Here is a 922,746-nt window from a genome sequence, read left to right on the forward strand (position 1 = left end):
GTACGGGTGGCGGGTGCGCTCTGCTCGGGTAAGGGTTCCAGGGTCAGCGTGTAGTCTTGTTTTAGTCCGCTCGCGGGAAGTTTCAAGGAACCGGCCTCGACCGGCAGCATCCCTTTGAGCTGTGGGTGCCAAAGGGTCACCCGGTATTCACCGGCTGCCAGATTGTCCAGTGCCACATGGCCTTGGGCGTCGGTGACGGCAAACTGCGGATCGTCGGTCACGAACACGTAACCGAGCATACGGTCGTGGATGTTGCAGCCCAGGACCACCACACCCGGCTTGTCGAACAGGACCGGCTCAGAGGGGGTGCCCTCATATAGGCGCAGTTCGAAGCGTTTGGCGGGGGAAAACGAGTAGACCTGATGGCGGATATTGTCGCTATTGGGGAACTTGATCAGGCTGCCGGTGTGCACTGCCAGCACGTGGGGCGCAAACTGCTGGTTGCGCTGGTCCATGTTCGCTGACAGGGCGGCTGAAGGCCCACCAATGGGGCCTTGCAGGGTAATGACCGCGTCGGCAAGCGGCTTGCCTGAGACCTCATGAATCTCGACATCGAGTTTCGTGACAACCGCCCACGCGACAGGGGAAGCGAACAGCAACAGCAGCATGAACAGGTAGCTTTTTGGGGGCATGCCAATTCCACAGGAAACGATGGGGCGATTGTCTGGGTGACAAGCCCCTGACGGTGGCACTGGGTGTCACGCACTGAGTACCTGTCAGGGTATCGACCGATTGGCACAAACCTGAAGCGTTGTATCTGGCGCTTCCCTGATGCCGTGGCCGGAACGAATCAACCACACAGGCCTCTAGGCCTGCGCAGGCGCCCCCAAGGTCTCGCTATCCCTTGCCCGGCCTGGAAGCATCCTGCGATCCGTTGCACGTCTATCCGTTCGCACACTGGCTGGTGATCGGTCATGGGGTCGGCGACGGTGCTGCGCGCTGGCACTTCATTCACCGCAGCAGCCATCGGCTATGCGCCGCCCTCGACTGGCCGTTGCATCATGCGCAACTGCGCCTGGTGGGTGACGAATGCGTGCTGTTCGATCATCAGGGGCGGCTTTGGCATATCGACCTGGCTCGCTCCGTGACGGCTGCGCTGTCGATGCAGTAGGTCAGCCCGCCTGTCCTGTGCATTTTCAACCGGCGCGACTGAACCGGGTCATCGCCAACCTACCGCTGCCAACGCTTGCAGCAAGCAGTGCCCATCCAGGCCCTTCAAACCCCGCCCAACTCATCCTCGCGCAACGTCAGTACCGATACCCCCGAAGACGTCACCGCAACGGTGTGCTCGAATTGCGCGGAGAGCATCCCGTCCTGGGTCACGACCGTCCAGCCATCAGCCTGGGTCCTCACATGGCGCGTACCTTGATTGAGCATCGGCTCGATGGTGAACACCATCCCCTCGCGCAACACCAGGCCGGTGCCGGGCTTGCCGAAATGCAAGACTTGAGGCTCCTCATGCATCTGCTGGCCGATTCCATGACCGCAATATTCACGCACCACGGAATAACCATTGTGCCTGGCATGACGCTCAATGGCCGCTCCAACGTCCCCCAGTCGCGCGCCTGGCCGTACGGTACGGATGCCTTGCCACATCGCCTCGTACGTGACCTGGACCAGGCGCCGGGCGGTGGCGCTGACATTCCCGATCAGGTAGGTCTTGCTGGAGTCAGCGATATAGCCATTCTTTTCCAGGGTGATGTCGAAATTGACGATATCGCCCTCACGCAGAATCCTGGAAGGCGACGGCACTCCGTGACAAACCTCCTCGTTCACTGAGCAATTGAGGACGAACCCAAAGCCGTACTGGCCCTTGCTCGCCGGTCGGGCCTTGAGATCGTCCACGATGAACCGCTCCACCCTGGCATCGACCTGGAGGGTCGACATCCCCGCCAGCGGGGTCTTATCCAACAGTTCGAACACAGACGCCAGGAGCCGGCCAGACTCCGCCAGCAGGGCAACCTGCTGCGGATTCTTGACCATGCTCAACTTACCACCAGCGGCTGGGCACGCACGCCCGCGCTGCCGAGTTCACGACGCATGACCTCATTGAAGGTCAGCTCGGGGTTCATTTCGCACAACAGGCCGACCTTGATCCAGAAAGCCGCCTGCGCATTGATGGAGCGACAAGACACCTTGGTGGCCCGGCGTAGTTGGTCATGCAGTTCGTCGTCTATGTTTACGATGCCCATTGGCTATACCTATACGTTTCGTATATGAAAAGCATATGCTTCGTAGCTTGGAAAGCCAAGGGCCCTGTTCGGATTTTTGTCGGTTATCACTGCCCTTGATTAGCTGGACGAAGTCGGACATTGGGGTCGTCGTCCGCTCGGTATATCCGTAACACGACGATGCGTTAGAGAACAGACAGGGCAGCGTTACGATGACATGCCCGATGCATCCAGATCGACATGGCCGTCAGCATTCGACCACCCTTCTCGCTCCCGAGTGATCTGCGTTGGACGACCCAGCCATTCATTCGGTACGAGCGCGCTCCTCTGCCGGGCCTCAGGGCGACTCGTCCTGCAGCAGCTGCAAGGCGCCGTCGAAATCAAACAATTCGAGCCGCCGAGCCACCTGATCCAAGCGTTTGGCCAGGACTGGATCGAGAGAAAGCCCTCGCAGTTCTTCAAGGACGGTCAGTGCGGCGGTGTCACTCTCGACCAGGAGCTGCTCAAGCCGAATCAATTGCCGGTCAAGGGCGGGATCGTTATGCGGGGTCTCGGCTATCGCCGGCGGCTCGACCTCTGCCAGTCTATCCAGTGCCACCAGAACCGGCCCCAGGCATCGTTGCACGTCCATCACCAAACCTTGTATCACCGCATCGGACTCGCCGGCCTGGCAGGCTCGCTCCAGCTCAGCAGCAGCGTGCGCCACCGCCTCGGCGCCGATGGTCCCGGCCGTGCCGCGCAGGCTATGACTCAGGCGCGCGGCAGCACCGGGATCGGGGTCAACCAGTGCAGCCCGGAATTGCTCCTCGAAGCCTGCCTGCACGTCACGAAACCTGCCTAACAGGCGCAGGTAAAGCTCTTTGCGCCCCATGCAGGTGGCGAGGCCTGCAGCCATATCAATTCCTTCCAGATAGTCCGGCAGGCCAGCGTTCAGCCGTTCTGCTTGTGGCAGCAGAGTCGCCTGTCGAGCGATCTTTGGTTTGATCCACTTGGCTATCGTGACAAACATGGCTTCTACACGGAGCGGTTTGGCAATGTGGTCATTCATGCCACTTGCCAACGCCCGTTCTCGGTCACCCTCCATTGCGTTGGCAGTCATGGCAATCACTGGCAGATCGGCGAATGCCGTAAGTTCACGAATGCGTTTGGTGGCTGTGTATCCATCCATAACAGGCATCTGACAATCCATCAGCACGCCGTCGAAGTCAGTGTCTTCGGCCAGAATGTCCAACGCTTCCTGACCATGCCAGGCCAGGCGCAGTTGTGCGCCGGCGCTTTCCAGCAGTTCCCGCGCCAGCTCCTGGTTCAGTTCGTTATCCTCCACCAACAACAGGCGTGCTCCGTGCAGGCTGGCCATGGCGCCGGCATGCTGCTCCGAGCGTTCGCTGGCGCGGGTATCGCTTTGCACACCCTTGCCCAACACCACCCCGATGGCTTCCAGCAGCGCGGACGGCGTCACCGGTTTGGTCAGCACCACTGGCGACTCTATGCCCTGTCTCAGCGCCTTCTCACGGGCGTCCTCGCGACCAAACGCAGTCACCATGATTACCGACGGTGTATGTCTCAAGCTGCCGGAGTGCATGCGGCTCACGGTCTCCATGCCATCCATGCCGGGCATTCTCCAGTCCATCAGTACCAGATCGTAGGGCAGCGTCTTTATTTCGGCGTCGGCCAGCATGCGCAGGGCCATGCCGCCACTTTGCGCGACGTCCACCTCCAATCCAAAACTGCGTGCCATACCGGAAAGAATCTCGCGGGCGCTGGCGTTGTCATCCACCACCAATACGCGCAGGCCGAGCAATTCATCGGACTTGAACATACGACGAGGCTGGCAACCCTGCTGCATGTCCAGACGCACTTGAAAATGAAAGGTAGAGCCTAGCCCTGGCTGGCTTTGCACCCAGATTCGCCCGTTCATCATTTCCACCAGCTTCTTGGAGATGGAAAGGCCCAGTCCGGTACCGCCGTATTTACGCGTGGTCGAGCTGTCGGCCTGACTGAATGACTGAAACATGCGCTCGCATTGGTCAGAGGACATGCCGATCCCGGTGTCGCGTACCCAGAAATGAAGCTCGAGTTGCTCGCTCTGCGTACTCATGGCTTCCACACCCACGACTATCTCGCCGCGCTCGGTGAACTTGGCGGCGTTGTTGCCCAGATTGATCAACACTTGCCCTAGACGCAGAGGATCCCCAATCAGCGCAGTTGGCAGCTCTGGGGGGCTCTGGAACAGCAGCTCCAGGCCCTTGTCCTCCGCCTTCAAGCCAATCATGCCGGCGACGTTGTCGAGTACGTCTTCCAGCCGAAAGGGAACCTGCTCCAGGTTCATCTTGCCAGCCTCGATTTTGGAGAAATCAAGGATGTCGTTGATGATTCCCAACAGGCTTTCCGCCGAGCGATGTACCTTTTCAATGTAATTGCGCTGTCTTTTGTCCAGTTCAGTACGCAGCGCTAAATCGCTCATCCCTATGATGACGTTCATGGGGGTTCGGATCTCGTGGCTCATGTTGGCGAGAAACTCGCTCTTGGCCTGGGTAGCCTCCTCGGCGGAGGCACGGGCCTCGACCAACGCCGTGACGTCGATGTTCACGCCGGTTGCACGTAACGGCGTGCCGTCAGGCGCGCGGGAAAAACGGCTCAGCGATCTGAAGGTGCGCACGGCTCCATCGTTCTGTCGCACTATGCGGAAGTCGAACTCATAGCGATCAGCGCCGCTGGCTACCGCCTGCGTATAGGATTGATCGGCCGCTTGCGCATCCTCGGGATGCAGCAGTGAAACCCAATGCGCCATTGTTCCATCAAATCCGCCGGGTTCGAGCCCGAACATTTTTTCCAGCTGCGGCGTCCAGTAATCATGGCCGGTGACGAAGTCAACATCGAACAAGCCAATGTCGCCCGCTTCCTGCGCCAGGCTCAGACGATCACTTGCCGTACGCAGCTTGGTCTCCATCGCCCGGCGTTCACTCACGTCACGCACGGAGGCGCAGACACAGTTTGCACGTCCTTCCAATTGAGGCAGATGGGACAGGCCAATCTCTACGGAAAACAAACTGCCGTCCTTGCGTACGCCGCGAAGGTCATCCAGGTTGGCACCCATTTGCCGCGTGGTTCCATTGGCAATGAACTCATTGCGTACCCCCACATGCCGTCCACGAGCGGCTTCTGGCACCAACTGCTCGACGCTCGCGCCGATCAGCTCACCTTGCTCGTAGCCGAAAAGCACATCCAGTTTCGGGTTGCTCATCAGTATGTGGCCGTCCGCTCCCAACACCAGCATGCCGTCTGGAGAGGCCTCGATAATGCCTCGATACCACGCCTCGGTCGCGCGCAGCGCTGCTTGCTGGACCTCCAGCGCTTGTGCTTGACGGCGGGTCTCCTGCAGCAACGTCTGGGCGGTCTCGCTGCGCTCCATGATGGCCATGGCGCCGGCCAGCCTGGGCAGTACTTCCTGTAGAAGCAGTGCCTCTCGCTCGCCCAACGGGCAAAAACCGGCGAGTTCCAAAACACCGAACACTCGTTCGCCACGCATCACCGGCTGCACCAACAGGTGGCTTGCCGTTGCCTCACCGAGCTGCGAGCGGATCTTCCAGAAAGCGTCCGGCATATTCGTCAGCTCGCGCGCCTGGCGATCGAGCGCGCACTGACCCAACACCCCCTCCCCGAGCGGGACTTTCTGCACCGGCGGTGAATCGCCATCCACCGCGTAACCCCCCAGTAGTTGCAGATGGCTGGCGCCCTCGAAAACTACATAGAGGACTCCCTGCCATGCACCTAGCATCGGCACTACGCGGCGCAGGAATAATTGTCCGAGTTGCTCCGGGGTCTCCGCAGCCTGTATATCGAGTTGAACCAGCGACACATGAGCCTTGATCCAACGCTGCCCTTCGAGCTGGCGGGACTCGATCTGCAACTTGGCGATAGCCCGGGCAAGATCACCAGTCTCGTTTTGCAGGTCGGTATGCGGGATGGGTTGGTCAAGATGGCCGGCCGTGAGTTGGTCGACTGCATTGCGCACACGTTCTAGCGGCTTGCGAATCGATTGACTGACCAACCAGGCCAGCATCAGCGCCAGTGCCAAGCCGCCGAGCAGCAAGACGTAGGTCAACTGGCTACTGTGCTGGGCGTTGCGGGTGATGTCGGTGACCAGATCGCGCAGTACCGCCTGCTTGTCCCTGACAATGACACTGAGTACCGAATCGGCACGACTGTCCAGTTGCTGGAGTTCATCGCTGTTGATCAGTAAAAGCGCCTGGCCCTGGCGCCCTTGTCCTACCAATTCCATCGCATCTCTACCGGTCTGCTGGATGCGCTCGAGCAGCAGCTCGAACTCGGCGAGCCGCGCCAGGTTATCGGAGCGGAACACCGTCGGCCGGGCAAGAGCCAAAGACTCGTGCAACTGCTGCTGAGCAAGCTCCAACTGGTGCAGCGCGGCGATGCGCGTATCCGCGCTATTGGTGGCCACGGCACGCTGCAACGCCTGGATGATGTGCGGCAGTTGCACCCGCACCTCATGCAGATGATTGGCGCCTCTGACATCTTGGTTGTAGAGCTGGTCCAGATCGTTCTTCAGCTCGGACTGGATGCGCAGACTCTGCATGCCGAGAATCAAGGAAAGCGCCAACAGCACGGCAAAACCCAGGACTAGCTTGTACCGCAACGGCAGGCGCTCAAGCACTGCGTACATACCCCACTCCTTCGCTAACGTCGTGTCAACGCCTGAGGCTCAGGGCGCCTGTACAATCTGCTCCAGGGCGGCCAGTTGTTTGGCCATCTCTTTGTCGGTGTCGGCAAAACGCACGGCAATTTCACGAAAGTGCTCGGCGTTGGCCAGGAAAACATCACAGATGTCAGGGTCAAAATGGGAACCGCGTCCGTCGCGAATGATCTCCACCGCTTGTTCGTGCGGCATACCTGGCTTGTAAACGCGGCGGCTGATTAGCGCGTCATAGACATCCGCCACCGCCATCAAACGGGCGCTAATGGGTATATTGTCCGCAGCCAGTCCCTGCGGGTAGCCACTACCGTCCCATTTCTCCTGGTGGCTATAAGCGATCTCCTTCGCCAGGCGCAGGAAGTCGACTGATACACCTAACTGGTCCTCGGCATGCTGAATAGCATCGCGGCCAAGGGTGGTATGCGTTTTCATAATCTCAAACTCTTCCGGGGTGAAGCGTCCCGGCTTGAGCAGGATATGATCGGGAATGCCTATCTTGCCAATGTCGTGCAGCGGCGCTGACTTGAACAATAGCTTGATCGTGGCTTCGTCAAGGAAGTGCCGAAAGCGTGGGTGCTCGCGCAGCAACTCGGCCAGCAGCTTGACGTAGTTCTGAGTACGGCGGATGTGATTGCCAGTCTCGTTGTCGCGGGTCTCGGCTAACGATGCCATGGCGTGAATGGTGACATCCTGAATGGCCATGACCTCTCGCGTGCGGCGTTGCACCTCCTGCTCCAGATAGTCGTTCTGGTCGAGTAGAAAGTCCGCCGCCGCCTTGACCTTGAGTTGGGTCTCGACTCGGGCCAGGAGTATCGGCGGGTTGATAGGCTTGGTGATGTAGTCAGCAGCCCCCAGCTCCAGGCCATGGATCTCGTCCTGGGTCGCCGCCATGGCCGTGAGAAATACAATCGGGATACGCTGGGTACGCTCATCGCCTTGCAACCGTTCGGCCACCTCGTAGCCGGACAGGCCCGGCATCATGATGTCCAGCAGGATCAGGTCAGGAAGCGGGTCGCTCTGCAGGATGCGTAAAGCCTTCTCGCCACTGTTTGCGGCCTTGACCCTATATCGGTCTTTGAGCAGGTCGGCCATCAGCATCAGGTTATCCGGCGTATCGTCGACCACCAGAACAGTGGACGCATTGAGGTGGCTCTGCTTGGGACTCATAACTGCCCTCCCTGACTTGAAACGTAACCCTGGTTAACAGCTTAGCTCTACTTTTCCCGGCGGCTAATCTGCAAGCAAACTCACCCTTGCGGTCAAGTCCAGGCGTTTACGAAGGCAATAGGCATTGACTGATCGACGCTTCGCATAAGCGCTTGGCCTCCGGGCGGCACATTGTCGGTGATAGCGCATTCCTGACAGGAATGCCCCCATGAAAAACATACATTTTACTTAAAGCACCGCCTCTCATAGCGTGTCCATTCCGCATATGGAGATGACGCCATGAACAACCCAAGCCTGCGCCTTTACGTCGACACTCAATTCACCAGCCCCTACGCGCTGTCATGCTTCGTGGCACTTCGAGAAAAGGGTATTGAGTTCGAGATGGATACCGTGAACCTGGACAAACAGGAGAACCAGTCGGGCGACTATGCCCGTCTTTCGCTGACCCAGAGAGTCCCCACCCTCGTGCATGGCGACTTTGCGTTGTCGGAATCATCGGCAATCACTGAATATTTGGAAGAGGTATTCCCCCAGACGCCGGTTTACCCACGACACCCACAGATGCGTGCCAAGGCGAGGCAAGTTCAAGCGTGGCTACGCAGTGATTTGCTCCCTATACGACAGGAGCGCTCCACGCTTGTCGTATTCTATGGCCTTAAATATGGTCCTTTGTCAGCATCGGCGGAGGCTGCCAGGCAAAAGTTGGTGGAAGTTGCTCAACGGCTACTTACCGACAGTCCGGACTACCTCTTTGGTGAATGGTCTATCGCCGATGTCGATCTCGCGTTGATGCTTAACCGGTTGATACTCAATGGGGACACTCTACCGGCTCGATTGGAGGATTACGCCCAGCGCCAATGGCAGCGTCCGACCGTGCAAGAGTGGATCAAGCTGCAACGACCTCCTTTGTAGCGGCGCGATGGCTGACAATGGCCGATTTCAGCCCGTCTCGAAGGGCTGCAGCCGGCCAAAAGCGGACAATAGACGATACGATAGCCGCGAGGTTGTTTATCCGCAAAGAGCGCCTTAGGGTGGTGCTACACCCTGAACTGTTCCATCAATTTCATCTGCAGAGTGGTCAGGCTATGTAGCTGGCTGGCAATCAGCGCCGATTCGGTGGCTTGCTCGGTCAAGGATTCGGTCACACTGCGGATTGCCGAAATATTGCGATTGACCTCTTCGGCGACTGCACTCTGCTCTTCTGCCGCGCTGGCGATCTGCAGGTTCATGTCGCTGATGACCGTGACCGCGTCACTGATCTTGCCCAGCGCCCGAAGTGCCTGATGGATTTGTCCTACATTATTGTGAGCCTTGGTTTGGCTCACGTGCATCGCCACCACTACACCACGAGTACCGTTCTGGATGCGCTCGATGACCTGGCGGATTTCCTCCACGGAATCCTGGGTTCGTCTGGCCAGGTTGCGCACTTCGTCGGCGACCACCGCGAAACCTCGCCCGCTTTCGCCCGCACGGGCGGCTTCGATAGCCGCGTTGAGGGCAAGCAGATTGGTCTGTTCAGCAATGCTGCGGATGACTTCCAGGACCGTGCCGATCTGTTCGCTATCGACCGCTAGCGCTTCGACTTCAGTCACCGCCTTGCTGACGTCGCCGGCTAGGATGCCAATGTCATGGGTACTGCGCTCAATTATGCCGACCCCATCCCTGGCCGATTGGTCGGCCGCGCGGGCAGCCTGAGCAGCATTTGACGCGCTGTTGGCAACATTATGGGCGGTCGCGCTCATTTCGTTTGAAGCTGTGGCCACCTGATCAATCTCACGAAATTGAACCTGCATGCTTTCGCTGGTCTGCCTAGCAATTAACGAAGACTGATCGGCGGTGCCCCGGGTATCGAGGGTGTTTTGCTTTATCCGAGTGATGGTCGGTTGCAACTTGTCGAGAAAGCGGTTGAACCAGTTGACCAGTTCCCCCAACTCGTCTTTCTTGCTGTATTGCAAACGTTGGGTCAGGTCACCATCGCCGCTGGCAATTGCCTTGAGCATACCTGCTACGCGAGTGATCGGCTGGGTCACGCTTGAGGCGGACATCCAGATCAGTAAGCACCCCAGCAGGCAAGCTCCAGTGGCCATCAACAGGGCTTGGAGGGTGCCGCTGGATTGGGCTTTATCGAACACCCTTTGAAGTTTATCCGCATCGGCCAGCAATATTTGGTGCGGTACGTCGATGGCCACGCCCCAGGCTTTTGCATCAGCAATAGGTTTGACCGGATAGACCGCCCGGATCAGCCCCTCTTGGTGAAAGATCTTCGGCGTATCACCGTCCAGTGACGCAATGATTTTTGCCCCCTCCTCGCCAAGCACATCCCCCACGTTTTCGCCAACCTGGGTGGCATCGAAGCTGAAGGCGGCGAGTATGCCCGTGTCGGAGACAATCAGCATACGACCCGAACCATTAAACAAACTGCTCTGGGCGACGTTGGCAGCTGTCTGCAGTGAGTCCAGCGCGATGTCCAGGCCCACTACACCTATGACCTTGTCGCCGACGATCAAAGGTAAGGAAATGGTCGTCATCAATATTCGCTTGCCGTCGACGGTGTCTGCGAAAGGCGCCATAAGACAAGGTCGCTTGCTGTCCCGAGGGCACGTGTACCAGCTGTTATAGGGAGCACCACTGATGCTGAGCGCCGTGCTGCCAAGGTCGCTCTCGTTGATCTGCAGGCTCATCACCTGACCTGTGCCACGGTTCCAGGCACTGGCGAAGCGCCCTGACTCGTTCGACGCACGACCCGTATCATGGGCGAACTCGGCGTCCTTTCCATCCAAGGCATTACGTTCATAGACCAGCCATACGCCCAGCACTCCGGGATTGCGCTCGAAAGTGGTCTTGATGCTTTGGTTGAGTTCTTCACGCAGTGCTGCGGCTGTCAGTCCACGATGGTTTGCCATATTACGCAAATAGTTCGCCTGGTCAGCCAGAGCCGTGATGACGGTCAGGCCGGTACCGAAGGTCTTCTGTAAATTCACAGCCTGCTCAGCAGCTTTTGCCAGTAACAAGTTCTCGCCACTGCCGGTCAGCATCTGGCTGCTGGATTGACTGATCATCTGCTTGTTCAGATTGCTTTGATAAAGATTCGTGCCGACGATCAGGCCCATCACCCCGAGCAGGCAGAGCCCGGATAAAAGCACGATCTTCAAGCGAATAGACATGGGACTGCCTCATGGATGAGCAATGTGTTTTGTCAGTCAGATAAGTGCTTACACCTACTCGGCGTTGGCACTACGCGCAGCCTGTATAAGCAAGACTGCGCGCTTGTGCGTTTCAGCATTCGTGTGGGCCACCACAGAGACGGCGCCACAGTTCGGTCAGTGTTTGACCATCACGTGGCGAATCACGGTGTAATCCTCCAAGCCGTACATCGACATGTCTTTGCCGTAACCGGATTGCTTTACACCACCGTGTGGCATCTCGCTCATCAGCATGAAATGGGTATTGACCCAAGTGCAGCCGTACTGCAGGCGCGCCGCAAGACGGTGAGCTCGCCCTATGTCAGAGGTCCACACCGATGATGCCAGGCCATAATCAGAGTCGTTTGCCCAAGACAGTGCCTGCGTCTCGTCTTCAAATTCGGTCACGGAAACCACCGGGCCGAAAATCTCCCGGCGCACCACTTCGTCGTCTTGACGCGCGCCGGCAAGTACCGTGGGCTCGAAGAAGTAACCGGGACCTTCCACACGTTTCCCGCCCGTCACGACTTCTATGTGTGGCAGTAACCGTGCTCGATCCACGAAGCCGACAACACGATCTAAGTGCTGTTGGGTGATCAGAGGCCCCAGCTCAGTCTCAGGATCGTCCTGAAGACCAAACTTGATACTGGATACGGCGATGCCGAGCTTTTCAACGAGGCGAGCGTAAATGCCTTTTTGCGCATAGATCCGGCAGGCTGCGGTGCAATCCTGGCCGGCGTTATAGAAACCGAAATTACGTATGCCCTCGACAGCCGCATCGATGTCTGCGTCGTCGAAAATGATGACGGGGGCTTTGCCTCCCAGTTCCATATGCATACGCTTAACGGTGTCAGCGGTGCTGGCGATGATATGACTGCCGGTGGCCACTGACCCCGTCAGTGAGACCATCCGCACTTTCTCGTGGGTAGTGAGCGGCTTGCCGACATTGGGCCCTCGGCCGAACACAACATTGACCACGCCTGCTGGGAAAATCGTGACCATTAACGAGGCTAACCTAAGCGCCGTCAACGGTGTCTGTTCGGAAGGCTTGAGGACAACGGTATTGCCGGCCGCCAAGGCGGGAGCCAGCTTCCACGCGGCCATCATCAGTGGATAGTTCCAAGGCGCGATCGAGGCGACGACACCCACGGGATCGCGCCGGATCATCGAAGTATGACCTGGCAAATACTCGCCCGCCGCCGAGCCCTGCAAACACCGACTCGCACCCGCGAAAAAACGAAACACATCGGACACGCCAGGCAGTTCGTCGCCCAAGACGGCCGCGTAAGGCTTGCCACAATTATTCGACTCCAGCCGGGCCAGTTCTACGGCATGGCTATCGATGAGGTCAGCCAGTTTGAGCAACAACAGCGAGCGATCCTTTGGCGTGGTCTGGGACCAGCTTTCGAAGGCGGCGTCAGCGGCTTGCACTGCGCAATCAACCTGCGCAGGCGTAGCCTCAGCAATGTCCACTAGCGCGGTCCCTAGAGAAGGGTTCATTACCGCGAGTCGCTCGCCTTCGCCTGCGACCAATTCGCCGTTGATGAGCATTTTAATGTGCATAGGCATCTCCAATGAGTGCAGGCGCTAAATGCCTGCATTCAGAAAGCATTTAAATTTAACGGACAATAAGTTGCTGACTAAGTCAGCCGTCTAGTTAAGGATTCACGACAGGTTTGCGCATCGGCCACATAGTTTTTCATGCAGCCTTAAAGTCACAGAGAGGTTCTATACGGGTATGTCCAACGAGTGTTTGCCTTTTAGAATCCACGCGACGATGCCACCGAGTACGAGCCATGCGACGCCGACGAGTTGGGCGTTCGAGTTCGCGCTGAACAGTGCGTAGCAGAGGACGGCCGCACCCAGTACAGGGGAAACGAGATGTCTGAAGAATGAGCGATCAGTCTTACCCCTGAAGAAAGCAATGACAGAAGCATGCAACATCACATAGGCACACAATGCGCCGAACGTGACCATCGTTACGATGGTTTCAATCTGGTCTTTGCCGACAATGGCAATCCCCAGCGAGAGCGCAGCGACCAGGTATAACGCGGTCGTTGGTGCTTCATTTTTATTAAGTTTGGCGAGCATACGAGGCAGCTTTTTATCGCGTGCCATGCAGTAGATGACTTTTGTCGTGGTGGCCTGGGAGATCAGTGCATTCGCCAGCAAAGCTATCAGTGCATTAGTCAACGTGATGACCGGCAGGAACCACGTCCCCACCACTTGGGTGCTGACTGTGTAAAAGGCAACGTCAACGGCGCCGTCCTGATATTTCGACCCCAGGGGAACAAACACAGACGCCAGGTAGACTTGCGCAACGAACAGCACGGTCACGATCACAAGCAACAACATCGTTGCCCGCGATACGGTTTTACCGCCCCCCTCGGCCTCCTCGTTCAGCGTCGAAACAGCATCGAAACCGATAAAGCTCAGAGCGGCGATTGGTACGGCGCCAAACACGGCGGACATACTGAATTGCGACGGGTTATAGAAAGGCGCTAACAGTTGCTCCTTGGAAACCGTTCCTCCGGCGATAAGGCCAACCGCAAACACAACGAAAATCGAGAGGACAACCAGCTGGATGACCAGCAGCACCTTTCCCACATTCACATTAACGGTGATTCCGAACAGATTGACGATCATGGGCACAGCGACGAAAATCCCTAACCAAACCACCTTGTCGATGCCGGGAAATAAAGGTTGCAAGGCCGCTGCACCTAGAATCGCCAGCAACGCAGGAAGCAACAGATAGTCCAGCAAGATGGCCCATCCGGCCATAAAGCCGAATGTGGCATTGGTGCCCTTTGTCACATATGAATAGACCGATCCCGAGAGAGGGATTCGTTTCGCCATTTCGCTGTAGCTGATTGCACTGAACACCATCGCGATGGCGGCCAGCGTATAGGTCAGCGCGGTCAGTCCATTGGACGTGTTATGAATCGCTCCAAAGACAGAGACCGGAGCAATCGGAACGAAGTAAAGCAACCCGTAGACAAGGACGTCCGTCAGCGACAGTTTCTTGCTGAGTTGACGATTATCGTTGGGTACGACCAAGGTATCGCTCATTTTTGTTGCCCCTTGACGACTGGCCCGGATCTTCACCCGGACATTATTTAGGTACGGTTGCCGTAGATCACCAGCACTTGCTGTGGAACCGCGCACCGCTTTTGTTATTTGCACATCGGGACTTGAAAGGACCTATTCACTCAAACACCGGGATGGGTCTTTTGACGTTCTATGAATTCAGTTTAGGAGCCCCTCTTACTGTCGACTATCGAACCAGCGAACCGCTCTTTTCGTGTGAGTGCACGGCGCCTTTACTGCCATGAACTTGTAGCGCCCAAAGAGCAGCCGGGTGTGGCTGCCCCTTGGGTCCGATCATGTATGCACCGCTGCCTGGTCCGCGTCCCGAGGCCAAGCATCGGCCGGGCTCCGCACTCATGCATCTGGATGGACGATCAATTGCAATCGATGATGACGTCCAGCGCTTCAGGGTGCAGGAAACGCTTGAGCACATTGCCGGTGAGTCGCGCGACATTGTTCTCGTAACGGTTGTGGGAAAGTGAAGCGGTGTAGGCAATTGATCCCACTGAGAACACGCCGCCCCCTCCTGGAAACGGACACAGAACGATGTCCGCGCGAACGCGGGACTGCTCGGTCCCACCAATACCAGGGATTGATTCGTAGACGTCCTCGGCGGCGAGAAGATAGGCATCCGACAATGGCCCGGAAGTCGCCAGGACAAGCGCACCCGGTGGGGTCCCTAATGACGGATCGTACCGGTCGATCTCCGCGCCGGCGGCACCACCGCCCATGATTCCAAAGTCGCCAATGCGTTCGTCGCTGCCAATCCCTTCAAACGCAAATGCGGCGAGTGGATCGTAGCTGTCGGTGAGGCGTTCGTAATATGTGCAGCGGTCGAAGCCTTGCGCGGCGAACCCCACGCCTAGCAGTCGCTGCGGCGCCTTACCCTTGTTGCGCCATAGACCAGCCATTTCACCGGAGGTCTGGTGGCGGCGATCGCCAAACGGCGACTCGTGGGGGCGTGTACCCGCATCTGACCTGCGCAACTCCATGACATGCCGCTCTTGCGGATCAAATGAAACGGTTGCGAAAAAACCGTTTCCGCCCAGGTACATCAAGCGTCCGCCGTTCCCGGTGAAAGCCTCGATCGCGTTGAGTTCGTTGCGTGTCACATATTCTGGATGACTGCCTGTGATCAGAACCTTGTAGTCCTTGAGCAGGTCGGCGCCTTCGCGATCCAGGTCTTCATCCGTCAGCGCGTCGAAGTCACAACCGATTGTGTCGAGCCAATGAACGATGCAGAGATCAGCAGGAAGCCCCCATACGCCCTCTGCCTGGAACCAGGCGCGGTGTTTTGGGTTGAGCGTCAGTATGGGGCGCCGAGTGCTGCCGAAGACGACTCCAGAGCCATCGTTATGGATTTCATAACAGGAACGACCGAATTCAGGATGGTCTTGAAACGTCAGATCTTGACGATCAATGATCGGTGTCCGACTGACGATGATTTCCGCGCCATTGGCTTCAAAGGCTATGCGGTCGTTGGCATACGCCAGATAAGTCGCCGTAGAGAAAAGCACCGCCACTTCGCGCTTCTGACGTCCCGGCCTGACGAAAAACGGGATGTATTGTTCAACGCCTGCACTGCTCAGTTTCGCGGCGTATACACCACTCGCGAGATCGTCTGGAACCTGAATCTCGAACGCCGTTGGCCACTGGGCATCGGTGATGTCATCGTCATGAAAATGGATCGCATCAAACTCGTCAGGTGCCCGCCGAAAGTCGTCGCTCAACCCCTTAAACCTATGGCCCGCCACTCCCCGTGTCGGCGCGTTGAAGCAGCGTCCATGCAAACCGTTTCCGGACACGTCTACTACATCGCTGAGCAACAGGCCATCGTCACGAAGGCTCTTGCCAAAGTGCCAGGCAGCCAGCTCGGCAACAACCGCATCGCCGGGAGAGGAACACAGAATGCGGACTCCACCGATTTTTCCGTTGTAGGCAGCATTCGCCAGCCATCGACCGTCTTGCTGGCAGGCCAGCGCCCCGATCCTGAAGGGGGCCTGGCTTTCAGTCAGTCTCGCGCCGAACGGGACGGTACGTGATTCTGCGCGCAAGGCACAGGCGCTCGCTGAGAGACGGTTCATGATGTTGTCGATGGGTGTCTGCTCCAAACAGACCGTCCCGGCATCCGGTTTAACACTGACTATGACGCGATACCACTGATGTGCGTCAAGTGGCGTTACCAATGAAACTTTCTTTGCCTCACCATCTGCCCCCCATATAAACGTTAGCCGCCCTTCCTCCAGAATAAGGGCGTAGCCAGAACAACTGTCCACGGACCAGTTTCCCAAAATGGCCTGCCGGCCCGAATCACTTTCAAATGAGTTCTGCGTTACATGGTAGGCCCCGAAGTTGCCCGAGCGCGTGCCTTGCGGCAGTGTCGGGTAGACATAGGCTTCAATAACCAAACCGTTAGGGGATTGTAGAAGTCCTTTCGTGTCAGTGATTTCCACATAAGAGCCCGGCTGGCATACATGCTGGATACCCTCGTAGCTTCCTTCGAACGACGACTCAACAGGCGTCTCAAGGAAACCGGGACCCGACTCCCCCGTAAACCCGTGTCGAAGCTTCACAAGCGTGGCGTCATATCGCGCGACCCCTTCGCAACTTACCTTGAAAGAAAGACTTTCACCCGGCGCCACAGAGAATCCGTCGCTATAGCCGAAAATTTGCTGACTGACCTGGTTCATTCTCATTTCATCCGTTATGCGACTGAGAATCCGTTTCGCGCGACTCGGCAGCGAAAAGGGCTCGGCATCGAAGCGAAAAAACGTGGCGCAATGCGTCGTCGTAAGTCAGGAAAATGCCTCGACTTCGAACGAAGTTGCCTGGCTCTCCAATCACAATGTTCCCGACGCCCCATGGCCCGTCGACACCCAGCGAAATGACAATCGCCTTGCCGGCTATAGACGCCCCGCCCAGCCCACGCACGACCCTTCGAGTCTTGTCATCGTGTGGCCCGAGGGGAGACCGTTCGTAGGCTCCGATCACGCCAGAGTCGCAGTCGTCACGCAGGCGCTCAAGAAACCGAGCCTGGAACAAAGCGGCCAATTCAGCTTCACGATCTGAGGAGGTACGCATGGTCATTCCCTCAGTGCGGTAGTTATTGTTGTATTCATACTTTTCTCTTGCTTGTCAGTCGATTGCGCAGATATCCAAAAATGCGCCTGGCCGCGTTGCGGAGTGCTGGTCCGGAGGAGATATGCTGCCCCCCTGTACCGGTAGCGATATCGTCCGATGGGCCGCCCCCCGCGATCTATCGCATGAGAGAACCAAGATTTTCGTCAGCGTGCACGGTGCGCAGAGTAGGTGCACGAATCTGGTCTTTGCTTACAACCGGCTCACCTACAGAGCAACGGCTCACGTCATAACCCTGCTGCGCACCATTGGTCTGCTTTAACTGGACTAAGTCATCCACCGGTTATCATCGAAATATCACACGGGCTTCCGAAGGCTGGCCCGGAAGTCATGGCATAGGGCTTGCTTGAGCTTCTAAGCAGTGATTTTTTTCAGGAGGGCGTGTGGATTCGTTACATTTGATAACCCGGTTCTCGACGGGCGAGGTTGACCCACAAAGACGCCTTGCTGCCTGGCAGGATTTCATGAGCGATGTCTATTACCCAATAGACGTGGCGGCCTACAACCCGGCCTCGTTCTGCGGAGTCATTGAATCCACCCAGATCGGCGCGGTCGGAATTACTCGCTTTGCCGCTGATGCGCAACGGGCTGTGCGCCGCAAAGTACATGCCGGACGTGAGGATTCGGATTTTTTCGCGCTAGTCATGCCAACTAGGCAAACTGAGCAGTTCACACACCTTGGTCGATTTGGAGACGTTGCGCCAGGCCAAGTCTCTGTCTTCAATTCCGCAGAAACCTATCAGCTGGATATCCCCAACGGCACGAGAAACGTAACAGTCAAGATCCCGGCCGACCAATTCAGGGCGATGTATCCGAAAATTGATGCGCGCTGTGGCCGCGTCGACGTCGCCAATTCGCGTTTCGTGCCGCTGCTAACGCAATTCGCGTTGCAAGCATTGGATAACGCCTCCTGCCTTTCCCCCGAGCACGGCCGAAGCTTGGAGAGAGGATTGCTGGAATTGGCTTTCTTGATGATGGATGTACCGGAGACCGATGCAGCGGGTGATTCACGAACGGTAATCGATCACTTTTTTCACCGTGTCATGGCGTATATCACGGCAAACTTTCACGATGCGGATCTTGCACCCGAACGAGCAGCTCAAGCTCACCGCGTTTCCATCCGCTATATCCACAAGGTTTTCCAGGCTCACGATACGACGTTCGGGCGAGAACTCCGTCTTACTCGGCTCAGGCACGCTCAAAAGCTTCTGCGAGAGAATGCGCTGCACAAGGCTCGAACCACGACCATTGCAGAAGTTGCCTACAACTGTGGTTTTTCCAGCCAGGCGCTTTTTTCCGTCCGGTTCAAGGAAGCTTTTGGATACTCACCTCGAGACGAAAAAAGCCATTAGTGCCTTTGGTGTGGAAACGATACTGCCCTGGAAAAATTTTCTGTAGGGCCTATTGAAATACAGACTATTACGCAAGTTTGAAGAGGCTGCCACCAAATTACTGAAATCCATCCAAGACGAATTGGGTGAAGAATTCGAGGGGGTAGCTTGTCCGTGTGAGTCCTCGGCCAACGCTGATAACGAAAGGATGAAGCTATAGATCGGTATCTCTCCCTCGCGATAGGTCCCTGTCGGCACTCCCGCATTCCTGCCAGGAATGCCCCCATGAAAAACATACATTTTACTTAAAGCACCGCCTCTCATAGCGTGTCCATTCCGCATATGGAGATGACGCCATGAACAACCCAAGCCTGCGCCTTTACGTCGACACTCAATTCACCAGCCCCTACGCGCTGTCATGCTTCGTGGCACTTCGAGAAAAGGGTATTGAGTTCGAGATGGATACCGTGAACCTGGACAAACAGGAGAACCAGTCGGGCGACTATGCCCGTCTTTCGCTGACCCAGAGAGTCCCCACCCTCGTGCATGGCGACTTTGCGTTGTCGGAATCATCGGCAATCACTGAATATTTGGAAGAGGTATTCCCCCAGACGCCGGTTTACCCACGACACCCACAGATGCGTGCCAAGGCGAGGCAAGTTCAAGCGTGGCTACGCAGTGATTTGCTCCCTATACGACAGGAGCGCTCCACGCTTGTCGTATTCTATGGCCTTAAATATGGTCCTTTGTCAGCATCGGCGGAGGCTGCCAGGCAAAAGTTGGTGGATGTTGCTCAACGGCTACTTACCGACAGTCCGGACTACCTTTTTGGTGAATGGTCTATCGCCGATGTCGATCTCGCGTTGATGCTTAACCGGTTGATACTCAATGGGGACACTCTACCGGCTCGATTGGAGGATTACGCCCAGCGCCAATGGCAGCGTCCGACCGTGCAAGAGTGGATCAAGCTGCAACGACCTCCTTTGTAGCGGCGCGATGGCTGACAATGGCCGACTTTAGCCTGTCTCGAAGGCTGCAGCCGACCACGACGAGGGTGAGGGGCCATCCTGTGAACTCACTTGCTTATCTGCTTGGTGTTACAGCACGATGCCGGCTCAAGAGCAAGGACCGGCCCGATGACCAAGCCCCTCGAACAAGAAATCTCAATTTGAATTCACCAGACTACAAGGCTAAGGGCGAAGACCTCGGCAACCGCATGATGAAGGTCGACCATGCGGGTGAGCATGGTGCGATCTGCATCTACAGCGGACAGTTGTTTATGGCCCGGCTTTTCGTCCCGGGCATGGTGAATGAACTCAAGGAGTTCCTCTCCCACGAGCGCCGCCATCGGACGGTTTTTCAGGAGGAGCTGCAACGTCGCGGTTATCCCCGCTGCCGTAGTTATTGGTTGTGTGGCATCGGCGGTCTGGCGTTGGGTCTGGTTACTGGCATCTGTGGCCGCAAAGCCATTGTCGCGACTACCGTCGCGGTTGAGAGTGTGGTGCTCAAGCACCTGGCTCATCAACTTGATGTGCTGGGCGATATCGATCTCCACGCGGTGGCGGCCATTACTTCGATTGTGGAGGAGGAGCAGCACCATCATGACCACTCAGCAGCGCAGATTGATGTGCGCGATCCCTGGTTCAGGGTACTGACACCAATGGTGACTGCATGGACAGAGGCGGTCATCTGGATGGGTATGCGTTCTTAGAAAGCAGGTGTAATTATTAGCGTCAGCGCCCCTCCATTCGCCGCCATGCTCATTGCTCGGTGAAGAAAGTCGCCAGTGCGCAAGCCAGTTCGACCGGGGCCTCTTCAGCAATGTGGTGACCACTGTCGATTCCTGCTCCGGTGACTCTCAACGCTGCCCACGGCTGCCAAATGGCAAGTACGTCCCCGTAAAGATCCTCCAGGTCATCCTGCAACGACCAAATCACATGGAGCGGACATTGAAGTTTTCGACCAGCCTGGCGATCGTCCCGATCATGCAGGGGGTCCAGTTCAATCCCCGCGCGATAATCACCGAGCATTCCAATAACGGTTCCTTGGTCGTGAATCGCGTCCTGAAAGTCTTCGTAATTTTCCCGCCCCATGGTTTCCGCACAGCCGCCATACCACGCTTTTGGATCCGCGAGAATGGCCCTTTCCGGCTGGTCGGGCTGCGCATAGAAAAACCAGTGCCACCATTTGGAAGCGAACCGCGCGTCACATCGCTCAAGCGCTTCCAAGATAGGCACGCCATCCAGAATTGCCAGTTTCAGTACGCGTGACGGATGATCGAGCGCCAATCGGAACGCTGCGTAGCTACCCCGGTCATGACCGGCCAAGTAAAATTTATCGAACCCAAGTCTATCCATGAGGGCAACACAATCGCGCCCCTTCGCTCTCTTTGAATAAGCTTCGTAATCATGAGGGTCCGCTGGCTGACTGGACTTGCCGAAGCCTCTCAAATCGGGACAAACCACCGTAAAAGAACTGGCGAGCAGGGGTGCAACCTTATGCCAGGTCGTGTGCGTGCGGGGGTGACCATGAAGCAACAGTAACGGCGGGCCCGAACCGCCATGGCGAACGCGTAGTGTGGCCTCGGGTAACTCAATCATCTCCAGCTTGAAACCTTCAAACATGATCACTTCCTGCTTAGCGCCGTCGACTAAACATTAGAACAAGCTGGGCTCGCAGCAATTTTAAGGCTCTCCTATCCTACTTTTTAGAAATAATCTCTATAGCGAAAGAGACTAACCAACAACCTCCCGTCGCCTATCTTGAAACACAATTCAGCGCTGTTCCCTTGGCCGAATAGCTTCCCGGATTAACGCCAGGCGTTATCCAGGAAAGCCCATTACAGCCCTCCGTCGGCGCTGACGGGTGTGAACGACGAGGCGATATGGAGATCACGCAAAACAACCGTTTGGTGCAGGTCGACAGTCCTCTCGGCAGCGATGTCCTGTTGTTGCAGAGCATGGAAGGCAGCGAAGAGCTGGGGCGGTTGTTCCACTACGAATTGGACCTGACCTCCGAAAACCGGGCAATCACGTTCGACCAGTTGCTGGGTAAGCCGATGGGCCTGACCTTGGAACTGTATGAGGGCGGCAAACGCTACTTCCACGGCATTGTCTGCAGTTGCCGGCAATTGACCGGCCACGGCCAGTTCGCCGGTTACCGCGTCAGCTTGCGGCCCTGGTTCTGGCTGCTCACGCGCACCTCCGACTGCCGGATTTTCCAGAACAAGACGGTGCCGGACATCATCAAGCAGGTGTTCCGCGACCTCGGTTTCTCCGACTTCGAGGACAGCCTGAGCGGTAGCTACCGCGAGTGGGAATATTGCGTGCAATACCGCGAAACCAGCTTCGATTTCGTCAGCCGGTTGATGGAGCAGGAAGGCATCTATTACTACTTTCGCCATGAAGAGGCGCGTCATGTGTTGGTGTTGGCCGACGCCTATGGCGCCCACACCACGGCGCCCGACTACGCCTCCGTGCCCTTCTATCCGCCCGATCGGCAAATGCGCGAGCGCGATCATTTCTACGACTGGCAACTGGCACGGGAAGTACAACCCGGTTCGCTGGCGCTGAACGACTATGACTTCCTGCGCCCGCGCGCCAGTCTTGAGGTGCGCTCCAGCGTGCCGCGCAACCACACCAACGCCGACTACCCGCTCTACGACTACCCGGGTGAGTACGTCCAGAGCAACGATGGCGATCACTACGCGCGTACCCGCATCGAAGCCATTCACAGCCAGTTCGAGCGTGTACAGTTGCGAGGTCGCGCTCGCGGGCTGGGCTGCGGCCACGTGTTCACGCTGACGGGTTACGACCGTGCGGACCAGAACCGCGAGTACCTGGTGGTGGTCGCCCGTTATCAGATTCGTCAGGAAGCCTACGAAAGCGGCCAATCGGACATCGCCGAACAGTTCGTCAGCGAGCTGGACTGCATGGATGCCAGCCAAGTCTTCCGCCCTCTCCCCCTCACACCCATGCCCATTGTTCGCGGGCCGCAGACTGCCGTGGTGGTTGGCCCCAGTGGCGAGGAGATCTGGACCGACCAGTACGGCCGGGTCAAAGTGCATTTCCACTGGGATCGCCATGACCAGTCCAACGAAAACAGCTCCTGCTGGATTCGTGTGTCCCAGGCCTGGGCCGGCAAGAACTGGGGGTCCGTGCAGCTCCCGCGGATCGGTCAGGAGGTGATTGTCAGTTTCCTGGAGGGCGATCCGGATCGGCCGATCATCACCGGTCGCGTCTACAACGCTGAACAAACTGTGCCCTACTCGCTGCCAGCCAATGCCACCCAGAGCGGGGTGAAAAGTCGTTCGAGCAAGGGCGGCTCACCGGCCAACTTCAATGAAATCCGCATGGAGGACAAGAAAGGCGCCGAGCAACTGTTTATCCACGCCGAGAAGAACCAGGACATCGAAGTCGAGAACGACGAGACCCACTGGGTCGGTCATGACCGCCGCAAAACCATCGATAACGACGAAACCGTGCACGTCAAACACGACCGCACCGAAACCGTCGATAACAACGAAACCATCACCATCGGTGTGGATCGCACAGAAAAGGTCGGCAATAACGAAACCATTTCCATTGGCGTGAACCGTACCGAGAAGGTGGGCAGCGACGAAAAAATCACCATTGGCGCCAATCGCACCGAAAAAGTGGGCAGCAACGAGACCATCACCATCGGCGCGGACCGCACGGAAAAAGTCGGTGCCAACGAGAAAATCAGCATCGCCAGCAACCGCACCGAAGACGTGGGCGGCAACGAAACGATCAGCATCAGCGGCAACCGTAACGAAACGGTCCAGGGCAACGAAGGCATCGAGATCAACGGCAACCAGAGTACCCAGATCGGCCAGAACGAGTCCCGCGATGTCGCCCAGAACCGCACCACTGATATCAAGCAGAACGACAGCCTGGACGTCGGCAAACACTTTGCCCTCACCGCCGGCGACTCCATCAGCCTGACCACGGGCGACGCCAGCATCACCATGAAGAAGGACGGCACCATCGTGATCAGCGGCAAGAACATCACCATCGACGGCTCCGGCGCCATCAAGATCAAGGCCAACAAAAACGTGGTCGTAAAAGGCCAGAAAATCCTGCAGAACTAGCCACGGAGTGGGCGCATGACCGTTGAATATCATTTCCCCGTTTCCTCCACCGCTACGCCCGCGCGCGTGGATGGCGTCGTGATTGGGGTGCTGCTGGATGTGCCCGGGGCAGACGCCCCTGTGGTGGCCTTCCCTGGCTGCCCTGGCGAAACGGGCCTCGTCGCACGCACCACCACCCCGCTCTCCCGTGAAGACATCGGCGCCCAGGTCGCGCTGATGTTCGAGGCAGGCGATTTGAGCCGGCCGCTGGTGATCGGTCGCATCCAGCGCCTACCGCAAACCGCAACGCCAGCGGTCGCCCACCTGGACGGCGAGCGCTTGGAGTTCACCGCAGAAAGGGAAATTGTCCTGCGCTGCGGCAAGGCGAGCATTACCCTCACGCGCGAAGGCAAGGTGTTGATCCGCGGGACCTACCTCTCGAGCCGATCGTCTGGCGTGAACCGCATCAAGGGCGGCTCGGTGCAGATCAACTAGACAGGTAGTCGGCCTATGGAATTGCTCAACGCCAGCAAACTGCTTGCTGCCTACACCCAGGGCATGGAACCCGACGGCCGCGAATCCCTGGTGATCGTCGCCAAAGGCACTTTTAATCTGCCGCTGGACGGCCGTGCGGCGACCCTGGTCGACACCCAGCAACCATTGCTGATGGCCGATACTTTCTGCGGCGAGCCTGGCCTCAGCGCTCCGCTGCAGGAAATGGACTTCGCCCCGGTCAAGCCGTTCTGCGATGTGCTGGTACGCGGCAAGGCTTTCGCCCCGAATGGACGGCCCGTGACGCAACTGGCTGCAGGTATTCGTGTCGGTCAGATGAGCAAAGCCTTCTCCGTCCTCGGCCCCCGACAATGGCAACCGGGCCTATTGGGGGTTTCTCCCGGTTTACCGCAACCCTTTACCGAGCAGGACATCTCCTATGCCCAGGCCTACGGAGGTTCCCATCCCATGGCCAAGAATCCGGATATGCGTCATTGCTACCCGGACAATCCAAGCGGTTGCGGTTGGTTCCCAGGCAGCATCGACAGCGCTGAAGTCGCTTACAAGCCCATGCCGAATACGGAGGAACTGGGCAAGCCGATCGACAGCCCCTCCGGCGACTTTCGCCCCATGGCGCTCGGTCCTATTGGCCGTAGCTGGCCGCAACGTGTCCGTTTCGCCGGGACTTACGACGAAACCTGGTTGGCCGACAGCTTTCCGTTTTTGCCGCAAGATTTCGACCGTCGCTACTTCCAGGCGGCCCCTGACGATCAGCAGATTGCTTACCTGCGTGGCGGCGAGGACGTGCTGCTGCTCAACCTCACGCCCCAGGAGCGCGCGGGCTTTCGCATTCCCGAAATAGACGTGCCGGTGACTTTTTTCCTGAAAAAAGGCGGTCATGAGACCGTGCAGGCGGTGATCGACACCCTGCTGATCGACACAGACGCCCGCCAGGTGCAACTGACCTGGCGTGTTTCCCGTCCCCTGCGGCGCAACCTGTTCGAGATCGCCCAGGTGCTGGTCGGCACCATGTCCACGGGTTGGTGGCGCGCCCGTGAACTGGGCAAGGATTACTACCCTTCGCTCTCCTTCCTGGTAAACGCCAAACAGGCGCCCGAGGAGGCGGACTGATGAGCGCGCTGTGCATCATCGGCTCCGGCATGGTCAGCGCTGTCGGCCTCAGTGCGCCCGCAAGCTGCGCGGCGATCCGTTGCGCCATTGACAACTTCCAGGAAACCCGTTTCGTCGACCAAGGTGGCGAATGGCTGATCGCGGCCTGTGTACCTTTGGAACAGCCCTGGCGCGGGCGCACCAAGCTGATCAAGATGGCCGCCCGCGCGATCGCCGAGGCATTACAGAGCACCCCCGGCGTCGACCCGCAGAAGACCCCGCTGCTGCTAGGCGTGGCCGAAGCCACACGCCCCGGCCGTCTGGATGGCCTCGATAGAAGACTGTTGCAGGACATCGAAGCTGAACTGGGCCTGCGCTTTCATCCTGACTCCGACATCATCGCCCGCGGCCGAGTCAGCGCTGGCGTAGCCCTGCTTAACGCGCGCACGCTGATCTACCGGGGCGGCCATCGCCACGTGCTGGTGGCCGGCGTCGATTCCTTTCTTTGCGGACCGACCCTGGCCGCCTTCGAAGAACGCGAACGCCTGCTGACCAGCGAGAACTCGAACGGTTTTATTCCCGGCGAAGGTGCTGCGGCCGTGGTACTGGCTGCGCCAGTTGCCAGCGCAACACCGCAACTGGCCTGTATCGGTCTGGGGTTCGGCGTGGAAAAGGCCACGGTGGAGGCCGAAGACATTCCCCTGCGCGCCGAAGGCCTGACTCAAGCCGTACGCGCGGCCCTGAGCGAAGCCGGCTGTGGCTTGGAGCAAATGGATTATCGGCTCACCGACATCTCCGGTGAGCAGTACTACTTCAAGGAAGCCTCTCTGACCCTGAGCCGGACCCTGCGCGTGCGCAAGGAATTCTTCCATCTCTGGCACCCGGCCGACTGCATCGGCGAAGTCGGCGCCGCCATCGGCCCGGCCATGCTCGCCGTGGCGTTGGCCGCCAGTCGCAAGGGCTACGGCGAAGGTCCGAATATCTTCTGCCACATGGGCAACGACGCTGGCGAACGCGCCGTTGCACTGCTCAGTTATCAGACCGTGAGGGCTGCGTGATGGCGAATGAGGTTTACGCCAACAATATGGAAATTTCCTGCAAGTCGGCGGCGGGCAAGTCGATTGCCTGCTTTCCAGATGTCTGCTTCACCCCGCCCCAGGCACCGCCCACCCCGCTGGGGGTGCCGATCCCCTACCCCAACACTGGCATGGCCAAGGACACGACCCAGGGGACACGAACGGTCAAAATCACCGGCAAGGAGGTGATGCTCAAGGACAAGAGTTGTTTCAAGACCAGTACGGGAGATGAAGCCGGAAACGCGCCGAAGAAAGGCGTGGTGACCAGCAAGATCAAGGGGAAGGTGTACTTCATCGCTTGGTCGATGGACGTGAAGTTCGAAGGGGAAAATGTAGTCAGACATTTAGACCTGATGACTCATAACCACGCGTCCAAGCCCGGAAATACGCCTCCTTGGGCTTATGCCGACGCAGCAGCGACGACGCCCATCGAGCGTTGCAAGAAAGAAGTGGCCAGGAAAAACAAAGCGTGCGGGGGATTGCCGACCAAAGCGCAACGGTGTGGCGACAAAGCCTGTACCGCCGCAAAAAAGTGTTTGCTGGTGTCCAAGAAGCAGGCGGATTCCAAGGCGCAGAACAGTGAGGTGGCCTGTTGTCCTGGCGAAACCGGCCACCACCTCGTTGAGGCCCATAGTTTTACAGCGACAGGTTCAGGTCGCCAAACGCCTCTTCCCCAATTCCCCAATTACGATGAAAAAGATGCACCGTGCATTTGCGTGCAATGCCCTCAAGACGGAAGCGGACGCTATGAAGGGGACCATGGCTTCATGCATGCAGCCCAAGGCAAGCTGGAACAGGCAGCCATCGAGGGCGCACCGCCCGGTCAAAAGGATTACGCCTGGAATTACGGCCAATCCCGTTCAGCGGGCGTACGAGCACTTCAGCAAACCTTTCCGAAATCGAAATGCTCAAAGAAATGCCTGGAAGCGCAATTAGACGGTTACCACAAGAATACGGTAGGTGTCAGGGACAAAACCCCGGTGAGGACCCACACACCCAACCTTCAAGACAATCAGAAAGCGCTGGCCCACGACATGATCCCAGAGGTCACTATCAGTGCTTGGTAGCTCAATTGGAGCAAGGACGACATGACTCAAACATTGGATTGGACACTGAGCCGAGTAGCAGTCTTCGATAAAAACCGCGTTTATGTACTCGCCTACTCCAAACGCGAGCCCGGTACTCGAGTCTTTCGATGGACCGGAACATGGGACAACTATTATGTTCAGGCTATCTGCGCCGGCATCTGCGCAGTTCGCGGCGCGCCTCCCGAAATTCTGACGCTATGCGCCGATGGTAGCGTTCATCGCGCAGCGCCGGACGGCCAAGCCTACGAGGCTATCGTCGAGCAGAGACCCAGCAAGCACGGCCTGCTGCGCGACATCCGTCCTATCGGGGCAAATGTCTATGCCACGGGCTTCGGCCGCCAGGTCTATGTTCGAAAGGACAGAATCTGGCAGCGCTGCGACCAAGGGGTGGTCGAAGATCCGACCGCCGACAGCCTCAGCGGCTTCGAATCCATCGATGGCTTTGGTGAAGACGAGATCTATGCCACCGGCAACCAGGGCGAGATCTGGTACCGTCAGCAGGGTGCCTGGCAGCGAAGCGAAAGTCCGACCAACATCATTCTGGAAAACGTTCTCTGCGCACCCGATGGCGTGGTTTACATCTCAGGCCAATTGGGCATCGTCATGCGAGGTCGTCTCGACCGCTGGGAGCTCATTGAGCATGAGCTCACCGAAGATACATTCTGGGACATGACCTGGTTCCATGATCAACTCTGGCTTTCAACCACCAAAGCACTCTACACGCTACAAGGCGACAAGCTGGTGAAGGTCGAGACAGGACTTCCCGGCGATCAGACCTTCAGGTACCTGGACGCGAATGAGCAATGTCTATGGTCATCCGGTGAACGACACCTGGCCGCTTTTGACGGAGCGAATTGGACACGCATACCCAGTCCTTAAGACGAACGTAGAGAAGGCCATGGACAGTCTGTCAGCGATTCTCGACCAACACACCGAAGAGGCGAGTTTCCTTGCGGTCCTGCGGGACTATGCCGTGCGCGCCCCCCATTACGACCTGGACCAGATAGGCACGCTCGACAACCGCATCGACGCCCAGCTCGACGGCCTTCGAATTGCCGGCACCAGCGGCTTGGCGACCCTGCTGGCCCAGCTCGGCCCGCATGCTGTCGGGGAGATGTTCGCCAGCGTGGTGCTGGCCTTCGAGACGGCCGATGCAAACGCGCTGTCGCGGCTCAGCAGTCATTTACGCAATGCCGTGGAAACGGAACGTGGATATTTGATGGCCCTCGGGTGGCTCGACTGGGAGCGGATATCGCCCTGGATCGACCGCATGTTCGCTGCCCCTGAGCCTATGTTTCGCCGCCTGGGCCTGGCGGCCTGCGGCATGCATCGTCACGACCCGGGCGCCGCATTGCTTGCCGGCTTTTCCGATGCCGATCCGAGCGTGTTGGCACGTGCTGCTCGTACTGCCGGCGAGTTGCGTCGTCGTGACCTGATGCCGGCCATTCGCGCCCACCGCCAACACACGGACACCGCCACACGCTTCTGGGCAAATTGGGCCATCGCCCAGATGGGCGATGAGCAAGCCCTGGAGCCACTGCGTCAGTTTGCCGAGCAACCGGGCGAGTTCCAGTACCGCGCGCTCTGTGTATTGCTGGCCTGGCAAAAGCGTGAGAACAGCATCGCCTGGATACGCCAGTTGATACAGAACCCCGTGCAGCATCGCGTCGGCATCCAGGCCATCGGGCTGTTGGGCGATCCAGTCTGCGTACCGTGGTTGATCCAGCAGATGAGTGACCTGCCCTATGCCCGGGTCGCCGGCGAAGCCTTCAGCCTGATCACAGGTGCTGACCTGGCGCTACTCGACCTGGAACTGCAGGACCTGCCGGATTTCGATGCAGGCCCGAACGATGACCCGCAAGACCCCAACGTGGCGATGGACCCCGACGAAAACCTACCCTGGCCCGACCCGCAGTTAATCACCGCTTGGTGGCAGGCCCATGGCGGCGATTTCCAGGCGGGCGTCGGTTATGTACTGGGACAGCCCCAGAGTGAAAGCAGTTTTCAGCAAGTACTTGCCCAGGGCCAGCAACGCCAGCGCATCGCTGCCGTCTGCGGCATCGCCCGCTATCGACCAACCGAAGTGCTTTTCCCCACGAGCGCACCGGCCTGGCGGCAAAAGCGCTTGTTGTCCGTGCGATAAACAGGCGCTACATCGGACAGTCGGCGGCCCTCAGAAAACAAAACACCCTGCGAGAGCTTTGCTCTTGCAGGGTGTCGCGTCAGTGTCTCACCGAGCACTGTGTCTTTAGTGGTGTGGAATCATCCGGGTCATTGCGCGCCCTGTTTTTCGATCAGAGCAGCGAGCAGCCTGTACTCTTCCGAAGACAGGTCGGTAAGCGGTGTACGTACCGGGCCTGCGTCATGGCCGACAATTCTTGCCCCGGCCTTGACGATACTCACCGCGTAACCCGCGTTACGGTTACGGATGTCGAGATAGGGCAGGAAAAAGTCGTCGATCATTTTGCCAACGGCCACGTGATCCTCCCTGGCAATCGCGTGATAGAAATCCATCGCCAGCCTGGGAACGAAGTTGAACACCGCCGACGAATATACCGGAACCCCCAGCGCCTTATAGGCCGCGGCGTAGACCTCAGCCGTTGGCAAACCGCCCAGGTACGAGAGTCGATCACCCAGGCGACGACGGATCGACACCATCAATTCAACATCGCCCAGGCCATCCTTGTAGCCAATCAGATTCGGGCAGCGCTCGGCCAGCCGTTCCAGAAGCGCGGCGGTCAGGCGGCACACGTTGCGGTTGTAGACCACGACGCCGATCTTGACCGATTTGCACACGGCCTCGACATGCGCGGCCACACCCTCCTGGCTCGCCTCGGTCAGATAATGAGGGAGCAACAGCAACCCTTTGGCTCCCAACCGCTCAGCCTCTTGCGCATATTGAATCGCCTGGCGGGTGGATCCGCCCACCCCCGCCAGGATCGGCACACTGCTGGCGCAGGTATCGACTGCGGTCCTGATGACTGCGCTGTATTCATCGGCCGCCAGGGAAAAGAACTCCCCGGTTCCCCCTGCTGCAAACAGTGCGCTCGTGCCATACGGTGCCAACCATTCCAAGCGTCGCGCATACCCGGCGGCATTGAATTCACCGTGGCCGTCGAAATCAGTCAGCGGGAACGAGAGCAACCCCGAGGAAAGGACGGATTTAAGCTCAGATGGAGTCATTGTTTTATCACCTGTTTTAATTGTCATTGGAAAACCAATTGATGTCATACGTCATCATACAATAATAAATAAAACAACCTTTAAAACAGATGGACGCAACTTTCTTCGATCCTCTCGCCTATTGATTACTATTCCTTATCTAACTAATAAGAACATTGACTTAGCTGCCAGTGCCATTGCCATTGACACAACTACGGCAGAAGGAAAGACTCACCTATGTCGTACGACGACATATAAAAAACAATAAAAAGGTGACCTTACTTATGTTCCGTTTGCATCTTCTTGCAGCGCGCTCCAATCGGCTCAGCGGCGCGGTTTTCCTTGCAGCGCCGCCGTTGCGCGGCTTCCATACCACCAATGTGGTGCAAGCGCCATGAACGACGTCCTGAAACTCTATTTTCTAACGCTGAAGGTATTGATCATTGCGTGCCTGGTTTGTATCACGGCACTGATTTTCGCCAATGTCGTGTTGCGCTACGGCTTTAATTCCGGCTTGTTCTTCACGGAAGAAATTTCCAGGTTGGCATTCGTCTGGCTGGTCTTCGCCGGCTCCCAACTCATGCTTCATGAAAAGGGTCATATCGGCGTCGATATCCTGACCAGCCGTGTCTCGCCCAAGATAGCCAAACACCTGTTGACGTTGACCTATCTGCTGATGTTGTTCGCCACTTCGCTGTTTCTCCAGGGCAGTTGGCAGCAGACAGTGATCAACCTACACGTGGGCGCCCCCTCCACCGGAATTTCCATGGGCTTGTTCTATGGCGCCGGGTTGGTCTTTTGCGTCTTGAGCACCCTGCTGCTCTGCGTTCAGTTGGTGAAGCACTTGGCCGCACCGGCAGGCGTGTCCTTGTCCTCTGCCGCACACGGGGTACTCAAATAATGGCCCTGGGCGTTTTTGTCGGCGTGCTGATGGCCGCCTTGCTCATAGGCGCGCCAATCGCCTATGCACTGATTCTCTGCGGCGTAGCCCTGATGTGGCTGCTCGGGTTGTTCGACGGCCAGATCATCGCGCAGAACATCATCAACTCGGCGGGCAGCTTCCCGTTGCTGGCTATTCCGCTGTTTATCATCGCCGGCGAGGTCATGAACAGCGGCGGCCTGTCCAAGCGCATTATCAACCTGGCCATTTCCCTGGTCGGCCATCTGCGTGGTGGCCTTGGCTACGTCACCATTTTCGCCGGGGTACTGCTCTCCAGCCTTTCAGGCTCGGCACTGGCCGATGCGGCGTCACTGACCGCGCTATTGCTGCCGATGATGGTCATCGCCGGTTACAACCGCAACCGATCCGGCGGCCTGATCGCCTCGGTCTCGGTGCTTGGCTCGATTATTCCACCCAGTATCGGTTTCGTGGTCCTGGGGGTCGCCTCCGGCTTGTCGATCACCAAACTGTTCCTGGCGGGCATCGCCCCGGGGCTGATGATCGCCGCTGCGCTGGTTGTCACCTGGTGGCTGGTGTCCCGTCGTGACAACGACGTCGAACTGAGCCCCAAGGCGTCCGGCAAGGAACGCCTAAAGGCCTTGGCCGACAGCACCTGGGCGCTGCTGTTGCCCGTGATCATCGTGGTCGGCCTGCGCTTCGGCATCGTGACGCCCACCGAGGCGGGGGCGGTGGCGAGTGTCTATGCGTTGCTGGTGTCGTCGCTGATCTACCGGGAACTGAGCCTGAAGTCCCTCAGCGAATTGCTACTGCGTGCAGGCAAAACGACCGCGGCCGTCATGTTCCTGGTAGCTGCTGCCTCGATCCCGGCCTGGATGATCACCATCGCAGACATCCCGGGGCAGATCATCGATCTCATCCAGCCGCTCATGGACAACCCGAAACTGCTGATCGTGGCGCTCATGCTGCTGATTCTTCTGATCTCCATGGTCATGGACCTGACACCGACGATTTTGCTGCTGGCACCAATCCTCGTTCCTGTCGTCACCGCCGCGAACATCGATCCGATCTATTTCGGCGTGCTGTTCATGATCAATTGCTCCATCGGCCTGATTACCCCGCCCGTGGGCACGGTGCTCAACGTCGTCTGCGGCATCGGCAATATGCGCTACGAAGCGCTGCTCAAGGGCACTGTCCCGTTCCTGATCGCCGAAACCATCGTCCTCTTCCTCCTGGTGATCTTCCCTGACCTGGTCACTGTTCCAGCGCAATGGTTCGCCCACTAAAACAACCGACAAGAAAAAGGAAAAACCATGACCAAGCATCTAACCGTCCTGGCTGCCCTGCTGCTGGCCAGCAGCTTGAGCTTCGCCGCCGAGTACAACGCTCACACCATCAAGTTTGCCGCTACCAGCCCGAAGGGAACGCCGCCGGCCATTGGCATGGAGCTGTTTGCCAAGAAGGTCAATGAACGCAGCGGCGGCAAGATCAAAGTGCGGACCTTCCCCAATGGCGTGCTGGGCGGCGACGTACAAGTGCTCTCCTCGTTACAGGGCGGCGTGGTGGAAATGATGACCTGGAACGCCGGCCTGATGCTCAATCATGTGACCGACTTCGGCATTCTCGATTTCCCTTTTATCTACACCGATACCGCCAAGGTCGACGCCATGCTCGATGGCGAAGTCGGCAAGATGCTGATCGACCAGTTGCCCGCGAAGAACCTGGTAGGCCTGGCGTTCTGGGAGCTGGGCGTGCGCAACCTGACCAATAATGTGCGGCCGGTGCAGAAGATGGAAGACATCGCTGGCCTGAAGATTCGCGCGCAACAATCGCCATTGTTCCTGGATGTATGGACGGCACTCGGGGCGAATCCCACACCGTTGCCCTTTACCGAAGTGCACACCGCGCTCGAAACCCACACCGTCGACGGTCAGGAAAACCCGGCAGCCCTGATCCTTGCCTCAAGGTTCAATGAAGTACAGAAATACCTCAGCCTGACCCATCACAACTACAACCCGCAGATCGTCCTGATCGGCAAGTCCTTCTGGGACAGCTTGAATGCCGATGAAAAGGCGCTGCTGACGGAGGTCGCCATGGAAGTGCGTCTTGAACAACGGGAAATTTCCCGCCAGGCCGACAGCAGGACGATTGCCGAATTGCGCAGCGCCGGCATGCAAGTCAACGAACTGGCCCCCGAAGAGATCGCGCGCATCCAGCAGAAAATCCGCCCGGTGATCGATAAATACGCCGCGCAGATCAATCCCGAACTGGTGAAAAAAGTCTACACGGCCGTGGATTACCACCCGCAATAACCGCGCCTCCCACAGTTGCGCTGAGCACCCCACTCAGCGCACTCCTTCCAACCCATCAAAAGGCAACCAAACCATGAAGATTTCGGTCGCACAGATCCACCCTGTTATTGGCAATCCGGCTCAAACCATCGACAACGTCGCTGAGCTGTCACGGCAAGCCGCCAAAGAAGGCTCGCGGCTGATCGCCTTCGCCGAATGCCTGCTGACCGGAGGCTCCTTCGACAGCCGCGAAGACCTGGAAAAAGGTGCCATCAGTATCGATGCTCTCAATCCTCTGCTGGAGGTCGCCGCCGAAACCGGCATACATATTGTCGTCGGCTTCTATGAGCAATACGCCGAGTCGATCTTCAATACCGCCGCGCTGGTGGGGCCCAAAGGGATCATCGGCCTGCATCGCAAGCGCCACCTGCCCTTCATGATCGGTGATCGCTTCACTGATCGCCCAGCCGAATGGACACCGCCGGTATTCGACACTGAGATCGGCCGTATCGGCCTGGCGATCTGCTACGAAATCCGCTTCCCGGAAGTCATACGCACCCTGGCGCTGGAAGGGGCCGACATTGTTGTCCTGCCCGCGGCCTGGCCCGAGCAGGCGCGCCTGCTGCCGGACATTTTCAGCAACGTGCGCGCTGCCGAGAACATCGTCTATTTCGTCGCCTCGAACCGTAACGACATGGACGGCGGCATGCAGTTCATCGGCATGAGCCACATCATCGAACCATCGGGCCAGACCTTGATCCGCGCCGGACAGGAGAACGGCATCTTCAGTGTCGACATCGACCTGGAGAAGGCGCGCAACAAGTCATTGATCCGCGACCCTGGCGTGTTCGAGATACATCCCTTCCGCGACCGTCTGCCAGAAACCTATCGCCTCTGACACGACCGCCACCGATAGCGCCCTCTCAGGTAATTGCAATGCATAAGAAGATCACCTCGTTGAAAGATCGAATGGCGGACGGCCCAACGTTCGGGATGAATATCTACAGTACGGCCTGCATGCCCATCGAAGTGGCTGGCAACTGGGGATTGGACTTTGTCTTCATCGATGCCGAGCACACCGCTCTGGGCGTCGATAAAGACATGGAAAAACTGATTCTGGCAGCCAACTACGCGGCCATTCACAGCCTGGTTCGGGTTCGTGGCACCCTCGAATGGGACATCCGTAAAGCCCTGGAGATGGGCGCTGCCGGGGTCATCGTTCCCCAGGTTCACAGCGCTGGGCAGATGCGGGAAATCATCCGCTGCAGCAAATTCCCACCGTCCGGCCGGCGCGGCGGTGACAGTTCGGTTCGCTCGGCGAACTACGCCGGCCCCGGATTTGACTGGGCTCGTTACACGCAAGAGGAAAACGCCCGTAGCGTGATCGTGCCCATGGCCGAGAGCTACGAGTTCTTCGACAACATCGATGAAATTCTCGATGTCGAAGGCATCGACGCGGTGCATTTCGGCCCGGCGGATTACTCGTTGTCCCGCCAATTGCCGGTCGACTATCGCCTCGGCAACCCTGAAGTCCAGGCGCGCCTGGCGTTACTGATCGAGAAATGCCACAGGCGCTCGATCCAAGTCATGGTGCCTTGCTTTCCCGCCGACACGGAAACAGCCAGGCGCCTATTGGATATGGGCTGTGACATGTTACTGATGGGCAGTGATCTTTCATGGCTGAATCAGGCGGGACAACACATCGCCGCGATCCAGGAAAAGTTCCAGGGGACTCAACACGCTGGCGCCTGAGGAAACGTAACTTATAAAGAGCACCCCGTGGTTAAAGGCCGAATCAATAAACTTGATTCGGCCTTTAACCACATGCAGGAATCACTAGTTAACCAGGAAGTTCTGCTTCAACAACGTGGCCCGCGTCAGCGCGACCAATTCATCGAGTTGAACATCGGGCCGTTCCGTTAAATAAGACAAGCAGAACCTGGCCGGCGCGATAGGCGGATGACTGGGTAATACTTTCAACATGTCCACTGCCAACATGTCTCGAATTAAGGGAACAGGAAGAATACCAATAGCGTGTCCCGCAGAGATCATCTTGGCGATGAACGCCAGGGAATTACTGGAGTGAAAAGCCTCGGACACGCTTCCCCCTTCTTTCAGCCACCGCTCAACGACCGAGTACAAGGTCGAGGGCGCGGAATGCGTCACGATGGGATAGGCGCCGGCATGTTCCGGTAGAAATGCCCCGCCTTCAATGTCCAACTGTGCGGCGGCCACCCACTGGAAGGTCATCCAGCCTAGAAAAATGTCAGTAACATCGTCTCGCGTCATTGGATTGGTCAGAAGCGCCAGGTCAAGCTCGTGATCATTCAGCTTTCGGTTAAGCACCGCCCCCACATCAATAGTGATTTCAAGGGTGATCTCTGGAAAGTGCGCCTTGATCTCGGCGATGACCGCGGTCAGCCCGACCATTGCCGAACACTCGTCAGCGCCAACGCGCAATCTGCGATTGTGCTTCTGCTTGGCCGCGAACTGCTCGAGCTTGATGCTGTTGTTAAGCGCCAACTCGGCATGTTGCAGGGCGATCAGGCCATCGGCGGTGATGATCATGCGTTGCTTGCTGCGGTCAAAAAGCTTCACGCTCAGCAACGACTCCATCTCGCGAATTCGAGAGGAGATGGCCGGTTGTGTTAGATGAAGATGTCGCGAGGCAGCATGGACGCCGCCTAATCGAGCAGTCCAATAGAAGGCCTCGATCTGCATCAGGGTAATTCTCATGATAAAAATCGTCCTGGCGTTGACTCGTTGATTTTTATTATCGCATTGGATTCATGCTTGTTAGGCTCCACTGACTGTATCAGACATTCATCAAAAACAAGTAAATCACAGCATGTATATTATTAAAGAATTACCGCAACAGATCGCTGCAGAAGAACTTTCGATTCTTCTTGCGGCCGAACCGGCAACCATCGGACACTTCGTCACTAAAGGTATTTTAAGTGCCCGTATAAAAGCCCACTTCCAGGACATTAGAGCGGTTGGAACCGCCGTTACAGTGAGAATGCCTGGGGCCGATGGGGGCATTTTGCATTACGCGATGGGCTGCGCCAGGCCAGGTGACTTCCTGATCGTGGATCGTTGCGGTGAGCGGGTCACAGCAGCCATGGGCGGTGCCATGGCCTATGCGGCCAAGCAGGCCGGAATCGCTGGCATCGTCATTGACGGATTCGTCACCGACCTGAGCGAGTTGCGCCAGCATGGGGTTCCCATATGGTCTTGGGGCGCCAGTGCCATTACCACTCGGGTCAAGGGCGAAGAAGGTGAGTTTTGTACCCCGGTCCAATGTGGCGGTGTCGTGGTCCATCCCGGCGATGCGGTGGTAGCCGATGAGAACGGCATCGTGGTCATTACCCCGGGCCAGGTCCTCCCGCTGGCGCGGCGCGCAATCGCGTTTCAGGAGAACGAAAAAATCACCTTGGCAAGACTGGCAAACGGTGAAAAATTCCCGGATGTCACAGGTTCCAGATCCATCATCGACGCCGCCACCCTGGGCCGATCCTGAACAAAAAAACAGACGCACGTTGCCATTTCGTTTCTGCCATGTAGCTCCCTCAAAAAAAACAACAGGACTACCATGAAACCGTACCAGACTTCCCTTCTGATCTTCGCCCTGCTCTGCGGCCTGATCGGGCCCGCAGCCTTGGCGGACACCCAGGCGAGCACCCACTTCAATGTGATTGGCGGTGGCAGCCACAATTACACCTTCCGCGCGGTGGAGAAACCGTTCTGGAACAAGAGCCTGCCCGACAGCTCTGGTGGCACCGTCACGGCGCGCCTCAGAGGGTTATCGGAAAGCGGCCTCAAAGGCGCTGAGATGGTGCGGTTGATCCGCTCTGGTGCGGTTGAAATCGGCATGGGCATCTTTGCTTTCGTGGCCGGCGACGACCCCTTTTTCGAAGGGATCGACCTGCCCGGCATGGCCGCCGATATTGAAACTTCCCATCGGGTTTCGACGGCGTTCAAGCCGGTGCTGGCAGAGCGTATGGCCGAACGACATGGCGTCAAGCTGTTGGCGACGGTGCCCTACACGGCGCAGGTGTTCTTCTGTCGCGACCCCGTCAACTCCATCGCAGACCTCAAGGGACGCAAGATTCGCGTACGCGGGCGCAATATGTCCGAGTTGATCAAGGCGCTCGGCGGATCGCCCATGACCTTGCCGTTCGCCGAGGTGGTGACGGCCATGCAGACCGGCGTCATCGATTGTGCGGTGACAGGCATCGGCTCAGGCAACGCGGCCAGGTGGTATGACGTGGCCAACCATCTCTACAACCTGCCGGTGGACTGGTCGGTTGGTTTCTATGCCATTGGCTTGAAGCGCTGGCAGGCGTTGCCCAAGCCTGTACAACATCTGCTCCAGGCACAATCCCAGATCCTGGAAGACCGGTTGTGGGAAGAAACCGCCAAAGAAAATCGCTCTGCATTGGCCTGCAACATCGGCGCGTCTGACTGCCAGATTCACCGCCCAGCCCATATGCAGGTCAGCACGCCGACAAATGCCGAGAAGGAGGTTCTACAGAACGCCGTTCTCAAAATTGCCAACGATTGGGGCAAGCGTTGCGGTGCGCCGTGTGTCGAGCGTTGGAACGCCACGGCAGGCGCGTCCCTTGGCGTGAGCCTGCACAGCCCCTGACCCGCGTCCATGCGTTGAACACCTGTGGAGCTTGCGTGACAAAGCTTGTTGCGCGTTCTGAACGCCCCGACGTTTGCGGAGAACCCCATCCATGAAAAACACTGAATCTTCTGCTGTCCGGCTCGTGAACAGCATTGCCAGGCTGAGCGCCTGGCTGGGCGGTATTGCCCTGATGGGCACGGCATTGATGATCGGCATTGACCTTATCCTGCGCAAGACCATCGGCCTGTCCATGGGCGGTGCCGACGAGATAGCCGGCTATGTCCTGGCCATTGTCAGCACCTGGGCTTTTCCCATCGCCTTGTTAAAGCGCTCCCATATCCGCGTGGACATCCTCTACTCGCGCCTGTCCCCCAAACTCAGGACTTCCCTGGATCTGCTGGCGTTGAGCTGCATGGCGTTTTTCGTCGGCACCGTGCTGTTCCACGCATGGGGCGTGCTGTGGGATTCCATCCAGTACCAATCAACGTCCACCACACCGCTGCAAGTCCCACAGTGGCTGCCTCAAGCTGTCTGGTTCGCCGGCTACCTGTTTTTTGCCCTGACCATCGTTGTGCTGGGCTGCGCCAGCGTGATCCAGCTGCGCCAGCAACGATGGGCATCGATCGCGGCACTGATCGGCATCAATTCCGTCGAGGAGGATATTCAAGAAGAAACCCACCGTCCCGCACCAGGGCACGCAACGACCCCGTCGAATGGAGCGCACTAAATGCTGGCCTTTACCCTCTTCACCCTACTGGCGCTGCTTGGCTTGAGCGTGGCTGCGGCGGTCAGCGTCGGCTTGTTGGGCCTTTCGTTGTCAGAGCTGTTCTCGACACTGCCGCTCAGCAACGCCATAGGCGAAATTGCCTGGAGCACCAGCGCCGAATTCTTGCTGGTCGCGATTCCGCTCTACATACTCATGGGCGAGTTACTGGTGTGTTCGGGCGTCGCCGGGCGCATGTACGGTGCCGTCGCCAAGTGGCTTTCGTGGCTGCCCGGCGGCTTGATGAACTCGAACATAGGCGCCTCGGCACTGTTCTCGGCAACCAGCGGCTCCAGCGTGGCAACCGCTGCCACCATCTCGACCCTCGCGCTGCCGGAGCAGGAACGCAAAGGCTACCCGGCGCCGCTGTTTCTCGGCTCGATTGCCGCCGGCGGTACGCTCGGCATTTTGATTCCGCCCTCGATCAACATGATTCTGTTCGCGCTGATCGCCAATCTCTCGGTGCCCAAGTTGTACCTGGCGGCTACGATCCCGGGCATTCTACTCAGCTTCATGTTCGTGGCGATCATCGTGTTGGCGTGCCTCATCCGGCCCGATTTGGGCGGCAAAAAGGAACACTCAACCTGGGCCGAACGACTGGGCAGCCTTCCAGACCTGCTGCCGCCGCTGGCCATCTTCGGCCTGGTGGTCGGCGCCATCTACAGCGGTTTCGCGACCGCCAGTGAATCGGCGGCCCTGGGTGTCATCGCCGCCTTTGCCCTGGGCTTGTGGCGGCGCGCCTTTACCTGGCAAAACCTGGGGCAGGCCTTCGAGTCCACCCTGCGCACGACCGGGATGATCATCTTCATTACCTTGTCGGCGTTCTTCCTCAATTTCGTGCTGTCATCCATCGGGCTGACAGCAACCCTGGTCAGTTTCGTGACAGGCCTCGACATGTCGCCGATGGGCACGCTGCTGGCCATCATCGTGTTCTACATCATCCTTGGCTGCTTCATGGACACGCTGGCCATGTTGATCACCACTGCACCGCTGGTGGTGCCTGTCATTGTCGCCTTGGGTTTCGATCCGCTGTGGTTCGGCGTGATACTCATCATCCTGTGCGAAATGGGACAAATCACCCCGCCATTCGGGATGAATCTGTTCGTGGTGCAAAGTATTCGTAACAAAGGCAAGTTCCTGGATGTGGTCTACGGCACCTTGCCTTTCTGTTTCGTATTACTTGTGTTGATCGCGCTCTTGATCGTGTTTCCGCAGATCGCGCTTTGGCTTCCGCAATTTGTTTGATTCGAGCAAAGCGCCATAAGGAGCGTCGGGGGTGACGACAGCATTCGGGCATTGAACAGGGTGTATATATGGAGTTCGGACACCTGACCATCAGTTACAACCTCTGGAGAGACCATGCCAAACGCAACCGGACAGAACCCTGTGGCCCTTGTCAGTGGGGTTGGAAGTGAAATCGGAATTGGCATGGCCATCGCGCGCAGGCTGGGTACTGCAGGTGCCAGACTGATCGTCACCGCCAGCAGTGCGCGAATCAATAATCGAGTCGCAGAACTGCGCGCCGAAGGGTTCGAAGTCGAAGGCCGGGCCCTCGATCTTACCGATGAAAACCAGGTACGTGAGTTTATGGCATGGGCAGAATCCCTCTGGGGGCAGATCGATATTCTGGTCAACAACGCGGGCATGGCCATGCAAGGCAGCCCGGAGTTTTTTTCCGACTTGGCATCCATGGATCTGTCTACCTGGAACCTGACACTGGCGCGAAACCTGACCACGGCTTTTCTGCTTACGCGGGCTGTTCTGCCCGGCATGCGGGCGCGCCGTTACGGGCGCATCGTCAACATCAGTTCCACTACCGGCACCCGGTGCAGTAACCCCGGTGAAGCGGCTTACAGCGCCGCAAAAGCCGCGATGGTCGGAATGAGCATGAGCCTGACGCTTGAAGTCGCCCGACAAGGAATCACGGTAAACAGCGTCGCTCCCGGCTGGATCAGCACAGGATCGACCACTCCAGAGGAAGCCAAAGCGGCCGGTTACACGCCGATGGGCCGCGCCGGACGTCCCGAAGAGGTCGCGGCACTGGTTGCTTTCCTTGCGTCTTCAGAGGCCAGCTACATCACTGGCGAAGTCATCGTAGTGGATGGCGGAAACTGCTTGGTCGAGAACAAAGCCCCTTGATCTGAACATGCCCCAGGGTCTGCTCGCACTTACTGCCTGGCGAAACAATGGTGCCAGAAACTGACCCTGTCGATGGTTAGAGTGAGGTGGTTGGCCTGAGGCTCAACGATGCGCTGAAACAGCGCTTCTATCCCCAGCCACATTGGCTATCTCATCGATCAACCAGAGTAAGCGTCGGTTATGAAGCGTATCCGGCTGCGGTGGATCTGGCGCAGGTCCGGGCGGCGCTTCGTGAACAGCGAAAAATGCAGATCGTCTACAAGGACGAGAATGGGGAGCAGGCGCAGCGAACCCTCTGGCCAATCATGCTGGGGTTTGTCGAGTCGCAGCGCTATATCGCCGGCTGGTGCGAACTGCGCGGCGACTATCATTTATTCCGAACGGACCGGATCGTCGAGGTGGATTTCCTGGAGGAGCGCTACGCCCGCCCCAGGCACCAGTTGGTCAAGGAGTGGCGCTCCCGGCAAGCACATCCGTGTAAACAGAAGGATTGCAACTAGGGCCCGCGCATTACCCTTGTGGGAGCGAGCTTGCTCGCGATAGCGGTGGTGCAGCTATAGGGTGTTGGATTGGCTGCCCTCATCGCGAGCAAGCTCGCTCCCACAGGGGGCTGGGTGGACATGGATGGTGTGTCTGCTGAAGATTGAAGATGGGACACATCGCCAGTGAGTCACTTGAACAACTCACTGCTCATGAAGTCAATGAACACCCGCAATTTCGGCGCCAGGTGTTTGCTTGAAGGCCAGAGCATGCGGAAGGTGCTCTGATGCCTGTTGAAGTCGTCCAGGACGGTGACCAGTTCACCGGCAGCGATGGCCTCCCGCACAGTGAAATCCGGTACGCAGGCAATCCCCAATGCATCGTGCACCACGTGTAGCAGCGCCTCGGTGGTGTTGCAGACCAGGGTCGCCGGCAGGTTCAGTTCCGGCTCCCCGTCCCTGTTGACCGGCCACACTTGCATCCTGCCGGTACTGGGGAACTTGTAGAGCAGGCAGGCATGGCGCAACAGATCCGCCGGCACCTGCGGCGTGCCGTGTTCGGCGAAATACCGGGGTGAACCGACCACAACGAGCTTGAACGGTCCCAACGGACGGGACATCAGCCGGGAGTCGTTCGGCTCTCCGGTTCGAATGACCGCATCGAACCCCTCCTCGATGATGTCCACCAGCCTGTCGGAGAAATCCAGGTCCAGTTCGATACTGGGGTAGCGGCGCATGAAGGCGATCAACGTCGGCATGACCAAATCCGCAACGAGCGGCAAGCTCACGCGCAGTTTGCCCCGCGGCGCTTTGCGGGTTTCCGACAACTCCAACTCGGCTGCTTCGACTTCGCAGAGAATGCGCCGGCAACGCTCGAGGAAAAGCGTCCCTTCCGCTGTCAGCGTGATACTGCGCGTGCTGCGATGAAACAGTCGCACACCCAACCGTTCCTCGAGCCGGGCGACGCTTTTGCCCACTGCCGAAGACGAAATGCCAAGTGCCCTGCCCGCCTCTGAAAAACTGCGGGTTTCGGCCGCGCGCACAAAAAAATCAATCCCGCTCAGTGATTCCACGCCCGACTCCTATTACGGACATTTTTTCCGATGTGTTGCGCACTCTAGCATTCTTGTCTCGCCAAGGAGGAGCATTTACCGTAGTTGGCACTTATCAATCTGCGATTGACGCCGCCATCCGGCGGGTCAGAAGCTCTCCAAGCAGGTGACACATGACGATTGCCAATACCCATATCGACGCCGATGCCGAGGTCGTTCAAGACGCGGCGCCACTCCCGATCGGATCACTGTTTGCCCTCGCGCTGGCGGCGTTCGTGACCATTCTCACCGAAGCCTTGCCCGCCGGCCTTCTCTCACAGATCAGCGAAGGGCTGGCGATTTCCGAAGCCCTCGCCGGCCAGTTGGTCACGGTCTACGCGATCGGGTCCTTGCTGGCGGCCATTCCCTTGACGGCCGCGACCCAAGGCATGCGGCGCCGATCGCTATTGCTGCTGGCCATCGCCGGTTTCGCCGTTGCCAACACGGTCACGACGCTTTCCACCCATTATGGTTTGACAATCGTCGCGCGCTTGCTCGGTGGCGTATCGGCCGGGCTGTTGTGGGCCTTGCTGGCCGGTTATGCCGCCCGCATGGTGCCCGAGAGCCAGAAAGGTCGAGCCATTGCGATCGCCATGGTGGGTGCGCCCTTGGCGTTATCCCTGGGCGTACCGGCCGGCACGTTGCTCGGCAACTTGATCGGTTGGCGGATGAGCTTCGCCATCATGAGCGTGTTCGCCGTCGCCTTGATGGTCTGGGTGCGACTCAAGGTGCCTGACTTCCCTGGACAAGCCAGCGACAAACGCCTGGCCTTGGGTCGGGTCTTCACCTTGCCAGGCGTTCGCTCGGTGTTGTTGGTGGTGCTGGCTTTTGTCCTGGCGCACAACATTCTCTTTACCTATATCGCGCCGTTCCTGATGGCGGCGGGCCTGGGCGAGCGTACAGATCTGGTTCTGCTGGTCTTCGGTGTCGCATCGTTGCTGGGTATCTGGGTCGTCGGCGTATTGATCGATCACCATCTACGGGCGTTGACCCTTGCAAGCACGGCGCTGTTCGCCATCTCGGCCGTGATGCTAGGCACCATGAGCGACAGCCCTGCCGCGATCTACGTCGCGGTAGCGGCCTGGGGAGTCGCTTTTGGAGGCGCTGGGACATTATTCCAGACGGCAATCGCCAAGACGGCCGGAGCGGCAGCGGATCTTGCCCAGTCCATGCTGGTCACGGCCTGGAACGTCGCCATTGCCGGCGGCGGAATCGTGGGGGGTGTGCTGCTCGATCACCTGGGTGTCGTTGCGTTTGCGCCTGTGCTGGTCGCTCTCTTGCTGCTGACCTTGGCGGTGGTGTGGTCCGCCAGTCGGTACGGGTTTGCAGGGCGCGCAGCCATGCCTCAGCGCGGGGATTAGCAGGATCGGGCAAGCATCAGCCCGGATCGTGCAAGCTGCTCCGAATATTGCTTCCTATAGTTAACCAGAGCCAAACCATCCGGAGCGGGTACCCCTATGAGCGCCCTCAACATCAATGGCCGTGAATACACGGTCGACGTAGACCCAAGCACCCCGATTCTTTGGACCTTGCGCGACACGCTGGGCATGACCGGCACCAAGTTCGGCTGCGGCGCGGCGTTGTGTGGCGCCTGCACCGTTCACTTGGATGGCCAGGCCATTCGTTCCTGCGTGACGCCCATTGCCGCCGCCGAAGGCAAGAAGATCACCACCATCGAAGCGGCAACCAACGGCAGCGACCCGGTCGGCAGTGCCGTGCACGAGGCGTGGGTCAAGCATGACGTGGCGCAATGTGGCTACTGCCAGAGCGGCCAGATCATGAGCGCGACCGCTTTCCTCAAGGCCCAGCCCAAGGGCAAGCAGCCCACGGCCGCCGAGATCGACTCGGCCATGGCCGGCAATATCTGCCGCTGTGGCACCTACGCCCGTATCCGCGCCGCAGTGGCTGATGCCGCCAAAGCCCTTGCCTGATCGGAGCTGACCATGTTGAACGAGATCTTCCCGAACGAGCACCCTCGCGCCTTGCAGCACCTGCTTGAGCGCGACGAGACTGACGGCCCCGCTACGCTGCCGCGCCGCAGCTTTCTCAAGATCGTCGGTATCGGCGGGCTGGCCTTGGGGGCTTTTCCACACCTGGCCCTGGCCCAGGAGGCCAATGGTGCCGCTACGCCGCTCAAACCGACCCAGCAACCCTCGGCATTCGTGCAGATCGCGCCCAGCGGCGAGGTCACGGTGACCATCAACCGGCTGGAGTTCGGCCAGGGCGTGCAGACCGCTTTGCCCATGATTCTCGCCGAAGAACTCGATGCCGACTGGAGCCTTGTACGCAGCCGCAACGGCAGCAACGATGCCGCCTACATGGACCCGGCCTTCGGCATCCACCTCACCGGCGGCTCCAACACGATCAAGAACAGCTACACCCAGTACCGTGAGCTGGGCGCCCGCGCTCGCGCCATGTTGCTGAGTGCCGCCGCCGCGCGCTGGAACGTGGACGTGGCGAGCCTGAGCACCCAGACCGGCATGGTCCTCGGCCCCGCTGGGCGTAAAGCGAGCTATGGCGAGTTGGCCGAAGCCGCGATGGCGATGCCTGTGCCCGAGCAGATCACGCTCAAGGATCCCAAGGACTTCCGCATCATCGGCCAGGCCACGACACGCATCGATGCCAAGGCCAAGAGCAGCGGCCAGCAGGATTTTGGCATCGATATGCATCTGCCGGGGCAGCTCACGGCGGTTGTCGCCCGACCTCCAGTGTTCGGCGCCAAAATCGCATCCCTGGATGACAGCGCGGCACGTGCCACCAAAGGTGTAAAAGCCGTATTGCGCGTACCACTGGACGGCGGTGCCGAAGGTGTTGCGGTGGTCGCCGACAGTTACTGGCAGGCGAAGGTGGCTCGCGATGCGCTGAAAGTGGAGTGGAACACGTCCACTGTGGAAAAAGTGGACAGCGAGAAACAGTTGGCTCAGTACCGGGAACTGGCCAGCCAGCCCGGTCCACTGCACTTTGATGCCGACATGACGCCACTGGCTACGGCGCCGCACCGACTGGACGCCGAGTTCGTGTTCCCCTACCTCGCCCATGCTCCGATGGAGCCGCTCAATTGCACCGTGCAGCTAGCCGCGGATGGCGCTCAACTGTGGGTCGGGACCCAGTTCCCCGGCGGTGATGGTGCCGCGGCCGCCAAAGTGCTGGACCTCAAGCCAGAGCAGATTCAGGTGAACGTGCAGACCGCTGGCGGTGGCTTTGGCCGGCGTGGCGTGCCCACCAACGATTTCGTCGTATTGGCTTGCGAAGTCGCCAAGGCCGCGCGCACCGCTGGGCTCAACGTGCCTATCCGTACCCTCTGGAGCCGGGAGGACGACATCAAGGGTGGTTACTATCGGCCCATGCACCTGCACCGTGCACGCATAGGTTTTGATGACAGTGGCAAGGTGCTCGCCTGGGACCATGCCTTGGTGGGCCAATCGATCATCACCGGCACCGTGTTTGGTGGGCGGGTGAAGAATGGCATCGACCCGACCGCTACTGAAGGCTTGCGCGACCCGTATCCGCTGCCCATGCGGCTGACGGTTCATCATCCCAAGCTCAACGTTCCCGTGTTGTGGTGGCGCAGCGTGGGTTCCACCCATACGGCCTTTGTGATGGAAACACTGATCGACGAGATCGCCCGCACCACCCAGCAGGATCCGGTGGCTTACCGGATGAAGTTGTTTGGCGAGCAGAACCCGCGCCATCGCCAGGCGCTGCAATTGGCCGTGGACAAGAGCGAGTATGGCAAGCGCCAGTTACCGGCGGGCCATGCCTGGGGCGTGGCGGTCCACGAGTCGTTCAGCTCGGTGGTGGCCTACGTCGTCGAAGCGTCGGTGCAGGATGGCCGTCCAGTGCTGCACAACGTGACGGCCGGCGTGCACTGCAACCTGGCCGTCAACCCACGCAGCGTCGAGGCCCAGGTACAAGGCGCGGCGCTGATGGGATTGTCGATGTGCCTGCCCGGTGGCGCGATCACCCTGAAGGATGGCGTGGTGCAGCAGAGCAATTTCGCGGACTTCAGCGTGCCGCGCATTACCGACATGCCGACATTTGCCGTCCACATCGTGCCCAGCGCCGAGCCTCCTACGGGGATGGGTGAACCCGGCTTGCCGGCACTGGCCCCCGCCTTTGCCAACGCGCTGGCGAGCCTGACCGGTAAACCGTTGCGTGAGTTGCCTTTCAAGTTGGCGTGACAGGCGCGTGAGGCTGTCGGGTCGCAAGGCCAGACAAGCCTCACGATCACAAGCGAATTCGCTTGATATCCCGCTGCGGTGGCGCACCGAACAGGCGGCTGTATTCACGGCTGAACTGCGAGGCACTTTCATAGCCAACCAGGCCCCCTGCACTGCTCGCATCGACGTTCTGGCTCAACATCAACTGCCGAGCGGCCTGTAGCCGCAGCTGCTTCTGGTATTGCAACGGACTCATTCCGGTCACGGTGCGAAAGTGCTGGCGAAACGTGGACGGACTCATGTGCGCTTGTGCCGCCAGATCGTCCATACGCAACGCCTGGCGAAAATTCAGTTTCAGCCAGGCGACCGTCTTGGCAATGTGCTGGCTGGGTGACCCGGCAGCGATCACATGCAGCAACTGTGGCGCGTGGGCCCCGCTCAACAGGCGAGCGACGATCTCCTCCTTGATCAGTGGAGCCACTGTCTCAAGCAGTGACGGTTCCTCCAGCAGGTCTATCAAGCGCCGCAGGGCGTCCAGCACCCCGGCATCCAGGGCTTGTACGGTAATCGGTCGAAACGCGTCGTCCATCATGCGTTGTGACAACTGCATGCGCTCGGCCACCTGCATCACCATCGTGCTGTCGAATCTCAGCATCATGCCCAGGAACGGCTTGGCGACGCTGGCTTGGCAGACATGGGAAATAACCGGCAGATCCACGCAGGTCACCATGGACTGGCCGGGCGAGTAGGTCAGTATCTCGTCCCCGAGCATGGCTTGCTTGCGGCCTTGCAAGGCCACGCCGATACCCAGGCCATAGATGCAGTGCGTCGGCGCGGTGATCGCGTTGCGCCGATGCAGGCTGAAGCCGGCAATGGCGGTGACCTGATCGCCCTCGCTGGGCACGAGCTGGCTGACCGAACCGGCCAGGCGACTGATGTCACTGACGCCCTGGTCGCTTTTGGAATCGGTGTGCACATTTCACTCCTAGAAAACATCAGACCCACGACGTGCGGTAATGGCGAATACCGTTCGGCATCACCGCAAGTCGTTGATCAATAATGGACGCAGCATGCCGGGTCGGCGGTTCGAGTCGCTTGCCTGATGGAGGCAACTTCCTACTCGATTTAACGATCCGTAGCTCGCATCAGTCACCTCAGGCCAGAAATGACAATTTGTTTCAGGAGTTGGGCGTGCACAAAGTGATGGTTTGGCGGGGTGCCTAAAGATTTTGGAAGATGTAGCCGGTTGACTGTTGATCATCCAGTGCGACACCCACTTGCAGCAGTCGTTGGGCCAAGGCCGGCGTTTCGACCCGCACTTTCCAATCCAGGCCTGTCGGTGCCACTGGGGCGCGATCGTAGCGAATGATCGCTTCAGCCAATTGCGCCCGATCAGGCAAGTACACCGCCAACGCGTTGCCCTTCCAAGCGGCGACATTCATGCCCATCGCTTCACACAGCGCAATCTTGGCCTCGGCATCGTCCCTGTCCGCCTGGCGGGAACGGTCGATCTGATCGGCCAGGATCGGATCGACAACGCGGTCGGTAAACAAGACCTCGCCCGTCTCCCAGACCTCAGGAGGACAGATTTTGTCGGCAGGACGCAAGGCAATGAACGGATTGATTTCCATCGGGTAGATTCGACAGACCAACGGCCGCTCTTCATAGATACCGCAACGACCGTCGTCGCCGAGATTACGGCACTGCGTCAGCGCATTGCCCGCCAGTACCGCGACGACACGAATCCGGGCGTCGCCACTAGTGACTTCCACGGCCCTTTGGGCGCTGTGGGCGAATTGCCCTGGCGCCGAAGGCCAGGTTGACTCATCGAACGCCTCCAGTACGACCGCCACCTCATGGCCACGGTGTAGCCATTGCCTTGCCTCATCCAACGTCAGTGGAATCAGCCGGCCCTTGCAGCAGATCCCGCAGCCGTTGCAGGCAAAGCGGATCGTGTTTTTTTCCATATCAAGCACTCGCACACATGTTTTCGATGGCCCACAGAAGCTCCTGCCACTCGAATACAGCGGTGGCAGGGCCTCAAGGCCGCGATAGTATGTGGAGCAAAACGCCAATCCGTTTGCCGGATTCGCCGGCATGGTTGCCTGATCCAAGGAGATTCCAGGCATCACCGTGGGATGTAGACCCTCGAGTTAGCGCAGATGATCAGCATCGATCACGGCCTGGGCGAAAGCCTGCGGTGCTTCTTGCGGCAAGTTGTGGCCGACACCGCCATCGATCAGGCGATACTCGTATTTACCGGTGAAACGCTTGGCATAGGCTTCGGCGGGCGGATGAGGAGCGCCATTGGCATCACCCTCCAAGGTGATGGTCGGCACGCTGATCGACGGGAACATCGCCAGTTTCTTTTCCAGCGCGGCGTATTTGGCCTCGCCCTTGACCAGGCCCAGGCGCCAGCGATAGTTGAAGATTGAAACGGCGACATGATCGGGGTTCTGCAAAGCGGCGGCGCTTCGGTCATACGTCGCGTCATCGAAGTTCCACTTGGGTGACGCCAGCTTCCAGATCAGTTTGGCGAAGTCGTGGGTGTTTTTCTCGTAACCGAGGCGGCCACGCTCTGTCGCAAAATAGAACTGATACCACCACTGCAGTTCGGCGGCCGGTGGCAGCGGTGTCTTGCCGGCCTCTTGGCTGCCGATCAGGTAGCCACTCACCGCCACCAGCGCCTTCACCCGCTCCGGCCACAGGGCCGCGACAATGTCGGCGGTACGTGCGCCCCAGTCATAACCGCCCAGCACGGCCTGCTTGATCTTCAGCGCGTCCATGAAATCGATCAGATCGCTTGCCAATGCAGAAGGCTGGCCGTTGCGCAAGGTCTTGGCCGACAGGAAACGCGTATCGCCATAACCGCGGGCGTACGGAATCAGCACCCGATAGCCCTTCTCTGCCAGCGCTGGCGCTACATCTGCGTAGCTGTGAATGTCATAGGGCCAACCATGCAGCAGGATGACCACCGGCCCATCGGCGGGACCAACCTCGGCATAGGAAACGTCCAGCAGGCCGGCCTTGACGTGCTTCAACGGGCCGAACGAGGTGTGACTACCCGGTGTAATGGCGCCGATGGTGCTGGCAGGTACATCGGCGGCGTTTGCCTGCGACGAAGCGAAGCCCAAGGCGCCCAATTGCATCATCGCGAACACCAGGATGGCTGGGGTGAGCAAACGACCATGGCGCGGTACGGATTGCTGGTTCAGAGTCGTGTCCATGTGAATCTCCCTTACGAATGGCGGGTGAGCGGCTCCCGGTTCGGAGCCGCCAGGAAAGGTTTAATGAGCGGTCTGGGCGACGGTATTTTTCGCGGTGCTACGCAGTGGCCGGAATGCCTCGCGCAACTCTTCGCTGAACAGTTGCGGCTGCTCCCAGGCAGCGAAATGGCCGCCCTTGTTGACTTCGTTGAAGTAGGACAGCGATGGATAGGCGCGTTGGGCCCAGGTTTTCGGTGCACGATAGATTTCGTGCGGGAACACGGTGATCGCCACCGGGACCTTGATGTCAGCGGTTTTTTGCGCCGCCGCACTGAAGTTATTGTTGTTGTTCTCCCAATAGAAACGAGAGGACGACGCTCCGGTGTCCGTCAGCCAGTACAGGCTGATGTCGTCGAGCATTTCATCGCGGCTGAGCACACGCTCTGGCTTGCCATCGCTGTCAGTCCAGGCGGCAAACTTTTCGTACATCCATGCCGCTGTACCCGAGGGCGAATCTGCCAGCAGGTAACCGATGGTCTGCGGCCGGGTCACCATCATTGCGCCGTAGGCTGCATTGCGGCCGAAGAAGGCGCTCAGCGAGTTGTAGGCAGTGCGTTCCGGATCACTCAACCCGGTCGGTACCGGTTCGCCGCTGTTGATCGGCTTCACCAGCTCAGGCGGCACGGTCGCCGGCATGTTCAAATGGATGCCCAGCAAACCGGGCGGCGCCAGGCGGCCCAGGGCGTCAGAGATAACCGACCCATGATCACCGCCCTGGGACACGTAATGGGTGTAGCCCAAGCGCTTCATCAGCACGTCCCAGGCCTTGGCCACGCGGTCCGGGCCCCAGCCCAACTCGGTCGGTTTGCCGGAAAAGCCATGGCCTGGAATCGATGGAATCACCACGTCGAAAGCGTCCTCGGCACGGCCCCCGTAGGCGGTCGGATCGGTCAACGGACCGATGGTCTTGAGGAACTCGAATTGCGACCCCGGCCAGCCATGGGTAAGGATCAGCGGCATGGCGTTGGGATGGCGTGAACGCACATGGATGAACTGGATATCGACACCATCGATCGTGGTGATGAATTCTGGCAACGCATTGAGCCGTGCCTCGGCCTTGCGCCAGTCATAGCCGTTGCCCCAATACTTCACCAGGTCCTGTACCTGGGCCAGTTGCACGCCCTGGGAAACGTCATTGACGGTTTCCTTGTCAGGCCAACGGGCGTCTGCAATGCGCTTTCGCAGTTCAGCCAGCTTCGCGTCGTCGACATGGATGCGGTATGGGCGGATGGCCTCGGATTCAGACGATTGAACCGTACCGGCTGGCGTGACGGCGACGGTGGTCGCCCAGGCACCCGGGCTCGCAGCGAGCAGTGCGAGACTGAGCGCACTGCCCCTGGCGGTGTGAACCAGGCAACGGTGCCAGGCGCAAACGGATGAAATTGCAAGCATGATGACTCTCCTTGAGTGAGTGGCCCACGGGCCTGGCGATCGTTGTCGGAGCAGAACACTGCCCGCGGCTTACCTGGCCATGGGCAGTTGCCTCTATCCGACTTACGCAGGCCTGATCAGAACACCGCGATACCGCAGGGACGATTGCACGAAGGTGTCGATCGATACCTAGGTATCAGGGGCAGCACATTGGGCAGGCTCGATTCCACGATTGCGGGATCAATTGTCCTGACCGCAGTCCTGGGCGATGGCGCTGTAGTCCAGTGCCTGGATCTGGCCGGTCGAGTCCAGGTAGGTCATGCGTGTCTCGACGACGCCGCAGCCCGAACCTTGCTTGACCGAAAGCACCTTGGCGACATCCAGGTGGTCGCCATGCAGGTAGGTGTGAGGCTTGAGGCTGTCTTGGGCGTTGGCCGCCACAGCGCCAAGGCTCAGAGCGGCAAACAAGGAAGCGATGCTGAGGTTTTTCCAGTTCATGACGTTATCTCCGACGTGGGGTGAGCCAGTGAGACGGCTTGGGCTGTCTCGGTGGGCTCATTGGACGTCGGCCAGGTATCGCGCATGTGTCAGCGCCGGGCCCTGAATGAAATCGTCCGTATCAACAATGGCCTTGGATACACAGAGATACATTCGTATCAATGACGCTGCGCCATCATGCGTTTCTCATTGGCCTTTGCTTTATGATGTTCGCCATCTCACGACTGACTGATGGAATCCCCTCATGACTTTCGATTTCGACACGGTATTGGAGCGCCACGGCACCGGCAGTACCAAGTGGAGCCGCTACCCGGCCGATGTGTTGCCGATGTGGGTCGCCGATATGGACTTCCCCGCCCCGACCGTGATCATCGACGCGCTGCGCAAGCGCCTGGAACATCCGATGCTGGGCTACAGCGTGGCCCAGGACAATCTGCGTGCCGCCGTCGTGGCCGACCTGTGGAGCAAGTACGCCTGGCGCGTCGAGCCCCAGCAGATCGTGTTCCTGCCGGGTGTCGAACCGGGCTTCAACATGGCGCTGCATGCCTTGGTAGAACCCCAGCAGAATGTCGTGGTGCAGGTGCCCAACTACCCGCCGCTGCGCAACGCCCCGGGTCACTGGCAGTTGAACAAAGTGGAATTGCCCTTCAGCCCGGTCAACGGTGAATTCCACACGCCATTGGCAGCATTGCGCGACGCGTTGCAGGGCGGTGGCGCGCTGTTGCTGAGCAATCCTCACAACCCGCTGGGCAAGGTGTTTGACCGTCAGGAACTCAAGGCCGTGGCAGACATTTGCCTGGAGCAGGACGCCTGGATCATCTCTGACGAAATCCATGCCGAACTGTGCTTCGACGGCCGTGTGCACATTCCAACCGCCTCCCTCAGCCCGGAAATTGCCGAGCGCACCATCACCCTGATGTCCGCCAGCAAAGCCTTCAATATCGCCGGGTTGAAAACCTCGTTCGCCATTATCCAGAACGCCAAGCTGCGCGAACGGGTCAACAGTGCCCGGGCCGGCATGGTCGACAGCGTCAATGCCCTGGGCCTTGAAGCGACCCGTGCGGCCTATAGCGAAGCCGGCCCGTGGCTGGAGGCCTTGAAGGCGTATCTGCAAGCCAACCGTGATTACCTGGTCGAAGCGGTGAACACTCGCCTGCCGGGCATCACCATGACCGTGCCCCAGGGCACTTACCTGGCTTGGCTCGATTGCTCCGGGTTGGGACTGGATGACCCGCAGGCCTTCTTCCTGAAAGAAGCCAAGGTGGGACTGAGTGCCGGCCTGGACTTTGGTGACGACGCCGGGCAGTTCGTGCGCCTGAACTTCGGCTGCCCGCGGGCGCTGCTGGAGGAAGGCATCGCGCGGATGGAGCGCAGCCTGAAAGCCAAGGGCTGATCCACCCGGCGACGAAAACCCTCTGTGGCGAGGGAGCTTGCTCCCGCTGGGCTGCGAAGCGGCCCCGTTCTCACCGACACCGAGTTGTCTGCTGATTGGGGGCCGCTTCGCGCCCCAGCGGGAGCAAGCTCCCTCGCCACACACAGGCTCTCGCCACGATGATCGGTGCTTTACTCCTGCATATCCGGCGCATGGACAAAGCACAGCTTGTTCCCCTCCGGATCGCGGCAATACGCCCCGAAATAACCTTCGCAATACTGCGGCCTAGGGCCGGGTGGGCCTTCGTCGGAGCCGCCCATGGCAATCGCCTGCTCCCAGGCAGCACGCACGGTTTGCGGGGAGTCGGCGGCGAAGCTCACTTGCATGCCATTGCCCCACGTGGCGGGCAGCCCGTTGAAAGGCAACTGGACGAAAACCTGTGGCCAATGCCTGCCGGGCCGCTGCCACCCCTCCCCCGGCGGGCCCGAGTCGTGCTCGCCCTCGATACGCTCCAGCCCCAGGCAACCGAGGACTGCGTCATAAAAGGCGACCATTTTCGGCAGATCGCGCGCACCGATCTGGATGTGGCTGAACATTGTCCTGCTCCTTATCGAAAACCAGTACCTCCATTGAAGAACACCGCATCATCCGGCGCTCGTCAAAGCGCTCCATTCACCGACGAAACGCCTTTCATCACGCTCATCGACTGACAAGAAAATCCGACCGAACTCTGCCCGAAATCCCACAGTCCACCCTCCATCGCAACCCCATCAAGCCTGGAGAACGACAATGGTCGAATACCCTTTTCCACCTTTCCCGAAACAAAGCCAACCGGTGCCCGGCAGCCAGCGGAAAATGGACCCCTACCCGGACTGCGGCGAACAGAGCTACACCGGCTCCGGCCGACTGGCGAATAAAATCGCCCTGATCACCGGCGCCGACAGCGGCATCGGGCGCGCCGTCGCCATTGCGTTTGCCCGTGAGGGCGCGGACGTGGCGATTGCCTATCTGGACGAGCATGAAGACGCCAAGGAAACCGCGCGCTGGGTCGAGCAGGCCGGACGCCAATGCCTGTTGCTGCCCGGTGACCTGGCAAACAAGGACCAGTGCCGCAAAATCGTCGATGAAACCGTCGCCCGCTTCGGGCATATAGACGTCCTGGTCAACAATGCCGCGTTCCAGATGACCCATGAAAGTCTTGAGGAAATATCCGACGAAGAATGGGTGCGCACCTTCGATATCAACATCACGGCGATGTTCAGGATCTGCCAGGCCGCCGTGCCGCACATGAAGTCGGGGGGCTCGATCATCAACACCAGTTCGGTCAACTCCGACATGCCCAAGCCAACGCTGCTGGCGTATGCCACTACCAAGGGCGCCATCGCCAACTTCACCGGCGGCCTGGCGCAAATGCTCGGCCCCAAGGGCATCCGTGTGAACAGCGTGGCACCAGGACCGATCTGGACGCCGCTGATCGTGGCGACCATGCCCGAGGAAGAGGTACAGAATTTCGGTTCCCAGACCCCGCTCGGCCGCCCCGGCCAACCGGTTGAAGTGGCGCCGATCTATGTGTTGCTCGCCTCGGATGAAGGTAGCTACATCTCCGGGACTCGCTATGGGATCACCGGGGGTAAGCCGATACTGTAGGCATGGAAGCGGCGTAGGAGCTGTCGAGTGCAACGAGGCTGCGATCTTTCCAAAGACGCTTGAATCTCAAGTGAAAGATCAAAAGATCGCAGGCTTCGCCAGTTCCTACAGATTCAACGGGAGCAAGTTCCCTCGCCACAAAAAAGTGCCCGACGACTCTACCGGCCAGGCATGGCGCATCCCCCTGAAGGATTCGCCCGTCCTCGACGATGACAGTCGGGCCATCATCACCGACGCTCACCGACCACAGCCCGCTGGTGAAAGATCGGTAATTGCTGCAACGCGTATTGCGCTGCCCACAGTTGCACCTGGCCGCGACTGCCAAAGAACCGTTCGCAGCGGCTGAACAGCGCTCGCTGGCCGTTCAGATCGAACGCCCAGGCAAAACAGACCGTGCCGGCCGGAATACCGTCCTTGTCGTCTGGCCCGAGCAGGCCGGTGGTTGCCACCGCCACATTGGCGTTGGCATCGTGCAAGGCTCCGAGGGCCATTTCCTCGGCGACTTCCCGGCTGGTTAGATTGAAGGTCTCGATGGTGCGTGGACTGACACCGAGCAAGCGCTGTTTAGCTTCAGGGGAATACACCACATAACCGCTTTCGATCAGTGAACCACTGCCCGGCACCTCGGCCAGTAACGTGACGATCTGCCCGGCGGTACAGGACTCGGCCGTGGTCAGGCGCAGGTCATGCTCGCGTAGATAATCAATCAGGATTTGGGCAACAGTCATGACAAAGGGGCCTTCAGGGATGCTGATGGGTTGACTCCTGTCGTTGTGATTCATTCCCTTTATCGCCTCGTCGTCCTGCACCAGCAAGTAAATGAAACCCCGTCCTTGGCAGCACCTCAAACCTGACGGCGGCACATTCAACATCAATGTAAGCTGACCCGCCGCTATCGCGAGCAAGCTCGCTCCCAGAAGGGGACGGCGGGCCTATTACTTCTTCATGCCGATACGCCTGCGCATCTCAGCGGTAATGCTCTGGCGTGTTTTCTTCAGCCCTGCCCAAGGCTCATGGCCCACTTCAGCCAGGCGTTCATGGACGTTGTGCACGTTCCACAGGTTCGCCCCCTTGAGCTCGGCCACCTCTTCGCGAAAGATCGGCACCGACACCGGCAAACCTTCCCGGGTGCGGGCGGCATACGCGCAAATGGTGGTAGCGCCCAATCCATTGCGCAGGTAATCGATGAAAATCCGCCCTACCCGGTTCTTCGGCCCGGACACCGCCGAAAAACGGTCCGGCAGCAGCTTGGCCATGTGACTGACAATCGCATGGCTGAACCCCTTGACCTCGTCCCAACCCAATTTACGCGTCAGCGGCACCACCACATGGATGCCCTTGCCACCACTGGTCTTGAGAAACGCCTTGAGCCCCAGCTCATCGAGCACCGATAACGTGAGCTGCGTCGCCTCGACCATGCTTTTCCAGGGCAACGCCGGGTCCGGGTCAAGGTCGAGGACGAAGCGGTCAGGCTTGTCCAGGTCGACGGACGTCGCATTCCAGGTGTGCAGCTCCACCGTGCTCATCTGCACCGCGCCGATCAGCGCCTCAGCGTTATTGATGATCATCACCGGCTGCCCCGTCAGTTCCTTGTCCAGGCTGACGATGCCGGGAATCGCCAGGCGCTCGGAGTTCTTCTGGAAAAACAGCTCACCGGCGATGCCATCCGGCGCCCTGACCAAGGCCACCGGCCGATCCGCCAGTTCCGGCAGGATGAATTCGGCCACGCTGGCGTAGTACTCGGCCAGTTGCAGCTTGGTGGTGCCGCTGCTGGCATCAATGACCCGCTCCGGGTGGGTGATACGGACCTTGCCGTCCAAGGCCGGTGCCTTGGCCTTGCTCTTGGTTTTGGCGGGTGTCGGGCCGGGCTCATCCTTGGCTTTGGTTTTTTTTGCCGCAGCGGTTTTTTTCACGGGCTTGGCAAGCTCCTGGGTAATGTCCTTGGCCGGCTTGTCGTTGCGCAGGCCATGGAAGACCGCATGGCGCACCGAGCCGTCCTTGGTCATTTCGGCAAAGGCCACTTCGGCCAACAGTGTCGGTTCGAGCCAGTGCACGCCCTTGGCTTCGTAACCGGTTGGCGGATTCACCACGGCGGCCTTCTTCGTCTCCAGGGGCAGCAGTTGCTGGTAGATGCTTTTAAGGGTGCTTTCGTTGAACCCGGTACCAACCTTGCCGGCGTAGCGCAGCTGGCCACTGTCGGCATCATGCAGCCCCAGCAACAAGGCACCAAAGGCACTGCGTGCCCCCTTGGGATCGCTGAAGCCCACCACCACGAATTCCTGGCGATTCTTGCACTTGAGCTTGATCCAGTCGTTGCTGCGCCTGGACACATAGGCACTGCCGATGCGCTTGCCGATCAACCCTTCCATCTGCATCTGGCAGGCACTGTCGAGCAGCGCAGCAGGGGTTTCTTCAAAGGCATCGGAAAACCGCAGCAAGGGGCTTTCGCTGGGTTCCAGCACCGCGGCCAATGCAGCCCGACGCTCTTGCACCGGCACTTTGCGCAAATCCATACCATTAAGGTACGGCAGGTCGAACAGGTAATAGGCGATCTTGCCGCTGCTATTGGCCTCGAAGGCGTTCTGCAAGGCCTGGAAATCCGGCACGCCCTGTTCGTTGGCGACCACCATTTCACCGTCGAGCCAGGCTGATTCCAATCCCAGCGCGGCCAAGGCCTCAGCCTGCCGTGGCAACTTATGGGTCCAGTCGTGACCGTTGCGGGTCAGCAGTCTGACGTGGCCGTCTTCGATCCGCGCCATGACCCGGTAACCGTCGAACTTGATCTCATAGAGCCATTCACCGTCGGGCGCGCTTTCCACCAGTGTCGCCAGTTCCGGCTTGAGGGTTTCCGGCAACGGACCGGGGACCGCGCCGTTGAGGGTGGTCTTCGATGAGCGTTTCGGCGATTTCGGCTGGGCGGCTTTTTCCGCTTGTTTCACCGCTTTGGCTGAAGCGGCCTTGCCACGGCGCCTGGGCACGAGTGTACGATCGCTGAGCACGCTGTCCGGTTCGGCCTGGGCCACGTCATATTCGTTCTCGGGCCGGGCAGCCTCGTCCTGATGCTTGATCAGGAACCACTGCTCCTGCTTGCCAGGCATGTGGGTGCGCACCAGGTTCCACAGGCCGCTGAGCTTTTCACCTTGCAGTTCGAACTTGAGCCGGCCTGTTTCATAGCCTTCGTGGGGATCGCCCTGGGGAATCCAGACGCCTCGGTCCCAGACGATCACGTCACCGGCGCCGTAATGGCCTTCAGGGATGTTGCCCTCGAACGTGGCGTAATCCAGCGGATGGTCTTCGACATGCACGGCCAGGCGCTTGGCTTTCGGGTCAAGGGAAGGTCCCTTGGGCACCGCCCAACTCTTGAGCGCACCGTCCAGCTCCAGCCGAAAGTCGTAATGCAGCCGCGAAGCATCGTGTTTTTGAATACAGAACTGCAAGGCATGGGCGGTTCTTGCCGATTTGCGCGAGCGCTTCGCCGCCGGTTCCGGGGTGGCGGCGAAGTCACGCATGCGGTTGTAGTCATCCAGGGTCTTGCGGCTCATGCACCACCTGCCACCTGTTGCAACGCCGGGTCGGCGACCGGCAGCCCAGCGGTTTGCGCGAGTAATTGATCGACCACGCGGCTCAAGGCCTGTTCGACGGAATCGCCCAGTAGCAGCCCCTGTTCGAAGAGGACAATTTGTCGGTCGGCACTGGTGCCTTCTTGCACCATACGGCGCACCTGCTTGAACACGTCCTGGACACCCAGTTCTGCGGCGGTTTCACCAAAGGTCTGCTCCGCCAGGGCGAGCCATTCTCCGATCAGCATCGGCTGCTCCTGCCCCTCGACGATAAACTCGGCGAGGATCCCGTGGCGCTTGGCCCGCCAGCGATTCTCCTTGAGGATCCACTGGGACATCTGGCTGTAGCGGGCGCCCGGACGGCGCTGCGCCACGGCATGGGCCACCATCAGGCGAAACAGCGAGACGAGGCACAGGACGTCGTCAACCCGAGGACAGGCATCGCAAATGCGCAGTTCCAGCGTGGGATAACGTGAGGAAGGCCGTATCACCCACCAGCAATCGCTGGGTTGGCGAATGGACCCGGTGCGCATGAGCATGTCGACGTAGCTGGCGAACGCCGACTCGTCTTCGAAAAGCTCCGGCACGCCCATTCGCGGCCATTCATCGCAGGCCACTTGTCGGTAGCTGCTAAAGCCACTGTAGGCACCGTTCCAGAACGGCGATGAAGCGCTCAAGGCCAGGAACATCGGCAACCAGGGCAGGATCTCATTCATGACCCGCACCCGATCCTGGGTGGCCGGGACTTCGACATGCACATGCAGGCCCGACAGCACGCTGCGCCGCGCCACCCGCTGGTAATCATCGAACAGTTGCTGGAAATGCAGCTCGTCGGTGGGTTGCAGCACTTGGGTCGCCATCGGGTGTGAGCCGGCGCTGAGCAGACCCAGGCCATACGGCGCCAACCGTTGGTTCAAGCCCGTACGCACCTGGCTCAGGTAGTCGGCGGCCTCGGGGAGGCTGCGAAAGATGGGCGATGCCATCTCGACCTGGCACAGGAACATTTCATGGGCGAAATGCTTGCCCAGCTCGGCCTGGCACGCAGCGATAGCCTCCGCGGGTGGTTCACCCGGCATGCAACGGGTTTGCAGATCGGTAATGAAATACTCCTCTTCAATGCCGAATTTCATGCGCCTGTTCATCGATAATCCCTCCGATAACCCCGCCGATACCTGCGCCAATGCGGGTTACAACCAACGCCACCACGGCGATCCTTTCCACGTTCTGATAACCCAGCGTCAGCAATTCCTCACCAAACACGTCCGGGTCCAATTCCTTGTAGGTCCAGCCGAAATCCGCCGAGTCACGCCATTGGCCCAGGGCTTCCAGGAACGGGTCGCGCCCATCCATCATCGCCACGCCGGTGTAGAGCACCAGCGAGCCGCCCGGTGTGAGCCGGGGCAAGGCCTGTTCGACGATGCGCAGCGACAGCCCGGCGCCCAATGCGCCGCCGCCATGGCGGTAGGCGCGCTCGGAGGGATCGGCCATGTACGGCGGGTTGGCGACGATCAGGTCGAAGTTGCCTGGCACGTCCTGCAACACGTCGCTGTGGGCGACCTCGACATTGCCCACCTCGGCCAGCGCGGCGTTCACAGCACTCAGGCGCAAGGCTTGCGGGTTGATGTCCACCGCCAACACTTGCGCTTCACGCCGGGCACGGGCAATCACGATCGCGCCGACGCCGGCGCCGCAACCAATGTCCACGGCGCGATGCACAGCCGAGAAGTTCTGTTGCAGATGAGTATGGATCAGTTGGGCAAAGCGGTAGCTGTCAGGGCCGAAGAACACCGCATCGGTGGCTTGCGTGGGGAACTGCGAATGAGCGAACAGCAAGCCATCCAGGCTCGACCAGCGCACCCGGCTGCGCAGCAGGCCGTCGCGTTCTTCCAGCACTTGGGCTTCTTGCAGTTGCCGCTGTTCATCGGCGCTGATCAGTCCCGGCGCAAACGGCCGCGACCAGCCGAACACGTCCCGCAAGGTCTTGGCGTGTTCATTGCCGGGCCGCTGGTTGACCCGCTCGTGGGTCAGCGGCGTCGGGGTAATGAAACGGTAGCCGTCGGCTTGCAGGCGCCGGCCCAGTTGCAACAGCGCAAGGTCCGTCTCGGACAGGCGTTCTTGCTCATTCATGCAGGGCTCCCTAGCGAAGTGCGGATTTGAGTTCGATGAACCGGCGGGTTGCCAGCAGCCCGGCCGGATGGCTGTGGCAACGGGCAGAGAGCCAGGGCATCAGGACCTGCATCTGCTCGTCGGGCGCCCGGCCTCGCAGTGCCTGTTGCAAGCGTTGTACATCGGGATCATCCATCGGCGTCGTTGGCTCGCAAGCGGCAACCGGACCGCGCCGCACGCCAGCCCTTGTGCCCTCGTCCAGCCAGTCACCGGCTATCCAATCGTGCAGCAGCTGTTTTTCATAGGGGCTAAATACTCCAAACATGGCTGCGCCAGCCCCGTCGATCAGTGTCCAGAAGCGGCTGTTCTGTGGGTCTTCATGGCGCTTGATCCAGCCCTTGTTCTGCATGGCCGCCAGGAACCCTTCCAATTGGCCCGGCGCCGAGAGCCACTGGTTGACGGTCTTGCCTTCAAATTTGCAGTAATCAGAGTGCATGTGCTGGCCGAACGGGCGTTTGCGTTCAAGCATGTCCAGCACTTCTCGATCCAGATCGAACGAACCGATGATGGCTCGACTGCCTTGCCCCAGGTCATTGAGGCGATAACCCAACGTCACCCGATGCCAGAAGGCTTCACGGTCCGCTTCCATCGGCATCAGTTGCAGCAGCGATTGCACGGCCTTGTGGGCGTGGCCGGTGCTGGCGTTGTCGATGGTGACGTGAAGGGTGAAATAGTACGGATCGATGCCCAGTTCGCTCAGCTCATAGGCGCTGATCAACAGATGCAGCGGCAATTGTTCGTAGCCCAAGTTGTAGCCGATGACCTCCGGCAGGTATTCGTCGCCGGCATAACCCAGGGCCAGTTGCACGGCGCCTTGCAAATAGAGGTCGTCGTCGATGTCCGGGGCGTCCGACAGGTCGTGCTCGGCGAGCAACTTGCGATAGAGCACCACATGGTTTTGCGCAGGATGGCCGTCCCCCAATTCTTCGAGGTAGGTGCACAGCAGCCCTTCGAAACGGTGGTCATGCCAGTGCTTGACCACGCCATACAGCCAGGCGCCGTCGACCCGCTTGGTCGGCGCCACGGCTTGGAGGAAGTACAGGGCGTGGGCCTTGCCGCTGAAAAACTCCCGCGCGCCACCATTTTTGCGCCGTTCCAGGTAGTCCGCGTATTGCCGGGCCACACTGGCGCTGTGTTGCTCGACCCAGGCCTGCAGCGCCATGGGGTCATCGGGCATCTCCTGGGCAAGCGCCGCGGCCTTGGCGATGCATTCCTGGAGGAACGCTTGGGCGTGTGCTTGCTGGCCAGCATCATCGGGGCCCTGGAACAGTCGTTCATAGCATTGGCGTACATGCCCGTCAGGCGTGACAGGGTGCACGGTAGCCGGCCGGGATTGGAGGGGTGTCAGCGCAGTCATAAGGGCCTCTTGGGTTTTCGGCGGACGCTGAATCAGCACGTCTCTTCTGTTGCAGAGCGCCGGCAACGACGAAAAATTCCGTTGGGTTGAATGCCAGGCGGATAAACGGAGCCATGCAGCTTTGGTGGGAACCCTCGCTTCACCCTGGGCCTCGAATAAGAGGCAAGTGCACCAATACCGCCAACTGCACCTTTTGTGGCGAGGGGATTTATCCCCGCGCCACAAGGTTTGATATTGGTCGCTCATCACTGCGTTGCGGCTGGCCTATCCGATACCCAAGGAGCAACGATGACCTTCACAACATGGGTAGCGGTGCTTGGCGCCGTGTTGCTGACCCTGGCCTTGACCTCCTCTTATCTGCGCTGGATGCCCGTCACCACCTCGGCGATGTGCCTGGTGCTGGGCGTCGCTATCGGGCCGCTGGGGTTGGACGTGCTGAAGCTGGACATCAGCGACTCGTCGGTCTGGATGGAACACCTCACGGAAGTCGCGGTGGTGTTTTCGCTGTTCGTCAGCGGCCTCAAGTTGCGCCTGCCCCTCAAGGACCGCACCTGGCAGGTGGCCTATGGGCTGGCCGGGCCGGTGATGATCCTGTGCATCGCCGGCCTGTGCCTGGCATTGCATTATCTGTTCGGGCTCGGTTGGGGTGTGTCGATGCTGATGGGCGCGATGCTGGCACCTACCGATCCGGTGCTGGCGGCGCTGGTGCAGGTCAACGATGCGCGGGATGACGACCGGGTACGTTTCGGCCTGTCGGGGGAAGCGGGACTGAACGACGGGACGGCGTTCCCTTTTGTGATCCTCGGCCTGTTGATGTTGCGTGAAGACGGCAGCGGTTTTCTCGGTGAATGGCTGTTGCACAAGGTCCTCTGGGCGGTGCCGGCCGGTTTGCTGGTCGGCTACTGGATGGGCCGCGGGATTGGCAAGTTGACCTTGTCGATGCGTATCAGGAATGCCGACAGTACGCTGTCGCCCAATGACTACCTGGCCCTGGCGCTGATTGCCTTGGCTTACGTCGTGGCCGAGTGGGTCCAGGGCTACGGCTTCCTCTCAGTGTTCGCCGCCGGCCTGGGGCTGCGCCAGGCTGAGGTCAAGTCCACCGATGAAGCGGCACTGCCGGCAGAACACCTGGTGCTACCGGTGGTGGGCCACGAAACCGTCGATCCCCAGCAGGCGGTCCTGGGTGATACCGAGTCGCTGGACGATGGTCAATTGGCCGCTGGGGTCATGATGAGCGACATGCTCGCGTTCGGCAGCCTGGTGGAGCGGTCGATGGAGGTGTTCCTGGTGACCCTGCTCGGCATCGTGCTGGCCAACCATTGGGATTGGCAGGCCTTGGCGATCGGTGCCTTGCTGTTTGCCGTCATCCGCCCGTTGAGTGTGCTGGCGATACCCTGGGGGCGATTGCTCGACAGACCGCAACGGCTGCTGATCGGCTGGTTTGGCATTCGCGGGATTGGCAGCCTGTTTTATCTGTTTTTCGCCTTGAACCATGACCTGCAACCGGAGGTGGCGCAACGGTGCATCAACCTCACTCTGTCGGTGGTGGCGTTGAGCATTCTGGTCCACGGTGTCACGACCCAACCGACCCTGGCATGGTATGAGCGCCACAAGCATTCGGGCTGAGGCAAGTGTGTCTCAACCGCCAGGATTGCCCATCTGGATATAGACCGAATACACCCCCAACAACACCCAGAAAGTGGCGAAGATCCAGGGCGTACGCACCGAGAACAGCAGCGACTTGCGGTAGCCTTTGTGCGTCGACTCCCGCTCGCTGAACAGCGGCGACTCGTCGTACGCCAGGCCCATCAAGGGTTCGGCGCGCAATAACTCGCTCTGCTTGAAATGCCAATGATCGATGATCTCGTAGGCCGCCTTGATGCCCGGCCAGGCATTGAGCGAACTCAAGAAACCCAGCAAGGCCAGAAATGGCGGCACGATCAGCGTGAACAACTTGCCCCACTCCGGGTTCAGGTTGGCCATGCACGAGGCGAATGCGATTACCAGGAAGGATTGGGCGGCCAGGTACGCGTCGGTCCGGTTGGCCAGGATGCTGGTTTCGTACTGGATCTCCCGGCGATAGAAATCCAGTCGTTCCTTGGGCGAACCAAACAGTTTGGCGTTGTGTTCCGTCAATTCTTCTTCCGGGGTTGGCCCGGTGAGTATTCTGGGCATTGGGGTGGCTGTGTCTCGGTGTTGATTCGGACTCATTAGAAGAACCCGGCGCGCGGCAAGTTCAAGCCAATGGATCAGAGACCGAAACGAACCACCTTGTGGCAAGGGGAACGAGTGCCTGTCATTTCATCGTTTGCGCAATGATCTGCACCAGGTCAATTTGCTTGAACGGCTTGATCAATCGAGGCAATTGCGTGGCGAAACCCTCCAGGCGTTCGGCATAACCGGTAGCCAGGATGATGGGTAGGTTCGGTTGGCGATCGCGCAACAGTTTCGCCAACTGCGCACCGTCCATCTGCGGCATGGCCATGTCGGTGATCACCAGGTCGATATCCGGGTTGCACTCGTGCAGCGCCAGTGCCTGGGCGCCCGATGGCGCGCAAAGGACCCGGTGCCCGAGGTCTTCGATCAGCAGGCGCGTGCTGGTGAGCACCAGGCTGTCATCGTCGACCACCAGCACTGTCAACTCGTCGACTGGCTGCGTCGTCTCCTGGATAGATGCTTTGCCCAGTGCCGGATTGTCAGCCACAGGTAGCCACAATTGCGCAGTAGTCCCAACACCTTTCTGGCTCCTGAGGGTCAGGCGGCCTCCCAACTGTTCCGCCAGGCCATGCACCATGGATAACCCCAGGCCGGTCCCCTTGCCGACCCCTTTGGTGGTGAAGAACGGCTCCACGGCCGAGGCCAACGTGGCCTCGTCCATGCCCTCGCCTTCATCGGTAATCGCCAGGCAAATGTAACGCCCGGGGGCCATCGGCTTGTCCGGGGCCGCATCACCCCCTTGCCACTCATCGGCAGTAATCAAGAGCTTGCCGCCATGGGGCATGGCGTCCCGGGCGTTGGTCACCAGGTTGAGGATCGCCAGTTCCAGTTGGTTGACATCGGCCAGCACTGGCGACAGCGCCTCGGCGAAACGGGTCTGGATGTGTATCGACGGGCCCAGGGAGCTTTGCAGCAGGCCGCTGATCCCCTGCACCAGGGCCGTCAGCTCGACCGATTCGTAGGTGAGTTTTTGCCGGCGGGCAAACGCCAGCATGCGCTGGGTCAGCGAAACCCCGCGCAGCGCGCCCTGGGTCGCGTTGTCTAGCAATTGAGTGAGTTTCGGCTCGTCGGGCATGCGCTTGCGCACGATTTCCAGGTTGCCAAGGATGACCGTCAACAGGTTGTTGAAATCATGGGCGATGCCGCCGGTAAGCTGGCCGATGGCTTGCAGTTTCTGGGATTGAAACAGCGCCTCGCGGGCCTGCTCGAGGGCCTGCTGGGCCTGGGTGGCATCGGTAATGTCGCGGGTGATCTTCGCAAATCCCAGCAGCATGCCGGTGTCGCTGCGGATCGCATCGATGATCACATGGGCCATGAACCGCGTGCCATCCTTGCGCATGCGCCAGCCCTTTTTCTCGAAACGCCCTTCGCTGGAGGCGATACTCAGCGCGCGTTGTGGTTCGCCAGCGTCGCGGTCCTCGGGGGTGTAGAACATCGAGAAATGCCGACCGATGGCTTCGGCCGGCAGATAACCCTTGATCCGCTGCGCCCCCAGGTTCCAGTTGGTGACCTGGCCTTGCGGGTCGAGCATGTAGATGGCGTAATCGGTGACGCTTTGCACCAGCAGGCGGAACTGCTGCTCGCTTTGCTTGAGGGTTTCCTCGGCCATCTTGCGATCGGTCAGGTCGCGGGTGATCTTGGCGAAGCCGAGCAAGGCGCCGCTCTGGCTGTCGATGATCGGATCGATCACCACATGGGACCAGAACAGCGTGCCGTCCTTGCGCACACGCCAACCCTCGCCTTCGAAGCGCCCTTCATGCACGGCCGTGTCCAGTGCTCGTTGCGGCAGGCCGGCGGCGCGGTCCTGATCGGTGTAGAAACGGGAGAAGTGCTGGCCGAGGATCTCGGATTCCTCGTAGCCCTTGAACCGCCTGGCGCCGGAGTTCCAGCTAGTGATGATGCCCGAGGGGTCGGTCATGTAGATGGCGTAGTCGACCACCGCGTCGATGAGCAGGCGAAAGCGCTGTTCCTCGTTCATGAGCAAGGTCTTGGAGTCTTTCTCGAGCATCTGGGCGGGGCATCCGTATGGACTTTTTTGCGGAGTATGGCGCAAGTCGGGCGCCAGGAAAATTCCTCAAGCCTTACACCCTGTGGGAGCGAGCTTGCTCGCGATAGCGGTGGGTCAGTTTGCATCAATGCTGGCTGACATTCTGCCATCGCGAGCAAGCTCGCTCCCACAAGGGGATTTGTGGGCCTCTTGAGTAACAGACCACCAGCGGGGCAACAAGTGCTGCACCCTCGCTTCGCCAAACCGATCGTCGATCAGCATCACCACCCCACGATCCTGCTGGGTGCGGATGACGCGGCCGGCCGCCTGTACGACTTTTTGCAAACCGGGGTACAGGTAGGTGTAGTCGTAGCCGTCGCCGAAGATCGCCGCCATGCGCTGTTTCATCTGCTCATTGACTGGGTTGAACTGTGCCAGCCCCAACGTAGCGATGAAGGCGCCGATCAGGCGTGAACCCGGTAAATCGATGCCCTCGCCAAATGCGCCGCCCAGTACCGCAAAGCCGATACCTTGGCTGTGTTCCATGAAACGATCGATAAACGCCTGCCGAGGGGCTTCGCCCATGCCGCGCGATTGCGTCCAGCGTTCGATCTGCGGGTAGCGTTCGGCAAACAGCCCGGCCACTTGCTGCAAATAGTCGAAGCTACTGAAAAAGGCCAGGTAGTTGCCCGGTCGTTCGCTGAACTGGCGGGCCATCAACGTGACAATCGGCTCCAGGGAGGCCTGGCGGTGGGCAAAACGGGTGGAGATGCGGCTGATAACCTGCACGTCCAGCTGTTCGGCCTTGAACGGCGACTCCACGTCGATCCACACCGTGTCGCCCGGCGTCCCCAACAAGTCCGCATAGTAGTGTCGAGGGCTCAGGGTTGCCGAAAACAGCACCGTACTGCGGGCGGCCGTCAGCCTGGGACGCAGGAATGCGGCCGGCACCACGTTGCGCAGGCACAGCGTAGACAGGCTGCGCTGACGACCAAGTTCGCGCTTGTGGATGTCGAACAAAAAATGCTCGTCGAAGGTTTCCGCCACCCGGCCAAACTGCAAGGCGTCGAAGTAGAACGCCTGCAATCCGCTGTCCAGGCCTTGGGGATGATCGTTGAGGTAATCGCCGATAGCCGTGGTACAGCTCGCCAGGGCCTGGAGCAGCTTTTCCGGCAGTTTTTCATAGGCCTGATAGGCCGCCACCTGGGGCGTATGCAAGGCGTTCCACTGGCGATTGATCCTGTCCAGGGATTTCTTCAGCGGTTCAGGGGCGGTTTTGCGCACGCTGGCCAGCGTGGCCTGGTCGAGGGTCGCGCTGTACATCTGCCGCCCGCGCTCCACCAGGTTATGGGCTTCATCCACCAAGGTCGCGACAGTCCAGCCGTTGGCCTGGGCCAGGCCGAAGAGCAACGCGCTGAAGTCGAAGTAATAGTTGTAGTCGGCCACCACCACGTCGGCCCAGCGGGCCATTTCCTGGCTGAGGTAATACGGGCAGACCTCATGGGCCAGCGCAATCTCGCGCAACGCCGCCTGATCGAGCAACGTGACCTGGCTCGCCGCTGCCCGGGCGCCCGGCAAGCGGTCGTAGAAACCACGGGCCAGCGGGCAGGATTCGCCATGGCAGGCCTTGTCCGGGTGTTCGCAAGCCTTGTCCCGAGCGATCATTTCCAACACCCGCAATGGCATTGACGACGCGCCGTGGGTGATCACGCGCGCCGCATCCAGGGCCAACTTGCGCCCCGGGGTTTTCGCCGTGAGGAAGTACACCTTGTCCAGTTGCTGCGGTGCCAGGGCCTTGAGCAGCGGGAACAGCGTGCCAACGGTCTTGCCAATGCCCGTGGGTGCCTGGGCCATCAGGCAGCGGCCAGTGCTGACGGCCTTGAACACCGATTCGGCCAGGTGCCGTTGCCCCGGCCTGAAACCCGCATGGGGAAAAACCAGCGATTGCGCGCCGAGGTTGCGCGCCTGTCGATGGGCCATTTCCTGTTCGGCCCAGGCCAGGAACAACGCGCATTGCGTTTCGAAGAAGGCTTGCAGTTGTGTCGCCTCGAAACGTTGGGTGATGCAGGTTTCCTTTTCGCTGACGATGTCGAAGTACACCAAGGCCACGTCGATGTGCGGCAATTGCAGTTTTTGGCACATCAACCCGCCGTAGATTTTCGCCTGGGCCCAATGCAACTGGCGATGATTGGCCGGCTGCCCGGCCAGGTCGCCCCGGTAGGTCTTCACTTCTTCAAGGCAGTGGCGAACGGGGTCGTAGCCATCGGCCCGGCCTTTGACTGCGAGTGTCTGGTAATGACCTTCGAGGGCCACTTCAGCCTGATAACCCTCGCTGCGCCGCGAGGCCACGGTGCGATGGCCGGCGATGCCTTCCAGAGCCGTGGGCGACGGTGTGAAGCGCAGGTCAAGGTCACCCACCTTGGCGGTGAACTCACATAATGCCCGCACGGCGATGCTGTAGCTGGGTGTTGGGGTCATGCGGCCCCATCGCGAGCAAGCTCGCTCCCACAGGTGATCGGTGGTGACTCATACCCTGTGGGGGCATCTGCCCATTGCACATAGCAAACGGCAACGGGCATCTGGTGTTCATGACAGAACTCCAGCCAGCGCAATTGGTTGTCTTGCAGCCGATCGCCAGGGCCTTTGACTTCGATCATGCGGTAGGTCTTGTGCTGCGGCCAGAACTGGATCAGGTCCGGCATGCCGGCGCGGTTGGCCTTGATGTCCTGCAGAAGACGCTGGAACCAATGCTTGAGATGCACGGCTGGCAGGCAATCGAGGGCTTGCTCCAGCAAGGGCTCGGACAGCGCGCCCCAGAATACGAAAGGCGACTGCACCCCCCACTTTTCGGCGTAGCGACGGCCGATGGTCTGCCGATAGCGGCCATCGTCCAACTCTGCCAGGCAGGCCGCAAACAACTCGGTGCGACGGGCGTGAAAATCTTCGTGGAGCAGGTCCACCGGCCCGCGTTGGAACGGGTGGAAAAACGCGCCCGGCAACGGCGCGAAGATCGCCGGCCAGCACAACAGGCCGAACAGCGAATTGATCAGGCTGTTCTCGACGTAATGCACCGGCGCGGTTTCGTCGTGCAGGTGGGCCTGGACGTGGTACTCCACCGACAAGGTCGGATCGACGCGAGGCAGTTGCAGCTCCAGGCGCTCCACTTCCCGGGCCATGCTGCGTGGCACTGGCGGGCCGCCCAACTTGCGCCGCAGGCGCGGGACGATCCGCAGCAAGGCCTGGTTTTCGGCGGCACTTTGCGGTGCCTGCATCGCCACCTCACCCAGTTCAAGGGCCAGGGCGTATTCGCCGATGCGCTCCAGCACCCGGACCATCCGCAACCGCGCCCCCGGATAAGTGCAATCTCGATAGATGCCCAAGGCCAAGGCGAAGTCCCCGATGCGCTCGCCGTGCTGGCCGATCAGGAACAACAGCTTGCCCCGACGCCGCTCCAGCCACGGATTGTCCGGGGACAGCTCGTGGACTTGGGCGACGATCTCTTCCAGGGGCTCGCCGGCTTCGAAGCGCTGCTGGCAGTCGTGCAGAAACAGGCAGGCATCGACATCTTCACGGCTGCGCAAGCCCCGCGACTCGGCGCTGAACTTGACGGTTTCGTAGGTGAAGATGCCCAGGTCAGCCAGGACGAATTCCGACCAATCCTGGTAAAGGTTGCCGAAAAACATCAACCGCAGCCGGTCACACAGATTCATGATCGTCAGGCTGTAGAGCCGGTCGTCCAACTGCGGGCACCAGGCATCGAACGGCTGGGGCGGGTTGAAGCGTTCGTCCAAGGCCTGGAGCCATTCGGTCTTTTTCGCCTTGGGGTGTTCGATCAGGTGGCCCAGGCACAGGAGAATTTCCGGCTTGAGCAGCACCTCGAACAGTTCGACGAGCCCGATGGGGGCCTGTTCTTCGACCCAACCCAGCGCCAGCAATGGCGCGACGGCGGCACCGATGTCGCCAATTTCCGGGTAATGCAGCTTGCTATGACGAAACCGTAGCCCCTTGCGCATCACCATCCGCACCAGCAAACCCTGGGCGCCACGCGGCAGCGCTGCGAAGTGGTCGATGAAGCGCTGCTCGTCGGTGCTGAGCACATCGGCATAACGCTGCGTCAACCAGGCGAGCACCTGCTGGAAGTTGTTCAGGTAGTAAAACGGATCGTCGAGGGAACGGACTGCCACGGAAAGAACGCCAAGGATATCGGATACTGGTTATGCATACAGATAACAGCTGTAAACCAGCCAGGCAACAGCAAAAGATGAACGGTCTCCTATATTTAAGGTGAAATCCTTCAGCTAGCGATGAACTTTCCTACGGCAAGCGAGACCAAAGGCGGTTGACTAATGTGATGGCGCGGTCGAATCAGTTGCTCCGTGTCCTTTTGATTGAGAGGTTATGGTTATGAACATCAGGTTTCTGGGCCTGCCCATGGTCGCCGTGGCATTTCTGGCACTGGCTGGCTGCGCGTCGCCAACCGTGGTGACCTTGCAGAACGGTACCCAGTATTTGACCAAGGACACCCCCAATACCCGCACCGCCGACGGTTTCTACGAGTTCGAGGATATTTCCGGCAGGAAAGTCCGGGTCCGCGCCGATGATGTGGCAACCATTCGCAAGGAAGACTGAGTTCGCCTGATACATCGCCATCGCGAGCAAGCTCGCTCCCACAAAGGTTCGGCGGTGAACACAAATCCTGCGTACACCCAAAATCCCCTGTGGGAGCGAGCTTGCTCGCGATAGCGGTGGATCAGTCACAGTGCTAAGTGCCGGCCCAATCGCGAGCAGGCTCGCTCCCACAAGGTCCGGCGGTGAACACAAAGACTGCAAACACCTGTGAACCCCGGTGGGAGCGAGCTTGCTCGCGATAGCGATATCAGGCGAACACGATCCCTTCGCCGCCAACCTGACCGAGACCAACCCCCACGAGGGTCACGGAACTGTCGCCGACCTTGAGCAAGGTGTCGCTGCCCACTTGTGACAGGTACTGGCTGTAGTCATGCCCCGTCCCGGCGCCGGGTACACCGAGGAACACCAGCTTGTCCCCGGCCTCGTAACCGCTGATCCGGTCCTGGCCGAAGGCGCCGTTGAAGAGAAAGGTGTCACTGCCGGCTCCCGCTTGCATCTGGTCATTGCCGGCACCACCGACGAAGGTGTCGTTACCCGCGCCGCCCACCAACACATCGTTGCCGTCCTGGCCGAACAGCCAGTCACCCTTCGCCCCCGCCACCAGGGTGTCGTTGGCCGCGCTGCCCTTGATCGAGGAGGCATACGCCGTCAGGCTGGCGCCGGCCACCAGGCCATTGGCGGTGACGCTGTGGCTCACCTCATCCTTGAGCAGCCCCCAGAACAACCCGGACTCTTTGCTGACCAGCGTGCCGATGTCGCGGGTGATGCTGATCGCGCCATGGGCGTCGCGCATATACAGCGTCCCGGCCCCGTCATGGGCAAAACTGAAAGCCTTCACCGACTGCTGCAGTTGCAGGCTGTTGCTGCCCTGCCCGCCCACGATCACGTTGTAGCCGCCGCCATCGCGAAAGGTGTCATTGCCAGCACGGCCTTCCAGGTAGTCGTTGCCCTGGCCGCCCTGGATCAGGTCATTGCTGTCGCTGCCGATGATGAACGTGCTGCCGGTGTGGGTTTCCGCATTGCGGTTGAGGTCCTGCACCCAGGTATTGGCACGCGCGGGGTCCGACAGGTTGGCGACGAGGATGGTGGAGTCTTTTTCGGTGAGGTCGTAGAACACCGAGCCCATGATCCGGCCCATGCCATCGCCATAGCCGGTAGGCAGGTGGGAAATCCAGGTGGGGATGTTGAGAATGGAAAAAGGCAACACGTTCCATGCCGTCGAAGCGTAGTGGTCGTTGAAGCTGACGATGTTGTTGGTGGTCGATGCCTGTTGCCCATCGTGCACCCCCACCGATGCGAGGTTGAACGTCGAGCCGTCCAGGGCGCGGAACACCGGATCGTTCTCGTAACCGATGTTCAAGACCTTATCGGTACTGCTCTGGGTTGGCGAGGCGTAGGCAATGTAGTTGGCACTGGAGTAGAACCCTGACCATTGGCTCGCGCTCAAGTCTGCCAGGCTGTTGACCGCCAGCCCGCCCAGGCTGTGGCCGCTGACCAGCACGTCGTTGCCCGCCAGGCCATGGGCCTGGGCAAACTTGGCGACGTCCCCGAGCAGGTTGCCAAAGGCTTCGCCGACGTAGTTTTTTGCATAGTCCTTGGGGCCCAACGCGGCCATCAGGTCGTTGATCACGTCGCCGATGGAATCGCCAATCAAGTTTTCCCGAGGGCCGCTGGTGCCGCGAAACGACACGCCGATTTCCTGCAAGTGCCCCTCGGCGTCGTACTTGCCGAGGATCTCTACCTGCGCGGTGGTGTAGCCAGCCTTTTCACCGAAAAATGTCCCGCGTCCATCCACCTTGCCGGCGTAGCCCAGTTGCGCGGCGCTGATGGGCGTCCAGCCGGCCTTCTGGACCGCCTCCAGGGCCAGTTTTTCCGAGTCGGGGTTCCACGGCACGCCGGGAATCACCCCTTGAGAGTCGGTGCCCCCCAGCAGTGCAGTGACCAGGGTCGCCGGCAGGCCGGCACCGAAGCCGTTGTGCTGGTAACCGGCGGCAAAGCCATTGTCGAGGTTGTGGTAGGAATACAGCATGATCGCCATTGCGTCGCTGACCAGAGCCTTGGATTCGGCTGTACCGAAGTTCTTGTAGTCGTAGATACCCATGGTTGTTGCTCTCTGTTGTTGTTGGAATGCGGGAACCGGGTGGTAAGACTTCCTTGCGCCTGGTCAGAACTGCCAATCCAGCGTCAGGCCCACGCCATGGGTTTTATCCCGGGAGCCGAGCAAGCCGTTGTAATCAAGGTTGACCCGCACATCCTTGGCGACCGCAAGCCCCGCACGGGCACCGACCACAGCGGCGTTGCGGTCCATGGACACGCTCTGCACCGCGAAGGTGTTGCTGCTGCCGGCAAATGCCAGGTCCTGTTCGGACGTGGTGCTGCTAAGGTTGTGCTGCCAGCCGAGGGAGCCGGACAGCTGCAGTTGCTGTTGATCCGACAGGGCCAGTGTGTGGCTGGCCCGCACGCCCAGGGTCGAGAGCACGGCATCGCGACGGTCGTCGCCAGCGTGCAGGGCTGCGTTGTCGCCTTTCTCATGGAAGCCGTCGCTGTCCAGGTGCACATAGGCCAGGTTGGCAAACGGCTCCAGGGCTAACGGTTGCAAATCCAGGCGATACGCCGCTTCGGTGAAAAGTTGGGTGGTCCGGGCATCGCGCTTGGTTTTCTCCCGGCCACTGACGTCCCCCCATTGCAGGTCCCGCTTGACGTCGATGCGGTGCCAGCTGTGGGCGCCGCCGACGGTCAGGCGCAGCGCGTCGACTTCATGCCCCAGGTAGACGCCCAGGTGATAGCTGTCGGCCTTGGCCGAGGAATGGGTGCCGTCACCCATGCTCAACGAACTGTCGCTGTAACCGGTGACGAAGCCTAGTCGCGTCTGGTCGCTGATCAGGCCGTCGACACCGGCCAGCAAGCCACCGATGGCGCTGGTTGTACTGGCTTGGTCATGTCCACCGTCGTTCTTGCCCCAAGCGCCCAACACCTTGAACCAGGCATTGCTGCTGGCATCGGTCGGCGTACCGGCGTCGTACAATGCGTCCTGGCGCAGGCGATCCCCCACGGCGTCGCGTACTTGGCGGCTGTCATTGATCAGCAGCGTGCCGATGGCCGGATGGATTTCACCGGACAGTTGTTGGAATGCCTGTTGCGCCACGACGGCGCTGGGCGAAAGCAGCAAGGCTTCGTAGAGTCCGTTGCCCGCGCCCAGTTGTTCGGCGGCCGAAGCGACGGAACGCTGGTTAGGCGTCAGGCCGAGGCTGGCAAATGACGCATCGTTACGCTCGACCACCAGTTGAATGCCACTGGCGCTGTACGCCAGGTCGCCCCCCAGAAACGCATAGTTGGGCAAGACTTCAGCAAAGCGCCCGTCAATACCATCGGCGGCCTGCAGGATATTGAACTGCCTGCCCAGCAGGCTTTTCACTTCGCCGGCCGTCAGCAGTGTCGGGCTGTTTTCCAGGGACAACGACACCGTCGCCCCGTCAATCGACGCCTTGCCATCGGCCACGATCAGGTCGCTGGCGGTGGGCGAAACTTGCACCGCATAGTTCGAACCGGGCTGGAACGTCACATCGCCGGCCACTTGCAACGTGCCGATGGAGTTACCTGGCGCCACGCTGGCGCCGCGGTTGGCGGTCAGGCTGGCGATGCGCCCGTTGCCGCCGAGGATGCCGCCGTCATTGACCGTAACGGCCGACGCCAGCGAACCATTGATTGCCAGTCGCCCTTGGTTGACCAGGGTTGGCCCGCTGTAGGTGTTTGCGCCAGTGAGCACCAGGGTGCCGATGCCCTCCTTGGTCAGACCGCCGTGGCCGGCGATATCGTTGCGCCAAACGTCCAGGCCACATTGGATGCCACTGCACACCCGCTCGGTGGATTTGCCGGCATCGATGAGCGCGCCAATGCCCGGCAGGTCCACCACGAACTGGCCGGAGCCATAAGCGCCGTCGATGCGAAATGCTTCGGGAATGTCCTGCTCGGTCACCAGCATCGCTGGACCGTCGATGGCCTTGCCCAAGTTGATCATGCCCCAGCCGTACAACGCATCGACACCCGGCGCCCCCATGTCGGTGGCGGTGGTGCGCAGTACGCTGGCGACCTGGGCGCCGGTCATGTATGGGAAGCGCTCCATCAATACCGCCACGCTGCCGGCGACATGAGGCGCGGCCATGGAGGTGCCGCTTTTGTTGGCGTAGCCGACGGTCAGGTCGTCGGCACCGGTGCCGCCGATAACGGCACTGTAGACTCGGGTGCCCGGTGCCGACACGCAGAAACTGGCGGTGTAGCCGCAGCGTGACGAGAAGGTACTGATGGTGTATGGATCGGCGCTGGCGGTGTCCGGGTTGACTTGCAGCGCCGCCACGGTGAGCCAGTTCGGCGCGATGTCCGGCACAAAGTACGCCAGGCCCGCAATGGCATCGGGGTTATTGAGGTTGTAGTCGTTGCCGGCGGCGAAGATCGTCACGATCCCGCTGCGGGCCGCGGCGATGGCACCCTCGTAGGCGCCGCCGGGCTTGGTGCCCAGCAGCGGCTTGATCTGGTCGAATTGCAGTTGCGCGTCCTGCACGGTGAAGTGCGGGAACGCCGGATCGCGGCCGCCCTGGTCGAAACGATCAGTGATGCCGATGCCCCAGCTGTTGTTGATGATGCGTGCGCCGCTGGCGATCAACGCGTCCCAACCGGCCTTGTACACCGCGCCATCGTTGCCGCGAATGATCCCGTCTTCGGGCCCCGGGTCGCCGTTGTCGGCGCTGATGATCTGCGCATCGAACGCCACGCCGTGCATCGGGCTGCCGTCGCGGCTGCCGCCGGCGATCCCGCCGACATGGGTGCCGTGGGAACCGAGCTTGCCGTCGGAGCCGACGGTGGGCGAACCGTCGTAGCGGAACGGATCGCCGGCCTTCACTGGGATGTAGGGGTCGGTGTATTCGCGGATGCCGCTGGTGACCAGGGTCACGACTTTATCGGTGCCGGAGAACTCTGGATGGGCCGCATAGACCGGCTGGTCGAAGATCCCCAGCTTGACGCCCTTGCCGGTATACCCGGCGGCGTAGGCCTGCTGCGCGTTGATTGCCCCCAGCCCCCATTCGGCGTTGAATTCACTGCTGCGCCAACTGTCCGGGTTGCCCGCCCTGCCGCTCTCGACATAAGGCGTCGCCTGGGCCGTGCCCAAGGTCGCCAGGGCGCAGAGCATGGAGTGGTTGAGGGTCTTGAGCAGAAACACGCGGCCCGTCTGTCCGGGCTGTTTTTTGTTATCGATTTTCATCACGAACCATCCTTAGTTGTTGCAGAAATCCTTTGGCTTGCACGACCTGACGGGACTTGCCCACCTTCTTTGGTTGACCTTGCTTTATGGCCTGCCCTGGCTTTTGTGGCGAGGGAGCTTGCTCCCGCTCGAGTGCGAAGCGCTCGCAGGCTTTTTTTGGGGCCGCTACGCAGCCCAGCGGGAGCAAGCTCCCTCGCCACAAAAGCATCCTCGCTGTCATTGAATATCTGCCCGGGACACAAACGCCTCATCCACCTTCGCCAGGTCCTGCGGGCCGAGGGTGCCGGCGTAGTAATGCAGCTTGGTCCAGGCCATGAGGTAGTCATAACGGGCCTGGGCCAGATCGCGGCGAGTGGTGTAGAGCTGTTGTTCGGCATTGAGTGCGTCGAGGTTGACCCGCTCGCCGCCAAGAATGCTTTGCCGGGTCGAGACCACCAGCGCTTCAGCGGAGCTCAGGGCCTTTTGATAAGCGCGCAGTTTGTTCGCCCCGGACACACAGGCGCTGAACTGGCGGCGCAATTCGATCAGCGTCTCGCGGGTCTTGGCATCGAGTTCGTATTCGGCCTGTTCCATGTTGCGGCTGGCCTGGCGGGTCGACGCCGAGACCCCGCCACCGGCGTACAGCGGCACACTGACTTCCAGGCCAATGGTGTTGGTGTCGTAGCGCTGGTTGTAGGTGTTGCCACTTTCCGATTCGTTCTGGCGCATCGTCGCGTAAGCGCTGACCTTGGGCAGGTGCCCGGCGCGGTTGCGCTCCACCTCGAAACGCGCCACGTCCACGGCTTGGCGCTGGGACGCCAGGCTGGGGTTATTGCTCACCGCCAACGCGTGCCAGGTGTCGAAACTGGCCGGCTGCAAGGCAAAGGTCTGGAAGGTGTCGTGCAACGGGGCCAGGTCGCCGATATCCAGGGCCGGGACGCCAATCAGCGAGCCCAGCTCGCGCAAGGCGGCGTCCTGCTCATCGCGTGCCTCGATCTCTTCGGCGATTGCCAGTTCATAGCGCGCCTGCGCCTCGAGGATGTCGGTGCGCGTACCTTCGCCCTGGCGAAACAGATGCTCGTTCTGGCGAAATTGCTGCTCGAACGCCTTTTTCTTGGCCTGGGCAATGTCGATCTGGTCCTGGGCGAACAGCGCCTGGGTGTAATGACTCAGCACCCGCACCAACAACTCCTGGCTCTTGCCACGAAAACTTTCGTCAGCGAACAACGCCTGGGCGACACCCTTGCGGTAGGCCGCGTACGCCTCGTAGTCCAGCAGCGGTTGTTGCAGCGTCAGGCTCGAGCCGTAGCTGCTGTAGTTGCGATCGTCATGCTGGCTGGCGCCGCGATCATTGAGGTACGTGACCTTGGACTGGTTGCGACCCTTGTTGTAGCTGTAGCCCAGGTGCGGCAACAGCCCGGCGCGGCCAATGGCGCGATTTTCCAGGCCCGCATCGCGCTCCTTGATCGCGCCCAGATAGACCGGGTCATTGCGCAGGGCCTGCTCGTAGAACTCGAAGGGCCCCATGGCCCAGGCGTTGTTGCACACGGAAACGGCCAGCACGGCCACCCAATAGAAACGCTTCATACCGCCGGACATCCTTATTCTTCGGTCAACGCAGAGCCGGCTCGATCGAGCAGCGGTTTGAACAGGTAGTTGAGCAACGAGCGCTCGCCCGTGCGCACGAACATCTCGGCCGGCATGCCGGGCTTGATCACCAGGCCGTTGAGTTTGTCCATCGCCACATCGCTGACGCTGCTGCGCAGGACGTAATACGGCGCGCCGGTCTTCTCATCGAGCATCTGATCGGCAGAAATCAAGCTGACTTCCCCCGGCACCCTCGGCGTGCGGTTCTGGTTGAAAGCGGTAAACAGGATGTCCACCGGCAAATGCGGGCCGACCTTGTCGATCAGGTGCACCGGCAAATGCCCTTCCACTTCCAACCGCGTGCCCTGGGGGACGATTTCCAGCAAGGTGTCGCCCTGGCGCACCACCGCGCCCTCGGTGTGCACCCCCAGGTTGACGGCGATGCCATCGGCGGTGGCGAGTATTTCGCTGTGTTGCAGCTCGAAGCCGGCGGATTTCAGTTGCTGTTGCAGGGTTTCGCTCTTGAGCTGGGCGTCGGCCAACTGGCTGCGCACCTCTTTCTGGTATTCCTCGTGATGCTGCTGCAGCTTGAGGCGCGACTCGACGATCCCCTGCTCCACTCGCCCGCTTTCGCCGCTGTTCTGCGCCAGTTCCTGCTGCACTTGTGACAGCTGGCGTTGATAGTCCAGCAAGCGGTTGCGCGGGATGTAGCCGTTGTCGGCCAAGGGTTGCAAGTTGCCCAGTTGCAGGCGCAGGGATTCGGCCTGGGCGGTCAGGTCGCTGCGGGCCCGGCGCATGCCCGCCAATTGCGCCGCGGCGCCTTCGATGCTGGCGCGCAATGCCGCCTGCTCCTGGGCGAAGGCTTCGCGGCGGCTGCTGAACAGTTGCCGCTGGCCTTCAAGCACCAGGGCCAGGTGTGGGTCAGGATCGCGACTCAGCTCAGCCGGGAAATTCACCTGCAACAGGTTGTCCCGCTCGCTTTGCCAACGCGCCAGGCTCGCCCAGGTCATCCGGTACTGCGCCTGCAGCGATTGCACATCGGCGGCGGCCTGGGTCTGGTCCAGGCGGAACAGCGGCTGGCCCTGCGTCACCGCTTCGCCTTCGCGCACCAGGATCCGGCTGACCACACCGCTGCTCATCGACTGCACCGCCTTGCGCTTGCCTGAAACCACCACGGTGCCCTGCACGGGGATGCCCTGGTCCAGCGGTGCCAGGCTGGCCCAGGTGAAAAAACTGCCCGCACCAATGAGCGCCAACGCCCAGCCGATGCGGGTGAAGAAACGAGCGTCGCGCTCCGAGTGCTCAATGTCCTGGGAATGTTCGAGATTCATGTCGCGCTCCTGGCTCATGCGCCACCGGGTTTGCTGGTGGCCTGGTACTGGCGACTCATGCTCAGTCCGTTGGGGGTCGCCTGGGGACTGTTCGGCGGTGAGCTGCGCGGCGCGTTGTCCTGTGGGCCTGACTGGCCGGAAAGCGCCCGCAACACCTGCTGGCTTGGGCCGAAGGCTTGTAGCCGGCCTTCGTCGAGCACCAGCAACTTGTCGGCCTGGGCCAGTGCCGAGGAACGATGAGTGACCAGCACGACGCTGGTGCCCTGGGCCTTCATCTGTGCGATGGCACTGGCGAGCGCCGCTTCGCCAACCGTGTCCAGGTTGGAGTTGGGTTCGTCGAGTACCACCAGGCTCGGCCGGTCGTACATCGCCCGGGCCAGGGCGACCCGTTGTTTCTGCCCGCCGGACAAGCCACCGCCGCCCTCCCCCAGCACCGTGTCATAGCCTTGGGGCAGGCGCAGGATCAGTTCATGGACCCCGGCCTGCTGCGCGGCGGCGACGACTTTTTGCGGATCGGCTTGACGAAACCGGGCGATGTTCTCGGCAATGCTGCCGCTGAACAGCTCGATGTCCTGGGGCAGATAGCCGATGTGCGGGCCGAGTTGCTCACGATTCCAGCGATGAATGTCAGCCCCGTCGAGGCGCACCGTACCCCCGAGGGTCGGCCACACGCCCACCAGGACTCGGGCCAGGGTGGACTTGCCGGAACCGGACGCCCCCAGCACACCGAGCACTTCTCCGGCAGCCAAGCTGAAACTGACCTGCTGCAACGTCGCGTTGCGTTGTCCTGGTGGTCCCGCGCTCACTTGTTCGAAACTCACCTGGCCTCTGGGCGCTGGCAGCGTCATGCCCTCATCCTGGGGCGCAAATGCCTGCAACAGCGCGTCTAGACGCCGGTAAGCCAGCTTGGCGCCGCTCCACTGCTTCCACACGGCAATCAACTGGTCGATGGGGCTCAACACCCGTCCCATCAGGATCGAACCGGCAATCATCATCCCGGCGGTCATGTCGCCCTTGATTACCAGCAGTGCGCCCAAGCCCAGCACCAGCGATTGCAGGCACAGGCGCAGGGTCTTGCTCAAGGCGCTGATTACCGCGCCGGTGTCGCTGGCCTGGTTCTGCAGGCCGAGAAACCGTGAGTGCACGGCGAACCAGCGGCTGCGCAGCGCCCCGAGCATGCCCATGGCCTGGATCGTCTCGGCGTTGTGCAAATGGCTGGTAGCCAATTGACTGGATTGTTGCGAGTAGACGCTGGCCTGCCCCAAGGCTTTTTTGGTCATGGCCTCGTTCAGGCAGGCCAAGCCGATCAGCACCAGCGTGCCGACGGAGGCAAACACGCCGAGCCACACGTTGAACAGGTAGATCACCAGCAGATAGATGGGAAACCACGGCGCGTCGAAGAACGCGAACAGCGCCGGCCCAGTGAGGAATTGGCGAATATGCGTGAGGTCGCCCAGGGATTGCCCGGCGTTGCCTTCACCCTGGCGCAGATTGCGCTCGAACGCGGCCTTGTACACCTGCAGATTGAAACGTCTCTCCAACTGGCTCCCGATGCGGATGACCACGAAGCTGCGCACCATTTCCAGCAGCCCGATGAACACGAAGAAGCCCACTACCATCAACGACAACATGGCCAGTGTGGTCTCGTTCTGTGATGACAACCCACGGTCATATACTTGGAGCATATAAATCGAAGGCGCGAGCATCAGGACATTAATCAGCGCGGTAAAGCATCCAACACTGATCAGAATATTTTTATAATCGCCCAGCGCTTTAAACAGCGGCGCCGCAACAACGTTCCTTACCCTATTCATCATCTTCCTTGCTGCTGGCTAAGCCTGCGAACGGGCCCTATTCAACTTACCAATCTTGGTATTTCCATTCGGCCCAGGCAGAAACGCACGACTGTTTAAACAAGCGCACTTCGATCAAGGCTCAACTGAACTCACTCGTTAATGAGCACGCTGGGATTTATTGCGCTCAAACCTGAGTATCAAACCGGACTTCAACGTCATTTGATAATGATCTCCCTGACGCATCCCCAAGTGAGTCCTGGAGTCTTGTTTGCCAATCAGGGAAAGTCCGTCGGGTTCGGTGAACCAACGAACCGGTTCATCCCCCAGCCATTGGCCCAGGCACTCGGTTTGCCCGCCCAGGGTCTGGTCCGCCTTGAGTTCGACGAGGCAACTGTTGGACGGTTTGTCCTGCATCGCCTGGGTTTGCGCATTGTCCTGCGGGCTCGACAAAACGGCCTGCCATTGACCGGCCAACTGCGAGGGTTCTGCTAACAACAGGCTGCGCGCCATGGCGACTTCTCCACAAAACATCATCAGCGTAGCGAGCAACCCGGCGGTTGCCTGGACGCTACTGGGCATGAATTTTCTACGCATATCTTCCATCCTGGCCGGGATCCCGCAGGAGCATCCGCCCCCACGGGACAGGGACATCAGGCCACGATATCCGAGACCGCTGCCTGGCCCACGGTGCTGACCAGGAAGTCAGCCACGCCGTGCCCGGAGAAGTCCACCGACAGCAGGCTGTTGCTACCCGATGTCGACAACACCGCATCGCCCGCCGCACCGGTGAATGCGCTCACGAAATGCAGGCCCGCACCCTTGGTGATGCCGGTCAGGTCGATCTTGTCCAGGCCACTGATGAAATCGAGGATCTGGTCCGTCGCCCCGGGCCGCGAATCGGAACTGGCGGCGAACACGAACGTGTCCGACCCCGAGCCACCCCAGAGCTTGTCGGCACCGCCGGCCCCCCAAAGGATATCGTTGCCCGCGCCGCCCTTGAGCTCGTTGGCCACCGTGTTGCCGATCAGCAGGTCGCTGCCCGAGCCGCCGATGGCGTTTTCGATGACGGCACCCTTGGCGATGGAGACGTTGCCTACCATGCCGCCAACATCGGAGAACGAGGCATCATTGAGGTTGATTTTCTGGTTCTGGGTAAAACCGGAGAAATCCAGGGTATCGCGACCGCCCGCATCCCATACCGAAAACACCACTTTGTCCGACGACGAAGACGCACTGAGAAAATCGCGACCGGTGTTGGCGTTGAAACCGTAAGTCGAGTCGCCGGTACGGGTCGTGGTGTTGGCACCGTAGAGCTTCTGGATGGCCGCGATGTCATCCATCAATGGACCGGAGGCGTAGGCTTCGACGCCGCCCTTGCTGAAGTTCTGGTCGGTATTGCTTTCACTCCAGTAACTCATGACGCTGTAGCCACGGGTGTCCTGGCCATAAGTGGCGTCATCGTAGGTCGGGCTGCCTTCGCCAGCGTTGTAGTCACCCGGGTGGGCCAGGCCGAGGGTATGACCAATTTCGTGGGTCAGGGTCTGGCGGCCGTAGTTGTTCAGGTCCGGGGTCTTGTTCTGGGTGTAGCTGCTGTTGATCAGGTACCAGGAGGTCCCGTCATAGCCAGCACCCGTCCCCGGCAGATAAGCGAACGCCGCCGCGCCATCCTGGCCGCCGCTGTAGTTGCCGAAGGTCATGTGGCCATCGCCGCCGCTGGCTTTTTCAGTGAAGGTCACATTGGCTACGTCCGCCCAGGATTGCATGGCCAGGGCTGCCTGGCCTTTCTGCTGCGCGCTGAACTGGCTGAAACCACTGATCCCATGCTTGTTCATGGTGCTGGAAGAGGCGGAAGTCAGGAAGGTGTAGGTCAGCTCGATCTTGCCGCTGCCGTCCCGGTCCTGGTAAGCCGCGCCGTCGCGCAGCAACTGAGTGGCCGCCTCGTCGACAGAGTACGACGGTTTGCCGTTGACGGTCAGGTTACCGCCGCGGTCGTATTGGTGGCTGAAACTATTGATCTGGTTGAATGCGTTACTGGGAGCCGCCAATGATTGCGGCGCCCAGAGGAGTTGTTCGGCAGAATCAATAGCGCTGCTTTTGACTTTCGACATAAACACACTTCCTTGTTTGCAAATGGAACAGATTTAGTCTGACAGGCGATCTCTGGCGAGATCGTCCTATCACTCGCCCAATGAGGACGTAAGAAACCTGACACAATTGGAAATCAAACGTCTAGCAATTTTTTTCGTTCGATTTCACACCCTGTCCTCACACCCCATAAACAATAGGGTTCTGCCGCGTTAGTGCTCACGTTCAATCGTCCGAGTTACGGATTGTCGGACAAAATTCTATTTAAATATTAAATATGGATAACTAATCTTCTGCGAAGGATGTCGCACTTTCGCCAACTAAGTGCCAGCGAAATGCTATTAATCAATATCTACTAAATCTCTACTGTTTTACGTGCGCACACTTCTCGCAGACAACCTCGAAGCCAACGATGCACAGGGTCGGCGTCCATCCGCGGATGCCAGAGCATGGCGATCGTGAACCCGGGTACGGGAAACGGCAGCGCAAAACTGTGCAGGCCGACCCGCAGGCTCGTGGTGTAGCGTTCAGGCACGCTGGCGATCAGGTCACTGGAGCGGGCCAGCCCCAGTGCCGAGGAAAAACCTGGCACGGTGGTGACGATTTCCCGGGACAGATTCAGAGCCGCCAGGGCCTGGTCGATGAGACCATGATCCAGGCCACGCATCGAGACACCGACGTGCCCGCCTGCGGCATAACCGGCGGCGCTCACCGCTGCCTGGCTTAGCGGGTGTCCCGCGCGCACCACGCCAATCAAGCGGTCGCCGAACAACGCCTGGGTTCGCAGTTCCGGGCTGGTGTCCTTATCCACGACAGCGGTCTCCAGGTCCACGGTGCCTTCGCGAAGCGCAGTGCTGTCCCGGTCGGTCTTTTCCACAAAACGCAGGCGCACGTCGGGCGCTTGCTCGTGGATACGAGTGATCAGTTCGATGGCAAAGTTTTCCACGAACCCTTCACGGGTACGCAACGTGAAAGTTCGGCTCAAGCGCCCAAGATCCGGGGTCGTCACTGGCCGTAGCACGGCCTGGACCTGCTGCACCAGATGGCTGACCTGTTCGCGCAACTCCAGCGCGCGGGGTGTCGGCACAAGCCCTCGCCCGGCCCGAACCAACAGCGGGTCGCCGGTGGTTTCACGCAGCCGTGCCAGCGCCCGGCTCATGGCCGACGGACTGAGGTGCAAGCGCCGGGCGGCCCTGGCCACACTGCCTTCCGAAAGCAACACATCGAGGGTGACGAGCAGATTGAGGTCTGGCGAGGACATGGCGGTATCTCACATTGCACAGATGGCGTTTGCTGCAGCTATAACATGCAAATGCTGCGTCTTCCGCCATGTTATGCCCAGGCGTAACGTTCTGACAGCTCCGTTTCGAGCGCCACGGATACAGGTGACACGATGAAACCCGTCAACACACAACAAAACCGGCCGGCAACTGCGCCCGCACACCGGCTCCTTTCACCCCGCTGGGCCTTGGCCAGCCTTGCGCTCTCGACGCTGTTGGCCTCCCTTGGTGCCAGTGTGGCCGCAGTGGCACTGCCGACGCTGGCCGAGGCGCTCGGCGCCTCTTTCCAGCAGGTCCAATGGGTGGTGCTGGCCTATCTGCTGGCAATCACCTCGCTGATTGTCAGTGTCGGCCGCTTGGGAGACCTGATGGGCCGTCGCAAGCTGCTATTGCTCGGTATCGCCCTGTTCACCTTGGCATCGGCGGTATGCGGCCTGGCACCCTCGCTTTGGCTGCTGGTCGCAGGTCGGGCGCTGCAAGGCCTGGGTGCCGCCATCATGATGACGCTGACCCTTGCGCTGGTTGGCGAAACGGTCGATCAGGACAAAACCGGCAGCGCCATGGGACTGCTGGCAACGCTATCGGCAGTGGGCACGGCCCTCGGACCGTCCTTTGGCGGCATGTTGATCAGCGGGTTCGGTTGGCCGGCCTTGTTCCTGGTCAACATCCCCCTCGGCCTAATGACGCTAGGGCTGGCGTGGTACTCGCTACCCGTGCGCGAAGTGCCGCCAAAGCCCGAAGGCACCCGCTTCGATGTAACCGGTACAATGCTGCTGGCAATGACGCTCGCCGCCTATGCCTTGGCCATGACCTCCGGGCGCGGGAGCTTTGGCGGATTGAATATCGCATTGCTGCTCATCGCGCTCGTGGGCGGCGGACTGTTCATTCGAGCCCAGTCCCGGGCCGTATCGCCGCTGATTCCCTTGACCGTGTTTCGCGACAAGTCATTGGTATCGGGTCTGGCGACGAGCGCCCTGGTCGCGACGGTCATGATGGCGACGCTGCTGGTCGGGCCTTTTTACTTGTCCATCTCCCTCGGACTGCCGGCGGCCTTCGTAGGGCTGGTGCTGGCCGGGGGGCCGTCCGTCGCGGCGCTGGCCGGAGTGCCTGCCGGGCGCCTGGCGGATCGCTTCGGCGTGCAACCCATGCGGCTCGTCGGCCTGGCGGCCATGGTCCTCGGCTGCCTGATGCTGTCACTGGTTTCCCCTGTCCTTGGCACCGTTGGCTACCTCATGGCTATCGTGGTGACGACCCTCGGCTACGCATTCTTCCAGACGGCCAACAACACGGCGGTCATGGCCGATGTAGCGGCCCAGAGGCGAGGCGTCATCGCCGGGCTGCTCAATTTGTCGCGCAACCTGGGTTTTTTCACCGGAGCCTCCGTGCTCGGCGCAGTGTTTGCGGCTGCGGCGGTGACGAATGACATCACCCACGCCAGCCCCGCAGCCGTGACGAACGGTCTGCACATGACCTTCGCCGTCGCCCTGGCGATGATGATCCTGGCCCTGCTCATCGCCTGGAAAGGCCGCGTCCCGGAGCCATTGCCCAAGCCCCAGGACAACCCCGGCCAAGCGTGATGGCATTCTGAGCATTACTGCTTAAGTCGTGATGCAGATCAAAAAAAGTGAACCAATCGCAAAACGGACTGAAAAAATCCACGTGAGCTTCATTTTCAGGTGCTATTTTTAGTTCTCACTGGTAGAGCCATGATGGCTCTTCCTTCCTGACATGAGCAAAAGGAAGCGCTCGATTGAAGAAGGCGGGCAACACATGAATAAAGGATCTTTCAGCAAGGTTACGTTCCCCAACGCTTGCCAATTGATGCGCTGGCACTTCCATCCCATGGGATTCGAAGCGAGCATGGATGCCCCTGGCAGCATGGTTGCCAGGCTATTTGACCGTGCCAGCGGCGAGACCATGATCGCCATTGCCGGTATCCCCTGCGCGACCGTGATGAATGCGCCGGATGTGGAACGAATAATCGAGGCGGTGGAGGCCGAGCTGGAAGCCTTTGTGCCGCCGGTGGGGTTGCGCCGGTTTGCCTCCTGACAGGGAGTGATGCTGATCATTTAAAAGCTAGAAGCGGCGCCTTCCTTCTTGGGGAATGCGCCGCTTTTGGGTGGTCTCTGGATTGATCGGTGCGTGTACCCAGTTCTTCCGGTAACGGATATACACCCCAAACCCCATCCCACGCACAAAAACCTTATCCCTTACGAACGCGGCGATGGTCAGCAAAAAAGGGCTTGTCCCCTGCAATACGATCCGAAGCCTTGGGCCCATTGGCCGACTGGCCGTCCTGGCCATCGACGTACCAATAACAGTGCTGCACTGCGCGAGTGATGCCCACATACGCCAGGCGCAGGATTTCGTCCTTTTGCGCCGTGTCGTAGGCGGCGGTATCGCCGTCCTGACCCAATCCGGCCATTCGATAGACCTGATTCTTGTAGGGTGAACTGCTCAGGTGCTGGCAGTCACCCAACAGAAACACCGCATCGGCTTGCAGCCCCTTGGCGCTGTGATAAGTCATCTGCCTGAGTCGCCGTGCATCGTACGGCAACCTAGAATCCATATTAACTAGATGAGTAATATGCTTTTCTATCAATAGCTTATCGCTGCTTTTTCGATACAACATCAAGATCGAATCACCCTTGCGGTAATGCTCTTCCAGTCGCAGTGCCAACCCTTCGTCGTCTCGATCCAAAACGTTGACCGGACTCAGCGAACGAGCACTGCCACTGGCCTTGGCCTTTTTGCCAGGAATAGCCGTAGCGGCGCGCACGATGTGCTCGGCCGCATCAATGATGTATTGGTGGCTGCGGTAGTTGTCGGTGAGCATGGCCCGGGTCGTCGCCGGCGACGGGAACTGTTTGTTGAACGCCATGAAATAGCTCGGTGAACTGCCGCGCCAGCCGTAAATCGATTGCCAATCGTCCCCCACACACAACAAGGAAGAACGCTGGGCGCCACGCCCCACGTGCAGTGCGGGGCCACGGCTGCGGACTTCCCGAAGACTGGCTCGAAGCCAGGAGACGATCTGCGGTGATACATCTTGGAATTCGTCGATCATCAGGTGCGAAAGCGGCCTGAGCAATGCATCACCCAGCAACTTGAAGTTTTCCGGCGAGTGCTCGCTGAACAGCGCGAACATGCGGTTATAGGTCATGACCGGCGGCGATTGGTCGAGCAGATGGTCTTCGAATGCCCGCCAATAGCGACTCAAGGCTTCGAAGAAATACCGATCAGGGTCATCCTGGGCAAAGGACATCCGGCCCACGGCATCCGGGACATCCAGGCCCAGGTTCTCGATAAAGCCTGCCGCCGCGACAAAACAGTCCAGCAATGGCGCTGAGCCCAGCTCGCCCTTGACCTTGTAGTCGAACCCGGGCCCGGCGCTGGCATCGCCGGCCATCGACGCCAATACACGTTTTGATGCCTCATAACTTTCGAGCCAGATCAATGGCTTACGACAGAAAGCTTGAAACAAGGTGCGCTTTACGGCCCATTCCGCGCGGATGCTCAACTTGGCGCCCGGACGACTGAGCCGGGCGTCTTCCCGCGGATCGAACCCCAGTATCACCCAGGCATCCAGGGAAGGCGCGTAGCCATGGCAGTGGAACGTCGAACCATTGATTTCGAACGTTTGTCGTTTTGGCTCGATACCCTTGATCGGCCAGGCTCCGGCGCGCAACCACAGGTCTTCGACGGCATCGCACAACGCTTCGTCGCGCTGGGCTGCCAGCTCGGTCACGGCGACGCGCTTTTGCACATCAGGATGATCGCGTTCCAGTTCCTTGAGCTGCAGCGCGTGGCGGGACAACGGCAGGATCAGCTCACGGAACCGGGCGTCACGCTGGTAAAGGTTGTAATAACAGGCGTTGAGTTGCTGGCGCTGAGCGTCGTTGATGCGTAAATCAAAGGGATTGCCCTGGGCATCATCGTCACCCGCTTCGGCGCGATGACTCAGGGTCTCGAAGGCTTGAAGCCGTTCGAACCCGGGCAGGCTGCGGACCATGGGCAAGATGCGCGAATGGAATGTCCGCACCAGGTCACGGGCTTCCTTGAGGCTGACGGTTCGCCCCCACAGGGCAAACACTTCGATCAGTTTCTGGATGAAATCCTTGCGCGATTCGCGGGTAAACGTCACCACGGTCATCGAGTCCAGTTCAAAACCCAAGTAATGGGACAGCAGCACAATGCGCAGCACCAGGGTGGTGGACTTGCCCGCCCCGGCCCCGGCGACCACCGAGGTCGAGGGCGTGTCGCTGAAAATCATCTTCCATTGCGCGGCGCTCGGTTGCGCATGCGCCGGTAGCAATCGGGCGACATCCGCCTTGATGCGCTTCTTCAGCTCGGCGGTCAGCGGCAGCCGCCAGTCATCGAACAGCAGATCATCGACCTGCGGTGCCGGATGCTCCGTGCTGCGTGAGTCACGGATCAACAAGACCTGACGGCCCTCCTCGAGCCCTTCGGCTCGGCCTTCCTTGTAGCCATAGTCAAAGCCGGCGGTATGACCGCTGCGGAAACCGTCGGCCTGGCCATGCAACCAGGAGGCGCGATGCTGGGCTCGCAGGCGTGTCAGGCCATGGCCGAAGAATCGGGCGGCCAAGCGCTTGAACAACGGCATCTGGGCCAGGGATAAAAGCTCGGGGGGAAGATCGGGAGTGTGTTGCGCCACGCTGAGGACTCCGGTGTTCATGAACCATGAGGGCTATGGTGTCTGTATTTGCCGCCGGGTTCCACCCAAAAGCTTTTAAGTCATGGGTTTAGGCGATGAAGTGAAAGTTGGGTCGCGGTTTAATATCTAAATAGGCGATAGCTTTGACGCGTTTTTTACGCTTTTTATCGATGTTTTCCTCGACGAAAATAGCCTCATCAACCATCGCTTTCGCTACTCAGCGAAAAGGACACGAACATGCTCGAACTCAGGCCCTTCGCCACCTTGGGCGCAGCCAACCACGGCTGGTTGGATGCCCACCACCATTTTTCGTTCGCCGAGTACTACGACCCACAACGCATGAACTGGGGCAACTTGCGGGTCTGGAACGATGATGTCATTGCCCCCGGCAGCGGTTTTCCTCGACACCCGCATCGAGACATGGAAATCATCACCTATGTGCGCGAAGGTGCGATCAGCCACCAGGACAACCTGGGCAACAAGGGCCGTACAGAGGCTGGTGATGTACAGGTCATGAGCGCGGGCACCGGCATTGCCCATAGCGAATACAACCTGGAATCGACGGCCACGCGCATTTTCCAGATATGGATCATCCCCAACGAAGAAGGCCTGGCACCGTCATGGGGCGCCAAACCGTTTCCCAAGGACTCGCGCGAAGGCTTCGTGACCTTGGCCAGTGGCAAGGCCGGCGATGATCAAAGCCTGCGCATTCGCGCCGACGCACGACTGGTAGCGGCCAATCTCAAGGCGGGTGAAAGTGTCGAATACCGGCTGGACGCCGGACGTCGAGCTTATCTTGTACCGGCCACAGGATTGATAGAAATCAATGGGTTGCGCGCACAAGCTCGAGACGGTGTTGCGATTGAAGATGAACGGATATTGCGGGTGACCGCCATTGAAGACAGCGAAATCGTGCTCGTCGACCTCGCTTGATTGGTCTTGTGGTGAGGGGAATTTGTGTGGGAGCAAAGCTTGCTCGCGAAACGGCCTCGCTTTCAAGACCGCATCGTCTGGATCGCGGGCAAGCCTTGCTCCCACATAGTTGGGACAAGGCTTGCCGACGGTGTCACTTGCTGGCGATAGCCCCATCCACCAACGTTTGCGCCTCAGCCACCAATTGCTTGAGGTGCTCGTCGCCAATGAAGCTTTCGGCGTAGATCTTGTAGATATCCTCGGTCCCGGACGGGCGTGCCGCGAACCAGCCGTTTTCGGTCATGACCTTCAGGCCGCCAATGGCCTGGTCATTGCCCGGCGCATGACTGAGGATATTCTGGATCTTCTCCCCGGCCAGTTCGGTGGAGGCCACCTGATCGGGCGACAACTTGCTCAACAGCGCCTTCTGTTGCGGGCTGGCCTTGGCATCGACGCGTACCGAGAACGGTTCGCCCAGCTCGTCAGTCAACTCGCGGTAGGCCTGGCTCGGATCGCGACCGGTGCGCGCCGTCATTTCAGCGGCCAACAGCGCCGGGATCAGGCCGTCCTTGTCGGTACTCCAGACGCCGCCGTCCTTGCGCAGGAACGAAGCACCGGCACTTTCTTCACCACCAAAGCCCAGGGAACCGTCGAACAGGCCGTCGGCAAACCACTTGAAGCCCACCGGCACTTCATAGAGCCGTCGACCCAGGCGCTTGGCCACGCGATCGATAAGGCCGCTGCTGACCACCGTCTTGCCCACGGCGGCATCGGCGCGCCATTGCGGGCGATTCTGGAACAGGTAATCAATGGATACTGCCAGGTAGTTGTTCGGCGCCAACAGGCCACCGGAAGGGGTCACGATGCCATGGCGATCATGGTCCGGGTCGCAGGCAAAGGCCACGTCGAAGCGTTCCTTCAGGCCAATCAACCCTTGCATCGCGTGGCTGGAGGACGGGTCCATGCGGATCTGCCCGTCCCAGTCGACGGTCATGAAACGGAAAGTGGGATCCACGTGGGTGTTCACCACTTCCAGATCCAGGCGATAGTGCTCGGCAATGGCCGGCCAGTAGCGCACGCCTGCGCCACCCAATGGATCGACGCCCAAATGCAGCCCGACAGAGCGGATGGCGTCGAAATCGATGACGTTGATCAGGTCCGCCACGTAGGTGTTGACGTAGTCATGACGGTGAGTGGTGTCGGCCTTCAGGGCTTGCTCGTAGCTGACGCGCTTGACGCCGACGAGCTGGTTGGCCAGCAGTTCATTGGCCTTGGCTTCAATCCATTTGGTGATGTGGGTATCGGCCGGGCCGCCGTTGGTGGGGTTGTACTTGTAGCCACCACTTTGCGGCGGGTTGTGGGACGGTGTGATGACGATACCGTCCGCCAGCCCCGAGGTGCGGCCGCGGTTGTAGCAGAGAATGGCGTGGGAAACGGCCGGTGTCGGGGTGTACTCATCGCCCTCCGCGATCATGACGGTGACGCCATTGGCCGCGAAGACTTCCAGCGCGCTGGCACCTGCCGGGGTCGACAACGCGTGGGTGTCGATACCGATAAACAGTGGCCCGTTGATGCCCTGGGCTTCGCGGTACAGGCAGATCGCCTGGCTGATGGCCAATACGTGCCACTCGTTGAAGCCCAGGTCGAAGGAACTGCCACGGTGCCCGGAGGTGCCAAACGCCACGCGCTGGGTCGCAACCGAGGCATCGGGGCGGCCGGTATAGTAGGCCGTCACCAGTCGCGGGATATCGATCAACAACTCTGCCGGTGCCGGCTTGCCCGCAAATGGACTGACTGTCATGCAAAACCTCTGAGTGGAGTGGCTCGGTAAATGGGTGCAGTTTACTGACAGTTCGACCATGGCGCGATGGGTTCGATCCATTGCCGCCGATTACGCTTGTTCGAGCCTCAAGGCATCTGCCAGTGCGCAGAGCGCAGCGTCCATGTCCTGTGGCCCGTTCAGGGCATGGGTCAGGCGCAGATGTTGTTCATACAGGCCCTGCAGGCTGAACAGTTCCCCCGGCGCGATGACGATTCGCTGGGCAAGCAGCCGATGGAAAACCCGCCGCAAGTCGACCCGTCGCGTCGACTGCATCCAGATCGTTGCACCGCCTTGGGGTTCTGCCCATTGCAGGCTGTCCCCCAGTCGCTCGCGCAGCAGTTGTGTGGTCGAAACCGCACTTTCGCGCAGCAGGCGACGCAACACCAGCAAGTGCTGGTCAATCCGACCGTTGCTGTACAGCCGGGCGATGGCTTTCTGGCGAATTGGCGACAAGCGATACGCACGCAGCAGGAAATGTCGCTGCAGGTGCAGGGTCAACTGGCGCGACAACACGTAGCCATACGGCGCCTCCGACCCGATGGTTTTTTCGAACGTCGAATAGACGATCAGCCGGTCCGGGTCGAGCAAGTCTCGAAAAGGCGTCACCGGCGCCTCGAACGCCAGGTCCGTATGGCTGTCGTTCTCCAGCACCCAGGTGCCGTGCCGCTCCAGCAAATGAGCGATGGTGCGACGGTTCTCTTCAGGAACGAGCGTGCCCCTGGGCATGCTCAAGACTGACGACAGCACCACCAGGCGCACCGTTTCGCTCAGCAGCAGGTGTTCCAACTGCTCGACATTGATTTCCCCACCCGCCAGTAGCGGCAACTCGATGACGCGAACCTCCGCCGCCTGCAGCAGGCGCAACACCGTCCAATCGCAGGGTGATTCGATCAGCACCACGGCGTCCCTGAGGGCCAGCACCGCGATCAGGATCTCCAGGACGCCCCGCAGGTCGGCGCCAATGTAGACGTCATCGGCATTCCAGCAGCGGGCCGGCGAAGAGGTGTAGCGGGCAGCCAGCGCGTTGCGAAGCTCCAGCTCGCCCCAGGGTTGCGAGGGTGTCTGCGACGAGCGTGGGTACTGGCGCAGCAGTTCGCGTTCGAGCAACAACAGCGGGCTGTCCAATGGCTGCATCGACGCTGGTTCGTCCGCACTGAGCACCTGCATGCCTGGCCGTCGGGCGTTGACGTACAGGGTCTCGAGTAAATCGTCACCGCCGTCCAGGGTAGCCATGCTGGGCGCGGGTAGCGCGTAGTAACCGGACTTGGCGATCGAGTAGACCCGCCCTTCCTTTTCCAGCAGCGAATAAGCGTACTGGATAGTCGATATCGACACGTTCAGACGTTCGGCCAGTTGCCGCAGCGACGGCAGGCGAACCCGCGCATCCACCTCCAGCTCATTGATCAGCGTGGTCAGGTATCGATAAACCGCCTGGTAGGCGAAATCTGTCTCCCGGCAGCCTTTCATCGGCTCAGGCCAGGAGCACGGGGCGTCGCCAGCCCGGTCGCAACGCCGGTGGTAACGACTGAAAACGAGGTAGATGAGTCCTTCAAACCCCGTTCCTCAATGCCTTGCCGAGCGTTCGTGCAGCCCATCGACAGCCGGTTCGGCTTCTGCCGTGTCGACGTCGTCAATGGCCTGTTGCAGATCGCCTCCCGGGGCCATTTCCGGTTGTTCCGGCAGGAAGGCACTCGCCCGATACAGCTTGCCAAGGATGTCGATGGGCAGGCCGCTGACATCGACCATCCACTGCGCTATCTGATCGGCGACGGTCGCGCCCTGCATGGCCTTGTGCAGGTCCGGCATCGCCACCAGCATGCCCGGGTGGCAGCAACGCAGGAAATGTTCAAGGCCCGCGCCCTGCCCCACGAAGGGCGCGAACAGCATGCACACCAGTTGCGTTTCGCTGAGCCCCAGGATCTTTTGCGCCTCAAGGGCGGCGTAGGCGCGACGCTCGGGAATCGACGAGGGCGAGCCGAACAGCGCCCGAGCCTGTTCGCAGGCGTGTTCCGGGAGTTGCTTGCGGTGCATGATCATGATCGCCCGCTGCGCGTAGTCACCGTAGCCCGTTTCATAGCTGCGTCCGTGCAGGTAGCACGCCTGCAGGCCGTGCAAATGAGCCGAGAGCAGCGGGCTGATGTATTCGTTTTCGGGCGCCGATGGGACAAGGCCCTCGGTCTGCACCCGCAGGAACTCGTTGAAGAGCGGCCAGTTGGTTCCCTCCGAACGAACGACGATCAGGTCGTCGATGCCGACGTGGCCCACTCGCCGGCAGGCCTCGAAATGGCCCTCGGGCCGCCATGCATCGAGGCGATCCGGCCCATAGAAATGCCGGTAGACATCACCGCCCAGGGTATCGAGATGGGCAAAGAGGTTGTCGAAACCGCAGGCGTGCTCGGTCAGCAGGCCGATCTTGCGAGTCGCGCGGCGCAGGCCCGATATGAATTGTTTTTGCTGGCGCGGCGTATCGCTGCTGACCAACGAATCCACGCCCGACTCCCAGCGGGCCATGTGCCGGTAGAACTCGGCCATCGCCAGGTAACCATCGTCCCCAACCTCCAGGGGGCTGTCGGTCGCACGAAGGTGCCCCAGGACCAACAGGTCCATTCGATTGGCTTCGTGCCCCGCCACCGACAAGGGCTGCCGGTGATTGAAAGGCAACACCTCGCGGTTATCCGCCATCAGCAATTCGACCCGGGGGTCATCGTAGACAAACAGCGCGCTGTAGCAGCGGTGGATATTCTCCAGCGTCGCCTGGGTGGTCTCGCTCAAGCGTGGCGTGGCAACGCGCAAGGAGAAAGTCACCGGATGCCGCCCGGCGATACTCAGCTGTGCGGCCCGCAAGGCGGTCAGCACATAGAAACTCTCCCTGCTCCCGTTCTGGACCGTCAACACCCGATAATCGCCGATCCGGTCGATGCCTCCGGCGGCGACAATTAAACGCTGGATCAAGAGCTGCAACGCGGTACGTTCTGCCCGGGTATAAAAACCCGACAGTCGTTGCAGTATCTGTTGATACACGTGAGTCATTGCCTGCTCATGAATTGCACTCATAGCCATTTACCTGGAAATTCAACTATCGGCGTCGCACCCGCACCAACGTGACTGCGCGACGTGTTGGTCTAGATGGGTTGTTCTCGTACTCAAAGAGTATTAGCAATACGCTCAAGCGTTGCTTGTCGTAATTATTTGAAACATATGCTGGGAGTCGACCTTCGTTTTTTCGGTCCTGCGCCCATGGCCGCTAAAACCGGGGCTCTCAGCGACCGGCCGACACGTCCTAGGAGATTTCCGACAACGTCCCACAGATAATGAGTACGAGAAATAAAGAACTTGCCGAACTTTAATTGATGCTCTATCCCGCCCTGCTTTCCCCAGGATCGATAGATAGCACCGCACCCATTAATATTCGTTGCCTTTTGAACATGCCCTGAAGGATGAAGACCTTCGAAAAAGTTATACCGCACCACGACTTCTTCCTTGATATGGAAATCAGCGTTCAATTATCAAGACTTAAACAATGATTAGAAGATACAGATTGAGGGCAAAAACCAGTTCAGATGTTGGTCGGCAGACCGTTTCAGTCTTGAGCGAACCGGGACAGGCCATTCAAGGCGCGAAAGGCGAGGTACGAACGCAGCACCGCCAGGCAGGAGGTGCCGTAGGAAAGGATGGGGGTCAGGACGAAGGCAGCGCAAGAGCCCGAGCGATGACTCTTGCGCAAGACAGGGGTCAGGCCGGGTCGACGACCTGAAGGGCAACACGTTCACGGCAAGGGCATTCGCCCATGTAACGGTGAGCCTCGACAAACTCGGAGAACGGGAAGACCCGAGTCTTGAGTGGCAACAGCACACGGTCGGCGGTCAGTTGATTGATATCGCGCAGTGCTCGTTGCAAGGCCACCTGGTCCTGGAGAATGCCCAGTTCCGGCTTGCCAGTGAAATTGCCGATGCAGTGCACAAAGAACTGAATGTTCTTCTGGAACGCCGCGCAGGCTGGAAACGGCGTCTGGTTGCCGCCCTGCAAGCCATATAGCACCAGGCTGCCACGCGGTGCCAGCACATCACCCAGCAGCGACATCTGCGGCCCGCCGAGGCCGTCGAAGACCACATCGACACCACGGTTATCGGTGAGCTTGTTGATTTGCATCAGCAAGTCCTGCTCTTCGGTGACGATGACCTTCTCGGCGCCCAGCGACAACAGGTACTCACGCTCGTCAGCCGTCTTGGTGGCCGCGATCACCCGCACACCCAAGGCCTTGCCCAGTTGTACGAAGGAAGGACCGGCGCAATGACTGGCATCGGTGACCAGGGCGAATTGCCCCGGTTTGACCCGTGCCAGGTCCATGTAGGCGAAATAGGCGATCAGCAGCGGCGTGTAATGCACGGCGGCTTCGATCGGGCTGAGCACGTCGGGATAACGGGTCAGTGCGGTGCGTGGCAGTACGATGACCTCACCGTACACCGGATAATCGTTCGGGCTCTCGGCCGGGAAGCTGGCGACCTTGTCGCCCACGGCCAAGTCATCGACGCCATCACCTACGGCCGTTACCACGCCGGCCATTTCATGGCCCAGGCCCGAAGGCAGGCGCGCCTGGGAGGACGCCAGGTTCTGGCGCCACAAAGTGTCGTACCAACTGATGCCGATCGCTTCGACGCGGACCTGCACTTCTCCTGGCGCAGGAAGAGCCGCCGCATGCTCTTCGCATTTGAGCACCTCGGCACCACCAAACTTGTGAAAACGGATCGTGCGGGACATCGCAAACCTCGTCAAAGTAACCTCTAATGCCATGAACTCTATCCGGGCTTTGTACCCAAGACCATCAGTGGCTATTAATAGTCGACATGCCTGTCATTGATTCCGCAGCAAGAAAAACCAACCAATCCTGTAAGACCTGACCTAAGAAAACTCAATTAGCCGGTGCAGAGTACCAGCCTTTCCCCGTAAGATTCATGCCGGCCATTGTTCCCATATGGCCGCTCACGTCAAGCTTGCCGAATCTGCCAGGACCCCAGATGAATCGTAATGACCTGCGGCGTGTCGATCTGAATCTGTTGATCGTGTTCGAAACATTGATGCATGAACGCAGTGTGACTCGCGCGGCCGAGAAATTGTTCCTGGGCCAACCAGCCATCAGCGCCGCGCTGTCGCGCCTGCGCAGCCTGTTCGATGACCCGTTGTTCGTGCGTACCGGCCGCAGCATGGAGCCTTCGGCCCGGGCGGTCGAGATCTTCGCCCTGCTCTCCCCGGCCCTGGATTCGATTTCCACGGCGGTCAGCCGTGCCGCGGAGTTCGACCCGGCCACCAGCACCTCGGTGTTTCGCATCGGCCTGTCGGACGACGCCGAATTCGCCCTGCTGCCGATGCTGCTCAAGCGCCTGCGGGCCGAAGCGCCAGGCATCGTGCTGGTGGTGCGCCGGGTCAACTACATTCTGATGCCGGGATTGCTGGCGTCCGGTGAAATCTCCATTGGTGTCAGCTACACCGACGACCTGCCGGCCAACGCCAAGCGCAAGGTCTTGCGGCGCAGCATGCCCAAGGTATTGCGGGCCGACACCGCGCCGGGACGCCTGACCCTGGACGAATTCTGCGCGCGTCCCCACGCCCTGGTGTCTTTCGCGGGTGACTTGAGCGGCTTCATCGATGAAGAACTGGCGAAACTCGACCGCAAGCGCCACGTGGTGCTGGCCGTGCCGCAATTCAACGGCCTGAGCACCTTGCTGGCCGGCACCGACATCATCGCCACCGTGCCCGACTACACTGCCGACGCGCTGACCGCCGCCGGCGGTGTCCGCGCCGAAGATCCCCCCATACCGGTGCGCAGCTTCGAGCTGCACATGGCTTGGCGCGGATCTCAGGATAACGATCCTGGGGAGCGTTGGTTGCGGTCGCGGATTCAGATGTTTTTTGGCGATCCTGAGAGTCTTTAGGCGTTGTCGGGCAGGCTGTTGATGAGGATAACTCCGACCGGACTCTCTGCGAGTCGCTATACCGGTCTGAGAATTGCCGCCTCGAGATCGATGCGCCACCGGGCGGCGGCGAGTTGTCGGACGGCACCCCGCGCTCGCTGTACGAGCCCTCAGTTACTTCGACGTTCAAGCAAGTACGCCTTTTTACAAGAACCTGCTGGCCCGCCACTTGATCTACGAACCAGGCCGCCACGACCCGTTCTCGGAATGGCCGCGCAGTATCGCAGCCGCAAGGACTTCCTCTTCCAGGGCCCTGCACTGCACTTGTTATCGCATCCAGTTTTCGACCTCGCTCGATGGGCCGGGACCCATATGGGTTTGCCACCAAGAGTGCCCATCAGCGATACGCACCGGCATCGATGCTCAAGCGGCTAATCCAACACCCGAATCGTTAGAAAGCTTTTCAGGTGTTCAATAAAGGCAATGACCTTGCGGGTTGATCGATGATGACTCGGGTAAACCGCCACCAGGTTCGGTCCGAAGGCTTCGGGATCAATCAGGTAGTCAGGCATCACTTGAACCAGCAGACCTTGAGCAATCAGAGGTGCAGCACTCCACTGCGGCACAATCAACAGACCGCATCCCGCCAGTGCCTGGGTCAATAAAAAATCATAGTTATCGCATTCCACGAGGGGTTTCCTGGGGAATGCAAACTTGAACTGCTCGCCCTGATAACTGGCACGCCAGAAGCTCCTGCTCAACAGCGGGTTGCGGTAAAGCAGCCAATCCTGCGCGTGCACGTTATCGGGGTTGATGGGAATGTTTTTACGCGCCAGATAGGCAGGACTGGCGCATAGAAATACCGTGTTGCGCGCGATTACTTTCGAGATAATGCGATCACTCTCGCCCACCCTGAGTGCCAGGTCATAGCCGCCCTCATCCAGATTGATGGACGCATCCCCCAACGTCACGCTCAACTGGATATTGGGATGGCGGGCAATAAATTCGGCACAGGCGTCAGCGAGAAAGGCTTTGCCGAACGCCATCGGGGCCGCGATGCGAAGCGGCCCGTTTATGCCGCCGCGCAATTGGCTGACTTCTTCCTCTGCCTCTTCCAGGCTCAGCACAAGTTGCCTGGCGGTCTTCAGGTAGATGAAGCCCGCGTCGGTCAAGGTCGTGTGATGCGTGCTGCGCACTAATAGTTTTACGCCAAGCTCCTCCTCAAGATGACTGATTGTTTTGGTGATCGCCGACGGCGTTTTGCCTAGCTGCTTGGCCGCCCGGCTAAAACTACCACTGTCCGCGATGGCCAAAAATGTACTGAACGCACCCAATTTATCCATGGTATTTCCGTTTTGGAAAAAGCATTGTGAGCAAGGCTAGCCTTCACGGTGATTTTTTCTCTTGTACTATACCCACACCTTGTACACAACCGACCGGGGCATGTAACACACTATTAGACGATGCCTCAATGATTGTTGGCTCATGCCCCATCAAAACAAGACCTTTATACAAGGCAACTACCATTGATAACACTTAGAAGCGACTGCCAAAAAACCTCGCAAGCAGCCTGTACCAGGTAAGGCGCGAGGCAAAACCAAACCCAATTTTGTTGGTTATGTTTTATTTTTGCACGCATGCTTCTTCGCCGTTCAATGAGCAATACAACAGTAAAGCTGTGGCGAAAGAAGAACAATAATAATCCTTACAGGCGACTAATCATGAAGATCCGCATGAGTGCTCGGACCGCCGTTGTGTTGTCCTTTGCAATAGGGGGCAGCGCAGCGTATGCGACAGAAAGTGGCGTTCCCACTACCGCCTATGGCGTGTACGATTTCGGTGCCGGCTTTTTACCTCCTCCCACGCCCAATGGGACAATTGCCGGTCGATCCGCATTCTATAAAACAACCTTGCAAAAAGACGGTCATGGCAAAGACACCGGCAATGACTTTTCCGTCAGTGTGCTGTCTTTTTCGATGGCTTATTTGCGCATGACCGATGCGACGATTCTCGGCGCCAACTACGGTTTTGGCGCGGTGGTGCCGTTTTTCAAGATGAATGGCGATTTGAAAGTCAATGCCGGCGGGCAGACCGTTTTCGAAACCAAGTCGGATATATTCAGGCAGGCGGATATAGGCATTCTGCCAATTATGCTTCAGTGGCATGTAGCGCCGAATATAGGCATCAACGCGCAACTGCAAATTCAAGCGCCCACCGGGGATTATGATAAAGACCGCTTCTTGAACCCCGGCGTCAATCACTGGACAGTTTCTCCTATTCTCAACGGCACTTGGATTTCTGAACACGGACTGGAAGTTTCATCAAGTTTCCAGCTGGACTTCAATACCAGGAACCATGATACCGATTATAAATCTGGCGTGGAGTATCGCCACGAATTTGCCGTAGGCCAGCACATCAACGACTGGACAGTAGGCCTCGGTGGTTATTATTACCGTCAGCTCAGTGATGACAATGCGCTCAACCTGGAGAATGGCAACCGCTCCAGAGTCATTGCCGTCGGCCCCGCCATTTCTTACTTCAAGCCCGGCAACATTCCCGTCTGGTTTCATGTTTACAAGGAATTCGACGCCGAAAATAGAGCGCAGGGTTATACCGCGGCCATCCGCCTCTCCCATTCGTTTTAAGTCGATCGCTTGCTCTTAAAACCCCACACACTTTGACTCTTGAGAATATTATGACCAGACGCCATTCGCTATCAGCTTCAGTGGCAGCAATCGCTACTTTTTTCTGGCTGTCGACGACGCTTGCAGGGCTTGCACCCATCAATAGCGTCGAGGACGCCGTCAAGTTCGAATCCTCGCTGTTTATTCCTACTGGGAAATTCTGGAACAAGCCCACGGGTACGCCGGGCGCGCCAGGCCAGTTGATCCGTTCGGAGCAGGCGCAGGATTACCGTATTCCCAAAGGCGCGTCCGCCACCCGCATTCTGTACTGGTCCAATGACCTGTATCAGAGCCCTACGATTGCCTCAGCCGTGCTGATCAAACCAGCCGGCGCTGCGCCAAAGGACGGTTATCCGTTGGTGGTTTGGGCGCACGGCACCATGGGTGTAGGGCAAATGTGCGGCGCCTCGAACTCGGTTGATGTGGGCTACAACGTCATGCCGCTCCTGGCGCAGGGTTTTGCCGTGCTGGCCGTTGACTATGCAGGTCTGGCCACCGAAGGCGGCCACGGTTACATGAACAAAATCGTCAACGCCACGGATGTCATCAACGCGGTGCCTGCGGCTCAGAAAGCGGTGAAAGGCGTTACTCGGCAATGGGTCGCGATCGGTCACTCACAAGGCGCTCAGGCCGTGTGGGGGGTTGCCGAGCAGCAAGCCTTGCGCAGGGATCCCCATTACCTGGCTTCCGTGGCCCTCGCCCCGGCGGTCGGCGGCGCCGATCTGCTTGAGGCTAACGCTCAGCAACAGGGCGCTTTGTTCTACCCCGTCTACATGGCCAGGGCGATCAAACAGCAATTCCCAGGTTTTGACATCAACACGATGCTTACCCCCGAAGCAGCGGCGCGCTACGACGACCTGGTGAACAAAGGTTGCTACTTCTATGCGCAAGCGGCATTCGCACAGGCCAAACCCGGCAGCGTGCTGAAGACCGACTGGTCCACCCAGCCCTACGTGTCTGATTTTTTTGCGATCAACCAAGTAGGTAACAAGGCCACTGCCGGTCCCTTGCTGGTTGTCATCGGCACAGCTGACGACGCCACGCCGCCTGCCGTGATCGAAGCACAGGCCAAGAAGGCCTGCGCAGCCGGCAACTCGATCGTACTGCGCTGGTTCCCTGGCGATCATGTGGGGATGCTCCAAACGTCGCTCGCCGACGTGACGGCGTGGATCAAGGACAGATTTGCCGGCAAGGCCGTAACCGGGGCTTGCGCCAACTGACGCCCCCTGCAACCGAGGGCGAAGTGCTGTGCGGCTTCGTCCCTCCCCGACGTGAGTCAGCGAGAGAAGTCCGCCACGACCTTGCCGGTTCCTGAGGCGCTGCGATTACGTTCGATGGCTTGCGGGATGTCATTGAAACCAACGACCTTGCCAATCCTGGACTGCAGCGTGCCGCTGGCGATTTCCTGGGCCAGCGTCTCCAGCAACGCGGGGTCAGGTTTGTTCATGAACCAGAGGCCTCGGCGATTCGCCGGCGTGCGCGCCAGAATGTCGGGGGATGAGGTGCCAACAATCACGCCGTTTTCCGCCAACACCTGCCACGAGCGATCCAGTACCTCACCCCCGACGTAGTCGAGCACCAGGTCAATGCCCTGGATGACGTCCTCGAAACGTTGGGATCGATAGTCAAGGACGTGGTCCGCCCCCAGGCGGCGCACATACTCCAAGTCAGCCGCGCCGGCCGTGGCGAAGACTTCAGCGGCGGCACGCTTGGCGTATTGCACGGCATAGGTGCCCAGTGCACCCGCCGCGCCGTGAATGAGAATTCGCTGGCCGGGGTGAATCGGCCCGGCGTGATGAAGACTCTTCCAGGCGGCGACGGCGGCGACGGGAATCGCCGCAGCCTGGACGTCATCCAGGGTTTCAGGCGTAGGGGAAAGACTCGCTTCACTGACGGTCACGAATTCAGCGTACGCGCCCAGCCCACCCACCGCGCCCATAACTCGATCGCCCATACGAAAGCGCGTGACACCGGCACCGACCGCCTCGACGACGCCCGCCATTTCGGCTCCGAGGACGATCGGCAGTGGCAACGGGAAGGCACTTCGCACCAGGCCTTCACGGACCTTCCAATCGATGCCGTTCACGCCGGCGGCTCGAATGCGAACCAGAACCTGGCCTTGTGCTGGTTCATGTTTTTCGATCTCGGCCACTTGCGCGGCGTCAGCGCCGCCGTAGGCTCGGATCAGTACAGCGCGTTGCAGTGTGTTCATTGCAATTTCTCGTCTTGAGTGCGATGACGAGACGATAGGCTGTTGCACGGACGAAGCAGAGACACCAAAATGCAGACACTTCGTTTCAAAAATGGAACACCATGAACCTGAACGCACTGATCGATTTCATGATCGTCGCAACGAATGAGGGGCTGGGGAAGGCAAGCCGTGCGAGCGGTATCTCCAAAGCCACCTTATCGCGACGAATCGCCGACCTGGAGGAACAACTGGGCGTAAGGCTGATCGAGCGCAGCGCTCGCGGCTTGAAGCTCACCGAGGCCGGCGAAAGCCTGATGGCACGCACAGAAGGTCCGTTGGGCGAAGTGGCCGAAGCGATGAAGGCAGCCCGTGAGGGCTTATCGACACCTCGCGGACGCTTGCGTGTTGCCTCCCCAGTGCTGTTCTCCCAGCTTGCGATGGGCCGCATTGGCGTCGAATTCTGTAGCGCCTATCCAGAGGTTGAAATCGAAGTCGTGGCAGAGGATCGCCTGGTCGACCTGGTCGAGGAACACTATGACGTCGCGATTCGGATCAACCCGTCCCCTGACAGCCGTCTGGTCGGCCGCTGCTTCGCCAAGGACAGGCTGGTGGTTGTGGCGGCGCCTGAAGTGTCCAAGCCTATGCCCGGCGCAATCAGACACGTGCCCTGCATCGTCACGTCGAGTTTTCAGCCCACCCACTGGAGTCTCGATGGAGGGCAGTTGATCCTGGATCCGATCCCGAAGCTGCGGTTCTCTTCGTTACTGATGGTTCGCGATGCGGCTATCGCGGGCGGCGGCGCGGCTTTGATCCCCCAGTCCATCGCCTGGAACCAGCTTGCCCGTGGCGAGTTGGTCCAGTGGGGCACGGTCTCGGGTGAAGAACCGGCACTCTGGGTATTGCATACATCCAGGCGCCTTGCTGCGCCGAAGGTTCGCGCTTTCGTTGACTTCATGTGTGCGAGATATCCGGATATGTCTTTGGTTCTGAAGGGTTAGAGGACCGGAACCAGGGCGTGCCTCATTCTATCCCCAGGGCGCGGGGGGCCACGATCTTCTCGCCCTGGCGAGCCGCTCTCGATGGTCTCAGCGGTACGCATCGAGAGCCGCGGCCCGGTTACCGGATGAGAATCAGCGGTGCTGACCCATCAGGCCTGGGAGCCACCGGTACGGATCCAGGCACTGGCGAAACGGACGTAAGCATCGGGGGCGTCCTCCCAGGCGAAGTGGCCGCAATCGATGACCTCGTGTCGGCAGTTCGGCAGGATGCGCTGGAGAAAGTCTCCATTCGACGGCGGCACGAGCGGGTCGCCCTGCCCCGATAGGACCAAGACCGGCGTCACGATGCTTTTGGCGAGCGCGGGAAGCTTCGGCAGGTCCGTCGGATAGGCGCGCACGTAGGCCGCTGCCTCGGCGAAACGTCCATTGGCAGAAGAAAGGCGATAGTCCTCCATCACCTCCACCGGCGTCTGCGCGGCAATGTGCGCCCGGAGCATATCGACGATCGGTGCGGCATCGGAACCGACGTCGAGCGCGCTTTCCGGGGCGTCTATGGTTCCGCGCAGTTGCTCGCCAAGCAGGTCCATGTCGGTCCCGCCGCAGCCCACCGTGAGGGTTGCGAATCGGGTTGGCTGTTTGGCGGCTGCGAACAGGAAGGCGGTCGTTCCAATGTCGGGTCCGATGGCATGGCAGCGCTCGATGCCGAGTTTGTCGAGAAGCCTGAGGATGAAGTCGCCCATGCCTTCTGGCGAGAGGGCGCCCCGACTTATGTCCGACCGACCGAAACCAGGCAGGTCGATCGCGACGAGGGGACCGATGTCGGCCAGTTGAGGCCAGATCAGCCGGAACGCGTAGACGCTCTCTGGCCAAGGGCTGGTCAGCACGATCGGCGTGCCTTCGCTGGCTCCACCGCGGACGAGCCTGATAGAGAGACCTTCGAATTCGATGGTCTGCGGCGTGGGAAATTGCTGGGGTGTATCGGTCGCTACCAAACTGTTGGCGGTCATTGTGTGTGTGTCCTGGTGGCCCGCACTTTGCGGTGGCAACAAACGTATCACTGGAGCACTTCGTCCTAAATGTCGTATAAACGGCGTTTTAAGACATCCGGAAGATTTTTGATGCGCAAAGTCGGCTTTATGCTTTATCCCGGCTATTCGGCGATGAGCCTTGTTGTCTCGACGGTGTTCGAGATGGCCAATCTGCAGGCGGGAGAGACCCTCTACGGCGTGCACATGCTGTCGGTGCACGGTGGCTCCATTCGGACCTCGGCCGGCTTCCAGATTTTGTCGGATCGATTCTCGAGTGAGCCGCTCGACCTATTGGTGGTCGGAGGGAGCATTGAGGATCCGCCCCCTGAAGCGTTGGCGCTCCTGCGCCAGGCACCCCACTTTGCCCGACGGATTGCCGCACCCTGCACTGGCGCCCTGATCCTCGCTGAAGCGGGACTACTCGATGGGCGACGCGCCACGACCCACTGGATGTACGCGCGAGGTATGGCCGAGCGCTATCCCAAGGTCAAGGTAGAAGAGGATCGCATCTTCATCGCCGATGGGCCCATCTGGACATCGGCGGGGATGAGCGCGGGTATCGACTTGGCGCTTGCCCTCGTCGAGGACGATCTCGGCATTGAGGTGGCGCGGCAGGTGGCTCGAAAGATGGTCTTGTACCACCGCCGAAGCGGTGGCCAGTCTCAGTTCTCCACCTTGCTCGAGCTGGAACCGAAGTCGGACAGGATGCAGGCCGTGCTGATCCACGCGCAGCGGAATCTCGCGAGCCGACTGTCGGTGGAAGATCTCGCCGAGGTCGCGCACCTGTCGCCGCGCCAGTTCAGCCGGGCGTTTCAGTCCGAGACAGGGCAATCACCAGCCAAGGCCATCGAGCATATGCGTTTGGAGGCGGCCCGGGCGATGATGGAGGAGACAAACCATCCCATCGATCTGGTTGCTCAGCAGACTGGCTTTGCAGACCGGGACCGCATGCGGCGCGCGTTCATTCGGTCCTATGGTCAACCGCCGCAGGCTGTGCGACGCGCGGCCAGGGCCTGAATGTCATGCAGGCGGTAGTGCCTCACCCAGGTGCGGATTTTTTCTCGGATACTGACCACTGCCACGCTAGCAGCTTCCCTGCGCCGTCACCGACCAGAAAGGGGGTTTACGCCAATCGGGTGCAGTTTTTCATCGAACTCATCAAGTGAGACGAATGAAAACGCTTGCAGTGTGTCCAGCGAACGCAGGTGCTGTCGATACATCGCTAACTGAGCAACACGTGCTTGCTGGGAAATGTACGGTACGTGATAGGCAACAAAGGTCTCAAGCACGGCCATCCCGGTATAGGCCAACGTTCCACGCAGGATAGGCCGGAGCATGTCGTTGAGTTCACCGTGCACGCCACCACTCACCAACATGTGTGGTTGACCGCCGACAGTAATGGCGAGCATGGCTTTCTTGCCAGCCAGCCCCCCCTGGTCGTAAAAACGCTTCCCGCCATAGCAGATACCAGAAACCAATACCCGGTCTATCCAGCCTTTCATGATCGCCGGCATCGAGAACCAATAGATTGGGAAGTTGAAGATCACCAGATCAGCCTTCAGCAACTTGTCCAACTCCGCCTGGATATCCGGAGCCAGTGTGCGTTGCGAACAATTGTGACGCTGTTCCAAGGCATACGTCAGGTACTCTGAATTTACACGGCTGCCAAAGTCGGCCGCGCTGGCGATCGGATTCCAGCTCATGGCATACAGGTCAGACACTTCGACAGAGTGCCCTTGCTCCCTTAGCTCTTCGACCGCCAGATCTTTCATGGCCGCATTGAACGATTGCGGCTCGTTGTGCGCATGGATAATGAGGATGTGCATTGGACAGCGCTCCATTGGGCTCGGGTTGGCCAGCCCATCAGCCGGTGATGTCTTTACCGAAGATGGCGCGTGCAATGACTAGTTTCTGAATCTCATTGGTACCCTCATATATTTCAGCGATCTTGCAATCGCGATAGATCTCTTCGACACGATAGTGCGAACCATCCGCCGCGAGCTCGCGCATAAAGCCATAACCACCAAAGATCTGTACCGCGTCCCGGGCGAATTCACCGGCAAGGTTAGTGCCGTACCATTTGGCCATCGCGGCCTCGGGTTCCGGGAAAACGAGCCCTTCGTCCTTGCGCAACGCCGCCTTGAGGTACAAGTTGCGGGCGTTCTCGATTTCAGTGGCGCGCTCGGCCATCTTGAACTGCCAGTGTTGGAACTGCGCGATGGCTTTGCCAAAGGCCCGGCGCGACTTGAGCCGCGCGATACTGTGATCAAACAACGCCTGAGCCATGCCGGTCCCGCTGGCGGCAATCCCTATGCGTCCGAGTGTCAGCGTTTGCAAGGCTATCTTGAGACCTTCACCCGGCTGGCCAAGGACGTTCGTCATGGGCACCTTGACGTTGTCGAAGTAGATATCCGCCGTCAGTTGACCATGGTTGCCTATTTTCTTGTCGGGCTCGCCTACACGAACACCTGGCCAATTCAACTCGACCACCAACTCGGTCATACGCGCGCCATCGACACAGAGCAGTACAACAAAGTCGGCAACTGGGGCGTTGGAAATGAAACGCTTGCGGCCGCTGACGATGTAACCATCTTCGGTGCGGGTAGCGTGGGTGCCCATGGCTTCAACGCTCAAGTCGGTACTGGCATCGGGCTCGGTAGTTGCGAAACTCCCGATCTTGTCGCCGCTGAGCAAAGGCCTGAGATAGCGTTTCTTGATTGAGTCCGCCCCGTAGTTCAGCGCATTACCCGCGAGAATGCAGTGCACGTCCACGATGGCGGCCACCGAGTTTGAGTGGTAGGCCAACTCCTCGATCATCACGGCAGTGGCCGCGGTGGGGTATCTGAGCCCTCGCCCCCGACATCGGCGGTAAAGGGAATGCCAAATAAACCGGCCTTGGCCATTTTGGCGAACAAGTCACGCGGGAACGCAGCAACGGACTCCTCTGTGTGACCAATGGCGTAAGCCATCGGAGCGACATGTTCGTCGGCGAAACGACGAATCTCCTGACGTATAGCCAGGATTTCCTGCGGGGTATCCAGGTCGTGATACAGGCGATCCTGGTGACGCGCAACAGTCGCATTGACCGAAGTATTGGCAAGGAGGGTCATGGTTATCTCTTCTGTAGCCTGGGGAAGCAACGTGGTGTGAACGGTAAGCAAACTGATGGAATGACGTAATAGGCAAAAACGACGGTAAATATGCGAATATCGCCACCCACACCCAAAAAGGTTCTGCCATGACCACCGTTGCGATTCTGGGTTTTGACGACTCCTATGCCTCTGTTGTGGGAGGTTTTGCTGACATGCTTCAGGTCGCCAATGCGCACATGTCAAAACAGGGGATGCCGCCGTCAGGTCTGTTTGAATGGCATTTCATATCGCAGAACGGCCGGCCTGTGCGCGCGAGCAATGGCCTTGAGCTTGGCATGCGGGCGCTGCCGAAGAACCAGCATTATGATTTGGTCTTTATTCCCAGCCTGCACTATCGTGGTTGGCAGCACTTCCAGGGTTTCCTGGAAAAGCATCTAGCTGTCCGTGACTGGCTGGTTCAGCAATGGCGAAATGGTGCATGGCTGTGCGCAAATTGCACCGGCACCTTTCTACTCGCAGAGACGGGTTTGCTTGATAACAAAGTGGCAACCACCACTTGGTGGCTGGAGGAGCATTTCCGCAGCCGATTCCCGAAGGTTGATCTGCAAATGCGTCCAGTGGTGACTGAATCCGAACGCCTGGTATGCGGTGGCGCACATGCCACGTTTTTGTTGCAAGCGGTTCACGTGCTTAACAAATTCGCCGGAGAGGCCATCGCCAGGCAATGCGCCCGCAGCATGCTGATCGACTTGACCCAAACGACGCAGACACCTTTCCAGCCCCTTATCGCCGACAAGACCCACAATGATCCCTTGATTCAACGCGCACAAAAGTGGCTTCAGGAACATTTGGTCGAACAGGTACGCATGAATGACCTGGCGCAGCTGTTGGCCGTCAGCGAACGTACATTGATACGCCGCTTCAATAAAGTGCTTGAGCTGTCACCGCTCACCTATCTGCAGAACCTGCGCATTGATACGGCGCGAGCTTTGCTGGAGGCCGGGGACCTGAGCACCGAGCGAATCGCTCACTATGTCGGTTACAGCGACATCAGTTCGTTTTCACGCCTATTTCGTGAGCGTGTTGGGTTCACACCGGGCGCTTACAGAGCGAGGTTTCAGTTACCTATGGGGGACTGACCCAGGTGCGGTGCGCGCCCAGAGCGCCACGGACTGCGCAAGCCCGTGGAGCATCAGGGTGGTTTTGCCTTTACTCGCGGCAACACAGGCAACTTCCACGTCGCCCGGGCAATTTGATGCGGTTAGAAGTTTTCGAATACTGGGGGCGTCCCGTTATTTCACCTTGACGATGACCTTGCCTTTCGCCCGACCGGTTTCAACATAAGCCAAGGCATCCGGGGTGGATTCGAATGGAAAAACCCGGTCCACCACCGGGCGTATGACCCGAGCATCGATCAGAGCGGTGATCTTGCGCAATTGATCGCCGCTGGCCCGCATGTAAAGGAATGAATAGATCACGCCGCGACGTTTCGCCTTTTTCCTGATTCCGTAACTCAACAGGCCCATGACCAGTTTCAGGAACCCGGACAACCCAGCACTTTTCGCAAAGTCAGCATCCGGTGGTCCAGAGATCGAGATCAGCCTTCCTCCAGGCTTCAAAACCTGCAGTGATTTCTCCAGGGTTTCGGTGCCTAGACTATTCAAGACGAGGTCGTAACCGTGCAGAACCTTTTCGAAATCGTCTTTTTTATAGTCGATCACGATGTCCGCACCGAGCTGTTTGACCCACTCGATGTTTGTGGTGCTCGTGGTCGTCGCGACATACGCCCCCAGGTGCTTGGCCAGCTGAATGGCCACCGTTCCAACGCCGCCAGAGCCTGCATGGATAAGCACCTTTTGTCCTTTCTTAACGTCCGCTTTTTCAACCAGCGCCTGCCAAGCCGTCAATCCAACCAAAGGAATGGAAGCGGCCTCCTCCATGCTGAGCGCCTTCGGCTTGATCGCCAGAGAACTTTCCCTTATCGCGATAAACTCAGCGAACGCGCCGATCCGGTTGTCATCGGGGCGCGCATAGACCTCGTCACCCGGCTTGAATCGCTGGACTCGTGAACCGACGCGAACAACCACTCCCGCCAAGTCGTTGCCCATGATCAGCGGCATGCGATAAGGCAAAATCATTTTGAACTCGCCATCCCTGATTTTCAGATCCAGCGGGTTTACACCCGCTGCATGGATCTCGACCAGAACATCGTCCTTGCCCAATTCAGGTTCCGGCCTGTCGGTCGCCCGCAATGCAACCTTTTTTCCATAGCGATCAATACTGAATGCTTTCATCGTAGGTCCTTAATTCTGGCGTAACCAGCTCTGTGAGCGCCCGAGTACAGGAAGACCTATATAACCGCGAACACTCAGTTTTTTTCCATCATCGGACAGATGAACTGTGCTGCTGTAAACCTTGCCATTGTCCGGATCGAGAATTTGCCCTCCGCTGTATTCGTCGCCGTTCTTGCGTAGCCCGTTCAAAATGGTCAAACCAACCACCGGAGCATCTTTGTCCGAGCCTTCACACTTTTCGCACTTCGGATTTTGCTCTTCGTTCGGATTAGGAAATACCTTCTCGATTTTGCCTTTCAATACGCCTTCGGATTCGGTGATTCGAATCAAAGCCCTTGGCTTACCGCTTGCGTCGTCGATGTTCTGCCACAGACCAACAGGCGAACCGTCATCTGCCCAGAGTGCCGACGACATGAGTGTCACCAGGGTGAATCCTAGAATGTTCGTTTGGTTCAAAACACGCATTGGCTGAGTCTCCATGATCGTATGACATTTCAAATGATGGGCTTGTGTTTAGGAATCGCTTTTGGAAAAACGTGACACGTAAATAAACGCGACGCTGAGCAGGACCTCAATGGCAACCGCAGACAGAATTCCAGAGCTCGCATGACCTTTGACAAATTCAAACAGGCCAAGGACGGCGAGGATCAAGCAGGCCGAAACAAAACCCGTGACCAGGGATGAACGTGTCGAGGAGGGGCCAGCGCGCCTAGCCAAAAAAAACATGACACCAATACCGGCATATAAAGCGGCTCCCCGACGTCCAACCAACCCGGCGGAACCAGAGAAATCAACGCCCCAGCTAGACAGCAGAAAAGCCGGAGCAAACATCCAGGTAACTGCCAGACCAAAGAAGAGAAGCGCGGTAAGAAGTGCAAGATTTCTGAAGTTGATCGGCATGGAAGATCCTTGGGTCCTGGTTTCATCGAAGAGAGGGTTAGCAAGCCACCTTGCCTGCCACAATAACAGTGTTATATGGCAAACATAACGTCGTTATGGCAGTATTGCAACATGACTTCTGATAACTCACTCCCTAATGCCCCTACCCGCCTCGTCGAGGCCACCATCCGTGTGCTTGCGAATTGCGGCCCCTCTGAAGTCAAAGCCCGCTCGGTATCGAACGAAGCCGGCTTGTCGACCATGGGGGTTTACACCCACTTCGGCGGCGTGCCGGAACTCCTTCAGGCAGTGGCTGACGAGGGCTTCAAGCGCTTGGCTGCAGCCTTCAAGCGCGTCCCTGCTACGGATGATCCGATAGCCGATTTGTGTGCAATGCTCCTGGCGTGCAGAGATGTCGCACAAGGTAATCCTCATCTGTACGACCTGATGTTCGGCCTTTCGATCGACGGCAGGTATAGCCCCTCGAGGGGAACCATGACGACAACCGCCCAGAGGCAGTCAGCGGCGTTCACGGCCACCTACGCCCTTGTGATCGATGCCTGTGCTCGACTGGTTGAGGCTAAATGCGTCCCTGAAATCGATCCTGCTCTGATCGCTCCACAGCTTTGGAGTGTTGCGCACGGCTTTATCATGCTCGAACTGGCCGGCCACTTCGCGAGCACGGCCAATCCTGCTTCAGAAATCCTGGTCGCGACATGCAACAACATTGTGGTTGGTCTCGGGGCGAAGCGTGAACTAGTTGAAACCTCCACTGCCCGCGTCGTCGCCAGATGGGCCAGCTTGGCAAAAGATTAAAGGCCTCGCATCCGCTTCCTGATCCAAGGAAGCGGATGTAAGAACTGCCCTCGGTGAAACCGGGTTGGAATCAACACCTATGCCACACTCGGATGACTCTCTGAGTTCGGCGTCATCGCTTCAATGGGTTGATCAATACCGCTATCAGTGCCAAACGCTTGTGGAATCTGTGCCATCGCGTACTCAGCGAGTGCCGTGATGGTCAGCGCAGGATTGACTCCAGGGTTCGCCGGCATCGCGGCACCGTCACATACCAACATGTTCTGATATCCAAACACCTGTAGATTCGTGTCAATCACGCCGCGTCCAGCATCGGCACCGATGACGGCGCCACCCAATACATGGGCGGTTGTCGGAATGTTGAACAGCGCCTCCAGTACATTGCTTTGGGCAATGCCACCCGTATACCTGGCTAGCCATTGAGCCGCCCGGTTACCCATTTCGATGTAGGTTGGGCTTGGCTTGTCGCGATTCTGCTCGGTGACGAGCCGATACCCCCGCCCCAGCCGACGTTTCCTCGGACGCAATGCAATTGCGTTGTCTAATGTCTGCATCACCAGCAGCATCACCATGTGTCGACTCCACCCAAAGGGCCACAGAGACTTGAGCCATTGCACCGGGTGTCGCACAACATTTCCCATCCACTTCAAGGGCCGAGTCACGCGGTTGCCATTACCGACCAACAGTGTGCAGAGCAAACTCAGGAAATCTGCGTTGCGACCATAGGTGAGAAACTCGATGTGGGTGTCCTGGTCAACGTAGACACTGCTGCTGGCGGTGACATCGTTCCAGGTTTTTCGGTCTTGGGGGAGGCGCACATTCAGTACGGATTCACTGTTGGTACGCACCAACTCACCAAGGCGATCACTGACCCGCGGCAACGAGCCTCCATACTTGCAGTTGGCTAACAACTCATTGGTACCCAGAGAACCACCAGCGAAAACCACCCCACGCGCGGTATAGGTCCGGCGACCACGTGCGGACCAGGCACCGGGACGCTGGGTGACCACCTGATAGCCGTCACTGCCATCGGCCGCCCCGAGTGGGATCACATCAATCACCTCGTGCTCTGCCAATATCTCCACGCCGCGCTTTTGCGCAAACCACAGATAGTTTTTCACGAGGGAGTTAACGGCACCGACACGGCAACCCACCATACAGGCGCCACATCGTATACACCCCGTACGATCAGGCCCATACCCCCCAAAATAGGGATCCTTGACAGTCTTACCCGGCTCGCCAAAGAACACCCCGACAGAGGCCCGAGTGAATGAATCTTCGGTTCCAAAATGTTGCGCCATTTCTCGAGCCAGCTGTTGATTGGTCGAGTCGAACGGCACCGTTTTCACGCCAAGCATGTGCTCGGCCATATCATAGTGAGGCCGCAACAACGTTTCCCAGTGCCCCAGCCCGCGCCATTGCACGTTCTCGAAGAATGCAGGTTTGGCTCGGTATAACACACCTCCATACACCGTACTGCCTCCCCCTACTCCCGCTTGGCTGGGAAAAAAGACGTGGCGAAATAAAGACATGCGCATGATGCCTTTCAAACCCAGCACGGGCGCCCACAGGTACTTGCTGAACTGCCACGCAGAGTGGGGAAGATCCCCATCGCGATAGTGTCGGCCTCGTTCAAGCACCCCAACGCGATAGCCTTTTTCCGCGAGCCGCAGCGCCGAAACGCTACCGCCAAATCCAGAACCAATTACCAACCAGTCGAAGTCAGTGCTTTTCATCGTTCATTCCCTTCTAAATGCAGGTTGCTTGCAATCTGAGATTCAGTAAGGGATCACCTGGCGACTGGCTCGAAGTCGGGCAACATCTTGCCCAGCTTCAGCTTGTCGACCTTGCCCATGGCGTTCTTGGGCAGGTTGTCGACGACAATGATTCTGGAAGGTCTTTTATAACGCGTCAGGCGATCGGCGCAGTGCTCACTCAACGCCTCTTGAGTACCGGTGTATCCCGAACGAAAGGCGACATAGGCAATGACAATTTCGCCGAAGGTCTCGTGGGGAGCACCGATCACTGCTGCTTCGAGCACACCTGTAAACTCGAACAACACGTCTTCGATCTCTTTCGGATAGATATTCTCGCCACCGCGAATGATCATCTCTTTAAGACGACCTACAATCGACAGATAGCCGTCCTCGTCTATCCGTCCGATGTCGCCGGTGCGCAGCCAACTGTCAACGATAGTCTTCGCTGTTTCTTCGGGTTTCCCCAAGTAACCGCGCATCACATTCGGGCCTTGTACCAGTACTTCGCCAACGGCCCCTTGTGGCAAGTGCCGGCCGCTCGAATCGGCGATTGCGACTCGCTGACCGATAAAAGGCAAACCGACCGTACCGGCCTTGCGCAGACCGTCTACGGGGTTGATGGTCGAAGCGCATGTACCCTCCGAAAGCCCGTACCCCTCAAGCAGCGGGAAACCGAAGCGGTCTTCAAATTTCTTAAGCAGCTCCGCCGAAGCAGGCGCCGCACCACAGATGCCATACCGAAGGCTGGAGGTATCAGGTTTGACCTCATCGGATAACGCGTTAAGCATTGCGTAGATGGTGGGTACTGCCGAAATGTACGAGGGGCGAACTAATTCGACATCTTCAAAAAAAGTGTCAATGTTAAAACGTTTGCGGATCGTGACCCGACCACCACCCAACAACGGGACGAGGGTGCTCACCACAATGCCATTTACGTGAAAGAGCGGCAGTATCAACAAGCAGTGGTCGGTGGCGGTAACCTTGAGCGAATCCCGCCCCATTTCCGACATGGCCATGATATTGGCGTGATCAAGCATCACACCCTTTGGCAACCCGGTCGTGCCACTGGTGTAGATCAACAGCGCCAATGCGCCAAGTTCCTCAACGGGTAAGCCTTCGTAGGACGGCCCCATTTCCAAAGCTGCGACAGGCAGAGACGGCAGATTTTGGACTATGCCTTCTCCGCTGGCGTTAATGAGCAGCTTCGCCCTCGAATCAACCAATTGATGGGTTGCTTCCTTGCTGGTATGCCCAGGATTAATAGGCGTGACCGCAGCCCCCAGGCGCCAGGCGGCGAACATCGCCACCACAAACTCCACTTGGTTGGGCAACATGATCGCTACAACATCGCCTATGCCCACCCCTCTATCCGCAAGGACTCCCGCTGCCGCGAGAACTCTGGAGTGGAACTGCCGGTTAGTCAGGTTGCTGCTGTCGTCAGCAATGCACAGACCGTCCGGATCTGTCAGCGCTCGCAAATCTGAAAGTTTGGAAAAGCACATTATTGTTGTTCTCTCTTGAAAGTGACGGAAACGCTTGAATCAATTGGCTTAAGAGCCAAGTAGATGTTTCGTCAGAAATTCAGTCTGATCCTTCACCAGTTCTTCGAACGCGTCCCCCATGTAGAACTCGAAATGCCCTGCGGCATAAAGTCTGGTTTCTCCATGCGGTGCTTTGCGCACCAAGGCGATCGTCTGTTCCGGTGGTGTGACGGTGTCAGTGGTGCTGACGCAAAACAGGATGGGGAGCTTCACCTTGGAGGCGAAGCGACCGGGTCGATAAGCCATGATTTCCGGAAGCACCCGTGCGGCGACGTGATTGACGAACACCATCCCCTTCGGCACCAAAGCCAGATACCCCTGCAAGGCATCATGCGCATTCATCAAGGCTGGCTCACCGGGAGCGGCGGCGATGGGCACCATCACGGGCGGGCGACCCAGCAGTTTGGCTGCAAAATCGCGCAGGAGCACTGGCGTTACCTGCAGCGACCCCTTCACCCCCAGTGCGGCAGCGGAGGCCAGGCCATCGGTAAAAGGACACTGACTGATGGCGGCCAGTAACTCTGGATGCCGGCTGGCCACGGTAATCGCATGCCCTCCCCCAAACGAACTTCCCCATACTGCAACTCGGCGTCCATCGAGATCCGGACATCCCTTGACGAAGTTCAGCGCCGCATCCCAATCAGCAAGTTGCCGCTTTACCGACATCAACTGTCTGGGATGGCCGCCGCTGTCACCAAAATAGCGGTAGGTAAACGCTAAAGTAGCGATTCCCGCGGCTGCAAAACGCTCGGAAAAGGCATCGAGGCGCATCTCGCGAACCGCACCCAGTCCATGACCAAGCACTACAACGGGCGGCTTCTCAATGCCAACCGGTGTGTACAGCCAGGCCGAGCAGTAGGCTTCTCCCGAGTCAAAGCGAACGTCCCGCCGAGTAACCTGGTAAGGAGGCTGTGACATCTGATTCATTTCCCCCATCCTCCATCCAGGATTGGGAGGGAGCCCTGCTCTAAGGTTTGCTCGAGAATGGTCGGGTTGTAGAACGGCACGCCGCCGTCGTGATCGGTACGTTCAAGGTATTCGACCATCAGAGCCTGTGCAGTCTCGGTCGGCGAGATCTTGATGAACTCGGTGCGCTCCATGTGCAACCCCTCATCGAGGGTGGCGGACGCACCGAAGTACACAGCCCGCTTGATTGCCTCGATGGCTCCCCTTGGCCGGGAACCTAGATACCGGGCGCGCTCAATCGCTCGCTCAAGCAATGCATCCGGCGCGACGACTTCGTCTACGTAACCTATTTCGAGGGCTTTATGCGCAGAGACCGGCCGACCTTCCAACATAAGCATCAGTGCCTGATGGTTGCCGACCAGCCTAGGCAACCGTTGAGTGCCGCCACCGCCAGGCAAAATTCCAAGAAGTACTTCCGGCTGTCCGATGAAGAACTCACCATCCGCCATCAGGCGAGTATCACAGGCCAGCGCGAGTTCGCTGCCAAGGCCCAGCGCAGAGCCATTCAGCGCGGCAACGAAAATGACACCACTGCGGTTCATCCGTAAAAAGGTGTCATGCAGCTTGTCGAGTTGCATCCCGCCATCCAATGGTGTGATAGACGCGGCTGCCGCCAAAGGCGCAACACTGCGCACAGCCTTCGCCGTCCGCGCTATCGCCGATGCCGCAGAACGTCCAACCGAGGGAATACTCTTGCCCCCCTCTTGCAACCAACGGACGTCCGCATGACCGATGAAACGCTCTGGGTGAGTTCCAATGAGCACTACCGCTTTGATTGCGGCGTCGGACTCTACTTTATCCAAAAGAGCTGAAAGCTCATTGGCCATCTCCAATCCCATCAAGCCATGCGGCCCCCCATCCAGCCGTGCAATCAGAACAGAGCCACGGGGCTCCACCTCAACTCGCTCAGGCGGCGTATGCATTTTCGTCATTTCTTGGACCCTCTGGTTATCAGCGCGCCAAGCAGGGCCGCGCTCCTTTTTTGTAATACCCAGCGTTAAACAGCTGTCGATCCTGCTCAGGGTGTTAAGCCCCGGTAGCAATAACGCTGTTATTTGCGGAACATAACACTGTTATAGTATGGTCGCAATACAGCACCTCCTTGCAGGTGCTTGTGCTCATGCAGCCGTCATTTGTCGGCATCGAGCACGGACTCAAGCTTAGGCAAACCCACGAGATGGATTGAGGAAAACAATAAGATGAAACCGCAGATCACCGTCGTGCAGAGTACTCAAGCACTCAAAAATCCATCCGAGTCACCTCTGCCAGCTTGGAGGCCGGCAATCTTCATCACGGGCGCTGCGTCAGGAATCGGTCGTGCTTGTGCCGAGTTATTTGCACGCAATGGATGGTTTGTGGGCCTGTACGATGTCGACTCCGAGGGTGCCGCGGCGGTCGCCGCCACTTTGGGTGAGGGCAACGCCATCTCCGGTGCTCTCGACGTCAGCGATCCCACCGCGTGGAAGCAAGCGCTTGCAGATTTCTGGACGCAAAGCGGCCAGCGGCTCGACGTACTGCTTAACAACGCCGGGATTCTCACCTCAGGGCAGTTTCAAGCCGTTCCGTTGCCAAGGCACCACGCAATGCTCGACGTGAACGTTCGGGGAATGATCACTGGCTGTCACAGCGCCTTCCCATACCTGCAGGGGACGCCCTCTTCTCATGTCATAAATATGGCCTCGGCCACGGCGATCTATGGCCAGCCCGAACTTGCAACCTACTCGGCAAGTAAATTTGCCGTACGCGGCTTCACCGAGGGGCTCGACCTTGAATGGAGCAAGTTCGGTATCCGCGTGAGCGATATCTGGCCGAGCTTCGTAAAGACCGCAATGGCTCACGATTACGGCCGCATTCCAAGTGCGAAATTTCTTGGCATTAGACTCACGCCAGCCGACGTCGCATCGACTGTCTGGGTGTGCGCGACCGACAAGCAACGCATGCGCAAGACTCACTGGACGGTCGGCCTACAGGCCTGGCTATTGTCGCTCGCCACTCGTCTGGCTCCGTCTGCGCTGACCCGGCTCATCGTGCAGCGCATTGCGCGATGAGCCACAGCGTTACTGGATAAAAGAGCTACTGGCCTCAAAGAGAAGGCTTGGATCAGCATCGCCTTGTTCTGGATGACAAAACGTTTCGCCCAGTGCTGGAGTACCTGACAAATGAGAGGTTTCAACTGGATCGATGAACTGAGCCCCCCAGTACGGGAAGCTGTTCTACGATGCGCCCACCCCAGGACCGTTGCGGATTCGAAAATCCTTTACCAGAACGGCGATCGGGTGACGGAGATCTTCCAGATCATTTCCGGCGCCATTCGAAAATGCATCCTCACCGAGGATGGTCAGGAGATTCTGCTTTACGTTTATGGACCTGGCGACATCGTTGCCGATTCTCCTGTGGCCAGTGATGAGTCCTCCCCCGTCACCCTGATCACGCGCGGTGAAACCCGATTAAGGGTTTGGAAGGCAGGTGACTTGAAACTGCTGCGAGATCAACACCGTGAAGTGGACATGGCGCTCGCCTGCCAGATCAACCGACGCTTACGTGAAGCACTGCAGTTGATCGAAGAGCTGTTGACCTTACCGGTCGCCGCCAGGATCGCGTCCCGGTTCGCTCAGCTCAGTGACTTGCGCAAGCCTTCTGATCGGGGGATCGACCTGATGCTCTCTCAGGTGGATATTGGTCTGATGGTTGGGAGCACGCGGCAAAGCGTCAGTCGAGTGGTCAACGAATTGAGAGCGCTTGGGCTGATAGAACCGCTCTACGGCAAGATCATTATCAAGGATCGGTCAGGCCTGAACCGTTATGTTCGGGAACATCATCGATCGAGCGAAAAATAGCGTCGACAATGTAATGTGGACGACGTTTCCCTCCCCTCACAGAACCTAACATCGACTCCGAAAGCGCCAATGTCATAAAAATAATCCAGGCGCTATTGGAGATCGTTTATGTGTGCACCAAGGTCCGCCAACTTCCCTCCTTCCCCCACCGCGCTGAAACTCCATCGCCAAATCAGCATGTTGATGAATGGCGACACTGACTACACCGAACGAAAACAGCAGGCCGGTCTGATTGCACTCATCCACTGGGCCCCCAATCCGCACTTTGGCGCCCCAGCTTAGTGGAAACGTGATTGACCAAGAGTCGCAATGAAACTCGCTGTCACCTCGTTCGGAGTAAAACGTAGTGAACAAGATGCTTCTTCAAAGCACCCTCGTGCTTACCGCCTGCACACTTTCCGCCACCGCTGTTGCCAATGGTCTCGCCGTAAACGAGCAAAGCGCTAGTGGCGCCGGCGTCGCCTATGCTGGCCGCGCCTCGTCGGCCCTGGATGCCAGCACGCTCTATGGCAACCCTGCTGGCTTGAGCAAGCTCAAGCGCACTGAGGTCAGCGGTGGTTTTGCAGTCATCAGCGCCAAGGACAATATCAGTGACGTCCAAAGCGCCGTACCGGGCAGTAACAAAGGTGATTCGGTCCCCCTGATTACGGTGCCTTTCGGCTACTTTTCTACGCCGATCAATCACGATTTCACGTTCGGCATGGGCGTTTATGTCCCGGACGGGCTGGTTAACGACTATGAACGCAATTTCCAGGGCCGCTATCACGGTAGCTACAGCAAGGTTCAGGTTGTTACGTTACAACCGACTCTCGCATATCGAATAAACGACCGCGTCACCATCGGCGGCGGTCCAACCATCAACCGAATAGAGGGCGATCTGCAAAACGATCTGGCTACCGGCGCATTGAATGGCGGCACCGATACCCGGATCAAGATCAAAGGTGACGACATCTCACTTGGCTACAACCTGGGCGTGATGGTCGATCTGAGCGACGCCACCACTTGGGGCATTACTTACCACTCCAAGGTCGAATATCACCTGGAAGGTCACACTGAGGTAAGCGATGCCCCGAGCATATTCGGCCTGAACGGGAAGTACAAAACGTCGATGGATGCGACACTCCCGGAGTCGGTGAACACCTCCTTCACTCATCGATTCAACGAGCGCTGGACCGGTTATCTGGGTTCTACCTGGACGCGCTGGAGCCGTCTGCAAAAGCTTGAGGCCAATAATAAGGGTGTGCCAGCTCTCGGGCAGCAACTCGGATTCAACACCATAGGTGACGAGTTGAGCTGGCACGACACACTGTCGGTGGCAGTCGGTGCCGCTTATCAGTTTGATAGGCAATGGGTGCTTCGTGCGGGCTTCGCCTATGACCCCTCACCTACCAATAATTCCGACCGGGAAGTTCGCATTCCGGTGGGTAACCGCCGGTCCCTGACATTGGGGGCTGGCTACTCGCCCAATGCGGATATAACCATCGACGTTGCCTACGGCTATTTGTGGGAAAACAGCAGCTCAGTTAGCCAAGCCGATACTTCCGGACTCCAACCAGCCTACAGCGCCAAGTATGAGAACAGCGCCAACGCGCTGGCGGCACAACTGACATATCGCTTCTAAGGCCTGGGCAATACGTTCTCTGATATGGGTTGGCCTTTGTAAGCAAACCCATGTCAGAGCCTGGTGCAGAACGAGTAAAGCGCCTATCTGCATAAACCCACCGACGCCCCCTGAGCTAGAGCACGTGAGCCACGCTTGACGACGTTTTAACCCACTAGGTCATCACGATGAAAAATGACAAGCATTACTTCAATCCCGAACGTCACAACGAAATGCATTGTGAACTGTGTGGGGGGCATTTGGCCGATAGTCAGCATATCCGGGCTCAGATGCCACAGCCAAACCAGCTAGCGGAGGTGAGATCGGCCACGCAAAGCAGATTCGCGTCCGCGTCATTCGCTCCGATCTGGTATGCGCAGCGATCCACAGCAACAGACAAGTAACACCGTTCTATTTGAGTTTCGATGCTCACCCTTGTGCCATGGATTGAAGAATGGCGCTGTGCGCCGGACCAACACTCATGCGTCAGCCGACGCCCCGCGCTGCTTTGGTCGCTCAAGCCATTCAAACAGTCCCATGCCAGCCAACATGGCGATGACGAACACGGCGCCCTTGAAAATGCCCGAGCCCAAGAGCACTAGAGCCGGGCCTGGGCAAATCCCGGCCAATCCCCAGCCGACACCAAACAGCAGGCTGCCGACGATCAGGCGTCGATCGATGTGTCGAGCAGTCGGCAGATTTATCGGCAAACCAAGAAGTGATCGCGTTCGGCTTCGCGCCCCCCCGAAGCCCACCATAGCCACGGCAATTGCACCGACCATGACAAATGCCAGAGAGGGATCCCACATTCCAGCCACATCCAGAAATCCCAGCACTTTGGCAGGGTTTGTCATACCTGACACCAGCAAGCCGACGCCAAATATGAGCCCTGCAAACCAAGCGAAGAAAAGTGCCAAGGTCAATTTCCTCCCAAGAGGTGGCGGATCATGAAGACGGTGATAAAACCGACACCCATGAAGATCGCTGTTGCCGCCGCTGAACGAGGCGACATCCGCGACAAGCCGCAGACGCCATGACCACTGGTGCAACCGGCCCCATAGCGAGTACCGATACCGACCAATACCCCTGCGACGATCAACAGCGGATAACCAGTATCGACCTGCAGTGCGGGCAGTGGTGCGAACAGGCGGTACAGCAGCGGGGCCATGACCAGCCCCAGTACAAATGCCATTCGCCAGGTGACATCACCGGCCACTGGACGCAGCACCCCCCCGACAATGCCGCTGATGCCGGCGACACGCCCATTCAAGAGCACGAACAACCCAGCGGCAGTGCCGATCAGGCCGCCGCCGACCAGAGCACTCAGCGGCGTGAAATGGTTCATATCGATCATGTCGACCTCATCATGTCTTCTGCTCTGAGCTACCCCAAAACTGCTGAGGAAGCTTCGGCTGGTGAAAAGCTACAGGCTAGGACTCGTATCAGTTGCGACCGGCCATGACACCGCCGTCGACGTCCCAGATAGCACCAGTGACCCAACTGGCTTTATCGGAGAGCAGAAAAGCAACGACTTCTGCCACCTCCTGAGGTGTACCTATACGTCCAATTGGGTGGAAGCTGTTAAAACCCTGTAGCGCGGAATGAACCTCGGCCTTGGGGATGAACCCTTCATAGATAGGCGTCTGCACCACTGCCGGCGATACGGCGTTGACGCGTATGTGCTTGGATGCAAGCTCCATCGCCAGATGCTGCGTCAGGGAATGCAAGCCAGCTTTTGCCATCGAATAGGCGGATGACGGGGTAGCGGCGATTGCCTGCTTGCCCCACATGGAGCCGATATTGACGATAGCGCCAGGGGTCTCGTTAGCGATGAGGTTGGCAACGACTTTTTGCGTGATGAAGAAAGAGGCCTTGTTCAGTTGCATGTACTGATCGTAGTCAGCTTCCTGATGTTCCAGAAAAGACTTCGGGAAGAAGACGCCTGCTGCATTGACCAGAAAATCGATGTCACCGTGGTACTGATCAATGTCCCGCAACAACGTCGCTACGCCCTCTGAGTGGGTCAGGTCTGCGGTGAGCGCGCTTACCACACCCGTCGTTGCCAGTTCTTGGCGAGCCTGCTCGGTTTTCTCTGCACGCCTGCCTACTATAACTGCGCTACCGCCTTGCAGTAATACGAGTCGCGCGGTTTCCAGGCCGATGCCACTGGTGCCGCCGACGACCAACAATTTCTTGCCGCTGAATTGATTGCTCATTTTGAATACTCCAGAAATTGAACGTGGCCATTAAGGAAATCGAAAGCCCGTTGTCAGCCCTCCAAGTAGAGCTTGTAACCATCCCCACGATCGTCTGCTGGGCTGTGAGCGAATTATTGGTCTCTATCAGTTGCTGAACAATCGAGATAAAGTGTCAGCACGATAAAGAAAAGGTTTAGCGTCATGGTCGCGCCTGTTCATCTCAATGCACTAAGGGCCTTTGAGGTCAGTGCAAGACACCAAAGCTTTTCTGCGGCGGCAGAGGAACTGAACGTCACCCCCGCTGCGGTGGGACAGTTAGTCCGCACCCTTGAGCAATGGCTAGGCACCCCGCTGTTTCATCGCGGTTCCAGTGGAAAGGCACGATTGGTCGCCACGGAGGCTGCCGAGCGGTCGCTTCCAGACATTCGCATTGGTTTCGAGCGCCTTACACTCGGGATAGAGCGGATGAGGGAGTATTCATCCAGCGGGGTACTGACGGTCACTGTCAGCCCCGCCTTTGCCGCCAAGTGGTTGTTGCCGCGCATTGAACGCTTCCAAGCAGCCACGCCAGACACCGACGTTCGGCTTGATACACAGCTTAAAGCAGTGGATTTTCTGACGCAGAGAATCGATGTCGGCGTGCGATATGGGGCCGGTCATTGGCCTGGCTTGACTGCAGAAAAACTTATGGACGAAGACATCTATCCTGTTTGCTCGCCTCAACTCAAAGGCCTACCGGATAATTTTCAGTCCTTGGCCGAACTGGCGAGTGAAACACTCATTCATGACCTTTCGATGGACGAACACACCGGGTTCACAACATGGGCTACCTGGCTGGAAGCGGCTGGAGTGAAGGGTGTATCGACACAGCGCGGAATGAAGATCAACAACAGCGCAGCGGTGCTCCAAGCGGCAATAGATGGGCAAGGGATTGCGTTAGCCCGTAGCGTCATGGCCCGAGATGATCTGGCAGCCGGCAGGCTGATCCGGCTGTTTCCAGACATCCATTTTGCCTCCCCACTGGCCTATTACGTGGTCTACCGCCCTGAATGTGCAAGTCTGCCGAGACTGAAAGCGTTTCGAGACTGGTTGTTCGAGGAGGTTCACACCTAACTTTAAAACACAAAGCTGTGCCCTAACTCCCGCTCCATCCAACCCAAAAAACGCCTGACGCGAGGAAAACTGGAGTGAGCCTTCGGGAACACTAAATGATGGGCGGCGACCGGGGAGCTCAGTGCTTCGGGGGCGACTTCAACCAGGGAACCACTGGCGAGGTATTTTTGCGCCAGCAGCGTGCTTTCCAGGGCGAATCCCAGGCCGTGGCTCGCAGCCTCCAGACTCATGTAGGAGCGGTCAAAACTCAAAGCGTAGGGTTTTTCCGGCCGAGCCAGGCCATGCTCGGCGAACCACTCAGGCCATCTGAGCAAGGTCGCTTCGGAAAGGATAAGGTCTTGCGCCAATAGGTCTTCGGCGTTCTTTACCGCGCAGCGCGCGATCAGCTTGGGCGAGGCCAGCACAGCGAAACTCTCGTTGCGCACAGTGCGTACTTCATAGCTGGGCCAATTAGGCCGGCCGTGACGAATATCGACATCGATCTTGTCCTGGCTGAAATGCAGCGACTCATAGGAACAGGACAAATTGATCTGGATGTCCGGGTTGCTCAAGCGAAACGACTCCAACCGCGGCATCAGCCAGAGCAAACCAAAGCTGGGGGCGGAATGCAGCCGCAGGCAATCCAGGCTCACGTCACTCGCGGCCCGCTCGGTGGCGACCTCAAGGCTCTGCAACAGACCGGAAATGTCCTTCAAGTACTGCTCACCCACCGGTGTCAGCGTCACCCCTCGCGCCGCCCGCACAAACAATTGTCGACCGATCATGACCTCGAGTTTGGCCAGTTGGTGGCTGATCGCTGACGGCGTGAGGTCCAGCACTTCGGCGGCGCGCGCCAGGTTGCCAAACCGCGCGGTTTGCTCGAAGGCTTGAATGGCTCTCAGCGGTGGCAGCTTGGAGGAAGGGATATCGTCCTGGCGCATCGGTATGCAGCCTATTGTTTGGGGTTCGAAAGGGAGGCTCCATTCAAGCATCTGCAGCGTGCATTGACGAGTGCTGAATTTTATTCATGTAGCAGTGACGTTTGCATTATTGCTCGGCCTATCGGCGGGGACCACTCTGAGTCATCGATCACTGAATCGAACCATAAAAACAATCAGAGGTAGTCCTCATGCTTCTTCAAGGCAAAGTCGCGATTGTCACCGGCGCCGCATCCGCACGTGGTATCGGCCGCGCAACAGCGCTCACCTTCGCCCAGCACGGTGCCCGTGTCGTTATCCTGGACCTCGACGAGTCCGCCGCCCGTGACGCGGCGGCCACCCTCGGCGAAGGCCATCTGGGCCTGGCTGCCAACGTCGCCGATGAGACGCAAGTCAAAGCAGCCGTTGCCAAGGTTGTCGAGCGCTACGGCCGTATCGACATACTCATCAACAATGCCGGCATCACGCAGCCAATCAAGACCCTGGAAATACGCCCGGCCGATTACGACAAGGTCCTGGATGTAAGCCTGCGCGGCACGCTGTTGATGTCCCAGGCGGTGATTCCGGTGATGCGTGCTCAGGCTTCGGGCAGCATTGTCTGCATGTCATCCGTATCGGCCCAACGTGGCGGCGGCATTTTCGGCGGCCCGCACTACAGCGCAGCCAAAGCCGGTGTGCTCGGACTGGGCAAGGCCATGGCGCGCGAATTCGGCGCGGACAACATCCGCGTCAACTCCATCACGCCGGGGCTGATCCACACCGACATCACCGGCGGGCTGATGCTGGATGATCGCCGCCACGCGATTATCGAAAGCATCCCGCTGGGTCGTCTGGGCGCAGCGCAGGACGTCGCCAATGCGGCGCTGTTTCTCGCCAGCGACTTGTCCTCTTACCTCACCGGCATCACGCTCGATGTAAACGGCGGCATGTTGATCCACTGACGACCGGTGTAGCCACCGCCGCCCATTAAGTTCTGGATCGAAGATACGTCGGGCTCAAGCCCGGCGTTCTATAAAAACAAGAGATCAGACCATCATGATGACCACCATGACGCTCGACGCTGTGTCCACAGTGCGCTCAAGCGCGTATCGCAAAACTGCCTGGCGACTGATGCCTTTCCTGATGCTGTGCTACCTGTGCGCTTACCTGGACCGGGTAAATGTCGGGTTTGCAAAGCTGCAGATGATGAACGACCTGTCCCTGAGCGAGACCGTATACGGACTCGGCGCCGGCATGTTCTTTCTGGGCTATTTTCTCTGCGAAGTACCCAGCAACCTCATCCTCCACAAGGTCGGTGCCCGTCGCTGGATCGCGCGCATCATGATCTCGTGGGGCATCATCTCCGCCCTCTTCGCCTTTGTGGAAACGGCCTGGCAGTTCTATACGCTGCGCTTTTTGCTCGGTATTGCCGAAGCGGGTCTCGCACCTGGCTTGCTGCTCTACCTCACGTACTGGTTCCCTTCCTACCGCCGCGCGAAAATGACCGTGCTGTGGTTCATCGCCATCCCGCTCTCAGGAATGATCGGTGGGCCGCTCTCAGGCTACATCATGACCCACTTCGCAGGCTTTCATGGCTGGGCGGGCTGGCAGTGGATGTTCGTGATCGAAGCCATTCCGACCGTCATCGTGGGCCTGATGGTGCTGGCTTACCTCAAGGATGGCGTGCACCAGGCGACCTGGCTCACGGATGAAGAAAAAGCGCTGGTCAGCAAAGAACTGGCCGAGGACAACAGCCGCAAAGTCACCCATGCATCGGTCGGGGCATTCCTGCGCGATCGCCGGCTGTGGATTCTCGCCTGCATCTACTTTTGCGTGGTCATGGGCCAATACGCGATCACCTTCTGGCTGCCGACACTTATCCGTAATGCCGGCGTTGCCGATCCGATGCACATCGGCTTGCTCACCAGCCTCCCCTACCTGTGCGCCATCGTCGCGATGGTGCTGATGGGGCGCAGCGGCGACAAGCACCAGGAGCGCCGCTGGCACCTGGTCGGACCAATGATTGCCGGTGCGCTGGGCCTCACGTTGGCGGCGGTGTTCGGCACCAACCTGACGCTGTCGGTGTTGTGCCTGTGTCTTGCAGCAGCGGGCGTGCTGTCGGCGTCTTCACTGTTCTGGATGCTGCCTACCACCTTGCTCGGGGGTGTCTCCGCCGCTGCGGGGATCGCCGGCATCAACAGCTTTGCCAATCTTGCGGGTTTCTGCTCGCCCTACCTGATTGGTTGGATCACCACCACAACCGGTTCGAGCGCCATCGGCATGTACCTGATTACCGGTGTGTTGTGCATCGGTGCCTGTCTGGTGCTGCGTATTCCCGCCGCTTCGGTCAATCGTTGAGTTAACGGAGAATGTCCATGACTGCCACTTCATCGCGCGCGCCCTCCACCACCCTAGTGCAGCGCGCTCATAACATTCGCCGCCATGCCCTGCGCATGGGGCAAGTCCAGGGCCAGGGCTATGTCGGCCAGGCGCTGGGCGCGGCAGACTTGCTGGCCGTGTCGTACTTCCACGCCTTGAACTACAAGCCCGAAGACCCCGAATGGGAACAGCGTGATCGCTTTTACCTCTCCATCGGTCACTACGCGATCGCGCTGTATGCCGCGCTGATCGAAGCTCAAATCATTCCATTGGATGAGCTTGAAACCTATGGTTCGGATGACAGCCGCCTGCCCATGTCCGGCATGGCCGCTTACACCCCCGGCATGGAAATCACCGGTGGCTCGCTGGGCCAGGGACTCGGCATCGCGGTGGGTGCCTGCCTGGGGTTAAAGCGCAAGCAGTCCAGTTCTTTTGTTTACAACCTGCTATCGGATGGCGAGCTGAATGAGGGCTCTACCTGGGAAGCGGTCATGTCAGCGTCGCACTGGAAGCTCGACAACCTGATCGCCATCGTCGACGTGAATAACCAGCAGGCCGACGGGCACTCCAGCGAGGTGCTGGCCTTTGAACCCATCGTTGACCGATGGCAAGCCTTTGGCTGGTTCACCCAGCGGGTAGACGGCAACGACCTGGACGCCTTGGTCAAGGCGTTCGACGCCGCCCGTAGCCACCCCGGCGCACAACCGCGCGTCATCATCTGCGATACCAAGATGGGCAAAGGCGTGCCGTTCCTGGAAACCCGCGAAAAGACGCACTTCATCCGTGTGGATGAGCATGAATGGGATGTGGCCCTGAACAACCTCGAAGAAGGCAAAACCCTATGAGCAACGTAACCAACACGACGGCTCAGGCGCCCGACGCGCCGAAGAAAAAGCTGACAACCTCCGCGATGATTGCCTCAATTGCTGCTGAAGGCCAGCCAACCCGATCCGCACCGTTTGGCCACGCGTTGGCGGCGCTCGCAGACCAGCGCCAGGACATCGTGGGCTTATCGGCTGACTTGTCCAAGTACACCGACCTGCACATCTTTGCGAAGGCACACCCAGAGCGTTTCTACCAGATGGGCATGGCTGAGCAGTTGTTGATGAGCGCGGCAGCGGGCATGGCTCGGGAGGGGTTCGTACCCTTCGCCACTACTTACGCGGTGTTTGCTTCGCGCCGGGCCTATGACTTCATCTGCATGGCGATTGCCGAGGAGAACCTCAACGTCAAGATCGTCTGTGGCCTGCCCGGCCTGACCACCGGGTATGGCCCCAGTCACCAGGCAACGGATGACCTGGCGATATTCCGCGCCATGCCGAACCTGATGATCGTCGACCCCTGCGATGCCCTGGAAATCGAACAAGCCGTGCCCGCCATTGCCGCGCATCAAGGGCCAGTCTACATGCGGCTACTGCGCGGCAACGTACCGCTGGTGCTCGACGAATATGGCTATACATTCGAGATCGGCAAAGCCAAGACTTTGCGTACGGGCAATGAGGTTTTAATCATTTCCACCGGATTGATGACAATGCGCGCTCTGGAAGCGGCCAAGGAACTGCAGGCTGACGGCGTGGATGTCGCGGTGCTTCACGTCCCCACCATCAAGCCCCTGGATGAGCAGACTATCCTGGCAGAGGCCAGGAAGCCGGGACGAATGGTAGTGACCGCCGAAAACCACTCCATCATTGGCGGACTGGGCGAAGCGGTGGCAACCGTGCTGTTGCGCAATGGGGTTACGCCGACCTTCAGGCAAATAGCGCTGCCGGACGCGTTTCTCGATGCGGGCGCACTTCCGACGTTGCATGATCGCTACGGTATTTCCACCCAGGCCGTGTGCGCGCAGATCAAAGGCTGGTTATAAAGTTTGAACCTGCAAGGGGCTGGAGCCAGCCCCTTGGCACGAAGAACCCTGCTTTAACATGCGCCCTTCGAAGCGGGTGCTAGACCTCTGATTCAGACCAGCGCCCGTGTGGCATCACACTCTCCACTGCGCAATACGGCTCAAATCAATTCAGCTAAAGACGCCGGATTGAAGCCCTTCAGATCCGCGTAATCGCCTTTTTCCACTTTGGCGACCCAATCCTTGTCACTGAGCAGAACACGCCCGACTGCAATCAGATCAAACTCTTCGCGTTCCATGCGCTCGACGAGCCGGTCCAGGCTCGCGGGGGTTGATCCCTTGCCGGCAAATGCGTGAGTCACATCGTTATCCAGCCCAACCGAACCGACGCTAATGGTTGTGGCCCCAGTGACTTTCTTCGCCCAGCCCGCGCAGTTCAGCCCGTCCTCACCATCAATTTCGGGAAACTCAGGGTCCCAGAAGCGTCGCTGCGAGCAATGCAGGACATCAACACCCGCTTCGACCAACGGCAGCAGCCAGTCTTCCATCTGTGCAGGGGTCTCGGCGAGGCGCACCCCAAAGTCCTGCTGCTTCCACTGGCTGACGCGCATGATGATAGGGAATTGCGGGCCGACCGCATGACGAACGGCAGACACGATCTCAGCAGCAAAGCGCGAGCGCTCTTTGATCGTCGGTCCGCCATAACGATCAGTGCGCTGATTGGTGCCGGCCCAGAAGAACTGATCGATCAGGTAACCATGAGCCCCATGGATCTCAACGGTGTCGAAACCCAGGCGCTTGGCATCCGCCGCTGCCTTGGCGAATGCTGCAACGGTGTCGGCAATGTCCTCTTCGCTCATTGCCACACCGCGCGGCTCGTTTGGCGAATCGAGGCCAGATGGGCTTTCAACCGGCGCATCAGGCGCCCAGCCGCTGACATCACGCACTGCACCGGTGTGCCAGAGTTGCGGTCCCATACGACCACCCACACTGTGAACAGAATCGATCACGTTCTTCCATCCGGCCAGCGCTGCCTCACCGTGGAAAAAAGGAATGCCGGAACCGTTACGTGAAGCGGGACGATCGATGACGGTCCCTTCTGACAAAATCAATCCCGCCCGACCTTCAGCGCGTCGCCGGTAGTATGCAGCGCTCCCTTCGCCGGGGATGCCCTCTGGCGAAAATTGCCTGGTCATCGGCGCCATGACAATCCGGTTTTTCAGCTCAAGCGAGCCGATGGAAAAAGGACGGAATAAAACGCTGGTATCAGGGTTCGACATTGGATGGACTCCATTTGCTTTGGGAGGTCACATAAGTATATTTTGTAAACCAAATGTCAATTAGGCACCTAGAGTCGCCTAGGTATACACGAGGAAACCTCGATGCTGGAATTAAAGCCGCAATGTTTTTCGTCGGAGTGCCCAAGCCGGGCGCTGTTCGACCAAATCGCAGATAAGTGGTCAATGATGGTTCTGGCGGTGCTCGATGACGGGCCGCATCGCTTTAATGCCATCAGGCGTCGCCTGGAGGGCGTCACTCAGAAGGCACTGACACAGTGCCTGCGACGGCTGGAACGAAATGGGCTCGTCTCGCGCAAGGTCATTTCGTTTTCGCCTGTGGCGGTCCAGTATGAGATCACTCAACTTGGCCGAACATTGCAGCAACCCTTTCGCGAATTGCACAAATGGACGCTCGACAAATTGCCTGAGGTTGAAGCGGCCCGGTTGAAGTTTGACGAGGCCGCGCAGGAGCCGACGGTGTAGCTCTTTCACTGCGCATCGTGGCTAGCGTCCTGCCAATACCACGATGCCAGTGAATGCCGTGACCAGGAAAGTAGCGGCCTATCTGAGAACCGTCGACTCATCCAGGGGGGCGAGCGAAAGGGACTTATAGCAGCGAGATGGGGTAATTAATGAAAATCCGGTTTTCATCGAACTCATTGGTGCTGAAGTCCCGACGAATCGATGCGTTACGCCATTTCACGTTGAGGCTTTTCAGCGCGCCGCTCTGCACGGTATAGGCCAGTTCGGTTTCACGGCCCCATTCCTTGCCATCGTCAACGGTGGCGGTGTGCACGTTGTCGCCGCTGATGTAGCGGTTCATCAGGGTCAGGCCCGGCACGCCGACGGCGGCGAAGTTGAAGTCGTGGCGCAGTTGCCAGGATTTTTCCTTGGCATTGTCATAACTGGAGTTGTAGCTGTCGTTGGCCAGGGTGCCGCCGCTGGTGCCGTTGACGCGCATCCAGGCATCGTCGCCACCGACTTTTTGCAGGCCGACATAGAAGGTGTTGCCACCGTATTTGGCCGAGAGCATCGCGAACGTAGTTTTGTTGTCCAAGTCGCCGGCCAGGGCGCTGCCGTCTTCCTTGCCGATGAAGTAGCCGAGGTTGGCGCCCAAGGTCCAGTCGCCGATGGGCTGGCTGTGGGTCAGGTTGAAATATTGCTGCTGGTAGATATCGGACAGTTCGGAGTACCAGACGCCGACCTGGGTGCGTTTTTCGTTGAAGGCGTATTCACCGCCGCCGAAGTTGAAACGGTCGGAGGTGAACGCGCCGCGGCCGTTCATCGACATGTCTTCCATGCTCGCGTCGTTGCGCGGGCTGTTGGCGCGGAACTGGCCGCCGTAGAGGGTCAGGCCGCTGATTTCGGTGGAAGTCACCTGGCCGCCACGGAAGGTTTGCGGCAGGGAACGACCGTCGTCGGAACGCAGGATCGGCAGCACCGGCATCCACTCGCCGACCTTCAGCTCGGTCTTCGACACCTTGGCCTTGAGGGCCACGCCCAGGCGCCCGAAGTCATCGGCCGGGCGACCGTCGTCGTGCACCGGCAGCAGTTGTGTACCTGTCGTGCCACGGCCGCCGTCGAGCTTGAGCGAGTACGTGCCCAGCACATCCACGCCGAAACCGACCACGCCCTGGGTGAAACCGGACTTGGCATCGAGGATGAAGCTCTGGGTCCATTCCTCGGCTTTGCCCTGGGCGGCGTTCGGGTTGGTGAAGTTACGGTTGAAGTAGGCGTTGCGCAGGTTCAGCGTGGCCTTGGCGTCATCGACAAAACCACTACTTTGATCGGCTTGAACAGCGGCTGACGAAGCCGCGCAGAACACAAAAGTCAGGCTGATCAGAGATTGATGTGCAGGCACGCTGCAGAAAATACCAGAGTAGCGCATGATGTTTCTCACAATGAGTTATTGTTGTTTTCGTTGCGATTTTCAGCTCGTTATTCAACCTGAACACAGGCACTTCGAAGAGCTAACTTCCGGGTAATTGCTGGGAACACTATCTGTCTCGTATTAGCCCTTTATTGAGCAACTTGATAATTGGTTAATATTCACCTCAAACAAAACCCGAGCGTGCGCAAGCGCGAGCCTGACTCGATGCCTGTAATGGCACGCTCGTATGGAATTGCGTGAGAACAACGACTGAATGTTAAAACGTGATAGAACGCTCGGTGATCAGCCCGCACTCCCCGGCGTTTTGCAGCGTGTGTATTCCAATTGATAAAGCGTGGTTTCTGATCCCGTCGATTGGCCCTCCAACAGCCGTTGCAGCTCAACCAAAAAAAACTCGCCAGCGACACGGACGTAGTCGGGCGCACAGCCTTCGATCATGACGATCCAGGCCGGTATTTGGGTCCCTTCGGCACGGGCTTTTTTCTCTGCGGTTTCAACCTTGCTCACGGCCTCATCAGCCACACACAAATGCACGCCCGTAATACCCTGCTTATCAGCAAAGGGAGGAAGCACACGTTGGCGCAATGCGTCTGAAATCGATTGATGCTGCCCTTCGACAACATCGAAACGAACCGTTAACAAATACGCGCCCTGCCCCACACCGCTGGTATAAGTGACCTCGCAAATGGATCGCGCGACGTTGCGATAGGACTTCACTGACTGCTGGGTCCATGCCGTCGGCGTGTTGAGACGCGATAAATAATCCTCCCCTCCCAACACCTGAACAGTATCAGCCTCATAGAGGTTGAAATAGGTCGGCCCTGCATCCAAAGCGATGTATCGGCGCCCGCGCAAAAAACCCGGAATTGCGGCCCGCTCAGGCATGTGCTCACGGTTGTGCCACTCATAGAACTCATCCCGCGCTGCGGGCAAAAGATCATGCCAGATCGCGACTACACCTGTTCCTGCAAAGCTCATAGCGTTTCCTCTAGCGATAGTCAGTCAATATTGGGATGGCGACCGGCGCCCCATGCGGCCCCCATTTGCGCAACGTAAGGAACCACGGTCTGAAATTGTTCACCCAGCCCTTGCCCACCGACACGCATGGTGTCACCCGCCTTGAGGAATACCGGTGGCTTCTGTCCGAGCCCCACACCGGGTGGCGTACCGGTAATAATGACGTCACCCGGCATGAGCGGCATGAAGCGACTGAGGTACGCGACAATATGTGCAACGCTGAAAATCATCGTACGGGTATTGCCGGTTTGAAGACGTTTGCCGTTCACGTCGAGCCAGAGGTCGAGCGCCTGCGGATCGCTAATTTCGTCACGGGTGACCAGCCAAGGTCCGAGAGGTGCGAAAGAAAAACCGCTTTTCCCCTTGGTCCACTGACCTTCGTACTCAAGCTGATAAGCCCGCTCGGAAACATCATTGGCCAGGCAATAACCGGCAATGTGATTCAAGGCCTGCGACTCATCAATCTGCCAGGCAGGCGTACCGATGACGATGGCCAGTTCGACTTCCCAATCAAGCTTCTGCGCCCCCGTTGGTAGAATGACCGGGTCGTTGGGTCCGCTGATGGAAGCAGTGTGTTTGTTGAAGACCACCGGCTGGCTCGGGATAGGTGTATTCGTTTCAGCCGCGTGATCGGAGTAGTTCAGACCGATGCAAATCAGGTTCGGTACGCTGCCTACGCAAGGACCAAGACGTGTACCCGGCGTCACCACCGGCAGCTTTTCAACGTCAACAGCGCGCAGTTTTTCAAGCACTGTCGGGCTCAGGGCCGATGCATCGATGTCGTCGACAATACCCGACAGGTCTCGCACGACCCCTTGCGAATCCAAAACTCCCGGCTGTTCCTGCCCCGGTAAACCAAAACGAACTAAGCGCATTTGTTACTCCTCCAGCGTTGAGAAATTGACAGACAATGAGCCTGCTTCGCCGAACTGAATATGCAGCGGCTGATTAACAGGCACATCGAGAACACCTGCATAGGACCCGGTGATAACCACCTGCCCGGCTTGCAGCCCTATCCCTTGTGTAGACAGAAAATTGGCCAGCCATACGATCGGCAACAGCGGATCCCCGTCCGGATGGCGGCCCTTGATATTCAGGAGCGCTGCCGTTGCATCGCTCAGGGTGATATCCAGTTCAGAGGGCATGCTGGCAGGGTTCGACAGCGTGATTGGCGCCCCAAGTACCAGACCGTGATTGAATAGACCATCCGCGAGCAATTGCTCAAACGGCAGTGTCTGTGGATCGGTGTAACGGCAGTCAATCACTTCCAATGCCAAGCACACATCGCTGATCGCAGCAACGATCTGTTCAGCGGTATAAGGCTCGACACGTGCCGGTAAATCCTGGGCCAGGACGCACGCCAGTTCGGGCTCGATGCGCGCCTTATCGGCCTCGGCGGCCAGTCGATAACGTTCGCCTTTTACAATGCTGTCACTGTAGATCGGGGCAACGATCCACTTGCCAGCTGGGGGTAATGCACATTTCCACCCTCCCACGGTTTTCCCAGCCAATAGCCCCACATGCTGCTGGATGGCAAAACCTTGTGCGAGGTTGGTAGGCAGGTTCGGACCTGGCAAGGATGCCAGCCGTCCCCCCTCCTGCCGTGCACGGACCAGAGCGGCAGCGGCGACTTCCAGCCCAGCTCCCGCCTTGGCCCACGCAGGTGCGAGTTGGCTCATACGTTCTCCGAATGCACACTGTTCTGGCGTGGCCAAACCGTACCCAGCTTGTTGGCTGCGTCTTCCAGCAGGGCATGCAACTCGTCATAACGTTCAGGCTGCATACGCAAGACCGGGCCAGCGATACTCATCGTGCCCACCACAACGCCGGACGGAATCAGCTTGACCGGCACGGCAATCGCCCAGACACCCACCTCGGCTTCTTCAATGACCAAGCCATACCCGCGCTTTCGGGTCAGCGCCAGTTCGGCCAACAAGCCTTCGATACTGTTGATCGCTTTCGGCCCCTGACCTATCCCGGCGTCAGCTTTTCCCAGGCCACTGCGTAGCGCATGCTCAATGGCCAGTTCATCAGGCATTGATGCCAGCCAGGCTTTGCCATTGGCGGTGGCGTAGAGATTGATCGGTTTATCCATGGCCGGCGAATACATGAGCCCCGGCGCGGCGCCTTGGGCCGAAGACAGCCAGGACAAGGTGCCCTCGTTGACCACTGTCAGCCGCACCAACTCATGACATTGAACAGCCACTTGCTCAATGATCGGCTGGACCAACTCAGGCAAGCCAATACCATGTAAATAACGCTGCCCCAGCAGTGCCAGCTTCAGGGTCAAGCGGTATTGCGAGGTGGCTTCATCCTGCTCTGCCCATCCTTGCTCGACTAACTGAGCAAGCACTCGATGAGCGGGCCCCTTTTCCAAGCCCAACTCAGCGGCGATATCGGACATCCGCATCCAGCGAGCTTCGCGAGCCAGCAGCTCAATAGCCTCCAGGCAACGGTCAACAGCTCCTTTGACGACTCTCATATTTTTCTCGACTTATCTTTGACAATGAGGTGAATGTGAGCAACATTGTTCGTATTGGAACGACGTTCCAATAGTATGCAGGCGTCACCCGATAAGTCAAACCCGCTGCACCTGATTGGCCTTGTCGAGACAGAGCTGGCCACGCAGGCGGGTTTCAGGACTCAGGGGCGCCTGACGGATATAAAAAACCGAACCCTTTGGATTCGGCTCTTTTATCAATAGACGTGCACCTGCGTATGTTCAATCTTTGCGGAAGAACGCCCATGCATTTCACCACCGCGCCTTACCTACAGAAGTCCGCGGGCAGCAAGGTTGTGCATCATCGCTCGCAAGCCGAAAGTCCAGGGCGCAGCCTCATGGCTGTAGGTGACTGTGTTGCGCAGCGTGCCCAGCAACGGACTCGCTATGCTGACCTCATCGCCCTGCTTATGCGTAAAGCCGCTGCCAGGCGCCTCACGATCCTGGGTGGGGGCAAACAAGGTCCCGAGAAAAAGCATGAAGCCATCAGGGTATTGGTGATCACCGCCGACCGTTTGGCCCACGAGATCCAACGGGTCACGGCTGATCAACGCCATGGAACTGCTGCCTTCAAGGATAAAGCCGTCGTCGCCCTGGACGTGCAAATCCACGACGCAATTGCGCACGTCATCAAGGGTAAACGCTTCGTCGAACAGACGAATGAACGGGCCGATTGCGCAGGATGCATTGTTGTCCTTGGCCTTGCTCAACAGCAGTGCGCTGCGGCCTTCGAAATCACGCAAATTGACGTCATTGCCCAAAGTGACGCCATGCACTTGGCCGCGACTGTTCACCGCAAGCACAATTTCCGGCTCTGGGTTGTTCCATTCAGACTTGCGATGGATTCCGATTTTGCTGCCACTGCCCACTGCGGCCAGAACCGGTGCCTTCGTGAAGATCTCCGCGTCCGGGCCGATACCGACCTCCAGGTATTGCGACCACATGCCCTGCTTGATCAGCACAGCTTTAAGGCGCATCGCTTCTGGCGAGCCCGGTTTGATTGCCCGCAAGTTATCGCCTATTGCTTCTTGCACCAGGCGGCGAACACTTTCGGCTTTGGCAGCATCACCTCGGGCCTGCTCCTCGATTACCCGCTCAATCATGCTGGACGCGAACGTCACCCCGGCCGCCTTGATGACTTGCAGATCTGCGGGGGGCAACAGAAACGCCTTGCCGGGATCGGCGTGACTGCCGGTGTTCCCAAGCAACTCCTCGACGGTCCCGATGTACCTGCCAGACGCCTGACGAACCGCCAACAACGGCGAGGGGTGTTCCAGCAGTTCGCTTATTGTCGAAAAGACTTCAGAAAGATCAAACACACCTTCATCGCGCAGCACCACCGGCGAGGGTCCTGCAATCGCACCCGAGACCCAGGCACGGCCGATCAGTGTGCCGGCCAAGCCATCCATTGGCAGGGTGTTTTCGCGCGTCAGTTTCACATGTGCCATAGAGCTTCCAGAGCAGTCAGCCATCAGAGCCGTAAAACTAATGGACCGTCCCCGCAAATCCCAATGAAACAATCTCACTAATCAATGCTGTTTCGTTATCGACAGACAAGGCCTTATCCGATGGAAAACGATCAAATTACTTTTGGCAGTGTCAGCCGATGGCTGAAGATCAAACATTTGGTACTGGTCAATAGCCTGGCCAAGACCCGCAATATGCACACCACGGCCGAACACATGAATGTTACTCAGCCGGCCATCAGCAAATTGCTTCGCGATCTGGAAGTACTCCTGGGGTTCCCGTTGTTTGAGCGTCAAACGCGCAACCTGGTCCTTACCGAACTAGGCGAGTTCGTGGCACGTTATGCGCGTCTTACCTTGGAAGACACGGAATCGTTCGTCGAGCAAGTCAACAAGCTGCGAAAAGGCGGGCATGGCCATTTAAAAATCGGCACCATTTTCGCCGCAACCTCAGTGGTGCTGCCTGAAGCGATCGCCAGCATAAAACGTGAGCGTCCCCTCCTTTCTATCGAGGTGATCGAACAAACCAGTAACCATCTGCTGGAAATGCTCGAACAAAAAAAACTCGATCTGATCATCGCGCGCTTCACGGATGAGGCGTGTCAGCCTTTCGAATTTACCTCGCTGGGACCTGAACCCTTTTGTCTCGTCGTGAACAGCACACACCCGCTGTGCCGACTTGAGGAAGTCCCCACTGAAGCACTCAGCGAATGGCCATGGGTCATGTATCCCTTCAATACGCCGATCCGACAACGCATGGAGCGCGCTTTCAAGATGTTCAAGATCGCCCCGCCAACCAACACAGTGGAGACCATTTCGATGCAAACCTTCCTGCAGCTGCTTCAGTCTGGGCCAATGCTCGCCATGCTGCCCGAGTCCATGGTTCAGTCGCAGTTGCAAAATGGGCAGCTTCAAATCCTCAACACGTCCTTCAAGGTTGAATCACAGGATTACGGGGTTATCACTCGCAAGGATGAGCCCCTGTCAGAGCCGACACGGACGTTCGTTGCGACCTTATTAGAGTTCGCCAGACAGCGGCAAACAGCCACGGAAAAGAGACACCGCAGCAATCTCAAAAAAACTCGATGAGGCAAAGTTATCGAGCAATCGAAAGCTCTCATTAGGCAGCCATTTCTATGAATCCTATAGTGCCGGCACAAAAGTGCGGCGCTATGAGTGACCGCGCACTACCCGGCAGCCCGTGAGGATGCGATGGAACTGATCATGAAAACCGGCGCAGCAGCTGTTCTGCGCTTGAACCCGCTGGACGATGTGCTGATTGCACGCCGACCGCTAGTCGCTGGTGAAACCCTTGAGCTAGAAGGCGTGACGATTCGACAGGCGATTGTACCGGGCCATAAAGTTGCCTCCCGGCGTATCGAAGCAGGCCAACCGGTAAAGCGCTATGGGCAAATCATCGGTTTTGCTGTTGTCGATATAGAAGCAGGCGAGCATGTTCATGTGCACAACCTGGCCATGGGGGAGTTCGCTCGGGATTATGCTTTCAGCGTCGATGCCAAGCCCGATTTCAAACCAAGTGAAGCCCCGTCGTTCATGGGTATCGTGCGCCCGGATGGACGCGTCGCGACACGCAACTACATTGGCATTCTTACGTCGGTGAATTGCTCGGCCACCGTCGCTCGGGCCATCGCAGACCATTTTCGTCGGGACATCAATCCCGCTGCACTGCAAGCGTATCCAAACGTCGACGGTGTTGTTGCTTTAACGCATTCTGCCGGCTGCGCCGTTGATCCTGCGGGGGACGGTTTGAGCATGTTGCGCCGGACATTGGCCGGGTATGCGACCCACGTCAACTTCGCCGCCGTGTTGGTCATCGGGTTGGGCTGCGAAACGAATCAAATCGATTCATTACTCACGACGCAGGGACTCACCCGTAGTAATACTCTGCGCACGTTCAACATTCAGGACAGTGGCGGTACATCCAAGTCCATTGCCAGTGGCATTGAGCACGTCAAGCAATTGCTTGGCGAGGCCAATCAGATTCAGCGTGAACCGGTTAGCGCTCGCCACCTGACCGTTGGGCTTCAGTGCGGTGGTTCAGACGGCTACTCCGGTATCACTGCCAACCCTGCGTTGGGCAATGCAGTGGATCGCCTGGTCGCCTGCGGCGGTACCGCGATTCTTTCCGAAACCCCAGAAATATACGGTGCCGAACACTTGCTAACGCGGCGGGCTGTCAACCGTGAAGTCGGCGAAAAACTTATCGCTCGAATTCATTGGTGGGAACGCTACTGCGAACGTATGGGGGCCGAGTTAAACAACAACCCCTCTGCTGGCAACAAGGCCGGTGGCTTGACCACCATTCTGGAAAAGTCGCTGGGCGCGGTGGCAAAGGCTGGCTCGAGCAATTTGATGGATGTCTACGAATACGCCCAGACCGTCACTGCCAACGGGCTAGTTTTCATGGACACCCCTGGCTATGACCCCGTCTCTGCAACTGGTCAGGTCGCCGGCGGTGCCAACCTGATTGCGTTTACCACCGGTCGTGGATCGGCCTATGGCTGTGCCCCTGCCCCGTCTATCAAGCTGGCGACCAATAGCGCCTTGTGGGCTCGTCAACGAGAAGACATGGACATCAACTGTGGCGAGATTGCCGAAGACACCTTGACCATCGAGGCGTGCGGTGCAGCGATCTTTGAAGCCATGCTGCGCATAGCCTCGGGCGAGCGCAGCATGAGCGAACAACACGGATACGGACAAAATGAGTTCGTGCCTTGGCAGATCGGCGCCGTCACCTGATTTTCAGTCCTGGGAATGCCTTGCCCACCTATCTCTGCTTATTCAACCTGGAGACTACGATGCCCCTCATCACCGGCCAGAACTTTATCGGCGGTCAGCGCAGCGCTGCCGGCAGCATCATCGTCAAGAGCGTGGATGCCAGCACGGGGGAAACCTTGCCCTATGCCTTCCACCAGGCGACCCCGCAAGAAATCGACGACGCTGCCCTCGCAGCCTACAACGCTTTTTCCAGCTACCGCAGCCTGAGCGCGAACAAACGGGCTGAATTTCTCGATGCCATTGCCCAAGAGCTAGAGGCTTTGGACGATGACTTCATTGCGCTGGTTTGCCGGGAAACAGCATTGCCTGCAGCTCGTATTCAGGGCGAACGCGCACGTACCAGTGGTCAGATGCGCTTGTTTGCAAATGTGCTGCGGCGCGGTGACTTCTATGGCGCTCGCATCGACCAAGCGTTACCCCTTCGCAAACCGTTGCCGCGCCCCGACCTTCGCCAGTACCGCACCGCCATCGGTCCGGTTGCCGTGTTTGGTGCCAGTAACTTTCCGCTGGCCTTCTCCACGGCCGGCGGCGATACCGCTTCGGCGCTCGCGGCGGGTTGTCCGGTGGTATTCAAAGCCCACAGCGGCCACATGGCGACCGCAGAACAGGTCGCCAACGCAATTATCCGGGCGGCCGAGCGCAGCGACATGCCCGCCGGTGTCTTCAACATGATTTATGGCAGTGGCGTAGGCGAAGCCTTGGTAAAACACCCGCACATCAAGGGCGTTGGTTTTACCGGCTCGCTCAAAGGCGGTCGGACATTGTGCGATATGGCCGCTGCTCGCCCCGAACCCATTCCAGTCTTCGCCGAGATGTCGAGCATCAACCCGGTAGTGATCCTGCCCCAGGCACTCTCGCGAAGAGCCGACAGTATCGCTCACGATCTTGCCGCCTCGGTGGTTCAAGGTTGTGGCCAGTTTTGCACCAATCCCGGACTGGTAATGGGCATTCGTTCAGATGCTTTCAGCGCCTTTGAGGATCGAGTGGCTGCATTGATGAACGACCAACCGGCACAGACAATGCTCAACGCCGGCACCCTGCGTAGCTATGCGACTGGCTTGCAGAACCTGCACGCACACCCTGGCATCGTGCACCTGGCTGGCAGCGACCAACAGGGTCACCAGGCCCAGCCACAGTTGTTCAAAGCCGACGTAGCGTTGTTGCTTAACGGCGACAAGGTACTTCAAGAAGAAGTATTCGGCCCCACGTCTATCTTCATCGAGGTCACTGACCAGACTCAACTCAACGCCGCCATCAGTGCCCTGCACGGCCAATTGACCGCAACCTTGATTGGTGAGCCTGAAGACCTTACGCAATTCGCAGCGGTGACTGACTTGTTGGAGACTAAGGTTGGCCGCATCCTCATCAATGGCTACCCAACGGGTGTCGAGGTCTGCGATTCAATGGTGCACGGCGGCCCTTATCCAGCGACTTCCGATAGTCGCGGCACCTCGGTCGGAACCTTGGCCATCGACCGCTTCCTGAGACCAGTCTGCTTCCAGAACTACCCCGATGCGTTGCTTCCTGATGCGCTCAAGAACGCGAATCCATTGAACATTTCGAGGCTCGTCGACGGTTCTCTCTCGCGAGATAGCTTGTAGGTTGGCAAACATGCAAGGCGCCACGCAGACGAATTGATTAAGGCGTGCAGGGTTCGCGCGCCTTAAGGTCACCCTGCTGCTCTTACACCCTGTTCGCTCCATTGCACGAGCGCGCTTTGGCGTGCTCGCTCGACTTGGCGACGGCCGTCAGACATATGAACTCAGCACCTCACCAATGACCAGCGTTATGCCTTGATCAACCAGGGAACGACTCCCTTGACAGGGCGGCAATCCTGGTAACAGAATTACTGATGGAACGCAGTTACAATAACAACAATTGAGAAACCGGAGACACGTCATGAATCAGAGCATACCGATCAACGCTCATTCCAAAGGCCAGTCAAAGAAAGCCGCAGCTAGCGGTTGGATCGGCTCGGCACTGGAGTATTACGACTTCTTTATTTACGCGACCGCGGCGGCCTTACTGTTTCCACAGCTGTTTTTTCCATCTGATAACCCAGCGGTCGGCATCATTGCCTCTCTGGCCAGCTTTGGTGTGGGCTATATCGCCCGGCCGATAGGCGCCGTTGTCCTAGGGCATTTGGGTGATCGCCACGGCCGTAAAACAGTTCTGGTCTACTGCATGTTCCTGATGGGCTTCTCGACGATGTGCATCGGGCTTCTGCCAACGTACCAGCAGATCGGAATCTGGGCGCCGCTGCTGCTGGTGACGTTGCGTCTGATTCAGGGTTTCGCGGTGGCCGGGGAGATCTCCTGCGCCAGTTCCATGATTCTCGAACACGCTCCGTCCGGTCGTCGTGGTTACTTCGCAAGCTTTACCCTGCAAGGGGTTCAGGCCGGGCAGCTGCTCGCGGCAGCAGTCTTCTTGCCTCTCGCTCATTTCATGCCTGCGGATCAGTTCGCCGCCTGGGGCTGGCGCATTCCGTTCCTGCTCAGCATCGTCGTAGTCATCATGGGCTATATCATTCGCCGCCAGGTCGATGAGACACCTGCATTTGCCGAGCAAAAAAAACAAGGTGAAGAAGCGACTGTCCTGCCAGTCGTCGAAGTCATCCGGCAGAGCTGGGGTGATCTCTTGCGTGTGATCTGCATGGCACTTGCCGCGGTGATCGCTATTGTCGCCTCGGTATTCGGCGCCACCTACGCGGTCCAACCGGCTTATGGCGTCGGTTTCCCCGCAGGCGTCTATCTGTGGATTCCCCTGCTGGGTAACATGTGCGCGGTCATCCTGATCCCCTTCGTCGGTAACCTCTCAGACAGGATCGGCCGCAGACCCCCAGTCATCATTGGCGTGCTCTGCGCGGGACTGCTCTCGTACGCCTATCTGTACGCTATCAGCGTCCACAACCTGTGGCTTTCGCTAGTGCTCTCCGTGCTCATGTGGGGCGTCGCTTATCAGGGTTTCAACGGTGTATTCCCAAGCCTCTTTCCTGAGTTGTTCCGCACGCGGGTGCGTGTGACTGGCATGGCCATCGGGCAGAACATTGGGACCGCGATGACTGCCTTTCTCCCAGCAATCTTCGTTACTGTAGCCCCCCGGGCTCCGAAAATATCCCACTAAAAATCGGTTCTCTTACATTAGGTATCTGTGTTGTCGCTGCGATCGCGGCGTTCACTACACGTGAAACCTACCGGATTCGCCTTGAAGATCTCGGCAAGCGCACCGCAGTACCTATTGCCAAAGAAGAATACGATCGCATGCGGGCCGAAGCGATGCGGGGCACAGCTCAGACAGACGTACCGAAGAATCTGGCTGGCCAGCTGCGCTCGTAACGACTTCGACGATCAAACTGGTGCGACCATTCGGCTTTCGCGACCCACACAGGCCCAACGGGCAGAGCAGCAGCCTGCGCTCGGCACTGGCCAATGCCTCGCCATCGACGCGGTGCATGAGCCAAGAAGCTGCCAGGACGCCTCTTCCCGTCAACATCAAATATCAGGCAACCATGGCTTCACATATCACAGGAACAACTCGGCTTTATGGATTGGTCGGTCATCCGCTGACGGCTGCCAAGTCTCCGCAACTATTCAACCGACTCTTTATAGAGCAGCAGGCAGACGCGGTTTGTGTTCCATTGGAGGTCAAGGCCGATGACCTGCCCGCGTTCGTGACGGGGGCCAGGGCACTGAACAATCTCGCAGGCATCCTGGTCACCATGCCTCATAAGCAAAGTATGCTGGCTGTTGTCGACGAACTTCATCCGACCGCGCGTCAAGTCGGTGCTATCAACGTCATTCGTTGCGAGGCAGACGGACGCTGGGTCGGTGCCGTATTCGATGGCCTCGGCTGTGTGCTTGGCATGCAATGGGAAGGCTACCACCCAGCAAACAAAAACGTTCTTTTGGTAGGCGCTGGAGGCGCAGGCAGAGCGATCGCATTTGCCATCGCAGCGGCGGGTGCTCGATCGCTCACTATCGGCGATGTCGACGCACACCGAGCCGAGGATCTGGCGAAAGCGGTTGCTGCCGAAACAGGTTGCATCACGCAGGCCGGCCCAGCCGACCCACATGGCTATGAAATCGTGATCAATGCCACGCCCCTAGGCATGAGCAAGAATGATCCTATGCCTGTGGACCCTGACCGGCTGGAACCCGGCACCCTCGTCGTGGATATCATCAACTCACCGGATTCGACACCGCTTTGCGATGCGGCGCGTAAACGAGGTTGTCGTACACAGGACGGGGGCCCTATGCACAAAGGTCAGGCACTGCTTGCCCTGCGCTTCCTTGGGTTCGATTACCACCCCGATAACGTAACAGCACCGCGCCAGGAGTGATTGCATATGAAAGTTGCGTTACTGGAGGTCAGCCATTGGCATGTCCCGCTGTATCTGAATGCTCTCGAGACCAATGGGGTCCAAGTGGTGGCCGTATCGGATTCGGAACACGTGAAGGGTGAGGCCATTGCCGCACGATTCAAATGCCCTTTGTATAGCTCATCCTACGAGTTGCTTGAACGCGAGGAGGTCGATTTTGCTTTCGTGTTCGGCAGGCATTCGCAAATGCCGTCGCTGGCAGAGGCCGTGATCGCACGAAACATCCCCTTTGCCCTGGAGAAACCCTGCGGCATCAACATGGCGCAGGTCACCCGGCTACGTGAGCTGGCCGAACAAGCCAATCTCTACTGTGCTGTACCGCTGATCTTCCGCATGAGTGAACTGCTGAGTGCTCTGCAAGATGCCGAGGGCGGCTTGGCAGCGGACTTCAACTACATGTCTTTCCGCTTCATTGTAGGTCCGCCCGCACGTTATGAAACGGCAGGCTCAGGCTGGGCCATCGATCCCGCTTTTTCAGGAGGCGGATCCACGATCAACGTGGCGACGCACTTCATCGATCTCTTCAGGCTATTGACCGGCAAGGAGGTCTCGCGAGTCTCAGCCGTCATGAATTCACTGACGCATCGGGGGGCCGTCGAAGACTATTCGTTATTGACCCTGCAGACGGAAGATGGCGTGATCGGTGTTGTGGAAACGGGATACAGCTTCCCCAGTACCGTTGATGAGCAGCGCGAGTTCTCCTTCACCCTTTCATCTGATCGCATGTATGCCAAATCCGGCCCAGACCGCATCGAAATAAGGGATCGACAGAACCTTGCCGCTGGCACTCGAAGCCGCCGACTACAACTGGACACTGACGTCTATTACCCATTGTTCGTCAAGCAAGTGCTTGCTGAATGCCGAAACGGGGCCAAGCCCATTGCATCATTACGCGACGCTGAGGCAATCATGCAGGTCATGGACGCGGCCTACGCTTCAGCTCGGCAAGGAGGTACGCTTTTGACAATTACTCCGACGCCGGGATGATTGGAGCCGCCCAGCTGAATCCGATACCTGAGCAGCTCACGCCCCACATCATCGCTTTGGGGCTCTCCCCGTCTACCGGGCGGCTGCGTGTCAGCCGCTTCGAATAGGCTCGACGACTTTCTTTGGGCCGAGAAGCTAGCACCAATCCAGATAACGAAACGCGCCTGCGCGCCAAGGCCCCGGTGACTTTGGCAATCAAGCATCAGGACGCTCCGCCCAGCAACCGCTCGATGCTTCCCGCTGCCAGGCCTGCTGCATGTGATTGATGACTTCTTCGTCCGAAGTCTGGGCAAAATTCAAATACCAATAACGATCGATATCAACCACTCGGGAATGAGCGGGCAAATCACTTCATTCACTTCATTCACTTCATTCACTTCATTCACTTCATTCACTTCATTCACTTCATTCACTTCGTTGCGCAAAGCCTCGACTGTTTCCCGCGGAGCAACCGGCACCGCGACAACGATGCGCCCCTCCAATGAGCCACCGTTCGATCAGGTAGACATCACTGCAGCTTGTCATCAAGGTCAATGAAACTATCGGCCTGCCAATCCCAATCCTGGGCGTCGGCGGCATCGGGGGCAGGTGCACCAGCATATTCCATGGGCCGGTCGATATAGGCCGTCATCAGGCCGCAATCCCTGGCGGCTGCAAGATCGCTGTGGTGGCAAGCCACCAGGCAGAGCTCATTGGGTTTGAGATCCAGCGCCCTTGCCGTGGACAGGTACGCGGCGGGATCCGGTTTATAGGTTTGCGCGAACTCCGCCCCCAGCAGCGCGTCCCACTGCAAGCCGTTGTAGCGGTTCATGGCGACCATCAAGGCCACGTTGGCATTGGACAAGGTCACCACCGCAAAGCGTCGACGCAACAGGGCCAGGCCCTCGGCCACGTCAGGCCAAGGGTCCAGGCGGCGCCAGGCATGGGCAAGCGTGTGCAATACCTCGGGGTCAACCTGGTCGACTTCCAGGCCATAAGTCGTCAACAACTGGACCAGCGTCTCGTAGTGCAGTTTATCCAGGACAACGAAGCCTCCATGCCCCTTGATGCACTCGCGCAGCGCTGGCGAATACAACCGGCGCCATTGCATTGCAAATTCAGCAGGGCTGACCGCAGGCAGGTAGGTCGACACGAATGCACTCGCCTCACGTGCGACGCCTGAATGCCAGTCAACAACGGTGCCGAACACATCGAATGCCAACGCTCGTGGAAGTGTCATTGCAAGACTCCTCTGCTATTTAGGTCCAGCCTGGCACACCGGCCACTGAGGCACTGGAACGCGGGAATTCAATGAGCTTAGCCTTATCCTTTTCAAGCACCTTTACCGGTGAGCCTTGCCCCGGCCTTCGGCGCCTGCGATGAACAAGAAGGCCAGCGCCAGGGCAACTTCGACCAGCACCGCCGGCAAGATGCCCGACTCGACATTGCCCATGGCCCACTCGACCAGCCCCAGCAGCGCAAGCAGCAAGCACGTGGTGACAAACCCCGCCACCACGGCGGTTCGCCCTGGCGACGGCGGCGCATTGCGTGCCAACAACAACGCAACCCCAATACCCGCGTAGAGCGGTGCCGCACGCCGGCTTACCAAGCCCGTGGTGCCTCCATCGAAGACCACGCCCCAATTGGCCAACAACGCGGCCGGCGCGAACAACCAGATGGCGGCCAACACGAAAAACAACAGTGCCGAAAAGGTCGCCAGGTAACGGAAAGCGCGAGAAGCGTTGCTCATGCATTCACGTCCACGACAGTCCGCCCGCGCACCTTGCCTTCCAGTACCCGAGCGGCTACGGCCGGCACCTCTGCCAAGCCAACCATCTGGGTGGTGCGGGTCAGCTTGCTCAAATCAAGGTCCTGGGCGAGTCGCGACCATGCCTGCAGGCGCACCGCTTGCGGAGCGTTGACCGAATCGATACCGGCCAGGGTCACGTTGCGCAGGATGAAAGGCAGCACCGAGCCAGGCAGATCCGCGCCCTGGGCCAGGCCGAAGGCAGCGACAACGCCGCGATATTGGGTTTGCGCCAAGGCATTGGCCAGGGTGTGGCTGCCCACTGAATCAATGACGCCAGCCCAGCGCTCCTTGGCGATTGGCGCTCCCGGCTGCGACAAGGTATTGCGGTCGATGACCTGCGTCGCCCCAAGGTCGCGCAGGTAGTCGCCCTCCTCTTGCCGTCCGGTCGAGGCGATCACTCGATAGCCCAGGCCCGACAGCAGTGCGATGGCCACCGAACCGGCGCCGCCGCTGGCACCAGTGACCAGGATATCGCCGCGATCGGGGGTCAGCCCGCCATGCTCCAATGCCAGGACACTGAGCATCGCCGTGTAGCCTGCGGTGCCGATGGCCATGGCTGCCTGGGTCGAGAATACTTCCGGGATTTTTACCAGCCAGTCACCGCTCACCCGCGCCTTCTGCGCAAAGCCACCGTGATGGGTCTGGCTCAGCCCCCAACCGTTGACCAGCACCCGGTCGCCAGCCTCGAAACCCGGGTGGCTGGACGTCTCGACGATACCGGCGAAGTCGATGCCCGGAATCAGCGGAAACTGGCGAATGACCGGGGAACGCCCGCTGAGGGCCATGGCGTCCTTGTAGTTCACGGTCGAGAACTCGATCGCGACGGTGACGTCACCGGGCATCAGGTCTTCGTCCTTGAAATCGACCATCTGGGTCGAGATCGCTTCGCCGGTTTTGGTCGTGAGCAGCGCCTTGAATGTCATGGTTCTTGTCCTGTTCGTTCAAACGGATCGTCGTCGCTGCCCTGCAGATGCAACAGACACGGCAACGGTTGTGGCCAGGCCGCGTCAGTGTGCCTGAGAAGGCCGTTTGGTTTCGAGTTGCAGCGCCCTGCGGATGCCCATGTCCAGCAAGCGCGCCGGAGCAAAACTGCGCATGAACTGCAACTGGCCCGCCGCTTTGCCAGCGGTATAGCGCAGCTTCGGACGCTCGGCGCGCGCGGCCTGGAGCACCACTTCAGCCACCACGTCGGGGCCGTCGGCGGTCGCCATGGCCTGGTTCACCACTTTCGTCACTTTTTTGCGAATGTCTTCGTACACGTCGAGCTTGGCATCGGGTTGGAGGTTGTTGCTCTCGAATTGAGTCTTGGTATAGCCGGGTTCGACGACGGTGACCCTGATGCCGTGGGTACGCAATTCGTGATCCAGCGCTTGCGAATAACCTTCCACCGCGTGCTTGCTGGCTGAATAGAGGGCTGCGTAAGGAACAGGCACAACACCGAGGATTGAGCCGATGTTGATGATGCGGCCAGCAGCCTGGCGTCGCATGTGCGGCACCACCGCGCGCGTCGTGCGTACGATGCCGAGGAAGTTAGTATCGAAAAGCGCCTTGGCCTGCTCGACGGAACTCTCCTCCGCCGCTGCGGGCGCGATGCCGAAGCCGGCATTGTTGACCAGCAGATCAATCCGCCCCTCCAACGTCAGCAACGCCTGGATCGCCGCTTCGACGCTGGCATCGTCGGTAACATCGAGCACCAACAGTGGAAACCCCTGCTGTCCCGCCTGCCCGCCTCGTCGGCTGGTGCCGTAGACGCTGTAGCCTGCGGCCACGAGCTTGTGTGCAATGGCTTCCCCGATACCGGATGAAGCGCCGGTCACTAACGCTACGCGTTTGTTGATCATCATGAATGTCCTTCCGGTTATCGACGTTATCCGGTCAGAGATCACAACTGTGGTCTTGGATCATCGACTGGCAGCCTTATGATGATGATCATAATCGTAGCAGTCAATGTTTTTGATGTTGATCGAAATCAATAAGATCAATAGCCGTATTGTTCTTGGCACTTGAATAAATCCGTGCCCATGAAATCAATGAATTAACAAGGCAGTCGACGAACTTGTGGCAAAGAGCATGTTCCGCTTGAGCGGGTTGGCGCGCCAGCGAGAAGCGCCCACAAAAGGGCTGCTCAGCAGCCCTGCGGGAGCGAGCCCCCTCGCCACGGCGTTCATCATTTTATTGAGTAGCACCCGGCGGGAGAGACCCAGGCCCCTGAGCCGCTCTATCAGGCGATCAGATCGGTGGCATTGAGGGTATTGACGCCCACGAGCTGGATTTCAAAGTCCGCCCCCAGATCACCGTTGACGTTGCCGTAAAGTATGTGGTCGACGAAGCGCAGTTGTCCGGCGGTCGTGAACTCATTCGAGTCGATGAAGCTGAATTTATTGAGCGTAGCGGTCAGGACATTGGCATCGAATTTCGACAGGTCAATTTTGTCGCCCTCGAGGCTGCTGAAGTCAAAAATGACGTCTCGACCACTGCCTATACTCAGCTCATTCAACGCACTGAAAACAAATCGGTCGGCTCCGACACCGCCGATGAGGGTATCAGTGCCAATGCCGCCAATCAGCGTATCCTGCCCAGCCCCGCCATTGAGCACGTTGTTGCCGGTATTACCGGCGAGTACGTTGCCCAAGTCGTTGCCGGTGGCATTGATGTGGGCTGTGCCCGTCAGGATCAGGTTTTCCAGGTTAGCGCCCAGGCTCCAGCTCACCGAGGAACTCACGGCATCGATTTCGCTGGCCAGGGTGCTGGTTTCGCTGACAACGTCCCCGACGTTATCGACCACGTAGATATCATTGCCGGCACCACCGTTCATGATATCCGCGCCGCCCAGGCCATTGAGCACGTTATTGCCGGCATTTCCGACGAGTACGTTGTCCAAGGTGTTGCCGACGGCATTGATGTGGGCTGTGCCCGTCAGGATCAGGTTTTCCAGGTTAGCGCCCAGGCTCCAGCTCACCGAAGAACTCACGGCATCGATTTCGCTGGCCAAGGTGCTGGTTTCGCTGACAACATCCCCGACGTTATCAACCACGTAGATATCATTGCCGGCACCACCGTTCATGATATCCGCGCCGCCCAGGCCATTGAGCACGTTGTTGCCGGCATTTCCGACAAGTACGTTGCCCAAGGTGTTGCCGGCGGCATTGATGTGGGCAGTGCCCGTCAGGATCAGGTTTTCCAGGTTAGCGCCCAGGCTCCAGCTCACCGAAGAACTCACGGCATCGATTTCGCTGGCCAAGGTGCTGGTTTCGCTGACAACGTCCCCGACGTTATCGACCACGTAGATATCATTGCCGGCACCACCGTTCAGGATATCCGCGCCGCCCAGGCCATTGAGCACGTTGTCGCCGGCATTTCCGACAAGTACGTTGCCCAAGGTGTTGCCGGCGGCATTGATATGGGCAGTGCCCGTCAGGATCAGGTTTTCCAGGTTAGCGCCCAGGCTCCAGCTCACCGAAGAACTCACGGCATCGATTTCGCTGACCAAGGTGCTGGTTTCGCTGACAACGTCCCCGAGGTTATCGACCACGTAGATATCATTACCGGCACCACCGATCAGGATATCCGCGCCGCCCAGGCCATTGAGCACGTTGTTGCCGACATTTCCGACGAGTACGTTGCCCAAGGTGTTGCCGGTGGCATTGACGTGGGCAGTATCAGTCAGGATCAGGTTTTCCAGGTTAGCGCCCAGGCTCCAGCTCACCGAAGAACGAACGGCATCGATTTCGCTGGCCAAGGTGCTGGTTTCGCTGACAACGTCCCCGATGTTATCGACCACGTAGATATCATTGCCGGTACCGCCGATCATCGTGTCATTGCCGATACCGCCGATCAGCGTGTCATTGCCGGCACGACCGTCCAGAACGTTGGCCAACGCATTGCCAATGAGGCTGTCATCATTGGCCGAGCCGACTGCGTTCTCAATTTTGGCACCGTAGGCGATCGCCAATCCTTCATTGAAGGCCGTCTGAGTGTCGAGTTTCAGAAACGTTTGGCCGATCTTGCTGAACTGGCCTTCATTCAGGTTGATGCTCACCGCTGCCAGCTGATTGCTTGCGTCGATCGTGTCAGTGCCGCCGGCGTCCCAAATCGTCTCGAAAACCGATTGGCTGGCCCCCCAGCTATACGTGTTATTACCGGTCTGCCATTGAGTATTGGCCCCATAGAGACTCTGGATGGCGGCAATGTCCAGCAGCATGGGGGTGGTCGGTTCATATGAATACGAGGTGTTGTAACTCATGATCGTATTGCTGACATCATCGAACTGACTTGCAAGCACTGTGGCGTTTGACAGGTTTTGGGAGAACGGGTGCTTGAGGCCAAGTGCATGGCCGATCTCATGCATAAAAACCAGGTAGTCATATGTGCCCTTGTCGGGGGTCGGGTTGTTCGTCACTGGCCCGAGCCAGACATCACCGCCGCTGGGGGTATCTGCGGGAAAATAGCCCCAGGCTGCGGTGTCGCTATCCATATCCAGATAACCGCCGAATCGCAGATCGCCTACGTTGGCGGTGGACTCGCTGACCTGGGTGAATTTGATATTGGCAACCGAGCTCCACATGCTGAGCGCACTGGTAATGCCACTTTGCTGGGCTGAGGTCAGGACGTAGCCGGCCTCATACTCATTTTCACTGCTGTAGATGCTGGAAAAACGCGAATTCTCAGTAATGAAACTGTACGTCAGCGGCGTGGTGAACGTACCGGTGCTCCAGGTGTTACCCATCCAATAGGTACCGGCCAGCAAGCTGTCGACTTGCGCATTGCCGGTCAGCGTTGCCGACGAAGAAAATGAATAACCAACTGGAGTAGGCATGCGAAGCTTCCTGTGAACGATCTGCGGCCTTCCGAAATGCGGCCGCTACAAAGGGGTTATTTTGCATCAGAAACAGTGAAAGCGATATCACTTAGCCACTATTCTATGCCTTGGATCCACTAATTATGGCGCAACCAGCCATTCATTGGCCTGGCGAATATCCCCATCTCCCAATCTTCCGCTCCAGCGATGCAGCACCAGCAGGCTGGTCACGAACTTGTATTGGGACTGATAGAAATCACGCCGTGCACGAAACTCTTCCTTGATGCTGTCCAGCACATCGACGGCATTCTTGACGCCGTAGCCAAAGGCTTTTTCCGTGGCCATGCGTGACTTCTCGGCAGACTCCAGCGCACGCCGTGTTGCCTTGATCCGGCTGAGTTCGGCGCTCATGCCGAGATAAGCCGTGCGGGTTTCCTTGATGACCTGACGACGCAGGGCCTCCAGTTCCTGCTGGGCGACTTCCTTGTCACTTTCGGAACTCGATACCCGTGCACGGGTGGAGCCGCCGCTGTAGAGCGGCATCTGCAAGTCCAGGGAGGCAACGAGGTTGTCTGAGCGAGGCGTCACGGCGCCTTCATAGCCAATATCACTGCGTTGCGCCGTCAAGTTCAGGCCCAGCCGGGGAAGATGACCCGCCTTGTTTTCATCGATAGCCGCCTCGGCGGCGCGGACGCTGTGTTCCCGAGCCTGCAGTGCCGGGTTGCTGTCGAGCGCTGTCTGCACCCAGTAGTCTTGCGCTTGCGCCGGCAGGCTGAAAGCAGGATTGTCGCCGATGCGCTTGAACCGCTCGCTGACATCGCGCCCCACCAGTTCGGAAATGGCTTCACGACTGACCAGGACTTTATTGCTGGCTTCGATCTCATCAGCCTTGAGCGTATCCACTCGCGCCTCAAGATCCAGTGCATCGGTCACCATTGCCATCTGCCGCGCGTACAGGGCCTTGACCCGCTTGAGGTTGCGCTCGGTCGCCGCAAGTTCGCTGCGCACCAGCGACAACTCGTCCTCTGCCGCAAGAACGGCGAAATAGCGCTCGGACAAATCAATGCTGGCTTGCACCTGGGTATCGGCCGACTCGTAACCACTTTGCCGGGCCAACTCAATGTACTTCTGGTAACTGCGCCAGACCTGCGGATCGTAGATCACCTGATTGAGCATCACGGCCATGCGTTTACCGTTGTACTGGATACGGTTCAAGTCGTCGTCGCGCCGGCCGCGGTTGACGCTGCCGCTGGCGTTGAGCTGCGGCAACAATTGACCGAAGGCCGCCCGCTCCTTGCCCTCGCCGCTTCGAGTCAGGGCTTGTGCCCGCAGGACACGCGGATCAGCCCCCTGCGCTTCCTGGTGCAATTGCCACAGGTCGACATAAGTATCGTCAGCGAGCGCTCCCAGCGGCATGAGGGCCAGGCACATCGTGATCAGGAACCTCATTTCAGTCCTCGATCAACGAACGGGCGAACACATTGCTCGCCGGCTGTATCAAGTATTGCAACAGCGTTCGCGCGCCCGTATTGACCAGCACTTCGACCGGCATTCCCGGCACCAGGGTCAGGTTGCCCAGCGTCTGACGTCCTTTGTCCGTCAGCGCCACGCGTGCCAGGTAATAAGCCGTGCCGGTGTCCTTGTTGATCAGGCGGTCGGCGGAAATCTGCACCAACCGACCTTCGATGACGGGCGTGGTGCTGCTCTTGAACGCGCTGAAGCGAATGTCCGCCAGCTTGCCCAACGCGATGCGGTCGATGTCCATCGGCGACACCTGCGCCTCGATGATCAGCTCTTCGTTGGCGGGAACGATGTCCAGCAGCGCAGTGCCTGGGCTGACCACGGCGCCGAGGGTATGGACCGTCATGCCCATGACCATTCCGGACTCGGGCGCGAGGATATCGGTACGTTGATCGCGGTCCTGCAGGGTGGCCAGTCGCTCGCGCAGTTCGTACACCTTGGTCCGTGCATCGCCCAACAGGCCGGCGACTTCGCTGGCGAAGGTCTTTTTCAACTGCAGTATCTTCAATCTCGCCTCGTCGATATGGACATGCGCTTGCGCAATCTCGGACTGGCTTTCAGCTATTTCGGTTTGCAGGCGAGAGAGGCTGCGCTCCTGCTCGCGCAGTCGCTGTTTGTCCACGTAGCCTTCGGCAAGCAGTGCCCGCAAATCGACTATTTCTTCTTGATAGGAAGCCGCCAGCGCTTGCTTGCTGGCGATGATGGCCTTGAATCCGCGAATCTGTTCTTCGATTTGTCCGATGGTCTTCTCTTGCAAGCCGATTTCGCCCAGCAACGAGGTCCGTCGGGTCTGGAAGATCCGGGCTTCACTGTCGCGGGCCTCTTGCACTCGTGGGTCCGCGGGATCCAGGGCAGGCACCGCCAGAGGCTCGGGCAATGCGTCGCGCTCAGCCTCCAACCTGGCCTGCAATTGAAGAGCGGCAATCAACTGGCTGCGCATGGCTTCCATTTCCGAACGGGCCTGGGTGTTGTCGAGCACCAGCAACACATCGCCGGTTTTCACCCGATCACCGTCATGCACGCGCAGTTCGCGCACGATGCCGCCTTCAAGGTGCTGCACTGTCTTGCGGTAGCTTTTGACCGTAACCACGCCCGGCGCGAGTGCCGAACTGTCGAGCGGGGCTAACGCAGCCCAGCCACCGAACAGGCCAAAGGTGACCAGCAGCATGAGGTAACCGACGCGACGGACCGGTGTGTCGTCGACAAGCAACATGGCAGATGAGTGTTTACTGTTTAGCATGAAATCGCTCATCTGCTTCCTAAGGTTGAATCACGGCAGCCTGGCGGGCCGCGGGTGTCGCATCGCGCAAGCGGGCCAGGACCTGGTCCCGCGGCCCGAACAGGCTCAGTTCGCCCTGATTGAGCACCAACAATTTATCCACCTGCGCCAACACCCCGGGTCGATGGGTAATGACAAACACCGTGGCCCTGCTCTGCTTGAGCTTTTGCAGCGCCTCGGCGAGCATTTTTTCGCCGGCCTCATCCAGGTTGGAGTTTGGTTCATCGAGCACCACCAGGCGCGGCTCACCGTACAAGGCACGCGCCAGGCCGATACGTTGCCGCTGGCCGCCGGACAATCCACCGCCATTGGCGCCGATCAAAGTGTCGTAGCCGTCGGGCAGTTGCAGCACCAGCTCATGCACACCCGCCATGCGCGCGGCAGCGACCACGGCAGGTGCGTTTACCGGGCCGAAGCGGGAAATGTTCTGGCTGATGGTGCCCTCGAACAACTCGATGTCCTGTGGCAGATAGCCGATGTATGGGCCTAACGCCTCCCGACGCCATTGGCTGATGTCCGCGCCGTCCAGGCGCACGGTGCCGGCCAGGCTTGGCCAGACGCCCAGCAGCGCCCTGGCCAGGGTCGACTTTCCAGCGCCGCTGGGACCAATGATGCCCACGACTTCGCCCGCGGCCACCTGAAAGCCCACGCCGCGAATAATCGGCTTACGCGCGTCCGGGGCTCCGGCCGAAAGGCCTTCGACGCGAATCGCCCCTTCGGGTGCCGGTAGCGACATGCGTTCAGGCTCGACGGCAATCTTGAGCAGCAACTCGTGCAGCCGGGCATATTGCGAGCGAGCGCCCAGGAAACCTTTCCATACGCCGATCAACTGATCGATAGGCGCCAACGCGCGCCCTAGCAAAATCGAGCCGGCAATCATCAGCCCGGACGAAATCTCGTGATTGATCGTCAGATAGGCACCCAGGCCCAGCACCAGCGACTGAACGATCTGCCGGAATGTCCTGGACACCGACGTCATGGTTGCGGCGCGGTCACTGGCCAGGCTTTGCAGCGCGAGGATCTTGTGGGTTCGCCCACTCCAGTGCTGGCGCAGGCTGGCAAGCATGCCCATGGACTGCACCACTTCGGCATTGCGCAAGCTCTTGTTGGTGAAGGCAGTGGCGGCCATCTGTTCGCGGTTGGCAACTTGCAGCGGTGAGTGGGTAAGCTTTTCGTTGGCAAAGGCCAGCGCGCCCAGCAACACGGCACTCACGACCCCCATCCAGCCGTACCAGGCATGAAACATGAACATGACAGCCAGGTAGATCGGGATCCACGGCGCGTCAAAAAACGCAAACAGGCCGTTGCCGGTCAGGAACTGGCGCAAACCGCTCAGGTCGCTCAAAGGCTGGGCGGAGGCATTCATGCCGCTGGTATTGAGCGCCTGCTTGAAACTGGCGTCGAACAGACGCTGGCTCAGCAGCGTGTCCAGGCGAGTGCTTATCCGTACCATGATTCGCGAACGGACCCACTCCAAGCCACCCATTGTGATCATCAACAGCAACATGATCAGCGTCAGCATCAACAGCGTCGACAGGCTGGCGCTTCCTACCGCGCGGTCATACACCTGCAGCATGTAGAACGAAGGAACCAGCATCAGCAAGTTGACGAAAAAACTGAAAAAACCAACGGAAAGAAAACTACCTTTGCAGACGGCAAGGGCGCCTTCCAGTTCGGTCCTGGTGTGGGCTGACATGACTCATTACCTGAGGTCCGATTCTGATCAAACCTGAAAAATCACAAGGGCACAGGTGCGTGAGCGCCTGGAATATCGTTCGGCGGGACACCACTGGAGCGCCCGCACAATTGGATCTACCGCGCTGTATCGGCACGTTTGGGCGGTTCTTAAGGGAAATTGGCGTAACGGATTATGGGCCGCGCGATGACGTCGGGGATTGGGGGATGGACCGACGTCATCACGAGCAGGCTCGCTCCCACCGTTTTATTGTGTCGCGTTCAGATGCTGTGAACACCCGAAAACCCGTGTGGGAGCGAGCTTGCTCGCGATAGCGGAGGGTCAGTTTGTGGTGATGTTGGATGCTACCGCAGCCAAGGATATACATGCCGCCCCCAACTACCCACACTCACGCCTCCCAACGGCGCAACAGCACGCTGGCATTGACCCCGCCAAATCCGAATCCATTGGAGAGCGCGTAGGTGATCGGCATCTTCCTGGCATTCAGGCCGACCAGGTCGAGTCCGGCAGCGGCCTCGTCGGGATGAACCAGGTTCAGGGTAGGCGGAACGATCTGGTCACGAAGCGCCAGCACCGTAAAAATGGCTTCAATACCGCCAGCCGCCCCTAGAAGATGCCCGGTGGCCGACTTGGTGGAAGTGATCGCCACATCGCAATCGCGCCCGAACAGCGAACGGATCGCGGCCAGTTCGCCATTGTCGCCAACCTGGGTGGACGTCGCATGGGCGTTGATATGTTGCACGTCCGAGGGGCTGACAGAGGCCTGGCGCAGCGCCTGTTCCATCGCACGCCGTGCACCGTTGCCGTCTTCCGGGCCTGCCGTCAGGTGGTAGGCATCGGCACTGGTGCCATAACCCACCAGTTCCGCCAGGGGCTTGGCGCCACGCGCGAGGGCGTGCTCCAGGGACTCGATCACCAGTAATCCGGCGCCCTCGGCCATGACAAAGCCGTCGCGATCACGGTCAAAGGGTCGCGATGCCTCTTGCGGCCGCTCGGCAAAGCCGGTGGACAGTGCGCGGGCGGCGGCAAAGCAACCCAGGGTCACGCGATCTATCGCCGCTTCCGTGCCGCCGCATATCGCGATATCCGCTTCGCCGCTTCGGATGAGCCTGGCCGCGTCGCCAATGGCCTGAACCCCCGCCGCACAAGCGGTTACCGGTGCGCCCAGAGGTCCTTTGAAACCGTGCCGGATGGAGACGTGCCCGGCGGCCATGTTGGCCAGAAAGGCAGGTGCCGTGAACGGCGACAATCGGCGCGGACCACGCGCATCGGTGGTGCGTACGGCACCGGCAATCGCGCCAAAGCCACCTACGCCCGAAGCGATGATGGTTGCCGTGCGCTCCTGGTCGTTGGCATCGGTCGGTTGCCAGCCAGCCTGTTGCAACGCTTCTTCGGCCGCCACCAGCGCGAACTCGATGAAGCGATCCATCTTCTTGCGATCCTTGGCCGGGATGATGCGTTCGGGGTCGTAACCGGCAATGGCGTCCTCCTCCAACGAAGGTACCTGGCCGCCCACGGCCACGCCGGTCCCTTCGGTGATATCGTCAGACAGGGTGCGAATGCCCGAGCGCCCGGCCAACAACCGCTGCCAGACTTCTTCAACGCCACAGCCCAACGGGCCGACAATGCCGACGCCGGTGACGACGATGCGTTTTTGACCTTGGGAAGTCATCATTGGAACCTCTTCATATCAGTCAATGTTCACTAAAAAGCACAAGTGCGCGGGCTTAAACCTGCGGTGCTGTCTGAGCGTGCGCTGAAGGGGCAGGACGGATCCTGAACCAGATGGAATACATCGCCGGCAGGAACACCAGCGTCATGATCGTGCCGACGAACGTGCCGCCGATCAGTGTGTAGGCAAGCGTCCCCCAGAACACCGAATGCGTCAGAGGGATGAAAGCCAAGATCGCTGCCAGCGCCGTCAGCAGTACCGGGCGGGCCCGTTGCACCGTGGCTTCGATGACCGCGTGAAACGGCTCCAGCCCTTCCTGTTTGTTGTGCTGGATCTGCCCGATCAGGATCAGTGTGTTACGCATCAAGATGCCCGAGAGTGCGATCAGGCCGACCAAGGCGTTGATCCCGAACGGCTGCTGGAAGATCAGCAGGGTCGGCACCACGCCAATCAGGCCCAACGGTGCGGTGAAGAACACCATGATCATGGCCGAGATCGAACGCACCTGCACGATGATGATCAGCAGCGTCAAGGCCACCATGATCGGCACCAGCGGCACGATTGCCTTGCCGGCCTTGCCCGACTCCTCGATGGCGCCCGCCTGCTCGATCCGGTAGCCGCTCGGCAGGGTGTCGATGACCGGCTGCAGCGCCTTTATGATCGCGTTCGAGACGTCTGGAGGCTGCAAGCCTTCGGCAATGTCGCCGCGTACGGTAATGGCCGGGGTGCGATCACGACGACGAAGAATAGGATCTTCCATGCGCACATCGACTTCACCCACCTGGGACAGCGGAATGCGCTGGCCCGTCGCGCCTACCAGGGTAAACCCTTCGATCCTGGCCGGATCGAGGCGAATGTCACCGGCCGCACGACCGACTACCTGCACCGAACGGATGTCCTCGCGAACCGCCGTGATTGGCACCCCCGTGAGCAGGAACTGTAATTGCTGCGCGACGGCATTTGACGTCAGGCCTACCGCCTGCAAACGATCCTGGTCCAGGGTGAAATGCAACGTAGGCGTCAGTGGCCCCCAGTCGGTATTGACCGTCCGCATCAGCGGGCTCGCCTGCATGACACTCTGGACCTGGCCCGCGATCTCACGCAATTTCGAGGGATCAGGGCCCATCACCCGGTAGGCAACCGGAAATGGCGAATAGGGACCGAACACCAGCTGCGTCACCCGGATCCGCGCCTCTGGGACAAGCCCGTCGGCAGCCGCCTCACGGAGATGGAACTTGAGGGTCTCGCGCGTTTCCTGGCTGTCGGTCAATACCACGATCTTGGCGAACGACGGATCGGGCAGTTCCGGTGCCATCGCCAAATAGAAGCGTGGCGCGCCTTGGCCGAGGTAGGCCGTGACGATTTTTGCTTCATCCTGTTTTTGCAACCAGGCCTCGACCTTGGCAGTGGCGGCGCTGGTCTGCTCGATCGAGGTTCCATAGGGCATCTGCACCTCGACCATCACCTCGGGACGGTCGGAGGTCGGGAAGAACTGTTTCTTGACCAGCCCCATGCCGAGGATCGCCACGACAAATGTCGTGATCACGGTGCCGGCCACCCACCATTTGCGTGTGATGACGCGGGTCAGGACCTGGCGGAAACGATTGTAGTGGCGGGTGTTGTAGATGGCTGCGTGACCGCCCTCGACCTGCTTGATGTCCGGCAACAGCTTCACCCCCAGGTAAGGGGTGAAGGCCACCGCCACCACCCAGGAAGCGATCAGGGCAATGCCGACGATCCAGAACATGTTGCTGGTGTACTCACCGGCGGTCGACTGGGCGAAGCCGTTAGGCATGAATCCGATGGCCGTCACCAGCGTGCCGGACAGCATCGGTGCGGCCGTATGGCTCCAGGCATACGCGGAGGCTTTGATCCGGTCATAGCCCTCCTCCATCTTCACCACCATCATCTCGATAGCGATGATGGCGTCATCCACCAACAGCCCGAGCGCCAGGATCAGCGAACCCAGGGTGATCCGGTCGAAGTTCTTTCCGGTGGCCGCCATCACCACAAACACTATCGCCAGTGTCAACGGTACGGCGGCTGCAACCACCACGCCTACACGCCAGCCCATGCTGAGAAAGCAAACGAGCATTACAACCAGCAGCGCGACAAAAAACTTGACCATGAACTCACCGACGGCCGAGTCAATGTTCACGGCTTGATCGGTGACCTTGGTCAACGTCATGCCCAGTGGCATGCCTTCATTGATCCTGGCCGTCTCCGCGTCCAGGGCCTTGCCCAGGTCCAGGCCGTTCCAACCCTCGCGCATCACGACGCCCAGCAACAGCGCTTCTTCGCCATTATTGCGCACCAGGAAGGTGGCCGGATCTTCATAACCCCGCTCAACGGTCGCAACGTCCGAGAGCTTGAGTGTGCGACCTTGAATCGCCAGGGGCGTGTCACGAATTTTTGCCAATTTATCGAAGGCGCCGTCTACCCGGAGGAAGACCTGCGGCCCGTTGGTTTCGACGGAGCCGGCGGGCGTGAGTACATTCTGGCTGTTCAGCGCGGCGAAGATATCCTGGGGCGAGACGCCCAAGGTGGCCAGCCGGTCATGGGAGAAGGACACGAAAATGCGTTCGGCCTGCTCGCCGATGATGTTGACCTTTTTCACACCCGCCACGTGCAACAGGCGCTGGCGCAGCGCTTCAGCATCGCGCACCAGCAGCCGCTGTGGCTCGCCTTTGGCTTTCAGGGCGAACAGCGCGAACGTCACATCGGAAAACTCATCATTGACCATCGGCCCGATAACGCCCGCCGGCAACTTGAGTGCTTCGTCCTGGAGCTTTTTGCGCGCCTGATAGAACTCTTCCTGCACTTGCGAAGGAGGCGTGCGATCGACCAGCGACACCATGGTGAAAGCCAGGCCCGGACGGGTGTAGGTTTCCGTGCGGTCGTACCACTTCAGTTCTTGCAGGCGCTTTTCAAGCGGCTCGGCAACCTGGTCCTGCATCTCTTGGGCGGTCGCACCCGGCCATGCCGTGATGACGGTCAACTGCTTGACCGTAAATGGCGGGTCCTCGGCACGCCCCAACTGGAAGAACGCCAAGGTGCCCGCGACGGCAATCAGCAAGATCAGGAACACGGTAATGGAGCGCTCGCGAACGGCGAGTGCCGACAGGTTGAGGCTCATGGACGGCCCCCGGCAACCTGCACGTCACCCGGTTGAGCCAGCCGCACTTGCTCGCCTTCACGCAGCAGATGGGCGCCGAGTCCGACAATACGCTCGCCCACATTGAGCTTGCCAGCGACTCGCGCGGCGTCGTCGCTCAGACCCAGGATCTGCACAGGGCGCCAGGTGACTTTCGCCGGCTCCCCGCTTATGACCCATACGCCGGTGCCGGTGCCCGGGTCAAAAACGGCAGCAATCGGCACTTGCAGTGCCTGCTGTTGCGCGGTGCCTTCGGCGATGCGAAGCGTGACAGTCGAACCCAGCGGCGCATTGGCCAGGGCTCCCTCCAGCACGTAGCGCGCCTCAAAAGTGCGGGTCACGCGGTCAGCCGAATCCGAGAGCAGCCTCAGCTTCGCGGTGACCGCCCCCGTGGTGACGCCATAAAGCGTCGCCTGTGCGGTTGTGCCTGTGGCAGGCCGCAAGGTCTCGGGCAATTGCACAACGGCTTCGCGCTGCCCTGCCCGCGCCAGTCGAACCACGGTTTGCCCGGGGCTGACGACTTGCCCAGGCTCGGCGAGCGTGTCCATCACTACGCCGTCGGCATCGGCGAGCAACACGGCATAACCCGATGCGTTTTGGGCGACGTCAGCCTGGGCTTGCGCGGCGCTGAGTTGTGCCTTGGCGGTGTCGGCAGCGGCTTTTATCTGGTCGTAGCCTGATGCCGAAATAGCACCTGCGGCGACCAGGTCGCGATAGCGCGCCTCATCGTCGGCGGTCTGCTTGGCCCGGGCCCGAGCGGCAGCGACTGCCTCTTGTTGGGCTCGCGCCTGCAACCCCAGGTCGACGGGATCCAGGCGCATCAACGGCTGCCCCCGTTTGACGGCCTGCCCACTATCGACCAACCGCTCAAGCACCTTGCCCGCTACCCGAAAACCCAGGTCACTCTGGACCCGAGCCGCCACGACACCGGTAAACGATCGTGAGAGATCAGACGAACCCTGGACTTCAGAGACCCGCACCAAGGGTGCAAGCGTACGTGGATCTTTAGCGGTGGATGAGTCGCCACACGCCGTCAGGACGAGAGGCAACAAGCAAGCGGCAAAGGTGACAGGTCGAAGCCGGAGCATAGGTTCCCTTTTGGGCAGATAGGACAAGAGCCTCATTCTCAATCTAGTGACCATTACTGTCAATGGTCACAATTCATCCCGTAGCACTTGTTGCAGCAATAATTGCTAGCTAACAGGTAATCACCCAGCTGAACCCTATAGGTGTCCATTGACAGGTTGTGACCACAATATAATATGGTCACAAACCAACCATGGCTCCAGGAGTCTCAATGTCGCCCCTCCACCCCGCTGCTTTGCTGGTGAGCTTCAGCTTGATGACAGGCTGCACGGTTGGTCCGGACTACCAACGTCCCGACGCTGCGCTGGCGCAGCGTTACCTGGGCCAGGCGTCTGTCGAGCAAAGGTCCGCAACGACGTCGGCCAGCCTCGTCGCATGGTGGGAAGGTTTTGCTGATCCAGTGCTCAGCGACCTGATTGCCCAGGCACTTGAGCAGAACCTGGACCTGGCCCAGGCTTCGGCCCGCGTCACCCAGGCACGGGCAGGGCTTGGGGCTGCAAATGCCGCGTTATTGCCCTCTGGAAACATCAATGGCCAGGCCGCGCGCTCATACCAATCCGTGGAAACACCCCTTGGCCAAGTGCTGAACTCGACGCCTGGATACGATCGATACGGGAACGCCTACGAACTTAACGTGGGTGCCAGTTGGGAAATCGACCTCTTCGGCGGCCTGCGCCGTGGACGCGAGGCCGCATTGGCCCAGTACCAAGCTAGTGAGGCAGGCGTCGCGGCCACACGGCTGGTCGTTGCCGCACAGACCGCCGATCTCTACATCACTGCCCGCGGGTTGCAGGCGCGGCTGGACATCGCCAATCAACAAGTCAAGACGCAGCAGGACCTGTTGGAAAAAGTCCAACTGCTCTACAGCAAGGGCCTGGCGGCCAGCTATCAGGTTTATCAGGTCGAGGGCGCCCTCTCGCAGGTCCAGGCGACGGTTCCCGTACTGCAGACCGGTCTGGACGCCGCCATGAATGCGCTGGATGTCATGCTTGCCACGCCACCCGGCACCCATCGCACGCAACTGGCGAACGGACGAAGCATCCCTCTGGCGCCACAGATAACGACCATGGGAACCCCTGCCGATCTGCTGCGCCGCCGGCCAGACCTGATCGTGGCCGAGCGCCGTCTTGCGGCCTCCAATGCGCGTATCGGCGAGGCGGTCGCTGAGTATTACCCGAAATTCTCCCTCAGCGCGTTGCTGGGCAGTGCCACAGCGGTTTCCGGCGGCAACCTGTTCTCCGGCGACGCTAGCCAGGCGGCCGGCGCACTGGGCCTGCGCTGGAGACTCTTCGACTTTGGCCGCATCAATGCGCAAATCGATCAGGCCAAGGGGCAGGAAGCCGAAGCGCTGGCGGCTTACCGCCAGTCCGTATTGCGCGCCACCGAGGACGTCGAGAACGCCTTCTGCGCGCTGGTGAATCGAGAATCCCAGGCGAGCACCCTCACCCAGGGCGAAAGCTCGCTGACGCAGGCTCGCCAATCGTCATTCATCGCCTATCAGAAAGGCACGGCCAGCCTGATCGACGTCCTGAATGCCGACGCGACGCTGCTGCAAGTCTCCGATGCACGGGCGCAAGCGCGCATGGAATCGGCACGGGCGGCGGTTGCAGCATTCAGGGCGCTCGGTGGCGGCTGGCAACCTCCTGACGCCCAACCGGTGGCGACTCGCTGAGTTGCCCGACTAACACAACACATACCCCCCTCTCCTTCAGCTCACAACCAGAGACCGACGATATGAAACCGAACGAACACTCCTGGGTGCTCATCACTGGCGCCTCAAGCGGATTTGGCGAAGAGTTTGCCCGGCAATACGCAGCACAGGGAAAATCGCTCGTCCTGGTAGCGCGCAGATTGGAAAAACTCGAGGCGTTGTCAGCGCAGTTGCGCGAACGTTTCCACATTGATGTGCTCGTCGAACAAGTAGACCTGTCCTCGATCCCCGCGATCATCGATCTGCACGCTCGACTGAGCGAGCGCAACATCGTGATCGATGTGCTCATCAACAATGCGGGCCATGGCTTACAGGGGCCTTTCCTGACTCAGTCCCTGGACCAATCGCTGGCGATGATCGCCCTGGATATTGCCAGTGTGACGGCCCTGACCCACCTCTTCGCAACTGACATGCGGATCCGGCAACGTGGACACATCCTCATGGTCGCAAGCCTGCTGTCACTCCAAGGCGTAAAGAACTTCGCCGTTTACTCTGCCGCGAAAGCCTACGTGCTTCGCCTCTCTGAAGCCCTTCATCGCGAACTCAAAGGCGACGGCATCGTCGTGACAGCCCTTTGCCCGGGCATGTCGGACACCGGGTTTGCAGAGAGCGCCAGGCAAAAGCTCACACCAGCTTTGAAAATGGTGATGATGCAACCCCAGCCGGTGGTGCGCGCTGGAATCCGGGCGCTGCAAGCCGCACGCATGAGTGTCGTTCCGGGGCTTGGCAACAAGGCAATCACCGTCTTGACCTGGGCCACGCCGCGCTGGTTTCACCAGGCCCTCATGGCACGCATCATGGGCGTCTGAGTTGGCGCTATGGCTGCTTTGCTGGAAAACGGCATTCTAAAGGTCGAGAGACAATGCTTGTTTCCCCCAACCTTTAGAACGGCGATCGATCAGAAGCGATAGCTAACGGAAGTACCCAGGCCGCTTGCGCTGTTCCTGTACTTGGAGCTGTAGGCGCCTCTGGCCGGCGAGGTTTCGTTGACCCGCACGCTCTCCTCCCACAGATAGGAATAAGCGACATCGATCGTGACGTTGTCCACTGGCGTCCAGCCAGCGCCGAAGCTGACGATTTTTCGGTCGCCGGTAGGAATACGTGGCCCACGGTTGGTGTTGTTGGCCGGCGACTGGTCGACCGAGAAGCCTGCGCGCAGCACCCACTGGTTATTCAACTGGTATGAGGTGCCAATGGCGTGAGCCCACGTGTCGTGCCAGTTCTGCTCTTCGGTAATGGTGCCCAGCGCACCGCTCAATAAAGGCGGCAAGCCGGTGTTCTCGATGGTCAATTCCTTGAAGCGACTCCAGCGTGTCCAGGTACTGCCCGCGTACAAGGTCCAATCATTGTCGAGTTGGTGAGTCACCGAGATGTCCACGGACTCCGGGGTATCCACATCCAATGAAGCATCATAGCTGCGACCGCTGAGCCCTATCACGCTGAAGATGCCGTTGCTGACCTTGGTCTTGGCATCCAGGTGGTAGCTGACCTTGGAATGGTAGGTCAATCCCACACGGGTTCGATCTGTCGCCTGTACCAGCACCCCTGCATTGAAACCAAGGGCCGTATCGTCGCCGTTGCTTTTGAGTTTGCCATCATTGCGACCCGGGCTCAGCGGGTTGGGTACCGTGCCGGTTATCTCACCACTGATACGGTTGACCGTCGGGCCGAACCCGATCGAAACCCTGTCATTGAAGGCATAGCTGATGGTGGGCTGGAACGTGAGCGTAGTGACCTCGCTTTTGTTGCCGTAGTAGCGCCCGGCAAAGTCGCTGCCGTAATCGGTAATCAGGCCGAACGGCACATAGAAACCCATGCCGAATGCCCAATGCTCATCGATGGGCTTGACGTAGTAACCCATGGGCACGGTGGTCGTGGGCACGACGTCACCGTCTTCCTGACCACCAAAGGTACTGCGGGTCTGGCTGATGTCATTCTTCGCGAAGAGCGTCGCCGCCCCCAGGCTGACCTGCTCTGATTTAAGGCGAGACATGCCCGCGGGGTTACCGAAGACGGTGCTCGCGTCCTCGGCCGAGGATGCGCGACCGGCAAACCCCGACCCCATCCCGCTGATGCTCTGTTCATTGAGGGCAAAACCGCTTGCAAGCACATGAGACGTGGCGAATGCAACGGCGAAGCCCACGGGGGCCTTGAGTATTATTTTTTTCATTATTGGGACTCTGGATTGAAACTCTAAGACTGCAGTCTGGGTTGTTCGTACTAGGTAAAAATCGCCACCGTCTGGCGCGCCCAAAGCACGCGGCGGCCACTTTCGTCCCATATTTCCATGTCCTGTAGCGAATACCCTTCCAGCGCCTGCTGGCTGAAAGAGCTGACAAGAAACCATTCGCCGGCCACGGCTGGCTGCGGCAGGTCAATCATCCAGGACGCGGAGCTGATAGCGGCGGGTTCGGTGAAACAGGTCACGGCGGCCGGCGGCAAGCTGTCAGCCAGTGCAATCAGGGCGACGGCCGGGTCCACGCCCCGGGCATCCAGATGGCGTACCCACATCAATAACTCCGGACTTTCAGCGCCAGACACCGGCAGCGAACCACCCGCAGGACGCATCTCGAAGTTATAGGCGCAAGCCGGCGCGATCTGGCTGTCCAGCGCCAGGGTGGCGTAGTGGGACGGCCCCTCCACAAATGGCGGACCCCAGGAATCATGCGTAATCCTGCTCGCCCGGGGCTGGGCGAACAGCAACACCGTGCGCAACGCAAGGTCCTCACCCGACAGGCAGTCGACGGACACCGAGGTGACCGACCGCCCTTGACGCAACACGCTTACATCGAACGTCTGGGCCTGCGTCACCGGGGCGATGAATGACACCTGCGCGGACTTGAACGGAGGGAAATCCGCCGGGCGTTCCCGCAAGACTGCCTGCAGCGACAGCGCTGCCGAAAGCCCGCCAAAGAGGGTGCGACCTTGCTGCCAGTTAGGCGGAGAAACAAAGGGGGCGTCTGGATCGAATTGCTGCAGCAGTTTGGCAAAGCTCGTCATACCGACGCCCAGGCTAAGAGCAGATGCGCCATATTTATTCATGTGACCAATTGTGTCAATGGTCACGAATCGAATAAATAAAGGCGACCATCAGTCGCTGGAGCGAGGGGTGAATCGGATGGGTAAGCGTCGCCTGCAATGACCTGGGACTTCTTCAGCCACAGCTCAAGGCATGAGGCTACGCAAGATCAGGTTGCAGGTGAGCGTGGGGGCAACCTCGACATAATCGAGGCTGTACTGCAGCAGCAAGGGATTGACGAAAGGCCGCAGCGCCAGATGGATCGCGTCTACGGTTTCATCCAATGGCGTCTTGCGTTCGAATTCACCAAGCTCCCGCCCCTCGCGCACGATTTGCAATACAAAGCTCTTGATCCGTGCGTTATAGACTTGCGAACTGGGCCATTGCTCCGACGCGGAAAACGCCGCAATGTCATAGAGCTTGCGGTCATTGAAAAACAGGTTAACGCCTGTGGTGATCAGGGCCTTGACCAGGCGGCGAAAGCGCTCCGTCGCTGAAAGCCCGTCTTCACTGATGGCCTGCTCCACCGCCGCGACGATTTCTGCCAGGCACTGGCTGCAGATGGCCTCGCCAATCGCCTGCTTGGAGTCGAAGAACTTGTAGATGTAGGCCTTGGAGAAGCCGATGGCCTTGGCCAGGTCGGACACCGTGGTCTTGCCATAGCCGTATTGACTGAAATGCTCGTTGGCCGCCGCGACAATCTGGTTTCGAATGTCGTGATCGGCGGGACCGCGGGTGCTGGGCGAAGGTATTGAGGGCTGGTTCATAGAGGCAGCTTACGCACCCTGAAGATAGTTGACAACTTGTGACCGTTAAGTAACAGCGTCACAAGCCAGCTAATATCAGGCTGTCGGCCCGCCCCTTCCTTCTATTTAGCAAAGAGCTGACTCATATCCTTGAACGCCTTGAATTCCAGCGCATTACCGCAAGGATCGAACAGAAACATCGTGGCCTGCTCCCCCACCTGCCCTTTGAAACGGATGTACGGCTCGATCACAAACTCGGTGCCAAAGGATTTCAGCCGCTCGGCCAGCGCTTCCCACTCCTGCCAACCCAGAATGATGCCGAAGTGAGGCACCGGTACGTCGTGCCCATCTACCGGGTTGCTATGGACGCTCTCTTGGGAAGCGGTCTTTGGCTGTTCATGGATCACCAACTGATGGCCGTAGAAGTTGAAGTCGACCCAGTGGGCGCTGGAGCGGCCCTCTTGCAACCCAAACACCTCGCCATAAAAGGCCCGAGCGCCTGGAAGGTCATAAACAGGGATTGCGAGATGGAAGGGAGAAAGGCTCATCATGGCTCCTGGTGCTTTGGTAAGGACAGGGCCATCGTAAAGCCGGGCTAAAAACAAGAAAAACAATATATTTCTCTCAGTAACACAATTAATATTTGTGAATGATCAAAGAACTCAAGACCCTTGTCGCCGTAGCACGGGAAGGTACTTTCGCTGCCGCAGGCAATAAAATCGGCCTCACCCAGGCGGCGATCAGCGCGCAGATCCAGCGTCTGGAGGCCGAGCTTGGCTTCGAGATTTTCGACCGCAAGGGACGCTCGGCTCATCTCAATCGAATGGGTCATCAAATACTCTTGCAAGCCCAGGAATTGTTGCGCCTTTACGACAATCTTGGCGCGAGTCCTGCCGGGCTTGCCCCAAGCGTACTGGTGAACATTGGCGCTATCGCTTCGGTGCAGCGCTCCCTCCTGCCAGACGCGCTCGCCAGGTTTCACCAACAATGCCCGCAATGCCGAACGCGGGTGCTGCCTGGCGTGTCGATGGAGTTGATCAACCTGGTGGATGCCGGCGAAATCGACATGGCCGCCATTATCCGCCCGCCTTTCTCGCTGCAAAGCGATCTGCGCTGGATGACCCTGGCGCTGGAGCCTTATCGACTGATCGTTCCGAGCACGCTTCCCGGAGAGGACTGGACCGAACTGCTTGGCAGCCAACCTTTCATTCGTTATGACCGGGCGTCGTTCGGTGGCCGGCAGGTGGACCGTTTCCTGCGCAAGATGCACTTCGCCTTGCATGAAGTCAGCGAGCTCGATGAGCTGGAGGCCATCATCAAGCTGGTTGGCAACGGAGTCGGTGTGGCCTTGGTGCCGCAAACCGCGACCCACCGCAAATGGCCAGAAGGTGTACGCGCCCTCGACCTCGCGGAGCACACTTTCCACCGTGATGTCGGGCTCGTCCATCGACCCCGACAAAGCCTCACCGAACCCGCGGGAGTACTGGTGCAATTGATTGCCGAGCAGGCCCGAGCCAACCCCATATAAACCGCACCTCCTTGTACCCAAAACAAAAACCAATGCGCAGACTCAAGGTTTTTGTCGACCGGATGATCTATACCTTCAAGGACACGCAGTCAGGCCAAGACAACAGACTGGCGTGTCTTGATAAAACGACTGTGGCGCCCCTGCTTCAGGTGCGCTGCATGACATAAAAACGTCGGCCTGCAAGACGCTGTTTCCGCGCCCATCTTTGACTGGCGCACCACTTTCCAATGCCTGAAGTACTGATCATGAGCCCGAACAAACGCGTCTTGAATGCCCCCGCCAGAGCGCTATCCAGGCTTTGTCTGTTGTTACCGCTGTTGGTGGCCGACAACGCACGCGGTGAACCCTTGGAGATAGAACTGCATATCCTCGACGCGCCGCCGCTGACATTCGTCGACGATCCCAGGGGCCACGGAATCGTTGGCGATGTCGCCGTGGCGGCCATGACCAAGGCAGGGTACGCCGTGAAAATCCATGTGCTCCCCTGGGCCAGGGCTCAGAAACACGTCAGTGAAGAACATGACCATTTGATCGCCCCCCTCTCGCGCATACCCACTCGTGAGGATCGTTTCACCTGGATCGCCTCGATCATGCCCATGGAGCGAGCTTTTTTCAGCCTTGAGCAACGGGTGAGCAGCTTCGCCCAAGCGAAAGAAACCTATCGCAAGATCGGCGTCGGCCTAGGCAGTGCACAGGAAGATATCCTGCGCACCGAAGGGTTCAGCGACGAGCAGATCTATCCGCTGGCCATTGGCGACAACCCCGCCCAGCTACTCTTGATGGGGCGCATCGATGCCTGGTTCAACGGCGTGCCCGAGAGTCGATACATCTGGCCGAAAGTGTCTAAACGCAAACTGCTCATGAGTCCGGTCGGCAGCAGCGCCGATCTTTACCTGGCTTGCTCCAAGCAATGCTCGCCCAAAATGGTCGAGGATTTGCGCCAGGCCGTTGAAGCGCTTCGGGCGGATGGGACGGTCCAGCATATCCACGACCTCTATCTGCCGCGATAGGCCGCGACCATCAATACATTTGATAGCAAAGAACCAAAGCCCACACCCGATCCATGCGCTCGCCCAAAACTTGGCTGAGTCATTGTGGCGAGGGGGCTTGCTCCCGTTGGGCTGCGTAGCGCCCCTTCTTTGTGAGCGTTTCGCGCTCAAGCGGCAGCAAGCTCCCTCGCGACCGGTTCCTGGTTTGTCCAAAGAGCGGCGCATGGCCGGACTAGAGGCCTGATCGATGGCTTATATCATTCTGAATGATAGTTACCTTTGCTTCATTCGATTCGTTCCTCTGCCCTGCGCCACGCATCATCCGCCCATTCTCAATACATTGGCGGATGCTATCCATGGAACATTCACTTTCAAAACTGCGTTTTCCCCTCGCGCTGCTGGCGGTGCTGGTGATGAGCGCCTGCGGCAAGACGCCCGATACGGCAGCGTCCATGCCGCCGGCCAAAGTCAGTGTGGCCAAGGTATTGGAGCAGCCTGTCAACGAATGGGATGAGTTCACCGGGCGCCTTGAGGCGCCGGAAACCGTCGAGATCCGCCCACGGGTTTCCGGGCAGATCGACGAAGTGGCCTTCACCGAAGGTGCGCTGGTCAAGAAAGGCGACCTGCTGTTCCAGATCGACCCACGCCCGTTCCAGGCTGAAGTCCGTCGTCTCGAAGCCCAACTGGCCCAAGCCCGCGCCACCGCCACCCGCAGCGAAAACGAAGCCCAGCGTGGCGAACGCCTGCGCCTGAGCAATGCCATTTCCGCCGAACTGGCCGACTCGCGCACCAGCGCCGCCCAGGAAGCCCGCGCCGCCGCTGCGGCCATCCAGGCACAATTGGACCTGGCCAAGCTGAACCTGAGCTTCACCCGGGTGACCTCGCCTATCAGCGGTCGCGTCAGCCGGGCGGCCATCACCGCTGGCAACCTGGTGACCGCTGACGTCACGCCGCTCACCAGCGTGGTCTCCACGGATAAGGTCTACGCCTACTTCGATGCCGACGAACGCGTCTTCCTCAAGTACACCCAACTTGCCCGCCAAGGCCAGCGCGGCCAGGCCACACCGGTCTACATGGGCCTGTCCAACGAAGACGGCAATCCGCACCAGGGCCAGATGAACTTCGTCGACAACCAGGTCAACCCGCAGACGGGCACCATCCGCGGCCGCGCCGTGTTCGACAACAAGGACGGCACCTACACCCCAGGCCTGTATGCCCGCCTGAAGCTGGTGGGCAGCGGTACTTATGCCGCCGTGCTGATCAACGACGAAGCCGTGGGCACCGACCTGGGCAAGAAATTCGTGCTGGTGATGGACGCCGAAAACAAGCCGGCCTACCGCGCCGTCGAGCTGGGGCCGAAGATCGAAGGCTTGCGCATCGTGCGTAGCGGCCTGAGCAAGGACGACACCATCATCGTCAAGGGCCTGCAGCGGGCTCGTCCAGGTTCGCCAGTCACGCCTGAAACCGTGCCGATGGCCAGCGACGAAACCATTGCCGCCCTGGCACAACAACGTAAAGCGCTCGAAGCCAGCAACCTGCCCCAAGTCGCGCCATCCAAGGACGCGTCAGGGACGGCAGGCAAACTGGCCGCTGCGACCCCACGCGGTTAAGGGACTGAATCCAAGATGAAATTTTCCCAGTTCTTCATTTCGCGGCCGATCTTCGCAGCAGTGCTTTCGCTGCTGATCCTGATCGCCGGCGCCATCTCGCTGTTCCAATTGCCGATCAGCGAATACCCGGAAGTCGTGCCGCCGACCGTGGTCGTGCGCGCCAACTTCCCGGGCGCCAACCCCAAGGTCATCGGCGAGACCGTGGCCGCGCCCCTGGAACAAGCCATCACCGGCGTCGAGAACATGTTGTACATGTCCTCGCAGTCCACCGCTGACGGCAAGATCACCCTGACCATCACCTTCGCCCTGGGCACCGACCTGGACAACGCCCAGGTGCAGGTGCAGAACCGCGTCACCCGGACCGAGCCCAAGCTGCCGGAAGAAGTGACCCGGATCGGCATCACGGTGGACAAGGCCTCGCCCGACTTGACGATGGTCGTGCACTTGACCTCGCCGGACAAACGCTACGACATGCTCTACCTGTCCAACTACGCCCTGCTCAACATCAAGGATGAGCTGGCGCGCTTGGGTGGCGTGGGTGATGTGCAGCTGTTCGGCATGGGCGATTACTCCCTGCGGGTCTGGCTGGACCCGAACAAGACCGCTTCGCGCAACCTGACCGCCACCGATGTGGTCACCGCAATCCGTGAACAGAACCGCCAGGTGGCTGCCGGTGCCCTGGGTGCGCCACCGGCGCCAAATGCCCAGGCGTTCCAGCTGTCGATCAACACCCAGGGTCGCCTGGTGAACGAGGAGGAGTTCGAGAACATCATCATTCGTTCCGGCGCCAACGGCGAGATCACTCGCCTGAAGGACATCGCCCGGATCGAACTGGGTTCCAGCCAATACGCCCTGCGCTCGCTGCTGGACAACCAGCCGGCGGTGGCGATCCCGATCTTCCAGCGCCCTGGCTCCAATGCGATCCAGATCTCCAACGACGTGCGCAGCAAGATGGAGGAACTGAAGAAAGGCTTCCCGGCCGGCATGGACTACAGCATCGTCTATGACCCGACGATCTTCGTCCGCGGCTCCATCGAAGCGGTGGTGCACACCCTGTTCGAAGCACTGATCCTCGTAGTGCTGGTGGTGATCCTGTTCCTGCAGACATGGCGCGCCTCGATCATTCCGCTGGTGGCTGTACCGGTATCGCTGATCGGTACGTTCGCCGTGATGCATCTGTTCGGCTTTTCGCTGAACGCCCTCTCACTGTTCGGCCTGGTACTGGCGATCGGTATCGTGGTGGACGACGCCATCGTGGTGGTGGAGAACGTCGAGCGAAACATCGAATTGGGGCTCACCCCGGTGGAGGCGACCAAGCGCGCCATGAGTGAAGTGACCGGCCCGATCATCGCCACCGCCCTGGTACTGTGCGCGGTGTTCATTCCGGCGGCGTTCATCAGCGGCTTGACCGGGCAGTTCTATAAACAGTTCGCCCTGACCATCGCCATCTCGACGGTAATCTCGGCAGTCAACTCCCTGACCCTGTCGCCAGCCCTGGCTGCGGTATTGCTCAAGGGCCATGACGCGCCCAAGGACCGTTTCTCCAAATTCCTCGACAAGCTCTTCGGTGGCTGGCTGTTCCGTCCGTTCAACCGTTTCTTCGAGCGTGCCAGTCATGGTTACGTGGGCACCGTCGCCCGGGTAATTCGCAGCAGCGGCATCGCCCTGGTGCTCTATGCGGGCCTGATGGTGTTGACCTTCTTCGGTTTCTCCACCACCCCGACCGGTTTCGTGCCCGGCCAGGACAAGCAGTACCTGGTGGCCTTCGCCCAATTGCCGGACGCCGCGAGCCTGGACCGCACCGAAGACGTGATCAAGCGCATGTCGGACCTGGCCCTCAAGCAACCGGGCGTTGAAAGCGCCGTGGCCTTCCCGGGCCTGTCGATCAACGGTTTCACCAACAGCCCGAACGCCGGTATCGTGTTCGTGACCCTCAAGCCCTTCGACGAGCGCAAGGACCCGAGCATGTCGGCCGGCGCCATTGCCGGGGCCTTGAACGGCCAGTACGCCGGGATCCAGGAAGCCTACATGGCGATCTTCCCACCGCCGCCGGTACAGGGCCTGGGTACGATCGGTGGTTTCCGCCTGCAAATCGAAGACCGGGGCAACCTGGGCTACGACGAGCTGTACAAAGAAACCATGAACATCATCACCAAGAGCCGCAGCGTGCCGGAACTGGCCGGGTTGTTCACCAGTTACACCGTGAACGTGCCCCAGGTCGACGCCGCTATCGACCGTGAAAAAGCCAAGACCCACGGCGTCGCCGTCAGCGACATCTTCGACACCCTGCAGATCTACCTGGGTTCGCTGTATGCCAACGACTTCAACCGCTTCGGTCGTACCTACCAGGTCAACGTCCAGGCAGAGCAACAGTTCCGTCTCGAGTCGGACCAGATCGGCCAGCTCAAGGTGCGCAACAACCGTGGCGAGATGATCCCGCTGGCGACCTTCATCAAGGTCAGCGATACCTCGGGGCCGGATCGCGTGATGCACTACAACGGTTTCATCACCGCTGAAATCAACGGTGCCGCCGCCCCGGGCTACAGCTCCGGCCAGGCTGAGAAAGCCATCGAAAAACTGCTCAAGGACGAATTGCCCAACGGCATGACGTACGAGTGGACCGACCTGACGTACCAGCAGATCCTCTCGGGCAACACCGCGCTGTTCGTGTTCCCGCTCTGCGTACTGCTGGCGTTCCTGGTGCTCGCGGCACAATACGAAAGCTGGAGCCTGCCATTGGCGGTGATCCTGATCGTACCGATGACCCTGCTGTCGGCGATTACCGGGGTGATTCTCTCCGGTGGTGACAACAACATTTTTACCCAGATCGGCTTGATCGTATTGGTGGGACTTGCCTGTAAGAACGCGATCCTGATCGTCGAGTTCGCCAAGGATAAACAGCTCGAAGGCATGAACCCGCTGGCGGCGGTCCTCGAAGCGTGCCGCCTGCGTCTGCGGCCGATCCTGATGACCTCCTTCGCCTTCATCATGGGCGTGGTGCCCCTGGTGTTCTCCAGCGGCGCCGGTGCGGAAATGCGCCATGCCATGGGTGTGGCGGTGTTCTCCGGGATGCTCGGTGTGACCTTCTTCGGCCTGCTGCTCACCCCTGTGTTCTATGTACTGATCCGCAACTTCGTCGAGCGCAGCGAGGCCCGCAAGGCGGCCCGGGCTTTGAAACTGGAGGCGCAACAATGAGTTTGAAAGTGTTCGTGCCGAGCTTGCTGGTATTGGCCTTGAGTGCCTGTGCCGTAGGCCCGGACTACAAGGCTCCGCAAACGGAGGCGGCGAATATCAGCACCGCCACCGACGGCGCCGCCGGCCAGAAGAATTTCGACCGGGCTCGTTTTGAAGGCATCTGGTGGCAGCAGTTCGACGACCCGACCCTTAACGCGTTGGTGACCCGATCCCTGGAAGGCAACCGCGAGTTGCGCGTGGCCTTCGCCCGCCTGCGGGCCGCCCGGGCGATTCGCGATGACGCCAGCAATGACGCCATGCCGACCATCACCAGCCGTGCCAGCAGCAACCTGGGCAAAGGCCAGATCCCGGGGCAGACCACCGACCGGGTCAACACCGAGCGTTACGACCTGGGCCTGGACATGGCCTGGGAGCTGGACTTGTTCGGACGCATCCAGCGCAACCTGGAGGCCACCGACGCCGATCAGCAGGCCGCCGAAGCCGATCTTTATCAGTTGCAGGTGACCATGATCGCCGAACTGGTGGACGCCTACGGTCAATTGCGCGGCGCGCAACTGCGGGAAAAGATCGCCCTGGCGAACCTGAAGAACCAGCAGGACTCGCGCAAGATTACCGAAAGCCTGCGTGATGCCGGCGTCGGCGATCAACTCGATGTGGTGCGGGCCGATGCCCGCCTGGCCTCGGTGGAAGCCAGCGTGCCGCAGTTGCAGGCCGAACAGGTGCGTCAGCGCAATCGCATCGCCACATTGCTGGGTGAGCGCCCGGACAAACTGAGCGTGGACCTGAGCCCGAAACAGTTACCCGCCATCGCCAAGGCCCTGCCCATCGGCGACCCAGGTGAATTGCTGCAACGGCGTCCGGACATTCTCAGTGCCGAACGCCAACTGGCCGCTGCCACGGCGCGCATTGGCGTGGCCAAGGCCGATCTGTTCCCACGGGTCAGTCTGAGCGGTTTCCTGGGTTTCACGGCTGGACGCGGTTCGCAGATCGGCTCCTCGGCGGCCAACGCCTGGGCGCTGGGCCCGAGCATTACCTGGGCCGCTTTCGACCTGGGCAGCGTGCGGGCTCGCTTGCGCGGTGCCAGCGCCGAGGCGGACGGTGCCCTGGCGACCTACGAACAGCAAGTGCTGCTGGCCCTGGAAGAATCGGAAAATGCCTTCAGCGACTACGGCAAGCGCCAGCAGCGGCTGATTTCGCTGATTCGTCAGAGTGAATCGAGCCGTGCCGCCGCCGACCTGGCCGAGATTCGCTACCGCGAAGGTACTGTGGACTTCCTCGTGCTGCTCGACGCCCAGCGCGAACGCCTGGCCGCCGAAGACACCCAGGCGCAGGCCGAAGTGGACCTGTACCGCGGCATCGTCGCGATCTACAAGGCACTGGGTGGCGGCTGGAAACCGGAGACCGTTGCCAGCAACTGACCCGCCTTGCTCAACCGAGCTCCTTTGGTTGGCCGCAACCAGCCAAATGTTTGCCCCGCGTTTCATTTGAACGCGGGGCTTTTTTTCGGCTGAAGCTTGCTGGGGGCGACACTGTGGGAGCGAAGCTTGCTCGCGATAGCGGTGTGTCAGTTGCGTTGATGCAAAACGTGCCGCCCTCATCGCGGGCACGCCTTGCTCCCACATTGACTCGGGCAAGCTTACCCTGGGCGCATGAGATGCTTCACAAGGTTTGACTCAAGCCCCCACCTGACCGAAGCTTGCGGCATTTCACGCTTCTGGTAATGGATTCCCTGTATGCCCTCGCCTCGCCGCCGCTATCTGCTCCTCAGCTTCTGTGTCCTGTTGGTGATGGGGCTTGTCGCGGTATGGCTGCGCAGCACCGCCCCGCAGATCCCTGAAGCGATCAAGCGTGGCTACAGTGAAGCCTTGGGTAGCGCCCGCAACGGGCAGCCAGGGGCGGCGCGGGTGCTTTACCAGCAATTGGGGCGCCCGGACCTTTCACCCAAGCGCCGCGTGTGGCTGCACGCCGAACTGCCCAACTACCCCAGCCCCCAAGCCCTGAAGCTGGCGGACGCGGACCTGCACAACGAATCGCCGGACGTGCGTCGAGCCGCCATCGGCAGCATCGTCGGACTGGTGCCGACAGGCCAGCGCAGCCTGTTGCTCGGCCCGCTCCTGGATGATGATGACCAGAACGTCCGGTTCGCCGCCGTGAACGCGTTGCTGGGTTTGTCGCCGGACGACCTCGGGTTGTATTTCGGCGCGATGCAGTTAGCCATCGACACCTGGGAACAGGTGCTCGAGGACGGTCCTAAAACCGCCGAGACCCACTACCAGCTCGCCCGACTGCACCTGCACAACGCCGAACTGAAGAAAGCCCAACTGGCCCTTGAACAGACCTTGCGCCTGCAACCGGACAACCTGCCAGCGCTGGTCATGCAGATCGAGGTGCTGGACAAACAGGGCCAAAGCGAAGCCGCACGATTATTGCTCGCAAGGCAATTGCAAACCCAGCCAACGTCGGCCTATCTGCAACATGCGCTGGGCATGTGGTTGCTGCAACACGGCCAGAACGAATATGCCGTGCTTGGCTTGGCAAAAGCGGTGGAACTTGAGCCCGAGAACCGCCATTACCGCTATGACCTGGCGACCACCCTGCATGCCGAGCAGGAAGTGGAAGCGGCGCAGAAACAGCTCCAGGAAATCGTCCAGCGCTACCCCGCCGACCGCAAGGCACGGGTGCTGCTGATCAACTATTGGAAGGAGACCGGCCAGTTGCAGAATGTTCAAATCCTGCTGGCGCAACTTGAACAGTTGAACCCGGACGACCCGGCGCTGCAACAGGGTCTGTAGGCGCTGCCGAAGGCTCGGGCCGCGTTCGGACAATCTTCTAGTTGATTGTTCAACTGCGACTCAATTGCCTGGAGAAAAATCGCCGCCTCGCTTCGCTCGAAAGCGCCTGCAAAGTTGTGCAGTACACCGCGTTTTATCGATATAAGCGGAACCGCCATCTTCGCCAAAGGTCAAGTGTTCAGGCAGTTGAATTCAGGCGTTACCCCGCCGGCTGCCCACTTCCCTAGTCATGAGAGGGCTATTTTTGTCTACATCTAACGAGTTGATCAGTGCAAAAGCCGCCACCGGCGTCGAAGGACTGGACAATGTCCTTTCCGGTGGTTTGTCCCGCGGCCATGTGTTCCTGCTCGAGGGGGAACCGGGTACCGGTAAGACCACGGTCGCGCTGCATTTTCTGCTGGCCGGCGCCAAGGCCGGTGAGCGCTCGTTGTACATCACGCTGTCGGAAACCGAGCGTGAACTGCGCCAGGGCGCGACCTCCCATGGGTGGACCCTGGACGACAACATTCATATCTTCGAGCTGACCCCGCCCGAAAGCCTGCTCAATGCCGAGCACCAGCAGAGCCTGCTGTATTCCTCGGACCTGGAGCTGGGCGAAGCGACCCGGCAGATTTTCGAAGTGGTCGAGCGGGTCAAACCGACACGGGTCGTGCTCGACAGCCTGTCGGAGATCCGCCTGCTGGCGCAAAGCTCTCTGCGCTATCGTCGCCAGATCCTGGCGATCAAACATTACTTCGTACGCTACGACGCCACGGTCCTGTTGCTCGACGACCTGACCGCCGAATCCCTGGACAAGACCGTGCACAGCGTCGCCCACGGGGTGATTCGTCTGGAAGAACTGACCCCCAACTATGGTGCCGAGCGTCGGCGAGTCCGGGTGGTCAAGTATCGCGGGCAGAAATACCGCGGCGGTTACCATGACTTCACCATCATGGGCGATGGCGTGCATGTCTTCCCCCGCCTGGTGGCTGCCGAACATCGCGGACAATACCTGCGCCAGCAACTGTCCAGCGGCATCGGCGAAATGGATGCGCTGCTGGGCGGCGGTATCGAGACCGGTTCCAGCACCTTGATCCTCGGCCCGGCAGGGACCGGCAAGTCGCTGATCGCGATGATTTTTGCCGCAGCCGCCGTGCATCGCGGCGAGAAAGCGGCGCTGTTCATCTTCGATGAAGAACTGGGCTTGTTGTTCGAGCGCATGAAAAACATCGGCATCGATCTGCAAGCCCTGCAAGAGACCGGCAACCTGTTGGTCGAACAGGTGGACGCCGCCGAACTGTCCCCCGGCGAGTTCTCCCACCGCGTGCGCCGTTGCGTCGACGAGGGCGAGATCAAGACCGTGATCATCGACAGCATCAACGGCTATCAGGCGGCCATGCCGGAAGAGAACGCCCTGGTGCTGCACATGCATGAGTTGTTGCTCTATCTCAACCGCAAGGGCGCGGCGACCTTCATGACCGTTGCACAGCACGGCCTGGTGGGCGACATGCAGGCGCCCGTGGACATCACTTACCTGGCCGACACGGTGATTCTGTTGCGCTACTTCGAAGCACTGGGCAAGGTTCGCCGGGCGATTTCCATCATCAAGAAACGCACCGGCAGCCACGAGTCGACCATCCGCGAATACCGCATCAACGGCTCGGGCATGACCATTGGCGAACCGTTGGAGGCGTTCCAAGGCGTCTTGCGCGGGGTGCCCACCTACATGGGCGAAAGCAACCCGCTGCTCAAGGATGAACGCCGGTGACGCTGGCTGAGCCCCTGTCCGAGCGGGCGCTGATCCTCGCACCGCTGGGACGGGACAGCCAGATTGCCTTGATGATCCTCAATGAAGCCGGCTTCGCGGGCCTCATTTGCCGTCATCTGGGTCATTTGTGCGAAGAATTGGAAAAAGGTGCCGGCCTCCTGGTGATTTCTTCGGAGGCCCTGGTGGGACCTGACCTGGAAGCGCTGTTCCTGCACATCGAGCAGCAGCCGGCCTGGTCCGACCTGCCCATTGTCTTGCTGACCCACCACGGCGGCCCGGAACAGAACCCGGCGGCCCGTATCGGTGCGCAATTGGGCAACGTCACCTTCCTTGAGCGCCCTTTCCACCCTGTGACCCTGATTAGCCTGGTGACCACCGCCCTGCGCGGGCGGCGAAGACAATACGAAGCCCGCGACCGCCTGATCGACCTCAGCAACAGCGAACTGCGCCTGCAAACCACCCTTGAAACCCTTGAACAGCAAGTGGAAGAACGCACCGCCCAGTTGCGCCACAACGAAGAAGCCCTGCGCCAGTCACAGAAAATGGAAGCCGTCGGCCAACTAACCGGTGGTATCGCCCACGACTTCAACAACATGCTCACCGGGATCATCGGCAGCCTCGAACTGCTGCGTCGGCGCCTGGCCAGAGGCCGCACCGAAGACCTGGACAGTCTGATCGACCTGGGCGTGACCTCGGCCAACCGCGCCGCCGGCCTGACCCATCGCCTGCTGGCGTTTTCCCGTCGACAATCACTGGACTCCAAGGCCGTCCAGATGAATACGCTGGTGCTCTCCATGGGCGAGTTGCTGCAACGCAGCCTCAACGAAAGCATCCGCCTGGACATGCGCCTGGACGAACAGCTCTGGGTCGCCGAAGCCGACCCCAACCAACTGGAAAGCGCCCTGCTCAACCTGGTCCTCAACGCCCGGGATGCCATGCCCAACGGCGGGAATCTGCTGGTACAGACCTACAACCGGCACCTGCCCCCCGATTTCACCGACGCCTACACCAACCTGGAACCCGGCGACTATGTGGTGCTGAGCGTGCAGGACAGCGGTTGCGGCATGCCCGAATCGATCATCGGTCGCGCGTTCGACCCGTTCTTCACCACCAAGCCAATCGGCCAGGGCACTGGGCTGGGCCTGTCGATGATCTATGGGTTCAGCAAGCAATCGCGTGGCCACGTGACCATCGACAGCGAAGTCGACAAAGGCACCACCGTGAACCTTTACCTGCCGCGTTTTCGCGGCGAGGAAATACCCGAACCTCAGGTCACCACCCCACACGCACCGTATGCGCAGGAGGGTGAGACCGTGTTGATCGTCGAGGATGATCCAGCGGTGCGAGCGCTGGTGAGCGCGGTGTTGAGCGAGCTGGGTTATGCCTTTGTGGAAGCGGCCGAAGCCAACAGCGCAGTACCAATCCTCCAGTCAGGCCAACGCATCGACCTGCTGATCAGCGACGTGGGCCTGCCCGGCATGAATGGCCGGCAACTGGCGGAAATCGGCCGGCAGATCCGCCCGGACCTGCGGGTACTGTTCATCACCGGTTACGCGGAACATGCAGCCGTTCGCGGCGGCTTCCTTGACCCGGGGATGCAGATGATCACCAAGCCGTTCACGTTTGATCTATTGACGGCCAAGGTGCGGGAGATGATCACGGTTCCCTGATTTTGCGGGAGGGCCCTTGACGCTGTGGGAAGGTCCTTGACTCTGTGGGAAGGTCCTTGACTCTGTGGGAGCAAAGCTTGCTCGCGACGGGGCCTACTCGATTTTTCTGAAACCGAGGCGAGTTCATCGCGAGCAAGCTTTGCTCCCACAACAGCCCGCTCGCTTCAAAATGGCCGAGCTCCCTCAACATGCTTTGCTCTACACAAGCCTTCTAAAGGCCTACGACAACATCGACTGCATGATGCTCTGCAGCTCATCCAGGTCGAACGGCTTGTCCAGGATCGGCGCCTTACGGGTAATGGGGCTATCGGTGTCGCGCACTTCCTGCGCGTAGCCACTGATGAAAATAACCTTCAGTTCCGGGCGCAACTTGACCGCAGGTTCGGCGATCTGCACGCCGGAGATACCGCCCGGCAGGCGGAAGTCGGTAATCATCATGTCCAGATGAGGCTTGCTCGCCAGGATCTCGAACGCCTGGGCACCGTTTTCGGCCTGTAGCACCCGGTATCCCTCCCCCGACAGGTAGGCCGACAACACCATCAGGATCGACGGGTCATCCTCGACGATCAATACAACATCTTGCGCATCTTCACTCATGAGAAGCCTTTGTTCGATCAATAGCTGCTGATACGACCTTAGGGTCTGGCAGAGGTTGCGTCTGTTCGGCGGTTTTGTCCAAGACAGTTTTCTGCAAAGGCAGGCACACACGAAACAGAGCCCCTTCATTGAGGCGACTGTTGACCGTGATTGTCCCGCCATGGGCCGTGACAATCTGCTCGGAAATGAACAGCCCCAGCCCAAGGCCAGCAGCGGCCGCCTTTGACGATACGCGCTCGAACTGCTGGAAGATACGTTTCTGGTTTTCCTCGCTAATACCGATGCCATGGTCCTGGACCTCGATACAGGCGCGGTCGGGCGTCTTGTAGACGCGCACCTCGATCGGGCCCTTGCCGCCATAGCGCAACGCATTGGTCAACAAGTTCGAGATGACCTGCTCGATACGAAACTCATCCCAAAGCCCCTCCACCGACGGTTCAGCCAAGCAGGTCAACGAGCATTCGGCGACGGCGATCTGCGGCTGGAAATTGCGCAGCAGGTTTTCCACCAATGCCGTCAGGTTGAAGCGGGTCGGACGGATCGACAGCTTGCCGGTGCGAATCCGCGATACATCCAGCATGTCCTCGATCAGCCGGATCAGGCTCTTGATCTGGCGCTCGTCGCGTTCGACCATCGTGCGCACTTTGTCCAGGCTGAAGGCTGCGGCGTTGTCCCGGGCCAAGTGCATCTTGCGCAACTGTGTTTCGAGAATGAGACCATTGAGGGGCGTGCGCACTTCGTGGGCGACGATGGACATGAAGTCGTCACGCATGCGCACCGCTTGCTCGAGCTCGCCACGGGTGGCCTCCAGTTGCTGCAACAGAACCTCCTGCTCGCGGCGACTCTGCTCAAGGGCGACGACCTGCTCCTTCATGGCCTTTCGTTGACGGTACAACTCGACGAATACATTGACCTTGCTTTTGACCGCCTGGGTATCCAGCGGCTTGTGCAGGAAGTCCACCGCGCCGTTTTCATAGCCGGTGAAGGCATAGTTGCGCTCACGACCTGCGGCACTGACGAAAATGATCGGGATGCTGCGGGTCCTCTCCGTGCCGCGCATCAGTTCGGCCAGGCCGAAACCGTTCATCTCCGGCATCTGCACATCAATGATGGCCAGGGCAAAGTCGTGTTGCAGCAGCAGCGACAGTGCTTCGTCCGCCGACAGGGCCTTGAAGACCTCGCGGTCATTTCCCCTGATCAACGCTTCCAGGGCCAACAGATTCTCAGGCAGATCGTCGACGATCAGCAGTTTGGCTTGAATATCTCTTGGCATGTGGTTCATTCCAGCCCGGCCAGCAATTGGCCGATGCCTTGCAAAGTAAGGATATGGTCGGGCTCGTGCAGGGCCAGCGCCGCTTCGGGCATGGTCGAGACCTGGGCTTCATCGGGGTCCTGGACCACCGTGATCCCGCCCAGCTCCCGGACCTTCGCCAAACCACAGGCGCCATCGTTGTTGGCGCCGGTCAGCACCACGGCCAGCAATTTCTGGCCGTAGACATCGGCGGCCGATTCAAACAAAACATCGATGGACGGCCGCGAATGATGCACCGGTTCCTCCAGGCTCAACGAGAGGCTACGGTCAGCCTCGACCGACAAGTGATAGCCGGGCGTGGCGACATACAGGGTTCCCGGCACGATGTCCTGCTTGTCCCGGGCTTCCTCCACCGGCACCGCCAGACGGTGTCCGAAGACACGGGCCAGTTGGCTTTCGCGCTCATCCGGCAAATGCAATACCACCAGGATGGGCACGCCAAAGCCCTTGCGCAGGTGTCCGAAGACCCTGAGCAACGCTTCGACGCCGCCGGCCGATGCACCGACGACAATGGCCTCGATGGGCGGCCTGGATCTGTCCCTCGTCTGGTTCATAACTTGCGGTAGATCCGTTCCTGTTTGACCAACGGCTCGAATCGATGGCCGTAAGCCGAAAAATCCAATGTTTCCTTACTGCCCAATACCAGGAAACCACGGTGACAGAGGGACTCATGGAACAGTCCAAACGCGCGATCTTGCAATTTTTTATTGAAATATATCAATACGTTGCGACACGAAATTAATTGAGTTTCTGAAAAAACACTGTCGGTTGCCAGGCTGTGATCGGCAAAGGTCACGTTCTGGCACAGGGTTTTGTCGAACATCGCATAATCGTAGGCGGCCGTGTAGTAATCGGCAAACGAGCGCCGGCCTCCGGCGGCCTGGTAGTTCTGGGTGTAGGTGCGCACATTTTCCAGGGAAAAAATCCCCTGCTTGGCTTTTTCCAACGAGCGCGGGTTGATATCGGTAGCATAGATTAACGTTCGGTCCAGCAGGCCTTCCTCACGCAGCAGGATCGCCATGGAGTAGACCTCCTCCCCCGTGCTGCAACCGGCTATCCAGATCTTGATCGAAGGGTACGTCCTGAGCAGCGGGACGATCTCCTCGCGGATTGCCAGGAAATGCGAGGGGTCGCGAAACATCTCGCTGACCGGGATCGTCAGTAGCTGCAGCAACTGCATGAACGCACCCGGGTCATGCAGCACCCGCTCCTGCAAGGCCGAAATGGTCTTGCACTCGAACTGGCTCAGCGCATGGTGGACCCGACGCTTGATGGAAGCGCCGGAGTAATCGCGAAAATCGTAGCTGTACTTGAGGTAGATCGCTTCGATCAACAAACGCAGTTCAATGTCGGTATCAGTGTCACGTTCCACTAAATTCTTTCCATATTCGGCAACCACACGCGAATCAGCGAGAACAGACGATCCAGATCGATCGGCTTGGCCAGGTAGTCATTGGAACCCGCCGCCAGGCAACGTTCCTGATCGTCCTTCATGGCCTTGGCCGTCACGGCGATGATGGGCAGTTTGCGCCAGCGCGGGTCCTTGCGGATCAGCGCAGTGGCTTCGAAACCGTCCATCTCCGGCATCATCACATCCATCAGCACAAGGTCGATGTCGTCGAACTCATTCAGGCGATCGATCGCTTCCAAGCCATTACGGCCGATGACCACGATCGCCCCTTTAGCCTCCAAGGCGCTGGTCAGGGCAAAGATATTGCGCACATCGTCGTCCACCAGCAGCACCTTGCGACCTTCGAACACCTTGTCGCGGCTGCGGGCGGTCTTGAGCATCCGCTGCCGTTCATGGGACAACCGGGATTCGACTTTGTGCAGAAAGAGTGTCACCTCATCCAGCAGGCGCTCTGGCGAACGGGCGCCCTTGATGATGATCGAGCGCGAATACTTGCGCAGTTCGGCTTCTTCGTCCCGTGTCAGGTTGCGCCCGGTGTAGACAATCACCGGCGGGAAGGAACAGATGTCTTCGCTGGACATGCGCTTGAGCAGGTCATTGCCAAGCATGTCCGGCAACTTGAGGTCGATGATCATGCAGTCGTAGACGTTGGTGCGCAGCAGGTCCAGGGCTTGCTGGGCCAGGCCAACGGCGGTGATCTCGATGTCATCGTCGCCGATCAGGCGGGTAATACTGTCGCGCTGCAAGTCGTCGTCCTCCACCAGCAGCACCCGTTTGACCTTCTGGGTCAGCTTGGCTTCCAGGCGGGCGAACACCTCCTTGAGTTCTTCGCGGGTGGTCGGCTTGACGGCATAGCCGATGGCGCCCATGTGCATGGCGGCTTCGACACGGTCTTCGACGGAAATCACGTGCACCGGGATATGCCGGGTTTCGGCCTGCTCCTTGAGCCGCTGCAACACCGTCAGCCCGGAATGGTCCGGCAGGCGCATGTCCAGCAGGATCGCGTCGGGAGCCAGTTGCAACGCCAGGTCGAAGCCTTCGTCGGCGCCGTGGGCCACCAGGCACTGGTAACCGAGTTCGTGGGCCAGGTCGAACAGGATCCGGGCGAACTTGGGCTCGTCTTCGATCACCAGGATGCACCGGGAGTCGAACGGCGCCTTGTCGCGGTCGTCGGCAAATCGGGCTATCGGCGTGTCCACTTCAGCGATCAACGGTGCCGGTGCGGCTTTTGGTGCAACCGGCGCTGGCGCAGTGGCCGTCGGGATGAACGCCAACGGTTCCATCGGCGTGTCCCCAGGCTCGACATAACGCTCAGGCATCACCAGCGTAAACACGCTGCCCTGCCCTGGCTCGCTGGAGACGCTGATCGAACCGCCCAACAACGTGGCCAGATCCCGGGAAATCGATAACCCCAGGCCGGTACCGCCGTAACGACGATTGGTCGTGCCATCGGCCTGGCGAAACGCTTCGAAAATGCTTTGCTGCTGATCGGCGGCGATGCCAATCCCGGAGTCGCGCACCATGAACACGATCCCCGAGCCCGGCTGGCCGGCCACCGACAGGCTGACGGAGCCCTGCTCGGTGAACTTCACGGCGTTGGACAACAGGTTCTTGATCACCTGTTCCAGGCGCTGGCGGTCGGTGTAGAGCATCGCCGGCGTATCGGGCTGCACCTGGACCTCGAAACTCAAGCCCTTGTCTGCCGCCAACGGTTTGAACATATCCCGCAGCCCGTCCACCAGACGCTGCACACTGGTGTTTTCCGGGCGCACTTCCAGCTTTCCGGCCTCGACCTTGGAGATGTCGAGAATATCGTTGATCAGGTTCAACAGGTCGTTGCCGGCGGAGTAGATCGACTCGGCGAACTTGACCTGTTCCTCGCTGAGGTTCTGCTGCGGGTTTTCCGCCAGCAGCTTGGACAGGATCAGCGAGCTGTTGAGCGGCGTGCGCAGCTCATGGGACATGTTGGCGAGGAACTCGGATTTGTACTTGCTCGAACGCTGCAGCTCTTCGGCGCGCTCCTGCAACTGGATCTGGACCAGGTTCAGCTCGCTGTTCTTCTGGTCCATGACGTCGCGCTGTTCGGCCAATTGCTCGTTGGTCTGCTCCAGTTCCTGCTGCTGGGCTTCGAGATGGGCCTGGGATTCCTTGAGGATGCGCGACTGCTCTTCCAGCTCCTCGTTGGAGGTCTTGAGCTCTTCCTGTTGCACTTGCAGTTCTTCGTTCAACTGCTGGGTTTCGGCGAGTACTTCCTGCAGGCGCTGGCGATAACGGGCGGCTTCGATGGACGTGCCGATATTGCCGGCAATCAGTTCCAGCAGCTCGATATCACGCTCGGTCAACGGCCGCAGGAAACCCAGCTCGATGACTCCATTGACCCGTTCATCGTCACTGGTGGGCACCACCAGCACGCTGTTGGGCAGGCCTTTGCCCAATCCGGAGCTGACTTTCAGGTAATCGTCCGGCACGTCATCCAGGCGAATGAGCCGCCCTTGTTGCACGGCCTGGCCGGCGATGCCCTCACCGTCAATGATCGCCTGTTGTTGTTCGGCATCCTCCCGGGACAGGCCATAGGTGGCGACGCGCTTGAGGACGCCATTTTCTTCCCGCGCATAAAGCGCCGCGACAGCGACGTCCAAATACTTGGCACAGAATTGCAGGATGTTGCGGCCCAACAGGTTCAGCGACAGTTGCCCCAGGACCTGCTCGGCCAGCAGTGTCTGGCCGTTACGCAGCCAGGCTTGCTTCTCCAGGTGCAAAGCGCTGCGTTGCTGGACTTTCAGGCTGGCGCTGTAGCTTCTGGACAGGCTCAATAGATCCCGGCGACCGACGTAGGCCAGCAAGCCGCTGATCGCGGCGACGAACAGCAGGTACAGGGCAATGCTCCAGACCGTAGTGGTGCGTACGTCCTGGCTGCGTGCCGCGCGCAGTTGCTGCTCGGTGTCGACGATGTCTTCGAAAGACTTGCGAATTTCGTCGGTCAGGCGCTTACCGCGCCCGGCCTTCAGCGCCCCCCGGTAATCGCCGCTGCTGCGTTGCAGGTCGATCATGCTCTGGGCGTAATTGGCCCACTCGGCCAGGAGGGCTTGAACCTTGTGCAGACGATCGGTCTGGACGGGGTTGTCGGCTGTCAATTCCAGCAGTGTGTCCAGTGCAACGGTGATCCGCGGCTTGGCCACTTCATAGGGGTCGAGGAAATGCTCGTCACCGCTCAGCAGGTAGCCACGCATGCCGGTTTCCAGGTCCACGCTCAGTTTGAGCGCTTCGTTGGCATTGTTGATCACCCGGTCAGTGTGGCCGACCCATTGGATCACCGACAGCAGGTACGTGATCAGGATGATGAAAAACACCGCGCTGAGGGCGCCCATGGCCAGCGGCAGGCTGATATTGCGGCTCAGGAGCTTGCGAAAGCTTTGCTCGTCGACCGAAGACGAAAGAGTCATGGAAAGGGCCTTGGTGGACAGTTGAAATCAGTGGAGTTTGCCCGAAAAAACGCGCTTGGATCCACATTTTCTGACGAGTCAAAGGCGCAGATCCCACGACGACCTGCCTTTTAGCGAGGGAGCGACTATCCTTGTCAGCTCTTGTACTATAGATCCTTTCTTGTACAACTCAGGGAACTTGTGGCACCTCGTCACTTACTCATGCATGAGGCCGTTTTTTTCATCCCTACCCCGACCTATTTTCGAGAATGTCGATTATGCCCACCCCCGCTCCTGGCACCCCACCCACCATTCTGGTAGTCGAAGATGACGACATCGTGCGAATGTTGATCGTCGACGTGCTGGAAGAACTGGAATACCAGGTGCTGGAGGCGGACGGTTGCGAGCAGGCGCTGGCGTTTTTACGCAACGAAGCGCAGTCCATCGCCCTGATGATGACGGACGTCGGCCTGCCAGTAATGGACGGCCGTGAGCTGGCGAAACAGGCCCGGTTGGTGCGGCCCGGGCTGCCGGTGCTGTTCGCCAGCGGCTATGCCGAAAGCATCGATGTGCCGGAAGGCATGGCGGTGATCGGCAAACCTTTCTCCATCGATCAGTTGCGTGACAAGGTCAAGCGCATTCTCTCTTGAGCCCGATTGTATTCTTGGTCACTATCGGCGCCCCGCGCACCGACCGCGCCTGATTTGCACCAAGGAAATGCCCGCCCATGCCTCACCCCAGCGCCACCAAAGTCCTGGTTATCGGCTATGTCTGGCCCGAGCCGCGTTCGTCGGCGGCCAGTGGGCACGTCATGCAGATCCTGCACACCTTCCTCGAACAAGGCTGGGACATCACCTTCAGCAGCCCGGCGGGTTTCGGCGAGCATCGCGCCGACCTGGTCGCGCTGGGCATCAGCGAAGTGCCGATCGAACTCAATAGCAGCAGCTTCGATGCATTCATCCGCGAACTGGCGCCGGACATCGTGCTGTTCGACCAGTTCATGATGGAAGAACAGTTCGGCTGGCGGGTGGAGAAGCAGTGCCCCGGCGCACTGCGCGTGCTGGAGACTTCCGACTTACAGAGCCTGCGCCACGCCCGTCATCAGCGCTTGAAGGATCGCTTGAAGGTCGATGACGTTTGCCAGGATTTCAGCGACCTCTTCGCCCCCGCCCTGGGCGAAGAATTCCAGTTGATGGCCGACACCGACCTGGCAAAACGGGAAATCGCTGCACTGTACCGCTGCGACCTCAACCTGATGGTGTCCGAAGTCGAGATCGAGCTGCTGGTGGAGCACTTCAAATTGCCCCGCAGCTTGCTGGTCTGGTGCCCGCTCATGCTGGACCTGCCGAGCCAACCGTTGGTGTCCTTCGAAGACCGGGCGCACTTCCTGAGCATCGGTAACTTCCGCCATGCACCGAACTGGGATGCCGTGCTCTGGATGAAAAACGCCGTCTGGCCGCTGATCCGTCAACAATTGCCCGGCGCACAACTGCACCTGTACGGCGCCTACACCCCGCCCAAGGCCGCCGCGCTGCATAACCCGGCCCAGGGCTTTCACATCATGAACTGGGCGGAGGACGCCTTGCAGGTGATGTCGGCGGCACGCATCTGCCTGGCGCCGCTGCGTTTCGGCGCCGGCATCAAGGGCAAGCTGATCGATGCCATGCTCTGCGGCACGCCCAACGTCACCACACCCGTGGGAGCCGAAGCCATGCACGGCGACATGCCCTGGCCCGGCGCGATTGCCCAGAGCGCCGAAGGCATCGCCAACGCGGCGGTGCAGTTGTATCGCGACCAGGCGCGCTGGACCCAAGCCCAGGATGCTGGCCTCGTCCTGCTGGAGAACCGTTACCGGCAACAGGTGCACGGCCCGGCGCTGATCGACAGCATCAACGCCTGCCGGGCGGACCTGGCGCAACGACGCCGGGACAATTTCACCGGCAGCATGCTGCGTCATCACCAGCACAAAAGCACCCAATACATGTCCCAGTGGATCGAAGAAAAAAACCGCAACGGTTAGATGCCAGAGTGGCAGCCGCCTGGCGAAGGGGGCATTATCCAACGGCGATAACAATAAAAGCGCCAAGCCCATGACCCGAACAGCCAGAGTCACCGACCCTTCCTACGAGCTGATGGACGACCATAACGGGCTGTCCATCATCTACCGCCAGCACGGTTTTCCCTGCCCGCTGGTGCGCTGGCATTTCCACAAGGAATACGAGCTGCACTTGATCGTCGCCAGTTCCGGCAAAGTGTTCATTGGCGACTACATCGGCAATTTCTATCCCCAGTCGCTGTTCCTCACCGGGCCCAACCTGCCTCACAACTGGATCAGCCAGGTGGCCGAGGACGAAGTGGTGCCCAAGCGCGACATGCTGGTGAACTTCACCGACGAGTTGTTCGAAAGCGGCCATCAGGTGTTCGCCGAACTCAAGACAGTCGCACCGCTGCTCGAACGCGCCCAATACGGCATCGAGTTCCGCTGCAAGCGCACCATTCGCCAGGCCATGACCCTGATGCAGCGCATCGCCGATTCCCAGGGCATGAGCCGCCTGGGGCACTTTTTCATCCTGATGGAGCTGCTGGCCGCCACGGATGACTACCAACTGCTTTCCGGCGCAACCTCTGCGCAAGCGGCGGACGAACACAGCATCGACCGCACCAACCGGGCGGTGGACTACATCTTTGCCCACTACGCCCGGGAACTGTCCCTGGAAGAAGTGGCCGAGCACCTGGGCATGAAACCCACCTATTTCAGCCGAGTGTTCAAACAGGCCACCGGTCGCTGCTTCATTGAATTCGTCAATCGCTTGCGCATCAGCAAATCCTGCGAATTGCTGGCCGATGGCGACAAACCAGTGACAGATGTGTGCTTTGAATCGGGTTTCAACAACATCTCCAATTTCAACCGGCGTTTCCAGCAACTCAAGGGCATGACCCCCTCCCACTATCGGCGGCTGGCGGTGCAGCGGTTGACCGAGCAGAATCAGGGCTGACACCCTCGAATCCTCCCTGTGGCAGTTTTTTTGTGGGAGCAAAGCTTGCTCGCGATGCAGGCGCCCCTGTTCTCCAAGAGACCGCACCACCCCCATCGCGGGCAAGCCTTGCTCCCACATAGCCGGGATACCCCCCTTCGCCACAGGGTTCTTTGTTCAGCCGTCATCCTCTGTAGTGCAAAAAAGTATCAGCACAAGTGCGACGGATGATTTGTCACGCCGTCCATTGCGGGCTGTAATCAGCGCACATTCTTCCCTTCATCCGGAAGACACAAAAACAATAACTGTCCTTCTGCAGCCTTCGGGCGCGGAAAAGGAGTGCGCGATGAAACCTTCGGTAAAAGCTCTGCTTGTCTCCACCTGCATGACCCTCAGCAGCGTCAGCTTTGGCGCCCAGACCCTCACCATTGCCACCGTCAACAACAGCGACATGATCCGCATGCAAAAGCTCTCGAAAACCTTCGAGGCCGAGCACCCGGACATCAAGCTCAACTGGGTGGTGCTCGAAGAAAACGTCCTGCGCCAGCGCCTTACCACCGACATCGCCACCCAAGGCGGACAGTTCGACGTGCTGACCATTGGCATGTACGAAGCTGCACTCTGGGGCGCCAAGGGCTGGCTGGAACCGATGAAAGACCTGCCGGCTTCCTACGACCTGGACGACGTCTTCCCTTCCGTGCGTGATGGCTTGTCAGTCAAGGGCTCGCTGTACGCCCTGCCGTTCTATGCTGAAAGCTCGATCACCTATTACCGCACCGACCTGTTCAAGGATGCCGGGCTGACCATGCCCGAACACCCGACCTGGACCCAGATCGGTGAGTTCGCCGAAAAACTCACCGACAAATCCAAGGAGCAATATGGTCTTTGCCTGCGGGGCAAGGCCGGTTGGGGCGAGAACATGGCCCTGATCACTACCCTGGCCAACGGCTTCGGCGCGCGCTGGTTCGACGAAAAGTGGCAACCTGAATTCAACGGTCCCGAATGGAAAGACGCGCTGAACTTCTACGTCGACAACATGAAGAAGTCCGGCCCGCCGGGTGCTTCCAGCAACGGCTTCAACGAAAACCTGGCACTGTTCAACAGCGGTAAATGCGCGATCTGGGTCGACGCCAGCGTCGCCGGCTCATTCGTGACCGACAAGACCCAGAGCAAGGTGGCCGATCACGTGGGCTTCACCTTCGCCCCCCACGAAAAAACCGAAAAGGGCACTTCGTGGATGTACTCCTGGTCGCTGGCGATTCCCACCAGCTCCAAGGCCAAGGACGCAGCCAAGGTCTTCACCAGTTGGGCGACGTCCAAGGAATACGGCCAATTGGTCGCCAAGACCGACGGCATTGCCAACGTACCGCCAGGCACCCGCACCTCAACCTACAGTGACGAATACATGAAGGCGGCACCGTTTGCCAAGGTGACCCTGGAATCGCTGAAAGTCGCCGACCCGAAAGCCCCAACCCTCAAGCCTGTGCCCTACATCGGCATCCAGTTGGTGACTATTCCCGAGTTCCAGGCCATCGGCACCCAGGTGGGCAAATTCTTCTCCGGCGCCCTGACCGGCCAGCAAACCGTGGACCAGGCGTTGACCGCCGCGCAGTCCACCACTGAACGGGAGATGAAACGCGCAGGTTATCCCAAGTAGTCAGCTCATTGAGGCCCGCTCCCGACTCATGTGGGAGCGAGCTTGCTCGTGATGACGGCCTCCCAGCCAATGTTGCGGGCGACTGATCCGACGCTATCGCGAGCAAGCTCGCTCCCACCGTGGACCTTCGTAAGCTCGCACAAATCGGTTTGAATGCCATGAATAGCTCAACGACAACTGCCAAAGCTCCAATCGAACTCCAGCAACCGGCCCGCAAGATCCGCCTGGCCAACCCCGGCTGGTTCCTGGTCAGCCCTTCGGTCGCGCTGTTGCTGCTGTGGATGATCGTGCCGCTGGGCATGACCGTCTATTTCTCGATGATCCGCTACAACCTGCTCTACCCCGGCGAAAACGCATTCGTCGGGCTGGAGAACTTCACGTATTTCCTGACCGACTCGGGGTTCATGCCCGGTGCCACCAATACTTTGTTGCTGGTCGGCAGCGTGCTGCTGATCAGTATTGTCCTCGGCGTGCTGATCAGTGCGTTGCTGGAGGCCAGTGAGTTTTTTGGTCGTGGCATCGTCCGTGTCTTGCTGATCTCGCCGTTCTTCATCATGCCCACCGTCGGCGCGCTGATCTGGAAGAACCTGATTTTCCATCCGGTCTCGGGGATTCTCGCCTCGGTGTGGAAACTGTTCGGCGCCCAGCCGGTGGACTGGCTGGCCCACTACCCGTTGCTGTCGATCATCATCATCGTGAGCTGGCAATGGCTGCCCTTCGCGATCTTGATCCTGATGACCGCCATGCAGTCGCTGGACCAGGAGCAAAAAGAAGCTGCCCGCCTCGACGGCGCCGGCCCGATCGCGATTTTCTGGCACCTGACCCTGCCGCACCTGGCCCGCCCGATTGCCGTGGTGCTGATGATCGAAACGATCTTCCTGCTGTCGGTGTTCGCCGAGATCTTCACCACCACCAACGGTGGCCCCGGCTACGCCTCCACCAACCTTGCGTACCTGATCTACAACCAGGCGCTGGTGCAGTTCGACGTCGGCATGGCTTCGGCCGGTGGCCTGATTGCCGTGGTCATTGCCAACATCGCCGCCATCATCCTGGTCCGGATGATCGGCAAAAACCTCACCGACAAGCAATGAGGCCGTCGCCATGACTCTTCAACAATCCCGTCGCCTGCAAAGCCTGCTACTGGGCACGCTGGCCTGGGCCATCGCGATCCTGATCTTCTTCCCGATCTTCTGGATGGTGCTGACCAGCTTCAAGACCGAAATCGACGCGTTCGCCACGCCGCCGCAGTTCATCTTCTCGCCCACGCTGGAGAACTACCTGCACATCAACGAGCGCAGCAACTACTTCAGCTTCGCCTGGAACTCGGTGGTGATTTCCTTCAGTGCCACCGCCCTGTGCCTGCTGATTGCGGTGCCGGCAGCCTACTCCATGGCGTTCTACGAAACCCAGCGCACCAAAGGCACGTTGCTGTGGATGCTCTCCACCAAGATGCTGCCACCCGTGGGCGTGCTGATGCCGATCTACCTGCTGGCCAAGCAGTTCGGCCTGCTGGATACCCAGGTCGCGCTGATCATCATCTACACCCTGATCAACCTGCCCATCGTGGTCTGGATGATCTACACCTACTTCAAGGACATTCCCCGCGACATCCTCGAAGCCGCGCGCCTGGATGGCGCCACCCTGTGGCAGGAAATGGTCCGCGTGCTGCTGCCGATTGCCAAGGGCGGCCTCGCGTCCACCGTACTGCTGTCGCTGATCCTGTGCTGGAACGAAGCGTTCTGGTCGCTGAACCTCACCTCCTCCAAAGCCGCGCCGCTGACGGCGTTGATCGCCTCTTATTCCAGCCCGGAAGGTTTGTTCTGGGCCAAATTGTCGGCCGTCTCGACGCTGGCCTGTGCGCCAATCCTGATCTTTGGCTGGATCAGCCAGAAACAGCTGGTCCGCGGTTTGTCCTTCGGCGCGGTGAAGTAACGCGCCCTACACCATTATCAGAAGTGGAGGCCCATCATCATGGCCAACCTGAAAATCAAGAATTTGCAAAAGGGTTTCGAAGGCTTCTCCATCATCAAGGGCATCGACCTTGAGGTGAACGACCGTGAGTTCGTGGTCTTCGTCGGCCCGTCGGGCTGTGGCAAGTCCACGCTGCTGCGGCTGATCGCCGGCCTTGAAGAAGTCAGCGACGGCACCATCGAACTGGATGGCCGGGACATTACCGAAGTCAGCCCGGCCAAGCGCGACCTGGCGATGGTGTTCCAGACCTACGCCCTGTACCCACACATGAGCGTGCGCAAGAACATGTCCTTCGCCCTGGACCTGGCCGGCGTGCCCAAGGCCGAGGTCGAGAAGAAGGTCAACGAAGCGGCACGCATCCTCGAACTGGGACCGATGCTCGAGCGCAAGCCCAAGCAACTGTCCGGTGGCCAGCGCCAGCGCGTGGCGATCGGCCGGGCCATCGTGCGTAACCCGAAAATCTTCCTGTTCGACGAGCCGCTGTCCAACCTCGACGCCGCCCTGCGGGTGCAGATGCGCCTGGAACTGGCACGCCTGCACAAAGAGTTGCAGGCGACCATGATCTACGTGACCCACGACCAGGTCGAAGCCATGACCCTGGCCGACAAGGTGGTGGTGCTCAATGGCGGGCGCATCGAGCAGGTCGGCTCGCCGCTGGAGCTGTATCACCAACCGGCCAACCTGTTTGTCGCCGGCTTCCTCGGCACGCCGAAAATGGGCTTTCTCAAAGGCAAGGTCACCGGCCTGGACAGTCAGGGCTGTGAAGTACTGCTGGACGCTGGTACGCGCATCAGCCTGCCCTTGAGCGGTGCCAGCCTGAGCGTTGGCGGCGCGGTGACCCTGGGGATTCGCCCGGAACACCTGAACCTGGCGCAACCGGGTGATTGCACCCTGCAAGTCACCGCCGACGTCAGCGAGCGACTGGGCAGCGACACCTTCTGCCACGTTGTCACGGCCTCCGGCGAAGCCTTGACCATGCGGGTTCGCGGCGATCTGGCGAGCCGTTTCGGCGAGCAACTGAGCCTGCACCTGGATGCTGAACACTGCCACTTATTCGATGCCGAGGGCGTTGCGGTGACCCGCGCGCTGCGCGCCGCCGCCTGATTGCCGAGACCTGCGATGAAACTCAACCGACAAAACCTGCACAACCTCAACCCTGACGTCGCCCTGCCCGCCTACCCTTTGGGTGACATCCGCCAAGGCATCGCCCACATCGGCGTCGGCGGTTTCCACCGGGCTCACCAGGCCTACTACACCGACGCGCTGATGAACACCGGCGCCGACCTGGACTGGGCCATCTGCGGCGTAGGTCTGCGCGCCGAGGATCGCCGCGCCCGGGACGACCTGGCCAGCCAGGATTACCTGTTCACCCTGTACGAACTGGGCGACACCGATGACACCGAAGTCCGGGTGATTGGTGCGATCAATGACATGTTACTGGCTGAAGATGGCGCCCAGGCACTGATCGACAAACTGGCCGACCCGCAGATCCGCATCGTCTCGCTGACCATCACCGAGGGCGGCTATTGCATCGACGACAGCAGCGGCGAGTTCATGGCCCACCTGCCGCAGATCCAGCACGACCTGACCCATCCCGAGGAACCAAAAACCGTCTTCGGCTTCCTCTGCGCCGCCCTGGCCAAGCGCCGCTCGGCCGGCATTCCGGCGTTCACCCTGATGTCCTGCGATAACCTGCCTCATAACGGCGCCGTGACCCGCAAGGCGTTACTGGCCTTCGCCGCGCTGCGCGACGCGGAGCTGGGGCAGTGGATCAACCGCAATGTCAGTTTCCCCAATGCCATGGTCGACCGCATCACGCCCATGACTAGCGTGGCCCATCGCCTGCAACTGCATGACGAACATGGCATCGACGACGCTTGGCCGGTGGTCTGCGAACCGTTCGTGCAATGGGTCCTGGAAGACAAGTTCGTCAACGGTCGCCCAGCCTGGGAAAAGGTCGGCGTGCAGTTCACTGATGACGTCACACCCTATGAAGAGATGAAAATCAAGTTGCTCAACGGCAGCCACCTGGCGTTGACCTACCTGGGCTTTCTCAAGGGTTATCGCTTCGTCCACGAGACCATGAACGATCCACTGTTCGTGAGCTACATGCGCGCCTACATGGACCTGGACGTGACGCCGCAACTGGCGCCAGTGCCCGGCATCGACCTGACCGACTATAAGAACACCCTGGTGGAGCGTTTTTCCAATCAGGCGATTGCCGACCAGTTGGAACGGGTCTGTTCGGACGGCTCGTCGAAGTTTCCAAAATTCACTGTGCCGACCATCAACCGCTTGATCGCCGACGGTGCTGAAACCCGCCGCGCGGCGCTGGTGGTGGCCGCCTGGGCCGTGTACCTCAAGGGCGTGGACGAGAACGGCGTGACGTATTCAATCCCGGACCCACGGGCAGCGTTTTGCCAGGCACTGGTGGCTGACGATGCGCTGGTGACCCAGCGGGTGCTGGAGGTGGAAGAAATCTTTGGCACCGCCATTCCCCGCTCGCCGGAGTTCGTGGCAGCATTCGAATGGTGCTGCAACAGCTTGCGCGAGCACGGGGTGACAAAAACCCTTGAGCGGATACTGGCTGACGTGAACTAAGCTCGGCGCGATCCACTCTTGTGGCGAGGGAATTTAGCCCCTCGCCACAGGTAATTCCCTGGCCACAGGTTCTATGTTTTGTTCTTTGATCCGAGGATTTCCATGGCAAACCCACAACTGTTCCTGGGCATCGACTGCGGCACCCAAGGCACCAAGGCGCTGATCCTGGACGCCACCAGTGGCCAGGTCCTCGGCCAGGGTGCCGCGGCACACGTCATGATCAGTGGCCCCAACGGGCGCCGTGAACAAGACACCGAGCAATGGCTCGATGCATTTACCCAAGCGACTCACCAAGCCTTGGCTGCCGCCGGCGTCGATGGCCAGGCGATCCTCGGTATCGGCGTCTCCGGCCAGCAACACGGCCTGGTCCTGCTTGATGACCAGGGCCAGGTCTTGCGCCCGGCCAAGCTGTGGTGCGACACCGAGACAACGCCGGAAAACGATCGGCTCCTGGCACACCTGGGCGGTGAAGACGGCAGCCTCGAACGCCTCGGCGTGGTGATTGCGCCGGGATACACGGTTTCCAAGCTGCTCTGGACACGGGAGCAGCACCCCCAGGTTTTCGAACGCATCGCCAGCGTCCTGCTGCCCCACGACTTCCTCAACTACTGGCTCACCGGTCGCCATTGCAGCGAATACGGCGACGCCTCGGGAACCGGCTATTTCAACGTACGCACCCGCCAATGGGACGTGCAACTGCTACAACACATCGACCCCAGCGCACGCTTGCAAGCGGCGCTGCCGGAACTGATCGAGGCCCATCAGCCGGTCGGACGCATCCGGCCGGCCATTGCTGCACACCTGGGCATCAACCCCGAAGCGGTGGTGGCAAGTGGTGGCGGCGACAATATGATGGGCGCCATCGGCACCGGGAACATTCAGCCCGGTGTGATCACCATGAGCCTCGGCTCATCAGGTACGGTCTACGCCTATGCCGCCGAACCTGCGGTCAGTCCACAGCCGTCCGTGGCGACGTTCTGCTCCTCCAGTGGTGGCTGGCTGCCGCTGATCTGCACCATGAACCTGACCAACGCCACCGGAGCGATTCGCGAATTGCTGGCGCTGGACATCGACACTTTCAACGCCCTGGTGGCCCAGGCTCCTATTGGCGCCGAGGGCGTGTGCATGCTGCCGTTCCTCAACGGCGAGCGCGTTCCCGCCCTGCCCCATGCCACCGGCAGCCTGCTGGGCCTGACCACGACCAACCTGACCCGGGCCAACCTGTGTCGCGCCGTGGTCGAAGGCACGACCTTCGGTTTGCGCTATGGCTTGGACCTGCTGCGGGCCAACGGACTCCAGGCCCAGAGCATTCGCCTGATCGGCGGTGGATCGAAGAGCGCGCAGTGGCGGCAGATCGTCGCCGACACCATGGACACCACGGTCATTTGCACCGAACAGAGCGAAGCCGCTGCCTTAGGGGCGGCGATCCAGGCAGCATGGTGCCACTCGGGTTCGCAGGCGGATTTGGCCGAGCTGTGCGAGCGCTGCGTCAAGCTCGACCCGACCAGCGAAACCCGGCCAATCGCCGCGCATGTCGCGGCGTCGCAACAGGCTTATGAACGTTATCGACAACACGTCGCAACCCTTTGAGAGCGGGAAACTATGTATTTGGTGTGTGGTGAAGCGCTGTTTGATTTTTTCAGTGAGACCGAGGCGGATGGCCCCGCCTCGCAAGTGAACTACAAGGCCATTGCCGGTGGTTCACCGTTCAACGTGGCCGTAGGGCTGCGTCGCCTGGGTGTTGAATCAGCGCTGTTTACGGGGTTGTCCACCGACTACCTGGGCCGACGCTTGCGGCAGGTGCTGCTCAATGAAGGTGTCAGCGCCCAATACCTGGTGGACTTCGACGCACCGACCACCCTGGCAATGGTTGCCGTAGGCGCCAATGGTTCGCCCCACTACAGTTTTCGCGGCGAAGGCTGCGCGGACCGACAACTGAGCCTGGCGCATCTGCCGGATCTGGGCCCCGAAGTACGCGGCTTGCATTTCGGCTCGTTCTCGCTGGTGGTCCAGCCCATCGCCGACACGCTCCTGGCCCTGATGCAACGCGAAAGCGGCCGGCGCCTGATCAGCCTCGACCCGAATGTGCGGCTCAACCCGCAGCCGGATATCGAGCTGTGGCGCTCACGAATTGCGACGCTGGTGCAATATGCCGACCTGATCAAGGTCAGTGACGAAGACCTGGACCTGCTCTACCCCGGGAAGGAGCCGGAGGCGATAATCGAAGGCTGGTTGGGTAACCGCTGCCAATTGGTCTTCCTGACCCGTGGCGGCCAGGGCGCTACGGTCTTCAGTCGCCAACACGGCTCATGGTCGCTGCCGTCCTGTCCGGTGAAGATCGCCGACACCGTGGGTGCAGGCGACACCTTCCAGGCCGCGCTGATTGCGTGGTTGACTGAACAACAATTGGATTCGGTCGAGGGTTTGCACGCCCTGACCCGGGAACAGATCAGCGCCATGCTTGAATTCGCCATTCGCGCCGCCGCCCTGACTTGCGGCAAGACCGGGCCGGACCTGCCCTACAGGCAACAATTGAACTAAATGGCCTATCGAAACTAAAAACTGGACGCCGGGTTCGGACATGACCGGACCCGAGCGTCAGGCTTACAAGGACAACGCCGTGATCAGCGGCCAGTCATCCGATGGTGTTGCTGATGAAAGTGATTGCCAGCGGCAGGGTTGTGGTCGAGCTCGGTACGCAGCTCGGCGATCAGGTCGTTGATGGCCCGGCAACCGGTGAGCTTATTGGCATCGATGTCGGTTTTGATCAAAGCCACGCGATCGGTTGCGTGATCGTCGTAAATCTTGACCGTCATCTTAAGCTCAGGTGACAAGGTGCATTGCGAGCGCTTGGGCAGCAAGCTGCTTTCAATGATGTTTCGCATTTCGAGGGCAGATAAAAACATGGCGACTCTCTCCTGTTGAGGCGGCCAATTTATGTTCACGATGGCGGTATTTTCGTCCGTTTTCTTCCCTGCGGACTGGGACTACGAATACCGTGCCATTCGTTCGTTCTTTTTGGCGTTTTCATTCAATGAGTTCGTCAAGCGAACTCTTGAATCATCCCGCAAAAAATATGCCTGTATTGACGACCCTGCGAATTGATATGAATCAAGCGCTTAGCTTCGTCCCGCGGCAGAGAGCTCGTGCAAAATGCAAGGAAACGGTACTTTTTCCATGCAAACTGCAATCACTTTTATCCTGTTCGCACCCTAGAGTAGCCCCTTATGTGAAAACTCAAGCGGGCATCCGTCGCCTGCTTCAAAAAAAGTGTGACGTAGCGTAAAAAAATCAAATCGCGCCCACCGCCGCACGCTCAGCCACATGGCGCAAACTGTCGAAATTGATGTTGGCACCCGAGTCGATCGCCACCAACGTCTGGCCTCGCGCCCCCGTCTGTGCCACGTACCGCTTGATGCCCGCCACCGCCAGTGCGCCCGACGGTTCGGTGATGGAACGGGTGTCGTCATAGATGTCCTTGATCGCGGCGCACAGTTGATCGTTGCTCACGGTCATCACTTCATCGACACAGAAACGGCAGATATCGAGGCCATGGGCGCCGATCTGCGCGACGGCGACGCCATCGGCGAAGGTTCCCACTTCCGGCAAGGTCACCCGCTCACCGGCTGCCAGCGCCGCCTGGAGACAAGCAGAATGCTGCGACTCGACGCCGATGATACGTACCTCCGGGCGCAGGTACTTGACGTAGGCCGCGATTCCAGCGATCAGCCCACCACCACCGACCGGGACGAAGATCGCATCCAACGGTCCGGGGTGCTGGCGCAGGATTTCCATGGCTACGGTGCCCTGCCCGGCGATCACGTCCGGGTCATCGAAAGGCGAGACAAACTCCCGTCCGGTTTGCTCGGCCAGGTCCAGCGCGTACGCCAGGGCAAACGGAAAGCTTTCCCCGTGCAGAATCGCTTCGGCGCCTCGGTTGCGCACGCCCAGCACCTTCAATTGCGGGGTGGTCACAGGCATGACGATGCTGGCCGAAATACCCAACTCCCGTGCCGCCAGCGCGACACCCTGGGCATGATTGCCGGCAGACGCGGTGATGACGCCTCGGACGCGCTGCTCCGGGGTCAGTTGCACGAGTTTGTTGTAGGCACCGCGGATCTTGAAGGAAAAAGTCGGTTGCAGGTCTTCACGCTTGAGCAGGATCCGGTTACCCAAGGCCTCGGACAGTGCAGGGGCCTCTTGCAGCGGCGTGCGCACGGCCAGTTCATAGACCGGCGCGGCGAGAATCTTCTTCACATAGTGCTCAAGCAGGGTTTGCTCGGCGCGGGTAACGGTCATGGCGATCTCCTGGTTCAGGCGGAGCCCAGGAGACAGAAAGAAAAAACCCGCCTCCAGGGCGGGTTGGGTGCAGCCGACAGCTAACCCGCCAAATAAGGAATGGCGGTAATAATGCTTGGCTGGCTGCGCAGTACGGTTAAAGTCATGGTTGAAAGTTAGCGGTGCGTTGGTGGCAAGTCAATGGCAAGTTCCCAATACTGATTAGCTGTGGCGACAGTCTCAAGTGAACACCATTACCTGTGGGAGCGAGCTTGCTCGCGATAACGGTGTGTCAGTCAGCATTAATGTCAGCCGACCCAAAGCCATCGCGAGCAAGCTCGCTCCCACCTTTTCTACAATGACTTGAGTCCGATTTTATACAACGCCCCGTCGTCCTCATCCGTAAGCACGTACAGGTAACCGTCCGGGCCCTGGCGAACATCCCGGACTCGCGCCTTGAGCTCACCCAGCAAACGCTCTTCGTGGACGACGTTGTCGCCCTGCAATTGCAGGCGGATCAGTTCTCCGGGCACCAGCGCCCCAATGAACACGTTGCGCTGCCAGGCCTTGAAACGATCATGGTCGTAGAACGCCATGCCGCTAAGCCCCGGTGACACCTGCCAGACGTGGTGAGGGTCAACGCCACCCTCGACGGTCTTGCCCTGGGCTTCGGGAATCGGGGCGCCGGAGTAATTGATGCCATGAGTCGCCAGTGGCCAGCCGTAGTTCTTGCCGCGCTCGATGATGTTCATCTCATCACCGCCCTTGGGCCCGTGTTCGTTCTCCCACAACGTGCCATTCCAAGGGTTGAGGGCGGCACCTTGGGGGTTGCGCATGCCGTAGGACCATATCTCGGGGCGGACGTTTTTCTGGCCGACAAAAGGGTTGTCGTCGGGCACCTTGCCGTCGGGGTAGATGCGCACGATCTTGCCTTGCAGCTTGTCCAGGTCCTGGGCGGTGGGCCGCTCGTTGTTTTCCCCCAAGGTAATGAACAGATAACCGTCACGGTCGAAGACCAAGCGCGAGCCAAAGTGGTTGCCCGTGGACAACTTGGGCTGCTGACGGAAGATCACGTCGAAATTCTTCAGGCTCTTGAGGTCTTCGGACAGTTGTCCGCGCCCCACGGCGGTACCGGCCTTGCCGTCTGCGCCCGCCTCGGCATAAGACAGGTAGACGGTGCGGTCCTGCTTGAAGTCGGGCGACAGCACCACGTCCAGCAGACCGCCCTGGCCCTTGGCCCACACTTCAGGCACGCCACTCAAAGGGGCGGACAATTGGCCATCGGGGCTGACCACACGCAGGTTGCCCGGTCGCTCCGTCACCAACATGCCCTGCTGGCCAGGCAAGAATGCGACGGACCAAGGGTGCTCCAGCCCCTTGACCACGGTGGTCACTTCCAGGGTGCCCTCCTCGCTCTTGAACGACTGGGTTGGCGCGGCTGCAGCCGAAGTGGCAAAGGTCAGGACAGCGCTGGCGCAACAGGCGGCCAGGAGTGTTTTACGCAACATGCACAATTCCTTCTGTGGTGTGAAAAGAGAGCGACGGTCTCCAGTACCTAGCGGTTGCCATTCTGGCTGCTCCTGGGTGGTGTAGGAGATTCGATGGTGGGGCGCGGCGAACCCGACGGTTGGCCGGAACGGGGGTAACCGTTGCCGATGCCACCGTTTTCCAGGGTCGGCGGGCGCGGTGCCGGCACCGTCGGGTTGTCATGAATCGTCGGCACATTCGACCGCGTGCCCTGCATGCTATTGGGATTGGCCCGTCGCGTCGGGCTGTTATAGGGATTGTTGTTGCCTGGCAGATTCTGGGCCAGAACCACGGGGCCTCCGCCCGGCGTAGCGGCCTGGACGGCGGCGGTCAGCAATAGCGTCATGATGGCAACTATCAGCCTGTTCATTCGGACACCTCCTGAGTTCAGGCATATCGAAAGCACGCTACGCCGCAGGTTCGCCCTTGTTAAGCAAAATGTCCGGCTGAAGATGTAACGAAGAGTCTCCGAACCAATCTGGGAGCAAGCGCGCTCCCACAGTGGAAACTTTTCCCAAGGCGCGAGGGTCACCAGAAAGACATCCACCGGCAAGGACACCACCACCATGGCACGGGCAATCTGGAAAGGCGCAATCAGTTTCGGGCTGGTCCACATTCCTGTCGCACTGGTGTCGGCCACCTCCTCCCAGGGCGTGGATTTTGACTGGCTGGACAAGCGCAGCATGGACCCGGTGGGCTACAAGCGAGTCAACAAGGCCACGGGCAAGGAAGTGACCAAGGAAAACATCGTCAAGGGCGTCCAGTACCAGAAAGGCCAGTACGTGCTGCTCAGCGAGGAAGAAATTCGTTCCGCCCACCCCAAGTCCACCCAGACCATCGATATCTTTGCCTTTGTCGACAGCGAGAAGATCCCGTTGCAAAACATCGACACGCCCTACTTTCTCGCCCCCGACAAACGCGGGGGCAAAGTCTATGCCCTGCTGCGCGAAACCCTGGTCAAGACCCACAAGGTCGCCCTTGCCCATGTCGTGCTGCATACCCGCCAGCACCTGGCGGCGCTCATGCCCCTTGAATCGGCGCTGGTACTGGTGATGCTGCGCTGGCCCGCCGAGGTGCGCGACCTTGATGTCCTGGAGTTGGGCGACGAGGTGACGAACCCGACCCTGGCCAAGGGCGAGCTGGAAATGGCCAAGCGTCTCGTGGAAGACATGAGCGCCGACTGGGAGCCGCAAAAATACCGGGACAGTTTCCAAGACAGAATCATGGAACTGGTGGAGAAAAAGGCCAATGAAGGCCGTCTCGAAGCGGTGGAGACCGACCCGGGCGAAGAACAACGCAAGACCGCCGATGTCATCGACCTTACCGAGTTGCTCAAGCGCAGCCTGGGCAGCAAGGGCAAGGTCCCCGACAAATCCGCCGGGAAGGCCCCTGCAAAACCTGCGAAAACCGGCAAATCCTCTCCTGCCAAAAAAGCCACCAAGGCCTCCCGGGGGTAAACCCTGGCGTGCGCAATACAAGGGAATCTGTCATGGCTAACGCCGAGAGTGAATCCGCTCGTTTGTCTAACGCCACGTCGGACGCTGCGACGGCCCGCCAGGCGCCTCGAAACCGCCTGCCTGAGCGTCTGTCGCCGCAATTGGCCACCCCCGTGGAAGAACCGCCTACCGGCGTATGGCGCTATGAGGTCCAATTCCACGGATATCGGCTGTTGACCCGCATCGAACGTGGCGAAGTCCGTTTGTTCAATCGCAATCACCAGGACTGGACCGAGCGGTTGAAGCTGCACGCCGACGCCCTGGCCGGGTTGAACCTGGGAGACAGTTGGCTCGACGGCGAACTGGTGCTGCTCGATGAGACCGGCCACTCCGATTTTGCGGCCCTGCGCCAGGCCTTCGACATCCACCGTACCGTCGACATGGTGTACTTCCTGTTCGATGCGCCGTTTCTCAATGGTGCCGACCTGCGTCAGGCGCCGGTGGAAGAACGCCGTTCAGCCCTGAAAAAAGCCCTTGGCAACAACGCCAGCAAGCGCCTGCGCTTTTCCGAGTCGTTTTCGGCCAGCCAGCACGACATGTTCGAAAGCGCTATCGCGCTCTCACTGGACAGCGTGGTCGGCAAGCGCCTGGGCAGCCCATATATGTCCCGGCGAAGCGCCGATTGGGTGAAACTCAAGTGCCGGTTGCGCCAAGCCTTCGTCATCGTCGGGTTTACCCGCCCCCAAGGCAAGCGCAGCGGTTTCGGCGCGCTGTCGCTGGCGGTCAACGGGCCGTCGGGGCTGGTGTACGCCGGTCGGGTCGGCACCGGATTCAGCCAGGCGCAAATCCAGCAATTACACGCGCAACTGTGCACGCAGCAGCGCGATACTTCGCCACTGGCGTTGCCACTCAACGGTGTGCAGGGACGCGGTGTGCAATGGGTCGAGCCTGACCTGACCTGCGAGGTCGAGTTCACTGAATGGACACGCGACAGCCAAGTGCGTCAGGCTATTTTCCTCGGTTTGTCGAGCAATATGCCGGCCAGCAAGGTGGTTCGCGAGCAGCCCCTGCCGATAAAGCCCACGACGCCAGAACCCAAGCGTCGCAGCAAAGCCCGTACGGCCAAAGTCGACGGTGTGATGATCACTCATCCCGATCGGGTCATCGACAGTGTCAGCGGCGTGCAAAAGGCCGAGCTGGCGCAGTATTACCTGGATATCGCCCCGTGGATCCTGCCGCACCTCAAGCAGCGGCCGGTTGCGCTGCTGCGGGCACCGGATGGTATCGGCGAAGAGCAGTTCTTCCAGAAACACGCCGATCGCCTGGACATTCCCCACATCAAACAGCTGGATCCGCGACTGGACCCGGGCCATGCGGCGCTGATGGAAATCGATGACATCCACGCCCTGGTCAGCGCAGCGCAGATGGGCACGGTGGAGCTGCACACCTGGACCGCGACCCATGACCGAATCGAAACACCCGACCTGTTCGTCCTGGACCTGGACCCGGACCCTTCGCTGCCCTGGAGCGCCATGATCGAGGCGACCCACATGACCTTGGCGGTGCTCGACGAGTTGGGTTTGCAGGCTTTTCTCAAGACCAGCGGTGGCAAAGGCATGCACGTGATCGTGCCCTTGGCGAGAAGTGAAAACTGGGACACCACCAAGGCGTTCGCCAAGGCCATCTCGCAGTTCCTGACCCGGCAAATGCCAGAGCGCATCACGGCCACCATGGGACCGAAGAACCGCATCGGGAAAATATTCGTCGACTACCTGCGCAACGCCCGCGGCGCCAGCACGGTGGCCGCCTACTCGGTGCGCGCCAGGCCAGGCCTGCCGGTCTCGGTACCGATTGCCCGCGCCGAACTGCAGACCCTGCGCAACGCCCAGCAATGGGATATTCATACCGCCCTGGAACGGGCCAAGGGCTTGGGCGCCGATCCTTGGGAAGGCTACAACCACCGTCAGCGGATCACGGCCAGGATGTGGGAGCAACTGGATGCGCAGAAACCCACCGACTGAGCATCCCATAGGAGCGCAGGAGCGCAGGAGCGTAGGAGTTGTCGAGTGCAACGAGGCTGCGATCTTTCCCAACCCATTGAGTCCCGAGCGAACGATCAAGATCAAGATCAAGATCAAGATCAAAAGATCGCAGCCTTCGCCAGCTCCTACGGGGCCACCTTCGGCTCAGATCCAGATAAAGATCGCCAGCAGGCCGCCAAAGAACGTCCACTTCTGCAGGTAATAAAGCGAACGGTTGCGTTTTTTCAGGGCCTTGCCCTGCAACCGTATCTTGTAGAGCCTGGAGAACGCCCGGTTCAAGGCGCCCGTCTTGTCGCCGGCGTCGTTGGGCGCACCGGCCGCTGCCATCACGGTGCGGCTGAACCAGCGGTTGAACGCGCTGGCCCAGCGAAACTTCATAGGCCGCTCCACATCGCAGAACAGGATGATGCGGTTATGGTCAGTGGTGTTCTGGGCATAATGAATGAACGTTTCGTCGAAGATCACCGCCTCGCCATCGCGCCAATGATAAGGCTCGCCATCGACGTTGATGTAGCAACCAGCATCGTTGGGCGTTTCCAGGCCCAGGTGATACCGATAGGACCCGGCATAGGGGTCGCGATGCCGGACCAACTTCGACCCCGGCGGCAACTCGGCAAACATCGCCGCCTTGATCGAGCCGATGCTCTGCACCAGTTCGGTGGTGCGGGGGCACAGCTTCATGGCCGAAGGATGGCTGTCGCCGTACCACTTCAGGTAAAAACGCTTCCAACCGGTCTTGAAGAACGAGTTGAAGCCCACATCGTCGTATTGATCGGAACGCTTGATCTGCCCTGCATGCAGCAGACCCAGGCCTTCGGCCCGGATCTCTTGCCAGTGGGCCTGCAACGGGCTCAGGTCCGGGAACTGCGCCGGGCTCAGGAACGGCTTGTTGGGCAGTTTCGAGCACAGGTAAAGCAGGCAATTGATCGGAGCGAGAAAAGACGAATGATCGCTCAGCTGGCGTCCGAACTTATGCCGCACGCGACCGCGCAGGTGGACGTAGCCAATGGAGAGAATATAGATCGCGACAATGATGAGCTTCACGGAATCCGTCACAATGCAGGAGTGAACAGGCTGCTTCTCCGGGCCAGCCAAGCGGCAAGGGAGATCGCATTGGGTGAGGTGGCATTTTAGTCACAGTTTGTCAGCGAACGTTATCCTGCAAATGTGAAAAACTGTCTTGCCCGGGCAATACCCTATCGTTTATGCGGCCAGACCAGTACAATCGCCGCCACTATTACGCGCCCCCTTTGGTCGATACCGCAAACGCGGCTTCGACGCACGTCTACCGGGCCAGGCGCTCCGTATGCTGCTGTCCTCTTATGCCGGATGGACCCTTGCGCTTGCGACCGCGACGCCTTTGCGCGGTCGGGACGTGCGCAAACAGGTACTGAACAGGTACTGCCGCACCCTTAGCTACTCTGAATGTTCCGCAGGATAAACCTTTGATCTCTACAGCTAACATCACGATGCAGTTCGGCGCCAAGCCACTGTTCGAAAACGTCTCTGTCAAATTCGGCGCGGGTAACCGCTACGGTCTGATTGGCGCCAACGGTTGCGGCAAGTCGACCTTCATGAAAATCCTCGGCGGCGACCTCGAACCGTCCGGCGGCCAGGTCATGCTCGAGCCGAACGTGCGCCTGGGTAAACTGCGCCAGGACCAGTTCGCCTACGAAGAATTCACCGTGATCGACACCGTGATCATGGGTCACGAAGAGCTGTGGAAGGTCAAGGCCGAGCGCGATCGCATCTATTCGCTGCCGGAAATGACCGAAGAAGACGGCATGGCCGTGGCCGAGCTGGAAACCGAATTTGCCGAGATGGACGGCTACACCGCCGAATCCCGTGCCGGTGAACTGCTGTTGGGCCTGGGGATTGGCATCGAACAGCATTTCGGCCCGATGAGCGAAGTGTCGCCAGGCTGGAAGCTGCGGGTGCTGCTGGCCCAGGCGCTGTTCTCCGACCCGGAAGTGCTGTTGCTGGACGAGCCGACCAACCACCTGGATATCAACACCATCCGCTGGCTGGAAAACGTGCTGACCCAGCGTTCGAGCTTGATGATCATCATCTCCCACGACCGTCACTTCCTGAACAGTGTCTGCACCCACATGGCGGACCTGGACTACGGCGAGCTGCGCCTGTTCCCGGGCAACTACGACGAGTACATGACCGTGGCGACCCAGTCCCGCGAGCAATTGCTGTCGGACAACGCCAAGAAGAAAGCGCAGATTTCCGAACTGCAGTCGTTCGTCAGCCGTTTCTCGGCCAACGCCTCGAAAGCCAAGCAGGCCACCTCCCGCGCCAAGCAGATCGACAAGATCCAACTGGCCGAGGTCAAGCCATCGAGCCGGGTCAGCCCGTTCATCCGCTTCGAGCAGACCAAGAAACTGCACCGCCAGGCGGTCATTGTCGAGCGCATGGCCAAGGGTTTTGACGGCAAGCCGCTGTTCAAGGACTTCAGCTTCACCGTCGAAGCCGGTGAACGCGTGGCGATCATTGGCCCGAACGGTATCGGCAAGACCACCTTGCTGCGCACCCTGGTCAATGAACTGGAACCCGATGCCGGTACCGTGAAATGGACCGACGCCGCGGAACTGGGCTACTACGCCCAGGACCATGCCCACGACTTCGAAGACGACGTCAACCTGTTCGACTGGATGGGCCAGTGGACCCAGGGCGGCGAACAACTGGTTCGTGGCACCTTGGGCCGCATGCTGTTCTCCAACGACGAGATCCTCAAGTCGGTCAAGGTCATTTCCGGTGGTGAGCAAGGCCGCATGTTGTTCGGCAAGCTGATCCTGCAAAAGCCGAACGTGCTGATCATGGACGAACCGACCAACCACTTGGACATGGAATCGATCGAAGCGCTGAACCTGGCGCTGGAAAACTACCCGGGCACGCTGATCTTCGTCAGCCACGACCGTGAGTTCGTATCGTCCCTGGCCACCCGCATCATCGAGCTCAGCGCCGACGGCGTGATCGACTTCAGCGGCACCTATGACGACTACCTGCGTAGCCAGGGTGTGGTGTTCTAACAACAGCCCTTGGCTGTACGCTGCAAAAGCAAAGCCCTGTCCACCGTGACAGGGCTTTTTGTATTTCAAGAGTAAAAACCTGTGGGGGCGAGCTTGCTCGCGATAGCGGTGTGTCGGTCACCATCAATGTCGGCTGACCCAAAGCCATCGCGAGCAAAGCTCGCTCCCACAGGGGATTCGTGACGCCCTTGAACATCCGGACTCCCCAGCACACTTAGTTAGCCTGCTTTCTTTTATCCTCACCTCGCGCCATGATGAGGCTCTCTTACCGCCGCCCGCGAACGAGCCCCATGCCTACGTCCTCACCTGCCCCCAGCTCTCTGTCGATTACCCTGCAGATCATCTCCATTGTTTTCTACACCTTCATCGCCTTCCTCTGCATCGGCCTGCCCATTGCCGTGCTGCCGGGGTATGTACACGAACAGTTAGGCTTCAGCGCAGTGGTGGCCGGGCTGACCATCGGTTCACAGTATCTGGCTACCCTGCTCAGCCGCCCCATGGCCGGGCGATTGTCGGACAGCGTCGGTACCAAGCGAGCAATCGTCTACGGGCTGTCGGGGATCGTGCTCAGCGGCTTGCTGACGCTGCTCTCGACCTTGCTGCAAAGCTTTCCCCTGCCCAGCCTGTTGATTCTGATTGCCGGCCGCTTGCTGCTCGGCGTGGCCCAAGGGCTGATCGGCGTGGGCACCATCAGTTGGTGCATGGGCCAGGTGGGTGTGGAGCACACGGCGCGCTCGATTTCCTGGAACGGCATCGCCTCGTACGGGGCCATTGCCATTGGCGCCCCGCTGGGGGTGGTGATGGTCGGTGAACTAGGTTTCGCCAGCCTGGGCGTTGCGTTGTCATTGCTGGCCGGCGTTGCGCTGTTGATGATACGCAACAAGCCGTCGGTGCCGGTCATTCGCGGCGAGCGCTTGCCTTTCTGGGCGGTGTTTGGGCGCATTGCGCCATTCGGGGCGGGCCTGAGCCTGGCGTCGATCGGCTACGGCACGCTCACCACGTTCATCACACTGTTTTATGTCAGTCGCGGCTGGACCGGCGCGGCCTGGTGCCTGACGGTGTTCGGTATCTGCTTCATCCTGGCGCGGTTGCTGTTCATTTCCAGCATTGCCCGTTTCGGCGGCTTCAACTCGGCCATTGCCTGCATGAGCATCGAAACCCTCGGGCTGGTATTGCTGTGGCTGGCGCCGTCCACCGCGTTCGCCCTGGTCGGTGCCGGGCTGGCCGGTTTCGGGCTGTCGCTGGTATACCCGGCGCTAGGCGTGGAGGCCATCAAGCAGGTGCCGAACAGCAGCCGTGGGGCGGGATTGAGCGCTTATGCGGTGTTCTTTGACCTGGCGCTGGCGATTGCCGGTCCGCTGATGGGAGCGGTGGCGTTGAACCTGGGCTATTCGTCGATCTTCTTCTGCGCCGCCTTGCTGTCCGTCACCGGACTGGGCCTGACCCTGCTGCTGCGTCGCCGAGCTATAAACGCACCTTATTGATCGTAATACGGTTGTTCACTGCCGTTTTTTGTTTTGAGAAGGTCCGCTATTTACTTGCTCTGGTGTGTATATCCATTGCTGCGGTAACGGCTGCTGGCGGTTCCGCTCTTACAGCGGGTCACTTTTGGAAGAGCGCCAAAAGTAACCAAAAGCGCTCTGCCCCACCACTTGGCACCTCGCCTAGGCTCGGTGTGCCCGAACGAAGGCATTGCTCCGTGGGCCGCCGCGAAGGGCCATCCATGGCCCAGCGCGGCTACCTCGGCATCCATGCCGAGGTGCCCACTACGCAATGCCTGCGTTCGGCCAGCGTGGTTTAACGGGGCGTCCAGATCAAGATCCAAAGCAAGAGCAAGAGCAAGAGCAAGAGCAAGAGCAAGAGCAAGGCCCATGCCGGCATCTAAGTGGCTGAACCACCGCTTTCGCGAGCAAGCTCGCTCCCACATGGTGCTGTGGGTGTTCACAACATCTGCACACGACACAAAAACCTGTGGGAGCGAGCTTGCTCGCGATGAGGTCAGCAAGCTCAACATCCATGTGACTGAACCACCACCATCGCGAGCAAGCTCGCTCCCACAGGAGAAACGCGGACCACACCCAGAACCAGGTCGGCTATCAGGCCGCCTCGCGGCGGACGTTGATCTCGGCGCCCCGTTAACCACGCTGGCCGAACGCAGGCATTGTGGAGTGGGCATCCCGGCATGGATGCCGGGATAGCCGCGCTGGGCCATGGATGGCCCTTCGCGGCGGGCCCACGGAGCAATGCCGGAGTGAGGGCACACCGAGCCTAAGCGAGGTGCCGAGTGGTGGGGCAGAAGCGTTTTGCTTACTTTTGACTGGGCCGGCTTCCGGGCTTCTCAAAAGTGAGCCGCTGTAAGAGCGGAACCATAAGCAGCCGTTACCGCAGAAATGGATATACACACCATCCTTACGTAAAACCATGCCTCTCTATTGATCAGCCGTCCTCATCCCCGCCCGGCTTGGCTTGCCCAATGCCTCGCCGAAGAAGCGACTGGCCTCCGAGATCATGGTGCGGTGGATGTCCTTGCGGTCGACACCGTCAGCATCTGTGCAAAGCGCTGGCATCGCAGCGATCTGCTCGTCGGTGCACGGTGCCAGGAAAACAAAATGCCCCGCGCCGGCCAGGGTCTTGAAGTCCGGTGCAGTGGGCAGTTTGCGGGCCAGAGCGGCGGCATTCTTGTCAAAAGCCACGAGTTTGTCGCCATCGCCGCTGTACAGCAGCACCGGCACATGGACATCGGCCAGGGTATGACGGCCAAACTTCAGGCTCAATGGCGCCATCAGCAACAAGGCCCGGACCCTGGGGTCGGCCACCGGTTGCAGATCATCACGGTCGGCAATCAGTTCACCCTGGGTGTTGCAGGCGTCACGGTCGTCCGGTCGCTCCGCGCAGTAGCGGCGCAGACGATTGAGGTCCGGCGTCGCACCGGACAGGATCAACGCGGTTTCGCCGCCGGCCGAATAGCCGATCACCCCGACCTGCCCCGCGTTGACGAACGGCGAGAGCATCGGGTCATTGAGCGTGGCGGTGATGGCTTCGGAAATCTGGATAGGTCGCCCGTACAGGTTGCTCAGGGTGCCAAGCCGGCTGTGATCCTGGGCGTTGTCACCGGGATGAATCACCGCCACCACGACAAACCCCTTGCGCGCCAGCGAAGTGGCCAGGTCGTGCAGGGCCAGCGGCGTACCGGTATTGCCATGGGACAGCATCAGCAGCGGAAAGCGGCCGATGGCGATCTGGGCGTCTGGCGCGGCATCGATCTGGTAGCCACCCAGCAGGCTGGACTGTTCCCGGTCAGTGGACGGATAAAAGGCAATGGCGTGCATCGGTTGCTGATCCAGCGGATCAAGAAAGCTCAGCTCATGGAAACCGGCGCTCCAATGCGGATGCGGCCCCGGTGCGGCCTGCACTGAACCGAGACTGGCTAACAAGCAAAGCAGCAGCGCTGCACCAAAACGTTTCATCGAATCTTCCACCTTCACCAGCGCACGGGAAGGCCCCGTCGCTCGCACTCTTGGCCGTGCATAACCTGCGCCATAACGCCCGGCGCCGAATGCAGAAAAACCCTGCATCCCGACCATCCAATGATGGCGAGAATACAGGGTTTTGCGAAGGTTGCCCCAATAGCTTTGGCGCCTTTACGCAAGCCTTACGCAGCGGCGAACTGCTGGCCGATCTGCAACGTGGCTTCGCGCATGGCTTTGGTACGCATATCGTCACCGTAGGCCAGGCCTTCGGCGCGGACGAATTCGATATCGGTGATGCCGAGGAAACCGAACATCTGCTTGAGATATTCCTCGTGACCCACGCTGCTCGGTTGGCCGGCATGCAAACCGCCTGCAGTGGAGACGATCACCAGTTTCTTGCCGCCACACAGGCCTTCAGGGCCGGCTTCGGTGTAGCGGAACGTCTGGCCGGCCACGGCAATGCGGTCGATCCAGGCCTTGAGTTGGGTCGGAATGCTGAAGTTATACATCGGCGCGGCGATGACCACCGCATCTGCCGCCAGGAACTCGGCCATCGTCGACGCGCTGAGATCGGCTTCGTGCTTCAGGGCCGCATCGCGCAATTCGGCGCTGGTGCCGGCGGCGATCAAGGTCTGGGCGGAAAAATGGCTGATGGCGTCAGCGGCCAAGTCACGGTAGGTGACGGTAATGCCTGGCTCGGCAGCTTTCCAGGCGTCAACCACTTCACGGCTCAATTGGCGGGAAGCAGAGTTGTCGCCGAGGATGCTCGAATCGATGTGCAATAGTTTCATGTGAGTGCTCTCCAAGTGAGGACCGCTACCAGGCGATCAATTGGAGACAATCCTATCGACGAAGCCAATGATCGATAAGTCAGCATAAATGCGATAGTTTGTCCCACTGACAGGACAATCGAGCTCAACATGCAAGACCTCAATGACTTGTATTACTTCGCCAAAGTCGTCGAAGCCGGCGGTTTCGCGGCGGCCGGGCGCTTGCTGGGCATTCCCAAGTCGCGGTTATCGCGGCGTATCGCCGAGCTGGAAGAACGCCTCGGCGCCCGGTTGCTCCAGCGCACCACCCGTCAATTGAAATTGACCGCAGTCGGCGAACGTTACCTGCGTCATTGCCAGGCCATGTTGCTGGAGGCCGAGATGGCCGACGAAGCGGTGGCGAGCATGTCCAGCGAACCTCGTGGCCGATTGCGGGTGTCGAGTCCGGTAGGGCTGGCCCACCAGTTCCTGCCGGCGATCATCGAAACCTTCCTGGCGAAGTACCCTTTGGTGCAACTGGACATGACCCTGCTCAACCGGCGGGTGGACCTGGTCAGCGAAGGCATCGATGTGGCATTGCGCGTGCGCGACCAGGGGGACGAGGACCCGCTGTTGATGACCCGGCGTTTGCGCCCGGCACGACTGATGCTGGTGGCCAGCCCGGCCTTTGTCGAAGGGCAACGGATCGAAACCCCGGACGATCTCAAACCGTTACCGGTGCTGGGGGCATTGGAAGCCGATCGCCTGGTGCACCTGCGTTTGCTCAAGGCCGATGGGCAGCGGGTCGAACTGGGCCTGGAGGCCCGTCTGGGCGTCGACGACTTCATTGTGCGCCGCGCCTGCACCCTCGCCGGCCTGGGCTTCACTTTATTGCCGAGCATGTATTGCGAGCAGGAATTGCGTGACGGCACACTGGTGGAGTTGCTGCCTGGATGGTCGTTGCCCGATGGCTGGCTCCAGGCGGTCTACCCGCATCGGCGCGGCATGCTGCCGGCGGTGCGTGCATGGATCGATCATTTGGTGGAAGCCTTCGAGGGCTGTGGAGAGAGAACGCTATGAGTTTGAGCGAAGAGGATGTCGCGACGTTTTGCCTGGGCCTGCCCGGCGCCAGGGAGGACTACAAATGGGGCGGTGTGCGGGTGTTTTCCATTGCCAGGAACAAAATGTTCGCCTTGCAGGGGCTAAGGGGCGACTCGTTGGCGTTCAAGGTCGACAAGGACCTGTTCCTGGGACACTGCGACCGGCCGGGCATTCAGCCCGCGCCTTACCTGGCGCGGGCCCAGTGGGTCATCATGCAGGTGCCCTACCCGCTGGGTGCCGAAGAGCTGCGTGGCCTGCTGCAACGCTCACACCAATTGGTGGTCAGCAAATTGCCCAAGCGCACACAGGTGGGCTTGTTGCTCTAGCCATTCAGAACAGATAGCTGCCCAGGAACAACTGGTCGATCCAGAACACCTGGTGCAGCAGCACGATGAACCAGAACACCACCTGGAACGACACCTTACGGGTCTTGTGGCGAAACAGCTGCTGGGCCAGCAAGGCGCCAGGCCAACCGCCGGCCAGCTCCACCGCATGCAACACGTTCTCCGGGGTGCGCCAGGCGTCGACGCGCGCCTTGCGTTTGTCGCTCCAGTACAGCAGGAACGCCACCACGCTGACGACGCCATAAGCCACCATCGGCACCCACGACACCGCCCGCAGCCCGAACAGCAGCGAACCGGACAACGGCAGGGCACAGAGCAGCGCAAACACCATCAGCTTGAACCGCAGATGCTGCACGGCGCCTTCAACGTTGCGCCCGGCGTGTTTGCGGTTGCCTGATCGGGGGTTCATGGCTTGGCAGCGGTCCAGTCCACCCAGCCGAACTGCCAGGTTGCCAGGATCAACAGGCCGAAGGCGATTCGATACCAGGCGAACACGGCGTAGCTGTGGCTGGCGATGAATCGCAGCAGGCCCTTGACCGCAATCATGGCGAAAATGAACGCCGTGACGAAGCCAATGGCGAACACCGGGAAATCCGCCGGGACGAACAACTCACGGTATTTGTAGCCCGAGTAGACTGCCGCGCCGACCATGGTCGGCATCGCCAGGAAGAACGAAAACTCGGTAGCGGTTTTACGCGACAGCCCGAACAGCAGGCCACCGATAATGGTCGCGCCGGAACGGGAGGTGCCTGGGATCATCGCAATGCATTGGGCCAGGCCGACCTTCAGCGCGTCCTTCCAGGAGATCTCGTCCACCGTTTCGGCGTGCACCTGGTGCTGGCGCTTCTCGGCCCAGAGCATCACCAGACCGCCCACCACCAACGCCGTGGCCACCGTGATCGGGTTGAACAGGTTGTGGTGGATCCAGTCGGCAAGCAGCACACCCAAGACCACGGCGGGCAGGAAGGCGATCAGCAGGTTGGCGGTAAACCGGCGGGCGCTGGGTTGCGTCGGCAGGCCCAGCACCACGTCGAAGATCTTGCGCCGGAACTCCCAGACCACCGCCAGGATAGCGCCGAGCTGGATGATTATGTTGAACGCCATCGCACGTTCGCCACCGAACTCAAGCAAGTCGGCGACAATGATCTGGTGCCCCGTGCTGGAAATCGGCAGAAACTCCGTCAAGCCTTCTACTACGCCAAGAATCAGTGCCGAAAAGGCGGTCCACAAATCCATTCATCCCCCAAAAAAGACGCTGTTCATGCAGGTCTTATCAATATTCAAGTGTCATGCAGGTAGCCCCGTAGCGGGTGCACGATAACCGCGACCTTTCAAAAAAAACCAATGAAAGATCAGAACAGGCTCAGGTTTTGCGCTGCGGGGCCGAAATCCTATCAGACAAGCCCTGATAACGCTGCCGCGTTGTGACTCAGGTCAATGACCGATAACGGCCGGACGCTACAGTGCCGGCCGTCGATATGACAAGAATAAAAAACCGGAGTGACAGCGTATGAATAGCTTGCGCAGTGTGTCGATCAGCCGACGCTTGTGGCTCATCCTGGTCGTGGCCATCGTGATGTTGTTCACGCTCGGCGCCTTGATGCTTAAACAGATCCACAGCGACCTCTACCAAGCCAAGGTGCAGAAAACCCAGCATGTGGTACAGACCGCCAGCGGCGTGCTGACTTACTACCAAGGCCTGGAAGCCGCCGGCACCCTGACCCGTGACGCCGCGCAAAAGCAGGCCCTCAGCGCCGTGCGTGGCCTGCGCTACAACCAGAGTGACTATTTCTGGATCAACGACCTGACGCCGGTCATGATCATGCACCCGACCAACCCGAAGCTTGAAGGCCAGAATCTCTCGGCCATCCGTGACCCGAACGGCTATGCGCTGTTCAACGAGATGGTTGCCATCGCCAAGTCCAAGGGCGCTGGCATGATCAATTACCTCTGGCCGAAGCCTGGCGCCGAGGCCCCCGTGGGCAAGACCTCCTACGTCCAACTGTTCGAGCCCTGGGGCTGGATCATCGGTTCGGGTGTGTACATCGATGACGTCCAGGCCGAGTTTCAGTCCCAGGTGATCAAGGCCTCCGTGGTCGGTTTGGTCATCACCCTGCTCATGGGCCTGCTGTTGACCCTGATCGTGCGCAGCATCGTCGGCCCGCTGCAGGAAACGGTCAACGCCATGGCCAACATCGCCAGCGGCGAGAGTGACCTGACTCGCACCCTCGATACCCACGGTCAGGACGAAGTGACCCAACTGGCGCGGCATTTCAACGCCTTTACTGCCAAGTTGCGGCAAGTGGTGACCCAACTGCAAGCTTCGGCCAGTGCGCTGGGGCAATCCTCCAGCGAATTGGGCAACGATGCAGCCCAGGCCCAGGAGCGCAGCCAGCAGCAGTCGCAACAAATGGAGCTGGTGGCGACCGCGATCAATGAGGTGACCTATGGCGTGCAGGACGTGGCCAAGAACGCCGAGCACGCGGCCAGTGAGATGCGCGACGCCGAAACCCAGGCCCAGCAAGGCCAGGTCAACATCGATGGCAGCTTGCAGCAGATCGACCGCCTGTCCCAGACCATCGACCAGGCGGTGGAAGTGATCCGTACCCTGGCGAGCGAAAGCACCCAGATTGGCAGCGTGCTGGAGGTGATTCGCTCCATTGCCGAGCAGACCAACCTGTTGGCCCTCAACGCCGCGATCGAAGCCGCCCGTGCCGGCGAACAAGGCCGGGGCTTTGCGGTGGTCGCCGATGAAGTGCGGCTGCTGGCCCAGCGTACGCAGAAGTCCACTGCAGAGATCCAGGCGATGATCGAGCGCCTGCAAACTCATTCCGAAGCGGCCGTGAAAGTCATCAGCGACAGCAGCCGTGCTTCACAGCTGACCATTGAACAGGCCGGCCTGGCCGGTGCCAGCCTCAACGCCATCGGCCAGGCCCTGCGCAATCTCAACAGCCTGAACGCCTCCATCGCCAGCGCCACGTTGCAACAGGCCCATGTGGTCGAAGACATCAACCAGAACGTGACCCAGGCCGCCGGACTGTCCCACAGCACCGCCATGGCAGCCGAACAATCCAGTCAGGCCAGCACCCGCCTCAAGGCGTTGAGTGAACAGTTGAACGGGTTGCTCACACAGTTCCGAGTCTAAAAATCGGTACCCCCCCTGTGGGAGCGAGCTCGCTCGCGATAGCGGTAGCACATTCAGCACTGATGCAAGCTGACCCTCCGCCATCGCGAGCAAGCTCGCTCCCACATTGGTTTTGTGCAGGTCTCTGGGTTGGTGTCTACCGTAATTCCCCTGTGGGAGCTCGCTCCCACATTGGTTTTGTGTAGGTCTCTGGGTTGGTGTCTACCGCAATTCCCCTGTGGGAGCTCGCTCCCACCATTGGTTTAGTGTTGGTCTCGGGTTTGGTGGTTACTGAAATTCCCCTGTGGGAGCGAGCCCGCTCGCGATGGCGGTAGCGCATCCAGCATTGATATTGGAGCTACCCACGCCATAACGTTTACAATCGCCGCCCTCCTCCATTTCCCCCAAGGAACCGCCATGTCCGGGCTTGAACTGTTTGCCGCAGCCCTCGGCGTGATCGCTGTCTGGTTGACCGTCAAGCAGAACCCCTGGTGCTGGCCGATCGGCCTGGTCATGGTGTTGCTGTACAGCTGGATTTTTTTCGAGGTGAAGTTGTACTCGGACATGCTGCTGCAGGTTGTCTACGCGGTGCTGCAACTCTACGGTTGGTGGCAATGGACCCGTGCCGGGCACAATCATGACGGACGCCAGGTCAGCCACCTCGCAGGGTCATCAGTGCTGTTCGGCCTGGCTATCGGTGCGACAGGCAGTCTGCTGTTGGGCGCCGCCATGGCCCACTGGACCGATGCCGCCCAGCCCTGGCTCGATGCCGCGCTCACCGGTTTCAGCCTCGTGGCCCAGTGGTGGATGGCACAAAAACGCGTGCAATGCTGGCCGCTGTGGATTGCCCTGGACGTGATCTTCGTCGGCCTGTTCATCTACAAAGACTTGCACCTGACCGCCGCGCTCTATGCCCTGTTCACCCTGCTGGCCGTGCAAGGCTGGCGGGAGTGGCGCGCCGACCCGGCCCTGCGCGCATGAAGGTGGTGGTACTGACCGGCCCGGAATCCAGCGGCAAGAGTTGGCTGGCGGCGCAATTGCAGGAACACTTTGGTGGCGTGCGAGTGGATGAGTACGTACGCCACTTCATGGAGCAAACCCAGCGCGATACCTGCCTGGCCGACATCACCGACATCGCCACCGGCCAACTGGCCTGGGAAGATGAGGCGCGTGCCCGCCGTCCGGCGCTGTTGATCCTCGACACGCACCTGCTGAGCAATATCCTCTGGAGCCAGACCTTGTTCGGCGACTGCCCGGACTGGCTCGAGCCGGCCCTGCTGGCCCGCCATTACGACGTGCACCTGTTGCTGAGCCCCGAGCAGGTCGAATGGACCGGCGACGGTTTGCGTTGCCAGCCTGAACTGGCAGAACGACTGGCGTTTTTTGAGGCGATCGAGGCTTGGCTGAGCGGACATCAGCAACCGTTCCAGGTCATTGAAGGCGATTGGGCGCAACGCCAACAGCAAGTGTTCGCTGTCGTTGCCCAACTGCTTCAGGGTGATCTGTTCCATTACTGAAACAACTCGGTCGCTGCAAACCCGGATCCAACGCCGCTTCACCAAATTGCCATCAAGACTGTCAAGCTTCTGAAACACCCGCCCAAAAGCCTGGATCCAGAGGCCTGGGACAGCAGGTGACCGGTTGGTCACGCTGTGCCGTGTCTCAACGCTGAAACAGGTTCCTTCTCCGCCAGGCCAACTACAATTACAACTCATTGAATCCAAAGGTATTTCAAAAAACGGCACGACACCTGCTCTCCCCAACTTCGCAACGCTGGACCAGGGCCAGCCCACCGAAGAAGGAATCGATGCCGTGGGGACTTTCGAGAGAAGTTTGACCTGTCTGCTGTTGATCGGCTGCGCCGCCAGCGCAACACTCAGCCTGCCAGCACAGGCCGAGGGCAACGGCGTCATTGTGCTCAACCGTGACGTGCAGCCCATCGCAATTGGTCGCAACGGTGGCAAAGACCCCTACCCGACCACCGTCAATGCCAACCCCTCCGAACGAATCAACCAGGCCACCGCCAGCACCGAACTGAGCGATGGCGAATTCGCCAGCGTGGCCAGCGGCTCGTCGATCCGCAACACCCTCAACCAAAATACCGGCGTGCAAGGCCTGAACGTCGTGACCAACCCCAACGGCATGCCGGGCATGAGTGCCGGTCACGGTGGTGGTAGCGGCGGCGCGATCTCCGGCACCATCAACCGCTCGCTGAGTTCCGGCCTGGCCCCGTTGGGTCGACTGGCAGGAGGTCAGTGATATGAAGCCCGTGCTGTTTCTGCTTTCCCTGCTCAGCTCTTTCACTGTATTTGCCGATCCAGGTGTTGCGGTGGTCAGTAACGCCAACCTGCAGGATTCCGGCAGCCATTACACCGGCAACTTCAACGTCAACCAGGCGGCCGGCTACCAGACCCAGCAAACCAACACCCGGGCGATCGCCATTGGCAGCCACGCCCAGGCCAGCACCCGCGTGCAACAACACGTCGACACGCCGGCCGACCCTTCCATGAACGCCACCGCCCGTATCGGCGGTCACTCCTTCAGCAACGGCAACGGTGTGCTGGGCGTCAACCAGTCCGCCGGGGCCAACAACCAGATGGCCAATGTCATGCGGGTGGGCATCAGTGCCCATCCGCAGAGCATTGATGACAGCGCCCTTTCTCAACAGAACGTGGCGTTGCTACCGAACTCAGGAGCAACTGGCGCCCCAACCGGCAGTCGCCAGGTCGTTACCAGCGACCAGGCCTTCACCGGCAGCCGAGGGGTAATCCAGGTGAACCAGAGCGCCGGGGTGGGGAACCGCATGGCTAACACCCTGAGCATCCGAGTCGCTGATTGACCCGGAGGCTACATAAGAAAGTACTGACACTTAACCAACGACACGCAAGGAGAAACACCATGAAACCTACAATGGCACTCAAACCATTGGTTTTCGCTCTCGCCGCGGTCATGACAATGGCGGCACAAGCGGGAGGAAACGACAACAACAATGGCCATGGCAATGGCCACGGTCACGGCAATGGCCATCAGCAAGGGCCGACGCTGGATCAAATGCTCTCCATCAGTGCCGGCGCTGGGGCTACGGTGCTGGACGAGCAGAACAGCGACGGTAACGTGGTGACCAACCAGGCCACCAGAAACACCGCTGAAGCCACTGACTCGCTCAATGGCAGCAACGGCAACATGGGCGCCAACATTGCCGGCGGCGACGGCAACCAGCAGGACAACGCCGCCGCCCTGGCCACCGCCGACGAAAACTTCATCTTCGGCTCGGCTGTCGCCGCCTCCAGCGCCACCCAGGTCAATAACAACAACTACGTCAAGAACAACTCGACGCAAAACAACGCCTCGCTCACCAATGCGGGCAACAATGGCTCCGGCAACATCGGCATCAACGTGACCGCCGGGAACTTCAACCAACAGAAAAACAACCTGGCCATCGCCGTATCCGGGGGCCGTGTCGCACAGGCCGCCGCCGCGGCTGACCAGTCCTCCACCGGCCTTGTGGTCGACAACAAAGGCGTGCGGACCTACAAGACCGACACCCTCACCAGCACCTACAGCGCCTCCGGCACGTTCAAGGCCAAAGGTACCGGTACCGCCGAAGACAACGATCACGGCGGCTGGGACAACAAAGGCGGCGGCTATGGCGGCGGTCACGATGACGACAAGTTCAAGTTCTCCGCCGTGGGGACCTTCGAACTGGCCGGCAGCAACACTCAGCAGGTGCTGACCCGCGACGGTTGGAAAAACCCTGTGATCAACAACGCCACCATGACCAACTCCATGAACGGCTTCTCCGGTAACGGCGGCGCCAACGTGTCCGCAGGCGTGGGCAACCAGCAGAGCAACTCGCTGTCCATCGCTGCCGGCTGCAAGGCTTGCATGTAAGCGCGGGTGAAACGAAGCCCCGGCAACAGTAATGCTGTTCCCCTAGGGTTTGGATGAATCTTGTGGCGAGGGAGCTTGCTCCCGTTCGGTTGCGCAGCAACCGCAAAAACTTGGGACCACTGCGCAGCCCAGTGGGAGCAAGCTCCCTCGCCACGGACTCATTTCAATGCTTTAGACGAAGGGTGCTGCTGGGAAAAGGGGCTTTTTTCCCTGGATGTCCACTAGGCGTATTGATCATGCGTGTCACTGCCGTTTCCCTGCTGCTCTGCCTGGCCTGCGTGGCCGAAGCGGCGCAGATGCCCGTCGCCGCCCTGCCTGGCGGCATGCTGGTCTACAAACCGGTGCAAAGCGTACGCGAACGCAAGTTCAGCGACATCGTCGAGCAGAAAACCGATTTCAGTTGCGGTGCCGCCGCGCTGGCCACGGTATTGCGCCAGGCCTATTGGCTTGACGTCGACGAAGAGCACGTCATCAAAGGCATGCTGGTCAATGCCGACCAGAACCTGGTTCGTACCCAGGGGTTTTCCATGCTGGACATGAAGCGCTACGTGGAAGCCATCGGCATGCGCGCCCGAGGCTACCGGATACCGCCAGAGAAACTCGAAGCGGTGACGATTCCGGTGGTGGTCCTGATGGAAATACGCGGCTACAAGCACTTCGTGGTGTTGCAGCGGACCGACAAGCAATGGGTCTACATCGGCGACCCGGTGCTGGGCCACAAGCGCTACGCCCATGATGAGTTCGTCAAAGGCTGGAACGGCATCGTCTTTGCGATCGTCGGCCCGGGCTATGACAAGACCAATGCGCTACGCAGCCCTCCTCAACCCCTGACCGCCCGTAACAAGCTGGACGGTTTCAACCCGGTCAGGGATGCGGAACTGATGGATTTCGGCTTCATACAGAGCGACTTTTTCTAATCGCCGACCCACTGCCAACATAATTACAAAAAAGGAGCAGGACGCTCCGGGAGCAGCACATGAAAACCTCTCACTGGCTGTCGCTGGCCTGCCTGCTCGCGACCGCCTCGGGCTACGCCCATGCGGGCTTCAAACCCATCGAAGTCAAGGACCAGGAGCTGGCCGAGCTGCGCGGTCGTTATGTCATGCCCGGCCGCATCATCAGCTTCGGCATCGTCATGAGCAGTACCTGGCGCAACGCCAGCGGCGACTTGATCGGCGCCACCAGCACCCTGCAGATCCAGGCCGCCACCGTCAAACCCGAGTTCTATGTCTCCACCATCAAGCAAACCGGCAACGGCAGCGCCCCCGAACAGGGCAGCGGCAACATTACCGGTGGCGCCGGCCTTGGCACGAGCCAGGGCGTGACCCAGAGCGTACGCGCCGCCGGCGACGGCAACAGCGCCTACAACAACGTCAACATCAACGTAAAAGAGGGCAACCAGGCGCCAGCGCTCGTGCCTTCCCAAGGCCAATTGCTGACCAAAGGCCAGACCATCAGCGGCAGCAACGCCGCCGGCAGTGTCGCGGTCACCGCCACCGGCAACGGCGTGCAAATGGCGATCCAGGCCAGCCACAACCAAGGCAGCACCCTGCAACAGGTGGCTCAAGGTGGCTTGTTGCAAAACACTCGCCTGTTGGGCAACAGCAACCTGGTCAACAACCTGACGCAGCTCAACGTGGTACTGAACAATAACGGCCCCAGTGCCGGCGCACTGGACTGCAACCTGACCCAACTGCGCGGGCTCCGTAACCTCGGTTATTGAACTACGCTGATTTCCGATCATTGGGCAATTAGGGACGGCATATTTCATGTATCGATCCGTATCGTTGCGCGCTGTGATGTGTTTAAGCACGTTGTTCCCGGCGGCCGTGTTGCACGCGGCCCCGGATGCGGACATCGAGGCCCTGAAACAGGAACTTCTCGAGCTCAAGCAACGCTACGAGGTCCAGCAAAAGGCCCTGGCGGTGCTCGAGCAGCGGGTTCGCCAAGTGGAGGATCAACCCGCCGCGCCACCACCCAAGCGCCTGGCCAAGTCCCCGGCCGACATGAAAGGCAACCAGACCGTGGCCGGCGGTGCTGCGACAACGTCCGGCGGCAGCGGCTACGGCCAATCCCTGGCCGATGATTCCCAGCCGGCCCAGAGCGTCTCCAACCTTTATGACGAGGCCAGCGGCTTTTTCGGCGGCGGCAAATTCAGTTTCGAGACCGGCGTGACCTATTCGCGCTACGATACTCGGCAACTGATCCTCAACGGCTTCCTGGCCCTGGATTCGATTTTCCTGGGCAACATCAACCTCGACCGGATCAAGGCCGACACCTGGACGCTGGACCTCACCGGTCGCTATAACTTTGACAACCGCTGGCAGTTCGACCTCAACGTCCCGGTGGTCTACCGCGAGTCCACGTACCAGTCAGGCGGCGCGAACAACGGCGCAGCCGGCGTCACCAGCGAAGAAACCGTGACCCGCGACCCCACCATCGGTGACGTCAACTTCGGCGTCGCCTACAAGTTCATGGATGAGTCGATCAACTCCCCGGACGCGGTGGTCACCCTTCGGGTCAAGGCTCCCACCGGCAAGGACCCGTTCGGCATCAAGCTGCGGCAATCCCAGGCCAACACCAACTTGTTCGTGCCTGACGACCTGCCCACCGGTAATGGCGTGTGGTCGATCACGCCCGGGCTTTCGCTGGTCAAGACCTTCGACCCGGCGGTGCTGTTCGGCACCCTCTCCTACACCCATAACTTCGAAGAATCGTTCGACGACATCAGTTCCACGGTCAACCAGAAGATCCCAGGCAAGGTGCGGATCGGCGACAGCTTCCAGCTCGGCGCGGGCATCGCCTTTGCCTTGAACGAGAAGATGAGCATGTCGTTCTCGGTTTCTGACCTGATCCAAAAGAAAAGCAAGCTCAAGCAGGACGGTGGCGACTGGGAATCGGTGGTCTCCAGCGACGCCAACGCCGGCTACTTCAACATCGGCATGACCGTCGCCGCGTCCGACAACCTGACCATTGTGCCCAATCTGTCCATCGGGCTGACCGACGATGCGCCGGATTTCACCTTTAGCCTGAAATTCCCGTACTACTTCTGATGCCCTCAGGGATATGTGATAAGCACCTATCCCTGAAGGCACTGCAAAACAAAAACCTTGTGGGAGCGAGCTTGCTCGCGATAGCGGTCTTCCATTCAACATCCAAGCTGACTGAAAGGGCCTCATCGCGAGCAAGCTCGCTCCCACAGTTTTTTTTGCGCGCAGATCTAGTCAGCGGATCTGATGTTTGTGCAGCAGGCGATAGAACGTCGGCCGGGATACGCCCAGCACCCTGGCGGCCACGCTCAGGTTGTCGCTGTGACGGTTGAGCACATCGCTCAAGGCCTGGCGCTCGGCGCGGGTCTTGTAGTCCTCCAGCGTACCCATCGGCGCCGCGACGGCCTGGTGGCTGGCCAGGCCGAGGTCCCGGGCTTCGATTTGACGCCCTTCGGCCAACACCAAACCGCGACGGACGCGGTTGGCCAGTTCCCGCACATTGCCGGGCCAGTCATGCATACCCATCGCCACCAATGCATCGTCGCTGAAGCTGCGGGGGCGGCGACCGGTTTCCTGGCTGTAGAAATGGGAAAAGTGGCTGGCCAGCATCGCCAGGTCACCATGACGCTCGCGCAGCGGCGCCATCACTACTTGCAACACGTTCAAGCGGTAATACAGGTCCTCGCGAAAACGCTTGTGCTCGATGGCCGCCTCAAGGTCCACGTGGGTGGCGGCCAAGACTCGCACATCGACCGCAATCGGCTGGCTGCCACCGACCCGCTCAATGTGTTTTTCCTGCAGGAAACGCAGCAGGTTGGCCTGTAGCTCCAACGGCAAGTCGCCGATTTCATCGAGAAACAACGTGCCACCGTGGGCCGCCTCGATCCGCCCGATCTTGCGTTGGTGAGCCCCGGTGAACGCGCCCTTCTCATGCCCGAACAACTCGGACTGGATCAGGTGTTCCGGGATGGCACCGCAGTTGATGGCGATAAACGGCTTGTTGCGTCGGTGAGACTGACAATGCAGGGTGCGCGCCACCAGCTCCTTGCCGGTACCGCTCTCACCTCGAATCAATACCGGCGACTCGGCGGGCGCCAGCTTGCTTAACAATTTGCGCAGTTCGCGAATCGGCTTGCTGTCGCCCAGCAGGTGATGTTCGGGCTGATCAATGTGGATCGAACCCTGTCCCCGCAGGCGCGCCATGCCAAACGCCCGGCCCAGTGTCACCTGGACCCTGGACACGTCGAAGGGCAAGGTATGGAAGTCGAAAAACCACTCGCAGACAAAATCACCGACGTTTTGCAGGCGCAACACTTCCTGGTTGAGCACAGCGATCCATTCGGTGCCGCTACGGCTGATCAACTCCTTGACCGCTTCCGGGCGCTCCAGATGAAAAGGCTGCAATCGCAAAAGGCCGACGTCACACGTCCGATCGCTGGCGTGTTCGAGGGAGCAACTGTCCACATCCCAGCCAATGGTGCGCAGGCCTGGCAACAGGCGATGACAATCGTCGCAGGGATCAACCACGAGCAGACGACGTGACGTACTGGCTTCGATCATGACTGATCCTTGGCGCCAAAATAAGGAAATATGATTAGAAACAGGCGTTTGGCAAACCTGCATGTAACAGTAGCAAGAAGTTGACGCCCCCTTGTATCAATTGATTATCGAGATCGCGTAAAACTGGTTATAAGCGAGCGTTTCGTTAGTTGTCGCAGGCGTGTTTCTTTCAGGGTGCTTTCAAACAAAAGCCAAAAAGCCTGGTCTGAAAGAAAATCGAAATTTATTTAAATAATGTGTGACCCGCCTGCGGGTTCGGGACATCAGTACAAGTAACCAGCCGCACGGTACGCCCAACCGACGGCACATCATTTGTTTGGGCACACTTAAGAGAAAACGCCATGAACGCCCCGCTCCGTATCAACGAAGCTCTTTTGATTGCCGACCGCGCATTCCGTCCTTTCCAATGCGTGGCCTGGGCTCCACAAGACGGTAACGGTGAACTCAGCCTGACCGTCATCGACCGCACCAATACCCATATTGGCCGCACCCAAATTCCAAGCAGCGCCTACACCGACCCGGTCCAACTGGCCGATCTGTTGAAACAGGCCCGTGCCGAACTGAGCCAGGAAGGCTACACATTGCAATCCTGGTCGATGCCTGAATAACCACCGGTAAAGCCCGTTATCGATTGCAGGCTTGGCTCTGGATTGTAAAGCCATTGTTATGGCACGAATCGCCGCTGTATCCGTGGAACATGACAGTTGTGCATTGTCACATTCAGGGATTGAATGTTGCCCTCATGCAGTCGTCGCCCTCCCGGGCCTCTCGACACGCAAGGAGAGGCAGGCATGCTCGATCAGTTCGCGTTTGTATCCCCCAGAGCCATGGCCCACGCCGGGCAACTTGATCCAGGCTTCGCCACCAATGGCAAAGCCTGGGTTCATTTCCAAGACAGCACCTCGAGCCTGACTACCGGGTTGACCCTCGATCGCGCCGGACGAATCCTGGTGGCGGCCAGGATCGAGACGGCCCATGGCAGCCGGTTCGGGCTGGCGCGACTCAACCATGACGGCTTGGCCGACCCGGGCTTCGGCACCGACGGTTGCGTGATCGGCTCATTTGAAAACGGCTTCGAAGCAACCGCAGGCACAGTGATCGAGTTGCCCGACGGACATATCCTGCTGTCTGGCCTGCATTACGAAAACAACGACCATACCCTTCCCGCCCTGGCGCTGTTCGACCCGCAAGGCCGCGCTGTTCAAAACTTCGGTAACAGCGGCCGGCACATCATCCGGCTTTGCGGCAATCTCTCCCAAGGCCTGCGCGATCCCTGGTTGCCGCCCGGCGTGCCGGGGCTTGAGGCCTGCGGCATGCAAGTGCAGGCCGATGGCCGGATCCTTGTGCTCGCCAACCACCACTACCAACTGTCCGATCATGTCGGCGTACTAATCCGCCTTTTGCCGGACGGGACATTGGATACCTCGTTCAACGGTCGCGGTTTCGTGATGGTCCGACGCTTGTTGAAAAATACCTGGCTTGGCTGCCTGATGCTCCAGGCTGACGGTCATATTGTCGTCGGCGGTGCCATCGACTTGCCCCAGCATGGTTTGATTGCCCGGTATGACAGCAGCGGAAAACTCGATGACAGCTTCGGCGAAGACGGCTTCCTGTCCATCCTGGCACAAGGTCACAGCGTGATGGTCAGCCAGATCGTTCAGGATGCCAACGGTGATCTGCAAGTATTCGGTAGCAGCCGTGATCCAATGCATAGCCTGTCCCTGAAAGTGCGCCCGGACGGCAACTCGGACCGTCACTGCAACCAAGGCCAGTGCCGGCTCACGGCGATCGGGCGCAGCGCCAGTCGGTGGACCGCCGCCCAGCTTCAATCTGACGGAAAAATGGTGACCGCTGGCGCCACGATCGGCGGCATCGAGGCCGACTTCGTGCTTGCCCGGCACCTGCCGGATGCCAGCCTGGACCCGGATTTCGGCCAGGGCAAGGGCTGGGTTCGCACGCGACTCGGCTACAGCCTGGACACCGCCACCGCCCTGGCTATGCAGGCTGATGGAAGAATCCTGGTGGGCGGTTATTCGCTCCAGGGACATTATCGAGCGGTGGTTGCGCGGTATTGGGCCTGAATCGGATTGTCGCGGGTGAACGGTATTTATTCTTACTCTTGATATTCCTCATTTCTTACGGCAAGTTGCGCGCTTCTAATTAAAAGGAGCAGCCGATGTCCGGCTCAATGGCTCAAGCGTTCGCGCACAACTTTCTGGGGCATTCCCCTCGCTGGTACAAGGCGTGCATCATCACCTTTCTGATCCTCAATGCCGTGGTGCTCTGGACCCTGGGCCCGGTCGTTGCTGGTTGGATGCTGGTGGTGGAATTCATCTTCACCCTCGCCATGGCCCTTAAATGCTACCCGCTGATGCCTGGTGGTCTGCTGATGGTCGAGGCTCTTGCGATGGGCATGACCACGCCCAAGGCGCTGTACGATGAGCTGCTGCACAACTTCCCGGTGATTCTGCTGCTGATGTTCATGGTGGCAGGGATCTATTTCATGAAGGATCTGCTGCTGTTCCTGTTCTCGCGCCTGCTTTTGGGGGTGCGCTCCAAGGCGATACTGTCCTTGATGTTCTGCTTTCTCTCGGCGTTCCTGTCTGCATTCCTTGACGCGTTGACCGTCACTGCGGTGATCATCAGCGCCGCAGTGGGCTTCTATGCGGTGTATCACCGTGTGGCTTCGGGCAACGATCCACGCCAGGACAGCAATGTCGATGAAGACCACGATCTGCCGTCGAGTCATCATGAAGATCTCAATCAGTTTCGGGCGTTTCTACGCAGCCTGCTCATGCATGGTGCCGTAGGCACGGCGCTGGGCGGCGTCTGCACCTTGGTGGGCGAACCGCAGAACCTGCTGATCGGCCATGAAATGGACTGGCATTTTGTCGATTTCTTCCTGAAAGTCGCGCCGGTGTCGCTGCCAGTGCTGGTGGCCGGCCTGGTGACCTGTGTAGCCCTGGAAAAACTGCGCTGGTTCGGTTACGGCACGCTGCTACCGGATAACGTACGCACCGTGCTGGCCGATTACGCCGAGCAGGACAATCGTGAACGCACCTCACGCCAACGCGCCGCCCTGATCGTCCAGGGTATTGCCGCGCTGATCCTGATCGTGGGCCTGGCCCTGCACATTGCCGAAGTCGGTCTGATTGGCCTGATGGTCATCGTGTTGATTACCGCCTTCACCGGCATCACCGACGAGCACAGGCTTGGCAATGCGTTCAAGGACGCCATGCCGTTCACGGCGCTGCTGGTGGTGTTCTTTGCGGTGGTGGCGGTCATTCACGACCAGCAGTTGTTCACGCCGTTGATCCAGTGGGTCCTGGCCCTGCCCGCCGATCAACAGCCGGGCATGCTGTTCATTGCCAATGGCCTGTTGTCGGCCATCAGCGACAACGTGTTCGTGGCAACCATCTACATTACCGAGGTCAAGCAGGCCTTCGTCTCCGGCCACATGAGCCGTGAACAGTTCGAGACCCTGGCGGTGGCCATCAACACCGGCACCAACCTGCCGAGCGTGGCCACACCCAACGGCCAGGCGGCATTCCTGTTCCTGCTGACCTCGGCGATCGCCCCGCTGATTCGCCTGTCCTATGGCCGGATGGTCTGGATGGCACTGCCCTACACCGTGGTGATGGGTGGCTTGGGGTGGTATGCGGTGACTTACTGGTTGTAACCAAACCCAATGTGGGAGCGAGCTTGCTCGCGATGGCGCGCTGTCAGCCGACATTGATGTTGACTGAAAGACCGCTATCGCGAGCAAGCTCGCTCCCACAGGGCTCTAGCCGCTATCGCGGCAGAATGTACCGCTCGATCGCCAGGGCCGCGCCGTCTTCGGTCACGGCGGCGGTCACGACATCCGCTTGGCACCTGATCGCCTCCTCCGCCTGCCCCATGGCAATCGACAGTCCCGCGCGGTGGAACATCGCCGGGTCGTTGCCACCGTCGCCCATGGCTGCCGTCTGTTCCAGGGGCACATTGAGGAAAGCGGCCAGGGTCGACAGCGCTTCCCCTTTGTTCGCCTTCATCGCCGTCACATCCAGGTAGATCGGTTGCGAGCGCGACACCTGGGCCTGCCCCTTGAGCAGCGGATGCAGCCGCGCTTCCAACTCCACCAACAGGTCGGTGTCGGCACTGGTGGCGACGATCTTGTCGATCCGCTCCAGATAAGGTTCGAAACTCTCGACTTCTACCGGCGGGTAGCCCAGGCCACGTGTCTCCACCGGCACCATCGGACCGTTGGCGTCGCGTACCAGCCAGTCGCCATCGGCAAATACCCAGACTTCGATGCCGGGCTGATCGGCGTACAGGGCCAGTGTGGCCAGCGCCGCCTCGGGTGGCAGGTAATGGACGGCAAGAAAGCTGCCATCGGGATGAACCAGCGTGCCGCCATTGAACGCCGCCGTGGGCAGGTCGACACCCAACGCCTCGATCTGCTGCAACATGGCCCGCGGCGGCCGCCCAGTGGCAAGGCTGAACAGCACACCGGCCTCGCGCAATGCGCGAACCGCCTCGATGGTACGCTGGTTCAGACTGTGGTCGGGCAACAGCAATGTACCGTCCATGTCGCTGAGCAGGAAACGGATGGGGGACTTCACAGGATCATTCATCCGAGGCCATGCCAGACGCGGCTGTCGCGGGTAAGTAATTCATCGGCGGCCGCTGGGCCATCTTCACCAGCCTTGTAGGGCTGGAATGCCGCGTCCTGCTGCCAGGCATCGAGGAACGGTTGCACGGCGCGCCAGCCGTTTTCAATGTTGTCAGCGCGCTGGAACAGCGTCTGGTCACCGGTCAGGCAATCGTAGATAAGGGTTTCGTAACCCGTGGATGGCTGCATTTCAAAGAAATCCTTGTAGGCAAATCCCAATTCGATATTGGCCATGTCGAGTGCCGGCCCCGGCCGCTTGGCCAGCAGGTCGAACCACATGCCTTCATTGGGCTGGATCTGGATTCTCAAGTACGTAGGTTGCAGTTCGTCGACTTCGGTGTCGCGAAACTGCGCGTAGGGCGCGGGCTTGAAGCAGATGACGATCTCGGTGTCCCGCACGCTCATGCGCTTACCGGTGCGCAGGTAAAACGGCACGCCGACCCACCGCCAGTTGTCGATCATGACCTTGAGGGCGACGTAGGTCTCGGTGCTGCTGTCGGGAGCCACGTTGGCCTCCTGGCGATAACCGCTTACCGCCTTGCCGCCGACTTCACCGGCGGTGTACTGGCCACGGACCGAGTTGGCCCGGGCCTGCTCCACCGACCAGGGTCGGATCGCCCCGACGACCTTGGCCTTTTCCCCACGCACGGCGTCGGCACCAAATGCCGCTGGCGGCTCCATGGCCACCATCGCCAGCAGTTGGAAAAGATGATTGGGCACCATGTCCCGCAGGGCGCCGGTGTGCTCATAAAAACTGCCACGGGTTTCCACACCGACCGTTTCGGCAGCGGTGATTTGTACGTGGTCGATGTAGTGGTTGTTCCAGAACGCCTCGAACAGGCTGTTGGAGAAACGACTGACCAGAATGTTCTGCACCGTTTCCTTACCCAGGTAATGGTCGATGCGATAGATCTGTTTCTCGCTCATGACCTTGAGCAGGCAGGCGTTCAGCGCTTCGGCGGTGTGCAGGTCGGAGCCGAACGGCTTTTCGATCACCACCCGCCGGAAGGCCCCCTCCTGCTCCTGAAGCAGCCCTGCCGCACCGAGGCGACTGACCACTTCACTGAAAAAGCGCGGCGCGGTCGCCAGGTAGAAAACCGCGTTGCCGGTGCCGCTGGCGGCGATTTTCGCCGCCAGCGCCTGGTAGGTACTCTCATCTAGGAAATCACCCTGGACGTAGCTGATGCCCTGGGCCAGCTTGGCCCACAGCACCGGATCGAGCGCCCGATCGGCATCGCCGCCCTTGCTCGCCGCTTCGTTACGGATGAAATCCTCGAGTTTCTTGGCAAAATCCACATCGCTGATGGCGTTGTGGTCAACCCCGATGATGCGCAGCCCATCGCCCAGCAGACCGTCGCGACTGAGGTGGTAAAGCGCCGGCATCAGCAGACGCTTGACCAGATCGCCATGGGCGCCGAACAGAAACAACGTGGTCGGCGGCGCGGGTTCTGCCTTGGATTTGCTGCCGATCGAGGTCATTTTTTCGGCGTCTCCACATGGCCGCCAAAGCCGAAGCGCATGGCCGAGAGCATTTTGTCACCGTACGTGCTTTGCTGGCGCGAGCGGAAACGGGCAAACAACGAACTGGACAGAACCGGAACCGGCACCGCTTGCTCAATGGCGGCCTCGATGGTCCAGCGCCCTTCCCCGCTGTCGGCGACTTCGCCGGAAAAACCGTCCAGTTTCGGATCGCTGGCCAACGCGTCGGCGGTCAAGTCCAGCAACCAGGACGACACCACGCTGCCGCGACGCCAGACTTCGGCGATATCGGCCACGTTCAGGTCGAAGCGCTGCTCCGGTGGCAGGCTTTCGCTGGATTTGGTCTTGAGGATGTCAAAGCCCTCGGCGAAGGCCTGCATCATTCCGTATTCGATGCCGTTGTGGATCATCTTCACGAAATGCCCCGAACCAGCCGGGCCCGCGTGGATGTAACCACGTTCGGCGCGGTCATCGTCGGATTTGCGATCACGGGTGCGCGGGATCTCGCCCATGCCCGGCGCCAGGCTGTCGAACAGCGGGTCCAGGCGCTTCACCACTTCGGCATCGCCGCCGATCATCATGCAGTAACCGCGTTCCAGGCCCCAAACGCCGCCAGAGGTGCCAACATCGATGTAGCTCAGGCCTTTTTCCGACAGGGCCTGGGCGCGACGAATGTCATCCTTGTAATACGTGTTACCGCCATCAATGATCACATCGCCCGGCTCCAGCAGTTCGCTGAGGACGTTGATGGTGTCTTCGGTGGGTGCGCCGGCCGGCAGCATGACCCAGACCGCCCGTGGTTTCTCCAGGCCGGCGACCAGTGCCGGCAGGTCCGCGACGCCCATCGCGCCTTCCTGACGCAGGTTTTCGACAAAAGCGGCATTGCGGTCATAGACGACGGTGGTGTGCCCATTGAGCATCAGGCGCCGCGCAATATTGCCGCCCATGCGGCCCAGTCCAATGATCCCGAGTTGCATGTGCTGATGCTCCCTACTACAAATAAAGGTGTGTCAAAGATTTAACACCATCGACTAATGGAGGTTAGTCCAGTGCATTGCTGCATAGTTTCCGGGTAATTCGAGCGATCACAAGGGATAACGCTCAAGATCCGGCCGAAGACACAGCGACCATGAAAAATAAAAAAGTTCCAATCACAGGCAAAAGAAATCAGAATCGGCGCCGATAGTAGAGGTGTCGACCAAATACTGGCGACATCTCTATAGTTGATGTACGCCATTTGCGAGGTGAGCAATGGGCCCTGTCGTTACCGCACGTCCTCCCCAAACCCTTTATGTGACCATTCGTCGCGATGAATTGCGCCTACTCAAGGAAGAACGCGATCTACTGCTTGATGAAGTGACGCATCTGCGCATGCAGTTGCAACACGCACAGCTGCCCCACCAAAGCCAGTCCCTGGCTCGGTAACCGCCCCAGAGGCATAGCGCCAGGAAGTGACACTGGCCAAACCGGTGTCATTTCCATGTAAGCCAGCCATGTGTGCTTGTGGCGAGGGTTTTGTCCCCTCAGGACTGTGGGAGCAAAGGTTGCTCCCACAGATACATCTCTTGCCACCAACAAACCCCTCCCCCAGGTGCGTTCGCACCCCATCATCGATTTGTATTCGAAAAACTCACAAAGTTTTCACAACCGACTCGCGATACTCCCGCGCCTTAATAGGGTTGTTCGGCGTATGCCTGCGGTCACCAATCCGGTGCCGACAGCGTCGTCGATAAAGGCTGGAGCGCTTGATGAGTTTGTTCAAACGCAGCAAAACGACTGCGAAAGGTTTCGACTGGGCCGGGCTTGGCTGGCTGTTTCTGTTCTTCTGGTACTTTTCGGGCATCACCCAACTGCTCATTCTGTTGAGCGACACCTCCGGCTTCACCGGCTTTCGCCAAGCGTTCGTGATGAGCGCGGTGTGGTTGGCGCCCTTGCTGCTCTTCCCCGCCCGCACTCGCGTACTCGCCGCCTTGATCGGCGTGGTGCTGTGGGCCTGCTCCATGGCCAGCCTGGGCTACTTCTTCATTTATCAGCAGGAATTTTCCCAGAGCGTCATCTTCATCATGTTCGAATCGAACGTGTCTGAAGCCGGCGAGTACCTGACACAATATTTTGCCTGGTGGATGGTGGCAGCGTTCCTGGCCCACACCGCCGTCGGCTATTGGCTCTGGACCCGCCTGCGTCCGGTATACCTGCCCCGGGCCCAGGCCATGGTCGCAGCAGTCGCCATTGTCTTGGCCGTGGTCGGCTATCCGCTGATCAAGCAGACCCAGCGTACCGGCAGCTTTGCCGGTGGCCTGGAAAAATTCGAAGATCGCATCGAGCCAGCCGTGCCATGGCAGATGCTGGTGGCCTATCGTCGCTACGGTGAACAGCTGGAGAACATGCAAGGCATGCTCCACAGCGCCAGCAAAATCGCGCCACTGCGCAACCTCAAGGACGCCATGGCCGAGCAGCCAGCCACGCTGGTGCTGGTGATCGGTGAATCCACCAACCGCCAGCGCATGAGCCTCTACGGTTACCCGCGGGAAACCACGCCTGAGCTGGACAAGCTCAAGGGCCAGCTGTCGGTGTTCGATAACGTCATCACCCCGCGCCCCTACACCATCGAAGCGCTGCAGCAGGTGCTGACGTTCGCCGACGAACAGAACCCGGACCTGTACCTGAGCACCCCGTCGCTGGTGAGCATGATGAAACAGGCCGGCTACAAGACCTTCTGGATCACCAACCAGCAGACCATGACCAAGCGCAACACCATGCTCACGACTTTTTCCCAACAGGCCGACGAGCAGGTGTACCTGAACAACAACCGCAACCAGAACGCCGCGCAGTACGATGGCGATGTGATCGAGCCGTTCAACAAAGCCCTGGCCGACAGCGCCCCGCGCAAGCTGATCGTGGTGCATCTGCTCGGTACCCACATGAGCTACCAGTATCGGTACCCGCCGACCTTCAACAAGTTCACCGACCGCCAGGGCGTACCGGCGGACCTGCGTGATGATCAGGTCCCGACCTACAACAGCTACGATAACGCGGTGCTGTACAACGACTTCGTCGTGTCCAGCCTGATCAAGGACTACGCCAAGAGCGACCCCAACGGTTTCCTGTTGTACCTGTCTGACCATGGTGAAGACGTGTTCGACTCGCCAGGCCGCGGCACACTGGGCCGTAACGAAGGCAAGCCGACCGCGCCGATGTACACAATCCCGTTCATGGCCTGGGCCTCGCCCAAGTGGCGCGAAAGCCATGACTGGAACTTTGCTGGCGACCTGTCACGGCCGTACAGCAGCTCGCACTTGATTCACACCTGGGCGGACATGGCTGGCTTGAATTTTGATGAGCTGGACCACAGCAAGAGCTTGATCAGCAATGATTTCAAGGCCCGTCCGCTGCTCATCGGCGACCCCTATCAAACCCCGCGCAAGGCTTTGATCGACTTCAGCCTGATGAAGCCCAAGGCGCCGTCAGCTGAAGTCGTGCAGAAGTAACCGAAACCGATCGGATGCCCGCTTCTACAGGGGCTTGATCCAAAACTGCATAAGGCCGTGGGCCGGGTCGAACATGCCGGCGGCAAAGCCGAACTTGGCGTAGCTACCTTGGGCCACGGCATTGCCCTCGAGCACTTCCAGGGTGATCTTGCAGCAACCGCGCTGGCGGGCGATGTCCTCGACTTTCTGCAGCATTTTCTGGCTCAACCCAAGGCCGCGAAAATCCGGCATGACCGCCACGTCGTGGATATTCACCAGTGGCCGGCAGGCAAAGGTCGAAAAACCTTCGAAGCAATTGACCAGCCCAGCCGGTTCGCCGTTGACGAAAGCCAGCACGCTAAAAGCATGAGGGCGCTTGGCCAGTTCCTCGGGCAGGTGCAACAGCACCTCGGCCGACAATGGATGCCCCCGCCCATCGGGTCTTGCGCATAGCCATTGAGCACATGACAGATCGCTTCAGCGTGGACCGGGTTGGTGTAGCTGGCTTGCAGTACAAGGATGTCCTTGGCTTCTTCCATGACCTTCCATCTCACTTCGTTAGTGCCACCGGCTCGAAGCCGTCGGCGGGATACAGGTCAGGTTGGCTGACCAAAACGTTGCATTTGCATTTCCTGGAGGCGGCTGAGGGTACGGCGAAATGGGAATTGCAGATAGCCCTGGGTGTACAACTCATCCATCGGCACCGCAGCCGACAGGTACAGCGGCACCTTGCGGTCATAGCATTCGTCGACCAGGGCGATGAACCGCCGTACACCGTCGTCGTGGACCGACAATTGCGGCAACTCGCGGTCACCCGCCTCGACCCGCGCCACGCCGTCTTCCGTGCCACGGGCGATGCGCCCTTCACGCTGCTCGGCACTCAGGCAAGGCACGTCACTGAGCAAGATCATGCTGAAGCGGTCACACAAGGCCATGAAATCCACGGCCGATAAGGGCTGCTCGCATAGATCCGGGTAACGGCTCCAGAGCACCGTGTCGCTGGCCCTGACCGGCTGGAGCTGGCGATGCCCCACTTCGATCGGCCCGCTGAGCAGCGCCTGACCGGCAGTCAACTGGCCGAAGACCTCGTCCAACGGATCTGGCTGCGCGGGATCACGTAGCCAGTAACGTTGCAGCAATCGGCCCGGATGCTGGCGATGATCCTGCCATCCGTTCACCGGCACGACTTGCATGTGCTGTTTGATCGCCGTGATGGTCGACAGGAACCGCTCACGGTTGTGACCGTTGGCATAGAGTTCCTCCGGCGGCAGGTTCGACGTGCTCACCACCACCATGCCCAGCTCGAACATCACTTGGAACAGGCGCCCCAGGATCATGGCATCGCCGATGTCGGTGACAAACAGTTCGTCGAAGCACAGCACCCGCGCTTCCTGGCTCAACTCCCGGGCCAGGGCTTGCAAAGGATCCGGCGTGCCGGTGAGCTGAAACGAACGCTGGTGCACCCACGCCATGAAATGATGGAAGTGTTGTCGACGGGCCGGCACCTTGAGGCTTTCATAAAAGCGGTCCATCAGCCAGGTCTTGCCACGTCCCACTGGGCCCCAGAGATAAACACCCTTGATCGACTTGCGACCCTCGTGCAACGCCTTGTGGCATTGCTCCAGTGTCATGATGGCCAGTTCCTGGGCCTCGTCCTGGACGAAGCCGTGGTGTTCGATGGCGTGCTGCCAGGCACTCAAGGGGGAGTCGAAAGTCATACGGCCCGGGTCCGGAAAGCGAAGGTGGGGAGTATGCCATGCCGGGCGACAGCTGGAACCCTACACAGAACCTGTGGGAGCAAGGCTTGCCCGCGATAGTCGCGTCGCGGTCTAACAGCTAAACCGCGTTATCGTTCATCGCGGGCAAGCCTTGCTCCCACAGGTCTTGCTCCCCAGACCTTGCTCCCACGGGCCCGGGTGCAGAACTTTAAATCGAGATATCCAACCGAATGATCTTGCCTTGCTCATCGAGCCGGAAGGTGTAGCGCAGCTCCAGCGGGCTGCCGGGGAATGTCCCGGAAATCAGGTTTTGCACCAGCACCTTGCCGGTGCGCTGCTGCACATTGAGCACTTCCACACGTGGCTGGAAGCGCTGGGCGGTGTCTTCCATCCATTGGGCGATGGCCTGGGTGCCAACACGGTGCCGACCTTCATCGAACACGTTGGCATCCTCGGCGAAGAAACGCGTCACCGCCGAACTGTCACGGGCATTGGCAGCCGCAATGTAGCCGGCGATGGCCGGGGCCAGGGAAGAGACGGGATTGGACATGGCAGGGCTCCTTGTTTTATCGATCTGGCACCATGCTAGAACAGCGCTGTGTCAATTTTTGTCAGGAGTGAAACGCCCGCTTTCGTCCAGCTTCATCAGTGCAAACCAGTCCCGCAGCAGGTCGCTGCGCCGTCCCGGATAGCGCTCGCCTTGCTCGGTGGCAGCGGCAATCCGGTCGGTGCGAAAAGTCCGATAGGCGCTGCGCAATTCACACCAGGCCACCACCACCCGCGCCTCATTGAAAAAGCCCAGGGCCAGCGGCCAGATCAAGCGTTGGCTCGGGGTCTTGTTCACGTCGGCGTAATCGATGTGCAGCTTGGCCTGGGCGCGAATAGCCTGGCGGTATACATTCAGTTCCACCGTGTTCTGCGGGTAGCCATAACCCGGTGGGCCGGGCAGTACCGTGGGGTTGCGCAAGGCGTCCCGGACATCGGGGGCCAGCACTGCGGCGACCTTCGCCAGCGCGTCGGCGGCCGCCTTGCCCAGCACCTCGTCGGCGCGCTGATCGACGTAGCGCAAGCCCAGCACAATGGCCTCGATTTCATCGGAGGTGAACATCAGTGGCGGCAGGAACAGGCCGCTGCGCAAGACATAACCGATGCCCGCCTCGCCCTGGATCGGCGCGCCGAGGGCGGTGAGTTCGGCGATGTCGCGGTACAAGGTGCGCTCGGAAACGTTCAGTTCGCCCGCCAATGTCGCAGCGGTGACCGGGCAACGCTTGCCTCGCAAGACTTGCAGCAAAGTGAGCAGCCGGGAGGTACGCGACACGATGGGCAGTCCGCAAGCAAAAAGTTGACGCAGATTAGCAGAGGCTGGTGTCAGAAGCTGTCAGGAGCCATGAACCTGCTTGGACAGAAAGCAAGGTGGACTTTGTCCCGCAAAGCTGTGGGAGCAAAGCTTGCTCGCGAAACAGACACCTCGGCTCCTGAAAGACCGCATCGCCTTCATCGCGGGCAAGCCTTGCTCCCACAGGGTGGTTTGCCGTTGTCATGGGGCCGCTGTGGGTTATCGTACGCGCTTGATCGCTTCCGTTTTTTCATTCGTTGAGAGTCTATCCATGCGCAGAATCCTCGGCCTTTCCGTTTTGCTGGTACTGCTCAACCTGAGCGCCTGCGCCCTCTTCCCGCACCGTGACCCGCTGAACATCAACGTGGTCGGCATCGAACCCTTGCCCAACCAGGGCCTGGAGGTGCGTTTCGCCGTGAAACTGCGCGTGCAGAACCCCAACGAAACCGTCATCGACTACAACGGCGTGGCGCTGGACCTGGAGGTTAACGGCCGTACGCTGGCGACGGGGGTCAGTGACCAGTCCGGTTCGATCCCGCGCTTTTCCGAGGCGATCCTCAGTGTCCCGGTGAGCATTTCGGCGTTTTCGGTGTTGCGCCAGACCTTGGGCCTGAGCCAGACCCAAAGCCTGGACAACCTGCCCTATGTGCTCAAGGGCAAGCTGGCCGGTGGCGTATTCGGCACCCTGCGCTTCGTCGACCGCGGTACCCTCGACCTGCCGGGCTCCGCGGCCAACTGGTGAATCAGGCGATGAAACGCACGCCGGGCTTGGCGCGCTCGTCCACCACCAACTCGAACACATCTGGCCTGGCGTAATGCCCGACCACGTCATAGTCGTAGCGCGCGCGCACCAGCTCATCGGTGTCGATTTCAGCGGTCAGTAACCCGACAGTGCCTTTCAGCGGCCCGGCCAGCACATCGCCCATGGGGCCGATGATCACGCTGCCGCCGGCAATCAATGCGCGCTCGGCTGGCCAGTTGGGTACCTCGATGCCCAATGCCTGCGGCGAGGCCTGGACCTGACAGGCACTGACCACAAAGCAGCGACCTTCGTGGGCGATATGGCGCATGGTCACCTGCCACATCTCCCGCTCATCCACCGTTGGCGCACACCAGACTTCAACGCCTTTGGCGTACATCGCGGTGCGCAGCAGCGGCATCATGTTTTCCCAGCACACCGCCGCGCCGACCCGGCCAACCTGGCTGTCGATCACGGGCAAGGTCGAACCATCGCCCTTGCCCCAGATCAGCCGCTCGGTGCCGGTAGGCATCAACTTGCGGTGCCGGGCCACCAAGCCCGCATCGGGCTCGAAATACAGCGCGGTGCAGTACAGGGTGCTGCCGGCACGCTCGATGACGCCCAGCACCAGGCTCGCCCCGGTGCGCGCCGACAGCTCGGCCAGCGCTTGGGTTTCAACCCCGGGCACGTCGATGGCATTGGCAAAGTAGCGAGCAAACGCCTCGCGCCCTTCCGGCAGCCGGTAACCCAACTGAGTCCCGAAACCTTCGCCCTTGGGATAGCCCCCCAGCAGCGCTTCAGGCATCACCACCAGGCGCGCGCCCGCCTCGCGAATGGCCTCTTCATAGGAAAGGATCTGTGCCAGGGTCTCGCCCTTGCCGCCAGGCAACGAGCCAATCTGCAGGGCAGCCACAATGGATTTTGGCATGGTTTTTCAATTCCTCGATCATCAGGTGTTGCTGATTCTCAAGCAGCGGCCGATCATGAATAAAGCCCAGAATGCTGCTAAATGATATGAGCCTTATGAATATCGCCGACGTCGACCTCAACCTGCTCAAGACCTTCGAAGCCCTGCATGACGAATCCAGTGCCAGCCGCGCCGCGCTGCGCCTGGGCGTGACCCAGTCGGCCATCAGCGCAGCCCTGCGCAGGCTTCGTGGTTTGTATGACGATCAATTATTCGTGCGCACGGGCCGGGGCCTGGCGCCGACGCTGCGGGCCGACCAACTGAAACCGGTGATCAGTGAGGCCCTGGACAAATGTCGCCAGAGCTTGGCGATGGTCGATCCGGGGGCCAGTCACTACGAAGGCCGTTCGGTCATTGTCGGCCTGTCGGACGATTTCGAGATTGCCCATGGGCGACGCCTGATCGAAGAAGTGGCCCACCGCGCGCCGGGCCTGCGCTTGATTTTCCGCCAGACCCACAGCCAGATCGTTGGCCGGGCCCTGATGGAGCGCACCCTTGACCTGGCGATCACAGCGGGCGGTTTCGCGCAGCGGTTGCTCAGCCGCCAGGTGTTGGGCGAAGGCGATTACGCCTGCCTCCTGGACCCGGCGAGCCTGACGCCGGGCCAACAATCCCTCAGCCTGGAGGCGTTCGTGGCCCGTGAGCATCTGCTGGTGTCTTCAGGTGGTTTCATCGGTATCACCGACGAAGGGCTGGCCGGGCTTGGCCTGAGTCGGCGAGTCTGCGCCTCGACCACTCACTTTGCCGCGCTGCCGTTCCTGCTCAAGGGCAGTCAGGCCGTGGCGACCATCCCGGCCCATGCCGCCCGGGCCATCGCCGACCTCAGCGGCCTGGCCTTGCTGCCCTGCCCCCTGGCCTTGCCCCGCTACCCCATCGAACTGGGATGGCGAACCCACACGCAAATGGAGCCGACAGTGCTCAAGGTTCGCGAGGCCATTACGGCAACATTCGCCTAAGGCTTACTTGTTGGCAGCCATCAGTCGATTAACCTCACTGCGCACCATGTTGGCGTACTCCGGCGGCGACATGCCGTCCAGTTCGGCACGCACCCACTCAGCCCACTTGCCCTTGCGTTTGGAGCGCTCGCCGAACAAGCGGGCAGCATCGCCCTTGGCTTTGCCCAGGTTGTTTTGCCACAGTTCAAAAAGTCGGGATTTTTCGTCTTCCAGCGCGGCGCGCTCGGCCAGGGGCTTGTCAGCCAGATTGAAGCTCATGGGAATTACCTGTTGCGTAAATAGGCGTCATCTTACACCTTGCAGGGAAACGTCTTAACCACGATTTGTGATGGGCTGCGCCGACAAGGCCAAACGTTGCAACTTTTGCACAAGCGCAGCACTCCATTGTTCAATGCCATCATCAGCAAGGAGTACTTCAATGGCCCGTAAAAGCACCGTGCAAGCGAATGGAGAACAAATCAAGGATCAAGCCTTCAGCGAACTGAAGGCGTTGATCGAAGAGTCGGAGAAGCTGCTCAAAAGCAGTGCTTCACTGGTGGGTGAAGAGGCTGACGACCTGCGCGGCCAGATCTCCCAGAAACTGCAACAAGCGCTTGATTCAGTGGCCAGCGCACGGGAGCGTACCCGTCCCATGGTCGACGCCACTGAGGTCTATATAGGCGGCCACCCCTGGCAGACCGTGGCCATTTCCGCGGGTTTCGGGCTAGTGGTGGGCTTGCTGCTGGGACGGCGTTAAACACCCGTTCCCAGAACTCCCACAGCGATTTTATGAGTGGTTAAAACTGTGGGAGCGAGCTTGCTCGCGATGGCGGTCTGTCAGGCAACATCAATGCTGCTGAACCACCGCTATCGCGAGCAAGCTCGCTCCCACAGGGATTTGCCCTTAAGCGACAGGTCCGGCCCGCAGGATCGACGCATCCTCTCCGCGATACAGCGCCTCGACCTTCCCCGCCCGCCACTGCAACACTGCCCGTTGGTTGATCGAGCCCTTGTCGGTGATTTCACCGCGGTCGATGGAGGCTGGCTCATCGAGCAAGGCGATCCACTCCACGCGACTGGCGTTGCCGCTGGCTTCACGATTCAGGCGTTGCAGCCAGTCGGCGAACCATTGGCGCACCGCTGGACTGGCAAGGACCTGGGTGTCACTGGCGTCCCCGCCCAGCCCTGACAAGCGCCGGCATTCAGCAAGCCGCGGGAACACCAGCGCCCCCAGGCACTCGCGATCCGGGGCGGTGATCACCAGGTCCTGGACGTAGGGCGTACCCTCCAGCACCGCCCGGTTGCGTAACGGCCCGACGCTGACGAATACACCGGAAGACAATTTGAAATCCTCGGCGATCCGCCCATCGAACATCAACCCCAGTTGCGGATCGCTGGCATCGGCCAGCTTGATCGCATCCCCCGAACAGTAGAAACCGTCCTCGTCGAATACCTCGGCAGTTTGCTGCGGCGAGCGCCAGTAGCCGGGCATGATGTGCGGCCCGCGAAAGCGCCCTTCGAACTTGCCATCCACCGGCACCAGGCGCACTTCGCAGCCGGGTGCCGGAAGGCCAATGTAGCCGGCCATGGACAACGGCCCGGTGGTAAAGGTGCAGGACGGCGCCGCCTCGGTCATGCCCAGGCCCGCCATCATGCGGATACGTTCGCCGCAATGCTGTTCGGCGACCTTGTCGAGCCGGTCCCAGGTGCTTTGGGACAAGCCCGCCGCCGCAAAGAAGAACAGGCTGATGCGCTTGAAGAATCGCTCGCGCAACTCACCGTCCTGCTCCAGGGCATTGACCAGTTCCTCCCAGCCCTTGGGCACGGTCAGGTAGGCAGTTGGCGAGATTTCCTTGAGGTTGCGCAGGGTTTCGGCGAAGCCCTGGGCGGTGGGTTTGCCGTCGTCCAGGTAGAACGTGCCGCCGTTGTACAGCACGATGCCAACGTTGTGGCTGCCACCGAACGTGTGGTTCCACGGCAGCCAATCCACCAGCACCGGCGGCTCTTCACCGAACACAGGGAAAGTCTGCAGTAGCATTTGCTGGTTGGCGCACAGCATACGCTGGGTGGTGATCACCGCCTTGGGCAGCTTGGTGGAGCCTGAGGTAAACAGGAACTTGGCGATGCTGTCCGGACCGGTGGCGGCGAACGCCTGCTCGGCCTCGACGCCGCCGGGTTGGGCCAGCAGGCTGGCGAAGCTTGTCCTGGACCGCCCTGCCATCTCGCCACGCACCGTGATCAAGGGAACGTCCGCCGGCAGTACGGCGGTGATCGCCCGCTCGAACGGCGCGGCTTCGCTGACAAATACCAACCCCGGTTGCAACAGATCGCAGACGTGGCGCAGCTTGGCGAAATCCTGGGACAGCAATGAATAGGCCGGCGATACCGGGCAATAGGGAATACCGGCGTACATCGCGCCGAGGGCCATTTGCAGGTGCTCGATGTCGTTGCCGGAGAGCAGCGCCAAGGGTTTTTCAGCCGACAAACCGTAACCGAGCAGGCTTTGGGCGATGGCCCGGACACTGTCGAGCATTTGGGTATAACTGACTCGACGCCAGTCACCGCCGGCTTCACGGGCCGCGATAAACGTCTGCTCTGGGCGCACCTCGGCCCAGTGCACCAGGCGCTCGAGCAATCGCTCCGGCAGCGGGGCCAGGGGCTCCAGGGAGCGCATGTGCAAGATGCCACGCTCTTCCCGGACTTCGACGGCAGGATGACCAATCGACACCTGGCGATACCGCCCGGCCTCGGGTCGGGAGGACGATCTGGACTCGGAACTCACGTACATTTCCTCCACCAAGGCACACTCGGGTCGCGATGCGAGCGGAGCGTGGCAGCACGGGGCTGCGGCCTTGTCATTGTTATTCTGGCCTGCATCGGGGCGACGGCCGTCAAGGCTCGATCACCCGCAATGCGACGGGTTTCAGATCGGGTAATGCCGGGGACCGTTCTGCAAAGTCACCCAACGCAACTGGGTGAAATACTCGATGGACGCCTTGCCGCCAAAGCTGCCGTAACCGCTGGACTTGACCCCACCGAAGGGCATCTGCGCCTCGTCGTGCACGGTCGGCCCATTGATGTGGCAAATGCCCGACTCGACCCGCTGGGCCAAGGCCAGCGCACGGGTGGTATCGCGGCTGAAAATGGCGGCCGACAGGCCGAACTCGGAATCGTTGGCCAGGCGCAGCAGTTCTTCATCGCCGTCACCGCGCAGCAGCACCGCCACCGGCCCGAAGGACTCTTCGCGGTACAGGCGCATTTGCGCAGTGACGCCGTCGAGCAAAGTCGGCTGCAGGATGCTGCCTTCCAACTGTCCACCCGTGACCAGCGTTGCGCCTTTGGCCAGGGCATCGTCGATCAGCCCCTTGATGCGTTGGCCGGCACTGACGTCGACCAACGAGCCCAGCACCGAATCAGTGGCCGTCGGATCCCCGGCACGCAGGGTGGCGATCTTGGCGGTCAAGCGGGCGATGAACTCGTCCGCCACACGGGCATCGACGATCAGTCGCTCAGTGGACATGCAGATCTGGCCCTGGTTGAAGTAGGCGCCGAAGGCCGCCGCTTGCACCGCAGCGTCCAGGTCGGCGTCATCCAGCACCAGCAGCGGTGCCTTGCCACCCAGTTCCAGCAAGGCCGGCTTGAGGTGGCGCGCCGACAGTTCGCCGACAATGCGCCCGACGTGGGTTGAACCGGTGAAATTGACCCGACGCACCGCCGGATTGGCAATCAACCGCTCGACAATAGCCGGCGCATCCGCAGGTGCGTTACAGATCACGTTGACCACACCATCACCCAACCCTGCGTCCTGTAAAACCTGGCCGATCAGCCGGTGCACCGCCGGGCTTATTTCAGAAGCCTTGAGCACCACGGTGTTACCGCAGGCCAGGGGCATGGCGATGGCGCGTGTGGCGAGAATCACCGGGGCGTTCCAGGGGGCGATGCCCAACACCACGCCGCAAGGCTGACGCAGGGCCATGGCGAAACTGCCAGGCACGTCCGAAGGAATGATTTCGCCATTGATCTGGGTCGTCATGCAAGCGGCTTCGCGCAACATGTTCGCCGCCAGGTGCACGTTGAAACCGTACCAATTGGCCATGGCGCCGGTTTCGCCGGCAGCCGCGACAAACTCACTGCTGCGGGCCTGCAACTGCTCGGCGGCACGCAACAGCCGCGTCCGGCGTTCATTGGGCGCCAACGCGGCCCAGGCGGGGAACGCCGCTTGGGCCGCGGCCACGGCGGCGTCGGCATCTTCCAGGGTGGCGGCGGCCACACGAGACACCACCTCACCCGTCACCGGGTTGCAGCGTTCGAAGGTCCGGCCGTCACGGGCCGGGCACGACTGGCCGCCAATCAACAGGGGCACGTCCAGCATGGTGATTCCTCTTTATTGTCTTTATCGGGAATACAGCGCAGCGGTGTAACAGTAGCGCCAGGACGACGCAGCGAATAGCGGGATGCGGCCCGCCATTCGCCGGTCGATTCAGCGCTTGTAGGTTTGCAAGCCAGGCTTGATGCTCTTGTCGTCCAGAAACTGCTTCATGCCCTGCTCGCGGCCACCTTCGGTGTCGAGCAGGCGCGACTGGTCGAGCTTGGCGTACAGGTAATCCTCGTTCTGCTCCCAGGTCAGTTCGCGGCAGCGTTTGAAACCATGCTTGGCGGCCCGCAGCACCACCGGGTTCTTTTCCAGCAGGTTGCGCGCCAGCTCCACGGTGACTTCACGCAGCTGCGCCAGGGGTACGCTTTCGTTGACCAGGCCCATTTCAGCGGCCTTTTGCCCGCCGAATGTCTTGCCCGTCATGATGTAGTACAGCGATTGGCGATGCCCCACGGTATCGGCCATGGCCTTGCTGACGAGGTTGCCAGGCGGAATGCCCCAGTTGATTTCCGAGAGACCGAAGGTCGCTTCGTCGGCGCAGATCGCCAGATCGCACGCCACCAGCGGACTGAAACCGCCACCAAAGCACCAGCCGTTGACCATGGCGATGGTTGGCTTGGCGTACATGCGCAGCAGCTTCCATTGCCATTGCGACGCTTCACGACGGATTTTTTCCTGGAGGATTTCCGGCCCGGCATCCACTTCGCGGAAATATTCCTTGAGGTCCATGCCAGCGGTCCAGGCATCACCGGCCCCGGTCAGCACCAATACGCCAGCGGCCGGATCCTGCTCCAGCGTCTCGAGCACATCGATCATCTCGCGGTTGAGGGTCGGGCTCATGGCGTTGCGTTTTTCCGGGCGATTGAGGGTGACCCAGGCGATGCCCTCCTCGATATCGACCTTGACCGTTTTCCAGCGACCTTCGTAATTGCTCATGATGCGTGCTCTCTTGTTCTTGGCTGAAGATGATCAAAAACTAAACCGGAAAATTAGTTATGTCAATTAACTATTAATCGATTTACCTGTATTTCTCCAGGCCTGGATCGAAGGCCAGAAATTTCGAATATGTGCGAGCCCATAGCCAGGGCGCCGCAACCCCGGCAAACTGGATAGCCTTGTTAACCACTTACCTTGAGGAAGTTCACTTCGATGGCCAAGTCTTCCAAGCTTGCCGAACCCGCCGAACCCCTGGCCGCAGGTACCGACGCGCAAGCGCCGCTGGACTCTGCGCTGGACGACCTGATCGGTTATGCCCTGCGCCGCGCCCAGTTGAAACTGTTCCAGAACCTGATTGGCCGGCTCGCCGTCCATGATCTGCGCCCTGCCCAGTTCTCGGCCCTGGCGATCATCGACCAGAATCCCGGCCTGATGCAGGCCGACCTGGCCAAGGCCCTGGCGATCGAACCACCGCAAGTGGTGCCGCTGCTGAACAAACTGGAAAGCCGGGCCCTGGCCGTGCGCGTACGGTGCAAGCCGGATAAGCGCTCCTACGGGATTTTCCTGAGCAAGACTGGCGAAACGTTGCTCAAGGAACTCAAGCAAATCGCCGCGCAGAGCGACCTTGACTCCACAGCTACCCTCTCAGGGGCTGAGCGTGAGGAATTGCTGCGATTGTTGAAAAAGGTTTACCAGTAGCACACCTGGCGGTGTTCCCTGTGGCGAAGGAGCAAGCTTGCGCTGAATTCTGTAGGAGCTGTCGAGTGCAACGAGGCTGCGATCTTTCCGCCGCCAATTGAGTTCGAAGCGAAAGGTCAAAAGATCGCAGCCTCGCTTCGCTCGACAGCTCCTACGCAGCGCCTACAGGCTCAGCGGGGGGGGCGTTGCCATAGGCATCACCAGATCGGCACGCTATACGTCACCAGGAACCGAGTCTGGTTCTCGTCGCGAAACGCCGCCGTACCCGGGAAGTTGTTGCGATAGATCGATTTGCGCGCCAGCAGCCCGACGTTTTTCAGCGGGCCGCCCTGGATCACGTATCCCAGCTCCATCTGGAACTCGCGCTCCTTGCGATCCTCGGCATTGAGGGCCGCCAGTTCGATGTGATCGCCACGCACATAACGCAGCCGACTCCGCAGGCCAGGCACGCCTACGGCGGCAAAGTCGTAGTCATGGATCGCCTGCCAAGTGCGCTCCTTGGCATTGAGGAAGTCCGAGCTCATGGTCATTTCGCTCAAGCCCATCAGCTCGGTGCCGGACACATAAGGCGTCGCCGTATCGCCACTGGAATGCATGTACCCCAGGCTCACGCGATGGCCACCCAGGCGATAGCCGACCAACGCCGACACATTGCGGTTATCCACCTTTCCAGCCTTGGCCGCGCCGTTTTCGTCGCTGAAAAAGCTGCGCAGGTCAGTGGTCAGGACGCCATCGCCCAAGGGCAGGTTATGCAACAACGCCAAGGTGTCCTGTTGGTACAGGTCTGCCACTTCGGCGTGGTAAACCCGCAGGCCGAGGTCTTTGTTGACCTGGTAGTCGCCGCCCACATAAGCCATATGGGAAGAAGTCGCCGCGCCGTTGAAACGACGGTTGGGCGAGGCGATGCTCATCGGTTGGTAGTCGGTGGAATCGCGCCGGGTGATGCGATCGATATAACCGGTGTTCAACGTCAAGCCGTCGATGTCCTTGGAACTGAGGGTCGTCCCGCGAAAGGTCTGCGGCAGCAGCCGCGATGGGCTGGCAAAGGCAAATGGCAGGAAGATCGACACATCGCCGGTCTTCACCGTGGTTTGCGCGAAACGCAACTTGCCGGTCACGCCCAGGCGCGAATACTCATCCGCCGCGCGCTTGTCGCTGCTCGACACCGGCAACAGTTCGGTGCCGCTCCGGTCCGGCGACGAGTCGAGCTTGATGCCCAGCAATCCCCTCACGTCGAGGCCGAACCCAACCGTCCCTGGGGTAAACCCCGACTCGACGTTCATGAACACACCTTGAGCCCACTCCCTGGCTGCGGTTTTGGCGCCGCCGTCCTTGTAGTCGCGGTCCATGTAGTAGTTGCGCAAGGTCAGGGTGCCGTGGCTGTCGTCGATCAAGCCCTGCGCCCGCGACACCGGAGAACTCAGGCTCAACCCGAGGCAGGCCAGCAGATGGACGAGCGATAAAACAGGGCGCGCCGTCGAGGCGTTCCGGGCAAGGTTGGGCATGTTCGATATCCACTTATTGTTGTTTTTTTGATCGGCCCAGCCTTGGGCCGTGCGAACCAAGAATGGAAAGTGCAAGGGCGCTTCGTCAATCAACACTGACCGATAATCGAACATTAATATCATTAACTAATTTACCAACTGGCTTGAATAGTCGTATCAAACCCCTGATTTTCATAATGATCCGGCCCGTTTATGACGCCCCCTTGGCATCATTCATTTTTTAGTTAGCTTTGTTAATCTTAAATACAGCTGCCGGTTACCCCTCCGAACCGGTGTCCCTCACAAAAACAATAAGAGGATTTGCCATGAACCGTCCGGCGCGTCGTGCGACGCTGACCATCGCCCTGTGCTTCATCGTTGCGTTGATCGAGGGTTTCGACCTGCAGTCAGCCGGCACCGCCGCCGCTGGGCTGCGACAGACATTCACCCTCGACCCGAAAATGATGGGCTGGGTATTCAGCGCCGGAATCATCGGGTTGCTGCCCGGAGCATTCTTCGGTGGCTGGATCGCTGATCGGATCGGGCGCAAGAAAATCCTCGTCACCGCGGTCTTGCTGTTCGGCGTGTTCTCCCTCAGCACCGCTTATGTCGAACACTTCTCCAGCCTGTTACTGGTGCGCTTCATGACCGGCCTGGGCCTGGGCGCCGCCCTGCCCAACCTCATTGCCCTGTGCGCCGAAGCCGTGGGCGAGCAGCGCCGGGGCACGGCCATCAGCGTGATGTATGCGGGCGTTCCGTTGGGTGGTGCGTTGGCGGCAGTGGTCGCCATGCTGTTTGGCGAGCACTGGCAAATGACGTTTTTCATCGGTGGGTTGGCGCCCTTGCTGGTGGTGCCGCTGATGCTCCTGTGGCTCCCCGAATCCAGCGCCTTTCGCCAAGCGCAGGATGGCGGTTCATCGCGTGGCTCCACCGCCCAGGCGCTGTTCGGTGAAGGTCGCGGCCGTACCACCTTGGCGCTGTGGCTGAGTTACTTCTTCACCCTGACGGTGATGTACATGTTGCTCAACTGGTTGCCCTCGTTGCTGCTGGAACAGGGCTTCAGCAAACCCCAGGCCGGCCTGGTGCAGATGCTGTTCAACATCGGCGGAGCCCTGGGTTCATTGCTCGGTGGCCTATTGCTGGACCGCTGCAATGGCATCAAGGTGGTGCTGTTCGTCTATGCCGGTCTGCTGAGCGCCCTGGCCGGGGTCGGGTTGTCGGTAGGTATCGTGCCGATGGCCGTTGCCGGATTCGCCGCCGGGTTGTTTGTCATGGCCGCGCAATTGGTCCTTTATGCCTTGGCACCGCCCTCCTATCCAACGGCCGTACGTGCGACGGGGGTTGGTGCGGCGGTGGCCATCGGACGCCTGGGATCGGTGGCCGGACCGCTGGCTGCCGGACAGATACTGGCGGCTGGGGGTGGGACCACGGCCGTATTGTTGGCGACGTCTCCTGGGTTGATCGTTGCGACGTTGGCTGTTCTTAGCGTGCTTCGTTATTCGGCAGGGCCTCGGTTGAGTGCTGGGAGCCCTGTGATGGAGAATTCCTGACTGGGTGTGTATATCCGTTATCAGGTCACGGCTGCTTAGGGTTCGCCCTGACGGCGGCTCACTTTTGAGACGCCGGAATGCAGGTCCAGGCAAAAGCAAGCAAAACGCTAAAGCTATCGCGAGCAGGCTCGCTCCCACAGGGGATCTGTGGTGTCTACAAATCCGGAGATCACCCAAAAGCAACTGTGGGAGCGAGCTTGCTCGCGATAGCGCCGGGTCAGCCAACACCATCGTTAACTGACATACCGCCATCGCGAGCAAGCTCGCTCCCACAGTTGGATCAAAGTGGAGCCGCTAGAGACAGGCCGGCTGTCAGGCCGCCTCGCTTTTGATCCTGATCTTGATCTTGATCTGGGGCGCCCCGTTAACCACGATGGCTGAACGCAGGCATTGGTTCGTGGGTAACCCGGCATGGATGCCGGGTTAGCCGCGCTGGGCCATGGATGGCCCTTCGCGGCGGCCCACGAACCAATGCCAGAGTGAAGGCATGCCGAGCCTAGGCGAGGCACCGAGTGGTGGGGCAAGAGCGCTTTGGTTACTTTCGCCTGGGCCGGCATTCCGGCTTTTCGAAAGTGACCCGCCGTAAGGGCGGAACCCTAAGCCGCCGTTACAGCAGAAATGGATATACACACCATCCAAATGCCGCCCCCTTCAACCCCGAACCCACCCCCCCTGCCGACTCAACTCAGGCTTTTTTAAAAACACCCTCTGCGGCAACAGCAACCAAGCCAACGCCGGCAGCAAGATCAAGGCCCCCAACATGTTCACCAAAAACATGAAGGCCAGCAAAATCCCCATGTCAGCCTGAAACTTGATCGGCGAGAACGCCCAGGTCGACACCGCCACCGCCAATGTCATGCCCGTCAACAACACCACTTTGCCGGTGAACAGAAGCGCCTGGTAATACGCCTGGGCCAAGGTGTCACCGGCACGCATCCGCGCCAGGATCACGCTCAACACATAGAGCGCATAATCGACCCCGATGCCCACGCCCAGCGCGATGACCGGCAATGTCGCGACTTTCACCCCCATGCCCAGCCCCACCATCAGCGCCTCGCACAGGATCGAGGTGAGCATCAGCGGCAACATCGCGCACAGGGTTGCGCGCCAGCTGCGGAAGGTCAGCAAACACAGCAGACTGACGGCGCCATAGACCCAGAACAGCATCTCGCGCATGGACTTCTTCACCACGATATTGGTCGCCGCTTCGATCCCCGCACTGCCGGCCGCCAGCATGAACTTGACCTCTGGCATCTGGTGCCCTGCGATAAACTGCTCACTGGCCTCCACCACCCGGTTCAAGGTGTCAGCCTTGTGATCGGACAGGTAAACGTACAGCGACAGCATCGAGCAGCCCTGATTGAACAGTTCTCGCGGGGCACGGGTTTGCACGGCACCCAGTGCGCCGTCATTGGGGATCAGTTCATACCATTTGAAGTTGCCTTCGTTATAACCGGCCGTGGCGATCTTGCTCAGCGCGGCCATCGAGGTGGTCGATTCCACGCCGGGCAATTGCTCCAGTTGCCAGGCCAGCGCGTCCACCGCGGACAGGCTGGCGTAACGGGTGCATTGATCCTCGGGGGTCTTGATCATGACCACGAAAATATCCGAGCTGGCCGCATAGTTCTGGGTCATGAACAACGCATCGCGGTTGTAGCGCGAGTCGGCACGCAACTCTGGGGCGCCGGGGTCCAGATCGCCGATTTTCAGGTGCAGGCTCACGGCAAAACCAAACGCGGCCAACAGCAAGCCGGTCAACATGGCGCCCATGGCCCAGCGCCGTTGGGTGAACAAGTCGAGCACACGCCACAGCGGATGCTTGATCTGCGCCTGCTGTTCGGTGGTTTCCGCACTCAGGCTGCGTTGCGCCGCCGCTGGGCTGACGCCGATATAGCTGAGCAGGATCGGCAGCAGAATCAGGTTGGTGAAAATCAGCACCGCTACCCCGAGACTGGCAGTGATTGCCAGGTCCTGGATCACCCGGATGTTGATCAGCAGCAACACCGCGAAGCCCACCGCATCACAGAGCAAAGCGGTGATGCCGGCGGCGAACAGTCGACGGAAGGTATAGCGTGCGGCAACCACTCGGTGCGTGCCACGGCCGATGTCCTGCATGATGCCGTTCATCTTCTGCGCGCCATGGCTCATACCAATGGCGAACACCAGAAACGGCACCAAGGCCGAGTAAGGATCCAGCTCATAACCGAGCAGGGCTAGCAGCCCCAGTTGCCAAAGCACCGCCGCCAGTGAACAGATCACCACCACCAAGGTGCTTCGCGCGCAACGGGTGTAGCCAAACAGCACCAAGACCGTCACCAGCACCGCCACCATGAAAAACAGCAGTACCTGGGTCATGCCCTCGATCAGGTCGCCGACGATCTTGGTAAAGCCGGTGACATGAATCCGCAGGTCATCGGTCTGGTACTTGTCTCGCAGTGCCTCCAGCTGCCGGGAAAACTCGCCATAGTCCAGCGCCTTGCCCGTCTGCGGATTGATTTCCAGCAACGGCACGAAAATCACGCTGGACTTGAAGTTGCCAGCGACCAATTGACCGACTTCCCCGGAGCGCGCCACATTGGTCCGCACCTGCTCAAGGCTGGTGGCCGAGCCATCGTAGTCGTCAGGGATCACCGTACCGCCGTCGAGCCCGTCTTCGGTCACGGCGGTCCAGCGCGTGGTCGGGGTCCATAATGATTTCATGTAGGGGCGGTCGACGCCCGGCAGCAGATAGAGCTCGTCGTTGAGCCGGACCAGGGTGTCGAGGTACTCCTTGGTGAAAATGCTCCCCTGCTTGACCTCCACGGCGATGCGCAGCGAGTTGCCCAGGCCGCTCAATTCCTTGCGGTTCTCCAGGAAATTGGCGACGTAGGGATGCCCCGTGGGAATGGTCTTCTCGTAGCTGGCATTGATGCCGATGCGCGTGGCTTGCCAACCGAGCACCAACGTCACCAACAGACACAGCAGGATCACCAGCGGTCGATGGTTGAAGATCGCCCGCTCAGCGAAGTTGCCTGACGCCCGGTCAAAGTCTTCCTGGCGGCCGATCACGGTTTGGATTCTGTCGTCTTTCAAGTTTGACTCCTGTTGCACGAGCCGTGGCCCGATAGCGCTACACCGTGAAGTTTCAAGGTTGACCGGAGGCCCGCGGATCCTGGTCAGCGGCAACGCCGGTCAAACCGACGCTGGTCAGGCTGCCGTCGACCGCCTGTTGCACGGCAGCGAGCGTCCCGCCGCTGCGGCTCTGACGCTTGTCAAAGCTTCGCCCCTGGTCATGGCTGAATAACAGCTCACCACTCTGGCTGGCCAACAAAAGGCCGCCGTCGCGCAGTTGGAGGGCGCTCGCCAGTGTCGACTCGATACCGGTGTCAAGGCGTCGCCAAGTGTTGCCACGATCCCCGGACCACCAGGCGTTTCCGCGCAAGCCATAGACCACCAAGGCCCCGTCGCGGGTGCCGAGCAGACCGAAGAAGCTGCCCTCATACGGCGACTTCAAGGCCTGGAATGACTGCCCGGCGTCAGTCGAACGCAACAGCAAACCGCGCTCCCCCACCAACCACAGATCGTTGCCCAAGGCGCGGACGCCATACAGGTTCAAGCCCTGCGGATTGTCCACATGCCGCATCCACGGCTGCCAGCTTCGCCCGCCATCGTCGGTGCGGAAGATCTGGTTGTAGGCGCCCACGACGTAGCCGTGCAGGCGGTCACTGAAGTACAGGTCGAGAAACGGTTTATCCGGTCCGTCATCGAGCATCTGCCGTGCATGCGCAAGGTTGCTGGCGCCGCCCGGCTGATCGGCATTGAGCTGCGCAGACTGCACCGCCAGCGCGGCGGCACGCTCGCCGTCGAGCTGCTTGTGCCAGGTTTCGCCACCGTCCTCGGTGTGCAACACCACGCCCAGATGACCGACCACCCAGCCCTGCTCGGCATCGACGAACTGCACGGCGGTCAGGCTGACGCTGACCGGTACACGGGCCTGGCGCCACGTCGCTCCAGCATCATCCGAGAGCAGCACGATGCCGCGCTCGCCGACCGCCACCAGACGCTCGCCAGCCCGGGCCAACCCAAGCAATACCGAGCGCGCAGCCTTGGTGGTCGGCAGTGCCGGCTGCTGCAGTACTGCAACCGTTGCAGCCTGTACAGCCATGGGCGTACTCGCCAATAGACACAACGCCAGCGCGCAGCCACTCCATCGCAAAGCGAAACCCGCAAAGTTTTTTTCAACGTTCATGTCTTTATCCCGCCTGGAAAATCGCCAGCGACCGCGACGGGCTTTTCTCCCGCCACGTCGCTCTATGGTTCAGCGCATGTTTTCGTTGGCCATGGCATCCGGCGTGTAATAAGAAGCCGAAGGTTTTGCGATCGTCTGGTACTGGACCGCCAGGTCGTTACTCGAAGAGTTAAGGAAGTAGGCGCCGGTATCGAGGTTGTAGCTGCCCCACATCACCTGCGCGGTAAGCGCCGGCAAGTCTGGCGCCAGCAGCGTCAGCGAATACATCTGCCGTCCCAGTTTGCCCTGGGCGTCATACCCATCGACCATCAGGATCTGCCAGGAGTCTTCATCGACGTAATAGGTGCGATGCGGCACCACATGGCGCTTGCCGGATTTGAGCGTGGCTTCGACCACCCAGACCCGATGCTTCTCCCAGCGCACCAGATCAGGGTTGAGAAAGTTTGGTTTGACCAACTCGTCACTCTTGGCCAGGCCAGCGCGATTATTGTTGTAGGGGACGATCAGTTCTTTCTTACCTGCAAGCTTCAGATCGTAGCGGTCGGTAGGCCCGAACAGCATGAACGCTTCGTCAAACAGACCGACGCCAGAGGTGACGAAGTCCGGGGTGTCGTAGGCGATGTTCGGCGCTCGGCGTACCCGACGCTGGCCGACCAGATATTGCCAGGCCGCACGTTTGCCCGGGTCAATGTCCCAATGGGTCATCAAGCCTTCGCCTGCCTTGGATGACGGCAGTTCGGTCAGCAGTTTGCCTACCTGGTACTTGCCGTCAAAATTTTCCAGGCTGCCACTTTGGGAGTAGTAGGGAAACTGATAGCTGAACAGGGCTCGGGTCGCCTGGACCTTCTTGCCACCGGCGGTCATCAGCCAGGTATCGAACGGTGAGCTGATGGTCTCGCCACCCTGCCACGACAACCGATAGTTCCACAGCACTTGCGCCCCGTTTTCCGGGATTGGGAATGGGATGCCGCCGTAGGCGTTGGCGACCTTTTCGCTGTCCACGTCCAGCGTGGCGCGGGTGGCGTTCTTGCTGGTGTTGTCATACACCCATTGCGGCGCGGCGGCCGAACGATGGGTCGGGTACACGTCCAGGCGATAGTCCGGGTATTTCTTGAGCAGCAGCTTGGTCCCTTCGGCCAATTCGCTGGCGTACTGCTCGATGTTCGAGGCCTTGATCGAATAAAGCGGTTTCTCGCTGGCGAACGGATCGGGGCGTTTGTCACCCGGTTTATAGCCGGGCGCGACCTGGGTATAACCGCCCGCCCAAGCCGGGATACTGCCGTCGGCATTGGCGGCGCGCTCACCACCCAGGGGGGTCAGATCGGTTTTCAAGCGCGCGGCCTGTTCAGGCGACACGGCCGCCTGCGCCAGCCCCATGCCAGCAAGGGCCAGGGTCAGGACGCAGGTGTTCAGGAATGTTGTGTTCTGCATGGCGAATCCACCTTATTAGAATGAGGTTTTCACGTAGAGCGAGACGAAGTCGCGGTCGGCCAACGACTGTCCGTAACTGAAATTGCCGTCCTCGCGCAGCCCGGCTTTCGGTGCGCCGAAGAAGTTCACGTAGTTGAGGCCGACATCCCAGCGTTGCAGGTAGGTGGCTTTGAGCCCGACGCTCCAGTCACCGGAATGGGTGTTGCCGAAGCCGGATTTGTTGACCGCCGATGAGCGCCCATCGAGTACCACACCCATGCCGATCGGTACGGTCAGGTCGATTCCGTCGACAATCTGGAAGTACGCTGGCTCTATCAGTACCCGCAGCGCGGTGGCATCGCGGGTGGTGTTGGAGTCCAGGGCGGCCGGGTTCTTGGTCACGCTCAGGGTGCGGTTCCAAGCCAGTTCGGCAAGGGCCGATCCGCCGTCCCAGAACGCGGTGGGCGATAACAGGTAGATCGCCGACAGGTTGGCGTGGGCGGTCTTGCCCCTGGCGAACAACTCATTGTCGCCACCATCGGCCGCCATGCCGGGAGTCACTACTTGCAGATTGCTCACCAGCGGTGCGTTCCAGCGCACCGACGTTTCACCGGCAAAGTTGAACGGACCGTAGGCAGTGGAGAAGCTGACGCCAGCGGTCTTGATGTCTTCGGCGTAGACCTGGCGATAGGAACCCAGGATGGGCAACCCGGTGGCCGCAGACGCCGCACCGTCCAGGTACGCGTACAACCCGATCGGCGCTTTATCGTGATACTGGGCCGCGTAGAAACCCAGCTCCAGCTCGGTGCCGGTCGGTTTGAAACGGATCTGCATGCCGCCCTGCCCCGAATTGCGCGGTTTCAGGTCGCCGCCATTGACCGTGTCGTTGCCGAACACCTCGCGCAACGGACCACTGCCGTAACCGATGGCATCGGCATCGCTCAGGTAGCTGCCGGCGCCGGGCAGATTGGAACGTTCCCACTCAAACTGATAGTAAGCGCCCACCGACAGTTGCGGGTTGATCTGCAACTGCCCGGAGATCTGATTGACCGGGCGCAGGATCTCCTTGAACTGAGTCCCCGGCACGCTGAGCAACTTGACGACATCGGTCGGCCCCTGGGCATTGGCAATGCCGTTGCCACCGTAGAACAGGCTCTCCCCGTAGATCAGGCTGTGTCGGCCCAGGCGCGCCACGCCCTGGGAGTCTTCACCTATGTCTCCGCGCAAGAACACGAAGGCATCGAGAATTTCCGCGTCGCGGCCGTGAAGCTTGCGGGTTTCACTGAGGAAATGCGGCTGCTCGCTGCTGTCGGTGTCCTGGTTGTAGATATCGTCGTACCAGGCTGCGCCGCTCACGCGCAGACCATAGTTTTGCCGGCTCAGGTCCATTTCCGAAAACAGGTCCAGGCGGTTGGAGACCAGGCCACTGCTGAAATTCTTGTCGCCCTGGCCCTGGATCGAGGGGTACAGGCCGTTGGCGGTTGGCGCGTTGACCAAGCGGCTGTCCTGTCCCTGCAGGCGCCAGGCTTGGCTGTACTTGATGGTGTTGTCCCAGCGCAGTTTCCAGTCGGAGTCACCCAGGTCCATTTGCATGGCCTGAACCCTTTCGACCATCACACCAGTGCTGCACAACGCCAGGAACAGGGCGCAATGCTTGAAACCAAAGCAATCTTTGAGGTTATCCATGGACGCTTCTCATTATTGTTATTTTTTGGCATGGCTTTGCAGCCAACACGCTCGGGTAGCGGCTTGCACCGCGTTCTACGGATGCGCCTTCAGATGTAGGTGGAGGCCAATCCACCATCGACCGGCAGGTTGACGCCGTTGATCCAGCGCGACTCGTCGGCACACAGGAAAGCGATCACCGCCGCTACCTCATCGGCGTAAGCGGGACGTTTCATGCGATGGGCATCAGCCTGGGTCCGGGCCTCGCCGAGCATGCTCACGAAGTCGTCGAGGATGGGCGTGAACACCGGGCCTGGCGCAACACTGTTCATGCGCACCGAATGCTCGAGAAACCAGGGCTGGGCCTGCAGATAGGTCCAGACGATCAAGGCTTCCTTGAAGTACTGGTAGCAGGTCTGGTCCGGCACCGGGTGCTCGGCCAGCCAGGCTTGTGCGGCGCTAAAGTCTTCGATGCGCGCCAGCGCCTTATGTTGTTCCAGGCGTAACGGCCATTCGGCGCCGAGGATCGAAGCGATATTGACGATGCTGCCGCCAGCGTTGATGCGCGGCAGCAGCGCGCGGCTCAAGTGGCGCAACCCCAGGTAGTTGACCCGCGCCAGCAGTTGCGGGTTCGCAGTGCCCGGCACCCCGGCGATGTTGCACAGGCTGTCGAGCCGCGCGGGCAGCTGCGGCAGCAACCGTTCGATGTTCTCGGCACTGCTCAAATCGCCCTGCACAAAACCGTCCAGGGTCATGTGCGGTGCCTTGAGATCGACCCCAATCACGTGGGCGCCATGAGCGCGCAGCAGGCTCGCCGTGGCAGCACCAATGCCTGACGAGACACCAGTGACCAGCACAATCTTATTGTCGAGTTTCATGTTGAGTCCTCTTATTATTTTTGTGTACTAGCAGGGCCCTCAGCTCATCGGGCCCTGTAAGCCTGCCTGTCAGAAGGGGTAGACCGGCGCCTTGTCCTTGACCGTCACCCACTGCCATTGGGTGTATTCGTCCCAGTCCGCCGGGCCACCGACGCTGCCGCCATTGCCCGAGGCGCCCCGCCCGCCGAACGGGTTGACGCACTCATCGGCGACGGTCTGGTCATTGATGTGCAACATGCCGCACTGCAACCGCTCACCGATGGCCATGGCCCGGCCCACCGACGGCGAAATGATCGCCGCCGCCAAACCGTACTCGGTGCGGTTGGCCAACTCGACGGCTTCATCATCGGTGGCGAAGCTGACGACCGTTGCCACGGGCCCGAAGACCTCCTCGTCGAAGGCACGCATGCCCGGTTTCACGCCGCTGAGCACGGTGGCCTGATAGAACAGGCGATCATGCTCGCCGCCAGCCTCCAGCCGGGCGCCGGCACGCACCGAGTCGCTGACGATGTCGTGCACCCGTTTCAGCTGCCGCTGATTGATCAGCGGCCCCAACGCGGCCTCGCCCTGGGCGGCGTTGCCTACGGTCAAGGCCCGGGCCTTTTCCACCAGTTTGCGGGTCAGCTCTTCGGCGATGGATTCATGGGCGAGGATCAACCCGGTGGCCATGCAAATCTGCCCTTGATGCAGCCAGGCGCCCCAGGCCGCGTTGCGGGCGGCGAGGTCGAGATCGGCGTCTTCAAGAATGATCAGCGGGTTCTTGCCGCCCAACTCCAGAGCGACCTTCTTCAGGTTGCGCCCGGCCACTTCAGCGACCTTGCGACCGGCGCCAGTGGAGCCGGTAAAGGCGATCATGCGCACGTTCGGGTCACGGCACAGCGCCTCACCGGCATCCGCCGCGCCGGGCAACACTTGCAACAAGCCCTTGGGTAGCCCGGCCACCTCGAACAACCGGGCGATGAGGAAACCGCCGCTCACCGGGGTCTGCGGATCCGGCTTGAGCACCACCGCGTTGCCCGCCGCCAGAGCTGGCGCAACAGAGCGCATGGACAACACCAGGGGAAAGTTGAAGGGCGAAATCACCCCGACCACGCCATGGGGCTGGCGCCGCGCATAGGACAAGCGCCCCGCCTCGCTCGGCAAGACCACGCCATGGGCCTGGGACAACATGCCGGCGGCCTGATGCAACAGCACGATGGCTTCGCGCACTTCATGCTGGCCCTTGAACAGCGCGGCACCGGTCTCCCGAGCCACGTACAGCGCCAGTTCGTCGAAGGACTGCTCAGCCACGTCAGCGGCCTTGCGGAAGATCATCGCACGTTGCCGCGGGCCCAGCGCCGCCCACCCCGGCTGCGCCAGGGCTGCGTCGCGGCTGGCCTTGGCAATGTCGGCGGAGTCGGCCGTGGCAGAGCGCATCAGCCGCTCACCGGTGGCCGGTTCAATGATCGATTGCAGCGGACCCGACGCAGGCACCCATTCACCGTTGAAGACACATTCCGACTCGATCACCTGGGACAACAGGTGGCTTTTGGATGCAGACATTTAACACTCCCGGCTCTTTGTTGTTGTCATCGTTTGCCGCACCTGGAAGGTATCGACGCAAACGCCGTGCTAGGGCTTGAGCAAGCGCTGTGCCGGTTTTGCCCGCGGACCTTGATAAACCTGGCGCAGGGCTCTGGATCAATGCTCTGCATCGAGTGCAAGACTGATGACGCCTCTGCCGACGTGGCCGCTGGCCAGCTGCCGCTTGTTCATTTGATAAAGTTATGCTTAATAACTATCTCGCCAGATGATCATTTCGATCACCCGCCATCAGGGGCATAACAATGAATAATCCCCACTGCCAGTTGCCGGATCACCGGATCGCCACCGAGCACTTCCGTCCGCGGGGTGACAGCAACGAACTGACCGACAACAGCTCGCCTACGACGGCAGAACTCACCGCGTGTCTGTTTTTCTCCCCCGATGACGGCCGTATCTGGCTCAACGACCAGCGCATGTTGCTGCTGCACAGTTCATCCTTCGGTGCGTTACGCCGGGAAATCATCGAACGCCAGGGGCTGGAGCAGGCCCGAGGCATGCTCACCCGCACCGGCTATTGCTCCGGTGCCCGGGACGCCCGGCTGATTCGCGAACGCTGGCCCCACGCCGATGCCGCGGCGGTGTTTCGTGCCGGCACGCATCTGCACACCCTTGAAGGCATGACCAAGGTCGAGCCACTGCATTTCAAGTTCGATGCCGACTCCGGGTTCTACGAAGGGGAATTTCTCTGGCACCACTCCTGTGAGGCCGACGAGCATGTCGCCGCCTATGGCACCGGGCAGGATCCGGTGTGCTGGACCGAACTGGGCTACGCCATCGGTTTCGTCAGCGGGCTGTTCGGGCAACTGGTGATCTTCCGCGAAGTGGAATGCCGAGGCATGGGACACGAACGCTGCCGAGTCGTCGGCAAGACCGCCGAGCAATGGGGTGATGTCGAGCAGGACCTCAATTACCTCAACGCCTCACCACCGGCGCTCGTCGCGCGGATCGACAGCCAGTCCGACAGTGTTGCCGCAACCGCCCCTCTGCCGGACAGCGAACAGCCACTGATCGGTGCCAGCGCCGCCTTCAACGCAGCAACCCAGGCCTTGCAACGCGTGGCCTTGACCCCCGCCACCGTGCTGGTCAGCGGCGAATCCGGCGTCGGTAAAGAGATGTTCGCCCGCCAGTTGCACCAGTTGAGTCGTCGACGCGATGGTCCGTTCATCGCCCTCAATTGCGCGGCCATCCCCGACAACCTGATCGAGGCCGAACTGTTTGGCGTCGAACGCGGTGCCTATACCGGAGCCACCCACTCACGCCCCGGTCGTTTCGAGCGAGCCCATGGCGGCACGTTGTTCCTGGATGAGATCACCTGCCTGAGCCTGGCCGGGCAAAGCAAGTTACTGCGCGCCTTGCAGGAGCGGGAAATCGAACGGATCGGTGGTGGCCACGGCATCAAGGTCGATGTGCGGGTCGTGGCGGCCACCAACATCGACCTGCGCAAGGCTGTGGCCGACGGCGCGTTCCGTGAAGACCTGTTCTACCGGCTCAACGTCTACCCCATCGCCCTGCCGCCCTTGCGCGAGCGCCGCGATGATATTCCTCTGCTGATCAATGCCTTTCTCAAACGCTTTTGCCAAGAGTACGGCCGCACCCCGATGGGCCTGACCATGCGAGCCTTGAAGGTCCTGCTGCGCTATGACTTTCCGGGCAACGTGCGGGAATTGCAGAACCTCATCGAGCGCGGCCTGATCGCCAGCGAAGAAGGCCAGGCGATTGACCTGGTCCACCTGTTTCGCAATGAGCAGCTGCCGGTGGACGCGTATTCCGTGGACCTGCACGGCGGTCTCTCGACGATGGGCGTGGCCGCCAACGACGCGGCGGAAAAACCGGCCCTGCTCCAGTCCCTCAGCCAACTTGACTCGGACTTCTCCATTGACGGCCTGGAGTCACGGCTGATCAACGAAGCCCTGCAACTGAGCAGCGGCAACCTGGCAGCGGCCGCACGCTCATTAGGGCTGAGCCGGGCACAGTTCGCCTATCGATTGAAGAAGCATCGCCGGGGGGCACAGACTAAGCACCAACTCCGGGAGGTGGTGCAAAACCTGCTTCCCCCACATTGGTTTTGTATGGATCTCAGGGTTGGTGTCCACTGCAAATCCCTTGCTCGCGATGGCGGTGGGTCAGCTTGCATCAGTGCTGAATGTGCTGCCGCGATCGCGAGCAAGCTCGCTCCCACCGGGTTGTTGGGTGGCGCACTGGGCTGTGCCGTTCCACACTGCGCAACATGACCGTCTCCATCAAGCAGGGGAAAAAGCCGCCCGCCGGTACTCGCTGGGGGTCTGGTTCATCTCTATCCGAAAATGCCGGTTGAAGTTGGACAAGTTGTTGTAGCCCACTTCAAAACAGATATCAGTCACGGGCATTTCGCTCTGCAACAGCAAGCGACAGGCACGCTGGACCCGCAATTTGCGCATCAAGTCAATGAAGCCATGCCCGGTGATGCGCTTGAAGAACCGCGAGAAGCCCGGCTCGCTCATGTCCAGTTGACGAGCAATCACCGACAGACGCAAGTCGCCGGTGAGTTCGGTTTGGAGGTATTCGAAGGCTTTATGGATGCGCTCGGAGCTGCGCGCATCGAGGGTCGGCGCGTAGCAAGGGCTCGCCAGGCTCAAGGCCTCGTCGCCAGGGGCTTGGTTGAGGGTGTGAAGCAGTTCCAGGAACAGCGCCAATCGCGCCAGACCCTGGGCCGGGCCGATGGCTTCCAGCAGGTACGCGGCCTGCCGGGCGGTGTTGCCTTCGAAGGCCAAGCCACGGCGGGCGCGTTCAAACAGACTGTGCAGGTCCCCCAGTTCGGGCAGGGTTCGGCGCAAGGTCAGCAACGTGGCACCATCGAATTGCAAGACCACGTCACGCCCGGGCAGGTGTTCGCCCGGCGCCAAGTCGCCCATCCAGTCGTGGGGCAAGTCCGGGCCAATCATCGCCAGATGGCCAGGGCCAAACGGGCCGATGTAATCGCCCGCCAGCAGTTTTCCGCTGCCCTGGCGGATCAGGTGGATTTCAAATTCGGGGTGATGGTTCCAGCGCGCCATCGGGTACGGGTAGTCATGCTCGTACCAGCGAAAACTGTGTTCGGGCTCAGGCAGGATGACTTCCAGTTCAGCTGGTCGCTGTTCGAACAGGGGTGTTCGGTGATCAGGCATGTCGCGCCTCTTTTATCGTTATAGCGGGCACCTTACGCCGAGTGCGCAGCGGTTCGCCAGCCTCGGCCTGACCGGCCACTGATACTTTTTTAACCCACACCTGTCGCACTTAAGGGCGTTAAAAAAGTATCAGCACACGATCCTCCCTGCGTTTGTCGGCCTCCACGGGCGCTGCTGTAATCGGCTTGCCATTGGCGACGAACCGCTCAGCCCGACGCCACGGCCCCCACAACAATAATAATTCTGCGCCCAGGCGCAGCTCTGGAGAAGCTCATGAAAACAGTGCCCAAGGCGCTTGTCATGTTCGCGGGATTGTCTTTTGCCCTGGCCGGACAGGCCGCCGAGACCCTCACCATCGCTACGGTGAACAACGCCGACATGATCCGCATGCAAAAACTCTCGAAAACCTTCGAGAGCGCGCACCCGGACATCACGTTGAACTGGGTGGTGCTCGAAGAAAATGTCCTGCGCCAGCGTCTGACCACCGACATCGCAACCCAGGGCGGGCAGTTCGACGTGCTGACCATTGGCACCTACGAAACCCCGCTGTGGGGGGCCAAGCACTGGCTCGAACCGATGACCAACCTGCCCGCCGAGTATGACCTACAGGACATTTTTCCTTCCGTTCGCCAAGGCCTCTCGGTCAACGACACGCTCTACGCCCTGCCCTTTTACGGCGAAAGCACCGTCACCTATTACCGCACGGACCTGTTCAAACGGGCCGGCCTGAGCATGCCCGAGCAACCGACCTGGAGCCAGCTCGGTGAATTCGCTGCCAAATTGCACCAACCTGACCAGGGCCAATACGGCCTGTGCCTGCGGGGCAAGGCCGGTTGGGGCGAGAACATGGCGCTGCTCAGCACCTTGGCCAACACCTTCGGCGCCCGTTGGTTCGACGAACAATGGAACCCGCAGTTCGACAGCCCGCAATGGAAGGCCGCCGCGCAGTTCTACGTCGATACGCTGAAAAAATACGGCCCGCCTGGCCTGACCAGCAACGGGTTCAACGAAACCCTGGCGCTGTTCAACAGTGGCAAATGTGCAATCTGGGTCGATGCCAGCGTCGCCGGCTCCTTCATCACCGACGTCAGTCAAAGCAAGGTCGCCGACCGTGTGGGCTTCGCTGCCGCCCCTATCGAAGTGACCCATAAAGGTGCTTCCTGGCTGTATGCCTGGTCACTGGCGATTCCCACCAGCTCCCGGCACAAGGACGCCGCCAAGGCGTTCGTGGCCTGGGCCACATCCAAGGACTACATCCAGTTGGTCGCCAAGCAGGACGGCATCAGCAATGTTCCGCCCGGCACGCGCATGTCCACCTACAGCGACGCCTACCTGAACGCCGCACCGTTCGCCCGGATAACCTTGAAAATGATGCAGAACGCCGATCCGGCCCACCCCACCGCCGAACCGGTGCCGTACGTGGGCATCCAGTACGTGACGATTCCAGAGTTCCAAGCCATCGGCACCTCCGTCGGCAAGCTGTTTACCGCCGCCCTCACCGGACAGATCACGGTGGAACAGGCATTGGCCTCGGCGCAATCGAGTACCGAGCGGGAGATGAAGCGGGCTGGGTATCCCAAGCAATAACAATTGCCACCCACCCGTGGCTAGAAGGCTTACCCCTCTGTGGGAGCAAAGCTTGCTCCCACAGGATTTTTCGTGCTTCGAAAAGGACAACCCCATGAAACGACTGGAAGGAAAAAGCGCCCTGGTAACCGGCGGCGCCCGTGGTATCGGCAGGACGTTCGCCCAGGCCTATATCAACGAGGGCGCCACAGTGGCGATCGCCGATATCGACCTGGAGCGGGCCCAGGCCACCGCCGCCGAACTGGGCGATAGCGCCTACGCGGTCAAAATGGACGTGACGGACCAGGCTTCGATCGACCAGGCCATCGAGGCCGTGGTCGCCCGGGTGGGCAAGCTGGATATCCTGATCAACAACGCCGCGCTGTTCGACCTGGCGCCCATCGTGCAAATCACTCGCCAGAGCTACGAGCGGCTGTTTTCCATCAACGTCGCCGGCACGCTGTTCACCCTGCAAGCGGCGGCACGGCAAATGATCCGCCAAGGCCATGGCGGCCGGATCATCAACATGGCCAGCCAGGCCGGTCGGCGTGGCGAAGCGCTGGTCGGCGTCTATTGCGCCACCAAGGCAGCGGTGATCAGCCTCACCCAGTCCGCCGGGCTGGATCTGATCAAGCATCGGATCAACGTCAACGCCATCGCCCCCGGCGTGGTGGATGGCGAGCATTGGGATGGCGTGGATGCGCTGTTCGCCCGCCACGAAAACCTGCCACTGGGGGAAAAGAAGCGCCAGGTCGGGCAACAGGTGCCCTATGGCCGAATGGGGACAGCGCAGGACCTCGCCGGGATGGCGATTTTCCTCGCCTCGGCGGAGAGTGAATACGTGGTGGCGCAGACCTATAACGTCGATGGCGGAAACTGGATGAGCTGATAATCTGCGATTTTATGGCCTTGAAACGACGGAAATGGACTTATTCGCCTGAAAGTTGATCCCACTATTTGAGGATCATCCCGAACGGTACCCAACGGTGCCGCTCCAAGGGATTTCAAAAGAGCGTGAATACCGTTGCCCCAGCGGGGCAAAAATTGCGCATCATAGGCGCCGTCCGCTCAAGGGAGATTTACATGCGTGCCATTTCATCCGTCATGGGCCTTGTCGTGCTATCGCTGGGCCTGGTGTTCGCCACCAGCGCCACGGCCACCGAAGAGACGCAACTGGTCGAGTCCATCAACCTTTACCGCAGCCAGTCCCAAAGCTGTGCCGGCCAGGCCTCGCTGGAGTTGCCACCGCTGGCGATGGATTCCCGGCTGATCCTGTCGGCCAATGGCATCGGCGACCTGCAGCAGGCGCTGGCGCGGGCGGCCTATCCCATGGTCAACGTGCAGGCCATCAGCCTGTCCGGGCCGCGCGATGCGCAATCGGCCATGAAAGCCGTCCAGGAAAGCTTCTGCCAGGTAGTACTCGACCCGCAGTTCGTCGACATCGGCGTCAGCCGCCTGGATCGCGAATGGCGCATCGTGCTGGCGCGCCCACTGTTGTCGGCGCGCCTGGGTGATTGGCAAGCCGAGGGCCAGAAGCTGCTGAAGCTGATCAACAGTGCCCGCACCCAGCCGCGGCGCTGCGGCACCGAAACCTTCGCCGCCACCACCCCGCTGGCTTGGAACGCCACCTTGGCCCTGGCCGCCGTCACCCACACGCGGGCCATGGCCAACAGCAACTTCTTTGACCACAAGGACCGCGACAACCGCATGCCGGGCGACCGCGCCGAATTGGCCGGCTACCAGGGCCAATTGATCGGCGAGAACATTGCCGCCGGACAAGACACCGCGCTCAAGGTGGTGGACGGCTGGCTGGCCAGCCCGGGGCACTGCGCCAACCTGATGAACCCACAATTTCGCGAACTGGGCGCCGGGTACGCGACCGACCCGAAAAGCGATGCAGGGATCTATTGGACGGCGATGTTTGGCACTCAATAGCGCGGTGGCCGGGCCATCGCTATCGCGAGCAAGCTCGCTCCCACAGGGGGAGTTGTGGTGGCCATGCGATCAAGTTTCACCACCCGCCAATGTGTGGGGCTTCTTTGGCCGTGAAATCTGCGTCAGGCACGAACCGGCTGTGGGAGCGAGCTTGCTCGCGACAGCCATTGCTCGGACCAACCTCAGTGCCCGTGACTGACACCGTCCTTGCGCAGCACGTGCCGCAAATGCTGCATGAACTGGCTCAACGAAGGTGATTGGGCCAGCGGCTTGCGTTGCAACAGGCCAATCGAGCGTTTCGCCGGCTGGTCGATGGCGGTGACAGCGCACTGCTCGCCGATGTTGAACACGGCCGTGCAACTGGCCGGCAGCAGGGAAAACCCCAAGCCTTCACGCACCAGGGCCGTGGCTGTGCTCATGTGCGCCACTTCCCAGGCCGGAACAGGATCGACGTTCAGATAGCGCAACGCAGCGTCAGCCAACGGGCGGATGCTGGTGTCTGGCGTGAGGGCGATGTAAGGCTGGTGCTTCCAGTCGTCCTGGCCCTCATCGGAGTGATCCTTGTGACTCAGCAACACCAGGTTGTCATCCACCAGGCGTTCGAAACTCAGCCGTGAAAGATCGTCAGGCAGCGAACTGATGCCAGCGTCCACCTCGCCTCGCTGCACCCAGCCCATGATTTCTCCGGCACGACCGTCCAACAGCGTGACCGTTACGCCAGGGTGTTCGCGCTGGAAAGAAGCGATGACGGTCGGCAGGAACGATGCGGCCGCGGTGGGCAAGGCCGCCAGCCGGAGTGTGCCACGGCTCAGACTCAAGGTGTCGCGAGCGTCGCGCACGGCATCGTCCATGTCCCGGAGCATGCGCCTGGCCTGGGGTAAAAAGTGCTCACCGGCAGGCGTCAGCTCGACACTGCGAGTGTTACGCGCGAGCAACTGCAGCCCCATGCTCTCTTCCAGTTTGCGAATGCTGTAGCTCAGTGCGGGCTGGGACAGGTGCAATTGTTCTGCCGTGCGGGTAAAGCTCGAAGTCTCGGCAATGAGAATAAAGGCACGAAGCTGACGAAAAGAAACGTTCATGGCCCACTCATAAAATTAATAAATCAATTGATTCTACCTTTAAAATTCACAGAACAATCCAAGCGTTCCACTATGGGTCACCCCTGAGTGGAAGACGAACATGACAAAAACAATTCTCGTCGGCTGCGGCGCCGGTTTCGCCAATGATCGACCCGACGCCGCGCTACGCCTGGCCCAGGACTTGGCACAACGCGGCGGCCAGCGCTACATCATGCTGGAACTGCTGGCTGAGCGGACCCTGGCCGAGGCGCAGCTACGCAAGCGCCTGGACCCACAAGCCGGATACTCCGCCCGCCTGTTCGACTTTCTCGAACCCATGCTGGACCTGTGCATCGAGGCCGGCATCCCGATCATCACCAACGGTGGCGCAGCCAATCCCAGGGCGGCCGCGCAACGGCTGCGCCAAACGCTGGCAGGCCGCTTCCCTGAACTGAAAATCGCCTGCGTGCTAGGCGATGACCTGTTGGAAGAAACGCCTCCCCGGTACGAACAATGGCTGTCATCGGATGCCTTGCAAGCCCCTGTTTCGGTCAACGTCTACACCGGGGCCGACGGTATCGTCCAGGCACTGACCGAGGGCGCCGGCATCGTGCTGTGTGGCCGGGTCGCGGATCCGTCGCTGGCAGTCGGGGCGATTCGCCATGGGCTGGGTTGGCAGGCCGACGATTGGCAGAAAATGGCCATCGCCACCACGGCCGGACATCTGCTGGAGTGTTGCACCCAGGTCACCGGCGGCTACTTTGCCCATCCTGGAATCAAAGACATTCCGGACCCGGCCCATCTCGGTTGTCCGATTGCCGAACTCCATCAGGACGGCCGCCTGATCATTGGCAAAACCCGCAACTGCGGTGGAAAGGTCAGCGAACAGACCGTCAAGGAACAACTTCTTTACGAAGTGCACGATCCTCGACGCTACCTGACACCCGACGTGGTCCTGGACCTGGGCCAGGCCCGCGTACGAGATCTGGGCGAAGACCGGGTTGAAATCAGTGGCCTGCTTGGCCATCCGCGTCCCGACACGCTCAAGGGGCTGGCGGGCGAGCGCGGCCTCTGGTTCGGCGAGGCGGAAATTTCCTATGCAGGCCCCGGTGCGGTGGCGCGTGCCGCACTGGCGCGGGAGATCCTGCTGCAACGCTTTGACCTGCTGGCACCAGGGGTACAGCCCTGGATCGACCTGTCCGGGGTCGCCAGTCTCTTCAACGACCAAGGCGGTCGCTACCTGCAAAAGCAACTGGCCCAGGCGCCGTCCCTGGAGGATGTGCGCGTGCGCATCGGCCTGACCCACACCGACCGAATGCTGCTGGAAAGGCTGCTGGCGGAGGTTGAGTCGCTCTACACCAACGGCCCGGCGGGCGGCGGAGGCGTGCGCCGGCACCTCGCCGAAACCGTTACCACCCGCAGTTTCCTGCTGCCGCGAGATGAAATCCACACAACCCTGGAGTGGTACTGATGAACCTGGTCACCCTCGCCGACTATGCCCATGCCCGTGCTGGCGACAAAGGCAACATTCTGAGCATCGCCCTGTTCCCCCACGATCCGGCCCACTACCCGTGGTTGCTACGGGAACTGACCAGCGCCCGAGTGGCCGAGCAATTCGCCACGCGACGGCCCTCCAAGGTGCATCGCTATGAGCTGCCCAATCTGAGTGCGCTGAATTTCGTGCTTGAGGATGCCCTGGAGGGGGGTGTGAATCGCAGTTGCGGCCTCGATCGCCACGGCAAGAGCCTGAGTTATCTGCTTCTGGCCTTGCGCCTGCCAGGACCGCAAGACTGACCGATCCACCACCCGTGAACCGTCCGACAACAATAAAAAGAGAGGCTGCAACATGATTACAACCCTGGGTTTCCTGATGATGTTCGTCATTATCGGATTGATATTGCTGCGCAGAATCAGTCCGGTGGTGGCGTTCACCACCCTTCCCGTGGTCGTGTGCCTGCTGGCCGGATTCAATCTCGGGCAGATTGGCGAATTCATCAAGGCCGGCCTGATCACGGTGGCCCCCACCGCCGCGCTGTTTCTGTTCGCCATCCTGTTCTTCGGCATCATGCGTGACCGGGGGCTGTTCGACCCATTGGTCAACCTGCTGATCCGCAGTACGCGCGGCAAACCGCTGGCCGTGGCCTGGGTGACGGTACTGGTGACGTCGCTGGTTCATCTCGACGGTGTCGGCGCCGCCACGTTTCTGCTGACCATCCCGGCCCTGCTGCCCTTGTACAAACGCCTGAACATGAGCCCGGCGATGCTGTTGTGCCTGGTAGGCACCACGGCCGGCGTGATCAATATGGTCCCGTGGGGTGGCACAACTGCACGCGCCGCCGCGGTGTCGGGGCTCGATGCCACCCAACTGTGGCTAGGCCTGCTGCCGGTGCAGATGGTGGGCCTGCTGTGCATGCTGCTGGTCGCGACCGCATTGGGCTTGCGTGCCCAGCGTCGTCAACCGATGTCGTTGGGGGCGGCGGCGACCTGTGACCTGGACGGCCCGCAACCCCAAGACCGCGAATTCAGCCTCTCTCCCGGGGAACTGCGCTACTGGCTGAACGTGGCCCTGACCGGTGGGATCCTGGTGTGCCTGTTCACCGGCATCTTTCCCTTGTATGCCTGTTTCATGGTCGGACTGGGCATCGCCCTGCCCTTGAACTTCCCTTCCCTGGACGCCCAGGCCGAGCGCCTCAAGGCCCATGCGGCCGACGCGCTGCAAATGGTCCTGGTGATGATGGCCGCCGCTGTCCTGCTGGGCGTGCTCTCCGGCGCGAAGATGTCCGACGGCATGGCCTTGTCGCTGATCAACATTCTGCCTGCGGGTTCTGCCCAGTACCTGCACGTGATCGTCGGTTTCTTCGGTGTTCCCCTGGGCATGATCTTTTCACCGGACGCCTACTATTTCGCCCTGCTGCCGGTGATCAAGGACGTGGCCGCCGCCGCAGGCGTTCCCCTCGAGGCCGTAGCCCGAGCCATGCTGATTGGGGAGAACACCGGATTTTCCATCAGCCCGGTGGTACCCAGCGTCTACCTGGCGCTGGCGCTGTCCGGTGTGGAGCTGCGCAAGCACATGGCCTATACGTTCTTCTGGGCTTGGGGCGTCAGCCTGGTGATGCTCGCCTTCGCCGTAGCGACCGGCGCGGTGCAGGTGTAAGCCAAGACAGAGGCTCACGGCTAACGCCTGTGGGAGCGGGCTTGCTCGCGAAGATCAGGAACAAAAAAACGCCGCTCAATGAGCGGCGTTCTTGTACCTCACCAGACAGTGTCCGGTTTACAGCGCCATGTCAGCCGCTGGGTTGGCTTCACGGGCAGCCGCCGGCTTGGCCGGTGCCGCGGTGGTGCCTGGCTTGCCAATTGCCGGTGGCGGGTCCAGTTGCAGGACGTCGCTGGTGTAAGCCCATTCCTGGGCTACACGCTCAGGGCTATCGTTGAGCTTGGTGCCGTAGCTTGGCACGATCTGGTGCAGTTTTTCCTGCCAGGCCGGGCTGGCGACCTTGTCCTTGAAGACCTTCTCCAGCACGGTCAGCATGATCGGTGCAGCAGTCGAGGCGCCTGGCGAGGCACCCAGCAGGCCGGCGATGCTGCCGTCCTGGGACGCAACCACCTCGGTGCCGAGTTTCAGGACACCGCCCTTCTCTTCGTCACGCTTGATGATCTGCACGCGCTGGCCTGCTTGCCACAGGCGCCAGTCTTCCTGCTTGGCCTGCGGGAAGTACTCTTTCAGGGCGTTGAAGCGATCCTCATCCGACAGCATCAACTGACCGGCCAGGTACTCGACCAGTGGGTATTGCTCGATACCGACCTTGGTCATCGGCCACACGTTGTGGGTGGTGGTGCTGGTCAGCAGGTCGAAGTACGAACCGTTCTTCAGGAACTTGGTAGAGAAGGTTGCGAACGGGCCAAACAGGATCACCCGCTTGCCATCGAGCACGCGGGTGTCCAGGTGCGGAACCGACATCGGCGGTGCGCCGACCGACGCCTTGCCGTAGGCCTTGGCCAGGTGCAGTTGGGCGACGGTCGGGTTTTCGGTGACAAGGAACGAACCGCCCACCGGGAAACCTGCGTATTCACGCGCTTCCGGGATGTCAGACTTCTGCAGCAGGTGCAAGGCACCGCCGCCTGCGCCGATGAACACGAACTTGGCGTCGGTCTCGGTTTCGGTACCGTCCTTGAGGTTCTTGTACGAAACGCGCCAGCTGCCGTCTTCGTTGCGGGTGATGTCTTCCACTTCGCTGGACAGCTTGAGGGAGAAGTTCGGCTTGGTTTGCAGGTAAGCCGCGAATTGACGCGTGATTTCGCCAAAGTTCACGTCGGTGCCCAATGGACTCCAAGTGGCGGCGACTTTCTGGCTCGGGTCACGCCCTTGCATCATCAGCGGAACCCACTTGCTGATCTGCTCGCGATCTTCGGAATACTGCATGCCGGCGAACAACGGGCTGGCCTGGAGGGCTTCGTAGCGCTTCTTCAGGAATGCAATGTTCTCCTCACCCCACAAAAAGCTCATGTGCGGCGTGGAGTTGATGAACGAACGCGGGTTCTTCAACACGCCGTTCTTGACCTGCCAGGACCAGAACTGACGGGAGATCTGGAAGGCTTCGTTGATTTCGATGGCCTTGGAGATATCGACCTTGCCGTTCTTGTCTTCCGGCGTGTAGTTCAGCTCGGCCAGCGCAGAGTGACCGGTACCGGCATTGTTCCAGCCGTTGGAGCTCTCTTCGGCAACACCGTCCAGGCGCTCGACCATTTCCATGGTCCAGCCCGGCTCCAGCTCATTGAGCCAAACGCCGAGTGTCGAGCTCATGATGCCCCCACCAATGAGCAAGACGTCCACTTTTTTTGGCTCGGCGGCGTGCGTGGTCGCAAGACCCATCGCCATCGCCAGGCCCAGTAGCGCCGTGTGTGTTTTCTTCAACATGTGTGTATCCCTAGGATGAACGCCATTCCGTCCACCTGTCCTGATCAAGGATAGACCACGTCCATGGCCGGCAACGCCAGCAGGACGGCTATCGAGAAGGACCGGAGGATGGACCTACAGGGCCGAGCGATACGTCGGCCTCTCGTTTATGTCTCTCCGGCGCTGACTTCTTGTAGGTCTTGGCTTCAGCTGGGGTGAGGGACGCTGCAAACGGTGTTCATCGGGCCTGGCGCGGCCGTGCCCGATAGTCGCAGCGGAGGGGGAGTTTACATAAGGAAATAAACAGATCGAAGCGTCTTTTTACATTCCTGACAAAAACACTGGGTAAACGCGGCGTTGGAGCTTGGAGTAAAGCGCCCTTCGGCGGACTCTCTATCGCGAGCAAGCGCGATCCCACAAAGGAACCCGGTGTGTTCAAGCAAGCCTCTGTGGGAGCGAGCTTGCTCGCGATGACGGCAGCCCGGCCCCTATCCCAGCATCTGACTCAACACCGCTCGCAACTTGCCAGGCTTGACCGGCTTGTTGAGCAGCGGCGCATCCAGCTTGCGCAAGGCGCGACGGCACTGGTCGCTGCGGTCGGCGGTGATGATCACCGCCGGGATCGCCTGGTGGAAATGCTCGCGCAGGTGCTTGACCACTTCACAACCCACGACTCCGTGATCCAGGTGGAGATCCGCCAGGATCAGCTCCGGCGCACGGCCTTGCAGCACATCCAGGGCGCCTGCTTCATCGGTGGCGGTCAACACGTCGCAACCCCACTGCCCCAACAACGCCGCCATGCTTTGCAAAATGCTCAATTCATTGTCGATCACCAACAAACGTCGCCCCGGCAGCGGGTTGCCGGCGACCGCCTGTACCGGGACCTGCGACATGGGCAGAGGTTTTTCGCTGGACAGCGGTACCTCGATGCTGAACACCGAGCCCCGCCCCGGCCGAGAACGTACCTGGACCCGGTAACCGAGGATGTGGGCGATGCGTTCGACAATCGCCAACCCCAGTCCCACGCCTTTGCGGTCCGCTGCCCGGCCGACATCCAGTTGGTTGAATTCGAGGAAAATCGACTCCAGGCAATCGGCAGCGATGCCCCGCCCCGTATCCCAGACCTCGATGCTCAAGCCCCCTCCCCGGCGCCGGGCCGCCAGGAGAATACCGCCCTGAGCGGTGTAGCGGCAGGCATTGCTCAGCAGGTTGCGCAGGATACGGCTGATCAATCGCAGGTCGGTCAGCACGGCTTCGTCGCCAAACCGCACCCGCAGCTCCAACCCTGCGGCGCCGGCCACCGATTGAAACTCTGAAACCAGCGGCCCCAACAACTCATCCAGCCGATACGGCGCCAGATCGGGCTTGACGGCGGCCTGGTCCAGCCGGGAGATGTCCAGCAGGTCGGTGAGCAGGTCTTCGGCCCCTTCGAGCGCCTGATGAGTCCGTTCGACCAGCACATGCTCGGCCGTAGGCAACTGGCGTTCACGCAACGTGGCGATCAGCAGGCGGGCCGCGTTGAGTGGCTGCAACAGGTCATGGCTGGCGGCTGCCAGGTATTTGTCCTTGCTGCGGTTGGCGGCCTGGGCGGCGTCCCGGGCATCGCGCAACTGTTGCTCGATCAGTTCGCGCTGGACAATCTGCTGCTGCAGGTTGTGGTTGGCCTCCAGCAACGCGTCGGTACGCTCGGCCACTCGCTGCTCCAGTTGATCATTGAGCTGTTGCAGGTGCTGCCGGGCCTGCTCCAGCTCATTAAGGCGCGCCGCCAGTTCCGGGTAGTGACTCTTGCGTGTTGAGTGATTGCCCAACCCCAGCAGCCCGGCCAGGGCTTTTTGCTGCTCGTCAGAGGGCTTCGCCATAGACGACCTCGACATCCCGCTGGCTCGACTCCCGAGGGTTGGTGAGGATGCACGGGTCATGCATCGCATGCTGCGACAGGAACGGAATGTCCGAGGTGCTCACGCCATGCAGGCCCAGCGTCTCGTGGAAACCGATGGTGCGTTTGAGGGCAATCAGGTGCTCCACCAGCCGAGTGCGGATCTGCCGGTGGTTGAGCCCCCGGCAGTCGATGCCCAGCGTCTCGGCAATCACCTTGAAACGGTCCGGTGCCGAGTTGTAGTTAAACGCCACCACATGCTCCACCAGTACCGCATTGCACAAGCCATGGGGCAAATCGAGGAAACCGCCCAAACTATGGGACATCGCGTGCACTGCACCGAGGATCGCGTTGGAGAACGCCAGCCCGGCCTGCATGCTGCCCAGCATGATTTTCTCCCGCAGGGCGATGTCCGCCGGGTTGGCGATCATCTGCACCAGGTTACCGTTGATCAGGCGCATCGCTTCCAGCGCGTGGGGGTCGGTCAGCGGGCCGTGACCGGTGGACACGAACGCCTCGATGGCATGCACCAGCGCGTCGATCCCGGTACAGGCGGACAGGAACGGGTCCATGCTCAGGGTGGTTTCCGGGTCGATCAGCGACACATCCGGCACCGCCGCCTTGCTGACGATGGAAAACTTCATCCGTTCTTGCTGGTTGGAGATGATCACGAACTGCGACACATCAGCCGACGTCCCCGCCGTGGTGGGAATCAGGATCAGCGGCGGGCTGGGTACATGCAGGGTATCGACGCCTTCGAACTCAAGGATGTTGCGGCCGTGGGCAACGACAATGCCGATGCCTTTGCCGCAATCCATGGGGCTGCCACCGCCCACCGCAACGATGACATCGCAATGGTTTTCCCGGTAAAGGTCGGCACCGAGCATCACTTCCTCGACCCGCGGATTGGGCGAAACCGCGCTGTAGACGCAGTAATCGATGCCTTGGGCCTGCAGACTGGCTTCGACGTCAGCCACCCAACCGGCGGCGATGACCCCGGGATCGGTGACGATCAGCACCTTGCGTGCACCGAAAGTCTTGGCGTAATTGCCGACATTGTGCCGACAACCGGCACCGAACATGATTTCAGGGGAAACGAATTTGCGCAGTGGGCTGAGGCTCATTTTTTCAGGTACGTGGCTCATCGGTAAGCCTGTTGTTATTGTCTTGGGATACCTTGAGCCTAAAGCATCCCGCCGTGATTGCAATCAGACCAATGGGTAGCCCGGCCTGAACGCATCAGGCCGGGCCTGCCCTTATCGGTTGGCGAAGTACATCGTCACTTCAAAGCCAATACGCAGGTCGGTGTACGCGGGTTTAGTCCACATGGGTCTTTCCTCTTCTTGTACCGGGCGATTCCGGCAAGGTCATTAATGCACGTCACGCCCGGGGCTCGAATGCTACTTTCGAAGCGGTGGGTGGGGTGCGTTGGTAGCTATTCAGGAGCGCTACAAAACCCATTGTGAGAGCAAGTCTTACTGTGGGAGCAAAGCTTGCTCGCGATGAGTCGCCCAGGCCTGACCGGAGACCGAGTCGCCTGTATCGCGGGCAAGCCTTGCTCCTACAGCAGGCTCGCTCTCACAGGGGGTTTACTGCGCTATCGGGTTAGAAGAAGCCCAGTGGATTGATGTCGTAGCTCACCAGCAGGTTCTTGGTCTGCTGGTAGTGATCGAGCATCATCTTGTGGGTTTCACGCCCCACGCCGGACTTTTTGTAGCCACCGAACGCGGCGTGCGCCGGGTACAGGTGGTAGCAGTTGGTCCACACGCGACCGGCCTTGATCGCCCGGCCCATGCGGTAGGCGCGGTTGATGTCGCGGGTCCACAGGCCGGCGCCGAGGCCGAACTCGGTGTCGTTGGCGATCGCCAGGGCTTCGGCTTCGTCCTTGAAGGTGGTCACGCCCACTACCGGGCCGAAGATTTCTTCCTGGAACACGCGCATTTTGTTGTGGCCCTTGAGCAGGGTCGGCTGGATGTAATAACCGCTCGACAAATCCCCCTCGAGTCGCTCGGCCGCACCGCCGGTGAGCAGCTCGGCACCCTCTTGCTGGGCAATTTCAAGGTACGAGAGGATCTTGTCAAATTGCTGCTCGGACGCCTGGGCGCCGACCATGGTCTCGGTGTCCAACGGGTTGCCACGCTTGATCTTGGCGATCTTTTTCATCACCTCGGCCATGAACGGCACATAGATCGACTCTTGCACCAAGGCGCGAGATGGGCAGGTGCAGACTTCACCCTGGTTGAAGAACGCCAGCACCAGGCCTTCGGCGGCTTTCTCGATGAAGGCCGGCTCAGCCTGCATGATGTCTTCGAAGAAGATGTTCGGCGACTTGCCGCCCAGTTCCACGGTGGACGGGATGATGTTCTCGGCGGCGCACTTCATGATGTGCGAGCCCACCGGGGTGGAACCGGTGAAGGCGATCTTGGCGATGCGCTTGCTGGTGGCCAGGGCTTCACCGGCTTCGCGACCGAAACCATGGACGATATTCAGCACGCCGGGCGGCAGCAGGTCGGCGACCAGTTCGATGAAGACCATGATCGACAGCGGCGTCTGTTCAGCCGGCTTGAGCACGATGCAGTTACCAGCGGCCAGGGCCGGGGCAAGTTTCCAGGCGGCCATCAGCAGCGGGAAGTTCCACGGGATGATCTGCCCGACCACGCCCAGCGGCTCGTGGAAATGATAGGCCGTGGTCAGTTCGTTGATCTCGGCCGCCCCACCCTCTTGGGCGCGGATGCAGCCGGCGAAATAACGGAAATGGTCGGCCGCCAGCGGCACGTCGGCATTGAGGGTTTCGCGCACGGCCTTGCCGTTGTCCCAGGTTTCGCTGACAGCGAGGATTTCCAGGTTCTGCTCGATGCGGTCGGCGATTTTCAACAGCACCAGGGAACGGTCCTGCACCGAGGTCTTGCCCCAGGCATCGGCTGCGGCGTGGGCGGCATCCAGTGCCTTGTCGACGTCGGCGGCGCTGGAACGTGGGAATTCGGCAATGACTTCGCCATTGACCGGGGAGGTGTTGGTGAAGTACTCGCCGTTGACCGGCGCGACGAATTCGCCGCCGATGAAATTGCCATAGCGCGGTTTGAAGGAAACGACGGCGCCTGGGGTTCCGGGTTGTGCGTAGATCATGATGGGGCCTCTGCCTGGTCGATGCCTGTCACGGGACAGGCGATAGGCCGATGGTAGAGAGCCCCGCCTGTCGGACGAATGCGTCGTTGGCAGGGGGGACTCTCGTTATTTGGTCGTAGGTTTCAAGCATTGGGACGAGGATATTTGGCGAAACGTCTGTGGGAGCAAGGCTTGCCCGCGATGAAGGCGATGCGGTCTCTCAGGAAACCGAGGCGACTGCATCGCGAGCAAGCTTTGCTCCCACAGAGCAGTCGCCACAAAGGCAGCGCCCGGCGTTATTTCAGCTCAGCGCTTGGCCACCAGTTCCTTCGGCAACTTGAAGGTCCAGAGCATGCCGCCCTGGTTGAAGTCCTTCACGCGCTTGGCCACCTCGCCGCCCCACAGTGGCACCGCACCGCCCCAACCCGAGACCACGGAGACGTATTGCTCGCCGTCCATTTCCCAGGTGATGGGTGAGCCGAGCACGCCGGAGCCGGTCTGGAATTCCCAGACCTTTTCCCCGGTCTTGGCGTTGAATGCTTGCAGGAACCCTTCAGGCGTACCGGTGAACACCAGGTTGCCCTTGGTGGTCAGGACCCCGCCCCACAGCGGCGCGTAGTTCTTGTGGCGCCAGACTTCCTTGCCGGTCTTGGGGTCGATGGCCCGCAGCACGCCGATGTAGTCCTCGTTCAGCGGTTTGATGGTGAAGCCAGCCCCGAGGAACGCCGCGCCCTTCTTGTAGGCGATGCCTTCGTTCCAGATGTCCATGCCCCACTCGTTGGACGGCACGTAGAACAACCCGGTGTCCTGGTTGTACGCCATCGGCATCCAGTTCTTCGCGCCGAGGAACGCCGGTGCGACGAACACCGAACTGCCCTTGGCTTCGCTGCCCGGCGCACCCGGACGGCTGGCCTCGTTGTAGATCGGCCGACCGTCCTTGTCCAGGCCAGTGGCCCAGGTGATCTTGTCGACAAACGGGAAGCCGCGGATGAACTTGCCGTTGGTGCGGTCGAGCACGTAGAAGAAGCCGTTACGGTCGGCGGTGGCCGCCGCCTTGATGTCCTTGCCGCCTTCCTTGTAGTTGAACGAGATCAGTTCATTGACACCGTCATAGTCCCAGCCGTCGTGCGGCGTGCTCTGGAAGTGCCACTTGATGCTGCCGTCGTCCGGGTTCAGGGCCAGGCGCGACGAAGAATAGAGGTTGTCGCCAGGACGCAGGTGGGAGTTCCACGGGGCCGGGTTGCCGGTGCCAAACAGCAGCAGGTTGGTTTCCGGGTCGTAGTAGCCGCCCAGCCAAGGCGCGGCACCGCCGGTTTTCCAGAGATCGCCCGGCCAGGTCTTGCCGGCCTCGCCGCCGGAGATGCCGTTCTCGATCGCCTTGCCATCCTTGTAGACGTAGCCCATGTGGCCTTCCACGGTCGGGCGGGTCCACAGCAGTTCGCCATTTTTCGGGTCATAGGCGCTGATCTGGCCCACCACGCCGAACTCGCCCCCAGCCACGCCGGTAATCAGCTTGCCGTTGATGACCAGCGGCGCGGCGCTGATGGAGTAGCCTTCCTTGTGGTCGGCGACCTTCTTGCTCCACACCACTTTGCCGGTGTCCTTGTTCAAGGCCACCAGCTTGGCGTCGAGGGTGCCAAAGAACACCAGGTCGCCATACAAGGCCACGCCGCGGTTGATCACGTCGCAGCAAGGACGGATGTCATCGGGCAGGCGCGCGTCGTACTGCCACAGTTTCTTGCCCGTGCGCGCATCCACCGCGAACACCCGCGAGTAGGAGCCGGTGAGGTACATCACCCCGTCCTTGATCATCGGCTGGGCCTGCTGGCCGCGCTGCTTTTCACCGCCGAAGGAAAACGCCCAGACCGGTCGCAGGTCCTTGATGTTGTCGACGTTGAGGGTGTCAAGCGGGCTGTAGCGCTGGCCCTGGACACCCAGGCCGTTGGTCACGATTTGTTGCGGGTTTTTCGGGTCCTGGAGAATTTCCTGATCGGTCACGGCTGCAAGGGCCGAACCGGACAGCAACATGGCACTGAGCAGCAGGCTCACGGCGAAGGGTTGGCGACGTGCGGGATGACTCATGACGGCTACCTCTGCGGTTATTGTTATACCCGGGAATTTTTCCCGGTCTGCCACAGATTCTTGGGCTCGAAGCCGTTGCCAACAATTGCCCGCTGTGTTGAGTTTTCTAGTTCCTTGGTACATACGAGAGACAAGACAGGCTCATTGTGGCGAGGATATCTACCCCGCTGGAATACAGGAGCCGTAGGAGCTGACGAGGCTGCGATCTTTGCCCAAACACTTGAATCTCAAGCGAAAGATCAAAAGATCGCAGCCTTCGGCAGCTCCTCCAAAGGTCAGTGGTTGTCGACTCGCCTCATCTGGAGTCGCTCATACCGCGGATACAGGTGACTGACACTGCGAATCAACTCATACCGACTCAGGCTGATCCCGGCAAAACGCTCGGGAATGGGGCTGCGGATCATCTCGGCCATGTCATCGCCCCGCGTCGCGCCGTCGCGCATCAGTTGGTCGAGCCAACCCAGGTAGTCGCGCATCTGTGCAAAGGGCCGGGCGTCGCTCGCGACCGGACCGTGGCCGGGCACGATCTGCTTCCAGGGCAAGGCCTGCAAGGTGTCCAGGTCCCTGAGCCAGACCTCCAGCCCCGGGCTGTTGGGGGTGGTCAAGGCGCGGTCGTAAAACACCAGGTCGCCGGCGAACAGCACACCCGTGGTTTCGTCGAAAATCGCCAGGTCGGCCCCGGTGTGCCCGGCCAGTTGCAACAGGCGCAGCGAGTGATCGCCCACCGTCAACGTACCGGGGTTCAGCACCTGGGTTGGCAACACCACCTCGGTGCCGCGCATCCAGTCGCCCACCAGCCGGTACATGTTTTCCGCCAGTGCATCGCCCTGTTGCCGCAACAGGTCGGTGGTGCCCGCCAAGGCGCCAATGGGCACATTGCTGAAGGCCTGGTTGCCCAAAACGTGGTCGGGGTGATGATGGGTCAGCAGGACCTGGATCACCGGTTTATCGGTGGTCGCGGCAATGGCCTGGCGCAACGCCTCGCCGTAGCGCTTCGACGGCCCGGTGTCGATCACCACCACGCCGGCATCGGTGACGATGAACGCGGTGTTGACGATGTTGCCGCCGTTGGCCTTGGCAAAATTCTCGGTGCTGCCTTCCAGCAGCCAAGTGCCTTCGGCGATCTGCCGAGGCTTGAGTGAGTAATCGGTGGCGGACCATGCCGGCAGGCAGAGGCCAAAACAGAGCAGTAACAGCCAGCGCATGACACGCTCCTTTTATGTTCAGGGAATGGCCGCCTCGAACTCGTTGCCACTGTTGTCGCGCAGCACCAGGCGGGTCTGGCCCGGGCCTCGGATGTCGAAGCCCAGGTTGGGGTTTTCACTGACTGCCGGGAACAGCGCCAGGCGCGCCAGCACCTGGCCGTCGGCGTCCAGCAGTTGTGCCTGGTTGAGGAAAAACTCCGGGATGCCGCTCACCAGGCCGTTATCCATCGGATGAGCCACCTGCAGGCGCAGGCGGCTCGATTCGCCGCGGGGATAGCGGGCACCCAACACCTCGCCCAGGTGGTCCTCCCAACCCGGCTGGGTGCGCACCACGCTGGGCGCGGTGCAGCCGCCACCGGCCGCGTCGATCAGGGTCGAGCCGACGTGCCACAGGCCATCGCGGGTCTGCACGGCGGCACGCAACGGCGTCGCTTGCTCGATGCGAATGCGGATCGACAGCCAGGGCAACACTCGCTCCCCTGGTTGGAAGTCGACGATTTTCGGCAACGGGTTCAGTTCGGCCCAGGCCAGCACCCGCAGAACGTCACCGGTGAAGGCACGGGCGTCGATTTCCAGTGGCACCTGGCGTGCGTCTTCAGCAAAGGGGGGCGCCAGCAGCCGCACCCGATCATCGAACACGAACGGCGCGTCCCCCAGCAATTGCTTGTGATAAAAGGCCCACATCACCGACGGCACCGGGTCCTTTCCTGGTTCGACTGCCACCGCCAGCCACGGCAGGCACCACAACAGCAGGCCATACGCTCGCCAGTTCATCCCTGCGCTCCTATTGGTACATTTCAGGTACTTCGTAGCGCAGGCCATAGCGGGCATACACCGCTTTGATGCTGCCGTCGCGGATCAAACCTTCCAGTGCCTCTTCCACCGCATAGGCCAACTGACGGTTGCTTTCATGCACCGCCATGCCGATTTCCCAACGTTGCTTGCCCATGTTCGGGTAGGCATTTTCCGCCAGCGCCAGTTGCGGATCGGCAGCCTCGTGCACCTGCCAATCGATTTCCCCGCGCATGGCCATGACGGCGTCCACCTCCCCGGCCTGCATGGCCTTGAAGGCCTGGCTGACACCGGGGTAGTGGTGGGTCTTGGTACTGAGCATGCCGTTGAACACTGACGTCAGGTAAAACGACGGCACGCTGTCGACTTCGACGCCAATGGGGTGCTGCTGGAACACCGCGACACTGCCTACCGAATCCAACCGGCGCCGGTCATACGCCACCTGCCAGCACTCCTGCTGGTAAGGCCCGAACATCACCACCTGGGCATTTTCCAGCTCGCCGACGTCGTTGCGCTTTTGCACGTAGTCGTGATCGTACGGGACACGCATCATCAAGTCGGCCAATTGCCGCTCGTGCAGCGGGCTGCTGCGCCAGATATAGTCGCGCAGATCGTCATCGAGCTTCTCGCCGGGCGGCGCCCAGATCAATTGCAGGCGCACGCCAAGCGCTTTGGCCAGGGCTTGCGCCAACTCCACGTCCACCCCCCTGGGTTGGCCATGGTCTTCGAAACTGTAGGGCGCAAAGTCCTTGTACACCGCCACCTTCAGTTCGCCGGCGGCGATCATCTGATCGTAGCTGCGCACCTGCGCCTGCACCGTTTGCCCCCACAGCAGCAGGCTGCACATTACCCATGCGAACAGGCGCATGGCGATCACTCCTCGACGTGCACGCTGTCGAGATAGGTGCGCACCGCCCACAAGGCCTCCTGGCTCAGGTAGTCGGCCATTTTCGGCATGTAGACCCGGCCGTCGCGCACCGCACCGTGACGCACGCGCTCGACAAACCATTCATCGCCGGCGTCGGCGGCGTCGAGCATGCGCAGGTCCGGGGCGATCCCGCCCGACTTGGCTTCCAGGCCATGGCAGGCCGCGCAGTTCTGGTTGTAGGCCGATGAGCCGATCTCCAATGCCCGGTCGTGTTCGGGCGAGGTGCGATAAGGGTTCACCGTGGCCCAGCCATCACCGTCCAAGGCGACACCGGTGTCCTTGATTGGGGTCAGGCCCTTGGTTTCCACTGCCTGGGGCACTACGTTGCCATGAGCCCATGCGGAGCCTGCGCCGGTCAGCCCCATCAGCAGTGCGGTAGCGATGATGGCGTTGCGTTTTGTTGTCATTGTTATGCCCTCTGGATTACACGCAAGACCTCTTTACAGAGGCCGTACCGTCATCTTAGGAACCCCTTGTCGCCAGCCGAATGCTGCTTTGGTGGCCGCGTTCTAGTTCCTTGGTAGCAGGCCATCCGACGCAGGTCGTAAAGACCGGCGGTTCGGGAACGCTTCCCGGCAAGGGCGGGACTTTTTCCGTACGAGCTGACCAAGCCCATGGCCCAGGGTGGTTCGTTCTGGGTGTTCAAGATGCCGAGTTGGGATAAGGCAACGGCGCAGAAACAACCTCTGACCAGCACCCCATCCCCTATGGGAGCGAGCTTGCTCGCGATGACGGCAGCACATCCAATACTGAGGTTGACTGAACCACCGCTATCGCGGGCAAGCTCGCTCCCACAGCGGGGCTCCGAGGTTTCCAGGTTCTGGGACGATCAACCCCGATCAAACTCAGGATCAGCAGAAACGGCAGCAGCAGTGCCTTGAGAATCCGCACGGTCTGTCCCTCCTGGTCAATGACGATGCCTTGCATGCTAAAACCCGGGCCGCCAAGGTGAGTTACTACCTTGGTACTGCACCGGCGGTACTTTCTGCATATTTCCCCATGACCCTGGGCTTCCTATGCTGGCGCTACCTGCAATGGAGGATGTCATGCGCCGGCTCGTCAGTTACGCCCTGGTTTCTCTGCTGGCAGCGGCAACCGCTCACGCGGGCGATGCCACGCCGCTGCAAGTGCACATCGGCTACCTGGGTTATCGTCCCGATCCGGGCCCGTTGCTGTCCAACGTCATTGCCGAACCGGCCGATGCCGGGTTGCGCGGTGCTGAACTGGCGATCGTCGACAGCAACAGCACCGGGCGTTTTCTCAAGCACGACTACCGCTTGGAAAGCGCCAGCGTCGACACGCCCGAAGCGCTGCTCCAGGCCGCCCGAGCCCAACACGACCAGGGCCTGCGGTTGTTCGTGGTCAACGCACCGGCCACCAGCCTGCGCCAACTCAGCGCCGCCCTGCCCGACAGCCTGCTGTTCAACGCCGGTAGCCCCGACGACAGCCTGCGCACCACCGACTGCCTGGGCAACGTGCTGCACAGCCTGCCCGACCGCGCCATGCTCGCCGATGCCCTGGTGCAGTTCAGCGTCGTGCGTAAATGGCAGCGAGCCTTGCTGATCGTCGGCCAGACGCCCGAGGACCAGGCCTATGCCGCCGCATTGCGCCGGGCCATGAAACGCTTCGGCATGAAGATCGTCGCCGAGAAAGCCTGGCAGTTCGACAACGACCAGCGCCGCAGCGCCCAGGCGGACATGCCGCTGTTCACCCAGACCGCCGAGTATGACGTGGTGCTGGTGGCCGACGAGCGCGGCGACTTCGGCGAATACCTGCCCTACCAGACCTGGTACCCGCGTCCAGTGGCCGGCACCCAAGGGCTGACGCCCACCGGCTGGCACAAGACCGTGGAAACCTACGGCGCGGCGCAACTGCAAAAACGCTTCGAAGCCCTGGCCGGACGCTGGATGAACGACCGCGATTTCGCCGCCTGGATTGCCGTGCGCAGCATCGCCAGCGCCGTGAGCAAATTACGTCAGGCCGACCCGCTCGCCATCCGCCAACTGGCCCTCAGCGACCAGTTGCCCCTGGACGGATTCAAAGGTCGCAAGCTCAGCTACCGGCCCTGGAACGGCCAGTTGCGCCAACCGATTCCTCTGGTCCAGCCACGGGCACTGGTCAGCACCTCGCCCCAGGACGGTTTTCTGCACCCCTCCAATGAAATGGACAGCCTGGGCTATGACCAGCCCGAAGTGAGCTGCCGTTACCCCTGATCGATAACAACAATAAGGAAAACCGCCATGCGCCGCTCCCTGACTTACCCAGCCCGGCTCTGCCCAACCCGGTTATGCAAAGCCCTCGCCCTGGGCGCAGCGTTGCTTGCCGCCGGCCCCGCCGCCGCCAGCATTGCCTGGGTCTCCAACGAAAAAGACAACAGCCTGAGCCTGATCGACATGCAGAGCCTGGAAGTCATCGAAACCCTGCCGGTGGGCCAGCGCCCCCGAGGCCTGCTGCTGTCCCACGACAATCGCCTGCTGTACATCTGCGCCAGCGACTCGGACCGGGTCCAGGTGATGGACGTCGCCACCCGCAAGATCATCAAGGAACTGCCCTCCGGCAAGGACCCGGAACAATTCGCCCTGCACCCCAACGACCGTTGGCTGTATGTGTCCAACGAAGACGATGCGCTGGTGACGGTGATCGATACCCAGACCTCCGAAGTCCTGGGCCAGATCGGCGTGGGTGTCGAACCCGAAGGCATGGCCGTCAGCCCCGACGGCAAATGGGCGGTCAACACCAGTGAAACCACGAACATGCTGCACTGGATCGACACCAGCACCCAGACCCTGGCCGACAGCACCCTGGTGGACCAGCGGCCACGTTTCGTCGAGTTCAATCGCGACGGTACGCAGCTCTGGGCCTCGGCGGAGATCGGCGGCACGTTGACCGTGCTCGACGTGGCAACGCGCAAGATCCTCAAGACCCTGACGTTCCAGATCAAGGGCGTGCACCCGGACAAAGTCCAGCCGGTGGGCATCAAGCTCAGCGCCGACGGCGCGCTGGCGTTCGTCGCCCTGGGCCCGGCCAACCATGTGGCGGTGATCGACGCCAAAACCTTCGAAGTGCTGGATTACCTGCTGGTGGGTCGGCGGGTCTGGCAACTGGCGTTCACCCCGGACCAGCGTCAACTGCTGGCGACCAATGGGGTAAGCGGCGATGTCTCGGTGATCGACGTGCAGAGCCGTAAGGTCCTGAAGTCGGTGAAAGTCGGACGCTACCCTTGGGGCGTGGTGGTCACGCCATGAACGCCCTGGAGGTCAGCGACCTGAGCTTTGCCTATGGTGCGCGCGAAGCCCTCAAGCAGATGAATTTCTGCTTGCCCGCGGGACGTTTCGCTGCGCTGCTGGGACCCAACGGCGCTGGCAAGTCGACGCTGATCGCCCTGCTCACACGCCTGTACGACCTGCAACGCGGCGACATCCGCGTCAGCGGTCATTCCCTGCAAAAATCTCCGCGTCCGGCGCTGCGCCAGTTGGGCGTGGTGTTCCAGCAGAGCACCCTGGACCTGGACCTGAGCGTTGAACAGAACTTGCGCTACCACTTGGCGCTGCATGGCTTTTCGCGGCGCCAGGGCAACGCCCGCATCGATGCCGAACTGTCCCGCCAACACCTGACCGAGCGGCGCCACGAGCGGGTGCGCGACCTCAACGGCGGTCATCGGCGCCGGGTGGAAATCGCCCGCGCCCTGCTCCATGAACCGCGCCTGTTGTTGCTCGACGAACCCAGCGTCGGCCTGGATCCGGCCAGCCGCCTCGCCTTGGGCCTGCACATCCGGCAACTGTGCAGCGAGCAGGGCATCAGCGTGCTCTGGACCACTCACCTACTGGACGAAGTACAGCCCAGCGACGACCTGCTGATCGTGCATCAAGGCCGCCTGGTCGCCAGCGGGCAGGCCGACGCGGTGAGCGCGGAACACGGTGGCACCCTCGGCTCGGCCTTCACCCGTTTGACTGCCTCGGGAGTTCGGCCATGAACGCATATTGGCAATGTTTCAGCGGCATCGTGATGCGCGAATGGCTGCGCTTCGTGCTGCAACGCACACGGCTGCTCAGTGCCCTGGTACGCCCACTGCTGTGGCTGCTGGTATTCGCCGCCGGTTTTCGCGCAGCACTGGGCATCGCCATCATCGCGCCCTACGACACCTACATCCCCTACGAGGTGTACATCGTGCCCGGGCTGGCCTGCATGATCCTGTTGTTCAACGGCATGCAGGGCTCGCTGTCGATGGTCTACGACCGGGAAATGGGCAGCATGCGCGTGTTGCTCACCAGCCCCCTGCCCCGGGCTTTCCTGCTGGCGAGCAAGTTGTTGGCGACCTCGCTGATCTCGCTGTTGCAGGTCTACGCTTTTCTCGCCATCGCCTGGTTGTACGGCATCCAGCCACCGCCCCAGGGCCTGCTGCTGGCCCTGCCCGCCTTGCTGCTGGTGGCCCTGATGCTCAGCGCCCTGGGCTTGCTGCTGTCCAATGCCATCCGGCAACTGGAAAACTTCGCCGGGGTGATGAATTTCGTGATCTTCCCGATGTTCTTCCTGTCTTCAGCGCTGTACCCACTGTGGAAAATGCAGGAAGCCAGCCCTTGGCTGTACTGGCTCTGCTCGGTCAGCCCGTTCACCCACGGCGTGGAGTTGGTGCGTTTTGCGCTGTACGAGCAGTTCAACCTGCTGGCGATGGCGGTGTGCGTGGGGTTGACCCTGCTGTTCGCGCTGTTGGCGGTGTGGACGTTCAATCCGCAGCATGCGGCGTTGCGCAAGGCCGGCAGCTAACGCCTCATTGCACAGACAATCTGTGGGAGCACAGCTTGCTCGCGATGGCGGCGGCTTATCCAGAATTGATGCTGACTGGCACACCGTTATCGCGAGCAAGCTTTGCTCCCACAGGGTTTGGTACATGTTCTCCATGTCGCGCGGGTCTTTAGTACTCGAATTACTACTTTAGTACTGCTTTTCCTGTCTATGGTCGCATTCACAAGACCTCGACCCTGGCATGTAATGGGTGCATAACAAAAAGGATAAATCCTATGCCCCGTTTGCTGGCGATCCTCCTGTTGGGCCTGGCGCTGAATGTCGCGCAGGCCGATACCGCGCTGTTTTCCGCGCAGGGCTATCGCATCGCCCAATACCGCAGCCCGACGCCCGCCACCGTCGACGGCGCCCAGACCCTCGACACCCAGGCCCTGCAACACTTGCTCGGCCAAGCCTCGCCCCCAGTGCTGATCGACGTTTATCGTCGGCCATGGGTCCAAGGGCGTTTCATCGACAACGAACCCCACGCCAATCTCCCCGGCAGCCTGTGGCTGGCCAATACCGGCGACGGCGAGCTCGACCCGAGCTGGCAGGACTACTTCAGCCATCACCTGCGCACGGCCACCGGCGGACGTTTGGATTCGCCGTTGGTCTTTTATTGCCGCGCCGATTGCTGGCTAAGCTGGAACGCGGTAAAACGCGCCGCTGCCATAGGCTATAACCATGTGTACTGGTACCGCGACGGCCTCGATGCCTGGGAGGCGGCCAACCTGCCCTTGCAAGCGGCCCGGCCCGAACCCTTTCCATGACTCTGCAAAAAGTGCGTACAACTGCCCTGCCCTACATGACAATAACAAGGTGAATGGCCATGTATAAAATCCTGATAGCCGACGATCACCCACTGTTTCGCGAAGCCATCCACAACGTCATCAGCGATGGCTTTCCTGGCAGCGAGGTCATGGAGACCGCCGACCTGGACAGTGCCCTGGCCTTGACTGCCGAGCACGACGACCTGGACCTGATCCTGCTGGACCTGAACATGCCCGGCATGCACGGGCTCAATGGCCTGATCAACCTGCGCAACGAGGCACCGACCATCCCCGTGGTGATCGTCTCCGCCGAGCAGGACAAGCAGGTGGTGCTGCAGGCCATTACCTATGGCGCGGTGGGTTTCATCACCAAATCCTCGCCACGCTCGCAGATGACCGACGCCATCGAGCAGATCCTCAACGGCAACGTATACCTGCCGCCCGACATCATTCGCACGCAAAAAAGCCCGATGGGCCGGCGCCTGAACGAAACCCCGGCGTTCCCACCGGAACTGCTCCAGGCCTTGACCCGCAAGCAACTGCTGGTGCTCGAACGCATGACCAAGGGCGAGTCGAACAAGCAGATCGCCTACACCCTGGAAATCGCCGAAACAACGGTCAAGGCCCACGTCTCGGCGATCCTGCGCAAACTCAACGTGCACAACCGGGTGCAGGCGATCCTCAGTGCCGGGGATATTGATTTCGGGGCTTATCTGCGACGTTGATACTCACCGACAACGCCGGCTCCCACCACTGACATCCAACCCGTGGCGAGGGAGCTTGCTCCCGCTGGGCTGCACAGCAGCCCCTCCCAAAGCCAACCTCGTTCCGACAGGTATACCGCAGTGCATGGTTTAAGGGCCGCTGCGCGCCCCAGCGGGAGCAAGCTCCCTCGCCACAAAAACCGTTCGGCTCAATGGCTCTGGGGCTGCCCCAACAGATGACTCATCGCAATCTTGAGCTTCATCGGCCGCACCGGCTTGTGCATCAGGGTGTGCCCGCGTTCGCGGATCTGCTGCTTGAGTTCGTTGCTGTAGTTGGCAGTGATCATCATGGCCGGGATCGGTGAGGCCCGACGGGCGTTGATCCGGGCCACCGCATCGACACCGTTCTGATCGTTGTCCAGGTGATAATCGGCGATCAGCAGGTCGGCCTCGACGTGGTAGTTGTCCACCTGGCGGGCCAAGTCCTGTTCCGACAACGCCGTCACCACCTGGCAACCCCAGCCCTCCAGCAAAGTGCGCATGCCGGCACAGATCGCCGCATCGTTATCCAGCACCCAGACCCGCGCCCCACGCAGTCGTTCGAGCATCGGCTCGCTCATGTCCAGGCATGGCAGCGGCTTGGGCGCGGTGGCGCTCAGCGGCACGTCGATAGAGAACATCGAGCCCTTGCCCGGCCAGGAACGCACCTGGATCCGGTGCCCGAGAATCCCGGAAATTTTCTCGACAATCGCCAGGCCCAGGCCCAACCCACGGTCCTGGTTCGGGCGTTGCACGTCGCCGCGTTTGAACTCCTGGAATATCTCCTCCAGGCGATTCTCGGCAATGCCGATGCCGCTGTCCCAGACCTGGATCGACACGCGCTGGCGGTGTCGCCGGCAACCCAGCACCACCCGGCCACTGGGGGTGTAGCGAATGGCGTTGCTCAGCAGATTGCGCAGGATCCGCGCCAGCAATTGCATGTCGCTGCGCACCAGCACCGAACAACCGACAAAGTGCAGCTCCAACCCTTCGCTGCGGGCGATCTGGGCGTATTCGGCAGCCAGGTTGTCGAGCAGCTCGCTGAGGCCAAACGGCGCGACATCGGCCTTGATCACCCCGGCGTCCAGCTTGGAGATGTCCACCAGGGTACCCAGCAGGTTCTCCACGTCCTGCAATGAATTGCTGACGTTGCGCACCAATTGCGCGTTGGCCACCGGCTCGCGGCGCTCGAGCAAGGCGCTGGTGAACAGCCGAGCGGCGTTGAGCGGTTGCAGCAGGTCATGGCTGACCGCTGCGAGAAACTTGGTTTTCGACAGGTTGGCCTGCTCGGCCTCGCGCTTGGCCTCGCGCAGGCGCAACTCCACCCGGCTGCGCTCGTCGATCTCGCGCAGCAACTGATCGTTGAGCGTGGTGAGCTCGGCCGTGCGTTCCTGGACCCGCTGTTCCAGGTTCTGGTAGGCCTGGTGCAGCGCTTCAGCGGTACGCCGGCGTTCGGTGATGTCGCGGATCAGCACGAAAATCCCCACCACTTCGCCGTTGGCCAGGCGGTTGGGTACATAGGAGCGCAGCATGTAGCGTTCCTGGTTGTTGATGTTGGTCTCGGCGAACTCGAACGTCACGCTCTCACCCGCCAACGCCCGCGCCACGTAGGCTTCCAGGCGCTGGTAATGCTGCTCGCTATGGGCTTCGCGCAGGTTCTGGCCGAGCATCACGCCACGGGGCCAGCAATACCACTGCTCGTAGACCTTGTTGGTAAATTCGTAGACCAGGTCGGCGTTGAGGTAGGCGATCAGCGCCGGCACATGGTCAGTGATCAGGCGAATCCAGCGTTCGCTTTCGCTCAGCGCCTCGGCGTGCTGGTAGCGCTCGGTGATGTCGGTGAAGGTGTTGACGTAGCCACCGGTGGGCAAGGGATGCGTACGGATCTCCAGAACCCGGCCATCGGACAGGCGCTGCTCGGATTCGTGGATCAGTCGGCCGTTGCTGTCGCGACTGGCCGGGGTCAGCAGTTGCAACTCACTGTCGGCAATCACTTCGTTGAACGGCCGGTGCGCCGCCACCGGTGCCAGGCCACTGAGTTCGAGGAAGCGCCGGTTCCACAGCTCCAGCACACCTTGGGCGTTGACCATCGCCACGCCCTGGGACAGGTTGTCCACCGCGCGCTGCAACAGGTGGGATTTCTGCGCGATAGCCTGCTCGCGGCGCACGGTTTCACTGAGCTTGACGTCAGTGATGTCGGTAAACAGGATGACCCGGCCGCCCTCCTGGGTCGGGCGCTCGCTGACTTGCAACCAACGTCCGTTCTGCAAGCGATACAGCACGTGCTCGTCGGCCTGGCCCCGGGGTTCTTCGCTGAACAGCCCGTTGGCGGTCATCAAGCGCTTGACCTCGCAAAGACGCATTCCGGCGATGATGCGCACCCGGCTGTTGGCCCAGAAGGCCTTGAAGCGACTGTTGAACAGGACAATGCGTTGCTGCTCATCGAACAGCACAAACGCATCGGAGATGCTTTCGATGGCGTCGATCAAGTGCCGGTGGGCGGTTTCTGCCCGCAGCCGCGCCTCGCCCAGCAAGTGATTGCCGGCCTTGAGTTCAGCCATGGCCTGGTTCAGCGCATCGGTGCGCTCGCGCACCTGCTCGGCCAGCACCACCGAGTGCTGGAATGCCGCATAGGGATCGTTGCCCCGGGTTACGCCGGACTCCACCCGCTCGATCAGCGCCTCGTTGATACGCCGCAACTTGCGGTTGTCGTGCTGCAGGCTGGCGACCTGGGCCTGCAGCTCAGCGATGGCCGGGGACGCGATGTCGGGCAATGGCAACTCCGGTGAACGTCTGGTTGATGTGCATGCCATTGAACTGTTCTCCATAGGTGTTGAACCCCATCACCCGGTGTTCGCGCAGGAACTGGCCGATCTGCTCCAGGCCGCCGCGATCTTCCAGCTCCAGGCGCCGGAGAAAGCAATCGCAGCCGATGGTCAGCAGCAAATCGCCGAGGCGTGCCTGCAAACCGTCGAACAGCGTTTGCAGGTTGTGCAGCATGGGTCCGGGGGTCATCGCAGTGAGAACGATGCCGTTCTCCACCGCACAGTAGAAACTCAGGCTCAGGTCCGAGTGCACCTGCTGGATCGCCCGTACGTAGTACTGGTCGTTGATGCGCACCGCCAGTGGATGGGCGGCGAAGACCCGGTAGTCGAGGGCGCTCACCGGCACGCCGATGTGCCGGGCGTACTCTTCGGCGGCAGGTTCGGCGTTGAGCTCGTAGACCCGTCGCGAGGCACTGTCGGCGCCGGTCACCACCAGTTTCTCCTCCCGGGGCAGGATGTGATGAGTGGTGAAGACTTCGAATTCCAGCCAGGTATTGATCAACACCACCACCGCCGCGCCACTGTGGAACTGGCCTTCGAAATACACGTGGGTGTGGGTCAGGTAGTTGTCATCGCCGGCCGACCCGCCGAAATGCGGGATGTCCCCCAGCGCGGCGCTCAGGGCCGCCAGCACCATTTCCTCGCGGCTGGACAGGCCATCGAGCAGGGTCAAGGCAAAACTGTGGCCCTTGATCGGCGCCAAAGCGTTGCCGCGACAGCCGCTGGCCAGACGCTCGACCATTTGCTGGGCGTCGATCAGGCTGAAATGCTCCATTTCGCCGATCAGTTCAGCGGCAATGGAAAAGTGCCGATGATCGAACCCCACCGCCGTCACACAGTTGCGGCCATAACCTTGGGCGGTGATTTCACCGGCGCTGGTACAGCCCACCAGGCGAATCCCGCCGAAACTCTTGGACAGCGCCTGGCCCAGGGCCGGGAGGTCATATTCGGCGGAACAGAAGAACAGCACGAAGCCCAGGTAAGGGTGCAACAACTGCCGCGCCAATGCCTGGGCCACGTCTTGGACATCCGTCGCTGCGGACATGGCGCTGACCACGCCTTCTGCCTGCTGCATTTACGCCTCCGGCGGGTGCGTGATAGGGACCTTGAGTGTACGAAGATGAGCCGAGGCGACGAATGCTACTTGGGTAGCGGGTGGACGCTTCCATGGGAGGAGATTGCTCCCGCGAGGTGGGAGCAAGGCTTGCCCGCGATACAGGCGACGCGGTCTGGCAGAATCGAGGCGCCTGTTTCGCGAGCAAGCTTTGTTCCCGCAACTGTCCTCACCACAAGGAGCGGGTCGTTGTCCTGGCTATATCAGTGGCTCATCGGCGACATGGCCGTGGCCTGCCCCAGCAGTTTCTGGTCGATGTCTTCCAGGCGCAGCACCCGGCCGCCGGTGTCGCTGGCGAGTTTTTGTGCCGCCTGGGGTTCGGAGAACGAGGCCAGGACAACGCCCATGGCACCTTTAAGCCCGCTGCCGATGACAAAGTAGGCGGTCCGGGCGTCGATCAGGTGGGCATCATCCGGTGTGTCCCAATGGCTGCGGCCCATGTCGTGGACATACAGCTTGACGTCGGCCCGATGGTTTTCCGGCTGCAACCACCAGCCCAGCATCTCCGCCGGCGAGCAGAATTTCTTCACGCCCCCTGCCCCGACGGCCGCGCCCTTGGGCCCGGGGAAGTCAGTGATGACCATGCCGCACACATGGCACTCGTCACTGGGATGGAACGCCAGCGCCGCCTCGCTGGCCGCCGGTGGCTCGGCCTTGCCGCAGGCCGCCAATGCCAGGCACATCAACACCCCGGCCAACAGGCGACTCGCCTTGAAATACACCCTGTTCATCGTTGCATGCTCCTTATCAAGTTTGAAATTCACGGGCACCGGCGATTGAACAACCGATAGGCCAGCCACAACGGAACCGCCATCCACAGGCCCAGGCACAGCCAGAGCAAAGGCGCCGACACCGGCAGGTCGCTGCCCAAGGTCAGCACCGCGGCGCCGCTGGACGCCGCATCGAACCCGGACAGGTTGATCAGTCGATACACGTCGGTAGGGTTGAACAGCAACAGCCATGGCAACAGTTCCGGGCTGAACCGCCCCTCGCTCAGCACCAGCAACGCCAGCAAGGCCAGGTCGAACACCAGCACGAAGAAAAACCACACCCCCAGGGCCAATCCGGCTGCGGTGGATTTCTCTGCCGACAAGCTGCTCAGCACATAGGCCAGCCCCAGGAACACCCAGCCCAGCAGCGTGCTGGACACCATGAACCGACCGAAGGCCCAGAGCAGCAGGCTCAACTGGACATCGTCCACCCACAGGGCGATGGCAAGCATCGCGCAGCCAAAACCGATGAAGGTGGCCAGGGCCAGGATCAAGCCGTGACCGACAAACTTGCCCAGCAACAATTGGCCGCGGCCCAACGGGTAGGTCAGCAACAGCAGCAAGGTGCCGCTCTCGTCCTCGCCGACAATCGCGTCATAGGCCAGCAGCAAGGCAATCAAGGGCATCAGGAAGGTCGCCAGGCTGGACAGGCTCGCCACCGTGGCGGGCACCGAGGTGAACCCCAGTTGACCGGACGCCGCCGCGCCGAGCCAGGCGATGCCGATCGCCAGTACCGCGAACAACAGGCTGATCGCCAACAACCAGCGATTGCGCAGGCCATCGCTGAATTCCTTGCGGGCCATGTTCCAGACCGGGTTCATAGGCTGCTCTCCTCGGCCGCTGCACGGACCATGTAATGCCGGTACAAATCCTCCAGCGACGGCGGCTTGATCTCGACATCCGACGGGTCATCCTGGGCCAATAACTGGCGCAGCAATTTAAGCTTGCTGCCATCCGGCGCGGATACCTGCACCCCTTCGGCGCCCCACCCTTGGGTGGCGTGCCCTTCACTGCGCCAATGCTGGCGAAGCCAGTTGGCCCGCGACAGGCCTGACGCGCGGATCAGCGTCGGCAGCCCCGCGTCCTCTCGCAGCCGCGCCAAGCTGCCCAGGGCCAATAGCCGCCCTCGGGTGAGAATCGCGGCGCGGTTGATGTGAGCTTCCACGCCAGGCAAGACGTGCGAACAGAGAATGATGCTGGTGCCCTGCCAACGCAGGCGGTCAAGCAACTGATAGAGGTCCTGGGTGGCGATGGGGTCCAGGCCCACGGTCGGTTCATCCAGCAATAACAGGCGCGGCTGGCCGAGCAGTGCCTGGGCCAGACCCAGACGCTGACGCATGCCCTTGGAATACGTCTTCACACGCCGTGTCGCGGCACCCGCCAACCCGACCTCTTCCAGCAAACGCTGCACTTGCTCCGGTGCGGCGCCTTTGAGCCGGGCAAAATGGCGCAAGGTTTCCAGCCCGCTCAATTGCGGATAGAACATCACGTTCTCGGGCAAGTAGCCGAGCATCTGCCGCACGCTCGGGTCGCTGGGCGCGCGGCCGAAGACACGTACCTGCCCCTCGCTGGCCCGCAGCAAACCGAGGATCAGCTTCATGGTGGTGGTCTTGCCCGCGCCGTTATGCCCGAACAGGCCGAGCACTTCGCCCTGGGCCAAGTTCAAATCCAGCCCGCGCAGCACAGCGACATCGCCATAGTACTGGCTGACACCTTCGATCTCGACGACGTTCAAGACGCGTCCTCCTGGGCACTGTTGCGTGGCGGGGGCTGGACAGGCGCTTGCATCAACGGATGACTGTCCATCACCCCGGGGGATTTCATTACCGGGAAAGCTCGCTGCACCCAACGCAGCAGTTCGATCCCCGGGCTGTTCATCAACAAGCGCACCTGGGGATACAGCCACAGTAGGCGATCCACGTTGTCGTTGGGCTCATAGGCCACATCGCCCAGGCCGTCGCCGTTGCGGTCCCAGCCCAGGTAGTCGCTCCAGTAATTGCCGCGGCCATCCACCGACCATTCCTGCAACCGCGTGGCAACGTATTTGACCTGGCGCTGGTTATGGACGAAGGCATTGCCGGCGATGCGGTTATCCTCCGAGCCTGCCGTGAGGTGGATACCGACGGCGCTGCGCTCGAAATGGTTGCCTTCGATGCGGTTGAACAATGAGTTATAGATGAACAGGGCCTTGCCCTCGGCGCCGGTGATCATGGTGTCGCCGGTGGACCCGTCGCGCACGTCGGTGACGAAGTTGTCGCGCAGGGTCGAATAGGTGATGTAGTTCATCAGGATCCCGTAGTTCTGATCCTGTTCGGAGCGATTGCCGATGACCGTCAACTGGCGGCTTTGCATCAAGGCATAACCGGTGCGGGTACGCCGGGTGACGTTATCCAGCAAGCGGTTATCGTTGGCGAACATGTAATGCACGCCGTAGCGCAGGTCCTCCAGGACATTGCCCTGGAGCAGGTTGCCGCTGGAGGTATCGATGTAGATACCGTCACGGGTTTCGCGCACCTGGTTACCGATGACCCGGGCGCCGTGTACGGCATACAAATGAATGCCGTTGCCACGGTCCTGGGAGCGCAGGCTAGGGTCACCCTGGATACGGTTGTCGATCAGGCTGACGTCCCGCGTGCCATCGACCCAGATACCGAAGCCCTGGCCCTGCATCCGGTTGCCACGCACCACCGCGCCTTGGGCGAGCGGTTGGATGAACACCGCCGCGTTCATGGCCGTCAGGTCGTGGCCCCAGTCCAGGAATGTACACCCCTGGATCCGCACGTTTGGGGCGCGAATGATCAGGCCATTGCCCTCGCCCTGACCCTGGAACACCGCATCCGGCGCACACGTGAGGGTCATCGGCTGGTCGATGCTGAACGAGCCCCGGTACTGGCCCGCAGGCAGGCGCCATTGCTGGTCGCCCTCGGCCTGCAAAGGCAAATCGGTGATCGGCTGCGGCGCGCCGAGCACGCCGCCCGACAGCAGGCAGAACACCAGGGCAATGACCGGTCGACGAACGTTTGGATGCTGGGTATTGCCGGTCATTGCGCCTGTCTCCCTAGTGAATGACTCAGGCCTTTTCAACCAGCATGCGCCCGACCATTTCCATGTGCAGGGCGTGGCAGAACCAGCTGCAGTAGTACCAGTGCAAGCCGGCCTTGTCGGCGGTGAAGGTGATGGACGAGGTCTGTTGCGGGCTGATCTCCATGCTCGCGCCATGGTTGGTCATGACAAAGCCGTGGGTGACGTCCTCGATCTGGTCGATGTTGGTGATGGTCACCGTCACCTCGTTGCCTTGCTTGACGGTGAACTCCGTCAGGCCATAGGCCGGCGCCATCGAGGTCATGTACACCCGCACCTTGTTACCGTCGCGGATGACCTTGTTGTCGGTCTCCAGGTTGATGCCGTCCTTCTTCGCCAGTTCCACGGTGCCTGCGAAGAACGGATCGTTGCGGTTCCAGATTTTCTGGGTCTTGATCTGGTCGCGCCGGGCGAGGATGCAGTCATGGGGCTCGGCGAAGGCCGGGCCGTCGTGCACCAGCTTCATTTCTTCACCGGAAATGTCGATCAGTTGATCGTTCTCCGGGTGCAATGGGCCGGTCGGCAGGAAGCGGTCCTTGGAGAACTTGCACAACACCACCAGCCACTTGCCGTCCGCCTCGCTGGTTTCGGTGAGGGACGCATGGTTGTGCCCCGGCTGATACTGGACGTCGAGCTTCTGCTTGATGTAGTTGACCTTCTCGCCCTTGTAGGCACGGATGGCCTCGTCCATGTTCCACTTCACCACCTGGCTGTCGATGAACAGGGTGGTGTAGGCATTGCCGCGCCCGTCGAACGTGGTGTGCAGCGGCCCAAGCCCCAGTTCCGGCTCGGCGACGATCACTTCGCGTGGGTCCTTGAAGCGGTCGGCGAACAAATCGTCCAGGCGGTCGATGGCGATCATCGAAACCGTGGGCGACAGCTTGCCGTTGGCGATGAAGTATTTGCCGTCCGACGAGGTATTGAGCCCGTGGGGGTTCTTCGGCACGGGAATGTAGCGGGTGAATTCGGAGTCCTTGCCATCTGTCTTGCGACCATCGACCACCGGTACCTTGGAGCCGTCCAGGTTGATGAACTTGCCGGCCTTGATCGTCGCCTCGATACGCGGGATGTTGAACACCACCACCCAGTCGCGCTCGTTGCGCATCATGCCGCCCAGGTCGTAGGCCTTCTCGGAGTTGTAGCAGGTGCTGGCGGCGTATTTGCCGGTGTAGTCAGCGTCGGAGTTGTCCAGGTTGCCATCGACGATCACCTGGAACGCCATTTCCATTTTCTCGGCATCGATGGCGTTGAACATGGTGAAGCTGTTTTTGTCTTGCAGGTCGAAGGTATGGCCGTCGTTGGGGTGCGGGATCACGAACTCAGCGTTGGCGAACACGTACTTGGTGTACGGCACCTTTTGCAGGCGCAGGCCGTGGATGGCTTGCACGTTGGGCACGGTGAGGATCTTGTCGCACTTCATGATGTCCAGGCGAATGCGCGCGATCCGGGAGTTGGCCTTGTCGTTGATGAACAGGTATTTGCCGTCGTACTTACCGTCGGTCATGGAGATGTGCGGGTGATGGCAATCGCCGTTCTGGTACTTGGCGCTGTCGCCCAGGATGCGCTTGCTTTCGTTGGTCAGGCCCCACCCGGTGGCCGAGTCGACATTGAATACCGGGATGCGCATCAGCTCGCGCATCGATGGCACTCCCAGCACCCGCACCTCGCCCTGGTGGCCGCCGCTCCAGAAACCGTAGTATTCGTCCAGCTCCCCTGGCCCGACGTGGATCTTGGACTTGGCCTCCTTGGCCGCCGCAGCCCAGGATTCACGGGTGAACGTCCCGGCCCCCAGCGCCGTCGCGCCGGCCAGTACGGCCCCCGTTACCGCGCCAGTGCCCAGAAAACTGCGCCGGCTGACACCCCTGGGTTCTTCCGCCGCGCCAGGGGTTTGGTTTTTTTTATCGCTCATGTTGTGTGCTCCATGAAGAATGAAACGGTCAAGGGACAGGCCATAGGGGTGCCTCAAGGCGCCGGGTTCACCTGCACCACGGGAATCAGTTGCGGATCTGTCACGATTGCCTTGCCGCGCTTCTTGCGCTTGTTGATCAGCGGCGGGCATTTGTTTTCGTTGTGCCAGGTCATCTGGCAGTCGAGGCAGTAATGGCATTCGTTGGCATTGATCCGGCCGTCGGGATGAATCGCCTGGATCTCGCATTCCTTGGCGCACAGTTGGCAGGGGTTGCCACACTCCTTGCGGCGCTTGAGCCAGTCGAACAGCCGCAGCCGGGTCGGCATCGACAGGGCCGCGCCCAGCGGGCAGACGTAGCGGCAATAGACCTTGCGGGTAAACAGGTTGATCACCAGCAGGCCCGCTGCGTAGGCCACGAACCACCACTGGCGGTCGAACCTGAGGGTGATGGCCGTCTTGAAGGGCTCGACTTCGGCCAGGCGTTCGGCGGTGGCCATGGACTCCAGCGAGACGCCGAACAGCACCAGCAAAATGATGTATTTGATCGCCCATAGCCGCTCGTGAACGGCGAATGGCAATTCGTATTGGGGCACCTTGAATTTGCGCGCCAGTTCGTTGATCAGCTCCTGCAACGCGCCGAACGGACATAGCCAGCCGCAGAACACCCCGCGCCCCCACAGCAGAATGCTGCCGGCGGTGAACACCCAGAGAATGAAGATCAGTGGATCGGTGAGGAACAGTTCCCAGCGAAAGCCTTCGAACAAGGCGTGGACGAAGGTCAGCACGTTGACCACTGATAACTGGGCCAAGGCGTAGCCGCCGAGAAACACCACGGTGAAAACCAGGTAACCGCGGCGCAGCCAATGCAACAGCGTCGGCCGTCGGGCCAGTGAGTCCTGGAAAAACAGGATCGCCGTCAGTACCAGCAGGGCTACGCCAAGCACGGTGATTTCGACACTCTTCTGATACCAGAGCGTCAGCCACATCGGCCGGCTGGCTTCTTCGGCGGCGGCCAGTTGCTCGGCGGTCGGCAATGGCCGCTCCAGGTAGGGCTCCGGCAACTGATAGGCCAGCTCGAAGCTGCTGAAAATACCGCTGACCGGCCCGGTCTGGCGGCGTATCAGCAGCTCCAGGCTCCAGGGCGAACCGGGGTCGAAACGGTGGGAGGCGCGAACGATGAACACCGCCATTTCGTCGAATTCAGGCATGTCCTCGGCGGCCACATCATCCAGACGCTGAAAGTCCATGTCGCGGAAGCTGATGACATCGCCGAACTGGCGCACCAGCACCCGGTCGAAAATGCCGCCACGCACATAACCCGAGCCCTTGAAGGAATAGCGCCCGCTGCCCATCACGGCAATGGCTTGCTCGCCCGGCTTGAGCTCGCTCATCAGCGTGCGGTATTGCGCATCGCCCAGCAGGTTACGACCGATGGTGGGTGGGTTGAGGTGGGTGACGTACAGGTCGATGAACGTGTCGTCGGCCTGCGCGGCGCTGGCGACTTCGACCTGCTCGGCGTCGGTGCCTTTGAAGGTGGCGTCTACTTGACCGCGAGTCAGGTGCAGGCGCCGTACAGCACCGTTGCCAGTCAGGGTCTTCCAGTCGGCAGGCTGGTAGATGTCCTCGCGCACACGCGCTGGCGCCACGGCCAACCCGGCATCGCCCTTGACCAGGCCCAGGGACACCGCAACATCGTGGGCGGCACGCATGATGACTTCGTTGACCACCATCGCCGTCACGGTTGCCCCGGCGATGGCATCTACGGTCACGGCATTCGGGTCGCTGGAATGCCCCACCACCACCCGCTGGTTAACCTTGATACCGCTGTAGCGCGCGCTGAACGCGTGGAGTTTTTCTTCGGCGATGCCGATCAGCAGAATTGGCTCATGGTGTTCGAGCACATAGGCATCGAGGATCACCCCCGCAGGATCGAGAATGACCTGGACGTTGATCGGCTTGCCGGAATAGGCGGGAATGTCCACCACGTCCAGGCTCTGGAACACATAGCCCACGACCTTGCCGGCAGCGGACAGCGTGCGCACCTTGAACCGCCCTTCGGGCTCGGAGATCGAGTCGGTCTGGTTCAGGGCATGATGAATGCGCTGTTGCGGGGTGTCGCCGTAGTCCTTGGCCTGGGCCTGGGCCTGGGCCACGAATAAAAACAGGAGGGTGAGCAGTGCGCGGAGCCAGAAACGGGATGGGTGCTGCATCACAAAAAGAGGGGTCATGGACGCCAGGTCTTAAAGACAGGATCTTGGCGATCATGGTAGGGGCCGGCCCCTTCTTCGGCCCTTGATTGAAATCAACTTGGGAAAAACTTAAGCCCGAATCCATGGGGAAATTCTGCTGAGCTGTTCTTATCTCTTGCGCCCAGCGTAAATTTTTATGGCACGCAAACGGTTGAACCCGGTCGCATAATTGTCGGTGCTGTGATCCAGTCCACTCTGCCATCGCCCTAATGCAACGCCATGACGCCCTGAAGCGTTGCACCAACGTCCACAAGGAATGCCCGATGCCCACACGCAGCGCCCCTGCTTCAACCGCTGGCTTGCCGCAAGGCACCGGTTTCGTCCGGGTGCGTGGCGCCCGCGAACACAACCTCAAGAACGTCGACGTGGACATCCCCCGCGATGCCCTGGTGGTGTTTACCGGCGTGTCGGGCTCCGGCAAGTCGTCGCTGGCCTTCTCCACGCTCTACGCCGAAGCACAGCGTCGTTATTTCGAGTCCGTCGCGCCCTATGCACGGCGTCTGATCGACCAAGTGGGCGTGCCGGATGTGGACAGCATCGAAGGCCTGCCCCCGGCAGTCGCCTTGCAGCAACAGCGCGGCACCCCCAGTGCACGTTCGTCGGTGGGCAGCGTCACCACCTTGTCGAGCTTGATTCGCATGCTCTACTCCCGCGCCGGCAGCTACCCGGCCGACCAACCGATGCTCTACGCCGAAGACTTCTCACCCAACACGCCACAGGGTGCCTGCCAGGAATGCCATGGCCTGGGCCGCGTCTATGAGGTGACCGAAGCGTCCATGGTGCCGGACCCATCGCTGACCATCCGCGAACGCGCCGTGGCTGCCTGGCCCATGGCTTGGCAGGGCCAGAACCTGCGGGACATCCTGGTGACCCTGGGCTATGACGTCGACATTCCCTGGCGCGACCTGCCGAAGAAGCAGCGGGACTGGATTCTCTTCACCGAAGAGACGCCTACCGTTCCCGTTTACGCCGGACTCACCCCGGCCCAGACCCGCGCCGCCCTCAAGCGCAAGCTCGAACCGAGCTACCAGGGCACGTTCAGCGGCGCCCGACGGTACCTGCTGCACACGTTCATGCACTCCCAAAGCGCGCAGATGCGCAAACGCGTGGCGCAATACATGCGCGCCAGCCCCTGCCCGGTTTGCGAGGGCAAGCGCCTCAAACGCCAGGCGTTGACCGTGACCTTTGCCGGCCTGGACATTGCTGAGCTGTCGCACCTGCCATTGCTTGAGCTGGCCGAGGTGCTCAAGCGCATCCTGGCGCCCGACTACCTGGAACACGCCGAAGAAACAGGCGAGGTCCTCAGCCACCGGCAAACCCGAGAAGCTCGCGAGCAACGCGCCGCCAGAGGCGACAACCCGCATGCGGGTGGACCCGACGCGCGCCACACCCCCAACCTGTCCCTGGAGAAACGCCTGGCCGCCCAACGCATCGCCGCCGAACTGCTGGAGCGGATCGTCACCCTGATCGACCTCGGCCTGGGCTACCTCGCCCTGGAACGCAGCACGCCGACGCTTTCGTCCGGCGAACTGCAACGCCTGCGCCTGGCGACCCAGCTCAATTCCCAGTTGTTCGGGGTGATCTACGTGCTGGACGAACCGTCCGCCGGCCTGCACCCGGCCGACAGCGAAGCGCTGTTTGGCGCCCTGCAACGCCTCAAGGCAGCGGGCAACTCGGTGTTCGTGGTCGAACATGACCTCGATACCATGCGCCGCGCCGACTGGCTCATCGACGTCGGCCCGGACGCCGGCGAACAAGGCGGGAAAATCCTCTACAGCGGCCCGCCAGCAGGCCTTGGCCAGGTGCCGGAATCACGGACCCGTGCCTATCTCTTTGGTGAAGAACACGTTGCGGCACGCCGTTGCCGAGTGCCCAGGGATTGGCTGCGCCTGGAAGGCATCACCCGCAACAACCTCGTCAACCTGTGCGCCGCCTTCCCCTTGGGTTGCTTCACCGCCGTGACCGGTATTTCCGGCTCAGGCAAATCCAGCCTCGTCAGCCAGGCCCTGCTGGATCTGGTCGGCGCCCACCTGGGCCAGGCCAGCCCCAACGCCGAACCCGATGAGCAAAGCCTGGAAGACGAACCCGTGCAAACCAGCACTGGCCGCGTTACCGCCGGGCTTGAAGCGGTCAAGCGGCTGGTGCAGGTGGACCAGAAACCCATCGGCCGCACCCCGCGCTCCAACCTCGCCACCTATACCGGGTTGTTCGATCACGTGCGCAAGCTGTTCGCCGCGACGGCGCAAGCGCAAGCACTGGGATTCGATGCCGGACGGTTTTCCTTCAACGTCGCCAAGGGCCGTTGCGAGACCTGCGAAGGTGAAGGCTTTGTCAGCGTGGAGTTGTTGTTCATGCCCAGCGTGTACGCCCCCTGCCCCACCTGCCACGGCGCGCGCTACAACCCGCAGACCCTGGCGGTGAGCTGGCAAGGCCTGGATATTTCCCAGGTGCTGCGACTGACCGTGAACCAGGCCCTTGAGGTGTTTGCCGAGCAAGCGGCAGCCAGGCGCTCATTGCAGGTGCTGCAGGACATCGGGTTGGGGTACCTGCGCCTGGGCCAACCGGCCACGGAGCTATCCGGCGGCGAAGCCCAGCGGATCAAGCTGGCGACAGAACTGCAGCGCAAGGCTCGGGGGGCGACGTTGTATGTGTTGGATGAGCCAACCAACGGGCTGCACCCCCAGGACGTCGACCGCTTGCTGGTACAGCTCAATCGCCTGGTGGAGGAAGGTCACACGGTGGTTGTGGTGGAACATGACATGCGCGTCGTGGCGCAGAGTGACTGGGTCATCGATATCGGCCCTGGCGCGGGCTCCCAAGGTGGGAACGTCGTGGCCTGCGGGGCTCCGGAAACAGTCGCGGCCTGCCGGGAAAGCCGGACGGCGGAGTTTCTGGAAAGGGCTTTGCAACCTGGAAGATAAACCTGGCTCAACTCCCTGTGGCGAGGGAGCTTGCTCCCGCTGGGGTGCGAAGCGCCCCCAATGAAGCTGACGACATCAACCTGATACACCTCGGTGACTGGCCTTGGGGCTGCTACGCAGCACAGCGGGAGCAAGCTCCCTCGCCACAAGAGCGGTTTTCAAACCGTACGCGAATACTGAACCGTCTGATCCGCCCCCAGGTAAGCGTCGAAGGCCATGGCCACGTTGCGCATCATCAATTGCCCCTGGGGCAACAACACCAGCTCGTCCTTGCGAAGGTCCAGCAACCCATCGCGCACCAGCTCCTGGAGCCGGTCCAGGGCATCGGCGAAGTACTCGGTAAATCGAATGCCGTGGGCGCCCTCGATCCGGCCGAAATCGATGCGGGCGTGGCACATCAGTTCGCTGATGACCTCGCGTCGCAGGCGATCGTCGTCGCTCAGCCGATAACCACGCTGCACCGCCAGCAAGCCTTGATCCAGCCGGGCGTAATACTGGGAAAGCTCCTTGACGTTCTGGTTGTAGCTGTCGCCCACCTTGCCGATCGAGGACACCCCCAGGCCAATCAGGTCACAGTCGGCGTGGGTTGAATAACCCTGGAAATTGCGCTGCAGGCTGCCTTGGGCGCGGGCGCGTACCAGTTCGTCATCCGGCAAGGCAAAGTGGTCCATGCCGATGTAGACGTAGCCGGCTTCAGTCAGGCGATTGATGGTCAGCTCCAGCAACTCCAGCTTGCGCTCGGGCGGCGGCATGTCTTCTGGCCGGATCATCCGTTGCGCCCGCACCCGTTGCGGCAGGTGGGCGTAGCTGTAGGCCGCGATCCGGTCCGGACGCAGGGCGATGATCTTGCTCAAGGTGACATCGAAACTGGCGATAGTCTGCAATGGCAGGCCATAGATCAGATCGACGCTGACCGACTTGAAGCGCGCCAGGCGCGCAGCTTCCACCAGTTCGACGACCTGGGCTTCGCTTTGCACCCGATTGACGGCGATCTGCACCTGGGCATCGAAATCCTGGACGCCAAAGCTCAGGCGGTTGAACCCCAGTTGGCGCAGGCCTTGGATCTGTTGCGCATCGATAGTCCGCGGATCGACCTCAATGGAAAACTCATGGGCGTCGCTGTCGTCCATGTCGAACGACTGGTGCAGGCAGTCCATCAAGTCGGCCAGTTGCTCATGGGTCAGGTAAGTCGGCGTGCCCCCACCCAGGTGCAGTTGAGTCAGTTTGCGCGAGCGGTCGAACAAGGCCGCCTGCAGGGCAATTTCGCGCTTGAGGTAGGTCAGGTATTCGACAGCACGATGGGTCTTGCGCGTGATGATCTTGTTGCACGCGCAGTAATAGCAGAGGCTCTGGCAGAACGGGATATGGATGTACACCGATAACGACTTGGGCAGCGGCGCCTGGTTGCTGCGCTGGGCGGCCTGCTGGTATTCGTCCATGGCAAAGGCCTGGTGGAACTGCGGCGCCGTCGGATAGGAGGTGTAGCGCGGGCCCGGGCGGTCGTATTTCTCCACCAGGGCACGATTGAAACCGGATGCAGCATTCATGATGGGTTCAACTTTTCAAAAGGGTGTGGGCCTACGTCATCCAGTCCAGAGTCGAACAGATTGCAGATCGCATCCACGTTCAAGCGCCCGGCGGGCAGGATGCCGATAAACCGGCTCGACAGTTCGATCAATCCCTGGTCATGCAACACTTCCAGCGACGGCCAGACGGACGCGAAATGCTCGCGAAACACCAGGTCGAAGCGTGCCTCGATGGCCAGGATATCCAGCTCCAGGTCACAGGACAGTTGCTCGGTCACGCTCGCCTTGACTTGATCCTGCGCTTCACAGCGCCAGCCGCGACACACCGGCAACTGCCCGGCGTCCAGCTGTTGGCAATATTGATTCAGATCGTCGGTGTTCTGTACGTACAGGTGCTCGATCTGCGTGATGGCCGACAGACCGAAGCCCACGTGATCACAGCAACCGTGGCGGGTAAAACCCTGGCAATTGCGATGCAGGCGTCCATGCTCCTGGGCCACCGCCAGGTCATCGTCGGCCCTGACGAACTGACCCAGGCCGATGTAGTGATAACCGGCGCCAATCAGTTGCTCGCAGCAGATCCGGCGCATGGCGTCCTTGTCGGCCTGGCTGCAAAAGGCACCGGCCACCTCGGTATTCTTCGAGCGATAGCGATAAGGCGCGCGGGCATAGTCGAAAACGTGCAACCGGTCTGGTTCCAGTTCGATCAGCGTCGCCAGTTTCAGGGCGAAACTGCTGGGCGTCTGCCAAGCGTGGCCGTAGCCCAGGTCAATGTTGATGGAGCGAAAACCAAACGTGCGCGCCGCATCGATCAACGAATGGATCGGTGCCGGGTTCTGGTAGCAATCGACCGACAGATCGCTGTCGACGCCAATATCCGGTACGCCGATGCTGACATGGGTGAAACCCTGGTCACGGATCAGGCCCATGGTCGACCAATCCGTGTGGTGCAGGTCCACCTCGATGCTGTGGTCGCCAGCGTCATATTCATTGAAATCGAAGCGCTTGCGCAGGTCACTCATCAACGTCTGCAGATGAGCGATCACCGGTGTGCCACCGGTCAGGCAAAACTGTTCGACGCGCCGCCCTGCGCCCAAGTGGCAACCGACCAACCCCATCTCATACGTCAGGCGTTGCAGATAGCCCTCGATCTCGCCGCATCGGCAGTCGCTGGCCAGGGGCGAACACGACGCCAGCCGCAAGCGCGAAGGCAGGTGCACCGCCAGGGACAAGGGACGGCGTTTCTGACGGCTGCTGCGTAACCCTCGCAGCAGGTCGAGCGAGCCGACGCCTGGGTGGAACCTACGCGTGCCGACCGGACAATCGAAGTCAGCCACCACAGGGGCACGTCCCGGGGGGTGCTCACCAAGGGCATGGAACGGGTCGAACATGACAATCTCCGAGTGGCTGTGCGAGAGCAGTTTGCGGGGTAACCCGCCGGGCCACCTTGACCTGTATCAAGCGCCTTGGAACCCGCCGCCAGCGCTTACCAGGTCACGTAGAACATGGCCTTGGCCAGCAGCACGATCGCGACCATGTGCAGGAACACGCTGGTATGGATGATGTGCACGTAGCGGGCATTCATGCGCCCGCGCCTGAACAGCCACATGGCCCAGAGGAAATGCCCCAGCACACTGCCCGCCAACAGGATCTTGAGGCCCAGCAGTAAGCCGAAGGATGACTGCAACGGCGACGACAGCAACGGCCAATAACGCAGCCAGACCATGCCAATGCCCGCGCCGAACAGCACCAGCAGTACCCACGGCATCAACTGCCGGGCGCGTTGGCTGATGCCTTGCTCCAGCAGCACCATGACCTTGGCGGGCAGTTGCTTGCCAATGCTCGCCAGGAACAGGACTTCGAAGAAAACCGTGCCGATGAACACCAGCGCGGCAAACAGGTGCAAGGTGAGAAACAGCGGATAACTCATGAGCTTCCTCGGTCGCCCTCTTTAGCGGGACGATGGTTTATTCGAGGTTATCGCGCCGCCCCTGAAGTGGGGTTGATGCCAATCAAGGAAACCGCATGTCTGCCCCCCCCAAACCCTGTGGGAGCGAGCTTGCTCGCGATAGCGCCGGATCAGCGGCATCGATGTTGGCTGACGCACCACTATCGCGAGCAAGCTCGCTCCCACAAGGGGACATCATTGAGCCTCAAAAGCGTCAATAGAACGTTACTCCTGCGCAATCCCTGCACAACCGCTGATCAGTTAGTCCAGCTTTTTGACACTTTCCCCGATATGCGGTCACAACTTTTGCGCTCCGCTGGGTCATAACACGAAGGCCGTCGATGGAATGTTGACGTCTACCTAGGTTTAAGCCTGATACGGAGATAAGCTCATGATTTTCAACGTACAAAATTTTGGCGCCAAAGGAGATGGCATCACGGACGACACGGCAGCCATCCAAAGTGCGATTGATGCGGCGGCCGCGGCCGGCGGTGGGCAGGTGTACATGCCAACCGGCACCTACATCGTTTCGGGGGGAGAGGAACCTTCCGATGGCTGCCTGATGCTCAAGAGCAATGTCTACCTGTACGGCGACGGCATGGGCGAGACCACGGTCAAGCTAGTCGACGGCTCGGACACCAAGATCACCGGGATCATCCGCTCGGCCTACGGCGAGGAAACCCACGATTTCGGCGTCAGCAACCTCACCATCGACGGCAACCGCGACAGCACCACCGGCAAGGTCGACGGCTGGTTCAACGGCTACATTCCAGGCGAAGAAGGCTACGACTCCAACGTCACCCTCGACAGCGTCGAGATCAAGGATTGCTCCGGGTACGGTTTCGACCCCCACGAGCAAACCGTCAACATGGTCATCAAGAACAGCGTGTCCCACGGCAACGGCCTGGACGGCTTCGTCGCCGACTTCCTCAGCGACAGCACCTTCGAAAACAACGTCGCCTACGACAACGACCGCCACGGTTTCAACGTCGTCACCAGCACCCACGATTTCACCATGACCAATAACGTCGCCTACGACAACGGCGGCAATGGCATCGTGGTCCAGCGCGGCAGCGAGAACATCCCCTCGCCCAGCAACATCACCATCACCGGCGGCGAGGTCTATGGCAACGGCGCCGAAGGCGTGCTGGTCAAGCTCTCCAGCGAAGTGACCGTCACTGGCATCGACATCCACGACAACGCCAGCGCCGGGATCCGTATCTACGGCAGCAACCACGTCGAAATCATCGACAACACCCTCAACAACAATTCCCTGGGCGGCGCCGTACCGGAAATCATCATCCAGTCCTACGACGACACCCAGGGCGTGTCCGGCAAATACTTCAACGGCAGCGATAACACCATCCAGGGCAACATCATCAGCGGCAGCAACCTGTCGACCTATGGTGTGGCAGAGCGCAACGAGGACGGCACTGACCGCAACGCCATCATCGCCAACACCATCAGCCACACGAGCAACGGCGCCACGCTGATCTATGGCGACGGCAGCTACGTCAGCGCTACGGTGCCCATGACCACCGTGCAAGGTACGGCGGGCAACGACACCCTGCTCGGCAGCGCCGCCAGCGAGATTTTCTACGGTGGTGCGGGCAACGACACCATCAATGGCGCGGCCGGCGGCGATATCCTGGTCGGTGGCGCGGGCATCGACAAACTCACCGGAGGCACAGGTGCCGATACGTTCCGGTTCGTCGCGCAGTCGGACAGCTACCGCAACGCAACCACCAGTTTCGATGACACCATCACCGACTTCGACGTCACCCAGGACAAGATCGACCTCGCTGGGCTCGGCTTCACCGGCCTGGGCAATGGCCGTGGCGGCACCCTGCAGGTCAGCTACAGCGCCAGCAACAACCGCACCTACATCAAGGACTTCGACGCCGACGCCAGTGGCAACCGCTTCGAACTGATTCTGACGGGCAACCTGGCCAGCACCCTGACCGCCAGCAATTTCATCTTCAATCGCGTGATCACCGGGACCAGCGGCAGCGACTCGCTGTTGGGTAGTGATGCGGCCGACACCCTGCTCGGCCTGGCGGGTAACGACAGCCTCAGCGGCGGCGCCGGCGACGACAAACTCGACGGTGGCGCCGGCATGGACACCCTCACCGGTGGCGCCGGGGCGGACACCTTTGTGTTCGCCAACCGCCTGGACAGCTACCGCAACTACAACACCGGCGGCGCCAACCTCGGCGACCTGATCACCGACTTCAACGTCAGCGCCGACAAGATCGACCTGTCGGCCATGGGCTTCACCGGCCTGGGGGATGGCAAGAACAACACCGTGTACCTGGTGCTCAACAGTGCCGGCACCAAGACCTACATCAAGTCCCTTGAAGCCGATGCCAATGGCAACCGCTTCGAAGTGGCGCTGGACGGCAATTACCTCAACACCCTGACCAACGCCAACTTCGTCTTCGCCACTACCTCGCCGACCAACCATGCACCGGTACTGGCGACGCCGCTGCTCGATCAAAACGCGACCGAAAACACCCCGTTCAGCTACGTGGTGCCGGCCACCAGCTTCACCGATCCGGATAACGACAGCCTGAGCTACACCGCCAAGCTCGCCGATGGCAGCGCCCTGCCCAGTTGGCTGATCTTCGATGCCGCCACTCGCACCTTCAGTGGTACGCCACCGGACACCGCGTCGGGCACCTACGCCATCCAGGTCACCGCGAGTGACGGCAGCAACGCCACCGTCAGCGACAGCTTTACCCTTGCCGTGCAGGACGTCCCCACCGCCATTGTGATCAATGGCACGCCGAACAACGACACGCTGACCGGCACCGCGGCCAATGAGCAATTGTTCGGTGGCGCGGGCAACGACACCCTCAATGGCGGCGCCGGCAACGACATCCTGGTCGGCGGCACCGGGGTGGACAAGCTCACCGGTGGCACGGGAGCCGATGTCTTTCGCTACACCTCGAAACTCGACAGCTACCGCACCGGCTCCACCAGCGCCAGTGACCAGATCCTCGACTTCGACGTGGCCGCCGACAAGATCGATGTCTCGGCCCTTGGCTATACCGGCCTGGGTAACGGGCTCAACGGCACCCTGCAGGTCACTTACAGTGCCTCGACCAACCGTACCTACCTCAAGGATCTGACGGTCGATGCCAACGGCAACCGGTTCGAGGTCTCGATGGCAGGCAACTTCGTGAGCAGCCTGACGGCCAGTCACTTTGTCTTCGCCGACCAGAACACCCCAACCAACGTGGCGCCGGTCGTGGCCACCCCACTGTTGGACCAGAACGCCAGTGAAAGCACGCCGTTCAGTTACACCGTGGCCAGCAACAGCTTCACCGACGCCAACCAGGATGTGCTGACCTACACCGCGACCCTCGCCAACGGCACTGCTCTGCCCACATGGCTGAGTTTCAATGCCACCAGCCTGACCTTCAGCGGCACCCCGACCAGCACGGCGGCAGGCAACTACGACGTGTTGGTCAAGGCCACCGATCCCTCGGGCGCCTCGGTCAGTGACAGCTTCGCCCTGGTGGTGGCCGATGCGCCCGCCAACACCATCACCGGCACCAACAATGCCGAAACCCTCAACGGTACGACCGGCGCGGACCTGATCCTTGGCCTGGGCGGCAACGACACAATCAAGGCCGGCACCGGCGCGGACATCATCGACGGTGGTGCCGGACGCGATTCGCTGTACGGCGGCGACGGTGCCGACACCTTCCGCTACAGCAACCTGCTCGACAGCTACCGCGACTACGACACCGGGGGCGTCACGGCCACAGACACGATCTATGACTTCACCGTCGGCGTCGACAAGATCAATGTCTCGGGGCTGGGCTTTCTCGGCCTCGGCGATGGCAGCAACGGCACGCTGTACATGACCCTGAACGCGGCCGGCGACAAGACCTACATCAAGTCCGCCGAAGCCGATGCCGACGGCAACCGCTTTGAGATCGCGCTCAATGGCAACTACCTCAACACCCTCACCGCCAGCGACTTCGTCTTCGGCGAACGCGTCCAGCAGGACATCCTCTACCTGCCGACGCTCGGCCAATCCAATGCGCGCCTGCTACGCATGACCGAAGACGACGACCAGTCCGGTACCTCGATGCTGGTCAAAGACCTGGACCGCTACACCCCCTACGACGTGCGCAGCCAGTTCACCGATGCCGACGGCAACGGCATCGACATCGCCGTGGGCGGCAGCACGGTCAACGGCCTCTCCACCCTCAGCGCCGAGGAACTCCAGCTGTGCTGGTGGCTGACCGACACCAACCAACCTGGACCTGCACTGTTGCGAGCGGTGACGTTACTGCGCGACCAGCGCACCGAACTGCAGGCGATCGATAACGTCACCATGGGCATCATCTGGGGCCAGGGCGAGGAAGCCGCCCAGGAAATCGCCCGCGCCACCGACAAGGCGGCGGCAGCAGCGGCCTACAAGGCCGCGACCCTGAAGGTGTTCGACTACTTGCACGCCCAGTTCGGCAACTTCAGCGTGTACCTGATGGAAACCGGTCACTACGAGCAGGATGCGGCCCGGGCCCGGGGCTATTCGCAAGAGAAGATCGCATCCATCGTCGAGGGCGTCGGTTACGTCCGCGCCGCCCAGGAAGCCATCGCCGCCGAGCGCGCCGACGTCAAGCTGGCGGTGGACTACACCGACCTGCCCTTGCGCTACGAAGTCGACCCGCTGGTGTACCCCGATGATGTCTGGCACCTGCACGAGGAGTCGGCGGAAATCGTCGGCCAACGCCTGGCGGACTATATTGCCGATGACCTGGGCTTCCAGGGCAATCCCAACGACAACAACAGCGTGCAGGACATTTTCGACAACGCCCAGAACCAGGGCGGGATGATCTCCGGTACCGACCAGGCCGACACCCTGGTAGGCAGCTCGGGCAACGACACCCTCAATGGCGACCTGGGCGCCGACACCATGAGCGGTGGCGACGGCAACGACATCTACGTGGTCGACAATGCCTTCGACAGCGTGGTGGAAACCAACACCTCGGCTTCGCAGATCGATACGGTGCAGGCCTCGGTGAGTTGGACGCTGGGGCCCAATCTCGAGAACCTGGTGCTTACCGGTGTGTCGGAGATCGACGGAACAGGCAATGAGCGGCGCAATTTCATCACCGGCAACGCCGCCAATAACGTGCTCGACGGCGCCGCAGGGGCCGACAGCATGAGCGGTGGCGATGGCAGCGACACCTACTTTGTCGACAATGCCGACGACAGCGTGATCGAGACCAACAGCAACAAGGTGACCGGAGGGGTCGACAGCGTGCACAGCAGCCTGGCGGCCTACACCTTGGGCAACAACGTGGAAAACCTGTATGTCGATAGCACCGGCGCCGCCAATGGCACCGGCAACGCGCTGGACAATACGCTGTTCGCCGGTGCCGGCAACAATGTCCTGGATGGACGCGATGGCATTGACACGGCCAGCTTTGAGCGCGCCCTGTCCGGCGTGACCGTGAATCTCTCGACGTCGGCGCAACAGAACACCGTGGGGTCCGGGCTCGACACGTTGAAATTCATCGAAAACCTGAAGGGAAGCGCCTATGCCGACACACTGTCGGGAAACAGTGCCGCGAACGTCCTGGACGGCGGCGCGGGCAACGATACGTTGGTGGGTGGCTCGGGTGATGACCGGTTGATCGGCGGCGCAGGCACCGACAACCTCACCGGTGGCACGGGCGCCGACACCTACGCCTTTGGTGCGCTGTCGGACATGGGCGTCGGGGCCTTGCGCGATGTGATCAACGGCTTCAAGAGCACGGAGTTCGACAAGTTGGACCTCACCGGCCTGGACGCCAACCCGCAGACCGCCACGGTCGATCACTTCACGTTCATCGGCAGCAACGCCTTCGACCCCACCAATGCCACAGGCCAGCTGCGCTTTGCCGATGGCATTCTCTATGGCAGTACCAACGCCGACGCCACCCCCGAGTTCGAATTCGAACTGGTCGGCGTCAAGGAGCTGCACGCCAGCGACTTCACCGCCTGATTGCCCCCTGAACAGGCTTGCCCGCAATAGCGGCGGCACATTCAGCAAGGAGGCTGACTGACCCACCGCTATCGCGAGCAAGCTCGCTCCCACAAGGGGACTGGCGGCGCCACAACAATCGAGGACCACCACAGATCAAACTGTGGGAGCGAGCTTGCTCGCGATGACGGCAGAACATTCAACATTGATGTTGGCTGACCCACCGCCATCGCGAGCAGGCTCGCTCCCACAAAGGACTGGCGGCACCACAAAAATCGAGGACCACCACAGATCAAACTGTGGGAGCTGAGCTTGCTCGCGATGACGGCAGAACATTCAATATTGATGTTGGCTGACCCACCGCATCGCGAGCAAGCTCGCTCCCACAAGGGACTGGCGGCACCACAAAATCGAGAGCAACCACAGATCAAACTGTGGGAGCTGAGCTTGCTCGCGATGACGGCAGAACATTCAACATTGATGTTGGCTGACCCACCGCCATCGCGAGCAGGCTCGCTCCCACAAGGGGACTGGCGGCACCACAAAATCGAGGACCACCACAGATCAATCTGTGGGAGCTGAGCTTGCTCGCGATGACGGCAGAACATTCAACATTGATGTTGGCTGACCCACCGCCATCGCGAGCAGGCTCGCTCCCACAAGGGGACTGGCGGCGCCACAACAATCGAGGACCACCACAGATCAAACTGTGGGCGCTGAGCTTGCTCGCGATGACGGCAGAACATTCAACATTGATGTTGGCTGACCCACCGCTATCGCGAGCAAGCTCGCTCCCACAAGGGGACTGGCGGCACCACAAAATCGAGAGCAACCACAGATCAAACTGTGGGAGCTGAGCTTGCTCGCGATGACGGCAGAACATTCAACATTGATGTTGGCTGACCCACCGCCATCGCGAGCAGGCTCGCTCCCACAAGGGGACTGGCGGCACCACAAAATCGAGGACCACCACAGATCAAACTGTGGGAGCTGAGCTTGCTCGCGATGACGGCAGAACATTCAATATTGATGTTGGCTGACCCACCGCCATCGCGAGCAGGCTCGCTCCCACAAGGGGACTGGCGGCACCACAAAATCGAGGACCACCACAGATCAAACTGTGGGAGCTGAGCTTGCTCGCGATGACGGCAGAACATTCAATATTGATGTTGGCTGACCCACCGCCATCGCGAGCAGGCTCGCTCCCACAAGGGGACTGGCGGCACCACAAAAATCGAGGGCCACCACAGATCAAACTGTGGGAGCTGAGCTTGCTCGCGATGACGGCAGAACATTCAACATTGATGTTGGCTGACACACCGCCATCGCGAGCAAGCTCGCTCCACAGGGGTCGTGCTGTGCCAGAAAAATCCAGGAAAACCACAGGACAGGTGCCATGCTTGAGCTTGGTCGCCGACCCATTTTTCAAAACAAACTCTGCACCTGCTCCAGCACCGCGCGGTTCATCTGGCCGGTGTGGGTGTGCAGGCTCACATAACTCTGCAGCATGTCGAGCTTGGTGTTGAGCAGGTCTCGACGGGCCTGGAACAGCCGCTGCTGCGCGTCAAGAATATCCACTGTGGAACGCACACCGCCCTGGAAGCCTTTTTCCGTCGAGGCCAGTGCTCGCTGGTTGGACTCCACCGCCCGCTGCATCGCCTTGCTCTTGGTGAACCCGGCGACGACGCCCAGGTAATCGGCCTCGATATCCTCGGCCAGTTGCTGGCGTTGCACGTCGTAGTCGGACTGGGCGCCGGCCAGTTGCGCTTCGGCCTTGGCCACCGACGCCCGTACCGCCCCGCCGCGATACAACGGAATATCCAATTGCACGCCCACGTAGTAGCTGTCCTGGCGCGGGTCGAGTTCCTGGTATTGACGGGTTTCCCGACGGGTCAACTGAGTGGTCAGCGACAAGCTTGGATAATGCCCGGCGCGCTGGCTGTCGGCCTGGGCTTCGGCCACTTTCACCGCCGCCAGCCGAGCGGCCAGCTCGGGGCTGGCTTCACGGGCAATGGTCGTCCAGTACGGCAAATCCTGCTCCGGCGGGATCGGACTGCCGGCGGCCAACTCTTCGCGCATCGGCAGGATGTCATCGATGGCCACGCTGGCACGCCCGGACAAGGCCCGCAAAGCCGCCACCCGGCGTGCCTGGGCTTCAGCTTCCTGGGCTTGCACCAGGTCGAGCCGCGCCTGGGCTTCGTCGATATCGGTGATCGCGCCCTGTCCACCTTCATAAAGCTTTTTACTTTGAACGACCAAGCCTTGGATGGCGGCTTTTTGCTGGGTGATCAACTTGATTTCGTTCTCGGCCCGGGCGACATCGAAATACCCCTTCGCCACCCGGTCATACAGGGTCTGGCCGGCCACATCGAACACCTGGCTGCCCAGTTGACCGCGCGCCTTACCCTCCTGATAAGCCGCCCAGCGTGCCTTGTCGTAGAGCGGCTGTTGCGCGGCCAGGGTCACGCTGTTCGCCTGGTAATCATTGCTGTTGACGTAGGTTCTGTCGTCACCGCCGTCGGTCCGCCCACCGTAGCCGTAGCGCGAGGTCAGCGACACTTGCGGGTAAAGGCCGCCACGCCCGATGTCTTCTTCATGCCGCGAAGCTTCAAAGGCGTGGGCTGCCGACTGCACGGTCGGATCGTTGAGGCGCGAGGCATCGTAGGCGGCGGTCAGGCTCAGCCCCCCCTCAGCGGCCCACACCGGATTGAGCACCGCCCACCCCGCACACAGGCCCAGCAAGACACGCAAACGGTATCGGCAACGGTCGACCATGCTCATTCCTCCTTGAAGGCTGCAAGCAAGCGTTCACGCAAAGGCTTCATCAGGTAATTCATCAAGGTGCGTTCGCCCGTCACCACCGTGACATCAGCGAGCATGCCCGGGCGAACCAGCAGGCCGGCGCTCTGCAACGCAACCACGGTGTCTGCAGGGATCTCGACCTTGGCGGAGAAGTACGGTTGGTGTGTCTGCTCATTGATCAACTGGTCCGCCGACACCGTCGTCACCGTGCCGGTAACCGTCGGCGTATCCACCCGTTGCAGCGCGGTGAAATGCACGTGCACCGGCAGGCCCGGACGCAGTTTGTTGGCCATCAGCGGCTCGAAACGCGCGGTGATCGCCATCGGCGCATCCAGCGGCACCACTTGCATCAAGGTCTGGCCGGCCTGCGCCACGCCGCCGACCGTATGAATATTCACGTCCATGACCTGCCCGGCCACCGGCGCACGGATCGCACCGTTGTCGACTTCAAACTGCAAGGCGCGAATCTGATCGGCATAACCGGCGGCCTCAGCCGAGACTTCGCTGAGCTGGGTTTCGGCATCGCGGCGGAACTCCTGCTGCGCCTGCAAGGCCTTGAGCCGGCTTTCGTTGATCGCCTGGCGAGTCCTGCCGACATCCCCCACACCAGAGGCGATCTGCCCCGCCAACTGGGCCGCGTTGCGCTCGGCCTCAAACAGTTTGTTGCGCGGGACGTAACCTTCCCGGGCTAAATCACGCAGGCCTTCGAGTTCCTGCTGCTGGAAGCGCATCTGCGCGTCGTAGTTGCGCTTGACGCCTTCGTAACCAAGCAATTGCTGCTGCAAGGCCGCGGCTTCGTGCTCGATAATCTGCAAGCGACTGCCCAGTTCCGCGCGGCGGGTGATGAACAACTGGCTCTGCAAGGCCATGGCCGCCTTGACGCGCGGTTCGTCGGCGTGCGCCAGCAGTTCCGCGGGCCATTGGATCTCGGCGCTGCCCAGGCGCTCGGCAATCAAGCGCGCCTCGATGCTACGGTCATTGAGGAGCTTGCCCAGGGTCACGTTCAGCTGTGACTGCGCCTGCACCGTGTTGAGCTGCACCAGCAATTGCCCCTGGGTGACGCGGTCGCCATCGCTGACCAACAGTTTTTCCACCACCCCGCCGACCAGCGACTGCACGGCCTTGCGCTCCCCTGCCACCACCACGGTGCCGCTGCCGACCACGCCCTGGTCGAGCGGCGCCAGGCAGGCCCAGAGCAGGAAACCACCCAACGTCAGGACCAGGAATCCCACGCCATAGCGAGCCGCGCTCCCGGCATCGGTGCTGGCGCTGGGCAGCGTCGTGGTACTGCGCACGCTCAGCCCCTGCTCGCTGTACGCTTGTGCCCCTGGTGTCAGATCACGCATCGCCGCCCGCCTCCCTGACCGCGGCCGGTCTCGGCCCCGGCATCAATGCCTTGAGCACCCGGTCCCGTGGGCCGAATGCTTGTTGAGTACCGTCCTTGAGCACCAGGATGTGATCGACCACCGCCAGCACACTGGGTCGGTGCGTAATCAACACCACGGTGCTGCCGGCCGCCTTGAGCGCACTGATGGCCTGCACCAGCGCCAGCTCGCCGGCGTCATCGAGATTGGAATTGGGCTCATCGAGCACGATCAGCGACGGTCGCCCGTAGAGCGCGCGAGCCAGGCCCAGGCGTTGTTTTTGCCCACCGGACAAGCCAAGCCCACCGGGCCCCAACGGCGTGTCGTAGCCCTTGGGAAACCTCAGGATCATTTCGTGGATACCGGCATGACGTCCGGCAGCGATGATCTTGTCGGCGTCTTGCTCACCGAAACGGGCGATGTTGTCGGCGACCGTGCCGTCGAACAGCTCGATGTCCTGTGGCAGGTATCCAAGGTAGGGACCCAAGGCGTCGTGGGACCACTGGCTGATCTCGGCATCGTCCAGGCGCACCGACCCGCCCAAGGCCGGCCAGACCCCGACCAAGGCGCGCGCCAGTGTCGATTTACCGCTGGCGCTGGGCCCGACCACCGCAAGCACATCGCCTTTGGCGAGGCTGAAATTGATCCCGCGCAGGATCGGCTGCGAAGCACCTGGCGGACCGACATACAACTGTTCCAGGCGCACCGCGCCGGTGGGGGCGGCAACGGCATGCGCAGGCGCTCGCGCGGATGCTGGGCCAGCAGTTGACTCAGGCGCTGATAGCTCTGGCGTCCGGCGTTGAATTGCTTCCACGAGCCGATGGCGATTTCCACGGGCGCCAGCGCACGCCCCAGCAACAGCGACATCGCAATCATCATGCCCGCCGACAGTTGGCCTTCAAGCACCAGCAAGGCGCCCAGCCCCAGCGCCAGGGACTGCCCGGAGATACGCACGAAACGGGTTGCCGAGGTGATGCGCGCGCCACGGTCGCTGGCATGGGCCTGGGCGGCGATGATCCGTTGCTGCAACAGGCTCCAGCGCTGACGCAACGGCCCGAGCATGCCCAAGGCCTGGATGACTTCAGCGTTGTGCAGCGTGCTGTTGACATAGATCGACGACTGCACCCCCAGCCGATTGGCCTCCCCCAAGCGTGTGCGCGTCGACAGTTCTCCCCACAGCGCCAGGCCGATCAGCACCAAGGCCAACACCAGTGTCAGCACGCCGAACCAATGATGAAAGATAAACGCCACCAGCAGGAAGATCGGCAGCCAGGGTGCATCGAGCAAGGCGATCAGGCCCTGCCCGGTAATCAACTGGCGCAGCGTGGCCAGATCGGTGAGCACCTGCGCCGGGTTGGCGTTGTGCTCGCGCAGGCTGCGGGCGAAGGCGGCGTCGAAAATCCGCTCGCCCAGGGCTTCATCCAGCCCCGCGCTCATGCGAATCATCACCTCGCCACGGACCCACTCGATCAGGGCACTGAACATGAACAGCCCCAGGGCCATCAAGGTGAGCATGAACAAGGTGGTTTCGTTGCGGCTGGTCAGGACCCGGTCGTAGACCTGCATCATGTAGAGCGACGGCACCAGCACCAACAGATTGATCACGCCACTGAACAATGCCAGGGCCCAGAACACCCGGCGGTAGCTCAATAAGGCAGCATCAATGTCATGACGCGGATCGAGTAGGAAACGCATAGAGAATCAACCCGCAATAGGAATAGTCGGTCCCGGCGCAATCCATCGCGAGTTACTTGCCCGAAGGCGTCAAAAAAAAGAGCGTCATGTTGCTGACGTGCAGCTATCTGAGCCGATTGTCGCTGCAACGGACGCCAACTACTGACAACGCATCCACCGGTTAGTGCCGGTTCGGACGGACTGGGTCTTGAGGTGGGTGACAGACGGAAATACCACACGTCAAGACTGAGGCTTTTCAGTCTTGACCAAGCACTGGGAATGGATTTCGGCTTATGACTGCAAATACGCCCCCGACAGGTCCTGTCGGGGGCGTACGTTTGACTTCGGGATCCGAACGACCCGCGATGCAATCTTTCCTCAGGCAGCCTTGCTCAGCGGCGCCTCGCGAGCCTGGCTTCTGTCGCCCACCAGGCACAGCAACAGCGACAAGACGATCGCACCGATGCTGACATTCATCCACGGCGTAATTTCTTCATCGAGCAATAATGCCGACCATGCGATGCCTGCTACCAGCGCAGCGAAACTGGCGAATGACACATAAATCCCACCGGCCCGGCGTACCAGTTCGAAGAAGGACCAGACCTCCACCGCCGTGACCAGAACCAGCAGCGTCACCTCCGGCCCATGCTGGAGCAGCCCTTGATACCCCACCTTCGACGTCGACGTCATGAACAATGGCAATGCCAACAACGCCGCAATCACCGACTCATAGGCCGCCATGGTGAACACGCCTAACCCCTTGGGCCAGGCTGCGGCGACGTACAGGTTGTACAGCGCGTAGCTCACGGGAACGCCAATGGCTGCGGCCAGCCAAAGCCTTGACGAGCCCTCGGGAAGCGCCGCGCTGGGCAGCAGTAACATCATGGCAGCGCTGATTCCCAAGGCAGCGCATGACAAATGCCAGACAGTGACCGTCGCCAAGCGCAGGAGAAACCCCAGCAAGATGCAAAAAACCGGCGTACTGGTGACGATCAGCGTGAGCAGCGTCGAATCGATGTACGGTGCCACGATCAGCTCAAGCCATATTGGAAAGGCATAGCCCAACACGCTGCAAATAATGAGGAACACCCACCAGGACGCATTGATGCGCCACGAACTGCGACTGACTGCCATGAGCGCCATGAATGCAATGGCGACGCCGAGCAGCGTCGGAAACAGAATAAGATCGGCTTGAACCCCTGTGCTGGTAATTTTCTTTACCAGCACGAAATGCAGCCCCCAAGTACTTCCCATCAACGCGAGTAAAAGAAAGTTGATGTAACGGGTCATGCGTTAACTCCTTGTCTAAACGCTTCCGGCTCTACGATATCAATGCGCGACAGCTTGAGCATGGGAAGATACCCGGACAGACCCGGCCAACACAGCCTCGATCATTTGCTCAGGGGTAAGGCCTGAAGGTTGACCATGCACCCAGCATTCACGTGAAGCGATGGCCTCGGTGATTGCCAGGTCATCGATGCACTCGGACAACGATAACGATTTCACTACCGCGAATATCCTCAAGGCTTCAGCATCCTCCGGTGCCCTGACAATGCGAGCATTCAACGCAGCAAGCCACGTCGATGAATTAACCAGCGAGAGCTCTTTCAACTGTTGACGCATGGCTGCGTAGATTTCATCCATCGTGTAGCTTTTGTTGGAGCACAAGTGATAAATCTTTGCACCAGACACGGGTTGGCGTAACGCGCTCACGACAGACGAAGCGATTTGCTCAGCGATACGGTCCACCGGACAAATTTCCAACTGCATCGGCATGATCGGGAACTGGCCTATGCGCTGGCAAACACTCAGGAACTGGTAGACATAATCATTACGAGCTTCTTCAAGGTTCATGCGGCTTCCCCAAAGTCGTCCACATCGATAGATCGTCGCCTTCAGCCCGGAGGCTGCACAGTGTTCCAATAACATTTCGGTCATCCACTTACTTTGCAGATAACCGGAAGCCACATGATCGACTTCCATGATTTTGGTTTCCGGCGTAGCCAGGAGAGATGGTTTTGTATCGAACAAGGCCAGGGATGAAATGAAATGAAAACTGGCATTACTCTCAAGCGCCAGATTTATGAGATTCAGGCTCCCTTGGACATTGGTCGTCACTAACTTCGAATAGGGCGACAACATGTTGGTATCGGCGGCGCAATGAACAATATCGCTGACGCTGCGTTGCAAGGCATACAAACCTTTCTCGTCGAGGCCAACGTCATCGTGATCCAGATCGCCAACGACAATGTGCAGTCTCTGCAACGCTTCATTTCTCACATTGAGCAATTGTGTGAGCTTTTTATGCGGGGATTCGGTGCTGCCCATGGGAGAGCGCACCAGGCAATAAATGGGACGCTGCGTGCTCTTGAGCAATGCGCGAACCACATGGCGCCCAAGCAGTCCCGTTGCCCCCGTTACCAATATACCGTCCTTGGCGCGACTGACTCCTGGCGCACTGCGGCGAATCAAGCCCTTGAGTCGTTCAAACTCAGCGTGGCGCCAGTCCTTGAAGTCTCGTGGGTGTTTTTTTGCGATCTCAGGGCCGCCAACATCGTTCAAGATGGCCCCCAGGCTGGGGTATTCATAGAGTGTGGAAAGTGGCCACTCGTGCCCGCTGTGTTTGTGTAACAGCATGGCCAAGCGCACGATTTCCAACGAATCCGCCCCATTTTCAACAAGGCTGGCATCCCATTCCAGTTCGCGACCGCCCAACGTCGACTGTATTTCCCGGGCAATTTCGCTTCCCGCAAAAGGGGACGACAGGTCTTTGCTCGTGGCGTCTACAACAACCATTGCGAGCCCTCTTACTGCGTTGTAATCGATTTTTCCAGCCAGGTTACGCGGTATTTCGTCGAGCAGAATGAAGCTGTTCGGAACCATGTAGGATGGCAGGTCCAACATCAATTGTTGACGTAGCGCCAGTTGCGAGACCTGCATGCCGGGCATCAGTTGAACGACACAAAGAAGCTTGCTGTCACTGCCGGCGTCCGTCATGAAAACGCAGCAGTCAGACACTTCCGGCAGTGTTCGAACAATGGACTCGATTTCACCCAGGCTTATCCTGAAGCCTTGCCGCTTCACCACGTTATCCATACGTCCGTGATACTCCAACGCTCCATCGCGGCCAATGCGTCCCAGGTCTCCGCTTTTGTAGTAGCGGCGCAGGCTCCGATCGTTTTCCATCCGCACAAAGAATTTTTCCGCCGTCATGTCCGGATTGTGTAAATACCCCTCGGCCACGCCTGGACTGGATATGCATATCTGCCCCATTGCGCCGAGCGGTGCAGGTTTATCGAAACGGTCCAGCAAGACAATTCGGCTACCGGCAATGGGCCGACCAATAGAGATGTCGTTTCTTGAATCGTCATCCGTGTCAGGAAGTCGTACTCGCTGGAGAGCGGTAACGACGGTCGTCTCGGTTGGACCATAGGAATTGATCAACGTCGGGCGCGGCGCGGGGAGACGGTACCAGTTGTGTATGTCTGATTTATAAAGGGCTTCTCCGCCAATCACGACCAGATTGACGCAAGAAGGAAAACGCAGCTGTTGGGAAGTACAAGCCAGACTGAGTTCTCGCCAGTACCCGGTCGGCAAGTCAAGAAAAGTAATCTGCTGCTCGTCGAGAAACTGCAGAAAGCTGGCAGGCTGCAAATCGACGGATGAATCACGGATGACCAGTGTTCCACCGGCCATCAGGCAGCAATAGATTTCTTCGACAGAGGCGTCGAACGAGACAGTCGCAAACTGCAGGACCTTGTCCTGGCTCGTAAGGCCGAACGAGTGCCTGGCCACGCTGGCGTAATACGAGAGCGATGCGCGAGAGATCAAGACACCCTTTGGCCGCCCCGTGGTCCCGGAGGTAAACAGTACATATCCGCACCGTGGCTCGTCGTCGGGTTGAGCTGCGCTCAGGGAGAGCCCCACCGCCACGACAGCATCGCCTTCTATAACCCAGCCTACCCGCGCATCTTCAAGCATCAGCTTGCTTCGCTCAGGAGGAAGCTGCGGGTCTATTGGAATGTAGATAGCATCCAGGGAGAGAACCGCCAAGGCCGCAACGACGAAGTCGCCGGACCGGGACATCCGCAACGCCACTCGACTGCCGGGCCTCACGCCTTGGTCTGCCAGTTGGGCGGCCAGCTCGCGAATGTCAGCCGACAACTGTCCGTAACTGATCACTCGGCCGGCGTCGCAAATCGCCACTTTGTCCGGGTCACGGCTGGCGTGCCCCTCGAAAGCCTCCAGTACATCCTGCTCATCGATTCCGTGCAATTTTCCAAGCAATTCGGAATTCGAATGTTCTGGGCGGGCGCGCTCCAAGAGGTCCGGCACAACGAAACAATTTTCGTGCTGCAATGCGCAAGCGATGCTATGCAATGTGTCGAAAATCTCATGGGCCAGGCTGCGCTCGAGAAACTGTCCATCAAAGATCAACTCGACGTTGGTTGCACTGACGCACATCTGCAGGCGAGCGGCGCCAAATACGCCTGGGCACTGTTCTGTGTCGGACCAGGCGCAGACCTGCCATGAAGTACTCTGCGCGCCAGAGAAAGCCCCCAGCGTTGCCTTGCAGAAATCGAGAAGTGTGCGGGCCGGCGCCTGCAAATCGATGTTCGGGCAGTCAAACTGCTCTCGGCGCGATACGACAGTGCAGTTCAAGTTTTCGACCCAATTGGCGTACCAGCTAGCCGTTATGAGCCAGGCCGCAAGTAGCCGGACCTCCAGATCAGAGTCCGGAGTAGCCCGTTCAAGCTTGATCGACGTCTCGGTCACGCCGCATTCCTCGGCGTGGATTTGTGGATTGCGCGCCGGACCTGTGTGTTCGATTTCATCGAAGGTCATCTCTAATAATCCTTTATAGGTGAGTCGCAACGACAATCAGCCTAATGCGGCAACGATCACTCGGCAGAGATGGTCGATCTGCTCTCGATTGATACAGAGCGGCGGGGCAATTTCTATCGTGGGATCGTTTCGGGTGTAATACAAAGAGGTGATGATCCCGCTGTTCAACAATCGCTCTCGAATCACTTTCACTTCCTCGGCCGTGGCAGGCGCCGAAGAGTCGATTGATCGCAGGTGGATCGCCTGAAGCAAACCAGTTCCGGTGAGCCCGGAGACTTTTGGGTGGTTCCCAAACAAGTCTTGAAGCACACCTTTCAAGTAAATGCCCATGGACGAGGCGTTTTCAAGCAACCGCTCGCGCTCGAGAATCCCGATGTTTTCAAGGGCGGCGGCAGCAGCAGCCGGACGACCGCCAAACGTAGCGCCGTGGGCGAACATGCTGTCTTCGCCCTGAGCAAAGACCGAAGCGACCCGCTCGCTGACGATCGTGGCGCCGAGCGAGTCGTATCCGCTTGTAAGCCCTTTCGCGCAAATAACAATATCGGCCTCAAGCCCATACTGCTCGGCGCTGAACCAACTGCCCAGGCGCCCGAACCCGGTGATGACTTCATCGACGATCAATAACGCGCCGGTTTCCTCGCGCAAGCGCCTCAAGCCATCAAGATACTCAGTTGTGGGGGTTACCATGCCATTGCTGGTTTCAACCGTTTCAATCAACACGCCAGCAACATCCTTACCCAGGCCTGGCGTTGCGTTGAGCACGTCGCCAAGAGGGTCTGTACTGTCCCGCATCGAAGCAATGGTGGCAGTCATGGGCAAGAGCGGACCAAACTCTTCCTTAAGTGCCGCGAACCCACATACGGACAGCGCGCCTAGCGTGACACCGTGATAAGCATGGTCGCGAGACACCAGCCATTTACGCTGGGGCTCGCCATTCCTGGCCGCGAACGCCCGAGCGATTTTCAATGCAGTCTCTACCGCCTCAGAGCCGCTATTGGTAAAGAACACCCGAGCATTGGCACCGACGACAGGTGATGCCAGGTCTGCGAGCGTCTGGGCCAATCGAGAAGAATAAGGGTTTGAAAAACTGAACGGGGAGCAGAACGCCAGCTTCCTGGCTGCTTCACTGGCCGCATCAATAATCGAATCACGACCATAACCCACATTCACGCAGTACGCACCGCTGATGGCGTCCATATACCGCCGACCTTCCGAGTCTGTTACATAGATCCCCTGCGCTTCGATTATGGATGAAGGGAACGTATCGGTTTTACCAATCTGGTCGGAGGGAAAAAAATGAAGCCAAGTATTGTTATTATCGGATGAAACTTTTTCTTTAAACATGCAAGGTCCTTACGCTTCGTAAACCAAGCGTTCTAATCATCTGGCATCGGCGAGTAAGCGACCGGTCTGCAACCCAACCGCATTATTGATATTAGTTATAACGCGCGCCGTCGCTCCCGGCTTTTATATGGGCAGCAGTAAACGGTGGAAGACGGATTAGCCCGGACTCGGCTGAAGGGCTCGCGACCAGAGGATCGGTGAGAAAAATCTTGCTGTCACCTTGAAGGTCGATAATAAGTTCCCGGGCCGAAAAAAGATGCTCCGTCGCGCCAGGGGCCACTCGATTGAAAAGGGAAAGGCTTGAATTCGCCGCAGCGATAGGCTCGGCAACGGTACCATTAAGTATTTGATGATCAAGTTCAAGGCCGAAAATATCTTGATAGATCATCAACTCCACAAAACCACGCAAAATATGAGGCGCGGCGTCATTACCGAAGCGATCCAGCGCATGGCCAATCAGATTATCAAGCACCCAGCGACCATGGGCTTGGTCGACCGAAGTGTGAACATCGAAATAATGACAATCCACTTTCCCTCGGTATATCTCGCGAACCGATTCCCCCAGTTGTTTTTGCCAGACGATAAAACAGGCTTCGTTACGGAAAAAAGCACCGAGGTAACGCAAGAACTTACTCTTATCGTGGCAGATTTGGTACGTGTAGGCCGAAACCAACATGTTGCTGGTGAGGAAATGGTCCTGATACGCATCCGGCGTATCGCTCAGGCCCAGATCAAGCATGGTTTTTTCGTACAGGTGGCTGTGCTTGTCTTCCGGCACACCATTACCCATTTCATCTTGATACACCCGCAGCAGATGGGACTGCAGGGTGCCAAACGCGCCAGTTGCGTACAGGCCCATCGGCGCCCCCTCAATAAGAAACTCAATCGAGAACTGGGTCAGCAAGCTCCTCATCAGCCCCTGGGAGTTAGGGTCGTTGAGAATATAGGAGAGCGTCGGATCGAAGTCGCCACTCTTCAGGCGAGCGAACTCGTCATCCAAGTGAATACCAAAAAATGTCTTCAACTGTTCGGCCGAGACGGAGAAATCAACCTTATCCAACTGTGCACTGACTGGCGCAAACACAACAGCCTCAAGCGTTCGCAATTCGTCCAGCGCTTTCTTACTTTTGTCCCGACCGTATCGCTCATCAAGATGCTGTTGGATATCCCCATCAATTTCTTTATTCAGAAAAAGCATGTCTTGTTCATAACAACCGATCAGACGCTTCACATTTTTATTCATGCGGACACCCAGCAACTCCTCCGTGGCCAGGTCAAGCTTGACTGACTGCCCATTGGGAAGTTGGTAATCAAGGCGAATGGAGCCATCCAAAAATTTCATAGAATCCCTTTCAATTAGGCGTTATTACCCCTGCACCAAGAGGCTGGCACAAGCGTTTATTTAATCGACTATTTTATTTCTTTTAGGTGAACTATTTTTATCGAGTCAGGAACCAAGCCTCGATAGAAATGAGGGCGTGAAGCAGCAGAAGCCGGCTGCCTCGCGAGCAAATAAGGTACGAAAGTACAAAGTCGGGAGCAGCAGGACGCCGCGCAGATAGTTAAGAACAACAGGAAAGATTGAGGCGTGCGGAGAGGAGTAGAAGTGCATTTAATTCAATCCTTGAATAACTTTTCCTGGATCCAATCTTATAGTCGCAAAAATGTCGCTGTCAACGTCAAAAGCGGCAAACAGATGTTCAATATTATTCTCACAACTTTTATGCCTCGACGAAACCCAGGGCATGATTTTTAAAAAAAACCAACACTTTCAAGGCTTAGTAAAAAGTTACTGATGCCAGGCACGGTAAAAAATATTTTACACCCGACAAGACCAAAGTATTTTTTTTGTACACGCCAGCCTGCAGAACAATCGACACCGAGGCGAACAGCCAGGCATCGACGGCGGGAACCATTGGTTAAGGACATGACCGGCGGCCAACGCGACGACGGGAGTCACCAGACACTACCCCACAAACAAACCTGCGCCGATGATCTCGGCAATGGACAGCATGGTGACGTGAGGAGGCTTGAAGCCCTGTGCCAAATGGCCGTTCGAGTCCTTGAAGCTGGGGCTGGTCATTTTTTTATTCTCTTGTGATCGAACATTGAGTCGCGCGCAGGGACAGTCGGTGTTTCTGGTATTCCCGCCCCTCCTGGAAGCGCTACCGCTTGATCGGGTTGATCCACCCTGGGCGAACGTGCGCACTTGCGGTGAAAAGTCGCGCCACGTTACCTGCCTTCCCTCCCGAGTCAGTTACCTGAACGCGCCATCCCTGTGCCTGATTTCGCCAAGTAGGGCATGGCGTTTTGCCTCACGCCAGGCGTCTGGATCGCGGCATTCAGCCAAGCCTCCGCGGGGCGGGAGTGTAATAAGTCCTTTAAAAAATTTACTGGGTTAAGTATTTTGCATACCTACACCCGGCCCTGTGGGAGCGAGCTTGCTCGCGATGGCTATGGATCAGTCACATCGAAGTCGACTGAGACACCGCTATCGCGAGCAAGCTCGCTCCCACAGAGGATAGTGCGTCAGGCCTTCAACCCATTTTTTCAAACGACAAGGACCTCCCGTGAGCGGACTGCGTGAACGTCAAAAAGCCGAACGCCGCCAAGCCATCAGCAAGGCGGCGGTCGAACTGTTCGAGCGCCAGGGTTTCCAGAACACCACCATCGAGCAGATCGCCAGCCAGGCCGGCGTATCGGCGCCTACCGTCTTCAAGTACTTCGGCAACAAGCAGGAGATCATCCTGGAGATCCTGCACGACGCCGACCAGCGCGCACTCACGGACACCCGCAGCCAGATCCCGGAAATCGAAGACCCGGTCCAAGCCCTGTGTTATCTGGAGCGGCTGTTGACCGGTTACGCGCTGGAGGTCATGCACCCGAGCCTTTGGCGCGAGTTGCTGCCGCTGATTCTATTTGGCGGCGACAACGGGCTGCCCGAGGGTTATCGGGCCATGAACGATGCGCTCAGGGCCGAAATCAGTGGGCTGCTCAGGGAATTGCAACAGGCCGGAAAGCTGCGCGCCGACCTCGACGTCGACCTCGCCGCCTTCCTGTTGAACGACTATTCGCACTTGCAGCTGTTCAGGCTGGTCAACCAGGAACAGCCAGACATCGAGGCACACTCCACCCAGGTCCGGCGTATCACCGAATTGCTCTTCCTGGGCATGCGCGCCTGAGCGAAAAACCTACCGATACGGACCCGGCGCGGCAACGCCGGGCCGCGTTGATCAGCGATGCGTCTTGATGCTGGTCCAGGTGCGGGTGCGGATCCGCTCCACCGCCGCCGGCACTGGTTCCAACGCGAACAGGGTCTTGCGCGCCTCGTCAGACACATACATGGCGGGGTTGTTGCGAATATCGGCATTGACCAGCGCCGTGGCTTCCTTGTTCGGGTTGGGGTAACCAATCTTGTTGCTGATCCGGGCAATGACGTCGGGACGCAAGATGTAGTTGATGAACGCGTAGGCTTCTTGGGTATGAGGGGCGTTGGTGGGCACCATCATGACGTCCGACCACATCGGCGCGCCCTCCTTGGGCAACGCCATTTCCACCTTGACCCCCTTCCCTGCGTCTTCGGCCAGTCGTTTGGCCAGGGCCACCCCGCCGGACCAACCCACTCCGACACAGATCTCGCCGTTGGCCAGGTCCATGCCATAGCGCGACGAATTGAAGTAGGTGATGTACGGCCGAACCTTGAGTATGGCCGCCTGCGCCTTTGCGTAGTCCTCACGCTTCTGGCTGTTGGGATCGAGCCCTTCATGGTGCAAGGCGATGGGCACGATCTCGTTGGCGGCGTCGAGCAGACCGACGCCACAACTGGCCAGCTTGGCCATGTTCTCTTCCTTGAAAAGGATGTCCCAGGTGTTCATTTGCACATCGGCACCCAGCACCTGCCGCACCTTGTCGACGTTGTAGCCGATCAGGGTCGTGCCCCACAGGTACGGCGCCGCATAGCGGTTACCCGGATCGCCCACCGTTTCCAGGGACTTCATGAATTCGGGATCCAGATGCTGCCAGTTCGGTAATTGGCTGCGGTCCAGGGGTTGGACGGCACCGGCGGCAATCAGGTGACTGACGTTGGAACTGCTCGGGTAGACCACGTCATACCCGGAGTTGCCGGTCAGGAGTTTGGACTCCAAGGTCTCGACGCTGTCGAAGACGTCGTAGATGGGACGAATGCCGGTTTCCTCCTGGAAACTCTTGAGGATTTCTGGCGGCAGGTACTCGATCCAGTTGTAGATTCGCACCGTTCGCTCTTCGGCCAGGCTCACGCCACTGACCAGCATCGAAACGACAGCGCCCAGCAAGGTGTTACGCAAAAACAGGCTCATGATCAAACACTCCAGCGCGGCCGCGAAGGCTCGCGGCACTTAATAGCGGTAGGTGAAGTAGAGTTCCAGCGCGCTGAACTTCTGATCGTCGCCGAAGACTTGTTTGGCCGCTGCCATGGGCTTGACCCAGTTATAGGACAGCGAGGTGGACAACGATTTCGAAGGCGCCCAATCCAGGAAGACGACACTCTCGTCGGCAAACCGTTTGTCGCTGACAGCGGTGCCCATGTAGTTTTTTTCGTCCAGCCAGAACTGGTAGTGGATCGCACCGAGCGTAAGGGTTTCGTTGAGGTGGGTCTTGAGTGAGAACTGCTGGACGTTTTCGTTGCTGTTGAACATCAGGTAGTTGCCAACGACATCACCGATCAACCAGGTGCTCCAGTCGACGAAGCCCTTGCTCAACGGATCCCAGGCTTTCTGTTGGTTGTCCGTAAGGTTGTCGTCGCCGGAAAAGCTCGCGTAGCGGTAGCCCATCACCGGGGTCAATGGCAGCGTGCTGAAGGTGTAATCCGCCTGGCCGTACCAGGCCTTGGCGTCGTAGTCCACGCCTTCGCCGCTGCCTCGCTCCAAGGCATATTCGGCACTCAGGGTCAGGTCCGCGATGCCCGGGAGCCTGGCGTTCAACGCCCTGACGTTGTACACCAACATGCCATCGCGGCGACGCGGCAACGTGCTGCCCTTGGGCCCCATGGCCTTGACCTTCAACGCGGTGGCGCCCAGCACCACCTGGTCGTCGAGGTTGTAGTCCAGGTTCACACCGCTCATGCGAAAGTCACCCAGGTCGCTGTCGGTGCCCAGGCTGAAGCCCTGGACCTTCAACGCGCCATGATCCCAGGCGACAATCGCAGAATCCTTGAAGGCAGTACGCGGGGCGAGCCAATAGGCGCCGTCGTTCAACTGATCGAGGTTGCCATCCATCACGATGAAACCGTTGCCGATCATGTAATTCTGGCGACCACCCGTGACCGTCCACTCCCCGGCCCGGAAACCACCATAGAACGCTTCGGTCGACAGCTTGCCGTCGGAACTGCGGGTGAAGCCGCCGGCATCGCCATCACCGAGGGTGGTCGCCCCCACCAGGGAACCGCCGGCCAGCAGGCTGAAATCCGGCTGCACGGCGTATTCCAACTTGACGCCCGGCTTGACGTAGAACTCCTGCCAGTCGATTTTCGTGCCGCGATTCTTGCCGCTGCGCATGTCCACCACACCGCCGCCAAAGTTGACGTTGCGCGTAGAAAGGATTGCACCACCGGCACTGAAGTTGACCTCGCCCTTGAGGTTGCCCTCCTCGAAGGTGTAGCCCGCCCAAGCAACCTGGGCGGTCAAGGGTAACCCGAGCACGAAGAACGTTCGGGACAAACGCATCATGGAAACCATAGGGAGCTCCTGTGTGATTATTGTTGTTACAGGGCAGTAAATGGCGGCGCAAACCCGCGCCAACACCTGGTTGGGCCAGGTGAGCGGAACGTAAAATTGTTGTGTTTATCGGATGAAGTCAGGGCGTCAGTTGCGCCGCAATGGCCCGCAACATGCGCACGCTGTCACCGTCGAATGGGCTGACGGCTTCGCCCAGGGACGACTGCTTGACGATCACCACGCCGGACGGTTTGTCGATGAACAGGTATTGACCATGGATGCCACCCGCCATGAGCGCCTGACTGTGGTCGTTGAAGACATACCATTGGCTGCGGTAGGACGCACCTGGGGTCCAGCTCGAAAAGTCGGGGGATGCCGCGTAGATCGCGGGGTCGGCTCCGGCGGCGATACCGGCCAGCGCCTCGGCCGAGAGCAGTTGTGTCCCACCCTGGCGGCCATCGTTGGCGAGCAGGCGACCGAAGCGCGCCATGTCACGCAAGGTCGCACTGAAACCGGCACCCGCGACGCTGCGTCCCCAGGGATCCGCCAGGAAGTAGCCGTCACGCTCACAGCCCAACTGGCTCCAGATCTCTTGCAACAACTGATGACAGGCCTTGCCTGACGCCCGTTCCATGACCCAGGCCAACGCCTCGGTGGTGGCCGTCACGTAATGGAAAAAGCCGCCGTGACTGCCGCGCTTCCTCAGTGAGGGCAAGTACTGATACAGGGATTCGAAGGTCGCGTACTGCGCGGGTGCCGGCTGGAAACCGCAGGCGTAACCGTATTGGGAACTCTCTGAATCCGGATCCTCATAGACCTCGCTGTAATCGACGGCCACGGCCATGTCGAACAACTGGCGCACGGTCGCATCGGCAAACGCGCTGCCCGCCAGTTCCGGTACGTAATGCGTGGCCGTCAACGCAGGGTCCAGCAGGCCTTCGCAGACCAATTGCTCGCCCAGGGCACCGATCAGCGACTTGGTCACCGAAAACATGATGTGCCGGTCCTGTGGGCGCTGGCCATTGAAGTAGCGCTCAAACAATACGGTGTCGCCCTTTAGGACCATGAAAGCATCGGTCTGGCTGGCGATCAGGTGGTCGATCACGCTGATGCTCAAGCCACACTCGCTGTCGAAGTGCAGCTCATCCAGCGGCTGGAGTGCCTGCTTGAACGCGCTGACCGGCCCGCTGCCGGCCTGCACGTCGATAGAAGGACGCAAGCGCGCCAGGTTGCGGAAACCCCATTGGTTAAACGGCGGGCTCATCCAGTTGTGCCAGGTGACACGTCGGTGGGGTTCGGCGGGAAAGCCTTGCATGAGTGAAGGCGCCAGGCGTGCGTCAAATGGCGATTCGTGAGTCTCGACGTAAAGACTGGCCAGTGAAGGCACGGTGTTCTGGTTCATTGGGTTGCCCCTGCGGAATGACTCTGCGTGAAAGCAGATGCAGGAGAATAATTACCCGATGTAATTTTTTAGTCAATAAAACTTTTTACCGGCATCATTTTAAGTTTTTCATCAGTGAACACTCAGCGACTTTGCCCTGCGCCCAACGCTTCGGCCATTCGGACCAGATCCGCAAACGACTTGGCGCACATCTTTTTCATGGCATGGGCGCGATGGATCTTCACGGTGATTTCGCTCAAGTTCATTTGCCCGGCGATCTGCTTGTTCATCAGTCCAGTGGCCGCAAAGCCCATGACCTCTTTTTCCCGGACGGTGAGTGTCTGGTAGCGGGCATACAAATCGCAATACTGTTGCTCGACCTGCCGACGCCGGACATCCGCCTCAAGCGCGGCGGATACCGCGTCCAGCAGGTTTTGCTCACGGAACGGTTTGGCCAGGAAATCCACGGCACCGGCCTTCATCGCCTTGACCGACATCTCGATGTCGCCGTGGCCGGTGATAAAAATGATCGGGATGTTCGAATTCGACTTCACCAATTGCGTCTGGAAGTCGAGGCCACTGGCGCCTTGCAGTCGTACATCGAGGACCAGGCAGCTGGGGCAATCGGTCTTTGGTTGCAGGAGAAATTCCGCCGTGGAGGCGAATGTCTCGACGCGGATTCCGACCGAGCGCAGCAGGTTACTCAATGCATCGCGTATAGAGGCATCGTCATCCACCACGAACACGATAGAACCTTTTAAACCCGGTTCATTGGATGAAGAATTACCGTTCATTCACGACCCTTCCGACGAGTAAAACGAAAAAAATTGTAGCACAGTGACCTCGTTCCGCATGACCGCTACCCTGGCCAGGATCAGGCAATCAGACGGGACTCCAGCGTCGAAATCAAAGCGAAAAGATAACGGGGGCGCTGGAAGTAAGCTTGGACCTGGGCACTGTAATGCTTTCCGCTGATGCACCAGTTACAAAAGTGCTCGCAGTTGTTGGACAGGATCCGGTATCGATTCTCACCGAGCCTTGAACGCGCCCGCCTGACGACTTCATCGTTGGTGTATTCATACGGTTCCTGTGCGATCCAGACGGGTTTGCCGTGGGCGAAATGCTCAAGGTCGATCACTTCGATGGGACCGGACATCAGCGCGCCGCTGAACCCGGAGTAGTGAGCGACTTTCTCGCCGCCCAGGTAGATCCCGTGATGCAAGTAGAATCCGCGAGGGCTGATCAGGTGCGCGCCTATCGGCAACGTGTCCCCGGGCTGTTCGACATGCACCCACTTCAAGGCAATATCAGTCAGGCCATGGCTGCGGCCCGCTGCGCACACCTGCCCGTCCAGCATCGGCATACCCAGGCGATAGAACGCACTCGTCGTGACAAGCGCGATTAAAATCAGCGCTATCGAACGAAGCGAAGACAGTCCATCCATTGCCCGGTGGGTTAAATCGATCATGGCTCACACTCCGCAACCCTTGAAGCCAATCTATCGCCAGGGTCGCGGCGTTGCATTTGTACATGGGAGTGGAGCCGGTGATCTATTGATATGCAGCCTTTAAACCTAAGTATGAATCGAACGCTGTCGAGCCCTCATGAATGCGTTTGCCCTACGACGGGCAAGGTGAACTGAACGCTGGCGCCATGGGGTTCATTGGCGCAGGCCCTCAAGCAGCCGCCGTGGGACTCGATGATCGAACGACAGATCGATAACCCCAGGCCCAGCCCGGTGGGCTTGGTGGTGTAGAACGAGGTGAACACCTGATCGAAGTTTTCCGAGGCGAACCCCGGCCCAGAATCGCTCACACTCACCTGCACCCAACCCGCCTGCGCCAACGTTGCGCAGACACGCAACTGCCGCTCGCCTTCGTTGACGCTGCTCATCGCCTCGAGCGCATTCATGATCAAGTTGAGCAGCACCTGTTGCAGTTCGACACGGTCGCCCTCGATGAGCGGCAAACCGTCAGCCAGTTGCGTCTGGATCGAGACACCACTCTTGATGATCTGGCCACGGGTGAACTCGATCATTTCACCGATGGCAACGTTGATGTCCACCGGGCCTTTTTGCGGTGGCGCCTTGCGAATATGCCCGCGGATCCGGCCCAGCACGTCCGCCGCCCGATTGGCGTCGAAGATGAGGCGCCCCAGGGTCTGGCGGACTTCGTCAATCTCGGGTGGCTGGGTATTCAACCAACGCAGTGCGGCATCGGCATTGAGGATGGTGGCGGCAATCGGCTGGTTGACTTCATGGGCGATCGAGGCCACCAACTGCCCCATGGTTGCGACGCGGTTGGCGTGGGCCAGCTCGGTTTGCACCTCGCGATAACGTCGCTCGCTCTCGCGGATTTTTTCTTCCGCCTGCCGGCGCTCGGTCAAGTCCAGCACAAAGGCCACCCCTTCCCTGCTGTTGGCCTCGAACAGCGCCAAACCGACGATGACCGGCAGGTGGCTGCCGTCCTTGCGCAAATATTCCTTTTCGTAAGGCCGAGCGTGCCCGGTGAGTAGCGCCTGGGCCAAGGAACGCTCGCTCAGCTCCCGGAACTGCGGCACGGTCAGGTCCCGCCAGCCCAGGCGGCCCAAGGCCAGATCCTCGCGCTCGTAGCCCACCATGCGCAGAAAGGCATCGTTGGCTTCGATGATGTCACCCTCGGCATTCCAAAACAGAATCCCGATGACATTGGCGTCTACCAGGCGTCGGATCCTGGCTTCGCGCTGGGCGACCTCGCGGTACAGCCGGGCATTCTCCAACGAGATGGCCGCACGGGAAGCCAACAGTTTCAACACGGCGATCCGGGTCGGGCTGAACACGTGGGCGGCCAGGTTGTTTTCGAGGTAGAGCGCGCCGACAAGCCTGGCCTGGTTCAGCAACGGCACACAGAGGATCGAGCGGGCGCGCTGTTGGCGGATATACGGGTCTGCGGCAAACGGCGCTGCGATCAGGGCATCGGCAAGAAAAACGCTCTCCCCGGTGCGCAGTACGTGATAGAGAATGGACTCCGGCAACAGCGCCGCGCTCACCGGGGCATTGTGAATCTGCGTGGCGGGGTTGCCGGTGGTCACCTGCGCCGCGACACGGTGCTCGCCGTCGTTCGACAGGATCAATAACCCGCGTTCAGCACCGGCCTGCTCGATCGCCGTACACATGACCATGTCGATCAGTTTATCCAGCACGATTTCACCCGACACTGCCTCGGAGACCTTGAGCACGGTAGCAATATCCAGGTGCTCGACCGGTGTCGTCATCGTCGTCGTTGGACCGGGCACAGCCGCCTCGGTCCTCAGCGACGGGTACGTATTCTCCAGCTGTTGCACCTTGCCGTCGGCGCCCCAGCGCTGGTAGGCGTAACGGGCATCCTGGAGATAGACGCGGGAGATTTTGCCCAAGCCTCGCGCGGCGTAGAAGCGCGCCGCGAGCTCATTGGCCAACGCCTCGATATGGACGAAACCGCTGTCCTGCGACGCTTGGATGGCGTGTTCATAGAGCAACTCGGCGTCGATGATCCGCCCTTCGACACGGGCAATCTCGGCACCGACCAAGGCGGCGCGGCTGGCGAAGTTCTCCGGACACTGTTGCGCCCACGTCTGGAGCTGACGGTGATCGACCGTCATCGCAACCCGATAACGCTCACGCTCCTCCACCGAGGCTCCGTCGCAGCAGGCGGCCCGCGCCAGAGCGCTATAGAAATGGTATTCGGCTTCCTCGAAGAACGACTGGCAAACCCAGAGCAGATGCTGCGCCTTGACGGCCGCCACCAGCGCTGCTTCAGGATCGTCGGCCAGGTAGCGGGCCTGTAGTTTCCGGACCCAGTACAAACATTCAGCCAGCACCAGGTCCGGATTGCCGGACAGGTGGTTTTCGATGGCCGGCTCATTTAATTGGCCGTCGTCCAGGCAACCGAAGGTCAGTGTCACGCCCCGAAGCATCCGGATCAGCGCCAACTGCACAATGATAAAATCCGTGACCAACCCGAAGTGCACCTGCCTGGCATACGCCAGGCCCCGCTCGGCTTCGCCTTGTACATCGATCAACGGCTCTCCCGCGAAAAGCAGGTCGGCGGTGAGGTTGTTGCCGGCATAGGCCCCATACGGCAGGTCGCCGATCCGGTTCGCTGCGGCAAACGAACGGCGCAACAGGTCCCGGCATTGGCCCACGGGCTTCATCCAGCGCACGGCAAAGCATGAAAAGCACAGATAGGTGCTCGCCTCGAATCGCCGCAGGCCCCGTTTTTCAATGAGCTCGCAACCGAGCTGGCCGAATCGAAACCCCATCTGGTAGTCACCGAACCGCCGGCCCGCAACCCGGAACAGATTCGCATACAGCACGCAGGACGCATCGCAGTTGCCCTGCTCCAGGCTCAGGGTGACCGCCTTGCAGATCAACAGGTCCGCCAGGTTTGCTTCGCTCTGCAAGGCCGGGGCAAAGAGCTTGCCCAGCGCGTTGAGCGTCGCCAGGGACGTCGCGTCCTCCATCAACGGCAGATCGATGAGGTCTTCGATTGCCCGCTCTCCCAGCAGTTCGCCGATGCGCTCGTATTCGTGACGCACATCGTCGTCGCTCGGATGGGCCGACCATTCGATCCCCACATGATGCAAATAGTCGAGACAGACAGCCACCGCACCATCACTGCGATCCAGGAGCAGGTAGGCATCCATCAGCAGGCACGCGACGTTGGCCCGTTCGATCACCGTCACGGCGCGATCAGCCAAGGCCTTCAGGCGTTCGTCTGCGGCGTCGAGTTGTCCGGTGAGGAACTCGCATTCAGCGCGGTTCAATTCCAGCGCGAAAATCAATTCATGCCGACGCGTCCAGCACTCTTCGTCCAGCAACTGCGTACCGCTGGCCAGGTAATTGAGTGCCGAAGCATAGGCCGTCGAGGCCTTGGCCCGCTGGCCAGCCATCAGGTTGTACTCAGCCAGTTGCTCGCGCTCAGCCTGATCATCGAGCAATGCGGCGCCGCGATTGAGCTGGCCGGCGATTTCAAAAATCGCCTCTTCAAGCGCTTGCGCACCCGTTTGCGCCGCGAGCAGCCGTCCGATGCGCAGGTGGGTCTCGGCACGCGCAGCCAGGGGAATCAGCGAGTAGGCCGCCTCATGAATGCGATCGTGAACGAAGCCATAGGCATCGTCCAGCCGATCGATCAGCTCTTGGCGGATTGCCGCCCACATGACCGTCCGGACCTGGGGCGCGGGTATGTCCAGGACGGTGGAGAGCGCCTTGAGCCCGGCCACGTTGCCCAGGCAAGCCATTTGTTGCAGTGCCTGCTGCGTGTCGGCCGGCAAGCGGACCAGCTTGCCCACCATCAGGTCAACGACGTTATCGGTGTAGCCCTTGGCATGAATGCGCGCCGGATCCCACCACCATTGCCGCGCCTCGTGGTCGAAGGTCAGCAACCGCTCCTCAGCGAGGGCCTGCAGGAACTGAATCACGAAAAACGGATTGCCCGCGGTCTTGTCCAGCACCAGTTGCGCCAGCGGCTCGATGCGATCGTGGACATCATGCAGGGCTTCGGCGATCAACTGCTCGATGTGCACCTTGGCGAGGGGCGCCAGGGTGATCTCCCTGATCCTGCCTCCCGCGTTCCGAATGGCCTTGAGCTTGCCCGTCAACGGGTGCGTGGCATCCACCTCGTTGCTGCGGTAGGCGCCCACCAGCATCAGGTGCCGCACATCGGAGCTGGTCAGCAGGTGCTCCAGCAGGTCGAGCGTTGCCGCGTCCAGCCACTGCAGGTCATCGAGAAACAGGGCCAGCGGATGGTCCGCGCGGGCGAACACACCGATGAAGCGACTGAACACCAGCAGGAAGCGACGTTGCTCCTGTTGCGGGTCAAGCGCCAGGACCGGTGGCGGCTCGCCGATGATGAGCTTGAGTTCGGGAATGAGATCCGTCATGAGCCGTGCATTGGCGTCCAGCGCCTGCAGCAATGCATCGCGCCAACTCGTCAGTTCCGTGTCGCTCTTGCCCAGCAGTGTGCGCACCAGGCTCTGGAACGCCTGCACCAGGGTCGAATAAGGAACGTCGCGCCGGTACTGGTCGAACTTGCCGCTGGCGAAAAGTCCCCTCGGCGGAACCAGGGCCTTGTGCAATTCATTGACCACCGAGGACTTGCCGATACCGGAGTAGCCCGTCACCAGGACCAACTCCGGCGCGCTGGTTTCGACCACCCGAGCGAACGCCGTGACCAGCATCTCGACCTCGTGCTCACGACCGTAGAGCTTCTCGGGAATCAACAGCCGGTCGGAGGTGCCCTGTTCACCCAGCACAAAGGCATCGATGTGCCCCGATTGCGTCCAGTCTGCCAGGCATCGGCGCAGGTCATGTTCAACGCTCGCCGCCGTTTGGTATCGGTCCTCAGCGGTCTTGGCGAGCAGCTTCATGACAATCCGGGACAGCATCTGGGGAATGGTCTCGACCCGCACACTGGGCGGCGAAGGTTGTTTTGCGATATGGCAGTGGACCCACTCTATCGGGTCGGTTGCCGTGAACGGCAGGGAGCCGGTCAACATCTGGTACAGGGTGATGCCGAAGGAATAGAGGTCACTGCGCGAGTCGATCGAGCGATTCATCCTGCCGGTCTGCTCGGGTGCCATATAGGCGAGCGTCCCCGCAAGGGTCTCGGGCGCCTGTCGCTCCCGCGGCAGGCGTGAGGCAAGGCCGAACCCAGTGAGCCGGGCTTGTCCATCAGCGCAGTTGACCAGGATGTGGCTGGGCTTGATGTCCTTGTGGACGATGCTGCGCTGGTGCAGCTTGCCCAGCGCCACGGCAATGCTCACCGCAAGGCGCAAGAACATCGCCGCTTCCATCGGCGCGATCAGCAGTTGCACGAGCGGCACGCCGCCAGGATCCTCGAGCACCAAGTGCACCTGGGCTCCTTCGCGCACCATCTCGAGCGGTAGCACCGACCACGCGCCATCGAGCTCGTCCTTCAGGCCGAACTCATGGGCGAGCCGGTCAAGGCAGCCGGGACGAGGCTGTCCAGTGGAAGGCCGAGCCACCAGGACCGTGTCAGCGCCGTGCAAACCCGAGCGCGGTTCCCGACAGAAGATACGCTCGCCATCGTCCCATAATATTTGCATGCTGTTATCCATCGGCTATCCATCGGCACAGGAACATTATTTTTCTATTGCGCCGCACTTGCCGTCGGCTGTCGTCCAGTGTCATGTCGTATTTGCCGATGTCGTCGCCCAGAGGCGACATCCGTGGCTGCGCTGGATGCCTGAGGGTCAAGCGTGTGCCGGGATCCAGGACGGGTCGTGTTGCGACCTCTAGATTAGCGCCTCACGAAAGCCCTTCACAGTTTTTTCCTGACCTGGCACCGTACTTGATACCCGGGGTCAACCCTTTGGTCTTAGGGCGCTATACATAGGTATACTTCTGCGCCTTGCGGGACCGCGTATCGTGTAGTCACGACAGGCGCTGTTACGAGCGACCCCCATGACGCAAGCCAGCCAGATAAGCAATGCGACGACTATCGCCGTGGTTGACGATGACGAATCCGTTCGGACAGCCCTGGATAGCCTGTTGCGCTCCAGTGGTTACAAGGTTCGAACCTATTGCAGTGCCATCGAATTCCTGGACGCCAATGCCCCGCCAAGCACGCACTGCCTGATTTCCGATATCCACATGCCGGGCATGAGTGGCGTAGAGCTGCATCAACAGCTCGGTGCCATGGGCTTTCGTATCCCCACCATCTTCATCACCGCTTACCCGGACCTCGGTGTCCACATACCGAGGCTGGTCGCCTGCCTTCCTAAACCCTGTGATGCCGACAGACTGCTGGACTGCGTCGAGACGGCCCTGCGCCAGTAGAGGCTATGTAAGTGCTGTGCAGGAGCTGTGTAGGAGCTGTCGAGTGCAACGAGGCTGCGATCTCTCCAAACACACCTGAAGCTCAAGCCAAAGATCAACAGACCGCAAACTTCGCCAGCACCTACAGAACGCAAGCCCCCCTCGCCACGGCACTTCAATCCCCCCACTGCCCCCATACCTTGGTATAGCTCCCCCACCACTGACGTATGGTTTGGCTGAACCGATGTAGAAGTGCGCCTGGAAACGGCCCCCAATACCATGAATTCACAGCGAGCCAATCGCTGATTCATTGACCCCAGGCGTGCGCTCGTCGAGCGACGCAGCAACCTTACGGGGAACGGGCTATGTCGGCTTTCTTCGGGTTACCTCAACGCATTTTGACGCTCATCGGCACGAGCATCCTGGCAGCTTGTACGGTAGGCCCGGACTTTGTGAAACCTGAGAGCGGGCTTGACGCTGTGCAACTGTCACCCCGACAAGCGCACGCAAGCGATATCCCGACGTCCGCTGCCGCGGTGCCAGCCCAATGGTGGACACTGTTCAATGACGCCGTGCTCACCGGGCTGCAATCGCGTGCACTGGCGGGCAACCTTGATCTGCAGATGGCCGCCGAACGCATCGAGCAAAGTCGCGCCCAGCTGGGGATCGCCGCTGCGCAATTACTGCCCAGCGTAGGCGCCAATGCCAGCTACACCCGGGAGGCCCTCAGCGAACATGGCAAGTTCGCTGCCCTGGGTGCTCCGACCGGCCCCAACAATTTCTGGCAACTGGGCTTCGATGCCAGTTGGGAGATCGATCTGTGGGGCCGTGCACAACGGGCCCGCGAAGGCGCTGCCGCGACGCTGCAAGCCACGGTTTATGATCGCGAAGCCGCACAGGTGGCCCTGGCCGCCGAAGTGGCACGGACCTATCTGCAATTGCGCGGAACCCAAGCGCAACTGGACATCACCCGGCAAAACCTGACGGTCGCGCAACGCACCCTCGGCCTGGCTGAAAGCCGCGAGCGTAACGGCGTCGGGACACGCTTCGAAACCGCTTCCGCGCGGGCGCAGTTGGCCACGATCAAAGCCATGGTTCCTGAGCTGGACCAACGTCGCAACGCCCAGATGAACGCGCTGGCCTTGCTGATGGGCGAACAGCCCCGTGCCCTCGATGGGCAACTGGGTAAGGCACTGCCCTTGCCTGCCCTGCCCTCCGGGGTTCCGGTGGGTGTCCCCTCTGAACTGGCCCACAGGCGCCCCGACATCCTGCGCGCCGAAGCCCAACTGCATGCCGCCACGGCTGCCATCGGTGTGGCCAAGGCTGATTTCTATCCGCGCATTGGCCTCAAAGGACAAATCGGCGTGGAAGCCTTCGACAGTGGCGATCTCGCCAGTTGGGATTCGCGGTTCTTCTCCATCGGCCCCACGGTTTACCTGCCGATCTTCCAGGGCGGACGCTTGATGCAACGCCTGGCCCTGAACGAATCACGGCAAAAAACCGCGGCACTCGCTTACCGCCAAACCGTCTTGCGCGCTTGGCATGAAGTGGACAATGCCCTGGATGCCTGGGGGGCCCAACAGCGTCAACACGATGAGCTGCTGGTGTCCTATGAACAGAACCAGCAGGCACTGCATGCCGCCGAGCGAGGTTATCAGCAGGGCGCCGCCGACTATTTGAGTGTATTGACGGCCCAGTCCAACCTGCTTGCCAGCCAAACCCGCCTCAATGCCAACGCGACCAACGCCACGCTGACCGTGGTCAATCTCTACAAGTCCCTGGGTGGTGGCTGGAATCCGGAGGTTGCCCAATGAACAGCATCGCACTGTCACCAGCGCGCGTCGCGGCCAGCGCAGGGTCTCAGGCCTTGTCCTCGAAACGCTCGATGGTCGGCCTGGTCGGCATTTTTCTCGCAGCCATGATGGCGGGGCTCAATACCCGGGTCGGCGCATTGGCCCTGGCCGATGTGCGAGGCGCGATGGGCTTGGGCTTCGACGACGGCTCCTGGCTCACCACCGTGTACAGCGCCGGCGAGTTGATTGCCATGCCCTTTTCGGCGTGGTTCGCCATCACACTCTCGGTCCGTCGCTTCGAATTGTGGATGCTCGGCAGTTGTACGCTCCTCGCCTTGAGCCTGCCTTGGATCCACAACCTGGGGCTTCTGCTGACCTTGCGCTTTGTCCAAGGTCTTGTCAGCGGCACCACCATCCCGCTGCTGATGATGGCGGCACTCAAATTCCTGCCGCCCCCCATACGGTTGTATGGCCTGGCACTGTATGCCATGACGGCGACCTTCGCGCCTAATCTGTCCATCTGGTTAGCCGGGCGCTGGACGGATGGGTTGCAGGACTGGCGCTGGGTGTACTGGCAGATCATCCCCCTCGCCCTCATCGCCGCAGGCCTGATCGCCTGGGGGCTGGCGAAGGAACCCATCCAGGTCCCACGTTTTCGGCAAGCCAATTGGTTTGGCATGGCCTGCGGTGTGCCGGCGTTCGGTTTGATCACTGTCGCACTGGATCAAGGCGTGCGGCTGGACTGGTTTCATTCACCGCTGGTCACGTCTTCGCTGCTGGCAGGCCTGGCCTTGCTGGCGGTCTATCTGTTGACCGAGTGGTATCACCCATCGCCGTTTATCAAGTTGCAGATCCTCGGGCGCCGCAACCTGGGACTGGGCTGCACTCTGTTCTTCGCGCTGCTGGTGGTGTTGATGTCCAGCTCGTTGTTACCGGCCAACTATCTCGGCGCGCTTCAGGACTATCGCCCCTTCCAGATGGCGTCGGTGGGCCTGATCGTCGCGCTGCCGCAACTGGTCCTGGGCCCCTGGTGGCGCTGCTGCTATACCAGAAGTGGGTCGATGCGCGCGTCGTGTTCGCCCTGGGGTTGTGCTTGATCGCGCTGGCGTGTCTGGCCGGCTCACAACTGACCAGCGAATGGAACCGCGACCAGTTCGTCATGGCGCAGACCCTGCAGGCCCTCGGACAACCGATGGCGGTGGTCTCGATGCTGTTCCTGATCACCAGCGTGGTGCAACCTCCTGAAGGGCCTTATGTGTCCGGCACGATCAACACGTTGCGCGCCTTCGGATCGCTTGCCGGTGCAGCGGCGGTTGCCCAACTCATAACCGTGCGCGGTCGCTTCCATGGAGAAATGTTGCTGGACCAGGGCGCACTGGTAGGTAACAGCCTGGCGTTTGTGCCTGAGCCGGCGCAATTGATGAGCCTCATCGGCCAGCAATCGCTGGTGCTGTCGATCGCTGATGCCTATCGCGTGTTGGGCCTGCTGGCGCTGCTGTTGATCCCTCTGGTGTTACGACTGACCTACATCCCCGCCCCTGTGATGCACACAGCTTCATCACCTTCCACCTCAAACGGGTGACTCATCATGGCATTACCGAAGAAAGCCCAGATCACCAGCGCCACACTGCTCGCGGTGGCCATCGGCGCTGCGTTCTATTTCAATCGTCCTGAATCCAGTGCATCGATGCAGTCTACGGACGATGCCTACGTTCACGCCGACTTCACCACGATAGCGCCGCAAGTGTCGGGCACCGTTGAGACCGTGTTGGTCGACGACAACCAACCGGTGAAGAAAGGCGAGCTGCTGGCAATCATCGACGACCGCGATTTTGTCGCCGCCGTGAATGCGGCGAAAGCCCAGGTCGCCAGCGCCCGGGCCGGCATCGCCAGCCTGCAAGCGCACTTGATCCAACAGGAAACCACCATACGCCAGGCCCAGGCGGTGGTAACCGCAGACGAGGCGGCGCTCAAGCTGGCCAGCGTCAATCAGGCCCGTTATCGCAACCTGGCCACCGACGGGTCGGGCACCGTGCAGGCCCAGCAACAGGCCGAAGCGCAATTGAGCGTTCAGCTGGCCAGCCGGGACAAGAGCCAGGCGGGGTTGCAGGCTGCCCGGCAATACGTGGATATCCTCAAGGCCGATCTGGAAAAGGCCAAGGCGGCCCTCGCCCATGCCGAGGCAGCGCAAGCCATTGCGCAGCTGCAACTTTCCTATACCCGCATCACCGCACCGATCAGCGGCACCGTCGGGGAGAAATCGATACGCGTCGGTGCTTTCGTCAATGCCGGCAAACCCTTGCTGGCGATCGTGCCGCTGGATGCTGTCTACATCACCGCCAACTTTCGCGAGACACAACTGGCGCGCGTAGAGACCGGACAAACCGTGGACATCGAAGTGGATGCCTTGCCGGGCCAGGCGCTGGAAGGCACGGTGCAAAGCCTGGGGCCGGCCAGCGGCGTCAGCTATTCCGCGATTGCCCCGCACAATGCCACAGGCAATTTCACCAAGATCGTCCAGCGCTTGCCCGTGCGCATTCGCATTGACCATGACCAACCCGCGGCGGCGAAACTGCGCGTGGGGATGTCCGTCACGCCGCATATCCGCATTGGTGAATAAATCCATCGGGGCTTTTGTGACGAGCTGGGTTGTGTAGGCGCTGGCGGAGCCTGCGATCTTTGGATCTTTCGGTTGATACTCAAGTGTCTGGGGAAAGATCGCAGCCTCGCTCCGCTCGACGGCTCCTACAGAACCCCACAGGACAAATCCCCTCGCCATGTGCAGGTGAAGCCCTAAGCAAATAACTAAAGGTTATTTGTTGTCTGTTTTTTAGATCATTTAGATTAAGTCTTAAACCCAATGGCTTCGCGGTACTGCCTCAAGAACGTTGGCATTTACCCTTCTCAGTCACGGCAATCTCATTAGCGGGCCACCGTCATGCAGCTTCTAACACTTCCTCCCTCTCCCAGCCTCGCCACTTCGATTCGTGCCACCGCCCAGGTCTTCGAAGACGCCACCTCCCGCGCTTTGCTGGCTCACCTGCAACAAGTCGCGCCCAGTGACGCCAGCGTGCTGATCATCGGCCAGACCGGCACCGGCAAGGAACTGGTGGCGCGCCACGTACACAACCTCAGCGCCCGTCGTCACAAGCCGTTTGTTGCGGTCAACTGCGGGGCGTTTTCCGAAACACTGGTGGAGGCCGAGCTGTTCGGCCATGAGAAAGGCGCCTTTACCGGCGCACTGACGGCCAAGGCCGGTTGGTTCGAGGAAGCGGACGGCGGCACGCTGTTCCTCGATGAAATCGGTGATTTGCCGTTGCCAATCCAGGTCAAGTTGCTCCGGGTACTGCAGGAGCGCGAAGTGGTCCGGTTGGGTTCGCGCAAGAGCATCAAGATCGATGTACGTGTATTGGCGGCCACCAACGTACAGCTGGAAAAAGCCATCAATGCCGGGCATTTTCGCGAAGACCTCTATTACCGTCTGAACGTGGTCAGTCTGGTGCTCAAGCCGCTGCGCGAACGCCCCGGTGACATCCTGCCGCTGATCCGCCACTTCATTGCCGAGTACAGCCGCAGGCTCGGTCACGGCGAGGTGACGCTGGATGCCCAGGCGCAGCGCAAATTGCTCGACTACTCCTGGCCGGGGAACATCCGCGAACTGGAAAATGTCATCCACCACACGCTGTTGATTTGCCGCAACAACGTGATCGGCGTGCAGGACCTGCACCTGTCGAACTTTCGCATCGAGCGTCAGGACAACCCAGCGGAATCGGTGCCTCAAACTGCAGAGGCGCTCTTGCAGAAAGCCTTCGAGAAACTGCTTGAGCACGAGCATGGCGACGTGTATGAAAAGGTCGAAGCCGAGTTGTTGCGCACCGCCTACCGATATGCCAATTGCAATCAGGTCCACACCGCCAGCCTGCTGGGCCTGAGCCGCAACGTCACCCGCACATTGCTGATCAGGATTGGCGAGTTGGTGGTCAATCGACGCCGCCCGGCACTGGACACGCGGGATGGTCGGGTGATCAACCTGTCGACCTGAGGCGGTCTTCCAGAAGGGGCCGCTGCGCCCGCGCGCCCAGGTAGAAATCCTGGAGATCATCGCGGGCCGCCAGTTGTTCGGCACTGCCTTCACTGACCACGCGACCGCTTTCCAACACATAACCATAGTGGGCGTAGCGCAGGGCGATGTTTATGTTCTGTTCGGCAATCAGAAAACTGACGCCATCGCGCTGATTGAGCTGGCGCACGATCTCGAAGATTTCCTCGACGATCTGCGGCGCCAGGCCCATCGACGGCTCGTCGAGCAAGACCAGTTGCGGCTTGGCCATCAGTGCACGACCTATCGCGATCATCTGTTGCTCGCCGCCCGAGGTGTAGCCGGCCAGGCTTTTGCGCCGCAGTTTCAGACGCGGAAAATGGCCATAGACCAACTCCAGGTCAGCCAGCAACTGGCGCCGCGGCACCTGGCGCGCCAAGGCGCCGGCCAGAAGGTTTTCCTCCACGGTCAACTGGGCGAAACAATGTCGGCCTTCGAGCACTTGCACCAAGCCGTTCGCCGCCAAGGTGTGAGGCGCGCTATGGGTCACCTCCCGCCCCTGGTAGACGATCCGCCCCCGCACCACTTCGCCCCGCTCGGCGCGCACCAGGTTGGAGGCTGCCTTCAAGGTGGTGCTTTTACCCGCGCCGTTGGCGCCCAGTAGCACCACGACCTGGCCTTTTTCGACCTCCAGCGACACGCTGCGCACGGCCAGGATGGTCTGTTCGTAGAGGACTTCAATATCGTCGATCTGCAGGATCGGCACGTTCGTCGTCATGCTGTTTCGCCTATTCAGGCAGAGACCGGACGTCCGCGTCCGGTCGCCGCGATACCTCAGGATTCCTTGCTGCAATCACGCGGGGTAATGCCTTTTTCCCGGGCGTACTGCTGCGAAGACGCTTCGATGATCGGCCGCAGCAAGGCGCGGTCGGCCTGGACCCAGTCACTGATCAGCTTCCACTGCGTACCGTCCCATTGCTGGAAGCGCACCGCACCACCGCCTTCATGGTCCGAGCACGACAACTGCAACGGCTGCACCAGGCCCAACGCCCCGAGCTCCTTGAGTCGGGCGTCGTCGAGCTTGAGGTTCTCGAAGCCCCAGCGCACTTGCTCGCCGGTCAGGGGTTGCTTGCCGAATTTCTGCTGGGCAATGCGCAGCGCTTCCACGTTAAGAATGCCGTTGACCACGCCGAGGTTGTAATACACCGTGCCGAAACGCTTGGGGTCGGCCAGGTCGCCATGGCCGGCGTCGACCACTTGTTTCTTGATGCCCTGCAACACCGGGAAATCCGTGCCCGATGGGTGCGTGGTGATCGCGATGAAACCCTTGGCCGCGGCACCGGCCGGCGCGGCATCATCCTCGGAATTGCTCCAGATATTGCCGATGATGTGATCGGCCGGGAAACCGACTTTCTGCGCGGTTTTCAGCGCCACCGGGTTCATCACGCCCCAACCGCGCAGGATCACCCAATCGGGTTTTTCCCGACGGATATTCAGCCATTGCGATTGTTGCTCGTTGCCCGGGTGCGGCACCTCCAGCAAGGTCAGCGCAAAGCCGTACTTGTCGGCCAGGGTTTGCAACACCTCGTTGGTTTCCTTGCCGTAGGGCGAGCCGTGATACAGGGTGACGATCTTCAGGCCCTTGAGTTTTTCCAGCCCGCCGGCCCGCTGGCCGATGTAATTGATGATCGCCGACACTTCGGAATACGGGTTCAACTGCAACGGGAAGACATAGGGAAACACGCTGCCATCGGTGGAGTCCGTGCGACCGTGGTTGATGGTGATCAGCGGCAGCTTGTCGGCCGTCGAACGCTCCAGCGTCGCGTAGGCAATACCCACCGACAACGGGTTGGTGGCCGCTGCTGGCGCGCCGTTCAAACCTTTCTTCAGGCGCTCGTAGCACTCGACGCCTTTTTCGACCACGTATTCGGTTTCGCACTCGCTCCACGTCAGCTTGACGCCGTTCACGCCGCCATTGGTGTTGACGTACTTGAGGTAGTCGATGAAGCCGCCAAAAAAACCGGTGCCGCCGGCCGCATAAGGGCCGACGCGATAGCTTTGCAGCGGGAAGTATTGTTCGTTGTCGGCCTGGACGGTGAAGGCCGCGGCGGTGAGGCTCAGGGCCAGTGCCAGGCGGCTGGCGAATGATCGTTTGAACATCGGATTTTCCTTGTTATGAAGCCATAGGTAAGCCAACAAAATGGAACTGCAAACCCGCGTTGTGCGGTTCGCTCAGTAGCGCAACGGCCACAGCCGAGCGCGCTGGCGAAATCTCTGCCAGAGGCGCGCAAGGCCCTCTGGTTCCTTGATCAGGAACAGAATGATCAGGGCGCCAAATATCATCTTCTGCAGGTTCTCCACCTGGCCGGCGTCCACCAGCCCACCGGGCAGCAGCGACACCAGGTTCGAGAGCAACACCGGGAACAGCACCATGAACGCCGCGCCCAGGAAGTTGCCCAGCAGGCTGCCGAGGCCGCCGATAATGATGATGAACAGGATCTGGAACGACCGATTGAGGTCGAAGCCGTGGGGCTCCACCGTACCCAGGTAAGCGAAGGCCCAGAGCGCGCCGGCCACGCCGAGGAAAAAACCGCTGATGGCGAACGCCAACAGCTTGGTTTTTGCCAATGCAATGCCGATGACTGCGGCGGCGGTGTCCATGTCGCGCACCGCCATCCAGTTGCGCCCCAACTCGCTGCGCACCAGGTTCTTGCCCAGCCAGAACAGCGCCACCACCACCGTCAGGGTCAGCAGATAGCGACCGGCCGGCGCGTCGAGGTTGACCCCGAAAACGTCCAGGCGCGGCGCGCTGATCACGCCCGAGGCGCTGTTATTGGAAAACCAGCTGAACCGAGTCAGCGCCCAGGTCACGAAGAACTGCGCCGCCAGGGTCGAGACCAGCAGGTAGAAACCCTTGATGCGCAGGCTTGGCAGGCCGAACAGCACCGCCACCAGCGCCGCCGTCAACCCGCCCAGGGCAATACTGACCAACAACGGCAAGCCCGCGAGCCGCACTTCGAGGTTGTAGGTGGCAAAGGCGCCCACCGCCATGAATGCCGCTGAACCGAGGGACAGCTGCCCGGCATAGCCAGTGAGCAAGTTGAGCCCCAACCCCGCCAGGGACAGCACCAGGAACGGAATCAGGATCGCGCTGAACCAGTAGTCATTGCCCAGCCAAGGCACCACGACGAAGGCAAACAGCAGCAACGCGACCAGCCCGTGACGGTCCTGGCGCAGCGCGAAGACCCGGCGGTCCTGGGCATAGCGGGTGTTGAACTGGCCTGCTTCTTGATAAAACATCATGCGTTCCCCTAAACCCGTTCGATGGCCCGTTCGCCAAACAACCCCGCTGGACGCACCAGCAAAAACAGCAACGCCAGCCCGTAGGGAAACCAGTTCTCGATGCCGCTGCCGATGAAGGGCCCGAGATAAACCTCCGCCAGCTTCTCCGAGGCGCCGATGATCAAGCCGCCGACAATCGCGCCGGTGATGGAGGTGAAGCCGCCGATGATCAGCACCGGCAAGGCCTTGAGCACCACCAGCGAGAGCGAGAACTGCACACCCAGGCGAGCACCCCAGAGCAGCCCGGCGACCAACCCGACAAACCCCGCCACCGCCCACACCACCACCCACACCCGCTGCAAGCGGATGCCCACGGCCAGTGCTGCCAGCGGGTCATCGGCCACCGCCCGCAACGACAGCCCAAGCCGGGTCTTGTTGAACAGCCAGGACAACAGCAACACCAGGAACGCCGCCGTCAGCGCGGCAAAAATGTCGAACTGCGACAACAACATCCCACCCAGTTCCAGCGGTTCATCACTGATGCCCAGTTCCAGGCCATGCACCTGGGCGCCCCACAGCGCCTGGGCGAACCCTTCGATGACGTAGGACAGCCCGAGGGTGGCCATGAACAGCGTGATCGGCGAGCGGTTGACCAACGGGCGCAGCACCACACGCTCCACGGCCACGGCGATCAACACCATGGCCGCCAGGCTGATGAGGAACGCCAGCCAGAACGGCACACCGCGTTCCAGCAGGCTGACGAAAGTCAACGCCGAGAACAGCACCATCGCGCCCTGGGCGAAATTGAACACCCCGGAGGCCTTGTAGATCAGCACAAAACCGATGGCCACCAAGGCGTACATCACCCCCGCCAACAACCCGCCGATCAATACTTCAAAGAAAAATTCCATGGTTATTCCTGTTCTGCGGGCGCAATTTGCCTGCCCTCCGTGGTGGGAAGGCATCGAATATCCAGTGTCAGTGGCGAGTGCCCAGGTAAGCCGAAATGACCTCGGGGTTCTGCCGCACTTCTTCGGGCGAGCCGTCGCCGATCTTGCGACCGTAATCGAGCACCACCACGTGGTCGCTGATGTCCATGACCACGCCGATATCGTGCTCGATCAACACCACGGTGGTGCCCAGTTCACGATTGATGTCGACGATGAAGCGGCTCATCTGCTGCTTCTCGTCGGCGTTCATCCCGGCCATGGGTTCGTCCAGCAACAACAGCCGAGGCTCCGCCGCCAGCGCACGGGCCAGCTCGACCCGCTTCTGCAAGCCATAGGGCAACGTGCCCACCAAGGTGTCGCGCCAGGGCTGCAAGTGCAGGAACGCGATGACGCGCTCGGCCGCTTCGCGCTGACGGTCATCCTCAGCCCCGGCGCGACCGATGCGCAGCGCCTGCTCGATCCAGGTGCTGCGCCGCTTGAGGTTGCGTCCGGTGAGCACGTTGTCGAGCACGCTCATGCCCTTGAACAGCGCGATATTCTGGAACGTGCGGGCGATGCCGCGCACCGCCACATCGTGGGGGCGCATCCGGCGCCGCTCCTGTCGATCAAAACGGATGCGCCCCTCCTGGGCCTGGTACACGCCGCTGATGACATTCAGCAGCGAACTTTTGCCAGCACCGTTGGGGCCGATCAAGGCGCAGATCTCACCGGTGGCGACGCGAAAGCTGATGTCGGTGACCGCCTTGACGCCTTTGAATGACAGTGAAATATGCTCCAGCTCCAGCAAATGCGTGTCGGCCGTCTGCGTCATGGGGTGTTACCTCTCAGGCCGGTTGCGACTGGAGCCCGGCCCAGTCATGGGTGGTTTGCTGCACAAGGTTCGTCGGTACTTCCCAGTGGGCCGCATCGCTCCACTGGCGAACCTGGATACCCAACGCCAGGAAAAATGCCTGGGTCTCGGGCGACAGGGCATCCCCCACCAGCAGCGGCGCGCGGGTCCGGGAAAACCCCAGCACATCGCGCAAAGGCCGACGCACCAGCCAGTTACCCAGGTGTTTTTGCAGAGGCCCGGCTGGCCCGCCAATGCCCAGTCCACCAGCCCACGCGCCCCACTGCCCGGCGCCGGCAAACGCTCCAGCGCATAACGGTGCAAACGCTCGTAGGTTTCACGTGTCCCGGCCACCAATGTCGGGCCCAGCTCGCGACGGTCGCGATCACGGGTCGCCAGATTCTCCGGAAAGTTCAGGCGAAAACCGGCGATCAACCAGGGCGCCAGCAAATAGCGGGCTTGGCCGCCCGAGGCAAACGCCCGTGCGGCCAATGCCTCTTCCTGCCGCCCCAGGCCTTCGCGCGTCACCAACCGCTGGCCCTCCTGCAACAGCTCGGCGTGGCTGACGCGTTGCTCTTCAATTACCTGCCCAGCCCTGCGATAAAAGACAAAGGCGGTTTGCAGCACTCGCCCTTGCGGTGCCCGTTCATTGGTTGGCTGCTCGGCAACCAGCGCGGCGTAATCCAGCGCTTGAACGAATGGCGTCGAATCGGCCAGGCCACGCTTGTCGAGATAAACCAGCACACGTGCAGCCACCTGTGCCGCACGCAGACGCAGCATCTCTTCCAGCCCTTCGACCAGGACGAAATCCGGCTGCAGCGTGCCGAGCAGTTGCACCTGTTCGGCCGCCCCCTCCAGCGGATCGAACAGGCTCGCCACACCACCCAGCCACTGCGCGGCCAAGGCTGCAAGCAGCGCCTGCGGCCTGGGGCGGCTGATGATCGTCAGGGTCGCGCCCGCCGAAAAACCGCGGGCTTGCAGGGCACTCGCCAAACGGCGTACCTCATCGGCCACTTGCACCCAGCTGCGCGCCTGCCAGACACCCAAGTGCTTGTGGCGCAGCGCGACATCCGCGCCCTGCCGATGCGCCTGTTGCTGCAGCCACTGGGGCAAGCTGGCCGGTGCCGCGTCAGGTGTGTCGGTGAGCGTGCCCATGCTGCCTCCCGCGCCTAAGCGACTGCCGCCGTTTTGGCTGCCACTTTGCGTTGCTCCAGCTCACGCACCAGCGGCAGGACCTTACGGCCGAAATACTCGACTTCTTCCTGGAAGTGCAGGAAGCCGGCGAGCACCAGATCCACACCCACGGCCTTGAGCGCGACGATACGTTCGGCGATCTGCTGCGGCGTGCCAATCAGGTTGGTCTTGAAGCCATCGTTGTACTGCACCAGGTCCTCGAAGCTGGACTTGGCCCAGTTACCCTCGCCTTCCGGGCTGGACTTGCCGGCCTGCTTCGCCGCATCGCCAAAGGCATTGACGGCCTCGGGATCGGCCTGATCGATGATCTGCGCAAGCACCGCCCGCGCCTCTTCTTCGGTGTCGCGAGCAATGACGAAGGCGTTCACACCGACCTTGACCTTGTGATTGTTGGCTGCGGCTTTTGCCTGGAGGTCATCGATCTGCGCCTTGACGCCTTCCACGGTATTGCCGTTGGTGAAGTACCAGTCCGATACCCGGGCGGCCATGTCCCGTGCCGCACGCGAGCTGCCGCCCTGGAAGATTTCCGGGTGCTGCTGCAGTGGTTTTGGCTTGAGGGTGTAGTCGTGGAAGCGGTAGAAATCACCCCGTAAGGTGAAGTTGTCGGTGGTCCAGATGCCCTTGAGCGCGGTGATGAACTCTTCGGAACGGCGATAGCGCTCATCGTGCTCCAACCATGGCTCGCCGATGGCGGTGAACTCGCCCTTGAACCAACCCGACACGATGTTGACCGCCACCCGGCCGCCGGTCAGGTGATCGATGGTTGCGATCTGCTTGGCCAACACCGACGGCGTCCACGGCCCAGGCAACACTGCGGCGATGACTTTCAGGCGCGTGGTGACGGCCAGCAAGGCATGACTGAACGCCACGGACTCATGCTGGTATTCGGCGCCGTAACCGGCGGTAAAGCGCACTTGGGACAGGGCGTAGTCGAAGCCGGCCGCCTCAGCGATCTGGGCCAGCTTGCGGTTGTAGTCGATGCCCCAGTCGGTGCGTTGCTCGATTTTGCTGACCACCAGCCCACCACTGACGTTGGGCACCCAGTAGGCAAATTTGATCGGGTCCTGGCTCATTGCATGTACTCCATGGCTCGTTTTGAAAGGAAGAAATTGATCAGGCGGCACTGGCGTCGCGGCGAACGCTCGGGACCAGGCTCAGCAACGCCGACTCGACGGCGCGCTCGATACGCTCCAGCACCTGCGCGCTGGAGATCTGGTAGTGGGTGAAATCGGTTTCGCTGGCATAGACCCCCACTGGCAGGCTCAGGGCCTGGAAGAAGCCGAACAGGGGTCGTAGTTGGTGATCGATGATCAAGGCATGGCGATCCGAGCCCCCCGTCGCGGCCAGCAGCACCGGTACATTCTTGAGGGCTTCGTGATGAACAAAATCGAACAGGTGCTTGAACAGCCCGGTGTACGAGGCCCGATACACCGGACTGGCGGCGATCAGCAGATCAGCCGACTCAATGGCCCGCAGGTCATCCTGCACGGCAACCGGCAACGCCTCGCGACGCAAGACCCCGGCGAACTGTGGGCCGACCTTGGCCAGTTCGATCAAACGCAACTCGATCGGCAGTTGCTGCCCGAGCCTGTCGACCAATGCCTGGAGCAGGACCAGCGTGCGTGACGGGTGCTGCACGCTGCCTGACACCGCTACCACTTTGAATTGCTTGCTCATCGCTTACCCCATGCCTGGAGACGCCACCTCAGCGTCTGCACATGGTGTAGAGCAGCAACCGTGCCACTTGAATATTTCCTTAATAATCAGTGTATTAGAAACTATACCAAATCACTTCACTGTCGCTCGACGGACAAGCTGTTGATCCACTGTTGCCTGGCGAACACCTGCCGCGCCGACGTCCGTGGCAGCAACTGTTGCCCGGCACACAGTTGCGCAACAGATTGTTCGCGGCCAGGACAGTCCTTTCACTGATGAACACCGTATAGGTCCCGTATTTACGGGCGTTGGGCCTCGGGCATGGACTGTGCAATGACCGTTGGCACCGGCAGGTCTTTCCCCCTGCCCGCCCACTCGTCATCCAGAAGGAACATCAACATGACCGCACAGCAACAACACCTGCCGCCGATCCTTTCCACCGGCGCCGACTATGAGCCCTTGGCCGAACGCTTTCGGCCGATCTTTGCACGTATCCAGGCCGGCGCCCTGGAGCGTGAGCAGACGCGCAGCCTGCCCTTTGAACAGGTGAAATGGCTGAAGGAAGCAGCCTTCGGCGCCATCCGCGTACCGGTCGAATATGGCGGCGCCGGGGCTTCGTTGCCACAACTGCTGCAACTGCTGATCGAACTGGCCGAAGCCGATTCCAACCTGCCCCAGGCGCTGCGCGGGCACTTTGCATTTGTCGAGGACCGCCTCAACGCCCACGCCAGCAGCCCACAAGACATCTGGTTCAAGCGCTTCGTCGAAGGCGAACTGGTGGGCAATGCCTGGACTGAAGTTGGCGCGGTGAAAATCGGTGAAGTCATTACCCGGGTTTCCCGGCGGGGCGATCAATGGGTCGTCAATGGCACCAAGTACTACAGCACCGGCAGTATCTTCGCCGACTGGATCGACGTGTATGCCCAGCGCGACGACAACGGCGCCGACGTGATTGCCGCCGTGCGCGTGCACCAGCCGGGCGTCAAGCAAAGCGACGACTGGGACGGTTTTGGCCAACGCACCACCGGTAGCGGGACATCGCTGTTCGAGAATGCGTTGGTCGAAGAGCAAAATCTCATCGACTTCTCCACCCGTTTCAAATACCAGACGGCGTTTTATCAACTGGTCCTGCTCGCCGTGCTGACCGGTGCCGGCCGCGCTGCGGTTCATGACATTACCGAGCAAGTCCGCAAACGCACGCGGGTCTTCAGCACCGGCAATGCCAGCGCAGTGAGCCAGGACGTGCAGGTGCAGCAAGTGGTCGGTAGGGCCTCGGCCCAGGTCTATGCCGCCGAAGCCACCACCCTGCGAGCCGCGAGCGCCTCCCAACGCGCCTACGAAAGCCGCTTCAGTCAGAACGCCGAGACCGAACACACCGCCAACATCGCCGCCGAACTGGAATCGGCCCAGGCCCAGGTGGTCATCTCCGACCTCGTGCTGCGCGCCACCAGCGACCTGTTCAATGCCCTTGGTGCCTCGGCCACCAGCACCAGCAAGGCCCTTGACCGCCACTGGCGCAACGCCCGCACCGCCGCCTCGCACAATCCGCTGATCTACAAGGAACGCATTATTGGTGATTGGGAAATCAACGGTACGCAACCGCCGTATGTCTGGCAGATTGGCGGGGGGTCTAAGCAGCAGTGAGTGCTTGGGTTTGGTAGGACCGCGTTTCTTCTGTGGGAGCGAGCTCGCTCGCGATGGCGGTGGTTCATTCAGTTACATGGATGTTGAGCTTGCTGACCTCATCGCGAGCAAGCTCCCTCCCACAGGGGACCGGGGCCGGACACAAGTGCAGTGAACACTCGCAGCCCACTGTGGGAGCGAGCGTGCTCACGATGGCGGCGTTACAGTCGACGATGATATTGAATGTGCTGGGCTCGCTGCACCCGACCAATTGCCGACCTTTTCACAAAGCCGGCAGGAACTCATCCCAGAGGACCAGAACACTGGCATCATGCGTTTTTCCTTACACTCATGGAGTGACTGTGACGAATCTATATGCCGCCCCTGAGTTTGCACCCACCGCCTCTTTTTCGCCCTACCGCTTCTTTCCCCGGCTCGGGATGTTTGTGCTTGCGACCGTGATAGTCTTCCTGGCAGCCGTGCCCGAGGTCCTTTTCGTACCCGCGGACATGCAAGCCTACCTGACGTTCACGACCACCTCAGGTCTTACCGCACTCGCCCTGCTCGCTCTCTTCGCCTGGCAATACCGCTCCGATGCGCGCACTCAATGGCGTGGTCATTACATCGGCCAACCGCTGCGGTGGGGCGCGCTTGGCATCGTGGGTTCCTACCTGTTTTTCGGGGTCGCCGCCTTCGTGCTGGGGTTGCCGCGAGAAGTGTTCATGGCCGAGCTTCTGGACGGGCTCAACGGTTGGCAGGCCACGCTCAAGATCGCCTCGCTGATCGTGCTGCCGCCCATTGCCGAAGAATTGTTTTTCCGCCATTACATGCTCCGACTGTTTCCCTACGAGAACAGCCGTGCCTGGACATGGATCGCAGTCATCGTCACCTCAGCCATCTTCGCCGGCATGCACATCCAATACGGGAACTGGCTGACTGTCGTGTTGATCTTCGCTTGTGGCGGCGTGCTCGCCGCCGCCAGAGTGGTCAGCGGCGGCCTGCTGGTTCCCGTGCTCCTGCATTCGTTGGCAGAAATGGTTGCACTGACCAGCGACAAGTCTTTCACCCTGATGGGGCTTTACGGTTGAGTCAGCCCAAGGCGAGGCTATGATTCACGAACCTCAGCACCCCAGACAAGGGCAATAATGAACACTCACGCAACGTGCCTCGGACTGCTTGTCTTGTCGCTCCCCTTCCTGTGCGAGCCCATCCAGGCCTCGACGTGGCAGATCTGCCGCCTGGAGCTGCGTATCGTCGAGGTCCTGAAACAACCCTACCCGCAGCTTCGGGCGCAGATTGTGAAAGTCAGGCCGAAATCCACCTCGGTGGAGTGTCCCGCGCAAGGTTCATCGCTCACCTTTACCCCGGAAACCCCGGACTACCAAGCCACGCTCCCCCGTCGGCAATGGCCTGCGAAAGGACAGTCGGTACAGGTCGACTACCGCTACCTGGATGGCGTCTGTAAAGGTGACGGCAATTCGTATGCGTGTCGTATCAAGCACTACCCGGTGGTGGGGCGGTAATCAGGTGATCGAAGCCCGAGGCATTGCGCAAGTCGGTGGAGTAACAGGCGGCCTCATCGCGAGCAGGCTCGCTCCCACAGGGAATTGCGAGTGCTCTCAGCATTCCTGCTCGCCACAAATCCCTTGTGGGAGCGAGCCTGCTCGCGATGGCGTCGGCTCCATGCTGCCCACAACATTCGGACACGCCACAAAACCCTGTGGGAGCGAGCCTGCTCGCGATGGCGTCGGCTCCATGCTGCCCACAACATTCGGACACGCCACAAAACCCTGTGGGAGCGAGCCTGCTCGCGATGGCGTCGGCTCCATGCTGCCCACAACATTCGGACACGCCATAAAACCCTGTGGGAGCGAGCTTGCTCGCGATGACGTCGGCACAGCCAACCCCAATGCGACTTAAGCCAACAGCTCAGTGATCCACCGCACCTGCCGTGTAATGTCTTGCAGCTTCTCTTGCGGCACGGCTTGCCGCGCCTTGGCGAAGCTGGTGAGGGTCTTTTGCTTCTGGCGCAGCAGACGCTGCCACTTGGCCACGAAGATCGGGGTGCGGGCTTGCATCTGCAGCGGGCCGAAGTACAGCTGCTCGGCGGTATACGTCACCGGTCCGGCGCGCTCGGCGACGATGATCTCGTAGTAAAAGCGGTTTTCCCGCAGCACTTCCTCGCAGAGGATGCGGTAGTCGTTCTCCATCAGCCATTGGCGCAACGGTTGTTCACCGCCATTGGGCTGCAGGATCAGCCGCTCGTGCCCGCTCAACCGCGCTTTGCCGCTGTCCAGGATGTCGCGGATCGTTTCACCGCCCATGCCACAGAGGCTGATCGCCGTGATGCCGTCTTCCGGCTCGATCGCCGCCAGGCCATTGGCCAGGCGCACGCTGATCTGCTGTTCCAGGCCGTTCTGCCCAACGGTGCGTTCGGCGGCGCAAAACGGCGTTAGCGCCACCTCCCCAGCCACCGCCATCGCGATGGCGCCACGGCGCAGCAAAGCCACCGGCAGGTAAGCGTGATCCGAGCCAATATCGGCCAGGCGCGCGCCCACCGGCATATGCGCCGCCACGCGCTCCAGGCGCATGGACAAGGTCTGTTCGTTCAACTGCAGTTCCCTGGTTTAATCGTAGAACGGCTCAACCGCCGTCCGGCTGCCGACAAAAAAACTGTCCGCGACCAACCGCAGCGGCTGCAGGTCCATGTCGCTGGTTTGGTTGGCAATCAGTTGCTGAAAATGTCGATACACCGCCGCGTACTCGCCTTCCTCGGATACGGCCTGGCCCACGCCGTCGATGCTCAACAGCGCACCGCCGTTGTCCAGGCGCAGAACGCCCTCGGCGCAGCGAATCTCGATGCTCCAGAGCTCGTCATGACCATGGTCGAAATCGAACTCCGCACGCACATCGAGGTGGCGCGCGTCGGCCATCTTGATGCTGGCGGCAATCGGCGACTGGCAGTTGTCCGGCACGCGCAACTCGGCGGACTCCACGAACAGCGGCAACGCCAGCAGATGGGTCACAATCGACAAGGCATTGATACCCGGATCGAAGACGCCCAGGCCGCCGGGTTGCCAGATCCATGCCTGGCCGGGGTGCCACTTGCGCACGTCTTCCTTCCAGTCGATCTGCACGCTCTGCAAGGTGCGACTGGCCAGCCAGTCACGGGCGGCTTCAATGCCCGGCGCGTAACGCGAATGCCAGGCGAACAGGCCGCTGACGCCTTGCTCGCGGACCTGCTCCACCAAGGCCATGGCTTCTCCCAGAGTGGCGCACGGCGGCTTTTCCACCAGCACGTGTTTGCCTGCCGCCAGCGCCTGTTGCACCAGGGCGAAGCGACCTTGTGGCGGCGTGCAAAACGCAATTGCATCGACCTGCGGGCCGTGTTCGAGCAGCTCGCCCAGGGACCGGAAGTTCTCTACCCCGGCGCAGGGCTGCCCTTGCGTGGCGACCGCCACCAGTTGGAACGCGGGGTTGGCGTGGATGGCTGGGACGTGTTGATCCTGGGCAATCTTGCCGTAGCCCACCAGCCCGAGACGAATCGGTTGCATCGATGACTCCTGATTTTTGTACTTGTGATCGGGCAGCAAACTAGACGCAAATCGGCCGGCGGACAATGGGGACCGTGCAGTATCCCTACGATTGTCCTGCGCAATTGGGCAACAGCCGTGCAGCAAAGACATCAGTTCTGCCGCGGCTCGCTGGCTGCCGTCACGACGTTGGTCACCCGGCCGAAGAAGGGTTCCAGCCGCTCACGCGGCGCGTCGTGCTCCACCACCAGGGTGGCGACCTCTTCGCAGGAGGCCACCTGATAGTGGGCAACGCTGGACAGCTTCTCGTTGGTCACCGCCGCGATCACCTGCCCGCTTGCCGCGACCACCGCGCGCTTGAACTCCGCGTCGTCCAGGCCAAACGCCGTGACGCCATTGTCCGGATCGATGGCGCAGGCGCCGAGGACACACACGTCGAAACTGAATTGGCGCAATTGCTGGACCGCCGTCAGCCCGATCACACCACCCGCGGTTGAACTCAAGCGGCCACCCAGCAGGATGACCTCGGCGCGGGGCAGCTTCATCAACTGAACGGCAATCAGCGGCGAATTGGTGGTGAGGGTCAGTTGAAGTTGCGGGTCGATGGCGCAGGCGACAGCCAGGTTGGTCGACCCAGCGTCGATAAACACGTGCTGCCCCGCACGCAGCAGCGCAGCGGCCGCTCGACCAAGACTGCCCTTGCGCGCCGGGTCTTTGCGCACGCGTACGTCCAACGGCCCTTCGACAGCGGGCAAGAGTATTGCGCCGCCATAAACGCGCTTGCACACCCCCGCCGCTGCCAATGCACCCAAATCACGCCGTATCGAGTGCTCGGACACATTGAATTCGCTGGCCAAATCAGCCGCGATCACCCGGCCATAGCGGGCAAGACGCTGGCTGATCAATTGCTGGCGTTCGCCAGGGAACGCTTCGTGAGGAGAAGTCATGAGGCTACAACCTGCATAAACGAGCACTAATGATCACAAACGAGCAAATAGTGCCGGTTATGCAAGAAGGCGTCAAACCCCTCGTTCAAGCGGGCTGCCAAACGTTAAAGGTCAAGCGGCCCCAGGAACATTCGTGCCCATGCCCGAGGGCAGGAAAGGTCGAATCTCGTCGATTTCCTCGGCGCTGAGACGTAGCTGTGCGCCGGCAATCAGTCCATCGACCTGCCCGGGACGGCGGGCTCCGACGATGGCGCCGGTGACCACCGGTTTGCGCAGTACCCAGGCGATGGCGACGGCCGCCGCGCTCACCCCGTGCCGTTCACCGATACCGGCCAAAACCTCGACCAGCGCCAGGTTCGCAGTCAAGCGAGGCTCCTGGAAGTCCGCACTTCGGGCCTTGCGCCAATCGTCATCGGGCAATTGGGCGATGCGCTCGCGCGTCATGCTCCCGGAAAGCAATCCCGATTGAAGGGTGGAATAAGCCAAGACCCCCATTCCCGCCTCCTCGCAAAATGGCAACACATCTTCCTCAATGTCTCGCATCAGGGCTGAGTAAGGCGGTTGGAGAGAGACGATCTCGGTCACCGCCTGGGCCCGTTTGAGTTGCACGACATCGAAATTGGAGACACCGATAGCGCGAATTTTTCCCTGTTCGCGCGCAGTGGCCAACGCCGAAAGCGCCCTCTCGATGCCTTCACTGCTGCCGTCGGCAGGAAAGGCCGGCCAGTGAATCTGATAAAGGTCGATGGTTTCGACTTGCAGCCGGCGCAAACTTGCCTCGACCTCGGCGAGCAGCGATTGAGGCGCCAGCGAGTGTGAGATCAACTGGGTGACCGGGTCCCAGACCAGACTCCCCTTGGTGAACACCAACGGACGCCGTGAAGCTGGCACCCGATGCAACAATTGCCCAACCAGTTGCTCGGCGTGGCCCAAGCCATAAACCGCCGCTGTGTCGATCCAGTTCACACCGCGCTCGACGGCATATTCAAGGGCGCCCAGGCTGTCCTCGTCGTCCTGCGCGCCCCAGCTGTATTCCCAGCCGGCGCCAGCAATGGCCCAGGTTCCCAGGCCAATGGGCGAAATCAGAAAGTCCGATGATCCAAGACGATTCTTTTGCATAGCGAGTTCTCCACGGATGAGGGTGGCCAGTATCCGGGAGCACTCTCATGGCGATAAGATAGGTAATCGTATTTGAACTACTGAACACTGCTCATGAATCAGTACCCCGATCTTTGCGAACTGGATGCCTTTGCGGCCGTCGCTCGCCATCGCAGCTTTCGCAAGGCCGCCGACGAGCGTGGCGTTTCGGCTTCTGCATTGAGTCACGCGATGCGTGCACTGGAAGCACGCCTGGGTGTCAGGCTGCTCAATCGGACCACGCGCAGCGTGACTCCGACCGAGGCCGGCCACCAACTATTGGCAACGCTGGCCCCTTCCCTGCAGCAGGTTGCCGATGCACTGGCGCAACTGACCTCGATGCAGCAAGTGCCTGCCGGCAAGCTTCGTCTCAACGTGGCGCGTCCGGCGGCGCGTGCGGTATTTGCGAAAGTGCTCGCGCCATTCGTGGCCAGGTATCCACGCATTCAACTGGACCTGGTCACCGATGACGGCTTGACCGACATCGTCAACGGCGGGTTTGACGCTGGCGTACGTTTTGGCGAAAGCCTGGCCGGCGACATGATCGCCGTCCCTGTCGGCCCCCCTCAATCATTCGTGACCGTCGCTTCACAGGCTTACCTGGCCGCAAAGGGAGTCGTCCAGGCCCCACGCGACTTGCTCGACCACGCCTGTATCGCCCGACGCTTTCCCAGCGGCAAACTCTATGCCTGGGAGTATCAGTCAGAAGGGCAACCGATCCGCTTGTCCGTCACCGGCCCGCTCATTCTTGAAGACGATGCGCTGATGATCCAGGCGGCGAAAGATGGCGCCGGGATTGCCTACGTCTACGAAGAGCTGGTGTGCGATGAGCTGCGCAATGGGCAACTCACGGAACTGCTTGCACAATGGAAAGCCCCGCCAAGCCGGTTTTTTCTCTATTACCCCAGCCGACGCCATGTGCCACCGGCCCTGAAAGCGCTCATCGAGTTCATCCGGGCGGACGATTGCCCAACCTGAAACCAGACAAAAAAAGCCCCGCGACCGAAGACGGTGCGGGGCAAGGGAATTGGTTGGTTGCGGCCAACCAAAGGAGCACGGTGAAAAACGTTTACGGGCCGGTCAGATGCATTCCTGTGCGGCGCGTTCAAAACTCGAAGGCAAGAGGTTGGAGGCCAGCAAATGTCGCTCGTAGATGAACACCTTGCCGCCACTGCCGGCCTTGTAGGCTTCCAACACGTTGTCTGCCGAGACTTTGCTCGGCACCACGATGCGGTAGCTGCGCTGGGTCTGCGAGACCATCGGGTTCAAGGCACTGCCCTGCAATTTCGGCACGACGCATTCTGCGTATTGGGCCGGCGTCTTGCGGGTCTGCAACGTCAGGGTCGGGTCGTTCGGCGCCGAGGCACAACCGGCCAGCCACAACGGGGAAAACGCCAGGGGAAGCAAAAATAAACGGCGCATGGATGGGGTCCTGAAAATAAAAGAGTGGGCTGCGTGTTCGATGGCGCTGATTTTCCAATGATTGCCGGCAAAGCAGAACTTGCATTTGGTAATGGTCACTATTACTCCTAGCAATAGTTGCAAGCCGAAAAAGACTGATGAGGTATAGCCATGAGAACGTTTGATCTGATTCGCGACGCGGTATTGCCCGACTTCCGTGAGCGGGTGGCCGATTACCTGATCCAGTACGAAAGCGTGCTGTTGAGCAGCATTGAACCCGACCCGGAGCTCAGGCGCGCCACGGCCAATCAACTGCGCGGTTATCTGCGCGGGTTGAACACCACTCGGGTATTGGGCATGGCGGATTGGGAGGAGCTGGATCGGCGGGTGGTGGATACGTGGCTTTAGCGTCCGGCCAAGAACAGGCCGGACTTCCAGGAATGTGTTCGATTCATTGTGGCGAAGGGGCGCGCTCCCACTGGGCTGCGCCACAGTCCACTTGCGGCTGCGGCCCAACGCTCGCTTGCGCCCGGTTCACCAACCGCTGCACCCACGCGGCATCCTGGTCACTGACCACCCCATAGCGGTTCGGCGGTAGAAAATTCCAGTGATGAGCGGTCTCGGTAAGGCGCTTGAGCTCCTCGGCAGACATCCAGTACGGCGTATCCACCAATGGGATCGGCTCACCCTCGAAACGCCGGCCCAACTCTAGGTTCGTGCCGGGGGCGAAGGCGATCGCCAGTTGCTGGCCGGGTTGCAGCCGTTTGTCCGGTGCGGGCATTTGCCCTATTCGCCCGTAGCTGAAGTCGCCCGGAAATTGCTCCTTGAGCACCAACCAGTGCCCTGCCGCAGTCCGGGCCAGGATCCATTGCGACACACCGCTGTCTTGCACGCATTTCAGCTTGCCGTTAGACCATTGCATAAGGGTGTTGCAGTCCGGATCGAAGTCGTTGGACCACAGGTTGATACCGCAGACCAGAGTATGGTGTTCGAGCTCGACCAGCCCTTGATCAGGCATCGATTGCCAATAGCGCTTGGTCGGGTCGCGTGTATCGCGCCAGTAGTTGTGCAGGATCCACGCCGCCATGAACAGCAAGGTGGCGAGCACAAGCCAGCCAAGGGAATCCCCAGCGATCCGGTCAAGATTGACGCCCGGGGCGGATAATCCCTGATAGACCAGCAACCCCAGCAAAAACGCGATGCCCGGCAACACCGGGCCCAGGCACAACGGCGGCACCAGCACCACGATCCAGCTGAAGCGATGCATAGTCGCGCGCTCACGCGCCCAGGCCAGCTCCTGCGCCAGCATCGGCGCCCGCTCCCGTGGGCCAATGTCAGGATCGGGGGTCTGGAAGCGTATATACAGGCTGTAAGTGTCATCGCTCATGGATCGAATCAAGCCCTTGAAGTCATCATGGTCGAGCAGCCCTTCGGGACGCCCCTTGCCGCTGGAACACGCGTATTATCCAGGTAACCACGCGCCATGTAGACAGACATTCATGCCCATCTCCCAAACTCGCCCCTCGCCCGCGCCCTTGCTCAAGCCAGGCGAGACAGTGGTCCTGTTCGACGGCGTTTGTAAACTGTGCAATGGCTGGGCGAGATTCCTGATCCGCCATGACCACGCCCGACGAGTGCGGTTGGCCTCCGTACAGTCGCCCGAAGGGCAAGCCCTACTTGCCTGGGCGGGCCTGCCCTTGCAGCAATTCGAGACCATGGCGGTGGTTCGCGACCAGCATTACTGGGTGCGTTCGGATGCGATTTTTGAAGTCGTAGCCCTGCTGCCCTGGGCCTGGCGCCCGGTGAAACTACTGCGCTACATCCCCCGCCGGCTTCGGGACTGGGCCTATGATCGTATTGCCCTGAATCGTTACCGGCTGCTTGGCAAATACGACGTATGCCTTTTGCCGAACGCGGATCATGAAAGCCGTTTCTTGAAGGCTCCAGCGCCTGGGAGCGATACGGTGGAACGGATCGGTACTTAGCCCAGCGGGGCCGCGACGCTCACACCGCCCGAACGCCTTGCAAAGCTGGGTTCTGCAGGCGCTGCCGAAGGCTGCGATCTTTTGATTTTGATCTTGATCTTGATCTTGATCTTTCACTTTTGACTCAATTGTCTGGGACAAGATCGCAGCCTCGTTGCACTCGACAGCTCCTACAACAGCTCCTACGACAGCTCCTACATCGCCGTATTGGCTCCCTGCTGATACTCCCGAGGGGTGCAGCCGAACTCGCGGCGAAACACGGTGTGCAGGTATTGCGCCGATTTGAAGCCGCAGTTCTGGGCAATCTCGGCAATCGGCGAGTGGGTGTTTTCCAATCCATTGGCGGCGGCGGCCAGTTTGAAGCGCAGGATTTCGTCGTGGACGCTGCAACCGCGCTCCTTGCGAAAGTGTGATTCCAGCGATGAGCGCGACACCCCCACATAAGCCGCCACCTGGGCCGTCTTGATGCCCTGGCAGGCGTATTGGCGGATGAAGAGCAGTGCCTGCATGACATAAGGGTTGCCCAACGGTTGATGCAGGCTCGACACCTGCACATTGATCGCATCAGGCGGGACCAGAATCTGCGTGCCCGTGGACGGCATGCCGTGCAGCATTTGATGGAGCAGGCGCGCGGCGGTCCGCCCCATGGTTTCGGTGCCTTGGATCACCGAACTCAGCGGCACCCGCGTCAGGCTGCGGGTCAGAGGGTCGTTGTCGATGCCGATCAACGCCACTTGCTCGGGTACGGCGATCCCGGCGGTCAGGCAGGCTTGCAGCAACTGCCGGGCGCGGGCGTCGCTGACAGCGATGATACCGATGGGTTTGGGCAGGCTTTGCAGCCAGGCGATCTGCTGTTCGACGGCGCTGTCCCACAGCGGTGCGCTGGTGCCCATGCCGCGATAGACCTCGGCGTGCAGGCCATCGCGCTGCACCAGCCGGCGAAAGGCTTTTTCCCGTTCCTGGGCCCATCGATTGGCTTGTGACTCAGGCAGGCTGAAACAGGCAAAACGGGTCAGCCCGGCTTCGATCAGGTGCTCGTAGGCCAATGTCATCAACGCGTCATTGTCGGTGGCGACATAGGGAATGCCCTTCGGATAGGCGCGTTCATCCTGATAAGAGCCGCCCACCGCCACCACCGGCAGCTTGATCCCGGCCAGCGCCTCGCCGATCAGCGGGTCGTCGAAGTCGGCGATGATCCCGTCGCCCTGCCAGCGCTCGATGCCTTTCAAGCGGCAGAGAAAATCCTCTTCGAGGAACAAGTCCCAGGACGCGCGCGTGCTGCTCAGGTAATTACCGATGCCGCTGATGATGCCGCGGTCGTAGATCTTGCTGCCATTGAACAACAACGCAATGCGGTGAACGGGCGGGACGGTTTTCATTGGTTTAACCCTGGGCCGATGCACACAGACTAGGCGCGCGAGCGATGAACCTCAATACTCAAAATCGAACGCCCTGTTGGTGATTTTCATAATCAGCAGCCACGGGGCCGGCGTTAGTATCGAGACACCGCCAAGAATAAAAAGGAACTCGCCCATGTCGTACTTCCCCGCTGTCGACAAGATTCGCTACGAGGGCCCCGCCAGCGACTCGCCGCTTGCCTTCCGTCACTACGACGCCAACAAGCTGGTGCTCGGCAAGCCCATGCGCGAGCACCTGCGCATGGCGGTCTGCTACTGGCATACCTTCGTCTGGCCGGGGTCCGATGTGTTCGGTGCCGGCACGTTCAAGCGCCCCTGGCAGCACGCCGGGGATCCCATGGAACTGGCCATCGGCAAGGCCGAAGCGGCGTTCGAGTTCTTCTCCAAGCTGGGCATCGATTACTACTGCTTCCACGACACCGATGTCGCCCCGGAAGGCCATTCGCTCAAAGAGTACCGCAACCACTTCGCCCAGATGATCGACCACCTGGAGCGCCATCAGGAACAGACCGGGATCAAGCTGCTGTGGGGCACCGCCAACTGCTTCAGCAATCCGCGCTTTGCCGCCGGCGCCGCCAGCAACCCCGATCCGGAGGTGTTCGCCTGCGCCGCCGCCCAAGTGTTCAGCGCCATGAACGCCACCCAGCGCCTCAAAGGCTCCAACTACGTGTTGTGGGGCGGCCGTGAAGGTTACGAAACCCTGCTCAACACCGACCTGAAACGCGAGCGCGAACAGCTGGGCCGCTTCATGCGCATGGTGGTCGAGCACAAGCACAAGATCGGCTTCAAGGGTGACCTGCTGATCGAGCCCAAGCCCCAGGAACCGACCAAGCACCAGTACGATTACGACAGCGCCACGGTGTTCGGCTTCCTGCAACAGTTCGGCCTGGAAAACGAGATCAAGGTCAACATCGAAGCCAACCACGCGACCCTGGCCGGGCACAGCTTCCATCACGAGATCGCCACCGCCGTCTCCCTGGGCATTTTCGGCAGCATCGACGCCAACCGTGGTGATCCGCAGAACGGCTGGGACACCGACCAGTTCCCCAACAGCGTCGAGGAAATGACCCTGGCCACCTACGAAATCCTCAAGGCCGGGGGCTTCGGCAATGGCGGGTTCAATTTCGATTCCAAGGTCCGGCGCCAGAGCGTGGACGAACTCGACCTGTTCCACGGCCACGTCGCCGCCATGGATGTCCTCGCCCTCGCCCTGGAGCGCGCGGCGGCCATGGTGCAGAACGATCAGTTGCAACAGTTCAAGGACCAGCGCTACGCCGGTTGGAAGCAACCGTTTGGCCAAGCGGTACTGGCCGGTGATTTCAGCCTTGAGTCACTGGCCGAGCATGCCTTCACCAACGAGCTGGATCCCCAGGCCGTCAGCGGTCGCCAGGAGATGCTCGAAAACGTGGTCAATCGGTTCATCTATCCCTGACAACGGGCAATGGCCGGGGCCCAGGGGCTGTTACATTCGCACGACAAATCTGTGCCCACGGCGCCCTGCAACGCTCTACAGTTCTACCCGGTATCACGCTCATCGTCAGGCAGTGTCTTTCAAACAACAATAAAAGGACGCACTACATGAAAACATTCAAACGTACCCTGCTCGCCGGCGCCCTCGCCCTGCTCTCGCTTCCGGTCATGGCCGATGCGGCCCATCCAAAAATCGGTTTTTCCATTGATGACCTGCGCTTGGAACGCTGGTCGCGGGACCGTGACTACTTTGTCGCGGCGGCGGAAAAACTCGACGCCAAGGTCTTCGTCCAGTCCGCCGATGCCAACGAGCAGAAGCAGATCTCGCAGATCGAAAACCTGATCTCTCGTGGCGTCGATGTGATCGTCATCGTGCCGTTCAACGCCACCGTGCTGACCAACGCCGTCGCCGAAGCCAAGAAGGCCGGGATCAAGGTGGTGTCCTATGACCGACTGATCCTCAACGCCGATATCGATGCCTACATTTCCTTCGATAACGAAAAGGTCGGCGAAATGCAGGCCAGCGGCGTGCTGAAGGCTGCGCCCAAGGGCAACTACTTCCTGCTCGGTGGCGCCCCTACGGACAACAACGCCAAGGTCCTGCGCGAAGGCCAGATGAAAGTGCTGCAACCGGCCATCGACAAGGGTGACATCAAGATCGTAGGCCAGCAGTGGGTCAAGGAATGGAACCCCACCGAAGCCCTGAGCATCGTGGAAAACGCCCTGACCCGGAACAACAACAAGATCGACGGCATCGTCGCCTCCAACGACGCCACCGCCGGCGGCGCCATCCAGGCCCTGGCCGCCCAGAAAATGGCCGGCAAGGTGCCGATCTCCGGTCAGGACGCCGATCTCGCGGCGGTCAAGCGGGTGATCGATGGCACCCAGACCATGACCGTCTACAAGCCGCTGAAACTGATTGCCTCCGAAGCCGCCAAGCTCTCGGTGCAACTGGCGCGCAACGAAAAGCCCAGCTTCAGCTCGCAGTACGACAATGGCAGCAAGAAAGTCGACACCATCCTGCTCACCCCCACGCCGTTGACCAAGGACAACATCGACCTGCTGGAAAAGGACGGGTTCTATACCAAGGCGCAGATCGCCGGGCAGTGACCTGACACCAAGCCACTTCCCTGTGGGAGCGAGCTTGCTCGCGATGACGGCAGCCCATCCAATATCGATGCAAGCTGAACCACCGCTATCGCGAGCAAGCTCGCTCCCACAGGTTCCGCGGTTTGCCGGGTGTCCTTTCTTGTGAGTCCTTGCCATGTCCGACTACCTGCTGCAAATGAACGGCATCGTCAAAACCTTTGGCGGTGTCAAAGCCCTGAACGGCATCGACATCAAGGTCAGGCCGGGAGAGTGCGTCGGCCTGTGCGGTGAAAACGGCGCGGGCAAATCCACGCTGATGAAGGTGCTGTCGGCGGTCTATCCCTACGGCACCTGGGACGGTGAAATTCTTTGGGACGGCCAGCCGCTCAAGGCGCAGTCCATCAGCGAAACCGAAGCCGCCGGGATCGTCATCATTCACCAGGAGCTGACCCTGGTCCCCGACCTGTCGGTGGCTGAAAACATCTTCATGGGCCACGAACTCACCCTGCCCGGCGGGCGCATGAACTACCCGGCGATGATCCACCGCGCCGAAGCCCTGATGCGTGAACTCAAAGTGCCGGACATGAACGTCTCGCTGCCGGTTTCGCAGTACGGCGGTGGCTACCAGCAACTGGTGGAAATCGCCAAGGCGCTGAACAAGCAGGCGCGGCTGTTGATCCTTGATGAGCCCTCCTCGGCCCTGACCCGCTCGGAAATCGAGGTGCTGCTGGACATCATCCGCGACCTCAAGGCCAAGGGCGTCGCCTGCGTCTACATCTCCCACAAGCTCGATGAAGTGGCCGCCGTGTGCGACACCATCTCGGTGATCCGCGATGGCAAACACATCGCCACCACCGCGATGACGGACATGGACATCCCCAAGATCATCACCCAGATGGTCGGACGGGAAATGAGCAACCTCTACCCCACCGAACCCCACGACATCGGCGAGGTGATTTTCGAGGCGCGCCACGTCACCTGCTACGACGTCGACAACCCCAAGCGCAAACGGGTCGACGACATTTCGTTCGTGCTCAAGCGCGGGGAAATCCTCGGCATCGCCGGGCTGGTCGGTGCCGGTCGCACGGAACTGGTGTCGGCGCTGTTCGGCGCCTACCCCGGCCGCTACGAAGGCGAAGTCTGGCTGGGCGGCCAACCCATCGATACGCGCACGCCGCTCAAGTCGATCCGCGCCGGCCTGTGCATGGTCCCCGAAGACCGCAAGCGCCAAGGCATCATTCCGGACTTGGGCGTGGGCCAGAACATCACCCTGGCGGTGCTGGACACCTACTCCAAGCTGACGCGCATCGACGCCGAAGCCGAACTGGGCAGCATCGACAAGGAAATCGCGCGCATGCACCTCAAGACCGCGAGCCCGTTCCTGCCAATCACCAGCCTCTCCGGTGGCAACCAGCAAAAAGCCGTGTTGGCGAAAATGCTCCTGACCAAACCCCGTGTGCTGATTCTCGATGAACCCACCCGCGGCGTGGACGTCGGCGCCAAGTACGAGATCTACAAGTTGATGGGCGCGCTGGCGGCCGAAGGCGTGTCGATCATCATGGTGTCTTCGGAACTGGCCGAAGTGCTGGGGGTGTCCGACCGCGTTCTGGTGATCGGCGAAGGCCAGTTGCGCGGCGACTTCATCAACCACGAACTGACCCAGGAACACGTGCTCGCCGCCGCGCTCAGCCATAACAATAATGATCGGAAGTCCGCGTAGATGAATCAGGTCAAACAACTCTTCTCCCGCTACAAGATGCTCGCGCTGGTGATCGCCGTGGCGCTGATCTGGCTGTTCTTCAGCTGGCAGACCGAGGGTGGGTTCGTGACCCCGCGCAACCTCTCCAACCTGCTGCGGCAGATGTCCATCACCGGGATCCTGGCCTGCGGCATGGTGCTGGTGATCATCAGCGGCGAAATCGATTTGTCGGTGGGCTCGTTGCTTGGGCTATTGGGTGGCCTGGCGGCGATTCTCGATGTGGTCTATCACATCCCGCTACTGGCGAACCTGAGCCTGGTGGCCCTGTGCGGCTTGGTGATCGGCTTGGGCAACGGCTACATGACCGCCTACCTGCGCATTCCATCGTTCATCGTTGGCCTGGGGGGCATGCTCGCGTTTCGCGGCATCCTGCTGGGGGTGACCGGCGGCACCACCATTGCCCCGGTATCACCGGAGCTGGTCTACGTCGGCCAGGGTTACTTGCCGCACACCGTCGGGACCGGGCTTGGCATCCTGTTGTTCGCCCTGACCCTGTTCCTGACCTGGAAACAGCGACGCAACCGTGCCCTCCATGGCCTGACGGCGCACTCCCTGGTGCGTGACGTATTGCGTGTGGTGCTGATCGGCGCAGTGCTGGCCGGGTTCGTCTATACCCTCAACAGCTACGACGGCATCCCGGTGCCGGTGTTGCTCCTGCTGATCCTGCTGGGGGTGTTCAGTTATGTCACCAGCCAGACCGTGTTCGGCCGACGGGTCTATTCGGTGGGCAGCAACATGGAAGCCACGCGCCTGTCGGGCATCAACGTGCAAGCCGTAAAACTGTGGATCTTCGGCATCATGGGCGTGATGTGCGCCCTGGCCGGCGTGGTCAACACCGCACGCCTGGCCGCCGGTTCACCCTCGGCGGGCAACATGGGCGAACTCGACGCCATCGCCGCCTGCTTCATCGGTGGCACCTCCATGCGCGGCGGCTCCGGCACGGTCTACGGTGCCCTGCTCGGCGCGCTGGTGATCACCAGCCTGGACAACGGCATGTCGATGCTCGACGTCGACAGTTACTGGCAGATGATCGTCAAGGGCAGCATCCTGGTGCTGGCGGTGTGGGTGGATGTGAGTACGCGGACTGGGCGGCGTTGAGGGGGTTCATCATTTTGCTGGCGGGGTGAGAATGGGAAAGAATGAGGGGACACGCTTTGTTTGCAAGCTTCATGTTTTGCGCAGAGAAGGCCGGATTGTCCTCAACTTCCAACAACCGCTTTCGGATCAGCGACTTCAATCCAGCCCTTGCGCAAATAGTCCTGCGCGACAATCTTGCGGATCATGAAACAGTAGACGACGTGCAGTAGCACCGTGGCCCCTGCCATCCATGACGGGCCCGCCACAAGACCGATAGCCACGATGCCGAGCCAGATCAGCAAGTGTCGCCAGAGCCCTGCGAAAAACAGATAGATCACGCCCAAAAACAGAATCGCCAACACTTGGAACGCATCCACTTCTTCCACTTGATCACTGTCCGGATTCTTGAAATAGCGTGCCATGTACCACTCCTTCGTCAAGCATTTCCATTTTCAATCTGCTGCACTCGTCCAGCGTCAAGCACGGCCATCGTGGCTACACTAGCTGCGCCAAGGTCATGCCGGCAACTAAAAGCAACACAGGAATGTCCAGTGATTGAATCAGTACGAGAACTGACGGTACGGCAACTGCCAGAACTTCCTTCAGCGATTCGGCAACTGGAGGCAGAATCTGTTACAGAGGGTTTTAGGTTTCTTACTCGCTTGATCACCGGTTGGAGAAACGGCTCCAATCAATTCGATCAACCCGGGGAATGCTTTCTAGGAGTCTTCGACAACGGGCAACTGATTGCCGTTGGCGGACTCTCATATGATCCCTATGCCGCCCCGAGTGTCGGGAGGTTACGAAGGGTATATGTCACGCGTACCTCAAGGGGCCTGAAGGTGGGCAGATTTTTGGTCGAGCATCTCTTGAAGCATGCAGCATCACGGTTCCAAGCGGTGCGCCTGGCGACAGACACACCGGAGGGCGCAGCCTTTTACCTGCGCTGCGGATTTCGGCCGGTAGAAGATGATTTTGCGACCCATGTCATGTCATTTTCAGACGCTACGTAATCAGGACGAAAACACGCATGCTCATTGAGCCTTTCTCCATCGACATCCCCAACAGCGCCCTTGAAGACCTTCGGCACCGCCTGCTGAACGCAAGGCTGCCAGAGCCCATGGCCGGACAAGGCTGGAGCGAAGGCATGGACATGGATGTGCTACGGGAGCTTCTCGCACATTGGTCGACCGCGTTCGATTGGCGTGCCCAGGAAGCCGCGCTGAATCGCCTGCCGCAGTTTGTTACCCACATCGGCGTGCAAAAGGTCCATTTTATTCATCAACGTGGCATCGGTCCGAAACCGATGCCGTTGATCCTCACCCACGGCTGGCCCGGCTCGTTCATCGAGATGCAGCGCATCATCCCATTGCTGACGGACCCGGCCCGCCATGGCGGCGACCCTGCGGACGCCTTCGATGTGGTGGTGCCGTCGCTGCCCGGCTACACCTTTTCCGCGCCGTTCCAGCAATCCGGCATGGGGCCCTATGAAGTGGCGGGCTTGTGGAATGAGTTGATGAGCGGGCTGGGCTATGAGCGCTTTGGCGCCCAGGGTGGGGACATTGGTGCTGGCGTGTCGACGTGGCTGGGTGTGCGTTTTCCCGAGCGGGTGACGGGCATTCACCTCAATTACATCCCGGGTTCCTATCGCCCTCCCCTTGGCGAAACGGAACCCGCGCAGACAGCGGCAGAAATTGCCTTCCTGCAACGCGCCGGGGCCTTTGCCGATGCCGAAGGCGCCTACGCGCACCTGCAAAGAACCAAACCGCAAAGCCTCGCCGTGGGCTTAAATGATTCACCGGCGGGACTCTTGGCGTGGATGGGCGAAAAGATCCTGTCCTGGTGCGATACCAACCCCGCCATCGATCGAGAATGGCTGCTGACCAATGTCACGCTGTACTGGCTGACGAACTGCATCGGCTCGTCGTTTCGCCAGTATGTGGAAGGTAGCAAGCGGCCGTTGCTGTTCAACCACGGCGAACGGCTGAAACCACCGGTTGGGGTTGCGCTGTTTCCCAAGGAACTGCCTATGCCGCCCAGGAGTTGGGTGGAGCGCTGCTGCGAGGTGAAGCGCTGGACCGAGATGCCTCGTGGTGGTCATTTTGCTGCGTTGGAGCAGCCGGAGTTGTTGGCGGAGGATATCAGGGCGTTTTTCCGCATCTGTCGTTAGAAAAAATCCGAACAAGCTCAGCGCAAGCCTTCTGTGGGAGCAAGGCTTGCCCGCGATGAAGATGATACGGTCTTCCGGGGAACCGAGGTGCCTGCATCGCGAGCAAGCTTTGCTCCCACAGAAACCTGTGCACTCACAGTGGCGCGGCAAGAGGTGATCCGAAAATCTCGTAGGAATTTACCTCCCGTGGCGAGGGAGCTTGCTCCCGCTGGGCTGCGAAGCGGCCCCAAACCAAACACCTTATTTCGCCAGGCGCACCGCAGGCACCGGTTTTGCGACTGCTGCGCAGCCGAGCGGGAGCAAGCTCCCTCGCCACAGGGACGGTGTGCGTCCTACAGGTCGGTTGTGGGCGCCGGGATCGACTTCTATAGTTGGGTCGTCGCTGGCTTTGGCCGGTGACTGGGTTTCGCAGCCCTCGATGAAAAAGATCTAATACCGTCAAATGAAATTCAGGCAAACTTGCCCGCGTTCATTTTATGGCGGTTGTGCGCGGGAGACTTTCGGGTCTGCCGAGTTTTTGGATTCTTTTCCTCGGTCTGCGAACCCTCGCGCAACTGCCACCCATTTGATTCGCAGCGAAAAGGTGGCATTTCTTTTTTCTTAAAGGGAATTCAACCTCATGACAACTCACTCATCCAGCCGCTTCACCCCTCTCACCCAAATCGCCACCACCCACCCCGTCCTGCTGATCGACACCCAAGCCCCACTCACCGAACTCCACGCCTGTGCCAGCGAACGCCTGCACGCCACGCTCGAATACCTGACCTTGGTGGCGTGCAGCAGCCTGCGTGATTCGGCATCGAGCGACATCAACACCATCACTAACGTCGCCCGAATCCTGGTGCAGGATGTGGCGGATGTGTTCGGTGTGATCGAACAACGCGGGCTCGAAGGCTGAAAAACGCGTGGGAGCGAACCTGCTCGCGATAGTGCCCTGTCAGCCAACATCAATGCTGACCGATCGAATGCCATCGCGAGCAAGCTCGCTCCCACAGGGGGCTTGGGCTGGCTGCAAAGTCGAGATGCGCCAACGATCAAAATGTGGCAGCGAGCCTGCTCGCGATAGCGCCCTGTCAGCCAACATCAATGCTGACCGATCGAATGCCATCGCGAGCAAGCTCGCTCCCACAGGGGGCTTGGGTTGGCTGCAAAACCGAGACGCGCCAACGATCAAAATGTGGGAGCGAGCCTGCTCTCGATAGCGCCCTGTCAGCCAACATCAATGCTGACCGATCGAATGTCATCGCGAGCAGGCTCGCTCCCACAGGGCGCTTGGGCTGGCTGCAAAATCGAGACGCGCCAACGATCAAAATGTGGCAGCGAACCTGCTCGCGATGGCGCCCTGTCAGCCGCCATCAGTGTTGACTGATCGAATGCCATCGCGAGCAGGCTCGCTCCCACAGGGGGTTTGGGCTGGCTGCAAAATCGAGATGCGCCAACGATCAAAATGTGGGAGCGAGCCTGCTCGCGATAGCGCCCTGTCAGCCAACATCAATGCTGACCGATCGAATGCCATCGCGAGCAAGCTCACTCCCACAGGGGGCTTGGGCTGGCTGCAAAATCGAGATGCGCCAACGATCAAAATGTGGGAGCGAGCTTGCTCGCGATGGCGGCGGCAAAATCAACATCTGCGCAAACTGACGCACCGCTTTGGCAAGCAAGCTGACATACCCGCTTGCCAAACCTGACGGCCGAAAGTTACTGTCGGCACCATGAACCTGCCACAGATCGCCTCGACCACCACAACCACGACCGCCAAGGCGGGTCGTGAGGTGTCGTGAGCCCATAACACACGTATCTCAAAGGCCCGCCAGCGATGGTAAGGGCCTTTTCTTTTGCCCTTGCGTCGCTGGCCCACACGCAAGGAAAGCACCATGCACGCGCTGTTGATTCTCGATATGCAAGTTGGGTTGTTTCACGGCCCGGATAAACCCTGGGCTGGCGACGCACTGCTGGATACGTTGAATGGCCTGCTGCTCAAGGCCCGGAGGGCTGGCGCACCGGTTTTCCTGGCTCGCCATGTAGGCCCGCCTGGCTCGCCCATCGAGCCTGCAAGCCCGCTGACGCAACGGGTGCAGGAACTGCAGTTGGAGGGTGATGAAGTCATCTTCGAAAAAAACCGCCCCAACGCCTTCACCCTGACGGGCCTGGCAGAGCGCCTAAAGGCTTGCGATGCTGAAGGCTTGGTCATCACCGGTATGAAAACCCAGTATTGTATCGACAGCACCTGCCGAGCCGCCCGGGACCTGGGGTTCGACGCGGTCCTGATCGCTGACGGTCATACCTGTTCCGACACGCCTGAATTAAAGGCAGAAATGATCATCGCCCATCACAACGCAACCCTGGCAGGCGCCTTCTGTCGTGTCGTTCGCGCTGAGGACTGGTGCTTCTAAACTCCATCACAAGATCGGCTCACGTTGGGCCGGTCTTGTTCAACAAGCGGAGCTCACAACATGGACCCGTTGCAACCCTCGCAATGCGCAAACATGGAGGACATCCGACGCGAAATCGATGCCCTCGACCAGGCGGTCATCACGCTGCTGGGCAAGCGCTATCAATACGTGCTCGCGGCCTCGAAATTCAAGACTTCCGCATCTTCGGTGCAGGCACCGGAGCGTTTCAAGGCCATGCTGGCGACACGACGCGAGTGGGCCGAGGCCGAAGGCTTGAGCCCGGATGCCATCGAGAAGCTGTACAGCGACCTGGTGCATCATTTCATTGCCGAAGAGATGAAGCGCTGGACCGCGCATCAATCCGGCACCTGATCGCTACTCACCCGTGGCTGGAACAACTTCTCGGGCAGGATTGTTCTTTTCAACTTATGGCAACATCTCAAAGCCTGCACTCTGGGTCACTGGGATCTTTTCCCCAGGCGTGGTTACGACCAATTGATACTTACCAGCAGCCAAAGTGTTTGCCGTATAGCTGAAGCACGACACGCTGGATGTGGACTTGCCGGGAACAATAACCACGCTATTGATCGGCGTGGGGGCAGCATCTTTGTTCAATTGATAGAACGAATATATGGGATTGCTGACCCGCTTGGCGTGCGTAAGGCAAAACGAGTCGCTCTTGACTGAAGGCACGAATCGTCCCTTGGCATCCAAGGGTGAAACGAAGGTTATCCCGCTGCGGCTCTCTTGCTCGGCCTGCTGAGCAGCATCCAGGGCCGTCCTGGCACGCTCATAGTCGGCGTTCTTCAACAGCACACTCGTCTCTTGCCTGTTGATGTATTGGACGGATTTCTCTGCCTCAATCAATGCACGCCGCCGCCCCCAGAGCACGTCATCGCCCCCCTTGCGGACCGCAAACGACACCCAGGTCTTGTCCAAGAACGTCTCGTTCTTGCCGCGCTGTTGCAGACCGTGATTGGCGTACTCGATCTCGCCAGCCTGGATGTCTTCCAACGACGTACCGTCTGGCGTGTCAGTCCAACCGCGGCGCATGGCGGTAGGCACCAGCATCAACGTGTCGCCCAGCCAGGCCAGCGGGTTCTCTTTATTGCCCCGGTTCGTCAAATAGAAATAGCAATTGGTGGGGGCGCAGCGCTCCTGGTTGATCAGCACATAATTGCCGGGCCTGAGCGCCAGGACCGAACCGTTATCTTCAATTGCCTCATCGTCGGGACCCGCTACCATATCCACGTCGATCTGCAACACAACGTCATCTTTGTTGAGGGCCAGCAGACTCTTGGCAACTTCTTTGGCAAATACTTGCTCAGCGGCTGTTATCGGATTGGCCAGGGACAATGTCTTGCTGGCCGAGCCGATAAAATCGAGAAATGCAGCGGAGTCTTCGTTCTCGCCCTGGTCGTACTCAAGAACGGTCAGTTTCATCGACAAGTGATCGGACTCAAGCTTTTTGGGGCCGTACAACAATTTATTCAGCAGGTTCGGCTTGGCGCTATCGGCGATCCCGAGATAAGGCCCAAGTACTTTGGTCACAGTTTCGCTTTTATTCTCGCCACCCACTTCGGTGAACTCGGCAACGATCACGACCTCGTTCACCCCACCGAAATCCTTGAGGTACTTAAAGTAAGCATCCGTCAAATAGATAGCGAACACATCACCACCGTTGCCGTTGCTGTCAGGTTTACGGATGGCGCCAGCTTTGTCGGCGCTGAAAATGTCACCATCTATGCGCAAGCGCTCGGCTTTCAAGTCGCGGATGGCGTCCTGGAATTCTTTTCTTGCTTGCTGCGTTTGAGTATCGGCAGTTGCGAGTTCGGTGGGGGCCGCCCCTTTTTTCACAAGGGCTGCCTGGGCCTCTTGGGCTTTTTGCCACTTGAGCTTGAGTGCCGCCGCCGCCTCAAACTGCTTATCGACGACCGTCGAGGGACGAGCAGGTTGAACCTTAAAAAGATGCGCCGTCCCTGTTGGAACAGCGCAGCCCGTGATGAAGAGTGAAAGTGTGCATGCCAATGCCAATCGAGCGCTCAAGGCTGAGCACAACGCCTTTGCCACCTGAACCGGTGCGTTTTCGGTGAACATCCCTTTCCCCTAGTCGTTGCTGGCACAATGCCTTATCCCGGAGCGTAGGACAGCCATCCAATAAGCGCAACGCAGATAACTCGACGCCAGTAATTGTGCAGGTGAGGTGAGAGGTTTGACATGGATACACAGGCCAATTGATGACGCTTGCTGTGCGCCTTCACCTACTCATACTGCCGGAAAAACACCCGTCGCCCGCTAAGTGATTGCCAAGTCCAGAGTCTAATCAACGTCATACTTCAGCCCCGTCTCGTTGCGCTTGGCCGGTGTCAAGAGTTCGAAATTTGACACCACAACGCCATCACCTATCGTTCCTCCCGAGACCGCACCCAGGGACCGGGTGGCCCGGACACCCTTTGCAAGGGCGGTCGTCAATGCCATTACCCTCAAGGAGCAACAAAATGTCTGGAGCGACCCAAACCATTGATGTGCTCGTCAACGTTGACGCCGACTACCTGCTCGCCCACCCCAACGACGTAGGCGGTGCGATTTCCATGCTGGTGACCCGCGATGCCGTCGACAGCCATGCCAGCGGCAACACCGGCGAAGGCGGCAACGAGTTGTGGTTCGACGTCAAGCCCGGCGACAACATCCGCTGGCGCGCCACCACACTGTCGCGCAACTTCGATCGCATCGCCTTGATCAAGGATGTCGAGAGCGGCGACCCTCACCAGGGCGGTGACTACAAGGGCACCATGTCGAAGCCGAACTCTTTCAACATCCCCGGTGTGGTGCCTTATCTGAACAAGGCTGCTTCCGGTGGTATTGCCAAAACCGATGTGATCTACACCATGTGGCAATCGACTGCTGAGAATCCGGGAAAACTCTGGTACACCATCACCTTCGTTCTGCTGGACCGTGACCTGAACCAGATAGGCCCGAACTACACTTGGGACCCCTACATCACCGTCAATAACCAATAACTGAAATGCACACAGCCCCGGCCAGTTCCCTTCGTCGTTGACGAGGGGGCCGGCCGGGGCTGTGTGCAGGTGTGGCAGGAGATCCGCTAAGCCGTTTCTTTCAACTCCGTTAACGCCGCCAACACCAACGGGTGCAGGACAGCATCAGGGTGTTTGGTTTGCCAGGCCGCCAAATCACGGCACATGACTGGCGTCCAGAAGCTCTTGATGTGCTGGTATACACCACGCACCGCCACCGCGTTATCCGGCTCGCTGGCAAAGTACTGGCCAATCTGGTTGGCCATCTTGATCAGACTCTCAGCACTCATCGACGCACCTCGGCTTTTTCGGCATGGCGACGTTCCTTCAGCAAGCGGCTTTGCTCATCACTGAAGGCCTGATACCGCTTCTGCCATTCCGAAGGCTGGCTGACCCGCACGATTTCGACCGCCGTGACCTTATATTCCGGGCAGTTGGTGGCCCAGTCGGAGTTGTCGGTGGTGATCACGTTGGCGCCCGATTCAGGGAAGTGGAACGTGGTGTAGACCACGCCCGGTGCCACCCGCTCGGTCACCTTCGCCCGCAGTACGGTCTGCCCGGCACGACTGCCGATACCCACCCAGTCTTCGTCGACGATCCCACGGTTCTCGGCGTCGGTTGGGTGAATCTCCAACCGGTCCTCCTCGTGCCAGGCCACGTTTTCGGTGCGTCGGGTCTGGGCGCCAACGTTGTATTGGCTGAGGATGCGTCCGGTGGTCAGCAGCAGTGGATAGCGGCTGTTGACCTTCTCCTCGGTAGGCACGTAGCCGGTCAGCATGAAACGTCCCTTGCCCCGCACAAACTGGTCGATGTGCATGGTCGGCGTGCCGTCCGGCGCAGCGTCGTTGCAAGGCCATTGCAGGCTGCCGTGACGATCCAGTTCGGCGTAGCTGACGCGGGTGAAGGTCGGCGTCAGGCGGGCGATTTCATCCATGATTTCCGAGGGATGGTTGTAGTGCATCTTGTAGCCCAGGGCGTCGGCCAGGGCGATGGTGGCTTCCCAGTCGGCCTTGCCGGCCAACGGGTCCATCACCTTGCGAACGCGGGAGATGCGACGTTCGGCGTTGGTGAAGGTGCCGTCCTTCTCAAGGAACGAGCTGCCCGGCAGGAACACGTGGGCGAACTTGGCCGTCTCGTTGAGGAAGATGTCCTGGACGATCACGCATTCCAAGGCGGACAACGCGGCCGTCACATGCTGGGTGTTGGGGTCGCTCTGGGCGATGTCTTCGCCTTGGCAATAAAGCGCCTTGAAGGTGCCGTCCAGGGCCGCCTCGAACATGTTCGGGATACGCAGGCCTGGGTCGGGTTGCAGGGTGACGTTCCACGCCTGCTCGAACTCGGCGCGTACCGCCTCGTTGGAAATGTGCCGATAGCCAGGCAGCTCGTGGGGGAACGAGCCCATGTCGCAGGAGCCCTGGACGTTGTTCTGTCCACGCAGCGGGTTCACCCCGACCCCTTCGCGACCGATGTTGCCGGTGGCCATGGCCAGGTTGGCGATGCCCATGACCGAGGTGCTGCCTTGGCTGTGCTCGGTGACGCCGAGGCCGTAGTAGATGGCCGCGTTGCCGCCGGTGGCGTAGAGCCGTGCGGCGGCGCGGATCTGCTCGGCAGGCACGCCACACACTGGGCCCAGGACCTCGGGGGCGTTTTCCGGCAGGCTGACGAAATCGCGCCAGCGAGCGAAGTCCGTCGCCTCGCAGCGTGCCTCGACAAAAGGCTGGTCAATCAAGCCTTCGGTGGCAATCACGTGGCCCAAGGCATTGAGCATTGCCACGTTGGTGCCCGGACGCAATTGCAAGTGCAGCTCGGCACGGGCGTGGGGCGAATCCACCAGGTCGATGCGCCGTGGGTCGATAACGATCAGCCGTGCGCCCTGGCGCAGGCGGCGCTTGAGCTGGGAGCCGAACACCGGGTGCGCGTCCGTGGGGTTGGCGCCCATCACCAGGATGACGTCGGCTTTCATCACCGAGTCGAAATTCTGGGTGCCGGCGGACTCGCCCAACGTCTGCTTGAGGCCGTAACCGGTAGGCGAATGGCAAACGCGGGCACAGGTGTCGACGTTGTTGTTGCCGAACGCCGTGCGCACCAGCTTCTGCACCAGGTAGGTTTCTTCGTTGGTGCAGCGGCTGGAGGTGATGCCGCCGATGGAGTCGCGCCCGTACTTGAGCTGGATCCGGCGCAATTCGCTGGCGGCGTAAGTGACCGCCTCATCCCAACTGACTTCCTGCCACGGGTCGTTGATGTGCTTGCGGATCATCGGTTTGGTGATGCGGTCCGGGTGCGTGGCGTAGCCCCAGGCGAAACGGCCCTTGACGCAGGAGTGGCCGTGGTTGGCCTGGCCGTTCTTGTCCGGGACCATGCGCACCAGTTGTTCGCCTTTCATCTCGGCGCGGAACGAGCAACCCACGCCGCAGTAGGCGCAAGTGGTAATGACGCTGCGCTCCGGCTGGCCGATCTCCACGACACTCTTGTCGATCAGGGTCGCCGTCGGGCACGCCTGCACGCAGGCGCCGCAGGAGACGCATTCGGAATCGAGGAAATTGTCGCCGCCAGCCGCCTCCACCCGGGAATCGAAGCCGCGCCCGGTGATCGTCAGGGCGAAGGTGCCCTGGATTTCCTCGCAGGCACGCACGCAGCGGTTGCAGACGATGCACTTGCTCGGGTCGTAGTCGAAATACGGGTTGGAAACGTCCTTGGCCTCGGCCAGGTGGTTGGCGCCTTCATAGCCGTAACGCACTTCGCGCAGGCCCACCTGTCCCGCCACGGTCTGCAATTCGCAGTTGCCATTGGCCGGGCATGTCAGGCAGTCCAGCGGGTGGTCGGAAATGTACAGCTCCATCACGTTGCGCCGCAGCGTGGCGAGCTTGGAGGTTTGCGTGCGAACCACCATGCCTTCGGTGACCGGCGTGGTGCAGGACGCGGGATAACCGCGCATGCCGTCGATCTCCACCAGGCACATGCGGCAGGAGCCGAAGGCTTCCAGGCTGTCGGTGGCGCAGAGCTTGGGAATGGTGGTGCCGAGCAAGGCCGCGGCACGCATGACCGAGGTGCCGGAGGCGACGCTGATTTCGCGCCCGTCGATGGTCAGGCTGACCTGCACGTCGCTTTCGCGCGCCGGGGTGCCCAGGTCGATGTCGCTGCTGGGGTCGAAGATGTTGATCATTGGTCGGCCTCCGTGGTCGCCAGACCGAAGTCGGCGGGGAAATGCTTGAGGGCGCTGGCGACAGGGTAGGACGTCATCCCACCGAGGGCACAGAGCGAACCGTATTGCAGGGTGTCGCACAGATCCTGTAACAGCAGGGCCTGTTCCTGGCGGGCGCCGGCTTCGGTGCTGGCAATCAAGCGGTCCACCACTTCCACCCCTCGGGTAGAACCGATCCGGCACGGCGTGCACTTGCCACAGGACTCCTCGGCGCAGAACTGCAAGGCGAACCGGGCCATCTGGGCCATGTCCAGGCTGTCGTCGGCGACCACCACGCCACCGTGACCAAGCATCGCGCCCATGGCGGCGAACGCTTCGTAGTCCAGCGGCGTATCGAATTGCGAAGGCGGCACCCAGGCGCCCAACGGCCCGCCCACTTGCGCGGCCTTCAGGGTCCGACCGCTGGCAGTACCGCCGCCATAACCTTCCACCAGTTCCCGCAGGCTCAGGCCAAAGGCGCGCTCCACCAGGCCACCGTGACGGACGTTACCGGCCAGTTGGAATGGCATCGTGCCCAGGGAACGCCCCATGCCGAAGTCGCGATAGAACTGCGCGCCCTTCTCCAGGATGATCGGCACCGAGGCCAGGGTCACCACGTTGTGCACCAGCGTCGGCAGCCCGAACAGGCCTTGGATCGCCGGCAGCGGCGGTTTGGCGCGAACCGTGCCGCGCTTGCCTTCGAGGGATTCCAGCAGTGCGGTTTCTTCGCCACAGATGTAGGCGCCGGCCCCCACACGAACCTCAATGTCGAAGGCGCTGCCGCTACCGCTTACATTCGCCCCCAGGTAACCGGCGTCACGAGCGACACGCAGCGCTTCGTTCAGCGTACTGATGGCCGCCGGGTATTCCGAACGCACGTAGATGTAGCCCATCGTCGCGCCGACGGCGATGCCGGCGATGATCATGCCTTCGATCAGCAGGAAAGGGTCGCCCTCCATCAGCATGCGGTCGGCGAAGGTCCCGGAGTCGCCCTCATCGGCGTTACACACCACATACTTCTGCGCCCCCACGGCATCGCGCACGGTGCGCCACTTGATGCCTGCCGGGAACGCCGCACCGCCCCGACCACGCAGGCCGGAATCCAGCACGCTGGCAACCACGTCCGCGCCATCCATCTGGATGGACCGGGCCAGGCCCTGGAAGCCGCCCTGGGCACGGTAGTCATCCAGGGACAGCGGTTGCGTGATGCCGGCGCGCGCGAACAGCAGGCGCTGCTGGCTCTTGAGATAGGGAATGTCTTCCACCGGCCCCAAGGCCAGCGGGTGGCTACCGGGATCGCCTGCCAACGCATCCAGCAGGCCCGGTACATCGGCCGGTGTGACAGGGCCGAAACCCAGCCGGACGCCAGCGCTTTCAAGCTCCACCAGCGGTTCCAGCCAATAGAGGCCACGGGAACTGGTGCGCAACACCTGCAGCGGCAGCTGCCGGCGCTCAGCCTCACCGGCCAACGCCTCGGCCACCTTGTCCGCACCCACGGCACGGGCCACTGAGTCGCGGGGGATACAGAGCGTCAGCATGCGCCCTCCTCCATACAGTCATTGACCAACTGACGCAGACGCTCGGGCGTGATCCGGGCATGCAACTCCCCGTCCAGCTCCAGGGCCGGCGAGCAGACGCAAGCGCCCAGGCAATAGACGGGTCGCAGGCTGATGCTCCCATCGGCGCTGGTGCCGTGATCGTCCAGCGCCAGTTGCTCGCGCAACTGCGCAGCCAGGGTCTCGGCGCCCATGCTCTTGCAGGACTCGGCCCGGCACAGGCGCAGGGTATGGCGCGCGGGGGGTGAGGTACGGAAATCATGGTAGAAGCTGATGACCCCGCGCACTTCAGCCTGGCTGAGGTTGAGGGCGTGGGCGATCTCCGGGACGGCGCTGTCGGGGACATACCCGCAGCCTGCCTGGATGGCATGGAGGATAGGCAGCAAGGCACCGGGGGTGTCCTTTTCGCGCGCAAGCACGCTGTGGATCAACGGCAGGTGAAGCGTCTCATCGGGCATAAACGTACCTCGGCATCTCGAACGCCACCGCCGCATAGCGGCAGCCGTCCGGAGTCTTGGCTAAGGCGTGCGGTCCACGTCACGGTAGCGTGGCACATCCGATCGCCATTCTCGCTCTCCGGCCAGGTGTCTTTGGCGCACCTGGTCCGAGGCATCCTCACAGCTTGCCACTCCCGGAGGTTGGCGATTGCACATGGACGACGAAACGTGTCCTGAAAGCGACTACTTTCTTAGATGGTTTTGCGCAATGCATTGGCAACCAATGTAAACGCAGGCGAAGGCTGTCGCCGGCTGGGATAGTACAAATAGTAGCCTGAAAACGGCGGGCACCAATCTTCCAGCACGCGCACCAGTCGGCCTTCTTGCAGATGCGGTTCAAACTCTTCTTCTGGCAGGTACGCAACGCCCAGCCCGGCCACTGCCGCCTGCACGATATGAGTCGACGTGTTGAAAATCAGCTGGCCGTCTACTCGCACGTTCACCTGCTTGCCTCGCCGCTCGAAATCCCAGACATAGAGCCCACCTGACGTCTGCATGCGCTGGTTGATACAACGATGGTCCATCAAGTCGCGTGGGTGCCCGGGAACGGCGCAAGCGGCGAAATACGCTGGCGAAGCTACGGCCGCCATCCGCAACGCCGGGCCGATCGGCACCGCAACCATGTCTTTGTCGATGGTATCGCCCAGGCGCACGCCGGCATCAAACCGATCCGCCACGATGTCTCGGAATCCGTAACACACGTCAAACTCGACATTGATATCCGGGTAGTCGTGCAGCAGCCCAGTCAGTTTGGGTAGCAAGGTCGTGCGCAAAACATGATCGCCGCAGGTGATGCGTACGGTGCCTGCGGGCTTGTCGCGCATCTCCGTCAGCATTTCCAGCTCCGCTTCTATTTCATCGAAGCGATTGCCTATCGCTTGCAGCAGCCGCTCGCCAGCGAGGGTCGGCGAAACGCTGCGAGTGGTCCGCGTCAGTAACCGGATCTGCAAGCGTGCTTCCAGGCCATTGATTGCCTGGCTCAGCGCCGACTGTGTGACACCCAATGCCCCGGCAGCGCGCGTGAAACTGCCTTCGCGCGCGACCGTTACGAAAGACAGCAGATCATTGAGATTTCTTTTGATCATGGTGAAACGCATCTAGGCCAATTGATTAGCCTTGCTTATAGCCTTGTTAAGCATTCATTAGCTAGTCGCGTGACTGTCCGTCGCTCACCATGCTCCCCATGAACAGGAATGAAAGCAGAACTGCAATGAGGGCGACCTGGCTTGGTTTGCTTGGTTTGCTGGCTTCGATACTCGTGCTCGGCAGCTACTCGACAATGAATGAAGCCGCATCGGCATCTTCGCAAACGGAGAACACTGGCATGTGGATGACTGTGGGGGAACAACGCTTCGCCATCACCCTGGCCGACAACTCGGCTACCCGCGCGCTTGTCGCGTTATTGCCACTGACGTTGGACATGAGTGATCTCAACCGCAACGAAAAGTACGCCACCCTCCCCCAAGCGCTACCTGCCGAAGCCAGCAAGCCGGGAACAATCCGCAATGGCGACCTGATGCTGTACGGCACGGACACCCTGGTCGTCTTTTACACGGACTTCAACTCTACCTACGCCTACACCCGTCTGGGGCAAGTGGATGACACCGCGAAACTGGCTCAAGCGCTGGGTCGGCGGAGTGTGCAAGTGACGTTTTCGAAAAACTGATTACTCCGCATCGACAGGATTCCCAATGAAAAAGATCATCGCTTTATTAACCCTTCTTATCAGTTCGTTCTCAGCAATAGGAGCCGATATGTCCAACGGCGCAGATAACTTCTATACCAGCAACGACGTGACCGTACAGAAGGTCAATTTCAAGAACCAATATCAAATGAACGTAGCCGGCAATCTGTTCATTCCGAAGAAACTCAATGGCAAGACCCGAAATCCGGCGATTGTCGTCGGCCACCCGATGGGCGCGGTAAAAGAGCAGAGCGCCAACCTGTATGCCACGAAAATGGCGGAGAAAGGTTTCGTGACCCTCTCGCTGGACTTGTCATTCTGGGGCGAAAGCGAGGGGCGGCCACGCAATGCCGTGTCGCCGGATATCTATGCCGAAGACTTCAGCGCAGCGGTGGACTTTCTCAGCGCCCAGTCGTTTGTCGATAAAGAGCGCATTGGCGCAATCGGTATCTGCGGCAGTGGCAGCTTCGTGATCAGTGCAGCCAAGATTGACCCACGCATGAAAGCCATCGCGACGGTGAGCATGTATGACATGGGTGGCGTCAATCGCAACGGATTGAAGCATTCCCAGACGCTGGAACAACGCCGGGCTATCATCGCGCAAGCCACGCAGCAGCGTAATGTGGAGTTCGCGGGCGGTGAAACGCTTTACACCAGCGGTACGGTGCATCAGCTGGATGAAAACACTCATCCTATCCAACGTGAGTTCTATGACTTCTACCGCACCCCGCGCGGTGAGTTCACGCCATCGAGCTCGTCCAAAGACCTGACCACGCACCCGACGCTGACAAGCAACATCAAGTTCATGAATTTCTACCCGCTCAATGACATCGAGACCATTTCGCCTCATCCGATGTTATTCATTGCTGGCGCCGATGCGCACTCCAGAGAGTTCAGCGAGCAGGCTTACAAGCTCGCCGGCCAACCCAAGGAACTTGTCATCATTCCTGGGGCTGGCCATGTCGATCTTTATGATCGGGTCGACCTCATCCCGTTCGACAAGCTGACGAGCTTCTTCCAGAGCAATCTGAGATGACAAGGTAACGGGAAAGTAGTCAAGAGCGATTTCGCCCCGGCAGCATCCGGGCCAGGGTGTTGTCACCCACCCAGTAATGATGGAACAGACCCGCCGCCGCATGCAGGCCGATCAGCCAGTAGCCGGCGCTGCCGAGCAATTCGTGCCAATACTTGAGCTGCTTGGCCAAATCGGGATCCACCGCCACGGGGGCCGGCAAGAAGAACCCGAAATACGGCACTGGCTTACCTCCGGCGGCCAGCATCAACCAGGCCAGCACGGGCGTCACGACCATCAGGCCATACAGGGCCACATGCATTAAGTGGGACACACCCGTCTGCCAGGCCGGCGGCGCAGGGGTGACGGGCGGGCGCGGTGTCAAGCGCCCGAACAGACGGACCCAAACCAATGCAAAGATGCTCAGCCCAAAGAGCCCGTGCAACCCCAGGAACAAACTTCGCACGGTGCTGCCACGGGGCAACAAACCCTTGATCTCAATGCAGGCATACACACCAACGAACAGCGCCAGCATCAACCAGTGCAGGGTCATTGACAGTTTTCCATAACGGTTTACGGCAATATCGCGGGTCATAACGCGCCTCGAGAAAGTCTGACGAACTGCCGACTCATTCGGCAGCCCCTATCCAGTCGCTGGGAAGCGATGCTGCCAACCTGCGGGTAAAGTCTTAAGGCAGTCTGAAGACCGCCATTCAAACCGCTTTTTTACCCTTAGACGTTGTTACCAAGCGCGAACCCGCATCACCTCCAGAGGCTCATGGAAGCATTCGTCAGCCTCGCCCCAACACTCCGCACACTCATACGCCACGAAAAACGAAAGCATCGCTATGCTATCTACGGATAGATGCGTCCGGGACACGACCATCTGCGGCTTAGGATCAAGGAGGATTCCATGATGCGGGAAGCAACCACTGGACTCGAAAAACAGATCGAGATCGCGACAAAACTACTCTCTCTGTCGGCAAAAATCGGATTACTGATTGGCGGCACGTGTATCGTCAGTTACTTATTGAGCAACGGTCATTACCCACAAGGCGTATCCGTTGGGGACAGTTTGTTATTTCTGGTCACGGCGTTTTGCTTCGGGCTGGTGTGTATTTACTTTTCAGTCGCCGTCACGGCTGTAGGGATATTACTTTCGCCGTTCTTCATACCCGTGCTTAGAAGCGTCGTCTGGCTACATGGAAAAATCACCGGTAAAAAACCCATACTGGAATTCAAACGACCCAAAATAACCTTCCTCTCGGTGTTTTTTGGAACATGTGGTGCGCTGACCATTTATTTCCTGACCCATAAAAGCCCTTTGGAACACATCCAACTCATCCTCCTGCCCATTTTTCAGTGCGCATTCCACGCCATCCGGCCACCCAGCCCACCAACATCCGGCCACCTATTCCACGCTCATCCGGCCGGGCAGTCGGAGCGCAGCGACGCAGGTTTGCATTGTTAGTCTGAAGTCTCTGTCGCCGTCAATTTCGTTGCGCGCCTGCGCATCGATTCGCCCTTCAGTTCGATCCGATAAGCGTTATGTACCAGCCGGTCGAGGATCGCATCGCCCAAGGTCGGATCGCCGATCAGTGCGTGCCATTTGTCCACCGGCATCTGGCTAGTCACCAGCGTCGAGCGGTTGCCGTAGCGGTCGTCCAGCAGTTCAAGCATGTCGCGCCGCTGAGCAGCGGTAAACGGCGCCAAGCCCCAGTCATCCAGGATCAGCAGGTCGGTCTTGGCGTAGCCGGCCATTAGCTTGGCGAAGCGGCCGTCGCCGTGTGCCAGGCCCAGTTCTTCCATCAAGCGCGGCAGGCGCAGATAGCGCACGCTGTAACCGTCGCGGCAAGCTTTATGAGCCAGCGCGCAGGCGAGCCAGGTTTTGCCTACGCCCGTCGGCCCGCCGATGATCAGGTTCAGGCCATCGCGCAGCCACTGACCGCTACCCAGTTGCAGGATCAGCGCCTTGTCCAGGCCACGAGGGCTGCGGTAATCGATGTCTTCCAGGCAGGCGTTATGGCGCAGTCGTGCGGCTTTGAGGCGAGTCGTCAGGCGGGCGTCTTCGCGCTCGGTCAGCTCGCGGTCGACCATCAGGCCGAGGCGTTCGTCGAAGCTGAGATCGTTGATGTCGGGCGTTGCGTGTTGTTCGCCAAGCGCCTTGATCATGCCGTGCAGGCGTAGGATTTGCAGCTTGTCGAGGGTCGGGTTAGGCAGCATGTTCGTGCTCCTTTTTCAGTCAGTGGTAGTAGCCAGGGCCGCGCAGATTGATATGTTCATCGGGCAGTAACGGCAGGTTTTGCTGGGCAAGAGGTAGCCGTTCCAGGCCTTGGCGCAGGATCGATTCGAGGCTCTTGTAACTGCATGCGCCTAGGGCCAGCGCACGTTGGCAAGCGGCTTCCAGCCGCTCTTCGCCGTGCTGTTTGCTCAAGCGCAGGATGCCCAGGCAGGCGCGGAAGCCATGCTGCGGATGGATTCGGCGTTCGAGGATGTAGGCGATGACACCGGCCGTATTCGGGCCCGTCTGCTCAGCCCAGCGGATCAGCCGCTGGGGCGTCCACTCGGCGTGTTCGCGGTGACTTTTGGGCATGTGCTCGGTGTGGGTAGTGTGGCGGCCTTTGTGCGGCGAGCGCAGATGGCTGGCCACGCGCTGGTTGGCGTGGAAGCACTCGACGGTCTGCGCGGTCAGGCGTACTTCGAGTTGGTGTTTCACCAGTTGGTACGGCACGGAGTAAAAATGGCCGTCGACTTCGACGTGGTAGTCGATGTGGACTCGCACCTTTTTCCATTCGGCGTAGACATATGGATGTTCTGGTAGCGGTTGCAGCGCGGGTTGGTCGATGGTCTCGAAGGCCGAGCGGCGTGAGCCGGGCAGTTTCTTGAAGGGCTTCTGATTGAGGCGATCCAGCAGCAACGCGATGGCTGTGTTGAGTTCGCCCAAGGAGAAGAACTGGCGGTTGCGCAGCACCGCCAGTATCCACCGCTCGACGACCTGTACGCCGACTTCAACCTTGGCTTTGTCCCTGGGTTTACGCGAGCGCGCGGGCAGCACGGCTACGCCGTAATGCTCGGCGAGATCGCGGTAACTGGGGTTGATATCCGGCTCGTAGCGATGCGCCTTGGTCACGCCACTGCGCAGATTGTCGGGCACCAGGATCTGTGCGGTGCCGCCGAAAAAAGCAAAACAGCGGGCGTGCGAGCCCAGCCAGTCGGGCAGTTTCTGCGACCAGGTCGCCTCGGCGAAGGTGTAGCTGGAGGCGCCGAGGACGGCGACGAATATCTGGGCCTGGCGGATCTCTCCGGTTCGCCGGTCGATGATCGGCACGGTCTGACCCGCGTAATCGACGAACAGCTTTTCGCCGGCGCGATGTTCCTGGCGCATGACCACGTCGACCTTGGCGGCCCAGAGCCGGTAGTGCTCGCAGAACCAGCTGTACTGGAAGCCTTGCGGGTGCGCCAGTCGATATTCTTGCCAAAGCAGGGCCAGGGTTACGCCGGGGCGGCGCAACTCTGCGTGGACATGAGTCCAGTCCGGCATCGGACGTTGATCGCTGGGGACGTCGGGTGGTGGCGGAAAAAGACGCTGCTGCAACTGCGCCTCGCTCGCCGCACACGGCCAAGTCAGCCCGCTGGCAGCAAAGCGATTGAGGTACTCACCGATAGTTGCGCGACCCACCTGCAAGCTGACAGCGATCTGGCGAGCAGATAGGCCGACCTCAAACTTGAGACGTAGCACTTCCTTAATTTTACGCATGGATAACCGCTCCACGACGACCTCTCTGCTTCGATAAAAGAGGTCGATGGTAGTGAATTAATCCTGCGTTGCTGCCTGCCTTGTGGGTGGCCGGATGGCCGTGGAATGGGTGGCCGGATCATCGTGGAATCAGTGGCCGGATGTTCATGGAATGGGTGGCCGGATGCCCGTGGAATCCGCATTTTTCAGTACATCGTTTACTCCGCCTATCTGGAGCAGAACAAGAAAATACAGGCAGCGCAGCCATCGGCACCGGAAGTCGTCGATTTCGAGCATCCGGACCCGAATCCTCACGCCGAAATGAAACCCTTGAAGAGAACCAGGGCAGTGATCGTTGGGGTCATCCTCCTGACGCCCCTTCTCATGGGGGCGTGACTTCGGACTTGCTGCAAGCGGCCATGAGCCTCGCGCAAATACGTATAGAAAGGGCAACGATTCTGGTGAAACCGCCTTACGCCAATCTATTGCCAGCCCCCAAGGATTCACCGCTGGAAAATTACAAGAAATTTGAAAATGCGACGGTAATTTTCCGGGGCGTGGGCAATTCGACGCTCATTGAAATGCATTCCGAGGAAACGGCGATCCGGTTGGAGATCCCGAATGACTCGATCATTATCGAGCGCCGAGTGAAGCCCTCTGCAAAAATGAGGAAAAATCCTGAGAAAACAGAAAGCTGATACCATCCGCAAAATTGACCTGCTGAGCAGAACACCATGAATCGCCGCAAGAAAATAAACCAGTTATTGAAGGCTAACGCCAAAAAAGCCAGTGCCAAACTGGCACCGAAAAACAAGACGCCCTATATCAGCAAAGCCGACCGACTGAAATTGGAAACCGAAGCCAGCGACGCCCCCATCACTTCCCCGGAAAGCTGATCCACGTCGGTTAAGTTCCATCCTCAGGCCATTTTGCACGTTAACCAGGCGCTCCAGAAAAGACTGCTGAAGAACCGGGTGGCACTGCCAAATCCTGCATCATTCAGCAGTTTTTGAACCGCGGCCTCGGAATGTGGAGGGTCGGCGCCTTGAAGGATCTTGCCAAGCTTGACCGTCACTTCTTCCGGGCTTGCACCATGCTGTCGCCACCTTTGCCCCCAGGCCGCGAGGAGTAACGGCTGACTGGCATACGCATATTGGTTTGCCGCGACAATCAGCGGCGCCCCCGGCTTTAGATGGGCCTGGATGGAGCGTAATATTTTCGACTTGGCTTGATCTCCGTCGAGATGATGGAGTACACCGATCAAGGTAGCGGCATCGTACGACCCGTTTGCTACCAGGTCCTCAACATGCCCAAGATGCAGGGTGGTTCTTTCAAGCAAGTTGTTTGCGGCTAATTGCTGCTTCGCGGCCTCCAGCATAGGCCCGGACGGATCGACGGCAGTGAAGCGCCAACCCGGCTCCAACTTGGCCATTGCAACGATCTCTTGCGCCGTACCGCCAGCGCCCACCACCAGTATTTTCGCCGAGCCCACGTTCCCAAGGGTCGCCGCCAGCATGCACGCCGTCAGGTCCTGGCAGGCGTCGTATCCAGCGAGCGCAATGCGGCTCTGCCGGCCGTACTCATTGGCCCGTGAAGTATCAAATTTTTCCGCTGCATTAAACGAGGATGATTTCAAAGCGCAGGTCTCCGTGTCCTGCAATCAAGCTACGCCTCGCTTTTGGATAAGAAAAATTCATTAATTTTATGGGCAGCATTCCCATAAGGAATATCGGTTTCCATCGGCAGGATTTTGCGTGGTCAGCCTATTGCGGCTTGCGACAAACATATGGAAATACGAATATGCATTGTCCATATATAGATCCCGCTTTCGGCTCTGCATCTGAGTCTCTGATTTGCGCCAAAAGCGGTCGGCCCGGTGGTTTACTTAACCACGTCCCCCAAATCCCACTCATCCAGACCGGGCCCAAACAGGTTCTAGACCGGATCGGAGAGGTGTAATGACTGAGTTCTGCAGCGAAACCCCGCATGACTTTCCAAATCTTGACCTGTCACTCTTCGACGTACCCACAGCGGAAAAACTCGCAAAGAGTGCAGAACCAGAACATAAACCACGCATACTTTTGCTGTACGGATCGACCCGCGAGCGCTCTTTCAGTCAGTTGCTGACACGCGAAGCGGCGCGCCTGTTGGAACTCATGGGTGCCGAAACCGCGATCTTCGACCCGTCCGGGCTGCCACTGCCGGACGATGCCCCCGTCGATCACCCCAAGGTGCAGGAACTGCGCGACTTGGTGATGTGGTCGGAGGGCCAGGTCTGGTGCTCGCCAGAACGCCACGGCTCGATGTCCGCGGTTTTCAAGGCACAGATCGACTGGATCCCGCTCGCACTGGGCGCGGTTCGTCCTTCGCAAGGCAAGACATTGGCGGTGATGCAGGTGTGCGGCGGCTCGCAATCCTTCAACACGGTGAACCAACTTCGCGTGCTGGGTCGCTGGATGCGCATGGTCACGATCCCCAATCAATCCTCCGTCCCCAAGGCCTTCCTTGAGTTCGACGAAGCCGGGCGCATGAAGCCATCGTCCTATTACGACCGGGTCGTCGATGTCATGGAGGAACTGATGAAGTTCACCTTGCTGGTGCGCGGCAGAGAAACCTATCTGGTCGATCGCTACTCCGAGCGCAAGGAAAGCGCCGAACCAGGGTCGAAACACCATGGATGAACGCCAAGCAACCATCAAACACAAGATCCGCGCCGTGGTCATGCGCAGCGAGTCCGACGAGATCACCTATCGATCAGAGTGGCTCGGTTACCTGCCCTTCCCGGTTTTTCACTGGATTGAATACCAAGGTGAAAGCTTTTCCAGCGACTTTCCGTTTGATTGGACCCTTGAGGATCTGCTGATCCTTGAGCGGACTGGGTTCCTGGAAAAGCTTGAAGCTTACGAAAACCCGGAAGACAATTTTGATCGGGACATCAAATATCGCGTTCACGTTGGGCGCATATAACCGCTGACTGAACAGAATGGACGAGCTCGCGCGGCAAGCAGGTGTTGAAGTTCGCCTCAATAGCTTCTGAACAAAGCGAGCAACGCAACAGTCGGAGCAACAAGACCCCGGCAAAGAACCCTGGCTCATGCCCCTACGATCCGCTGCCCTCGCTACGTTGTTCACTTTGGCTGCCAGCACGGCAGCCGCCGCGCCGGAACCGCTGCGCCTGGTAAGCCTGAAACGCTGCGGCGACCTGCTCGAAACCCAGCAGCAGGACTGGTGCCTGACCGTTCGCGGACTGGGCGAAACAACGCCGCCACTGAAACTGGGCGCAAAGGTGATCCCCGCGAACACGATCCAGCGCGAAGGGAAAAACCTGCGCTTGCGCCTGGACAGCGCCGACTACCAGAGCGGCCCGCTGTGGCTGCAGGACGGCCCGCGCGCCAGCAATGCCGCCTGGCTGAGCCTGCGCAACAGTCACGTACTGGCCGCCAGAGCGGACGAAGTGGCGAAGAACATGGATGGCCTGACCACCTACGTTGACCTGGTCAGCGTGCTGATTGAGGAAGACCATGACGGCCGCCAGGAGGCCGAGCGCCTGGCCCGCAAGTACGGGGCAACGGTGGTCGGCAGCATCGCGCCGCTGAACCTGTACCAACTTCGCTTGCCGGCCAAGGACTTGGTGCAGCGCGACGCCCTGGTGCTGCGCCTGGGCAGCGAGACCAGCGTGGACGCCGTGGTCATCGAAGAGTCCTCGGCCGAAGAAACCGAGCAAGCCGCAGCCCATCCCGAAGAACCGAAGAAGCCAGCCCTGGACTCCGATGAGTGGGCCGCGAATCGCTTTCTCGACGCGGTGAATTATTACCAACGGCGCATCCCCGGACGCCAGCCGCCCATCCAACCGCAACCGGTGCGCATCGGCCTGATCGAGCGTGATGTGGATTTCGACACGACGGACTTTGCAGACGACCTCGGCGCCTGCTCACCGCCGCGCACCTGTGTCTACGCCCGCGATGCAGACAAACCGGACAACCACGGCACGACTGTCGCCGGCATCCTCGCCGCGCGCTGGGACGACAGCGGCAATACCGGTTTTCTCCGCGGGCTGGACAAGACCAGCGGCGGCTTCGAGGTCATCGTCGAACGTAATTCCGATGCCGGGATCACCGCCAACATCGCTGCCTCGGTCAACCTCGTGGAGGACGGTGTACGCGTGCTGAATTGGAGCTGGGGTATCCACCGCGTCGGCGCCAAAGACGTCAAAGGCGATGACGTCGACTCGCTGCTGCGCTCGGGCATCGCCATGGGCGGCTACGAAGAACTGCTGGAAGAGTTTTTTCTTTGGCTGCGCAAGGAACATCCAGACGTGATCGTGGTGAACTCCGCCGGCAATGGCGCTTCGTTCTCGGGCAGCGATGAATACCGCCTGCCCTCCTCCTTCATCACCGAGCAATTGCTGGTGGTCGGCGGGCACCAGCGCAGCGAGCATACCGGCGTCGCCGTTGACGACCCGGCCTATGCGGTCAAGCGCAGCTCCTCGAACATCGACATGCGCGTCGACATCACCGCCGCCGCTTGCGCCCATGCCTCGACGACCAACGCCGGCCAGCAAGGCGCAGTGCATTGCGGCACGTCCTACGCCACGCCCATGGTCGCGGGACTGCTGGCGGCGATGCTGTCCATCAACCCGCAACTGCAACCTGAGCAACTGCGCATGCTGTTACGCCGCAGCGCCATGACCATCGGTGACAACCACGACTTCGAACAGATGGACGCCGAAGACCTCACCGCCCCTATCCTGCCGTCGGAGCGCCGTTATCAACTCAACGACAAAGACGTCGGCCGCTCGGCGCGGTTGGACATGCAAAAGGCCCTGGACCTGGCCGCGCAAAGCCGCGACCGCGTACGTTGACAGTCAAGGTCACGTCTCACTCAAGACAATGTCTGCCTTACGCGGGCAAAACCACCCATGCATCAGCCCCGCCTGGAAGAACTGTACCGGAGCCTCGAACCCAGCGCTCTCGATGAGACCGGCGACCTGCTGTGTCGGCAGGACAGCCACGTCTCGGGCGTAGGCGGCACGCGCTCTTGCCAGCATTTGCGGCTGTACGCCTGCCGAGGACATCAGCGTCATCCAGTTGCGCAGTAGTGCCTCATAGGCCGGTGACTCGGTATCAGCGGCGAGGTCGGCGTTTGCCAGTATTCCACCCGGCTGAAGCCGACGGGCGATCTCGTGAAAGAACGCTATACGGGCTTGTGGCTCGAGCAAAAACTGAGACACCAGAAAGCAGGTAGCGCCGTCGTGACCAGGCTCGGCAGGCAGCGCGTCGAGGTAACCTTGGTGAAAGCTGCAACGCGAAAGGAAGTCTCCTTCTACCGCTTTCTGCCGGCAGATATCGAGCATGGCGCCCGAGGGGTCAACGGCAGTGAAATGCCAGCCGGGATTATGCTTGGCCAGGTGGGTCAGTTCCGCACCGGTGCCCACGCCGACACAGAGTATCCGGGCATTGTCCGGTAAATCAGCGAACACCGCGTCAAGCAGGGTGTACAGGGCGTCACGAATGGGCGCCATTCCCGCCCATTGCTTATCGTAGCTGGCGGCCTGCTGGTCGAATAAGGCCTTGAGTTCTTCATTGCGCATGGAGAGCACCTTCCTTTTTGTCGTAGTCGGCCAATCATGGAACCAGTCGGTAGGTGGACTGCACCAGCCCCGAAGGAAAGCTGCGGCTGGACACCAGTTTCAAATCCACATCCCGCTCAAGTCCGCCGAACAATGGTCGCCCCGAGCCGATCAACACGGGAACGGCAGTGATCACCATATCGGTGATCAACCCATCGCGCAGAAACGACTGCACCACCCGACCACCATCCACATAGACACGCTGCACGCCTTGGCTCGCCAGCTCATCCATCAGATCACCAGGGGCCAGGTTGGAAAAGCGCACTTTGCCCTCCAACGCCTCGGGTATCGGCGAATCGACCAACTGTTCGGACAGCACCACCACGGGCAGCTCGTAAAACCAGGTGTCGAAGGTCAGCACCTTTTCATAGCTCCCGCGCCCCATCACGATCACGTCTTTGTCGGCGATGAAGGCTGAATAGCCGTGGTCTTCGGACGGATCGTCGCGCTGTAGAAGCCAGTCGATGTCACCGTCGGGTCGGGAGATGAAGCCATCCAGGCTGGTGGCGATGAAGACGTGGGCGGTGGGCATTTGTGGCTCCTTATTGTGGGGTAGCGCTCGTCGGACCAGAGAAAGACCTCAAAAATCCTTCAACGCTCAACGCTGCTCGATCATGACGCGCATCGATCGCGGTGAGTGGAATGGCCTCCTCCTTCCAATACTGACAAAAATAGGCGCTTAGAGCGCTGCGCGATGGAGCTCGGCGCCTGGACGCCCCTAGCAGCAACACAGGCAACCGCCGATCAGCGGTTGATCCGGGTCGTTTTCGAGAAATGTGACCCTGACTTCCATGCCCGGCCGGGGCGGCCCAGTTTTGCAACGCCAATTGGAAGCGCCCTTCAGCCAACAACAACTCTTGTCGTCAAATCTATCTTCGCGGTCCCAGGGGAGCTTGACCTTGATCCGTGCGAAGCAATCATGCCCGATCTCGTCGTCCTCTAGAGAGAGCACTACAGCAGTCTGGTTGCATAGTATCCGGGGTTTCTCGTGAGCCAACGGCGGACGATAGGACACATTCCACGCAAGAGCGATAAAGCGATTGCGGTAACCCTGATGGAAGTCCCCCCCGTTCTCAGTGTTGCCACTGGCGACGTTCTCACTCGACGCCTGTACTTGCTTGCCTTCGTGGATGACCTGAGTCAGGAGCCACGGGGCGTTCCACTCTTGGCGCGGATGGCCGGAGATTTCCAGCACATGGCCACTGACTAACGGGGTCTGGTCACTCTGCCCTTGAGCTTGACGATAAACCGCGTGGGAGTGCTCCAGAGTACGAAGACGTTCTGGGCTATAAGCAGTGGGCTGCCCAATCCTGGGAAAAACCGACTGATCATCCCCAAAGACCAGCACGTGGCCTTGAGCCCTGTGCTGGAAGTGAAAGTGAATACCTTCTTCTTCGCACAAGCGCTGAATAAAGTGCAAATCCGTTTCGTCGTACTGGGCACAGTAATCACGCTCTGGGTAGGTCGCCCCCAGATGAAACCGATAGGCGTCGCCCAGAATGCCGTGCTCTTCCAGTATCAAGGCGACGATTTTCGGCACCGGGAACTGCTGATAGATCCTCTGGTTGATGCGATGACGCAAGTAGGACAGGTGCGGTACGAGGGCCAGTCTGTAGCGCGTCAAACGCTGACCGTTGCTGCTGTGAGCGATGTGGTAGATCCGTCCATGAATGCCGTTGCCCTTCGAGTCGAAGGTCAGAAAGGCCTCTACGTCGAACAGGCTTTCGAGATCCAGGTCGGACCGCTCGCTAACAAACTCCACATTGAAGAGGTAAGGCCTGCTGATCGCCTCTTCTCCAGTGAATGCGAGCACTTGAAAATCTTGCTCAAAACCGTCGATTGTCAAACTGAAGTGCGTTTGATTGGCTGGGTTGAACATCCGCTGTTCTCTCTTTAAAACCTGCAGCTCGCCCCACGCCCACATATAAATAAAGGCTTGTATCGAGCGACAGGCGACAAATCAAGTCAGGTCACACACCGCTCTTCACTTTGGTCCAGATCCGCGTGCGAATCCGCTCCAGTTTCAATGGCAGTGGCTCAAGTGGAATAAGTGTAGCGAGCGTTTTTTTGTCTGGATAAATCCAAGGATTGTCTCGCAGCTTCTGCTCGACGAACTCAGTGGCATCTTTATTGGCGTTTGGGTAGAGCGTGTGGTTTGAGGTCTTGGCAATGATTTCTGGTCGCATCATATAATTAATGAACGCCATACCTTCCTTGGGATGGGGAGCATCTTTGAGCAAAACCAGATTCTCCGACCAGGACAACGCGCCTTCGCGAGGAAGGCTGTAGGCAATCTTGCGCCCGGTGTTGGCCTTCTCGTTGATGGCCTGTGCAGCAAGGGCACCGTTGGCCCATCCCACAACGGCACAGATATTACCGTCAGCCAGGTCAGCGTCGATTCTGGACGAGTCGAAATAGAGGACGTAAGGACGGATTTTTAACAATAAGGCTTGGGCTCTCTGGTAATCATCCGGGTTCTTGCTATTGCTAGGGAGTCCAAGGTAATTCAATGCAATCGAAATAATCTCACTTGGAGAGTCGAGCATTGCCACACCACACGACTGGAGCTTACTGATATTTTCTTCTTTGAAGATCAAGTCCCAGCTATTCACCGGCGCACTATCACCCAACACGCCCCTGACTTTGTCAACGTCATAACCAATGCCGGTAGTGCCCCATAGATAGGGAACAGCGTAGCGATTACCAGGATCATTGACCGCGAGCTGGGACAAGAGATCAGGATCGATGTGTGAAAAGTTACTCAGTTGACTACGATCCAACGGCTGAAGGACTCCCGCCTGGATCAGGCTTGGCAACACATTGGAAGTGGCCACAACCACGTCATAGCCGGTGCGCCCAGCCATGACCTTGCTCTGCATGATTTCGGCACTGTCGAACGCATCCATATGCACGCGCGTGCCAGTTTCCTGCTCGAACTCCTTTGGCGTCTGCGGCGCAAGCAATCCGAACCAGTTATACAGATACATTCCGGGTTCTACAGCCGCTACTGATGTGCTTATCCCGGCACAGAGAAGCGCTGCGGAAAAAATGGTTCGCAAATGTGACTTTCTCATGCAACATCCTTGTCAAGACGATATGCCCTCATGGCCATCGTAAACCCTGGCAGCGAATATACCGGGTGTTACCGAATAGTAAATACCTACGAATACTTACCTTTGACCTGCGAATCCCTAACCCTAAAGGGGTAGAAAATGCCGTTTGACCTCCACAGCCTGGCTTGGCATCGATCGATTGGAAAGCTGATCATGCAATTGAACCGACCGGATTTCTGGAGTTCACTTGTTCGCACGTTAAATGAGTATGTACAGATCGATAATTGGGTTGTATTGATTTTCAGCAATCAACACGTGCAGGTCGTTAGTCTTCCCGAGGTCGCAGACGCGGAAGAAGTCGATGCATTCATTCATCGCTACGTGAAGGGTCTTTACTTGCTGGATCCGTTCTATATAGCCAATCGGGAAAATCCACAGAGTGGTTTCTTCCACCTGTTGGATATAGCACCGGAATACTTTCTTGAAACGAAGTACTACCATCAATACTTTGCCCAATACATCTCTGCGGATGAGGCGCAATACAATGTCCAACTCGATCCCGACAGGACGTTATGCATCTCCATCGGCAGCAAAGTCCGCTTTAGCCAAGAACAGATTACCCTGCTTGACATCATCAAGCCGTGGGTCACTGCATTGATGCATCAGCGCATGGGCTTTGAAATCGAGGTAGAAAAAACCCTGACTGAGCCGCCTCTGTGGCCGGAAACGGTCAATCAGCTTGGCACCCAAATAACAGCACGCGAGAGTGATGTGCTCCGCTTATTACTCAGCGGCTTCTCCAATAAAGAAATAGCCGGAAAGCTGTCCCTCTCGGCAGAAACCATAAAAGTTCACCGCCGCAACATTTACGCAAAATTAAACATCAAGTCACAATCGGAGCTCTTTGCTCGATTTTTCATGCCCAAACAGAATGTTCCCGCTACACATTGAAGTCAGGGCAGCGGGCTGATTGACGCGGTCACGCGCCTGCAAGCATCAAGTTCAGATTCTGCACCGCCGCGCCAGCGGCACCCTTCCCAAGATTGTCAAACACCGCAGCCAGCAAAACCTGTCCGGTCTCATCATTCCCAAACACCGACAATCGCAAGTCATCCGTTCCGTTAAGCGCTTGAGGATCAAGGGACGTCAACGCTTTAGCTTCTTGCATCGACATCACGTGGACATGACTCGCATCGGCGTAGTGCTGCATCAAACACCCATGCAACTGCACCGCGCTCACACCTGGCGCCAGCCATCGGGTTTGCAAGGGTATGGTCAGCACGATCCCCTGCCGAAACGCGCCGTAGGCCGGCACAAACATCGGCCGCTGCGTCAGTCCGCTTTGCTGCTGAATCTCCGGAATATGCTTGTGTGCCAGCCCCAACCCATAGACTTGAAACGCCGACGCCTGTGCCGCGCCTGCCCCCTCATGCTCTTGCACGCCGACGCGTCCTTTTCCGGAATAACCCGACACGGCATGAATGCTCAGCGGGTAATCCCTGGGCACCAATCCGGCCTCCAGCAATGGGCGTAGCAGCCCGATCGCCCCCGTTGGGTAGCAACCGGGATTGCTCACCCGGCGCGCGGCGGCGATGCGTTGGGCCTGTTGCGCATTCATCTCTGCAAAACCATAGGTCCAGTCTGGATGGGTGCGGTGCGCCGAACTCGCATCGATCACCCGAACGGCGGCGTTTTCGAGGGTCGCTACAGCGTCGCGTGCGGCTTGGTCGGGCAAACAGAGAATCGCGATGTCGCAGTGGTTGATGGCTTCGGCGCGGCGCTGCGGGTCCTTGCGATGTTCAGGGCTGAGTGTGAAAAGCCGCAGATCGCTGCGCTCGCGCAGACGTTGATGGATTTGCAACCCGGTGGTGCCTTGGTCGCCATCGATGAATACAAGGGGACTAGCCATGGAATGCTCTCGGACATTGAAAATCAGGAGCCCAATCTTCGGCGACGCTCTAAGATAGTAAAAGTTGAATTTATAAACGATGAAATTCAGTTTTACTGAACAAGGAACCTCTCATGCGCGAAATCAGCCTGGACCGTCTGCGCACGCTGGTGGCGATTGCCGACCTGGGATCATTTGCCGAGGCCGCCCGTGCGTTGCACCTTGCGCCGCCCACCGTCAGTTTGCATATCGCCGACCTGGAGGCGCGCGTGGGCGGCAGACTGTTGTCGCGTACGCGCGGGCGCGTTCAGCCTTCAGCGATAGGGAACACGCTGGTGGAACGCGCGCGGCGCCTGTTGGCAGACGCAGAGCAGGCGCTTGAAGACGTGGAACGTCAGGTACAGGGATTGGCCGGGCGTGTGCGGCTAGGTGCCTCGACAGGGGCCATCGCACAGTTGCTGCCGTATGCGTTGGAGACATTGAGCCAACGCCACCCCGCTATCGATGTACAAGTGGCGGTGCTCACCTCCCAGGAAACCTTGAAGAAACTGGCCGAGGGCTCTTTGGAGGTTGGTTTGGTCGCGCTGCCGCAGCCGCCGATGAAGGGCTTGCGGATCGAACCGTGGCGACGGGACCCGGTCATGGCGTTCCTGCCAGCTCGCTGGGAGTCCCCGGAGGTGGTGACCCCCGACTGGCTGTCCGCTCAGCCATTGATTTTGAATGACAGCACCACGCGCCTTTCGCGCTTGACTGCAGAGTGGTTCGCCAGTGATGGGCAGCAGTCCGCACCGCGTATCCAACTGAACTACAACGACGCGATCAAAAGCCTGGTGGCGGCAGGATATGGTGCGACGTTGTTGCCCCATGAGGCGGCCACGCCATTGCTTGATAACAGGATCGTCATGCGGCCATTAAAGCCTTTATTGTGGCGTCAACTGGGGATTGCCCACCGCAGTCGGGACATCGAACGGCCTACGCAACATGTGCTGGATGTGTTGTGGGAGCTGAGTGCGCAGTGACTTTGTCAAAGGAAAACCCGGCATGCCGACACTGGACATAAGGTATTCTGCGCGGCGTAAAACACGATCCAGGCTTGCGGCGTGCCACCGCTTGTCACGGCCCCTCGGACGGTCTTGAAGACGGCGCATCAGGAGATCTGCATGTTGTTTGGACATCGGTTCGAGCGCACCGCCCAGGATGACCTGCACATCCATTCGCGCAACGGGGTGCAAAGCGCCTTCGTGCTGCTGGCAGGCCCGTTTGCCTTCATCTTGCCGGTGGCATTCGGCGTGTTTGTGATCGCTGATGAAAACTCGCCTTTGACTGACCTGGATCCGCTGACTTCACTGCTGATCGTGCTCGGACTGCTGCTGATTCCCGCCCTCGGCCTCCTCCTGATGGTGTACACCGGGCTCCAGGAGACCTTGCTGTTGTCGCGAAGCAACGGTGAAGGCAAGCGCCGCACCCGAAACTTTTTTGGACGCCGCGAGCGTGTGCATTCGGTATTCAGCATCGATACCCCCAAATGCCTTGAGCTTCGTCGCCGTCCAGATGCCGAGCCGGCCTACACCCAACTATGGCTGGTGATGCGCGATGGCACCGAACACCGCCTGACGACCGATAACGTTCCGGTAATGCCGGGAAGCAAACGAACCGACTTATGGTTGCGTGAGCTGGCCGACTACCTGAACGTGGCAGTACCCAGCGAAGTCGTCGTGGGTTCGGCAGCGGCCGTGAAGGCCACCTACAGGCCCGCTCCGGCCCCAACCAGCGGTAAGGTCGTAAGGGAAGCCAGGCAGCGCAGGGCCAAGGGGCTCACGCCTTCCCATGAGCCCACCGAAAAACTGGGCACTGCCGCACGCGCCCTGCTCTTGCTGATGGGTGTTTTCCTGGCGGTCCTGGAGCTGACTCACGTCATCGCCTTGGTGCCCGCGCTGTTTAACGGGCGGCTGCGCGTCGGCGGCTTTCGAACGGGTACGACCACCTTCTATTGGGCCGAGCAACCGCTCACCTTTTCATTCAACTTGCTTATGGGCATGGCCGAGGTGTTGATCATTGGATTCATCGCCTGGGGTTGCTTGCGCACGGCGATCCAGGGCCGGATGAATTCCAACCCCTGAGAGCGGTCAATTCGACCACAGCGCCACATAAGCCTCAAAGCAGCCGTTAATGGCAGAATGATCGTTTCGGAGACCCCCATGCTTCGCGTATTTGAACAAAGACTCGACCCCTTCCCGCCCGACGAGGTACCCCCGCCACCCGAAGGCCTGGCCCGGTTCCTGTGGGCCTGCACCCGGGGCGCCCGCGGTTACATCCTTGCATTTGCGCTGCTCAGCGCCGGTGTATCAATCTACGAAGCCTGGCTGTTTTCTTTCCTCGGTCAGGTCGTGGACCTGCTCTCGACCTGGCAAGCCGGTGGTGAGGCGGCGGCGCAGGAACGTCGCGTGCTGTGGGGCATGGGCATCGTCATGGTCGCCAGCATCGGGCTGGTGGCGTTGCGTACCATGGTTCAGCACCAGATATTGGCGATCAATCTGCCGTTGCGGCTGCGTTGGGACTTCCACCGCCTGATGCTGCGGCAAAGCCTTTCGTTCTTTTCCGATGAGTTCTCCGGCCGGGTCACCACCAAGGTGATGCAGACTGCCCTGGCCGTGCGCGACGTGCTGTTCACCCTGATCGAGATCGCCCCCGGAATCGGCGTGTATTTCATCGCGATCATCGCATTGGCCGGCGGATTCGCATTGAAACTGATGCTGCCTTTCCTTGCCTGGATCGTGTTGTTCGGGCTGGCCATGCTCTACTTCGTGCCCCGCTTGGGCAAAGTCGGACAGGAACAGGCCCATGCGCGCTCCTCGATGACCGGACGTATCTCGGACGCCTACACCAACATCACGACCGTGAAGCTGTTCTCCCATTCCAATCGTGAAGCGCACTTCGCGCGCGCGGCCATGGAGGATTTCAAGCAGACTGGCTTTCGCCAGATGCGCCTGGTCAGCCAATTCGAGATCGTCAACCAAGCATTGGTGGTGGGATTGATCATGGCAGCCGGCGGTTATGCGCTTTGGCTGTGGCACCAGGGTGATGTCGGCGCGGGTGCCGTGGCGGCGATTACCGCCATGGCATTGCGTATCAACGGCATGTCGCACTGGATCATGTGGCAAATGACCTCGCTGTTCGAGAGCATCGGTACCGTGCAGGACGGCATGGCCACCCTGACCCGCGGTCCCAAGGTGCAGGACGCACCGCACGCAAAGGTGCTGGTGACCTCCGGCGGAGCGGTCACCTTCGACAAGGTGAGCTTCAACTACAACGGCGAGCGCCAGGTGCTCGACGGCCTGAGCCTGGACATTCGCCCGGGTGAGAAAATCGGCCTGGTAGGTCGCTCCGGCGCGGGCAAATCCACGCTCATCAACTTGCTGCTGCGTTTCTACGACGTCGACAGCGGGCAGATTCGCATTGACGGGCAAGACATTGCCCACGTGACGCAAGACAGCCTGCGCAGCGCCATTGGCATGGTCACCCAGGATACGTCCCTGCTGCACCGTTCCATTCGCGACAACATCGCCTACGGCCGCCCCGATGCAAGCGACGCACAAATCCGCCGTGCCGCGGCCAATGCCCAAGCCGACGAGTTCATCAGCCAACTGAGCGACCGCCAGGGTCACAGCGGCTACGACACCTTGGTGGGTGAGCGCGGCATCAAGCTGTCGGGCGGCCAGCGCCAGCGCATCGCGATTGCCCGAGTGATGCTCAAGAACGCCCCGATCCTGCTCCTGGACGAGGCAACCAGCGCGCTGGATTCGGAAGTCGAAGTGGCCATTCAGGAAAGCCTCGATGAAATGATGCAAGGCAAAACCGTCATCGCCATCGCCCATCGACTGTCCACGATTGCGGCGATGGATCGACTGATTGTCATGGATGATGGACGCATCATCGAACAGGGTACCCACGTTGAATTGCTCGCCAGGAACGGCATCTATGCGCGGCTGTGGCACCATCAGAGTGGCGGGTTCCTGGGTGAAGACCGAGGGGTGAGCGAGGCGATGGAACAGGAATGAGCGTGTAGCCCGGTGCTGATCTGCAAGCCGCCGCGATTTGTAATCAAGGGACGCAAGCATGAGTGCAACATGCTGGAATGAAGGCAGCGGCCGCATTCGCGAGCGCCACCTTCATCTCGTATCAGTTACGCGTCCTTAATGCGTGCCTCCATGGCCTTTTCGGCGTTGAAACCATCGAAATTCTCGAAGACGCCCATGAAGCCGGGAACGGTCGACTCGCGCGACCAGTCGCGCTGCAGCTCGCAGTACATCTGCACGCGACTGATGAGCTTCGCGCCCGCCTGTTCCATTCGGCGCAACGCGGCCTCGTGCGCGGCGAGTGACGTGCCGCCGACCGCATCGATTGGCACATAGACCTCATAACCTTCCTGAATCGCGTCGAGTACCGGGAACGTCAGGCATGCTTCGGTCCAGAGCGCGGTCATGATGAGCTTCCTGCGGCCAATCGCTTTGACCGCCTGCTTGAACTCGGTGTCCTCCCAGCTGTTGATCGAGGTGCGGTCATAGGTTGGTAGGTGGCCGAGCATGTCCTGCAGTTCCTGGATCGGCGGCTTGTTGCGGCCAGTCGCGACGTTGACCGTCGAATGGATAATCGGAAGGTTGTAGTTGACCGCCGCCTTGGCAACGCTCGTGATGTTGAAGACAAGCTCATCACGGGACATTGAGCGGATCGAGGAGACCTGGATCGGCTGGTAGTCGATGATGATCAGTGCCGAGTTCTCAGGGGACAGGAGCTGGTCAGTCTTCGGGTTGCGGATATTCTCGCTTGCCATTGGCAAATCCTTTTATGGGTCATCCACACGTGTGGGAGAAATGTTTTTCCGGACGGCGTTCGCCAGCGGCGACGTTGCCCGGAAGAACCATTGTGCTGTTCCCATATTCGATGCAGTAGTAGCATTGCGAGGCGAGCTGTGTCGCAAAACGGGGAACGCCAGAATGGACATTGAAGAGCTGCAGACCTTCGTCGAAGTGGCGGATGCGGGGGGCGTTTCACCTGCTGCGCTTCGGCTTGGCGTGTCCAAGTCGATCGTCAGTCGCAGGCTCGTTCGGCTTGAAACGGCACTTGGCGTCCAGTTGCTTGCACGATCCACTCGTGGGGCCGCTCTCACAGAAGCCGGGGCGACATTCCGCGACTATGCCGCCAGAGTCTGTGCCGAGATCGACATCGCCAGGGAAACGATCCTGCCCGCCGGAGCTCTTCGCGGCCGTTTGCGAGTGGCCGTACCGCTCTCTTTCGGCCCGACGCATTTCGCGCCCGTGCTCGCGGAAATGGCACGCCGCCACCCCCAGCTTCACATCCAAACCTGCTACAGCGATCGTTTCGTTGATCTCATCGCGGAGGGTTACGACTGTGCGATACGGGTTGGCTATCTTCCGGACTCCAACTTGATCGCAAGACGCATCGGCCCGACTTATACGCAGCTCGTCGCCAGTCCGGACTATGTGAAAGCACATGGGGCACCTGAGTCGCCGGAAGAGCTCGCCTTGCATGAGGCCCTCATGCAAGGCACCGAAGCCTGGCAATTCATGGATGGCGACAAGATCATCACGGTCCGTGCGCAGGGACGTTTCAAGGCCGACAACGGCATCGCTCTAGTCGCCGCCGCAACGGCGGGACTGGGGATCGCGTACCTGCCCGATTGCCTTACCCACGAACACATGATTTCCGGGGCGCTCGTGCCGATCATGACCCGTCATCCGCCGCCCCCGGGAGGTGCCTATATCATCCGCCCGCCAGGCCAGCATCCGGCACGCAAGATACGGGTCCTCACCGAACTCCTGATCGAGTATTTCGGTGAGTCTCCGCACCTGGCGGTGCTCCAGCCCAAACCAAAGACAGATCAATGACCACCGAACGCTACGACCAACTCGCCATCTTCGCCGCCGTCGCCCAGGAGCGCAGCTTCACCCGCGCAGCGGCCAAGCTGGGCATGTCGCAACCGGCGCTGAGCCGGGCGATGCGTCAGTTGGAGGAACGGCTGGGGGTCCGGCTGTTGTCGCGCACCACTCGCAGCGTCGCCCCGACCGAAGCAGGCGAACACCTGCTGCGGGTGGTCGCTCCGCGGTTCGAAGAGATCGATGACGAGATGGCGATGCTCAGTGAGTTTCGCGATAAACCGGCGGGTAAGTTGCGCATCACTGCCGGTGAGCACTCGGCGATCACGATCCTGCAATCCGTTCTCGCCAAGCTGTTGCCTGAGCATCCCGACCTCAACATCGAGGTCATCGTCGACTACGGCTTTACCGATATCGTCGCGCAGGGTTTCGACGCCGGTGTGCGGTTGGGCCCACAGGTCGCCAAGGACATGATCGCCCTGCGTATCGGCCCTGACATGCGCATGGCGGTTGTGGGCTCGCCGGCGTATTTCGGCCGCTACCCCAAGCCAGTCATTCCAGACGACCTCACGGCGCACAATTGTATCAACCTGCGCATGCCGACCCATGGCGGCCTCTACGTCTGGGAGTTCGAGAAAAACGGCCAGGAGCTCAAAGTCCGGGTGGAAGGCCAGTTGGTGTTCAACACCATCGCGATGCGCCTGGAGGCCGCGCTCCAAGGGTTGGGACTGGCCTTCATGCCGGAGGACCTGGTGCAGGACGCTGTCGCGCAAGGCCGGTTGATTCGGGTGCTGGAAGATTGGTGCGAGCCGTTTTCCGGCTACCACCTCTACTATCCCAGTCGCCGCCAAAGTTCACCGGCCTTCACGCTGCTGCGCGAAGCCTTGCGTTATGAAGGTTGACTGGCCTGGACGGTGTCCAACGCTTCACTGGCACGCTTGGCCGCGGCGGCGTCGCCCTGTTCGCCCAGTAACTGGATCAATTGCCGCAACTGCGCAGCGCTCAAGCCGACTCGCAGGCTGGCGGCCATGTGCGAGCGCAGTTGTGACTCAACGCCGGGGGTGACCGCCAGCGCAGCCACCGTCGCCAGTTCACGGCTTTGCCAGTCCAGATTGTCACGCTCGAAAATGTCGCCGAACAGGTGCGTCTGCAAGTACTGGTTGATGACCGGGACGAAGTCGAACAACGGCCCCTGGACGGGCGCACCGGCAATGCGCGTCTGATTGGCCTTGCCCGCCGCCAGCAGCGCATCACCGGAAGGAATCAGGCGCGCCGGCTCACGCCCCGGGTTGTCCTGGACGCCGCGTTGCTTGCGCGCCTCCACCACTTTCATCAATTCGCCGAGGGCGTTGAGGCTGCGGGGAAAGCCGCTGTAGGCGTAAAGCTGCACCAGGATTTCCTTCGCCTCGCTGACGGTGAGGCCGGCATCCAGCCCTTGATTCAAGGCGGTATTGAGGCCAGGCATATTGCTCGTCGCCATGGCGGCGGCAATCAGCGGGATGGCTTGCTGCCGGGTCGACAGGGTTTGCGAAACCGCTACGGCATCCGGCGTGGCGGACGGCGTAGACGTTCCAGCGGCACCGTACTGTTCTTCGCTGACCTTCTCCAGCCACTCCACGTTTTTGCCCTCCACCGTGCCGGTCACGGCCAAGTGGGTCATGGCGCTCGTCGGCGCGGCACCGTGCCAATGCTTGACGCCCGGCGGGCAGACGATCACGTCGCCCGGAAGGATCTGCTGCACGGGCTTGCCCCACTCCTGCGTCAGACCGACACCGGAAATCACCACCAAGCGTTGTCCGGCGGGATGGGTATGCCAGGCCGAGCGCGCCCCCGGTTCGAAGCTGACGTAGGCGCCGGAAGCATTGATTTCATTGGTTGCCGGGAACAGCGGATCAACGCGCACTCGCCCGGTGAAATAATCCGCGGGGCCTGCGACTGCAGCCTGGCTGCCGGCCCGGCTGATTTGTTGCGACGTCCGGGACTCGTTGGTGCTTTCTGTACTGGCGGCGCCGGCAAAAGGCGCCGCCGCGCATAGTGCAAAACAAAGGCTACCGGTTGAACGCAGAGTCATTTGGCTTTCCTCTCGATTGAAATCGCAGAGAAGCAAATTAACCTTGCTGCATTAATCGATAAACCATGCCAATGACATAGCACTTATATCGCAATTACATAAATACGATTGGCCATACCGCTTTACTTGATCTCGACCAACCGCACAGCCTGTGATCCATCCAGAGACAGGTGAATCACTGCAGCCTTGCTTGGGAAGTTCGGCGCGTCCTCGTCGGTATTCTCCATCACGGGGATGTCGAACAGGGTCTGCTCACCGGTCGGATCACTGACAAGCTTGGCATCCAGCTTGTCGATGGACCGCCAGCTGTCGCCACCGATGCGCATCACGTCCAACAAGGTGTAATGCGGCACGCCTTCTTCGTTCTCTTCAGGCGTGAAGGCCGCCAGGTATTGGCTATAGTTGTTGCCCATGCCGAAACCTTCGACGGTGAAGACCGCGAGCGTGACCTGGCTGTCCTCGCCAGTGTCCAGCGTCTGCACCAGCGTCGCTTCGGGGTAGCCGGTGGCATAGCTGTCCTTGAGGAGCGCAACCAAGTGCCCGATCTGCGTTTCCAAGGCTTTGGGGATGGGTTTCGAATCAGCGGCGTGAGTCAGGGTGCAGGTGAAAAACAAGGCAGCGGTCAGCAGGCGCAATTTCATGAAGGTGAGGTCCGGGGTGTCGGGAGGTCAACGCGCAATGGTAGCGGTTGGCCAGGGATTTGGTAGCCCATTGTTGATGGGTTTTGTGGCGGGGTGCACAACCTTGCTCGTCAAAGCGTTGGGTGAAGTTAACGGTCGCGGCTAGCTGCGGGATTCGGATGGGAAAAAGGGACAGAGGGCCTGAGGGATCCATTCGCATGGTTAGATGAATTCATAACTTTTCGACGAGCAACCTAAGAGCATGCCGTCAGACCAACCCTCTTCTTCATTTTTTGTTTCCAGCTCAAGTGGTTAGCTGCTAAGTAACTGCCATCAAATCTGTCTCTTTCTTCCTTTGCGCTGTGTTTAAACTACGGCTGCCAGAATGTCAGACAAACTCCATATTCATCGAGGAGATCGTCAGCAATTTCAAACTGAAATATTTTTTCTGGGAAGGCGTCTGATAACGCGCGCTTCCAATATCTAGCAATCTGCTCAGCAAATAAATGACAAAGACGATAATCTTCTTCCGACAGGCCTACTTTAAATACAGGTCGATCCGGCGCATCTTCCCACTTTGAAAAGAACTGATTTATTGAAAAAATATTTCTGTACCGTTCAACGTCTTTACGCGATGCACTTTGTTCCAACACACTAGATTCGGTCTCGACCAGCCCCCTCAAATGGAATTTTTGCGGGTCGTATTGCTGAGCGTTAGGCAGCCAGAAAATGTGACCATCAACTTCAATAAAATCAGGAGAGAGCAAGCCCAGCACAGAAATTGCGTGCTCTAATGAAACCATGCTCCCTACATAGGAAAAAAACTCTCCGGAGCTAATATCTGAAACAAACAGGCTTAGCGACTCTTTAGAAATATTACCCTGATAAATTCGCATCATTTCGACCCCAAGCTATCAAGAACCGACTAGGGAACATTTCCCTCAAAAACTTGTGTTTCCTTTTCCGTCTCCTGCAAACCTGCCCCCCTTTTCTTATTAGAATATATTATTGTAGTCATACATATACTCTTCGTACTCATCGTGACCCCATGGATGGCCATCCAAGCGATCAATCATAAGCACCCCGCCTACTTTTTTTTCCGACAAATCTATCGACGACAAACTAAAAGACCAAAATAGGGGTGGACAACGAACCTGATCTACTTGCCCTACAACCGCACCTTTCTTCGCCGCTTGGTTTTTTGCAATTTCAAATGCAGCATCGTACGTAACAATGCTTTTCCTATACTCCACGGGAACGCTAAAGCAGGGTATATTTCGCCGATGCAAATCGGCCACTACTGCAACAAGCTTTATCCTATCAATATTGACGTAAAGATAACCACTGCGCACCGTCCCCTCTTCTAAAAAAAAGCTCTTATCAAACAGACATAGCATCTTAATTTGCGATGCATCTACTTCTACGCACAGATATAAATCACATTTTTTCTGCATACTATGTTTTTACCTCTAGGCCAACAATTACGCCCTCTTCTAGAATCTGGCTTAGTACATTTTGAGGCGCGGAATATGTCGTTCCTACACCTAGCAGCCAAGGATCTCGAATCCTCGTTGCTCCATTATTGACCGAGTCTACAACAATTGCGTGAAGCCCGCCCGACTCGGTTTTCACGTTAACAATCACTGAAGCGCCATTTTTTGGTAGCAGATTTGATACTTGGTACCGTTATGTCAAGGCCCAAGCCTTACCCCATGCAAATGAAAACACGTCGATCAGCAAGGGGCGAGGTCAGAGTGCCATTCAAATCTGCCCCCTTTTTTATGCGTTGCCCCCTAAACCAATTAACGCTCTGTCAAATCAGATGGAACCTCCGCCCGTTCGAACAAGTAAACATTTTCAACAGGGCAGTCGGGGTACACCCATTTAGCCCAGTTTTTTACCATCCAATCCCTTGAAATCCCGTGCGCTCCTGGTAAACAACTTTCAACTGGCAGACGCACCACTAAAAGCCCCGATTTATTACCTGAGGCAACGGCAATAGAATGCCCATATTGCTCATCAGGAATATCAACAACCATAAAATCCACAATTTCTTCATACGGCCATCGGGCAGGAAGACGAAATATCTTTCCTCTACTTATCGCAGCCACCGAACTATCAACGAGTCTGATACCTTTCATTACTTAACCTTCAAGTCATGCTTACCTGATTCATCTTTTGAATCTTCGACAGGTGACAAGTCAAATTTAGCTCACCGCGATGTTCACCTGTCTTACCATTCACCTGCTCAAGCCTACCAAAAAAAAGGGGACAGATTCTGAGTGATCCCCACAAATCTACCCCACCTACTGCGCTTGCTGTTCCACCTTCAAACGCAGGAGTTGTTCCAGCTTCTCCAGAGTCCTCGAGCATATTCGCGCCCCGTTTCTCCTGAAATATTCTAGCCCCAATCGCCACAGCGACAATACTCGTTTGTCCTTGAGACTGTTGCTCTGGAAACGCCTTTCATGTCCCCTCTGACGAGCCAGTAGCCCCATCAAAAAGGTCACGTAGTTGGTCAGCGCGGCGATCAACAACAACGCCTCGATCCGCTCCGGACAATGGCTGCGATGCAGGTCAAAGGCAAAACCGAAGCGATGACTTTTGACGTCTCGAAATCCCTCCTCTATCTGCATGCGCCTTTTATAAATCGCCGCGATTTGTGCTGGACTCCATTGTTGTTCGGGAAGGTTACTGGCGAGCAGCCATGGTTCGCTCTCTCGATGGGCACATACACGGCTGAGTTTGTTTTTGGCAATCGAGCCCGTCACACGCTGATGTTTTCGCCCCTTCGGCGAGTGCTTCACGCAATACAGATTGATGAAGTGCGGCGCGCTTCGAGTCATCTCGATTCGTCCCAGTGATTTGGGGGATGCGGTGGCGTGGGCGTAGAGATTTCTCACCGATTGCCACGGTTCTAGAGCGACTCGATAGAGATCCCGGTTTCGCACACGGCCCACGTAATACCAGCCTTGGGCCTCAACAGCCTTGATCCAGGGCCGACGAAAACCGGCATCAGCCACCAGGATCGGAATGCAATTTTCAGGAAGGATTTCGGCAAGGGTCTGGAGCAAGCGTTTTTGATATCGCGGGAGCCTTCTTTCTCATGAACCCTCTCGTAAATAGGAAAAGAGCGGCCTGCCAACGGGATGGCAGCGCGTAGTAAAAAGAATTTGCCTGGGGCATCGATGGGCGACCAATCGACCAGGATCAGCGGGTGTTTCAAGTTACCGAGCAAGGCCCTGAGCATGACCCAATAAAACAGCGGACGCTCGGCTCTGAGGTGCGGATTTCCCAGCAGTCGATCCACCCGTTTGATGGCGTGCTTGGGATAAGCGCGGCCAGGCAAAAATCGACCCAGAGATGTCAGTGTCAAGCATTGGCCTTGCAGTAAGGCGGATACGCAACACATCAGAGCGGTCAGTCGGCGAGCATGGATATTGGGTAGTGCTTGAGCGAGAGCGGTATGTAAAAATTGGATGGCCTGCATGGGGTACGGAGTCTTGAGTTGTGTGGTGCAATCAAAACTGCCGCCCCGTGCAGGTCACATCAATTGGTTATCTTCTTGATTTTTCGTGGGAAATTTCGGGGATCACTCAGAATCTGCCCCCTTTTTCACTATCAAGCAAGGATGTGTTCAACGTGCCTTTTGCACCAACTAATTACCGGCTATGGGCAGTACTCAATCGTATAACCGCTCTTTAGTTCTTGTTGGATTACTTCGGCCAGATGCTCCCCCTCGGCTTTATGCCTAAGCTCTGCCTCAAGCGTGTGGAAACCAGAATCGGGCGGGTATTCACTGTTGAACGTCGCCTGATACTCACCGTCCCATGCGCTGATTTTGGCCTTAAGCTCTTGAGAAAGTGGCAAATCTTCAACTTCAACGTGCCCCATTCTATCCGGGTCTGGACAGAATAGCGGGCCAGCCAAATACTCACTTGTTAGTCTTAACCTGATCATGGCAATGGTTTCCAAGAACTGACCGGATTAGCGCGAACCACGAAGCCGTTTGAGCCAACCCCAATTGCGATGTTTTGCTCAACACCATTGTACGTGATTCGGTAAACATTAGCCGAACCGTTGGTACCGACAACTGTTCCACGTTCAAGAGCATTCATTACTACATTCGGAATATCGTCACGTGAGACGCCTTTATTGACAAAATCAACTTCGTGTCGCTTGTAGATGTGTTGCAATCCAGCAGCATCGTTGCCGTTCTCCAGCCATACGGTTCGACCATCTGGCAGCCTACGAATATCAACCACGTTCTCTGGCGTAATCTTAGTACCTACAGGCAAGCCCGAGATCAATTCGTCCCTCGTCAGAGTCGAACCCGACACTCCTTTTGCACCAGCATCTTATGAAGCAAACAAGCAGCCGTTTTCGTCTACCCAAATTATGCCTGGCACTTCATAAAAATACAGTGTGAGTGCCTCGTCACCCTCGCTCACAACACCTTCCGGCCACTTTTCTTTCAAGTAAGACACGATCTGCTTCGCATCCAACCTCCAGTGAGCCGCTTCATCATTAATCGAAAATTTTGGGTGCGGATTATCCGAAGAAATATAACAGTCCGCATTTGGCGCGATAAATTTTATTTTTCCTGTAATAAGCAGGTATTCGATCACAGAAAAAAAAGCATCTTTTTGCTGCGGAAACGATAGTTCGGGATTCCATGAGCCAATGGCACTAAACAGAGCGGATATCCACAGGCCAAATGAATCACGCACTATTTTATCAATAAATTTTATATCCATTATGGATTTCCGATCAGGAATTTTATTTCTGGATTATACGTTGTGCCTGTGGCTGCTTTGGGCACATCAATAGTCCAGGCTGGGCCAGTCTGGCCAGATGAAGAGGAAAAATTCCGAAGCGTGAAATTTCCTTCAGGTGTATTAACAACATATATATCCCCTTTTCCAGGAATAGTACGAGGAGAAGGCAAGTCAGTCGAGCCTGTCAATTCCGAAAAATACTGCTTAACCTCCACATCTGTTGCACCAGAAAATATTTTTGCATTTCCTGTATTTGGAACCTGAATGAGCGAACGATCTCCAATCTGAATACCGCTCCTAGTACTGGAAGAGCTAAACAGCTCCGTTATTTCGGTACTCCGGCTTATGCTTGGAATGCCTTTTGCACCAACATCCCCCCCCTCTCGGGCAGATTACAAGGCCCGGTGTTATGCACCCAAGTCTTGAGCTCTCCCACATAGAACGTGTGGCCGATGTCGACCGTCAGGTTATACGTTTTGCCCACTGGCAAGTAAAGCTCCAGGGACTCGACTTCAGATGACGTATTTTCGGTCTCACCGTCAGCCAAGGACTGCAGCAGGTCACCACGCTTCAGATCGCTAACGGGGATGAAGTCCCGTTTGGCCGGTACGTAAAATGGATGGCTAGGCGTAACCAGCAGTGTTTCGCCTTGCGCGGTTCCATCGTTACGCACGTTTTTGAGCTTGAGGCGGTAGATCGGCTGGTCGCTACGCTGATGAGTGGCAAGGATCGCTGCCGCAAAAGGCTTGCCGCCTTTTTCCGGTTTGCTCCATACCATGTCTCCGACTTTCAGTGTCTCGATGGTTCGGTCGCCCTGTGGCGTTGAGACCATCGTCCCGGCTGCAAAGCAACAAGGGCCTTTATTGTCTGCGGTTAAATTGCTATTTGGAGATGTTTTTTTCCCCCCGCCCCCAGCCCGGCCCGCAGCCAACCCAACCGCCAGCGTCACAGTGCCATCAACAATAGCCTTAGCATATTCCGGACTCACCCCCCATTCCGAAACAAGAATGTCTGCCACTGCTTGGGTCGCATTTTGTGTGGTCACCCCCGCCAACAGATTCTGGAACTCGTTGTTTTCCGCGATCAACAGTTCATAGACCTTACGGGCTTCGGGTGATGCAGAGTCCATTTGGTCACGGAGCTGTTTAGTTTTGGCTTGTGCCTCGGCAACCAGCTTCGAAAGAACCGGACAGCTTGCTGGGTTCTGACCACAGCTAACTAGCGCCTCCTGCGTCTGTCGTTCGCTTAACTCATGGTATGTGGTATAGGCCTCGTCTATGCACTTACTGTCACTGCACCCCTGCAATTGGTTGGCCGCTCGCTCGAGATCGGAATGATTCAAGTAGTTGTACTGGGTGGCGTTGGCAGCAATATCAGCCGCAATTCGCGGATCGCTGCCTGAAACCACCGCTGTTAGCACACCAAGCAACTGCGACATCGCCAACAGGTTGGCTTTATCCTGCTCGGCTCCTGAGCGGTTTGGATCATATCCTTTAGGCAGCACCAACTCCGCCAAGTACTGCACGAGCATTTCGTTGGCGCCTCCGGCCAAGGCTCCCGTCTTGAAGTCGCCGCCCATGGCCATCGATTTCAAACCACCGACCAAGGCGTGGGCGGCGACTTTGGTCGGACTGCCTTCAGCCAGATTCAGGTTGCCAATTTTATTGGCGGCAACCGCTCCACCAATATCAATAACAGCACCCAACAGGTTGTTGACGAAGTTATCGCCCAGACTGCCACCTTGGATGGCGGTCTGGACCAAGGTGTCCGCCCCTGTTTTCAGGACAACTTGCCCTGCACTGTCCCAGTTGAATCCTAATTTGGTGGGATCATAGCCAAAACTGTTGCCGATGCCGCCCAGCATCCCGGATACCACGTAACCTTTGAGGCTTTCACTGCTGAGGGTGTCTTTTAGAACTGCACCCAAATCGCCCTTGTTACTGATAGCGCTGGTGGCAGCCTGAGTCTCGACTGCGATCAATACCGCGTTGGCAAAACCTGCTGAGAAGGTTCCTGCCGTAGCCCCCACCAAGCCCGCCCCTGCTCCGCCCGTGACCACTGCCAGCACAATTGCCAAAACCATTTGAGCGGCTACGCCGAGCCCCGAGTTTGAGTACTTGAAGCTCTGATGGATTTCTTCCACACGGCGCCAATCCACATCGCCATGCTGCTCAGCTTCCTTGAGCCACGCCAATTGCGGGTCAGCCTTGACCATCGCGTCGATGGTTTGGCTGACGGTTTTCTGATTGATTTGCTTGATATCGATGTTCAAGCCATCGACTGCTTTGATAACCAAGTCGCCTTGAGCCACCAATTGACTCTGGCGAAAGGTTTCATCGGTGTGGCCTTTGCCCTTCATCGAATTCCAGGCCATGCTGGAATTACTCTTTGTATGGCTTTCCTGGATCAGATCCTTCACACCTTCGAAGGAAATCGAGCCACCACTTTGTATCGTCAGGTCATTGCCACTGCTCAGATTGGCAGCTTGATAACGCTGGTCATCCCCACTGACCAACGTCAGATCCCCTCCCGTGGTGATCTGACTACTCACATTAGTGACCTTGGTTACTTCATCACGCTTGGTCTGCTTTTTCCCCCAGCTTCCCTTTTTCTTTTTGTCGTACAGCGAATAATCACTGTCCTGCGCAGCCATCACGTCGAGGTTCTCACCCGCGACCAGATAAGCCTCGTCACCGGCGCTGATGCGACTGGAGATGATGGCCATGTCTTTACCGGCCCCCAGCGTCGCGTCACCACCCGCATTGATGGAGCTGCCGATTTGTTTGACGTGATCTTCCTGGACCGTAACCTTCTTGCCTTTGGACAAGTAGTGTTGTTCATCCGTCGCCGAGCCAACAGTCAGGTTCTGCGTCGCAGCCATCTCGATGTCGCGTTTAGCATCAACCTGACTGGCAATGACATTAATGTCCCGCCCCGCTTGAGCTGAAAGATCACGCCCAACATCAAGGCTGGCACCTAACTGAGTGACATCACTGCTGTTGTGTTTACGGTCCCGGAAATCGCTGTTGGTCACCTGCGTGGACAAAACGTTAACGTCCCGACCAGCATCCAGTTTCATGTCGCGGCCGCTTTGCAGCACACCGCCAATAACATTGATGTCTTGGCCGGCCCCCATCGTGAGGTCATTCGCCGCCTCTATGCGTGCGGCGTTGTCCGCATAGTCGTGATGCTGGCTGCCGAATCGGGTGCTGTTATCGGAGGATGTCAGGGTTCGTTCAACGAGCACGTCTCCGGTGACCGCCGTCATATTCACGTCGCGACCGGCGATGATGCCGCCTGACTTGTTCACGATGTTGTTAACCGCTAGCAAATCCAGTCGATTTCCCGCTTGGATCAGCCCGCTGTTAACCAGGTCCTTGCCCGCCGTTGCCGAGAGGTTGTTGGACGCGCGCAGAGTGCCGACGTTATCGAGGTTCTGACCGGCGATCAGTGTCACGTCGTTGCCAGCGATCAACGCACCCGTAGGCCCCAGACGCCCCTCGGCCTGCGCCAGGTAGAGCACCGGCACCAGGACTTTTTCGCCATTCACTTCGTGCTCTTCGAGCCAGACGATGTCATGGGTCAGGGCGGCGACTTGTTGGGCGGTGAGAGTGACGCCTACCGATAGGTTGAGGGCGTCCTTGCTGGCAATGGCGTTGTTCATCAGGTACGTGAACATCGCCTCATCGGAGGTCTGGCCGTCGATGAAGCGTTGGCCGGTGCGGGTGACAACGGCCTGTTGGATGAGTCGTTGTTCGAACAGGCCGTCACCCAACCGTTTGGCGCTGGTGTCCGCGTCGTAACCGAGTTTTGTCAGCAGATAATCCGAACTCGTGAATGACTTGAGGTCGGTAAGGACCGGATTGGTCTCGATCAGGTATTTTTGCGGTTTGGAAGTCACGGTTGTGCTGGGTAGCCCGGTGACCCGCGCCACCGTTTGACCGGTGACAGGCACTGGTGCGCTTACCGAGGCGTCGGTCGGGCGACTGACGCCGATTGGCGGAGTGCCCGATGTGCCCAGGGCAATGTCGGCGCCACGGGTGATGGTGCCGTCGAGGGAATGCCCTGGCAGTTGTGGCGTGCCTGTGGATGAGTCCGTTGGGGCGGTGACCTGAATGGCGGACGCGCCGGCGGTGACGCCGCCGCTCTCACGGTTCAACAGCTGCACCTGTCGTTCGGTGGCGGAGACCTGGGTGACATCGACGACCTGGATGTCGCGCACATTGGTGGTCGGGGCGGCGGTGGATCGATTCGATGCGCTCACGCTGGCGCCGCCGATTGTCCAGTTCTGCGACACGGCCGGCGTCTGGGAGGCTGGCGCGTCACTGGCGCCCTGCCCGCTCAGCCGGAACAGGCCGTTTTGCCCGGTGGGGAGGCTGAAACCGGGAAGTGTCAGGGGGTTTATTTGTTGTTGGGCCAAGTCCGGTGGGAGTTGGCTGTTCAGGGTTACGACCGTGGTTTTGCCTGAGCCTGAGGCGGCGGTTGTGGTGTTGCGGGACGAAGTGGCTATGCCGGTGGAGAATGGGCGTTCCACGCCGTTGGTGATTTTGTTTGTTGCGGTAATGGATACGTTGCCGCCGGCTTGGATGATGGCCGGGGCAAAATTGTCGGATGCAGTGGAAGTAAAAACCTCCTGCTTGAATGGATTGAGGTTTTTTATAAAGTCAGGGAGCTCCGCACGATTGCCCGCGGCAAATTCAGACTGTCCGAATATAATTGCCGACGATGTATTCCAACCCGATGCAAGCAGAAACACCACCGGACCAATAATTTGGTAAGTTTCTTTATCCGGATTCTTGGAGCCAGCACGCAGAACATTAGAATAAACTGGGGATTCAGTACCCGCCGCGTTCCAGAAGCGCAGGTCCTCCTTGTAGCCCGCGTCATTACGTATATTGTAATTTACAACCTCCCTCATCTCCGCCAAAGAAAGATTATCATTAAAATATTGGTAGCTCGTGTAGTCACCCAGAGCCGTACCTGAGTTTTCAAACTCACTTACTGCAACATCAATATCTCCTCCAACGCTAACAAGTGAATTTGAATTCAAGAAAGAAGAACCTTTAACGGTCAGATTTTTTCCTGCACTCAACGAAGCCGCTTTAGCCGTCGCATCTCCAGAAATTTTAACTCGATATTGCTGTAGATAGACCAAATATAAAGAAGGTTGCCGATCTCTCCAATCACTTGGAACCGAATCGCAGCTATAGCAGCGAACCCCCAACGCTGACGAATACAACTCCGCCTCAGTCTTAAAATCCCCGCGCTTATTAATAATCGAATCCGCATTAATGGAAAAATCCCGCCCACTCTCCATGGTGCCCGAATCATTCTCCATCAACGCCGACCGTCCCCCCAGGTCATTGCGCGCTACATCAATGTTCTCTAGCGCATAAACATCTGACTTACGGTTGGTGAAACTCTCCACCCGCAGCTTCATGTCCCCACCGCTGAACAAAAACCCACCTTGATCGTTCAGCAAGGTCGAAGCCGTCAGTTTCAATCCATCCGCACCGGCAACCGTCCCATAGTTATTAACGGTGCCCGCATTGATATTCAGCGCACCCGCCGACGTCAGCCGCCCGTAGTTATTCAGGCTGCTCAGGCCTCCGCGCCCACCGATCGTCGTGATCCCGCCGCCGGTAATGCTCGCCACGTCGCTCAAGTCAATCGCAGTAGCGTCGACCGTCATGTCGCCCAGGCTGGTGACTCGGCCATTGCCGCTATACCGTCCGGTCAACTGCAAGCCCAGGCCACCATCGCTGGCGATCAACCCGTTGTTAACCCAGTTCCCGCCCTTACCGTCCAACTGCGTCGAAGCCAGCAGTTGTCCGGTCGCGGTCTGGGTGAAGTTGTTGACGTCGACCGTCAGCCGTCCGGCCTGGATGGCGCTGGTGTTGGTCCAGGTGTCGGCTTTGAGCGTCAGGCCGCCGCGGGTAACGATGTCGCCGCCAGCACCGGTGACGTTGGCCAGGGAGATGTCGAACGTGCCGTCGCCCACATGCAGCAATTGGCCGCCGCTGTTGAGGAAGCTGTTGGCGGCCAGAGTGAGGTGAGTGTTAGCGCTTTCCAGCTTCCCATTGCGATTGTCGAAAAGGCTGCCAATCTGGAAATCGGTTTTGCCGGTTACCCCAAGGGCTCGCAACTGGCCGGTCTGGTTATCGAGGCTTGCAGCGCTCACCACCAACGTGCCGTCGCTTTCGAGAACGCCGCCACGGTTGGTCAAGGCGCCATCCAGGTCCAAGCTGACGACGCTGCCGGCGATCTGGCCGGCGGTGTTGTCCAGGCTGGCTCCGGTGCCGGCTACCTTAATCAGCCCAGAGGCATAGAGGCCACCATTGCGGTTGTTCAGGCTGGCGGTGTCGATGACGATATCGCCCGTCTGCGCAGCGATTCGACCACCGTTGTTGTTCAGCCCGGCCAAGGCACGCAGGTCCAGGCCTTGGCCTTGAATCACGCCGCCCTTGTTGTTCACATCGAAGCCATTACGCAGCACGCCCACGGTGCTCGCCTCAAGGGCGCCCTTGAGGCTGGCGAGGGTGCCGCCGCGGTTGTCTATGTTGGCCGCGGTCACTTTAACATCGCCGGTTTGGGCGATGAGTTTGCCGCCCTGGTTGTCCAGGCCTGCGCGCAGTTCAAGGCTCAGGCCAGTCTGCCCTTGCATCTCGCCCTGGCCGTTGGTAAGGCTCGCGGCATTGAGTTCAACGTCCGCAGCCTGGCTGTAGATCAAGCCGTTGCTATGGTTCTGCACGACTCCGGAGGCGGTGATCACCAGCGCATTTTTCGCCGCGACGGTGCCATTATTGCTGTTGTCCAGACTGCCGGTGCCCAGGGTCATTTCGCCCTGGCTAACCAATTGACCACCTTGGTTGTTGATCGCGGTCGCATCTTTAACCGTCAACGGACCCGCGCTGGCAAGCTTGGCGCCGTGGTTGTCCAGAGCGCCCTTGAGATTCAGGGTCACGGCGGCATTGCCGATCAGGCTACCGCCGCTGTTGTCCAGTGTGGTGCCGGTGAAGCTCAAGGCTTTTTGCGCGTTGACGGTACCGCCCGCGTTGCCCAGGGTCATGGCGTTCATGACCAGGAGGGCGCCGCTGTCGATCAGGCCGCCTTGGGCGTTGTTCAGCAAACCGCTGGTGACGGTCAAGGTCTGGTCGGCGCCGCTGGACAGGATCCCACCGCTGCTGTTGTCCAGGCTGGCCGAGCTGACGGTGAGCTTTTTCTGGCCGGCCAGCGCACCGGCACCACTGTTGAGCAGCGCGCCGCTGAGGGTGACGCCAACGTCTCCATTGCGGCTGGAGAGCGTGCCGTTGTTGCGGTTGTCCAGGCTGGTGCCGTTGACGTCCAGCCCCTGCCAGCCGGAGATCAGGCCGTTCTGGTTGAGCAGGCTGGTGGCGTTGAGGTTGAGCAGGTTGCTGCTGATCAGCTTGCCGCCTGTGTTGTCGAGGGTGCGCCCGGCCAGGCTGAAGCTCTGGCTGCTGGAAATTTCACCGCCCTGGTTGTTCAGGTCGCGCAGCCCGTTGACGGTCAGCGGACCTTTGGCCGTGATCAGGCCATTGCGGTTGTTCAGGTCATGGCCACCCAGGTTCAGCGTGACGGCTTTATCACCCAACAGGCGCCCGCCATTTTGGGTCAGCGCCGCGAGGGTCAGGTTCAGGTCGCCCTTGGCCGAGACTTCGCCGCCGTTGCTGGAGTCGAGCGAATCGGCGCCGAGGGTGAGGTTATCCTGGGTATTGATCAGGCCGTTGCCGCTGTTATTCAGGGCCATGGCGTTGAGGACCAAAGCGCCGCCCGCCAGCACACTGCCGCCCTGGTTGTTCAAATTGCCGCTGGTGAGGGTCAGCAACTGCGCGGCACTGATGAGACCTTGCGCCTGGTTATCCAGTTGTTGGTCGATCGTCAGGACGAGGTTGCCGCGACTGGTGAGGGTGCCGCCGTTGTTGTTCAGGCTTTGGGCGTGTGCATCGACGCTGGCCGCGCCGATCAGGCCTTTGACGTTGTTCAGCGCCTGGGCGATGCGCACGGTAAGGCCCTGGTTGCTGAGCAGCCGACCGCCATCGTTGTTGAGGTTTTTCGCCGCCAGGATGAAAGCCTGGGCGCTGGAGATTTCACCCCCCTGGTTGTTCACGCCGCTGAGGTTTTTCAGCAGCAACGTGCCGGGGGCGTTGATCAAGCCACCCTGGTTGTTGAGCTGGCCGTTGTTCATGTCCAGGCTCAGCGAAGTGTTGCTGAACAGTTGGCCGCCCTGTTGATCAAGGCCGGAAACCGATGCGGTCAACGCGCCCTGACTGCCAATGCGGCCACCATCCTGGTTAGTGACCTGGGCAGCGGTGACGTTCAGCGTGCTGCCACTGTTGAGACGGCCCTTCTGGCTGTTGTCGAAAGCGCCGGTGGTGACGCTCACCGCGCCTTTACCGCTGATGTTGCCCTGCTGGCGATTGTCCAGTGTCGTGCTGGTCAGCAGCAACGCACCGTCGGTGACCAGTTCGCCGTCCTGGTTGTCGAGACGCCCCAGGCTTCGCACGATAAGGTCCGCGGCGCTGGACAAGCTACCGCCGGTGTTGGTCAGGTTGGCAGCGCTGACATTCAGCGTGCCTTCGCTGCTGAACTGGCCTTGGGTGTTAATCAGGTCGCGGCTCAGGGTGATGCGCTGGTTCTGCTGGCTGATCAGGTAACCGCCGCTGTTGTCCAGGGAACCGCCATCGAGGCTCAACTGCGTCTTGGCACTGAGCAGGCCCTTGGTGCGGTTGAGCAGTTTGTCCACGGTCAGTTTCAGCGCCTGCCCGGCAAAGACCTGGCCGCCATCGCTGTTGTCGAGGTTCTGGCTGATCAGCGTGACGTCAGCATTGCCCGACAGCTCACCGCCACGGTTGTCGAGATCGTCAACGTCGAGATCCAGCGCTTTTGTCGCGCCGATCAAACCGGCCTGACGGTTGTCGAGGCTGGACGCTTTCAATGTCAGATCGGTGGTGCTGATCAGCGTGCCTTGACGGTTATCCAAGGTGTTGACGGTGGCGTTGAACCCGGTCTTGCCGGCGAGGCTGCCAAGGCGATTGTCCAGGCGATCAGCGACCAGCAGCAACGCCCCGTCAGCAATCACCGAACCGCGCTGGTTGTCGAATGCGGCTTGCACATCCAGATCGAGCTGAGCACGGCTGCTCATCAAGCCATCGCTGTTATCCAGGCTGTCGCTGCGGCTGTCCAACGCCGCCGCCGAAATAACGCCCCGGGCATTGTTCAGGGCCTGGACGGTTCTCAGCACCAGGCCTTGGTTGCTCAGCAATTTACCGCCACTGTTATCGAGGTTTTGCGCCGCCAGCGTGAAAGCTAGTTGGCTGGAGATTTCCCCGCCCCGATTGTTGACGTCCTTGAGGTTGCTCAGCAGCAACCCACCCGAGGCGTTGATCAGGCCGCCCTGATTATTCAACTGGCCCTGGTTCAGGTCCAGGCTCAGGCTTGTGTTGCTGAACAACTCTCCTTGCTGTTGTGCCAGCCCGGTGACCGACGCGGTCAAGGCTTGGCTGCTGGCAATGCGGCCTGCGGCGTTATTCACCTGCGTGGCGTTGAGCTTGAGGGTATTGCCTGAGGTCAGGCGCCCGCCCTGACTGTTGTTGAGGGCGCCGGTCGTGATTTGGGTCGCGGCTTTGCCCGAGATAATGCCTTTTTGGCTGTTATCCAGACTGGCGCTATCAAGGGTCAAGGCGGCATCGGTGCTGATCGAGCCGCCCTGGTTGGCCAGCCCGCCACTGCTCACAATCGACAACGCCCCAGCGCTGCCCACGCTACCAGCGGAGTTATCGACGCTGCCTGCGGTGACGCTCAGTTCCCCTTCACTGCTGACCAAGCCTTTGCTGTTCAACAGGGCGTTATCGAGCGTGATCACCAGGCCGTTGAGGCTGTCGAGCCTGCCATCGGTGTTGTCCAGCGTGCTACCGCTGAGCGTCAGGCTGCCTTGAGCGTGGATCAACCCCTTGCTCTGGTTGATGAGTTGAGCGACTTTCAATGCCAGGTCAGTGCCGGCGATGAGTTTGCCGCCAGCGCTGTTGTCCAGCCGTTGACCGCCAACCTTCACGCCAAGCCCTGCGGACAGTTCACCCGCCCGGTTATCGATCTGCCCCACCTGCAAATCCAGCGCTTTTGTGGTGCCGACCAAACCGCCGTTGCGGTTATCCAGTGTGCTGCCGGTCAGGCTCAGGTTGCCTTGGGCGACCAGTGCACCACCCTGTTGTTGCAGGGTATCGATAACGGCGGTGAGGTCGGTTTGGCTGGAGATGCGCCCGAGGCCGTTCTGCACTTCACCGGCCTTTAAGGTGAGCGGGCCAGCGCTTGTGAGCAGGCCGCCGCTGTTATCCAGCCGCGCGCCTTCAAAGTGAATGCCGGCCTTGCCGGCGATGATGCCGTTGCTACGGTTGTCCAACTGATCAACCGTCAATTGCAGCGCCTTGTCGGCGCGGATATTCCCGCCGCGGTTGTCGAGCGAATCGCTGTGCAACGTCAACAGGTCATTGCCGGCCAGGCGACCGCCACGGTTGTCGAGGCCACCGGTTTGCAGGTCGAGCGCGCCTTTGGCCGCCACTTCGCCCAGGCCCTGATTATCGAACATGCCACTGATGCGCGCGGTCAGGGTGCCGTCGCTGACCAGTTGCCCGCCATTGCTGTTGTTCAGGCTGGCCGCCTGGATAGCCACAGCCTTGCCTGAACCCAGCACACCCTTGCGATTGTCCAGCGCACCGCCTAGGGTAATGGTCAAGGCTTTGTCGCCCAGGACGTGGCCATTGCCGTTATTCAGGGCCATGGCGTTGAGACGGGTCAGGCCCGCGCTGGACATTTCACCATCGAGGTTGGTCAGCGTCCCGTCGACATTCACGGTCAGGTCGGCGTCGCTGCCCAGGGTACCGCCGCTGTTGTCCAGGCTGGCGGAACGGACTTCAAGGCCATTGGCCGAGATCAGGCCTTTGGCGTTGTTCAAGGCCTGGGCAACGACCAAGTTGAGGCTTTGCTTACTGGCGATCAAACCGGTGCTGTTGTCCAGGCTCGCGGCGTTCAGGCTGAAGGCCTGGTCACTGGATATCTCGCCGTCGCGGTTGTTCACGGCTGCCAGGTTTTTCAGCAGCAGGTTGCCCGGGGAATTGATCAACCCGCCCTGGTTGTTCAACTGCCCGTGGTTGAGATCGAGGGAAAGGCTGGTGTTGCTGACCAACTGGCCGTTCTGTTGATCAAGACCGGTGACACTGGCATCCAAGGCTTTTGCGCTGGCGATGCGGCCGGTGGCGTTATTCACCTGGCCGGCCTTCAACAGCAGCGTATCGCTGCTGATCACGCTACCGCCGACGTTGCTCAGGGTGCTCGCGCTGTCGAGGCTCAACGCACCGATGCTGGAGATCTGACCGCCGTCGTTATTCATCTCGGCAGCGTTGAGGCGGGCCGTGGCGTCGCTTTTCACGCTGCCCTGGGCGTTGAGCAGTTGGCCACGAAGGTTCAGATTCAGGGCTTGCCGTGCATAAAGAGCACCCTGGCGGTTATCCATTTGCTGCGCGTCGATAGCCAAGGCCGCCCGAGTGGAAATCAGCCCCTTGCTCTGGTTGAGTAGGCGTTCGAGGGTCAGACGCAAGTCACCATAGGCAATCAGTTTGCCGCCGTTGCTGTTGTCCAGTTCAGTGCCAGCCAGCGCCAGGGCGCCCTGGCTCGACACTTCGCCGCCGCGGTTATCCAGCGTGCCTATGCTGAGATTGGCGGCCTGGGTGGTGGTGACGACGCCGCTCTGGCGGTTGTCCAGGCTCGCCGCGTTGAGGGTCAGCAACCCTGCCGATGACAGTAAACCGGCCTGGTTGAGCAACTGCGCCGAGATGCTTGCGGTGAGCGTGCCGTCGCTGAGCAAGCGGCCTGCCGTGTTATCCAGCGATGCGGCAGTCAACTGCGCGCTTTTGCTTGCGGTGAGACGCCCGCCCTGGTTGTTCACCCGGCCACTGGCATTGATATCCAGCAGTTGACCGGCTGCCACCAGCCCCGCGACGTTATCCAGGGACGCAACGCGCAACGTGACGTTGCTCAAGCTGTTGAGTTCGCCGTTGCTGTTGTTCAGTTGCCCAACGTTGGCCGTCAGGTTGCCATTGCTGCTGACCAGGCCCTGAGCGTTGATGAGCTTATCGGCGGTGACATCCAGGGTGCCGCTACTCAACACCCGTCCCTTGTTCTGGTTGTCCAGGGTTGCGGCTTTGATCGAGGCAGTTTGCCCGGCGCTCAGGGTGCCGCCCTGGTTGTTCAGCGTTTGCGCAACGTTGGTCGTCAGGTTGCGGCTGGCAATAACGCTACCGCTGTTACCAAGGTTCTGCGCGGTGAGGCTCACATCACCTGTTGCGTTACGGGTGTTATCAACCTTCACCCCGGCTTCGATGATGCCGTTGTTGGTCAATTGCCCACCCGCGTTCAGGGTGACGCTGTCCCGCGCCGCGAGAGTTTGCCGGTTGCTCAGGTTGCCCTGGGTCTGGACGTTCAGGGCGGTGCCGGCGTAGACCGCGGCCTGGGCGTTGAGGCTGGCGGCCTTGACGTTAATGGCGCCGCTGGCCGAGGTCTCGGCCAGGCTCAGGCGGCCGTTGGCATCAAGTTGGATGTCGCCACCACTGGCGATCAACTTGCCGTCCAGCTTCACCCCGACGCCGGCTTCGGTGCCCACCAGTTTGATCGCGCCGGCATACATGCCGCCCAAGGCCGAGGAGTCGATGGCTAACTGCGGTTTGGCACTGCCGTCATCGGCCCGGGCGGTGGCGTTGAGGGTATCGGCGTTGACGTCGTTGCGACCGGCCACGATGGTCAGGTTTTTCGCCTGGATCTCGGCGTTGATCTTGGCGCTGCGGGTGATGATTTCGAAATGGTCGACGTTATTGGCGTTGAGGCCTGCGCCTTCGATGGCAACGCTGCCCTGGTCGACTTGATAACGGTCCAGCCGACCGTTTTCCACGATCGGTTTGCCGGTGCTCAAGGTCACTTTCGGACTGTTGATAAAACCGCAACCGTTGCAGGTAATACCGTAAGGGTTGGCGACGATGACGTGGGCCGACTGCCCCGCCACTTCGGTGTAGCCACGCAGCTGGCTGGGGTTGCCGCCGTTGACTTCGTTGAGGATGGTTGTAGCAGCCGTGCCGTTGAGGTTCGGGTTGCCGAGGATGATCCCGCCCAGTTGCGTGGACTGGGTGCGGTTTGTGGCGTTGTTGAGGATTACGCCGTTGCTGCCGACGTTGTAATCCGTGAACTGGTTGTGGGACAGACCGCTGCCGTTGGGACGGGCGATGTTGACGATGGGCACGCCATTGCCTGCCTGGTCCAGGCCGGTGCCCGGCGCACTGACGACAATGCCTCCGGCCTGGGCCCACATCGGTTGCCAGAACATGACGTTGGCCAGCAGGAACGCCAGGCCGCGCTTGGGCATTCCCCAGAACTGATCGCGGTTTTTCAGTACGGCTGAAGGCTGGCGGGCCAGGAAGGCGTGTTGGCGGTCGTCCATGATTAAGTCTCGCTGCAGCAGAATTAAAGAAGTACATCCACGCGGAAGTAGATCGGCGCTTCGCGCTCGGTCAGGGCATCCGGGCGTTCCAGGGAATGGGCGAAGGTGACGCTGGCGCTCAGGTGCTCACCGCGGGCGAACAGCTCCACTGAGTTGCTTGACATGCGCCCGTGCTGGTCGCCGTTGTAGCGATTGCCACGAATCACGCCCTGGTCATAACCGAGGCTGGTGCCGTATTCACCAAACACCGGGCGCAGCCACTCCAGCGTCACCGGCCGGCTCCAGCGCAGGTCGTTGCGCCAGTAGCCGCCGCTGTCGCCGGACAGGGATTGGTCCTTGTAGCCACGAATCGATGACTGTCCGCCCAGGCTCATGCGCTGAGGGCTGAACAGCACATCTTCGCTGCGCTGGCCGGTCATCAGGCTGCTGAAGCTGAACGACTCGTCCCACAGCTTGAACGGCTGCAGGTAACTGGCGGTGGCGGTGTATTTGCGGTAGCGGGCATCGGCCTGGCCGGGGCCTGGATCGTTATCGTCCTGGGCATCGAAGGCGCCAATACCCTCCTGCATGCCCAGGTCTAAGTTGACGAAGGCATTGCCGATTCGCCGGCCATGGTTGATGCCGAACTGGGCTTCGCTGAGCCGATTGCTGCTCACCGCCAACTTGCTGTCTTCGATGAAGTTGTTGGTGCGCAGGTATGCAAGGCCCGTGTTGAGGGACGTCTTGCTCAGGGCATCGCGGTGAATCACCCGCTCGACCCGCACCTGATGGTTCTGGCTGTCGCCGGTCTGCTTGAAGTTGAAACCGTTGGCCGGGATCTGCGAGCGGTACTCGCTCTGGCTGTAGGTGTAACTGACGTTCCACCAGCCAAACGGCAGGTTGTAATTGAGCATGGCATTGCGCGAGGTGTGCTGGTGATCGCTCATCGCATCGTGGCCGCCGCGCAGCATCAACTGATCAGCCAAGCCCAGCGGGCTGTCCCACTCGAAACTGCTGCCCCACTGCTGCTCGCCGGTGCTGCGCTGGCCATCGTTGCTGCGCGACAATCCAGCACGCCAAGGCTTTTTCGGTTCATTGGTGACACGCACTTCGCTGCCACCGACGTTCTGGCCAGGGGTCAGCTCCATCTTGGCCTGATTCGATGGCAGGCGATTGAGCTGGTCCACCATCTGCTCGATCTCCCGCAGGTTGACCAGCTCGCCGATCGAGCCGGGAAAAGCCATCGCCAACTCGCGCTCCGATAGCTGGCTGTTCTCGGCGCCCTTCAGGCCTTCGAGCCGTCCTTCCACCACCAGCACGTTCAAGTGCCCGCCCGATAAATCCTGCTGTGGCAGGTAGGCACGGCTGGTGACCAAGCCCTTTTCGATGTAGTGGTCGGTGATGACTTTGAGCAGTTCGTTGAGTTGCGGCACGCCCAGGCATTGGCCGATGTAGGGCTTGAGCAGTCCCTCGCGCTCGCTGACGGAAAGACTGTCGGCGCCCTTTAGCTCGATGCTCTTGATGGGAAAGCAACGGGTATCGACAGGTGCAGTCGGCTGGGTCGGCTTCGCCTCCTGGCCGGGCAGGTCCTTGAGCTCCTCCAGGCGACGGCGCTGCTCTTCGAGCAACCGATTCTGGCGTTCGCGGATCAGGTCCGTGTCGCCAGGCGTGGGGGCGGCGTGAGCCAGGGTGAGTGGAGAAAGGCACAGCAAAGCTACGCACAACCTCGCCCAAAAGGCGGGTGAGGACATGTTCGATCCCTCGAGCTGAAGTGACATCAAAATAGTGGCGCGATATTAATAAGCCATCATTTTGGCGTCAACTAAATGGAGTTGGCTTCAAGGCTATTGCAGGCACCATTCATCTGAAATCAGATGGCTCCGGTACGCAGGTAAGAAAGGTCCCGTGACGCAGATGGAAAGCGCCTACAAAACCGACAGGCTGCGCTCACCCACAGACTCGCGCTTGCAGGAGCGCAGCTTTAACCGCGCTGTAGCGGCAGGCTGGATACGAAGCGTCTGACTTCTCGCATCCATTTTTGCAACAGGGAAATGAAACGGACGTAGGAAGCCTGGTGCGGCTGATGTGCAAGTGTGCCAACGACCTCAAGAATGAGACGCTGACAGGCACGTAGGAGCAGAATTGAGGCAGAGGATTGCCGAGAGCTTTGAAAGAAGTGGGCACGCCCTGTGCCCCTTACAGAATATTGTCCGGCGTCAGCCCTCTGAGCGAATGCGCTCGACCAGGCGAACCTGGAGTGCTTCCAGTTCCTCGGGATCAGCCTTGCCCCTGCCATGCACACCGGGCACTTCACCTTCCCAGCGAGGAATGATGTGCATGTGAATGTGGTAGACCGTCTGCCCGGCCACGGCGCCATTGAACTGCGCAACCTGCACACCGTCCGGCTGCAATTCATCCACGATGATCCGCGTCAGGCGCTGTACGGCAGACATCATCGCGCCCAGGACAGTGGGCTCGACTTCCAGGATATTTCGCGCCTGGGAGGCTTTGGGGATGACCAGGACATGGCCGCGCGATTGGGGGAAAAGATCCAGGAAGGCCAACACATCGGCGTCTTCGTAAATCTTGTAGCACGGCGCATCGCCGCGAAGGATCAGCGCAAAGATGTTCTGCGGATCGTAATGACCGTGGAGACTCATGATCACTCCTTGAATGGGTTTAGAGGGGTTGGTGGGCTGCCGTAAGAGATTTAGCACAGTCAGAGGTCTACTTGAAGCCAAGGGCGGATTTGCTCGCGATGGCAGCAGGTCAGTTACATAGGTGTTGAATGTCAGGTCGCTATCGCGAGCAAGCTCGCTCCCACAGGGGGATGCTGGGTTGATTCAGATCGTGGGCACACCCGAGATCCAATGTGGGAGCGAGCTTGCTCGCGATGGCGGCGGGTCAGTTGGCTTCGGTGTTGAATGTCAGGTCGCTATCGCGAGCAGGCTCGCTCCCACAGGGGGATGCTGGGTTGATTCAGATCGTGGGCACACCCGAGATCCAATGTGGGAGCGAGCTTGCTCGCGATGGCGGCGGGTCAGTTGGCTTCGGTGTTGAATGTCAGGTCGCTATCGCGAGCAGGCTCGCTCCCACAGGGGGGATGCTGGGTTGATTCAGATCGTGGGCACACCCGAGATCCAATGTGGGAGCGAGCTTGCTCGCGATGGCGGCGGGTCAGTTGGCTTCGGTGCTGGCAGCCAAGCCGCTTTTACGAGCCCCCGCCAGCGTAACGGCAATTTTCTGCTGCAACTCACTTTGTGAAAACGGCTTGTGCAGGACCGGGTAGCCGGCGTATTCGGCCGGCAGTCCGCTGGCGCCGTATCCGGTGCTGAACAGGAAGGGAATATGGCGACCGCGAAGGATTTCGGCCACCGGAAAAACACGCTCGCCCGCCAGGTTGACGTCCAGGATCGCCAGGTCCGCCTGCACCGAGCCTGCGACTTCACAGGCGCCAGCGAGCCGGGCGACTGAGTCCACCACTTCGCATCCGAATTCCTCCAGCATTTCCTCAATCAGCATGGCTATCGCGCCTTCGTCCTCGACGACCAGCACCCTGATTCCAGCAAATGGGGTCATGCCCCCGCTACTCCAATCAGAAACGAAAAGCGGCAGCAAACGCCTTGTGGGGCGTAGGTAAGATCGAACTTGCCAGCCAGATCACGTTCGATGCAGCGCTTGATCAAGCGAGAACCCAGCCCTTCCCGTTCCGGCGGTGATACAGGCGGCCCTCCTTGTTCACGCCAGTCGAGGGTCAGCAACGTTCCGTCCGCCTGGGCTTGCAGGTGCCAGGTAACAGCAAGCGTCCCCGTTTCGACCGACATGGACCCGTATTTAAGTGCGTTGATCGCCAACTCATTGAGGGTCATCGTCAGATTGAGCGCCACGCGGGTGCCAACGTTCGCACAAGCACCTTCAATCACGACGCGGCCAGTCTCATGCCCAAAGATCGGCATCAGCACTTCATGGGCCAGCCTGTCGAGCGGTGTCTGCCCCCAATGCCGCTTGGTCAAGAGATCGTGTGCCCGCGACAATGCCAAGAGCCTCGCCTCGAAACGCCTGTAACCGTCTTTCGCATCTTCGGCATTGCGCGCCGTCTGGGCTGCCAGCGATTGCACCGTGGCCAGGGTGTTCTTGACCCGGTGATTGAGTTCATCAATCAGCGTTTTCTGCCGGTTCTCCGCCTGCTTTCGTTCGGAAATATCGACCAGCATGTTGATGGCGCCCACCAGGTTTCCGTCGGCATCATGCAAAGGCGTGGGATAAGGCGTGAACGGAACGCGGCTACCGTCCGGCCGCTCTGCAACGGCCTCGACGCCGCGTATCGGCCGATTTTCCTTCAGGGCCACCGCCATCGGGCATTGATCATGAGGTAACGCGGTGCCGTCCGTATTGAACAGCTTCCAGGTCACGCACCACATGTCGCCCAACTGAGGCGTGCGCCCGGACAGTTCGACAGCGGCGCGATTGAAGAAGGTGATGCGGCCATCGGCGTCGGTGGTGTACACCGCGGCAGGCAACGCCTCGAGAAGATTGCGCATGTGCCGTTCGCTTTCACGGACCTGGTTTTCCATCCGCCGCGCCAGCGTGACGTCCTGCAGTACTCGCACGCCATAACGAAACGTACCGCTGGCGTCCCTCACCGAGGAACTGTGGATGTCGAGGTAAACGACCTCGCCATCGGGCTTCAAGGCGCGCTTGCGAAGCACATAGTTATCAAGTTCACCGGCCACCTGGCGGGCGTACAAATCCGCGTCCTGCGGGATGCAATCCGGGTGGGTATAGTCCAGGAATGTCATCGACATAAGCTCTTCCCGCGAGCGACCCAGCATATTGCACAGGGCATCGTTGACACGCAGCAAACGAGCATCGACGCTGGCCTCGGCAATACCGATGGTCGCCGCCTCGTAGGTCGCCGAAAGCCGGTCATCGCTGTCCTGGCGCGCCGCCTCGGCCGCATGGACACCGCTCCTGTCGAGGGTGAAGCAGCGCGTATTGAAGAGTTTTCCGTCTTCGAAGCGGCCATTGGAAGTGATCATGACATGCTTGATCGAGCCGTCCTTTGCCCTCAGTCGCGCCGGATAGCTTTCCAGGCAGTCACCGCTGCCCAGCTTGCTGAGGATGTCGCCGATAACCGGTTCGTCGACATGAAACTCGGTGATGTGGCGGCCGATGTACTCGTGCGCCGAATAGCCCAGCAGCGTCAGCTCTGCCTTGTTGGCGCGCAGGATGATGCCCTCGCCACTGACGATATGCAGGCCCACCGCGCTGTTTTCGAAAAAGTCCTCCAGGTCGGCACTCTTGCGCCGAAGCTCTTCGGCCATCGCATGGTGCGCCGAAACGTCCTGGAAACAGTTGATCACCCCTTGAATGACGCCCCGCCAATCCCTGAGGGCGCGGACATTCATCAACGCCACGAACCGCGAACCATCCGGGCGCTGGATGATGACTTCCCGATTGCGCGAGGCAATGCCGGTATCGAGCGCCGAGGCGGTCGGGCAGTGTTCGAAGGCCAGCGGTGTACCGTCAGTCAGGAACAGTCGATGGGCGCCGCAGAAACGGTCACCGTTTTCTCCAAGTGCCGGCGCCCTTCCCCACAGCTCGGCCGCCTCACTGTTGTACCTCACGAGCCAACCCTGACGATCACAGAGATACACCGCACCAGGAATGGCATCGAGCGCGCTCGTCCCCATCGCGATCAAGCTTTCGTAGTCGCTTGGCGCACGCGTTTCCATGGGTAGCTCTTCAACGTTCGACATCAGTCATCCTCAAACCGCCTGGCTGAAACCTGTCACAGGGCATCAATGGAGTCTAGATCCCCATTCACCGGGCGAGTTCAAGAAAACTCGACGTCACAGGCCGCGCGCCTCAAAACCTGAATAATGCCTGGGGCGCCTGGACCATTAACGCATGCACCAGCGGTGCCGAACACTCCAATGCGCGCCACTGCTCCATCACCGTTTCGAAGCCGACGCTTTCCTCGTGCTGCGTGTGCGGCCAGTCGCTACCCCACACCAGGCGCTCGGGGCCGAAACACTGTTCCAGCAACGTCAACGAGGCGCGGGCGAATTCCAGATTCCGTGGGGCCGTTGCACCCAATCGATAGATGCCGGACACCTTCATCCACACGCGACCACCCTGCCCCAGCTCCATCAATTGGGCAAAGCCAGGTTGATCCAGCCCCAAACGCGCATCCGGGCGACCGAAGTGATCGACCACCAGTTTGATGCCAAATGGCAACAGCTGTCCGATCAGCCCCGGCAAGTCCACCAGGTTGGCATGCAACTCGACATGCCAGTCCAGTTCCGCAATGTGGCCCAAAAAGCCCTTCCAGGCGGCGTCGCGAAAATCAGGCAAAGCTTCGCCCATCAGGTTCAAGCGAACACCCACCACGCCCAGGCGGGCCATGTCGTCCAGCTCGGCTCGGCTGACGTCTCGCGCCACCACCACGACACCGCGCAAACGCTCTGGCGCTTGCCGTAGCGCGGCCAGCAAATAGCGATTATCCGTGCCGAGAAAACTTGGCTGCACCAACACGCCATGGCTCAAGCCGTGCGTGTGCAAGTGGCCCAGGTACTGGGCAAGCGTGGCGTCATAGTCAGGTGTGTAGCGCCGGACAGCCGCCAGTTCCAGCTCGCGGCTGAAAACGTGGGCGTGACAGTCAATGCCGGTGATCGGCGTAGTACGGGTAGCAACCATGGGTTTCATCTATAGAAAATAAGGGAAATCAGGCTCGGGCGCCCTGGCTGTCACGCTCCATCGCAGGTGCCGATGCAGCAGCGGCTTCCAGGCTGCGACCGCGGGTCTCCGGCAGGCAAAGCGCCGCGATCACCGCCACGCCGTAGGCAATCCCGGCGTCGATGCCAATGGCCGAGCCCAAGGACATGGAATCGCTCATGTGGCCGACCAGGAACGGGAACACCGCCGAGAGCACTCGGCCAAAGTTGTAGCAGAAGCCCACGCCGGCACCGCGCACGTCCGCCGGGTACAATTCGTTGAACAACGCCCCGAGGCTCGCCGGAATGCCCGCTGCGAAAAAACCAAGCGGGAACCCCAGGAACAGCATCTGGGTGTTGCTCAACGGCAGGAACACGTAACACTGCACAGTCACCACGCAGCACAGCGCGAACAGCACGATGTTCTTACGACGACCAATGCGGTCGATCAACAAACCGCTGACCATGCAGCCGCACCAGAAGGCGAAGATGATCACCGCCAGGTAGCCGCCGGAATTGAGCACCGACAGGTTGCGTTCGGTCTTGAGGAAGGTCGGCAGCCAGGTCATCACCGCGTGGTAACCGCCGTGCGCCCCCAGCCCCAGCAGCCCGCCAAACAAGGTCACGCGGATCAGTTCGGGGCGAAAGATACCGCCCAGGGACTTGAAGAAACTCTGCGGGATGACGTTTTCTTTTTTCAGACGCTGGAAGCTGTCGGGCTCTTCAACGTTGCGGCGCACCCAGATGATCAGGAACGACGGCAGCAGGCCCACGATGAACATCACCCGCCAGGCCATGTCTTGCGGCACCAGGGAGTAGATCAGCGTGAAGACGCCAACCGCCAGCCCCCAACCCACCGCCCAGGCGCTTTGTACCGTGCCCATGACCTTGCCGCGGTACTTGGGATTGATGGTCTCGGCCATCAACACCGCACCAGCGGCCCACTCTCCACCAATCCCAAAGCCCTGCAGCGCCTTGACGATCAACAACTGGTGGAAGCCGGTGACGAACGCCGACAGGAAGGTAAAGAACGAAAACCACACGATCATCCACTGCAGCGTGCGCACCCGGCCGTAGCGGTCCGACAGCGTCCCGCCGACCCAACCGCCAATGGCCGAAGTGACCAGGGTCACACCACTGATCAACCCCGCGTCGCCCTTGGTCAGGGCGAACGCGGCAATCAGCGCCGGTATCGCCAGGCCGAACATCTGCACTTCCAGGGCGTCGAGGGACCAGCCGCCGAAGCAGGCCCAGAATGTTTTGCGCTCCCGCGCAGTGACTTGGCGATACCAGCTGAACATGATTCTTATCCTTATAAGTGGAACGAAAGGCAGCCGAGAGCGAACCGCGCCGCTACAGGACCAGTCATGGCAAACAAAACGATAAGCGCTGCGGCGACCGACTCGCCGCTAGCCAGGTAGGGTCAGCGGATTTCCACGCGGTAGCGGAAATGCTCGGCGTGCCCGCGCGAGCGTCGCCACTCCAGCGGATTGCCGGCGTAGTCCCGCGCCAGACGCTCGATCACCACCACCGGGCTGTTGACCGGCACCTGCAGCAATCGCGCGTGCACCTCATTCACCGATTCGGCGGTAAGGGTTTCTTCGGCATAGGCGACCACCTGGCCGCAGGTTTCTTCATAGATGGGATAAAGCAGCGGGCCCTTTTGACTCAGGTCGATCTCGAGCAAGGGTTGAAAGCGATTACGAGGAAGCCAGATTTCTTCGGCGAGCACTGGCTCCACCTCCAGCAGACGCACTCGAACAATGCGGATGACCGGAGCATCCACCGGCAGCCCCAGCGCCTGGGCCACCGCCGAAGGCGCGGCCACCGGCTCCACGGACAGGATGCGGCTCTCGGGAACCCGGCGTTCGCCCGAGGCGCTTTGAAAGCGGAAGAAACGGAACAGCGACGACTGGAATTGCGCTCGGCGAATGAAGGTGCCACGGCCCTGCTGACGCTCCAGGACGCCCTCGCTGACCAGCGCATCGATGGCCTTGCGCACTGTGCCGGTAGACAACTGGTATTCGGCTGAGAGCGCCGCCTCAGTAGGAATCGCCTCCCCCGGACGCCAGCGGTTATTGGCGATCTGTTCAGCCAATTGGTCGCGCAGACGTTGATAAAGCGGCAGGCGGGCATCACTGGAGAGAGCGTTCATCGACCTTATTCACCTTGTTATCTAGTCATATATATGAATATGGGTGCGAGTATTTGCTCAAGGCCGATGGATTGTCAAGAATGCACAGCCTAGCTGGCTGACGAATGGCCGGCGACAACAGTGGCAAGCGGTAGCCAGACTCGAACCTCGAACCCTTCCTCTCGGTCTTTTGCCGGAGACAACAGTTCGATTCGCCCATTGATCCCCTGCACAATCGTCTTGACGATCGCTAACCCCAATCCCGCCCCACTGGTTTCGCTCTGACCGCGCACGAAACGTTCGGTCAGGTGCTGCAGGACGGCCACTGGCACCACCGGTCCGGCATTGATCACCCGCAGCAGCGCCCGGTCCGTGAGAATGACTTTGATGGGTTGATCCCTCGCACCGTACTTCAATGCGTTCTCGATCAGATTGCGCAAGAGAATGCCGAAGGCATCCGGGTCGACGGTCGAATACACATGGGCCTGGGCAGGAAGTTGCAGCGCGATCTGGCGGGTGCTGTTGTGCCGCCACTCATCCACCACGTGAGCCAACAATGGGACCAGGTCCTGGGGCGTTTGCGAGAGCAGTCCGCCCCCTTCTGCCTTGGCCAGCTGCATGAGTTTTTCCGATAACCGGGCCAATTCGCGCAACGCGCTTTCGATCTTTTTCGCACGCACACGCAACGGACCTTCAGGGGCCTCCTGGTACAGCCGCTGGACTTGCGCCAATGTCGCGGCCAACGGTGTACGCAGCTCATGTGCGCTATTGGCGGTGAAGCTGCGTTCGGCCTCCAGGGTCTTGCGAAAGCGCTCCAGCAGGCGATTGACCGCATCCGCCAATGGGTTGATTTCTGCCGGCAGGCGCGACACCTTGATCGGCGACAGATCACCCACGCCACGAGCCTCTACCGCGTAACGATAGGCCAGCACGCTGCCCAGGCTCATGCGCACCAATAGCCAGGTCCCCAACAGGCTGATGGGGATCAGCGCCAATAATGGCCACAACAAGGCAAACAAGGCTTGCCGTGCGGCCCCGCGGCGATGGCGCAATGGCTCGGCGACTTCGATGAATACCGTTTCGCGCAGCGCACTGGCGCCATACAGACGGTACTTTGCCGTCGTGGAGAAACCTTCAATCGGATGTCTGCTGAATATCTTCGGGTTAGCATCATGGGACTGCATCAGGATCTTGCCCCCGGCATCGCGCACCAGATAGCTCAGGTACTCCTTGTGCATCTTCAGGGTGGCAATCTGTTGCGCTTCACCCGGGTTTTCCCGGTTGCTGATTTCCAGCACGGCCAGGGGCAAAATGCGTTGGGCCGTCTCCTCCAGTGCGCTGTCAAAGGCCTCGTTCAACTCATGTCGCACCCCGCGCCAAGTGCCGACTGTCGCCACCAGCCAGAGCAAAGTCACGCCCAGCGTCAGTCCCAGGCCCAGACGCTTTTGCAGGCTGAAGGTCGTCTTCATGCCGACACCATCCGGTAACCCATGCCCCGCACGGTCTCGATCAGGTCGCGCCCAAGTTTCTTTCGCAGTCGACTGATATAGACCTCGATCGTATTACTTTCGATTTCGGCGCCAAAGGCGTACAGCCGATCTTCGAGTTGCCCCTTGGACAGCAGCGCACCGGGACGCTGGATGAATGCCTCCAACAGCGCCCATTCCCGGGCCGTGAGCTCCACCGCCATGCCGGCCCGATGCAACGTACGGGCAGTCATGTCGACGTGAAGCTCACCAAGCTTGATCTGAGGGTTGGGGTTACCGCTGTAACGACGGGCCACCGCAGCCACACGGGCCGACAATTCAAACAGGTCGAAGGGTTTGACCAGGTAATCGTCGGCGCCGGCATTGAGGCCGGCGATTCGATCAGAGATCTGGTCCTGGGCCGTCAGGATGATCACCGCAGTCGCGTCACCTGCGCTGCGCCGCTGACGCAGGAAGTCGAGTCCTCGGCCGTCCGGCAACATCAAGTCAAGCAGGATCAGGTCATAAGCGGTGGTGCTCACACTGCTGCGTGCATGGGCAAGGTTGTGCACCCAATCCACGGCATGGCCGTCATCGGCGATCTGCTCGCGTACTGCATCCCCCAACCTTGGCGAGTCTTCAACCAATAAAACCCGCATCAGGCCGCTCCTGTAATCGTGGTTTGCCGCACCTTAGCGGCCTTACCTGACGTGAATCTGAAGATTCAGCTGGCTGTCAGGAATGCACCGTAGGGTATGCCCCCAACGAAACCCCGACAGGAGACAGATCATGAAAACAGGTTTTATCGCCAGCACTGCGCTGATCAGTGTGCTGGCCAACGGTTACGCCTTGGCCGATGACGACTGCGGCGAACCGGTCAACGACTGGCAGCCACGGGAAACCCTGCGCCTGCAGGTGGAACAGCGCTACGGCTGGACCGTGCAGCGCATCAAGGTCGACGACGGCTGTTACAAGCTCAAGGGCCTGGACCGCCAAGGCAATGTCGTCGAAGCCCGCTACGCACCGGCGTCGCTGCACCTGCGCAAGCTCGAGATCTACTTCCGGGACGATGATGACGCCAGCGCTTACCTCGCCCCGGCCCCCGCACCGTGACATTTCAACGCATCGGCCCTGCCGTTCAGGTTGCTGTCAGCAAGCAGGTCCAGGCTCTGGCCCCAACGATCAAAAGGACACCTCCCATGAAAAAAATCATCGCTGCAACCTGCCTCGCCAGCGCCATCATCCTGCCGGGGCTGGCTCAAGCCCGTGAAATAACCCTCACGACCCAGCTCAAGCGCTACAGCGGCAACGATGCGTACCTGGCGATCTACGTCACCGACGCCAACGGCCAGTACCAGAAAACCCTTTGGGTGGCCGGCAAAAAAACCAAGTACTACAAGCACCTGGCCGACTGGGCCCGTGGCAGCAAGATGAGCCCCAGCGAGTACGACGGCGTCAGCGGCGCCAGCGTTGGCAGCGGCGACACACTCAAAGTCAGCGTCGAGCTGGCAGACGCCCTGATCGATACCGGGTATCAGGTCCGTATCGATAGCGCCGTCGAGGATAAGCGTGATGCCCGGGCCGACGTCAGCGTGGCCCTGACTTCTCAAGGTGCAGGCAAGCCAGTGGCGGGCAATACCTTCGTCGAATCCTTTACCTACGATCTGTAGCACCTGCCATTTGCGGAGGCCGAACATGCTTCGCCAGCTCCATGCCCTACCCGGTTTGATTGCCGCCCTTTTGGTCATGCTATTGGCCGTCAGCGGCGCGATATTGTCTGTCAATCCGGCCCTTGAACGCCTGAACAACACGTCCACGGCGCTCGGGCAAGTCAATGTCGCTCAGTTGGCGGGACGCGTCGCCGAGCACTTTCCAGCCGTGGAGCAGATCCAGCGTACGGCGTCCGGGACGGTCATCGTCTACTACAACCGTGAAGGCCAGGTCGGCGCCGAGGAGGTCGACCCGCTGAGCGGTCAAGGCTTGGCACCGTACGAGCCCGGTACCTTCTCGCGCTGGATGAAAGACCTGCACCGCTCGCTGTTCCTGGGTTCGCCGGGCCATGGGCTCGCAGGGGCCGGCGCGCTGCTCATGCTGATGCTGTTGGTGTCCGGGGCGCTGTTGCTGGTCCGGCGGGTCGGCGGCTGGCGCAACCTGCTGCGTCCACTGCGGGGCAACTTCAGCCAGCGTTGGCACGCGCAAGTCGGACGCCTGGCGCTATGGGGGCTGCTGTTGTCGGCCCTCAGCGGGCTCTATCTGTGCGCCGTTACGTTCGACTTCATCGCCGATGGCAGCCAAGTCGAGCCCGCGTTCCCCGACCGCGTCAGCAGCGCCCCAGCCTTGCCGGTGGCGAACCTGCACGCTTTGGCCTCAATCGATCTGAATGACCTGCGCGAACTCGTCTACCCCAGTCCCAATAACCCGCAAGACGTGTTTTCCTTGCGCACGGCCCAGGGCGACGGCTATGTGGACCCGGCCCGCGGCAACCTGCTGTCCTATCAAGCCCATGACGGGATGCACACCGTCTACGAATGGATCTACCGATTGCACACCGGTGAAGGGCTGTGGTGGCTCGGCCTGTTGCTTGGCCTTAGCGCACTTTGCGTGCCGTTGATGAGCATCACTGGCCTGCTGATGTGGTGGCGTCGCCGCAAAGCCGCGCCGAACATCCGTCATGACAGCTCCGCGCAATCCGCCGACATCGTGATCCTGGTAGGCAGCGAAACCAACAGCACCTGGGGCTTTGCCAACACCTTGCATGAAGCCTTGCACCAAGCCGGTCACCGCGTCCACAGCGCGGCAATGAATCAATACGCCAACGCCTGCATCAACGCGCAACGGGTGTTCATCCTCACCGCAACCCACGGTGACGGCAACGCCCCGGCCTGTGCTTCGCAGTTCCTGGCCCAGCTGGCCAGCACTGGCCTGAAACCCGGACAGGCGTTTGCCGTATTGGGCTTTGGTGACCGCCAGTTTGCCCAGTTCTGTCAATTTGCCCACCAGGTGCAGGACGCCTTGTTGCAGGCCGGTGGCACGCCGTTGATCGCCCTGGAAACCATCAACCGCCAGTCCTCCCAGGAATTTGCTCGCTGGGGCCATGCCGTGGGTGAGGCGCTGGGGCATGACTTGACGTTGATCCACACCGCACAGCCGCCACGCACCCATCAACTGATGCTGGTCGAGCGCATTGCCTATGGTGAACAGGTAGGCGCGCCCACCCACGTACTGCGTTTCAAAGCCTCAGGGACGTTACCGGCCTTTGAGGCCGGAGATCTGGTCGGCATCCTGCCCCCTGACAACCCCCTCCCTCGGTTTTACTCGCTGGCCAGCAGCTCACAGGACGGCGTGCTGGAGATCTGTGTACGCAAACACAAAGGAGGCCTGTGCTCATCATTACTTCACAGTTTGGAGATCACGGCGACCATCGACGCCTTTATCCAACCGAACCCACAATTTCGCCCAGCGTCGGGGGCGCACCCAGTGATCCTGATCGGCGCCGGTACCGGCATCGGCCCCCTGGCCGGTTTTATCCGAAACAACAAGGCCCACCACCCGATGCACTTGTATTGGGGCGGGCGCAACCCGGCCTCGGACTTCCTCTACGAAACCGAGCTCAACCATTACCTGGCTGACCGTCGCTTGACGGCATTGCACGCGGCCTTTTCCCAGGTCATGGACCGTTCCTACGTGCAAGACCGGCTGATCAGCGACGCCCTGATGTTGCGGCGGCTGATAGAAAAAGGTGCCCAGGTACTGGTTTGCGGCGGTCGCGAGATGGCCAAGGGCGTGATGCTGGCGCTGGACGAAGTGCTGGCTCCCCTCAACCTGAATGTGCTGACCCTCAAAGCACAGGGGCGCTACCGCGAAGATGTCTACTGAATGGCGACGCTACAGCCTGAACGGCGAAACCATGGGCACGCGCTACACCGCCCTGTTCTACGCCCCGGCCAAACCCGATATCCCCGCAGTCAGCCACGCGCTGGCAAGTGCCGTGGCCCGGGTGGACCAGCAAATGTCGACCTGGAAACCCGACTCCGACCTCAATCGCCTCAACAACGCACCTTTGCAAGAATGGATAGCCGTGCCCGAGGAGCTGACCACGGTATTGTCTGCGGCGCTGCGCGTCAGCCGGCAATCGGGCGGTGCCTTCGACATCGCCGTTGGTGATCTGGTGGACGCCTGGGGCTTCGGTCCCGGCGAGAGGTCCATCACGGAGTCGGCGCTCGATGGGTTGCCTGCGCCAACTCGGCGCTCGACTCGTGCCGCGCTGGTCGTTGATTCACAACGCAACCAGGTGCGCAAACAGGCACCGCTGAACCTCAATTTGAACGGCATTGCCAAAGGTTTTGGTGTCGATGAACTGGCCCGCTGCCTGGACAGGTTTGGCATCACGCGCTATCTGGTAGGCATCGACGGCGAGATGCGTGCCCGCGGCAGCAAACCGGATGAGCAGCCTTGGGTCGTGGCCATAGAAAAACCCCATCGGGGCGTGCGTGAGGTCATGGGTGTGATGGAACTCAGCGACGCTGCCATCGCCACCTCCGGGGATTACCGACACTGGGTCGACATCAAGGGGCAATCCTTCGCCCATACGATGAGCCCGGCCACCGGTGCCCCGCTGTGCAACGCACTGGCAGCCGTCACGGTGGTATCAACCTCATGCATGCTCGCCGACGCCTGGGCCACAGCGTTGATGGTACTGGGCGAAAACCAAGGCCCCCGCTTGGCGCAAGAACGAGGGATGGACGCATTGTTCGTCGTGCGCGACGGTTTGCAGCTCAAGGAAATATCCATTGTCGGTGGGCAGTTGCAAGCTCAGGTCCAAACGCGCTGACGCCGAGCCTCGAATCGCGGCGGCAGTGAAGCAAGGCCCGTTTTAACGGCGCAAGCAATCGGATTTCATTCGATCATCGGTACCTTGGCGGCCCGTTGATAAGGCCCGTACTCGACCGGTACCCACTGGAAGTGCCCGCCCATCGCACTGATATGCCCTATCCCCGGAAACGGCAGATGCGCCGCCGTCACCCAGGTCTTGGCGGTGGCCGCCTCATTGAACACCTTGGCCCGGCTCTCGATCGCCCGTCGATTGTCGACATCGAAACGAATCGATACTTCGGGATGCTCAAACTGCACCGCCAGGTTATGCACCAGGTCCCCCATGAACAGGATGCTCTGGCCTTGGGAGGTAAAACGGTACGTAGTGCTGCCGGGCGTATGCCCAGGCTCCAGTTCGGCATTGACACCGGGCACTGGCGACTGGCCGCTGGCGAAGGTCTTGAAGCGGCCGGCTGCCACATAAGGAGCGGTGGAGTCCTGAGCGATCTTGAAGAACTCCCGGGCACCGACGGGCGCCTTGGTCATCGCCTGGGGATCGAGCCAGTAATCGGCTTCCGCCTTCGCCGCGTAGACCGTCGCGTTGGCGAACAACGGTTGCTGCTTGTCGTCGACCAGCCCGCACACGTGATCCAGGTGCAAATGAGTCAGCAGGATGGCATCAACCTGCTCCGGGCGATAACCGGCGGCCTGCATGTTCGCCGAGAGCATTCCAGCCGTGGCGCCGATGCACTGGCCGGCACCGGTGTCCACCAAGATCAGTTGCTTACCGGTATTGACCAGAAAAGCGTTGAAGGCAGTCTGCACCCCCGGCGTTTCAATCGAGCGACGGGCGAGCAAGGCGCGGATCTGGCTTTGGCTCAGGCCTTCGAGCAGCTTGGGAGAGAGATCGTTGTAGCCGTCGAACAGCGCCGTCACTTCATAGTCCCCCACCGCCAGGCGGTAATAACCGGGAACTTGAGTGGCCTGCAGCGGCGCCTGGGCCAGAGCGTCCAACGATGTCAGCGCCAATGCCAGGCCTGCTCCACGCAATGCGCACACCAGAGAATGCTTCATACCTTCACCTTGATCGAGTCAGAAGAACGGCCACCCATACACCAGCCGGAGAAGGTCATCATGCACTCGCCCCGCACAGCAAAAATTGCAGCCATGTGCTGAATGAGTACTACGCCCGGCGCCGAACCCGAACGCAATTAACAACGTTTAACTCGCACACTCGCGCCCCGCACCCAAGAATGAAGCCCTCTGTCCAGACCTGTTTTCTCATGCCGGAAGCTGCCTGCCCACCGTGCGGTGCGCCGGACATTTCCCGCTGACACGGAATGTTTGTCATGGCTCATGCATCGCACACCACCCTCAGGGCGCCCATCAAGCCCACGCGCAAAACCAGCATCGGTGGCCTGTCTCCCTGGCGCGAAAGCCTGGTCAAGAAAATGATTCTCGACGGCCTGAGCGACACCCTGGAAATTGCTGAACTGGCCAAGGCCTGCGCCCTGTCCCGCAGTCATTTCTCCCGAGCCTTCAAGTGCAGCACCGGCCAGTCCCCTCAGGCCTGGATCCGTAGCCAGCGCATCGCCCGGGCCAAACAACTGATCCGGGAGACCGACTTGACCCTGACGCAAATCAGCCTGGAATGCGGGTTCTGCGATCAGGCGCATTTTTGCCACATCTTCACCCACAGCGAAGGCATCAATCCGTTCGCCTGGCGATGTCGAGAACTGCGCGCTCAGCCGTACACACCTGGCTGCGCGTAATACCGCCCTTCGCCCGTCCAACTTTCACATGGAAATGAAGCATGTTGTTTGCACCAAACCACTCAACCATGGTCCTGAAACCGCTCTGGCTGCTTGCCCTGTTCACCGGCAGCGCCGCGCCGGCGCTGGCAGCGGACCTCGGACCAAGCACGCCTGGCTTTCTCGACGGGGCGACGCTGGAAGTCCTCAGCCGCAACTTCTACCTCAACAATGACTATCGCACCCCGACTGCGGCAGGTAAAAGCTACAAACAGGAATGGGCCCAAGGCTTCATCACTTCGTTCGAGTCCGGTTTCACCCCCGGCACGATCGGCGTAGGCATCGATGCCCACGGGTTCCTGGGGTTGAAACTGGACGGCGGCAAGGGGCATTCCGGAACGGGGCTATTGCCGCTGGATGAGAACGGGCGAAGCGAGGACCAGTACTCCAGCGCCGGCGGCGCGCTGAAATTCAACACCTCACGCACCACCCTGGCGGTCGGCGAAATGACCGTGCAGAGCCCGGTATTCGACACCGCAGACAAGCGCCTGCAACCGGAGTACACCAGCGGCCTGCTGCTCTCCAGCCGCGAGTTCGAAGGGGTCGACCTGCAAGCGGGTCACTTCAGTGCGTTCAAGAATCAGGACGCGTCGACCGGCAAGGGTGATTTTTCCGGGTATGGGGCGACGACGCGCCACGGCGCCATCGACTTCATCGGCGCCGACCTGTTCACTGGCCAAGCCTTGGGCGGCGCGCTCTACGCCTCCGAACTGAGCGACACCTGGCGCCAGTACTATGCCAACCTGCATACCACCCTTGGCGAACTGTTCCTCGACGGCAACCTGTATCACACCCGCGACGATGGCAAGGCCATTGCCGGGGCCATCGACACCACAGCCTATAGCCTGAGCGGCAAGTACCGGCTCAATGCCCAGGCGTTCACCCTGGCCTATCAGAAAATCAACGGCGACACGCCCTTCGATTTCGTCGGCGGCGACTCCATCTACCTGGCCAACTCGATCAAATATGCCGACTTCAATGGCCCCGGCGAGCGCTCGTGGCAAGCGCGCTACGACCTTGACCTGGGCACCCTGGGCATCCCCGGCCTGAGCTTCATGGCCCGCTATGTGACTGGACGCGGGATCGACGGCAGCCATGCCCCCCAAGGCGGTGCCTACAACCCGTTCGATACCGATACCAACAGCTACCGTCCGCAACAAGGGGACGGCGGACGCCATTGGGAGCGCGACCTGAACCTGCACTACATCGTGCAGTCAGGCCCGGCGAAGGACCTGTCGTTGCAACTGTCCCATGTCACCCATCGCGCCAACACCAGCCAGGGCGGCGATGACATCGACCGGCTGTACCTCGTTATTGAGTACCCACTCAAGCTGGGGCCGCTCTGACTCTCCCGCAATTGGGAGCGCTGATGTTCTAGTCAAAGCGGCCAGTAGCAAGACGGCCGACCTCAGGCCGTGCATACAAATACCCCTGCATCAGTTCAATACCCATGCCTAAAAGCATTGAGCTTTCTTCATGGGTCTCGACACCTTCAGCGATGACTAAAATCCCCAGGCGCCTGGCGACCAGAATGATGCCTTCCACGATCGCTTGTTTGATGAGGTCTTGATCAATGTTGCGGGTCAGTGCCATATCGATCTTCAGCACCTGGGGTTGGAACATGGCCAGCAAGTTGAGGCCCGAATAGCCAGAACCAAAATCGTCAATGGCGGTTGTGAAGCCTTGACGCTCGTACTCCACGAAAATTCCCTTGAGATGATCCGGGTCGTCCACCCTTTCGCCTTCGGTGACTTCGAACATGATCCTGTCTGGCGGGAAGTTTGTCAGGCGCGCAGCTTCCAAGGTCGCCCGGATACAGGTTTCGGGCCGGTACACGGCCTTGGGTAGAAAATTAATGCTCAGCAAGCAATTGGGGATCTCCAGAATGCCCAATCTGGCGGATTCTTCGATGGCCTTCACGCGGCATGCCTGATCGAATCGATAACGGTTGCCGTCGTTCACCATCCCCAGAATGTAGCCTGCCGACTCGCCATTGATGCCCCTCACCAACGCCTCATAGGCAAACGCCGCGCGCGTGCGGACGTTGAAAATCGGCTGAAAGGCCATGGTGAAATCAAACCCCAACGCCTCATGGTTACGGCACTCGGCGCAACCGAGTGATTTGAATGCAGAGCCTTTCATCATGGTCAGTCTTCCGTGGCGGGAATGACCCGCCTTTGCAGTTGCACCGAAGTGTAGCCATATCCCCTGAATCGGCATGAACCCGGGTTTCTGAAGTGTCAGGGAAACCAGAATCGGCAGACACTCCTTGCGTAGGCGCCTTGGAACCCTAGCTGTAAAGAAGCTTCGCACTTGTGTGTATGCTGGTAGCGGCCGCCGCCCCGCCTGTATAAGTCCTGGGGTGAATCGCGTAGTGGTCTATCAACGATTAGGTACCGGAGAACGCTGATGAATCTTGACTGGATCAACTTCACGCCCTGGTCATCCCTGGCCGGCGGTATGTTGATTGGCTTGGCGGCTAGCCTGTTCGTGGTCGCTAACGGCCGGATCGCCGGCATCAGTGGGCTGATCGGCAGCCTGCTGCAGCGGGGCAGCGAAGGCCTGGGCGAAAAGGCTCTGTTTCTCCTGGGCCTGCTGGTCGCGCCGCTGGTATGGGGCGTGTTTGCGACGTTGCCACCGATCGAGTTCCAGAATGGCTGGCTCGGCCTCATTGTCGCGGGCCTGTTGGTGGGTGTCGGCACGCGTTACGGTTCGGGTTGCACCAGTGGCCATGGCGTGTGCGGTATATCGCGCCTTTCACCGCGCTCGATGGTCGCCACGGCGTGTTTCATGCTCAGCGGTTTCGCCACGGTGTTTGTCCTGCGTCACGTGATGGGGGTTTGAACATGCGCAAACTGACGGCATTCATCGCCGGCCTGCTCTTTGGCTTGGGGTTGCTCCTGGCAGGCATGGCCAACCCGAAAAAAGTGTTGGGTTTCCTGGACCTGGCCGGCACTTGGGACCCGTCCCTGGCGCTGGTGATGATCGGGGCGATTGGCACCGCCATTGTCCCCCTGGCCTGGGCGCGCCAACGGACCCAGTCGCTGCTGGGCAGCCCCATGCAGTTGCCGGTCAAGCGAGAACTGGACCGACGCCTGATCGGTGGCAGCCTGGTGTTCGGCATTGGCTGGGGCATTGCCGGCATCTGTCCTGGTCCCGCCGTGGCCATCCTGCTAACCGGACACTGGCAAGCCTTTGTGTTCATGCTGGCCCTGTTGGCGGGCATGTTGTTGTTCTCCGTGCTGGAAAACCGGCGCGGCCATTGATCGGGAGATCGCTTAGAAGCGCCCTATTTCCAAGGTCGCGCACAGCCCACCCTCGGTGCGATTCTCCAAGCGTATGCGCCCTCCCAGATGATCCGCGATGGTGCGTACAATCGTCAGACCCAACCCCGCCCCCTGGTCATTGCCGCGGCTGTAGAACCGCTCGAAGAGCCGCTCACGCTCGGCCTCGTCGATACCCGGCCCCTGGTCTTCGACTGACAGCTCGTAGTGGTCGCCCTTCCTGGCCAGTCGTACCGTGATCGTGCCGTTGGCCGGAGAAAAGTTGGCCGCATTGGTCACCAGGTTATTCAAGGCGATGTCGATGGCCACCGGGTCGATGCGAACCGGGCCGATGTCATCGCTGACATCCAGCACCGGCTCGAGTCCCTTGCTCAACAACCAGGGCGTCAGTTGAACCAGGCTCGCACGAACCGTGGCAGGCAGGTCGATGACCGCCGGCGTCGGAACGCCTGCCTGCGGTTCGAGCCGCGCCATGGTGAGCAGTTGATTGACCAAACGCGTGGTGCGATCGACGCCAGCGATCAGGTGCTCCAGGGACTCGCGACGGTTTTGCTCGCTCCCCGCCTCTATCAGGTTCTGTGCATGCACCCGCAGCACGGCCAAGGGCGTACGCATTTCATGGGCGGCGTCGGCAATGAAACGCCGCTCACGGCCCATCACCTCCTGGATCTGCGCCAGGACGCGGTTGAGGGCCGCCTGCATGGGCTCAAGCTCCGTAGGCAGCGGCATCATTTGCAGGGGTTCGAGTGAGCCGGGATGCCTGGCCCGCAACTTCGCTGCCATATCGATCAGGGGCTTGAGCCCCCAGCCGATGGCCAGCCAGATCACGGCGGCCAGCACCACGCTGCCGATCAGGTTGGGCACGACAGTGTGACGAACAATGCGGTCGACCAGGTCGGCACGCACGTCGTCACGCTCACCCACCCAGATTTTCAAACCGTATTGCGCGTCGTCCAGGACAAACGCCCGCCATTTACGGCTTCTCTGGTCCACAACCTCGCTGAAACCGGGCGCGCCCGGCGGTGAGGTGAACGACGGTGCGCTGGAGGTATGAACCAGCACCGAACCTTGTGAGTTCCAGACCTGAAAGGCAATCTTGCTTTCATAGGGATGGCCATCGACCCTGGGAACCGCCTGCCCCAGCGCCGAATTGAACGCCTGATACAACTCGGCGTGCTCCTTGTTCGCCATCGGCATGCGCATCACACCCTGCAACAGCCGGGCGTTTTGCGCCAACTGGGCATCGTAGACCTCGGCGATTTCGTGGTTGCTGTCATGCAGGTTGAACACGGTGATGATCAACAGGCCAAGGAACAGCAAGCCGAGGATCAACGTCAGGGTGCGACGCCGGATCGAGCTCATCGACGCTCCTCCACCAGGTAACCGACACCGCGAATGGTACGAATCAGGTCGGTGGAGAATTTCTTGCGCAGGTGATGGATGTGCACCTCCAGCGTGTTGCTCTCGGCCTCCTCGTTCCAGCCGTAGAGCAACTGCATCAGATGATCGCGGGTCATGACGCGCCCCGGCGGCGAGAGCAGTTCATGGAGCAACTGATACTCCTTGGGTGTCAGGGCCACCGGTTGGCCCTGATAACTGACTTGCTGAGTACCGGGATTCAGGCTGATGCCGGCATGTTCGATCAAGGCTTGGGCGCGGCCGGCGCTGCGGCGCAACAAGGCCCGTAGCCGGGCCTTGAGCTCCGCCAGATCGAAGGGCTTGACCAGATAATCATCGGCCCCGGCGTCCAACCCGGCGATGCGATCCTCGGTGGCGTCGCGGGCGGTGAGGATCAGCACGGGCAGGTTGGAGCCACTGTCACGCAAGCGACGCAACACTTGCAGGCCGTCCATGCGTGGCAAGCCAAGGTCAAGCACCGCCAGGTCAAACGTTTCACTGAGCAGCGAATGCAAGGCGCTGCTGCCATCCTGTACCCAGTCGACGGTATAGCCTTCGCGACTCAGGGCCTGATGGATGCCCTCCCCCAAGGCCACGTCGTCCTCGATCAGTAATAAACGCACAGACGCTCCTGTCAGTTCAGTTGCTTGTTCACATCCACCAGTAACGCGTCGATCTCCTTGCGGCGCCCGGCATCGGCCGTTTCCCGACCCGGTCGCGGCGCTGCCTGCAAGGCTTTTTGCAGCGCTGCCTTGGCTTCGCTGTAGCGCTTCTGACGGTAGAGGTGATCGCCCCAAAAGTACAGGCTGTCAATGCCGTTCGGGTTGAGTTGCAAAGCCTGCTGGAGCAATTGCTCGGCCTTGTCCGAGTCGCCAAAACCCAGGGGCCAACCCGGCACCCGGTCGTAGAGCGCGCCGAGGCTGGTGTAGGCCGAGCCTTGCAGGGCCTTGGGGTCCAGGGCCAGGGCTTTTTCCAGGTCGCCCTTGGCATCCTTGACCTTGCCCAGCGCACCGAGCCCACCCTTGGCGCCGGCCCAACTGCTGTTGACGATGCCAGACCAGATCCAGGCTTCAGCCACCGATTGGCGCGCTTGCTTGAACGCCGACGCCTGGACGGCGAGCTTTTCGAACGCATCAGCACGTTGGCCTTCGGGCACTTCATATTGAATGTGGGCCCAGCTCTGCTGGATGTCGCTGAGACGTTGCTGGTCGGCCGCCTCCAACGCCCAGGCGCTCTGGCTCAGGGTGCCGATCAATAGGCAAGCGAGGATTTTTTTCATGGCTTGAGGTGCTCGTTTTCAGGTTTGTGACTGAGGCGGCGCACCAGCGGCAATTGTTTGCGCAAGCCACGGTCCACCAGGTTGGGCAGCAGGCTGTTGAGGCCGACGAAAAAGCGTTCAGGCCAGCCCAGGTAAAGTTCGCGACGGTCACCGACAATGGCGTGGATCACCGCCGTCGCCACGGTTTTCGGGTCGTCGACATTGGCCTTGAGCGCCTGGTTGAGCGCGTCGGCCGCCGGGCTGTTCATCGAGGTACGGGTGGCCCGGGGCGCCACGTAGAGCACCCCGACACGGGTGTCGGCCAACTCCCGGCGCAAGGCTTCGGAAAAACCACGCAGGGCAAACTTGCTGGCGCAGTAGCTGGCATAGCCCGGGTAGCCGATTGATCCATAGGTCGAACCGACGTTGACCACCATTGCGCTGTCGGCCTGCTTGAGCAGCGGCAAAAACAGTTTGGTCAGGCAGATCGGCGCACTGATGTTCAACGCCAGCATGGCGTTGATTTCACTGTCGTCGAGTTGTTCAAGCATGGCGAAGTGGTTCACGCCAGCGGCATTGACCAGCAGGTTAATGCCCCCCAGGGCCTCGGCGGCGACCAGCACTTTGCGCCGATCGGCGAGGAAGGTCAGGTCGGCTTCGACCCAGCTCAAGTGCTGCGGATAACGCTCCAGCAACGGCTGCAAGGCTTGGCGATGCCTGGCCACAGCCAGCACCTGCGCACCACTGTCGCACAGGGCGGCGGCGATGGCCTGGCCGATTCCGCCGCTGGCCCCCGTCAGCACGACACGTGCATCACACAGGCGCATGTTCATGCTCCCCGTCACGCGGCAGGCCGCGGAACATGTCGGTGTACAACCGGTACACCACCTTGGAGGCATGGATCACCGCAGCCTGGTCCGCCGGATCCTCCAATCGGTTCATCAAGCCGCGATAGGTCTGCATATGTTCGATGTCGAGCGACCCATGGGAGCTGAGGTAGCTGAACGCCGTGGGTGGCAACTCCAGGCGCTGGCGGATGCTGTCGGCGGCATGGGTCGCCAGGGCAATACTAGTGCCCTCCAGCACATTGACCATGCCGAACAGGCCCACTGGGTTGCCCCGGGCGATCAAGTCATAGAGGAAACTGACCATCAGTTCGATGGGCAACGATGGCTGGCCGTTGCGTACCGCCTCCTTGTCGCCACCGCACACGGCAATGTCATCCAGCACCCATTGCTCGTGGCCGTACTCTTCGTCGATGTATTCGCACACGGCCTTGCGCAGCCATTCCAGGTGCGCAGGCAGGCGCGACCCGCACGCCATCATCAACGGTACGGTATGGCGCACGTGGTAATACGCCTGGATCAGGAAGCCCCGGTAACTGGCCAGGCTGACCTGGCCGTTGAGGGCGTCACGAATGATCGGCAGATTGAACAGGGTCTGGCGTTCTTGCTGGGTGGCTTCTTGCAACGTGTCAAAAAAACTCATGATGGGGATTCCTCGGACAAGACAGATGAAGTGAGCTGCGCGCGGTAATGCTCGACGATGGCCTCCCGACGTGGCCGGCCATTGGCGGTGAGCATGCCGTTGGCAGCGCTGAAGGGTTGGTCCAGGCGCGTCCACCGATGGACCTGTGCGTAATCGGGCAGCGTGTCGTTGGCCTTGGCCACGGCCAATTCCAGCGCTTGATCGGTGCACTCGGCCCGAGCGGGCCAGAGCAGCGCATGGTTGTGCGGCATGGCTTCGCCATAAACGAAGGCCTGGGCAATATCACCGCCCTGGGTGAGTTCGGCTTCAACCCATTCGGGGTTCACGTTGCGACCGAAGCTGGTTACGAACTGGTGTTTCTTGCGCCCGCGCAGGTAAAGGAAACCGTCTTCATCGAACTCACCCAGGTCGCCGCTGGGCCACCATTCGCTGGCGTGCGCAGGCTCACCCAGGTAACCGAGCAGCGTCGAGCCCTTGATCAGGACTTCGCCGTCATCGGCCAAGCGCACCGCCACATGGGGCAGCGGCTGGCCGACACTGCCGGCACGATGGGCCTGTGGCCGGTTGAGACAGACCACCGAGGCGCACTCCGACAGCCCATAACCTTCAAACACCGGCAGGCCAACCCGCTGGGCCCGTTGCAACAAATCGTGGGACACCCGTGCCCCACCGACGGCGGCGAATCGCACGATGTGCGGATTGAACATCTTCTGTTCGGCCGCCGTGACCAACATCAATAGCAGTTGTGGAACCAGGATCAAGCTGTGCGCCCGACGTTCGGCCAGGCAGCCCAGCAGGCGCGTCGGGTCGACCCCACTGGCACCCTGGATGCCGAGGGTGTTCTGGCTGGGCAGGCTTAGCATGGCACCGGCATACAACGCCGCGTAGCAACCAAGGTTTTCCAGCAGAATCGCCAGGGGCAGTATCGCCAGGTGATGCCGGGCCTCGACCGGTTGGCTGGCCTGCTCCAGTTCACGGGCCACCCGCAACAGGCTGTCGGCGCTCAGGCAGACACCTTTGGGTGTGCCGGTGGTACCGGAGGTGAACGTCAGCTTGGCGGTGCCGGCCGGCAGACGGCTCGGGCCGTCGAAGTGCCGTCGCCAGAACTCGCCACTGTGCTGGTAGCCGGCAGCTTGCAGTTGCGCTTCGAACGCGGGCTCGGCAATCACTCGCTCGGCCTGGCTCTGCTCCAGGCAGTGCCGACGTTGAGCCTGGCTGAAAAAACCGGGCAGGATGACGCAGGTCAACCCTTCGAACAGCGCGGCAAGGTCCCAGAGCATCGCTTCGATGCCGTTGTCCAGGGCCAGGGCGACAACGCTGATGTGCTCATCGCGCAGGCGCTGCTGGCGGTACACCACTTCGGAATAAAGTGTCGCGTAGTCGAGCTGCGAGCCGTCGCCCCACAGCGCCACGGCATGGCCCCTGCGCTCGGCATGACCACGCAGAGCGCCCTTGAAGCGTTCCATTTCAGGCGACATGGCTGGTTTCTCCGAGGTCCGTCGGCAGTCCCAGGCGATTGAACAAGCCGGTATTGCGCAGATGAATGAAACCGGCGCGGATGTTCCCGACATGAACCCACGGCTGGCTTTCGTAGTAGCGCCCCCAGAGATGACGGTCCTCGCCGAGGCGCTGCGGGTCGGCCGGGCACAGCGTTACAGGCTTGAGGCCCAGGCGATGGAAGCTGTTGACCAGGCCGATGTTGCCAGTGAACGTAACCCACTCCAGGCCGCCCATGGCCAACAGGTAAGTGATCGCGATGATGCTCAGCCGGGCGCTGCCCGTGTCGCTGGCGGCCAGGTTGCCAACCTCGACGATGCCGGTGCGGTCCACTGGACGGTCGGCGGCGGCACTGATCAAGGGCTCGATGGGGCTGTCCAGGTAACGTTCGAGAAACAGCGGCCCCTGGGCGGCCCGGCGCACACCGGCGACTGCGCAGAGCGTGCCGTGGACATCGTCGAGCCCGAACAGCTGCGGCATGAAGTGACGAATATCGGCGCCGTGGACCTGGCGAAAACGCTGCTGGATGAACGCCTCGAACTCAGCTCGCCGAGGTTGTCCCGGCAAAGCCCGGTGCAAGTGGCGAACCGGCGGGCCGGCGTCGCCAAAGGCCAGCGGCAGGTGGATGTTCCAGTCGAAATCGGGCATGGGTCAACGTTCTCCCTCGGGCTATGGGGAGAAAGTATCGAGGCCGTTTCTTAACGAAGTCTGAAGGTGGCAAATTTTCGGTTCGTTCCAGAGACCGTCCGTTCAAACCTGAACTGCCCCTGATCGCTTTTCCGTAGTACAGTGCGCAAGTCCGATAAATATCCACTTTGAGATGACCTGAAGTCTCAGGAGCAACTTCAATGGACCCGAACACCCCGCCATCCCTCTGCCGCGGTGCTAACAGCATGATCGAAATCACCGAAACCTCCATTGCCCAATTGCGCGCTGCGCTGGAGTCGGGCCAGACAACGGCGGTAGCGCTTGTCCAGGCCTACCTCGCCAGGATCGATGCCTACGACGGCCCCGATACGCCCACAGCCCTCAACGCGGTGGTGGTCCGCAACCCCGATGCATTGAAGGAGGCCCAGGCCAGCGATGCCCGTCGGGCCAACGGCCAGACCCTGGGGCCGCTTGACGGCATTCCTTATACGGCCAAGGACAGTTACCTGGTCAAGGGGCTCACTGCCGCTTCCGGCAGCCCGGCGTTCAAGGACCTGGTTGCTTATCGCGATGCGTTCACCATCGAACGGCTTCGCGCCGCCGGGGCGATCTGCCTGGGTAAGACCAACATGCCGCCCATGGCCAACGGCGGTATGCAGCGCGGGGTGTATGGCCGTGCCGAGAGCCCGTACAACGGCGCCTACCTCACCGCTCCATTTGCCTCAGGCTCGTCGAACGGTGCGGGCACGGCAACCGCCGCCAGTTTCGCGGCGTTCGGCCTTGCGGAAGAAACCTGGTCGAGCGGACGCGGTCCGGCGTCGAACAATGGCTTGTGCGCGTATACGCCGTCGCGCGGCGTGATCTCGGTGCGTGGCAACTGGCCGTTGACGCCGACGATGGACGTCGTCGTGCCCTTCGCCAGGACCATGGCCGACCTGCTCGAAGTGCTGGACGTGGTGGTCGCCAATGACCCGGACACCCGTGGCGACCTGTGGCGCCTGCAACCCTGGGTGCCGATTCCGAGCGTCGACTCGGTTCGTCCAGCCTCGTATCCGAGCCTTGCCAGCCACCCAAGTGCGCTGGCAGGCGTTCGGTTCGGCGTTCCTCGGATGTACATCAACGCCGACCCTGAAGCGGGCACCGCCCAAGCGCCCGGCATCGGCGGCCCGACGGGGCAGCGAATCATCACCCGGCCTTCGGTGATCGCCCTCTGGGAGCAAGCGCGCAAGGCCCTTGAGGCCTGTGGCGCCGAAGTGGTCGAGGTGGATTTCCCCCTGGTGTCCAACTGCGAGGGCGATCGTCCTGGCGCACCCACGGTGTTCACCCGCGGCCTGGTTTCCAAAGAGTTCCTGCACCATGAGTTGTGGGACCTGTCAGCCTGGGCATTCGATGATTTCCTGCGGGCCAACGGCGATCCAACGTTGAATCGTCTGGCCGACGTCGACGGACCGAAGATTTTCCCCCACGACCCGGGCACCCTGCCCAACCGAGAGGATGATCTGGCCGCCGGCATGGATGAGTACGTGAAGATGGCCCAGCGCGGCATCACGCCGTGGGACCAGATCCCGACCCTGCCCGACGGCCTGCGTGGGCTTGAAGAGACACGTCGAATCGATCTGGAGGACTGGATGGAGCGGCTGGGCCTGGACGCGGTGATCTTCCCGACCGTGGCCGATGTCGGGCCGGCGGATGCGGACGTCAACCCGGCATCTGCCGATATCGCCTGGAGCAACGGGGTCTGGGTCGCCAACGGCAACCTCGCCATCCGCCATCTGGGCGTGCCCACCGTCACGGTGCCGATGGGCGTCATGGCGGACATCGGCATGCCCGTCGGGCTGACGTTTGCAGGCCGCGCCTATGACGATTCGACGTTATTGCGACTGGCTTCGGCGTTTGAATCAATCGGCTCAAAACGCCTGATCCCGCCGCGGACACCGCCGCTGTCGGCTTGATCGTTTAGCGGGTTTGGTCTTGGGGCTGCTATGCAGCCCAGCGGGAGCAAGCTCCCTCGCCACAAAAGCAGCGTTCGACTGCATTTTAGGGCACGGGCGTAACCCCGTGGCGAGGGAGCTTGCTCCCGCTGGACTGCGCAGCAGTCCCGAGAGCGGTTCTACAGCCGGAAATACTGTTGCATGGCACGGGAAAGCAGGTCCACCGCCTCATCGGCGTGTGAAGCCTGGGATCGCATGAACACCACCTCGTGCTCCTCAATGACCGGCAGGCCTTCGAGGATCTGCATCGCATCTGTCACCCGCGCGCGGTCTATCAGGCTGATCGCCAACCCGGCCTCCACACACGCCTTAACGGCCTGGTTGGAGGGGCTTTCCAGGACGACTCGGGTCCTGCGGCCGCTTTGCCTGAGGGCCTCCATCATCGCTTGCCGATAAGGACATTGCACCGCATGCACCGCCAGCGGCAAAGGCTCCATCGAAGCCACCGTCATGTGGACCGGACCGACCCAGACTGGCGTGGTGGAAACCAGCACTTGCCCCTCGGCACTGACCTGCCCCTTCGGCTGCGCAACGACCGCTGCCTGGAGCTTGCCGCGCAGGACCTGGTCACGTAGCGCATAGCTGGGCGCGGTCTTGAGTTCCAGCACCACGTTGGGCCACGCGGCGGCGAAGGTCGGGAGGATGTCGCGAATGACATGTTCGGCGTATTCGTCCGGCACCCCCAGCGTGATGCGTCCCGCCAGCCGGGTTCCGTGCAGATCGGCCAGTACCCGGTCATGGGTGCTCAGCAGCTCCGTCGTCGCCACGAGCAGACGCTTGCCCAATGCGGTGAGGGATACCGATTGATTGTCCCGGTTGAGCAAACGCCCGCCAGCGACCGCTTCCAGGCGCTGGATATGCACACTGACCGCCGCCGGGCTTTTGTGCAGTTGTTCTGCCGCCGCACTGAATTTGCCGATCCGCGCCACCGCATGAAACGTACGTATCAAGTCAATATCGAGTATGGCCGTCATGATTCAATCTTCGTGAAGTATTGATGCATTACATTTTGATTTATTAGATTACGCGGGTTTCGTAGCCTGTGGTCATGAACCCGACTAAATCGATGAACTGCACTTCACTGCCCAAGCCCGACGGGTACTGGCTAATTCCATTGCCATTGCTCGAGGCGGCGTTGCTGCTGACGTGGAGCTCCGGCTTCGTCGGCGCGCGCTTTTCCATGGATTACGCGCCAGCATGGCTGGTGGTGTTCTGGCGTTGCGTCGTGGTCACGCTCGTCCTGTTGCCCTTCGTCGCCAGACAGCTGCGCCGAACCTCGCCCGTCGTGTTGTTGAAAAATGCCGGCATCGGCCTTCTGGCAATGGCGGGCTACCTGGCCGGTATCACCCAAGGCATTGCCCTGGGGGTGCCGGCGGGCCTGGCCGCGCTTGTCGCTGACCTGCTGCCGATGGGCCTGGCGCTGTTGGCTGCGGGTGTACTCAAGCAACGACTGGCCTGGCAGGTCTGGGCCGGGCTGCTCATCGGCCTGCTCGGCGTCATGCTGGTCACTCAAGGCGCGCTGGCGTGGGGCAACGCGCCCTGGTGGGCCTATAGCCTGCCGCTGCTTGGCATGCTCTCGCTCGCCGTCGCGACCCTGTGGCAGAAATATCTACCCGGCGCGCAATCACTGGGCCTGCTGCCTAACCTGTGGCTGCAATGCTGCGTTTCGGGCCTGGCCTTCGCCTTGGTCGGAGCCGCCCGTGGCAGCCTGGCCCCGATACCCAGCACAGGCTTTGTACTGAGCGTCTTATGGACCGCGGGCCTGTCGACGATGGGCGGCTATGGACTCTACTGGCTGTGCCTGCGCCGCGCGACCGCCACCCGGGTCGCCAGCGTCCTGTACCTCAGCCCGCCCATTACGATGCTCTGGGCCTGGGCCATGTTCAACGAACCGCTTTCATGGCCGATGGTGTCGGGCATGGCGGTCTCCGGGATTGGCATCTGGCTGGTCGTCGGCACCGAAGCCCGGCAGGCCAGGCGCCAAGCGTCTGAGCTGGAGCGCTAACCGCCCGGACTTGGCAGCGCGATGATTGCTGTGGCAGCGTAGGCTGGAATTTCAAACAACCCTCACGCCCACAGGCGAAACGGTAGCCATCATGATCTCGCATGTTTTTCTAGGTATCGCCGATTTTGATCGCGCCTTCGTGTTCTATTCAAAGGTCATGGCCGAGCTGGGCCTTGCATTGAAGTTTAGCGACGCCCACAAAGGCTGGGCTGGCTGGATTGCCGAGCATTCGCCTCGCCCGATCTTCGTGATTGGAAAACCCTTTGACGGCAAGGCGAACGAACCCGGCAACGGACAAATGGTGGCTCTGCTTGCACCCAGCCGGGAATCCGTCAGGACCAGCTACGCGACAGCGCTGGCACTGGGCGGGACGTGTGAGGGAGAACCCGGTTTGAGACCCCACTACCACCCCGACTATTACGGCGCCTACTTTCGGGATCTCGATGGCAACAAGCTTTGCGTCTGCTGCCATGATTCGGTGTCGACTTAGTCGTGGTGTTCACAGCATCTGCAAACGACACAAAAACCTGTGGGAGCGAGCTTGCTCGCGATGACGTCGACACAGCCAACATCATCCGCAAACTGACCCACCGCTATCGCGAGCAAGCTCGCTCCCACAGTGGATTGCGGGTGTTCACTGCATCTGAACCCAACACAGAAACCTGTGGGAGCGAGCCTGCTCGCGAAGGCGTCGGCACAGCCAGCATCACCGCAAACTGACCCACCGCTATCGCGAGCAAGCTCGCTCCCACAGTGGATTTGCGGGTGTTCACTGCATCTGAACCCAACACAGAAACCTGTGGGAGCGAGCCTGCTCGCGATGACGTCGGAACAGCCAACATCACCCGCAAACTGACCCACAGCTATCGCGAGCAAGCTCGCTCCCACAGTGGATTGCGGGTGTTCACTGCATCTGAACCCAACCCAAAACCCTGTTGGAGCGAGCCTGCTCGCGAAGGCGTCGGCACAGCCAGCATCACCGCAAACTGACCCACCGCTATCGCGAGCAAGCTCGCTCCCACAGGCCCCTAAACCTCAAGCACCAGCGGCTCGCTTCCTTGGGCCGGCACCGCGCAACAGATCAGCACTTCACCTTCGCCAACCGGTTCGGCCGGCAAGCTCAGGTAATGCACCTGACCGCGGCTCAAGCGGGTTTTGCAGGTGCCGCAGGAACCGCCACGGCAACTGAATTCCGGGTTCAGGCCGCGCGCTTCCGCCAGTTCCAGCAGCGTCCCACTGCCCGGTTCCCAACGTGCCTCCTTGCCGGAACTGGCGAACAAGACCTTCACCGCTTCGCTTGCGGCCGGTACTTGCCCTGGCGCCGGCATGCTGACTTCGAGATCCCTCACAAGCGTCGAGGGACCGAAGGTTTCCGCGTGGATGCGATCATCAGGGATGCGCAGTTTGCGCAGGCCGTCGTACAGCGCCTGGGTAAAGCTGCCCGGCCCGCACAAATAGAAGTCGTAGTCGTTGAGCGGCAGCAGTTTCTTGAGCAGTTCCACATCGATCCTGCCGGCCAGGTCATAGCCCTCAGCGTCCCCCGCCTCAGTGGGCGGCTGGCTGACCATGCGCAGGACCTGCAGCTTGTCGCCGGCACGGGCGGCCAGTTCGTCGATTTCATCGCGAAAAGCCAGGTCGGCCACCGAGCGGGCGCTTTGCACCAGCCAGACCGGGCGCATGCGGCTGATGCGTTGGCCCTGGTAAACCACCTCGCGCAACATCGACAACAACGGTGTGATGCCCACGCCCGCGGCGAGCAAGACCAACGGACGCCGCTCGGTGGCCTGGACGGTGAAATGGCCCTGGGGCGCTCGCGCCTCAATCTCGTGCAGCGCCTGCACCTGATCATGCAGGTGGGATGACACCGAACCATCGCGCTTGACACTGATGCGCAAAAAATCATCCGACGGCGCACTGGATACGCTATAGGTCCGGATCGATGGGGCTTTCTGCCCCTCCAACAAGATCCGCACCGGCAAATGTTGCCCGGCTTCAAACCGGGGCAACCCCAAGCCATCGCTCGCCTGCAAGTAGAACGAGCGAATGTTGTGGCTCTCATCCACCACCCGCGCGACCCGCAATGCACGCCAGCGGCTACGCAGCGCCTCGGCCTGCAAGCGCTCGGTGGCCTGCTCCCAGCTGCCGGTCATCATTGAGTTGGGCGAGTCGCCTTCGGCCTGGTCCTTCCAACGCAGGGCAATGGCCGCCGGGCGATAAACGATGCGTTGCGGGGTAAAGCGCAACAGCCGCTCGGCGCCCTGGAACGCACTGATCTCGGGGTCATCCAGCAGCACTTGTGCCGAGCCACTCATTTGCAGCAGATCGCCCGTCTGGAAATCGACGAACACCAGCCCGGCCCGAGGATTGAGCAGGATGTTGCCCAGCGTGTTGAAGAACAGGTTACCGGAAAAGTCCGGGATGGTCAGCGACCCGTCCTCGTCCACGCGCACGAACCCTGGCTTGCCACCACGGTGAGAAGCATCCACCTGCCGCTCGCCATCGCGCACCACGTAGGTGGCGATATAGAACGAATCGGCGGCCGTCACCAGACGCCGCACCAGCGGGTCGGACACGGTCAGTTGACGCGCTGCAACGGCCTGCGCGTCGACAAAGTGGTACTGGCGCAGGTTGATGTAGCGGGGGCAGTTGCCATACGCCTGGCTCACTGAAATCTCGAGCCCCGGGTCGAGCTGACGACGCACGACACCGTTCATGCGGTTGCGCCTGCGGGTGTGCAACTCGATCCCCAGCATCCCGATGGCATCCCCCTCGCCCATGCCTTCCTGGGCCGGATCATTGGGCTCAGGCTCAAGGTTGATGTGAAGGGTCTGCGGCTCGGGCGAGCTCATGAAGCCCGGTTGCCCCGCGCGCAGGGTCGCCCAGACGTCGCCTTGCCGGTCCACCGCTCCCAGCACCACGAAAGGCAGTTGGGCGTAAAACGCTCGATGCTGGTCCGGCATCCAGGTGCGCGCCAGTTGCCGCTGACCGACACTGGCCATCATGTCGACTGCCCCGACGGAGCGCTGCAAGGCCAGCTCTCCTTCGTGCCAGGGCGAATTTTTTGCTTGCAAGGCTTCGTCCATCAGCTACTCCTCGCGCTCGCAGCATGAACGCCTGCGCCAGTGCGCTACGGTTGGGGATTGTGCGCCATCGTTTGCACGGCTGTGCAAGTGGCTGGGGTTATCTTCTGCCCAAAGCGGCGGCGCAGGAATACGCACAAACTGCAATCCACCGTTTCATAAAATGGAATGGTGCAAGCACAAGGCTCATGAGTGCGGCGTGCTCGTTGATGCCTGGCACGGCCCGAACAGAGGTCAGGTCCTGACGCCGGCAAAGTTCTTGGTCAACTCGAGCAAGGTCGCCCGCAACTCCGGAGGCCGCACAGGCTTGGCCAGGATCGAAATGTTCATGTGGTGCAGCGCATGGCGGATTCTTTCGATTTCATGGCCGGTCATGATCATGGCGGGGACTTCCCAGCCCCGTTGCTCGCGAATCGCGGCGATGCATTCGGAACCGGAGACCTTCGTGCCCAAGTCGAAGTCAGCAATGATGATGTCGCAATCACTGGTCACGCCCACTCCGTCGCTGTGGGTTTCCACTTCGCACCCCCACTTCTCCAATAGCGCGGATGTCGCCATCAGCACGTTGGCGTCATCCTCTACCAGGCACACACGCAGCCCTTGCAAACGGCTATGGGTGGACACCGGCCTGTTCACCATAGTCCTTGGCGCGACTGTTTCCAGTCCCTGGATCATGGCGCGCGTGCCCTTGCCGAGCCGGGAGTCCAGCTGGATGTCGAGATTGATCAGGTGGCTGATGCGCTTGACGATGGACAACCCCAGGCCCAGCCCCTCGACGTCCTTGTCACGAACGTGGCGCACCCGATAAAACTCCTTGAACACCTCGGGCAGGTGTTCGGCGGCAATGCCCCGGCCCTTGTCGTAGATGACGATGGCCAGCTCGCTGCCTTTTGGCCGCACGCCGATCAACACCGGTTGGCCAGGGGCATATTTGAGCGTGTTGGAGACCAGGTTTTGCACCATGGTCGCCAACAGGCCCGCGTTGACATTGACCCAATGCCGGCAAGGCCGCAGGCGCAACTCGACACCGGCCCAGCGGGCCGCTTCGGTGTTCTGCTTGACCACATCTTGCAGCAACGCGCCCAGGTGTACGGGTTCGGCCTGCGGTTCAAGCTGTCCGTTATCGAGGGTGTAGATATCGAGGATCGAACGAAACAGCTGCGACACGATGTGCAACGAGCGGTCGATGTTGTCCACCAACCGCAACTCTTCCTGGCCCAACCGGGCATCGCGCAGGCAGGCGGTGAACAAGCCGATCGAGTGAATCGGCTGGCGCAAGTCATGGCTGGCCTGGGCCAGGAAGCGGGATTTCTCCTGGTTCGCGGCAATCGCCTCCTGCGAAGCGATGCGGGTTCGGGTCAGCAGGATATGCGCATAGGCGGGCACCACGATGGTGGTGACGATCAGCATCAGAAACACGTAGGGCTGGCCACGCCAGAACGGCGTAAGCAGGAAAATTACCACCAAGGTGGCGAGGGCGATCAACGTCGCGGCAGCCAGGTAGCGCGAGCCGAAGCGCATGCCATTGCCCAACGTGACCCAGAGCAATGCGGCGTACACCGGAAGCAAGCCCTCCCCACCCACGATCAAGGCGAAGGCGAGGCTTGCATAGTCGAGGGTCATGGCAAAAAGACGACGCAGGATGAAGTGCCCGGGCCAGCGCTTGATCGCCATCCGCAGCGGGACCGCGACGCCGAAGAAAAAGGCCATGTACCACAGGATCGGGACATAGGTTTCGAAGTCACTGGCCAGGCAGGCCACCACAATGATGTAGAGCGCAGTACAGGCCCCGACCGTCAATCTCAAGGTAGCCTGATCAAGCTCGCTATTCTTTTCCGTCATAGTCACTGGATTATTCCGACATGAAAGGTTGTTTCAAACTTGAAACCCAAAGGGGCAGTTTAGGTTACGATTCGTGAACGGGAAGACCAGAAGGATCTGAGGCATGACGTGCAGAGTAATTGTGGCAGATGACCATCCTTTGTTTCGCGAAGGTATGCTGAGGACCATTGAACGACTTATACCGACAGCCTCCATAGAACAGGCTGGAAATCTGGACGAAGTATTGGCGCTGGCACGTTCCGGAATGGAAGTGGACTCCCTGATACTCGACTTGCGCTTTCCCGGGATCAAATCGTTGCAAGTAATCGGCCAGTTACGCAGCGAGTTCAAACGCACCTCGATCATTGTGGTTTCAATGGTGGATGATGTCGATGTTATTTCCCAAGTGATGGCGCTGGGTGCCGACGGATTCATCGGCAAGAATATCGATCCCGCCGGTATTGCCGACGCCATCATGGCAATACGCGAAGGCGAAGTGGTGGTGAAGTATCAAGCCGAAAACGCGATCCTGGACGATGCCCTTTCCCAACTGACCGCGCGCCAACGGCAAGTGCTTGGCTTGATCGCCGCCGGCAAGACCAACAAGGAGATTGCCCGGGACCTGGGTATTTCCCCGTTCACGGTGCGCATCCATGTCTCAAGCTTGCTCAAATGCCTGGGTGTGCCCACACGTGCGGCGGCTGCGGCGCAATACTCCAACTTCCCAGGCAATGGCGGATGGTCGGGAAAACAAGACGATTGAATGTATAAGCGTCGCGAATATTCATTGAGCGTTATCCTTTGTGCCCGCCGCCAAGGCCATAGCACACTTGTACTATAGCGTTGTCCAGTACTCTCCCCCTAAGCTGTGGACGCTGCATAAAAAGGCTGTTCCAGCAGCCAAACACAAGAAAGCCAACATGCCATGCGCCGTGCAGTATCACTGTGCCTATTGAAACATTATGGCGTGCGAAGCCTATGGATCTAATCAATCGATAGGCGACGCAATGCTGGGTCAACTTCACCGTCTGCCGGTTGAAATGGAATGGTCCTGACATTAACTCAAGGTAAGTCATCATGTCCTTCGAATATGGAAAAACACTTAGAAATGGAATGGCGCTGTGCGCACTCGCGGGCGTACTGAACGGTTGTGCAAACACCGGCGACTTGGGTAACTTGATGGGTTCCTTGAATCAGGGCGCCAACAAATACAACGTCTCTTACCTCAAGCAAACGATCATTCCGGGCGAGACGACAAAAGGCCAGGTCACTCAAATGTTCGGCGCGCCGACGAATGAAGAACTCAATTCGACGAGCGCCAGCAACGAGTCGAACTGGACCTATGAAAAGACTGATGAGGGCTTGGATAAGTACATGAAGCTGGCCCATAAGTACGTGTCGACCGAAAACAGCCTGAAGATGTATGAAGCCTCGGCACAACTGTCCAAGGCGCAAACCGTAGCCAATGACGTCAGCAGCGTGACTGGCACGAAACCAGGCCAGAGTCAGGCCCAAGGCTCGGTATTGACCATCTATTTCGTCGATGACGTTGTGAAGTACTACAGGGTCTACTGACGCAGTGGCATCGCCCATCGGGGACAGCCTCAAACCTGTCCCCAACCCTCACCTCAGTTCTTCCAGGTACCTACGCTCCAGACGCAAGCCTTGCGGATAACGAACGACTCCGTTCATGTGCTTTTCCGACGTCCTGCGTGGCAACCCCTCCTGAAGTCTCCCGGCCCGGGCAACTATTCTGAATCGCACCTGGCCGGCCTCTATCCAGAAGACGCCGCAAGCTACGTGCCCATCATCATCTACATCTGTACGTTCATCTTCGTCTCGGTGTTCCTGCGCATGATCATCAAGCGCTGGCCAGGACACTTTTTCTGGCGGCGCCTTTTCACGATGCTGCAGACTATGCCGGCATCGCATTTGGCATGGTGCAGGGAGGCGAAGGGGCCTTGCCTATCTACGCAGCGCTGCTCTGGGTCACGCTGGGCAATGGCATGCGCTTCGGCTCGCGCTACCTGGCGCTGGCAATCGTTATCGCGCTGCTGATCGGCGTGCGGCGCCAGGGCGTGATGATATACGACAAGGGACGCGGCATCGCCGCCGAACAGTTGCCCGAAGTGTTCAAGGAGTTCTACCGCTTGCGCCATGTGCGCGACAAAGATGTCGAGGGCCTCGGCCTGTCTATCGTCAAGCGCATCAGCCAGATGCTCGACGTCGATATACACATCCGCTCCCAGGTCGGACAAGGCACCCGGGTCGCGATCAGCGGCCTGGAACCGGCGGCACCACGGGTCATGGCGCCCAAAGCAGTGCCCGTCCAGAATCGCCTGGACGGGTTGCGGAATTGGTCAAGCGCATGGACCGCAAGGGCAAGGACTCAGCTCATCTCAACCCACCCAGCCGATAGCCGTCTTGGGAATCACCTCGGACTCGTCGAGCTTGGACGCAAACATACTCACTGCCTGGAGTGCATCCGTGGTTCCGTTCCTGATTTGCACGATGACCGAACCGGCCTGATCTGCCAGGGTTACACCGCGCAATGCGCCTTCATGGGTCTCGTTCATGCTGGCGACGGCATCGCGGGTTTCGGAGAGGATCATGCCGATCATTTCGGCAATTTCCGAGGTGGAGCGACTGGTGCGCCCGGCCAGTTGCCGGACCTCGTCGGCCACCACCGCGAATCCCCTCCCCTGGTCCCCGGCCCGCGCGGCCTCGATGGCCGCGTTGAGAGCCAGCAGGTTGGTCTGGTCGGCAATGCCGCGAATGGTGTTGACGATGGCCGTGATTTCTTCCGAACGCGCGCCCAACTGCCCAACCAGACGCGCGGAAGAGCCAATGTTGTCGGCAATCTCGCGCATCTCCTTGGCCGTCTGGTGGATCACCTGGGCGCCTTGTTCAGCCACCCGTTCGGTCTCGGCGGAGATATGGTACGCACGGGAAGCGCCACGCGAATCCTCTTCGAATTTCTCCACCCGTTCGCTGATGTCACTGGCGAACTTCACAATCTTGCACAACTTGCCTTCGGCGTCGTAGACCGGGTTGTAGCTGGCTTCCAGCCAGACGACTTTGCCGTTTTTGCCGAGTCGCTTGAACTGACCGCTGAAAAACTCACCGGCGTTGAGACGACGCCAGAAATCACTGTACTGCGAACTGCCAACCAGGCTCGGTTCGCAGAACATCCGGTGATGCTTGCCCTTGAGCTCCGCCAACGAGTAATTCATGACATTCATGAAGTTGTCGTTCGCGGTCAGGATGTTGCCGCCCAGGTCGAACTCGATCACCGCCATCGCACGGTCGAGTGCCGCCAGACGGGCACGGGTTTCGGCCTCCTTGGCAACCTTGGCAGTGACATCAAGTGCGTACTTGACCACCTTCAAGACGCGGCCTTGCTCGTCCATAACCGGGTTGTAACTGGCTTCCAACCATACATTCTGGCCCGATGCATTGCGGCGCTGGAAGGTGCCGGAAACGAATTGGCCGGCGCGCAATTGATTCCAGAATTCACGGTACTCGGCGCTGCCCGCCAGCGCTGGGGTGCAGAAATCCCTATGGGACAGGCTCGCCAATTGATCGGCACGGTAGCCCATCGCGCCCAGGAAGTTCTCGTTCGCCCGAAGGACCTTGCCATCGGGGCTGAACTCGATAACAGCCATCGACCGCTCCAGAGCGCCCACCAGTCCCTTGTATGTTGCCAATTCGGCCGTCCTAGCCGTCAGTTCATTTTTTAGTGTTGTATTAAACATGACGTACCCTCGGTGAACCCTGAAAGTCACTGGACCTTCTATTCATATCGGCTCGCTGGCTGGAGACTGAACGGTACGCTGTAATTACGTTTCGGCGCCAAAACCCACCGAATCCATCAACCAGGTTCTAAAGGCCTGCACTTTTGGGGCATCGGCTATGTCATGGGGGCTCACGAAATAAAAGCCGAGATCAGACTTCAATCGCAGATCAAAGGGTGCAACCAGTCGTCCTGCCTTCAGGTCATCCTCGACATAAGTTGAACGTCCGATGCACACCCCCAGGCCGTCGACGGCAGCCTGTACTGCCATCATGGCCAGGTCGAACGTCAATCGACTGCCTTCGGCCAGTTTTTTCGGTTGGCCGGCGGCACTCAGCCATGAACCCCAGTCGTCGCCGGTCACGCCGCTCACCTGCAATAAGGTGTGCTGGGCCAGATCGCCCGGGCTTTCCAAGGCCGTTGGACCTTGCAGCAGCCTGGGGCTGCACACCGGAAATATTTCATCGGCCATCAGCCAGTCGGCCCGCAACCCCTTCCAGTCCCCATGACCGTAACGGATGGCCGCATCGACGCCACCCTGACGAAAATCCACCCGTTCAGTGGACGCCGTGACGCGCACATCGATGCTGGGAAACGCCTGCTGGAATGACGCCAGGCGTGGCAACAACCATTTGGAGGCAAATGAAACCAGGGTACTGATCGTCAAGACGCTGTTATTGCGGCTCTCCAGCAACGTCTGCGTGCAATAGCGCAACTCATGGAACGCCGCGCGAACGCCTGGGAAATAGGCATGGCCTGCGTTTGTCAGGGCCAGGCCATCCTTGAGTCGCAAGAACAGGCGCACGCCCAACTCATCTTCGAGCCGGCGAATTTGATGGCTGATGGCTGTTTGAGTAACGTTCAACTCTTGCGCAGCTTTGGTAAAACTCATGTGCCGAGCGGCCGACTCGAATGCTTTAAGGCCATTGAGGGAAGGTATTCTTGTGGCCATGCGGCTTGGCGCTCTCATGAGATTTTGTCATACGCTAGCACTGAAGATGTCCTTTGAATATGTTCCGGCCCTCGTGGACTCTGGCGGCACGCCCCCCACCTTGAGGAAACCATGAAACTGTACTTCGCCCCCATGACCTGCTCATTGTCCCCGCACATCGTGCTGCGGGAATTGGGCCTACCCTTTGAATTGATTCGGGTCGACAACAAGACCAAGCGAACCGCCGACGGACTCGACTTCCTGAGCATCAACCCCAAGGGCTACGTGGCAGCCTTGGTGCTGGATAACGGTGATGTCCTGACCGAGGGACCCGCCATCGTCCAATACCTGGCCGATCGGGTCCCCACAAACACGCTGGCGCCGGCCAATGGCACCTGGGAGCGGGTTCGCCTGCAGGAATGGTTGAACTTCATCAGCACCGAGATCCACAGCGGATGTGCTCCGCTGTTCAACGCCGATATTGCAGAGCCGACCAAGGCCATCTTCAGGGAGAAACTGTTCAGGCGCCTGGAATACCTCAGCCAGGCCCTTGCACGACAGGATTACCTGATGGGCACCTTTGGCCTGGCCGACAGCTATTTGTTCACCGTGTTGACCTGGCTGCCGTTGTTCAACATCCAGATCAGGGACTGGCCGGCGCTGGCGGCGTTCATGGCGCGAATCGCAGCACGCCCCAGCGTCCAGGCGGCCATGGCGGCGGAGGCGGCGGAGGCGGCGGAGGCGGCGGAGGCGGCGGAGGCGGCGGAGGCGGCGTAGTGATTGGCGGCACATTCAACCTGGGTGCAAGCTGACCTGTCGCTATCGCGAGCAAGCTCGCTCCCACAGTTTTCCGGGTGATAGTGAGATTTGAGATCACCCTGATCCCCCGTGGGAGCGAGCTTGCTCGCGATAGCCGCGACACCATCACTCCAAGCCAGCCGCCAGCCCCCAACACACGCGCACTTGTGCTAAAAAGCACCGATATCATTCCGAGCTCCGGTCATGGCCCTTGCTTCACCTCCCGATCTGACGGACACGACGCATCTTGTTCAACCACTTTCCCGCACTTACCCATCCGGGATGTTGATCGCGCCTCATCATCATGAATGGGGCCAGCTTCTTTACGCGCAAAGTGGTCTCATGTGGGTCGATACGCCCGGCGCTGCACTGTTGGTCCCGCCGCAACGCGCGGTGTGGCTGCCGCCGCGGGTCACACACGGGATCCGCGTCGTTTCGCCCTTGGAGATGCGCAATTTGTATTTGCGCGCAGAACTGGCCATGAGCGTAGGGCTTGAGCTGGAAGTGCTTGAGGTCAGCAAACTGCTGCGCGAGCTGATCATCCGGCGAGTGGCACTGGGTAATCGCCCTGATCCTGCATTGCGTGATGCCTTGGACAACCTGCTGGTGCTGGAGCTTCGCGAGCAGCGCTCGGCGGTGCTCAAAGTGCCTATGCCTGCCGGCGGGGATCGACGCTTGCGCAACTTGTGCGAGACGGTGCTCGATGTCCCAGGCCTGGCCATGTCCTTTGAGCAACACGCCGAATCGGTGGGGGCCAGCACGCGCACCTTGGCTCGGTTGTTCCATGCCGAGCTTGGCCTGACGTTTACCGAGTGGCGCCGCCAAGTGCAACTGGCCCACGCCGTCGCCGCGCTCCTGGAGGGCGACTCGGTGGGGGCAATCGCGGCGCGATTGGGCTATACGCTGAGCAGTTTCAGCGAGATGTTCCGCCGCTCCCTGGGCATTGCACCGTCGGCGTATAAAAACGCGATGACATCGAAGGGGTTTGTCCGATAGACGAAACTCTCTGGCGGGCTCGCTCGCGGCGCGAACGCTATCTTCGATGCACATTTCGTCGAGGAGTATTGCAGCTTGAAAGCCCTACAGTTTTGCGCCACCGGCAGCCTGGACCACCTCTGCCTCGTAGACTTGCCGACACCCGTCCCGGGCCCCGACGAGGTCCTCATCCGGATCAAGGCGGCGGGGCTCAACCCCAGTGATGTCAAGAATGTCGAGGGCCGCTTCCCCTATACCACCTTGCCCCGCGTGCCCGGTCGTGATTTTGCCGGGGTGGTTGAGCAAGGTCCGGCACACCTGCTCGGCAAAGCGGTCTGGGGAACCGGCAAGGGCCCAGGGTTCCTGCGTGACGGTTCCCATGCGCAATGGCTCACGGTTCCGGCCAGTGGCGTGGCCCTGAAACCTGAGGGTTTGTCCTTCGTCCAAGCGGCGGCCATCGGTGTACCTTTTACCACCGCCTACGATGCCGTTGAACGATCCCATGTGCAGCGCGACACGACGTTTCTGGTGATTGGCGCCAATGGCGCGGTAGGCAGCGCTGCACTGGCCCTGGCGAAGGCCCGCGGTGCCCGTGTGCTTGCGGCCGTACGGCGACCGGAGCGGGCCGCCGAGTTGCAAGCCAAAGGCTACGACGTCATCGTCACCAATGCGCCTGGCAGCCTTGCAGAGCAGGTCAACGCGGTGTTTCCGGGAGGGGCGCAGGTCATCTTCGACACCACCGGGTTCTGGCTGCAAGAGGCCGTATCGGCATTGGCCAACTTCGGTCGCATTGCGATCATCGCTGCCCCGCCAGATGGAATGGTGCACTTCCCCGCCTTGGCGCTCTATCGCAAAGGCGGCGTCTTGATCGGCGTGAACTCGCTGCTCTACGACAACACCGACTGCGCCCGGATGCTCGAAGAGTTTGGCCGCCACTTCGAGGCAGGCGTCATCGACGCCCCCACGGATATCCTTGAAATCCCCTTGGAAGACGGCAAGGCCCAGTACGCGCTGATCGCCAAGGGCAGCAGCGCAAAAGCCGTCCTGGTGCCCTGATCCAGAACGGCTCGGTTTACTCGCTCAATGCCTGGCTGAAGGAGGTGTCGATAATCCCGGCAGTGGCCAGCGGTGCCGGCAGCGCCTTGACCTTGAACAGGAAGTCCGCCGTGCCTTGCAGGTCGGCGGCAGCCTGTTGGTCCACCGGGCCGACGCTCATGTGTGCCTGGCGCAACCAATGGCGCGAGACGTTCTGGTCGAGATTGGCCTTTTTCGCCCATAGGTCCGCGTATGAGTCGGTGTGGTTGTCGACCCAGGCGCGGGCGCGTTTCACACGTCCGAGAAAGTCTGCGATGGCCTCGCGCTTACTGTCGATGGCCGGCGTAGAAGCGGCAATGGCACTGAGGCCGGGCATGAGGTTTTTCGCGGTCAGGATCGGCCGGGCGCCGGAAAACAGGATCTGTTGCGAGATGTAGGGTTCCCACACCGCAAAGGCATCGATGCTGCCCTGGGGCAAGGCCGCCGCCGCGTCGATCGGCATCAACTTGACGAATGCTACATGATTCTCCGGCAGGCCGGCCTGTTCCAGGGCGCGCAAGGTCAGTTGCTGGCTCCAGGCACCGGGCCAATAGGCGACTTTCTTGCCCTTGAGGTCGGCGATGGTCTTGACCGGCGAGTCCTTGGGCACCAGCAGCGCGATAGTGTCCGGGTTCTGCCGCGAAACACCGATCAACTTCACCGGTGCCTGCTTGGCAGCCAAGAACAGAAAGCCCGAATCGCCGAGGACCCCCAGGTCCAGGTCGCCGGTATTCAGCGCCTCGGCCAGGGGCGCGGCGGCCTGGAAGTGTTTCCAGTCGACGCGGTAGGGAGCGCCCTCCAGCACATCCGAAGCCTCCACCGAGGCCCTTACGTTGTAATAGTTCTGGTCGCCGACGTGCAGCACCAACGGCTCGCTAGCCTGGGCCAAAGGTGCGGTTAACAATGTGCTGAGGAGCAGACGGCGCAGGGATCGGGAGACCTTCATGAAGACATTCCTGAATGAATTTCATAGAACATAACGCTGTTTAAATTCATCTTATAAATTCTTTTAACGCATAAGCTCATCACCACAAGCTATCGCTGTCCATGGCGCAACAGCGCTGGAACAGACTGCTGGTTGGGCCCGACTCAAGGCGTTGGCCCTGACCCATTGCACCGCACCCACGTGATTTGATCAGGCCTCTTACTAAGAACTAAAAAGAATTAATAAATAAACAATAAGTATTTATGGTTATAAACATAGCCACGTACTCTCAGATCATCCCGTCCCATTGGTCACGACAGTGAAGTGCCTTATGAAACCGACTGACAACGTTATCGACTTCGTTCAATTGCGCAAACGCAAGCAGGCTCAGCAACTGGCCAGGGCCATGTGGGAGATGTACGCGCGTAATGCCGGTTACCAGGCGTTCCAGTGGGTCCAGGCGTCCCAATCGACCAGGACGTACCACGCGTGAGCGCTCAGGAGCCCTCGCGCTTCTTGGCGAGTAGCGACGAACCCGAAGTAGACCTGAACAACCTGGAAGCCCTGGATGAGGATCCGATTTGCGAACGAGTCGCGCAGAACCTGCAACGCCTGCGCGGCAAGCGCCACCTGTCTCTCGATGCCCTCGCCCGCCAGTGCGGGGTAAGCCGGGCCATGCTGGCGCAGATCGAATCCGGCCGCAGCGTGCCGTCGATCAAGGTGCTGTGCAAAATCGCCAAGGGCCTGAAGGTGTCGGTCGCCGCGTTCCTGGAACACCGGGCTTTCGAAGGGGTGGCGGTGCTCTCGGCCAGCCAGAGCAAACGCCTGGTCAGCGCCAATGGCGCGTTCGTCAGCCGCGCCCTGTTCCCGTTCGATGTGGCACGCCAGTCGGAATTCTACGAACTGCGCCTGAGCCCCTTGGGCGAAGACCAGTCCGAAGGACACGGGCCTGGCGTCCAGGAAAACCTGGTGGTGTCCCAAGGTGTGCTGGAGATCAGCGTCAACGACGAGCGCTACCTGCTCTCCACGGGCGATTCGATTCTGTTTTACGCCGACCAGCCTCACCGCTATCGCAACCCGGCTGACAGTGAGGCGGTGGCCTACCTGGTGGTCACCTATCCGGAGCGCCTGGACTGAAGAGCGGCAGGTTTCAGAAGTGGAAAGTGCCGTTTTTTGGGGGGCTTTTGGGAGTCCTATTGTCTGGTGTGTATATCCGTTGCTGCGGTGACGGCCACTGGCGGTTCCGCTCTTACAGCGGGTCACTTTCGAAAAGCGCGAAAGTAACCAAAGCGCTTTTGCCCCACCACTCGGTGCCTCGCTTAGGCTCGGCATGCCCTCACTCCGGCATTGCTCCGTGGGCCCGCCGCGAAGGGCCCTCCATGGCCCAGCGCGGCTATCCCGGCATCCATGCCGGGATTCCCACTCCACAATGCCTGCGTTCGGCCATCGTGGTTAACGGGGCGCCCGAGATCAACGTCAACCGCGAGGCGGCCTGGTAGCCGACCTGGTTCTCCCCAGTCGTACACCCAGCATATCTGTGGGAGCCTGCTCGCGAATGCGGCCTTATAGCCACCCTGTTTCTTCGGCTGTCCCAATCCCAATTGTGGGAGCGAGCTTGCTCGCGATGAGGCCAGTAGGCTCAATATCCATGTGACTGGACTACCGCCATCGCGAGCAAGCTCGCTCCCACAGGAGAAACGCGACCTCACCAAGAACCAGGTCGGCTACCAGGCCGCCTCGCGGTGGACGTTGATTTCGGCGCCCCGTTAACCACGATGGCCGAACGCAGGTATTGTGGAGTGGGCATCCCGGCATGGATGCCGGGATAGCCGCGCTGGGCCATGGAGGGCCCTTCGCGGCGGGCCCACGGAGCAATGCCGGAGTGAGGGCACACCGAGCCTAGGCGAGGTGCCGAGTGGTGGGGCATATAGCGTTTTGCTTACTTTTGCGCTTCTCAAAAGTGAGCCGCTGTAAGAGCGGAACCGCCAGTGGCCATGACCGCAATAAAGGATATACACACCAACCAACCTAAAAAAGCTTAAGCCCACTAACAAGCAACATCACCCTTGACCGCAGCATCAAATCAGCAAGTGCAGCACATCATCGGCATACCATTGCAGCTCATCATCATTGGCATGCTGCAGTCGCTCATCATCTTCATCATCAAGGCGCAGCAGTTTTTCATCATGTCCATGTTCATTCCAGCCATCGGCATGACCTTGCACATCATGCAGTCAGCCATCACCGTGCATTCCATCACGCACTTCATCGACGGCATCGGCATGCCCATCATCGGCATTGGCATCATCATGCTCGCCATCGGCATGGCCATGCTCGCCTGGGACATGCACATCATGCTCAGGTTGCCGCAGTGCATCATCATTGGCATGCCGCAGTTCATCATCATCTGCATCATGTCCGCGCTGTTCTTGAACATGGCCATATCCATGCCAGCGGCGGGCATCATTTTGCACAGCATGCCGTCATCCATCATTTCGCAGGTCATGGTCGCCATCATCATCGGCATGCCCATCATTGGCATCATCGGCATGTTGGCGTTCATCGGCATTTGCATCTGCATGGCGTTCATCATGGTGTTGTTCCCTGTAAGGTTCGAGCGTCGGATGAGGCTGATGGGGGCGGATTCTAAGGATTGGCCCGGCCCCGACAAGATGACGATCGAACAGCAGGAATGAACGTTCAAGCAGGCTTACTGGAGTGACGCACGCAAAGTCGTCTGCTGTTGCGCGCAATTGGATTTGATTACAGACACTTCAGACACGGCAGCTGCGATTCTTCAGTCATGGATATGCCATCCAAACCTATATAAATAACCGTAAGAAATAATCGATCTAAACTTGCCCCCGCAATCTTGCACCACAGGGGCGAGCCTTGGTTCAGCCAATCAACTGGGCATACACCGGCCGGTCGATGTTCCCCCGGACAGAATCACCGCCACCTTTTTCCCCCGCATCGTTTCACGCTCCTGCATCAGCGCTGCCAAGGCGGCAGCGCCGGCACCTTCGGCGAGGTTGTGGGTGTCGGTGTAATACGCCCGCATGGCCCCGGCAATTTCAGCGTCGCTGACCGCTACGATTCGCGCCGCCGCGGCCCCGTAGATGGCCAAGGCTTCGGGAATGGGACGGCGCACCGCCAAGCCATCGGCAAAGGTGTTCGCCGAGTCGGTTTCGCATAGCCTGCCCGTTTCAAACGACAACTTCGCCGCGACGGCCTCGGTGGACACCACGCCCACCACGTGGGTCTTGAGGCCCAAGGCATCGCGGGCGGCGATGACCGCGCAGATCCCCGAGCCACAGCCTATCGGCACATAGACGGTGTCCAGGTCCGGTACCGCGTTGAACAGCTCAAGCCCATAGGTCGCCACGCCCTTGACCAACTCCGGATGGAACGGCGGCACCAGGTAGAGGCCATGCGCTTGGGCCAGGCGTGCGGCCTCTTCACGGGCCTCGTCGAAATCGCGGCCGTACTCGACCACCTCGCCGCCAAAACCGCGCATGGCATTGTTCTTCTCCACCGAGTTACCGTGCGGCACGACGATCAACGCTTTCAAACCCAATGCGCTGGCCGCCAGCGCCAGGCTCTGGCCATGGTTGCCGCGAGTTGCCGTGACGACGCCTTTTGCCTCGGGGTGCTCGCGCTTGAGCCAATGCACGAAGGTCAGGCCGCCGCGCACCTTGAAGGCCCCTGTCGGGGTGTGGTTCTCGTGCTTGACCCACACCGTGCAACCCAGCCGCTCAGCCAACAAGGGCCAGGCGTACTGGGCGGTGGCGGGCATGACTTGGTAGAGGTGGCGGGCAGCTTGTTCGATGTCGTCGCGGGTCAATGTGTGCATGATGGGCCTCCGGGTTTTGCCCAGTCTAATCAGCACGACCGCAGCGGGCTTTCAGAAAACTGACCTGACTTTCCGGCCCTCTCTTCACTACTATGCTGTTCATGAACCCTCGAAACCGCCAACAGCCGCCTCAGTCCGAACCGGTCCGTCGTATCGAAGCTGGGCCCTGGGCGATCGAATTGTTGCCCGGCTGCGCGTACGCCACCCGCTATGTCGCGACCCAGTCGGCGATCGGCTTCGCCTTCGACAGCCAGCGCGGCCTGCACGCCATCGGCAGCGACCGCGTGCAGCCCTTCGAGGCGATTCCCAACGGCCTGGCATTCGTCCCCGCCGAATGCGACGTGTTCTCCGAATCCCCCAGGGGCGGTGAATACCTGCGGGTCGTGCGCACCGACGGCATGGCGTTGTCGGGGGAGCATGCGTTTAACAACCGTATTGACCCGCAGGCCATCACCCTCGCGCTGAGAATGCGCCGCGCACTGCTGCGTGCCACCGCAGAGGATGACTGGGAGGCCTGGACGCTCGGACTGGCTGAACGGGTGAAGGACCACAAGACGTTTTCGGCCCCCATGCAAGGGTCGATCACCGGCGGGCGGATGCGCCTGCTCGACGAGTTCATCGATGCCGGTCTCGACGGTCCGCTGGGGGTCAAGGAAATGGCCGGCCTGCTTGGCTTGTCCGAGGGATACTTCATGCGGGCATTCAAAAATGCCACCGGCAAAAGCCCCCACAGCTACCTGATCGATCGGCGTCTGGCCAAGGCACGGGCGCTGATGCGCGATTCAACCGCCCGACTGACCGATATCGCGCACACCTGCGGCTTCAACTCCCAGGCGCACATGACCACGCTGTTCAAGCAACGCCTTGGCGTCAGCCCGGCGCAGTTGCGCGGGTATTGGAGGCCCTGACGAGTCGGGCAAGCGGCGGATACGGCTCACCTGAGGCACGAAGTGGCACCTCAAATCAAATTGCCATCAGATGGCCTTGCAAAAACACCCGGGCCGTCTAGATTCAAACCTGTCTACAACCACATCACCCACCACCCCTGACAGCCCTTCGGGCGAGAGCGTCTATTGGCCTAAAACACACACTTGGCGTTGCTTTCAATTACTGACACGGAATCGGTCAATAACAACAAGAGGGATGCTTGATGAAGCATGGCCGTGGGTATCGTTTGCTCTCGCAAAAAAGCGCAGCCAGACATTTCTGGCTGTCGTTGGTTTGTTTTTCAGCCCTGGTGATCGCCAGCTTCTTGCTGTTCGAACAACAGATCCAGGATTTCCTGACCCATCTCAACCTGTACCTGCCCTCGACGCCCGCGCAGAAACTCTACCTGGCGTTGTTGCTGATCGCCCTGCTGGCGCTGGACGTGGTGCTGCCGGTGCCGTCGAGCATGGTCGCGCTGCTGGCCGTGGCCATGCTCGGCAGCGTGGGAGGTTACCTGGCGATTTTCGTGGGCCTGTGCCTGGGCGCCGGGCTGGGCTACGCCCTGGGGGCCGGATATTTGCGCCTGCTGTCCGGCCGCCTCGGCCTGCATCAACGCCAGCCGGGGCAACTGGCCTACCGGTTGGGCACACTGTCGTTGATCTGCCTGCGCGGCGTCCCGGTATTGGCGGAAACCTCGGTCGTTGCCGCCGGCATGCAACGCTACCCACTGCGCGCGTTCATCCTGGTCACCACCCTGGCCAACGCCGGCCTCGCATTGGCCTACAGCGCCATTGGCACCTTTCTCGTCGAGCAGAACGCGCTGTTGGTGACCCTGCTCGCCAGCATGGTATTGCCCGGGCTGTTCATCGCCGGTTACAGCCTGTTCAAAAGCCTTCGCCGGCACGACGCGGAGCAACCTTTACACGGGCGCTTCAAGGTCAGCTACGACTACCCGGTGGTGTTCACCGATCATGTGTTCGATCCGCTCAATCCCTGCCTGCACCGCCAGCTCATGGCCGGCCACAGGGGCCCGGTCACGGTGTTGATATTCGCCGATGAACAACTGCTGCACAGCGCCCCGCACCTGCTGGAACAGATCAACGCCTACTTCGCCAGCCATTTTCCAGACCTGCACCTGCAGGCGCCGCCGATCGCGGTCCCGGCCGGCGAGGCGAGCAAGGATTCGCAAGTGTTGCAGCGGCTCTACACCGACATGCTGAAACATGGCTTGGACCGACATTGCCATGTGCTGGCCCTCGGTGGCGGCGCGGTGCTGGATGCGGTGGGTTACGCCTGCGCCACCTTCCACCGCGGCATTCGCCTGATTCGTATCCCCAGCACCGTGCTCGCCCAGAACGACGCCGGTATCGGTGTGAAAAACGGCATCAACGCCTTCGGCCAGAAGAACCTGCTCGGCGCCTTCTATCCCGCCACCGCCGTTATCAACGACTTTCAATTGCTGACCAGCTTGACCCGGCGCGACCAGATCGCCGGGCTGGCCGAAGCGGTCAAGGTGGCACTGATCAAGGACCAGGCGTTTTTCCAGTGGATGGAGCAACAGGCCGACGCCCTCGCCCACTTCGATCATGGGGCCAGCCGCTATGCCATCCGCCGCTGCGCCGAATTGCACCTGGCGCACATCACCGGTGCTGGCGACCCCTTCGAACGCGGTAACGGGCGCCCCTTGGACTACGGGCACTGGGCCGCTCACAAACTGGAAAATCTCAGTCAGCACCGACTGCGCCATGGTGAAGCCGTCGCGGTGGGCATGGCCCTGGATGGACTTTATGCCAATGCCCTGGGGCTGTTGAGCGACAGCGACACCGAACGGGTGCTGAACCTGCTGCTCAAGCTCGGCTTCTGCCTGAACCCGCCGGAGCTGACCTTGAAAGATGCACTGGGGCGCTCGCAGGTTTTGCTGGGGCTGGAGGAGTTCCGCCAGCATCTGGGTGGGCAACTTTCCATCCCCATGCTCAGCCGGATCGGTGAGTCGGTGGACTTGCATGAAATCGATACCGCGCGAATGGAGCAGGCGTTGCAGCGGCTGTCCACTCAAGTCGATCTTGCGCTGACCCTGAACGAGCGCTGTGCGCAATGAACCAGACAGCGCCGAACCTCAAGACCTGGCTGACCCTCGGCCGTGTCTCCAACCTGCCCACGGTGTGGACCAACACCTTGGCCGCCGCCCTGCTTGCCAGCAGCGCCGGGGCCCTGGCACCACCGTCGTCCCTGGTGTGGATCCTGCTGTTGGCGGCACTGTCGCTGCTGTACCTGGCCGGCATGCTGTTGAACGACCTGTTGGACGCCAACTGGGACCAACAACACCACAACCCCCGCCCCATTACCCTGGGCCTGGTCAGCCGCCAGCAAGTGCGACTGGCCACAGCGTTGTTGCTGGTGCTGGCAGCCGCCTCGCTGCTGGGCCTGAGCCGGTTGATCGAACAGCCGCACTGGCTGCTGGGCAGCGCCACCCTGTTGGTGGGCTGCATTCTCGGTTACAACCTGCTGCACAAGAAATACGCCCACAGCGTCTGGCTGATGGGGGCCTGCCGCTCGGCGCTCTACCTCACCGCAGCGGGCAGTCTGGCGGCGCCACCCGAACCGATCTGGCTCTGCGCCATTTTGCTGGGCGTCTACATCAGCGGCCTGACCTACCTCGCCCGTCAGGAACACCGCAACCAACTGATCAGTCGCCTCCCCCTGCTCCTGATGCTGAGCCCACTGGCCTTGGCGATCTATGCAGGCAGCGCCTGGTTTTGGCCGGTGCTGCTGTTATGGCTTGGCTGGTTGGGCTGGCATTACTGGCACAACCTGGCCAACCCTCGGCAACGGCAGGTCCGCGCCTTTATCGGCGCTGGCCTGGCAGCCCTGCCGCTGTTCGATGCCCTGGTGCTGGCCGTGGCTGACCAGCCCTTGGGCAGCCTGTTATGTGTCCTGGTGTTTTTCCTGCTTCCTCATTTCCAACGCTGGATCAAACCCACATGAACACGGACGTTACTGCAGCGGCATCGGCGGCCCTCGACATGCGCCACGACTGCCTGAACGAACAACGCCAGCTTTTCATCGGCCAACTCGATGAAACCGAACGGCTGTGGTGGCATCAGGCACAGCAACAGCTTGCCCGATGCCCAGACGCCAACACCGCAGCGCTCATGAGCAGTCAATGCAAGCGCAACCTCAAGGAGCGTGCGCAACCGGGCAGCGACGGCTGGAGCAACGTTCAGCTGGCGCGGGCGTTGCTGCTGGCCCAGGTGCTGGAGCAGCAGCCCGCCGCCGGGCAAGTCCCCCTGCTGCACCAGTTGTTCCTGTGGGGCGACGACCAGGAAAAGGTCGCCACCTTGAAGGCCCTCGACTGGCTCGATAGTCGCGGGGTGTGCGTGGAGCTTGCACGCCAGGCCGGGCGCACCAGCAACAGCCAGGTGTTCGCCGCCCTCGCCCTGGACACGGCCTACCCGTCGCGTCACTACAACGAACAGGCCTTTAACCAACTGGTGTTGAAAGCGCTGGGCATGGGCCTCGATGTACGACGCCTGATCGGCCTGGCACAACGACAAAGCGTCACCCTCAACCAGTTGGCCCTCGACCTTTTGGACGAACAACTCGCCGCCGAACGAACGGTGTCCGCCGGACTGCCCCACGTGATCGCCTTCGACCTGCTGAGCCCGGCGCAACGGCAGCGCCTGACCGGCCTGGGCCAGCAACAACGCTTGGCGGCGCAATGGCTCGAACACCTGGGCGACGCTTCGCTGAACTGATGCCCCACCGCCCCCGCTTTTTTGACGAGGATTCACCATGCTCAAGTACTTCGACCCGCATATCCACATGGTCAGCCGCACCACCGACGACTACCAGAACATGGCGGCCGCCGGCATCACCGGGGTGATCGAGCCAGCCTTCTGGCAGGGCCAGGCCAGGACCAGCGTCGGCAGCTTCATCGACTATTTCGACACGTTGTTGGGCTGGGAACGTTTTCGCGCCAGCATGTTCGGCATCCATCATTTCTGCACCATTGGCCTGAACCCCAAGGAGGCCAATGACCTGTCGGTGGCCAATGAGGTGCTGGAGATTCTGCCGCGTTACCTGGTGAAAGACGGCGTGGTGGCGGTGGGTGAAATCGGCTACGACGACATCACCCCGGAAGAGGATCGCTTTCTCGCCGCCCAATTGGAGCTGGCCAAGCAATTCAATCTGCCAGTGCTGGTACACACCCCGCACCGCGACAAGATCGGTGGCACCAAGCGCACGCTCGCCGTCATTCGCGAGGTCGGCATTGCCGAACAGCTGGTGATCATCGACCACCTCAACGAACTGACCCTGCCCCTGGTGCTGGACAGCGACTGCTGGCGCGGTCACTCCATCTACCCCAATACCAAAATGTCGGAACAGCGAATGGTCGCGCTGCTCCAGCAGTACGGCACGGAAAAAATGGTGGTCAACAGCGCGGCCGACTGGGGCATCAGCGACCCGCTCAAGGTGCCCAAGACCGGCCAGGCGATGCTGGCCGCTGGCTTCAGTGAAGCCCAGGTCGAACAAGTGCTGTTCCACAACCCGGTGGACTTTTTTGCCCAGAGCGGCCAGCTGGACAAAGCCCTGGTCAGCACGCCCCTGCCCATCGATCAGCGGCGGCAGTGGCAGGACAACTCCGCCCTGCGGGGCCAGGAACCGGTGATCAAATGAGTACCCGCACGGGTTGGACCGCCACGCAGATCGGCTATTGCAGCAACGTGCACCCGACCCATGACCTGGGCGGGCTGCGCGCATCCATCGAACGGCATTTCCAGACCGTACGCACACTGCGCGGGCTCGACATGCAGGACAGTGGATTGTGGATCAGCGCCCTCGCCGCCGCCGAACTCCAACAGGCGCCGACCCGTGCGGATTTTCTCGACCTATTGCAACGCAGCGGGCTACGCCTGACCTCGCTCAACGGCTTTCCCTACGGTCAATTTCACCAGGGCGCGGTGAAAGCCGACGTCTACCTGCCCAACTGGGCCGATCCGCAGCGGCTGGTGTACAGCCTGGACCTGGCTCGATTTCTCGCCCAGGCCCTGCCAGCAGACTGTGCCCAGGGGGTGATCTCCAGCCTGCCGCTGGGCTATGCCGCCCACTGGAGCCCGACGCTGCAGCAGCGTGCCGAACATCAACTGCGCGAGCTCACTGCCGGGTTGGCTCGGCTGCAACAGGAGACGGGCAAGAAGATCGTGGTCTGCCTGGAGATGGAGCCCGATTGCGTGCTGGAAAACACCGACCAGGCCATCGCCTTCTTTCGCCACTGGCAAGCCACGGACCCGCACCATGAACACCTGGCGCTGTGCTTTGACGTTTGCCACCAGGCCGTGATGTTCGAAGACTGCTATCAATCACTGGACCGGTTGCGTCAGGCCAAGGTCCCCATCGGCAAGATCCAGCTATCCAATGCATTGATTTGCCACCTGCCTGAGGACGAGCACCGGCGCGAACAGGTGCTCAAGACATTGAGCGGTTTTGCCGAGCCCACCTACCTGCATCAAGTGAAGGCCCGCGATGGGCAGCATCGGTTATCGGCCTGGACGGACCTCCCCGCGGCCCTGGATGATTGTGAGCAGAACCGCGCCTCTCATCCCGAACTGAGGATTCACTTCCACATTCCGCTGTTCAGCGAACAGCTGCTGCTGCCCGAACTCAGCGGCAGCCAGATTGCCCTGTCGCAAACTTTCGACTTTTTGGCCGACCATGGGGATTTTCGCCCCGTACTGGAAGTGGAAACCTACAGCTGGGGCGTCCTGCCCAGCCAGCTACGGCCCACGACCGAGCACGCCCAACTCCAGGGCATCGCGGCGGAGTTGCATTGGGTCGAGGATCAGTTGCAGCAGCGCGGCTTGCTGCAAGGTCAAGCGCTGAAGGCTCATGCCCATGCGCTCTGATCCTGCGCGCCAGCCGCTGCTGCTGATCAACGTGGTCGGCCTGACCCCCGCGCTGCTGGGTGCCGCGACGCCCTGCATCAATGCCCTGTTGAAAACGGCCAAGATGGCCACGTTGCAACCGGTGTTCCCGGCGGTCACCTCGACCGTGCAGGCTTCGATCCTCACGGGACAGCCACCGTCGGAACACGGCATTGTCGGTAACGGCTGGTATTTTCGCGATCAGGCCGAAGTGCGTTTCTGGCTGCAACCCAACGCCCTGATCCAGGGGGAGAAAGTCTGGCAGACACTCAAGCGTCAGTACCCCGGGTTTCGCTGCAGCCAGTTGTTCTGGTGGTACAACATGTATGCCGACGTGGACGCCGCCATTACCCCACGGCCGCATTATCCAGCCGACGGTCGCAAGATGTTCGGCCTGTATTCGACGCCGGCCTGGTTGCACGAGCATATCGAACAGCAAATCGGCGAGTTTCCCTTTCCGAGCTTCTGGGGCCCGGCGGCCGGAATCGCCTCGAGCCGCTGGATCGTCGACTGCGCCATCGCCGAATTCCAGCTCAGTCGACCCGACCTGCAGTTGATCTATCTGCCCCACCTCGACTACAGCCTGCAACGCCTGGGGCCCGATCACCCGTCGATTGCCGACGAGGTACGGGCCATCGACAGTGAGGTCGGACGTCTGCTGGACTTTGCCCAGGCGCAAGGCGCGGCAGTGATGCTGCTGTCTGAATACGGGATCGAAGCCGTCACCCAATCCGTTTCCATCAACCGGTTGTTGCGTACCGAGGGCTTGTTGCAGGTACGCCAATCGCTGACGTGGGAATTACTCGATCCCGGTGCCAGTGCCGCGTTTGCCGTGGCCGATCATCAGGTCGCACACATCTACGTTAAACAGGCGCGCGACATACCTCGCGTCAAGGCGCTGCTGCAACGCCAGGCCGGCATCGAGCAGGTACTGGATAAAGCCGAACAACAGGCCTGGCAACTGGATCATCCCCGCAGCGGCGAGCTGGTGGCCGTGGCCGCCGCCGGTTACTGGTTCGATTACTACTACTGGCTCGACGAGCGCAAGGCCCCCGACTTTGCCCGCACCGTGGACATCCATCGCAAGCCAGGCTACGACCCACTCGAACTGTTCATCGACCCGGCCATTCGCTTCCCGAAATTGAAAGTGGCGCGCCGCCTGCTTCAGAAAAAACTCGGCTTTCGCTACTACATGGACCTGATTCCGCTGGACACCCGCCTGGTCCGCGGCAGCCACGGACGGCTGCCCACGAGCGAGAAAACCGGCCCGCTGCTCATCACCAATTGTGATCTGTCGTTGCCGCAGCACCTTGCGGCCACGGCGGTGAAGCAACTGCTCCTGGAACACTTCCGGGGGCGCCCTCATGCCGATACGGCGAATGCCAAGGAGCTTCCATGCGGCGAGCCATTTCCATAACTGTTCTCAGTGCCCTGGCCGGTTTGGCCCAGGCACAGGACACCAACAACTTCGACTGCAACAACTTCCTGCAGTTTGGAGCAGACATCAACCAGACCCGGACCGCGTTTGCCCAGAGTCCCGAGACCATGGCCTGGAACTGGTTCGTCTGTTTGAACCAACCCAGCACCGCGCAAAGCAGCAATCTCGTGTGGGAGTTGATGAAGCCTTCGGACCAGGTCTACCTGCCCAACGGCGCGCCACCGGGCACCTATGACAGCTCCGCGGCGCTCCCGGCCGCGGTGGTGACGCAAGCCAAGGCACAAGGCATGAACCTGTCCCGATCCTTCCATAACATCAATGCCACCCAACAGGTCGATGGCTTGATCCTGCAAATGGGCGGTGCCGTGCCCGACGCCCAACAGGGCAACCCGGTACGTTTTCAATTGCTGATGGGCAAGGACACGTTCGATTACATCGTGAACAAGCAGGTCTACAACGTGAATGGCCAGGCCGCCCTGGCCAACGACCTGAACTTTCCACCCACCGCCTGGGAGTTGAAAGCCGCGTGGCTGTGGATCGGCACGGACACGACCTACCGACAAACCCTGGTGAACGATGGCTACTACATTGCCCAGGCCTACTACCAGCAGAAGGACGGTACTTACCAGGTCGGCTATGTGGCATTGAGCGGTCTGCATGTCGTCAACAAACTGAACGCCAACTGGGTCTGGACCACCTTCGAAAACGTCAACAACAGTAAATACACCGTCACCAATGCCGCCCCGCCTGCGCCGATGACCAACACCACGGGGCCGACGCCGGCCGCCAAGCCGGTGAATGCCAGCTTCCAGGCCAATAACCCGACCCTGTCGAAGTACGAGTTGATCGGGGTCGAGTTCCAACCCATCACCCAGGTACTGGCCAACTCACAATTGGAATCGGCGTTCCAGAACACCTCGTCCTGCCTGGCCTGCCACGGCACCGCCGCCTACTCGAACGACAAAGGCTACTTCAATTTCGCTCTGAACCAGGGGGGCGGCATCGTCTATCCCACCACCCCGCTGCCGCCCTCGGCATTCGATGGCTACAAAAAACTGGACTTTGTCTGGTCGCTGAAACGCGCCCAGTGGCAACGCTAAGGAGCATGACATGAGCGTATTGAATTTTCCCCGTATCTACCTCAACGGCCATATGTTCTGGAACCCACCAACGGCCAACAACAACGACGTGTTTCCGCTGTATGACGCGGTCAACGCGGACATCAACTGGCCGTTCATGAGCCACTTCGATATCAACGCCACGAACGCCCCCACCCTACTGATGCCCTGGGCCATCAAGCCCCTGAAAAAGGAAGATCTGCCGATCTATGTGCTGCAGGTGCCGACCAATGCCAACCCGAAAACCTACCCGTACATGCCCGCCGAATGGGATCTGTTTGGCGACAATGCCTGCGGCACGGTGAGCTACAAAGGCACTCGTTCAACGATCATTGGTGGCGAGCTGCAGGCCAACACCTACATCACCGAGGATGCACTGATCGGCAGGGACTACCAACTGCTTGGCAATCCCTTTGGCAGCAACACCCCGACGGCAGCGCGCTTCGTGGACGTCAGCCCATGGCAGAACACCTTCACCGCATTGTATTTCGACAAGCTGATGCTGGGCGATGCCACCTGTGGCCTGACCCTCAATCGGCAGTATCGGATGATGGACCGGTTCCTGAATTTCAATTGGGGCGCCTTCGGTGGCCTGGTGTATGTCACCACCACCTGGCAATCGTGCTTTCCCCAGGAGAATCTGGAATGGGTCATCGGCGACTCGGCGCTGCTCAGTAACCTTCAGCAGCAGATGAAGCTGCAAGGAGCAAAGGGCCTGATGTTCAGGTTCTCCACCTACCTGACCTGCTACGACAGAAACGGTGTTTTCAACGACTTTCCATACGTCAACACCCGCTCCAACGCCCCCTCGGATACGGATCGCCTGCAAGCGATGTATCAGAAGGGCCTGGACAACGTTTCCGGTATTTTCTTCAACCCCGCCTACAGCCGCACCGCCGCTACACTGGGCCTCTGGTTCGCTGACGAATACCCGACCGCCCCCGCCGGCCTGCGCCTGGTGCCCGTCGCCCCCGTGCCGCTCATTCAAATGAACCCACCTCGTGATGTCGCACCGGCCAAACTGGGTGTAGTGTCGGCCCAAGTCACCGGGAACACCCTGTCGTTGGATCTGACCAATACCTTCCCGTTCTATCCGGTGGACCCCACCGCGCCTATCCTGACCGCAGAAAAATTCCAGGCTGGCGACTACCAATTGGGTGTACGCGAGGGTGATCAATTCACTCCGGTGGCCGACTTCGGCTACGAGCAGTACCGCCAGTCCGCCTTCGATGAACGCTCGGGCCTGCTGGACTTCGCACTCAACGACGACAAAGTGAAGGCCTTGCAGTCGGGTACATTGGAACTGCAACGCAAGAGCCCGGCTCCGGCCACACCGGTGACCGCCGCCGCCCAACAGACCTGGACCGCCGAGGTCATAGAAAGCGGCAGTTTCATCGACGTGGGCGACCACAAGACACTGACCATCATGGTGCAGAAAAATGGTCAGCCGGCGGCCAATACCACGCTGTGGGTGGCGGAATACGGCAACCCCTACATGGTGACCACCAGCGACTACTACTTGGCGTTCAGTAATGCGGCCAACTTCACGCTGTTCTACAACGATCCGACAGACCTCAACCTGAACCATGCCAATCTGCCGCAGTTCAAAGGTGCGCCCTCAGTATCGAACTACCTGGCCACTGGCAGCGGCCGCCGGCTTACCGCCCTGCAAAACGTGCATCGCCCGGCCAGCACCCCGGTCGGATACCAGGACTTCCTCAACGGCGAGAGCAAACCGATTGCGGTCAATTTGCGCCCTTGCCTGGCATTCGACGCTGGGGTCTACGTCACCGGGACACTGGACGACTACCACGCCACCCAGGTGGATTACGCCTATGTAACGACCACCACCGACGCCAATGGCATCGCCCAGGTGAGTTTCAGGGCCGTGGCCCCGGGCTTCCCGACCTTGCGTTTTTTCGTCAAGGAAGGCGACAGCGACCCGGTCATCCCCTTCAGTTTCCCGCTGCCCCAAGCCTACATCGACTTCCTCGCCCCGCTCCGCGTTCTGCCCTTGGACGTGCAGCTGCAACAGGACTTCATCAACTACTGGAACACCGTCTACAAGGATCAGAACGCCGCCACGCAGCTGTGGGAGGGCTTCCTCTACCCACGCATCCTGCAGACCTTCTATTACCTGTACCCCATCATGAACAAGTACATGCCGCTCAACTCCCAGGCCCGAGTGGAAGGCGCCATCGACCAACTGATCGTGCTGATCAGCAAGCCCTACCAGGAGGAAAGCACGCTCTCGATGCCCATCACCCGTGACATGTCCCAGAGCCGCCGTGCGGTATTGGAGCTGTGGGCCAACAAGCTGGTGAAGCGCAACTATCCGCCACAACAACTCAAGATGAGCGATTACGACAACCTCTGACCGTAATGCTGCTACCCAAGGAGGATGAACCACTGTGGGAGCGAGCTTGTGTGGGAGCTGAGCTTGCTCGCGATGAAGGCGCCTCGGTCTTTCGAATGACCGCGTTATCGTTCATCGCGAGCAAGCTTTGCTCCCACAGGCTCTCACCGGATCTCACCGGCCCCCACAGTGTCACTCGGTACTTTTCAAAGGAATGACCTATGAAAACCAGTATCTTGAACCGGCTGTTGCTGTTGATCCTGCTGTTGAGCCCACCTCTGTTCGCCCAGGACAGTGGTGCCGTGTACTTCACCATGGGCGTGCACAACACCGAGGGCTGCAACGAACAGAACGGCAACTGCATCGCCAAGCGCGCTCCGGGCGATCCTTCCGATCCGTTTTTCCCGGCGTTCTGGATCAGCGATTGGACCATGTACCGGGTGATGCACAACTATGAAAAAAATCCGCCGCCCTACAGCAATCCGCCCTCCACCCTGAACCCGGCAGACTACACCGTCTCCCGCGGGACCAGCTACTACGACACGGCCTATATTCCGGCCGATGGCGACGGTTTCGGTGCGATGATGGAGCACTATGAGAAGTACTGCCTGCCGATCTTCCCGATCAAGAACAACAACTACACCTGCTCCTTCGTGTCCCTGGGCAACAAGGCCTACTTCCTGACCTACCCGCAGGATCGCCCCAAGGACATGCCGGCCTGCTGCATGTTTTCGCCGATGAATCACCCGCCGCGACAAGACTTCATCCAGCACCTGCCCTACAGCGCCGAGCGCAGCAAAAACCTCGACGCCAGCGTGCAGGCCTACGCGCTGGACCTTCAATCGCCCCAGGGGCCGATCCTGTTCGGCTATGCCTTCTACAAAAAAATGACCGGGCAACCGCCCTATCGGCAGCCCCAATCGTTCTTTTTTTCCGGTGACACCAGCGTCGCCAATGCCCCCATCGTCAGCCAGAACTACACCCACTTTCGCATCGCCAAACCGGACCCGGCCCAGACCTGGGCGCAGGTGGCCGCGATGTGCCCGGCGAATCCGCCGCCCTGCCAACTGTTCGAGCCACCGGCCTCGCAAAGCAACGGCCAGAAGGCGCAGTGGAACAAGCTCATGCAGCGCAAACCCTGAGCAATGACGGAGAATCGCCATGAACACTTCACTGCGTTTCACCTTGGTCCTGCTGGGTTTGAGCAGCCTTCCGGCCCTGGCCTTGGAGCAATCCCAGGAACAAGCCATGCCACGGGCACAGGCCACAAACCTGAATTGCCAACCGCCCAGCACCGCACCGGCGGCCAACGCCAGCCAGGACCTGTTCGATCAATACAGCTGGCAGCTGTTCATCGCCGTGAACTGGCCCGCACAGGCCGGGCAGCGAGGTGATCCCGACTGCAGCAAACAACCGGGAGACCCTGGCTACACCGTCTGGCAGACCTACAAGACCGTGGAAGAAACCTTCCTGCCACAGGGGGTCGATCCAGGCCCCTGGAACACCCCGCAGCTTGCCAAGAGCCTGGGCATCATCAACATCGCCGCGCTGAAGAACAGCTCCCAGGTCAATGCCGTCGACCAGGCTGTCGGCGGCTGGCTGATCGACCAGGCCGGCAACCCGACCTACTACGACATCTCGGCCAACGAGACCTCCTACAACTACATCGTCGCCAACCAGTTCTATAACGCCGATGTGGTTTCCAAAGCCAACAACATCAACTTTCCCTATGGGGTCATCGAGGTCAAATCGAGTTGGCGCATCCTCACCCCCCACGACAATGCCAGCCGCTACCTGACCATGCTTGCGCGCGTCGCCACGTTCGACGACCAAGGCCAGCGCAGCGGTGTCACCGAGGCCTACCTGGGCCTGGTGGGGCTGCATGTCATCACCAAGGTCAACGGTTATCCGCAGTGGATCTGGTCGACCTTCGAGCAGATCGACAACGTTCCGCCCAAAGTATTGGTGAACGGTGTATGGGTCGACCAGCCGACCTCCGGCACGGCCTATTCCTACTTCAACTCCAGCGCCCCGCCAGCCACGCTCAACCAGTCGCCCTGCGACTGGCAGACCCAGGGCGCGCACCTGGTCTGCGTGCCCAAACCTGGCACCACCTTCCAGACCCCGAACCCGTTGAACCGCTTCACCCCGATCGCCGAGATCACCAACGAGGTCAACGCTCGTTACCGCAGCGACCCGGACCTGCAACGCAGCGTGCTGAAGTACTACCAACTCATCACCACCCAGCGCCCGCTGATGCCAGACAACCCCAGCAACCCACTGGGCCAGCCGACCCCCGCCCTTTCGGCCAACGTGACCATGGAAAGCTACATCCAGCCCAACAGCAGTTGCATGAACTGCCATTCCATGGCAACGCCGGTCAAGAGCCCCTACAAATCCGATTACTCCTACCTGTTCAAGTTCGCCAATGCGCCTGTCGGCAAAACCATCAAGGACGAGGAATAACTCATGAGCATCCTGAACGGACCACGGCTGAATTTCTGGGGCGGCATCCGCACAGACGTCAGCCTGCCGAACAACTCCCCGACCATTCCTTACGATGGCAACGATGACTGGCCGCTCTTCGACCTGACCACCTCGACCCTGGCGCCGGGCGCCGAACCCTACCCCGATGACCAGTTGAACAACATGATCAATGCCCCCGCCGGCAACTACTACACCGCCGGTGGCTGGAATCACTATGGGCAGCATGTCGTCGACATGCAGAACGCGCTGATCAGCTCCCAAGGCATCCCCGGTAGCATCAACACCACCGGCGACCTGGTGGGCCAGGCCGTCTACCTGCTTGGCTCGGTGGACCCGGTGACCGGCCAGGGCCCCGTTTCCGGCCCGATGATGGTGGACCTGGATCCCACCGCCTCGTCGAGCACCCAAATCTTCGTCGGCGGCCTGCAAATCGGTGGCAACGACAACATCCAATTGCTGATCCGCAGCGACACCGTGTGCAGCAGCTTCGACGTGGCGGGACGGGTGCTGTTGCCCAAGAAAATGGATGCGCCGGGTTCTTTCCACGCCAGCGGCACGTTCCAACTGACCTTCCCGTTGAGCAGTATTGTCAGTTGGAACCAGAACAGCAGCGGCCTGCGCTCGATCATCCAGGCACCGGGGGCGACGGGCATCGTCCTGCGTTTCGTCATGTTCGAAATGTGCCCCACGATGACCACCGAACAACTGGACGCCGACTATGCCGCCGGCCGATACACGCCCAACCCGAGCATCGGCAGGGTTATCGGCACACTGGCCCCGGCCTTCGCCAACGAGCCGCTGAACTGCCAGCCGGGCCGGCAACTGGTCAACCAGAGTACGGGCAATGCCGGCTATGCCGACCTGGACAACAGCGGTTACCTGAGCATCGACATGGTGAACGTCATTCCCAAGGAAACCTTCCGCGCCGTCCGGGACGACATCACCAGCCCGATCGGCCCCAACGCCAATTACGGGACCGTGACCATCAGCGCCGGCGCCACCACCCTGACGACCCTAGACCCGACCAGTAGCCCTCTAGTGGACTACTACGTGTATGGCGGCATCGTCGACCTGCCCCTGACCGCCGACCAGCTGCAGGCGGTGCAGACCTGCGCCCTGGCGATCAATGCACCGGGCAAGGTCGCCGGTACCACGTTGCAAGCCACCGAGTCGACTTATCGGCTCTATGCCGACCAGCGCAACGTCTACCTGGAGGACTACCCCAACGGCCTGTCGATCACCCTGCAGGTCCGGTACTTGGGCGGGGCGGTCCCCAGCACGACCGAAATCGCCCTTAAGGCACTGCCGGTCGCCGATCCCCCCGTGTACAAAGAACCGCAGTATTGGGACTTCCTTGACTTCCCCGACTCGCTGATCGTCAGCGCCGGTCAACTCGCGATCAGCTTTGCCGTCAACGTCAAATCGGGCACTGCTGCCCAGGCGGGTTTCGTCGCCCTGACCTGCACCGCCAATGGGCTTGAGAGCAGCGCCTACTTCACCAACTTTCGCAAATACGCCCAGACCGACTTCGGCATTCCCAAGGGCACCACCATCACCTGGCCGCTGATGTACCCCAACGTCTTGCGCTTTCACTACCTGGCGTTCCCCGCCATGTCGCGCTATATCCCGCTGAATCAGCCCGACGCCATCATGGGCGCCAAGAACCCCATCCTCGCCCGCACGTCGGATGCGTACAAAGGCACCACATTGTTCATGCCCGTAGTGCGCTCGATGTCGCCCTGCCAACGGGCGCTGCTGCGGGCCTATCTCACCGGTGAACCGTGGCAACCGCCGCAATGACCGCGTCCCCCCTTCTGTTCACGGATGTTGTTCACGGAGAGAGCCTATGCCCGTTCCCCTTCAGATCCCCGCACACCCCGGGGAAAACCTCTGCCCCAGCACCTTGGTTGCCGAGGATCTGCTGAACCCTCGCGGCCTGTGCCTGCAAGCCGATGGCAGCCTGCTGCTGACCGAAGCGGGCTCGGGGTTGCCCGACCAGCCATTCAGCGGCCGTATCAGTCGACTGCGACCGGATCCGCAACGGCCCGGCGCCTACCTGCCCCGCGAAACCCTGGCGCAAGGGTTTCGCGCCATGAACATGCAAGCGCGCATGCTGCGCGATGAAATCATGGGCGTGTCGGACATCGCCTGCGGTGAAGGACGCTGCCTGGCCAGCCAGACCGACTACGTCGCGGGCTCCAAACTGCTGGACCTGCAATTCACTCCGCCCGAACCGGTCTTTCATAGCCGTGGCAACCTGAATGCGCTGTGCTACCACCCGACCCGCCGCAGTTGGCTGGCCGTCAAGCCCGATACCAATCAGTTGGTAGAGTTCGTCACAGGCCAGCAAGAGCGCGTGCTGGCCCAACTGCCCGAACTGGATCAAGGCCAGGAAGCCGTTCCCGTGACCCTGGTGTACGAACCGGCGACAGACGCCGTGCTGATCAGCCTGTTCTCGGGCGAACTGCACGGCGACCCGAGCCACAAGGGCATCGACTTTGCCGAGAAAGCCGGCCAAGTGATCCGGGTCTGGCCCGCCAGCGCCAGGATCGACATTCTGATTCGCGGCCTGCAACTGCCCACCGGGCTGGCGCTGCGCCCCAACGGCAACCTACTGGTGCTGGAACTCTGTGAAGGCCTGCAACAACCCCTGCCCCCTGACTGGAACGGCGAACCCCTGCATGGCGGCTTTACTCGGTTCAGCGGGCGACTGCTGAGCTGCGACTTGCAAACAGCCCAGGTCACGGTGCTCGCCCGCGACCTGGATACCCCTTCCAACCTGTGCCTGTTACCCGACGCGGTACTGGTCAGCGAAGGCATGGGACTGGTCGGACGGCCACTGCCTATGCCAGATGCAAGCGTGGTGCCGTTAAGCGGCAAACTTCGTCGGGTGCAACTCTGAACGAACACTCAAGGCCGTGCGGCTCGGCTGATAGGCGCAGCTTCACCGTGCTGGGCAAGGAACGCCGGGGCGTCCTCGACCACGTCATTGAGGATGTCGGTGACCACATCGCCCATGCCGACCGCATTGACACGCAGTGAACCAGGCCCTGTGGCGCGGGGATTTATCCCCTCGCCACAGGTCAAGCGTCTCGAGGTGAGACCTTCGCCAGCCCGGACGTCTAGAGCGTAAGAAACAGCGCGGACGTCCAGACCCGTGATTGATCCCGCTGGCGAGCGCAGATGAACAACGGGTGCTCACGACCTGGCTCAAGCCCCAGGCGGGCCAGTTCGATTTTGCCCTGCAACTCACGGGGCAACGGGGCAGCGGTCATCCGTTCCAGGGACATCTTCAACTCCGCGCCCGGCAACGCTTCAACCACTTGCGATTGCGCCAGCAGCTCATCACCGGACAGCTGCATCGACGCCGTTGGCGCGTGTACATAAGGTTGCGGTTCGGACGGGTCGCCGACCTTGACGTAGTTGTCGATCCGGCTGTCGATCTGCAGCGTGGCGCCGGCCAATTGCGACAGGTCGATTTCGATGCTGTCGGTATCGCCGTTGGTGTCGGTGCGAAACGCCAGGACCGTTGCGTCCTTGCGCCATACGGTCTGTTCGGGATGGTCGAGGCCCAGGGCGCGAAAACCATTGATGACCGCGCCGGTGATGCGGATCTCGCCGGTCCAGTAGGCGCCGCGGTAACGGTCCTTGATCCGGGCGCCACCCACGCGCAGGCGAATGCGTTGTGTGCAGAAACCCAGCTCCTGGTGCAGGTTGCGCGACCAGATCAGTTGTTCGCCATCGAACAGATCGACCTGCTCCCAGCCTGCCTCCCCCAGCAGTCGATATTCCAGCGTGGCATTGGCGTCGGCGGTGAAGACTTCACCCATCAAGTGCTTGCCTTGGCGCAGGCTGGCGAACGAGCGCTCCCCGGTCGTGGCGAAGGTGCGACGGGCACGCAGGGCCTTGCCAACGCTGGCCCGGTCGAAAGCCTCGGCGACAACGCCGGTCAGCCCGCCACGGGAGCCGAATACCGCCGTGGCCGGAACGCCGCCACCGCAGCGCCCCTGGTGCTCATCGCTGTTCGCGGCGGCGCCGACCCGATAGCCTCGCTGCAACGCTTCGGCATAAACCCAATGGAACTGGCCCCAGGCCGATCCGACCTCGATCAATCGTTCGAGCTCCGGGTGATGCCAGTCGAGGTTGCAACGGCGTCCGCCGACGTGGGGCATCATCAGATGCCCTTCGGGGTCCTTGGCATAGGCGGCATACAACTCGTCCACCGGCCAGGCGCCCGGCTTGATGGTGCCGGCAGTGAACTCGTTCCATTCGAAGGAACGCACCAATCGCCCTTGATTGTCGAAAGGGAATTCGGGCTTGCGGTCATGCAGGAAGACGACGTTGCGGTCGCCGCCCGCACAGGAGTTACCGCACCATTCGGTTCCGGGATAACACACGAAACGGCCTGGCTCGTTGAGTTCGTGGATCAACTTGACCGCCTGGTCCCAGCGCTGCTCGGTGATATTGAAATCGTTGGCGGTGTAGCCGAGCACATCGAGTCCGGCGACATCGCGGCCGTAACTGAGGTTGTACAAGGTGTCGTTGGTGCCCACCGTGTCATCGGAGTGCACATGCAGGTCGGCATAGAGCGGGCGCAACCCAGTACCGGCCGGATCGACGGTGACGAAGGCCTGGGCAGCGTCAACAAAGGGCGCCTGCACCTTGGCGGACAAACGCCACTCGCCCACCGCCCCGAGGCCAGGCCCCTCGATCCGAGCCGTCGCCCAACCTTCGGACGCCAACGCGAACGGCTGTAGACGCTCGCCGCCTTCCGGGTCAACCAAGGTCAAGACACCATTAAGCGGCAAGTTCCGGCAGGTATTGCCCCAAGCATCGTCCACCCGCAACAGGATATCGAACGCCTCGCCGGCACTGACCAGTCGCGGCACGATCAACTGCACGCGCTGCGCCGGCCCGGGCACGATGTCCAACAAGGGATCGCCCGGCACCTCGGCAAATTTCGAGCTGCCCAACGGGTCGATGAACAGGCGGAAACGGAAGTCCTTCTCGACGAAACTCTGCACCCGCGTCCCCGCCCCACCCTGGCGTCGGTCGCCCAGGCGAATGATGACTTTATCACCAGGGTTCAGGTAACCGTCGATGATGTCGATGATGATCGCCTTCTGGAACGGCCGTTCATGGCCCTTCTGGTCGAAGCGCACTTTCAAGTGCTGCACCGTCGCCTGGCTCTGGCCGGGAACCAACTCACCGGCCTGGTATTGGGCGCTGACATAGTTGGGACCCGCCGGGTTCGAGGTCTGGAACAAGGCCCAATCGGAATAGAACTTGAAGGCCAGCTTGAGCCAGGCACCATCGGCCAGGCCGCTGCCACCGACCTCGTAGACCAGGGTGATTTCATCCCACTGCCCGGCGACCAACGTGTCACGGTCACAGCGGACACTGCCCAGGAACGGACGTTTCTTGTTGCGCTCGTACAGGCCTTGCGGGGCGATGTAGTGCCCGGCTTCGCGGGGATCGAAAACATTACTCACATGACACCTCGTGCAGTGGTCCACTGAAGGTTTGAAGGGGCAGCGAAGACAACGACGGTGCTTATTGCACGCGCCATTTCTGGTAGTGGCGCTCGATACGCCGAAACACAAAGCTTTCCATGAGCCAGGCAATCAGGCCGATCACGACAATGCCCAGCAGCACCTGGCTGCTGTTGCCTATCTGCCCGCCCGTGGCGACCATCCAGCCGATGCCCTGGGAGGCGCCGATCATTTCCGCCGCGACCAGCGCCCGCCAGCCCTGGCTGAAGCCGATGCGCAAGGCGGCGGTCACGAACGGCAACGAGGCCGGCAGGTAGACATGGGCCAACAGTTGCCAGGTGTTGGCGCCCAAGGTGCGCGCCGCGCGGACTTCACCACCGCGGATACTTTGCACGCCCTCCTGGATCGTCACCGCCATGGGGAACATCGCGGCAATGAAAATCACCAGCACGATGGAGACATAGCCCAGGCCGAAAATGATCATGATCAGCGGCGCCCAGGCAATCGGTGGGATGGCCATGAACAGGCTGTTGAGTGGCGATATAAAGTCGCGAAAGCGCGAGGACAGGCCAGCGGCAGTGCCCAACGCAATCGCAACGATCACCGCCGCGCAAAAGCCACCCACCTCTTCAAGCACGCTGGCCCGAAGGTGTTGCCACAGCGAACGGTCGCCCAGCCAGCGCACCGCCTCACGGGCGACGTCCCAGGGCTGCGGCAGGATGTAGGTGGGAAAGCGGCTCGCCAGGGCGATCCAGATCAACAACAGGAATGGCAGCGACGCCCACCCCCAATTCGGTTTTGGCAAGGACATGACGGACTCAGTGGGCGGCTTTTTCCAGGTAGGAGGTATCCACGATCTGATCAGTCTTGAGCGTGGTCTCGATAAAGCCCAGGTCGTGGGAGTAATCCATCAAGCGTTGGATGAACTGGATGTCCGACGCCTGCAAATCCGCCGACCAGCCCAGCCGGGTACGGGCCTGGGCGACGATGGCGTCTGGGGCGATAGTCTTGCCGTCGGTGCCTTGCACCGCTTCAAGCTTGAATGCCTCGGCGATAAGCCGGTTCGACTCGGCGGGATGCTCATTGAGGAAGGCGATGGCCTTGCGATGGGCGCGGAGCAGCTTCACCACGTCATCCGGGCGCTCCTGCAAGGTTTTCGGCAAGGCGATCACCACGTACCACGGGTATTGGGGCAGCGCCTGGTTCACGTCCAGCAGGATCCGGCTCGAACCGCGCAACACTGACTGGCTGACGAAGGGCTCCCAGGAAAATGCCGCGTCGACAATGCCCCGTTCCAGGGCGGCGTTCATGTTGCCTGGCGGCATGTCGATGATATCCAGGTCCTTGTCAGGATCGAGACCGGCCTTTTCCTTCAGGACATAACCGCGCAACAGCACATCCATGCCACTGCCCTTCTTGACCCCAGCGAGTTTTTTCCCCTTGAGCGCGTCGAGGTGGGTGATCGGGCTCTTCGCGTCGACAATCACCGCGGCCTGACCGTAATTGACCTTCGCCAGGATCCGGCTTTGCAGCCCGCGGGAAAACCACTGGTACACCGGTGGGGTGCCGACGTAGGCAACATCCAGTTCACCGGCAGCCAGAGCCTGCTGGATCACCGGGCCATCGCCCAACGCCTTGAGGTCGACATTCAAGCCTTCCTCACGGTAGTAACCCTGTTTATCGGCGATCAGCGCCGGGGCGTTGGCCATGGCAAAGACATAGCCCACACGCAAGGGTTTCTCCTCGCCAGCCACGGCACAGGCGCTGCCTGCCAACGTGGCAACAGACAAGGTAAGGGCAAGCAGCGAACGTTTGATCATGCTGTCAGCTCAAGTCGAGGGGTGGGATAAACAATGGCCTGGGACGCGCCCATCACCTGGGCAATGCGCGTCATCAGTTCATTGCGGTAATCCAGGAAAGCCGGCAGGCGGCGGGTTTGCAGGTTGCTGCGGGGGCGCGGCAGGTGAATCTCCAGCTCGCTATGAATACCGCCCGGCGCGATGTTGAGCACGACGACCCGATCGGCCAGGAACACCGCTTCGTCGATATCGTGGGTGATGAACAACACCGTCTGGCCGAGTTCGGCCCAGAGGCGCAACGTCTCTTCGTTCATGCTGTTGCGACTGATGGCATCGAGCGCGGCGAACGGCTCGTCCATCAGTAGCACGCTGGGTTCGAGGGCCAGGGTCCTGGCCAAAGAGACACGCTGTTGCATGCCACCGGAAAGCTGGTGCGGCAGCCGATGCGCCGCATTCTCCAGGCCGACCATACGCAGGTACTGCAACGCCTGTGCGCGCTGCTGCGATGCGTCGGTCTGGGCGCTCATGCGCAAACCGAAACGGACGTTTTCCAAAGCACTCAACCAGGGAAACAATTGCGGCGCCTGGAACACATAACCCAACTCCGAACGCTCCGGGCGTACCGCTGTCTGGTTGATCGTGATGCGCCCGCTTTGCGGTTGTACGAACCCCGACAACAAGTTCAGCAACGTGGTTTTGCCACAACCGGATGGCCCCAGGATCGCGACGAACTCGCCGGGCCTGGCGTTCAGGCTGAAAGAGGAAAACACCCGGTGCCCATTGGGGTAACTGAAGTTGATGTCATCGACCGTCAGGGCATCGGCTTGCGGCGGTGCGTAAGGAAAGGTTTTGAGCATGGCAAGTGTCGTCAGGTCGTTTACAATAGGAATGCCTGACATAATACGTATTAATACAAGTAGTCCCAATAACCTATTTTTATAACCTTAGAAGTGAAGGCACCCGCCCCACTCAAGGCCATGGAAGCTGACAGTGTCCACCTCCATTCTTCGCGACAGCACCACTTCGCTCTACGAACAGATCGCCCACCAATTGCTGGAGGAAATCCAACGCGGCGACTACGAACCCAGCGGCAAGCTACCGTCCGAGGCGCAGTTGGGCGAACGGTTCGGCGTGAGCCGCGTCACGGTTCGCCTGGCAGTGGGCAAGCTCAGCGACGACGGCGTGGTGGAGCGCAAGCAAGGCAAAGGCACTTTCGTGGCGGCCAAACAAGTGCGCCACGGCCTGGATGCGTTGCGCAGCTTTCATGAGGCGTTGTTGCTGCAAGGGTTGCAACCGAGCATGCAGGTGGTCAGCCATGCTCTGCAGCCCGTTCCAGAGCCCCTGCGTAGTTTGTTCGAGGGAGCAGACGACTGCCTGCTCCTGGAGCGGTTGCACTTCGTCGATGACGAACCCATCGCGTTGGGGCGCAGCCACTTACCGGCAGAACTGGCCAGAGTGGCCTGGGCTGAAGTCGAACATCAGCCGATCTATTCCATTCTCGAGTCGATCACCGGCCTGGCGGTCACCCGTGCCGACCTGGCCATCCGTGCGCAGGAAGCCGACAAAAGCCTGGCCAGCGCGTTGCAGGTCAAACGCGGCGCCGCGCTGCTGGTCATGGAGCGCACGTCCTATTTTGCCGACGGCCGCTGCTGCGACCGCACAACGTTTTTCATCCGCCCGGAACGCTATGCCTTCATTCTCAGTGGGGTTTTCAAATCCACGACGGCCAATTGATCTCGACGGATTACGAGTCAAATTGATGAGGCGGCTGGAGCCGGCCTGACAAAGCACTGCTCCAGGACCCGTTGTCCCCATTGCTGCCCTTCCTGCTCCCGTTCCAACTTGAAACCGAAATCCTCGTACAGCTTGCGGGCAGCATCGAGCCCCTGGAACGTCCAAAGGCTCGTTGAGCTAAAACCCCATTCGTCACAGAACTTCATCGCTTCAGCCAACAAGCGTCTACCGGCGCCCTTGCCTCGTGCCGAATCATCCAGAATGAAGCAACGCAGCACCGCACTGCCGCACTCTCCTTCGCCGTCGATGGCAATTGAACCAACCACTCGTTCGCCATCCAGTGCCACCCAGACCTCGTTGCGTGGGTTGTGCAAACGCCCCATCAGTTCCGCCATGTCCGTTGCCACCAGGCTTTCGAACGACTGGCCGAAGTTTGAATGCCTGGCGTAATAGTCCGCATGCATTTGCACAATACGGCCAATGACGCCAGGCCGGTAACCTCGGGCAATCTGCAACTGCGCCGGCGCAGGTGGCTCTGCACCGAGCCGATGAGCCTGCAACGCGACGGCATAGCTGACAATCCCCTCACTCACGATCTGACATTGCCCGCTGGATAAGTGAGACATGGCCGCGACAACCTGTTGCGTGGCGAAAGCATCGATGGCTCGAAGGGTGTTTTGCCCCTGCGCGGTGAGCCGCAGTCGCTTGGCTCGCGCATCCTGTTCATGGGCAATTTCTTCAATTTCGCCGGCCTCGACGAGCTTGCGAACCATCCGGCTTACGCTGGATTTATCCAGGCCAAGTAGCTCGACAAGCTCGCCCGCCGTCAGCGATTGGCGATTGCCGAGTTCGACTATGGTGTGCACCGACGACGGCGGATAACCCGTCGCAGCCAGCGTGGTGTGCATGAACCCCAGCTCCCGCACCATGAGACGCGACGCCGAACGGATTTTTTCAATCAGATCTGGTGGCCACTGGTTCACGGGGACCTCGGACGCAATGAGCAATTAGTTGCACCGCACAACTAAATACCCATCAATGCGTTCAGTCAAGCTTTGCGGCCCAAATCCCAAGATAACGTCAAGACCATCCAGGTCTGTGGAATTGCCGCTCTCTCTACAGGTTGCTGGCCTATCAGCGATAAGACCAAGCGCTTATAGAGGCTCTGCGGTCTGGATGAGCGAGTTCAACACCAGCTTGATTTCAACAGCCGGGTCTTTATGCCCTTGCAATATCAGGCCTTCCGCCAGGGCGGTGAAGGTCTTGGCAAGCGCGGCGTAGGCCAGCGGCGGCTTCTTGCCAGCGTGATTGAATATGATGGTAATCAACTTGCCCAAGGCCTCGCTGTTTTCCTCATGCAAGTCGTAGTAATGCGGCGAGAATTCTTCATCGCGCAAGGCGATCAATTGCAACTCGGCATCGAGGATCGCACAGCGGGTATTGTTCTTCAGCGTGTCGATATAGGCATTCAAGCCGTGGCTCAACTGCTCCGCCGAATATCCCGAGGCCAGGGTCGTACTCAATCGGTCGATCTCAACTCGCTTGAAGCGTTGAGTCAATTGCAGCAGCAAGTCCGATTTACTTGAAAAATTTGAAAAAAAGGCGCCTTTGGAAAAGCCCGCCTCTTCGGCGATAACGTTGACGCTGGCGGCATGAAAGCCTTTTCGGATCATCAGCTCAGTGGCTGTGTCGAACAATTTGTCTCTTGTTACTTGCTGGCTTTCTTCTCGACCTAGTCTCTTTTTGATCACGCCCTCGGCTCCTTTGGCCAAACAAGATAGCTATGTGTAACTGGATGCAACAAAGCGACTACTCACTGTACGTAACCCGTTTTCGCCATCATATCTTATACGCGCCTTGTTCAATCATTTACATTTTAACTTTCAAAAAGCGCCATGTATGTGCCATGTAGTTGGAACAGCCGCAAAGGCACGCTAGATGGGCTACCCGCCACAATTTTTGCTGGGATACGGGTGAGTCAAAATTTTCGTTTCGCCACCCTTGATGACTCCCTACCGTCCTTTTGAGCGGCTCAAACTGGATATTTTCCTGGCTTCCACCCTGCGCAGGAACGTGAAAAATCGCGCAGAAAGCCCGATTCAGAGCCATCCGATCGACAATCCGACGAAATACCACTTGATTTTCAGATACCGAATGGTTTTTACTTGCGCCGTTGGTGGAGCCCAACGCCTGATCAGCGCATCGAGTCAGCGACACTGTTCTCGATGCAATGCCAGGTCACCTCACAGGAGCGGGATTTTAATGGAATATGCCTTCGTTACAGGCGCTACTGGCCTGCTCGGGAATAATGTCGTTCGTGCGCTGTTAAAGCGGAACATCAAAGTAAAAGCGCTGGTTCGTTCCGTAGAGAAAGCCAGGAAACAGTTCGGCAGCCTGCCCGTAGAGTTGGTCGAAGGCGACATGCTTAATGTCGAGGCCTTCGCCCATGCCCTGCAAGGATGTGACGCCCTGTTTCATACGGCAGCCTATTTCCGCGACAGTTACAAAGGCGGGAAACATTGGCAAAAACTGTATGACACCAATGTGACCGGCACCGAGCGCTTGTTGCAAGCCGCTTATGACGCCGGAATCCGTCGTGCCGTCCATACCTCCTCCATTGCCGTGTTGAAGGGCAATCGGGACCAAGTGATCGATGAAACCATGTCTCGCAGCGAATTGGAGGCAGACGATTACTACTTGAGCAAGATATTGTCCGAACAGAAGGTCCAGCAATTCCTGACCCAGCACCCGGACATGTTTATCACCATGGTCCTGCCAGGTTGGATGTTCGGCCCCGGTGATATCGGCCCTACATCGTCAGGACAGTTCCTGCTCGATTTTGTCGGACAAAAATTGCCCGGTGTACTCCCCGGAAGCTTTTCCGTTGTCGATGCCCGGGATGTAGCCGAGCATCAAATCGCCGCCATCACCCGCGGCAGGTCCGGGGAGCGTTACCTGGCCGCCGGCAATCACATGGACATGAAGAGCATTTTCCAAGCGCTGTCCAGCGTCAGCGGGATAAAAGCCCCAGAGCGAAAAGTGCCCCTGTTCATGCTGCGAATCATCGCGCTTATTTATGAAGGTTATTACCGGATCACAAAAAAACCGGTGCTCATCAGTACGTCCACGGTCAAGCTCATGGAGCAAGAACAAGGCCGTACTCATTTCAGCCACAACAAAAGCTCAAGGGAGTTGGAGTGCAAGTTCCGCCCTGTCGCTGAAACCCTGACCGATACCCTGGACTGGTATCGGAATAACAACTACACAGATGCTTAATTGAAACAATTCATATATAGCCTACCTCTGTAGTACTTTTTTTGACTGGCCAAATATCCAAGGATTGAGAGAGGTTGGTAAATGAAAAACCTTTCATATAAAGAAGGTTTCCTGCATCGCTTTGTCGGTTTTTCAGAATCGTTCCCCGAGCAAGTTGCTATTCGGCATCTGGACACGGAAGAAGATACCGTTACTTACCGCGAGTTGCGAATCAAAGCTGAACAATGCAATGGCGCCCTGACAGCGCTCGGTGTATTGCCTGGCGACAAAGTAGCGCTGGTGTTGCCCAATGGCGTGGCGTTCATCGCTTACTACCTGGCGATCATCGGGCGGGGAGCTATCCCGGTCATCCTCAACTACAAGTTGACCTCCTTCGAAATGGCCAATGTCGTCAGCCTCGCCAGGCCGACGCTCGTGGTCACGACCGAAACGCTATGGGTGCAACACAGTGAGGTATTCCAGGCTGACAACGGTGTCAGGCACTCCCTGGTGCTGGACGGTGGGAGCGAGCCGGCTTCGCCCCTGCCCGCAAACGCAACGGCCCTCTCTCAATTGCCTTGCCAGATCGAACCCTTGTTGTTACCCGAGGGCAATCCGATCGTCTCGGTACAATTCACCTATCGTGGCATCGGCAGGCCGCTGGCGGTTTCTCACCGTTATCTGGACCTGACGCAATCGAGCGATGGGCTGCATGAGCACTTTCATCTGCAAGGCGTCGGCTCCGTTCATCTGGTGACGCTGCCGCTGTATGCCATCTTCGGCCTGTCCGTGATGATGGTGTTTCCCTTGAGCATTGGCGCCACGCTGCTCATGACCAATACCCTGCTCAATCGAGACCTCGCTGAAGTCCTGTCCGAGCATCAGGTCACTTTTGCCTGCCTGGTGCCTGACGTCATTCGCTACTTCAATACGCGCCTGGCCAAGCGCAAAGGCGCGCTGTTGCCGTTGCACCCGCAGTTGATGATTTACTCGGGCGGCAGCCACCTGCCGGCCGATGAAGCCGAGAAGCTGGGGAAGTTGCTGGGGTGCAATCCGGTGCTGCAGGGCTATGGATTGACCGAAAGCATGCCCGTGATCGTCCAGAGCTCGATTGGTCCGGTCCACCGTGGCGCCATGGGCCAGCCGATCAGCGGTGTGCAGCTGCGAATCGTCGATGCCCAGGGCCAGGACGTAGCGCCTGGGCGTATCGGCGAACTGCTGATACGTGGCTCGATGGTGATCGACGGCTATAACGATGCCGAGGACACCAATGCGCGGTTCTTCCGCGATGGCTGGTTCCACAGCGGTGACCTGGTCTGGCAGGACGACGATGGGCATGTGTTTTTCTATTGCCAACGCCTGCGAATCTCGAAGATCAAGGCGCAGATGGTCGACCTGGTGGAAATCGAATCCGTCGCCCTCAAGCACCCTCACGTGGTGCGCGCCAAGGCTTACATCGTCCCGGACCACAAGGAAGTCAACGTGCTGCACCTGTGTGTCGAAGGGACCGGTGAGCTGACCCAGAACGCGCTGTCCACCCAGCTTTCGCGCTACCTATCGGGCTTCAAGCTGCCCAAGACCATCGAGATTACTTCTCTCAAGGAAGAGGCACATGCACGCTAACAGCACACAACCGGTACTGGCCGTTTTCGACTTCGACGGCACGTTGACCGACCGGCACACGTTCTGGCGCTACATGCGCTTTATCGTGGGCACCCGTTCGTTCTGGCTCCGGATCATTCCCCTGCTGCCCAAGATGCTCAGCGTGATCGTCGGCATCACCCCGCTGATGCAAGCACGCCTGGCCTTTATTGCCTGCTACCTGGGCGGCCTGTCGGTGGAGCAAGAGCGCGAGCATGCCAAGTATTTCATCAGCGAGCTGCTGCCGCTGTGGCTCAGGCCCGAGGCGTTGCGGCGGCTGCAATGGCATCAATCCATGGGACACGTCACCGCGCTGGTGAGCAATTCGCCGGAAAACTACCTGATCCCCTGGGGCCAGGCCGCGGGTTTTGATTATGTGTGCGGCACCCGCCTGGCAACGGCGAAGAACAAGCTGACCGGCGGGATATCCGGTACCAACTGTGTAGAGAGAGAGAAAGTCACGCGGCTCAAAGGCTGCTTGAGCAATCTTGATGATTTTTACATTTATGCCTACGGCGATTCATCTGGCGACGACGCCCTGCTCGGCATTGCCAACTCGCCCTTCTACAGAAACTGGTACTGATCGATGAACACTCTGAGCACGTTGGCCCCCAAGCAGTTCAAGCGACCTGGCAGCGCCCCGACCGTCATGATCGTCGGCGCCGGTCCTGTCGGCTTGTCCCTGGCAATCCTCTTGAAGAAATGGGGCGTGTCGTTTCGCATCATTGAAAGGAACGCCGGCCCCTCGACGGCGACCAAGGCGATGGCCATCCATTCCCGGACGCTGGAAATCTTTCGGGACCTGGGCGTTGCCGAGCAAGCCATCCGCGACGGCTTCACGATCAACCAGTTTTCGGTGCAGTCGAATGCCAAGCGGGTACTGAACTACAACTTTTCCTACCTGGATGCGACCTATCCCCTGCTCCTGAGCCTGCCACAGCCACAAACGGAGAAAATTCTCCTGGAGCGGCTCAAGGGACTGGGGGCTGAGGTGGAGTGGAATACCGAACTGGTGGACATAGAAAACCTGCCGGGTTCGGTGCGCATGACACTCAAGCATGCCGACGGCACCGACGAACACTTCACCAGTCGTTGGGTGGCCGCGTGCGACGGTGCTCGCAGCAACGTCAGAAAACGCCTGGACATGACCTTCGAAGGCTCGTCCTATGACCGCTTCTTCATGCTCGCCGATGCCGATATCGAATGGTCCGGAAGCAAGGATGAGGGTGCGTTCTTCCTGGGCGCGCAGGACGGTTACGTGGCCGTTGCACCGATCAGCGCGCAATCGCGTTATCGGCTGTTCATCGAAATGCCCTACAACCTGCCGCCAGAAGGCGAGCGACCGTCCTTGAGCCTGGAGAACTTCCAGCGCTTGTGCGAAGGACGCGGGCAAAAGATGACGCTGTCCAACATTTCATCGACCACCATCGCCTCTTTCCAGCATCGCCGCGTGCAATCGATGCAGCAAGGCTCCGTGTTTCTGCTGGGTGACTCGGCGCATATCGGCAGCCCCATCGGTGGGCAGTGGATGAACCTGGGAGTTTCCGAGGCCTATAACCTGGCCTGGAAAATGGCCTATGTCGATCAGGGCCTGGCGAATCCATCCTTGCTGGACAGCTACAACGAAGAGCGCTATCCGGTTGCCCTGGAAGTCGAGAACACCGCACACCGGCTGACGGGGCTGATTACGGTCCAGCGTCGCGCCCTGGTGTGGCTGCGCGACAATGTCCTGCCGCTGTTGAGCAACCGGAAAAAGGTCCAGCGCAAACTGCCGTCGATGATTTCCGGTCATCAGTATCACTACGACAAGAGCGACTACATTCAAGAATCGCTGACGAAGAAGCAGCGCAAGAACTGGATCAAGAAAGGGAAAAAACCCGAGTTCCAGAGCGCACCGCCTCACGCCGGGCAACTGGCGCCCGATGTCGAATTGTGGCAACTGCAAGGGATGCCGACAAAACGCTTGATCGACTTGTTCCACGGGACATTCACGCTGTTGATTTTCAGCGCGGCCGATCAGTTTTCACCGCTGCTGCCAGGCTACTACACGCTGGCCAAATCGGTGGAAAAGGACTACCCAGGCATCAAGGCCTACTGCGTGATCGACGCCCTGAGCGGCGCCGGCCTGCCAGCGTGGCATTCGACGTTGCTGGACCCCGATTGGCGGTTGCACAAGCGCTACCACGCCAAGGAAGGTACGTTGATGCTGGTTCGTCCTGATGGCTATATCGCTTTTCTCGGCGCCGATGCAATAACGCTGATGACGTATCTGAACGTAAGGTCCGGGTTGCTCAAGGGCGCCAGAAAAACAATATCTTGCGAGACCGACGCAGTGGAACTCCAACTTTAAGTCGCTCCATGGCTACTGCCAGTTTGATGAATTGATATAAACAAGGCCCTGCCCTGGGCCATGATTTTTGATCTTTCTTACTTATAGAAATATCACCCGACTTGGTTAGGAGAACCTTATGCGCTTGCAACTTAACGATGTTGTACAGGAATTCATCGTGTCCAATGGGAGAATAGCCCATAGCTATTTCTCCCTTTCCGAAAAAATCATTGATTCACTGTGCGAATCCAATATTTCCAAAGAAGCAATATTGCTGCGACTCCTGGAACAGGCTGAAACAGTCACTGCTCATTATTTCAATGCTCATCAACAAGTCCTTGAAGGCGTTTATGCCAATGGGACCGAAGCGGCTGTCAACAAGAGTGTTCCCGCGCTGGAGCCGGTTCATTCGAACCCGAGCATACTGGCGCCAGTGCCTGTCGTCGAAGCCGTCGAAGAAACAAATGTGCTCAGTTACGGGCAATGGTTGCGAGCCGAAATCAGCACGGTCACCGGCTTCCAGGCGCAACAGATCGACTTCGACCAGAGCTTCGAGAGCCTGGGGATCGATTCGCTGGGGTTGGTCGATATTTTCGAATCCCTGGCCCAGCACTTCCCCGAAAAGAAAGACCTCACCTCGCAGCTCTTCGATGCCCCTACCCCGACCGCCTTGCTGGCACGGCTTGAAGCCGATCCGCAGGCACCCACGGTGGATGTCCAAGCGTGGGTACTCGACCAACTCGCGACCATCACCGGCTTTACGGTTGAACAGATCGACCCGTCACAAAGCTATGAAAGCCTGGGCCTGGATTCGCTGGTGCAGCTGGACTTCCTGGAGTCGGTAGTCGCCATGTGGCCGCAACTCAAGGCTCACAGTTCCGAGCTGGCCAACGCCAAGCTCCCGCAGGCAACCATTGCCCTGATTCAAGCCGCCCTGGCCGATCCAAAGCCGCAGGCAGCGCCTGGCGTCGAGCCTTCACCTGCCACGACGGACACTCAAGGGCAGGAAGAAAACCTGCTGCTCAACGCCCTGTCTCCGTTGATCCCGGACACCGCGCAATCGATCGATATCCAGACGCCGTTCGCACAACTGGGCCTCAACGGCTTTGCCCGCGAGGCGCTCTGCCAATCCATGGCACAACAGTGCTCTGCCAGCGAGTTTGCCGGTGAAGCGCTGATGTCCCGTCGCACGCCCCAGGATGCCTTGTCGCTGCTGGCCAGGCTGAGCTGAGCCCAGCAGCAACAGGAATGGAATCCGGGTGATCGAACAGATCACCCTGCATTTTGGCGATCAGGGAGACAGGTATGAGTGGCGCAGTAACAACAATGGGCGATTTTTGCTTCAGCGCGATGGCGGGCGAGTTTCCGGGGGCGCCGTCCACGGATGCGCTGTGGCAGTTGCTCTGCCAAGGGCAGATCGCACCGATCGAATCAATGCCGACACGCTGGGAGTTGGACAAGGCGTCGATCTATTCAACCCAGGCCGGTGAGAAGGATCGCACGTACCTGGACAGCGCTTTTTGCCTGACCGATGACGCCTCGACGCCGTCACGGCACGAAGGCCGACAGGTCGCCATCGGCAAGAAAGTGCTCCAGACGTTGCTCACCCAACTCGCCGGGCAAGGCTCGACGCTGAGCAGGGAGCGCACCGCGCTGGTGGTCGCGACCTCCTGGAGCGACGAGAGCTATTTCGTCACCGGCGTGTCCGGAAAAACCGACACGCCGCCGGGCTTTACACCGGGTGAGCAAGTGGCGGAACTGGCGGCGGCCTTTGCCTTGGGTGGGCCGGCGTTGTCGGTAGACACCGCGTGCAGTTCGTTCCCCTATGCCCTGGATATGGCCCAGGCACTGGTCAACAGTGGCCAGGCTGACAACGCGATTGTCCTGGCCCTTAACACCGTGCTGCCACCGGCGCTGTTCCTGGGTTTCTCGCAGTTGACGGCTTTTTCCGCCCGGGCGCGGATGGAAGCGTTCGGCCAGGACGCCGACGGCATCGTGCCGGGCGAATGTGCCGTGGCCTTTCTGGTCGAACCACTCGCCCAGGCCCTGACGGCGCAGCGTCGTCCCCTGGGTGTGCTGCGCGCCTTGGGCATGTCCGCCGACGGCGCCGAAGGCTCGGTGTTTGCGCCGGGCAAACAGGCCCAGTACTCGGCCTACCAACGTGCCTATCGCGGCCTTGATCCACGCGAGGTCGACTACATCGAGACCCACGGCACCGGTACACCGCTGGGGGATGCAACGGAGCTGGCCTCGCTGAACAGCTTCTTTGCCCCCCATCGCCCGGACGGCAAGAAAATCACCATCGGTTCGATCAAGTCGGTCATCGGCCATCCCCTGGCCGCTGCCGGAGGTGCTTCGCTCGCCAAGGCCTTGATGATACTGCGCCATAAAGGCATTCCCCCGCAGCCCGGTTACCGCCCCAGCACCAAGGTCGACGAGACCTGCCTGCGACTCGCCACCCAGCAGGTACATCCCCTGGAGGATCATCAATCTGCACTGCGAATTGGCATCTCCAGTTTTGGCTTCGGCGGCGCCAACGCGCACCTGGTGGTGGATGAATACATTCCCGACAACCACCCTGCCGCACCCCTGACCGCCCCGGCGAGCGCCAGCGGCGTGGTCATGCTCGACCTTGCCATTGTCGAGGCTGAAGCCGCGCTGGGCAGCCACCGTTCCTTGCAGTCATTCCAGCAGCAACTCGATCAACCCGCCGCCCCCTCGGTGATGTTCCCTTATGGGCGCTTCATTGATTACACCCCGGCGCCCGGCCAACCTTTGCTGGGGAAATTCCTCGCACAGGACCACGTCATCGATATCGACGGCTTTGGCATGGGTCCCAAGCCATTGGCTCATGTCGACCCGTTCAAGCTGTTGATCACCGATCGCGTCAATCATCTGCTGCGACGTTTGCCAGGCGTGGCCGGTTCGCCCGGCACAGCGATGGTCATGTGCTGCAACATGGGTGGCGAGCGCTTCAGCAATGCCTATAGCAGCGCCCACAACTTCTACTCCCGGGCGCAAGGTACGGCACCGGGTGTCGAGGTGACGGACGTGGCAACCATGCTGCCGAACATGTTGTCCGGCTACCCGGCGCAGATTTTTGACTTCAAGGGTTTCCACCAGACCCTGGTCGGCACGGCCGGCCTGTTCTGGCAAACCTTGCTGGCCTCGCCGCAATGGTTCAACGACGGCATCACCACGCTGCTACTCGGCGCTGGGCGTTTTGTCAGCGGTGAAATCGAAGTCGAGCGCGCCCGGCGCAGCGCAATCACGCAAGGTGAAGGACTGGGGCTGATCGCGCTGCGTCGCTATCAGCCGGATGCCGCGGACAAACCCTTGCTGGTGATCCGCGCGGCGGTCCTCGCCCACGCTGCCGACTCGTTGGAAGCGGCTTGCCAACGGCTGGGCAAAGCGCCGAGCGACTATCCGGACGTTGAAGTCTGCGAGTTGCAGCCTGCTGCGACGCCTGCCAGCGGATCACTGCAGCAGATGACTGGCTTCCTGGCCGAAGCCAGTGGCATCGAGACCCTGTTGGCGGTGATGTTGAAGGGCGCGTCCCATACCGTGATCGAGGTCCGCGACGCCGGCAAGACGGTGATGTGGTTGTTTACCGAGAAGCTTCGCCAATGGAGCCCGACGGCAGCCGAAGCCAGCTCGCCCATCAAGCATCCCTTCATGTTGCGCTTTGCCCATTCGTCATCCCACGAACTGCAGCAGGTCATCACGCCTGCCCGGCCTGTCAGCCTGGTCCGCGAACCGCAGAACGATGGCGTCGACGTGCAGCAGCTCAGCGACATGCTCACCAGCACCCTGCTCTCCGGGCTGCGGGTGCGGGTTCGCGCCATGGAAAGCCTGTTCGCCCTGCACCGTGGCGACACAACCCAGCGCCCGACGCACTGGCAGCGCAGCGCGGAACATAGCGTGATCACCAACGCCCAGCGCAACCCACAGTCGCTGCACGCCCAGCTCGTGGTGGATGAAACGCACCCGTACTTCTTCGATCATCCCCTGGATCACATCCCAGGCATCTTGTTGCTCGAGGGCGTGCTGCAACTGATTGAACTGGCCATGCCCCCGCTGAGCGGACGGGTCGCCTACGTCAAGAGCCTGACGATCAAGTTCCAGCAATACGTACAGAAGCAAGGCGTAATCGATCTGCATGTCGAACAAGACCAGGATTCCCAGGTGTTCAATGCCAAGGTCATGCAGGCCGGGAAAGTGATGTGCACTTGCGTCCTGGGGATGGCCTACAGCTCCGCATTCGAGACATCGCCAGTCGGCGAATTCACCGCCACACCCTGCCGTAACAAGGCCCTGCTGCACAAGCACAGGGAGGAGAACGTCATCGTCAGTGACATGAGCAGCGTCGCCCAGGGCCTGAGCGTGGACACCGTGAAACTGCCGCAGGAACACTTTTTCCAGGCAGGTGATCCCGAGCACTATTCGATGGTGTATTTCCTCGAAGTCGCTCGCCAGTGCTACATGCAGATCGCCCACAGCCATCTGCGCATTCCACTCAATACCCCGATGAATCTGCTGGCCTTGAGCTTCACCCTGGATCGCCCTATCCCCAGGAATAGCCCGCTGTCATTGGCGCCGCAAGCCGGTTTTGAGGCGTCGCTCCAGGCATTCAAGACCAACCGCATCTATATCGACCTGTTCAACCGGGGCGAAAAAATCGGTCAAGCGAGCATTACCGCCCAGGTGCTGAGTCAATCGGCACCAGCGGCCTGAGCATCGAATGGATCTGCCCTCCAGCATGACCGTGCCCCCCACAACCAAGGTGTCGCCGTGAACGATGTCAAAGTGCAAGTCATAGTCAAATCGCCCCCTTCTGAAATCTGGAAGATCTGGAGCAATTTTGCAGAAGCGCCGTTATGGGATACCGACGTTCGCCAGTGTCAACTCGACGGTCCTTTCCAGGCGGGGACACGCGGCAAATGTGTGCTCAAGAACGGCTTGAACATGCCACTGAAACTGGAAGCCGTGAGCCTGCACGAAAGCTATCGCAACAGCGCACGGCTGCTTTGGATCGACCTCGAGTTCGACCATCAGATGCGCAGGCTTTCTCCCGATGAAACCCATGTCATCCATAGCGCGAAGATTTCCGGCCCGTTGAGTTTCCTGTACCGCGGACTGCTGCGCAAAGCATTGACCGCAGCGATGACCACGGCCCTGGACAACCTGTGCAGGCTGGCTGAACAACGGGCCATCGGCGCCCCGGGGCACGCGAAACCCGCGATGCCTTTGCACCTCGTGTGAATACCTCCGGCAAGGACGCGCGCTGAACGCGTCTTTGCGGACTCGCTTCGCTTACTTCTCGATAACAGCACATTTCGGATCTAGCATGAATCTACAGAAAAACACCCAGTCTCTTATCATGGGCATCGTTGGCCTGGGGGCTATCGCCCCGGCATCGAGCTTCGCCGACAACCTCGGCCCCTATGTCAGTGGCATGGGCGGTGTGAACTGGGTCGCCAAGCAGGACCTGACCCAGAACAACAACGACTTCGTCGAGATGGAATACAATCAGCCGCTGCACTCGGGCTACGCCACCGGCCTGGCACTGGGCTGGCGGTTCCCGGTCGGGCTCAGGCCCGAGGTGGAGCTGAGCTACCGCCGCAACACCATGGATCAGTTCAATAACCGGATCTACGAGGGCGGAAGCAGCATCGAGGGCAAAGGCGAACAAGAGGCCAGCAGCCTCATGGCCAACCTCTGGTATGACATCCCGAACCTGCCTGCTCCCTTGAGCCGCTTCACACCTTATGTGGGCGGTGGCCTGGGCTACGCGGTGCTGACCATCAAGGGCCTGGAAGCGGGTGGCGTCGAGTTCGGCGGCACCCATCGCGACACCGTCTCGGCCTGGCAACTCGGCGCAGGCGTCGCTTACGAGCTTAGCGAGCATTGGTCCATGTCCTTGGATTATCGCTACTTCAAGACCGGCGAAGCGAACTACGGCAAAATCCAGGGCCTGCCCCCGGCTGATGTGAAAACCGAATACAACGCCCAGTCCTTGATGGTCGGCCTGCGGTACTGGTTGTAAGCGCCAGACGGATCGGCGCCTGGCCTTGGCCAGGTGCCGATTTATCATCCTGACATCTTCCGACCCGAGCCGCGTCTCTCATCGCGTCCCATACTGCATCTTGACGACTTCACTGATTCTCTGTGCAACGCCATTGGCGGGAGGCGTGATGGATCGGATCGACTGACCACGGTAAGGTCCGTCCGCGGGAAACCAGTTCTGGACCGCGACGACGTTTTTCGGCTGCGTGGCCGAAGCCGAACCCGTAGAGATTTCATTGGTGAACTTGCAGGTGTCAAACGTACCGAGGGCCGTCTTGATCGTTTCACGACCGTTATAAGTCAGCTTCTCGACGACATCGAACTCGATGGTTGCCCTGGCGCTCACGGTTTTGCTTTTGTAGCTGACGGTGACGGTCTGCCCAGGTTGCAGATCAATCGGTGTGGAAGCAGGAGGCAGGTAGGTGGTGGTCACCAACGATGCACCGGCGCCATGGCGAACGCCGTAGCGAACCAGTCGACCGTCCTTGATCTCGGCGAAGGTTGTCGTCAGGAAGAACGGCGCATCATTCAAGAACGACGTGTGCACCGAAGCCACCGGATTGGCGCCGGCAAATGCCTCGCGCCCTAGCGTTTCGGTTTTACCACGACGGGTGGCTGGCGACAGGTTGTCGCGACTTTCATACTCCACCACTGTCCCGGCCTGAAAGTCCGCTTCGTTGGTGCAGGCCGCAGAGGACGTTTCACTGGCAGTGGAAGCCGACGCACCGGCAATAAAAGAACCCCAGCCACTGACGGCAAGGGTCGAGGCGGTGAGCGCCGTTGCCAGGCGTTTGCGCCAAGCCGGATTGACGTTGGACTTTCTGGCAGGTGCACTTTTCAAAAAACAGATCCTTGTCCCGATGTGCTCGTTGCGATCGATCGAAAAACCGATAACGCTCATAGGTTAGGGACGAGTGCCGAGCGGCGCTATAGCGCAAGTGTGCTATAGGCTTTGTCCTTGTTTGGGGGGATGGTCAGGGCTACCGATACGCGCCCGGCCATGGCATCATAAAGCCACTATTTTGTTCGAGCCTGGACGCGCTTCATTCTTCAGCCTTGAAACCGTATCAGAGGCTCACATGACCGAATCACTGGAGCGTTTTGTCCAGGCGCAAGCGTCAACCTATGACCACGCCTTGCTTGAGCTACGGCGTGGAAGCAAGGAAGGCCACTGGATTTGGTTCATCTTTCCCCAATTACGCGGCCTGGGCTCCAGTGAGAACGCCACCTACTATGGCCTGCGCGGCATTGACGAGGCGCGTGACTATTTGCAGCACCCGCTTCTGGGACCGCGACTGGAGCGCGCGACCCGTGCCGTACTGCACTCGGGAGTCGCTTTGGAGAAGCTCCTCGGGACCATCGACGCCATGAAGTTCGCGTCCTGCATGACGCTTTTTGCATCGACCGCGGGCGAACATTCCGTGTATGCCCAGGCGCTGGATGGTGGAGTGCGTGTCGACTCAAGAACACTCGAAATACTTAAGGCGAAAGAGAGAAAACATGTCTAATTACGAAACATGGACGTTGATGGTACAAGTGGCCGTGGCCTTGGTGGCCCTGCTGTCGATGTATCTGGTCGTTCGCCAGGTTGTCATCCTGACGGCACAACTGAAGGCGACTCAACAGGCTTCCGAGGCCCAGAGCATCATTTCGATAGTCGAGTTCCTGCAAGCCAGTCAAGCCCGCGATGCCCGGCAAGCGGTTCGCGCCACGCTCTCAACACTGCATCATGACCAATGGGACGCGACCCATGTCCAACATGCCTCGCTGACCTGTGCCAACTACGACGTTGTCGCGGCGCTATTGCGTGCCGACTTGATCAAGAACAAGCACATCATCATCGAAAACTGGGCGCCGAGCATCAAGCACTGTCACCAGATCCTCGCACCTTTCATCGAGACCAAACGCGCCCAGCCCGGCGGTGACCGAAAGTACTGGAGCAACTTCGATTGGTTGCGCGACCAGTGCTCCCAGGTCTGACACGGGGATGAAACTGTGAATTCAGAAGCCCTTTTTGCGCAAACGGTGAAGCGCCTGCGAACGGCCAGGCATCTTGTCGTTTTTACCGGGGCAGGTATTTCCGCCCAAAGCGGTATCTCGACGTTCCGAGATCCCTCGACCGGCCTCTGGGCGCGTTACGACCCAAAAGAACTGGCCACTCCCGCCGCCTTTGCCAAAGATCCTGCGTTGGTATGGGCTTGGTACAGCTGGCGCCGGACGCTGGTGAACGAAGCACAACCCAATGCCGCGCACCTGGCAGTCGCCAGGCTGGCGCAGTGCTTGCCCCTTGTGACCATCATCACGCAGAACGTCGACGACCTGCTCGAACGAGCCGGATCCAAGGAGGTGATTCACCTTCACGGTGACCTGGCCAGCGCTCGTTGCTTCCAGTGCAATCGTCCCTACCTGGGGCCATTGCCCGTGGGTGTTGGCGAGGACTGCGACAGCCTGGAACCACCCCGTTGCGCACACTGCAACGGCCAGGTCCGCCCCAACGTGGTCTGGTTCGGCGAGGGGATGCCGGAACAGGAACTGGATCAGGCGTTCACCGCCGCCCGCGACTGCGACGTCATGCTCTCCATTGGCACCTCTGGAAACGTGTATCCGGCGGCACGAATTCCGACATTGGCCGCCGAACATGGCGCCTGGCTGGTGCATATCAATATCGAATCGATAGGGGCCGCTTCCGATAAGACGCTGGTGGGCGATGCGACCCAGTGGTTGCCGAGGCTGGTCGATGCGTTCGCCTGAAGCCCATGCAAAACTCCCCCCTGCTCCCCACAGATTTCCACGAATGCACCGGTGCATGCCTGATAAACTGATCGGCTCGCAGGTAACCTATTGCGACGCAACGACTAAGGAGCTTCAACGGACATGATTGTCGGCATTGACTTGGGCACCACCCATAGCCTGATCGCAGCATGGCGCGACGGCGAGGCGCAACTGGTACCCAACGCATTGGGCGAGAGGCTGACACCGAGCGTGGTAGGCCTGGACGACGAAGGCCGCATCATGGTCGGCCGCGCGGCTTTGGAGCGCCTACAGACCCACCCCCAGCTCACCGCCTCGCTTTTCAAACGCTATATGGGCAGCGCCCGTCTCACCACGCTGGGTAATCAACAGTTCCGAGCCGAGGAACTGTCGGCCATGGTACTGCGCAGCTTGCGCGAGGATGCCGAGCGGCATTTCGGCGAACCGGTGGAAGAGGCCGTCATCAGCGTTCCCGCCTATTTCAGCGATGCCCAACGCAAGGCCACGCGAATTGCCGGCGAGCTGGCCGGGTTCAAGGTCGAGCGGCTGATCAACGAACCCACCGCGGCAGCACTCGCCTATGGCTTGCACCAGCGCGATAACGCCAGCACCTTCCTGGTTTTCGATCTCGGCGGCGGGACTTTCGACGTGTCCATCCTGGAGCTGTTCGAAGGCGTCATGGAAGTGCGCGCCAGTGCCGGCGACAACTACCTTGGCGGGGAAGATTTCGACACGCTGCTGCTCCAGGATTTCGTTGCCGCACAAGCGAGCCATAGCGAGGGACCGCTGGCCCTTGAAGACGCGCAGCTCTATGGTCGGCTGCGCCGTGAAGCCGAACGCGTACGCAAGTCCCTGGGCCAGGAGTCAAGCGCAACGTTCGCAGTACGCCAAGGCGAGCGCGAATGGCGTCGTGAATACACCCAGGCCGGCCTGACCGATCTGTATGCGCCGCTGTTCAGCCGCCTTCGAGCTCCTATCGAGACCGCTTTGCGCGATGCCCGCATCCGCGCCAGTGAGCTGGACGAAGTGTTGCTGGTGGGTGGCACCACCCGCATGCCGCTCGTTCGCAAGCTGGCCGCCAGTCTGTTCGGGCGCTTCCCGTCGATCCAGCTCAACCCTGATGAAGCCGTGGCATTGGGCGCAGCCGTGCAGGCAGGACTGAAAAGCCGCGACGCGGCACTTGAGGAAGTCGTGCTCACTGACGTCTGCCCTTATTCCCTGGGTATCGAAATTGCGGTTGAATATGGCGGCAAGCTCGAAAACGGCCATTACCTGCCAATCATCGAGCGCAACTGCGTGGTGCCCGTGAGCAAGGTCAAGCGCGTGTTCACACTCCAGGATCAGCAAAAGGTCGTGTTGCTGAAGGTCTATCAGGGCGAAAGCCGTCGGATCAGTGAAAATATTCTCCTGGGCGAACTGGACATTCCCGTCCCGCCCATGCCGGCCGGGGAAGTGGGGATCGATGTGCGCTTCACTTACGATAACAACGGCCTCCTGGAAGCCGATGCGCAGATCGTCCAGACTGGAGAGCGACGTAACCTGGTGATCTCCAATAATGCCGGCGTGCTGAATAGCGAAGAGATCAGCCAGCGCCTCAAGGCCCTGGAAGCGCTCAAGATCCATCCACGGGACGAACAACCCAATACCTTGCTGATCGCCCGGCTGGAACGTCTTTACCAGGAAAGTCGCGGTGATCTGCGCCAGCGGATCGATGAGCTGGCTACCCACTTCGCCCATGTGCTCGAGACCCAGGAACTGCACGACATCCGGGCGCTCCGGATGCAGATCAGCGCCCAGCTCGACAGCCTGGAAGAAGGTGTCTGGCGATGACCTGCTGGGTGGTACTCGGGCTGCCGGAAGACGCCGATAAGCGCAGCATCAAGCGCCAGTATGCAAGTCTGCTCAAGCGGCATCGCCCAGACGAAGATCCCGAAGGTTTCCAGCGCCTGCGAGAGGCTTATGAACAGGCGTTGGAGTGGGCTGACTGGCAGCAGGAAGTGGTGGTCGACGAAGAACAGCCCGCCCCCATCGAGCTGCCCCTCATGGAACTGCCAGCCCTGAGGCAGGCACCGACAGGGCCCTCCCCCAGCCAGCGCCTGGCAGCGCAATGCCTGGAGGCGATAGACGCGACCAACCTCGACAGCCGCCTGACGCAGGCGCGTCTTTATGCCTGCGAACGTGAATTCGAACACGGCCTGCTGGAGCGTTGCCTGACGCAGGAAGATACCTACGACCTGGCCGAAGCAGCCATTGCGCAGTTGCACTGGCTGACCCCCTGGCAACGTGAGGACCTGCCCGGCGCCGCTATCGAGCAACTGCGCGCCAAGCTCATGGAGTTGGCATGGTCTCGCCTGACCGGGGCTTGGCACGACAGCCGACGCTTTCTCGATGTCGCCCGCCAGCTCGTCGCCAGTCCGTGGCTACAGACCCTGGACGCTCGGCAATGGCTGAACCGTTGCCTGGCCATGGCCCTGCTGCAAGCACCGGAGTGGTCGCAAACACTGTTCGACGACATTTGCGAGCTGCAAGGTTGGAAGCAGACCGGCCAACACACCCCGTGTCCCGACCCCTGGTGGAGTCAACTCCTGGCGCGCAGCCATTGCGCCACGTTCCTGGCGCAGCAGGCTCGCCTCACTCAGTTCTTCGACAGCAGCGAGTCCCAGGCCGCGCGCATGCTGTTTGGACCACTCGATGAAGACGCCCGAGTGCGTTTGAGCATGACCTTCAGCGCTGCGGACTGGGATGCCTGCGAGGCGCTGTATCGCACCGTTCAGCTTCGCTACCCGCAGATACTGCACGAAAAGCCACAACTGAGTCCGGACAACTGGCGTCCGTTGCGGCGCCAGCCGCCGATCCTGGCCGTGCCATTGGCCATACTCGGCACTTCGATCTGCATGAGCTGGCTCTATGAATATCGACTCGGCGGCTCGTTCTACACCAGCGTGATCGATATGTTGCTTCGCGCCCTGCTGCTGGGTGTCGTCGGCTGGGGACTTCACGCAGTGTGCAAGAAACTGAGCCGCAAAGCCTGGCGCCTGGACGATTGGATAAATGTTCGTTACGGCCGCTGGCTGAGTCTACGACGGCCCTCCCCGTTGCCGATCCGCGAAAACCTCTGGATCGCGCTGCTGGGCGGGCTCATTTACGTAGCCGGCGGATTGCCCGGGGCGGCGACCTATTTCGGAATTCTCGGTGTACTGGGTGCATTGAGCCGGCGCGCACCCTTCGAACGCGGCAAGTCTTTCCTGGCCCGACTCTATGAACGGGTGCCTGGCGATGTGCTTATCGGCCTTTTCCTGGGCATGCTCGTACCCATGGTCTTGTTGGGTAATATCTGGGCCAACAGCGCATATCTGGGCAAGAACGAAGGCCTCCAGGTCTGGCCACAGCGCATCTGTGCTGCTCGAGAGTCCACAGCTTCGCCGTGCCCAGCGGGACTTTCTGCAACCCAGTGGCAAGCTTTCAAGAAACCCCAGGTCAATCAACCATGATCAGTACCCGCGCATTCATCACGGCGGTTGTCGTGTTACTGACGATGACTTGGTTGGTCCAGCGCCTGGCCGGGCCGACGAACGACGATAAGGAAAACCGCGCGCATTGGGCCGAGGTACAGGAAATAAGTACCTGCCTGGTGGACGGAGCGGAGCTATTGGAGCAGCGCTATGTCGACTACCGTGCCCGCCAAGCCTTGCCGGAGGAGGAATGGATTCGCAGGATGGGCTTCATCGGCTTCGGCATGGGCTCGGGCATCGACGCCGAGGAGTTCATCCGGCCTCAGGGTAGCTCGCCATCACCCTGCAAGCATGGGTTTAGTAGCGGCGAGCCCGGTAGCCTGCAGGCTCTCGCTCGAAATTACATCAAGGCCTATGACGACCTGCGTCCCATCGCCCAGACCGCCGAACTATGGCTGAACAACCATCGCGATCAGCCTCAGCCTGGCGAACTCGAAAAACTGGATCGTGCCCTGACCCTGCATTTGCAGGACGCACGCGCCCAGGCGATACCGTTGCGCCAAGCGTTGGAGCAGCCGCAGCTACAGGTACGTGAGCAACAGTTGGCATCCATCGAAAAGCACCAGGGGCAGGACCAGCATTGGTACACGTTGCGCTTCATGATCCTCGCCCGCCAGACCATCAATGCCCTCGACACCATGACCGAAGACGCCCCCCTGACGCCGCAGCAACTGCTCGACCTGCATCATTCGCTGGCAACCCACTGGACGGACACCGAAGCCTTCGTACAAGCCCTGCCCCGCCTGCGCTCGGCTAATGACAGCCCGCCCGTGTGGAACAAAATCAGCCTGGCAGCCAAGGAATGGCTTGCCGCCCTCGAACGCCTGCAACAACACTGGGCGTCTGGAGACGACGCCGCGGAACTGAACCAGGACCTTGCTGCTGCACGGGCCGGGTATGACGAATTGCGGATGCGTTACAACGCTGCGGTGCAGCTCCAGTATTGAAAACCCATTGAGTTGGAGTGGGCCTATGGTTTCCATCGCTGTAAAGGAAGAAGTTCGGGGACGTCTGCGTCGTGCCGAGGACGAGCATGCAGTGAAGGTACTGCTTGCCGTAGAATCAGGCAGCCGCGCCTGGGGATTCGCGTCCCCTAATAGCGACTATGACGCACGCTTCATCTACGTCAATAAACCTGAGTGGTACCTCTCGGTCGGCCTTGAGGAGCAACGCGACGTCATCGAGTACCCGATCATTGATGACATGGACATCAATGGCTGGGATCTGCGCAAGGCCTTGAGGCTTTTCTGGAAGTCAAATCCGGGGTTTGTCGAGTGGGTGCAGTCCACCATCGTCTACGAACACTCCGGCTCCTTCCACGAACGTGCCAAAGCGTTACTACCGCAGGTGTACTCGGTTGAAAGCGGTATCTACCATTATCGCAGCATGGCAAAAACCAATTACAGGGGTTACTTGCAGGCCGCTGAAGTACCGCTGAAAAAATATTTCTACGTACTGCGACCATTACTATCAGTACGGTGGCTGGAGCGCTTTGATGTACCCGCGCCCATCGAGTTTGACAAGCTACGCGAAGTCATCGATGGCGAGCCAGAATTGCACCGGGCTATCGATGACTTGCTTGCAATCAAGCGCGCCTCACCAGAAATGGGGCTTTCGCCTCAGATCATGCCCATTCAGAAATTCATTGAGCGTGAACTGCATCGACTTGAGACCATCAAGCCGACCCGCAGCGAACGCAAGGAAGTCGAGCCGCTCCTGTCGGAGCTGTTTCGCTCAGTACTGAAGGAAACGTGGGGATAATACAAGACATTGCCTTTATCGAATCGCAATGACGGATTTAAAACGTAAAGCGTCTCCTGGCACTGTCCGGCGAGGATCGAGTTTCTAGATCGAAAGCACAAAGCGGCATCCACCCTCGGCTTCCTCGCTATCCGACCGCGCCTCAGGCACAAACCCACACCGCTCAAGGACTTTCCTTGAGCCGAGGTTGCTCTCATAGACATAAGCCACCAACTGCGTAAGCCCCCAACGCATCCGTGCCTCTTGAATCAGACGTTTCAGTGCGAGCGTTGCCAGCCCTTGCCCGCACACTCGTCGATCAATCCGATAGCCCACCTCGGCGCAATCAAGCGGTGAATGGATGCCCTTCAAATTCGCCCGCCCCACGATTCTCCCGCTGGCATCTTCGATCACAAACGGGTGCCAGGCGCCCTCGGCGAAATCGGCCAAATAGCTTTCAATGTGATCGGTGACGCCCGTCCATGAGTAAAAGGCAGGGTCGCGTGCGTCGATCTGTGACTCGAACCATGCACGGTTATGGATTTCGAAGGCCAGCAGCGCTTCAGCATCGGTACTCTTTAACTCACGAATCCTGAATGGTTTCACTGATTGCTTCTCCCTTAGCCTTGAAGCGTAATCGTAAGGTCAAGGGATCGTTCATGGCGAGGATTTCTGCCAGAGCAGTCTTGCGTGGGGGGGCCGCTGCGCGCCCCAGCGGGAGCAAGCTCCCTCGCCACAAAAGGCGGTACGGGCGCGTCTCTTGGAATCTCCTCGCCACAGGGTGATGCGTACAAGTGGCGAGATCTTGAATGACTCCCCCTCTCCCAGCCAAACACAAAACCGTGGCGAGGGAGCTTGCTCCCGCTGGGCTGCGCAGCAGCCCCAAAAGCGCAATGCGGTCTATCTGAAACACCACCGTGTCAGGTTTCAGGGTCGCTGCGCGCCCCAACGGGGATAAATCCCCTCGCCACAGTTTAGTGCTCCCTCCTCCAGCCAAGGACAACGCCGTGGCGAGGCATAAACGAAAAATGCCCCGTACCTTTCGATACGGAGCATTTCTTCAAGCTTTCCCCCGGAAGGTCAGGCCTTCTGGTTCCATGGGCGATCGCCCTGTTCGTCCTTGATGCGCGTCGGCAGGCCCATCACATCCAACGCCTCGAGGAACGCCTCGGCAGGCAGTTCCTCGACGTTGACCATGCGCTGCACATCCCACTCGCCACGAGCCACCAGCAAGGCTGCGGCCACGGGTGGCACGCCTGCGGTATAGGAAATACCCTGGCTGTCGGTTTCGGCGTAGGCGTCCTCGTGGTCAGCCACGTTGTAGATGAACATCTCGCGCGGCTGGCCATCCTTGACACCCTTGACCAGGTCGCCGATGCAAGTCTTGCCGGTGTAGCCCGGCGCCAGCGAACTCGGGTCAGGCAGTACGGCCTTGACCACTTTCAGCGGCACGACTTCCAGGCCTTCGGCGGTCTTGACCGGTTGCTCGGAGAGCAGGCCGAGGTTCCTCAGTACGGTGAACACGTTGATGTAGTGCTCGCCGAAGCTCATCCAGAAACGCACGTTGGGCACGTCGAGGTTCTTCGACAGCGAGTGCACTTCGTCGTGGCCGGTCAGGTATAGGTTCTGCGAGCCTACGACCGGCAGGTCATCGGTGCGCTTGACCTCGAACATGGTGTTGCTGGTCCACTGGCTGTCCTGCCAGCTCCACACCTGTCCGGTGAACTCACGGAAATTGATTTCCGGGTCGAAATTGGTGGCGAAATATTTGCCATGGGAGCCGGCATTGACGTCGAGAATATCGATCGAATCAATGCGGTCGAAATGCTGTTGCTGCGCCAGTGCCGCATAGGCATTGACCACACCCGGGTCGAAGCCCACGCCGAGAATGGCAGTGATGTTCTTTTCCTGGCACTCCTGGAGGTGGTTCCACTCGTAGTTGCCGTACCAGGGCGGCGTCTCGCAGACCTTGCCCGGTTCTTCGTGGATGGCGGTGTCCAGGTAGGCCACGCCGGTATCGATGCAGGCACGCAGCACCGACATGTTGAGAAAGGCAGAGCCGACGTTGATGACGATCTGCGACTCGGTTTCGCGAATCAGCGCCTTGGTCGCTTCGACATCCAGAGCGTTCAGTGCAAAGGCCTTGATGTCGGCGGGTTGCTTGAGGCTACCCTTGGCCTTGACGCTGTCGATGATGGCCTGGCATTTGGAGATGTTGCGCGACGCGATAGCAATACGACCGAGTTCGTCGTTGTGCTGCGCGCACTTGTGGGCCACCACCTTGGCGACACCTCCTGCACCAATGATAAGTACGTTCTTCTTCAATTTCTTTATTTCTCCTTCCGCCAGCTCAAGAGAGGCTGGACAAGTAGTCGTCGTAAACAAACTCGCGAACCACCTCGACGCTGCCGTCGAGTTGCTTCACTACGATGGACGGCATTTTCAGGCCGTTGAACCAGTTTTTCTTGACCATGGTGTAGCCCGCTGCGTCGATGAACGACAGCCGATCGCCGATGGACAGCGGACGATCGAATTGATACTCGCCAAAGATGTCTCCCGCCAGGCAGGATTTGCCACAAATCATGTAGGTGTGTTCGCCCTCGCTCGGTGCCAGCTTGGCGTCCAGGCGATAGATCAGCAGATCGAGCATGTGCGCCTCGATGGAGCTGTCGACCACGGCCAGGTGCTTGCCGTTGTAGAGCGTGTCGAGCACGGTGACTTCCAGCGACGCACTCTGGGTGATCGCGGCTTCACCCGGTTCCAGGTAAACCTGCACGCCATATTTCTGCGAAAAGGCCTTGAGGCGTGCGCAGAAGGCGTCCAGGGCATAGCCCTCGCCCGTGAAATGGATGCCACCACCGAGGCTGACCCACTCGACCTTATGCAATAGATGACCGAAACGTTCCTCGATGGTGCCCAACATCTGGTCGAACAAACCGAAATCGCCGTTCTCGCAGTTGTTGTGGAACATGAAGCCTGAGATATGCTCGATGACTTGCTCGATTTTCACCGGATCCCATTCGCCCAGGCGGCTGAAGGGGCGCGCCGGGTCGGCCAGCAGGTAATCGGAGCTGCTCACTTGCGGATTGACCCGCAGGCCGCGGACCTTGCCGGCCGAGGCGTCGGTGTAGCGCTGCAGTTGGCCGATGGAGTTGAAGATGATCTTGTCGCAGTTGGCGAGCATCTCTTCGATTTCGTCGTCGGCCCAGGCCACGCTATAGGCGTGGGTCTCGCCCGCGAACTTCTGCCGGCCGAGCTTGAGCTCGTAGAGCGACGACGACGTGGTGCCGTCCATGTACTGCTGCATCAGGTCGAACACCGACCAGGTGGCGAAGCACTTGAGCGCCAACAAGGCCTTGGCCCCGGACTGCTCACGCACATAGGCGATCTTCTGCATGTTCGCCAGCAGCTTTTGTTTGTCGATGAGGTAGTACGGCGTTTTGATCATTTTCGAGGCCTCCGGGCAAGGCGAGCCAAAAAAGGATGCGCATTGTGCCTTCACTGACTGCATATCGAAAGAGCGAAAAGCCCCGTTCACGCAATCACTCTGATCCAGGCCCGCGCTTTGCGATAACCGGACGTACCGACTGCCCTGGCGATGAAATGCTGGATGATCGGGTAAAGAGGGGGTCACCGAAGAGGCGTCGATGCTCGAAGTGGAGCCATCGCTGATAGACGGCAATGGGCAACAACCGTCCGTGATCAGTGCTGATGCATCAGGCCATGCAGAACGCCGAACCTCAGGCCCGGCTCGGAAGCGATCATCTGCGAGATACCGAAGACCTTGAACGCCGCCAGCATGATCGCCAGGCCACCGGGCAGGATGCCCAGGCGATGGCTTTGCAAGCCGGCCAGTCTGAGCTGGTCGACATGACCGACTTCCAGCAACCGCAGCGACAGACGCAACAATCCACCGTAGGTAATGCCGCCTTGTCCACCCTCGTTGAAACCATTGGCCTTGAGCACTTTGGCCAACATCCGCGCCGTACCGGAAGAGCCGATCGCCTGCTGCCAACCCCGGCCACGATAACCCGCCGCGACTTTTTCAAACTGCAGGACAGCCACTCGCTCCGCCTCCAACAGCGCCTGGGCGGTGATGCATCCGCCTCGAAAGTAGCGCGCGCCAAAGGTGCCACTGCCGATGGCGATGCTTTCCGTCAGCAGCGGTTGAGCACCCTGCCCCAGAATCAATTCGGTCGAGCCACCGCCGATGTCCACCACCAGACGCGTGTGCTCGACACCGGGCACCGTATGGGCAACACCGGCATACACCAGCCGGGCTTCTTCATGCCCGGACAGCACGTCGATCCGAAACCCCAGGTGCCGCTCGGCACTGGCCAGGAACAGCTGGGCATTCGCCGCTTCGCGCACGGCACTGGTCGCCACCGCCCGCACCCGTCCGGCTTCAAAGCCACGCAGTTTTTTGCCGAATCGAGCAAGAGCCTGCCAACCCCGATCCAGCGCCAGCTCGTCCAAAGCCCCGGCCTGCAGGCCCTCGGCCAATCGGACCGGCTCACGCAGGGTCTTCACTTCCTGGATCACCCACTGCCGATTGCGCTTGACCGACTGGCCAATCATCAAGCGGAAGGCGTTAGAACCCAGGTCAATGGCCGCGAACAGCGGGGCGTCGCCTTTCATGAGCGGTGTTCCTTGATTCATCAGCCAGCAGGCACAAGCGCTGCCGGACTTCCCACGAGGGTGTGCGAGGATCCTGCCATGGCTTCGATGACACCTGGATGACACATCAGGCCCTCGTTCATGAAAATCAGATCCTTACCGACGAAATTTCGGGCGGTTATTGCGCATTCGAGCGTAATCGATAAAACCCGATCGTGCAGGCATCCGCCTGGGAAAAACGTTTTAGCCAAGGGCAAGCGCGTGAAGCACAGATGACGGTCACCACTATGTAACAAATTGCAACTAGCGTGGGTGGCGCCTCCACGACCGAGTTTTCCATCATGCTTTCAACCCAGGACACCTTGGTACAACGCATCCACCGCGAACTGCTCGATCACAGTGACGAAGAACTGGAGCTGGAGTTATCTGAAGACGGGCATGACTTGAATGACTTGTTCGATGAGCACTCTGCAGATAGCAGCGAGAAGGAAATCCGCCGACGGTATTTCAGCGAGCTGTTCCGCCTGCAAGGCGAATTGGTGAAGCTGCAAAGCTGGGTGGTCAAGACCGGACACAAGGTCGTGATCCTCTTCGAAGGACGCGATGCCGCCGGCAAGGGTGGCGTGATCAAGCGCATCACCCAGCGACTCAATCCCCGGGTCTGCCGCGTCGCCGCCCTGCCCGCCCCCAACGACCGCGAACGGACCCAATGGTACTTCCAACGCTACGTTTCGCATTTGCCGGCGGCGGGTGAAATCGTGCTGTTCGACCGCAGCTGGTACAACCGCGCCGGCGTCGAACAAGTCATGGGGTTCTGCACCGCCGACCAGTACGAAGAGTTCTTTCGTAGCGTGCCGGAATTCGAGCGGATGCTCGCCCGCTCCGGCATCCAGTTGATCAAGTACTGGTTCTCCATTTCCGACCAGGAACAGCACCTGCGCTTTCTCAGTCGCATCCATGACCCGCTCAAGCAATGGAAGCTCAGCCCCATGGACCTGGAGTCCCGTCGGCGCTGGGAGGCCTATACCAAGGCCAAGGAGATCATGCTCGAACGCACGCACATCAGCGAGGCCCCCTGGTGGGTGGTGCACGCCGACGACAAGAAAAAAGCCCGGCTCAACTGCATCCATCACCTGCTTGGGCAAATGCCCTATGAAGAGGTGGAACTGCCGGCCATCGAACTGCCGCAGCGGGTGCGACAGCAAGACTACTCCCGCAGTCCGACGCCACCGGAGCTCATCGTGCCCCGGGTCTATTAAGGCCCGCCAGGCAGGGACGCCCGGCACCGAGCCCCTCACTTCCACCGCTCACTGAATCGGATTTCATCATGACAAACCAGACCCTGGTCATGGACTCATCGAGTGCCATCGCCCCCAGTTCAAGACCGCAGCTCAACCGCAAACCGAGTGTCATCACCCTGGTGGTGTTTTTCGCCGTACTGGGCAGCGGCCTGCTGTTTACCGCCTACAGCCTGATGCACGACATGAACGAACTCGGCACCGTGGTGACCACCTGGACGCCGTTCCTGCTGTTGGGCGTGGCGCTGCTGATTGCCCTTGGCTTCGAATTCGTCAACGGTTTCCACGACACCGCCAACGCCGTGGCCACCGTCATTTATACCAATTCCATGGCGCCGAACTTCGCCGTGGCCTGGTCAGGCTTCTTCAACTTCCTCGGGGTGCTGCTCTCCAGCGGCGCAGTGGCCTTCGGCATCATCGCCCTGTTGCCCGTGGAACTGATCCTGCAAGTTGGCTCCTCCGCCGGCTTCGCCATGATCTTCGCCCTGCTGATCGCCGCCATCCTGTGGAACCTGGGCACCTGGTGGCTGGGCTTGCCGGCGTCGTCGTCCCATACCCTGATCGGCTCGATCATCGGCGTCGGTGTCGCCAATGCCCTGATGCACGGGCGTGACGGCACTAGCGGTGTGGACTGGGCCCAGGCGACCAAGATCGGCTATGCGTTGCTGTTGTCACCGCTGGTGGGCTTCGGTTGCGCTGCATTGCTGCTGCTGGCGCTGCGGGCCTTCGTCAAGAACCGCTCGCTGTACAAGGCCCCGGAAGGTAATACCCCGCCGCCCTGGTGGATCCGCGGCATGCTGATCCTGACCTGCACCGGCGTGTCATTCGCCCACGGCTCCAACGACGGTCAGAAAGGCATGGGCCTGATCATGCTGATCCTGGTCGGCACCCTGCCGATGGCGTATGCGCTGAACCGCACCATGCCGGCCGACCAGGCGCTGCAATTCGCCGCCGTGGCGCAAGTTACCCAGCAAGCCCTGGTGAAGCACTCGCCGCTGCCGGCCCCGACCGACCCGCGGGCGATCCTTACCGCCTACGTGGGCAGCAAGGAAGCGACGCCGCAATTGGTACCAGCCCTGGCGGCGATGACCGGCAGCATTGGCGCCGAGGTCAAGGGCTACGGCTCGCTGGCCAAGGTCCCCGCCGAAGCCGTGGGCAACGTGCGCAACGACATGTACCTGACCAGCGAAACCATTCGCCTGATGGACAAGAACAAAGTCGCTCATTTCGACGCCGACACCGGCGCCCAGCTGCAATTGTTCAAGCAGCAGATCGACAACTCCACGCGGTTCATTCCACTGTGGGTGAAAATCGCCGTGGCCATCGCCCTCGGCCTGGGCACCATGGTCGGCTGGAAGCGCATCGTGGTGACGGTGGGTGAGAAAATCGGCAAGACCCACCTGACCTACGCCCAAGGTGCCTCGGCCGAAACCGTCGCCATGCTGACCATCGGTGCCGCCGACATGTTCGGTTTGCCGGTGTCCACGACCCATGTGCTGTCCTCCGGCGTGGCCGGCACCATGGTCGCCAACGGTTCTGGCTTGCAGATGCGCACCATCCGCAACCTGGTGATGGCCTGGGTACTGACGCTGCCTGCTGCCATCCTCCTTTCCGGCAGCCTCTACTGGTTGTTCACCAAGCTGTTCTGACCAATGTGTACGAGCTTGCTCGCGATGGCGATGTGTCAGTCACAAACCTTGCAACTGGCCCTCCGCTATCGCGAGCAAGCTCGCTCCCACAAGGGTTGTGGGTGAGCCTGGGATCGCCGCCCTGCCGTAGCTTCTTCATCTGGCAGCAAAGAGGTCTCATAAGACTGAGGCCTCGCGCGCGATCTCCTCCCGCCACCTGCCAATGTGGGAGCGAGCTTGCTCGCGATGGCGGTGTGTCAGTCACAAACCTTGCAACTGGCCCTCCGCTATCGCGAGCAAGCTCGCTCCCACAAGGGTTGTGGGTGAGCCTGGGATCGCCGCCCTGCCGTAGCCTCTTCATCTGGCAGCAAAGAGGTCTCATAAGACTGAGGCCTCGCGCGCGATCTCCTCCCGCCACCTGCCAATGTGGGAGCGAGCTTGCTCGCGATGGCGGTGTGTCAGTCACAAACCTTGCAACTGGCCCTCCGCTATCGCGAGCAAGCTCGCTCCCACAAGGGTTGTGGGTGAGCCTGGGATCGCCGCCCTGCCGTAGCTTCTTCATCTGGCAAGCCAGAAACGGTTAACATCCCTCTCCTTCGTCTACCCTCACAGAGCGGCGTACCGTCCTCCACGTGGGCGTATGCGTCACCATTCCTTGCCTTCATGTAACGGAGATCCTCCATGCTCAAGCGTTCCCTGGCATTGGCCGTCGGCGTTGCCCTGTCGTTTTGCAGCCTGCTGACCCAGGCCGCCGACACCCTGAAAGTCAGTGCGATTCCCGATGAGGCCCCGACCGAACTGCTGCGCAAGTTCAAGCCGCTGGGTGCCTATCTGGAACAGCAAACCGGCATGAAAGTCGAGTTCGTACCCGTCAGCGACTACCCCGCCGTGGTCGAAGCACTGGCCACCGACCGGATCGACATGGCCTGGCTGGGTGGCTTCACCTTCGTGCAGGCACGCCTGAAAACCGGCAATGCCATTCCCTTGGTACAGCGTGAACAGGACGCCCAGTTCACCAGTAAATTCATCACCGCCGACCCGGCCGTCAAATCCCTCGCCGACCTCAAGGGCAAGACCTTTGCCTTCGGTTCGGTGTCGTCGACGTCCGGTAGCCTCATGCCGCGCTATTTCATGCTCAAGGACGGCATCAAGCCTGAAAGCTACTTCAGTCGCGTGGGCTACTCGGGCGCCCATGACGCCACCGTCGCCTGGGTCCAGGCCGGCAAAGTGGACGCTGGGGTGCTGAATGCCAGCGTCTGGGAAAAACTGGTCGCCGCTGGCAAAGTCGACACGACCAAGGTCAAGGTCTTCGCCACCACCCCGGCCTACTTCGACTACAACTGGACGGTGCGCGGTACCCTCGACCCCGCGTTGGCGGCCAAGATAAAGGCAGCCTTCCTGGCACTCGATCCGGCCAACCCGAAGGACAAGGAAATCCTCGACCTGCAGGCCGCCAGTCGCTTCATCGAAACCAAGCCTGAGAACTACAAGGGCATCGAGGAAGCCGCACGCGCCGCCGAACTGCTCAAATGACCCTGCAACTGACCCAGGTCAGCGTTACCCATGCCAACGGCGTCCAGGCGCTGCGGGGCATCGACCTGCACATCGGTGCCGGCGAACAGGTCGCCATCATCGGCCCGTCTGGCGCGGGCAAGTCGAGCCTGCTCAACCTGCTCGCCACCGCCCTGCGCCCGGGTAGCGGCGAGCTGCAGTTGCTCGGTGAGCGCGCCTGGCATCTGTCTGCCCGCCAGCGTCAGCGCCTGCGCGCGCGCATCGGCCTGATCCACCAATCGCCGCCCCTGCCGCCGCGTCAACGCGTGGTCACGGCGGTTTTGGCCGGAAAGCTCGGCCAGTGGGGCATCGGCAAAAGCCTGTTGAACCTGCTGCATCCGCTGGATATTCCGGGCGCCAGGGCAGCGTTGGCCCGGCTGGACCTGGGCGACAAATTGTTCGCGCAATGCCAGCAGCTGTCGGGCGGACAGCTGCAACGCGTAGGCATTGCCCGGGTGTTGTACCAGGCACCTGAGGTGTTGCTGGCCGATGAACCGGTTTCGGCCATGGACCCGGTATTGGCCCAGCACACGCTTTCGGTGCTTTGCCGCCATGCCCGGGAGCACAACGTCACCCTGGTCGCCAGCTTGCACGCGGTGGAGCTGGCCTTGGCGCACTTTTCCCGGGTCATTGGCCTGCGTGATGGACAGATCCTGTTCGACCTGCCCACCGACGCAGTCGACCGTCCGTTGCTCGACACGCTCTACGCCAACGAACAGCTACAGTCTTCGCCAACGCCCCCCTCTTCCTTGAGCGTGCAGATCCCCCGATGCTGACACGCGATACCCGAGACCCCGCCAGCCGCCCGCGCCTGCTGCTCACGCTGCTGGCCCTCGTCCTGCTGTGGCCGGGCATCCAGTTCAGCGAACTGGACCTCGGCGTACTGCTGGCAAGCGACAGCCAGAGCGAGATGGGCCGGTTCGTCGCGGCGTTCTGGCCTCCCGCCCATGGCGACGAATTCGTTGAGCTGCTGTGGCAAGCCACCTTGCAGACGCTGGCCATCGCCACGGCGGGCATGGCGTTGGCGTTGCTGCTGGCGATGCCCGCAAGCCTGCTGGCCAGCCGCGCCCTGTCGCTGTCGGCGGCCTCCCGTGCCGGACACCCGGGTTATTGGGGAAAACTGCTGCGCTGGCCGGTGCGCGGCTTGCTGATCTTCCTGCGCAGCGTCCCGGAAATTGTCTGGGCCTTGCTCTTCGTGCGCGCCGTCGGCCTCGGCCCCACGGCCGGCGTACTGGCGATCGCCATTACCTACAGCGGCATGCTGGGCAAGGTCTACGCGGAAATCTACGAATCGGTCGACCAGCGTCCGGCCCACGCACTCTTGCAATCGGGCAGCAGCCGGCTCGCGGCCTTCTGCTATGGGATCCTGCCCAATGTCGCGGCGGAGCTGTTGTCGTACACGGTGTATCGCTGGGAATGCGCCATCCGCGCCTCGGTCGTGATGGGCTTCGTCGGTGCCGGGGGCTTGGGCCAGCAAATGGACCTGTCGCTGCGAATGTTCGCTGGCGGTGAAGTGGCCAGCCTGCTGCTGACGTTCCTGATGCTGGTGTTGCTCGCCGATCAGCTCAGCCGCCTGCTGCGCTGGAGGCTGGCATGAATCGCCTGATCAACGCGGTCATTGTCCTGTGCATCGGTGCGGCAGTCGTCGCCTCGTTCGTCTACCTGGGCATCGACCTGGGCGAGCTCGGCGACAGCGGCAATCTGCACCAGATGGGCGCTTATGCGCAGCGCTTTCTCAGCCCGGACCTGAGCCTGGGCCATCTGAAGGCGATCGGCCACGGCGCCCTGGAAACCCTCGCCATGTCGGCCCTTGGCACCCTCCTGGCAGCGGTGTTCGGCCTGCTGCTGGCTTTGCCTGCGGCCGGGCGCTTCGGCTGGCCGCTGCAGAGCGCTTCGCGGCTGCTGCTCAATGCCTTGCGCGCGGTTCCAGAACTGGTGTGGGCGGCCCTGATGGTCCTGGCCGCCGGGCTCGGCCCCAATGCCGGCACCCTGGCCTTAGCCCTGCACACCACCGGCGTGCTCGGCCGGCTGTTCGCCGAAGCCCTGGAAAATACCCCGTCCGAACCGGCCGACGCCATCCGCCTGCAAGGTGGCAATGCCGTATTGGCGTTCTGCTACGGCACGCTGCCCAACCTCCTGCCCCAGCTACTGGCCTATGTCCTGTACCGCTGGGAAAACAATATCCGCATGGCCAGCGTGCTCGGCTTCGTCGGCGCCGGGGGCTTGGGGCAAATGCTCTACGTCAGCCTCAGCCTGTTCCAGGAAGCCCAAGGCAGCACGGTGATACTGGCTATGCTATTGCTGGTTCTGGCGGTCGATACGTTGAGCAGTTGGAGTCGCCAGCGCTGGGTCAAGGCCTGAGGCCCAGGAGTAAAACCAACCCTTTCAGTGAAACCACACCACCTGTGGGAGCGAGCTTGCTCGCGATGGCGACGGCACAGCCGACATCAATGTTGACTGACCTGGCCCTATCGCGAGCAGGCTCGCTCCCACATTTGATCCCGATCGCCCTCAAAATCTTCTGTGCGAGCTCGCACACCGCGATTCGGCACTGCTCTAGACCCTCTCCATCAGCGCCCCTTGCGCATCCGCCTCCCCCTGCAACAGCTCGATCACCCAGTCGATAAAGACCCGCACCCTGGGCGACAACTGTCGATGGGGCGGGTACACCGCTGAGATCGGCCACGTTGGCACGTTGTAATCCTCAAGTACCTGAACCAACCGGCCCTCGGCCAACTGCTGTTGCACGTGATAACGCGGCGCCTGGATCAAGCCGAATCCCGCTTCACAGGCCGCCACATAGGCGTCGGCATTGTTGACGTTCAAGTCACTGGGCAATTGCATTTCGCGCACCCGCCCCGCCACCTCGAATTCGAACGGGAAAAACCGCCCATTGCCGGACGCAAACCCGACGGCCCGATGCGTCGTCAGATCATCCAACTGCCCGGGCGTGCCGGCGCGGGCCAGATAGCCAGGGCTGGCACACGTCAGTTGATGCAGGCGCACGATGGGGCGAGCCACCAGTGCCTGGTCGACGACATTGCCGGCGCGGATTACACAATCCACGCCCTCGCGCTGCAAATGGACCTGGCGGTCATGGAAACCGATGTCCAGTTGCAACGCCGGGTAGCGGCGATAGAAATCCGGCAGGCGCGGCACGATCCAGGTGCAACCAAAGGCAATGGGCATGTCCACTTTCAAAGTGCCGCGCGGTTGGCTGCGTTGCGCCGATAACGAGCTTTCGAGGTCATCGAGGTCGTCCAGCAACTGCCCGCTGCGCTGGTAATACGCTTGCCCATCGAGCGTTGCGCGCACCTGCCGGGTGGTGCGTTGCAACAGTTGCACGCCCAAATGGGCCTCCAACTGCTGAATCAACAGGCTGACAGTGGCCCGCGGCAGCCCAAGGTCATCGGCCGCCTTGCCAAAACCGCCCAATTCAACGATGCGCCGGAACACCTGCATGGCCTGCAATCGGTCCAATGTCTTGTCTCACTATTTAGATATCACGAATAGTTAAACCAATAATCGTGGATTTATCCAGGAAACCGCCTGATAGAGACTGCACAGGTCGTTCATTTCCAGGAGCAATCAGCATGAAGACTCGCCAACTCGGCCATCGCGGCCCTCACGTTTCCTCCATCGGCCTGGGCTGCATGGGCATGTCGGATTTCTACACCACGGGCGTGGACGAGCGCGAAGCGATTGCCACGCTCCACCGCGCCGTGGAATTGGGCGTGACGCTGTTCGACACCGCCGACATGTACGGGCCGCATACCAACGAAGAACTGCTCGGACGGGCCCTGCGTGGCAAGCGTGGCAGCCTGTACCTGGCGAGCAAGTTCGGCCTGGTGCGCAGCAGCGATCCCCATGCCCGCGGCGTCAATGGTCGTCCCGACTACGTCCGGCAATCTGTCGACGGCAGCCTCAAGCGTCTTGACACCGATTACCTGGACCTCTACTACCAGCACCGCATCGACCCTGAAGTGCCCGTCGAAGAAACCATCGGCGCCATGGCCGAGCTGGTCAAGGCCGGCAAGGTCCGCCACATCGGAATCTCCGAAGCCAGCGCCGAGACCATCCAGCGGGCCCACGCCGTGCATCCCCTGGCAGCGGTACAAAGCGAATACTCGCTGTGGTCCCGTGAGCCTGAACACAATGGCGTGCTCGCGACTTGCCGGCGCCTGGGCATTGCATTCGTCGCCTACAGCCCCTTGGGCCGGGGCTTTTTGACCGGCGAGCTGAAATCACCGGACGACTTCGCCGCCGATGACTATCGCCGCTTCAACCCGCGCTTCCAGGCCGACAACTTCAATCGCAACCTCGCGTTGGTAGAGCGGGTCAAGGCATTGGCCTTGGACAAGGGCATCAGCGCCTCGCAACTGGCCCTGGGTTGGGTGTTGGCCCAGGGTGAGCATGTGATCCCGATCCCGGGCACCAAGCAGCGCAAGTACCTGGACAGCAATGTGGCAGCGGCTTCGGTGGTGTTGAGCGCGGGTGAATTGGCCCAGCTGGATGGGATTTTCGCGGGCGAAGGTGCAGTGGCGGGCGACCGATACCAGGCGCACACGATGACGTTGTTGGACGGTTGATCCATCGGCTGGGCTGGTGGTTTCGACAAGCCGGATTCAAGCAGGCGCCCGCCCAGCCGATAACCCTATCAATAATAACTCCCAGACCTCCGGGCTCTGCCAGTTGCATAGGGTAATGATCAATGGGTTTGCCGCTTAATCGCCTGCTGGTGTGGGGCGTCCTGATGTTCCTCGCAGCAAGCGCTTGCGCGGTAGAGGCGCCGCTGCGCATCGTGACGGAGGAGCTGCCGCCCTACAACATGACGCAGAACGGCCGCATGACGGGCATGAGCACCGAAGTGATCCAGGCCGTGCTCAAGGAGGTCGGCATGGACGCGCCAATCCAGTCCATGCCATGGGCCCGGGCCTACGAACTGGCGCTCAATGAAAGCAACGTGTTGATCTACTCGATCGTGCGCACGCCTGCACGCGAACCGCTTTTCCAGTGGGTCGGCAGCATTGGCCCGACGCAGTGGTACATCTACTCGCTGGCGGACCGGCCGGTGAAACTCGACTCGCTGGCCGATGCCCACGGGCACCAGATCGCCACGGTCAATCAGGACGTGGGCGAGCAATACCTGGTCTCGAAGGGCTTTCGCATCGGCGAGGAATTGCAGTCGAGCACCAAATACGAACACAACTACCGCAAGCTCAAGGTCGATCACGTGGAGCTGTGGATTTCCAACGAGCTCAACGCGCTGTACCTGACGCGCCAGAATGGCGAAGATCCGGACAAGTTGCTGGTCCGCTCGCTGGCGCTGCCCGAGCTCAGCAGCGCCGACGGCTTGAGCATGGCATTCAGCCGCAAGACACCGGCCGATACGGTGGCGAAGTTCCGTGCTGGCCTCGAGACCATCCGTCGCAATGGCGTCTACGATGCCATCCTGCGCAAATGGTTATGACATGGATGCCAATTTTCGTACGGTGTCCTCCTTACAACCACAGACCAAGGCGCTCAGTTCCCTAGGACGCCGCCTGGTCCTGGCAACGCTGTTGTTCTGCCTGCTCTTTACCCTGGCGATGGTCACCTGGCGCACCTGGATGGCCTGGGAAAACAACCTGGCGGAAATGAATTCGGAGCTGGCCCTGATCGACCAGGTGTTCCAGAACACCCTGGCCCATGCCATTTGGGAACTGGACCGTGAATCCCTCGACCAGCAAATCGCCAGCGTCGCCAGGGCAGCGCCCGTGGGACGCCTGGTGTTGAACATCCTGCGCCCCGGGCAAGCGCCTGAAGTCATCGAACTCAATCGATACCCCGCCGGTCATTCGGGCGTGGTGCCGGTGTTGCATCGCCAACTCATCGCGCAGCCCTACGCCGGGGCCCATGAAAAAGTCGGCGAGCTGATCATCGAAGGCGACAATAACCTGCTGTGGGAGCGCCTCTGGGGCGAAGCACGCAGCATCGTCATCACCCAGCTCATCCAGTCCTTGCTGCTGGCCGGTTTGATCATGACCGTGTTCAACCGCCTGGTGACCGTGCATGTGGTGCACATCGCCCGTCACTTGGGCGAACTCGCACCGCAAACCCTCAAGCATCACCTCAAGCTGCAACGGGCCGTGCAGCGCCAGGACGAACTGAGCCTGCTCGAATTCCAGGTAAATACCCTCCAGGACAATCTCCGGGCCCATTTGGAACGCCAGCATTCGGACGAACTGGCCCTTGCCGCCAGCCGCGACCAAATGGCCGAACTGGTCGAGGCCCGCACCGCAGAATTGAAGGCGGCCAACCAGGCCCTCGAAGCACTGTCACGCCACGATGATTTGACCGGGCTGGCCAACCGTCGCTATTTCGACGAGTTGAAGGACATCGAGTTTCGCCGGGCAATCCGCCACAAGACCCCGCTGGCGGTGCTCATGTGTGATGTCGATTTCTTCAAGATCTACAACGACACCTACGGCCACATGCAGGGCGACTTGTGCTTGAAAGAGATCGCCGAGACCCTGCGCAGTGTGTTCGGTCGCTCTGGCGAACTGACTGCGCGCGTAGGTGGCGAAGAGTTCGTCGTGGTGCTGCCCAACATCGACGCCGCCCAGGCCTGCGAGGCCGCCCAACGTTTCCGTGCAAGCCTGGCGGAACGTGAACTGCCCCACAGCGGTTCGAAGGTATCGCCGTTTGTCACCGTAAGCATCGGCGTCGCCGAGCTGGACCCGGAGACCATGGACCATTTCGATCAACTGCTGCAACGCGCCGACCAGGCGCTGTACCGGGCCAAACACCAGGGACGCGACCGCGTTGCCCTGTAACAACTATCGCGCGCCATGAGGTCTGCATATGCACGTTCGCCTGACACTCTGCTCATGCTTGCTACTTGCCTCGATCAGCCTGCAAAGCCACGCCGAGACAATCGAAGTCGTGACCGAAGATTCCCTCTATGCCTACCAGCGTGACGACAAGGTCGCCGGGCCGGGCATTCGCATCGCCGAAGAAACGCTGAAAAACGCGCAGCTCACCGACTACAGCTTGACGCTCTACCCGTGGGCCCGGGCCTACGATAAGGCGCTGCACGAGCCTAACGTGATGATTTTCCCCCTGGACCGCACCCCGGCCCGCGAGCAATTGTTCAAATGGGTCGGTGAGATACACCGGGTGGCGAGCCGGCTCTACAAGATGCGAGACAGTGAAGGCATCGCCGTCAACAACCTCGAGGATGCCAAGCAGTACAGCATCGGCGTGGTGCGAAATGACGCCAAACAGATTTACCTGCAACAGCGTGGGTTTACCCGGCTGGTCATCTCGGCCAACAACCACGACAACTTTCAAAAGCTGCTGAATCACCAGATCCAAATGCTGCCGATGCCAGAGAACACCGCGCGCCTGATGAGCAAGGATGCCCAAGTGGATTTCACTTCGCTGGAAGAGGTCTATACCCTCGACGAACAACCCCACAAGGTCCACCTGGCGTTCAGCCTGAGCACACCTGACGAAGTGGTCGCCAAGGCCCAGCGCGCGTTCGAGCAGCTCAAGGCTTCTGGTGAAGTGGCGCGGATCATGAACGAACAGCGGTAGACTCTGGGGGATCACACCACAAGCAACGATGAGGTATGTCCCGATGAGCAAAGCGTCCTACGTTCCGCCCAAGGTCTGGAAAAATGACGCCCCGTCTGGCGGCCAGTTCGCCAGCATCAACCGCCCTATCGCCGGGCCGACCCACGAAAAAGCCTTGCCGGTTGGCAAGCACCCGCTGCAGCTCTACTCCCTGGCCACGCCCAACGGCGTGAAGGTGACCCTCCTGCTGGAGGAACTGCTGGCGCTGGGTCATACCGGCGCGGAGTACGATGCCTGGCTGATCCGCATTGGCGAAGGTGACCAGTTCTCCAGCGGTTTTGTCCAGATCAACCCCAACTCCAAGATCCCGGCCCTGCTGGACCGCAGCGCAGAGCCCGCCATCCGCGTCTTTGAGTCCGGTTCGATCCTGCTGTACCTGGCGGAAAAATTCGGCGCCTTCCTGCCCACCGATCCGGCAGGTCGCACCGAAACACTGAACTGGCTGTTCTGGCAGATGGGCGCCGCCCCGTACCTGGGTGGCGGCTTCGGACATTTCTACGCCTATGCGCCCGAGAAGCTCGAATACCCGATCAATCGCTTCACCATGGAGGCCAAGCGTCAACTCGACGTGCTGGATCGTCGCCTTGGCGAAAGCCAATACCTGGCAGGCGATGACTACACCATCGCCGACATCGCGGTCTGGCCCTGGTATGGCCAACTGGTGCGCAACAACGTCTACGGCGCCGCCGAGTTCCTGAGTGCTCACGAATACACCCATGTGCAGCGTTGGGCAGAAGAAATCGCCAAGCGCCCCGCCGTCCTGCGCGGACAGCGGGTCAACCGCACGTGGGGCGATGAGGCGAGCCAGGTGCCGGAGCGCCATGAGGCTGCGGATCTGGGCTGAGTGCGAATAGCCGGTTGGGCCTCGGCGACACGTGTTCAAGCCAACAACGTTAAGCCCCGGTCGCTGAAATACTGGCTCAACGTTGCCGTAGACGCTTGCGGATCCGCCAGGGCGACGTAGGTATCGGGGCGCAGCAGATAGGCGGCGTCCTGACACAACCCGGCTTTGTGATGCTCGGGCTGCCAGGCGAACGTGTGCAGGGGGATTTGGTGCTGGCTGCTCCAGGCTTTCAGCTCCTCCCGGGCCTCGCCGTAGACATGCACCTGCCAGCCGATGGTCGCTAGCGGTTCGTAGTTGTCGGCCCCCAGCAGCGGTACCCAGGGCAAACGGTCACCACCCCGTACGTCCCCCGCCTTGCCGGCACTCAACGGGCTCTCGTGATAATTCAAGGAGGTTTGGGACACCATCCGGAACAGATACTCACGTACCTGCTCGCTTTTGTAAGCAACACTTGCGAAGAGCGGTGCGATGCGCGTGCGCACGAAATCGGCAAAATTGCCTTGGGCTGTGGCAAAGGTGAACAGCCGGTCCGTCGTTTCCACAAGCTTTTGCGCAAATGCCTGGCGTTCGGCCTGGTAACTGTCGAGTAACGTGTCTGGTGCCTGGCCCTTCACCACCGCCGCCAGTTTCCAGGCCAGATTGATCGCGTCGAGGATGCCGGTGTTCATGCCTTGTCCACCGGCCGGGCTGTGGACGTGGGCCGCGTCTCCCAGCAGAAACGCCCTGCCCCAGCGGAACTGATCCGTGACGCGATGATGGACCCGGTAAGTGGAGAACCAATTCACGTGATTGATCCTGATGTTCAGGCCGTTGATGGCGTCATGGCCAACGTCCTCGAACGTCAGCGTCTCCGGGTGTTCCGCACGTTCGTCACGAACCGTGCCGATCAGGCGATATTGATCAGCTTCGCCATAGAAAAACACCAACACGAATTCGGATTTATCAAAAGCGATATGGGCCTCACCCGCAGGCTCGAAACCGCTGGCGGACACGTCCGCCACGTAGAACAGTTGTTTATAGGTACCGCCCTCGAAGCCGCTCCCCACCTGATGACGCACGAGCGAACGCGCGCCATCGCAGCCTGCCAGGTAAACGGCCGTGAGCGTCTCTTCGCGACCATCCGCCTGTTTCAAGCGCGCGGTAACCTGGTCGCCACGGTCCTCGAAAGACAGCAGCTCAGTCTGCCGCTCGACTTCGACGCCCAGGGACTTGAGCTGCTCGACCAACAGCTGCTCATGACGATCCTGGGGGTATATGAGGACAAAAGGATAAGGCGATACATCCCCGCCAGCGTCGACCAGCGGAATCCGCGCCTTGCGCTTCCCCAGGGCCCACATGTTCATGGCCGGGGTCTTGTACCCGGCGTCGATGACCGCATCGGCCAGGTCGAGCTGGCGATACAGCTCAAGTGTACGGGCCTGGACGGCCATGGCCCGCGAGGTTTCTCCCGGCCCACGGCTCTTGTCGATGATCCTGACAGCCAGCCCCTGCCGGGTGAGCCATAACGCCAGGACCAATCCAGTAGGGCCGGCTCCCACAATGAGAATGTCCGTTTGCGCCATGTTCATGCCTCTGGAGGACTGATGACTCTGGAGGCACTTAATAATGGCCGAGGAAGGCCGAATGTCAACGCACTGCCGGCGGGCAAGCTGGCCGCATGGATTCTGTGGCTACTGTGGATTCTGTGGACTCTGTGGCTTCTGTGGCTTCTGTGGGAGCGAGCTTGCTCGCGATGACGGTGGCATGTTCAACATCACCACAAGCTGACACACCGCAATCGCGAGCAAGCTCGCTCCCACAGAGGGGCTGTGCCAGCCAAAAAACCGAGGTTCACTGCTAACCCAGTGTGGGAGCGAGCCTGCTCGCGATGACGGCGGCACGTTCAACATCACCCCAAGCTGACACACCGCTATCGCGAGCAGGCTCGCTCCCACAGGGGGGCTGTACCAGCCAAAAAACCGAGGTTCACTGCTAACCCAGTGTGGGAGCGAGCTTGCTCGCGATAGCGGTGTATCAGGCGACTTCGATGTTGACGGTCATGACGCCTTCGCGAACAAGCCCGCTCCCAACAATTTTTCATCAGCTGCTCAGCGATTGGCTTCCAGCCTATATCCATCACCCGCCGACGCCGGAGTCGTTTCATTGGCCAATGCAAAAACACACTCATCCAGATAAGGCCTGACATCCGCCCATTTCTTGCGATCAGCGATAAACCCCCTCAGCTTCTTGCCGGCATCCACGACATCCGGCTCATGCGCCATCAGCATGAGCCTGGCGACTGAACTGGCGTCATTGGCCTTGTGCTTGGCATGATCCTGCCGGGCGTAAGAGTGAAACTCCTCGATTCGCCCCTGCACAGCTTCAGCACCGCCCATGCACTTGTCGCCCAATACCTCTTCACGCCGCTGCGCATGTCCACCGGCAAAGCTGTCCTGGACAAGGTGAAGCAAGCTGCCAAACGCCACCTGGTTCACATTCGCCCGCAGCCATGGACGCCCGACCGCAAAAAGGTCCTGCACCGTCTGCCCATTATTGAAATGCTGCTCCCAGCCTTCGATCTTGATGTCTTTCAAATAGGTATTGATGGGGTAGGTTCCATCGGCAACACCCCAAGCGAACTCGGCCCACATCATGATTTCACGCTTGGTCTGCTCTGGCGCGGCGCCCTCCTGGGAAGCCATTGCATGCAAGAACTGCAGGTCGCCGAAATGCGAACGAGAGATGTAGTTCCCCGTCCCCATGAACGCCATCGGATCAGAAGCGCTTTTACTCTCGGCTATCTCGAAAAGGTTTACCCAGCACCGCGTCTGCGAGATAAAACCAACCGAATAACGTCCATCGCAGCCCTTGGTCTTGGCATCTTCCGCGCCAGGCATGAACACCGGATCATCGTTCCAGCGAACCCCGGCAATGATGTAGGCGCCGGCATTCTCCAGATTGGGGTTGCTGCACTCCTGCCAATCCCCGTCGCACCCATAGATCTTCTGCGTCAACGCCTCATGGGCCGGATCGGAAAAGTTATGCAGCGCGAAGCTGGCAAAAGGCACCGTCGCCTTATAGGAAACCCCATATTTCTTGGCCATCTCCCGCTCAGCCAAGGTGCCATCCGGGGAGAGTTGAAAAGCATTGGCCTGGCCGATACAACCCAAAAAAACACCCCACACGACTCCCGACACGGCTTTATATGTATTCATGGATCGTCTCTGCAAAGGGCGATGACGGGCAGGTTATCGTCTCGCACCTGGGGTTGTGGTGGGCGTAACAAATGGCAAGATGCCATCGTCGATAGCATAGCGGGTGTCGGTTTGCCGTCCAGGCGTCATGGAGCTGTTTTTCCAGCGCTCAGTACTGCGACATCAACCCGCCGTTAGTAGACGGTCAAAGTCTTCAAGCCAAGAGCGAGTACCCGGCATCGTCGTTCAAGCAAAGTTGCATCTTCAAGAACTCTGGGTGAGCACATCTAGAAGGTCTTGCGCCGCTGCTGTGAATTGCGCCTCAGGATTGAATCCAAGCAAAGCGGGGAGACAGACCACGATATGGACTCACCCGTAATCGGTCAGTCCCATAATCGTGGTTTGTCACCGCCCTTCCCCGTCCCGACGAATCGGGATACTTGCAGGCTCGGCGTATCGTTAGCTATTGGAGTGTATTGATTCCTCGGGTCTAACCGTCATGACTTTCACTACGTCATCGATCACTGCTTTGCTCATCTCCATTAAATAATGAGCAGCCCAGGCATGGCGGTCCGTTTTCCTTTCGAAAGTTGCGTCCTCTGCAAGCCGGTAGGCGAGATGCAAGAGATCTGACGCTTGTTGCAACGCTTCATTTAACGGAACACCGCCGTTAACGCGGAACAGCGGACGATCGGAGCAATAATGGAATGGGGTGTAGCCGATAGTTTTTGCTGCTGCTTGATCGGTCATTTGCGATCTCCACTGACTGAGATGCAGCAGGACCGCGATACAGAGCTGCGGAGCAGATGAGGCCGTTTTCTTGATCTATTGATATGCATTGTTCAACTCCCTTGATCCGAAGAGCTGCCGCATCCGTTACCAAGCGAATGGGTGGCAGCTGTGCGCAGGTTGGTAAACCGGGGAATCAAGGAAACCGGCACGTCAGAAGACGTCCCACGCACAGCTGCCATAAAACAAAATCGCAGGCCTGAAAGCCTGCAATCCTGTCTGTGCACTGTTACGCCTTATTCCACCGGGTTACCAAGCCCGGTCGCTGAATGTGCAGCGACATCCAGAGCGTAACGCGACAGAAAACCTCCGGCGAGAGGCTTAGGGTCAGAATAGTGCTTTTGGTGGGATTTTCAGAAGTTTCCTACGTGAGAACCCAATGATCGCAGTCTCTCAGGGACAGACACGTTTGGCGGACGCAGCTCAAATTCTCGGAGAACTTTGGAGAGACTTGAGCGCGCGTTGTGAGTAGAGGTATATCAAGAGGCGCAGGCATTGAGTAGATTTGTGGGGATCCCTCAGGGTCTGCTCCTGTTTTCCCTTACCTCTGTTTTTCCAGAAAACGTCATTGATCCGCAAGGATTTTTCAAAACAATCTGATTACCGCATCTACGTGCTCAATCAAACTTCTAGGAGGCAGAGTATCGACATAAGTTTGAGCCAAAAAAAACGGATCCACGACCTTTTCCGAGCCACCCCCTCCAAAGTCGCCAATTACATACTTCGAAAAGGTACTCGAATCAATTTCCTCATCAACTATCCAGCACCCATCAAATTTACTAGCAAGTAACTCCCCAACAAAATAACCAATCCTTGTCAGTAACCAACTGCGATTTTCATCACTCACATCCTGCAATTCCATATATTTACTTATATAGGGCAGGAATTTTTCAGGAACAATCAATATTTCATGCGGACTTTCATAACCTAATATTTCAGCAAAATTATGTAGGATAGGCATACGCTCCTTACGAAACGTATCGAACCCAATCTTTCTTCTTTCCAACTCATCCTTTTCTTTAACCGTCATCTCTCTCATAGCCCTCTCACTTCACTTATAAATAACATGAATAACTTTATTTAACTCAAGGAAGAAAATGGGGACAGACTACGTTTCCTAAACTAAGACAGCAATCGCGGTCCGCCCCTGGTCGGCCTAGCTGAGCCCCCGTCCGATCATTGCTTCAATTTCATCAGAAAACGTTGCCTGTCCCCGTTTCTCCTATTGACAAAATTTATCGCTTATCGCTTTGTCGATGATGATCTCGAAATAGTTTTTCTCTCGCTTGACTATGGGTGAAACTGAGCGGACCAGCGTCATATCAAGGAGCTTTCCACAGACCTTAATTTTCTCGCGGTCGAATACCTTTAACATCTCGTCACCCTCATAATCAACGTGCGTGTCGAAAGTTACGCGTTCGCTTGCGCCACTCTGAACCACGTTAGGACAGGTCGCAGCTTCGAAGGCTTCGCAGTGAGCAATTGGTGTTGCCAGCTGATTTTCAATACGCAGCTCGTATATAAAAACCCTTTGTTCCATGCTCCCCAGAAAACAGCCAGACAGAGCCAGAGTCAGGCACAACACTTTAACGACGCTTGGAAATATATAACGCCTCGACATCACTTCATTCGCAATAGATAGATCATATTTACTTTGACGGCTTAATTTTTTGTAACATTTCATCAAATTCATCGCCATTCTGAAAAGCCATGACCGCGTGCCGTTATCCGTATCCGAGAAAACGGGGGACAGACCACGTTTTCTAAACCAAGGGGAAAACGAGGACAGCCCCTGAGTGATCCCCAAAATTTCCCACGAAAAATCAAGAAGATAGCCAATTGATGTGACCTGCACGGGGCGGCAGTTTTGATTGCACCACACAATTCAAGACTCCGTACCCCATGCAGGCTATCCAATTTTCACATACCGCTCTCGCTCAAACACTACCCAATATCCATGCTCGCCGACTGACCGCTCTGATGTGTTGCGTATCCGCCTTACTGCAAGGCCAATGCTTGACGCTGACAGCTCGGGGTCGATTTTTGCCTGGCCGCGCTTATCCCAAGCAGGGGAATGTGGTCTGTCCCGGTTTTCTCCGGTTTTCTCAAGTACCCTGGGTGAGCACATCTAGAAGGTCTTGCGCCGCTGCTGTGAATTGCGTCTCAGGATTGAATCCAAGCAAAGCGGGGAGACAGGCCACGATTTGGACTCACCCGTAATCGGTCCGTCCCATAATCGTGGTCTGTCACCGCCCTTCGTAGTCAATTCTCTGCTCACCTCGCTTACCGAAGTTAACGATGCGGGCCAACTGAAATCCCATTGGAAGTACCTTATCTCGAATCAACTGAGACACCGCATCTTCCATAGAGTCAGATGAAACCAAGTCCGCTGAAATGTGAATCCAGTACAGTACGTCTTCATTCGCCTCTTCGTCTGAAATAGCGACGGAGAAAGTCATGCTACCAAGGGAGCCCTTCAAATAATAGCCATCAACGTAGTTACCGCTCTCGCGCTCTTCCCCATCATTAACGCCTAGGGCATCAAAGAACGATTTCGCAAATGGTCGCAGCCCCACGCAACCAGGGTGCATACCAAGCAGATTTACATATTGCATTTCAACCTCCGGGAAAAACGGGGACAGACCACATTTTCTAAACTAAGCCAGCAATCGCTGTCCGCCCCTGGTCAGCCTAGCTGAACTCTCCGTCCGATCATTGCTTCAATTTCATCAGAAAACGTGGCCTGCCCCCGTTTCTCTCATAATTTTTAGCGTAAGCAATCATCCCTCAAAAACAGCCACATGTTTTAGATGAAATCGAATATTTTCTATAGGCAACATGTTCACCTCTCACCAACACTCACAACTTCCCCAGATCTAAAATTGAAATCCGCCAAAACATTTTCAGACACGTAACCAGCCAAATATTTGTCAAGCACCTCATCAGCCTGCTTTAACAAATGGCAATCATCAAACTCACCATTCTTCATGTGGTATACCTTATGATCACACCGAGCCTCATCGAGAAACAAGGCGTCTCCACTCTCAGTAAGCAACCAGCATCTTAATTGTAGGGATCCTATTTTCTCTTCCAGCGCCCTCATGGCTGCCTTCTTGCCTCCCACATGAATTCTGTATCGCTCGAGTGTCATACGTGATGCAAAATCAAAGGGTGCATTTAACCAACCTGTAGGTTGTACCGATGACTCGGTTACAACAAAGGAGTCAAAAAGCCGATAAAGCTCGCGCCATTTTAAAGGGAGCATGGCATGTTCAAGATCATACTGTTGGCCCGAAGTGGGCTCGTTCACAGATGTCAAATTAAAAAATAGGTTTTTTTCATACCCCTGACACACTAAAGAAGGTAACCACAAACGAACTCCTTTTTTGAAAGCTGCAACGGGAGGCAGCCATTGTTCATCAATTGCATTCGCAGTTAAAGGAAAGGCCGCAGCAAAATCTTTGAACATAACGCTTGCAGGGGCCCCGAGTGCGGCTTTAATCTCTGGCTTTATGCGATCGATGACTGAAGAGTCTAATTTATCAGTGACCGAACAAATAAAATCAAATTTTTTTATATCCAGCATTATTGTCCACCTAATCTATTGGATAACTGATAGGCATGAATCTGATCCTGAATCAACTCTCTCATTTATCGCTGGGTCGCTTGGAGATTCTCAACATATACATCACTCAGATTAACCTTCCCGTAAGTTTTCCAGTCAACCGAAGCCCCTTTTTGATGCATTAAATCCCTTTGGCAATGGTTGGGGAAAACGGGGACAGACCACGTTTTCTAGCCTAAGACAGCAATTGGTTTCCCGGGCGCCCCGGGCGGCCTCGCTGATCTCAACGTCCAATCATCGCTTCAACTCCATCAGAAAATGTGGTCTGTCTCTAAGTGACTCGGGTATTGAAGTAGATTTGTGGGATTCCTCAGGGTCTGCTCCCGTTTTCCTTTATTGACAAAATTTATCGCTTACCGCCCTATCGATGATGATCTCGGAATGGTCCTTGTCACGCTTCACTATTGGCGACACTGTCCGAATCAGCTTGATATCAAGGACCTTTCCACAGACTTTAATGTTTTGCCGATCAAATGACTCTAACTTTTTTTCGTCACTGTCATTATTAACGTGCGAAACGAAAATTACGCTGTAGCTTCCGCCACTCTGGACTACCTCAGAACAGGTCGTAGCATCGAATTCGTTGCAATAGGCTATTGGTATTGCCAGCTTATTTTCAATACGCAGCTCGTCAAAAAAGATCTGTTCCATCTCTATCAAAGAACAGCTAGACAACGCCAGTGGCAGAATCGACACTTTAACGACGCGTAGAAATATAGATAAGATTTTTGACATCACTTTAACTCGCAATGGCCTCGATGGTTGGAGAAAACGGGGCAGCCCACGCTTTCTCAACTAAGACAGCAATCGCTATCCTCCCCCGGTCGGCCTAGCTGAACTCCCGCCCGATCATTGATTCAATTTCACCAGAAAACGTGGTCTATCCCCGTCTCCCCACTTAGACTTTAAAGAGCGTGATAAAGGGTTAATAGAACACTTCAAATTAGCTAGAATGCCGCCGCCAAATCCTCTTGATTTATTCTTCAGCCAACTGCCAATCTCCACTTCTTGCCTCATCTAACGACAGATCCACAATATCTCTTACTTCAAAAACCTTTTGATCAAGATTCGATTGTTGATTTAGCATCTTACGCTCACAAACTATCGTCAGAGGCTGTCGAACTTTATCACCAGAAACCGGATAAAATCGCTTGCCGATGACATCAACATTTGAGTTAGAGCCTTTACAAGTTAAGATCGTAACTCCGCCTGACAACTCAAATTTTTCGACTATACTCATTGTAAATTTCATTTATTAGCCCCGTTATCTCTATTGCCTTCTGACTTCTCAATCGTGCTGGTCGCATTGAATTCAGCCTCTAGGAACGATTGGTTTCAAAACAATGGGCACAATGGGCACAGACCACGTTTTCTAAACTAATACAGCAATTACTTTCCCGGGCGGCCCGGGCGGCTTCACGGATGCTCAAGCAAGCTCTCCCAACAGCGGAAACATAAGAAATACAGCCCCCCTCGAGGATCCGCTATCACTCATAAACAGTAGCGGCAATTAACATTTCCGCAGCAATCCGCCAAGTTATTTTATCAACATCAACAGCTTCCCCCATATTTTTGTAACATCCATCCATGTCATTTGCGAAACCTGAGAGCCCCGAAAGAAACTGATCCAGAGTATCGTTCTGCCACTCATTACGATTTCTTACATAATCCCGACTTAACATCTCAACAAAATATACAAAGTCCTCTCGTGTTAAAACAGCCTTTGCGCATTCACACAACTCATCACTAGTCATCACTTACTTCGCCCTTGATAAATATAATACGGGGACACATCATGATTAGGAGAAAACGAGGACAGACCAAGTTTTCTAACCTAAGACAGCAATTGCTTTCCCCGGCGCCCCGATCGGCCTCGCTGATCTCAACGTCCAATCATCGCTTCAATTCCATCAGAAAATGTGGTCTGTCCCTGAGTGATCCATAAATTTTTCGAATCGATACGGACATCAAGAGGCGCGTGTATTAAAGTAGATTTGCGGAAATCCCTCAGGGTCTGCGCTCGTTTTTTTGCAAAAAATCCCGCTTATCACCAGCTTTTATCCTGCAATTGAGCTCCCCTTTCACAAATCTCATAAGCTTCCTTCACGCGCTTAAGCTCGACATCATAGTTATCAGGCTCCTCCTCTACCAACTTCTCTAAAACCACTTTTAGATTAAATAGATTGCCGGGATCATCACTGTCAATACGAACAGCATCGCGATAGCACTGCAAAGCCCCCTTTAAATCACCAACCTTAACAAGTAATCCTCCCATTTCCACATAGGTATCCACAAATAAAGAATCAGCCTCTATAGCTGCCTGATAACGCTTAAAAGCCTCAACCAACTCCATTTTTTTCTCAAGCTGCACACCAACTAAATACTGATATCTCGTCACTTGATGCTTGGGATTTAAATTAATTCCTTCCTCGTAGCAACGAATCGCATCAGCCAGCTCCCGCTTATAAAAATACCTATTTCCTACACATTCGAGCCTTATATAATCAGACAACACATCCGCTGAATCAGCCAAGAGAGCATCCCCCCTTTCAAATTCACCGCGAATATAAAACGCTGTAGCCTCATCCCTTATTTCAAGCTGCTTCTTCATACCCTTAATTACCCTTTCCAACACGCCTAATATCCAAAGAGAAAACGGGGACAGACCACGTTTTCTAACCTAAGACAGCAATTGCTTTCCCGGGCGCCCCGGTCGGCCTCGCTGATCTCAACGCCCAATCATCGCTTCAATTCCATCAGAAAATGTGGTCTGTCCCGGTTTTCTCCGGCCTGCCTAGCTTGTTTTATCGGCCAAATACCGGCCGCAAAACATCATCGAACGCATGTTCGGCTCGCTTAAGGAAAGCCGCCGCATCGCCACACGTTTCGACAACCTCGCGAAAAGCTATGCAGCGATGGTCTCATTAGCTTGTGCTAAGCGGTGTTTGCGACATTCCTTTTCGTACAGAGCCTAACTCTTCAGGAAGACCTCGACGTTTACCACCCCAGTCTTGCGATCAACTCGGGTTCGACTAATCACCTTTGCGTCTAACGGCTGCTCGGAAGGTATGTATATTTCAAACACGCCCTCGCCCTCAGTTTCGAATTTCCCCAGCGTCCAATTGGACTGATCCTCTTTCGACGGTTTCGGATATTCACTTAACGCCAAAAGCGTAGCCTCCTTAGCAACTGGCTCCATTTCATCCAAGCTCATCAACTTCTTCGTCACCATGGCTTCCACCCATTAAGAAGACGGGGATAGACCACATTTTCTAAACTAAGACAGCAATCGCTATCCGCCCCCGGTCGGCCTAGCTGAACTCTCCGTCCGATCATTGCTTCAATTTCATCAGAAAACGTGGTCTGTCCCCGTTTCTCTAAAACCCGGGTCCCTCATTGATGGATACCCCGTTACCCTTGTGAAACAGTTAACGATATCGACTCCAATCAGTCGGTTCGTCGGATGGATCTTCCTTTTCATCAGTAGCCCACAGTGTTAATTTGTCTCCTGTTAACCAAATAGGAACTCCTGGCGTATCAAAAAGTTCTTCAATAGGAGTCAAAGTTATTAACTCGCCCTGTGATATTTTACGGCAAACTCGAAAATTTCGGTCTCCAATCCTGATATCTACCAATCGATGTACGTCAGGGTACTCACCATACTCTTCCGTAATTACTTCTGGATTGGGAATCAGTACCTTACGCAGGTCTACCCCATCACCAGTCTCAAGATACCGAGATAGAGCAGATTTAAGTTGGCTTTGAACGCTCAAGCAAGCTCTCCTAATCATCAAAAACAATAGAGCCTTTAGGCGGCTCGCCATGGGGGCGCAATTTTATTGATAATCCCTGCTTCCCTGGTTTAAACCCTTGAAATAAATCCGGAAAATCATCTGTAAGGGATTGCCTAAGAACCGGCGCAGCTTCAAGTTTTGGACCAAACTGCCCCAGCAGTACTTCGCTTTGAACAAACAAGTCTAAATCAAATTTCTGCATATCGATAGGCTGTCCAAATGTCGGCTTGTTAGGGTTTCCTACTCTCTGTTGCCGAGCTTCCTGTCAGTCCTACTTTTGCTGTCGGATCTATAGTTCTAAATTCAGCCAACTCACCTGTGTTCAGCTTTGCCCCCAACGCACCATGAACATCGGCAATGAAGCCATCAACGTTTTGGGGAATATCTCCACGGCTCATCTGCATCGCATAGCGCCGGGCTCCAGTCACCGCGGATCCGACCTCACCAATAACAGCCTCTGCCCCAAACACCGTACCATTGGCAAGAATTACTGAGGAAACGGGGACAGACCCTGAGGGAGCCCCGAATTTTCCCGCGAAAAATCAATAAGATAGCCAATTGATGTGACCTGCACGGGGCGGCAGTTTTGATTGCACCACACAATTCAAGACTCCGTACCCCATGCAGGCCATCCAATTTTGATCCCTCAGGGACAGACCACATTTTCTAAACTAAGACAGCAATCGCTGTCCGCCCCCGGTCGGCCTAGCTGAACTCTCCGTCCGATCATTGCTTCAATTTCATCAAAAACGTGGTCTGTCCCTGAGTGATCTTCAACACCCAAAGCATCACAGTTGCTATATCCAAACCACTCCGAGCAAATCCCGACACAGCTTTGTGTTTGTTCACGAGTTGTCTCTGCAAAAAGGGCGATGACGAACCAGTCCTCCTTTCACGCCAAGGACTGGTTATAACGGCCATAACAAGTAGCAAGAGGCCATCACCAAAGCATAGCGGCTGCCATTTTTTCGTCTAGAGGCCAGAAACTGTTTTTTTCATCGACTCCCCTGGGACCGATACGAAAGTCGCTAACCAACAGACGGAGCAAACCCCAACCAAAAGCCCCTATGGACCACCCCCGCAAATAGCACATGCTCCCGCTCACACAAGCCCCCCTGCCGTGACCGCTACAGCGAAAGGACTCAGCACGCATCCCTCGTACGCGTCACGTCGCGCTAAACCGAGTCCAGCCATGAACCTACCGAATCTCTTCAACAAAGCCCGAACCCGCACTCAAGGGACGGTCAGCGTGGCCTGCACCTTTGCTGAACTGGACCAGACGCTGGCCGACGTACGAATCACTCCAGTGCTGGTCACCGGGTTCGTCTCCCCACACCTGGACATCGACCAGGTCGCCGCCAAGGTCAAGAAGCGTTTTCCCAACAGCGCCATCAGCCTGTGCACGACGTCGGGCGAGCTGTGTAACGGCACGAACGCGTTGTATTGCCAGACCGGGGAGACCTGGGATCGGGTGGTGCTGCAGCTGTTTGACGCCAGTGTGATTGTGTCGGCCGAGGTGGTGATGGTGCCGTTGGAGTGCGAGGACATTCGCGGTGGCGGCAAGCGCTTGGCCATGCGTGAGCGAATCGCCAGGCTGGTGAATAACATCAAGCAGGCGCAAGTGAGTACGCCGATCGATCATCGCGATACCTTGGCCTATGTGGTGTTCGATGGTCTTTCGGCCTCCGAGTCGTTCTTTATGGAGGCGCTCTATGAGTCGGGACGTTTCCCCTGCCTGTTCGTCGGCGGCTCGGCCGGTGGCAAGACGGATTTCAAAAAGACCCTGATCAGCGATGGTCAACGCAGTTATCAGAATCATGCGCAGATTGTCTTCCTGAAAACCGCAGCGGACGTGCGCTTCGGGGTGTTCAAGAGTCAGAATTTCCAACCTGCCGGGCTGACGTTCAGCGTGCTGACCGCGTCGGTCGAAGACCGCACCATCGACCAGGTCATCGACAGCCGGGGGAACATCAAGAGCATGGTCCAGGCACTGTGCGATGCGTTCGAGTGCAGTGCCCAGGCGCTGGAAAAGAAGCTGGGCGACTATTCATTCGCTATCCGCGTGGGCGATGAGCTGTTCGTACGTTCCATTGCCCGTATCGACTATCAGCAGCAGATCATCCAGCTGTTCTGCGACGTCGCGCCCGGCGAAGAACTGGTGATGGTCAAGCGCACGCCCCTTCGTGAGGCGACCCGACTCGACTACGAGAAATTCCTCAAGGGCAAAGGCGGCCATCCGGTGGCCGCCATTCTCAACGACTGCATCCTGCGCCGCCTCAACAACAGCGGCGATCTGGGCAGCATGGCCGGTATTTTTGGGGATGTGCCTTTGGCCGGCTTCTCGACGTTTGGTGAAATCCTCGGTTTGAACCTGAACCAGACGCTCACGGCGATTTTCTTCTTTCGAATCACCAAGGGCGCCAGCTTTGTCGACGAGTACGTCGATAACTTCATCGCCCACTATGGTGAGTTCAAGGCGTTTTTCCTGCGCCGCCAGGTCAAGAAACTGGCAGGCCTGAACCATGTCGTGGTCAAGCAGATCATGGCGTTCAAGATGAATGACTTCAGCAGCGCCTTGGACACTCGTGGCCTGGATAACACCATTCTGCCGGTGTTCGACGGCCTGACGGACCTGGGTCAGGTACTGGCACAGGCCAGCCAGCAACAAGCGCTGATGGCGACGCAAATCAAGCATTACTCTGGCGAACTGCACCTGTCGATGGATGACCTGACGGGCACGATCGACCGGCAAAACAGCGTCGCCGAGCAGGCCGGTACGACCGTCGAGCAGCTTGCCACGCAAGCGGGTGAAGCGGTGCTGGGCGCTCGTGCGCTCGCCAGTTCGAGCTTGCGTATCCAGTCGATCGTCCAGGTCATCCAGCAAATCGCCGGACAGACCAACCTGTTGGCCCTCAACGCCGCCATTGAAGCGGCGCGCGCCGGGGAGATGGGCAGAGGGTTTGCGGTGGTGGCCGATGAGGTTCGCAAGCTCGCGGAAATCACCCGCAAGAATGCCGCTGAAATCGGCGTGGACATTGACCTGCTATCAACGGAGATCCAAGGGGTCGCCCAACAGATCGAAGACCAGTCCGTCGCCGTGAGCGCCCTGCGCGAGATGCTCGATGCCCTGGAAGACTCGAGCCGCACCACCGAAGGCACCGCGCAACGCACGAAGGCCATCGCGGACACCTTGACCGGGCTGACTCACGCCGGTGCTTGAGCAACTGCCACAGGGTTGGGTGTTGAATCCGGATACTGTGGGCACCCGCAATCCCTTGTGGGAGCGAGCTTGCTCGCGATAGCGGTGGGTCAGCTTGTGGTGATGTTGGATGTGCCGACGTCATCGCGAGCGAGCTTGCTCCCACAGGGTTTGGTGTTGAGTCCGGACGCTGTGGGTTCCCGCCATCCTTTGTGGGAGTGAGCTTGCTCGCGATGGCGACGGGTCAGCTTGTGGTGATGTTGGATGTGCCGACGTCATCGCGAGCAAGCTCGCTCCCACAGGGTTTGGTGTTGAATCCGGATGCCGTGGGCTCCCGCAATCTCTTGTGGGAGCGAGCTTGCTCGCGATAGCGGTGGGTCAGCTTGTGGTGGTGTTGGATGTGCCGACGTCATCGCGAGCGAGCTTGCTCCCACAGGGTTTGGTGTTGAGTCCGGAGCGGGTCCGGACCTGGACGATCAGCCTGCGGGGCGCTCGTTGATTGTGCTTGCGGCCTGGAACAGGATTTTCGCGACGAAATCGATTTCCTGCTCGGTGATGATCAGCGGCGGCAGGAAGCGTACGGTTGCGCCGTGGCGTCCGCCCAGTTCAACGATCAAGCCGTGCCTCAGGCAAGCCTGTTGGAAAGCCTTGGCTCGGGCCGTGTCCACCGGAGGATGGCCCTGTACATCAGGGCTGCCCTGCGGGTCGACGATTTCCATGCCGAGCATCAGGCCGCGACCGCGCACGTCGCCGATCCAGGCGAACTCGCTTTGCAGCGCCCGCAGTTGTTTTTGCAGGTGGGCGCCCACCGTTTCGGCGTGTTGGACCAAGCCTTGATCGCGAATGAAGCGCAAGGTCGCGGTGCCTGCCGCCATCGCCAGTTGATTGCCGCGGAATGTGCCGGCGTGGGCACCCGGTTGCCAGACGTCCAGCGACTCGTGGTAGACCATGACCGACAGCGGCAAGCCACCGCCAATGGCTTTGGACAGGGTGATGACATCCGGCGTGATACCCGATTGCTCGAAGCCGAACATCCGCCCGCTGCGGGCGATGCCGCACTGGATCTCATCGACGATCAGTGGGATGCCATGGGCCTGGGTCAATCGGCGCAGCTCCTGCAGCCAGCGGTCCGGCGCGGCAATCACCCCGCCCTCGCCCTGGATCGGCTCCAGGATCATCGCCGCCGGTGCGGTTACGCCGCTTTCCGGGTCGTTGAGCAGGTGCTCCAGGTAACGCACGTTCAACGTGACCGCCTGATCGCCGGCCACCCCGAACGGGCAGCGGTAATCGTGGGGGAACGGCAGGCGCTGTACACCTGGCATCAACGCGCCGAGGGCGTTTTTGGGCGACAGGTTGCCGCTGATGGCCAGCGTGCCCAGGGTCATCCCGTGATAGGCCCCTTCGAACGCCAGGACCGAGTGTCGCCCCGTGGCGGTACGGGTCAGTTTGAGCGCGGCCTCGACCGCATCGGCCCCGCTCGGGCCGCAGAACTGGATGCGTGCGTGGCGAGCGAACTCGCTGGGCAGGCAAGCGAAAATTTCCTGGACGAATGCGTCTTTCACCGGGGTCGTGAGGTCCAGGGTGTGCATCGGCACACCGGCCGCCATGACCTGGGTGATGGCTTCGATGATCACCGGATGGTTGTGCCCCAGCGCCAGGGTCCCGGCACCGGCCAGGCAATCGACGAACACTTGTCCGCGGCTGTCCTGCACATAAATACCATGGGCCCTTTCAAGCACCAGGGGAATGCGTCGCGGGTAACTGCGGGCGTTGGACTCCTGCTGTTGCTGGCGCTCCAGCAGCGGCGTCGAGTCGAGGCAGTAAGGACTCGACAGGCCGGTATGCAACAGGCGTAGCTGTTGCGCGCCACCTGCTGTGACATTCGAAAAAGCACTCATGATTTCCTCCATGGAGGCTGGGTTTGGAAGGGAACGAACAGCCTGGAAACACACATCCGGGGCACAGCAGAGCAGGCGCGGAGAGATTGCCTCCCCGCGCCCATGGGTTTACATGTCGTAACGCAGGATCATGCCAAACGTGCGCGGCGCGCCGACGTCGATGATTTCGTCGTTGCGATTGTTAGTGACATACTCTTTGTCAAACGCATTCTTGACGTAGGCGGACACGGCGACGTTCTTGGTGACTTTGTACTCGGTGTTGAAGTTCACCAGCACATAGGCGTCGCTCTTACGTTCACCAGTGACTTTGCCGTTTGAGTCGAATTCGTACTCTGAAGGCGCGGTGCTCTGATAGACAATGTCCGTGCCAAATATCAGGCGATCGTCGAAGCGATAGACACCACCCACCGAGGCCTTGTATTTAGGTGAGTAGAGGAACGATTCGCCGCTCCTGTCCTGGCCATTGTCAGCGACGAAGTCCTTGTATTTGCTATCGGTAATGGCGCCACCGACATTCAGGGTCAGTTGTTCGGTGATGTCTTTTTCGACGAAGACTTCCAGGCCCTTGATGTCACTGCGACCGGCGTTGTAGATATCAATGACGTTGCTACCGGACTGCCGCACGCTGACCTGCTGGTCTTTCCAGTCGGTGTAGTACAGGTTGGCGCGGGTACGCAGGGTCTTGTCGAAGAACGAACCGCGATAGGACAGCTCGTAGTTGGTGGTGTATTCCGGGTCGTAGGCCTGGTGACCACTGCCGGAGCGCAGGTTGACACCGCCACCGCGATAGCCCTTCTGCACCATGAACCCGAGGTACTGGTCCGTGGCCAGTTCGTAGTCGATGCCGAGTTTCGGCAGCACGGCATCAAACGACTTCTTGACCTTCTCGGGGACGAAACGGCCATCCGCCTCGATATCGGTATCGTTCGTCTCATGGTCGTAACGCAGGCCGGTGATCAACGTCCAGCGCGGCGCGAACGTCCAGTTGACTTCACCGAACACCGCCTTGTTTTCAATCTTGGTATCACCTTTGACGGTACGCACCAGCACGTCATCGAACAACAACCGATCGTGGAACTTGTTGGTGTTGTGGCCATAGTAGGCGCCAACGAAACTCTTCACCGTGTCCGAGGCGTAATTCAAACGCAGTTCCTGGCTGAACAGGTTCCCGTCTTGCTTACGTAAAACGACCTCGTTGTCCACCGCTGTCTGGTCAAAGTCCAGCCGGTTGGTGTAGTCCGTACTGGTATTGGCGGTCATGCTGGTCAGCGACCAGGCATCGTTCAGGCGATAATCCACCTTGGCGCTGAGGGTATCCTGCTTGAGGTTGTCGAACGCCTCGGTGTTGGACGCAATGTCGTAATAGCTCGGCTTGCCGTCGGCGCCGCGCATCGTGGAACGATCCCCCTGGCGATGTTCGCTGTGGGCGTAGGTGAGCAACACGTCGGTGTCGTCATTGGGCAGGATCAGCAATTTGCCACGGGCATTGCTGGTGCGATGCGGGTTGGCGTCTTTATCGAGCGTGGTGTTGCGGATGTAGCCGTCACCGTCGGAATAATCCACGGCGATACGTCCGGCGATCTTGTCATCCACGATGGCTCCGCCACCCGCCACGGCCGCTCCGTGCTCACCATTGTTCCCCACATTGGTTTGCGCCGAGAAGGAAGGCTCGAAGGTTGGATTTTTAGTCTGGATAACCACCGCACCGGCCAGGGAGTTACGACCCTGGGTGGTGGACTGTGGACCGAGGAATATTTCGACCTGTTCGGCATCCCAGAGCGGGACCGGGCTGAGGGTCAGCGCGCGGTTCGGCTGCACGGCACCGTCGACATACACCGATACCGCACCGTTGAGGGCCGCCGGGCCCTGGTCGTCGAAACCGGACACCGGCACGCCACGGATACCCCAGTTCTCATTGCCGGCCTGGCTATAGACACCGGGCGTGCGGGCAAACACATCCACCAGGTCCTTGTCGCCGTGCTCACGCAGATTCTTGTCGGTGACGACCACGACGCTGGACTGGGTCTTCTCGAGGGTGCGGTCGATTTTTTCACCCGTCACGGTGATTGGAGCGATCTCCATCTTGCCGGTTTCTTCAGCCGCCCATGCGCCGTTGCTCAGGCCGATGGCCGACCCTACAGCCAACGCAATTGTGTTCTTTTTGAAATTCACGCCCCGCTCCCCTGCGACAGATATTTTTAGGTTTTTGAGCTGGCCGAAGGCTGATTGGCGCCAGCGGAGCGGAGTCTAATCCAAAAAAAAAATTAAATAAATAGTATTGATAATCCATCTCATTTGTACCTAGTATGTCGTCTTGTATTGCCTTACATACATTACAGACGAGTCCTACATCGCTGACCGCTGCCCTGCTTTCAAGGTCTTGTGACTGGTCGAAGAAGACAAAAGAGGATGCACAAGGATGACCTCAATCGAACACCTGAACGGGCGTTCCGAGCTTTTTTCAATGGCGCCCACGGATGCAAGCGCCCAGTCGCTACCCGTGCTGGTGCAGGGGACATCGGGGCAGTCGATCCACGATCTGGACACTTCGATTCGCGATAGCCTGGCCCATGCCCTGAGCACCGTTGGCGGGGTGTTGTTTCGCGGTTTCACCGTCGCCACGCCCATCGATTTCAAGCGCTTCGCCGCCAGCTTCGGCGCGCCGCTGGCCAGTTACGAATTCGGCTCCACGCCGCGCAGCAAAGTTTTCGCCGGGGTCTATAGCTCCACCGAGTACCCGGCCCATCAGTTCATTCCTTTGCACAACGAGCAGGCCTATACCCGCCCGTGGCCTTCGCGGATCTGGTTCCACTGCATCAAGGCCAGTGAAACCGGCGGCGAGACCCCGATTGCCGACAGCCGCCTGATCTACCAGCGCATGCCTGCCGAGATCCGCGAGCTGTTCGCCAGCCGCGAGTTGCTCTACGTGCGCAACTACAGCGGCGCCCTGGACCTGCCCTGGGAAAAAGTCTTCAACACCCAGGACCGCGCCCAGGTCGAACGCTACTGCCAGGACAACGACATCGAGTGGGAATGGAAAGCCGATGGCGACCTGCGCACCCGCCAGCGTTGCGCCGCCGTGCAGCAGCATCCCGAGACCGGTGAGTGGGTCTGGTTCAACCAGGCGCACCTGTTCCATGTCTCGGCCATCGAACCGAGCGTGCGCGCCAGCCTGCTGGCGGCAGTGGGTGAAGAGAACCTGCCGCGCCATGTCTATTTCGGCGACGGCTCGGCCATTGCCGACGACATGCTCGACACCGTGCGCGAGGTCTACCGCGAGACGGCCATCAGTTTCCCCTGGCAGCCCGGCGATGTCCTGATGCTCGACAACCGACTGGTGGCACACGGTCGCAATCCTTTCACCGGTGACCGCAAAGTCATCGTCGCCATGGCGTGAATTGCACATGTTTTCATTTGAACACTGGATCGACGTGCTGCAAGCCAACGCCCAGCACTTCCCTCAGCGTGCCGCCCTGCATTTTCTGCCGGACGGCGTAGAGATCGGCGAAACCCTGACCTTTGCCCAACTGCACGAGCAATCCCGCTCCCTGGCGGCCGCGCTGCAAGCGCGTTATGCGCCGGGTGATCGGGTGTTGCTGATGCTGCCCAGCAGCCTCGACTACGCCCGCGCCTTCTGTGCCTGCCTGTATGCGGGCCTGATTGCCGTGCCATTGTTTCCACCACCGTCGCGCAAACCGCGACACCTGGACCGCGTCCGCAACGTGGTGGTGGATGCCGAGCCTTCGCTGATTCTCGCCCCGGCGGACTATTGCGAAGGCTTGTTGGAGCTGGTGGAGGGTCGCGTCGAGGTGCTGACCGTCCAGGACCTGGGCACGCCACCGGCCAGCCAGTGGCAACGCCCGGCCATCGATGGTTCGACCGTGGCCTTCCTGCAATACACCTCGGGCTCTACCGGTTCGCCCAAAGGCGTCGAGGTGCGTCAACGCAACCTGATCGCCAACGTCGAGCTGATGCGCCAGGCGTACGATTTCAACGAGCACGGCGCCATGGTCAACTGGTTGCCGCTGTATCACGACATGGGCTTGATCGGCGGCCTGCTGGCCCCGCTCTACAGCGGCATGCCGTGCTACCTGATGGCCTCCCAGACCTTCGTCAACGCGCCATCGACCTGGTTGCAGGCGTTGAGTCGCTACCGCGCCACCGTCAGTTTCGCCCCCAACTTCGCCTATGCCCTGTGCAACCGCGTGGTCAGCGATAACCTGATCGCGCAGCTCGACCTGAGCGCCTGGAAACACGCCATCAACGGCGCCGAACCGATCCACCCTGGCACCCTGGAGGTCTTCGCCCAGCGCTTTGCCGCGTGCGGCCTGAAACCGTTGGCCATCAGCCCCGGTTACGGCCAGGCCGAAGCGACCCTGTGCGTCAGCGCCACGCCGGCCGACGCCCTGCCCGTGGTGCTGCGCCTGGACAAGGCCGTGCTGGAAACCGGCCGCGTAGCCCTGGCGGCGGCCGATGCCGCCGCCGTGGAATTCGTCGCCTGTGGGTACCCGCAAGCCTTGCACAGCATCGCCATCGTCGACCCGCAGACCTTTGAGCGCTGTGCTGACGATCGCATTGGCGAAGTCTGGCTCAAGGGCCCGAGCAACGCCGAATCCTATTGGAAGAACCCCGCTGCCACTCGCGAAGCCTTTGAGGCACGGATTGTCGGTTCATCGGAGCATTACCTGCGCTCCGGCGACCTGGGCTTCATGCACGAAGGCCAGGTGGTTATCTGTGGGCGGCTCAAGGACCTGTTGATTCTCAATGGGCGCAACCTCTACCCCCACGACATCGAATTCGCCATCACCGATGCCGAGCCGGGCATCCGCACCGGGCGCATCGCCGCATTCTCGGAAATGGACCCGGCCCTGGGCCGCGAGAAACTGGTGATCGTCGCCGAGCCACAGCGCAAGTTCGTCGACCCGGCACATCACCCGGCGCTGTTCGCGTCGATGCAAAACGCCGTGCGCGAAGCCGCCGATTGTGGCATCGATCAGATTGTGCTGGTGCAAGCCGGCACCATCCCGATGACCACCAGCGGCAAGATCGCCCGACAAGGTGCGCGCAAACAACTGGCCGCGGGCACGTTGAGCATCATCGCCCAGAGCGGTGGCACGCTAGCCTCGAACGACGAGGTGCTTGACCTTGCTCAACTCAAGCACCTGGCGACCGAAACGCCGCAACAGGCCCAAGCCGCCTGCCGCCGATGGCTGGAACAAACGCTGCACGCGGTCAACCCGTACTTTTGCGCCCAGTTCGACCTCAGCCTCGTGGCCCAGGGCCTGGACTCCATCGGCCTGGCCGACTTCGCCGCTCGCTTGCACCGCGACCTGGGCTGGAACCTCGACACCCAAGCGCTGTTCGGCGAACAAACCCTTGGGCAATGGGCGCTGGCCTTGCAAGGCTTCCTGGAGCAAGCGCCGCCAACCGCCAAGACCTCGATCGAGCGCCTCGACACCCACCAGGGTCGTCAGTCATTCGCCCAGAGTCGCCTGTGGTTCCTGCGTCAGTTGAACCCGGACGACACCCAGCACAACCTGGTGCTGCACCTGCATCTGCAAGGGTCATTGGACGTCGAGGCGCTGGCACTGCGCCTGAACACGCTGGTCGAGCGCCACGGTGTCTTGCGCACCGTCTACCACGACGGAGTCGCAGGCCCACAACAACGGGTGCTGCCGGCTTCGGCGGTTCCGCTGGCGCATCACGACTTGCGTGATCAGAGTGAGGCGCAGCAACAGCAGGCACTGCGCGACCACCTGGCCAACGAACACGCCACACCGCTGGACCTGGACACCGGCCCCGTGCTGCGGGCGCAATTGCTCAGCCACGATGAACAGCGACATGACCTGCTGTTGACCCTGCACCACATCGCTTTCGATGGGCGCTCGGCGCAAGTGCTGCTGGCGGAGCTGGCCGGCTCGGCAGACGCCTCGTCGCCGGTGCAGTACCTCGACTTCGCCCAATGGGAAGCCCGACACTGGAGCGAACAAAGGGTCGCCACCGAGCAGGACTTCTGGCGCGAACACCTGGCCGGCATACCGCAGTCGCTGGACCTGGGTGACCGCGGCAAAGCCCAAGGCCAGCACCACCTGGACTTCAGCGTGCCCCAGGCCAGCTGCGAACGGCTGGCGACACTGGCCCGCGAGCAAGGCATGACCTTGTTCATGCTGTTGCTGGCCAGCTACCAACTGGTGCTCAAGCAACTGGGCGGCCAGCAGCAGTTTTTGCTGGGCACCGACGTCAGCGGCCGGCCACTGGCCGAGCACAACGACGTCATCGGTTTCTTCGTCAACCAGTTGACCCTGCGCTGCGACTTGCTTGGCGAACCGACCCTGGCCGGTTTCCTCAAACGGGTTCGTGATGAGGCGCGCCTGGCTTATGCCCATCAAGGCTTGCCTTTCGATCTGGTGGTCTCGGCGCTCGCGCCGCAACGCCGCTCCGGTCACTCGCCGCTGTTCCAGGTCAAGCTCAACTATCAACCCTCACGGGTGACTCCGACCGCCATTGCCGGCGCGCACTTGTCTGCGCTGGAGGTGGCACAGGCACCGGGGGATTTCCACTTGGTACTCGACCTGGTGCACGACAACGAAGGCCTCGCCGCAACCCTCAAGTATCGCGGCGAATACTTCGACCAGGACCGTGCCTTGCGCCTGCAACACCTGTGGACGGGCCTGCTGGAACAACTACACACCCTGTTGGACGAGCCGCTGCCGGCATTGGCCGAGCGCATCGACAACTGGGACCAGGCCTTTGCCCGTGAGCGACAACAGTCACAGGCGCAGGCCGGTCGCAGCCAGATGATGCAAGCCAAACGTCGCTCCTTGTCCCTTTAACCGAGTCGGATGCCGTTATGTCTATCGTGCCCCCATCGCCACGCGCCCTCGGCGCCGTGCGTCGCAAAGCCATGAACGTCTCGGAACAACAATTGGTCACCGAGCGCCTGCTCAGCCCGGACCACGCCCTGCCGCTGGTGATCGAGCCGGCGGTCAGTGGTGTCGATCTCGTCGCCTGGGCCGCCCGGGAACGCGAGTCGCTGGAAAAGAAACTGCTGCAGTACGGCGCCCTGCTGTTTCGCGGCTTCAACGTCGCCTCCGTCGAGCAGTTCGACCAGGTGATCGCCGCGCTCTCCCCCGGCGCACTGGAATACATGTTCCGCGCCTCGCCCCGGACACGGGTCGGCGGCAACATCTACACCTCGACCGACTACCCGGCCGACCAGATGATTTTCCCCCACAACGAACACTCCTATTCACCACGCTTCCCGCTGCGGCTGTTCTTCTACTGCCAACTGCCGTCCGAGACCGGTGGTGAAACACCGATTGGCTCGACCCGCGCCGTGAAGGCCGGGATCAGCGCGCAGATCGAAGCGCGTTTCCGGGAAAAAGGCGTGCTGTACGTTCGCAACTACGGCGACGGTTTCGGCCTGCCGTGGCAAACCGTATTCCAGTCCGAAGACCGCGGCGAAGTGGAGGCCTACTGCGCCAGCGTCGGCATCGAAGTGGAATGGAAAGACAACAATCGCCTGCGCACCCGCCAACGCGGGCCAGCCGTGGTGCGCCACCCGCGCACTGGCGAAGAGGTCTGGTTCAACCACGCCACCTTCTTCCACATCAGCACCCTGCCTGAGCGAATCCGCGATTCGCTGCAAAGCAACTTCAACGACCTCGACTTGCCCACCAACACCTTTTATGGCGATGGCGAACCGATCGAGCCGCACGTATTGCAATCGCTGCGTGCGGCCTACCTCGATTCCCTGGTGCGGTTCAGTTGGCAGCAGGGGGACGTGTTGTTCATTGACAACATGCTCGCCGTGCACGGTCGCGAACCCTTTACCGGCAAGCGCGCCATCATGACCGGCATGGCTGAAGCCCTGCTGTCGAGCGACGTTGCCGTCTGACATTCAACGGGGCCACCCGCCGTTCGCAGGAGGCTTGCCCGACAGGTGTCCAGCAAGCCCCGGCGTCTGTGCGGTGATCCAGGCCCAAGCCCTTTTCCAGTCGAGATGAACATGAGCGGACTTCAAGGTTTTCGTATTTCGCCGCAACAGGCATCGGTTTACCCCCACATCAACGGTGCGGCACAGCACCCGTTCAGCTGTCATTTGCAATGGTCGCTGTCGCAACCGCTAGACATCGCGGCCTTGAACAACCGCTTGCAAGCCCTGGTGGCCGGCAGTGAGATCCTGCGCACGCGGCTGATGCCCGTGCTCGGCCTGCGCGACCCGGTGCAGGTGATTGATGAAGCCGGTGCACTGGCGGTGAACGTCCAGGACCTGCGCCAGCACAACCGCGCCGACCAGGACGCCGCGCTGACTCGGCTCGCCGATCAACCCCGTGACTGGACAACTCCACTGCACGTGACCCTGCTGCGCCTGTCCGATGACCAAGCGGTCCTGGACCTGGCGGCGGCCAGCAGCCACTTCGACCTCGCCAGCCTGAAATGGCTGGCCGGCGCAATGCTGCACGACACCCCCACGGACCTGTCCGACACCCTGCAGTACGCCGATTACGCCGAATGGCGCTGGAGCCTGGTTGAAGAGGCACCGGACCATCCGGGCGTGAGCTTCTGGAAACCCTCGGGCGAAACCGAACAGGCCACTTTGCAGCTGCCGCTCGAAGTGGCCCTCGAGGGCGGATTTGCGCCGACCCGATTGGACCTGGCGTTGCCGGCCGACCTCGCTCGTCATCCGGCCCTGACCCCGGACCTGTTGCTGGCGGCATGGACAGTGGTGCTGGGACGATTGGCCGGCCAGCAACAGGTGCCGCTCACCCTGATCCATGAAAGTCGCGGCGCGGAACTGGAGAACACCCTGGGCCTGTTCGAGCAGTGCCTGCCCGTGAGCATCGAACTGGATGCCCAGGCGACCCTCCTGGAGCAATGCACACAAGTGGCCGCCACCCTGGAACGGGCCGTCGGCTGGCAGGACTATTACACCGGCCACCTCAACGCCGGCTATGCCTTTGCCTGGCGCACGGGCGACGCCCAAGAGCGCCATGCCAGCGCGGTGATGAACCCGCTGAAGGCTTGCCTGAACGTACGCCAGTTGCCCGACAGCCTGCACGCACAGCTGGTCTACGACCGCCATGCCCTCAGCGCCGACGCCGCGGGCTGCCTCGCCGAGCAATGGCGGCAACTGCTGCAAGGCGCCCTGGCTGAACCGCAACGGGCCTGGGCCCAACTGCCCCTGGGTGGAGTGCTGCAAACACAGTTGATCGGCCGCGACGCGAGTATGCCGTCCATCGAACCGGTAACGCTGGTGGAATTGATTGCCCGTCAGGTTCGCCAGCAGCCGAACGCCATCGCCCTCAGCGACCAGGACGGCGACCTGAGCTACAGCCGCCTCGACGCCTGCGCCACGCAACTGGCCCATCGACTGGTCGCCGCCGGCATCGGTGCAGGAGTGCCCGTCGGCATCCTGTTCGCCCGCAGCAACGCGGCCATTGTCGCCATGCTCGCCGTCTTGAAAGCCGGTGGCGCCTACGTGCCAATCGACCCGACCTACCCGGCCGATCGTCGCGCCTACATGCTCGCCGACAGCGCCATTGCCCACATCGTGGTCAGCGCCGAACTGGCCGACAGTGTACCGGCCAATCTGCAACGCTTCGTGCTGAATGAGCTGACAACCCAGGACCTCGGCGATGTGCCGGCGCTGCCGTTGCCGGACGCGAACGACCTCGCCTACTTGATCTACACCTCGGGCTCTACCGGTGCGCCGAAAGCCGTGGAAATCAGCCATGGCGCACTGAGCTTCTCGACCCAGGTGCGCATGACCACCTATGACACCCCAGTGCGCGCCTACTTGCTGCTGTCGTCGTTCGCCTTCGACAGCTCGGTCGCCGGGATTTTCTGGACCCTGGCCCAAGGCGGACGCCTGGTCTTGCCCGCCCCAGGGGAAGAGCTGGAAATGTCCCGCCTGGCGCAACTGATTGCCCAGCATCAGGTCAGCCACGGCCTGTCGCTGCCGTCGCTGTACCAGGCCCTGCTCGATCAACTGCAACGCAGCGCAGGCACCGACAGCCTCGCCTGCTGGATCGTCGCCGGTGAAGCCTGCCCGCCGTCACTGATCGCGCAACATAGCAAGACCCTGCCCCACGCCCGGCTGGTGAATGAATACGGTCCCACGGAAGCCACCGTCTGGGCCACCTATGAGGTGCTGGAGCCCAGCCGGAACGTCAGCATCGGTCGTCCGATCGCCGGCATGGACCTGCGCCTGCTGAACGAATTCGACACCGCCTGTGGCATCGGTGAGCCGGGGGAAATCGTCCTCGCCGGCCCAACCCTGGCTCGCGGCTACCGCCACAAGCCCGAAGAAACCACCAAGGCCTTCGTCACCCTGGCCGACGGCACCCGTGCCTACCGCACCGGCGACCTGGCGTGCTGGCTGGCCGACGGGCGCCTGGCGTTCCTCGGGCGCAAAGACCATCAGGTCAAGGTTCGCGGCTACCGCATCGAGCTGGGGGAAATCGAACGCCAGCTGTGCAGCCACAGCGACGTGCGCGAAGCCGCGGTGATCGTCCAGGAACACGCCGCCGGCAAGCGCCTGCTCGCCTACATCCTGGCCGCCCACGGCTACGCACCGGACTCGGAAGCGATCAAGCGCTTCCTCGGCGAACGCCTGCCGTCGTACATGGTGCCGGCCCTGGTGCTGACCCTGGCGAGCTTTCCGCGCACGCCCAACGGCAAGCTCGACACCCGTCAATTGCCCGACCCCGACTCGTTCGACGAAAGCGCCCACGTGGCGCCGCGCAACGCCATGGAAACCGCTCTGCAAGCCATCGTCGCCAAGGTCTTGAAGCTCTCGACAGTGAGCGTCACCGACAACTTTTTCGCCATCGGCGGCGACTCGATCCTGAGCCTGCAAGTGGTGGCCCAGGCCCATGAGCAAGGCATCGCGCTCTCGGCCAAGCAAGTCTTCGAACGCCAGACCATCGCGGCGATGGCCGAGGTCGCGCAACCGCTGGCGCCGAGCGCCGCCGAGCCGCAGGCCGACAGCACCGAGTTCAGCGCCTCGGGCCTGTCCGATGACGAAATGCAAGCGCTGATGGCCGAACTGGACGAGGCCGACCAGTGAAAGGCTCCTCCCGTCGCCCCGCCATCACCGTTGCCCCTTTTTACGCAGGACGCTTTCAATGACCACCGAAAAAACCACCGGCAACCCGATCGAAGACATTTACCCGCTGTCGCCACTGCAACAAGGGATGCTGTTCCACTCCTTGCTGCACGAAGACTCCGGTGTGTACCTGATGCAGGATCGCTACCGCATCGGCGGGGCCATCGATGAAGGGGCGTTCCTTGAATCGTGGCGCCAGGTGGTGGCGCTGCACCCTTCCCTGCGCGCCAGTTTCCAGTGGAAAAGCCAGAAGCAACCGGTGCAGGTGATCCATCGCCAGGTCAAGGTACCGCTGGACACCCTCGACCTGCGCGGGCTCGCCCCCCATGAGCAGGAAGCGCGGATCCGCACGCTGCTGGAAGACGAGCAGAAAGTCGGCTTCAACCTGTCCAAACCACCGCTGATTCGCTTCCGGTTGGTGCGCCTGGGCGATGAGTCCTACGAGTTCATTCGCAGCTTCCACCACATCCTCATGGACGCCTGGTGCATTTCCCTGGTAACCGTGGACTTCCTCAAAGTCTACGAAGCGCTGTGCAACGACCGTACGCCGGAACTGAAAAGCCCTCGGCCGTTTCGCGATTACATCCAGTGGCTGCAACGCCAGGATGCGGGCAAGGCCGAGCAATTCTGGCGCGGCCAGCTGCAAGGCCTCAACGCCCCCACGCCACTGACCGTGGACAACGGCGTGGCCCGCGACCGCTACACCGATGCGGTGCTGGTGGACGACCAACTGATTCACCTCGACGAGCAGGAAACCCAGGCGCTGGCGGCATTCTGCCGCCGTCACCGGATCACCCCGAACACGTTTTTCCAGGGCGTCTGGTCGTTGCTGCTGTCGCGCTACAGCGGGCAACAGGAGGTGGTCTTCGGCGTCACCGTGGCCGGGCGTCCGGCCGACCTGAGCGGCGTCACGGAGATGATCGGCCTGTTCATCAACACCTTGCCGCTGCGGGTTTCGGTGGACCCGAACGCCTCGCTCGGCAACTGGCTGGGCGACCTGCAAAAGCTCAACGTCGACATGCGCGACTTCGAGCACACGCCCTTGACCGACATCCAGGGCTGGAGCGATTTCCCGCGGGGCGAGACCCTGTTCGACAGCATCCTGGTGTTCGAAAACGCGCCCATTGACGAACAGATCCTTGAAGGCGGCTTCCAGTTCAGCCTCGAAGGCATGGACCACAGCGTGCACACCCACTACGGCTTGACCGTGGTGATCCTGCCAGGCGAACAGCTGGGCATCCGCGTGTCCTATGACCGCGAACGTTTCGAGGCCGCCACCGTGCAACGCCTGCTGGGCCATATCGCCAGCCTGGTGCGCAGCATGCTCGGTGCCCCTGATGCGCCGTTGGCCAGCTTCGAACTGCTGGCCGCCGAGGAACGCCAACAGTTGCTGGGCGAGTGGGCACTCAACCCCCACGATTTTCCGCTGGATCAAAGCTACGCCGAGCTGTTTGCCGCCCAGGTCGCCCAGCGCGGTGATCAGGTCGCCGCGATCTGCGCCGGTGAATCGTTGACCTACGCCGAGCTGGACCTGCGCTCCACGCGCCTGGCCCACGCCCTGCGCGAGGCCGGCGCCGCTGAAGACCAACTGGTCGCCCTGGTAGCCCCCCGTGGCCTGGCGCTGTTGACCATGATGCTGGCCGTGTTCAAGGCTGGCGCGGCGATGCTGCCCCTTGAAGTCAATCACCCGCCCGAGCGCCTGCGGGAAATCCTCGGGCTGTCCGGCGCCCCGCTGCTGGTCGCCAGCGAAGCCTGCAGCGGCTTGCTCGATCAACTGCTCAGCGGCCTCGACCAGGCCCCCGAGGCGCTGTTCGCCGAAACCTGCTGGACGTCCGGCTACGACGCGCCACTGCCAGTGCTCGCAAACCCCGACAGCCTGGCCTACGTGCTGTTCACCTCGGGTTCGACGGGCACGCCCAAGGGCGTGATGATCGAACAGCGCGGCATGCTCAACAACATCTTCGGCAAAGTACCGGCCCTGGGGCTCAACGCCACCGACCGGATTCCCCAGACCGCCTCGGTGGCGTTCGACATTTCGGTGTGGCAGTTCCTCGCCGCGCCGGTGCTCGGCGCCACCGTGCACATTCTTGCGGATGACGTCGCCCACGACCCGCAACGCCTGCTGCAGGTGCTCGCCAGCGAACGCCTGAATGTACTGGAAATCGTCCCGAGCCTGATGCGCACCTTGCTCGCGCTGTGCCCGTGCGACTTGCAACTGCCGGACCTGCGCTGGGTCCTGCCTACCGGTGAAGCCCTGCCGCCGACCGTGGCCAGGGACTGGTTCGCCCGGTTCCCCGACATCGCCTTGATGAACGCCTATGGGCCGGCCGAATGCGCCGACGACGTGGCCTTCCAGCCGATCTTCGCAGCACCGGGGGCCGAGGTCAGCCACATGCCCATCGGCCAACCGACCGCCAACAACCGCCTGTATGTGCTGGACGAATCCCTGCGCCCGGTGCCGGTGGGCGTGGCCGGGGAAATCTGTGTCGGTGGCGTCGGCGTTGGCCGCGGTTACCTGCACGACCCGCAGCGCACCGCAGACGCGTTTATCGACCACCCTCAATTTGAAGGCCGCCTCTACCGCACCGGTGACCTGGGACGCTGGCGTGCAGACGGGGTGATCGAATACCTCGGCCGTCGCGACCAGCAGGTAAAACTGCGCGGGCACCGGATCGAACTGACGGAAATCGAACACCGTCTCGCCCAGCACCCGAACGTCCGCGAATCCGCCGTCCTGCTGCGGGAAAACACCGTCGGCGAAGCCTGGCTGGTGGCGTACTGGTCAGCCTATGACGAAACCCTGGGCAGCGACGGCCTGAGCGAACACCTGCGCACGCAACTGCCGCCGTACATGGTGCCGGCGGCCTTCGTCTGCCTGGACAAACTGCCCCTGAACAATAACGGCAAGGTCGATCGCAAGGCCCTGGCCGCCCGGGAGCTGGACTGGCAGGCCGACACCCAGCAAAGCATCGCCCCGCGCAACGCGCTGGAAACCAGCGTGGCGTCGATCTGGGCCGAGGTCCTGGGGCGCGACACCGTGGGCGTGGAAGACAACTTTTTCACCCTCGGCGGACACTCGCTGCTGGCGACCCAGATCGTTGCCCGCCTGCGCACCCAGTTCAAGCTTGACCTGCCGTTGCGGGTGCTGTTCGAACAGCCAACCGTGGCCTTGCTGGCCGTGGCCATCGCCGCCCGCCAGGCCGATGCCGCCGCACCGCAAGCCAGCACGATCAGCGTGCCCAAGGCCCAGCCACGCCCGCCACTGCTGCCGCTGTCGTTCTCGCAACAGCGCCTGTGGTTCATCGAGCAACTGACACCGGGCACGACCCTGTTCAACATCCCGTTCGCCTTGCACCTCAAGGGTGAACTCAACGTCGAGGCGCTGCACGCCAGCCTGAACGACCTGCTGGTGCGCCACGAAATCCTGCGCACCGGCATCCACAGCACCGACGGCGTGCCGTGCCAGCGCATCAGCCCATTGCTGGACATCGCGCTGCCCTTCGAAGACTTGTCGGGGCTGACCGCCACCGCTCGCGCCGGCGCACAGTTCAATGCCCTGCAAGACACCTTCGAGCAGCCCTTCGACCTGACCTGCCCACCGCTGCTGCGTGCGCGTTTGCTGCGTCTGGAGCCGGGCGAGCACGTGCTCGGCATCGCCCTGCATCACCTGGTCTCGGACGCCTGGTCGGCCACCATCGCCCTGCGCGAACTGGCCCTGGGTTATGAAGCCCGTTGCAACGGCACCGCCGCCGAGCTGCCGGCCCTGGCGCTGCAATACGCCGACTTCGCCCTCTGGCAGCGCGAACACCTGCAAGGCGCCGAACTCAAGCGCCAACTCGACTACTGGACCAGCACCCTGGATCGCCGCGACAGCGACGCCAGCCCGCTGCTGGCCTTGCCCACTGATCATCCACGGCCGTCGGTGCAAAGCTACCGCGCCGGGATCGTGCAGCGTGAACTCAGCGCCGACCTCAGCGCCCGGGTACAGGCCTTTGCCAGTCGCCTCGGCACCACGCCGTTCACCGTCCTGTTCGCCGGTTTTGCCGTGCTGATGCACCGCTTGAGCGGCGATGCCACGGTGCTGGTCGGCACGCCGGTCACCCACCGTGAACAGCCGGGCACCGAAGGCCTGCTGGGCATTCTGTTGAACAACCTGGCGATCCGCGCGGACTTCGAGCCCCAAGCCGACTTCACCGCCCTGGTCAAACAAGTGGCCGAGCGTCTGCGCAGTGGCCTGCTGCACCAGGACCTGCCGTTCGAACAATTGGTGGACAGCCTGCAACTGCCACGCAGCCTCAGCCATGCGCCGCTGTACCAGGTGATGGTCGCCCAGCAACTGGCCATGGAGTCGCGGTTGCGCTTCCCCGGGCTGGACTTCGAGGCGCTGGATACGCCGCTGCGGCACTCCGAATGCGACCTGGACCTGCACGTGCTGTGTCCGGCCAATGCGCCGATCCAGCTGGAGCTGATGTTCGCCCTCGACCTGTTCGTCGTCGACAGCGCCCGCCAGACCCTGGCGCGCCTGGAACACCTGCTCGAACAAATGCTCGCCGAGCCCCAGCGCCCGGTCGCCGCCTTGCCGCTGCTGATGGACGCGGAGTGGCAACGCACCGTGGTCGAGTGGAACCGTACCGAGATGGAGGTGCCGACGCACCTGACTTTCGTCCAACTGTTCGAACAACAGGCCGAACGCACCCCGGAACGTGACGCCCTGTGTTTCGAAGGCCGCAGCCTGAGCTACGGCGAACTGAACCGGCGCGCCAACCAAGTGGCGCATGACCTGCGCAGCCGTGGCGTCGGTGCCAACCGTCCGGTGGCGCTGTGTATCGAGCGTTCGCTGGAACTGCTGGTCGGCCTGCTGGGCATTCTCAAGTCCGGGGGCGCCTATGTGCCGCTGGACCCGACGTACCCGGTGGATCGCCTGGCGTACATGCTCGAAGACGCGCAACCGGTGCTGTTGCTCGGCCAGCAGGGCCTGTTGGAACAACTGGGCACCGGACTGCCGCGCTTGCGCCTGGACAGCGACGCAGGCCTGTTCGCCCACCAACCGGACAGCAACCCAACGCCGCTCGCCGGGCCGCAAGACCTGGCCTACATCATGTACACCTCCGGTTCGACCGGTAAGCCCAAGGGCACCCTGGTGACCAACGGTTCGGTGGTCAATCTGGCCTGGGCGCGTATCCATGGCTTGTATCGCCGCTACACCGACCAGCCGATGCGCACCAGCTTCAACTACTCGTTCGCCTTCGACAGTTCGGTGGCCGAGCTGATCCTGTTGCTCGACGGCCACAGCCTGTACCTGACCCCGGAAGACGTGCGCTACGACCCCGAGGCCCTGGCTGGATTCTTCCGCGACACCCGCCTGGACGCCTTCGAGTGCACCCCGGCACAGCTCAAGGCCCTGCTCGAAAGCGACGGCGTTCGGCGTGGCGAGGTATACCTGCCGCGCTTTGTGCTGTTCGGTGGCGATGCGGTGGACGCGCAACTGTGGCAACGCCTGCCGTCGATTACCGGCAGCCGCTTCTTCAACACCTACGGCCCGACCGAATGCACCGTGGATGCCACCGGTTGTGCGGTGGATGACTTCCCGCTGCGGCCGATCATCGGCCGGCCCATCGCCAACGTGCGCACCTACGTGCTCGATGCCTTCCTCAACCCGATGCCGGTGGGCGTCCCGGGGGAACTGCACATTGGCGGTGCCGGCGTGACCCTGGGCTACCTCAACCGTGCCGAACAGACCGCGAAGGTGTTCATCGACGACCCGTTCTCCACCGTGGCCGGGGCACGGATGTACAAGTCCGGCGACCTGGTGCGCTGGCTGCCCGACGGCCAACTCGAATACCTGGGGCGCATGGATCATCAAGTGAAGATCCGTGGTTTCCGCGTCGAGCTGGGGGAAATAGAAACCTTGATCGGCGCCCAACCGGGCGTGCGCCAGGCCGTGGTACTGGCCCGTGAAGACGTGCCCGGCGACAAGCGCCTGGTCGCCTACGTGACGTGCGACCAGCAGGCCGACATCCATGCCTGGCGCAAAGCTATTGGGGCCGCCCTGCCCGACTACATGGTGCCCTCGGCGTTCGTGCTGCTCGATGAGCTGCCGTTGACCGACAACGGCAAACTCAACCGCAAGGCCCTGCCGGCCCCGGACATCCAAGCCGCGCCAGATGCCCTGGACCCGCCCCGCAGCGCCGCCGAACAGCAACTGGCCGCCCTGTGGGCCGAATTGCTGAACCTGCCGTCGGCGCAGATCGACCGCGACAGCCATTTCTTCTACCTCGGCGGCCACTCGCTGCTAGCGGCAACGCTGTTTGCCCGCCTGCGCCAACAGTTCGCCAGCGTGCCGCCGTTGCGGGCGGTGTTCGAGCACCCGACCCTCGACGCCTTGGCCGCGCTGCTGGGCGATCCCCTGCAAGCCCCGATGGCGACCTTTGTCCCGGCGGCGCGTCCGGCGAGCCTGCCGCTGTCGTTCGAACAGCAACGCTTGTGGTTCCTTGAACAATTGAGCACCGGCGGTGGCGAGTACAACGTGGTCAGCGCCGTGCAACTGGACGGTGAACTCGATGTCCAGGCCCTGCAAGCGGCCCTCAATAGCGTGGTCCAACGCCACGAAATCCTGCGCAGTCGTATCGTGCGCGATACCGACGGCGAGTTGCGATTGGTGGTCGAACCGCAGGTCGATCTCACCCTGCAAGTGACCGTGTTGGAGGCGAGCAGCGACGAACAGTGGCAGCAACTGGCCGACACAGCGATCCACGCGGAGACCGGACGCCGTTTCGACCTCGCTGCGCAAGTGCCCGTCCGTGCCACGCTGTTGCAACGCCGCGACGGCGTCCAGTCGCTGCTGTTGCTCAACGTGCACCACTGCGCCACCGATGACGCCTCCAGCCAGAACCTGCTGGATGAACTGCGGCAGTGCTACACCGCCCAGTGCCAGGGCACCCCGGCGGCACTGCCAGCGCTGGCGTTGCAATACCCGATTACGCCCTCTGGCAACGCGAGCCCGGTCAACAGACCGCGTTCAGCAGCCAACTGGAATACTGGCGCAACCAACTGGAGGATGGCGACTACCTGCTGGACCTGCCGACTGAACAGGGCCGTCCAGACCAGCTCGCCCCGGCGGCGGGCGCGGTGCAATTGCAGTTGCCGCCCGCCCTGGTGGAACGCCTGCGACAGTTCGCCCAACAACGCGGTGCCACGCTGTACATGCTCATGCTCGGCGCCGCGCAGTTGCTGTTGGGCCGCTACGCCAACCAGCGCGATGTGCGGGTTGGCAGCCCGGTGGCCCAGCGTCCATTCGCCGAGCTGCAGCCGCTGATCGGCTGCTTCGTCAACACCGTGGTCATGCGCGCCGACCTTGATCCGGCGCTGGACTTCGAAGGTTTGCTGGGCCAGGTGCGCAACCGTGTATTGGATGCCCAGCAGCATCAGGATGTGCCGTTCGACCAGGTCGTCGAGCACCTGAAGCCTTCGCGCAGCCTCGGCCAGACGCCGCTGTTCCAAGTGTTGTTCGCCATGCAGAGCGCCGACTCGACAAGCCAGCCATGGCCGCAGTTGCAGGTCAGCGAACGCGCCGTGACCGCCCAGGCCACCAAGTACGACCTGAACTGGGAAGTGCATGACGGCGAAGTGCTGTCGGTGTTGCTGGAATACCGTGCCGCGCTGTTCAGCCAAACCACGGCCCGACGTTGGCTGGAACAGTGGCAACAACTGCTGGAAACCATGCTCGACGCTCCAGGGACCCGTCTCGGCGACTGGTCACCGTTGGCGACGGCAGAGCGTCAGCGCCAATTGGTCGAATGGAACGCCACTGACCGTCACTACAACGGCCCGACCAACCTGCACACCGCCCTGAGCCAACAGGCGGCCCTGAGCCCCAACGCCCCGGCACTGGTGTTCGAAGGCCAGCGCCTGAGCTATGCCGAGCTGGACCAGCGGGCACAAACCGTCGCCCGGGCCTTGCGCGCAGCCGGCGTGGGCACCGACAGCATCGTGCCGGTGTGCATGGAGCGTTCGGTAGAGATGGTCGTCGCCCTGCTTGGCATCGTCCATGCTGGCGCCGCGTGGCTGCCGCTGGATCCGCAACTGCCTGCCGCGCGCCTGGCGTTCCTGATCGAAGACGCTGAGGCCAAGGTCACCTTGACCCAAGCGCAATGGCTGACGCGCCTGCCCGTGGGGCATGCCGCCTGGACGCTGGATGCGTTACCGAACGCTGCAGTCGGAGAACCGATCAGCGTCGAGCCCCACGACCTGGCCTACGTGCTCTACACCTCCGGTTCCACCGGCCAACCCAAAGGCGTGATGAACGAACACGGCGCCTTGATGAACCGTCTGCACTGGATGCAGGACGCCTTCCCGATTGGCCCGAACGACCGCGTGCTGCAAAAGACCCCGTACAGCTTCGACGTGTCGGTGTGGGAGTTCTTCTGGCCGCTGATCACTGGCGCGACCCTGGTGGTGGCGCGTCCAGACGGTCATCGTGACCCGGCCTACCTCAGCCAATTGATCCAGCAGGAACGGGTCACGACGTTGCACTTCGTACCGTCGATGCTGCGGGCCTTTGTCGAGGAACCGAGCCTGGTCGACTGCCACAGCCTGCGCCAGGTGTTCGCCAGCGGCGAAGCCTTGCCGGTGGATCTGGTGCGGCGCTTCATGGACCAACACCCGGCAGCGCTGGTCAACCTGTACGGCCCGACCGAAGCGGCCATCGACGTCTCGGTCTGGCGCTGCTCGGCGGGCGACGTGATCGTGCCGATTGGCAAGCCCATCGCCAACCTGCGCTTGTACATCCTCGATGAGGCCCTGCAGCCGTTGCCGATTGGCAGCATCGGCGAGCTGTACATCGGCGGCGTCGGTGTGGCCCGGGGGTATCTGAAACGCCCGGACCTGACCGAGGAACGCTTCCTCGCCAGCCCGTTCGTGGCCGGTGAGCGCCTGTACCGCACCGGTGACCGTTGCCGCTTCCTGGCCGACGGCAACATCGAATACCTGGGGCGCCTCGACCATCAGGTGAAGTTGCGTGGGCAGCGGATCGAGCTGGGGGAAATCGACGCTGCGCTGCTGGCCCAGGCCGGTGTGCGCGACGCCGCCACCTTGTTGCTCGACCAGCGCCTGGTGAGTTTCTGGTGCGGTGACGCCGATGAGGCGAACCTGCGTGCCGAGTTGAATGACAGCCTGCCCGCACACCTGCAGCCAAGCCTGTTTGTGCAGCTCGACCGCCTGCCGCTCAACAGCAACGGCAAGCTCGACCGCAAGGCACTGGCCGCCACGTCGCTGCCGCAAAGCCAAAGCGACCAGCCGCGCACCGCGCCGCGCAATGTCACTGAAACCGTGCTCTGCGAACTGTTCAGCGAAGTGCTGGGTGGTTCGGAAGTCGGCATCGAGGACAATTTTTTCCAGCTTGGCGGCCACTCCTTGCTGGCCACCCGCCTGGTCAGCCGGGTCCGTGAGCGCCTCGGGGTTTCCCTGCCCTTGCCGCGGGTGTTCGCCCAACCGACGGTCGCGGCCCTGGCCGAGTATCTGCGCGCGGCCATGCCCGGCGAATCGATCAGCGCGCAACCGCGCCCGGCGCAATTGCCCCTGGGCCTGGCTCAACGCCGGTTCTGGATGCTCAGCCGCCTGGTCCCGGAGTCCCGCGAGTACCACATGCCATTCGCCCTGACCTTGCGCGGCGAGTTGCAGGTCGAGGTCTTGCGCGAGGCCTTTGCGCAGGTCAGCCAGCGTCATCTGGTGCTGCGCAGCCGGATTGTCGAAGTCGACGGCGAGCCACAATTGCTGATTGACGACCAGGGGCCGGCGCTCGCGGTCACTGGCGTTGCGACCCAGGACTGGGCAGCGACCTGCGCCAACGCCCAGGACGAACTGATGACACCGTTCGACCTGGCCGCCGCCGCGCCTTGGCGTGCGCACCTGCTGCAACGCCAGGACACTGACGAAAACCTGTTGCTGGTGTGCCTGCACCACAGCGCCACCGACGGCTGGGCCATGCAGTTGCTCATCGACGAACTGACCCAGGCCTACACCGCCGGCCTGAACGGGCAATCGCCCGCCTGGACCCCACTGGAGATCGACTACGTCGATTTCGCCCTGTGGCAACAGCACCCGGACACCCAGGCCCGGCGCAGTGGCAGCCTGGACTACTGGAAAAACCACCTGGGCCAGGACGACTACCCGCTCGACCTGCCCCTGGACCATCCACGCAGCGCCGAAGCCGATCGTCGCGCCCGGCAACTGAACGTGCGCCTCGGCACCCAGCGTGCCGACGCCATCCGCCAGTTCGCCCGGCAGCGCGGCACGACCACCTACGTGGTGCTGGCCACGGCCCTGAGCGCGCTGCTGGCCCGCTACAGCGGCCAGCGAGAGATTCGCCTCGGCACCCCGGCGGACCAACGTGACCACGCACAAACCCAGACGTTGCTGGCCTGCCTGGTCAACACCCTGGTGATCCGCAGCGACGTCGACCAACGGGCCCCGGCCGAGCAACTGCTGGCCAGCCTCGAGGCCGACCTGCGTGCAGCCCAAGCCCATGCTGACTTGCCCTTCGCCACCCTGGTCGGCGCCGTCGCGCAAAACCGCGACCTGACCCGTACGCCGCTGTTCCAGGTGCTGTTCTCCCTCAACTACGGCCGCGTGGACAGCAGCCAATGGCCGGGGCTGAACGTCGAAGAGCAGATGCTGCCAGTGATCGACGCCAAGTTTGAACAGAGCTGGGAAGTCCAGGACGACGGCAGCGACATGACGCTGGCGCTGGAATACCAATCGGCCTTGTACGACGAAACCACAATGCAACGCTGGAGCGCGCAGTGGTGCGCGCTGCTCGACGCCTTGGTAGCGGCACCGGAGCGCACCCTGGTCGACCTGTTCCCGCAACAGCAGGACCAGCAGCAACTGGATCGCTGGAACGCCACTGACCGTCACTACAACGGCCCGACCAACCTGCACACCGCCCTGAGCCAACAGGCGGCCCTGAGCCCCAACGCCCCGGCACTGGTCTTCGAAGGCCAGCGCCTGAGCTATGCCGAGCTGGACCAGCGGGCACAAACCGTCGCCCGGGCCCTGCGCGCAGCCGGCGTGGGCACCGACAGCATCGTGCCGGTGTGCATGGAGCGTTCAGTAGAAATGGTCGTGGCCCTGCTTGGCATCGTCCATGCTGGCGCCGCGTGGCTGCCGCTGGATCCGCAACTGCCTACCGCGCGCCTGGCGTTCCTGATCGAAGACGCTGAGGCCAAGGTCACCTTGACCCAAGCGCAATGGCTGTCGCGCCTGCCGGTCGGGCATCAAGCCTGGACCCTCGACACGTTGCCCGAAGCCTCTGCATTCGAACCGATCAGCATCGAGCCCCACGACCTGGCCTACGTGCTCTACACCTCCGGTTCCACCGGCCAGCCCAAAGGCGTGATGAACGAACACGGCGCCTTGATGAACCGTCTGCACTGGATGCAGGACGCCTTCCCGATTGGCCCGAACGACCGCGTGCTGCAAAAAACCCCGTACAACTTCGACGTGTCGGTGTGGGAGTTCTTCTGGCCGCTGATCACTGGCGCGACCCTGGTGGTCGCCCGTCCGGACGGTCATCGTGACCCGGCCTACCTCAGCCAATTGATCCAGCAGGAACGGGTCACGACGTTGCACTTCGTACCGTCGATGCTGCGGGCCTTTGTCGAGGAACCGAGCCTGGTCGACTGCCACAGCCTGCGCCAGGTGTTCGCCAGCGGCGAAGCCTTGCCAGTGGATCTGGTGCGGCGCTTCATGAGCCAACACCCGGCAGCGCTGGTCAACCTGTACGGCCCGACCGAAGCGGCCATCGACGTCTCGGTCTGGCGCTGCTCGGCGGGCGACGTGATCGTGCCGATCGGCAAGCCCATCGCCAACCTGCGCTTGTACATCCTCGATGAGGCCCTGCAGCCGTTGCCGATTGGCAGCATCGGCGAGCTGTACATCGGCGGCGTCGGTGTGGCCCGGGGGTATCTGAAACGCCCGGACCTGACCGAGGAACGCTTCCTCGCCAGCCCGTTCGTGGCCGGTGATCGCCTGTACCGCACTGGCGACCGCTGCCGCTTCCTGGCCGACGGCAACATCGAATACCTGGGGCGCCTCGACCATCAGGTGAAGCTGCGTGGGCAGCGGATCGAGCTGGGGGAAATCGACTCAGCGCTGCTGAATCTGCCAGCCATCACCGGCGCCTGCACCCTGGTCATCGACAACCGCCTGGTGGCGTTCTACAGCAGCACCGCGCAATCGGACCTCGATACACAGCTCGCAGCCGAACTGCCGGCCTACATGGTGCCGGCGGTGTGGGTGCAAATCCCGGCCTTGCCGCTAAGCACCAACGGCAAGATCGACCGCAAGGCCCTGGCCGCCCTGCCCTTGCCAAACACCCAGAAAGACTACGCGGCACCGCGCAATGACCTGGAGCGCCTGCTCTGCCAGTTGTTCGGCGAACTGCTCGGCGAAACCTTGACCGGCGGCCGTGAAGTCGGCACCTCAGACAGTTTCTTCGCCTTGGGCGGTGACTCGATTCTTGGCCTGAAACTGATCTCGCGCTTGCGTGAACAGGGCTATTCGCTCACGCCACGGGACCTGTTCCGTTCGCCAACCCCGGCGGCCCTGGCCCATGTGACCACGGCGCTGCTGACCCGGGCCGAACAAGGTGACGTGAGCGGGCCGATGCCGCTGATGCCATTGCACCAGTGGTTCTTCGACCAACAGCAGGTCCAGGTCGCGCACTGGAACCAATCGGTGCTGGCCGACAGCGACCGTCGTCTGGAACCGGCCATCGTGCAAGCCACGCTGGATCGACTGGTCGCCCACCACGACGCCCTGCGCTTGCGTTTCACCGACGTCGACGGCCAATGGCAGGCGCATATCGCGCCGACGGCTGCGGCCCAGTTGACCTGCTGCGAACACCCGGAACAACTGCTGCACGTCGCCCAGAGCCTGGACCTGCAACACGGCCCGCTGTTTGCCGCGGCCCTGTTGGAAGGCACCCCGCAACGCCTGTACCTGGTGGCCCATCACCTGGTGGTTGATGCAGTGTCCTGGACGCCGCTGCTGGAAGATTTTCAACAGCTGTACCCGGCACTGGAGCGTGGCGAGAGCCCGACGTTGCCGGCGAAAACCACCTCGTATCGTCAATGGGCCGAACACTTGCAAGCCCATGCCGCCAAGGTCGCTGCCGAGCATCGCTACTGGAGTGCCCAGATCGGCGCAAACCCGCCGCCCATGGCCACGGTCGCCGAGCGCCAGACACTGTCGGCGCGCTGGGACGCCAGCCGCACGCACCAATGGCTGACCGAGTCCCATGCCGCTTACCGCACGCAACCGGAAGAACTGCTGATCGCCGCCCTCGCCGCGACCCTGGCCGAGGCCGAACAGCGCAGCGACATCGTCGTGGACCTGGAGCGCCACGGGCGTGACGCACCGTTTGCCGGGCTGGACGTCGGCCGCACCGTCGGCTGGTTCACCACCCTCTACCCATTGCGCGTGAATGCCAACGGCGCCGCGGGCGATCAGGTGCGCAACGCCAAGCAAGCCTTGCGTGACGTACCTGGCCAGGGCCTGGGCTACGGCTTGCTGCGCCAGCGCGGCGAGTTGCCGGCCAACCACGGTGATGTGCTGTTCAACTACCTGGGGCATGAGCAAACGCCAGAGGGCTGGTTGCGCGCCAGCAGCCTGACCCCGCCGCCGGACGTGGCCCCAGTGAACCGAGTGACCCACGCCCGTGAAGTGGTGGCCTGGCTGGAGGACGGCGTGTTGCGTGTCGAATGGCACAGCGTCACGCCGAACGCCGACAGCCGCTTGCCCACTCGCCTGCTGGAACGTTTGCAGGCGCTGGTCGAACACTGCCTCGACCCGCAGGCCGGTTCGCTGATGCCAGCGGACTTCCCGCTGGCCAAGGCGCTGAACCAGAAATCCCTGGACAAACTGCTGGGCAAGCTCAAGACCAAACCCAATTCCCAAAGCTAGCGAGCGACGCGGCGCCAGCGCAGGTCTCAGACCGGCGCGGCGCCTTGATCGACTCACTTGAGTTTTCAAGACTTTGAAATGGACCAAGCAAGCATGAACAACATCGAAGACATCTATTCCCTTTCGCCGACCCAGCACGGCCTGTTGTTCCACAGCGTCTATGAACCGGATTCGCGGGTGTATTACCAGCAGTTGAGCCTGGACATGAACGGCCCGCTGCAACTGAACGCGTTTCGCGGTGCCTGGCAGGCGCTGATGCAGCGCCACGCGGTACTGCGCAGTGCGTTTCTCTGGGAAGAACTGGACGATGCCTACCAGGTGGTGCAACAGGAAGTGGCATTGCCCCTGACCGAACTGGACTGGCAAGACCACGCCGAGCCACAAGCCGCGCTGGAACAGTTGGCACTGGAGCAGCGGGCGCAACCCCTGGAACTGAATGACTCGCCGCTGATGCGCGTGTGCCTGGTGCGCCTGGCCCCGAGCGCTGGCACCTGATCTGGACCTTCCATCACATCCTCATGGACGGCTGGAGCGTCGGCATTGCCGTCCAGGAGTGGCTGGCGCTGTACTACGAACAAGCCCATGGCCGCCCCGCCGACCTGGCGCCGACCCGCCCTTACCGGGACTACATCGCCTGGCTGGCGGAACAGGACATGGCCGCCACCGAAGGGTTCTGGCGCGAGCAGCTGCACGACGTCAGCGAGCCGACCCCGCTGCCCACCTTCGCCGTACGCCAGGCAGCACCTGCAGGGGCACCGTTCGCCGAACGGGAAAGTCTGCTGACGGCCAGCGAAACCGAGCAACTGGCCCACTTCGCCCGTCAGAACGACCTGACCATCAACACCCTGATCCAGGGCGCCTGGGCGCTGCTGCTGGGCCAACACGCCGGGCGTGACGACGTGGTCTATGGCGTCACCGTCGCCGGGCGTCCGGAGAACCTGGCGGCAGTGGACAGCACCGTCGGGCTATTCATCAATACATTGCCGCTGCGTGTGCAATGGGCTGACGAGCCGACGCTGGTAACCTGGCTGCAACACTTGCAGCAAGCCAACAGCGATCTGCGTCACCACGCCTATTTGCCGCTGGGCAAGCTCAAGTCGATGACGCGCATCGCCGCCGAACAGGCGCTGTTCGATTCGATCCTGGTGTTCGAGAACTTCCCGGTCACCGACGCGCTCAACCAGGACACCGGCGGCTTGAGCTTCAGTGCCCCGAGCAGCGAGCAGCAAGCCGACGGCATTACCCTCACCCAAGGCCGCAACCACTTCCCACTGTCGCTGATCGTGGTGCCGGACAAACAACTGCACTACCTGATCAGCTACGACCGCAGTCGCTTCAGCGATGCCGAGGTCGCAGTGTTGTCGGCACAATTGCGCGCCATCCTGTTGGCGATGACGGCGCAAGCGCAGTGCCGGGTCAGCGAGCTTGAATGGCTGAGCCCTGAAGAACGCCAGCAACTGCTCGTGCAGGGCCGCGGCGTGCAACTGCCGGTGCCGCATGTGTGCCTGCACCAGTGCTTTGAACAACAGGTGGCCGCTCACCCGGAACACCTGGCTGTCCGCGACCGTCATGTCGCCCTGACCTACCGTGAACTGGACCTGCAGGCCAACCGCCTCAGCCAGTATTTGCGCGCCCAGGGCATCGGCCACGACAGCGTCGTGGCACTGGCCCTGGAACGCAGCGCCGAATTCGTGATTGCCCTGCTGGCCACCCTCAAGGCCGGCGCCGCCTATCTGCCATTGGACCTCAAGCAGCCCGCCGGGCGCCTGGCCGATGTGCTGGTGGACAGCCGCGCCGCGCTGCTGATTGGCGCTGCCGCCTCGCCCCTGCTCAAAGGCCTGGCCGAACACACGCCGACGTTGTGGCTGGCGGAACACGCCGACGCCATCGCCTCCCAACCAGACACGCCACCGGCCGTGGCCCACAGCCCGACTGACGCCGCCTACGTGATCTACACCTCGGGCTCCACCGGCACCCCCAAGGGTGTGGTGGTCGAGCACCAGTCCATCGTCGATTACCTGACGGCGGTGCACGCGGTACTCAACCCTCCGCCGGCGGCCCGTTACGGCTTGCTGTCGAGCATCGCCGCCGATCTGGGCCACACCCAGCTGTTCGGCGCCCTGTGCAGTGGCGCCAGCTTGTTGCTGGTGGATGAAGACAGCGGTTTCAGCCCCCTGGCACTGGCCGAATTCTTCGAGCAACACCCGGTGGATGTGCTGAAGATCACCCCAAGCCATCTGGCCGGCCTGTTGCAGGCGCTGCCCGATGCCCGCCTGTTGCCGCGCGCCCTGCTGGTCTTCGGTGGCGACGCCCTCAGCCCGACGCTGCTGGAACAGGTCAACCGCCTGGCACCCGGGCTTCGGGTGTTCAATCACTATGGGCCGAGCGAAGCGACGGTCGGGGCAATTGCCACCGAACTGCCCGCGGGCCTGCGCAGCATCGCCCTTGGCCGACCGCTGCCGAACCGTCAACTGCAGGTGGTGGATGCCAACGGTCGGCTGGTGCCCACCGGGGTGTCCGGTGAGTTGCTGATCAACGGCGCCCTGGCCCGGGGTTACCTGCACCGCCTGGACCTGACCGCTGAACGCTTCCACCTCGACGCCGATCAGCAACGCTGGTACCGCACTGGCGACCGCGTGCGCTGGCAAGTGGACGGCCAATTGGCATTCCTCGGCCGGGTCGACAGCCAGGTCAAGATCCGTGGCAACCGCCTGGAGCTGGGCGAAGTCGAGGCGCAGCTCAAGCGTCTGTCGCCGCTGATCGAACTGGCGCTGGTCCGCGCCGTGGAACTGGACGGTAGCCTGCGCCTGGTGGCCTACCTGGTCGCCAGCCAGTCGCTGTCCGCCACCAAGCTGCGTAACGACCTCGCTGCGCGGGTGCCGGACTACATGGTGCCGGCACACTTCATCACCCTCGACGAACTGCCCCTGACCCGTAACGGCAAGGTCGATGTCCAGCGCCTGCCGCTCCCGCAAAAACCCACGGACGACAGCGCCACCCACGTTGCCCCGCGCAATGAAGTCGAAGCGCAACTGGCCGCCATCTGGCAGGAGGTGCTGAAACTTGAGCGTGTCGGCGTGCATGACAACTTCTTCGCCCTGGGCGGTGACTCGATCATCAACTTGCAGATCATCGCTCGCGCCAACCAGCAAGGGCTGAAACTCACGCCCCGCCAGCTCTTCGAAAACCGCACCATCGCCGATATCGCCCGGGTGCTGGGCGCCGATGCCAGCCAGGGCGCGGCACAGGCGATTGCCGATGGCTATGACCTGCCGCTGGCCGCCGGGCAACTGGCCCGTTTGCAACAAGGGCCATTGCATGCGACTTGGCGTTGCGTGGCGCTGACCCAGGCGATCGATAGCGAGCTGCTGAGCCAGGCCATCGTCGCCTTGCAGCAGCACCACCAGGCCCTGCGCCTGGCGCTCAAGGCCCTGCCGGAAGGCGAGTGGCAGCAACGGATACTGGTCGCGGCCAAGGCCCCGGTCATCACCACCGAGACACTTGAAGCCAGCACCCCGGCGCAACTGCAAGCCCTGGCCCAGGCCGGTGTCGACGCGCTGGACTTGAACGCCGGCCAAACCCTGCACGCCAGCTTGCTGGAGGTAAACGGCAAACATTCGCTGCTGCTGGCCGCTCATCCGCTGTGCCTGGACGAAGCGTCCTGGGCACTGCTGCTGACGGACCTCAACCTGGCCTTGGCGCAACTGCGTTATCAGCGGCCAGTACGCCTGTCCTACACCGGTGGAGATTTCACCCAGTGGACACGGCACCAGCAGGCTCACGCACAGGGCGATGCCCTGGACGACGCCTGGGAACATTGGCTGCAATACGCGGGCCTGGAACCGCTGCAACTGCCTGACAGCCAGCAACCGGACAGCGTGATCGAACAGACCCTGGCAGCCGCCACCTCAGGCGAACTCAAGCGCCTGGGCGAAGTGCTGCAACTGGACTGGAACAGCCTGCTGGCCGCCGCCGTGGTCGAACAGTGCCGTGAACTGTGCGGCAACGGCCTGATCGCGCTGAGCGTGCACGGCGCCCGGCCGAGTGTCGAACGCTTGCCGGTCGCTGCGCCGATTGCCGTGGCCGACCTCGACCCGGCGCGCGTCGTGGGGCCGTTGGCACTGGCGGTGCCGTATTTCCTCCAGCCCGAAGGCGACAGTCTGCTGCAACGCTTGCAGGCACTGGCCGCGCAGATGCGCGCCTACCCGCAACACGGCGTCGACTATGGCGCCCTGCGCTACCTGTCGGACAACACCTACCTGCAAGAACCGCTGCGCGACCTGCCGGCGGCCTCGGTCGCCATTCGCTGGCTGGGAAACTTCGACAGCCATCGCGAAGAGCGTGGCATCCTGGCCCAGGTTGAAGCCGCAAGCCCATCGGCGGCTTCGCCTTGCCCACTGACCCTGGACGCCTGGTGGCAGGATGACCGCCTGCACCTGCGCAGCCTGGGTACCCTCGCCGCCGACTGGGCACCGCGCCTTGCTCAACGCTTGAGCGAACTCGCCGGGCTCGTCGCCACACCGGACCTGCGCCCTGCCAGCCAGGCATTCGCGCTGTGCCACAAACAAGCGGCGACCCTGACGTCCGAGCCGCTGGACTGGTTGAACATCGAAGACGTCTACCCGCTGTCGTCGATGCAACAGGGCATGCTCCTGCACACCCTGTTGCAACCCCACAGCGGCATCTACCTGATGCAACAACGCTACAGCTGGGACGGGGTATTGCAACGCCCGGCGATGGAAGCGGCGTGGCAGCTGTTTCTCGAGCGCCATCCGATGATGCGGACCGCCTTCTGGTGGCAGGACGACCATGAGCCGCTGCAATGCGTGTACCGCCAAACGCATCGGGCGTTCGACTGGCAGGACCTGCGCCATCTCGACGAAGAGCAGCAGCGCCTGGCCATGGACCAAGCCCTCGAAGCACAACGCCTGCAAGGTTTCGACATGGCCGGTGCGCCACTGACCCACTTGCGGGTGTTCCAACTCGACGAGCGACGCTTCGCCGTGGTGCGCAGCTTCCACCACATCCTGACCGACGCCTGGTGCTTCGGCCTGCTGATGGAAGACCTGTTGGCGATCTACCAGGCCATCGTGCGCCAGGAGCCTGTTGCCCGTGCGCGCTTGCGCTCGTTCCGCGGCTACATGAGCTGGCTGGAACGCCATGACATGGCCGCCGCACACGCGTTCTGGCAGGCCGAAATGGCCGGCTTCAGCGAGCCGACGCCACTGCATGTGGACAGCCCCGTGGCCGGCCCGGAACAGGCGCCGGAACAGGTCGGCGACTTCGACCAGACCCTGAGCATCGCCCAGACCCAGCGTCTGCAGCAGTTGTGCCAGCAATACCAACTGACCCCCAACACCTGGATCCAGGGTGCGTGGGCGCTGTTGCTGTCACGCTACAGTGGCAACCGCGACGTGCTGTTTGGCGTGACCGTCGCCGGCCGCCCGACTGACCTCGCCGGTGTAGAAGAAATGGTCGGGCTGTTCATCAACAGCTTGCCACTGCGCATCGATGTCGACCCAGAAGCGCCAGTGGCGGACTGGTTGCAGGCGCTGCTGTCCCACAATGCGCAATTGCGCGAACACGAAAGCGCGTCGCTGGTGGACATTCAGCGTTGCAGCCAAGTGCCGCGCGGCCAGCAGTTGTTCGACAGCCTGGTGGTGTTCGAGAACGCGCCACTGGATATCAGCAGCGTGCAACTGGACGCCTTCAGCATCGACATCTACGAAGACCGGGTCCACACCAACTTCCCGATGACGGTGGTGTTGTACCCCGGCGACCGCCTGGGCATTCGCTTGTCCTACGACAGCCAGCGTTTCAGCACTGACACCGTACAACGCATGCTTGGGCACTTGGTGCAGCTGCTTTCGGGCATGTTGGACACACCGCAAGCGCCCCTGGGCAGCCTGCACATGCTGCCCGAGGCGGAACGTCGGCAGTTGCAGGTCGACTGCAACCGAAGCGACGTCGACTTCCCACTGGAGCGCGGCTATGCAGCGCTGTTCGCTGAACAAGTGCGCAACCGCCCGCAGCACCTGGCCGCCGTATGCCAGGGACAATCGCTGACCTACGCCGAACTGGATCGCCGCGCCAACGCCATCGCCCATGCGCTGCAAGGCGCCGGTGCCGGCCCGGAAACCCTGGTGGCGCTGTTCGCTGAGCGTGGCCTGGCCTTGCTGACGATGATGATCGCCACGCTCAAGGTCGGCGCCGCGTTCCAGTCCCTGGACATTCAACAGCCCCACGCACGCCTGGCGGAGCTGCTGGAGCTCGGTGACGCGCCGCTGCTGCTGGTGTGCGAGCGCGCGACGACAACGCTGGACAACGTCCTGCCGCAGATGCACAAGCAACCCACCTGCCTGATCGCCCAGGCGCTCTGGCAAGGCCGTGAACAGCCGCCAGTCAGCTATGCGCACACCCCCGAGCAACTGGCCTACGTGATCTTCACCTCGGGCTCCACTGGCACGCCAAAAGGCGTCATGGTCGAGCAACGGGGGATGCTCAACAACATGTTCGGCAAGGTCCCGAGCCTGGGCCTGGGTGAGCACGACCGCATCGCCCAGACGGCTTCGGCGGCGTTCGATATCAGCGTCTGGCAGTTCCTCGCCGCGCCGCTGTTCGGCGCCACCGTGCACATTCTTCCCGATGCCCAGGCCCACGACCCGGTGGCCCTGCTCGATGCTGTCGAGGATCAGCGACTGACGCTGCTGGAAACCGTGCCGGCGTTGATTCGCGGCATGCTCCAGGAAAGCCAGGCGCACCACAGCCTGGCGAGCCTGCGCTGGCTGCTGCCCACTGGCGAAGCACTGCCTCCGGCCCTGGCCCGGGATTGGTTCGCACGCTTCCCGGCGATCCCCTTGATGAATGCCTACGGTCCGGCCGAATGCTCGGACGACGTTGCTTTCCACCCCATCACCGAAGCCCCGGCCGACGACTGTCTGCACATGCCCATCGGCAAGCCGACCGCCAATAACCAGGTGTTCGTCCTCGACTCGGCGCTGCGCATGGTCCCCATCGGCGTACCCGGCGAGTTGTGCATCGGCGGTGTCGGCGTGGGTCGCGGTTACCTGCGCGACCCGCAACGCACCCGCGAAGCCTTTGTCCCACACCCGTTCCAGGCCGATGCGCGTCTGTATCGCAGCGGTGACATCGGCCGGATGCGCGCCGACGGTGTGATCGAATACCTCGGCCGTCGCGACCAGCAAGTGAAGATTCGTGGCCACCGCATCGAGCTGGGCGAGATCGAAAACCGCCTGATGCAACACTCGGCGGTGGACAGCGCGGCGGTGCTGGCGCTGCCCGACGCCCGCGGTGCGTTGCAACTGGTGGCCTGGTATGTGCTCGACGAAACGGCCGACCTGGGCGGTGAGTCCGCGCAACAGGTCTTGAGCGCTTACCTGGGCCAGCAATTGGCAAGCTACATGATTCCGGCCCGTTGGCTGGCTCTTGGGCAATTGCCGCTCAATGCCAATGGCAAGGTCGACCGTCGCGCCCTCGCCGCCCTGGATATGCCCCAGGACGAGACAGCACAGGCGCAAGGCACGGCACCGCGCACGCCAACCGAGAAAGTGCTCGCCGAACTCTGGCAGGAAATCCTCGGCCTGGACCACGTCGGTGCGCATGACGACTTCTTCGCCATCGGCGGTCACTCGCTGCTGGCCACCCAGGTGTTGTCGCGGATACGTCGACGGTTGAACGTGAACCTGCCACTGCGCACGCTGTTCGAGCGTGGCACCCTCGAACAATTGGCCGAAGCGGTCGATCAGCAGAGCAACGCCCAGACCGAAGCCGACGGCGACACCGAGATGGCCCTGGCGCCGCGCAACCGGCCGTTGCCGCTGTCCTACAGCCAACAACGGTTGTGGTTCCTGGATCGCTTCGAAGGCCCGAGTGCTGCCTACAACATGACCACCACCGTCAGGCTGCGTGGCGCGCTGGACATCACGGCTCTGCAAGGGGCCTTGCAGGCCGTCCTGGAACGCCATGAATCCTTGCGGACGGCGTTCCACCTCCACGGCGACCAACCTTGCCAAGTCATCAGCCCCGCGCCGCGGGTTGACTTGACGCCGACCGAGCTGAGTCACCTCGACAGCGAGCAGCAGGCGCAAACCCTGCAACGCCTGATCGATGAACAGGCCGCACGCCCGTTCGATCTGCAACAGGCACCGATGCTGCGCGCCAACCTGCTGCGCCTGGGCGCCGATGATCATGTGCTGCAACTGGTGCTGCATCACATCGCCACCGACGCCTGGTCCATGGGCATCCTGATGCAGGAGCTGATCGTCGGGTACCAGGCCCGCACCAGCGGTTCGACACCGGTGCTGCCGGTGTTGCCGATCCAGTTCGCCGACTATGCCTACTGGCAACGCAGCGAAGCGCAACAGCGCCTGCTGGCACGGGCAATCGACTACTGGCGCCGCCAGCTCGACGGCGCGCCAACGCTGATCCCGCTGCCGCTGGACCAGCCACGCCCGGCGCGCCCCGACTACCAGGGGGCGGCGCTGGAGCAACGCTTCACCGCGGCCCAGACACAGGCGCTCAAGACCTATGCGCAAGCGCAACGGGCGACGCTGTTCATGGTCTTGCTCAATGCCTTCAACAGCCTCCTGCAGCGGGCCACCGGGGCCAACGACTTCATCGTCGGCACCGACCTGGCCAACCGCGAGCATCCGGCCCTGGAACATCTCATCGGCTTCTTCGTCAACGTGTTGCCGATCCGTGCCCGCCTGAGCGAGGGCGAAACCTTTGACGCCCGCCTGCAACGCTTGCGCGAGGACTGCCTGTCGGCGTTCCAGCACCAGCAGGTGCCGTTCGACAAGCTGGTCGAGGAGTTGCAGCCGCCGCGTACGCCGGGGGTCAACCCACTGGTCCAGGTGCTGTTCGTCATGCAGAACACGCCCAGCGGCAATGCCAGCCTGCCGGACCTTGAGGTGGAACACCTGGTATCGCGCCAGGAGAGCAGCAAGTTCGACCTCGCCGTGTTCGTCGAAGAGGACGAAGAACAAGGCCTGAACGTACGTTGGGTGTATCGCACCAGCGTGTTGCAGGAACAGACCATCCAGCGCCTCGAACAAGGCTTCGAGCACCTGCTGGAGCAGATCGTCTGCGCCCCGGCGCAGGCGCTGGACCAGTGGGCGTGGCGCCTGGAAGGCAGCAACGCCAGCGCGCCATCCCAGCCTGATTCGGCGCTCGACGAGGCCACGGCCCGCAGCGCGCGCAAGCAGTCGAAACTGAGCAAGCTCAAGCAGACCCGTGCAACCGCCGTAAGCCACGTGGCCCACGAGCAGGTCCGTACCCGCACCCTCGACGCCGGGCAAGCCTTGCCGTTGGTGATCGAGCCGTTGCTCGGCGACCTGGACCCGGTGCATTGGGCGCTGCAAGCCCGGGAATGGATCAATACCCAGTTGCGGACCCACGGTGGCCTGCTGTTCCGGGGTTTCAACCTGCCGGATGCCGCCGCCTTTGAACAGTTCGCCCAAGCCATTGAACCCGATCTTTACGGGACCTACGGCGACCTGCCGAAAAACACCTCGGGCAAGAACATCTACCACTCCACGCCGTACCCGGAACAGCACATGATTCTCTTCCACAACGAGAGCTCCCATCTGCCGCAGTGGCCACGCAAGCAGTGGTTCTATTGCGAAACGCCGGCACCGCGTGGCGGCTGCACGCCCATCGTCGATTGCCGGCAGGTGTTGGCGCGCTTGCCCGAGGACATCGTCGCTCGCTTCAAGGCCCTGGGGCTGCTTTATGTGCGGCACTTCACCGACAAGCTGGATGTGCGCTGGCAGGACTTCTTCAAGACCGAACAGCGCGAGGAAGTGGAGCGCCAATGCCTGGCGTCGGGCATGCGCTGGGAATGGCTGGGGGCCGACAACCTGCGGATCGCCCAGCATTGCCCGGCCATCGTCGCGCATCCCGATACCTTGGAGCTGTCGTTCTTCAACCAGGTGCAACTGCACCACACCGCCTGCCTGGAGCCGGAAGTGCGCAGCAACCTGATCAGCCTGTTCGGCCCCGGACACCTGCCCCGCAACGTGTACTACGGCGACGGCAGCGTGATCGAGGACGCGGTGATGCAGGTGATCGGCGAGGCCTATGAAGACTGCGCGGTACGTTTCAGTTGGCAAAAGGGTGACATGGTAATGCTGGACAATATGTTGGTGGCCCACGCCCGGGATCCTTTCGAGGGCGAGCGCAAGATCTGTGTCGCCATGGGCCAGATGATGCGCCGCGAACAATTGACCGGCGGCCTGCCCGACGCGCTGCCGGCGCAGAATGCGGAGGTGCAGGCATGAGCGCCTTCGAGAAACGTGAAGAAGCCTTCGCCCTCTCACCGCAACAACGCAGCCAGTGGTTGGCGGGGTTGCCCGCGGTGCGTCTGGAACTGGAAATAAACGGCCCATTGGCCTTGGAACGCCTGCACCAGCGGCTCGTCGCCCTGAGCGCTTGCCACGAGGCCCTGCGCCTGCGGTTGCGGCCTGAACCGGGCCTGCTGACGCCGTTGCAGGTGGTGGAATCCACGGTCATGGTCGCGGACGCCATCAGCGTTGAGGTGCAAGCGGTCGGTAACGATCGGCACCGGGTAACGCTGCAATTGCCAGCGCTGAGCGCCGATCGCGGGACCTTGTTGCGCCTGGCACAGGCTTTGGGCTCGACGGATGCACCAGCGGTGGATGACGAGGCCATGACCTATACCCAGTACAGCGCCTGGCTCTACGAATTGCAGGCCGATGAAGACGCCGAACCTGGTCGGCGCTTCTGGGCCAGCCAGGTCCTGGACGAGCCGGTCGCCAGCGAGTTGCTCTACCGCCAGGTTCGCAGCGACCGCCCCGACGCCTCAGTCACCACTCGACTGAGCGCCACCGCGCAGTTGAGCATGGCCCTGGACAGCTTTTGCCAGCGTCACGACGCATCGCCCGAGCAGGTCTTGATGACGGCCTGGGGCGTGCTGTTGCAGCGCCTGAGTACCGGCGACAGTCCGGCTCTGACCTTGAACTGGGTCCACGATTGCCGCGACGACTATGAAGAACTCGCCGACTGCTGGGGCTTGTTCGCCAAGCCCCTGCCCCTGCGCTGGCAACCAGCGGCGGACAGCCATTTCGCCCAGGCGCTGGCGAACCTGCAGGTGCTATGCGAACAAGCCACGGAATGGCAGGAATACTGCGGCGTCAGCGCCGCACTGCCAGCCGACGCTGCGCCGTACGGCTTCCAATGGGGTGGTCGACTGCCCGATAGGCTCGACACCCTCGGCAGCCTGGCATCGACACTCACGGTGCTGGACGTACAGGCCATCCCCGCGGGCATGGAGCTGCTGCTGGTGGCCGAAACCACCGCTGGCGGCTATCGCCTGAACCTCTGCCACCTGCCGAGCCGCTACAGCGAGCAAGCCGCCCTGGTCTTGTTGGAACAGTTCCAATCGCTGCTGCTCGATGCCCTCGCCAACCCGGGCAAGCCCTTGGCCGAGCTGTCATTGCAGTCGTCGAGTTTCACCGCGACGCTGGCCGCCCTGCAGGCGCCAGTCGACGTCGCGGCACTGCCGTTTACCAGCGTGCCGGCGAGCTTCGATGCGTGTGCTGCGCAGTTCCCCGAGCACTTGGCCCTGCGCGACCACAACGAGCAACTGAGCTACGTCCAATTGCAGGCCCGCAGCAACCAACTGGCGCATTACCTGCGCGCTCAAGGCGTGGGTCGCGAAGATCGCGTGGCGTTGTACCTGGATCGCTCGGCGCAGATGGTCCTGGCCATGCTCGCCGTGCTCAAGAGCGGCGCGGCGTTCGTCCCCCTGGACGTACATCAGCCGGCACAGCGCTCCCTGGCCATCCTGCAACAGGCGCAGCCCGTCTTCGTCCTGAGTGGTTCGGCCGGCAGCGCCCCTGCGTTGCCCGCCATCGGCAACCTCGACCTGCGTGATGAAGCGACCTGGCAGCAAGCACCCGCCACGGCAATCGACGTCGAGATCCAAGCCCGGGACGCGGCTTACGTGCTGTTCACCTCCGGCAGCACCGGCACACCCAAAGGCGTCATCGTCGAGCATCGGCAGCTCGCCAGTTATGTCGCCAGCGTCTCCCGACGCCTGGCGCTGGCGCCCGGCGAACGCAGTGCGGTGGTCACTTCCCTGGCCGCAGACCTGGGCTACACGTTGCTGTTCCCGACACTGCTCAGCGGCGGCGAATTGCACCTGCTGGACAAGGAAACGGCGATGGACGCCCAGGCCTGGGCTGCCTGGCAGGCGCAGTACCCGATCGACCACCTGAAGATTGTGCCGTCGTTGCTCGACGCCTGGTTGATTCACGCCCAAAGCGCTGCCGTGTTGCCGCGCAAGCAATTGATCGTCGGGGGCGAAAGCTGTTCGCGGCGCCTGTTGCAAAGCATTCGCGACCTCGCGCCGACGCTGGCGGTCTTCAACCATTACGGCCCGACCGAAACCACGGTTGGCGTGGTGATGCACAAAGCCGAACCAGCCATGGACTATCGCCGCCTGCCCCTCAGCGACCGTCTCGACGGCATGCGCCTGTACCTGCTCGACGAGCAGCAAGCGCTGGCCAGCCCCGGCCAAAGCGCCGAACTGTATATCGCCGGCCCGCAACTGGCCCGCGGTTACCTGGACGCGCAACAAAACGCTGGGCGTTTTATCGAACTGGCGCAACTGCCGGGCGAACGCCTCTATCGCACCGGTGACCTGGCCCGCTATCGCCATGACGGCAGCCTGGAAATCACCGGACGCGCCGACCGCCAGGTAAAAATCCGTGGTTTCCGCGTAGAGCTCGACGAGATCCAGGCACAGCTGACCGGCCTTCCCGGTGTGGCCCAAGCTGCGGTGGAGTGCATCCCCCGAGGCGAGCTCGGCCAGCAACTGTTCGCCTTCATGACCCTGGCGCCCGGGCATTCAACCACGGTCGCCCGGCTGCATGGCCAGGCCCAGGATTGCTTGCCGGACTACATGCTGCCTACCCTGCGGATCGTCGAAGCCTTGCCACTGATGGGCAACGGCAAGCTCGACCGCAAGACCTTGCAGCAATGGGCCGATAAAGTCCTCGACACGGTCGGCAGTGCCTTGCCGCGTACACCGCTGGAAGCCTTGCTCGCCGAGGTCTGGGCCCAGGTGCTGGGCCTGGAACGGGTGGGCATCGACGATGATTTCTTCGAACTCGGCGGCCACTCCCTGGCGGCGGTGACGCTGGCCAGTCGCTTGCAGACCGCGCTGTCGGCACCGGTGACGGTCAATGCGGTGTTCAACGCCCCGAGCGTCTCGGCGTTTGCGGCGCTGGTACAGGCCGAACTCAAGCTCTCGCCGCTGGTCCGGCTGTCGGCGCCCAACGCCGTTGAAGCCGCCAACCTGTTCTGCTTCCACCCCTCCACCGGCCACGTGCAGGATTACCGCACGTTGCTGGCGCCGCTTTCGGGCTGGCATGTCTGGGGCTTGCAGGCGGCGTACCTGGGCGACGACAGCACAGCGCTGGGCGGCGACATCGAGAGCCTCGGCGCGCTTTATGTCGAGCACCTGCGCCAGCAGCAACCGCAGGGGCCTTATCACCTGCTGGGCTTCTCCCTCGGCGGCCTGCTCGCGATTGCCGCGGCCGCGCACTTGGAAAGCCAGGGCGAAGAAGTGGCGTTCCTCGGTATCATCGACTCGCAATACCAGCATCAGGCGCCGGAAAACAGCGTCGAAGCACTGCTGGAAACAGCTTCCCAAGCACTGACACCGGACAGCCAGGCCGTGCTGCGCCAGCTGCCGGAGCCGATCACGGCTGCGTTGCTGGCGCAACTGGACGCCCTGCCCCCAGCGGCACGCCTGCCCGAACTGGTCCAGTGGGCACGGCAACAAGGCCTGCAACTCGATGGCGACAGTTGGGAGCATTTGCAAACGCGGCTGCACTACCAGCAGCATACGCAGCATCTGCTGGCGAGCTTCAAACCTGCCCGGCTAAGCTGCCCGGTGCATGTCTGGTGGGCCAGCGATACCCTGGCCCTGGCTGACTTCGCCGACCCGCAGTGGGAACGCCTGAGCAGTGGGCCATTGACCCGCGAGGTCATCGCAGCACAACACCTCACCATCCTTGAGCAACGCGCCTTGCATGAACAATTGGCGGCGCGCCTCACGGCCATTGCTACACACGGAGCGGTTTGAAATGGATCTGTTGTTACTCATGGCTAAACGCTCATGGCGCGCACTGCTGGTGGCGACCCTGACGGGGCTGACCTGCGGCCTCGCAGCGGCCAGCCTGATCGCCAACATCAACCACAGCCTGGAGGTGTTCGATAAACTGCGCCCGGTGGATGGCCTGCTCTTCGCCGGCCTCGTGGTATTGGTCGCGGTGTCGCGGATCATCTCCGACATCAGCCTGCTACGCCTGGGCCAGGCCGCGGTCAACGACATGCGTCTGCACCTGAGCGCCAAGCTGATCGACACGCCCTACGCGCAATTGCAGCGCCTGGGCAAACATCGCCTGCTGGCAATGCTCACCGACGATACGCAAACCATCAGCCAGGCGGTGGAGTTGGTGCCGATCCTGCTGGTCAACGTCGGGATCATCGCCGCGTGCCTCGGCTACCTGGGCTGGCTCAGCATGCCGCTGCTGGGCCTGACGCTGCTGCTGATCGCCCTGGGCAGCCTGAGCTTTCACTGGCCGCAACGCCGGGCACTGACCTCGATCTCCCGCGCTCGCGAGCTCAAGGACCAGTTGTTCAATCAATATCGCCTGCTCACCGATGGCAGCAAGGAACTGCAACTCAACCATCCACGCAGGCAACATTTCTTCACCCGCCTGCTGATACCGGTGAGCCAGCAATACCGCCGCGATTTCGTACGCGGCATGAGCATCTACGCCCTGGTCCTGAACTGGGGCAATGCGGTGTTCTACATGCTGATCGGCGTGGTGCTGTTCGCCGCGCCGCATTTCATCGACCTGGGCGTGAACCTGGTCACTGGCTATATCCTGGCGATCCTCTACATGATCACGCCGCTGTCGGAACTGATGCACGCCTTGCCGACCCTCGGCCGGGCCAGCGTGGCCCTGAACAAGATCCGCGCCCTGGAAGGCCAGATGCAAACCGCTGACGAGGGTATCGAGACGATCTCGCCGACCCAGGTCCGCAGGCTGGTGTGCCGCCAGGTCAGCCACACTTACTATCGCGAGCGCGAGGACGGGCATTTCACCCTGGGGCCCATCGACCTGACCCTCAATGCCGGCGAAGTGGTGTTCCTCACCGGCGGCAACGGCAGCGGCAAGACCACCCTGGCCATGCTGCTGACCGGGCTGTACCGGCCGGAAAGCGGCGACATCATGCTCGACGAACAAGTGTCCTCGAACAACGACAACCACCATTACCGGCAACACTTCTCGGCGATCTTCACCGACTTCTGCCTGTTCGAAAACCTGTTCGATGGCGACGATCCACACCTGGTGAAACAGGCACAGGATTACCTGGTGCACTTGCAACTGGACCACAAGGTGAAAATCGAGGAAGGCAAGCTGACGACGCTGGCGCTGTCCACCGGGCAGCGCAAGCGCCTGGCGCTGCTCAGCGCGTACCTGGATGATCGCCCTTGCTACCTGTTCGACGAATGGGCCGCCGACCAGGATCCGGTGTTCAAGCACTTTTTCTACACCCGGATCCTGCCGGACCTGCGCGAGCGCGGCAAACTGTTGATCGTCATCTCCCACGACGACGCCTACTTCGGCCTGGCCGACCGGGTGATTCGCGTCGAGCATGGCAACGTCAACGAAATCGCTCCCAAGCCTTACGCCGCGCCCCTGGCGCAAATGCTGTCCACTTGAGCATGCGCCCACGATTGGAGGGCAGCCCCCAGCCTGAATGTGGGAGCGCGCTGGCTCGCGATGGCGTCGACACATTCAGCATTGATGCAAGCTGAGCCACCGCTATCGCGAGCAAGCTCGCTCCCACAGGGCGAGGCTGTGCCAGAAAAAAGCCCTACCTGCGCTCAACCCTACTCATAGATGTATTGCAGGTAGCTGATCTGTTCAGCCACCGGCAGGCGGTGCAGCTTGGGGCAGGATTCGCAGAGCACCGGCGGTTGGCCTTCGACCGGTTCGTGCAGTTGGTAATGCAGGCAGCAATGCCGGCGCAAGGGCAAGCTGGGGCAAATCTGCGGCGCCGGTGATTCGACCATGCGTTGCAAGCCCCGCAACTTCAAGCGGCCGTTGTTCACGGTGACCTGTTCCAGCCACTGGTGCGCCTCGGCGAAACCGTCCCTGGACAGGTCGGGGTCCATCCTGGCGAACGCGCCGTCCCAGATGGCGACGAAGTTGCCCCACAATATCTTCGGAGCCAGGCCGCCGGCGGCGGCCAAGGTGCTGAACAGCGGCGCCAGGTGCTCGTGGATCAATCGCGACCAGTACGCGGCACGATCATCCACCTCCAAAGCCGACAGCCCGGTAGCCAGGTCCAGCGCCGCAGGTTGACCGTCGTCGTGCAGCAGCCGCGCGTCCTCGCCCCAGAACTCGATGGCGCAGTGACGCGTCAGTACGCAGGCCAGGGTTGCCGGCAGGACAATGCTCATGTAGTTCATCGACCACTGCGATACCACGGCGGCGCGGTTCACCCCGGGTAACGCAGGGCAAACCGGCTCAGCAAGGGTTGCAGTACGGCAGGCTCGGCAAGCTGGCTCAACGCGATGGCAGGCTGGTCGCCAGGTGCCTGCCGGATAACCCGCTGTATCGGCGGCCAGGCCTGGTTAAGCCATTCTGGAAATTCGATAACGGGGCTCCCGTGGCTTTCCCTAATTAATGCAAACGATTAGCATTGGCTGATCCTATCCTCCCGCCCCGGCAAACTCAACGTCGTTAGCGACCAGGCTTACCAAGACCCCATGCACACACTTCGCAATTTCTGGCGTCTCGCGCGGCCTTTCTGGGCCTCCGAGGAAAAGTACCCGGCCCTGTTGCTGTTGTTGGCCACCGTGCTGATGACCCTGTGCCTGGTCGGCGTCAATATCCTCACCAATTTCTGGAACCTGCATTTCTATAACGCCTTGCAGGCCCTGGATTACCACGGCTTCCTGGTGGGCAGCCTGCAATTCATCCTGCTGCAGATCGGCATGGCCGCCTTCACCGTGGGTGCGTTCCACTTCCAGCAGAAGCTGACCATCCGCTGGCGGCGCTGGGCGACTCGCAACCTGCTCGATCAATGGCTGGGCAGCCAGCGCTACCAGAAACTGAAGCTGACCGAGACCGACGTCGACAACCCCGATCAGCGGATCGCCGAGGACATCGACCTGTTTATCGTCAAGTCACTCAAGTTGAGCCTGGGCCTGTTGACGTCGGTGGTGTCGCTGTTTTCCTTCCTGCATATCCTCTGGCAGGCCTCCAGCCTCGTCAGTGTGCCGTTCAACGACCAATCGGTGGTCATTCCCGGGCTGCTGGTGTGGGTCGCCTTGGTGTATGCGCTGGCGGGCACTGGCCTGGCCTTCTGGCTGGGCCGCGCGCTGCCCAGCCTCAATTTCATGCAACAGCGGCGTGAAGCGGATTTTCGTTTCTCGCTCATCCGCCTGCGGGAGAACGCTGATTCGGTGGCGCAATACCGGGGCGAGGTCGTGGAGAACGAACGCTTCAACCAACGCCTGGAGGCGGCGCTGGAAAATTTCTGGGCGCTGGTGAAGAAACAGAAGCTGATCATGGGCTACTCGACTTTCTACTTGCGCAGCGCGACGGTCATTCCGATGTTCATCATGGCGCCACAGTTCTTTGCCGGCGCCTTTCCCCTCGGCCGCCTGACCCAGATAAGCGCGGCCTTCGGCGAAGTGCACGCGGCCATCGCCTACCTGGTGAGCGTGTTCCCGGAGCTGTCGGAATGGAAGTCGGTGATCGACCGGCTGGTCGGTTTCCAGGAGCGCCTGGAGAACGTTGAGGTCAAGTCCCAGGTCAGGCACGAGCAACAGGCCAGCGGCCTCGACATCAAGGACCTGGACATCTGGCTGCCGAACGGCCGGCCGTTGTTCAAAGGCTTCAACCTTTCCCTCAAGCCCGGTGACAGCCTGATGATCAGCGCGCCGTCCGGTTACGGCAAATCGACGCTGATCCGCACGATTACCGGGCTTTGGCATCACGCTCGCGGTTCAAGTTGTTATGACCGTGAGCGCGCCCTGACACTTTCGCAAAAACCCTACCTGCCGTTGGGCAGCCTGCGCGACGCGCTCTGGTACCCCAACCCACCCCGTGGCGAAGAGGATGACGCGCTGCGTCAGGTCATGGCGCAAGTCGGCCTGCAACACCTGGCCGCTCAGTTGGACCAGGAACGGGACTGGGCGCAGACCCTCAGCGTCGGCGAACAGCAACGCTGTGCATTCGTCAGGGCCCTGCTGGCCCGCCCTACGGTGCTGTTTCTCGACGAGAGCAGCTCGGCACTGGATGCGGCAAACGAAGCGCGCTGCTATCAACTGCTCAAGCAAACACTGCCGGACACGATCCTGATCAGCGTCGGGCACAGCGCCTCCCTGGAGCACTTCCATTGGCACGTCCTGGAACTGCAGGACGAGGCGCAGTGGGTGCATCGCAAGGTCAAACAAGCGGTGTAAGAACGTAGGAGCTGTAGGAGCTGTCGAGTGAAACGAGGCTGCGATCTTTCCAAACTCAATTGAGTCGAGAGCGAAAGATCAAAATCAAAATCAAAAGATCGCAGGCTTCGCCAGCGCCTACAGCGAAAACAAGCCCCTTCCTGCGCGACACAACATCCCTGTTCACACATTGGCATGCAGAGTTTGTGGTCTATAGTTCCTGACAGATCCAGAGTTTCGCTCGGGCCATAGGAGCAACACCCCCTCGAGCCGCAACCATGTCGGATGCCCACCAGCCTTCGGTAGTGACTAATGCAGGGAGCACACCATGCCGATCCAGCGGCCTGAGACACTGAGGTTGGCCCCTGGCCCTGCCCATCATGCAGAGATGGACGGCGATACCGAGGCCAGCGTGTTTCGACGCGGCTTCGACCAGGCCAAGGAAGCCTACATTCTGTTCCCGCTGCTGGCCGCGCTGCTGTTGCTGGCCATCTGGACCGCCACCCTGTACCTGATCAAGGTTGAACATCTTCGCGCGCAACAGAGCGCCGCGACGGCGAGCCTGGAGATGGGCGCCACCTACGAAGCGCAAATGTTGCGCGCCATTCACGAAATCGATCAAACCCTCAAGCTGGTCAAATACACCTACGAGGCCGAGGGCGAGCCCAATCCCCTGCGTCGGCTCCAGGAGCGAGCCTTGTTGCCGCCGGCCTTGGTGTTTGACGTCAGCGTGGTCAACCCGGACGGCAAGCTCGTGGCGAGCACGCGGGTCAACGACCTGGAAAATATCGCTGACCCGGATGAGCAGCAAACGCTGCGGCACAGCGACTCATTGTCCATCAGTCACCCGTGGAAAAGCCCAGTCACCGGAGAATGGCGCCTGCGTTTCAGCCGGCGACTCGACGCGGCGGATGGCGGGCTTGCCGGGATCGCCAGGGTCGAGGTCGATGCCGCCTATTTCGTCAGCAGCTACGACGCCTCGAAACTCGGCGACCAGGGTGCGCTCGGACTCCTTGGCACCGACGGCATCTTCCGCGTACGGCGCACCGGGGAAACGGTACTGGCCGGCGACACGGTCGATTACAGCGCGGTGGTGCCAGACGCCGAAAACACCGAGGCCGTGCTCTCGGTCAATGGATGGGACGGGGTGCGACGCTACACCAGTGCCCGTCAGCTCTACGACTTTCCGTTGGCGGTGATTGTCGGGTTGTCCGAGCAAGAGCAACTGGCCGCGGTGAACCTGCAGGCGCGTACCTATCTCTGGCGCGCTGCGGGCGGCAGCCTGGTGCTGGTGTTGTTGGTGAGCCTGCTCGCCCGGATGAGCTGGCAACTGGCGCAAAGCCGTTTGCGCGCCGCCGAAGCCCAGACGCAACTGGCCGCGGCCGCCCGCCAGGCCGGCATGGCCGAAATCGCCACCAACGTCCTGCACAACGTGGGTAACGTGCTCAACAGCGTGAATATCTCCGCCGACCTGGTCACCCGCAAGCTGCGTACCAGCAAGGCCTTGGGGCTTGGCAAGGCGGTGCAAATGATGAACGAGCATGCCGAGGATCTCGGCGACTTCATCTCCCACGACGAAAAAGGCAAGCTGCTGCCCGGCTACCTGAACCAACTGGTGGACGCGCTTGCAATCGAGCAACAGAGCATGACCGAGGAGCTCGGCCAGTTGAGTAAAAGCGTTGATCACATCAAGGAAATCGTCTCCGCCCAGCAATCGTATGCAGGCACCTCCAGCATCGCCGAAACCGTACAGATACAGGAGCTGATCGAGGATGCCCTGCGCATGAACGCCGGCATCATCGCGGCGCGCCAGATCACCGTGGTACGAAACTTTGCCGAAACGCCCTTGCTGCTGTTGGACAAGCACCGGGTGCTGCTGATCCTGGTCAATTTGATAAAAAACGCCAGCAGGGCGATGGATGACAAGCCGCAGCTTGCCCATCAAATCATTCTTCAGAGTGAGATGACCCAAGGAGACACCCTGGTGATCAAGGTCATCGACAATGGCGAAGGCATCGCGCCCGAGAACCTGACGCGAATCTTTGCCCATGGCTTTACCACGCGCAAGGATGGCCATGGTTTTGGTCTGCATAGCTGCGTCCTGGCGGCCATGGAAATGGGCGGCTCGCTGGAAGCCCACAGCGATGGCCCGGGAACCGGTGCGACCTTTACGCTCACATTGGCGCTTTAGACTACGCTTCGGTGCGTGCTAGCGCGGTTTCAGCCAACGTTACAAGGAACAGACGAATGGCGATTCATGCAACGAGGTCACGTTGACCCTATGGCGACAAGACCCAATACACTGGCCCTGGCTGTCGTGACGCTGTATGCCGGCGGCGTCAGCGCCGACACAGCCGATACATCGATGTTCTCGTTGAGCAGCTTCGGCACGGTGGGGATCGTCCATTCCAGCGAGAAAAAAGCCGACTTCACCTCCAGTATCTTCAAGCCCAACGGCGCCGGCCATTCACGCAACTGGAGCGCCGATGTCGACAGCCTGATCGGTGCTCAACTGACCGCCACCTTCACCCCGCAGCTATCGGCCGTGGTGCAGGTCATTTCGGAGCAGCGCTACGACAACAGCTACCGGCCCTTTGTCGAGTGGGCCAACATCAAGTACCAGTTCACGCCAGATTTCAACGTTCGCATTGGCCGTACCGTGTTGCCGACGTTCCTGGTGTCCGACACCCGCAAAGTCGGCTACACCCTGCCCTGGGTGCGCGCGCCCATGGAGGTCTACAGCTTGATGCCGATCTCCAGCAGCGACGGCCTCGATGGTAGCTACCGGTTTCGTGTCAATGAAATCAGCAACACCGTGCACGCTCACTACGGCCAGACCGACAGCCGTCAACCCGACGGGGTCGGCAAGGCGTTGACGAGAAATTTATGGGGGATCACCAACACCACCGAGTTCGATGCCCTCACCACACGCATCACCTACATGAAAGCCGACCTGACCTTGGAGTCGTTCAACTCACTCTTCGATACGTTCAGGGAGTTTGGTGCAGAAGGCGTCGCCATCGCCGATCGCTACGACTCCGATGACACGCCCGTCGATTTTTTCGGCGTAGGCGCCAGCTATGATCCGGGCGATTGGTTCGTCATGAGCGAATGGGGGCGTCTGGATAGCCGTTCCGGCCTGGGCAGGACCAGCGCCTGGTACATCAGTGGCGGGTACCGCATTGAAGCGTTCACCCCCTATGTCACCTACGCTCGGTCCAAGACCGAAACAGAAGTCTCCAGCCCGGGCTTGACGACATCGGCCTTGCCACCGGCCTTGGCGGGTGCTGCCGCGCAGCTCAACGGTGCGCTCAACTCTGTCCTGGGCTCAAACGAAGGCCAGCAGACCCTTTCCCTGGGCGTGCGCTGGGATTTCACCAAGAGCATGGACGCCAAACTTCAATACGATTACACACGTTTCAAGGGCAACTCGGTCGGTCCGTTGATCAACCCCCAATCGGACTTCGAGCCCGGGGGCTCATTCAACGTCATCAGCCTAGCTGTCGATTTTGTATTCTGATGGAGCGGGCCATGTGGTGTGTGAGGCTCATTGGATTCGCCGCAGCGGGGCTGGCCATGTGCGCAGCCAGCGCTGCCGTCAAGGCCGAGGTGGTCGTGGTCGTCGCCACGTCCAGCTCGGTGAAAGCGCTCGCGCGCAATCAGGTGGCGGATATTTTCCTCGGCAAGACCAGTCGTTTCCCCGACGGCGGACAAGCAATTCCCATTGACCTGACGGAAGATTCGCCGACCCGCGATGAGTTCTACACAACGTTCACGGGCAAGTCCGCCTCCCAGCTCAAGGCGCACTGGTCGAAAATCATCTTTACCGGCAGAGGCCAACCACCCCAGGCTGTTTCAAGCAGCTCGGAGGTCAAGAAGCGTGTTGCAGAGAACCCCGGCACGATTGGCTATATCGATGCTCGGGAGGTGGACGGCAGCGTCAGGGCGCTGCCGCTTGACGCGCAATGAGTACGTCATGCTGTTCACTTGAGAAAGCAGATGAATCCGTGGCGAGGGGATTCATCCCATGATGAGTATGGGCCTCTACGTATCAAGCCGCGTGTCGGCCGCCTGGGTTTCCAGCAACACCTTGAACTGATCGGCAGGAACCGGTTTGTTGAAGTAAAAGCCCTGTAACTCGTCGCAGGCATTGTCGCGCAGGAAATCGGCCTGCTCCTTGGTTTCCACGCCTTGGGCCACCACGGTCAGGCTGAGGGTCCTGCCCATGGCGATAATGGCCTCGGTCAAGGCTTTGTCTTCCGACACGCTGCTGGTATCGCAGATACACGAGCGATCGATCTTGATGACATCCAGCGGAAACTGCTGGAGCGCAGAGAGCGAAGAATAGCCGATGCCGAAATCATCGATGGCGATGCGGACCTTCAGGTGTTTGAGCCCGGTCAACACGCTCAACGCTCTCTTGACGTCCTGCATGAGCAGGCTCTCGGCGATTTCCAGCTCCAGCAGACGTGCATCCATACCGGTTTCGGCCAATATCTGCGCCAGGTCCGTGAGCAGGTTCTCATCGGCAAACTGCCGTGCCGTGAGGTTCACGGCGATGCCCAAGTGCGGTAATCCCTGTTGCTGCCAGGCCACGTTTTGCAGGCAGGCGGTCTTGAGCACCCACTTGCCGATCGACACGATCAAACCGGTCTCTTCCGCCACGGGGATGAATTGCATCGGCGCCACGATACCCAGGTCCGGATGATTCCAGCGCAGGAGCGCTTCCATGCCGGTAATGCGACCACTGCCAATATCTCGCTTGGCCTGGTAGTGAAGCTGGAACTCATGGCGCTCCAACGCGTGGCGCAAGCTCAACTCCAGCGTCAACCGTTCCAGAGAGTCCGCGTTCAGCTTCGCGGAGTAGAACTGGAAATTGTTCTTGCCGCATTGCTTGGCCTGGTACATCGCGATGTCGGCGTTTTTCTTGAGTGTCTGCTCGTCCAGGCCATCCTGCGGGAAGACACCGATGCCGACACTGGCGGTCACCCGGAACTCCTGGCCCTGGAGGTTGAAGGGCCGGGCAATGGCGCCAAGGATTTTCTGGGCGGTGGTTGCCACGTCCTTGTCATCGGACAGCTCCGGCAGCAGGATCACGAATTCGTCGCCACCCAATCGGGCCACCGTATCGCTGCTACGCAGGCACGCCTTGAGTCGCAGCGCGACCTCCTTGAGCAATTGATCGCCGGCATCGTGCCCAAGCGTATCGTTGACTTGTTTGAAGCGGTCGAGGTCAAGGAACAGCACCGCCAGTTGCCGATGATAACGACTCGCCTCGCCGATGCTCTGGCTCAACAGCTTGCTGAACAGGCTGCGATTGGGCAACGCCGTAAGGCCGTCGTGATAGGCCAGGTACTCGACATTTTCGGCGTAGGCAATTTTCGCTTCGCCAGCGCGCAGTCGGCTTTGCACCAGTTGCCAGCTCATCCGGGCGAGCAGCCCCGCCAACAGCACCAGCAACAGGCTGCCGCCGGTCGTGCGCCAGAGGTAGGTATGCGCTTGCCGGGTCACCGTGGCCAGTTGTTCTTCTTCGGATAACCCGACGATCACCGCCAGCGGAAAATCGTAGAGCTGGCGGGCACTGGTGTAGCGCCGCACACCGTCCCACCCATTGATCGAGCGTACGGCTTCGGTGTTTTCGGTATCCGGCACCACGGCGGCATAATCGACCTCGTCACCGGCCGATATCGCTTCCCCGCTGCGCCGTGCCCGAAAGACGCCGTCGATGCCCAGCAGGCCGAGCAAGCCCTGATGGCCAAGCTGCGAGGTGTCATAACTGCTGACGAAATAGGCCGCATCGACTTCGACCATGGCGATCCCGGCGAATGCGCCATCCCCCGTGTCGAGTCGCCGGCTGAAACGCAACTTCCACTCCCCCGTCGTCGGGCTTTTCCACGGACGACTGATCGACAGTGCAGTGTCACGCCCCACCGTTTGCAGCTCTTGCTTGGCGATCCGGCTTCCGAGCTCGCTCGACTGAGTGCTGGCCACGACCAGACCACTGGCATCAGCCACGCTGACATCAAACAAGTAAGGTGAAGGCAGCAAGGCGCGCGCCTTGAGCTTGGGCAGCGGGTTTGGCTCGCGCTCGGACTCGTAGGTGTACTTGACGAGCTTGAGGGTCTGATCGATTTCACGCACCGCGCGTAAAATCTGCGCTTCGTAGGTGGCACCGATTTCCAGGCTCGCCTCGGCGATGCCCTGCTGCGCGCGGGCTCGTTCAACCTTTATCAGGTACAGGGTGCCCGCCCAGATGACCAACAACAGGAAAGCCGCCAGCAGCGGGAACAGAACGTAGGCTTCCCTGACCTGGTCGAAGCCGCGCCGCAACCGATTGCTCGTCGCATCGGACAGGACGTTTTCACGAGGGGCGACATCCTGGGCCGACGTCAGTGCACTCGCCCGTTGGATCGCCATGGTGTGCTCCCTGCATTGTTCACTGCTGACGGCCTGCGGGTATCCGACGCGGCAACGCTGCGAGGCGTCCGTGGTTGCTGGTCGCAGGCACTGAAGGATTCCGAACCTGCAGAAAACTATAGACCACAAACTGTGCCTGCCACTGCCAATCGGCACGCCGACCGTGGCTTTGCGGTGGTTGTAATGACGAAGTGCAGTTGACTCCCCTGACTTATTGGTCCAGTTTTTAATACAACAGCGTCCCGCAGGTCTTTCATGCAGGACGTAATGCTTGGTAAATCCCGTTCGTTAATCAAAGGGCCCCTGCCTGCCTATGAATGATGTACGTAGAACCTCCCCTGCCATTGAACGCCAATGGATGCCCCTGTGCCGTTGATTCCCCTGGTTGTGTGTGACGACTCCAACATGGCGCGCAAACAGGTGTTGCGCGCGCTGCCGACAGACTGGCCGGTTTCGGTCACCGAGGCGGTCAACGGGCGCCAGGCCATGGACGCCATACGCCAAGGCCTGGGGCAAGTGGTGCTGCTCGACCTGACCATGCCGGAGATGGATGGCTACCAGGTGTTGAGCGCCTTGCGCGCCGAGGGATTGCAGGCACAAGTCATCGTGATTTCCGGTGACGTCCAGGACGAGGCGGTGCGCCGCGTGCTTGAGCTGGGCGCGCTGGCGTTCCTGAAAAAACCGTTCGACGAAAACGACCTGCGCCAGACACTGGAGCGGCTGGGGCTACTGGCCCAAGCCAGCGAGGTGCCGTTGCAGAATCGTTCGGCCATGAACACGGCCATCGGTTTTCACGACGTGTTCCGCGAGACGGTCAACGTGGCCATCGGCCGGGCAGCAGCCCTGATCGCCAAGGTACTAGGGGTCTTCGTGCAGTTGCCGGTGCCGAACGTGAACATCCTCGAGGTCGGTGAACTGCATATGGCGCTCAACGACGTCGGCAGCTCCCAGCAACTCACGGCCATCTGCCAGGGTTTCATCGGCAGCGGCATCGCCGGCGAAGCCCTGCTGATATTCCATGACTCGGAAATCGCCGACATCGCGCAATTGATGCAGCGCGAGAGCGCCGATTATTCAGACCTGGAAATGTTGCTGGACCTTTCCAGCGTCTTGATCGGTGCGTGCCTGAGCAGCATTGCCGAACAGATCGATGTGGTGTTTTCCCAGGGCCATCCGCAGATCCTCGGCCAGCACGCGGCCATCGAGGAGCTGATCCAGGTCAACCGCAAGCACTGGAAAAAGACCCTGGCGGTGGAAATCAGCTACAGCCTGGAAGGGCACGATATTCGCTTCGACCTGTTGCTGCTGTTCACGGAAGACTCCATCGAACGGTTGACCCACAAACTCGCCTACCTGATGAGCTGAGCCATGAACGATTCCATCGATCTGAACGAGTTTCATTGGTTGCTGGCCATCGTTCAGAGCATCGACGTCGGTGTCGTGGTGCTCGACCGCGAGTACCGCGTGCAGGTCTGGAACACCTTCATGGAGAATCGCTCCGGGGTGCAGCCCAAGGATGCCCACAACCAGCATTTTTTCAGCCTGTTCCCTGAAATCGATCGGCAATGGTTCAGCCGCAAGGTGGAAAGTGTCGCGACCCTGGGCACGCCAGCGTTCACGGTCTGGGAGCAGCGCCCGTACCTGATTCGGTTCAAGAGCTACCAGCCGATCACCGGCCAGGAAGCGTTCATGTACCAGAACACCACGCTGCTGCCGCTGCGCTCGCCTGACAACACCATCAAGCACATCTGCCTGGTGATCTATGACGTCACCGACGTCGCCGCCAACCGGCATCAGCTCCAGGCCGCCAACGCGCAGCTGCAGCAACTCTCCAGCACCGATCGGCTGACAGGGCTGTACAATCGCGGTCATTGGGAGAGCAACCTGAAAGCCGCCTACGCCCGGCACCAGCGCTACGGCCACGCGTTGAGCCTGGTGATGCTCGATATCGATCACTTCAAGCGGGTCAACGACACCTACGGGCACCAGGCCGGCGACAAGGTCATCGAGCAAGTCGCCAGGCTGCTACGCGAACATGCGCGCGACTCCGATGTAGTCGGGCGCTATGGCGGTGAAGAGTTTGCCGTGGTGCTTTCGGATACCGACAGCAGCGGTGCACAAACTTTCGCCGAACGCGTGCGGCACTCCGTGGAGGCGCTGGAGGTGGTGTACAACGACCAGACCATCCGTTTCACCATCAGCCTGGGCGTGGCCGACCTGAGCCAGCCTTCGAACGACCACGCCGAGCTGATCGCCCGGGCGGACCAGGCGCTGTATACGTCGAAGAAGACCGGGCGCAACCGGGTGACGGTGCATGAATGAGTTACCCACATTTTTACCGAAGTGATGATGAGATTTGACCCACACCACTGATCCCCTGTGGGAGCAAGCTCGCTCCCACAGGGGGTCATTGGCATTCACTCAGCCACAAGGCTTGGGGAAGCTTCGCCATATTTACCCAGCAGCTTTAGCGTCACCCCGTTTGTCCAGCCGAAACCGTCCTGCAGTTCATACTCACCGCCTCCCCCACCGTCACCGCGCCCGGACAGATCGTATTTCTCCACCAGCTTGTTTTCCTTGCGGTAAAGGCTCTCGACTTGCTGCAAGAAGCGGCTGCCAATTTGCTGCGCCAGGGCGGTTTGCCGGTATCGGTCCAGTCCCTCCACCGCGACCCATTGCAACGGTGCCCAGCCATTGGGCTCGTCCCACTGCTGGCCATTACCGACCTGGGTGGTGGCGATGCCGCCGGGGCGCAACAGGCCATCACGTACGGCATCGGCGGTGCGATTGGCGTGCTCGACAGATGCCAGGCCCGTATACAGCGGGAAAAGCGTCGCGGCCGTAAGCTGCTGGCGTTGCTGGTTACGTTGCCAGTCGTAGTCCACGTAGAAGCCTTTGTCGGCATTCCACAAATGCTTCTCGATGGCACGCTGGCGCCGTTCGGCGCGCCGGCCATAAGCCCGGACGCAGGGGGTGTTCTGCACCGTTTCGCAGGCTTTGGCGATGGTGTTTTCGAGATGATAGATCAAGCTGTTCAGATCCACGGGCACAATAGCGGTGGTGCGAATGCTCGCCAGGTTCTGGCCATCGTCCAACCAGCGCGAGCTGAAGTCCCAGCCACTTTCGGCCCCGGCGCGCAGGTCTCGCCAGACCTCTTCCCTGGGCCGGTCCGACGCCTGCTCGGCGGTGCTGACATCTTGCAGCCAGGACTCCTGTCGGGGCGTCGGGCTGGCATCCCAATAGCGGTTGAGCACACTGCCATCGGCGAGCTTGACCACGTGCCGCGCGGCCGCGTTGGGCTTGAGTGCCTGGGCGCCTTCCATCCAATAGGCATATTCCTTCTGCAACTGCGGCAGGTATCGTCCATAGGCCTGGTCGCCCTCGATACGCGCCTGCAACTCCACCATATAAGCAAAGAATGGCGGCTGCGACCGGCTCAGATAGTAAGTGCGATTGCCGTTGGGAATGTGGCCGTAGGTGTCGATCATGTAGGCAAAGTTGTCGGTCATCTGGCGGACCTGGGCCTTATCACCGCTCTGCTCCAGCCCCAGCATGGTGAAATACGAATCCCAGTAATACATCTCGCGAAAACGTCCGCCGGGTACCACATAGGGCTGCGGCAGGGGCAACAAACTGCTGTAGGCCGGCACCTGGCTGTAGGACCGACTCAGTACCGGCCAGAGGTTGTCGATGTGTGCTTGGATCGGAGCGCCGGGCTTGGGTGCCGGGCTTTCGGCTTCGCCGGATTCGATGAAGTTGTCTTTCACGAAGGCCTTGATATCGAAGCCATCGCGGTGACGTTGGGCCAGGTAATCGGCGCGGATCTGCGCGGGATCCCGGTTGGGCAATGCATCCACGAAATGTTTCTGGTCGGTGAACACTTGCCCGCGCTGCACCGCTTCAAACAGCTCGGGATAGGCTTGGTCGGGGGGGAGATTGGCCCGTGCCCGAGCGTCTGCATAGCTCCATGTCGCGGGCGGCTGGCTTGAACACGCCACGCACAGCAGCGCGGCAAAGGAAAGGCTGGTGAGGTACATAGGTCGCATCGGCGGCTCCATCCTGTTGTCGTTCCTGACAAACGAGTGACCTGCCGGGATGAACCTGGGTTCAATGAACTTGAATCCGTCCAGGTCCGTAGGCTTGCAAATGCCTGCTGCTTGCCTGGCACGCCTTTGGGGAAAATCGAGAAACAGAACCGGCGCTACAAATTTCATATTGGTCAGTCCAATCAATATTTTTATTAATTGGTCTTGCCAATATTTTTTGCGGCGTGTAGTTTCGGGCCAAGGTCATCGGTGCAGGTCACCGCCCGCCTACAACAAAAAAGAGAGCCCCGGTCCCGGCAGCCGTGCGCTCACAACCCTCCTCCCGCCTGCAGGCAGCCACCGCCCGCACGCCAGCCAAGGAGCATCGATATGCTGACTGTCATCTGTAACGAACCCGGTTCGTTAACCGCCATCGAACGTGAAAAGCCCCTCAGGAAACCGCGAGAGATTCTTATCCGGGTCAAGCGCGTCGGGGTTTGCGGCACCGACCTGCACATCTTCACCGGCAATCAACCGTACCTCGAATATCCGCGCGTCATGGGCCATGAGTTTTCCGGGGTCGTAGACGAGACGGACAGCGCCAGCGACCTCGCCATCGGTGATGTGGTCTATGTGATGCCCTACCTGTCCTGCGGGACATGCATCGCCTGCCGCCAGGGCAAGACCAACTGCTGCACCCGCATTCAAGTGCTAGGGGTTCATTGCGATGGAGCGTTCACTGAGTACCTGAGCGTTCCCCACGAGTTCGTGCACAAGGCTGTGGGTGTTTCCCTTGATCAGGCGGCGATGATCGAGTTCCTGTCCATCGGCGCGCACGCTGTGCGGCGCTCAAATGTCCAGGCGGGTAAACGCGCGCTGGTGGTTGGCACGGGGCCGATCGGCATGGCGGCGGCAATCTTCGCCAGCCTGCGGGGGGCGCAGGTCACCGTCCTGGATACCCGTGAGGATCGTCTTGCGTTCTGTAAGCAACATTTGGATATCCACGCCGCCGTGCACATCGGCGAAGGCGACAAGCAGACCCTGGCTGAACTGACGGGGGGTGATTTTTTCGATGTCGTGTTCGATGCCACCGGTAACGCAAGGGCCATGGAACGCGGGTTCGAGTTCATCGCCCACGGCGGCACTTATGTGATGATTTCGGTGGTGCGGGACTCCATCACCTTCTCCGACCCTGAATTCCACAAGCGTGAAGCCACGCTGATGGGCAGCCGTAACGCCACCCAGGAAGACTTCCGCCATGTAGAGGAATGCTTGCGCAATGGATTGATTCCGGACAAGGCCCTCAATACCCATCGCCTGACACTCAGCGACGTTGCCCATTCGTTCAGCACCTTGCTCGACCCCAAGCAGGGCGTCGTCAAAGCAATCATCGAGTGCTAGGAGGACGCACCATGAACCTGCCGTCTTCCTTACTGGTTTTAACCCCCGGTGATGATGTTGCCGTGGCCCGGGGCGATATTGCCCAAGGGCAACCGCTGAGCGCCGACGGTATCGTGCTGGTCGCCCGCCAGCCGGTCCCGTCCGGCCACAAGATCGCCCTGCGCACGGTGTTGGCCGGCCAAGGGGTGCTCAAATACGGGCAGACCATTGGCCAGGCAACCCGGGACATCGAGCCCGGCGATCACGTCCACGTGCACAACCTGGACATGCCCGCCACCAATGCCGAACACCGCGTACGGAACGTCTATGTACCCACCTCATTGAGCAATGATCCCGCCACGTTCGAGGGTTACGTGCGCGAGGATGGGCGCGTCGGTACGCGCAATTACATCGGTGTCATTTCCAGCGTCAACTGCTCGGCGACCGTCTGCAAACACATCGCCAATGCCTTTTCTTCAGAACGCCTGAAAGAGTTTCCCAACGTCGATGGCGTCGTTGCGATCACCCACGGCAGCGGCTGCGGCATGGGCGCCAAGGGTGAAGGCATCGACATCCTCAAACGCACCTTGCGCGGCTATGCCGATCACGCCAACTTCGCCGGCGTGCTGTTGATCGGCCTGGGCTGCGAGGTCAATCAACTCACCCCGTTGATGAATGAACTGGGCGATCGCCGCGCGGTGCTCAAGGCCAGCCTGATCATTCAGGAGCAAGGCGGTACTCGCGAAGCGGTGCGACGTGGCATCGCCCATATTGAAGCGATGCTGCCGGTCATCAACCAATACCAACGGTCGACCGTCGCCGCCAGCCACTTATGCGTCGGTTTGCAATGTGGCGGCTCGGATGGTTACTCAGGCATTACGGCCAATCCGGCACTCGGCGCGGCCGTGGACCTGTTGGTGCAACATGGCGGCACCGCGATTCTTTCGGAAACACCGGAAATCTATGGGGCCGAGCACTTGCTGACGGCCCGTGCGGCGTCTGCTGAAATCGCGGAAAAATTGATGGAGCGGATCCACTGGTGGGAAGCCTACGTCCGCCACCACGACGGCGATATGAACAACAACCCTTCGCCGGGCAATAAGGCCGGAGGCATCACCACCATTCTGGAAAAATCCCTGGGCGCCGTGGCGAAAGCCGGTGCGAGCGGGCTGATGGGCGTTTACCAATACGCCGAAACGGTCGATGCCCGAGGCCTCGTGTTCATGGACACACCCGGCTATGACCCGGTGTCCGCGACCGGCCAGGTGGCCGGAGGCGCGAACCTCATCTGCTTCACCACGGGCCGCGGCTCGACCTACGGGTGCAAGCCCACGCCCTCCTTGAAGATCGCCACCAACACCCGCCTGTTCCAACACATGGAACTGGACATGGATTTCAACGCCGGCGGCATTGTCGATGGCCTGGAGTCGGTGGCGCAGGCGGGTGAGCGGTTGTTCCGACTGATGCTGGAGACGGCGTCCGGACACCGCACCTGCAGTGAGGAAAACGGCTTGGGCGATAACGAGTTCCTGCCTTGGCAGATCGGCGCGGTGATGTGAATGACCGGGTCATTGCAACCCGCTCCCACATAAATGAATACCATCAAGCGCCTATGGTAGCCTTTGCGGACTCTCCGATGGACGCCCCCCATGGTTTCACCGATCAACGCCGCCGAGCGAAAGCCGTACCAGAAAATCGCCGATCAACTGCGCAACTACATCGCCCAGGGCGATTTCAAGGCAGGCTCCAGGCTTCCCCCCGAGCGTGACTTGACCCAACTGCTGGGTGTCTCCCGGCCGTCGCTTCGCGAGGCGCTGATTGCCTTGGAAATTGACGGCGACATCGAGATCAAGATGGGCTCCGGCGTGTACGTGCGAGCCAAGCCCACGGACGGAAAAAACCAGAGCATGACCTTGGGCGAGAGCCCCTCGGAACTGATGCAGGCACGCGCCTTGATCGAAGGTGAGTCAGTGATCCTGGCCTGTTTGCATGGCAAGAAAAGCGACTACCGCTATCTGCAGGACTGTATCGATGCCATGCGCGCAAGCATTGCCAATGGCCTGCCTCCGCTGGAGGATGACCGTCGCTTCCATCAGCGCCTGGCCAAGATGAGCGGCAACTCGGCTCTGGTCCGGATCATCACTGCGCTGTTTGATGAACGACACAACCCGATTTCGGCTCACCTGAGCAAACACTCGGAGAATGCCCTGACGTGGGAAGCCGCGGTCGTCGAGCATGAGGCGATCCTGCACGCCGTGGCCAACAAGGATGTGCTCGGCGCCCAAACCTCCATGCGCCAGCATCTGAGCCGTTCGGAGAACCGTTGGCTGCGAGCGCTGGAACCGGAAGACAGCCACGACTAAACCTGCCGTTCGGCTTTTGTGGCGAGAGAGCTTGCTCCCGCTGGGTTGCGCAGCGACCCCAAACCGGTTGAATGCGATCTGGCTGATGCACCGAGGCGCCTGATTTGAGGGCTGCTGCGCAGCCCAGCGGGAGCAAGCTCCCTCGCCACAGGGGTTAGTGCGAAACTTGACTCAGTTGTCGACGCACCGCCAGTTCCACCCCGCGGATTTCCGCCAAGCCCTTGAGACGGCCGATCAACGAGTAGCCGGGATTGCTTTTGCGCTGTTGGTCGTCCAGCAGTTGATGCCCATGGTCGGGACGCAGCGGCAAGCGCGGGCCGCCTTCGCGCTCACGTCGGCGCTCTTCAGCCACAAGGGCACCGATGACCCCAACCATGTCGACGTCGCCGTCCAGGTGATGGGCTTCATGGAAGCTGCGCGGATCGGTTTCCCGGCGGGTTGAACGCAGGTGGGTGAAGTAGATGAACGGCGCAAAGTGCTTGGCCATCGCCACCAGATCGTTGTCTTCACGCACGCCGTAGGAGCCGGTGCAGAACGTCAGGCCATTGGCCGGGCTTGGCGCCACGTCCAGCAGCCACTGGGCGTCTGCGGCAGTGGACAGGATGCGTGGCAAGCCGAGCAGCGCCCGGGGTGGGTCGTCCGGGTGGATCGCCATGCGCACACCCACCTCCTCTGCCACCGGGATCACCGCGCGCAAAAAATACCCCAGGTGTTCGCGCAACTTGGCCTCGTCGATGTCGGCGTAGGTACGCAGCAAGTCACGAAAGTTGTCCAGGCTGTAGTGTTCCTCGGCGCCGGGCAAGCCTGCGATCAGGGTGTTGACCAAAGCTTCGCGTCGGGCCGGCGTCAGTTGTTCGAAGTAGGCCTTGGCCTGCTCGATATCCGCCGCGCTGTATTCGGCCTGCGCAGCCGGGCGCTGGAGGATGAACAGGTCAAAAGCGGCGAAGGCGGTCTGATCGAAACGCAGTGCCCAACCCCCATCCGCCAACTCATGGGCCAGGTCGGTACGGGTCCAGTCCAGCACCGGCATGAAGTTGTAGCAGACGATATCGATGCCGCAGCTCGCCAGGTTGCGCACGCTTTGCTGGTAATTGGCGATGTACTCGTCGCGCCGGCCACAGCCGCGCTTGATGTCTTCGTGCACCGGAATGCTTTCAACCACTGACCAGCTCAAGCCGGCCGCTTCGATCATCTGTTTGCGCGCCGCGATGGCGTCCACCGGCCACACCTGGCCATTGGGGATTTCATGCAGCGCGGTGACAATGCCGGTTGCACCGGTTTGACGAACGTCCGCCAGGGAAATCGGGTCTTTGGGGCCAAACCAACGCCATGTCTGTTCCATGCTCTTCTCCTTGTTATCAGTTGGGTGCGGCAAGGGGGGCAACAGGCTGTCCACACCATCGCGGCCCAGGGCGCGATAGGCGTGGTGCACGGCATCGCGAAATGCTGCGCGAGCCGCCAGCTGCGGCGGGAAGACCTCATCCAGGTCGAGGAATGCATTCACCCGTGATGCGCCCTCGAAGCGTCCCGCAAGATCGGCAAAGGTTGCACTCAATGGGTCGTCGATCACGTGCATCGGCTGACCAGGCAACGGTTGCGTGCAGTAGTGAATCCAGGCCGCAATGCCCAGCGCGGTACAGTCGATGCGGCGTCCCTGATCGAGCAATTGCTGCGCGCCTTGCAACCAGCGTTGCGGCAGTTTCTGCGAGCCGTCCATGGCGATCTGGCGCAAGCGATGTTGCAAGCTGTCGTTGGCAAAGCGCGCCCGCAGGTCGTGGCCATACACCGAAAGATCGATACCGGCCGGCATGTGCAGGGTGGGTGCGGCTTCCTCAGCCATGTAACGCTCGATCAGACGCGCCAACTTCACATCGCTGACAGCTTCGAAGACCGACTCATGGCCGGCCAGCAGCCCCACGTAGGCCAGCAATGAATGGCTGCCATTGAGCATGCGCAGTTTCATGGTTTCAAACGGGCGTACATCGTCGACCATCTGCACGCCTTCCACTTCCCAGTCCGGACGACCCAGGGGAAAGTGATCCTCGATCACCCACTGGCTGAAGCTTTCACACACCACTGCCGCAGGGTCGTGGCAGTCCAGTTGCTGCTCCAGCCGGCGGAAGGCATCTTCGTCCATGGCCGGCACGATGCGGTCGACCATGCAGCTGGGAAACGCCACCTGTTGCTCGACCCACTGCGCCAACGCCTCATCCTGCAACGCGGCCAAGGCGCTCACCGCCTGGCGGGTGCGCTGGCCGTTGTCAGGCATGTTGTCACAACACAACACGGTGAATGCCGGAATGCCGGCGGCGCGACGACGACGCAGGGCTTCAAGGACAATGCCGGGGGCTGAGCGCGGCGTTTGTGGGTGCGCGAGGTCATGGGAAATTGTTGGATCTTCGCGACGCAACTGCCCGGAGGAAGGGCTCAGGCAGTAACCCTTTTCGGTGACGGTGAGCGTGACGATCCGCGTTTGCGGCGCGGCCATGCGCTGCAACAGTTGCTCCAACTCTTGACCGCCGTCGCCCACATACAACGCCTGGCGCAACACCCCGATTTCGCGCAGCGTCACCTGCTCGCGGTCGCGGTACTCGGCCACAGGGTAGCGGCCGTCCTGTTCGCGCAACTGCTCGACCAAGGTGCGATTGGAGCGCAGGTTGGCACTGCACAATCCCCAGTCACTTTCGCCATGGCGATTGAGATGGCGTTGCAGGTAGACCGCCTGGTGCGCGCGATGAAACGCGCCCAGGCCCAGGTGCACGATACCGATCTGCGTTGCAGTCCCGGTGCAAGGTACACGTTTCACAACAGGCATCGACTCACTCCTTCTGTTCAGGGATGGCCCAGGGCCGAAGCGGGCTGCGGGTTTTGTGCCGCCGAGTGGCCGGTATCCGCCACCGACAGCGGTTTTACGTAGCGCGCCACGCACACGGCTCCGATCACGGTCAACAGCCCTGCCAGCAGGAATGCACTGGTGAACGAGCCGGTGAACTGCACCAGGAAGCCCGTCAGGGTCGGGCCGACAATGCCCGAGGTGTTCGCCAGAAAGTGCATGAAACCACTGACGCCGCCCACCCGCGCCGCCGGGACGGTGTCCTGGATGATCGCCCAGTAGATGGCGCCGGTGAGGTACAGGAAGAACACCGCCAAGGCGACGAGTGCCACCGCCGGATACAGGGTCTTGACCATCCCGGCACACGCGATGCAAACAGCGCAGGCCAGCAGGCACGTCACCAGCACCACTTTGCGGGAGAACATCATTTTTCCGGTTTTCTTGAACACGAAGTCGGAGATGAAACCACCCAGGGCCAGGCCAAGGAAACCCAGCACCCAGGGAATGACCGTGGCGATGCTCATGTCCTTGACGTTCAGGCCATGGGCCATGGTCAGGTAGCTGGGAAACCAGGTCAGGAAGAAGAACAAGGTGTAGTTATAGGAAAAGAACGCCAGGGAGGTGAACAGCACCGTCGGTTGCTTGAGGTAATAGCGCAGTGGGAACACCGGTTGTGCCGCCAGCTCGCCTTGCCCCTCGGCCCGCAGAGTCTCCTCGGCGCCCTCGCCTTCGGGCCTTTCCTTGACGAACTTGAACCACACGGCGGCCCAGATCAGGCCGATCACCATGATGATGATGAACGACATTTTCCAGCCGTAGGTGACCGCGATAAAGCCCACCACCGGGCCGGAAATCGCCCCACCCAGCGGCGTGCCGGACATCGACGTACCAATCGCCCGGGCCCGGCGCTTGGGGGTGTACCAGTTGTTCACCATCTTGCTGGTGGTGACGCTCAGCGGCCCTTCGCCCATGCCGAACAGGATCCGGATGAGCACCAGCGACGCAAAGCCTACCGTCAGCACGGTGAGGCCGCTGAACAACGACCACAGGACCATGGCCAGCAGCAACGTGGTCTTGGCGCCGTAACGGTCGGCAGCCCAGCCACCGATGAAGTTGAAGACGGCATAACCGACGAAAAAGCTGCTGAAGATCATGCCCATCTCACCCGTACTCAGACCGTAGTCTTTCTGGATGAAAGGCGCCGCCACAGACAACGCCGACCGGTCGAGGTAATTGATGACCCCGGCCAGGAACAGCATGATGATGATTAAGCTACGTCCTTGACCAAACATGGTGGAACCTCCCGCTTGTTGTGTTTATTCGGTGAGGGTGCCCATGACAGGCACGGTGAAACCGGTGGTACAGACGGCTCAGGGGTGGGCGTTCGTCAGTTCCACCAGCACTTTTCGGGTTTGCTCGGGATGTTTTTCGATCAGGTCGATGGCACCGGGCATTTCATCGAAGCTGACGCGATGGCTGATCAGGTCCTGGACCTGCAACTTGCCGCTGGCGATCAGCTCGATCACCCGCGGGAACTTGCGGTTATTGAGCCGCGAACCCACTAGCGTCAGTTCCTTCTTGATCATTTCCAACTGCACCAGATCACTGGGTGTGGCATTGAAGCCCAGCAACCCGATGCGCCCGGCCGGCGAAGCCAGGCGCACCATCTGCGGCATGAGTGCCGGAATGCAGGCGGCGTCGACAATCAGCGGCACACCTTCACCCTGAGTCAATTCACGCATCGTCGCCTCGACATCGACTTGCTGGCCGTTGAGGGTTCGGCTGGCGCCCAGCGCCCGCGCCGTCTCCAGGCGACTGTCGATGACATCGGTCACGGTGATGTCGGTCAATCCCAGCGCCCGGGCCATCTGCACCAGGGTCAAGCCGATCACCCCGGCGCCGTAGATCAACACGCTGTCGCCCGGATGGGGCTGCATGCGATCGAGTACGTTCAGGGCAATGGAATATGGCTCGACCAGGGCGCCATGGCTGAGGGACATCGAATCGGGCAAGCGGTGGGCATTTTCGGCCGGCACGCACACCTGCTCGCTGAAGCCGCCGTCGCGATGCACGCCGATCACTTGCAGTCGGGTGCAGACATTGGGCCGGCCAATCCGGCAGGGATAGCAGGTGCCGCAACTGATCACCGGATCGACGCAAACTCGGTCACCCACTTGCAGGTGTTCGACGCCCTCGCCGACTTGCCGGACGACCCCGGAGAACTCATGGCCGGTGACACGGGGAAAACGCACGAATGCGTTCTGCCCATGAATGATGTGCATGTCCGAGCCACAGATGCCGGCATACGCCACATCGACCTGGACCTCGCCACGGGCGACCTGGGGCCGGTCGACCTGGGCCAATCCGAACTCGAAGGGTGCTCTTACCTGGAACGCTTTCATCGGATCACTCCTGACGGGACGTTCGCCCCGTTTGCTCAAAGGGTTAAAACCGTTTCACCAATGCCAGAGCGTGCCGTCTTCAAGACGGTTGACCGGCAGGCTGGCGCGCTTGTAGGGGTATTGGCGGGCAAGGTTTTCATCGATGTCGACGCCATGCCCCGGTGTTTCGCCCGGCGTGAAGTGGCCATCCTCGAAGCGATAGGCATGGGGGAAGACTTCATCGATGCGGTCTTCGTGAGGCATGTGTTCCTGGATGCCGAAGTTGGGCACCCACGTATCGAAATGCAGGGCCGCGCCCATGCACACCGGTGACAGGTCGGTGGCACCGTGAAAACCGGTGCGCACCTGGAACAGCGCGGCGAAATCGGCAATGCGCCGCACATGGGTAATGCCGCCGGCATGCACCAGCGTCGTGCGGATGTAGTCGATCAATTGTTCCTGGATCAACTCACGGCAGTCATGGATGGAGTTGAACACCTCGCCAACGGCCAACGGCGTGGTGGTGTGCTGGCGGATCAGGCGGAAGCTCTGCTGGTTTTCGGCCGGCGTGCAGTCTTCCAGCCAGAACAGGTTGTACGGTTCCACGGCTTTGCCCAGGCGCCCGGCTTCGATGGGTGTCAGGCGATGGTGCACGTCGTGGAGGATATGCAGGTCGTCGCCAAAGCGTTCGCGCACGGCGGCGAACAGCTTGGGGACGTAGTTGAGGTATTTGGCGGTGTCCCAGACGTGTTCGGCGGGCAGGTCGCTGTCGGCCGGCTCATAGCGCTCGCCACTGCGCTTGGCGACGCCGTAGGTGGTGGCAATGCCGGGCACACCGCATTGCACACGCACGGCTTTATAGCCCAGCTCGACGTGACGGGCGACTTCGTCCAGGCAGCCTTCGATGTCCTTGCCGGTGGCGTGCCCGTAGACCATCACCCGCTCGCGGCTCTTGCCACCGAGCAACTGGTACAGCGGCATGTTCGCGGCCTTGGCCTTGATGTCCCAGAGCGCCACGTCAACGGCGGCGATGGCGGTCATGGTCACCGGCCCCCGGCGCCAGTACGCACCGCGATACAGGTACTGCCAGATGTCCTCGATGCGATGGGCGTCGCGGCCGATCAACGCGGGCAGCACGTGTTCTTCCAGATACGCGACCACCGCCAGTTCGCGGCCATTCAAGGTGGCATCGCCAATGCCGTAGAGGCCTTCATCGGTGACGATTTTCAAGGTGACCAGGTTGCGACCCGGACAGGTGACGATGACGCGTGCTTCAACAATTTTCATAAAGTCAGACCTGTGCAACAGAAGGAAGAGAGGACGCGCCCATGTTCGGCATCGCCGCCTGGGGAATCAGCGCACCTCGGTACTGGACAACCTGGGCCGCCAGGCGATGGCCCCAGCGGGCGGCCTGCTCCGGATCACCGCCACGCAGGCGACAGGCCAGGTAGGCGGCGTTGAACGAATCACCGGCGGCGGTGGTATCGACGATATGGGCGACGGTTTGCGCAGGCACTTCGAAACGTCCTGTCGGACACTGGATCAAGCAGGTGGCGGCGCCCCGCTTGAGGGCCACTTCGCGTATGCCCGCCTGGGCATAGGCACTGAACAAGGCCTCGGTGTCGCGATAGCCGAACAGGGTCGCGTCATCTTCCCAAGTGACCAGGGCCAGGTCAGTCAGTTGCAGCAGGTCGCGGTAGACCTGCCGGGCCGTTTCAGGATCGGGCCAGAGGTGGGGACGGTAGTTGTTGTCGAAGACGATGCGCGCGCCCGCTCGGCGCGCCAGGTGCAAGGCCTGGATCAGGCGCTGGCGCCCTTCTGGCGTGAGGATCGCCAGGCTGATGCCGCTCAGGTAGACGTAGTCGTAATCGGCCAGCGCATCGAGCATGGCGTCGGCCTCGGGGCCCTCGAACATGCGCCGCGCCGCCGCTTCCCCGCGCCAGTAGAGGAAACGCCGCTCGCCGTGTGGATCGGTCTGGATGAAGTACAGCCCCGGCAGCGCGTCTTCGATCACGCGGACATGGGCATCACCAATCCCTTCGTCCAGCCAGGACCGGCGCATGGCAATGCTGAACGCATCGCTGCCCACGGCCGTCATGTAGTCCACGGCCACTGCGCCATGCGGATTCAGTCGGGCCAGGTAGACCGCGGTGTTGAGCGTATCGCCACCGAAAGTCTGCATGATCGCGGCACCCGGTTCACCGCGCATCTCGATCATGCATTCGCCCACCAACGCCATCTTCAGCGGGCGGGCGAAGCGAGTCTCTGGGCCAGGGTTAAGCGTTACATCCATAATCAACGCGCCTTTCTTGTTTTTAAAACGGCGTTTCATTTTTATCTCAAGGCCCGAGTCTAGTCAGATTTGCCGCCTCGTCAAGCAAAAATGAAACAGCGTTTTGTTCTGCTTGCGTATATCCTTGGGTTTTACTTTCACGTTGGAGCCTTCATGGACAACAGCGTCATTGCAAACAACGATCTGGTGTCGGCGGTGGGCCGGACCATGGCCGTGCTCGAGGCACTGGCCGAGCATCCGGAAGAAAGCGGCGTCTCGGAGATCGCCAACAAGCTGGAGATGTCCAAAGCCACGGTCTATCGCTTCTTGCAGTCGCTCAAGGCACGTGGGTATGTGGTGCAGGACGCCGAGGATCGCTATCGCCTCAGCGTCCGGCTCTTCGAACTGGGGGCCCAGGCCCTGCCCCACTTGGACATCGTCCGGGAAGCGGAGCCGGGCATGCGGCGAATCAACGAACTGACCGGCGAGACCGTCCACCTGGGGATTCTCGACGAAGGCAGCATCGTCTACGTGCACAAGATCGACTCCAAGTACAACCTGCGCATGTACTCGCGGATCGGCCGACGGGCGCCGTTGTACTGCACTGGCATCGGCAAGGTGCTGATGGCCTGGCTTGAAGAAGAGGAGTTGCTGGCGCACTTGGCGCAGGAAAGCTTCGAGCGTCGCACGGCCAATACCTTGACCAGTGCCCAAGCGTATCTGCAGGAACTGCAGACCGTTCGCCAGCAAGGCTATGCCGAGGACCATGAAGAGTTCGAAGACAACATGCGTTGCCTCGCGGCACCGATCCGCGACCGTTTTGGCCACGTGATCGGCGGAATGAGCGTTTCATTCCCCTGCTTTCGCTTCAGGGAAGAGTTGAAGCAGGACTACGTCAAGCAACTGATGCAAGCCACCCAACAGATCTCAAGCCAATTGGGCTGGCATGCGCGCTAGTCTGTGGGAGCGGGTTTGCTCGCGATGACGTCAGCACATCCAACATCCCCGCAAACTGACCCACCGCTTTCGCGAGCAAGCTCGCTCCCACCTTGGATGTGTGTTACCCACAACATTCGGGCACCACACAAAAACCTGTGGGAGCGAGCTTGCTCGCGATGACGGCGGTACATCCAACACTTATCCAGGCTGACCCAGCGCTTTCGCGAGCAAGCTCGCTCCCACAGAGGATGGGTGGTGACTGCTAGGTCTGTGAGCAACTCACAGGTTCCAACTGACTGGCATCAGAACCAGGTTTCCATCTGGATGCCGTACTGCCAGACACCGCCTGAGTTGAAGTCAGTCTTGCCGAAGGAGTCCGTGGTGCTGTACCGGTCCAGGTCCGACGACCAGTTCATGACGCTGGCGAACAGGCGTAGCTCTGGACGCGTGAGCAGATCGCCCAGGTCAGGCTTGAAGGTCGGGGCGACCGTGAACTTCCAGAAGTTGCCGTCGACCGCATTGCGTTGCAGGTAGCCCTTGGGGTCCAGCTTCATGGTTTGCCAGCTCATCTCGTAGGCCATCTCGAAATTGCTGTTGATTTCGTTGGCCAACCGCACGTTAAGGGTCATCCAACGGTAGTCGTCGCCCTTGACGTAGCGGTCCTTGCTTTGCTCAGCCAGCAGGCTCGGGCCGATGCGCCAGTCGGACGCTATAGGCGTCTCGCCGTACAGCGCCAGGCGCACGGCACGGGCCTCGTCGATCAGTTCACCATCCGAGCCCACGTTCTTGACCTCAGCCCCCAACCCCTGTCCATAGAGCAGCGCCGTCTTGAAGAAACCTTCGCGGCCGAAAAAGTTTTTCTGGTGATTGGCAACCATGCTGTGCAAACCGGAATCGGCCGGCGTCAGCCCCGCTTGATTGGTGCGGGTCGCAAAGTCGTTTTTCTTCGAACCGATGGCGTTGAACATCCATTGCCACTGCCCACCGTCGAAAAACTGGTTGGACGTCAGGATGTAGCTTTCCACATCGGCATTGACGCCACCCTCACTGAAATCCCCGTAGTTGCGACCGATCAATGAGTAGTTCGAGCGCCAGTTCTTGTTCATCTGTATATCGTAGATACCGCCACCGGTACCGGCCAGATAGACAACGTCGGAGTCCAGCCAGTGGATGTCGAAATTGTCCCTGTCGAAGCGTTTGCCCGCCCACAGGGTGGAGTTTTCGAACATCGGGTTGCCCTTGAATGCCGCCAGGTGATCGAGTTCGGTAAACACCTGGCGCACGTTCAGGTTGCTTTCATCGGCGGTCCAGTCGTTGGAACTCTCCACGCCATCGGCGATGGAAACCGTGAATTTGGAGCGGGTGCCATTCTGCGCGTACATCTCTTTCGACAGGTCGATACGCATGTAGGTATCGTCCTCGTTACCCAGTCGCCCGACAGCGCCACCGACAGAACCGGCCGGCGTGGTGTACGGACCACCACGACCACCGCCCAACCCATCATTGATCAGCAACCCGGAGCGAGCGTAGCCCTTGAAGCTGAAACCGTCAGTGAGGTGTGCGCCGCTGCCCTGCTTTTGTGTGCTTTGCTGGCTGGCTTCGAGTTTTGCCAGACGGGCATCGAGTGTCGGGACTGTAGTGACGGAAGCCGTCGGTTGCAGGGTGGGCGTGGCGAGTTTGATTTGTTGCAGTTCCCTGGCGAGCGCCTGGGTTTGCTGTTCGGCGGCGGCGGCACGCTTTTCCGCTGCGCTGGCACGGGCCTCGAACGCGGCCATGCGCTCTTCCAGCGTCGCGGCCTGAGAAGTGGCCGCCGAGGCGCCGAGCACGCTTGCGATTAGCCAGCTTGATGCTTTCTGCATGTGGATTTTCCCTGTTTTGTTTTTATTGTTCTGTCACCGCGACCGGCCTTTTTCGCCCAAGCTCTGAATTGTCAAACCTAAGGAAAAAAAGGATGCCTCATCGCAAATACACTGCTACATTTGGCGATGTTAACGTTAACTTTTCTAAAAACAAAAATAAAGAGGGCTTTATGAAACAGCTCAAATCGCTCCTTCCAGCGGCACTGCTCGGCCTGTGCGTCGGGTTTCCGTCGATCTCCACAGCCGCCAACCTGACGATTTCCTGCGGTGCCGTGGGTGCTGAATTGCAGCTTTGCAAGGAAGCCGTCGAGGCGTGGTCCAAGCAGACCGGCAACAGCGTCGAAGTGGTGTCCACGCCTAACTCGGCGACCGAGCGGCTGTCGTTCTACCAGCAGATCCTCAGTGCGCAATCCAGCGACATCGACATCATCCAGATCGACATGGTGTGGCCGGGGATGCTGGCCAAACACTTGATGGACCTGCGCGAGGTGCTGCCTGCCAACGCTACCCAGGGTTACTTCCAGGCCCAGGTGGACAACGCCACGGTGAACGGGCGCCTGGTGACCATGCCGTGGTTCACCGACTCTGGGTTGCTGTATTACCGCAAGGACCTGCTCGACAAGTACAACAAGCCCGTGCCCCAGACCTGGGAAGAAATGACCATGACTGCCAGGGCTGTCCAGCAGGCCGAACGCGACGCCGGGAACGCCAATGCCTGGGGTTATGTATTCCAGGGGCGCGCCTACGAAGGCCTGACGTGTAACGCACTGGAGTGGATCAGCAGCCAGCCGCAAGGTGGGTTGGTCAATCCGCAAGGCGACATCGTGGTCAACAGCCAGGCCTCAAGGGCCGCATTGACCCTGGCCAAAAGCTGGGTGGGCGACATCGCCCCCCGTGGCGTCCTCAATTACACCGAGGAAGAAGGACGCGGCGTCTTCCAGTCGGGCAATGCGCTGTTCATGCGTAACTGGCCTTATGTCTGGGCCCTGGTGCAAAGCCAGGACAGCGCCGTGAAGGACAAGGTCGGCGTCGCTCCCCTGCCCCGTGGTGGCGCGACCGGCAGCCATGCGTCCACCCTCGGCGGCTGGGGCCTGGCGGTATCGCGCTACAGCGCCAACCCCAAGCTCGCCGCGGAACTGGTGAGCTACCTGAGCAGCGCCCAACAGCAGAAACACCGCGCCTTGGTTGGCGCCTATAACCCGGTGATCGAGTCGCTGTACCAGGATCCCGAGTTGCTCGCGGCCATGCCTTATTACAGTCAACTGCGCAGCATCCTCAACGACGGGGTCATGCGCCCCGCTTCAATCACCGCCGACCGCTATCCACGGGTCTCCAATGCGTTCTTCGATCAAGTGCACGGCGTGCTGGCCGGCGAACGGCCGGTCGATCAGGCGCTGGCCGAACTGGAAAGCGAACTCACGCGCATCAAACGCCGGAACTGGTAAGCCACAAGGAAGGAAATCACCATGTCTGTCTCCACTACACTCGCGCCCGGCGACGACGAGCACCTGCTCACTCGGGAAACGCCGGTACAACGCCGTCGCGTTCGCGCCGCCTGGCTGTTCCTGAGCCCGATGCTGCTGTGCCTGGCCCTGGTGGCGGCCTGGCCGCTGCTGCGCACATTCTGGTTCAGCCTGACCGACGCCAGCCTGGCCGACACGGGCGATGCAAGCTTTGTCGGCTTGAGCAATTACCTGTTTCACAGCAGTGCTGGCTGGTCGGGCATCCTGGTCGATCCACAGTGGTGGAATGCGGTGCGCAACACCTTGCATTTCACTGTGGTGTCAGTGGGATTGGAAATCGTACTGGGGCTGCTGGTGGCATTGCTGCTGAACGTCAAGTTCACCGGGCGCGCGTTGGTGCGGGCGTTGATCCTGATCCCCTGGGCGATCCCGACCATCGTCTCGGCGAAAATCTGGTCTTGGATGCTCAATGACCAGTTCGGCATCATCAATCACCTGATGTTGAGCCTCGGCCTGATCGATGCGCCCCTGGCCTGGACAGCCGACGCGGACCTGTCGATGTGGGCGGTGATCATCGTCGACGTCTGGAAGACCGTGCCTTTCGTCACGCTGCTGATGCTGGCGGCCTTGCAGATGTTGCCCAGCGACTGCTACGAAGCCGCCAGGGTCGATGGCATTCACCCGGTGAAAGTGTTCTGGTGGGTCACCCTGCCACTGCTCATGCCGGCATTGCTGGTGGCGGCGATCTTTCGCATTCTCGATTCCTTGCGGGTGTTCGATGTCATCTATGTGTTGACCTCGAACTCATCGAGCACCATGAGCATGTCGGTCTATGCCCGCCAGCACCTGGTCGAATTCCAGGACGTCGGTTACGGCAGCGCCGCTTCGACCTTGCTGTTCCTGGTCGTGGCGGTAATCGCCATGGCGTACCTGTACCTCGGACGCCGTCAACTGGAGGTTCGCTCATGAGCCCGCGCCTGCTGAAAAAAACCCTGTTGCGCGCCGGATTCTGGTGCCTGATCGGGATCTTGCTGCTGTATGCCGTCTTCCCGTTCTACTACGCCATCGTGACCTCGCTGAAGCCATCCAGCGCCTTGTTCCAGGTGAGCTACTGGATCGACAACCCCGATTTCTCCAACTATGCCACCGTGCTGAACCAGGCCTCGTTCCTGCGGGCCATCGGCAACTCGCTGGTGGTTGCGCTGTGCGTGGTCGCGCTGGCGTTGTTTCTCAGCCTGACCGCCGCCTATGCCCTGGGCCGAGTGAAGTTTCGCGGACGCGGCGTGGTGTTGATGATGGTCCTGGGCGTCTCGATGTTTCCACAAGTCGCAGTGCTGTCGGGATTGTTCGAAGTAATACGTGCCCTGGGCCTGTACAACACGTCCTGGGCGCTGATCCTGAGCTACACGATTTTCACCCTGCCCTTCACCGTCTGGGTGCTGACCACCTTCATGGGGCAATTGCCTCATGAGCTGGAAGAGGCCGCGATCATGGACGGTGCGTCACCCTGGGTCACGCTGACCCGCGTGCTGTTGCCGCTGCTCTGGCCGGCACTGGTCACCACGGGGCTCTTGGCCTTTATCGCCGCCTGGAACGAGTTCCTGTTTGCCCTGACCTTCACCCTGACCGACTCGCAACGCACGGTCCCGGTCGCCATCGCGCTGATTTCCGGTGGCAGCCCTCATGAACTGCCTTGGGGCTTGTTGATGGCGGCGTCGGTGCTGGTCACGGTGCCATTGGTGATTCTGGTGCTGATCTTCCAGCGCCGCATCGTTTCCGGCCTCACTGCCGGTGCGTTAAAGGGTTGAGGCCCAACACAGACAAGAAAGGAACAGCATCGTGATCAAGTTGAAGCTGGACAACGTGAACAAACAATTGGGCGGCGCACGCATTCTTCGCGACGTCAGCCTGGAAATCTCGGCGGGTGAATTCGTGGTTTTCGTCGGCCCTTCGGGCTGCGGAAAGTCGACCTTGCTGCGGCTGATCGCCGGACTGGATTCGATCTGTGACGGCGACCTGCTGATCGACGGACGCCGGGTCAATGACCTGGAGCCGCGCGAGCGTGGCGTCGGCATGGTGTTCCAGTCCTATGCGCTATACCCGCACATGAGCGTCTACGACAACATCAGCTTTGGCCTCAAACTGGCCAAGACCGAAAAGACCAGCCTGCGCGAGCGAGTGCTGAAAACCGCACAGATCCTGCAGTTGGACAAACTGCTGCAACGCAAGCCACGGGAACTGTCGGGTGGACAGCGCCAGCGGGTGGCCATGGGCCGGGCCATGGCGCGGGAACCGGACATCCTGCTGTTCGACGAGCCGCTGTCCAACCTCGACGCCTCCCTGCGCGTGCAGATGCGCAACGAAATCGCCCGGCTGCATGGCCGACTGGGCTCGACCATGATCTACGTGACCCACGACCAGGTTGAAGCGATGACCCTGGCCGACAAGATTGTCGTGCTCAATGGCGGTCGCATCGAGCAGGTCGGCTCGCCGCGCGAACTCTATGAGCACCCGGCCAGTCGCTTTGTCGCCGGTTTCCTCGGCTCGCCCAAGATGAACTTTCTGCCGGCGCGCCTGCACACCCCAGGTGAAACCAGCCAGATCGACAGCCCTTTATTGGGAATGACGCCCCTTCCCTTCGACAGCGCCCACCTGGCGGCGAACAGTCCGCTGACCCTGGGGATTCGCCCGGAACACGTGTCGCTCAAAGCGGCGCAAGGCAGCGCTGGGGTCGTCGTGGTCGGGGTTGAATACCTGGGCAGCGAAACCTACGTGCACCTGGAGTCGGGCGAGGATGAACCCTTGATCTGTCGCTGCGAGGTCAACGCCGGATGGCAAGTGGGCGATCGGGTTGAACTGCAACTGGCGTTCGGCAGCCTGCACCTGTTCGATGCCAATGGCACGGCCTTGAGACGCCATCCGGCTGTTATTGAAGTCCTCCCGGAGGACGTCCCGCAGCGCTCGCCAAAAGCAGGCGCCCTATGACTGTGTCTGTAAATGCCATGAACGCACCCACGCCCTCCCCCCTTGAACACGCGCAGCAGGCGCTGAGTGAAGGTCAGTCTCGCGTCATTGACGACTATCGACCCGACTATCACCTGGCGCCTGTCGCGGGCTGGATGAACGACCCTAACGGGGTGGTGTTTTTCCGTGGCGAATATCACGTGTTCTACCAACACCACCCTTTCGATGCCAAATGGGGTCCGATGTATTGGGGCCACGCCAAGAGCGCCGACCTGGTCCATTGGCAGCATCTGCCGATTGCCCTGGCGCCCGGCGATGACTTCGACCGCCACGGCTGTTTTTCCGGTAGCGCGGTGGTGTGTGGCGACACCCTGGCGCTGATCTACACCGGGCACACCTGGCTGGGGGAAGTGGGTGACGAACGCTTTATCCGCCAGGTCCAGTGTCTGGCCACCAGTGTCGACGGCATCCGGTTCGTCAAGCATGGCGCTGTCATCGAGAACGCGCCGATCGATACGATCATGCACTTTCGCGACCCCAAGGTCTGGCAGGAGGACGGCTATTGGTACCTGATTGCCGGCGCGCGCTTGGGCGACAAGCCGCTGTTGCCGCTGTACCGCTCCACCGACCTGCGCACCTGGGAGTTCCTCGACTACGTGTCCAGCGGCAATGAGGGTGATGGCTACATGTGGGAATGCCCGGACCTGTTTCGCCTCAACGGGCGCGACGTGCTGCTGTATTCCCCCCAGGGCATGAAGCCTGAAGGTTACGAACGCCTCAACAAGTACCAGACCGGTTATCGCATTGGCCGGCTCGACAGCGAATGGCACTTCACCGGCGGGCCGTTCATCGAACTGGATAACGGCCACGATTTCTATGCCGCGCAAACGCTGGAGGCCGCCGATGGCCGGCGCCTGGTGTGGGCCTGGCTGGACATGTGGGAAAGCCCGATGCCGAGCCAGGCCCATCACTGGTGCGGCATGCTCGGCTTGCCCCGCGAGCTTGAACTGCAGGGCGATCGCCTTGGCGTGTTTCCGGCACGGGAACTGACCGCGCTGCGCCAGGCGCCGTTGCCGAGCAGCGCGCCATGGGGCGAGTCGGGCAGCCACTGGGTGCCGCACGTGAAGGGCGACAGGCTCGAAATCCATGTGCATCTGGATCTGCTCGGCTGCACCGAAGGCCACCTGGGCATCGCCTTGCGTTGCAGTGCCGATGAGCAGGAACAAACCCTGCTTTATTACGACGCGTCACTGCAACGCCTGGTGCTCGATCGCAGCCGCTCGGGTGCGCAAGTGAGCGGTCAGCGCAGCGTGTCGATCGAGCCGACGCAAACACCACTGCAGTTGCGGGTGTTTCTCGATCGCTCGTCCATCGAGGTGTTCGAAGAAAGCGGCCGCTTCAGCTTCAGCAGCCGCTTCTATCCGCGACCTGACAGCCTCGGGGTGAAACTGTTGGCAAACGGCACTGGCGGGTGCGTCACCATTGCCAAGGCATGGCCGCTGGACTCGGGCTGGCTATGAGTACCGCCAATGGAGTCGCGAGAAGCCCGGGCCCTGTGTCATGATTCTGCGTCAACCTGACTGGCCGCACTTCGCATGACTTCCGTGAAAGACGTTGCACAGCTGGCCGGCGTATCCCTGATGACGGTTTCGCGCGCGCTCAACACGCCGGAAAAACTGAGCCCCGAAACCCTTCAGCGGGTACGTCGCGCCATTGATGAACTGCAATTCGTACCGAGCCTGTCGGCGCGCAGGATGCGCGGCGACAACCTGCAGGCGCGTACCATCGGTGTGTTCGCACTGGATACCGCGACCACGCCGTTCGCCGTCGAGTTGCTGCTGTCCATCGAACAAACCGCGCAGCAGGCAGGCTGGAATGTCTTCATCCTCAACCTGTTGAGCAACCCGCCCACCGACCAGAACATCGACCTGATGCTGTCGCACCGCCCCGACGGGTTGATCTTCAGTGCCATGGGATTGCGCCAGGTGAGCATTCCCGAGCGACTCAAGAGCAAGCCGCTGGTGCTCGCCAATTGCCTGGCCGATGACAGACACCTGGTCAGTTATGTGCCGGATGATGAAGCTGGGCAGCATCGAGCCATGCAGCATGCCTTGAGCCAAGGCTATCGGCGTCCGCTGTGCATCAATTTGCCGAGGAAGAGTCTTGCCTGGGGCCTGCGCCAGCAAGGCTTGCAACGCGCCTGTCAGGCCGTCGGGCTGGCACCTGAAGCACTCTTGCAATACGACCTTTGCGATCACGACGCCTATGGTGAAACCGCCGCAATTCTCGATCGGCACATCGTTGATGGCCGTCCGCAATTCGACATCCTGGTCTGCGGCAACGACCGCATCGCCTTTTGCGCCTATCAGCTGTTGTTGGGTCGCGGCCTGAAAATTCCCGACGATGTCGCGGTGCTCGGCTATGACAACATGATCGGCATCGCCGAACTGTTCATCCCGCCACTGACCACCGTACAACTGCCGTACTACGAGATCGGTCGCCAGGCGGCCCTGCACCTGATCGAGAGCCTGGAGGTATCGGGCGCCCAGCCGGTGGATTGCCCACTGGTGGTCAGGGCATCGCTGTAACGCCAATCGGCATCCGGCGCCCTGCCCTCAAGGTTGCTTCGCGGATGACGGCGGCAGCGCCGCGATGATCTGGGTGCGGCAAACCTCGAGGATTTCATCGGCCAGCGCGCTATCGTCCGGGCAGGCCCGGGACAACATGATCGCACCGACGGCATGCGCCAACGTGTCGAGCATTTTTGCCCTGATCGCTTCCTGCGGCGCGTCTTGCCCGGCCTCGTATTGGCTTTGGAGCGCGGCCAGCATGTTTTCGATGCCGCTGGCAAAAGTGGCCTTCAGTTCGGGCGATTGACGGGCAGCGTCGCCACACAGTGCCGCCATGGTGCAACCGCCACCCCGGGCGTCACGGTGCTCCCTGGACATGTAAAGATCGACGAACCCAGACACGTCGCTGCCCACACTGTCGGTCAGCGACTGCGCAAGGCTGTTCGCCGCCGCTTCGGCCATCAGGTCGGCCTTGGAACCGAAATGCTTGTAGAACCCGCCATGGGTGAAGCCGGCGGCCGCCATCAAGTCCGCCACGCCCACGCCGTCAAAGCCTCGCTCGCGAAACAAGACAGAAGCCGTCTCGACGATGTGCGCCCGATTTGCCTGGGCCTGGGCCTTTGTCACCCTCATTTTTCACTCCCTCGTGCTGCTCGAAATCACGCTCACATCATACATAGATGTCGAGCATAATCAAATTCGTTGACAGTTTAGATTTCGATCATCATCCTAATAACAAGCCGCGCTCACCTTGCCAGGCTGCACGCGCTCCTTTTATCCAAACCGACGGAAACAAGACGCCATGACCGACCAGAACCTGTTCACGCCCTACACGTTGGGTGATCTCACGCTTTCCAACCGAGTGGTCCTGGCACCGCTGACACGTAACCGTGCGGGGCAAGGTTTTGTACCGAGCGAGTTCGCTGCCACTTACTACAGCCAAAGAGCGTCGGCAGGTCTGCTGATCTCCGAGGCTTCACAGATTTCCCAGCAAGGACAGGGTTACCAGGACACACCCGGGATCTACACCCAGGCGCAGATCGACGGCTGGCGCACGGTCACCGAGGCCGTGCATGCCGAAGGCGGGCGAATTTTCCTGCAACTGTGGCATGTCGGCCGCGTTTCCCACGTCGACCTGCAAGCCAATGGTGCAGCGCCAGTGGCCCCCTCCGCGCTGCGTCCGGCGACCAAGGTATTCGTCAACAATAGTTTCGAGGACGTTTCCGAACCGCGGGCGCTGGACATCAGCGAATTGCCCGGGATCGTCAACAATTTCCGCCAGGCGGCGGCGAACGCCATCGCCGCAGGGTTTGACGGCGTAGAGATCCACGGCGCGAACGGCTACCTGCTGGACCAGTTCATCAAGGACGGCGCCAACGTGCGTACCGACGCCTACGGCGGCTCGATTGAAAATCGTGCCCGCCTGCTGCTGGAAGTGACCGCGGCCGTGGTGGAGGAAGTCGGCGCCAACCGCACCGGCCTGCGCATCTCACCTGTCTCGCCGGCCAATGGTGTGTCCAGCAGCGCGCCCCAGGCCCAGTTCGATTACCTGGTCGACCAGCTCAACGCCCTCGACATCGTGTACCTGCATGTGGTCGAAGGCGCGACGGCTGGGCCGCGCGACGTTGCGCCCTTCGACTTTGGTGCCTTGCGCCAGCGCTTCAAAAACACCTACATCGCCAACAACGGCTACGACCTGGACCTGGCCACCTCACGACTCGTCGAAGACAAAGCAGACCTGATCGCCTTCGGCCGGCCGTTCATCGGCAATCCGGACCTGGTGGAGCGGCTCAGAACCGGTTCGCCTTTGTCGGCATTCAACCCCGCTACCCTCTACGGTGGTGGTGCGACGGGCTACATCGACTATCCAACGCTCGCTGAATCCAGCGCGCGGTAACACTGACCAGACCCGACCGCGCGCCTGCACAACAGCGCACGCGACTCGCTCATCAATACCTTGAAGAAGAGACTGCCCCATGGACACTCGCACAACCGTTCTTATCACTGGTGCCTCTACCGGTATCGGCGCTGTCTATGCCCAGCGCTTTGCCCAACGTGGGCACGATCTGGTCCTGGTGGCCCGCGACAGCACACGCCTGCAAGCGCTGGCCACCAAGCTGCGCAGCGAACACAACGTTGCCGTCGATATTCTCCAGGCCGACCTGACCCAGATCGGCGACCTGACCACCGTCGAAGCCCGGCTGCGCGATGACGCCAACATCGGCATCCTGGTCAATAACGCCGGTGCCGCCCAATCCGGCACCTTCATCGAGCAGTCGACCGACAGCGTCGCGCACCTCGTGTCGCTCAATACCACTGCGCTGGTCCGGCTGGCCAGCGCCATCGCCCCACGCCTGGTCAAAGCGGGTGACGGCGCGATCATCAACATCGGTTCCGTCGTTGGCCTGGCACCGGAGTTCGGTATGTCGGTCTACGGCGCGACCAAGGCGTTCGTGCTGTTTCTCTCCCAGGGACTCAGCCTGGAACTGTCCCCCAAAGGCGTCTACGTACAAGCCGTCCTGCCAGCGGCCACCCGTACCGAGATCTGGGAGCGCGCGGGCATCGATATCAACACCCTGAATGAAATCATGGAAGTCGGTGACCTGGTCGATGCCGCGCTGCTCGGTTTTGATCGTCGCGAGCCGGTGACCATCCCACCCTTGCATGAAGAGGCACGCTGGGATGCCTTGCAGGCCGCGCGTCAAGAGCTGCTCGGGCAAATCCGACAGTCCCACGTCGCCGAACGCTATCAAGACCCGGCGTGATCATCGTTTAGCGGGCGCCGGCGCGAAGGACAGCGCCGGTATTGCTGGATGCCTGGCCGTGTAATCACTGCGCTGCATCCCTTATGAGAGCAAAGCACCATGAAAGCATTTTTAATCGATCGCTACAGCAAGAACAGTGGCCGTATGGGCGACCTACCGGCCCCTGACGTGGGTGACCACGACGTGCTGGTCCGCGTGCACGCCGCCAGCGTCAATCTGCTGGATTCAAAGATCAGCAAAGGCGAATTCAAACTGATCCTGCCCTATTCATTTCCCTTGGCATTGGGGCATGACTTGGCGGGAGTCGTGGTCCGTGTGGGATCTCGTGTCGAGCAATTCAAGCAGGGCGATGAAGTCTATGCCCGCGCCCCGGATGGGCACATCGGCACCTTCGCCGAGCAGATTTCAGTGAACGAAAACGCCCTGGCCAAAAAACCGGCGAACGTCAGCATGGAAGAGGCCGCTGCCCTGCCCTTGGCCGCCCTGACCGCCTGGCAGGTACTGGTTGAAACCGCCCGACTGAAGAAAGGCCAAAAGGTTTTCATCCAGGCCGGTTCAGGTGGCGTCGGTACCCTCGCCATCCAGCTTGCCAAGCACCTCGGCGCCTTCGTTGCGACCAGCACCAGCACCCGCAATGTGCCGTGGGTCAAAGCGCTGGGGGCCGACGTTGTCATCGATTACAAGCAACAGGATTTCGCCAACGTTCTGCAGGACTATGACATCGTGTTGAACAGCCTGGGCGCCGATGAGCTGGAGAAATCGCTGAAGATCCTGAAACCTGGTGGCCAGCTCATCTCCATTTCGGGACCACCCACCCCACAGTTCGCCAAGGCCCAGGGACTCTCCTGGGTGCTGAGACTGATCATGGGCCTGTTGAGCAGCGGTATACGTCGCAAGGCCCACCGAAAGGGTGTGAGCTACGCCTTCGTGTTCATGCGTGCCAGTGGCTCCCAACTGCGTGAGATCACCACGCTCGTCGAGTCCGGCAGCCTCAAGCCGGTGCTTGACCAATCCTTCCCCTTCGACGCGACAGCCGATGCCCTGGACTATGTCGAACAAGGCCGATCGAAGGGCAAGGTCGTCATCAAGATCCACTCAGGCACGACTGGTGAGTGAGACCGTATCCCCCGCAGAGTGGCCAGGCGCGAGAAACCGTATCACCGGTCCCGCGCCAGTGAAGGCCTGGGCAAGCAATGGGGCAGCCAGGAGGTTCATCACCAAACGGCAATATGTGAATCCGCCCGGGGTTCAGTCCCGCCGCACAGCACACCGCTGACCGGGTCGCGCAGGATGATCTGGCCGCGCCCATAGTCGGTCAGGTCGCTGGCGATCTGAACCTCATGCCCCCGTCGCGCCAAGGCATTGGCCAGGTCCCGTGAGGCCCCGTGCTCGATACCGACTTTCATCGCCCCCAGCCATTGCCAGCGTGGTGCATCCAGCGCCGCTTGCGGGTTCAGGCCGAAATCCACCAGGTTCATGACCATCTGCACATGCCCCTGGGGCTGCATGTAGCCGCCCATCACGCCGAAGGGACCGAGGGCCTCGCCATTGCGAGTGAGGAAACCGGGAATGATGGTATGGAAGGTTTTCTTGCCAGGAGCCAGGCAGTTGACGTGGCTCGGATCGAGGCTGAATTCCTGCCCTCGATTCTGCAAGGCAATCCCACTGTCCGGCAGCACCACACCGGAGCCAAACCCGTGGTAGTTGCTCTGGATGAACGAGACCATATTGCCCTCCCCATCCGCGGTCGCCAGGTACACCGTGCCGCTGGCGTGGGGGTCGCCGGGCGTGGGCGGTAGGGCCTGTTCGCCGATCTGCCGACGGCGGCGGGCACTGTAGTCGTCGCTGAGCAGGTCAGCCACCGCCACGCGCATGTGCAAAGGATCGGTGATGTAGTGCAGGCCGTCGCTGTAGGCCAACTTCATCGCTTCCAGTTGGCGATGCCAGGTCTGTTGGCTGTCACGGTGATCGAAGTCGAAGCCTTCCAGTATCTTCAACGCCATCAAGGCCACCAGGCCCTGCCCGCTCGGCGGGATTTCCCAGACATCCACGCCTCGGTAATTGACGTGGATGGGGTCCACCCACTGGGCGCGATAATCCTTGAGGTCCGAGGCCCGCAGGTAGCCACCAGTGGCCCGGGAATGGGCGTCCAGGCGCTCGGCCAACGCACCGCGATAGAGGCTCTCGCAGCGAGTGTCGGCCAACGCCTGGAGGGTGCGCGCCTGGGCCGGGTTGCGAAAAACCTCCCCGGCCCGTGGCGCCCGGCCTTCGATCAGGAAGGTATCGAACCAGGCCTCCAGGACGGCATCACGATGGGGCGTGAACTCGTTCACCGCGACCTGCCATTGATGGGCAACCACCGGCGACAGCGCAAAACCGTCCCGCGCCAGGCTGATGGCCGGTTGCAGCAGCTCGGCAAAGGGCAGCTTGCCAAAGCGTCGGGACAACTCGGCCCAGGCCGACGGGCAACCCGGGACAGTCACCGGTGTCCAGCCATAGAGCGGCATCTGTTCATGGCCGGCGGCCCTGACCGCCTCGATACTCAAGGCCGCCGGTGCGTGGCCGTTGCCGTTGAGGCCGTGCAACTGGCCTTTGCACCAGACCAGCGCGAAGGCGTCACCGCCAATGCCACACCCGGTGGGTTCCACCACCGTCAGCGCGGCTGCCGTGGCGATGGCGGCGTCGATGGCATTGCCGCCCTTTTGCATGATCTCGATGCCCGCCTGGGCAGCCAGGGGCTGGGACGCGGCGACCATGCCCCGACGGGCGAAAACGCTCTGGCGTTGCGACGGATAAGGGTATTGGTGGGCAGAAAATTTCAGCATGACGAAGACTCTTCGATACAGGAATTCAGTGGCCGGGAAAGGTCATAACACGCGACTGAGAAAAGCCCGGGTACGAGGATGAATGGGGTGACAGAAAATCTGCTCCGGCGGCCCCTGCTCGATAAGCTCGCCCTGGTCCAGGACCACCACACGGTCGGCCACTTCCCGGGCAAAGCCCATTTCATGAGTCACCACGACCATGGTCATCCCCTCCTCGGCCAACTCCTTCATCACTTGCAACACCTCGCCGACAGTCTCCGGGTCGAGGGCGCTGGTGGGTTCGTCGAACAGCATGGCCTGGGGTTTCATGGCCAGGGCCCGGGCAATCGCCACCCGCTGTTGCTGGCCGCCGGAGAGCATCGACGGGTAGTGATCGGCCTTATCCGCCAGGCCGACCCGCTCCAGCAGGCCGCGGGCCTGCTCCAGCGCTGCGGTGCGAGTCACGCCAAGCACCTGGATCGGCGCCTCGATGATGTTCTCCAGGGCTGTCATGTGAGGAAACAGGTTGAAGCGCTGGAAAACCATGCCGATGTCCCGCCGTTGACGGGCGATGTTGCGCTCCGACTCCCGCACCAGGCTGCCGTCGGCCCGCTCGCGATAGCCCATGGCCCGGCCGTTGACGCGGATACGCCCGCCCTGGATGTCCTCCAGCAAGTTGATGCAGCGGATGAAGGTGGTCTTGCCGGAGCCCGAAGCCCCGATCAGCACAACGACTTCGCCGCGCCGCACTTGCAGGGAGATGCCCTTGAGAATCTGCAGCTCGCCGAAAGACTTGTGGACATCCAGCGCCTCGATAATCAGCTCTTCGCTTTTATGCGCCATGGTCAACGTGCCCTCAGCAGGTTCAGGGTGCTGCGACCGAACATCCGCGTCGAAGCCGGCGGCGGTGACGAGGGCCGGTCCGACTGACCGAAACGGGCCTCCAGCCAGCGCTGGAAAAAGCCCCACAACGTGGTCAGCAACAGGAAGTAGATCGCCACCACCAGATACAGTTCGAACACCCGGAACGTCGCCGACGTGACCATCTGGGTACTGAGCAACAGTTCCTGTACGCCGATCACGCTGACCAGCGTGGTGTTCTTGAGCATCACGTTGAACTCGTTGCCCAGCGGCGGAACGATGACCCGGAACGCCTGGGGCAGGACAATGCGGCGCATCAGTTTGGCGAAGGTCATGCCCAGCGAGCGCCCGGCCTCGTATTGGCCCTTGTCCACCGCACCGATGCCGGCGCGGATGATCTCGGCCATGTAGGCACCCTCGTTGAGGCCCAGGGCAATGATCGCCGCCTGGATATTGCCGGGGATCACCAGCCCGAAGAGGTCGATGTCTTCGAAGCGGAAAATCCCGCCAGCGGCCAGTGCGGTGTAGAGAAAGACGATCTGCACCAGCAACGGTGTGCCGCGCATCAGCCACACGTAAAAGCGTACAGGCAAATGCAGCAACGGGTTCTTCGACAACCGCAACAGCGCGGCGCTCAGCCCCAGGACACAACCCAGCAGCATCGCCAGCACGCTGATCAGGCAGGTCAGCCAAAGCCCGGTGAGGTACACCCCACTGGGCTGCAGCAGGTACTGCCAGAACACATCCCAATTGAAATTCATCGCTGGTTCACCTCAATCAAGCGTGTCACTGGCGACATGCCATTTGCCGAGCAGTTGGCTGTAGCTGCCATCGCTGCGCATATCGCCGATGACCTGCTGCACGGCAGCCGTCAGTTGCGGATCGTCCTTGCGAATGCCCAGGCCAGTGAGAATCCGGCTGAAGGCCGGCACGCCCTCCTCGAACAGATCGGGCGCCATGGTCGCGTAATAACCGGCGGTTTCCACGGTGGTGCCATAGGCGTCGACCTGGCTGATGCGCAGCGCCTGGAAGGCATCGGTGTCGGTGTTGTAGACCACCAGCTTCATCGCCGGTTTGCCGGACTTGGCCAGGCTCTCGTTCTCGGTGTCGAGCAGGGTCTTGATGGTGGAACCGTTGAGCACCGCGACCTTGTGTCCGGAAAGATCCGGCAACGTCTTGAGCCCCTTCGGATTGCCCTTGGGCACCACCACCGCCTGGCTGGAATACATGTAGTTGACGATGTCGATCACCTCGCGGCGCTCGGGTTTGTCAAACAGTTGGTCAACGATCATGTCGCACTGCCGGGCCAGCAACGCGGGGAGCAGCCCGGAAAAAGGAATGACCCGCCATTCCACTTTCTTGTCGCCCAGGCGCTTGGCGATTTCCAACCCCAGGTCCACGGTAAGTCCCTTGGGTTTCTGCGCCTCATCAAAGGACACCAACGGCGGCGAATCCATGCCCGAGCAGTAGACGAGTTTATCGACCTTGAGCAAACGCTCCGGAACAACGGGCGCGGCAACGGCCCACTGCGCACAGAAACCCAAGGATAAAGCGGCAACCAACAGGCGAGGCTTATGCATGACCAGACACTCCAGTTCAGTAAGTAACGGGCAGTACTCAAAGTCAAAACACGGGCAGGGCTCCAGTCCCCTGCTCTCGTTATTTTTTCGATTGCAGGAACTCGATCAATTCAGGGACGGTGCCTTCGATGTGCGAGCGCACCACCGCTTCAGCCTTCTCGGCGTCGCCAGCCCGCAGCGCGTCGAGGATCAGCAGGTGCTCCTGGCGTGCACTCAGGGGCTTTTCCACATGCTGCAACCACAGACGCATGGGCGCCTCAATCAGGGAATAGAGCGCGCTGATCTGCTTGAGCAATCGCGGGCGACCGCTGATGCTGCACAGGTATTCATGAAAGGCGCGATGGCGGCTGACCCACTCGGCGCTTTCCTCGCGATAATCGTCCATCTCGTCCAGCAAGCGCTCCAAGGCGGCCAGCTGGCGTTCGCCAATTCGCGCCGTCGCGACACGGACCGCCAAGCCTTCCAGGGCGCTGCGCATTTCGAAGACTTCATGCAACTCTTCGATATCCAGGCCGCTGACAATCGCCCCGCGATTGGGTCGCAGGGTCACCAGGCCCTGGGCATCCAGACGACGAAAGGCCTCGCGCACCGGCATCCGGCTCATACCGATCTCATTGGCGATGTCCTCGGCAATCAGCCGGTCGCCCTTGCGTAACCGACCGCCACAAATCGCATCGAGCAGGAAGTTGTAAGCCTCCTCCTCGGCCGTTATCGGCGGGCGTTCAGCGTAAGCGGGAACAAATTGCATGGCAGCACCTTCTGAATTTTTGTATCCAATTATCCATAAATTCAAAAAAGCAGAATGCGTGCCAACCTGTCGAGCAATCGTGCAACCGTTTGATTTGAAGGAATTTGCCGGGAAAAACGATTGCCAGCCTTAAACCATTAGCCGCACAGGTGTGCTACCAAACAGCTCAGCGGCTGCCTTTTATCAGTGCAGGGGGATGATTCGGTAACACCGCAGGCGGCAGCCCATCAAGCCGGCGCCCTGGGTGTATCGGAGGGTGACTCGCCAAACAGCGCCCGGTAATGGGTCGCAAAATGACTCAGATGGAAAAAACCCATCGCCATGGCAATTTCACTGACGTTCAGTGCCGCCGCATGGGTCGTGATCAAACGTCGGCGCACGGCATTGAGCCGCAGGTTGCGCAGGTGCTCCACTGGACGCATCCCGGTGACCGCCTGGAAACTGTTCTGCAGGGTCCTGCGGCTGACCCGCAATTGCTCGCACAAGTCGAGGATGCTCAAGGGCACATCGGCGCTGGACACCACCAGCTCCTGGCAACGTTTGACCAGGTAGGCACTGACGGCAAAATTGCCGCGTCGGCCACGCACCTCGTCCGAGGCGTGACTGAATAGATCGAGAAAGGCGTTGAGCAGGACGTCCTCGAGGATTTTTTCCGAGGCGGGACTGACGGCGTCTGCCTGCTCCAAAAGGTGACGAAACAGTGGGTGGATTTTTTGCTGCACGCGGCGCAATACCGCCTCATCCACGCTGACCTGGGACACGCTTTTCAAGCGTTTGAGCTGTTCGCTCGACAGTTCGTAGGCCGCCAGTTTGGCGAACCGTACCGTGTCGACATTGGCCGCGAAGAAGTGCGTGCTTTCCGGCGCGTGCAAGACGAAGTCTTCGCCATCGCGCAACAGCACGACGCTATGGGCGCCCACTTGGTGCCCCTGGACCACCGGCGCACCGCCCAGCGACATGGCAATGCACAAGCGCCCTTTTGGCGCGCAACCGCGCTGCACCACACGCTTATCCAGCACCTCCTGGAAAATCTGGAAACGCTCGGCGCACACCTGCCGCAGTTCACTGGAAAGGCAGCCACGCCCGAGTTGGTCATAGACCTGTTGCCAGCCTAGGATCGAACCGGCGTGTTGCTGAGGATCATTGAAGGTACGGACTTCGGCGAACATGATCATTGTTCCTCGGTGACGCGTGCTTGTTACCCGATGCTGCGTAGGAGCTGTCGAGTGCAACGAGGCTGCGATCTTTCCCCAGACACTTGAATCCCGAGCGAAAGAAAAAAGATCAAAAGATCGCAGCCTTCGGCAGTTCCTACCGGAAAACCAAAGCCAGTTCCGTGCCAAGCATGCGCAAACGATATTCGCCTGCCCTGACGTCCATCGGCGCCAACAACGCCCCGGACAGCACCACCTGCCCCGCTTCAACGCACTGCCCGTCAGCCAGCAAGCACCGGACCAGCCAACACAGGTTGGCCTGGGGCGTGTCCTCGCGCGCCAGGACGTTACCCTCACCGCAGGACACGCCGTCATGCGCCAGGCGATAGCTCACTTCGGACAGTCGATGCGGATCGAACACCACTCTCGCCCCGAGGCAATACAGCCCCGCAGCGGCATTGTCGGCAAGAAACGCCCCGACGCCGAAACGCCAGCCCTGCCAACGACAATCGGCGATTTCGAATGCCGGCGCGATCTCGGAGATGGCGGCGAGGATGTCCTCGTCGCTGTAGAAACCCGGCACCAGTGTGCGCCCCAGGACAAACGCCAGCTCGATTTCCAGCTTTGGCTGGATCAGCCGTGCCAGGGGCACCGTGCTGCCGGGTTCCACAACCATCGCATCGGTCAGTGCGCCCAACACCGGTTCATCAATACCGAAACGGTCCTGGGCGGCACGGCCGGCGAAAGCCACTTTCCACCCGGCCAACCGCTCACCAGCGGCCTCGCGCCGGCGCAATGCCTCGCGCTGCAAGGTGTAGCCCTCCTGCAGGGTGACGGCCTGTGGCTCCAACGAAGGCAAGGCATGTACAGCCTGCGCGGCCTCGTGAAGCCGGACCAGGAAATCATCTTCGCGGCTCATGAGAGTTGCTCCGCCAGTTTGCGCAAGACGCCTTCGAGCCGCTCGGGTGTGGTGATCGCGGCAACGAACCGATCCGGCCGCACCACCACGACGCAGTCACGCACCTTGGCAAACCATTCGCCCAGGCGGTTATCGACGTCCTCGACGCAAATGGCGCCGCTGGCGGACAAGGGTTGGTTACGCCCCGCGCCACTGCGCGAGCGATTGATCTGGATGAAGCGCGTTTCCCAGCGCGCCCACCAGACAGCGGTTTGCTCGCTGAGCTGTTCGCTCGGGTTGACCCGATACCCCAGCACCGCATAGGAATGCCCCAGCACCTCATCCAGGCGCCGGCGCTGCCCCTGGGCGTCCTCGACAGACGGCTGGATGAACAATTGCCCGACCAGATCATCCTCATGCAGCTCGGCGCGTTCGTGATACACCAAGCCTTTGGTGATGGTTGCCTTGGGTTTGAATTTGAATTCCAGCAAGTGCGAACGAAGGTTGTCGACGCTGTTGACGGCCTGGAACAACCAGTCCCGCACACCGGCCATCAACGGGTTAGTCAGCCCCAGCACGGCGCCCATGTTGTCGGCCAACGCAATGAGATCGGTCGCATGCCCACGGCGTTCCTGGTCGTAACTGGCAAGAATCGCCGGCGACGCCCGCCCTTGAAGAATCGCGGCGAGCTTCCAGGTGACGTTGGCGACATCACGCAGGCCCGAATTGAGGCCCTGCCCGGCCCAGGGCGGGGAAATATGCGCCGCATCCCCCACCAATGCCACACGGCCCTGGACAAAGCGCGCCGCGACCCGAGAGTTATGGGTGTAGGCGCGGATCCGGATGATTTCCAGTTGATCGACCGCATCGCCGATATGCCCACGGATCAAGTCCCGGATCGTGGCCTCTTCGCACATCCGGGCCTCGTCTTCGCCCTCCAGGAGCATGAACTCCCAGCGCCGCTGCTGATACGGCAGGTAGATGCAGACAAAGGGCCGCTGCGGGTCGGCATGCAGGGCCGTATACGGTGCATCCAGCGAGTCGTTGGCCGTGTCGATCACCACCCATTTGCGTGGATGGGTCAACCCCAGCAACTCGATGCCGAGTTTCTTGCGCACGCTGGAACGTCCGCCATCGGCGCCGATCACGTACTGCGCCTGCAATTGATAGAGCTCGCCCTGGGCATCGCGCACCTGCAAGGTCACGCCCCCGGCATCCTGCTCCAGATCGAGCATTTCATGGCCCTGGCGCAACTCGACACTGGCGTGCTTACCCAGTTGCTCGCGCAATGTCGTTTCCAGTAACTGTTGCATGAAGATGTTGCGCATCGGCCAGCCATAGTGGGCCGTGCTCGGCTTGACCTCGGCAAAACAGACGCCTCGCGCGTTGTAGTAACGCAGGGGCACGTTGCAGATCATGTCGCGCGCGGCCAGTTTGGCGATGCCGATGCCCTGCAACACACGCAGTGCCTCGTCATCCATGCCCACCGCGCGCGGATACGGCAGGACGCCGTCAGCCAACTCAAGGACGATGCAGTCGATGCCGTACAGCCCCATGTAATGACCGGCTGTGATCCCATTCGGGCCGCCGCCAACGATGACAACCTGGGTTTTCTCCTGCTTCATCGCTATTCACCGCTTTGTTGTTGTGGTTGTAGACACTGGTCATACAAATAGTCGATGACGACAAGGTTGAACATTTCGCTTTGGTCATCATGGACGTAATGGCTGGCGTCGGCGATTTCCTCGGTGCGCACCAACTCATTGGCCTGCTTGATCGACTCAAGGGTCGCCAAGGGCAGGAAGTCGGAGCGGCCGCCACGAATGAACAGCGTCGGGCAATCCAGCGCCCGTACCGCCGGCCACAGGTCGGTCGGGGTAATACTCAGGCGCGCCTGGGCAATACCTTGCTGGTCGTGACGCCATTCGATTCCAGCCAGCGTTTCCTTCATGGAATACATCAACCTGGAAGCCAGCCCCTCCTGAGAGAGGCCGGGTCGCGCTTGCAGCCAGAACTGGGCGGCACTCTCCCAGTCAGGAAACAACAACGGTGTCTGGCTCATCTCGCGCCGAATGCGCTCGGCGCCGTCACCGCTGACCGAAGAACCAGGGCCGATGTCCTCGATCACCAACGCTTGCAGGCGCCCCGGATTGAGCCGCGCATACTCCAGTGCATTGGTGCCACCGAGGGAATGCCCCACCAGGACGAAACGCTGCAGACCCAGATGCGCCACCAGATCTTCAAGGTCGTGGACATAGGCCTCGGTCCGGTAACTGGAAGCATCCGCCCAGTCACTGTAGCCACGACCGCGCTGGTCAAGGGCATAGCAGCAATACCGCTCGCCCAGCGCATTGGCCAGGCCATCCCAGGTCTGGGCATAGGAGCGCAGCCCGTGCAGCAACACCACTGCAATGCCCGACGGATTGCCCCAAGACAGATAATGCAGGCGCATCCCTGACCGATTGATGAGGAACTGGCTGTTTGCAGACATTCGTTGGCCTCCCACGATCAGCGCACCTCAATACAGGCCGTCATTGCCCTTGACGTCGGCAGCCTGAAGGCCACCCAGACGCGCATGCAAGCGCCCACGCGTGGCGAAGGCCCAGATGATGATCAATTCGTCGGCCGCGGGACCGTCACCGAACGACAGCGAAATGCTGTCGTAGTGCGAACGGACATACAGCGCATCCTTGTGGGCCAGCGGCACATCGATGGTCACCCCGGGCCCGCCACGCTTGCCGGTGGAAGGCACCCAGGACTTGCCGCCGCCCAACGCGACGCGGATCGGATCCGCCGCCGGGTTGGTCAACAATGCATTGCCATGCTCGTACTCGCCCTGGCTGCCCACCAGGCACGCCTTGCCGTAGCTGACGATTTCGCGCTGGCCCGCCAGTACCCGGATGCGCCGACCGAACTCCTGGCCCAGCAAGGGTGACGGCTCTATCAGCTCGGCCAGGCTTTCACTGAAACGGCCGGCATAAGGGTTGGCGATCACGGCACCAATGGCGTACTTGAACAGCGGTTCACCGTCGGCCAGCCGACCCGTTTCGTTGGCCAGGGTTTCCTCGACGAAGCTGTACCATTTGCGGATGTGGTAACTGGCGAAATTGGCGGTTTTCATAAGAGCAGTCTCTTTCAAAGTGGGTCGAGATCGAAATGCCGGCTGGGGGCTCCAGCGGCCTTGAAGCGGGCCTTGCCTCGCTCGTCGTCATGTTCGGATTCGAGGAAGAATTCCAGGCGATTGCCGTCGGGATCGTTGAAATACACACCGTTACCAATCTCGTGGTCGGTGATCTTCACCACCTCGACGCCCTTGTTCAGCAACATGCCGTAGAGCTTGCGCAGGGTGGTCATGTCGCCCGCAATCTCCAGCCCGTAGTGCTGCAGCCCCAGGCCGCCCTGGTGGGCACCGGGTGCTGCGCGGAGCAACGCGATGTCGTGGTGCTTGGCACCGAAGGCCATCATGATCCAGCTTTCACCCCGGGCACTTTCATGCATGCCCAGCACGTCGGCGTACCAACGCGCCGACACTTCAGGGTCGCTCACCGATAGCGACAGGTGAGTACGAACGACTTCGACTTTCATCGCGCGACACCTCAGTTCTTCTTGATGATGGATTGATGCCCGGACTTGATTTGCGCCACGGCGGGCGTCCAGAGCACATCAGCGATTTCACTGAATTCACGCCACTGCTTCTGCCAGCCGTCACCGCCGTTCTCGGAGGTGAACAGATGCCCGTACTTGGTGCCAGCGACAATCTGGCGAGGGTCGGCAGGATTCAAGGCAATCGCCCAGACACAGGAGTTGGGCTGTTGCGGCAGTGGCAGCACTTCCCAACTGAGGGCGGCATCCCGGGAGACCAGCACCTTGCTGGTCGTGCCAGGGGTGCCGTCGGAAATGCTCAGGTAGAGCGTATCCTCGCTGCCCAGCGCTGCATTCATGGCGCGCACGTAGTACAGGCCGAAGGTTTCCCGGGCGACGATGCCGGTCCAGGTCTGCCCCTCGTCGAGGCTGCGATACACGGCGTTGACGCACACCACCACGACGACCTTTTGCCCATGGTTGGGCAGGACCACGATGTTATGCACGTCCGAGTTGTAGTCCCACAGCAAGCGATCATCGACACGGGTCCAGCTATCGCCACCGTCACGGCTGTGGAACAACCCACCCTCCTCCAGGCCAAACCAGAGCTGGTTGCGATCCGTCGGGTCGTAGGCGAAGGCCAGCAAGCGCGGACGACTGACGCCGTCGCAGAACTCAGGGATCTCCACCGGGGCACGTTCCCAGTGCTGACCACCGTCGAGGGTGCGCCACAGCACCGCGCGCGACGGCGCACCGGTGCCGACGAAAATGCGCTGTGCGTCCTGCGGGTCCACGGCCACCTTCCAGACGGTCCGGCCGTTGAATGGCGAATCCAACCGCTGCCAATGGCCTCCGGTATCAAGGCTGATGCACAGGCCGACGTCGGTGCCGGCATAGATCACCTCCGGCGTACCCGGGTGGAAACTCAAGGATCGGGTGATCGCATCGAATTCCAGGTCCTGGCCCAGGCCCAGGCGATGCCAGGTCCGGCCATCGTCGGCGCTGCGGATCACCGCCTGCCCGACGGTGGCGACCAAAAGGGTTCCGTTACTCATCACTGCTGTTCCTCAAATGAAGATGCCACGGGTCAAACCGCCGTCGATACCAATGGATTCCCCGGTCACGGCACCGGCCTTGGGGGATGCGAGGAAACCGATCAGCCAACCCATTTCGATGGGCGCCAGGGTGCGCCGGATTGGCGTCGCATCGATGTAGCCCTGCTCCACCTGCTCGGGCGTCTTGCCCTGCTTGATCCCTTCGCGCTCGTAGAGCTCCTGGATGTGCGGGGTGTCCACGACGCCGGGGTGGATCAGATTGACCGTGATGCCGGATGGGCCCAATTGGTCGGAAAGTGTCTTGGTCATGTGGGCGATGGCCAGGTTGCGCATGCCCGAGAGCACCTTGCTGCCACGCCCGGTCAGGCCGCCAATGTTGATGATGCGACCGAAGCCAACGGCCTTCATGTGCGGAGTCACGGCCTTGGCGCAACGGAAATAGCCGATCACCTTGGTGTTGAGGTCCGAGAGCAGCTCATCGTCGCCGGCATGCTCGATGTCGTTGCGCACCACACCGGACGGTGCCGCGGCGCCGTTGACCAGGATGTCGATGCGGCCAAAGTGCTTATGCACGGCCTCGACCATGTCGGACACCGCCGACATCTGGTTGGTGTCACAGAACAGCGGCAGCACCTCGTTGCCGGTCTGCGCAGTGATTTCCTCGGCGGCCTGCTGGAGAAACTCCATGCGCCGCGCGCAAATCACTACCTTGCAACCTTCCTGGGACAGAAAACGCGCGACTTCCTTGCCGATGCCCATGCCACCGCCGGTGACGATTGCCACGCGGCCTTGTAATTCCAGATCCATAGCAGTTCCTCTTATGATTGTTCGGCTCAGGCGAGATCGACGAAAACACTTTTGGTTTCGGTGTAGGCATCGATCACGTTCTTACTCATTTCCCGGCCCCAGCCGGATTGCTTGTAGCCACCAAAGGGTGAAGCCGGGTCGACGACGTTCCAGCAGTTGATCCACACCGAGCCGGCCTTCAACTGGGCGGCCACGCGATGGGCAGAACGCAAGTCGCGGGTCCAGAGCCCTGCGGCCAGGCCATAGGGCGAGTCGTTGGCGCGCAGCACCAGGTCATCGATTTCGGTCCAGCTCATGACGGTCAACACCGGGCCGAAGATTTCTTCCCGGGCGACACAGGCGCGCTCGGCGCGGTCGAGAAATACGCTGGGCCGGATGAAGTGGCCGCGCTCCAGATGGGCCGGTCGGTCACCGCCGCAGATCAGCTCGGCGCCTTCTTCCTGGCCCCGTTGCAGGTAGCTACGCACCGTGCCCAGTTGCCGGGCCGAGACCAGCGGGCCCATGCTGCTGGTCGGGTCCAGGCCTGGCCCCAACACATAGGCGGCCGCGTGGCGCTGGAGTTGTTCAAGCACCTGATCAAGAACGCTGGCGTGCACGTAGAGACGCGATCCGGCGGTGCAGACCTGCCCCTGGTTGTAGAAAATGCCGTCGGCGGCACCTTTGGCGGCCCGGACGATATCGGCGTCCGGCAGGATGATGTTGGGGGACTTGCCACCCAGCTCCAGGGAGACCTTTTTCATGTTGCCGGTGGCCGCCTGGGCGATCAGCCGCCCCACCTGGGTCGAACCGGTGAAGGCGATCTTGTCCACGTCCGGGTGCTGGGCCAGTGGTGCGCCGGTATGCACCCCAAGACCGGTGAGCAGGTTGACCACACCAGCCGGGAAACCGGCGGCCTCAATCAACTGCACCAGGCGAATCGCAACCAGGGGCGTCTGCTCGGCGGGCTTGAGTACCGCGACGCAACCGGTCGCCAGCGCCGGGCCAAGCTTCCACACGCACATGGTCAGCGGGAAGTTCCACGGCACGATCAAGGCACAGACGCCCACCGGCTCGCGCAACGTGTAGTTGAGCATCGGTGCGCCACTGGAGGGCGACACTGGTAAGGTGCTGCCTTCGATCTTGGTCGGCCAGCCCGCGAAATAACGAATGATATTCGCCGCACTGGCCGCTTCCCCCCGAGCCGCAGCGATCGGCTTGCCGTTTTCCAGGGTAATCAGTTGCGCCAGCTCTTCGCGATGCTGGTCGAGCAGTTCCGCCAGGCGAAACAGCAACAACCCGCGCTGGGCAGGTGACTGCTGCGCCCAGGGCCCGGTGAAGGCCGCGCGGGCGGCAGCGACGGCGGCATCCACATCACGTTCGCCGCCTTCGGCGACTTCCGCCAGGGTGTGCTCAGTGGCCGGATTTTGCACGGCAAACCGGCGGCCGCTGGCAGCGTCCTGCCAGGTCCCTCCGATAAACAGGCGTCCGGGCTGCGACAGGAACTTCTCGACGGCAGGTAACAATTGAATCGGGTTCATATCCGCTCCTTCACAACGCCATTTCAATCAGGCAAGGACCGCCATCGGCCTTGGCGTTGGCCAGGGCGCGCTGCAACTCACCATTGGTGTGCACGGTGCTGGCCGGTAAGCCGTAGCCCTTGGCCAAGGCCTTCCAATCGATGCGCGGACGGTCCAGTACTGTCAGGCTCAGGGCCTCGGGACCCAGCTCGGTCATGCCGAAGCGGCGCAGCTCGTTCTGCAAAATCGCGTAGCGATGGTTGGCCGCGATCAGGATCACCACCGGCAGTTGCTCACGGGCGATGCTCCACAAGGTCTGGATGGTGTACTGGGCACTGCCGTCCGATTGCAGGCAGAACACGCGGTTGCCGCGCTCGGCCATGGCGGCGCCAAAGCCCACCGGGATGCCCTGGCCGATGGCCCCACCAGTGTTGGTCAAGACCCGATGCCGTGCGGCATGGGCCGAAGCGGTGAAGAATGGATAGCCGCACGTCCCGCCTTCCACCGAAACGATGCAGTCGTCCGGCAGCGATGCAGCCAGCACCTGCCCCACGGACTGCGGGGTCAACGTGGCTTCGCCTGGCGGCAGTTCGATACCGATTGGCGTTGGCACATAAGCCGGCGCCTCGAGCGCATCGGCAAGCGCAGTGAGCGCGCCGGCAACGTCGTCCCCCACCTCAGCCAGACACAGCAGGCGTTCACGCTCTGCCAGTCGGGAGGCAATGCCTTCGTAGCCGAAGTAGCTGATGGGCTCAGGGACGCCGGCGCACACCACCGCGTCGTATTGGTCAAGAATTTCGATGGCCACTTCGGGGAAGTACGGCAGGCGATCCAGGTCAGGCAAACCACCGCCGCGATAGCTCAGACGTGGAAAGGTTTCGGCGAACAGGCGCACACCTGGCAGTTGTGCCAGGCGCCCCGCCGTTTCGAGTCCGGCGACGGACAAGCCTTGGTCGCCAACGATAAAAACCAGGCGACGGCCATCACGCAGGGCCTGGGCGACCGCCTCGATCCGGTCACCGGCAAAACGGCGAACCGGGGCCTGCAATGCCGTGAAGGCTTTCTCGTGCTGCACCGTGTTGGCTTGCAGGTCCATCGGCAGAATCAGACTGGCGATCTGCCCGTTGGCTTGCCAGGCGGCACGCACTGCCTCTTGGAAATCTTCACCGATGCCCGACGCCGTGCGCGAGGTGCGCACCCACCCGGAAACGCTGCCGGCCAGTACCTGGATATCACTGGCCAGCGGCGGATCGTAGTTGACGTGCCAGGACGCGTGATCGCCGATGACGTTAACAATCGGAGTGTTGGCACGACGCGCGTTGTGCAGGTTGGCAATGCCATTGGCAAAGCCTGGTCCCAGGTGAGTCAGAGTCATCGCCGGCTTGCCAGCAATCCGGCCATAGCCGTCGGCCGCACCGGTGCACACCCCTTCGAACAAGGACAACACCGGCTTGAGGGCTGGCGCACTGGCCATGGCTGCCACCAGGGGAATTTCAGTCGTTCCGGGATTGGCGAAGCAGTATTCGATACCGCTCGCCACCGCCGCCTTCACTATCAGTTGCGCACCATTCATTTCCAGCCCTCTTGATCGAGCGTTTGCAGTGGCTGAGATTTATCACACACAAAAATCCTCTACTCAAGTGTTTTTTACACACAAAAGCTCTTATTTTGAGATTTATGCAAAATTATAAAGAGAATATAGCCATCTTCGTGTTTGTTTTTCTCAGGCACTGACGTATCGTGGCAACGCCTCGTTCGCCGAGCGAGCGGGCTTTTCATCATCGGCGCACCTACCTATAGTGCTCACCCAACGACCACCTATGCGCCATTCCCCCCTTTAGGAGCGAAATGAGCAGTCTGAGCAAAATGCTGAGTGTGCTGGACCTGTTCGGCCCGGAAACGCTGAAGATCGACCCCGACACCGTCGCCGAGCGCATGGGCTTGTCACGGGCGACTGTGTACCGCTACGTCAAGGATTTGTGTGATGCAGGCCTGCTGGTCCGGGTGGATGCCGGCAGCTACGGACTGGGGCCCCGCATCATCGAGCTTGACTGGATGATGCGCCAATACGACCCGATCCTCGTGGCGGGTCGCGAGTTGATGCACCATCTGTCCGAAGCCACTGGCCTGGCGGTGTTCGCCAGCGTTTTCTATGACGGCCATATCATCAACACCTACATCGCCGAACCCAATGACACCTACCAGTTCGCATTCGGGCGCGGCCAGCCGCTGCCGTTTTTTCGCGGTGCGCAATCCAAGGTGCTGATCGCCTTCCAAAAGGGACGGCGCCTGCAACGCCTGTTCGAAGAACACTTGGCCAACGATCCTGACAATACCTACGACTGGGCAAGCTTCTCCAAAGCGGCGAAAAAGATCCGCAAGGACGGCTATTGCCTGACCCACGATGAACTCAACCAGGGGCTCACCGGTATTGCCGCGCCGATCATCAACCCTGAGCTCGACGAGGTGGTGGGCAGCCTTTCAGCCGTCGGCAGCACCGACAGCTTCAAACTGCTGCGCCAGGAAACCGTGATTGAAATGGTGATGGACACCACCCGGCGGATTGCCGAGCGGATGCGCTGAACCTGTGAGAGGCACTGTAGGAGCTGCCGAGCGAAGCGGCGGCACTCCCTCGCAACAAGGTTTACTGCCTCAGAACGGCACGGCCACCGTCACCTGGCTATATACGTTGCTGCCATTGCCCGTCACCGTTGTTGCATCCCGATCCGGCTTGTAGAGGCCTCAGCGGGGTGATGATCAAATGCTCGTTGCGCGGCAACCCCCAAAGCACGCTCAAATCGTGCCCACAATCAAGATGAAAGTCGCCGCCCTGCCGTTGGCGCTCGCGGTGACCTTCACCAAACCACGTTTGTTGCCGGCGATCAGCTTCGGTGACACGGCGTCACCATTACTGTTGGTCATCACCGTCGGTGCCTGATCGGCTCCGACGAATCGGCTCCCGGTCCCACCATCATCGGTGATCGTGTAGGTGACCCAGGCATCCTCTACCGGATCCCGGTCCTGATTCCATGTCCGTACCGTGAGCGGATCGGAAAATTCGGTATCCTCTGGCGCAATCTGTCCCTGTCCATCTATCACAGTCAGTTGCTCCACATCATCCGTCGGATCCCCCTCCTGCGACACCACCCTCAAGTGGAACGTGGCCGTCCTCCCGTTTGAGGTGGCGGTCACCTGCAACGTGCCCACCCTGGAACCGGCGACCAGCGGCGGCGACGTCGCATCACCCTGGGCGTTCGTCTGCACGATTGGCGTCTGGTCGCCCCCCTCGAACCGTGTCCCTGTCCCACCCTCATCAGTGACCGCAAAGGCCACATCCGCCCCCCTAACAGGGGCGTCCAACGGGTCTTTCGCCCGCGCGGTCAATGGATTCGGGAACTGGCTGTCCATCGGGGCGGCCTGAAGATTCCCCGTCTGAGCCTGTAGCGACTGAACCTCGCCTGGGTCCAGCGACATCACGATCAGGGTGAGATGGGTTCCTCCGCGGATTTGTCCTGTGTCGGGCAGTAGCCGCACCCGGCCATCGGCGATTTGGCCGTCTGGGGCGGTGTCATCCACACGGAGCGTCACCGACTGTGCCTGGGTCCAGTTTGCTGGACTTGGCAGGGTACATGACGCGGCGTTGCCGTCCGCGGCAATCCACTTGGTGGTTCCGCTCTGGCAGGACACGTCGACGACCGCGGTGTGTGCGGGGGCCTGGTAATACAGCTGCTCACCGGACGCCCCTCCCACCGCGGATTCTCCATCCACTTGCGTCACGCGTACCGGCACCTGCACTGCGACGGCTCCCGGCTTGGCCACCGGCACGATCGGCTGTTCCACCAGGATGCTGCCCTCTGGCAACCTGCCATCGAAATACCGTGCAATGTCCGGCCAGATTTCAGCCATCTGCGTGCCAGCGTTGGCTACGGCGCTACCACCGCTGTGCAGAGCGATTGCTGTATCGGTTGATGCGTCGATCACTGGCGACCCGGAACTGCCGGGCTCGGTATCGCAATTATACTTCGCCCAAGCGTAACGGCCGTTGTCACCCACATCGATCACCCGGCAAGGAAGGCCATCGTCGTGATTGCGCGAGATTCGCTTCGGTAAAGCCCTGGGATGCCCAGCGAGGTAGACGCTGGCACCGATCTGCGGGACCTGGGTGTTCAGGCCCAAATAACCGAAGGAAATCAGTGCACCGCTGTTGACGATATCCTCGTCGAGGGCAAGCAGCGCAAAATCCTTATCCCGATCATAGGCCACGATCCGCTCGACGGGCACCTGAACCACATCCTCCGTACTGCTCGAAGGGCAGGATGTTTCTTCATAATTGAAGCTCACCACCATTCGGGTCGGGTCGCCCGCGTCCTGATCAACGACATGCCAGTTGGTAAGCACAAGGCTTCCAGGCCCCACCCGCCACACAGTCCCATAGCCTGTAGAGGTACGGATCCTGCCCACCGCACGTGAGCGCTGGTACTTTGCCGGATCCGACACTTGTACGCACCGAGCCTTCTCAAGCTGACTCTCGCCGATGATTTCACCCGGAGTAACCGGTGTGGGAGGCATTGGCTGCATGCCAGCGACCGCCAGCCCAGCGCCCGATATCATCCCAACAGCGGCCAGCATCAACCCACACATAGCCCACCGCATGGCCAGCGGCGCAGACATTTTTTTTGGCAGGGTCAGCATGGCAGGTATTCCGGTCGCACAGGGGATGATGGAGCGATTTATGAGGTGGAACGAGTTCGCTGCCTACTGTCAGAGTTGACAGGTTTGAGCAAGTTGCAGACGGATGGTCGGGGCTGGCTGGACATTACCCGGTGGCGAGGGCGAAAGCTTGCTCGCCACAGGTTTAACGCCCCCCGCCCGCTTCAGAACGGCACGGCCACCGTCACCTGGCTATACACGTTGGTGCCATTGCCCATTACTTGATTGCCCCCCGTCGTTGCATCCCGGTCCGGCTTGTAGAGGCCTATCAGCGGGGTAATGATCAAATGCTCGTTGACGGCCCACTCGGCATACACATCCAGCTCGCGGGCATCCAGGTTCAGGGTGTTGTCTTTACGCACGGTGCTGTAATCGAAGTACAACGCACCGAGGGTCAGGTTCTCCAACGGCGTGGCTTTCAGGCCGACATGATGAATGCCCGTGTTGCTGTTGAAAGGCCCGGCATAATTGCCCGCGACCTCGCCCTGGAACCAAGTGCCATAACCCGTGCTCTGCCCGGTGAACAGCGAGTCCCACTTCTGGGAGTAACGGGTGTAGCGGTAGGTCAGCTTCGGGGTCCAGGCGAGATCGGCAAAGGTGTAGCCGGCCTCGGCGTACCAGGCGTTCTGCGGGCCGGCGTCCTTGTCCTGCCAGGCGTATTCGAATGCCAGGCTGGCGTTCTCGATGCCCGCGTCACCTTCACCACGAATGCTGTAGACGTCCATGCCCTTGCGTTGCTTCTGGAAATCGCTGGCCCACTGCTTGTTCACGTCGATGCCATGTATCCAGGTCATCCCCAACGTGCCCGCTTTGGTGCTGTAGTCCAGCGTGCCGGCGGCCAGTTCGGTTTCGGCCTGGGCGCGGTTATCGGACTTGAGCCACACCACACTGCCATGCAGCCCGTCCTGCCCACCCAGACGTAAAACGGCGGTTTGATCGAACGCGTGCCGGGCAGCCAGGTAATAGGCGCCACCGCGATTCAAGCGACCATCGGCAGGCCCTTTGCCCAGGTTCAGCCCATCATCGTTGATCAAGAATCCCCTGCCCAGCTTGACCACCTGGCGGCCGCCGGAGACATCGACACCGTCCTGCCCCAACACGAGAAACAGATCGGCGGAACGCCAACCCAGGTAAGCGTCTTCAATTTTCGTCGTGCGCTCGCTGCCCAGCGTATTGCCGGCCGCGTCGCCGTCACCCCAGGTGGCGGAGCTGACCAGGCTGAACGCCCCATAGGCGGTGCCATGGCCAGTCAGGCCCTGGTCGCCGCTGACGCCATACTTGATGAAACCTTCGCGCCAGGTTGAACCACCTGGCCTGCCGTCGTAGTTCTTGCGACTGTTGAAATGACCGAACACGGCCAGCATGTCGGCGTTGAGGTGAGTGTCGTCATCGGCATACAACTCATAGGCCTGAACCTGACTCGCAGCGCAGAGCGCCAGCGTACAGGCAAGGCCACTGCCGAAAAATCCCATACACGATAGATTTCGCATGGCTGGAGCTCCTTTTTGTGGTGCGCCCTTATAGGCTGTTTTTATATTCAGGAGCCGGCACCACAAGCGGCACCGGCTGGCCGGGCTAACGGCAGTCGGCGAGCGCGCTGTCCAGCGCACCGACCATCATGGCGGCCTCGTCAGAAGTGAGGGTCAGTGGCGGCGACATCACGATTTTGTTGCCTATCGGGCGCATCAATACACCGGCCCGGCGTGCCTGCTCAGCGATGCGCGAGGCCAGGCCCGTTGCAGGGTCAAGCGGCTCGCGCGTGGCCTTGTCCGCCACCAGGTCCACGGCGATCATCAAGCCCTTGCCGCGCACTTCGCCCACCACCGCATAACGTTCGGTCAGCGGTTGCAGTTGCTCCAGCAACTGGGCACCGACTTTCCCGGCGTTGCCCGGCAAATCCTCGGCCTCGACGAGGTCCAGCACCGCCAGGGCCGCCGCACAAGCAGTCGGGTGCCCACTGTAGGTGTAGCCGTGCATGATCACGCTGCTGAAACCCGGGCCGTTCTCGATGGCATCGACGATGCGCTGGTTGAAGACCGTGGCGCCCATGGGGATGTAGCCAGCAGTGATGCCCTTGGCCAGGCACAGTACGTCGGGCGCGACACCCCAGCCACGGCTGCCGAGCATGCAGCCGGTGCGGCCGAAACCGGTCACCACTTCATCGGCAATCAACAGGATGCCGTGGCGGTCGCAGACTTCCCGCAGCCGCTTCCAGTAATACGCGGGTGGCACGATCACCCCGCCGGCGCCTTGCACCGGTTCGGCGATCAGCGCGGCAATGGTCTGCGGGCCGAGCAGCGCGATCTGGTCTTCCAACTGACGAATGCAGTGAGCGGTCAGTTCTTCTGGATCGCGGCAGTCCCAAGGGTTGCGGTACAGCCACGGCGTGTCGAGCAGATGACAGCCTGCCAACAGCGGCCCGTGGTTGTAGTGATACACGCCGTTGCCGCCCACCGAGGTCCCCCCCACGTGCACACCATGGTAGCCATTGCGCAATGACAGAAAGCGCGTGCGCCCTGGCTCGCCGACGGCGATCCAGTATTGGCGGGCCATTTTCAGCGCCGTCTCGACCGCATCGGAACCGCCGGAACTGAACAACACCCGGGTCATTTTTTCCTGGGCGAACATCGATGTCAGTCGCTCGGCCAGGTCGAAAACCCGTGGATGGGCAATACCGTCGAAGGTCTGGTAATAAGCCAGTTCGTCCAGCTGCGCTGCGATGGCCGCCTTCACTGAAGCCCGGTTATGGCCCACGTTCACGTTCCACAAGCCGCCGACACCATCGAGCATGCGATGGCCCTCGATATCGGTGATGTAGTTACCGTCGCCACGGGCGATGATCAACGTCTTGGAGCGGTTGGCTGGCGCCGAAGAACTCATCGGGTGCCAGAACTTCTTCTGTGCTGTCTTGTATTGCTCGTACATGATTGCAGTCCTCATTCTGTTTCACGCTTGCGTACGTACAGCAGTTGCTGGCCGGTGAACTCCAGCAACCCTTCAAGGCCGAACTCGACGCCGAACCCGGACATCTTGCTGCCGCCAAACGGCGTATTCGGCTGGATCTGCGCATGGCAGTTGACCCAGGCCATGCCACATTCCAGGCGACTGGCCAGGGCCTGTGCCTGCTCGCTGTCGCGCCCCCAGACCGATCCACCCAGGCCCATGTCGCCAGCATTGGCGCGACGCAGGACATCCTCGACATCCTGGTAGGCAATCAGCGGCAACACCGGCCCGAACTGCTCCTCATCCACCAGGCGCTGCCCATCGGTCACATCGGCGACCAGCGTCGGCGGATAGAAAAAGCCCGGACGATCCAGACGAGCACCGCCACACAACACGCGCGCTCCCTGGGCACGGGCATCCGCCACCAGTTCCTCCACCAGCGCCAGCTGTTCGAGGTTCTGCACCGGGCCAAACGTGACCCCGGGCGCCAGGCCGTCACCCACCACCTGACGCCGGGCGATCAGGGTCAGGGTCTCGGCAAAGGCCTCGTACTGGGACTGGTGGATGTACAAGCGCTTGAGGGCGGCGCAGGTCTGCCCCATGTTCAGGAATGCGGCCTGGAAAATATCTTCGGCGACCGCCTCGATCGAGGTGCCTGGCAGCACAATGGCGGCATCGTTGCCGCCCAGCTCCAGGGTCAGGCGCTTGAGGTTGCTGGCGGCGCCGCGCATCACGCTTTGGCCGGTAGCGGTGGAGCCGGTGAAGACAATCTTCTGGATACCGGCGTGGGAGGTGATCGCACTGCCGAACCCTTGCTCACCGGTCACGCTATTGATCACGCCCCGAGGCACGTGGCGAGCGATGACTTCCACCAGGCGCAGGGTGCTCAAGGGGGTCAGGCTCGATGGTTTGCTGATCACGCAGTTACCGGCCCGCAACGCCGGCATGATGTGCCAGACAGCAATCATGAACGGCCAGTTCCAAGGCGTGATCGACGCGACCACGCCCAACGGCTTGCGGTGCAGTTCAATACGCTGGGTCGGGGTTTCTTCCACCAACTCCACGGGAATCTGCTGCTCGGCGGCATAGCGCGTCCAGGCCACCGCGCCCATCACTTCGGAGAACGCCAATTCCAGTGGCTTGCCCTGTTCCAGGACAATGAGCCGGGCCAATGCCTCGGCTTCCTGCTCGAGATCGGCAGCGATGCTCAGCAGGCGCTGGCGGCGATCTTCATGGGTGCTGTGTCGCCATTCGACAAAGGCCGACTGCGCCGCTTCGACGGCCAGGTCCAGCTGGGCCAGGGAACCGGCCGCGCATCGAGCGAACACCGTACCGGTCGCCGGATTGAGCACATCAAATTGCCCGTTTTCGCCGTCGACCCGAGCCCCATTGATGAGCATTTGATAATCGTGCATAGAACCTTCCTTTCACGCGCTGACGAACCGTCCCGAACGACAGCGGACTTTTTTCTGGGTGGATTGAGGTTGTGCGTGATGCCTTAGAGCTTGTGGCTTCCCAGCGCCATGAACCGCTCGGGCGAGGTCTTGCGCAATCGAACAGCGAGGAACACGCCCACGATCAGCGCGACGGGAATCACCGCGCAGAGGCCATAGGACAAGAGCTGGCTGGCGCCCGTCAGCACGTCGAAATGAATCACCGCAAGGGCCAGGACCGCCAGCAATGCCAGGCACGAAAAGCCCGGAAGAATCCGACCGCGCCAGAACCCCACCTTCAGCTCCGGGTGAGCGCGAAAATAGACAAGCACCGCCGCTGAGGTCAGCGCCATGAGCAGGATCACGCACAGCGTGGCCAGGTTGGAAAACCAGGCGAACAGCTGAAGGATCGGATCGGCGTCCAGCGCGGCGAAGATCAGCACCACCACTGCGGCGATCAGGCTTTGCAGGACCGAGCCCATGTGCGGACTCTGGTGCACGCGATGGGTAGTGCCCAGCCGACTGTGGAGCAAACCGTCACGGCCGATGGCATAGAAGTAACGGGCCGCGGCATTGTGGAACGCCAGCAACCCGGCATAGATGCTGACCATGAACAGCACACGGATGATCTGGGTCAGGTGGGGGCCGACAAAATGATCGGACATGCCGTAGATGAACGTCGTCGGATCCTGGAGCGCCTGCAGGGTCGGCACGATCTTGTCGGCCCCGACGCCGATCACCATCGCCCAGACCGACAGGGCATAGAAACCACCGATCAACAGCACCGAGCTGTAGGTGGCGATGGGAATCGTGCGGTGCGGATTCCTCGCCTCCTCGCCGTAGATGGTGGTGGCCTCGAAGCCGATGAACGCCGCGAAGCAGAACAGCAAGCCGATGGACGGCGTGCCGCTGAACACATGGCTGCGCTCGAACGACGCGAAATTGATGCCGCTGTCGCCGCCGGTTTTAAGGATGGCGAAATCCAGTGTCAGGATCGCCAGATATTCGGCAATGACCACCACCGACAGTACTCTGGCCGACAGGTCGATCTTGCGATAGCCAAGAATCGCAATGCTCGCCATCGCCAGGAGCGAATACGCCCACCACGGCAAGTCCAGGCCAAAGACGCTGGCCATCGTGCCGCTGATTACCCCGCCGAACATGCCGTACAGGCCGACCTGGAGAATGTTGTAGGCAAACATCGCCAACACCCCTGCCGCACCGCCGGCCAGGCCACCCAGGCCGCGGGAGGTGAAGGCATAGAAACCACCAGCGTTGGTCATGTGGCGGGACATGGCCGTGTAGCCCGCCGAAAATGCCAGTAACACCAGCAAGGCCAGGATCAGCAACGCCGGTGTGCCAGCTCCGTTGCCCAGCATGATGCCAATGGGAAAGCCGCCGGCGATGACGCTCAAGGGGCTCGCCGCCGAAATCACAAAGAAGATGATGAAACCGACACCCAAGGCGCCGCGCTTCAACTCCGTCGAGCTGCTGATCGGGAAAGATACGCTCATTGTTCTTGACCTTATTGTATGAGGCAGTTGTTGCTGGATCGCAGACGCCCAGCTTCGCCGACTTCCAAATGCTTATTGTTCTGCTTGCACGCTGGATTCGATGCTAGGCCCTTGCCAAAACCCTTCGCTATCCCAAAACGGCAGCATCCCAAGCTGCGCCCCAAAACAGGTCAGCCCCATCAAAGCCAAGGACATTCCTGTGGCGAGGGGATTTATCCCCGCTGGGGCGCGAAGCGGCCCTAAATGCAGCCAACCCGGCGTATCAGACAGATTGAGTTGACTGCTTAGGGTGCCGCTGCGCAGCCCAGCGGGGATAAATCCCCTCGCCACAGGGACGTCGTCGCCCTAAGCGAACCGCATTGGCCCAATGTCGGCGCACAACGGCTGCCGATTCGGGATAACGCGAAGGCGCTTGCTGCCGCAAGATAAGCTCGCCCACCGCTTAGACAGTGCTGGGCCCAAAACAATAAAAGCCCCTAAGCGCAGGAAAATCTCAGCATGTTCTTCGCTCGTCTCTCTATCCAATGGCGGATCACGCTCCTGAGTGGGCTGTGCCTGCTGGCCGTCGTCGGGGCATTGACCGGCGCCTCTCTGTATCAGAACCAGCAAGGCGCAACACTGCTCAAGCAGCAAAGCAGTCAACTGCTGGGGCGCTCAGCCCTGGAAGGTTTGCAGGCACAGGGCCTGGCCCATGGTCAGCGGGTGGAACGCTTTTTCAGCGAAACGGCGATCTATGGGGAAGGTTTCGCCCAACAGGTTCTGCAACTGCGCGCCCAGGCGTGGAACGGGCGACTGACGCCCGGGCAACTGCGCCGGGACCTGATCGCCGCGACCCGCCAAGCCCTTCAGAACCGGGAAAAAGTCCTCGGTTTCTACGTGGTGCTGCTTCCCGACGCGCTGGTCGGTGAAGATGCCGGTTTCACGGGCCAACGTGATCTGGCCAGCAATGAAAAAGGTCGCTTTGCCCTGTACTGGTCGCAAAGCCAACCCGGTCATTTGGTGCAAGAGGTGCTCAGCGAAGCCCAGATCAGCGCCAACACGGCGCCGCCGGGCAGCGAGCCGGCCAACGCCTGGTACGTCTGCCCGCAGATACTGGGGCGCACCTGCGTGACAGAGCCCTACGCGATCGAGGTCGAAGGCCAGAAGACGTTGATGAGCAGCCTCTCCATACCGTTACTGGACCAGGGCAAAGTCATCGGCGTGGTGGGCATGGACATCAGCCTCGATACCCTTCAGCAACTTGCCGCCAGCCTTGCCAACGACCTGTATCCCGGTCACAGCGAGATCAACATTCTTTCTCCGTCAGGGCAAGTGGCCGGCCATAGCGGCACGGTTGACGGCATCTCCATCGACGTTCGGCAAGCCGTGCAAACCGTTCCCGCCAATACCCCCTGGCAATTGCAGATACGCGTGCCTGAGTCGCTTGTGCAAGCGCCGGCCCTGCAAATGCAGGCCCAGTTGGACGACAAGCGTCGCCAGGCCAATTGGCTCAACCTCAGCCTGGGCTTGCTCGCCAGTTGCCTGGGCTTATTGCTTGTCTGGCTGACGGCCTACGGCGTCACACGACCCTTGCTAAGGGTGGCGCGCATGCTCGACGCCATTGTCGAGGGCGACGGTGACCTCACCCAGCGCCTGCCCAACGACCGCCAGGATGAATTGGGCCAACTGGCGAAGGGCTTCAACCGCTTCCTCGATAAATTGCAGCCCATCATCCGCGATATCCAGCAAGCGTCCCTGGACACCCGCGACACCGCCGATACATCGGCGCAGGTGGCCCGGGAAGTCAGCGCCGGCATGCACACGCAGTACCGGGAAGTCGAGCTGGCCGCGACCGCCCTGGATGAAATGAGCACCAACGCCCAGGAAGTGGCCCGTCACTCCCACCAGGCAGCCGATGCCGCCACCGCCGCCGAAAACGCCAGCCGATCAGGACGTGAATTGTTCGCCTACGCGGTCACCAGCATCGACAGCCTGGACCGGCGCCTGGAGACGACGCTTGAGCAAGTGCAGGCCCTGGCCGGCAACAGTCAACACATCGGCCAGGTGCTGGACGTGATCTGCGCCATTGCCCAACAGACCAACCTACTGGCCTTGAATGCCGCCATCGAAGCCGCCAGGGCGGGTGAACAGGGACGCGGCTTCGCCGTCGTGGCTGACGAAGTTCGCCATTTGGCCAGCAACACCCAGAACTCGGTCGAGCAGATACGCACGGTGATCGAGGCGTTACAACAGTTGAGCCAGGAGGTCGTGCACAGCACCCAATTGAGCCGCGAGCAAGCCAGGGACAGCGTCGTTCAAGTCGAAAAGACCCAGACGGCGATGCAACACATCAGCGACGCCGTGGAAGTGATCGAGCACATGAACCGGCAGATCGCCAGCGCGGCCCTGGAGCAAAGCGCTGTGGTGGAAGACATCAGCCATCGCGTCAGTGACATTCGAGGGATCAGCGAGACCTTGACCGATCACATGCAGGGCGCGTCCCAGGCCAGCCGCTCACTGTACGACATGGCGAACCATCAGCAGCAGTTGGTGGGTCACTTTCGGACTTAAGGGGCATTACACAATTTCACAGAGCGCCTACAAAGCTTCACCCCTGTCATTGGCTTCGATACCTACCATGGGCGGCTCAATATTGGGGAAGCACCATGTCCAAGATTTCTTTCGTCACACGGGGCCTGTTGGTCGGGGCACTGCTGCTCAGTGGCTGTGATAGCGCCTCGACTCCAGAAGCATCCGCCCCGCTGGCAAGCGTGCGTGTCGAAACCGTTCAGGCCCGGCCACTGTCGATCAGCAACGAGCTCAGTGGCCGGATCGCCGCACCGCGGGTGGCCGAAGTCCGGGCGCGGGTGGCCGGTGTGGTCTTGCAGCAGGTGTTTCGTGAAGGCCGCGACGTCAAACAGGGTGAGGTGCTGTTTCGCATCGATCCGGCACCGTTCAAGGCCGACCTGGACAGTGCCGAGGCGGCGTTGCGCAAGGCCGAGGCCAATGCGTTCCAGGCCCGCTTGCAGGCACAACGTTACGCCCAGTTGATCGATGACAAGGCGATCAGTGGCCAGGATTACGACAACGCCCGGGCCAGCGTGCGCCAGACCGCAGCCGACGTCGCTGCCAGCAAGGCCGCGGTGGAACGAGCGAAGCTGAACCTGGGGTACGCCACGGTGACCGCGCCGATTTCCGGACGCATCGGTCGCGCCTTGGTGACGGAAGGTGCCTTGGTCGGGCAGAACGAAAGCACGCCGCTGGCTTTGATCCAGCAACTGGACCCGATTCACGCCGACCTCGTGCAATCGACCCGTGAACTCAACGACCTGCGCCGCGCCTTTCGCGCAGGGCTTTTGCAAGCGGTCGGCCAGGGCCAGGCCAAGGCCACATTGATTCAGGACGATGGCAGCCCCTATCCGCTGCCCGGCAAATTGCTGTTCACCGACCTCAGCGTCGACCCGAGTACCGGCCAGATCACCCTGCGCAGCGAATTCCCCAACCCCGACCTGGACCTGCTGCCCGGCAGCTTCGTTCGCGTGCGCCTGGAACAGGCGGTCAACAGCCAGGGCATTACCGTGCCGCAACGGGCCATCCTGCGCGACAGTGCCGGGATCGCCCAGGTGTTGCTGCTGGACGCCGAGCAGAAAGTCAGCCAGCAACCGGTGCAACTGGGCGCCGCGCAAAACGATCGCTGGGTCGTCACGCACGGTTTGAAACCTGGCGAGCGCATCGTCATCGAAGGCCTGCAACACGCCCGCCCCGGTGACCAGGTCCAGATCGATGACACCCCACTTCCCCTCGCCCAGGTTCCCGGGCCACAGGCAGGACATTAAGCCATGCCGCAATTCTTCATCGACCGTCCGGTATTCGCTTGGGTCGTCGCGCTGTTCATTCTGTTGGCCGGTATCTTGGCCATTCCACAACTGCCGATAGCGCAGTACCCGGTGGTGGCCCCGCCCCAAATCGAGGTTTCCACCGTCTATCCAGGTGCTTCGGCGCAAACCGTGGACGAAAGCGTGGTCAGCCTGATCGAGGAGGAGCTCAACGGCACCGACAACCTGCTGTATTTCGAGTCCCAGAGCAGCCTGGGCAGCGCCACCATCACCGCGACCTTCCAACCCGGCACGAACCCGGAACTGGCTCAGGTCGACGTGCAGAACCGCCTCAAGGCCGTGGAGTCGCGCCTGCCGCAAGCGGTGACGCAGCAAGGCTTGCAAGTGGAGAAAGTTTCCGCCGGCTTCCTGTTGCTGATCACCCTCACCTCCAGCGACGGCAAGCTCGACGACGTGGCCCTCAGTGACTACCTGGCGCGCAACGTGATGAACGAGATCAAGCGCCTGGACGGTGTCGGCAAGGCCCAGTTGTACGGGGCCGAGCGAGCCATGCGAATCTGGATCGACCCGCAGAAACTCGTCGGTTTCAACCTGACCCCGGCCGACGTCAATGCCGCCATCGTGGCGCAGAACGCCCAGGTGTCGGCCGGCAGCCTGGGCGATTTGCCGAGCCGCAGCACCCAGGAAATTACCGCGACCATCGTCGTCAAAGGCCAGCTCAACACGCCGCAGGAGTTCGCCGACATTGTGCTCAAGGCCAACCCCGATGGCTCGACGGTGCGCATTGCCGACGTGGCACGGGTGGAAATCGGCAGCCAGGAGTATCAGTTTTCCACGCGCCTGAACGGCAAGCCATCCACCGCAGTGGGCGTGCAACTGTCACCGGGCGCCAATGCCTTGAACACCGCGACCCTGGTGCGGAACAAGATGGACGAGCTGTCGCGCTACTTCCCGGCCGGTGTGGAATACAAGATTCCCTACGACACCTCGCCGTTCGTCAAGGTCTCGATCACCAAGGTGATCTACACCCTCGGCGAGGCGATGTTGCTGGTGTTCGCAGTGATGTTCCTGTTCCTGCAGAACATCCGCTACACCTTGATCCCGACATTGGTGGTGCCGGTGGCGCTGATGGGCACCTTCGCCACGATGCTCGCGCTGGGGTTCTCGATCAACGTGCTGACCATGTTCGGCATGGTGCTGGCCATCGGCATCCTGGTGGACGATGCCATCGTGGTGGTGGAGAACGTCGAGCGGATCATGGCCCAGGAAGGGTTGTCGCCCAAAGAGGCCACGCGCAAGGCCATGGGGCAGATCACCGGGGCAATCATCGGCATCACCCTGGTGCTGGTGGCGGTGTTCATTCCGATGGCGTTCATGCAGGGCTCGGTGGGGGTGATTTACCAGCAGTTCTCGCTGTCGATGGCGACCTCAATCCTGTTCTCGGCGTTTCTCGCCCTGACCTTGACCCCGGCGCTTTGTGCGACCTTGCTGAAACCTGTCGCCAAAGGTGATCACCACGCCAAGACCGGTTTCTTCGGCATGTTCAACCGTGGCTTCGACCGATTCGGCGAGCGCTATCAAGGTTGGGTGGCCTATGCGCTGAAACGCAGCGGTCGCTATCTGCTGATCTACGGCGTGTTGCTGGTGGGCATGGGCCTGCTGTTCAGTCGCCTGCCCTCCTCGTTCCTGCCGGTGGAAGACCAGGGCTACACCATCACCGACATCCAGCTGCCACCGGGTGCCAGCAAAAACCGGACGGTGCAAGTGGTGGAGCAGATCGAAGCCCACAACGCCGGCGAACCGGGGGTCGGCGACAGCACGATCATTCTCGGTTTCAGCTTTTCCGGCAGCGGGCAGAACGCGGCCCTGGCCTTCACCACCCTCAAGGACTGGTCGCAACGCGGCGCCGATGATTCGGCGGCGTCCATCGCCGACCGCGCCAACCTGGCGCTGAGCCAGATCAAGGACGCCATGGCGTTCTCGGTGCTACCGCCGCCGGTGGACGGCCTGGGCACTTCCAGCGGTTTCGAGTTCCGTTTGCAAGACCGTGGTGGACTCGGCCATGCCACCTTGATGCAGGCCCGCAGCGAATTGCTCGCCGCCGCCGACAAAAGCCCAATGCTGATGAATGTCCGTGAAAGCGCCCTGGCGGAGGCGCCGCAGGTGCAATTGGAGGTCGACCGCAAGCAGGCCAATGCCCTGGGCATTTCCTTTGCCGACGTCGGCAGTGTGTTGTCCACGGCGGTGGGCTCGACCTACATCAACGACTTCCCCAACCAGGGGCGCATGCAACGGGTGGTGGTCCAGGCCGAAGGCGACCAGCGCAGCCAGGTCGAAGACTTGCTGAAGATTCATGTGCGCAACAACAGCGGGAAGATGGTCCCGTTGTCGGCATTCGTCCAGGCCCGTTGGACCCAGGGGCCGGCGCAATTGAGCCGCTACAACGGTTATCCGGCGGTGAGCATTTCCGGTGAACCGGCACCGGGCTACAGCACCGGACAAGCCATGGCCGAAATCGAACGGCTGGTGGCCCTGGGGCCAACGGGCCTGGGCCAGGAATGGACCGGGTTGTCCTTGCAGGAACGCTTGTCCGGCAGCCAGGCACCCATTCTGTTGGGCCTGTCGCTGCTGGTGGTGTTCCTGTGCCTGGCGGCGCTGTACGAGAGCTGGTCGATCCCGACCTCGGTGCTACTGGTGGTGCCGCTGGGTGTGCTCGGCGCCGTATTGGCCGTGTCGTTGCGCGGCATGCCTAACGATGTGTTCTTCAAGATCGGGCTGATCACCATCATCGGGCTGTCGGCGAAAAACGCGATCCTGATCATCGAGTTCGCCAAGAGCCTGTACGACGAAGGCCACGACCTGATCGACGCAACGCTTGAGGCTGCACGCCTGCGCTTGCGGCCGATCATCATGACCTCGCTGGCGTTCATCCTTGGCGTCGTACCGCTGGCGATTGCCACCGGGGCCAGCTCGGCGAGCCAGCAGGCCATCGGTACCGGAGTGATCGGCGGGATGATCACTGCCACGCTGGCGGTGGTGTTCGTCCCGGTGTTTTTCGTGGTGGTGATGGCGCGCGTCAGGCGTGGCAAACCCGATTGAGGGTCAGTGCTACTTGCGCTTGAAGGCTTCCCGGCGGGCAGTGCGCTCGTCGCGCAAGCGCTCGCCTGATCGATGCCTGCAAGTCCTTGCGTTGAACCGGAACGCCGTAGTTCGGACACACGCTGGCCACGCCCTGGCGCAAACCGCCATCAGCGTTCTCGCGCCCCGAGATCACCGCGTCACGTTGGTGGACGCTCAGCCATGACGGCTGGTCGCCCGGCCTGTGGCCCGACGCCGCCTAGTGCCTTGTCCACCAGTCGCTGTACCCAATCGGCGTCCCGGTCGTTGACCACGGCGTAACGGTCCGGCGGCAGGCAAGTCCAGCGATGGGATGCCTCCGCGAGGCGCGTGAACTCATCGACGGACATCCAGTACGAAGAGTCCGTCAGCGGCAAAGGTGCACCGTCAAAGCGCTCGCCCAGCGTCACCTGGGTCCCGGGGACAAAGGTAATCGCCAATTGTTGCTGGGGCTTCCTCCGCTCGTCGGGCGCAGGCATTCGCCCTACCCGTCCATGGCGGAAGGCGCCGGCAAACTCCTCCCTGAGAACCAGCCAGTGGCCGGCCGTAGTCATGGCCAGAATCCACTGCGACACGCCAGAGGCTTGCTCGCGCACCAGCGTGTCGTTCTTCCATTGCATGACGCTGTTGCAATCAGGGTCAACGTCGTTGGCCCACAGGCTGATACCCGAAATCAGCGTATGACGTTCAAGCTCGACCACCCCTCGATCCTGCATCGATTGCCAGTAGCGCTTGATCGGATCGCGTGAGTCGCGCAGGTAATTGGACAACGCCCAGCCCGCCACGAAAAGCACAGTTGCCAACACCTGCCAGCCCCAGGATCCGTCGATGATCCGGTCGATATCCAGGCCCGGGACAAACCATTTCTCGACAAGACCCAAGACAATCACGAACGCCAAGCTCGGCAGCATGAGGCCAATGCTCACCGGCGCCGCCAGCACCATGACCCAGCTGAAGCGGTGCATGGATGCACGCTCGCGCGCCCACGCCAACTCCTGTGGGAGCATCGGGGATTGCTCGCGAGGGCCGAGGCCTGGGTCAGGGGTATGCAAGCGGGTGAACCGCGTGACGGCGTCGTCGCTCATGGATGGCGTCATTCCATTGAAATCAGTCGCGCATCTTCGAGGATTTTTCGGTGCGTGGACAGTACCCTCAAGACATAACACACTTTCTGAATCCCGGTCACTGGACCAGCGCTATCGCGAGCATGCCCGCGATAGCGGCAGCGAGTCCAGTATCAGTCCGCCTGCACCGTGACCTGGCGCTGTTCGCCCAAGCCCTGGATTCCCAGGCGCATGGTCTGGCCTGGCCGCAGGAACACCGGGTTGGGCTTGATGCCCAGGCCGACGCCCGGAGGTGTGCCGGTGGAGATCACATCCCCCGGTTGCAGGCTCATGCACCGGCTCAGATAGGCAATCAGCTGCGGCACGCTGAAGATCAGCGTTCGGGTATTGCCGTTCTGATAGCGGTGTCCGTCGACCTCCAGCCACAGGTCCAGCGTATGCGGGTCGGCAATTTCGTCCCGGGTCACCAGCCACGGCCCAAGGGGGCCGAAGGTGTCAAAGCCTTTGCCCTTGTCCCAGGTGCCGCCGCGCTCCAGTTGCCACTCGCGCTCGGACACATCGTTGATGATGCAGTAGCCAGCGACATGCTCCATGGCATTGGCTTCGTCGATGTAGCGCCCGCCTTTACCGATGACCACGCCCAGCTCGACTTCCCAGTCGGTCTTGAGCGAGCCACGCGGGATCTGGATGTCGTCGTTCGGCCCGCAAATGGCACTGGTCCACTTGTTGAAGATGATCGGCTCTTTCGGCACCTCCATGTTCGACTCGGCCGCATGGTCGGCGTAGTTCAGGCCGATGCAGATAAATTTGCCGACCTGCCCGACGCAGGCACCGATCCGTGGCTGGCCGGCCACGAGCGGCAGGCTGCGCGGGTCGAGGGCGGCGAGCGCTGCCAGGCTGTCCGGGCCAAGGACCTGCCCGGCGATGTCCGGCACATGGCCCGAGAGGTCGCGGATCTGATGGTCGGCATCCAGCAACCCGGGTTTTTCCGAACCTTTTTCGCCGTAGCGCAATAGTTTCATGTCGTGCTCCTGCTCAAGTGAAAACTGGGGTCAGATGCTCATGCCACCGTCGATGATGTGAATGGCACCCGTGGTGTAGGCAGACGCATCGCTACCCAGGTACAACGCCAACTGCGCGATTTCTTCAGTGTGGCCGATGCGGCCCATGGGCTGGCGGTCGAGAAACTGCCGGTAGACCTTCGCCTCATCGACGCCCTGCTGCGCGGCCTGGTCGGAGATGCGCTGGCGCAACGAGGGTGAATCCACGGTGCCCGGGCAGATCGCGTTGCAGCGGATGCCCTGGCTGACGAAGTCGATGGCGACGGCCTTGGTCAGGCCCACCACCGCGGCCTTGCTGGTGGCATAGGCAAAGCGATTGGGCACGCCCTTGACGCTGGAGGCCACCGACGACATGTTGATGATCGAACCGCCGCCACGGGCCAGCATGCCCGGCAGGAACGCGCGGATCATGCGGTACATGGCCGTGACATTGAGGTCCATCGAACGTGCCCAGGCGACCTCGTCGCAGTCGAGGACGTTGCCGCTGTGCACGAAGCCTGCGCAGTTGAACAGCACGTCGAGCCCACCGATGCGTTCGCAGGCGGCGCTGATGGCAGCGGTCGAGGTGACGTCCAAGGGCATCGCGGTGATCCCTTCGATCCCCGCCAGTGCCTGGATATCGATGTCAGTGGCGAACACCTCGGCCCCGGCCCGGGCGAAGGCAATGGCGCTGGCCAAGCCAATGCACTGCCCCGCTGCCGTCACCAGTACGCGCTTGTTTTGTAGGTTCATGCGGTCTCCAGTTGCGCTGTCGTGGTGGCGTGCTTGGGTGTCCTGCCGAGCATCGAGGCGGGAATGGCCAGGATCAGTGCGCCGCTGACCAACAGACACAAGGCCAGCACATAGGTGCCGTTGTTGATGTTGCCCGTGAGGGTTTCCGCCACGGCGGTGATCATCGAACCGGTGAAGCCCGACAGGTTGCCGATGGCGTTGATCATGCCAATGCCGGCTGCGGCGGCGACGCCCGACAGCACGGTGCCCGGCAGGGTCCAGAAGATCGGCATCAGGCTGAGGATCCCGGAAGCGGAGACGCTGAGAAAGAGCACGGACAACACCAGGTTGTCGGCGAAGAACGCACTGAGGATCAGGCCGACGCCGCCAATGAAGGCCGGAATCGCCGCGTGCAGGCGCCGCTCACCGGTGCGGTTGGAGTGCCGGGCGTTGAGCAGCATCGCCACCACTGCCACCGAATAGGGAATGGCGGTCAGCAAACCGATGTGCAAGCTATTGGTGATGCCGGTGCTTTTGATGATCGACGGCATCCAGAAGGCCAGGCCATAGAAGCCGGTGTTGAAGGTCAGCAGGATCAGCACCAGCAACCACACCCGAGGATTGAAGAACACTTCGCTCAAGCGCGTGGCCTTGCCCTGGTTGTCGGTTTGCAGATTGGCCTTGAGCAGGGCTTTTTCCGCGACAGACAGCCACTTGGCTTTGTCGATGTTGTCGGCCAGGCAGACGATCACCACGAACGCCATGATGATCGAAGGAATGCCTTCGATGAGCAGCATCCATTGCCAGCCAGACAGGCCATGCACCCCTTGCATGCTGTTCATCAGCCAACCGGAGAGTATCCCGCCCAGCGTCAGGCTGACCGGCAACGCCAGCAGGAACCCGGACATCACCCGGCTCTGCCGATGGGTCGGGAACCAGTAGTTGAGGTACAGGATCACGCCGGGAAAAAATCCGGCTTCACAGATGCCCAACAGAAAGCGCAGCACGTAGAACATGGTGCTCGATTCGACGTGGAACAAACCCGCCAGCGGCACTGTATAGGCCACGGCCATGGACACCACCGCCCAGGTCAGCATGATCCGGGCAATCCAGAACCGCGCGCCAAAGCGATGCAGCAACAGGTTGCTGGGGACTTCGAAGAGGAAATAGCCCCAGAAAAACATACTGGCGCCCAAGGCATACACGGTGTTGCTGAATTGCAGCTCGTTGAGCATATCGAGCTTGGCGAACCCGATGCTCACCCGATCGAGGTACGCCGCCATGTAGCACAACAGCAACACGGGCAGGATCCGCCAGATCACCTTGCGGTAGGTCCGGTCTTCGAAATCCAATTCACAGGCGGGTGCCTGCGCGGGCAACGGCTCGGAGATGGTTTGCATGAGGTAACCCCTGATTGTTTTTATTGGGTCACGTCGAATGAGCGAATCATCCGGCGATTGAACGAGGACTCTACTGTCGGGGATCGATTCTTTCCCAATGGCATTTTTGGATTAGTTGATAACCTTTTGTTATCGATATCGAAGGTTTTGCTAGGGGCTACCGGGTAGCCTAGCGGGAGCAAGCTCCCTCGCCACGGGTCCAACGCAGGCTGATCCGCCGCTATCGCGAGCAAGCTCGCTCCCACAGTTCGTTTGTGTTGACTGGGATCTGTGGGAGCGAGCTTGCTCGCGATAGCGGCAGCCCATTCAACCACTCAGGCGGGCGTTGTCCTTGAGGATCTCGGCAAACTCCAGCGCCGCGCCCACCAACGGCTCATCCTTTCGCGTGAGAATGCCGTAGTCCTGCGGCACCAGGTGCAACGGGGTATCGAGGGTCTTGAGCTGGCCGCTTTCGAGCAGCGGATCGACCATCGCATTGGGTAGCATGCCGATCATGGGCCCGCGTTGCAGCACCTGGAGGAAGGTCTGCATGGAAATGGTGTCGATGGTGTTGCGCGGCATTCCCACCCCGGCCTCGGCGAACGCCAGCTCCATGCGTGCGCGAATCGGCGTGCCGACCGGGTAGAGAATCCATGGCAAGTCCACCAGTTGCTGCAAGGAGACCGGGCCCGCGCCGGCCAACGGATGGCGATAGTTGACCACGATGCAGAACGGTTCCGGAGCCAGCGGCTGGAAATCATAGCGCTGCTGCTGGCTTTGATCGGTAAAACGGGCCACCGCCAGGTCGAGCGTCTTCTCTTCAAGCATCTCCATCAGGTGGTTACTGGTCTGCTCCACCACTTCAATCGACAGCAATGGCCAGCGCTGCTTGATCTGCAGGATCGCCTCCGGCAAAGCCACCGCAGTGGCGGCAAAGATCCCGCCGACTTTGAGAAAACCGTGGCCCCCCTCGCGCAAGCTGCTGATTTGCTCGACGAACGAGCGCGCATCATTCAAGGCAATCTGCGCATACCGCAGTACGTGCTCGCCCAAAGCCGTAGGCGGCATGCTCCGTGGCAACCGCTCGAACAAGGCAAAGCCGAGCAGGCTTTCGATTTCCTTGAGCATCTTGCTGATAGCCGGCTGGCTGAGGTTCATCTGCTGCGCCGCCAGGTGCATGTTGCGGGTGCGCCCCAACGTGTCGATCAGCAGCAAGTGGCGGAATTTGAGCCAGCCACAGAAGCTGGAGAAGGACAGATCTGACATGGCGATTCCTCAGGCCGGCGATAACCCGACGTTATCAAATACTGAATATATCTCATTGGAGTTTATCGAGTGGCCACCCTAGCGTGAAGGCTTTACGAACAGGAAGACTTGCCATGTCGCTACTGCTTACTCCCGAGAACACCCTGCCCGTCGATGGCGTGGCCGGAACCCTGATTGGTCGTGCCTGGGTGCCAGGCCGAATCGCCGGGCCTTCGCCCATTGCGTTGCGCAGCGACGGCGTGTTCGATCTCTCGGAGCGTTTTGCGACGTTGAGTGAGTTACTGGAAACAGAATCGCCGCTGGCCGCCGTGCGACAGACGCCCGGCACCTTCATCGCCAGTGTCCAAGCCCTGCTGGCCAACACCGGCCCTGATACCGACCCAAGCAAACCGTCACTGTTGCCGCCACTGGACTTGCAAGTGATCAAGGCGGCCGGCGTGACCTTCGCCGCCAGCATGATCGAGCGTGTGATCGAGGAGCAGGCCGGAGGCGACGCGGCAAAGGCCGAGGCCGTACGCGCCACCGTGCACAGCGTGATCGGCGACAACCTGCGCACGATCGTGCCGGGCTCCGAGCAAGCCATGCGCCTGAAGGCCTTGCTCATCGAACAGGGCATGTGGTCGCAATACCTGGAGGTCGGCATCGGCCCGGATGCGGAAATCTTCACCAAGGCGCCGGTCCTGGCCGCCGTGGGCAGCGGCAGCCACATCGGCATCCATCCCGGCTCGCAATGGAACAACCCGGAGCCCGAAGTGGTGCTGGCCGTGAACAGCCGGGGCCAGATCCTCGGCGCCAGCCTGGGCAACGACGTCAACCTGCGGGATTTCGAAGGCCGCAGCGCACTGTTGCTGAGCAAGGCCAAGGACAACAACGCCTCCTGCGCCATCGGGCCGTTCATTCGCCTGTTTGACGAACACTTCAGCCTGGATGATGTAAGGGAGTGCGTGGTCGATCTCCAGGTACAAGGCGAGGATGGCTATCGCCTGCACGGCTCCAGCTCCATGAACCAGATCAGCCGCGACCCGCAGGACCTGGCAGGCCAGACGCTCAACGCCAATCACCAATACCCGGATGGTTTTGTGCTGTTTCTCGGTACCCTGTTCGCTCCCACCGAAGACCGTGACCATGCTGGCGGCGGTTTCACCCACAAACGCGGTGACCGGGTCAGCATCAGCAGCCCGTTGCTCGGAGGCCTGCATAACCAGGTGACCCACAGCTGCGATGCCGCCCCCTGGACCTTTGGTTTCAGCGCCTTGCTGCGTAACCTTGCCGCCCGAGGACTGCTGGGCCGCTAAACGCCACGACCGTGACCGATTCATCCAACTACAAGAGAGAAATGAATCATGAGTGACACGCCAAAACGCCGCCTGCGCAGTGAGCAATGGTTCAACGACCCAGCCCACGCAGACATGACCGCCCTGTATGTCGAACGCTACATGAACTACGGGATGACCCGCGAAGAGCTGCAATCGGGACGCCCGATCATCGGCATCGCCCAGACCGGCAGCGACCTGACCCCCTGCAACCGTCATCACTTGGAACTGGCGCAACGGGTCAAGGCCGGTATCCGTGATGCCGGCGGCATTCCCATGGAATTCCCGGTGCACCCGATCGCCGAGCAGTCGCGCCGCCCCACTGCCGCGCTGGACCGCAACCTGGCGTACCTGGGGCTGGTGGAAATCCTCCACGGCTACCCGTTGGATGGCGTGGTGCTCACCACCGGCTGCGACAAGACCACCCCGGCCTGCCTGATGGCGGCGGCGACCACCGACCTGCCAGCCATTGTCCTGTCCGGCGGGCCAATGCTCGACGGCCACCACAAGGGCGAACTGATCGGCTCCGGCACCGTGCTCTGGCATGCGCGCAACCTGATGGCGGCCGGCGAGATCGACTACGAAGGCTTCATGGAAATGACCACTGCGGCATCGCCATCGGTCGGTCACTGCAACACCATGGGCACTGCCTTGTCGATGAACGCTCTGGCCGAAGCCCTGGGCATGTCGCTGCCCGGTTGCGCGAGCATTCCGGCGCCCTATCGCGAGCGCGGGCAAATGGCCTATGCCACCGGCAAGCGCATCTGCGACCTGGTGCTGCAAGACGTACGTCCGTCGCAGATCATGACCCGCCAAGCCTTCGAAAACGCCATCGCCGTCGCCTCGGCCTTGGGCGCCTCAAGCAACTGCCCGCCGCACCTGATCGCCATCGCCCGGCACATGGGCGTCGAGCTGAGCCTGGAAGACTGGCAACGGATTGGCGAGGACGTACCGCTGCTGGTCAATTGCATGCCGGCGGGCAAGTACCTGGGCGAAGGTTTCCATCGCGCCGGAGGCGTGCCCTCGGTCATGCATGAACTGCAAAAAGCCGGGCGCCTGCATGAAGACTGCGCCACGGTCAGCGGCAAGACCATCGGCGAAATCGTCAGCAACAGCCTGACCAGCAACACCGATGTGATCCATCCCTTCGACACCCCGCTCAAGCACCGGGCCGGCTTCATCGTGCTCAGCGGCAATTTCTTCGACAGCGCGATCATGAAGATGTCGGTGGTGGGCGAGGCGTTTCGCAAGACGTACCTGTCCGAGCCCGGCGCCGAGAACAGTTTCGAGGCCCGGGCCATCGTCTTCGAAGGACCGGAGGACTACCACGCACGGATTGACGACCCGGCCCTGGACATCGACGAGCGCTGCATCCTGGTGATCCGTGGCGTTGGCACCGTGGGCTACCCTGGCAGCGCCGAAGTGGTGAACATGGCCCCTCCGGCGGCACTGATCAAGCAAGGCATCGACTCCCTGCCCTGCCTGGGCGACGGTCGCCAGAGCGGCACATCGGCGAGCCCGTCGATCCTCAACATGTCCCCGGAAGCGGCCGTGGGCGGCGGCCTGGCGTTGCTGAAAACCAACGACCGGCTGAAAGTGGACCTGAACACACGTACCGTGAACTTGCTGATCGACGACGCCGAGATGAGCCGGCGCCGGCTTGAGTGGACGCCAAACATCCCACCTTCGCAAACACCCTGGCAGGAACTGTACCGCCAACTGGTGGGACAGCTGTCCACGGGGGGCTGCCTGGAGCCGGCGACGTTGCATCTGCGCGTGATCGCCCGCAGTGGTGAGCCGCGTCATTCGCACTGAGTCCGGGCGGTGCGATTGTTCGCGCGTGTTGAATGCTGATGACAATCCAGAGGGATTTATTCCATGGATCTAACCGTGTCGGGGCCGTTATCGACTTTCTGCGTCAGCGCTTCACGCAACCCTGCCAGGCATTGGACACGCGCCAGCGGTGCGCGTCAGTCCGTAGCATCGTGCGCAGTCGCCGCCACGGCCTGGAGCCCACCAAGGGCATAGCTCATCATGTGGTCGATCAAACCCTGCGGTTCGAGACTCAAGCCTTGCAGTACATGCTGCTGCAACGGCTGATGGGCTATCAGCAAAAAAAGACAGGGGGCGAAGACGCTGATGGCGCTGCGCAACGTTGTCGGATGATCCGCTGGCAAGTTCATGATTTGGCCAAGCAAGCCACGCAGTATGTGCGCCTTGGGAAACGATTGCTCCTTGAGTACCACCTCAAACTCGGGAGAAGGCGAAAGCACTTCGCGCGTGAGCACTTTCAGCGCCCAGCCATCCGGATGGTCGTGCAGGCGCTCGACCAACACGGTGATGAGGGCACGTAATTTGTCTTGCGGCGAGCCGGGCCGCTCGTTAAGCGAAACCAGAGTTTCCATCCGCACCAACCGAGCGTGGGCTTCGAGCAACACCGCGCGGTACAGGCCCTCTTTGTTCACGAAGTGATAGTTCACCGCCGCACTGTTGGCTTGCGAACGTTCGCAAATCTGCTTGCTGGTGGTGTTGGCCAACCCTTGTTCGGCAAACAACTCACCCGCCTTTTCCAGAATCTGCAGCCGCGTTGCCTGCCCATCGAGTCGCGAAGCACGAGGCAAGGAAGGCTTGCCAATGGCATTGTCCATGAGCTCATCTCTTTATAGTTCTAATTCAAATTTGACTTTTTATTTCGGCCTACCTATTTTGGTCCCGTCATTGTCCCTTTACAACACCGCGCGAGGACTTCGTAGCCGATGCTGCGAGCTTTTCACGCACTACCAAGGAAATACCGTCATGGAAGCGCGCGTAATGACACCTTTCACCTACTTCTCATTGCCAATGCAGAAGCAGTTCCTGGCCAACCAGCGGGCCATCCAAGGCAAACCCTACGCCGACTTTTTCCGCTCCAAGATCAGCGTGCCGCTCAGCGCCGTCGAAAAAATACAGCAAGGCCCCATGCCCCTGGCTGACACCTTGACGCCCAGCGTTGAAGACCTTAACCGCATGCTCGCCGCTGATTTCATTAGCGAAGAGGCCGGATACGCGCTGCTGCCAGGGCCGATGGCCTACGTGCAAAGTCGCAAGTTTTTCCCCAACTGCACAGCCGAGATGCTCAAGTGGTGGTTCATGTGGCATCCACTGGAAGCTGAACGCTACACCCTGTGGTTTCCTTACGCCCATGTGGAAAACCCCTGCGTTCATCACGAGCGCCTCCTCGACGACTCCCTGAGCTTTGAGGAGCGCTTGTATGGCAATACTTTCTGCGCCTCTGAGTACGTCGGTGACCGCCTCATGCACCTGCACATTGATTTCAGGGATCCCTGCGAGCTGGGCTTCTGTCCGGACCTGTACCGCGAATCCAAAATAGACGGCAGTGTCAGCGCCTTGATGAGCCTGGCCCACGAACCGCAAGTGCCGGTGTCGCTGATGGCGCACTTGTTCAAGGAATGCCCGGAGGGTTTGTACCTGACGAGCCGTTATTGGGTCGGCAGCCACCCTGCCATGCAGCGTTTTCCAGGCGCCGAGCGAGCTGCTCAGCTACTGGAAGAAAACGGCCTGGGAGAAGTGGAGCTGGAAACCCTGGCTTATGAATTTGCGGTGCATGATTTGTGTGAGTTCAACCACCTGGCCAGCATCCTGCCGAGCCTTCATGCACGATTCAGCGGCGCAAAGTAAGGGCAACCCCACCCGATAATCAGGCTTCGGCGGTGTCCTGAACCGCTGCCGAAGTCGTGCGCAGTACCCCGTTCAGCAGAAGTGTCGTGAACTCATTGATGTCCGCCTCCACCTCCAACTGCTCGGTCAAAAGCCGGTACCAGCAAAATCCAAAGATCATGTCCAGGAGCAATTCACGCGACGTATCCTTGGGTAACTCGCCTTGCTGAATGGCATTTTCCACCAACTTGCGAGGCAGCTCCCTGCGCCGCTCCATGAATTCGTCTTTCAGCTTGGGCAGCGTGCTGGGATCGAGCTGGGCCTCAGCAATGACACACCGAAAAGCCTCCCCGCAAATCGTTTCTCGCCAGACCTTCCATAGATTAAGCAGCAAGAAATTGAGGTTCTCCTTGAATGAGCCTTTATCAGGCTCTTTGCGAATCTGTTCGCTTTCACTCTCGTAGACCTCGGCGATCAAGGCTGCCTTGTTACCCCACCACCGGTAGATGGTTGGTTTGCTCGCGCCCGCACGGCGGGCCACAGCCTCGATACTCAACCCCGAGTAACCGCACTCCTTGAGGGTTTCTATGGCAGAAATGATGATCGCTTTGTGCGTGTGAGGGCTCCTCAATGAGCCAATGGAGCTCCGAGATGGTTTACGGGCCATAATTCAAAATCTCCAATATGGCGCTTGACAAAAGAGACTCAGGGTATAGGATTCTCTCGAAAAGCAATGAAACGGATCGTTTCGTTTTGTATGTTTAATTGATCTCAGCTTCTGCTTTGCAGCGGGCCTCTGGAGCAGTTCGTACCTCTATATAGGGAATTCCCGGAAGGAAAGTCATAAAATTTTAACGCGACCTTAACGATACGGCACGTTTCGTATCATACATAATAAATGAACAAGAACAAAGCCATTGTTCACATGCTGACCGGTAGGTTCTGCCTCTTGAACCCGCCGATTTACGGGCATAGGACCGCCAGTATCGCTTTGCGGGCAACAATAGATAGTTTCTAAATATTTCATGCGCTTGTCACGGCTCCCCGCCAACAGGTGAAAGAACGGAATCTGGAGGATGTACACATGAATAGAGTAGGAATTGTGAGCTATGGCGCGGGTATCCCGGTCTGCCGGCTCAAGGTGGACGACGTGATCCAGGTGTGGAAGAACACCGATCTGAGCTTGGTAAAGGGTCAATTGGGCATTATTGAAAGGGCCGTACTGCAACCCGACGAAGATGTCATAACCTTGGGTGTCCTTGCCGCCCAACGCGCGCTGGACAAGGCGCCGCCTTGCTCCCTTGAAGCGCTTTATCTTGGCACCTGCACCAATCCGTATGACTCCCGGGCCTCAGCCGCGATCATCCTGGAAATGCTCGGCTGCGGCTATGACGCCTTTTGCGCAGACGTGCAGTTTGCCGGCAAATCAGGCACCAGCGCCCTTCAGATTGCATATGCCTTGGTAGCATCGGGCATGGTGGGCAACGCGTTGGCGGTGGGCGCCGATACGATCAACCGCAACACCGCCCCCGGCGATTTGACAGAATCCTACGCCGGAGCGGGCGCCGCTGCCCTGCTGTTGGGTAGAGAAAATGTGATCGCGCATTTTGACGCAAGTTTTTCCTGCGCGGCGGATGTCGCTGACAACATCAGGCCTCAAGGGGACCGCTATATCCGCTCGGGAATGGGATTGGGCTCGGACAAGAACAGCATCGGCCTTGAAGACCAGACTCGTCGCGCCGCCTCGGGATTGATGGCCAAGATCCATGCGCAGGCCGGTGATTTCGATTATGTCGTCTTCCAACAGAACCTGGTGTCGACCCCCTACTCTCTCGGCAAGCACCTGGGATTCACGACGGCGCAAATCGAACCTGGCATCTATGCCCAGAGTGTCGGTGATGCTGGGGCAGCAAGCCCTTTGCTGGGCTTGGTCAACGTCCTCGATCAAGCGCGTCCCGGTGAAAGAATCCTGGTGGTTTCCTATGGGTTTGGTGCGGGCAGCGATGCCATCGCCTTGACCGTCACCGATGCCATCGAAGCCTATCAAAAGACCAACGTTCCGCTGCGCACGCTGCTGGAGGATAAGTACTACGTGGATTACGGGACGTCGATCAAGTACGAGTTCAAATACTTGCGGCCCGCCTATGCCCTGACGGCCTATCTCTGACTCCAATCCATCCTGCAAGGAGCACCTTTTTATGTCCGCACGACGCGTTGCTATCGTTTCGGCTGCCTATACCCCTAAACCGGGCAGTTCCAGAGTTCGTCAGACTTTCAAGGAGATGATCGTCGAGTCCGCCTACCAAGCGCTCAACGCCATCAAGATGCATCCCCGCGAACTCCAGGCAGTTGCCTATGGTTACCACGGTGAAGGCATTTCCGAATACGGAGGCCTGGGCCCGACCATTTCCGATGCCCTGGGTATCAGCCCTGCCCCCACGTTCATGAGTACGGCCAACTGCACCAGCAGTTCGGTGTCTTTCCAGATGGCTCACCAAATGGTCGCCTCAGGTGAATACGACATCGTCCTGTGCGGCGGCTTTGAAAAAATGACCGACCACATCAACTACGCCGAGTACATTGGCTCGAGCACTGAATGTGAATACGATTATTTCCTGGGCATCTCACACACAGACGCCTTTGCCCTGGCAACCGCCGAATATTTTGAAAAGTTCGGTTATGCAGGACGCGAAGCGGATGTACTGGCAACGTTTGGGCGACAGATGCGCATCTATGCCCATAACACCCCCACGGCCACCCGTTATGGCGTACCAATTCCGTCCCTCGAAACACTCAAGAGCAGCGAAGCGTGCGGCTCCATGTTGGCCTGGGGTGAAGCCAGCGGTTGCGCCATCCTGGTTGCCGAACATCTTGCGCACCGTTACACGACCCAACCGGTATTTATCCGGGGCTGTGCCTACACCGGCGTATCGCACTATTTCGGCACGCGCTATCACAACCCGACGCTGCAATTTCCGGGGCTGCCAAAAGATGTAGGCATGGCGGTTTCCGCCAACTCGATGGCCTGCGCCGAAATCGCCTACAAAAAAGCCGGTATCACCGCAAAAGACATCGATGTGGCGCAAGTCTACGACTTGCTGGGCGCCGGGTTGATTCAAATGGAGTCCATGGGCGTATGTGGTCCGGGCCAGGCAGGCGACTTTGTATTGGAAGGCGGCATAGCCCTTGATGGGCAACTTCCCCTGAACACTGACGGGGGCAACATCGGACGCGGCCACGCCTCCGGTTGCGATGGGATTTTGCACATCACTGAATTGTTCCGACAGCTTCGCGGCGAGTCCAACAACCAAGTCAAAGGCGCTCGTATTGGCGTCTCGCAAAACCTGGGCGGTTATGCCGCGCACAACAGCGTCATTGTGCTTTCCAACGATTAAGGAGCCGACCATGTCCCTTTACCCTGAACAAATTCACCGCATGACCACCGCCAGCATGTTGCGCGAGTGGCGCGAGCACGGCGGCAAATACCGTCTCGAAGGCAGCCGCTGCCAGGATTGCGAAGAAATTTTCTTCCCTCGGCGCACCGTCTGCGGCGCGTGCAATTCGTTGAATGTAGAACCGTATCGCTGCGCACGCACCGGCACGATCCAAGTCAGCGCCCATGCCGAGAACCCCATACTGGCAGCCATGGGCTATGGCGAAACCGTGCCCCGCTTCATGGCGATGGTGCGCCTGGACGATGGCCTGGTGATTGCCTCGGAAATCGTTGACGTCATCGATCCGCGGCAAGTCGTCAGCGGTGCGCCCGTGCGCATGGTTATTCGAAAACATGTCCGGGAAAGCAACTTGGCCTGGCAATATGCCTACAAGTTTGTCTTGGTGAAATAACAAACAAGACGTCCGCCACAGCCCGCGCTATCGATAACAACAGTCAAGTTTTTTGGCCTCCCAGCCCGTTGCTTTGATTCTGTTTTTCAGAGTCCTGCTTTGCTGCCATTGCCTTAAACGTGTTTCTAACTTTATTGGCTATTAGCCGAGGACTTGTCATGTCTACTCTTTGCAAACCCAGTCTGCTGTTCCCGCAATACAAGATCACTCAGCAACAAATGATCGAGCATCTAGAGCAATTGCATGATGATCATCCACGAATGGCACTTGCCAAACGAATGATTCAAAACACACAGGTGAACGAACGGTACTTGGTCCTGCCTATCGATGAACTGGCGGTGCATACCGGCTTTACTCATCGCAGCATCGTTTATGAGCGCGAAGCCCGCCGCATGTCATCCATCGCGGCGCGCCAAGCCATTGAGAATGCCGGGCTGACCACCGACGACATTCGCATGGTCGCGGTGACATCGTGCACCGGGTTCATGATGCCTTCGCTGACGGCCCACTTGATCAATGACCTGGGCCTGCGAACGTCGACCGTACAACTGCCCATCGCTCAATTGGGCTGCGTGGCGGGCGCTGCGGCGATTAATCGAGCCAATGACTTCGCCAGCCGGGCGCCGGACAACCATGTCCTCATTGTCTCCCTGGAGTTTTCGTCGCTCTGCTATCAACCCCAGGACACCAAGTTGCACGCGTTCATATCGGCGGCGTTATTCGGCGATGCCGTATCGGCCTGCGTCATGCGCGCCGATGACCAGGCGCCTGGTTTCAAGATCGCCAAGACCGGGTCTTACTTCCTGCCTGACAGCGAGCACTACATTAAGTACGACGTTAAAGACAGTGGCTTTCACTTTACCCTGGACAAGGCCGTCATGAACTCCATCAAAGATGTCGCACCGATGATGGAGGAGTTGAACTACGAGACCTTCAATCAACATTGCGCTCAAAATGACTTTTTCATCTTCCATACCGGCGGACGGAAAATTCTTGATGAACTGGTCCTGCAACTGGACCTGGAACCCGGCCGGGTCGCGCAGTCTCGTGACAGCTTGAGCGAAGCCGGGAACATCGCCAGCGTGGTGGTCTTCGATGTGCTCAAGCGCCAGTTTGACAGCGGGCCCGTCGATGGCGCGACAGGCATGCTGGCGGCCTTCGGCCCCGGTTTCACCGCTGAAATGGCAGTGGGCAAGTGGGTTGCCTGACAGCCCCGATAAAACACCGGCACTTAGCCAGGGGCACACCTGCCCCTGGCTGCAGGCGTATCGATCGCAGGCGTTCACCTCGTTCGAGAGGGCTTCGAAAGCACTAGGGAAAGAAGGGGAAGGAACATGGAGATGAAGTATCTGGTCACTCGACCTTGGGGCGGCTATGAAAGACGCATGATCACGCTTCTGTCGCTCAGCTTCGGGCTGGTAGGACTGGACAGGTTCATTATCATGCCGCTGTTCCCGGTGATCATGCATGACTTGGCCCTGGACTATCAGGACTTGAGCATGTTGTCAGCCATCCTGGCATTTGCATGGGGAGGCTCTGCCTTGTTCATGGGTGCTGCCATCAGGGTACTGGGCCCAAAGAAGTTGCTGGTCCTGTCGATCACCCTGCTATCGCTCCTGGCCGGTGCGTCTGCATTGATCACCAGCCTGGTAGGCCTGGTGCTCTTGCGCGCCTTGATGGGCGTCTGCGAAGGAGCCTTCACGCCAGTCAGTATCATTGTCACCGATGAAGTCTCGCAGCCTTGCCGACGCGGACTCAATCTAGGGATTCAACAGGCCTTGTTCCCCATCATCGGCCTGTGTCTCGGACCGCTGCTGGCCGGCGTCCTGCTTGAAGTGTTCGGATCCTGGCGCGCCGTGTTCGCCATCATTTCGTTACCCGGCCTGTTAGTAGCCTGGTACCTCTATAGAACCTACCAACCGACCCAGGTGCCCAGCGAGGCATCGATTGAACACGCCTCAAAAAGCCAGTGGAGGACGGCCCTGTCCAGCGGGAATGTGCGGCTCAACATTGCCTTGATGCTTTGCATACTCACGTGCCAGTTCGTTCTGTGTGCCCTGCTCCCCAGTTACCTGACAGACATTCTGCACCTGAGCAATTTCTCCATGGCCATGATTATTTCCGCCATTGGCCTGGGTGGTTTTTTTGGCCAGTTGGTCATCCCCGGCTTGTCCGACCAACTGGGTCGCAAGCCCGTGGTTGCCATCTGCTTCATGATCAGCGCGCTGTTAGTGGGTTTATTGATCATCAGCCCACCGTTGCCCTGGCTACTGTTCCTTCAATTATTCTTCTTGTCGTTTATCAACTTCAGCCTGATCTGCATCACGGTCGGCCCACTGACCAGCGAATCAGTGCCACCCAGTTTATTGGCCACCGCGACGGGGCTGGTGGTGGGCTGCGGAGAGATTCTTGGAGGGGGCGTCGCGCCTGTGGTCGCCGGCTACATCGCCATGACGTGGGGACTTACCGCGATTCTGTTCCTGGCACTGGCCGGAAGTATCACGGGGGGCTTGCTGTCTCTATGGCTCAAAGAGGCAAACCCGGCTTTCAACGGACTCAAGGACTACGCCCCCCTATCCGCACGCTTGACCCTGGAGGATAAGTGATGACCCATTATGTAATGTTGCTGGACACTCCAATGCCGCGAGGAGGCCTTGGCGTATTTGACTTCAAGTCCGGGCAAAGCCGAGAGGTGCGTCCGCCCCAGGGCAATTTGTATGAAGCCCTGGCCCATTGCGCGGATCGGAATATGGACTGGGAGTCCTATCTCAAGAACCTGCCGTCCACGCCCTACCCGCTTACGCCTGCGGCGGTGAAATACCGACCGCCGCTCAAGCCCGACAACAACTTATTGGTCCAGATCAGCGAAATCACGCTCTGTACCGCCAAGACAGAACAAGCCTGGTATTACAAAGGTAACGGTCGATTGCTCAAGACCGACGGCGACCCTTTGCAGGTGCCCTATCATTCACAAAGCATCAGTAGCGAGCCGTGCATTGTCTGCCTCTATTGGGTCGACCCGTTTGGCGCGCTACGCTTCATTGGCTTTACCTTGGGCAACGACATTCACGATCATGTGTTGCACAGCCGTGACGCCATTTCTTCAACCCATGCACACTTGCGCACCTGTGCGATTGCCCCGGCATTGATAGTGGGAGAATTGCAGGCTGATCTGGCCATCAATGTCCAGATAGAACGCGACGGCCAACCCTTGGCGGCAAGTCACCACCGGATGAGCTTGCATCGCTGGCAAAGTTTGCGCCGATACTCGCAAGAGTTCCTGGAGAAACATGAGCAGTTTCTCGAGCCCGGGCTGGTGCACTACGTGTTCCACAGCTTGAGCCATCGCACGACCAATGTGCCGCTCCAACACGGTGACTGGCTCAGCATTGACTGCCCCGAGCTGGAATTGGCCATGAGCAATCAGATTGTCGAAGAGGAACTGGTTTCGCTGATGCCCTTGCCTGTGAGACGTGCACCTGAGCATGACTGTATCGACCGGCCCCTGCCCGTGTCTAAAAAGTTCTGATCCCGAGCCCCATAATTGATGAAGGACAGTCATGGTCGCAACGCGCTGCTCAACGACGTGGCCCACATGACCCGTCAAGTCCAGCAACTGCTGCTACTGACCGAAGCCAGTGAGGCCCAGAACTACCAGTTTGCCGAAGTCGAGCTGGCAGATATCACGACAGAAGCCACCGACTATTTGCAACGCATGGCCGAAGCCGCCGAAGTACGCCTGGTGCTGGCGCAAAACGCTAGCTCCGGTGCCCCATGGCAGGCGGATCGCAGCGCCCTCTTCACCTTGCTGAAGAACCTGCTGGAAAACGCCATTCAACATGCCCCTCGGGGCACTGAAGTGCGCGTGGAAATCGGCCGGGATGAGCTGAGCGTACGAGACTGGGGTCCCGGGGTGGACCGCGAGCAACTGCCGCACCTGTTCGCTCGCTTCTGGCGCGGAGCCCATCGCCGCGACCATGGCGCCGGCCTGGGCTTGACGATCTGCCAGGAAATCGCCCAGGCCCATGGCTGGACGCTCTCAGCCAAGAGAGCGAAGCCAGGCTTGTTGCTGCAGCTGTCTCGACGGGGATGACTAGACTCAGATGCCGGGCGTTCCCAATTGCCCTGTGGGAGCGAGCCTACTCGCGATAGCAGTGGTCCAGCAGGCATCGATGTTGGATGTGCCACCGTCATCGCGAGCAAGCTCGCTCCCACAGGGGGCTTGGGTGCACATGGATTTTATGTCCGCCGAAAATCCAATGTGGGAGCGAGCTTGCTCGCGATAGCGGTGGGCCTGTTGAAGATAATGCCAACTGTGCTGACCCCATCGCGAGCAAGCTCGCTCCCACATACGCGACCTCAGGCAATGCCACCGTCAGCTACCGCAAGGGTGTCGGCCGGGTGAGCGTAGCTCGGCCGGAAAGTCTCGGGCATCGCCAGCAACAGAACCAATGCCAACGCAGCAACCGCCGCCAGGGTCAGGAACGCCGCGCTGTAGCCAGCCCCTTGCACCACAAAGCCGGCCAGGCTGTTACTCAACGCCGCGCCGAACCCGAACACTGTCGACAGCACCCCGAGGCTGACGTTGAAACGCCCAGTGCCCTGGGTCAGGTCCTTGACCACCAAGGGAAACAGCGCGCCAAACAGCCCGGCACCGATCCCATCCAACAACTGCACCGCCACCAACCAATAGGGGTCATCCGAGAGCACGTACAACACACCGCGGATGGGCAGGATCAGGAAGCCGGCCAGCAACAACGGCTTGCGTCCCCAGGCATCGGCCTTGACGCCGACCAGCCACGCCATGGGCACCATGACCAGTTGCGCCGCGACGATACAGGCCGACGTCAGCGGCGTGGCCAGGTGTGCATTGGCCTGGGCGAGCTTCTGGCTGACCAGCGGGAGCATTGCCGCGTTCGCCAGGTGAAACAGCCCGCAACAGATAGCGAACAACAGCAGCGTGCGGTTATCCAGCAACACGCGCAGCGCCGAGGGTGTCGGGCCCTGCACCGACTGACCGGCTTCCAGGCCCCGGGCCACGTCATGGTCGATGGCCTCGGCAGACACGCAACTGACCGCCACGATACTGGCCAATGCCATCGCGGCCATCAGATAGAACACCGCAATGGGACCGAACAGCCAGGCGAACCCACCCGCCAGCAGCGCTGCACAGGCATTGCCCGCGTGGTTGAATGTTTCATTGCGCCCAGTGCGCCGCGTAAAGGCCCTGGCGCCGGTAATGCCCAGGGAAATTGCCGCAATCGCTGGCGCGAAGACCGACGCCGCCACGGCGCCGAGCGCCTGGGTCAACGCCACCATGCCGAAGGAAGAAGTGAACGGTAGCACCAGGCAACCCAGCGTCACCAACAAGGCAGCCACGGCCACTACGGCGCGCTTGCTGCGCACCCGGTCGATCAGTGCTCCGGCGGGGGCCTGGGCAACAAGCCCGGCCATCGCCGCCACTGTCATCACCACGCCAATGCTGGCCGGGTCCCAGCGATGCACCGCCAGCAGGTAGATCGCCAGGTAAGGACCCAGCCCATCGCGTACATCCGCGAGGAAAAAATTCAGCCCATCCAGGGAAAGGTTGTTACGTCGGTCCAGGTTTCGATCCACGGCGGCCTCGACGGGCATTGGCCCAAAGAAAATTGACGCCATGATGTCGCAAAGAATCGAACCGGGCCACCGTGATGAGCACGGGGCCCTTTCCCTGTGGGAGCGAGCTTGCTCGCGATGGCGGACCATCAGCCAACGATGATGCTGGATCTGACACCTCCATCGCGAGCAAGCTCGCACATGGGTTGTTGGGTTGGATGCGTGCCCTGGGGATGCGCTACGCCAAGGCGCCGGCCGTCACGCACGGCGTCCTACCAAAGGGCAATATCGTAGGTGAAGTAGATCCGGTTGCTGTCACGGCCACGGGAAAAGTCCGAGCGATAGACGTAGTTGCGCACCTTCACCCCCAGCCCCTTGAACGTACCCTGCTGCACCACGTAAGCGATCTCTGCATCACGCTCCCACTCTTTGACGGTGGTATTGGACTTGCCGTCGTTGCCGCTCAGATAGCGGGTGGAAAATGTCAGGCCGGGCACACCGAGGCGAGCGAAGTCGTAGCCATAACCGAGCATCCAGGTCTTCTCGTCTTCCTCGATGAACTTGCCGATCCCGACGTTGCTGAAGGAGTACACCGTGGCGCCGCTGACATAAGGCAAGCCCGCCTCGCCGCTGAGGGTTTGATAGCCGGCGCTCAGTGTGTGGCCGACAACGGCGTAGGACAGCAGCCCACTGAGCATGTCGTTGTCGATCTTGCCGCCGTAGGCCGAACCCGATTCGACGCTGTTGAAGTAGCGCAGGTCGCTGGTCAATACCCCAGCACCCAAGGGCAGATCATGCTGGATACCGGCAAAATCCTGTCGATAGAAATTCTCCAGTTCGCCATGGAAGTAGCTCAGGCGGACGTTTTTGCCCAACGTGTAGTCGGCACCGGCATAGCTGAAGTCACCCGACTTATCGCCGCCGTAGCCATCGGGCACGATGGGCACGCTGTCGCTCGAATCGCGCAGCTTGAAACGCTCCAGATACCCGCCGGTGATGGTGAGGTTGTCGATGTCATTGCTGCTGATCTGGGTGCCTTGGTAAGTCTGGGGCAACAGCCGAGCATCGTTGTAGACCAATACCGGGGTCTTGGGCAGCAAGGTGCCGTATTTGATCGTGGTCTTGGCCACCCTGGCCTTGGCGGTCATCCCCGCGCTGGCAAACTCGTCGGCGGCGCGACCGTCGTCATGCACCGGTAGCAGGCCGGTGCCGCTGCGGCCACGCCCGGAGTCGAGCTTGACCCCGAGCAGGCCCAGGGCATCGACCCCGAAGCCGATGGTGCCCGGCGTAAAGCCCGATTGGTAATCCAGCAGCAAGCCCTGGGCCCATTCGGTGCGCTCACTCTTGGCGGTCCTCGCCGCCCGTGCGCTCATACCGTGCTCATCGCGAAAATTTTCGTTGAAGTAGACGTTGCGCAATTGCAGCTTGAGCTTGCTGTCGTCGATGAAACCTTCGGCGCTGGCCGAGGCCAGGGGCAACAGCCCAAGGATTGGAAACAAAGCCCCGCGGGTAAGCAAAGTGGTCATGTCGAGCTACTCGTTGTTGTTATTTGGCGTGCAAGCCAGCGCACACCCGCTTGCGCAGGCGTGTCAGGCAGCAAGCGAAGGCGTGTCGGGTGGATCAGGAGAACAGCGTCAGCGCCCCAGTCAACAGGGCGAGTGCAGTGATCACCAGGGACGTGAGCACCGCCCATTTCACGGTGGCTTTCTGGAAGTCGCCCAGATCGCGGTCCACCATGCCCACCAGCAACAGGGTCGAGGCCACCAGCGGGCTCATCAGGTGCACCGGTTGGCCGAGAATGGACGCCCGGGCAATTTCGACCGGATCAATACCGTAAGCGGCAGCAGCGTTGGCCAGGATCGGCACGACACCAAAATAGTAGGCATCGTTGGACAGCACGAAGGTCAGCGGCATGCTGGTAATCGCCACCACCAGCGGGAAGAGATGGCCCCAGGAAGGCGGAATCCAGTCGACCAGGGTTTGTGCCAACGCATCGACCATTTTCGTCCCGGAAAAAATCCCGGCGAAGATGCCCGCGGCAAACACCAGCAGGACCACCGTCATGGCGTTGCCCGAATGGGCGAGAATGCGTTCCTTCTGAATGTCCAGCTGCGGATAGTTGATCATCAGCGCCAGGACGAAACCGATCAGGAACAGGATTGCCGAATGCATGAGCCCCATCACCAGCGCGACCATCACCGCGACCACCAGCAACAGGTTGACGTAGGCCAGTTTTGGACGCTTGTGTGGTGTGTCCTCCATGATCGCGTTGATGTAGCAATTACCGCCACCACTTTGCAGCTGGACGTTACCGATGCGCTTGCGCTCGGCACGGCCCAGCAGGAACGCCGTGAACACCACCCACATCGCCCCGCCGATCATGGTTGGCAACAAGGGCACGAAATACTCACCGGCATCCAGGCCCAATGCTGCGATCGCGCGGGTCGCCGGGCCGCCCCAAGGGGTCATGCCGCTCATGATGCTCAAGGAGAGCATGGAAACCGTCGCCAGGATCATCGGGTTCATGCCGATGCGTTTGTACAGCGGCAACATCGCGGCACAGGTGATCATGTAAGTCGTCGTGCCGTCACCGTCCAGCGCCACCAACAGCGACAGCAGCGCAGTGCCCACGGCGATCTTCATCGGGTCTCCATTGACCCGCTTGAGGATCTTGCGGATCAGCGGGTCGAACAGACCGGCGTCGATCATCAGGCCGAAAAACAGGATCGCGAACAACAGCAGCGCCGCCGACGGCGCGACCATTTTCAGGCCGTCCAACATCATCTTGCCGGTGGTCCCGCCAAAGCCGCCGAGCACGGCAAAGACGATGGGCACCACCGTCAGGGCGACGATCGGTGACAACCGCTTGGTCATTATCAGGAAGGTAAAGACCACCACCATGGCCAAGCCAAGTAAAGCGAGCATATGTCAGTTCTCTTGTTGTTATGAGTAGCTTGGCTGACATTCAGGCGCACGCCCCCCAACCCGCCAGGCAACACGCAAAATGTGCCTGGCGCAGGTAGTGAGTGAGCGGATGCAGTGCTGTCGAGTCAGCCGCGAGCGGCTAGATGTGTTTGGCGACCTTCGTCTCGTCCCAGCCTGAGTCCGTTGCCTGGGTCTGCGTCAGGGCGGGTTTGCCATCAAGGGTCTGTAGCAGGACGTCGCGGTCGCAGGCATTCTCCGAAAGGGAGATCACCACGGTCGCAACGGCGTTGCTCGCCAGGCTGGTCAACGCCCGTGCTTCGGACATGAATCGGTCGATCCCGATCAACAAGGCCAGACCCGCCAGGGGAATGTCGTGAATAACCGTCAGGGTCGAGGCCAGGGCGACAAATCCGCTGCCGGTAACACCTGCGGCGCCCTTTGAAGACAGCAACATGATCGCCAGCATGGTGATGACTTGGGTCAGCGTCAGGTCGATGTTGCAGGCTTGCGCAATGAAGATGGCCGCCAGCGACAGGTAGATCGCCGTACCGTCGAGGTTGAACGAATACCCGGTGGGCAGCACCAGTCCCACTACCCCCTTCTTGCACCCCAGGGCCTGGAGCTTTTCCAACATCCGCGGCATCACCGGTTCGGTCGATGACGTCCCCAGCACCACCAGGAATTCTTCACGCAGATAACGCAACAGCTTCCATAAGCTAAAGCCGTGTGCGCGGCAAATGCTGCCCAGCACCACGAAGACGAAGAAGGCGCAGGCGATGTACAAGGTCATGATCAGCTTGGCCAGCGAGCCCAGCGACGTGATGCCGTACTGCCCCACCGTGAAGGCCAAGGCCCCGAACGCGCCGATCGGAGCGAAACGCATCAGGTAGGAGAAAATCTTGAACACCATGTGCGAAGCTGATTCCAGGACCTCCAGCACGGGCTTGCCGCGCTCGCCCAAGGACGACAAGGCAAAACCGCAGAGCACCGCGATAAACAGCACCGGCAGCACCTCGCCTTTATTGAAAGCGCCGATGAAGGTGTCGGGAATGATGTGCATGAAGAAGTCCACCACGCTCAGTTTCGCGGCGGATTCGGTGTACTGCGACAGCCCTTGGGTGCTCAACTGCGTCGGATCGATGTTCATGCCTGCGCCGGGCTTGAACAGGTAGACCGACACCAGGCCGATGATCAGGCTGATCACCGTCAGCGCCAGGAACAACAGCAGGGTCTTGCTCAACAAACGCCCCAGCGAACGCTTGTCGCTCATGCCGGCGATGCCAGTGACAATGGTGCAGAACACCACCGGTGCGATCATCATCTTGATCAGCTTGATAAAGGCATCACCCAGCGGCTTCAAGGCAATTGCCTGTTGCGACCAAAAGTGCCCGAAGACCACGCCCAGCAGCACAGCGCAGATGATCTGGAAGTAGAGCGATTTAACAACTTTCATGGCATCACCCATTTTTAGAATTGTTCTGATGCAAACGACCATGGCTGCCCGGGCTATCCGGCCAGCCGCTGGGACGCCGTGGCGTAGACGAAACCAGAGAAAAGCCGGCGCGCGGTACGCACCACCGAGGCCCGAATGGTCTCACCGTTTTCGCCGGTGTAGGACAGTACGACATCAATGCCGCCGCTGGGGTGTTCGATACGAACCTGCTGCAAGCGCGGCTGGTTGATTGTGCCGAGCAGCTGCGCGACGACGCTGCCCTCGGTCACACACGCAGTGGCCAAGCCGATGGAGCCGGTGATCGCCAGGGCACGGTGACAGTTGTGGGGCATGAAATAACGCACCTGGACCGTCCCTCCAGACTTGGCCGGAGACACCAGCACCGGTTTGGGAATGACCTTGTCACTGACATCACCCAAGCCCATGGCCAGGCCGGCTTTCAGTCGCAGGGACTCCAGGCGCTGCAGGAAGGCTTTATCGGCGTCCAGCTCAGCGGGGCTTTCATCGCCGCGCTTGCCAAGCTGACTGGCTTGAACGATCACCATCGGCATCGCCATGTCGATGCAGGTCACCGGGATGCCGTCGATCAGGTCCTGAGGTTGTCCGGTGGGAAAGAGTTTCCCTGTCTTGCTGCCCGCCGCATCGAGAAAGGTCAGTTGCACCGCAGCGGCTGTGCCGGGCACGCCATCGATGGCGGTGTCGCCTTCATAGCTGACTTTGCCTTCTGGGGTTTGCACGTCGGAATTCACGAAGGTCCCGGTATTGAGGTTGCGAATACGCACCCGGGTAAGGTCACCGGAAGGCTTGACCAGCCCCTGCTCGATAGCGAACGGGCCGACGGCGCAGAGCATGTTGCCGCAATTAGGGGCGGTATCGACCCGACGCTGGGAAACCATGACCTGGACAAACAAATAATCGACATCCGCGTCAGGGTGCAGCGACGGACTGACGATCGCCACTTTGCTGGTCTGTGGACTGCCGCCCCCGATGCCGTCGATTTCCAACTCATGGCCGGAGCCCATCAGGTTGAGCAGCAGCTCATCACGCTCAGCGATGGCGACCGGCAGATCCCAGGCGAGAAATACCGGACCTTTGGACGTACCGCCGCGCATTAGCACACAAGGAATTCGCTGCATGATCACTAACTCTTGTTAATCAATCTGGATAATTGATGCTCTGGAAACAAGAGTGGCAGGGTTTGAAAAGTGTTTCCAATGCAAAGATCAGAGCGATTATTGCGTTTCACAAATGAATTACTTTACGCTGATTGCCATCGCGCACGGCCCTTCCCCGGTGAGGTAGCACATGGAATATGAACTCCAGGACATCCGATCTTTCGTGAAAATCGCCGAACTCGGCAGCTTCCACGAGGCCGCCGACGCGCTGCATCTGTCGCAACCAGCCTTGAGCCGACGGATGAAAAAACTCGAGGAAGGCCTAGGAACCGCTTTGCTCGATCGCACGACCCGCAAGGTCAGCCTGACGAGTGTCGGCCGTGACTTCCTGCCCAAGGCACGGCGCCTGCTGGATGATTTCGACGACTCGATTCTCAATATCCGCGAGCTGGCCGAGCGACAGATCGGCCGGGTGACCTTGGCGTGCATTCCTACGGCGGCCTTCTATTTCTTGCCTTCGGTGATTCGCCTCTATAACGAGCGCTACCCGAAAATCCGCATCCGCCTGCTCGACCTCAGCGCCAACGAAGGGCTCGAAGCTGTACTGCGCGGCGAAGCCGACTTCGGCATCAACATGATGAGCGGCCAGCACCCGGACATCGAGTTCGTGCCCCTGGTCAACGAACCCTTTGTGCTGGCCTGCCGACGCGATCATGAATTGGCTGAACGCAGTGCGGTTACCTGGTCGGAACTCAGTGATTATCGGCTGATCGGCGTTGGTCGCCTGAGCGGCAACCGCATGCTGCTGGACCACGCGCTGTCGGGCCTGAGCTGGCGCCCGCAGTGGTTTTACGAAGTGCAGCACCTGTCTACGTCGCTGGGATTGGTCGAGGCTGGTCTCGGTGTGTCGGCGATGCCCAGCCTGGCGATGCCGGCCGGGGATCATCCAACGCTGGTCAGCGTGCCGCTGATCGAGCCGGTGGTCAACCGCTCGCTGGGCCTGGTCTACCGCCGGGGCGCATCGCTCTCTCCGGCTGCGGAGAAATTCGTCTCGATCCTGCTTGAACAGTGGCCGCAATGAAGCGCGCCCAATCCCTGGATCGATGAGCGCGACGGCAATGCGTTTGTTGAATGACAGGTGCTCATCAAAAATCAGCGCCGAACTCAGCAGGCCGAACACCGGCACCAAGAGCGACAAGGGCGCGACAGGTGTCCGATTTTCATGCTGATCTTCCAACCAGTGTTGTTGAAAAATGCATCGAGGCAATCCACAGCAGCCATGCGGCGAGGCTAATCAAGGCGCCCAGCAGGCTGACCGCCATCCAACCCCACAGTGCATAGACCTGGGTCGCGGCAGACGCGCCCAGTGCACTGCCCACCGAGTAGAAACACATGTAGGCGCCGACCATGCGACTTTGGGCGTCGGGCCGGGCCTCGAAAATCAAGCTCTGGTTGGTGACGTGCACGGCCTGCACCGCGAAGTCGAGCAACACCACGCCGCAGACCAATGCGATCAGGGAGGTTTCGGCAAACGTAATGGGCAACCAGGAAAGCGTCAGGAGCCCCAGCGACAAGCCGGTGACACGTTGCCCCCAACCTTGATCGGCCCAACGACCGGCGCTTCTGGCCGCCAGGGCCCCAGCGACACCGGCCAGGCCGAACAGGCCGATGGCCGTGTGTGAAAGCGACAGCGGCGCGGCACTCAACGGCAGCACCATGGCCGTCCAAAACACCGAAAAAGCGGCAAAGATCAGCAAAGCCAGCAACCCTCGGATCCGCAGCATCGGCTCAGTCACGAACAGCATGAACAGCGAGCGGATGAGCACCCGGTAGGGCTGCCGGTGACGCGGCGCCACGGCGGCAGGCACCACGGCCCAGAACACCGCCGCAATGGCCAGCATCAGGCCCGAGGACACGAAGTAAACCCCGCGCCAGCCCGCCAGATCGGCGATCACTCCAGAGGTAAACCGTGCCAGGAGAATACCCAGGACAACGCCACTGGTAACGGTTCCCACTGCCTGTCCCCGTTGAGAGGGTGAGGACAGCACGGCGGCATAGGCCACCAGCACCTGGACGACCACCGCCAGCAACCCCATCGCGATCATGGCGCCCAGCAACGCCAACCAGTGCTGGGCTGCGCCGACGGCCATCAGCACAAGCGCAGACAACACCAATTGCGCGAAAACCAGCCGTTTACGGTTGACCCTGTCCCCCAGCGGGACGATGAACAGCAACCCCAGCGCATAGCCCACCTGGGTGGCAGTCACCACCACCCCGATCAATCCCGAAGCGACGCCCAGGCTCTCGGCCATCGAGGCGAGCAAGGGCTGGGCAAAGTAGACATTGGCAACGGCCAGTGCGCAGGTCACGGAAAACAGCAACGTAAGCGAGCGCGAAAGCCCCGGGCATTGCGGTTCATTCAAGGAGCCCGTGGCAAGGGAGCTTGCTCCCTCGCCGCCCTGATTTCCCGAAGGCTGCCGGGTCAAACAATCGGCATCTGCTGTCATGCACGCCTCCTTGGCGCTAAACTGGTTTCAATTAAAAACCTGCATCGATTGTTGCTCGATCAGGTTTCAATTTGCAACCACAGATATCGACCGCACCTGGCGATCCTTTTTCATAGGCCAACACAATGGAAAACGCTTCACCGCAAAACAGCGAGTGCCCGGTAGCCAGGGCACTGGACGTGATTGGCGATCGCTGGTCGCTGATGATCATTCGTGACGCATTCGACGACATTCGCCGCTTCAGCGAATTTCAAAAAAGCCTGGGTGTGGCCAAGAATATTTTGGCTTCGCGACTCAAAGCGTTGGTCGAGCTCGGTGTGTTCGACGTTCGCCCCGCGTCAGATGGAAGCGCCTACAAGGAGTACGTCCTGACGGACAAAGGCCGGGAGATCTTTCCGGTCGTGGTCAGCCTCAGGCAATGGGGCGAACGCTTCCTGTTCGAGCCGGGGGAAACGCGTTCCGTGCTGTTGGACAACACGTCCGGGCAAGCCCTCATGCCGATGGATGTGCGCTCCTCGAGCGGTCAGAAACTCGGCCCGGCCGATTGCCACAGGGTGAGGTTCATTGCCGACAACCCGACGTGAGATTGATCGTCCCTATCCCTTCAGTACCAGGAACATGTCCGGGTACCTGGCGCACATGAGATCGACAAATGCGCGCACCTTCGGCGCAGCAAGACGCCGGGATGTGCAAGACCCAGAGTTCAGCCTCTTTGCCCATTACCGTGCCAGCGCATTCAGGCTCATGCTGTTCCACTTTTGAAACGGAGTGTCTACATCCTGGCGTCTTCGTTTTGTTTCTGCAACGGCATATCGTTTGATCATCGCAACGGGCCGACAAGGCCGTAGCGGACTTTTCCGACTACCCACCCTTTTGCAGGAGATTCAACATGAGCATTCTCATTACCGGCGCCACGGGCACCATCGGTTCACTCATCATCCAGCACCTCGCCGACGCAGGCGCCGACGTCAAGGCCCTCGTGCGCCAGCCTGGCAAGGGAACATTCCCGGCGGGCGTGACTGAAGTCGTTGCAGACCTCACCGATGTCCCTTCGCTGCGCGAGGCGCTGGCGTCGGTGCGTACGCTGTTCCTGCTCAACGCCGTGACGCCCGACGAGGTGACACAAGCCCTCATCACCTTGAACCTCGCTCGCGAGGCCGGCATCGAGCGCATCGTCTACCTGTCGGTGATTCATGCCGACAAGTTCACCCAGGTGCCGCACTTCACCGGCAAGCACACGGTCGAGCGCATGATCGAAAGCCTCGACATCCCGGCGACCATCCTGCGCCCGGCGTACTTCATGCAAAACGAATTGATGGTCCAGCAGACCATTGAGAACTACTCGGTGTACCCGATGCCGATCGGCTCGGCGGGCGTCTCGATGATCGATGCACGCGACATCGCCGATATCGCCGCTGCCGAGTTGCTGCGACGCGACAGGGCACCTTCGGCGCTGGATCGGGTCACCTTGGAGCTGGTCGGCCCACAAGCACTGACCGGTGCCGCCGCCGCGAAGATCTGGAGTTCCGCCCTGGGTCGCGAGATCGCCTACGGCGGTGACGATGTGGCCGCCTTCGAAGCACAATTGGCCGCGTACGGCCCCGCCTGGCTGGCTTATGACATGCGCCTGATGATGTCCGGTATCCAGGCGTTTGGCATGCGGGCTGCTGAAGGAACCGTGGACCGGCTACAGGCGATCCTGGGGCGTCCGTTGCGTACCTACGAAGACTTCGTCCGCGAGGCCACTGCGGGGGTTTGAAAACTGGGGCAGTACAGTCATCTCGTCCAGCGCCAGGTCGATGCGCTTATGACCGACCTGGCGTGCAACGACGAAGGCTTGCTCCAGCAACAGCCTGCTGGCTAAACCAACTGGCGAACCCCTAGAGACAAAATCAAACCACCGCACAATCGATCGATTGCTTTTTTTCGCCCTTGATAGGCGCAAGCAATCCTCGGTTGCGAAAGCGCAATTGCGACCATTCCATACCAGGCCATTGAAACCACCACGACAACTGCCAGCATCGACAAAAACGTACCTGGCAAAACATGGGCGGGCGCCGCAGCTGAAAAAACAGCGGCATAGAAAGCCATGGACTTGGGGTTACCAATGTTGGTGACCACCCCCTGAATAAAGGACTGGCGGCAACTACCATCGACAGCATCATTCAGCGGGCCTGGCGCATTCTTCCCCGCGTTGATCAGCAGTCGGAGTCCGAACCACATCAGGTAGGCTGCGCCCAGAATCTTCACAACCAGCGCAGCCCAAGGGAGCGCAGCAAATACAACCCCGAGACCTGCAATCGCACAGGTGGACCAGAACAGGTTGACCAGCACGATTCCCGCCACCAAGGCCAAAGCGTCAGAACGCGTAGCAGCCACCGCCTTATGGACCACCGCGACGAAATTCGGTCCAGGAATCACGACACCAGCCAGGTAGACCAAAAAAACTGTCAAGACAGCGGAACCGTCGATCATGTGCGTCCTCGCGAGATCTGTAGTCGGTGATCGTTACCAAAAAAAGCCGCACTGCTGCACCACGGATTCAACCCGTCGAGGCAACACCCCTACTCCTCGGCAGGCCTCATATGAAAAATCGTATAAGGCAGGATCAGCGTATCGGCGACGATGCTGAAAGGGAGGTCGACGACTGCAAACGGTGCCAGCGCACGTGAATACACGTCGTTGTCATTCGTCGAGGCCTTGATGATCTCGATATCAGTCGCCGCACCGCAGTAAGGATGGAGGCCGCAGAGCTGTCCCATGCCAAAGGTTTCGTTGGCCGTGGCGCATCCGCCCAGCAGCGCCATCGTCAAAGCCATTACTACGATCCGCATGACGCGCCCCTCCCCCAGGAAAGGCCGGACTGTAGCATTAAAGCCGCCCCAACGGCGCCGCGCTCAAGGCAAGGCCCCAGCAGGGTCGCGAACCACTCGATGAACACCCCGAGCGCGGCTGCACCGATAAAAACGTTATGGCGGCTGTATTCAGACGACCCCAGGTTCTCCTGTAGGATGCACATCCTGTCAATCAGTCGCGAATGTGAACAATGGAACTGCACTCAATTCTCGCCTTTACCCTGGTCGCGGCCATCGCCATCGCCAGTCCTGGTCCTGCCACCTTGATGGCGATCAATAACAGTCTGGCCTACGGGCCGCGCTACGCGGTGTGGTCGTCGGTGGGCAACGCCAGCGGGCTGTTCTGCTTGTCGGCCGCCGCGATGCTGGGCCTGGGCGCGTTGCTCGCCAGTTCTGAATGGCTGTTCAACGCTGTGAAAGTCCTGGGGGCGGGTTATCTGTTCTACCTGGGCGCCAGGCAGCTGTTCAAAAAGAGCCCGATACTCGCGCAGGATGTGCAAGTCGATGGCAAAACCAGCAAGCCATCGCGTTCAAAGCTGTACAAGTCGGCCTTCCTGACAGCCATCACCAACCCCAAGGCGACGATGTTCTTCACCGCCCTGTTCCCGCAATTCATCGACCAGAGCGCTGCACTGCTGCCGCAGTTTCTGCTCCTCACCTCGATATTCGCAGGCTTGTCGCTGGTTTCCTTGAGCCTGTATGCCGCCATTGCGGCCCAGGCCAAAGGCGTGCTGAAACGGCCCGAATTTTCCGTGTGGATCAGCCGGCTCGTTGGCTCGACGTTCATCGGCTTCGGTGCGGCCATCCTGGCGATGCGTCGACCGGCCGTTTAGGGCATTTTTCGATCTGGAGCTACCAGATACCGGGGGGCATGACGCTTGAAAAAGCGTCGACCTCACACCCTCCCCATCCGCTCTACCTCGCCCCCACTTATTGGCAACAGTGAATCCTGCCTGCGCATTCGGATATTTAACTTGACGGCAGAGATTACGATCATCATATTTGCAAAATATTATGATCGTCATGTTCAAGGCTGCGTCACTGCGCCGATATCGCGAACCACAGTCTTGGCGGCTGCCCTCAACGTCTTTTCCCGCCAACCAAGCATAAGAGAGGATGTATGCAAGCCAGAACTTCATTGGCAATTACCGCTGCGCAACCGCACGCCTCCACACAACCCTTGACCGGCAAAATCGTGGCGCTGCTTGCAGGCCTGGCGGCGATCAGCATGCTCTCCACCAACATCATTCTCCCGGCGTTTGCCGATATCGGCGAAGACCTGGGCGTGACCGCTCGCGAGCTCGGCCTGACACTGTCCAGCTTCTTCATCACATTCGCCTTGGGCCAATTGGTGGTCGGGCCACTGGCCGACCGCTATGGGCGCCAGAAACTGGTGCTGGGCGGCCTATCGGTGTTCGTGGTCGGCACCGTTATCGCGGGGCTTGCCAGCACGTTCGATGTACTGATCGCCGGACGCGTCGTACAGGCGCTGGGGGTGTGTGCGGCCTCGGTACTGTCGCGCGCCATCGCACGGGATCTGTTTGAAGGCGAGACGCTCGCCCGGGCCCTGTCGCTGACGATGATCGCCACTGCCGCAGCGCCGGGTTTTTCGCCGCTGGCCGGCAGCGTCCTGTCCGTCACGCTCGGCTGGCGTGCCATCTTCATCCTGGTGGGTCTGGCCGCCGTGGTACTGGCCTTTTTCTACGTGCGCGACCTCGGAGAAACCCATCCCGCCGATCGGCGGGCACCGCACTCGGCCAAGAGCGTAGTGCTCGCCTATGGCAGATTGGCGCTGGACAAGCGCTTCATCCTCCCTGCTCTTTCAATGAGCCTGCTGATGAGCGGCCTGTTCGCATCGTTCGCGGCGGCGCCCGCCATCCTGATGAAAGGTATCGGCCTGACCTCGTTGCAGACCGGCCTGTATTTCGCCGCTACGGTATTCGTCGTGTTCGCAGCCGGCATGGCGGCTCCGCGCCTGGCGCATCGTCATGGCACCCGAATCGTCACACTCGCAGGCATTGCCTGCGCCCTGACCGGCGGCGGCCTGCTGCTCGTCGGTCCAACCGTGCCGGGTCTTGGGTGGTATGCCCTCTCGATGATCACCTTCCTGTGGGGCATGGGCCTGGCCAATCCGCTGGGCACGGCAATCACCATGGGGCCGTTCGGCAAAGAAGCCGGGATGGCCTCCGCACTGCTGGGTTTTCTCTCCATGGGTGCGGCTGCGCTGACCACCTGGCTGGCCTCGGTCTTGAGCTTCGCACCCGTCACGACGCTGGGTGGGATTCAGGCGACGGCCTGCCTGGTGGCGCTGGTGCTGTTTCTCTTGCGCGGTAGCCTTTGAGGGCGCTTTCTCGGCCAAGCCAAAAGGTTGCCTCCATGCTCGATCAATACACGGGCCAGGTTTCAACAATCTTCCCGCCGCGCACGGCCAGCAAATCGCCAAATTGCAGCAGCACGGATTCAGTCTGGGTCGGCCGTAAAAACACCTGGTCCTCCACGTTCAACCCTACGGCCGGGGAGCCGTTGACCATTTCCTGATTGGAGCTGCGACCATAGAGTTCATTGCTTTGCAGGCCCTTGGGTGATTCGAACTCGGCCATCCAGTTACCGCCGTAGAGGAAGAATGTCGCGCGCTGATTAGGGTCCCACCAGGAAAACAATCGGGATTTGTCATCCAGGGCTGGGAAATTGACGGCGCCAGTGCTCTTTAGCACGGGCGTTGCGATAAAGGCCGCCGGCACATGCTCGGCCAGCGATGGCAAGTCGTAATGGGTCGGCTTGAGAAACGCCGTTCCCACCGAGACCTCACTGCTCAGGCGTTCCTGCTCATGTATACCGTAGCTGGGGCTGCCGGCCGTATTGAGCGTGAGCCCTTCGTGCCAAAGCGCGGGGAAGTGTTCACGTAGGTAATGCACATGGCCGTTGTAAATGACCATCACCTTGTCGAACAACGCCTGGGACGAACCGAGGACCTGGGGCACGCCCATGCCGACAAACGGGTCATACCCCATGAAGCCGGCAAATTCGAGCTGCTGCGCATGGGCATCGATCAGCGTCAGCATCTCGCCGAGTACCGCGGGGTCAGCGACTCCGCCGCGGTGCAGGCCGACATCCAGTTCGATATTGATCCGCATCCGGATGCCCAGGCCTTGCGCCAATGCCAGGTAATCCATCAACCGCCGGGGGGTATCGAGCAGCCATTGCAGTTGCCTGGAAGGGTCGAAGGTTCCCTTGTGGGTTTGGTAGAACACTTCGGCCGAGCGTACCGGTAAAGGCTTGCCGACCAGGATGTCTGCCTCGGGAAATGTCACCGCGTCGTGATTTAGAAACGGCTGATGAAACGACATCAGCCGTCGGGTATCGGTACGTTTGGCGATGTACGCCAGCAGTCCCGGTGATGGCAGGGACTTTTCCACCAGGCGCAAATGTTTACCGGCGCGGGTGACGGATTGCTTGACCACATTGATATTGTGATCGAGCAGGTCCAGGTCAATCAGCATCACGGGGCGCATCGGCCCATGGCGCTTCAGCTCCTGGTTCAGCGCGCCGAAGTACTCGTTGTATGGGCTGCCCCGATCGCTCGGACGCAACAGCGCCCCCGCCCCGACCATCAATGCACCCACTCCTGCGGTGCCGAGCATAAAGGTTCTACGATTCATCAGGACGCTCCCTCTGCGTGCGCAGTCAGGTGCACGTTACGGCAGCGATACCCGGCTGTTGAGGCTATGGGAGGTCAGAAAGAGGACTTTGGCGGCCAGGCTTTGATCGAATCCTCCTAACCCCTGGACGTTGCAATGAACCGTGTGATGGCCGCCACCACATCAGCGCCCCGTTCAAGATAGGGCACATGCCCGCAGTCCTCGATGAACTCGCCGCGTGCATCGGGCAGTTGCTGGAGCAGGTTATCCAGGGTCGCCGGCAGAAACACCTGGTCATGCCGCCCCCAGATCACCAGCGTCTTGGCTGCAATCTGTGGCAACCGTCCGAGCAGCACGTCCAGGCCTTCACGACGAAAATCCTCGACAACGCGCTGCACCGCCGCAAACCTCGCCCTGCCGCTGGCCGCCATGGCCTGGGCCAAGCGCCCTCCTACCTCGGGCGGCGCCTTGAATACCAGGCTCCAGAAGCGTTTCATCTCCTCGACCGTACGATAGCCAAACACCGTCCCCGCCCCTTGCAGGCTGGCTTTCAATGCGGGGCCTAGCGCTTGCTCGCCCAGACCTGCAGGCGCCAGCAAGACCAAGTGACTGACACGCTGCGGGTGTTTGGCGGCATACAGGCCGGCCACGCACCCACCCAACGAGCTGCCGACCAGCACGAAGGGGCCCTCGACCAGCGTATCCAGCAAGCCTTCGAGTTCCGCCAGCATTGCCTGGGGTCCAAAGCCAGCACCCGCCTCGTACACGGATTGGCCATGCCCCGGCAAGTCGACGAAAACGCAAGGGTGATGGCGCGCCATGCCCAGCATCGCGGGGCCCCACTGGTCCTTGCTGGCACCCAAGCCATGGAGCATGACCAGCGTTGTCCGCGGGTGCCGTGCAGGGCTTTGCAGATAGGCCAGGCGTCCCTGTGTACCGGTGTGCCAGCGCAGTTTCAAACCGAACTGCCAGCGGTGGACCAGGCGCAAAGTGCCGAGCAGCAGTCGATCAACGCGGTTCATCCGCCACTCCTTGTCCTTTGCTACTGGCCTTGAGGAAGAATCTTGCCGGCAGGCGCAGTTGGCATAGCGCCACACCTGACAACGTCAACACGGCGCCGATCACCAGGCGCTGGCTGAAACCTTCGGCGAGCATGACCTGGCTGACAGCAATCGCGAACACCGGCACCAGGAGCAGGTACGGGCTCAGTTGCTGCATCGAGTTGCGGCCGAGCAACCAGAACCAAAGGCCGAACCCCAGCAGACCACCACTGAGTGCGGTGTAGAGCACCGCCCACCACGCCTGGGCGCTGGCCGTGTAGACGCGTGTCCATTGCTCGCCTTCCTGGACGAACGACCACAGCAACAGTTGCGGTGCGGCGATGACCGCCGTCCAGGCACTCAAGGCCAGCGGATCCAGGGGCCCGAGACGCTTGGTCAACACTGACCCGACAGCAAATGCCAAGGCCGCCAGCGCCACCAGCAACATGCCGATGAACGTCCCGCCCGCCGATGGTGTAGCCAGTAGCACCAGGACGCCGGCGAACGCCAGCAGGATGCCCGCCAGGAGCCGCAGTTTCAGGACTTCCCCCAATAACGCGAATGCCAGGACGAGGGTAAACGGTGCCGCCAGTTGATAGATGATCGCCGAGGTAGAGGCGTCTACCCGAGCGATACCGCAATACAGCAAACCGAAATGCAAGGTCCCGGTAATCGTGGCAACCAGGGCCACGGACGCAAACTGTTCACGCTTGACGCGCTTGAGCAGCGGCAGGAGAAACAGCGCCATGATCGCGTAGCGCATGGCGACCATGAGGATCGGCGGCAACTCGGCGCCGCCGATTTTCACTGCAGTGACCTGCGCGCCCCAGAGAAACGCGACCAGTAACGCGAGCAATGAATCTTTCAATGGCATGACAGTTATCCCTTCTGAAATTGAATGGGCCGCAGGATTCTTTCCGGTTTACCTGTCGCAAGGGCTGGGGGGTTAAGTCGACTGTGATGCTCACAGAGCCGGTCCAATGTCTCGCGCAGGGCCTGTTCCGCTTCAGGATCGTGGGCCAGTTGGGTCTGGAAACACGGCGGAAATCCCGAGCCGACCAGAATCATTTTGTTGAGCAGCACGTTCAACGCGACCTGGGAGAAAACCGCCGTGTGTCCATAGCGTCGGCCGACGACCGCAATCGCCGCGAGCTTGTCGCGCAGCGGACGCTCCCGTGGCCGCAGGAAGCCATAGCCGACTCGCTCCAGGAACGCCTGGAAGCGACTGTTGGTGCCGTAGGCATGCATGACGGGGAGATAGAGCACCGCATCGGCGCGGTCCAACCGCGCCACCAACTGCCCGACGTCGTCCTGCACTTGGCAGTCCTGGTCGGAACAGGCGTTGTCGGCGTCGCAGTAGTCGATCCGGTAATCCTTGAGCCAGATGTCATCGACCGCGACCTCCTCGCCCAGGTGGCGGCGCACCAGCGCCACCACCCGTGCACTGACACCACAAGGTCGGCTTGACCCGACAATGATGGTCAGATTCATGATTCAGGACGCCTCCCGCAACCCTTCTTCGCCAGCCAGATAGGCGCGCAACGCCTCTTCCATCAACTGCCCGGTCAGCCACAACGTGACGCGGGCCACTTCCTTGATCTGACGACGATCTTCTTCGGTCTTCACCGCACGTTGCATCGCCACACGCACCTCTTCGGCGTGCTTCTCGTCGATGGTCGAGTGGGCGACGAAGAAGGTCATCTGCTCATCCTTCAAGCCCAGGTCGGCGCGGAACCGCTCCAGGATCGGTTGGATGTGCTCGTAGACGTCCTCGGCCCAGTAGCTGTAGCCCAGTCGAGCGATCGGCCCCTTGCGGATAGCCACATCGTTGAGAAAGGCGATCAGTGCCTGGGTCGGCGCCAGCGGCGCCGGCATGGCTTGCGGCAGCAGCCCGACCGACTCCAGGTCACGCAGCACCATGCGCTCGTGGCCCAGTTCTTCCAAGGCGTGCTTGTAGACGAAGCGCAACAGCGTCGTCTCCTCTGGATCGGCACTGAAGGCGCAGGCGGCCTGGTTCACCGAGTTGTAGCGGGTGTAGTGGTAGACCTGCAGCATGAGCTGTTGGTAGAGGGCTGGCGGCGTCGGGTTGTCCAGGCTGAATTTCCAGTAGGCGCCCTGCTTGATCTGGGCCCAACCCGCTTCGACGATAGCGTCGAGTTCCTTGAAGAATGTTTGCATTTCAATTGGCTCCTTTAACATTGAGGTAAACACTTTCGAGTTCCAGGTACACGAGGCTGTAGCGCCGCTCGACCTGTTCCCCGGTCCAGGTAACGTCATCCACCAGCACGCGCCCGCCCAGGCCGACATAAAGCGCAGCCAATTGGCCGCGGCACAGTGCCGAGATAAATCGCAGGTGGGTGTTGGCTTTCAGCCAGATGGCCGCTTGCAGGAGAAACATGCGCAGGTGCCGACCGCCGCGGTATCGCTCGTCCAGCACCAGGCGATTGGCATCGAAGGCATCCGTCGATTGTTCGAAATAGGCCTGCACGTCGACCGCTCGCTCGACGAAGCTCAGGCCATGCCCCAGCGGGGTGACACGCAACGTCCCGACCACTTCGTTCTTGTCCAGGTAGACCAGGTGATAGGACAAGGCGTCGCGTACTTGCTCCCTGCGCTCGAAGTCATCCTCCCGTGCCGGGTTGGTCCCCAGGTAGCGACTCCTGAGTTGCCGGACGGACTCGAACAGTTCATTGGCGTTGTCGATCACGCGAACAGACAGGCTCATCGCTGACCTCACTGGCCTTGACGCTGATCGACGATGCGCGCTTCTTTCCAGCTGAACCAACTGCCCAGGTTCACATGCTCGGCCAGATCGCCCACCACCATGACCGTGGCATCGACTCCCAGCCGTTCGCGCAAGCGCTCCTTGATCAGCAGCACCAGACGCCCACGATCGCCTTCGAAGAAACGCGACATTTCCAGCTTGGCGATAACGGTGTCGCGATCATTGGCGCGACTGAGGATGATCTGGTAACCAAGGCATTGTTCGACGCCTTCAAGCAGCGCCTGCTCGATCTGTGCGGCCGAGAAGGCACGATCGTTCAGTTGCACGGCATCCTTCACCCGACCGACGACCTTGACGGTCTGGCGCATCGATTGCGCATAGCCGGGGCGCGACTGGATCGAGACCAGGTCACCCGTGCGGTAGCGAATCAACGGCTTGCTGCCAGGGATCAGCATGGTCACGCACAACTCACCGTCGCCGGTGCAGCCCAGGCTTTGCCCGGACTTGGGATCGAGCACCTCGATGATGTAGTTGAGGCGATGCGGCACCAACTGGTCGTTGGCGTTGCAGGCCGCGATGATCATCGCCTCCTGGGAGCCATACAGGCTGTTGTAGGCCTGCGCGCCCCACAGGCTGTAGAGGTTGTTCTTCAACGCAGGCGTGCACAGCTCGCCGCTCATCATGAACGCGCGCAAGGCAAAGTCCTCGCGTGGGTTCAGGCCCAGGCGCTCGGCTTCCTTGGCCATGGCCAGCAACAGCCCCGGCGCCGATGCGAGCACGCCGATCCGCAGGTCCTTGAGCAGTTGCAGTGCCTTGGGCCAACCGATCACCGGTGAGTGCGGCCAGATCTTGGCATTGCACAGGTCGAGCTGGGTGCAGACATCACCCAGGGTGTCACCGAAGGAATGGACCTCGGTAGGTCCCATGATGCCGACCACGGTCTTTTCGCCCGGGAAATGCTTTTCGATCACGGCCTGGTAGGCCATCGCCAGCTGGCGATTGCTCGCGTAGCTTTCCTTGCGGTCCCGCGGGCATGGCGTGGCGGGACCGGTGGTCCCCGTGGTCTCGTAATAGAAGATGCTGTCTTCCAGCGGGCCGGACAAGATGTCGAAGCCTGCTTCGCGCAGATCATCCTTGGTCGTGAATGGCAAGGTGGCGAGGTCATCCAAGGTCAGCGAACGCTCGTCGACCTGGGCAAGGTGCCTGGAATAGAACGGCGAGGACCGCTTCACGTGGCCGATCACTTCCCGCAACTGTGACTGGTGCCAGGCCGCCAGCTCGGTGTCGCTGAGGACGTCGGTCCAATAGGCATGATGAATCGGATCGTACCGCTTCTTGAATGTCTCTAAATGCTCTTTCATTTCAGCCGCTCAGGTTTGATGGGTTACTGGAACTCAACGGCCGCTACGTTAGTAACAGAACTTGCAAATACCCAGCTGCGCTATCTCGCAGTTGTGCGCGCACGAGTTTCTTGTTAAAAGCACGCGCGATTACATACGCGCCGGGATAGCTCTTCGCCCCGTCGACATTCAGAAATGAATGAAAGATTAATATTCCCTCAGCGGTTGACAGCCCCAGGGCACGCTGGTAATTTCGCCGCACTGCCCATTATTCCCGCAGTGCTTAGCCAAGACTGGGATGTCTAAAAATGTACTATCACCTTTCTGCTATCAGTTCCTCCCACAGCTATCCCGACAGCTGTTCCCGGGCCATTCTGGCCATCTTCAAAAGCAATATCTGGCGTCGCTAATCTAGCGAAGACCGGAGCCTGTCTGCTGCCTGCCAGCAACGTCCTGATCTTTCCCCTCTGAAATCGATGGCGCTCGCGCCTTTGCCCTGCGCAACAATTGGCTGCAATCCATTGCAAGCTTTTTAGTGCGCGCGACATGAACAGCGTCCGCCCCGTCTATTCAGAATATCCGTCAACACGTATTTAAAGTGCCTGCGCGCTTTATATTCCCGTGGCGCTCTCTTAATCGAGCGCCTGAATCGTTACACCTTGAATATGGTATTAACCGTGAATAAAAATTTAATTGGCGTGAATGTTCTTCGCCGCGAAGAACGTCGACCTACGGATGCACTTGGCATATATGCAAATGCACTCGAACAACTGGGTCGCGAGTCTGTTTTCATTCTTGAGTCACTGTCCGGCCCAAGCCGTGATCGCCGAGCGACAATCATCGGGCTCGAACCGCTCTTCGAAGTGTGTATCAATGAGGGCCAGGCCCAACTGCGGGGCTGCGCCGCCCTGTGTGAACATTTGTCTGCCAGCCTGCGGCAAGCGGGCCTGCAGGTCGACCAGGAACACAAGGTCCATCTACCCGACAGCGAGGCGGCGTGGAACCTGCTCCGGGCTATCCAGGCAACGTTCCAGCCGGCGTCCAATGCCCCTTCCAGCCTGGCCTTCTTTGGCTATTTCTCCTACGACTGCGTTCGCCTGATCGAGCGACTTCCCGATCTGGCCAAACAGACCTACGACTACCCGCTCATTGCCTTGTCGGTCTACCAGACGCTGGTTTATTTCCACAGCAACGGCATCGTCGAAACCCTGATCAACAACCACGATCTCTGGTCGCCCCGTACGTTGGAGGATTACCCCTTCCTGAGCACAACCCCGGCCTCCGAGGCGCTGGCTCCGCTCCCCTACCCCGAGGCCTTCGAGGAAGAGCGCACGGTGACCCCGGAGCAATTCGTCGAGCGTGTCGAAGTGGCGATGGAGCACATCCGCGCCGGTGACGTCTACCAGATCCAGCTCGGCCATGAGATTCGCATCCGCTCGCAGGTTTCGCCGTTCGATGTGTACCAGAACCTGCGCCTGCGCAACCCTTCCCCCTACATGTACCTGGCCCACGTAGGCGGCATCGACCTGATCGGCGCCAGTCCGGAGCTGTTCGTCAGGATCAAGGACGACTTGATCGAGATGCGCCCGATCGCCGGCACCGTGGGCAAGAAGCCTGGTGTCGATCCGACTCAGTTGGTCCTGGAGCTGACCCGCTCCGAGAAGGAACGCGCCGAGCACCTGATGCTCATCGACCTGTGTCGCAACGATATCGGGCGCGTGTGCCAGGCCGGCTCGCTGGAGGTCGATGAGTTCATGCTGGTGGAAGAGTACTCGCACCTCTACCACATGGTGTCGAACGTTCGCGGCTTGCTGCGCCCGGGGCTGGATGCCTATGACGTGATCAAGGCATCGTTCCCCGCGGGCACCATGTCCGGCGCGCCCAAGGTCAGGGCGATGGAGCTGATCGAGGGGATGGAGAGCAACCGCCGGGGCATTTATGCCGGGGCCCTTGGCCTGGTCGGCTTCGATGGCAGCGTCAACACCGCATTGTGCATTCGCTCGACGGTCTTCGACGAGGGCACGTACCACTTGCGTGCATCCGCCGGCGTGGTGGCCGATTCGGTGCCAGAGCTTGAGTGGAAAGAGACACTCTACAAGATGGGTTCCGTCTACCGGGCGGTGACCGGCCAGGAGATCGCCCTGTGAAAGTATTCTTGATCGACGCCTATGACAGCTTCGTCTTCATCATCAGCCAGTACCTGGAACAACTGGGGCTGGAAACCCACGTCGAGCGTCACGACGTACCGGACCTTATCCAACGCATTGAAGCGTTCTCGCCAGATTTCTGCGTGCTGGGCCCTGGGCCCGGGCATCCGGCGGATGTGGGCTACATCGAAGTGATCAAGCACTTTCAGGGGCGCCTGCCGCTGTTGGGTGTGTGCCTGGGTCACCAGGCCATCGGCCTGGCCTTCGGCGCCCAGGCTTGCCGGGCCCCACACGTGATGCACGGCAAGGTGAGTACGATCGAGAACGACGGCAAGGGCGTCTATGACCACACCCAGGCTCGCGCGATCCGAGCGACTCGCTACCACTCGTTGATGATCAGCGAGCAGCCGTTACCCGACTGTTTGGAGATCACGTCCAGATCAACGGACGATGGCTATGTCATGGGCGTACGCCATCGCCACCTGCCGGTGGAGGGCGTGCAGTTCCACCCTGAAAGCATCCTCACCGAAAACGGCCTGGACCTGTTCCGCAGTTTCATCCGGTGTCACGTGCACAAGTGATCCACCCGCAAGGGGCATGCGCCAATGCCAATCAGTTAAGCGAAACCCATGTGGGAGCGAGCTTGCTCGCGAAGACGGCTGCACCGTCAACAGGCATATCGCCCGGGACACAGCCTTCGCGAGCAAGCTCGCTCCCACAGGTTCTGCCACCTGACTGATCGGCATTCGAGGCATGCGCCCCTTCTTTCCCCGTACTGCGACTGCTTCATTCCTGCTACAACTAGAGCGATCCGTTTATGGACAAACACCACTCCCCCGCCTGCGGCCGGACCCAGGCCGAGCGTGCCGCTACGCTGACCGCCTTCACGAGCCTCGCCAAGGATGCCAACCGTTGCGATTGGGAGCGCCTGCTGAACAAAGTGCTGCGCCAACTCGGCTTTGGCAGCTACCTCATCAGCCTGGGGCCAGCAACGCCGAGGGATACCGACCCTCTGGCCGGCCTCATCACCACCTTCCCCAAACACTGGTTGGAGCACTACCGCTGTGACGGGTTGATCGAGATCGACCCGATACTCAGGCACTGTCGACGCGAACTGGTGCCGCTTTTCTGGGACAGCGAGCGACGACGCGCGCGGGGACGCTCCCGGCTCTTCTGGGAGCAACGCGAGCAACACGGCCTGCGCAGCGGCGTGAGTATCCCGCTGCGCTACGAAATGCTCAGGGGGACCTTGAGCGTGGCCTTCGACGATATGCAGATCACCGAACAGAAGGGTTTTTCCAACCCCGCTGTTTATCAACTGTTCATGCTTATCCCCTACTTGCTCGCCGGGATACGACATCAATTGCAACGGCCTGCCCAACCGCGCCAGGACCTGACGCCCAAGGAAATGGACTGCTTGTACTGGGCCAGCGAAGGCAAGACCACCTGGGAGATCAGCCACATCCTGACCTGTTCCGAACGCACCATCGACTTCCACCTGCTCAATGCCCGACGCAAGCTGGGCTCGGTAAGCCGCCAACAGGCCGTCAGTGCTGCGGTAGCCTGTGGCCTGGTCATGCCGACCGTTAACTCGCCGACTTACCGGTGCCAGAAATGAGCACAAAAGTGGTTTCTACGACAGGCCATCCTCAGGGATAACCTGATGGCATATCCAAGTCAGCGATGGCAAGCTTGCGACCTGCAGGCAGCACGTTCATTCCCGAAGCCTGCAGCCATTTACCTCGGGTATCCACCACCTGTTAGTCAACTGAACAAGGATGTCGGCATGAAAATCTCTCTTGGTCTCGTCGCCCTGGCCGGGTGCCTGTCCACCTTTTCTGTCTCGGCAGCGGGCCCGAGCCACAGCGATTTGTTCAAGGCCCTGGCGCAGTGCCAGGCCAGTGCGCAGCAAGTGAGCGAGTTCAATGGCCTGGTTGACGCCGAGCAACTGACGCTCCCCAAGGATGAAGCCCACAGCCCGTGGGGCGGTGGTGCCTGGCAAGCCACCCCGGCGCTGACGGTGCACGGCGTGTCGTCGACCACCCTGGTGATGACCGACCGCGTCAGCTTCTTTCTCCAGGCCAAAAGCAGCAGCCCGAAGGCCGATGCCGAGAAGCTCGCCAGCACCCTGAAACTGCAAAAGACCCTCGATACCGACGGCTACGTTGACTATCAGCGCAGCCTCGGCAACGGCGCTACCCTGCGAGTGGTCTCCACGGAAGACAAGGACAGCGATCTCTACGTGGGTTGCAGCTATGAGCAGGATGCTTCCTGAGATCCGGTGATACCCTCTCCCGCGGAAATATTGAAAGGCGCAGTCGTCAATGCCCGGGCATTGGACGGTTTGGACGTTTTACATCGCACTTTTGCCGCACCGAGCCAGGGCTCGCAAGGCGGCTTGGTTCAGACACTCCGGACGCACGCAGTAACCGGCTGATTTCCTGCGCACTGACCGCCTCGCTGAAGAAGTATCCCTGAATTTCATCGCAGCCGTTATCACGCAGGAAGGTTTGCTGCTCCTGGGTTTCGACACCTTCGGCAATGACCTTGAGGTTCAGCTTGTGCCCCAACGAGATCACGGCGGTGGCGATGGCTTTGTCGTTCTCGTTGTTGGGCAGATCGCGCACGAAAGACTGGTCGATCTTGAGCCTGGCGATCGGGAAGCTTTTCAATGCGGCGAGGCTGGAGTAGCCGGTGCCGAAGTCGTCGATCGAGAGGCTGATGCCCATGGCTTGCAGGGCCCTCATCTTGCTGATGGCTTGCTGAAGGTCTTGCATGATCAGGCTTTCGGTCAGCTCCAACTCAAGGTACATCGGGTCCAGTGCGGTTTCCTGCAAGGCATGCATCACCCGGTCGATCAGGTCCCTTTCGATGAACTGACGGGCTGAGATGTTCACCGACATGGTGATCGGCGGCCAACCGGCATCCTGCCAAGCCTTGTTCTGCCTGCACGCGGTATGGATCACCCAGTCGCCGATAGGCACGATCAACCCGGTCTCTTCGGCCTGGGGAATGAATTTGATGGGAGAAACCATGCCGAGCTCGGGATGCTGCCAGCGGATCAATGCCTCTACGCCGATGATCTGGCCTGACTGCAGATCCACCTGTGGCTGGTACAACAGCAGGAACTCGTCATTGTTGAGCGCGCTTCGCAGCCCGTCTTGCATGGCGAGCTTGCCCTGGACCTTGTTATTCATCTCGCTCGTATAGAACTGGAAGCTGTTGCGCCCCAGTTCCTTGGCCCGGTACATGGCAGCGTCCGCATTGCTGAGCAACGTGTCGGTGTCGGTACCATCGGTAGGGTACGTGGCCAACCCCATGCTGCAGGTGACGTGGAGCGTATGGCCGCTCAACTGGATAGGCCGCAGGATGGCTTCCTGGATTTTGTGCAGGACTGGCGTCACGCCGTCCAGGTCCGAGGGCTGGTCGAACAGGATGATCACAAACTCGTCGCCACCCAGTCGCACCACGGTGTCGGTACGCCGTACACATCCCAGCATGCGCTGGGCGACGGTTTTCAGCAGTTCGTCCCCGGCACTGTGCCCAAGGCTGTCATTGACCAGTTTGAATTTGTCCAGGTCGAGAAACACCACGGTCACCAGCCGGTTGTAACGCTGGGCATAAAGCATCGCCTGCTTGAGGCGGTCTTCAAGCAGCGTGCGATTCGGCAGCCCGGTCAGTGCGTCATGGTCGCCCATGAAGCGAATGCGCTTTTCGGTCAGTTGGCGTTCTATCGCAATGCCGGCAAGCGGCGTGGCCATGCCGATCAGATGCGTCTCGGCCGCGCTGGGGCTGCGCACGGTGTTGGCATACACGGCAAACGTGCCCAGGACCTTTCGCTCATGGGACAGGATCGGCGTCGACCAGCAGGCGCGAAAGCCATAGGGCGCAACGAGTGAACGGTACGCTTCCCACAGTGGATCCTGCTCGATGTCCGTGACGATGACTGGCTCTCGTCGATAGGCCGAGGTACCACATGAACCGACGTTCGGACCGATTTCAATTCCGTCGATGAGCTGGCTATAAGCTTTCGGCAAACTGGGTGCGGCCCCGTGCAGCAGGTGCTTGCCCTCCTCATCCAGCAGCAGGATGGAGACCTTCATGCCCTCCAGTTGGGACTCGACCAGGTGCGCCAGGCTGTCGAGCACTTCTGCAAGCTCGGTGCTCCTGGCGATCAGCTCCAGGACATGACCTTGTCCGGCACGAACGATGGCCTCCTGCTCCAATCGGTCGTTTTGCACGGCGAGCCGTTGCGTGGCGATACTCAGTTGGGCCGTTCTTTTCTCCAGCTGAAGCCGGTCTTCGAGAAATTGATTCACCGCCCGCGCCATGTTGCCGATCTCGTCCTTCCCATGGTCGGCCATCATCAAATGCGTTTTGTCCGTGTGTTCCTGTCGCAATTGCCGGCTGATTGCATTCAGGCGCACGAGCACATGACGGCCCATGAAAACCCGGGTCACGAACCAGGCGAACACCAGGCTGGCGCCCAACATGATCAGCACCCATTGCTGGCTGCGATTCGAGGCATCGACCAGGCGCTGCACGGCTTGGCGATAGTCTTGGGTGTAAGCACTCGATTGCGCACGGGCCACCGCGACCAGGACCCCGGCCTCGTTCTTGAGTTGCTCATTGAAGCGCTGCAGGACGTTGTGTTGATCGATGAGCGTCTGGCGCTGGGAGAAGAGATCCGGCGTCTGCACATCAGCGTCGGATAACACGCCTGCGGTGCCTAGCAGGCGCTCATATCGAGCCCGCAACCGTTGCACGGCCTCACTGTCAACCGCCTGCGGCAGATCGAAAAGCAGCACCGCCAGTTCCAGGCTGGCCCGGGTCTGGGTCGCCGTTAATCGGGCGGTGCGATCCTCCAGGGCCTGCCCGAAGGTGACCTCGGTTTGCAGCAGGCTTTCTCGCAGTTGCGCAACGATGTTGGCGGTGTTGCGGAACATCTGACTCGACTGATGCATGTCGAGTATCGCCACGCCACTGTTTGCGGCAGTCAGTTGCTGCACCTGTTGATCGAGGGCTTCAAGCTGTTCGACGGTCGCCGCATAGCTTGAACGCAGGATGTCAGGGGAACGGGTGGTCAGCAACTGGTCGGTCTGGCGTTCGATCAGCAAGGTGCGCTGCACCATGTCTTGCCCATTTTGCATGCGGACCAGTCGTTCATCCGTCAACTGGCGAGTGGCGCTGTTTGAGGTGCGCAACGCGTAGACCGCAGTCGCTCCCCCCGCCAGGATCAGCAGCGCCAGCGTCAGGAACGCCAGGGTGAATTGTGCGCGCAGCGATTGGGGCAATAGCTGGCGTCCAAGCCGGGAAGTCATGTCCAACGTCAGGGGTTCCATTGGTGGCGATAGATGTCTCGATAGCCATTGTCAGGATCGTACTGGAATTTTTTCCCGCCATCGAAGGCGATATTGTCGGCGTTGACCAAGTGAATCGGCGCGACGAAGCCGCTCACTGGTTGACCTGCAAACAGCCGGTTCAACTCATCCATTACTTGCCAGCCATGCTGGTTGAGCGGCTCGGCCACAGTAACGGTCTGATAGGTCTTTGCCTGTATGCGCAGGAAAGCCGAAGCGCTGCCGTCACCGGCAGACAACAGGCTGATGCCATCACTGGGTATGGCGGCGCTGGTCAGCGAGGCAATCGAGTAGTCGAAATAGATGTCGTTGATGGCCAACGCATGGGTCCAGCGTTTGCCATAGCGCTGAAGCAATTGTTTGGTGATCGCCGGCATCTTCTCGCCACTTTCGGAGATCGCCACATCGCGCACCTCCAGCAACTTACATTCACGACAGGCACGAATGACGTCTTCCATGGCCTTGGCTTTCGCCATGGCGATGCTGTACTTGGAGTCGGTCAGGATCACCACGCCGGCGCGTCCGTTTGACTGCACCACTGCCGCCATGGCGGTGAGGCGCGCCACTTCAAGCGGGTCGGTCGTGACGTTCATGGCCACCGGCGTACCGTCAATCGGCCCCGGGCGTACTCCAGCGTGCCAGCCAACCACCGGTACCTCCTTGTTGGCGAAGAGCAGCAGCGCCGCTTTGTTCTCAAGGGCATCGGAGCCGCACAGGATAAGGCCGTCGGGTTCCGCTGCCAGGGCATCGGAAAAGGCCTTTGCGCGTCCGGCCGATGAGCCGGCACCGTCGTATATCTTCAGCGTCCAGCCCAACGCATTGGCGGCCTCCCGGGCGCCCTGCGCGACACCGACAATGCCTCCGTTACGCAAATCTTCTGCGACAAGCGCGATGCTCTTGCCCCCCTGGGCTCGCGGGCCAGATTCAGGGCCGCTCCAACGAACGGCACCGAGGGTGGCCTTGGAAACGATTTCCTGCGCTTGAATCACCGTGACCGCAGCGTTCTCGAGACCCGCTGCGCTTGGCAAATCCTGACCGTATCCGGAAGTTGCCGTGAAAAGACAGGAAACCGTTATTGAAGCCATCCGCAGTAACGAGGACCTCGGAAACCTGGGCCCGATCGAACAGGTTCGATCGGCGCATGTGAGGCCATGTATGGGGCTGGTGGCGCGATCAAAGTCTGGCATGACGTCCCTTTTTGCCAAGAATGCAGTGTACCCAAAGGATAGTCGGTTCTCACCGCCCGGTGACGGCCATCCCAAGCCACCTTAAGCATGCTCACTTCACCCCGGATGACGCCAACTTATTGGCACAAAATCCGATGAAATAAAAATAAATTAATACAGTGACGGTTTCCCGACGCACGGTACCCGTGTGCCATTGCTGGGGGTTCAAATCGAAGCTCATCATCCGCAGGCAACCCCCCGCAAAACGTTTAGGCCGCCGACCTGGACTACAGGAAGTAATTAATCGCATCACTCAATGGAGCGACACCGAGATGATGACTGTTTATTTTGTGGTGATGACGATCTGCAGTGGCTTCGAAGGCTGTGTCGAGGAACGACAACCAGGGCCAACCTTTGCTTCCAAGGCAATGTGCATGGAGACGGCCAGAGTCATGGCGCCGCGCAAAGGGGTGAAGTTCAAGTGTCGCAAAGGACGCATGTTGGTGGTCGAGACACCACCAGCAGAAAACTACGGCAAAATTGTCTCCACCAAGACCGCAGGCCAGCCCTAGCGATATGCACGTCCTTCACTGACAACGGGTCAGGTGCTGGACAGCGCTGGGGGTGATGCCAAGGTGCACAATCGCATTGACGACTGTGCCCCAACAGTTGCGCCCTTCACCCATTCCCAAGCATCTGCCACAACGACGCCCCCACCCCGGTAATGCTCTCCCCGGCAATCAACCCCGCCGCCGCGGTGATGGCGAAGCGTTCCGTAAGGCTCGGCCAGCGGCAGCTCACCAACCACGTCAGCACCGCACCGAGGGCCATCATCAGGGACACCGAGGCCGGCAAGACGAAGGCCAGGCCCAAGGCCGCCGTGCTTGGCAGGTACCGGGCCCGATGCCCCGGTAGCAGGCTGTCGAGGATTCCCAACAACAAGCCGACCAGGCCGCCGATGAAAATCGCCCAGCGGATGCTCGCTGACAATGAATCCAGGCCCAGGGTCAAGGTTTGCGCCACGGCCTTCCAGGTGGCGACTGCCGGGGCTGGCCACTCTTCGGTGAGCAGCATGGTTTGCGGGTCCGGGATCAGGGCCAGGTAAGCCAACACGCCGACGATACTACCGACGAAAATCCCCAGGGTCTGGGCGATCAACTGCTTGCGCGGCGTGGCGCCGATCGCCCGGCCTACCTTGAAGTCGTTCATCAAGTCGGTGCACTGCCCGGCCGAACCACCGGCGGTGTTGGCGCTCATCAGGTTGATCGGCACCTGTCCCGGCGCGACGATGCCGAAGCTCAACTGGGACAATTGTCCGATGGCCCCGATCGGCGGAATACCCGTGGCGCCGACCACTCGGGCGGCCACCGCCGCCAGGCAGATCGCCAAGGGAATGGTCAACAAGGCCATCCACGGGTTGATGCCGAACAACAGCACTTGCAGGCTCACCACCAGGATGATCGACAGTACAAAACCGGCGACAGGCCCGGGCTTGGGTAGCGTCCAGATCGCCCCGCCGCCCGCCTTGGTGGACCGGTGCAATGCCCACAAGCGAATCGCCAATGAGGCCAGGGTCGAGCAGACCATCAGGCTCACCCCCGGCCAGAGCAACCACTCCACCAGCGCCGCGAACTGCGGGCCGCTGCTGCCGTGCGGCAACTGCACCAGGCCTTGCTCCAGCAGCCACGGCGCCAACCCGCCCCACGCCAGCAAGGCACCGAGCAGCAACGTCAGGCCCACGCGAATACCGATGATCCCGCCGAACCCCACTAACAACAGCGAAGGGTCAGCGGTAAACGTCAGGCGCTCCAGCTGGGCGCTCGGAGACCAGCGCGCGATGGCCCACATGAAGGTGTCGATCGCCTTGACCAGCCCGGACAGCAATGCAGCGCCGAGCAGCACCTTCAAGCGCGTCGCGGCTTCGTGGCCGTGGTTGTAGATGTGCAGCAGGGTTTCCAGGGTTGCCATGCCCTCGGGAAATTTCAGCGCCTTGTCGTTGAGCAGTGAGGGGCGCAGGTACCAGGCAATCCAGATCCCCAGGAAGCTCACCGAAAAGACCCAGGCCACCATGGGAATGGCATCCAACTGCTGGCCGGTCAGCAAGGTATAGGCCGGGATGGGCGCGACCAACCCACCGGAAATGATCGACGCAGCGGCAGAGGCCACGGTCTGGTTGATGTTGCTTTCGTGCAGCGTCCAGGGCAATCGCCCCACCGATCGACTCGCCAAGCCTTGCCAGAGGCCATAGCCAACCAGCAAGGCGATGATCGACATGTTGAACGACCAGCCGATCTTCAACCCGGCATAGACATTGGAAGGTGTCAGCAGGATACCGAGGACGATTCCCGTGCTGACCGCACGCGGACTGAGCTCGCGTTCGACGGCGGCGTTCAAGGGGAATGTGGACGAGGTTGGATGCATGCGAAATCCTTATCGGCACTGGGGCAGCGGCCAGATTCAGATTGATCCCCTGTGGGAGCGAGCTTGCTCGCGATAGCGGGGTTTCAGCCTCTAACGATGTAACTGATCCATCGCCATCGCGAGCAAGCTCGCTCCCACAGGGTCATATGAAGCGGCAACTTAATAAGGGAACGCTGTATTGGCGCAAGGTTCACCTGAAGGTGGGGAACCCTGGCAACGTTCGACCTATCGCTTGCCCTCGCAATTGACCATCCAGGCAATCCCGAAACGGTCTTCGAACATGGCAAAGCGTTCCGCCCAGAAAGTCTTCGCCAAGGGCATGTGCACGCTGCCACCGGCGCTCAAACCATTAAACAACCGCTCGGCCTCCTCCACGCTGTCGACGTTGAGGGAAACCGACACGCCTTGCGGCTTGCGATACGGCTGGCCTGGCGGACAATCGGAGGCCATCAGGCTGAAGGCGCCGACGGTCAGGCACGTGTGCATGATCAGGTTGGGATCCTTGGGCATCCCGGTTTCCTCGGGGGCCTCGGCAAAAGACATGGAAAACAGCTCGCCGCCCAGGACCTCTTGGTACAAAGCGAAGGCTTGCTTGCAGTGACCGTTGAAGGTCAGGTAAGGAATGATTCTCATGGTGGATTCTCCTGTAGCCGGTTTCACGATTGGCCGGACATCTGCGCCCGCAAGCGTTCTTCCTGCTCGCGCAACTCGGGGGTAACGGACTCGCCGAACTCTTCAAGCTCGAAGATCTGGCGGATCTCGATTTCACTGTCGCTGACCATCGGATTCGGGCAGCGCTTGACCCAATCGATGGCCTCCTGCAATGACTGGACCTTGAAGATCCAGAAACCGGCGATCAGCTCCTTGGTTTCAGCAAAGGGCCCATCGATCACCGTCCGGTCCTTGCCGGAAAACTGCACGCGCACGCCCTCGGCGCTGGGGTGCAGGCCCTCACCGGCGAGCATCACCCCGGCCTTGACCAGCTCTTCGTTGTAGGCACCCATGGCGGCCAGCAGTTGCGCACTGGGCATTTCTCCGGCTTCCGATTCCGGACTGGCTTTGACAATCACCATAAATCGCATGCTCTGATCTCCTGAGAATGGATGGATCAAGCCGTCCGTGTGGCGGCTCTACGGACTAATCGAATGGCAATGGCCGAAATCGACAGCCCGATGAGAATATTTTTTTACCGACTCCAGACCAGGCCATTGGACTCCATCCTCAATGCAGGATCTGGCTCAGGAACAGCTTGGTGCGGTCGTTCCGCGAGCTGTCGAAGAAGTGGTTCGGCGCAGCCTGTTCGACGACTTCATTCTTGTCCCTGAAGATCGCCCGCTCGACATCCATAGTTCGACGCACCTCGAAGTGAGGAACCTGTCGATCCCCTAGTCTATGCGCCAACAGGGAGGAGATGACGATGACACACACCCGCTTTTTTGGAAAAACCGTACTGGCCTGCACGTTCATCCTGGCGATTATCGGCTGGGGGATCGGCTTCTATGGGCCGCCGATTTATATGCAAGCGGTCATGGAGCGCACGGGTTGGCCGATCGCCCAGGTCTCGGCAGCCGTTACCTTGCACTTTCTCAGCGGCACGCTTGTCATCGCCAACCTGCCACGCCTTTACGCACGCTTCGGGATACCCACCGTCACCCTGCTGGGCAGCATCCTCCTGGGCATTGGCGTGAACATCTGGGCTAACGCCAACCAGCTATGGGGGCTGTATGCCGGTGCCGTCTGCTCCGGTATCGGCTGGGTCACATTGGGTGCCGCGGCCGTTAACACCCTGATTGCGCCGTGGTACGTCAGGGAGAGGCCCAAGGCCCTGGGCAAGGCCTACAACGGCGCCAGCCTGGGTGGCGTGATCTTTTCGCCGCTGTGGGTGTTGCTGATCGAACGTTTCGGCTTTGCCATGGCGGCGCTGGTCATCAGCATGGTCGCGGTGCTGCTCATAGGCGCCTTCGCTTTCCTGGTTTTCAGCAAAAGCCCACAAAGCCTGGGACAGCATCCCGACAATGCAGACCAACCGGAACCCGTGCCAATCAGCGCCAGCGCCATGCCGTGGACCGCCATGCAGACCCTCAGGTCGGCAAGTTTCCGCACCCTGGCAGCCGGCATGTCCCTGGGGCTGTTCGCCCAGATCGGCTTGATCGCGCACCTGTACTCGATCCTGGTCGGCCGCATGGGTGCGCATGACGCCTCATTCGCCATGGGCCTGGCCACTGCCAGTGCGATGGGCGGGCGATACGTCGCCGCACGCTTGATGATCCAAGGCATGAACCGACGACAACTGGCCTGTCTCGGTTATGCCATCCAGATGCTGGGCACGCTGATGCTTCTGGGCCTGGACCTCCACCCGACAGTGGCCTGGATAGCCGTGGTGTTGATCGGCTCGGGCATCGGCAATGCCACCTCCTTGCCGCCACTGATAGTCCAGACCGAGTTCAGCCGAGAACAAACCGCCAGGGTGATCGCCTTGATGGTCGCGATCAGCCAAGCCACCTACGCCTTCGCCCCGGCCTTTTTCGGCCTGGTGCGCTCGGCTTTCTCCGATCCGAATCACGCCATCGGCGCCGTCGTGACAGGAGCGGTGGTCGTGCAGGGGCTCGCCATTTTGGCGTTCTATCGGGGCGTGTCCGCGCGCCCCTTCAAGAAAACCGCTTTTTGACCTCAGCCCCTGGCCATGCACCGCCCGCTAAGAACGGAACGCATCAACCTTGAGCCCAAACCGGCTCATTTTGTTGTACAACCCACCCCGCGACACGTTCAGCCGTTGAGCAGCCAGACGGATATTTCCGCGCGTGTCTTTGAGGGCGGCGATGATGGCATTCATCTCATGGGTGCCAAGGTCCGGAGCCATCCGCGGCTCAGGGGCACTTCCCCATGTCGAGGGCCGCCCTCGCAACCTGATATCCAGGGCAAGATCGCTCGGCTCGATCAGTTCGGTCATCGCCAGGTTGGTCGCCCGTTCAATGACGTTCTCCAGCTCACGGACATTGCCTGGCCAGTGATAGGCGCCGAGCATATCCAGCGCCGCTGGCGAAAGGTCTTGCATCGACTTGCGTAGCGATCGCGCACAACGCGCAAGAAAATGCCGTGCCAGCAACGGCACATCTTCGCGGCGCATGCGCAGCGGCGGCACCGTCAGGTTCAGCACGTTGAGCCGGTAGTAAAGATCCTCTCGAAAGGCCCCCTCGGCCACTGCCTGGCTCAGGTTGCGGTGGGTGGCGGCGATGATGCGCACGTTGACCCGCAGCGATTTTTTCGCCCCCACCCTTGTCACCTCGCCTTCCTGCAGGACACGCAGCAGGCTGACCTGTGCATCGAAGGACATGTCACCGATTTCATCGAGGAAGATCGTCCCGCCATCGGCCAATTCGAACTTGCCTGCCGACCCGCCGCGCGCCGCTCCGGTGAACGCGCCTTCGACATGTCCAAACAGTTCGCTCTGCACCAGGTCACGGGGAATGGCGCCGCAATTAACCGCCACGAAAGGCCCGCCACATCGATCGCTACCATTATGGATAGCCTGGGCGAACAGCTCCTTGCCAGTGCCGCTCTCACCGAGGATCAGCGTGGTCGAATCACTGCGACTGGCAATGCGCGCCAGGTGCAGCGCATCCTCGATTGCCTGTGAACGGCCGAGGATGGTTTCGAAGGTGTAGCTGGCCTGGGTGCCAATGATCCGCCGGGTGATTTCCCGGATACGTCGGTTCTCGCGCAACGACACAACCCGCCCGCCTTGCTCCAGCGGGCAGACCGACACCAGGCATGCCAGATGACTGCGGTCGTGCAGTTCAAAGGTGCAGTCCAGGTCGCGCACGCCTTCCCCACCCGCGAGCAGGACGGCATCGGTCAATTCGCTCTGGCCCAGGCTCTTGAACGGGCTGCCGAGCAGGTCACGGCCGACGCGGAACAACTGCCGTGCGTAATGGTTGAGCGCCTTGATGCAGCCCTGCTCATCCAAGACCACCAAGCCTTCGTTGAGCACTTCAAGCACTGTCTGTTGTTCTTCCAGCAAGGCTTGCAGCGCCATCTGCCTCGCGACCGCCTCGGCCGCGGCCTGGACGGTGCCCAGCGTATGGAAATGAAACCAGCCGGGCTCTGCCGTCAAGGTCAACATGCCCAGCGTCCGGCCTTGGGCATCGCGGATTGGCGCGGCGGCGCAATGCATGCGGCGCTGGCGCAGGCCAAGCCCGAAGTTCTCCTCGGCCAGCACATACACCAAACGGTCCTCGACAATAGCCAGCCCGGTGCAATTGGTGCCCTGTACCGACTCCAGCAGTCGACTGCCAATGGGTGTGAGGTCCAGGCCACAGAAATACAATGTCGTGCCTTCGGCATCAGTCAGGTTGATATGGCCCCTGGGGTTATAGGCGAGCAAACCGCGCATGACTTGCGCCGCAGCGGCGATCAGCACCCGGTTGGCTGCCAGTGTCGCGGTCAGGTCGGCAGGCGCGACAAAACGGTACTCGCCATCTTGCGGATCGAGGCCGGCACTGACGCTGCGCAACCAGGACTCCCAAATCACTCGGCGGATCCCGACAGGCCGCTCGATAGCACCCTGCAAGCACGCTCGCCAGGCCTCGTCCAGCGCAGTGCCTGGTCCTTCGTTCAACGACGCGGGGCCTAGCGTGGTGAGGTAATCGCGGTCTTCGGCACTCAACGCTGCAGGTTGCTGGTTCATGATTCGGCCACATGTTCATATTTTCGACATGTCAGTATAGACATGTCATTCAAATGAACATCTATTCAAATTAATAATATAAAAATGCCTTATATATCAAATAGTTAATTATTGGCACAGCACTTGCTCCCTGCTTGGACAGACGAGGACATTCTGATCGCCGAGTCGTAAAAACAATAAAGGGAGTCATGTTCATGAGCACATCCAAAACCCTCCGCCTTGGCCTTATCGGCGCCGGCCGCATGGGCAGTTTTCACGGCCTGACCGCCGCCCGGCACATCCCCGGCGCGTGCCTCGCCGCCATCGCCGACCCTACCCCCGGCCAAGCCGCGCGCCTGGCGGCAGAACTGGACGTGCAGAAGGTCTATACCGATCCCCAGCAATTACTCGACGACCCGGACATCGACGCCGTGCTGATTGCCGCGCCGGCACGCAGCCACGCCGAACTGGTGATCAATGCGGCCCGGGCCGGCAAGAGTGTGTTCTGTGAAAAACCCATGGCCATCACTCTGGACGAAGCGGACCGAGCCATTGCCGCCGCTGCCGATGCACGAGTAACGCTACAAGTCGGCTTCAACCGTCGCTTTGCCAGAAGCTTTCGCACTGCTCACCTGGACGTGCTTGCTGGCCGCATCGGTACGCCACAACTGCTGCGCTCGCTGACCCGCGACCCGGCGCTGAACAACCCCGCCGCATCGCCACAATGGGTGATCTTCCTGGAAACCTTGATCCATGACTTCGATACCCTGCGCTACCTGAATCCGGGCGCCGAGGCGGTTGAGGTTTTTGTGATGGCCGATGCCCTGATCGCACCGGCCTACAAAGACAAAGGATTTCTCGACACGGCAGTGGTCACCCTTCGTTTCGATAACGGCGCCATCGCCACCGCCGAGGCCAATTTCCAGGCCGTGTATGGCTACGATGTCCGCGGCGAAGTGTTCGGCAGCGCGGGCATGCTGACCATGGGCAACGTCAACGACTCTGACTTGCTGCGATACCTGGCCAATGGGGTCCAGGCCGACACCCAGCGCATGGACACCGACTTGCTGCGCGATGCCTATGTGGCCGAGCTCAACCACTTCGTCAGTTGCGTGTGCAGCGGCGAAAAACCGCTGGCCAGCGGTGAAGACGCGCGGGCGGCCCTGGCCATCGCCCGCGCCTGTATCGAGTCCTTCCAACAGGGCAAGCCGGTGCGGGTGCAAGGAGCACTGTCATGAGTTTCACACCGTTCAAACTGGCGATCAGCGCCGAAATGGTCTTCCTCGACCTGCCCTTTATCGAACGAGTCAAACGTATCCACGCACTGGGCTTCAGCGTCGAGATATGGAACTGGACGACCAAAGACATCCAGGCCCTTGTAGCGACCGGCGCGGACTTCACCTCCATGACCGGCTACATCTCGGGCAACCTGACCGATCCCGAGGATATCCAGCAGCTGCTCGACAGCGCCCAGGAATCCTTGGCCGTCGCGGCACAATTGGGTTGTCCAAGCCTGAACCTGCATGGCACCGGCCTGGGTGATCAGGGGCTGCCGGTCAAACCCGTGGCCCAGACCACCGGCCGCATGTGGTTGAGCGCCTGCAAGACGCTGGAAAAAATCGCCCGCCTGGGCGAGGACGCGGGTCGGGTTTTCCTGCTGGAAAACCTCAACACCGAAGTCGACCATCCGGGCACGCCGTTCGCCCGCGCTGACGACACCCTGGCGCTGATCGAGGCCGTGGGCAGCCCGCACCTGAAGATGAACCTGGACCTCTATCACGCACAGATCGGCGAAGGAAACCTGATCGAACTGATCCAGCGCGCCGGCAGCGCCATCGGCGAAATCCAGGTCGCCGACGTCCCGGGCCGCATGGAGCCCGGCACCGGTGAAATCCATTATCCGGCCATTGCCAGGGCCCTGTTCGGCATGGGATACAGCGGTGTCGTCGGCCTCGAAGGCTGGGCCAGCGGTGACAGCGAGGTCGCGCTTGAGCGTTTCAGGCAGGCCTTCACGCTCGATGGATAAAGCACGCGCCGAATTCACAACGTGCGGAAGATTTTCATCCCTTGGTGACGTACAACTCATAACAACAAAAGGAAAACCATCATGCGTCGTTGCACACTGCTTTTCGCCACCCTGCTATTGCTCTTCAGCCAATGGGCCGCCGCCGACTATCGCATTGGTGTCAGCATCGCCAGGGTCGACGACAACTTCATGACCTACGTGCGTAACGGCCTGGACGAGGCCGCGAAAAAGGAAAACGTGCAGATTCAGTTCGAGGACGCCCAAGGCGATGTGGTGCGCCAACTCAACCAGGTCCAGGGCTTTATCAACCAGAACGTCGATGCGGTCATTGTCCTGCCGGTGGACACCTCCGCCACGGCCAATATCACGCGCGCCGCGGTCGAAGCGAAGACGCCGCTGGTCTACGTCAACCGTCACCCGGACGAGCGCACCTTGCCCAAAGGCGTCGTCACGGTCGCGTCCAATGACATAGAGGCCGGACAGCTGCAGATGCGCTACCTGGCCGAAAAGCTCGGCGGCAAGGGCAACCTCGCGATCATCATGGGTGACCTGGCGCAAAACGCGACCCACGACCGCACCGAAGGCGTCAAACAGGTGCTCAAGGATTATCCCGGGATCAAGATTGTCGAGCAGCAAAGCGCCGAGTGGCAGCGCAACAAAGGGATGGACCTGACCAGCAACTGGCTGTTGGCGGGCAGCCGTTTCGATGCCATCGTTGCCAACAACGACGAGATGGCCATCGGTGCGGCCATGGCCTTGCAACAGGCCGGCAAAGCCAAGGGCGAGATCGCGATTGTCGGCATCGACGGCTTGCCTGACGGCCTGGCGGCGATCAAGCGTGGCATGCTGGTCGCCTCGGTGTTCCAGGACCCCAAGGCCCAGGCGACCAGCGCGGTACAGGCAGCGCTCAAGATGATCAAGGGAGAGCCCGTGGAAACGGACGTCTGGGTGCCCTTTCAGTTGATCAAGCCTGAGCAATTGGCGGTGTTTGAACAACATTACAAGTAACGACACGCCCGACACTTCGCCGCGATCCCGGCCAGGGATCAGCGGCGACTCACCCCCCAAATCCCATCCGTTGAAAGACGACCTCGCTAACCGGTCTACTTCCCTCCGGTCACATCCAGGAAGGTCCCCGTCACAAACGAAGCATCCGCCCCCGCCAGCCAGAGAATGGCCCTGGCCACCTCCTCCGGCTGGCCACCACGTCCCATAGGGATCGAGTCCTTCACCCGGTCGACTCTGCCCGGCTCTCCGCCACTGGCATGCATCTGGGTGTAGATATGCCCGGGTCGAACGCAGTTGACACGAATACCCTCCCGAGCCACTTCCTTGGCATAGCCTGTCGTGAATGTTTCGACCGCGCCCTTGGACGCTGCGTAGTCCACGTATTCATTCGGGCTACCGAGGCGGGCTGACGCCGAAGAAATATTGATGACTGCACCGCCACGCCCGCCATAACGATAGGCCATGCGCCGGGTGGCGTGCTGCGCGCAGAGCATCGGGCCCAATGCATTAACCGCAAATATTCGCTGCATGCGCTCGAAACCAAGATCCTCCAAGCGAGACTGCTGCGCCAGTATCGAAGCATTATTGACCAGCACATCGATTCGTCCGAAGCGCCGGTCAACGGTGGCGAACAGCTCGGCGATCTGTGCAGGGTCTGCGTTATCGGCACGTACCGCCAAGGCACGGGCGCCCCTGGCCTCGACCTGTTCTGCCACCGCCAACGCTGACGCTTGATCGGCGATGTAGGTCAACACGACGTTGTAACCTTGCTCAGCGGCCAGTATGGCGGTCGCCGCCCCGATCCCACGCCCACCTCCAGTGATCAGTATCACGGGCTTTTGTGAACGGTCATTCATGATCGATCCCTCACGGTTAAATGAAAAAAAAAACGTTAGCCGATAACCAGCGTACCGAGGGCAATGACTGCGCATGCCAGCAGCTTGCGCAAGGTCAACGCTTCGCCAAGAAAGGCGTATCCGATCAAAGCGGCGAACATGACGCTGGTTTCTCGCAGGGCGGACACCGCCCCCATGGGGGCCTGGGCCATGGCGTAGATCACGACCCCGTAGGCCAGTAATGAAACCAGTCCGCCGGCGAAGGCCACGGCGATGCCTGGCCGCACGGCAAAGAGGCTTTGGGCATCGCGCAGGCCGATGTAAACCATGGGCATCATCAAGCCCCATAACAGGCACATCCAGGCGGTGTAGGCCATTGGCGCCCCAGAGAGACGAACGCCTATGCCATCAACCACACTGTAAGCGGCAATGAAACAACCGGTTCCCAGCGCGTAGGGCAAGTTGGGCAATGCCCGCCTGCGCCCGGTAAAGGCCAGCGATACAATTCCAATCGACACCAACGCAATACCCAGCAGCGCACTCGGCGACACCCGCTCACCGGCGAACACCGAAGCGGCCAGGACAATCAGGATGGGAGAGACACCGCGGGCGATTGGATAGGTTTGGCCCAGGTCCCCGGACTTGTAACTGCGCACCAGGAACAGGTTGTAACCCACGTGCAATAAAGCGGACAGCCCAACGCAAAACCAGCTTGCACGAACGGGCGGAGGCAGTAGCGTCGCGACAATGGCGCTGGCCAGGGCTATCGCCATGCACATGATTGTCATGGACCACAAACGGTCGGCGCCCCCGCGCAGCATGGCATTCCAACTGGCGTGCAGCAGCGCGGCGAACAAGACGAGGCAGATGATGTGTAAAGGCATGCATCATCCTAGACCGCTCAAGTAGCGCTATAGAAGCGAAGTCTCTTCATCCAGGCATGAAGAAAACCTCATGCATAAGCGTGCTGAGCGCCCAGGGCCTGGGTCACCAGCCAACGACGAAAGCTGACGATATGAGGCTGCGTCTCGATCCCTTTGGGGCACACAAAGTAATACGCCAAGGGAGAGGCGAATGGCAGGTCGAACAGCCTTTCAAGACGACCGTCTGGACTTGCCCCTACAAAACCGGACACCAACTCCCTGTTAAATTGATGCTGCCGCCAAGCGCCTGAACTCCCTCGGCGAGCGATATTTCAAAGCGCTGTGCGGATGCTGCTCGTTGTAATGTTCGAAGGCAATTGCCAGGTTACGCAACGCCGTTTCCCGATCCGGTTTGGGCATGTGCGCCACGTAGTCACGCTTGATCGTCTTCACGAAGCTCTCCGCCATCCCGTTGCTCTGCGGGCTGCGAACTGGCGTGGTCACCGGCTGCAAACCGATCTGCCGAGCAAACAGGCGTGTCTGTTCGGCGGTGTACGCCGAGCCGTTGTCGCTTAGCCATTGCACCGGCGTGGTGGGCAATTGATCACCGAAGCGCTTCTCCACGCTTTCCAGCATCAAATCGCGGATATCATCGCCGCTGTACCCGGTCGGGCTTGCCACCCAGCCGATGGCTTCGCGATCACAGCAATCGAGGGCGAAGGTCACGCTCAGTTTGGCGCCGTCCTCGCAGCGGAACTCAAAGCCGTCCGAGCACCAACGCGTATTGCTGGTTTTCACGGCAATACGGCCTTCGTGCCGACGCGGCACGCCGGGCTGTTTGAGTCGACGCTCCAGCAGCAAGTTGTGATCACGCATGACCCGGTAAACCCGCTTCACATTGATCGCCGGCAGCGAATGGGTTTCACGTTCCCGACGCAGTAATCCCCAGACACGACGGTAGCCATAGCTGGGCAACTCGCTGACCTGCTGTTGGATTTCAACCACCAACTCAGCGTCGTCCACAGGTCTGCTTCGCCGTGTCTTGGGCGATACCGATTGCTTGATTCGAACCGTTAATTGCGAGCGCGCCACACCGAGACATTCGCTGACCAGCTTCACTGGTCGTCCCCCGGCAACAAGGGTGAGTGCGCAATCCATTTTCGCGACCGGGCGATCTCCACGGCCTCTTTGAGGATTTCGGCTTCCATCGTTTTCTTGCCCAGAATCCGTTGCAGTTCACGGATCTGCTTGAGCGCATCGCTCAGCTCGGAGGCCGGCACCACGGCTTCGCCAGCACTGACCGCCGACAGGCTGCCGTCCTGATACAGCTTGCGCCACAGGAATAACTGGTTGGCATTGATGCCGTTGCGTCGAGCGACGACCGACACACTTTGCCCTGGCTCAAGGCTCTCGCGAACCATGGCCAGCTTTTGCTCTGGACTCCAGCGGCGTCGCCGCTCCTGGCCCAAAAGCTCCCCACTCTTATCGTTGCTATTAGTCATAAACATAACCGTTTGCCTATCCCTTATCGTAAGGGGGAAACGGTGTCCTGTCTTTCATGGGGCTCGTTCACCGTCCTTGAGCTCGGCTTCAACATGTCCGCTACGTGCCAGCGCGATGCCTTGTCCCAACAGCGCCGCCTCGATGGTCATATTGGTGTCTGCGTAGCGAATGCTTTCCTTCAAGGTCGTGACCTCGACACCCACCTGGGCAAACCACTGCTCCCATTTCGGCACCAACGCTGCGCCATCGCGCGTAAGCAGTGGATAACGCAGCAATTCAGCCGCCGTTCGAGGCGTACCGAAGCGGGCAAGCAACGCGGGGCTTGCGACAGGAAAAATCTGCTCGCGGAACAGAAACTCTGAGAACAACGACGGGAAATGGCCGTTGCCCAGGCGGATAGCAACGTCCGGGTCTGTCGTCGAAAACTTAATGGCGCTATCGGTACTGTCCAGCGTCAGCAGGATTTGCGGATGCGCTTGCGCCAGGTCCGGCAGCCTGGGCAACAACCACTTCAAGGCAAAGGAATAGGTCGTGCTGACGCGCAGCCGCTGCCTGCCGTTTTGCTCGCGCAAATCGGCCAGGGTGGCTTCCAGCTTCATGAAGAACTCCCGCACGATGGGCGCAAGCGCGGCGCCTGCCGAGGTCAGGTGCAGCGAACTGCTGCGATGAAACAGCTGCAATCCCCAAAGCTGTTCCAAATGCTTGAGCTGGTGGCTCACCGCGCTCTGTGTAACATGCAACTCCTCGGCTGCCGCCGTGAACGTGGTGTGCCGGGTAGCGGCTTCAAAGGCGCGCAGGCTCGAAGAAGGAGGCAGGTTTCTCATGATGTTCCCTACTATGAGTAAGCGCTCATGCTAGCGCCTTTGCATTGCGCGTTGTAGGGCCGCTGTTCGCCGATTACTGAGTTAAGTGCTAGAGGGTTTCCTCTTCAGGGTTTTGGGCGTTGCTGGCGTATCGATCATCCATGACCAATCACTCTTGCGCACCGCTACAATACAAACGAAAAGCCGCGGTGGGTCGCACTGCGCTCATATTCCAAGAGGCACTCGTAGTCAGCCTCGCTGGCCGGCAAGACTGCCTTGATAGCCAACGCTTGAGAAACCTCAGGAAGCTGTGTCAACGCTTCGTTCATGGCGTGCCGGACAGAGTCTGCTTCCGTCGCCGTTCGACGAATCGACGTGATGTAAGGCAGGCAGGGAGTGCGCACGCTTCGCGCCAGGATCCTCAGGCCTTCGATCTCATCACTGTTATCTCTCGCCAGATAGTCGTAGGTGACACTGTCGATAGAAGCCAAATCACCGTCATGACCCTTTAGCCTTCGAATGCTCTCCCTGTGCGATCCGGTGAAGGTTAGTTTCGAGAAAAAACCACGGTCGCTGATCCCTGCCAGCGTGTGGCGCAGTAAGTTCATGCCTGAATTGGAGTCCTGCGCATTGATCAACCCATGGCCGCCTTGGAAACCCGCCAGATCAGTCACCCCCGAATCGGCTCTACAGAGCAGCAAGCTGCAATGCTCACCACCCGAGCTATGGGCAAGCTCATAACTCGGGCGCCCTACCAGCCTCACCCTTCCCCGCAGTGACGTGATGAATGGATAACCACAGGTCTGGGATAACAAGAGGCCTGGGGAAAGCCAATGGGACATTGGATCAACGATCTGCTTTTGCTCACGGCGCTCGCCCAGGATCTCCAGGACGCGTTGGAGCCAGGCCTCTTGTGCCTGTAGAACCCTGGCGGGAGCGAGGTACATGGATAGATCGCTGGTCATATGAAATCCAGTCAGGCATGTGATGAGCGCGTGGCCCCAGGTCACAGCAAGAAGCTGTTAGCGGGCCTTTTCAAGCCCAAGCGGTCCCGCAGCGTCCCAGGCTCATATTCCTTGCGGAAAACGCCTTTGGCTTGCAGCAAAGGCACCACGCCGCGTGTGAATGCTTCGAAATCCGTTGGCAAAAACGGAAACATGAGGTTGTAGCCATCAACGGCATTCGACTCGTACAGCGCTGAAAGCTTATCGGCAATATGTTCCGCCGTTCCGATCAGTAGCCAGGTACTGGAGCTCTTGACCAAGCGGCGCCCTATTTCGCGGATGGACAAGGAAGCATCGTACTTCTTGAGAAGGGCCAGTTCAGTTCGAATGCCATCGAACTCAGACTCATCCGGCAACGCGGGCAATGGACTGTCCGGCGAGAGCCCTGTCAAATCAAGACGGGTGTAACTGGAGACCAGGTCAATCGCCACGGCATCAATGATGAGGCTGTCCTCCAGTTGCCGGCGTCGCTGCTCCTCGGTCTCATCCTCCAGAACCACCGGAAGCACACCGGTAATGATTTTCAGATCACTGGAATGCCTGCCCTTCAACTCAAGTCGGCGATTTAGATCGGCCCTGTACGTCAGTCCCTCTTCGACCGAACTGATGAAACAGAAATGCACGTCCGCATGGGCAGCGGCCAGGTCCTTGCCCGCCTCAGAAGACCCCGCCTGGGCCAGGACCGGATGTCCTTGAGGTGGACGCGGCACGTTAAGCGGCCCACGCACATTGAAATGTGCCCCTTTGTGATTGATCGGGTGAATTTTCGATGGGTCGGCAAAATCGCCGGTGCCTTTGTCAAACTCAAGCGCACCCTCCTCCCAGGAGTCCCAAAGTTGCTTGACGACCTGAATGAATTCCTCGGCCCGCAAATAACGATCGCCGTGTTTCGTCACGCCTGACAATCCGAAATTCGAAGCCTCCTCTTCCAGCCAGGAAGTCACGATATTCCAACTGGCTCGCCCTGCACTGAGATAGTCCAGCGAAGCGAAATATCGTGCGAGGTTGAAGGGCTCGTTATAGGACGTCGAAGCGGTGCCCATCAGCCCGATGTGATCGGTCACCGCAGCCAGTGCGGACAACAGCGTAATCGGCTCAAGGCGGGCGTTGGCATAGTGCCTCAACCCGCTGGCCACGGAGTCCCAGACCGCGACGTGGTCCGCGACAAAAACCGCATCAAACTTCGCCGCCTCGGCCGCCTGCACCAGTTTTACGTAGTAACCCAGCGTCAATATCTCTTTGGTCGGTGACAGCGGGTGGCGCCAGGAAAAACGATGGTCACCCTGGGGATTAAAAAAGAACAAATTCAAAATCATGCTTTTATTGGACATAGCGCCTCCGGCTCCTAACCCCATGGCATTCAGGGGGTCGTCTTGATGGTATTTTCGGCGACCCACTGCGCCGCGACCTTGGCTGGATCCTTGTGATCGATATCAACGAGGCGATTGAGTTGTTTGAGGTCGTCATCCGTCAGCTTTGCAGAAACCTCGTTGAGCACCTTGGTGACTTCTGGGGTTAGCAACGCCTTGCGACCCAGCGGCGTGATGTTTTGCAAGGGTTGTTGATGCTTGTCGTCCTCGAGGACAACCCAAGGCTCTTTCGCCAGGATGCCTTGTGTGGAGACGACCGTGGCGACGTCGATAGCGCCTGAGTTCAACGCCAACCGCGACAACGGCCCGCCCATGTCCAGCGATTTGACGCTCTTGAAGTGGATACCGTAGACCGCCTCCAAGCCGGGCAGGCCTAATGCAGAAGTGGCGACTTCCGGCGGTCCGCCCAGGGTGAGATCACCTGAGACAGGGGCTAGGTCGGACAAAGTGTGCAAGTTGTACTTTTCTGCGGTTTTTTGGGTAACGGCCCAAGCGGTTATAGAGCCTGCGGACGAAGGTTCAAGCAACTGGAGGTCCGTCGGTAACTTCTGTTGCAACGCGCTGACGATTTCCTGTTGGCTGGTCAGGGCCGTCTTGTCGTCATAGAAACTCAGCAGCGATCCTATGTATTCGGGTACAACATCGACATCGCCGTTTTCCAAGGCCTTGGCGATGATCTGGCGATTACCCAGATTAAGCCGGGTCTTGACCTCAATCCCTTCATTTTTCAGGGCCGACGCGTAGATGTTTGCGAGAATCGTCTGCTCGGAGAAGTTGGCCCCGCCGATGGTGATGGATTGAGCACTGGCAAACGTGCTGCCAACCAGCAGTCCTAATCCCAGTAACAGTGAGACCGGGCACGGTGATCGAGCCTTCAAACGGTGTTCGTTTTTCATTTTGATTTGCACCTCTGCAGAATTGATAAGCACTTTCAAATGCCCACGATCATGTAGCACTCAGTTCAACATCGTTCGCTCGCCACTTTCGAACCATGAGCGTGTCTATCATCGAACACACCCACTCACTGACAATCGCAAGTGCCGACACCACCAATGCGCCGCCAATAATTTGCGGCGTATCATTTCGGCCAAGTCCGTCAATGAGAAACCTGCCGAGGCCGCCGAATCCCGCATAGGCGGCGATGGTGGCCGTTGCAATAAGTTGCACCAGGGCTGATCGAAAGCCAGAAAAGATCAGCGGAAAAGCCAAAGGTAATTCGAGCTGAATAAACATCTGCCATCTACGCATTCCCATCGATCTGGCAGCCTGCTTCAGAGACGAATCCACCTGATCGATGCCTACATAGGTATTGGTTAATATCGGCGGTATGCTCATGGTGACCAATGCGATAATCACCGTGCTGGTTTCGTACCCAATGACCATGATTGCAAGTATCACAATACCCAGCGAAGGCAATGCTCGCCCAATATTGAATACCCCTATCGCCACCTGCGCAGCTTTGCGGTAGTTAGCCATGAGCACACCAAGAGGCAACGCTATCGCACAAGCAATGGCAAGACTCAAAGACACATAATAAATATGTTCTGTCAGCCGAGTCAGTATCCCGTTCTCACCCAACCAATGATCAGGAAGAGAGAACCAAAGGCAGACCTCTGCGACCATATTCATTAGCGCACCCATGGGACCAGCCATTTATCGATTGAATAAAACAGAAAATCAAAACATAACGCCAACATCACCGTCAGGACCAGACTGACCGCCACAGGCGTAGTAAAGCTTTGCGCCAACCCAGTAATAAAAAGTTGCCCCAGCCCACCTTGACCAATTAACGCGGTAACCGTCACCAACCCAACCAAAGTCACCGAGGTCGTTCGCAGCCCCGCCAATAACGAAGGCAGCGCTAGTGAAAGCTCAACCCCAAAAAATCTCTGCATGCGCGTATACCCTAGTGCACGGGCTTCCTCCAGCACGTCCGGTGGGTTACTCGCAAGCCCCGCCAAGGTGTTCTGTAAAACAATAAGCAAGGAATACAGGCTCAAACCAATCACCGCCGTCGTCTTGGACAAACCGGTAAAAGGCATTATCAAAATGAACAGTGCCAGTGACGGAATGGTAAAGAGTATTCCGCTGACATAAATCATGGGCCGAGCCAATCCAGGCTTCCACAACGTCAAGAGCACCATCACGCCCGCTAACAGCAGCCCTATGCTCAGACCCAGGGTCACCAGCTGAACATGATCAAATAACAACTGGACGATCTGCTGCCAGTTTTCAATAATCCAGGCCCAGTCAATCATGGTGCACTTGCGAAGCGGCGTTCATTGAGCGCGCTGTGAAGGCTGGCAATCGAGAGGCACCCTTCATAACCGCCCGCCTCGTCCACTCTGACCACCACACCGATCGGAGCCGTTAGAATTTTAACCAGTGCCTGATGCAACGAATCATTATTCGACACCGTCGTAAGTTCGGGAGCCGCCTCATCCGACTCACCGACCCACTTCAGCGGATTGGACTTGTCATCCAGCAGGAGTTTGAATTCGCAACCGACTTCATCCGCCGGAAGATCAGAAACCTTCATCAGCGAAAGTCTTTTCAACAGTGGATCCTTGCCGATGAAGTGCTTCACGAACTCGCTGGCAGGTTGGGCAAGGATGTTGTGAGGTGTATCGAACTGAGCAAGCTTTCCTTCGCTTTCGAAGATGGCAATCCGGTCGCCAATCTTGATGGCCTCCTCCATATCATGGGTCACCAGGATAATGGTTTTATGCAAGCGCCTTTGAAGTGCAACCAACTCGTCCTGCAGTCGCTCACGTATCACCGGATCAAGCGCCGCAAAGGGTTCGTCCATCAATATAACCGGTGGGTCCGAGGCCAATGCCCGCGCCAGAGCGACACGACTCTTTTGGCCGCCCGACAACTGATTGGGGTATCGATCGAGAAATTCCGGCTGAAGTCCAACAAGGGAAATGAGCTCGCTCACGCGCTGGCGGATTTTATGCTTGCTCCAGCCTAAGAGCCGCGGTACTGCGCCAATATTTTCTGCAACCGTCTGGTGAGGAAACAAGGCAGAGCTCTGCATCATGAAACCAATGCCGCGACGCAGCACAACAACATCAAGCTCATCGGTCGCGAGCCCATTTACATAAATGCGGCCACTGTCCTGGCTATCCAGCCTATTGATCATTCGCAAAATGGTCGTTTTGCCACACCCGCTTGGCCCGACAAATACACAGATCTCCCCCTCTCGGACATGAAGCGTCAAATCGCTCACGGCCATTGCCGGGCTGCCTTTATGAGTTTTCTTGATGGCTTCAAAACGTATCATTTTCCGATGCCCAGATTAGCGTTCATATTTTCATTGCTCAGCAGGATGGCGAGGGCAATCCACTGGATTGACCAGATGCCGATGCAATAATTGGAAGTAGCCGTGAATGACATAGCCGTTGTTTCGAGCGATCCATTGCTCACGCCTGGCTCTATACACCCGGGGCAAATAAAACCAGGGCAATCCGGGAAGGTCGTGATGAACCAAGTGAAGATTGAGGTTCAGGAAGAGCCAACTCAAAAGCCCGGACGATTCATTGATCACCGTGCGGTGCTCCGGCAGCGCTGACGGGCGATGCTCGTAAAACGACCGGACCATTGAAATGGACAAGGCCGGCAGTGAAACCAAAAATATGTACTGCACGGCGCTGATGGCGCTGTACTGGTCAACCAAGGTCAGCAACACGGCAACACTTAGCATATGAACTGCCCACATCCGCCTGGCGCTTCCCCCCGCGAGAAATAATCCTCTGATCTCGCTACCCAGAAGGGATATCACTGCCGATGGCGCGCCCATCAGCAAGCGACCACCCAAGGTCTTATTTACCCAAAGCAACGCTTTCACATAACGAGGTGACTGCAGCCAGAAGGCACCTGTGACATAGCGACTTTCCGGGTCTTGCCCAGGCACCGTCAGCAACGCGTCGTTGTGATGCGCCAAATGCGTATCCCTATAAATATCGTAGGGGTACCACACGGCGAACGGCAGGAATCCAAAGGCTTTGTTTATGGCAGGCCAACGAGTTGGATGACCGTGGATCAGCTCATGCTGAATCGACAGCCAGAGCACGACTAATGGAATCAGCAGAACGATCGTGAATACTTCACCCAATGCTTGTCCATAAAAAACAATAACGGCCCAAGCCAGATAAAAACCAACTAGCAAAAGCCAGGTGGGCCATTCGGTTTGACTGGTGAATGTTGTGCTCAGCTTAACAATTTCAGCTCGATGAGCTTCATCCAAATAGTTTGGCATTGTGGTAAGTCGTTATAGGTAGCGCACTGATCAAGCGTCCAATCGCTCACGCTCCAAGCCATAACCTTATGGGGTCAGGGCAATACTTGAAGATGACTGGCTGGACTTAGGGTACGGAAATGACCGCAGTGATGCTTCACATGGCGTAGAGAAGAAACGCCAAGCCTTCGCTGATTGCACTGCAGGCTTCACTGTTGGCCTGACAAGGGAGAGGTTTGCCGGTAACGAATGGCACGGCAATGGAGGCACAAGGACTGATGTGGATATTGCCAGAGTGCGAAATCGCTACATGGGTTCCGTCATAAGACAGAGCCTCAGGGCTGATTGGGAAGATTCGGGCACCGGACATAGTCATACCACTGAATAAGGTTGAACATATCCGGCTGTCCGGTGAGCCACAATGTAGCACCGTGACTAATACGATCAAGGAATAAATTATATTATGCTTATTCATAAAAAGAATAAGTCTTGACAGTGCGCTTCCGCCACGGGCTGCCGGCTCTTCCAGCATGCAGCACGGTGAAGTTTATGACAGACCGGGATATGCTAAGGCGCCATCCACCCGGCTGGCCTGGCTTGCAAGGAAGGCGTCATGGAGTTCGTGGTTCATAGCTATTGCCTGAAAGGCGCACGCCAGGAGCCTTTGCTGCCCCCCGTCACCCTGACGCCGACCGAGTCGACCTTGACGGTCGCCGAGCTCATTCGCCTGACTGTTGCCGAGCAGATCGCCGCGCTGTCGGTCCAGCACTGGCTGGCACAGGTGTCGCTGCGTGAGGTGCTCGACCGCCAATACCTGAGCGAGCGAGACGTTCTTCAGCAGGCCAGTGAAGGCGCGGTTGTCATGCCTCAGGCCAGCGCGTCTCCGGACCTGGATGTCAGCGTTGAGGTCGAGCGCGCCCTGAAGGGTTTTGAAGCCCGTGCGTTCCGCGTTCTGCACAATGGCGTCATGCTGCAAAGGCTCGATGAGACCATTGAATTGAGTCCCCCTTCCACCCTCGCGTTTATCCGCCTGGTGCCGCTGATTGGCGGTTGATCTTCGTCGCTCACTTCCTCGGATACCCTTATGCAATCACGCCGTCCTGTGCCCGAACAAGCCACACGCCTCGCTGCACTGCGGGCATTTTGTGATAGCGCGTTGGATGCCTATCCCGAGCTCAGCGGATATGACGAATTCGAGTCCGATTTCTGGGATGGCATCGACTTGCTGCGCATAGCCGATGACTGGGTCAGGCAGCATCCCCAGGATGGGCCCAAAGCGCTGGCGGATGGTTTTGTGTTCCCAACCGTTTGGGACGATCTGGAGGACCGCCGCGATCAACAGCGCTATGGCCTGCAGTATCGACTTTGCGATGCGTGGATCACGGCCCACCCGAATGCCTATGCGTCGGAGCAGATCTGCGCGCGACTGCAGCACATGTTGCAATTTGCCTTTGAGGACAGTGACTATCCCTTGCCCACTGACGAGGATGGCCCGGCCTACTACCGAAGAAGCCCGGACCAGGCCTGGGCCTTCCCCGATGTTCAGGCCTGCCTCAATCGCCTGAGCCATTACCCGCCCACCCCGGCCTGGCAAACCTTTGCCGAATGGTTGCTGGACGGCAGCTGGAACCGTGTGCAGCCCCCTTCCCCATTTGACGAAGGACAAAGGAGAATCGCCGACGCGTATATCTACGCGCACAAGGAAATCCAGCGCATCGCGCTGGGCCTGCTGGAAGCGGGCGGCCTCGACTACCCTCGCTTCGTCCGGGCGGCCAATACCTGGGGCCGCGCCATGATGTTCTACTCAGCCGACGCCGGACTGGACAGCGATGATGTGAACCTGGATCGGTACGCCGATGAAGCGTTCGACGAGGACGATTCCAACGACGATGACCCGGAAGACGAAGGTCTCGATGAAGAGTCGTCCCAGGGTGATGACAGCCCCGATGAAGAACCCACGGCAGTGCCCCCTGAGCTGGCGAACTTCACCGTTCGTTATGTCGAGGACGCCCTGGCTGGATTGCCTGATAACGCCGAAAAACTGGCTGACACCTTCCGTTCGGTAGAGGTGTATCAGACCCGCTGGTTGCTGCAGGCCCTCGCGGTTATCGAACGGCTGGGCATGACGCCGGATAACTTCTTCGACAGCTTCGGCAGTACGGCCGCGGTGCTTGAACGCTTCCTATTGCTTCAAGAATTGCCCAAGAACCAGTCGGCAGAGCTGCTCGCGGCGCTGACCGGCTTTTCAAGAAACAGCCTGTTGACTGCCCTGCCCTACGCCGGACACGCCAGCCAAGTGGTGCTCGACGCGCTCGGTTGGAGCGACCTGCAAGCCTTCCAGCGTGAATACCTGAACATTGCCCTGGCACCTCGGTCCGGCTGGGGCAGCGACCTGCCCAATACACTGGATGAAACCGTGGGTGTGGTGGACCGCTACCTAATGGACAAGGCGCTGGCCGAGGCCGACCCAGACCACCTGCGCGAGTACCTCGCGGCGCTCGAACCTTCGCACTGGGCGTTTCCCGAGACGCGTGTACTGCTCAACGCCTACCAGGGCATCGGTCGAGCGGCGCTGGAAAAGAAGTTGACCCGCCACGCACAGCCGGCAATGCGCATCTATGGCGTGCTGCCCGTCACGGGTCCCGACGACGTCCGCCAGCGCTATCTGACGCTCAAGAAACTGCACAAAGAGGTGCGTAAATACGGCGCTCAACGACAGGCCAACTCCCATGCAGCGGTGCAGGCAGGACTGGAAAACCTGGCGCGTGTCGCCGGTTACCCTTCGGCGATGCGCCTGGAATGGGCCATGGAATCGGAGATTGCCGAGTCCGCCCTGACGGCCGCGACCATCGACGGCTATGACGTCAGGCTGGTGATCGATGGTTTATCACCCGTGCTGCACATCAGCAAAGCTGCAAAGACGCTCAAGACCGCACCGCCTGCGGTTCGCAAAAACGCAGATTTCATCGCCCTCAAAACCCAGCAAACCCAGCTCAAGGAACAGATCGCCCGTTTCTGCCGCACCCTGGAAGCGATGATGAGCAGCGGCGAGACCCTGGCCCTGGACGACCTGAAGCTGCTGTTGAAAATGCCCGCGATTCGCCTGCTGCTCGAACAGCTGATTGTGCAGGCCGACGACGCTGCGCTGGGCTGGCTCGATGCCGCAACGCTGACGGTGACTGACCTTGAAGGCCGCCAACACGTGGCTGAGAAGACGCTGCGTATCGCTCACCCTTTTCATCTATTCACGGCCGGACAACTGTCGGCCTGGCAAAAAGAAGTGGTGACCCATCGCCGTGTACAGCCGTTCAAACAGGCCTTTCGCGAGCTGTACCTGCTAACACCTGCCGAGCGAGACACCGGCCTGTGGTCAAACCGATTTGCCGGCCACCGCCTCAAAGGCAAAGTCGCCGCCCGGTTGCTGCAGGTCCGCAACTGGTCGACCTCAAGCGTCGAGGACATCTATTACGAGAGCAAAGAGCACGGCATTTACGCTATGTTCAACTTTCTGGATACCGGCCATTTCCTCTCGGAAACCGAACACTTTACCTTCGACACGATTGCGTTCCACCGCGACCACAAAGCCATACCCCTTGATCAAGTACCGCCGCTGCTGTTCTCGGAAGTCATGCGTGACGCCGACCTGCTGGTCTCCGTGGCCCACGCCGCAGACGGCTACAGCACCAGCAACGAAACCTTGCAACGACGCGCCGAACTGGTCGGCGAGTTGATTCAGGGGCTGGGGTTGCGAAACGTCAAATGTGAAGGGCACTTCCTGCACGTGACCGGCCAGCGTGCGAACTACCGCATTCATCTGGGCAGTGCGGCCATCCATATCGAACCCGGCAACTACCTGTGCATCGTGCCCGCAGGCAGCAGCTCCACGGAGTTCTACCTGCCGTTCGCCGACACCGACAAGAAAATGGCCGAGGTGCTGAGCAAGATGTTTCTGTTGCTGGACGACATGAACATTACCGACAACCTGATACTGGAGCAGATACAGCGCGGCGGTTGATCCCGGTGTTCACCGCATACTCAGCGGCGCATCAAGGGGAATATCGAGGATAAAAGTTGCACCTTGTCCGGTCCCGTCGCTGTGCACGGTCAAGCTGCCACCCATTTCCTGCGCCGCGAGCGCGCAGCTGTGCAAGCCGAAACCGTGACCGTCTTTGCGCGTCGTGAAGCCATGGGAAAAGAGACGCGCCAGGTGCTCAGGCGCAATCCCATTGCCGTTGTCGGCCACGGTGATACGCAATGCTGACCCGTCAACGAGGGACGCGCTGAACGTGATGCAGGGACTGCGATCGATCACGCCGTTCAACGCCTGCTTGGCATTGCGGATCAGGTTCACCAGAATCAGCAGGACCCGGTGTCGGTCCAGCGCCAGCAGCGGCAAGTCGGCAATGTCCTTGACCACCGTCACCGCCTGGCCCGCCAATGATCCGGTGCTCATGCGCAAGGCATCATCGATCAACTCCGGGACCGGCACTGTCTCGACGATACTGACAGCCACGGCATAGGACTGCTGGGCAGCGACAATGGTTTTGATATGGTCAATGCCCTTGGTGAGTTGCTCGAGTTCTTCGATGATGCTCAGTTGCTCCGTCGCCACCACCTCCGCCAGCTTGAGCAGGTAGCCGGGCAGCATCTTCCCTTTGTGGTCTGTGGTGAGAAAATCGCTCAGGTCATTGGCGTGTTCGCTCAGCATTTGAGCCACCTTGCCCAGCCCCTGGGCCTTGGAGGTGCGCATCTGGCTGCTGACCAGTTCTGCCGATACATTCACGCTGTTGAGGACGTTGCCGACGTTGTGCAGCACAGTGGTGGCGATTTCGGCCATGCCCGCCTGACGGGATTTTGCATGCAGTTCGGTCTGCACCTGGCTCATGCGCAGCGCCGCCCGTACGCGAGCCTTGAGCTCCAGCGGCGAGAAGGGTTTGGCGATATAGTCATCGGCGCCACTTTCCAGCCCGGAGACGCAGGCCTCGCTACCGCCGCGGGCGGTCACCAGGATCACCGGTAAATGGGCGAAACCGGCGCTGGCTTTGATTCTGGCGGTCAGGCCGAAGCCGTCGAGCTCCGGCATCATCACATCCGAGACGACGACATCGATGGGGCGACGTTGCAGAAGTGCCCAGGCCTGCTCTCCGTCTACGGCGGTGGCGACGATGTAGTCGTCGTGCAAAAGCTCGCTGAGATAGCTAAGCATTTCCGGGCTGTCGTCGACCACCAGCACTTTGGATCGCGAGGCGTGTTCCGGATACTGCTCGTCGTCTGCGCCTGGCGTCGAACCTTGATCGTTGCGACTGCCATGACGCCCGTCGTCGAAGCGCAGGTGGCGCTGCTCGGTTGCGCTTGCGGTGCTCGGTGACGGCCGCTCATGCATATGGCTGACGTCGGTCGGCACCGTGTTTTGCTCATTCCCCAGCGGAAGTCGAACAAAGAAGCACGAACCCCGTCCGGGCTCGCTGTTGACGCCGACCTCGCCCCCCATCAGTTCGACCAGATCCTTGACCAGGGCCAGACCGATGCCTGTGCCGCTGTAGTGGCGCGTGGCGGAATTGTCGATCTGGGAAAAACGCTGGAACAGCAACGGCAGTTTGTCAGGCGCAATGCCAATCCCCGAGTCTTGCACCGAAAATTCAAATCGCTCGCCATCCATCGCAGTTACTGCCAGGTGCACGGTGCCGCCAGCGGGCGTGAACTTGATGGCATTGCTCACCAGGTTGAGCAGAATCTTTTCGAAGTGTCGAGGGTCCAGGAACACCGTGCCAAGCGCAGGATCGATGCTGCAGGTCAAGGTGCAACCTTTGCCCTCGGCCACCATGGCGGCATCCTCCGCCAGCACGCCCACCGCCTCGTTCAAGTCAATGGGCGCTGGACACAACTCGAATTTGCCCGCTTCGGCCTTGGAGAAATCCAGGATGTCGTTGACCCGGTTCATCAAGCGCAGCGCGTTGCGTTGGGCCCGCTCGATTTGCGCACGCCAGTCCGCCGGCGGGGTCGCCGCCGCCGAGAGCTGCTCCAGAGGGGCGAGAATGAGAGTCAGGGGGGTGCGCAGTTCGTGGCTGACCGTGGCCACGAAATCGCTCTTTGCCTGGTTAGCCGTCTCGGCCTGGTTGCGCGCCTGAATGAGCTCGACGGCCTGCGCCTCCAGCACCTCGGTCTGCTGGTGCAGCGTGTCGGTCCGCTCGGCGACCATTCGTTCCAAAGAGGCCTGGACTTGCTGTCGTTCGGCTTCGGCCTCGGCCTCCAGCACCCGGATGCGCAGGGCATTCTCCTGGAATACCCGTACGGCGCGGGTCATGATTCCAATCTCGTCGCCGCGTTCGGCGCTGGCGATCTCGGCATTCAGGTCGCCGGCCGCAAGCCGGCGCATGACCGAGGCCAGGGCCACGATGGGCTGGGCAACAAATCGCGACGTGCTCCAGGCGATGGCGCCGGCCAGCAGGATGGCGACGGTACCTGCAATGATCGTCGCAAGCATGCCGCGATCATTGTGGACCAAGGCGTCGGCGCGCGCCTGGCCGGCAAAGCGCGCCACCAACAGGCCGGCGCTGCGTGCCTCGTTGCGAACCTGGTCGCGCGCGCCGCTCAAGGCGTTGCTCGCCAGATGGAACCGGGCGAATGCCGCTCGGTAGCCGGCAATCTGATCGCTGACCGTCAGGGGTGTCGCGTTGGCTTGCAGCCCCACGGACGAAGGGAGAACGCGAGAGAGACGGGAAAGCTCGTCCAGGAGGTCGCCGACCGAGCCGGCGACCTCTGTCGACGGTGACAGGCGAAACGACAAGGTCTGCGCCTCCAGGGTGGCAACACGCTCGGCGAAACGCTTGGACAACGCGGCTGCATTGTGCAGCAAACCGGTGGTTGCCTGGATATCGTTTGCGTCACGGGAAACATGCTCGTCCATTTCACCCAACATGACATCGAGGCGCTCGACCACATCCCCAACGGCGGCGAGATGCTCCAACGCCTCGCCTCCCCGCAGCTTGGGCGCCTCGCCAAGGTGCTCGACCGCCAGGCTGGCAGCAGCGACCGCCGTCGCCAACTGGTCCAGGCTCTCTCGCTCCTGCGGCGTAACCATCAACTCGCGCAATTGTTCGACCACGGGCGGGAGTGCCGCGCAGGCGTTCCGCGCCGCGGTGGCGGCTGCCCCATCACCGCTCACCAGCATCTTGGCCACGCTGGCAATGATGACCCGCTCGCCGTCGCGCAGGATATCCAGGATGCGGTGAGCACTTTCGATGCCGCTCACCCGCGCCTCGTGCTCAGCGGCGCGGGCATCGATCCCCTTCAGCCCATCGGCGATGCCCTGTTCGACGAGGATCGTCGCCTCTCGCATCCGCCCGTAGTGGGCTGTCATGTTCTCCGTTTCGCCGTCCATGGTCAGGCTCGCCGCCCTCAAGGCGGCGATTGCCGCGGCGAGCCTTTCCAGACTGCCTTTGAGCGATTGCGCCTCCGCCACCGGAATGGCGGTGAGGCCAGCGATCGCCGTCGCCACCATGCCTTCGGCCTGGGACAGGCTCTCCTGGTCGCGGGTGGCGATGAAATTTTCCACCCGTCCGGTGGCCCCGTTGACCGAGGCCAGAATTTCCGCGGAATGGCTGGCCGAATCCACCGCACGGACCATGCCGCGCAGGCCATAGAGGTTCACCAGCGATACCACCAGCATCAGAAACACCAGCGCGGCGACCGCCAGGCCAATCCTGACGGCGATGGGCCTGTCCGTGGCAGGTCGGAATGTCGACATGGCGCCTCGCCCCCCGTCCGCCATTACTGCTTCGTCACCTCCGGCGAAGGCGTCGGGGCCGCCGTATTGCTGATGCCCGCGTCGATCATCGCCGCAACGGAAGCCTGGCTATAGAGAGGATTGGCAGCACCGCCCACCGGCATGGTGGCGAGCCAAGTGTCCAGGTCTTTCGCATCAATGCGTACCAGCGGTACCTCGACGAACTTCGGCACCTGCTTGCCCGCCAGAATCTGCTGGGCCACCCAGAAACCCACCTGGGAGACACTCGGGGAAGCGGAGACAGAGACAGTCTCGTAGCCATTGGCATCGCGCTCCTGTTTCCACAGGGCGAGTTCATCCTGACGGTTCCCCATCACGATAATCGGCAAAGGGCGTCCCGCCGCCTTGAAGGCCATGGCTGCGCCATAACCGTCGCCCCCCTGAGTCGCGACGGCATCAATGCTAGGCAACGACGGCAGCGCCAACGCCACCTCCTTGCGCGCGACAGAAGCCGTCCAGTTCCCGTAGACAGTCTTGGCGAACTTCAGGCCTGGATAGTCGCCAGCGGCCTTGCGAATACCGTCACTGATGTTTTTATCGGTGGCATCGCCGGCAATGCCGCGAATCTCCAGCAGCGTTCCGTTGCCCTTGAGGCGCCCGGCGATATAGTCCATTTCCACGCGACCCATGGCGGACCAGTTGTAGTCCACCGTATAGACGCAGCGTTCGGTGACCAGGCTGGCCATGACGACCACCACGATGCCGGCGTTGCAAGCATCGCGGATCACCCCGTTGAGGGCCGTATCGGACGCGGCCAGGATGACGATGGCGTTGACGCCGTTGACGATCATTTCCTGGATATGGGCCGCTTGTTCCGACGCCGAGTTGTTGGCGCTGACCACCGGAGCCTCCCGGATCAAGCCATCCTTTTGCGCCTGGGTCGCTATCTCCTGCCAGTTGCGCACCATCACCTTGCGGAAATCACTGCCCGCGTAGGAGTTGCTGAAGGCAATGCTATAGCTTGCGGTAGGGCCGCCGGCGATACCGCCGTCGGCAGCTTGGGCTGGATGGGTGGCAACCATTGCCAAACCAGTCACACAACCGGCGACGCGCCACAGGATTTTGCGGATCGGCTTGGTGTTCATACCGTTCTCCATCGTGCTGGGGATTTACAGTCAATGGTCAAAGTACGTCGATGGACACGCATTACCAGGCTGCTCATTCGGCCATTCCAATAACAGAACGGGGCATGAAGAATCAGACGCATACAGACTCCTTCCTTGGCGGGCGACAATTAAAACCAACACATAGCCTGCAGTGGCAATGAGCATAGTCTCAACGTGCCCGCTGCGCGCGCGGCCATGGAGGATTTCAGTCAACTGATCGCCCAGCAAAATTACACCGGCTACAAACCTGGGTACCGCTTTTGCACTCAGGGCTGAACCTTGACTGCTCGTCGACATTGACAATGCCTGATCATCCAGGACAGCATCTGCCCATGCCCCATACACCCAGCATGAACATGATGTGCACCTCGACGACCGCCTCTGGCGGGCCGTGAGGTCATGCGTTCTTAAAATATGACGTAATTACCCCAAAGCCCCGCCAGAAAATGGATGGGGCTTTTTTGTTTCCCGTCCGCCTTTGGCTAACGGAGAAAAAATGCTTACGATCAGACGAGCAACGCAAAGCGACTCCCAAACAGCATTCGACATTCGCCTTCTAGCGATACGTCACCAATGCGTCGACGCCTATACCGCGGAGCAGATACCAGGATCGCCTGAGAGTGGGTATAGCGAAGTGATGGAGTTGGACGCGCTGTTTGAAGAGCGCTTCATGCGTTCGGCCAGCGAACTGAACAGCGGTGTAGAGCCGGCATCCGCCGCGCTCGTCGCAACGGCCATGCTGCATTCACAGGCAGTACGAGCGCGGACGGGAGCAAGTCGTGAAGAACTGACTAAGGTGGTTCATTCGGCGGTTGATCTGATCTGTGGTCCCATTCCATAGCTAACCATCATTTGGGTTAATCAAACCTCTGAGTTGGAGGCTGTTTGCAACGTCGAGGCGATGAGGTCGCGTAGCCACCTATGGGCGGGATCCCGGTGCAGTCGTTCGGGCCACAGCATGAGCATTTCAAAACCCGGAATGGCGAGTGGAGGCGCCTGGACGTGAAGTGATGGTTCATCTCGCACCAGCCTTTGCGGCACCACCGCAACCAGGTCGCTGTGCGCCAATGCGCTGATGAGCGAGTTGAAATTGGGCACTGATAATACGACTCGTCGTTCCAGACCTTTAGCTGCCAGTGCCTGGTCAGTACTTCCAAAGAACCCGGCGCCATTGGGTGACATGACGGCATGCTCAAGGCCGCAGAACGCTTTGAGCGATAGCTTGGTTGCCAAAGCGGGATGACCGCGCCGCCCTGCCAGCACATAGCGTTCGTGAATCAACGACCGCTGACGCAGTTTTGGCGGCGCCTCATCACGAGTGTGCAGCGCCAGGTCGAGCTGGCCGTTTTCCAGGTCATTGGCAAGGCTGGCGGGATGTTTGTTCAACAGCGCCAAGCGGGTATTCGGGGCCAGGCGCCTGAGCAGCGCCAGCGACGGCCAGACTAAAGCAGTCGTTGCGTAATCACTGGCAGCAACCCTCCACGTCTGGTTAGACAGCGAGGGCTCGAAAGCGGCACCCGGACTCAGTGCACCTTCCAAAGCCAGCAGCGCTTCACGCAGTGGCCCGCGCAATTCACGGGCACGCTCGGTAGGCGCCATCCCTCGGGGGCCGGGCAGCAACAAGGGGTCGTCCAGAATGTCTCGCAGCCGACCCAGCTGCAGGCTGACGGTCGGTTGAGCGAGATTGAGCAATCGCGCCGCCCTTGTAACGTTTTGCTCAGACAACAGCGCATCCAGCGTGACCAACAAATTAAGATCCAGACGACGCAAGGTATTGTGCATGTAAATACCATATGTTTCGGAAATTCATTTCTATCATACCGGGCTCATCGTTACGGTGAGGACTTCATTCACTCGGAGCCCCTCATGAAGATACTGCTGATCTACGCCCACCCTGAACCTCGTTCGCTCAATGGCTCGCTCAGGGATTTCGCGATCGCTCACCTGAAAACCGCAGGTCACGAGGTCAAGGTCTCGGACCTGTACGACATGCGTTGGAAGGCGCCCATTGATCAGGATGACGCCCCAGGCTATGACGACGAAAAACCGTTCAACCCGGCGATAGAATCGCAGCGTGTATTTGCCGCCGGCACCCAACCGGCAGACGTCGAGGAGGAGCAAGCCAAACTGCTCTGGGCGGATGCCGTGATCTTTCAATTCCCACTGTGGTGGTTCTCGATGCCTGCGATCCTCAAGGGCTGGGTCGAACGCGTCTACGCCTACGGATTTGCCTACGGTGTCGGCGAACACAGCGAAAGCCACTGGGGCGATCGCTATGGCGAAGGCAGCATGGCAGGAAAGCGGGCGATGCTGGTGGTCACCCTGGGCGGATGGGAGTCTCATTACAGCGATCGAGGGGTAAACGGTGCCCTGGATGACCTGCTATTCCCCATCCAGCATGGGGTGCTTTTCTATCCTGGGTTCACTGTCATGCCGCCCTTCCCCATCTATAAAACCAGCAAAATGGACGCTGCTCGGTTCAAGCAGCTCTGCACGGCATATGCGGCTCGGCTGGACAACCTGTTCGATGATCAGCCCGTGCCATTTCGGCGCCAGAATGCCGGGGACTATGAGATTCCGGCATTGACACTCAAGCCGCATCTTGCACCCGGCCGTCACGATTTGGGCATCCACATCTGCGGGAGCATGACGTCTGAAGGCTAGGGAGTCCGGTGGCGCGATGATCTTTCGCTCTGGCGGGTTCGCACAGGGACCGCGTCCATACTCCCACCATTGACCTGAAGACGCTGGCCGATGCGCTTAAGCGCCCCCTCCTTACCCGACTTCAAAGACGCAGCAGGCGCTCGGCATTACCATGAGCGATGAGTGCTTTCTCGGCATCGCTAATGGGGAGCGCGTCGATAAAGGCTCGCGCGCCATCCAAGCTCTGGTAGGGATAGTCGATGGAGTGCAGGATGCGCTCAGAGCCCATCAACGAATGAATGAACTGAAAGTGTGGCAGCGTCAGCATGCCGCTGGGGGTGACATACACATGCTCGCGATAAGTCTGCACGATGGGCCGTTTCAGGCCGCAGGCCTCCTGTGGAATGGAATCTTCCAAACGCTGGAGGTAGAACGGCACCATTTCCCCCCAGTGCCCGCTGATGACCTGCAGATGTGGGTAACGGTCAAACACACCTGCAAGCAATAAACGCACGACGTGGATACCGGCTTCGTTGTGCCAACCCCAAGCAAACATCGACAGGCGAGCGGTTAGCTCGCGATCAAACCCCCCGTAGTACGGAGCCTGAACCGCCGGCAGCGGCAGGCCAGGATGGACGAACAGCGGCACCTGCATTTCATCGAGCGCTGCCAGGATCGGTGCATAGCGCGGATCGTCCAGAAACGTTTCGCCGGGACGGCCGTTGATGAGTGCGCCTTTGAGGCCTAGCGCCTTTACTGCCCGCTCCAACTCCCGTGCAGCTGCTTCCGGCGCCTGCCATGGGAGGGTTGCAAAGCCGGCGAAGCGTTCTGGATGGGCGTGGGCAGCCTCCGCCAGCCTGTCATTGGCGGCTCGATTCAGATCAATGGCTTCTTGTGCAGGCAACAGCTGGGGGAACCCTCCATAGGAAAGCACCTGCATGCCAATTCCCGCGGCGTCCATGTCCGCCAAACGTGCGGCGCCCATCTCCAGGGCCTTTCTTGCCGACTCGCTGGCCGCTATCACATGCGGGCGACTGGCATCCGTGACATTGCGACCGTCGGTTACGCGACTCCCCCAATCAGCAAGATAAGGAGCCTGCGCCAGTGCGCGCATTTGCGCAGCTTTGCCAATGGCAGGATCGAGTACATGCTCTTCGACGCAGATCAGTTTCATAATGACTTCCTTCGTTCCGAAAATTGATCGCCCTTCACGAGCGCGCTCTGTCGCCTTCAAAGCGTGCCCGTTGCCAACTTCGGCGAATGTTGTGAATGGCCAATCAAACCGATACAGTTCTAACCGTCGAAAGAGTGCTGACCAGATGGTAGCCCGGTCACCGTTCCACGGAACGGCAACTCCTCCCCCTTGGGGGTATCCGCGACACCTAGCCCGGCTTGCCGGTTGCGAAGGTGTGCCCGCGGACAACCTCACCAATCGTCGGCACACCTTCTCTATCAATACGGAAGGAAAGACGACGATGAAACTTACAGACAACACCATCCTCATTACTGGCGGCGCAACAGGCATCGGTTTGGCGCTTGCCAAGCGCTTTGCTAGCGAAGGCAATCAGGTCATCATCTGCGGGCGTAGCGAGACTGCCTTGCGGCAGGCCAAGGACGAGGTGCCGGCTCTGGTCACGCACGTCTGCGACGTGGCCGACGCGGTCAGTCGCCGTGCATTGGTTCAGTGGTTGAAGACCCACCATCGGGGCCTGAACGTCCTGATCAACAATGCCGGCATCCAGGCGCATCGCGACTTCACCACCGATCCTGCAACGGACAGTCTGGATCAGGAAGTGGCGATCAATTTCACTGCGCCCATCCACTTGATTGCCGACTTGTTGCCTACGCTCAGGCAGCAAGCCCAAGCCTATGTGATTAACGTCAGTTCGGGCTTGGCCTTCTCGCCTATGGCTGACGTGCCGGTCTACTGCGCCACCAAGGCTGCGATTCACTCTTTCACGCTCAGCCTGCGGCACCAACTCAAGACGACTGGCATCCGAGTGATCGAGATCGCCCCGCCGATCGTCGATACCGGGCTGGGTGGCGGCGCCCGCAGCGAAGGCACCGTCAATCACATGAGGGTCACCCCCGACGACTTCGCCAAGGAGACACTCGAGCAACTTGCCCAAGGCAAGGATGAAGTGCTGATTGGTGTTTCGGCCAAGACACGCGAACTTGGAGAGGCCATGTTCGACAGAATGAACGGTCTCATCTGATTCGAACCCAAGCGGGCCTTGAACGATCGTGGCTGCATGCGTACCTCCGTCAGGTCGTCGCCTTCAACCGGGCGACGACCGCTTCGCCAACGCCGCGCGCTGAGGCGGGGTTTTGGCCGGTCACCAAGCGTCCATCGGTGACCACTTGCTCTGACCAGTTAGGGGCTGGTAGATGCAGCGCGCCGCGCGCCTTCAACGTGCTCGCCAGCAAATACGGCACAACCGTGGCGTACTTGACCTCGGCCTCTTCCTCATCCGTGAAGGATGCGAGCTTCTTGCCGGCGACAAGGTAGCTGCCGTCCGACAATGTCGCGTTCACCAGGGCGGCCGGGCCGTGGCAAACGGCCGAGACGATGCCGCCGGCCTCCCATATCTCGCGAATGACCTTCTGCACAGCCTGGCTGTCCGCGAAATCCCACATCGTGCCATGGCCGCCGGCGAAGAAGACCGCCGAGTAGTGCGAGGGGTCAAGATCACTGAGCACCAGGGAATGAGCCAGCGCGTCTCGAAAACGCTTGTCCTTCCAGTAGCGGTCGTTGGTCGAATCGGACAAGTCGAAGAAGTCGATCGGCGGATGACCGCCTCGGATGGAAGCGATCTCCACCGCAATGCCGGCCGCTTCGAAGACTTCCAGCGGATGGGTCAGCTCAACCATGGCGAAACCAGTGGGTTCGCCACTGTCGCCGCGGATCGGGTGGCTGGTGACCACGCACAGGATGGGCTTGATTGTGCTTGTCATGTTTTTAATTCCTCAGGACTTTATCGTGGCCATAGCGGCGAAGCGCGGTGGATCCCATCGGCGCCTCCTGTCATGGGCCTCAGGCGTTCCCGGCAGCGAACAGCGCTTCCCAGTTGGTGAAGGGTCCGAGCGGGATGACCTCCCAATCAATGAGGCCTGCCTTGGCGAGCGGAAACTCGGCCAACGCCGCCTTGGCGACTTCGACAGATTCGGCTTCGGCGATGATCGCGACACCGGGACGATCCTGCCGGAAATAGATATCCCGGATAATGTCGCCCTTGTACATCTGCCAGGTGTGGCGGACTTCGTCGGCCATGTGTGGAGCATATTTTTCCATCGTGGCGCCGGGCTGCGGGACGTCGAGGCAAAGCAATTTCATGGTCTTGTTCCTGGATTGGATTGAGGCGAAACGGCTTATACAGAATTGAAGCGACGGACAGTCTGGGCGACCCGTTTGCCCAGATAAGAGGCGGTATCGAGATCACTGCGAATCGGTGTGAGATCGGCGCCTTGATCGTTGTTCGACTGCGTCATGGCGCCGAGCCAACTGCCATGACGATTGAGGTCGTTCTCGCTGCCGGTGCTACTGCTGTTGCCCGGCATCATGTCCAGACCGACCCAGATCATGCCGTGCTGAGCGGCGAACAGCGCCATGGAGACCAGCGAGTTCAGCTTGTCGCCGTGCTGCGCGCCAGAATTGGTGAAGCCGGCAGCGAGCTTGTCGCGCCACTTGAGTTCGATCCACGCGGCCTTCGTGGAATCCTCAAAGAACTGCTTGAAACGGGCGCTGATCAGGCCGTTATAAGTCGGTGAGCCGAAGATAATCGCGTCGCTCTTCTCTAGCCGCTCCCAGTCGATCGGCCCATTCGCTACGGCGATCAGTCGGACGTCGGTACCGTCGACCGCTCTGGCGCCTTCAGCAACTGCCTCGGCCACACGCGCGGTATGACCATAACCGCTGTCATACACAATTGAGATCAACTTCATATAACTCCCCCGTTCTTGGCCATAGGCGAGATCCATAGGCAGGTCGTTCTTTTGATGTGAACCACACGTTGCAAAAAGCACAGAGACACATGTGCTGCTGTGCTACTTTAAAGTAGAACCACATTCAGCATTGGAGGTAATAATTCCCACCAATGAATCCTTTAATTCTACAATTGCAGAGAGCTAAATCGTGCGGGATAGATTCGATGGCGTGCAGCTGTTCGTCGAAGTCGTCGATGCCGGTGGTTTTGCGAAAGCCGGTGAACGGGTTTCCTTGACGCGCTCGGCAGTCGGCAAGGCGATTGCACGTCTAGAGGAGCGACTGGGCGTTCAGCTGTTTCAACGGACCACGAGAACCCAGTGCCTGACCGAGGATGGCCAGCAGTACTATGAGCGCTGCCTGCGTGCGATCGATGAGTTGCGCGCGGGTGAAACCATGCTGGAGAACGGCCGGCGGGAGGTCGTCGGCAAGCTGCGAGTCACTCTTCCTGTTTTGTTCGGGCGCTATCGCGTCGCGCCCATCTTGCGGTCTTATGCACGCCAACATCCCAACCTCGAGCTGGAGCTGAACTTCAGCGATCGCCAGGTTGACTTGATCGCCGAGGGTTTTGACCTCGCAGTACGCAACGGTCGGCTAGGCAATGGCTCGACCCTGCAGGCGCGCCAGTTAGTCAGTCAACGAAAGGTGCTGTGCGCCTCGCAGGCTTATCTCGAAAAACGAGGCGAGCCAAACACGTTAGCCGATCTTACTGACCATGACCTACTTCCCTACTGGCGCAACGATCACGGTTTGGCGTGGAAGCTTCCCGACGAAAAAGGCGCGCTCGTTGACGTTCTTGTCAGCTCACGCCTGCGCTTGGACGACTTGGAGGCGATTGCAGATGCTGCCGCCGAGGGCATGGGCCTGGCTTGGCTTCCTTACTGGCTGATCCGGGACCGGATGCAACAGGGCTCACTGGTGGAGATATGGGGAGATCGGCCTAGAGCAGCCATGGAGTGCTACGTGGTCTGGCCTGCTGCCCAATATCAGCCGCTTCGATCTCGACTTGCGATCGACGTGCTCGCCTGCGAGTTGGAGAAATACCCGCAAGACTGATAGCACCCTCGATGTTTGAAAGGTAAATCATGCGCAGCGGCATCAGCCCCCATGGATCCAAGGAGATATCACATGACGAAGAACAGAAAACGACTCCTCACGGCAGCATTTTTCTCCGGCATGGCATGTAGCCTCGGAACAGGTACGGTGCAGGCACAAGAGACACCCACGACCGTCGTACGCATTGCCGAGTTGGTGATCGATCCGGCACAGCTTGATGCCTACAAAGTGGCCCTCAGGGAAGAGATGGAAGAATCCATCCGTGTTGAACCCGGCGTGCTCGCCATCTACTCAGTCGCGGAAAAGGAGAAGCCCAACAGCCTTCGTTTTTTCGAGATTTACGCTAGCGAGCAAGCCTATCGAGCACACATCGAATCCGCGCACTTCAAGAAATATGTAGCGATCACACAGCCAATGATCTTGTCGCGCAAGCTGATTGAAACACAGCCCGTCCAACTCAGCGCCAAAGCGCTACAGCCTGACTGACGACCCACGTCACCTCGATCTTGCGAAGGAGCATTGCCAATGAAGTTATCTTGAGCAGGATCGGAGTACGCCAAGATCCGGCCCTTCCGGCAGCGATCAGGCCATACCAATGCCTATATCGTCGAAGGCGAGCCTAAGTAGAAAACTCACCGACCGCTTTATGTTTTTTCATCGTAGAAGGCGATGCGAAGGCCAGGCCTGTCCTTGGAAACAAGAATGTTGATGCGATAGCTTCGCCAACGGCCCTGTGCATCGCGCAGCGTAATGTCCGTATCGCCGATCGGGAGGATTTCGGGATCATCCCACCATCCCACCGTTTGTGGGACAGCCTGAAGAACCTCGTTGAGGATGGCCTTTAGAACCGGGCTCTTCCCTCCCGTCAGGTAGTCATGGCGCGCCTTGAGCAGCACAAGCCTCGCGGCGAACTGCCAGTCTTGAATCTTCTGCCGGAAGTGGTCGGAAAAGAAGACGATGCGGAGCATATTCGGTCGCGGCAATGCGAAGTCTTCAAACAGGATCCTTGCCGCTTCGTTATGAGCTAGCACATCCCAAGAGCTGTCCATGATGTAGGCGGCTTGATCAAGCGCATTGATCATCGTGACCAGCGACTGAGGAAGCTCGGCACTTTCAGCCCCATCCGCAAATGTCTCACGGCCAGCCAGTGCAAAAAGGTGCTCCCGTTCGGCTCGGTCGAGCCGAAGCCCTCGCGCCAATCGCTGGAGGAAGTCGTCCGATACCGCTATGTCGCGCCCCTGCTCAAACCAGGTGTACCAGGTCAAGCCGACACCTGCCAACGCGGCGACTTCCTCACGACGCAGGCCTGTGGTTCGACGGCGGCGGCCCTGTGGCAGGCCAAGTGATTCTGGAGATGTACGCTCGCGACACTGGCGGATGAAGTCCGACAGCGCCTGTCTGGCCGGCACGCGCGTTAATCGATCAGCCGTCACTTCACACCCCGCAAAGCATCACTTTAGTAACAGTATAAATACCCCATTGTAACAGGATCTATTGTGCGTAATCTCTGGGGTACGAAGTGTTCGAAATGCCAGGCTCGGGAGGTTGAATCGTATGCTCCTCTACCAATTTCAGAAGGGGACGAATCCGCGGCGCGTTATTATCTACCTCAGCGAAAAGGGGATTGACGTTCCGCGATATGAACTTGATTACGCGGGAGGGGAGCACAAGTCGCGCGAATACCTTGCAATCAATCCCAGCGGACGAGCCCCGACACTTATCACGGATGAGGGTGTGCCGATTACCGACTCCGCCGCCATCGTCGAGTATCTGGAGGAGCTGTATCCCGACACACCAATGATTGGGACCGACGCCATTTCTCGATCAAAAATACGCTCGCTTGAACGCCTGGGCACTGATCTGGTGGTCCGGTCTCAGCTTTGGCTGTGGAACGTCACCCAATCCTTTCCTGCCAAGGAACCGTCCCCATCGCTGGAGGTTGCCAACAGGCTCTTTGGGTACGTCACCGAAATATTGGATGTCCTGGAAATGACAATCGGGGACAACGAGTTCCTGGCAGGAAACAGCCCTACGATCGCTGACTGCACGGTGTTTTCAATTTTTCAAACATGCCGGGAGAGGTTCGACCAAGCCTTCGGCGTCGATCATCCGCGCCTTGATGCCTGGTACAAGAATTTTCGCCAGCGACCTAGCGCCGAGTATTAGGAGACTAGCGATTTGAACACACCCAAGGCCATGACCTGCGATTCAAAAAATCTGAAAGCAAGCGACGACCCCGTCTTCGTTCCGATCAGGCCATCCAAAATCAGAATGGCAATCGTCATGATGGTATTCGTGTACCCCATCGTGACGCTTCTGCTTTACGCATTGAACCCGCTGGCTGACAACTGGGCTGTATGGCACCGAACACTGGTTCTAACACCCATCACAGTAAGCCTCATCGTCTTTGTCGTGAGCCCGTTTGCAATCAAACACCTGGATTGGTTCTTGCGCCCTCGCGCAGCGCCTGGAAGGGGCACGAATTAATCTGCGCCCCAGGTGGCCGGTACCTATTCATTCACCCAAGCTGTCTTCAGGCCCGTCTCCCCAGTTGCACCCGATCAGTTCGACCCTGAGTGACTAGGGAGTGGCCGCCGCGTCTCCGACGCTGCGCTGTCGCGCAGTGAACTAGGCTTTGTGGCGAGGGGATTTATCCCCTCGCCACAAAAGGCGGCGCTCGACTCACTGAGATACGTCGCAGAACTGTTTTTAGGAGAGAATTTTTACTATCAAAATCAGCAGGTTGTAATTTGTTCCATGAGAGGTGGGCCGCTTTAATCCTGCTATCGAAATGGTTTAGGCATTTTAGTACCGACCTTCAAAACTCACGGGAAGATACGAGCGCCAAGGGCTGTGCTGGAAACGCCAGTGCCCCCCTGATCTATCCACATCGCGATCGACGCAACGGCATCGGCAGCGCGAGTTGGTTTTCGTGGAGGGTTTGAGCACCCATTCATGAAGCGATGAGCAGACTCCGCTGTGGTTCGAGCATGGGGGTCGCCGTGGATGTCCACGGCGACCGTGAAATGCGCCGGTTGGCGCAAGCTCATTTTCCATTCGACGGAGGCGGCGGCATCCAATGGCTGATCGATGGCTCGGGCTTCCCATCCGCGCCGTGGATCAGCTCGTAGTTGAGGGTGTATACGTTGCGGTCCAGGCTCACGGCAAGCTTGCCGGATGCAACGCCTTGGGTTGACACCAAAAGATCGCCCTGCGGCGTGTAGATGTCCATGTAGTAGTCGTCCGGGGAGCCGCCGTCGTCGGTATAGGAAAGAACGTAGACATACCCCTTGGCCTCCACGTCCAGGTCGAGATAAGTCGCCTGTCCACGGGCATTCAGCGCCAGCGTCGGCGAGGTCTTGTCCTGGAAGTACTTGACCGGATTACCGTGGATATCGAATGCCTGCACCCGTGCGTTGTCGGCCTCGAGCACCATCACCACGCCATCCAGGCCGATGGCGATCGCTACCGGATCCGACAGCAGCCCCTCCCGAGAGCCCTTGCCGGAGAGCAGGCAGGCGTCCGGGGCTTCGCCATCCGCGACGGGTGCGCTCGACAGCTCGCATCGCAGCAGTTTGCTTCGCCCGGTACTGATGGCAAATACATAACCCTGCGGGTGCAGGACGAAATCGTCCAGTGGGATACCCGCCGGGAACCGACCATAGCTCTGCCCCGCCCCGGAATGAAGAGGGGCGCATTTCGCCTCGTTATCGTAGCTCAGCGTGACCTTGCGAAGATGAACGTACGACGGCGCGTCATACTCGCTACCGGTTGCAACCGGGTAGCCATCGAGAAAGAAGTTTCTCCCCGAGCCGTCCGACGGGCTCATCAGGTCGTAGCCGATACCGGATTTACCGGTATAGCCGACATCGAGCGGCTGGTAAGCCTGCTCCGGTGGCACGAGAAGTGACACGTTCTGCACCGTGTACATGGCGTCGACCGACCGGGGGTTGGTCGAGAGGTTTTCCGGAAGGTTCAAATGGGCGGCCTGCCAGCCGTAGCCGATCGACGCGGGACCCTGCGCCAGGGTGATGCTCGTCAGACTGAGCAGATCAGAGCCGGAGGTCGCCGTGGCCGCCGGAGGCGGCGCGCCCTTGTCCCACACGTGCGCACCGCCCTCGTAGGCAAGCTTCTCCACATGCTCGTAGACCGAGCCATTGGTAAGCGCAGGCAAGCTGTTCTTGATCTCCAGACGCGGTATCACCAGCGTACTGCCATCCGTGCCCAGCGCGGGGGTCCAGTCAGTGACCCCTCTGCCTGCAACCCAGCCATTGTCGGCATAGAAAATGGCGGTCACCTTCAGCTTCCCGCCACCCGGGACGCCCTTGAAACTGATCGGGATGGGTTGGTTGTTCGTCCCTTGCGACAGCGAAAACGTTTTGGACGGGACCGTCACCTGACTGTCGTACGAGACGGTGACGACGTAATGCGTCGCCTGCATCGGGAAGTAATGAAACTGCGAGTCCGGGACGAGGGTAATATTCAGATCAATGGTCCTCGTCACCGTTGACGTATAGATCGGCGCGGCCTCGAGTACCTCGAAAGTCGTCTGGCCGAGCTGCGCTAGGGTAATCACCGCGTTGACCGCTTCCAGGGCAATGTCCACGAATGGGATCGCCTCCTCCAGGGCCCCTTGTGCGATGAACTCGAGCAACATCGCTTTCAAGCCTGTCTTCCACAGCAGGGGTCCGATGATGTTGGCCAGCTTGAGGAGGACTTCCTTGATTCCGCCCGTCAATGCGTAGTCGATGATCGCAGCGTCGATCGTCGCAAGGACGCCCAGGATCCCGACATAGACCGCGTCATCCTTCAGCAGGTTGGTGACGAACTCTGTCTTCATCACTGCGGCTCCCGCAACGAGCGCGATCACCGGGATCGCATACTCGAAGGTCGCCGTCATGAAGATGCCCAGGAGACAGATGTGCCGGTCGGTATGTCCGGGACCGAAAATACCAAGGCCCGCCAGATGGATGTTCACCGCGTTGGCCGCATCCGGCACGGGGAACGACAGAGTCATGTCGGTGACATCGATGGGGATACCGGCGATCTCATCAATGGGCCCGACCCGCTCGAGGTACTTCGTTGTGGCGGTTCCGCTGAACAGACTGGGGACCGAAACCGCCGGCCATGAATCCGGCGGCGCGACGGGAGTACCACGGGCATCCAGGAATTCGATATAGGCCCCCAGGTGCCTGAGCCACTGGTTCTCCACCCTCACGGACATGGTATTGCCGTCGTACGTCACGCCGGCAGGATCGACCACAACGCCCAGGCCGGGCGTGAGATTTTTCAATTGCCACTGGGAGTCCTGGTCACGTTGGCGCATTGAATGAGTGCCGGCCGTGCCCTGGTATTCGCTCGATACTATACCTTCGAATACTTTCCACACCGTGCCACGAAGGTATTCATCCTGCCGGGATAGCTGGATCGCCAGGGGCAGCGTGCTCGATACGGCCATGCGCACACCCTCGTCGAGTTTGGCCGTATAGAGTGGTTTGTTGCCGTCATACACCTGGTGTTTGTTCCAATCGAGCAGCGGTACCTTTCTTTGCCACGCGTCACCGGCTTGCTTGATGGTGTCCACCAAGGTGTTGGCGTCATTCGCGATCGCCTCCTTGATGCAACTTTCCTTGATATACGCGGGGATGGCGCCGCCGTTGTCACCACTGAGGTTCAGCAGGCTCGGGTGATGGAAAAGCACGGCGACTGCGGCCTCCGTGGCCTCGACGTAATTATCGACGTGATCCGGGAAATCGCCATCCAGCACCAGCGGTTCGAGATGATCCGAGGTGACGCCGTACCCGGCGAGTTTGTAGCGAGCCGAAGCGAGTACGTCCTTGCCGCGCCTCTTCATTTCTTCCCGTGCAGCCGCCCTGCCGGCCTTGGGGACGTGCAAGTACATGGAGATGGTCTTGCGGATCGATCCGTCGCCTGTCCCCGTGGACACTGTGACCAGTGCCGGGCGATTCGAGGGGACGGGAAGGTCCTCGATATAATGCGTGACATGCTCCTGCGCAAGCAGGGCCAGGAAGGGCGTGTCCTGGCTGGCCCGTGCGAGGGTCTGCGGCGTGTGACGCTCGAGCCGGTACTCCCTCAAATTCGCATGCAGGAGCACGTCGTCCGGATTCTTGCAGTGCTTCAGGTTGAAGTGCAGCGTGCGCGTCTCGGTCGGTCCGGGCAGTTTGTCCGCGCGCCGGTTGGTCGCCCCATCGTTCCCTTGATTCATGATTACTTCCCTGTCATTGCCAGTATTGAACGCGGATGTCCGCGCGGGATGTGTCGTGTTTCTCGGTCAACTGTGATCGCCGTAATGCCAGTCGGTCATCGGGGCGCCGTCGGCGTGCCACATGGTGCCGGTGCAAGGCCCTGTCTGGCCGTTCGGGCACGTCGCGTCAGCGGTGTCCTTCGGCATCTGTGTGATGTGGTACGTGAGCAGGGTCGTATCCTCCCGACCGCCATGGACAGTCAAGGTCCCTTGAGCCGTGCTGACGGCCGCTTCCGCGAAATTGACCCCCTTCGTGTTCGCGCCGGAAAAATCGACTCCTTGAAGACACGCGCTTGCGAACGAGCAGGCGCGTTGATCCTCCACGGTTGCCAGATCGACACCGCTGAATTTGGCGTTGATAAGGCACGCTCCGTCGAAGGTGACGCCCGCCACATTCTGCCCACCCAAACCCGAGAAATCAGTTGCAAAGAGGTACGCCCCCGTGAAGTCCACCTGCTTGATGGTCGCGTCCACCAGCGTCGCTTTACCGCCATACAAGTAGCAGAACGGCATCAGGGCGTATGACAGGTCCGCACTGCTGAATGAGGCGTTGAGCAGGTACGCGCCGCTCAGATTACAGCGGTGCTTGCCATCCGGTGTCGAGAAGGTGGCGTGATCGAACTTGGCGTAGGCCAGGTTCGCGTTCACCAGGTTGGCGCCCCCAAGCTGAGCGTAGGAAAAGTCCGAGTAGCTGATGCTTGGAGAGTCCACCGCGCCAAACTGCACGCTGGTCAGTACGGCATATTGTGCGATCAGGTTGTCGAGCGTCCCGTCGAGGATCGCGACGCCCGGGTGGTCGGGGTCTTCCATCATGAACTGGACACCGTCCATCTGTGCATAGCTCCAGACGTAGATATCGTCATCATCGCCGTTGAACGCATGCGTGAGGTTCTTGTTCACCCGGGCGTTCGAAAAAATGGTGCGGCTTTTGACATCTCGGGTGATGCAGATGGGCCTGGTGAGATCGGAAAGGGTCGCCAGGGCCAGGTCGGCGCTTTCCAGGTCAGCACTTTCGAAGTTGCAGTTGTCGAGCACCGCCCCTGAGAAGTCGCATCCTTTCAGGCTGGCGTTGCTGAAATCGGCATCCTTGAGTGATGCATTGCGAAAGTTCGCACCATCCAACGTACAACCGCGCAGGCTACTGCCATCGAGCACCGTACCCGAGAAATTCGCGATACCCGAGAAAGTGACATTGCTCAGATTGCTGTTCGTTACCCGCGTGCCGGAGAAATCCGCGTTGTGCAGGAACAAATACCAGAAATCGACCTTGTCGTACGATTGCTTGTTCAACTCCGACGCTCCGGGGAACAACTGTTGCGTAGTGACAGGCACGGATGGGTTGGCAGAGATCAGGGCAAGTTCAACATCTTTCCAGGTGACCGTATTGGCGATGATATCGATATCGAGTACGGATATGACCGACCGGCCTCGAATGAGCTCCATCCAGATGGCATTGTCTGTCGGAGGGATGCCGTACGGATCATGATTCGTCAGAGCGAGCGTCGCTGGCGTGTCCGGAGTGGTGAGTGCGACAAAGAAATCGTGACAGTCGCCGCCCGTCATCGGGCTGCCACAATCCAACCAAACCCCGTCACGTACCGATTGAACCTGAAGCCAGTTGTGGGTGTCCTGGTTGACAGCGTTGTCGGGGGTAAATGCATCTCCCAGATAGAAAGCGAACAAGGTCGCGTCTTTCTCGGTGCCGTCGTCCAATAACTCGCAGGCCAGTGAATTACCGTTGCGGTACGCGAACCAAGTATTGGAACCTATCCCTCCATAATTGACGGTTACGGTGAGGTAATAGCAGCCGATGTAGGTCTTCACGGCATTCGGGTCGGTCATAGGGATTCCCTCGATTGAATAGCCGATTGATGGGCACGAAAAAAACCGCGGTTTCTGGCAAAGACGAACTCACCCACCACATTGCGTCTACCTGAGCACTATCGCGGGTAAAAGATTTCCGGATAAGCAAGTTGCAGTTGCGTCGACTTCCGCAAGGAAAATCTTCGCAACCGCAACTCGAACATCCGGACGGCGCGAGTGTCCCACTCGTGGCCTGTGCGACTAATGCGTGCAGGCCATTAGCTGCCGAACGGCGGCATCGGTATATCGCCGGGCTGCAAGCCCAGCAGTGTCATGTACTCGTAGATGTGCTGATAGCCGGATTGAGACCGGTAGTCCGTGCAGTCGGATTGAGGTTTTCCACAAAGCCGCAGCTCCATGTTCGCGCTGCCCATTCCCCATTGCGTATAGTTCAGGTTGTTATTCACAACCTTGTCTATGGAGGACCAAACCATGTTCTTAGTGTCCTCATCAATAGGATTGTCTTCATAAAGGGTCAGGGAATAATCGAGCGAAGTTGCGCACCACGCCATCGGAACAACATCCAGGGTGTTATAGATACGCAGCGCATTACCGGCCATTTGCTTATTGAAATAGCTCGCGAAAAAACCATCCCCGCGGTGGGTGCAGCAAAGGTTTCACAAAAGAAGTTAAGGCCTGGAAGTTTGTCTTTCAGATAAAGCGCGAGTACCGACATGAGCGCACCGCCAAGGCTATGTCCAACCAATCGGATCGCTGTCCCACTTTGCAGCCTGCCAAGAAAATCGCACAGTGTGCCCGTGGCACCGATAGTAGAGGCTTTGGCCAATATCGCGTTCGCACCATCCGACGTTCCCTGGGCGATACTCGCCGATCCCTGGTAGTCCGGGATAACATTCTGCAATGACACCATGGGAAATATATCGAGATCATCCACCTGATCCTTTAAGGAATCCTTCAGTGTCCCACTCGTCACCACGACGACGTCGTTCCCACTTCTCCCGCCAATCAGCACCACGGTAATGTGCGCCGCGTACTCGCCATCCATTACCAGCGCCGGGCCCCAGGCGACGCCATAGCCGCCGCCTACCTTCGAGCCATTGAGACGCGATTGAATATTGTCCTTGACCTGGTCCGGCCTGGGGTTCTTGATGTTTTTCCAGGATTGCGAATACAGCGCCGCATTGTTGACCACGAAAGCGTGCGTCAGGCTGATTTGCCGTTGCAGAAGTGTGTCTGGGGTCGTCATGACTGCTCCTTGTCTCGAAGAAAGTTTTCAAGGATCCACGAAAACCTGTGGCAGCCGTCGATCCTTCTTGGCCAGCAAGATCGAGTGTAGCCACAGTTTTGGAAGCGACAACTTAATGCGCGGTCGCCTGCGCAGCAGTTAGAACGGTCCTTGATTCCGCCAGTCCGAAACCGTTGATAGTGACCGCACCCGGTAACGATTCACGTTAATCGTACGCCCTGTCTCGCGGGACTTTGGTCGCCCGCCCACGCTAGCAGGCCAAACACCCTCATGGGTCGGCCAAAGGCCCACAGCATAGGGTGTTTTATCGCGTGGCAAACGTCGATGTGATTGAGGTCGTCCGACTTCTTCATGACGCCATGGAAGTGCCGTTGCACCCCACCGTTGCTGACTGCTTTTAAGGAGAGCGCGGCAAAAGTCAAAGAAGTCTTTTCTCTGGACGAAACGTCCAATGCAGTAAGCAGCCAATGGGGCATCGGCGATCAACTGGCAGTGGTCATGTCACCGGTCATGCCCGTTACGGCACCAAGCGCGCCATTTATACGGAGTTACCTGGACCTTCCCGGATACAAGCTTCGGTCGTTTCAACCACTGGGGGCACACGGGGTAAGGTAGGAGCGCGCAAAAGGCTGGAAAGATGAAGTTGAATAACGATAAGTGCGACATCAATGAATGTGTTGAATCAACCGCAGCCGCACCACCCGATATAAAACACGCAGGCCCACATCAGGATCAAGCGACACCCGCGAAATCACCGACCTGCAAAGTGCCTGAAGACGCTGCCGCATTGATCCGCGCACTCGGTCTATCAACAGTCGATGTGCCGGGTTTCTCGCTTGACGGTTTTATCGCCCAGGACCTGACACGACGCCATCCCGACCTCGTGCGCAAACTGACGCCTGGGTACAGGGCCTCGTGGCGGTAATCCAGACTCAGACCCTGGCGTGTTGGAGGCCGCACCACGTCCCATCCCCACAGTGGACGACTTTCTGTTCCTGTTTTTCGGTCGATCCGAGGCGGCGCGACAGGCAGGACGCGATTTCTGGGAGCGCCATCGCGTTCCTCAGCGGATGACAAATTACGGAGCCAGCACATAAAGAGGCTTCGCCATTCTGTCGGCTAAAGACAGCAACGATGAATTCCTGACAGGGCTGCGTACAGGCGATCTGAAAATCAGCGGTGATTTTGTTGAGGTGATGTGGTTCCAGGGATTAACAGAATACTTGCAGCCGACTAAAGACTCCGCGCAGGTCTTTTTTACGACACGCTAGGGCTCGACACTCTCAACTCTGGAGTAAAAACCCATGCATCGTTTATTTGCAACGACCGTGCTGCGCTTCACGTTTTGAGCATCCTTCAATACGGCATCCGCCCAGGCCCAGGTAGTGGGCTCCCCCACAGCGAGTTGATCATCTACCCTGTTGCCGGTCATGGCGGCATATTTCAGTTTTATGCCGACTTCGTACCCGCCGCGCTCACGTTTCTTGTCCCTTAATCACTTCTGCATCCGCCTGGCTGGAATGCCAGGCGTTGATCATGCATTGACTGATTATCTGACTTCATCGCTGCATATCGATCTTCAACCCGGATCAGAGCAGCGATATTTCTACGGTCACCGAACGACGCGACTGGAACGGTGCCAGCAGTGATGGATCATCCAGTTCGTGGGTAATCAGCGTCCAGGGTTGACGCAAGGGTGTCCAATGCTGTTGGCGTGCCCGGCCCAATTTGGTGGCGTCGGCCAGCACGTAAATATGGGTGGCTCGGGCGATCATTGTTTCCTTGAGGTAAGCCTGCTCGGCGCTGGCTTCGCACAACCCCAATTCAGCCACTACGCCATCGGCGCTCAGAAACACTTTGTCTGCACTCAGGTGTTCGAGAGCAGCCTGTGCCACTACGCCGTAAGTCGACATGCTCGCACTGCGTAAGTCGCCGCCTAGCACCGTGATGCGGCCTTCAGGAATCAGCGCCAAGTCAGCCAGAGCCATGAGGTTGTTGGTGATCACGTGCAACCCCCTGCGCTCTTTCAGAAGCTGGGCCAACGTGCTGGTGGTCGTGCCGCCTTCAAGGAACAGGGTGTCGTGATCCTGAATATGCGCCAGCGCTGCGCGGGCAATGACGGTTTTTTCCTGGCTGTGCTGCTGGCGGCGCTCTTCCACCGACGTTTCCGGTTCGCGCATGCCCACGTGGGCAGCGCCGCCATACGTGCGGATCACCAGGCCTTCTTCCGCCAGCGCGGTGAGATCGCGACGGACAGTCGCTTCTGAGACGCCAAGCTCGGCGCACAGATCATCGACGTTCGACTTGCCTGAAAGGACCAGCTCCAGTATCGATTGACGCCGATTTGCGACTTTCATGAACAGCCTTAGTAGTGAGCGAAGAAGAAGGAGTTATCACATTAAACCGTCGCGCAGTGCAACTGGGCAGAGGCCGAGTCTACAGTGAAGCGCCACCGCAGATGACCAGGCTTTGCCCGGTGATGGCACCGGCATCCGGCCCCAGTAGGAATACCACCATGCCCGCGACTTCAGATGGCTGCACGAAGCGGCCGATCGGTGGTTTGTTGGGCGGCGTGCCACTGCGCGCCGGGTCCAGCAACATCGGCGTTTGCGTTGCGCCGGGGGCGATCAGGTTAACAGTGACGCCGTTGGGCGCCAGCTCCATCGCCCAGGAGCGCACCATACCTTGCAATGCCGCCTTGGTCGCCGCGTACTGGCTACGTCCAGCCGCGCCTTGCATCGTGCGGCTGCCGATCATCACGATTCGTGCGCCGGGGTGCAGCCTGGCGTGCAGGGTGTTGACCAAATGGCTCGCCGCCGCCACGTGAACCTGCCACATGGCTTGACCATCCTGCGGCTGCAACTGCCCCAACGGGGCAGTACGCATGAAACCTGCCGCGTGGACGATGGCATCCACAGTTTCGATGGGCTGCAAGGCTTGATCCAAGGCCTGCAAGTCACTCAGATCGCATTCTGTCCAGTGAAAGCGCGGATGGTCGATACCGGCAGCGCGGCGACTCAGCCCCTGCACGCTCCAACCTGCTGCCAGCAGGCGTTGCGCGATAGCCATTCCAATGCCGGAGCTGACGCCGGTCAGTACCACGGTTTTAGTCAATGTTGTCACGGGAGATGGCTCCTGAAAGCCGCCAACGGTCACGAAGGCGGCATGAAACACGAGTCAGCAACAGGGCTCAGCGCACCGCGGCCAGCGGCAGGTGCACATGCTTGATCTTCTGCCGGAAGTAAGTAAATGCCACATGCAGACTGCCATCCCGCGCCTGAATGATGCTTGGGTAGGAAAACTCTCGATTGAGCTTTTCCTGAGAGTTGTTGGTCAGGCAGAAACCGTCACCCAACTCCAGATCCAAGCGCACATGCCAGCTTCGTCCGTCATCGTGGGACAGCGCCAGGCTCATCGGCGCGCGTGGAATGCCCCAGACCGCGCTTTTGCCCTCCTCGTTCTGGCCAGGTGTCACCCGATCGTCGCCTTCATCCTCGATTTCATCGTACAGCGAGGCCCGACGCTGACTGTGCCCCTCGGCGTTGACCGGATTGTAGACCAGCGCCAATTCACCGCTGCTCAGCCGCACGAACTGGATAGAGGAATTGTTATTGGGCAGCTCCGTGGCGAGCGGCGCGCTCCAGCTACGGCCGCGATCCGTTGAGCGGCTGCTGTAGATCGAATCGGCCCAACGGCTGCGGAACAACCCCAATAAACTGCCATCGGCCAATTGATGGACATTCATGTGCACGCTGCCGGTGCTGTCTGGCACATCGTGGCGCGCCCAGCTTTGCCCTTGGTCGCTGGAAATCATTACCGCACTGACGTCGTGATTGCCCACCCATTTTTCGCCGGGACGGGTGATGCAATACCAGACCGGCAACAGCCATTCGCCGTTGTCCAGCACCACCGGTGGCTGGCGCACAAATGTGCCTGGTTCATCGAACAGCGTTTCTACCGGCCCCCAACTTTCACCTTGGTCCTGTGACAGGCGCCGACGGACAAGGGCGGTCTCTTGATTGCCGGAAACCTGTGCAGTCCAGATCAGCCACAAAGGACCTGCTGGCGCTTGAAACAGGATCGGGTTTTGCTCGGATCGGGTGTCGTCCTGAGACAGCTTCTGCGGCTCGCTCCAGACGCCAGTCTGTGGATCACGGCGCGACAGCAGCACAAAAATGTCAGCCATGCCTTCCTGAGTCCCGGCGAACCAGGTGCACAGCAGCGTCCCGTCGGCCAGTTCATGCAGGTTCGCAGCGTGGTTTTGGGCATAGGGCGTCGGCAGGAAGGCGTCCTGACGTTGTTCACTGATTGACATGGGAAACCTCTGACTTGTCCTGATGACGAGCGATCGATTGCGGAAACAGGCGCTCCACGGCAATCACTACGGCCGGGGTGATCAGCGCGATGTACATATTGTCAACGCCATAAGGGTTATCCAGCAGATACCAGACGCTGGTGGTAACGGCCGAGGCGATCAGGCCTAGCGTTGCCCCCCTTCCCGAGCCGAAGAACGGGAGGTAGATGGCGATCATCGCCACAACCGCGATGGACAAGCGCAAGGCCCGGGTAAAGAACGACAGGTTAAGAATTTCGGGCACAAAGAACACAAAGAATAGCGGCACGAAGCCGATGATCAGAGCAATGAAACGGGTAGCCCTGAGTTCGCGGTCCACTGAAGGCTTGCGCAATGGCACATAGAAGTCACGCACCACCAGCGAAGCGATGGCCAGGGCCACGGTGCTGACGCTGACAAAGATCGAGGCCACCAGAGAGATGGTTACCACGCCGGCCAGAATCGGACTCATTGATTGCAAGAAGATCGGCAGCGCGTAGAGGCTGCCCATGTCCGGGTGCAGGTATTTGGACGCAACACCGATGAAACCCAGCGCCAGTGCTATCGGGATGCACAGCAGCGAAGCATAGAAGGTCGAGCGTTGGGCCGCTTTCGAATCCGGGGTCGAAGAAATCGCCTGGATAATGAACTGGGTAGAGAAAATCGCACCCACTGTGCCGATGATCCACGCCATGATTTTCGAACCGCCGATGGCCCCGTCCCAGGTGAAGTAGTGTTCCGGCATGTTCTGGATGACCGGCGTGAAGCCGCCCGTCATGTGCAGAGCAACGCCCAGCACGATCATCACCCCTATGTACTTCACGCCCGTGTGCAGGATGCTCATGTAGGCAACGCTTTTCAGCCCGCCAAACACGTAGTAGAGCGTGCTGACGATCGCCGTGATGAATGCGGCCGTGGGCAGGTTGATCTTCATCACTGTCGCGATCGCCGCCGCACCACTCACGTAGTTACCGACGTTCACCAACAGCAAGGCGTAAATCATGATGATCGACACGGCCAGCTTGGTGGAGGTGCCGTACTTCTTGGCGATGAACCCGGAAATGGTGAACTCGCCCGAATTATAGAGCTTTCGGGCCATAAGCAAACCGAAGAGAGGGAAGCCAATGGCGGCAGCGATCACCGACCAGGAGGCTGCAAAACCACTTTCGAACGCCGCTTGTGCGGTGCCGACAGTAGATTTTGCCCCAATGAATTCCGACATCATCAGAATCCCGACAACAAAGGCGGGCATGGTGCGCGCGGCGACCATGTATTGCTCACTGGTTTTGCTCCGTAGTCGCAGGCTCATCCAGGTGGTGATGACGATATAAACGACGACCATGCCGATAATGATCGCCGTATCATGCGAGTTGAAAGTGTCCATCGTTTCGCTCCATTGTTATTTTTGTGGCGCGCTGTTTTTGGGATTTACTGACTGGGTTTGAGGTTGTTGCAGCGGCTTAAACCGCAACCGACTGGCGTGCCTCACGCCTACGGGTGGCCAGCTCAACGGCTTGACGCAGGGCTTCGATCAGGCTGCGCTCGTCAGCGATGCCTTTTCCGGCGATGTCGAACGCAGTGCCGTGATCGACGGAGGTTCGGATCACCGGCAAGCCAACAGTGACGTTGACGCCAGCTTCGAGGCCCATGACCTTTACCGGCCCGTGGCCCTGATCGTGATACATCGCCACGACCGCATCGAAGTCGCCGCGCCCCGCCCGGAAAAACAGCGTGTCGGCGGGCAGCGGACCTTCTACACGCCAGCCGCGGGCGCGCAGCTCGTCAATGGCGGGCTGAATTTTTGTCGCCTCTTCGCCATAGCCGAACAAACCGTTCTCCCCGGCATGAGGGTTGATGCCGCACACCGCGATCAGAGGGTTCTCGATACCGGCGCGGGTCAACGTTTCCCGACAGCGTTCGATGGTGCGCTTGACCAAGCCCGGCTCAATCTTGGCGATAGCGTCGATGATGCCGATATGGGTAGTGACGTGAATGACCCGCAAAGTCGGGGTCATCAGCATCATCGAGACTTCCTCGATACCCAGCAGGTGCGCCAGCATTTCCGTATGGCCTGGAAAAATATGCCCGCCCGCGTGCAAGGCTTCCTTGTTCAACGGCGCGGTGCAGATCGCATCCAGCTCGCCGCTTTCGGTCAGTTGCACGGTGCGCTCGATGTAGCGAAAGGCAGCGTCGCCTGCCACTGCCGAGAGTTCGCCGTAGGGCATATCCGCCGGGATCAGCCCCAGATCGATACAGTCCACAATCCCCAGCTCAAAGCGCGCATTGGCAGGCGAAGCAATGCTGTTGATGCGCAGGCTGCCTCCGACAATCCGGTTGGCATCTTCCAGGCGCTGAGCATCACCGATCACCAGCGGCCGACAGCTGTCGTAGACCGACTGATGAGCCAGGGTTTTCACGATAATTTCCGGACCCACACCGGCGGCATCGCCCATGGTGATCCCGATCACGGGACGTTCAGACATTATGGGGTTCCTTTTTGTTTTGGGACGGTTGTATCGAAGAGGGTTTGGTAACCGCCGTGCTGCTCGCACGAAGCAGTTCCCAAGCGTTCAGCAAGGTATCTGCATGACCAAATGCGCCAGCCTTGGTCACCACGTTCAAACCTGTTTCGGTGCGAGAGAGCACCACGCCCGGGGCCAACTCGCCTTGAACTTCAAGGCGGCTGATGCCCGCAGCAGTCAGAATGGCGCGAGCCGTTTCCCCACCTGTTGCAATCAGCGAGCCCGTCACGCCAAGGGCTGGTTTTAACCAATCACCCAGGGCGCTACTCACCTGTGCGGCGACGCAAGGATCTCGTTCGTGCTGACTCAACGTCAGCAGGCTGTCTTCGCCATTGGCGAGGCGCAGCTGCAGAAGCCTGAGCAATTGTTCGCGCTGCTCGTTTTTAGCCGGGTCGAGCAGCATGGAAACGTCTACTTGCATGCAGAAACATTCGGTTTGCTCGGCCAGCCTATTGGCCTGCGCTTGCGAGTGTCGGGACATGCTGCCCACTACGGTCAGCACAGGTGTACGACCTGCAACGTTCATTTCAGCCGGGGCTGGTAACCCCAATGCCTGCGGCAATTGGTTGGCCAGCCCCGCCGAACCTACCCAGAACAATTGACGGTGCAGCGCAGCGGTTGCATGGGCCAGGCGTTGCAGGTCGGCATCAGTCACCGAATCACAAATCAGCGCCTGCACATCGCTTCGCAAGGCGTGATCGAGCGCATTCGCCAGTGCCGTCTCGTCACGCACGGTGTCGATGCCAATGGCTTCACAACGTAAGCCTTGCGCGATCAGGCTTTCCAGCAGGTTCGCGGTACCGAGCAGGTGTTCATTGCGCCACACATCGCTCAATGCCACGGACACCCCATCGATCAGTTGCACCGAATCCTGGGTGGTGCGGCCCATTGCGGGGAACGCCGGCGCGACGATGGCCAGGCCGCGAAAGGCCTGCAAGGCGGCGATTTCACAGGCGACGTTACCGCGCAATGTGGAATCGATTTTCTTGTACAGCGCCCTGTTGGCGTATTGAGGGTGCTGCAATACGCCACTGTTTACCCGAGCAGCCTCGCCCGGATTAAGGCGCCTGGAGTCTACGTCTATGGCAACGACCGCTGCGGTGGATTCGCAGTCCTGGGTACCGAACACGATGTCCGTGGGCAGTCGTTGCGCAAAACCTGCTGAGCAATCGGCGGCCCCGGACAAATCGTCGGCAATGATCAACAAGCCCAGCATGCTCTCGGCGGTCATGGCAGCAGGCAACGATAAAGCGCTTCGATTTCAGCCAGGCTCAACGCCTTGGGGTTATTGGCCATCAGTCGGGTCACTTTAGAAGCGGCCACCGCCATGTCGGCCAAGTGCTCCTCGGCCACGCCGAATTCACGCAAGTTCTGAGGAATGTTCAAGGTGGCGGTCCACTGGCGAATCTGCTGGATCAGCTTGTGCGCGGCGACCTCATCGCTGTCCTGCGTCTGTGCGACACCACACACGCAGGCAGCGCGTTTCAGGCGGTCCGCGCAGCTGTCGAGATTGAACGCCATGACATGGGGCAACAGCATGGCGTTGGCCACGCCGTGCGTGACGTGAAATTTGCCACCCAGCGGATAGGCCATGGCGTGAACGGCCGCCGTACCTGCAGCGGTCAGGGCCAGGCCGCCATACATCGAGCCGAGCAACATATCGCCACGTGCACGGACTGAATCCGGTTCCTGGTAGGCTTGGACGATACTGCCTGCGATCAAGCGCATGGATTCCAGGGCAAACGCATCACTGATCGCATTGGCCTTGGTGGAGATAAACGATTCAAGCGAATGCACGAAGGCATCCATACCGGTCGCGGCCGTGATGCTGCGCGGTAAGCCGAGGGTTAACAGCGGATCAAGTATCACCAAGGTTGGCAGCAAGTGACGGCTGACCACCCCGATCTTAAGCTCTTCTTCTGGCAGGGTGACGATAGCATTGGGCGTGACTTCAGAGCCTGTGCCCGAGGTCGTTGGCACCAGCACCATAGGCTTGCCGGGGTGGCTGACCTTATCGATGCCAAGTAAGTCCCGCAGCGGGATGTCATTGGTCAGCATCACCGAAAACAGCTTGGCCGCGTCCAGCACGCTGCCGCCGCCAATCGCGATCAGCGCATCGGGGGCATAGGGGGCAACGTCGTTACGAAAGACCCGCTCGATGTTCTCCAGCGTCGGTTCGATCTCGACGTTGTCGATCATGTGCACATCGATACCGGCAGCTTGCAGTTGGGCACTGACGCTCGCGGTCACCCCCAGGTTATGCATAGCGTTTTGCGTCACCAAGACGACACGGCGCAAAGGCGTATCCAGCAGCGGCAGTTTTTCAGTCAGTTGTTCAAGGCTGCCAGGGCCATGAATGACGTGTTTGACGGTCTGGAAGTGATAGGTCGACATCTACGCATCTCCTGGCGAATCAGCGGTAAACCGAGAGCAGGGTTTCGAGTTTTTGCACGGCAGCGGCGTCCAGTGGCTGCACGGGTGCGCGACAAGGTCCGACAGGGAGATTGAGCAGCTCGGTGGCCTTCTTCAGCACCACCGGCATGGTGCCCATGGCAAAAGCGTCGCGCAGCGGTCGCAAGGCTTCCTGGGCGCTGCGTGCGGCTTCGTGATTGCCCGCCTGGAAGTGATTCCAGATCGACATGACCAGATCGGGCACCGCATTGGCCGTGGCGGCAATGGCACCATCGCCCCCGGCCAGCAGATTCCAGTAGATCAGTGAGTCGGTGCCGGCGAAGACCGCAAAGTCATCGCTGCGGTATTTGATCATCTGCACCAACGCGTCGAAGTTCCCGGCGCTGTCTTTGATGCCTTTGATCATCGGGTGTTGATGCAGGGCCGCGACCGCGCCGATGCCGATGGACAGGCCGGTCTTGGCCGGAATGTTGTACATCATCAGGGGCAGGCTGGAGGCTTCGGCGACAGCTTCGTAGTGTTTGATCAGCTCGTACTGGCTGATGGCATTGAAGTAGGGCGTGATGACAGAGAGCGCGTTGGCGCCGATGCCTGCCATCTTTTTGTTCATTTCAATCACTTCACGGGTAGCAAATGCGCCGGTACCAATCACAACCGGCACACGTCCGCCGGCGGCTTCGACGGTAACGCGGGCGATTTCCAACTTTTCAGCTTCTGACAAAGTGAAAAACTCGCCGTTGGTGCCGAGTACAAAAAGACCATGCACCCCAGCCTGAATCAGGTTTTCTACGAGAGCCCGGAGCGCCTGTTGGTCTACCTGCTGATCAGCGGTGAAAGGAGTCACCAAGGCCGGGATAATGCCGCGAAATTGCATGATGGGATTCTCGTTTTATTGTTAGTGAGATCCACAATGATTGTTTCAATCACTATTCGCAAGCTTTTTTGATTGAAATCCAACAAATATGATTGAACCGATCAAACACCACGCCATGCGCAGGGTTGGGACAGGGAAGTGAACGCCCCAGTTATACGTCCCCTCTTCGCCTTGTTGTCATATCGGCTGATGGAAGCCACCTAGCAGATTTCCAGGCAATTGGGCTGGCAGGCAAAGTAGCTCGAGTAATCGAGCCCCAGTCGCCAGCGAACGTATTCGCCAGCGCCTGGGCAGGCAATCGGTTTACAGCGCCGGGGGTTTAGGGAATACCCAACGGGCGCGTTCGTAGGCCTGGGCAACGCGCAGTGCGAGGGCGTCCGGGAAGCGCGGAACAACGATCATCATGGCGACTGGTTTTGCGCAGAACCGAAAAAAGACGCCGAAGCGTCTATCACGTAAATCACAGGATCGGCATAGGGGGCGACCTTCATAGGCCGCTCCCCGCCACACCACGCGGCATGCGGGTCCGCACCGGGCGGTTCGAGAGATTGAGGTCAGGAGAGGCGCGGTAAACCCAGCCTATCAAATCAGGCGATACCCAGCACACGGTTCAGCTCAAACCGGCTATTGTTCCACCAACGGCGGGCATTGCCCGCTATCTTCCTCGTGACTTCCACGCTCGCAATCCATTCGTCCAGTTCACGCCAGACGGCTGGGGTTTGCGACAGTTCGAAGTAAGCTTTCCAACCTGATAGGTAAGGGCGCAGATCATCGGCGACCTGTTGCAAACTACGACCACATGAACGTCGGGTGTACGCCGCCGCCCTTTGACCACAAGAGTTTCGCGGTTTTTGGCCCGCTCACCCTGGTCGGCTTCGCCTTATATCCGGTTCTTGTTCATCGATTCGCGGCTTCGCTCCACGCATCCTCCCCACACTCGGTCGCCCTCATGCAGTTGCGCTTCACTTCGTTCGCTGTGGTCAGCTTACGGCGGGACTTTCACCCACAAGATTGCGCCCATGCTGGGCGCACAAAAAAAGCCACTCGTCTGAGTGGCTTTTTTCTGAGTCCTGGAGCGGGAAACGAGACTTGTATCTGGTGTCCGACCTATTGAAATCTAAAGGGTTATTTTTCTTGTCGAGGCAGGAAAAGACTTGATCCTGGACTTGTTTTTGAAGCACTTCAAGGGTCAAGAAGGGATTTATTCCAAGCTGAGCGACTGAGTTCCATTCGCCAAAAGCAGTCATTCGAGCCGGTCTGGTCATAAGCAATTATGGTTCAACGAATGGGAGCGGTGCATCGGTATCACGGCGAACAGAGAAGACATTCAGGGTCATCGCAACCATTGCGTAATATCCGAATACCCCCGTCAACTCGACGACAGCGGGCTCTTCAAACGCTTGCACAGCTTGCGCATAAAGACCGTCGTCGACACGGAATCTCGTACAGCGTCTTGCCCTCTCGATAAACCAGCAGTTCATCATCTCGGATGAATCGCGGCGACGTCTGCTGACGCATCGCTTCGATGACCTGATCAGATATACCCGCCAAACGCGCGATCGGTTCATGAACCTGCCACTCGGCCTGTGACTGCCACCATGAAGCCGTGAACAGGATTGCGAGTTTGGTCAATCGCAACTCCAGCCGAGTGCTATAGCGGCAGAACGCACCCAGTCGCTGAGCATGATGGGCCAGTTCAGGGCTGTGAATCAGGGTCGATAGCGGCCCTTGGTGACAGGCAGCTATCGGGGGGCAGGTCACCGACGACTAGTGCGTCGACGGGACTTACGAGCACACGAAGTCGACTTGATGCCGCGCGATTCGGGAATTCCCCAACTCGCCACTCACCCGCAAATGTTCAGGAAAGAATCATATAGCTCGAAGGTTATTCCCGTTTCCCCAGGATCGGACAGGTCCCTATGAATGACCCCACCGGCTCTCCCTCAGAAAATGCCTACGAAAATACCTTGCAGATAAAACAACGCCGGCTATTCTCCCAAAGCTGACTTTCAGAATACTGGCTCCGAGCCACAAGACCTCCGATCTTGCCGTCCGGGCATCACAACGCTGATTAGCAGGAAGCTACACATCTGGCGACGCAAACGCGTTCGTCATGGTGTTCCCAGGAGGGAGCCATGTCCGCACCAGGACAGTACCTGTTTGCAATAGCGGCCCATGATCGCGTGGACTTGCTCGATATCAGTGCCCCTTACGAGCCATTCAATCGGATGGTTCGTAGAGAACCGCCGTACAACCCCGCTCTCCCTTGCGCCACCCAATCGCCGGACCACCGCCCAGCCGCAGGTCGCACCTGCGACTCCTCCGGCATGGCTGCGAACAGCGCCAATGTGCTAAAGCGCAAAGATTCTTCCTGGAAAACATGCAGCCTCACCGCAGGATCGATTCCGGTTCCCATGTAAATCAGCTGATCAAAGGACACACGGCCGCCAAGGCTGTCGCACACATTCGCGCAATGGCGCAGGGAGAACAATATGACTTCGCTTCGTATAGTCCTGGCCGGGTTGTTGGTCTGCACAACCTCCCAGGCAGTGTTTGCCGAACTCGCCGCCCAGCCGTTCCTGGCGCCGCCCAGGCTTGTTGAAAAAGGCGCGCCGGGCACGCTGAAGGCAACTGAGTCGACCCTTGCGAAAACAGATTGCAACCCACAGGGCGACATTACCCGCGACGGACAAACCGTCGAACTCAACCTGCAAGTGCAGAAGCGCGAAAACTATATCTACAACCCGGGCAATCCCGACGGTGCCAAGGACAAGGTCAAGCTGCGATCCTATGGCGGCTGTCTGTCTGGACCGCTGATCGATGTGCAGCCAGGCAACACCTTGCGGGTCCACCTGGACAACCAGCTGGATAAAAACGACCCCAGCTGTCCGGGAGGGGGGGATCCGGCGAATGGCCAGCCGGGCTGCTTCAATACGATCAATCTGCATTATCACGGGATGCACGTTTCACCGTCGGGCAACAGCGACAACGTACTGTTGAACATCGCTCCACAAACCCAATTCGAATATGAAATCAACATCCCCACCGATCACCCTTCAGGCACCTTCTGGTACCACGCGCACCGGCATGGTTCCACTGCCCTGCAGGTCGCCAGCGGTGCTGCGGGCGCCCTGATCGTACGCGGTGACCGACCCTACACCGGCGGCAAGCCAGGGGACATCGACACCATTCTCAAAAACGCAGCCGGGCACCCCATCACCGAACAAGTCTTTCTGTTCCAGCAGATTCCCTATGCGTGTTTCGACGACAAGGGCGGCATCATCAAGCAAAAAGATGACACCTGGACGTGCCCCAGCGGCAAGACAGGTGTTGTAGAGAACTTCCATACACAGCTCTCGTCGGCCACTGTCTGGGATGAAAGCGGTCGATTCACCAGCATCAACGGCGTGGTGCAACCGACCCTCCAGGGCATCGCCGCAGGAGAAATTCAACGCTGGCGCTTCATTCACGCAGGTATCCACGACACCGTAAACCTGCAGATCGTGCCCATGAACCCGACCAGCCCCAAAGCCACGCTTGCGCTCAAGGGTGTACTCAGCGGCACACCGAAGGAGCAGGCCGCCGTGATCGCCGATCTATGCCCGGCGACCGTGCCGGGCACCAGTAAACCGGTCGAGCTCGTACCTCAGTTCGAGATCGCCGCCGACGGACTCACACGCACTGCAATTCGCCCCATCGGCGTCAACAAAAAGAGCGTGAGCGGCGGCATCGGCAGCAACTTCCTGCAACCGGGCTATCGCAGCGATGTGCTGCTGATGTTCCCCCGCGACGGCACCTACTGTGTACTGAACCAGGCAGCGACTCCCGCTGAACGCGCCAATGCAGACCCCAAGGGTGGCCCGGGCGGCCAGGGTCCGAACGAAACACAATTGCTGGCCACGGTCATCGTGTCGGGCGGCCAGGTTGTGACTGATGATCCGCAAAGCTACATCCAGCAAGCGCTGTACGACGCTAACAAAATGGATAAGTCGCTCCCTGCCGCAGCCCTGGAAGGGCTGCGAACCGGAGACCTGAACCCCTGGCGCGGGATGGATGACCTGAAGAACGCCGTGGTCAATGACGACATTCAGAAGGCCGACTTTTTTATTGGCAATCCGCCATTCCCGCCCTCGCCGCCCGCCAACGCACCGCAGAAACCGGGAGACCCGTGGACCGGCCCGTTCGGCTTCTACATCAACTACAAGTCTTACGATCCGGACCGCATCGATTTCACCCGACAGGTCAATACGACAGACGATTGGGTTCTGACCTCCCAGGGTGAACCTCATATATTTCACATCCACGTCAACCCGTTCCAGGTGATGGACGTGCTCTACGCCAAGCCGGGAGAGAAGCCCAAAAGCATCTTCGGCCCCAACGGCGAGTGCCTGGTGCCAGCCGACGAACTGGGCCTACAGAATCAATATTGCGGGATGTGGCATGAGTTCAAGGACACCATCTTCGTGCAGAACGACTATCAGGTCCTGGTGCGCACGCACTACGACCGCTACATCGGTGAGTTCGTCATCCACTGCCACATCCTCGACCACGAAGACGGCGGCATGATGACCAATATCCAGATCGTGCCGGACATCACTGCTATCGGCGGTGGCATTGGCATGGCCGGTATGAAGCACACGGCACATCAACACTCGGACTCCAAGTAACCCTGATCAGGAGCTATCGGTAATGAGTAATCCCTTTGCAGGACAATGGACGTACAGAAGTTTTCTCAACAACCCTGCGTTGACTGACGGTGACCCGAAAAAACTGGAGGCGCTGTTGTTCGCCGAAGGTGTGTGGACCGTAGAGGACACCGCCAACGAGACGTTCATCGGCGAACTCAGTTTCGGGGCAAACGCTGTCATGGATTTGAAGGGGGTCATCACCCATGGCCACGATCGTCCAGACCATGTGCACATTGCGGGCAGCGGGCGTCCCGGGACCTCGACACAAGACTACTTCTACGATTATGACGGATCGCTGACGGAGCGTTGGCCCAACGGCGTGAGCCAGGTTCCGGCCATCACCGGGTCGGTCATCCGCATGAAACCTCACAATGGCGAACCCGCTGGACTGGTCGCCTCGTTCATCTGCGTCAAAAGTAGCTAGGTACTGTTTGTCGGGACACTACCGGGTCGACAGGGATGTCGAGCTAGCAATGCTGGCGACCCAGGATCCAATCCACTGCAACGTTCGTTATTGACGACAAGGAGTCGGGCATGACCACTACCTCCACCACAGCGCCTGTCGCCCAACCTACCTGGTACGGGCAGATCCGCGACATGTTCACCTCAGTAGACCGGGCGCACATGGCCAGGCAAGGCCTCGACCTGGCCAGCTACGACGCGGTGATGAAGCACGCAGGCGACATCTACCAACAAGTGGCGGGGGGCAATATGCCGCCAAACCGACCCTGGCCCGCTGACTGGGTGAGTACCTTCCTGAACTGGATGAACAACGGCTACCCGAAAGGAGTCCCCGCTGCCAGCGCCAACGCAGCGGACTTCGCTGCGCGGTCACTGTTCAGCGCAGACGCGTCCACCGCCAGGGTCCGCAAGGACATCACCACGCTGTCCAGCGCCGAGCTCGATCTGCTCAAACAGGCGTTTTCAGCCATTATGGCCATGGCCCCCACCGATCCCAACAGCTACTTCACGCTGGCCGGTTATCACTGGTTTCCAGCTCCCAATACCTATTGCATGCATCACGTCCCGGGCTACAACCCTTGGCACCGAGCCTATCTGGTCAGCTTCGAGAACGCCCTGAGATCGGTCCCCGGCTGTGCGAACGTCACCCTGCCCTACTGGGATATCACCACGCCCTTCCCCGACGTGCTTAAAAGCCCGCCCTTCGACCAGTACACGTTGCAGCAAGCCGCCAGCTCCGATTATCCGGAAGGGTACGTCACCACACGCTTTACCTACGACATGATCGCCCAGAACCTGCTGACCTATGGGGTGACCGATGATGTGAACCGAGCCATGAGCAAAACTGACTGGGAGGACTTCCATGGCTATTGGTCCGGCGCCGCCCACAACACCATCATTGCCGCCCACGACAGTGGCCACAACTCAATTGGCCCCACCATGCAGAACCAGGAAGTGGCGGCCTTCGACCCAGTGTTCTGGTTCTTCCATTGCAATTGGGACAGGCTGTTCTGGGAATGGCAGAAAAAAATGCTGGCCACCGATCTGCATGGATTGCTCACGACCATCAACGAAGTCACCGACCCCGTCAGTTATCAGATCTTCAACGATACGGCGCTGCAAACCCTGAACCCATTCACCAGCACCCCACTAGAGCTGAACACGCTGGCGATCATCGACTCGGTCGGTCAACTCGGCATTGACTATGCGCCTGCGGCGACAGGCTCGAACGTCGATTTCCTGCCGAAGACCCAGCGTACGCTCGCTGCGTCCAAACACTTCACGGTTGAAGCCGATCGGGTCAATGTGCGGGTCAGCGGTATCAATCGCCTGAAGATCCCCGGCAGCTTCTCGGTGCACTTGCAAAAAGACGCCAAGACCATCGCCTCCAGAGCATTGTTTCAACCGGTAGAGGTTCAAAGCTGCGCCAATTGCGTGGCCAATGCCATGACCCAATTCGATTTCGAGTTACCCATGGCGGTCGTGTTGGGCGGCAAGCTGAGCGTCTGGGTAGAGCCGGTGAACAAGGACTTCATCGGCGATCGGTTCCCGCAGAAGCTGATGGGCGATCCCGTCATTGAGGTGCATCTATTGCTGCAAACTCAGTAGCGCTGCTGGACCAAGGGTGCCGGACTTCATGCGTTGAAGTCCGGCTTCAGCCGTTGACGAACGCCAGATAGACATCAGCGTCGAGAACGACCTCATGCGCCCAGGCTCTGTTCTACGCCAATTTACCTACGATCCCTGGCCGGTGCTTTTGGCAATGGCGGGACTCGGCTTGGCCTTGTCCGTCTACAACGACATCACCACCAACGGACCTGCGTTTTGCGTCACTGTGGATGGGCTATCGATCTTCACGAGTTGGTCTGCCGCCCTGCAAGCGGAGCTGGCACTCAACCCACCTCAGCGAATCCTGGCCGGTTGGGCCTTGATGCTCCTGGCCATGATGCCGCCCCTCCTGGCGACGCCACTCATACACGTCTGGCGCTCCAGCTTGCCAAGCAGGCGAATACAAGCGTCAGTCGGCTTCCTGCTCGGTTACGGTGCCATGTGGATGGCCGCCGGCCCGCTCCTGATCGCCCTGGCGCTGTTGCTACAGATGGCTACCGCAGAAAATGCCCTGGCCGTGGCGCTGCTGGTTGCGATGCTGTGGAGCGCGAGCCCGTGGCACCGCGCTGCCCTCAATCGTGGCCACCGAATGGGGCGGCTAAGCCTGTTCGGCTGGGCTGTCAACAGGGATTGCCTGATCCGAGGCCTGGCGCACGGCCTCTTTTGTATCGTTTCGTGCTGGGCCTGGATGGTCGTGCCGCTTGTCAGCGGGTCCTGGCACATTCCGATGATGTTGCTGACGGGCGCGGTCCTGCTGGCTGAACGGCTCATCGCTGCCAAAACGCCGCGCTGGAACTGACCGTTTAAAACAAGGCTTCACGTATGCAATCCGTCTGGACCGTCCCTTCCACCCTCATGTCTTTTCATAGGCCGCCGATACCCTGCTAATTCAGACGTTCAAGGAGTGACGACATGACCCTTTCAATCAATTCCGTATTTATCCGGCCATCAGCCGCTCAGCTGAGCCAAACCAGCCAGCCATTGACCACCAGATTCCTCAGTGAAGACTTGCTGAAAACCACGGTCAACATCAATCCGGCGGCAATTTACCATCCAATCAATGAAGCCCCCGCACCGAGCCCGGAAACGGAATCGATCGAGAGCATGATCGCGCGCACCCAGTCGCCGGATTACCCGCAAATTGCCGAGAGGCACAAAAGCGCCCATCAATCGCTGAAACTCTCTTTCGAAGAATTCCAATCAGCGTTGGCTCACACCGATCCGGATCTCGCCGACAAGAAATTTGGCTTCACCATCGAAGCGGATGGCAGCCTCAAGGTTCTCGACAGTTCACACCAGCTCAGCGCTTCCGACATGGATCGGCTGAACGAGCGGTTGAATGCTTCCAGTGAATTGAAATCGGCAGCGAGCAGCTACCGCGACGCCTCCATCGCCCTGGTGGCCGCCGACGCTACGTGGGGTGGCAATTTTACGGGTGGGTACATTCTGAACAAGGACAACTTCGCCAACACCATCGATCTGGGTGCCCTATTCCTTAAAAAAGGAACAACCCCAAACGCTGAGACCCTGAACGGCTTCTTCTCCTCCCAGTTGTGGAGCAAGGGCGAGCGGATGACGCATGAAACAGTCACCCAGATGTCCGTAGGCGCCAATAAGGTCGACGTGACGGTTTGACTGGCAAGTTCTTGGAACTCACGTTACTTCACAGCGCGCGGCGGATCCGCTTGATGGGAAACCAAAGATTGACACTGACTTCCGCTAGTTAGCGGGTTGTATCAATTTGGATCTTTGTGCCTCTGGCCTTCAAAACTTGCCCAGTGCACATATGGATTCCCCCTAAGACTGAATCGCCCCTGGCTTCGTAGACGCCTCCAAGCCTCAAGGAAGGTCTGCCAAGTCCTCGGAACATCCGCTTCTGGCCGAGGCTGTGTAAAAACGTTTTAGGGCCGGTTCAACGGTCAAAACCAGAACGAAAATTTCGTTCCTACGCAAATTTTGGGTCTACTGACTAACCAAGCACAGGCAGATTTTACGTAGCAACGCAGACTTCAAAACGACGCCTGCGTTTTTACACAGCCTGGGCCGAAAGCAGCCTGTCACCATAAGCGCAGGCATTTCTCGGGCACAAAAAAAAGCCACTCATCTGAGTGGCTTTTTTCTGAATCTTGGAGCGGGAAACGAGACTCGTATCTGGCGTCCGACCCATTGAAATCTATAGGGTTTCTGTTATTCCTGAAGCAGGAATGGACTTGATTCTGGACTTGTTTTTGAAGTATTTCAAGATCCAAGTCTGGTATGACACCAGCGTTGGAGTGGATCAATCACTGCACGCCGCATTCGATGCCCGCGCCGTTTACGCGGGGCTGACCATGGACTTCTAAGGGACATAGGTCAGGGAGCGTTATCGCAGGATGATCCTCCTCTTGGCAGACCTATCGGCGGTTGTCACCTTCTGCCGGTACAGTCTTACCCCCTGAAAGCACCGTCAATGGAATGTTCCATGAGCTCCTGCATTCGTATCAGAGCAAGCGCAAACCCAGCTGATTTCTTCGATGAGGTTATTCCAGAGGAGGTCTTGACCTGAACGGTTGGCGGTTGGAGTGATCAATACAAGGCCTGGGACGCTCCCGCCTGGTTCGAAAATGTGAGTTGACGGCCTCTCTGTTACCCTGAATGGGCTTCTCGCTTCTGTTTCCAGCGCTGGTGTTGAGATCCTGAAACACATTTCCCCACAGAACCGACCTGGCTGGTATCGTTCTCGACGATCAGCTTGATATCGCCGAGTTCCTCCTTGGGAGGCGGCGAGCGCAAGCCGTCGAAGAGGTTGCGGGCAGGCGTCGCGGCTTGCCGACGCTGCAGCTGCGCAATGCCTGCCCTGATGGCGCTCAGCGCGGCTGAAGACGCAGCAGTTTGCCATCCCGTTCGTCGGTGAGCACGTAGAGCAGGCCGTCAGGGCCCTGCCTGACATCCCGAATGCGGGCATGCCCGTCCTCCAGCAACTTGTGCTCGGCCACGACCTTACCGTCTTTCAGTTCAATACGGTCGAGGTAGCCGAACTTGAGCGAACCGACGAAGAGATTGCCCTTCCATGCCGGCCCATAACGGTCGCTAGTCAGGAAGGCCATGCCGGACGGCGCGATCGAGGGCACCCAGTAATGCAGCGGCTGCTCCATGCCGTCCTTGGCGGTCAGGCCGTCGCCAATCTTCCCGCCGCCATAGTTCTCGCCGTAGGTGATGACCGGCCAGCCGTAGTTACGACCCGCCAGCGGAACGTTGATCTCGTCGCCGCCCTGCGGACCGTGATCGTTCATCCAGAGGCGGCCGTCCGGACCGAGCGTAGCGCCCTGGCTATTGCGATGACCATAGCTCCAGATCTCCGGCAAGGTACTAGCGCGGCCGACGAAAGGGTTGTCGGCCGGTACCGCGCCGTCCTTCTGGATGCGCACCACTTTGCCCAAGTGGTTATCGAGCTTCTGCGCATCCTCCTTCCGGCTGTAACGCTCGCCCAACGTGACGAAAAGCGTCCCGTCCTTCGCCTCGACGATACGGCAGCCGAAATGCGCGGAGCTGCTCACCTTCGGCCGCTGACTGAAAATCACCTGCAGGTTGTCGAGGCGCACCATGTTGCTCGACAGCGTCGCGCGTGCCACTGCCGTGCTATTGCCCGCGCCACCAGCGGCCGGTTCGGAAAAGCAGAAGTAGACCATGCGATTCACGTCGAAAGCACTGTCCGTCACCACATCCAGCAGCCCGCCCTGCCCTCCTGCCGCGATCGCCGGCAGCCCCTCAACCGGCGGGCCGATGCTCCCATCGGCATCAACCACCCGAAGCCGGCCCGGCCGTTCGGTCACCAAGTAGCGATGTGCCGGCAGAAAGGCCACTGCCCAGGGATTCTCCAATCCGGTTGCCACACGCTCAGCCCGCACCTCGACGGCCAGCGCGCTGGCAGCAAAACCCATGGCAAGAAATGCTGGGACCAGAACCCACTCAAGTTTCAGATTCATGACTGTTCCAATGGTTGATTTGACAGCCGCTAGCACACCCTACGAAGAAAGATATAAATTAGTAAATCTTTGCGCTACGCATGTGCATCCAGATATTTCTCTGCTTTTGCGATCCCGTTCATGCGCTGAAGTTTGCGCATCGTGAAGGCGCCCCCCTGCGTCCGAACGCCAATGGCGGGAGGCTTCGACGCCAGGTGTTTAGGCACGGCACCCCAAGTCGGCGGCTCGCTGAACTTGGCGACGAACATCTCTATGAAGCTCGGTGATCCGGCGAGGGTCAGAGTCACTTCGCGCCAGCCTCCCAGCTCGACGGTCACTGCAGGTCGTGGTTCCACAGTACATGCCCACTGAGGTATTTCATCTCGCCCCACCGAGAACGCGTGCGCCAGCGCGCCCGTGGTAACGAAGCCTGCGTCAGTCAGCGCACTTGGTCACGACCCTGCCGTCGACCGACGGATGTACCGGAAATGGCGCCATGGCCTCGAACACGCCGTCGCGTCGCACCAGCGCGTGGAACAGAGCGGCCCCAAGGTGCAGCAGGATCAGCGCGAAGAGGCAGAACGAGAGGAACTTGTGAGCGTTCCACAGCCAGCTGTGCAGGCCGGCGTCGGGCGACACGATGGCGGGCAGATGCAGCCCGGCGACGAGCACCGGGTAGTCCGCCGCCGACAACATGGCCCAGCCAAGCAAGGGCATCGCGAGCATCAGCACATAGAACGCGACATGCGAGAGCTTGGCGGCGAGCTTCATCGGCTCGGGCATGTCACGCGGCAGCGGCGGCGCACCAAGGCGCCAGCGGACGATCAGGCGCAGCACCGCGAGCACGAGGATCGCAATGCCCAACGGCTTGTGGATCGAGACCAGCATCAGGTACGCGGGCGTGATCGTCGAGACCATGCCGACGCCGATGAACAGCATCGCGAGGATGCAGATCGCCATGCCCCAATGAAGCGCCCGCTGCAACGGCGCGAATTGCTGGTTGACTTGGCTCATGGCTTGGCTCCGGTGGTGGTGGACGGGGTGCGCGGATAGTCTTTTTCTTCGGCGGTCCGGCGGTTGTACGAAACCGAATAAGCGGCCGAACGTGCGGCGGGGAAAGGGTCGTCGGATGTGCGCATACCGGCCGGCAGCACGGTGGGATCGAAGTTGATGTCGCGGCATGAGCCATCGGCCTCAGGCTCAATCTTCGTCACCGACAGGGTGCCGACGCCGACGCTGCGGCGATCTTCCGGCCAAGCCTTGCTCGGGTCGGCGGTCGGGTCGCCCGGGTCGGCGACCATGACCGTCATAGCCCAGCGCTGCGTCGCCTTCGCGACGCGCTCGGTGATGTCGGTCAGCAGGAAATCGGGCTCGCGCTTCTTGAGTTCATCGCCCGAGACCAGCACAGGTTTGGCGACCGGCTTAAAGGACCAGCGCACGGCTTTGTCTTGGCCCTGCGCGTTGGTGAAGACGAAGCTGTTGATGCCGTTGTAGCGGTCTTCGGCGTACGAGCTGGTGAACGGCGCGCTGCCGGCCCACTGGCTAAACGCACTGATCTCGGGGTGCACAGCGGCGAAGTTCTTCAACGCATCCGGATGGCTCTTGTCGGCAGAAGCCACCTGCAAATCGTAGAAAGCCTGCGGCGTCGCGACCGGAAAGAACGGCGCATTGATCATCGCGGAGCGCCACTCCTGGCCGTCGGGCGTTCGGATGCGCAGGCTCAGGGAGCGCACGCGCGCTGTGCCATCGGGCGCTTTGAGGTCGGGCGAGGCGAGGTTGAAGCGGCCGGTCACGGGATAGGTGCCGGCGGCGAACATCTGTGCCTTGGACAAATCGCTTCCCGTGCCGTTGGCCTCGAAGGTACCGGTGAAGCAGATACCCTTGGCATGGGCGCGGCGGAAACCGAGAGCCGGTCCTGCGGGCGGCGCCAGCACCTCGACGATCTTGGTCGGCGTGAGGCGTGCGGGTGTCAACCAACCGGCTGTGTATGCGAACGCGGCGCCGACGGCGACAACCACCGCCGCGATCAGTACGAGCGGCCCTAGAAAAGACTTATTGGAGTGAGGATGTCGCTCGTTCATCGAAATTTCTTCCGGAGTGCGGGGTGGAGAGTTCTGTAACGAATTTAACGCTTTACTCAAAACCTTGTGCGAAGTCGCTACGGCGCTGAAGACTTCTATATACACCGGCCAGCAACGTTACGTTGCCGCCGGCCGCACGGCTCGGCGAAGAAGCAGTACAAGTGGCGATGATTATTCCCCCAGGCAAAACTGCACAGCGAGGTGATGGTGAATCTGCATCCGGGCTCCAGAGTGATGCTCTGCGACGCGTTTTGTCTGCCCCCCCTCAACGGGGTGCCGGCTTCTTTGATTTCTACCGTGCCGACCTGGAAGTACGCTGGCCGGAGATAGCGAGGATGACACAGGAACGCGCCACAACGCCGTCGATCAAGACGGAACAAGCGACACACTGAGCGAGACCAAACACGTAATCCCCATTGCAGGTATAGTTTGTTCCCGTCATACCGATTTCGTCACGAATCACCCACAGCAGCGGCTGTGTCGCCCTCAGCTTCGACCTGATAGGTCTTATCGTTAATCTGAAGCGCCATAACTCTCCAGCCATCTTGGCTCTAAAAAGCGCTATTAACGGGGCGTCGCGTAATGGCTACCTATACATGGTTTGAAAGTATCACGAGCTTAGTGGGCTCAATCATGCAGCCGCGTGCTAGGCACTATGAATAAAAGTACGCAATACAAGAAATCACCGCGCATCGATGGCTCATCAATACAGTGATTTAGTGCCCGCTCAACTACGAACGAGCATGACTCACAACTAAGCAACATGCTTGAGACGATTACCGTTACCGATTCAGGGCTTTGCATTTTTTCTTTTGGAAAAACCTACCAACCCACAACCGGGATGTGGGTATTACTTTTCGGCCAGCGGCTAATTTTTTCAAATGGCCTCTTGCCCCTACAGACCTGAAGAACGGGTTTAGAGGCAGCTTCAGCAGGAAGCCGCCGGAACGGAAACAGAGGTTGTGGTCTCTCTGTCGACGCAGCCCAACAAGCCTTGACCAAACAAGCTTTCACGTCCGTTAAGCACTTGGCCGATGTCCTCTACAAGGTCTCGCCCATCGCCTGTCCCAGACCGAGTCACTCGAATCGGCGACCAACGCAACCTGCGGCGGTTTTTCCGCCGGCCATATAGCGAGGCTGAGCTGATGCAGGCGGACCGAATACTTCCATGTACGGGACTCGATGATCAATGGTCATCGCAGCGTGGTGATATGTCATTCGAACAAGCATGAACTTATCGGGGTAGGTTTCCATTTCGAACCGCCTGGGACTTGGGGGCGCGATTATCCAATAGCGTGCATAGATGCTTGCAATTTCATGGGATGTTTTGGGGCAGTGACAGGCATACATTAGCTGGCAAAGCCGATCCCGACGGGCGACGTCATTCACGAAACATGTTCCCCATGGTTCTAAAAGCCTATGACGCCGACGACAAGCCCCCCGCTGCCCGACGGGTATTCAGGCTGGCAGGAACAATCTCAACTACATGTAAGGCAAGCACATGCAACTGACACAGGAATGGGACAAGACTTTCGCCAAGAGCGACAAGGTGGACCATAAGAAGATCACCTTCACGAACCGCTATGGCATCACCCTGGCGGGCGACCTGTACCACCCGAAGAACGCCAGCGCAAAGCTGGCAGCTATTGTCGTCTGTGGCCCGTTTGGCGCGGTGAAGGAGCAGTCCTCCGGGCTCTATGCGCAAACCATGGCCGAGCGCGGCTTTGTCACGTTGGCCTTCGATGCATCCTACACCGGGGAAAGCAGCGGTGAGCCGCGCAACGTCGCCTCGCCAGACATCAACACCGAGGATGTGAGCGCGGCAGTGGATGCTCTTGGCCTGCAATCCTCCGTTGATCGCGAGCGAATTGGCGTCATTGGCATTTGCGGTTGGGGCGGCATGGCGCTGAATGCCGTGGCCTTGGATAAGCGCGTCAAGGCGGTTGTCGCCAGCACCATGTACGACATGACCCGCGTCATGTCCAAGGGCTACAACGATAGCGTGACCCTCGAACAGCGCACGCAAGGGCTCGAACAACTGAGCGCACAACGTTGGCTCGACGCGAAAAATGGTGCCCCTGCTTACCAGCCCCCTACAACGAACTGAGGGGTGGTGAAGCGCAGTTTATGGTCGATTATCACGATTACTACAGCACAACCCGCGGACACCATCCGCGCGCGGTCAACTCGGGCAACTCGTGGACGATCACTACACCCCTGTCGTTCATGAACATGCCGATCCTGACCTACATCGCGGAAATTTCTCCACGCCCGGTCCTGTTCATCCACGGCGAAAACGCCCACTCGCGCTACTTCAGCGAAACCGCTTACGCGGCCGCCGCGCAGCCGAAGGAGCTGATGATCATTCCAGAGGCCAGCCACACCGATCTGTATGACCGTGTGGACGTGATTCCTTTCGACAAGCTGACGACCTTCTTCACGCAGCACCTGGCCACGGCGACAACCGCCGCTTGACGTCTTGAGGCAGTCGCATCCGGGCGGACAATGCACCTGGATGCGACTGAGCGGGATGACGCGCCCTACGGTATGGATTCATGCCACTCAGCACTTCTGACTTTCCAGTGAGGATCGCAACCAGAACTGGCAATAGACCACTCGCTGAGGAGCATCTGCGCCATATTGCTGCGCTAATTCGCGCTCGAAACCTACGAATTCACGTGCAGGCGCGGCAACGCGTCTGGCCCATTTTCCGCATTGCAAAGGAGAACAACATGCAGAGCAAAACCGTTGACGTCGGTGCAGGCGGCGTTCTCTCCTCTCTTGGCGCTGCAAGCCGTAGGCATTCCTGGCACCGGCGGGCCGTGCCACAGCTTGGAATGCCGCTGCTTCTCCTTGCACTGTGCAGCGGCCATCCCGCCCACGCCGCCAGCACTGCGCTGCCCGTGGCCGCTGAGCAGGATGTGACTCAAGCACCCAAGGAATCGGATGAATCAAGCCTGTGGATGACCGTCGGGGAACGTCGCTTCGCCATCACACTGGCCGACAACGAGGCCACTCGCGCATTCGCCGCCACGCTGCCGCTGACACTGGACATGGAGGACCTCCACGGAAACGAGAAGAAAAAAGAGCTGCCTGAGGCGCTGCCCACCAGTGAGAGCCAGCCCGGCACGATCCGCAACGGAGACCTTATGCTTTGGGGATCGCGCACCGTGGTCATCTTTTACAAGACCTTCGACTCAGCTTACTCATACACCCGTCTGGGCCGCGTGGACGATCCGACTGGCCTGGCCCAGGCGCTCGGCCGTGGCGATGTTCGGGTGGTGTTCTCCCAATAGCAGCGTGCGCTGACAAAGTAGTTCCCACGCACTCAACACCGATCTGAAATACCGCCTCATCATCTGCTGCATCTCCTTCGCAGCCCGAATCCAGAGAGAGATCATGATCAAAAACAAAGTAGTCATCATCACCGGCGCATCGTCCGGAATCGGCGAGGCAACCGCCAAGCTGCTCGCGAGCAAAGGCGCAAAAATCGTGCTCGGCGCCCGTCGAGAAGACAAGCTCAAGCAGATCGCGGACGAGATTCTCCTGAACGGAGGCCAAGTGGTCTATCAAGTGCTGGACGTGACCAAGCAAGAGGACAGCGACAGCATCGTCCGCCTGGCCAAAGAAAGGTTCGGTCGCGTGGACGTGATTTTCCTGAATGCAGGGCTGATGCCGAACTCACCCCTGTCCGCACTGAAGACCGAAGACTGGCACCAAATGATCGATGTCAACGTCAAGGGCGTTTTGAATGGCGTGGCAGCGGTGCTACCCGAGTTCCTGGCACAGAAGTCTGGGCACGTCATCACCACCTCGTCGGTGGCGGGGCTCAAGGCGTATCCGGGCGGCGCCGTCTATGGCGGTACAAAGTGGTTCGTGCGCGACTTCATGGAAGTCCTGCGCATGGAGTCCGCCTTGGAAGGCAATAACATCCGCACCGCGACGATCTACCCGGCCGCCGTCAAGACGGAACTGCTGGCGACGATCAGCGATAAGCAGGCGCTTGACCAGATGCAGGACATCTATGACAAGTACGGCATTTCTCCAGACCGGATCGCCAACATCGTAGCCTTCGCGATCGACCAGCCCGATGACACGACAATCAACGAGTTCACAGTAGGCCCTGCGAACCAGCCTTGGTAAGTGCATTGCAGTCACGCAAGGCGTCCGACAGCCCACCACTGTCCTGACAAGGAGCTTTCATGAAGACCGTACCACTAGGATCAACCGACACTCGGGTTCCCAATGTCGTCGCGGGCATGATGCGCATTGCCGGCAGCACCGATGACCAGATCCGGGCGCTCTACACCGCGGCGCGCGAATCGGGCATCAATTTTTTCGATCACGCCGACCTCTACGGATTCAACCATCCCGGCGGTGGCCCGCACCTGTGCGAACGCCGGTTCGACGAGGCGCTGCGACTCAGCAGCGCTGAGCGCGAGCAGATCTTCCTCCAGTCCAAAACCAGTATTGTGGCCGACCCGTGGCACTACGATCAGTCCTACGAGCACATCGTGGCGTCGGCCGAGAGGTCGCTGAAAGCGCTGGGGACCGACTATCTGGATGTGCTATTGCTGCACCGGCCCGACGCACTCGTGGAACCGGAAGAAGTCGCCCGCGCCTTCGACCACCTGGAGACCACCGGAAAGGTTCGCGCATTCGGGGTTTCCAACCATACTCCCCGTCAGATCGATCTGCTCAAGACCGCCGTGACCCAGCCGATCCTGGCGAACCAGGTCCAGCTTTCGCTGACGCATTCGACGATCGTCGCCCAAGGCCTGTCGTCGAACATGACCGGATTCGACGACTCAATCACTCGTGACGGTGGCGGCATCGTAGACTACGCACGGATTAATAAAATCACGCTGCAGGCGTGGTCTCCGTTCCAGAAAGCCTTTCAGGATGGGGTCTTCTTCGACTCTCCCGACTACCCGCAGCTTAATGCCGAACTCAAACGACTCGCTGCGAAGTACGACGCCACTCCGACCGCGATCGCGACAGCCTGGATCACTCGTCATCCCGCCGGCATCCAAGTGGTACTGGGCACCACGAGACCCGAGCGCCTCATCGAAGCAGCCGCGGGCTCGAATATCCCGCTCACCCGCCCCGAATGGTACGGGCTTATCCAAGCGGCTGGCCACAACGTTCCCTGAACGCACCCGAACGTCGAAAGTGGCGCCTGTCCCTCTGATTACTAGCCCCACAACGGCGTTAACACCAGAGCTCTGCTTGGATCATGCACGCCGAAGCGTAATGATCGAAAACACGGACCGCTTCTCCCCGACGGGGACTCCTTATGTATGGCGAGGGCCTTGGCCAAGCCCTCACCATACTCTCTCAACGCATCTGCAGGATGATCGGGTTGCTGCTGGCCGGATTGGTTCGCTCACGCAGTTCCTTCACCTCGTCAGCCTTCACTGCGCCTCCCTGATTACCCCATGACGTGCGAACGAAAGTCAGTACATCAGCGACTTCCTGATCAGAGAGTTGGTTGCGGTATGGGGGCATGCGATACGAATCCGGAATACCATTGGCAACGACACGTTCGGAACCGTTCAACGTGGCATTGATGCTCGTAGCGCTTTGCTTCACCATCGATGAAGATGCGCCTGCCAAAGGAGGTATCCATGGCGCCTGCCCGCTGCCGTCACTGCCGTGGCAACTGCTGCACTTGGCCATATAGTTGGCTGCCCCAGGTGTCGACAGAGGTTGTTCTGCCAGTTTGGCCGCTGGCTTCCATGGCGGCCCGTCACGCTTTGGATCGCCCGGCAACGACACCAGGTAATGCGCAATGGCTTTCAAGTCCGGGTCGGACATGTATTGCGTCGAGTTGTTGAAGACTTCCGCCATGGTGCCCACGACCACGCTGTGAGCGTTACGTCCGGTTTTCAGATAGTCGACGATCTCCTGCTCGCTCCAGCGCCCCAATCCAGTGTTCGGATCCTGGCGCAGGCTCGGCGCGTACCACCCATCGAGCAGCGAACCGCTGAGGAAAGTAGCGCTGCTTTCATCCAGCGACTTCTCGTTCATCGTCAAGCTGCGTGGGGTATGGCAACTGCCACAATGCCCCGCACCCTGGACGATGTAGGCGCCGCGGTTCCACAGCGCATCCTCTGAGGGCTTGGCCTGATAGGCACCGTCATCGACAAACGCGGTATTCCACAAAGCCAGCGGCCAGCGCATGTTGAGCGGCCAGGGGATATGGCTTTGCTGGTTCTGCTGCTGCGCCGGCTTAACGCCGGCCATGAAGAACGCATAAAGCGCCCGCACATCATCGTCGCTGAGCTTGGCATAGGATGGGTAAGGCATAGCCGGATACAGCCTGTGCCCGTCAGCCGCAACTCCGCTGCGTACTGCGCGATCAAAGTCGGCCAGGCTGTAATTACCGATGCCCGTTTGTTTGTCCGGGGTAATGTTGGTGGCATAGATTGATCCCATCGGGGTCGCCATCTCCAGGCCGCCGGCAAACGGCGCACCTTTGGGCGTGCTGTGGCAGGCCACGCAATCGCTAAGCCTGGCGACATATTCACCACGCTGGACGAGCTGTGCATCTGCCGAGGGTGCAGATGCCTCATTAGCAAAAGGCGAAAATGGCGTGCGATTGACAAACCAGCCCAAGCCAGCTGCCACGACGATGCCTGCTGGCAGCAGATACTTTATAGTTTTATTCACGAACCATTCCTCATCAGGTGTCGAAGCGGTACTGCGATAGAGGCATGCTGCGAATTCGTTGACCGGTCAGTCGCGAGACGGCGTTAGCAACCGCCGGTGCCACCGCAGGCAGAGGCGGTTCACCGATTCCGCCCATTGGCGCACCACTCTCCACCACACGGACATGGACCCTGGCCATCATTTCCGGTGTGAGGATGCGGTAGAGGTCGTAATTGCGCGCCACCGGCGTACCACCTTTGTAGATGGCTTGTTCGATCAGGGTTTGAGACAAGCCAAGGGCCACGGCTGAGTTGACCTGAGCCTCGATGATGGCGGGATTAACGATGCTACCCGGATCGATTGCCTGCCAGATGTCGTGAACCTTCACAGCTCCGTTGCTGATGGAAACCTCTGCGATCACCGCCGTTTCGGTACCAAATGGCGATGCCATTGCAACGCCTCTTGCTCGCTTGGTGCCGTCTTGCGCCGTGAACGGCCCTCGTTTCCACCCCCCGGACAGGTCGGCCACGGCCTTGAGCAAGTGGCTTAGCCGCTCGTTGCCCTGCAGCAGCTTGGCCCGCAGCTCATAGGGATCCTGACCGCCGGCATCCGCCACCTCATCCAGAAAAGCTTCATACATGAAGTCATTGATGGAGTTCCCGACTGAACGCCAGTAGCCCAGCATCACCGGGGTCTGCGAGTACAGTTGAGCGATCCGACGATGGGCAATGGCGTATTTTTTACCGGCCAGGCCTTCGACGGCGGTCGGGTCGATTTTGTCTCCTTGTTTGTTAGCGATACCCTCAGTTGGCCCTTCCGTGGCACTAATTGCTTCAAAGGCCACCGGCATGCCCTGTTCATCCAGGCCAGCGCGAAAGCGCACTACGGCGGAAGGACGAAGCACGTCACGCAAAAACTCTTCCTCGCGGCTCCAGATCACCTTGATCGGTCGACCCGTGGATTGAGCCAGCTGGATAGCTTGAGGGTAAGGTGATGCATTCGGGTATAAAAAATGCCGGCCAAAAAAGCCACCCAGCAGCGGAGAGTGGAGAGTGATTTTGGAAGGGTCCATACCGGTACGCTTGGCGACGTCGGCCAAAAACAAATCCGGGGCCTGGTTCGGCAGCCACAGATCGAGATTGCCTTCAGCGTCGAAGCGCGCCAGGGCCGAGGGCGGCTCCAACTGGGCGTGGTTGAGGTATTGGGTATGGTAAGTCGCACTGACGACTTTCTTGGCGCCGGCCAGCCCCTGCTGCAGGTCGCCCTCACGTTCGGCCTCATCCCCGGCGTCGGTGGTTTTACTCAATTGCTCCGCATAGGCCTGGGTGTCGAAATTAGCCGGCATGTAGCGCACGGTTGAATCGCCACCCGGCTCCGTCCACTCCACTTGCAGAGCCTCGACGGCACGCTTGGCCACCCACCAGCGTTGCGCAACCACCGCCACTGCCCCCTCAAGACGGTGCACCGAATGTACGCCTTTGAGGTTTCTGATCTGATCCTCGTTGCGCACCAGGCCCACTTGCAGACCCAGGCGCGGCGCATGTTGTACCGCAGCATGAAGCATGCCTTCGACACGAGTATCGATGGTGTATTGCGCCTTACCAGTAGATTTGTCGTAGACGTCTATTCGCTGGACCGGCTTACCGATCCAGCGGAATGTGGCAGGGTCGCGCAGAGTAACGGTTTGCGGATCGGGAATGGGCAAATCGAGCGTTAGCGGCGCGAGTTCACCGTAGGTGATCGATCGATTGGAAGCGACATGAATGACCCGCCCTGGCTCAGTAGTCAGCTGCGCCAGCGGCACCTTCCAGTGAGATGACGCGGCCTGCAACAGCATCAGGCGCGCCGATGCGCCCAGTCGGCGCATGGTCATGTAGCTCGCGCGCATCGACCGGCTACCACCCGTGAAGCGCATGCCACCTTCCATGACTTTGAAGTCATTCCCGGGCGCCGCGTTCTCCACCAGAAAGCTGGCTGGATCTATATCGAGCTCCTCACCCACGACCTGTGCCATGCCCGTGAAAATGCCCTGCCCCCCTCAATAAAGGGGCTCTGCAGGCGAACGGTATTATCCGGACGAATCTCCAGGAACGCCGGTACACGGGCGCCAGGCGGCAATGCCTGGGCACGCTCGGCAGCCCGCAACGGGCCAAGGGGAATTCCGAAGCTGATAACAAGCGCACCCGCCGTGACGCCAGCCGATGCTTGCAAAAAACGGCGGCGAGAGACGTTCACAGGTTGAGCGTCGGAGAGTACGCCGCGCTCGGCGATTGAATCATCCAGTTTTGACATAGTATTCCCCTGTGTTTGCATTCAATGCTCGGCCTGGCAGCAGACCAATCTCTGCTCCATTAAAGGTGGTCAGGATTAGCCGTCGGCATTGTCACCAGGCACGTCGCAGTCGCAGCTCAGTCGAATTGCGCGTGCTCAAGCACCAGCAAGCTCATCGACAGCAGTCTTGATCGCGTTATAAGTGCCGCAACGGCAGAGATTCGTCATGGCGGCAGCAATATCGGCTTGGGAAGGTTTGGGAATGCGCTGCAACAGCGCAGTGGCGGCCATTACCTGGCCAGACTGGCAATAGCCACACTGGGCGACTTGATGCTTGACCCAGGCCGCCACTACGCGCTTGCCCAACTCGTCGTCTTCAATGGCTTCGATTGTGCGAATCTGTTTGCCCTTTACCCCTTCAACCGGTGTAACGCATGAGCGAAGCAGCACGCCGTCCACCATGACCGAACAGGCGCCGCATTGCGCCAAACCGCACCCGTACTTGGTTCCGGTCAGGCCGATATCGTCGCGAATCACCCATAACAATGGTGTATCCGCATCCGCCTCAACCTCATACACAGTGCCATTTACGTTGAGTTCCATTGTAAGAATGCCTCGATTGAAAACAGTGTGAAAAATGGCCGAGCACGACCTGCGGATAATCTTTGGCAACTGACCATTCGCAATAACAACACCTGCAACGTCGTCTTTTTAGACGAGCCTTACCCTACTGGGCTCGTCCGTGGCACAGCAAGCGAACCACGTGAGTCAGCTCGCAAGGTGCTATTAATCAGATGAATAAATATTCTCTTCAAACGGCAGGCGTGCCGCGCCAATCATCGGCGCGGCACCGCTTGGTCTTGGATAGTCGTATCAGGCCTTCAACGACGGCAGTGCTGCGGCTTCCTCGTCAAAGCCATAGACCGATTTGATTTCCAGATACTCTTGCAACCCGAAAACGCCCATCGAGCGGCCAATGCCGGATTCCTTGTAGCCACCCATAGGCGTCAGCGAGTTAGTCGGCGCGCCGTTAAAACAAACGCGCCCGGCACGCAGGCCGCTGGCGAACTCATACGCCTTGCGCCGGTCCCCACCGAATACATAGCCACCCAACCCATAAGGCGAGTCATTGGCGATTTCCAATGCCTGCGCCTCGGTGGAATAAGGCACCACCACCAAGACCGGCCCGAAAATCTCTTCCCGGCAAATAGTCATCTCCGGCGTCACATCGACGAACACGGTCGGACGGGTGAAAAAACCACGTTCGAAGCCTTCGGGGCGTCCCAGTCCGCCAACAATCAGTCGTGCACCCTCATCGAGGCCCGACTGTATGTGGCGCTGGATGCTGTTGAATTGTGCCCGGCTGACAATCGGCCCCATGGTCGTGGCGGGATCTCGCGGGTCTCCGAGACGGAATCGGTTTGCTTCGTCAACCAGAAACGGAATGACCTGCTCCACCTGACTTTCATGCACCAACATGCGACTCGGCGCGTGGCAGGATTGTCCGGTATTGAAGAAGCCGCGCTGAATATTCCAGCGCGCGGCCTTTTCAAGATCGGCGTCTCGCAGCACGATATTCGCCGACTTCCCGCCCAACTCCAGGCACACGCGTTTGATGGTGCGTGCCGCTGCCTCGCCTACCTGCGCACCGGCACCGGTCGAGCCCGTGAAGGAAACCATGTCAACATCGGGATGCTTCGACATCGCCTCGCCAATCACTCGCCCCGAGCCGTTGAGCATGTTGAAAACGCCCTTGGGTACGCCTGCGGCATCCAGCACCTCTGTCAGCAGAATAGCGCTGACCGGCGAGTTGATACTGGACTTGGATACGACTGTACAACCGGCGGCCAGCGCATAGATCAGCTTGATGACGGTTGTCTGGATCGGCCAGTTCCAAGGCGAGATCAGTGCGCAGACACCCAGGGGTTCACGGCGAACAATCGTATTGCCAATTCGCGCCTCGAACTCGTACGTCTTCAACAGGTCGCGAGCGACCCTCATATGTTCGATTGGCCCCATGACCTGAGCACGGGCGCTGCAGGGAATACCCACCTCTTGCGCAATGGCCTGTACAAAATCATCGGCGCGCAATTCGTAGGCTTCGATGATACGGTTGATCAGGTCGTAACGCTCATCGAGGGAAGACTGCGAATAGCTTTTGAATGCACGCCGAGCTGCGGCCACGGCAGTGTCCACCTCTTCAACAGTCGCCATGGCGACCGTGGCAAACACTTCTTCGGTAGTCGGATCAATCAATTCCTGGCGCTGGGAGGTCGCGGCCTCTACCCATTCACCGTCGATATAAAACTTCGCGTAATCGTGCATCTTGCTGGTGCCTCCAGTTGTTGTTATTCGGTGAGGATTTTCGTGACAGGTGGCAACACGGTACCCGCCGATTCAACCAACAGTTTCGACCGGCGAACTGCTTGCCCGGCGAGTCATTGCATCTTCACGAATCAGGTCGGCGGCTTTCACACCAATCATGATGGACGGCGCATTGGTGTTGCCCGACGTGATGAATGGCATGATCGAGGCATCCACCACCCGCAGTCGCTCGATACCACGGACACGCAGTCGTTCGTCCACCACCGCCATGGCGTCGTTACCCATTTTGCAGGTGCCGCCCTGGTGGTGGGCCGAGTTGCCGGTTTCGACCAGATAGTTGTAGATATCTTCATCGGTACGAATGTGGGGCCCCGGCAATTGTTCCGAAACCACGCGAGATTTGATGGGCTCGCTGTTCATGATTTTGCGTATCCAGCGCACACCACTGATCACGGCATTGATGTCGTAACCGCTGCTCAGGAAATTTGGCGTGTAATCGGCCGGGTCAGACGGGTTGGTCGAGCGCAGCGTCACTGTTCCCGTGGTGCTGGGACGCAACTGATAAACCGACACCCCGAGCCCGGGATGCTTTTCAACGTCAACCGTGCCATCGGGAAAGTATTGAAAGGTCATAGGCCGAAAGCTGATTTGGAGATCAGCGTAGTCCTCGTCCGAGCTACTTTTAACAAACGCCGCGACCTGGGAAGAGCCAAGGGCAAGATACCCTTTGCGGGTCATCAGGTAACGGAAGCCTTCCCAGTACTTGCGCAGGCCTACGAGGTTTGCGTTGTACGAACTGTCTGGGGTGCAACGGAAGGCTGTGTGAATATAAAAATGATCCTGCAGGTTTTGCCCTACTCCTGGGGAATTCAGAACTTCGGGAATTGCGTGTTTTTCCAGTTCAGCCCTTGGGCCGATGCCGGACAACATCAGCATCTGTGGGGTCTTCAGCGAGCCTGCTGACAGAATCACTTCGCGCGCCGCATAGATACGCTCCAAACGGCCACTCTTCAAAACCTCTATACCGACAGCGGTACGCCCCTCGAATAAAACGCGCTGCAGCTCGCATCCGGTTCGAACCGTCAGGTTCGACCGTTCAATGACAGGCTCGATAAAAGCCCGGTAAGTCGACATCCGTTGCCCGTCTTGGATGTTGTGCTGCATGAAACCTACGCCATCGTGCAAGGCGCCGTTCATGTCCTCGGTCACCGGGATACCAATACGGTTAGCGGCCTCTATAAAATCGTAGCTACTCTTTTCTTTGACGACCGGATCACTGATCCATAGCGGACCATTCGCTCCGCGATATTCATCGCCGCCCCGCTCAAAGTGCTCCATCTTTTTGAAATACGGCAAGACATCTTCATACCCCCAGCCTGGGTTGCCCAAGGCACGCCAGCCGTCAAAATCCTTTTGGTGACCTCGGATGAATACCATGCCGTTGATGGAGCTGGATCCACCGAGCAATTTGCCCCTAGGCCAATACATCCGACGCCCTTGAAGCTTCTCCATAGGCGAGGTGCGGAAATTCCAGTTCAATGACTTATTGAAATAGAGCTTGCCCATTCCCGCGGGCGTATTGACCCAGAAACGATCTGAAGCAGGTCCCGCCTCAATAAGCAGGACGTTGTTCCGGGGATCGTCAGACAAACCGCGCGCAACCGGACAGCCCGAAGAACCGGCACCGACAACGATGTAATCATAAATCTGCATGTACCCACTCCTCCCGCTATTTCCCGACGCGGGAAGTGCCTTTGAACAACCTGTCAAAACGCTCAAAGCGATAAGCCCATTCGGGCCCCTGGTCCGTTTCGTAAGCCAACACTGCGGAGAGCATCGCGAAAGGCTCTATATAACGGGCAACCTTCAGAGCCCCAGCGTCCACCGGTTCAAAGCCCACCTGACTGATAAGATCCGAAACTGTGGCTTTACTGGCTTCGTCCTCGCCACAGAAGATCAAACTGGGACGTAGCGCCTCGTCCCTGGCCGCGAATACATCGAACAGAACTTCGCTGGGCGTCGACTGGAAGGCCGCAACGACATAGGCCTCAGGAATCATCTGTGCCAGCGTTTCCGCACCGGAAATCGTATGGCCGATGACAAGCTCGGTGTCTTCCGCGTTTAAAGGATTGCAGCAGGTCACGACGATTTTGCCGCTCAAGTCATCCACCTGGCTGAGGACGTCAGGCACTTGAAGCCAATGCACGGCCAAGAGGACCAAGTCAGCGTTGAATGCCGCCTCTGCCGGCGTGCTGGCCTGTGAATTCTTGCCTGCCGATGCAGCCAGATCGGCAAGTTTCTGCTGATTACGCGAGTAACTGAAGGAAACCTCATGGCCAACCCTGGCGAACATGGTGCCCAGATGACTGCCCATTCGGCCGGAGCCAAGAATTCCGATTTTCATGAAAGGCCTCTTGTTATTTTTTCGATTAAAAACACGGATGGCGTTCGGGTGAAAGGCTCGACGGCGAATAGAGGTATGATCAAAATTGATTAATCCCCTCCACGATTGTCATGGCCGGCTCATGAACATAGATCCTTGGAGCGGGCGCTTGAGCTGATACAGTATTCGCCCCCACGCAGAGAATGATGAATGGCAAAGGAACACTACAGCGACCTGCTCGCGCTCATTGCAGTTGCACGAGAGCAAAGTTTCACGCGGGCGGCCTCCCAGCTGGGAATCTCTCAATCGATGCTCAGTCATAGCATCCAGAGATTGGAGGCTCGGGTCGGCGTACGTCTTCTCACTCGGACGACCCGTAGCGTATCCGTCACCGAGGCCGGTGAACGTCTGCTAAATACCGTTGAACCGCGGTTGCGGGAAATCGAGACCGAACTGATCGCCGTAGCTGAATTTGGCGACACCCCCGCCGGTAACATTCGCATCACGGCAACCGACCATGTCATCGAAACTGTGCTTTGGCCGAAATTGGCACAAGCGCTGCCGAAATACCCACAAATCAGTGTAGAAGTCGTTATCGACTATGGCTTGACGGACATCGTGGCCGACCATTTCGACTTTGGCATCCGGCTCGGGGACGGGTTGGCAAACGGGATCGAAGCCGTTCGTATCGCTCCCGACATGCGTTTTGTAATGGTGGGCGCGCCGTCCTACATGGAGTCTCGTACCATGCCGACCAGACCTCAAGACCTCATGGAGCATGAGTGTATAAATATGCGCCTACCAACACGTGGCGGCCTGTACGCGTGGGAGCTGGAAAAGGACGGCCAGGAAATCAATACGAGAGTCAAAGGCAGACTTGTATTCAACGGCATCAATCAGATCCTGGATGCCGCTGTATCGGGTTTCGGGCTGGCCTATGTTCCCGAGGACATCGCCCACCCCCATCTGGTTAACGGCACTCTGGTTCCTGTCATGCAAGCCTGGTGGAGAACATTCCCGGGGCTGCACCTTTACTACTCCAGCGAGCGCGAGAAGTCTCGGGCGATGCAGGTTCTAATCGATGAGTTACGGTACCCCGGATAGTCAACGATGCTCTGAACCCTTCCTTTTTCGCATCTGAATTATTCGCCATCATTCATAGGCGCTTTCGGATTTCAGATCATTACAGATCATCCTTAGCCCCCTATCATTTCGCCTCAAGCAAGTCGCGATGAGACAGCGTCCCATCGCCCGCTGGGGTCGATCCCTGGTTATTTTTTCTTTTCATTAATTCGTCCATTCGCCTGGCGCCCTAGTTGTCGAGGCCGTCATGTATTGGTTATTTCACAGGAACACCGATGACTACCTCAACTTTGAATACGGCCCAGATTGACAGCCGGATCTGGAGCGCCGTGGGGTCTTTGACACTCTGCGTGGCTCTGCTGATCGCCGCAGAATTCATGCCAGTGAGTCTCCTGACGCCCATCGCCACCGACCTTCACACCTCACAAGGCATGGCTGGCCAAGCCATTTCCATTTCCGGCTTCTTTGCGGTGGTGGCTAGTCTTTGCATTGCCTCTATCGCCGGACGCTTCGATCGACGCCATGTCCTGGTCTCGATGACCCTGCTGATGCTCATTTCGCTTGTGGTCATAGCTCTGGCGCCGGGCTTTACTTGGTTGATGATCGCCAGAGCTTTTCTAGGCGTCGCAATCGGCGGTTTCTGGGCATTGTCCACCGCCACTGTGCTTCGGATAGTCCCGGAGGAGGCTGTGCCCAAAGCCTTGGGCATGATCTATATGGGCCACTCAGTGGCCGCTGCGTTTGCCGCCCCCATTGGGGCCTATGTGGGAGGTCATCTGGGGTGGCGCTTTGTGTTCGCGGCGCTTGTACCGATTGTCATCATTAACGTGATCTGGCAATACAAAAGCTTGCCCGCAATGCAGCCCGAAAAAACCATTCCCCTTTCCAGGCTGTTCGGGGTGCTGAAACGTCGGAACGTCATGTTCGGTCTGCTGGCCGCCATGCTGACGTTTGGTGGTACGTTCACCGCTTTCACTTATTTGCGGCCATTTCTCGAACAGGTTACTGGCGTCGACTCCACTCAACTGTCGGTTTTGTTGTTGAGCCTGGGCATAGCCGGTTTCGGTGGTACGTACATCGTCAGCCGACTGCTGGAAAAACAATTCCTCTTCCAATTGTTGCGCTGGCTTCCGGTGGCGTTGGCTGTCATGACGGTGGCTCTGGCCGAGCTGGGCTACAGTTTCGCAGCCGCCGCCATCATGATGTTTGCCTGGGGGATGTTGTACTCGGCCATCCCCGTATGCTGGTCGACCTGGCTCGCCAAAGAGGTAAGCGATGAGCCCGAAACTGGCGGTGGACTGATGGTTGCAGCTATCCAGATGGCGATCATGGTCGGAGGCGCTTTCGGTGGCAGCTTGCTGGATCATGTATCGGTGACAGCTCCGCTGATTGGCGGCAGCGTATTGCTCATCCTGGCAGCGCTGGTCGTTGGAAATGGCGGGCGGCTTACCCAGTCCACGCCCGCCCGATAGCCTCTTGCGCCCAAGCCGTCGCTATGCATCCGCTACCTCAATAACAGCGGTGCATCGTCTTTAAGCACATTCAGCAGTACTTGCGCCGCTGGCGACAAATAGGCGCCGGTTCGCACGAAAACGACAATCGTGCGTTTCATTGTGGTTTCCTTGAGCTTGATCTCCCGAAGGTGCGTCACACCCTTTACGTCTTCGAGAGTCTCCCGGGCCAGAAAGCTGAGCAGGTTGGTTTCACCAATCAGGCGTGGCAGCAAGGAGATCGAAGTCGTTTCGATCTGTACTTGAGGCAAAGGCAGGTCTCTGGACTGAAATGCATTGTCTATCCAGCGTCGGGCCGGCACGGCGGTGGCAGGCAGCACCCAACGGTACTGGCACAAATCGCGCAACTCATAACCTGCGCTAAACAACGGATGGTTGCGGCTGGCGACCACTACTGCCTCATCGTCAAACAACGCATGAAATTCCAACAAAGGATCTGCTTCGTACTGCGGGCAGATCACCATGTCCAGCCGCCCGGAAAAAAGTGATTCGCGCAGTAAATCGTCCTGCCCAATCACCAGGTTCAAGGTGATCTGCGGCGCACGTGAAAGCAGAGTCGCGGTGAGGTGCGGAAGCAGGTGATCAGCCATGGAAGCAGCGCAGCCCAGGCGAATATTGCCCATTACCCCGTTGGCAACATCACGTATCTCTCGCTGGGTTTCGGCAACGCTCTGCTGCAACTGTTTGCCACGCACCTTCAGCAACTCCCCCACTGCCGTCAGCTTGATCCGACGCCCGTCGCGTTCGAACAGCCGGGCACCTAGCGACTCCTCAAGTCGTTGGATGCTTTTAGTCAGCGCCGGCTGACTGCGGTTGAGCTTTTGTGCGGCCCTGCCCAGATGGCCCAGCTCGGCGATGACTTCAAAATAGGCAAGGTCACGCAGGTCCATATCTATCAACCAAAGTTATCAATCAATCGATATTAGAAAATAGACTTTATCAAATACGCTATCAATAATTATCAGCACATCGATAGCGATGCCACGCCCTCAAGGCGACCAGCGATTGGAGCACGACTCTTGTCTTCTTCTGCCAGATTTTCTCTACATGCCTACCCCGCGCCATTCAAATGGTTGGCGCTTGCGCTAGTGGCTGGAGCAGCCGGTCAGTTGCTGAAGTTTCTAGGGGTGCCAGCCGGCCAGTTCCTGGGGCCGATGATGGTCGCCATCGTATTTGGAACGTTCGGTGCGGGCATACAGCTCCATCCCTACGCCTTCAAGCTGGGCCAAGGTTGTGTAGGCATTCTGGCGGCCCATTCCATGACGCTGGCAGTGCTTCTCTCGATGGCCCAGTCCTGGCCGATGATGCTGCTGGCAACCGCCGCAACGGTTTGCCTCAGTGCTCTGGTCGGGCTCGCCTTGGTATGGGCAGGCATTCCGGCCAGCACCGCCGCATGGGGAACGGCTCCAGGCGCTGCCTCGGCGATGGTCTCGATGGCGGATGAGTACGGTGCCGATTCGCGAGTGGTCGCCACCATGCAATACGTGCGAGTCGTGTGCGTGGTGATGATCGGCGCACTGGTGAGCCACTGGGTCGGGGCACCGACAGGCGGCGAAACGCACGTGACAAACGTCGAGCCGCAAAGCTTCGGACTACTTAATCTAGGCCTGACCATCGCCACGCTGCTTGCTGGTGTTGCACTGGGCAATCGAGTGCCCGCCGGGGCGCTGTTGATGCCGTTGCTGCTGGGTGGCGCCTTGCAAATCAGCGGCCTGTTGCACATCGCGCTGCCCGACTGGCTCCTCGCTACTGCTTATGGCGCGCTGGGTTGCTACGTCGGCTTGCGCTTTGACCGCCCAACGATTGGGTACGTCTGGCGGCGCCTGCCGGCGATGATAATGGGGGCGACGCTTTTGATCGCGCTGTGCGCACTATCTGCCTGGCTATTGGCATCAATATCGGACAGGGACTTCCTCTCGATTTACCTGGCCACCAGCCCGGGCGGGCTCGACACGATGGCGATCATCGCGGTGGACACGCATTCCGACGTGGGACTGGTGCTGGCAATGCAGACCCTGCGGTTGTTTGCGGTCATCCTGACAGGGGCTTTTGTGGCACGGCTGATCATTCGTTTGTCTGAGCACCGTCAGATAACGTCATAGGCTTAAGCCACACCGCAAATGTCTGCATGCCCGAGGGCTGGTTTCCCCTACTCGGCAACACTTCCCTGTCACTCACCATCGCTAGCAAACTCCTCCGTAAACTCTACGCACCACGCACTGGAATGTTATTGTTCATGCGCACCCACGAAGATCATTCAAGCCATGCAAGATGACATCCTTAAGCAATCCTTTGGTGGGTTGATGGCCTTTATTGCCGTCGCCCGGGAAAAGAGTTTTACTCGAGCAGCAGCGCATCTGGGCCTGTCTCAATCCGCGGTCAGCCATGCCGTCAGCTCACTGGAGCGAAATCTGGGCACGCGTTTGCTTGCGCGCAACTCCCGCTCAGTCTCGCCAACGGAAGCAGGTGAACGGTTACTGGCAACTGTCGGTCCCCGCTTCGAAGAGATCGACGCTGAATTACTGGCGTTGTCAGAGCTGGGCGAAAGCCCAACCGGGACCGTACGCATCACCGCATCGGATCATGCCATCCGATCGATCATCTCCCCAAAGTTGAAGAAATTCCTGCCGAAGTACCCTGGGATAAAAGTCGAGCTGTTCGCGGACAATGGGCTTATCGACATCGCAGCAGATCGTTTCGATGCGGGCGTCCGATTGGGTGAGGCGATAGCCCAGGACATGATCGCCGTACGCATCGGTCCTGACATGCGATTCACCGCAGTAGCGACCAGACGCTACTTCGCCAGCAGCCCTGAACCAAAGACGCCCGAAGACTTGATGCAGCACAATTGCATAAACCTGCGTCTTCCTACCCATGGTGGATTGTGGCCTTGGGAGTTCGGGGAAGATGGCCGGCAGTTGAACATGCGGGTTGATGGTCAGCTGATTTACAACAGTATTTATGATTGCCTTGATGCAGCCATTGCAGGCTTGGGTATCGCCTATGTACCTGAAGACATCGCGGCCCCCTATGTCAAGGCCGGCCACCTGATTCCGGTACTGAAAGACTGGTGCCCGCTGTGGACAGGACTTCATCTCTATTACCCAAGCCGTCGGCAACCCTCCGGGGCTATGGCGTTATTAATCGCCGCGTTGCGCCACGAGTCATGACAGAAAAAAAGGCCCCGCACAGCGTGCAGGGCCTGAAAGAGCCATGAAGACTCAAGGGATGAACGTTCCACCAAGGGCAAGTCGAGCGATGCGCACTACGACCTACGTTCAGACTTGAAGCCACAACATCCTATGCAAACCGGGCAGTTGCGGCTTCAAAGATGGGTTACTTCAGGTTGGTTCGGAAGAAAGAAGTCAGCTTGTCGAACGGAATCAGGTTCACCCGATCATACAAGTCCACGTGACCCGCGCCTGGCACGATGAACAATTCCTTAGGCTCACCCGCCAGCTTGAAGGCTTCTTGGCTGAACTCCAGCGAGTGTGCTTCAGAGCCTGCGATGAACAGCATAGGACGAGGCGAAATCGACGCAATATCGTTGAACGGATAGAAGTTCATGAACTTCACGTTGCTGGTCAGCGTTGGATGCGTCGTCACTTCAGGCGAAGACCCGGCCGGGGTGAACTCACCACGAGGCGTGCGATAGAAATCGAAGAATTCGCGCTGGATGGGATGGGTGTTCGCGTCCAGTTTATGCACGGTACCGCCGGTGTACTTGGTTTCTCCACCCGTGAATTCTACATAACGCTGCTCAGCCGCCTCTGCGATGATCTGCTTGCGCTGTTCAAGTGTTTGCGAGTGCTTGAGCGCATCGCGGTTGGCTGCGCCCATGTCATACATACTGACGGTGGCAATCGCCTTCATCCGAGGGTCGATTTTTGCCGCACTGATGACAAAACTGCCGCTGCCACAGATACCGAGAACGCCGATGCGGTTGCGATCGATATACGACTGGGTTCCAAGGTAATCGACCGCTGCGCTGAACGCTTCGGAGTAAATATCCGGCGCCACGGCGTTACGCGGTTGCCCCTCGCTTTCGCCCCAGAACGATTGATCGATCGCAAGGGTCACAAAGCCTTGTTCAGCGAGTTTCTGAGCGTAAAGATTTGAGCTTTGCTCTTTGACCGCCCCCATCGGGTGGCCAATGACAATCGCAGGGCTTTTATTGGCCTTATTCAAATTTTTCGGGACATACAGGTTCCCGACGACTTTCATTCGGTACTGATTATTGAAGGATACCTTCTGCTCAGTCACCTTATCACTCTTGAAAAAGTTGTTCGCGCCGTTGGACATATCGGCTGCCATCGCAGTAAACGAACTGGCCAGCAGGGCCAGCGTAAAAAATAATTTCTTCATGGTGTTGTTCCTAATTAAGAACCGATGTGTGGACATCCAAAACGACTGCGGCCTGGCTCGATGAACGCCAGTGGAATCAAATCCAGCTGGCCAACTGCGCTGAACGGAGCATTGGGCTTTGACGCCGGGCACTACCCTTCGTGGCATTACGTCTAAGCCCACAAAGGATCAATTCGTCGAGGTCAATGTATTCGAGGCGCGACCTAGAAAACACCACATCCAATTGAATGGAGCCATGCACAAAAGTAATTAATAGCTGCTGGATTATTTGAGGCTGAGAGCTGGTGCGCTGATAATTTTCTTAGCTACAGCTCAGAGCATACCCACGGAGAACGGGATGCTCATTAAATTGCTCCGTTAATCAACGACGAAAAAGCCCCGACTCCCCACTGCGCCCATCCATCAATGTAACAGAATAATGCAGACCTAATCGTCGATTGCTCCACACCAGCTTCAGACTAGCGTTGCCGATCATCCTTCCAAGGGGCGTATAACGTCCTGGATCCTCATCAATGCCGGCGCCAACCCCCGTACGATTTCGTTGGCCTTGGCCGTGGGCACCAGCGTCCTGGAACGTCGGATAAACAAGGGGTCTTTAAAGTGGACGCGCAGCTTCGCCAGCGTATTGCTCACCGCTGGCTGCTTTACGTTCAGTCGTTCGGCTGCCCGCGTCACGCCTCGCTCGCGATAGACCACCAAGAGAATGAACAAGGCATTGAGATCGATCGCCGTAAATAGCGATTCATCAAGCTTCATCGTGCGGTCCCCTTCCGATTTGGGGCGTGAAACTGGCAAACGTCAGGTTGGAACATGACGTTACCAAATGATTGACCAACGCCGTCATCGACTCACTCTCAAAGTGCTCAGTCATCATCGATGCCGCGCTCCAGTAGCCACTGAAGACCCACAAACCAGGATCGCGGGAGCTGCGAATCACGCTATAGCCCAGGCATCCGTGTACTTTTTCAAAAGTCTCCGCGTACGCCTTTAAACGCTGTTCAAAGTATTGGTCAACCTCTTCGATCACTCGAATCTCCAAGGTATTAACTGCGGCGATATTCATATCCGGCCCTGCTTTGCTTGGGTAATAAAATTAAATTACGACTGCGTGCAATGCCTGTGGTGTGCGCGTTCAAGTCCCGCATCCAACGAAAGCATTCCTGCTGCAGCAGCGAGACAAACCTAGCCCCGGCATTGGCCGCTGGCTATACGGCACCTTGTTGATACGCTCATGAGCTTTTCTCAACAGTGCTCGTGCTTGAAACGCGCTACCGCGAGCCCCGTTGAGCAGCGGTGGCTTCGCTATGAGTTGCGCGTCCTGAAAAGACAGATGTCATAGCATCAAGAACTCACCCATGAAAACAACGAGTTAAGAGGTATCGCGATAGACAGAATTGCATCACTTGAACAACGCCAAGTCGCAATTCGGTGAATGCCGACTAACCATTCGGCAGCAGCTAAGCGCGGTTGTGAGGATTTCATCTACGTCGCGCGCGCTATCAGGGAGATATATCCCGCAATAATTTACTGCCGCGGAAAGGCGTGACGCCTCCCGCCCATGACCACCACGTGGGAAGCGCTAACGATGAGCAGCGCAAACCCCGAGAGACTTACTGTCCCGAAGTAGCTTAGGAGCAGACCACCTACGGCACCTCCGCCAAAAATCCCCAAGTTGTAGATAGTCGTCAATATCGCCGTTGCCAGCTCCGCATTATCTTCTGCCACCCGGCCCGTCGCTGATTGGAAAACGGTCGGCATGCCACCGAACGAAGCCCCCCACACAAATATCGCAGCCGAAGCGATCATTTGATACGGAGCCGCTATCAGCACAACCATCGTCACAGCCGTGCAGGTTAACGCGGTGGTCGCTATGAGCCGCAGCCTTGTATCGACGAAACGTCCAGCAATCAGTACGCCCAGGATGGCGCCCGTACCGAACAGAAACAGGCCCTGAGCGGTCCCGCCTGACAGCCTGGTTTTTTCCGCGAGCGGCGCCATGTAGGTGTACAGCGTGTAATGAGCCAGGATCGCGCAAAAAGCCGACACCAAGATCACTCTCAGCCCCGGGGTGCGAATGACGTCACGAATCGAAGTGCCCTCCTTGCGCTGTTCACCCGGCATGGACGGCACGACCAGCAAAACCCAAACGATGACAAGCAGCGCGAGCAGCGAAAGCAGTCCATAGCTGAAACGCCATCCAAGCAATGAGCCCAGCATGCTACCCAGTGGCAAACCGGCGACCATGGCCACGGTACTCCCAGCCAGGGTAATCGCGACGGCCCGTCCCATGTCTTTGCGATCGACCAAGCGGATGGCATAACCGCAGATGACTGGCCAGACGACTCCTGCGGCGAGCCCCGCTATCACTCGCGATACGACCGTCACCGTATAAGACGTCGAGATGGCGGTGACGCCATTAGCCAGTGCAAAACTCAGCACGAGCATGATGTACAACGATTTTCGAGGCAGACCTCGAGTGAGCGCCACAATGGGGATTGCGGCCGCAGCGGAGGCCAATGCATAGATGGAAACCAATAAACCGATACCAGCGGGGGGCTGTTCAAGGCTCTCCGCCATCGCAGGCAGAACCGCTGCCGGCATCGTCTCGGTCAAAATGGTGAGAAACGCTGTAGTGGACAGGGCAAGTAGCCCGATCATAGGCAGGCGACCATTATTGGCACTCATGGGCAGACTCCTTAGTCGGATGCGTTCTTGCGAAACGCGCTGATGCCTTACGCATCAAAAAAACTCCGACGTTAGCAGCAAGCGGCTTGAGGAAATGTCTGCCTCAGTGAATGCTCCTATGAATCCAAGTGGTCACTGGATTGGCCTTGATCATCGAATAAAGCCAAAGCCCCCAACGCCCGTCACGGGAACTGGGGGCACCGAGTCAGACGCGAGCAGTTTTCTGTAGCACGGTCTTGCTGACCATGTACGAGTCCAGGCTCCAGGGCCCTCCTTCTCTTCCAATACCACTGTCCTTCACACCGCCAAACGGTGTATCAGGATCCGGCGCACCGAAATGGTTGATAGACAGGACCCCTACATCCAGCTCACGACTCAGTCGTTCAGCTTCTTCAAGTGAATTGGTGAACGCAAAAGCAGCCAAGCCCACGGATAGACTGTTGGAAATCTCGATGGCCTCATCAAGGGTCGAGAAACGAACCGCGACAGCGACCGGACCAAAAGGCTCATCGGTCATGATGGCGCAATCCAGCGGGGTGTCGACCAGCAGCGTCGGGGCAAAATAATAGCCACGCTCACCCACGCGATGCCCGCCCACGGCAACCTTGCCGCCACGGCCCAATGCGTCATCGACAAAATGCTGCATCGCGGCGAGACGCCGGCCACTGGTAACCGGCCCCATGTCAGCGTTCGTATCCATGCCGTCGGCCACACGTACCTGATCGGCGGTTGCCACAAACGCCGCTACGAATTCGTCGTAGATACTCTCGTGTACCAGGAAGCGACCTGGCGCAGCGCACCACTGAGCGTTGATCCGAATTTTGCTCTTGAGTGCCATCTTGCCGATTTCCGCGGCATTGACCCCTTCGCAAACGATGACCGGGGCATGGCCGCCGAGCTCCATCAGCACCGGCTTCATGGCCGCACCCGCCAGTTGGCTCAAGTGCTTGCCGACTGCCACCGACCCCGTCAAGGTCACCATGCGGGTCACTGGCGACTCGATCAGGGTCGAAGACACTAGCGCCGGGTTGCCAAACACCAGATTCAATACGCCCTTAGGCAAACCGGCTCGCTCGAAGCACTGAACCATGGCTACTGCAGCGCCAGGGGTTTCTTCTGGGGCTTTCAAAATTATGGAGCACCCGGCGCACAGTGCACCGCTGATTTTTCGCGACGGTGCGCTTAGCGGCACATTCCATGGGGTGAACGCTGCGACTGGACCAATTGGCTGACGAAGAATCGATTTCTGCATTTGGGCTTCGCCCGGAACGATGGTCCCGTAGGCTCGCAGGGCCTGTGCCATGTCCCAATCGAAGAAGCTCGCCGAACGCTCCACCTCCGCACGCGCATCTGCAATTAATTTGCCGTTCTCTCGGGTGATGATCTGCGCGATTTCTTCGGAACGTGAACGCACGCCTGCGATGGCACGACTGATGATGATATTACGCTCAGCCGGTGGTGTGTCCCGCCAGATTTTGAACCCCCGCTCAGCGGCGGCCAACACGCGTTTCAGGTCAGCGGTCGTGGCCCCGGGAACGCTGGTGAGCGATGCTTCGGTGCTGGGGTCCAACACTTCAAAGCAAGAGGGGCGGTCGAAAATCCACTCACCGTCGATGAAGAGGCCTACGCGCGGATGGTCAGCGTCGGCGATGACATTATTATTGGTTTCAATGGACATCTGAATTCCCTCTACATTTGGCGCCAAGGGACTCGGTTGATATCGCCCTCAATCACCGAAAAAACACTGTGCCGGAAAGGCAATTAATCAAATCTCGACCATCTCGAAGTCCAGCTTCGTCGCCGAACACTCAGGGCAAATCCAATCCTGGGGAACATCTTCCCACCGAGTTCCAGCAGGTATGCCCTCTTGCGGAATACCTTCGGCTTCGTCATACATGAAACCGCATAAAATGCATTGCCAAATTTTGAATTCGCCCTCGGACAAGGCTTGTGTGGACGTGTCATTGCTCATGATTTTTCTTCCGTTTCATTTTCTACTTGTTGGCCCCTTTGCCGACCATGGGAAGCGTTTCGTAACCCTTGGGGGACAGCAACCAGGGCGTTGCTTTCACTTTGCCAGAACAGCTGTTACCGGCCGCACGCGGCCATGGTTGCCATTGCCGTGCTTTTCATATGACTGATTTCAGCTCTCTCAGGGACAGCCCTTCATTGGCCGCTTTCGACAGCAGCGGACTAGGTGCCCAACGCCTGCCGTATTGCTCATGCCATTGCTGCACTTGCAGATGGATTTCCGTGGCCCCGATCGTGTCGGCCCAGTACAGCAGCCCTCCTCGATGGCGAGGAAATCCAAAGCCGTACAACCACATGACATCAATGTCACTGGCTCGATATGCCTTGCCTTCATCCAGGATCTTGCAGGCCTCGTTGATCGAGGCGAATAACAGACGTCTGAGGATTTCACTGTCGGTAAAGGTACGCTGAGGCGTGCCAAGCTCATGGGCGACGGTCGCGATGATCCGCATCACTTCTTCATCGTGACGAGGTGTGCGGTCACCTTCTTCATAGCGATACCACCCGGCCCCATTTTTCTGGCCCTTGCGGCCCAGCTCGACCATCCTATCCGGGACATGGAGCTTCCTGTATTGAGGGTCAGCTGCCGCGCGACGCTTGCGCGTGTCATAGCTGACATCGAGACCGGACAGATCGCTCACTGCGAACGGTCCCATCGGATAGCCAAACTCAACCATGACCCTGTCGATCTGCTCAGGGCGTGCTCCCTCCTCAAGCAGTAGCATCATTTCCGTGACCAGCGGCGCGCGACTGCGATTTGCCGCGAAGCCATCGCACGTCCCGGAGACCGCACAGACTTTTTTAAGATCGCGGCCCATCTTCATGGCCCGCACAACTGTCTCGATCGAGGTTTGATCACCCTTCACGATTTCGCACAGTTTCATCGCGTTCGCGGGAGCGAAGAAATGAGCGCCGGCGACACTCTGAGGCCGGCCTGTCATGTTGGCCATGACGTTGATATCAATCGCGGAAGAGTTCGTTAGCAACAGCGCGCCCGGCTTCATCACCGCATCAAGTTTGGTGAACACATCCTTCTTCAGATCTATCCGTTCAAACACCGCTTCAACCACGACATCACAGTCGCCGATCTCTTCGTAATGGGAGACAGGCTGGACAAACTGAAGGCATGCATCCATTTCTTGCACAGTCATTCGTCCGCGCTTGACCTTTACGGCGTAGATGTCACGTATGCGCTGCAGGCCCCTGTCCAGTGCTTCGGCACTCGCTTCCAGGAGTTTCACCACAATGCCTGCATCAGCGAAGCAAATGGCAATACCGGCGCCCATCGTTCCCGCGCCAATCACAGCAGCGGACGTCACACCAGCAGGCTTGAAACCCGGGGGCGCATCCGGAACCTTGGCAGCCTCACGCTCGGCAAAAAATGCATAGCGAAGTGCCTTGGCAACATCAGAACCCTCCAGCTCAGAAAACAAGCGACTCTCAACCTCTAGAGCCTCATCAAACGGCAGGCTGAAAGCTGCTTCGATACAATCGATCGCGTACTGTGGCGCCTTGTTGTGAGGAGACTTTTTGGCTGCTTCGCGGCGTGCCGCTTGCAGCACATCCATGGTTGTCGCATCCACCGGTTCGAGCACCAAATCGCGTACGCGCTGCGGTTGAGCGTGCGCCACGGCCTTTGCATAGCTTACGGCGGCATCACGAAGCTCTTGGCTTTGTGTTCCTGGAACAATCTGGGAGATAAGCGCGATCTTCAATGCTTCGGCGGCATGGACATGGCGGCTTGAGACGAGCAAATCGGTGGCTACGGCAGCCCCGACCAGCCTCGGCAAGCGCTGCGTACCGCCGCCTCCTGGTATCAACCCGAGAGCGACCTCGGGCAATCCGAGCTTGGCTTCGGGCAATGCAATCCGGTAATGGCAAGCGAGGGCGTGCTCGAGACCGCCTCCCAGCGCATATCCATGAATAGCCGCGACAGTCGGCTTGGCGCTGGCGTCAAGTGCCGCGGCGCTCATGCGGGTAGTGATTGTTCTCGCCTTGCCGAACTGTCGAATATCAGCACCCGCGATGAAATTCTGACCGCCCCCCATCAACACGATCGCCGCGACAGCCGGGTCGGCGTTCGCATGGGCAACGGCGTCAATGATGCTCCCTCTCATCTCGGGAGTCAGGGCGTTGACGGGCGGATTGTTGACTGTGATTACGGCCACAACGCCTTCGACTTCGTAACTGACCATCAGGCTTTCACTCATCTCATCTTCCTGTCTCAAAAAAAATAAGGCCTGCCCCTACCCCGCGACCGCTCGCATCCAATGAGCATCCTGGTTTGGCCCGGAAATTTGAGTGCAGCGCCATCCCGCGCTCCAAACAACGTTGAATCGATGGTAGCATGAGTTTTGATAATCAGCACAGATTTCACTGATCGGAACTTTGCGCCATGCTACTTTAGTCTTTGACGCTGGACCGATCCCCCCTGAACGAAGGTACCGGACAGCACATTCGAGCTTCATCTTCATGCACTGAGGAAACCCTAGAGATGACAATAAAAGGCAGGGCATACATCGTCGGAGCGTATGAGCACCCCCTACGCAAGGCCCCCACCATTCGGTGGCACAGCTACATGCGGAGGCGGCGAAAGGGGCAATTGAGGACGCGGGATTAAGCAAAGATGACATCGACGGATATTTTTGCGCGGGCGATGCACCCGGCGGGAATGTATGGTCGATGGCCAACTACCTGAATCTGGACAAGCTGAGGCATGTCGATTCGACCGATATGGGAGGATGCTCTTATCTCGCCCATATCGCCCACGCTGCAGAATCAATAGCAGCGGGCAGATGCAACGTGGCGCTGATTACACTGGCCGGCCGCCCCAACTCTGAAGGTATCTCTGGGATACAGGCGCGCGTACGAGGCGTCAATCTACCGGACGCGCCATTCGAGATGCCCTATAACCCAGTCACGTTGAACCTCTATGCCATGTGTGCGATGCGCCACATGCATGAGTACGGCACAACCAGCGAGCAACTGGCGTGGGTCAAGGTCGCCGCCTCTCACCATGCGCAACACAACCCTCTGGCGATGTTGCGCAAAGTGGTCTCGGTCGAAGATGTATTGGCATCGCCGATGATTTCCGACCCCCTGCGGCGTCTCGATTCCTGCGTCGTGAGCGACGGCGGCGGCGCAGTTATCGTTGCCCGCCCGGAGATTGCGAAGGCCCTCAACAGACCACGGATACGGATACTTGGCTGTGGTGAATCCACAAAACACCAGATGGGTGGACACCTCGACTTGAGCTATACCGGAGCCGCGTGGACCGGCCCTCGAGCTTTCGAAGAGGCGGGTGTGACGCCGGCCGACATCCAGTACGCCTCCATCTATGACAGTTTCACCATCACCGTCATCCTGCAACTTGAAGACCTGGGATTCTGCAAAAAAGGCGAAGGCGGAAAATTCGTGTCGGACGGCAACCTTATTTCGGGCATCGGCAAGTTGCCGTTCAACACCGATGGCGGCGGCCTGTGCAATAACCATCCCGCCAATCGCGGTGGGATCACAAAAATAATCGAAGCCGTACGACAGCTTCGAGGCGAGGCTCATCCAAAGGTGCAAGTTCCCAACTGTTCGCTAGCCCTCGCCACCGGCATCGGCGGCGCGATAGGTCATCGGCACGGTGCAGCCACCGTCATCATGGAAAGGGAGTAAAAACATGTCGACCCCCTACACAGAACGCCCCATCAGCGACCCAATCCTGAACCCCGGTGATGAACCCTATTTCGACGCTGCGGCCGAGGGGCGCCTGCTCTTGAAGAACTGCAATACCTGCCATCAACCGCATCACTATCCTCGTGCGTTGTGCCCGTTTTGCTGGAGCATCGATGTCGAATGGATCACCGCAAGCGGGACCGGGACGATCTACACCTTCAGCATCACACGACGTGGCGCATCAGCACCGTACTGCATTGCCTATGTGCGCCTCGACGAGGGACTGATGATGCTTACGAACATTGTCGATGTTGATCTGGACAGTGTTCGCATCGGGCAGCGGGTCAGGGTCGCGTTTAAAGAATCAGAAAGCGGCATGTCCGTTCCCATGTTCACAATTGACCATTCGGAGGCTTGAATGAGCAGCCGCGCCGTACTCTACAGCGCCGTAGATGATGTCATCACGCGCTACATGATTGACGTAGACAGCGCAACGCTCCACAGGATGGAAAGCGTCACTGTGGCCTCAAAGGTGCAATACGCATGGCCTCATCCATCCGGCGGCTTCCTGTATGTCTCAACAAGCGACGGTGGCCCGAGGGTGGAGTCCCATCACAATCACGTCAGCGCTTACTCGTTGGGACCTGACGGGCAACTCAACACTCATGGCTTACCTGCGCGACTTCCCTACCGAGCGGTACATTTGTGTATCGACCCCCTGGGACGATTTATCGTCAATGCCCACAATTTCAAGCGCGGCTCATTGACTGTGCACCGCATCAACGCAGACTGCACAATTGGCAGCTGCCAGGCTCAGGATCCGAACACCGACTTTGGGGTCTATCCGCACCAGGTCATGTTTTATCCATCCGCCAAACAAGTCCTGGTAGTTGACCGCGGCAATAACGCAACGACAGACAAGCTGGAAGATCCCGGGGCACTCCGTTCTTTTCGGCTAACTGAAGAGCATCTCCAAATGAGCGATGTGGTTGCGCCGAATCATGGCCATGACTTCGGCCCGCGGCATGTCGACTTTCATCCGACGCATCCGTGGCTTTACGCAGCCGACGAGCGAACCAACCGTCTCTACATGTTCCGACATGACGGTGACCGGATCGAGGCCGAGCCAGCCTTCACGCGGGGAACGCTGCGAACCCCTGAGCACGTGCGCCCGCGACAACTCGCCGGTGCAATCCATGTTCATCCAAACGGGAAGTTTGTTTACCTAGTAAATCGCGCAGATGCGACGCACTCCCACCAGGGGCACCAAGTGTTCTCCGGAGGTGAAAACAACATAGCCGTCTACGCTATCAACCCTGAAACAGGCGAGCCCACACTCGTTCAGCATGTGGACACTCGTTCCTTTCACGTCCGAACATTTGCCTGTGATCCCAGTGGCCGCTTGCTCGTCACGGCGAGTATCAAGGCCTTGGCCGCATACGATGATGAAAAAGGGCTGACTGTAACGCCCGCGACACTGTCGATATTCCGGATAGGTGATGACGGGCATCTAAAGTACGCTCGAAGCGTTGATGTCGAGACGCCAGGAAATCAACTTCAGTACTGGATGGGTATTGTCGGGCTACGTTGATTGAGCGGTAATGCGCCGATGGTCCCCCACTGCCAGCAGTGGGGGACTACGATTAAATACGATTGAGCAGCCGGCCGCCGTCCACCGCCAATGAGATACCAGTGATGAAATTGGCTTCATCGGACGCAAGAAACAGGGCCGCATTCGCAACATCCCAAGCGGTTCCCTGGCGGCCGAGCGGCACCTTGGCGTTGCGCTCCGCGCTGACCTGCTCACGCGTCTGGTTCCACGCTTGAATACGCGCCTCAACCGCCATCGGCGTCGAGATCAAGCCTGGCAGGATGCAGTTTGCCCTGATCCCATAAGGAGCATTTTGAAGCGCCAATTGCTCGGTGAAAGCAATGACACCCGCTTTTGTAGCCTTGTAGGTAACGTAGGGATACTTACCCAATGCCGCCGCGGATGACACATTGACGATAACCCCGCCCCCTTGTTCGCGCATGAGTGCTACTGCGTGCTTACAGGCAAAGACGGTACCGCGAAGATTGATACGGCAAATGTTATCGAACTGATCTTCGGTGATGTCCATCAAGTCGGCGTCACCACCGGCGAGGCTGACCCCCACATTGTTGTGCAGGACATCCAGGGACCCCCAACGTTTTTTTGCCATTTGCATGGCAAGGGCCAACTCGTGCTCCCGGGTCACATCCGCAGAAAATGCTGCAGCGGAACCGCCCTCCTGAATGATCATCGCCGCAGTTTCCTCAGCGGACTCGATTTGCCGATCAACGGCCAGGACGTGCGCCCCTTCACGCGCAAATCGAATGGCCGCCGCTCGACCGTTACCCATGCCTTCGCCCGGGCTTTGTCCAGCACCAATAACAACAGCAACTTTCCCGGCAAGCCGCCCTGCCGGTGTGTGCCCCTGCGTTTGATCCAGTGAGCTTGCCATTTCCGCCCTCTCTTATTTTCATGTAAGCAATTGAATTAAATAATAATTTCAGATAGTAGACTGGCACCAACGTCGAATTTCTGAACAGGCGTCGACCCTCGTCCTGCCACAGAGACGCTCAGGTAGGTAACGCCCGCGCCCGGACGGATGTCGAAATCGATACTATCACATGTTCTTATTATCGATACCTGTTCCGACCACCAGAACCATGAAAATCAAAACTGACTCTTTATCCAACGACATGATGCCTGTACAAATCGTGGTCATGCCGTTTACGCGGTGCTATTATCAGTTCTATCTAGCAGCATACGTTTCATTGATCGAAACCATAAATTTCCCACAAAAATAATAGGAGGGAAAATGACATCGAACGCCACCATACTGATCGGCGGGGACTGCGGTCCCACGCATGGACCGAAAGACGGCTTCCCGGTGGAGGGATACACAGAACTCGTCCTGCCGACTCTTGCCTCGGCCGACATGCGCTTCATCAACTGCATGCGCACCTACTCGGACCGCACCGTGCGCGCAGACCATGCCCCTCAAGTCGGTCAGCCCGTTGAAATGGCTGCTATTTTCACCAATGGCAGGTTCGACGCGGTGACCCTGGCAAACAATCACAGCTACGACAGCGGCCCGGACGCCCTCGTGGATACCCGGGACTTTTTCGTCTCGCGCGGCATCCAGGTGACAGGCGCAGGTCGGGACCTGGAAGAAGCACGGCGTCCAGCCATCATTGAACACGACGGTATCAAGGTCGGTTACTTGGGCTATACCTCGCTCGGTCCTGCCGGCAGCGAGGCAGGACTGCAAAAACCTGGCGTGACCAGTATCAAGATCGATACCTCCTATGAAACACGAGGCCCCCACCAGCCCGTTCGCATTCGCACGGAACCTGACTCCAGCGACCTGGCGAACCTGGTCGAGGACATCAAGAAGCTGAAAGGTGAGGTAGACGTCGTTATCCTGGCTTTTCATTCCGGCGTCATCCGGCTGCCGCGCGTGATCTCCGATTACCAGGTGACCGTAGCCCATGCTGCCATTGATGCAGGTGCAGATATGGTGGTGTGCCACGCACCGCATATTCCCAAAGCGATCGAGATGTATAAGGGCAAAGCCGTCTTCTACAGTCTCGGCGTGTTCGCAATGACCAAGTCGTTTCCCGCGCCTTCATGGAGCGAGCCCGCCTGGTCTCACGGTGCGGTTCGCAATCACGCGGACCTCGATCCCGAATATCCTTTCATGCCCTACGGCAAGGCCTGTACGTTGAGCTTGCTCGCCAAAGCAGTGGCGACCAAAAACGGTATACAAAAGGTTTCGTTCCTTCCGATGGTCATGGACGCACGGTATCGGCCCGAAGTGCTGAATCACGACGATCCTCGATTCCATAAAGTGCTTTCATACCTGGAATGGGCCTCCGAAGACATGCCCCATCGATTTAGCGTCGAAGGCAATGAAATCATCGTGTCGGAGTAAATCATGGACCTGAAGATCAACGGAAAAGTGGCAGTCATCACCGCCGCCAGCGCAGGTTTAGGCAAGAATATTGCCCACGCACTGGCAGCCGAGGGCGTTCATGTGGTGCTGTTTGCACGTTCAGCAGACAAACTGGCCGCCCTCGCCCAGGAAATAACGGCAAAGCATGGCGTGCGTGCACTCGCCATTGCCGGCGACATGCGCGTCGCCGCTGATGTAAAGCGCCTCGCCGACACGGTGAACGCTACATTCAACGGCACCGACATCCTCGTCCTGAACACGGGGCGAGCCCCCAATCCGCTGCGGGCGACGCTCGACGAAACTGAAGAGGAACGGTGGCAAGAGGCCTATCAAAATCAACTCTGGGGGACCATCCAGGTCGCCAAGGAAATGGTTCCTCAGATGCTCAAGAAGCAATGGGGTCGCGTTATCGCCATTACCTCGGCATCGGTAAAGCAACCCATGCCGCACCATAGCCTTTCAACCGTTTTTCGCGCAGGCGTCACCGCGTACATGAAACATCTCGCCAACGAGGTGGGCTCTTGCGGCATCACTGTCAATTGTGTAGCGCCGGCATTGATCGACACATCGCACCGCACCGGCACCGCCGCGTACACCCCGGAGCAGGCAGAAGCACGCCGCAAACTTACGCCGCTCGGCCGTATGGGGGAGCAAGACGAGGTCTGTGGCGTGGTCGCGTTTCTCGCCTCCACGCAGGCGGGTTTCATCACTGGATCGAGCATCAGCGTTGATGGCGGCATGATCGGTTCATTGCTTTAGCAATCAGGCAATACGCTCTCATCACACCCCAAGAACAATAAAAGTATCTGCACCATTCCCCCCTATACGTCGCATGCGTCGGTTGAATGGTCACAAGAGAGGCGACAGGCAATGAAAATCGGATATATCGGGCTCGGTGCCCTCGGCAGTCAACTCGCTCGTCGATTCCTGTCTCACTCGTTATGCGTGTGGGATATCAACACGGCCGCCGTCGACACGTTCAAGAAACTGGGCGCCGACGTCGCGCCCACGGCGGCCGACCTGGCTCGCCGGTGTGACGTCATCTTCCTGTGCCTGCCACGCAGCTCGGACGTCAGGTCTGCACTGTTCGGTCCAAACGGCCTCGCGGCTGGATTGGTACCAGGGACGCTGATCATTGATCAAACAAGTGGCATCCCGGGTGAGACCAGACGCATGGCCGAAGAACTGGCCGAACGCGGTATCGACATGATGGATGCTGCGGTGTCTGCAAGTCCTCTGGTCGTTGCCGAAGGCAAAGCCACGCTGATGGTTGCGGGCTCGGATACGGTTTACGAGCGTGCCCTCCCCGTTTTACGAGTTATTACCCAAACGATTTATCGTTGTGGCAACAGGGTCGGCGACGGCCAAGCCATGAAAATGGTCAACAACGCCATGAATGCCGGTTGCCGACTAGGGACTCTTGAGGTCGTGGCCATGGGCAAAAAAGCCGGCCTGTCACTGCCCCTGATGGCGGACGTGTTGAACCGCAGCAAAGCGCGAAATCAAACCACAGACAGAATGCTACCCGCGCTTGCCCAGGGAAAACCCTCTACCAATTTCGCCCTGGCATTGATGCTCAAAGACGTCGATCAAGCCGTCGCGCTGGGAATGTCCAGGGATGTCCCGATGCCGCTAACCGCTCTGGTCAGGGCATTGTTGCAAATCGGAACCAACACCCTGGGGCCAACTGCACAGCTCGAAGACATGGTCGGGCTCATCGAAAGCATGGCGGCAACAAAACTGTACGACGGCGACGCCGTGAAGCTGACCACGGATGGCGCCCCTCAAGCGTGCCCTGAAGGTGACGCCATCGAGTTGGTCACAGGTGCGATCGCATCGCTATGCAGCGCGATTACTTATGAATGCACGGCGGCAGGCCTGCGATATGGGCTGGCATTGGAAGACATGGCACAGGTCCTGGAAAAGACATCGGGATGGAGTGAATCCTCTCGCTCTATTTATACCCAATTGTTATCCAGTCACCCCCTGGACAACACGGCACTCACGAGCGAAAAAACCATCCTCAAAGCGGCCTGTTTGCGCGGCAATGATCTTGGAGCTCCCATGTTGATCGCCAATGCTGCACGAAGCCTCTTCGAGCAAGCGGATCATCAGATCAGCGATCCAGTCCCGATAAAAGACTTGAGCACGTTCTACAGCTCTATTTCCGCGGTTCAGTTCAAGCCCTCCTCCAACTGCAATTGATTGGCGGCTCACGAATAGTGAGCGTGGAATCGATCGAGGTCTATATGAAAACCAAAATCTGTCCCGATGCGGCGGTAAGCCAGCGGCACCTTCTGCAGGAAACAAGCCCACGCTCGGCTACCTGCCTGGTCCGGCAAGCCTCGCCAACCTATTAACAAATAGTGAACGCGTATTGCTTTTAAACCCCAGCAACACGCGTCTTTCTAACATAACCTTCGTTAGCGGATTGCGTCATCGCAGAAACGCTTTTCACAAACATTACGCTCGCTGACCACCAAGACTCATCTGGCGAAAATGCAACATTGATCCACGCCTCGAACATCTCTAAGGCCTGATGGCGAAGCAACACTGTTTCATCCTGCAGTCTTGATGCATCAGCTTTGCATCAACTAATAAAAACCATCCTGTCACAGGAGAAGACGCATGACGAAGACGAAAACGACCAGCTCTCGGCGATCGCTAGCCGCTGGCGCTATCGGGAACTTCGGTGAGATCTACGATTTCGCTGTATTCGGGTTCTCAATACCCATTTTATCCGTTCATTTTTTTCCCGGCTCAGATCGAACTGCCGCGCTTCTGAGCACGTTCGCAGTCTATGCAGTGGCCTTCGTAGCCCGCCCCCTGGGTGGCTTGATGTTTGGCTATCTGGCGGACCGCCTTGGCCGTATCAGGGTCATGGCAATGACCGTTTGGCTCATGGCACTAGGCACCGCGATCATCGGGCTGCTTCCGACCTATGCAACCATCGGGATCGCCGCACCGTTGCTGCTGTTGCTCTGTCGAATCGCACAAGGCTTGGCACTGGGTGGCGAGACGACCGGCTCGACCAGCTACATCGTCGAGTCAGCACCGGAGAACCGCAGAGGATACTGGCTTGGCTTCACGCTGATTTTCTCTCACCTGCCCAACGCCGTCGTGGCCGGTTTGGTCGTCGCACTCCAGCTTGGAGCAGGGGATCAAGCGTATTCAGACTGGGCGTGGCGCATCCCTTTCCTTCTTGGAGGCATTATCGGAGTTGTCGGGTTCTGGCTGCGCCGCAACATCGATGAGCCTGAAGAGTACAAGCAAGCCCGCCAGGCCAGTAAAGCCAGCAAAATCAAGAAAAATCCGCTGATAGCGGCCATTCGCTGCGGTGGATTGAGGGGTATGTTGCACGTGTTCATGGTCCAACCGGTTTTTTCGGTAGGGGCTTACCTATTGCTCGGCTTTATGTACACCTTTCTAATTGAGGTCGGGAAGCTGGATTCCACCTCGGCTTTGATCTCAAACGCCATCGCCGTCATCGTACTTTCAGCCCTACTTCCGTTAGGAGGTTTATTGAGCGATCGGTTTGGCCGCAAGCGAGTACTGACATTTGGTGCGGCATGGATAGCACTCTCGGCATATCCGGCCATGTACTTGGCTGCCTCGGGTTCCTTCGCTAGCGCTGTGGCCGGGCAAACACTCCTCGCTGCCGGATTGGGGATTTATGGGGCAGCCAGCTTTGTGGCCGCAGCGGAATTTTTCCCGACATCGTTCCGTGCAACCGGACACGCCATTTCCTATCAGACAAGTGTCGCGATGTTCGGCGGAACGTGCCCATTGATCGCTGCGTACCTGTCCCAGGCGTTTGGCTCCCCGCTGGCGCCGGCCTTTTACGTCACGTTGATTGCCGTGCTCTGTCTGATCACAACTCAGTTTGTTCCTGAGACTCGTGGAATAAACCTGCGCACCTCGGTGGGCAACAAGACAAGCAACAAGGCGAGTGAATTGCCACAGCCCCAGAAAGCAATGCGGCAAGAGCTTTCTACATAACCCTTTTTTGCAGTCAACTGATCGCTGAGCGGCTCAAGATGTGCGCGGACTGAAAACAGTCCGCCTCATCGGCTGAGCCGCCGAACATACCGCACCCGAACAGGATCGGGTGTAAAGGCGACTACCGCTCCAAATTGGCCGTTTGCCCGTCCTCCCTGTTTATGGGCTTAGCAATGAAAATAAAAAACAAGCTTGTGCTGACGTTCGTATTGGTCGCGTTTATACCCGTGAGCTTGGTCGCAGTGATTTCGGTGACTAACACACGAACGCTGGCAGTTGATCAGTTTATGGATGGCAGTACGCGGGAAATACGCCAGATCGACGGCAACATTCGCCAGTTTTTCGACGCCAGCCAGCAAAATGTCGATCAAATGGCAACCGATCCAGTTTATGTATCGGTTGGCGCGCTGAAGAACTACCAGAGCGGCGATGCCGCCAGCCGGCCATTACCTCCTGCGGCCCAGCAACTGATCGAAAGGTTTGCGCATTACGGTGCGGCCCACCCGTCAGCGGCGATTCTCTCCATCGGCCTGGAGGACGGCTCCTACGCCAAATGGCCAGATGATCCTCAACTGGCCAACTACGATCCACGTTCACGCCCCTGGTATAAAGCGGCGATGGCGAGCCCTGGCAAAACCGTAAGAACACCCGCTTTTTACCCAGCCTATGATTACGGTAAGGAAGATGCTGCACTGGTGGGAACAGCCAGGGCAATGATCACGAGCGATGGTATCGTCAAAGGTGTATTAGCCGTGAACGTGTCTTTGAAGAACCTCACCGAGCTGGTCAAAAGCATCAGGCTTGGCGAAAGCGGCTACGTGATGTTGATCGAGGACGGAATCGTACTGGTAGACCCCCGCGACACGACGCATAGCTTCAAGCCGCTCAAGGACCTGGGCGAGGCCTATGCAAAGTTGGCCGCCATCCCGCAGGGATCAACCGAGGTTGAACTCAATGGGATCCCTTACATGGCCAACGTCTGGACGTCGCCTGATCTTGGCTGGCGCTATATCGGCTTGATCGAGCGCAGTGAAGTCATGAGCGCGGCCACTCGCATGACCTATCTCACTACCCTCATCGTGGGCGGGTTGACAGTCATTTTTGCCCTGGTCGCCGTGGCATTTTCCCAGTCCATCGTCAAACCCATCAGCCAGGTCAGCACCGGACTGCAATCGATCGCACAGGGCGAGGGAGATCTGCGTCGCGAACTAGAGTTTCAGGGTAACGACGAAACCGCTGAACTGGCAGGCTGGTTCAATAAGTTTCTCAGCGCCATACGTCAGTTGATCCAACACATCGGCGCCGCATCGAGCAATCTGCAAAATGCCTCGAGGGTTAACAGCGAGGTTGCCAACAACATGAACGAGGCCGCCGGAAGACAGCGCGAAGCGGTGGAATTGGTATCGACCGCGTTCAACGAGATGGTCGCAACCGCCAATGAGGTGGCCCGCTCATGCAGCGGCGCAGCAGAGTCCGCCGAGAACGGACATCGCCGTGTGGCGGAGGGCAAGCAGCAGATCGAGATCACCACGGACAACGTGAATCGCCTGGGACGCCGTCTGACCGAGTCGTCGCAGTCCATGACAGAGCTCGAAGCCGGCAGCCGCAGCATCAACCAGATCCTTGGCACCATTCGCGCCATTGCCGAGCAAACCAATCTGCTGGCCCTGAACGCAGCCATTGAAGCCGCCAGGGCGGGCGATCAAGGCCGAGGATTTGCAGTGGTGGCAGATGAAGTCAGAGCACTGGCCAAGCGCACATCCGATTCGACCGGCGAAATCGAGCAACTGCTCGGCGCACTAGGCAGCAAGACCCAGGAGGTCATGGGCAAAATGGGTAGTTGCCTGGAGCTCTCGCACGCCAGCGTATCGTCCATCGAGAGCACTCGGGACAGCTTTGAAGGCATCCAATTATCGGTCAATGAAATAAGGGATCAAAACCTGCAGATATCCGCCGCTGCTGAAGAGCAGCATAGCGTGGCCGAAGAGATCAATCGGCATATCCAGCAGATTTATGACGAGGCTCGGCTGGTGGAGAGCTTGGCCAACTCTGCACAGGATGACTCCGGCAAGTTGTCGAGTCTGTCAGATGAACTGAACGGTCTGGTGGGGCGCTTCAAATCGTGAACCGTCGTCGTTCGCCTGGAAGTCCCAACTGGTCCATTCGCATGGAAGTGACCAGCGGAGCGTTTCGTTCTCACGATGAGTCGCTGTCAAGACATCCAGGCTTGAGGCCAGGCGCACATCATCAGTCGGATGTAGGGGCGGGCAAGGCCACCTCTCCACCGAATTGTCGCGATATGACTTCGGCACCTTTGACTGCCAACTCGATAAACTCCTTTTCATTCATGTTCATTCGGACAGTCGGTGCCCCCACCGACAAGCAATAGTGCACTTCTTGATTGACGTCCTTGATGGGTACCGAGATCGCCGAGATGCCTAACAGCCGTTCGCCATGGGAAACGGCATAACCCTGCTCCCGGATCATGGCGAACTCTTCAAGCACCGCGCCATTGGTGCGCTTCGTCGCTTTGGCAACATTTTTGACTAACGGGGTGAGCTGGGCTTTGGGCATATAGGCCATCAAGACCTTTGAAGCAGACCCTACCAACAAGGGAATCTGTTCACCCGCCTGGACCACCGCGCGCAAGGGTGCCGAGCTGGTAGTGACCGAGTCGAGACAGACTCGATTGCGATCACTCACCGCATGGATGGAGACTGTTTCTTCAGTCTGCTCAGCGAGTTCTTGCAATACGGGTCGAGCGATCTCACGAATACCCAGGGTACTTTTTACCAGGCCAGCCAAGCGCGTGAACCGGAAGGACAAGCAATATTGCTGCTCGAGACGTACCAGGTAGCCAGCCTTTTCAAGACTCTGGACAATACGAAACGTCGTCGACTTCGGTAGCTCGATACGGTCTGCAATGTCTTGAAGCGTAAGGCTGCTGCGGTCTGAACTAAAGCTTTCGAAAACTGCCAAGATACGTTGCACAGAGCGCATCATTCTTGAAAAACCCCATCAAAATCGTTGATCGTAACGATCCTCCTCGACACGAAATGCTTCATTCGCCAACAAACGAGAATCAGTCTCAAAATAACATACTAGCATGACGCTATTTCACTCGCCAACTTCAGTTCCACCCACCGAACTCGAGAACGGAGGCACATCGAGACGGCTGGCGACCGCGCCTTGTTCAGTCGGGCACAGTTACCAGTTGCGTGCCCAGCCAACGTTTATCCGAAACCAACGTGCGAACGACGTCAGCCAAAACAACACGTGCTGCCAAACCCGCCGGCGATAACTCATCGTCCGACAAACTGGCGACTTGATTCAAGCGGGTAAAATTGAACTCGGAAATGGGTACCGTATCGAAACGGTCTTTATCATGCCTTGCAAGCGCCGCGCTAGGTTGCACCGTCATCCCCAAGCCCGCCCCCACCGCGTCCATGAGTATCGCAAGCCCGTCGATTTCCGCGATGACGTTCATCGTGCAGCCTTCTCTTTCAAAAGCATTGTTTATCAGCGCCCTGAGGCCGTGCGTACTGCCGGGCAATATAAGGGGAACGTTGGAAAGCTCACTGATTGACAGCGATTCACTCTTGCGGACCAGGGAAAAGTCAGCTGCGGAAATAGCGAAAAGACGTTCATTTACCAGCGGTTGAGTGCTGAATCTGCGCCCATGATCAGCGCCAAACAATATCGCAAGATCGATCTGTCTAGCACTCAGCATCCGCTCCAGGTTGCCCGATAACGCCTCGACAATACGAAGGGAAATATCCGGGTATCGCTCTCGCATCGCCTCCATGAACGGCAGTGCAACGACGCCTGAGGTGGATGGAGCCAATCCCACCGTGACATGCCCGGCGAACCGTCCAGTCCTGGCCGCGTGGGCCGCATCCTCTGCGTTGCGCAACACCAATTGTGCTCGATGCCAGAATGCCAATCCGGCGCTGGTGGGCTGCACGCCGCTCTTCTTTCTTAGCAGCAACCGAACGGACAGTTCATTCTCCAGTCGACTGATTTGTTGACTGAGGGCCGAGGTGACAACATCGAGTTCAAGCGCTGCTCGCCCCATGCTTCCACACTCAACTACCCGGACAAAGTAGCGCAGTTGACGCAGTTCCATCGGACACCTCCACTATCACAACGATGCCTGGACCGGTCGATCCAGGCACGACACGCTATTTGCCGATAAAACGCGGTTTCCTTTTTTCCTTGTAAGCTTTGATGGCCTCCTTGTAATCATCCGTGGATTGCACCACGGCCATCTGCGCAGCCACCGACTCCAAGCTCGTCCGCAAATCAGTGCGCAGCGATTGGTATAGCAGCTTCTTTATGCTGCGTTGCTGGATGGGAGGGCCATCCGCCAGGCGTGTAGCAAAATCCAGCGTTTGCTGCATGAGCTCGTCATCACTGAATACTCGGTTGACGATGCCCAATGCCAACGCCTCCTCAGCACTGACGAAATCACCCGTCCATAATAATTCCAGGGCTTTCGCGGTACCGACTATGCGCGGCAGCAAATAGCAACCGCCATTTCCAGGGATCAGGCCAACACGAATATAAGCCTCAGCAAATCGAGCCGACTCTGATGCGAAACGCATATCGCACTGCAACGAAAGATCCATGCCCGCCCCCACCGCCGCACCGTTTACCGCCGCGATGAGTGGCTTTTCGAAGTTCTCGATCGCCAATGCCACCTGGTGGGTGACTTTTTGCAATCTGATTTTACGCTCGAGCGGCGTTGGATCCCCCTCTGCGCTTTCGGCGGCCCGACGGCCCAGGTCGCCTCCGGAGCAGAATGCATCACCGGCACCGGTGATGACGAAACAACCGATGTCATCATTTTCATCGGCAGCCATCAATGCAGTGCGAAGTGAATCCAGCATGCTCTCGCTCAAGGCGTTCTTTTTTTCGGGCCGGTTTAGCTTGGCTACCATGACCCGGCCAACGGTACTGACTTCTAGATCAGACATCATATTCCCTCAGTTCGATATGGACACGTCGCCCGTGCAAAACCACACTCGTTGCCCGCGGCGCTATTGCTCGGCCTGAGCCAGTGCACGGTGTCGTGCATGCTCGTCCCGAGCCTGCAACAATGCAGCTCTCAGCGAACGATTGAGCCACCGCTTGTTTTCAGCAAACGTGCGCGGGTTCTTTGCCCCCAACGCCTGCCCCAGCGACGAAGCTTTCAAATGGAGTTCGTCTCGCAGGGCTACCTCGCGGACCAGCCCTCTCGCCAATGCTTCGGTAGCCTTCATCGCCCTGCCGCTCTGAATCAGATCAAGCGCCAAAGCGCGTCCGCCGATGACCTCTAAAATGTTCGCACCCGAGAAGGTGGCGATACCCAAATCAATTTCGGGCAGCGACAGTTTCGCGGTATCGACGGCGACACAGGCATCCGCCAAGAGCGCAAGCATCGCGCCACCTCCCGTCGCGGTACCATTGAGCACTGTGACAACTGGCTTGGGGCAGTCCATCACGGCGTCCTGCAGCGCCGCCAACGCCAACGACCTTCGTTCACGCTGGCGTGCCGTATCACCGTCCGCCGGTTGTTCACGAATATCGACCCCTGCGCAGAACACGCGCTCACCCGACCCGGTCAACATCACCGCGTTTATCTGCGGGTCATCAGTGGCCGCCTGCAGTGCAGCCGTCACACGCTCCATCATATCCACCGTCATCGCATTCGCCTTGGCGACACGATTAAGAGTGATCCACAGGAGCGACTCATGTCGCTCAACCGTCAACTCGCTGGCTAGTTCATCCACGGACATCTTCCTCTACGTGCTTGTTTTTATTTCATCGAGACACACGACACGAGTTCTACTGGGGAGTCTTTTGTCCCGACACAAACATGTCCGCGAAAAACTCTTCCTCGGGGAGGTTGCGTAATGCCACAAAATCCTGCCTTGCCGATTGCACGACGACGGGCGCTCCACAGGCATAGACCTGATGTTGGGAAAGATCCTCGTAATCTTCCATGACTGCACGGTGAACAAAGCCGACCCGACCTTCCCATAGGTCGTCGGGGTGCGCTTCTGACAGGACAGGTATGAACGTGACGTTGTGACTTTTCGTCCAAGCCTCGGCAACGGAACTCAAATACAGATCCGAAGCCCTTCGCCCGCCCCAATAGAGCGTTATTTCACGACTCGATGCTTTTTCAAGTTCGCGCTCAATCATGGCTTTGATCGGTGCGAACCCTGTGCCGCTGGCAACGAAGACCATTGGTTTGCTACTGTCTTCACGCACAAAAAAAGTACCTAGTGGGCCTTCAAGGCGCACCAGGTCGTTTTCTTTCATGACATTGAAAACGTGTTGGCTAAACGGGCCACCGTAATTCCTGAGATGCAACTCCAACACGTTGTCGTCGGGCACATTTGCCAGCGACAAACTGCGACGAATACCGCCTGGCATCACGACGTTGATATATTGCCCAGGCAAAAACCTGAAAGACTCCTTGGCAGGGAGGCGCAGGCGAATTCTCATCACATCCTCGGCCAGGCGCTCGAGACGATCGACACGGGAAACAAGCCGTCGAATAGGGATGTCTTGTGTTGCTTCCACCACCTCGCAGGCGATCGTCAATGCTGTTAAAGCCTTTGCCTGGCACAGGAGCGCGTATCCCTGCTGCCGGTCCTCGTTGGAAAGTATCGCCATGCTGGACTCCGCATGATCGACCACCCCGTCGAGTACTTTGGCCCGACAGGTTCCGCAGATGCCATTTTGACAACTGTAGGGCAGTTGACACCCGCTTTTGAGGGCGGCAGCAAGTATCGTATCGTCTTGCTGTACCTCGAACGTGCGGTCGATAGGCTTCACATTGACCCGATGCGTCAATGTGGCGGACAGGCTGTCATTCATAGCGATTCACCCCTTTACAGAATGTTTTGTACATTGCTCTTTCTCGCGACAAGCTTGGGGCGGTTCATTAACCGCGCACAATCAAGGCGTCCGCGGCAATCACACCGAGGGGCAGTACAAACATTGGATTGATGTCGATTTCGGCTATATCGCTGCGCTGCTCCCAGGCAAACTGCGATAACGCCACCAACGCGCGGGCAACAGCATCGACGTCAAGGGGAGGCGCGCCCCGAACCCCGTGCATGATCACGCTGCATTGCAATTCATCGAGCATTTCCATAGCGGTTGGCAGGCCGAAAGGGGCGATTCGACACGCGGAATCCTTCAGTACTTCCGCATAAATCCCACCTGCGCCGACTACCACCACAGGGCCAAATGAAGGATCCTTGACCACCCCGGCAATCAGTTCGAAACCACCTGTCACCATCTCGGAAACGAGGACACCCTCAATGTGGGCGGCAGGCACATGCCGTTGCGCGTTGGCTAACACCTGCTCGATCGCTGACTCCAGCTCCTGGGCTGTCCGAATGCCGACCTTTACGCCGCCTATTTCGGTTTTGTGCGCAATGTCCGCAGAGACAATCTTGACGACCAGGGGCGCTTTGACTTTGTCGAACAGCGCAGCGTCAAAACCCTTCACGATCAGGTCGGTTGTGACGGGGATACCGATTGAACGCAGCATTTCCTTGGACTCGACCTCGGACAACGATGCCCGACTGCCAACGGCGGTGCTAAGCGGTACAGAAGCTCGCTCTACTTTGAGCCCCTCATCCTCTTGCATCTGCAAAATGCGCGATTGAGTCCGCTTGAATCGCATCAGCATTGCGATAGCTTTGGCGGCTCGCGACGGCGAAGGCAACACCGGAATTCCCGCATCAGCGAATACACGCAGCGCCTCTGCAACCTGAACGCTGGGGGCTGAGGAAAAAACCAGGATCGGCTTCGACGCCGACGCGGCAATTCGGGCCAATACCTGGGCTGCCGCCAGGCTGCCAGAGGCGCCTGTGGTTGCCAGGTTAATGCAAAGCGATCCTACGGCGGGGTCTTCAAGCGTCGCGCTTACAGCGGCTTCCAACTTCTGCGCATTGGCCGCCGAAAAATACCCTGCGGTAAGGTCGATTGGATTATGGACGGCCCCGATGTTAGGCACGACCGCCAGCAGCTTTTGCTGGGTATCGTTACCAAGTTCACACAAGGTCAGACCTTCAGGCTCACCCGCATCTGCAAATACGATCGCAGACCCGCCCGATACCCCCATCACCGCGACACCCCCATTGTCCGGGTATTTTTTGCTTTCCAATGCCTTGAGGAAATCCACTGCTTCATGGATCTCTCTGATCTCGACGATCCCCGTTTGCTTGAACAGGGCACGATAGAAATCATAGACACCCGTCATGCTGGCGGTATGCGATGCGGCCGCCAGTGCGCCCTGCTCGGTGACGCCGCCCTTCCAGAGCAGAATCGGCTTGCCACGCGCCGTAGCCTTGCGGCCGATTTCCAACAGCGCACGACCGTCGTTGGTTCCCTCGATATAGGCGACGATGGTGTGTGTCTCGTCATCATCAAGCAGCGCCTCAATGAGCTGCACCGTGTTGACGTCGCTTTCGTTGCCCGTCGCGATCACATGCCGGAAACCAATCCCCGCTTCGGCGCATGCAAGGGCGATGCTGTAGCCGAATCCTCCACTCTGCGTCACCAGCGATACCGACCCTTTCTCGAGTTTCGGTTCACGCGTAATGCTGCCGAATGCGGCGTAGACCCGAGAATGGATGTTGGCAAAACCGAGGCAGTTGGGCCCGATAATGCGCATGCCCGCCGCCCGGGCAATCGCGAGCATTTTCTCCTCACGGAGAATCCCTTCCGGACCGCTCTCTCGAAAGCCACCGCTCAGAACCACCGCAAAAGGAACCTTCTTCTGCGCACTCGATTCCAGCACGGCTAAAACGCCCTGCGCAGGAACGCCAACCACTACGAGGTCGACGTCGCCTTCGATATCGGCAACGGACCCATAGCACTTCAAACCTTCAAAGGTTTCGTATTTGGGATTCACCGGATAGATCGCGCCGGTGTATCCATTGCTCATCAGAGCTCTTACGGCCTGAGAGCCGGGACGTCCCGCATCCTCCGACACGCCTACAACCGCAATCGAACGTGGTTCAAGCAAGTTTTTGTAATTATTCATATCGGTACTGAAGCCCTTGATCGCTATCGAAAATCGGGAGACGAGGTAAAGAGATGCAGTCGTTTCTCTGCTCTCCCCAAAAGCAGAGCTGCCACGGTGCACTGTCGTCCGCTGCTAGACGAAAGTCAATTATTTTTGGAATAGGTTTCAATGAATGAAACCACAAACACCATCTTACACAAGCTTGCACCGGCGCTAACTCAGCACGCACCTGTCACTCAAAAGTTCCACTCATTGAAACTTGTGCTAATTATCAAAACACATGCTAGTATGATTTTGCGTCGAGCGAGGGGATGTTACGGCCTCGTATGGACGATTGATTTGTCCTGAATACATGCAGATTCAATAGGAGCATTGGTGATGATTTACACGCGCAGTGGGGCAGACGCCCTTGCAAATCGGAGCGTTATCGTTTCGCCCGGTACCGGGAACCAGCATTGGGGAACGACCTTCTTTGGCCCGCGGAGCTCTCAAGGGCGGGCCCCAGGCCCTCAGGCGACAATGTCTGAACTCAGAGCACACGAAGCAGTAGTGCCCCATTTCCACGGGGTGTCGATGTTTCAGTTGTTCATCGCTGGCAGTGGCACACTGGGTAATCGCGGTCAGGTGCTGGAACCGCTCACCGTCCAGTTCAAAGACCATCACACGGCTTACGGTCCGATCGTGGCGGGCCCGCAAGGGCTGTCCTTCGTCGCCATGCGGATGTACACCGGAAACTCCCAACCGGTCTATTTGAGTGAACCTGGCTACCGGGAACAACTGCGTCCCAGCAAACGCCGGCACCTGACGTCCGAGCCCATCAAGTTCTCCATTGCCCCTGTGATGCAGGCCCGCGAAGAAGCGAGTTGGGAACTGCTTTTTGAAGATGAGGCAGATGGCTTGCGCGCTCAGGTATTACGATTGGGCGCTGGTATGAAGGTGGACGGTCCGCCCCCTGGTATTGCATCGGGTTATTACGTTTTCGTCGGAAACGGCAGCGTGCTGCATGGCGAAGAGGAGCTTCCTCTCTGGTCCATGATCGTCGTGGAATCAACTGAGGAAAAGTTCGAGATCCAAGCAGGCGACCAAGGTGCCGAGGTCCTCGTGCTCCAGTACCCCCGGGAAGAGATTTGAAGTAGGGCCCCTCCGGCGGACTGACATTCGCTGGTCGCGTGCCCAACGTTAACGCGTAAGAAACACGGCTTCACCCTATCAAACAATAAACAAGTCTACGCCCCTGAGGGGGAGTAAAAGGCTTTGCACAATGGAGTTCGTTATGAGCATTGGCGTAACGTTCAATTTCAAAGGGCTGGTCGTGCCGATATCCGGCGCGCCCCCAGCCGGCTATTCGCTACGACCGCTTTACCCACGCTGACACAACTCGACATGCCTGCGCCGCACACAGTGATAAACGCGACAAGCATTCATGCCTGTAGGAAACGTTCGGATAGAAGAAACAGCACCAGTGTTCATGGGGCGCTCAAAAAACTCCAGCTCCGCAGCCTGCTGGCCTGTCTGGCCATTGGCGCCGCCAGCGTTGCTACAGGCGCATACGCCGGGCCACTCCCCTCCTCTTCATCATTGGCCTACGACAAGCAGACCCAAGACCCAGTGCCCATCCCAGTATCGGAACGAAGCCTTCCAACGGTTACAGCTCAAACCTGGTTCAAAGCATCCAACGAAGGACGGATACTGGAAGGCGCCATCTTTGACCGCGAGGGCAACCTGCTTTTCTGTGATGTTTCGGGTAAACGCGTACTTCGCCTGTCGCCGACCAAACAGCTTTCAATCGTAGCCACGATAGAGAACCTCTCCCCTGGTGGACTGGCATTTCATCCCGACGGACGCCTGTTCATCGCGGCTCTCGATCTGAATCGCAACCTCGGCGCGATTTTCGCAGTCAAACCCGATGGCACGGGAATGCAAACCATCATCGCGCAAGACGCCGGATTCATGCCCAATGACTTGGTGTTCAATAAAGAGGGTGGTTTTTACTTCAGTGACTTCAAAGGTATTTCGACCGAGCCAAAGGGCGGAATCTATTACGTTTCTCCCGATCTTTCGACTCCCGTTGTCGTCTTGCCGCATCTCTCGATGGCCAACGGCGTTACGCTAAGTCCAGACGGAAAAACGCTGTGGGCAACTGAATTTGGCCGCAATCTTCTGCATCGCATCGACCTGGCCAACGCTACTACCATCGCCACCATCAGCTCGTCCATCCCCTACCGTTTCACGGGGCCCTCCCCCGATTCGATGCGGGTCGACGCCGATGGCAATGTCTATGTGGCGATCTATGGGCAAGGTCGTGTAATGGTCTTTAACCAGATCGGTATCCCGATTGGTCAGGTGCTGCTGCCGGGGCGCGAACAAGGGCACAACCTGCTATCGACTAGCCTCGCCATTGATCCCAATACGAACACCTTGTACTCCGTCACCAGTGATGGAGATAAGGGGCAAGGAGCGACAATATTCAGTGCCAAGGTGTTCACCCATGGCTTGCCTCCGGCGTCATTCAAATGAGCCGCCTCAATGCTTGTTACCAACACGTGTGTCCTATTGATCACATGGAGAAACCCTTATGACCCCTATTGGCGCAGAGCCTGACTCTTTGAATGCCAAGCGCGATACGACAAAAGCTTCGCGATGGGTATGTCGTATCTTTGCCATTGTATTACTGATACTCGGCTTGGCCCTTTCCATTGGCGGTGTCATCTTGGTTGCGGACGCAGGTTCTGCGTACTACCTGATCACCGGGCTGGCCTTCATCACAAGCGCTGTATTTCTCTGGCGCGGTGATGCGCGAGGGGTTTGGGTCTATGCCGCAATGCTGGTCTGGACCACGGCCTGGAGTTTGTGGGAGGTGGGTTTTAACGGTTGGCAACTGGCGCCCAGACTGATTGGTCCGTTCGTTCTCGGCGCAGTACTTCTGCTACCGCATTTCACCCGACTCACGCCTGCGCCGAACACCCGGAAGCTTCCACGCGGCTGGCCATCGTTTGCCGGCGGCCTGGCCGCTGCAATCGCCTTGGGGAGCGTCACTCACGCTTTCGGACCTGACGCACCGGACTTTCCGATGTTGAGACGCGGCTTGCAATCGCAGGCGCCAGCGAAACTGCCTGAACCAATGGCCAACAACGAACGTACCGACTGGCAAGCCTACGGCAACGACCAGGGTGGAACCCGCTTCAGTCCGCTAGCAGACATTGACACAACCAACGTTTCGAAGCTGGTCAAAGTCTGGGAAGCCGACATGGCACCGGTGAACGGCGATCTCAACGCCATCGAAGGCACCCCCATCATGATGGGTAGTTCCCTGTACGCGTGTGATGGCAATAACGGTATTCATGCATTCGATGCGGAAACCGGCAAAGAATTGTGGCGCCGCGACATTTCCAACGGCGTACCACAGTCGGGTAAACCTTGTCGGGGTGTGGCGTACTACAAAGTGCCTGACACCAATGGGTTTTGCTCGGAACGCATCTACGCCCCCAGCCACAACCCCACACTGGTGGCACTGGATGCGAAAACCGGAGAATATTGCCCAGGGTTTGGTAACAACGGCGCGGTCGATCTGACAAAGGGCGTCGCACCTTACCCACATGGCTTGTTCTACGTCAGCTCGGCACCGCAAGTTATCCGCGGCAAGATTGTCGTCGGTGGTGGCATTCCCGACGGGCAATATTGGGGTGGTCCGTCAGGCGTCATCAGGGCGTTTGATGCGGTGACAGGCGAACTCGCCTGGGCCTTTGATGCCGGCGCGCCGAATCGTCTCGGCCTGCCACCTGAAGGGCAGTACTACACGCCTTCCACCCCCAACAGCTGGGCCCCTATCAGCGCGGATGAGAAGCTCGGTCTTGTCTATTTGCCAGTGGGCAACGCGACACCTGATGCTTACGGTGGGCAGCGCCGTCCCTATGACGAGGATATCTCCAGTGCGGTAATCGCTCTCGACGCGGAGACGGGTCGACTGCGCTGGAAATTCCAGGCCACGCACCACGACATCTGGGATTATGACGTCGCTTCCCAGCCCACTCTGTTGAATTGGCCTACCGCAAAGGGCATGCGGCCAGCGCTGATCCAACCGACCAAACGCGGCGAGATTTTCGTGCTCGACCGCGAGACTGGCGAACCGATCAAGGCGGTGGAAGAACAGCCTGTGCCTCAGCGTGACATTGCCAAAGGCGAATGGCTGTCCCCTACCCAACCTGCCTCTGTCGAGCTCCCTGCTTTCAGGGGGCCTCAACTGCGCGAAAAAGACATGTGGGGTGCGACGCCGATCGACCAAATGGTTTGCCGGATCATGTTCAAACAATCGCGCTACGAGGGCCAATTCACGCCCATCACGCTCGACAAGAATGTCTTGATCGATCCCGGTTCAATGGGTGGTGTGAACTGGAATGGCATCTCGCTGGACGTTGATCGCGGGCTGATGATCGTCAACTGGACTCAGGTCCCTGACCGAATCGAATTGGTAACACGCGAAGAAGCAACGCAACGCAATTTCAGGATTGCACCTGGTCTGGACGCAGGGGGACAAGCCGAGCAGCCTATGCTTGACACGCCATACGGCGCTTATCGGGTCAACTTCCTTTCGCAGCTTGGCATTCCTTGCAATGCGCCGCCTTGGGGCCTGATTGGCGCTGTTGATCTTGTCAGTGGCAAGCTCATCTGGTCCAAGCCATTTGGCTCACCGCGTGACATTGGTCCGTTCGGTCTGCCGACCCTGGTTTCCATCCCGATCGGTACACCGACCGCCGGTGGCGCCGTGACGACCCGTGGCGGCCTGGTATTTATCGGCGGTGCAGCAGAGCATACGTTCCGTGCCCTGGATGCTGCCACCGGCCGGGAGCTGTGGAGCAGTCGCCTTGCCACCAGCGCCAATGCCACGCCCATGACCTACCGCAGTCCGGTCAGCGGAAGGCAATTTGTGGTGGTCGCCGAGGGTGGGCGCCCGCATTATCGTACGAAGCCTGGTTCGAAGCTGGTTGCCTTTGCAATTCCAGATGGCAAGTAATGGCGGCTGACAATAGCTGTTCAACCAAGGAGCCGGTCCATCGTGACCTGTCTCCAAAGTCTTGAACTGGGCAAATTTGCCTGCCTCTGAAATGGGTCTATATCCATTTCAGTATCAAAACGCCCGGTGCATTTGCATCGGGCGTTTTGTGTTTCAGGGAGAGTGGTAACGCCTGCCACATATCCCCCTGCACAGAAACATCACCCTTCACTAAAACTGAAGCCCTCACCTCTAAATCCGCCTTTCGCCGCGATGAGCCCATCCCTATGGTTAATCCACTGGCGGCAGTCACTTCGCCCTGCCAGTGAATCGAGGAGATACGATGGTCGACGTTCTGGTGATAGGTGGCGGCAACGCTGCGTTATGTGCCGCATTGATGGCACGAGAGGCAGGCGCCAGCGTGATGCTGCTGGAAGGCTCGCCGAAAGTCTGGCGCGGTGGAAATTCGCAGCACACGCGCAACCTGCGCTGCATGCACGATGCGCCTCAGGATGTGCTGGTCGATGCCTATCCCGAAGAAGAATACTGGCAAGATCTGCTTAAAGTCACCGGTGGTCTTACCAACGAGAAACTGGCGCGCATCGCCATTCGCGCCTCGTCATCTTGCCGTGATTGGATGCGTTCACATGGTGTGCACTTTCAGCCGCCCTTGTCGGGTGCTCTGCACGTGGCGCGCACCAACGCGTTTTTCATGGGCGGCGGAAAGGCACTGGTCAATGCTTACTTTCGCAGCGCCGAACGCTTGGGCGTGAAGATCCGTTATGACGCTCAGGTCACCGACATAGAACTGGAAAACGGTGCTTTCGTCGCAGCTCACCTGGCCGAACGGGTGATAGATGGACAGCGATTCCCAGCGGAGCGTATCGAAGCTCGCGCCTGCGTCCTGGCTGCTGGCGGATTTGAATCCAATCGCGAATGGTTACGGGAGGCTTGGGGCCAAAACGAGCGTGGTGAATGGCCATCGGACAACTTTCTGATTCGCGGCACCCGCTTCAATACCGGTGTGTTGTTGCGACGGATGCTCGATCTTGGCGCCGATTCAGTCGGCGACCCAACCCAGGCACATATGGTTGCCATCGACGCCCGGGCTCCGCTTTACGACGGAGGTATCTGTACCCGCATCGACTGCGTGTCCCTGGGCGTGGTTGTCAACCGCGATGGAAAACGGTTTTACGATGAGGGTGAGGATTTCTGGCCCAAACGTTATGCGATTTGGGGCCGTCTGGTTGCGGGACAACCCAACCAGCAGGCCTACTCGATTATCGACCAACAGGCGCTTGGCCGCTTCATGCCGCCGGTGTTCCCTGGAACCACAGCCCGGACGTTGCCAGAACTGGCTCGCCTGTTGAACTTGCCGCAAACGCAGTTCGTTAAAACCATCGAAGACTACAACAACGCTTGCCATGTCGGCACGTTCGACCACACCACGCTCGACGACTGCCATACCGAAGGGCTTACTCCCGCCAAGACTCACTGGGCAAGGCCGCTCACCAAACCACCCTACTACGCCTACCCCCTCAAGCCAGGCGTCACCTTTACCTATCTCGGCCTGGCGACCGACGAAACGGCCGCCGTGCACTTTGATGGCAAGGCCAGCCCGAACCTGTTTGTCGCCGGAGAAATGATGGCTGGCAACGTACTGGGCAAGGGTTATACCGCGGGTATTGGCATGGCCATCGGTACTGCCTTCGGACGAATCGCTGGCGTACAGGCCGCGCTTTGTGCGGGGTTTGGTCTTTCTCCTGTGAACTCGGAGCTTCAACATGCAGCTGTTTGATCCCCAGGTATCCAGCCAACTGATCCCGGCCCTCAACCTGCAGGAAACCGAAGTCGAACGGCAGATGACCATTTGCAATGCCTGCCGCTATTGCGAAGGTTTCTGTGCCGTATTCCCCGCAATGACCCGGCATCTGGAATTCGGTCAGGCCGACATTCATTACTTGGCGAACCTTTGCCACAACTGCGGCGCGTGCCTGTCGGCTTGCCAATACGCTGCCCCGCACGAATTTGCAGTCAACGTACCCAAAGCCATGGCCAAGGTGCGGCTGGAAACCTACACCAGTTACGCCTGGCCGCAGCCACTGGGTAAATTGTACCAACGCAACGGCCTTACCTTGGGGCTGGCTTCAGGCGCTGGGTTGGCGCTGTTCCTGTCGCTTACCTTGATGATCATGGGCAACCTGTTCGTTGCCATGCCAGGCGGTAACTTCTACGGGATTTTTCCACACAACACGTTGGCACTGATGTTCAGCGCGGTGTTCGGTTTTGCCGTGTTGGCCCTGGGTATCGGCGTGCGTCGATTCTGGCGCGAAATCTCACCCGCCGAGGCACCTCTGCCGTTGAAAGCCAGTGCGGCCCTGGAGGCCGGCGCCAACGTCGCACAACTCAAGTACCTGGACGGCGGACATGGGGAAGGCTGCAACAACGCCGACGACGCATTCACCCTATGGCGCCGCCGCTTTCACCACCTCACCTTCTATGGGTTCATGCTGTGCTTCGCAGCCACAGGCGTTGCCACTCTTTATCATTTTTTACTCGATTGGTCGGCGCCCTACCCGGTTATGAGCCTGCCAGTGCTGCTCGGCATTTTCGGTGGCGTAGGTCTGCTGATCGGCCCAGCAGGTTTGCTCTGGATGAATCTGCGGCGTAACCCGCAACAAGGGGACGAGAATCAGAAACCGATGGATCGTGGCTTCATCGCGCTTCTGTTCCTGGTCAGCGCTAGCGGTCTTGCATTGCTTGCCGGGCGCGAAACCAGCGCGTTGGGCTTATTGCTTGCCATCCACCTGGGTCTGGTCATGGCGTTCTTTCTGACCATGCCCTATAGCAAATTCGCCCACGGCATATTCCGCAGCGCTGCATTGCTGAAATACACCATTGAAAAACGCCAACCCAACCCAATCAGTGCGGGCGGCGAATGACCGGTATTTTCAAGAGCGCGCCGACGGCATCTTCGGCGCCGTTAAGTTGAAAGCAACCTTCATGACAATCACAAGGAGAGCGTTACCCATGTTCAAATAAATTACCGAGATATTCCGCAAGAACAGACGTGGCATGACTTAGATCCCGTCTTCTCATCAACTTACCGTGTGTCACGTCAAGCTCGACGCTTCCACAAAAAAGAATCCAGTAGTGCTTCGCTGGGTTCAACCCGTTGCAGACATTCTTTAATGCTCTTCCGGGCGGAAGATCAACCTGAAGATGTGTTCGATTATCTGACTAATAAAAACAAAAGCAGAGATTATCATGACCACTCATTTGAACTGCAACACGCTTAATATTTCCGCCGCATTGTTGCTGCTTTGCGGAGCGACCAACAGTCATGCACAAGAAGCCTTCAGTCCTGAGTCACCTTGGATGTTGGGAGACTGGGGCGGCCTACGCACAGAACTGCTTGAAAAAGGTTATACCTTTAACGTGCTCTACACGGGCGACGCCGCAACGAATCTTGCCGGTGGCTACGATTCTCACACCACGGCGCGGTATACCGATCAACTTGCGCTGATGAGCAATTTTGACCTTGAGAAAATACTCGGCTGGGAAGGCGCTGATTTTCAATTCACGATATCGGACCGTAACGGGCGCAATCTCACCAACGATGTGCTCACCGATCCTCGGGTGGGAGGAATCAGTCAGGTCCAAGAGGTATACGGGCGCGGCCAGACCTGGCGGCTTACACAACTCTGGTACCGTCAAAAGTTCTTTGACGGCGGGCTGGATATCAAACTGGGCCGCATGAACTTTGGCGAGGACTTCGGCAGCTTCCCCTGCAAATTCCAGAACTTGGCATTCTGCGGCGCACAGCCGGGTAACTGGGCCGGCGATATCATTTATAACTGGCCAATCACTCAATGGGCGGGCCGCGTAAAGGTCGCTTTGAGCGATGATACTTATGCGCAGATCGGTGCGTACGAGCAGAACCCTTCCTACCTGGAAATAGGTAACGGCTTCAAACTCAGCGGCAGCGGTAATGAGGGTACCTTGGTACCTGTCGAGCTGGTCCATACCACGTCGCTGGGAGCCGGACGGCTGCCAGGGGAATATCGCGTAGGGGCGTATTACAGCAGCCGTGACGCAAACGACGTCAACACAGAAGAAAACGGCATAGCAAAATCCCGCGACAGTAAACACGGCGCATGGATTGCCGGGCAACAACAGGTCTGGAAAGATCCAGACTTCGCCGCTCGTGGGCTGACGGTGTTCGCCTATGCCACGGTGCATGACAAAGCCACCAATATGATCGATCGCTATGCGCAAGTAGGCGCTTACTACACGGCCCCCTTCAAATCTCGCCCGAATGACGAGATCGGCGTCGCCATCGCCAGTCTCCACGTGAATAACCGATTCACAGATCATCAGCAGCAACTGAACGAGCGGGCGGGCGTCAGCGATTACGACGACCCTCGCTACACACCGACCCAAAGCTCAGAAACCAACATGGAAATCTACTATGGCTTTGGCGTGACCAAGTGGCTGACCGTGCGCCCCAACCTGCAATTTGTAGGCAATCCTGGCGGAGTCAGCGAGGTCAGGGATGCGTGGGTGGCCGGTTTGAAATTCGAGACCAGCCTGTAAGGGGCTCTTCCAATGCAGTTTTTTTCAGCCTGAGTTCGCACCAACATGGGAGAGTACGACAATGACATTTTGCAGCCTGCAGAATCGAGTTCAATTGTTCGCGAAGTGCGTCGTGGCCCTCGCCTCTAAATTGTCGAGTCACTCGTTCTCGTACTTGGACCAATTCCCTGAAGGCGTCCTGCTACCCGATCGTCGGGCAGTACCAGACGAGGTATAACAACCGAAACACGGCGTCGTAGGTTGGGTGCGCCTTGGAACGCTGCAAAATGATCCCAACCAAACTCAGAAATATGTACCTGACAAACGTCTCATCACTTGATAGGAGTACTTTCATGTCTTGGTCCAAACCTGCTTACACCGACCTGCGTATCGGTTTTGAAGTCACCATGTACTTCGCAAACCGTTAAGTTTGTACCTGATGGACAGCGCCTCGGCCTGCCGAGGCGTTTTATTTTCGGTTCCAGAATGATGGAGCAACCATGTTCGTCCAGATTCTAGGTTCTGCCGCCGGTGGCGGTTTCCCCCAGTGGAACTGCAACTGCGCCAACTGCGCAGGTTTTCGCGACGGCAGCCTGCGGGCCCAGGCGCGCACCCAATCGTCCATCGCCCTGTCCGATGACGGTGTGAACTGGGTGCTGTGCAACGCCTCTCCGGACATTCGCGCCCAGCTCCAGGCGTTTGCCCCGATGCAGCCGGGCCGGGCCCTGCGCGACACCGGCATTGGCGCGATCATCCTGATGGACAGCCAGATCGACCACACCACCGGCCTACTCAGCCTGCGTGAAGGTTGCCCACATCAAGTCTGGTGCACCGACATGGTCCATGAAGACCTGAGCACTGGCTTTCCACTGTTCAACATGCTGACCCACTGGAACGGCGGGTTGAGTTGGAATCGCATCGAACTCGACCAGAGCTTCACCATCGCCGCCTGCCCGAACCTGCGCGTCACCCCACTGCCCCTGCTCAGCGCCGCACCGCCCTATTCACCGCATCGCTTCGACCCGCACCCGGGCGACAACATCGGGCTAATCGTCGAAGACCTGCGCACGGGTGGCAAGCTGTTCTATGCCCCTGGCCTGGGCAAGGTCGACGAGTCGTTGTTGCAGATCATGGCCGGCAGCGATTGTCTGCTGGTGGACGGAACGGTGTGGGACGACGATGAAATGCAGCGCCGTGGTGTCGGCACCCGCACTGGCCGGGAAATGGGCCACCTGGCCCAGAATGGTCCGGGCGGCATGCTCGAAGTGCTGGAGCATTTGCCGAAGCAGCGCAAGGTGCTGATCCACATCAACAACACCAACCCAATCCTCGATGAAGACTCCTCCGAGCGGGCCGAGTTGGTGCGACGCAATGTCGAAGTCGCTTACGACGGCATGAGTATCGAACTGTAGGAGCGCCCGAAATGACTGACACACCATTGACCACGGCAGAATTTGAAGCAGCCTTGCGCGCCAAGGGCGCGTATTACCACATCCATCACCCGTATCACGTGGCGATGTATGAAGGCCGCGCGACTCGCGAGCAGATCCAGGGTTGGGTCGCGAACCGGTTTTACTATCAGGTGAACATCCCGCTCAAGGATGCCGCGATCCTGGCCAACTGCCCGGATCGGGCGATCCGCCGTGAGTGGATCCAGCGCCTGCTCGACCATGACGGTGCTCCCGGCGAGGACGGCGGTATCGAAGCTTGGCTGCGGCTGGGCCAGGCGGTGGGCCTGGATCCCGATCAACTGCGCTCCCAGGAATTGGTGCTGCCAGGGGTTCGTTTTGCGGTGGATGCCTACGTCAACTTTGCCCGCCGGGCCAGTTGGCAGGAAGCCGCCAGCAGCTCGCTGACCGAACTCTTCGCGCCGCAGATCCACCAGTCGCGCCTGGACAGCTGGCCGCAGCATTACCCGTGGATCGACCCGGCCGGCTACCAATACTTCCGCACTCGTCTGAGCCAGGCCCGGCGTGATGTGGAGCACGGCCTGGCGATTACCTTGCAGCACTACACCACCCGCGCAGGGCAGGAGCGCATGCTGGAGATTCTCCAGTTCAAACTGGACATCCTCTGGAGCATGCTCGACGCCATGAGCATGGCCTACGAATTGAACCGTCCGCCCTATCACAGCGTGACCGGGCAACGGGTGTGGCACAAAGGGATCACCTTATGAGTTTCGACCGCAGCAAGACCCCGCGCTGGCGCCCCGGCTATCGCTTCCAGTACGAACCGGCACAGAAGGGCCATGTGCTGCTCTATCCTGAAGGCATGATCAAGCTCAACGACAGCGCGTCGCTGATCGGCGGCCTGATCGACGGCGAACGGGATGTCGCGGCCATCGTCGACGAGTTGGCGAAGCAGTTTCCCGACGTGCCGGAACTCGGTGACGACATCGAGCAATTCATGGAGGTCGCCCGTGCACAGCACTGGATCGAACTTGCCTGAGCCCACCGGGCTGCCGCCCAAGCCTGAAGTCGGCTTGCCGCTGTGGCTGCTGGCGGAGTTGACCTATCGTTGCCCGCTACAATGCCCGTACTGCTCCAATCCGTTGGATTTTGCCGAACAAGGCCAGGAGCTGAGCACCGAGCAGTGGTTCAAGGTCTTTCGCGAAGCCCGAGAGATGGGTGCCGCGCAACTGGGTTTTTCCGGCGGCGAGCCGCTGGTGCGTCAGGATCTGGCCGAGCTGATCGGCGAGGCGCGCAAGCTGGGTTTCTATACCAACCTGATCACCTCCGGCATCGGCTTGACCGAACAGAAAATCAGCGACTTCAAAAAGGCTGGCCTGGACCATATCCAAATCAGCTTCCAGGCCAGCGACGAGCAGGTGAACAACCTCTTGGCCGGCTCGAAGAAAGCCTTCGCGCAAAAGCTGGAAATGGCCCGGGCGGTCAAAGCCCACGGCTATCCGATGGTGCTGAACTTCGTCACCCATCGGCACAACATCGACAAGATCGACCGCATCATCGAGTTGTGCATCGCTCTTGAGGCGGATTTCGTCGAACTTGCCACCTGCCAGTTTTACGGCTGGGCGCAACTTAATCGAGTGGGTCTGCTGCCGACCAAGGAACAACTGGTCCGCGCCGAGCGTGTCACCAACGAATACCGCGCCAAGCTGGAAGCAGCCGGCAATCCGTGCAAGCTGATCTTCGTCACGCCGGACTACTACGAAGAACGCCCCAAGGGCTGCATGAACGGCTGGGGCAGCATTTTCCTCACCGTCACGCCGGACGGCACCGCGCTGCCCTGTCACGGCGCCCGTCAGTTGCCGGTGCAATTTCCCAATGTGCGCGACCACAGCATGCAGCACATCTGGTACGACTCGTTTGGCTTCAACCGCTTTCGCGGCTATGACTGGATGCCCGAGCCATGCCGCTCCTGCGATGAAAAAGAAAAGGACTTCGGCGGCTGTCGCTGCCAGGCGTTCATGCTCACGGGAGACGCCAGCAATGCCGACCCGGTGTGCAGCAAGTCCGAACATCACGGGGTGATTCTGCAGGCGCGTGAAGACGCCGAGCACGCCACGCAAACCATCGAACAATTGGCCTTTCGCAATGAACGAAACTCGCGCCTCATCGTTAAGGGCTGATCGTCTCAGCGACAGAAATGACTGACTGATCGACGATCGATTCGAACGGTAACGTCCGACGCGCAGCAAATACCACGTGCGACACCTGAGGGATTCAAGTTCTCGGCGTCGCAGATGGCGCATCATTGGTGAATAAAGCTCAGCACTGCATCAATAGCTCACAGGCTAATCAATTAAAAAATAGCCTGTAGAATATCCCCATACCGACAACAAAATCATTCCAGATATCGAGTAGGCATCTTAGTCCTTGCCGTCCTCGATCATCTTGCGTCATCTGCACGCTCCCAAGCCAATGCGTTATTAGGCTGAAACAGCTTATTTAAAACCTTATCTATTTAACGGTTCAGGGCAAGCTTATCGCTATTCTCGGACCCCCAAAGAACTCAGGACACTTATGAACCTTGCAAAACTTACAGCTTCTATCATTTTAATCACCGGCCTGGCTGGCTGTGCGACTGAACTTCCGACGCTTAAGGATGGCGAATCCATTGTCAATCTTCACGAGCAGATCGGTGATGAAATGCTGGCCAGACGCTTGGATACGCAACGCGCAGAGAACCTGACTTATTTCAAAGTATCACCAGGGGCGCATACGATGGAACTTGGGGTAGTTACCAAGGGCTACCAGGAAAGCCAACACCGCTGTATTGCCACCCTGTCCTATGACAATTTTTTACCTAATGAACGTTACACCTTGATGGAAAGTAGTGCGGGAAAAGAGGTAAAGATTGAACTTATGGACAGCAAAGGTAATACCTTGGCTCAAACTGACAAGACGCCCTGCTTGTAATTTCCCGCAGAGCAGGTAACAGCGCCCCCGTAAGTACACAGCAATCATGACAGTTTCACTCCACGCTGAAACAAAAAACGCCCGGCCTATCGCCGGGCGCTTTTGTTTAGTCGTCGTCCTCAGAGTTTGTGCATGCCCCGCTCGTCCCATCCACCACCCAGTGCACGATACAAGTTCACTTCAGCCTGCAACTGCGCAAGACGATCGTTGATCAGCCTTTGTTGGTTGCTAAACAGCGAGCGCTGCGCGTCCAAAAAGGTCAGGTGGCTGTCCACGCCGATTCGATAGCGACGCTCGGCAAGCCGATAGTAATCCTGGCTGGCGTTGACGAGGTCATTCTGTGCCTGCAACTGATCGACGTAGGTTTTACGTGCGGTCAATCCGTCGGAGACTTCCTGGAAAGCGGTCTGGATAGCTTTCTCATAGTTGGCCACGCCAATATCTTTCTGAATCTCCGAGTAATTCAGGCTGGAGCGTAACGCGCCTGCGTTGAAAATCGGCAAGCTGATGGTAGGGCTAAACGCCCAACTGCCTGAGCCGCTCTTGAACAACCCATCCAGATTCGCGCTCGAGGTGCCGGCATTTGCCGTAAGGCTGATGCTAGGGAAAAACGCCGCCCGCGCCGCGCCGATGTTAGCGTTAGCGGCCAAGAGCGTATGCTCGGCGGCGAGGATATCGGGGCGACGGTTGAGTAAATCACTGGGCAGACCAGCCGGTACGTTGGCCAGCAGGTCGCCATCCAAGGACTGTGGCTCCGGCAAATCGGCGGGCAGTCCTGTACCGAGAAGAAGCACCAAAGCATTCTCGTCTTCGGCTACTCGGCGCTGGTAGTTTGCCAGGCTCGCCCGCGCACCTTGCACCGAGGTACGCGCCTGTGCGAGATCAAGCGCCGAAGCCACACCCACCTGATTGCTGCGGGTGGTCAGACGTAAGCTCTCCTCGTAGGCGCCTAGCGTGTTCTCGGTGAGCTTGAGCAATTCACGGTCGGCTTGCCAGGTGAGATAGGCATTGGCCACGCTCGCAACGATGCTGATCTGGGTCGAGCGTCGGGCCTGGGCGGTAGACAGATAAGTTTCCAGTGCCTGCTGGCTGAGACTGGCGATGCGACCAAACAGATCCAACTCGTACGAACTGATTCCCAGGTTGACGTCATATTGACTGGAAATACTGGCCTGACCGGACTGCGTCTGAGCGCTCGGCAGTCGCTGCCGTGTTCCGCTGGCGTTGGCGCCAATCGCCGGAAACAGGTCAGCTCTCTGGATTCGGTATTGCGCCCGGTACGCCTCAACGTTCAGTGCCGCGACCTTCAGGTCACGATTATTGATCAAGGCGGTCTGGATCAATCGCTGCAATGCCGGATCGTGGAAAAACTCGCGCCACCCCTGCTCCACAGCGGCCTGGTCGGCAGCGTTGGTTGCCTGATAGGCAGAACCCTGCGGATATTGCGCCGCAACTGGAGCCTGCGGTCGCTGATACTCAGGGATCAGTGAGCAACCACTCAGAACAGCGGCGCTGATCGCGAGACCGATTAAAGAGCGAGTCATTGGCCTGCCTCCTCACGCATAGCAGTTTCGTCCTGCTTCTTGCGGCTGCCTTTAAACAAGGTTGAAACGGAAACGAAGAACAGGGGAACCCAAAAAATCGCCAGAACGGTGGCCGTTATCATGCCGCCGATCACCCCCGTGCCGATGGCGTGCTGACTGCCAGAGCCGGCTCCGCTGGAAATGGTCAGAGGCAGCACACCGAGAATGAATGCCAAGGACGTCATGACGATCGGACGCAGACGCATACGACAAGCCTCGACCGTCGCTTCAAGCAACGGTTGACCTTTCTCATTCAATTCCTTGGCAAACTCGACGATCAGGATCGCATTCTTCGCCGCCAACCCCACCGTCACCAACAGACCCACTTGGAAGAACACGTCGTTGGACAGTCCCCGCAATGCCGTGGCCATCAGCGCGCCGATTACCCCAAGAGGCACGACCAAGATGACCGCAATCGGAATCGACCAGCTTTCATAGAGTGCCGCCAGACATAGAAACACGACGAGAATCGACAGCGCATACAGAGCCGGCGCTTGTGATCCTGAAAGACGCTCTTCATAGGACAACCCGGTAAAAGAGATGCCTACGCCGGGCGGCAGTTGCGCTGCAATTCGCTCGACTTCCGCCATCGCCTGGCCAGAGCTGTAACCCGGGGCGGGAGTCCCAAGAATTTGCTCGGCAGGGACGCCGTTGTAGCGTGACAGTTTTGGTGAGCCGAAGATCCACTCGGCACTCGCAAATGCCGAGAACGGGACCATCTGACCTTGGTTGTTACGCACGAACCATTTACTCAGATCCTCTGCGGTGCTGCGCGAGTCAGGTTGACCCTGTACATAAACCCGCTTAACTCGGCCGCGATCAACGAAATCGTTCACATAACTACTGCCGTATGCCACTGACAGCGTGGTGTTGATATCGGCCAGAGAAATGCCCATCGCCCGTGCACGCTCGTCGTCGATGGTCAGGTGGTACTGTGGCTCGTCGGCCAAGCCGTTTGGGCGAACGCCAGCGAGGACCGGGCTCTGGGCAGCTAGCTCAAGAAACTTGCCGCGTGCCTCCATGAGTTTTTGATGACCCACGCTATCTTGGTCCTGCAGGTAGAAATCGAAGCCGGTGGCGTTACCCAACTCCAGTACCGATGGCGGAACCACCGCATATACCAGGGCGTCGCGGTACTTCAGGAACTCTTGCTGGGCACGCTGGGCAATTTTGAACACAGTATTGTCACTGTCTCGTTCATCCCATGGCTTCAGGTTGACGAACGCGATCCCTGAATTCTGCCCGCGGCCCGCAAAATTGAAGCCGTTAACAGTGAACACTGTAGCAACGGCTTTACCTTCTCCGTGCTCTTTGTCCAGCAGGTATTGAGTCATGCGATCAAGCACTTTTTGCGTGCTCTCAGCCGAGCTGTTGGCCGGCGTCTGCACCTGCGTGAAAATCAAACCCTGGTCTTCATCGGGCAGGAACGAGGTCGGTATCCGGGCGAACATCCAGATCGTGCCGGCGACGATTACCAGGTAAACCATAAAGCCCGGCACCCTATGCCGGATGATCTGGCCTACGCCCTGCTCATATCCGTTGACGCAGGCATCGAACCGTCTGTTGAACCATCCAAAAAAACCGCGCTTGGGCTGACCGTGCTTTGTCGGATCGATGGGCTTGAGCAGCGTGGCGCAAAGCGCCGGGGTGAATACCAAAGCAACAAATACCGAAAGCGCCATGGCCGATACGATAGTGATCGAGAACTGCCGGTAGATCACGCCAGTGGAGCCACCAAAGAAAGCCATGGGCAACAGCACCGCCGAAAGCACCAAGGCAATACCCACCAGCGCTCCCTGGATCTGCCCCATCGATTTGCGCGTGGCCTCCCTGGGTGACAGGTGCTCCTGCGCCATCACCCGTTCGACGTTTTCAACCACCACAATCGCATCGTCGACGAGTAATCCAATCGCCAGGATCATGCCGAACATGGTCAAGGTATTGATAGAGAAGCCGGCTGCGGCAAGGACGCCGAAGGTACCTAACAACACAACGGGCACTGTCAACGTCGTAATGATGGTGGCGCGCAGATTTTGCAAAAAAAGCAGCATGACCAGAAAGACCAGAACCACCGCCTCGCCCAGTGTATGCATCACTCCGCTGATGGATTCGGTGACCACCGGCGTCGTGTCATACGGGTACACCGCTTCAATTCCGGCCGGGAAGAATGGTTTCAGTCGGTCGACCGTGGCGCGAATCGCCTTGGCGGTATCAAGGGCGTTGGCGCCTGTGGCCAAGCGGATGGCGATACCCGAGGCAGGCTTGCCATTGGCTTGGGCGTTGATGCTGTAGTTTTCACCGCCCAAACTGATATCAGCCACATCACTCAGGCGCACCTGGGAGCCGTCGCTATTGACCTTAAGCAAAATGTCACCAAATTGCTCGGAGGTCTGCAGTCGCGTCTTGCCGATGATAGTTGCGGTAAACACCGTACCTTTGCGCGCAGGAAGACCACCGATCGTGCCCGAAGCCACCTGTACGTTCTGCGCCTCAATCGCCTCGGTCACGTCGACTGGCGTCAACTGGAACTGGTTCAGTTTGGCCGGGTCCAGCCAGACTCGCATGGCGTATTGCGTGCCCCAAATCTGAAAGTCGCCAACACCTGAAGTCCTCGAAATCGGGTCCTGGATATTTGAGACGATGTAGTTGGATAGGTCCTCCTTGGTGTGTTTTCCATCGGTGGAAACCAGACCGATGAACATCATGAAATTCTGTTGGAATTTTGTGACGCGCAGCCCTTGCTGCTGCACTTCCTGCGGCAACAGCGGCGTGGCTAGGTTCAGCTTGTTCTGCACCTGAACCTGGGCAATATCAGGGTTGGTGCCCTGGTTGAAAGTAACGATGATTCGCATGCTGCCATCGGCGTTACTCTCCGAAGAGATGTAGCGAAGGTTGTCGATGCCGTTCATCTGCTGTTCGATCACTTGCACGACCGTATCTTGCACTGTCTGCGCGGAAGCACCGGGATAAGAAACCTGAATCGCGACAGCGGGTGGTGCGATGTCAGGGTACTGATTGATCGGCAAATTGAGGATCGACAATGCCCCAACGAGCATGATGATCAGTGCAAGCACCCACGCGAAGATCGGTCTATCAATAAAATACTTCGACATGGTCTACTCCGCCTTAGCGCTGGTGTTTAGCGCTACAGGGGCTCTGTTCGCCTCATCTGTCATCGCTTCCTGAGCGACCACGGTGATCCCCGGCTTAATGAACTGAAGCCCTTCGACGATGATTTTTTCCCCGGCGCGCAAGCCGCTTTCCACCAGCACATTCGCACCGACGGTGCGGCCAACCTTGAGCTGGCGTTGCTCGACTTTGTTATCGGCGGTAACGACCATGGCGGTCGGGGTGCCCTTGAGATCCCGGGTCACACCAATCTGTGGAGCAAGAATGGCCTGCTCGGCGACCCCCTCCTGCAACCGCGCATGCACAAAAATCCCGGGCAGCAGCAAGTGATCGGGGTTGGGGAACACGGCGCGCAGGGTGACCGAGCCGGTTGCTTCGTCGACCGAGACTTCTGAAAACTCCAGCGAACCCTGCAGCGGATACTGGCTACCGTCCTGAAGTGTCAGGCTAACTTTCGCAGCCTTATCAGCAGTTTTCTGCAACTGCCCGCTTTCAAGAGCCCGACGCAGTTTGAGCACCTCGCCATAAGGCTGAGTGACATCGACATAAATGGGGTCGAGTTGCTGGATAATCGCAAGGGGGGCTGCTTGGCCATTAGAAACTAGCGCACCTTCGGTCACAGCCGAACGTCCAATTCGCCCGCTGATGGGCGCGAACATTTTGGTATATCTCAGATTGATCTGGGCGCCCTTGACTTGTGCCTCTGCCTGCATCTGCTGAGATCGAGCAGTGTCATACTCCTGCTTGCTCACCGCCTGCTCATCGATCAGTTGCCGATACCGGGTGGTCAGCGAGCGAGATTGCTCCAAACTGGCCTGCGCACTGGCGAGCGTCACCTCGTAAGTTGATGGATCGATCTGATAAAGCTGCTGACCAGCCTTGATATCCGCGCCTTCCTTGAACAAGCGTTTCAGGACGATGCCATCCACCTGCGGCCGAACCTCAGCAAGTCGATAGGCACTGGTACGCCCGGGCAGGTCGTTAAACAAGGTCACAGCCTGAGGTTTCAGGGTCACCACGCTGACTTGGGGGGCTTGCACCGGCGCAGTAGCAGCCTGCTCGTTGTTGCATCCACTGAGCATCGTGGCAAAAGCAATGGCGGTTACCAAAGCAGGATAGATAGGCTTGAATGGCATAAAGTCCTCGAACACAGCGCTGAAAAATGCGCGCATGAGTTTGCAAACTGCCGCAGCACAGGCTGAAACAGCTGCTGGTGGCAATGGGAGAAAGAGTTCGGCAAGTACGCGCAAGAAGCGCGGTGCGAAGATCAAGCTTATTGACCGGGTTAATAAACCCGATGAGCCAATGCGCTGCGCATTGGATTGTTATGTAGGCATGCTAACAATCGAGGGGCCTGAGGATTAGCCCGACTTTACTGAAATCACCAATGAGTGATATTCAGCAATAAAATGGTTTCAGAATTTTGCAGATTACTCACAACGCTCTATATCCAGCGATTAACGCAGGACAGCATTTCGATTAGTGAGTTTTGATCAGCTTTGGCCTCTAATGCGTGCAGCGCATCGGCGAGGCTCATATCCTGCAGGAGCTTCCAACTCAAGTCTTCTACGACTCTGCCATGGATAATTCACGGGAACATCTGGGCTCAAGCTGACCAGTTTCGTGGATCGTTGACGTCCGCAACTTCAGACTTCCACCCGCTCGCCCATTCAGGACGGCCTGCATCTCCCCAAGCACCGCCATCGCTACACTTTCAGGGGTGTCCCCCCCAAATCCAATCCCATTGGATAGTGCAATCGGTCCAGCGCAGGCAGGCTGTTTGTCTGTCGCGTTATTTCATCAAGCAGACGCTCGGTCCGATCACGCGGCCCGAGCTGACCGATGTAACGGGGATTACCTTGTAACGCGCCTTTCAACCAATGCGCATCCTGGCTCAGGCTATGGGACATTACCGCCACACACGCCCCCTCCACGAACTTTCGAAATTCGAAAGGCCCGCCTATATCGGCGCTCAACACCCGATCCGCTTCGGGAAAACGTTCCGGACGGGCAAAATGTGGGCGACTATCAACAACGGTGACATGCCACCCCAAGATTTTTGCGATCCGTACCAACGGCTGCGCATCATGGCCCGCCCCAAAGATCATCAGACGCGGTGGTGGCGCGACGTATTCTAGAAAAACCTCTACCTCTGCGTAGCCTTCGGTATAGCGTTGCCGCGTAGATTTTTGCTGGTCCAATGTGAGACGCAGATCAGCGGTAATTCGCTCGTTCAGTGCAGGATGGTAGAGTCCCCCGAAGGGCGCTGCGCCAGATTCCAGGAACACACGGTCTCCAACATCTGCACGGCTATTGCGTGAGCCCGCTATTACCGTTGCGATCGCCACGGGTCTCTGGTTGTTTCTTACTTTGCGTAACGCATCAAGCACAGCGCATTGCTTTGCAACTGGTATTCGCTCAAACAACACATACACCTTGCCGTTGCAGCCCAGCCCGAAACCAAGGGACTCTTCACCGCCCTCTTCGTCTGTGGCCTCAGCCGTGCTGTAGCTACGAATCACAGGGCCCGACTCACTTAGCCACCAAGCCTTTCGCACCACATCAGCCTCCAAACAGCCACCACTGATAGTGCCCTCCGGACGTCCATATTGTGAAACGAGCATGCGCGCCCCCGGACGGCGATACGCCGAACCCTCGACTTTCACAACGGTGGCGAGTACAGACTCTCGACCCTCGTTCTGCTCGGCCTGGATGGCATCGAGCAATGCGTTCAAACTGGACATATCAGATATCTCTCCCAAAGCGAATCCGGCGAAGTCGCTGTCGATCGCCAACTATCCAAGCGGGCGCAACTCTCTGATCAAGTCGATCAGCAAACGTAGCGTGATCGGCACCTGCCGGTAGCTTGAGTAATAGATATGGAAGCCTGGACCGACACTGACCCAATCCTCCAAAACCACTTGTAACGTTCCTTCTGCTATAAGCGGCGCGACAATGGGTTCGGCACAATAAGTCAGCCCGGCGCCCTGGGTGACCATGGCGAGCATCATCCGCGTCTCATCCAGCACCACATTACCGGACACTGGGATCTCTAATTTTTCACCCTCTTTCTCAAACTCCCAGTTGTACATCCGGCCGTTGCCTAGCCGAAACCTTAAACAACTGTGCTGTTTCAAATCCTCGGGATGCAGCGGCATGCCACATCGGTCGAGGTAATCGGGGGTTCCTACCACGACCCATCGAACAGGGGGGGAAAGGCTTTGGGCAATCATGCCTTCAGGTACGGTAGCGCCGTACCTGATCCCAGCGTCGAAGCCTCCTTCAACAATGTCCACCATACTGTTGGTGGTTGAGACTTCCACTTCGATATCGGGATAACGATGAGCAAATGTCGATAAAACAGGTGCCAACAAAAGGAGCGCCGCGTCACTGAAAACATTCAGCCGTATACGACCAGTGGGCTCATCACGGAACTTATTCAACAACTCAATAGCCTGGTCGATTTTGTCGACAGGTTCGCTTATCAATGCCAGCAGTTCCTCACCGGCTGCCGTCAGGGTGACGCTGCGGGTCGTGCGATTGAGCAAACGAACCCCCAATCTCGCCTCCAGCCCCTTGATCGCATGACTCAGCGCAGATGCACTTATCCCTACTTCAACACCCGCACGACTGAAGCTGGAATGGCGGGCGACAGCTAAAAAGTAGATAAAATCGCCAAAGTTGGCACGAGTCAGCTGCATGAGTTCTCTGCCATTGGTGTGAAACGTATGAACGAAAGGACCTCTCCCGCCCCCTGCGCCACAGACAGTTTTTGCCGGCGTGGTTCTGACTGTTTTGGAGTATCACTCATCGACCAAGGTGATCGTTACTTCAAGGGACCCAGGACGCGCGAGTATTCCCAGGCCGGAATCAATCCTGCCGAGTTTGATAAGGTCGCTCGAATACTTGAACCCTTTATGAAAAATGGCGAGATTTCCCCAAGGCGCATAGAAGGCAATGTCACCCGCCGAAGGCGTGAACCCAGCTGGCGCGCCCTGTGTCGATAATGGCTCGGGCAGTACGCTGATCTTCTCGGTCGAGGCGTAGTCGTCCAGTGTCAGTTTCATCGGCAGCTGTTTAACGAAATCTATGGAGGAATCGTTGTTGTCGAGCGTTGCCGTAACCGGACCGCCTGAAACATCGATGCGTATTTTCATAGTTGCTCCACTTTGCTCCGATGGGCTGCGGGGCACGCCCTACCCCCGACCCGAATTGATCTGACAGCCAAATTGCTTTCCCGCCAGAAGGTATCAGCTGACAGAAAAACTGAAATACCTCGCAGCGATTGAAGTCATGAATGAGATTTATCAATCGTCCTTACACACGCAGTGCATTCATAACCAGCGTGAAGGCCCGCGACGGCTGCCTGCGACTTGGGTAATACAAATGGTACCCCGGGAAGGGGGCACACCAATCTTCCAGCACACGAACCAGGCGGCCATTTTCCAGATGCGGTGCGAATTCTTCTTCAGGAAGATAGGCGATGCCCAGGCCGGCCAAGGCTGCATCCACCATGCTGGGAGAGGTGTTGAAAACGAGCTGGCCATCCACTCGTACGTTTAACAGTTGGCCACGACGCTCAAACTCCCAAACGTATAGCCCCCCTGCTGTTTGCATACGCTGATTGATACAACTGTGCTTTAGCAGGTCCCGTGGATTTTTGGGCGTTGGATGCCTTTCGAAATACATCGGGGAGGCCGCAGCGGCCATGCGCAGTTGAGGACCGATGGGTACCGCAACCATATCCTTGTCGATGGTATCGCCCATACGCACGCCTGCATCGAAACGGTCGGCGACGATGTCTCGAAAACCATAATTGATATCGAACTCTATCTTGATATCCGGATAATCGAGCAAAAGCGGCGTGAGCTTGGGAAGCAAATGTGCTCGAAGAATGTGCTCACCACAGGTGATGCGCACGGTGCCGGCGGGTTTATCGCGCATCTCGGTCAGTTCGTCGAGTTCTGCCTCGATTTCGTCAAAGCGGTGACCAATGGCTTTTAGTAAACGCTCGCCCGCTGCCGTAGGCGATACGCTACGGGTGGTTCGTGTAAGCAAGCGAATCTCCAGCCTGGCCTCTAACCCGCTCATTGCCTGGCTGAGGGCAGATTGAGTCACGCCCAGTACGGAAGCTGCCCGCGTGAAGCTGCCTTCACGGGCAATCGTTACGAACGATAAGAGATCATTGAGGTTACGTCTGACCATCGCCCAAGTCTCTCATAAATCATTAATTAGCAGGCCTTATAGCCCCTTTAAGGACTGATTAGCTAGTCGCGCCGAAGGGGGCCGGTTACATTAACAACCTCTTTTTAACCAACCCTTCGTTATATTCAGCGCGAGCGATCGCCATGGCGCTTGGGACGAGAGGCGCGAAGCGACCCGAGGGGACGTGCATGGATCGTAGAGACTTTCTCATCAGAGGCGCCGGACTGGGTTCGGCGTTGATCGCAGGCTCACTTCTGGAAGCAACGGCATCCTGGGCAGAGGCCCCAACCAATTCCCGAAGGGAGGCTCCCGCGTCCAACGCACAACGGGACAACAGTGCAAGCGGCAAAGCCCGCGTATTCATTACCGGCTCGGCCGATGGACTGGGCCATGCCACCGCCAAGACCCTGCTTGCCCAAGGCCACGAGGTTGTCGTGCATGTGCGCTCCCCTGCCCGGTTGTCTGCCGTGCAAGAACTGGTGGACCAGGGCGCCATCGCCACAGTCGGCGACTTGGGCGATCTTGAACAGATTCGCGACCTTGCCCGTCAGGTCAATGCCATCGGCGCGATGGATGCCATTGTCCACAACGCTGGCATCCTCAGCGGGGCGCAACTGCTGGTCGTCAACGTCGTCGCCCCCTATATGCTCACGGCCCTGATTCAGCGCCCCAAGCGTCTGATCTACCTGAGTAGCAGCATGCATAGGGGGGGACGAGCCAGCCTGACGGGATTGGACTGGTCGGGCAGCACCCCCACAGGCAGCTACTCGGACAGCAAGCTCTTTGTAACCGCACTCGCAGCAGCCGTTGCGCGGTTGTACCCCGACGTCCTCAGTAATGCGGTCGATCCGGGCTGGGTCCCAACGAAGATGGGAGGTCCCAACGCACCTGACGATCTGCGCCTGGGACACCTGACCCAGGAATGGCTTGCCACCAGCAATGATCCTGAGGCACTCACCAGCGGCGGCTATTGGCACCATCAGCAACGCGAACAGCCGCATTCCGCGGTCCAAGACTCCCGATTCCAAGATTTGCTGCTGGCTGAACTCACGCGCGCCAGCGGCACGAACCTGTCGTGACCACCTCCACGGTAACTACTGCATGAAATTATTCTGGGGTCGTCTTCTCATGGCCGTTGTCGGTATCGCTCTGCTAGGCATCGTTGGCGCCTTCGCCTATTTACAGCACCCGGTCTTCGGCGACCTGCCCAGCGGCGAGCGGCTGACGCGCATCGAACACTCGCCCAATCATGCCGACGGAGTGTTCCGCAACCAGATCGACACGCCCATGAAGACCACGGACCAATCCGAGATATCGATGTGGATGCAGACCCTTTTCGGGGAAGAGGGGCAGCCTCGACCGCCAAGCCCGATTCCCGCCGTCAAGACCGACCTCAAAGCACTCGACCCTACACAGGATATAGTCGTTTGGCTGGGCCATTCCTCCTACTTCGTGCAACTGGGCGGACAACGCATCCTGATCGATCCGGTGTTCAGCACTTACGCCGCGCCGATCCCCGGAGTGAACAAGGCATTCGAGGGCACCAGCCTCTACACGGCCGATGACATACCCGAGATCGACGCTTTGTTGATCAGCCACGATCATTACGATCACTTGGACTATCCAACCGTTCAGGCGCTTGAGCCCAAAGTCAGAAAGGTTATCGTGGGGTTGGGTGTAGGCGCTCATTTCGAGCGCTGGGGCTACGACATGGGAGTCGTACGTGAAGCCGACTGGAACGAAGTCATCGCGCTGACACCGAACGTCAGAGTCCACGTCACCACAGCTCGACACTACTCTGGACGCACCTTTACCCGCGATCAGTCGCTGTGGGTCGGCTTTGCACTTGTGTCTCCTGAACAGCGGTTGTTTTTCAGTGGCGACTCGGGTTATGGCCCGCACTTTGCCGAGATCGGCCAGCGAATGGGTCCGTTCGACTATGTCGCCATTGATGCCGGTCAGTACGATCCGCGCTGGGCAAATGTCCACATGAATCCGGAACAGGCCGCGCAGGCAGCCAAGGACCTGCACGCCCGAGTGCTGATGCAGACGCATGTGGGCCGCTTCTCCATCGCCCCTCACGATTGGGATGATCCGTTCAAGCGCATGCAAGTCGCCAGTCAGGGGCAAACCTTCGCGCTGTGGACGCCCGAAATCGGCCGCACGGTCTACCTTGACGGCCGTGCGCAGTCGTTCACGGCATGGTGGGAAGACGACGCAGCGAAGACTCCGCCTCAGCTCGCGGCTGGAGCCAGGGAGGAGTAAGTCGTGCAGTCTCCCTTATCGCTGTTGCAGCGCCAGGCCAAGGTGCGCCCCGAAGAAGCTCCCGCAGTCCTGTGGTCGATGCTCTACGTCATCGCGCTGTTTCTGGCGTATTACCTGTTGCGACCGATTCGCGACGAGCTCGGTGTGGCCGGCGGGGTCCAGAACTTGCCCTGGCTATTCACTGGTACGTTGTTGGCGATGCTGGTAGCCAGCCCGCTGTTCGCGCTGGCCGTGCGCAAACTGCCACGCAAGCAGTTCATCGTCGTGGCCTATCGCTTCTTCGCTGCCAACCTGATGTTGTTTGCACTGCTGCTGCATCTCGCCGATCCACAGTGGCAGGTGTGGCTGGGACGTGCCTTTTTCATCTGGGTCTCGGTGTTTAACCTGTTCGTCGTCTCGGTGTTCTGGTCCTTCATGGTGGATATCTTCGACAGCGAGCAGGGCAAACGGCTGTTCGGGCTACTCGCGGCAGGAGCAACGATTGGCGGCCTATTGGGCTCGGCTATCACTTCCAGCCTGATCCAACAGTTGGACCGCTCCTGGCTGATGGTGATTGCCATCCTGTTTCTGGAAGTGGCGGTACTTGCATCACGCCGTTTATCTCGCCTTGCTCCGATGTTCAGCCACACCACGCTCAAGGAAAACCCGGACCAGCCCTTGGGTGGCGGCATCTTTACCGGCATGGTCCACACGTTGCGTTCGCCCTACTTGGTCGGGTTGGCACTATTCATTCTGCTGTACTCGGTCACGTCGACTTTCTTGTATTTTCAGCAGGCCAGCATCGCCGAGTCCTCGTTCCCTGATCGTGCGGCCCGCACGGCGTTCTTTGCCAATATCGACCTGATCGTCAATGCGATCACACTGGTATTCCAGCTGTTCATCACCGGCAGGATGATCGCCACCGCGGGCATCGTGGCAACGCTGTGTGTCCTGCCGCTGGTCAGCCTGTTCGGCTTCGCTGCCTTGGCCGCCAGCCCTAGCGTCGCAGTCATCGTGGCCGCGCAGGTCGCCCGCCGGGTAGCGAACTTCGCACTGGCCAGACCCGCCAGGGAAATCCTGTTTACCTCCAGCACACGTGAAGATCGCTACAAAGCCAAGAACTTCATCGACACGGTCGTTTATCGTGGCGGTGACCAAATCGCCAGTTGGGGATACGCAAGCCTGATGGGCCTTGGCCTGACCCTGGCGCAGATTCCCATGATCTCGGTCCCCCTCTCAGCTATCTGGCTGGGCTTGAGTGTCTGGTTGGGACGAACCCACCTGAAGCAGGAACAGCGCGATGCTACGGTCTCACCATCATTGATTGAGGACAGGACATGAAGTCTACCCGCCGCTCCATAGTGAAATCCCTTGGCGTATTGGCCGCTCTGCCGTGGCTCATCCCCGCGAGTCGCGCCTTTGCGGTCGCGCCAACACGCATCGGCGTGATCGGTAGCGGATCGCTGGGCGGCACGGTAGGTCGGCTGTGGGTCGAGGCTGGACATGAGGTCATGTTCTCTTCCCGCCATCCAGAGCAATTGCAAGACATGGTTGAGGAGTTAGGGCCACGCGCTTCGGTCGGCCTGCCGATGGCGGCAGCGGAATTCGGCACCGTGCTTCTGTTGGCTATTCCATTTGAAGCGCTGCCCCAGGTCGGGCGAGACCTGCACAGTGCCTACCGCGGCAAGATCGTTCTGGACTCCACCAATCCTTGGGGCACAAGCAGCAGCGATGTATACCGCGAAGCGCACAACCTGGGCGTTGCTCAAACCGTCGCGAAGTACATGATCGGCGCGCGACTGGTGCGCGCATTCAGTGCCGTCGATGCCACCGTGGTGGCAACGTCTGCCTCACGAGCGGGCGGGCGCATTGGCATGCCCATCGCCGGAGATGACGCCGAGGCCTTGCGGGTCGCCGCCGACCTGGTACGCGATGCTGGTTGCGACCCAGTCGTCGTGGGCAACCTGGCTGCCTCCGCCTCGTTCCAGCCGGGCAGGCCGGGTTTCCGCGCCCATCTGACCGCACCGGAACTGCGCCGCCTCCTCGGCCTGTAGTGCAGAGTTCTGGTGGCCGCGCAGATAAGCAAGAAACCTTGCTGCTAGCTCCCACCTCAACAATCGGCCTGTGGATCAAACTGCCAGGCTCTCATGAGTCGGGCAGTGTGATCGCGAGGAAGCTGAATCGAACCGCCGGGTGATCGGAAAATGTGCCGCTCTCCTGTCACCCGCCCCCCTACTGCACTCAGCTCATCCAGTTCCCGCCATCAACGTTGTACGTTTGTGCAACGATGTAATCGCTCTCCGAGCCCGCCAGGAAAATTGCCATTCCTACCAGATCCTCTGCCGTCCCCATTCTTCCATACGGAACCTCAAGGCCGACGAGCCGCTTCTTCTCACCCAGGGGTCGGTTCTCGTGTTTGGCAAAGAGCGCGTCGACACCGTCCCAGTGTTCGCCATCGACAACCCCCGGGGCAATCGCATTGACATTGATTTTGTGCTTGATGAGGTTAAGGCCAGAAGACTGTGTAAGGCTGATGACGGCCGCCTTGGTGGCGCAGTAGACGCCTACCAACGCCTCACCGCGGCGACCCGCCTGGCTGGCCATGTTGATGATCTTACCGCCATGCCCCTGACTGATCATCTGCTTCGCCGCTGCCTGAAGCGTGAACAGCGTCCCGCTGACATTGATTGCAAAAAGCTTGTCGTAGCTTTCCCGAGTGATCTCGGTGATCGGTGCAAGATCGAACAACGCCGCATTGTTCACAAGGATGTCCAGCTTTCCTGCGTGGGCAACGACCTCGGCGATCGCTGCATCAATGGACGCCTGGCGGGTAACGTCCATCTCCACCGCGTAAGCTTGCGGCCCAAGCTCGGAGGCCGTCGCTTGAGCTCTTTCCAAATTGATGTCGGCGATAGCGACCGTAGCGCCTTCACCGATATAGGCCTGGGCAAACGAGCGTCCAATACCGCGCGCGGAACCAGTGATCAAAGCGCTTTTACCTTCGAGACGTTTCATTGAATCTACCTTTGTGGTTCGTGGCGCGCTTCATCGAAAGAGCGCGCGTGATGGAAGTCAGGCCGCGCGTGATGCCGCAGGGCTTACCGAAAGACCGCTCTCATCAAATAGATGGCAATGAGCGACATCGAGGGTGAGATAACGCCGGGCGGCGTACGGCACTTCGCAATCCCCCTGGACACGTACCGTCAGACTTTCTCCTGAATCGACATTCACGTGGCAGAAGGTATCGCTGCCCAGGCGCTCGGTGACATCCGTCGTGACCGGCACTTGGCCTTCAGCGCCCAGGGTCAAATGCTCCGGCCGTATCCCGACCGTCACGGATTGCCCAACCGACAACGCACTGCTGTCGCGTGGAATGAGCAAAGTGGTTCCAGAGGCGAATCTAACCTCCACCCCCGATGCATGCACGGCATGCACAGTCGCCTGCAAGAATCCCATTTTTGGTGTCCCAAGGAAGCCGGCAACGAACAGGTTGGCAGGGTGATGGTAGAGCTCGAGCGGCGAACCAATCTGCTCGATCCGCCCAGCGTTCAGCACAACGACCTTGGTGGCGAGCGTCATGGCTTCGACCTGGTCATGGGTCACGTAGATCATGGTCGCCTGCAGCTCCTTATGCAGTCGGGACAGCTCCAAGCGCGTCTGTACACGCAGCGCAGCATCAAGGTTCGACAGTGGCTCATCGAAAAGGAAAATTTTCGGGTTTCGGACAATCGCACGCCCAATAGCGACTCGTTGGCGCTGACCACCTGACAACTGCTTAGGCTTGCGGTCGAGCAGAGAACCAAGTTCGAGAATCCTTGCGGCCTCGGCGACCTTCCTTTCCACATCCGGCTTCTTCTCACCGGCCAGATCCAAGGCAAATGACAAATTCTTGCGTACCGTCATATGCGGATACAGAGCATAGGTCTGGAATACCATGGCCAGGTCTCGTTTGGCAGGAGTCACCTCAGTGATGTCTCGGCCGTCGAGCTCGATCGTGCCGCTCGTGACGTCTTCCAAACCTGCAATCAGGCGCAACAGGGTCGACTTGCCACACCCCGACGGCCCTACGAACACCACAAATTCCTTGTCCTTAACTTCGAGATCGATGCCCTTGATGATGGACAGTCCCTCGAAACCTTTCTTGAGATTTTCTATTTTCAAAGTGGCCATGCGTAAAGTCCTGTATGAAATTGGAGCCTTCGCGAAATCATTGAATGCTCGACGTCGTCATTTGACGGCGCCAAAGGACAGCCCACGAACCAATTGCTTCTGACTGATCCAGCCGAAGATCAAGATAGGTGCGCAGGCCAATGTGGAAACCGCGGAAAGCTTCGCCCAGAACAGACCCTCAGGGCTCGAGTAGGAAGCGATCAGCGCGGTCAGAGGTGCGGCGCTGGAGCTCGTCAGGTTGAGCGACCAGAAGGCCTCGTTCCAGCACAGGATCATCGACAGCAGCATGGTCGAGGCCAGCCCACCCTTGCTGATGGGCAGCAGCACGCGCAGCATCTCCTGCCCCAGGGTCGCGCCGTCCAGCCTGGCCGCCTCCAGAATCTCCCGGGGGATGTCTTTGAAGTACGTGTAAATCATCCACACCACGATGGGCAGGTTGATCAGGGTGTAGATCACGATCAGCGCGATCCGGGTGTCCAGCAACCCCGCCCCCTTCGCCAGAAGGTAGATAGGCATGAGCACCCCAACTGGAGGAAGCATCTTGGTCGATAGCATCCAAAGCAGCGTCTGCTTAGTGCGCTTGGTCTCATAGAACGCCATTGAGTAGGCCGCCGGCACCGCGATCAGCATGCACAACGCTGTAGCGGAGAAGGAAATCAGCACCGAGTTCCACGCGAAGTGGAAGTAGTCACTGCGCTCCTGGATGTGCAAGTAATTCTCCAGCGTAGGCATGAAGATGAACTGTGGCGGCGTAGCGAAGGCGTCGATCTCGGTCTTGAAACTGGTAAGCACCATCCAAAAGATCGGAAAGAACAACAGCAAAGCGGTGACCCAGGCCAAGGTGCCGAGCAGTACGCTTTGCAGAGACCGGGATTGTTTAAGCGTCATCATGGCGTTGTCCTCAGGCTTTGTCGGTCAGGTTCTTGCCAATCATGCGCACCAGCACAATCGCCGCGATGTTAGCGATCACCACCGCAATCAGACCACCGGCCGAGGCCATGCCCACATCGAACTGCACCAGTGCCTGGTTGTAGATCAGATAGGCGAGGTTGGTCGAAGCGAACCCAGGTCCGCCATTTGTCGTGGTGAAGATTTCTGCAAATACCGACAGCAGGAAAATCGTCTCGATCATCACCACCACCGCGATGGGCCTGGCCAAATGTGGCAGGGTCAAATGCCAGAAGATGGCCAGGGCACCCGCCCCATCCAATCGAGCGGCCTCTTTCTGCTCTTGATCGAGCGACTGCATGGCTGTCATCAGCAACAAGATCGCAAAAGGCAGCCACTGCCAGGAAACGATGACGATGATCGAGAAGAGTGGGTAATGAGCTAGCCAATCGACGGGCTGTGCCCCGAAGAACTTCCATACCGCCGCGAGGATCCCGGAGACAGGGTGGAAGATCAGGTTCTTGAAGATCAGCGAACCCACGGTCGGCATGATAAAAAACGGCGAAATGAGCAGTACCCTGACTATGCCGCGTCCAAAGAACTCGCTTGCCTCAAGCAAGGCTGCAATCAAGACACCAAAAATCACGCTGATCAGCAACACGCTGCCCACCAATATCAACGTGTTAAGCGCTCCGGGAAGAAAACCCGAATCTGTCACGAAATAGGCAAAGTTCTCCAGGCCAACGAACTCGTTTTCCCCTGGATTGAGCAGGTTGTACCGGATCACCGAAAAATAAACGGTCATGGCCAGCGGCACGATCATCCAGAGCAACAAAAGTGCAACCGATGGCGACACCAGAAACCATCCTGGATTGATCAAACGGCGTGCGCGTGATGGCGCCGAGGCCGCAAGCTGGGCTCGAATAATGGACGTGTTCATGATTATTTACCTGTGCGGCTGTGACCGCCGGCGCTAAGCCGGCGGAGGTAAGGGGCTATTTATTTTTTGGGATAGCCCGCACGCTTCATCTCGCGCTCGGTTGTGGACTGGGCAGAAGCCAGCGCTTGCTCAACCGACATTTGTCCTGTCAATGCTGCGGAGAAAAGCTTGCCTACCGATGTACCGATCGACTGAAACTCGGGGATCACCACGTATTGAATGCCCACGTACGGAACAGGTTTGGCTGAAGGCTGCGACGGGTCAGCGTGCTTCATCATTTGCAACGTTACCTGAGCAAACGGCGCGGCCTTGAGGTAAGCGTCACTGTAGGTCGAGATGCGTGTACCGGGTGGCACGTTCGTGATGCCATCCTTATCGGTCACTAGCTGGATGTACTCCTTGGAGGTGGCCCAGGTGACGAACGATTTGGCTGCCTCTTTGTGCTTGGAGGTGGCAGGAATTGCCAATGACCAGGCGTACAACCACGAGGACCCCTTGTCGGTAACCTCAATAGGCGCAGGCGCGAAACCTACGCTGTCCACCACACGGCTCTGCTCCTTATCGGTGGTGAAAGATCCAGCCACGCTTGCATCAACCCAAATCGCGCATTTTCCACTGTTGAAAAGGGCCAGTGTTTCGTTGAACCCGTTACTGGATACTCCCGGAGGGCCGTATTTCTTCAGGGTATCAACATAAAACGTCGCTGCTGCCTTCCACTCAGGACCATTGAGTTCAGGCTGCCATTTCTCATCGAACCAGCGCGCCCCGAAGGCATTGGCCATCGTGGTAAGCAAGGCCATGTTTTCGCCCCAACCAGATTTGCCACGCAAGCACATGCCATATTGATCCTTCGAAGGATCATTGAGCTTGGCAGCGAACTCGCCCAGTTGCGACCAGGTCGGCTGCCCCGGCATCGTCAGCCCTGCCGCCTTGAACAGATCGGTGCGGTAGTACGTGATGGTGCTTTCGCCGTAGAACGGCAGTGCGTAGAGCGTATCGTTAACGGAAAGGCCCTGACGCACGGCAGGAAAGATATCGTCGACGTCGTAGCCGGCCGGGAGGTCCTTCATCGGCTCTAGCCAGTTCTTGGCACCCCACATCGGGGTCTCGTAGGTGCCAATGGTCAACACGTCGAACTGACCACCTTGAGTGGCAATGTCAGTGGTCAGGCGCTGACGCAGAACGTTCTCTTCGAGCACGACCCAGTTCAGTTTGATGTCGGGATGCTGCTGCTCGAAGACCTTGGATAGCCGTTGCATTCGGATCATGTCACCGTTGTTGACCGTCGCGATGGTCAGCGTCTCAGCGGCATGGCTGGCAAGGGCGAATGACAGACCAGTAGAAAGAATTAGCGCATTCGTAATCTTCATGGGGCTCTCCACTCCAAGCCAGATGACCGGAGCTATTATTGTTGTTGTTCACCACTTGTGAGCAAAACAAGACCGCATTGCAGTGGTGGGCGAATTGATTAGATCACCTACCCGCCCCGCCCTCAAACGAATCGCGGACGCCGAATTGATACTTTTTTGATCGCGATAACCGGCTGCCACAAGGGTTAAAAAAGTATCAACCAGCTGCAATAGTTGGGCTAGCAGTCCCGGACGAATTCGGCGTATGGTTGGCGCATTCGATCCACCGCATAACTATAAAAAGGGGCACGAGATGCCTGACAACCGCGCTGCTTTGTTCGAGCACCGACCAGCCGACCTTGAAGTCATCCTTCCTGAACCCGATCAGAGCTTTCGATGGTACGAGCACGACTATCCATACGCCCTCGCCCGCTGGAACCACCATCCGGAATATGAAATCCACCTGATTCGACAAGGAAGTGGCAAGCTTTTGGCTGGGGATTACATCGGGCCCTTCACCGCAGGACATGTCGCACTTATTGGCCCAGGTCTCCCCCATGATTGGATGGGAGATATCGCGCCGGGAGAACTGCTCGTGGGCCGCGACGTAGTTCTGCAGTTTGATGGCGCTGCCCTGCTCGACCTCCGAGGCTCATTGCCTGAGCTATCGGAGCTGAAAACGCTGTTTGAGCTGGCACAACGTGGGATCGAGTTTACTGGGGGGACGGCCATCGAAGCCGCTTTGCTGCTTGAGGGAATCGGCGAGGCGACGGGGCTTCAGCGCCTGATCATGTTCCTGCAACTGATAGGCACTCTTGCAAGGGCGCCAAAGCGAGAAACTCGGGTATTGGCCAGCGCCTGCTACTCGCCTTCATTGAACGAACGCAGCTCGGAGCGAATTAATCAGGCATTCGACTACTTGATCAATGAGCTCACATCCGACGTCCGGCTATCTGTCATCGCCGAGCGAGTTGGGATGAGCGAGGCAGGTTTTTCACGCTTTTTCAAACGAATCACTGGCCACGGATTCATGGACCTGATGCGCAAGCTGCGCATCCAGCGTGCATGTCGGCTACTCGTCCAGACACAGCTCTCGGTCGCCGAAATCTGCTTCGAGGTTGGCTACGAAAACGTCTCCAATTTCAATCGCCACTTCCGTCATGAAATGCATCAGACCCCGAGCGACTACCGGCGTACCACTGCCGTGAAGCTCTTCAACCGAGACAGTCTTCACCCATCACTACCGATCACGCAGGTGCGGTGAGACCGCGCCTATCGATGTGACGCACGATAGTGTCCCCAGCCCGATACAAGAGAGAATGAATATGCAATTGCCGAGCGTTGTTGTGTTTGGTGAAGCACTGACCGACGTGGTTCAACACTCGCCCGGACGGTGGCAGGGCTATCCAGGTGGCGCGCCCTGGAACGTGGCCCGCGCAATGAGCCGCCTCGGCGTGCCCACCGCATTCGCCGGCTCGATCAGTACCGACTCATTGGGCGATGAGCTCGCCCAGCAATCGAAGGCTGCCGGTCTGGACATGAGATTCCTCCAGAGAGTCGACGCTGACCCTCTGGTAGCGATCGTGCCCTCCAGCCACCCTCCCCGGTATTTCTTTGCGGGCGAGGCCGATCTACTTTTTGATGTGGACCAACTCCCGGCAGGTTGGTTGGATGCGGTTCGACTCTGTCACTTCAGTTGTATCAGCCTTGCCCGTCAGCCATTGGGGGACAGGCTTGTTGAGGTGGCCAGGAGGGTGAAGGAAGAAGACAAGCTGATTAGCTATGACCCGAACTGGCGCAACCTGATGGACACCCGCTACCGCGAGCTGACTTTCCCGGCCATGGTGGAGCTTGCAGACATCATCAAGCTCTCGGATGAGGATCTTCGCCAGATATACCCTGGATTGAACGAAGAACAGGCGCTTCAAACGTTGCGGACGATGAATGCTAGTGCGCAGATTCTTTTCACCCGTGGAGCGAAAGGTATGGCGTTGTATGCTGCCGACGTGAAGTTTGAACAGCCCGCGATCGCCGTTGAGGTCGCTGATACAGTGGGTGCCGGCGATTCGAGTATGGCCGGCTGGCTCGCCTCGACGTTGTTAGGCATCCAAGAGCCCCATGCACGACTGGAGTTCTCCGCTGCTTGTGCGTCGGTGTCTTGCTCGCATGCCGGGGCTTACGCGCCTAGTCGTGAAGAGGTGGAGGATTTGCTATCAAAACGCATGCAACATCAGCGCTGAAGTTCGCATTGCGTACCGCCATTTGTCAGGAAGGCGGGACTCAAGAAGCACTGGATGGACTTTAGATCCCGGATGACGACTACCCCCCTGCACGGGGCGTTTAATCCAAAATCATTCGAAGCGCACTGTTCGTGCCAGGCAGCCGTGCAGAGCGTTTTGCCAGGGCTGTTGCTTCTAAGCGGCCACCTGTTTCGCCCAATGCTTGTTCAGATCACCACTGAGCGCTCCCACCACTCCAGAAATACCTGCAAAGCCGCCTCGTTAGTGCTGGCTTGATTAACCGCCATGTAATAACCACGCGCGGTTCTGTGTTCCAATGCCAGCGGCTGCACCAATTGACCACTGTTCAGATACGTCTTGAGCATACCGATGCATGCCAGCCCTATGCCGCGTCCATCCAGGGTCGCCTGAATCTGCTGCGCGTAGTTATTGTAGGCCATGCGCGAGGGCGGCAACGGGCCTTCATAGCCCATCTGGTTGAGCCAGGTGGACCAGTCCACCACTGGCCAGTTGAAGCCGCGCCAGTGTTCGTGGTCCAAGTGCAACAAACGCTCCCCCACCAGTTGCTGCAAGTTTTTGATCTGGCGCCCAGCGAGGTAGCCAGGGCTACACAGCGGCACCATATTTTCATCGAATAGGCGGGTCATACGAATATGCTGCGACTGTCCCTCATCGCCGCAGGTGAAGGCCACGTCAATTTGCTCCTCGCGTAAATCCACCTCCCGGTCCAGCGCCAGCAACCGGATCGCCACCTCAGGGTGCTCGGCCTGAAAGGCCTCCAAGTGGGGCATCAGCCAATAGGTCGATAAGCCAATGGTGGCCGTGATCGTCAATGCCTCCTGCGTGCCGCTGCGGATATCACTGGCTGCCTGGGCAATGCGCTCCATTCCTTGATCCACCGCTGCATACAGACGCCTCCCAGAAGGGGTAAGGCTGACCCGACGGTGTTCACGCACGAATAGCTCGTGACCGAGAAACTCTTCTACGAGCCGAATTTGCCGGCTGACGGCCGCCTGAGTAATACATATTTCATGGGCCGCCGCAGTAAAACTCAGCAGCCGCGCGGCGGCTTCGAACACCACAAGACCGTTGAGAGGAGGAAGGCGCCGCCGAAGCTTTTCCATTACAAAAAGTTATCCAAAGGTCGTGAATTAGTTGTTTGTTCTGCCCGCAGAATCATGGCCATATGGCAACCAGGCCGGCGTATACGACCGTCCATGTCTGCGATAACCAGTATTGATCTGCCTCTATTCCATTACCTAAGCTTTATCGTAATTTCAGGAGAGACGCAAATGCGCTTGGTGCACACATTCAAGGTTCTGATGGGAGGCTTGGCGCTTTCCCTTTTGCAGGTACTGCCGGTCTCCGCCGAGCAGGCACCGATCCGTATCGGCTGGATCAACTGGGCAGATGCAGAAATCACTGCAAAACTGGCCGCCAAGGCGATCGAAGACGTGACTGGCCATCCGGTCAAACTCGTCATGGCCGACCTGGGCATCCAATTCCAGGCATTAGCCAACAAGAGCGTCGACTTCATTCCAATGGTCTGGCTGCCAGGGGCGCACAAAACCTTCTGGGACAAGTACAGCTCTCAAGTTGAAGACTTGGGGACCGTGTACGACGGCAAGATTGGCTGGGCGATTCCAGACAGCATTCCGGCCAGTGAGGTGTCCAGTATTGAAGACCTGAACAAGCCGGGCATTGCGGCGAAATTCGGCAATCGAATCCTGTCGGCAGGAGCGGGAAATGGGCAATACAAACTGTCCGAAAAAGCCATCGCCGAATATGGCCTCAAAGACTACAAGCTGGTTGCTTCCTCCGAAGCAGGCATGCTCTCGGAATTAGCGCGGGATCAGTCCCGTGACAAATGGTCGATCATCAACGCCTGGAACCCGCACTGGATGTTTGCTAAATGGAAATTGCGCTATCTCGTCGACTCGAAGAACATCTTCGGCGGCACTGAGCATATCCATGTGGTTTCCCGCCTGGGCTTCAAGGCGGACGAGCCGAAGATCGCCACCTTCCTCGAGCATTACACGTTGCCTTTGAACGATCTGGAAACCATGCAGATGCAAGCCAAGGATAGTTCGGTCGATGAAGTAGTGAACGCTTACTACTTGAAGAACCGCGCACGCTTCGCTGCCATGTTCCAGTGACCTGACATTTGCGTCCAGTTTCAAACGCTGCGTTTTATCCCACTACCTGAACCTGATCCACCGCATGCGGCAACCCGCCTGTGCGCAGATGTGTGCCCGTCATTTGCTGAATTGCCATTTAACTAATAAAACACCCTGGAGAACCGCAATGAAACTGACTGATTTCAAAGTCCTGACCTTTGACGTAGTAGGCACCCTGATCAATTTCGAAGCCGGCATCTTGGCGGCCGTACGCAGTATCGGCGGACCTGAAACCTATAACGTTTCTGACGACGCCATTTTCGACGCTTACAAAACCGCAGATGACGTGTACCGCGGCGACATGCGTGCTCCCAATCGATTCATGTACACCATGAGCGATATTTATCAAAAGTTCGCAGCCGAATTGGGACTGATCAGCGATAAGGCCGCCGGCGATCGCTTTCAGGCTTCAGTGGTCTCCTGGCCAGCCTTTGCCGATTCCGTGGATGCCCTGGCTCGCCTGCGCAAGCATTTCCGTCTAGTCGCCATGACCAACGTCGATCGCACTTCCTTCTCCGCTTACCAATTCACCTTGGGCTATCCGTTCCATGACTCGCTCACCAGCGAAGAAACCGGCGTACATAAGCCCGACCCACTGTATTTCGCTTACAACCAAGGACGTCAGTCAGCTTCAGGTTTCCAGAAATGTGACATTTTGCATGTCGCTCAGAGCCAGTATCACGACATCGGTGTGGCGCACGAGGCGGGCTATACCACTTGCTGGATCGAACGTCGTCACGACATCCCGGGCTATGGCGCCACGCCCGTGCCTGAAAAGGTCACTCAACCCGACTTCCACTTCCACTCAATGAAAGAGCTGGCTGACGCAGTGGAAGCCGAGTTGAGCAACCCAGCCGTGAAATATTCCTGAGGAAGCGAACCATGGCCGTCAGTCCTTTTGCAGCCGATATTGCTTCACTGTGGCAATCCACGGCCGTTGACGCTCCGTCATTTCCAGCGCTGGAAGGTGATCGAAGCTATGACGTGGTCGTGGTGGGGGAGGCTATACCGGGTTGTCCACGGCACATTATTTGGCGAAAAAAGGGCTGGCAACAGTGGTGCTGGAAGCCAGTCGCATCGGCTGGGGGGCGAGCGGTCGAAATGGTGGCGTGGTGTCGGCCAAGTATCGTATCTCGCTGAGCAAGGTGGCGGCGCGATACGGACTGGAGATGGCTCAGACTATGCGTCGTCTATCCCTTGAGTCGGTGGAACACCTTGAGGAGCTGGTGGCGGTTTATTCGCTGGAAGCGGCGCAATATCGGCGCAGCGGCAGCCTGCATTGTGCGCACAACGAAGCCACGCTGGACTACTGTGTGCGGGAGGCGCAGTGGTTGCATGAGTATTTGGGGGATAGCTCCTTCGAAGTGCTCTGCGCCGGTCAGATGCAGGAGGAAACCGGCTCTGGCGATTTTGTCGGCGGCGTCCTCGACAGAGGTGGAGGCTTGTTACACCCATTGAACTTCGTCCGGGGGTTGGCCGACGGTGTGAGCGCGGCGGGAGTCAGTATTCATGAGGGCGCGCCCGTCATGGGCATTCGGCGGATGGGGACGGGCGTCAGGGTGGAGACACCTACTGGCACTGTCCGTGCCAAGCAAGTCGTGTTGGCTACTAACGGTTACTCGAGCCTAACGCCAGCTACTGCGCCTGTGCGCAAATCGGTTGTGCCTTTTCGTTCGGCGATGCTGGCCACCGAGCCTCTCACCGGCCCGCAGCTGGAGTTGTTGCGCCACGGCCGCAGCTACACCGAAACGCGGCGGATGATGCGCTGGTTTCGGATGGTCGAGGACCGTCTGTTGTACGGCGGTCGCGGTGCGTTCGGCACGGATGACTCCGAGGCGGCTTTCAATGCCTTGCACGAAGCGATGGTCAAGCAGTTTCCCCTACTCGCCCGTGCGACCATCACCCATCGTTGGTCGGGGCTGGTGGCGCTCACAATTGACAGTGTGCCGCACGTCGGACGGATTGATGACCGCGTGGTCTATGCCATGGGTTACAACGGCATGGGAGTGGCCATGTCCTCATACATCGGTAAGCATGTCGCAGATGTCATCGTTGGGCGGAAGCCAGAATTGGGGTTGATGTGGGCGGACAAAGTACGCCGTATACCTTTTTATTCGCTGCGAGTACCCGTGGTTCGAATGGTCGCCGGTTGGTATCAGTTTTTGGACGCCATCGGACGCTGAACGTATCCCGAAAGAAATGACAGTCCCAGGCCGCTACACAGCCTCGGTCCGGAAGGAGTGATACTGCCATGCTGTTGGAGAATGAAATTCAATGCTTGAAACTAGGCCGGGAATTATCGACCAAACTATCGAAGTGCCGGGATGACCCTCTCGCCATGTGGCTGGCCAGTTACATTCGCAGGTTAATGTGCGAATTATTGGAAGCTGAAGATCCGAGCCAGCTGGCGCGAGCAAGTAGCGCCTGCATGGACGCCATATTGAAGCTCTGGGAGCACCGCGGGTTGCTGCCCTGCGCGAATCAACGTCGTCCTGCGGACGGTGTCGCGAGCCAGAGTTTTAAAGCGAAGTCAGACAAATGAATACATAGATAATCTCGCCATTGACCGCTCTAGGACTTGGCAAAAGTCCTTTGGCGCTTAAGATTTTCTCAAAGAGCCCAGTGAGCATGTGCTCTCTGGTCACGCCACGTCGTAGCGTCGTGTAATGCTCAAGTTGATTAAGTGGGGGAACGTAAGGCATTCGGTCGGTCAGGACCAAGGCCAGGACTGTTCCGTGCGGGAAAAACCCGAAGGTTAAAAGCAGTGTACCGGCCCCCAACTGCCAAACCGCTATCCGTCAGATCTCTTTGCTTACTCCGTCTGTCGACGTCAAAAGCCGCCATTCTTTAAAAGCTGACATCGCCAAAATTGATTCTCAGCAAGCAGGTATCCGCTGACGTTAAAACTGAAGTACATCGCAGCGATTGAAGCCATGAATGAGACCTACCAATCTCACCGGCAACGCGATGATGTTATTGACGCCCAGCCATCAATACAGCTCATGGTTATATGCGATCACGCAGCTAGCTCTTCGTCACCCCTGCCGTAAAATCACGCCACGGTTACGCAGCCCCCTGCCTCATCGTCAATAGGCTCCACGCCCATTCTGATAGAAGCCATAAGATTTTTTGAATGACCTGAAAGCTCCCATAGTCACGCAGCCCCCGGCCACAGCCATGACCGCACCAGGTCAGAACGAGGATTACAGTTCATACCCTCTGGAATTATTCGCTGCAACAAATGGAGCCCCATTGATGCCCGATCCGATCAAGCTTGAATTTTCCGAAAAGTACGACGATAAGCACGCGCAGAGTTATTTACTCAAGCATCAGGACAATCTGGCCCGCCGTTTATCCCACAAACGCGACGAGCAATTGGCGCGTAGTGCGTTGGTCGCCGCTGGCGAGCCTGGCTTGGTGCTGGACTTGCCGTGTGGGGCCGGGCGTTTCTGGCCGTTACTGGCGCAAAAGCCTGGTCGCGTGATCATCGGCGCAGACAATTCTGAGTCGATGTTGAAGGTCGCAACCATCGCCCAACCGGCGGAGGTGGTGAAACGGGTTCGCCCGTTGCAGACCTCTGCCTTTGCTATCGATTTACCGGACAACGCGGTTGACAACATATTCTGCATGCGCTTGATGCACCACATCGGCGCCCCTGAGCACAGACTCGCGATACTGCGTGAGTTTCAACGCGTTACTCGCGACAGCGTAATTATCTCACTATGGGTGGACGGGAACTTCAAGGCTTGGAAACGCAAGCGTACCGAAGTGCGTCGTCGCAACAAAGGAGAACAGGAAGGTTACCAAAATCGGTTCGTGTTACCGGCTACTACTGTCGAGGCAGAGTTTGAACAAGTCGGTTTCCGTGTTCAGAAATCCCTGGACTTCATACCGTTCTACGCCATGTGGCGAGTGTATGTTTTGCGCAAAAAATAATAGGATGGCTATCGGCCGCTTATTCACTTGATGGTGTTTATAGTTTACGCCCCCTCGAATCATAGGCCACATGATCAGCTCCGTGGATGGGCGCCTCGTGTCTTTCCGATGGACATTTCTCCCCAACGGAGACAGTGAGCGAACGATTAGCAACCATTACGAGCGAATTGCCGCCAGCGTGGGCGAAGACGGTTTCATCATAGGTCGAAAGACCTGGGAAGGTAACGGCTGGATTACCGGACAGCGCATAGAGGCCTCGGGGAGTCTGCTTCTCAGGCCCAACGGTAGAGGTGGAGATGGCAGGTGCCTGCCACTCTCCACTTGCGTGCAGGGACAACGAACGTATTCGTCAGCGCCTGGGCAAACGGTGGCTTACAGCGATAGTAGGTTAGGGGGCGCACCACATGTCTGCACGTAGGTCTGCGCAACACGTAGTTCGTATTATTGCTACGAGGATCTACGGCCCATACATTGGCAATTTATCTTTTTCGTGCATAGCAGCATTCTGCCCTACGAACTTTTAAGAGTAATTCCGCCCAGCTATTATCTCCGCGCGAAGCCACAACCACCATGAAGCCAGGTTGCGCAACACTCATTCACCATCAACTAATGACCCAAAAGACTCGTCTGGACGCATTCAGAATGTGAGAACGTTACATAGGAGCCACGTAATTAGGCTTCTCAGCCACTTTCTTCCACATGTGAAAATAACACGACGGTTCTGGATCATAGAGCTATCCAACAAATAGAAGTTAATAATAGCTAAAAGCTCTTCGTTAGATCTCCCCGGCCCAGACCAACATCAGGACGGAGGTTATCAAGGGATCGATCTGAACCAGGAGACAGGCACCGCAAGGAAGCAAAGGCCAGTACAGGCGTCTAAAAAGGTACCTAGCGGTTGCACCCCGGATGAGGCCGCTAGCATGTACACAGCTCACAGTTTCAATCCATGGGAAAAATCGTTTTACCGGCCGATTGATGCTGCCATACGCTGGTGTGGGCTAATGGATCACGAGGCTCGAATTCTAGACAGCGCCTGGGATTGTCCAGGCTTGCTGTCGAAGCAATTTCCCCAATGGCCATGTCTGCATATCAACATGGGGAAAATTCTCGATGCCATACGAAACAACGAGATCCCTTATGGTTATTTCGGTGTGACGACTCGGCCAGGTAGCCCCGTCGACTACAGACTCGTAACTGTCAGGCATACAGATCTCAAATATTGGATGATTCACCATTATCCAGACCAATTCCCCACATTTCTATTTGGAAGGAAGACGCCTGATGAGTCAAAAATAAGTATTGATACCTACCTGACGCTACGAGCTGATCGAGATGCTCTCGAAGTCAAGCTTAGGGCGATAGAGATCGCTCATGAGGCCCTTCTGGAGGAACTCAAGGCGATAGGCTTAGAAAGAGAACGCTTACACTCTCTAGTTGAGACACGAGGCGAGCTAAATGACCGTAGCGAGGCTGGATATCTGTGTGTCATCGGCGCTTTACTCGAAACCCTTCTTGGATCCTCACCAGGAGGAATACCTAACTCGGCGTTCAAGTCGCAAGCCGCTATAGTTGACTCAATCACTGCGCACTTTGAAGGTGTTCCAGGATTGAGCAAGCGCTCCCTGGATAAAAAATTTGCTGCGGCAAGACGTAGCCTTTCTCGGAATTGAAGCATTGCATTGCAATCTTATCTATTGCAATGCAATGACACTCTCCCATCAGTGTTATTCACTTCAGGTCACTTCCCACTATGCGCCAACCCGCGCCAGGAGTGACCACTATGCCCAGCCAACCTTTCCCCATAGCTGAAGCGCCTCAATCCATTAACGAACGTCACATCATGCGGCGTGAAGAGGTGGAGCGGAAAACCGGGTTTAAACGGGCGCACATTTATAACTTGATGAAAGAAGGTAACTTCCCTCAAGCCAAACGCATTGGACTGCGTGCCGTAGGCTGGGACTCACTGGAGATCGAACAGTGGATCACTGAACGTTTGGCGCAGCAGGCCTGATGTCATGCGTGTGGTGTCAGTGGTATCCACCAAAGGTGGAGTGGGAAAAACAACAGTGGCTGCCAATCTTGGCGGTCTGCTAGCGGATGCTGGCCTACGCGTCCTGCTGCTCGATCTGGATAGTCAACCCACTCTCTCGAGCTATTACGCTTTGAACCACGAGGCCCCCGCCGGTGCGTACGAACTCATTGCACTCAATCAAACAGATCCTGAGCAGATAATCTCCATGACCGAGGTCGTCGGTCTCGATCTGATCCTCTCGAACGATGACCAAGGCCGACTGAGTACCTTACTACTTCACGCCCCGGACGGGCGATTACGGCTGCACAATTTGCTCGACCATTTCCGTACCCGTTATGACCTGCTGTTGATCGACACCCAAGGCGCACGTAGCGTGCTACTGGAGATGGCCGTCCTGGCATCCGATCTCGCCCTTTCTCCCATCACACCGGAAATGCTCGCAGCGCGCGAGCTACGTCGTGGCACCTTGAAGTTGCTCAGCGAACTCGAACCGTTCCGCCACTTGGGCATTTCACCACCCCCCTTACGATTGCTACTGAACCAAGTGAACGCCCTTCGGATGGACACTCGAATGATCATCTGCGGTCTGCGGAAGACCTTCGCTGGGGCTACCAACATCTTCGTTCTAGACACCGTAGTTCCAGACCGAGTGGCGTATCTCAATGCCGCCTCTCTCGGTCTGCCCGTACACCGAATTGAGACGCGCCGGTCAGGTAAACGACGCTCAGCCTCGGCACTGGAAACTATGCAAGCGCTGGCCATCGAGTTATTTCCGGAGTGGAGCACAGCAATCTCTACAGTAAGCAGGTACGAGGAGGCTCAATAAAATGAGTCGCCAAGCCGGTATCTCTCGCCAAGTCATTTTAGTTTGATTGACCTTGAGGCCAACGGTGTTTGGCAAGGAGTCTCTTTATGCTGGATCACCTTCCCATCATCGTTCAACCACCTCATCGACTAAACCACCCACCTTGCGAGGGGTACTGCACCGTAGTTTCTCGCCTGCAGGGTGGGCGCTCGGCCATAGGATGGCTCCTCGCAGAGCTTTCTCACCATTTCGAAGGTTCGGGCACTGCCGAGATCGTCAAGTTCGAGGTCGACGACAATTTGTACAACCAGCGTTGACTGAGGTTGCTCAAATGAAAAAGCTTAATCAGGAGCAGATCACCGACAAACTGCATCAAGACCACTTCCCTCGGGGTCCAGAACTGGAGCGGCTTTCCGATCCACTCATCGACACGCCTATGCTGGTCACGCTGGAGCAGCTACGCCCCTACGAACACAACCCGCGCTTCATTCGTAATCCGCTGTACGACGATATCAAGGCGTCCATCCGTGAACGCGGATTGGATCAACCTCCGCCGATTACCCGCCGCCCGGGAGAAACCTATTTCATCATCCGCAACGGCGGTAATACGCGCTTGGCGATTCTCGGCGAGTTGTGGCAGGAAACCCGCGATGAACGCTTCTTCCGAATTCATTGCCTGTTCCGCCCCTGGAGCAATGAAATCACCGCCCTGCTCGGCCATCTGGCTGAAAGCGATCTGCACGGCCAACTCACCTTCATTGAGCGTGCGCTGGCGGTAGCCAAACTCAAAACCATGTTCGAACTAGATGGAGCGACACTCTCGCAACGAGAGCTGGCGCGCCGTCTTGCCGCTGGGGGCTACCCCATTTCACAGCCGCACATCAGCCGGATGCTCGACACCCTCGAACACCTCCTGCCCGCCATTCCACAAACCCTGTATGCCGGATTGGGTAAACCCAAAATTGAACGTTTGATCGGTCTGCGTAGCCAGGCTGAACGAACCTGGAATCGTTATCCAACCGACATCATTGCGTTCCCCGAGTTTTGGCTCGAAACCTTGAGCCAATTTGATGCCGATCCCGAGTCTTTCGATCTTGAGCAAATCCAGGATGAGCTGCTCGAACGTATGAGCCGCTTGCTCGGACAGTCCTACCGCATGTTGGCCTTGGAGCTGAGCGCCACACAACGGCCTGGCATTGTCATCACGCCTTCAGAGAACAGCCACCTACCGAGCGTTGATGAAGCCGCGGCAGGACCTCCCCCCTCCGAGTCCCGCCCCCCATCAGTTGAAACTAGAACCCGGACCGAAACAGCGCGAGACGAGCAGCTCACGCTGCCCGAAACGAATGTCGCATCAGCAGTCAGCCCTCCGTCACGTGTCCAAAAAATTCGCGAACAGATTGATCGCGACACTGCCACCGAACCAACACCGAACGTCGCAACCTGCACGATCGACGACATCTGGATCATCGCACCAATACTGGATACCCCCGAACAACTACGTTTAGCCATTGCCGGACTGGCTCGGGAAATGGCGGCCTATGCAGGACATCCCGAGAGCATCATCGATCAGAAGTATGGCTTGGGCTTCGTCCTGAATATCGAGCAACTTGATCTTGCAGCACCTCGTGCAACCGGCGTTCACCTATTGCTCCTGGCCCTGCTGCGTGCCCAAGACGACGTGAACTGGGAGGATCGCAAGCAATTGCCCTCAGCCTTGTTCGGGCAACTGCTATTGGGGGTCTATGAACTCCCGCTGACAGATCGTCCCGCCGTGGACGTAGGACTGGAGCGTCTGCCCGACGGTCTCTTAATCAAACTGTATCGCCTCATTCGCTTAGCTCGACGCTTGATCGACTTGACGCTTACCGCTGAAGGCGGCTCACCAAAGGAGGAGCTATGAACCTGTCCTTCAATGTGCTCAACCAGGCCATGCTGACTCAGGTCCTTCACGAGTTGCGCCTGGGTAACCTGCAACGCTGCAAAGCACTCGGGCTGGGTGAAGAGGACATTTACCTGTTGCAATCCTTACCGCCCACCACACTGTCACGCCTGGCCCATGCCACCGTCCCCTGGGTTGAGATCAAGATTGATTCGTCGGTGCTACATCGCTTGATCGACCAGGCCGAACGCGACGAACAGAACGAGCGCCTGATCAACCGAGCGCTCAAGCTCGGTGCCAGCAGTACTATCATGTATCAATGCTTTGGCTTGGCGCATTCGGAAACCGCCCTGCGCCGACGTCTGCTCAAGATAGAAACCCGTAAGGGCCGCCCTCAGAACTTGAGCGAAGCGCAGGAACATGCGCTCTGGCAGCGTTGGTGCCAGCTACGCGCTCAGGACGGTGCTGAGGATCAGCTCGACGCCATGATGATGTTGGCGGAGGAGCAACAGATCAGCTTGGCCATCGTTTGGCAGCAGATCGACCATTACAGCAACGGAACATGAATACCACCCCGTCCAGTCGCTGGCAGCGTGTTCTGCAGCAATGCACCCAACAGTTGAGTGAACACTGGCCCGCACGCCCGACCACGGAACCACCCTCCAACCAGGCCCTTCAGGCTGGCTTTCTTTTCAGCGGCCAATCACACGAAGTCGTGCCGCGTCGCCTGCTGCTGGATTGTCGGCTGACTCCGCTGGAACGTAATGCATGGCAAGTATTTCGACTCATGCTGCAGGGCCAGGGAGTGGTCACCCCGCGTTATGAAGATCTGCAACCTTACCTGTCGAGCGTTCCCTATGGTGTATCAGCCTCCCGCGAAACCATCGCTCGCGTCCTTACGATGCTTAGGTTGACGCGCTGGCTTAGCTTGGTGAGTCGTGGCCGCGATCAGCTCAGCGGGCGCCTACAAGGTTCTCTGTATGTCCTGCACGATGAACCGTTAACTCCCGCCGAAGCCATGGAGCTGGATCAGGATTATCTAGAGCTGGTCGGAAATGCCCTCGATCATGCGAGCAAAGCTGTACGTATTGTCGCGCAGCACATTGTGAAAGACATCCACCAAGACACGGATATCGACCTGGGTCGACTCCCCACCCGGCTCGACAGTTGGAGCGAACATTGGACACATCAAGGATTGGATCAAGGAACCGATGAAGCGCTACACGATTCCGAACTGGCAGGTGATCACCGCGTTCGGAATCGAGTGAAACCTAGTCCGGATTCCGAACGGGGTCTGAACGCCGCTGTTTCCGGCACCGTTCGGAATCCGAACACCGCCTGTACTGTATTAAAAGAAAGTATTTGTACTGTACCGCGCGCAACCCCAGCGGTGGATAACCTGCACTGGCCCGATCCTCTGCAGCTGAGCCCAAGCGAACGTCAGGCGGTCACCGTGGCGCTGGGCAAACTTAAACCAGCGGATCGACAGGCAGTGCTCAACGAAGCGGGCGCGCGATGTGCCGCCGGTGGTATCCGCAAACCAGCGGCCTATCTGATGAGCCTGATCCAGCGAGCGCTGAAAGGCGAGTTTCGTCCTTGGGCCGGTCAGGCTGAATCGCTACCTATTGCTGAACCGCCACCCGTCCCGTCACGCCCACTTAGAAAACGGGGCGAACCCGCCTCTGCCCTTGCCCAAGCATGCCTGAATGAGTTGCGCCAGCTGCGTGGCAAACGCCCTGGACGTCAGTAGATTTGATGCCACTGGCATCAGTGCCGAGCGTCTTAGAAATTAGCCGTCTCGAACCAAACCGAACAGACCGCATTCAGCTTTTTGGCTGTCCTTGACCTTTATCTGTCGCAACGTTCCCGTCCAAGCAGATGCGAGGACAACACCGTGGCCGATCACTATCAGCTTAACCTGGGCTCATTGCGCAGCAGCATCACCCTGACACTGCACACCCACCACGCCGCCCGTATCTGGCAAGGACGAACCGCACGTGAAGGCGTCCATTCGATCATGGGCATGGCCGGCTACATCAGTGTCACCAACCTGATGAAACAAACTGCGGCCCAGGACGACCCCTATGCCGATTGGGCCATCGTGCAACTCGAAGAAAAATTGACGCAGGCCAAAGCCGGGATGCTGGAACTGACCCAACAATTGGATCGGATCAGACAGGATCTGCCGACGCAGATCGACATGAGCGATAACCTCAATATCCACCCCGTCACCTTGCCCTTGTACATCGGCAGCCAACTGGGGTTCCTCGCCGTCTACCTGCTGACTGACTACGACACGCTGGTGCGCCACACCCTGCTTGCTCATCACACCGCCTTGATTGGTCGCAGAGACATGGAAGCCTGGATAGACGACGGTGCTCATCTGCTGCGCAGCCTGTTCGGCCAGGCGCAGCGTTATCGACTTGCAGGTGTCACACGCGATGACATGGCCGCAAACAATGCCCGCGCACTGGCAGCCATGGAAAAGTTTGGATTGCCCCCCATGGACATCCTTGAGGGACATGGCCGTTCCCAGTTCGCGCCACCGATCATTCGTCGTGGCGCTGTGCCAGTGGATGACGCTGATGCGTTGATGGAGGACGCGGTAGCCTCATCTGCGGCAGTGAATGGGCCGGAGGACGAAGCATGAGTCCCATGACACCCGTTCAACCATTGCCCCGCGAAGCATTGACACCGGATGCCTATCGACAACTCGAACACGCTGCCTCCCTAAAAGGCCTTTTAAAACCTTTTAAGGGTAAGGGGGAGCTGGAACACCTGGCACAGATGGCGAGGGAAATCGAGGCGCAGTTATGTCACCTGATGGAGGCCGTGGTGCAGCAAGCCGCACAACCTCCTTACTCACTGCTGAATATTCGATTGGTGCTGCAGAACACCAGTGCAGGCAGCACATTTTTGCGTTGGCGTACCCGTGACTTCACTCGTATGGGGGTTGCGGTCTGGGAACGCCAAGTCTCCAACAAAGCCTTGCTGCAAGCCATACGCGAGGGATTGTACCGTTTCGAATGCGAGCGCATTGCGCTGAACTTGCAGATGAGCGTGGTGCATTCGCTCTACCGCCAGGCATCGACCTGCGCGATCAAAATGGCCAGTGCCGAACGGCTGCTAAGCCAACTCACAACCGCAGTGGAGGTATCAGGATGAGTACTTTTTTTGTCGGCGAAGGCAACATTGGCAGTGCGCCAGAGTTCCAGGAATTTTCATCAGGCAATGACGAGCCACGGCGTTTGCTACGGCTGAATGTGTACTTTGACAACCCCGTGCCACGCGAGGGTAGCTATGAAGATCGAGGCGGCTATTGGGCGCCAGTTGAGCTCTGGCACCGCGAGGCTGAACACTGGAGTACGCTGTACCAGAAAGGTATGCGTGTGTTGGTCGAAGGCCGGACAGTGCGCGATGAGTGGGAGGACGCCGAAGATAACGCCCGGGTGACCTTCAAAATCGAAGCCCGTCGAGTCGGCATCCTGCCTCATCGCGTGCAGAACGTGGTCATGCGGGAACGATCCAGTGAACAGACGACGGCTGCAAAACAGGTCGAGCAAAGTGCAGAGCGGACCAACAATCAGAGTTCGTCAGCGACCTCAAAACCCAGAAAACGTAAAGAGTAATTGGTCAATAAATGATGTAACTAGGTATGTAATTGCGCCCCTGCGCGATACAACAGTACGAGGTACCATTGCCCCATCGACATCATGCAATGGATACGCACTGTGGGACTGCTTGCCTATAGGTTGGATGGGACACCCGTTGTCTCGGTATTCCTAACGGAGAATGGAAAACCGAAGCACTGAACAAATCCCGGGATCTCTTCATGCCCGAGACCAAAAGCCGAGCGGTGCTCAAGGTCTCACGGCTTGGGCATCGTTTCTTTTCCCACAAGCCAGGTGAGCGCAAACTCAGTCAAACAGGCGGCGAAAGCGATGATCATGTCATGCTTAAAATTAAAACGCTTTTTGCTGCCACAGCCGCGGGTTGGTCTGCACTTCCTGAGCAGTCAGGGGTAACAGCTTCCGGCAAATTCTATCGGGCTGACGTTCTTTGTACTCATCCGAATGGCAAGACCAAGGTGGCTGTCGAAATACAACGATCAACACAGCGTGATGTCGACTACGAGGAGCGTCAGAGAGTCTACGTGGAAGCAGGTATTCGCTGTATCTGGATCGACATTTCCAAGAAAGCGTATCGTCATCACATCAGCAAGCCAACCAAAGCACTTCCTCGATTTGAGTGCAAGCGTGAGTCTCCCGACAGTACTGGCACCTACCTCGTATCCATCGAAAAGCAAGACATCGACTTCCCTGAATTTATTCAAGGAGCACTCACGGGAAAACTCAGATTCATTGAGCACGAAGTGAATACCTCCCTTCACCACATCAGAGTCCATCGAAAGCGGTGCTGGAGCTGCAAAATTCACATCTGTTTACTAGACCCGGAATTTACTGAGGATCTAGTACGGCAGATGCCGAAAATCGTCTCCACGATCCATCGCAAGACCACGCACATTCAAGATATGTGCAGGATCAAGCTGATTCACTTCAAAAAAAGAGGAGTCAAAGAGCACGTCTCATGCTGCCCACACTGTGGTATTGCGCAATCCTATTCTGAACTGGACCACAGGTTTGAATTGGCTGATCACGTGGCGTTTCTCGCCATTGCCCGACCTACCGGTCTTTTACCCAGAAGGTTCTGGTCTTGGGAGACTCACCCGAAACTTGAAATGCTTCCGCTCCCAGGAGCCGCATTTCTTATCACAGGAGAGCCTGACGACGACTCCGCATTGCTTGAGATCCTGCGCGAAAACCTTAAAGGGTGCCATTGGTAAAATCTGTACTTATTGATGACTGCTGACCTGGCAGTTTTCCGGTTCTTGGCTTCCCGTCAAAATTAATATGGGTAACTTAGCAATCCGGTTTCCCATATCTCGCCATTACTGTTTCCAACAACGCTGCTCCGAACTCAATCCGGAGCAGTTCTATGCGCCTCTTTCTTTGCGAGAAACCTTCCCAAGGTCGTGACATCGCCAAGGTTCTCGGAGCCAACCGGCGCAGTGATGGCTGCCTGATCGGACCCGAAATAACCGTTACCTGGTGTGTCGGCCACCTGCTTGAGGCCGCCCCACCCGAAGCCTATGGCAAGCATCTCAAATCCTGGTCACTGGACCACCTCCCGATCATTCCCAAGCAATGGCAGGTCGAGGTCAAGCCCAAGACAGCGGCACAGTTCAACGTCATCAAACGTCTGCTCAGCGAAGCTCGCACCGTTGTCATCGCCACCGATGCCGATCGAGAAGGCGAAATGATTGCCCGCGAGCTACTGGAACTCTGCAATTACCGAGGCCCCGTTCAACGCCTCTGGTTGTCGGCACTCAATGAGGCGTCGATTCGCAAGGCATTGTCCTCGCTCAAGTCTGGTCAGGAGACTTTTCCACTCTACCACTCAGCCCTCGCCCGCAGCCGGGCTGACTGGCTGATCGGCATGAACCTCAGTCGTTTGTTCACCCTTCTCGGACGGCGAGCGGGCTACGAGGGCGTATTGTCCGTTGGACGCGTACAGACCCCCACATTGCGTCTGGTGGTCGATCGAGATCGTGCAATTGCCAGCTTCGTCTCGGAGCCCTACTGGGAAGTGGATGTGCACCTGTCCTCAATGGGACAACCATTCATCGCGTCGTGGTTACCACCCAGCTCAGGGAGTGACGAGGCCGGCCGTTGCCTAGAGCAGGCGCTTGCCAGTCAGACCGTCGAAGCGATCTTCAGCAGTAAAACCGCCACAGTACTCTCGCTGCAGACTGAGCATTTCCGCGAAGCGCCACCCCTACCCTTCGACCTGAGCACACTGCAAGAAGTCTGTTCACGCAAGCTGGGGCTTGGCGTTCAAGAAACCCTGAACATAGCCCAAGCCCTATATGAAACGCACAAAGCCACCAGCTATCCGCGCAGCGATTGCCGCTATTTACCAGAGAGTATGTTTAACGAGGTACCCACAGTTTTCGATGCCCTGCTCAAAACGGATCCCGCACTACGGCCTGCGCTCGGAAGCCTCGATCAATCATTGCACTCCCCCGTTTGGAACGATGCCAAGGTCACCGCGCACCACGCCATTATCCCCACCAGCGAGCCGGCGAACCTTGCGCGGATGTCCGAACAAGAACGCCAAGTCTACGAACTGATTCGCAGCCACTACCTTGTGCAGTTTCTTCTACATCATGAGTTTGATCGGACCCACGTAGAACTGGAGTGTGGTGAAGAGCGACTGACCGCCGTTGGCAAACAGATCCTGGTTCAGGGTTGGAAAGGTTTGCTCTACGAAAACACCGAGGAGGATGAGCCCAATCAAAAGGCCCAAGCTTTACCAGTCTTGCAACAGGGTACTCATTGCGCCGTGGACGACGTCGAACTCAAGTCCATGCGCACCGCCGCTCCCAAAGCGCTGACCGAGGGCGATCTGATCAAGGCCATGAAAAATGTGGCCAAGTTGGTCAACGATCCACGCCTGAAACAGAAACTTCGGGAAACCACCGGTATCGGTACCGAAGCCACACGCGCCGGCATCATCAAGGGATTGATTGATCGTGGTTATTTGCTAAAGAAAAAACGCGCCTTAATAGCCTCGGCGGCGGCCCATACCCTGATCGAGTCGGTACCCGTTGCAGTCACTGATCCGGGTATGACCGCGATCTGGGAGCAGGCTTTGGACGAAATCGAAGCGGGACGTCTGAGCCTGGATGCGTTCGTCGCCAAGCAAGTGAATTGGATAGCGCAGCTGGTCGCAAGCTGCGGCTCACTTACTTTAGCCATGACTATCGAAGCCGGTCCGGTCTGCCCCATTTGCGATGCCTCAATGCTCAGGCGTAAGGGAAAATCAGGGCCGTTCTGGTCATGCTCGCACTATCCGGACTGTAAGGGCACTGTGCCCATCAGAAAAGATACGCGTCGCCCGTGACGCGCCATTGGAGATCAATATGAGTGTTGGGGCGATATAAGGGTCAGTGCATCATTAACGGCGGCTGATCCCTCTCCAACTCACTTAGTGGTTGTCCAATTTCACGGGCCAAGGCGAGGCCTGTCGCAATCCATATCTGCCCCAGTTCGTTGAACGCTTCCAGGTGAGCAGGATCTTCGTTGAGCCAATGGACAAGGCTGTCGAAATGCTCGGGATTCTCAGGGCAATCATGAATCTTGATGAACAGCTCCAGTGTTCGCTCCCAGATCCGATCCATAACATCCTTGCTCTCCTCTTCCATGCTCAACCAATCCTCAGCTTGTCCTTATCAGACCGTTCATTCTCAATGGCCATCTTGGAGTCTGACCCTGGAGGAACAGAACCCTCGTCGCATTACACAGCTATTTCAGCCAATATAGCAACCTTATAAGTCGATACACAACCTTTAAGGATGTTCATGTCAACGGGTCTTTGCTCAACCATTCGGGTTGAACTGGAGAACTCATCACTTGGCACATAAACATCCGACCCAAGCCCAAATCGGGCGCATGATCGCTAAGCACCGAACCCAGCGTAATCTAACCCAGGAAGAGGTGGCTGAACGCCTGGGGATTGGCAGTGAAGCCATCTCGCGCCTGGAGCGAGGCGTGGTGGAGCTCTCCGTGGTCAAGCTGATGCAGTTAGCAGATATTTTCGACTGCCGGATGGATGAACTGCTGACGGAGTCGAGCAATCGCCCCAATGACCAAGGCCAGATGATCGCGGGTTTGCTGCGTGGACTGACAGAAAGCGACCGTGCCTTTATCCTGGCTACTGTCGAACAACTGGCTGCTCATCTCGCCAACAAATGAGCTTATGCGCTGGTATTCGATATCCGGGCCTTTGAGGGGAGGCTCTCTGCCTTGACGTCATCTCCCCCTCTCTGCTGTAGTGCCTCAGGATCATCGCCAACGGCGACCCAAGACCGATTCGCTCCGGGTAGCTCGGTCGAACTCCTTGAGTTCGGAGCCTTCTCTTCTGCGGAATTTTTCATTCCCGTTTTGTGCTCGGCCTGATCGTGGTGGCGGATGACCACTGTTGCCTCCAAGGCAACAGTGGTCATCCGCTTCGGCGATCATATTCAGTCCCGGAGCCCGCCGGGGAATCACTGGGCACCCTTTGTGCGCGGATGCGTGCCAGCGTGTTCCGACCCAGGCCACGACAAGGGTCGGTTGGCGGGTCATGGCGCAGGTAAATCAAGTTTTGCGAGGAGCTTGTCGACTGCGTCAGACCGCCTAAGGTGGCTTTTCTATTCCTCGCCTGGCCCCCAGCCAGGCCCACTCTTCACTTTCTTCAGTCCAGTAATTTCCACTGTATTCCGGCCATAAAAAACCGGCTTGCGGCGTCTTGACGCTCCCCTATGACAGGCTTATACAAAGGGTGTGGTTCGCTGTCGTTGACAGCCCAGCCCAGGTAGCTTGAACCTTCAAGGCTACGCCACGCTTGTGGTGGTTTACCCAAGTGCGATCAGCGTTCGGAGGCTCGCACGATTGCCGCTTCAGCGGTGATGAATGCCCACTATCCCCAGATCCGCAGACCACTACTGCGGATCCTCTTCTGCTGCATCGCTATTCCCCAGGCGCATCGTTCTGATTGTCATCGGCTTGCCGGTGTCGAGTCGTTCATCGCTCACCTTCACCTTACCCAACCTGACGGGGACTCACTTCCCCGTCAGGGAACTGTGCGTCGCCGTTTTTCCTTGAAAGGAGAACCACACCATGGCCCACGCCAACCAATCCCAAGAAGCAACCACTTACTTCAATCTGCACACCGTCGGTATCGGCTACCTCAACCGTGTTCGTGAAGTACAAATCCGCCGCGGGCAGCCATTCATGGCGTGCGATATCGCAGCGCTGCATGGTGCCACCGATGCGGTGGAGTACACCCGCTTCGACTGCAAAGTCGCTGGGGGCGAAGCTGAACGCTTGATTCGTCTCTATATGGACGCCGTCAAAGCCGAGAAAAAGGTCTTGCTGTCGTTCCGTATCGGCGATCTGTGGATCGACCCATTTCTCTATGAGAAAGGCAATAAACAAGGCCAACCGGGCGCCAGCCTGAAAGGTCGTCTGCTGTACATCGACTGGATCAAGGTCAACGGCACGTTCGAGTACAAAGCGCCCGCCAGGCAGGAGGCAACAACACCTGCTGAGCAAGCGCCAAACGGTGAGCCATCCCCAACGTCGGCTGATGCCGAAGCTGAGGATACCGAAAACCCAACAGAGTCCAGGACTGAACCTGAATCTCCACCCACTCCCCGCACGGCCCGCCGTGTCGCCACACGTACTGTTCAGTCCGCCTGAACAATTCACGATGTTTTACATCAAGGCGCTCAATCGAGCGCCTTTTCTTCAGTCAGCACAGGAGAACCAACATGGAATCCTTCTGGCTTTGCGACGACTGCCTGTTCGCTGCGGCTTACGAGGACTACAGCACGTTATCGCTCTACTACACGACGGATGAGATCGAGAAACGCATCGCCGGCCTCCATCGCGGACTGGTTCGATTAATGCCCATCAGTGCCGACTTCGATTCCGAAACAGGCCGGGGAATAAGACCCCTCTCCCCGTTGCCCTGCGATGCTTGTGATTCACACCTGCACGGACAACGCCACCGATTCACTCGGCTGTAAACAGCGCGTCATCGGGTAATGCCCGTGACTCTATATCCACCTCGGGGACTCCACTCCCTCGGGTGTGTACCCCCGGACTGTTCCCTTCGGAGGTACCCATGAGCACCCAACTCACCCTGATGGAAACCTCGGATGTCGAGGCTAATCGTATCGCCCAGGAAAATCAGCTGATCGACGAAGCGCTGAACATTCTGGATCGTCGGCTGTTCACCCGCGGCCCCAATCTGACGTCACCTGACGCCGTGGCCTCATACCTAAAACTGCATATCGCGCCACAAGAGCATGAAGTTTTCGGTGTGATTTTTCTCGATGCCCGCCATCGCGTTCTGGCATTTGAGATCCTCTTTCAGGGAAGCATCAATGGCGCCAGCGTTTACCCCCGCCAAGTCGTCAAGCGCTCCCTCACACATAACGCAGCAGCTGCCATTTTTGTGCATAACCACCCTTCGGGATGTACGGAACCCAGCCAGGCAGATCGCGTCTTGACCGCACGGTTGAAAGAGGCGTTGGCCTTGATCGAGGTTCACGTACTGGATCACTTCATCGTGGGTGAAGGTCGCCCACTTTCTTTTGCCGAATACGGTTGGCTTTAACCCTTACAGGCGCCTTCGGGCGCCTTGTTCATTTTCATCCCGGAGAATACTCATGAACTGCACCACCCAAGCCCCAGCCATGCTGGGAGCCTCGAACCCATTCGTTCGCGCCTATAACAATCTATTTATCGAACGGCTGCTGCTGATCACCTACGCGAACGCCTGCCCTCCCTGCTTTCGCTCCATACACGACTCACAAGCTCATCTACCCGATGATGCGCTGGAACCGTTCCCCTGCTTGTTCAACGATGATTTCGCCTTGATCAGCGAAGGACAATTCATTCCAGGTGAGTTGGATGAGTGCTGTCCGTCCACCGGGCTGGTGCGCCAAGTGGTTTATTCCGTAATTGGCGAGATGCTCGGCGAGCGACATCACGTCGGCGACTTGTATTCCCTTGAGGAAGCCCAAGCCATGATCCATCGCTTCAACTTCGAAACGGGGCACTACAGTCGAGCCTGGGAGATCAGTTCCGTACACCTCACTGAAGAGGCATTGCGCTACTTGGAACACCGGGCTAGCAGCTTCAACGCTGGGCCAACCGGTCTGTTGTTTGAACCCTTCGCCCTGAGAGACTGCAATGGCCTCGGGTGTAAGCTGATCGGCACGCCCTGGACCGACGAAAATCTGATGAGGATTGAAGGCGGCCCTTACACATCGCTGAGGCAGGAGCAGCTCGACGCTGGCACACCGGAGGCCCTGGTCAACCTGCTGTATCTGGCTGCATTGGCCGATGTGCGATTGTTGATCTTCGACCCCGACGCCGCCGTCTTGGATGGGCTCGCGTTTTTTGAATAGCAACGCATTCAGCGTTAACACGAGCCGCCTTGAATCAACTTTCTCACTGAATCGCTCCTTCACCTCATGTCAGGTTCTGCATTGAATCTGACATGAGGTTTTTTCAATGGAGCGTTTTTTCACGCCTGTCTGCCTGCTGGGCTTGTTGAGTGCCTGCAGCGCGCAAATCTCCACCCTATTGCCGACTAATCCAGAGACTGACGGCTGCTCTAACCGGCCCCAGTTATCGCGGAGCCGGGCCGACGAAAGCCATCCGTCAGAGCTCCGCTATGGCCGCTATACGCTGGTCAGCACCGAGCCCACCACGGAGCAACGTGATCTTCTCGCTCAAATCATTGACGTGAGCATCCCGTCCAACCTGAATCCCTCGGTACAGGAGGCGATGCACTACGTGCTGCAGCGCTCGGGGTATTCGCTCTGCCCTGCTGCCGAACCAGTAAATATACTGTTTACCCGGCCTCTGCCCGCTGCCCATTACCGGCTCGGGCCGATTTCTTTGCGCAGCGCGCTACAAGTACTGGCTGGCCCCGCCTGGCAACTCACGATCGATGAGGTTGGCCGTTCGGTCTGCTTCGAACGGCAAAAAAATGATGCTGCCGTCGTGCGGGTCGCACCCAGCGCGCCCCATCAGCCGGAGGCACGCCCATGAAATCCACGACGTTCCAAACCCTCATTGTCGGCTCACTTTGCCTGGCGGTCTCCGGGCTCACTGGTGGTTTGTACAACCAGTCTCAACGCGTGACCGAGCTGGAAAATGCGAACGTTCAACGCTTCCAGACACTGGATACCCTGCAACGTGACTCCAACACGCTCATGGACGCACAGGAAAAGCTGCAATACGCACTGAAAGACCTGAAGCAAATGGTCGATACCGGTGAGCAACAGGCCAATACCCTCGATCCGATGTTGGATCAATGGGCGCAAGAGATACAGGAGCTACGCGACGGTCTGGCAGACCGCGCCACCGAAGCCGACATGATCGCGCTGCGCGTGCGACTTGAGCACGTCGAGCAGCAACTCCTGGACATCAAGACCCAGCCACCACTCCCACCACCACCAACGCCCTCCTCGGCTAAGCCGAATAAAGCCGCTCGCGCCAAGCCTGCCCCGCTCTCACCGCCATTCTCAATACTGGGTGTTGAATCTCGCGGTGGCGAGCGCTTTCTAGCGGTAGCTCCTCCTGATAGTCGTTCGCTCAAGGATATCCAGTTGCTGCACAACGGCGAGCAGCTCGGCACATGGCAGTTGAAGGCGCTAGAGCCGAACGCGGCCATCTTCGCTGTGGCCACTCAGCCAGACCAGACCGTGTACCTCCCTTGAGAGGCGATCATGAACCGAACGCCACTGTCCCCCGTCGTCTGTCTCGTTTCACTGCTTAGCATGGGCGCTGCGATGAGCAACCCTGTCACGGCACCGTCACAGGACCGGGACACACAGTCCATTCCCTTGGGACGCTCGCACTCTGAACAAGCTGCAAGCTGGGGTCTCACGGAGCAGGAGTGGACACGCTTCGAAAGGATTCAAGCCGGTCCGCGCGGTTTCTGGAGTCCGAACCTCGATCCGCTGACTGCGCTCGGCGTCGAGGCAGAGACCGACCAAGAACGCCAGCGCTATGCCGATTTACAAGTAGCGATGGAAGCCAAACGCGCCGAGCGCGAGTTGGCTTACCAAAACGCATACACCGTTGCCTGGGCCAAGCTGTTTCCCGGGCTGCTGCCGATCCAGGGCATGGCGTCCCCGCCCCCTGCCAGCTCATCGGTCGCGCCGCGCCCTGCTTTGTTTGTGGAGGACCACTGCCCGGCGTGTACCGCCGAAGCGCAACGCCTGCAAAGCAGCGACACGGAGTTCGATATCTACCTTGTGGGCAGCCAAGGCGAGGATGAACGCGTCCGTAGCTGGGCTCGGCAAGCAGACATCGATCCGTCCAAGGTTCAACGCCGGCAGATCACCCTGAACCATGACCGTGGCCGCTGGTTTAGCCTGGGTGCCCCGGGACCACTGCCTGCCACATTTCAACAGGTGAATGGACAATGGCTACGCATAGAGTGAGTACTATTGCGCTCCTGCTGACAGTGCTCGCCGTCCAGGCTGACGAACTTCCGCCTCCGGCCTATCAACTGGCGGCGCATGACGCCGACATCCCGTCTACGGTGCTGTTCGCGATTGCGCTGCAGGAGAGTGGTATCCGCGTCCGTGGCCGACTACTGCCCTGGCCGTGGACCTTGAACATCGCCGGAACACCCTACCGCTTCGCCACTCACCAGGCCGCCTGTCACGCCTTGCTCCAGGCGCTTGCCCAACATGACGCCAAGCGGGTCGATGCCGGACTGGGGCAAACCAACCTGGGCTACCACGGACAGCTTTTTTCCAGCCCCTGTGAAGCCCTCGACCCCGACCGAAATCTCGCCGTCACCGCCGCGCTGCTACAGAGGCATCACGCCGCCACCGGTGATTGGGTGTCAGCGGCCGGACGCTATCACCGCCCGGCAGGAGGAACGCCGGCCGCGCGTTACCGCGCCGGCTTTACCCGCCAACTCGGCAGGCTTTCCTTCAAACAGGGCACACCACCATGAAGCGACTTCCCAGTGGGTATTACTTTGCCGTGCTCTTGGCTGCGCTCGCCCAGCCGGGACTGTCGTTTGCAGAAGTTCAGCCTGGCGGTTTCACCCGCCCCCAGTTTGAAGCTTCCAGGCCGCCAATAAACAACAAGACTCAGCCTGCTCGGGCCATACATGCAGACCAATCTGCATTTGCCGATGAGACCTGGATACTGCCCGTGCGCAGCTCTCACTTGAGCCCAGGCCAGATCACAACTCGCACCCTGGACATGCCGGGCTTGCAGCCATTTTTCCTTGTCGGGGAAGATCCCCAATCGTTGGTTTGGCTGCATCAGCGTGCGACTGAACTGCAAGAAATGGGTGCGGCCGGCCTCGCCGTCGAAGTGACCGATACTGAAGCCCTGGCCCGAATTCGAGCAGCCGCGCCGGGCATCACCATCCTGCCGGTCAACGGCAACGACATCGCCACCCGCCTGCAGATAGAGCACTACCCGGTCTTGATCACCGCCACCTCACTGGAACAGTGAGTTTAGGTCATGGCCGAGCATGCGATGGAGTCCAAGCTCCGCCCCGCAGTGGAGCTATACACCGTAGCGATCTGCATCGCCGCCGCGGTGTTGTGCGTGTACTCGCCCTGGGCCGTGGCCCTGTCACCCGAGATCGGTCTGGTTGCAGCGCTGGCCTATGCCCTGCTCGGTTTGATCCGCCTCCGACAAGCCTGGGAAGTGTTGCGCTATCGGCGCAATATCCGCCGGCTGCCTCGCTACGAGCTGACCAGCCGGCAGATTCCGGTGAGCCGCAAACGTCTGTTCATGGGCCGCGGCTTTCGCTGGACCCGCCTGCACACCCAGCGCTTGGTTGAGGCCCAGGATCCTGCCGTCGCTCACTACGTCGACCAACCGACCCGTTACCGCCTGGCACGTGGACTCGAACGTCGCCTAGAACATGCACCGTTTCCGCTCTCGACACTGGCCCGTGTCACGGCCTGGGACAGCGCCTTTAATCCGTTGCGCCCTTTACCCCCAGTCGGTGGCTCACCGCTGTTGCATGGGGTTGAGCCCGACGAAACGGAAGTCAGTCTGCCGCTGGGTGAACGAGTCGGACATACCCTCGTGCTGGGCACGACCCGTGTTGGCAAGACGCGACTCGCCGAGGTGTATATCACCCAGGACATACACCGCGTCGAACACGAGGTAGTGATTGTCTTCGATCCGAAGGGCGATGCCGACCTGCTCAAGCGCATGTACGTCGAAGCCAAACGCGCCGGTCGAGAAAATGAGTTCTATGTTTTCCATCTAGGCTGGCCAGAAATCTCCGCGCGCTACAACGCCGTGGGACGTTTCGGGCGCATCTCGGAAGTGGCGTCGCGCATCGCTGGGCAGCTCAGCGGCGAAGGAAACTCCGCAGCTTTCCGTGAGTTTGCCTGGCGCTTCGTCAACATCATTGCCCGGGCTTTGATCGAGTTGGGCCGACGCCCAGACTACCTGCAGATCCAGCGCCATGTGGTCAATATCGACGCGCTGTTCATCGAGTACGCCCAGCAGTTTTTCGCCAAGACCGACCCTAAGGCGTGGGAGGTGATCGTCCAGCTCGAAGGCAAACTCACCGAGAAAAACATTCCCCGGCATATGATCGGACGCGAAAAGCGCGTGGTGGCCATCGAACAATACCTGGCGGCGAAACGGGTGTTCGATCCGGTGCTGGATGGACTGCGGTCAGCAGTGCGTTACGACCGCACTTACTTTGACAAAATCGTGGCTTCGCTACTGCCGCTGCTGGAGAAACTTACCACCGGCAAGACCGCCCAACTACTGGCTCCCAACTACACCGATTTAGATGATCCGCGGCCAATCTTCGATTGGATGCAGATCATCCGTAAACGCGGCATCGTCTACATCGGTCTGGATGCACTGACCGATGCCGAGGTGGCTGCCGCCGTCGGCAACTCCATGTTCGCCGACTTGGTCTCGGTCGCGGGCCACATCTACAAACATGGCATTGACCATGGCCTGCCCGCATCGAGCAGCAGCAGTGACAAGCTGCCGATCAACCTGCATGCCGATGAGTTCAACGAGTTGATGGGCGACGAATTCATCCCGCTGATCAACAAGGGCGGTGGCGCTGGCATCCAGGTGACGGCTTACACCCAGACCCTCAGTGATATCGAAGCGCGCATTGGTGATCGCGCCAAGGCCGGCCAGGTTATTGGTAACTTCAATACGTTGCAGATGCTCCGCGTACGCGAGACTGCCACCGCGGAGCTGCTCACACAGCAGTTGCCCAAGGTCAACGTGCTGACCAAGACCCTGGTGTCGGGTGCCACCGACACCTCCGATCCTGAAGCCAACACGGACTTCACCTCGTCCTCACAGGACCGTGTCAGCAGCACCAGTGTGCCGCTGATCGAGCCCGCACATATCGTCAGTCTGCCCAAAGGGCAAATGTTCTCCTTCCAGGCCGGTGGGCAGCTCTGGAAAGTGCGCATGCCATTGCCAAAACCCTCTAACGACGATGCCATGCCCAAGGACCTGCAGGAGCTCACCCAGCGAATGCGGGCCACCTACAACGAGCAGGCAGGGCAATGGTGGAGCGCAAGCGGTGGCGGCCCAACAACCAACTTCGATCTGGATCAGGTGGGGTAGCCCGCCCCTGGCACAGGTTTCGATCCAGCAGAAAACTGTCCAGAAGGCGTCGTGACGACATCAACACTGCAGCGCGCAATGGAGTGAACGATGGCGAGTTCCGTCCGGCACACGCCGCCACAACCGGTACAGCGCCCGGGGTTGATCATCTCGGCGATCAGCCTGATCCTGCGCATAATCGGATTGCTGATCGCCTCGTTGCTGTTCTCGATCTTCATAGAGTTCGCCGGCCTGCTGCTGTTCTGGGGCGATCAGGGTTGGCGACACAGCCAGGCCATGTTGAATAGCGAATTGGGATGGCTCAGCGAGCACTTCAAAGCTTCACTCATCATCCAACAGCCTGGACAGACGATTGTCCAGTGGCTGGATTTTCTCAATCAGTGGCTGCTGGTCAAGACTGGCTTTGCGGATTTTGCCCGGCAGGCGCAGGTGTCGAGCCAAGGCAACGGCTCTTGGGGCTGGACCAATCAGCTCTACGTGAGCATTGAGGACTTCGTGCTGGCGGCGGTATATGTGACCTTTACCTTCGTGGTGCGCCTGACCATTCTGGTCCTGTCCACACCACTATTTTTGTTGGCCACGCTCACCGGTTTTGTCGATGGCTTGATGCGCCGCGACCTGCGCAAGTTTGGAGCCGGGCGTGAAAGCAGTTTTGTCTATCACCGCGCTAAACGAGCAGTGATACCCCTGCTGCTCGTGCCCTGGGTCATGTATCTGTCCCTGCCCTTTTCGCTCAATCCTATGGCCGTCTTTTTGCCTTGTGCAATGATGCTCGGAATAACCACAGCTATCACCGCGGCGACCTTCAAAAAACACCTATAGCGCCAGCGCCACTTTAAAAGTGGCGCGTTCCAGTCGTGACTCTCTCCTGTTACGGAGTTACTCTGAGCGTAGCCAAAGGACCATCTTTTAGTTCATTACGCACTTTGTACGTAACAGAATTCAACTCATCCCAGTCTCGCTGAATTTCGATTTCAGTTCCTGAAAAACGCGAAAGAGAAGAGCGCCTCAACGCATCCAATAAAGGCGCTTGTACATCACGCACAATCTGCTCCCAATACTTATCGCCCTCACCATCGTCACTAAACTCTGGAGCATGTCCATTTTTTGTCATCGAAAACACACCACCAGACATAAAACTTGCAACTCTAACACTTGGATAATGATAATTCTCAGACTCCCGCGAAACAGCCTTAAAAATAACGCCCAAAACAAATGCCGCACGAATTAATCGCTCAACCAACTCGCTGGAGCTAGACGGCCTTCTAATTGCACTAGGCAAGCCCATAACCAAAGAGCCGAAAATAGATCCCGCATTAAAGTCTGCATCAAATTCAAGCGCGCGCACTTCTTTGGAGTTTCTAGGACGATAATCACAATGCCCAAAAACCATGTGCGCCACTTCATGGAAATATAATAGCAGGCACACATCCAGAGCCAAATTGGTAGCAGCCCCGCCAATTTCAGAAACGGAAGTCACACCTGGGAAAAGACTTTCTACAGAGCAACTCGAACCACCGTATTGTTTTCCAAGATGACTTGACTCACTGTCAACCTGTAGAGATATTAATTCTATCGCCACGGACAGAACAGTCGCTGGTACCCCTAAAGATATTCGGATTTCATAATTCTTGGGGACATACGCACATTTACCGACTTCCGCGTAAAAATTATCTTGACTCAGAAACCTACAAACCAATGACCAGCCAACGGGGTCTAGCCGATGAATTGCGAGCTGCTCATTCAGATACGACAATTCCTTCTCAAAATCAATACATATCTGTTTAACGAGCTCAAGCCTAGCGCCGGTCAAATTATGGGCATAGAAAACCTCGGTTATGCGTTCGGAAGAAGGCACCGCTTTTAAAAAAAGGTCTTCTTTATACTTTTTGCCACCATCCCTCATAAATCCAGACTTTAGACTCATTTTTTCTACCCCCTTAGAGTATGAGTTAAACCTATGCACAGTATGAGACAACCTCATACCAAGGACACCCTCACGGCTATGCTTTCCCGTTCGCACTACTGCCGCACAGTGGCATCAAACATAATAACGAACAACTTAAATATCTCAGCAGCCGTATTTACATATAAAAACCCCACCAAAACCACCGTTATCTCGAACCAAGCAAACAACGCAAAACAGTCCGCTTTAAAGACCTTGTAAACTAGCAATTTTTTCAGCTGCTGACGTGGCAAGTGATAAATTAGATCCCAAAATCCTAGGTCCTTAAAAACCCTAACCATTGCGAAGATTCCGCAAACGGCAAATATCAATACCAGCGCCAGAGGCGAAATATTATTAATGACTACAGCTTGAGAAGCACCAACCATTGGAATAAAAACATTCACAATTGAAATTAGCCCCACCTGTATAAAGTAAGCCATTCCAAGAACCACCAAACACCAAGTTCCTAGCGATATAAAAAATCGAACTATATGCTTTCGCAATCGAGAGCTAAATCGTCTATAACTGCGTTGACTTTCTATCAAGAGCATTGGCAGCAATGCCGCGACAGCAGCCAATATCCAGTCCACATAATTTAAGCCGGTTTTTGTTACGATTAACGCCCCAGCAAAGGTAATAGCACGATTAAAAAGCTTCCATTTAAAACGATGATCCTCATCAAGAGCGCCCCAATACTCTTCGGTGACACCGGCTATTCGATTCACTACCGCCCTCCCTATTCGGTTAAACCGCACCGACCAAAAAAATTCAGAAACACAATATCACCAAACCCAGAAAAACTGATTGGTAGCATTCCATATTTCCGACTGAATCCGGGCTTGTTTGGCGAGACTCTTTAGATACGTATTACTAGAGCCAATATCATGCCAACGACACCGATCCGCTGTTCGCTGCTGTTTGTGCTAGCCACTATCCATTTAAACAGTGATGCCGCACCGGCTGATGAAGAGGCACAACTCAGTCTAGTCCGGCAGCAGCTCGACGTTATCGAACGTCTAACCGCTCAAGCCGAGAGATCCAGCAACGCTCAACCGAATGAGCGCTACCGCTTCGACTACCCCCAACTGATCCAAGACATCCAGCGCATCCGCCAAGGGGTGCAGGACTATCTGTCCCCCTCTCGCGCTCAACCCCGCGATCCCGCTGAATTGATCGGCGATTACCGCCTCGACACTCCGTCCGCGGAGTCCTCGCCATGAGCATGACTGACGCTCAGATCGCAGCGTTCCAAAACGCCTCCGGCTTCGCACCGCAGAGCAGTTCGACGCTGTGGCTGTCCCTGGTTCTCGTCCTAACTTTGCTTTGGTGCGCCTGGGTGATGTGGACGGCCTACCGAGGTTGGGCGGTCGGCAGCGTGCGCTTCGGTGCCTTCGGTGGCAGCGCCGCGCGTGCGTTGCTCGCATTGTTGGTTCTAATGTTCTTCACCCTTTCCTAGTCCAGGAGATCGCCGTCATGCTCAAGTGCCTTGCCTCCCTGAAAAACAACATGCGTGATCGTGCGAGCCAGCGCTTGATCGGTCTGCTGCTGGTGCTCGGTCCAAGCCTGGCTTTTGCCGAGCTCCCCACCATGGAGGCTCCTTCACGCGGTGAGGGTTCCGGGTTGATCGAGACGATCAAAAACTACGCCTACGACGGCGGCATACTGCTCGGTCTACTGATCGCCCTGCTCGCGTTTCTCGGCGTGGCTTGGCATTCCCTGACCGTGTATGCCGACGTGCAGAACCAGCGCAAGACTTGGAAAGACCTCGGCGCCGTAGTCGGCATCGGAGCCCTGCTGGTGGTGATCATCATCTGGTTCCTGACCAAGGCTGCCGCAATTCTGTGAGGTCGGCATGAACGACGCTATCGAACGCCTTGCCGACGGCACCTTGGTCTTTCTACCGGAGCGACTCAATCGTGATCCCGCCGTATTGCGTGGTTTAACCAATGATGAGATGTGGGTAGCGCTCGGTGTCGGCGCACTCGTCGGCCTGGTGTTGGGTGTTCCTCTGACGATCGCCACCGCCTCCATTGCAGTGGCGCCGACCAGCATGATCGCAAGCATGGCGGTGGTGTTATTTGCCGGTGGCACACTACTGCGTCGGGCCAAACGGGCTCGCCCCGAGACCTGGTTGTACCGCAAGCTCGAATGGACACTCGCCAGCCGTTGGCGCCTGGGTCGCAGCAGTTTGATTCTCCACTCCGGCGCCTGGACGGTCCGTCGTTCGCGTCGACTGCGCCCTGCCCTGTCCCGGTGGCAGCCATGAGCCGATTTCGGAACAAGGTGGACGCCCAACAGGCCCATATCTTCAGCCTGCGTCTGGCGGTAATGATCCTCGCCTTGGTCTGCGCCGGACTCTGGTATGGCTGGCGCTCGGCACCGACCGATCTGACCGTGCATGTCCCCCCGGATCTGCGCTCGGGCAGCACGCGCAAGTGGTGGGATATCCCATCAGAGAATGTCTATGCCTTTGCCCTGTATATCTTTGGTCAGCTCAACCGCTGGCCCTCGGATGGCGAGCAGGATTATCGCCGCGCTATCTACAGCTTGCAGTCCTACCTGACACCCGCCTGCAAAGCCTTCCTCGACGGCGACTACGAGTACCGCAAGGCCGCTGGCGAGCTGCGCCAGCGGGTACGTGGCGTCTACGAAATTCTGGGCCGAGGCTACAGCGAAGATCCGGAACTCAGGGTCAAGCAACTCGATCGCGATAGCTGGCTGGTCACCCTCGACCTCAACGCCGATGAGTATTACGCCGCCGAACCGGTGAAACGGGTGGTGGTGCGTTATCCATTGCGCGTGGTGCGTTTTGATCTGGACCCCGAACGCAACAAGTGGGGGCTGGCATTGGATTGTTATCAGGGCACGCCGCAAAAAATCGCTCTGCCTGGAGGTGAGCCATGAAGCGGATTTTTACCCCGGGGCTCACCATCGCACTGATGCTATGGGGAGCAGCAGCGCAGGCCGTCGAGTTGATGCGCTGGGAACGCCTCCCTCTCGCGGTCCCGCTGGTGATCAATCAGGAACGAGTGGTCTTTATCGATGAGGATGTTCGAGTCGGCCTGCCCTCAACTCTGACAGGCAAACTGCGCGTGCAATCATCCGGTGGCGCGCTGTACCTGCGCGCGTCGGAAGCCATTGCTCCGACCCGACTACAACTGCAATCGGTCGCGACGGGCGAGATCATCCTCTTGGACATTGCAGCCACGCCTGGCGATCAACCGCTGGAACCCGTGCGTATTCTCAAGAATGCTCAACGGCAGCCTACCGAGGCTGAATCTAGCACCGTCCCTGTTCCAGAACGTACGCCAATCCCGGTCGCTTTGACACGCTACGCCGCACAAAGCCTGTACGCGCCGCTACGCACCGTGGAGTCCCTGCCCGGCGTACGCCGCGTCCCGCTCAAGCTGCGCACCGAACTGCCAACCCTGCTGCCGACCGAAAACGTGTCCAGCACACCCATCGCCGCCTGGCGACTCGGTAATTACTGGGTGACGGCGGTGAAGTTGCGCAATCGTGGTTCAGATACGGTGAAGCTCGATCCACGTCGACTTCAGGCCAAGCTGTTCGCCGCGGCTTTCCAGCATGCTTTCCTCGGACCTGTCGGCAGCGCTGAAGACACCACGATTGCCTACCTCGTCACCCGCGATGCCGGCCTCGAACACGCCGTGCTGCTCCCGCCCGCTGCGCGAGGTGCTGACGATGAAGGCTAACGCACTGCTCAAATGGCTGGTGCCGGCTGCGCTGCTGGCCGTGGTGTTGATTATCTTGAAAACCTGGGTCGCGGGTAACAGCACGCCCTCTCCAGCAAACCCAGTTGATCAGGGCAATCTTCAGTTATCCGCCGAGCAAGCTAAGTCGCTCGGTATTGCGGGCGACACCCCACGCGATACGGTCGCCACCCTGATCGGCCAGGTGAAGGCCATGCGCAGCGACATGCTCGGTTTGAAGAAACACAACGATTCACTGCAGATGGAGAACAATCGCCTGCACGAGCGGGAAAACAGTGTCGATTCGCGTATCCAGACGGCGCTTGGCAGTGTGACCCAACAGGTCGACGAAGGCCGCCGGCAAGCCAACGAGGCCAGACTCAAAGCGGAACAAGAGAGTCGTCAGGCTCGCGGTTTGCTGACGCAGTTGCAGGACCAGTTGTCGGGGCTGACCGGCAAAGACAAGGATATGCCGATCGGACTGGGGCTTGAGCCGGGCGACGGTGCTCAGTTCGAAGGGCAGCATTCTGCCAATGATGCGCTGCAGTGGATTGAGCCCTCGGATGCTCCGCCCACCGACGCCCGGAGCAAAACCAAGGCCGCGTCCGCCCTGAGTCTGCCTACTGCCTTCAACTCACTGGAGGGTTTGAAGGACAATGCCATCGACCGCAGCCAGAAGCAGTTACGCGAGGTTACCAAGGGTGAACGTGACCTGACACGCTCCGCTGATCGTAACGAAGGCGCGCAGCCGATCTACACCATTCCCGAAAACGCCACGCTGATGGGCTCGGTCGCCATGACCGCGCTGATCGGCCGGGTTCCGGTGGACGGCACCGTGAATGATCCCTATCCCTTCAAGGTACTGGTTGGTCCGGAGAACCTGACCGCCAACGGGATCGACCTGCCAGACGTCGTGGGTGCCGTGATGAGCGGCACGGCGTCCGGTGACTGGACCCTGTCCTGCGTACGCGGACAGGTCGAGTCGATCACTTTCGTATTCACAGACGGCACCATCCGCACGGTGCCTCAGCCGAAGGCGGTAGCCAGCCGCAATGCCCCCACAACCCAGAGTTCGAACACCGACAAGATTCGTGGCGGCCTCGGTTATCTGTCCGATCCGTATGGCATTCCTTGCATCGCCGGCGAGCGCCGCTCGAACGCTCAGCAATACCTCGGTAGCCAGAGCCTGATCACCGCCGCCGGCGCCGGCGTCGCCGCCTTGCTCGGGGATGAGCAGAACAACAGCAGCGTGATCAGTTCAGGTGGCAGCACGCTCGGGGTTACCAACAGCACGGGCAACAGCGCGCTGAATTCAATTCTCAGTGGTGGGGTCAGCGACATCCGCGAGTGGGTCAACAAGCTGTATGGCGAGGCCTTTGCTGCCGTGTACGTGCCACCGGCCGCCCAAGTCGCCCTGCACCTCGACCATGAGATCACCATCGACTACGAGCCCAAGGGCCGGAGCGTTCGCCATGAAAAAGACCAAGTTTCTCTGCCTGACCTCGATTAGCGTGTTCTGCTGGGTCCTGACGGGGTGTTCCACCGACAAGGACACGTTGATGCCCCATGGCGAGCAAACCATGCTGGACATCTGGAACGGCGCCGGTTCGCAAGGTTCTCAGCAGCAACTGCTGGATGCTCGGCAGCAACTACGCCGTCCGCTGGCTCAAGCAGATTTCTCCGTTGCTCTCCAGGAGCCGTACACGCGTACAGCAGCGAACGAGATCCGTAACCTGTTCCCTCGCTTGCCCAATCCCGATCTGGTGCTGTACGTGTACCCGCACCTGAGTGGTACCGAGCAGGCACCGATCCCAGGCTACTCGACAGTCTTTCCGTTCTACCAACGCGTGCAGTACGCATTGCCGGGTGAACGTCAGGAAGACTTGTAGTGCGTACCGGCGATGCGGGCAACCGCACTTCTGGTTGGAAAGCCTGGCGCCACCCATTGCGCCCGCACGCCACCTTGGCCGATGAAGCTGCACTCTATGCGCACAACCCCAGCTTCACCGACCACTTGCCTTGGGTCGAATACCTCGATACTGAACAATGCTTTCTACTGGACGACAATCGCTCAGTGGGTGCGGTGTTCGAGTTGCTGCCCATCGGCACCGAAGGGCGCGAACCCGATTGGCTGATGGCCGCCCGCGATGCCCTCGAAGACGCCCTGCAGGATAGCTTTGATGAACTGGATCAAGCGCCTTGGGTGGCGCAGTTTTTCTGCCAGGACGACAACGACTTCGCCCCCTACCTGACGCGGCTCACCGATTATATTCAAGACAGCGCGCGAGGCACGGTCTTCACCGAGACGTTTTTGGAACTCAGTCGTCGCCATTTGAAGACCATCGCCAAGCCGGGAGGTCTGTTCGAGGACAAGGCCGTCACGCGCTTACCCTGGCGCGGCAATAATCGACGGGTGCGCCTGGTGATCTATCGCTGGCTTGAGGCTGGTACTGAGGAAGCAGGACTTACCCCGGTGCAATCCCTGCAACAGGCTTGCGAACGTATCGCTGCTTCGTTGCAAGCGTGTGGGGTGAAATCGACGCGAGTCGATGGCCGAGGTTTGTATGCCTGGTTGTTGCCCTGGTTCAATCCAGCCCCCAAGCTCACCGATGAAGCGCCCGAAGGTTTCTACCACCAGGTGGCCTATCCGGAGTCGGGCGACGGTGATTCGCTGGAACTGCCCTTCGATCACGACTTTGCCGAGCGTCTGTTTTTCAACGAACCGCGTTCGGATGTGCAGCGCGGACTCTGGTTCTTCGATGGTCAGCCCCATCGGGTCATGGTGGTGGACAAGCTGCGGCGGGCTCCCTTAATTGGCCAACTCACTGGCGAAACCCGCAAGGGTGACGCGGCGAATGCCCTGTTCGACCAGTTGCCCGAAGGCACGGTGATGAGCCTGACCCTGGTGGTCAACCCCCAAGATGTGCTTGAGGAGCAGTTGAACCGTCTGGCGCGCAAAGCCATCGGTGAAAACCTGGCCTCGACCCAGACCCGCCAAGATGTCGAGGAGGCTCGTGCGATCATCGGGCGCCAGCACAAGCTGTACCGAGGCACCCTGGCGTTCTACGTACGCGGTCACGATGAACATCAATTGCACCAACGCTCGGTCAGCCTGGCCAACGCGCTGTTGGGGGCGGGGCTGCAACCGGTACGCGAAGACGATGAAGTCGCCGCCTGCAATAGCTATCTGCGTTGGCTGCCGATGGCTTATAACCCGGCCCGCGACACACGCAACTGGTACACCCGCCTGATGTTCGCCCAGCACCTGGCAAACCTGGTTCCGGTGTGGGGCCGCAGCACCGGCACCGGCCACCCGGGCATCACTCTGTTCAATCGTGGTGGCTCGCCCTTGAGCTTTGATCCGTTGTCACGTCTGGACCGGGCCATGAACGGCCATCTGCTGTTGTTCGGCCCGACCGGCGCCGGTAAGTCGGCCACCCTGGTCACCCTGCTGATGCAGGTCATGGCGGTGTACCGCCCTCGTCTGTTTATCGTCGAGGCCGGTAACTCATTCGGCTTGCAGGGCGACTACTTCGCAACGCAAGGCCTGTCGGCCAACAAGGTCCGATTGAAACCAGGTGCCTCGGTCAGTCTTGCACCCTTTGCCGATGCCTGGCGCCTGGTCGAGCAACCGGATCAGATGGCGAGTCTGTCGATCGACGAATGGGACGATGAGGCGATAGCCAGCCGCGAGGACCAGCGCGATGTTCTCGGCGAGTTGGAAATCACTGCCCGACTGATGATCACCGGTGGCGAGGCCAAGGAAGAAGCCCGCCTGAGTCGAGCCGATCGCAGCTTAATCCGCGAGTGCATTCTCGATGCGGCGCAGACCTGTGCCGCGGCGATTCGCCAGGTACTGACCCGCGACGTGCGCGACGCGTTGCTGCGAGTCGCGGCCGACCCAAACTTGCCAGAAAAGCGTCGTGAACGAGCCCAGGAAATGGGCGAGTCTATCGATCTGTTTTGCCAGGGTTTCGAGGGTGAACTGTTCGATCGCGAGGGCACGCCTTGGCCCGAGAGCGATGTGACCATTGTCGACTTGGCCACTTACGCTCGCGAAGGCTACGAGGCACAGATGTCCATCAGCTACATCAGCCTGATGAACACCGTGAACAACCTCGCCGAACGCGACCAGTACCTGGGGAGGCCAATCATTATGGTCACCGACGAGGGCCATATCATCACCAAAAACCCGCTGCTGGCGCCATTCGTGGTCAAGGGGACGAAGATGTGGCGCAAGCTCGGCGCGTGGTTCTGGCTGGCCACACAAAACCTTGCCGACTTCCCCACTGCGGCGCAGACCATGCTCAACATGATCGAATGGTGGATTTGCTTGAACATGCCGCCGGCGGAAATTGAAGAAATCGCACGGTTCAAGAAACTCACGCCAGCACAGAAAGCCTTGTTGCTCTCCGCCAGCAAGGAGCCGGGCAAATACACCGAGGGGGTCGTGCTGTCGAAAAAACTCGAAACGCTGTTTCGGGCCGTGCCACCCAGCCTCTATCTCGCCCTAGCCATGACGGAGCCCGAGGAAAAAGCCGAACGTTGGACACTGATGCAGAGCACCGGCTGCTCGGAATTGGAGGCGGCTTACCGGGTAGCTGAACGGATCGATAGGATGCGAGGAATTAAGTGAAACGGAGCTGATCCTAGGTTTCGATCAACCCGGCAGCAAATCCTTGAACACCTTCTCCACGTAGGCTTGCATGAACCAGTCAGGGATCTCACCAGCCCTGAATTCAAGGTCAGTCCCGTCTGTTACTTCAGCGAGCAGCACCAGATCGGCGCCGGAGTTATCAAAGATATAAGCCCGGTTCGAGGCTGCGATGGCTGCTGGCAATAGGTTCAGGCAACGACCGTAGCGCTGCACAATTTTTTCTGTGGGGACTGGGTGCCCACCTGCCGCGACACGGTTCTTGACCCTATTGATATTGATGTCAGGATCTTCAGTGGCGACAAAGTAGAGGTAGGTTCGATATCCCGACGCTTTTGCCTTAAGCATAAAAGCGACTTTGTCCTCGCTAGACATCACCGTTTCGAAGGTGAAAGACAACTGGGCTTCAAGGAGCTTGTGCCGCATGAAATCAGAGAGCACGGAAGCAAAATAGGAGTTCATCGCGACGGACTGAAAATTCAGGCCGTTATTGCTGAAGCCTATTTTGGATGCCTCTTCAACGAGCTGGGTCGACCGAATCAGTCGGTGCGTCTTGATAAAGCCGAGAACCTCTTCACCTTCGACTTCCAGTTGAAAATCGCTGAACTCTAGGCGTCCGCCCTCTTTGGCAGCCTTTTCGATTTCATCCGGGTTGATGTAGATCCCAATCAGGTGGGAAGGGACGGCACTTTTCATTGTGCTTTTACCGGAACCATTAGGGCCGGCAAACACCCTCAGCCGAGGGACGGTCATGAGCAGCGGTGCACCTTGATAATCCCGCCCAAGGTCACTTTATGCTTGGGCTTGGCCACTCGAATAACCTTGTGCTTACCGTCGGCAGTCGTCTCAACGAGCTTGCCGTCCATGACTTCCATCACGCTGCGTCCGGCCGCCAGCGCGTTGATATAGGCCGTATTGATCGCACCTTCAGCCATGGCAGGGATTTTACCCTCCAGTCGGCTCACCAGATCGTCACTCAACACTTGGTCGGCTTTCATATCGCGCTCCACGTTCTCAGAGCGTGCAGAATCTGCACTTATCAGAATCCTAGCCTACGTAAATCTGTTTATCACAGACCAACGCCACTTCTGTCAGTTCTCCATTCTAGAGGAATGGAGCCTGGAACCATACCTTCCAACAGATTTTCGTGCCGTAAGCCCATATCACCAGGACTGGGAGCCGTATGGTTACGATGACACGCCCCGAAGCCGTTGCTGAATTCTCAATAAAAAACCGGCTTCAAAGGCGTCCTGGCAGTCACCGACAGGAAAGGTTTTGCGCGCTTGCACCAGCTCCCACCACAGTGGGATCTCGCCGGGAGTATCGAGCCAAGCCTGGGCGCATTGCACGCCACGCTCGATCATCGGGGCAAATTCGCTGCCCCACGGCGTCAGAAGGCTCGGGCAACCATCCGCCGCCGGAATTGAAACGTAATTTTCGTCCATAGACACCTTAGCTTTCGATTTAATTATTAATGCTGGGTCTGTCCCAAGCAGCATAGAAACAAAACTGGCACTTCGCTTAAGCATCAAAAAAGAGCCCAATCAGGCCGATGTAGACTATATCCCGTGGATTGAGAGTCCCTCAAGGCGCAGTTTGCGCGCATGACTCAAGACTACGAACAGCTCCGTCTGCAACTGGCGGAGAACATCCGCTCGATGCGACGTGTGAAGAACCTTACCCAGGAGCAATTGGCGCTCATGGCCGAGGTGGATCGTACCTATGTGAGTCAAATTGAACGAGGGGTAGGCAACCCGTCGTTATTGGTCCTCTGCAAACTCGCCAACATTTTCGAGATCAAAACGGATCAGTTGCTCATCGAGTCTGACGCGCTTGCTCGTACGCTGAGCGCTGAATGACCCGCTGCTGAATCTAGAAGGACGCTGTAAACCGACTATCCTGCGTTCGGCTTTCTCACTGACACCCCTCTCTCGATCATTGAACCTGTCCAGGCCATACACCCAGAGCCTGGATCATGTCTGCTGCCTGCCCGCACATTTCGCCCCAGAAGTTGCATCCTTTGGTGCTGAGCATTCTGCTGGCATCCGGGCCAAGCGTAGCGTTGGATACCGGCAGCATTGCCGCCTCCGTGCTCACTCCGGACTGTCTCGAATACAAGGTCGTCGGCATCTGCTTCTGGTTGCTCTGCACCCCCTTCGGCTGCACTGTGAAAACCTCAACCAAGGTTCGTCACTTCATTCCTGAGCTGGTGGTCTCGAGCTATGCCACCACCGGTGCCAATCCTTGGACCGAGATGGCCGCACTCTCCTCTCCCATCAGCGGTGCGGAAGGTGGTGGTAACCTGATCACGCCGAACACGCAACGCGACAACCTGCCTCGTTTCAAAAACGTTGATGGCATCGGCCATCCCGGTGGCTGGGCCGCCACGCAACTTGCCGCGCAATCCGGCTACGCCTGCGCCAGCGGCGCCACTGCGTTCATGCCCTATTACCTGAGCACTTTGGACTCACTGGCCTGGCGTCATGGCATCCCGGAAAGCCTCTACCCCGAGTCGCTTGTGCCCGGGATCCGTGAAATCGGTCGTCAGCTCGCGGGAAACATGTGGGGTAACGTCTATCCCCGGCAAGGATTTTTGGTGCAACCCGACGATTTCAAAGCCGCTGCGGTGATGGCGCAGCGGGCGGGTGATGTCATTACTCGCAACTGGCAACCGCACGTGTATTTCCCGCTCATACCTGTGCCACGCGATGGTTATTGGCCGCCTGGCCCAATCGTTGAAAACGACGCTTCGACCCACAAATGGCAATTGCTCTACCCCCTGGTTCATCCCACATGCGCCATCTTCCCCAGCGATCCGGTGCAGAGCGCGGATGGCGGCTACGCCTGGTCGCTGTGGCGTCCCTATAGCTGCTGCAAGCGTGAGGGACAGACCTTCCTGTTCAGCATCGACTTCGAAGGTGGTGCTTCATGAGTCGGCTTCTTGCAGGACCATGGTTGGGCCCGATGAGTTTGTTGCTCTGCGGACTGCTCGCCGTGGCCACGCATGCCGACGCCGCCGAGGACGATTACCGTCTAGGCACTCAAGGTGAAGTGCTCGACGACAGGGTGATGTACACCATAGGTGGTGGCTCGACAGCGGGCTCGCCGAGCTCGCTCTATCGCCCCAACGGGCTCGGTGTCGGCGGATCCTGGCAGGCGAACATGATGTGCGGAAACATGAGCCTCACCAACACCTTGCAAAACCAGTTGAACGGCGTCACCGAAGGGTTCCAGCAGATCATGGGCAGCATTGTGCATAACGCGACCCAAGCGGTGATGTCGCTGCCGGCGTTGATCATCCAGCGCGCCAATCCCGGTCTCTATGAGTTGCTCAGTAACGGCGTGATGCAGGGGCGTATCGACTTCGACCGCTCCAAACTGACCTGCCAGGCCATGGCTGAGAAGATGGCGGACAAGGTCGGTCAAGCCGGCTGGGGCGCATTGGCCAAGAACCAGGAAATGCAGGGCAACCTCGAACAAACCGGCGGTGATGCGGTGGCTGCGGTGAAAAACACCGAGGCCCGCAACGGCAACAATGGGGTGTCTTGGGTCGGCGGGCAGAAGGCTGGAGGTAGCGGACAAACACCCATCCGGGCAACCTCCGATGTGGTGCGCGCGGGCTACAACCTGCTGCATAACCGGTCGGTGGATGACAGCGCCTCGATCAGTAGCAGTGATTGCCTGGGCGGCGCTATTTGCCAGGCGTGGACCTCACCCCAAGAGGAATCCGAATGGGCTGTTCGAGTGTTGGGCGAGACCGAAGTCGCGACCTGCGACACCTGCGAGACACTGCGGGCTACCGCTGGCAGCGGACTGACGCCGCTGATCCAGGAGGCCTACAGTAAACACCTCAAGACCCTGCAAGGGCTCTTGTCCGGCTCATTGCCGCCTACCCCTGACAATCTGAGCAAAGCCTCCAGCCCGATGCTGCCGGTGACCCGAGGTGTGATCGAAGCCCTGCGCGACGATCCTGATCAGGAACTCCTGGCGCGGCGCCTGGCCAGTGAGACGGCCCTGTCCAACGTGCTCGACAAAGCGCTCCTGCTATTGCGCACGCTGCTGGCAGGCAGCCACGAACCGAACATCGCTTCTGCCGAGCCGGCCCAAACGGCCTTGACGAAAAACATCGACACTCTGGAGCGTGAAATACGCCTGCTGCAGACTGAGCTGCAGGTCCGGCAAATGTTGGCTACCAATACCGCCAGCCTGGTACTCGATCGACATGCCGGAGGTGCCGATGCTTCGCGTACCGTCGAACAAGGCGACCCCGAGCCTGGCCGACTCAATGATGCTGACGCCAGGAACAAGTGAGCCATGAAACGCTCACCGCTATTCACTTTGCTTTCAAGTCTAGGGATCGCCGCAGGGATGATTCTGACCGCCGCACTGATCGCCTGGATCGGCTGCACTGCGCTGGGTAGTTTCGGGGGCTGGCAGCAAGCCTTGGAATCGATACGGCCTTATTTGCGGTGGTGGCGTGTCCTGCTTTACGGCGTTCTCTTTGCACTCTGGTGGGACCTGCTGAGGCGCCACCGACATCGACCACAGGACCGACTGCGCGTGAAACGCGCCGGGACATTAGGGCTCTTGCTCTTTACCTGCGTCGAGCTCACTCGATTGTGAGGTCACCACCATGCTCATGAGCACTAACAGCTACCTGGAGTTTTACCTTTCCCTGCTGGCCTGGATCATCAACAACGGTATCTGGAACATCCTATCCGATACTGGATTGTTCGCCGCACCCTTCGGCGCGATCATCTTGCAAGAGTGGTTGTCTGCCCGCCAGCAAGGCGCGGATGAAGGCAACAAGGGATTGCTCTCGGTACCGAGGATCGAGAACCGGCTTTGGTTGGCCTACATCATCGTATTGTTCGGCTGCGCGCCGGTCTTTCCGTTAAACCTCTCTTCAATGGCGTTCGATGATGCAGCGAGCCAGCGCTGCGGCATCAGTGTGGCCAAGCCAGCGGAAACCGCTTGGGGCACCACCTTCAACACCATCGGCGAACGCTCTGCCAACGTGCCAATCTGGTGGTTCCTGGTGCACGCCTTGAGCAAAGGAGTGACCGCTGCGGCCATCGCCTCCATCCCCTGCGCACCGGATATCCGGCAGATACGCATGGAGATCGACAGTTCTCGCATCGATAATCAGGTACTGCTACAGGAGGTCGCCGACTTCACTCGCGACTGCTACGGCTATTCCCGTTCTCGGCTGTTCACCAACCGTCCTCAGTTGGACAAGGCACAAAGTCATGATGCGTCCTGGATCGGCTCACGCTATTTTCTCGACACACCAGGCTACTACGACACCGATCGCTCGAGGACACCGCGAGTCAGTTGGCCCTACGATGAAACCCGCGATATTTCCTTGCCACGGCTGGAAAATGGCGCGGGCTACCCCACTTGCAAACAGTGGTGGGGGGACAGCGGAGTCGGGTTGCGAGAGCGCTTGATCGAGCAAGTCGATCCTTCGCTGCTGACTCAGCTGAAAGGCTGGTTGACTGGTCGCTCAAGCAACGAGATCGAGGATGCCACCCTGCGCGAACTGGTCAGCCCACGCCAACAATCGATGTCCATGTCGCCCGGACAGGTGTACCAGGACTACGGCTCCAGTGCTCGCGGTGGGTCGATCAATCAGGGGCTTAATAACCTGGCCACCAACACTGGGCTAGCCCTCGGTTCCTTCAGCAACTTCCCGGCGATGAACGCGCTACGCGCCGCTCTGCCGATGGTGCAGGCTTTCCTGATCATGGGCGTCATCATCAGCCTGCCACTGATCCTGCTGGTCAGTACCTACCAGCTAAAGACCGTCATGACGGTGACGTTCGCGCTGTTCACGCTGCACATGCTGACCTTCTGGTGGGAGCTGGCCCGTTGGATCGATTCCAGCATGCTCGATACCTTGTATAACCAAGTGTCGACTTCCAATCAGGTGCTGTTGTCGCTGCCGACATCCGGATTTATGGATGGAACGGTCACGGCGCAGGTGATTGAGTATGTGATGGGGGCAATGTTCATCGTACTGCCTATGCTGTTCCTTGGAGCTATGAGCTGGACAGGATATGCAGTAGGAAACGGGATTCAAGGCATGTTGGCGAACGGCAGCAAAGCAGCAAGTGATTCAGCAAGCAAAGGTACGGATCAAGTAGTGGGGGCGGCTAGCCGCTCAATTAGATGATTTGCTGTCGCCGATGTAATGCCCGTTGTCGTCGAAGTCACCGATGTAGAGGTCGGCACCAAGGTAGTCTGCCCCGGGTGCCGCCTCATTAATATCCGCATCAATGGCAGTCTTGGACACCAGAAGTCCAATCACAGCGATCATCGTCACCACAGAAGCTACCAACCAGAAACCGATAAAGAGCAACCCAAGGATGAGTGCCAGCTTCGTAACCAGAAAGCTCCCACGAACCAATAGCCCACCCGCAGGCATACCTGTCGCCACCGCACGTTTAGCCACACGAGATTCAAATCCTTTCAACCTGCGATAAACACGTTTTGCGGAGATACCGCATGCATAGGCCCAGCGGTGTGCGCGGGAGATCTGAAGTGGCTGCTGAGCCGGCATGATTGCGCCCTCTTCTGACCGTGTTCCTGTGGAAATCGAGATTACAGACTACTACTGAAAACCGCCCATGCTTAACCGTTTATCAGCTTGCTCGGTCGAAAAACTCTTCACTGGAAGACAGAAGACGCAGCTCGTGCACCAGCGCCTCTATGGCCGTTGACCCATGCATATCATCCAGCTACATAGAGGACACGGATCGCTGTTATCGACAGCACCTTCCCAGGTAGCCAGAGCCTTCAAAGCTACGTCACTCCGGTGATGGTTCCCCCCAAGTGCGATTAGCGTTCGGTGGCTCGCACGGTCACGCTTCACGGTGATGAACGCCTACTGCTCTCCCGAGCGTCTTTCGAGCTCTGCTCGTCCTAACCCCTCTTGTTGTTCTTCAACCCACCGCGGGGAATTCTTTCCCCTATGGGACAGGTTTCTTCGCGCTATAAACGGAGGCACCCCATGTCCGACTTACTCACAAGAGAAGCACTGAACACTCTGCGCTTGCCCGTTGTGTTCACTCCAGACGCGTGGCAACACGCAGTATTGCTCGATGGTTCAAATCATCCTGAAAAACTGCAGCTCGATAGGCTGAGCAACATCGTACGCACAGCCTTCAAAGCTCACCTGGCCGATCCAAACGCACCCTACGTGGTGTTCGAGATAGCCAAGTTCGGCTCAGTGAGTGATGCAGAACATGAACCATTGCTGCGACTGAGCCTCAGCCTACTTCAGGCACCAGACCAACCTAACGCCTTACTGATAGCGCTTGCGGAAGAGCAGCAACGCTAAACGCAAACGGCCATACCTGGCCACTGATCCAACTCAGGCTATACGCAGTCCTGCACCAATCCAACCAATACCCACCGGGGAACCCTTCCCGACGGGAAAGGCGTTCCTCCGTTTTCTCCGAGGAAAATGCCATGCGCAACATCTACCAAGACGTGACTGACAAGATCGTTACCGCGTTAGACCAAGGCGTAGCGCCCTGGATCAAACCCTGGTCCTCAAATGGCTCAACTGACGTCGCTCATCACCAGCCCTATCCCATCAACGCCATTACGCAGCGTCCCTATTCGGGCATCAATTTACCGTTGCTCTGGGCCGAGGCCAGGTTGCAGGGGTTCACTCAAGATCGCTGGCTCACCTTCAACCAAGCCAAAAAAGCCGGAGGGCACATCCGTAAGGGTGAGCACAGCACCCTGGCAGTGCTCTACAAACCGATGGAGCGCGAGGAACAGACCGAATCAGGCCAACCCGTACTTGATGAGAACGGTCAGCCCAAGGTCGCTCACTTTGGCATTCTCAGGACGCATTTTCTGTTCAACATCGAGCAAACGGAGGGGCTCGAAACGCTCAACGAAACGGTGCTCGATACGGAATCGAGCGATCCCTTCTTCCTCAACAGTGCTGCCGAAAGCCTGTTGCTAAGTTCGGGCGCGAATATCATTCATCGATTTGCCGACGAAGCCGTTTACCACCCGATCAGGGATCTCATCCAACTGCCGACAAAATCGCAATTCCACGATCAAGGTGGATACTACGCCACTGCACTTCACGAGCTGACGCACTGGACCGGACACCACTCTCGATTGCAGCGCGAAGGCGTGACCTCTCCGTGTCCCTTTGGCTCGCCAGCCTATGCATTTGAAGAGTTGATCGCCGAAATGGGCGCCGCTTTTTTATGTGCCTACGCCGGTATACGGGGAGAGCTTCGGCACGAGGGCTATATCGACTCCTGGCTCGGCCTGCTCAAGGCTGACAACCGCGCGATTTTCCGCGCCAGTGGCCAGGCCCGATGCGCTTCAGAGTATGTGCTCAACCTGGAGCAGCAACGGAAGCAGACGGTAATGGATGACTCGCGATGCATGAACGATGGAGCTTGATCGTCACCCCACCGCTGCAAACGCTTCATAGGGTCCAACACGAGTTGGACCCTTTTTCTATGCCCAGAAAAATCCCCACACTGCGGTGCTCTGACGCAAAGAACATTAGGTAATCCCGTAACCGCGGTACGCCGTTACGTATCCAGATTCTCAGCCAGGTAATCCACCAGATCGAGTGGACTTCGGCTGTCGATCACCTTGTAGATTAGATCACGTTTGCTGCGCGGTAGCTTCTTGACCACGCTCTTCGCCGAGGCCCTAACGGCTTCGTCTGTTCCATGGATACGTGCCGCGAGCAGCAGTATGAGCGTGGCGTCAGTGAGGTTCATGGCAAGACCCGATAAAATTCGCACCGCAGTGTACCGACACTTTCCTTTTTCGTACCAGCATGCGCATCCAACAAAACGGCACCAGGACAAATCGATATTCCGATTGCCGCACAAAGGGAAACGCGTCAAAAGGACCGGTAAGGGTTGGAAGGGAATGGGGAGTCAAGGGTAAGAGCCCTATCCGAAAAGGCTAAAAGGCCACTGACTCTGCTAGTTCCCGGGAGGACCATGATGCTCAGTCTGTTTCGGCACAAAAGGCAAAAGCCTCCTCCGCCACCAACCGTAAACGTCGCCGATGGGTACCTGCCCATCGAATCGTCCCAGAGCTTGTTAGCAGCCGAGCATCGGCGCCAGTTGCTTGATCGCATTTGGCAGTACACCGCCCTCTCCCATCCACAGTTCAGCCAGCTCTATTTAAATCCGATCCATCGCTACGCCGAGCTGGCCCAGCAGCTTCCAGCCAGCGAGACGCACCACCATGCTTATCTTGGCGGCATGCTCGACCATGGGTTGGAGCTTGTCGCTTGTAGTTTGAAACTGCGTCAGTCGTATCTGCTGCCGACCGGTGCCGCACCCGAAGACCAAGCCGCTCAGACCGACGCTTGGTCCGCAGGCATCGCCTACGGCGCCCTGCTGCATGACATCGGCAAGATTGCCGTTGACCTGCTGGTCGAGCTCCAAGACGGTAGTGTCTGGCATCCTTGGCAGGGATCCCTGGATCAGCCCTACCGTTTCCGTTATATCAAGGGTCGTGACTACCATCTGCACGGCGCCGCCACAGGCTTGCTCTGCACCCAGATTCTCGACCGTCCAATCCTCGATTGGCTCAGTGGATTTCCATCGCTCTGGGCCAGTTTTCTGTATGTCCTGGCGGGTCAGTACGAACGTGCCGGCGTGCTGGGAGAATTGGTGACGCAGGCCGACCGTGTCTCCACCGCACAGAACATCGGCGGCAACCCGAGCAAGGCGCTGCAAGCACCGATTCATTCGCTGCAACATCACTTGATCGGCGGACTGCGCCATCTGGTTCAGCACGAACTGAAACTCAACCAGCCAGGTGCCGCGGGATGGCTGACCCAGGACGCGCTCTGGCTCGTCAGCAAGACGGTCACGGACAAGCTGCGAGCCTATCTGCTGTCGCAATCGATTGAAGGCATTCCCTCGTCCAATCTCGCGGTTTTTGACGAGCTGCAGTCACATGGATTGGTTGAGTCTACGCCGGAAGGCAAAGCCATCTGGACCGCGCTTGTGACACAGAGAACCTGGCAGCAGAGTTTCACCTTTCTGCGTCTTCAACCCGCACTGATTTGGGGGAACGAAGACCGGCCCGAGGCTTTCAGTGGAACGGTGAGCATAGCGGCTCATGAACACTCAGCTGACTCCCCGATACTAACGCTAACACCCGAGAGAGCCAGTGCAAAATCAGGTCAAAGTCAATCGCAGCCGGATACCTTGACGGTAGAGGATGCCGATTGCCTTGGTACGCTGCTGGACATGTTCGAGCTGGATGAGCCTGAGGCCAGTGACACACTGTCAGAAAGCGCTGTCCAAGCTTCAACGCTTCAATCGGATAATCCAGGCCAGACATTCCTGAATTGGGTCAAGGAAGGCATTCTGAGCCACAAACTGATCATCAACGACAGCAAGGCCAAAATCCACACGGTGGGTGGCAGCGTATTTTTGGTCACGCCGGGCCTTTTTCAACGCTATGCGCAGGAGTTTCCAGGCGTTTCGCAGGGTTCAGATCGGGAAATTGAAGAATGGCGTTGGGTGCAGAAACAGTTCGAGAAGCTGAAGGTTCACAGGAAGCGAGACAACGGTCTGAATATATGGGCATGCCGAGTGCAAGGCCCAAGAAAGAGAACCACCCTGAAGGGGTATCTGATTGAGGAACCGAAATTACTTTTTGAATTAATACCACCAGATAATCCTTTCCTTCAAATCGAAGAGTCTTAAATTTTCGTGGCATGGAAGCGTTGTTACTTTCACCACCCAATTGCACGTTTTTTACTCTGTATTATCGGATTCGGCATCTCACCACGCTGGTTCGTGTGGCCAAGCCCGATGCAGCGTGGCAGAGGTACAAGCCACCGTCGGGTATCAACCCTGGAAATTCTGCGGGCGTATCCTACCAACACCGAGTCCCAGAACATTGGAGAAATCATCGAGCGCACCGGCTTGCCCAAATCCACGACCAGCCGTTCGACTCGTACCCTGATCCACAGCGACATGCTGGTATACGACGGTCAGCGCAGAGCTTATCTCCAGCCGTCTAGATCTGCGCGAGCATGGATGCTGTCTGAGGCTTAGCCAGGTCGTACTTGTCCGGACAACGTGTTTAAGTAGGTGTCAACGCGCTGGATAATAGGATCTGTCATCTGTTTAATAGAGGGTATAGGCGTAATGGCAGGGTGATTTCCCTGCTGCTCAAAGTCTTCAATTTGTTTTTTCACTACTATCTCAATACTGTTATCGGCCAACTCCTTGCCGACCGCAATAAAACCGTTATCTAGCGGATGGACACGCTCACCTCTTTGCACACCCGGATAGTTAACGGCAGGCTGAAAATCGCTGAGGACGGCTATAAGTCTGACCGAGGAGTATATCCACGGCTGAAAACCACTAGCGAGCGACCCATATAGATTCATTAAAATCATTCCGCTAAAAAGCGCACCCATCGAATGCCCCTGCACATCGAGAAAACTGAACCTGCCTGACGCCACTTTACTCCACGCTTTGCGCAGGTACGGTAGAACTTTAACAATACTCAGCAGGTTCGCAACAATAGACAAGGGAATTAAAAATAACACGCCCAACCCAGCACCGATTAAAAGTAGGACTCCAAGCAACATGAATATAAAGGCTGCCAATAGTACCCATGCCGGAATGTAAAATACAAGAACTAGGAATCCGACTGTGATATCAAATGACTGTGGCGGCAGTCCCAAGGCCTCAGCCACAACCCACCTAGAAACTACTGTAGAAATTAACAACACCAATAAATGAAGTAGAATAATTGGCGTTTTACCAAAAGGCTTATCCCACACAGAGATAAACCAACGATATACTCTCAGACACGCGAACATGAAGCCGACAACAAACCCTAAGGAAGCAATAAAAACAGCATAATTTAATATTTTAACACCCATAAAAACCGACAAAAACATCGCAACCACCGTAACGGCGATGGAAAAACTGTAAAAGCGCCCCGACCAGTTCATGTTTTTGTATTTAACTTTCAACGTTCCCCACTGCAACATCATGCATCTCCATTATTAAAAATTTGATGTCAACCAGACAGCTTGCAGATGTTCGCCGGTTTTGCACGTTATTATCCATGCCTAACACAAGCAGACCACGTAATATTTGCTTCAGAAAGAGCTTCAAGTGCTGAAGGGGAGCATAACGAATCGTCGGTGGCGATGTAGCTGTGCACCTGACAGGCACGGCGTAGCAGTTGCTACGGGGTTTTGATGCTTTGCTGGCTTAGCAGAATCAGGCACGAAACACTCCCCAGCACCGGCAGGAGAGGCCAAATGGCTGGATGAGGTCTAGCAGGATATCTCGCCACTGATCGTTGACAGGGGCTTCTGTTATCGCAGTTAAATCATTTTCATGGCGTCTTATCAGACAAAATCTTGGGATGACACGTGCTCACGCTCCGTTCGAGAAAGCTATTAGCCAAGCATGGGACCCGCCCTTCCCTCGGCACTGTGGATTGATGGCGTATGCACTCTAGATGAGCAATCAGAGAGCGTTGTCCGCCGCCTCGCCATCAGCGGCATCCCAACTTACTCCAATGATGTGCTGGAACAAGTTCTTATCACCAACCCAGTCCGCCCAATGTGGCTTATCCCCTCACTGTTGAGCTAGCCTGATGATCTGTGGCTTACTGCTAATCAGTAGGTCGACCAGCCAAGGACAGCTATGAATCCAGATGCTCTTACTCACGATGACCAGCCTGTCTGGGCCGGACAATTCACCGAGCAAGAATGGAAAAGCCTGAAGGCCCAGAGCCAGACCAATCCATTTGCATTCAAAGTGCCTTGCTGCCATCAAGACGAGCAGCAATGGCCTGCCCTTCTTCTCACACCTCGCTGATGAGTGCACCACAGCTCCAGAGACCGTTTGGCACATCGAAGGGAAAGATCTAGTGTTCGGCGCTCTTAAAATTGAGGGCCCGCCAGATCATGTACCAATGCTTCCTCGACGCCCAGAGGGCGTCAGAACGGTACCTCCGGATAGGCCTCAGGTTGATCACTCCGGGTTGGGAACTATCGGTGCGGATGCCAGAGCTGCTCCGTCGGTTTGGATTGCAAATAGCCCAGGAACGATTATGGGCAGACCTGGAACATCGGCATCACCAGCCACAACGGCCCCATTTTCGCTAGCGCCAGTCTCGACCTGCTGCTCTACGGACTCATCCGGATCGTGGTCGACATAATCATCGCCCATCATCATTCTATAATGGGTATCATGCTTCGCATGTAGGTTTGCATTGTTAGGCTGAAGTCTCTGTCGCCGTCAATTTCGTTGCGCGCCTGCGCATCGATTCGCCCTTCAGCTCAATCCGGCAACCGCTCCATGACGACCTCTCTGCTTCGATAAAAGAGGTCGACGGTAGCGAATTAATCCTGCGCTGCTGCCTTCCGTGTGGATCAGAATGCCCGTGGAACATTTGCGGCAGTGCCCTCCCTACCCTGCTTTTCCTTCTGCTGAGATGTTGCCTCAACAACGCTGACAGACTTCCTAGAAAGGCAGGTCATCCGCCGGTACTTTATCCGGCGGCTCTTTGCGTGGAGATAGGTGCTCCAATAACAATCGCAGCTTACCCAGCAGTTCGTCGAAGGTGATCACTTCCACGTTCTTGCAGGCATTTCGAAACACCTCGAAACTCCGGCATTGCATGTCCTCCTTGGGCAAAATGCCGGCGATGACCACGCATCTGATGGCATCCGGACGTGAGTCTCGAAGCTCTGGGCGTTGCTGATGAATTATCCAATTCTCGTGAAGTTTGCTCTGCTGGTAAAGCACCTGAGTAACCGCCCCACTCAGCTCCTCGTCAGGCGCGAACACTTCTTTGTTTCGGTAGGGCTTCGCACGCAGCAAGGAACTGCTTGGTTTCTTAATTTCCACAATGGCTAGCGCGAGGCCTTGCTCGGCGAATAGATAGTCACCAATCTGTGCGCCGGTCCCGTCCAGTCCAGAGCCCTGGGCATGAAACTGGGTGTGAAGCAATCTAACAGGACGGGCGAAAATCATGGTGAGGATGAAGATATTGCGCTCAAAGAATTTCTGCCAGACGTTTTCAGAAAGTCCTTTCTGAAGCATGCTTTCGTACTGTTCAATCATCTGAGCCAGAGTGACGCGTTCAATCTCCGCATGCAGCTCTATCAGTTCCCTAGGTGCCTCCGTCGCCAGCTTTTCTACGTTGGAGCGCAGCGCTTTGACCGTTGCTTTTCGCCCAGCGCGAGCGACTTCTTTGTTTTGTCTTCCCCGGTCCAGGCGAACCTCAACCAGTTGGCCTTCCGGGTTGACTTGGACAATGGGTGGAAATCTCTCAGAGTCCAAAGGTGCCAAAAGCGCGTTGCGGATGTGGACTGTCCTGGCCTGTTTCACGACATCGCGCATTTTTCGAGTCGTGCGCTCGAATGCTCGCCGTATCGCTTGGAGCTCATCCTCCGGAATTCGTACGGTATTTCCGTCCACCCTTAAAATATCGTCACGCCCCAGCACGATGGTGTTAAGTTGCGGAAAGCTGGAAAGTCCCCGCCAAATTTCATCCAACTCCTTAGTTAGCCCTAGCCCATAGTTGCATGGGTTAAACGTCCGCCATGGAAGCGACAGCTCTATATCAGAAATCGCCGATACCGGATTATCCGGCAGGCTTTTTCCAAAGTACTTTTCATAAGTGATTGTTCGGAAGCGGCCATGCCGAGGCTTCAGGTAACGCTGTGCATGAGGATTGGAGAACACTGGATAGGTGACAATCTGCTTCTGAAAGACCCTTGCCAGCCAATTCCAATCGGGTTCAGGCTGACTCTGCCAATGACGGGGGTCAGAGGTATCCCGAACGAAAGTCTGCATGAACAGATCTCGGTACTCTAGGCCTTCATCGGTCACGCCAGCTTCAATCCGAAACGCTGGCTCCATGACCTCAACATCCGTGTACCACCTACTTTGCCCCTGACGACGTTGCACTGCCATTGCTCTCCCTCCTGGGATTTGCACATGAACCTTCCAAGAAATGTGCAAGGTGATTGTCACGGACAGCTGCGTAGTCATGTAGCGGTTAGCCGCTAGCAAGACGTCTAGAGAGTCCGGGGCGATTCACTCGTCACGTTGAAAGCTCAGCCGTTGCGATCGATTAAGCACCGTTATTGAGATCTGCAATCATCATTGCCATCGAGCTCCGACTTGCACCGAGGTGAGTCAGCTTTTCAATGTTCTCAGCTGTAAAAAAGCGCCGGCCGGCAGCCACAATCTCTTGGGCCTTTAATATGCTCTGTGGCACCTCACCAACCCACTTCGCAGTGACTGTAAGATGCCGTGGGCTCATTGCATCAATATCGGTCGAGCAAGTCTTACTGAGCTCGCGCATGGGCTGAATTAGATTGGTAACTAACATTTCTTTGAAACGAGCCTTGATGAACAGAAGCCCATCCAGGCTGGCGACAGGTACTGGCTTGGTTGGCCATCCCTTTCCGTCATTCGCTTTCCGGTTCGAGGTTTCAAAAAACGCTTCAGCCTCCGTTTTTGTCATTGCCACTTCCTTCTCAATAACTGCATTGTCTCGGTCAGCTCGCTGTTTCAGAACGGCAAAAATCCCAGTCCCTATCGCGCCCATTAGGCGGACCTTTTTTTCCTGCAACTCTCGATAATCTGACTCCAGCACCTCAATCGTGGCAATCATTCTCGGCATGTCTTCAATCATCGCCATTACTGACTCGATACGCCGACGGCGGGCAATAGCCTGATCAACTCGCTGACGCTCGCGGGTAAAGGTCATGCCAAAGTGTGTTTTGCCGCAATGGCTACCGATCGCCGTTTCATGACCGTCACTGGTGGTTATCAAATAACCGTTCAGGTGGGGGGTATGACACGACTCGATACCGCAAGGAATTCTGTCAAGGAATCGGTAAGGTGCTAAAACCGATCCAAAACGTCGGACAGCCTTCGGATGAAACGCAAGCGACGGCTCAAAGCCAGGTCTCGCCAGAAGATCTTCATAGGTGTTGATTACAACCAGCTCTTGATTCAAGTCCCTTTACCTCCCGACAGCTGCAGGTTACTGGCGATGAGCCAGCCCTCATATTAAAGCACTTAATCGCCTCTAATTTTGTAGATGAATGTCCAGTACGAATCGGAGCAGTAAAAATCGTGCTCTCCATTATGGGGCTGTGAAGCGAAAGAGAGCACAGCAACAAAACGCCTCTGCTAGCTCACATCTTTCACTTACGGCTCTTACACCGTCAGCGAAAAACTTGCGTCGGGCGTGGGCCATGCAGCCGATTTCGGTGACCCCGAGGACAAGGCTGGCTTTGTAGCCGCCCTAGTCGTCGCAGACCAACTTGCCTTTCCAGTCGCCCAGGAAATTGCGGGCATGCTCGCCTGATCGACCAGGGCTGAAGTCGTACACCACTGCACTGATCGGGGCGGTGGTCGTCGTGGCATAGCCCCAGACATACGCCCGGTGGGTTTTCTTCTAGCCTGGTGCGAGCATTTGCACGGGAGTTTCGTCGACATGCACTACGTTGTGCTCAAGCACGACTACGCGTAGGGCATCGATCAATGGCTGCAATTGCACACCGCAAATACCGACCCTACTGGCCAGCGGGAACGAGCAATCGTAAGACCCGCACGCCCGAAGACTTGATCCTGGCGATACAGCGGCAAATGATCGGCGTATTACCATAACGAACGCCGGCAGTGTTGCGGGCGCTTGATCTCGATAAAGCGGTAGCCACTTACGAATCACGTTGGCATTGATGCCGTGACTGATCTGATGGCAACGCTGGATATGGTTGCGCCTGGTTGCAGGCATTCCTGGACAACCTGGGCTTTGAACGACTTGGGGTAAGAGTTTCGTTGGCGCATTAAGGGCTATCGCGTCCGCTTAAATAGGCGGACACCATCGCCCTTAATTCGGGAGCTCGGGAGGTGTGTTGGCTGTTCGCTTACGTTGCGAAGGACATCTACCGCCATAATTCTGCTGGTATGGCGATAGAAGACCTGTTCGACAGTTTGCAAGAATAGACCTAAGTGGCCTGCCCTTCGATGATAGCCGTAGCGATGTCGAGGCCCTTCAGTAGGTCTCTACGTGGCTTGCATTCCACGTACCCATTGATGACGATCGTTCGAATACGCTTCAGGGCGGAGAGTTGTTCCGGCTCCGTGGGGTATACGGAAGGTTCCCCGCCGTAGTAGGTATTGTCGAAGTCCTGGTTGCGGTCACCGTCCCGGTATTCCGAGTACATCCAGTTTTCGAGGGTAGAGCACCAAGTGCGAATCTTCTGATACGCCTTGAAGGGCATGGGCGAGATCATCAGACACTGAAGCTCTGCACCAACCGTTCTGTGATCTGCCCGGCTCAGTGGCGTCTCTGGACGCCAGAGCGATGGGTATCCAGCTTCACGGTGATATTCGACTGCACCTATACTGAAGCCGTAGGTGGTGCCAGGTCGAGCCCGCCGCGCAATGCCACTGGCCAACCTTTCCGGGCTGATGAACTGCGATCTGTAGGGCTCAGACGTGCCACCCCACGGCTGTTCCTCGGACGGCACCACCGCAATAGGCGACAGCCCTTCAAGTGCTACGGTGGTTTTACGTAGCAAGTGCTCTGAAGGGGATACCAGATGCGGTACCGCGTGATTTGGGTAGTACAGACCTGCCCAAGCTGGCTTGGTCAGATACAGAGTGTTATGCGTAATCCAAGCGGTGCGCGCTTCCACCGCCGGCTCGTTATTCACATGACCGTAAGGCTCGTCGAGCGCGACCCACATGCCCGACGTTGGGTCGATCCACAGCGAAACGTGATCCTTCGATGGAAAGCCTTCAAGCTGCTCAAGGGCTTGCAACTGCTTTTGAGAGGTTGCCGGGCGCAGCCCACTCACCTCCATGAATTGGAGCGAAAGCGCTGCGCGCACCAGCAGCTCCCACGCCCGCGCTTGGCTGCTCGTGTTGGAGATCATTTCCAGGTGATCGGGTGCTTCCTGCCGGAAACCCTCAAGGTTGCGCGCATACGTTGCCTGATGCTTCGACACGAAGTCGCTCATCGGACGAGGCAGGTAGACTTTCAGCGTTTCACAACCCGCCGAGCGAGGTGTGGTATCCGTGTTCCGCCAGTAAGCGCAGAGGAAGACTGGGTACCCGGTTTGTTTTACTTCTGAGAACCCTTCACTAGATGCCAATGCCTGCTGTGCCTGACGGTAGTCGCGATAGCCCATCTCGCGCGCAACGATATCGAGCGCCTCGGAGTGCTTTTGGCCAGGCACGCCAATTTTCTTGGCTCTTCTCTTGATCCCTTGGATAGTCTTCGGGAGGGTGTTGCTGAAGCTGATACGCTCGGGGAGCGAGGACAGAGTGCTCATAATTTTCTCCAACCCCATGATCAACGCCACCCGCCTACGTCTTACTGGGGCCGCTGAAAATCATGGCCTAGGAGATCGTGATATTACAGGTAGTGCCGTCTCCAGCTTTCACTGACGGGTGAGGTACGCCTACCTTGCGCAACTCAGAGGTTATCGATACAGAACTGGATTTGCAACTGCTCACCTGAATCTCGCCGACAAGCAAATTGCTTGCTCGATTTCCAGTAGTATTGACTAACCCGCCTCCTGCACTGCAGGCCTTTATGACAGGACACATGGATGTATTTGTCAGCACTCAAAATTCAGAATTTCCGTCAGTTTGGCGCCGAGCCAAACAACCTATTCATCGAATTCAACAAGGGTGTGACAGCCCTGGTTGGTGAGAACGACGCGGGGAAATCATCAGTCATCGATGCCCTGCGATTCGTTCTCCAGACGCGTGACGGAGAATATGTACGCATACAGCCTGAAGACTTCCACATCCCAGTTGAAGGACCCCAGGCGAGCCAGATCACGATCATTGCCAAATTTGCAGACCTATCCGTCGCGGATCAGGGGGCGCTGTCTGAGTACGTCACGTTTAATGGGAACGCTGCGGTCGTTTACATCCACTGGACAGCACGAAGGCTCTCGGACGACGTACTAGCACGTCGTTGGGTGGATATTGCTGTGCGCAGTGGTCACAGCGGCGGCGGCCCAAGCCTCGACACCAACGTCCGGCAGCTTCTGGCGGCTGCATACCTGCGCCCCCTTCGCGACGCCACGCGGGAAATGTCTCCGGGACGTGGATCCCGACTGTCGCAGGTACTCAAAAACTTCCCAAACATCAAGGGAGGTAGTGGATTCGATATCGATCGCCCGTTTGAAAATCCCGCATCGCTGAGCCTCACTGGATTGGCAGGTTACTTACGGCATTTGGTGAACCTGCACCCAGGTGTGGCTGCTGCAGAAGGCTCAATTAACGACAACTACCTGTCCCACCTTTCGCTTGAAGGTGATGAGCTACACGGGCGCATCAATTTCGTCGATGGTAGTTCCGAATCTGCTCGCCTCAGACAGATACTGGAACGCATGGAGCTGAGTCTTCTTGACCAAGGATCACAAGAAGCTCGTGGCGAGTATGGAATGGGCTCCAATAACCTGATGTTCATGGCCTGTGAGTTGCTGTTGCTGGGTAAGGAGCCTGACGGGCTTCCGCTGTTACTCATTGAGGAGCCCGAGGCACATCTCCATCCTCAGCGACAACTGCGCCTGATGGAGTTTTTGAGCGAATCAGCAAAGCCCAGAGTCGCCTCCCCCACTGTCGTTCAGGAAACGGTGAACAGTAAACGTGTTGAAGACTCTCTCCCGTGGAACGAAGGCTCCGGAACCCCGTCAACTGAGTCCTCTGGTCATCGCGGAACGGCTTCAGATGAGGGCAGCCAGGAAAGCGAAACGCGCCCGGTACAAGTCATCCTCACCACCCACAGTCCCAACCTCAGCTCCAAGATCGCCTTGGACAATCTAGTGCTGATGCACGGTCGCAAAGCTTATTCGCTCGGGAAGCAGCACACGAAGCTGGATGAAGGGGACTATCGCTTCCTCGCCCGTTTCCTGGACGTGACCAAGGCGAACTTGTTCTTCGCACGTGGGGTGCTCATCGTCGAGGGCGATGCTGAAGCCATCCTGTTGCCGGCGCTGGCGAAGCTGCTCGAAAAAGACTTAACCCGCCATGGGGTATCGGTCGTAAATGTAGGGGGCATTGGTCTTGGCCGCTATGCTCGAATCCTCCAACGTGCGACCCCTGGGGCTGGTGTTCTGAACATCCCCGTAGCCTGCGTCTCGGACATGGACGTCATGCCTGATTGCGCACCAGAAATTCTGGGTTTGGTGGAAGGTGCTGACGATCCGAAATGGGAAAATACTGGACAGAGAAAGTGGCGCGCAACGCGCGATTTTGGTGTCGATGATGAGAGTCAGGCTCTCGGCTTGGA

General features: G+C 59.7%; 740 protein-coding genes and 36 pseudogenes (2 of these 776 cut by a window edge). 373 read left to right on the forward strand and 403 right to left on the reverse strand.

Going from position 1 to position 922,746, the window contains the following annotated elements; all coding sequences use genetic code 11:
* Nucleotides 1–632, reverse strand: partial view of a methylamine utilization protein gene (locus tag KI237_RS14880; RefSeq protein WP_502937096.1) — the 5' portion only. The gene continues 46 nt to the left of window position 1, outside the view; the window shows 632 of its 678 coding nt (coding positions 1–632); its start codon is at nucleotides 630–632; its stop codon lies off the left edge, out of view.
* Between the two features lie 212 nt (nucleotides 633–844).
* Between KI237_RS14880 and KI237_RS14885 the strand changes: the two genes are divergently transcribed.
* A complete protein-coding gene (locus KI237_RS14885) occupies nucleotides 845–1,111 on the forward strand; it encodes a hypothetical protein (protein ID WP_212800466.1) in 267 nt (88 codons plus the stop codon).
* Nucleotides 1,112–1,215: 104 nt separating this feature from the next.
* On the opposite strand, the gene map is transcribed toward KI237_RS14885, so the two are convergent.
* Both map and KI237_RS14895 read right to left on the reverse strand, forming a co-directional pair.
* Complete coding sequence (gene map / locus KI237_RS14890) at nucleotides 1,216–1,983, reverse strand: type I methionyl aminopeptidase (RefSeq protein ID WP_212800467.1); 768 nt, start codon at nucleotides 1,981–1,983, stop codon at nucleotides 1,216–1,218.
* Between the two features lie 2 nt (nucleotides 1,984–1,985).
* Nucleotides 1,986–2,192, reverse strand: coding sequence for a ParD-like family protein (locus KI237_RS14895; protein WP_212800468.1), 207 nt, complete (start codon nucleotides 2,190–2,192; stop codon nucleotides 1,986–1,988).
* A 210-nt stretch (nucleotides 2,193–2,402) separates the two neighbouring features.
* Between KI237_RS14895 and KI237_RS31010 the strand changes: the two are divergent.
* Nucleotides 2,403–2,522 (forward strand): annotated as a pseudogene (locus tag KI237_RS31010) (LysR family transcriptional regulator); the annotation flags it as partial.
* Here the strand turns inward: KI237_RS31010 and KI237_RS14900 are convergent.
* Complete coding sequence (locus tag KI237_RS14900; protein WP_212800469.1) at nucleotides 2,509–6,855, reverse strand: response regulator; 4,347 nt, start codon at nucleotides 6,853–6,855, stop codon at nucleotides 2,509–2,511. The pseudogene KI237_RS31010 and the gene KI237_RS14900 sit on opposite strands and share 14 nt — an antisense overlap.
* A gap of 39 nt (nucleotides 6,856–6,894) precedes the next feature.
* Entirely contained in the window at nucleotides 6,895–8,052 is a 1,158-nt protein-coding gene (locus KI237_RS14905) for a response regulator (protein WP_212800470.1), read from the reverse strand.
* A gap of 279 nt (nucleotides 8,053–8,331) precedes the next feature.
* Here KI237_RS14905 and yfcF (KI237_RS14910) point away from each other — a divergent pair, with 279 nt between their 5' ends.
* Entirely contained in the window at nucleotides 8,332–8,964 is a 633-nt protein-coding gene (gene yfcF, locus KI237_RS14910; RefSeq protein ID WP_212800471.1) for a glutathione transferase, read from the forward strand.
* Nucleotides 8,965–9,089: 125 nt separating this feature from the next.
* Here yfcF (KI237_RS14910) and KI237_RS31015 read toward each other — a convergent pair whose 3' ends face one another.
* The 6 genes and pseudogenes from KI237_RS31015 to KI237_RS31025 all read right to left on the reverse strand — a co-directional run bounded on the left by KI237_RS31015 (nucleotide 9,090) and on the right by KI237_RS31025 (nucleotide 17,408).
* Entirely contained in the window at nucleotides 9,090–9,845 is a 756-nt protein-coding gene (locus KI237_RS31015; RefSeq protein WP_502937124.1) for a methyl-accepting chemotaxis protein, read from the reverse strand.
* Between the two features lie 102 nt (nucleotides 9,846–9,947).
* Nucleotides 9,948–11,216 (reverse strand): annotated as a pseudogene (locus KI237_RS31020) (methyl-accepting chemotaxis protein); the annotation flags it as partial.
* Between the two features lie 156 nt (nucleotides 11,217–11,372).
* The gene (locus tag KI237_RS14920; protein ID WP_212800473.1) at nucleotides 11,373–12,797 is read right to left on the reverse strand and encodes a gamma-aminobutyraldehyde dehydrogenase; all 1,425 of its coding nucleotides are present in this window, start codon (nucleotides 12,795–12,797) and stop codon (nucleotides 11,373–11,375) included.
* Nucleotides 12,798–12,962: 165 nt separating this feature from the next.
* Complete coding sequence (locus tag KI237_RS14925; RefSeq protein WP_212800474.1) at nucleotides 12,963–14,303, reverse strand: APC family permease; 1,341 nt, start codon at nucleotides 14,301–14,303, stop codon at nucleotides 12,963–12,965.
* 392 nt (nucleotides 14,304–14,695) lie between these two features.
* Nucleotides 14,696–17,011: a N,N-dimethylformamidase beta subunit family domain-containing protein gene (locus KI237_RS14930; RefSeq protein ID WP_212800475.1), complete on the reverse strand. Its 2,316-nt coding sequence runs from the start codon at nucleotides 17,009–17,011 to the stop codon at nucleotides 14,696–14,698.
* A 7-nt stretch (nucleotides 17,012–17,018) separates the two neighbouring features.
* Nucleotides 17,019–17,408 (reverse strand): N,N-dimethylformamidase alpha subunit family protein, encoded by a 390-nt coding sequence (locus KI237_RS31025; protein ID WP_502937097.1) that lies wholly within the window; start codon nucleotides 17,406–17,408, stop codon nucleotides 17,019–17,021.
* A 434-nt stretch (nucleotides 17,409–17,842) separates the two neighbouring features.
* Between KI237_RS31025 and KI237_RS14935 the strand changes: the two genes are divergently transcribed.
* From KI237_RS14935 to KI237_RS14945, 3 genes are all read left to right on the forward strand, one after another.
* Nucleotides 17,843–18,811, forward strand: coding sequence for an AraC family transcriptional regulator (locus KI237_RS14935; RefSeq protein WP_212800476.1), 969 nt, complete (start codon nucleotides 17,843–17,845; stop codon nucleotides 18,809–18,811).
* Between the two features lie 335 nt (nucleotides 18,812–19,146).
* The gene (gene yfcF / locus KI237_RS14940) at nucleotides 19,147–19,779 is read left to right on the forward strand and encodes a glutathione transferase (protein WP_212800477.1); all 633 of its coding nucleotides are present in this window, start codon (nucleotides 19,147–19,149) and stop codon (nucleotides 19,777–19,779) included.
* Nucleotides 19,780–19,859: 80 nt separating this feature from the next.
* Nucleotides 19,860–20,501 carry a 3-demethoxyubiquinol 3-hydroxylase gene (locus tag KI237_RS14945; protein ID WP_249410737.1) on the forward strand — a complete coding sequence of 214 codons (642 nt, stop codon included), beginning with the start codon at nucleotides 19,860–19,862 and terminating at the stop codon, nucleotides 20,499–20,501.
* Nucleotides 20,502–20,550: 49 nt separating this feature from the next.
* Here the strand turns inward: KI237_RS14945 and KI237_RS14950 are convergent, their stop codons facing one another.
* Nucleotides 20,551–21,414, reverse strand: a complete 864-nt coding sequence (locus KI237_RS14950) for an alpha/beta fold hydrolase (RefSeq protein ID WP_212800478.1) — start codon at nucleotides 21,412–21,414, stop codon at nucleotides 20,551–20,553.
* Between the two features lie 260 nt (nucleotides 21,415–21,674).
* Between KI237_RS14950 and KI237_RS14955 the strand changes: the two genes are divergently transcribed.
* The 7 genes from KI237_RS14955 to KI237_RS14985 are packed head-to-tail and all read left to right on the forward strand — an operon-like array spanning nucleotide 21,675 to nucleotide 29,788.
* Nucleotides 21,675–23,900, forward strand: coding sequence for a type VI secretion system Vgr family protein (locus tag KI237_RS14955; protein WP_212800479.1), 2,226 nt, complete (start codon nucleotides 21,675–21,677; stop codon nucleotides 23,898–23,900).
* Between the two features lie 15 nt (nucleotides 23,901–23,915).
* The gene (locus tag KI237_RS14960; protein ID WP_212800480.1) at nucleotides 23,916–24,374 is read left to right on the forward strand and encodes a DUF6484 domain-containing protein; all 459 of its coding nucleotides are present in this window, start codon (nucleotides 23,916–23,918) and stop codon (nucleotides 24,372–24,374) included.
* Nucleotides 24,375–24,389: 15 nt separating this feature from the next.
* A complete protein-coding gene (locus KI237_RS14965; protein ID WP_212800481.1) occupies nucleotides 24,390–25,502 on the forward strand; it encodes a DUF2169 family type VI secretion system accessory protein in 1,113 nt (370 codons plus the stop codon).
* Nucleotides 25,499–26,539 carry a hypothetical protein gene (locus tag KI237_RS14970; RefSeq protein ID WP_212800614.1) on the forward strand — a complete coding sequence of 347 codons (1,041 nt, stop codon included), beginning with the start codon at nucleotides 25,499–25,501 and terminating at the stop codon, nucleotides 26,537–26,539. The genes KI237_RS14965 and KI237_RS14970 overlap by 4 nt, the downstream gene beginning before the upstream one ends.
* Entirely contained in the window at nucleotides 26,539–27,624 is a 1,086-nt protein-coding gene (locus KI237_RS14975) for a PAAR-like domain-containing protein (protein ID WP_212800482.1), read from the forward strand. Before KI237_RS14970 ends, KI237_RS14975 begins: the two co-directional genes overlap by 1 nt.
* Nucleotides 27,625–27,645: 21 nt before the next feature.
* Nucleotides 27,646–28,524, forward strand: coding sequence for a hypothetical protein (locus tag KI237_RS14980; RefSeq protein ID WP_212800483.1), 879 nt, complete (start codon nucleotides 27,646–27,648; stop codon nucleotides 28,522–28,524).
* A gap of 19 nt (nucleotides 28,525–28,543) precedes the next feature.
* On the forward strand, nucleotides 28,544–29,788 hold the full coding sequence (locus KI237_RS14985) for a TIGR02270 family protein (protein WP_212800484.1): 1,245 nt from the start codon (nucleotides 28,544–28,546) through the stop codon (nucleotides 29,786–29,788).
* A 128-nt stretch (nucleotides 29,789–29,916) separates the two neighbouring features.
* Here KI237_RS14985 and kdgD read toward each other — a convergent pair whose 3' ends face one another.
* On the reverse strand, nucleotides 29,917–30,828 hold the full coding sequence (kdgD, locus tag KI237_RS14990; RefSeq protein WP_212800485.1) for a 5-dehydro-4-deoxyglucarate dehydratase: 912 nt from the start codon (nucleotides 30,826–30,828) through the stop codon (nucleotides 29,917–29,919).
* Between the two features lie 373 nt (nucleotides 30,829–31,201).
* Here kdgD and KI237_RS14995 point away from each other — a divergent pair, with 373 nt between their 5' ends.
* The 5 genes from KI237_RS14995 to KI237_RS15015 all read left to right on the forward strand — a co-directional run bounded on the left by KI237_RS14995 (nucleotide 31,202) and on the right by KI237_RS15015 (nucleotide 35,748).
* Nucleotides 31,202–31,708, forward strand: a complete 507-nt coding sequence (locus KI237_RS14995; protein WP_212800486.1) for a TRAP transporter small permease — start codon at nucleotides 31,202–31,204, stop codon at nucleotides 31,706–31,708.
* The gene (locus KI237_RS15000; protein ID WP_212800487.1) at nucleotides 31,708–32,991 is read left to right on the forward strand and encodes a TRAP transporter large permease subunit; all 1,284 of its coding nucleotides are present in this window, start codon (nucleotides 31,708–31,710) and stop codon (nucleotides 32,989–32,991) included. Before KI237_RS14995 ends, KI237_RS15000 begins: the two co-directional genes overlap by 1 nt.
* Nucleotides 32,992–33,018: 27 nt before the next feature.
* Entirely contained in the window at nucleotides 33,019–34,017 is a 999-nt protein-coding gene (locus tag KI237_RS15005) for a TRAP transporter substrate-binding protein (protein WP_212800488.1), read from the forward strand.
* A gap of 73 nt (nucleotides 34,018–34,090) precedes the next feature.
* Complete coding sequence (locus tag KI237_RS15010; protein WP_212800489.1) at nucleotides 34,091–34,894, forward strand: carbon-nitrogen hydrolase family protein; 804 nt, start codon at nucleotides 34,091–34,093, stop codon at nucleotides 34,892–34,894.
* 38 nt (nucleotides 34,895–34,932) lie between these two features.
* Entirely contained in the window at nucleotides 34,933–35,748 is an 816-nt protein-coding gene (locus KI237_RS15015; protein ID WP_212800490.1) for an HpcH/HpaI aldolase family protein, read from the forward strand.
* Nucleotides 35,749–35,832: 84 nt separating this feature from the next.
* On the opposite strand, the gene KI237_RS15020 is transcribed toward KI237_RS15015, so the two are convergent.
* On the reverse strand, nucleotides 35,833–36,732 hold the full coding sequence (locus KI237_RS15020) for a LysR family transcriptional regulator (RefSeq protein ID WP_212800491.1): 900 nt from the start codon (nucleotides 36,730–36,732) through the stop codon (nucleotides 35,833–35,835).
* 112 nt (nucleotides 36,733–36,844) lie between these two features.
* Here KI237_RS15020 and KI237_RS15025 point away from each other — a divergent pair, with 112 nt between their 5' ends.
* The 6 genes from KI237_RS15025 (at nucleotide 36,845) to KI237_RS15050 (ending at nucleotide 42,028) form a co-directional block, all read left to right on the forward strand.
* Nucleotides 36,845–37,516 (forward strand): RraA family protein, encoded by a 672-nt coding sequence (locus tag KI237_RS15025; RefSeq protein ID WP_212800492.1) that lies wholly within the window; start codon nucleotides 36,845–36,847, stop codon nucleotides 37,514–37,516.
* Between the two features lie 72 nt (nucleotides 37,517–37,588).
* Complete coding sequence (locus KI237_RS15030) at nucleotides 37,589–38,644, forward strand: TRAP transporter substrate-binding protein (RefSeq protein ID WP_212800493.1); 1,056 nt, start codon at nucleotides 37,589–37,591, stop codon at nucleotides 38,642–38,644.
* Between the two features lie 91 nt (nucleotides 38,645–38,735).
* Nucleotides 38,736–39,353, forward strand: a complete 618-nt coding sequence (locus tag KI237_RS15035; protein WP_212800494.1) for a TRAP transporter small permease subunit — start codon at nucleotides 38,736–38,738, stop codon at nucleotides 39,351–39,353.
* Nucleotides 39,354–40,634, forward strand: a complete 1,281-nt coding sequence (locus KI237_RS15040; RefSeq protein WP_212800495.1) for a TRAP transporter large permease — start codon at nucleotides 39,354–39,356, stop codon at nucleotides 40,632–40,634. It abuts the gene before it with no gap.
* 114 nt (nucleotides 40,635–40,748) lie between these two features.
* Complete coding sequence (locus tag KI237_RS15045) at nucleotides 40,749–41,528, forward strand: SDR family NAD(P)-dependent oxidoreductase (protein WP_212800496.1); 780 nt, start codon at nucleotides 40,749–40,751, stop codon at nucleotides 41,526–41,528.
* 86 nt (nucleotides 41,529–41,614) lie between these two features.
* The gene (locus KI237_RS15050) at nucleotides 41,615–42,028 is read left to right on the forward strand and encodes a helix-turn-helix transcriptional regulator (RefSeq protein ID WP_249410738.1); all 414 of its coding nucleotides are present in this window, start codon (nucleotides 41,615–41,617) and stop codon (nucleotides 42,026–42,028) included.
* Nucleotides 42,029–42,198: 170 nt separating this feature from the next.
* On the opposite strand, the gene KI237_RS15055 is transcribed toward KI237_RS15050, so the two are convergent.
* Nucleotides 42,199–43,080 (reverse strand): LysR family transcriptional regulator, encoded by an 882-nt coding sequence (locus tag KI237_RS15055; protein WP_212800497.1) that lies wholly within the window; start codon nucleotides 43,078–43,080, stop codon nucleotides 42,199–42,201.
* 152 nt (nucleotides 43,081–43,232) lie between these two features.
* Between KI237_RS15055 and KI237_RS15060 the strand changes: the two genes are divergently transcribed.
* The 3 genes from KI237_RS15060 to KI237_RS15070 all read left to right on the forward strand — a co-directional run bounded on the left by KI237_RS15060 (nucleotide 43,233) and on the right by KI237_RS15070 (nucleotide 47,279).
* The gene (locus tag KI237_RS15060; RefSeq protein WP_212800498.1) at nucleotides 43,233–44,459 is read left to right on the forward strand and encodes an MFS transporter; all 1,227 of its coding nucleotides are present in this window, start codon (nucleotides 43,233–43,235) and stop codon (nucleotides 44,457–44,459) included.
* Between the two features lie 96 nt (nucleotides 44,460–44,555).
* Nucleotides 44,556–45,029, forward strand: a complete 474-nt coding sequence (locus KI237_RS15065) for a (2Fe-2S)-binding protein (protein WP_003201837.1) — start codon at nucleotides 44,556–44,558, stop codon at nucleotides 45,027–45,029.
* A 12-nt stretch (nucleotides 45,030–45,041) separates the two neighbouring features.
* Nucleotides 45,042–47,279 carry a xanthine dehydrogenase family protein molybdopterin-binding subunit gene (locus KI237_RS15070; protein ID WP_212800499.1) on the forward strand — a complete coding sequence of 746 codons (2,238 nt, stop codon included), beginning with the start codon at nucleotides 45,042–45,044 and terminating at the stop codon, nucleotides 47,277–47,279.
* Between the two features lie 46 nt (nucleotides 47,280–47,325).
* On the opposite strand, the gene KI237_RS15075 is transcribed toward KI237_RS15070, so the two are convergent.
* The 5 genes from KI237_RS15075 to KI237_RS15095 all read right to left on the reverse strand — a co-directional run bounded on the left by KI237_RS15075 (nucleotide 47,326) and on the right by KI237_RS15095 (nucleotide 52,393).
* Nucleotides 47,326–48,234, reverse strand: a complete 909-nt coding sequence (locus KI237_RS15075; protein ID WP_212800500.1) for an AraC family transcriptional regulator — start codon at nucleotides 48,232–48,234, stop codon at nucleotides 47,326–47,328.
* Between the two features lie 244 nt (nucleotides 48,235–48,478).
* Entirely contained in the window at nucleotides 48,479–49,225 is a 747-nt protein-coding gene (locus tag KI237_RS15080) for a YkgJ family cysteine cluster protein (protein WP_212800501.1), read from the reverse strand.
* 186 nt (nucleotides 49,226–49,411) lie between these two features.
* A complete protein-coding gene (locus tag KI237_RS15085; RefSeq protein ID WP_212800502.1) occupies nucleotides 49,412–50,485 on the reverse strand; it encodes an alpha/beta fold hydrolase in 1,074 nt (357 codons plus the stop codon).
* A gap of 60 nt (nucleotides 50,486–50,545) precedes the next feature.
* Nucleotides 50,546–51,916: an epoxide hydrolase family protein gene (locus KI237_RS15090; RefSeq protein WP_212800503.1), complete on the reverse strand. Its 1,371-nt coding sequence runs from the start codon at nucleotides 51,914–51,916 to the stop codon at nucleotides 50,546–50,548.
* Nucleotides 51,917–52,135: 219 nt separating this feature from the next.
* Nucleotides 52,136–52,393, reverse strand: coding sequence for a DUF2790 domain-containing protein (locus tag KI237_RS15095; protein ID WP_212800504.1), 258 nt, complete (start codon nucleotides 52,391–52,393; stop codon nucleotides 52,136–52,138).
* Between the two features lie 244 nt (nucleotides 52,394–52,637).
* Between KI237_RS15095 and KI237_RS15100 the strand changes: the two genes are divergently transcribed.
* On the forward strand, nucleotides 52,638–53,786 hold the full coding sequence (locus KI237_RS15100; protein WP_212800505.1) for a MalY/PatB family protein: 1,149 nt from the start codon (nucleotides 52,638–52,640) through the stop codon (nucleotides 53,784–53,786).
* Between the two features lie 170 nt (nucleotides 53,787–53,956).
* Here KI237_RS15100 and KI237_RS15105 read toward each other — a convergent pair whose 3' ends face one another.
* Nucleotides 53,957–54,361 (reverse strand): VOC family protein, encoded by a 405-nt coding sequence (locus tag KI237_RS15105; protein ID WP_212800506.1) that lies wholly within the window; start codon nucleotides 54,359–54,361, stop codon nucleotides 53,957–53,959.
* Nucleotides 54,362–54,554: 193 nt separating this feature from the next.
* Here KI237_RS15105 and KI237_RS15110 point away from each other — a divergent pair, with 193 nt between their 5' ends.
* Nucleotides 54,555–55,412, forward strand: coding sequence for an SDR family oxidoreductase (locus tag KI237_RS15110; RefSeq protein WP_212800507.1), 858 nt, complete (start codon nucleotides 54,555–54,557; stop codon nucleotides 55,410–55,412).
* Between the two features lie 227 nt (nucleotides 55,413–55,639).
* Here KI237_RS15110 and KI237_RS15115 read toward each other — a convergent pair whose 3' ends face one another.
* The 5 genes from KI237_RS15115 to KI237_RS15135 all read right to left on the reverse strand — a co-directional run bounded on the left by KI237_RS15115 (nucleotide 55,640) and on the right by KI237_RS15135 (nucleotide 62,495).
* Nucleotides 55,640–56,140: a CinA family protein gene (locus KI237_RS15115; protein ID WP_212800508.1), complete on the reverse strand. Its 501-nt coding sequence runs from the start codon at nucleotides 56,138–56,140 to the stop codon at nucleotides 55,640–55,642.
* A 207-nt stretch (nucleotides 56,141–56,347) separates the two neighbouring features.
* Nucleotides 56,348–58,954 carry a DNA ligase D gene (gene ligD / locus KI237_RS15120; RefSeq protein ID WP_212800509.1) on the reverse strand — a complete coding sequence of 869 codons (2,607 nt, stop codon included), beginning with the start codon at nucleotides 58,952–58,954 and terminating at the stop codon, nucleotides 56,348–56,350.
* Nucleotides 58,951–60,114 (reverse strand): carboxylate-amine ligase, encoded by a 1,164-nt coding sequence (locus KI237_RS15125; protein ID WP_212800510.1) that lies wholly within the window; start codon nucleotides 60,112–60,114, stop codon nucleotides 58,951–58,953. The genes ligD (KI237_RS15120) and KI237_RS15125 overlap by 4 nt, the downstream gene beginning before the upstream one ends.
* Nucleotides 60,086–61,099 carry a methyltransferase gene (locus KI237_RS15130; protein ID WP_212800511.1) on the reverse strand — a complete coding sequence of 338 codons (1,014 nt, stop codon included), beginning with the start codon at nucleotides 61,097–61,099 and terminating at the stop codon, nucleotides 60,086–60,088. The genes KI237_RS15125 and KI237_RS15130 overlap by 29 nt, the downstream gene beginning before the upstream one ends.
* A gap of 10 nt (nucleotides 61,100–61,109) precedes the next feature.
* Complete coding sequence (locus KI237_RS15135) at nucleotides 61,110–62,495, reverse strand: iron-containing redox enzyme family protein (protein WP_212800512.1); 1,386 nt, start codon at nucleotides 62,493–62,495, stop codon at nucleotides 61,110–61,112.
* Between the two features lie 288 nt (nucleotides 62,496–62,783).
* On the opposite strand from KI237_RS15135, the gene KI237_RS15140 reads away from it, so the two are divergent.
* A complete protein-coding gene (locus tag KI237_RS15140; protein ID WP_212800513.1) occupies nucleotides 62,784–64,121 on the forward strand; it encodes a cation:proton antiporter in 1,338 nt (445 codons plus the stop codon).
* Nucleotides 64,122–64,133: 12 nt separating this feature from the next.
* Here the strand turns inward: KI237_RS15140 and KI237_RS15145 are convergent, their stop codons facing one another.
* From KI237_RS15145 to KI237_RS15160, 4 genes are all read right to left on the reverse strand, one after another.
* Entirely contained in the window at nucleotides 64,134–64,670 is a 537-nt protein-coding gene (locus tag KI237_RS15145) for a hypothetical protein (RefSeq protein WP_212800514.1), read from the reverse strand.
* A 121-nt stretch (nucleotides 64,671–64,791) separates the two neighbouring features.
* Entirely contained in the window at nucleotides 64,792–66,720 is a 1,929-nt protein-coding gene (locus KI237_RS15150; protein ID WP_212800515.1) for a hybrid sensor histidine kinase/response regulator, read from the reverse strand.
* A 114-nt stretch (nucleotides 66,721–66,834) separates the two neighbouring features.
* The gene (locus KI237_RS15155; RefSeq protein ID WP_212800516.1) at nucleotides 66,835–69,177 is read right to left on the reverse strand and encodes an ATP-dependent DNA helicase; all 2,343 of its coding nucleotides are present in this window, start codon (nucleotides 69,175–69,177) and stop codon (nucleotides 66,835–66,837) included.
* On the reverse strand, nucleotides 69,174–70,883 hold the full coding sequence (locus KI237_RS15160; protein WP_212800517.1) for a VRR-NUC domain-containing protein: 1,710 nt from the start codon (nucleotides 70,881–70,883) through the stop codon (nucleotides 69,174–69,176). Before KI237_RS15160 ends, KI237_RS15155 begins: the two co-directional genes overlap by 4 nt.
* Nucleotides 70,884–71,103: 220 nt before the next feature.
* Here KI237_RS15160 and KI237_RS15165 point away from each other — a divergent pair, with 220 nt between their 5' ends.
* Entirely contained in the window at nucleotides 71,104–71,328 is a 225-nt protein-coding gene (locus KI237_RS15165; RefSeq protein WP_003201785.1) for a YgdI/YgdR family lipoprotein, read from the forward strand.
* Between the two features lie 247 nt (nucleotides 71,329–71,575).
* On the opposite strand, the gene KI237_RS15170 is transcribed toward KI237_RS15165, so the two are convergent.
* The 8 genes from KI237_RS15170 to KI237_RS15205 all read right to left on the reverse strand — a co-directional run bounded on the left by KI237_RS15170 (nucleotide 71,576) and on the right by KI237_RS15205 (nucleotide 84,624).
* Nucleotides 71,576–73,429, reverse strand: coding sequence for a polyurethane esterase (locus KI237_RS15170; protein ID WP_212800518.1), 1,854 nt, complete (start codon nucleotides 73,427–73,429; stop codon nucleotides 71,576–71,578).
* 63 nt (nucleotides 73,430–73,492) lie between these two features.
* Nucleotides 73,493–76,513, reverse strand: coding sequence for an autotransporter serine protease (locus KI237_RS15175; RefSeq protein ID WP_249410754.1), 3,021 nt, complete (start codon nucleotides 76,511–76,513; stop codon nucleotides 73,493–73,495).
* Nucleotides 76,514–76,801: 288 nt separating this feature from the next.
* Complete coding sequence (locus KI237_RS15180; RefSeq protein ID WP_212800520.1) at nucleotides 76,802–78,151, reverse strand: TolC family outer membrane protein; 1,350 nt, start codon at nucleotides 78,149–78,151, stop codon at nucleotides 76,802–76,804.
* A 14-nt stretch (nucleotides 78,152–78,165) separates the two neighbouring features.
* On the reverse strand, nucleotides 78,166–79,500 hold the full coding sequence (locus KI237_RS15185; protein ID WP_212800521.1) for an HlyD family type I secretion periplasmic adaptor subunit: 1,335 nt from the start codon (nucleotides 79,498–79,500) through the stop codon (nucleotides 78,166–78,168).
* A complete protein-coding gene (locus KI237_RS15190; RefSeq protein ID WP_212800615.1) occupies nucleotides 79,497–81,296 on the reverse strand; it encodes a type I secretion system permease/ATPase in 1,800 nt (599 codons plus the stop codon). The genes KI237_RS15185 and KI237_RS15190 overlap by 4 nt, the downstream gene beginning before the upstream one ends.
* A 138-nt stretch (nucleotides 81,297–81,434) precedes the next feature.
* Nucleotides 81,435–81,872 carry an AprI/Inh family metalloprotease inhibitor gene (locus KI237_RS15195; protein WP_502936983.1) on the reverse strand — a complete coding sequence of 146 codons (438 nt, stop codon included), beginning with the start codon at nucleotides 81,870–81,872 and terminating at the stop codon, nucleotides 81,435–81,437.
* Nucleotides 81,873–81,928: 56 nt separating this feature from the next.
* Complete coding sequence (locus KI237_RS15200) at nucleotides 81,929–83,386, reverse strand: serralysin family metalloprotease (protein WP_212795933.1); 1,458 nt, start codon at nucleotides 83,384–83,386, stop codon at nucleotides 81,929–81,931.
* Nucleotides 83,387–83,718: 332 nt separating this feature from the next.
* Nucleotides 83,719–84,624, reverse strand: coding sequence for a LysR family transcriptional regulator (locus KI237_RS15205; protein WP_212795934.1), 906 nt, complete (start codon nucleotides 84,622–84,624; stop codon nucleotides 83,719–83,721).
* A 132-nt stretch (nucleotides 84,625–84,756) separates the two neighbouring features.
* Here KI237_RS15205 and KI237_RS15210 point away from each other — a divergent pair, with 132 nt between their 5' ends.
* Both KI237_RS15210 and KI237_RS15215 read left to right on the forward strand, forming a co-directional pair.
* A complete protein-coding gene (locus KI237_RS15210) occupies nucleotides 84,757–86,220 on the forward strand; it encodes an MFS transporter (RefSeq protein ID WP_212795935.1) in 1,464 nt (487 codons plus the stop codon).
* Between the two features lie 193 nt (nucleotides 86,221–86,413).
* Nucleotides 86,414–86,692, forward strand: coding sequence for a DUF1652 domain-containing protein (locus tag KI237_RS15215; RefSeq protein WP_003201764.1), 279 nt, complete (start codon nucleotides 86,414–86,416; stop codon nucleotides 86,690–86,692).
* Between the two features lie 154 nt (nucleotides 86,693–86,846).
* On the opposite strand, the gene KI237_RS15220 is transcribed toward KI237_RS15215, so the two are convergent.
* Nucleotides 86,847–89,318, reverse strand: a complete 2,472-nt coding sequence (locus KI237_RS15220) for a UvrD-helicase domain-containing protein (RefSeq protein ID WP_212795936.1) — start codon at nucleotides 89,316–89,318, stop codon at nucleotides 86,847–86,849.
* A gap of 237 nt (nucleotides 89,319–89,555) precedes the next feature.
* On the opposite strand from KI237_RS15220, the gene KI237_RS15225 reads away from it, so the two are divergent.
* Nucleotides 89,556–90,251 carry a pirin family protein gene (locus KI237_RS15225; protein WP_212795937.1) on the forward strand — a complete coding sequence of 232 codons (696 nt, stop codon included), beginning with the start codon at nucleotides 89,556–89,558 and terminating at the stop codon, nucleotides 90,249–90,251.
* Between the two features lie 133 nt (nucleotides 90,252–90,384).
* Here KI237_RS15225 and pgm read toward each other — a convergent pair whose 3' ends face one another.
* From pgm to KI237_RS15250, 5 genes are all read right to left on the reverse strand, one after another.
* Nucleotides 90,385–92,031 carry a phosphoglucomutase (alpha-D-glucose-1,6-bisphosphate-dependent) gene (gene pgm, locus KI237_RS15230; RefSeq protein ID WP_212795938.1) on the reverse strand — a complete coding sequence of 549 codons (1,647 nt, stop codon included), beginning with the start codon at nucleotides 92,029–92,031 and terminating at the stop codon, nucleotides 90,385–90,387.
* Nucleotides 92,032–92,121: 90 nt separating this feature from the next.
* Complete coding sequence (locus tag KI237_RS15235; RefSeq protein WP_212795939.1) at nucleotides 92,122–93,519, reverse strand: aminotransferase-like domain-containing protein; 1,398 nt, start codon at nucleotides 93,517–93,519, stop codon at nucleotides 92,122–92,124.
* A 96-nt stretch (nucleotides 93,520–93,615) separates the two neighbouring features.
* A complete protein-coding gene (locus KI237_RS15240; RefSeq protein ID WP_212795940.1) occupies nucleotides 93,616–95,106 on the reverse strand; it encodes a hypothetical protein in 1,491 nt (496 codons plus the stop codon).
* Between the two features lie 526 nt (nucleotides 95,107–95,632).
* A complete protein-coding gene (locus KI237_RS15245) occupies nucleotides 95,633–95,776 on the reverse strand; it encodes a hypothetical protein (protein WP_212795941.1) in 144 nt (47 codons plus the stop codon).
* An 8-nt stretch (nucleotides 95,777–95,784) separates the two neighbouring features.
* Nucleotides 95,785–96,810, reverse strand: coding sequence for a zinc-dependent alcohol dehydrogenase family protein (locus tag KI237_RS15250; RefSeq protein WP_003202189.1), 1,026 nt, complete (start codon nucleotides 96,808–96,810; stop codon nucleotides 95,785–95,787).
* A gap of 257 nt (nucleotides 96,811–97,067) precedes the next feature.
* Here KI237_RS15250 and KI237_RS15255 point away from each other — a divergent pair, with 257 nt between their 5' ends.
* Nucleotides 97,068–97,982: a LysR family transcriptional regulator gene (locus KI237_RS15255; RefSeq protein WP_225917577.1), complete on the forward strand. Its 915-nt coding sequence runs from the start codon at nucleotides 97,068–97,070 to the stop codon at nucleotides 97,980–97,982.
* 139 nt (nucleotides 97,983–98,121) lie between these two features.
* A pseudogene (locus KI237_RS30505) lies at nucleotides 98,122–98,288 on the forward strand (His-Xaa-Ser system radical SAM maturase HxsB); the annotation flags it as partial.
* A 104-nt stretch (nucleotides 98,289–98,392) separates the two neighbouring features.
* Here the strand turns inward: KI237_RS30505 and KI237_RS15260 are convergent.
* A complete protein-coding gene (locus KI237_RS15260; protein WP_212795942.1) occupies nucleotides 98,393–99,304 on the reverse strand; it encodes a LysR family transcriptional regulator in 912 nt (303 codons plus the stop codon).
* A 378-nt stretch (nucleotides 99,305–99,682) separates the two neighbouring features.
* On the opposite strand from KI237_RS15260, the gene KI237_RS15265 reads away from it, so the two are divergent.
* On the forward strand, nucleotides 99,683–100,606 hold the full coding sequence (locus KI237_RS15265; protein WP_502936986.1) for a SphA family protein: 924 nt from the start codon (nucleotides 99,683–99,685) through the stop codon (nucleotides 100,604–100,606).
* A gap of 32 nt (nucleotides 100,607–100,638) precedes the next feature.
* Entirely contained in the window at nucleotides 100,639–101,865 is a 1,227-nt protein-coding gene (locus KI237_RS15270; RefSeq protein ID WP_212795943.1) for an alpha/beta hydrolase family protein, read from the forward strand.
* A gap of 56 nt (nucleotides 101,866–101,921) precedes the next feature.
* Here the strand turns inward: KI237_RS15270 and KI237_RS15275 are convergent, their stop codons facing one another.
* Nucleotides 101,922–102,857 (reverse strand): NADP-dependent oxidoreductase, encoded by a 936-nt coding sequence (locus KI237_RS15275; RefSeq protein WP_212795944.1) that lies wholly within the window; start codon nucleotides 102,855–102,857, stop codon nucleotides 101,922–101,924.
* Between the two features lie 101 nt (nucleotides 102,858–102,958).
* Between KI237_RS15275 and KI237_RS15280 the strand changes: the two genes are divergently transcribed.
* Nucleotides 102,959–103,834, forward strand: a complete 876-nt coding sequence (locus KI237_RS15280) for a LysR family transcriptional regulator (protein WP_212795945.1) — start codon at nucleotides 102,959–102,961, stop codon at nucleotides 103,832–103,834.
* Nucleotides 103,835–103,983: 149 nt separating this feature from the next.
* Here the strand turns inward: KI237_RS15280 and KI237_RS15285 are convergent, their stop codons facing one another.
* Nucleotides 103,984–104,841, reverse strand: coding sequence for an alpha/beta fold hydrolase (locus tag KI237_RS15285; protein WP_212795946.1), 858 nt, complete (start codon nucleotides 104,839–104,841; stop codon nucleotides 103,984–103,986).
* A 111-nt stretch (nucleotides 104,842–104,952) separates the two neighbouring features.
* On the opposite strand from KI237_RS15285, the gene KI237_RS15290 reads away from it, so the two are divergent.
* Nucleotides 104,953–105,879 (forward strand): GlxA family transcriptional regulator, encoded by a 927-nt coding sequence (locus KI237_RS15290; protein WP_212795947.1) that lies wholly within the window; start codon nucleotides 104,953–104,955, stop codon nucleotides 105,877–105,879.
* A gap of 86 nt (nucleotides 105,880–105,965) precedes the next feature.
* Here the strand turns inward: KI237_RS15290 and KI237_RS15295 are convergent, their stop codons facing one another.
* The 3 genes from KI237_RS15295 to KI237_RS30510 are packed head-to-tail and all read right to left on the reverse strand — an operon-like array spanning nucleotide 105,966 to nucleotide 107,972.
* Entirely contained in the window at nucleotides 105,966–106,688 is a 723-nt protein-coding gene (locus KI237_RS15295) for an NAD(P)H-dependent oxidoreductase (protein WP_212795948.1), read from the reverse strand.
* Between the two features lie 37 nt (nucleotides 106,689–106,725).
* Nucleotides 106,726–107,679, reverse strand: coding sequence for an acyl-CoA dehydrogenase family protein (locus KI237_RS15300; protein WP_249410607.1), 954 nt, complete (start codon nucleotides 107,677–107,679; stop codon nucleotides 106,726–106,728).
* A complete protein-coding gene (locus KI237_RS30510) occupies nucleotides 107,679–107,972 on the reverse strand; it encodes an acyl-CoA dehydrogenase family protein (RefSeq protein WP_249410608.1) in 294 nt (97 codons plus the stop codon). The genes KI237_RS15300 and KI237_RS30510 overlap by 1 nt, the downstream gene beginning before the upstream one ends.
* A 128-nt stretch (nucleotides 107,973–108,100) precedes the next feature.
* Between KI237_RS30510 and KI237_RS15305 the strand changes: the two genes are divergently transcribed.
* The gene (locus KI237_RS15305; protein ID WP_212795949.1) at nucleotides 108,101–109,093 is read left to right on the forward strand and encodes a GlxA family transcriptional regulator; all 993 of its coding nucleotides are present in this window, start codon (nucleotides 108,101–108,103) and stop codon (nucleotides 109,091–109,093) included.
* Nucleotides 109,094–109,246: 153 nt separating this feature from the next.
* On the opposite strand, the gene KI237_RS15310 is transcribed toward KI237_RS15305, so the two are convergent.
* The 3 genes from KI237_RS15310 to KI237_RS15320 are packed head-to-tail and all read right to left on the reverse strand — an operon-like array spanning nucleotide 109,247 to nucleotide 111,148.
* Complete coding sequence (locus tag KI237_RS15310; protein ID WP_212795950.1) at nucleotides 109,247–110,248, reverse strand: NADP-dependent oxidoreductase; 1,002 nt, start codon at nucleotides 110,246–110,248, stop codon at nucleotides 109,247–109,249.
* Between the two features lie 9 nt (nucleotides 110,249–110,257).
* Nucleotides 110,258–110,713, reverse strand: a complete 456-nt coding sequence (locus KI237_RS15315; protein ID WP_212795951.1) for a DUF2147 domain-containing protein — start codon at nucleotides 110,711–110,713, stop codon at nucleotides 110,258–110,260.
* Between the two features lie 48 nt (nucleotides 110,714–110,761).
* Entirely contained in the window at nucleotides 110,762–111,148 is a 387-nt protein-coding gene (locus KI237_RS15320; protein ID WP_212795952.1) for a hypothetical protein, read from the reverse strand.
* Nucleotides 111,149–111,259: 111 nt separating this feature from the next.
* On the opposite strand from KI237_RS15320, the gene KI237_RS15325 reads away from it, so the two are divergent.
* Nucleotides 111,260–111,943 (forward strand): TetR/AcrR family transcriptional regulator, encoded by a 684-nt coding sequence (locus KI237_RS15325; RefSeq protein ID WP_212795953.1) that lies wholly within the window; start codon nucleotides 111,260–111,262, stop codon nucleotides 111,941–111,943.
* A gap of 77 nt (nucleotides 111,944–112,020) precedes the next feature.
* Here KI237_RS15325 and KI237_RS15330 read toward each other — a convergent pair whose 3' ends face one another.
* From KI237_RS15330 to KI237_RS15345, 4 genes are read right to left on the reverse strand one after another with little or no spacing between them, the layout of a single operon-like run.
* Nucleotides 112,021–113,679, reverse strand: a complete 1,659-nt coding sequence (locus KI237_RS15330) for an FAD-dependent oxidoreductase (protein WP_212795954.1) — start codon at nucleotides 113,677–113,679, stop codon at nucleotides 112,021–112,023.
* 53 nt (nucleotides 113,680–113,732) lie between these two features.
* Nucleotides 113,733–115,202, reverse strand: a complete 1,470-nt coding sequence (locus tag KI237_RS15335) for a class I adenylate-forming enzyme family protein (protein ID WP_212795955.1) — start codon at nucleotides 115,200–115,202, stop codon at nucleotides 113,733–113,735.
* Between the two features lie 48 nt (nucleotides 115,203–115,250).
* The gene (locus tag KI237_RS15340; protein ID WP_212795956.1) at nucleotides 115,251–116,168 is read right to left on the reverse strand and encodes an alpha/beta hydrolase; all 918 of its coding nucleotides are present in this window, start codon (nucleotides 116,166–116,168) and stop codon (nucleotides 115,251–115,253) included.
* Nucleotides 116,165–117,139, reverse strand: a complete 975-nt coding sequence (locus KI237_RS15345; RefSeq protein ID WP_212795957.1) for an enoyl-CoA hydratase/isomerase family protein — start codon at nucleotides 117,137–117,139, stop codon at nucleotides 116,165–116,167. The genes KI237_RS15340 and KI237_RS15345 overlap by 4 nt, the downstream gene beginning before the upstream one ends.
* A 267-nt stretch (nucleotides 117,140–117,406) precedes the next feature.
* Between KI237_RS15345 and KI237_RS15350 the strand changes: the two genes are divergently transcribed.
* The 3 genes from KI237_RS15350 to KI237_RS15360 all read left to right on the forward strand — a co-directional run bounded on the left by KI237_RS15350 (nucleotide 117,407) and on the right by KI237_RS15360 (nucleotide 120,665).
* On the forward strand, nucleotides 117,407–118,255 hold the full coding sequence (locus tag KI237_RS15350; RefSeq protein ID WP_212795958.1) for an SDR family oxidoreductase: 849 nt from the start codon (nucleotides 117,407–117,409) through the stop codon (nucleotides 118,253–118,255).
* 111 nt (nucleotides 118,256–118,366) lie between these two features.
* Nucleotides 118,367–119,044, forward strand: a complete 678-nt coding sequence (locus KI237_RS15355; RefSeq protein WP_212795959.1) for a Crp/Fnr family transcriptional regulator — start codon at nucleotides 118,367–118,369, stop codon at nucleotides 119,042–119,044.
* Nucleotides 119,045–119,390: 346 nt separating this feature from the next.
* Nucleotides 119,391–120,665, forward strand: a complete 1,275-nt coding sequence (locus tag KI237_RS15360; protein WP_502936988.1) for an outer membrane protein transport protein — start codon at nucleotides 119,391–119,393, stop codon at nucleotides 120,663–120,665.
* A gap of 458 nt (nucleotides 120,666–121,123) precedes the next feature.
* On the opposite strand, the gene KI237_RS15365 is transcribed toward KI237_RS15360, so the two are convergent.
* From KI237_RS15365 to KI237_RS15375, 3 genes are all read right to left on the reverse strand, one after another.
* Nucleotides 121,124–121,561, reverse strand: coding sequence for a YeeE/YedE family protein (locus KI237_RS15365; protein WP_249410609.1), 438 nt, complete (start codon nucleotides 121,559–121,561; stop codon nucleotides 121,124–121,126).
* A 2-nt stretch (nucleotides 121,562–121,563) separates the two neighbouring features.
* A complete protein-coding gene (locus tag KI237_RS15370; RefSeq protein WP_212795960.1) occupies nucleotides 121,564–121,998 on the reverse strand; it encodes a YeeE/YedE family protein in 435 nt (144 codons plus the stop codon).
* Between the two features lie 88 nt (nucleotides 121,999–122,086).
* On the reverse strand, nucleotides 122,087–122,860 hold the full coding sequence (locus tag KI237_RS15375) for an SDR family NAD(P)-dependent oxidoreductase (protein WP_212795961.1): 774 nt from the start codon (nucleotides 122,858–122,860) through the stop codon (nucleotides 122,087–122,089).
* Between the two features lie 183 nt (nucleotides 122,861–123,043).
* On the opposite strand from KI237_RS15375, the gene gcvA reads away from it, so the two are divergent.
* Nucleotides 123,044–123,955 carry a transcriptional regulator GcvA gene (gene gcvA / locus KI237_RS15380; RefSeq protein ID WP_212795962.1) on the forward strand — a complete coding sequence of 304 codons (912 nt, stop codon included), beginning with the start codon at nucleotides 123,044–123,046 and terminating at the stop codon, nucleotides 123,953–123,955.
* A 2-nt stretch (nucleotides 123,956–123,957) separates the two neighbouring features.
* On the opposite strand, the gene KI237_RS15385 is transcribed toward gcvA, so the two are convergent.
* Nucleotides 123,958–124,875, reverse strand: a complete 918-nt coding sequence (locus tag KI237_RS15385; protein WP_212795963.1) for a LysR substrate-binding domain-containing protein — start codon at nucleotides 124,873–124,875, stop codon at nucleotides 123,958–123,960.
* Nucleotides 124,876–125,063: 188 nt separating this feature from the next.
* Between KI237_RS15385 and KI237_RS15390 the strand changes: the two genes are divergently transcribed.
* The 4 genes from KI237_RS15390 to KI237_RS15405 all read left to right on the forward strand — a co-directional run bounded on the left by KI237_RS15390 (nucleotide 125,064) and on the right by KI237_RS15405 (nucleotide 129,094).
* Nucleotides 125,064–125,813, forward strand: a complete 750-nt coding sequence (locus KI237_RS15390; protein ID WP_212795964.1) for an SDR family NAD(P)-dependent oxidoreductase — start codon at nucleotides 125,064–125,066, stop codon at nucleotides 125,811–125,813.
* A gap of 94 nt (nucleotides 125,814–125,907) precedes the next feature.
* Nucleotides 125,908–127,209 carry an MFS transporter gene (locus KI237_RS15395; RefSeq protein WP_212795965.1) on the forward strand — a complete coding sequence of 434 codons (1,302 nt, stop codon included), beginning with the start codon at nucleotides 125,908–125,910 and terminating at the stop codon, nucleotides 127,207–127,209.
* A gap of 17 nt (nucleotides 127,210–127,226) precedes the next feature.
* Complete coding sequence (locus tag KI237_RS15400) at nucleotides 127,227–128,075, forward strand: transketolase (RefSeq protein ID WP_212795966.1); 849 nt, start codon at nucleotides 127,227–127,229, stop codon at nucleotides 128,073–128,075.
* Nucleotides 128,072–129,094 (forward strand): transketolase family protein, encoded by a 1,023-nt coding sequence (locus KI237_RS15405; RefSeq protein WP_212795967.1) that lies wholly within the window; start codon nucleotides 128,072–128,074, stop codon nucleotides 129,092–129,094. The genes KI237_RS15400 and KI237_RS15405 overlap by 4 nt, the downstream gene beginning before the upstream one ends.
* Before the next feature lie 140 nt (nucleotides 129,095–129,234).
* Here KI237_RS15405 and KI237_RS15410 read toward each other — a convergent pair whose 3' ends face one another.
* A complete protein-coding gene (locus KI237_RS15410) occupies nucleotides 129,235–130,353 on the reverse strand; it encodes an NADH:flavin oxidoreductase (RefSeq protein WP_212795969.1) in 1,119 nt (372 codons plus the stop codon).
* A 102-nt stretch (nucleotides 130,354–130,455) separates the two neighbouring features.
* Here KI237_RS15410 and KI237_RS15415 point away from each other — a divergent pair, with 102 nt between their 5' ends.
* Nucleotides 130,456–130,836: a winged helix-turn-helix transcriptional regulator gene (locus KI237_RS15415; protein WP_212795970.1), complete on the forward strand. Its 381-nt coding sequence runs from the start codon at nucleotides 130,456–130,458 to the stop codon at nucleotides 130,834–130,836.
* 124 nt (nucleotides 130,837–130,960) lie between these two features.
* On the opposite strand, the gene KI237_RS15420 is transcribed toward KI237_RS15415, so the two are convergent.
* The 6 genes from KI237_RS15420 to KI237_RS15445 form a co-directional block, all read right to left on the reverse strand.
* Nucleotides 130,961–132,241, reverse strand: a complete 1,281-nt coding sequence (locus KI237_RS15420; RefSeq protein ID WP_212795971.1) for an OprD family porin — start codon at nucleotides 132,239–132,241, stop codon at nucleotides 130,961–130,963.
* A 285-nt stretch (nucleotides 132,242–132,526) separates the two neighbouring features.
* The gene (locus KI237_RS15425) at nucleotides 132,527–133,222 is read right to left on the reverse strand and encodes a DUF4286 family protein (protein ID WP_212795972.1); all 696 of its coding nucleotides are present in this window, start codon (nucleotides 133,220–133,222) and stop codon (nucleotides 132,527–132,529) included.
* A 20-nt stretch (nucleotides 133,223–133,242) separates the two neighbouring features.
* Nucleotides 133,243–134,136 (reverse strand): fumarylacetoacetate hydrolase family protein, encoded by an 894-nt coding sequence (locus KI237_RS15430; protein ID WP_212795973.1) that lies wholly within the window; start codon nucleotides 134,134–134,136, stop codon nucleotides 133,243–133,245.
* 3 nt (nucleotides 134,137–134,139) lie between these two features.
* Entirely contained in the window at nucleotides 134,140–134,940 is an 801-nt protein-coding gene (locus tag KI237_RS15435; protein ID WP_212795976.1) for a fumarylacetoacetate hydrolase family protein, read from the reverse strand.
* Nucleotides 134,937–135,743 (reverse strand): IclR family transcriptional regulator, encoded by an 807-nt coding sequence (locus KI237_RS15440; protein ID WP_212795977.1) that lies wholly within the window; start codon nucleotides 135,741–135,743, stop codon nucleotides 134,937–134,939. The genes KI237_RS15435 and KI237_RS15440 overlap by 4 nt, the downstream gene beginning before the upstream one ends.
* A gap of 287 nt (nucleotides 135,744–136,030) precedes the next feature.
* The gene (locus tag KI237_RS15445; RefSeq protein WP_212800620.1) at nucleotides 136,031–137,209 is read right to left on the reverse strand and encodes a fumarylacetoacetate hydrolase family protein; all 1,179 of its coding nucleotides are present in this window, start codon (nucleotides 137,207–137,209) and stop codon (nucleotides 136,031–136,033) included.
* Nucleotides 137,210–137,329: 120 nt separating this feature from the next.
* Here KI237_RS15445 and KI237_RS15450 point away from each other — a divergent pair, with 120 nt between their 5' ends.
* From KI237_RS15450 to KI237_RS15475, 6 genes and pseudogenes are all read left to right on the forward strand, one after another.
* Entirely contained in the window at nucleotides 137,330–138,316 is a 987-nt protein-coding gene (locus KI237_RS15450) for a LysR family transcriptional regulator (protein ID WP_212795978.1), read from the forward strand.
* 123 nt (nucleotides 138,317–138,439) lie between these two features.
* Nucleotides 138,440–139,987, forward strand: coding sequence for a UxaA family hydrolase (locus tag KI237_RS15455; RefSeq protein ID WP_212795979.1), 1,548 nt, complete (start codon nucleotides 138,440–138,442; stop codon nucleotides 139,985–139,987).
* Between the two features lie 59 nt (nucleotides 139,988–140,046).
* On the forward strand, nucleotides 140,047–141,627 hold the full coding sequence (locus tag KI237_RS15460) for an aldehyde dehydrogenase (NADP(+)) (protein ID WP_212800621.1): 1,581 nt from the start codon (nucleotides 140,047–140,049) through the stop codon (nucleotides 141,625–141,627).
* A 298-nt stretch (nucleotides 141,628–141,925) separates the two neighbouring features.
* Nucleotides 141,926–143,361, forward strand: a pseudogene (locus tag KI237_RS15465) (MFS transporter).
* Between the two features lie 116 nt (nucleotides 143,362–143,477).
* Nucleotides 143,478–144,365, forward strand: a complete 888-nt coding sequence (locus KI237_RS15470; protein ID WP_249410610.1) for a shikimate dehydrogenase family protein — start codon at nucleotides 143,478–143,480, stop codon at nucleotides 144,363–144,365.
* A 6-nt stretch (nucleotides 144,366–144,371) separates the two neighbouring features.
* Nucleotides 144,372–145,391, forward strand: a complete 1,020-nt coding sequence (locus KI237_RS15475) for a Gfo/Idh/MocA family protein (RefSeq protein WP_212795980.1) — start codon at nucleotides 144,372–144,374, stop codon at nucleotides 145,389–145,391.
* Nucleotides 145,392–145,586: 195 nt separating this feature from the next.
* Here KI237_RS15475 and KI237_RS15480 read toward each other — a convergent pair.
* The 12 genes and pseudogenes from KI237_RS15480 to KI237_RS15535 all read right to left on the reverse strand — a co-directional run.
* Nucleotides 145,587–145,864: pseudogene (locus KI237_RS15480) on the reverse strand (hypothetical protein); the annotation flags it as partial.
* A gap of 35 nt (nucleotides 145,865–145,899) precedes the next feature.
* Nucleotides 145,900–146,610 carry a haloacid dehalogenase type II gene (locus tag KI237_RS15485; protein ID WP_212795981.1) on the reverse strand — a complete coding sequence of 237 codons (711 nt, stop codon included), beginning with the start codon at nucleotides 146,608–146,610 and terminating at the stop codon, nucleotides 145,900–145,902.
* A 102-nt stretch (nucleotides 146,611–146,712) separates the two neighbouring features.
* Nucleotides 146,713–147,120, reverse strand: coding sequence for a hypothetical protein (locus tag KI237_RS15490; protein ID WP_212795982.1), 408 nt, complete (start codon nucleotides 147,118–147,120; stop codon nucleotides 146,713–146,715).
* Entirely contained in the window at nucleotides 147,117–148,103 is a 987-nt protein-coding gene (acuI, locus tag KI237_RS15495) for an acrylyl-CoA reductase (NADPH) (RefSeq protein WP_212795983.1), read from the reverse strand. Before acuI ends, KI237_RS15490 begins: the two co-directional genes overlap by 4 nt.
* A gap of 84 nt (nucleotides 148,104–148,187) precedes the next feature.
* Nucleotides 148,188–149,021 (reverse strand): oxidoreductase, encoded by an 834-nt coding sequence (locus KI237_RS15500; protein ID WP_212800623.1) that lies wholly within the window; start codon nucleotides 149,019–149,021, stop codon nucleotides 148,188–148,190.
* 380 nt (nucleotides 149,022–149,401) lie between these two features.
* A complete protein-coding gene (locus KI237_RS15505; protein ID WP_212795984.1) occupies nucleotides 149,402–151,996 on the reverse strand; it encodes a M10 family metallopeptidase in 2,595 nt (864 codons plus the stop codon).
* Nucleotides 151,997–152,119: 123 nt separating this feature from the next.
* Nucleotides 152,120–153,427 (reverse strand): TolC family protein, encoded by a 1,308-nt coding sequence (locus KI237_RS15510; RefSeq protein ID WP_212795985.1) that lies wholly within the window; start codon nucleotides 153,425–153,427, stop codon nucleotides 152,120–152,122.
* 1 nt (nucleotide 153,428) lies between these two features.
* Complete coding sequence (locus KI237_RS15515) at nucleotides 153,429–154,739, reverse strand: HlyD family type I secretion periplasmic adaptor subunit (RefSeq protein WP_249410611.1); 1,311 nt, start codon at nucleotides 154,737–154,739, stop codon at nucleotides 153,429–153,431.
* A gap of 19 nt (nucleotides 154,740–154,758) precedes the next feature.
* Entirely contained in the window at nucleotides 154,759–156,474 is a 1,716-nt protein-coding gene (locus KI237_RS15520; RefSeq protein WP_212795987.1) for a type I secretion system permease/ATPase, read from the reverse strand.
* 388 nt (nucleotides 156,475–156,862) lie between these two features.
* Nucleotides 156,863–158,149 (reverse strand): beta-ketoacyl-ACP synthase II, encoded by a 1,287-nt coding sequence (gene fabF, locus KI237_RS15525; protein ID WP_212795988.1) that lies wholly within the window; start codon nucleotides 158,147–158,149, stop codon nucleotides 156,863–156,865.
* A 52-nt stretch (nucleotides 158,150–158,201) separates the two neighbouring features.
* Nucleotides 158,202–161,282 carry an efflux RND transporter permease subunit gene (locus tag KI237_RS15530; RefSeq protein ID WP_212795989.1) on the reverse strand — a complete coding sequence of 1,027 codons (3,081 nt, stop codon included), beginning with the start codon at nucleotides 161,280–161,282 and terminating at the stop codon, nucleotides 158,202–158,204.
* Nucleotides 161,279–162,388 carry an efflux RND transporter periplasmic adaptor subunit gene (locus KI237_RS15535; RefSeq protein WP_212795990.1) on the reverse strand — a complete coding sequence of 370 codons (1,110 nt, stop codon included), beginning with the start codon at nucleotides 162,386–162,388 and terminating at the stop codon, nucleotides 161,279–161,281. The genes KI237_RS15530 and KI237_RS15535 overlap by 4 nt, the downstream gene beginning before the upstream one ends.
* Nucleotides 162,389–162,597: 209 nt before the next feature.
* Between KI237_RS15535 and KI237_RS15540 the strand changes: the two genes are divergently transcribed.
* Together KI237_RS15540 and KI237_RS15545 are read left to right on the forward strand one after the other, a co-directional pair.
* Complete coding sequence (locus KI237_RS15540) at nucleotides 162,598–164,058, forward strand: efflux transporter outer membrane subunit (RefSeq protein WP_212795991.1); 1,461 nt, start codon at nucleotides 162,598–162,600, stop codon at nucleotides 164,056–164,058.
* Nucleotides 164,059–164,120: 62 nt separating this feature from the next.
* Nucleotides 164,121–164,906: an SDR family NAD(P)-dependent oxidoreductase gene (locus tag KI237_RS15545; protein ID WP_212795992.1), complete on the forward strand. Its 786-nt coding sequence runs from the start codon at nucleotides 164,121–164,123 to the stop codon at nucleotides 164,904–164,906.
* A gap of 89 nt (nucleotides 164,907–164,995) precedes the next feature.
* Here the strand turns inward: KI237_RS15545 and KI237_RS15550 are convergent, their stop codons facing one another.
* From KI237_RS15550 to KI237_RS15565, 4 genes are all read right to left on the reverse strand, one after another.
* Nucleotides 164,996–166,267, reverse strand: coding sequence for an OmpP1/FadL family transporter (locus KI237_RS15550; RefSeq protein ID WP_212795993.1), 1,272 nt, complete (start codon nucleotides 166,265–166,267; stop codon nucleotides 164,996–164,998).
* 50 nt (nucleotides 166,268–166,317) lie between these two features.
* Nucleotides 166,318–167,139 carry a thioesterase family protein gene (locus KI237_RS15555; protein ID WP_249410612.1) on the reverse strand — a complete coding sequence of 274 codons (822 nt, stop codon included), beginning with the start codon at nucleotides 167,137–167,139 and terminating at the stop codon, nucleotides 166,318–166,320.
* 123 nt (nucleotides 167,140–167,262) lie between these two features.
* Nucleotides 167,263–167,883: a TetR/AcrR family transcriptional regulator gene (locus tag KI237_RS15560; protein ID WP_003202289.1), complete on the reverse strand. Its 621-nt coding sequence runs from the start codon at nucleotides 167,881–167,883 to the stop codon at nucleotides 167,263–167,265.
* A 101-nt stretch (nucleotides 167,884–167,984) separates the two neighbouring features.
* On the reverse strand, nucleotides 167,985–168,410 hold the full coding sequence (locus KI237_RS15565) for a VOC family protein (RefSeq protein ID WP_018601473.1): 426 nt from the start codon (nucleotides 168,408–168,410) through the stop codon (nucleotides 167,985–167,987).
* Between the two features lie 101 nt (nucleotides 168,411–168,511).
* On the opposite strand from KI237_RS15565, the gene KI237_RS15570 reads away from it, so the two are divergent.
* The 8 genes from KI237_RS15570 (at nucleotide 168,512) to KI237_RS15605 (ending at nucleotide 181,393) form a co-directional block, all read left to right on the forward strand.
* Complete coding sequence (locus KI237_RS15570) at nucleotides 168,512–169,390, forward strand: LysR family transcriptional regulator (RefSeq protein WP_212795994.1); 879 nt, start codon at nucleotides 168,512–168,514, stop codon at nucleotides 169,388–169,390.
* A gap of 245 nt (nucleotides 169,391–169,635) precedes the next feature.
* Complete coding sequence (locus KI237_RS15575) at nucleotides 169,636–170,400, forward strand: substrate-binding periplasmic protein (RefSeq protein ID WP_212795995.1); 765 nt, start codon at nucleotides 169,636–169,638, stop codon at nucleotides 170,398–170,400.
* A 335-nt stretch (nucleotides 170,401–170,735) separates the two neighbouring features.
* Entirely contained in the window at nucleotides 170,736–171,989 is a 1,254-nt protein-coding gene (gene mexE / locus KI237_RS15580; RefSeq protein ID WP_212795996.1) for a multidrug efflux RND transporter periplasmic adaptor subunit MexE, read from the forward strand.
* Between the two features lie 15 nt (nucleotides 171,990–172,004).
* On the forward strand, nucleotides 172,005–175,184 hold the full coding sequence (locus KI237_RS15585) for an efflux RND transporter permease subunit (RefSeq protein ID WP_212795997.1): 3,180 nt from the start codon (nucleotides 172,005–172,007) through the stop codon (nucleotides 175,182–175,184).
* On the forward strand, nucleotides 175,181–176,602 hold the full coding sequence (locus KI237_RS15590; RefSeq protein WP_212795998.1) for an efflux transporter outer membrane subunit: 1,422 nt from the start codon (nucleotides 175,181–175,183) through the stop codon (nucleotides 176,600–176,602). The genes KI237_RS15585 and KI237_RS15590 overlap by 4 nt, the downstream gene beginning before the upstream one ends.
* Before the next feature lie 315 nt (nucleotides 176,603–176,917).
* On the forward strand, nucleotides 176,918–177,976 hold the full coding sequence (locus tag KI237_RS15595; RefSeq protein WP_212795999.1) for a tetratricopeptide repeat protein: 1,059 nt from the start codon (nucleotides 176,918–176,920) through the stop codon (nucleotides 177,974–177,976).
* A gap of 244 nt (nucleotides 177,977–178,220) precedes the next feature.
* Nucleotides 178,221–179,723 carry an ATPase domain-containing protein gene (locus KI237_RS15600; protein WP_212796000.1) on the forward strand — a complete coding sequence of 501 codons (1,503 nt, stop codon included), beginning with the start codon at nucleotides 178,221–178,223 and terminating at the stop codon, nucleotides 179,721–179,723.
* Nucleotides 179,720–181,393 carry a response regulator gene (locus KI237_RS15605; protein ID WP_212796001.1) on the forward strand — a complete coding sequence of 558 codons (1,674 nt, stop codon included), beginning with the start codon at nucleotides 179,720–179,722 and terminating at the stop codon, nucleotides 181,391–181,393. The genes KI237_RS15600 and KI237_RS15605 overlap by 4 nt, the downstream gene beginning before the upstream one ends.
* 219 nt (nucleotides 181,394–181,612) lie before the next feature.
* Here the strand turns inward: KI237_RS15605 and KI237_RS15610 are convergent, their stop codons facing one another.
* From KI237_RS15610 to KI237_RS15630, 5 genes are read right to left on the reverse strand one after another with little or no spacing between them, the layout of a single operon-like run.
* Nucleotides 181,613–181,990 (reverse strand): response regulator, encoded by a 378-nt coding sequence (locus KI237_RS15610; protein ID WP_014338183.1) that lies wholly within the window; start codon nucleotides 181,988–181,990, stop codon nucleotides 181,613–181,615.
* Nucleotides 181,983–183,263: a hybrid sensor histidine kinase/response regulator gene (locus tag KI237_RS15615; RefSeq protein WP_212796002.1), complete on the reverse strand. Its 1,281-nt coding sequence runs from the start codon at nucleotides 183,261–183,263 to the stop codon at nucleotides 181,983–181,985. The genes KI237_RS15610 and KI237_RS15615 overlap by 8 nt, the downstream gene beginning before the upstream one ends.
* A 5-nt stretch (nucleotides 183,264–183,268) precedes the next feature.
* Entirely contained in the window at nucleotides 183,269–183,856 is a 588-nt protein-coding gene (locus KI237_RS15620; protein ID WP_212796003.1) for a chemotaxis protein CheB, read from the reverse strand.
* Nucleotides 183,853–184,674 carry a CheR family methyltransferase gene (locus KI237_RS15625; protein WP_212796004.1) on the reverse strand — a complete coding sequence of 274 codons (822 nt, stop codon included), beginning with the start codon at nucleotides 184,672–184,674 and terminating at the stop codon, nucleotides 183,853–183,855. Before KI237_RS15625 ends, KI237_RS15620 begins: the two co-directional genes overlap by 4 nt.
* A complete protein-coding gene (locus tag KI237_RS15630) occupies nucleotides 184,674–188,156 on the reverse strand; it encodes a response regulator (protein WP_212796005.1) in 3,483 nt (1,160 codons plus the stop codon). Before KI237_RS15630 ends, KI237_RS15625 begins: the two co-directional genes overlap by 1 nt.
* Nucleotides 188,157–188,413: 257 nt before the next feature.
* Here KI237_RS15630 and KI237_RS15635 point away from each other — a divergent pair, with 257 nt between their 5' ends.
* The 10 genes from KI237_RS15635 to KI237_RS15680 all read left to right on the forward strand — a co-directional run bounded on the left by KI237_RS15635 (nucleotide 188,414) and on the right by KI237_RS15680 (nucleotide 199,880).
* Nucleotides 188,414–188,785 (forward strand): response regulator, encoded by a 372-nt coding sequence (locus KI237_RS15635; protein ID WP_212796006.1) that lies wholly within the window; start codon nucleotides 188,414–188,416, stop codon nucleotides 188,783–188,785.
* A gap of 77 nt (nucleotides 188,786–188,862) precedes the next feature.
* Nucleotides 188,863–190,155: a glycosyltransferase gene (locus tag KI237_RS15640; RefSeq protein WP_212796007.1), complete on the forward strand. Its 1,293-nt coding sequence runs from the start codon at nucleotides 188,863–188,865 to the stop codon at nucleotides 190,153–190,155.
* Nucleotides 190,156–190,225: 70 nt separating this feature from the next.
* Nucleotides 190,226–191,131 (forward strand): AraC family transcriptional regulator, encoded by a 906-nt coding sequence (locus KI237_RS15645; protein WP_212796008.1) that lies wholly within the window; start codon nucleotides 190,226–190,228, stop codon nucleotides 191,129–191,131.
* A 325-nt stretch (nucleotides 191,132–191,456) separates the two neighbouring features.
* Entirely contained in the window at nucleotides 191,457–192,767 is a 1,311-nt protein-coding gene (locus KI237_RS15650) for an ABC transporter substrate-binding protein (RefSeq protein ID WP_212796009.1), read from the forward strand.
* Nucleotides 192,768–192,925: 158 nt separating this feature from the next.
* Nucleotides 192,926–193,858: a carbohydrate ABC transporter permease gene (locus KI237_RS15655; RefSeq protein WP_212796010.1), complete on the forward strand. Its 933-nt coding sequence runs from the start codon at nucleotides 192,926–192,928 to the stop codon at nucleotides 193,856–193,858.
* 10 nt (nucleotides 193,859–193,868) lie between these two features.
* On the forward strand, nucleotides 193,869–194,699 hold the full coding sequence (locus KI237_RS15660; protein WP_212796011.1) for a carbohydrate ABC transporter permease: 831 nt from the start codon (nucleotides 193,869–193,871) through the stop codon (nucleotides 194,697–194,699).
* A gap of 39 nt (nucleotides 194,700–194,738) precedes the next feature.
* Nucleotides 194,739–195,842 (forward strand): ABC transporter ATP-binding protein, encoded by a 1,104-nt coding sequence (locus tag KI237_RS15665; RefSeq protein WP_003202326.1) that lies wholly within the window; start codon nucleotides 194,739–194,741, stop codon nucleotides 195,840–195,842.
* 15 nt (nucleotides 195,843–195,857) lie between these two features.
* Nucleotides 195,858–197,339 (forward strand): mannitol dehydrogenase family protein, encoded by a 1,482-nt coding sequence (locus tag KI237_RS15670; protein ID WP_212796012.1) that lies wholly within the window; start codon nucleotides 195,858–195,860, stop codon nucleotides 197,337–197,339.
* 102 nt (nucleotides 197,340–197,441) lie between these two features.
* On the forward strand, nucleotides 197,442–198,929 hold the full coding sequence (xylB, locus tag KI237_RS15675) for a xylulokinase (RefSeq protein ID WP_212796013.1): 1,488 nt from the start codon (nucleotides 197,442–197,444) through the stop codon (nucleotides 198,927–198,929).
* 12 nt (nucleotides 198,930–198,941) lie between these two features.
* Nucleotides 198,942–199,880 carry a carbohydrate kinase family protein gene (locus KI237_RS15680; protein ID WP_212796014.1) on the forward strand — a complete coding sequence of 313 codons (939 nt, stop codon included), beginning with the start codon at nucleotides 198,942–198,944 and terminating at the stop codon, nucleotides 199,878–199,880.
* Nucleotides 199,881–199,963: 83 nt separating this feature from the next.
* Here the strand turns inward: KI237_RS15680 and KI237_RS15685 are convergent, their stop codons facing one another.
* From KI237_RS15685 to KI237_RS15700, 4 genes are all read right to left on the reverse strand, one after another.
* Nucleotides 199,964–200,245, reverse strand: coding sequence for a DUF1652 domain-containing protein (locus KI237_RS15685; protein WP_212800625.1), 282 nt, complete (start codon nucleotides 200,243–200,245; stop codon nucleotides 199,964–199,966).
* Between the two features lie 385 nt (nucleotides 200,246–200,630).
* Nucleotides 200,631–201,638, reverse strand: coding sequence for a threonine ammonia-lyase, biosynthetic (ilvA, locus tag KI237_RS15690; RefSeq protein WP_212796015.1), 1,008 nt, complete (start codon nucleotides 201,636–201,638; stop codon nucleotides 200,631–200,633).
* Nucleotides 201,639–201,970: 332 nt separating this feature from the next.
* Nucleotides 201,971–203,125, reverse strand: a complete 1,155-nt coding sequence (locus tag KI237_RS15695) for a PQQ-dependent sugar dehydrogenase (RefSeq protein WP_212796016.1) — start codon at nucleotides 203,123–203,125, stop codon at nucleotides 201,971–201,973.
* A gap of 47 nt (nucleotides 203,126–203,172) precedes the next feature.
* On the reverse strand, nucleotides 203,173–203,514 hold the full coding sequence (locus KI237_RS15700; protein WP_212796017.1) for a hypothetical protein: 342 nt from the start codon (nucleotides 203,512–203,514) through the stop codon (nucleotides 203,173–203,175).
* A 196-nt stretch (nucleotides 203,515–203,710) separates the two neighbouring features.
* Here KI237_RS15700 and ku point away from each other — a divergent pair, with 196 nt between their 5' ends.
* Together ku and ligD (KI237_RS15710) are read left to right on the forward strand one after the other, a co-directional pair.
* Nucleotides 203,711–204,601: a non-homologous end joining protein Ku gene (gene ku / locus KI237_RS15705; RefSeq protein WP_212796018.1), complete on the forward strand. Its 891-nt coding sequence runs from the start codon at nucleotides 203,711–203,713 to the stop codon at nucleotides 204,599–204,601.
* A 32-nt stretch (nucleotides 204,602–204,633) separates the two neighbouring features.
* On the forward strand, nucleotides 204,634–206,601 hold the full coding sequence (gene ligD, locus KI237_RS15710; RefSeq protein ID WP_212796019.1) for a DNA ligase D: 1,968 nt from the start codon (nucleotides 204,634–204,636) through the stop codon (nucleotides 206,599–206,601).
* 165 nt (nucleotides 206,602–206,766) lie between these two features.
* On the opposite strand, the gene lpxO is transcribed toward ligD (KI237_RS15710), so the two are convergent.
* Complete coding sequence (gene lpxO / locus KI237_RS15715; RefSeq protein ID WP_212796020.1) at nucleotides 206,767–207,666, reverse strand: lipid A hydroxylase LpxO; 900 nt, start codon at nucleotides 207,664–207,666, stop codon at nucleotides 206,767–206,769.
* A 401-nt stretch (nucleotides 207,667–208,067) separates the two neighbouring features.
* On the opposite strand from lpxO, the gene KI237_RS15720 reads away from it, so the two are divergent.
* Nucleotides 208,068–209,657 (forward strand): ABC-F family ATPase, encoded by a 1,590-nt coding sequence (locus KI237_RS15720; protein ID WP_212796021.1) that lies wholly within the window; start codon nucleotides 208,068–208,070, stop codon nucleotides 209,655–209,657.
* Nucleotides 209,658–209,947: 290 nt separating this feature from the next.
* Nucleotides 209,948–211,141: an MFS transporter gene (locus KI237_RS15725; RefSeq protein ID WP_212796022.1), complete on the forward strand. Its 1,194-nt coding sequence runs from the start codon at nucleotides 209,948–209,950 to the stop codon at nucleotides 211,139–211,141.
* A gap of 945 nt (nucleotides 211,142–212,086) precedes the next feature.
* Here the strand turns inward: KI237_RS15725 and KI237_RS15730 are convergent.
* Complete coding sequence (locus KI237_RS15730; RefSeq protein WP_212796023.1) at nucleotides 212,087–213,124, reverse strand: alpha/beta hydrolase family protein; 1,038 nt, start codon at nucleotides 213,122–213,124, stop codon at nucleotides 212,087–212,089.
* A 185-nt stretch (nucleotides 213,125–213,309) separates the two neighbouring features.
* Nucleotides 213,310–213,918, reverse strand: a complete 609-nt coding sequence (locus KI237_RS15735) for an FMN-dependent NADH-azoreductase (protein ID WP_212796024.1) — start codon at nucleotides 213,916–213,918, stop codon at nucleotides 213,310–213,312.
* A 129-nt stretch (nucleotides 213,919–214,047) separates the two neighbouring features.
* Between KI237_RS15735 and KI237_RS15740 the strand changes: the two genes are divergently transcribed.
* Together KI237_RS15740 and KI237_RS15745 are read left to right on the forward strand one after the other, a co-directional pair.
* Nucleotides 214,048–214,956 carry a LysR substrate-binding domain-containing protein gene (locus tag KI237_RS15740; protein WP_212796025.1) on the forward strand — a complete coding sequence of 303 codons (909 nt, stop codon included), beginning with the start codon at nucleotides 214,048–214,050 and terminating at the stop codon, nucleotides 214,954–214,956.
* On the forward strand, nucleotides 214,953–215,303 hold the full coding sequence (locus tag KI237_RS15745) for an MmcQ/YjbR family DNA-binding protein (RefSeq protein ID WP_212796026.1): 351 nt from the start codon (nucleotides 214,953–214,955) through the stop codon (nucleotides 215,301–215,303). Before KI237_RS15740 ends, KI237_RS15745 begins: the two co-directional genes overlap by 4 nt.
* A 4-nt stretch (nucleotides 215,304–215,307) precedes the next feature.
* On the opposite strand, the gene KI237_RS15750 is transcribed toward KI237_RS15745, so the two are convergent.
* Nucleotides 215,308–215,730 (reverse strand): DUF1294 domain-containing protein, encoded by a 423-nt coding sequence (locus KI237_RS15750; protein WP_212796027.1) that lies wholly within the window; start codon nucleotides 215,728–215,730, stop codon nucleotides 215,308–215,310.
* A complete protein-coding gene (locus KI237_RS15755) occupies nucleotides 215,727–216,557 on the reverse strand; it encodes an undecaprenyl-diphosphate phosphatase (protein WP_212796028.1) in 831 nt (276 codons plus the stop codon). Before KI237_RS15755 ends, KI237_RS15750 begins: the two co-directional genes overlap by 4 nt.
* Before the next feature lie 274 nt (nucleotides 216,558–216,831).
* On the opposite strand from KI237_RS15755, the gene KI237_RS15760 reads away from it, so the two are divergent.
* From KI237_RS15760 to fapF, 9 genes are all read left to right on the forward strand, one after another.
* Entirely contained in the window at nucleotides 216,832–218,466 is a 1,635-nt protein-coding gene (locus KI237_RS15760; protein WP_212796029.1) for a methyl-accepting chemotaxis protein, read from the forward strand.
* Between the two features lie 396 nt (nucleotides 218,467–218,862).
* Nucleotides 218,863–219,426, forward strand: a complete 564-nt coding sequence (gene pnuC / locus KI237_RS15765) for a nicotinamide riboside transporter PnuC (protein ID WP_212796030.1) — start codon at nucleotides 218,863–218,865, stop codon at nucleotides 219,424–219,426.
* On the forward strand, nucleotides 219,423–219,962 hold the full coding sequence (locus KI237_RS15770) for an AAA family ATPase (RefSeq protein WP_212800626.1): 540 nt from the start codon (nucleotides 219,423–219,425) through the stop codon (nucleotides 219,960–219,962). The genes pnuC and KI237_RS15770 overlap by 4 nt, the downstream gene beginning before the upstream one ends.
* A 295-nt stretch (nucleotides 219,963–220,257) precedes the next feature.
* The gene (fapA, locus tag KI237_RS15775) at nucleotides 220,258–220,704 is read left to right on the forward strand and encodes a functional amyloid chaperone FapA (RefSeq protein ID WP_212796031.1); all 447 of its coding nucleotides are present in this window, start codon (nucleotides 220,258–220,260) and stop codon (nucleotides 220,702–220,704) included.
* A gap of 1 nt (nucleotide 220,705) precedes the next feature.
* Complete coding sequence (fapB, locus tag KI237_RS15780; RefSeq protein ID WP_212796032.1) at nucleotides 220,706–221,284, forward strand: fibril amyloid subunit FapB; 579 nt, start codon at nucleotides 220,706–220,708, stop codon at nucleotides 221,282–221,284.
* A gap of 59 nt (nucleotides 221,285–221,343) precedes the next feature.
* Entirely contained in the window at nucleotides 221,344–222,336 is a 993-nt protein-coding gene (gene fapC, locus KI237_RS15785) for an amyloid-like fimbrin subunit FapC (protein ID WP_212796033.1), read from the forward strand.
* 236 nt (nucleotides 222,337–222,572) lie between these two features.
* A complete protein-coding gene (gene fapD / locus KI237_RS15790) occupies nucleotides 222,573–223,253 on the forward strand; it encodes a fibril amyloid maturation endopeptidase FapD (protein WP_212796034.1) in 681 nt (226 codons plus the stop codon).
* A gap of 59 nt (nucleotides 223,254–223,312) precedes the next feature.
* Nucleotides 223,313–224,059: a fibril amyloid subunit FapE gene (gene fapE, locus KI237_RS15795; protein ID WP_212796035.1), complete on the forward strand. Its 747-nt coding sequence runs from the start codon at nucleotides 223,313–223,315 to the stop codon at nucleotides 224,057–224,059.
* Nucleotides 224,060–224,105: 46 nt separating this feature from the next.
* Nucleotides 224,106–225,389, forward strand: a complete 1,284-nt coding sequence (gene fapF / locus KI237_RS15800) for a fibril amyloid transporter FapF (protein ID WP_212796036.1) — start codon at nucleotides 224,106–224,108, stop codon at nucleotides 225,387–225,389.
* A 171-nt stretch (nucleotides 225,390–225,560) separates the two neighbouring features.
* Here fapF and KI237_RS15805 read toward each other — a convergent pair whose 3' ends face one another.
* The gene (locus KI237_RS15805) at nucleotides 225,561–226,886 is read right to left on the reverse strand and encodes a sigma-54 dependent transcriptional regulator (protein ID WP_212796037.1); all 1,326 of its coding nucleotides are present in this window, start codon (nucleotides 226,884–226,886) and stop codon (nucleotides 225,561–225,563) included.
* A 341-nt stretch (nucleotides 226,887–227,227) separates the two neighbouring features.
* On the opposite strand from KI237_RS15805, the gene KI237_RS15810 reads away from it, so the two are divergent.
* From KI237_RS15810 to nhaB, 3 genes are all read left to right on the forward strand, one after another.
* Nucleotides 227,228–227,494, forward strand: a complete 267-nt coding sequence (locus KI237_RS15810) for a hypothetical protein (protein ID WP_013693488.1) — start codon at nucleotides 227,228–227,230, stop codon at nucleotides 227,492–227,494.
* A 183-nt stretch (nucleotides 227,495–227,677) separates the two neighbouring features.
* Nucleotides 227,678–228,967 carry a hypothetical protein gene (locus tag KI237_RS15815; RefSeq protein WP_212796038.1) on the forward strand — a complete coding sequence of 430 codons (1,290 nt, stop codon included), beginning with the start codon at nucleotides 227,678–227,680 and terminating at the stop codon, nucleotides 228,965–228,967.
* 95 nt (nucleotides 228,968–229,062) lie between these two features.
* Nucleotides 229,063–230,565 carry a sodium/proton antiporter NhaB gene (gene nhaB, locus KI237_RS15820; protein ID WP_212796039.1) on the forward strand — a complete coding sequence of 501 codons (1,503 nt, stop codon included), beginning with the start codon at nucleotides 229,063–229,065 and terminating at the stop codon, nucleotides 230,563–230,565.
* A gap of 112 nt (nucleotides 230,566–230,677) precedes the next feature.
* On the opposite strand, the gene KI237_RS15825 is transcribed toward nhaB, so the two are convergent.
* Genes KI237_RS15825 through gnd form a run of 3 tightly spaced genes read right to left on the reverse strand, consistent with a single transcriptional unit; the run spans nucleotide 230,678 to nucleotide 234,017 of the window.
* A complete protein-coding gene (locus KI237_RS15825) occupies nucleotides 230,678–231,499 on the reverse strand; it encodes an HAD family hydrolase (RefSeq protein ID WP_212796040.1) in 822 nt (273 codons plus the stop codon).
* Nucleotides 231,496–233,016: a glucose-6-phosphate dehydrogenase gene (gene zwf, locus KI237_RS15830; RefSeq protein WP_212796041.1), complete on the reverse strand. Its 1,521-nt coding sequence runs from the start codon at nucleotides 233,014–233,016 to the stop codon at nucleotides 231,496–231,498. Before zwf ends, KI237_RS15825 begins: the two co-directional genes overlap by 4 nt.
* Nucleotides 233,013–234,017 (reverse strand): phosphogluconate dehydrogenase (NAD(+)-dependent, decarboxylating), encoded by a 1,005-nt coding sequence (gene gnd / locus KI237_RS15835; protein ID WP_283246319.1) that lies wholly within the window; start codon nucleotides 234,015–234,017, stop codon nucleotides 233,013–233,015. Before gnd ends, zwf begins: the two co-directional genes overlap by 4 nt.
* A gap of 250 nt (nucleotides 234,018–234,267) precedes the next feature.
* Between gnd and KI237_RS15840 the strand changes: the two genes are divergently transcribed.
* Both KI237_RS15840 and KI237_RS15845 read left to right on the forward strand, forming a co-directional pair.
* Nucleotides 234,268–234,441, forward strand: coding sequence for a DUF6026 family protein (locus KI237_RS15840; RefSeq protein ID WP_212796043.1), 174 nt, complete (start codon nucleotides 234,268–234,270; stop codon nucleotides 234,439–234,441).
* Between the two features lie 323 nt (nucleotides 234,442–234,764).
* The gene (locus tag KI237_RS15845) at nucleotides 234,765–236,504 is read left to right on the forward strand and encodes a phosphoethanolamine transferase CptA (protein WP_212796044.1); all 1,740 of its coding nucleotides are present in this window, start codon (nucleotides 234,765–234,767) and stop codon (nucleotides 236,502–236,504) included.
* 24 nt (nucleotides 236,505–236,528) lie between these two features.
* Here KI237_RS15845 and KI237_RS15850 read toward each other — a convergent pair.
* The 4 genes and pseudogenes from KI237_RS15850 to KI237_RS15865 all read right to left on the reverse strand — a co-directional run bounded on the left by KI237_RS15850 (nucleotide 236,529) and on the right by KI237_RS15865 (nucleotide 239,519).
* Nucleotides 236,529–237,022, reverse strand: a pseudogene (locus KI237_RS15850) (GNAT family N-acetyltransferase).
* 57 nt (nucleotides 237,023–237,079) lie between these two features.
* Entirely contained in the window at nucleotides 237,080–238,201 is a 1,122-nt protein-coding gene (gene zapE, locus KI237_RS15855; protein ID WP_212796045.1) for a cell division protein ZapE, read from the reverse strand.
* A gap of 208 nt (nucleotides 238,202–238,409) precedes the next feature.
* Complete coding sequence (locus KI237_RS15860) at nucleotides 238,410–238,751, reverse strand: nuclear transport factor 2 family protein (protein ID WP_212796046.1); 342 nt, start codon at nucleotides 238,749–238,751, stop codon at nucleotides 238,410–238,412.
* A gap of 51 nt (nucleotides 238,752–238,802) precedes the next feature.
* The gene (locus KI237_RS15865) at nucleotides 238,803–239,519 is read right to left on the reverse strand and encodes a helix-turn-helix transcriptional regulator (RefSeq protein WP_212796047.1); all 717 of its coding nucleotides are present in this window, start codon (nucleotides 239,517–239,519) and stop codon (nucleotides 238,803–238,805) included.
* A 289-nt stretch (nucleotides 239,520–239,808) separates the two neighbouring features.
* On the opposite strand from KI237_RS15865, the gene KI237_RS15870 reads away from it, so the two are divergent.
* A complete protein-coding gene (locus tag KI237_RS15870; protein WP_212796048.1) occupies nucleotides 239,809–240,279 on the forward strand; it encodes an LEA/WHy family protein in 471 nt (156 codons plus the stop codon).
* 1 nt (nucleotide 240,280) lies between these two features.
* Here KI237_RS15870 and KI237_RS15875 read toward each other — a convergent pair whose 3' ends face one another.
* Nucleotides 240,281–241,204, reverse strand: coding sequence for a carbon-nitrogen hydrolase family protein (locus KI237_RS15875; RefSeq protein WP_212796049.1), 924 nt, complete (start codon nucleotides 241,202–241,204; stop codon nucleotides 240,281–240,283).
* An 86-nt stretch (nucleotides 241,205–241,290) separates the two neighbouring features.
* Here KI237_RS15875 and KI237_RS15880 point away from each other — a divergent pair, with 86 nt between their 5' ends.
* Entirely contained in the window at nucleotides 241,291–242,199 is a 909-nt protein-coding gene (locus tag KI237_RS15880) for a LysR substrate-binding domain-containing protein (protein ID WP_212796050.1), read from the forward strand.
* A 3-nt stretch (nucleotides 242,200–242,202) separates the two neighbouring features.
* Here the strand turns inward: KI237_RS15880 and KI237_RS15885 are convergent, their stop codons facing one another.
* Nucleotides 242,203–242,457, reverse strand: a complete 255-nt coding sequence (locus KI237_RS15885) for a hypothetical protein (protein ID WP_003181187.1) — start codon at nucleotides 242,455–242,457, stop codon at nucleotides 242,203–242,205.
* 160 nt (nucleotides 242,458–242,617) lie between these two features.
* On the opposite strand from KI237_RS15885, the gene KI237_RS15890 reads away from it, so the two are divergent.
* Nucleotides 242,618–242,935, forward strand: coding sequence for an ElaB/YgaM/YqjD family protein (locus tag KI237_RS15890; RefSeq protein ID WP_014338130.1), 318 nt, complete (start codon nucleotides 242,618–242,620; stop codon nucleotides 242,933–242,935).
* A 147-nt stretch (nucleotides 242,936–243,082) separates the two neighbouring features.
* On the opposite strand, the gene KI237_RS15895 is transcribed toward KI237_RS15890, so the two are convergent.
* The 3 genes from KI237_RS15895 to KI237_RS15905 form a co-directional block, all read right to left on the reverse strand.
* Nucleotides 243,083–244,960 (reverse strand): feruloyl-CoA synthase, encoded by a 1,878-nt coding sequence (locus tag KI237_RS15895; protein ID WP_212796051.1) that lies wholly within the window; start codon nucleotides 244,958–244,960, stop codon nucleotides 243,083–243,085.
* A 141-nt stretch (nucleotides 244,961–245,101) separates the two neighbouring features.
* A complete protein-coding gene (locus tag KI237_RS15900; RefSeq protein WP_212796052.1) occupies nucleotides 245,102–246,550 on the reverse strand; it encodes an aldehyde dehydrogenase in 1,449 nt (482 codons plus the stop codon).
* A 108-nt stretch (nucleotides 246,551–246,658) separates the two neighbouring features.
* Complete coding sequence (locus tag KI237_RS15905; RefSeq protein ID WP_003202420.1) at nucleotides 246,659–247,489, reverse strand: p-hydroxycinnamoyl CoA hydratase/lyase; 831 nt, start codon at nucleotides 247,487–247,489, stop codon at nucleotides 246,659–246,661.
* A 213-nt stretch (nucleotides 247,490–247,702) separates the two neighbouring features.
* Between KI237_RS15905 and KI237_RS15910 the strand changes: the two genes are divergently transcribed.
* The gene (locus KI237_RS15910) at nucleotides 247,703–248,188 is read left to right on the forward strand and encodes a MarR family winged helix-turn-helix transcriptional regulator (RefSeq protein ID WP_212796053.1); all 486 of its coding nucleotides are present in this window, start codon (nucleotides 247,703–247,705) and stop codon (nucleotides 248,186–248,188) included.
* Between the two features lie 197 nt (nucleotides 248,189–248,385).
* Here the strand turns inward: KI237_RS15910 and KI237_RS15915 are convergent, their stop codons facing one another.
* A complete protein-coding gene (locus KI237_RS15915; protein ID WP_212796054.1) occupies nucleotides 248,386–249,693 on the reverse strand; it encodes an OprD family porin in 1,308 nt (435 codons plus the stop codon).
* Between the two features lie 305 nt (nucleotides 249,694–249,998).
* On the opposite strand from KI237_RS15915, the gene mhpT reads away from it, so the two are divergent.
* Nucleotides 249,999–251,222: a 3-(3-hydroxy-phenyl)propionate transporter MhpT gene (gene mhpT / locus KI237_RS15920; protein WP_212796055.1), complete on the forward strand. Its 1,224-nt coding sequence runs from the start codon at nucleotides 249,999–250,001 to the stop codon at nucleotides 251,220–251,222.
* Nucleotides 251,223–251,873: 651 nt separating this feature from the next.
* On the opposite strand, the gene KI237_RS15925 is transcribed toward mhpT, so the two are convergent.
* From KI237_RS15925 to KI237_RS15950, 6 genes are all read right to left on the reverse strand, one after another.
* Nucleotides 251,874–254,294 (reverse strand): efflux RND transporter permease subunit, encoded by a 2,421-nt coding sequence (locus tag KI237_RS15925; protein ID WP_212796056.1) that lies wholly within the window; start codon nucleotides 254,292–254,294, stop codon nucleotides 251,874–251,876.
* Between the two features lie 52 nt (nucleotides 254,295–254,346).
* Nucleotides 254,347–255,450, reverse strand: coding sequence for a WD40/YVTN/BNR-like repeat-containing protein (locus KI237_RS15930; RefSeq protein ID WP_212796057.1), 1,104 nt, complete (start codon nucleotides 255,448–255,450; stop codon nucleotides 254,347–254,349).
* Nucleotides 255,451–255,519: 69 nt separating this feature from the next.
* On the reverse strand, nucleotides 255,520–256,881 hold the full coding sequence (locus KI237_RS15935) for a DUF1329 domain-containing protein (protein ID WP_212796058.1): 1,362 nt from the start codon (nucleotides 256,879–256,881) through the stop codon (nucleotides 255,520–255,522).
* 15 nt (nucleotides 256,882–256,896) lie between these two features.
* A complete protein-coding gene (locus tag KI237_RS15940; RefSeq protein WP_212796059.1) occupies nucleotides 256,897–258,546 on the reverse strand; it encodes a DUF1302 domain-containing protein in 1,650 nt (549 codons plus the stop codon).
* A gap of 89 nt (nucleotides 258,547–258,635) precedes the next feature.
* Nucleotides 258,636–259,403, reverse strand: a complete 768-nt coding sequence (locus KI237_RS15945; protein ID WP_212796060.1) for a coniferyl-alcohol dehydrogenase — start codon at nucleotides 259,401–259,403, stop codon at nucleotides 258,636–258,638.
* Between the two features lie 69 nt (nucleotides 259,404–259,472).
* Nucleotides 259,473–260,945 (reverse strand): benzaldehyde dehydrogenase, encoded by a 1,473-nt coding sequence (locus tag KI237_RS15950; RefSeq protein WP_212796061.1) that lies wholly within the window; start codon nucleotides 260,943–260,945, stop codon nucleotides 259,473–259,475.
* 284 nt (nucleotides 260,946–261,229) lie between these two features.
* Here KI237_RS15950 and KI237_RS15955 point away from each other — a divergent pair.
* A pseudogene (locus tag KI237_RS15955) lies at nucleotides 261,230–262,990 on the forward strand (sigma 54-interacting transcriptional regulator); the annotation flags it as partial.
* A 237-nt stretch (nucleotides 262,991–263,227) separates the two neighbouring features.
* Here KI237_RS15955 and KI237_RS15960 read toward each other — a convergent pair.
* Nucleotides 263,228–264,130: an AraC family transcriptional regulator gene (locus KI237_RS15960; RefSeq protein WP_212796062.1), complete on the reverse strand. Its 903-nt coding sequence runs from the start codon at nucleotides 264,128–264,130 to the stop codon at nucleotides 263,228–263,230.
* A gap of 273 nt (nucleotides 264,131–264,403) precedes the next feature.
* Between KI237_RS15960 and KI237_RS15965 the strand changes: the two genes are divergently transcribed.
* From KI237_RS15965 to KI237_RS15975, 3 genes are all read left to right on the forward strand, one after another.
* Nucleotides 264,404–265,717, forward strand: coding sequence for an ABC transporter substrate-binding protein (locus KI237_RS15965; RefSeq protein ID WP_212796063.1), 1,314 nt, complete (start codon nucleotides 264,404–264,406; stop codon nucleotides 265,715–265,717).
* A gap of 94 nt (nucleotides 265,718–265,811) precedes the next feature.
* On the forward strand, nucleotides 265,812–266,585 hold the full coding sequence (locus tag KI237_RS15970) for an L-iditol 2-dehydrogenase (RefSeq protein WP_212796064.1): 774 nt from the start codon (nucleotides 265,812–265,814) through the stop codon (nucleotides 266,583–266,585).
* A gap of 194 nt (nucleotides 266,586–266,779) precedes the next feature.
* Nucleotides 266,780–267,631 carry a CAP domain-containing protein gene (locus KI237_RS15975; RefSeq protein ID WP_212796065.1) on the forward strand — a complete coding sequence of 284 codons (852 nt, stop codon included), beginning with the start codon at nucleotides 266,780–266,782 and terminating at the stop codon, nucleotides 267,629–267,631.
* Between the two features lie 182 nt (nucleotides 267,632–267,813).
* Here the strand turns inward: KI237_RS15975 and KI237_RS15980 are convergent, their stop codons facing one another.
* Entirely contained in the window at nucleotides 267,814–268,710 is an 897-nt protein-coding gene (locus tag KI237_RS15980) for a LysR family transcriptional regulator (RefSeq protein WP_212796066.1), read from the reverse strand.
* Nucleotides 268,711–268,810: 100 nt separating this feature from the next.
* Between KI237_RS15980 and KI237_RS15985 the strand changes: the two genes are divergently transcribed.
* From KI237_RS15985 to KI237_RS15995, 3 genes are read left to right on the forward strand one after another with little or no spacing between them, the layout of a single operon-like run.
* Nucleotides 268,811–270,160, forward strand: a complete 1,350-nt coding sequence (locus KI237_RS15985; protein ID WP_212796067.1) for an acyclic terpene utilization AtuA family protein — start codon at nucleotides 268,811–268,813, stop codon at nucleotides 270,158–270,160.
* Entirely contained in the window at nucleotides 270,160–270,483 is a 324-nt protein-coding gene (locus KI237_RS15990; RefSeq protein WP_212796068.1) for an AtuA-related protein, read from the forward strand. Before KI237_RS15985 ends, KI237_RS15990 begins: the two co-directional genes overlap by 1 nt.
* Nucleotides 270,484–270,535: 52 nt before the next feature.
* Nucleotides 270,536–271,843: a CitMHS family transporter gene (locus KI237_RS15995; RefSeq protein ID WP_212796069.1), complete on the forward strand. Its 1,308-nt coding sequence runs from the start codon at nucleotides 270,536–270,538 to the stop codon at nucleotides 271,841–271,843.
* A 117-nt stretch (nucleotides 271,844–271,960) separates the two neighbouring features.
* Here KI237_RS15995 and mqo read toward each other — a convergent pair whose 3' ends face one another.
* From mqo to pedF, 10 genes are all read right to left on the reverse strand, one after another.
* Nucleotides 271,961–273,604: a malate dehydrogenase (quinone) gene (gene mqo, locus KI237_RS16000; RefSeq protein ID WP_212796070.1), complete on the reverse strand. Its 1,644-nt coding sequence runs from the start codon at nucleotides 273,602–273,604 to the stop codon at nucleotides 271,961–271,963.
* Between the two features lie 467 nt (nucleotides 273,605–274,071).
* Nucleotides 274,072–275,442 (reverse strand): hybrid sensor histidine kinase/response regulator, encoded by a 1,371-nt coding sequence (locus KI237_RS16005; RefSeq protein ID WP_212796071.1) that lies wholly within the window; start codon nucleotides 275,440–275,442, stop codon nucleotides 274,072–274,074.
* A complete protein-coding gene (ercA, locus tag KI237_RS16010; RefSeq protein ID WP_085982611.1) occupies nucleotides 275,426–276,583 on the reverse strand; it encodes an alcohol dehydrogenase-like regulatory protein ErcA in 1,158 nt (385 codons plus the stop codon). The genes KI237_RS16005 and ercA overlap by 17 nt, the downstream gene beginning before the upstream one ends.
* Before the next feature lie 132 nt (nucleotides 276,584–276,715).
* Complete coding sequence (pqqA, locus tag KI237_RS16015) at nucleotides 276,716–276,787, reverse strand: pyrroloquinoline quinone precursor peptide PqqA (RefSeq protein WP_003243383.1); 72 nt, start codon at nucleotides 276,785–276,787, stop codon at nucleotides 276,716–276,718.
* Nucleotides 276,788–277,064: 277 nt separating this feature from the next.
* Complete coding sequence (exaC, locus tag KI237_RS16020) at nucleotides 277,065–278,585, reverse strand: acetaldehyde dehydrogenase ExaC (RefSeq protein WP_212796072.1); 1,521 nt, start codon at nucleotides 278,583–278,585, stop codon at nucleotides 277,065–277,067.
* A 285-nt stretch (nucleotides 278,586–278,870) separates the two neighbouring features.
* Nucleotides 278,871–280,646: a PQQ-dependent methanol/ethanol family dehydrogenase gene (locus KI237_RS16025; RefSeq protein WP_212796073.1), complete on the reverse strand. Its 1,776-nt coding sequence runs from the start codon at nucleotides 280,644–280,646 to the stop codon at nucleotides 278,871–278,873.
* 275 nt (nucleotides 280,647–280,921) lie between these two features.
* Complete coding sequence (locus KI237_RS16030) at nucleotides 280,922–281,851, reverse strand: quinoprotein relay system zinc metallohydrolase 1 (protein ID WP_212796074.1); 930 nt, start codon at nucleotides 281,849–281,851, stop codon at nucleotides 280,922–280,924.
* Nucleotides 281,852–281,869: 18 nt separating this feature from the next.
* On the reverse strand, nucleotides 281,870–282,625 hold the full coding sequence (locus tag KI237_RS16035) for a quinoprotein dehydrogenase-associated SoxYZ-like carrier (protein ID WP_212796075.1): 756 nt from the start codon (nucleotides 282,623–282,625) through the stop codon (nucleotides 281,870–281,872).
* A 10-nt stretch (nucleotides 282,626–282,635) separates the two neighbouring features.
* Entirely contained in the window at nucleotides 282,636–283,511 is an 876-nt protein-coding gene (locus KI237_RS16040) for a substrate-binding periplasmic protein (RefSeq protein WP_212796076.1), read from the reverse strand.
* Between the two features lie 5 nt (nucleotides 283,512–283,516).
* A complete protein-coding gene (pedF, locus tag KI237_RS16045) occupies nucleotides 283,517–283,978 on the reverse strand; it encodes a cytochrome c-550 PedF (protein WP_212796077.1) in 462 nt (153 codons plus the stop codon).
* Between the two features lie 639 nt (nucleotides 283,979–284,617).
* Here pedF and KI237_RS16050 point away from each other — a divergent pair.
* The 6 genes from KI237_RS16050 (at nucleotide 284,618) to KI237_RS16075 (ending at nucleotide 289,848) form a co-directional block, all read left to right on the forward strand.
* On the forward strand, nucleotides 284,618–285,784 hold the full coding sequence (locus tag KI237_RS16050; protein WP_212796078.1) for a lanthanide ABC transporter ABC transporter substrate-binding protein PedA1: 1,167 nt from the start codon (nucleotides 284,618–284,620) through the stop codon (nucleotides 285,782–285,784).
* Between the two features lie 27 nt (nucleotides 285,785–285,811).
* The gene (locus KI237_RS16055) at nucleotides 285,812–286,816 is read left to right on the forward strand and encodes a YVTN family beta-propeller repeat protein (RefSeq protein WP_212796079.1); all 1,005 of its coding nucleotides are present in this window, start codon (nucleotides 285,812–285,814) and stop codon (nucleotides 286,814–286,816) included.
* Nucleotides 286,813–287,544: a lanthanide ABC transporter ATP-binding protein PedB/LutE gene (locus KI237_RS16060; RefSeq protein ID WP_212796080.1), complete on the forward strand. Its 732-nt coding sequence runs from the start codon at nucleotides 286,813–286,815 to the stop codon at nucleotides 287,542–287,544. The genes KI237_RS16055 and KI237_RS16060 overlap by 4 nt, the downstream gene beginning before the upstream one ends.
* A complete protein-coding gene (locus tag KI237_RS16065; RefSeq protein WP_212796081.1) occupies nucleotides 287,541–288,335 on the forward strand; it encodes a lanthanide ABC transporter permease protein PedC in 795 nt (264 codons plus the stop codon). The genes KI237_RS16060 and KI237_RS16065 overlap by 4 nt, the downstream gene beginning before the upstream one ends.
* 254 nt (nucleotides 288,336–288,589) lie before the next feature.
* Nucleotides 288,590–289,123 carry a PQQ-dependent catabolism-associated CXXCW motif protein gene (locus KI237_RS16070; RefSeq protein WP_212796082.1) on the forward strand — a complete coding sequence of 178 codons (534 nt, stop codon included), beginning with the start codon at nucleotides 288,590–288,592 and terminating at the stop codon, nucleotides 289,121–289,123.
* A 59-nt stretch (nucleotides 289,124–289,182) separates the two neighbouring features.
* Nucleotides 289,183–289,848: a response regulator transcription factor gene (locus KI237_RS16075; protein ID WP_212796083.1), complete on the forward strand. Its 666-nt coding sequence runs from the start codon at nucleotides 289,183–289,185 to the stop codon at nucleotides 289,846–289,848.
* 188 nt (nucleotides 289,849–290,036) lie between these two features.
* Here the strand turns inward: KI237_RS16075 and nahK are convergent, their stop codons facing one another.
* From nahK to nosR, 8 genes are all read right to left on the reverse strand, one after another.
* Nucleotides 290,037–292,679, reverse strand: a complete 2,643-nt coding sequence (nahK, locus tag KI237_RS16080) for a hybrid sensor histidine kinase/response regulator NahK/ErcS' (RefSeq protein WP_249410614.1) — start codon at nucleotides 292,677–292,679, stop codon at nucleotides 290,037–290,039.
* Nucleotides 292,609–293,766 carry a nitric oxide-sensing protein NosP gene (gene nosP / locus KI237_RS16085; RefSeq protein WP_212796085.1) on the reverse strand — a complete coding sequence of 386 codons (1,158 nt, stop codon included), beginning with the start codon at nucleotides 293,764–293,766 and terminating at the stop codon, nucleotides 292,609–292,611. Before nosP ends, nahK begins: the two co-directional genes overlap by 71 nt.
* A gap of 242 nt (nucleotides 293,767–294,008) precedes the next feature.
* Nucleotides 294,009–294,536 carry a nitrous oxide reductase accessory protein NosL gene (locus KI237_RS16090; RefSeq protein WP_212796086.1) on the reverse strand — a complete coding sequence of 176 codons (528 nt, stop codon included), beginning with the start codon at nucleotides 294,534–294,536 and terminating at the stop codon, nucleotides 294,009–294,011.
* A gap of 29 nt (nucleotides 294,537–294,565) precedes the next feature.
* Nucleotides 294,566–295,396 carry an ABC transporter permease gene (locus KI237_RS16095; protein WP_046062341.1) on the reverse strand — a complete coding sequence of 277 codons (831 nt, stop codon included), beginning with the start codon at nucleotides 295,394–295,396 and terminating at the stop codon, nucleotides 294,566–294,568.
* Nucleotides 295,393–296,310, reverse strand: coding sequence for an ABC transporter ATP-binding protein (locus tag KI237_RS16100; protein WP_212796087.1), 918 nt, complete (start codon nucleotides 296,308–296,310; stop codon nucleotides 295,393–295,395). Before KI237_RS16100 ends, KI237_RS16095 begins: the two co-directional genes overlap by 4 nt.
* Entirely contained in the window at nucleotides 296,307–297,620 is a 1,314-nt protein-coding gene (locus KI237_RS16105; RefSeq protein WP_212796088.1) for a nitrous oxide reductase family maturation protein NosD, read from the reverse strand. Before KI237_RS16105 ends, KI237_RS16100 begins: the two co-directional genes overlap by 4 nt.
* A 25-nt stretch (nucleotides 297,621–297,645) precedes the next feature.
* Nucleotides 297,646–299,565, reverse strand: coding sequence for a TAT-dependent nitrous-oxide reductase (nosZ, locus tag KI237_RS16110; RefSeq protein ID WP_212796089.1), 1,920 nt, complete (start codon nucleotides 299,563–299,565; stop codon nucleotides 297,646–297,648).
* 53 nt (nucleotides 299,566–299,618) lie between these two features.
* On the reverse strand, nucleotides 299,619–301,793 hold the full coding sequence (nosR, locus tag KI237_RS16115; protein ID WP_249410615.1) for a transcriptional regulator NosR: 2,175 nt from the start codon (nucleotides 301,791–301,793) through the stop codon (nucleotides 299,619–299,621).
* 284 nt (nucleotides 301,794–302,077) lie between these two features.
* Between nosR and KI237_RS16120 the strand changes: the two genes are divergently transcribed.
* On the forward strand, nucleotides 302,078–304,735 hold the full coding sequence (locus KI237_RS16120) for an excinuclease ABC subunit UvrA (RefSeq protein WP_212796090.1): 2,658 nt from the start codon (nucleotides 302,078–302,080) through the stop codon (nucleotides 304,733–304,735).
* Between the two features lie 158 nt (nucleotides 304,736–304,893).
* Here KI237_RS16120 and hemN read toward each other — a convergent pair whose 3' ends face one another.
* The 3 genes from hemN to KI237_RS16135 all read right to left on the reverse strand — a co-directional run bounded on the left by hemN (nucleotide 304,894) and on the right by KI237_RS16135 (nucleotide 308,191).
* Entirely contained in the window at nucleotides 304,894–306,282 is a 1,389-nt protein-coding gene (gene hemN, locus KI237_RS16125) for an oxygen-independent coproporphyrinogen III oxidase (RefSeq protein ID WP_212796091.1), read from the reverse strand.
* On the reverse strand, nucleotides 306,279–307,652 hold the full coding sequence (locus KI237_RS16130) for an oxygen-independent coproporphyrinogen III oxidase (RefSeq protein ID WP_212796092.1): 1,374 nt from the start codon (nucleotides 307,650–307,652) through the stop codon (nucleotides 306,279–306,281). Before KI237_RS16130 ends, hemN begins: the two co-directional genes overlap by 4 nt.
* A 95-nt stretch (nucleotides 307,653–307,747) precedes the next feature.
* Nucleotides 307,748–308,191 (reverse strand): CopD family copper resistance protein, encoded by a 444-nt coding sequence (locus KI237_RS16135; protein WP_212796093.1) that lies wholly within the window; start codon nucleotides 308,189–308,191, stop codon nucleotides 307,748–307,750.
* A gap of 409 nt (nucleotides 308,192–308,600) precedes the next feature.
* Here KI237_RS16135 and KI237_RS16140 point away from each other — a divergent pair, with 409 nt between their 5' ends.
* Nucleotides 308,601–314,213 (forward strand): putative Ig domain-containing protein, encoded by a 5,613-nt coding sequence (locus tag KI237_RS16140; protein ID WP_212796094.1) that lies wholly within the window; start codon nucleotides 308,601–308,603, stop codon nucleotides 314,211–314,213.
* Between the two features lie 1,404 nt (nucleotides 314,214–315,617).
* Here KI237_RS16140 and KI237_RS16145 read toward each other — a convergent pair.
* The 8 genes and pseudogenes from KI237_RS16145 to KI237_RS16180 form a co-directional block, all read right to left on the reverse strand.
* Nucleotides 315,618–316,967 carry a TolC family outer membrane protein gene (locus tag KI237_RS16145; RefSeq protein WP_212796095.1) on the reverse strand — a complete coding sequence of 450 codons (1,350 nt, stop codon included), beginning with the start codon at nucleotides 316,965–316,967 and terminating at the stop codon, nucleotides 315,618–315,620.
* Nucleotides 316,968–316,969: 2 nt separating this feature from the next.
* Nucleotides 316,970–318,340, reverse strand: a complete 1,371-nt coding sequence (locus KI237_RS16150; protein WP_212796096.1) for an HlyD family type I secretion periplasmic adaptor subunit — start codon at nucleotides 318,338–318,340, stop codon at nucleotides 316,970–316,972.
* Nucleotides 318,333–320,053 (reverse strand): annotated as a pseudogene (locus KI237_RS16155) (type I secretion system permease/ATPase). Before KI237_RS16155 ends, KI237_RS16150 begins: the two are co-directional and overlap by 8 nt.
* A gap of 357 nt (nucleotides 320,054–320,410) precedes the next feature.
* The gene (locus tag KI237_RS16160; protein ID WP_212796097.1) at nucleotides 320,411–321,322 is read right to left on the reverse strand and encodes a DMT family transporter; all 912 of its coding nucleotides are present in this window, start codon (nucleotides 321,320–321,322) and stop codon (nucleotides 320,411–320,413) included.
* A 39-nt stretch (nucleotides 321,323–321,361) separates the two neighbouring features.
* Nucleotides 321,362–324,877 (reverse strand): non-ribosomal peptide synthetase, encoded by a 3,516-nt coding sequence (locus tag KI237_RS16165; protein ID WP_212796098.1) that lies wholly within the window; start codon nucleotides 324,875–324,877, stop codon nucleotides 321,362–321,364.
* A 36-nt stretch (nucleotides 324,878–324,913) separates the two neighbouring features.
* Nucleotides 324,914–326,221 (reverse strand): aminotransferase family protein, encoded by a 1,308-nt coding sequence (locus KI237_RS16170; RefSeq protein WP_212796099.1) that lies wholly within the window; start codon nucleotides 326,219–326,221, stop codon nucleotides 324,914–324,916.
* Between the two features lie 91 nt (nucleotides 326,222–326,312).
* Nucleotides 326,313–327,563: an iron-containing redox enzyme family protein gene (locus KI237_RS16175; RefSeq protein ID WP_212796100.1), complete on the reverse strand. Its 1,251-nt coding sequence runs from the start codon at nucleotides 327,561–327,563 to the stop codon at nucleotides 326,313–326,315.
* 523 nt (nucleotides 327,564–328,086) lie between these two features.
* A pseudogene (locus KI237_RS16180) lies at nucleotides 328,087–328,304 on the reverse strand (hypothetical protein); the annotation flags it as partial.
* 487 nt (nucleotides 328,305–328,791) lie between these two features.
* Here KI237_RS16180 and KI237_RS16185 point away from each other — a divergent pair.
* Nucleotides 328,792–329,403: a TetR/AcrR family transcriptional regulator gene (locus KI237_RS16185; protein ID WP_212796101.1), complete on the forward strand. Its 612-nt coding sequence runs from the start codon at nucleotides 328,792–328,794 to the stop codon at nucleotides 329,401–329,403.
* A gap of 51 nt (nucleotides 329,404–329,454) precedes the next feature.
* On the opposite strand, the gene KI237_RS16190 is transcribed toward KI237_RS16185, so the two are convergent.
* The 6 genes from KI237_RS16190 to KI237_RS16215 form a co-directional block, all read right to left on the reverse strand.
* Nucleotides 329,455–330,558, reverse strand: a complete 1,104-nt coding sequence (locus KI237_RS16190; RefSeq protein ID WP_212796102.1) for a polyamine ABC transporter substrate-binding protein — start codon at nucleotides 330,556–330,558, stop codon at nucleotides 329,455–329,457.
* A 39-nt stretch (nucleotides 330,559–330,597) separates the two neighbouring features.
* Entirely contained in the window at nucleotides 330,598–331,935 is a 1,338-nt protein-coding gene (locus tag KI237_RS16195; protein WP_212796103.1) for an alginate export family protein, read from the reverse strand.
* A gap of 118 nt (nucleotides 331,936–332,053) precedes the next feature.
* The gene (locus KI237_RS16200) at nucleotides 332,054–333,316 is read right to left on the reverse strand and encodes a serine hydrolase domain-containing protein (RefSeq protein WP_212796104.1); all 1,263 of its coding nucleotides are present in this window, start codon (nucleotides 333,314–333,316) and stop codon (nucleotides 332,054–332,056) included.
* A 122-nt stretch (nucleotides 333,317–333,438) separates the two neighbouring features.
* Nucleotides 333,439–334,089, reverse strand: coding sequence for a response regulator transcription factor (locus KI237_RS16205; protein ID WP_212796105.1), 651 nt, complete (start codon nucleotides 334,087–334,089; stop codon nucleotides 333,439–333,441).
* An 80-nt stretch (nucleotides 334,090–334,169) separates the two neighbouring features.
* Complete coding sequence (locus KI237_RS16210) at nucleotides 334,170–334,763, reverse strand: lecithin retinol acyltransferase family protein (protein ID WP_212796106.1); 594 nt, start codon at nucleotides 334,761–334,763, stop codon at nucleotides 334,170–334,172.
* Nucleotides 334,764–334,897: 134 nt separating this feature from the next.
* Nucleotides 334,898–340,378, reverse strand: a complete 5,481-nt coding sequence (locus KI237_RS16215) for a trifunctional serine/threonine-protein kinase/ATP-binding protein/sensor histidine kinase (RefSeq protein WP_212796107.1) — start codon at nucleotides 340,376–340,378, stop codon at nucleotides 334,898–334,900.
* A 358-nt stretch (nucleotides 340,379–340,736) separates the two neighbouring features.
* Between KI237_RS16215 and KI237_RS16220 the strand changes: the two genes are divergently transcribed.
* The 6 genes from KI237_RS16220 to KI237_RS16240 all read left to right on the forward strand — a co-directional run bounded on the left by KI237_RS16220 (nucleotide 340,737) and on the right by KI237_RS16240 (nucleotide 346,925).
* Nucleotides 340,737–341,111, forward strand: a complete 375-nt coding sequence (locus KI237_RS16220) for a response regulator transcription factor (protein ID WP_212796108.1) — start codon at nucleotides 340,737–340,739, stop codon at nucleotides 341,109–341,111.
* A 344-nt stretch (nucleotides 341,112–341,455) separates the two neighbouring features.
* Nucleotides 341,456–342,904: an efflux transporter outer membrane subunit gene (locus tag KI237_RS16225; protein WP_212796109.1), complete on the forward strand. Its 1,449-nt coding sequence runs from the start codon at nucleotides 341,456–341,458 to the stop codon at nucleotides 342,902–342,904.
* On the forward strand, nucleotides 342,901–343,980 hold the full coding sequence (locus KI237_RS16230) for an MFS transporter (RefSeq protein WP_249410616.1): 1,080 nt from the start codon (nucleotides 342,901–342,903) through the stop codon (nucleotides 343,978–343,980). Before KI237_RS16225 ends, KI237_RS16230 begins: the two co-directional genes overlap by 4 nt.
* Entirely contained in the window at nucleotides 343,914–344,465 is a 552-nt protein-coding gene (locus tag KI237_RS31030) for an MFS transporter (RefSeq protein ID WP_249410617.1), read from the forward strand. Before KI237_RS16230 ends, KI237_RS31030 begins: the two co-directional genes overlap by 67 nt.
* A 6-nt stretch (nucleotides 344,466–344,471) precedes the next feature.
* On the forward strand, nucleotides 344,472–345,503 hold the full coding sequence (locus KI237_RS16235; RefSeq protein WP_212796110.1) for an HlyD family secretion protein: 1,032 nt from the start codon (nucleotides 344,472–344,474) through the stop codon (nucleotides 345,501–345,503).
* A 318-nt stretch (nucleotides 345,504–345,821) separates the two neighbouring features.
* Entirely contained in the window at nucleotides 345,822–346,925 is a 1,104-nt protein-coding gene (locus tag KI237_RS16240) for a sigma-54 interaction domain-containing protein (protein ID WP_212796111.1), read from the forward strand.
* Here the strand turns inward: KI237_RS16240 and KI237_RS16245 are convergent.
* The 8 genes and pseudogenes from KI237_RS16245 to msuE form a co-directional block, all read right to left on the reverse strand.
* Nucleotides 346,909–347,700, reverse strand: a complete 792-nt coding sequence (locus KI237_RS16245; RefSeq protein ID WP_212796112.1) for an ABC transporter ATP-binding protein — start codon at nucleotides 347,698–347,700, stop codon at nucleotides 346,909–346,911. The two genes, KI237_RS16240 and KI237_RS16245, sit on opposite strands and share 17 nt — an antisense overlap.
* Nucleotides 347,701–347,756: 56 nt before the next feature.
* The gene (locus tag KI237_RS16250) at nucleotides 347,757–349,082 is read right to left on the reverse strand and encodes an ABC transporter substrate-binding protein (RefSeq protein ID WP_212796113.1); all 1,326 of its coding nucleotides are present in this window, start codon (nucleotides 349,080–349,082) and stop codon (nucleotides 347,757–347,759) included.
* Between the two features lie 72 nt (nucleotides 349,083–349,154).
* Complete coding sequence (locus tag KI237_RS16255; RefSeq protein ID WP_212800628.1) at nucleotides 349,155–350,222, reverse strand: branched-chain amino acid ABC transporter permease; 1,068 nt, start codon at nucleotides 350,220–350,222, stop codon at nucleotides 349,155–349,157.
* Between the two features lie 11 nt (nucleotides 350,223–350,233).
* Nucleotides 350,234–351,115: a branched-chain amino acid ABC transporter permease gene (locus KI237_RS16260; protein ID WP_212796114.1), complete on the reverse strand. Its 882-nt coding sequence runs from the start codon at nucleotides 351,113–351,115 to the stop codon at nucleotides 350,234–350,236.
* 67 nt (nucleotides 351,116–351,182) lie between these two features.
* Nucleotides 351,183–351,965, reverse strand: a complete 783-nt coding sequence (locus KI237_RS16265; protein WP_212796115.1) for an ABC transporter ATP-binding protein — start codon at nucleotides 351,963–351,965, stop codon at nucleotides 351,183–351,185.
* A gap of 13 nt (nucleotides 351,966–351,978) precedes the next feature.
* Nucleotides 351,979–353,138, reverse strand: a pseudogene (locus tag KI237_RS16270) (AMP-binding protein).
* A gap of 14 nt (nucleotides 353,139–353,152) precedes the next feature.
* Nucleotides 353,153–354,250, reverse strand: a complete 1,098-nt coding sequence (sfnG, locus tag KI237_RS16275; RefSeq protein WP_212796116.1) for a dimethylsulfone monooxygenase SfnG — start codon at nucleotides 354,248–354,250, stop codon at nucleotides 353,153–353,155.
* A 40-nt stretch (nucleotides 354,251–354,290) separates the two neighbouring features.
* Nucleotides 354,291–354,854 (reverse strand): FMN reductase, encoded by a 564-nt coding sequence (gene msuE / locus KI237_RS16280; RefSeq protein WP_212796117.1) that lies wholly within the window; start codon nucleotides 354,852–354,854, stop codon nucleotides 354,291–354,293.
* A 378-nt stretch (nucleotides 354,855–355,232) separates the two neighbouring features.
* On the opposite strand from msuE, the gene KI237_RS16285 reads away from it, so the two are divergent.
* The 3 genes from KI237_RS16285 to KI237_RS16295 all read left to right on the forward strand — a co-directional run bounded on the left by KI237_RS16285 (nucleotide 355,233) and on the right by KI237_RS16295 (nucleotide 357,979).
* Nucleotides 355,233–356,477, forward strand: a complete 1,245-nt coding sequence (locus KI237_RS16285) for an acyl-CoA dehydrogenase family protein (protein ID WP_212796118.1) — start codon at nucleotides 355,233–355,235, stop codon at nucleotides 356,475–356,477.
* 341 nt (nucleotides 356,478–356,818) lie between these two features.
* Nucleotides 356,819–357,544: a CPBP family intramembrane glutamic endopeptidase gene (locus KI237_RS16290; RefSeq protein ID WP_249410618.1), complete on the forward strand. Its 726-nt coding sequence runs from the start codon at nucleotides 356,819–356,821 to the stop codon at nucleotides 357,542–357,544.
* Nucleotides 357,545–357,601: 57 nt separating this feature from the next.
* Nucleotides 357,602–357,979 carry a hypothetical protein gene (locus KI237_RS16295; RefSeq protein ID WP_212796119.1) on the forward strand — a complete coding sequence of 126 codons (378 nt, stop codon included), beginning with the start codon at nucleotides 357,602–357,604 and terminating at the stop codon, nucleotides 357,977–357,979.
* A 393-nt stretch (nucleotides 357,980–358,372) separates the two neighbouring features.
* Here KI237_RS16295 and KI237_RS16300 read toward each other — a convergent pair whose 3' ends face one another.
* The 4 genes from KI237_RS16300 to KI237_RS16315 form a co-directional block, all read right to left on the reverse strand.
* Nucleotides 358,373–359,068 carry a tRNA (adenine(22)-N(1))-methyltransferase gene (locus KI237_RS16300; RefSeq protein WP_212796120.1) on the reverse strand — a complete coding sequence of 232 codons (696 nt, stop codon included), beginning with the start codon at nucleotides 359,066–359,068 and terminating at the stop codon, nucleotides 358,373–358,375.
* Nucleotides 359,069–359,083: 15 nt separating this feature from the next.
* Nucleotides 359,084–360,010, reverse strand: a complete 927-nt coding sequence (locus tag KI237_RS16305) for a Gfo/Idh/MocA family protein (RefSeq protein WP_212796121.1) — start codon at nucleotides 360,008–360,010, stop codon at nucleotides 359,084–359,086.
* 131 nt (nucleotides 360,011–360,141) lie between these two features.
* Complete coding sequence (locus tag KI237_RS16310) at nucleotides 360,142–360,936, reverse strand: DeoR/GlpR family DNA-binding transcription regulator (RefSeq protein WP_212796122.1); 795 nt, start codon at nucleotides 360,934–360,936, stop codon at nucleotides 360,142–360,144.
* A gap of 111 nt (nucleotides 360,937–361,047) precedes the next feature.
* The gene (locus KI237_RS16315) at nucleotides 361,048–362,055 is read right to left on the reverse strand and encodes an aldo/keto reductase (protein WP_212796123.1); all 1,008 of its coding nucleotides are present in this window, start codon (nucleotides 362,053–362,055) and stop codon (nucleotides 361,048–361,050) included.
* 93 nt (nucleotides 362,056–362,148) lie between these two features.
* Between KI237_RS16315 and KI237_RS16320 the strand changes: the two genes are divergently transcribed.
* Nucleotides 362,149–363,051, forward strand: coding sequence for a LysR family transcriptional regulator (locus tag KI237_RS16320; protein WP_212796124.1), 903 nt, complete (start codon nucleotides 362,149–362,151; stop codon nucleotides 363,049–363,051).
* 102 nt (nucleotides 363,052–363,153) lie between these two features.
* Here KI237_RS16320 and KI237_RS16325 read toward each other — a convergent pair whose 3' ends face one another.
* The gene (locus KI237_RS16325) at nucleotides 363,154–363,495 is read right to left on the reverse strand and encodes a YajG family lipoprotein (protein ID WP_212796125.1); all 342 of its coding nucleotides are present in this window, start codon (nucleotides 363,493–363,495) and stop codon (nucleotides 363,154–363,156) included.
* A gap of 150 nt (nucleotides 363,496–363,645) precedes the next feature.
* Between KI237_RS16325 and KI237_RS16330 the strand changes: the two genes are divergently transcribed.
* Nucleotides 363,646–363,882: a hypothetical protein gene (locus KI237_RS16330; RefSeq protein WP_212796126.1), complete on the forward strand. Its 237-nt coding sequence runs from the start codon at nucleotides 363,646–363,648 to the stop codon at nucleotides 363,880–363,882.
* Between the two features lie 43 nt (nucleotides 363,883–363,925).
* Here KI237_RS16330 and KI237_RS16335 read toward each other — a convergent pair whose 3' ends face one another.
* Entirely contained in the window at nucleotides 363,926–364,861 is a 936-nt protein-coding gene (locus tag KI237_RS16335) for a hypothetical protein (RefSeq protein ID WP_212796127.1), read from the reverse strand.
* A 112-nt stretch (nucleotides 364,862–364,973) separates the two neighbouring features.
* Between KI237_RS16335 and KI237_RS16340 the strand changes: the two genes are divergently transcribed.
* Entirely contained in the window at nucleotides 364,974–365,459 is a 486-nt protein-coding gene (locus tag KI237_RS16340) for a thiol-disulfide oxidoreductase DCC family protein (RefSeq protein ID WP_212796128.1), read from the forward strand.
* A gap of 194 nt (nucleotides 365,460–365,653) precedes the next feature.
* Here the strand turns inward: KI237_RS16340 and KI237_RS16345 are convergent, their stop codons facing one another.
* Nucleotides 365,654–366,838: a XylR family transcriptional regulator gene (locus KI237_RS16345; RefSeq protein ID WP_212796129.1), complete on the reverse strand. Its 1,185-nt coding sequence runs from the start codon at nucleotides 366,836–366,838 to the stop codon at nucleotides 365,654–365,656.
* Nucleotides 366,839–366,992: 154 nt separating this feature from the next.
* Here KI237_RS16345 and xylA point away from each other — a divergent pair, with 154 nt between their 5' ends.
* The 4 genes from xylA to KI237_RS16365 all read left to right on the forward strand — a co-directional run bounded on the left by xylA (nucleotide 366,993) and on the right by KI237_RS16365 (nucleotide 372,293).
* On the forward strand, nucleotides 366,993–368,309 hold the full coding sequence (xylA, locus tag KI237_RS16350; protein ID WP_212796130.1) for a xylose isomerase: 1,317 nt from the start codon (nucleotides 366,993–366,995) through the stop codon (nucleotides 368,307–368,309).
* 146 nt (nucleotides 368,310–368,455) lie between these two features.
* On the forward strand, nucleotides 368,456–369,457 hold the full coding sequence (xylF, locus tag KI237_RS16355) for a D-xylose ABC transporter substrate-binding protein (RefSeq protein ID WP_109753000.1): 1,002 nt from the start codon (nucleotides 368,456–368,458) through the stop codon (nucleotides 369,455–369,457).
* A 154-nt stretch (nucleotides 369,458–369,611) separates the two neighbouring features.
* Nucleotides 369,612–371,156: a D-xylose ABC transporter ATP-binding protein gene (gene xylG / locus KI237_RS16360; protein WP_212796131.1), complete on the forward strand. Its 1,545-nt coding sequence runs from the start codon at nucleotides 369,612–369,614 to the stop codon at nucleotides 371,154–371,156.
* On the forward strand, nucleotides 371,157–372,293 hold the full coding sequence (locus KI237_RS16365; protein WP_212796132.1) for a sugar ABC transporter permease: 1,137 nt from the start codon (nucleotides 371,157–371,159) through the stop codon (nucleotides 372,291–372,293). It abuts the gene before it with no gap.
* 101 nt (nucleotides 372,294–372,394) lie between these two features.
* On the opposite strand, the gene KI237_RS16370 is transcribed toward KI237_RS16365, so the two are convergent.
* Complete coding sequence (locus KI237_RS16370; protein WP_212796133.1) at nucleotides 372,395–372,694, reverse strand: DUF2628 domain-containing protein; 300 nt, start codon at nucleotides 372,692–372,694, stop codon at nucleotides 372,395–372,397.
* Between the two features lie 129 nt (nucleotides 372,695–372,823).
* On the opposite strand from KI237_RS16370, the gene KI237_RS16375 reads away from it, so the two are divergent.
* The 5 genes from KI237_RS16375 to KI237_RS16395 all read left to right on the forward strand — a co-directional run bounded on the left by KI237_RS16375 (nucleotide 372,824) and on the right by KI237_RS16395 (nucleotide 377,207).
* The gene (locus KI237_RS16375) at nucleotides 372,824–373,285 is read left to right on the forward strand and encodes a GNAT family N-acetyltransferase (protein WP_212796134.1); all 462 of its coding nucleotides are present in this window, start codon (nucleotides 372,824–372,826) and stop codon (nucleotides 373,283–373,285) included.
* Nucleotides 373,286–373,302: 17 nt separating this feature from the next.
* Nucleotides 373,303–374,442, forward strand: coding sequence for an epoxide hydrolase family protein (locus tag KI237_RS16380; protein ID WP_212796135.1), 1,140 nt, complete (start codon nucleotides 373,303–373,305; stop codon nucleotides 374,440–374,442).
* 619 nt (nucleotides 374,443–375,061) lie between these two features.
* Complete coding sequence (locus KI237_RS16385; protein WP_212796136.1) at nucleotides 375,062–375,340, forward strand: fructose-bisphosphate aldolase; 279 nt, start codon at nucleotides 375,062–375,064, stop codon at nucleotides 375,338–375,340.
* Between the two features lie 976 nt (nucleotides 375,341–376,316).
* Nucleotides 376,317–376,835, forward strand: a complete 519-nt coding sequence (locus KI237_RS16390) for an isochorismatase family protein (protein WP_212796137.1) — start codon at nucleotides 376,317–376,319, stop codon at nucleotides 376,833–376,835.
* Between the two features lie 60 nt (nucleotides 376,836–376,895).
* The gene (locus KI237_RS16395) at nucleotides 376,896–377,207 is read left to right on the forward strand and encodes an isochorismate lyase (RefSeq protein ID WP_212796138.1); all 312 of its coding nucleotides are present in this window, start codon (nucleotides 376,896–376,898) and stop codon (nucleotides 377,205–377,207) included.
* Nucleotides 377,208–377,261: 54 nt separating this feature from the next.
* Here the strand turns inward: KI237_RS16395 and KI237_RS16400 are convergent, their stop codons facing one another.
* Nucleotides 377,262–378,932: a hypothetical protein gene (locus KI237_RS16400; protein ID WP_212796139.1), complete on the reverse strand. Its 1,671-nt coding sequence runs from the start codon at nucleotides 378,930–378,932 to the stop codon at nucleotides 377,262–377,264.
* Nucleotides 378,933–379,333: 401 nt separating this feature from the next.
* On the opposite strand from KI237_RS16400, the gene KI237_RS16405 reads away from it, so the two are divergent.
* Nucleotides 379,334–379,855 carry an AidA/PixA family protein gene (locus KI237_RS16405; protein WP_212796140.1) on the forward strand — a complete coding sequence of 174 codons (522 nt, stop codon included), beginning with the start codon at nucleotides 379,334–379,336 and terminating at the stop codon, nucleotides 379,853–379,855.
* A gap of 86 nt (nucleotides 379,856–379,941) precedes the next feature.
* Here KI237_RS16405 and KI237_RS16410 read toward each other — a convergent pair whose 3' ends face one another.
* From KI237_RS16410 to KI237_RS16430, 5 genes are all read right to left on the reverse strand, one after another.
* The gene (locus tag KI237_RS16410) at nucleotides 379,942–380,163 is read right to left on the reverse strand and encodes a formate dehydrogenase subunit delta (protein WP_212796141.1); all 222 of its coding nucleotides are present in this window, start codon (nucleotides 380,161–380,163) and stop codon (nucleotides 379,942–379,944) included.
* A complete protein-coding gene (fdhF, locus tag KI237_RS16415) occupies nucleotides 380,160–383,036 on the reverse strand; it encodes a formate dehydrogenase subunit alpha (RefSeq protein WP_212796142.1) in 2,877 nt (958 codons plus the stop codon). The genes KI237_RS16410 and fdhF overlap by 4 nt, the downstream gene beginning before the upstream one ends.
* Entirely contained in the window at nucleotides 383,033–384,592 is a 1,560-nt protein-coding gene (locus tag KI237_RS16420) for a formate dehydrogenase beta subunit (protein WP_212796143.1), read from the reverse strand. Before KI237_RS16420 ends, fdhF begins: the two co-directional genes overlap by 4 nt.
* Entirely contained in the window at nucleotides 384,586–385,068 is a 483-nt protein-coding gene (locus KI237_RS16425; RefSeq protein ID WP_212796144.1) for a formate dehydrogenase subunit gamma, read from the reverse strand. Before KI237_RS16425 ends, KI237_RS16420 begins: the two co-directional genes overlap by 7 nt.
* Before the next feature lie 230 nt (nucleotides 385,069–385,298).
* The gene (locus tag KI237_RS16430) at nucleotides 385,299–386,192 is read right to left on the reverse strand and encodes a LysR family transcriptional regulator (RefSeq protein ID WP_212796145.1); all 894 of its coding nucleotides are present in this window, start codon (nucleotides 386,190–386,192) and stop codon (nucleotides 385,299–385,301) included.
* Between the two features lie 125 nt (nucleotides 386,193–386,317).
* Here KI237_RS16430 and KI237_RS16435 point away from each other — a divergent pair, with 125 nt between their 5' ends.
* The gene (locus KI237_RS16435; protein ID WP_212796146.1) at nucleotides 386,318–386,773 is read left to right on the forward strand and encodes a cyclophilin-like fold protein; all 456 of its coding nucleotides are present in this window, start codon (nucleotides 386,318–386,320) and stop codon (nucleotides 386,771–386,773) included.
* Between the two features lie 25 nt (nucleotides 386,774–386,798).
* Entirely contained in the window at nucleotides 386,799–387,827 is a 1,029-nt protein-coding gene (locus KI237_RS16440) for an alpha/beta hydrolase (protein ID WP_212796147.1), read from the forward strand.
* A gap of 19 nt (nucleotides 387,828–387,846) precedes the next feature.
* Here KI237_RS16440 and KI237_RS16445 read toward each other — a convergent pair whose 3' ends face one another.
* Nucleotides 387,847–388,398, reverse strand: a complete 552-nt coding sequence (locus KI237_RS16445; protein WP_212796148.1) for a cytochrome b — start codon at nucleotides 388,396–388,398, stop codon at nucleotides 387,847–387,849.
* A gap of 318 nt (nucleotides 388,399–388,716) precedes the next feature.
* Here KI237_RS16445 and KI237_RS16450 point away from each other — a divergent pair, with 318 nt between their 5' ends.
* A complete protein-coding gene (locus KI237_RS16450; protein WP_249410619.1) occupies nucleotides 388,717–389,274 on the forward strand; it encodes a hypothetical protein in 558 nt (185 codons plus the stop codon).
* Here the strand turns inward: KI237_RS16450 and istB are convergent.
* Both istB and istA read right to left on the reverse strand, forming a co-directional pair.
* Entirely contained in the window at nucleotides 389,271–390,026 is a 756-nt protein-coding gene (istB, locus tag KI237_RS16455; RefSeq protein WP_057711072.1) for an IS21-like element ISPsy14 family helper ATPase IstB, read from the reverse strand. The two genes, KI237_RS16450 and istB, sit on opposite strands and share 4 nt — an antisense overlap.
* A 19-nt stretch (nucleotides 390,027–390,045) precedes the next feature.
* Nucleotides 390,046–391,560, reverse strand: a complete 1,515-nt coding sequence (istA, locus tag KI237_RS16460; RefSeq protein ID WP_102617438.1) for an IS21 family transposase — start codon at nucleotides 391,558–391,560, stop codon at nucleotides 390,046–390,048.
* A 146-nt stretch (nucleotides 391,561–391,706) separates the two neighbouring features.
* Here istA and KI237_RS16465 point away from each other — a divergent pair, with 146 nt between their 5' ends.
* Nucleotides 391,707–392,237 carry a hypothetical protein gene (locus KI237_RS16465; protein WP_249410620.1) on the forward strand — a complete coding sequence of 177 codons (531 nt, stop codon included), beginning with the start codon at nucleotides 391,707–391,709 and terminating at the stop codon, nucleotides 392,235–392,237.
* Between the two features lie 36 nt (nucleotides 392,238–392,273).
* A complete protein-coding gene (locus tag KI237_RS16470; protein WP_212796149.1) occupies nucleotides 392,274–392,435 on the forward strand; it encodes a DUF2986 domain-containing protein in 162 nt (53 codons plus the stop codon).
* A 23-nt stretch (nucleotides 392,436–392,458) separates the two neighbouring features.
* On the opposite strand, the gene KI237_RS16475 is transcribed toward KI237_RS16470, so the two are convergent.
* Nucleotides 392,459–393,175, reverse strand: coding sequence for a class I SAM-dependent methyltransferase (locus KI237_RS16475; RefSeq protein ID WP_212796150.1), 717 nt, complete (start codon nucleotides 393,173–393,175; stop codon nucleotides 392,459–392,461).
* Between the two features lie 322 nt (nucleotides 393,176–393,497).
* Here KI237_RS16475 and arsH point away from each other — a divergent pair, with 322 nt between their 5' ends.
* The 3 genes from arsH to KI237_RS16490 all read left to right on the forward strand — a co-directional run bounded on the left by arsH (nucleotide 393,498) and on the right by KI237_RS16490 (nucleotide 396,400).
* Nucleotides 393,498–394,220 (forward strand): arsenical resistance protein ArsH, encoded by a 723-nt coding sequence (arsH, locus tag KI237_RS16480; protein ID WP_212796151.1) that lies wholly within the window; start codon nucleotides 393,498–393,500, stop codon nucleotides 394,218–394,220.
* Nucleotides 394,213–394,506, forward strand: a complete 294-nt coding sequence (locus KI237_RS16485; RefSeq protein WP_212796152.1) for a hypothetical protein — start codon at nucleotides 394,213–394,215, stop codon at nucleotides 394,504–394,506. Before arsH ends, KI237_RS16485 begins: the two co-directional genes overlap by 8 nt.
* A gap of 127 nt (nucleotides 394,507–394,633) precedes the next feature.
* Nucleotides 394,634–396,400, forward strand: a complete 1,767-nt coding sequence (locus tag KI237_RS16490; RefSeq protein WP_212796153.1) for a S8/S53 family peptidase — start codon at nucleotides 394,634–394,636, stop codon at nucleotides 396,398–396,400.
* Nucleotides 396,401–396,409: 9 nt separating this feature from the next.
* On the opposite strand, the gene KI237_RS16495 is transcribed toward KI237_RS16490, so the two are convergent.
* From KI237_RS16495 to KI237_RS16510, 4 genes are all read right to left on the reverse strand, one after another.
* A complete protein-coding gene (locus tag KI237_RS16495) occupies nucleotides 396,410–397,129 on the reverse strand; it encodes a class I SAM-dependent methyltransferase (protein WP_212796154.1) in 720 nt (239 codons plus the stop codon).
* 34 nt (nucleotides 397,130–397,163) lie between these two features.
* A complete protein-coding gene (locus KI237_RS16500; RefSeq protein ID WP_212796155.1) occupies nucleotides 397,164–397,700 on the reverse strand; it encodes a dihydrofolate reductase family protein in 537 nt (178 codons plus the stop codon).
* A gap of 186 nt (nucleotides 397,701–397,886) precedes the next feature.
* Nucleotides 397,887–399,047 (reverse strand): type VI secretion system tip protein TssI/VgrG, encoded by a 1,161-nt coding sequence (tssI, locus tag KI237_RS16505; RefSeq protein ID WP_212796156.1) that lies wholly within the window; start codon nucleotides 399,045–399,047, stop codon nucleotides 397,887–397,889.
* 91 nt (nucleotides 399,048–399,138) lie between these two features.
* A complete protein-coding gene (locus KI237_RS16510; RefSeq protein ID WP_212796157.1) occupies nucleotides 399,139–400,242 on the reverse strand; it encodes a polyamine ABC transporter substrate-binding protein in 1,104 nt (367 codons plus the stop codon).
* A 138-nt stretch (nucleotides 400,243–400,380) separates the two neighbouring features.
* Between KI237_RS16510 and KI237_RS16515 the strand changes: the two genes are divergently transcribed.
* Nucleotides 400,381–401,172, forward strand: a complete 792-nt coding sequence (locus KI237_RS16515; protein ID WP_212796158.1) for a response regulator transcription factor — start codon at nucleotides 400,381–400,383, stop codon at nucleotides 401,170–401,172.
* A gap of 28 nt (nucleotides 401,173–401,200) precedes the next feature.
* Here the strand turns inward: KI237_RS16515 and argC are convergent, their stop codons facing one another.
* A complete protein-coding gene (argC, locus tag KI237_RS16520) occupies nucleotides 401,201–402,130 on the reverse strand; it encodes an N-acetyl-gamma-glutamyl-phosphate reductase (RefSeq protein WP_212796159.1) in 930 nt (309 codons plus the stop codon).
* 113 nt (nucleotides 402,131–402,243) lie between these two features.
* Here argC and KI237_RS16525 point away from each other — a divergent pair, with 113 nt between their 5' ends.
* The 3 genes from KI237_RS16525 to KI237_RS16535 all read left to right on the forward strand — a co-directional run bounded on the left by KI237_RS16525 (nucleotide 402,244) and on the right by KI237_RS16535 (nucleotide 406,167).
* On the forward strand, nucleotides 402,244–403,128 hold the full coding sequence (locus tag KI237_RS16525) for a LysR family transcriptional regulator (RefSeq protein WP_212796160.1): 885 nt from the start codon (nucleotides 402,244–402,246) through the stop codon (nucleotides 403,126–403,128).
* 141 nt (nucleotides 403,129–403,269) lie between these two features.
* Nucleotides 403,270–404,229 (forward strand): hypothetical protein, encoded by a 960-nt coding sequence (locus KI237_RS16530; RefSeq protein WP_212800630.1) that lies wholly within the window; start codon nucleotides 403,270–403,272, stop codon nucleotides 404,227–404,229.
* A 78-nt stretch (nucleotides 404,230–404,307) separates the two neighbouring features.
* Nucleotides 404,308–406,167, forward strand: a complete 1,860-nt coding sequence (locus KI237_RS16535) for an ABC transporter ATP-binding protein (protein WP_212796161.1) — start codon at nucleotides 404,308–404,310, stop codon at nucleotides 406,165–406,167.
* Nucleotides 406,168–406,292: 125 nt separating this feature from the next.
* On the opposite strand, the gene KI237_RS16540 is transcribed toward KI237_RS16535, so the two are convergent.
* Nucleotides 406,293–406,940: a hydrolase gene (locus KI237_RS16540; protein WP_212796162.1), complete on the reverse strand. Its 648-nt coding sequence runs from the start codon at nucleotides 406,938–406,940 to the stop codon at nucleotides 406,293–406,295.
* Between the two features lie 163 nt (nucleotides 406,941–407,103).
* Between KI237_RS16540 and KI237_RS16545 the strand changes: the two genes are divergently transcribed.
* Together KI237_RS16545 and KI237_RS16550 are read left to right on the forward strand one after the other, a co-directional pair.
* On the forward strand, nucleotides 407,104–408,015 hold the full coding sequence (locus tag KI237_RS16545; protein WP_212796163.1) for a LysR family transcriptional regulator: 912 nt from the start codon (nucleotides 407,104–407,106) through the stop codon (nucleotides 408,013–408,015).
* A complete protein-coding gene (locus tag KI237_RS16550; RefSeq protein ID WP_212796164.1) occupies nucleotides 408,012–408,905 on the forward strand; it encodes a LysR family transcriptional regulator in 894 nt (297 codons plus the stop codon). The genes KI237_RS16545 and KI237_RS16550 overlap by 4 nt, the downstream gene beginning before the upstream one ends.
* Here KI237_RS16550 and KI237_RS16555 read toward each other — a convergent pair.
* The 19 genes and pseudogenes from KI237_RS16555 to KI237_RS16645 form a co-directional block, all read right to left on the reverse strand.
* Nucleotides 408,893–410,074, reverse strand: coding sequence for a (R)-mandelonitrile lyase (locus KI237_RS16555; protein ID WP_212796165.1), 1,182 nt, complete (start codon nucleotides 410,072–410,074; stop codon nucleotides 408,893–408,895). The two genes, KI237_RS16550 and KI237_RS16555, sit on opposite strands and share 13 nt — an antisense overlap.
* A 122-nt stretch (nucleotides 410,075–410,196) precedes the next feature.
* The gene (locus KI237_RS16560; protein WP_212796166.1) at nucleotides 410,197–410,715 is read right to left on the reverse strand and encodes a hypothetical protein; all 519 of its coding nucleotides are present in this window, start codon (nucleotides 410,713–410,715) and stop codon (nucleotides 410,197–410,199) included.
* A 350-nt stretch (nucleotides 410,716–411,065) separates the two neighbouring features.
* The gene (locus tag KI237_RS16565; protein WP_249410621.1) at nucleotides 411,066–411,593 is read right to left on the reverse strand and encodes a hypothetical protein; all 528 of its coding nucleotides are present in this window, start codon (nucleotides 411,591–411,593) and stop codon (nucleotides 411,066–411,068) included.
* A 96-nt stretch (nucleotides 411,594–411,689) separates the two neighbouring features.
* Entirely contained in the window at nucleotides 411,690–412,148 is a 459-nt protein-coding gene (locus KI237_RS16570; RefSeq protein ID WP_212796167.1) for a hypothetical protein, read from the reverse strand.
* 348 nt (nucleotides 412,149–412,496) lie between these two features.
* Complete coding sequence (imm45, locus tag KI237_RS16575) at nucleotides 412,497–412,835, reverse strand: Imm45 family immunity protein (protein ID WP_212796168.1); 339 nt, start codon at nucleotides 412,833–412,835, stop codon at nucleotides 412,497–412,499.
* A gap of 165 nt (nucleotides 412,836–413,000) precedes the next feature.
* Nucleotides 413,001–414,184, reverse strand: a pseudogene (locus KI237_RS16580) (IS4 family transposase).
* A gap of 179 nt (nucleotides 414,185–414,363) precedes the next feature.
* Entirely contained in the window at nucleotides 414,364–414,669 is a 306-nt protein-coding gene (locus KI237_RS16585; RefSeq protein WP_212796169.1) for an immunity protein CdiI family protein, read from the reverse strand.
* Nucleotides 414,651–414,992, reverse strand: coding sequence for a hypothetical protein (locus KI237_RS16590; RefSeq protein ID WP_212796170.1), 342 nt, complete (start codon nucleotides 414,990–414,992; stop codon nucleotides 414,651–414,653). The genes KI237_RS16585 and KI237_RS16590 overlap by 19 nt, the downstream gene beginning before the upstream one ends.
* Nucleotides 414,993–415,052: 60 nt before the next feature.
* On the reverse strand, nucleotides 415,053–415,451 hold the full coding sequence (locus tag KI237_RS16595; protein ID WP_212796171.1) for a hypothetical protein: 399 nt from the start codon (nucleotides 415,449–415,451) through the stop codon (nucleotides 415,053–415,055).
* A gap of 364 nt (nucleotides 415,452–415,815) precedes the next feature.
* The gene (locus KI237_RS16600; RefSeq protein ID WP_212796172.1) at nucleotides 415,816–428,973 is read right to left on the reverse strand and encodes a two-partner secretion domain-containing protein; all 13,158 of its coding nucleotides are present in this window, start codon (nucleotides 428,971–428,973) and stop codon (nucleotides 415,816–415,818) included.
* A 23-nt stretch (nucleotides 428,974–428,996) separates the two neighbouring features.
* Nucleotides 428,997–430,703 carry a ShlB/FhaC/HecB family hemolysin secretion/activation protein gene (locus tag KI237_RS16605; RefSeq protein ID WP_212796173.1) on the reverse strand — a complete coding sequence of 569 codons (1,707 nt, stop codon included), beginning with the start codon at nucleotides 430,701–430,703 and terminating at the stop codon, nucleotides 428,997–428,999.
* Between the two features lie 465 nt (nucleotides 430,704–431,168).
* Nucleotides 431,169–431,612 carry an HIT family protein gene (locus KI237_RS16610; protein WP_212796174.1) on the reverse strand — a complete coding sequence of 148 codons (444 nt, stop codon included), beginning with the start codon at nucleotides 431,610–431,612 and terminating at the stop codon, nucleotides 431,169–431,171.
* A gap of 517 nt (nucleotides 431,613–432,129) precedes the next feature.
* Nucleotides 432,130–432,531: a response regulator gene (locus KI237_RS16615; protein ID WP_212796175.1), complete on the reverse strand. Its 402-nt coding sequence runs from the start codon at nucleotides 432,529–432,531 to the stop codon at nucleotides 432,130–432,132.
* Nucleotides 432,528–434,711, reverse strand: a complete 2,184-nt coding sequence (locus KI237_RS16620; protein WP_212796176.1) for a PAS domain-containing sensor histidine kinase — start codon at nucleotides 434,709–434,711, stop codon at nucleotides 432,528–432,530. Before KI237_RS16620 ends, KI237_RS16615 begins: the two co-directional genes overlap by 4 nt.
* Nucleotides 434,712–434,820: 109 nt before the next feature.
* A complete protein-coding gene (locus tag KI237_RS16625; RefSeq protein ID WP_212796177.1) occupies nucleotides 434,821–435,651 on the reverse strand; it encodes an amidohydrolase family protein in 831 nt (276 codons plus the stop codon).
* A 28-nt stretch (nucleotides 435,652–435,679) separates the two neighbouring features.
* On the reverse strand, nucleotides 435,680–436,969 hold the full coding sequence (locus KI237_RS16630; RefSeq protein ID WP_212796178.1) for an MFS transporter: 1,290 nt from the start codon (nucleotides 436,967–436,969) through the stop codon (nucleotides 435,680–435,682).
* 122 nt (nucleotides 436,970–437,091) lie between these two features.
* Nucleotides 437,092–437,823 carry a GntR family transcriptional regulator gene (locus tag KI237_RS16635; protein WP_212796179.1) on the reverse strand — a complete coding sequence of 244 codons (732 nt, stop codon included), beginning with the start codon at nucleotides 437,821–437,823 and terminating at the stop codon, nucleotides 437,092–437,094.
* A gap of 89 nt (nucleotides 437,824–437,912) precedes the next feature.
* Nucleotides 437,913–439,271, reverse strand: coding sequence for a sensor histidine kinase (locus tag KI237_RS16640; protein ID WP_212796180.1), 1,359 nt, complete (start codon nucleotides 439,269–439,271; stop codon nucleotides 437,913–437,915).
* Nucleotides 439,268–439,927 (reverse strand): response regulator transcription factor, encoded by a 660-nt coding sequence (locus KI237_RS16645; RefSeq protein WP_212796181.1) that lies wholly within the window; start codon nucleotides 439,925–439,927, stop codon nucleotides 439,268–439,270. Before KI237_RS16645 ends, KI237_RS16640 begins: the two co-directional genes overlap by 4 nt.
* A gap of 130 nt (nucleotides 439,928–440,057) precedes the next feature.
* On the opposite strand from KI237_RS16645, the gene KI237_RS16650 reads away from it, so the two are divergent.
* From KI237_RS16650 to KI237_RS16665, 4 genes are all read left to right on the forward strand, one after another.
* A complete protein-coding gene (locus tag KI237_RS16650; protein WP_212796182.1) occupies nucleotides 440,058–440,381 on the forward strand; it encodes a PepSY domain-containing protein in 324 nt (107 codons plus the stop codon).
* An 86-nt stretch (nucleotides 440,382–440,467) separates the two neighbouring features.
* Nucleotides 440,468–440,938, forward strand: a complete 471-nt coding sequence (locus KI237_RS16655) for a DUF2271 domain-containing protein (RefSeq protein WP_212796183.1) — start codon at nucleotides 440,468–440,470, stop codon at nucleotides 440,936–440,938.
* Between the two features lie 25 nt (nucleotides 440,939–440,963).
* Nucleotides 440,964–443,144 (forward strand): PepSY domain-containing protein, encoded by a 2,181-nt coding sequence (locus KI237_RS16660; protein WP_212796184.1) that lies wholly within the window; start codon nucleotides 440,964–440,966, stop codon nucleotides 443,142–443,144.
* Complete coding sequence (locus KI237_RS16665; RefSeq protein ID WP_212796185.1) at nucleotides 443,134–444,099, forward strand: FAD:protein FMN transferase; 966 nt, start codon at nucleotides 443,134–443,136, stop codon at nucleotides 444,097–444,099. Before KI237_RS16660 ends, KI237_RS16665 begins: the two co-directional genes overlap by 11 nt.
* A gap of 65 nt (nucleotides 444,100–444,164) precedes the next feature.
* On the opposite strand, the gene KI237_RS16670 is transcribed toward KI237_RS16665, so the two are convergent.
* The gene (locus KI237_RS16670; RefSeq protein WP_212796186.1) at nucleotides 444,165–445,154 is read right to left on the reverse strand and encodes an MBL fold metallo-hydrolase; all 990 of its coding nucleotides are present in this window, start codon (nucleotides 445,152–445,154) and stop codon (nucleotides 444,165–444,167) included.
* A 275-nt stretch (nucleotides 445,155–445,429) separates the two neighbouring features.
* On the opposite strand from KI237_RS16670, the gene KI237_RS16675 reads away from it, so the two are divergent.
* Together KI237_RS16675 and KI237_RS16680 are read left to right on the forward strand one after the other, a co-directional pair.
* Entirely contained in the window at nucleotides 445,430–445,852 is a 423-nt protein-coding gene (locus KI237_RS16675) for a helix-turn-helix domain-containing protein (RefSeq protein WP_212796187.1), read from the forward strand.
* Between the two features lie 41 nt (nucleotides 445,853–445,893).
* Nucleotides 445,894–447,237: an OprD family porin gene (locus tag KI237_RS16680; protein ID WP_212796188.1), complete on the forward strand. Its 1,344-nt coding sequence runs from the start codon at nucleotides 445,894–445,896 to the stop codon at nucleotides 447,235–447,237.
* A 28-nt stretch (nucleotides 447,238–447,265) separates the two neighbouring features.
* Here the strand turns inward: KI237_RS16680 and KI237_RS16685 are convergent, their stop codons facing one another.
* Nucleotides 447,266–448,036: an EAL domain-containing protein gene (locus tag KI237_RS16685; protein WP_212796189.1), complete on the reverse strand. Its 771-nt coding sequence runs from the start codon at nucleotides 448,034–448,036 to the stop codon at nucleotides 447,266–447,268.
* Between the two features lie 264 nt (nucleotides 448,037–448,300).
* Between KI237_RS16685 and KI237_RS16690 the strand changes: the two genes are divergently transcribed.
* Nucleotides 448,301–448,735 (forward strand): YeeE/YedE family protein, encoded by a 435-nt coding sequence (locus tag KI237_RS16690; protein ID WP_212796190.1) that lies wholly within the window; start codon nucleotides 448,301–448,303, stop codon nucleotides 448,733–448,735.
* A gap of 2 nt (nucleotides 448,736–448,737) precedes the next feature.
* Nucleotides 448,738–449,157, forward strand: coding sequence for a DUF6691 family protein (locus tag KI237_RS16695; protein WP_212796191.1), 420 nt, complete (start codon nucleotides 448,738–448,740; stop codon nucleotides 449,155–449,157).
* 12 nt (nucleotides 449,158–449,169) lie between these two features.
* On the opposite strand, the gene KI237_RS16700 is transcribed toward KI237_RS16695, so the two are convergent.
* Genes KI237_RS16700 through KI237_RS16730 form a run of 7 tightly spaced genes read right to left on the reverse strand, consistent with a single transcriptional unit; the run spans nucleotide 449,170 to nucleotide 455,464 of the window.
* Entirely contained in the window at nucleotides 449,170–450,537 is a 1,368-nt protein-coding gene (locus KI237_RS16700; RefSeq protein WP_212796192.1) for a sensor histidine kinase, read from the reverse strand.
* Nucleotides 450,534–451,196 carry a response regulator gene (locus KI237_RS16705; RefSeq protein ID WP_212796193.1) on the reverse strand — a complete coding sequence of 221 codons (663 nt, stop codon included), beginning with the start codon at nucleotides 451,194–451,196 and terminating at the stop codon, nucleotides 450,534–450,536. The genes KI237_RS16700 and KI237_RS16705 overlap by 4 nt, the downstream gene beginning before the upstream one ends.
* Before the next feature lie 11 nt (nucleotides 451,197–451,207).
* Nucleotides 451,208–451,852, reverse strand: coding sequence for a tetratricopeptide repeat protein (locus tag KI237_RS16710; RefSeq protein ID WP_212796194.1), 645 nt, complete (start codon nucleotides 451,850–451,852; stop codon nucleotides 451,208–451,210).
* Nucleotides 451,849–452,658 (reverse strand): SDR family oxidoreductase, encoded by an 810-nt coding sequence (locus tag KI237_RS16715; RefSeq protein WP_212796195.1) that lies wholly within the window; start codon nucleotides 452,656–452,658, stop codon nucleotides 451,849–451,851. Before KI237_RS16715 ends, KI237_RS16710 begins: the two co-directional genes overlap by 4 nt.
* Nucleotides 452,645–453,319, reverse strand: coding sequence for an iron-containing redox enzyme family protein (locus KI237_RS16720; RefSeq protein ID WP_212796196.1), 675 nt, complete (start codon nucleotides 453,317–453,319; stop codon nucleotides 452,645–452,647). Before KI237_RS16720 ends, KI237_RS16715 begins: the two co-directional genes overlap by 14 nt.
* Nucleotides 453,316–454,797, reverse strand: coding sequence for an AMP-binding protein (locus tag KI237_RS16725; RefSeq protein ID WP_212796197.1), 1,482 nt, complete (start codon nucleotides 454,795–454,797; stop codon nucleotides 453,316–453,318). Before KI237_RS16725 ends, KI237_RS16720 begins: the two co-directional genes overlap by 4 nt.
* Nucleotides 454,787–455,464, reverse strand: coding sequence for a thermostable hemolysin (locus KI237_RS16730; RefSeq protein WP_212796198.1), 678 nt, complete (start codon nucleotides 455,462–455,464; stop codon nucleotides 454,787–454,789). The genes KI237_RS16725 and KI237_RS16730 overlap by 11 nt, the downstream gene beginning before the upstream one ends.
* 245 nt (nucleotides 455,465–455,709) lie before the next feature.
* Here KI237_RS16730 and KI237_RS16735 point away from each other — a divergent pair, with 245 nt between their 5' ends.
* Nucleotides 455,710–457,416 carry an amidase gene (locus KI237_RS16735; protein WP_212796199.1) on the forward strand — a complete coding sequence of 569 codons (1,707 nt, stop codon included), beginning with the start codon at nucleotides 455,710–455,712 and terminating at the stop codon, nucleotides 457,414–457,416.
* Nucleotides 457,417–457,574: 158 nt separating this feature from the next.
* Here KI237_RS16735 and KI237_RS16740 read toward each other — a convergent pair whose 3' ends face one another.
* Complete coding sequence (locus KI237_RS16740) at nucleotides 457,575–458,429, reverse strand: LysR family transcriptional regulator (RefSeq protein WP_212796200.1); 855 nt, start codon at nucleotides 458,427–458,429, stop codon at nucleotides 457,575–457,577.
* 74 nt (nucleotides 458,430–458,503) lie between these two features.
* Here KI237_RS16740 and KI237_RS16745 point away from each other — a divergent pair, with 74 nt between their 5' ends.
* Together KI237_RS16745 and KI237_RS16750 are read left to right on the forward strand one after the other, a co-directional pair.
* A complete protein-coding gene (locus KI237_RS16745; protein WP_212796201.1) occupies nucleotides 458,504–459,460 on the forward strand; it encodes a DMT family transporter in 957 nt (318 codons plus the stop codon).
* Between the two features lie 91 nt (nucleotides 459,461–459,551).
* The gene (locus KI237_RS16750; RefSeq protein ID WP_212796202.1) at nucleotides 459,552–459,950 is read left to right on the forward strand and encodes a VOC family protein; all 399 of its coding nucleotides are present in this window, start codon (nucleotides 459,552–459,554) and stop codon (nucleotides 459,948–459,950) included.
* Between the two features lie 538 nt (nucleotides 459,951–460,488).
* Here the strand turns inward: KI237_RS16750 and KI237_RS16755 are convergent.
* Both KI237_RS16755 and KI237_RS16760 read right to left on the reverse strand, forming a co-directional pair.
* Entirely contained in the window at nucleotides 460,489–462,543 is a 2,055-nt protein-coding gene (locus KI237_RS16755) for a 2Fe-2S iron-sulfur cluster-binding protein (RefSeq protein WP_212796203.1), read from the reverse strand.
* A gap of 231 nt (nucleotides 462,544–462,774) precedes the next feature.
* Nucleotides 462,775–464,382: an ATP-binding response regulator gene (locus KI237_RS16760; protein WP_212800632.1), complete on the reverse strand. Its 1,608-nt coding sequence runs from the start codon at nucleotides 464,380–464,382 to the stop codon at nucleotides 462,775–462,777.
* Between the two features lie 103 nt (nucleotides 464,383–464,485).
* Between KI237_RS16760 and KI237_RS16765 the strand changes: the two genes are divergently transcribed.
* From KI237_RS16765 to KI237_RS16775, 3 genes and pseudogenes are all read left to right on the forward strand, one after another.
* Nucleotides 464,486–465,124 (forward strand): response regulator, encoded by a 639-nt coding sequence (locus KI237_RS16765; RefSeq protein WP_212796204.1) that lies wholly within the window; start codon nucleotides 464,486–464,488, stop codon nucleotides 465,122–465,124.
* Nucleotides 465,125–465,438: 314 nt separating this feature from the next.
* The gene (locus KI237_RS16770; RefSeq protein WP_249410622.1) at nucleotides 465,439–465,936 is read left to right on the forward strand and encodes a hypothetical protein; all 498 of its coding nucleotides are present in this window, start codon (nucleotides 465,439–465,441) and stop codon (nucleotides 465,934–465,936) included.
* Between the two features lie 189 nt (nucleotides 465,937–466,125).
* Nucleotides 466,126–466,715 (forward strand): annotated as a pseudogene (locus KI237_RS16775) (ATP-binding protein); the annotation flags it as partial.
* Nucleotides 466,716–466,760: 45 nt separating this feature from the next.
* On the opposite strand, the gene KI237_RS31035 reads toward KI237_RS16775, so the two are convergent.
* The 3 genes and pseudogenes from KI237_RS31035 to KI237_RS16785 all read right to left on the reverse strand — a co-directional run bounded on the left by KI237_RS31035 (nucleotide 466,761) and on the right by KI237_RS16785 (nucleotide 469,106).
* Nucleotides 466,761–467,375, reverse strand: coding sequence for a methyl-accepting chemotaxis protein (locus KI237_RS31035; protein ID WP_502937125.1), 615 nt, complete (start codon nucleotides 467,373–467,375; stop codon nucleotides 466,761–466,763).
* Nucleotides 467,349–468,116, reverse strand: a pseudogene (locus tag KI237_RS31040) (PAS domain-containing protein); the annotation flags it as partial. The pseudogene KI237_RS31040 and the gene KI237_RS31035, both read right to left, overlap by 27 nt.
* An 84-nt stretch (nucleotides 468,117–468,200) precedes the next feature.
* Nucleotides 468,201–469,106 carry a transcriptional regulator GcvA gene (locus KI237_RS16785; protein WP_212796206.1) on the reverse strand — a complete coding sequence of 302 codons (906 nt, stop codon included), beginning with the start codon at nucleotides 469,104–469,106 and terminating at the stop codon, nucleotides 468,201–468,203.
* Nucleotides 469,107–469,217: 111 nt separating this feature from the next.
* On the opposite strand from KI237_RS16785, the gene gstA reads away from it, so the two are divergent.
* The 3 genes from gstA to KI237_RS16800 all read left to right on the forward strand — a co-directional run bounded on the left by gstA (nucleotide 469,218) and on the right by KI237_RS16800 (nucleotide 471,914).
* Nucleotides 469,218–469,862 carry a glutathione transferase GstA gene (gene gstA, locus KI237_RS16790; RefSeq protein ID WP_212796207.1) on the forward strand — a complete coding sequence of 215 codons (645 nt, stop codon included), beginning with the start codon at nucleotides 469,218–469,220 and terminating at the stop codon, nucleotides 469,860–469,862.
* 225 nt (nucleotides 469,863–470,087) lie between these two features.
* The gene (locus KI237_RS16795; protein ID WP_212796208.1) at nucleotides 470,088–470,879 is read left to right on the forward strand and encodes an AraC family transcriptional regulator; all 792 of its coding nucleotides are present in this window, start codon (nucleotides 470,088–470,090) and stop codon (nucleotides 470,877–470,879) included.
* A gap of 75 nt (nucleotides 470,880–470,954) precedes the next feature.
* Nucleotides 470,955–471,914: a quinone oxidoreductase family protein gene (locus KI237_RS16800; RefSeq protein WP_212796209.1), complete on the forward strand. Its 960-nt coding sequence runs from the start codon at nucleotides 470,955–470,957 to the stop codon at nucleotides 471,912–471,914.
* Between the two features lie 16 nt (nucleotides 471,915–471,930).
* On the opposite strand, the gene KI237_RS16805 is transcribed toward KI237_RS16800, so the two are convergent.
* The gene (locus KI237_RS16805; RefSeq protein WP_212796210.1) at nucleotides 471,931–472,878 is read right to left on the reverse strand and encodes an ABC transporter substrate-binding protein; all 948 of its coding nucleotides are present in this window, start codon (nucleotides 472,876–472,878) and stop codon (nucleotides 471,931–471,933) included.
* 310 nt (nucleotides 472,879–473,188) lie between these two features.
* On the opposite strand from KI237_RS16805, the gene KI237_RS16810 reads away from it, so the two are divergent.
* Together KI237_RS16810 and KI237_RS16815 are read left to right on the forward strand one after the other, a co-directional pair.
* Nucleotides 473,189–473,350, forward strand: coding sequence for a hypothetical protein (locus KI237_RS16810; RefSeq protein ID WP_212796211.1), 162 nt, complete (start codon nucleotides 473,189–473,191; stop codon nucleotides 473,348–473,350).
* A gap of 53 nt (nucleotides 473,351–473,403) precedes the next feature.
* A complete protein-coding gene (locus tag KI237_RS16815) occupies nucleotides 473,404–473,994 on the forward strand; it encodes a helix-turn-helix domain-containing protein (RefSeq protein WP_162893907.1) in 591 nt (196 codons plus the stop codon).
* Between the two features lie 946 nt (nucleotides 473,995–474,940).
* Here KI237_RS16815 and KI237_RS16820 read toward each other — a convergent pair.
* Nucleotides 474,941–475,450 carry a hypothetical protein gene (locus tag KI237_RS16820; protein WP_212796212.1) on the reverse strand — a complete coding sequence of 170 codons (510 nt, stop codon included), beginning with the start codon at nucleotides 475,448–475,450 and terminating at the stop codon, nucleotides 474,941–474,943.
* Nucleotides 475,451–475,754: 304 nt separating this feature from the next.
* Nucleotides 475,755–476,710 (reverse strand): annotated as a pseudogene (locus KI237_RS16825) (threonine dehydratase).
* A 92-nt stretch (nucleotides 476,711–476,802) separates the two neighbouring features.
* On the opposite strand from KI237_RS16825, the gene KI237_RS16830 reads away from it, so the two are divergent.
* From KI237_RS16830 to KI237_RS16890, 13 genes are all read left to right on the forward strand, one after another.
* On the forward strand, nucleotides 476,803–477,618 hold the full coding sequence (locus KI237_RS16830) for a helix-turn-helix transcriptional regulator (RefSeq protein ID WP_212796214.1): 816 nt from the start codon (nucleotides 476,803–476,805) through the stop codon (nucleotides 477,616–477,618).
* A gap of 242 nt (nucleotides 477,619–477,860) precedes the next feature.
* Nucleotides 477,861–479,735 carry a 3-dehydroquinate synthase gene (locus tag KI237_RS16835; protein ID WP_212796215.1) on the forward strand — a complete coding sequence of 625 codons (1,875 nt, stop codon included), beginning with the start codon at nucleotides 477,861–477,863 and terminating at the stop codon, nucleotides 479,733–479,735.
* A complete protein-coding gene (locus KI237_RS16840; protein ID WP_212796216.1) occupies nucleotides 479,732–480,622 on the forward strand; it encodes a UbiA family prenyltransferase in 891 nt (296 codons plus the stop codon). The genes KI237_RS16835 and KI237_RS16840 overlap by 4 nt, the downstream gene beginning before the upstream one ends.
* Nucleotides 480,619–481,392 (forward strand): EboA domain-containing protein, encoded by a 774-nt coding sequence (locus tag KI237_RS16845; protein WP_212796217.1) that lies wholly within the window; start codon nucleotides 480,619–480,621, stop codon nucleotides 481,390–481,392. Before KI237_RS16840 ends, KI237_RS16845 begins: the two co-directional genes overlap by 4 nt.
* A 37-nt stretch (nucleotides 481,393–481,429) precedes the next feature.
* Nucleotides 481,430–482,314 carry a TatD family hydrolase gene (locus KI237_RS16850; protein ID WP_212796218.1) on the forward strand — a complete coding sequence of 295 codons (885 nt, stop codon included), beginning with the start codon at nucleotides 481,430–481,432 and terminating at the stop codon, nucleotides 482,312–482,314.
* Nucleotides 482,311–483,540 (forward strand): metabolite traffic protein EboE, encoded by a 1,230-nt coding sequence (gene eboE, locus KI237_RS16855; RefSeq protein WP_212796219.1) that lies wholly within the window; start codon nucleotides 482,311–482,313, stop codon nucleotides 483,538–483,540. The genes KI237_RS16850 and eboE overlap by 4 nt, the downstream gene beginning before the upstream one ends.
* On the forward strand, nucleotides 483,530–484,975 hold the full coding sequence (locus tag KI237_RS16860) for an alkaline phosphatase family protein (RefSeq protein ID WP_212796220.1): 1,446 nt from the start codon (nucleotides 483,530–483,532) through the stop codon (nucleotides 484,973–484,975). The genes eboE and KI237_RS16860 overlap by 11 nt, the downstream gene beginning before the upstream one ends.
* Complete coding sequence (locus KI237_RS16865) at nucleotides 484,954–486,096, forward strand: hypothetical protein (RefSeq protein ID WP_212796221.1); 1,143 nt, start codon at nucleotides 484,954–484,956, stop codon at nucleotides 486,094–486,096. The genes KI237_RS16860 and KI237_RS16865 overlap by 22 nt, the downstream gene beginning before the upstream one ends.
* A gap of 10 nt (nucleotides 486,097–486,106) precedes the next feature.
* Entirely contained in the window at nucleotides 486,107–488,491 is a 2,385-nt protein-coding gene (locus tag KI237_RS16870) for a hypothetical protein (RefSeq protein WP_212796222.1), read from the forward strand.
* Between the two features lie 200 nt (nucleotides 488,492–488,691).
* A complete protein-coding gene (locus KI237_RS16875; RefSeq protein WP_212796223.1) occupies nucleotides 488,692–489,612 on the forward strand; it encodes a hypothetical protein in 921 nt (306 codons plus the stop codon).
* 19 nt (nucleotides 489,613–489,631) lie between these two features.
* The gene (locus KI237_RS16880) at nucleotides 489,632–490,936 is read left to right on the forward strand and encodes a hypothetical protein (protein WP_212796224.1); all 1,305 of its coding nucleotides are present in this window, start codon (nucleotides 489,632–489,634) and stop codon (nucleotides 490,934–490,936) included.
* 3 nt (nucleotides 490,937–490,939) lie between these two features.
* The gene (locus KI237_RS16885) at nucleotides 490,940–492,757 is read left to right on the forward strand and encodes a hypothetical protein (RefSeq protein ID WP_212796225.1); all 1,818 of its coding nucleotides are present in this window, start codon (nucleotides 490,940–490,942) and stop codon (nucleotides 492,755–492,757) included.
* 46 nt (nucleotides 492,758–492,803) lie between these two features.
* Nucleotides 492,804–493,859, forward strand: coding sequence for a hypothetical protein (locus KI237_RS16890; RefSeq protein WP_212796226.1), 1,056 nt, complete (start codon nucleotides 492,804–492,806; stop codon nucleotides 493,857–493,859).
* Between the two features lie 11 nt (nucleotides 493,860–493,870).
* Here KI237_RS16890 and KI237_RS16895 read toward each other — a convergent pair.
* From KI237_RS16895 to KI237_RS16915, 5 genes and pseudogenes are all read right to left on the reverse strand, one after another.
* A pseudogene (locus tag KI237_RS16895) lies at nucleotides 493,871–493,996 on the reverse strand (short-chain dehydrogenase); the annotation flags it as partial.
* An 83-nt stretch (nucleotides 493,997–494,079) separates the two neighbouring features.
* Entirely contained in the window at nucleotides 494,080–496,449 is a 2,370-nt protein-coding gene (locus KI237_RS16900; RefSeq protein ID WP_212796227.1) for a CehA/McbA family metallohydrolase domain-containing protein, read from the reverse strand.
* Between the two features lie 61 nt (nucleotides 496,450–496,510).
* The gene (locus tag KI237_RS16905; protein ID WP_212796228.1) at nucleotides 496,511–497,260 is read right to left on the reverse strand and encodes an ABC transporter permease; all 750 of its coding nucleotides are present in this window, start codon (nucleotides 497,258–497,260) and stop codon (nucleotides 496,511–496,513) included.
* Nucleotides 497,261–497,267: 7 nt separating this feature from the next.
* Entirely contained in the window at nucleotides 497,268–498,269 is a 1,002-nt protein-coding gene (locus KI237_RS16910; protein WP_212796229.1) for an ABC transporter substrate-binding protein, read from the reverse strand.
* The gene (locus KI237_RS16915; RefSeq protein ID WP_212796230.1) at nucleotides 498,266–499,105 is read right to left on the reverse strand and encodes an ABC transporter ATP-binding protein; all 840 of its coding nucleotides are present in this window, start codon (nucleotides 499,103–499,105) and stop codon (nucleotides 498,266–498,268) included. Before KI237_RS16915 ends, KI237_RS16910 begins: the two co-directional genes overlap by 4 nt.
* Before the next feature lie 133 nt (nucleotides 499,106–499,238).
* On the opposite strand from KI237_RS16915, the gene KI237_RS16920 reads away from it, so the two are divergent.
* The gene (locus KI237_RS16920; protein WP_212796231.1) at nucleotides 499,239–499,982 is read left to right on the forward strand and encodes a GntR family transcriptional regulator; all 744 of its coding nucleotides are present in this window, start codon (nucleotides 499,239–499,241) and stop codon (nucleotides 499,980–499,982) included.
* 17 nt (nucleotides 499,983–499,999) lie between these two features.
* Here the strand turns inward: KI237_RS16920 and KI237_RS16925 are convergent, their stop codons facing one another.
* The gene (locus tag KI237_RS16925; RefSeq protein ID WP_212800634.1) at nucleotides 500,000–500,911 is read right to left on the reverse strand and encodes a bifunctional helix-turn-helix transcriptional regulator/GNAT family N-acetyltransferase; all 912 of its coding nucleotides are present in this window, start codon (nucleotides 500,909–500,911) and stop codon (nucleotides 500,000–500,002) included.
* A 225-nt stretch (nucleotides 500,912–501,136) separates the two neighbouring features.
* On the reverse strand, nucleotides 501,137–501,733 hold the full coding sequence (locus KI237_RS16930; RefSeq protein WP_212796232.1) for a TetR/AcrR family transcriptional regulator: 597 nt from the start codon (nucleotides 501,731–501,733) through the stop codon (nucleotides 501,137–501,139).
* 511 nt (nucleotides 501,734–502,244) lie between these two features.
* Here KI237_RS16930 and KI237_RS16935 point away from each other — a divergent pair.
* From KI237_RS16935 to KI237_RS16970, 8 genes are all read left to right on the forward strand, one after another.
* Nucleotides 502,245–503,258: an SDR family oxidoreductase gene (locus KI237_RS16935; protein ID WP_212796233.1), complete on the forward strand. Its 1,014-nt coding sequence runs from the start codon at nucleotides 502,245–502,247 to the stop codon at nucleotides 503,256–503,258.
* 81 nt (nucleotides 503,259–503,339) lie between these two features.
* Entirely contained in the window at nucleotides 503,340–504,860 is a 1,521-nt protein-coding gene (locus KI237_RS16940; RefSeq protein ID WP_212796234.1) for a class I adenylate-forming enzyme family protein, read from the forward strand.
* Entirely contained in the window at nucleotides 504,850–505,461 is a 612-nt protein-coding gene (locus tag KI237_RS16945; protein WP_003201018.1) for an HAD-IB family hydrolase, read from the forward strand. The genes KI237_RS16940 and KI237_RS16945 overlap by 11 nt, the downstream gene beginning before the upstream one ends.
* 3 nt (nucleotides 505,462–505,464) lie before the next feature.
* Entirely contained in the window at nucleotides 505,465–507,228 is a 1,764-nt protein-coding gene (locus KI237_RS16950; RefSeq protein WP_212796235.1) for an FAD-dependent monooxygenase, read from the forward strand.
* A gap of 118 nt (nucleotides 507,229–507,346) precedes the next feature.
* Nucleotides 507,347–508,438: an acyl carrier protein gene (locus KI237_RS16955; RefSeq protein WP_212796236.1), complete on the forward strand. Its 1,092-nt coding sequence runs from the start codon at nucleotides 507,347–507,349 to the stop codon at nucleotides 508,436–508,438.
* 74 nt (nucleotides 508,439–508,512) lie between these two features.
* On the forward strand, nucleotides 508,513–511,941 hold the full coding sequence (locus KI237_RS16960; RefSeq protein ID WP_212796237.1) for a polyketide synthase family protein: 3,429 nt from the start codon (nucleotides 508,513–508,515) through the stop codon (nucleotides 511,939–511,941).
* 57 nt (nucleotides 511,942–511,998) lie between these two features.
* Nucleotides 511,999–512,469, forward strand: coding sequence for an SRPBCC family protein (locus tag KI237_RS16965; RefSeq protein ID WP_212796238.1), 471 nt, complete (start codon nucleotides 511,999–512,001; stop codon nucleotides 512,467–512,469).
* Nucleotides 512,470–512,554: 85 nt separating this feature from the next.
* Entirely contained in the window at nucleotides 512,555–513,253 is a 699-nt protein-coding gene (locus tag KI237_RS16970) for an outer membrane protein (RefSeq protein ID WP_212796239.1), read from the forward strand.
* A 78-nt stretch (nucleotides 513,254–513,331) separates the two neighbouring features.
* Here KI237_RS16970 and KI237_RS16975 read toward each other — a convergent pair whose 3' ends face one another.
* Complete coding sequence (locus KI237_RS16975) at nucleotides 513,332–514,174, reverse strand: hypothetical protein (RefSeq protein ID WP_212796240.1); 843 nt, start codon at nucleotides 514,172–514,174, stop codon at nucleotides 513,332–513,334.
* 178 nt (nucleotides 514,175–514,352) lie between these two features.
* Here KI237_RS16975 and KI237_RS16980 point away from each other — a divergent pair, with 178 nt between their 5' ends.
* From KI237_RS16980 to KI237_RS17010, 7 genes are all read left to right on the forward strand, one after another.
* Nucleotides 514,353–514,781 (forward strand): DUF1810 domain-containing protein, encoded by a 429-nt coding sequence (locus KI237_RS16980; RefSeq protein ID WP_212796241.1) that lies wholly within the window; start codon nucleotides 514,353–514,355, stop codon nucleotides 514,779–514,781.
* Entirely contained in the window at nucleotides 514,774–515,253 is a 480-nt protein-coding gene (locus KI237_RS16985; protein ID WP_212796242.1) for a DUF4760 domain-containing protein, read from the forward strand. The genes KI237_RS16980 and KI237_RS16985 overlap by 8 nt, the downstream gene beginning before the upstream one ends.
* Nucleotides 515,254–515,268: 15 nt before the next feature.
* Nucleotides 515,269–516,024 (forward strand): SIR2 family NAD-dependent protein deacylase, encoded by a 756-nt coding sequence (locus KI237_RS16990; RefSeq protein ID WP_212796243.1) that lies wholly within the window; start codon nucleotides 515,269–515,271, stop codon nucleotides 516,022–516,024.
* Between the two features lie 123 nt (nucleotides 516,025–516,147).
* On the forward strand, nucleotides 516,148–517,854 hold the full coding sequence (locus tag KI237_RS16995; protein ID WP_212796244.1) for a molecular chaperone HscC: 1,707 nt from the start codon (nucleotides 516,148–516,150) through the stop codon (nucleotides 517,852–517,854).
* The gene (locus tag KI237_RS17000) at nucleotides 517,851–519,515 is read left to right on the forward strand and encodes a J domain-containing protein (protein ID WP_212796245.1); all 1,665 of its coding nucleotides are present in this window, start codon (nucleotides 517,851–517,853) and stop codon (nucleotides 519,513–519,515) included. The genes KI237_RS16995 and KI237_RS17000 overlap by 4 nt, the downstream gene beginning before the upstream one ends.
* Nucleotides 519,512–520,483: a DUF3829 domain-containing protein gene (locus tag KI237_RS17005; RefSeq protein WP_212796246.1), complete on the forward strand. Its 972-nt coding sequence runs from the start codon at nucleotides 519,512–519,514 to the stop codon at nucleotides 520,481–520,483. Before KI237_RS17000 ends, KI237_RS17005 begins: the two co-directional genes overlap by 4 nt.
* 25 nt (nucleotides 520,484–520,508) lie before the next feature.
* Nucleotides 520,509–521,297, forward strand: coding sequence for a nucleotidyltransferase domain-containing protein (locus KI237_RS17010; protein WP_212796247.1), 789 nt, complete (start codon nucleotides 520,509–520,511; stop codon nucleotides 521,295–521,297).
* 84 nt (nucleotides 521,298–521,381) lie between these two features.
* On the opposite strand, the gene KI237_RS17015 is transcribed toward KI237_RS17010, so the two are convergent.
* From KI237_RS17015 to KI237_RS17030, 4 genes are all read right to left on the reverse strand, one after another.
* The gene (locus tag KI237_RS17015; RefSeq protein WP_212796248.1) at nucleotides 521,382–521,882 is read right to left on the reverse strand and encodes a GNAT family N-acetyltransferase; all 501 of its coding nucleotides are present in this window, start codon (nucleotides 521,880–521,882) and stop codon (nucleotides 521,382–521,384) included.
* Nucleotides 521,883–522,356: 474 nt separating this feature from the next.
* Nucleotides 522,357–523,601 (reverse strand): saccharopine dehydrogenase family protein, encoded by a 1,245-nt coding sequence (locus tag KI237_RS17020; protein ID WP_212796249.1) that lies wholly within the window; start codon nucleotides 523,599–523,601, stop codon nucleotides 522,357–522,359.
* A gap of 25 nt (nucleotides 523,602–523,626) precedes the next feature.
* Nucleotides 523,627–524,724 (reverse strand): carboxynorspermidine decarboxylase, encoded by a 1,098-nt coding sequence (locus KI237_RS17025; RefSeq protein WP_212796250.1) that lies wholly within the window; start codon nucleotides 524,722–524,724, stop codon nucleotides 523,627–523,629.
* 254 nt (nucleotides 524,725–524,978) lie between these two features.
* Nucleotides 524,979–525,914 (reverse strand): Ppx/GppA phosphatase family protein, encoded by a 936-nt coding sequence (locus KI237_RS17030; RefSeq protein ID WP_212796251.1) that lies wholly within the window; start codon nucleotides 525,912–525,914, stop codon nucleotides 524,979–524,981.
* 320 nt (nucleotides 525,915–526,234) lie between these two features.
* Between KI237_RS17030 and ppk2 the strand changes: the two genes are divergently transcribed.
* From ppk2 to phnE, 6 genes are all read left to right on the forward strand, one after another.
* The gene (ppk2, locus tag KI237_RS17035; RefSeq protein WP_212796252.1) at nucleotides 526,235–527,152 is read left to right on the forward strand and encodes a polyphosphate kinase 2; all 918 of its coding nucleotides are present in this window, start codon (nucleotides 526,235–526,237) and stop codon (nucleotides 527,150–527,152) included.
* 68 nt (nucleotides 527,153–527,220) lie between these two features.
* The gene (locus tag KI237_RS17040; RefSeq protein ID WP_212796253.1) at nucleotides 527,221–528,840 is read left to right on the forward strand and encodes an inorganic phosphate transporter; all 1,620 of its coding nucleotides are present in this window, start codon (nucleotides 527,221–527,223) and stop codon (nucleotides 528,838–528,840) included.
* A gap of 660 nt (nucleotides 528,841–529,500) precedes the next feature.
* Nucleotides 529,501–530,352: a putative selenate ABC transporter substrate-binding protein gene (locus tag KI237_RS17045; protein ID WP_003200995.1), complete on the forward strand. Its 852-nt coding sequence runs from the start codon at nucleotides 529,501–529,503 to the stop codon at nucleotides 530,350–530,352.
* Nucleotides 530,349–531,146 (forward strand): phosphonate ABC transporter ATP-binding protein, encoded by a 798-nt coding sequence (locus tag KI237_RS17050; protein ID WP_212796254.1) that lies wholly within the window; start codon nucleotides 530,349–530,351, stop codon nucleotides 531,144–531,146. Before KI237_RS17045 ends, KI237_RS17050 begins: the two co-directional genes overlap by 4 nt.
* Nucleotides 531,140–531,967, forward strand: coding sequence for a PhnE/PtxC family ABC transporter permease (locus KI237_RS17055; protein ID WP_212796255.1), 828 nt, complete (start codon nucleotides 531,140–531,142; stop codon nucleotides 531,965–531,967). Before KI237_RS17050 ends, KI237_RS17055 begins: the two co-directional genes overlap by 7 nt.
* On the forward strand, nucleotides 531,964–532,731 hold the full coding sequence (gene phnE, locus KI237_RS17060) for a phosphonate ABC transporter, permease protein PhnE (RefSeq protein ID WP_212796256.1): 768 nt from the start codon (nucleotides 531,964–531,966) through the stop codon (nucleotides 532,729–532,731). Before KI237_RS17055 ends, phnE begins: the two co-directional genes overlap by 4 nt.
* A 195-nt stretch (nucleotides 532,732–532,926) precedes the next feature.
* Here the strand turns inward: phnE and KI237_RS17065 are convergent, their stop codons facing one another.
* The gene (locus KI237_RS17065; RefSeq protein ID WP_212796257.1) at nucleotides 532,927–533,850 is read right to left on the reverse strand and encodes a LysR family transcriptional regulator; all 924 of its coding nucleotides are present in this window, start codon (nucleotides 533,848–533,850) and stop codon (nucleotides 532,927–532,929) included.
* Between the two features lie 113 nt (nucleotides 533,851–533,963).
* On the opposite strand from KI237_RS17065, the gene KI237_RS17070 reads away from it, so the two are divergent.
* The 5 genes from KI237_RS17070 (at nucleotide 533,964) to yghU (ending at nucleotide 538,831) form a co-directional block, all read left to right on the forward strand.
* Nucleotides 533,964–534,959: an aldo/keto reductase gene (locus KI237_RS17070; RefSeq protein WP_212796258.1), complete on the forward strand. Its 996-nt coding sequence runs from the start codon at nucleotides 533,964–533,966 to the stop codon at nucleotides 534,957–534,959.
* A 122-nt stretch (nucleotides 534,960–535,081) separates the two neighbouring features.
* Nucleotides 535,082–535,840 carry a substrate-binding periplasmic protein gene (locus KI237_RS17075; RefSeq protein WP_212796259.1) on the forward strand — a complete coding sequence of 253 codons (759 nt, stop codon included), beginning with the start codon at nucleotides 535,082–535,084 and terminating at the stop codon, nucleotides 535,838–535,840.
* Between the two features lies 1 nt (nucleotide 535,841).
* Complete coding sequence (locus KI237_RS17080; RefSeq protein ID WP_212796260.1) at nucleotides 535,842–537,185, forward strand: diguanylate cyclase; 1,344 nt, start codon at nucleotides 535,842–535,844, stop codon at nucleotides 537,183–537,185.
* 28 nt (nucleotides 537,186–537,213) lie between these two features.
* The gene (locus KI237_RS17085) at nucleotides 537,214–537,948 is read left to right on the forward strand and encodes a substrate-binding periplasmic protein (protein ID WP_212796261.1); all 735 of its coding nucleotides are present in this window, start codon (nucleotides 537,214–537,216) and stop codon (nucleotides 537,946–537,948) included.
* A 43-nt stretch (nucleotides 537,949–537,991) separates the two neighbouring features.
* Nucleotides 537,992–538,831 (forward strand): glutathione-dependent disulfide-bond oxidoreductase, encoded by an 840-nt coding sequence (gene yghU / locus KI237_RS17090; RefSeq protein WP_212796262.1) that lies wholly within the window; start codon nucleotides 537,992–537,994, stop codon nucleotides 538,829–538,831.
* A 35-nt stretch (nucleotides 538,832–538,866) separates the two neighbouring features.
* On the opposite strand, the gene KI237_RS17095 is transcribed toward yghU, so the two are convergent.
* From KI237_RS17095 to KI237_RS17140, 10 genes are all read right to left on the reverse strand, one after another.
* Entirely contained in the window at nucleotides 538,867–540,393 is a 1,527-nt protein-coding gene (locus KI237_RS17095) for an FAD-dependent oxidoreductase (protein WP_212796263.1), read from the reverse strand.
* 525 nt (nucleotides 540,394–540,918) lie between these two features.
* Nucleotides 540,919–542,025 carry a hypothetical protein gene (locus KI237_RS17100; protein WP_212796264.1) on the reverse strand — a complete coding sequence of 369 codons (1,107 nt, stop codon included), beginning with the start codon at nucleotides 542,023–542,025 and terminating at the stop codon, nucleotides 540,919–540,921.
* Between the two features lie 438 nt (nucleotides 542,026–542,463).
* A complete protein-coding gene (locus KI237_RS17105; RefSeq protein ID WP_212796265.1) occupies nucleotides 542,464–542,754 on the reverse strand; it encodes a DUF3077 domain-containing protein in 291 nt (96 codons plus the stop codon).
* A gap of 625 nt (nucleotides 542,755–543,379) precedes the next feature.
* The gene (locus KI237_RS17110) at nucleotides 543,380–543,832 is read right to left on the reverse strand and encodes a hypothetical protein (RefSeq protein ID WP_212796266.1); all 453 of its coding nucleotides are present in this window, start codon (nucleotides 543,830–543,832) and stop codon (nucleotides 543,380–543,382) included.
* 183 nt (nucleotides 543,833–544,015) lie between these two features.
* Nucleotides 544,016–544,675, reverse strand: a complete 660-nt coding sequence (locus tag KI237_RS17115; RefSeq protein ID WP_212796267.1) for a hypothetical protein — start codon at nucleotides 544,673–544,675, stop codon at nucleotides 544,016–544,018.
* A 364-nt stretch (nucleotides 544,676–545,039) separates the two neighbouring features.
* A complete protein-coding gene (locus KI237_RS17120; RefSeq protein WP_212796268.1) occupies nucleotides 545,040–545,408 on the reverse strand; it encodes a hypothetical protein in 369 nt (122 codons plus the stop codon).
* Between the two features lie 227 nt (nucleotides 545,409–545,635).
* Complete coding sequence (locus tag KI237_RS17125) at nucleotides 545,636–546,379, reverse strand: hypothetical protein (protein WP_212796269.1); 744 nt, start codon at nucleotides 546,377–546,379, stop codon at nucleotides 545,636–545,638.
* Between the two features lie 1,015 nt (nucleotides 546,380–547,394).
* On the reverse strand, nucleotides 547,395–547,658 hold the full coding sequence (locus KI237_RS17130) for a hypothetical protein (protein WP_212796270.1): 264 nt from the start codon (nucleotides 547,656–547,658) through the stop codon (nucleotides 547,395–547,397).
* Between the two features lie 247 nt (nucleotides 547,659–547,905).
* Nucleotides 547,906–548,172 (reverse strand): DUF7660 family protein, encoded by a 267-nt coding sequence (locus KI237_RS17135; protein ID WP_502937126.1) that lies wholly within the window; start codon nucleotides 548,170–548,172, stop codon nucleotides 547,906–547,908.
* A gap of 293 nt (nucleotides 548,173–548,465) precedes the next feature.
* The gene (locus tag KI237_RS17140; protein ID WP_212796272.1) at nucleotides 548,466–549,029 is read right to left on the reverse strand and encodes a hypothetical protein; all 564 of its coding nucleotides are present in this window, start codon (nucleotides 549,027–549,029) and stop codon (nucleotides 548,466–548,468) included.
* 176 nt (nucleotides 549,030–549,205) lie between these two features.
* On the opposite strand from KI237_RS17140, the pseudogene KI237_RS17145 reads away from it, so the two are divergent.
* Nucleotides 549,206–549,393, forward strand: a pseudogene (locus KI237_RS17145) (IS5/IS1182 family transposase); the annotation flags it as partial.
* Here KI237_RS17145 and KI237_RS17150 read toward each other — a convergent pair.
* From KI237_RS17150 to KI237_RS17160, 3 genes are all read right to left on the reverse strand, one after another.
* A complete protein-coding gene (locus KI237_RS17150) occupies nucleotides 549,390–549,650 on the reverse strand; it encodes a hypothetical protein (protein ID WP_212796273.1) in 261 nt (86 codons plus the stop codon). The pseudogene KI237_RS17145 and the gene KI237_RS17150 overlap by 4 nt on opposite strands.
* Nucleotides 549,651–549,846: 196 nt before the next feature.
* The gene (locus KI237_RS17155; protein ID WP_212796274.1) at nucleotides 549,847–550,191 is read right to left on the reverse strand and encodes a hypothetical protein; all 345 of its coding nucleotides are present in this window, start codon (nucleotides 550,189–550,191) and stop codon (nucleotides 549,847–549,849) included.
* A 10-nt stretch (nucleotides 550,192–550,201) separates the two neighbouring features.
* Complete coding sequence (locus KI237_RS17160) at nucleotides 550,202–550,414, reverse strand: hypothetical protein (RefSeq protein WP_212796275.1); 213 nt, start codon at nucleotides 550,412–550,414, stop codon at nucleotides 550,202–550,204.
* 990 nt (nucleotides 550,415–551,404) lie between these two features.
* On the opposite strand from KI237_RS17160, the pseudogene KI237_RS31045 reads away from it, so the two are divergent.
* Together KI237_RS31045 and KI237_RS31050 are read left to right on the forward strand one after the other, a co-directional pair.
* Nucleotides 551,405–552,559 (forward strand): annotated as a pseudogene (locus tag KI237_RS31045) (FIST signal transduction protein); the annotation flags it as partial.
* Between the two features lie 372 nt (nucleotides 552,560–552,931).
* Nucleotides 552,932–553,432 (forward strand): methyl-accepting chemotaxis protein, encoded by a 501-nt coding sequence (locus tag KI237_RS31050; RefSeq protein ID WP_249410756.1) that lies wholly within the window; start codon nucleotides 552,932–552,934, stop codon nucleotides 553,430–553,432.
* Nucleotides 553,433–553,887: 455 nt separating this feature from the next.
* Here the strand turns inward: KI237_RS31050 and KI237_RS17170 are convergent, their stop codons facing one another.
* Complete coding sequence (locus tag KI237_RS17170; protein WP_212796277.1) at nucleotides 553,888–555,309, reverse strand: diaminobutyrate--2-oxoglutarate transaminase; 1,422 nt, start codon at nucleotides 555,307–555,309, stop codon at nucleotides 553,888–553,890.
* 108 nt (nucleotides 555,310–555,417) lie between these two features.
* Nucleotides 555,418–557,481: a TonB-dependent receptor gene (locus KI237_RS17175; protein ID WP_212796278.1), complete on the reverse strand. Its 2,064-nt coding sequence runs from the start codon at nucleotides 557,479–557,481 to the stop codon at nucleotides 555,418–555,420.
* 247 nt (nucleotides 557,482–557,728) lie between these two features.
* Between KI237_RS17175 and KI237_RS17180 the strand changes: the two genes are divergently transcribed.
* The 9 genes and pseudogenes from KI237_RS17180 to KI237_RS17215 all read left to right on the forward strand — a co-directional run bounded on the left by KI237_RS17180 (nucleotide 557,729) and on the right by KI237_RS17215 (nucleotide 596,163).
* A complete protein-coding gene (locus KI237_RS17180; protein WP_212796279.1) occupies nucleotides 557,729–558,706 on the forward strand; it encodes a TauD/TfdA family dioxygenase in 978 nt (325 codons plus the stop codon).
* Between the two features lie 7 nt (nucleotides 558,707–558,713).
* On the forward strand, nucleotides 558,714–562,142 hold the full coding sequence (locus tag KI237_RS17185) for a condensation domain-containing protein (RefSeq protein WP_212796280.1): 3,429 nt from the start codon (nucleotides 558,714–558,716) through the stop codon (nucleotides 562,140–562,142).
* A gap of 17 nt (nucleotides 562,143–562,159) precedes the next feature.
* Nucleotides 562,160–563,206: a TauD/TfdA family dioxygenase gene (locus tag KI237_RS17190; RefSeq protein ID WP_212796281.1), complete on the forward strand. Its 1,047-nt coding sequence runs from the start codon at nucleotides 562,160–562,162 to the stop codon at nucleotides 563,204–563,206.
* Nucleotides 563,207–563,317: 111 nt separating this feature from the next.
* Complete coding sequence (locus KI237_RS17195; protein ID WP_212796282.1) at nucleotides 563,318–566,380, forward strand: non-ribosomal peptide synthetase; 3,063 nt, start codon at nucleotides 563,318–563,320, stop codon at nucleotides 566,378–566,380.
* 127 nt (nucleotides 566,381–566,507) lie between these two features.
* A pseudogene (locus KI237_RS30540) lies at nucleotides 566,508–573,317 on the forward strand (amino acid adenylation domain-containing protein); the annotation flags it as partial.
* Between the two features lie 14 nt (nucleotides 573,318–573,331).
* Nucleotides 573,332–580,381: a non-ribosomal peptide synthetase gene (locus KI237_RS30545; protein ID WP_283246168.1), complete on the forward strand. Its 7,050-nt coding sequence runs from the start codon at nucleotides 573,332–573,334 to the stop codon at nucleotides 580,379–580,381.
* 93 nt (nucleotides 580,382–580,474) lie between these two features.
* Nucleotides 580,475–590,679, forward strand: a pseudogene (locus tag KI237_RS17205) (non-ribosomal peptide synthetase).
* Nucleotides 590,676–594,512: a non-ribosomal peptide synthetase gene (locus KI237_RS17210; protein ID WP_212796283.1), complete on the forward strand. Its 3,837-nt coding sequence runs from the start codon at nucleotides 590,676–590,678 to the stop codon at nucleotides 594,510–594,512. The pseudogene KI237_RS17205 and the gene KI237_RS17210 overlap by 4 nt, the downstream one beginning before the upstream one ends.
* 1 nt (nucleotide 594,513) lies before the next feature.
* A complete protein-coding gene (locus tag KI237_RS17215) occupies nucleotides 594,514–596,163 on the forward strand; it encodes a cyclic peptide export ABC transporter (protein WP_212796284.1) in 1,650 nt (549 codons plus the stop codon).
* A 170-nt stretch (nucleotides 596,164–596,333) separates the two neighbouring features.
* On the opposite strand, the gene KI237_RS17220 is transcribed toward KI237_RS17215, so the two are convergent.
* Entirely contained in the window at nucleotides 596,334–596,906 is a 573-nt protein-coding gene (locus KI237_RS17220; RefSeq protein WP_249410624.1) for an IucA/IucC family C-terminal-domain containing protein, read from the reverse strand.
* Between the two features lie 309 nt (nucleotides 596,907–597,215).
* On the opposite strand from KI237_RS17220, the gene KI237_RS17225 reads away from it, so the two are divergent.
* From KI237_RS17225 to KI237_RS17240, 4 genes are all read left to right on the forward strand, one after another.
* A complete protein-coding gene (locus KI237_RS17225; protein WP_212796285.1) occupies nucleotides 597,216–598,919 on the forward strand; it encodes an ABC transporter ATP-binding protein/permease in 1,704 nt (567 codons plus the stop codon).
* 307 nt (nucleotides 598,920–599,226) lie between these two features.
* A complete protein-coding gene (locus KI237_RS17230; RefSeq protein WP_212796286.1) occupies nucleotides 599,227–601,089 on the forward strand; it encodes an ATP-binding protein in 1,863 nt (620 codons plus the stop codon).
* A 90-nt stretch (nucleotides 601,090–601,179) separates the two neighbouring features.
* On the forward strand, nucleotides 601,180–602,418 hold the full coding sequence (locus KI237_RS17235; protein ID WP_212796287.1) for a porin: 1,239 nt from the start codon (nucleotides 601,180–601,182) through the stop codon (nucleotides 602,416–602,418).
* 11 nt (nucleotides 602,419–602,429) lie between these two features.
* Nucleotides 602,430–602,867, forward strand: coding sequence for a type 2 periplasmic-binding domain-containing protein (locus tag KI237_RS17240; RefSeq protein ID WP_212796288.1), 438 nt, complete (start codon nucleotides 602,430–602,432; stop codon nucleotides 602,865–602,867).
* A 75-nt stretch (nucleotides 602,868–602,942) separates the two neighbouring features.
* On the opposite strand, the gene KI237_RS17245 is transcribed toward KI237_RS17240, so the two are convergent.
* The gene (locus KI237_RS17245; protein ID WP_212796289.1) at nucleotides 602,943–605,315 is read right to left on the reverse strand and encodes a putative bifunctional diguanylate cyclase/phosphodiesterase; all 2,373 of its coding nucleotides are present in this window, start codon (nucleotides 605,313–605,315) and stop codon (nucleotides 602,943–602,945) included.
* A gap of 354 nt (nucleotides 605,316–605,669) precedes the next feature.
* Here KI237_RS17245 and KI237_RS17250 point away from each other — a divergent pair, with 354 nt between their 5' ends.
* Nucleotides 605,670–606,680, forward strand: a complete 1,011-nt coding sequence (locus KI237_RS17250; protein WP_212796290.1) for a response regulator — start codon at nucleotides 605,670–605,672, stop codon at nucleotides 606,678–606,680.
* A 3-nt stretch (nucleotides 606,681–606,683) separates the two neighbouring features.
* Nucleotides 606,684–607,637 carry a GGDEF domain-containing protein gene (locus KI237_RS17255; RefSeq protein WP_212796291.1) on the forward strand — a complete coding sequence of 318 codons (954 nt, stop codon included), beginning with the start codon at nucleotides 606,684–606,686 and terminating at the stop codon, nucleotides 607,635–607,637.
* Between the two features lie 95 nt (nucleotides 607,638–607,732).
* Here KI237_RS17255 and treA read toward each other — a convergent pair whose 3' ends face one another.
* Nucleotides 607,733–609,361: an alpha,alpha-trehalase TreA gene (gene treA, locus KI237_RS17260; protein WP_212796292.1), complete on the reverse strand. Its 1,629-nt coding sequence runs from the start codon at nucleotides 609,359–609,361 to the stop codon at nucleotides 607,733–607,735.
* Nucleotides 609,362–609,730: 369 nt separating this feature from the next.
* On the opposite strand from treA, the gene KI237_RS17265 reads away from it, so the two are divergent.
* The 3 genes from KI237_RS17265 to KI237_RS17275 all read left to right on the forward strand — a co-directional run bounded on the left by KI237_RS17265 (nucleotide 609,731) and on the right by KI237_RS17275 (nucleotide 613,083).
* Nucleotides 609,731–610,741 carry a zinc-binding alcohol dehydrogenase family protein gene (locus KI237_RS17265; protein WP_212796293.1) on the forward strand — a complete coding sequence of 337 codons (1,011 nt, stop codon included), beginning with the start codon at nucleotides 609,731–609,733 and terminating at the stop codon, nucleotides 610,739–610,741.
* Between the two features lie 11 nt (nucleotides 610,742–610,752).
* The gene (locus KI237_RS17270) at nucleotides 610,753–612,279 is read left to right on the forward strand and encodes a UxaA family hydrolase (protein WP_212796294.1); all 1,527 of its coding nucleotides are present in this window, start codon (nucleotides 610,753–610,755) and stop codon (nucleotides 612,277–612,279) included.
* Nucleotides 612,280–612,369: 90 nt separating this feature from the next.
* Complete coding sequence (locus tag KI237_RS17275) at nucleotides 612,370–613,083, forward strand: FadR/GntR family transcriptional regulator (protein ID WP_212796295.1); 714 nt, start codon at nucleotides 612,370–612,372, stop codon at nucleotides 613,081–613,083.
* Between the two features lie 154 nt (nucleotides 613,084–613,237).
* On the opposite strand, the gene uxuA is transcribed toward KI237_RS17275, so the two are convergent.
* The 6 genes and pseudogenes from uxuA to KI237_RS17305 form a co-directional block, all read right to left on the reverse strand.
* Nucleotides 613,238–614,425, reverse strand: a complete 1,188-nt coding sequence (gene uxuA, locus KI237_RS17280; protein ID WP_212800635.1) for a mannonate dehydratase — start codon at nucleotides 614,423–614,425, stop codon at nucleotides 613,238–613,240.
* Between the two features lie 30 nt (nucleotides 614,426–614,455).
* Nucleotides 614,456–615,898: pseudogene (locus tag KI237_RS17285) on the reverse strand (mannitol dehydrogenase family protein); the annotation flags it as partial.
* Between the two features lie 17 nt (nucleotides 615,899–615,915).
* The gene (locus KI237_RS17290) at nucleotides 615,916–617,208 is read right to left on the reverse strand and encodes an MFS transporter (protein WP_212796296.1); all 1,293 of its coding nucleotides are present in this window, start codon (nucleotides 617,206–617,208) and stop codon (nucleotides 615,916–615,918) included.
* Nucleotides 617,209–617,286: 78 nt separating this feature from the next.
* A complete protein-coding gene (locus KI237_RS17295) occupies nucleotides 617,287–618,318 on the reverse strand; it encodes a Zn-dependent oxidoreductase (protein WP_212796297.1) in 1,032 nt (343 codons plus the stop codon).
* 54 nt (nucleotides 618,319–618,372) lie between these two features.
* Nucleotides 618,373–619,584, reverse strand: coding sequence for a D-mannonate dehydratase ManD (manD, locus tag KI237_RS17300; protein WP_212796298.1), 1,212 nt, complete (start codon nucleotides 619,582–619,584; stop codon nucleotides 618,373–618,375).
* Nucleotides 619,585–619,588: 4 nt separating this feature from the next.
* Nucleotides 619,589–620,590 carry a sugar kinase gene (locus KI237_RS17305; RefSeq protein ID WP_212800636.1) on the reverse strand — a complete coding sequence of 334 codons (1,002 nt, stop codon included), beginning with the start codon at nucleotides 620,588–620,590 and terminating at the stop codon, nucleotides 619,589–619,591.
* A 153-nt stretch (nucleotides 620,591–620,743) separates the two neighbouring features.
* Between KI237_RS17305 and kdgR the strand changes: the two genes are divergently transcribed.
* The gene (gene kdgR, locus KI237_RS17310; RefSeq protein ID WP_212796299.1) at nucleotides 620,744–621,526 is read left to right on the forward strand and encodes a DNA-binding transcriptional regulator KdgR; all 783 of its coding nucleotides are present in this window, start codon (nucleotides 620,744–620,746) and stop codon (nucleotides 621,524–621,526) included.
* Between the two features lie 284 nt (nucleotides 621,527–621,810).
* On the opposite strand, the gene KI237_RS17315 is transcribed toward kdgR, so the two are convergent.
* Nucleotides 621,811–623,367 carry a carbohydrate porin gene (locus tag KI237_RS17315; RefSeq protein ID WP_212796300.1) on the reverse strand — a complete coding sequence of 519 codons (1,557 nt, stop codon included), beginning with the start codon at nucleotides 623,365–623,367 and terminating at the stop codon, nucleotides 621,811–621,813.
* A gap of 170 nt (nucleotides 623,368–623,537) precedes the next feature.
* Between KI237_RS17315 and KI237_RS17320 the strand changes: the two genes are divergently transcribed.
* The 6 genes from KI237_RS17320 (at nucleotide 623,538) to KI237_RS17345 (ending at nucleotide 630,382) form a co-directional block, all read left to right on the forward strand.
* Complete coding sequence (locus KI237_RS17320) at nucleotides 623,538–624,812, forward strand: ABC transporter substrate-binding protein (protein ID WP_212796301.1); 1,275 nt, start codon at nucleotides 623,538–623,540, stop codon at nucleotides 624,810–624,812.
* 21 nt (nucleotides 624,813–624,833) lie between these two features.
* The gene (locus KI237_RS17325) at nucleotides 624,834–625,799 is read left to right on the forward strand and encodes a carbohydrate ABC transporter permease (protein ID WP_212796302.1); all 966 of its coding nucleotides are present in this window, start codon (nucleotides 624,834–624,836) and stop codon (nucleotides 625,797–625,799) included.
* Nucleotides 625,796–626,638, forward strand: coding sequence for a carbohydrate ABC transporter permease (locus tag KI237_RS17330; protein ID WP_212796303.1), 843 nt, complete (start codon nucleotides 625,796–625,798; stop codon nucleotides 626,636–626,638). Before KI237_RS17325 ends, KI237_RS17330 begins: the two co-directional genes overlap by 4 nt.
* Before the next feature lie 31 nt (nucleotides 626,639–626,669).
* Nucleotides 626,670–627,815 (forward strand): ABC transporter ATP-binding protein, encoded by a 1,146-nt coding sequence (locus KI237_RS17335; protein WP_212796304.1) that lies wholly within the window; start codon nucleotides 626,670–626,672, stop codon nucleotides 627,813–627,815.
* A complete protein-coding gene (locus tag KI237_RS17340) occupies nucleotides 627,812–629,314 on the forward strand; it encodes a glycoside hydrolase family 32 protein (protein ID WP_212796305.1) in 1,503 nt (500 codons plus the stop codon). The genes KI237_RS17335 and KI237_RS17340 overlap by 4 nt, the downstream gene beginning before the upstream one ends.
* 75 nt (nucleotides 629,315–629,389) lie before the next feature.
* The gene (locus KI237_RS17345) at nucleotides 629,390–630,382 is read left to right on the forward strand and encodes a LacI family DNA-binding transcriptional regulator (protein WP_212796306.1); all 993 of its coding nucleotides are present in this window, start codon (nucleotides 629,390–629,392) and stop codon (nucleotides 630,380–630,382) included.
* A gap of 27 nt (nucleotides 630,383–630,409) precedes the next feature.
* Here the strand turns inward: KI237_RS17345 and KI237_RS17350 are convergent, their stop codons facing one another.
* Nucleotides 630,410–630,997: a TetR/AcrR family transcriptional regulator gene (locus KI237_RS17350; RefSeq protein ID WP_212796307.1), complete on the reverse strand. Its 588-nt coding sequence runs from the start codon at nucleotides 630,995–630,997 to the stop codon at nucleotides 630,410–630,412.
* A 169-nt stretch (nucleotides 630,998–631,166) separates the two neighbouring features.
* Here KI237_RS17350 and KI237_RS17355 point away from each other — a divergent pair, with 169 nt between their 5' ends.
* The 3 genes from KI237_RS17355 to KI237_RS17365 all read left to right on the forward strand — a co-directional run bounded on the left by KI237_RS17355 (nucleotide 631,167) and on the right by KI237_RS17365 (nucleotide 634,245).
* Nucleotides 631,167–632,261 (forward strand): alkene reductase, encoded by a 1,095-nt coding sequence (locus tag KI237_RS17355; protein WP_212796308.1) that lies wholly within the window; start codon nucleotides 631,167–631,169, stop codon nucleotides 632,259–632,261.
* Between the two features lie 79 nt (nucleotides 632,262–632,340).
* Nucleotides 632,341–633,129, forward strand: coding sequence for an SDR family NAD(P)-dependent oxidoreductase (locus tag KI237_RS17360; RefSeq protein ID WP_212796309.1), 789 nt, complete (start codon nucleotides 632,341–632,343; stop codon nucleotides 633,127–633,129).
* Nucleotides 633,130–633,228: 99 nt separating this feature from the next.
* Nucleotides 633,229–634,245, forward strand: a complete 1,017-nt coding sequence (locus tag KI237_RS17365) for an NADP-dependent oxidoreductase (RefSeq protein ID WP_212796310.1) — start codon at nucleotides 633,229–633,231, stop codon at nucleotides 634,243–634,245.
* A 98-nt stretch (nucleotides 634,246–634,343) separates the two neighbouring features.
* Here the strand turns inward: KI237_RS17365 and KI237_RS17370 are convergent, their stop codons facing one another.
* From KI237_RS17370 to KI237_RS17440, 15 genes are all read right to left on the reverse strand, one after another.
* Nucleotides 634,344–635,954: a gamma-glutamyltransferase family protein gene (locus tag KI237_RS17370; protein WP_212796311.1), complete on the reverse strand. Its 1,611-nt coding sequence runs from the start codon at nucleotides 635,952–635,954 to the stop codon at nucleotides 634,344–634,346.
* Between the two features lie 42 nt (nucleotides 635,955–635,996).
* The gene (locus tag KI237_RS17375) at nucleotides 635,997–636,776 is read right to left on the reverse strand and encodes an amino acid ABC transporter ATP-binding protein (protein ID WP_003200817.1); all 780 of its coding nucleotides are present in this window, start codon (nucleotides 636,774–636,776) and stop codon (nucleotides 635,997–635,999) included.
* A 2-nt stretch (nucleotides 636,777–636,778) separates the two neighbouring features.
* Nucleotides 636,779–637,555, reverse strand: a complete 777-nt coding sequence (locus tag KI237_RS17380) for an amino acid ABC transporter permease (protein ID WP_212796312.1) — start codon at nucleotides 637,553–637,555, stop codon at nucleotides 636,779–636,781.
* Between the two features lie 12 nt (nucleotides 637,556–637,567).
* A complete protein-coding gene (locus KI237_RS17385; protein WP_212796313.1) occupies nucleotides 637,568–638,374 on the reverse strand; it encodes an ABC transporter substrate-binding protein in 807 nt (268 codons plus the stop codon).
* A 79-nt stretch (nucleotides 638,375–638,453) separates the two neighbouring features.
* The gene (locus KI237_RS17390) at nucleotides 638,454–639,122 is read right to left on the reverse strand and encodes a GntR family transcriptional regulator (RefSeq protein WP_212796314.1); all 669 of its coding nucleotides are present in this window, start codon (nucleotides 639,120–639,122) and stop codon (nucleotides 638,454–638,456) included.
* A gap of 227 nt (nucleotides 639,123–639,349) precedes the next feature.
* On the reverse strand, nucleotides 639,350–640,291 hold the full coding sequence (locus KI237_RS17395) for a helix-turn-helix domain-containing protein (RefSeq protein ID WP_212796315.1): 942 nt from the start codon (nucleotides 640,289–640,291) through the stop codon (nucleotides 639,350–639,352).
* 142 nt (nucleotides 640,292–640,433) lie between these two features.
* The gene (locus tag KI237_RS17400) at nucleotides 640,434–641,195 is read right to left on the reverse strand and encodes a 2-keto-4-pentenoate hydratase (RefSeq protein ID WP_212796316.1); all 762 of its coding nucleotides are present in this window, start codon (nucleotides 641,193–641,195) and stop codon (nucleotides 640,434–640,436) included.
* The gene (locus tag KI237_RS17405; RefSeq protein WP_212796317.1) at nucleotides 641,192–642,799 is read right to left on the reverse strand and encodes a bifunctional 3-(3-hydroxy-phenyl)propionate/3-hydroxycinnamic acid hydroxylase; all 1,608 of its coding nucleotides are present in this window, start codon (nucleotides 642,797–642,799) and stop codon (nucleotides 641,192–641,194) included. The genes KI237_RS17400 and KI237_RS17405 overlap by 4 nt, the downstream gene beginning before the upstream one ends.
* Before the next feature lie 2 nt (nucleotides 642,800–642,801).
* Nucleotides 642,802–643,665 (reverse strand): alpha/beta fold hydrolase, encoded by an 864-nt coding sequence (locus KI237_RS17410; protein WP_212796318.1) that lies wholly within the window; start codon nucleotides 643,663–643,665, stop codon nucleotides 642,802–642,804.
* Nucleotides 643,666–643,692: 27 nt separating this feature from the next.
* Nucleotides 643,693–644,295, reverse strand: coding sequence for an amino acid synthesis family protein (locus KI237_RS17415; protein ID WP_212796319.1), 603 nt, complete (start codon nucleotides 644,293–644,295; stop codon nucleotides 643,693–643,695).
* Nucleotides 644,296–644,309: 14 nt separating this feature from the next.
* Nucleotides 644,310–644,759, reverse strand: a complete 450-nt coding sequence (locus tag KI237_RS17420) for a VOC family protein (protein ID WP_058546791.1) — start codon at nucleotides 644,757–644,759, stop codon at nucleotides 644,310–644,312.
* A gap of 11 nt (nucleotides 644,760–644,770) precedes the next feature.
* Nucleotides 644,771–645,811 carry a YCF48-related protein gene (locus KI237_RS17425; protein WP_212796320.1) on the reverse strand — a complete coding sequence of 347 codons (1,041 nt, stop codon included), beginning with the start codon at nucleotides 645,809–645,811 and terminating at the stop codon, nucleotides 644,771–644,773.
* A gap of 12 nt (nucleotides 645,812–645,823) precedes the next feature.
* The gene (locus KI237_RS17430; RefSeq protein ID WP_212796321.1) at nucleotides 645,824–646,618 is read right to left on the reverse strand and encodes an SDR family NAD(P)-dependent oxidoreductase; all 795 of its coding nucleotides are present in this window, start codon (nucleotides 646,616–646,618) and stop codon (nucleotides 645,824–645,826) included.
* Between the two features lie 26 nt (nucleotides 646,619–646,644).
* Nucleotides 646,645–648,135 (reverse strand): aldehyde dehydrogenase family protein, encoded by a 1,491-nt coding sequence (locus tag KI237_RS17435; RefSeq protein ID WP_212796322.1) that lies wholly within the window; start codon nucleotides 648,133–648,135, stop codon nucleotides 646,645–646,647.
* Between the two features lie 10 nt (nucleotides 648,136–648,145).
* Nucleotides 648,146–649,687, reverse strand: a complete 1,542-nt coding sequence (locus KI237_RS17440; RefSeq protein ID WP_212796323.1) for an acetolactate synthase large subunit — start codon at nucleotides 649,685–649,687, stop codon at nucleotides 648,146–648,148.
* A gap of 275 nt (nucleotides 649,688–649,962) precedes the next feature.
* Between KI237_RS17440 and KI237_RS17445 the strand changes: the two genes are divergently transcribed.
* Nucleotides 649,963–650,697: an IclR family transcriptional regulator gene (locus KI237_RS17445; protein ID WP_212796324.1), complete on the forward strand. Its 735-nt coding sequence runs from the start codon at nucleotides 649,963–649,965 to the stop codon at nucleotides 650,695–650,697.
* 210 nt (nucleotides 650,698–650,907) lie between these two features.
* Here the strand turns inward: KI237_RS17445 and KI237_RS17450 are convergent, their stop codons facing one another.
* The 5 genes from KI237_RS17450 to KI237_RS17470 form a co-directional block, all read right to left on the reverse strand.
* On the reverse strand, nucleotides 650,908–652,806 hold the full coding sequence (locus KI237_RS17450) for a trypsin-like peptidase domain-containing protein (protein WP_212796325.1): 1,899 nt from the start codon (nucleotides 652,804–652,806) through the stop codon (nucleotides 650,908–650,910).
* Between the two features lie 182 nt (nucleotides 652,807–652,988).
* Nucleotides 652,989–654,314, reverse strand: a complete 1,326-nt coding sequence (locus tag KI237_RS17455) for an alginate export family protein (RefSeq protein ID WP_212796326.1) — start codon at nucleotides 654,312–654,314, stop codon at nucleotides 652,989–652,991.
* An 85-nt stretch (nucleotides 654,315–654,399) separates the two neighbouring features.
* A complete protein-coding gene (locus tag KI237_RS17460; protein ID WP_212796327.1) occupies nucleotides 654,400–655,749 on the reverse strand; it encodes an aminotransferase class III-fold pyridoxal phosphate-dependent enzyme in 1,350 nt (449 codons plus the stop codon).
* Nucleotides 655,750–655,760: 11 nt separating this feature from the next.
* The gene (locus tag KI237_RS17465) at nucleotides 655,761–657,182 is read right to left on the reverse strand and encodes an aldehyde dehydrogenase family protein (protein ID WP_212796328.1); all 1,422 of its coding nucleotides are present in this window, start codon (nucleotides 657,180–657,182) and stop codon (nucleotides 655,761–655,763) included.
* A gap of 83 nt (nucleotides 657,183–657,265) precedes the next feature.
* A complete protein-coding gene (locus KI237_RS17470) occupies nucleotides 657,266–658,714 on the reverse strand; it encodes an APC family permease (protein WP_212796329.1) in 1,449 nt (482 codons plus the stop codon).
* Nucleotides 658,715–659,212: 498 nt separating this feature from the next.
* On the opposite strand from KI237_RS17470, the pseudogene KI237_RS31055 reads away from it, so the two are divergent.
* The 4 genes and pseudogenes from KI237_RS31055 to KI237_RS17485 form a co-directional block, all read left to right on the forward strand.
* Nucleotides 659,213–660,406, forward strand: a pseudogene (locus KI237_RS31055) (PDC sensor domain-containing protein); the annotation flags it as partial.
* A gap of 102 nt (nucleotides 660,407–660,508) precedes the next feature.
* On the forward strand, nucleotides 660,509–661,264 hold the full coding sequence (locus KI237_RS31060) for a methyl-accepting chemotaxis protein (protein ID WP_502937127.1): 756 nt from the start codon (nucleotides 660,509–660,511) through the stop codon (nucleotides 661,262–661,264).
* Between the two features lie 95 nt (nucleotides 661,265–661,359).
* Complete coding sequence (locus KI237_RS17480; protein WP_212796331.1) at nucleotides 661,360–662,529, forward strand: efflux RND transporter periplasmic adaptor subunit; 1,170 nt, start codon at nucleotides 661,360–661,362, stop codon at nucleotides 662,527–662,529.
* A gap of 3 nt (nucleotides 662,530–662,532) precedes the next feature.
* The gene (locus KI237_RS17485) at nucleotides 662,533–665,628 is read left to right on the forward strand and encodes a multidrug efflux RND transporter permease subunit (protein WP_212796332.1); all 3,096 of its coding nucleotides are present in this window, start codon (nucleotides 662,533–662,535) and stop codon (nucleotides 665,626–665,628) included.
* 179 nt (nucleotides 665,629–665,807) lie between these two features.
* Here the strand turns inward: KI237_RS17485 and KI237_RS17490 are convergent, their stop codons facing one another.
* The 5 genes from KI237_RS17490 to KI237_RS17510 all read right to left on the reverse strand — a co-directional run bounded on the left by KI237_RS17490 (nucleotide 665,808) and on the right by KI237_RS17510 (nucleotide 671,127).
* A complete protein-coding gene (locus KI237_RS17490; RefSeq protein WP_212796333.1) occupies nucleotides 665,808–666,731 on the reverse strand; it encodes a hypothetical protein in 924 nt (307 codons plus the stop codon).
* Between the two features lie 152 nt (nucleotides 666,732–666,883).
* Nucleotides 666,884–667,732, reverse strand: a complete 849-nt coding sequence (locus KI237_RS17495; protein ID WP_212796334.1) for an ureidoglycolate lyase — start codon at nucleotides 667,730–667,732, stop codon at nucleotides 666,884–666,886.
* A gap of 30 nt (nucleotides 667,733–667,762) precedes the next feature.
* Complete coding sequence (locus KI237_RS17500; protein WP_212796335.1) at nucleotides 667,763–668,503, reverse strand: SDR family oxidoreductase; 741 nt, start codon at nucleotides 668,501–668,503, stop codon at nucleotides 667,763–667,765.
* Entirely contained in the window at nucleotides 668,500–669,882 is a 1,383-nt protein-coding gene (locus KI237_RS17505; protein WP_212796336.1) for an MFS transporter, read from the reverse strand. Before KI237_RS17505 ends, KI237_RS17500 begins: the two co-directional genes overlap by 4 nt.
* A gap of 306 nt (nucleotides 669,883–670,188) precedes the next feature.
* Entirely contained in the window at nucleotides 670,189–671,127 is a 939-nt protein-coding gene (locus KI237_RS17510) for a LysR family transcriptional regulator (protein ID WP_212796337.1), read from the reverse strand.
* Nucleotides 671,128–671,240: 113 nt separating this feature from the next.
* Here KI237_RS17510 and KI237_RS17515 point away from each other — a divergent pair, with 113 nt between their 5' ends.
* Nucleotides 671,241–672,422, forward strand: a complete 1,182-nt coding sequence (locus KI237_RS17515; RefSeq protein ID WP_212796338.1) for a fumarylacetoacetate hydrolase family protein — start codon at nucleotides 671,241–671,243, stop codon at nucleotides 672,420–672,422.
* A 48-nt stretch (nucleotides 672,423–672,470) separates the two neighbouring features.
* Nucleotides 672,471–674,255, forward strand: coding sequence for an IlvD/Edd family dehydratase (locus KI237_RS17520; RefSeq protein WP_212796339.1), 1,785 nt, complete (start codon nucleotides 672,471–672,473; stop codon nucleotides 674,253–674,255).
* Nucleotides 674,256–674,410: 155 nt separating this feature from the next.
* On the opposite strand, the gene KI237_RS17525 is transcribed toward KI237_RS17520, so the two are convergent.
* Nucleotides 674,411–675,088, reverse strand: coding sequence for a TetR/AcrR family transcriptional regulator (locus KI237_RS17525; RefSeq protein ID WP_212796340.1), 678 nt, complete (start codon nucleotides 675,086–675,088; stop codon nucleotides 674,411–674,413).
* Nucleotides 675,089–675,236: 148 nt separating this feature from the next.
* On the opposite strand from KI237_RS17525, the gene phlG reads away from it, so the two are divergent.
* A complete protein-coding gene (phlG, locus tag KI237_RS17530) occupies nucleotides 675,237–676,118 on the forward strand; it encodes a 2,4-diacetylphloroglucinol hydrolase (RefSeq protein ID WP_212796341.1) in 882 nt (293 codons plus the stop codon).
* A gap of 19 nt (nucleotides 676,119–676,137) precedes the next feature.
* Here the strand turns inward: phlG and KI237_RS17535 are convergent, their stop codons facing one another.
* Nucleotides 676,138–676,764: a TetR/AcrR family transcriptional regulator gene (locus tag KI237_RS17535; RefSeq protein ID WP_212796342.1), complete on the reverse strand. Its 627-nt coding sequence runs from the start codon at nucleotides 676,762–676,764 to the stop codon at nucleotides 676,138–676,140.
* 417 nt (nucleotides 676,765–677,181) lie between these two features.
* Between KI237_RS17535 and KI237_RS17540 the strand changes: the two genes are divergently transcribed.
* From KI237_RS17540 to KI237_RS17570, 7 genes are all read left to right on the forward strand, one after another.
* Nucleotides 677,182–678,264: a hydroxymethylglutaryl-CoA synthase gene (locus tag KI237_RS17540; RefSeq protein ID WP_212796343.1), complete on the forward strand. Its 1,083-nt coding sequence runs from the start codon at nucleotides 677,182–677,184 to the stop codon at nucleotides 678,262–678,264.
* A 31-nt stretch (nucleotides 678,265–678,295) separates the two neighbouring features.
* Nucleotides 678,296–679,492: a thiolase family protein gene (locus KI237_RS17545; RefSeq protein ID WP_212796344.1), complete on the forward strand. Its 1,197-nt coding sequence runs from the start codon at nucleotides 678,296–678,298 to the stop codon at nucleotides 679,490–679,492.
* Nucleotides 679,493–679,502: 10 nt separating this feature from the next.
* Nucleotides 679,503–679,943, forward strand: coding sequence for a Zn-ribbon domain-containing OB-fold protein (locus KI237_RS17550; protein ID WP_014337947.1), 441 nt, complete (start codon nucleotides 679,503–679,505; stop codon nucleotides 679,941–679,943).
* A 158-nt stretch (nucleotides 679,944–680,101) separates the two neighbouring features.
* Nucleotides 680,102–681,151, forward strand: a complete 1,050-nt coding sequence (locus KI237_RS17555) for a type III polyketide synthase (protein WP_212796345.1) — start codon at nucleotides 680,102–680,104, stop codon at nucleotides 681,149–681,151.
* Nucleotides 681,152–681,283: 132 nt separating this feature from the next.
* Entirely contained in the window at nucleotides 681,284–682,549 is a 1,266-nt protein-coding gene (locus KI237_RS17560) for an MFS transporter (protein WP_212796346.1), read from the forward strand.
* Nucleotides 682,549–683,472: a fumarylacetoacetate hydrolase gene (locus KI237_RS17565; RefSeq protein WP_212796347.1), complete on the forward strand. Its 924-nt coding sequence runs from the start codon at nucleotides 682,549–682,551 to the stop codon at nucleotides 683,470–683,472. The genes KI237_RS17560 and KI237_RS17565 overlap by 1 nt, the downstream gene beginning before the upstream one ends.
* 18 nt (nucleotides 683,473–683,490) lie before the next feature.
* On the forward strand, nucleotides 683,491–684,036 hold the full coding sequence (locus KI237_RS17570; RefSeq protein ID WP_249410625.1) for a sensor histidine kinase: 546 nt from the start codon (nucleotides 683,491–683,493) through the stop codon (nucleotides 684,034–684,036).
* 266 nt (nucleotides 684,037–684,302) lie between these two features.
* Here KI237_RS17570 and KI237_RS17575 read toward each other — a convergent pair whose 3' ends face one another.
* The 5 genes from KI237_RS17575 to KI237_RS17595 all read right to left on the reverse strand — a co-directional run bounded on the left by KI237_RS17575 (nucleotide 684,303) and on the right by KI237_RS17595 (nucleotide 691,052).
* A complete protein-coding gene (locus KI237_RS17575; RefSeq protein ID WP_212796348.1) occupies nucleotides 684,303–685,559 on the reverse strand; it encodes an MFS transporter in 1,257 nt (418 codons plus the stop codon).
* A gap of 251 nt (nucleotides 685,560–685,810) precedes the next feature.
* Nucleotides 685,811–687,064: an OprD family porin gene (locus KI237_RS17580; RefSeq protein WP_212796349.1), complete on the reverse strand. Its 1,254-nt coding sequence runs from the start codon at nucleotides 687,062–687,064 to the stop codon at nucleotides 685,811–685,813.
* Between the two features lie 94 nt (nucleotides 687,065–687,158).
* On the reverse strand, nucleotides 687,159–688,463 hold the full coding sequence (locus KI237_RS17585; RefSeq protein ID WP_057447967.1) for a CitMHS family transporter: 1,305 nt from the start codon (nucleotides 688,461–688,463) through the stop codon (nucleotides 687,159–687,161).
* A gap of 139 nt (nucleotides 688,464–688,602) precedes the next feature.
* Nucleotides 688,603–689,928: a C4-dicarboxylate transporter DctA gene (gene dctA / locus KI237_RS17590; protein ID WP_212796350.1), complete on the reverse strand. Its 1,326-nt coding sequence runs from the start codon at nucleotides 689,926–689,928 to the stop codon at nucleotides 688,603–688,605.
* Nucleotides 689,929–689,969: 41 nt separating this feature from the next.
* Entirely contained in the window at nucleotides 689,970–691,052 is a 1,083-nt protein-coding gene (locus KI237_RS17595) for a 4-oxalomesaconate tautomerase (protein WP_212796351.1), read from the reverse strand.
* A gap of 169 nt (nucleotides 691,053–691,221) precedes the next feature.
* Here KI237_RS17595 and KI237_RS17600 point away from each other — a divergent pair, with 169 nt between their 5' ends.
* A complete protein-coding gene (locus KI237_RS17600; RefSeq protein ID WP_003200706.1) occupies nucleotides 691,222–692,112 on the forward strand; it encodes a LysR family transcriptional regulator in 891 nt (296 codons plus the stop codon).
* A gap of 139 nt (nucleotides 692,113–692,251) precedes the next feature.
* Here KI237_RS17600 and KI237_RS17605 read toward each other — a convergent pair whose 3' ends face one another.
* Nucleotides 692,252–693,538 (reverse strand): MFS transporter, encoded by a 1,287-nt coding sequence (locus KI237_RS17605; RefSeq protein WP_212796352.1) that lies wholly within the window; start codon nucleotides 693,536–693,538, stop codon nucleotides 692,252–692,254.
* A 125-nt stretch (nucleotides 693,539–693,663) separates the two neighbouring features.
* On the opposite strand from KI237_RS17605, the gene KI237_RS17610 reads away from it, so the two are divergent.
* A complete protein-coding gene (locus KI237_RS17610; protein WP_212796353.1) occupies nucleotides 693,664–694,122 on the forward strand; it encodes a winged helix-turn-helix transcriptional regulator in 459 nt (152 codons plus the stop codon).
* A 12-nt stretch (nucleotides 694,123–694,134) separates the two neighbouring features.
* On the opposite strand, the pseudogene KI237_RS17615 reads toward KI237_RS17610, so the two are convergent.
* Nucleotides 694,135–694,267: pseudogene (locus KI237_RS17615) on the reverse strand (LysR family transcriptional regulator); the annotation flags it as partial.
* Between the two features lie 160 nt (nucleotides 694,268–694,427).
* On the opposite strand from KI237_RS17615, the gene KI237_RS17620 reads away from it, so the two are divergent.
* On the forward strand, nucleotides 694,428–695,297 hold the full coding sequence (locus KI237_RS17620) for an NmrA family NAD(P)-binding protein (RefSeq protein ID WP_212796354.1): 870 nt from the start codon (nucleotides 694,428–694,430) through the stop codon (nucleotides 695,295–695,297).
* A 101-nt stretch (nucleotides 695,298–695,398) separates the two neighbouring features.
* Here the strand turns inward: KI237_RS17620 and KI237_RS17625 are convergent, their stop codons facing one another.
* Together KI237_RS17625 and KI237_RS17630 are read right to left on the reverse strand one after the other, a co-directional pair.
* A complete protein-coding gene (locus KI237_RS17625; RefSeq protein ID WP_212796355.1) occupies nucleotides 695,399–696,013 on the reverse strand; it encodes a LysE family translocator in 615 nt (204 codons plus the stop codon).
* An 89-nt stretch (nucleotides 696,014–696,102) separates the two neighbouring features.
* Nucleotides 696,103–696,372, reverse strand: coding sequence for a YceK/YidQ family lipoprotein (locus KI237_RS17630; protein ID WP_212796356.1), 270 nt, complete (start codon nucleotides 696,370–696,372; stop codon nucleotides 696,103–696,105).
* A 212-nt stretch (nucleotides 696,373–696,584) separates the two neighbouring features.
* On the opposite strand from KI237_RS17630, the gene KI237_RS17635 reads away from it, so the two are divergent.
* Both KI237_RS17635 and KI237_RS17640 read left to right on the forward strand, forming a co-directional pair.
* The gene (locus KI237_RS17635; RefSeq protein ID WP_212796357.1) at nucleotides 696,585–697,226 is read left to right on the forward strand and encodes a LysE family translocator; all 642 of its coding nucleotides are present in this window, start codon (nucleotides 696,585–696,587) and stop codon (nucleotides 697,224–697,226) included.
* Between the two features lie 287 nt (nucleotides 697,227–697,513).
* Nucleotides 697,514–698,734, forward strand: a complete 1,221-nt coding sequence (locus tag KI237_RS17640; RefSeq protein WP_212796358.1) for a multidrug effflux MFS transporter — start codon at nucleotides 697,514–697,516, stop codon at nucleotides 698,732–698,734.
* A 43-nt stretch (nucleotides 698,735–698,777) separates the two neighbouring features.
* Here the strand turns inward: KI237_RS17640 and KI237_RS17645 are convergent, their stop codons facing one another.
* From KI237_RS17645 to KI237_RS17675, 7 genes are all read right to left on the reverse strand, one after another.
* Complete coding sequence (locus KI237_RS17645; RefSeq protein WP_212800637.1) at nucleotides 698,778–699,983, reverse strand: DSD1 family PLP-dependent enzyme; 1,206 nt, start codon at nucleotides 699,981–699,983, stop codon at nucleotides 698,778–698,780.
* A 185-nt stretch (nucleotides 699,984–700,168) separates the two neighbouring features.
* Entirely contained in the window at nucleotides 700,169–701,053 is an 885-nt protein-coding gene (locus KI237_RS17650) for an alpha/beta fold hydrolase (RefSeq protein WP_212796359.1), read from the reverse strand.
* Complete coding sequence (locus tag KI237_RS17655) at nucleotides 701,040–701,945, reverse strand: DMT family transporter (protein WP_212796360.1); 906 nt, start codon at nucleotides 701,943–701,945, stop codon at nucleotides 701,040–701,042. Before KI237_RS17655 ends, KI237_RS17650 begins: the two co-directional genes overlap by 14 nt.
* A gap of 5 nt (nucleotides 701,946–701,950) precedes the next feature.
* Entirely contained in the window at nucleotides 701,951–702,562 is a 612-nt protein-coding gene (locus tag KI237_RS17660) for a flavodoxin family protein (RefSeq protein WP_212796361.1), read from the reverse strand.
* 3 nt (nucleotides 702,563–702,565) lie between these two features.
* Nucleotides 702,566–703,249: an iron-containing redox enzyme family protein gene (locus KI237_RS17665; RefSeq protein WP_212796362.1), complete on the reverse strand. Its 684-nt coding sequence runs from the start codon at nucleotides 703,247–703,249 to the stop codon at nucleotides 702,566–702,568.
* Nucleotide 703,250: 1 nt separating this feature from the next.
* Nucleotides 703,251–703,796, reverse strand: a complete 546-nt coding sequence (locus tag KI237_RS17670; RefSeq protein ID WP_212796363.1) for a GNAT family N-acetyltransferase — start codon at nucleotides 703,794–703,796, stop codon at nucleotides 703,251–703,253.
* 8 nt (nucleotides 703,797–703,804) lie between these two features.
* Nucleotides 703,805–705,157 carry a phenylacetate--CoA ligase family protein gene (locus tag KI237_RS17675; RefSeq protein WP_212796364.1) on the reverse strand — a complete coding sequence of 451 codons (1,353 nt, stop codon included), beginning with the start codon at nucleotides 705,155–705,157 and terminating at the stop codon, nucleotides 703,805–703,807.
* Between the two features lie 644 nt (nucleotides 705,158–705,801).
* Here KI237_RS17675 and KI237_RS17680 point away from each other — a divergent pair.
* The 4 genes from KI237_RS17680 to KI237_RS17695 all read left to right on the forward strand — a co-directional run bounded on the left by KI237_RS17680 (nucleotide 705,802) and on the right by KI237_RS17695 (nucleotide 709,558).
* Nucleotides 705,802–707,283 carry an anthranilate synthase component I family protein gene (locus KI237_RS17680; RefSeq protein ID WP_212800638.1) on the forward strand — a complete coding sequence of 494 codons (1,482 nt, stop codon included), beginning with the start codon at nucleotides 705,802–705,804 and terminating at the stop codon, nucleotides 707,281–707,283.
* Entirely contained in the window at nucleotides 707,280–707,864 is a 585-nt protein-coding gene (locus tag KI237_RS17685; protein ID WP_212796365.1) for an anthranilate synthase component II, read from the forward strand. The genes KI237_RS17680 and KI237_RS17685 overlap by 4 nt, the downstream gene beginning before the upstream one ends.
* Nucleotides 707,865–708,100: 236 nt before the next feature.
* Nucleotides 708,101–708,901, forward strand: coding sequence for a helix-turn-helix transcriptional regulator (locus tag KI237_RS17690; protein ID WP_212796366.1), 801 nt, complete (start codon nucleotides 708,101–708,103; stop codon nucleotides 708,899–708,901).
* A gap of 168 nt (nucleotides 708,902–709,069) precedes the next feature.
* Nucleotides 709,070–709,558 carry a hypothetical protein gene (locus KI237_RS17695; protein WP_212796367.1) on the forward strand — a complete coding sequence of 163 codons (489 nt, stop codon included), beginning with the start codon at nucleotides 709,070–709,072 and terminating at the stop codon, nucleotides 709,556–709,558.
* 46 nt (nucleotides 709,559–709,604) lie between these two features.
* Here KI237_RS17695 and KI237_RS17700 read toward each other — a convergent pair whose 3' ends face one another.
* Nucleotides 709,605–712,625 carry an EAL domain-containing protein gene (locus KI237_RS17700; RefSeq protein ID WP_212796368.1) on the reverse strand — a complete coding sequence of 1,007 codons (3,021 nt, stop codon included), beginning with the start codon at nucleotides 712,623–712,625 and terminating at the stop codon, nucleotides 709,605–709,607.
* On the reverse strand, nucleotides 712,613–713,632 hold the full coding sequence (locus KI237_RS17705; protein WP_212800639.1) for a substrate-binding domain-containing protein: 1,020 nt from the start codon (nucleotides 713,630–713,632) through the stop codon (nucleotides 712,613–712,615). The genes KI237_RS17700 and KI237_RS17705 overlap by 13 nt, the downstream gene beginning before the upstream one ends.
* A 509-nt stretch (nucleotides 713,633–714,141) precedes the next feature.
* Between KI237_RS17705 and KI237_RS17710 the strand changes: the two genes are divergently transcribed.
* Complete coding sequence (locus tag KI237_RS17710) at nucleotides 714,142–714,381, forward strand: hypothetical protein (protein WP_212796369.1); 240 nt, start codon at nucleotides 714,142–714,144, stop codon at nucleotides 714,379–714,381.
* A gap of 106 nt (nucleotides 714,382–714,487) precedes the next feature.
* Here the strand turns inward: KI237_RS17710 and KI237_RS17715 are convergent, their stop codons facing one another.
* The 4 genes and pseudogenes from KI237_RS17715 to glnQ all read right to left on the reverse strand — a co-directional run.
* Nucleotides 714,488–716,230, reverse strand: a complete 1,743-nt coding sequence (locus tag KI237_RS17715; RefSeq protein WP_212796370.1) for an OPT family oligopeptide transporter — start codon at nucleotides 716,228–716,230, stop codon at nucleotides 714,488–714,490.
* Nucleotides 716,231–716,455: 225 nt separating this feature from the next.
* Nucleotides 716,456–716,863 carry a VOC family protein gene (locus KI237_RS17720; RefSeq protein WP_212796371.1) on the reverse strand — a complete coding sequence of 136 codons (408 nt, stop codon included), beginning with the start codon at nucleotides 716,861–716,863 and terminating at the stop codon, nucleotides 716,456–716,458.
* Nucleotides 716,864–716,886: 23 nt separating this feature from the next.
* Nucleotides 716,887–717,312, reverse strand: a complete 426-nt coding sequence (locus KI237_RS17725; protein ID WP_212796372.1) for a YciI family protein — start codon at nucleotides 717,310–717,312, stop codon at nucleotides 716,887–716,889.
* Between the two features lie 139 nt (nucleotides 717,313–717,451).
* Nucleotides 717,452–717,565, reverse strand: a pseudogene (gene glnQ, locus KI237_RS30760) (glutamine ABC transporter ATP-binding protein GlnQ); the annotation flags it as partial.
* Between the two features lie 82 nt (nucleotides 717,566–717,647).
* On the opposite strand from glnQ, the gene KI237_RS17730 reads away from it, so the two are divergent.
* A complete protein-coding gene (locus tag KI237_RS17730; RefSeq protein WP_212796373.1) occupies nucleotides 717,648–718,898 on the forward strand; it encodes an MFS transporter in 1,251 nt (416 codons plus the stop codon).
* A 27-nt stretch (nucleotides 718,899–718,925) separates the two neighbouring features.
* Here the strand turns inward: KI237_RS17730 and KI237_RS17735 are convergent, their stop codons facing one another.
* The gene (locus KI237_RS17735) at nucleotides 718,926–720,917 is read right to left on the reverse strand and encodes a sigma-54 interaction domain-containing protein (protein WP_212796374.1); all 1,992 of its coding nucleotides are present in this window, start codon (nucleotides 720,915–720,917) and stop codon (nucleotides 718,926–718,928) included.
* 194 nt (nucleotides 720,918–721,111) lie between these two features.
* Between KI237_RS17735 and KI237_RS17740 the strand changes: the two genes are divergently transcribed.
* The 3 genes from KI237_RS17740 (at nucleotide 721,112) to KI237_RS17750 (ending at nucleotide 723,930) form a co-directional block, all read left to right on the forward strand.
* The gene (locus tag KI237_RS17740; protein ID WP_212796375.1) at nucleotides 721,112–722,134 is read left to right on the forward strand and encodes a Gfo/Idh/MocA family oxidoreductase; all 1,023 of its coding nucleotides are present in this window, start codon (nucleotides 721,112–721,114) and stop codon (nucleotides 722,132–722,134) included.
* Nucleotides 722,131–722,922: a TIM barrel protein gene (locus KI237_RS17745; protein WP_212796376.1), complete on the forward strand. Its 792-nt coding sequence runs from the start codon at nucleotides 722,131–722,133 to the stop codon at nucleotides 722,920–722,922. The genes KI237_RS17740 and KI237_RS17745 overlap by 4 nt, the downstream gene beginning before the upstream one ends.
* Nucleotides 722,923–723,003: 81 nt before the next feature.
* Nucleotides 723,004–723,930: a sugar ABC transporter substrate-binding protein gene (locus KI237_RS17750; protein WP_212796377.1), complete on the forward strand. Its 927-nt coding sequence runs from the start codon at nucleotides 723,004–723,006 to the stop codon at nucleotides 723,928–723,930.
* A 95-nt stretch (nucleotides 723,931–724,025) separates the two neighbouring features.
* On the opposite strand, the gene KI237_RS17755 is transcribed toward KI237_RS17750, so the two are convergent.
* The 12 genes and pseudogenes from KI237_RS17755 to KI237_RS17805 form a co-directional block, all read right to left on the reverse strand.
* Entirely contained in the window at nucleotides 724,026–724,787 is a 762-nt protein-coding gene (locus KI237_RS17755) for an SDR family oxidoreductase (RefSeq protein ID WP_212796378.1), read from the reverse strand.
* Nucleotides 724,788–724,822: 35 nt separating this feature from the next.
* Entirely contained in the window at nucleotides 724,823–725,650 is an 828-nt protein-coding gene (locus KI237_RS17760; protein ID WP_212796379.1) for an EamA family transporter, read from the reverse strand.
* 68 nt (nucleotides 725,651–725,718) lie between these two features.
* Nucleotides 725,719–725,874: pseudogene (locus KI237_RS30555) on the reverse strand (LysR family transcriptional regulator); the annotation flags it as partial.
* A 37-nt stretch (nucleotides 725,875–725,911) separates the two neighbouring features.
* Nucleotides 725,912–727,131, reverse strand: a protein-coding gene (locus KI237_RS17765; protein WP_376741864.1) for an IS3 family transposase whose coding sequence is annotated in 2 segments (ribosomal slippage) — nucleotides 725,912–726,786 and nucleotides 726,786–727,131 — 1,221 coding nt in all. Because the reading frame shifts where the segments join, the coding sequence is not laid out codon by codon here.
* A gap of 54 nt (nucleotides 727,132–727,185) precedes the next feature.
* A complete protein-coding gene (locus KI237_RS17770; RefSeq protein WP_249410626.1) occupies nucleotides 727,186–727,956 on the reverse strand; it encodes a LysR substrate-binding domain-containing protein in 771 nt (256 codons plus the stop codon).
* Between the two features lie 164 nt (nucleotides 727,957–728,120).
* Entirely contained in the window at nucleotides 728,121–728,900 is a 780-nt protein-coding gene (locus tag KI237_RS17775; protein WP_212796380.1) for a phosphate/phosphite/phosphonate ABC transporter substrate-binding protein, read from the reverse strand.
* 41 nt (nucleotides 728,901–728,941) lie between these two features.
* Nucleotides 728,942–730,270, reverse strand: a complete 1,329-nt coding sequence (locus tag KI237_RS17780) for an LLM class flavin-dependent oxidoreductase (RefSeq protein WP_212796381.1) — start codon at nucleotides 730,268–730,270, stop codon at nucleotides 728,942–728,944.
* 29 nt (nucleotides 730,271–730,299) lie between these two features.
* Entirely contained in the window at nucleotides 730,300–731,205 is a 906-nt protein-coding gene (locus KI237_RS17785; RefSeq protein ID WP_212796382.1) for an ABC transporter substrate-binding protein, read from the reverse strand.
* Between the two features lie 49 nt (nucleotides 731,206–731,254).
* On the reverse strand, nucleotides 731,255–731,938 hold the full coding sequence (locus tag KI237_RS17790; protein ID WP_212796383.1) for an ABC transporter permease: 684 nt from the start codon (nucleotides 731,936–731,938) through the stop codon (nucleotides 731,255–731,257).
* Complete coding sequence (locus KI237_RS17795; protein ID WP_212796384.1) at nucleotides 731,938–732,567, reverse strand: ABC transporter permease; 630 nt, start codon at nucleotides 732,565–732,567, stop codon at nucleotides 731,938–731,940. The genes KI237_RS17790 and KI237_RS17795 overlap by 1 nt, the downstream gene beginning before the upstream one ends.
* The gene (locus KI237_RS17800; protein WP_212796385.1) at nucleotides 732,564–733,595 is read right to left on the reverse strand and encodes an ABC transporter ATP-binding protein; all 1,032 of its coding nucleotides are present in this window, start codon (nucleotides 733,593–733,595) and stop codon (nucleotides 732,564–732,566) included. Before KI237_RS17800 ends, KI237_RS17795 begins: the two co-directional genes overlap by 4 nt.
* A gap of 30 nt (nucleotides 733,596–733,625) precedes the next feature.
* The gene (locus tag KI237_RS17805) at nucleotides 733,626–734,570 is read right to left on the reverse strand and encodes a fatty acid desaturase (protein ID WP_212796386.1); all 945 of its coding nucleotides are present in this window, start codon (nucleotides 734,568–734,570) and stop codon (nucleotides 733,626–733,628) included.
* A gap of 592 nt (nucleotides 734,571–735,162) precedes the next feature.
* On the opposite strand from KI237_RS17805, the gene KI237_RS17810 reads away from it, so the two are divergent.
* Complete coding sequence (locus KI237_RS17810; RefSeq protein ID WP_212796387.1) at nucleotides 735,163–735,603, forward strand: hypothetical protein; 441 nt, start codon at nucleotides 735,163–735,165, stop codon at nucleotides 735,601–735,603.
* 30 nt (nucleotides 735,604–735,633) lie between these two features.
* Nucleotides 735,634–738,564: a DUF4132 domain-containing protein gene (locus tag KI237_RS17815; RefSeq protein ID WP_212796388.1), complete on the forward strand. Its 2,931-nt coding sequence runs from the start codon at nucleotides 735,634–735,636 to the stop codon at nucleotides 738,562–738,564.
* Between the two features lie 9 nt (nucleotides 738,565–738,573).
* Here the strand turns inward: KI237_RS17815 and KI237_RS31065 are convergent, their stop codons facing one another.
* From KI237_RS31065 to KI237_RS17825, 4 genes and pseudogenes are all read right to left on the reverse strand, one after another.
* Nucleotides 738,574–739,434, reverse strand: a complete 861-nt coding sequence (locus KI237_RS31065; RefSeq protein WP_502937128.1) for a sensor histidine kinase — start codon at nucleotides 739,432–739,434, stop codon at nucleotides 738,574–738,576.
* Nucleotides 739,435–739,932: pseudogene (locus KI237_RS31070) on the reverse strand (response regulator transcription factor); the annotation flags it as partial.
* A 48-nt stretch (nucleotides 739,933–739,980) separates the two neighbouring features.
* Nucleotides 739,981–742,320, reverse strand: a pseudogene (locus KI237_RS31075) (sensor histidine kinase); the annotation flags it as partial.
* Nucleotides 742,320–743,420: an ABC transporter substrate-binding protein gene (locus KI237_RS17825; RefSeq protein ID WP_212796390.1), complete on the reverse strand. Its 1,101-nt coding sequence runs from the start codon at nucleotides 743,418–743,420 to the stop codon at nucleotides 742,320–742,322. The gene KI237_RS17825 and the pseudogene KI237_RS31075, both read right to left, overlap by 1 nt.
* A 517-nt stretch (nucleotides 743,421–743,937) precedes the next feature.
* On the opposite strand from KI237_RS17825, the gene KI237_RS31080 reads away from it, so the two are divergent.
* Nucleotides 743,938–744,282, forward strand: a complete 345-nt coding sequence (locus KI237_RS31080) for a hypothetical protein (RefSeq protein WP_502937035.1) — start codon at nucleotides 743,938–743,940, stop codon at nucleotides 744,280–744,282.
* A gap of 20 nt (nucleotides 744,283–744,302) precedes the next feature.
* Here KI237_RS31080 and KI237_RS17835 read toward each other — a convergent pair whose 3' ends face one another.
* Complete coding sequence (locus tag KI237_RS17835) at nucleotides 744,303–745,223, reverse strand: LysR family transcriptional regulator (protein ID WP_212796391.1); 921 nt, start codon at nucleotides 745,221–745,223, stop codon at nucleotides 744,303–744,305.
* Between the two features lie 84 nt (nucleotides 745,224–745,307).
* On the opposite strand from KI237_RS17835, the gene KI237_RS17840 reads away from it, so the two are divergent.
* Complete coding sequence (locus KI237_RS17840) at nucleotides 745,308–746,105, forward strand: NAD(P)H-dependent oxidoreductase (protein WP_212796392.1); 798 nt, start codon at nucleotides 745,308–745,310, stop codon at nucleotides 746,103–746,105.
* A 121-nt stretch (nucleotides 746,106–746,226) separates the two neighbouring features.
* On the opposite strand, the gene KI237_RS17845 is transcribed toward KI237_RS17840, so the two are convergent.
* Nucleotides 746,227–747,258, reverse strand: coding sequence for an amidohydrolase family protein (locus KI237_RS17845; protein ID WP_212796393.1), 1,032 nt, complete (start codon nucleotides 747,256–747,258; stop codon nucleotides 746,227–746,229).
* A gap of 301 nt (nucleotides 747,259–747,559) precedes the next feature.
* Between KI237_RS17845 and KI237_RS17850 the strand changes: the two genes are divergently transcribed.
* The gene (locus KI237_RS17850) at nucleotides 747,560–748,300 is read left to right on the forward strand and encodes an SDR family oxidoreductase (protein WP_212796394.1); all 741 of its coding nucleotides are present in this window, start codon (nucleotides 747,560–747,562) and stop codon (nucleotides 748,298–748,300) included.
* Nucleotides 748,301–748,349: 49 nt separating this feature from the next.
* On the opposite strand, the gene KI237_RS17855 is transcribed toward KI237_RS17850, so the two are convergent.
* From KI237_RS17855 to KI237_RS17865, 3 genes are all read right to left on the reverse strand, one after another.
* A complete protein-coding gene (locus KI237_RS17855) occupies nucleotides 748,350–749,039 on the reverse strand; it encodes a type 1 glutamine amidotransferase domain-containing protein (protein WP_212796395.1) in 690 nt (229 codons plus the stop codon).
* Nucleotides 749,040–749,118: 79 nt separating this feature from the next.
* Nucleotides 749,119–749,418, reverse strand: coding sequence for a superoxide dismutase (locus tag KI237_RS17860; RefSeq protein ID WP_109754029.1), 300 nt, complete (start codon nucleotides 749,416–749,418; stop codon nucleotides 749,119–749,121).
* Between the two features lie 35 nt (nucleotides 749,419–749,453).
* Entirely contained in the window at nucleotides 749,454–750,026 is a 573-nt protein-coding gene (locus KI237_RS17865; protein WP_212800640.1) for a flavodoxin family protein, read from the reverse strand.
* A 211-nt stretch (nucleotides 750,027–750,237) separates the two neighbouring features.
* Between KI237_RS17865 and KI237_RS17870 the strand changes: the two genes are divergently transcribed.
* Together KI237_RS17870 and KI237_RS17875 are read left to right on the forward strand one after the other, a co-directional pair.
* Nucleotides 750,238–751,122 carry a LysR family transcriptional regulator gene (locus tag KI237_RS17870; protein WP_249410627.1) on the forward strand — a complete coding sequence of 295 codons (885 nt, stop codon included), beginning with the start codon at nucleotides 750,238–750,240 and terminating at the stop codon, nucleotides 751,120–751,122.
* 72 nt (nucleotides 751,123–751,194) lie between these two features.
* A complete protein-coding gene (locus tag KI237_RS17875; RefSeq protein WP_249410628.1) occupies nucleotides 751,195–751,608 on the forward strand; it encodes a putative quinol monooxygenase in 414 nt (137 codons plus the stop codon).
* Between the two features lie 158 nt (nucleotides 751,609–751,766).
* On the opposite strand, the gene KI237_RS17880 is transcribed toward KI237_RS17875, so the two are convergent.
* On the reverse strand, nucleotides 751,767–752,555 hold the full coding sequence (locus tag KI237_RS17880; protein ID WP_212796397.1) for an MmyB family transcriptional regulator: 789 nt from the start codon (nucleotides 752,553–752,555) through the stop codon (nucleotides 751,767–751,769).
* Between the two features lie 121 nt (nucleotides 752,556–752,676).
* Between KI237_RS17880 and KI237_RS17885 the strand changes: the two genes are divergently transcribed.
* Entirely contained in the window at nucleotides 752,677–753,288 is a 612-nt protein-coding gene (locus KI237_RS17885) for a glutathione S-transferase family protein (RefSeq protein ID WP_212796398.1), read from the forward strand.
* A 30-nt stretch (nucleotides 753,289–753,318) separates the two neighbouring features.
* Nucleotides 753,319–753,609, forward strand: a complete 291-nt coding sequence (locus KI237_RS31085) for a putative antibiotic biosynthesis monooxygenase (RefSeq protein WP_502937129.1) — start codon at nucleotides 753,319–753,321, stop codon at nucleotides 753,607–753,609.
* 559 nt (nucleotides 753,610–754,168) lie between these two features.
* On the opposite strand, the gene KI237_RS17890 is transcribed toward KI237_RS31085, so the two are convergent.
* The 4 genes from KI237_RS17890 to KI237_RS17900 all read right to left on the reverse strand — a co-directional run bounded on the left by KI237_RS17890 (nucleotide 754,169) and on the right by KI237_RS17900 (nucleotide 760,457).
* Nucleotides 754,169–757,348, reverse strand: coding sequence for an NHL repeat-containing protein (locus tag KI237_RS17890; protein ID WP_212796399.1), 3,180 nt, complete (start codon nucleotides 757,346–757,348; stop codon nucleotides 754,169–754,171).
* A gap of 66 nt (nucleotides 757,349–757,414) precedes the next feature.
* The gene (locus KI237_RS30765) at nucleotides 757,415–759,229 is read right to left on the reverse strand and encodes a pentapeptide repeat-containing protein (RefSeq protein WP_212796400.1); all 1,815 of its coding nucleotides are present in this window, start codon (nucleotides 759,227–759,229) and stop codon (nucleotides 757,415–757,417) included.
* A 239-nt stretch (nucleotides 759,230–759,468) separates the two neighbouring features.
* Complete coding sequence (locus KI237_RS30575) at nucleotides 759,469–759,657, reverse strand: hypothetical protein (RefSeq protein WP_249410629.1); 189 nt, start codon at nucleotides 759,655–759,657, stop codon at nucleotides 759,469–759,471.
* Between the two features lie 68 nt (nucleotides 759,658–759,725).
* Nucleotides 759,726–760,457 (reverse strand): lipase family protein, encoded by a 732-nt coding sequence (locus KI237_RS17900; RefSeq protein WP_249410630.1) that lies wholly within the window; start codon nucleotides 760,455–760,457, stop codon nucleotides 759,726–759,728.
* Nucleotides 760,458–760,711: 254 nt separating this feature from the next.
* Here KI237_RS17900 and KI237_RS30810 point away from each other — a divergent pair.
* Together KI237_RS30810 and KI237_RS17905 are read left to right on the forward strand one after the other, a co-directional pair.
* Nucleotides 760,712–760,858: pseudogene (locus KI237_RS30810) on the forward strand (type II toxin-antitoxin system RelE/ParE family toxin); the annotation flags it as partial.
* A 236-nt stretch (nucleotides 760,859–761,094) separates the two neighbouring features.
* Complete coding sequence (locus KI237_RS17905; RefSeq protein WP_212796401.1) at nucleotides 761,095–761,382, forward strand: alpha/beta fold hydrolase; 288 nt, start codon at nucleotides 761,095–761,097, stop codon at nucleotides 761,380–761,382.
* A gap of 664 nt (nucleotides 761,383–762,046) precedes the next feature.
* Here KI237_RS17905 and KI237_RS17910 read toward each other — a convergent pair.
* The 11 genes and pseudogenes from KI237_RS17910 to KI237_RS30815 form a co-directional block, all read right to left on the reverse strand.
* Nucleotides 762,047–762,814 (reverse strand): DeoR/GlpR family DNA-binding transcription regulator, encoded by a 768-nt coding sequence (locus KI237_RS17910; RefSeq protein ID WP_212796402.1) that lies wholly within the window; start codon nucleotides 762,812–762,814, stop codon nucleotides 762,047–762,049.
* A gap of 79 nt (nucleotides 762,815–762,893) precedes the next feature.
* Nucleotides 762,894–763,580: an SDR family NAD(P)-dependent oxidoreductase gene (locus KI237_RS17915; protein ID WP_249410631.1), complete on the reverse strand. Its 687-nt coding sequence runs from the start codon at nucleotides 763,578–763,580 to the stop codon at nucleotides 762,894–762,896.
* 67 nt (nucleotides 763,581–763,647) lie between these two features.
* A complete protein-coding gene (locus KI237_RS17920; RefSeq protein ID WP_212796403.1) occupies nucleotides 763,648–764,772 on the reverse strand; it encodes a sialidase family protein in 1,125 nt (374 codons plus the stop codon).
* Complete coding sequence (locus KI237_RS17925) at nucleotides 764,759–766,174, reverse strand: sodium:solute symporter family protein (protein ID WP_212796404.1); 1,416 nt, start codon at nucleotides 766,172–766,174, stop codon at nucleotides 764,759–764,761. The genes KI237_RS17920 and KI237_RS17925 overlap by 14 nt, the downstream gene beginning before the upstream one ends.
* A 76-nt stretch (nucleotides 766,175–766,250) precedes the next feature.
* Nucleotides 766,251–767,273: a 4-hydroxythreonine-4-phosphate dehydrogenase PdxA gene (pdxA, locus tag KI237_RS17930; RefSeq protein ID WP_212796405.1), complete on the reverse strand. Its 1,023-nt coding sequence runs from the start codon at nucleotides 767,271–767,273 to the stop codon at nucleotides 766,251–766,253.
* Nucleotides 767,266–768,543 (reverse strand): four-carbon acid sugar kinase family protein, encoded by a 1,278-nt coding sequence (locus KI237_RS17935; protein WP_212796406.1) that lies wholly within the window; start codon nucleotides 768,541–768,543, stop codon nucleotides 767,266–767,268. Before KI237_RS17935 ends, pdxA begins: the two co-directional genes overlap by 8 nt.
* Entirely contained in the window at nucleotides 768,540–769,706 is a 1,167-nt protein-coding gene (locus KI237_RS17940) for an iron-containing alcohol dehydrogenase (protein ID WP_212796407.1), read from the reverse strand. Before KI237_RS17940 ends, KI237_RS17935 begins: the two co-directional genes overlap by 4 nt.
* Nucleotides 769,707–769,725: 19 nt before the next feature.
* A complete protein-coding gene (gene dapA, locus KI237_RS17945; RefSeq protein WP_212796408.1) occupies nucleotides 769,726–770,598 on the reverse strand; it encodes a 4-hydroxy-tetrahydrodipicolinate synthase in 873 nt (290 codons plus the stop codon).
* Nucleotides 770,599–770,901: 303 nt separating this feature from the next.
* Nucleotides 770,902–771,012: pseudogene (locus KI237_RS17950) on the reverse strand (amidase family protein); the annotation flags it as partial.
* 173 nt (nucleotides 771,013–771,185) lie between these two features.
* Nucleotides 771,186–771,398 (reverse strand): annotated as a pseudogene (locus KI237_RS17955) (group II intron maturase-specific domain-containing protein); the annotation flags it as partial.
* Between the two features lie 592 nt (nucleotides 771,399–771,990).
* Nucleotides 771,991–772,230 (reverse strand): hypothetical protein, encoded by a 240-nt coding sequence (locus KI237_RS30815; protein WP_349305625.1) that lies wholly within the window; start codon nucleotides 772,228–772,230, stop codon nucleotides 771,991–771,993.
* 860 nt (nucleotides 772,231–773,090) lie between these two features.
* On the opposite strand from KI237_RS30815, the gene KI237_RS17965 reads away from it, so the two are divergent.
* The 6 genes from KI237_RS17965 (at nucleotide 773,091) to KI237_RS17990 (ending at nucleotide 779,698) form a co-directional block, all read left to right on the forward strand.
* A complete protein-coding gene (locus KI237_RS17965) occupies nucleotides 773,091–775,265 on the forward strand; it encodes a multicopper oxidase family protein (RefSeq protein ID WP_212796410.1) in 2,175 nt (724 codons plus the stop codon).
* A 22-nt stretch (nucleotides 775,266–775,287) separates the two neighbouring features.
* A complete protein-coding gene (locus KI237_RS17970; protein WP_212796411.1) occupies nucleotides 775,288–775,710 on the forward strand; it encodes a hypothetical protein in 423 nt (140 codons plus the stop codon).
* Between the two features lie 110 nt (nucleotides 775,711–775,820).
* The gene (locus KI237_RS17975; protein ID WP_212796412.1) at nucleotides 775,821–777,356 is read left to right on the forward strand and encodes a tyrosinase family protein; all 1,536 of its coding nucleotides are present in this window, start codon (nucleotides 775,821–775,823) and stop codon (nucleotides 777,354–777,356) included.
* Nucleotides 777,357–777,525: 169 nt separating this feature from the next.
* Complete coding sequence (locus KI237_RS17980; RefSeq protein WP_249410632.1) at nucleotides 777,526–778,155, forward strand: copper chaperone; 630 nt, start codon at nucleotides 777,526–777,528, stop codon at nucleotides 778,153–778,155.
* Between the two features lie 113 nt (nucleotides 778,156–778,268).
* Complete coding sequence (locus KI237_RS17985) at nucleotides 778,269–778,991, forward strand: hypothetical protein (RefSeq protein ID WP_212796414.1); 723 nt, start codon at nucleotides 778,269–778,271, stop codon at nucleotides 778,989–778,991.
* Between the two features lie 569 nt (nucleotides 778,992–779,560).
* A complete protein-coding gene (locus KI237_RS17990; RefSeq protein ID WP_156877850.1) occupies nucleotides 779,561–779,698 on the forward strand; it encodes a hypothetical protein in 138 nt (45 codons plus the stop codon).
* Nucleotides 779,699–780,202: 504 nt separating this feature from the next.
* Here KI237_RS17990 and KI237_RS17995 read toward each other — a convergent pair.
* From KI237_RS17995 to KI237_RS18010, 4 genes are all read right to left on the reverse strand, one after another.
* On the reverse strand, nucleotides 780,203–781,321 hold the full coding sequence (locus KI237_RS17995; protein ID WP_212796415.1) for a PQQ-dependent sugar dehydrogenase: 1,119 nt from the start codon (nucleotides 781,319–781,321) through the stop codon (nucleotides 780,203–780,205).
* 74 nt (nucleotides 781,322–781,395) lie between these two features.
* Nucleotides 781,396–781,638, reverse strand: coding sequence for a hypothetical protein (locus KI237_RS18000; protein ID WP_212796416.1), 243 nt, complete (start codon nucleotides 781,636–781,638; stop codon nucleotides 781,396–781,398).
* A 97-nt stretch (nucleotides 781,639–781,735) separates the two neighbouring features.
* Entirely contained in the window at nucleotides 781,736–782,314 is a 579-nt protein-coding gene (locus tag KI237_RS18005; protein WP_212796417.1) for a cytochrome b, read from the reverse strand.
* A complete protein-coding gene (locus KI237_RS18010; RefSeq protein ID WP_212796418.1) occupies nucleotides 782,311–783,381 on the reverse strand; it encodes a catalase family peroxidase in 1,071 nt (356 codons plus the stop codon). The genes KI237_RS18005 and KI237_RS18010 overlap by 4 nt, the downstream gene beginning before the upstream one ends.
* Nucleotides 783,382–783,552: 171 nt before the next feature.
* Between KI237_RS18010 and KI237_RS30820 the strand changes: the two are divergent.
* Nucleotides 783,553–783,704 (forward strand): annotated as a pseudogene (locus KI237_RS30820) (urease accessory protein UreD); the annotation flags it as partial.
* A gap of 14 nt (nucleotides 783,705–783,718) precedes the next feature.
* On the opposite strand, the pseudogene KI237_RS18015 reads toward KI237_RS30820, so the two are convergent.
* Nucleotides 783,719–783,911: pseudogene (locus tag KI237_RS18015) on the reverse strand ((2Fe-2S)-binding protein); the annotation flags it as partial.
* Between the two features lie 971 nt (nucleotides 783,912–784,882).
* Here KI237_RS18015 and KI237_RS18020 point away from each other — a divergent pair.
* From KI237_RS18020 to KI237_RS18035, 4 genes and pseudogenes are all read left to right on the forward strand, one after another.
* Nucleotides 784,883–785,856: pseudogene (locus tag KI237_RS18020) on the forward strand (alpha/beta hydrolase).
* Nucleotides 785,857–786,113: 257 nt separating this feature from the next.
* The gene (locus KI237_RS18025) at nucleotides 786,114–786,677 is read left to right on the forward strand and encodes a cyclophilin-like fold protein (RefSeq protein WP_502937040.1); all 564 of its coding nucleotides are present in this window, start codon (nucleotides 786,114–786,116) and stop codon (nucleotides 786,675–786,677) included.
* Between the two features lie 103 nt (nucleotides 786,678–786,780).
* Nucleotides 786,781–787,524 carry an SDR family oxidoreductase gene (locus tag KI237_RS18030; RefSeq protein ID WP_212796419.1) on the forward strand — a complete coding sequence of 248 codons (744 nt, stop codon included), beginning with the start codon at nucleotides 786,781–786,783 and terminating at the stop codon, nucleotides 787,522–787,524.
* Between the two features lie 59 nt (nucleotides 787,525–787,583).
* Nucleotides 787,584–788,534, forward strand: a complete 951-nt coding sequence (locus KI237_RS18035) for an aldo/keto reductase (RefSeq protein ID WP_212796420.1) — start codon at nucleotides 787,584–787,586, stop codon at nucleotides 788,532–788,534.
* A 184-nt stretch (nucleotides 788,535–788,718) separates the two neighbouring features.
* On the opposite strand, the gene KI237_RS18040 is transcribed toward KI237_RS18035, so the two are convergent.
* The 6 genes and pseudogenes from KI237_RS18040 to KI237_RS18065 all read right to left on the reverse strand — a co-directional run bounded on the left by KI237_RS18040 (nucleotide 788,719) and on the right by KI237_RS18065 (nucleotide 797,032).
* The gene (locus tag KI237_RS18040) at nucleotides 788,719–790,053 is read right to left on the reverse strand and encodes a c-type cytochrome (protein WP_212796421.1); all 1,335 of its coding nucleotides are present in this window, start codon (nucleotides 790,051–790,053) and stop codon (nucleotides 788,719–788,721) included.
* Nucleotides 790,054–790,066: 13 nt separating this feature from the next.
* Nucleotides 790,067–792,324: pseudogene (locus KI237_RS18045) on the reverse strand (xanthine dehydrogenase family protein molybdopterin-binding subunit).
* A 135-nt stretch (nucleotides 792,325–792,459) separates the two neighbouring features.
* On the reverse strand, nucleotides 792,460–792,906 hold the full coding sequence (locus KI237_RS18050; protein ID WP_013692840.1) for a (2Fe-2S)-binding protein: 447 nt from the start codon (nucleotides 792,904–792,906) through the stop codon (nucleotides 792,460–792,462).
* Nucleotides 792,907–793,176: 270 nt separating this feature from the next.
* Complete coding sequence (locus KI237_RS18055) at nucleotides 793,177–794,628, reverse strand: aldehyde dehydrogenase family protein (protein WP_212796422.1); 1,452 nt, start codon at nucleotides 794,626–794,628, stop codon at nucleotides 793,177–793,179.
* A 72-nt stretch (nucleotides 794,629–794,700) separates the two neighbouring features.
* On the reverse strand, nucleotides 794,701–796,341 hold the full coding sequence (locus KI237_RS18060; protein WP_212796423.1) for a GMC family oxidoreductase: 1,641 nt from the start codon (nucleotides 796,339–796,341) through the stop codon (nucleotides 794,701–794,703).
* A gap of 16 nt (nucleotides 796,342–796,357) precedes the next feature.
* On the reverse strand, nucleotides 796,358–797,032 hold the full coding sequence (locus KI237_RS18065) for an NADPH-dependent F420 reductase (RefSeq protein WP_212796424.1): 675 nt from the start codon (nucleotides 797,030–797,032) through the stop codon (nucleotides 796,358–796,360).
* 189 nt (nucleotides 797,033–797,221) lie between these two features.
* On the opposite strand from KI237_RS18065, the gene KI237_RS18070 reads away from it, so the two are divergent.
* Together KI237_RS18070 and KI237_RS18075 are read left to right on the forward strand one after the other, a co-directional pair.
* A complete protein-coding gene (locus KI237_RS18070) occupies nucleotides 797,222–798,115 on the forward strand; it encodes a LysR family transcriptional regulator (RefSeq protein WP_212796425.1) in 894 nt (297 codons plus the stop codon).
* A 254-nt stretch (nucleotides 798,116–798,369) separates the two neighbouring features.
* Nucleotides 798,370–799,566 (forward strand): MFS transporter, encoded by a 1,197-nt coding sequence (locus KI237_RS18075; protein ID WP_201005350.1) that lies wholly within the window; start codon nucleotides 798,370–798,372, stop codon nucleotides 799,564–799,566.
* 32 nt (nucleotides 799,567–799,598) lie between these two features.
* On the opposite strand, the gene KI237_RS18080 is transcribed toward KI237_RS18075, so the two are convergent.
* Nucleotides 799,599–800,495 (reverse strand): LysR family transcriptional regulator, encoded by an 897-nt coding sequence (locus KI237_RS18080; RefSeq protein ID WP_013692834.1) that lies wholly within the window; start codon nucleotides 800,493–800,495, stop codon nucleotides 799,599–799,601.
* A 129-nt stretch (nucleotides 800,496–800,624) separates the two neighbouring features.
* Between KI237_RS18080 and KI237_RS18085 the strand changes: the two genes are divergently transcribed.
* Both KI237_RS18085 and KI237_RS18090 read left to right on the forward strand, forming a co-directional pair.
* Nucleotides 800,625–801,707, forward strand: a complete 1,083-nt coding sequence (locus tag KI237_RS18085) for an AbrB family transcriptional regulator (RefSeq protein WP_212796426.1) — start codon at nucleotides 800,625–800,627, stop codon at nucleotides 801,705–801,707.
* Nucleotides 801,708–801,869: 162 nt separating this feature from the next.
* Complete coding sequence (locus KI237_RS18090) at nucleotides 801,870–802,775, forward strand: LysR family transcriptional regulator (RefSeq protein WP_212796427.1); 906 nt, start codon at nucleotides 801,870–801,872, stop codon at nucleotides 802,773–802,775.
* 166 nt (nucleotides 802,776–802,941) lie between these two features.
* Here the strand turns inward: KI237_RS18090 and KI237_RS18095 are convergent, their stop codons facing one another.
* The 7 genes from KI237_RS18095 to KI237_RS18125 form a co-directional block, all read right to left on the reverse strand.
* The gene (locus tag KI237_RS18095; RefSeq protein ID WP_212796428.1) at nucleotides 802,942–803,970 is read right to left on the reverse strand and encodes an alpha/beta hydrolase; all 1,029 of its coding nucleotides are present in this window, start codon (nucleotides 803,968–803,970) and stop codon (nucleotides 802,942–802,944) included.
* A gap of 471 nt (nucleotides 803,971–804,441) precedes the next feature.
* A complete protein-coding gene (locus KI237_RS18100) occupies nucleotides 804,442–804,726 on the reverse strand; it encodes a LysR family transcriptional regulator (RefSeq protein WP_212796429.1) in 285 nt (94 codons plus the stop codon).
* Nucleotides 804,716–805,033, reverse strand: a complete 318-nt coding sequence (locus KI237_RS18105) for an antibiotic biosynthesis monooxygenase family protein (protein WP_212796430.1) — start codon at nucleotides 805,031–805,033, stop codon at nucleotides 804,716–804,718. The genes KI237_RS18100 and KI237_RS18105 overlap by 11 nt, the downstream gene beginning before the upstream one ends.
* A 461-nt stretch (nucleotides 805,034–805,494) precedes the next feature.
* The gene (locus KI237_RS18110) at nucleotides 805,495–806,655 is read right to left on the reverse strand and encodes an MFS transporter (RefSeq protein ID WP_212796431.1); all 1,161 of its coding nucleotides are present in this window, start codon (nucleotides 806,653–806,655) and stop codon (nucleotides 805,495–805,497) included.
* Between the two features lie 205 nt (nucleotides 806,656–806,860).
* Nucleotides 806,861–808,333 carry an NAD-dependent succinate-semialdehyde dehydrogenase gene (locus KI237_RS18115; RefSeq protein ID WP_212796432.1) on the reverse strand — a complete coding sequence of 491 codons (1,473 nt, stop codon included), beginning with the start codon at nucleotides 808,331–808,333 and terminating at the stop codon, nucleotides 806,861–806,863.
* Between the two features lie 87 nt (nucleotides 808,334–808,420).
* Entirely contained in the window at nucleotides 808,421–808,600 is a 180-nt protein-coding gene (locus tag KI237_RS18120) for a rubredoxin (protein WP_348532647.1), read from the reverse strand.
* Nucleotides 808,601–808,784: 184 nt separating this feature from the next.
* On the reverse strand, nucleotides 808,785–810,896 hold the full coding sequence (locus tag KI237_RS18125; RefSeq protein ID WP_212796433.1) for a 3-hydroxyacyl-CoA dehydrogenase NAD-binding domain-containing protein: 2,112 nt from the start codon (nucleotides 810,894–810,896) through the stop codon (nucleotides 808,785–808,787).
* 355 nt (nucleotides 810,897–811,251) lie between these two features.
* Here KI237_RS18125 and KI237_RS18130 point away from each other — a divergent pair, with 355 nt between their 5' ends.
* The 3 genes from KI237_RS18130 to KI237_RS18140 are packed head-to-tail and all read left to right on the forward strand — an operon-like array spanning nucleotide 811,252 to nucleotide 813,940.
* Nucleotides 811,252–812,349, forward strand: a complete 1,098-nt coding sequence (locus KI237_RS18130) for a thiolase family protein (protein WP_249410633.1) — start codon at nucleotides 811,252–811,254, stop codon at nucleotides 812,347–812,349.
* Nucleotides 812,350–812,353: 4 nt separating this feature from the next.
* Nucleotides 812,354–812,767: a Zn-ribbon domain-containing OB-fold protein gene (locus KI237_RS18135; protein ID WP_201005365.1), complete on the forward strand. Its 414-nt coding sequence runs from the start codon at nucleotides 812,354–812,356 to the stop codon at nucleotides 812,765–812,767.
* The gene (locus KI237_RS18140) at nucleotides 812,768–813,940 is read left to right on the forward strand and encodes a lactonase family protein (protein ID WP_212796434.1); all 1,173 of its coding nucleotides are present in this window, start codon (nucleotides 812,768–812,770) and stop codon (nucleotides 813,938–813,940) included.
* Between the two features lie 52 nt (nucleotides 813,941–813,992).
* On the opposite strand, the gene KI237_RS18145 is transcribed toward KI237_RS18140, so the two are convergent.
* Nucleotides 813,993–814,832, reverse strand: a complete 840-nt coding sequence (locus KI237_RS18145; RefSeq protein WP_201005369.1) for an SDR family NAD(P)-dependent oxidoreductase — start codon at nucleotides 814,830–814,832, stop codon at nucleotides 813,993–813,995.
* A gap of 360 nt (nucleotides 814,833–815,192) precedes the next feature.
* Between KI237_RS18145 and KI237_RS18150 the strand changes: the two genes are divergently transcribed.
* From KI237_RS18150 to KI237_RS31095, 6 genes and pseudogenes are all read left to right on the forward strand, one after another.
* Entirely contained in the window at nucleotides 815,193–816,308 is a 1,116-nt protein-coding gene (locus KI237_RS18150) for a CapA family protein (RefSeq protein WP_249410634.1), read from the forward strand.
* A gap of 3 nt (nucleotides 816,309–816,311) precedes the next feature.
* On the forward strand, nucleotides 816,312–817,088 hold the full coding sequence (locus KI237_RS18155; RefSeq protein ID WP_212796435.1) for an SDR family oxidoreductase: 777 nt from the start codon (nucleotides 816,312–816,314) through the stop codon (nucleotides 817,086–817,088).
* Between the two features lie 111 nt (nucleotides 817,089–817,199).
* Nucleotides 817,200–818,534: an NAD(P)-dependent oxidoreductase gene (locus tag KI237_RS18160; protein ID WP_212796436.1), complete on the forward strand. Its 1,335-nt coding sequence runs from the start codon at nucleotides 817,200–817,202 to the stop codon at nucleotides 818,532–818,534.
* A gap of 423 nt (nucleotides 818,535–818,957) precedes the next feature.
* Nucleotides 818,958–820,328: an MFS transporter gene (locus tag KI237_RS18165; RefSeq protein ID WP_013692817.1), complete on the forward strand. Its 1,371-nt coding sequence runs from the start codon at nucleotides 818,958–818,960 to the stop codon at nucleotides 820,326–820,328.
* 173 nt (nucleotides 820,329–820,501) lie between these two features.
* A pseudogene (locus tag KI237_RS31090) lies at nucleotides 820,502–821,599 on the forward strand (cache domain-containing sensor histidine kinase); the annotation flags it as partial.
* 87 nt (nucleotides 821,600–821,686) lie between these two features.
* Complete coding sequence (locus tag KI237_RS31095) at nucleotides 821,687–822,454, forward strand: methyl-accepting chemotaxis protein (protein ID WP_374005037.1); 768 nt, start codon at nucleotides 821,687–821,689, stop codon at nucleotides 822,452–822,454.
* Between the two features lie 121 nt (nucleotides 822,455–822,575).
* On the opposite strand, the gene KI237_RS18175 is transcribed toward KI237_RS31095, so the two are convergent.
* From KI237_RS18175 to KI237_RS18200, 6 genes are all read right to left on the reverse strand, one after another.
* Complete coding sequence (locus KI237_RS18175) at nucleotides 822,576–823,328, reverse strand: IclR family transcriptional regulator (protein ID WP_013692815.1); 753 nt, start codon at nucleotides 823,326–823,328, stop codon at nucleotides 822,576–822,578.
* 193 nt (nucleotides 823,329–823,521) lie between these two features.
* Nucleotides 823,522–824,454 carry a LysR family transcriptional regulator gene (locus KI237_RS18180; RefSeq protein ID WP_013692814.1) on the reverse strand — a complete coding sequence of 311 codons (933 nt, stop codon included), beginning with the start codon at nucleotides 824,452–824,454 and terminating at the stop codon, nucleotides 823,522–823,524.
* 55 nt (nucleotides 824,455–824,509) lie between these two features.
* Nucleotides 824,510–825,304 carry an enoyl-CoA hydratase/isomerase family protein gene (locus tag KI237_RS18185; RefSeq protein ID WP_212796437.1) on the reverse strand — a complete coding sequence of 265 codons (795 nt, stop codon included), beginning with the start codon at nucleotides 825,302–825,304 and terminating at the stop codon, nucleotides 824,510–824,512.
* A 63-nt stretch (nucleotides 825,305–825,367) separates the two neighbouring features.
* A complete protein-coding gene (locus KI237_RS18190) occupies nucleotides 825,368–826,099 on the reverse strand; it encodes an enoyl-CoA hydratase/isomerase family protein (protein ID WP_201005377.1) in 732 nt (243 codons plus the stop codon).
* Nucleotides 826,100–826,154: 55 nt separating this feature from the next.
* Nucleotides 826,155–827,195 carry a CDP-6-deoxy-delta-3,4-glucoseen reductase gene (locus KI237_RS18195; RefSeq protein ID WP_212796438.1) on the reverse strand — a complete coding sequence of 347 codons (1,041 nt, stop codon included), beginning with the start codon at nucleotides 827,193–827,195 and terminating at the stop codon, nucleotides 826,155–826,157.
* 67 nt (nucleotides 827,196–827,262) lie between these two features.
* Entirely contained in the window at nucleotides 827,263–829,377 is a 2,115-nt protein-coding gene (locus KI237_RS18200; RefSeq protein ID WP_212800645.1) for an acetate--CoA ligase family protein, read from the reverse strand.
* 555 nt (nucleotides 829,378–829,932) lie between these two features.
* On the opposite strand from KI237_RS18200, the gene KI237_RS18205 reads away from it, so the two are divergent.
* From KI237_RS18205 to KI237_RS18260, 12 genes are all read left to right on the forward strand, one after another.
* On the forward strand, nucleotides 829,933–830,490 hold the full coding sequence (locus tag KI237_RS18205) for a hypothetical protein (RefSeq protein WP_013692809.1): 558 nt from the start codon (nucleotides 829,933–829,935) through the stop codon (nucleotides 830,488–830,490).
* 252 nt (nucleotides 830,491–830,742) lie between these two features.
* The gene (locus KI237_RS18210; protein ID WP_212796439.1) at nucleotides 830,743–831,876 is read left to right on the forward strand and encodes an SMP-30/gluconolactonase/LRE family protein; all 1,134 of its coding nucleotides are present in this window, start codon (nucleotides 830,743–830,745) and stop codon (nucleotides 831,874–831,876) included.
* A gap of 58 nt (nucleotides 831,877–831,934) precedes the next feature.
* Nucleotides 831,935–834,370 (forward strand): pyrroloquinoline quinone-dependent dehydrogenase, encoded by a 2,436-nt coding sequence (locus tag KI237_RS18215; RefSeq protein ID WP_212796440.1) that lies wholly within the window; start codon nucleotides 831,935–831,937, stop codon nucleotides 834,368–834,370.
* Between the two features lie 322 nt (nucleotides 834,371–834,692).
* Nucleotides 834,693–836,147, forward strand: a complete 1,455-nt coding sequence (gene tcuA, locus KI237_RS18220; protein ID WP_201005385.1) for an FAD-dependent tricarballylate dehydrogenase TcuA — start codon at nucleotides 834,693–834,695, stop codon at nucleotides 836,145–836,147.
* On the forward strand, nucleotides 836,134–837,291 hold the full coding sequence (tcuB, locus tag KI237_RS18225; protein ID WP_212796441.1) for a tricarballylate utilization 4Fe-4S protein TcuB: 1,158 nt from the start codon (nucleotides 836,134–836,136) through the stop codon (nucleotides 837,289–837,291). The genes tcuA and tcuB overlap by 14 nt, the downstream gene beginning before the upstream one ends.
* Before the next feature lie 325 nt (nucleotides 837,292–837,616).
* Nucleotides 837,617–838,945: a carbohydrate porin gene (locus tag KI237_RS18230; RefSeq protein WP_212796442.1), complete on the forward strand. Its 1,329-nt coding sequence runs from the start codon at nucleotides 837,617–837,619 to the stop codon at nucleotides 838,943–838,945.
* 332 nt (nucleotides 838,946–839,277) lie between these two features.
* Nucleotides 839,278–839,352: a pyrroloquinoline quinone precursor peptide PqqA gene (pqqA, locus tag KI237_RS18235; protein ID WP_020295432.1), complete on the forward strand. Its 75-nt coding sequence runs from the start codon at nucleotides 839,278–839,280 to the stop codon at nucleotides 839,350–839,352.
* Nucleotides 839,353–839,424: 72 nt separating this feature from the next.
* The gene (gene pqqB, locus KI237_RS18240; protein ID WP_212796443.1) at nucleotides 839,425–840,336 is read left to right on the forward strand and encodes a pyrroloquinoline quinone biosynthesis protein PqqB; all 912 of its coding nucleotides are present in this window, start codon (nucleotides 839,425–839,427) and stop codon (nucleotides 840,334–840,336) included.
* An 11-nt stretch (nucleotides 840,337–840,347) separates the two neighbouring features.
* Entirely contained in the window at nucleotides 840,348–841,100 is a 753-nt protein-coding gene (gene pqqC, locus KI237_RS18245) for a pyrroloquinoline-quinone synthase PqqC (protein WP_212796444.1), read from the forward strand.
* Nucleotides 841,097–841,372 (forward strand): pyrroloquinoline quinone biosynthesis peptide chaperone PqqD, encoded by a 276-nt coding sequence (gene pqqD / locus KI237_RS18250; protein ID WP_212796445.1) that lies wholly within the window; start codon nucleotides 841,097–841,099, stop codon nucleotides 841,370–841,372. The genes pqqC and pqqD overlap by 4 nt, the downstream gene beginning before the upstream one ends.
* Nucleotides 841,344–842,513 carry a pyrroloquinoline quinone biosynthesis protein PqqE gene (gene pqqE / locus KI237_RS18255; RefSeq protein ID WP_212796446.1) on the forward strand — a complete coding sequence of 390 codons (1,170 nt, stop codon included), beginning with the start codon at nucleotides 841,344–841,346 and terminating at the stop codon, nucleotides 842,511–842,513. Before pqqD ends, pqqE begins: the two co-directional genes overlap by 29 nt.
* A 394-nt stretch (nucleotides 842,514–842,907) precedes the next feature.
* Nucleotides 842,908–843,303 (forward strand): PA0061/PA0062 family lipoprotein, encoded by a 396-nt coding sequence (locus KI237_RS18260; RefSeq protein WP_212796447.1) that lies wholly within the window; start codon nucleotides 842,908–842,910, stop codon nucleotides 843,301–843,303.
* Between the two features lie 119 nt (nucleotides 843,304–843,422).
* Here KI237_RS18260 and adeC read toward each other — a convergent pair whose 3' ends face one another.
* From adeC to KI237_RS18295, 7 genes and pseudogenes are all read right to left on the reverse strand, one after another.
* Nucleotides 843,423–844,847 (reverse strand): AdeC/AdeK/OprM family multidrug efflux complex outer membrane factor, encoded by a 1,425-nt coding sequence (adeC, locus tag KI237_RS18265; protein ID WP_212796448.1) that lies wholly within the window; start codon nucleotides 844,845–844,847, stop codon nucleotides 843,423–843,425.
* Nucleotides 844,844–847,999, reverse strand: a complete 3,156-nt coding sequence (locus KI237_RS18270) for an efflux RND transporter permease subunit (RefSeq protein WP_212796449.1) — start codon at nucleotides 847,997–847,999, stop codon at nucleotides 844,844–844,846. The genes adeC and KI237_RS18270 overlap by 4 nt, the downstream gene beginning before the upstream one ends.
* A 3-nt stretch (nucleotides 848,000–848,002) precedes the next feature.
* Complete coding sequence (locus tag KI237_RS18275; RefSeq protein ID WP_212800646.1) at nucleotides 848,003–849,151, reverse strand: efflux RND transporter periplasmic adaptor subunit; 1,149 nt, start codon at nucleotides 849,149–849,151, stop codon at nucleotides 848,003–848,005.
* A gap of 430 nt (nucleotides 849,152–849,581) precedes the next feature.
* Nucleotides 849,582–850,759 (reverse strand): annotated as a pseudogene (locus KI237_RS18280) (XdhC family protein).
* Between the two features lie 51 nt (nucleotides 850,760–850,810).
* Nucleotides 850,811–851,716, reverse strand: a complete 906-nt coding sequence (locus KI237_RS18285; protein ID WP_013692795.1) for a LysR family transcriptional regulator — start codon at nucleotides 851,714–851,716, stop codon at nucleotides 850,811–850,813.
* 102 nt (nucleotides 851,717–851,818) lie between these two features.
* Nucleotides 851,819–852,172: a cyclophilin-like fold protein gene (locus KI237_RS18290; RefSeq protein ID WP_079302510.1), complete on the reverse strand. Its 354-nt coding sequence runs from the start codon at nucleotides 852,170–852,172 to the stop codon at nucleotides 851,819–851,821.
* 160 nt (nucleotides 852,173–852,332) lie between these two features.
* A complete protein-coding gene (locus tag KI237_RS18295) occupies nucleotides 852,333–853,220 on the reverse strand; it encodes a LysR family transcriptional regulator (protein ID WP_212796450.1) in 888 nt (295 codons plus the stop codon).
* Between the two features lie 188 nt (nucleotides 853,221–853,408).
* On the opposite strand from KI237_RS18295, the gene KI237_RS18300 reads away from it, so the two are divergent.
* From KI237_RS18300 to KI237_RS18315, 4 genes are read left to right on the forward strand one after another with little or no spacing between them, the layout of a single operon-like run.
* Complete coding sequence (locus KI237_RS18300) at nucleotides 853,409–854,299, forward strand: SDR family NAD(P)-dependent oxidoreductase (protein ID WP_201005425.1); 891 nt, start codon at nucleotides 853,409–853,411, stop codon at nucleotides 854,297–854,299.
* Between the two features lie 22 nt (nucleotides 854,300–854,321).
* Complete coding sequence (locus KI237_RS18305) at nucleotides 854,322–855,485, forward strand: MBL fold metallo-hydrolase (protein WP_249410635.1); 1,164 nt, start codon at nucleotides 854,322–854,324, stop codon at nucleotides 855,483–855,485.
* Between the two features lie 3 nt (nucleotides 855,486–855,488).
* Nucleotides 855,489–856,805, forward strand: coding sequence for an NTP/NDP exchange transporter (locus tag KI237_RS18310; protein WP_095058133.1), 1,317 nt, complete (start codon nucleotides 855,489–855,491; stop codon nucleotides 856,803–856,805).
* Nucleotides 856,802–857,518 (forward strand): NADPH-dependent F420 reductase, encoded by a 717-nt coding sequence (locus KI237_RS18315; protein WP_236124252.1) that lies wholly within the window; start codon nucleotides 856,802–856,804, stop codon nucleotides 857,516–857,518. Before KI237_RS18310 ends, KI237_RS18315 begins: the two co-directional genes overlap by 4 nt.
* A 187-nt stretch (nucleotides 857,519–857,705) precedes the next feature.
* On the opposite strand, the gene KI237_RS18320 is transcribed toward KI237_RS18315, so the two are convergent.
* From KI237_RS18320 to KI237_RS18340, 5 genes are read right to left on the reverse strand one after another with little or no spacing between them, the layout of a single operon-like run.
* Nucleotides 857,706–858,479, reverse strand: a complete 774-nt coding sequence (locus KI237_RS18320; protein WP_201005429.1) for an L-iditol 2-dehydrogenase — start codon at nucleotides 858,477–858,479, stop codon at nucleotides 857,706–857,708.
* A 57-nt stretch (nucleotides 858,480–858,536) separates the two neighbouring features.
* Nucleotides 858,537–859,634, reverse strand: coding sequence for an ABC transporter ATP-binding protein (locus KI237_RS18325; RefSeq protein WP_201005431.1), 1,098 nt, complete (start codon nucleotides 859,632–859,634; stop codon nucleotides 858,537–858,539).
* 57 nt (nucleotides 859,635–859,691) lie between these two features.
* Nucleotides 859,692–860,525, reverse strand: a complete 834-nt coding sequence (locus tag KI237_RS18330) for a carbohydrate ABC transporter permease (protein ID WP_013692786.1) — start codon at nucleotides 860,523–860,525, stop codon at nucleotides 859,692–859,694.
* Between the two features lie 10 nt (nucleotides 860,526–860,535).
* The gene (locus KI237_RS18335; RefSeq protein WP_013692785.1) at nucleotides 860,536–861,462 is read right to left on the reverse strand and encodes a carbohydrate ABC transporter permease; all 927 of its coding nucleotides are present in this window, start codon (nucleotides 861,460–861,462) and stop codon (nucleotides 860,536–860,538) included.
* Between the two features lie 59 nt (nucleotides 861,463–861,521).
* Entirely contained in the window at nucleotides 861,522–862,832 is a 1,311-nt protein-coding gene (locus KI237_RS18340; RefSeq protein ID WP_212796451.1) for an ABC transporter substrate-binding protein, read from the reverse strand.
* A gap of 292 nt (nucleotides 862,833–863,124) precedes the next feature.
* Between KI237_RS18340 and KI237_RS18345 the strand changes: the two genes are divergently transcribed.
* Both KI237_RS18345 and KI237_RS18350 read left to right on the forward strand, forming a co-directional pair.
* Nucleotides 863,125–864,075, forward strand: coding sequence for an AraC family transcriptional regulator (locus KI237_RS18345; protein WP_212800648.1), 951 nt, complete (start codon nucleotides 863,125–863,127; stop codon nucleotides 864,073–864,075).
* 61 nt (nucleotides 864,076–864,136) lie between these two features.
* On the forward strand, nucleotides 864,137–865,051 hold the full coding sequence (locus KI237_RS18350; RefSeq protein WP_212800649.1) for a carbohydrate kinase family protein: 915 nt from the start codon (nucleotides 864,137–864,139) through the stop codon (nucleotides 865,049–865,051).
* 206 nt (nucleotides 865,052–865,257) lie between these two features.
* Here KI237_RS18350 and KI237_RS18355 read toward each other — a convergent pair whose 3' ends face one another.
* Nucleotides 865,258–866,175, reverse strand: a complete 918-nt coding sequence (locus KI237_RS18355) for a LysR substrate-binding domain-containing protein (RefSeq protein WP_201007359.1) — start codon at nucleotides 866,173–866,175, stop codon at nucleotides 865,258–865,260.
* Nucleotides 866,176–866,343: 168 nt separating this feature from the next.
* Between KI237_RS18355 and KI237_RS18360 the strand changes: the two genes are divergently transcribed.
* The 16 genes from KI237_RS18360 to KI237_RS18435 all read left to right on the forward strand — a co-directional run bounded on the left by KI237_RS18360 (nucleotide 866,344) and on the right by KI237_RS18435 (nucleotide 882,849).
* Nucleotides 866,344–867,207: a glycine betaine ABC transporter substrate-binding protein gene (locus tag KI237_RS18360; protein ID WP_201007360.1), complete on the forward strand. Its 864-nt coding sequence runs from the start codon at nucleotides 866,344–866,346 to the stop codon at nucleotides 867,205–867,207.
* A gap of 148 nt (nucleotides 867,208–867,355) precedes the next feature.
* Nucleotides 867,356–868,099, forward strand: coding sequence for an HAD-IA family hydrolase (locus tag KI237_RS18365; RefSeq protein WP_201007362.1), 744 nt, complete (start codon nucleotides 867,356–867,358; stop codon nucleotides 868,097–868,099).
* A gap of 142 nt (nucleotides 868,100–868,241) precedes the next feature.
* The gene (locus KI237_RS18370) at nucleotides 868,242–869,411 is read left to right on the forward strand and encodes an NAD(P)/FAD-dependent oxidoreductase (RefSeq protein WP_212796452.1); all 1,170 of its coding nucleotides are present in this window, start codon (nucleotides 868,242–868,244) and stop codon (nucleotides 869,409–869,411) included.
* Between the two features lie 68 nt (nucleotides 869,412–869,479).
* On the forward strand, nucleotides 869,480–869,770 hold the full coding sequence (locus KI237_RS18375) for a hypothetical protein (RefSeq protein ID WP_212796453.1): 291 nt from the start codon (nucleotides 869,480–869,482) through the stop codon (nucleotides 869,768–869,770).
* A 713-nt stretch (nucleotides 869,771–870,483) separates the two neighbouring features.
* Nucleotides 870,484–871,164, forward strand: a complete 681-nt coding sequence (locus tag KI237_RS18380; RefSeq protein WP_060738043.1) for a class I SAM-dependent methyltransferase — start codon at nucleotides 870,484–870,486, stop codon at nucleotides 871,162–871,164.
* Between the two features lie 923 nt (nucleotides 871,165–872,087).
* On the forward strand, nucleotides 872,088–872,837 hold the full coding sequence (locus KI237_RS18385) for a hypothetical protein (RefSeq protein ID WP_212796454.1): 750 nt from the start codon (nucleotides 872,088–872,090) through the stop codon (nucleotides 872,835–872,837).
* Between the two features lie 110 nt (nucleotides 872,838–872,947).
* Nucleotides 872,948–873,178, forward strand: coding sequence for an AlpA family transcriptional regulator (locus KI237_RS18390; RefSeq protein WP_212796455.1), 231 nt, complete (start codon nucleotides 872,948–872,950; stop codon nucleotides 873,176–873,178).
* A gap of 4 nt (nucleotides 873,179–873,182) precedes the next feature.
* Nucleotides 873,183–874,025 (forward strand): ParA family protein, encoded by an 843-nt coding sequence (locus tag KI237_RS18395; RefSeq protein ID WP_048392858.1) that lies wholly within the window; start codon nucleotides 873,183–873,185, stop codon nucleotides 874,023–874,025.
* A 310-nt stretch (nucleotides 874,026–874,335) separates the two neighbouring features.
* Nucleotides 874,336–875,907 (forward strand): ParB family protein, encoded by a 1,572-nt coding sequence (locus KI237_RS18400; RefSeq protein WP_212796456.1) that lies wholly within the window; start codon nucleotides 874,336–874,338, stop codon nucleotides 875,905–875,907.
* Nucleotides 875,904–876,452: a DUF2857 domain-containing protein gene (locus KI237_RS18405; protein ID WP_048392851.1), complete on the forward strand. Its 549-nt coding sequence runs from the start codon at nucleotides 875,904–875,906 to the stop codon at nucleotides 876,450–876,452. The genes KI237_RS18400 and KI237_RS18405 overlap by 4 nt, the downstream gene beginning before the upstream one ends.
* Nucleotides 876,449–877,636, forward strand: a complete 1,188-nt coding sequence (locus KI237_RS18410; protein WP_212796457.1) for an STY4528 family pathogenicity island replication protein — start codon at nucleotides 876,449–876,451, stop codon at nucleotides 877,634–877,636. Before KI237_RS18405 ends, KI237_RS18410 begins: the two co-directional genes overlap by 4 nt.
* A gap of 144 nt (nucleotides 877,637–877,780) precedes the next feature.
* On the forward strand, nucleotides 877,781–878,536 hold the full coding sequence (locus KI237_RS18415) for a PFL_4669 family integrating conjugative element protein (protein WP_212796458.1): 756 nt from the start codon (nucleotides 877,781–877,783) through the stop codon (nucleotides 878,534–878,536).
* Nucleotides 878,533–879,051: a DUF3158 family protein gene (locus KI237_RS18420; RefSeq protein ID WP_212796459.1), complete on the forward strand. Its 519-nt coding sequence runs from the start codon at nucleotides 878,533–878,535 to the stop codon at nucleotides 879,049–879,051. Before KI237_RS18415 ends, KI237_RS18420 begins: the two co-directional genes overlap by 4 nt.
* A complete protein-coding gene (locus KI237_RS18425) occupies nucleotides 879,048–879,515 on the forward strand; it encodes a single-stranded DNA-binding protein (protein ID WP_212796460.1) in 468 nt (155 codons plus the stop codon). The genes KI237_RS18420 and KI237_RS18425 overlap by 4 nt, the downstream gene beginning before the upstream one ends.
* A 203-nt stretch (nucleotides 879,516–879,718) precedes the next feature.
* Complete coding sequence (locus KI237_RS18430; protein ID WP_212796461.1) at nucleotides 879,719–880,729, forward strand: competence protein CoiA family protein; 1,011 nt, start codon at nucleotides 879,719–879,721, stop codon at nucleotides 880,727–880,729.
* 152 nt (nucleotides 880,730–880,881) lie between these two features.
* A complete protein-coding gene (locus KI237_RS18435) occupies nucleotides 880,882–882,849 on the forward strand; it encodes a DNA topoisomerase III (protein WP_212796462.1) in 1,968 nt (655 codons plus the stop codon).
* A 43-nt stretch (nucleotides 882,850–882,892) separates the two neighbouring features.
* On the opposite strand, the gene KI237_RS18440 is transcribed toward KI237_RS18435, so the two are convergent.
* On the reverse strand, nucleotides 882,893–883,150 hold the full coding sequence (locus KI237_RS18440; protein ID WP_060738055.1) for a hypothetical protein: 258 nt from the start codon (nucleotides 883,148–883,150) through the stop codon (nucleotides 882,893–882,895).
* A gap of 208 nt (nucleotides 883,151–883,358) precedes the next feature.
* Between KI237_RS18440 and KI237_RS18445 the strand changes: the two genes are divergently transcribed.
* The 12 genes from KI237_RS18445 to KI237_RS18500 all read left to right on the forward strand — a co-directional run bounded on the left by KI237_RS18445 (nucleotide 883,359) and on the right by KI237_RS18500 (nucleotide 892,928).
* The gene (locus KI237_RS18445; protein ID WP_212796463.1) at nucleotides 883,359–883,700 is read left to right on the forward strand and encodes a helix-turn-helix domain-containing protein; all 342 of its coding nucleotides are present in this window, start codon (nucleotides 883,359–883,361) and stop codon (nucleotides 883,698–883,700) included.
* A gap of 906 nt (nucleotides 883,701–884,606) precedes the next feature.
* Nucleotides 884,607–885,188, forward strand: a complete 582-nt coding sequence (locus KI237_RS18450; RefSeq protein WP_212796464.1) for an STY4534 family ICE replication protein — start codon at nucleotides 884,607–884,609, stop codon at nucleotides 885,186–885,188.
* A gap of 71 nt (nucleotides 885,189–885,259) precedes the next feature.
* On the forward strand, nucleotides 885,260–885,517 hold the full coding sequence (locus KI237_RS18455) for a hypothetical protein (protein ID WP_212796465.1): 258 nt from the start codon (nucleotides 885,260–885,262) through the stop codon (nucleotides 885,515–885,517).
* Nucleotides 885,518–885,615: 98 nt separating this feature from the next.
* Nucleotides 885,616–886,110, forward strand: a complete 495-nt coding sequence (gene radC / locus KI237_RS18460; protein ID WP_212796466.1) for a RadC family protein — start codon at nucleotides 885,616–885,618, stop codon at nucleotides 886,108–886,110.
* Between the two features lie 52 nt (nucleotides 886,111–886,162).
* Complete coding sequence (locus KI237_RS18465) at nucleotides 886,163–886,906, forward strand: DUF5983 family protein (RefSeq protein ID WP_212796467.1); 744 nt, start codon at nucleotides 886,163–886,165, stop codon at nucleotides 886,904–886,906.
* 106 nt (nucleotides 886,907–887,012) lie between these two features.
* Entirely contained in the window at nucleotides 887,013–887,555 is a 543-nt protein-coding gene (gene pilL2 / locus KI237_RS18470; RefSeq protein WP_212796468.1) for a PFGI-1 class ICE element type IV pilus protein PilL2, read from the forward strand.
* Nucleotides 887,552–888,226 (forward strand): chemotaxis protein, encoded by a 675-nt coding sequence (locus KI237_RS18475; protein ID WP_212796469.1) that lies wholly within the window; start codon nucleotides 887,552–887,554, stop codon nucleotides 888,224–888,226. Before pilL2 ends, KI237_RS18475 begins: the two co-directional genes overlap by 4 nt.
* A 9-nt stretch (nucleotides 888,227–888,235) precedes the next feature.
* On the forward strand, nucleotides 888,236–888,955 hold the full coding sequence (locus KI237_RS18480; RefSeq protein WP_212796470.1) for a TIGR03759 family integrating conjugative element protein: 720 nt from the start codon (nucleotides 888,236–888,238) through the stop codon (nucleotides 888,953–888,955).
* Nucleotides 888,937–889,479, forward strand: coding sequence for a lysozyme family protein (locus KI237_RS18485; protein WP_212796471.1), 543 nt, complete (start codon nucleotides 888,937–888,939; stop codon nucleotides 889,477–889,479). The genes KI237_RS18480 and KI237_RS18485 overlap by 19 nt, the downstream gene beginning before the upstream one ends.
* On the forward strand, nucleotides 889,476–889,991 hold the full coding sequence (locus KI237_RS18490) for an integrating conjugative element protein (RefSeq protein ID WP_212796472.1): 516 nt from the start codon (nucleotides 889,476–889,478) through the stop codon (nucleotides 889,989–889,991). Before KI237_RS18485 ends, KI237_RS18490 begins: the two co-directional genes overlap by 4 nt.
* Nucleotides 889,992–890,000: 9 nt before the next feature.
* On the forward strand, nucleotides 890,001–892,106 hold the full coding sequence (gene traD, locus KI237_RS18495) for a type IV conjugative transfer system coupling protein TraD (protein ID WP_212796473.1): 2,106 nt from the start codon (nucleotides 890,001–890,003) through the stop codon (nucleotides 892,104–892,106).
* Nucleotides 892,107–892,196: 90 nt separating this feature from the next.
* The gene (locus KI237_RS18500; protein ID WP_212796474.1) at nucleotides 892,197–892,928 is read left to right on the forward strand and encodes a TIGR03747 family integrating conjugative element membrane protein; all 732 of its coding nucleotides are present in this window, start codon (nucleotides 892,197–892,199) and stop codon (nucleotides 892,926–892,928) included.
* Nucleotides 892,929–892,977: 49 nt separating this feature from the next.
* On the opposite strand, the gene KI237_RS18505 is transcribed toward KI237_RS18500, so the two are convergent.
* On the reverse strand, nucleotides 892,978–894,033 hold the full coding sequence (locus KI237_RS18505; protein WP_212796475.1) for a hypothetical protein: 1,056 nt from the start codon (nucleotides 894,031–894,033) through the stop codon (nucleotides 892,978–892,980).
* Between the two features lie 95 nt (nucleotides 894,034–894,128).
* Nucleotides 894,129–894,779, reverse strand: a complete 651-nt coding sequence (locus KI237_RS18510) for a hypothetical protein (protein ID WP_212796476.1) — start codon at nucleotides 894,777–894,779, stop codon at nucleotides 894,129–894,131.
* Nucleotides 894,780–894,938: 159 nt separating this feature from the next.
* Here KI237_RS18510 and KI237_RS18515 point away from each other — a divergent pair, with 159 nt between their 5' ends.
* From KI237_RS18515 to KI237_RS18555, 9 genes are read left to right on the forward strand one after another with little or no spacing between them, the layout of a single operon-like run.
* Nucleotides 894,939–895,274, forward strand: coding sequence for an integrative conjugative element protein, RAQPRD family (locus KI237_RS18515; RefSeq protein WP_212796477.1), 336 nt, complete (start codon nucleotides 894,939–894,941; stop codon nucleotides 895,272–895,274).
* The gene (locus KI237_RS18520; protein ID WP_212796478.1) at nucleotides 895,271–895,510 is read left to right on the forward strand and encodes a TIGR03758 family integrating conjugative element protein; all 240 of its coding nucleotides are present in this window, start codon (nucleotides 895,271–895,273) and stop codon (nucleotides 895,508–895,510) included. Before KI237_RS18515 ends, KI237_RS18520 begins: the two co-directional genes overlap by 4 nt.
* A gap of 17 nt (nucleotides 895,511–895,527) precedes the next feature.
* Nucleotides 895,528–895,899, forward strand: coding sequence for a TIGR03745 family integrating conjugative element membrane protein (locus KI237_RS18525; protein ID WP_212796479.1), 372 nt, complete (start codon nucleotides 895,528–895,530; stop codon nucleotides 895,897–895,899).
* Between the two features lie 7 nt (nucleotides 895,900–895,906).
* Nucleotides 895,907–896,320 (forward strand): TIGR03750 family conjugal transfer protein, encoded by a 414-nt coding sequence (locus tag KI237_RS18530; protein ID WP_212796480.1) that lies wholly within the window; start codon nucleotides 895,907–895,909, stop codon nucleotides 896,318–896,320.
* Nucleotides 896,317–896,958, forward strand: a complete 642-nt coding sequence (locus KI237_RS18535) for a PFL_4703 family integrating conjugative element protein (RefSeq protein ID WP_212796481.1) — start codon at nucleotides 896,317–896,319, stop codon at nucleotides 896,956–896,958. Before KI237_RS18530 ends, KI237_RS18535 begins: the two co-directional genes overlap by 4 nt.
* Entirely contained in the window at nucleotides 896,955–897,767 is an 813-nt protein-coding gene (locus KI237_RS18540) for a TIGR03749 family integrating conjugative element protein (RefSeq protein WP_212796482.1), read from the forward strand. Before KI237_RS18535 ends, KI237_RS18540 begins: the two co-directional genes overlap by 4 nt.
* Nucleotides 897,757–899,274 carry a TIGR03752 family integrating conjugative element protein gene (locus KI237_RS18545; protein WP_212800650.1) on the forward strand — a complete coding sequence of 506 codons (1,518 nt, stop codon included), beginning with the start codon at nucleotides 897,757–897,759 and terminating at the stop codon, nucleotides 899,272–899,274. Before KI237_RS18540 ends, KI237_RS18545 begins: the two co-directional genes overlap by 11 nt.
* Nucleotides 899,237–899,653 (forward strand): TIGR03751 family conjugal transfer lipoprotein, encoded by a 417-nt coding sequence (locus tag KI237_RS18550; protein ID WP_212796483.1) that lies wholly within the window; start codon nucleotides 899,237–899,239, stop codon nucleotides 899,651–899,653. Before KI237_RS18545 ends, KI237_RS18550 begins: the two co-directional genes overlap by 38 nt.
* Entirely contained in the window at nucleotides 899,653–902,400 is a 2,748-nt protein-coding gene (locus KI237_RS18555; protein WP_212796484.1) for a conjugative transfer ATPase, read from the forward strand. Before KI237_RS18550 ends, KI237_RS18555 begins: the two co-directional genes overlap by 1 nt.
* 24 nt (nucleotides 902,401–902,424) lie before the next feature.
* On the opposite strand, the gene KI237_RS18560 is transcribed toward KI237_RS18555, so the two are convergent.
* The 3 genes from KI237_RS18560 to KI237_RS18570 form a co-directional block, all read right to left on the reverse strand.
* Nucleotides 902,425–903,171, reverse strand: coding sequence for an ATPase (locus KI237_RS18560; protein WP_212796485.1), 747 nt, complete (start codon nucleotides 903,169–903,171; stop codon nucleotides 902,425–902,427).
* Nucleotides 903,168–903,416 carry a hypothetical protein gene (locus KI237_RS18565; protein WP_017529804.1) on the reverse strand — a complete coding sequence of 83 codons (249 nt, stop codon included), beginning with the start codon at nucleotides 903,414–903,416 and terminating at the stop codon, nucleotides 903,168–903,170. The genes KI237_RS18560 and KI237_RS18565 overlap by 4 nt, the downstream gene beginning before the upstream one ends.
* 189 nt (nucleotides 903,417–903,605) lie before the next feature.
* Nucleotides 903,606–903,863, reverse strand: a complete 258-nt coding sequence (locus KI237_RS18570; RefSeq protein ID WP_212796486.1) for a LasR-specific antiactivator QslA — start codon at nucleotides 903,861–903,863, stop codon at nucleotides 903,606–903,608.
* 159 nt (nucleotides 903,864–904,022) lie between these two features.
* Between KI237_RS18570 and KI237_RS18575 the strand changes: the two genes are divergently transcribed.
* From KI237_RS18575 to KI237_RS18590, 5 genes are all read left to right on the forward strand, one after another.
* The gene (locus KI237_RS18575) at nucleotides 904,023–904,277 is read left to right on the forward strand and encodes a helix-turn-helix domain-containing protein (protein WP_046062023.1); all 255 of its coding nucleotides are present in this window, start codon (nucleotides 904,023–904,025) and stop codon (nucleotides 904,275–904,277) included.
* 116 nt (nucleotides 904,278–904,393) lie between these two features.
* Nucleotides 904,394–905,350 carry a TIGR03756 family integrating conjugative element protein gene (locus KI237_RS18580; RefSeq protein ID WP_212796487.1) on the forward strand — a complete coding sequence of 319 codons (957 nt, stop codon included), beginning with the start codon at nucleotides 904,394–904,396 and terminating at the stop codon, nucleotides 905,348–905,350.
* Nucleotides 905,347–906,729 carry an integrating conjugative element protein gene (locus KI237_RS18585; protein WP_212796488.1) on the forward strand — a complete coding sequence of 461 codons (1,383 nt, stop codon included), beginning with the start codon at nucleotides 905,347–905,349 and terminating at the stop codon, nucleotides 906,727–906,729. The genes KI237_RS18580 and KI237_RS18585 overlap by 4 nt, the downstream gene beginning before the upstream one ends.
* A gap of 3 nt (nucleotides 906,730–906,732) precedes the next feature.
* Nucleotides 906,733–907,041 carry a hypothetical protein gene (locus KI237_RS30825; protein WP_349305626.1) on the forward strand — a complete coding sequence of 103 codons (309 nt, stop codon included), beginning with the start codon at nucleotides 906,733–906,735 and terminating at the stop codon, nucleotides 907,039–907,041.
* A gap of 10 nt (nucleotides 907,042–907,051) precedes the next feature.
* A complete protein-coding gene (locus KI237_RS18590) occupies nucleotides 907,052–908,593 on the forward strand; it encodes a conjugal transfer protein TraG N-terminal domain-containing protein (protein WP_212796489.1) in 1,542 nt (513 codons plus the stop codon).
* Here the strand turns inward: KI237_RS18590 and KI237_RS18595 are convergent.
* A complete protein-coding gene (locus tag KI237_RS18595) occupies nucleotides 908,582–908,980 on the reverse strand; it encodes a DUF3742 family protein (RefSeq protein WP_212796490.1) in 399 nt (132 codons plus the stop codon). The genes KI237_RS18590 and KI237_RS18595 overlap by 12 nt on opposite strands.
* Nucleotides 908,981–909,430: 450 nt before the next feature.
* Between KI237_RS18595 and KI237_RS18600 the strand changes: the two genes are divergently transcribed.
* Together KI237_RS18600 and KI237_RS18605 are read left to right on the forward strand one after the other, a co-directional pair.
* Nucleotides 909,431–909,760, forward strand: a complete 330-nt coding sequence (locus KI237_RS18600) for a hypothetical protein (RefSeq protein ID WP_212796491.1) — start codon at nucleotides 909,431–909,433, stop codon at nucleotides 909,758–909,760.
* 131 nt (nucleotides 909,761–909,891) lie between these two features.
* Nucleotides 909,892–910,854, forward strand: a complete 963-nt coding sequence (locus KI237_RS18605) for an ArdC family protein (protein ID WP_212796492.1) — start codon at nucleotides 909,892–909,894, stop codon at nucleotides 910,852–910,854.
* Between the two features lie 134 nt (nucleotides 910,855–910,988).
* Here KI237_RS18605 and KI237_RS18610 read toward each other — a convergent pair whose 3' ends face one another.
* The gene (locus tag KI237_RS18610; protein ID WP_026067412.1) at nucleotides 910,989–911,183 is read right to left on the reverse strand and encodes a DUF7740 domain-containing protein; all 195 of its coding nucleotides are present in this window, start codon (nucleotides 911,181–911,183) and stop codon (nucleotides 910,989–910,991) included.
* Between the two features lie 231 nt (nucleotides 911,184–911,414).
* On the opposite strand from KI237_RS18610, the gene mobH reads away from it, so the two are divergent.
* Together mobH and KI237_RS18620 are read left to right on the forward strand one after the other, a co-directional pair.
* Entirely contained in the window at nucleotides 911,415–913,139 is a 1,725-nt protein-coding gene (gene mobH, locus KI237_RS18615) for a MobH family relaxase (RefSeq protein ID WP_212800651.1), read from the forward strand.
* Nucleotides 913,140–913,247: 108 nt separating this feature from the next.
* Nucleotides 913,248–913,493 (forward strand): helix-turn-helix domain-containing protein, encoded by a 246-nt coding sequence (locus tag KI237_RS18620; protein ID WP_212800652.1) that lies wholly within the window; start codon nucleotides 913,248–913,250, stop codon nucleotides 913,491–913,493.
* Here the strand turns inward: KI237_RS18620 and KI237_RS18625 are convergent.
* From KI237_RS18625 to KI237_RS18650, 6 genes and pseudogenes are all read right to left on the reverse strand, one after another.
* Nucleotides 913,490–914,446: a hypothetical protein gene (locus KI237_RS18625; protein WP_249410636.1), complete on the reverse strand. Its 957-nt coding sequence runs from the start codon at nucleotides 914,444–914,446 to the stop codon at nucleotides 913,490–913,492. The two genes, KI237_RS18620 and KI237_RS18625, sit on opposite strands and share 4 nt — an antisense overlap.
* 1,486 nt (nucleotides 914,447–915,932) lie before the next feature.
* Nucleotides 915,933–917,390 carry a Shedu immune nuclease family protein gene (locus KI237_RS18630; RefSeq protein ID WP_249410637.1) on the reverse strand — a complete coding sequence of 486 codons (1,458 nt, stop codon included), beginning with the start codon at nucleotides 917,388–917,390 and terminating at the stop codon, nucleotides 915,933–915,935.
* Between the two features lie 160 nt (nucleotides 917,391–917,550).
* Nucleotides 917,551–918,444 (reverse strand): hypothetical protein, encoded by an 894-nt coding sequence (locus KI237_RS18635; protein WP_212796494.1) that lies wholly within the window; start codon nucleotides 918,442–918,444, stop codon nucleotides 917,551–917,553.
* Nucleotides 918,445–918,660: 216 nt separating this feature from the next.
* Nucleotides 918,661–919,091 (reverse strand): annotated as a pseudogene (locus KI237_RS18640) (IS66 family transposase); the annotation flags it as partial.
* A 66-nt stretch (nucleotides 919,092–919,157) separates the two neighbouring features.
* Nucleotides 919,158–919,280 carry a transposase gene (locus tag KI237_RS31100; RefSeq protein WP_212796495.1) on the reverse strand — a complete coding sequence of 41 codons (123 nt, stop codon included), beginning with the start codon at nucleotides 919,278–919,280 and terminating at the stop codon, nucleotides 919,158–919,160.
* Nucleotides 919,281–919,441: 161 nt separating this feature from the next.
* A complete protein-coding gene (locus KI237_RS18650; RefSeq protein ID WP_249410638.1) occupies nucleotides 919,442–920,773 on the reverse strand; it encodes a DUF5623 domain-containing protein in 1,332 nt (443 codons plus the stop codon).
* 279 nt (nucleotides 920,774–921,052) lie between these two features.
* Between KI237_RS18650 and KI237_RS18655 the strand changes: the two genes are divergently transcribed.
* On the forward strand, nucleotides 921,053–922,746 hold the 5' portion of the coding sequence (locus KI237_RS18655; protein WP_212796497.1) for an ATP-dependent nuclease. The gene runs 481 nt beyond the window's last position; the window shows 1,694 of its 2,175 coding nt (coding positions 1–1,694); the start codon lies at nucleotides 921,053–921,055; its stop codon lies off the right edge, out of view.

It is taken from the genome of Pseudomonas sp. St316 (genome assembly GCF_018325905.1).
Classification (GTDB): domain Bacteria; phylum Pseudomonadota; class Gammaproteobacteria; order Pseudomonadales; family Pseudomonadaceae; genus Aquipseudomonas.

What these genes read in the sequence shown, in the direction of transcription:
- map (WP_212800467.1), bottom strand. Translation starts at nt 1,983, where the DNA reads ATGGTCAAGAATCCGCAGCAGGTTGCCCTGCTGGCGGAGTCTGGCCGG.
- KI237_RS14895 (WP_212800468.1), bottom strand. Translation starts at nt 2,192, where the DNA reads ATGGGCATCGTAAACATAGACGACGAACTGCATGACCAACTACGCCGG.
- KI237_RS14900 (WP_212800469.1), bottom strand. Translation starts at nt 6,855, where the DNA reads ATGTACGCAGTGCTTGAGCGCCTGCCGTTGCGGTACAAGCTAGTCCTG.
- KI237_RS14905 (WP_212800470.1), bottom strand. Translation starts at nt 8,052, where the DNA reads ATGAGTCCCAAGCAGAGCCACCTCAATGCGTCCACTGTTCTGGTGGTC.
- yfcF (WP_212800471.1), top strand. Translation starts at nt 8,332, where the DNA reads ATGAACAACCCAAGCCTGCGCCTTTACGTCGACACTCAATTCACCAGC.
- KI237_RS31015 (WP_502937124.1), bottom strand. Translation starts at nt 9,845, where the DNA reads ATGCAGGTTCAATTTCGTGAGATTGATCAGGTGGCCACAGCTTCAAAC.
- KI237_RS14920 (WP_212800473.1), bottom strand. Translation starts at nt 12,797, where the DNA reads ATGCACATTAAAATGCTCATCAACGGCGAATTGGTCGCAGGCGAAGGC.
- KI237_RS14925 (WP_212800474.1), bottom strand. Translation starts at nt 14,303, where the DNA reads ATGAGCGATACCTTGGTCGTACCCAACGATAATCGTCAACTCAGCAAG.
- KI237_RS14930 (WP_212800475.1), bottom strand. Translation starts at nt 17,011, where the DNA reads ATGAACCAGGTCAGTCAGCAAATTTTCGGCTATAGCGACGGATTCTCT.
- KI237_RS31025 (WP_502937097.1), bottom strand. Translation starts at nt 17,408, where the DNA reads ATGACCATGCGTACCTCCTCAGATCGTGAAGCTGAATTGGCCGCTTTG.
- yfcF (WP_212800477.1), top strand. Translation starts at nt 19,147, where the DNA reads ATGAACAACCCAAGCCTGCGCCTTTACGTCGACACTCAATTCACCAGC.
- KI237_RS14950 (WP_212800478.1), bottom strand. Translation starts at nt 21,414, where the DNA reads ATGTTTGAAGGTTTCAAGCTGGAGATGATTGAGTTACCCGAGGCCACA.
- KI237_RS14955 (WP_212800479.1), top strand. Translation starts at nt 21,675, where the DNA reads ATGGAGATCACGCAAAACAACCGTTTGGTGCAGGTCGACAGTCCTCTC.
- KI237_RS14960 (WP_212800480.1), top strand. Translation starts at nt 23,916, where the DNA reads ATGACCGTTGAATATCATTTCCCCGTTTCCTCCACCGCTACGCCCGCG.
- KI237_RS14965 (WP_212800481.1), top strand. Translation starts at nt 24,390, where the DNA reads ATGGAATTGCTCAACGCCAGCAAACTGCTTGCTGCCTACACCCAGGGC.
- KI237_RS14975 (WP_212800482.1), top strand. Translation starts at nt 26,539, where the DNA reads ATGGCGAATGAGGTTTACGCCAACAATATGGAAATTTCCTGCAAGTCG.
- KI237_RS14980 (WP_212800483.1), top strand. Translation starts at nt 27,646, where the DNA reads ATGACTCAAACATTGGATTGGACACTGAGCCGAGTAGCAGTCTTCGAT.
- KI237_RS14985 (WP_212800484.1), top strand. Translation starts at nt 28,544, where the DNA reads ATGGACAGTCTGTCAGCGATTCTCGACCAACACACCGAAGAGGCGAGT.
- kdgD (WP_212800485.1), bottom strand. Translation starts at nt 30,828, where the DNA reads ATGACTCCATCTGAGCTTAAATCCGTCCTTTCCTCGGGGTTGCTCTCG.
- KI237_RS14995 (WP_212800486.1), top strand. Translation starts at nt 31,202, where the DNA reads ATGAACGACGTCCTGAAACTCTATTTTCTAACGCTGAAGGTATTGATC.
- KI237_RS15000 (WP_212800487.1), top strand. Translation starts at nt 31,708, where the DNA reads ATGGCCCTGGGCGTTTTTGTCGGCGTGCTGATGGCCGCCTTGCTCATA.
- KI237_RS15005 (WP_212800488.1), top strand. Translation starts at nt 33,019, where the DNA reads ATGACCAAGCATCTAACCGTCCTGGCTGCCCTGCTGCTGGCCAGCAGC.
- KI237_RS15010 (WP_212800489.1), top strand. Translation starts at nt 34,091, where the DNA reads ATGAAGATTTCGGTCGCACAGATCCACCCTGTTATTGGCAATCCGGCT.
- KI237_RS15015 (WP_212800490.1), top strand. Translation starts at nt 34,933, where the DNA reads ATGCATAAGAAGATCACCTCGTTGAAAGATCGAATGGCGGACGGCCCA.
- KI237_RS15020 (WP_212800491.1), bottom strand. Translation starts at nt 36,732, where the DNA reads ATGAGAATTACCCTGATGCAGATCGAGGCCTTCTATTGGACTGCTCGA.
- KI237_RS15025 (WP_212800492.1), top strand. Translation starts at nt 36,845, where the DNA reads ATGTATATTATTAAAGAATTACCGCAACAGATCGCTGCAGAAGAACTT.
- KI237_RS15030 (WP_212800493.1), top strand. Translation starts at nt 37,589, where the DNA reads ATGAAACCGTACCAGACTTCCCTTCTGATCTTCGCCCTGCTCTGCGGC.
- KI237_RS15035 (WP_212800494.1), top strand. Translation starts at nt 38,736, where the DNA reads ATGAAAAACACTGAATCTTCTGCTGTCCGGCTCGTGAACAGCATTGCC.
- KI237_RS15040 (WP_212800495.1), top strand. Translation starts at nt 39,354, where the DNA reads ATGCTGGCCTTTACCCTCTTCACCCTACTGGCGCTGCTTGGCTTGAGC.
- KI237_RS15045 (WP_212800496.1), top strand. Translation starts at nt 40,749, where the DNA reads ATGCCAAACGCAACCGGACAGAACCCTGTGGCCCTTGTCAGTGGGGTT.
- KI237_RS15060 (WP_212800498.1), top strand. Translation starts at nt 43,233, where the DNA reads ATGACGATTGCCAATACCCATATCGACGCCGATGCCGAGGTCGTTCAA.
- KI237_RS15065 (WP_003201837.1), top strand. Translation starts at nt 44,556, where the DNA reads ATGAGCGCCCTCAACATCAATGGCCGTGAATACACGGTCGACGTAGAC.
- KI237_RS15070 (WP_212800499.1), top strand. Translation starts at nt 45,042, where the DNA reads ATGTTGAACGAGATCTTCCCGAACGAGCACCCTCGCGCCTTGCAGCAC.
- KI237_RS15080 (WP_212800501.1), bottom strand. Translation starts at nt 49,225, where the DNA reads ATGGAAAAAAACACGATCCGCTTTGCCTGCAACGGCTGCGGGATCTGC.
- KI237_RS15085 (WP_212800502.1), bottom strand. Translation starts at nt 50,485, where the DNA reads ATGGACACGACTCTGAACCAGCAATCCGTACCGCGCCATGGTCGTTTG.
- KI237_RS15090 (WP_212800503.1), bottom strand. Translation starts at nt 51,916, where the DNA reads ATGCTTGCAATTTCATCCGTTTGCGCCTGGCACCGTTGCCTGGTTCAC.
- KI237_RS15095 (WP_212800504.1), bottom strand. Translation starts at nt 52,393, where the DNA reads ATGAACTGGAAAAACCTCAGCATCGCTTCCTTGTTTGCCGCTCTGAGC.
- KI237_RS15100 (WP_212800505.1), top strand. Translation starts at nt 52,638, where the DNA reads ATGACTTTCGATTTCGACACGGTATTGGAGCGCCACGGCACCGGCAGT.
- KI237_RS15105 (WP_212800506.1), bottom strand. Translation starts at nt 54,361, where the DNA reads ATGTTCAGCCACATCCAGATCGGTGCGCGCGATCTGCCGAAAATGGTC.
- KI237_RS15110 (WP_212800507.1), top strand. Translation starts at nt 54,555, where the DNA reads ATGGTCGAATACCCTTTTCCACCTTTCCCGAAACAAAGCCAACCGGTG.
- KI237_RS15115 (WP_212800508.1), bottom strand. Translation starts at nt 56,140, where the DNA reads ATGACTGTTGCCCAAATCCTGATTGATTATCTACGCGAGCATGACCTG.
- ligD (WP_212800509.1), bottom strand. Translation starts at nt 58,954, where the DNA reads ATGAGCCGCAAGACCCTGGATGACTACAACCGCATGCGTGACTTCGCC.
- KI237_RS15125 (WP_212800510.1), bottom strand. Translation starts at nt 60,114, where the DNA reads ATGAACAGGCGCATGAAATTCGGCATTGAAGAGGAGTATTTCATTACC.
- KI237_RS15130 (WP_212800511.1), bottom strand. Translation starts at nt 61,099, where the DNA reads ATGAATGAGCAAGAACGCCTGTCCGAGACGGACCTTGCGCTGTTGCAA.
- KI237_RS15135 (WP_212800512.1), bottom strand. Translation starts at nt 62,495, where the DNA reads ATGACTGCGCTGACACCCCTCCAATCCCGGCCGGCTACCGTGCACCCT.
- KI237_RS15140 (WP_212800513.1), top strand. Translation starts at nt 62,784, where the DNA reads ATGACCTTCACAACATGGGTAGCGGTGCTTGGCGCCGTGTTGCTGACC.
- KI237_RS15145 (WP_212800514.1), bottom strand. Translation starts at nt 64,670, where the DNA reads ATGCCCAGAATACTCACCGGGCCAACCCCGGAAGAAGAATTGACGGAA.
- KI237_RS15150 (WP_212800515.1), bottom strand. Translation starts at nt 66,720, where the DNA reads ATGCTCGAGAAAGACTCCAAGACCTTGCTCATGAACGAGGAACAGCGC.
- KI237_RS15155 (WP_212800516.1), bottom strand. Translation starts at nt 69,177, where the DNA reads ATGACCCCAACACCCAGCTACAGCATCGCCGTGCGGGCATTATGTGAG.
- KI237_RS15165 (WP_003201785.1), top strand. Translation starts at nt 71,104, where the DNA reads ATGAACATCAGGTTTCTGGGCCTGCCCATGGTCGCCGTGGCATTTCTG.
- KI237_RS15170 (WP_212800518.1), bottom strand. Translation starts at nt 73,429, where the DNA reads ATGGGTATCTACGACTACAAGAACTTCGGTACAGCCGAATCCAAGGCT.
- KI237_RS15175 (WP_249410754.1), bottom strand. Translation starts at nt 76,513, where the DNA reads ATGCTCTGCGCCCTGGCGACCTTGGGCACGGCCCAGGCGACGCCTTAT.
- KI237_RS15180 (WP_212800520.1), bottom strand. Translation starts at nt 78,151, where the DNA reads ATGAAGCGTTTCTATTGGGTGGCCGTGCTGGCCGTTTCCGTGTGCAAC.
- KI237_RS15185 (WP_212800521.1), bottom strand. Translation starts at nt 79,500, where the DNA reads ATGAGCCAGGAGCGCGACATGAATCTCGAACATTCCCAGGACATTGAG.
- KI237_RS15190 (WP_212800615.1), bottom strand. Translation starts at nt 81,296, where the DNA reads ATGAATAGGGTAAGGAACGTTGTTGCGGCGCCGCTGTTTAAAGCGCTG.
- KI237_RS15195 (WP_502936983.1), bottom strand. Translation starts at nt 81,872, where the DNA reads ATGCGTAGAAAATTCATGCCCAGTAGCGTCCAGGCAACCGCCGGGTTG.
- KI237_RS15200 (WP_212795933.1), bottom strand. Translation starts at nt 83,386, where the DNA reads ATGTCGAAAGTCAAAAGCAGCGCTATTGATTCTGCCGAACAACTCCTC.
- KI237_RS15205 (WP_212795934.1), bottom strand. Translation starts at nt 84,624, where the DNA reads ATGTCCTCGCCAGACCTCAATCTGCTCGTCACCCTCGATGTGTTGCTT.
- KI237_RS15210 (WP_212795935.1), top strand. Translation starts at nt 84,757, where the DNA reads ATGAAACCCGTCAACACACAACAAAACCGGCCGGCAACTGCGCCCGCA.
- KI237_RS15215 (WP_003201764.1), top strand. Translation starts at nt 86,414, where the DNA reads ATGAATAAAGGATCTTTCAGCAAGGTTACGTTCCCCAACGCTTGCCAA.
- KI237_RS15225 (WP_212795937.1), top strand. Translation starts at nt 89,556, where the DNA reads ATGCTCGAACTCAGGCCCTTCGCCACCTTGGGCGCAGCCAACCACGGC.
- pgm (WP_212795938.1), bottom strand. Translation starts at nt 92,031, where the DNA reads ATGACAGTCAGTCCATTTGCGGGCAAGCCGGCACCGGCAGAGTTGTTG.
- KI237_RS15235 (WP_212795939.1), bottom strand. Translation starts at nt 93,519, where the DNA reads ATGAAAGGCTGCCGGGAGACAGATTTCGCCTACCAGGCGGTTTATCGA.
- KI237_RS15240 (WP_212795940.1), bottom strand. Translation starts at nt 95,106, where the DNA reads ATGAGTGCAATTCATGAGCAGGCAATGACTCACGTGTATCAACAGATA.
- KI237_RS15250 (WP_003202189.1), bottom strand. Translation starts at nt 96,810, where the DNA reads ATGTCCCGCACGATCCGTTTTCACAAGTTTGGTGGTGCCGAGGTGCTC.
- KI237_RS15255 (WP_225917577.1), top strand. Translation starts at nt 97,068, where the DNA reads ATGAATCGTAATGACCTGCGGCGTGTCGATCTGAATCTGTTGATCGTG.
- KI237_RS15260 (WP_212795942.1), bottom strand. Translation starts at nt 99,304, where the DNA reads ATGGATAAATTGGGTGCGTTCAGTACATTTTTGGCCATCGCGGACAGT.
- KI237_RS15265 (WP_502936986.1), top strand. Translation starts at nt 99,683, where the DNA reads ATGAAGATCCGCATGAGTGCTCGGACCGCCGTTGTGTTGTCCTTTGCA.
- KI237_RS15275 (WP_212795944.1), bottom strand. Translation starts at nt 102,857, where the DNA reads ATGAACACACTGCAACGCGCTGTACTGATCCGAGCCTACGGCGGCGCT.
- KI237_RS15280 (WP_212795945.1), top strand. Translation starts at nt 102,959, where the DNA reads ATGAACCTGAACGCACTGATCGATTTCATGATCGTCGCAACGAATGAG.
- KI237_RS15285 (WP_212795946.1), bottom strand. Translation starts at nt 104,841, where the DNA reads ATGACCGCCAACAGTTTGGTAGCGACCGATACACCCCAGCAATTTCCC.
- KI237_RS15290 (WP_212795947.1), top strand. Translation starts at nt 104,953, where the DNA reads ATGCGCAAAGTCGGCTTTATGCTTTATCCCGGCTATTCGGCGATGAGC.
- KI237_RS15295 (WP_212795948.1), bottom strand. Translation starts at nt 106,688, where the DNA reads ATGCACATCCTCATTATCCATGCGCACAACGAGCCGCAATCGTTCAAT.
- KI237_RS15300 (WP_249410607.1), bottom strand. Translation starts at nt 107,679, where the DNA reads ATGATCGAGGAGTTGGCCTACCACTCAAACTCGGTGGCCGCCATCGTG.
- KI237_RS30510 (WP_249410608.1), bottom strand. Translation starts at nt 107,972, where the DNA reads ATGACCCTCCTTGCCAATACTTCGGTCAATGCGACTGTTGCGCGTCAC.
- KI237_RS15305 (WP_212795949.1), top strand. Translation starts at nt 108,101, where the DNA reads ATGACCACCGTTGCGATTCTGGGTTTTGACGACTCCTATGCCTCTGTT.
- KI237_RS15310 (WP_212795950.1), bottom strand. Translation starts at nt 110,248, where the DNA reads ATGAAAGCATTCAGTATTGATCGCTATGGAAAAAAGGTTGCATTGCGG.
- KI237_RS15315 (WP_212795951.1), bottom strand. Translation starts at nt 110,713, where the DNA reads ATGCGTGTTTTGAACCAAACGAACATTCTAGGATTCACCCTGGTGACA.
- KI237_RS15320 (WP_212795952.1), bottom strand. Translation starts at nt 111,148, where the DNA reads ATGCCGATCAACTTCAGAAATCTTGCACTTCTTACCGCGCTTCTCTTC.
- KI237_RS15325 (WP_212795953.1), top strand. Translation starts at nt 111,260, where the DNA reads ATGACTTCTGATAACTCACTCCCTAATGCCCCTACCCGCCTCGTCGAG.
- KI237_RS15330 (WP_212795954.1), bottom strand. Translation starts at nt 113,679, where the DNA reads ATGAAAAGCACTGACTTCGACTGGTTGGTAATTGGTTCTGGATTTGGC.
- KI237_RS15335 (WP_212795955.1), bottom strand. Translation starts at nt 115,202, where the DNA reads ATGTGCTTTTCCAAACTTTCAGATTTGCGAGCGCTGACAGATCCGGAC.
- KI237_RS15340 (WP_212795956.1), bottom strand. Translation starts at nt 116,168, where the DNA reads ATGAATCAGATGTCACAGCCTCCTTACCAGGTTACTCGGCGGGACGTT.
- KI237_RS15345 (WP_212795957.1), bottom strand. Translation starts at nt 117,139, where the DNA reads ATGACGAAAATGCATACGCCGCCTGAGCGAGTTGAGGTGGAGCCCCGT.
- KI237_RS15350 (WP_212795958.1), top strand. Translation starts at nt 117,407, where the DNA reads ATGAAACCGCAGATCACCGTCGTGCAGAGTACTCAAGCACTCAAAAAT.
- KI237_RS15355 (WP_212795959.1), top strand. Translation starts at nt 118,367, where the DNA reads ATGAGAGGTTTCAACTGGATCGATGAACTGAGCCCCCCAGTACGGGAA.
- KI237_RS15370 (WP_212795960.1), bottom strand. Translation starts at nt 121,998, where the DNA reads ATGATCGATATGAACCATTTCACGCCGCTGAGTGCTCTGGTCGGCGGC.
- KI237_RS15375 (WP_212795961.1), bottom strand. Translation starts at nt 122,860, where the DNA reads ATGAGCAATCAATTCAGCGGCAAGAAATTGTTGGTCGTCGGCGGCACC.
- gcvA (WP_212795962.1), top strand. Translation starts at nt 123,044, where the DNA reads ATGGTCGCGCCTGTTCATCTCAATGCACTAAGGGCCTTTGAGGTCAGT.
- KI237_RS15385 (WP_212795963.1), bottom strand. Translation starts at nt 124,875, where the DNA reads ATGCGCCAGGACGATATCCCTTCCTCCAAGCTGCCACCGCTGAGAGCC.
- KI237_RS15390 (WP_212795964.1), top strand. Translation starts at nt 125,064, where the DNA reads ATGCTTCTTCAAGGCAAAGTCGCGATTGTCACCGGCGCCGCATCCGCA.
- KI237_RS15395 (WP_212795965.1), top strand. Translation starts at nt 125,908, where the DNA reads ATGATGACCACCATGACGCTCGACGCTGTGTCCACAGTGCGCTCAAGC.
- KI237_RS15400 (WP_212795966.1), top strand. Translation starts at nt 127,227, where the DNA reads ATGACTGCCACTTCATCGCGCGCGCCCTCCACCACCCTAGTGCAGCGC.
- KI237_RS15405 (WP_212795967.1), top strand. Translation starts at nt 128,072, where the DNA reads ATGAGCAACGTAACCAACACGACGGCTCAGGCGCCCGACGCGCCGAAG.
- KI237_RS15410 (WP_212795969.1), bottom strand. Translation starts at nt 130,353, where the DNA reads ATGTCGAACCCTGATACCAGCGTTTTATTCCGTCCTTTTTCCATCGGC.
- KI237_RS15415 (WP_212795970.1), top strand. Translation starts at nt 130,456, where the DNA reads ATGCTGGAATTAAAGCCGCAATGTTTTTCGTCGGAGTGCCCAAGCCGG.
- KI237_RS15420 (WP_212795971.1), bottom strand. Translation starts at nt 132,241, where the DNA reads ATGCGCTACTCTGGTATTTTCTGCAGCGTGCCTGCACATCAATCTCTG.
- KI237_RS15425 (WP_212795972.1), bottom strand. Translation starts at nt 133,222, where the DNA reads ATGAGCTTTGCAGGAACAGGTGTAGTCGCGATCTGGCATGATCTTTTG.
- KI237_RS15430 (WP_212795973.1), bottom strand. Translation starts at nt 134,136, where the DNA reads ATGCGCTTAGTTCGTTTTGGTTTACCGGGGCAGGAACAGCCGGGAGTT.
- KI237_RS15435 (WP_212795976.1), bottom strand. Translation starts at nt 134,940, where the DNA reads ATGAGCCAACTCGCACCTGCGTGGGCCAAGGCGGGAGCTGGGCTGGAA.
- KI237_RS15440 (WP_212795977.1), bottom strand. Translation starts at nt 135,743, where the DNA reads ATGAGAGTCGTCAAAGGAGCTGTTGACCGTTGCCTGGAGGCTATTGAG.
- KI237_RS15445 (WP_212800620.1), bottom strand. Translation starts at nt 137,209, where the DNA reads ATGGCACATGTGAAACTGACGCGCGAAAACACCCTGCCAATGGATGGC.
- KI237_RS15450 (WP_212795978.1), top strand. Translation starts at nt 137,330, where the DNA reads ATGGAAAACGATCAAATTACTTTTGGCAGTGTCAGCCGATGGCTGAAG.
- KI237_RS15455 (WP_212795979.1), top strand. Translation starts at nt 138,440, where the DNA reads ATGGAACTGATCATGAAAACCGGCGCAGCAGCTGTTCTGCGCTTGAAC.
- KI237_RS15460 (WP_212800621.1), top strand. Translation starts at nt 140,047, where the DNA reads ATGCCCCTCATCACCGGCCAGAACTTTATCGGCGGTCAGCGCAGCGCT.
- KI237_RS15470 (WP_249410610.1), top strand. Translation starts at nt 143,478, where the DNA reads ATGAGCCAAGAAGCTGCCAGGACGCCTCTTCCCGTCAACATCAAATAT.
- KI237_RS15475 (WP_212795980.1), top strand. Translation starts at nt 144,372, where the DNA reads ATGAAAGTTGCGTTACTGGAGGTCAGCCATTGGCATGTCCCGCTGTAT.
- KI237_RS15485 (WP_212795981.1), bottom strand. Translation starts at nt 146,610, where the DNA reads ATGACACTTCCACGAGCGTTGGCATTCGATGTGTTCGGCACCGTTGTT.
- KI237_RS15490 (WP_212795982.1), bottom strand. Translation starts at nt 147,120, where the DNA reads ATGAGCAACGCTTCTCGCGCTTTCCGTTACCTGGCGACCTTTTCGGCA.
- acuI (WP_212795983.1), bottom strand. Translation starts at nt 148,103, where the DNA reads ATGACATTCAAGGCGCTGCTCACGACCAAAACCGGCGAAGCGATCTCG.
- KI237_RS15500 (WP_212800623.1), bottom strand. Translation starts at nt 149,021, where the DNA reads ATGATCAACAAACGCGTAGCGTTAGTGACCGGCGCTTCATCCGGTATC.
- KI237_RS15505 (WP_212795984.1), bottom strand. Translation starts at nt 151,996, where the DNA reads ATGCCTACTCCAGTTGGTTATTCATTTTCTTCGTCGGCAACGCTGACC.
- KI237_RS15510 (WP_212795985.1), bottom strand. Translation starts at nt 153,427, where the DNA reads ATGAGGTTCCTGATCACGATGTGCCTGGCCCTCATGCCGCTGGGAGCG.
- KI237_RS15515 (WP_249410611.1), bottom strand. Translation starts at nt 154,739, where the DNA reads ATGCTAAACAGTAAACACTCATCTGCCATGTTGCTTGTCGACGACACA.
- KI237_RS15520 (WP_212795987.1), bottom strand. Translation starts at nt 156,474, where the DNA reads ATGTCAGCCCACACCAGGACCGAACTGGAAGGCGCCCTTGCCGTCTGC.
- fabF (WP_212795988.1), bottom strand. Translation starts at nt 158,149, where the DNA reads ATGATGACTTCCCAAGGTCAAAAACGCATCGTCGTCACCGGCGTCGGC.
- KI237_RS15530 (WP_212795989.1), bottom strand. Translation starts at nt 161,282, where the DNA reads ATGAGCCTCAACCTGTCGGCACTCGCCGTTCGCGAGCGCTCCATTACC.
- KI237_RS15535 (WP_212795990.1), bottom strand. Translation starts at nt 162,388, where the DNA reads ATGCTCCGGCTTCGACCTGTCACCTTTGCCGCTTGCTTGTTGCCTCTC.
- KI237_RS15540 (WP_212795991.1), top strand. Translation starts at nt 162,598, where the DNA reads ATGTCGCCCCTCCACCCCGCTGCTTTGCTGGTGAGCTTCAGCTTGATG.
- KI237_RS15545 (WP_212795992.1), top strand. Translation starts at nt 164,121, where the DNA reads ATGAAACCGAACGAACACTCCTGGGTGCTCATCACTGGCGCCTCAAGC.
- KI237_RS15550 (WP_212795993.1), bottom strand. Translation starts at nt 166,267, where the DNA reads ATGAAAAAAATAATACTCAAGGCCCCCGTGGGCTTCGCCGTTGCATTC.
- KI237_RS15555 (WP_249410612.1), bottom strand. Translation starts at nt 167,139, where the DNA reads ATGAATAAATATGGCGCATCTGCTCTTAGCCTGGGCGTCGGTATGACG.
- KI237_RS15560 (WP_003202289.1), bottom strand. Translation starts at nt 167,883, where the DNA reads ATGAACCAGCCCTCAATACCTTCGCCCAGCACCCGCGGTCCCGCCGAT.
- KI237_RS15565 (WP_018601473.1), bottom strand. Translation starts at nt 168,410, where the DNA reads ATGAGCCTTTCTCCCTTCCATCTCGCAATCCCTGTTTATGACCTTCCA.
- KI237_RS15570 (WP_212795994.1), top strand. Translation starts at nt 168,512, where the DNA reads ATGATCAAAGAACTCAAGACCCTTGTCGCCGTAGCACGGGAAGGTACT.
- KI237_RS15575 (WP_212795995.1), top strand. Translation starts at nt 169,636, where the DNA reads ATGAGCCCGAACAAACGCGTCTTGAATGCCCCCGCCAGAGCGCTATCC.
- mexE (WP_212795996.1), top strand. Translation starts at nt 170,736, where the DNA reads ATGGAACATTCACTTTCAAAACTGCGTTTTCCCCTCGCGCTGCTGGCG.
- KI237_RS15585 (WP_212795997.1), top strand. Translation starts at nt 172,005, where the DNA reads ATGAAATTTTCCCAGTTCTTCATTTCGCGGCCGATCTTCGCAGCAGTG.
- KI237_RS15590 (WP_212795998.1), top strand. Translation starts at nt 175,181, where the DNA reads ATGAGTTTGAAAGTGTTCGTGCCGAGCTTGCTGGTATTGGCCTTGAGT.
- KI237_RS15595 (WP_212795999.1), top strand. Translation starts at nt 176,918, where the DNA reads ATGCCCTCGCCTCGCCGCCGCTATCTGCTCCTCAGCTTCTGTGTCCTG.
- KI237_RS15610 (WP_014338183.1), bottom strand. Translation starts at nt 181,990, where the DNA reads ATGAGTGAAGATGCGCAAGATGTTGTATTGATCGTCGAGGATGACCCG.
- KI237_RS15615 (WP_212796002.1), bottom strand. Translation starts at nt 183,263, where the DNA reads ATGCCAAGAGATATTCAAGCCAAACTGCTGATCGTCGACGATCTGCCT.
- KI237_RS15620 (WP_212796003.1), bottom strand. Translation starts at nt 183,856, where the DNA reads ATGAACCAGACGAGGGACAGATCCAGGCCGCCCATCGAGGCCATTGTC.
- KI237_RS15630 (WP_212796005.1), bottom strand. Translation starts at nt 188,156, where the DNA reads ATGACTCTTTCGTCTTCGGTCGACGAGCAAAGCTTTCGCAAGCTCCTG.
- KI237_RS15635 (WP_212796006.1), top strand. Translation starts at nt 188,414, where the DNA reads ATGCCCACCCCCGCTCCTGGCACCCCACCCACCATTCTGGTAGTCGAA.
- KI237_RS15640 (WP_212796007.1), top strand. Translation starts at nt 188,863, where the DNA reads ATGCCTCACCCCAGCGCCACCAAAGTCCTGGTTATCGGCTATGTCTGG.
- KI237_RS15645 (WP_212796008.1), top strand. Translation starts at nt 190,226, where the DNA reads ATGACCCGAACAGCCAGAGTCACCGACCCTTCCTACGAGCTGATGGAC.
- KI237_RS15650 (WP_212796009.1), top strand. Translation starts at nt 191,457, where the DNA reads ATGAAACCTTCGGTAAAAGCTCTGCTTGTCTCCACCTGCATGACCCTC.
- KI237_RS15655 (WP_212796010.1), top strand. Translation starts at nt 192,926, where the DNA reads ATGAATAGCTCAACGACAACTGCCAAAGCTCCAATCGAACTCCAGCAA.
- KI237_RS15660 (WP_212796011.1), top strand. Translation starts at nt 193,869, where the DNA reads ATGACTCTTCAACAATCCCGTCGCCTGCAAAGCCTGCTACTGGGCACG.
- KI237_RS15665 (WP_003202326.1), top strand. Translation starts at nt 194,739, where the DNA reads ATGGCCAACCTGAAAATCAAGAATTTGCAAAAGGGTTTCGAAGGCTTC.
- KI237_RS15670 (WP_212796012.1), top strand. Translation starts at nt 195,858, where the DNA reads ATGAAACTCAACCGACAAAACCTGCACAACCTCAACCCTGACGTCGCC.
- xylB (WP_212796013.1), top strand. Translation starts at nt 197,442, where the DNA reads ATGGCAAACCCACAACTGTTCCTGGGCATCGACTGCGGCACCCAAGGC.
- KI237_RS15680 (WP_212796014.1), top strand. Translation starts at nt 198,942, where the DNA reads ATGTATTTGGTGTGTGGTGAAGCGCTGTTTGATTTTTTCAGTGAGACC.
- KI237_RS15685 (WP_212800625.1), bottom strand. Translation starts at nt 200,245, where the DNA reads ATGTTTTTATCTGCCCTCGAAATGCGAAACATCATTGAAAGCAGCTTG.
- ilvA (WP_212796015.1), bottom strand. Translation starts at nt 201,638, where the DNA reads ATGACCGTTACCCGCGCCGAGCAAACCCTGCTTGAGCACTATGTGAAG.
- KI237_RS15695 (WP_212796016.1), bottom strand. Translation starts at nt 203,125, where the DNA reads ATGTTGCGTAAAACACTCCTGGCCGCCTGTTGCGCCAGCGCTGTCCTG.
- KI237_RS15700 (WP_212796017.1), bottom strand. Translation starts at nt 203,514, where the DNA reads ATGAACAGGCTGATAGTTGCCATCATGACGCTATTGCTGACCGCCGCC.
- ku (WP_212796018.1), top strand. Translation starts at nt 203,711, where the DNA reads ATGGCACGGGCAATCTGGAAAGGCGCAATCAGTTTCGGGCTGGTCCAC.
- ligD (WP_212796019.1), top strand. Translation starts at nt 204,634, where the DNA reads ATGGCTAACGCCGAGAGTGAATCCGCTCGTTTGTCTAACGCCACGTCG.
- KI237_RS15725 (WP_212796022.1), top strand. Translation starts at nt 209,948, where the DNA reads ATGCCTACGTCCTCACCTGCCCCCAGCTCTCTGTCGATTACCCTGCAG.
- KI237_RS15730 (WP_212796023.1), bottom strand. Translation starts at nt 213,124, where the DNA reads ATGAAACGTTTTGGTGCAGCGCTGCTGCTTTGCTTGTTAGCCAGTCTC.
- KI237_RS15735 (WP_212796024.1), bottom strand. Translation starts at nt 213,918, where the DNA reads ATGAAACTATTGCACATCGATTCGAGCATCCTCGGCGACAACTCTGCT.
- KI237_RS15740 (WP_212796025.1), top strand. Translation starts at nt 214,048, where the DNA reads ATGCAAGACCTCAATGACTTGTATTACTTCGCCAAAGTCGTCGAAGCC.
- KI237_RS15745 (WP_212796026.1), top strand. Translation starts at nt 214,953, where the DNA reads ATGAGTTTGAGCGAAGAGGATGTCGCGACGTTTTGCCTGGGCCTGCCC.
- KI237_RS15750 (WP_212796027.1), bottom strand. Translation starts at nt 215,730, where the DNA reads ATGAACCCCCGATCAGGCAACCGCAAACACGCCGGGCGCAACGTTGAA.
- KI237_RS15755 (WP_212796028.1), bottom strand. Translation starts at nt 216,557, where the DNA reads ATGGATTTGTGGACCGCCTTTTCGGCACTGATTCTTGGCGTAGTAGAA.
- KI237_RS15760 (WP_212796029.1), top strand. Translation starts at nt 216,832, where the DNA reads ATGAATAGCTTGCGCAGTGTGTCGATCAGCCGACGCTTGTGGCTCATC.
- pnuC (WP_212796030.1), top strand. Translation starts at nt 218,863, where the DNA reads ATGTCCGGGCTTGAACTGTTTGCCGCAGCCCTCGGCGTGATCGCTGTC.
- KI237_RS15770 (WP_212800626.1), top strand. Translation starts at nt 219,423, where the DNA reads ATGAAGGTGGTGGTACTGACCGGCCCGGAATCCAGCGGCAAGAGTTGG.
- fapB (WP_212796032.1), top strand. Translation starts at nt 220,706, where the DNA reads ATGAAGCCCGTGCTGTTTCTGCTTTCCCTGCTCAGCTCTTTCACTGTA.
- fapC (WP_212796033.1), top strand. Translation starts at nt 221,344, where the DNA reads ATGAAACCTACAATGGCACTCAAACCATTGGTTTTCGCTCTCGCCGCG.
- fapD (WP_212796034.1), top strand. Translation starts at nt 222,573, where the DNA reads ATGCGTGTCACTGCCGTTTCCCTGCTGCTCTGCCTGGCCTGCGTGGCC.
- fapE (WP_212796035.1), top strand. Translation starts at nt 223,313, where the DNA reads ATGAAAACCTCTCACTGGCTGTCGCTGGCCTGCCTGCTCGCGACCGCC.
- fapF (WP_212796036.1), top strand. Translation starts at nt 224,106, where the DNA reads ATGTATCGATCCGTATCGTTGCGCGCTGTGATGTGTTTAAGCACGTTG.
- KI237_RS15805 (WP_212796037.1), bottom strand. Translation starts at nt 226,886, where the DNA reads ATGATCGAAGCCAGTACGTCACGTCGTCTGCTCGTGGTTGATCCCTGC.
- KI237_RS15810 (WP_013693488.1), top strand. Translation starts at nt 227,228, where the DNA reads ATGAACGCCCCGCTCCGTATCAACGAAGCTCTTTTGATTGCCGACCGC.
- KI237_RS15815 (WP_212796038.1), top strand. Translation starts at nt 227,678, where the DNA reads ATGCTCGATCAGTTCGCGTTTGTATCCCCCAGAGCCATGGCCCACGCC.
- nhaB (WP_212796039.1), top strand. Translation starts at nt 229,063, where the DNA reads ATGTCCGGCTCAATGGCTCAAGCGTTCGCGCACAACTTTCTGGGGCAT.
- KI237_RS15825 (WP_212796040.1), bottom strand. Translation starts at nt 231,499, where the DNA reads ATGAATGATCCTGTGAAGTCCCCCATCCGTTTCCTGCTCAGCGACATG.
- zwf (WP_212796041.1), bottom strand. Translation starts at nt 233,016, where the DNA reads ATGACCTCGATCGGCAGCAAATCCAAGGCAGAACCCGCGCCGCCGACC.
- KI237_RS15840 (WP_212796043.1), top strand. Translation starts at nt 234,268, where the DNA reads ATGGGCCCTGTCGTTACCGCACGTCCTCCCCAAACCCTTTATGTGACC.
- KI237_RS15845 (WP_212796044.1), top strand. Translation starts at nt 234,765, where the DNA reads ATGAGTTTGTTCAAACGCAGCAAAACGACTGCGAAAGGTTTCGACTGG.
- zapE (WP_212796045.1), bottom strand. Translation starts at nt 238,201, where the DNA reads ATGACTTTCGACTCCCCCTTGAGTGCCTGGCAGCACGCCATCGAACAC.
- KI237_RS15860 (WP_212796046.1), bottom strand. Translation starts at nt 238,751, where the DNA reads ATGTCCAATCCCGTCTCTTCCCTGGCCCCGGCCATCGCCGGCTACATT.
- KI237_RS15870 (WP_212796048.1), top strand. Translation starts at nt 239,809, where the DNA reads ATGCGCAGAATCCTCGGCCTTTCCGTTTTGCTGGTACTGCTCAACCTG.
- KI237_RS15875 (WP_212796049.1), bottom strand. Translation starts at nt 241,204, where the DNA reads ATGCCAAAATCCATTGTGGCTGCCCTGCAGATTGGCTCGTTGCCTGGC.
- KI237_RS15880 (WP_212796050.1), top strand. Translation starts at nt 241,291, where the DNA reads ATGAGCCTTATGAATATCGCCGACGTCGACCTCAACCTGCTCAAGACC.
- KI237_RS15885 (WP_003181187.1), bottom strand. Translation starts at nt 242,457, where the DNA reads ATGAGCTTCAATCTGGCTGACAAGCCCCTGGCCGAGCGCGCCGCGCTG.
- KI237_RS15890 (WP_014338130.1), top strand. Translation starts at nt 242,618, where the DNA reads ATGGCCCGTAAAAGCACCGTGCAAGCGAATGGAGAACAAATCAAGGAT.
- KI237_RS15900 (WP_212796052.1), bottom strand. Translation starts at nt 246,550, where the DNA reads ATGCTGGACGTGCCCCTGTTGATTGGCGGCCAGTCGTGCCCGGCCCGT.
- KI237_RS15905 (WP_003202420.1), bottom strand. Translation starts at nt 247,489, where the DNA reads ATGAGCAATTACGAAGGTCGCTGGAAAACGGTCAAGGTCGATATCGAG.
- KI237_RS15910 (WP_212796053.1), top strand. Translation starts at nt 247,703, where the DNA reads ATGGCCAAGTCTTCCAAGCTTGCCGAACCCGCCGAACCCCTGGCCGCA.
- KI237_RS15915 (WP_212796054.1), bottom strand. Translation starts at nt 249,693, where the DNA reads ATGCCCAACCTTGCCCGGAACGCCTCGACGGCGCGCCCTGTTTTATCG.
- mhpT (WP_212796055.1), top strand. Translation starts at nt 249,999, where the DNA reads ATGAACCGTCCGGCGCGTCGTGCGACGCTGACCATCGCCCTGTGCTTC.
- KI237_RS15930 (WP_212796057.1), bottom strand. Translation starts at nt 255,450, where the DNA reads ATGAACGTTGAAAAAAACTTTGCGGGTTTCGCTTTGCGATGGAGTGGC.
- KI237_RS15935 (WP_212796058.1), bottom strand. Translation starts at nt 256,881, where the DNA reads ATGCAGAACACAACATTCCTGAACACCTGCGTCCTGACCCTGGCCCTT.
- KI237_RS15940 (WP_212796059.1), bottom strand. Translation starts at nt 258,546, where the DNA reads ATGGATAACCTCAAAGATTGCTTTGGTTTCAAGCATTGCGCCCTGTTC.
- KI237_RS15945 (WP_212796060.1), bottom strand. Translation starts at nt 259,403, where the DNA reads ATGAAACTCGACAATAAGATTGTGCTGGTCACTGGTGTCTCGTCAGGC.
- KI237_RS15950 (WP_212796061.1), bottom strand. Translation starts at nt 260,945, where the DNA reads ATGTCTGCATCCAAAAGCCACCTGTTGTCCCAGGTGATCGAGTCGGAA.
- KI237_RS15960 (WP_212796062.1), bottom strand. Translation starts at nt 264,130, where the DNA reads ATGCCTGATCACCGAACACCCCTGTTCGAACAGCGACCAGCTGAACTG.
- KI237_RS15965 (WP_212796063.1), top strand. Translation starts at nt 264,404, where the DNA reads ATGAAAACAGTGCCCAAGGCGCTTGTCATGTTCGCGGGATTGTCTTTT.
- KI237_RS15970 (WP_212796064.1), top strand. Translation starts at nt 265,812, where the DNA reads ATGAAACGACTGGAAGGAAAAAGCGCCCTGGTAACCGGCGGCGCCCGT.
- KI237_RS15975 (WP_212796065.1), top strand. Translation starts at nt 266,780, where the DNA reads ATGCGTGCCATTTCATCCGTCATGGGCCTTGTCGTGCTATCGCTGGGC.
- KI237_RS15980 (WP_212796066.1), bottom strand. Translation starts at nt 268,710, where the DNA reads ATGAACGTTTCTTTTCGTCAGCTTCGTGCCTTTATTCTCATTGCCGAG.
- KI237_RS15985 (WP_212796067.1), top strand. Translation starts at nt 268,811, where the DNA reads ATGACAAAAACAATTCTCGTCGGCTGCGGCGCCGGTTTCGCCAATGAT.
- KI237_RS15990 (WP_212796068.1), top strand. Translation starts at nt 270,160, where the DNA reads ATGAACCTGGTCACCCTCGCCGACTATGCCCATGCCCGTGCTGGCGAC.
- KI237_RS15995 (WP_212796069.1), top strand. Translation starts at nt 270,536, where the DNA reads ATGATTACAACCCTGGGTTTCCTGATGATGTTCGTCATTATCGGATTG.
- mqo (WP_212796070.1), bottom strand. Translation starts at nt 273,604, where the DNA reads ATGTTGAAGAAAACACACACGGCGCTACTGGGCCTGGCGATGGCGATG.
- KI237_RS16005 (WP_212796071.1), bottom strand. Translation starts at nt 275,442, where the DNA reads ATGGCGAAGCCCTCTGACGAGCAGCAAAAAGCCCTGGCCGGGCTGCTG.
- ercA (WP_085982611.1), bottom strand. Translation starts at nt 276,583, where the DNA reads ATGAGCCTCAGCCCACTGCGCAAATTCGTTTCCCCTGAAATCATGTTC.
- exaC (WP_212796072.1), bottom strand. Translation starts at nt 278,585, where the DNA reads ATGATCTACGCACAACCCGGAACCCCAGGCGCCGTCGTTTCCTTCAAA.
- KI237_RS16025 (WP_212796073.1), bottom strand. Translation starts at nt 280,646, where the DNA reads ATGAGTCATCCCGCACGTCGCCAACCCTTCGCCGTGAGCCTGCTGCTC.
- KI237_RS16030 (WP_212796074.1), bottom strand. Translation starts at nt 281,851, where the DNA reads ATGCGCTGGCTGTTACTGCTCTGTTTTGGCCTCTGCCTGCCGGCATGG.
- KI237_RS16035 (WP_212796075.1), bottom strand. Translation starts at nt 282,625, where the DNA reads ATGAACTGGCGAGCGTATGGCCTGCTGTTGTGGTGCCTGCCGTGGCTG.
- KI237_RS16040 (WP_212796076.1), bottom strand. Translation starts at nt 283,511, where the DNA reads ATGCGCCTGTTCGCATGGGTAATGTGCAGCCTGCTGCTGTGGGGGCAA.
- pedF (WP_212796077.1), bottom strand. Translation starts at nt 283,978, where the DNA reads ATGACAACAAAACGCAACGCCATCATCGCTACCGCACTGCTGATGGGG.
- KI237_RS16050 (WP_212796078.1), top strand. Translation starts at nt 284,618, where the DNA reads ATGCGCCGGCTCGTCAGTTACGCCCTGGTTTCTCTGCTGGCAGCGGCA.
- KI237_RS16055 (WP_212796079.1), top strand. Translation starts at nt 285,812, where the DNA reads ATGCGCCGCTCCCTGACTTACCCAGCCCGGCTCTGCCCAACCCGGTTA.
- KI237_RS16060 (WP_212796080.1), top strand. Translation starts at nt 286,813, where the DNA reads ATGAACGCCCTGGAGGTCAGCGACCTGAGCTTTGCCTATGGTGCGCGC.
- KI237_RS16065 (WP_212796081.1), top strand. Translation starts at nt 287,541, where the DNA reads ATGAACGCATATTGGCAATGTTTCAGCGGCATCGTGATGCGCGAATGG.
- KI237_RS16070 (WP_212796082.1), top strand. Translation starts at nt 288,590, where the DNA reads ATGCCCCGTTTGCTGGCGATCCTCCTGTTGGGCCTGGCGCTGAATGTC.
- KI237_RS16075 (WP_212796083.1), top strand. Translation starts at nt 289,183, where the DNA reads ATGTATAAAATCCTGATAGCCGACGATCACCCACTGTTTCGCGAAGCC.
- nahK (WP_249410614.1), bottom strand. Translation starts at nt 292,679, where the DNA reads ATGGCATGCACATCAACCAGACGTTCACCGGAGTTGCCATTGCCCGAC.
- nosP (WP_212796085.1), bottom strand. Translation starts at nt 293,766, where the DNA reads ATGCAGCAGGCAGAAGGCGTGGTCAGCGCCATGTCCGCAGCGACGGAT.
- KI237_RS16090 (WP_212796086.1), bottom strand. Translation starts at nt 294,536, where the DNA reads ATGAACAGGGTGTATTTCAAGGCGAGTCGCCTGTTGGCCGGGGTGTTG.
- KI237_RS16095 (WP_046062341.1), bottom strand. Translation starts at nt 295,396, where the DNA reads ATGAACCCGGTCTGGAACATGGCCCGCAAGGAATTCAGCGATGGCCTG.
- KI237_RS16105 (WP_212796088.1), bottom strand. Translation starts at nt 297,620, where the DNA reads ATGACCGGCAATACCCAGCATCCAAACGTTCGTCGACCGGTCATTGCC.
- nosZ (WP_212796089.1), bottom strand. Translation starts at nt 299,565, where the DNA reads ATGAGCGATAAAAAAAACCAAACCCCTGGCGCGGCGGAAGAACCCAGG.
- nosR (WP_249410615.1), bottom strand. Translation starts at nt 301,793, where the DNA reads ATGACCCCTCTTTTTGTGATGCAGCACCCATCCCGTTTCTGGCTCCGC.
- KI237_RS16120 (WP_212796090.1), top strand. Translation starts at nt 302,078, where the DNA reads ATGCCCACACGCAGCGCCCCTGCTTCAACCGCTGGCTTGCCGCAAGGC.
- hemN (WP_212796091.1), bottom strand. Translation starts at nt 306,282, where the DNA reads ATGAATGCTGCATCCGGTTTCAATCGTGCCCTGGTGGAGAAATACGAC.
- KI237_RS16130 (WP_212796092.1), bottom strand. Translation starts at nt 307,652, where the DNA reads ATGTTCGACCCGTTCCATGCCCTTGGTGAGCACCCCCCGGGACGTGCC.
- KI237_RS16135 (WP_212796093.1), bottom strand. Translation starts at nt 308,191, where the DNA reads ATGAGTTATCCGCTGTTTCTCACCTTGCACCTGTTTGCCGCGCTGGTG.
- KI237_RS16140 (WP_212796094.1), top strand. Translation starts at nt 308,601, where the DNA reads ATGATTTTCAACGTACAAAATTTTGGCGCCAAAGGAGATGGCATCACG.
- KI237_RS16145 (WP_212796095.1), bottom strand. Translation starts at nt 316,967, where the DNA reads ATGGTCGACCGTTGCCGATACCGTTTGCGTGTCTTGCTGGGCCTGTGT.
- KI237_RS16150 (WP_212796096.1), bottom strand. Translation starts at nt 318,340, where the DNA reads ATGCGTGATCTGACACCAGGGGCACAAGCGTACAGCGAGCAGGGGCTG.
- KI237_RS16160 (WP_212796097.1), bottom strand. Translation starts at nt 321,322, where the DNA reads ATGACCCGTTACATCAACTTTCTTTTACTCGCGTTGATGGGAAGTACT.
- KI237_RS16165 (WP_212796098.1), bottom strand. Translation starts at nt 324,877, where the DNA reads ATGACCTTCGATGAAATCGAACACACAGGTCCGGCGCGCAATCCACAA.
- KI237_RS16170 (WP_212796099.1), bottom strand. Translation starts at nt 326,221, where the DNA reads ATGTTTAAAGAAAAAGTTTCATCCGATAATAACAATACTTGGCTTCAT.
- KI237_RS16175 (WP_212796100.1), bottom strand. Translation starts at nt 327,563, where the DNA reads ATGAAATTTTTGGATGGCTCCATTCGCCTTGATTACCAACTTCCCAAT.
- KI237_RS16190 (WP_212796102.1), bottom strand. Translation starts at nt 330,558, where the DNA reads ATGAGCCTGTTTTTGCGTAACACCTTGCTGGGCGCTGTCGTTTCGATG.
- KI237_RS16195 (WP_212796103.1), bottom strand. Translation starts at nt 331,935, where the DNA reads ATGGTTTCCATGATGCGTTTGTCCCGAACGTTCTTCGTGCTCGGGTTA.
- KI237_RS16200 (WP_212796104.1), bottom strand. Translation starts at nt 333,316, where the DNA reads ATGAACCAGAACACCGTGCCTTCACTGGCCAGTCTTTACGTCGAGACT.
- KI237_RS16205 (WP_212796105.1), bottom strand. Translation starts at nt 334,089, where the DNA reads ATGAACGGTAATTCTTCATCCAATGAACCGGGTTTAAAAGGTTCTATC.
- KI237_RS16210 (WP_212796106.1), bottom strand. Translation starts at nt 334,763, where the DNA reads ATGATCGATTTAACCCACCGGGCAATGGATGGACTGTCTTCGCTTCGT.
- KI237_RS16215 (WP_212796107.1), bottom strand. Translation starts at nt 340,378, where the DNA reads ATGCAAATATTATGGGACGATGGCGAGCGTATCTTCTGTCGGGAACCG.
- KI237_RS16220 (WP_212796108.1), top strand. Translation starts at nt 340,737, where the DNA reads ATGACGCAAGCCAGCCAGATAAGCAATGCGACGACTATCGCCGTGGTT.
- KI237_RS16225 (WP_212796109.1), top strand. Translation starts at nt 341,456, where the DNA reads ATGTCGGCTTTCTTCGGGTTACCTCAACGCATTTTGACGCTCATCGGC.
- KI237_RS16230 (WP_249410616.1), top strand. Translation starts at nt 342,901, where the DNA reads ATGAACAGCATCGCACTGTCACCAGCGCGCGTCGCGGCCAGCGCAGGG.
- KI237_RS16235 (WP_212796110.1), top strand. Translation starts at nt 344,472, where the DNA reads ATGGCATTACCGAAGAAAGCCCAGATCACCAGCGCCACACTGCTCGCG.
- KI237_RS16240 (WP_212796111.1), top strand. Translation starts at nt 345,822, where the DNA reads ATGCAGCTTCTAACACTTCCTCCCTCTCCCAGCCTCGCCACTTCGATT.
- KI237_RS16245 (WP_212796112.1), bottom strand. Translation starts at nt 347,700, where the DNA reads ATGACGACGAACGTGCCGATCCTGCAGATCGACGATATTGAAGTCCTC.
- KI237_RS16250 (WP_212796113.1), bottom strand. Translation starts at nt 349,082, where the DNA reads ATGTTCAAACGATCATTCGCCAGCCGCCTGGCACTGGCCCTGAGCCTC.
- KI237_RS16255 (WP_212800628.1), bottom strand. Translation starts at nt 350,222, where the DNA reads ATGTTTTATCAAGAAGCAGGCCAGTTCAACACCCGCTATGCCCAGGAC.
- KI237_RS16260 (WP_212796114.1), bottom strand. Translation starts at nt 351,115, where the DNA reads ATGGAATTTTTCTTTGAAGTATTGATCGGCGGGTTGTTGGCGGGGGTG.
- KI237_RS16265 (WP_212796115.1), bottom strand. Translation starts at nt 351,965, where the DNA reads ATGACGCAGACGGCCGACACGCATTTGCTGGAGCTGGAGCATATTTCA.
- sfnG (WP_212796116.1), bottom strand. Translation starts at nt 354,250, where the DNA reads ATGAGCCAGGACCCGATCAAATTTGCCTACTGGGTGCCCAACGTCAGT.
- msuE (WP_212796117.1), bottom strand. Translation starts at nt 354,854, where the DNA reads ATGAGCAAGCAATTCAAAGTGGTAGCGGTGTCAGGCAGCGTGCAGCAC.
- KI237_RS16285 (WP_212796118.1), top strand. Translation starts at nt 355,233, where the DNA reads ATGACCGCACAGCAACAACACCTGCCGCCGATCCTTTCCACCGGCGCC.
- KI237_RS16295 (WP_212796119.1), top strand. Translation starts at nt 357,602, where the DNA reads ATGAACACTCACGCAACGTGCCTCGGACTGCTTGTCTTGTCGCTCCCC.
- KI237_RS16305 (WP_212796121.1), bottom strand. Translation starts at nt 360,010, where the DNA reads ATGCAACCGATTCGTCTCGGGCTGGTGGGCTACGGCAAGATTGCCCAG.
- KI237_RS16310 (WP_212796122.1), bottom strand. Translation starts at nt 360,936, where the DNA reads ATGACTTCTCCTCACGAAGCGTTCCCTGGCGAACGCCAGCAATTGATC.
- KI237_RS16315 (WP_212796123.1), bottom strand. Translation starts at nt 362,055, where the DNA reads ATGCAAAAGAATCGTCTTGGATCATCGGACTTTCTGATTTCGCCCATT.
- KI237_RS16320 (WP_212796124.1), top strand. Translation starts at nt 362,149, where the DNA reads ATGAATCAGTACCCCGATCTTTGCGAACTGGATGCCTTTGCGGCCGTC.
- KI237_RS16325 (WP_212796125.1), bottom strand. Translation starts at nt 363,495, where the DNA reads ATGCGCCGTTTATTTTTGCTTCCCCTGGCGTTTTCCCCGTTGTGGCTG.
- KI237_RS16330 (WP_212796126.1), top strand. Translation starts at nt 363,646, where the DNA reads ATGAGAACGTTTGATCTGATTCGCGACGCGGTATTGCCCGACTTCCGT.
- KI237_RS16335 (WP_212796127.1), bottom strand. Translation starts at nt 364,861, where the DNA reads ATGAGCGATGACACTTACAGCCTGTATATACGCTTCCAGACCCCCGAT.
- KI237_RS16340 (WP_212796128.1), top strand. Translation starts at nt 364,974, where the DNA reads ATGCCCATCTCCCAAACTCGCCCCTCGCCCGCGCCCTTGCTCAAGCCA.
- KI237_RS16345 (WP_212796129.1), bottom strand. Translation starts at nt 366,838, where the DNA reads ATGAAAACCGTCCCGCCCGTTCACCGCATTGCGTTGTTGTTCAATGGC.
- xylA (WP_212796130.1), top strand. Translation starts at nt 366,993, where the DNA reads ATGTCGTACTTCCCCGCTGTCGACAAGATTCGCTACGAGGGCCCCGCC.
- xylF (WP_109753000.1), top strand. Translation starts at nt 368,456, where the DNA reads ATGAAAACATTCAAACGTACCCTGCTCGCCGGCGCCCTCGCCCTGCTC.
- xylG (WP_212796131.1), top strand. Translation starts at nt 369,612, where the DNA reads ATGTCCGACTACCTGCTGCAAATGAACGGCATCGTCAAAACCTTTGGC.
- KI237_RS16365 (WP_212796132.1), top strand. Translation starts at nt 371,157, where the DNA reads ATGAATCAGGTCAAACAACTCTTCTCCCGCTACAAGATGCTCGCGCTG.
- KI237_RS16370 (WP_212796133.1), bottom strand. Translation starts at nt 372,694, where the DNA reads ATGGCACGCTATTTCAAGAATCCGGACAGTGATCAAGTGGAAGAAGTG.
- KI237_RS16380 (WP_212796135.1), top strand. Translation starts at nt 373,303, where the DNA reads ATGCTCATTGAGCCTTTCTCCATCGACATCCCCAACAGCGCCCTTGAA.
- KI237_RS16385 (WP_212796136.1), top strand. Translation starts at nt 375,062, where the DNA reads ATGACAACTCACTCATCCAGCCGCTTCACCCCTCTCACCCAAATCGCC.
- KI237_RS16390 (WP_212796137.1), top strand. Translation starts at nt 376,317, where the DNA reads ATGCACGCGCTGTTGATTCTCGATATGCAAGTTGGGTTGTTTCACGGC.
- KI237_RS16395 (WP_212796138.1), top strand. Translation starts at nt 376,896, where the DNA reads ATGGACCCGTTGCAACCCTCGCAATGCGCAAACATGGAGGACATCCGA.
- KI237_RS16400 (WP_212796139.1), bottom strand. Translation starts at nt 378,932, where the DNA reads ATGTTCACCGAAAACGCACCGGTTCAGGTGGCAAAGGCGTTGTGCTCA.
- KI237_RS16405 (WP_212796140.1), top strand. Translation starts at nt 379,334, where the DNA reads ATGTCTGGAGCGACCCAAACCATTGATGTGCTCGTCAACGTTGACGCC.
- KI237_RS16410 (WP_212796141.1), bottom strand. Translation starts at nt 380,163, where the DNA reads ATGAGTGCTGAGAGTCTGATCAAGATGGCCAACCAGATTGGCCAGTAC.
- fdhF (WP_212796142.1), bottom strand. Translation starts at nt 383,036, where the DNA reads ATGATCAACATCTTCGACCCCAGCAGCGACATCGACCTGGGCACCCCG.
- KI237_RS16420 (WP_212796143.1), bottom strand. Translation starts at nt 384,592, where the DNA reads ATGCTGACGCTCTGTATCCCCCGCGACTCAGTGGCCCGTGCCGTGGGT.
- KI237_RS16425 (WP_212796144.1), bottom strand. Translation starts at nt 385,068, where the DNA reads ATGCCCGATGAGACGCTTCACCTGCCGTTGATCCACAGCGTGCTTGCG.
- KI237_RS16430 (WP_212796145.1), bottom strand. Translation starts at nt 386,192, where the DNA reads ATGATCAAAAGAAATCTCAATGATCTGCTGTCTTTCGTAACGGTCGCG.
- KI237_RS16435 (WP_212796146.1), top strand. Translation starts at nt 386,318, where the DNA reads ATGAGGGCGACCTGGCTTGGTTTGCTTGGTTTGCTGGCTTCGATACTC.
- KI237_RS16440 (WP_212796147.1), top strand. Translation starts at nt 386,799, where the DNA reads ATGAAAAAGATCATCGCTTTATTAACCCTTCTTATCAGTTCGTTCTCA.
- KI237_RS16445 (WP_212796148.1), bottom strand. Translation starts at nt 388,398, where the DNA reads ATGACCCGCGATATTGCCGTAAACCGTTATGGAAAACTGTCAATGACC.
- KI237_RS16450 (WP_249410619.1), top strand. Translation starts at nt 388,717, where the DNA reads ATGATGCGGGAAGCAACCACTGGACTCGAAAAACAGATCGAGATCGCG.
- istB (WP_057711072.1), bottom strand. Translation starts at nt 390,026, where the DNA reads ATGCTGCCTAACCCGACCCTCGACAAGCTGCAAATCCTACGCCTGCAC.
- istA (WP_102617438.1), bottom strand. Translation starts at nt 391,560, where the DNA reads ATGCGTAAAATTAAGGAAGTGCTACGTCTCAAGTTTGAGGTCGGCCTA.
- KI237_RS16465 (WP_249410620.1), top strand. Translation starts at nt 391,707, where the DNA reads ATGGAATGGGTGGCCGGATGCCCGTGGAATCCGCATTTTTCAGTACAT.
- KI237_RS16470 (WP_212796149.1), top strand. Translation starts at nt 392,274, where the DNA reads ATGAATCGCCGCAAGAAAATAAACCAGTTATTGAAGGCTAACGCCAAA.
- arsH (WP_212796151.1), top strand. Translation starts at nt 393,498, where the DNA reads ATGACTGAGTTCTGCAGCGAAACCCCGCATGACTTTCCAAATCTTGAC.
- KI237_RS16485 (WP_212796152.1), top strand. Translation starts at nt 394,213, where the DNA reads ATGGATGAACGCCAAGCAACCATCAAACACAAGATCCGCGCCGTGGTC.
- KI237_RS16490 (WP_212796153.1), top strand. Translation starts at nt 394,634, where the DNA reads ATGCCCCTACGATCCGCTGCCCTCGCTACGTTGTTCACTTTGGCTGCC.
- KI237_RS16495 (WP_212796154.1), bottom strand. Translation starts at nt 397,129, where the DNA reads ATGCGCAATGAAGAACTCAAGGCCTTATTCGACCAGCAGGCCGCCAGC.
- KI237_RS16500 (WP_212796155.1), bottom strand. Translation starts at nt 397,700, where the DNA reads ATGCCCACCGCCCACGTCTTCATCGCCACCAGCCTGGATGGCTTCATC.
- tssI (WP_212796156.1), bottom strand. Translation starts at nt 399,047, where the DNA reads ATGTTCAACCCAGCCAATCAAACGCACTTCAGTTTGACAATCGACGGT.
- KI237_RS16510 (WP_212796157.1), bottom strand. Translation starts at nt 400,242, where the DNA reads ATGAGAAAGTCACATTTGCGAACCATTTTTTCCGCAGCGCTTCTCTGT.
- KI237_RS16515 (WP_212796158.1), top strand. Translation starts at nt 400,381, where the DNA reads ATGCCGTTTGACCTCCACAGCCTGGCTTGGCATCGATCGATTGGAAAG.
- argC (WP_212796159.1), bottom strand. Translation starts at nt 402,130, where the DNA reads ATGGCTAGTCCCCTTGTATTCATCGATGGCGACCAAGGCACCACCGGG.
- KI237_RS16525 (WP_212796160.1), top strand. Translation starts at nt 402,244, where the DNA reads ATGCGCGAAATCAGCCTGGACCGTCTGCGCACGCTGGTGGCGATTGCC.
- KI237_RS16530 (WP_212800630.1), top strand. Translation starts at nt 403,270, where the DNA reads ATGTTGTTTGGACATCGGTTCGAGCGCACCGCCCAGGATGACCTGCAC.
- KI237_RS16535 (WP_212796161.1), top strand. Translation starts at nt 404,308, where the DNA reads ATGCTTCGCGTATTTGAACAAAGACTCGACCCCTTCCCGCCCGACGAG.
- KI237_RS16540 (WP_212796162.1), bottom strand. Translation starts at nt 406,940, where the DNA reads ATGGCAAGCGAGAATATCCGCAACCCGAAGACTGACCAGCTCCTGTCC.
- KI237_RS16545 (WP_212796163.1), top strand. Translation starts at nt 407,104, where the DNA reads ATGGACATTGAAGAGCTGCAGACCTTCGTCGAAGTGGCGGATGCGGGG.
- KI237_RS16550 (WP_212796164.1), top strand. Translation starts at nt 408,012, where the DNA reads ATGACCACCGAACGCTACGACCAACTCGCCATCTTCGCCGCCGTCGCC.
- KI237_RS16555 (WP_212796165.1), bottom strand. Translation starts at nt 410,074, where the DNA reads ATGACTCTGCGTTCAACCGGTAGCCTTTGTTTTGCACTATGCGCGGCG.
- KI237_RS16560 (WP_212796166.1), bottom strand. Translation starts at nt 410,715, where the DNA reads ATGAAATTGCGCCTGCTGACCGCTGCCTTGTTTTTCACCTGCACCCTG.
- KI237_RS16565 (WP_249410621.1), bottom strand. Translation starts at nt 411,593, where the DNA reads ATGATGCGAATTTATCAGGGTAATATTTCTAAAGAGTCGCTAAGCCTG.
- KI237_RS16570 (WP_212796167.1), bottom strand. Translation starts at nt 412,148, where the DNA reads ATGCAGAAAAAATGTGATTTATATCTGTGCGTAGAAGTAGATGCATCG.
- imm45 (WP_212796168.1), bottom strand. Translation starts at nt 412,835, where the DNA reads ATGAAAGGTATCAGACTCGTTGATAGTTCGGTGGCTGCGATAAGTAGA.
- KI237_RS16595 (WP_212796171.1), bottom strand. Translation starts at nt 415,451, where the DNA reads ATGGATATAAAATTTATTGATAAAATAGTGCGTGATTCATTTGGCCTG.
- KI237_RS16600 (WP_212796172.1), bottom strand. Translation starts at nt 428,973, where the DNA reads ATGGACGACCGCCAACACGCCTTCCTGGCCCGCCAGCCTTCAGCCGTA.
- KI237_RS16605 (WP_212796173.1), bottom strand. Translation starts at nt 430,703, where the DNA reads ATGTCCTCACCCGCCTTTTGGGCGAGGTTGTGCGTAGCTTTGCTGTGC.
- KI237_RS16610 (WP_212796174.1), bottom strand. Translation starts at nt 431,612, where the DNA reads ATGAGTCTCCACGGTCATTACGATCCGCAGAACATCTTTGCGCTGATC.
- KI237_RS16615 (WP_212796175.1), bottom strand. Translation starts at nt 432,531, where the DNA reads ATGACCCCATTTGCTGGAATCAGGGTGCTGGTCGTCGAGGACGAAGGC.
- KI237_RS16620 (WP_212796176.1), bottom strand. Translation starts at nt 434,711, where the DNA reads ATGTCGAACGTTGAAGAGCTACCCATGGAAACGCGTGCGCCAAGCGAC.
- KI237_RS16625 (WP_212796177.1), bottom strand. Translation starts at nt 435,651, where the DNA reads ATGGTTGCTACCCGTACTACGCCGATCACCGGCATTGACTGTCACGCC.
- KI237_RS16630 (WP_212796178.1), bottom strand. Translation starts at nt 436,969, where the DNA reads ATGTTCAGCTGGTATCGCCAAGTCACTGCGCGGGAGCGCAAAACATTC.
- KI237_RS16635 (WP_212796179.1), bottom strand. Translation starts at nt 437,823, where the DNA reads ATGAACGCTCTCTCCAGTGATGCCCGCCTGCCGCTTTATCAACGTCTG.
- KI237_RS16640 (WP_212796180.1), bottom strand. Translation starts at nt 439,271, where the DNA reads ATGAAGACGACCTTCAGCCTGCAAAAGCGTCTGGGCCTGGGACTGACG.
- KI237_RS16645 (WP_212796181.1), bottom strand. Translation starts at nt 439,927, where the DNA reads ATGCGGGTTTTATTGGTTGAAGACTCGCCAAGGTTGGGGGATGCAGTA.
- KI237_RS16650 (WP_212796182.1), top strand. Translation starts at nt 440,058, where the DNA reads ATGAAAACAGGTTTTATCGCCAGCACTGCGCTGATCAGTGTGCTGGCC.
- KI237_RS16655 (WP_212796183.1), top strand. Translation starts at nt 440,468, where the DNA reads ATGAAAAAAATCATCGCTGCAACCTGCCTCGCCAGCGCCATCATCCTG.
- KI237_RS16660 (WP_212796184.1), top strand. Translation starts at nt 440,964, where the DNA reads ATGCTTCGCCAGCTCCATGCCCTACCCGGTTTGATTGCCGCCCTTTTG.
- KI237_RS16665 (WP_212796185.1), top strand. Translation starts at nt 443,134, where the DNA reads ATGTCTACTGAATGGCGACGCTACAGCCTGAACGGCGAAACCATGGGC.
- KI237_RS16670 (WP_212796186.1), bottom strand. Translation starts at nt 445,154, where the DNA reads ATGAAGCATTCTCTGGTGTGCGCATTGCGTGGAGCAGGCCTGGCATTG.
- KI237_RS16675 (WP_212796187.1), top strand. Translation starts at nt 445,430, where the DNA reads ATGGCTCATGCATCGCACACCACCCTCAGGGCGCCCATCAAGCCCACG.
- KI237_RS16680 (WP_212796188.1), top strand. Translation starts at nt 445,894, where the DNA reads ATGTTGTTTGCACCAAACCACTCAACCATGGTCCTGAAACCGCTCTGG.
- KI237_RS16685 (WP_212796189.1), bottom strand. Translation starts at nt 448,036, where the DNA reads ATGATGAAAGGCTCTGCATTCAAATCACTCGGTTGCGCCGAGTGCCGT.
- KI237_RS16690 (WP_212796190.1), top strand. Translation starts at nt 448,301, where the DNA reads ATGAATCTTGACTGGATCAACTTCACGCCCTGGTCATCCCTGGCCGGC.
- KI237_RS16695 (WP_212796191.1), top strand. Translation starts at nt 448,738, where the DNA reads ATGCGCAAACTGACGGCATTCATCGCCGGCCTGCTCTTTGGCTTGGGG.
- KI237_RS16700 (WP_212796192.1), bottom strand. Translation starts at nt 450,537, where the DNA reads ATGAGCTCGATCCGGCGTCGCACCCTGACGTTGATCCTCGGCTTGCTG.
- KI237_RS16710 (WP_212796194.1), bottom strand. Translation starts at nt 451,852, where the DNA reads ATGAAAAAAATCCTCGCTTGCCTATTGATCGGCACCCTGAGCCAGAGC.
- KI237_RS16715 (WP_212796195.1), bottom strand. Translation starts at nt 452,658, where the DNA reads ATGCGCCTGTGTGATGCACGTGTCGTGCTGACGGGGGCCAGCGGCGGA.
- KI237_RS16720 (WP_212796196.1), bottom strand. Translation starts at nt 453,319, where the DNA reads ATGAGTTTTTTTGACACGTTGCAAGAAGCCACCCAGCAAGAACGCCAG.
- KI237_RS16725 (WP_212796197.1), bottom strand. Translation starts at nt 454,797, where the DNA reads ATGTCGCCTGAAATGGAACGCTTCAAGGGCGCTCTGCGTGGTCATGCC.
- KI237_RS16730 (WP_212796198.1), bottom strand. Translation starts at nt 455,464, where the DNA reads ATGCCCGATTTCGACTGGAACATCCACCTGCCGCTGGCCTTTGGCGAC.
- KI237_RS16735 (WP_212796199.1), top strand. Translation starts at nt 455,710, where the DNA reads ATGATCGAAATCACCGAAACCTCCATTGCCCAATTGCGCGCTGCGCTG.
- KI237_RS16740 (WP_212796200.1), bottom strand. Translation starts at nt 458,429, where the DNA reads ATGACGGCCATACTCGATATTGACTTGATACGTACGTTTCATGCGGTG.
- KI237_RS16745 (WP_212796201.1), top strand. Translation starts at nt 458,504, where the DNA reads ATGAACCCGACTAAATCGATGAACTGCACTTCACTGCCCAAGCCCGAC.
- KI237_RS16750 (WP_212796202.1), top strand. Translation starts at nt 459,552, where the DNA reads ATGATCTCGCATGTTTTTCTAGGTATCGCCGATTTTGATCGCGCCTTC.
- KI237_RS16755 (WP_212796203.1), bottom strand. Translation starts at nt 462,543, where the DNA reads ATGGACGAAGCCTTGCAAGCAAAAAATTCGCCCTGGCACGAAGGAGAG.
- KI237_RS16760 (WP_212800632.1), bottom strand. Translation starts at nt 464,382, where the DNA reads ATGACGGAAAAGAATAGCGAGCTTGATCAGGCTACCTTGAGATTGACG.
- KI237_RS16765 (WP_212796204.1), top strand. Translation starts at nt 464,486, where the DNA reads ATGACGTGCAGAGTAATTGTGGCAGATGACCATCCTTTGTTTCGCGAA.
- KI237_RS16770 (WP_249410622.1), top strand. Translation starts at nt 465,439, where the DNA reads ATGTCCTTCGAATATGGAAAAACACTTAGAAATGGAATGGCGCTGTGC.
- KI237_RS16785 (WP_212796206.1), bottom strand. Translation starts at nt 469,106, where the DNA reads ATGGCCACAAGAATACCTTCCCTCAATGGCCTTAAAGCATTCGAGTCG.
- gstA (WP_212796207.1), top strand. Translation starts at nt 469,218, where the DNA reads ATGAAACTGTACTTCGCCCCCATGACCTGCTCATTGTCCCCGCACATC.
- KI237_RS16795 (WP_212796208.1), top strand. Translation starts at nt 470,088, where the DNA reads ATGGCCCTTGCTTCACCTCCCGATCTGACGGACACGACGCATCTTGTT.
- KI237_RS16805 (WP_212796210.1), bottom strand. Translation starts at nt 472,878, where the DNA reads ATGAAGGTCTCCCGATCCCTGCGCCGTCTGCTCCTCAGCACATTGTTA.
- KI237_RS16810 (WP_212796211.1), top strand. Translation starts at nt 473,189, where the DNA reads ATGAAACCGACTGACAACGTTATCGACTTCGTTCAATTGCGCAAACGC.
- KI237_RS16820 (WP_212796212.1), bottom strand. Translation starts at nt 475,450, where the DNA reads ATGATGAACGCCATGCAGATGCAAATGCCGATGAACGCCAACATGCCG.
- KI237_RS16830 (WP_212796214.1), top strand. Translation starts at nt 476,803, where the DNA reads ATGCTGTTCATGAACCCTCGAAACCGCCAACAGCCGCCTCAGTCCGAA.
- KI237_RS16835 (WP_212796215.1), top strand. Translation starts at nt 477,861, where the DNA reads ATGAAGCATGGCCGTGGGTATCGTTTGCTCTCGCAAAAAAGCGCAGCC.
- KI237_RS16840 (WP_212796216.1), top strand. Translation starts at nt 479,732, where the DNA reads ATGAACCAGACAGCGCCGAACCTCAAGACCTGGCTGACCCTCGGCCGT.
- KI237_RS16845 (WP_212796217.1), top strand. Translation starts at nt 480,619, where the DNA reads ATGAACACGGACGTTACTGCAGCGGCATCGGCGGCCCTCGACATGCGC.
- KI237_RS16850 (WP_212796218.1), top strand. Translation starts at nt 481,430, where the DNA reads ATGCTCAAGTACTTCGACCCGCATATCCACATGGTCAGCCGCACCACC.
- eboE (WP_212796219.1), top strand. Translation starts at nt 482,311, where the DNA reads ATGAGTACCCGCACGGGTTGGACCGCCACGCAGATCGGCTATTGCAGC.
- KI237_RS16860 (WP_212796220.1), top strand. Translation starts at nt 483,530, where the DNA reads ATGCGCTCTGATCCTGCGCGCCAGCCGCTGCTGCTGATCAACGTGGTC.
- KI237_RS16865 (WP_212796221.1), top strand. Translation starts at nt 484,954, where the DNA reads ATGCGGCGAGCCATTTCCATAACTGTTCTCAGTGCCCTGGCCGGTTTG.
- KI237_RS16870 (WP_212796222.1), top strand. Translation starts at nt 486,107, where the DNA reads ATGAGCGTATTGAATTTTCCCCGTATCTACCTCAACGGCCATATGTTC.
- KI237_RS16875 (WP_212796223.1), top strand. Translation starts at nt 488,692, where the DNA reads ATGAAAACCAGTATCTTGAACCGGCTGTTGCTGTTGATCCTGCTGTTG.
- KI237_RS16880 (WP_212796224.1), top strand. Translation starts at nt 489,632, where the DNA reads ATGAACACTTCACTGCGTTTCACCTTGGTCCTGCTGGGTTTGAGCAGC.
- KI237_RS16885 (WP_212796225.1), top strand. Translation starts at nt 490,940, where the DNA reads ATGAGCATCCTGAACGGACCACGGCTGAATTTCTGGGGCGGCATCCGC.
- KI237_RS16890 (WP_212796226.1), top strand. Translation starts at nt 492,804, where the DNA reads ATGCCCGTTCCCCTTCAGATCCCCGCACACCCCGGGGAAAACCTCTGC.
- KI237_RS16905 (WP_212796228.1), bottom strand. Translation starts at nt 497,260, where the DNA reads ATGTCCTTGCCAAAACCGAATTGGGGGTGGGCGTCGCTGCCATTCCTG.
- KI237_RS16910 (WP_212796229.1), bottom strand. Translation starts at nt 498,269, where the DNA reads ATGATCAAACGTTCGCTGCTTGCCCTTACCTTGTCTGTTGCCACGTTG.
- KI237_RS16915 (WP_212796230.1), bottom strand. Translation starts at nt 499,105, where the DNA reads ATGCTCAAAACCTTTCCTTACGCACCGCCGCAAGCCGATGCCCTGACG.
- KI237_RS16925 (WP_212800634.1), bottom strand. Translation starts at nt 500,911, where the DNA reads ATGGTGCGGGAGCTGGGGTTCATGCACACCACGCTGGCTGCGACGGGT.
- KI237_RS16935 (WP_212796233.1), top strand. Translation starts at nt 502,245, where the DNA reads ATGGAATATGCCTTCGTTACAGGCGCTACTGGCCTGCTCGGGAATAAT.
- KI237_RS16940 (WP_212796234.1), top strand. Translation starts at nt 503,340, where the DNA reads ATGAAAAACCTTTCATATAAAGAAGGTTTCCTGCATCGCTTTGTCGGT.
- KI237_RS16945 (WP_003201018.1), top strand. Translation starts at nt 504,850, where the DNA reads ATGCACGCTAACAGCACACAACCGGTACTGGCCGTTTTCGACTTCGAC.
- KI237_RS16950 (WP_212796235.1), top strand. Translation starts at nt 505,465, where the DNA reads ATGAACACTCTGAGCACGTTGGCCCCCAAGCAGTTCAAGCGACCTGGC.
- KI237_RS16955 (WP_212796236.1), top strand. Translation starts at nt 507,347, where the DNA reads ATGCGCTTGCAACTTAACGATGTTGTACAGGAATTCATCGTGTCCAAT.
- KI237_RS16960 (WP_212796237.1), top strand. Translation starts at nt 508,513, where the DNA reads ATGAGTGGCGCAGTAACAACAATGGGCGATTTTTGCTTCAGCGCGATG.
- KI237_RS16970 (WP_212796239.1), top strand. Translation starts at nt 512,555, where the DNA reads ATGAATCTACAGAAAAACACCCAGTCTCTTATCATGGGCATCGTTGGC.
- KI237_RS16975 (WP_212796240.1), bottom strand. Translation starts at nt 514,174, where the DNA reads ATGAGCGTTATCGGTTTTTCGATCGATCGCAACGAGCACATCGGGACA.
- KI237_RS16980 (WP_212796241.1), top strand. Translation starts at nt 514,353, where the DNA reads ATGACCGAATCACTGGAGCGTTTTGTCCAGGCGCAAGCGTCAACCTAT.
- KI237_RS16985 (WP_212796242.1), top strand. Translation starts at nt 514,774, where the DNA reads ATGTCTAATTACGAAACATGGACGTTGATGGTACAAGTGGCCGTGGCC.
- KI237_RS16995 (WP_212796244.1), top strand. Translation starts at nt 516,148, where the DNA reads ATGATTGTCGGCATTGACTTGGGCACCACCCATAGCCTGATCGCAGCA.
- KI237_RS17000 (WP_212796245.1), top strand. Translation starts at nt 517,851, where the DNA reads ATGACCTGCTGGGTGGTACTCGGGCTGCCGGAAGACGCCGATAAGCGC.
- KI237_RS17005 (WP_212796246.1), top strand. Translation starts at nt 519,512, where the DNA reads ATGATCAGTACCCGCGCATTCATCACGGCGGTTGTCGTGTTACTGACG.
- KI237_RS17010 (WP_212796247.1), top strand. Translation starts at nt 520,509, where the DNA reads ATGGTTTCCATCGCTGTAAAGGAAGAAGTTCGGGGACGTCTGCGTCGT.
- KI237_RS17025 (WP_212796250.1), bottom strand. Translation starts at nt 524,724, where the DNA reads ATGATCAAAACGCCGTACTACCTCATCGACAAACAAAAGCTGCTGGCG.
- KI237_RS17030 (WP_212796251.1), bottom strand. Translation starts at nt 525,914, where the DNA reads ATGAAAGGCGACGCCCCGCTGTTCGCGGCCATTGACCTGGGTTCTAAC.
- ppk2 (WP_212796252.1), top strand. Translation starts at nt 526,235, where the DNA reads ATGCTTTCAACCCAGGACACCTTGGTACAACGCATCCACCGCGAACTG.
- KI237_RS17040 (WP_212796253.1), top strand. Translation starts at nt 527,221, where the DNA reads ATGACAAACCAGACCCTGGTCATGGACTCATCGAGTGCCATCGCCCCC.
- KI237_RS17045 (WP_003200995.1), top strand. Translation starts at nt 529,501, where the DNA reads ATGCTCAAGCGTTCCCTGGCATTGGCCGTCGGCGTTGCCCTGTCGTTT.
- KI237_RS17050 (WP_212796254.1), top strand. Translation starts at nt 530,349, where the DNA reads ATGACCCTGCAACTGACCCAGGTCAGCGTTACCCATGCCAACGGCGTC.
- KI237_RS17055 (WP_212796255.1), top strand. Translation starts at nt 531,140, where the DNA reads ATGCTGACACGCGATACCCGAGACCCCGCCAGCCGCCCGCGCCTGCTG.
- phnE (WP_212796256.1), top strand. Translation starts at nt 531,964, where the DNA reads ATGAATCGCCTGATCAACGCGGTCATTGTCCTGTGCATCGGTGCGGCA.
- KI237_RS17070 (WP_212796258.1), top strand. Translation starts at nt 533,964, where the DNA reads ATGAAGACTCGCCAACTCGGCCATCGCGGCCCTCACGTTTCCTCCATC.
- KI237_RS17075 (WP_212796259.1), top strand. Translation starts at nt 535,082, where the DNA reads ATGGGTTTGCCGCTTAATCGCCTGCTGGTGTGGGGCGTCCTGATGTTC.
- KI237_RS17080 (WP_212796260.1), top strand. Translation starts at nt 535,842, where the DNA reads ATGGATGCCAATTTTCGTACGGTGTCCTCCTTACAACCACAGACCAAG.
- KI237_RS17085 (WP_212796261.1), top strand. Translation starts at nt 537,214, where the DNA reads ATGCACGTTCGCCTGACACTCTGCTCATGCTTGCTACTTGCCTCGATC.
- yghU (WP_212796262.1), top strand. Translation starts at nt 537,992, where the DNA reads ATGAGCAAAGCGTCCTACGTTCCGCCCAAGGTCTGGAAAAATGACGCC.
- KI237_RS17095 (WP_212796263.1), bottom strand. Translation starts at nt 540,393, where the DNA reads ATGGCGCAAACGGACATTCTCATTGTGGGAGCCGGCCCTACTGGATTG.
- KI237_RS17100 (WP_212796264.1), bottom strand. Translation starts at nt 542,025, where the DNA reads ATGAATACATATAAAGCCGTGTCGGGAGTCGTGTGGGGTGTTTTTTTG.
- KI237_RS17105 (WP_212796265.1), bottom strand. Translation starts at nt 542,754, where the DNA reads ATGACCGATCAAGCAGCAGCAAAAACTATCGGCTACACCCCATTCCAT.
- KI237_RS17110 (WP_212796266.1), bottom strand. Translation starts at nt 543,832, where the DNA reads ATGAGAGAGATGACGGTTAAAGAAAAGGATGAGTTGGAAAGAAGAAAG.
- KI237_RS17120 (WP_212796268.1), bottom strand. Translation starts at nt 545,408, where the DNA reads ATGCAATATGTAAATCTGCTTGGTATGCACCCTGGTTGCGTGGGGCTG.
- KI237_RS17125 (WP_212796269.1), bottom strand. Translation starts at nt 546,379, where the DNA reads ATGCTGGATATAAAAAAATTTGATTTTATTTGTTCGGTCACTGATAAA.
- KI237_RS17130 (WP_212796270.1), bottom strand. Translation starts at nt 547,658, where the DNA reads ATGAGTATAGTCGAAAAATTTGAGTTGTCAGGCGGAGTTACGATCTTA.
- KI237_RS17135 (WP_502937126.1), bottom strand. Translation starts at nt 548,172, where the DNA reads ATGACTAGTGATGAGTTGTGTGAATGCGCAAAGGCTGTTTTAACACGA.
- KI237_RS17140 (WP_212796272.1), bottom strand. Translation starts at nt 549,029, where the DNA reads ATGAAGAAGCAGCTTGAAATAAGGGATGAGGCTACAGCGTTTTATATT.
- KI237_RS17150 (WP_212796273.1), bottom strand. Translation starts at nt 549,650, where the DNA reads ATGGTGACGAAGAAGTTGATGAGCTTGGATGAAATGGAGCCAGTTGCT.
- KI237_RS17160 (WP_212796275.1), bottom strand. Translation starts at nt 550,414, where the DNA reads ATGCAGAAATTTGATTTAGACTTGTTTGTTCAAAGCGAAGTACTGCTG.
- KI237_RS31050 (WP_249410756.1), top strand. Translation starts at nt 552,932, where the DNA reads ATGGATGACCTGACGGGCACGATCGACCGGCAAAACAGCGTCGCCGAG.
- KI237_RS17170 (WP_212796277.1), bottom strand. Translation starts at nt 555,309, where the DNA reads ATGAGTGCTTTTTCGAATGTCACAGCAGGTGGCGCGCAACAGCTACGC.
- KI237_RS17180 (WP_212796279.1), top strand. Translation starts at nt 557,729, where the DNA reads ATGACCTCAATCGAACACCTGAACGGGCGTTCCGAGCTTTTTTCAATG.
- KI237_RS17185 (WP_212796280.1), top strand. Translation starts at nt 558,714, where the DNA reads ATGTTTTCATTTGAACACTGGATCGACGTGCTGCAAGCCAACGCCCAG.
- KI237_RS17190 (WP_212796281.1), top strand. Translation starts at nt 562,160, where the DNA reads ATGTCTATCGTGCCCCCATCGCCACGCGCCCTCGGCGCCGTGCGTCGC.
- KI237_RS17195 (WP_212796282.1), top strand. Translation starts at nt 563,318, where the DNA reads ATGAGCGGACTTCAAGGTTTTCGTATTTCGCCGCAACAGGCATCGGTT.
- KI237_RS17210 (WP_212796283.1), top strand. Translation starts at nt 590,676, where the DNA reads ATGAGCGCCTTCGAGAAACGTGAAGAAGCCTTCGCCCTCTCACCGCAA.
- KI237_RS17215 (WP_212796284.1), top strand. Translation starts at nt 594,514, where the DNA reads ATGGATCTGTTGTTACTCATGGCTAAACGCTCATGGCGCGCACTGCTG.
- KI237_RS17220 (WP_249410624.1), bottom strand. Translation starts at nt 596,906, where the DNA reads ATGAGCATTGTCCTGCCGGCAACCCTGGCCTGCGTACTGACGCGTCAC.
- KI237_RS17225 (WP_212796285.1), top strand. Translation starts at nt 597,216, where the DNA reads ATGCACACACTTCGCAATTTCTGGCGTCTCGCGCGGCCTTTCTGGGCC.
- KI237_RS17230 (WP_212796286.1), top strand. Translation starts at nt 599,227, where the DNA reads ATGCCGATCCAGCGGCCTGAGACACTGAGGTTGGCCCCTGGCCCTGCC.
- KI237_RS17235 (WP_212796287.1), top strand. Translation starts at nt 601,180, where the DNA reads ATGGCGACAAGACCCAATACACTGGCCCTGGCTGTCGTGACGCTGTAT.
- KI237_RS17240 (WP_212796288.1), top strand. Translation starts at nt 602,430, where the DNA reads ATGTGGTGTGTGAGGCTCATTGGATTCGCCGCAGCGGGGCTGGCCATG.
- KI237_RS17245 (WP_212796289.1), bottom strand. Translation starts at nt 605,315, where the DNA reads ATGGCGATCCAACGGGCGAGTGCACTGACGTCGGCCCAGGATGTCGCC.
- KI237_RS17250 (WP_212796290.1), top strand. Translation starts at nt 605,670, where the DNA reads ATGGATGCCCCTGTGCCGTTGATTCCCCTGGTTGTGTGTGACGACTCC.
- KI237_RS17255 (WP_212796291.1), top strand. Translation starts at nt 606,684, where the DNA reads ATGAACGATTCCATCGATCTGAACGAGTTTCATTGGTTGCTGGCCATC.
- treA (WP_212796292.1), bottom strand. Translation starts at nt 609,361, where the DNA reads ATGCGACCTATGTACCTCACCAGCCTTTCCTTTGCCGCGCTGCTGTGC.
- KI237_RS17265 (WP_212796293.1), top strand. Translation starts at nt 609,731, where the DNA reads ATGCTGACTGTCATCTGTAACGAACCCGGTTCGTTAACCGCCATCGAA.
- KI237_RS17270 (WP_212796294.1), top strand. Translation starts at nt 610,753, where the DNA reads ATGAACCTGCCGTCTTCCTTACTGGTTTTAACCCCCGGTGATGATGTT.
- KI237_RS17275 (WP_212796295.1), top strand. Translation starts at nt 612,370, where the DNA reads ATGGTTTCACCGATCAACGCCGCCGAGCGAAAGCCGTACCAGAAAATC.
- uxuA (WP_212800635.1), bottom strand. Translation starts at nt 614,425, where the DNA reads ATGGAACAGACATGGCGTTGGTTTGGCCCCAAAGACCCGATTTCCCTG.
- KI237_RS17290 (WP_212796296.1), bottom strand. Translation starts at nt 617,208, where the DNA reads ATGTTTGGTCAAGGACGTAGCTTAATCATCATCATGCTGTTCCTGGCC.
- KI237_RS17295 (WP_212796297.1), bottom strand. Translation starts at nt 618,318, where the DNA reads ATGAAAGCGTTCCAGGTAAGAGCACCCTTCGAGTTCGGATTGGCCCAG.
- manD (WP_212796298.1), bottom strand. Translation starts at nt 619,584, where the DNA reads ATGAAAATTGTTGAAGCACGCGTCATCGTCACCTGTCCGGGTCGCAAC.
- KI237_RS17305 (WP_212800636.1), bottom strand. Translation starts at nt 620,590, where the DNA reads ATGGATGTAACGCTTAACCCTGGCCCAGAGACTCGCTTCGCCCGCCCG.
- kdgR (WP_212796299.1), top strand. Translation starts at nt 620,744, where the DNA reads ATGGACAACAGCGTCATTGCAAACAACGATCTGGTGTCGGCGGTGGGC.
- KI237_RS17315 (WP_212796300.1), bottom strand. Translation starts at nt 623,367, where the DNA reads ATGCAGAAAGCATCAAGCTGGCTAATCGCAAGCGTGCTCGGCGCCTCG.
- KI237_RS17320 (WP_212796301.1), top strand. Translation starts at nt 623,538, where the DNA reads ATGAAACAGCTCAAATCGCTCCTTCCAGCGGCACTGCTCGGCCTGTGC.
- KI237_RS17325 (WP_212796302.1), top strand. Translation starts at nt 624,834, where the DNA reads ATGTCTGTCTCCACTACACTCGCGCCCGGCGACGACGAGCACCTGCTC.
- KI237_RS17330 (WP_212796303.1), top strand. Translation starts at nt 625,796, where the DNA reads ATGAGCCCGCGCCTGCTGAAAAAAACCCTGTTGCGCGCCGGATTCTGG.
- KI237_RS17340 (WP_212796305.1), top strand. Translation starts at nt 627,812, where the DNA reads ATGACTGTGTCTGTAAATGCCATGAACGCACCCACGCCCTCCCCCCTT.
- KI237_RS17345 (WP_212796306.1), top strand. Translation starts at nt 629,390, where the DNA reads ATGACTTCCGTGAAAGACGTTGCACAGCTGGCCGGCGTATCCCTGATG.
- KI237_RS17350 (WP_212796307.1), bottom strand. Translation starts at nt 630,997, where the DNA reads ATGAGGGTGACAAAGGCCCAGGCCCAGGCAAATCGGGCGCACATCGTC.
- KI237_RS17355 (WP_212796308.1), top strand. Translation starts at nt 631,167, where the DNA reads ATGACCGACCAGAACCTGTTCACGCCCTACACGTTGGGTGATCTCACG.
- KI237_RS17360 (WP_212796309.1), top strand. Translation starts at nt 632,341, where the DNA reads ATGGACACTCGCACAACCGTTCTTATCACTGGTGCCTCTACCGGTATC.
- KI237_RS17365 (WP_212796310.1), top strand. Translation starts at nt 633,229, where the DNA reads ATGAAAGCATTTTTAATCGATCGCTACAGCAAGAACAGTGGCCGTATG.
- KI237_RS17370 (WP_212796311.1), bottom strand. Translation starts at nt 635,954, where the DNA reads ATGCTGAAATTTTCTGCCCACCAATACCCTTATCCGTCGCAACGCCAG.
- KI237_RS17375 (WP_003200817.1), bottom strand. Translation starts at nt 636,776, where the DNA reads ATGGCGCATAAAAGCGAAGAGCTGATTATCGAGGCGCTGGATGTCCAC.
- KI237_RS17380 (WP_212796312.1), bottom strand. Translation starts at nt 637,555, where the DNA reads ATGAATTTCAATTGGGATGTGTTCTGGCAGTACCTGCTGCAGCCCAGT.
- KI237_RS17385 (WP_212796313.1), bottom strand. Translation starts at nt 638,374, where the DNA reads ATGCATAAGCCTCGCCTGTTGGTTGCCGCTTTATCCTTGGGTTTCTGT.
- KI237_RS17390 (WP_212796314.1), bottom strand. Translation starts at nt 639,122, where the DNA reads ATGCAATTTGTTCCCGCTTACGCTGAACGCCCGCCGATAACGGCCGAG.
- KI237_RS17395 (WP_212796315.1), bottom strand. Translation starts at nt 640,291, where the DNA reads ATGTTCGCCGAAGTCCGTACCTTCAATGATCCTCAGCAACACGCCGGT.
- KI237_RS17400 (WP_212796316.1), bottom strand. Translation starts at nt 641,195, where the DNA reads ATGAGCCGCGAAGATGATTTCCTGGTCCGGCTTCACGAGGCCGCGCAG.
- KI237_RS17405 (WP_212796317.1), bottom strand. Translation starts at nt 642,799, where the DNA reads ATGAAGCAGGAGAAAACCCAGGTTGTCATCGTTGGCGGCGGCCCGAAT.
- KI237_RS17410 (WP_212796318.1), bottom strand. Translation starts at nt 643,665, where the DNA reads ATGTCTGCAAACAGCCAGTTCCTCATCAATCGGTCAGGGATGCGCCTG.
- KI237_RS17415 (WP_212796319.1), bottom strand. Translation starts at nt 644,295, where the DNA reads ATGAAAACCGCCAATTTCGCCAGTTACCACATCCGCAAATGGTACAGC.
- KI237_RS17420 (WP_058546791.1), bottom strand. Translation starts at nt 644,759, where the DNA reads ATGAAAGTCGAAGTCGTTCGTACTCACCTGTCGCTATCGGTGAGCGAC.
- KI237_RS17425 (WP_212796320.1), bottom strand. Translation starts at nt 645,811, where the DNA reads ATGAGTAACGGAACCCTTTTGGTCGCCACCGTCGGGCAGGCGGTGATC.
- KI237_RS17430 (WP_212796321.1), bottom strand. Translation starts at nt 646,618, where the DNA reads ATGGATCTGGAATTACAAGGCCGCGTGGCAATCGTCACCGGCGGTGGC.
- KI237_RS17435 (WP_212796322.1), bottom strand. Translation starts at nt 648,135, where the DNA reads ATGAACCCGATTCAATTGTTACCTGCCGTCGAGAAGTTCCTGTCGCAG.
- KI237_RS17440 (WP_212796323.1), bottom strand. Translation starts at nt 649,687, where the DNA reads ATGAATGGTGCGCAACTGATAGTGAAGGCGGCGGTGGCGAGCGGTATC.
- KI237_RS17445 (WP_212796324.1), top strand. Translation starts at nt 649,963, where the DNA reads ATGAGCAGTCTGAGCAAAATGCTGAGTGTGCTGGACCTGTTCGGCCCG.
- KI237_RS17450 (WP_212796325.1), bottom strand. Translation starts at nt 652,806, where the DNA reads ATGCTGACCCTGCCAAAAAAAATGTCTGCGCCGCTGGCCATGCGGTGG.
- KI237_RS17455 (WP_212796326.1), bottom strand. Translation starts at nt 654,314, where the DNA reads ATGCGAAATCTATCGTGTATGGGATTTTTCGGCAGTGGCCTTGCCTGT.
- KI237_RS17460 (WP_212796327.1), bottom strand. Translation starts at nt 655,749, where the DNA reads ATGTACGAGCAATACAAGACAGCACAGAAGAAGTTCTGGCACCCGATG.
- KI237_RS17465 (WP_212796328.1), bottom strand. Translation starts at nt 657,182, where the DNA reads ATGCACGATTATCAAATGCTCATCAATGGGGCTCGGGTCGACGGCGAA.
- KI237_RS17470 (WP_212796329.1), bottom strand. Translation starts at nt 658,714, where the DNA reads ATGAGCGTATCTTTCCCGATCAGCAGCTCGACGGAGTTGAAGCGCGGC.
- KI237_RS31060 (WP_502937127.1), top strand. Translation starts at nt 660,509, where the DNA reads ATGCACACGCAGTACCGGGAAGTCGAGCTGGCCGCGACCGCCCTGGAT.
- KI237_RS17480 (WP_212796331.1), top strand. Translation starts at nt 661,360, where the DNA reads ATGTCCAAGATTTCTTTCGTCACACGGGGCCTGTTGGTCGGGGCACTG.
- KI237_RS17485 (WP_212796332.1), top strand. Translation starts at nt 662,533, where the DNA reads ATGCCGCAATTCTTCATCGACCGTCCGGTATTCGCTTGGGTCGTCGCG.
- KI237_RS17490 (WP_212796333.1), bottom strand. Translation starts at nt 666,731, where the DNA reads ATGAGCGACGACGCCGTCACGCGGTTCACCCGCTTGCATACCCCTGAC.
- KI237_RS17495 (WP_212796334.1), bottom strand. Translation starts at nt 667,732, where the DNA reads ATGAAACTATTGCGCTACGGCGAAAAAGGTTCGGAAAAACCCGGGTTG.
- KI237_RS17500 (WP_212796335.1), bottom strand. Translation starts at nt 668,503, where the DNA reads ATGAACCTACAAAACAAGCGCGTACTGGTGACGGCAGCGGGGCAGTGC.
- KI237_RS17505 (WP_212796336.1), bottom strand. Translation starts at nt 669,882, where the DNA reads ATGCAAACCATCTCCGAGCCGTTGCCCGCGCAGGCACCCGCCTGTGAA.
- KI237_RS17510 (WP_212796337.1), bottom strand. Translation starts at nt 671,127, where the DNA reads ATGTCAGATCTGTCCTTCTCCAGCTTCTGTGGCTGGCTCAAATTCCGC.
- KI237_RS17515 (WP_212796338.1), top strand. Translation starts at nt 671,241, where the DNA reads ATGTCGCTACTGCTTACTCCCGAGAACACCCTGCCCGTCGATGGCGTG.
- KI237_RS17520 (WP_212796339.1), top strand. Translation starts at nt 672,471, where the DNA reads ATGAGTGACACGCCAAAACGCCGCCTGCGCAGTGAGCAATGGTTCAAC.
- KI237_RS17525 (WP_212796340.1), bottom strand. Translation starts at nt 675,088, where the DNA reads ATGGACAATGCCATTGGCAAGCCTTCCTTGCCTCGTGCTTCGCGACTC.
- phlG (WP_212796341.1), top strand. Translation starts at nt 675,237, where the DNA reads ATGGAAGCGCGCGTAATGACACCTTTCACCTACTTCTCATTGCCAATG.
- KI237_RS17535 (WP_212796342.1), bottom strand. Translation starts at nt 676,764, where the DNA reads ATGGCCCGTAAACCATCTCGGAGCTCCATTGGCTCATTGAGGAGCCCT.
- KI237_RS17540 (WP_212796343.1), top strand. Translation starts at nt 677,182, where the DNA reads ATGAATAGAGTAGGAATTGTGAGCTATGGCGCGGGTATCCCGGTCTGC.
- KI237_RS17545 (WP_212796344.1), top strand. Translation starts at nt 678,296, where the DNA reads ATGTCCGCACGACGCGTTGCTATCGTTTCGGCTGCCTATACCCCTAAA.
- KI237_RS17550 (WP_014337947.1), top strand. Translation starts at nt 679,503, where the DNA reads ATGTCCCTTTACCCTGAACAAATTCACCGCATGACCACCGCCAGCATG.
- KI237_RS17555 (WP_212796345.1), top strand. Translation starts at nt 680,102, where the DNA reads ATGTCTACTCTTTGCAAACCCAGTCTGCTGTTCCCGCAATACAAGATC.
- KI237_RS17560 (WP_212796346.1), top strand. Translation starts at nt 681,284, where the DNA reads ATGAAGTATCTGGTCACTCGACCTTGGGGCGGCTATGAAAGACGCATG.
- KI237_RS17565 (WP_212796347.1), top strand. Translation starts at nt 682,549, where the DNA reads ATGACCCATTATGTAATGTTGCTGGACACTCCAATGCCGCGAGGAGGC.
- KI237_RS17570 (WP_249410625.1), top strand. Translation starts at nt 683,491, where the DNA reads ATGAAGGACAGTCATGGTCGCAACGCGCTGCTCAACGACGTGGCCCAC.
- KI237_RS17580 (WP_212796349.1), bottom strand. Translation starts at nt 687,064, where the DNA reads ATGACCACTTTGCTTACCCGCGGGGCTTTGTTTCCAATCCTTGGGCTG.
- KI237_RS17585 (WP_057447967.1), bottom strand. Translation starts at nt 688,463, where the DNA reads ATGCTCGCTTTACTTGGCTTGGCCATGGTGGTGGTCTTTACCTTCCTG.
- dctA (WP_212796350.1), bottom strand. Translation starts at nt 689,928, where the DNA reads ATGGGTGATGCCATGAAAGTTGTTAAATCGCTCTACTTCCAGATCATC.
- KI237_RS17595 (WP_212796351.1), bottom strand. Translation starts at nt 691,052, where the DNA reads ATGCAGCGAATTCCTTGTGTGCTAATGCGCGGCGGTACGTCCAAAGGT.
- KI237_RS17600 (WP_003200706.1), top strand. Translation starts at nt 691,222, where the DNA reads ATGGAATATGAACTCCAGGACATCCGATCTTTCGTGAAAATCGCCGAA.
- KI237_RS17605 (WP_212796352.1), bottom strand. Translation starts at nt 693,538, where the DNA reads ATGACAGCAGATGCCGATTGTTTGACCCGGCAGCCTTCGGGAAATCAG.
- KI237_RS17610 (WP_212796353.1), top strand. Translation starts at nt 693,664, where the DNA reads ATGGAAAACGCTTCACCGCAAAACAGCGAGTGCCCGGTAGCCAGGGCA.
- KI237_RS17620 (WP_212796354.1), top strand. Translation starts at nt 694,428, where the DNA reads ATGAGCATTCTCATTACCGGCGCCACGGGCACCATCGGTTCACTCATC.
- KI237_RS17625 (WP_212796355.1), bottom strand. Translation starts at nt 696,013, where the DNA reads ATGATCGACGGTTCCGCTGTCTTGACAGTTTTTTTGGTCTACCTGGCT.
- KI237_RS17630 (WP_212796356.1), bottom strand. Translation starts at nt 696,372, where the DNA reads ATGCGGATCGTAGTAATGGCTTTGACGATGGCGCTGCTGGGCGGATGC.
- KI237_RS17635 (WP_212796357.1), top strand. Translation starts at nt 696,585, where the DNA reads ATGGAACTGCACTCAATTCTCGCCTTTACCCTGGTCGCGGCCATCGCC.
- KI237_RS17640 (WP_212796358.1), top strand. Translation starts at nt 697,514, where the DNA reads ATGCAAGCCAGAACTTCATTGGCAATTACCGCTGCGCAACCGCACGCC.
- KI237_RS17650 (WP_212796359.1), bottom strand. Translation starts at nt 701,053, where the DNA reads ATGAACCGCGTTGATCGACTGCTGCTCGGCACTTTGCGCCTGGTCCAC.
- KI237_RS17655 (WP_212796360.1), bottom strand. Translation starts at nt 701,945, where the DNA reads ATGCCATTGAAAGATTCATTGCTCGCGTTACTGGTCGCGTTTCTCTGG.
- KI237_RS17660 (WP_212796361.1), bottom strand. Translation starts at nt 702,562, where the DNA reads ATGAATCTGACCATCATTGTCGGGTCAAGCCGACCTTGTGGTGTCAGT.
- KI237_RS17665 (WP_212796362.1), bottom strand. Translation starts at nt 703,249, where the DNA reads ATGCAAACATTCTTCAAGGAACTCGACGCTATCGTCGAAGCGGGTTGG.
- KI237_RS17670 (WP_212796363.1), bottom strand. Translation starts at nt 703,796, where the DNA reads ATGAGCCTGTCTGTTCGCGTGATCGACAACGCCAATGAACTGTTCGAG.
- KI237_RS17675 (WP_212796364.1), bottom strand. Translation starts at nt 705,157, where the DNA reads ATGAAAGAGCATTTAGAGACATTCAAGAAGCGGTACGATCCGATTCAT.
- KI237_RS17680 (WP_212800638.1), top strand. Translation starts at nt 705,802, where the DNA reads ATGGTATTAACCGTGAATAAAAATTTAATTGGCGTGAATGTTCTTCGC.
- KI237_RS17690 (WP_212796366.1), top strand. Translation starts at nt 708,101, where the DNA reads ATGGACAAACACCACTCCCCCGCCTGCGGCCGGACCCAGGCCGAGCGT.
- KI237_RS17695 (WP_212796367.1), top strand. Translation starts at nt 709,070, where the DNA reads ATGAAAATCTCTCTTGGTCTCGTCGCCCTGGCCGGGTGCCTGTCCACC.
- KI237_RS17700 (WP_212796368.1), bottom strand. Translation starts at nt 712,625, where the DNA reads ATGGAACCCCTGACGTTGGACATGACTTCCCGGCTTGGACGCCAGCTA.
- KI237_RS17710 (WP_212796369.1), top strand. Translation starts at nt 714,142, where the DNA reads ATGATGACTGTTTATTTTGTGGTGATGACGATCTGCAGTGGCTTCGAA.
- KI237_RS17715 (WP_212796370.1), bottom strand. Translation starts at nt 716,230, where the DNA reads ATGCATCCAACCTCGTCCACATTCCCCTTGAACGCCGCCGTCGAACGC.
- KI237_RS17720 (WP_212796371.1), bottom strand. Translation starts at nt 716,863, where the DNA reads ATGAGAATCATTCCTTACCTGACCTTCAACGGTCACTGCAAGCAAGCC.
- KI237_RS17725 (WP_212796372.1), bottom strand. Translation starts at nt 717,312, where the DNA reads ATGCGATTTATGGTGATTGTCAAAGCCAGTCCGGAATCGGAAGCCGGA.
- KI237_RS17730 (WP_212796373.1), top strand. Translation starts at nt 717,648, where the DNA reads ATGACACACACCCGCTTTTTTGGAAAAACCGTACTGGCCTGCACGTTC.
- KI237_RS17735 (WP_212796374.1), bottom strand. Translation starts at nt 720,917, where the DNA reads ATGAACCAGCAACCTGCAGCGTTGAGTGCCGAAGACCGCGATTACCTC.
- KI237_RS17740 (WP_212796375.1), top strand. Translation starts at nt 721,112, where the DNA reads ATGAGCACATCCAAAACCCTCCGCCTTGGCCTTATCGGCGCCGGCCGC.
- KI237_RS17745 (WP_212796376.1), top strand. Translation starts at nt 722,131, where the DNA reads ATGAGTTTCACACCGTTCAAACTGGCGATCAGCGCCGAAATGGTCTTC.
- KI237_RS17750 (WP_212796377.1), top strand. Translation starts at nt 723,004, where the DNA reads ATGCGTCGTTGCACACTGCTTTTCGCCACCCTGCTATTGCTCTTCAGC.
- KI237_RS17755 (WP_212796378.1), bottom strand. Translation starts at nt 724,787, where the DNA reads ATGAATGACCGTTCACAAAAGCCCGTGATACTGATCACTGGAGGTGGG.
- KI237_RS17760 (WP_212796379.1), bottom strand. Translation starts at nt 725,650, where the DNA reads ATGCCTTTACACATCATCTGCCTCGTCTTGTTCGCCGCGCTGCTGCAC.
- KI237_RS17770 (WP_249410626.1), bottom strand. Translation starts at nt 727,956, where the DNA reads ATGAGAAACCTGCCTCCTTCTTCGAGCCTGCGCGCCTTTGAAGCCGCT.
- KI237_RS17775 (WP_212796380.1), bottom strand. Translation starts at nt 728,900, where the DNA reads ATGACCAGCGATCTATCCATGTACCTCGCTCCCGCCAGGGTTCTACAG.
- KI237_RS17780 (WP_212796381.1), bottom strand. Translation starts at nt 730,270, where the DNA reads ATGTCCAATAAAAGCATGATTTTGAATTTGTTCTTTTTTAATCCCCAG.
- KI237_RS17785 (WP_212796382.1), bottom strand. Translation starts at nt 731,205, where the DNA reads ATGAAAAACGAACACCGTTTGAAGGCTCGATCACCGTGCCCGGTCTCA.
- KI237_RS17790 (WP_212796383.1), bottom strand. Translation starts at nt 731,938, where the DNA reads ATGAATATGGTCGCAGAGGTCTGCCTTTGGTTCTCTCTTCCTGATCAT.
- KI237_RS17795 (WP_212796384.1), bottom strand. Translation starts at nt 732,567, where the DNA reads ATGATTGACTGGGCCTGGATTATTGAAAACTGGCAGCAGATCGTCCAG.
- KI237_RS17800 (WP_212796385.1), bottom strand. Translation starts at nt 733,595, where the DNA reads ATGATACGTTTTGAAGCCATCAAGAAAACTCATAAAGGCAGCCCGGCA.
- KI237_RS17805 (WP_212796386.1), bottom strand. Translation starts at nt 734,570, where the DNA reads ATGCCAAACTATTTGGATGAAGCTCATCGAGCTGAAATTGTTAAGCTG.
- KI237_RS17810 (WP_212796387.1), top strand. Translation starts at nt 735,163, where the DNA reads ATGGAGTTCGTGGTTCATAGCTATTGCCTGAAAGGCGCACGCCAGGAG.
- KI237_RS17815 (WP_212796388.1), top strand. Translation starts at nt 735,634, where the DNA reads ATGCAATCACGCCGTCCTGTGCCCGAACAAGCCACACGCCTCGCTGCA.
- KI237_RS31065 (WP_502937128.1), bottom strand. Translation starts at nt 739,434, where the DNA reads ATGAGCCAGGTGCAGACCGAACTGCATGCAAAATCCCGTCAGGCGGGC.
- KI237_RS17825 (WP_212796390.1), bottom strand. Translation starts at nt 743,420, where the DNA reads ATGAACACCAAGCCGATCCGCAAAATCCTGTGGCGCGTCGCCGGTTGT.
- KI237_RS31080 (WP_502937035.1), top strand. Translation starts at nt 743,938, where the DNA reads ATGCTTACGATCAGACGAGCAACGCAAAGCGACTCCCAAACAGCATTC.
- KI237_RS17835 (WP_212796391.1), bottom strand. Translation starts at nt 745,223, where the DNA reads ATGCACAATACCTTGCGTCGTCTGGATCTTAATTTGTTGGTCACGCTG.
- KI237_RS17840 (WP_212796392.1), top strand. Translation starts at nt 745,308, where the DNA reads ATGAAGATACTGCTGATCTACGCCCACCCTGAACCTCGTTCGCTCAAT.
- KI237_RS17845 (WP_212796393.1), bottom strand. Translation starts at nt 747,258, where the DNA reads ATGAAACTGATCTGCGTCGAAGAGCATGTACTCGATCCTGCCATTGGC.
- KI237_RS17850 (WP_212796394.1), top strand. Translation starts at nt 747,560, where the DNA reads ATGAAACTTACAGACAACACCATCCTCATTACTGGCGGCGCAACAGGC.
- KI237_RS17855 (WP_212796395.1), bottom strand. Translation starts at nt 749,039, where the DNA reads ATGACAAGCACAATCAAGCCCATCCTGTGCGTGGTCACCAGCCACCCG.
- KI237_RS17860 (WP_109754029.1), bottom strand. Translation starts at nt 749,418, where the DNA reads ATGAAATTGCTTTGCCTCGACGTCCCGCAGCCCGGCGCCACGATGGAA.
- KI237_RS17865 (WP_212800640.1), bottom strand. Translation starts at nt 750,026, where the DNA reads ATGAAGTTGATCTCAATTGTGTATGACAGCGGTTATGGTCATACCGCG.
- KI237_RS17875 (WP_249410628.1), top strand. Translation starts at nt 751,195, where the DNA reads ATGACGAAGAACAGAAAACGACTCCTCACGGCAGCATTTTTCTCCGGC.
- KI237_RS17885 (WP_212796398.1), top strand. Translation starts at nt 752,677, where the DNA reads ATGCTCCTCTACCAATTTCAGAAGGGGACGAATCCGCGGCGCGTTATT.
- KI237_RS31085 (WP_502937129.1), top strand. Translation starts at nt 753,319, where the DNA reads ATGACCTGCGATTCAAAAAATCTGAAAGCAAGCGACGACCCCGTCTTC.
- KI237_RS17890 (WP_212796399.1), bottom strand. Translation starts at nt 757,348, where the DNA reads ATGAATCAAGGGAACGATGGGGCGACCAACCGGCGCGCGGACAAACTG.
- KI237_RS30765 (WP_212796400.1), bottom strand. Translation starts at nt 759,229, where the DNA reads ATGACCGACCCGAATGCCGTGAAGACCTACATCGGCTGCTATTACCTC.
- KI237_RS17900 (WP_249410630.1), bottom strand. Translation starts at nt 760,457, where the DNA reads ATGACGACCCCAGACACACTTCTGCAACGGCAAATCAGCCTGACGCAC.
- KI237_RS17905 (WP_212796401.1), top strand. Translation starts at nt 761,095, where the DNA reads ATGAAGTTGAATAACGATAAGTGCGACATCAATGAATGTGTTGAATCA.
- KI237_RS17910 (WP_212796402.1), bottom strand. Translation starts at nt 762,814, where the DNA reads ATGAAAGTCGCAAATCGGCGTCAATCGATACTGGAGCTGGTCCTTTCA.
- KI237_RS17920 (WP_212796403.1), bottom strand. Translation starts at nt 764,772, where the DNA reads ATGTCAATCAGTGAACAACGTCAGGACGCCTTCCTGCCGACGCCCTAT.
- KI237_RS17925 (WP_212796404.1), bottom strand. Translation starts at nt 766,174, where the DNA reads ATGGACACTTTCAACTCGCATGATACGGCGATCATTATCGGCATGGTC.
- pdxA (WP_212796405.1), bottom strand. Translation starts at nt 767,273, where the DNA reads ATGTCTGAACGTCCCGTGATCGGGATCACCATGGGCGATGCCGCCGGT.
- KI237_RS17935 (WP_212796406.1), bottom strand. Translation starts at nt 768,543, where the DNA reads ATGACCGCCGAGAGCATGCTGGGCTTGTTGATCATTGCCGACGATTTG.
- KI237_RS17940 (WP_212796407.1), bottom strand. Translation starts at nt 769,706, where the DNA reads ATGTCGACCTATCACTTCCAGACCGTCAAACACGTCATTCATGGCCCT.
- dapA (WP_212796408.1), bottom strand. Translation starts at nt 770,598, where the DNA reads ATGCAATTTCGCGGCATTATCCCGGCCTTGGTGACTCCTTTCACCGCT.
- KI237_RS17965 (WP_212796410.1), top strand. Translation starts at nt 773,091, where the DNA reads ATGACTTCGCTTCGTATAGTCCTGGCCGGGTTGTTGGTCTGCACAACC.
- KI237_RS17970 (WP_212796411.1), top strand. Translation starts at nt 775,288, where the DNA reads ATGAGTAATCCCTTTGCAGGACAATGGACGTACAGAAGTTTTCTCAAC.
- KI237_RS17975 (WP_212796412.1), top strand. Translation starts at nt 775,821, where the DNA reads ATGACCACTACCTCCACCACAGCGCCTGTCGCCCAACCTACCTGGTAC.
- KI237_RS17985 (WP_212796414.1), top strand. Translation starts at nt 778,269, where the DNA reads ATGACCCTTTCAATCAATTCCGTATTTATCCGGCCATCAGCCGCTCAG.
- KI237_RS17990 (WP_156877850.1), top strand. Translation starts at nt 779,561, where the DNA reads ATGGACTTGATTCTGGACTTGTTTTTGAAGTATTTCAAGATCCAAGTC.
- KI237_RS17995 (WP_212796415.1), bottom strand. Translation starts at nt 781,321, where the DNA reads ATGAATCTGAAACTTGAGTGGGTTCTGGTCCCAGCATTTCTTGCCATG.
- KI237_RS18005 (WP_212796417.1), bottom strand. Translation starts at nt 782,314, where the DNA reads ATGAGCCAAGTCAACCAGCAATTCGCGCCGTTGCAGCGGGCGCTTCAT.
- KI237_RS18010 (WP_212796418.1), bottom strand. Translation starts at nt 783,381, where the DNA reads ATGAACGAGCGACATCCTCACTCCAATAAGTCTTTTCTAGGGCCGCTC.
- KI237_RS18025 (WP_502937040.1), top strand. Translation starts at nt 786,114, where the DNA reads ATGCAGAGCAAAACCGTTGACGTCGGTGCAGGCGGCGTTCTCTCCTCT.
- KI237_RS18030 (WP_212796419.1), top strand. Translation starts at nt 786,781, where the DNA reads ATGATCAAAAACAAAGTAGTCATCATCACCGGCGCATCGTCCGGAATC.
- KI237_RS18035 (WP_212796420.1), top strand. Translation starts at nt 787,584, where the DNA reads ATGAAGACCGTACCACTAGGATCAACCGACACTCGGGTTCCCAATGTC.
- KI237_RS18050 (WP_013692840.1), bottom strand. Translation starts at nt 792,906, where the DNA reads ATGGAACTCAACGTAAATGGCACTGTGTATGAGGTTGAGGCGGATGCG.
- KI237_RS18055 (WP_212796422.1), bottom strand. Translation starts at nt 794,628, where the DNA reads ATGCACGATTACGCGAAGTTTTATATCGACGGTGAATGGGTAGAGGCC.
- KI237_RS18060 (WP_212796423.1), bottom strand. Translation starts at nt 796,341, where the DNA reads ATGCAGATTTATGATTACATCGTTGTCGGTGCCGGTTCTTCGGGCTGT.
- KI237_RS18065 (WP_212796424.1), bottom strand. Translation starts at nt 797,032, where the DNA reads ATGAAAATCGGAATTCTTGGCTCCGGCCGAATGGGCAGTCATCTGGGC.
- KI237_RS18070 (WP_212796425.1), top strand. Translation starts at nt 797,222, where the DNA reads ATGGCAAAGGAACACTACAGCGACCTGCTCGCGCTCATTGCAGTTGCA.
- KI237_RS18075 (WP_201005350.1), top strand. Translation starts at nt 798,370, where the DNA reads ATGACTACCTCAACTTTGAATACGGCCCAGATTGACAGCCGGATCTGG.
- KI237_RS18080 (WP_013692834.1), bottom strand. Translation starts at nt 800,495, where the DNA reads ATGGACCTGCGTGACCTTGCCTATTTTGAAGTCATCGCCGAGCTGGGC.
- KI237_RS18090 (WP_212796427.1), top strand. Translation starts at nt 801,870, where the DNA reads ATGCAAGATGACATCCTTAAGCAATCCTTTGGTGGGTTGATGGCCTTT.
- KI237_RS18095 (WP_212796428.1), bottom strand. Translation starts at nt 803,970, where the DNA reads ATGAAGAAATTATTTTTTACGCTGGCCCTGCTGGCCAGTTCGTTTACT.
- KI237_RS18100 (WP_212796429.1), bottom strand. Translation starts at nt 804,726, where the DNA reads ATGAAGCTTGATGAATCGCTATTTACGGCGATCGATCTCAATGCCTTG.
- KI237_RS18105 (WP_212796430.1), bottom strand. Translation starts at nt 805,033, where the DNA reads ATGAATATCGCCGCAGTTAATACCTTGGAGATTCGAGTGATCGAAGAG.
- KI237_RS18110 (WP_212796431.1), bottom strand. Translation starts at nt 806,655, where the DNA reads ATGAGTGCCAATAATGGTCGCCTGCCTATGATCGGGCTACTTGCCCTG.
- KI237_RS18115 (WP_212796432.1), bottom strand. Translation starts at nt 808,333, where the DNA reads ATGTCCATTGAAACCAATAATAATGTCATCGCCGACGCTGACCATCCG.
- KI237_RS18125 (WP_212796433.1), bottom strand. Translation starts at nt 810,896, where the DNA reads ATGAGTGAAAGCCTGATGGTCAGTTACGAAGTCGAAGGCGTTGTGGCC.
- KI237_RS18135 (WP_201005365.1), top strand. Translation starts at nt 812,354, where the DNA reads ATGTCGACCCCCTACACAGAACGCCCCATCAGCGACCCAATCCTGAAC.
- KI237_RS18140 (WP_212796434.1), top strand. Translation starts at nt 812,768, where the DNA reads ATGAGCAGCCGCGCCGTACTCTACAGCGCCGTAGATGATGTCATCACG.
- KI237_RS18145 (WP_201005369.1), bottom strand. Translation starts at nt 814,832, where the DNA reads ATGGCAAGCTCACTGGATCAAACGCAGGGGCACACACCGGCAGGGCGG.
- KI237_RS18150 (WP_249410634.1), top strand. Translation starts at nt 815,193, where the DNA reads ATGACATCGAACGCCACCATACTGATCGGCGGGGACTGCGGTCCCACG.
- KI237_RS18155 (WP_212796435.1), top strand. Translation starts at nt 816,312, where the DNA reads ATGGACCTGAAGATCAACGGAAAAGTGGCAGTCATCACCGCCGCCAGC.
- KI237_RS18160 (WP_212796436.1), top strand. Translation starts at nt 817,200, where the DNA reads ATGAAAATCGGATATATCGGGCTCGGTGCCCTCGGCAGTCAACTCGCT.
- KI237_RS18165 (WP_013692817.1), top strand. Translation starts at nt 818,958, where the DNA reads ATGACGAAGACGAAAACGACCAGCTCTCGGCGATCGCTAGCCGCTGGC.
- KI237_RS31095 (WP_374005037.1), top strand. Translation starts at nt 821,687, where the DNA reads ATGAACGAGGCCGCCGGAAGACAGCGCGAAGCGGTGGAATTGGTATCG.
- KI237_RS18175 (WP_013692815.1), bottom strand. Translation starts at nt 823,328, where the DNA reads ATGCGCTCTGTGCAACGTATCTTGGCAGTTTTCGAAAGCTTTAGTTCA.
- KI237_RS18180 (WP_013692814.1), bottom strand. Translation starts at nt 824,454, where the DNA reads ATGGAACTGCGTCAACTGCGCTACTTTGTCCGGGTAGTTGAGTGTGGA.
- KI237_RS18185 (WP_212796437.1), bottom strand. Translation starts at nt 825,304, where the DNA reads ATGTCTGATCTAGAAGTCAGTACCGTTGGCCGGGTCATGGTAGCCAAG.
- KI237_RS18195 (WP_212796438.1), bottom strand. Translation starts at nt 827,195, where the DNA reads ATGAATGACAGCCTGTCCGCCACATTGACGCATCGGGTCAATGTGAAG.
- KI237_RS18200 (WP_212800645.1), bottom strand. Translation starts at nt 829,377, where the DNA reads ATGAATAATTACAAAAACTTGCTTGAACCACGTTCGATTGCGGTTGTA.
- KI237_RS18205 (WP_013692809.1), top strand. Translation starts at nt 829,933, where the DNA reads ATGTTTCAGTTGTTCATCGCTGGCAGTGGCACACTGGGTAATCGCGGT.
- KI237_RS18210 (WP_212796439.1), top strand. Translation starts at nt 830,743, where the DNA reads ATGCCTGCGCCGCACACAGTGATAAACGCGACAAGCATTCATGCCTGT.
- KI237_RS18215 (WP_212796440.1), top strand. Translation starts at nt 831,935, where the DNA reads ATGACCCCTATTGGCGCAGAGCCTGACTCTTTGAATGCCAAGCGCGAT.
- tcuA (WP_201005385.1), top strand. Translation starts at nt 834,693, where the DNA reads ATGGTCGACGTTCTGGTGATAGGTGGCGGCAACGCTGCGTTATGTGCC.
- tcuB (WP_212796441.1), top strand. Translation starts at nt 836,134, where the DNA reads ATGCAGCTGTTTGATCCCCAGGTATCCAGCCAACTGATCCCGGCCCTC.
- KI237_RS18230 (WP_212796442.1), top strand. Translation starts at nt 837,617, where the DNA reads ATGACCACTCATTTGAACTGCAACACGCTTAATATTTCCGCCGCATTG.
- pqqB (WP_212796443.1), top strand. Translation starts at nt 839,425, where the DNA reads ATGTTCGTCCAGATTCTAGGTTCTGCCGCCGGTGGCGGTTTCCCCCAG.
- pqqC (WP_212796444.1), top strand. Translation starts at nt 840,348, where the DNA reads ATGACTGACACACCATTGACCACGGCAGAATTTGAAGCAGCCTTGCGC.
- pqqD (WP_212796445.1), top strand. Translation starts at nt 841,097, where the DNA reads ATGAGTTTCGACCGCAGCAAGACCCCGCGCTGGCGCCCCGGCTATCGC.
- KI237_RS18260 (WP_212796447.1), top strand. Translation starts at nt 842,908, where the DNA reads ATGAACCTTGCAAAACTTACAGCTTCTATCATTTTAATCACCGGCCTG.
- adeC (WP_212796448.1), bottom strand. Translation starts at nt 844,847, where the DNA reads ATGACTCGCTCTTTAATCGGTCTCGCGATCAGCGCCGCTGTTCTGAGT.
- KI237_RS18270 (WP_212796449.1), bottom strand. Translation starts at nt 847,999, where the DNA reads ATGTCGAAGTATTTTATTGATAGACCGATCTTCGCGTGGGTGCTTGCA.
- KI237_RS18275 (WP_212800646.1), bottom strand. Translation starts at nt 849,151, where the DNA reads ATGCCATTCAAGCCTATCTATCCTGCTTTGGTAACCGCCATTGCTTTT.
- KI237_RS18285 (WP_013692795.1), bottom strand. Translation starts at nt 851,716, where the DNA reads ATGCAGCTGACTCGTGCCAACTTTGGCGATTTTATCTACTTTTTAGCT.
- KI237_RS18290 (WP_079302510.1), bottom strand. Translation starts at nt 852,172, where the DNA reads ATGAAAATACGCATCGATGTTTCAGGCGGTCCGGTTACGGCAACGCTC.
- KI237_RS18295 (WP_212796450.1), bottom strand. Translation starts at nt 853,220, where the DNA reads ATGGTCAGACGTAACCTCAATGATCTCTTATCGTTCGTAACGATTGCC.
- KI237_RS18300 (WP_201005425.1), top strand. Translation starts at nt 853,409, where the DNA reads ATGGATCGTAGAGACTTTCTCATCAGAGGCGCCGGACTGGGTTCGGCG.
- KI237_RS18305 (WP_249410635.1), top strand. Translation starts at nt 854,322, where the DNA reads ATGAAATTATTCTGGGGTCGTCTTCTCATGGCCGTTGTCGGTATCGCT.
- KI237_RS18315 (WP_236124252.1), top strand. Translation starts at nt 856,802, where the DNA reads ATGAAGTCTACCCGCCGCTCCATAGTGAAATCCCTTGGCGTATTGGCC.
- KI237_RS18320 (WP_201005429.1), bottom strand. Translation starts at nt 858,479, where the DNA reads ATGAAACGTCTCGAAGGTAAAAGCGCTTTGATCACTGGTTCCGCGCGC.
- KI237_RS18325 (WP_201005431.1), bottom strand. Translation starts at nt 859,634, where the DNA reads ATGGCCACTTTGAAAATAGAAAATCTCAAGAAAGGTTTCGAGGGACTG.
- KI237_RS18330 (WP_013692786.1), bottom strand. Translation starts at nt 860,525, where the DNA reads ATGATGACGCTTAAACAATCCCGGTCTCTGCAAAGCGTACTGCTCGGC.
- KI237_RS18335 (WP_013692785.1), bottom strand. Translation starts at nt 861,462, where the DNA reads ATGAACACGTCCATTATTCGAGCCCAGCTTGCGGCCTCGGCGCCATCA.
- KI237_RS18340 (WP_212796451.1), bottom strand. Translation starts at nt 862,832, where the DNA reads ATGAAGATTACGAATGCGCTAATTCTTTCTACTGGTCTGTCATTCGCC.
- KI237_RS18345 (WP_212800648.1), top strand. Translation starts at nt 863,125, where the DNA reads ATGCCTGACAACCGCGCTGCTTTGTTCGAGCACCGACCAGCCGACCTT.
- KI237_RS18350 (WP_212800649.1), top strand. Translation starts at nt 864,137, where the DNA reads ATGCAATTGCCGAGCGTTGTTGTGTTTGGTGAAGCACTGACCGACGTG.
- KI237_RS18355 (WP_201007359.1), bottom strand. Translation starts at nt 866,175, where the DNA reads ATGGAAAAGCTTCGGCGGCGCCTTCCTCCTCTCAACGGTCTTGTGGTG.
- KI237_RS18360 (WP_201007360.1), top strand. Translation starts at nt 866,344, where the DNA reads ATGCGCTTGGTGCACACATTCAAGGTTCTGATGGGAGGCTTGGCGCTT.
- KI237_RS18365 (WP_201007362.1), top strand. Translation starts at nt 867,356, where the DNA reads ATGAAACTGACTGATTTCAAAGTCCTGACCTTTGACGTAGTAGGCACC.
- KI237_RS18375 (WP_212796453.1), top strand. Translation starts at nt 869,480, where the DNA reads ATGCTGTTGGAGAATGAAATTCAATGCTTGAAACTAGGCCGGGAATTA.
- KI237_RS18380 (WP_060738043.1), top strand. Translation starts at nt 870,484, where the DNA reads ATGCCCGATCCGATCAAGCTTGAATTTTCCGAAAAGTACGACGATAAG.
- KI237_RS18385 (WP_212796454.1), top strand. Translation starts at nt 872,088, where the DNA reads ATGTACACAGCTCACAGTTTCAATCCATGGGAAAAATCGTTTTACCGG.
- KI237_RS18390 (WP_212796455.1), top strand. Translation starts at nt 872,948, where the DNA reads ATGCCCAGCCAACCTTTCCCCATAGCTGAAGCGCCTCAATCCATTAAC.
- KI237_RS18395 (WP_048392858.1), top strand. Translation starts at nt 873,183, where the DNA reads ATGCGTGTGGTGTCAGTGGTATCCACCAAAGGTGGAGTGGGAAAAACA.
- KI237_RS18400 (WP_212796456.1), top strand. Translation starts at nt 874,336, where the DNA reads ATGAAAAAGCTTAATCAGGAGCAGATCACCGACAAACTGCATCAAGAC.
- KI237_RS18405 (WP_048392851.1), top strand. Translation starts at nt 875,904, where the DNA reads ATGAACCTGTCCTTCAATGTGCTCAACCAGGCCATGCTGACTCAGGTC.
- KI237_RS18410 (WP_212796457.1), top strand. Translation starts at nt 876,449, where the DNA reads ATGAATACCACCCCGTCCAGTCGCTGGCAGCGTGTTCTGCAGCAATGC.
- KI237_RS18420 (WP_212796459.1), top strand. Translation starts at nt 878,533, where the DNA reads ATGAGTCCCATGACACCCGTTCAACCATTGCCCCGCGAAGCATTGACA.
- KI237_RS18425 (WP_212796460.1), top strand. Translation starts at nt 879,048, where the DNA reads ATGAGTACTTTTTTTGTCGGCGAAGGCAACATTGGCAGTGCGCCAGAG.
- KI237_RS18430 (WP_212796461.1), top strand. Translation starts at nt 879,719, where the DNA reads ATGCCCGAGACCAAAAGCCGAGCGGTGCTCAAGGTCTCACGGCTTGGG.
- KI237_RS18435 (WP_212796462.1), top strand. Translation starts at nt 880,882, where the DNA reads ATGCGCCTCTTTCTTTGCGAGAAACCTTCCCAAGGTCGTGACATCGCC.
- KI237_RS18440 (WP_060738055.1), bottom strand. Translation starts at nt 883,150, where the DNA reads ATGGAAGAGGAGAGCAAGGATGTTATGGATCGGATCTGGGAGCGAACA.
- KI237_RS18450 (WP_212796464.1), top strand. Translation starts at nt 884,607, where the DNA reads ATGGCCCACGCCAACCAATCCCAAGAAGCAACCACTTACTTCAATCTG.
- KI237_RS18455 (WP_212796465.1), top strand. Translation starts at nt 885,260, where the DNA reads ATGGAATCCTTCTGGCTTTGCGACGACTGCCTGTTCGCTGCGGCTTAC.
- radC (WP_212796466.1), top strand. Translation starts at nt 885,616, where the DNA reads ATGAGCACCCAACTCACCCTGATGGAAACCTCGGATGTCGAGGCTAAT.
- KI237_RS18465 (WP_212796467.1), top strand. Translation starts at nt 886,163, where the DNA reads ATGAACTGCACCACCCAAGCCCCAGCCATGCTGGGAGCCTCGAACCCA.
- pilL2 (WP_212796468.1), top strand. Translation starts at nt 887,013, where the DNA reads ATGGAGCGTTTTTTCACGCCTGTCTGCCTGCTGGGCTTGTTGAGTGCC.
- KI237_RS18475 (WP_212796469.1), top strand. Translation starts at nt 887,552, where the DNA reads ATGAAATCCACGACGTTCCAAACCCTCATTGTCGGCTCACTTTGCCTG.
- KI237_RS18480 (WP_212796470.1), top strand. Translation starts at nt 888,236, where the DNA reads ATGAACCGAACGCCACTGTCCCCCGTCGTCTGTCTCGTTTCACTGCTT.
- KI237_RS18485 (WP_212796471.1), top strand. Translation starts at nt 888,937, where the DNA reads ATGGCTACGCATAGAGTGAGTACTATTGCGCTCCTGCTGACAGTGCTC.
- KI237_RS18490 (WP_212796472.1), top strand. Translation starts at nt 889,476, where the DNA reads ATGAAGCGACTTCCCAGTGGGTATTACTTTGCCGTGCTCTTGGCTGCG.
- traD (WP_212796473.1), top strand. Translation starts at nt 890,001, where the DNA reads ATGGCCGAGCATGCGATGGAGTCCAAGCTCCGCCCCGCAGTGGAGCTA.
- KI237_RS18500 (WP_212796474.1), top strand. Translation starts at nt 892,197, where the DNA reads ATGGCGAGTTCCGTCCGGCACACGCCGCCACAACCGGTACAGCGCCCG.
- KI237_RS18505 (WP_212796475.1), bottom strand. Translation starts at nt 894,033, where the DNA reads ATGAGTCTAAAGTCTGGATTTATGAGGGATGGTGGCAAAAAGTATAAA.
- KI237_RS18515 (WP_212796477.1), top strand. Translation starts at nt 894,939, where the DNA reads ATGCCAACGACACCGATCCGCTGTTCGCTGCTGTTTGTGCTAGCCACT.
- KI237_RS18520 (WP_212796478.1), top strand. Translation starts at nt 895,271, where the DNA reads ATGAGCATGACTGACGCTCAGATCGCAGCGTTCCAAAACGCCTCCGGC.
- KI237_RS18525 (WP_212796479.1), top strand. Translation starts at nt 895,528, where the DNA reads ATGCTCAAGTGCCTTGCCTCCCTGAAAAACAACATGCGTGATCGTGCG.
- KI237_RS18530 (WP_212796480.1), top strand. Translation starts at nt 895,907, where the DNA reads ATGAACGACGCTATCGAACGCCTTGCCGACGGCACCTTGGTCTTTCTA.
- KI237_RS18535 (WP_212796481.1), top strand. Translation starts at nt 896,317, where the DNA reads ATGAGCCGATTTCGGAACAAGGTGGACGCCCAACAGGCCCATATCTTC.
- KI237_RS18540 (WP_212796482.1), top strand. Translation starts at nt 896,955, where the DNA reads ATGAAGCGGATTTTTACCCCGGGGCTCACCATCGCACTGATGCTATGG.
- KI237_RS18545 (WP_212800650.1), top strand. Translation starts at nt 897,757, where the DNA reads ATGAAGGCTAACGCACTGCTCAAATGGCTGGTGCCGGCTGCGCTGCTG.
- KI237_RS18550 (WP_212796483.1), top strand. Translation starts at nt 899,237, where the DNA reads ATGAAAAAGACCAAGTTTCTCTGCCTGACCTCGATTAGCGTGTTCTGC.
- KI237_RS18560 (WP_212796485.1), bottom strand. Translation starts at nt 903,171, where the DNA reads ATGACCGTCCCTCGGCTGAGGGTGTTTGCCGGCCCTAATGGTTCCGGT.
- KI237_RS18565 (WP_017529804.1), bottom strand. Translation starts at nt 903,416, where the DNA reads ATGAAAGCCGACCAAGTGTTGAGTGACGATCTGGTGAGCCGACTGGAG.
- KI237_RS18570 (WP_212796486.1), bottom strand. Translation starts at nt 903,863, where the DNA reads ATGGACGAAAATTACGTTTCAATTCCGGCGGCGGATGGTTGCCCGAGC.
- KI237_RS18575 (WP_046062023.1), top strand. Translation starts at nt 904,023, where the DNA reads ATGACTCAAGACTACGAACAGCTCCGTCTGCAACTGGCGGAGAACATC.
- KI237_RS18580 (WP_212796487.1), top strand. Translation starts at nt 904,394, where the DNA reads ATGTCTGCTGCCTGCCCGCACATTTCGCCCCAGAAGTTGCATCCTTTG.
- KI237_RS18585 (WP_212796488.1), top strand. Translation starts at nt 905,347, where the DNA reads ATGAGTCGGCTTCTTGCAGGACCATGGTTGGGCCCGATGAGTTTGTTG.
- KI237_RS30825 (WP_349305626.1), top strand. Translation starts at nt 906,733, where the DNA reads ATGAAACGCTCACCGCTATTCACTTTGCTTTCAAGTCTAGGGATCGCC.
- KI237_RS18590 (WP_212796489.1), top strand. Translation starts at nt 907,052, where the DNA reads ATGCTCATGAGCACTAACAGCTACCTGGAGTTTTACCTTTCCCTGCTG.
- KI237_RS18595 (WP_212796490.1), bottom strand. Translation starts at nt 908,980, where the DNA reads ATGCCGGCTCAGCAGCCACTTCAGATCTCCCGCGCACACCGCTGGGCC.
- KI237_RS18600 (WP_212796491.1), top strand. Translation starts at nt 909,431, where the DNA reads ATGTCCGACTTACTCACAAGAGAAGCACTGAACACTCTGCGCTTGCCC.
- KI237_RS18605 (WP_212796492.1), top strand. Translation starts at nt 909,892, where the DNA reads ATGCGCAACATCTACCAAGACGTGACTGACAAGATCGTTACCGCGTTA.
- KI237_RS18610 (WP_026067412.1), bottom strand. Translation starts at nt 911,183, where the DNA reads ATGAACCTCACTGACGCCACGCTCATACTGCTGCTCGCGGCACGTATC.
- mobH (WP_212800651.1), top strand. Translation starts at nt 911,415, where the DNA reads ATGCTCAGTCTGTTTCGGCACAAAAGGCAAAAGCCTCCTCCGCCACCA.
- KI237_RS18620 (WP_212800652.1), top strand. Translation starts at nt 913,248, where the DNA reads ATGCAGCGTGGCAGAGGTACAAGCCACCGTCGGGTATCAACCCTGGAA.
- KI237_RS18625 (WP_249410636.1), bottom strand. Translation starts at nt 914,446, where the DNA reads ATGATGTTGCAGTGGGGAACGTTGAAAGTTAAATACAAAAACATGAAC.
- KI237_RS18630 (WP_249410637.1), bottom strand. Translation starts at nt 917,390, where the DNA reads ATGGCAGTGCAACGTCGTCAGGGGCAAAGTAGGTGGTACACGGATGTT.
- KI237_RS31100 (WP_212796495.1), bottom strand. Translation starts at nt 919,280, where the DNA reads ATGCGCCAACGAAACTCTTACCCCAAGTCGTTCAAAGCCCAGGTTGTC.
- KI237_RS18650 (WP_249410638.1), bottom strand. Translation starts at nt 920,773, where the DNA reads ATGAGCACTCTGTCCTCGCTCCCCGAGCGTATCAGCTTCAGCAACACC.